The sequence below is a fragment of the Algibacter pacificus genome, assembly GCF_008033385.1.
Classification (GTDB): Bacteria; Bacteroidota; Bacteroidia; order Flavobacteriales; family Flavobacteriaceae; genus Algibacter; species Algibacter pacificus.
Window position 1 is genome coordinate 1 of record NZ_VOGY01000001.1, and the last position, 736,302, is coordinate 736,302.

At 33.7% G+C, this 736,302-nt stretch carries 483 protein-coding genes, 3 tRNA genes, 2 other RNA genes, 5 pseudogenes and 3 riboswitches; of the genes and pseudogenes, 321 read left to right on the forward strand and 172 right to left on the reverse strand.

The window, feature by feature from the left end:
* Positions 1–1,109 precede the first annotated feature (1,109 nt).
* From FQU21_RS00715 to FQU21_RS00745, 7 genes are all read right to left on the reverse strand, one after another.
* Complete coding sequence (locus tag FQU21_RS00715) at positions 1,110–3,284, reverse strand: beta-glucosidase (RefSeq protein ID WP_147676105.1); 2,175 nt, start codon at positions 3,282–3,284, stop codon at positions 1,110–1,112.
* A 128-nt stretch (positions 3,285–3,412) separates the two neighbouring features.
* Positions 3,413–6,043: a glycoside hydrolase family 3 C-terminal domain-containing protein gene (locus tag FQU21_RS00720; protein ID WP_147676106.1), complete on the reverse strand. Its 2,631-nt coding sequence runs from the start codon at positions 6,041–6,043 to the stop codon at positions 3,413–3,415.
* A gap of 28 nt (positions 6,044–6,071) precedes the next feature.
* The gene (locus FQU21_RS00725; RefSeq protein ID WP_147676107.1) at positions 6,072–7,451 is read right to left on the reverse strand and encodes an endo-1,4-beta-xylanase; all 1,380 of its coding nucleotides are present in this window, start codon (positions 7,449–7,451) and stop codon (positions 6,072–6,074) included.
* A gap of 68 nt (positions 7,452–7,519) precedes the next feature.
* Positions 7,520–9,127, reverse strand: a complete 1,608-nt coding sequence (locus tag FQU21_RS00730) for a carbohydrate binding domain-containing protein (RefSeq protein WP_147676108.1) — start codon at positions 9,125–9,127, stop codon at positions 7,520–7,522.
* An 11-nt stretch (positions 9,128–9,138) separates the two neighbouring features.
* Positions 9,139–10,665 carry a RagB/SusD family nutrient uptake outer membrane protein gene (locus FQU21_RS00735; protein ID WP_147676109.1) on the reverse strand — a complete coding sequence of 509 codons (1,527 nt, stop codon included), beginning with the start codon at positions 10,663–10,665 and terminating at the stop codon, positions 9,139–9,141.
* A gap of 18 nt (positions 10,666–10,683) precedes the next feature.
* On the reverse strand, positions 10,684–13,803 hold the full coding sequence (locus FQU21_RS00740) for a SusC/RagA family TonB-linked outer membrane protein (protein ID WP_147676110.1): 3,120 nt from the start codon (positions 13,801–13,803) through the stop codon (positions 10,684–10,686).
* Positions 13,804–14,029: 226 nt separating this feature from the next.
* Positions 14,030–18,145: a hybrid sensor histidine kinase/response regulator transcription factor gene (locus FQU21_RS00745; RefSeq protein WP_147676111.1), complete on the reverse strand. Its 4,116-nt coding sequence runs from the start codon at positions 18,143–18,145 to the stop codon at positions 14,030–14,032.
* 441 nt (positions 18,146–18,586) lie between these two features.
* Here FQU21_RS00745 and FQU21_RS00750 point away from each other — a divergent pair, with 441 nt between their 5' ends.
* From FQU21_RS00750 to FQU21_RS00775, 6 genes are all read left to right on the forward strand, one after another.
* Positions 18,587–19,453: a universal stress protein gene (locus tag FQU21_RS00750; RefSeq protein WP_147676112.1), complete on the forward strand. Its 867-nt coding sequence runs from the start codon at positions 18,587–18,589 to the stop codon at positions 19,451–19,453.
* A 260-nt stretch (positions 19,454–19,713) separates the two neighbouring features.
* Positions 19,714–21,924 (forward strand): NADP-dependent isocitrate dehydrogenase, encoded by a 2,211-nt coding sequence (locus FQU21_RS00755; protein ID WP_147676113.1) that lies wholly within the window; start codon positions 19,714–19,716, stop codon positions 21,922–21,924.
* A gap of 76 nt (positions 21,925–22,000) precedes the next feature.
* A complete protein-coding gene (locus tag FQU21_RS00760) occupies positions 22,001–24,382 on the forward strand; it encodes a TonB-dependent receptor (RefSeq protein WP_147676114.1) in 2,382 nt (793 codons plus the stop codon).
* A gap of 4 nt (positions 24,383–24,386) precedes the next feature.
* A complete protein-coding gene (locus FQU21_RS00765; protein ID WP_147676115.1) occupies positions 24,387–25,202 on the forward strand; it encodes a DUF4249 family protein in 816 nt (271 codons plus the stop codon).
* A 144-nt stretch (positions 25,203–25,346) separates the two neighbouring features.
* Positions 25,347–26,162: an N-acetylmuramic acid 6-phosphate etherase gene (gene murQ, locus FQU21_RS00770; RefSeq protein ID WP_147676116.1), complete on the forward strand. Its 816-nt coding sequence runs from the start codon at positions 25,347–25,349 to the stop codon at positions 26,160–26,162.
* Positions 26,155–26,388 (forward strand): DUF6095 family protein, encoded by a 234-nt coding sequence (locus FQU21_RS00775; protein ID WP_147676117.1) that lies wholly within the window; start codon positions 26,155–26,157, stop codon positions 26,386–26,388. The genes murQ and FQU21_RS00775 overlap by 8 nt, the downstream gene beginning before the upstream one ends.
* Before the next feature lie 11 nt (positions 26,389–26,399).
* On the opposite strand, the gene FQU21_RS00780 is transcribed toward FQU21_RS00775, so the two are convergent.
* The 3 genes from FQU21_RS00780 to FQU21_RS00790 form a co-directional block, all read right to left on the reverse strand.
* Positions 26,400–26,903 carry a hypothetical protein gene (locus tag FQU21_RS00780; protein WP_147676118.1) on the reverse strand — a complete coding sequence of 168 codons (504 nt, stop codon included), beginning with the start codon at positions 26,901–26,903 and terminating at the stop codon, positions 26,400–26,402.
* A gap of 63 nt (positions 26,904–26,966) precedes the next feature.
* Complete coding sequence (locus FQU21_RS00785; protein WP_147676119.1) at positions 26,967–29,417, reverse strand: helix-turn-helix domain-containing protein; 2,451 nt, start codon at positions 29,415–29,417, stop codon at positions 26,967–26,969.
* Positions 29,418–29,685: 268 nt separating this feature from the next.
* Complete coding sequence (locus FQU21_RS00790; RefSeq protein ID WP_147676120.1) at positions 29,686–35,766, reverse strand: alpha-2-macroglobulin family protein; 6,081 nt, start codon at positions 35,764–35,766, stop codon at positions 29,686–29,688.
* 140 nt (positions 35,767–35,906) lie between these two features.
* On the opposite strand from FQU21_RS00790, the gene FQU21_RS00795 reads away from it, so the two are divergent.
* Entirely contained in the window at positions 35,907–36,860 is a 954-nt protein-coding gene (locus tag FQU21_RS00795; protein ID WP_147676121.1) for a tetratricopeptide repeat protein, read from the forward strand.
* A 168-nt stretch (positions 36,861–37,028) separates the two neighbouring features.
* Here the strand turns inward: FQU21_RS00795 and FQU21_RS00800 are convergent, their stop codons facing one another.
* On the reverse strand, positions 37,029–38,024 hold the full coding sequence (locus tag FQU21_RS00800) for a DUF6695 family protein (RefSeq protein WP_147676122.1): 996 nt from the start codon (positions 38,022–38,024) through the stop codon (positions 37,029–37,031).
* On the reverse strand, positions 38,017–38,742 hold the full coding sequence (locus FQU21_RS00805) for an NRDE family protein (protein ID WP_147676123.1): 726 nt from the start codon (positions 38,740–38,742) through the stop codon (positions 38,017–38,019). Before FQU21_RS00805 ends, FQU21_RS00800 begins: the two co-directional genes overlap by 8 nt.
* 195 nt (positions 38,743–38,937) lie before the next feature.
* Here FQU21_RS00805 and FQU21_RS00810 point away from each other — a divergent pair.
* A pseudogene (locus tag FQU21_RS00810) lies at positions 38,938–39,030 on the forward strand (winged helix-turn-helix transcriptional regulator); the annotation flags it as partial.
* A 257-nt stretch (positions 39,031–39,287) separates the two neighbouring features.
* The gene (gene pruA / locus FQU21_RS00815) at positions 39,288–40,916 is read left to right on the forward strand and encodes an L-glutamate gamma-semialdehyde dehydrogenase (RefSeq protein WP_147676124.1); all 1,629 of its coding nucleotides are present in this window, start codon (positions 39,288–39,290) and stop codon (positions 40,914–40,916) included.
* A 170-nt stretch (positions 40,917–41,086) separates the two neighbouring features.
* Here pruA and FQU21_RS00820 read toward each other — a convergent pair whose 3' ends face one another.
* From FQU21_RS00820 to gpmI, 5 genes are all read right to left on the reverse strand, one after another.
* A complete protein-coding gene (locus tag FQU21_RS00820) occupies positions 41,087–41,875 on the reverse strand; it encodes a class I SAM-dependent methyltransferase (protein WP_147676125.1) in 789 nt (262 codons plus the stop codon).
* 6 nt (positions 41,876–41,881) lie between these two features.
* On the reverse strand, positions 41,882–42,667 hold the full coding sequence (locus FQU21_RS00825; RefSeq protein ID WP_147676126.1) for a DUF3050 domain-containing protein: 786 nt from the start codon (positions 42,665–42,667) through the stop codon (positions 41,882–41,884).
* An 8-nt stretch (positions 42,668–42,675) separates the two neighbouring features.
* A complete protein-coding gene (gene map / locus FQU21_RS00830) occupies positions 42,676–43,494 on the reverse strand; it encodes a type I methionyl aminopeptidase (RefSeq protein ID WP_147676127.1) in 819 nt (272 codons plus the stop codon).
* 79 nt (positions 43,495–43,573) lie between these two features.
* Positions 43,574–43,978, reverse strand: a complete 405-nt coding sequence (locus FQU21_RS00835) for a BT0820 family HAD-type phosphatase (RefSeq protein WP_147676128.1) — start codon at positions 43,976–43,978, stop codon at positions 43,574–43,576.
* Positions 43,979–43,981: 3 nt separating this feature from the next.
* Positions 43,982–45,493 (reverse strand): 2,3-bisphosphoglycerate-independent phosphoglycerate mutase, encoded by a 1,512-nt coding sequence (gene gpmI / locus FQU21_RS00840; RefSeq protein ID WP_147676129.1) that lies wholly within the window; start codon positions 45,491–45,493, stop codon positions 43,982–43,984.
* Between the two features lie 255 nt (positions 45,494–45,748).
* Here gpmI and FQU21_RS00845 point away from each other — a divergent pair, with 255 nt between their 5' ends.
* From FQU21_RS00845 to FQU21_RS00870, 6 genes are all read left to right on the forward strand, one after another.
* Entirely contained in the window at positions 45,749–46,150 is a 402-nt protein-coding gene (locus tag FQU21_RS00845; protein ID WP_147676130.1) for an ankyrin repeat domain-containing protein, read from the forward strand.
* 516 nt (positions 46,151–46,666) lie between these two features.
* Positions 46,667–48,526, forward strand: a complete 1,860-nt coding sequence (locus FQU21_RS00850; RefSeq protein WP_147676131.1) for a tetratricopeptide repeat-containing sensor histidine kinase — start codon at positions 46,667–46,669, stop codon at positions 48,524–48,526.
* Between the two features lie 5 nt (positions 48,527–48,531).
* On the forward strand, positions 48,532–49,281 hold the full coding sequence (locus tag FQU21_RS00855; protein WP_147676132.1) for a LytR/AlgR family response regulator transcription factor: 750 nt from the start codon (positions 48,532–48,534) through the stop codon (positions 49,279–49,281).
* Positions 49,282–49,450: 169 nt separating this feature from the next.
* Positions 49,451–51,961, forward strand: coding sequence for a choice-of-anchor Q domain-containing protein (locus FQU21_RS00860; RefSeq protein ID WP_147676133.1), 2,511 nt, complete (start codon positions 49,451–49,453; stop codon positions 51,959–51,961).
* Between the two features lie 222 nt (positions 51,962–52,183).
* Complete coding sequence (locus FQU21_RS00865; RefSeq protein ID WP_147676134.1) at positions 52,184–52,630, forward strand: YHS domain-containing (seleno)protein; 447 nt, start codon at positions 52,184–52,186, stop codon at positions 52,628–52,630.
* Positions 52,631–52,635: 5 nt separating this feature from the next.
* Complete coding sequence (locus FQU21_RS00870; protein WP_147676135.1) at positions 52,636–53,286, forward strand: LysE family transporter; 651 nt, start codon at positions 52,636–52,638, stop codon at positions 53,284–53,286.
* A gap of 151 nt (positions 53,287–53,437) precedes the next feature.
* On the opposite strand, the gene rplT is transcribed toward FQU21_RS00870, so the two are convergent.
* The 4 genes from rplT to thrS form a co-directional block, all read right to left on the reverse strand.
* Complete coding sequence (gene rplT, locus FQU21_RS00875; RefSeq protein ID WP_147676136.1) at positions 53,438–53,782, reverse strand: 50S ribosomal protein L20; 345 nt, start codon at positions 53,780–53,782, stop codon at positions 53,438–53,440.
* Between the two features lie 111 nt (positions 53,783–53,893).
* On the reverse strand, positions 53,894–54,091 hold the full coding sequence (gene rpmI, locus FQU21_RS00880) for a 50S ribosomal protein L35 (protein ID WP_147676137.1): 198 nt from the start codon (positions 54,089–54,091) through the stop codon (positions 53,894–53,896).
* 62 nt (positions 54,092–54,153) lie between these two features.
* Positions 54,154–54,693, reverse strand: coding sequence for a translation initiation factor IF-3 (infC, locus tag FQU21_RS00885; RefSeq protein WP_394348392.1), 540 nt, complete (start codon positions 54,691–54,693; stop codon positions 54,154–54,156).
* Positions 54,694–54,736: 43 nt separating this feature from the next.
* A complete protein-coding gene (gene thrS, locus FQU21_RS00890; protein WP_147676139.1) occupies positions 54,737–56,671 on the reverse strand; it encodes a threonine--tRNA ligase in 1,935 nt (644 codons plus the stop codon).
* Positions 56,672–57,366: 695 nt separating this feature from the next.
* Between thrS and FQU21_RS00895 the strand changes: the two genes are divergently transcribed.
* Positions 57,367–58,674 (forward strand): esterase-like activity of phytase family protein, encoded by a 1,308-nt coding sequence (locus tag FQU21_RS00895; protein ID WP_147676140.1) that lies wholly within the window; start codon positions 57,367–57,369, stop codon positions 58,672–58,674.
* A 97-nt stretch (positions 58,675–58,771) separates the two neighbouring features.
* On the opposite strand, the gene FQU21_RS00900 is transcribed toward FQU21_RS00895, so the two are convergent.
* From FQU21_RS00900 to FQU21_RS00930, 7 genes are all read right to left on the reverse strand, one after another.
* The gene (locus FQU21_RS00900) at positions 58,772–59,803 is read right to left on the reverse strand and encodes a carboxypeptidase-like regulatory domain-containing protein (RefSeq protein ID WP_147676141.1); all 1,032 of its coding nucleotides are present in this window, start codon (positions 59,801–59,803) and stop codon (positions 58,772–58,774) included.
* A 221-nt stretch (positions 59,804–60,024) separates the two neighbouring features.
* Positions 60,025–61,053: a serine hydrolase domain-containing protein gene (locus tag FQU21_RS00905; RefSeq protein WP_147676142.1), complete on the reverse strand. Its 1,029-nt coding sequence runs from the start codon at positions 61,051–61,053 to the stop codon at positions 60,025–60,027.
* A 155-nt stretch (positions 61,054–61,208) separates the two neighbouring features.
* On the reverse strand, positions 61,209–62,435 hold the full coding sequence (locus FQU21_RS00910; RefSeq protein ID WP_147676143.1) for an adenylate/guanylate cyclase domain-containing protein: 1,227 nt from the start codon (positions 62,433–62,435) through the stop codon (positions 61,209–61,211).
* A gap of 486 nt (positions 62,436–62,921) precedes the next feature.
* Positions 62,922–63,233 (reverse strand): type II toxin-antitoxin system RelE/ParE family toxin, encoded by a 312-nt coding sequence (locus FQU21_RS00915; protein WP_147676144.1) that lies wholly within the window; start codon positions 63,231–63,233, stop codon positions 62,922–62,924.
* On the reverse strand, positions 63,215–63,457 hold the full coding sequence (locus FQU21_RS00920) for a hypothetical protein (protein ID WP_147676145.1): 243 nt from the start codon (positions 63,455–63,457) through the stop codon (positions 63,215–63,217). The genes FQU21_RS00915 and FQU21_RS00920 overlap by 19 nt, the downstream gene beginning before the upstream one ends.
* 313 nt (positions 63,458–63,770) lie before the next feature.
* Positions 63,771–64,613: a hypothetical protein gene (locus FQU21_RS00925; RefSeq protein ID WP_147676146.1), complete on the reverse strand. Its 843-nt coding sequence runs from the start codon at positions 64,611–64,613 to the stop codon at positions 63,771–63,773.
* Positions 64,614–64,668: 55 nt separating this feature from the next.
* Entirely contained in the window at positions 64,669–65,289 is a 621-nt protein-coding gene (locus FQU21_RS00930; protein ID WP_147676147.1) for a hypothetical protein, read from the reverse strand.
* Between the two features lie 287 nt (positions 65,290–65,576).
* A riboswitch (SAM riboswitch) is annotated at positions 65,577–65,701 on the forward strand.
* A gap of 128 nt (positions 65,702–65,829) precedes the next feature.
* Between FQU21_RS00930 and FQU21_RS00935 the strand changes: the two genes are divergently transcribed.
* From FQU21_RS00935 to FQU21_RS00945, 3 genes are all read left to right on the forward strand, one after another.
* On the forward strand, positions 65,830–67,104 hold the full coding sequence (locus tag FQU21_RS00935; RefSeq protein WP_147676148.1) for an O-acetylhomoserine aminocarboxypropyltransferase/cysteine synthase family protein: 1,275 nt from the start codon (positions 65,830–65,832) through the stop codon (positions 67,102–67,104).
* Positions 67,105–67,182: 78 nt separating this feature from the next.
* On the forward strand, positions 67,183–70,581 hold the full coding sequence (gene thrA, locus FQU21_RS00940; RefSeq protein ID WP_147676149.1) for a bifunctional aspartate kinase/homoserine dehydrogenase I: 3,399 nt from the start codon (positions 67,183–67,185) through the stop codon (positions 70,579–70,581).
* Positions 70,582–70,843: 262 nt separating this feature from the next.
* The gene (locus FQU21_RS00945) at positions 70,844–72,016 is read left to right on the forward strand and encodes a trans-sulfuration enzyme family protein (RefSeq protein ID WP_147676150.1); all 1,173 of its coding nucleotides are present in this window, start codon (positions 70,844–70,846) and stop codon (positions 72,014–72,016) included.
* Between the two features lie 178 nt (positions 72,017–72,194).
* Here FQU21_RS00945 and FQU21_RS00950 read toward each other — a convergent pair whose 3' ends face one another.
* Both FQU21_RS00950 and FQU21_RS00955 read right to left on the reverse strand, forming a co-directional pair.
* Positions 72,195–73,283, reverse strand: coding sequence for a TFIIB-type zinc ribbon-containing protein (locus FQU21_RS00950; protein WP_147676151.1), 1,089 nt, complete (start codon positions 73,281–73,283; stop codon positions 72,195–72,197).
* A 98-nt stretch (positions 73,284–73,381) separates the two neighbouring features.
* Complete coding sequence (locus FQU21_RS00955; protein ID WP_147676152.1) at positions 73,382–74,512, reverse strand: SPFH domain-containing protein; 1,131 nt, start codon at positions 74,510–74,512, stop codon at positions 73,382–73,384.
* Positions 74,513–74,833: 321 nt separating this feature from the next.
* Between FQU21_RS00955 and FQU21_RS00960 the strand changes: the two genes are divergently transcribed.
* From FQU21_RS00960 to FQU21_RS01050, 19 genes are all read left to right on the forward strand, one after another.
* Positions 74,834–75,253 (forward strand): RrF2 family transcriptional regulator, encoded by a 420-nt coding sequence (locus FQU21_RS00960; protein ID WP_147676153.1) that lies wholly within the window; start codon positions 74,834–74,836, stop codon positions 75,251–75,253.
* Between the two features lie 161 nt (positions 75,254–75,414).
* On the forward strand, positions 75,415–75,672 hold the full coding sequence (locus tag FQU21_RS00965) for a DUF2061 domain-containing protein (protein ID WP_147676154.1): 258 nt from the start codon (positions 75,415–75,417) through the stop codon (positions 75,670–75,672).
* Entirely contained in the window at positions 75,672–76,292 is a 621-nt protein-coding gene (locus FQU21_RS00970) for a phosphoadenosine phosphosulfate reductase domain-containing protein (RefSeq protein ID WP_147676155.1), read from the forward strand. The genes FQU21_RS00965 and FQU21_RS00970 overlap by 1 nt, the downstream gene beginning before the upstream one ends.
* A gap of 73 nt (positions 76,293–76,365) precedes the next feature.
* On the forward strand, positions 76,366–77,271 hold the full coding sequence (cysD, locus tag FQU21_RS00975; protein WP_147676156.1) for a sulfate adenylyltransferase subunit CysD: 906 nt from the start codon (positions 76,366–76,368) through the stop codon (positions 77,269–77,271).
* A 101-nt stretch (positions 77,272–77,372) separates the two neighbouring features.
* Positions 77,373–78,620, forward strand: a complete 1,248-nt coding sequence (locus tag FQU21_RS00980) for a sulfate adenylyltransferase subunit 1 (protein WP_147676157.1) — start codon at positions 77,373–77,375, stop codon at positions 78,618–78,620.
* Positions 78,621–78,667: 47 nt separating this feature from the next.
* Positions 78,668–80,755 carry a HEPN domain-containing protein gene (locus FQU21_RS00985; protein ID WP_147676158.1) on the forward strand — a complete coding sequence of 696 codons (2,088 nt, stop codon included), beginning with the start codon at positions 78,668–78,670 and terminating at the stop codon, positions 80,753–80,755.
* A 12-nt stretch (positions 80,756–80,767) separates the two neighbouring features.
* A complete protein-coding gene (cobA, locus tag FQU21_RS00990) occupies positions 80,768–81,532 on the forward strand; it encodes a uroporphyrinogen-III C-methyltransferase (protein WP_147676159.1) in 765 nt (254 codons plus the stop codon).
* Between the two features lies 1 nt (position 81,533).
* A complete protein-coding gene (locus tag FQU21_RS00995) occupies positions 81,534–82,160 on the forward strand; it encodes a precorrin-2 dehydrogenase/sirohydrochlorin ferrochelatase family protein (RefSeq protein WP_147676160.1) in 627 nt (208 codons plus the stop codon).
* A gap of 22 nt (positions 82,161–82,182) precedes the next feature.
* Positions 82,183–83,238 (forward strand): NAD(P)/FAD-dependent oxidoreductase, encoded by a 1,056-nt coding sequence (locus FQU21_RS01000; protein ID WP_147676161.1) that lies wholly within the window; start codon positions 82,183–82,185, stop codon positions 83,236–83,238.
* A gap of 188 nt (positions 83,239–83,426) precedes the next feature.
* Complete coding sequence (epsC, locus tag FQU21_RS01005) at positions 83,427–84,167, forward strand: serine O-acetyltransferase EpsC (protein WP_147676162.1); 741 nt, start codon at positions 83,427–83,429, stop codon at positions 84,165–84,167.
* Complete coding sequence (gene cysM, locus FQU21_RS01010) at positions 84,154–85,044, forward strand: cysteine synthase CysM (RefSeq protein ID WP_147676163.1); 891 nt, start codon at positions 84,154–84,156, stop codon at positions 85,042–85,044. The genes epsC and cysM overlap by 14 nt, the downstream gene beginning before the upstream one ends.
* A gap of 170 nt (positions 85,045–85,214) precedes the next feature.
* A riboswitch (SAM riboswitch) is annotated at positions 85,215–85,351 on the forward strand.
* Positions 85,352–85,504: 153 nt separating this feature from the next.
* Positions 85,505–86,503, forward strand: coding sequence for a homocysteine S-methyltransferase family protein (locus tag FQU21_RS01015; protein ID WP_147676164.1), 999 nt, complete (start codon positions 85,505–85,507; stop codon positions 86,501–86,503).
* Between the two features lie 34 nt (positions 86,504–86,537).
* Positions 86,538–86,891 carry a four helix bundle protein gene (locus FQU21_RS01020; RefSeq protein ID WP_147676165.1) on the forward strand — a complete coding sequence of 118 codons (354 nt, stop codon included), beginning with the start codon at positions 86,538–86,540 and terminating at the stop codon, positions 86,889–86,891.
* The gene (locus tag FQU21_RS01025) at positions 86,891–87,217 is read left to right on the forward strand and encodes an antibiotic biosynthesis monooxygenase family protein (RefSeq protein WP_246124707.1); all 327 of its coding nucleotides are present in this window, start codon (positions 86,891–86,893) and stop codon (positions 87,215–87,217) included. Before FQU21_RS01020 ends, FQU21_RS01025 begins: the two co-directional genes overlap by 1 nt.
* 58 nt (positions 87,218–87,275) lie before the next feature.
* The gene (gene metH, locus FQU21_RS01030) at positions 87,276–89,948 is read left to right on the forward strand and encodes a methionine synthase (RefSeq protein ID WP_147676166.1); all 2,673 of its coding nucleotides are present in this window, start codon (positions 87,276–87,278) and stop codon (positions 89,946–89,948) included.
* 72 nt (positions 89,949–90,020) lie between these two features.
* On the forward strand, positions 90,021–91,289 hold the full coding sequence (locus FQU21_RS01035) for a chloride channel protein (protein WP_147676167.1): 1,269 nt from the start codon (positions 90,021–90,023) through the stop codon (positions 91,287–91,289).
* Positions 91,290–91,558: 269 nt separating this feature from the next.
* Complete coding sequence (metF, locus tag FQU21_RS01040; RefSeq protein ID WP_147676168.1) at positions 91,559–92,515, forward strand: methylenetetrahydrofolate reductase [NAD(P)H]; 957 nt, start codon at positions 91,559–91,561, stop codon at positions 92,513–92,515.
* Positions 92,516–92,590: 75 nt separating this feature from the next.
* Positions 92,591–93,694, forward strand: a complete 1,104-nt coding sequence (locus FQU21_RS01045) for an acyloxyacyl hydrolase (protein ID WP_147676169.1) — start codon at positions 92,591–92,593, stop codon at positions 93,692–93,694.
* On the forward strand, positions 93,691–94,437 hold the full coding sequence (locus tag FQU21_RS01050; protein ID WP_147676170.1) for a head GIN domain-containing protein: 747 nt from the start codon (positions 93,691–93,693) through the stop codon (positions 94,435–94,437). The genes FQU21_RS01045 and FQU21_RS01050 overlap by 4 nt, the downstream gene beginning before the upstream one ends.
* Here FQU21_RS01050 and FQU21_RS01055 read toward each other — a convergent pair.
* From FQU21_RS01055 to gldA, 3 genes are all read right to left on the reverse strand, one after another.
* Positions 94,423–95,610, reverse strand: a complete 1,188-nt coding sequence (locus FQU21_RS01055; protein WP_147676171.1) for an acetate/propionate family kinase — start codon at positions 95,608–95,610, stop codon at positions 94,423–94,425. The two genes, FQU21_RS01050 and FQU21_RS01055, sit on opposite strands and share 15 nt — an antisense overlap.
* Before the next feature lie 3 nt (positions 95,611–95,613).
* Positions 95,614–97,704 (reverse strand): phosphate acetyltransferase, encoded by a 2,091-nt coding sequence (gene pta / locus FQU21_RS01060; RefSeq protein ID WP_147676172.1) that lies wholly within the window; start codon positions 97,702–97,704, stop codon positions 95,614–95,616.
* A gap of 149 nt (positions 97,705–97,853) precedes the next feature.
* Entirely contained in the window at positions 97,854–98,747 is an 894-nt protein-coding gene (gene gldA / locus FQU21_RS01065; RefSeq protein WP_147676173.1) for a gliding motility-associated ABC transporter ATP-binding subunit GldA, read from the reverse strand.
* Between the two features lie 407 nt (positions 98,748–99,154).
* Here gldA and FQU21_RS01070 point away from each other — a divergent pair, with 407 nt between their 5' ends.
* The 4 genes from FQU21_RS01070 to FQU21_RS01085 all read left to right on the forward strand — a co-directional run bounded on the left by FQU21_RS01070 (position 99,155) and on the right by FQU21_RS01085 (position 103,262).
* Positions 99,155–99,982: a prephenate dehydratase gene (locus tag FQU21_RS01070; RefSeq protein ID WP_147676174.1), complete on the forward strand. Its 828-nt coding sequence runs from the start codon at positions 99,155–99,157 to the stop codon at positions 99,980–99,982.
* Positions 99,979–101,127: a pyridoxal phosphate-dependent aminotransferase gene (locus FQU21_RS01075; RefSeq protein ID WP_147676175.1), complete on the forward strand. Its 1,149-nt coding sequence runs from the start codon at positions 99,979–99,981 to the stop codon at positions 101,125–101,127. Before FQU21_RS01070 ends, FQU21_RS01075 begins: the two co-directional genes overlap by 4 nt.
* A 104-nt stretch (positions 101,128–101,231) precedes the next feature.
* Positions 101,232–102,083 (forward strand): prephenate dehydrogenase, encoded by an 852-nt coding sequence (locus FQU21_RS01080; protein WP_147676176.1) that lies wholly within the window; start codon positions 101,232–101,234, stop codon positions 102,081–102,083.
* Positions 102,084–102,179: 96 nt separating this feature from the next.
* Positions 102,180–103,262 (forward strand): bifunctional 3-deoxy-7-phosphoheptulonate synthase/chorismate mutase type II, encoded by a 1,083-nt coding sequence (locus FQU21_RS01085; RefSeq protein ID WP_147676177.1) that lies wholly within the window; start codon positions 102,180–102,182, stop codon positions 103,260–103,262.
* Between the two features lie 75 nt (positions 103,263–103,337).
* Here the strand turns inward: FQU21_RS01085 and FQU21_RS01090 are convergent, their stop codons facing one another.
* Positions 103,338–104,141 carry a hypothetical protein gene (locus FQU21_RS01090; RefSeq protein ID WP_147676178.1) on the reverse strand — a complete coding sequence of 268 codons (804 nt, stop codon included), beginning with the start codon at positions 104,139–104,141 and terminating at the stop codon, positions 103,338–103,340.
* An 88-nt stretch (positions 104,142–104,229) separates the two neighbouring features.
* On the opposite strand from FQU21_RS01090, the gene rsgA reads away from it, so the two are divergent.
* From rsgA to FQU21_RS01125, 7 genes are all read left to right on the forward strand, one after another.
* Complete coding sequence (gene rsgA / locus FQU21_RS01095) at positions 104,230–105,180, forward strand: ribosome small subunit-dependent GTPase A (protein ID WP_147676179.1); 951 nt, start codon at positions 104,230–104,232, stop codon at positions 105,178–105,180.
* Between the two features lie 65 nt (positions 105,181–105,245).
* The gene (gene dtd / locus FQU21_RS01100) at positions 105,246–105,698 is read left to right on the forward strand and encodes a D-aminoacyl-tRNA deacylase (protein WP_147676180.1); all 453 of its coding nucleotides are present in this window, start codon (positions 105,246–105,248) and stop codon (positions 105,696–105,698) included.
* Positions 105,698–106,024 carry a nucleotide pyrophosphohydrolase gene (locus FQU21_RS01105; RefSeq protein WP_147676181.1) on the forward strand — a complete coding sequence of 109 codons (327 nt, stop codon included), beginning with the start codon at positions 105,698–105,700 and terminating at the stop codon, positions 106,022–106,024. Before dtd ends, FQU21_RS01105 begins: the two co-directional genes overlap by 1 nt.
* Before the next feature lie 34 nt (positions 106,025–106,058).
* Positions 106,059–107,285: a 3-phosphoshikimate 1-carboxyvinyltransferase gene (locus FQU21_RS01110; RefSeq protein WP_147676182.1), complete on the forward strand. Its 1,227-nt coding sequence runs from the start codon at positions 106,059–106,061 to the stop codon at positions 107,283–107,285.
* A gap of 115 nt (positions 107,286–107,400) precedes the next feature.
* Positions 107,401–108,450 carry a tRNA preQ1(34) S-adenosylmethionine ribosyltransferase-isomerase QueA gene (gene queA / locus FQU21_RS01115; RefSeq protein ID WP_147676183.1) on the forward strand — a complete coding sequence of 350 codons (1,050 nt, stop codon included), beginning with the start codon at positions 107,401–107,403 and terminating at the stop codon, positions 108,448–108,450.
* A gap of 315 nt (positions 108,451–108,765) precedes the next feature.
* Positions 108,766–109,806, forward strand: a complete 1,041-nt coding sequence (gene rlmN, locus FQU21_RS01120) for a dual-specificity RNA methyltransferase RlmN (protein WP_147676184.1) — start codon at positions 108,766–108,768, stop codon at positions 109,804–109,806.
* 79 nt (positions 109,807–109,885) lie between these two features.
* Positions 109,886–110,863 (forward strand): polyprenyl synthetase family protein, encoded by a 978-nt coding sequence (locus FQU21_RS01125; RefSeq protein ID WP_147676185.1) that lies wholly within the window; start codon positions 109,886–109,888, stop codon positions 110,861–110,863.
* Between the two features lie 4 nt (positions 110,864–110,867).
* On the opposite strand, the gene FQU21_RS01130 is transcribed toward FQU21_RS01125, so the two are convergent.
* From FQU21_RS01130 to FQU21_RS01140, 3 genes are read right to left on the reverse strand one after another with little or no spacing between them, the layout of a single operon-like run.
* Positions 110,868–111,824 (reverse strand): transglutaminase family protein, encoded by a 957-nt coding sequence (locus FQU21_RS01130; protein ID WP_187269295.1) that lies wholly within the window; start codon positions 111,822–111,824, stop codon positions 110,868–110,870.
* 16 nt (positions 111,825–111,840) lie between these two features.
* Entirely contained in the window at positions 111,841–112,761 is a 921-nt protein-coding gene (locus FQU21_RS01135; protein WP_147676187.1) for an alpha-E domain-containing protein, read from the reverse strand.
* A gap of 22 nt (positions 112,762–112,783) precedes the next feature.
* Positions 112,784–114,226 carry a circularly permuted type 2 ATP-grasp protein gene (locus FQU21_RS01140; RefSeq protein ID WP_147676188.1) on the reverse strand — a complete coding sequence of 481 codons (1,443 nt, stop codon included), beginning with the start codon at positions 114,224–114,226 and terminating at the stop codon, positions 112,784–112,786.
* A gap of 351 nt (positions 114,227–114,577) precedes the next feature.
* On the opposite strand from FQU21_RS01140, the gene FQU21_RS01145 reads away from it, so the two are divergent.
* From FQU21_RS01145 to FQU21_RS01155, 3 genes are all read left to right on the forward strand, one after another.
* Complete coding sequence (locus FQU21_RS01145; protein ID WP_147676189.1) at positions 114,578–115,171, forward strand: SprT-like domain-containing protein; 594 nt, start codon at positions 114,578–114,580, stop codon at positions 115,169–115,171.
* 76 nt (positions 115,172–115,247) lie between these two features.
* The gene (locus FQU21_RS01150; RefSeq protein WP_147676190.1) at positions 115,248–116,318 is read left to right on the forward strand and encodes a mannose-1-phosphate guanylyltransferase; all 1,071 of its coding nucleotides are present in this window, start codon (positions 115,248–115,250) and stop codon (positions 116,316–116,318) included.
* A gap of 29 nt (positions 116,319–116,347) precedes the next feature.
* Entirely contained in the window at positions 116,348–117,805 is a 1,458-nt protein-coding gene (locus FQU21_RS01155; RefSeq protein ID WP_147676191.1) for a DUF389 domain-containing protein, read from the forward strand.
* A gap of 49 nt (positions 117,806–117,854) precedes the next feature.
* Here the strand turns inward: FQU21_RS01155 and FQU21_RS01160 are convergent, their stop codons facing one another.
* Positions 117,855–118,622: an ABC transporter ATP-binding protein gene (locus FQU21_RS01160; protein WP_147676192.1), complete on the reverse strand. Its 768-nt coding sequence runs from the start codon at positions 118,620–118,622 to the stop codon at positions 117,855–117,857.
* Positions 118,622–119,359 (reverse strand): MlaE family ABC transporter permease, encoded by a 738-nt coding sequence (locus FQU21_RS01165; protein WP_147676193.1) that lies wholly within the window; start codon positions 119,357–119,359, stop codon positions 118,622–118,624. The genes FQU21_RS01160 and FQU21_RS01165 overlap by 1 nt, the downstream gene beginning before the upstream one ends.
* A 105-nt stretch (positions 119,360–119,464) precedes the next feature.
* On the opposite strand from FQU21_RS01165, the gene pafA reads away from it, so the two are divergent.
* Both pafA and FQU21_RS01175 read left to right on the forward strand, forming a co-directional pair.
* Positions 119,465–121,102, forward strand: a complete 1,638-nt coding sequence (gene pafA, locus FQU21_RS01170; RefSeq protein WP_147676194.1) for an alkaline phosphatase PafA — start codon at positions 119,465–119,467, stop codon at positions 121,100–121,102.
* Positions 121,103–121,109: 7 nt separating this feature from the next.
* The gene (locus tag FQU21_RS01175) at positions 121,110–121,919 is read left to right on the forward strand and encodes a DNA/RNA non-specific endonuclease (RefSeq protein WP_147676195.1); all 810 of its coding nucleotides are present in this window, start codon (positions 121,110–121,112) and stop codon (positions 121,917–121,919) included.
* Between the two features lie 147 nt (positions 121,920–122,066).
* Here FQU21_RS01175 and moeB read toward each other — a convergent pair whose 3' ends face one another.
* From moeB to FQU21_RS01230, 11 genes are all read right to left on the reverse strand, one after another.
* A complete protein-coding gene (gene moeB / locus FQU21_RS01180; RefSeq protein WP_147676196.1) occupies positions 122,067–123,131 on the reverse strand; it encodes a molybdopterin-synthase adenylyltransferase MoeB in 1,065 nt (354 codons plus the stop codon).
* The gene (gene thiH / locus FQU21_RS01185; protein ID WP_147676197.1) at positions 123,131–124,243 is read right to left on the reverse strand and encodes a 2-iminoacetate synthase ThiH; all 1,113 of its coding nucleotides are present in this window, start codon (positions 124,241–124,243) and stop codon (positions 123,131–123,133) included. Before thiH ends, moeB begins: the two co-directional genes overlap by 1 nt.
* 6 nt (positions 124,244–124,249) lie before the next feature.
* Entirely contained in the window at positions 124,250–125,023 is a 774-nt protein-coding gene (locus FQU21_RS01190) for a thiazole synthase (RefSeq protein WP_147676198.1), read from the reverse strand.
* Positions 125,024–125,058: 35 nt separating this feature from the next.
* Positions 125,059–125,712, reverse strand: a complete 654-nt coding sequence (gene thiE / locus FQU21_RS01195) for a thiamine phosphate synthase (RefSeq protein WP_147676199.1) — start codon at positions 125,710–125,712, stop codon at positions 125,059–125,061.
* A 1-nt stretch (position 125,713) separates the two neighbouring features.
* Complete coding sequence (locus FQU21_RS01200; RefSeq protein ID WP_147676200.1) at positions 125,714–126,466, reverse strand: hydroxymethylpyrimidine/phosphomethylpyrimidine kinase; 753 nt, start codon at positions 126,464–126,466, stop codon at positions 125,714–125,716.
* A complete protein-coding gene (locus FQU21_RS01205) occupies positions 126,463–127,062 on the reverse strand; it encodes a thiamine phosphate synthase (RefSeq protein WP_147676201.1) in 600 nt (199 codons plus the stop codon). The genes FQU21_RS01200 and FQU21_RS01205 overlap by 4 nt, the downstream gene beginning before the upstream one ends.
* Positions 127,063–127,182: 120 nt before the next feature.
* On the reverse strand, positions 127,183–129,042 hold the full coding sequence (gene thiC / locus FQU21_RS01210; protein WP_147676202.1) for a phosphomethylpyrimidine synthase ThiC: 1,860 nt from the start codon (positions 129,040–129,042) through the stop codon (positions 127,183–127,185).
* 76 nt (positions 129,043–129,118) lie between these two features.
* Entirely contained in the window at positions 129,119–129,322 is a 204-nt protein-coding gene (gene thiS / locus FQU21_RS01215; protein WP_147676203.1) for a sulfur carrier protein ThiS, read from the reverse strand.
* Between the two features lie 86 nt (positions 129,323–129,408).
* A riboswitch (TPP riboswitch) is annotated at positions 129,409–129,511 on the reverse strand.
* Positions 129,512–129,680: 169 nt separating this feature from the next.
* Positions 129,681–129,983, reverse strand: a complete 303-nt coding sequence (locus FQU21_RS01220) for a type II toxin-antitoxin system RelE/ParE family toxin (RefSeq protein ID WP_147676204.1) — start codon at positions 129,981–129,983, stop codon at positions 129,681–129,683.
* Positions 129,980–130,222 carry a type II toxin-antitoxin system ParD family antitoxin gene (locus FQU21_RS01225; protein ID WP_147676205.1) on the reverse strand — a complete coding sequence of 81 codons (243 nt, stop codon included), beginning with the start codon at positions 130,220–130,222 and terminating at the stop codon, positions 129,980–129,982. Before FQU21_RS01225 ends, FQU21_RS01220 begins: the two co-directional genes overlap by 4 nt.
* A gap of 85 nt (positions 130,223–130,307) precedes the next feature.
* Entirely contained in the window at positions 130,308–132,476 is a 2,169-nt protein-coding gene (locus tag FQU21_RS01230) for an endonuclease MutS2 (RefSeq protein WP_147676206.1), read from the reverse strand.
* A 252-nt stretch (positions 132,477–132,728) separates the two neighbouring features.
* Between FQU21_RS01230 and FQU21_RS01235 the strand changes: the two genes are divergently transcribed.
* On the forward strand, positions 132,729–133,871 hold the full coding sequence (locus FQU21_RS01235; RefSeq protein ID WP_147676207.1) for an MFS transporter: 1,143 nt from the start codon (positions 132,729–132,731) through the stop codon (positions 133,869–133,871).
* A 169-nt stretch (positions 133,872–134,040) separates the two neighbouring features.
* On the opposite strand, the gene FQU21_RS01240 is transcribed toward FQU21_RS01235, so the two are convergent.
* Positions 134,041–135,075 (reverse strand): glutaminyl-peptide cyclotransferase, encoded by a 1,035-nt coding sequence (locus FQU21_RS01240; RefSeq protein WP_147676208.1) that lies wholly within the window; start codon positions 135,073–135,075, stop codon positions 134,041–134,043.
* Between the two features lie 87 nt (positions 135,076–135,162).
* On the opposite strand from FQU21_RS01240, the gene ffs reads away from it, so the two are divergent.
* Positions 135,163–135,261: signal recognition particle sRNA small type (gene ffs, locus FQU21_RS01245), an RNA gene on the forward strand.
* Positions 135,262–135,411: 150 nt separating this feature from the next.
* The gene (locus tag FQU21_RS01250; RefSeq protein WP_147676209.1) at positions 135,412–136,215 is read left to right on the forward strand and encodes an SDR family oxidoreductase; all 804 of its coding nucleotides are present in this window, start codon (positions 135,412–135,414) and stop codon (positions 136,213–136,215) included.
* 9 nt (positions 136,216–136,224) lie between these two features.
* Here the strand turns inward: FQU21_RS01250 and FQU21_RS01255 are convergent, their stop codons facing one another.
* Positions 136,225–137,649: a TlpA family protein disulfide reductase gene (locus FQU21_RS01255; protein WP_147676210.1), complete on the reverse strand. Its 1,425-nt coding sequence runs from the start codon at positions 137,647–137,649 to the stop codon at positions 136,225–136,227.
* A gap of 186 nt (positions 137,650–137,835) precedes the next feature.
* Here FQU21_RS01255 and FQU21_RS01260 point away from each other — a divergent pair, with 186 nt between their 5' ends.
* Entirely contained in the window at positions 137,836–139,461 is a 1,626-nt protein-coding gene (locus tag FQU21_RS01260; protein WP_147676211.1) for an ABC-F family ATP-binding cassette domain-containing protein, read from the forward strand.
* Positions 139,462–139,690: 229 nt separating this feature from the next.
* On the opposite strand, the gene FQU21_RS01265 is transcribed toward FQU21_RS01260, so the two are convergent.
* From FQU21_RS01265 to FQU21_RS01310, 10 genes are all read right to left on the reverse strand, one after another.
* Positions 139,691–139,972: a DUF2007 domain-containing protein gene (locus FQU21_RS01265; protein ID WP_147676212.1), complete on the reverse strand. Its 282-nt coding sequence runs from the start codon at positions 139,970–139,972 to the stop codon at positions 139,691–139,693.
* A gap of 122 nt (positions 139,973–140,094) precedes the next feature.
* On the reverse strand, positions 140,095–140,331 hold the full coding sequence (locus FQU21_RS01270; RefSeq protein WP_147676213.1) for a putative signal transducing protein: 237 nt from the start codon (positions 140,329–140,331) through the stop codon (positions 140,095–140,097).
* Positions 140,332–140,438: 107 nt separating this feature from the next.
* Positions 140,439–141,302, reverse strand: coding sequence for a phosphatase PAP2 family protein (locus FQU21_RS01275; protein WP_147676214.1), 864 nt, complete (start codon positions 141,300–141,302; stop codon positions 140,439–140,441).
* Between the two features lies 1 nt (position 141,303).
* Complete coding sequence (gene pheT, locus FQU21_RS01280) at positions 141,304–143,730, reverse strand: phenylalanine--tRNA ligase subunit beta (RefSeq protein ID WP_147676215.1); 2,427 nt, start codon at positions 143,728–143,730, stop codon at positions 141,304–141,306.
* A 114-nt stretch (positions 143,731–143,844) separates the two neighbouring features.
* A complete protein-coding gene (locus tag FQU21_RS01285) occupies positions 143,845–144,315 on the reverse strand; it encodes a hypothetical protein (RefSeq protein ID WP_147676216.1) in 471 nt (156 codons plus the stop codon).
* A 182-nt stretch (positions 144,316–144,497) separates the two neighbouring features.
* Positions 144,498–146,909, reverse strand: a complete 2,412-nt coding sequence (locus FQU21_RS01290) for an alpha-ketoacid dehydrogenase subunit alpha/beta (protein WP_147676217.1) — start codon at positions 146,907–146,909, stop codon at positions 144,498–144,500.
* Between the two features lie 163 nt (positions 146,910–147,072).
* Positions 147,073–149,811, reverse strand: a complete 2,739-nt coding sequence (locus FQU21_RS01295) for a gluzincin family metallopeptidase (protein ID WP_246124709.1) — start codon at positions 149,809–149,811, stop codon at positions 147,073–147,075.
* A 263-nt stretch (positions 149,812–150,074) separates the two neighbouring features.
* Positions 150,075–150,761, reverse strand: a complete 687-nt coding sequence (locus FQU21_RS01300; protein ID WP_147676219.1) for an LOG family protein — start codon at positions 150,759–150,761, stop codon at positions 150,075–150,077.
* Between the two features lie 51 nt (positions 150,762–150,812).
* Complete coding sequence (gene uvrA, locus FQU21_RS01305; protein ID WP_147676220.1) at positions 150,813–153,656, reverse strand: excinuclease ABC subunit UvrA; 2,844 nt, start codon at positions 153,654–153,656, stop codon at positions 150,813–150,815.
* 118 nt (positions 153,657–153,774) lie between these two features.
* Positions 153,775–154,122, reverse strand: a complete 348-nt coding sequence (locus FQU21_RS01310) for a hypothetical protein (protein WP_147676221.1) — start codon at positions 154,120–154,122, stop codon at positions 153,775–153,777.
* 384 nt (positions 154,123–154,506) lie between these two features.
* Between FQU21_RS01310 and FQU21_RS01315 the strand changes: the two genes are divergently transcribed.
* Complete coding sequence (locus tag FQU21_RS01315; protein ID WP_147676222.1) at positions 154,507–155,031, forward strand: hypothetical protein; 525 nt, start codon at positions 154,507–154,509, stop codon at positions 155,029–155,031.
* Positions 155,032–155,074: 43 nt separating this feature from the next.
* On the opposite strand, the gene FQU21_RS01320 is transcribed toward FQU21_RS01315, so the two are convergent.
* The 3 genes from FQU21_RS01320 to FQU21_RS01330 are packed head-to-tail and all read right to left on the reverse strand — an operon-like array spanning position 155,075 to position 158,127.
* Positions 155,075–155,794, reverse strand: coding sequence for a hypothetical protein (locus FQU21_RS01320; protein ID WP_147676223.1), 720 nt, complete (start codon positions 155,792–155,794; stop codon positions 155,075–155,077).
* A gap of 36 nt (positions 155,795–155,830) precedes the next feature.
* Positions 155,831–157,531 (reverse strand): gamma-glutamyltransferase, encoded by a 1,701-nt coding sequence (gene ggt, locus FQU21_RS01325; RefSeq protein WP_147676224.1) that lies wholly within the window; start codon positions 157,529–157,531, stop codon positions 155,831–155,833.
* On the reverse strand, positions 157,528–158,127 hold the full coding sequence (locus FQU21_RS01330; protein ID WP_147676225.1) for an acyl carrier protein phosphodiesterase: 600 nt from the start codon (positions 158,125–158,127) through the stop codon (positions 157,528–157,530). Before FQU21_RS01330 ends, ggt begins: the two co-directional genes overlap by 4 nt.
* 63 nt (positions 158,128–158,190) lie before the next feature.
* Between FQU21_RS01330 and glmM the strand changes: the two genes are divergently transcribed.
* Complete coding sequence (gene glmM, locus FQU21_RS01335) at positions 158,191–159,579, forward strand: phosphoglucosamine mutase (RefSeq protein WP_147676226.1); 1,389 nt, start codon at positions 158,191–158,193, stop codon at positions 159,577–159,579.
* Between the two features lie 203 nt (positions 159,580–159,782).
* On the opposite strand, the gene FQU21_RS01340 is transcribed toward glmM, so the two are convergent.
* Positions 159,783–160,673 carry a lysophospholipid acyltransferase family protein gene (locus tag FQU21_RS01340; RefSeq protein ID WP_147676227.1) on the reverse strand — a complete coding sequence of 297 codons (891 nt, stop codon included), beginning with the start codon at positions 160,671–160,673 and terminating at the stop codon, positions 159,783–159,785.
* A 56-nt stretch (positions 160,674–160,729) separates the two neighbouring features.
* Between FQU21_RS01340 and FQU21_RS01345 the strand changes: the two genes are divergently transcribed.
* The 4 genes from FQU21_RS01345 (at position 160,730) to cmk (ending at position 165,948) form a co-directional block, all read left to right on the forward strand.
* On the forward strand, positions 160,730–161,380 hold the full coding sequence (locus tag FQU21_RS01345) for a rhomboid family intramembrane serine protease (RefSeq protein WP_147676228.1): 651 nt from the start codon (positions 160,730–160,732) through the stop codon (positions 161,378–161,380).
* 165 nt (positions 161,381–161,545) lie between these two features.
* A complete protein-coding gene (gene lon, locus FQU21_RS01350) occupies positions 161,546–163,996 on the forward strand; it encodes an endopeptidase La (RefSeq protein ID WP_147676229.1) in 2,451 nt (816 codons plus the stop codon).
* A gap of 117 nt (positions 163,997–164,113) precedes the next feature.
* Positions 164,114–165,133, forward strand: coding sequence for a type IX secretion system protein PorQ (porQ, locus tag FQU21_RS01355; protein WP_147676230.1), 1,020 nt, complete (start codon positions 164,114–164,116; stop codon positions 165,131–165,133).
* Between the two features lie 119 nt (positions 165,134–165,252).
* Positions 165,253–165,948, forward strand: a complete 696-nt coding sequence (cmk, locus tag FQU21_RS01360; RefSeq protein ID WP_147676231.1) for a (d)CMP kinase — start codon at positions 165,253–165,255, stop codon at positions 165,946–165,948.
* Between the two features lie 51 nt (positions 165,949–165,999).
* On the opposite strand, the gene FQU21_RS01365 is transcribed toward cmk, so the two are convergent.
* The 4 genes from FQU21_RS01365 to FQU21_RS01380 all read right to left on the reverse strand — a co-directional run bounded on the left by FQU21_RS01365 (position 166,000) and on the right by FQU21_RS01380 (position 172,462).
* The gene (locus FQU21_RS01365) at positions 166,000–168,060 is read right to left on the reverse strand and encodes a T9SS type A sorting domain-containing protein (RefSeq protein WP_147676232.1); all 2,061 of its coding nucleotides are present in this window, start codon (positions 168,058–168,060) and stop codon (positions 166,000–166,002) included.
* A gap of 185 nt (positions 168,061–168,245) precedes the next feature.
* Positions 168,246–168,998: a LytR/AlgR family response regulator transcription factor gene (locus FQU21_RS01370; RefSeq protein WP_147676233.1), complete on the reverse strand. Its 753-nt coding sequence runs from the start codon at positions 168,996–168,998 to the stop codon at positions 168,246–168,248.
* 7 nt (positions 168,999–169,005) lie between these two features.
* Positions 169,006–171,921, reverse strand: coding sequence for a sensor histidine kinase (locus FQU21_RS01375; RefSeq protein ID WP_246124711.1), 2,916 nt, complete (start codon positions 171,919–171,921; stop codon positions 169,006–169,008).
* Between the two features lie 160 nt (positions 171,922–172,081).
* Positions 172,082–172,462, reverse strand: a complete 381-nt coding sequence (locus FQU21_RS01380) for a LysM peptidoglycan-binding domain-containing protein (RefSeq protein ID WP_147676234.1) — start codon at positions 172,460–172,462, stop codon at positions 172,082–172,084.
* Between the two features lie 322 nt (positions 172,463–172,784).
* On the opposite strand from FQU21_RS01380, the gene rpsA reads away from it, so the two are divergent.
* Complete coding sequence (gene rpsA, locus FQU21_RS01385; protein WP_147676235.1) at positions 172,785–174,617, forward strand: 30S ribosomal protein S1; 1,833 nt, start codon at positions 172,785–172,787, stop codon at positions 174,615–174,617.
* A 286-nt stretch (positions 174,618–174,903) separates the two neighbouring features.
* Here rpsA and fumC read toward each other — a convergent pair whose 3' ends face one another.
* A complete protein-coding gene (gene fumC, locus FQU21_RS01390; protein ID WP_147676236.1) occupies positions 174,904–176,301 on the reverse strand; it encodes a class II fumarate hydratase in 1,398 nt (465 codons plus the stop codon).
* Positions 176,302–176,652: 351 nt separating this feature from the next.
* Here fumC and FQU21_RS17360 point away from each other — a divergent pair, with 351 nt between their 5' ends.
* Positions 176,653–176,829, forward strand: coding sequence for an ATP synthase subunit B family protein (locus FQU21_RS17360; RefSeq protein ID WP_187269296.1), 177 nt, complete (start codon positions 176,653–176,655; stop codon positions 176,827–176,829).
* Positions 176,830–176,946: 117 nt separating this feature from the next.
* Here the strand turns inward: FQU21_RS17360 and FQU21_RS01395 are convergent, their stop codons facing one another.
* From FQU21_RS01395 to prfB, 3 genes are all read right to left on the reverse strand, one after another.
* Positions 176,947–179,364: a TonB-dependent receptor gene (locus FQU21_RS01395; RefSeq protein ID WP_147676237.1), complete on the reverse strand. Its 2,418-nt coding sequence runs from the start codon at positions 179,362–179,364 to the stop codon at positions 176,947–176,949.
* A gap of 252 nt (positions 179,365–179,616) precedes the next feature.
* The gene (gene arsC, locus FQU21_RS01400) at positions 179,617–179,958 is read right to left on the reverse strand and encodes an arsenate reductase (glutaredoxin) (RefSeq protein WP_147676238.1); all 342 of its coding nucleotides are present in this window, start codon (positions 179,956–179,958) and stop codon (positions 179,617–179,619) included.
* A gap of 65 nt (positions 179,959–180,023) precedes the next feature.
* Positions 180,024–181,134, reverse strand: a protein-coding gene (prfB, locus tag FQU21_RS01405) for a peptide chain release factor 2 (protein WP_147676239.1) whose coding sequence is annotated in 2 segments (ribosomal slippage) — positions 180,024–181,070 and positions 181,072–181,134 — 1,110 coding nt in all. Because the reading frame shifts where the segments join, the coding sequence is not laid out codon by codon here.
* A 94-nt stretch (positions 181,135–181,228) separates the two neighbouring features.
* Here prfB and FQU21_RS01410 point away from each other — a divergent pair.
* A complete protein-coding gene (locus tag FQU21_RS01410) occupies positions 181,229–182,245 on the forward strand; it encodes a threonine aldolase family protein (RefSeq protein WP_147676240.1) in 1,017 nt (338 codons plus the stop codon).
* Between the two features lie 13 nt (positions 182,246–182,258).
* On the opposite strand, the gene FQU21_RS01415 is transcribed toward FQU21_RS01410, so the two are convergent.
* Positions 182,259–182,582, reverse strand: a complete 324-nt coding sequence (locus FQU21_RS01415) for a YbaB/EbfC family nucleoid-associated protein (protein WP_147676241.1) — start codon at positions 182,580–182,582, stop codon at positions 182,259–182,261.
* A gap of 142 nt (positions 182,583–182,724) precedes the next feature.
* Here FQU21_RS01415 and FQU21_RS01420 point away from each other — a divergent pair, with 142 nt between their 5' ends.
* From FQU21_RS01420 to FQU21_RS01430, 3 genes are all read left to right on the forward strand, one after another.
* Positions 182,725–184,794, forward strand: coding sequence for a S9 family peptidase (locus tag FQU21_RS01420; RefSeq protein ID WP_246124713.1), 2,070 nt, complete (start codon positions 182,725–182,727; stop codon positions 184,792–184,794).
* Between the two features lie 78 nt (positions 184,795–184,872).
* Positions 184,873–185,913, forward strand: coding sequence for a cysteate synthase (locus FQU21_RS01425; protein WP_147676243.1), 1,041 nt, complete (start codon positions 184,873–184,875; stop codon positions 185,911–185,913).
* 301 nt (positions 185,914–186,214) lie between these two features.
* On the forward strand, positions 186,215–187,474 hold the full coding sequence (locus FQU21_RS01430) for a cysteate-C-fatty acyltransferase (RefSeq protein ID WP_147676244.1): 1,260 nt from the start codon (positions 186,215–186,217) through the stop codon (positions 187,472–187,474).
* 69 nt (positions 187,475–187,543) lie between these two features.
* Here the strand turns inward: FQU21_RS01430 and FQU21_RS01435 are convergent, their stop codons facing one another.
* Entirely contained in the window at positions 187,544–188,662 is a 1,119-nt protein-coding gene (locus FQU21_RS01435; RefSeq protein ID WP_147676245.1) for a GNAT family N-acetyltransferase, read from the reverse strand.
* A 31-nt stretch (positions 188,663–188,693) separates the two neighbouring features.
* Positions 188,694–189,695: a transporter gene (locus FQU21_RS01440; protein WP_147676246.1), complete on the reverse strand. Its 1,002-nt coding sequence runs from the start codon at positions 189,693–189,695 to the stop codon at positions 188,694–188,696.
* Positions 189,696–189,864: 169 nt separating this feature from the next.
* Here FQU21_RS01440 and FQU21_RS01445 point away from each other — a divergent pair, with 169 nt between their 5' ends.
* The 12 genes from FQU21_RS01445 to FQU21_RS01500 all read left to right on the forward strand — a co-directional run bounded on the left by FQU21_RS01445 (position 189,865) and on the right by FQU21_RS01500 (position 205,458).
* Entirely contained in the window at positions 189,865–190,119 is a 255-nt protein-coding gene (locus FQU21_RS01445) for a DUF4834 family protein (RefSeq protein ID WP_147676247.1), read from the forward strand.
* Between the two features lie 111 nt (positions 190,120–190,230).
* Positions 190,231–192,657 carry a YfhO family protein gene (locus tag FQU21_RS01450; protein WP_147676248.1) on the forward strand — a complete coding sequence of 809 codons (2,427 nt, stop codon included), beginning with the start codon at positions 190,231–190,233 and terminating at the stop codon, positions 192,655–192,657.
* A 74-nt stretch (positions 192,658–192,731) separates the two neighbouring features.
* A complete protein-coding gene (locus FQU21_RS01455) occupies positions 192,732–194,021 on the forward strand; it encodes a glycosyltransferase family 4 protein (RefSeq protein WP_147676249.1) in 1,290 nt (429 codons plus the stop codon).
* A gap of 48 nt (positions 194,022–194,069) precedes the next feature.
* Entirely contained in the window at positions 194,070–195,524 is a 1,455-nt protein-coding gene (locus FQU21_RS01460) for a lipopolysaccharide biosynthesis protein (RefSeq protein ID WP_147676250.1), read from the forward strand.
* 104 nt (positions 195,525–195,628) lie between these two features.
* Positions 195,629–196,831 (forward strand): exonuclease SbcCD subunit D C-terminal domain-containing protein, encoded by a 1,203-nt coding sequence (gene sbcD, locus FQU21_RS01465; protein WP_147676251.1) that lies wholly within the window; start codon positions 195,629–195,631, stop codon positions 196,829–196,831.
* A gap of 12 nt (positions 196,832–196,843) precedes the next feature.
* Entirely contained in the window at positions 196,844–200,497 is a 3,654-nt protein-coding gene (locus tag FQU21_RS01470; RefSeq protein ID WP_147676252.1) for an AAA family ATPase, read from the forward strand.
* A gap of 28 nt (positions 200,498–200,525) precedes the next feature.
* Complete coding sequence (locus FQU21_RS01475) at positions 200,526–201,620, forward strand: sensor histidine kinase (protein WP_147676253.1); 1,095 nt, start codon at positions 200,526–200,528, stop codon at positions 201,618–201,620.
* Positions 201,621–201,623: 3 nt separating this feature from the next.
* Entirely contained in the window at positions 201,624–202,952 is a 1,329-nt protein-coding gene (locus tag FQU21_RS01480) for a sigma-54-dependent transcriptional regulator (protein WP_147676254.1), read from the forward strand.
* Positions 202,953–203,391: 439 nt separating this feature from the next.
* Entirely contained in the window at positions 203,392–203,754 is a 363-nt protein-coding gene (locus FQU21_RS01485) for a hypothetical protein (RefSeq protein ID WP_147676255.1), read from the forward strand.
* 1 nt (position 203,755) lies between these two features.
* Complete coding sequence (locus tag FQU21_RS01490; protein ID WP_147676256.1) at positions 203,756–204,175, forward strand: GreA/GreB family elongation factor; 420 nt, start codon at positions 203,756–203,758, stop codon at positions 204,173–204,175.
* Between the two features lie 58 nt (positions 204,176–204,233).
* Positions 204,234–204,623 (forward strand): hypothetical protein, encoded by a 390-nt coding sequence (locus FQU21_RS01495; RefSeq protein ID WP_147676257.1) that lies wholly within the window; start codon positions 204,234–204,236, stop codon positions 204,621–204,623.
* Between the two features lie 10 nt (positions 204,624–204,633).
* Complete coding sequence (locus FQU21_RS01500) at positions 204,634–205,458, forward strand: universal stress protein (RefSeq protein WP_147676258.1); 825 nt, start codon at positions 204,634–204,636, stop codon at positions 205,456–205,458.
* 102 nt (positions 205,459–205,560) lie between these two features.
* Here FQU21_RS01500 and miaE read toward each other — a convergent pair whose 3' ends face one another.
* Positions 205,561–206,142, reverse strand: a complete 582-nt coding sequence (gene miaE, locus FQU21_RS01505; RefSeq protein ID WP_147676259.1) for a MiaE family protein — start codon at positions 206,140–206,142, stop codon at positions 205,561–205,563.
* Between the two features lie 43 nt (positions 206,143–206,185).
* Positions 206,186–208,291 carry an ATP-dependent DNA helicase RecG gene (recG, locus tag FQU21_RS01510; protein WP_147676260.1) on the reverse strand — a complete coding sequence of 702 codons (2,106 nt, stop codon included), beginning with the start codon at positions 208,289–208,291 and terminating at the stop codon, positions 206,186–206,188.
* 108 nt (positions 208,292–208,399) lie between these two features.
* Here recG and FQU21_RS01515 point away from each other — a divergent pair, with 108 nt between their 5' ends.
* Positions 208,400–210,358, forward strand: a complete 1,959-nt coding sequence (locus tag FQU21_RS01515) for a M1 family metallopeptidase (RefSeq protein ID WP_147676261.1) — start codon at positions 208,400–208,402, stop codon at positions 210,356–210,358.
* Here the strand turns inward: FQU21_RS01515 and FQU21_RS01520 are convergent, their stop codons facing one another.
* Positions 210,359–211,354, reverse strand: a complete 996-nt coding sequence (locus FQU21_RS01520) for a PorP/SprF family type IX secretion system membrane protein (RefSeq protein WP_147676262.1) — start codon at positions 211,352–211,354, stop codon at positions 210,359–210,361.
* A 13-nt stretch (positions 211,355–211,367) separates the two neighbouring features.
* The gene (locus FQU21_RS01525) at positions 211,368–217,286 is read right to left on the reverse strand and encodes a PKD domain-containing protein (protein ID WP_147676263.1); all 5,919 of its coding nucleotides are present in this window, start codon (positions 217,284–217,286) and stop codon (positions 211,368–211,370) included.
* A gap of 198 nt (positions 217,287–217,484) precedes the next feature.
* Here FQU21_RS01525 and FQU21_RS01530 point away from each other — a divergent pair, with 198 nt between their 5' ends.
* The gene (locus tag FQU21_RS01530) at positions 217,485–218,405 is read left to right on the forward strand and encodes a patatin-like phospholipase family protein (protein ID WP_147676264.1); all 921 of its coding nucleotides are present in this window, start codon (positions 217,485–217,487) and stop codon (positions 218,403–218,405) included.
* Here FQU21_RS01530 and FQU21_RS01535 read toward each other — a convergent pair.
* Positions 218,397–218,918: a DUF7935 family protein gene (locus FQU21_RS01535; protein ID WP_147676265.1), complete on the reverse strand. Its 522-nt coding sequence runs from the start codon at positions 218,916–218,918 to the stop codon at positions 218,397–218,399. The two genes, FQU21_RS01530 and FQU21_RS01535, sit on opposite strands and share 9 nt — an antisense overlap.
* A gap of 343 nt (positions 218,919–219,261) precedes the next feature.
* The gene (locus tag FQU21_RS01540) at positions 219,262–220,809 is read right to left on the reverse strand and encodes an FMN-binding glutamate synthase family protein (protein WP_147676266.1); all 1,548 of its coding nucleotides are present in this window, start codon (positions 220,807–220,809) and stop codon (positions 219,262–219,264) included.
* Positions 220,810–221,037: 228 nt separating this feature from the next.
* Here FQU21_RS01540 and FQU21_RS01545 point away from each other — a divergent pair, with 228 nt between their 5' ends.
* From FQU21_RS01545 to FQU21_RS01680, 28 genes are all read left to right on the forward strand, one after another.
* Positions 221,038–223,323, forward strand: coding sequence for an ATP-dependent helicase (locus FQU21_RS01545; RefSeq protein ID WP_394348394.1), 2,286 nt, complete (start codon positions 221,038–221,040; stop codon positions 223,321–223,323).
* 111 nt (positions 223,324–223,434) lie between these two features.
* Entirely contained in the window at positions 223,435–224,094 is a 660-nt protein-coding gene (locus FQU21_RS01550) for a hypothetical protein (RefSeq protein WP_147676268.1), read from the forward strand.
* A gap of 272 nt (positions 224,095–224,366) precedes the next feature.
* Positions 224,367–225,554 carry a tRNA 2-thiouridine(34) synthase MnmA gene (gene mnmA, locus FQU21_RS01555; RefSeq protein ID WP_147676269.1) on the forward strand — a complete coding sequence of 396 codons (1,188 nt, stop codon included), beginning with the start codon at positions 224,367–224,369 and terminating at the stop codon, positions 225,552–225,554.
* Between the two features lie 24 nt (positions 225,555–225,578).
* Positions 225,579–227,234 (forward strand): S8 family serine peptidase, encoded by a 1,656-nt coding sequence (locus FQU21_RS01560; protein WP_147676270.1) that lies wholly within the window; start codon positions 225,579–225,581, stop codon positions 227,232–227,234.
* Positions 227,234–228,181, forward strand: a complete 948-nt coding sequence (locus tag FQU21_RS01565; protein WP_147676271.1) for an NAD(P)H-dependent flavin oxidoreductase — start codon at positions 227,234–227,236, stop codon at positions 228,179–228,181. The genes FQU21_RS01560 and FQU21_RS01565 overlap by 1 nt, the downstream gene beginning before the upstream one ends.
* Positions 228,182–228,431: 250 nt before the next feature.
* Positions 228,432–229,883 carry a tagaturonate reductase gene (locus FQU21_RS01570; protein WP_147676272.1) on the forward strand — a complete coding sequence of 484 codons (1,452 nt, stop codon included), beginning with the start codon at positions 228,432–228,434 and terminating at the stop codon, positions 229,881–229,883.
* A 146-nt stretch (positions 229,884–230,029) separates the two neighbouring features.
* Positions 230,030–231,160: an efflux RND transporter periplasmic adaptor subunit gene (locus FQU21_RS01575; RefSeq protein WP_147676273.1), complete on the forward strand. Its 1,131-nt coding sequence runs from the start codon at positions 230,030–230,032 to the stop codon at positions 231,158–231,160.
* The gene (locus FQU21_RS01580) at positions 231,160–234,357 is read left to right on the forward strand and encodes an efflux RND transporter permease subunit (protein WP_147676274.1); all 3,198 of its coding nucleotides are present in this window, start codon (positions 231,160–231,162) and stop codon (positions 234,355–234,357) included. Before FQU21_RS01575 ends, FQU21_RS01580 begins: the two co-directional genes overlap by 1 nt.
* Positions 234,347–235,663 carry a TolC family protein gene (locus FQU21_RS01585; protein WP_246124714.1) on the forward strand — a complete coding sequence of 439 codons (1,317 nt, stop codon included), beginning with the start codon at positions 234,347–234,349 and terminating at the stop codon, positions 235,661–235,663. The genes FQU21_RS01580 and FQU21_RS01585 overlap by 11 nt, the downstream gene beginning before the upstream one ends.
* A gap of 272 nt (positions 235,664–235,935) precedes the next feature.
* Positions 235,936–236,008, forward strand: a tRNA-Met gene (locus FQU21_RS01590).
* Between the two features lie 53 nt (positions 236,009–236,061).
* Positions 236,062–237,426, forward strand: a complete 1,365-nt coding sequence (locus tag FQU21_RS01595; RefSeq protein ID WP_147676276.1) for a tyrosine-type recombinase/integrase — start codon at positions 236,062–236,064, stop codon at positions 237,424–237,426.
* The gene (locus FQU21_RS01600) at positions 237,427–238,401 is read left to right on the forward strand and encodes a hypothetical protein (RefSeq protein WP_147676277.1); all 975 of its coding nucleotides are present in this window, start codon (positions 237,427–237,429) and stop codon (positions 238,399–238,401) included.
* 116 nt (positions 238,402–238,517) lie between these two features.
* Positions 238,518–238,775, forward strand: a complete 258-nt coding sequence (locus tag FQU21_RS01605; protein ID WP_147676278.1) for a hypothetical protein — start codon at positions 238,518–238,520, stop codon at positions 238,773–238,775.
* 5 nt (positions 238,776–238,780) lie between these two features.
* Positions 238,781–239,293, forward strand: coding sequence for a hypothetical protein (locus tag FQU21_RS01610; RefSeq protein WP_147676279.1), 513 nt, complete (start codon positions 238,781–238,783; stop codon positions 239,291–239,293).
* Entirely contained in the window at positions 239,286–240,332 is a 1,047-nt protein-coding gene (locus tag FQU21_RS01615) for an AAA family ATPase (protein ID WP_147676572.1), read from the forward strand. Before FQU21_RS01610 ends, FQU21_RS01615 begins: the two co-directional genes overlap by 8 nt.
* Before the next feature lie 3 nt (positions 240,333–240,335).
* A complete protein-coding gene (locus tag FQU21_RS01620) occupies positions 240,336–240,533 on the forward strand; it encodes a hypothetical protein (RefSeq protein ID WP_147676280.1) in 198 nt (65 codons plus the stop codon).
* A gap of 63 nt (positions 240,534–240,596) precedes the next feature.
* Positions 240,597–241,472: a DUF6371 domain-containing protein gene (locus tag FQU21_RS01625; RefSeq protein ID WP_147676281.1), complete on the forward strand. Its 876-nt coding sequence runs from the start codon at positions 240,597–240,599 to the stop codon at positions 241,470–241,472.
* 88 nt (positions 241,473–241,560) lie between these two features.
* Positions 241,561–244,629, forward strand: a complete 3,069-nt coding sequence (locus FQU21_RS01630; protein ID WP_147676282.1) for a type I restriction endonuclease subunit R — start codon at positions 241,561–241,563, stop codon at positions 244,627–244,629.
* A 54-nt stretch (positions 244,630–244,683) separates the two neighbouring features.
* Positions 244,684–245,673: a virulence RhuM family protein/type II toxin-antitoxin system death-on-curing family toxin gene (rhuM, locus tag FQU21_RS01635; RefSeq protein ID WP_246124715.1), complete on the forward strand. Its 990-nt coding sequence runs from the start codon at positions 244,684–244,686 to the stop codon at positions 245,671–245,673.
* Positions 245,674–245,706: 33 nt separating this feature from the next.
* Entirely contained in the window at positions 245,707–246,060 is a 354-nt protein-coding gene (locus FQU21_RS01640) for a four helix bundle protein (protein ID WP_147676284.1), read from the forward strand.
* A gap of 130 nt (positions 246,061–246,190) precedes the next feature.
* Positions 246,191–247,816: an HsdM family class I SAM-dependent methyltransferase gene (locus tag FQU21_RS01645; RefSeq protein ID WP_147676285.1), complete on the forward strand. Its 1,626-nt coding sequence runs from the start codon at positions 246,191–246,193 to the stop codon at positions 247,814–247,816.
* Positions 247,809–249,161 carry a restriction endonuclease subunit S gene (locus tag FQU21_RS01650; protein WP_147676286.1) on the forward strand — a complete coding sequence of 451 codons (1,353 nt, stop codon included), beginning with the start codon at positions 247,809–247,811 and terminating at the stop codon, positions 249,159–249,161. The genes FQU21_RS01645 and FQU21_RS01650 overlap by 8 nt, the downstream gene beginning before the upstream one ends.
* On the forward strand, positions 249,158–249,871 hold the full coding sequence (locus FQU21_RS01655; protein WP_147676287.1) for a hypothetical protein: 714 nt from the start codon (positions 249,158–249,160) through the stop codon (positions 249,869–249,871). The genes FQU21_RS01650 and FQU21_RS01655 overlap by 4 nt, the downstream gene beginning before the upstream one ends.
* Positions 249,872–249,928: 57 nt before the next feature.
* Complete coding sequence (locus FQU21_RS01660) at positions 249,929–250,210, forward strand: hypothetical protein (protein WP_147676288.1); 282 nt, start codon at positions 249,929–249,931, stop codon at positions 250,208–250,210.
* Positions 250,211–250,336: 126 nt separating this feature from the next.
* Complete coding sequence (locus FQU21_RS01665) at positions 250,337–252,040, forward strand: hypothetical protein (protein WP_147676289.1); 1,704 nt, start codon at positions 250,337–250,339, stop codon at positions 252,038–252,040.
* 3 nt (positions 252,041–252,043) lie between these two features.
* Positions 252,044–252,760, forward strand: a complete 717-nt coding sequence (locus tag FQU21_RS01670) for an AbiV family abortive infection protein (protein WP_147676290.1) — start codon at positions 252,044–252,046, stop codon at positions 252,758–252,760.
* 167 nt (positions 252,761–252,927) lie between these two features.
* Positions 252,928–253,293 (forward strand): DUF6979 family protein, encoded by a 366-nt coding sequence (locus FQU21_RS01675; protein ID WP_147676291.1) that lies wholly within the window; start codon positions 252,928–252,930, stop codon positions 253,291–253,293.
* Between the two features lie 164 nt (positions 253,294–253,457).
* On the forward strand, positions 253,458–255,764 hold the full coding sequence (locus tag FQU21_RS01680; RefSeq protein ID WP_147676292.1) for a hypothetical protein: 2,307 nt from the start codon (positions 253,458–253,460) through the stop codon (positions 255,762–255,764).
* 34 nt (positions 255,765–255,798) lie between these two features.
* Here FQU21_RS01680 and FQU21_RS01685 read toward each other — a convergent pair whose 3' ends face one another.
* Positions 255,799–256,920, reverse strand: coding sequence for a Fic family protein (locus tag FQU21_RS01685; protein ID WP_147676293.1), 1,122 nt, complete (start codon positions 256,918–256,920; stop codon positions 255,799–255,801).
* A gap of 519 nt (positions 256,921–257,439) precedes the next feature.
* Entirely contained in the window at positions 257,440–259,995 is a 2,556-nt protein-coding gene (locus FQU21_RS01690; RefSeq protein ID WP_147676294.1) for an ATP-dependent Clp protease ATP-binding subunit, read from the reverse strand.
* A gap of 260 nt (positions 259,996–260,255) precedes the next feature.
* On the opposite strand from FQU21_RS01690, the gene gyrA reads away from it, so the two are divergent.
* Positions 260,256–262,820 (forward strand): DNA gyrase subunit A, encoded by a 2,565-nt coding sequence (gyrA, locus tag FQU21_RS01695; RefSeq protein ID WP_147676295.1) that lies wholly within the window; start codon positions 260,256–260,258, stop codon positions 262,818–262,820.
* 16 nt (positions 262,821–262,836) lie between these two features.
* Positions 262,837–264,087, forward strand: a complete 1,251-nt coding sequence (locus FQU21_RS01700; protein ID WP_147676296.1) for a tetratricopeptide repeat protein — start codon at positions 262,837–262,839, stop codon at positions 264,085–264,087.
* 71 nt (positions 264,088–264,158) lie between these two features.
* Here FQU21_RS01700 and FQU21_RS01705 read toward each other — a convergent pair whose 3' ends face one another.
* Together FQU21_RS01705 and FQU21_RS01710 are read right to left on the reverse strand one after the other, a co-directional pair.
* Complete coding sequence (locus tag FQU21_RS01705) at positions 264,159–264,908, reverse strand: C40 family peptidase (protein ID WP_147676297.1); 750 nt, start codon at positions 264,906–264,908, stop codon at positions 264,159–264,161.
* A 100-nt stretch (positions 264,909–265,008) separates the two neighbouring features.
* Complete coding sequence (locus FQU21_RS01710; RefSeq protein ID WP_147676298.1) at positions 265,009–266,187, reverse strand: acetyl-CoA C-acyltransferase; 1,179 nt, start codon at positions 266,185–266,187, stop codon at positions 265,009–265,011.
* A gap of 197 nt (positions 266,188–266,384) precedes the next feature.
* On the opposite strand from FQU21_RS01710, the gene FQU21_RS01715 reads away from it, so the two are divergent.
* From FQU21_RS01715 to FQU21_RS01740, 6 genes are all read left to right on the forward strand, one after another.
* Positions 266,385–268,439 carry an HD family phosphohydrolase gene (locus FQU21_RS01715; RefSeq protein ID WP_147676299.1) on the forward strand — a complete coding sequence of 685 codons (2,055 nt, stop codon included), beginning with the start codon at positions 266,385–266,387 and terminating at the stop codon, positions 268,437–268,439.
* Between the two features lie 99 nt (positions 268,440–268,538).
* Positions 268,539–268,627: transfer RNA gene (locus tag FQU21_RS01720), tRNA-Ser, on the forward strand.
* 35 nt (positions 268,628–268,662) lie between these two features.
* Positions 268,663–268,737, forward strand: a tRNA-Pro gene (locus FQU21_RS01725).
* Positions 268,738–268,968: 231 nt separating this feature from the next.
* Positions 268,969–270,222, forward strand: a complete 1,254-nt coding sequence (locus tag FQU21_RS01730; RefSeq protein WP_147676300.1) for a site-specific integrase — start codon at positions 268,969–268,971, stop codon at positions 270,220–270,222.
* Between the two features lie 62 nt (positions 270,223–270,284).
* Positions 270,285–270,977 carry a ferredoxin reductase domain-containing protein gene (locus tag FQU21_RS01735; RefSeq protein WP_147676301.1) on the forward strand — a complete coding sequence of 231 codons (693 nt, stop codon included), beginning with the start codon at positions 270,285–270,287 and terminating at the stop codon, positions 270,975–270,977.
* A gap of 16 nt (positions 270,978–270,993) precedes the next feature.
* Complete coding sequence (locus FQU21_RS01740) at positions 270,994–272,430, forward strand: pyridoxal phosphate-dependent decarboxylase family protein (protein WP_147676302.1); 1,437 nt, start codon at positions 270,994–270,996, stop codon at positions 272,428–272,430.
* A 79-nt stretch (positions 272,431–272,509) separates the two neighbouring features.
* Here FQU21_RS01740 and ccsA read toward each other — a convergent pair whose 3' ends face one another.
* From ccsA to FQU21_RS01770, 6 genes are all read right to left on the reverse strand, one after another.
* The gene (gene ccsA / locus FQU21_RS01745) at positions 272,510–275,701 is read right to left on the reverse strand and encodes a cytochrome c biogenesis protein (protein WP_246124717.1); all 3,192 of its coding nucleotides are present in this window, start codon (positions 275,699–275,701) and stop codon (positions 272,510–272,512) included.
* Positions 275,702–275,943: 242 nt separating this feature from the next.
* A complete protein-coding gene (locus tag FQU21_RS01750) occupies positions 275,944–277,218 on the reverse strand; it encodes a c-type cytochrome (protein WP_147676304.1) in 1,275 nt (424 codons plus the stop codon).
* 19 nt (positions 277,219–277,237) lie between these two features.
* Positions 277,238–277,609 carry a plastocyanin/azurin family copper-binding protein gene (locus FQU21_RS01755; protein WP_147676305.1) on the reverse strand — a complete coding sequence of 124 codons (372 nt, stop codon included), beginning with the start codon at positions 277,607–277,609 and terminating at the stop codon, positions 277,238–277,240.
* A 1-nt stretch (position 277,610) separates the two neighbouring features.
* A complete protein-coding gene (locus tag FQU21_RS01760; RefSeq protein ID WP_246124719.1) occupies positions 277,611–278,150 on the reverse strand; it encodes a DUF4142 domain-containing protein in 540 nt (179 codons plus the stop codon).
* 72 nt (positions 278,151–278,222) lie between these two features.
* The gene (gene folE / locus FQU21_RS01765; RefSeq protein ID WP_147676306.1) at positions 278,223–278,861 is read right to left on the reverse strand and encodes a GTP cyclohydrolase I FolE; all 639 of its coding nucleotides are present in this window, start codon (positions 278,859–278,861) and stop codon (positions 278,223–278,225) included.
* Positions 278,862–278,871: 10 nt separating this feature from the next.
* Complete coding sequence (locus FQU21_RS01770; protein WP_147676307.1) at positions 278,872–279,537, reverse strand: FAD-binding oxidoreductase; 666 nt, start codon at positions 279,535–279,537, stop codon at positions 278,872–278,874.
* Between the two features lie 140 nt (positions 279,538–279,677).
* Here FQU21_RS01770 and FQU21_RS01775 point away from each other — a divergent pair, with 140 nt between their 5' ends.
* The 18 genes from FQU21_RS01775 to FQU21_RS01860 all read left to right on the forward strand — a co-directional run bounded on the left by FQU21_RS01775 (position 279,678) and on the right by FQU21_RS01860 (position 296,175).
* Positions 279,678–280,349: an RNA polymerase sigma factor gene (locus tag FQU21_RS01775; RefSeq protein ID WP_147676308.1), complete on the forward strand. Its 672-nt coding sequence runs from the start codon at positions 279,678–279,680 to the stop codon at positions 280,347–280,349.
* 229 nt (positions 280,350–280,578) lie between these two features.
* Complete coding sequence (locus tag FQU21_RS01780) at positions 280,579–280,962, forward strand: hypothetical protein (RefSeq protein WP_147676309.1); 384 nt, start codon at positions 280,579–280,581, stop codon at positions 280,960–280,962.
* Positions 280,963–281,056: 94 nt separating this feature from the next.
* The gene (locus tag FQU21_RS01785; RefSeq protein ID WP_147676310.1) at positions 281,057–281,452 is read left to right on the forward strand and encodes a hypothetical protein; all 396 of its coding nucleotides are present in this window, start codon (positions 281,057–281,059) and stop codon (positions 281,450–281,452) included.
* The gene (locus tag FQU21_RS01790; RefSeq protein ID WP_147676311.1) at positions 281,431–282,273 is read left to right on the forward strand and encodes a DUF5777 family beta-barrel protein; all 843 of its coding nucleotides are present in this window, start codon (positions 281,431–281,433) and stop codon (positions 282,271–282,273) included. The genes FQU21_RS01785 and FQU21_RS01790 overlap by 22 nt, the downstream gene beginning before the upstream one ends.
* 5 nt (positions 282,274–282,278) lie before the next feature.
* Positions 282,279–282,641, forward strand: coding sequence for a cytochrome c (locus FQU21_RS01795; protein WP_147676312.1), 363 nt, complete (start codon positions 282,279–282,281; stop codon positions 282,639–282,641).
* Positions 282,642–282,644: 3 nt separating this feature from the next.
* Positions 282,645–283,190, forward strand: coding sequence for a YceI family protein (locus FQU21_RS01800; protein ID WP_147676313.1), 546 nt, complete (start codon positions 282,645–282,647; stop codon positions 283,188–283,190).
* Positions 283,187–283,705, forward strand: coding sequence for an ankyrin repeat domain-containing protein (locus tag FQU21_RS01805; protein WP_147676314.1), 519 nt, complete (start codon positions 283,187–283,189; stop codon positions 283,703–283,705). The genes FQU21_RS01800 and FQU21_RS01805 overlap by 4 nt, the downstream gene beginning before the upstream one ends.
* A gap of 4 nt (positions 283,706–283,709) precedes the next feature.
* Entirely contained in the window at positions 283,710–284,495 is a 786-nt protein-coding gene (locus FQU21_RS01810; protein ID WP_147676315.1) for a T9SS type A sorting domain-containing protein, read from the forward strand.
* Between the two features lie 5 nt (positions 284,496–284,500).
* On the forward strand, positions 284,501–285,286 hold the full coding sequence (locus FQU21_RS01815) for a CPBP family intramembrane glutamic endopeptidase (protein WP_147676316.1): 786 nt from the start codon (positions 284,501–284,503) through the stop codon (positions 285,284–285,286).
* Positions 285,287–285,311: 25 nt separating this feature from the next.
* A complete protein-coding gene (locus tag FQU21_RS01820) occupies positions 285,312–285,767 on the forward strand; it encodes a DinB family protein (protein WP_147676317.1) in 456 nt (151 codons plus the stop codon).
* A gap of 32 nt (positions 285,768–285,799) precedes the next feature.
* Positions 285,800–286,123: a cupin domain-containing protein gene (locus FQU21_RS01825; RefSeq protein ID WP_147676318.1), complete on the forward strand. Its 324-nt coding sequence runs from the start codon at positions 285,800–285,802 to the stop codon at positions 286,121–286,123.
* 88 nt (positions 286,124–286,211) lie between these two features.
* Complete coding sequence (locus tag FQU21_RS01830) at positions 286,212–287,015, forward strand: RteC domain-containing protein (protein WP_246124721.1); 804 nt, start codon at positions 286,212–286,214, stop codon at positions 287,013–287,015.
* Between the two features lie 320 nt (positions 287,016–287,335).
* The gene (locus tag FQU21_RS01835; protein ID WP_147676320.1) at positions 287,336–287,614 is read left to right on the forward strand and encodes a helix-turn-helix domain-containing protein; all 279 of its coding nucleotides are present in this window, start codon (positions 287,336–287,338) and stop codon (positions 287,612–287,614) included.
* Positions 287,615–287,742: 128 nt separating this feature from the next.
* Positions 287,743–288,279: a hypothetical protein gene (locus FQU21_RS01840; protein WP_147676574.1), complete on the forward strand. Its 537-nt coding sequence runs from the start codon at positions 287,743–287,745 to the stop codon at positions 288,277–288,279.
* A gap of 48 nt (positions 288,280–288,327) precedes the next feature.
* Positions 288,328–288,990, forward strand: a complete 663-nt coding sequence (locus FQU21_RS01845; RefSeq protein WP_147676321.1) for a P-loop NTPase family protein — start codon at positions 288,328–288,330, stop codon at positions 288,988–288,990.
* 326 nt (positions 288,991–289,316) lie between these two features.
* Positions 289,317–290,312: a type IV toxin-antitoxin system AbiEi family antitoxin gene (locus tag FQU21_RS01850; RefSeq protein ID WP_147676322.1), complete on the forward strand. Its 996-nt coding sequence runs from the start codon at positions 289,317–289,319 to the stop codon at positions 290,310–290,312.
* Positions 290,287–291,132, forward strand: coding sequence for a nucleotidyl transferase AbiEii/AbiGii toxin family protein (locus tag FQU21_RS01855; RefSeq protein ID WP_147676323.1), 846 nt, complete (start codon positions 290,287–290,289; stop codon positions 291,130–291,132). Before FQU21_RS01850 ends, FQU21_RS01855 begins: the two co-directional genes overlap by 26 nt.
* A complete protein-coding gene (locus FQU21_RS01860) occupies positions 291,133–296,175 on the forward strand; it encodes an NACHT domain-containing protein (RefSeq protein WP_147676324.1) in 5,043 nt (1,680 codons plus the stop codon).
* 714 nt (positions 296,176–296,889) lie between these two features.
* Here FQU21_RS01860 and FQU21_RS01870 read toward each other — a convergent pair.
* From FQU21_RS01870 to FQU21_RS01880, 3 genes are read right to left on the reverse strand one after another with little or no spacing between them, the layout of a single operon-like run.
* The gene (locus tag FQU21_RS01870; protein WP_147676326.1) at positions 296,890–297,132 is read right to left on the reverse strand and encodes a hypothetical protein; all 243 of its coding nucleotides are present in this window, start codon (positions 297,130–297,132) and stop codon (positions 296,890–296,892) included.
* Positions 297,110–297,532: a DUF5675 family protein gene (locus FQU21_RS01875; protein WP_147676327.1), complete on the reverse strand. Its 423-nt coding sequence runs from the start codon at positions 297,530–297,532 to the stop codon at positions 297,110–297,112. The genes FQU21_RS01870 and FQU21_RS01875 overlap by 23 nt, the downstream gene beginning before the upstream one ends.
* Before the next feature lie 2 nt (positions 297,533–297,534).
* Entirely contained in the window at positions 297,535–298,290 is a 756-nt protein-coding gene (locus tag FQU21_RS01880; RefSeq protein WP_147676328.1) for a hypothetical protein, read from the reverse strand.
* A gap of 222 nt (positions 298,291–298,512) precedes the next feature.
* On the opposite strand from FQU21_RS01880, the gene FQU21_RS01885 reads away from it, so the two are divergent.
* From FQU21_RS01885 to FQU21_RS17820, 3 genes are all read left to right on the forward strand, one after another.
* A complete protein-coding gene (locus FQU21_RS01885) occupies positions 298,513–298,710 on the forward strand; it encodes a hypothetical protein (RefSeq protein WP_147676329.1) in 198 nt (65 codons plus the stop codon).
* 408 nt (positions 298,711–299,118) lie between these two features.
* Positions 299,119–300,225, forward strand: coding sequence for a phage integrase SAM-like domain-containing protein (locus FQU21_RS01890; RefSeq protein WP_317130627.1), 1,107 nt, complete (start codon positions 299,119–299,121; stop codon positions 300,223–300,225).
* Positions 300,200–300,370, forward strand: coding sequence for a tyrosine-type recombinase/integrase (locus tag FQU21_RS17820; RefSeq protein WP_317130628.1), 171 nt, complete (start codon positions 300,200–300,202; stop codon positions 300,368–300,370). The genes FQU21_RS01890 and FQU21_RS17820 overlap by 26 nt, the downstream gene beginning before the upstream one ends.
* Positions 300,371–300,447: 77 nt before the next feature.
* Here FQU21_RS17820 and FQU21_RS01895 read toward each other — a convergent pair whose 3' ends face one another.
* Positions 300,448–300,663 (reverse strand): helix-turn-helix transcriptional regulator, encoded by a 216-nt coding sequence (locus tag FQU21_RS01895; protein ID WP_147676330.1) that lies wholly within the window; start codon positions 300,661–300,663, stop codon positions 300,448–300,450.
* A 369-nt stretch (positions 300,664–301,032) separates the two neighbouring features.
* Here FQU21_RS01895 and FQU21_RS01900 point away from each other — a divergent pair, with 369 nt between their 5' ends.
* From FQU21_RS01900 to FQU21_RS01980, 17 genes and pseudogenes are all read left to right on the forward strand, one after another.
* Positions 301,033–301,689 (forward strand): hypothetical protein, encoded by a 657-nt coding sequence (locus FQU21_RS01900; protein ID WP_147676331.1) that lies wholly within the window; start codon positions 301,033–301,035, stop codon positions 301,687–301,689.
* A 29-nt stretch (positions 301,690–301,718) separates the two neighbouring features.
* Positions 301,719–302,006 carry a hypothetical protein gene (locus tag FQU21_RS01905; RefSeq protein ID WP_147676332.1) on the forward strand — a complete coding sequence of 96 codons (288 nt, stop codon included), beginning with the start codon at positions 301,719–301,721 and terminating at the stop codon, positions 302,004–302,006.
* A gap of 878 nt (positions 302,007–302,884) precedes the next feature.
* Positions 302,885–304,330 (forward strand): vitamin K epoxide reductase family protein, encoded by a 1,446-nt coding sequence (locus FQU21_RS01910; protein ID WP_187269297.1) that lies wholly within the window; start codon positions 302,885–302,887, stop codon positions 304,328–304,330.
* Positions 304,327–304,479, forward strand: coding sequence for a DsbA family protein (locus FQU21_RS01920; RefSeq protein ID WP_147676335.1), 153 nt, complete (start codon positions 304,327–304,329; stop codon positions 304,477–304,479). The genes FQU21_RS01910 and FQU21_RS01920 overlap by 4 nt, the downstream gene beginning before the upstream one ends.
* Before the next feature lie 536 nt (positions 304,480–305,015).
* Positions 305,016–305,185, forward strand: a pseudogene (locus FQU21_RS17635) (IS1595 family transposase); the annotation flags it as partial.
* A gap of 32 nt (positions 305,186–305,217) precedes the next feature.
* Positions 305,218–306,825, forward strand: a complete 1,608-nt coding sequence (locus FQU21_RS01930; RefSeq protein ID WP_147676337.1) for a TlpA disulfide reductase family protein — start codon at positions 305,218–305,220, stop codon at positions 306,823–306,825.
* 165 nt (positions 306,826–306,990) lie between these two features.
* Positions 306,991–307,230, forward strand: coding sequence for a hypothetical protein (locus tag FQU21_RS01935; RefSeq protein WP_147676338.1), 240 nt, complete (start codon positions 306,991–306,993; stop codon positions 307,228–307,230).
* 59 nt (positions 307,231–307,289) lie between these two features.
* Entirely contained in the window at positions 307,290–308,831 is a 1,542-nt protein-coding gene (locus FQU21_RS01940) for a TlpA family protein disulfide reductase (RefSeq protein ID WP_147676339.1), read from the forward strand.
* A gap of 15 nt (positions 308,832–308,846) precedes the next feature.
* A pseudogene (locus FQU21_RS01945) lies at positions 308,847–311,039 on the forward strand (peptidase domain-containing ABC transporter); the annotation flags it as partial.
* 136 nt (positions 311,040–311,175) lie between these two features.
* Positions 311,176–311,961, forward strand: coding sequence for an efflux RND transporter periplasmic adaptor subunit (locus tag FQU21_RS17530; protein WP_222707978.1), 786 nt, complete (start codon positions 311,176–311,178; stop codon positions 311,959–311,961).
* A gap of 12 nt (positions 311,962–311,973) precedes the next feature.
* Positions 311,974–312,333 (forward strand): annotated as a pseudogene (locus tag FQU21_RS17535) (HlyD family efflux transporter periplasmic adaptor subunit); the annotation flags it as partial.
* A gap of 1 nt (position 312,334) precedes the next feature.
* The gene (locus FQU21_RS01955) at positions 312,335–313,420 is read left to right on the forward strand and encodes a glycosyltransferase family 2 protein (protein ID WP_147676340.1); all 1,086 of its coding nucleotides are present in this window, start codon (positions 312,335–312,337) and stop codon (positions 313,418–313,420) included.
* Positions 313,417–314,289: a hypothetical protein gene (locus FQU21_RS01960; protein WP_147676341.1), complete on the forward strand. Its 873-nt coding sequence runs from the start codon at positions 313,417–313,419 to the stop codon at positions 314,287–314,289. The genes FQU21_RS01955 and FQU21_RS01960 overlap by 4 nt, the downstream gene beginning before the upstream one ends.
* A gap of 312 nt (positions 314,290–314,601) precedes the next feature.
* Positions 314,602–316,650: a DUF5722 domain-containing protein gene (locus FQU21_RS01965; protein ID WP_147676342.1), complete on the forward strand. Its 2,049-nt coding sequence runs from the start codon at positions 314,602–314,604 to the stop codon at positions 316,648–316,650.
* Between the two features lie 5 nt (positions 316,651–316,655).
* On the forward strand, positions 316,656–318,362 hold the full coding sequence (locus FQU21_RS01970) for a sulfatase (RefSeq protein WP_147676343.1): 1,707 nt from the start codon (positions 316,656–316,658) through the stop codon (positions 318,360–318,362).
* Positions 318,363–318,420: 58 nt separating this feature from the next.
* Positions 318,421–320,031: an arylsulfatase gene (locus FQU21_RS01975; protein WP_187269298.1), complete on the forward strand. Its 1,611-nt coding sequence runs from the start codon at positions 318,421–318,423 to the stop codon at positions 320,029–320,031.
* A 473-nt stretch (positions 320,032–320,504) separates the two neighbouring features.
* Entirely contained in the window at positions 320,505–321,251 is a 747-nt protein-coding gene (locus tag FQU21_RS01980) for a hypothetical protein (RefSeq protein ID WP_147676345.1), read from the forward strand.
* A gap of 122 nt (positions 321,252–321,373) precedes the next feature.
* On the opposite strand, the gene FQU21_RS01985 is transcribed toward FQU21_RS01980, so the two are convergent.
* Positions 321,374–324,343 carry a G8 domain-containing protein gene (locus FQU21_RS01985; protein WP_147676346.1) on the reverse strand — a complete coding sequence of 990 codons (2,970 nt, stop codon included), beginning with the start codon at positions 324,341–324,343 and terminating at the stop codon, positions 321,374–321,376.
* Positions 324,344–324,737: 394 nt separating this feature from the next.
* Here FQU21_RS01985 and FQU21_RS01990 point away from each other — a divergent pair, with 394 nt between their 5' ends.
* The 4 genes from FQU21_RS01990 (at position 324,738) to FQU21_RS02005 (ending at position 332,525) form a co-directional block, all read left to right on the forward strand.
* Entirely contained in the window at positions 324,738–327,989 is a 3,252-nt protein-coding gene (locus FQU21_RS01990; protein ID WP_147676347.1) for a glycosyl hydrolase, read from the forward strand.
* Positions 327,990–328,007: 18 nt separating this feature from the next.
* The gene (locus FQU21_RS01995) at positions 328,008–329,756 is read left to right on the forward strand and encodes an alpha-L-rhamnosidase-related protein (protein ID WP_147676348.1); all 1,749 of its coding nucleotides are present in this window, start codon (positions 328,008–328,010) and stop codon (positions 329,754–329,756) included.
* A 205-nt stretch (positions 329,757–329,961) separates the two neighbouring features.
* Positions 329,962–331,434 (forward strand): sulfatase family protein, encoded by a 1,473-nt coding sequence (locus FQU21_RS02000; RefSeq protein ID WP_147676349.1) that lies wholly within the window; start codon positions 329,962–329,964, stop codon positions 331,432–331,434.
* 149 nt (positions 331,435–331,583) lie between these two features.
* The gene (locus FQU21_RS02005) at positions 331,584–332,525 is read left to right on the forward strand and encodes a hypothetical protein (RefSeq protein WP_147676350.1); all 942 of its coding nucleotides are present in this window, start codon (positions 331,584–331,586) and stop codon (positions 332,523–332,525) included.
* Positions 332,526–332,620: 95 nt separating this feature from the next.
* Here the strand turns inward: FQU21_RS02005 and FQU21_RS02010 are convergent, their stop codons facing one another.
* Entirely contained in the window at positions 332,621–334,153 is a 1,533-nt protein-coding gene (locus FQU21_RS02010) for a sulfatase (RefSeq protein ID WP_147676351.1), read from the reverse strand.
* Between the two features lie 331 nt (positions 334,154–334,484).
* Between FQU21_RS02010 and FQU21_RS02015 the strand changes: the two genes are divergently transcribed.
* The 3 genes from FQU21_RS02015 (at position 334,485) to FQU21_RS02025 (ending at position 341,935) form a co-directional block, all read left to right on the forward strand.
* On the forward strand, positions 334,485–336,017 hold the full coding sequence (locus tag FQU21_RS02015) for a sulfatase (protein WP_147676352.1): 1,533 nt from the start codon (positions 334,485–334,487) through the stop codon (positions 336,015–336,017).
* A 491-nt stretch (positions 336,018–336,508) separates the two neighbouring features.
* Positions 336,509–337,555 (forward strand): GntR family transcriptional regulator, encoded by a 1,047-nt coding sequence (locus tag FQU21_RS02020; RefSeq protein WP_187269308.1) that lies wholly within the window; start codon positions 336,509–336,511, stop codon positions 337,553–337,555.
* 126 nt (positions 337,556–337,681) lie between these two features.
* The gene (locus tag FQU21_RS02025) at positions 337,682–341,935 is read left to right on the forward strand and encodes a hybrid sensor histidine kinase/response regulator transcription factor (RefSeq protein WP_147676354.1); all 4,254 of its coding nucleotides are present in this window, start codon (positions 337,682–337,684) and stop codon (positions 341,933–341,935) included.
* Positions 341,936–341,946: 11 nt separating this feature from the next.
* Here the strand turns inward: FQU21_RS02025 and FQU21_RS02030 are convergent, their stop codons facing one another.
* Positions 341,947–343,149, reverse strand: a complete 1,203-nt coding sequence (locus tag FQU21_RS02030; protein ID WP_147676355.1) for a Gfo/Idh/MocA family protein — start codon at positions 343,147–343,149, stop codon at positions 341,947–341,949.
* A 176-nt stretch (positions 343,150–343,325) separates the two neighbouring features.
* Between FQU21_RS02030 and FQU21_RS02035 the strand changes: the two genes are divergently transcribed.
* The gene (locus FQU21_RS02035) at positions 343,326–344,429 is read left to right on the forward strand and encodes a glycoside hydrolase family 88/105 protein (protein WP_147676356.1); all 1,104 of its coding nucleotides are present in this window, start codon (positions 343,326–343,328) and stop codon (positions 344,427–344,429) included.
* A gap of 339 nt (positions 344,430–344,768) precedes the next feature.
* Here FQU21_RS02035 and FQU21_RS02040 read toward each other — a convergent pair whose 3' ends face one another.
* On the reverse strand, positions 344,769–347,549 hold the full coding sequence (locus FQU21_RS02040; RefSeq protein ID WP_147676357.1) for an alpha-L-rhamnosidase: 2,781 nt from the start codon (positions 347,547–347,549) through the stop codon (positions 344,769–344,771).
* A 553-nt stretch (positions 347,550–348,102) separates the two neighbouring features.
* On the opposite strand from FQU21_RS02040, the gene FQU21_RS02045 reads away from it, so the two are divergent.
* From FQU21_RS02045 to FQU21_RS02170, 26 genes are all read left to right on the forward strand, one after another.
* Positions 348,103–351,156: a SusC/RagA family TonB-linked outer membrane protein gene (locus FQU21_RS02045; RefSeq protein WP_147676358.1), complete on the forward strand. Its 3,054-nt coding sequence runs from the start codon at positions 348,103–348,105 to the stop codon at positions 351,154–351,156.
* A 12-nt stretch (positions 351,157–351,168) separates the two neighbouring features.
* The gene (locus FQU21_RS02050; RefSeq protein WP_187269299.1) at positions 351,169–352,911 is read left to right on the forward strand and encodes a RagB/SusD family nutrient uptake outer membrane protein; all 1,743 of its coding nucleotides are present in this window, start codon (positions 351,169–351,171) and stop codon (positions 352,909–352,911) included.
* Between the two features lie 438 nt (positions 352,912–353,349).
* Positions 353,350–354,999 carry a DUF6377 domain-containing protein gene (locus tag FQU21_RS02055; protein WP_147676360.1) on the forward strand — a complete coding sequence of 550 codons (1,650 nt, stop codon included), beginning with the start codon at positions 353,350–353,352 and terminating at the stop codon, positions 354,997–354,999.
* Positions 355,000–355,273: 274 nt separating this feature from the next.
* A complete protein-coding gene (locus FQU21_RS02060; protein ID WP_147676361.1) occupies positions 355,274–358,384 on the forward strand; it encodes a SusC/RagA family TonB-linked outer membrane protein in 3,111 nt (1,036 codons plus the stop codon).
* Between the two features lie 17 nt (positions 358,385–358,401).
* Positions 358,402–359,922 carry a RagB/SusD family nutrient uptake outer membrane protein gene (locus FQU21_RS02065; protein WP_147676362.1) on the forward strand — a complete coding sequence of 507 codons (1,521 nt, stop codon included), beginning with the start codon at positions 358,402–358,404 and terminating at the stop codon, positions 359,920–359,922.
* An 18-nt stretch (positions 359,923–359,940) separates the two neighbouring features.
* Complete coding sequence (locus tag FQU21_RS02070) at positions 359,941–360,813, forward strand: PKD domain-containing protein (protein WP_147676363.1); 873 nt, start codon at positions 359,941–359,943, stop codon at positions 360,811–360,813.
* Positions 360,814–360,842: 29 nt separating this feature from the next.
* Complete coding sequence (locus FQU21_RS02075) at positions 360,843–362,282, forward strand: glycoside hydrolase family 30 protein (RefSeq protein WP_147676364.1); 1,440 nt, start codon at positions 360,843–360,845, stop codon at positions 362,280–362,282.
* A gap of 18 nt (positions 362,283–362,300) precedes the next feature.
* Positions 362,301–363,785 (forward strand): glycoside hydrolase family 30 protein, encoded by a 1,485-nt coding sequence (locus FQU21_RS02080; RefSeq protein WP_147676365.1) that lies wholly within the window; start codon positions 362,301–362,303, stop codon positions 363,783–363,785.
* A gap of 34 nt (positions 363,786–363,819) precedes the next feature.
* Positions 363,820–366,111 carry a beta-glucosidase BglX gene (bglX, locus tag FQU21_RS02085; RefSeq protein ID WP_147676366.1) on the forward strand — a complete coding sequence of 764 codons (2,292 nt, stop codon included), beginning with the start codon at positions 363,820–363,822 and terminating at the stop codon, positions 366,109–366,111.
* Positions 366,112–366,238: 127 nt separating this feature from the next.
* Positions 366,239–367,627, forward strand: coding sequence for a sugar porter family MFS transporter (locus FQU21_RS02090; protein ID WP_262712743.1), 1,389 nt, complete (start codon positions 366,239–366,241; stop codon positions 367,625–367,627).
* Between the two features lie 579 nt (positions 367,628–368,206).
* Complete coding sequence (locus tag FQU21_RS02095) at positions 368,207–369,547, forward strand: UDP-glucose dehydrogenase family protein (protein WP_147676368.1); 1,341 nt, start codon at positions 368,207–368,209, stop codon at positions 369,545–369,547.
* 43 nt (positions 369,548–369,590) lie between these two features.
* Positions 369,591–370,535 (forward strand): UDP-glucuronic acid decarboxylase family protein, encoded by a 945-nt coding sequence (locus FQU21_RS02100; RefSeq protein ID WP_147676369.1) that lies wholly within the window; start codon positions 369,591–369,593, stop codon positions 370,533–370,535.
* 12 nt (positions 370,536–370,547) lie between these two features.
* Entirely contained in the window at positions 370,548–370,934 is a 387-nt protein-coding gene (locus FQU21_RS02105) for a response regulator (RefSeq protein ID WP_147676370.1), read from the forward strand.
* 34 nt (positions 370,935–370,968) lie between these two features.
* Positions 370,969–372,171, forward strand: coding sequence for a sugar transferase (locus tag FQU21_RS17825; protein ID WP_147676371.1), 1,203 nt, complete (start codon positions 370,969–370,971; stop codon positions 372,169–372,171).
* Between the two features lie 5 nt (positions 372,172–372,176).
* Positions 372,177–372,935 carry a TolC family protein gene (locus FQU21_RS02115; RefSeq protein WP_147676372.1) on the forward strand — a complete coding sequence of 253 codons (759 nt, stop codon included), beginning with the start codon at positions 372,177–372,179 and terminating at the stop codon, positions 372,933–372,935.
* A 15-nt stretch (positions 372,936–372,950) separates the two neighbouring features.
* Positions 372,951–375,329: a hypothetical protein gene (locus FQU21_RS02120; RefSeq protein WP_147676373.1), complete on the forward strand. Its 2,379-nt coding sequence runs from the start codon at positions 372,951–372,953 to the stop codon at positions 375,327–375,329.
* A 10-nt stretch (positions 375,330–375,339) separates the two neighbouring features.
* Positions 375,340–376,728, forward strand: coding sequence for an oligosaccharide flippase family protein (locus FQU21_RS02125; RefSeq protein ID WP_147676374.1), 1,389 nt, complete (start codon positions 375,340–375,342; stop codon positions 376,726–376,728).
* Entirely contained in the window at positions 376,728–378,209 is a 1,482-nt protein-coding gene (locus tag FQU21_RS02130) for an O-antigen ligase family protein (RefSeq protein WP_147676375.1), read from the forward strand. The genes FQU21_RS02125 and FQU21_RS02130 overlap by 1 nt, the downstream gene beginning before the upstream one ends.
* Before the next feature lie 47 nt (positions 378,210–378,256).
* Positions 378,257–379,198: a phosphoribosyltransferase gene (locus FQU21_RS02135; protein WP_147676376.1), complete on the forward strand. Its 942-nt coding sequence runs from the start codon at positions 378,257–378,259 to the stop codon at positions 379,196–379,198.
* A gap of 43 nt (positions 379,199–379,241) precedes the next feature.
* A complete protein-coding gene (locus tag FQU21_RS02140; protein ID WP_147676377.1) occupies positions 379,242–380,444 on the forward strand; it encodes a glycosyltransferase family 2 protein in 1,203 nt (400 codons plus the stop codon).
* Positions 380,445–380,461: 17 nt separating this feature from the next.
* Positions 380,462–381,535, forward strand: a complete 1,074-nt coding sequence (locus tag FQU21_RS02145) for an acyltransferase family protein (RefSeq protein WP_147676378.1) — start codon at positions 380,462–380,464, stop codon at positions 381,533–381,535.
* An 11-nt stretch (positions 381,536–381,546) separates the two neighbouring features.
* The gene (locus FQU21_RS02150; protein WP_147676379.1) at positions 381,547–382,707 is read left to right on the forward strand and encodes a glycosyltransferase family 4 protein; all 1,161 of its coding nucleotides are present in this window, start codon (positions 381,547–381,549) and stop codon (positions 382,705–382,707) included.
* Positions 382,708–382,713: 6 nt separating this feature from the next.
* Positions 382,714–383,913 (forward strand): glycosyltransferase, encoded by a 1,200-nt coding sequence (locus tag FQU21_RS02155; RefSeq protein WP_147676380.1) that lies wholly within the window; start codon positions 382,714–382,716, stop codon positions 383,911–383,913.
* Between the two features lie 10 nt (positions 383,914–383,923).
* On the forward strand, positions 383,924–385,114 hold the full coding sequence (locus FQU21_RS02160) for a glycosyltransferase family 2 protein (protein WP_147676381.1): 1,191 nt from the start codon (positions 383,924–383,926) through the stop codon (positions 385,112–385,114).
* Positions 385,115–385,172: 58 nt separating this feature from the next.
* Positions 385,173–386,213 (forward strand): YncE family protein, encoded by a 1,041-nt coding sequence (locus FQU21_RS02165; protein ID WP_246124723.1) that lies wholly within the window; start codon positions 385,173–385,175, stop codon positions 386,211–386,213.
* Between the two features lie 244 nt (positions 386,214–386,457).
* A complete protein-coding gene (locus FQU21_RS02170; RefSeq protein WP_147676383.1) occupies positions 386,458–388,461 on the forward strand; it encodes an LruC domain-containing protein in 2,004 nt (667 codons plus the stop codon).
* Positions 388,462–388,581: 120 nt separating this feature from the next.
* On the opposite strand, the gene FQU21_RS02175 is transcribed toward FQU21_RS02170, so the two are convergent.
* The 21 genes from FQU21_RS02175 to FQU21_RS02270 form a co-directional block, all read right to left on the reverse strand.
* Positions 388,582–389,913, reverse strand: coding sequence for an ATP-binding protein (locus FQU21_RS02175; protein WP_147676384.1), 1,332 nt, complete (start codon positions 389,911–389,913; stop codon positions 388,582–388,584).
* Entirely contained in the window at positions 389,913–390,734 is an 822-nt protein-coding gene (locus FQU21_RS02180; protein ID WP_147676385.1) for an N-acetylmuramidase domain-containing protein, read from the reverse strand. Before FQU21_RS02180 ends, FQU21_RS02175 begins: the two co-directional genes overlap by 1 nt.
* Before the next feature lie 44 nt (positions 390,735–390,778).
* The gene (locus FQU21_RS02185) at positions 390,779–391,297 is read right to left on the reverse strand and encodes a hypothetical protein (protein WP_147676386.1); all 519 of its coding nucleotides are present in this window, start codon (positions 391,295–391,297) and stop codon (positions 390,779–390,781) included.
* Between the two features lie 36 nt (positions 391,298–391,333).
* Positions 391,334–392,302 carry a tetratricopeptide repeat protein gene (locus FQU21_RS02190; protein WP_147676387.1) on the reverse strand — a complete coding sequence of 323 codons (969 nt, stop codon included), beginning with the start codon at positions 392,300–392,302 and terminating at the stop codon, positions 391,334–391,336.
* An 11-nt stretch (positions 392,303–392,313) separates the two neighbouring features.
* Complete coding sequence (locus FQU21_RS02195; RefSeq protein ID WP_147676388.1) at positions 392,314–396,135, reverse strand: eCIS core domain-containing protein; 3,822 nt, start codon at positions 396,133–396,135, stop codon at positions 392,314–392,316.
* A 14-nt stretch (positions 396,136–396,149) separates the two neighbouring features.
* Positions 396,150–396,704, reverse strand: coding sequence for a hypothetical protein (locus FQU21_RS02200; protein WP_147676389.1), 555 nt, complete (start codon positions 396,702–396,704; stop codon positions 396,150–396,152).
* 16 nt (positions 396,705–396,720) lie between these two features.
* The gene (locus FQU21_RS02205; RefSeq protein WP_147676390.1) at positions 396,721–397,056 is read right to left on the reverse strand and encodes a hypothetical protein; all 336 of its coding nucleotides are present in this window, start codon (positions 397,054–397,056) and stop codon (positions 396,721–396,723) included.
* A 62-nt stretch (positions 397,057–397,118) separates the two neighbouring features.
* Positions 397,119–398,744, reverse strand: a complete 1,626-nt coding sequence (locus tag FQU21_RS02210) for a contractile injection system tape measure protein (protein WP_147676391.1) — start codon at positions 398,742–398,744, stop codon at positions 397,119–397,121.
* Between the two features lie 366 nt (positions 398,745–399,110).
* Entirely contained in the window at positions 399,111–401,885 is a 2,775-nt protein-coding gene (locus tag FQU21_RS02215) for a hypothetical protein (protein ID WP_147676392.1), read from the reverse strand.
* A 10-nt stretch (positions 401,886–401,895) separates the two neighbouring features.
* The gene (locus FQU21_RS02220; RefSeq protein WP_147676393.1) at positions 401,896–404,529 is read right to left on the reverse strand and encodes a hypothetical protein; all 2,634 of its coding nucleotides are present in this window, start codon (positions 404,527–404,529) and stop codon (positions 401,896–401,898) included.
* Positions 404,514–407,627 (reverse strand): baseplate J/gp47 family protein, encoded by a 3,114-nt coding sequence (locus tag FQU21_RS02225; protein ID WP_147676394.1) that lies wholly within the window; start codon positions 407,625–407,627, stop codon positions 404,514–404,516. The genes FQU21_RS02220 and FQU21_RS02225 overlap by 16 nt, the downstream gene beginning before the upstream one ends.
* 3 nt (positions 407,628–407,630) lie before the next feature.
* A complete protein-coding gene (locus FQU21_RS02230) occupies positions 407,631–408,041 on the reverse strand; it encodes a GPW/gp25 family protein (protein WP_147676395.1) in 411 nt (136 codons plus the stop codon).
* Between the two features lie 11 nt (positions 408,042–408,052).
* Positions 408,053–408,343 (reverse strand): PAAR domain-containing protein, encoded by a 291-nt coding sequence (locus tag FQU21_RS02235; RefSeq protein ID WP_147676396.1) that lies wholly within the window; start codon positions 408,341–408,343, stop codon positions 408,053–408,055.
* A 4-nt stretch (positions 408,344–408,347) separates the two neighbouring features.
* Positions 408,348–410,084, reverse strand: a complete 1,737-nt coding sequence (gene vgrG / locus FQU21_RS02240) for a type VI secretion system tip protein VgrG (protein WP_147676397.1) — start codon at positions 410,082–410,084, stop codon at positions 408,348–408,350.
* Positions 410,084–410,773, reverse strand: coding sequence for a CIS tube protein (locus FQU21_RS02245; RefSeq protein WP_147676398.1), 690 nt, complete (start codon positions 410,771–410,773; stop codon positions 410,084–410,086). The genes vgrG and FQU21_RS02245 overlap by 1 nt, the downstream gene beginning before the upstream one ends.
* Positions 410,773–410,934 (reverse strand): DUF5908 family protein, encoded by a 162-nt coding sequence (locus FQU21_RS17365; protein ID WP_187269300.1) that lies wholly within the window; start codon positions 410,932–410,934, stop codon positions 410,773–410,775. Before FQU21_RS17365 ends, FQU21_RS02245 begins: the two co-directional genes overlap by 1 nt.
* A gap of 2 nt (positions 410,935–410,936) precedes the next feature.
* Positions 410,937–411,377, reverse strand: a complete 441-nt coding sequence (locus FQU21_RS02250) for a phage tail protein (RefSeq protein ID WP_147676399.1) — start codon at positions 411,375–411,377, stop codon at positions 410,937–410,939.
* Positions 411,377–411,814 (reverse strand): phage tail protein, encoded by a 438-nt coding sequence (locus tag FQU21_RS02255; protein ID WP_147676400.1) that lies wholly within the window; start codon positions 411,812–411,814, stop codon positions 411,377–411,379. Before FQU21_RS02255 ends, FQU21_RS02250 begins: the two co-directional genes overlap by 1 nt.
* 38 nt (positions 411,815–411,852) lie before the next feature.
* Entirely contained in the window at positions 411,853–413,793 is a 1,941-nt protein-coding gene (locus FQU21_RS02260; RefSeq protein ID WP_147676401.1) for a phage tail sheath family protein, read from the reverse strand.
* Positions 413,794–413,811: 18 nt separating this feature from the next.
* Entirely contained in the window at positions 413,812–414,672 is an 861-nt protein-coding gene (locus FQU21_RS02265) for a hypothetical protein (protein ID WP_147676402.1), read from the reverse strand.
* Positions 414,669–415,271, reverse strand: a complete 603-nt coding sequence (locus tag FQU21_RS02270; protein ID WP_147676403.1) for a Pvc16 family protein — start codon at positions 415,269–415,271, stop codon at positions 414,669–414,671. The genes FQU21_RS02265 and FQU21_RS02270 overlap by 4 nt, the downstream gene beginning before the upstream one ends.
* A gap of 317 nt (positions 415,272–415,588) precedes the next feature.
* Between FQU21_RS02270 and FQU21_RS02275 the strand changes: the two genes are divergently transcribed.
* On the forward strand, positions 415,589–416,161 hold the full coding sequence (locus FQU21_RS02275; protein WP_147676404.1) for a Crp/Fnr family transcriptional regulator: 573 nt from the start codon (positions 415,589–415,591) through the stop codon (positions 416,159–416,161).
* A gap of 58 nt (positions 416,162–416,219) precedes the next feature.
* Positions 416,220–416,954, forward strand: a complete 735-nt coding sequence (locus FQU21_RS02280; RefSeq protein ID WP_147676405.1) for an acyl-CoA desaturase — start codon at positions 416,220–416,222, stop codon at positions 416,952–416,954.
* Between the two features lie 79 nt (positions 416,955–417,033).
* Here the strand turns inward: FQU21_RS02280 and FQU21_RS02285 are convergent, their stop codons facing one another.
* The 4 genes from FQU21_RS02285 to FQU21_RS02300 all read right to left on the reverse strand — a co-directional run bounded on the left by FQU21_RS02285 (position 417,034) and on the right by FQU21_RS02300 (position 420,780).
* Positions 417,034–418,401, reverse strand: a complete 1,368-nt coding sequence (locus tag FQU21_RS02285; protein ID WP_147676406.1) for an exonuclease domain-containing protein — start codon at positions 418,399–418,401, stop codon at positions 417,034–417,036.
* Between the two features lie 256 nt (positions 418,402–418,657).
* Positions 418,658–419,899: a peptidase T gene (gene pepT, locus FQU21_RS02290; protein ID WP_147676407.1), complete on the reverse strand. Its 1,242-nt coding sequence runs from the start codon at positions 419,897–419,899 to the stop codon at positions 418,658–418,660.
* Between the two features lie 204 nt (positions 419,900–420,103).
* Positions 420,104–420,472 (reverse strand): helix-turn-helix domain-containing protein, encoded by a 369-nt coding sequence (locus FQU21_RS02295; protein WP_147676408.1) that lies wholly within the window; start codon positions 420,470–420,472, stop codon positions 420,104–420,106.
* Positions 420,473–420,483: 11 nt separating this feature from the next.
* Positions 420,484–420,780, reverse strand: coding sequence for a type II toxin-antitoxin system HigB family toxin (locus FQU21_RS02300; protein ID WP_147676409.1), 297 nt, complete (start codon positions 420,778–420,780; stop codon positions 420,484–420,486).
* Between the two features lie 183 nt (positions 420,781–420,963).
* Between FQU21_RS02300 and FQU21_RS02305 the strand changes: the two genes are divergently transcribed.
* From FQU21_RS02305 to guaB, 8 genes are all read left to right on the forward strand, one after another.
* A complete protein-coding gene (locus FQU21_RS02305) occupies positions 420,964–421,995 on the forward strand; it encodes a quinone-dependent dihydroorotate dehydrogenase (protein WP_147676410.1) in 1,032 nt (343 codons plus the stop codon).
* A gap of 60 nt (positions 421,996–422,055) precedes the next feature.
* Positions 422,056–422,919: a hydroxymethylglutaryl-CoA lyase gene (locus FQU21_RS02310; RefSeq protein WP_147676411.1), complete on the forward strand. Its 864-nt coding sequence runs from the start codon at positions 422,056–422,058 to the stop codon at positions 422,917–422,919.
* Positions 422,920–423,053: 134 nt separating this feature from the next.
* Positions 423,054–424,244 (forward strand): DUF4856 domain-containing protein, encoded by a 1,191-nt coding sequence (locus FQU21_RS02315; RefSeq protein ID WP_147676412.1) that lies wholly within the window; start codon positions 423,054–423,056, stop codon positions 424,242–424,244.
* Between the two features lie 45 nt (positions 424,245–424,289).
* Entirely contained in the window at positions 424,290–425,411 is a 1,122-nt protein-coding gene (locus tag FQU21_RS02320) for an imelysin family protein (RefSeq protein WP_147676413.1), read from the forward strand.
* A gap of 85 nt (positions 425,412–425,496) precedes the next feature.
* Positions 425,497–426,879: an HTTM domain-containing protein gene (locus FQU21_RS02325; protein ID WP_147676414.1), complete on the forward strand. Its 1,383-nt coding sequence runs from the start codon at positions 425,497–425,499 to the stop codon at positions 426,877–426,879.
* The gene (locus FQU21_RS02330; RefSeq protein WP_147676415.1) at positions 426,860–429,283 is read left to right on the forward strand and encodes a TonB-dependent receptor domain-containing protein; all 2,424 of its coding nucleotides are present in this window, start codon (positions 426,860–426,862) and stop codon (positions 429,281–429,283) included. Before FQU21_RS02325 ends, FQU21_RS02330 begins: the two co-directional genes overlap by 20 nt.
* 77 nt (positions 429,284–429,360) lie before the next feature.
* A complete protein-coding gene (locus FQU21_RS02335; RefSeq protein ID WP_147676416.1) occupies positions 429,361–432,141 on the forward strand; it encodes an outer membrane beta-barrel protein in 2,781 nt (926 codons plus the stop codon).
* A 136-nt stretch (positions 432,142–432,277) separates the two neighbouring features.
* The gene (gene guaB, locus FQU21_RS02340; protein ID WP_147676417.1) at positions 432,278–433,750 is read left to right on the forward strand and encodes an IMP dehydrogenase; all 1,473 of its coding nucleotides are present in this window, start codon (positions 432,278–432,280) and stop codon (positions 433,748–433,750) included.
* Positions 433,751–434,012: 262 nt separating this feature from the next.
* Here the strand turns inward: guaB and FQU21_RS02345 are convergent, their stop codons facing one another.
* From FQU21_RS02345 to FQU21_RS02390, 10 genes are all read right to left on the reverse strand, one after another.
* Complete coding sequence (locus FQU21_RS02345) at positions 434,013–434,441, reverse strand: hypothetical protein (RefSeq protein WP_147676418.1); 429 nt, start codon at positions 434,439–434,441, stop codon at positions 434,013–434,015.
* Between the two features lie 317 nt (positions 434,442–434,758).
* The gene (gene cysK, locus FQU21_RS02350; protein ID WP_147676419.1) at positions 434,759–435,673 is read right to left on the reverse strand and encodes a cysteine synthase A; all 915 of its coding nucleotides are present in this window, start codon (positions 435,671–435,673) and stop codon (positions 434,759–434,761) included.
* 325 nt (positions 435,674–435,998) lie between these two features.
* Complete coding sequence (locus FQU21_RS02355; RefSeq protein ID WP_147676420.1) at positions 435,999–437,822, reverse strand: sensor histidine kinase; 1,824 nt, start codon at positions 437,820–437,822, stop codon at positions 435,999–436,001.
* A gap of 417 nt (positions 437,823–438,239) precedes the next feature.
* Positions 438,240–439,709, reverse strand: a complete 1,470-nt coding sequence (locus FQU21_RS02360) for a potassium/proton antiporter (protein WP_147676421.1) — start codon at positions 439,707–439,709, stop codon at positions 438,240–438,242.
* A 356-nt stretch (positions 439,710–440,065) separates the two neighbouring features.
* Positions 440,066–444,892 (reverse strand): T9SS type B sorting domain-containing protein, encoded by a 4,827-nt coding sequence (locus FQU21_RS02365; protein WP_147676422.1) that lies wholly within the window; start codon positions 444,890–444,892, stop codon positions 440,066–440,068.
* 351 nt (positions 444,893–445,243) lie between these two features.
* The gene (locus tag FQU21_RS02370; protein ID WP_187269301.1) at positions 445,244–450,319 is read right to left on the reverse strand and encodes a T9SS type B sorting domain-containing protein; all 5,076 of its coding nucleotides are present in this window, start codon (positions 450,317–450,319) and stop codon (positions 445,244–445,246) included.
* 348 nt (positions 450,320–450,667) lie between these two features.
* The gene (locus tag FQU21_RS02375) at positions 450,668–451,504 is read right to left on the reverse strand and encodes a GIN domain-containing protein (RefSeq protein ID WP_147676424.1); all 837 of its coding nucleotides are present in this window, start codon (positions 451,502–451,504) and stop codon (positions 450,668–450,670) included.
* Between the two features lie 424 nt (positions 451,505–451,928).
* The gene (locus tag FQU21_RS02380) at positions 451,929–454,163 is read right to left on the reverse strand and encodes a PspC domain-containing protein (RefSeq protein ID WP_147676425.1); all 2,235 of its coding nucleotides are present in this window, start codon (positions 454,161–454,163) and stop codon (positions 451,929–451,931) included.
* A complete protein-coding gene (locus FQU21_RS02385) occupies positions 454,156–454,500 on the reverse strand; it encodes a PadR family transcriptional regulator (RefSeq protein WP_147676426.1) in 345 nt (114 codons plus the stop codon). The genes FQU21_RS02380 and FQU21_RS02385 overlap by 8 nt, the downstream gene beginning before the upstream one ends.
* A gap of 230 nt (positions 454,501–454,730) precedes the next feature.
* Positions 454,731–455,177 carry a DUF4870 domain-containing protein gene (locus tag FQU21_RS02390; protein WP_147676427.1) on the reverse strand — a complete coding sequence of 149 codons (447 nt, stop codon included), beginning with the start codon at positions 455,175–455,177 and terminating at the stop codon, positions 454,731–454,733.
* A gap of 146 nt (positions 455,178–455,323) precedes the next feature.
* On the opposite strand from FQU21_RS02390, the gene FQU21_RS02395 reads away from it, so the two are divergent.
* From FQU21_RS02395 to FQU21_RS02415, 5 genes are all read left to right on the forward strand, one after another.
* Positions 455,324–455,782 (forward strand): DUF4442 domain-containing protein, encoded by a 459-nt coding sequence (locus tag FQU21_RS02395; RefSeq protein WP_147676428.1) that lies wholly within the window; start codon positions 455,324–455,326, stop codon positions 455,780–455,782.
* 98 nt (positions 455,783–455,880) lie between these two features.
* A complete protein-coding gene (locus tag FQU21_RS02400) occupies positions 455,881–456,681 on the forward strand; it encodes a TIGR00266 family protein (RefSeq protein ID WP_147676429.1) in 801 nt (266 codons plus the stop codon).
* A 117-nt stretch (positions 456,682–456,798) separates the two neighbouring features.
* Positions 456,799–458,400 carry a helix-turn-helix transcriptional regulator gene (locus tag FQU21_RS02405; RefSeq protein WP_147676430.1) on the forward strand — a complete coding sequence of 534 codons (1,602 nt, stop codon included), beginning with the start codon at positions 456,799–456,801 and terminating at the stop codon, positions 458,398–458,400.
* A 135-nt stretch (positions 458,401–458,535) separates the two neighbouring features.
* Positions 458,536–461,211: a T9SS type A sorting domain-containing protein gene (locus tag FQU21_RS02410; RefSeq protein ID WP_147676431.1), complete on the forward strand. Its 2,676-nt coding sequence runs from the start codon at positions 458,536–458,538 to the stop codon at positions 461,209–461,211.
* A gap of 258 nt (positions 461,212–461,469) precedes the next feature.
* Positions 461,470–461,667 (forward strand): hypothetical protein, encoded by a 198-nt coding sequence (locus FQU21_RS02415; protein WP_147676432.1) that lies wholly within the window; start codon positions 461,470–461,472, stop codon positions 461,665–461,667.
* 95 nt (positions 461,668–461,762) lie between these two features.
* Here FQU21_RS02415 and FQU21_RS02420 read toward each other — a convergent pair whose 3' ends face one another.
* From FQU21_RS02420 to FQU21_RS02445, 6 genes are all read right to left on the reverse strand, one after another.
* Positions 461,763–462,785, reverse strand: a complete 1,023-nt coding sequence (locus tag FQU21_RS02420; protein WP_147676433.1) for a cytochrome-c peroxidase — start codon at positions 462,783–462,785, stop codon at positions 461,763–461,765.
* 67 nt (positions 462,786–462,852) lie between these two features.
* Complete coding sequence (locus FQU21_RS02425) at positions 462,853–463,728, reverse strand: MbnP family protein (RefSeq protein ID WP_147676434.1); 876 nt, start codon at positions 463,726–463,728, stop codon at positions 462,853–462,855.
* Positions 463,729–463,758: 30 nt separating this feature from the next.
* Complete coding sequence (locus tag FQU21_RS02430) at positions 463,759–465,744, reverse strand: TonB-dependent receptor plug domain-containing protein (protein WP_147676435.1); 1,986 nt, start codon at positions 465,742–465,744, stop codon at positions 463,759–463,761.
* Positions 465,745–465,748: 4 nt separating this feature from the next.
* Positions 465,749–466,672 carry a hypothetical protein gene (locus FQU21_RS02435; RefSeq protein ID WP_147676436.1) on the reverse strand — a complete coding sequence of 308 codons (924 nt, stop codon included), beginning with the start codon at positions 466,670–466,672 and terminating at the stop codon, positions 465,749–465,751.
* 326 nt (positions 466,673–466,998) lie between these two features.
* Positions 466,999–467,364, reverse strand: coding sequence for a hypothetical protein (locus FQU21_RS02440; protein WP_147676437.1), 366 nt, complete (start codon positions 467,362–467,364; stop codon positions 466,999–467,001).
* A 191-nt stretch (positions 467,365–467,555) separates the two neighbouring features.
* Positions 467,556–468,494: a hydrogen peroxide-inducible genes activator gene (locus tag FQU21_RS02445; protein ID WP_147676438.1), complete on the reverse strand. Its 939-nt coding sequence runs from the start codon at positions 468,492–468,494 to the stop codon at positions 467,556–467,558.
* A 104-nt stretch (positions 468,495–468,598) separates the two neighbouring features.
* Between FQU21_RS02445 and FQU21_RS02450 the strand changes: the two genes are divergently transcribed.
* Positions 468,599–469,078, forward strand: coding sequence for a Dps family protein (locus tag FQU21_RS02450; RefSeq protein ID WP_147676439.1), 480 nt, complete (start codon positions 468,599–468,601; stop codon positions 469,076–469,078).
* Positions 469,079–469,137: 59 nt separating this feature from the next.
* On the opposite strand, the gene FQU21_RS02455 is transcribed toward FQU21_RS02450, so the two are convergent.
* Complete coding sequence (locus tag FQU21_RS02455) at positions 469,138–469,989, reverse strand: UDP-2,3-diacylglucosamine diphosphatase (protein ID WP_147676440.1); 852 nt, start codon at positions 469,987–469,989, stop codon at positions 469,138–469,140.
* A 327-nt stretch (positions 469,990–470,316) separates the two neighbouring features.
* On the opposite strand from FQU21_RS02455, the gene aroC reads away from it, so the two are divergent.
* The 6 genes from aroC to FQU21_RS02485 all read left to right on the forward strand — a co-directional run bounded on the left by aroC (position 470,317) and on the right by FQU21_RS02485 (position 478,765).
* Positions 470,317–471,378, forward strand: coding sequence for a chorismate synthase (gene aroC, locus FQU21_RS02460; RefSeq protein ID WP_147676441.1), 1,062 nt, complete (start codon positions 470,317–470,319; stop codon positions 471,376–471,378).
* 409 nt (positions 471,379–471,787) lie between these two features.
* Positions 471,788–473,116 (forward strand): dicarboxylate/amino acid:cation symporter, encoded by a 1,329-nt coding sequence (locus FQU21_RS02465; RefSeq protein WP_147676442.1) that lies wholly within the window; start codon positions 471,788–471,790, stop codon positions 473,114–473,116.
* A gap of 11 nt (positions 473,117–473,127) precedes the next feature.
* Complete coding sequence (locus tag FQU21_RS02470) at positions 473,128–473,958, forward strand: sulfurtransferase (protein WP_246124724.1); 831 nt, start codon at positions 473,128–473,130, stop codon at positions 473,956–473,958.
* Positions 473,959–474,170: 212 nt separating this feature from the next.
* A complete protein-coding gene (locus FQU21_RS02475) occupies positions 474,171–475,853 on the forward strand; it encodes a phospholipase D family protein (protein ID WP_147676443.1) in 1,683 nt (560 codons plus the stop codon).
* Positions 475,854–476,010: 157 nt separating this feature from the next.
* The gene (locus FQU21_RS02480; RefSeq protein WP_147676444.1) at positions 476,011–478,215 is read left to right on the forward strand and encodes a S41 family peptidase; all 2,205 of its coding nucleotides are present in this window, start codon (positions 476,011–476,013) and stop codon (positions 478,213–478,215) included.
* A gap of 217 nt (positions 478,216–478,432) precedes the next feature.
* Positions 478,433–478,765 (forward strand): CCC motif membrane protein, encoded by a 333-nt coding sequence (locus tag FQU21_RS02485; protein ID WP_147676445.1) that lies wholly within the window; start codon positions 478,433–478,435, stop codon positions 478,763–478,765.
* Between the two features lie 157 nt (positions 478,766–478,922).
* Here FQU21_RS02485 and FQU21_RS02490 read toward each other — a convergent pair whose 3' ends face one another.
* Both FQU21_RS02490 and FQU21_RS02495 read right to left on the reverse strand, forming a co-directional pair.
* Complete coding sequence (locus tag FQU21_RS02490) at positions 478,923–481,379, reverse strand: TonB-dependent receptor (protein WP_147676446.1); 2,457 nt, start codon at positions 481,377–481,379, stop codon at positions 478,923–478,925.
* 22 nt (positions 481,380–481,401) lie between these two features.
* Complete coding sequence (locus FQU21_RS02495) at positions 481,402–483,087, reverse strand: M23 family metallopeptidase (protein ID WP_147676447.1); 1,686 nt, start codon at positions 483,085–483,087, stop codon at positions 481,402–481,404.
* A 177-nt stretch (positions 483,088–483,264) separates the two neighbouring features.
* Between FQU21_RS02495 and FQU21_RS02500 the strand changes: the two genes are divergently transcribed.
* The 18 genes from FQU21_RS02500 (at position 483,265) to FQU21_RS02585 (ending at position 515,991) form a co-directional block, all read left to right on the forward strand.
* Positions 483,265–483,555, forward strand: coding sequence for a hypothetical protein (locus FQU21_RS02500; protein WP_147676448.1), 291 nt, complete (start codon positions 483,265–483,267; stop codon positions 483,553–483,555).
* 15 nt (positions 483,556–483,570) lie between these two features.
* The gene (locus FQU21_RS02505; protein ID WP_147676449.1) at positions 483,571–483,864 is read left to right on the forward strand and encodes a cell division protein ZapA; all 294 of its coding nucleotides are present in this window, start codon (positions 483,571–483,573) and stop codon (positions 483,862–483,864) included.
* A gap of 57 nt (positions 483,865–483,921) precedes the next feature.
* Positions 483,922–484,047: non-coding RNA, 6S RNA (gene ssrS / locus FQU21_RS02510), on the forward strand.
* Between the two features lie 60 nt (positions 484,048–484,107).
* Positions 484,108–485,679, forward strand: a complete 1,572-nt coding sequence (gene rny / locus FQU21_RS02515; protein WP_147676450.1) for a ribonuclease Y — start codon at positions 484,108–484,110, stop codon at positions 485,677–485,679.
* A 622-nt stretch (positions 485,680–486,301) separates the two neighbouring features.
* A complete protein-coding gene (locus tag FQU21_RS02520; RefSeq protein ID WP_147676451.1) occupies positions 486,302–487,705 on the forward strand; it encodes a 3-keto-disaccharide hydrolase in 1,404 nt (467 codons plus the stop codon).
* Complete coding sequence (locus tag FQU21_RS02525) at positions 487,695–489,038, forward strand: Gfo/Idh/MocA family protein (RefSeq protein ID WP_147676452.1); 1,344 nt, start codon at positions 487,695–487,697, stop codon at positions 489,036–489,038. The genes FQU21_RS02520 and FQU21_RS02525 overlap by 11 nt, the downstream gene beginning before the upstream one ends.
* A gap of 214 nt (positions 489,039–489,252) precedes the next feature.
* On the forward strand, positions 489,253–492,783 hold the full coding sequence (locus FQU21_RS02530; protein ID WP_147676453.1) for a sulfatase-like hydrolase/transferase: 3,531 nt from the start codon (positions 489,253–489,255) through the stop codon (positions 492,781–492,783).
* A 20-nt stretch (positions 492,784–492,803) separates the two neighbouring features.
* Complete coding sequence (locus tag FQU21_RS02535; RefSeq protein WP_147676454.1) at positions 492,804–494,660, forward strand: DUF5060 domain-containing protein; 1,857 nt, start codon at positions 492,804–492,806, stop codon at positions 494,658–494,660.
* A 26-nt stretch (positions 494,661–494,686) separates the two neighbouring features.
* Entirely contained in the window at positions 494,687–495,658 is a 972-nt protein-coding gene (locus tag FQU21_RS02540; RefSeq protein ID WP_147676455.1) for a Gfo/Idh/MocA family protein, read from the forward strand.
* Between the two features lie 14 nt (positions 495,659–495,672).
* Positions 495,673–497,040 (forward strand): family 43 glycosylhydrolase, encoded by a 1,368-nt coding sequence (locus tag FQU21_RS02545; RefSeq protein ID WP_147676456.1) that lies wholly within the window; start codon positions 495,673–495,675, stop codon positions 497,038–497,040.
* A gap of 6 nt (positions 497,041–497,046) precedes the next feature.
* On the forward strand, positions 497,047–499,308 hold the full coding sequence (locus tag FQU21_RS02550) for a glycoside hydrolase family 3 N-terminal domain-containing protein (RefSeq protein WP_147676457.1): 2,262 nt from the start codon (positions 497,047–497,049) through the stop codon (positions 499,306–499,308).
* Positions 499,309–499,312: 4 nt separating this feature from the next.
* The gene (locus FQU21_RS02555) at positions 499,313–500,440 is read left to right on the forward strand and encodes a glycoside hydrolase family 88/105 protein (RefSeq protein ID WP_147676458.1); all 1,128 of its coding nucleotides are present in this window, start codon (positions 499,313–499,315) and stop codon (positions 500,438–500,440) included.
* A gap of 188 nt (positions 500,441–500,628) precedes the next feature.
* On the forward strand, positions 500,629–502,368 hold the full coding sequence (locus tag FQU21_RS02560) for a sulfatase family protein (RefSeq protein WP_147676459.1): 1,740 nt from the start codon (positions 500,629–500,631) through the stop codon (positions 502,366–502,368).
* Between the two features lie 20 nt (positions 502,369–502,388).
* Entirely contained in the window at positions 502,389–504,992 is a 2,604-nt protein-coding gene (locus FQU21_RS02565) for a glycoside hydrolase family 2 TIM barrel-domain containing protein (RefSeq protein WP_147676460.1), read from the forward strand.
* Positions 504,993–505,225: 233 nt separating this feature from the next.
* Positions 505,226–508,696: a glycosyl hydrolase gene (locus tag FQU21_RS02570; RefSeq protein WP_246124726.1), complete on the forward strand. Its 3,471-nt coding sequence runs from the start codon at positions 505,226–505,228 to the stop codon at positions 508,694–508,696.
* A 144-nt stretch (positions 508,697–508,840) separates the two neighbouring features.
* Positions 508,841–512,038, forward strand: a complete 3,198-nt coding sequence (locus tag FQU21_RS02575; protein WP_147676461.1) for a BNR-4 repeat-containing protein — start codon at positions 508,841–508,843, stop codon at positions 512,036–512,038.
* A gap of 334 nt (positions 512,039–512,372) precedes the next feature.
* Complete coding sequence (locus FQU21_RS02580; RefSeq protein WP_147676462.1) at positions 512,373–513,914, forward strand: T9SS type A sorting domain-containing protein; 1,542 nt, start codon at positions 512,373–512,375, stop codon at positions 513,912–513,914.
* A gap of 160 nt (positions 513,915–514,074) precedes the next feature.
* On the forward strand, positions 514,075–515,991 hold the full coding sequence (locus tag FQU21_RS02585) for an ulvan lysase-like protein (protein ID WP_147676463.1): 1,917 nt from the start codon (positions 514,075–514,077) through the stop codon (positions 515,989–515,991).
* Between the two features lie 67 nt (positions 515,992–516,058).
* Here the strand turns inward: FQU21_RS02585 and FQU21_RS02590 are convergent, their stop codons facing one another.
* Positions 516,059–516,943 carry an AraC family transcriptional regulator gene (locus FQU21_RS02590; RefSeq protein WP_147676464.1) on the reverse strand — a complete coding sequence of 295 codons (885 nt, stop codon included), beginning with the start codon at positions 516,941–516,943 and terminating at the stop codon, positions 516,059–516,061.
* Between the two features lie 204 nt (positions 516,944–517,147).
* On the opposite strand from FQU21_RS02590, the gene FQU21_RS02595 reads away from it, so the two are divergent.
* The 32 genes from FQU21_RS02595 (at position 517,148) to rhaT (ending at position 588,298) form a co-directional block, all read left to right on the forward strand.
* Positions 517,148–520,417: a family 78 glycoside hydrolase catalytic domain gene (locus tag FQU21_RS02595; RefSeq protein ID WP_147676465.1), complete on the forward strand. Its 3,270-nt coding sequence runs from the start codon at positions 517,148–517,150 to the stop codon at positions 520,415–520,417.
* Positions 520,418–520,446: 29 nt separating this feature from the next.
* Positions 520,447–522,915, forward strand: a complete 2,469-nt coding sequence (locus tag FQU21_RS02600) for an alpha-L-rhamnosidase (protein WP_147676466.1) — start codon at positions 520,447–520,449, stop codon at positions 522,913–522,915.
* Between the two features lie 8 nt (positions 522,916–522,923).
* Positions 522,924–525,254 (forward strand): glycoside hydrolase family 78 protein, encoded by a 2,331-nt coding sequence (locus FQU21_RS02605; protein WP_147676467.1) that lies wholly within the window; start codon positions 522,924–522,926, stop codon positions 525,252–525,254.
* Between the two features lie 34 nt (positions 525,255–525,288).
* Entirely contained in the window at positions 525,289–528,051 is a 2,763-nt protein-coding gene (locus FQU21_RS02610; protein ID WP_147676468.1) for a family 78 glycoside hydrolase catalytic domain, read from the forward strand.
* A gap of 25 nt (positions 528,052–528,076) precedes the next feature.
* Positions 528,077–531,364, forward strand: a complete 3,288-nt coding sequence (locus tag FQU21_RS02615) for a family 78 glycoside hydrolase catalytic domain (RefSeq protein WP_147676469.1) — start codon at positions 528,077–528,079, stop codon at positions 531,362–531,364.
* 8 nt (positions 531,365–531,372) lie between these two features.
* Positions 531,373–533,748, forward strand: coding sequence for an alpha-L-rhamnosidase-related protein (locus FQU21_RS02620; protein WP_147676470.1), 2,376 nt, complete (start codon positions 531,373–531,375; stop codon positions 533,746–533,748).
* Positions 533,749–533,757: 9 nt separating this feature from the next.
* Positions 533,758–536,118, forward strand: coding sequence for an alpha-L-rhamnosidase-related protein (locus FQU21_RS02625; protein WP_147676471.1), 2,361 nt, complete (start codon positions 533,758–533,760; stop codon positions 536,116–536,118).
* A gap of 17 nt (positions 536,119–536,135) precedes the next feature.
* The gene (locus FQU21_RS02630) at positions 536,136–536,840 is read left to right on the forward strand and encodes a 3-keto-disaccharide hydrolase (protein ID WP_147676472.1); all 705 of its coding nucleotides are present in this window, start codon (positions 536,136–536,138) and stop codon (positions 536,838–536,840) included.
* 1 nt (position 536,841) lies between these two features.
* Positions 536,842–538,836 (forward strand): heparinase II/III domain-containing protein, encoded by a 1,995-nt coding sequence (locus tag FQU21_RS02635; protein ID WP_222707979.1) that lies wholly within the window; start codon positions 536,842–536,844, stop codon positions 538,834–538,836.
* Positions 538,833–540,377 (forward strand): sulfatase, encoded by a 1,545-nt coding sequence (locus FQU21_RS02640; RefSeq protein ID WP_147676473.1) that lies wholly within the window; start codon positions 538,833–538,835, stop codon positions 540,375–540,377. The genes FQU21_RS02635 and FQU21_RS02640 overlap by 4 nt, the downstream gene beginning before the upstream one ends.
* Positions 540,378–540,389: 12 nt before the next feature.
* Complete coding sequence (locus FQU21_RS02645) at positions 540,390–542,156, forward strand: amidohydrolase family protein (RefSeq protein WP_147676474.1); 1,767 nt, start codon at positions 540,390–540,392, stop codon at positions 542,154–542,156.
* A gap of 3 nt (positions 542,157–542,159) precedes the next feature.
* Positions 542,160–544,907 carry an alpha-L-rhamnosidase gene (locus FQU21_RS02650; RefSeq protein ID WP_147676475.1) on the forward strand — a complete coding sequence of 916 codons (2,748 nt, stop codon included), beginning with the start codon at positions 542,160–542,162 and terminating at the stop codon, positions 544,905–544,907.
* Between the two features lie 2 nt (positions 544,908–544,909).
* The gene (locus FQU21_RS02655; protein WP_147676476.1) at positions 544,910–548,197 is read left to right on the forward strand and encodes a glycosyl hydrolase; all 3,288 of its coding nucleotides are present in this window, start codon (positions 544,910–544,912) and stop codon (positions 548,195–548,197) included.
* A 47-nt stretch (positions 548,198–548,244) separates the two neighbouring features.
* The gene (locus FQU21_RS02660; RefSeq protein WP_147676477.1) at positions 548,245–551,520 is read left to right on the forward strand and encodes a glycosyl hydrolase; all 3,276 of its coding nucleotides are present in this window, start codon (positions 548,245–548,247) and stop codon (positions 551,518–551,520) included.
* A 23-nt stretch (positions 551,521–551,543) separates the two neighbouring features.
* A complete protein-coding gene (locus tag FQU21_RS02665) occupies positions 551,544–552,983 on the forward strand; it encodes a sulfatase family protein (RefSeq protein ID WP_147676478.1) in 1,440 nt (479 codons plus the stop codon).
* Positions 552,984–553,037: 54 nt separating this feature from the next.
* The gene (locus FQU21_RS02670; protein ID WP_246124727.1) at positions 553,038–555,782 is read left to right on the forward strand and encodes a family 78 glycoside hydrolase catalytic domain; all 2,745 of its coding nucleotides are present in this window, start codon (positions 553,038–553,040) and stop codon (positions 555,780–555,782) included.
* A gap of 5 nt (positions 555,783–555,787) precedes the next feature.
* Complete coding sequence (locus FQU21_RS02675) at positions 555,788–558,649, forward strand: glycosyl hydrolase (protein WP_147676480.1); 2,862 nt, start codon at positions 555,788–555,790, stop codon at positions 558,647–558,649.
* Between the two features lie 6 nt (positions 558,650–558,655).
* Positions 558,656–560,101: a sulfatase gene (locus FQU21_RS02680; RefSeq protein ID WP_246124729.1), complete on the forward strand. Its 1,446-nt coding sequence runs from the start codon at positions 558,656–558,658 to the stop codon at positions 560,099–560,101.
* A gap of 26 nt (positions 560,102–560,127) precedes the next feature.
* Entirely contained in the window at positions 560,128–562,824 is a 2,697-nt protein-coding gene (locus FQU21_RS02685) for a glycoside hydrolase family 2 protein (protein WP_147676481.1), read from the forward strand.
* Between the two features lie 13 nt (positions 562,825–562,837).
* Positions 562,838–563,305: a glycoside hydrolase family 78 protein gene (locus FQU21_RS02690; RefSeq protein WP_147676482.1), complete on the forward strand. Its 468-nt coding sequence runs from the start codon at positions 562,838–562,840 to the stop codon at positions 563,303–563,305.
* A gap of 202 nt (positions 563,306–563,507) precedes the next feature.
* The gene (locus FQU21_RS02695) at positions 563,508–566,387 is read left to right on the forward strand and encodes a glycosyl hydrolase (protein WP_147676483.1); all 2,880 of its coding nucleotides are present in this window, start codon (positions 563,508–563,510) and stop codon (positions 566,385–566,387) included.
* A gap of 378 nt (positions 566,388–566,765) precedes the next feature.
* On the forward strand, positions 566,766–569,579 hold the full coding sequence (locus tag FQU21_RS02700; RefSeq protein WP_246124730.1) for a family 78 glycoside hydrolase catalytic domain: 2,814 nt from the start codon (positions 566,766–566,768) through the stop codon (positions 569,577–569,579).
* 48 nt (positions 569,580–569,627) lie between these two features.
* Positions 569,628–572,531: a glycoside hydrolase family 2 protein gene (locus tag FQU21_RS02705; protein ID WP_147676485.1), complete on the forward strand. Its 2,904-nt coding sequence runs from the start codon at positions 569,628–569,630 to the stop codon at positions 572,529–572,531.
* The gene (locus FQU21_RS02710; RefSeq protein WP_147676486.1) at positions 572,528–575,629 is read left to right on the forward strand and encodes a glycoside hydrolase family 2 TIM barrel-domain containing protein; all 3,102 of its coding nucleotides are present in this window, start codon (positions 572,528–572,530) and stop codon (positions 575,627–575,629) included. The genes FQU21_RS02705 and FQU21_RS02710 overlap by 4 nt, the downstream gene beginning before the upstream one ends.
* Before the next feature lie 32 nt (positions 575,630–575,661).
* On the forward strand, positions 575,662–577,122 hold the full coding sequence (locus tag FQU21_RS02715) for a sulfatase family protein (protein WP_147676487.1): 1,461 nt from the start codon (positions 575,662–575,664) through the stop codon (positions 577,120–577,122).
* Between the two features lie 10 nt (positions 577,123–577,132).
* Positions 577,133–578,362: a mandelate racemase/muconate lactonizing enzyme family protein gene (locus tag FQU21_RS02720; RefSeq protein WP_147676488.1), complete on the forward strand. Its 1,230-nt coding sequence runs from the start codon at positions 577,133–577,135 to the stop codon at positions 578,360–578,362.
* A 281-nt stretch (positions 578,363–578,643) separates the two neighbouring features.
* Positions 578,644–581,841, forward strand: a complete 3,198-nt coding sequence (locus FQU21_RS02725) for an endo-acting ulvan lysase-like protein (protein WP_147676489.1) — start codon at positions 578,644–578,646, stop codon at positions 581,839–581,841.
* Between the two features lie 2 nt (positions 581,842–581,843).
* The gene (locus tag FQU21_RS02730; RefSeq protein ID WP_147676490.1) at positions 581,844–582,545 is read left to right on the forward strand and encodes a fibronectin type III domain-containing protein; all 702 of its coding nucleotides are present in this window, start codon (positions 581,844–581,846) and stop codon (positions 582,543–582,545) included.
* A gap of 272 nt (positions 582,546–582,817) precedes the next feature.
* A complete protein-coding gene (locus tag FQU21_RS02735) occupies positions 582,818–584,230 on the forward strand; it encodes an L-fucose/L-arabinose isomerase family protein (protein ID WP_147676491.1) in 1,413 nt (470 codons plus the stop codon).
* Between the two features lie 107 nt (positions 584,231–584,337).
* The gene (locus tag FQU21_RS02740; protein ID WP_222707980.1) at positions 584,338–585,780 is read left to right on the forward strand and encodes an arylsulfatase; all 1,443 of its coding nucleotides are present in this window, start codon (positions 584,338–584,340) and stop codon (positions 585,778–585,780) included.
* 34 nt (positions 585,781–585,814) lie between these two features.
* On the forward strand, positions 585,815–587,212 hold the full coding sequence (locus tag FQU21_RS02745) for a sulfatase (protein WP_147676492.1): 1,398 nt from the start codon (positions 585,815–585,817) through the stop codon (positions 587,210–587,212).
* 33 nt (positions 587,213–587,245) lie between these two features.
* On the forward strand, positions 587,246–588,298 hold the full coding sequence (rhaT, locus tag FQU21_RS02750) for an L-rhamnose/proton symporter RhaT (RefSeq protein ID WP_147676493.1): 1,053 nt from the start codon (positions 587,246–587,248) through the stop codon (positions 588,296–588,298).
* A gap of 89 nt (positions 588,299–588,387) precedes the next feature.
* Here the strand turns inward: rhaT and FQU21_RS02755 are convergent, their stop codons facing one another.
* The 3 genes from FQU21_RS02755 to FQU21_RS02765 all read right to left on the reverse strand — a co-directional run bounded on the left by FQU21_RS02755 (position 588,388) and on the right by FQU21_RS02765 (position 591,622).
* Positions 588,388–588,711 (reverse strand): hypothetical protein, encoded by a 324-nt coding sequence (locus tag FQU21_RS02755; protein WP_147676494.1) that lies wholly within the window; start codon positions 588,709–588,711, stop codon positions 588,388–588,390.
* 159 nt (positions 588,712–588,870) lie between these two features.
* Complete coding sequence (locus FQU21_RS02760; RefSeq protein ID WP_147676495.1) at positions 588,871–590,076, reverse strand: M12 family metallopeptidase; 1,206 nt, start codon at positions 590,074–590,076, stop codon at positions 588,871–588,873.
* A gap of 85 nt (positions 590,077–590,161) precedes the next feature.
* Positions 590,162–591,622 (reverse strand): hypothetical protein, encoded by a 1,461-nt coding sequence (locus tag FQU21_RS02765; RefSeq protein WP_147676496.1) that lies wholly within the window; start codon positions 591,620–591,622, stop codon positions 590,162–590,164.
* Positions 591,623–591,931: 309 nt separating this feature from the next.
* On the opposite strand from FQU21_RS02765, the gene FQU21_RS02770 reads away from it, so the two are divergent.
* From FQU21_RS02770 to FQU21_RS02785, 4 genes are all read left to right on the forward strand, one after another.
* Complete coding sequence (locus FQU21_RS02770) at positions 591,932–594,790, forward strand: alpha-L-rhamnosidase (RefSeq protein ID WP_147676497.1); 2,859 nt, start codon at positions 591,932–591,934, stop codon at positions 594,788–594,790.
* Positions 594,791–594,800: 10 nt separating this feature from the next.
* Entirely contained in the window at positions 594,801–596,597 is a 1,797-nt protein-coding gene (locus FQU21_RS02775) for a glycoside hydrolase family 43 protein (protein WP_147676498.1), read from the forward strand.
* 271 nt (positions 596,598–596,868) lie between these two features.
* Positions 596,869–598,359 (forward strand): sulfatase, encoded by a 1,491-nt coding sequence (locus FQU21_RS02780; protein WP_246124732.1) that lies wholly within the window; start codon positions 596,869–596,871, stop codon positions 598,357–598,359.
* A gap of 22 nt (positions 598,360–598,381) precedes the next feature.
* Positions 598,382–599,143 (forward strand): 3-keto-disaccharide hydrolase, encoded by a 762-nt coding sequence (locus tag FQU21_RS02785; protein WP_147676500.1) that lies wholly within the window; start codon positions 598,382–598,384, stop codon positions 599,141–599,143.
* A 144-nt stretch (positions 599,144–599,287) separates the two neighbouring features.
* Here FQU21_RS02785 and FQU21_RS02790 read toward each other — a convergent pair whose 3' ends face one another.
* The 5 genes from FQU21_RS02790 to FQU21_RS02810 form a co-directional block, all read right to left on the reverse strand.
* On the reverse strand, positions 599,288–600,808 hold the full coding sequence (locus tag FQU21_RS02790) for a RagB/SusD family nutrient uptake outer membrane protein (protein WP_147676501.1): 1,521 nt from the start codon (positions 600,806–600,808) through the stop codon (positions 599,288–599,290).
* Between the two features lie 12 nt (positions 600,809–600,820).
* Complete coding sequence (locus FQU21_RS02795) at positions 600,821–604,255, reverse strand: SusC/RagA family TonB-linked outer membrane protein (protein ID WP_147676502.1); 3,435 nt, start codon at positions 604,253–604,255, stop codon at positions 600,821–600,823.
* Positions 604,256–604,352: 97 nt separating this feature from the next.
* A complete protein-coding gene (locus FQU21_RS02800) occupies positions 604,353–605,492 on the reverse strand; it encodes a FecR family protein (RefSeq protein WP_147676503.1) in 1,140 nt (379 codons plus the stop codon).
* Positions 605,493–605,760: 268 nt separating this feature from the next.
* Positions 605,761–606,315, reverse strand: coding sequence for an RNA polymerase sigma factor (locus FQU21_RS02805; protein ID WP_147676504.1), 555 nt, complete (start codon positions 606,313–606,315; stop codon positions 605,761–605,763).
* 131 nt (positions 606,316–606,446) lie between these two features.
* The gene (locus FQU21_RS02810; RefSeq protein WP_147676505.1) at positions 606,447–607,016 is read right to left on the reverse strand and encodes a peroxiredoxin-like family protein; all 570 of its coding nucleotides are present in this window, start codon (positions 607,014–607,016) and stop codon (positions 606,447–606,449) included.
* 229 nt (positions 607,017–607,245) lie between these two features.
* On the opposite strand from FQU21_RS02810, the gene FQU21_RS02815 reads away from it, so the two are divergent.
* Genes FQU21_RS02815 through FQU21_RS02825 form a run of 3 tightly spaced genes read left to right on the forward strand, consistent with a single transcriptional unit; the run spans position 607,246 to position 613,354 of the window.
* Positions 607,246–608,916, forward strand: coding sequence for a GH39 family glycosyl hydrolase (locus FQU21_RS02815; protein WP_147676506.1), 1,671 nt, complete (start codon positions 607,246–607,248; stop codon positions 608,914–608,916).
* A 36-nt stretch (positions 608,917–608,952) separates the two neighbouring features.
* The gene (locus FQU21_RS02820) at positions 608,953–610,344 is read left to right on the forward strand and encodes a cellulase family glycosylhydrolase (RefSeq protein ID WP_147676507.1); all 1,392 of its coding nucleotides are present in this window, start codon (positions 608,953–608,955) and stop codon (positions 610,342–610,344) included.
* 31 nt (positions 610,345–610,375) lie between these two features.
* Positions 610,376–613,354: a glycoside hydrolase family 2 protein gene (locus tag FQU21_RS02825; protein WP_147676508.1), complete on the forward strand. Its 2,979-nt coding sequence runs from the start codon at positions 610,376–610,378 to the stop codon at positions 613,352–613,354.
* Positions 613,355–613,523: 169 nt separating this feature from the next.
* On the opposite strand, the gene FQU21_RS02830 is transcribed toward FQU21_RS02825, so the two are convergent.
* Together FQU21_RS02830 and FQU21_RS17370 are read right to left on the reverse strand one after the other, a co-directional pair.
* Positions 613,524–614,375: a hypothetical protein gene (locus FQU21_RS02830; RefSeq protein WP_147676509.1), complete on the reverse strand. Its 852-nt coding sequence runs from the start codon at positions 614,373–614,375 to the stop codon at positions 613,524–613,526.
* A 36-nt stretch (positions 614,376–614,411) separates the two neighbouring features.
* Positions 614,412–615,644 carry a hypothetical protein gene (locus tag FQU21_RS17370; protein WP_187269302.1) on the reverse strand — a complete coding sequence of 411 codons (1,233 nt, stop codon included), beginning with the start codon at positions 615,642–615,644 and terminating at the stop codon, positions 614,412–614,414.
* 205 nt (positions 615,645–615,849) lie between these two features.
* Here FQU21_RS17370 and FQU21_RS02840 point away from each other — a divergent pair, with 205 nt between their 5' ends.
* The 21 genes from FQU21_RS02840 (at position 615,850) to FQU21_RS02940 (ending at position 657,265) form a co-directional block, all read left to right on the forward strand.
* Complete coding sequence (locus FQU21_RS02840; RefSeq protein WP_246124733.1) at positions 615,850–618,903, forward strand: SusC/RagA family TonB-linked outer membrane protein; 3,054 nt, start codon at positions 615,850–615,852, stop codon at positions 618,901–618,903.
* A gap of 12 nt (positions 618,904–618,915) precedes the next feature.
* Positions 618,916–620,508 carry a RagB/SusD family nutrient uptake outer membrane protein gene (locus tag FQU21_RS02845; RefSeq protein WP_147676510.1) on the forward strand — a complete coding sequence of 531 codons (1,593 nt, stop codon included), beginning with the start codon at positions 618,916–618,918 and terminating at the stop codon, positions 620,506–620,508.
* 192 nt (positions 620,509–620,700) lie between these two features.
* Complete coding sequence (locus tag FQU21_RS02850; protein ID WP_147676511.1) at positions 620,701–622,872, forward strand: beta-xylosidase; 2,172 nt, start codon at positions 620,701–620,703, stop codon at positions 622,870–622,872.
* 176 nt (positions 622,873–623,048) lie between these two features.
* Complete coding sequence (locus FQU21_RS02855; RefSeq protein WP_147676512.1) at positions 623,049–623,906, forward strand: T9SS type A sorting domain-containing protein; 858 nt, start codon at positions 623,049–623,051, stop codon at positions 623,904–623,906.
* Between the two features lie 109 nt (positions 623,907–624,015).
* A complete protein-coding gene (gene rhaM / locus FQU21_RS02860; protein WP_147676513.1) occupies positions 624,016–624,330 on the forward strand; it encodes an L-rhamnose mutarotase in 315 nt (104 codons plus the stop codon).
* A gap of 87 nt (positions 624,331–624,417) precedes the next feature.
* The gene (locus tag FQU21_RS02865; RefSeq protein ID WP_147676514.1) at positions 624,418–626,607 is read left to right on the forward strand and encodes a BNR-4 repeat-containing protein; all 2,190 of its coding nucleotides are present in this window, start codon (positions 624,418–624,420) and stop codon (positions 626,605–626,607) included.
* An 87-nt stretch (positions 626,608–626,694) separates the two neighbouring features.
* The gene (locus FQU21_RS02870) at positions 626,695–627,399 is read left to right on the forward strand and encodes a fibronectin type III domain-containing protein (RefSeq protein ID WP_187269303.1); all 705 of its coding nucleotides are present in this window, start codon (positions 626,695–626,697) and stop codon (positions 627,397–627,399) included.
* Positions 627,400–627,584: 185 nt separating this feature from the next.
* The gene (locus FQU21_RS02875; protein WP_147676516.1) at positions 627,585–630,368 is read left to right on the forward strand and encodes an alpha-L-rhamnosidase; all 2,784 of its coding nucleotides are present in this window, start codon (positions 627,585–627,587) and stop codon (positions 630,366–630,368) included.
* A 4-nt stretch (positions 630,369–630,372) separates the two neighbouring features.
* A complete protein-coding gene (locus FQU21_RS02880; RefSeq protein ID WP_147676517.1) occupies positions 630,373–633,156 on the forward strand; it encodes a family 78 glycoside hydrolase catalytic domain in 2,784 nt (927 codons plus the stop codon).
* 21 nt (positions 633,157–633,177) lie between these two features.
* On the forward strand, positions 633,178–634,680 hold the full coding sequence (locus tag FQU21_RS02885; protein WP_147676518.1) for a sulfatase family protein: 1,503 nt from the start codon (positions 633,178–633,180) through the stop codon (positions 634,678–634,680).
* Between the two features lie 155 nt (positions 634,681–634,835).
* Entirely contained in the window at positions 634,836–636,287 is a 1,452-nt protein-coding gene (locus FQU21_RS02890; RefSeq protein WP_147676519.1) for a sulfatase, read from the forward strand.
* Positions 636,288–636,300: 13 nt separating this feature from the next.
* The gene (locus FQU21_RS02895; protein WP_147676520.1) at positions 636,301–639,354 is read left to right on the forward strand and encodes a glycoside hydrolase family 2 TIM barrel-domain containing protein; all 3,054 of its coding nucleotides are present in this window, start codon (positions 636,301–636,303) and stop codon (positions 639,352–639,354) included.
* 107 nt (positions 639,355–639,461) lie between these two features.
* Entirely contained in the window at positions 639,462–640,655 is a 1,194-nt protein-coding gene (locus tag FQU21_RS02900; protein ID WP_147676521.1) for an alginate lyase family protein, read from the forward strand.
* Complete coding sequence (locus FQU21_RS02905) at positions 640,652–644,026, forward strand: glycosyl hydrolase (protein ID WP_147676522.1); 3,375 nt, start codon at positions 640,652–640,654, stop codon at positions 644,024–644,026. The genes FQU21_RS02900 and FQU21_RS02905 overlap by 4 nt, the downstream gene beginning before the upstream one ends.
* 10 nt (positions 644,027–644,036) lie before the next feature.
* Positions 644,037–647,522, forward strand: coding sequence for a glycosyl hydrolase (locus FQU21_RS02910; RefSeq protein WP_147676523.1), 3,486 nt, complete (start codon positions 644,037–644,039; stop codon positions 647,520–647,522).
* Complete coding sequence (locus tag FQU21_RS02915) at positions 647,519–648,958, forward strand: BNR-4 repeat-containing protein (RefSeq protein ID WP_246124735.1); 1,440 nt, start codon at positions 647,519–647,521, stop codon at positions 648,956–648,958. The genes FQU21_RS02910 and FQU21_RS02915 overlap by 4 nt, the downstream gene beginning before the upstream one ends.
* A gap of 6 nt (positions 648,959–648,964) precedes the next feature.
* On the forward strand, positions 648,965–650,314 hold the full coding sequence (locus tag FQU21_RS02920; protein WP_222707981.1) for a sulfatase family protein: 1,350 nt from the start codon (positions 648,965–648,967) through the stop codon (positions 650,312–650,314).
* Between the two features lie 6 nt (positions 650,315–650,320).
* A complete protein-coding gene (locus tag FQU21_RS02925) occupies positions 650,321–651,820 on the forward strand; it encodes a sulfatase (RefSeq protein ID WP_222707982.1) in 1,500 nt (499 codons plus the stop codon).
* A gap of 12 nt (positions 651,821–651,832) precedes the next feature.
* A complete protein-coding gene (locus FQU21_RS02930) occupies positions 651,833–653,326 on the forward strand; it encodes a sulfatase family protein (RefSeq protein ID WP_147676525.1) in 1,494 nt (497 codons plus the stop codon).
* Positions 653,327–653,339: 13 nt separating this feature from the next.
* Complete coding sequence (locus FQU21_RS02935) at positions 653,340–654,767, forward strand: sulfatase (protein WP_147676526.1); 1,428 nt, start codon at positions 653,340–653,342, stop codon at positions 654,765–654,767.
* Between the two features lie 5 nt (positions 654,768–654,772).
* Positions 654,773–657,265 carry an endo-acting ulvan lysase-like protein gene (locus tag FQU21_RS02940; protein WP_187269304.1) on the forward strand — a complete coding sequence of 831 codons (2,493 nt, stop codon included), beginning with the start codon at positions 654,773–654,775 and terminating at the stop codon, positions 657,263–657,265.
* Positions 657,266–657,361: 96 nt separating this feature from the next.
* On the opposite strand, the gene FQU21_RS02945 is transcribed toward FQU21_RS02940, so the two are convergent.
* The gene (locus tag FQU21_RS02945; protein WP_147676528.1) at positions 657,362–658,408 is read right to left on the reverse strand and encodes a GntR family transcriptional regulator; all 1,047 of its coding nucleotides are present in this window, start codon (positions 658,406–658,408) and stop codon (positions 657,362–657,364) included.
* A gap of 79 nt (positions 658,409–658,487) precedes the next feature.
* On the reverse strand, positions 658,488–659,531 hold the full coding sequence (locus FQU21_RS02950) for a GntR family transcriptional regulator (protein ID WP_147676529.1): 1,044 nt from the start codon (positions 659,529–659,531) through the stop codon (positions 658,488–658,490).
* A gap of 513 nt (positions 659,532–660,044) precedes the next feature.
* Here FQU21_RS02950 and FQU21_RS02955 point away from each other — a divergent pair.
* From FQU21_RS02955 to FQU21_RS02985, 7 genes are all read left to right on the forward strand, one after another.
* Entirely contained in the window at positions 660,045–660,989 is a 945-nt protein-coding gene (locus FQU21_RS02955; protein ID WP_147676530.1) for an AraC family transcriptional regulator, read from the forward strand.
* Between the two features lie 354 nt (positions 660,990–661,343).
* Positions 661,344–663,449, forward strand: a complete 2,106-nt coding sequence (locus tag FQU21_RS02960) for a bifunctional aldolase/short-chain dehydrogenase (protein WP_187269309.1) — start codon at positions 661,344–661,346, stop codon at positions 663,447–663,449.
* Positions 663,450–663,544: 95 nt separating this feature from the next.
* Positions 663,545–664,825 carry a sugar isomerase gene (locus FQU21_RS02965; RefSeq protein WP_147676531.1) on the forward strand — a complete coding sequence of 427 codons (1,281 nt, stop codon included), beginning with the start codon at positions 663,545–663,547 and terminating at the stop codon, positions 664,823–664,825.
* A 10-nt stretch (positions 664,826–664,835) separates the two neighbouring features.
* Positions 664,836–666,212: an FGGY-family carbohydrate kinase gene (locus FQU21_RS02970; RefSeq protein ID WP_147676532.1), complete on the forward strand. Its 1,377-nt coding sequence runs from the start codon at positions 664,836–664,838 to the stop codon at positions 666,210–666,212.
* A 74-nt stretch (positions 666,213–666,286) separates the two neighbouring features.
* Complete coding sequence (locus tag FQU21_RS02975) at positions 666,287–667,576, forward strand: class II aldolase/adducin family protein (RefSeq protein WP_147676533.1); 1,290 nt, start codon at positions 666,287–666,289, stop codon at positions 667,574–667,576.
* A 20-nt stretch (positions 667,577–667,596) separates the two neighbouring features.
* Entirely contained in the window at positions 667,597–669,036 is a 1,440-nt protein-coding gene (gene aldA / locus FQU21_RS02980; RefSeq protein WP_147676534.1) for an aldehyde dehydrogenase, read from the forward strand.
* Between the two features lie 132 nt (positions 669,037–669,168).
* Positions 669,169–670,581: a purine-cytosine permease family protein gene (locus FQU21_RS02985; protein ID WP_147676535.1), complete on the forward strand. Its 1,413-nt coding sequence runs from the start codon at positions 669,169–669,171 to the stop codon at positions 670,579–670,581.
* Positions 670,582–671,092: 511 nt separating this feature from the next.
* Here FQU21_RS02985 and FQU21_RS02990 read toward each other — a convergent pair.
* On the reverse strand, positions 671,093–671,980 hold the full coding sequence (locus FQU21_RS02990) for an AraC family transcriptional regulator (RefSeq protein ID WP_147676536.1): 888 nt from the start codon (positions 671,978–671,980) through the stop codon (positions 671,093–671,095).
* Between the two features lie 974 nt (positions 671,981–672,954).
* Here FQU21_RS02990 and FQU21_RS02995 point away from each other — a divergent pair.
* The 13 genes from FQU21_RS02995 to FQU21_RS03055 all read left to right on the forward strand — a co-directional run bounded on the left by FQU21_RS02995 (position 672,955) and on the right by FQU21_RS03055 (position 699,093).
* Positions 672,955–674,382: a hypothetical protein gene (locus tag FQU21_RS02995; RefSeq protein WP_147676537.1), complete on the forward strand. Its 1,428-nt coding sequence runs from the start codon at positions 672,955–672,957 to the stop codon at positions 674,380–674,382.
* A gap of 113 nt (positions 674,383–674,495) precedes the next feature.
* The gene (locus tag FQU21_RS03000) at positions 674,496–676,070 is read left to right on the forward strand and encodes a glycoside hydrolase (protein WP_147676538.1); all 1,575 of its coding nucleotides are present in this window, start codon (positions 674,496–674,498) and stop codon (positions 676,068–676,070) included.
* A gap of 66 nt (positions 676,071–676,136) precedes the next feature.
* The gene (locus FQU21_RS03005; protein WP_246124743.1) at positions 676,137–677,693 is read left to right on the forward strand and encodes a sulfatase; all 1,557 of its coding nucleotides are present in this window, start codon (positions 676,137–676,139) and stop codon (positions 677,691–677,693) included.
* Between the two features lie 36 nt (positions 677,694–677,729).
* On the forward strand, positions 677,730–679,130 hold the full coding sequence (locus tag FQU21_RS03010) for a sugar porter family MFS transporter (RefSeq protein WP_147676540.1): 1,401 nt from the start codon (positions 677,730–677,732) through the stop codon (positions 679,128–679,130).
* Between the two features lie 16 nt (positions 679,131–679,146).
* Positions 679,147–679,878 (forward strand): SGNH/GDSL hydrolase family protein, encoded by a 732-nt coding sequence (locus FQU21_RS03015; RefSeq protein WP_222707983.1) that lies wholly within the window; start codon positions 679,147–679,149, stop codon positions 679,876–679,878.
* A 22-nt stretch (positions 679,879–679,900) separates the two neighbouring features.
* The gene (locus tag FQU21_RS03020; RefSeq protein WP_147676541.1) at positions 679,901–682,744 is read left to right on the forward strand and encodes a sugar-binding domain-containing protein; all 2,844 of its coding nucleotides are present in this window, start codon (positions 679,901–679,903) and stop codon (positions 682,742–682,744) included.
* Positions 682,745–682,790: 46 nt separating this feature from the next.
* On the forward strand, positions 682,791–686,096 hold the full coding sequence (locus tag FQU21_RS03025; protein WP_147676542.1) for a DUF5107 domain-containing protein: 3,306 nt from the start codon (positions 682,791–682,793) through the stop codon (positions 686,094–686,096).
* 31 nt (positions 686,097–686,127) lie between these two features.
* Positions 686,128–687,636, forward strand: a complete 1,509-nt coding sequence (locus FQU21_RS03030; protein ID WP_187269305.1) for a sulfatase family protein — start codon at positions 686,128–686,130, stop codon at positions 687,634–687,636.
* 12 nt (positions 687,637–687,648) lie between these two features.
* Complete coding sequence (locus FQU21_RS03035) at positions 687,649–689,544, forward strand: sulfatase family protein (protein ID WP_147676543.1); 1,896 nt, start codon at positions 687,649–687,651, stop codon at positions 689,542–689,544.
* A 20-nt stretch (positions 689,545–689,564) separates the two neighbouring features.
* On the forward strand, positions 689,565–692,372 hold the full coding sequence (locus FQU21_RS03040) for a sugar-binding domain-containing protein (protein WP_147676544.1): 2,808 nt from the start codon (positions 689,565–689,567) through the stop codon (positions 692,370–692,372).
* 26 nt (positions 692,373–692,398) lie between these two features.
* A complete protein-coding gene (locus FQU21_RS03045; protein ID WP_187269306.1) occupies positions 692,399–694,162 on the forward strand; it encodes a T9SS type A sorting domain-containing protein in 1,764 nt (587 codons plus the stop codon).
* 242 nt (positions 694,163–694,404) lie between these two features.
* Positions 694,405–697,620 (forward strand): beta-galactosidase, LacZ type, encoded by a 3,216-nt coding sequence (locus FQU21_RS03050; RefSeq protein ID WP_187269307.1) that lies wholly within the window; start codon positions 694,405–694,407, stop codon positions 697,618–697,620.
* A gap of 48 nt (positions 697,621–697,668) precedes the next feature.
* Positions 697,669–699,093 carry a sulfatase-like hydrolase/transferase gene (locus FQU21_RS03055; RefSeq protein WP_147676547.1) on the forward strand — a complete coding sequence of 475 codons (1,425 nt, stop codon included), beginning with the start codon at positions 697,669–697,671 and terminating at the stop codon, positions 699,091–699,093.
* A 598-nt stretch (positions 699,094–699,691) separates the two neighbouring features.
* Here the strand turns inward: FQU21_RS03055 and FQU21_RS03060 are convergent.
* The 10 genes from FQU21_RS03060 to FQU21_RS03105 all read right to left on the reverse strand — a co-directional run bounded on the left by FQU21_RS03060 (position 699,692) and on the right by FQU21_RS03105 (position 716,677).
* Positions 699,692–699,880, reverse strand: coding sequence for a hypothetical protein (locus FQU21_RS03060; protein WP_147676548.1), 189 nt, complete (start codon positions 699,878–699,880; stop codon positions 699,692–699,694).
* A 505-nt stretch (positions 699,881–700,385) separates the two neighbouring features.
* Positions 700,386–701,654, reverse strand: coding sequence for a DUF4998 domain-containing protein (locus FQU21_RS03065; protein ID WP_147676549.1), 1,269 nt, complete (start codon positions 701,652–701,654; stop codon positions 700,386–700,388).
* A 30-nt stretch (positions 701,655–701,684) separates the two neighbouring features.
* Positions 701,685–702,890, reverse strand: a complete 1,206-nt coding sequence (locus FQU21_RS03070) for a DUF5000 domain-containing lipoprotein (RefSeq protein WP_147676550.1) — start codon at positions 702,888–702,890, stop codon at positions 701,685–701,687.
* A gap of 14 nt (positions 702,891–702,904) precedes the next feature.
* The gene (locus tag FQU21_RS03075; RefSeq protein WP_147676551.1) at positions 702,905–704,839 is read right to left on the reverse strand and encodes a RagB/SusD family nutrient uptake outer membrane protein; all 1,935 of its coding nucleotides are present in this window, start codon (positions 704,837–704,839) and stop codon (positions 702,905–702,907) included.
* 31 nt (positions 704,840–704,870) lie between these two features.
* Positions 704,871–708,002 carry a SusC/RagA family TonB-linked outer membrane protein gene (locus tag FQU21_RS03080; RefSeq protein WP_147676552.1) on the reverse strand — a complete coding sequence of 1,044 codons (3,132 nt, stop codon included), beginning with the start codon at positions 708,000–708,002 and terminating at the stop codon, positions 704,871–704,873.
* 353 nt (positions 708,003–708,355) lie between these two features.
* Positions 708,356–708,922: a PepSY domain-containing protein gene (locus tag FQU21_RS03085; protein ID WP_147676553.1), complete on the reverse strand. Its 567-nt coding sequence runs from the start codon at positions 708,920–708,922 to the stop codon at positions 708,356–708,358.
* 33 nt (positions 708,923–708,955) lie between these two features.
* On the reverse strand, positions 708,956–710,803 hold the full coding sequence (locus tag FQU21_RS03090; protein WP_147676554.1) for a Xaa-Pro dipeptidyl-peptidase: 1,848 nt from the start codon (positions 710,801–710,803) through the stop codon (positions 708,956–708,958).
* A gap of 142 nt (positions 710,804–710,945) precedes the next feature.
* A complete protein-coding gene (locus FQU21_RS03095) occupies positions 710,946–711,938 on the reverse strand; it encodes a T9SS type A sorting domain-containing protein (protein ID WP_147676555.1) in 993 nt (330 codons plus the stop codon).
* Positions 711,939–712,056: 118 nt separating this feature from the next.
* Entirely contained in the window at positions 712,057–714,645 is a 2,589-nt protein-coding gene (locus tag FQU21_RS03100; protein WP_147676556.1) for a T9SS type A sorting domain-containing protein, read from the reverse strand.
* A gap of 25 nt (positions 714,646–714,670) precedes the next feature.
* Positions 714,671–716,677, reverse strand: coding sequence for a discoidin domain-containing protein (locus FQU21_RS03105; RefSeq protein WP_147676557.1), 2,007 nt, complete (start codon positions 716,675–716,677; stop codon positions 714,671–714,673).
* Between the two features lie 527 nt (positions 716,678–717,204).
* On the opposite strand from FQU21_RS03105, the gene FQU21_RS03110 reads away from it, so the two are divergent.
* The 9 genes and pseudogenes from FQU21_RS03110 to FQU21_RS03150 form a co-directional block, all read left to right on the forward strand.
* The gene (locus tag FQU21_RS03110) at positions 717,205–718,788 is read left to right on the forward strand and encodes an aldehyde dehydrogenase (NADP(+)) (protein WP_147676558.1); all 1,584 of its coding nucleotides are present in this window, start codon (positions 717,205–717,207) and stop codon (positions 718,786–718,788) included.
* Positions 718,789–719,095: 307 nt separating this feature from the next.
* Positions 719,096–720,388, forward strand: a complete 1,293-nt coding sequence (locus FQU21_RS03115) for an aminopeptidase P family protein (protein ID WP_147676559.1) — start codon at positions 719,096–719,098, stop codon at positions 720,386–720,388.
* Between the two features lie 11 nt (positions 720,389–720,399).
* Positions 720,400–721,623, forward strand: a complete 1,224-nt coding sequence (locus FQU21_RS03120) for a M24 family metallopeptidase (RefSeq protein WP_147676560.1) — start codon at positions 720,400–720,402, stop codon at positions 721,621–721,623.
* Positions 721,624–722,324: 701 nt separating this feature from the next.
* Positions 722,325–724,748: a glycoside hydrolase family 2 protein gene (locus FQU21_RS03125; RefSeq protein ID WP_147676561.1), complete on the forward strand. Its 2,424-nt coding sequence runs from the start codon at positions 722,325–722,327 to the stop codon at positions 724,746–724,748.
* 106 nt (positions 724,749–724,854) lie between these two features.
* The gene (locus FQU21_RS03130) at positions 724,855–728,916 is read left to right on the forward strand and encodes a hybrid sensor histidine kinase/response regulator transcription factor (RefSeq protein WP_246124737.1); all 4,062 of its coding nucleotides are present in this window, start codon (positions 724,855–724,857) and stop codon (positions 728,914–728,916) included.
* Between the two features lie 214 nt (positions 728,917–729,130).
* Positions 729,131–732,136 (forward strand): SusC/RagA family TonB-linked outer membrane protein, encoded by a 3,006-nt coding sequence (locus FQU21_RS03135; RefSeq protein ID WP_147676563.1) that lies wholly within the window; start codon positions 729,131–729,133, stop codon positions 732,134–732,136.
* Between the two features lie 10 nt (positions 732,137–732,146).
* Positions 732,147–733,658, forward strand: a complete 1,512-nt coding sequence (locus tag FQU21_RS03140; RefSeq protein ID WP_147676564.1) for a RagB/SusD family nutrient uptake outer membrane protein — start codon at positions 732,147–732,149, stop codon at positions 733,656–733,658.
* Between the two features lie 10 nt (positions 733,659–733,668).
* The gene (locus FQU21_RS03145; protein WP_147676565.1) at positions 733,669–734,868 is read left to right on the forward strand and encodes a glycoside hydrolase family 88 protein; all 1,200 of its coding nucleotides are present in this window, start codon (positions 733,669–733,671) and stop codon (positions 734,866–734,868) included.
* A gap of 226 nt (positions 734,869–735,094) precedes the next feature.
* Positions 735,095–735,265 (forward strand): annotated as a pseudogene (locus FQU21_RS03150) (IS110 family transposase); the annotation flags it as partial.
* A 51-nt stretch (positions 735,266–735,316) separates the two neighbouring features.
* Here the strand turns inward: FQU21_RS03150 and FQU21_RS03155 are convergent.
* The 3 genes from FQU21_RS03155 to FQU21_RS03165 all read right to left on the reverse strand — a co-directional run bounded on the left by FQU21_RS03155 (position 735,317) and on the right by FQU21_RS03165 (position 736,241).
* Positions 735,317–735,622, reverse strand: coding sequence for a type II toxin-antitoxin system RelE/ParE family toxin (locus tag FQU21_RS03155; protein WP_147676566.1), 306 nt, complete (start codon positions 735,620–735,622; stop codon positions 735,317–735,319).
* Positions 735,622–735,840, reverse strand: coding sequence for a hypothetical protein (locus tag FQU21_RS03160; RefSeq protein WP_147676567.1), 219 nt, complete (start codon positions 735,838–735,840; stop codon positions 735,622–735,624). The genes FQU21_RS03155 and FQU21_RS03160 overlap by 1 nt, the downstream gene beginning before the upstream one ends.
* A gap of 101 nt (positions 735,841–735,941) precedes the next feature.
* Entirely contained in the window at positions 735,942–736,241 is a 300-nt protein-coding gene (locus tag FQU21_RS03165; RefSeq protein WP_317130631.1) for an integrase core domain-containing protein, read from the reverse strand.
* Between the last annotated feature and the right edge of the window lie 61 nt (positions 736,242–736,302).

Consider the following 736,302-nt stretch of genomic DNA (forward strand, 5'->3'; position numbering starts at 1 on the left):
AACTGAAATGGATAACATCTCTTTTTAGCCACGAATTCACGAATTAATGTGTAGTGTTAAGTTTGGTTTTAGGGATGTCACGAATCAAAAAAAGTGAATGACTTGACAGTCTTTTACTTTTTTTGGTTTAATGAAGTTTGGAATGATGTATAAGTCGTTTTTCGTATGGTTTATTTAATTTTTATGGAAAGGGAAAGTGTTGTGTATTATACCATTTTAGGAGGTTGTTTGTTGCCTTTTTAGAATGAAGGTGGTATCTATTGCTACAACAGGACAGAAGTAGGTCTAAGGTTGGTTTATTTCCTTGGCTGGTGGTTGCGGGAGCGATAGTAGTGGCATCCTTTTTACGAATGACTTTATGGTATTAATGGTTTAGAGACTTTGGTTAAGCACGATTATTTATTGGCCAGTTGTAAATACACTCGTAAAAAGATATAACGGATAGCGCGGTTTTTATTTTTCTTAAAAACCCGCCATGATTTTTTCTATTAATTGGTTAAATGATTTTTGGTGTTTTGTGAATTTGGAATCTTTATTTATGGAAACAAAAAAGGGAATACTTTTATATTAGTACTCCCTTTTTATCACATTACTGAGATATAATGTGAACTAACCAACTATAATTTTGCTAAGAAACAAGACGATTAAACCTCTTACTTCTTCATTGAAATGTTTTAATTTATTATTTAGAATCATGAAATACTTCCCCTCTTAAAAGTTATATTAAATAGCTTCAAATAATAAAAATTAAAAACATTCCTTAACAGCGTTAAACGTTATAAAACCTGTTAATTCTTAAAGAACTTTCAATTATGATGTAAAATTACGTTAGATAGGTTTATTAAAATATGATAGATATCAGGTTTTGGAAAAAAAATTAATGTGGGCTGGATTCTCTTTTTCTCTCTATATATGTGCACTAGTTAGGAATGATATTTATTTTGTGATAAAGCCTGGTATAGCGATACAATCTGGCGATATTACTGTTTAGTTTTTAAAAAATGTTAGATTTTTCTAAAAGGTTAAAAATCTCAGATATAAAGTAATCTGAGATTTTAAAGCTTTAATATTTTATAGGGTACGCTTAATTTTATTTGGTATTATAAACATTATAGAATTTTTATTTTTAAGTTAGAAATTATGTTGTTTGAAGCGTTACCCACAAATATTTCATATGATCCATTTTCTAGATTCCAATTGGAAATAGATTCATCATAAAAAGCTAAATCATTTGTGTTAATTGTAATTTCTAGATCTTTAGCCTCGCCTTTATTGATAAACACTTTTTGAAAACCTTTTAATTCTTTTAGTGCTCTTTTAACTTTAGATTTAGGTTTTCCAATATATACTTGAACCACTTCAGAGCCATCGTATGTTCCGGTATTAGTTACTTTGCAGGTAATTTTTATTTCCTCATTTTTAGAAAATATTTTTTTATTTACTTTTATTTCGGAGATGTTAAAAGTAGTATATGATAAGCCTTCGCCAAAGGCAAATAGGGGTTTGATTTTTTTGGTATCGTGCCAACGATAACCTACTAGAATACCTTCTTTATAAATTTGATTTATACTATCTCCAGGGTAAGATATTTTTCCAAAACTGTGTGCGGCATTATCTTGTAATTTTTTTGGAAAAGAAAAAGGTAGTTTTCCTGAAGGGTTTACATCTCCACTAATAATATCTGCAATTGCTAGTCCTGCTTGGCTGCCAAGATACCAAGTTTGGATAATAGCTTTGGTTTTATTGTGCCAAGGCATTTCTACTGCATTACCACTTACTAAAATTACGCTTGTATTCGTATTTACTTTAATAATGTCATTGATTAAATCATCCTGAGCAAAAGGAAGTCCGTATGATTGTCTGTCTCCTCCTTCGCAATCTTGGAGATGACTTTTGTTTAGACCTCCAAAGAAGAGCACGATATCTGCTTTGGAAGCCACTTCTAGGGCTTCATTTTTTAGTTTTTCTGCATCTAATTTAGCAGGTAGAACTTTGGCGTAAACAGAAGGTCCAGACTCGTAGCCCATGGCATGTATTATGGTTGCATTTTTATAACGGGCTTTTAATCCATCTAGTGGCGAAATTTCGTGTTTTGCTTTTAATTCGGAAGATCCGCCACCAATAGTCATAGGTCTGGTGGCATTTTCACCAATTACGGCAATGGTTATATTTTTATTATCCTTAATGGGGAAAAATGAATTTTCATTTTTTAGTAACACAATGCCTTCTGTTGCAATTTCTCTTGCTACGTCTAGATGTTCTTGATTATTTATTTTACCAAATCCACGATTTTTATTCATACTGGTTCGGTGCATTAAGCGTAAAATTCTACGTACTTTATCGTTTAAAAAAGATTCATCTATGTCTCCTTTTTTTAATAATTCTAAAAACGGATTAGCTAAATAATAGTAATCGTATGCATTTTTTGTGCTCATGGTTAATCCATCTGTACCTGTACCCATTTCTATATCTAAGCCGTATAAAGCGGCTTCTTTAGTGTTGTGAGTTGCTCCCCAATCTGTAATTAAAGCGCCGTCGAATTTCCAATCTTCTTTTAATATTTTATTTAGTTTTTCGTTGTGGCTGCAATATTGTCCTTGGTATTGGTTATAAGCGCTCATTAAAGACCAAACCTTGCCTTCTTGTACTGCGGCTTTAAATGCAGGTAAATATATTTCATGAAGCGCACGGTCACTAACTTCTACGTTAATATGATCCCTCCAAAGTTCTTGATTGTTTAATACATAGTGTTTTACGCAAGCGGCAACTCCATTTGTTTGAACCCCCTTTATGTATGGTACCACCATTTTAGAGGCTAAATAAGGATCTTCACCCATATATTCAAAGTTTCTACCGTTAAGTGGCGTTCTGTAAATATTAACACCAGGCCCTAGCAGAACATCTTTTTTTCGATACCGAGCTTCTTCGCCAACGTTAATACCATATTTTTTGGAAAGTTTAGGATTAAAAGTAGCAGCTAAACATGTTAAAGCTGGAAATGCTGTTATAGAATCATTGGTCCAACCTGCATAGCCCCAGTCGTCCCAATTAATTTCACCTCTTACGCCGTGAGGGCCATCAGACATCCAGATTTCAGGTATTCCAAGACGAGGTACACCTGGCGAACTAAATTTTGATTGTGCATGGCACATGGCAACTTTTTCTTCTAATGTTAATTGCTGAATAATTGAATCTATACGCTTTTCAAGGTATTGATTCGAATTATTTTGAACTGTTATTTGTTGTGCATTTACTTTGGCATTTATAAGAAGTAGGCTACTCATTATAAGAAGTAGTACCTGCCTTTTTAAATTATTTTTTTGCATAATCATAGTATTGAAATGATGTATTGGCGTTTATTAAATGAAAAGTTTTTCGGGTTAAAACTTTTTAAGAAGATCAATAATTTTATCTAGGGTTTTATGATATATGTTTTTCCTGTTAAACTAATAGTTTTAGAAATTATATTTTTTTGATCTTTTCTCTTTATGGTGTTTTGAGCTCCTCCAACAGAAAGTTTGATGTTTTCTGATTTTACTTCCATTTTATGATTTGTTAAATTAACTGTAGCGAGTTGTTTTGGTTTAACTTTAAAAGTGATGGTTTTTGTTTGTCCTGCTTTTAAATGAATCCGCTCAAAACCAAGTAATGTATTTATTGGGTTAAAACCATCATCATCTCTTGTTAGATATAGTTGTATTACTTCATCACCATCTAAATTACTTGTGTTTTTTACATCTACGCTTAGGTTAATTTCTTCGGATGTTTTGCTATTGTCGTCTACTTTTAAATTGGCGTATTCAAAAGTAGAATAGCTTAAACCAAAACCAAAATCATACAGCGGATCTCCTTTAAAGTAGCGATATGTTTTTCCGGTCATATTGTAATCATCAAAAGCAGGAATATCGTTGATATTTTTATAAAAGGTTAACGGTAATCTCCCGGCAGGGTTGTAGTCACCAAATAATACATCGGCTATGGCGGTACCACCAGATTGGCCTGGGTACCATGCTTCTACAATTGCAGGAATGTTATCATGCTCCCAATTTATTGCCACTGCACTACCATTTAATAAAACTAATACCATAGGTTTGCCTAGCGTTTTTAGTTTTTTCATTAAATCTGTTTGTGCCTTTGGTAATTTAATGTCTAATCGATCGCCACCTTTAAAACCATCTACTTTTACTTTCATTTCTTCTCCTTCTAATAAAGGGCTTAATCCCATGCATAAGATGATTACATCAGAATTTTTGGCTATTTCAATGGCTTCTTTTTCTAAATTATTGTTAGGAGCTTCCCAAAGTAACTGCATCATGGCATGTTCTGTTTGTATTTGCTTATATTCTAATTTTATTTCATATGGGATACCAGCTTTTAAATTTACATATTCGTATTCTTTCTTTGGGTGATGAACATCTTGTCTAGCAACTAATAGTTTGTTATTGATATATAATTTCATACCAGAAAAAGCTTCGCCCCCAATGGCGTATCTTCCCGTTTTATTTACAGACAAATAACCCGACCAACGTACCGAAAACTCATCTGCATCCATATCTTTAAAAGGAGCCTTGGTACCCCAAACAAAATCGATATTTTTATCGATTACTTTATGGACAGGTTCACCTGAAAAATTATTGTTATTAAAGTATTCTGCATTTAAACCGTTAGAGTTCATTTCTTTTGAAGTAAATAAAACTGATGACGGTACTGTGTTAAAAATAGGTAAACCTTTAGCTAAAGGAGTTCCCACGGCGTATTGTACTTTTGCATTAGGTAATTTTTTTTGAATACCTTTTAATGGTGTAATTGGGTTTGACGGAAACCCATTATAATTACCTAATAATGTTTCTAAATCGTTTGCATTAGGCCCAATAACAGCTATTTTTTTTATGTCTTTACTTAATGGAAGTGTATTTTTTTCATTTTTTAGTAAAACCATTGATTTACGTGCAGTTTGCAGTGCTAGTAATTTATGTTTTTCAGAATCTACAATGTCGAACGGGATTTTTTCATATTTAATAGCGCCTTCAGGAGCAAATAACCCTAATTTCATTCTTGCTTTTATTAGGCGTTCAACCGATACATCTAATTCTTTTTCTGTGATATAGCCATTTTTAACAGCTTCTACTAAAGATGGGTATGAATCGCCACAGTTTAAATCGGTTCCCGCTAAAACAGCCATCGCGGATGCTTCTTGTTTGTTTTTACTTACTTCGTGTGCACCTTCGTTATAAAAATCTTTAATGGCCCAACAATCGGAGACAATATAACCTTTAAAGCCCCAGTCTTTTCGTAATAAATCACTTAATACTAAGTTGCCACAGCAAGGTAACCCGTTGTAACTATTATAGGCACACATTACGGAGTATACGTTTGCTTGTTTAATTACCTTTTCAAATTGTGGGGTATAGGTGTTTAGCATATCAAATACTGTGGGTTCTGCATTAAAACTATGTCGGCTGGCTTCTGGGCCGCTGTGTACGGCAAAGTGCTTTGCCGTAGCAATTAATTTTAGATATTTAGGATCATCGCCTTGTAAACCTTTAATAAATTGTACACCTAATTCACCTGTTAAATAAGGATCTTCACCATAGGTTTCCATACCTCGTCCCCAACGTGGATCTCTAAAAATATTTATATTAGGAGTCCAAAAAGTTAATCCTTGATAAATTCTTCTTTTACCATTATTGGCAAAGGATTGGTGTTTAGCTCTGGCTTCATCAGAAATAGCATCGGCAATGTTAAACATTTGTTTTCTATCCCACATGGATGCCATTCCTATTGCTTGAGGAAATACGGTGCTTACACCGGCTCTGGCCACTCCGTGTAAACACTCATTCCACCAATTATAGGCAGGGATTTTTAAACGATCGATAGCGGGAGATTCGTAACTCATTAGAGATACTTTCTCTTCTAAAGTCATTAATGAAACTAAATGTTTAGCTCTTTCATCAAATGAAGCCGCATCATTTTTATAAAGCGGTATTTTATCTGTACACGAAACTATGAGCGCTATAATTAGTATTTTTAGTATTACCTTCATTTTATTTGAGTATTTTTTATTTTATTTATTAATCTAACCCTTGTAAAAACCCGGTATGAGCTTTTTTTATTTCGAAGTTTGAATCGAATAATAAAGGCCATTCATTGGCGTTATTATGGTGAGATATTAACCAAGAGTCATTATCTTTCATACCCCAAACGGTAATGGCATATTTGTTTTTAGCAGGGATAGCGTTATAAGTAGCTACCACTTCTTTGATTTTGTTTTTTTGGGCAATCGCTCTTTCACTAGTAAAAGTTGTAATATCTTTATCTGGGTTTACTCTTACGTCTAGTTCTGAGAAATGAAGTTTTAGATCTCTTTCGACGGCTTTATCAACGGCGGTTTTTATTTGATCTATAGATGGGCTATTGTATTGAATGTGCATTTGAAAGCCAACCCCATCAATAGGGGTGTTATTGGTTTGTAAATCGTCAATTAAATTAAAAATAGCTGTTTGTTTTGTTGTGTTTGTTGTAACAGAATAATCGTTATAAAACAATAATACATCTGGATCGGCTTCACGAGCAAATTCGAAACATTTTGCAACAAAATCATCCCCCATTTTTTCTCTATACACAGAATTTCTTAAAGAACCATCAGTGTCATTTATGGCTTCATTAACAACATCCCAAGAGGCTACCTTTCCTTTATACCTTGTTAATACAGCTGTTATATAATTTTTTACTTCTTGTTCAAATTCGTCATTTGTTCCAGTATAATTTTTTAGCCAGTCTGGAGCAGATTCGTGCCATACCAATGCATGCCCGTGTACATTAATTCCATTGGCTACTGCATAATCTACAATGGCATCTGCTTTAGACCAATCGTAATTCCCTTTAGTAGGTTCTATAATATTCATTTTCATTTCATATTCTGCAGAAATACTTGAAAACTCTTTTTTTAGAATTTCATCATATTTAGATCCATTAGTAAGTTGTTGTGCTTTTACAGCCATGCCTACCATAAAAGTAGTAGATGCGTCTTTTAAAGCAGTTGTTGGCTCTGGGCCATTACCTTCTAATGTTGTTGTTTGGATGATGGCCGAATTTTTAGAGGTTTCATTACTATTAATGGCTCTTACTCTACAAAAATAGTTGGTAGATTCGTTTAAACCATTGACTTCTTCGTACATATTGGTTACCGATTTACCTTGATAGCCAGTCACATAACTTTCAAAGGTGTTGTTTAGGGCAATATCTAATTCGTAGTTTTCAGCATTATATACCCGAGTCCAGCTTATTTTAAATCCGTTAGAATTTACATCAGTGGCTTGATTAATAATGGGGCTTCCTAGTGCTATTGGTTTAGCAATATTGCTATCATCACCAGGATCTGTACAGTTAGTAAGCGCAAAGAGACTACCTATAATGAGTATACAGATTTTAAATTTAAAGTTAATTTTCATTTTATTATTTTTTTAAGAGTTGCTCTAAAAAGAGCAACTCGAGTTTAATTCAAATAGGGTTTAATGAATTATATTTTTTCTTTCAGTTCAATATCATCTATATAAAAAGTGCCTTGAGATGTGCCCATATCTAACACCAATCTAGTAGCGGTATCATTTGCAACAAAATCCCAAGTTACTTGTTGCCATTCTGTTGTGGTTGTATAATCTATACCATATAAAGCACCAGCGTCTGCATTTGTAGAAAAACGAAGGGTTACCGTTTCTCCTTTAATATACATTGAAGCGGTATATTCTTTACCAACTTCGGTAGTTACGGCATCACTTACTAATTGTGTATCCCAAGAATTTCCTGCAGCAGGATTTACAACTTTTAAAGCTCTTTCTCCAGTATGAATTTCGGTGGTTTCAGCCGTCATTCTATCTGCTCCATTCCACATTCCCCAGTTTTCAAAGTTATCTGCATCGCCTAGTTCTAAATCTCCATTTAGAAGTATGTTTTTGGGGCCTGTAGGAGGTAGGGTAGATGCTTGAACAGTTTCAAAAATTTGCCATTTGATGTTATCAAATTGTACCGTAGACGGGTTTGGAGATCCTGAATTTTGACCAATACCCACCTTGACTTGATTTATGGCAGCAGGATTGGCATCTCCATCACTTTGGTTGCTTGGGTCGTAATTTTTACCAAAATCTGCCACTAGCGCTTCTACTGTTTGCCAACCATCTTCTGTAATGGTATAATTTATGGCCCAGTTTACACCATCGGTATCTACAATAAATATTTCAACAACAGTTCCAATGGCTCCGTTGGCATTTAGTTGCATTAAGAATTTTACTTTTTCTGGATTTGTTTCTTCTAGCATTAATGCACCGGCATCAGACTGTGATCCGTTGTAGCCGTTGGCAGTTGCACCTGCCCAAGTTAGTTCGGCATAATTACCAGAAATGCCTCCGGCGTTTTTATAATCCAATGTGTTATAATCTCCATAAGCAATCCAATTATTATTAGGTCTTAAACCACCACCATCAAAATCTGCAATAATTAGTTCTTCGAAGCCTAAGTATATGTCTAGTTGTTTTATTGCGCTACCTCCTTTGGTTATAATTTCTAATTCGCCCCCTTGTGTTAAGTTTGTAGGTACGGTAAAAGATAATTGGGTAGATGAAATGATTTCAAAATTCATTGATTCCCCTTGATAAATTACGTCTAGTATGTTGTTAAACCATTTACCATTCACGGTAACTGGAGTTCCTACTGTTGGGCGTTCTGGATTAAATTTATTGATTGATGGGGCGGGTTGTAGGATTTCGAATTCGGTTTGAAAAGATGTGCCGTTTTCTTTTGTAAAGGTAATGTTTTGTATTCCTAATCGACTTCCTTTGGCTTCATCATAAGGAACAGAAAATGAAATGGCTAAATTAGAATTTAGCACTGGGTTAAAAATGACATCAATTTTATCATCAAAAGTAATGGTTTTAACGCCTTGCAAGTCTATTCCTTCTGCTACAACTACATCATCAGGAAATCCTTGGTTTGGGGCTAAATCTGTATTAGCAGTGTAAATTGCTTCAATATTGGGTTCTAAAGGTTCATCTTCATCACAGGAAGAGAAAAGCGTTGTACTTGCTACAAAAAGAAACAAATACGCTATATGTTTTAATTTTATTGTATTCATAATATTTTTATTTAATAGTTAAAATCAAAAGCTACGGGATCTTCTAATAAAAGTGGATTTTTAGCTGTTTCAGCACTTGGTATTGGTAATAAAAAACTGCTTTGAGACGGGGTTACTTTTTTAGAAGCTATTGTGTTTATATCACGATCTTGATATACGCCACGTTCTTGATTAGAAAGAATGTTAATAGCTTCAGTTCTGTCTCTTCTTATTAAATCAAACCAATAATCTCCTTCAACAACAAATTCTATTCTTCTTTCGTTAAAAATATCGGAAAGGGTTATTTCTGTTTTTGGGTCTAAGCCAGCTCTTGTTCTAACGGCATTAAAAGCATCTAATGCTCCTTGATCTGTGGTAGAATCACTTGTAGCTAAAATGCTTTCGGCATGTATTAGTAAAATATCGGCGTAGCGTAAAATATTAGTATTAACATCAGTAGACATAAAGCAAACATTTCCTTCATCTGGCGATCCCACTATGTATTTTCTAAAACCAGCAAGTGTACTTGTCATTCCATCATCAGGTACGGTATATCCGCCTTCAGCAGTAACCAATTCTGGATAAAAATTACCAGGTTCCATAATGGTTCTATAGCGTCTTAAATCTCCGTTTTCATAGGCATTGATTAAATCTATACTTGGTTGAAATGTACCCCATCCATCGCCAACTTGGGTTAATTTTGGAGAAGCCGCTAAGTAAGCTTGATTTGCATTTTGGTATCCCCAATCTCCACAGGCTACCCATTGTAATGCAAAAATAGATTCTGCGTTATTGTTATAAATGGGGTTAAATAAGTCTTCATAATTTGGAAGTAAACTATACATGTTGCTCGTTATAACTTTGGTCGTGTAGCTATTGGCATTGGTATAATCTTTTAACGTAATATATACTTTAGCTAGCATACCATCGCATGCAGATTTTGTTACCCGACCTAAATTATTGGTGTCCCAAATTTCAGGTAATAAGCTGTTCGCTTTTTCGTAGTCATTGATTAAAAAGCTATAAATATCTTCAATCTTGTTTTTGTAGATAGGTTCTTTTGAATTAATTTGATCTACAGAATAAATAATAGGAACCGCTCCCCAAATTCTAACTAAATAGAAATATGCTGTAGCTCTCATAAAATAGGCTTCTCCCATTACTTTATCTATAATGTCTTGAGAAACGTTTGTACCTACCTTAGTTTCTAAATTATGTATTAATACATTGGCATTTGCAATAACGTTATATAAAGAGTCCCAACCTTCGTTAGCAAATTGATTTGAACCGTTTACGGTAAAGTTTTCAAATTGTGCTAAATCGGAGTAGCTTCCAATGGCATTTCCGGCGTATAAGTCGCCTATGGTAATTAAAAACTTTTCGTTAAAATAGAACCAGGGATAACCGTATAAAGGACTTCCTGAACTTAAAACTTGTTGGTCGGTATTAAAAAAATTATCTACGGTTATGGCGTCTTCTGGCGATTGTTCTACAAAATTTTCTGAACAAGATATTGCCAACAATAAGATGAATATAAGTATTATTTTATTTAGTTTCATAATATGATGTTTTATTTATTAAAAGTCAACTTTTACTCCAAACATATATGTTCTAGGAACAGGATATCTACCGTTGTCTATTCCCATCATCATAGAGTTTTGGTTGTAAGCTCCAATTTCAGGGTCGTATCCAGAGTAGTTTGTAAACGTGTATAAGTTTTGAACGGTTGTATATAGTCTAACTTTATTTATTAAGTTTTGGTTGGACAGTAAAGTAGATGGTATAGTGTAACCTAAGGTTAAGTTTTGAATTCTTAAATAGGAGCCATCTTCAATAAACCGATCTGAAACTCCTGCATTTCCGTTAGGGTCTCCAAACACAAATCGAGGTATGGATGTATTTGTATTTACATTTTCCATAAATCTATTTTTTATAATTGTAGCTTGATTTCCGTTTAGCTCCAGCATGCCTTCTGTTAATTTACGGGTCCAATTATAAACATCGTTTCCGTAAGAACCATTCATTGAAATACTTAAATCCCAATTTTTATAATTTAAATTATTTGAAATACTAAATGTAAAATCTGGATGAGGGTTACCTATGTATGTTTTATCTGCATCATCAATTTTACCATCGTCATTAATATCTTTCCATTTAATATCTCCTAACCAAATACCGGTATCTTCATTAATATTACCTTGCGAAGGGCTTGTGTTTAGTTCTTCTACTGTTTGAAATAATCCATCAGAAATATAACCGTAATAGAGGCCTACAGGTTGTCCTACAGCTGTTTTGGTTATTGTGTTGTTAAACTCTATAGTTTGAAATATGGCTGAATTATCATTAGATAATGACACTAATTTATTTTTGTATTTGGAGAAGACAAACGAAGAGGTCCAATTAAAGTTTTCTTTAGAAATGTTTCTAGTTGTTAATTTAATATCGATACCTTTATTTTGCATTTCACCTAAATTAACAAAAGGTGGTTGTAAGCCTAAATAGCTAGCCACATTATAGGCTCCTAAATAACTAGGTAATGGCTCTTGAAATAAGAAATCTGCCGATGTTTTTTTGTATAAATCTACATCTAATGAAATTTTATTATCTATAAAGCCTAATTCTATACCAAGGTTTGTAGATTTTGTAGATTCCCATTTTACATCTGGGTTTGCTATGTTTTGTTGGGTAAAACCGGTGCCATATGCCGTGTTTACATTTCTTAATGCCGCGCCATATTTATAACCTCCAATGTTTTGGTTTCCAACTTCACCATAGCCAATTCTAATTTTGGCTAAACTGATGATATCTTTTGTAGTTTCCATAAAACGCTCTTTACTTAACACCCAAGCGGCAGAGAACGAAGGGAAGTATCCCCATTTATTATTACTACCAAAGTTAGAAGAAGCATCGGCACGCATGGTAGCTGTTAGTAAATATTTACCATCAAAAGCGTAGTTTAAACGTCCAAAATAAGACATTAAACTCCAGGTGCCTTTAGAGTTATCATTTCTAGCAGTTTCAGCATCACCTAAATTAACTGTAGTTACGTCGTTTGTTAAAAAGTCTCTTCTGCTTAAGCTAACATTTTCATATTTAGATTCTTGTGCTTCTTGCCCAATCATAGCATTAATAGAATGTAGCCCTAAAGTTTTATTGTAATTTAAGTAGTTTTTAAAAATCCAATAAAAGCTATTTGAATTAGATTTTGCCGAAGTTGCTACCGTATTAATTTCGGTTCCCATTTCGTAAGTAGGGTTAAATATGGCAACCTTACCGGTGTTAAAATCGTACCCCAACTCCGATCTAAAGGTTAAATCTTTTATTAAAGTAAGTTCACCAAATAAATTACCATTAATTTTAAAACGATCTAATTGATTGTTTCTAATTTCAGACCATGCTACAGGGTTTCTACCGTTACCAACACCAGAAACATCTGTAGGACCACCCCAATTGCCATCTGAATATTTAACAGGTATTACAGGCGATTGTCTAACGGCGCTACTAATAACTCCACTTTCATCATCATTAAAAGTAATATGCTCTCTAGATTTACTAAAGGTCAGGTTGTTACCCACTTTAAACCAATCGTTTACTTTATGGTTAACGTTTAAGCGCATAGAAATTCTATTGAAATCGGAATTTATAACGATACCATCTTGTTCAAAATAGTTGACAGATGTATAAAATTTTGTTTTTTCATTTCCACCGTTAACAGATATTTGATGATTCATAATTGGCGCAGATCTAAAAATTTCTTTTTGCCAATTTGTTCCACTACCTAATAAGGCGGGGTTTTGCAATTCTAAAGGAACCGATTGCCCACGAACAACCGCAATTTCTTTATAGAACTCAGCATATTCTTGTAAATTCATTAAATCTAAATACGTAGGCGTATTTTGTATACCAATATAGGACTCATAACTTATGGTTGATTTACCATTTTTACCTTTTTTAGTAGTAATTAAAACAACACCATTAGAAGCTCTAGAACCGTAAATTGCAGTTGCAGAAGCATCTTTTAAAACTTGCATGGATTCTATATCTGAAGGGTTTATGTTTGAAAGGGCACTTACTTTAGTTTGTCCGTTTCCACCCCCTAAAGATGAAAATGAAAAGGAGTCATTATTAGAATCTGCTTCTACTGGCACACCATCTATTACATATAAAGGTTCGTTGTTGCCCGTTAAAGAGGTTATACCTCTTACTCTTACCGAAATACCACCACCTGGTGCACCAGAATTTTGCATTACCGTAACTCCGGCTACTTTACCTTGCAAAGCTTGGTCGGCTCCAGTAAAAGGTTGATCTTCAAAAGCATCGGATTTTACAGTAGAAATGGCTCCTGTTAAATCGCTTTTCTTTACAGCACCGTAGCCAATTATTACGATTTCCTCAAGAGATTCTGTGTCTTCTACTAAATTAACGTTTAGTGTTGTTTTTCCATTAACATTTACCTCTTTAGATTTATACCCTATATAACTAATGATTAATGTTGCTGTAGAAGAAATATCGTTTAAGGTATAATTTCCGTCAAAATCGGTTACAGTTCCATTATTAGTTCCTTTTACTAACACACTGGCACCGGGTAGAGGTTCTCCTTTAGTGCTAACCTTACCTGTTACAGTTTGACCAAAAATTAGGCTTCCAGATAATAATATCATCAGAAAAAATAATTTTTTTACCATTTTTTTGTTCATAATTATATTTTTTTAATTAGTCATTAAATAAACTTGTTTTGAATATAGAAGGATGATTTTACGAAATCGTTTTCTTAAATTCAGTTGTAAGTTATATTTATTAAAAAATATAATTTAATACTAATGATGCATTTAATGGTACTATTGTCTCTATCTGTTTAAAGTGTTGTTTTGTAGTTGTTTAAAAGTATGTGTTGCAACTATGGTATCATTAAAAGCGATAGTTTTAAACTTCGGTTGGTAATTTGCCAAATCGTTTTTTAAAGCATTTGGTAAAATAGGAAGGGGAAGAAAAGCCTACTTTAAAGGTAACCTCACTAATTGAAAATTGTTTAGATTCTAAGAGTTGGTTTGCTTTCTCTAAGCGGACATTTCTAATAAATTCATTTACAGATGTACCTGTAAGGGCTTTTAATTTTCTATAGAGTTGGCTCCTACTTAAAAACATTTGTTTTGCAAGTGTTTCAGCACATAAATTGGTGTCGTCTATATGGTTGTCTATGTATTTTAATAGTTTTTGTATAAACTTATTGTCTAATGAAGTTGTTTTTTCTTTTGTTTTATTTGATACACCTGTGTAAAACTTATTAAATATTATTTGTCTGCTAGATAGTAATTGGCCTAATGTAGCTTGTAAGAACTCCATATTAAATGGTTTACTGATATAGGCGTCTGCACCAGAATCTATGCCTTTTATTTTGTCTTCGATCATAGATTTAGCAGTTAACATTAAAACCGGAATATGGCTTGTTTTTAAATTTGTTTTAATGGCTTTACATAAAGCAATACCATCCATTTCAGGCATAACGAGGTCTGTTAAAATAATATCTGGCAATTTTGAAATGGCTTTGTCTAAACCTATTTTTCCATTTGAAGCTGTTACTATTTTATAATAAGGATTTAAAGATGATTTTAAATAGTTGGATAATTCGATATTATCTTCAACAATTAATAAGGTATAGGGGTTGTCTTTAACTTTTTGGATTGGTGTAATTTTATTCTCTGTGATGTTATTAATGAGATTATCGCTAATGTTTTCTGAGAGTTCTTCGTTAAGTATTTCTTTTGGTTCTTCTGTATGTTCTGAAATTAGTGGCAGGGTAATTTTAAACCTTGTCCCTTCATTAACTATGCTGCTAACGTCTATTTTTCCTTTATGTAATTCTACAAAATCTTTAACAACTTCTAGTCCAATGCCTGTACTGCCGTAGTATCCTTTGTTTACTTTATTTAATTGGTAAAAACGTTCAAATATTTTAGAGAGTTCCTTTTTAGTTAATCCTGAGCCCGTGTCTTGCACTATAATTTGAAAGGCGTCAACTTTTTTAATTTCGTTAAAAAGTTTTAAGTAGACTGGGTTTTTTGTTTTTTGAGCCGAAATTGTAATTTTACCTGCATCGGGGGTTACTTTAAAAGCATTGGATATAATATTAAATAACACTTTCTCTATCATTTCTTTATCGATGTACGATGAAAAATTGTCATTATTAGATTTAAAAACTAAATCTATTTTTCTGTCGGAGGCCTCTTGCTTAAAATGACTGACTAAATCTTTAACAAAGCTTACTATTTCAATATTTTTAGATTGCAAACTAATTTTATTGAATTTTAATTTTCTAAAATCCATAAGTTCATTAATTAATCTATTTAACCGGTCTGCATTTTTTTGAACAATATGAAGTTTTTCATTTGCAGGAGTGGGTAAATTAAGGCTTTTATCTTTTATTAAATCTTGTAAAGGATTTAATATTAGGGTTAGTGGCGTTCTAAACTCATGAGAAATATTTGTAAAAAATTGCAATTTTTTATCATTTAATTTTTCTTCTTGAATTCTTTTATTGCGTTCAAATTCAACAGCTTGCTTTTCTTTAAAGCGCTCTTGTAAAATCCAATTTGTTAAAAGTAATATTGCTAAAAAAACCAAAAAATATAAAAAATAGGCAACGTTACTAGCATACCATGGTGGTAATATTTTTATATAAAGTTTTAAGGGGGTTTTGTTCCATATACCATCATTATTGGCTGCTTTTACGTTAAAAGTATAATTGCCTGGCGATAAATTAGTGTAAGTCGCATTTTTAGAAGGACCAACAAAATTCCATTCAGGATCTACACCTTCCATAAAATAGGCGTATTTGTTTTTTTCTGGGCGGGTGTAATTTAGGCCAATATAATCTATTGTAAATACAGATTGATTACTATTTAAGGTAATGTTTTTTGTGTATGTAATAGATTTTGATAACGGAGAATTTTTATCATTTGGTTTTACCGATTTATTAAATAATTTAAAATCGGTAAAAAATAATTTAGGTTCTGTGGTATTCTTTATTAAATTATCTGGGTTAAAGTAGTTTACACCTAAATAATTGCCAAAGTATAACTTACCTTGCTCGTTTTTAAAAACTGCATTATAGTTAAAATCGTTTGCTAACAAACCGTCATCTTTGGTAATATTAAAGGCGGTATTATTTTTTCTATCCAATTTTGTAATTCCTCCTGTACCAGCAACCCAAATATTTTTATTATTACTTTCTATGATAGAGCTAACGTAGAGTTCATTAAACCCTTCTATTTTATTATACCAATTAAACTCTTGTGTGTTTTTATTGTAACTAAATAGACCACCTCCATCGGTTCCTATCCAAATAAGCTTGTCTTCAGATTGATAAATTGATAGAATTCGGTGTGTACTTGTATGATTTCTAAGCTTAACAGACATTTTATCTCTTAAAGAAATAACTTCAAATTTTTGGTTTTTAAGTTGTTTAACCAAGAATAATCCGTTTTGAGTTCCTAGCCATATATCATCGTCTTTATCTATAAAAACTCTGCGTATATCTTCATTATTTAGGTTCCACTTTATAAAGGGTTGGGTATTACATTGCGTTATAGTATTGGTTTTTGGATCTAGATAATGTAGGCCTTTTAAAAAAGTACCAATCCAAATTTTACCTTTAGAGTCTTCTTGAATACTTAATACTCTGTTCGATTTTAGGTTGCTGTTTTTGGTACAATAATTTATATTTTGTTTGGTTTGTATATTAATTTTGGTTAAGCCACTTGTCCATGCCCCTAACCATACTTGGTTATTTTTATCTATATGAATGGCGGTAACATCATTACTTAAAATTTTACCATACTTAGAGGGTTCTTTGTTGTTTATATGAATAAATTTTCCGTTTTCCTTGTTAAAAACATCAACACCTCCACCATCTGTAGTAATCCAAAGCCTATGTTGTTTATCTTCTTTAATTCCTGTAACAGAGTTAGATTGTAAAGAATTTGTGTTATTATTTAAACATTCTATAGCATTAAATTTATTGTATAATTTGTCGATTATAGAAATACCTTGATTGTAAAAGCCTAGCCAAATTCTATGTTCTTTATCAACCAATAGCGACCAAACCGAGTTTGATTTTAAACTCGTATCATCAAATTTATTATGCAGGTATTGTTTAATAATTTCACCGTTTTTATTAACAACAATTAGGCCTTCATTTTCTGTTCCACAAATAATTGTGTTTTCAAACTCTATGATTGATAAAATACGTTTATCTGTAATTTTAAAGGTAGAAATTGGTTTTTTGGGGTGGTTTAAATCTATTTTTAATAGTCCGTTTTTTTGAGTTCCAACCCATAAGTTGTTGTTACTATCAATAAATTGAGATTCTATAAGTTGGTCTTTAATGAGTTGTTTTTGAGTTGTTTTGTTTTCATCAGGTAAAAACTTAAATCGAAAAAGGCCTTCAGAAGTCCCAATAAAAAAATGGTTTTCTTTAAATTTAATAATAGAGGTTATTAGAAAACCTTTTTGTTGTGATGTAGTAAAAGGAATTTGTTTGGATTTATAGGTAGATTTATTAAAAAGGAATAAACCATATCCATAAGTCCCTAAAATAAGTTCGTTAGCATTTAATTCTGCAATAGTTTTAATTTGAATGGTGTAGTTTTCTGCAGCAGGGAAAGCACTATTTAAATCTATTCTTTTAAAACTATCAAATTCTTTATTATATAAATTAAATCCTTCATCGGTAGTAATCCATAATTTACCCGTACTATCTTCAAAAATAGAGTTTACAAACCCACTATTTATTGAGGTGTAAGTATCCCAATGGTATTCATACAATTTATAAGTAATACCATCGTATCGGTATAAGCCAGCGCCGTTAGTACCAAACCATAAAAAACCTTCGTTATCTTGTTTTATGGTTGTTACTGCTCGTTTTGTTATGCCTGCTTTTATTTCAACAAATTTAAAATTAGAAACTTGTTGGGCAAAACAATAATTAAAAGCGCTAATAATAAAAATTAAAAACGTTGTTAATTTTAAATGTTTTATCATTTCAATTAGTTGGTTTTAGTTTGGTTTAGTTTAAAAAGTAAAAATATTAAAATATTAAAAAAAGGTTAAAACAATTTACCCAAAAAGTATCACTAAAATCTCATTTTAATAATTTAATGGGTTGATTATTAAAGCATTTTAAAAAACCTCGTAGAAAAAGTATACCTAATACATTATTTTATAAGGTAAGTTAAAATAGTTATAGTTTTAAAACATTTTGTTTAATAGTTTTAAATAAATAAGAGTTAACTAAATTGCTTTTGCTGTATGAAATCGTTTTTTTTTAACCTCCTTACTTAATTTGCAATTTATAAAGAAAAAACAATAGGTAATGTTTTTAAAATTAATGTTTTAACCGGTAATTGTTATTTTAGGTTTATGATAAAAATCATTTAATTTTATAAGAAGTATAGTTATTTTTATGAAAATAAAATTTAGGTTATGAAAACTATACTATATGCCACAGACTGTACTAAAAATGATGCTTCTGCGTTAAAATATATTTATCGTTTTAGCTGTATTATGAAAGCCGATTTGCATATTATACATGTTTACGATTTACCTCCTGTAAGTGTTTCTGTTGTTCATCGTTCCGAAATATTAAAACAAAATGTAAATTTAGAATTAAAAAAGGTAGTAATTAATTATTGCAAAGAACACCTTAAACACGAATATACCGATAACGGAATAAACATTCACGCTGTAGAACATGCTTCTGTAGAAAATGGAATTGTTGACCTCTCTAAAAAATTATCACCAGATTTAGTGGTTATTGGAATTAAAGATCAAAATAGCCATAGAGGTATTTTCTCAAGTAATATTGCTAACGCCTTATTGGATAAGATTGAAATTCCAATTATGATGGTGCCAAATGGTCTAATTTATACAAGTATTTCAACCATTATATATGCAACAGATTTTGAAAAGGAAGATATACTTCCTATTAAAAAATTAATAGAAATTGTACGTCCTTTTAAAGCACTTATTGAGATTGTGCATATTTATAGAACAGATACCACTACAGCGAAAGAAAAAATGGAACGGTTTAAAGAAGTATTTTTAGAGCAAATTTCTTATAAAGAAATTACATTTAGAACCGTTGCCTCCACTAAAGTAAAATCTGGACTACTAAGCGTAATTGATAATGAAAATGCAAGTATGTTGGCTATGCTAGAGCGCAAACACCATTTAAACTTCGATAATATATTTCATAAAGATTTAGTTAAAGATCTTGAAGATAGTATAGCCGTCCCTATATTAGCCTTTCATAAAGGTAGTAAAGCAGTAGAAAACATGCTTCCTGTATAATGCTTTATAAAAGAAAACTTTTAAAGTAACTTCTATAAAAATAAGTGTTATCCAACCTTTTAAAAAAAAGGTATTAATATTCAATTAATGAATAATTGTGATTTTTAAAGAAATTATTGATAATATACTATAGAAAAAACAGCTTTCTTGAAGGAAAACGAACGTTTTAAAAGTCAATTTTTGTATATTCGCAACGCAAAAAATGGCTTATTTTATTTTTGGCCATTTTTTAGATTTAATAACCTAAAAAAATCATACGAATGTCTAAAATTATTTACACGAAAACGGATGAAGCTCCGGCTTTAGCAACACGTTCTTTTTTACCTATTGTTCAATCATTTGTAAAATCGGCGGGAATTGAAATTGAAACGAAAGATATTTCGTTAGCTTCAAGGATTTTAGCCGTTTTTCATGATGTTTTAAATGAAGACCAAAAAGTATCAGACGATTTAGCTTTTTTAGGAGATTTGGTAAAACAACCAGGAGCCAATATTATTAAATTACCAAATGTTAGTGCCTCTTTAACACAATTAAAAGCCGCAATTACCGAATTGCAAAGTAAAGGCTTTGCTATTCCTAATTATGTAGATGAGCCTAAAACAGATGCCGAAAAAGAAATAAATTCACGCTACGATAAAATTAAAGGAAGTGCTGTAAACCCAGTATTGCGTGAAGGTAACAGTGATCGTCGTGCTCCAAAAGCAGTTAAAAATTACGCTAAAAATAACCCGCATTCTATGGGCCCATGGACTAGCGACTCTAAAACACATGTAGCAACCATGAGCGCTGGAGATTTTGCTAATAACGAAAAATCAATTACACTTCCAGAAGCTACAACCATAAAAATCGAGCATACCGATACAAACGGAAATGTTACGGTATTAAAAGATAGTTTCAATATTTTAAAAGATGAAATTATAGACGCAGCAGTAATGAGTAAAAAAGCGTTGCTGGCATTTTTTGAAACAGAATTTGCCGATGCAAAAGCCAAAGATGTTTTATTGTCCTTACACATGAAAGCGACTATGATGAAGGTGAGCGATCCTATTATTTTTGGTCATGCCGTACGTGTGTATTTAAAGGATGTTTTCGAAAAATACGGAGAAACTTTTGAAGAAATTGGTGTTGATGTAAATAACGGATACGGTAATTTAGTTGAAAACTTAAAAGAATTACCAGAAGCTAAACAAACCGAAATTAAAGCTGCTATTGAAGCTGCTTTCGCTAATGGTGCCGATGTAGCCATGGTAAATAGTGATAAGGGTATTACTAACTTACACGTGCCAAGTGATGTTATTATCGATGCTTCTATGCCAGCAATGATACGTACTTCGGGACAAATGTACAATGCAGAAGGAAAACTACAAGATACCAAAGCGGTTATTCCAGATAGTAGTTATGCAGGGATTTATAGTGCTACAATCGATTTTTGTAAAAAGAATGGAGCCTTCGATCCAACAACCATGGGAACTGTACCAAACGTAGGTTTAATGGCTCAAAAAGCGGAAGAATACGGATCTCATGATAAAACTTTCGAAATTCCATCAAATGGAGTTGTAAAAGTTGTGGATGCATCAGGTGCTACGTTACTAGAACATACCGTTGAAACTGGGGATATTTGGAGAATGTGCCAAGCTAAAGATGCACCTATCCAAGACTGGGTTAAGTTGGCTGTAACCCGAGCAAGAGCATCGCAAACGCCTGCTGTATTTTGGTTAGACGAAAACAGAGCGCACGATGCTGAATTAATTAAAAAAGTAAATAAATATTTAAAAGATCACGATACAACGGGATTAGATTTAAGAATTTTATCTCCAATAGAAGCAACATATTTTACTTGCGAACGATTAAAAGCTGGTAAAGACACCATTTCGGTATCAGGAAATGTTTTACGTGATTATTTAACCGATTTATTCCCGATTTTAGAAGTGGGAACTAGTGCTAAAATGTTATCTATTGTACCATTAATGAATGGCGGTGGATTATTTGAAACAGGAGCTGGAGGATCTGCTCCTAAACACGTACAACAGGTATTGGAAGAAAACCATTTACGTTGGGATTCTTTAGGTGAATTTTTAGCATTAGCCGTTTCCTTAGAGCATTTTAGCTTAGCTAATAACAATCCAAAAGCCAAAGTTTTAGGTGAAACTCTAGATAACGCGACCGATAAATTATTAGAAAATAGAAAAGGGCCTTCAAGAAAAGTGGGGGAGTTGGATAATAGAGGAAGTCACTTTTATTTAGCCATGTATTGGGCACAAGAGTTAGCAAACCAAACGGTGGATGAAACTTTAAAAGCAGAATTTACACCAATTGCTAAACAATTAACAGATAACGAAAGTGTTATTGTTAAAGAACTTATTGATATACAAGGGGATCCAGTAGATTTAGGAGGTTATTATGAGCCAAATGAAGATTTAATAAATCATGCTATGCGACCAAGCAAAACATTTAATAGTATTTTAAATTAACAATACGTTTAAATAATAATTTTAAAAGCTCCTATTTCAGGAGCTTTTTTTTTATTTTTATAAAAAATCATTTTTAATGAAAAATCTTTTCTTGCAGCTAGTTATAGTTTGTTCTTTTTTTTGCCTTTCCACATCCTTAAATGCTCAAAATAAATTCACAATTAGTGGTACTATTTCAGAAGACAGCAGTAATGAAACTTTAATAGGTGTTAATATTATTTTTCCAGAAATTCAATCGGGAACCACTACTAATGAATACGGTTTTTATTCCATAACACTTCCAGAAGGCAAATATAAAATGGTGATAAGTTATTTAGGCTTTAATACGGTTGTTGAAAATATTACCCTTAACGAAGATCAAGTTAAAAACTTCAGTTTAACGGATACATTAGAAAGTTTAGACGAGGTCGTAATTACCGAGAATGTTGAAAAACTTAATATTAAAGCACCACAAATGAGTGTTAATAAATTAAGTGCTTCAACCATAAAACAAATCCCTGTAGTACTCGGGGAAGCCGATATCATTAAATCTATTACTTTACTACCAGGCGTTACAACCGCAGGTGAAGCAGCTTCGGGGTTTAATGTGCGCGGTGGTGCAGCCGATCAAAACTTAATTCTTTTAGATGAAGCTATTATTTATAATTCTTCACATTTATTTGGTTTTTTCTCTGTGTTTAACCCCGATGCCATAAAAGATTTAAAATTATATAAAGGTGGTATTCCTGCGCGTTATGGTGGACGGGTATCATCTGTTTTAGATATTTATCAAAAAGAAGGAAACAGTAAAGAATTTCATGCCAATGGAGGTATTGGTATTGTATCGAGTAGATTGTTGTTAGAGGGGCCTCTAAAAAAAGACAAAGGTTCATTTTTGTTAGGAGGTCGATCCAGTTATGCACACCTGTTTTTGCCTCTTTTCGATATGGATAATAAAGCTTATTTCTACGATTTAAATACCAAATTGAGTTATAAATTAAACGATAATAATAATGTGTATTTTTCAGGATATTTTGGTCGCGATGTATTTAGTATTGCCGATTCCTTTGAAAACACCTATGGGAATTCAGTGCTAAATCTAAGATGGAATCATTTATTTACCAGTAAAATATTTTCTAACCTATCACTAATTTATTCCGATTATTATTATGGTTTAAAATTGAATTTTGTGGAGTTCGATTGGAATTCAGGGATTAAAAACTTCAACTTAAAATACGATTTCAAACATTATTTAAATAGCAAATTAAAATTGCAATATGGATTAAATAGTATTTATTATGCTTTTAATCCAGGAGATATTAAACCAACCGTTGAAACTTCGGGGATTAACCCTTTTACATTAACGCAAAAATATGCTTTTGAAAATGCCATATATTTTGATGCAGAACATAAGGTTTCAGATAAATTATCCTTGTCTTATGGGTTACGTTTAAGTCTATTTCATCGTTTAGGTCAAGATGAATTAAACATTTATGAAAATGACCAAGCGGTTGTGTTTAATGATGATTTTCAAATTTACGAAAAGGCAAAACCTATTGGTGTAGAAACTTTTGATAGAAGTGATGTAATTGAAAGTTTCATCAACTTAGAACCTCGGGCATCATTGTCTTATCAGCTTAATACAGAGTCTTCCGTAAAAGCGAGTTATAACAGAATGACGCAGTATCTGCATTTATTATCAAATACCAATTCTCCAACACCATTAGATGTATGGACGCCTAGCGGAAAATATATTAAACCACAATTGCTCGACCAGTATGCAGTAGGATACTTCAAAGAATTTAACGAGAATAAATACACATTGGAAGTTGAAAGCTTTTATAAAACTATAAAAAACCGAATAGATTATATTGACGTTGCCGATTTAGTGGCTAATAAAGCCATTGAGCAAGTTATTTTAAATGGCAAAGGAAGAGCTTATGGTTTGGAATTTTTATTCAGAAAAAATGAAGGCCGTTTTAAGGGTTGGTTGGCTTACACGCTGTCTAAATCCGAACAACAGACTAAAGGAAGAACGGCAAACGAAACAGGAATTAATAACGGAGATTGGTATAATACACCTTATGATAAAACACACGATATTTCACTAACGGGAAGTTACGATTTAAATGAAAAATGGAAGTTGAGTGGAAACTTTTTGTTTCAAACAGGTCAGCCAGCTACGTTTCCAAATGGTCAATATCAGTATAATGGTGTTACGGTACCAAGTTATGGTGCTAGAAATGCTGATAGGTTACCTGTATATCATAGGTTAGATATATCGGCAACTTACACGTCTAAACCCGATAAGAAATCTGGGTTACAAAGCTATTGGGTTTTTGGAGTTTACAATATGTATAATAGAAAAAATGCAGCATCTATCTCGTTTAGTCCAAATCAAGATACCGGAATTAATGAAGCGAATAGATTGGCTATTTTCGGAATGATTCCTTCAGTGTCGTATAATTTCAAATTTTAATATTATGAAAAAGTATATATATATCATCGGGCTAATTTTGAGTTTTACAGCTTGTGAAGATGTTATAGATTTAGAATTGAATTCTACTGAACCACGTTTGGTAATCGATGCATCCTTAAAATGGTTAAAGGGTACCGATGGTTCAGACCAGTTTATAAAACTTTCATTAAGTGCACCTTATTATGATACCGAAGTGCCACCGGTAAATAACGCTGTGGTAACGGTGATGGATACAGACGATACAATATTTAATTTTGTTGAGGATGGTGACACCGGAATTTACCGATGTAATACGTTTATTCCGGAACTAAATAAAAATTACACCCTAAATATTAATTATAAAGAAGAAGTGTATACCGCTACGGAGAAATTAATCGCCGTAGCGAAAATAGATAGTGTAAAACAAAAAAATGATGGTGGTATTAGCGGCGATGAAATTGAATTAAAAGCATTTTACACAGATCCTGTAGGGGCAGGGGATTATTATTTGTTCGAAGTCGATCCTCTAGAATCTAATGAATTAAGTATAGATGTTTATGATGATGAATTTACCGATGGAAACGAAATTTTTGGTTTTTATAGCGATGAAGATTTAGAAATAGGGGATGAAGTAAATATTTATAATAGTGGTATTTCTGAACGTTTTTATGAGTTTATGGTCGTTTTATTAAAGCAGACATCCGAAGGTGGTGGTGGCCCATTTGAAACTCAACCGGCTACGGTTCGAGGCAATTGTATAAACATAACCAATCCGGAAAATTATCCGTTTGGCTATTTTAGAGCTTCGGAAGTTTCTGTTTTTAACTATATAGTCAAATAGATAATATTGTTATTCTGTTATAAACACCTAGTAGATTATTCGATATTAGTACCACGTTAGGAAGATGATTTTATAAATGATAAAAAGATAGAAGTTGAAGATATTATTTATGATTAAACTCTTTATAATTCATATTTTTGAAATATGAATTTCACGAAAACTACCGAACAAGATTCTAAATATAATCATCTGGAAAAGATGAGCATTGTCGAGTTATTAACCAATATTAATAATGAAGATAAAACGGTGCCTTTGGCCGTTGAGAAAGCGCTGCCACAAATAGAAAAATTAGTAGAACAAATTGTTGCTAAATTGAAAAATGGTGGGCGCTTGTTTTATATGGGCGCAGGCACTAGTGGACGCTTAGGTATTTTAGATGCTTCGGAATGTCCTCCAACATTTGGGGTATCTCCAAATTTAGTTATTGGTATTATTGCCGGTGGGGATCAAGCTATTAGAAATGCGGTTGAGTTTGCTGAAGATTCACTAAATCAAGGTTGGCAAGATTTACAAAAACATAATATTTCCGATAAAGATGTTGTCGTGGGTATTGCGGCTTCAGGCACAACCCCTTATGTTATTTCTGCTTTAGAAGCATGCAATAAAAACAATATTATTACGGGTTGTATTTCGTGTAATAAAAATAGTCCTTTATCTCTAATGGCTCAGTTTCCTATAGAACCTGTTGTTGGGCCAGAATTTGTTACAGGAAGTTCTAGGATGAAAGCGGGTACGGCTCAAAAATTAGTGCTTAATATGATAACGACTTCTACCATGATCCAGTTGGGGCATATAAAAGGTAACAAAATGGTGGATATGCAATTAAGCAATAATAAGCTTTTTGATCGTGGCACAAAAATGATAATGGCTGAACTTCATATTCCTCGAGAAGAAGCCGAAGATTTACTTACTACATACAAAAACGTACGATTAGCAATAAAAAATTATAACAATGGATAGTAAAAATAGAACCGATAAAATAAAACTATATAAAGGCATTAAAACCATGATTTTTGCGGCGTTAACCTTATTTATGGGACCCATAATATTGAGTATGGCTTTAAGTCAGCCAGAGAATTCACTGTATATTCCGCTTTTAATTGTCGGGATTTTAATCTGTGCTTTTGCCGTGTTTTTAATCTTTAAAGGGCTTAAGCTTATTATGGATAGTATGTTTAAAAAGTAGAGGTTTATTAATTAACCTTTTTTTGAACAAGCTTTTGGAGTGGTCGGGTTGTATCCAAAACTTCCATCTTCAAACTGAATTTTTAATCGGTCTAAGATGTAATTAATTATCGCATAATGATGAATGGTGTGGCTATTGGCTTGCGATAATAAAGCACCAAAAGTATAGCTGATTTCTGTTTTTCCTAGTCCTAAATCATCAATAACGATAATATTCGTCTCGGTATCAAAATCTAAGGATTTTAATTTTTCAATCGTGTTATTTAAGTATTTGATAGCAGCATGGCATTGGGTTTCCACATCGGTATTTCTACAGCGAGCTGTTAAGTCAATCTTATTTTCCTCATTTAGAGTGAACATACAATTGTAAAAGTCTAAAATATGCCGAATATGAGAGCCTATACTTGAATAGTAAGGAGAAACTGAAGCATTACATAAATCGGTATTTGATAATTTATTTAGTAAAAAATCTACTTTTTGTAATGTTTTTAAATTTGATTCCTTAATAATATTCATAGGCATTAAAATAATAAAATTGATGGTTATTGGTCTAATTCTATAGAATTCCTTACAAAATACTTAAGATCGATTTAGAGCTTTTAGCATCAAACGTAATTCTTCATAAGTATATTTGTCATCTACTTGATGTTTTAAATCGGTCAAGCTTTCAAATGTTTTTTTAGGGATTATTTTTTTCAATTCTTGATAATGTTCTATAGGCATTAAATCACTGTACTTTACTTCTCCGCTATCAATAAAACTCGATAAATGCCTAATAATAGTCGTGTGTGTAAGTTCGCGTTCTTCTTCAATTTCGGTAATAGTTTTACCAGATTTAAATAAATTTAACGATACTTTTTTTGTGTCTACTTTTTGCTTTTTAGGTTTTTCTACTATTTTTTCTTCTTCAAAATTGATGTTATCTGTATTCGTGTCAATATCATTTTCATCGCAGTAGCTTTTAATTACTTTTAAAATATCGGCTCCGTATTTATCGACACGAATTTTTCCCATACCGTCTATTTCAAGTAGTTCCTTTTTGGTTAATGGCAAAGTTTCGCACATTTCATACAGTGTTTTTTGAGTAAACACTTGATAATGGATTAAACCATTTTTCTCGGCAATTTCATTTCTTAGTACGCGCAGCATTTCAAATAATTCTACATTTGCTGTACCATCAATAACTGTTTTTCTTACTTTTTTAGGTTTGTCTTTGGCTAGAAATTTAGATTTTGCTCGTAACTCTAAAAGTTTTTTAACCGAAAATCCTTCTGCTAATCCATTAAATAATAAGATCTTGGCTGCTAGTAATTCTTCAAGTAAATCAACTGCTTTGGCTAAATCTTTATCAATAGTTTTATTATCAGTCGTGTAGTTAAACGCATTTAATTGGGTGACAAAATGTGTTTCGGTTTGCACTTTAAAATAAGCAATAGCTTTTTTAAAACGGTCTTGTATTAGAGTACTTGTATCTGGTAAAGGTTCTGTTTTAGAAAGTTCTTTTAACTGAGCATTAAAACCATTGCTCACTTTTAAAAAATTGGTAATGGCAGGTTTTATTGCTAGTAGAGGTGCTTCAATATGACCTTTAATGCTTCCTCGGTTTTTGTAAAAGATATCTAAAATGCGGTTTGCAGGATACAAAAATGGATAAAAATCGAAGACTTCGGCAATTAAATCGAGTTGGAAATTTTTTTGAGATTCCTCTAAAATAGTTCTATCAGGTTCATTAGCTTCCGCATTTTTATTAAACGTAATAACGTTGGCGTCACTAATAATTTGGTTGGAATGTATTTTACTTTTCAACACCAAACCCTCCAAAGATTTACAACGACTTAACGCCACATAAGTTTGTCCATGCGCAAAAGCACCTTGCGCATCAATTATGGCTTTTTCAAAGGTTAAACCCTGACTTTTATGTATCGTGATAGACCATGCCAAGCGGAGTGGCATTTGGGTGTAAGACCCAATTTTATTTTCAGTAATCGCCTTCGTGTCTTTATCTACTGTATAATTTATGTTTTCCCAAACTTCGGGTGTGGTTACAATATTAAATTCATCGTCCGGACAATGCACCACCACTTCATCTTGATCTAAATGGATAACTTTACCAATTTTCCCATTAAAATAGCGTTTTTCTGGGCTGCTGTCATTTTTTACAAACATCACCTGTGCACCAACTTTAAGCTCTAAAGCTTCATTATTGGGGTATGCATATTCTGGAAATTTACCTTCTACCTTGGCTTGGTAAAACCGGTTTTTGCCATCCAATTTATTTAATTCTGTAATATTTGTGGCTTCGGCTTTGTTGTTGTGCGTCGTTAAAGAAATGTAGCCATCGTCGGGTTTTGGAGTGAAATCGGGAATATAACGCTTGTTTAATTCTGCGGCCGAAACTTCCGAAAGTACATTATTTCTAATCTCATTTAAAATATTAATAAACGTTGGGTTATCCTGTCTATAAATATGTTTCAACTCTATAGTTATGGCATCGCAGGCTTGATAGGCTTGGCTGCTAAAAAAGAAACCATTCTTGTAATAGGGTTTCAAAATATGCCATTCGCTCTCTTTAATCACGGGCGAAAGTTGCTGCAAATCTCCAATCATCAGGACTTGCACACCACCAAAAACCTTGTTTCGGTTTTTATAACGGCGCAAAGTTCGGTCTATGCCATCGAGTAAATCGGCCCGAACCATACTAATTTCATCAATAACTAAAAGGTCCATGGACCTAATAATATCAATTTTTGTTTTATTGAATTTCCGATTAAAACCCTTAGAGGCATTCAAATCGGTATCCGGTAAAATAGGCCCAAAAGGCATCTGAAAAAATGAATGTATGGTCACGCCTTTCGCGTTTATTGCCGCCACACCCGTTGGTGCTACAACCACTAAACGCTTTAAGCAATCCATTTTTAGTCGGTGCAAAAAGGTCGTTTTTCCCGTTCCTGCTTTTCCCGTCAAAAAAATCGATCGGTTTGTGTTGTTCACAAACTCCCATGCCAATTCCAATTCTTTATTCTCTGCCATTAAATCCTATTCAAAATCGGAAAGTAAGATACATAATTTCAATAATTTTTTGGGCGGGTTTTTAAGAAAAATAAAAACCGCGCTATCCGCTGTATCTTTTTGCAAAGCAGATTAATACATGTTTAGCGCGGTTTTTTATAATTAAAGGCGTTTTTATCCAAGGTTTTATACCTTAAAACTTTGCAAAAAGGATGCCGCTACTATCGCTCCCGCAACCACTTGCCAAGGGCATGGGCATAACCGAAGTTTCAAACTGGGCTTACAAAATTTAGTTCACCAAAACCCGAACGCCTTCACTGTGGCTGCTAAATTCTGGAGCATACATACTTTGAATCGTGGTAATCCCATTGCTCATATTTCCGGCATTGTTTACACGTAAATCGTATTCAAAAACGTAAACACCTTTCGGTAAATAATCGAAAAAGAAGTTCGTGCTCGCATCTTTCGTGCTTTCATAATAGCCTAAACCATCTTGCCATTTGTAACTCGACATTACATTTATAGGCTCGAAACCAGCAGCGCGCATATCTTTCATGTGGATAAATTCCATGGCCCGATCGCTTCTTAATTCAATACGAACACGAACCAAATCACCAACTTTTAAAGCGGTGTTTTCATTAATTTCCGAAATTTCTTCACCCGTATCTGTATTCGTTTTTAAGAATAGTTTCTTGTTTAATTTAAGTGGCGTTTCAGCTGAGGTAATCTTATCTAAATCCTCAAAATATTGCCAATACAAACTGCCCCAAGCAATGCCTTTTTCTTTTTTAGAGATACTAATTTCTCCCATTTCAGGTTTAATTTCCGATGTGTTCCAACTCGTTTTAAAATAACCTGTTCCTGCTTCAACTTTGACGTCTTCAAGTTTTGATGGTTCAATTTTTTGTCCGCCTAAAACCACATCAACCATATCGGTTACACTCAGCCAATCGCTGCCTTGTAGCAATAAAGCATAAACAGCATCAGTAGTCGATTTTGTGGTTTTCCAACGGTTGGTTTGTTTGTTTTTAAGTAACCAGATTTTTAAATTATCAATAGTTTCGGTATCGTTTTCAATTTCCGAAAAGGCTTCAATTAATAAAGCTTGTGTTTCAATTGGGGCTTGATACCAGAACCAAGAATTGGTGTTAGCTTTCCAATACATACCTAATTCTTCCGAAGTCACACTCGTTTCTTTTAACGATTTTAAAATTTTGGAAGCCATTTTTACATCACCAGTTCTATGAGAAATTAACGCCATTAATCCTTTCGCATAAAGCGAACGACTTAGCCAATATTTGTTAATTTGCGTTTGGTAATATTTGATAATGGTTTCAACTTCTTTAGATTTTTTAATATCTGGGTAAAAGCTTCGCATGTATAAATAATGCAATTGGGTGTAGCTTAAATGGTCCAAATCTAAGTCTCTGTTTTTATCATATTTTGTGATGTCTTTATATTCCTGAACAAATTCAGCATCTAAATAATTGATGGCTTTAGAAATTATTGGAGATATATCATCAGTATTATCGGTTACCGAAAGTTGTTTTAAATGCCCGAATCCCGTAATAATATGTTGCGTGATATATCGGTTTTCGCGACCACCTTTAAACCAAGCCCAAGCGCCAGAATCCATTTGGTTGGCTTTTAATTTGTTTATAGCCGACTGCAATTCGTTATTCATTTTATTCAAATCGAATAATAAAGCGATGCGTTTTTTCTGTTCCGTTTCACTTTGTGCATCGCGCAACCAAGGGGTTTCTTGTATTAAAATAGATTTTAAATCTTCATTTTTTTCTAAGTTAGAAAGTAGAGCGTTGGTATTTTTCCATTGATTGAAAACGGCTTGAATTCTCGGGTTCGAGTTCGCGATATGACTCGCCAAAGCATTGGCATAATAACGGCTAAAGGTTTGCTCGTTACAATCGTAAGGATATTCCATTAAATAGGGCAGGGCCTGCACCGCGTACCAAGCTGGATTCGAGGTGATTTCTAAAGTGAGTTTATGGTTTTTTAAAGATGAAGAGGTGTTGGCTTTCAACTTATCTAAAACAAAAGTTTTTGTTTCATTACTGCGTACCCACATCGGCAAGGTTTCGGTAACCAACATGCGGTTGCTTAATACCGGCAAAGCATTTTGCTCGCCATCGCTAAAATTACCAGATTTTGCTGCAATTTTATATTGCACCGCTTGCACATTTTCCGGAATAGTTAAACTCCAGGTTACTTGTGTGTTTCCTGTAGCATCAACGGTGAAGTTTTTATTAGCATCGGCAATGCCTAAATTGCTAGTAATATCTTGTCCTGTTAGGGCATCGGTTAAAAATAATTTGGCATCACCAGAAAGTGCTTTTTCAGTGAGGTTTGAAATTTTTGTACTGATTGAAATATGATCCCCTTCACGTAGAAAACGTGGGGCATTTGGCGTAATCATCAATTCCTTTTGGGTAACAGTTGTTAAAGTTTTTGTAGCGCTTTCTAAGGTTTTAGTGTGTGCTAATAGTTGTAATTTCCATTGGGTTAAAGCTTCTGGTGTATTAAAGCTAAAACTAACATGGCCGTCTTTGTCTGTTTTTAACTGCGGAAAAAAGAAAGCGGTTTCTTGAAGGTTTGTTCGGACTTGAACCGTGTTGAAATTTTCTTCTTCTTTAATAGTTTCTAGAGCAGCTCCTGTACTATCACTTTTATCTTGAGTACCATAACCAACAACAATAGTTTCTTCTAAACTTGCTGTATCGCTTTCCATGGCCATTACAGGAACAGGCGCACTTTCTTTTCTTAATTGAAGTCCTGCAGTACGACCTTTTAGAGCGTTAGTTTTGTGAGCCATTCCTCGAATCAAGATATTTTGGTTGTGCTTACCAAAATGTAGTCCAAACCAATCCAATGCATCATATTTTTGGGTAAAATATTTTACATTAATATAGTCGATATACACTTTAAAATTACTTGTTCCAAAACTGGTGTTTGCGCGATAGCGGCTTTGCGAATAATAGGTTGGATTTTGAATAGGATTGAAGCGCCAATTATGGGATTTAAATTGGTCCAAAGACGCATCATACATACTGACTAAAAGCTCCGCACTTACTTTTTCGCCTTGCGGTCCTTTAATTTTAAATTGCCAATTTTCATCGGTTCCGGGTTGTAGTTTATTTCTAAAGGTCACCGTTTCAATCTCTAAATTGGAATTCGGATAGGGTACTGAAATTCGCACGGCTCCAGATTGATAACTATTAAAGGCAGCCAAGCTATAGTTTACCGAAAAGCCTCCTAAATCGTTTGTAGTAACTGGAATCGATATGGTTTTTTTATTGTTATTTAATTGAATAATTTCAGTTTTTATAATTTTTTTATCCTTTTCAATAGACACCGTAATATTGATGTTTTCGGCAGCAGAGGCGAAGGTTAATTTAGCTGTATCTCCAATACTATATTGGTCTTTATCAGTTGAAACACTGAATAATTGATGGTCGGCCAAAGTTTTATCAGAAGTACTAAATAAGGTAGTTTTAATTTCATCTTTAACTTGTTGTCCAAATTTGTCTTCACTTTCTAAAGTAATAATATATTGTCCGGACTGCCATTTTTTAATAGAACCTAACGGAAGTGTTTTAGAGGTTTTGGTATTAAAATCTTTTTGAAAAACCAATTCGCCTTTTTTCCAGTTTTTAGGATCGTCTTCATCTTGAAAAGCATCATGTGGGAATAGGCTTTTAAAAGCTTCGGAAGTCATACTTTGATAATCTGGAGCATTCCAAGGTCGAGGTCTTAAAACCAAATTTGGTGAGTTCAACTTATAAATTTTTATAGTCCCTTTAGCGTCAATAAATTCACCATTTAGGTTTTTTGTATCGATTTGAATATGGTGTTCTTTTTCTGATTTATCTAAAACAGCATCAATATTTAAGGTCGCTATTAACGCATGATATCCAACATTAACAACCGTTGTTGCACTTCTTGTTTCTCCATTTAAATCGGTTACATCGGCAGTTATTTCATATCTAAAAACAGGTAAACTAGCTTTATCAATACTTTGGTCGGGTTGGGCTTTAAATTTAATTTCAAACTCGCCTTTAGCGTTGGTTATGGTTTCTCCGTGTGTTATTTCTTGTGCTTCGCTATTAAAAAATGGATTATACCAGTAATACCAACGCGGATATTGAACTTGGCGTTGCACACGGTAAACCACTTTGGCATCGGAAATGGTGCTCCCCGCATAAGCTAAGGCTTTCCCCGTTACGCTTACTAAATCGTTAACTTTATAGCTGTCTGTAACCGGGTTAAATTTGGTTTCAAATTTTGGGCGTTTGTATTCTTCCACTGAAAAACTAGCCGTACTTCTCAGTTGTATAGTGTTTGAGTTGGCTTTCAATTCAATATAATAGTTCCCGTTTAATCCGGAGTTTGGTAACATAAATTCTCCTGAAACAGAACCAAAATCATTTGTTTTTAATTCAAGGGTTTTTACGTTTTCATTATTGGTATTATACAATAGCACCGATACATTTTGGTTTTCTAAAACTTCCGATTTACTGTCTTCTGTTTTTATGGCTATGCCTTTAAAATAAAGGGTTTGTCCTGGTCTGTAAATACTACGATCTGTAAATAAAAAGCCTTTGTAAGTTGTCTTTTCTTCCTTTTCAGCATAGCTTCGGTTAATGTAATAATTGCCAAAATAAGCCAAATCGGTATCGGTTTTAACGGCTATTTTAACACGGCTATACCAGTTATTACTTTTTCTTTCAATTTTAAACTCACCTAAAGCATTTGTTGTAAAATACTCCGTTTTTGTTTCTTTGGTGTAATTTACGTTGTAAGTGAATGTTACGGCTGCATTGGAAATTGGAGCACCGTTGGTTCTGTCAATACATTGAAAAATTTTATATTCAGAGGTTTCGGTTTCAACCAATGCCGTGTTTGTAATTTGTATGTTGGTAAATGCGAAGTTGTTTTCACTATTTTTTGGATTGGAAGCCACAAGAATATATCTGCCATTGTTTAGTTTAGGCATCACGATTTCTGTGCTATGATTTTGATAATCATGTTCGTTTTTTAAAGAACTGTCCCAAGATTTTGTAGGTTTTAATTTTGAAATAAAAGCCCATTTTTCTTCTTTTTGATATATAGTGTTGAATTTTTCAAACTCATTATCACTGACTTTATAGGCGTTAAATTGTAGTTGATCTAAATTCTTGTAACGCACTAAAACCCGAGCATTTTGTTGAATTGGTAAAAAGCTTTCTGCTCTAATTTGAAGTTGCTCACGTTCAATCGTTGTTTTTAAAGCATTACATTTTATAGCAGCTTTACTTTTTGGGAATTTTAAAATGATGGTATTGCAGATGTTTATAGCCTCTTTGGCTTTCCATCGGTTAGTTTCGTTTATTTGGGGCTGATAATTTTGACTTTGTTGATTATAAATCTGTGCCGTTTCAAAAGCATATAAACCCGATGTTTCATGGTTTTTTAAACGTTTATTTTCGATTTCTAAAGTCTGGAGAAATAAGTCTTCCTTATTATCGAAAGTGGCGTGTTCGTTTACAAATTTTAAGCGTTCAATATTTACATCAGCTAAAGCAAAAGGCAATTCATCTTTTAAATGAAATTGAATTAAATCTTTATAAATCTTTAAAGCATTTAATTGTAGCGACGTGGAATCTTTGGAGGTAATTGGTAATTCCGAAAATGTTTTGGCATCACTTAAATAGGTCGTATTATCAATTTCAAATTTGTATGCGGGTTTGGTAATGCTTGTTTCTTCTGTTTTATAAAAGTCTAAAGCACTGTGGTTTAAAAAATCGAAAAGTGTTGGTCTGTAGATTTTAGAATCGATTTGTGTATTTAGTAAAACATCGTAATTTTTTAAATCTTCTTGCTGCAACATTAATCCGTTTTGTAACGAATTTTGGAAATGTAAATGCGTTTCATCAAAAAGAGTTTGTAAATCCCACGTTCTAAAATCGTTAGCATCTATTTTTTCACTGGTTTGCGTGCGGTTATAAAATTTCCATCGGTTTTGTTTAAAATACTGCCAATATAAATTGGCTAAAATATGTTCTAAAATGTTTTTAGCAGGAAATGTGCTTTCGGAGATTTTCGACTTAAAATCGTTTATAATTTCGAGTTGGGCATCTTCTTCCAAAACCATAGCAAACTTACTTTTAAATAGCATAGTTTTTATAGTTTGTGGATGGTTTTTGTCTGTTTCGGCCAGTTTTTCTATACGTTCTACAACTTTTAAAGCCGATTTTGGTAAGCCTTCGGTTTCAAATGTATCCACTTCTTTCCATAACGTTTCGTAATTATGGTTTTGAGCCCAAGTAAAGTTTGAAAATAGTAAAATCATTAAAATAGATATCGAATTTTTCATTGCGTTGATTTTGTCTTTAAAATATATACAAAAGCCGTTCCAAAAGAAGCCAATGTGTGAAATGTGTTTTTGGTTGAGTGAAGTTAGTTATTTTTTGACAAAAGAAGAAAGTTTAACTTTGTGTTTTCGAACTAAATAATATGACTAGATTTTTCATTTTTTTATTATTCCCAATTCTCGCGGTTTGTCAATCGGCTGTTTCCGATTTTGAACTCATGGTTAGAAATAAACAATATGAAAAAGTAGAACCTTTATTGATAGATTATGTAAATAATAATCCTAATAATTTGAAGGCTTTAGAATTATTAGGCGATACGTTTGGTTATCAAAAAAAATGGGATAGTGCCATTGAGAATTATAATAAGTTAGTTGAATTGAAACCCAAAACAGCCAATTATCATTATAAATACGGTGGTGCATTGGGGATGAAAGCGCTTTCGGTAAACAAGTTGACTGCATTAAGATTTATAGGAGATATAAAAAGTGCCTTTTTAAAAGCAGCCGAATTGGACGCGAATCATATAGAAACGCGCTGGGCATTGGTAGAGTTGTACATGCAATTGCCAGGTATTTTAGGCGGCAGTAGAAGTAAATCACTAAAATATGCGGATGAACTTGAGATACTTTCTAAAGTGGATGGTTATTTGGCAAAAGGTTATGTTTATGAGTATGATGATGAACCGGAACTTGCTGAAAAATTCTATAAAATGGCCATTATTGAAGGTGGTTCGTTAACCTGTTTTAATAAACTTACGGCTTTTTATGAAAAAGAAAAGCGGCCCAAAGATGCCATAAAAAACATAGAAACAGCAGCGGGAAAATTAAAGCGAAATGCGCTCCATTATCAAATAGGGAAAGTGGCTGCGGAGTATAATATTGAGCTTGAAAAAGGCTTGGCTTGTTTAAATAGGTATTTGGAAAATTATTCAGCTAAAGATGGCGTGCCAAAAGCTTGGGCCTATTATCGATTATCTCAAATTGAAACGCTTCAAAACAATAAAGAACAGGCTTTAAAATATATTGATTTAGCGATAAGCGAATTACCAAAAATTGAAGTTTTTAAAACGCAAAAGGAGAAGGTTTTAAAAATTTAAAACGCTTTTAAAGGGGGTAACTATACGCTTATATCTAGCTTTAACTTCTGTAAAGGTTTAGCCACGAATTCACGAATTAATTAGTACGGTTTTGTAATGTTTTCCGAATGTCACGAAGCTTACTTTTAGTAAGCAAACCAAATCAAATAATTTTCAGTCTATAGTGGTTTATTCGCTTAATCTATCAAATCTAAATACGGTGTCATTTTGTTTTATATGAAAGAATTTACAGTTTGAATAGGGAACAAATTGAAACGGTTTGTCGTGATTAAAAGTGTCGTTTTCTATTGTAAAAAAATCATCAACATCTATATTTCCATAAGGTGAAATGCGTCGGAATCTGTATTTAAAATTATCATCAGTTTTATGAAGTTCAAACCAGGCACCAGCGGCAATACCAGAGAGCCATTGGGCATTTTCATGTAAATTGTCTACGGGTTTAGGAATTAAAGTGCCAACCAAATTAACGTTATGATCTTTAAGTGGATCTAAAAAGCAGCGTAAATTTTCACTTTTTTGAGAGCCTTTAAATTCTGAAATTTCCCCGGTTTCTGAAACTTCAAAAGGATAAGCCTCGGTATTTGAAAGCAATACATTGCCAACGGTACTTGGTGTAAACCATTTCGAGTTCTCAAGCTTTTTTTTCATATCAGGTTTTGTAATTGAAGCTATTAAAGCATCGGTAACAAAACGGGCACAATTACAAGCATTTTTTATAAAAGCCGCGTAACGAATAAAATGCTGATTTTGCATTTCTGTAATATGCGTTCTCGCTTTTTTATAGTCTATGGCATTACAAACGGAAGCGACTAATTTACCTTCGCCATGGGTTATTTTAGGGTTAGTGGCTAAAAATTTTAAAATCTGGTCTAAATTGATGATTTTATCATTTTTAATTTCAGCTTTTAAAGAGAAATGTAATTCGTTATCGGTATAGCGACCACGAACACGGCCTGTGGGCTCGGGGGTAATATAGCGCCCAAAATCGTGATATTCTAAAATACCAGTTTCTTTATCAATTAAAACTAAAGCGGCATGTCCAGCACGTAAATAGTCTTTTTTTCCAATGCCAACAAATCTTAAAAAAGGAGAAAACCATTCTTCGGAAACCAATACAATGGTGTCAGGGTAGGCGAGTGTTAAAATAATTCCGGTATTATCCATTAACTATTTGTGGCGTTTTTAAGGTTTTGCTTGTTATTTGCTGGTTGTGTAAACTTTCATAGCGCATATTGACGTTGTTATTTACTTTTTCAACTTGTGTAATACTTGTTGTTTTTACAAAGCCTCGGTTCATAATAACACCAAAATCGTCATTATTGGCGCCTGCTGTTTTATGAAAATTCAGTATAGATTCCGAAGTTAATTTATTTTCTTTTTTATAGGTTTCAAACCATTGTAAACGCTCGGTTCTCATGGTTTGGTTATATAAGGTAGATGATGACCAAATTTTAGGCTCTAAGGGTAATTTTGTAAACTGCTTTTGGCTGCCATCCCAAACTAATTCGTAGAATTTTAGTTCGGAATTCCAATCGGAAATCACAATAGTAAAAGGTTCAATATCGTCGAAGTTGTAATGTTCTATACAGGTTTCAATATGGTCTGTAATTAAAAAATCTTTGGCTACCACACCACGACTCAGTCTGTATTTGTTTTTTCTTATATGCTTTTCACGTCCACCATTAAGCACACAAATAATTCTGTTTTTTTCGCTAATTCCAATCCATGTACCACCCCCAACTTTATCTTTTGGAAACAGCAGGTTTGTGTTTTTAATAGTATAAAAATCGGGTTCCATAGAAATCCGATTTGGGGCTTCATCTCTATTAGAGGTTAAAACAAAATCATTATTACTTGTTGGAAAAATAGTTACTGTACACATAAAAAAATAGTCTGAAAACAGATTGGCAACTTACGAAAAAATGTTTCAAATTTTAAAATTTTGAAAACCAAAAAATAATTTATCAGACTATAACAAGTTGTTTACCAGCTTTTATTTTGGTATAATCACTGGAAGAATAAGTTAATTCGTAGCTTAAAGTAGAAATTTTAAATTCAATTCGGAAGGCTTTCTGTAAAAAAGGTATACCCCGTTGTGCCTCCAAAAGTAGAATATATGTTGAGTAAACGCGGAGAATCTCTCGAAAGTATTTTAAGATGTTTAGATTAATTTAGAGCTAGCGATTTAAGTTGTTGATTTTTAGTGATTTCATTGTGGTTTATTGTTGCTTTTCTTTTGTGAATGAAGGTTGAAAGCGATTAAACTGTCATTTCTTATTTTAGAATTAGTAATTCTAGGTCTGTTTTTATACGGATATAATAAAAAATTAACGTCCTTTTAGGGAGGCTTCAATCTTATATATCATTTAAAAATTCTTAAATTTGTAACGCATTTACTGAATATTCAATAACGAAAAATAGAAAATCATGGGAAAAGGCTTTTTTAACGTACCGGTTGCTATAAACGAACCTGTAAAATCTTACGCGCCAGGAAGTCCTGAACGCGAGGGCGTTTTAGAAACTTACAAGGCAATGTTTAATAGTACGGTAGACGTTCCTTTATATATTAATGGTGAAGATGTTGAAACTGGAAATACCAGAACCATGTCTCCTCCTCACGATCACAAACATGTGGTTGGAACCTATCATGTAGCAGAACAAAAACATATTGACTATGCTATTTCTACAGCTTTAGAAGCTAGAAAATCATGGAGTTTAATGCCATGGGAGCAACGTGCGGGAATCTTTTTAAAGGCTGCAGAATTAATTGCAGGTCCGTACCGTGCTAAAATTAATGCGGCAACCATGATTGCGCAATCTAAAAATATATTTCAAGCTGAAATTGATGCGGCTTGCGAGCTTATCGATTTTTTACGTTTTAATGTGCAGTTCATGTCCGATATTTATATGGAACAACCAGAAAGCACAAGTGATGCTTGGAACCGTATAGAATATCGTCCGTTAGAAGGTTTTACTTATGCCGTAACCCCTTTTAACTTTACGGCAATTGCTGGAAATTTACCGGCGTGTATGGCCCTAATGGGAAATGTGGTGGTTTGGAAACCTAGTGATAGCCAAGTATATTCTGCTAAAGTAATTATGGATGTCTTTAAAGAAGCAGGGGTTCCTGCCGGCGTAATTAACGTTGTTTTTGGAGACCCTGTAATGATTACCAATACCGTATTGGCAAGTCCCGATTTTTCAGGATTACACTTTACAGGTTCAACTTTTGTATTTAAAGAACTTTGGAAACAAATAGGAAACAATATTCATAACTATAAAACGTATCCTAAAATTGTTGGAGAAACAGGAGGGAAAGATTTTATTGTAGCTCATAAAACGGCCAATGCTAAACAAGTGGCTACAGCCATTGTTCGTGGTGCTTTCGAATTCCAAGGGCAAAAATGTAGTGCAGCCTCTCGTGCTTATATTCCACAAAGCTTATGGGCCGATGTAAATGCATTTGTTATCGAAGATGTGAATTCCTTTAAAATGGGATCTCCAGAAGATATGAGTAACTTTATTACAGCGGTTATTCACGAAGGTTCTTTTGATAAATTAGCAAAATACATCGACCAAGCAAAAGCAGATGCTGATGCCGAAATTATTGTTGGTGGTGGTTATGATAAAAGTAAAGGATACTTTATAGAACCAACAGTTATCTTAACATCGAACCCAAAATACACCACCATGTCTACAGAGTTATTTGGCCCTGTAATTACTATTTATGTGTATGAAGATGACGCTTACGCGGAAACGTTAAAGTTGGTTGATGAAACTAGTGAATATGCATTAACAGGTGCTATTTTAGCAACCGACAGATATGCTATTGCACAAGCGACTGAAGCTTTACAAAACTGTGCTGGTAATTTCTATATTAATGATAAACCAACCGGAGCTGTTGTTGGGCAACAACCATTTGGTGGCGCAAGAGCTTCTGGAACAAACGATAAAGCGGGTAGTGCGCAAAACTTGTTGCGTTGGGTGTCGCCTAGAATGATAAAAGAAACCTTTGTAACCCCTAGAGATTACCGTTACCCATTTTTAGGAGAATAGAAAGTGATTCTGTTATAATAAGAAGTTGGATTTTAGTATGCAATTTTGAAAATAGAAAATAGAAAATAGAAAATAGAAAATAGAAAATAGAAAATAGAAAATAGAGAAAAGAGAAATCAGTTTTTGATTTCTCTTTTTTTTATATCATTTATTTCAAGTGGTAAATCGTATTATTTATAAACTACAGGAATAAGTTCTCCTTTCGCTAAGCAGTATTTTTCTATCGCTTCCGCGGAAAGGTTAGCGGTATAATCCACTTCATTTACGGTAAAACCAATGTTGCGGAGCTTGTCAAAATAATCTCGGCCGTACACACGCACGTGATCGTATTGTCCGAATATTTTAGCGCGTTCGGCTTTATCAGTAATCGAATCATCTTCAAACGTAGTGGCTCTCGATAAATCTTGAGGAATTTGAAAAATGCCCATACCACCAGGTTTTAAAACGCGATATAATTCTTGCATGGCTTTCGTATCATCAGGAATGTGTTCCAATACGTGATTACAAAAAATAACGTCGTAGCTATTATCTTCAAAAGGTAAATTACAAATATCCGCTTTTACATCCGCAATTGGCGATAGTAAATCGGTGGTGGTATAATCTATGTTTTTAAGATTTCTGAATCGTTTTAAAAAACACTGTTCTGGAGCAAAATGCAGAACACTTTTTCTTTCAGTTGAAGCAATTTCTGTTTCCGAAGAAAAAAAATCGGTTTCATTTTTAAGGTATAACCAAAGCAAGCGATGGCGCTCTAAACTTAATGTTGAAGGCGACAATACATTGTTACGTTGATTGCCATAACCATAAGGCAGAAAGCTTTTAAAACTTTTCCCATCAATAGGATCGGTAAACGTATGGCCTTTTAAAAAAAAAGCTAGAATAGGTCGAATTACATAGCTTAACCTGATTAATAAAGGTCTCGGAATGGTATTCAGTATAAGTTTGAAGAGTTTTTTCAAATTGTATTAAGCTAGTACTTTGTTCGTTGAAATTAAAGATGAAATTCCGTCCCAAAGTGCAATTCGATATTTTAAAGCATCTTGAGCTGTTTCTAAAACTTCATCCCATTTTGTTTGGTCGTTTCCACATAATTCTTCAACCATTTTTAAAGATAAAGGGCCGTGCTCATCGCCATCTAATTCAATATGTCGCTCTAAATAATAAGTTAGCTTACTATAAGACGCTTTGTTGTTTTGTTCCGATTGTTTAATAATTTGAAAAAACATATCAGGAATAACATCTTCTCGACCAAAGGTGAATGCAGATGCTATTTTGTGAGGCGCATTTGTCGCAATGGTTTCAAAAGAAAAATTTACAAATTCTTGAGTTGCTTTTGGTAAGTTTAAAGCTTCCATGGCATTAGAAACTGAAACGCCTTTTGCTATATTTAACATGAATGCTTCTATATCGACTGTACTGGCACCAACTTGTTGCATGGCGTCTAAGTACATTTCAAAATGACTTTTTGGTTCCCCTAATTCATTAATGTCACTTTCTTCACCTAATACAATTTCATTAATAAAACGTGCCGTAGAAGGGTGTTTAACCGGAGTCCATGGCACGGAAGTATTTGTTAAATGATTTTGAAGTGCTTTTAGTAAACTCATAAAATCCCAAACAGCAAATACATGTTGTTCCATAAAGGTTTTTATATCGTCAACAGAAGCTAAATCACTGTATAGTTGGTGAGAATTAAGGGCTTCTCGTAATGGTTTAAGAGCTTGCTCTATAGATTCAATAGATGTTTTCATAAATTGTTTTAGAGTACTAATGCTTTTTGGCGAAACTCATCTTCCTCGTTAGAAACAATGCCTAATGCATCATAGATATATGCAAAAGTTGAAAGTAATTCCGGTTTGCCGTCTACTAGAGCCACATCGTGCTCAAAGTGTGCCGATGGTTTATTATCTAAAGTGGTAATAGTCCAACCGTCTCTATGTTGCTTGATGCGGTGCGTACCTAAATTAATCATAGGCTCGATGGCAACTACCATACCTTCAATAAATTTCTTACCACGACCACGTTTTCCGTAGTTAGGCATTTCTGGATCTTCGTGCATTTTGCTACCTAATCCATGACCAACAAGTTCACGAACTACGCCGTAACCATGATCTTCACAATATTTTTGAATGGCATATCCCACATCACCAACACGGTTATTTGCTTTAAATTCGCGGATACCAACATATAAAGATTCTTTGGTTACTTGAAGTAATTTCTCGGTTTCTGGAGCAATTTCGCCTACCGCAAAAGTATACGCGTGATCGCCGTAAAATCCGTTTTTTAAAGCTCCACAATCTATAGAAATAATATCACCTTCAACTAAAGGAGTATCATTAGGAATACCGTGTACTACTTGAGTATTCGGACTCATACAAAGGGTGTTTGGGAAATCGTAAAGGCCTAAAAAACCAGGGATAGCATCGTGGTCTCTTATATGTTCTTCGGCAATTTTATCTAGTTGAAGTGTGGTTACTCCTGGCTTGATTGCTTTGGCAACTTCACCTAATGTTTTAGATACTATTAATGCACTTTCTCGCATTAATTCTATTTCTTCTTTTGTTTTTATAACTATCATATTATTTTTAATAAAGGCAAAAAAATCTTAAAAGAATTAAGATTTGATTTTGCTTAAAATGAGGAACCCTGTATCCAAACTATTTTAAAAAACTAAAAAGTCCTTTTTTCTGTTTAGGTATTTCCGGAGTTTCATTTGTTAATGTTTGATAAATTTTACCCCAACCTATAAAACCACCAATATTTCTATCATCGATAAATATATCGGCGTTAATTTTGCGACTCGCATCATTATTGAATGCTTCACCTTCAAAACTGCTGTTTATGGCGTAGAATTTAATACCGTTTTTTTCACAAAAGGAAACGGCTTCGTCTAATTTAGAACCATGTCTGTAGGTCCATAAAATTAAACGATGCCCTTCTTCTTGTAGTTTTTTTAGAGTTTCGAAAGCAAATAGCATGGGTTTTCCTATTTTGGGATAGGCGTCTTCTACTATAGTACCATCGAAATCTATGGCAATTATTTTGGTTTTATTAAATTTCATTGTTTATACCAGCGGATGTTGTGTCATCGCTTTAGGTTGTTCTACTCCTAAAAGTTTTAAAACAGTTGGAGCCATATCTCCTAAAACGCCATCTTTAATACTTTTCAGGTCGTTGTCTATTAGGATTACAGGTACAGGGTTTGTAGTGTGTGCTGTGTTTGGAGAACCATCAGGGTTAATCATAGTTTCACAGTTACCGTGATCGGCAATTAATAGGGTAGTGTACCCATTTTCTAAACCAGTTGTTACCACTTCTTTTACACAGGCGTCAACAGCTTCACAAGCTTTTATTGCAGCTTCCATAACACCGGTATGTCCAACCATGTCACCATTTGCAAAGTTTAAGCAAACAAAATCGGCTTCTCCTTTTTTTAGCTCAGGCACCAAAGCATCTTTTAATTCGTAAGCACTCATTTCTGGTTTTAAATCGTAAGTAGCTACTTTAGGCGAATTTTTTAAAATTCTAGATTCCCCTTCAAAAGGTTCTTCACGTCCTCCCGAAAAGAAAAATGTCACGTGTGGATATTTTTCAGTTTCGGCAATTCTAATTTGCTTTTTGCCGTTTTTAGATAATACTTCACCTAAGGTTTCAGTAATATTATCTTTATTAAAAATAACTTTTATACCTTTAAAAGCATCACTATAGTTGGTGATAGTTACATAGTATAAGTCTAATTTTTTAGTATCGTATTCTGGGAAATCTTTTTGATTTAACATTTCGGTTAACTCACGACCTCTATCTGTTCTAAAGTTAAAAAAGATAAGCACATCATCTTTTTCTACTTTAGCAACTGCTTCATTATTTTCAGTAATAATTAAAGGTTTGATGAATTCATCGGTAACGTCATTATCATAATTAGCTTGAATTTCAGCAATTGGATTATCTGTTTTAGTGCCAACATTATTCACAATAGCATCATAAGCCAATTTTACGCGTTCCCAACGTTTATCTCTATCCATGGCGTAATAACGGCCAGTAATAGTTGCTATTTTTGCTTTTGTACCTTCAATATATTTTTGTAAATCTTCAACATAACCTTTACCAGATTTAGGATCAACATCTCTACCATCTGTAAACGCATGTACATAAGAGTTTACTCCTGCTAAGTTTGCAGCATCAATAAAACCACGTAAATGGCTGGTGTGCGCGTGAACGCCACCATCACTCAATAATCCTAAAAAGTGAACATTTTTATTATTATCCGAAGCATATTTTAAAGCATCGATTAATACTTTTTCATCTTTCAATGTATCTTTTTCAATCGCTAGGTTAATTTTAGCTAAATCTTGATACACAATTCTTCCGGCTCCTAAATTCATGTGACCAACTTCACTATTTCCCATTTGGCCTTCTGGTAAACCAACGTTTAAACCATCGGTCCTTAATGTTGCGTATGGATATTTTTTATATAGAGAATCAATAAAAGGGATATTTGCATTATCGATAGCGGAAACTTTAGGGTCTGGAGAGTTTCCCCAACCATCAAGAATCATCAAGATGACTTTTTTATTCATTTTTTTAAGAATTTAAATATACTCATACAAAGATACATAACTTGACTTAAGTGACCACTAAATAAAGCTTGAAAATAGGGGATTTATAGGGCGTTTGATAATCTATTTGAGAATGTGGGGTTTTCTTAATTATTTTAAAACTAAATACTGAAATCTAAAAATTATTTTCTTTTTATGTAACACTTTCAAGAATTGGTCGTCTTTTAAATAAATCAAAAAACATAATCAATTTAATCAAATCAAAAATCTTTCATCATGAAAAAATCAATCATTATTTCCGCAGTTACTTTATGCTTTTCGTTAGGAACAGTGCATGCATTATCATTTGATAGACCCAAACAGCCCACTTCAAAACATGTTAAACAATATAAAGCAAATCCTTTTTGTGTTTCTATTGCTTTAGGTGATTTAGACACTGTAAAAAAACTATTGGCTCTTGGAGAAGATGTAAATCAGTTTTCCAATGGAATGACGCCTGCTATGTATGCTGCGAAATTTAATCGAACAGAAATTTTAGAATTACTCATTGACTATGGAGCAGATTTAAAAGTTAAAAATGCTAAACGGATGACCGCTGTAAAATTTGCTGAAATTCACGGCGCTAAGGATGCTGAAATTATTATCAAAGAAACTATAGCTTCCGAAAAGAAAAAGTAATTATTAATAGATAATTATTTTGAGTTAGTCACTCTGTAAAAAGCTACTGTAAAAGGTAGCTTTTTTTTGTTTTAGAAACAGTTAGGACAATGAAATAAAAAAGAAAAAATTAACTCAAACTATAATACTACTTAACTTCTAACTAACTATGAAAAAGGTTCGCTCTAAATATGAGTTTTAATGATAGAAATAAATGTTTAGAACTTCCTCTTACAATATTATATTATTTTAAAGAAAACGAATATAATTTATCGTTTATTTAGTGTAAATTATAACCGTTTTTTCTGAAAATAAGATATTAAACGATATGGTATACTCATAAAGCTATTTTTTATAAGATATAGTTTTTTAAGCTCTTATGATTAGTTTTAAAAAAAGAAATGAAGTCTTAAATAAAATAGATTTTTTTTTGATGGTATGATTTATCTATCTTAGAAGCTCAAAAGCAATTTTTAGAAGTTGAAGTCTATTTAATAAAATGGATTGGTTCATTTTTGCTTACACCTTTTATTGCTTATGAAATTTAAAATGTTCTCTTTTTTATTATGCTTTGTGTTCTTTTTGGGTTTTTCGCAAGAGCAGGATCTAGATTATATTAAACAACAAGTTGAAGTTTATAAAACACGAGATACTACACGTGTAAATTTGTTAAACCTAGTAACTAAATATTATGTATCACGGGACATTTCTAAAAATGAAGATATATTAAATGAGGCCATAGACATTAGTAAGGCGCTTAAATATAGTCAAGGTTTATCTCGTTCTTATACAAATCTCACATCATTTTATGTTCAAAGGGGCGATTATAGTAAAGCACTAAAATTGGCTTTAAAAACAAAACAACTTCAAGATAGTATAAATGATTTTAGCGGTTTAATTTACACAAATAGTAGTATTGCTCGCATATATAATCATTTAGACAAATCCGATAAAGCAATAGAAATACAGTTGGAGAATTTAGAGTTGTTAAAAGAAAATCCTAATAAAAATATGGAGGCGCAAGTTCATTTTTATTTAGCATCAGCTTATGAGGTTATCGAAAAATATAATGATGCTGAATACCATTATAGGGCTGCCAAAAATATTGCAGAAAAGGTTCATTTTAAAACCGGTATTGCCATAGCAAATTCTTCTTTAGGTATTTTAGAAAACAAACGAAAAAATTATAAAACAGCCATTACTTATTTAAACCAATCTTTAGACTTTTTTAAAAACAATAATCAAAAAGCAAACGTAGCACATTCAAATTTAGAACTTGCGGTTGCTTATGCAAATATTGGGAGAGTAGATGATGCTATTTCTGCAAACAATAATGCTATAGAAATTTATAAAGAACAAAACAATTTTAAAAATTTAAAGCGGGTATATCATGAACAAAGCGATTATTATAAACGAAAAAGAGATTACTTAAATTCTAGTAAATATCTGGAAAAGTATTATAAAATTAAAGACAGTATTTTTTCTAAAGAGCGGGTTTCAGTTATTGAAGAATTACAAACAAAATACGAAACAGAAAAAATTCAAAAAGAAAAAGATAACGCAGAGCAACAAGTGGTGATAAGCCGATTGGAAAGTGCTAAAAATAGAAGCCTGTTTTTGGGCTCGGTAATAATAGCAGGTTTAATTTTGTTAACCTCTATATTTTATTTTAGTCGCTTAAAAACTAAAAAAAAGGCAGAGTTAATTACTGTAGAACTCAAAGAAACTCAAAAACGTTTAGCAATAGAAAAGCAATATAGAGATTCTGAATTAAAAGCATTAAAAGCACAAATGAATCCTCATTTTATATTTAATGCCTTAAATTCTATTCAGGATTATATTGTTTTAAATCAGAAAAATTTAGCTAGTGATTATTTAGGAAAGTTTGCCGATTTAATTCGTAATTATTTGCATTTTAGTGATACAGGATTTATTTCAATACCCGATGAGGTTCATAATTTAAACCTCTATTTAGAATTAGAAAAGTTACGATTTGAAGATAAATTGGAATATACGTTTAGAGTAGATGATGCTGCAAATTCTGATACCATAAAAATACCAACAATGCTAATTCAGCCCTATGTAGAAAATGCTTTAAAACACGGGTTGTTACACAAAAAAGAACATAGAAAACTGGAGGTGTCTTTATCTAAAATTTCAGATCAGATTATAGAATGTATTATAGAAGATAATGGTATTGGTAGAGAAAAATCGAGAGCAATAAAAGCAAGAAAACAAGCGCAGCATAAATCCTTCGCTTTAAAAGCCACTACAGAGCGATTGGATTTATTAAACTATGGCCGCGAAAAGAAAATTGGTGTCGAAATTATTGATTTAAAAGAAAATAATACGGCTAAAGGAACGCGAGTTATTTTAAAAATTCCAATTCTAAAATAGTAAAAATGAAAGCACTTATTATAGACGACGAGAAAAAAGCACGGCAAGTATTACATATTTTAGTAGAAGAAAATTGCCCGAAAATAACTCAAATATTTGAGGCAGAAGATTTGCTCTCGGGTGTAGAACTTATAAAAAAAGAACAGCCAAGTATTGTGTTTTTAGATATTGAAATGCCAGAACATTCAGGATTAGAAATTTTAAACTTTATAGAAAAAGAAGTTCATAATTTCGAAATTATTTTTACTACGGCATACAGCGAATACGCGTTGCAGGCTTTTCAACTCTCGGCAATAGATTATTTATTAAAGCCCGTGAGGCCAAGTCAGGTAAAGGAAGCGGTGGATAAAGCCATTAGTTTTTTAGGGAACTCTCAAATTAACAAGCGTCTTGCAGAACTTAAATTGAGCTTGCAAGAATCTAATTTTAAAAAAATAGGATTGCCAAATGCTAATGGTATTAAGTTTGTAGATTTTAATGATATCATTATGCTGGAAGCCGATGGAATGTACACTAATGTATCTACCACAAAGGAAGAAGCTATTTTGGTGAGTAAGCCTTTAAAGTTCTTTGTAGAAACACTTCAGAAAATAAAGAATTTTTATCGACCGCACCGTTCTCATCTTATTAATTTATCATATATAAAAGAATATATTAAAAAAGATGGCGGGTATATTGTTATGGAAAATGATAAAACAGTGTCTATTTCTAATGATAAAAAAGAAGAGTTTTTAGCCATTGTTCAAAATATTTAAGATTAAAATGTTGAAATACCTTTTTAGGAAATAGCCATTAAAGAATTTAATAAAAAGTACGAATTTGCTTTAAAAGTTGAAAACCGTATTTCAGAAAGTTGCCATAAGATATACCTCTATTTTATGGCAACTTTGTTTTTGCTATTAATCAATTAATCTTTTTATTATTATGAAAACAAGAATACTTTTAGCCATGTTACTTTTAAGTAATATTTTATTGGCGCAACTACCAACTACAAATTTAGCTGGTTATTATGAATTTACTAATGGCGCTATGAGCGACGGGGCTAATGGGAACAATTTTGTGCAAACCGGAACCGCGCTCGCTTTAGAAACCGATAGATTTACTGCGGCCAATAATGCTATTAATTTAAACGGCGATTATTTAACCGCTAACAATTTTAATTTTGGATCGGAGATCGCTTTAAGTTTTTGGGTAAAAACAGCAACTAATGATGTGGATTCTAAAGTTATTTTTGAGCAAAAGGATAACGTTGGTTTTAATATTTACTTGCAGGATGGAAAAATAGGTGTTTCAGGAAGAAATCAGTATTATGATCTAGGGACTTCTTTTCAAGATTGGGATTTTAATAATTTGTTTTCTACGGTTATTTCAGATAATATTTGGCATCACGTTGTTGTAAATATTAAATATGTAAAAACCTCGGGAACAAAGTTCGATTTTTATATAGACGTTTATACTGATACCATAAAAGAATCAGTTGTGGTAGGTCGTGATTATTATAGAATGCAAGATTCTGGTGGTGTTAATAAAAACACACCTTTTAAGGTTGCTAACAATAAAAATAATAGTTTGGCAGCAACTGCAATGTATGGAGATGTTTTAGATGATTTGTTGTTTTATAGTCGAATTTTAACCGATGCTGAGGTGACACAATTAGCAGAATTGAACGGTTACGGATTCTGTTTTGCACCAGATATAGTAAACCTTACGGTAAGCAATATAACTGAAAATTCGGCCGATATTGCTTGGACCGATGCAGGGACTTATGATATTGCTTATGGATTAAAAAATGAGCCTTTTTCAAACTATACTATGGTTACCGATGTTACTACAGGAAATTTAAGTTTAGCTAGTTTAAGTAGCTCTAATTATTATAATGTTTACTACAGAACAAAGTGTACATCTACCTTCGCACCAACATCTAGTTGGTCTTTAGCAAAAGAATTTAGAACAAACGGGCGTTATTATGTTAAAGCCGATGCTACAGGGTTTAATGATGGGTCTTCGTGGGCAAACGCTTATACCAATTTACAAGATGCGCTAACCAATTTAATTGATGATGATACTATTTGGGTAGCCAAAGGCACATATATTCCCGATGCTAGCGATAATAGTATAAATTTTGAAATTAATAAGACTAATATTTCATTATATGGCGGTTTTAGTGGTACAGAAAACGTATTGGAAGATCGGGTTTTAAGTCTCGTGAATACAACAAATGAGACTATACTATCTGGTGATTTATTGAATAATGACGACGCTAATATTACCTTTAGTAATACCACTAGAAGTGATAATTCCTTAACTGTAGTTAGAATAAATGGTTATAATGCTTCTATCGATGGGTTTACAATAACGGGAGGTAATTCCACGACTAAAGGTGCTGGAATATTATATTCAAGAGCTAATATAAATAGAGGATTAAACATTAAACATTCCGTTATAAAAAATAATATATCAGGTGAAGGTGCTGGGTTGTATTATGAAGCTTATTATAATACAGATGCCTTAGTAATTGATAAATGTGTTTTTGAAAATAATTTAGCTAAAGGAGGAGCAGCGCTATCGTATTTAAAAAATGGTAGATATGCTTATTCCGTAACTATTAGTAATTCTCTTTTTAAAGGTAATACTTCAAAAAATCAGGGGACAGGTAATAACGGCTTTGCTGCAAGTGCTGGATGGTTTAGAGGTGTAAAATACGGTAACACGACAACAGCGGTAAAACTTGTAAATAACACCTATGTAAATAATGCTGACCTGGGAACTTCTACCGGCTTAAATAATTTTAACAGGGCAACAATTGGTGTAACAAGAGAAGAAGTTCAGGGGCATATAAATGTAGAAATGTCTAACTGTATTTTTTGGAACAATACTACTGTAAATGGAGTTATATCAAAAGCTGTTTCAGGGTTAAATTCTACTTTGAATTATGTAAATATATTTAACAGTATCGATCAGGATAATTTTTCATTAATATCCTCATCAGATAAAACTAACACAAGTAATTCTGATCCATTATTTACCGACTTAGCCAATGGCGACTTTACTTTAGCGCCAGGTTCTCCTGCCATAGATAGCGGAGATAACTCTAAAATTCCGGCAGGAATAACAACAGATATATTAGGTTTAAATCGTGTGTTTAATGCTACTGTAGATATGGGAGCTTATGAGTTTGGTTCCACATTGAGTACAAATGATTTGGGATTCAGTGAAAACGATATAAAATTATATCCAAATCCAACATCCTCAGTTTTAAATATTAAAATGGCTACCGTTTTTAAACAAGCAAGTATTTATTCAGTTTTAGGAGCTAAAGTCTTAGAAACGTCATTGCCTATAATTAATACAGCACATTTAAAAAGTGGGATGTATTTAATTGAAATCCAAGATGAAAACGGACATGTTTCTACAAAACGATTTATAAAAAATTAAAGACGCTATTAATTCTTTTTTTTAAGAAGGGAAGTCCATTTTTGGCTTCTCTTTTTTTTATACCCATTGGGAAATAATAAACTTAAAAGCAGGAGGGGATCGGTTTATTTGAAAGGTCGCTCTTTTCAAAGCGACTCATTTAAAAATCAAGAAATAAAAATTGAAGCATTTTAAATATTAAGATGCGTATATTCTAAAAACAACTATAAATCCATGCATCAAATGAAAACTCTTTTAACCTTAGCTTTTTTAGTATTTGGATATGGCATATCTGCTCAAAATATAGATTTCAACACAAAAAAAGGGTTTGTCGTGGAAGGATTCGATGTGGTTTCTTATTTTAATAATACCCCCGAAAAAGGCAAGGATAAATTTGTGAGTACTTATAAAGGTGGTACATTTAAATTTGCTTCACAAAGTCATTTAGAAGCTTTTAATAAGAATCCGGAAATGTACATTCCTCAATATGGAGGGTACTGTGCTTATGCCATAGCTGCAAAAGGCGAAAAGGTTTCCATAGATCCTGAAACTTACGAAATACGAGATGGTAAATTATACCTCTTCTATAATTCATGGGGTATTAATACACTCAAATCTTGGTTAGACGAGTCGCCAGAGGCTTTAAAACTTAAAGCCGATAAAAACTGGAAACATATTGATAAGCACTAAGGGAGATGAATTTAGTCATTTATTTTCTTATTGGTTTTACTGCAGCCGTACTTGGTGCGTTGCCTTTGGGAACAACTAATGTTGCTGTAATAAATACAACTATTAAAGAAGATGTGCAGAGTGTGTTAAAAATAATATACACCGCAGCAGGTGCAGAGTTAATTTTAGTGGTTTTTGCTATTCTATTTAATAATGATATAGAAGTTTTTATTAATATGAATCTCTGGCTGCAATACGCGATTGTTGCTGTATTACTCGTGTTGGGCGTAGTGTTGTTATCCGGTAGAACAGATTGTATTAAAGATGAAAATGATGAGTGTATCATTATTAAAAAAAGAAGGAGACCCATATCAAAACAAATGTTAGGTTTCTTTTTAGGCCTCGTTAATCCTACGGTGCTTATTTATTGGATATTTATAATGGCGTATTTAAATAAGAATATTATAGATTTAAATATGGGAGTAGATTATCAATTCATAGCTACTTTTTTAATAGGTGCTTATTTAGGTAAGCTTATGGTATTATATGGCTATGGTAAATTTAGTGATGTTATAAAAGTGAAAATGAAACAACCAACTACGCGCGTAAATAGAGTAATAGGAGTCTTGTTGCTATGTGTGTCAATTTTACAAATGACGAAGTTAATTTATCTGTAATGTTATCGTTGAAGGCATTTGGATAACTAAGAATCCCTAGATAAAAAGATGAGAAGCTATTTAAATTATAAGTATAAAAAAATCCGATTCATTTAAGAATCGGATTTTTTTTGATTAAGCGAATAATATGTTTTACAATAGGCGAATCGCCTTATTTTACTTTCTCTACTATGGCTTTAAAAGCCTCTGGGTTGTTCATTGCTAAATCGGCTAAAACTTTACGGTTTAGTTCGATGTTGTTAGCTTTTACTTTTCCCATAAATTGAGAATAAGATAAACCGTGTAAACGAGCTCCAGCGTTAATACGCGTGATCCATAAGGCACGGAATGTTCTCTTTTTTACTCTACGGTCTCTGTACGAGTATTGCATCGCTTTGTCAACCGCATTTTTTGCTACTGTCCAAACGTTTTTACGACGTCCGAAGTAACCTTTTGCTTGTTTTAGAACCTTTTTTCTACGGGCTCTTTTTGCTACAGAATTTACTGATCTTGGCATAATTTTTAATTGTTTTTTGTAGTAGGCGGCCAAAATACATTGGCACTTTTTAAATTTGAGCCTAACTCCAGGGTTTATAATTTATTTAACCAACGTTAAATCGAGCTGTGTTTATTTTAAACGCAACATCGTTTTAATGTTATCTTCGTCTGCTTTATGTACTAATGTATCATGACGCAGTGCAAGCTTACGCTTTTTAGATTTCTTTGTTAAGATGTGACTCTTAAAAGCGTGCTTTCTTTTTAATTTACCAGTACCAGTAAGCTTGAAACGCTTTTTAGCACTAGATTTTGTTTTCATTTTAGGCATTTTTTCTTCCTAGGTTTTAATTATTTCGCTTAATACTTTTGTGCAGAATTTATTTCGGCATCTTATTTTTTTGGAGCGATAAACATCGTCATACGTTTACCTTCCAATCTAGGCATTTGTTCTACTTTTCCAAGCTCTTCTAAATCTTGAGCTAAGCGCAGTAACAAAATTTGCCCTTGTTCTTTAAATATAATGGAACGTCCTTTAAAAAACACAAAAGCTTTGAGCTTTGCACCTTCTTTTAAGAACTTTTCCGCATGTTTTCTTTTAAACGCGTAATCGTGATCATCGGTTTGAGGTCCGAAACGAATCTCTTTAATTACCACTTTTGTCGCTTTAGATTTTAATGCTTTATCCCGTTTCTTTTGTTCGTAAAGAAACTTTTTATAGTCCATAACCTTACAAACAGGTGGATCAGCATTTGGTGATATTTCAACAAGATCTAATCCTTGTGCGTCGGCAATACGCATGGCATCACCTTTGGTATAAATACCAATGTCTACGTTGTCTCCTACAAGACGCAATTTTTGCGCTGTAATTTTAGAGTTTATCTTGTGTTTATCTTCTTGCGAAACCCTTCTTGGCTGATGTCTTCTTCTAATTGCTATGGCTCTATAATTTTAAATTAAACTTATTTTTTTATTTTTAAAATGACTTTAAGGTCTTTTTAATTTCTTCTTTTATAATCTGCGAGAAGTCTTCAACGGAAATCATTCCTAAATCTTCTCCACCATGTTGGCGTACAGATATTTTGTTTTCTTGTTCTTCTTGCTCCCCTATAATAATCATATACGGGTGTTTTTGCATTTCGGATTCCCGAATTTTTTTCCCAATAGTTTCATTTCTATGGTCTACAAGGGCGCGAATTTCGTGATTTTCTAGCAAATTTAAAACTTTTTCGGAGTATTTTTCATATTTCTCGCTAATAGACAAGATAATAACTTGCACAGGCATAAGCCAAAGCGGGAAGTTTCCTCCAGTATGTTCTAGTAATAAAGCTATAAAACGTTCCATACTGCCAAAAGGTGCACGGTGTATCATAACCGGGCGATGAAGCTCGTTGTCACTGCCTTTATAGGTTAAATTGAAACGTTCTGGTAGATTGTAATCTGCCTGAATAGTTCCTAATTGCCATTTACGTCCTAAGGCATCTTTTACCATAAAATCTAGCTTAGGCCCATAAAAAGCTGCTTCGCCTTCTTCAATAATAAAATCTAAACCTTTGTCGGTAGCCGCATTAATAATCGCTTGCTCGGCTTTTTCCCAATTGGCAACATCACCTATATATTTGTCGGGATTTTCAGGATCTCTTACAGAAACCTGAGCTGTAAAGTTTTCAAAGCCTAAAGATCCAAATACATAAAGCACTAAATCAATAACACTTTTAAATTCTTCATCCAATTGTTCTGGAGTACAAAAAATGTGAGCATCGTCTTGTGTAAAACCTCTAACACGGGTTAGACCATGGAGTTCACCACTTTGTTCGTATCTATAAACGGTGCCAAATTCAGCATACCTTACAGGTAAATCTTTATAACTCCATTGAAAGTTATTGTATATCTCACAATGGTGCGGGCAGTTCATGGGTTTTAACAAAAACTCCTCGTCTTCTTTAGGTGTCGTTATTGGCTGAAAGCTATCTGCGCCATATTTAGCATAATGACCAGAAGTAACATAAAGTTCTTTTTGTCCAATATGAGGGGTTACCACCATTTCGTAGCCAGCTTTCTTTTGAGCTACTTTCAGAAAGTTTTCTAAACGTTCTCGTAAAGCAGCACCTTTTGGTAACCAAAGCGGCAATCCTTGCCCTACTTTTTGAGAAAAGGTAAACAATTCTAGTTCCTTACCTAATTTTCTGTGATCGCGTTTTTTAGCTTCTTCTAATAAGGCTAAATATTCTGTAAGTTCCTTTTGTTTCGGGAACGAAATAGCATAAACACGTGTTAATTGAGGTTTGTTTTCATCACCTCTCCAATACGCACCCGCAACACTTAATATTTTCACAGCTTTTATAATACCTGTGTTTGGTATATGTCCGCCACGGCATAAATCGGTAAACGTAGAATGATCACAAAAAGTAATGGTGCCATCTTCTAGGTTTTCAATCAATTCCGTTTTAAACTCGTTGCCTTTGTATAATTCTAAAGCTTCAGCTTTACTTGCCGAACGCATTTTAAAATCATGCTTTCCGCGGGCAATTTCTAGCATTTTTGTTTCAACGGCTTTAAAATCTTTTTCAGAAACCGTTTCAGCACCAAAATCTACATCATAATAAAATCCATTTTCAATAGCGGGGCCAATAGTTAATTTAGCAGCAGGATAGAGTTCCTCGATAGCTTGCGCTAAAACGTGGGCCGAACTGTGCCAAAAAGCCGTTTTTCCTTCGTCGTCTTTCCAAGTGTATAAAACTAGCGCTCCATCGGTCGTTAGCGGCGTAACAGTTTCAACCGTTGTACCATTGAATTTTGCAGAAATTACGTTTCTTGCAAATCCTTCGCTTATACTTTTCGCAACATCCATAGGTGTTACATGCTCTTCAAACGTTTTCACGCTGCCATCGGGCAAGGTAATGTGTATCATAAAATAAATTAAATTCTGTACGCAAAGATAATGGTATAAACAAACCCACACAATATAATTTTGTGTATTATTTTATAGTTTTTTTTGGCGTTACCTAAAGGTCGGGCTTTACACTATATCTTTTCGCTAAGTTAGGTTTTTTTTTAGGTTATGTTATCTATAAAAGTACTAGGCTTATTCTCAAAAAAGATCTATTTCCAACTCGCAAAAAGGATGCCGTTGCAATCCCTAACGCGGGTGCTCGCTGATTAAATTACACTTGAATTGTACTTGTATTAACAGTTTTGTTATTTCCATCTACGGAAGAAATCACATAAAGAGTTGTCTTTTTGTTGTTCAAAATTATCAAATTTTTTCATGGCGTCGAAATAACATTTAAGCTGTTTTATTGCTAAATATGGATTAAACTATGAAAATAATTATAAGAGTGTTTTTAAAGGGAGATGAAGTGGGGTTTACTTGTTTTTTATAAGCTGTTATTTTTTTTAATTAAACTCATAATTCTATCGGAATTTAATAGAGCTGCTATTCCAATCGGGGCCTAATTTTACCCAGTGAACGCTGTTATGTTGTTAAATAAAAAGAAACATTAAGTTAATGTATATAGCTCTAATTTTAACCATGTATTAATATAAAAAGCACATGCACTTAATGTTGATACTATACATTTGAATTTTTTAAAACTAAAAACAAACATGAAAATTACTACAATTAAAGCCGTATTATTAACTTTAGCTACCGTGTTTGTAGCCTGTGATGATAATGAAAATGACAACGAGCAAGCCTGGCAATTGCCAACAGTTTCTAACCAAGGTGTTAGGTTACCTTATACCGTTTTAAAAACAACTTCGGATAATGTAGAAGTTAGAAATGGTGGGTTTGGTTCCGCTGCTACGGCACACCCAACAAATGCAGGAGAATTTTATGCCTTAACAGATCGTGGTGCAAATATTAAATTTGGGAGTAACAAAATTTTTCCAACGCCCGATTATACCCCTAGAATTGGTCATTTTAAATTATTAGAGAACGGAACGATTGAAATGCTTGATGAGGTTTTATTTAAAAACCCTTCGGGAGTAAATATTAGCGGACGTCCAAATCCTGAGGGTTACGGCGCTACGGGAGAAATTCCTTATAGTGAAGATCAAGTTACGGTTTTAGAGACCGATAAATATGGTTTGGATAGTGAAGGTTTAGTCGCTTTAAAAGATGGTTCCTTTTGGGTTTCTGATGAATATGGGCCACACATGGTTCATTTCGATGCATCGGGTGTGCAACTCGAACGCTTAAGTCCTAAAGGGATTACGGGAGAAACTGGAGACAGAAAATTACCAGCCGTTTTTGCTACAAGATGGGCTAATAGAGGTATGGAAGGTTTAGCCATTACACCAGATGAAACCACTTTGGTTGGTGTTATGCAATCTACATTATACAATCCATCAAAAGCCGATGTAGTCGATTTTACAATAACTAGACTAGTTACTTTTAATATTGAAACTGGAGCAACTAAACAATATTTATACAAACAGGAAAAAGCTAAAAACTCAAATTCCGAACTGGTTGCTTTAAGTAGTACCGAGTTTTTAATTGTTGAAAGAGATGGAGCTTTTACAAAATCTACAGATAAAAGTTTAGTACAAAAGCACATTTATAGAATTGATATTTCTAATGCTACCGATATTTCGGATGCGGCAGATTCTGAAAACGGTAAATTAATTGAAGGAAAAACCATTGAGCAATGTACTTGGGAGGAATTAACTTTAGCAGGTATTGAGCCCGCAACTAAAACTTTAGCTGTTGATTTAATTGCCGATTTAGGCGATTATCCTCATGATAAATTAGAAGGTATTTGGTTAATAGACTCAAATACCATTGGAGTGATTAACGATGATGATTTTGCCGTTTGGACTGGTGATAACAGCGCAACCATTCAAAAATATATTTCTAATACAGAAACTGAAGAAAATATCGATGGTAATACCTTGTATATCGTAAACTTTTAGTGATCGATAAATTATAATAAAAAAGGGTTTGTTTTTATGAAACAAGCCCTTTTTTTTGTTTTTTAAAATATCACAATTAATAAAATAATGGCTGTATTTAAGGTTTGTACCCCAAAGGCAATTGCTCTGAAATACGTTTGGTAGACATTTTTCCTTTTAAATGAATCGCTTCCGGTGGCGAGTGATGTCCCGAATCATCTATTGTAAATATATCGTTTACAAAAAGTTTCGATTGTTCGTAGATTTTATATCGAATCATAACATGATCGACTAGAAGTTTTACCTGTTTTATCTGGTTGATATCCGTAATTTCGAAATAGGTTTCAGGCGGTACTTTAATATAATTATCGAGAATTTCAAAGTCGTTTTTTTCAAGCGTATTAGTATAAAGCGCTCTCATAAAATGAAGTGTCGATCCTAAGTAACTCTGCTTTCTGTTTCTTAAAAATTTTCTTGAAATTTTGTTTTTTATGGGTTGAAAAAAACTAAACCCATGGTAGTGAATAGCCGCTGGTATGGCTAAATCTTGATTGATGGCTTTATAGGTGATTTCAAAATCTCTTAAGTTGTATCGTAATTTGTACCCTAAATAGTGATTTTCAATAATTAACGCCGTATTTGCGCTTGCAATTAGTGTTCTTGTCGATGGAATATATCGCAGCTTAATGGCGTCTTCATTAATAATATCACATAAATCGGCTGCTTTGCTTTTACCTAAAAACTCCTGTTTAAAGAGGTCTAGTTTTCTCGACCGGCTTAACGTGTCGATCTCGATATAAACGGTTTCTAAATCTTCTGTTTTTTCAGTAAGATAAATGGGGGCTAATGTTTTACTAGTTTTAAGCGCTTCGGACCTAATAATAACAGATTCATAACCCATGGAACTGATAATAAGCGGAGAATTGTTTGCCTTAAATTGAATATCAAAGTAACCTTCCTCATTTGTAGAAACCCCTATGCTGGTGCCATCAAAATAAACAGAGCCGCTATAAATGGCTGTGGAATCTTTGGCGCTAAATACATAGCCGGAAATTTCGGTTTGAGAAAAGCAACGATTTATTTGAAAAAGAAAGAGAATCCCAAATAAAAATAGGATTGGTTTTGTGGTGGATTTTTTAGGTGGTTTCATTTGTTTTTTAAGAATGTTTTAGTTCACTTTTATTGAATAATGACCTCTGTCTAGTTGTTGTTTTATTAAGGTGCTGTCTTTTGCTCAATTTTTCTGAAGTAAAATACGTTTTTCTTTCAGCTGTTCTAATTTATTTTGATCCATATTAATTATGATTAAGCGTTTAAAATTATGCAGCCTTTATTTAAGATGGGGCAGTGGTGCCATCCATTCGGTTGTAATTAGTTTTTCTTTTTAATGATTTTTACAATGCGGTTAAATGTAATTTCCGATAAGTTCCATTCATAACCATTAAAATCTGTGGTATTAATAAATTGAACCACTACCGCGTCTATCTCCTTGTGGTATTCTGCAAGACTTTGATAGCCAATAACCAAACCTCCGTGATTATATTCGTAGGCATAGATTTCCTGTTCGCCATCGTCAAAAACAGAACCATCGTTTAAGGCGCGTAGAAACTTGCCCACATCTTCTGCTGTAGCTAGCATTCCATATTCATTGGCTTTAAAATCCTCGTCAAGTCCAACGTAATACCCGCTCATTACATCGTCTAAATTAACTTCAGTAATAGAAAAAAAGGTGTTTTTAAGTTCTAAGGGTTTCAGAATTTTCGCTTTAATATATTTGTGGTGATTATATCCTAAAACACCATCCATTATCCTTCGTAGTAATAAATAATTCGTGTTCGAATATTCGTATCCTTTATTGGGTTTAAAACTGGCGGGTAAATCTATAGCAAAATCAAGGGCGTTTTTGCTACTTTCCTGTTCATTGTTCCAAAAATCAGGGTTATCTGTAAAATTTGGAATACCAGAACGGTGTTGAATCATCATCTTCAAGGTGATTTTTTCTGCATTTTCAATTCTACCTTTTAGTTCTGGAAGATAATCGGCAAGTACTTTATCCAAAGACAAGCGTTTTTCTTTAACTAATTTAGTAACTGCTACAGCCGTATATAACTTGCTAATACTGGCAATTTTGAATAATGATTTAGAATCGGCAGGTATTTTCTTTTGTCTATCTTTCCAACCTCCTGTGTAAAAAGTGGGTGGTTTTCCTGCTTGGTCTACGTAAACAATCATGCCATCAAATCCGTGTCCAATGGCTTCATCTACTTGTTCTTGAACCGTATTAGGAAGTGGTAAAATCCATGCTTTTACCAAAATCCATGGCACAAAAAACATGGAAATAGTTGTTCCAACAAACAATAATAATCTTACAATCCATTTGGCTTTTTTATTTTTTATCATTTTTTATTTTCAGTTATATGCTTGGTTTTAAGAGTTATCAATTTTTGTATATATTTAGAATTATGTGGTGTTTTTTCAAATGAGCTGTAACAGTTTGCGTATTCGCGGTGGCGTTCCGCAGTAAGCTATTGCTTTTAGCTTTTAAGGACTACAGTTTAATTTACAAAATACATTTCCAGCTCTCCTTTTCCCTTCGCAAAAATCTTTCCACGAGAATGACATGAAAAGTCATTCTTAACTAGTTCATAAGTGGAAGAAGAAATATTAATCTTGCCAGCTTCGCCAGCGGATTCAATTCTACTAGCTGTATTTATCGTGTCACCAAAAAGATCGTATGCAAACTTCTTTTTACCTACAACACCAGCGACTATCGGTCCAGAATGTATCCCGACTCTCATCCTCCACAGTATTCCATGACTCTTATTTCTCTCCTCCAGAAAGGCTAACATCTTTTGTGCAGCGGCGATACATTTAACTGCATGGTTAGTACTTTTTTCTTCAAGTCCGCAGGCCGCCATATAGGCATCACCAATGGTTTCAATCTTTTCAACTTCCGTTTCTTCCATAATCTCATCGAATTTACCAAAAATATCGTTGAGCTCATTAACCAAAGTGATTGCCGGTATGGACGCAACTATTTCAGTGAATCCTTTAAAATCAGTAAATAAAATACTAACGTTCTCGTGCTTTTTAGGAATGGTCTTTCCTTTTTCTTTTAAGTCTCTTGCTATGTTTGTAGGGAGGATATTATGCAAAAGGTTATCCGATCTTTTTTGTTCTGCTACTAATGAATCTTCCGACCTATCAATTAGTACGGATAGACTCCATATAAGAGTTAAACAAATTAAACCTGTTATACTGATGTTGACTACTTGAGATAAATACGAATCCAGTCCTTCATAATGCGCATTAATTTTTGATTGTAATAAAACGGATACGATTATAGTAAAGCAAGCCAATAAACTGAAACTGTGTGCAAATACCCTTGCCTTTCGAGGAAAAGTCATGTACGGCAAGATGATTAATAAAAAACAAATGGTGGCAACCCCTGACGAATACCCGAGCAAATAAAGAAATAAGAGCACCGAAATATATGCAGAAATAGCAAGCCACATAGAAGCAGCTACCCGCCAACCTTTCTTGTTAAGAACCAAAACCATAAGAAACATTATACCCATAACTCCATTGCTTCCGTATATTAGTGGGTCTTCAGAAAGATAAATTGTTATTACCAACCATATTGCATTAAACAAAACTCCTAGGATGGAGGCGATATTTGTTACTCGCAAATACCTTTTCTCGGTTACAGAAAACTCCTTTTTGGAGCCAATATCAATTATTTTTTGAAAAATTGAAGTTGTGCTTTTATCAATATTGCGCATTGGGTTGGTTGCATTTTGTGTTTGTGCCCAGCGTGAGCATATTTTACTTACCGAAAGGTAAATAATTAATCTATAGGGTGCAAGTCCCTTATGTGCGGGAGTTTTTGTTCAGACATACTTAAATCGTTCCAAAAGTCTTTTTTCTCTTTTTTTACGAAATCAGATACAACTTGAATTAATTCAGAATTTTCATTTTTTCAAATGATTTTCAAAAATTGAAGTTGTGCTGTTTGAATGTCTATTTTGTAACCTTTAAAGTGAATTTACGGAAGAGAAATTTTCGTTTTTACGTATGTTTTGATTAAGAATAGTGAGGTTTTGTGTGTCAGGGTTTTTCGAAGTAAATCAAATTAATCAAAGATGCAACTATTTTGGTTTAGAGTTAAACCAGAACTAGGTTTATGATGATTTCTACAGAAGTGTTTTAGTGAAAAGTTAATATCTTTTTATTGGTTTTTTATCCCAGTACTTTGTTCGCTAACGTTATCATTTCCCGATTAATGATTTTAGTAAATTTTTCGGATCTTGTCTATTGTCCCAGAAAGCTGTAATGATTATTTCAACTTCGGTTGTTTTGTAATAGATGCTATAATTTCCTAATGAAGCTACTCGGATATTTTTAAAAGTTGTTCTTTTGTATAATTCAGGATTTTTAGCAATTTGAATTGTTCTATCTGTTACTAATTTCAGCAACTTAATTGAATAGCTATTAGACTTATTTTTAGCCACCCAATATTCCAAAATCCCTACTAGTTGAATATCAGCTGTTCGAGTCCAAATTACATCGCGTTTAGCCATTCAAGGTTTCGTTTGTTCATTGCGTCTTGAGAAATTAGTTTGCCATCTTTAATATCCTTTTCGCTCATTTCTAACATTAGTTTTTGCTCATTAGTTAATTCAATAATTTCAGATTCAGATTCGCTTGATGTAATCAATTTATCCAGAGCTTCTAAAAAATCTTTGTTTCTAATCGAGAGGATTTTTTCAATCAATCCATTTCGTATGTTATCTAATGTTGCCATTTGTTGGAATTTGTTTAAAAATCTGAAATTTTATCGAGATTTCCTAATGTCTTGTTCTGAAATCTGACTGTTACCGATTAAAATCGAAATTAAGCCGTTAATTGATATACCATATTAATTGTCTTAAAGACTGAAGATACCTGTCATCTCGTTTTATTAAATACATGCATTGTATTTTTATTTACATCTGAAAAATATGCGATAAGTTTTTTTTAAGCATTAAAACAAAAACCGCCTCTAAAGACGGTTTTTATTTATAGTGATACTATTTATTATGGGGGTGTGTAGTGATTACCAATGTTAGGCACAGGTTTTATATTTCTTTGTCAATCACTATAATCATTAATCCTTCTAAAGTATACCGTCTGTAAAACTTCATAAATGCCATAAACGACAGATATGATATTCCAGTTAATATAAACAGTATTATGCAATTATTTAGATTAAAATCAAGAAAACAAACAACTCTAATAAAAAAATAAGTTGAAAGTAGACTAAAAATAAAGCTTAAAGTTCTTAAAAAACCGTACAACGCAACGTAGTTACTCATTTTAGCTTGATGTTGTTTACTATTTTCATAAGCGTAATGGGTTATAATCCGGTGAAAATCAAAATTATTCCCTTTTCCATCATCATATTTTTCAGGGTTTTCTAGCTTTTCAAGTCCTAATTGATCTATTAGTCGATTTGCTTTTGAAACAACCATATCCTGCAAAAACTCGTCCAAAGATTTTTTGTAAAACCTTTTAAATCCTAATAGTTGACCAAAAATCCAATCAAATAAAACACAAGGAAATAATACAATTATCATAACAATCCTCCATAATACGTCTTTCCAGTTCCTTGAAGATTTCCAATACCCTTTGTGTTCAATGTTAAGTAAATACTTCGATGGATAACTATATCTCCAATTAGCATACTTTTCTATCGTTACAGAAGAAGCATAACTAATTAAGTGCCCAATAGTGTATGAAATAATTACAAAGAAAAACACTCCTTCGAGTTTTACGTTAGAAAAATTTTCTATAAACTCCGAAGAGTTAAATGAATCTGTATTCTTTAGATAATCAATTATAAGGTATGAATAAATGACTAGAGAGCCAGGTATTAAATAGCCTAAAAAATCGTAGACAGAAAAGGGATTTTGTTTAATCATATATTTTGGTCGGTTTAACTTGTGCCTAACGTGTTGTTGGGCATAGTATTTTTATTCAATTTATTCTTGTGTTATTTTTAGTCCAAATCCAACCTTCAATAAAATGACATAATACTTTTGTTATTTCAACCATTCCTAATATAGCTTCAACTCTAGATTCGTCAGTTACATAATTGTCACTTTTACTAATTCTTAATTCAATTGTCCTTTTTTCTAAGTTTTTAACTTTAGATGATGTGAAAATATGTTTTTTGCTCAAATGTATAAAACCAGAAGTTTCCTTGTATACACTCGTAACCCAAGGAAATTCCTCATTCAATTTATTCCTTAAATACCAATCTTTCAAATTTTTTCCATCTCGATCAATAATTTTATCAATTTGAGTTCCATTCATTATATCTGTAGCAAACTTATGAGGCTTTTCAACAAGCCAGGCTCCAGAAAACCTAAGAATATTATCAAGATGGCATCTAACAAGATGACAAGCTCCAATATAATTTTGATTTCTTATTAGACTTGTAAATCCAAAAATCAAATGTAAAGATCTGTCCATAACTGCATTCGCTAAAATATCTAAAGGGAATGTGTTTCCAGGATGCATTTTTTTTCCTAAGTCAATAATTCTTTTTTCAAAACTTTCCAATTCTTTCAATTCTAATTCTACTTTATCTGTCATTTAAAGTGGATATTAATTCATTTTTGTTGCATTAAGTTATTGAGTACGCAGTTTCGCTTCGATATTATGACCAACTCAGGAATAAAAACACTCTTCCCCATAATCAAACAAAAAGCCCTTCCCAAATTCAAAACCAAATTTAGTAAATTTTCACCTACAAAACCGAAGGTCTTATTAACATAAGCTGTTCATAAAGAGAAAACTTTAAAATTTCCTATTAAAAATTTGGATATGTTCAATATTTAATTGAATATTTGCATTCACAAAAGTTCAATAAACGTATTGAAATGTTATCAAGAAAGGTGGAGGGATAGACCCTTTGAAACCTTAGCAACCCTTTACACTTAGTAATGAAGGTGCTAAATTCTACTTAAATTGCCGATTCATTTATCGGTATTTGGATAGATAACTAACAAAATTTGCATTCCGCAACTTTATATTTTCTTGTAACATTTTTCTAATAGGGACACTTTTTAAAAGTGAATTTGAGTTTTTTAATTTATCGCAACAGCGACAACCAATAAACTAAAAATAAGAAAAATGAGCAATCACAATTTAGCAACAAACGCATTACACGCAGGACACGACGTAAAAGCAAACGGAGGTACACAAGCGGTGCCAATTTATCAAACATCCTCTTATGTTTTTAACGATTCGGACCATGCAGCCAACCTATTTTCATTAAAAGAACTTGGCTTTATTTACACCCGTTTAAACAACCCAACCAATCAAATTTTACAAGATCGTTTAGCGGCTGTAGAAGGCGGTATAGGCGCGGTAGTTTTTGCATCGGGAACGGCAGCCATATCTACAGGATTATTAACGCTTTTAAAATCTGGCGATCATATTGTAGCTTCTAGCAGTTTATACGGCGGAACTTATAATTTATTAAACGTGACTTTAAAACGTTTTGGAATTACAACCACGTTTGTAGATGCATCGAACCCAGAGAATTTTGCTACTGCAACTCAAGATAATACACGTGCCTTTTTTGTGGAATCTTTAGGGAATCCAAAATTAGATGTTTTAGATCTTGAAGCTATTGCTGTACATTCCAAAGCAGCAGGAGTGCCTTTTATTGTAGATAATACCGTGGCAACACCAGCATTATTAAATCCGTTAAAACACGGTGCCGATCTTGTAATTCACTCTTTAACAAAATATATTGGCGGACAAGGAACTTCTTTAGGAGGTGCTATTATTGATGGTGGAACTTTTAATTGGGCTAACGGAAAATTCCCAGAATTTACGGAACCTTCTGCAGGTTACCACGGTTTAAAATACTACGAAACTTTAGGAGCAGCCTCTTATGTTTTTAAATTAATATTAGAAGGTTTACGCGATTTCGGTGGTGCTTTAAGTCCGTTTAACGCGTTCCAAATTATTCAAGGTTTAGAGACTTTACCGGTAAGAATAAAACAACACAGTGCGAATGCTTTGGAAATAGCCAAATGGTTAGAAGCACAAGACGAAATTGCTTGGGTAAACTATCCAGGTTTAGAAAGCAGCAAATACAAAACTTTAGCCGATAAATATTTAGCAAAAGGACAAAGTGGGTTGGTAACTTTCGGTCATAAAGGAGGTTTTGAAGCAGCTAAGAAAATTGCCGATAACACCAAATTATTTTCGTTACTCGCCAATATTGGCGATACCAAATCTTTAATTATTCACCCAGCAAGTACCACGCACCAACAATTGGATGAAGCGGCACAAGAAGCTGCTGGAGTGTCTAGCGATTTAATTCGTTTGTCTATTGGTTTGGAGGATATCGACGATTTAAAAGCCGATTTAACAGCTGCTTTTGCAACGATATAAATAAAACAAGTTTAGATCTGTCAGGTTTTTAAAACCTGACAGGTCTAAAAACGTAATCGATTTTAAAAACATAAAGCATTGAAGCACCCACTGCAACATATTATTATTAAAGATTATCGCACCGAAAGTGGTGTCGTTAATGCTGAAATAAACTTAAGCTATCAAGTATTCGGGAAAGCCCTTGGGACGGCGCCTATTATTTTAATAAATCATGCCTTAACCGGAAACAGCGATGTGGCAGGCGAAAATGGTTGGTGGTTAGATTTGGTTGGCGATGAAAAAGTAATCGATACCAAACTATACAGCATTTTAGCCTTTAATATCCCAGGGAATAGTTATGATGGTTTTGTGATTGATAATTACAAAGATTTTATTGCACGCGATGTGGCTAAAATATTCCTACTCGGTTTAAAAGAACTGAATACCGGAAAGCTTTTTGCAACCGTTGGAGGTTCCTTAGGTGGTGGTATTGCTTGGGAAATGGCAGCACTGCAACCCGATTTTACAGAAAACTTAGTGGTAATTGCTACCGATTGGAAAGCTACCGATTGGCTTATTGCCAATTGCCAAATTCAAGAGCAATTTTTAATCAATTCTAAAAATCCGGTGCACGATGCCCGCATGCACGCCATGTTGTGTTACCGCACGCCAGAATCTTTTAAAGAGCGTTTTCACCGTTCTAAAAACGACGATTTAGAGATTTTTAATGTAGAAAGTTGGTTGTTGCATCACGGTAAAAAATTGCAGGAACGTTTTCAATTATCGGCTTATAAACTCATGAATCAGTTGCTTAAAACGATTGATGTGACTAAAAACCGCCCCGAAGATTTTAATGTTTTAGAAAATATTAAAGCCAATATTCATATTGTTGGTGTGGATTCCGATTTGTTTTTCACCGCAGAAGAAAACAGAGAAACCCATAAACAATTGGCTTTAACGCATCCTAATGTGACGTACAACGAAATACATTCGGTACATGGTCACGATGCGTTTTTAATGGAATACGAGCAGTTAGAAAAAATTATAGAAGGCATTTTTGTGCCAGATTCAAAAAAGAAAAGAATGAAAGTATTAAAGTTTGGTGGCAAATCTTTAGGCAATGGCGAAGGATTAAACAATGTGATTTCCATTATTGAAAATAAAATTAATAATGGTGATAAAATTTCGGTGGTTGTGTCGGCTCGTGGTAATGCTACCGACGAGTTGGAAGCTATTTTAAGTCTTGCTGCAAAAGGTATTGATTATAAAGCCCAGTTAGAGGTCTTTAAAAATTATCAAAAAGAACCTTTAAAAACAGTCGATTTTACAGAAGAATTTACACTGCTCGATAAATTATTTGAAGGCGTAAGTTTACTTGGCGATTTTAGCGGTAAAATTAAAGATACCATTTTAGCACAAGGCGAATTATTGGCTATTAAAATGGTTTCGGAACTCCTGAATGAAAAGGGTATAAAATCCAACGCTGTCGATTCTCGAACTTTAATAAAAACCGATGAAAATTTTGGGAATGCTATTCCTATAGCAAAAGTCTCTAAAGATAATGTAACCGCCTTTTTTAAAGCACATAAAGATGCGGTGAATGTGGTCACTGGTTTTATTGCGTCTAATTTAAAAAATGAAACGACGACTTTAGGCAGAAATGGCAGTAATTATACAGCCGCATTAATTGCGAATTATTTAGATGCGGAAGAATTACAAAATTATACACACGTAAACGGGATTTATACAGCAAACCCAGATTTGGTTGCCGATGCTGAAAAAATTAGAGAATTATCGTTTAGTGAAGCGAATGAGTTGGCCAACTTTGGAACCACCATTTTACATGCTAAAACCATTATTCCTTTAGTTGAAAAAAATATCAACTTACGTATTTTAAATACCTTTAATCCTGAGGATGAAGGAACTTTAATTACCGCCAAACCAAGCTCGAAAGAAGTGACGTCGCTGTCTGTTTTAGATAATGTGGCACTTTTAAATCTTGAAGGTCGTGGCTTATTAGGTAAAAGTGGGGTCGATGCTAGAATTTTTAGAGCGTTGAGTATTCATGATATTAGTGTGAGTATTATTTCGCAAGGTTCATCGGAGCGTGGTATTGGGTTAATTATTAACGCCAACCAAGCTACGCAAGCGGTTATTGCTTTAGAACGTGAGTTTGAAAACGATTTCTATTCGCAAGATGTTAATAAAATTGATGTGGTGGACGATGTGTCTGTCATCTCCATTATTGGTATCGAGCTAAGTTCGTTCCACAAACCATTTAACGCGCTTATAAAAAACCAAATTACCCCGTTGTTATTTAACAATACCGTTACCGGAAGAAATATAAGTTTGGTGGTTAAAAAAAGCCAATTACATAAAGCAATGAATGTGATTCATGGTGAGATTTTCGGAATTTCTAAAAAGATAAACATTGCTATTTTCGGACACGGTGGTGTTGGTGGGGCATTGATAAATCAGATTTTAAAATCGAGAAGCGATATTGAAAAACGTAAAGCGATTAACTTAAATGTGTTTGCTATTGCGAATTCTAAAAAACAATTGTTAAGTAAAAACGGTGTGGAAACCAATTGGGAAGACGCCATAAAAACCGTTGAAACGAATAGTTCTATTGAAGATATTATTGCTTTTGCGAAAGAAAATCATTTAGAAAATTTAATAGCGGTGGATAATACGGCGAGTCCGAATTTTTATAAAAACTATGGGCCTTTAATTGAAGCCGGATTCGATTTGGTGAGTTCTAATAAAATAGCGAACACGATCTCGTATGATTTTTATAAAGATTTACGCGTTCAGTTAAAAGAAAATAATAAACAATATTTATACGAAACTACGGTTGGCGCAGGTTTACCGTTAATTGATACCATTAAATTATTACACGAATCGGGTGAGAATATTACAAGAATCCGTGGGGTGTTTTCGGGAACGTTGAGTTATTTGTTCAATAATTTTTCGGTTGAAGATAAACCGTTTAGTGAAATTATTCAGGAAACTATCGACAAAGGATTTACAGAACCCGATCCGAGAGAAGATTTTTCTGGAAATGATGTGGCTCGAAAGCTATTAATTTTAGCGAGAGAGTTAGATTTGCATAATGAGTTTGAAGATGTTTCGGTACTGAATTTAATTCCGGAAGCGTATCAAAATATATCTGTGGAATCATTTTTAGGACAGTTAGATGTTTTAAATGAACAATACCAAACCATAAAAGATAAGCAAGAGCCAGGGCATGTGTTACGCTATATTGGTGATTTATCGGGCGATTTATCGAAAGATAAAGGTGTGTTGGAAGTGAAATTAGTGTCTATTCCAAATGATAGTACGTTGGGCCAAATAAAAGGGTCGGATGCTATTTTTGAAATATTTACCGAAAGTTATGGAGAACAGCCTATTGTAATTCAGGGAGCAGGAGCAGGTGCGGAAGTTACGGCTCGTGGTGTGTTTGGTGATATTTTACGATTGTCTAAGCATATAAACTAATTCTGTTTTTTCATTTCCGCGAAGGCGGAAATCTCAGACCTGTCAGGTTTTTAAAATCTAATAGGTCTTTTCAAGAAAACCAAAACCCAGTTGGTTTAAAACAAACCACAGCAGGTAAGTGCATTAGGGATTGATGCGGCATCCTTTTTTGTTTTTCTCAAAAAAGATATAGCGGAAAGCCCGACCCGATAGGGGAATGCCCAAATAAAAAGAATAATAAATCTTCTAAGGTTTTAAAGCCTTTGTTGAATAGTGAAAAAAAATGAGCGAGCATAAAAAACATTTTGAAACAGAAGCGATACGCACACAGAGTGAAAATACACAATTTTCGGAGCATTCGGTACCTTTGTACTTAACGTCTGGATTTGTGTTTGAAGATTCTGAGGAGATGCGCGCGTCTTTTGCGGAAGAAAAACAACGCGATTTATATAGTAGATACGGCAACCCGAATGTGACTGAATTTGTAGATAAGGTTTGCAAAATGGAAGGGGCAGAGGCCGGTTTTGCGTTTGCAAGTGGTATGGCTGCTGTGTTTTCTACATTTGCAACGTTGTTGGATGCTGGAGACCATGTGGTGTCTTGCAGTTCTGTTTTTGGTGCTACGCATGGTTTATTTACTAAGTATTTTCCGAAGTGGCATATTGAATGTTCGTATTTTAATGTCAATGAAGTTGATGCTGTTGAAAGTTTAATACGGCCAAATACCAAGTTTATTTATGCCGAAACGCCTACAAACCCAGGTGTTGATGTGTTGGATTTAGAGTTTTTAAGTGCTATTTGTAAAAAACATAATTTACTGCTGGTTATTGATAACTGCTTTGCGACACCGTATTTACAGCAACCTATAAAATTTGGTGCCGATTTGGTGATTCATTCGGCAACGAAATTAATGGACGGCCAAGGGCGTGTGTTAGGTGGCGTAACGGTTGGTAATGCAGCATTGATTCGTGAAATTTACTTGTTTTCAAGATTAACCGGGCCGTCTATGAGTCCGTTTAATGCTTGGGTATTGTCTAAATCTTTAGAAACCTTAGCGATTAGAGTGGAAAGACATTGTGAAAATGCTTTAAAATTGGCGACCTTTTTAGAGGCACACCCTAAAGTAAAATGGGTGAAATATCCGTTTTTAAAATCGCACCCTAAATATGATATTGCTAAAAAGCAAATGAAAATGGGAGGAAGCATTGTGGCTTTTGAGGTTGAAGGCGGAATAGAAGGTGGAAAGTCCTTTTTTGATAGTATAAAAATGTGTTCGCTATCTGCAAATTTAGGAGATACCCGAACGATTGTAACACACCCAGCAAGTACAACCCATGCTAAAGTTGAAGCTAGTGTAAAAGCGGCTGCGGGTATTACAGATGGTATGGTACGTTGCTCTTTAGGTTTAGAGCATATTGACGATATTATTGCCGATATAGCGCAGGCTTTGGGTTAGGTAAATAATATTGATTTGCGGTATTAATTTTACTTTTCGTGTTTTGTTATTTATGGATGTAATTTAATTGGCTGAAATGCTATTTGGAACATGAGATTTGGAATAGTTGCTATAATTTAGTGGTATTCTAATTACGAAAATTAGGAAGCAGGTATCTGGTTTTAAGTTTTTACCAAATTTAGCGCGTATACCAATAAATAGTGGTGATTACGCCAATAATAGTAAGTACGGTAAGGCATATTTTCCAGATTGAATATGGACGCTGCCCAGCAATAAAGCCGTTTTCTCCGTTTACAAAAAAGCTGTAACGCTTCCCTTTAAATGAATAGGTGCTAATATAAACCGGTAATAAAATATGCTTGAAAGTTTCGTTTGTAAGGGTTATATCTATTGAAGTTACCTTTTGAGTGTCGCCCCCAATATCTCTACGAGCCCAATTTTTTGCAATGGTTTTTGCTACTTTATTACTTTCAATGTGACCCTTTTGAAGCGGAATGGTGTATTTTTCTGTTACAAAACCTGAAAGGAAGGAATTGTTAAAGGGTTTTAATAATTTTAAATTCCAACGAGAAATCTTTTTAGGAATGACACCTTGTTTTTGACTAGATGCTTTAATTAAAGTATCATCTATAAAGCCAGAAATATTACCAGAAGTCGCATACCAACGTGTTCGGCGTTCTTTCACTGTTTTTCGGTTTTTTCCACTTCCTATAGTTTTAGTAATATAATAGTATTTGCCTCGCTTACCTGTATAATGAGCGTAAAGCTGAGCGTCAAAAGTCCAATATGGTACATATAACCCTCTTGTTTGCTCTGGGTCTATTGCTGCTTTTTTTAAATCGTCTGGTGCAAACCATAAGCTTTCCACCCAAGTTTTAAATATTTGAAAAGCCTTTTTTTGATCAATCTGAAAAGGTAAAACTGCACCAGGTAGTATCCATTCCTCGTGATAAGCATCTTCTATTATCAACGGAGAACCACAATAAATACAAGCAAGCGATTTGTAATTATCTTTAATATGTTGATTGGCTCCGCAGTTTTTGCAGTGAAGTATGGTTATTTCTTCACTATTGCTAAGTGACCCCATTTTCTTTAAGTAGGGTTTTAATTCTAATTCTTCAAAACCATTTTTCGATGTGTCAATTGTTTCTTTGTACCCGCAATAATCACAAGTTAAGGCAGTTGTTCCAGGGGCATAAGTAAGCTCTGCTCCACAATTAATACAGGATTTTTTGAGTTCAGATTTTTTAGTTGAAAAGCCTTCCATTAAGTAAACATGTTAAACCTATAAATTGAATTATAGAAGTGTTTTATAGGTTGGGTTGCAGAGGTTGTTTTTGTTGTAACTCAAGTTAAAAAAACGAACTATTGTGGAGGGAGTGGAGGTGGTGTACTACCTCCTAAGAAGGATTTCAATTCGTCTATTTGTTGCAAAGGTTGCCATGTTGTTAATCCAGATTTCCATATAAGCGTATCTTTGTTTATTGTTCTATTTGCAAATAAACTTTGTAATTTCCCAAAACTAACAGGGCCGGCTTGTAACCCATTTGAAGCATAAAAGTACTGAACTGATATTGGAATAGGGGGAGGTGTTTGTATGTTTTGTTGCTGTCTATGGTGTTCACTCATTTGTGGGGTCATTATACTACCCATTTGTTGAGCAAGAGCAAACCCCATACCCATACCCATGCCCGCACCAGCCGTACCTCCATTGTTTAAAGCAGCGGCTTCAATGGCTTTAGCGGTTTTAAATTTGGTAAGCTTATCCAAGTCTAGTTTGTCTATTCGGCTATATTCAAAGATTTCTTTTTTAAGGTCTTCGGGCATGGAAACATTTTCAATATAGAATTTTTCCAGTGATATCCCCACGCTGTTAAATTCGGGCTGCATGACCTCATTACAGGTTTCGGAAAGTTCTGTGGTGTTTGCGGCATATAATTCTATGGGGAGTTTTGCTTCTCCAACCGTATCTGTAAAACGTGTTGCAATAAGGCTTTTTAAGTGTTCATTAATTTCAAAATTGGTGAAATTACTATCCGTTCCAACAATGTTTATAATAAATTTTCCGGCATCGTTAATGCGATACGCGTAAGTACCAAATGCTCGTATTTCGACTAAGCCAAAACGGTCGTCACTTAAAGTTATAGGGTTTTTTGTTCCCCATTTTTCATCGGTAAAAAGATGGGTGTTTACAAAGTATACTTCGGCCTTAAACGGGCTGTCAAAACCGTATTTCCAGCCTTTTAATGTTGTTAAAATTGGAAGGTTTTTTGTGTTTAAGGTGTATGTGCCTGGTTTAAAAACATCTGCCAATTGACCTTCATTTATAAAAACAGCGGTCTGCCCTTCGCGAACAATAAGTTTAGCGTTATTTTTAATTTCATTTTGATAACGCTCAAAACGATGGCAAATTGTATCATCGGTATAATCTAGCCACTCTATAATGTCTATAAATTCGTGACTTAATTTTTCTTTTATTTTACTAAAAATGTCCATTTTATAAAGATTTATTAAATGTGATTTTTAAGCTTATATCGTGTTAATAATGATAGCTTTACATTAGGTTGTCTCTTCAAATTTACTTTAAATTTTGATAAATACAATTTTTAAATTTAAATATTACTTAACTTTTTAAAAAGAGATATGGCTTTTATTGGGTAGATAATGGTTTACTTTTTGTTAGTTCACTATGGTATTATATTTATTAGAGACTTTTTGCAGTTGTTAGGTTATACATAGAGTACAACCTGTTTTTTTTTATAACCTAATATGAACAAATAATTATTCATTTTTTCTTAATTTAATTATCTTAGCGGTATGTTATCTAAAAAGACTAAATACGGGTTAAAAGCACTCGCTTTTATTGCAAGAAACCAAAGTGATTCACCGGTACCTGTAAATGAAATTGCTAAGCACGAAAAAATTCCACAGAAATTCTTAGAAAGTATTTTATTAACTTTAAGGAAAGCCGGGATTTTAAGTTCTAAAAAAGGAAAGCATGGAGGGTATTATTTAAGACAACCGGCTACAGAAGTTAAAATGACCGATGTAATGCGGGTGCTAGAAGGTCCTATTGCAATGGTGCCCTGTGTAAGTCTTAATTTTTATGAAAAATGTGATGATTGTCCCGATGAAGATCAATGTAGTGTGAATAAACTCATGATTATGATACGGGATAATACGTTAAAAGTACTTCGAGACAATACGTTAGCCGATTTATCTAATATTAAATCTTGATAAAATCATGAAAAATTTTCGCTTTTCTATAGAATTTCTTCAGTTAAAGCCGAAAATATTTCATTATCCTAAAAAATACTTAAAACTTCTTTGTAAAGCACAAAATTGTATTACATTTGTAACTCCTACTAAAACGGTAGGATTAATATAAAATTAAGAAAATGATAGCGCAAATGTTATTAAAAAATAAAGAAAAGTCCACTTACCAAGAAGATGCTGTTGGAGAAAAACCAATTAGAAGTGTTGCAAAAGCTTTAAGCTGGAGACTTATTGGAACTTTAGATACTTTAATAGTTTCTTATTTTTTAACAGGAAAACTATCGGTAGCGGCATCTATTGCTTCTGTCGATTTTATAACAAAAATGGTGTTATACTTTTTTCACGAGCGTATTTGGAATTCAGTTAAATGGGGGAAATAATGATAGAGCAATCAGAATTAAATACATTAAATGAAGCGTTTAAAAATGCTTCACCACAAGAAATAATAGCCAAAGCTTTCGAATTGAGTAGCAAGGCTGTAGTAACAACAAACTTTAGGCCTTATGAAGCCGCTATTTTACATGCTGTAAATACGGTTACACCTAAAACAGCTGTTGTTTGGTGCGATACGGGTTACAATACTCCACAAACTTATAGGCATGCGGAGCAAGTTATAAAAAGTTTAGACTTAAACGTGTTTTTGTATGTACCAAAACAAACATCAGCGCACAGAGACGTGGTTATGGGGATTCCTAGCGTAGACGACCCTAAACATGCTTTATTTACAGAGCAAGTAAAATTGGAGCCTTTTGCAAGAGCGATGGCAGAACACCAACCAGAAGTTTGGTTTACTAACTTACGCCAAGGACAAACCGCATTTAGAGATAGCATTGGCATTTTTAGTGTAAGTAAAACTGGTGTTTTAAAAGTGAGCCCGTTTTATTTTTGGAGTGATGAAAAATTAGATACGTATTTGGAAGAAAACAACTTGCCAAATGAGTTTAAATATTTCGACCCAACAAAAGCATTGTCGAATAGAGAATGTGGTTTACACGGATAGAAAGTTGAAAATTACAGAGCGTAAATAAGAAATAAAGAATATATTCCGCGAAAGCGAAATAACAAATAAGATTATGAATAAAGACACATCAAGTATAAATTCGTTAGAAAACGAGGCTATATACATTATGAGAGAAGTGGCAGCACAATTTGAAAAACCGGTGTTGTTATTTTCTGGAGGAAAGGATTCTATTACTTTGGTTAGATTGGCGGTTAAAGCGTTTTACCCTGCAAAAGTGCCTTTTCCTTTAATGCATATAGATACGGGGCATAACTTCCCTGAAACTATCGAATTTAGAGACCGTTTGGTTAAAGAATTAGGCTTAGAACTTATTGTACGTAACGTGCAAGATTCTATTGATGAAGGTAAAGTAAAAGAAGAATCTGGTCGTTACGCCAGTAGAAATATGTTGCAAACTACCACGCTTCTTGATGCTATTGAAGAATTTAAGTTTGATGCTTGTATTGGTGGTGCGCGTCGTGATGAAGAAAAAGCGAGAGCTAAAGAACGTATTTTTTCTGTTCGTGACGATTTTGGTCAGTGGGATGAGAAAAACCAACGCCCAGAGTTGTTCGATATGTTGAATGGTGATATTGAGCACGGACAAAATGTACGTGTGTTCCCTATTTCTAACTGGACAGAATTGGATGTTTGGTCGTATATCGAGAAAGAAAATATTGAAATTCCTTCTATATATTTTGCTCACAAACGAAAAGTGTTCTTAAGAGATGGTATGATTTGGTCTGCTGAAGATGGTATTGTTTACAGAGATGATAATGAAGAAGTATTAGAGAAAATGGTGCGTTTTAGAACGGTTGGCGATATGAGTTGTACAGCAGCGGTATTGTCCGATGCAGTTTCAATTTCTAAAGTTGTAGAAGAAATTAGAGATTCTACAATTTCAGAACGTGGTGCACGTATTGATGATAAACGCTCGGAAGCCGCCATGGAAAAACGTAAACAACAAGGGTATTTTTAGAATACCAATTTTGTTATTTCCGCGAAGGCGGAAATCTTTTTAAAAACAATAAAGTTCAGATTGCTTAAAGCGAAAAGCTTATAGCATAAAGCAAATAAAAAATGGAAGTATTAAAAATTGCAACAGCAGGAAGTGTAGATGACGGTAAAAGTACCTTAATTGGTCGCATCCTTTACGATACAAAATCATTAACTTCAGATAAGTTAAAAGCGATTGAAGATAAAAGTGAACAATTAGGGTATGATTACCTAGATTTTTCATTAGCAACCGATGGTTTAATGGCCGAAAGAGAACAGGGTATTACTATTGATGTAGCCCATATATATTTTTCAACTAAAAAGAAAAGTTACATTATTGCCGATACTCCGGGCCACGTAGAATATACGCGTAACATGGTTACAGGTGCTTCAACATCTCAAGCTTCTATCGTTTTAATTGATGCTAGAAAAGGAGTTATTGAGCAAACTAATCGTCACTTTTTTATCAATAATTTATTGAGAATTAAAGACGTTGTGGTTGCTATAAATAAAATGGATTTAGTTGATTATTCAGAAGAAACTTATAATAAAATTAAGGCCGATTTTTCTGAATTAATGAGCAAAAGAGATTATCAAGATCAAAAAATAACATTCATTCCTGTAAGTGCATTAAAAGGGGATAATGTTGTAAATAAATCGGATAAAATGCCTTGGTATACTGGTGATGCTTTATTACAGCATTTAGAAGATTTAGATAAAAATGATGTTTTTAATGTGGGGACACCACGTTTTCCGGTGCAGTATGTTATTCGTCCTAAAACTGAAGATTTTCACGATTTTAGAGGGTATGCAGGAAAAGTTTATGGTGGCGAATTAAGTGTTGGTGATGATATTATGGTTTTACCATCTAAAACAAGATCTAAAATTAAAGATATCTATTTCTATGATGAGAAGTATCAAACGGCATCAAGACGTTCTTCGGTAACGATTACTTTAGAAAACGATATTAATGTGTCTCGTGGTGATATGATTGTTAAGGATGGTGATTTACCTACCATTGATAAACAATTTACAGCCAATGTATGCTGGATGGATTCTGAAAACTTAACCGTTGGCGGTAAATACATTGTACAACACGGTGTTAATAAAGTATTAGCTAAGGTGGATAGAATTAATCATAAAATCAATCCAGATTATTCGGGAATTGATAAAGAAGCTACGTCATTAGGTGTTAATGATATTGCCTCGGTTTCTTTTAAATTAAACAAACCCATCTTTTTCGATCAATTCAAAAACCATAGAACAAACGGTTCGTTTATTTTAATAGATCCACAATCTAACAACACAGTTGGGGCTGGTTTTATCCAGTAAAAAATAATAAAAAATATTTTTCTAATAAGAAAAAGGTCAGGTATATCATGCAAAGTTTTGAAACAGAAATAGAAAATCCAATAGTACAAAAGGATATCATTGAATTAGCTAATAAAATTGAGCTATTTAACAATGGTAAAATTGATGAAGAAAAATTTAGAAGTCTTCGTTTGGCGCGTGGCGTTTATGGTCAGCGTCAAGAAGGGGTTCAAATGATTCGTATCAAGATTCCTTACGGAAAAATGAAAAGTAATCAATTGCGTAGAATTGCTGATGTTTCAGATGAATATTCTCGTGGTCGTTTACACATTACAACCCGTCAAGACATCCAAATTCACTATGTAGATTTGCAAAGAACTCCAGAACTTTGGGCAGAACTTGAAAAAGATGAAGTTACAGTTCGTGAAGCTTGTGGAAACGTGGTTAGAAACGTAACGGCTTCGGAAACAGCAGGGATAGATGCTAACGAACTTTTTGATGTATCACCTTATGCGGATGCGATTTTTAAATTCTTTTTACGTAACCCAATTTGTCAAGAAATGGGACGTAAATTTAAAGTGTCTTTTTCGAATACAGATGAAGATACAGGCTTATCATATTTACATGATATTGGGTTTATTGCCAAAATAGAAAACGGTGTTCGTGGTTTTAAAGTGTTGGTTGCAGGTGGATTAGGATCTCAACCGCGTCATGCCGAAGAGCTTTACAGTTTTTTGCCTACGGATAAAATTATTCCAGTAATGGAAGGTGTTTTACGTGTTTTCGATCGTTACGGCGAACGTAAAAGTAGAGCTAAAGCACGTATGAAATTCCTTTTAAAGGATATCGGTTTAGAGGCTTTTAAAGGATTAATTGCTGAAGAACAAAAAGCAATTGAATTTAAATCTGTGGCTATTGATGCGGATGCGTATGTGGCATCAAAACCTGTTTCAGTGGAAGCGCCTCAGGTTGAAATTAAAGATCAAGCCGCTTTCGATTTATGGAAATCGACTAACCTTATTCCTCAAAAACAGGAAGGATATGTTGCCATTGGTGTTAAAGTATTGTTAGGCGATTTTTATACCGATAAAGCCCGTTTATTAGCCGATTTAATTGATAATTATGCAGCTGGTGAAGTCCGTTTAACATTGCGTCAAAATATTGTAATTCCTTTTGTAAAGGAAGATTTAGTACCGTTTTTCTACCAAGAACTTGAAAAATTAGGATTTGTAGAAGCGGGGTATAATAAAGCCGTAGATATTACAGCTTGTCCGGGTACAGATACTTGTAATTTAGGTATCGCTAGTAGTACAGGAATTGCTGAAGAATTGGAACGTGTGATTAAAACAGATTATCCGCAATATTTAAAAAACGATGATTTAGTTATAAAAATTAGTGGTTGTATGAATGCTTGTGGACAACACAATATGGCTAATATTGGTTTCCAAGGCATGACCGTTAGAACGCCAGATAAATTGGTAGCACCAGCGTTACAAGTGTTATTAGGTGGTGGAAATTTAGGAAATGGAAATGCATTATTTGCAGATAAAGTTGTAAAAGTACCAAGTAAAAGAGGACCTGAAGCCTTACGTAGAATTTTAAACGATTTTGAAGCGAATGCCAACGGAAAATCGTTTGTAGATTACTATAAAGTGACCGGAGAACGTTATTTTTACGATTTATTAAACGATTTACAAGACGTTACTAATTTAACTCAAGAAGATTTTATCGATTGGGGAGAAGAAGAAAAATACGTTAAAGAAATTGGTATTGGCGAATGTGCAGGTGTGGTTATCGATTTAATTGCCACGTTGTTTTTCGAAAGTGAAGAGAAAATTGAGAATGCAAAGGAATCTTTCGAAAACGGGGTTTATTCGGGAGCTATTTATTTAGCATACCAATCGTTAGTTAATTCCGCGAAAGCGTTATTATTAGCAGAAAATAAAAAGACTAATACACACGCTGGAATTGTTTCTCAGTTTGATGAAGTTTTTGTTGAAAGTGGAAAAATTAATTTAGGTACATCGTTTTCCGAATTAATTTATCAAATTAATAAAAACGCGCCAACTAAGGATTTTGCTGTAAGTTATATAGACGGTGCCAATAAATTTTTATCGGCCGTAAGAGCTTTTAGGCTTGCAGAGCAAGAAGCATAATTAAAATTATACATGAGTTTAAAAACCCCAAAATTAACCATTGTAGGTGCAGGACCTGGCGATGTAGATTTAATTACGCTTAAAGCAATTAAAGCGATAGAATCGGCAGATGTGGTGCTTTACGATGCGCTAATTAATCCCGAATTACTAAAATATGCTCCTAAATATGCGGAACTTATTTTTGTAGGAAAACGGAAAGGGTGTTATGCTTTTCAGCAAGAGCAAATTAACGAACTTATTGTGTCTAAAGCCAAAGAAAATGGGCATGTGGTACGGTTAAAAGGCGGCGATCCTTTTATTTTTGGTCGTGGTGCTGAAGAGATCGATTTTGTGAGATCATTTGGATTAGAAACCTATGTGGTTCCTGGAATTTCATCGTCTATGGCGGTGCCTGCATATCAAGGGATTCCTGTTACAAAACGTGGCGCAGCCGAAAGTTTTTGGGTGATTACCGGAACTACTAAAAAACATCAGTTATCTGGCGATGTGGCTTTGGCTGCAAAATCTTCGGCAACAGTTGTTATTTTAATGGGCATGGGGAAATTGAGTGAAATTGTTAAGATTTTTTCAGAAGAAAATAAACATAACATGTCGGTCGCTATTATTCAAAATGGCACTAGAGATAATGAAAACGTGGGGATTGGTTCTATAGAAACTATAGAACAAATTGTTGCAGAAAAACAATTGGCAAACCCGGCTATTATTGTTATTGGCGATGTGGTAAAAGAACGCGCTGTACTATCATCTGTTGTTGAAACGGTTAATAAAAAGAAATAAGATGCTAGACGAAGCCGATAAAATAAAAAGCGCAAATTTAGCTGAAAAAGAAAGGAATAATTTATATCCTATTTTTTTAAAAACGAAAAGCTTAAATGTGCTTATTGTTGGAGGTGGTTATGTTGCTGAAGAAAAATTAACATTTTTGTTAAAATCGAGCCCCGATGCACATGTTACCATGGTATCACCAATGTTTCGCGAAGGCACTAGAAAATTAGCAAAAACGGCTTGTGTAACATTGGTTGAAGATGTTTACAAAAAAAAATATATTATTGGCAAGCATATAGTGGTTGCTACGACAGATTTACCGGAAGTTAATGTGGAGGTTTGGAAAGATTGCAGAGCAGAAGCTAAACTTGTTAACGTAGCCGATAACCCGCCATATTGCGATTTTTATATGGGTGGAATTGTAACCAAAGGCAACGTAAAAGTGGCTATTTCTACAAATGGAAAATCGCCCACAACGGCAAAACGTTTGCGTCAATTTTTTGAGGATGTTATTCCTGAAAATATCGACGATTTAGTGAAAAATTTAAACGCGTTTAGAAATACTATTAAAGGTGATTTTGAACAAAAAGTGGAAACGTTAAACGAATTCACAAAAGGATTAATTGAAAAGAAAGAGTAATTACACATAAAGCAAAGTAAAAATGATTAAAACAGATATACTAATAATTGGCGCGGGGCCAACAGGGTTATTTACAGTATTCGAAGCTGGATTATTAAAATTGAAATGTCATTTAATTGACGCATTACCACAACCTGGTGGGCAATGTTCAGAATTGTATCCTAAAAAACCAATTTATGATATTCCTGGATTTCCTGAGATTTTAGCAGGAGATTTAACAAAAAATCTATTAGAACAAGCAAAGCAATTTGAACCTGGATTTACTTTAGGTGAACGTGCTGATACGGTAGAAAAGCAGGAAGATGGTACCTTTATTGTTACCACTAATAAGGGAACACAGCATCAAGCAAAAGTTGTCGCTATTGCTAGTGGTTTAGGGAGTTTCGAGCCTAGAAAACCACAAATAGAAGGACTTTCTGAATACGAAGACAAAGGGGTTGAGTATATGATTAAAGAACCTGAAATGTATCGTGATAAAAAAGTCATTATTGCTGGTGGAGGAGATTCTGCATTAGATTGGTCTATTTTTTTAGCCGACGTTGCAGAGAGTGTTACTCTGATACATAGACGTAATGAATTTAGAGGGCATTTAGATTCAGTTGAAAAAGTTCAAGAGTTGAAAGATGCAGGTAAAATAAATTTAATTACACCGGCAGAAGTCACTAATATTTTAGGAGATGGCAAGGTAGAAGCTATTGAAATAACTAAAAAGGATGAAGCGCCTTTTACTTTAGAAACCGATCATTTTATTCCTTTATTCGGGCTTTCGCCTAAATTAGGACCTATAGCTAATTGGGGCTTAGAGATTGAAAAAAATGCCGTAAAAGTTAATAATGCATTAGATTATCAAACTAATATCCCTGGTATTTTTGCTATTGGTGATGGTAATTATTATCCAGGAAAATTAAAATTAATTCTTTGTGGTTTTCATGAAGCGACTATTATGTGTCAAGCGGCATATCAAATAATAAACCCAGGTAAGAAAAACGTTTTAAAATATACTACAGTTTCTGGCGTAGATGGTTTTGATGGTACTCGTAAAGAAGCACCTAAAGCTGTAGTTCAAGCTATTAACTAGTATATAATTATAATTAAATCTTTCAAGTGTATTTATTTGAAAGGTCTTAAACTAAATATAGACAGAAGTATCCTGCAAGGTTTTTAAAATCTTGCAGGATTTAATGTTTAAAAAAATGAGTTTTTAAATGGATAAGTTATATTTTTAAAAACTCTAATTTAGAATAAATTAATATACAGATATAGCCAATGAAAAGTTATAATGTTTGTTTAAAAGATACCGTTAAAACATTTACAAAAAAACTGTTTTATTCCATATTCGATTGTGAACACGAAACGGAATACGCCACATATTTAGAAAAGACCTTTATAAAAATTCTTGATACTTTAGAAATTAAGAATGGCAAAACATTATGGGAAACCTTTAAAACGGAACTTCCTGAAATTAGAAGACAGCTCGATTTAGATGCGATTGCTTTTGAAAATAATGATCCAGCATCACATTGTTTAGCCGAAATTTACATGGCATATCCTGGGTTTCATGCCATTTCAATTTATAGATTGAGTCATGCGCTTCATAAACTTGGTATTTATATTTTACCGAGAATGATGAGTGAGTATATCCACGGGATCACAGGTATCGATATTCACCCCGGAGCTACAATTGGTGAGTCGTTTTATATCGATCACGGAACAGGTATTGTTATTGGTGAAACGACCATTATTGGGGAGCATGTTAAAATATATCAAGGGGTAACACTTGGTGGAATATCGGTAGAAAAAAGTTTGGCCTCTACAAAAAGACATCCAACAATTCAGGACAATGTTTGTATTTACGCCAATGCGACTATTTTAGGAGGCGATATTGTTATTGGTGCAAATAGCATTATTGGTGCTAATGTTTGGATCACCCAATCGGTTCCAGAAAATTCCTTAGTAACTTATCAAACAGAAATTAAAATTAGACCTAAAAAAAATGGCATACGGTAAAACAATATTAGACCAAATAGGAAACACACCGCTTGTGGAAGCAAGTCATTTAATTTCAAAAAAAGGGGTGCGTTTATTTTTAAAATTAGAAGGCAATAACCCTGGCGGAAGTGTGAAAGATCGTGCCGCTTTTAATATGATTTCCGAAGCTTTAAAACGTGGCGATATAAAAAAAGGAGGCACTTTGGTTGAAGCTACTAGTGGAAATACAGGAATTGCTTTAGCTTTTATAGCGCAACTTTTAGGGTTGAAAATGGTATTAATTATGCCCGAAAATTCTACTGTAGAACGTGTGAAAACCATGCGTGCTTATGGAGCAGAGGTTATTTTAACTTCAGCAGATGTCGGTATTGAAGGTTCTAGAGATTTAGCCTATAAGTTAAGAGACGAAAAAGGGTACACGCTTTTAAATCAGTTCGAAAACTCCGATAATTGGAAAGCTCATTACAAAACGACTGGGCCTGAAATTTGGAGAGATACCGAAGGCGAAGTGACTCATTTTGTATCGGCTATGGGAACCACAGGAACTATTATGGGAACGTCAACTTTTTTAAAAGAACAAAATAAAAATATTACTATCGTAGGGGCGCAACCTGCTGATGGTGCTAGAATTCCTGGAATCCGTAAATGGTCTCCAGACTATGTACCAAAATTCTTCGACCGTTCTAAAGTGGATGTTGTAGTCGATGTTAATGAAAACGATGCGCGTAATACTACCCAACGTTTAGCCAAAGAAGAAGGAGTGTTTGCTGGTATGAGTAGTGGAGGTTCTGTGTTTTGTGCGTTAACAATTGCAGAACAAATAGAGAACGGGGTTATTGTAGCTATTATTTGCGATCGTGGTGACCGTTATTTATCATCAACTCTGTTTGAGTAAATTTAATAAATGCTATAAATTACTGTTTTTCTTTACTTTAATCAGTGTAAGATTTTAAATTGTTTTCATTCAGGATAACGATTTTATCAATATAATAAGGATAACAAAAATATAGTTGTTATTTTTGCAACCCATTTCTGTGTATGCAGAAAATGTTCATAAACGTATTAGTGTTATCAAGAAAGGCAGAGGGAATAGACCCGTTGAAACCTTGGCAACCCTTTGAGATTTCTGATGACTTTTCAGAGTCTTAAAGAAGGTGCTACATTCTACTTAATAGTTTTTGGAACTATTAGAAAGATAACGAAAGGTGTTTCAATTACTTTTCTTGATAAAATAAAAATTAATAAATACAGCAAATAAAACCTGTGTATCTGTTATATCATGCCCAAATTTATGAATATTTTGGGTTTAGTAGTAGCGACGATAGGTTTTAAAAATGTTTAAAAGAAATAAAAAAATGGCGGATATATATAAAGCGTTAAAAGAGCGTATTTTGGTTTTAGATGGTGCCATGGGGACTATGTTACAAGCCTATAAATTTCAAGAAGAAGATTTTAGAGGTGAGCGTTTTAAGGACTATCCAACACCGCTACAAGGCAATAACGATTTATTGTCGTTAACCCAACCGGAGGCTATAAAAACCATCCATGCAAAGTACTTTGAGGTTGGTGCAGATATTGTTGAAACGAATACCTTTTCGGGAACTACTATTGCCATGGCCGATTATCAAATGGAAGATTTAGTTTACGAGCTAAACTACGAATCTGCTAGACTAGCAAAAGAAGTAGCCAATACTTTTACAGCAAAAGAACCAAACAAACCTCGTTTTGTAGCAGGTTCAATAGGGCCAACAAACCGTACCGCAAGTATGTCTCCCGATGTGAATGATCCAGGGTATCGCGCAGTAACTTTCGAAGAGTTGCGCGTAGCCTACAAACAACAAGTAGAGGCTTTAATTGATGGAGGTGTGGATTTATTATTAATTGAAACGGTTTTTGATACCTTAAATGCTAAAGCTGCTTTATTTGCAATAGAAGAAGTGAAAGATGAACGCAGTATAGATATTCCAATTATGTTAAGCGGAACCATTACCGATGCTTCAGGACGAACCTTATCTGGGCAAACAGCCGAAGCTTTTTTAATTTCAGTTTCACATATTCCGTTACTTTCTGTAGGGTTTAATTGTGCTTTGGGAGCTAATTTATTGCAACCACATTTGGAAGCTATTGCCTCTAAAACCGATTTTGCAGTTTCAGCACATCCTAATGCCGGATTACCAAATGCTTTTGGAGAATACGATGAAAGTCCAGAAGAAATGGGCGAGCAAATAGAAGAATATTTAAAGCGTAATTTAATTAATATTATTGGAGGCTGCTGTGGTACAAGTCCGGAGCACATTCGTATTATTGCTAATATTGCAGCTAAGTATAAACCGAGAATAGTTAATAGTTTTTAGTTGGTAGTTATTAGTAGAAATAGATAGTTAGAAAATGAATTATACAGATTTAGATGTTTGGAAAAATTCAAGGGAATTGGTTCAGTTGGTTTATCAATTAACCAAATGTTTTCCAAAAGAAGAATTGTATGGTTTAACAAATCAAATAAGGAGATGTGCTGTTTCTGTTCCTTCAAATATAGCTGAAGGTTGTGGAAGACAATCTAATAAAGAAACAATACATTTTCTGTATATAGCAAAAGGTTCTTTACAAGAAGTAGAAACCCAATTATATTTATCTTTTGATTTAGAATATATTTCGGAAGATGATTTAAAAGATATTTTAGATAAAGTGATTTTAAATAAAAAATTGTTAAACGGTTTTATTAATTATTATAAAAAATTATAATGATGCAAACTAATAACCAAAAACAAGGAACTAAGAACCAAAAAAGAATTCTTGAAGTAGCTATATTGAATATAAAAAACGGACGGTCTAATGATTTTGAAGAGACATTTCAAATTGCTCAGAAAATCATTTCTTCCATGAAAGGCTATATCTCTCACGATTTAAAAAAGTGTGTTGAACAAGATGATAAATATATATTATTAGTGCATTGGAAAACCATTGAAGATCATGAAATTGGTTTTCGACAATCGAGTGAGTATAAAGAATGGAAAGGGTTATTACATCATTTTTATGAGCCATTTCCAGTAGTTGAACATTACATATAATACGTTTTTAGACTTGACAGGTTTTTAAAACCTGTAAGGTCTAACAGATATAAAACAAATGAAAATAAAACAAACTAAATACATGAAATTGTCTGGTTTAGAACCTTTAGTTTTAAACGAAAACAGCAATTTTATAAATGTAGGAGAACGTACAAACGTAGCCGGATCTCGAAAATTTCTTCGATTAATTAAAGAAGAAAAATTTGATGAAGCTCTAGATATTGCGCGGCATCAAGTAGATGGAGGTGCACAAATTATCGATATTAATTTTGATGATGGTTTAATAGATGGCAAAGAAGCTATGATACGCTTTTTAAACCTTATTGCTGCCGAACCAGATATTTGTCGCGTGCCTATTATGATTGATAGTTCCAAGTGGGAAATTATTAATGCTGGTTTGCAAGTGGTGCAAGGTAAATGTGTGGTAAATTCTATTTCTTTAAAGGAAGGTGAAGATAATTTTATTTGGCAAGCCAAGCAAATTAAACGCTATGGAGCTGCGGTTATTGTGATGGCTTTCGACGAAGAAGGTCAAGCAGATACTTACGATCGCCGAATAGAAATCGCAAAGCGATCGTATGATATTTTAGTAAACCAAGTCGGCTTTCCTTCCGAAGATATTATTTTCGATTTAAACATATTTCCGGTAGCAACTGGAATGGATGAGCACAGACGAAATGCCATCGATTTTATTGAAGCTACACGTTGGGTTCGTGAGAACTTAGAAAACGTAAGTGTAAGTGGTGGTGTGAGTAACGTGTCGTTTTCATTCCGTGGAAATAATGGCGTTCGCGAAGCTATGCACTCGGTGTTTTTATATTATGCCATCCAAGCAGGTATGAATATGGGGATTGTAAACCCTTCTCTTTTGGAGGTTTATGATGATATTCCTAAAGATTTATTAGAATATGTTGAAGATGTTATTCTTGATAGAAGAGCGGATGCCACCGAACGCTTATTAGATTTTGCAGAAACCGTAAAAGGTTCTAAAGTTGAAAAAGGTGTCGATTTATCGTGGCGAGAAAATCCCTTACAAGACAGAATTACACATGCCTTAGTAAAAGGTATCGATGCGTTTGTTATTGAAGATGTGGAGCAAGCCAGACAGGAGGCCGATGCACCAATTGAAGTGATAGAGGGGCATTTAATGATTGGTATGAATGTGGTTGGTGATTTGTTTGGAGCCGGAAAAATGTTTTTACCGCAAGTGGTAAAATCGGCTCGTGTCATGAAAAAAGCTGTGGGGTATTTAAATCCCTTTATTGAAGCTGAAAAAGGCGACAAACAAGAGCCTGTAGGTAAAATTTTAATGGCAACCGTTAAAGGTGATGTGCACGATATTGGTAAAAATATTGTAAGCGTTGTTTTAGCTTGTAATAATTACGAAATTGTAGATTTAGGCGTGATGGTACCGCCCGAAAAAATTATAGAAATGGCTATTAGCGAACGTGTGGATGCCATTGGTTTATCGGGGTTAATTACACCATCACTTGATGAAATGGTGTATTTAGCAAAAGAAATGCAGCGTAATAATTTTGAAGTGCCTTTACTTATTGGTGGAGCAACGACTTCTAAAGCGCATACGGCTGTAAAAATAGACACCCAATATACAAATGCAGTGGTGCATGTTAATGATGCCTCTCGTGCTGTAACCGTGGTTGGAGATTTATTAAATAAGAAAACCAGCAATGCGTATGTTGCGGAATTAAAAGCGAATTACGACGATTTTAGAAACAAATTTTTAAAACGAGGTAAAGAGAAATCGTATATTTCTATTGAAGAAGCTCGTAAACGAAAATATAAAATAAATTGGGAAACTTCCGAAATTGTAAAGCCTAAAGAATTAGGTGTTCAAATTTTGAAGATGTTAAGTTTAAAGGAATTGGAGCCATTTATAGATTGGAGTCCGTTTTTTAGAAGTTGGGATTTACATGGTAAATTTCCTGATATTTTAACCGACGACGTTGTTGGAGAGCAAGCCACCATAATGTATGATGAAGCGCAAGCCATGATTAAGGAAATTATTGCGAAACAACTATTAAAACCCAAAGCTGTTTTTGGTTTGTTTGAAGCGAATACCATTAATGATGATGATATTTCTATTCAGAAAAACGGCAAAGAAATCGCAATCTTTAGAACCTTGCGTCAGCAGTTAAAAAAGCGTGAAGGGATTCCAAATCATGCGTTATCCGATTTTATAGCACCAAAAGAATCTGGGAAAACCGATTATATGGGAGCGTTTTGCGTTGGTATTTTTGGGGCACAAGAATTGGCCGATAGTTATCGAGCTAAAGATGACGATTATAATGCTATTATGGCACAAGCTATTGCTGATAGATTTGCAGAGGCTTTCGCCGAATATTTACACAAACAGATTAGAACGAAACATTGGGGCTATGCCGCCGATGAGGATTTAACAAACCAAGATTTAATTAAGGAAACCTATAAAGGTATTCGTCCGGCACCAGGATATCCTGCTTGTCCAGATCATTTAGAAAAGGAAACCATTTGGGATTTATTAGAGGTTGAAAAACTAATTGGTGTAACCTTAACGGAAAGTTTAGCTATGTGGCCTGCAGCAGCAGTTTCGGGGTATTATTTTGCAAATCCGGAAGCAAAATATTTTGGTTTGGGTAAAATTACCGACGACCAAGTAACGGATTATTCTGAACGAAAAGGCATTCCAAAAGATAAAGCAAGAAAATGGTTGCACGCTAACATTGCAGATTAATACTTAGGAGTTAATAGTAGTAAGCTATAAGATATTTCTAAGTTGAAGTAATATATCTAACAGATACAAAAAGTGAAATTAGAACGAAGAAGAAAATTAGTAACGTATTTAAACATTTTAGATAGACCAGTTCGGTTTAATCCTTTTGTTTTTAGTCGAACTTTTTTACTATGGGCAGTTGTTGGATTAATTGGTGGAGTTATAGCCGGTGTTTATTGGATAAGTTTGGAGTTTTTTACGCAACAATTAACCATTTTTGAAGGTTGGCAAGTTATTCCTGTTATGGGGATTTGTGGTCTTTTAGCAGGATTAATTATTCATTTTATTGGAGATCCTGGAGAAATCCATTTAATTGTAAATAATATTCGTTTTAATAAAGGCAAACTAGATCCAAAGAATAATCCTTCAATGATACTATCTTCTTTATTATGTATAGCATCGGGAGGAAGTTTGGGGCCAGAAGCGCCATTGATACAAGTAACAGGATCTACGGGAACTTGGATAGGGAAGTTGTTTCGTTTGAAAGGGGAAGCCTTAAGATCTTTAAGTATTGCCGGGATGGCTTCGGGGTTTACGGCCTTATTTGGCGCTCCGCTGGGTGGTAGCTTATTTGCATTAGAAATACTTCATCATAAACATGCCGTTGAGTATTACCAAGCTATAATTCCTGCACTTGTTGCGAGTTGCTTTAGTTATCTGGTATTTGCGTTAATTATTCATTTGGGATTAGGTCCTGTTTGGGATTTATCGGCGTATGAATATTCAGGAATTTTTGATTTTGCTTATGCTGTATTATTTGCTGTAATTGGTGCTTTTTTGGGATGGGTTTTTATTTTTTGTGCTAAATTTTTTAAATCAGTTTTTGAAAAAGGGCAATGGCCTATTTATATAAAAACGTTAATTGGAGGAGTTTTACTTGGTATTATTGCCTTTTACTTTCCGTTAACGCGATACTTTGGACATCACGAGATTAATGAATTGCTATCGGGTCATTTTTCTTTGACTTTATTATTTGCAATTTTAATTTTTAAAATTATTGCAATTTCAATAACAGTAACTTCTGGGTGGCGTGGTGGATTTATTATTCCTTTGTTTTTTGTTGGTGCAACATTAGGATTAATAATCCATCAATTATTTCCAAGTATAAACTTAACTTTGGCAGTAGTTTGCTGTATGGCTTCTATTAATGCTTGTGTGACAAGAACGCCAATGAGTACAACTATTTTGTTAGGAACTTTAACGGGTTTTGGACATTTAATTCCTATTTTGTTTGCCAGTTTAACAGGGTATTTTTTAGCACCAAAAATACCGTTTATTGGCGCACAAATGGAAAAGGAATAAAAAAGATGGTGAGGCAAATGTTGCGGGTATTTTAAATTTGCTGATTAGGTAAAACCATAGCAAGTACCCCCGCGTTAGCGATTGCAACGGCATCCTTTTTGCGAAAGTTTAGCTGTTATTATTTTAGATAAGCTAATGGTTTAAAATGATATGGACTTTGAAAGAAATTAAGGAGCTTCGCAAAAAGATATAGTGAAAAGCGCGACCCTTGTGGTAACGCCAAAAAAAAATAAATATTAACTAATAAAAGTCCTATTTGGGATTTAGAAATGAAAGTAACAGACCATATAAAAAACGCAAACGGAAAAACATTGTTTTCTTTTGAGGTGATTCCGCCAAAAAAAGGGACAAATATTCAGGATTTATATAATAATATAGACCCTTTAATGGAGTTTAAACCACCATTTATAGATGTAACAACTTCTCGGGAAGAGTATGTGTATATTGATAAAGGGAATGGGTTATTGGATAAACGTATTACGCGTATGCGCCCAGGAACAGTGGGGATTTGTGCGTCTATAATGCATAAATATCAAGTAGATGCTATTCCGCATTTATTATGTGGAGGCTTTACTAGAGAGGAAACGGAGTATGTTTTAGTAGATTGTCATTACTTAGGTTTGGATAATGTGATGGCTTTACGTGGCGACTCGATGAAAGATGAGCCGTATTTTAAGCCTGTAAAAGGCGGGAATGCTTTTGCTTGTGATTTAGTGAACCAGATTGCGAATTTAAATCGTGGACAGTATTTGCATGATGATTTTAAGGTGGAGCATAATTCGGATTTTTGTATTGGTGTGGCTGGATATCCAGAGAAACACATGGAGGCACCGTCTTTAGTTTCAGATTTACGTCGTTTAAAAGAAAAGGTCGATGCTGGTGCCGATTACGTAGTAACGCAAATGTTTTTTGATAATAATAAGTATTTTGAATTTGTTGAAAAAGCACGAGCTGCAGGAATTACCATTCCCATTATTCCAGGAATTAAACCCATTGCTGTAAAACGCCATTTGCAAATTTTACCGCAGGTTTTTAAAATTGATTTGCCTCAAGATTTAATAGATGCTGTGGAAGGCTGTAAAGATAATAAGGCTGTTAGGCAAGTGGGGGTAGAGTTTGCTATTCAACAATCTAAAGAATTAAGAGCTGCAGGAGTACCTGTGTTACATTACTATTCTATGGGGAAAAGTGATAATGTTAAGGCAATTGCTGAGGCGTTGTTTTAATTGAAAAGAGGTATATAATGCCCCTTTAATATTTTAGTTAAAATTTAAGTACATTTGACGCTCAGAAATTTAATAATGAAATTACTTTTTACCTGCTTTTTTTGTATTGTTTTTTTGAGCGGTTTTTCGCAAGATAAAACGTATTCGTCGTACTTCGATTTAAATTATTTTAAGGGGAATATAGCCTTGCATAATAATGATATTCTTCATTTAATTAAAGGGCATCCGGAAGGCTATATTTTAAGTTGGAATAAAAAGACCTATGGTTTTAAAGACTGGGAACAGCGTTTTAATTATCCCGATTTAGGAGTAACTTATGCTTACCAAAACATGAAAAATGATGTTTTGGGTAATATCTCGTCTTTATACGGTCATTTAAATTTTTATTTTTTGAAACGCCACTTGATGTTTCGAATTGGACAGGGTATAGGGTATACTAATAACCCGTATGATAAGGAAAATAATTATCGAAATATTGCATTTGGTACAAAGTTAATGGCGAGTACGTTAATGATGTTAAACTATAAAAAGGAACGTGTTTTTGATTGTTTTGGTGTACAGGCAGGTTTGTCTTTTATTCATTTATCTAATGGTAATTTTAAGGCACCCAATACCAGTACGAATACGGTGGCTTTAAATTTTGGGGTGACTTATAATATTGATGACCATGATACGGCATATCGATATACTTTAGCGATCGATGATAAAAAGTTTACGGAACCTATAAAGTATAATTTAGCCTTTAGATTCGGTATTAATGAGAGTGATATTGTTGATAGTGGTCAGTTTCCATTTTATATTTTTTCGGCTTATGCAGATAAACGTATTAACCGAAAAAGTGCTTTTCAATTAGGAACCGATGTGTTTTTTTCTAAGTTTTTAAAAGAATTAATTTATTACAGAAGCGTTTCTTTTCCTGAAGAAAATGTTTCTGGCGATGAGGATTACAAACGTGTTGGTGTTTTTGTTGGTCACGAGTTGTTTTTAAATAGAACTTCGTTAATTACTCAGCTTGGTTATTATGTGTATTATCCTTACGATTTCGAGGGCCAGATTTATTCTAGAATTGGTTTAAAACGTTATGTTGGACATAGTAGAAAGTGGTTTGGTGTGTTATCTTTAAAAACGCACGGTGCAAAGGCAGAAGCTGTTGAATTTGGAATAGGCGTACGATTATGAGAAAGTTAGTTTACATACTGGTTTTAAGTTTGATTTTTGCTTGCGATAGTGAAAATGCAAATGATTGTGTTCAGAAAACAGGCGCTATAATTCAGCAAGAAATTACGGTTGATGATTTTACTACCATATTGGTAAATAGAGATATTGAACTTATTATTAAAGAAGGTGCTACGCAAAAAATAGTGGTGGAAACGGGAACCAATTTAATGAATGATGTTGAGGTTGTAGTTACCAATGGGGAGTTGATTTTAACCGATAACAATAGTTGTAATTATGTGAGAGATTATGGCGTAACAAAAGTATATGTAACGTCTCCAAATATTACGAAAATACGAAGTTCTACACAATATACTATAAGTTCTGAAGGGGTTTTAACCTATCCGAATTTAACTATTTTAGCCGAAGATTTTAATGCGCCAGGAACATTTACAAATGGTAATTTTAATTTAGAAATAGATAACACATCGTTTAATGTCGTGTTTAATAATCTTTCAAATTGTTTTGTTTCAGGAAAAACAACAACATTGGATATTACTTTTGCTGCAGGAACCTCTCGGTTTGAGGGTGGTAATTTGACTGCTCAAAACGTTGATGTTTGGAATAGAAGTTCCAATGATATGATTGTAAATCCACAGCAATCAATTTCGGGAAAAATTTCAGGTACTGGCGATGTTATTTCTGTTAACACACCGCCAACGATTACTGTAGAAGAAATCTATACGGGCCGATTAATTTTCGAATAGTTCAACAGATTGTTTAGCAATTTCTAATTCTTCGTTAGTTGGAATAATTAATATTTTAACTTTAGAAGTATCGGTGTTAATAGCTCTTATATGTTTCGCTCTTTCTTTATTTTTTTCTTGATCCATTTCTATGCCAAGAAAATCTAAATCTTCGCATACCATTTTTCGCATAAGCTCAGAGTTTTCTCCAATACCAGCAGTAAATACAATAGCGTCTAGTCCGTTTAGAGCCGCAGCATAACTACCAATGTATTTTTTTATGCGGTAGGTGTTCATTTGTAGGGCCAATAAACAATCTTTATTTCCTTTCGCGGCTTCGGCTTCAATTTCTCGTAAATCACTAAAACCGGTAAGGCCAAGCATACCACTTTTCTTTTGTAGAATCGTGTTTATTTCATCTAAAGAATAATTTAGTTTACTTGCCAAGTGAAAAATTACTGAAGGGTCGATATTACCGCTTCGTGTCCCCATAATTAAACCATCTAACGGAGTTAACCCCATGGAGTGATCTATACTTATTCCATTTTTTACAGCAGTAATACTACAACCATTCCCTAAGTGAATAGAAATAATTTTCGATTCTTTTTTGCCTAAATAATGAATAGCTTGTTCTGAAACATATTTATGACTAGTGCCATGAAAACCGTATAGCCTAATTTTATGTTCGGTTAAAAGCTCGTTCGGTATGGCATATCTATAAGCGTGTTCGGGAATAGTTTGGTGGAATGCCGTATCAAAAACAGCCACTTGTTTAGCATCTGGAAAAATAGCTTCGGCAACTTCGATACCTTCAAAATTGGCTGGGTTGTGCAATGGTGCTAGACTAAAAAGATCTTTAATATTTTCTTTTGCGGAAGATGTAATTTCCGAAGTTTTTTTAAATCGTGCACCTCCTTGTACCACACGATGGCCAACAATATTAATGTCTTTTGCCGATTTTATAATACCGGCTTCATTATCTAAAAGTTGATGGGATAGTAATTCTAATCCTTGTTTGTGGTTGTAAATAGCGGTAATGTGTTCTATGGTATCTTTTTCAGTTTTATAAATAAATTTAGCGTCATCTTCACCGATACGTTCAATAAGTCCAGAGCATAGTATAGTTTCTGCTGGCATTGAAAATAATTGAAATTTTATAGACGAACTTCCTGAGTTTAAAACGAGTACTTGCATATATTATAAATCTTGTGCTTGAATGGCTGTAATGATTACTGTGCTGTAAATATCGTCAGCAGTACAGCCACGGCTTAAATCATTTACAGGTTTATTTAGTCCTTGTAGAACAGGGCCAATGGCCAATGCTCCAGTTTCTCTTTGTACGGCTTTATACGTGTTGTTTCCAGTGTTTAAATCTGGGAAAATTAAAACACTAGCACGTCCAGCAACTTCAGAATCGGGTAGTTTACTTTTTCCAATGCGCATATCTACAGCCGCATCGTATTGAATAGGGCCTTCAATTTTAACATTTGGAGCTATTCGTTTTACTATTTCCGTAGCCTCACGTACTTTTTCAACATCGGCACCTTTTCCAGAAGCTCCAGAGGAGTAGGATAGCATAGCGACTTTAGGTTCTATTCCGAAGTTTGTTGCAGTAGCAGCAGAAGAAATAGCTATTTCGGCTAATTGCTCGGCATTTGGGTTTGGGTTAATAGCACAGTCGCCAAAAACTGAAATGCGATCTTCTAAACACATAAAGAATACTGAGGAAACAATATTAACATCTGGTTTTGTTTTTATAAATTGTAATGCAGGTCTTAGGGTGTGTTGCGTGGTATGTACTGCTCCCGAAACCATGCCATCGGCATGCCCTTTGTAAATCATCATGGTTCCAAAATACGATACATCGGCTATCATATCTCTTGCCATTCCTAAATTTACATTTTTGTGTTTTCTTAGTTCGTAAAGCGTGTTCACATAATCATCAAAATAAGGTGATTTTGTTGGCGAAATAATATTTATTTTATTGGTGTCTAAAGTAATATCAAGCGCGATAAGGCGTTCTTTTATTTGGTTTTCATCACCTATTAAAGTTAATTCTACAACTTGGGCATCAATTAATCTTGCTGCAGCTCGTAACACGCGTTCATCTTCACCTTCCGGTAAAACAATGTGTTTTTTATTGCTTAAAGCCCGTTGTAAAAGATTGTATTGAAACATTCTAGGAGTGAATATTTCCGATTTAAAAGTGATTAAATCATTCGATAATTTATCGGTATCCACATATTTTTCGAAAGTGGCAATAGAAGTTTCTATTTTTTCACTATTATCTGGATATATTTTAGATTTTATTTTTCCAACGGTATTTGTAGCAGCAAAGGTACCTGCTTTAACACTTACAATAGGGATTACGCTAGAAAGGCCTTCAATGAGTTTTAAAATAGATTCTTCAGGAATTAAACCACCCGTTAATACAATACCTGAGAGTTTTGGATAGTTTTTGGAAATATGCGCTTGTAGTGCACCAAGAATAATATCAGCACGATCTCCAGGGGTAATAACCAGTGCGTTTTCTTTTAAATGTGTAAGGTAATTTCGCAATTGCATGGACCCTACATTAAAGTTTTCGGCTTGATTATTAATCAGGTCTTTACCAAAAAGAATGGTACCATTTAGGGTTTTTACAATTTCTTTAATGGTAGGGCTTGATAAATTTTTTATTTTCGGGATTACCGTAACATCGGCATTGGTTTTTATGCGTTTTTTTAATTGTTCTTTTAAAACAGAAATTTGATTAATATCGACTTTATTGGTTACAATAGAGATGACATCGACTTCTTCTTTATACGTATCATGAGCCAATTGTACTCCATTAACAATAGACTTAACGTCTTTTTTATCACCTTGAGTAACTATGATAACAGGAATACTTAAGTTTTTAGAAATTAAGATATTAATGTCTAATTCTAGGCTTGAGTTTTCATGAGAAAAATCGGTGCCTTCAACTAAAACAAAATCGAATCGACTTTCTAAATATTTGTATTTTTTAATAATTTCATCGATAACTTGTCCAGATTTACCTTGGTTGTATAAATCGACCACTTCATTCCTAGTAAAAGCGAATGTGTTTTTATAATTAATGTCTATTTCGAAATGAGATATAACGGTACTAATATGGTTATCCATTTCTCCAACTTCAAGATCTTCAATAATGGGTCTAAAATATCCAACCTTTGCTGTTTTGCCTAAAAGCATTCGCATTAACCCTAAAACAATAACAGATTTTCCACTGTTTGGTTCTATGGTTGCGACATAAATTCCTTTACTCATCGTAATGTGTTTGTTTCGTTATAAATATAAAGATAATACCTGTTTTAAATGGTGAAAATCTATTTTTAAGTAGTTAATAATGCAAATTTATTAGGTTATAGGTTGGCTAAAGATGATTTTTATCATGCTTTAATATTTTATAAAAACGCTTAGGTTGTTAAGTCTTTAAAAAGAGATTCTAAACTAGCATTTTTTTGATTAAGTTGAAGAATTTTTAATTCATTATCATGGGCAAAATCAAAAACATGCGATCGCATATCTTCAGAGGTTTTAAAGGTTATTTCGTAAACAAAACCATAGGTGTTTTTTACGCTTTGTACTTTTGGAAGTCTTAGCAAAAAGGCATCTTCAATCCTGAAATCGAATTCTACAATTACAGTTTGTTCTTTTTCGTCTCGTAATTGGTGTAGTTTTTTATCGGCAACAATTTCACCTTTATTTATTATAATAACGCGCTCGCACATGGCTTCAACCTCTTGCATAATATGTGTAGAAAGAAAAACGGTTTTAGTTTTACCAATAGTTTTAATTAAATCTCTAATTTCTATGAGTTGGTTGGGGTCTAACCCGGTGGTAGGTTCGTCTAAAATTAAGACTTCGGGATCGTGAAGTAGGGCGGTAGCTAAACCGACACGTTGACGATACCCTTTAGAAAGTTGACCAATTTTTTTATGCATTTCAGGCGTTAACCCTGTGAGTTCGATAACGTCGTTAATACGAGTTTTATCAATGTTATAAATACTGGCGTTGAAGCTTAAATATTCTTTTACAAATAAATCTAAATACAAAGGGTTGTGCTCGGGTAAGTACCCTACTTTTTGCTGTACTAGCAGTGTTTCTTTAGCTATGTCGTGTCCGTTTACTTTAGCAACGCCTTCCGTAGGTGGAATAAAGGTGGTTAAAATTTTCATCATGGTCGATTTTCCAGCGCCATTGGGACCTAAAAAGCCTACTATTTCTGGTTTATTAACTTTAAATGACACATTGTTTAAAGCTTTTTGTGTTCCGTAAAGTTTTGATATTCCAATGACTTCTATCGACATAACTTAATAATTTTGTCAAAAATAATAATTTAAGATGTAAAATTTAGAGAATAAATGGTTTCCGTTTATTGTTGTGAATTTCTTATATTCTTCGATATAGCGTAATAATATGGATTATTTTCTGTAAAATCTTTAAAATTAGCAATAAAACAGAAAAAAAACTTTTATAGTATTTTGATTTCTTGAAAATTTAATTACTTTAGCCACTCAATTACGAATATGACTGTATATTTTACATATTTTAACAACTGGTTTTATTTCTTTTTTAGCGAGAAGAACGAGATGTTGTATGTATAATTTATAATAATAAATTTAATATGAGTCTCGATGAAAATCGGGACTTTTTTTTGTTAAAGTCTAATTGAAAAGTGTAAATAAAATTTAAAGATTTAATATAAAATCGAAAATTGATAAAAACAGTTGCAATACAAGGGGTAAAAGGATCATTTCATCATATTGTGTCGAAACAATTTTTTGAAACACCTGTAGACACTATCGATTGTTTAACATTTGATCGCGTTGTAGATTCTTTAATTACAGAGGAGAGTGATGCAGGAATTATGGCTTTAGAAAACTCTATTGCCGGCTCTATTATTCCTAATTATGCTTTGATAGATGAGTATAACCTTCATATCATTGGAGAGCATTATTTGGATATTCAGCATAACTTAATGGCGTTGCCAAATCAGCAAATTTCGGATATAAAGGAAGTGTATTCTCATCCAATGGCTTTATTGCAATGTAAAGCGTTTTTTAAGCAATATCCACATATTAAACTGGTAGAAGATAAGGATACTGCAGAGGTTGCCGAGCGTATTCAAAAACAGCAATTAAAAGGGATTGCGGCTATAGCAAGCACATTGGCAGCCGAAATTTTTCAACTAGAAATTTTAGCCGAGGCTATTCAAACGATAAAACATAACGAAACCCGTTTTGTTATTGTAAAATGTCGGGATGTTGATATGCCAAAAACGCAAATTAATAAGGCATCCATTAAATTTGAAGCCAACCATAAGCGAGGAAGTTTAGCGGCTATTTTAAATGCTATGAGCGATTGTAAATTGAATTTAACAAAAATTCAAAGCTTACCAATTGTGGAAACACCTTGGAAATACGCCTTTTTTGTAGATGTAACTTTTGATAATTATTCCGATTTTAATAAAGCAAAATCTCTTATTGAAATTATGGGTGAAGGCTTTAAAGTTTTAGGTGAATATAAAAACGCAAAATTATGATTAATGTAGCCGAGAGATTACATAGCGTGGAAGAGTACTACTTTTCAAGAAAATTGAAAGAAGTAAACCAGCTAATTGCAAATGGAAAACCAATAATAAGTTTAGGTATTGGAAGTCCAGATTTACAACCACCAACGGAAGTTATTGATGCTTTAACAAAAGCATTATTGAGTCCGAATGCACATAAATATCAGAGTTATCAGGGCTTGCCAGAATTGCGAGAAGGGATTGCATCATTTTATAAAAATAATTACCAAGTAGATCTAAATCCAAATTCCGAAGTATTGCCACTTATGGGGAGTAAAGAGGGAATTATGCATATTTCTATGGCGTATTTAAATAAAGGCGATCAGGTTTTAATTCCAAATCCGGGATATCCAACCTATCAGTCTGTTACAAAATTATTAGAAGCGGAACCTGTTTTTTACGAGTTGGATGCTGCCAATAATTGGTTGCCAGATTTAGAAGCCTTAGAACAACAAGATTTAACTAAGGTGAAATTAATGTGGGTAAATTATCCGCACATGCCAACAGGAGCACAACCATCGGAACATTTGTTTAAGGATTTGGTGGCTTTTGCAAAAAGACATCATATTTTAATTATAAACGATAATCCGTATAGTTTCATTTTAAATGAAAATCCAACCAGTCTTTTAAGTGTAGAAGGCGCAAAAGATTGCTGTTTGGAGCTAAATTCACTAAGTAAAACCTTCAATTTGGCCGGATGGCGTGTTGGGATGGTTGTTGGCGATACTAAATATATTACCGATATCTTAAAGGTGAAAAGTAATATGGATTCGGGGATGTTTTATGGCATTCAAAAAGGAGCTATTGAAGCTTTAAAATGTTCGAAAACGTGGTTTGATAGTATAAATAAGGTGTATGCAGAACGCAGAGATTTAGTATGGCAATTGGCTGATGCTTTAAATTGTACGTATGATAAAAATGCTACCGGACTTTTTGTTTGGGCAAAACTGCCAGAAAACATAGAAGCCGAAGCCTTTATAGATAAAATATTATATGAAAAAGATATATTTATAACCCCAGGAACTGTTTTTGGAACCCAAGGAGAAGGCTATATCAGGTTTTCATTATGTGCTCAAATAGACAATTTAAAAGAAACGATAGCTCGAGTGAGTTCATAGTTTTAGCACGAAGAAAAGCATATAATTATAGAGAAAAGTAAACAGTAATTAAGTAACCCCGTATTAGTTCGTTCTTTTAAAAAAAAAGAAGGTTCGGGAAAGAAATGAAAAATATATATTCAATAGGCATAGGGTTAATAGGCGGAAGTTTAGCTAAGGACATTAAAGAGCTTAAACCAGAGGTTATAATTCATGGTATTAGCCGAAAGGAAAGCACTTTGAACGATGCTTTGGCGCTGAATTTAATTGACAAAAAAGCCACGTTAGACGATCTAAAAAATGCCGATTTAGTTATTATTTCTATACCGGTAGATGCTACGGTAAAATTATTACCAACTATTTTGGATTTAATTCCAGAAACCGGTTTGGTTGTAGACGCAGGTTCAACCAAAGTTGATATTTGTAAAGTGGTTGAAAACCATCCGAAGCGTCGGAATTTTTTAGCCATGCATCCTATTGCAGGTACAGAACATTCTGGACCAGCAGCAGCCATTAGTGGCTTATTTCAAGGAAAAACAAATATTGTTTGTGAGGTTGAAAAAACAACGTTTAAGCTACAAGAAAAAGCCTTAAAATTATTTAGTGATATAGGAATGCGTATTCGTTATATGAATCCGGAAGCGCATGATAAGCATATTGCTTATGTATCGCATTTATCGCATATTAGTTCTTTTATGTTGGGAAAAACCGTAATTGATAAAGAACGAAATGAACGCGATATTTTTGATATGGCAGGCAGTGGTTTTGCGTCTACAGTGCGTTTAGCAAAAAGTTCGCCTGCCATGTGGACACCCATTTTCAAACAAAACAAAAGCAATGTTATTGAAACATTAGACGAGTATATTGAGAATTTAACTCATTTTAAAGAGCTTATGGAACAAGACAATTTCGATGCCATTTATAAAGAGATGGAAAGTACCAATTATATAAAAGACATATTAAACGGAATACATTAAAACTAGTAAAAAAAATTGAATCTCCAATTTCAACACAATTCAAACCTAAAATAAAGCTTGGAAATTGGAATTTCATTTTGAAATTTGATTAAGATTATGGAAAACACAAAAGAAATGAGAACCTGGTTAGATGATTTAAACTTAGATCATCCATTAGTAATTGCGGGACCTTGCAGTGCTGAAACAGAAGAACAAGTATTAAAAATAGCTCACGAGCTAAAAGATACCGATGTAAGCTATTTTAGAGCTGGTATTTGGAAACCAAGAACACGCCCAGGAATGTTTGAAGGTGTTGGGGCTTTAGGCTTAAAATGGTTACAAAAAGTTAAGGCTGAAACTGGTATGAAAGTTTGTACCGAAGTCGCTAACGCAGCTCACGTAAAATTAGCTTTAGAGCATGATATTGATATGTTATGGATTGGAGCACGTTCTACAGTATCTCCTTTTATTATGCAGGAAATTGCAGATGCTTTAGAAGGAACAGATAAACCTGTACTGGTTAAAAATCCAGTAAACCCAGATTTAGCTTTATGGTTAGGTGGTATTGAAAGAATATACAGCGCTGGTGTTAAAAATATTGGAGCTATTCATAGAGGATTTTCTACTTACGAAAAAACGAAATATAGAAATACACCAGAATGGCAATTAGCAATCGAATTTCAAAACAAATATCCAGACATTCCTTTAATTAACGACCCGTCGCATATTACAGGAAAAAGAGATATGATTTTTGATGTTTGCCAAACAGCTTTAGATTTAAACTTTGATGGGTTAATGGTTGAAACGCATTACGATCCAGAAAATGCATGGAGTGATGCTGCACAACAAGTTACACCAGATTCGCTAAAGCAAATCATGAGAGACTTAAAAGTTAAAAAAGCTACAGAAACCGCAGTTAGTTATAGAGAGCCATTAGAAAATTTAAGAGCTCAAATTAATGTTGTAGACGATCAGTTAATTGACTTATTAGGTAAAAGAATGCAAGTTGCCGATAAAATAGGAGAATTAAAGAAAGAGCAAAACGTTGCCGTTTTACAATCACGTCGATGGAACGAGATTTTAGGAAACATGGTAATGGAAGGTGAAAGTAGAGGTTTAAGTGAAGAATTTGTTTTAAAAATGTTTAAAGCAATTCATCAAGAATCCATTAACCATCAAGAAAAAATTATTAATAACTAATTAGTAGTTTAAATAAAATAAAAAAGCCTCGTTCTATTAGTTTAGAACGAGGCTTTTTGGTTTATAAATTTGTGATTACTGTATTGAAAAATCGAAAACCGACTGATTCGTTCTTCCTTCAGGAACACGTCCTTGGTAAATAAAACAATATTCCCCTGGTTCTAACGTATCCGGTGTTACTTTAAATTTGTTACTTTCTATTTCTTCTATATTAAAAGGTAAAGCGTATTTAGGGTCAATACCACTAGTGCTTGTAAGAAAGCTACTTTTTCCAGTTATAACTTCTCTTAAATTTTTTCGTTCTTTTACTGTTAATTTTACCAGAACAAATTCATTTGGAGATGTAGCGGTTCTAAACCACCAGTTTAAAAAACCGGCTTGATTACCTTGATTACTTTGCATATTGTCAACATCTGAAGTGTTGAAAATGAATACAAATTCTTGGTTTCCAGAATTTAAAACATTGTTAGATTGTGTTTTGGGTAATTGCGCTTTTTTCTTGGCGTTAATTAGTCCGGAAACTAATTTTTGAGCTGCAGCATTAGTACTTGCACTAGAGAATACAGATGGCTGAATTCTTTTTTGTTCATCATTTGCTGTTAAATAATAAATGCCCGTTTTAGATTTCGTATTATGCTTAGATTTTTGCATCACTAAAGATAAGATGTCGGTTGAAATTCCTGCGTTTTTTAAAGTGGTTAAGCCACTAATAGAAGCATCGAATTTTACATTTGATGAATTAATTTTATCAATAATCATCGAATCTTCAAAACCAAGTTCCTTCATTTGAACAATAGTTTCATTGGTAATTGTTTCCTGCGCAAACGTTTTGCAAAATGAGATTAGGAATAACCCCATAATAAGAATAGTTTTTTTCATTTTTTTCATTTTAATTAATTAATAGCAGTACAAATATATATATTCCCAAATGTTAAAATTAATTATTTTTCAATTACTTTTGAAAATTATGACAGGACGCGTTTATAAATCTACAGGAAGTTGGTACACCGTAAAAACCCTATTGGGTGAAACTTACGAATGCCGTATAAAAGGAAAATTCCGAATTAAAGGTATTAAAAGTACAAACCCAATAGCGGTTGGTGATATTGTAGATTTTGAACTGGAAACCGATAACAATAAGGAATCGGGCGTAATTCATAATATCCATGATAGAACCAATTATATCGTGCGTAAATCGGTTAATTTATCGAAACAAACCCATATTATTTCGGCAAATATAGATCAGGTTTTTTTAATGATTACCATTAATAACCCGCCAACATTAACCAGTTTTATCGATCGATTTTTGGTGACTGCCAATGCGTATTCCATTAAAACCATTTTATTATTTAATAAAATAGATGTTTATGATGAAGAGACGCTAAATGAAGCGAAATATTTAGCACACATTTACAGAAAAATAGGTTACGAATGTATTGGGGTATCTGCCGTTACAGGGAAAAATGTGGATAAAGTAAAGGGTTTAATGGCAGGTAAAGTGAGTTTGTTTTCTGGGCATTCTGGCGTTGGAAAATCCACGTTGGTTAATGCTATTGAACCGTCGTTAAATATAAAAACGAAACAAATTTCTACCCAGCATATGCAAGGGCAACACACCACAACTTTTGCAGAAATGTTCGATTTAAGTTTTGGTGCTCAAATAATAGACACGCCAGGAATTAAAGGTTTTGGAGTGGTTGATATGGATAAAGAAGAAGTAGGCGATTATTTTCCTGAGTTTTTCGCCCTAAAACAACATTGTAAGTTTAATAATTGTTTGCATATTAAAGAACCAAAATGTGCTGTAAAAGAAGCATTGGAAAACGGAGAAATAGAATACTCACGGTACCGAAGCTATATACAAATTATTGAAGGGGAAGATGAACACTACAGAACCGATATTAGGGAGAATTTGTAAAGCATATTTAGTTTTTATTACAAGAAATAAATATAAATTTAAGCCGTAATTTAGGGATAAAAATTATGAAATCAGTGATACAGCGCGTTACCAAAGCAAGCGTAACTATAGAAGGTGAAAAGGTAGCCGATATAAAAAATGGACTCTTAATTCTTTTAGGTATTGTAAGTGAAGATGAACAGGCCGATATTACTTGGTTATCAAATAAGATTACAAATCTTAGAATTTTTTCAGATGAAAATGATGTGATGAATCGATCACTAAAAGACGCCAACGGCGAAGTTATTGTGGTTAGTCAATTTACATTACAAGCATCCACTAAAAAAGGCAATCGCCCAAGTTATATAAAAGCAGCAAAACCCGATATAGCCATTCCTTTATACGAAGCCTTTGTAAAACAAATAGAATTAGATTTAGGTAAACCCGTACAAACAGGTCGGTTTGGAGCCGATATGCAAGTTGAGTTAATAAATGACGGGCCGGTAACTATAATTATTGATACTAAAAGTAAAATATAATGAACATAAAAAACGCACAGCTAGAAGTCGATAATTGGATTAAAGAACACGGCGTTCGCTATTTTAACGAGCTTACCAATATGGCTCAACTTACGGAGGAAGTAGGCGAAGTAGCTCGAATAATAGCCCGTAGATACGGCGAACAAAGCGAAAAAGAAAGCGATAAAAACAAAGATTTAGGGGAGGAATTGGCCGATGTTTTATTCGTAGTCCTTTGTTTATCTAACCAAACAGGAGTGGATTTACAAAAAGCTTTCGATGAAAGAATGTACAAGAAAGGAAAACGAGATCACGATAGACATCATAATAACGAAAAATTAAAGTAAATTTGCAAGCTTTAATACGTATATAATATTACAAATGAATATTACGCTTCATACATCGAAACTCGAAAACATAAAATCGTCAGTAACCATTACAGGTTCAAAAAGTGAATCTAACCGGTTGTTATTGTTACAAGCACTTTATCCAGAATTTGTAGTTGATAATGTTTCAAATTCTGATGATAGTAATTTAATGACTAAAGCATTGCGGTCGGAATCTAAAGTTGTCGATATTCATCACGCCGGAACAGCTATGCGATTTTTAACAGCATACTTTTCAATTCAAGAAGGACGAACCGTTACGCTTACCGGCTCTAAAAGGATGACGGAGCGCCCAATTAAAATTTTAGTTGAAGCCCTTCAAGAGCTTGGAGCCGAAATAAGTTATGTTGATAACGACGGATTTCCGCCAATTAAAATTACAGGAAAAAAGCTTTCAAAGAATAAAGTAACTTTAAAAGCTAACGTAAGTAGCCAGTATATTTCAGCCTTATTGCTAATAGCTTCAAAACTAGAAAATGGGTTAGAATTAACTTTAGAAGGCGATATTACATCGGTTCCATACATAAATATGACCTTGAGTTTATTAAATGAAATAGGGATAGAGACCTCTTTTATTGGTAATGTTATTACCGTAAAACCAAGCACAAAACCACTAACACCAAAAGTTTTGGTCGTAGAGTCCGATTGGTCTTCGGCATCCTATTATTTCAGTATCGCTGCTCTTTCAGAAATTGGAACAGAAATAAAATTATCTTCTTATAAAGAAAACTCTTTGCAAGGCGATTCTGTTTTGGTTGATATTTATAAACACTTTGGCGTTACAACAGAATTTAATGGTAACTCCATTACATTAAAAAAAGTAAACCCAACGGAGTCTACATTAAGTTTAGATTTAAAAAACGCACCAGATATCGCACAAACTATTGCGGTAACTTGCTTCGCTTTAGGAATGCCTTGCGATTTAATTGGTCTACATACATTAAAAATTAAAGAAACCGATAGATTGGTGGCTTTAAAAACCGAAATAGAAAAATTAGGTGGAAAAGTCGAAATTACCGATAAATCTTTACACCTTTCAGCATCTACTCAAATAAAGGAATTTGTGCCCATTGCTACGTATAATGATCACCGTATGGCCATGGCATTCGCCCCTTTAGCCTTAAAAGTGCCAATCATTATAGAGAAAGCAGGAGTTGTATCAAAGTCGTATCCAACTTTTTGGGACGATCTTAAAAACATTGGTTTTAAAATAACCAAATAATAAATACGCATTTACTTGACAACCCCTATGCTGAGATTGTATATTTGCAGCTGCTAGAATTTTAGGGAGTAAGTCTACAAAATTTTAGAATACATTAATTTAAAAATCTTTTTGAATGAAATTATCACAGTTTGGTTTCACTTTACCAGAAGAATTATTAGCCGAATATCCTGCTGAAAACAGAGACGAATCGCGTTTAATGGTACTTAACAGAAAAGAACAAACCATAGAACACAAAATGTTTAAAGATCTTATTGATTATTTTCAAGAAGACGATGTTTTAATTTTAAATGATACTAAAGTTTTTCCAGCCCGTTTATTCGGAAACAAAGAAAAAACAGGCGCTAGAATTGAAGTTTTCTTATTAAGAGAATTAAATGAAGAACAACGCCTTTGGGATGTTTTAGTAGATCCAGCACGTAAAATAAGAATAGGAAATAAATTATATTTTGGTGACGATGAAACCTTAGTAGCCGAAGTTATAGATAACACCACATCGCGCGGACGTACATTACGTTTTTTATACGATGGGTCGTACACAGAATTCCGTAAAAAATTAAACGAACTTGGAGAAACACCACTTCCAAAATACATTAAACGCGATGTAGAACCGGAAGATCAAGACCGTTACCAAACCATTTACGCAAAAACAGAAGGTGCCGTAGCTGCACCAACAGCAGGTCTTCACTTTTCTAGACACCTATTAAAACGTTTAGAAATTAAAGGTGTAAAATTTGCCGAGGTTACGCTTCACGTAGGTTTAGGGACTTTTAATCCAGTAGAGGTAGAAGATTTATCTAAACATAAAATGGATAGCGAAGAGTTAAAAATCGATGCTAAAGCGGTAGAAATTGTAAACAAAGGCCTTGATGAAAAACGCCGAATTTGTGCCGTGGGAACCACCGCTATGCGTGCCATAGAAAGCGCCGTATCGTCAAACGGAAGGCTAAACGAAATCGACGGATGGACAAATAAATTCATTTTCCCTCCTTACGATTTTAGTATAGCAAACTCCATGATTACTAATTTCCATACACCAAAATCAACATTATTAATGATGATTTCGGCATTTGCAGGACACGATTTTGCTAAAAAAGCTTACGAAGAAGCTGTAAAAGAAAAGTACAAATTTTACAGTTATGGAGATGCCATGTTAATCATCTAATCCCTTCAAAATAAAATCAAAGCCTCATCCATTTAAAACCGATGAGGCTTTTTTTATGTTCTAAAAATAACTTGGGCATTCCCTTTCAGGTCGGGCTTTCCGCTATATCTTTTTTGTATAATATTTGTTCTAAACCCCAAGTTTAGTTGTCAATTAAAGGATATGTAAACCTAAAATTATCGGTAAGAACAAAAAAGGATGCCGCATCAATCCCTAATGCAGTACCTGCTAAATTGGCGGCAAATCGTTAAATTAGCCCCACTTTATAAAAACAAGTGCTCTAAAAGAAAAAGCTTTCACTATTTTTGCAACCAAATGAAAGATAATAAAAAAGACATACGCGCCTTAACCAAAGAACAACTTCGTGATTTTTTTGTAAAAAATGGCGATAAAGCCTTTCGAGGCAATCAAGTTTACGAATGGCTTTGGCAAAAATCGGCACACACTTTCGAGGATATGACAAATATATCCAAAGAAACACGCCAAATGCTAGAGGATAACTTTGTAATCAATCATATAAAAGTAGATACCATGCAACGCAGTAACGATGGCACGGTAAAAAATGCCGTACGCTTACACGATGGCTTAATTGTAGAGTCCGTTTTAATACCAACAAAAACAAGAACAACGGCCTGTGTTTCTAGTCAAGTAGGCTGTAGTTTAGATTGTAAGTTTTGTGCCACCGCACGATTAAAACGCATGAGAAATTTAAACCCCGACGAAATTTTCGATCAGGTTGTTGCTATCGATAATGAAAGTAGATTATATCATAATCGTCCCCTGAGTAATATCGTGTTTATGGGGATGGGAGAGCCGTTAATGAATTATAATAACGTTATAAAAGCGATCGATAAAATCACTTCTACCGATGGGTTAGCGATGTCTCCAAAACGAATAACGGTTTCAACTTCAGGTGTGCCAAAAATGATTAGAAAAATGGCCGATGATGACGTTAAATTCAATTTAGCCGTGTCATTACATTCGGCTATAGATGAAGTGCGCACAAAAATAATGCCTTTTAACGAGACCTTTCCTTTAAAAGATTTAAAAGAAGCTTTAGAATATTGGTATTTAAAAACCAGTCGTAAAATAAGCTACGAATACGTGGTTTGGAAAGGAATAAACGATAAGCAAGGCGATATTGATGCCTTTGTTAAATTCTGTAAATACGTGCCCTGTAAAGTTAATATTATAGAATACAACCCTATTGACGATGGTGAGTTTCAACAAGCCTCCAACGACGCTTTAGAAAATTATATCACTGCGCTCGAAAAAAACAGAATTGTTGTAAACGTACGTCGTAGTCGCGGAAAGGATATAGATGCGGCTTGCGGGCAATTGGCTAACAAAAGTTAACCTTTATTATTCATAAAATACAAAATACTTAGTATATAAATTTGTAAATCTTATATTTGATTTTATTTAATATCCAGCCTTGAAAATAGTAGAACAAATAAAGCAGCCCATAGCTTACGAAATGGATCTTTTTGAACAAAAGTTCCTACTGTCTATGTCCAGTAAAGTGGCGTTGCTAAATCGAATCACACATTATATCGTCAATAGAAAAGGAAAACAAATGCGACCTATGTTCGTGTTTTTAGTCTCTAAAATGGTATCCAATGGCGAGGTTAGCGAGCGTACCTACCGTGGCGCATCGGTTATTGAGCTTATTCATACGGCAACTTTAGTGCATGATGATGTGGTAGATGATAGTAATCGAAGGCGTGGTTTTTTTTCGGTAAATGCCTTATGGAAAAATAAGATAGCCGTATTAATTGGCGATTTTCTTCTGTCTAAAGGTTTGTTACTTTCTATTGATAATAATGATTTCGATTTACTTAAAATTATTTCTATTGCCGTTCGCGAAATGAGCGAAGGTGAATTGCTTCAAATAGAAAAAGCTAGAAAATTAGATATTACAGAGGAGGTTTACTATGAAATTATTCGTCAGAAAACAGCAACCTTAATTGCTGCTTGTTGTAGTTTGGGTGCCGCATCCATAAAACCAAAATCCGAGCATGTGGAAATTATGCGCAAATTTGGGGAACTTATAGGGATGGCTTTTCAAATAAAAGATGATTTGTTCGATTATGGTGACGCCAAAATAGGAAAGCCAACAGGTATTGATATTAAAGAACAAAAAATGACGTTGCCTTTAATTTATGTATTAAATGGTGCCTCTAAGAAAGATAAAAAATGGCTTATTAATTCCATTAAAAATCATAATAAAGACACCAAACGGGTTAAAGAGGTTATTGCTTTTGTTAAAAATAATGGTGGTTTGGATTATGCGGTTTCTAAAATGAAACAGTTTCAAACCGAAGCATTAGAGCTTCTTAAAAATTATCCCGAATCGGAATATAAAAAATCATTAAAATTAATGGTTAATTACGTTATCGATAGAAAGAAATAAATAATTATTGCTGCTGTTGCTCTATATTGTGTCCCTTTTTCTCTAAGCTACGTTTATAACTATTGGAAGGGTAAACAGTCGTTATTTCGGGTTCGGTTATAGATTCTAAATCGTTATTATTTGTTTTAACCGATACTTGAACTTGCATTTCGGCTTCAACACTGCCTTTAAACACACCTTTTACAGGAGCACAATCATTATAATCTCGTCCAATAGCAACTCTTACGTGATTTTCGTTAGCAATAGCATGATTTGTTGGATCTAGTCCTATCCAGCCATAAAACGGAATATAAGCCTCTATCCAAGCGTGTGTGGCACCTTCACCTCTAGTTATTTCATCGTTCGGACAAATATACCCACTAACGTAGCGTGCTGGAATACCAAGCATTTTAACCATGCGTAATAATACATTTGTAAAATCTTGGCAAACCCCTGCTTTTAATTCCCAAGCTTCATCTAAAGATGTTTTCACATTGGTAACCCCAGTTTTGTATTCAAAATTAGAGTGCACATATTCGCAGAGTTCTAATACGGCTTGAAAAGGCGATTTTGTTTTAAGCATAAGATCTAAAATAATATCCGAAATTTCGGAGCTTCCTTTAAAAGGTTTGTATGTTGTAAAATCTATAAATTCTATGGTGTTTTTAATGCGTTTCAGTTCGTCCCATTGTAGTTTTTTATCAATGCTATCATCGGGTAATAATTTAGGAGATGTAATAACTTCTATTTCAGAAATAATATTGAGTTCGTCATGCGGTTCTATAACCATAAACGTACCAACTCTATTGTTATAAAAATCGATAAAGGTTTCAATAAAAGGGTTATTTGTTATGGAAATTAAATGAGAAATAACTTTTTGATGATCATCATTAACGGGGTGTAATCTTGTTAATGTAGCGCCATCAATTACCGGGGCATTGTAGTTGTATTTGGTAGTATGTTTTATAAAAAATGTAGCCATGATGGGTGTAATGTTTTTATTTAGAGTTGTATACCGCATTGATGTTAGTAGAAATATTACTAATATCTTCTTTAATATTTTGGATAAAGTTGTTTAATCCTTGATCGTTAATATTTTCAATGGTTGTGTATTTAATAGAGCTTTCTAGTTTGCCAATTAAAAACTCTAAGTTGTTTTTTGCAAGTTCGTTTGTTTCTATTAAACGTGTAATATGCCGGCTTAGTTTGTTAACGCAGTAATAAACCGATCTTGGAAATAACTTATCTTGAAACACCATAGTAATCACGTGGTCTTGATTAAAAGTAGATTTATGGGTTTTTAGATATAATTGGTAGCCCCCAATGGAGAACAGTAAGTTTTTCCAATAGAAACTTTTTTCTAGACTATCGGATGTATTGGCTATTTCGTCTAGTTTAATAGATGTAAAATCGGCAATAATATTAACGCGCTCTAAGAATTTACCAACATTCATAAAATAATAAGATGTACCGCGTTCTTGGGTAACATCGGCGGTGCCGTTATAAATAAGATGGTGTTTTCTTAAATCGTCTAAAAACTGTACGGGATCTTCTTCTCTTAATTTTTGGCGCAACTGCTTATCGGTAAGGTATAAATAGTAATTATTAATGCATAACCAAAGTTCTCTGGATATATGTTCTTGAACACTACGTGCGTTTTCTCTCGCCTTAGTAACAATGTTGAGGATAGAATTATAGTTGTCTGTATTAAACACCATAAAATCGATACATTCCAAAGCATCTTCCGTGTAATATTCGTTGTGGTAATCTGTGAAATTTTTAATTACGGGTGTCCAGGAAAATAGTTCGGGTGAGTCTTGATTGGCATAATAGTTTACTTTTAGTAAACTTAGAATGCCGCTACCGCGTTCCATATATCGATCTAACCAAATAAGATTATTTGCTACTCTACTTAACATACATATTTATTTTTTGTGAAAATTATTCTAAAATCCAAGTGTCTTTACTTCCTCCGCCTTGCGAGCTGTTAACTACTAAGGATCCTTTTTTTAGTGCTACTCGTGTTAATCCGCCAGGACTAATATGTACACCATCGGCACCAGAAAGGGCAAAAGGTCTTAAATCGATACATCTTGGAGATAACTTCCCGTCTATATAACACGGTGCAGTGGATAATCTTAAAATAGGTTGCGCAATAAAATTTTCTGGTTTTTTACTTACATTGTTTAAGTAATCTTCAATGTCTTCTTCAGTGGCTTCATGCCCCATAAGCATACCGTACCCACCGCTACCATCGGTTTTTTTAATAACCATGTCTTTAATGTTTTTAGTAACATATTCAAGTTCGTCTGGTCTTCCTAATTGGTAGGTTTCTATATTTTTTAATATGGGCTCTTCGTCTAGATAGTATTTAATCATGTCTGGAACATAGATGTAAATGGCTTTATCATCGGCAATGCCTGTTCCTGGCGCATTTACAATATTTACGTTGCCTTTTCGGTATGCGGCCATAATTCCAGCAACACCAAGGACACTTTTTTCATTAAATTCAAGCGGGTCTAAAAAGTCATCGTCCACACGTCTATAGATAACATCAACTTGTTTTAATCCGTTGGTAGATTTCATATAAACAAAGTGGTTTTTAACAACCAAATCGCTGCCTTCAACCAATTCAATACCCATTAATCGAGCTAATGTAGTGTGCTCATAGTATGCAGAATTGTAAATGCCAGGCGTTAATAAAACAATATTAGGGTTTAAATTATTTGAAAGGCCTTTAAGTTTTTTATATAATAAATTAGGATAGTCAGATACGGAACGCACATTGTTTTTAGGTAAAATACCAGGAAATAAACGTTTTGATATTTCTCGGTTTTCTAACATGTAACTTACCCCAGAAGGTGTTCTTAAATTATCTTCAAGAACATAAAACTCACCATCATTGTTTCTAATTAAATCTACTCCAGATATTTGAATATAAACATCGTGAGGTACTTTAACACCTTTCATTTCTCTTAAGAAATAAGGGCAAGTGTAAATTAATTCGCCAGGAATAATGCCATCTTTTATAATAAATTGCTCATTATAGATATCTTTAATAAATAAGTTTAAAGCTTTTAGCCGTTGCTTTATTCCGGCTTCTATTTTTTGCCATTCGTTGGCGGTTATTATTCTGGGAACAATATCAAAAGGAAATATTTTTTCAATACCTTCATTATCGCTATAAACTGTAAAAGTAACACCTTGACTCATGAATAACTGTTTGGCTAGATCTTCTTTTTTTGAAAGTTTTTCGGGCGAAGTGTTTTCCAAATATTTAATAAAGCCATTGTATTGCGATCTAAATTCGGCACTATCATTATACATTTCGTCCCAAGTACTAGCCAGTTTTTCGTAATTAGAGAATAGGTTGTTGTCTTTCATATGCTTAGCGTGTTATACTCAAATATAAGTATTTATTGAAAAGTATGTAATGTTTTATTTGTTTAAGTGTTTAAAATTTACTGTTTTTTAAAATTTGTTAAAAAAAAACTATTTTTTTAACTGTTATTATTTTTTTTCATGATTTATTTGCGACTTAAACAATAAAAAAATATAATTTATTTGTTTTATAGAAACTTTAATAGGTTGATCTAGAAATTTAAAGCAGACTTAATATATAGGTAATATTAAAAATACATGTTAACCCAATTTTCTAACTGAACAAGACTTCTTTTAAGTTTTATTTTTATAAAACAGAAGTAAGTTGTTGTTACAATTATTACTTTTGTATAAATGCAAAACCTACTTAAAGACTATATTCCATCTAATGCCTGGGCTCTTATTTCAAAACTATTGGTCTACGATAATTTAGTTATTAAAATTAAAAATGAAAGAAAAACACGGCATGGAGATTATAGACAATTATCAAATGGAAAACATCAAATAACCGTAAATTCTAATTTAAATAGATGTCAGTTTTTAATTACATTAATTCATGAAATAGCGCATTTTGAAGCCTATAAAACATATGGAAAGTTTATAAAGCCTCATGGAAAAGAGTGGAAGTATACCTTCCAGAGACTAATGTTACCGTTTTTAAATCCTAATATTTTTCCAAATCATTTATTACCACTTTTAGCACAACATTTTAAAAATCCTAAAGCGTCTAGCGATACAGATACGGTGTTAGCCTTAGCTTTGAAACAATTTGATCAACCAAATAATAGAACTTATGTTTTTGAAATGCCCTTAGGAGCAACCTTTAAGTTGTATAATGGTCGTGTCTTTAAAATGGGAAAAAAAAGGGTAAAACGATTTGAATGTGTGGAAATTAAAACAGGAAGATTATATTTGTTTAATCCAAATGCAGAGGTCGAACGTATTTGAATGTTTTTTAGAGCAATATCATTAATTATAACCAACTGAAATTTAATATATAAATCTAATTAAAAAAAAAGAAAAAATGAAGAAAAATTATTATGCTATATTAATGGCAGGCGGAGTAGGATCTAGGTTTTGGCCTGTAAGCACAAGCGAGTTTCCAAAACAATTTCATGACATGCTTGGAACAGGTGATACACTTATTCAAAAAACATTTCAGCGTTTATCAAGACTAATCCCGAAGGAAAATATTTATATATTAACTAACGAGCGTTATAACGACTTGGTTTTAGAGCAACTTCCAGAAGTGACTCAAAAGCAAGTGGTTTTAGAACCTGCCATGCGAAATACAGCACCTTGTATTTTATATGCATCTTTAAAAATTCAGAAAGAGAATCCTGATGCTTTAATGATTGTAGCGCCAAGTGATCACTGGATTGAAGATGAACAAACCTTTGCGAAAAATGTAGAAGAAGCATTTAATTATTGTTCAGAAAATGATGCTTTAATGACATTAGGGATTCAACCAACTTTTCCAAATACTGGTTTTGGTTATATTGAATTTGATCAAGAATCTACAGAGGCTATAAAGCCTGTAAATCAGTTTAGAGAAAAACCAGATTACGAAACGGCTAAAGCATTTATTGCTCAAGGTAATTTTTTATGGAATGCAGGGATTTTTATGTGGAGCGTTAAGAGTGTAGTAGCGGCTTTTCAAAATAATCAACCAGAATTATATCAGTTGTTTGAATCTGGAATACCGGTTTATAATACAGAGTTTGAAGATGATTTTATAAAAGATAATTATCCAAATGCAGAGAACATATCTGTAGATTATGCTATTATGGAGAAGTCTACAAATGTTTTTGTGATAGGTGCAGAATTTGATTGGAATGATTTAGGTACTTGGGGTAGTTTATATGATAAGCTCGATAAAAATGCAGATAAAAATGCTGTTTTAAATGCGAAAAGTTTGGTTGAAAATGCCGAAGGTAATATGATACGAACCCAACCGGGGAAAAAAATTATTATCGATGGTTTAAACGACTATATTATTGTAGATAATGATGATGCCTTACTTATTTACCCTAAAAGTAAAGAGCAAGATATTAAGCAAGTTTTAAAAAGACTTAACGATAAGTATGGTAGTTAGTATTTAAGTGTTTTTTATAAATTAATAACATGAATGAACATAAATTTAATTTTTCGGAAGAAGAAACTCAGGCTAAGAAACAGCAAAATGTAGATGAATCTAAACAAGCTGTAAAAAAAGATGCCCAAGGTTTGCTTAAAAGTATAACCGTTTTTCTAAAAGAATTATTAGATTTTCGTGAAGATACCGATAGAGACGCCACCATTGAAGCTATAAAAGCCGATATTTCTTTTAAAGGAGCAACGGCATGGATTTTAATTTGTTCTATTTTTGTAGCTTCCATTGGTTTGAATGCCGATTCTACAGCTGTTGTAATAGGCGCCATGTTAATTTCTCCGCTTATGGGGCCTATTCTTGGAATAGGACTTTCTATTGCGATAAATGATATTGATACCCTTAAAAAGTCGTTAATAAACTTAGCCACCATGATTGTGTTGAGTTTATTAACGGCTTTTTTATTTTTTAAGTTTTTTCCTCTTGGTAATCAAGAAACCTCGGAATTGTTGGGGCGTGTAAAACCAGATATTCGAGATGTGCTTATTGCCTTTTTTGGTGGTTTAGCATTAATTATTGCCCGTACAAAAAGAGGAACTATTGCTTCTGTTATTTTTGGCGTTGCTATTGCTACAGCTTTAATGCCGCCTTTATGTACAGCAGGTTATGGCTTAGCTCATGGCAATTTTACCTACTTTTTAGGCGCCATGAATTTGTTTACCATTAATACTATTTTTATCGCTTTGGCTACTTTTTTAGTACTTAAAGTATTAAGGTTTCCAATGCTTAAATATGCAAATTCTGCAAAAAGAAGACGTACAGCGCGTTTTGCATTGTTGGTTGCTTTAGTTGTTATGATTTATCCAACCATTACGTTTTTAAGAGTATTGCAACGTAGTGGATTAGAAAACGACTACAATAGTTTTATTTCAAATGAAATTAAAATGAATAACGAACTTTGGTTTCAAAATGGAACATTAGATTCCGATAATAAGAAGATTACACTTTATTTTAATGGAGAAATATCCGATGCTACAGAATCGGATTTAAGAAATGAAATTAAAAGTTACTCCAAAATTAGTGGTTTTGAATTGGAGATTTTTGGTAATAAACACCGAAGTTTTGATAAAATATCTGATGCGTATGATAGGGCTATTCGTGATTTGGACGAAAAGGAGCATATAATTACTGGTTTACGAACAGAAATTGAAGAATTACACAAGGAGTTCAAACTTGTAAAAGGTGGAGATAATATTCTATCTTTTACTAATCTTTCTCGCGATGCAAAAGTTAGATTTAGCGATTTACAATACTTTAGTTATGCAAAAACTTTGGAATCCACAGATTTTATAAACGCAGATACCTTAGAAGTGGTTGCTGTAAAGTGGAGTGCTTCTTTAAATGATAGTTTGGTTATTGTTAAAGAAAAACAACTTGAGGACTGGCTTAAAGAAACACTGAAAACTCAAAAGGTTATTATCAAACGTAATTAAAATTTATTAAAAACTCCTTACTAAGGAAATTGTAATGAGAAATACTATTTTAACTATTTTCTTCTAAGTACATTTTGCGTACTTTTTTAAATAAGTTAGATGAATAAACAAAATTGGTAACCACTTTGTTATCGGTTCTAAAAATGGTTTCTTTAGAACCTTCCCATGCTTTTAAACCATCTTTTAAAAACACAATTTTTTCACCAATTTCCATAACCGAATTCATATCGTGAGAATTAATTACGGTTGTAATTTGGTATTCTTCAGTAATTTCTTTTATTAAATTATCAATTACAATAGACGTTTTCGGGTCTAGGCCCGAGTTAGGTTCATCACAAAATAAATACCTCGGTTTATTAACAATAGCACGTGCAATGGCTACACGTTTTTGCATACCACCCGATGCTTGACTTGGCATTTTTTTATGCGCATCGTCTAGATTTACACGTTTTAAAACAAAATCGACACGATCTTCCATTTCGCTTTTACTTTGTTTGGTAAACATTTGCAGTGGGAACATGACGTTTTCGGCAATAGTCATCGAATCGAATAGGGCACTTCCTTGGAAAACCATTCCTATTTTGGCACGCATATTTCGTTTTTCGTCTTCTGTAAGATTAGAAAATATTTGACCATCGTAAGAGATACTGCCATCTTCGTAATTAAATAAACCTAATAAACATTTTAAAAAAACTGTTTTACCAGAACCACTTTGTCCAATAATAAGATTCGTTTTACCTTTGTCAAACGTAGTGGTAATCCCTTTTAAAATATGTGCATCTCCAAACGATTTTTGTAAATCTTTAACTTCAATCATTAGCTCAATAACATTTGGGTTAATAAATAATTTAAAAGAATTATAGCAACGCTAGTCCAAACAAACGATGTGGTACTTGCTTTTCCAACTTCCAAAGCACCACCTTTCATATAATAACCATGAAAAGAGGGAATAGTGGCTAATAAAAAAGCAAATACAAACGTTTTTATAAAAGCATAGGTTATATGAAAAGGTATAAAATCCATTTGGACTCCCGTAATATAATCTTCTAAGGAGCTAAAACCACCAAAAACACAAGCAGCCATACCTCCTAGAATGCCTAAAAACATGGCTATAGAAATTAAAAAAGGATATAGCATTAACGAAATAAATTTTGGAAAAACTAAGTAGTTTAAGGAGTTTATACCCATAACTTCTAAGGCGTCAATTTGTTCGGTAACTCTCATGGTTCCTATACTCGAAGTAATAAAAGAGCCTACTTTTCCTGCCATAATTATTGAAATAAAGGTAGGAGCAAACTCTAATATAATAGACTGTCTAGTTGCAAAACCAACTAATGATTTTGGAATTAGTGGGTTATCAATATTTAAAGCTGTTTGTATGGTAACAACACCACCAACAAAAAAAGCGATAAAAGCAACAATGCCAAGAGAGCCAATAATTAAATCGTCTATATCTTTTAAGATTAATTGTTTCATTACAGCCCATTTTGTAGGCTTGCGAAACATTTCTACAATCATTAAAAAATAAGCTCCTATATTATGCAGGTACGTCATATCTAAATTTGAAGTGCTAAAGTAAAAAAAGTTAAGCATATTTAACCATTATTTTAAATTAACATCTTTTTAAAATATGTACTTTTGAGCTTAAAATAAATGATTATGATTAAAAATATTTTCCTTCTAGCTGCTGTTTTTCTAGTAAGCCTAACAGTAAAAGCACAAAAAGAATTTGATGCTACTAAACCAAAACTTGTTGTCGGTATTGTTGTCGATCAAATGCGATACGATTATTTAACCCGGTTTGCCGATAGGTACGGAGAAGGAGGATTTAAACGAATGATGAATGAAGGCTTTAATTGTAAAAACAATCATTTCAACTATGTGCCTACTTATACAGGGCCTGGTCATGCTTCAATTTATACAGGAACCACACCAAAATATCACGGTATTATAGCAAATAATTGGTTTGATAAGGAATTGAAAACATCTGTATACTGTGCGCAGGATGATTCTGTTAGTTCCATTGGGACTAAAACAGATGCAGGAAAAATGTCTACACAGCGTATGAAAACAACAACATTTGCAGATGAAAATAGATTATTCACACAAATGCGTGGAAAAACCATTGGTGTTTCTGTAAAAGATCGTGGTGCTATTTTACCTGCTGGGCATACAGCTAATGCGGCATATTGGTTTCAAGGAAAGGATGAAGGACACTTTATATCAAGTACTTTTTATATGAATGAGTTACCAAAATGGGTGAAAAAGTTTAATGCATCGGGGACTTCAAAATCGTACCTTAAAACTTGGAATACATTATATGATATTGATACTTATGCCCAAAGTGGAAGTGATTTAAACGATTTTGAAGGTGGATTTAAAGGAAAAGCAACAGCAACGTTTCCTTATGATTTGGCTGAGTTAAAAAATACCAACGGTGGTTTTGATATTTTGAAATCTACACCTTACGGTAATAGTATTGTAGCCGATTTTGCATTGGCGGCATTAAAAGGTGAAGATTTAGGAAAAGATGAATTTACCGATGTATTAACCGTAAGTTTTTCTAGTACGGATTATGTTGGACATAATTTTGGTGTAAATTCTAAAGAAATTGAAGATACTTATATTCGTTTAGATAAAGATTTAGAACGTTTCTTTAATGGTTTAGATACTGAAGTCGGAAAAGGTAATTACACCGTATTTCTAACTGCCGATCATGGAGCCATTAACGTTCCTGCTTATATGAGATCTAAGAAAATTCCAGCGGGGTATTTGAATAATAAAGCCATGAGAACAAAGTTGGAAGCTTTTATGAATACAACGTTTAACGCGGATGATTTAATTGAAAACATAAGTAACAATCAAATATTTTTGAATAGAGAAAAAATTAAAAGTTTAGGCTTAAATTTAGAAGCTGTTCAAGATGCTATAGTTAATGAAATAATTGATTATACCAATGTTTACAAAGCGTATACAGCAACAACTATGGGGAAAGCGTCTTTTACCACAGGTATTGAGAAATTACTTCAAAACGGTTATAACCAAAAACGATCTGGCGATATCTTGGTTATTCAAGATCCGGCCTATATTGCATACGGAAAAACGGGATCTACTCATGGTAGTGGGTTAAATTATGATACGCATGTGCCGCTGTTATTCTTCGGAAAAGGAATTAAACATGGTAAAACATTCAAAAAAACAGAAATTACAGATATTGCTCCAACCATTACAGCGTTGTTAGATATTAGTACACCTAACTTTTCTATTGGACAACCGATAGATTATATTTTAGAATAATTTATAAATGACCAAAAGGAAGTTATTATCTATCATAGCCATCGTTATTCTTGTAATAGTGTATGGTTATGAACAATTTTTAAATGTTGAAGAAAAAAACGAGATTGTTAGTGAAGGAAAACAATCGAAATCTGATACTAACGAATACTTTTTACCAACCAGTACCACAGGGCAAATAGTTCATCATGACGGGTATTCGCTTTCTTATAATGAAACTTTTGAGCAAGCCGAATGGGTGGCTTACGAGTTAAAGGCATCTCATTTAAAAAAAAATGATTTTAAACGGCCGTATTTTGAAATTGATAAAGCCGTAAATACAGGCGCTGCCGATTGGCGTAATTATAAAAAATCGGGTTACGATCGTGGGCATTTGTGTCCTGCGGGAGATAGACGTTATAGTAAAGCGGCTTACGACGAAACTTTTTTAACAAGTAATATTAGTCCGCAGAAACACGATTTTAATGCCGGTATTTGGAATACCTTAGAGCAAAAAGTACGCTATTGGGCGAGTAAGTATAATGGTGTTTTTGTGGTTACGGGAGGTGTTTTAAAAGGAAATATGAAAACGATTGGTGATGAACATGTTGCAGTACCCAATCAGTTTTATAAAATTTTAATCGATACTAATTCTGGTAATACTAAAATGATTGCCTTTTTAATGCCAAGTAAAGAATCTAAGCGACCGTTATATGAATTTGTGGTTTCGGTAGATGAGGTTGAAAGGCTTACAGGAATCGATTTTTTTCCGGAATTGGAAGACAGTTTAGAAAATAAATTAGAAGCTTCAAGCAGTTATAAAAATTGGAGTTTTAATTAAAATACGATTATCTTGTATAAAGTATAAAGTATAAAGTATAAAGTATAAAGTATAAAGTATGAAAAGAAGCCCGTTATAAATTATAGCGGGCTTCTTTTTTTATTTATAACAGTTTTAAAACATTAAATCAGGTATTTGATTTATGGTTTAATCCATTTTAGGTAAGCCTCCTTTTAAATTGAAAAGGCTTTTAGAAAAAGAATGCTTATTCAGAATTTCAATAGCAGCTTGACTTCGGATACCCGATTTGCAATACACCAAAAGGGCTTTGTTTTGTGGGATTTCATCTAACCTTTTATCAAGTTCTTTTAAAGGAATATGAAGACTTTCTATGCTGTAATCATCACGTTCGGCACTTGTTCTCACATCCAGCACATTGTATTTTAATTTGTCTTTGATATAATCTTCAAAAGTAATTTCTGTTATTTTCGATGCTATTCCGCAGAAACTTTCATAATTATCTTGCAACGCTTCAATTTGAATGGTTGTGTTTTTTTCAAAATTAAAAATAAGTTGTTCCGAAGAAAGGGCATTATAAGTTAAGATTTTACCCGAAAGCACGCGCCCTAATTCTAAAATTATTTTTAGCACTTCATTAGCTTGCAAACTGCCTATAATTCCTGGTAATACACCAAGAACGCCAATTTCGGAACAATTAGGAACCTCATTTGGTTTAGGAGGCGTAGGGTATAAGCACCGATAAGTTGGACCATTTTTATAATTAAATACTGAAATTTGACCTTCAAACTTAAAAATAGATCCAAAAACAATGGGTTTATTTGATAGTATCGCGGCATCGTTTATTAAATAACGTGTCGGGAAATTATCGGTTCCATCCACAATAATATCATATTTAGAAAATAACCCAATAGCATTTTCTACAGTTATTTTTTTTATATGAACTTGGAATGTAATGAATGGGTTTAACCGAGTTAATTTTTGGGCAGCAACCTCTGCTTTCAAGTTACCTAAATCATCATGAGAATATAAAACCTGACGCTGTAAATTACTTTGGTCTATGGTGTCGTGATCTGCAATGCCAAGCGTTCCAACTCCTGCTGCGGCTAAATATTGCAAAATAGGACAGCCCAAACCACCAGCTCCAATAACTAAAACTTTGGCTTGTTTTAATTTGAGTTGCCCAGAGTCATTAATTGCATTTAAAATTAAATGGCGGCTGTATTGTTGTTGTTCTTCAGTAGATAAATTCATTATTCCCAATTATTACTCCAATCTTTCCAAACCACTTCCAAACCTTGATCTTTAAGCATTTCAGTGACAGCTTCTGTAGAGCGTTCATCCGAAATTTCAAATTGTTCCAAAGATTCTGGAGCTACGGCATAACCTCCGGGGTTTGTTTTAGATTCCGCGCTTATGGAGGTGACGCCAAGGTTTACAATATTATTCCGAAACACTTCACTTTCACGAGTAGACATCGAGAGTTCCACATCTTCATCAAGTAATCTAAAAGCGCAAATAAGTTGTACTAAATCTGGGTCGGTCATTTCTACCTTAGGATCTAAACCTCCCGAATGTGGTCTAAGCCTTGGAAACGAAATGGAGTACTTTGTTTTCCAATAGGTTTTCTGTAAATATTTTAAATGTAGTGCGGTAAAGAAACTATCGGCTCGCCAATCTTCCAAACCAAATAATGCACCCAACCCAATTTTATGAATACCTGCTTTGCCTAATCGATCTGGTGTGTCTAATCTAAAATCAAAATTCGATTTTTTACCTTTAGGATGGTGTTTTTTATATTCTTCCCGGTGGTAAGTTTCTTGATAAACGAGTACGGCAAAAAGGCCGCTATCAATCAATTTTTCGTATTCATCTTGATGTAGCGGTTGTACCTCAATAGTGATATTCGAAAACTGTGAACGGATTAATTTCAGCGCATTTTCAATATAATCTACACCAACCGTTTTGTTGGCTTCCCCTGTTACCAAAAGGATATGGTCGTAGCCCTTATCTTTTAAATAAGCCACTTCTTTAAGAATTTCTTTATCCGTTAAAGTTCTACGCGGAATTTTATTGGTCATGCTAAAGCCGCAATACGTGCAAATATTTTGGCACTCGTTACTTAAGTACATAGGCGCGTACATTTGCATGGTATTACCAAAGCGTTTTTTAGTTAGCTGTTTGCTTAGTTGCGCCATTTCTTCTAAATAGGGCTTTGCAGCAGGAGAAATCAACGCTTTAAAATCTTCTAAATCTCGTTTAGAATGACCTAAAGCACGCAGCACATCGCTTTCTGTTTTAGAAAATATGCTTTGTAAGGTATCCTCCCAATTGTAAGTATCAAATATGTTTTTGAAACTGCTCATAGATTTTTAGTTTAAAAAACTGGTTAACGGACTACTCGCTTCAGCTTTTTTGTGGACTATAGGCGCTAGTTTGGCATTATAAGCCATGCGTCCGGCTTCAACAGCTAGTTTAAATGCGATAGCCATGGCTGTTGGATTTTGTGAAACAGCAATAGCGGTATTTACCAAAACAGCGTGGGCTCCTAATTCCATAGCATATGCCGCGTGTGATGGCGCGCCAATACCAGCATCGACGATGACAGGCACGTTACTTTGGTCGATTATAATTTCTAGAAAATCTTGTGTTTTTAAACCTTTATTACTACCAATAGGTGCACCTAAAGGCATTACGCATTGCGTGCCTACTTCTTCCAATCGTTTACATAAAACGGGATCGGCATGAATATAAGGCATCACTACAAAACCGAGTTTTACAAGTTCTTCGGCTGCTTTTAAGGTTTCAATAGGGTCGGGTAGTAAATATTTTGGATCCGGATGAATTTCTAATTTAATCCAATTGGTTTCTAATGCTTCCCGTGATAATTGTGCCGCAAAAACCGCTTCTTTTGCATTTCGAACTCCCGATGTATTGGGTAATAAATTAATTCTTGGATGGTCTAAATGTGTTAATAGATCATCTTGCTTATCTTGAACATCAACACGTTTTAGAGCAACGGTTATCAGTTCACTTTCTGAAGCTAATAAGGCGGATTTCATTAATGCTGAGGAACTAAATTTTCCTGTGCCTGTAAACAATCTAGAGCAAAATGTTTTATCTGCTATTTGTAATGTATCATTCATAATAAAGTCACTTTTACAAAAGGTTTTAACGTTTTTTAATTTTTTGGTGTTTCCGGTTCCCAGCGTTGTTCTAAAGGTTTACTACCATTTATAAGTTCTTTAAATTTGCTTATTTTATTAAAATCCTGTGTTATTTCTCCCGAAACAGCTAAACCATAAGCGCCAGTAATCATTATATCTAAAACATCATTTAGGGTGATGCCTCCAATGGCAATAATTGGCGTTTTGCTATTTAAGTTAGTAATAATTTCGGTATAACCTTTTTCACCTAAAACAGGGCTTAAGTTATCTTTTGTTTCTGTAAAACGAAAAGGACCTAAACCTATATAATCTACCTTTTGCTCTATGAGCTTTTGGCAATCGGTTAGCGTGTTAGCGGTTCCACCAATAATTTGCCAAGAGGCTAATCCTTTTCTAGCAATAGTTGGGGAAGTATCCGATTTTCCTAAGTGTACACCATCGGCTTTAACCTCGGCTGCTACTTTATAATAATCGTTTATAATTAACCGTGTTTGAAAATGATTGGTAATTTCTCTCGCTTTTTTTGCTGTTTCTAAAACAGTTTTAAGGTCCATTTTCTTTAAGCGTAATTGCACCAATTCGGCCCCAGCAGCGCATGCACTATGAATATTATTTAAATGGTCTTGTGGCGTAGCGCCTTGCGATATGTAATGTAATTTAGCTATCATATTATTTTTTTGAATGAAATCCTAATAGTGATTTATTAGAACTTAAAAATTTTTCGGTGTATTGTTTACCTTTTTTGCATGCTTTTAATATAGGATATCCTAGCGCTAAATAGCTGGTTATAGCGGAAGATAAAACACAACCACTACCATGTTTTTCGGAGCAGTTGAATGATTTGGGATTTAAAGTAAATTGTTTTTTATTGATAAGAAAAAGCACATCTCTTCCTATGTTATCTGTGCGATGTCCGCCTTTTAAAAGCACATTAGTTTTGGATGCAATATAAGCCAAGGTGTCTTCTCTATTTTTTTCTGAATACAATTGTTCAATTTCATTATAATTAGGAGTTAGAAGATAGATTTTAGATAATATATCATCTAGTTTTTCTGAATTATCGGAATGAAAATGGAAATCTGAACTTGATTTTAAAACCGGATCTAAAATGATTTTAATGTCCGGGCTTAGTACTTGTAATCTATGAATGATAATGGATAGCGTGTCCCAGTTTTCAACAATACCAATTTTAACGAAATGGATTTCAAAACGATGGAATAGTATGTCGATTTGATTTAAAACAACATCTATAGCGGTCCAATGGCAGGCTTTAAATTCAATATCATTCTGAATGGTATTGGCTGTACACACCGATAAACCATAACATTTTAATGTCTCAAATGTTTTGATATCTGCGGTTAGTCCGGCGCCATTAGATGGATCGAAACCTGCAATGGTTAATATGTTTGGACGTTTTTTCAAACGATAGAAGTGTTGTAAACGGTTTGTAATGCTATAAAGTTTTCTACGGGGGTTTTCGAGTTCCAAACACCACCTAAAACACCAATACCTTTAAAGCCAAGTTTAAAAGTTTGAGCTACGGTATCGGCATTAATGCCGCCCATACCAACAATAAATTTATCGATATGATTGACGTCGAAACATTTGCCTTCGTATCCTGCTTTTGATATGGAAGTAAATACCGGACTTAATAAGTGGTAATCGAATTCGAATTCGCAATCTTCCAATGTTTTTGGATCGTGAAAAGACGAGCTAATGGTTTTGCCAAACATGTTGAGATGCTTAAAATATTGCCCGGGATTATCGATATGATCTATTCGTTTTTGTTCTTGAAAATGAATCCCTTTTAAATTGAATTCGTTAATTAACTCATGATGATAATGCACGACAATACGGTTGTGATATTCCTGATCGATTTGGTTTAAATAGGCCACATGGTCGTTGTAGTTTTTATCGGGTTTTCTAAAATGATAATACTCTAAACCATTTTCAAATAATTGGTTTAGGATATTGATTTCGTTTGGAAGGTCTTGTTCTGGTGCTATTAAAACGATCATTTTTTTGAGTTAGGGATTGCAGTGAAAAGCCCACAGCCCGACGTAGGAGGTGCGAGGACTTGCAACGGAAAGCCCGACCGTGTTTTTGCAAAAAAACACGGGAACTTCCTAATTATTTTTCTAAAGATAAACTTCTGAACCTTTTTCTTTAAATTCTTTCGATTTTTCTTCGAATCCTTTTGCTATAACTTCGTTGTCTACAATGTCATTTTCGGCGGCAAAATCACGAACTTCTTGTGAAATTTTCATGGAACAAAATTTTGGACCACACATCGAACAAAAATGCGCAATTTTAGCACCTTCGGCAGGTAAGGTTTCATCGTGATATTCTCGAGCACGCTCTGGATCTAGTCCTAGATTAAATTGATCTTCCCATCTAAACTCGAAACGTGCCATGCTTAATGCGTTATCTCGGTGTTGCGCGCCTGGATGCCCTTTGGCCAAATCGGCAGCATGAGCAGCAAGTTTGTAAGTTACCACACCCACGCGAACATCTTCTTTGTTTGGTAAGCCTAAGTGTTCTTTTGGTGTTACGTAGCACAGCATCGCACAACCGTACCAACCAATCATGGCAGCTCCAATACCCGATGTAATGTGGTCGTAGCCAGGAGCAATATCTGTGGTTAAAGGGCCTAATGTGTAGAAAGGCGCCTCGTCGCAAACATCAATTTGCTTCTCCATGTTTTCTTTAATCATGTGCATAGGTACGTGCCCAGGACCTTCTATAAAACACTGTACTTCGTGTTTCCTAGCAATTTTTGTTAATTCGCCAAGGGTTTCTAATTCTGCAAACTGGGCTTCATCGTTGGCATCGGCAACCGAGCCAGGGCGTAAACCATCTCCAAGCGAAAAGGCCACATCGTATTGTTTTAAAATTTCGCAAATATCTTCGAAATGCGTGTATAAAAAACTTTCTTTATGGTGGGCTAAACACCATTTTGCCATAATGGAACCACCACGAGATACAATACCGGTAACACGTTTTGCCGTCATAGGTACGTAACGCAATAAAACGCCAGCGTGAATGGTGAAATAATCGACCCCTTGTTCGGCTTGTTCTATTAAAGTATCACGGAAAATTTCCCAAGTTAAATCTTCGGCAACGCCATTTACTTTTTCTAAAGCTTGATAAATGGGAACGGTACCAACTGGAACAGGTGAATTACGAACAATCCATTCACGGGTTTCGTGAATGTTTTGGCCAGTAGATAAATCCATGATATTATCGGCACCCCAACGGCATGCCCAAACGGCTTTTTCTACTTCTTCTTCAATAGATGAGGTTGTGGCAGAGTTACCAATATTGGCATTAATTTTTACTAAGAAGTTTCGACCTAAAATCATAGGTTCTGCTTCGGGATGATTAATGTTTGAAGGGATTACGGCACGACCTCTTGCAACTTCTGATCTTACAAATTCTGGAGTGATTTTATCTGGAATTGACGCACCAAAATGCTCGCCTTTATGTTGTTTTCTTATTTCGGTCATTTCATCGATTCGTTGGTTTTCACGAATGGCGATGTATTCCATTTCTGGGGTGATTATGCCTTTTTTAGCATAATGCAGTTGCGTTACGTTTTGTCCGTTTTTGGCACGTAACGGTTTTTTTAGAAGCGAAAATCGCATGTGATCTAAGCTTTTATCGTTTAAACGTTCATTACAATATTTTGAAGAAAAACCATCGAGTTGCTCCACATCACCACGTTCTAGAATCCAATTTTCACGAATGCGTTCTATGCCTTTATGAACATCAATAGTTTTATTTGGATCGGTGTATGGGCCAGAGGTATCGTAAACGGTTACAGGTTCGTTTGGCGTTTTCTTTTTAGTCATCGAATCTGTAGTGTCGCTTAAAGCAATTTCCCGCATGGCCACTTTAATTTGCGGATGAATTTTTCCTTTTACGTAAATTTTCTTTGAATTTGGGAATGGATGCCTTGTAATTCCGTTTTGTTTTGGTGCCGTGTCTTTTTTCTTCATGATTATTTATTTGATAGCTTGCAACTGTTAATAAATGATGTTTTAATTCCGTTTAAATTATGGGTAGATGTTGGTTTTAACCACCTTGAGTGGCTTTTATTATGAGTACTTGGTCGCCATCATTAAGCGTTGTAGTACGCCAGTCGGTTTTAGAAATAATGTTTTGGTTTACGGCAAGCGCAATGCCGTTAGTGGGGATTTCTAACTTCTTTAGAATATGCTCGAGTGCATCCTCTTTATGAAATTGATGTGGTGTGCTGTTTACTTTTATGTTTATCATATAAAAATAGTTTGTGCAGACTAATTAAGTTTAGTCAACCATTTTTGTAAACAATAAAAGTTATTGGAATTTGAAAAAAGGCAGTGCGGACACTGTTAACTTTTCCCTCCGTTGGTATTAGCCAAATCAGGTTCTAAGGATATTTCTCAAACTAATTATTAAAATAATTAATTACTCCTAAAGTTTACTCTACAAATGTATATAAAATAATGACAGATTATACTATAAAGAATGAGATTGTTTTATTTTCGAGGTTATTTGGTTGATTATAAGGTTTTTATTTCGCGGTATTGTTTTTAGGAATCACTTTTTAATTCTAGGAAGAACAATATTGATTAAATATGATAACATATTGTTTTTATTTCAATCGTTTCTTGCTATCCATTTTTTGATGCAAAATTCTAACAATTTCAACAATATTATTTTCCTCTTTTTTATAAAAAATGAGATGAGATTTAACTTTCACAACACGATAGTTTTTTCGAGTTTGTTCTACTGATTTGCCTATTAGATAATTATTTGCAATAAACTCTATTTCTTCTATAATCAAGGCGTAATATCTATCCGCTTGTATTTTCGACCATTTATGAAAAGTATAAATCCAAATATCATTTAAATCAATAATCGCTTGTTCACTTATTCGATATTTGTTTTTACTCATAAGTGTTTGGCATGTAGTTCTAGTAGATTTTGTTTTGGATCAAAATCTTCCACAAAACCACTTTTTTCACCAGTTTCGAGTGCTTTAATTAGTGCGTTTTCTTTCTTTTCTTCACGCTCTAATAATCTAAGTGCTGAGCGAATGACTTCGCTAACGGAACCGTATCTACCAGATTTCACTTCATTTTTTATAAAATCTTCAAAGTGATCCCCAAGTGATATTGATGTGTTTTTTCCCATTTGAATTTTTTTAAAGTCACTCAAAAATACCAAATCTTGGTAACTTATCAAAATTCCTTAAAATAAAACCTAGATTCGTTTTTAATCACTTCTTAACATGCTCCACTAATTCCAACTGGTCGATACTTACATTAGTAGTAAAGATGCCATAATTTACAACGGCTTTATTTTTTTCAATTTTATCTATGGTTCCAACGGCTCGACCATCTTGCATGCGTACCCGATCGCCTAAGCGAATAATGGCTTTGGGTTTTGGGGCTTCAACGGCTTTTTTCTTCGCTTCTTTTTTCTTTTCACGAATGACTTCCACCTTCTTTTCAACTTCTTTTTTAACTTGAATTTCTTTGGCTTTTACTTTCTTTTTTTCTTTAGCGGTCACCCGTTTACGTTTAGAATTTTCTATTTGAACCATTTTAAATAACTCGCCCATCAATTCTTTTTTCTGCTTGTTGTTAAAGAATTTTTCGGCAATATCATTTACTTTTTGTCCTAAGTAAATAAGGCGTTGATTGCTATCGTAAAGTTCTTGATAGCTCTCCAATTTCTTTTGTATTTTATTGTTTATTTCTTCAAGTTTATCGGCTTCTTCTCCTTTTTTTCTTTCGTTTTGTTTTAAGGACTGTCCCGTTTTTTCTAAACGAGAGCGTTCTTTTTGAAGTTTTGCAATAGTCGCATCGAAACGGACTTTACTGCGCTCAATTTTCTTTTTGGCTCGGTTTATTAAACTGTATGGAATACCGTTTTTCTGTGCGACTTCAAAAGTAAAACTACTTCCGGCTTGCCCGATAACGAGTTTAAAAAGCGGTTCTAGTGTACGTTCGTCGAACAACATGTTGGCGTTTAACATGTGCGGCATTTCATTTGCTAAAATTTTCAGGTTAGAATAATGTGTCGTAATTATTCCAAAAGCTTCACGATGGTAAAATTCTTCTAAAAAGGTTTCCGCTAAAGCGCCACCAAGTTCGGGATCACTTCCGGTTCCAAATTCATCTATTAAAAAAAGCGTGTTTTTGTTACACTTCTTCAGGAAATAATTCATTTGTTTTAAGCGGTAGCTGTAGGTGCTTAAATGGTTTTCTATAGATTGATTATCGCCAATATCGCTTAAAATTCTATCGAATAAACAAACGGTACTACGTTCGTGTACTGGAATTAGCATGCCACTTTGCAGCATAACTTGTAGTAAACCAACGGTTTTTAAGGTGATACTTTTTCCACCGGCATTTGGTCCCGAAATAACAATAATGCGGCTATCTTTTTTTAATTTGATACTTTGCGGGAATGTTTTTTCTTTCTTTTCTAAGTTATTTAAATAGAGTAGTGGGTGGTAAGCATCGCGTAAATTCATACTGCGGTCATCGGTAAACTCAGGCAAAATCCCATTCATGGATTTAGCGTATTTCGCTTTCGCGGAAATCACATCGATGTCGATTAAAAAATCTTGATAATTTTCTAAAAGCGGTAAAAACGGACGAATAAAATTGGTGACATCTTTTAAAATGCGGATCACTTCTTCGTGCTCTTCATATTCTAAATTATTAAGCTCACGGGAGTGTTGTAGTGTGGTTTCGGGTTCTATATATACAATACTTCCCGTTTTGCTACCACCCATAATAGCGCCTTTAACTTTACGGCGATACATGGCTTTAACGGCTAAAACACGTTTATTATCTACTACAGATTCACGAATATCATCTAAATATTCTAAGCCGTGATAGGTGTTTAAGGCCGAACTAAAACTAGCATTTATTTTTCCTTTTATTTGATTTATAGATTGGCGTAAATCGAATAAAACATTAGAGGCGTTATCTTTTATATCTCCAAAGCGGTCTACAATAGCGTCAACTTTTTCAATAAGTACTTTAGTAACTTCTATATGCGATGCAAATTGATTCAGTTTTGGATAGTAGGTTTCAAATTTCTTTAAAAACACAACGATTGCATTTACCGAAACTGATATGGCTACAATTTTTTTTAAGCCGTGTACTTCCAAATAAGTATTTTCTATACGTAGTAGTTTTAATTCTTTGGTAATGGCATCAAAACCATGATTTGGAATCCGGTTATCGTTGTAAAAAGACGATAAGTATTCGTTGGTGAGTTGTAAGGCGTATTGAAGTTCTTCTTCGGTTTTAAACGGCGTAATTTCTAAGGCTTTTTGGTTGCCTAACGGCGTAATGCAAAGCTCGCTTACTTGTTGTAAAACGGTTTGAAATTCTAAATCTTGTAATGTTTTTTTGTGAATGTGTATCATTCCAGGTTTAATCGGTGTTTAGGCTAAAAATAAGTGCAAATTTACATATTCTAAATGAGAATGCGGTGTATGAAATGTGTCTCGATGAAATTAATAAGGTTAAGTTAAATTTTTCTGTTTTTTTAAGGAATTATAAATATAATTGGACTTCTGTTTTTTGTGTCATTTTTATGAAGAATCAATATGGAAATTTTTTATTTATGAAAAAAGGTTATACTACTTTTGCACCTTTAAATTGTAATGCTTTTTATAATGGAATTACGAGTAAAACAACGTATTGCGTTAAGTGTCTATTTTTTCTTGTCGGGAATTTGCTTTGCGTCTTGGGCATCGCGAATACCAACAATAAAAACTTTTTTTGATTTAAATGAAGCCGAATTGGGAACTATTCTTATAGCTATGCCTATAAGTTCTTTAATAGGTTTGCCTATTTCTGGCTGGTTGGTGTCTAAATTTGATAGCCGGATTCCCTTAATATTTGCTTTTGTGTTTTTTTCAATATCGTTGGCTATGATTGGTTTTGCAACCACTACACTTGGCCTAGTATTATCTATTTCTAGTTTTGCTTTCTGTTTACGTGTTTTGAATATCTCTATAAACACACAATCTATTTCATTACAGAAAAAGTTTGAAAAGCGGGTAGTAGGCGCTTTTCACGGACTTTGGAGTACTGGCGGTTTGTTTGGTGTTTTAGTGTCTACCTTAATGGTGAAGTTTGGAGTTCCAATCCATGTTCATTTATTTAGCATCGGTATTTTTGCAATAATCGTGGCATTGGCAACTTATAAGTTTACTTTAAAAAATGATAAAGCACCTTCGGGAAATAAGTTGATAATTAGTAAACCAGATCCCTATATTATGTGTTTGGGGCTTTTAGTGTTTTTTGCAGCTATTTGCGAAGGAGGCATGTTCGATTGGAGTGGCGTTTACTTTAAAGAAGTTTTAAAGGAAGATGTTTTTACTTATGGGTATTTAATGTTTATGACCACTATGGCCTTATCGCGTTTCTTTTCCGATAAATTGGTAACACAAATTGGGGTATTAAAAACCTATGTTTTAAGTAGTAGTTTGATTATTGTGGGAATTTCTATGGCTGTATTTTTTCCTATGTTTTGGTCGGCTTTGTTTGGTTTCTTTTTAGTGGGCTTTGGTACGGCAGCATTTTTTCCGCTTACGATGTCTTTGGCAGGGAATTCAACCAAGTATTCGCCAGGAATGGCTATTTCAATCATTACAACCTATGCTATTTTCGGGATGCTTATTGGTCCGCCGCTAATTGGGTATTTGGCGCATGCCTTTGGTTTAAAAAATGCGTTTGGACTTTTTATAGCAATTGGTTTTATGTTTATTCCTGTGGCTTTCGCGCTTTTTAAATTTGAAGAACAAGATTCGTGATATTAATATACAAAACTAAGCGGTCAATATACATTCGTGAATTCGTGGCTAAACATATTTTAGGCTAAAGCATATAGTTTTGACTAAATTTGAACTCATAAAAAAGTCAAAAAGAAGCATGATCCTCTTTTTGACTTTTAAGTATTTTAAATCTTTCGAAATTAGTGTTTTATTTTTCCGATATTTCTACTTCAAATAATTTATCCCAACGCTTCCCTGTAATAAATACGGTTTTGGTTTTCGGGTTGTAAGCGATACCGTTTAAAACATCCAGTCCTTCGTGTTGCGTAACTAATTTTTTAAGCGGGGTAAAATCGATAACCCCAACAACAGCACCATTTTTAGGATTAATGATCGCTACACCATCTTTTTGGTAGCGATTCGCATAAATTTTACCATCGATCCATTCCATTTCGTTGATACCAATTATTTTACCTTTATTGGTGAATACTTGTATATATTCCTCTTCAACTAAAGTTTCAGGATTTAGTAGCCATATTTTTTCGGTACCATCACTTTTATAAATCGATTGGTCGTTGTGGCATAAACCCCAACCTTCTTTACTATTAGAGTATTTAAAACTGCTTAGTTTTTCAAAAGTATGAACATCGTAAACAAAGCCTGTTCCTTTTTGCCATGTTAATTGATAAATTTTATCATTTAAAATGGTTAAACCTTCACCAAAAAACTCATCAGCTAAATTGATATTTTTTAAAACGTCTCCTGTTTTATAATCTACTTTTCTAAGTTTAGATTCTTTATTTTGCCCTGTACTTTCGTATAAAGTATCATTATAAAATTCTAAACCTTGCGTGTAGGATGTTATATCGTGCGGGTATTCATTTATAATTTTATAAGTGTATAATTTTGGCGATTCATTATTTAAAATGGTAATTGAAGTATTTACATTTTGCTTTTCACCATTGAAGAAAATGGTCGCTTCAATATTTTGTTTTCCTAATTTAAAATCATTTAAAGGCTGGTTGTTATTAATTTTTTTCCCTTCCAGCGTATAGGAAATAGAATCTATTTTATGATTTTTTTTGTTTTGTAATGAAAGTTCTAAGGTCTCGTTAATCGAAATATTGCCTTTTTCCGCATTGGTGATAATGTTAAAATCATTTTTTTTCAATCCGTTGTTAGACCCACAAGCAACAAGTAGTGTTGTTAAAAATATGATTGTTAAGTGTTTGAATGTTTTCATTTCGAAATTTAAATTTTAAGCAAGATATTTATTTAAAATCAGTTAAAAAAATATTGCGAGTTTTTTAAAAGATTGTATATTTGCACCCGGCAAGTCCTACACAACCAGCTCCTGTTGAATCCTCCAGGGCGGGAACGCAGCAAAGGTAAATGGTCGTAGCGGTGTGATGTAGGTAGCTTGCCTTTTTTTTTATAATAAACTGAAATCTTGAAAGCTTAGGCTTATCGAGATTTTTTAGTTTTAAATGGTATCTTTCTTTATATAAGTATTGTAGTATTTAGGTGCTATTTTAAAATACATTGTTAATTTTGTGTCATTAATTTCATTCAAAAAATTATGTCTAAAGTTGTATTAATCACAGGGGGATCTTCGGGTATTGGAAAATCTATTGGGGAGTTTTTAAAAGCGAACGGATTCATTGTTTATGGAACCAGTAGAAGTCCAGAGAACTATAAGGATAGTATATTCCCAATTTTAGCTTTAGATGTAAAAGATACGGATACTATAGCAAACACAGTAGCCACTATTATTGAAAAAGAAGGCAAACTAGATGTGGTTGTTAATAATGCCGGCGCTGGAATTACAGGGCCTATTGAAGAAATTCCAAATGCAGAAATTAAGAATAATTTCGATACTAATTTCTTCGGACCTATAAATGTTATTAAAGCTGTTTTGCCACAAATGCGAAAACAAAATTCGGGTTTAATTATTAATGTCACCTCTATTGCTGGCTATATGGGATTACCGTATCGTGGTGTTTATAGTGCGAGCAAAGGTGCTTTAGAATTGATAACAGAGGCGTTTAGAATGGAGTTGAAAGATTTCAATATTAAAATGACCAATGTGGCACCTGGAGATTTTGCAACTAATATTGCAGCCGGGCGTTATCATGCACCATTATTAGACAATTCGCCATACAAAAAACCTTATGGAGAAACTTTAAGTTTAATGAATTCGCATGTGGATGATGGCAGTGACCCAAATGAAATGGCAAAAGCTGTGTTTAGTATTATAAATTCTAAAAACCCAAAAATACATTATAAAGTGGGTGCCTTTATGCAGAAATTTTCAATTGTATTAAAACGAATTCTTCCCGATACGGTTTACGAGAAAATGCTGATGAACCATTATAAACTTTAACGTAACTTATTAGTTTTTTAGTAAACTAACTAGTTGCTCTTCAAATTTACCGTAAAAAATATTGGTATTACTGTTTACAATCTTTTTGTTTTTATTCATAATGAAAGTCTTTGTCATTGGGTGGATGGCTAAAGCTTTCGAAGCTTGTTTTGGCGATTTAAAGAAATATTCGTTACCACTAATAAATCCATTAGATTGTAATAAACGCTGTGCTTTTTTAGCATTGTAACTATCAATATTGATACTTACAAAAGTAACTTCTGGATATTTAGATTTTAAGTCCTTTAATTTAAAATGACTGCTTTTAAAATGATCGTAATACATGTTAGACCAAAAGGTTATTACCGTTGGTCCTTTAACTAGTGCACTAAGAGTTTTAGATTTGTTCTTGTAATCTACAACTTCAAGATGCGGTAAACTATTACCAGAGTCTAATTTACTTACAGCATTGGCATAGTTTACTATCAATTTTTTGCCTTTCTCATTTTCAGACTTGGCTAAATATTTTTGCAAAATGATATTGATTTCTTTTGCATCATCACTTAACGATAAAAATTTCACCGTGTAATGATAAAGTAATTCTTCTTTTAAGTCGTTATTAGCAATTAAACTATCAATTTTGTTCAACCGATCTAAATTAAAGCAAAGCGAGCGCCCGCGTTTAAAGTTAAGATTGTCACAATGGGCTAAATGTTGACTTAGTGCTAAATTGCTAATATTCGATTTTAAGAATGTCTTATAGGTAACAAAGTCTTTTAATTTAGAATTATTATAATCAATTTTTTTTCTATAGGCATAAAAATCGCTTGGAAGCGATTTATAAATGCTTTCAATTTGATTTCTATTAGATCTAAAAGGATAGGCTTCTTTGCTAGCGAAATAGGAATAGTTAATTTGATCTATAATTAAATTTTGAAATGTTTTACTAACTTTATTTTTCTTCTTAAAATGTCTAAATTCTTTAAGTTGTACTTGTTTTATAGAATCTAACTTATAAGTAAACTGTTGCGGGCTTAGAGATTTGTATTTTCTAATGACACGCTCTGTTTTTTCATTGTTTAAAAATGCATTTAATAAAAAGTTGTTTTGTTTTGCACCACGCCCCGTATAGACTAAAGATTCATCAAAGTCGATAGTGTTTAACCTAAAAAGTAAACTGTCATTAGGTTCAAGTATTATAATTTGATATTCGATACCGTGTTTAAAGGTATATAATCCGGGCTTTAGGTTTTCAATTTTAAATTTAAATTGGTTTCTGCCATCTAGCGTAATGGTGTCAATGGTTTTATCGCTACTTTCTAAAATAATACTATTTTCAACTGGGTTTACAATCTCTCCTCCAATATAAGCAAAAGGCTCACCCAATTGGTGATTATCTTTTTTACAGCTTAATGTTAAAAGTGATATAGATAATATTGAAAGTAATAAACGCATATTTGTTCTTCAGTTTAATACAATAGTTTCTATAACAAAAATATACCTTGTTTTTATAATGGGCTGTTAATGGGCTGTTAAAAATTATTAAAGCTAATAAAGGATTGAATACACTTTAAAAATAGGTGTTCTAAGTTTCTTCTTACCAATGAATTTTTCTACTTTTGCAAAAAAATAAACAATTATATGCTATCAGTTTCAAATCTTTCTGTACAATTCGGAAAACGAGTTCTATTTGATGAGGTAAACACGACATTTAATAATGGCAATTGCTACGGTATTATAGGTGCAAACGGATCTGGGAAATCTACGTTTTTGAAGATTATTTCAGGAAAAATAGAGCCCACTTCTGGACATGTTTCCTTAGAGGCTGGTAAACGTATGTCCGTCTTAGAACAAAACCACAACTTGTATGATGAGCATACTGTTTTAGAAACCATTTTAATGGGGAACAAACCCTTATTTGATATTAAGACAGAAATAGATGCGCTTTATGCAGATTATACTGATGAAAATGCAGAGAAAATAGGTGAGCTTCAAGTTGAATTTGAAGAAATGGATGGTTGGAATGCCGATAGTAATGCGGCTTCTATGCTATCGAATTTAGGAATTAAAGAAGATTTGCATTATACATTAATGGGCGATTTGGATGGTAAACAAAAAGTACGTGTATTATTAGCACAAGCGTTATTTGGAAATCCAGATGTGTTAATTATGGATGAGCCTACCAATGATTTGGATTATGAAACCATTTCTTGGTTAGAAAACTTTTTGGCTAATTATGAAAATTGCGTTATCGTAGTTTCTCACGATAGACACTTTTTAGATGCGGTTTGTACACATATTTCAGATATTGATTTTGGAAAAATAAATCATTACTCGGGTAACTATACCTTTTGGTACGAGTCGTCTCAATTAGCAGCACGCCAACATGCACAGCAAAACAAAAAAGCTGAAGAGAAGAAAAAAGAGTTAGAAGAATTTATTCGTCGTTTTTCTGCCAACGTTGCAAAAAGTAAACAAGCAACCAGTAGAAAAAAGATGATTGAAAAGTTAAATATTGGTGATATTAGACGTACCAGTCGTCGTTATCCTGCTATTATTTTTGAGCGTGAGCGTGAGGCTGGCGATCAAATTTTAAATATCGAAGGTTTAGCCGCAAGTATTGACGGTGAATTGCTTTTTAAAGACATCGATTTAAATTTAGCTAAAGGTGATAAAGTTGTCGTGTTTTCTAGAGATTCTAGAGCAACAACAGCGTTTTATGAAATTATAAATAATAATGAAAAAGCAGATGCAGGTGAGTTTGCTTGGGGGGTAACAACCACACAGTCTTACTTACCACTTGATAATAGTGCCTTTTTTGAAAACGATTTATCTTTAGTAGATTGGTTACGCCAATGGGCAACAACCGAAGAAGAACGTGAAGAAGTTCATATTCGTGGTTTCCTTGGGAAAATGATTTTTAGTGGTGAAGAGGCGCTTAAAAAATCGAATGTGCTTTCTGGAGGTGAAAAGGTACGTTGTATGTTAAGTAGAATGATGATGGTGCGTGCTAATGTTTTAATGTTAGACGAACCAACAAACCATTTAGATCTTGAAAGTATTACGGCATTTAATAATTCACTTAAAAACTTTAAGGGGTCTATGTTATTTACAACCCATGATCACGAGTTTGCACAAACTGTAGCCAATAGAGTCGTGGAGTTAACGCCAAATGGTGTTATAGATCGCTACACGACTTTTGATGAATATATGCAAGATAAAAAGATTAAAGAATTGCGTGATAAAATGTATGCCATAAAAGCCTAAAAGTATTTTAATATCAAATAAAAAAGTTTATTGAACCGGGTTCAATAAACTTTTTTTTATAGAAATTTGGGTTGGAAACATTGAAACTTAAAGAAAAATAAAAGGACTTAGAATGAAGTCCTTTTGTAGGGGTAATAATTTTGATTTTTAATACTTTTAAAATCAATAGTGTTTTTTCTTATTTAGTTGTTGGTGAAAACTAATAAAAACAAACAATATCTATATTAATTTATAAATGATGTCTGTGTATTGGTTTACTGTTTGCATATGTTTGAATTAAATTAGAAGTATTTTTACCTGTTAATTGGTCTACAATATTAGAGGTTTTATTTAGGTCGTCTTGGTGGACTAGAATGTCTTGTAAGGTCTCGTTTATATCCCCAGGATAATTAATACGTTCAAATTTAGATTTCATTCTAATGATAGCACAAATATTTCTTGCGGCCAATTCACTAAAAACGCGTTGTACATCGTTGAGGTTTCCTGTAAATACTTTGGTGTAATTTTTCATGGCTTTTTATTTTTAGTAAGTTGAATTTCTACAAGATAAAAAATAAAAATGTGTTATGAAAGATGTAAAGCATTAAAAATCAGTTAATTTAATCGTGTGCGCCAACGTTTTATTCAAAATGTTTATGGCTCTATTTCTAAATTAATATTTTCAATAATCGCTGTTGCTTTTTCTAGTTCGTCTTTATGTACGTACAAATCTTGAAGTCCATAAATTGTTCCTCCAAAGCCAGCGAGTCTTCCCGATTCAGTTTCGTCTTTTATAATAGCTGTAATGCCTTCATTTTCTAAATCTGAAATGATGCGTTTTACAACAATAAAATCTCCTGAAAATACTTTTATATAGTTTGAATTTGTCATGATAAATTTTAGTTTTAGGTTATAACTAAATATACAACATTTTTGAATACAAAAAATAGGAGTATTAAAAGTATTCTATAAATGAGTTTAACTATAAAGGCTATGTTTTAAAATCGGCCTATAAGACCAATTTGATTGCCAGAAAAGGCAATGTTCCAAGCGACGCGTTTTGGTTTGTTAGGATAGCTGTAAGCTTTGGTTTGAAATAAAAAATTATCTACGGAATCTACAACTACAATACTTAAAAAAGTAGCAACACCAATATCGGTTAACCAATGGGCGCCAGCAAACAATCTCGATATTGGAGCAATAGATCCTAAACTGTAAACGGCAATTTTAGACCAGGGATTATCAAATTGTTTTGCAATGGCGTGTGCCATAGTTACAGATAATACCGTATGACCTGAAGGAAAGGAATGATAGGCAGGTTTATCCGACCAAAATTCAAAATCCCTACTATTTACGTTTTCTGTGGTGTTTTTAGGTCTAGCTCTACCAATTACGGTTTTAGAGATGCTTTGTAAAATACCAGTTGTTACAGACGATGAAATTATTAAAACACTCGCTTTTCTCAGTTTCTCATTTTTTGTAAAAAGAGCTGTTCCATAAAGCGCTGCATTGGCAATAAAGTAGAGTTGTGGCTTTCCAAAACGTGTACCAACTTCCATAAAAATATGTGGGACATGGGGTTTGTTTTTTACAAAAAGCGCACTAGTTTCATCGTCTATTGTAGAAAGTGCTAAGGTGCTTACTAAAAAGGTGCCTAAGGTGTTGAAATCTTTCTTTTTCCAATGAAAAGGTCTTGAAAAGGAATGTCCAATACTTTTAACCGTTTCTTTAAAATCGTATACAGCCAATTGGCCTATTGACGAGGTGTCAGTAGGCCTTTCGGTATATAATAAATTTTGTGCATTTAATTTGCAGCTAAAAAGAAGTACAAATAATGATATAGATGCTTGTTTTATAAACATGCTATCTTAATTCTGCTCCTAATTGTTTTTCGAAGTTTTGTTGCAACTTAGACATTATTTTATCGATTTGCTTGTCTGTAAGCGTTTTGTTTTCATCTTGTAGCGTGAAACTTACCGCGTAACTTTTTTTACCGCTTGGAAGGTTTTTACCTTGGTAAACATCAAAAAGATTAACCGATTTTAGTAATTGTCTCTCACTTTGTTTCGCTATTTTGTAAATAGATTCAAAGGTGACGTTATCATCCAGTAATAATGCAAAATCACGTTTTACTTCAGGATATTTAGTAATCGCTTTAAAGGTAATTTTGTTGCGTTTAACTACATCTAAAATAGCATCCCAGTTAAAGTCGGCAAAAATAACATCTTGACTAATGTCGAAATGTTTTAAAACTTGTTTCTTTACTAATCCAAAATCAACTAAAACAGTTTTTCCTAAGCCTAAGCTAATGCCTTCACTTATTAAATCGTTTTTAGTGGGGCTTTCATTAAATCTAGAAATTCCTAAACGTTCTAACACCGCAATAATACTTCCTTTCATAAAAAAGAAGCCGCTTTTTTTATTAGATGAAATCCAATTTTCTTGCGACTGACTACCCGTTGAAAACACCGCTAAATGTTTGTATTCTTCCCGTTTATCTTGGTAACCGTGATAAGTTTTACCAAATTCATATAACTTTAAATCGCCACGTTTTCTGTTGATGTTGAAAGCGAGTGCCTCTAAGCCAGAAAATAATAACGATTGGCGCATAACCGATAAATCGTTACTTAACGGATTTAATATCGTGATGTTATGTTCATCTTTTAATTGTTCACTTAAAGCAGCGTAATTAGGCGTTGTAAGTGAATTTGATAGGATTTCGAAAAAACCTTGAGAAGCTAATTGATTACCTACAATGTTTTGAATTTTATAATCTTCAAAACGAGATGTTGCCGAAATGGAAGCATTTAGTTTTTCGGTTGTTTTTATATTATTGTAACCGTAAACACGTAAAATTTCTTCTATAATATCCGCCTCGCGTTGCACATCATTTCGGTATGCAGGTACGGTTAGGCCTAAACCGGCTTCTGTGAAATTATTCACTTTAATATCTAAAGATGATAAAATACGTTTGATGGTTTCCTTCGGAATTTCTTCACCAATTAATTTTTTAGCATTTTCGAAACTTAATCGAACTTCGAAGTCTTTAATTTTTTTAGGATAAAAATCGACAACATCGCTGGTTATTTCTCCGCCAGCTAATTCTTGAATTAATAATGCTGCACGTTTTAAAGCATATCCTGTAATATTTGGATCAATACCACGTTCAAATCTAAAAGAAGCATCGGTATTTAAGGCATGGCGTTTTGCTGTTTTTCGAATACTCACGGGGTTAAAGTAGGCACTTTCTAAAAATATACTTGTTGTATATTCTGAAACTCCAGAGTTTAAGCCTCCAAAAACCCCCGCAATACACATGGGTTTTTCAGCATCACAAATCATTAAATCATCTTCGTGTAATTCACGTTCTATGCCATCTAAGGTGGTGAATTTTGTTCCAGCTTCTAAAGTTTTTACTTCCACTTTATTACCAGCTATTTTTGCGGCATCAAAAGCGTGAAGTGGTTGTCCTAATTCGTGTAACACATAATTAGTAGCATCTACAATATTATTAATTGGGCTTAAGCCAATAGCTTTTAAGCGGTGTTGTAACCAAGCCGGAGATTCTTGAACTTTTAAACCAGAAATTGTAAGTCCGCAGTAACGCGGTGCTAAGTCGTAATTTTGAACGTCTACATCCATTTTAAGCGTGCGGTTCTCCACATGAAAAGCACTTACCGAAGGCGTAATAAGCTCTAAGTTTATATCTTTTTGAATTAAGCCAGCTTTTAAGTCGCGAGCCGTTCCAAAATGGCTCATAGCATCGGCACGATTGGGTGTTAATCCAATTTCGAAAACTTGATCGTTTTCAATATCAAAAATATCGGCTACAGGTGTACCAGCTTTTAAAGATTCATCTAATACTAAAATGCCGTCGTGTCCTTTTCCTAAGCCAAGTTCGTCTTCGGCACAAATCATCCCGAAACTTTCTTCACCTCTAATTTTTCCTTTTTTAATGGTCCAAGCTTCACCTTCTTCAGAATATAAAGTGGTTCCAATAGTGGCCACAGGAACCTTTTGTCCGGTAGCAACGTTTGGTGCGCCGCAAACAATTTGTACGGGACCATCTAAGCCAATATCGACAGTGGTTATATTTAGTTTATCGGCATTTGGGTGTTTTATGCAAGTTAAAACTTCGCCAACTACAACACCTTCCAATCCGCCTTTTACAGATTGATAGGCTTCTATGCCTTCAACTTCAAGTCCTAAATCTGTAAGTAATTCGCTAGTTTGTTCTGGAGTCCAATCTGTTTTTAAAAATTGTTTCAACCAGTTATATGAAATCTTCATAAAATCATTTTCGTATTAAGCGAGCAAAGATAAAATATTGTGCTAAGCTTTCAAACAAAGGGCTGTGAATTGTTTTAGTAAAATGCGAAATTTTAGGTCTAATTTTATTTGATTTTATAGCGCCTCAATCATTTCATTAAAATCATATTGTAAATCTTCGTGTAAACTGATAATTATTTTTTTTGCCATAAATAATTGGCGGTCGTAAAGATTGACTAATTGGGTGCTACGTTTAATGCTTGGTGAGAAGTTTTTTAAGCTTTTACAGAAATAGATTAGGAGCTCGGCTTCGGTTTCTTTTTTCTGAGAATAGCGGATAAACTTTTTAACGTTTCTAAGAATTTTACGAACCGATTTTCGGATATAAAAAAAACTATCTCTATTTATGGTTTTAAATTCGCTATCGACGTATGTTTTTACCGATTGAATATAGTCGTCTTCATTAGCAGATTCGAAAAGTAAATAGGTAAGGAGTTCTTTGTTTTCTTTTTTAAATCTTGATAAACGAAGGCAAAGGGCTATTAATTCGGCCTGCGATTGGTGTTGTAATTCTTTTTTAATAGCGACTGCCGAAACTGCTTTCATTTATTGATAGATTAGATTTTAAATTTAATAAAATAATGTGGGTTTATAAAAGCTAAGAATGATAAAATGATTTTTTGAATGTCTTTTATAAAATGATATGCTGATGGATATAAAAAGAAAGGTTTTGTCTAGCTATTATAACCAGACAAAACCTTTTGGTTTTTTATTTATAAAAAGCTAACTTATCTTAGTTTTGGAAATTTAGTAGGGTTTGTTTCATGCATGACATCATAAACTGCTTCAAAAATATCTTCAGCAGAAGGTTTTGAAAAATAGTCGCCATCGTTTCCGTAAGCCGGTCTGTGTGCTTTTGCTGTTAATGTTTTTGGAGCACTATCTAAATACTGAAAAGCGCCTTGCTCGTTTAAAATTGCATTTAAAATATAGGCCGATGCACCACCGGGAACATCTTCATCAATAATCATAACCCGATTGGTTTTTTTGATACTTTTTACAATATCATGATTAAGATCGAAAGGAATTAAAGATTGTACATCAATAATTTCAGCATCTATGCCAATTGCTAGTAAATCTTTGGCTATTTGTTCCACAATGCGTAAGGTTGAGCCGTAAGATACTAAGGTAATATCGGCACCTTCTTTTACAGTTTCTACAACGCCAATTGGTGTTTTTATAGAGCTTAAATTGTTTGGCATTTTTTCTTTTAAGCGGTAACCATTTAGACATTCGATTACAATAGCTGGATCATCACCATTTAGCAACGTGTTATAAAAACCAGCAGCTTTAGTCATGTTTCTTGGTACCAATAAATTAACACCTTTAACTAAGTTTAAAATACCACCCATTGGCGATCCCGAATGCCAAATCCCTTCTAATCGGTGTCCGCGCGTTCTTATAATTAATGGCGCTTTTTGTTTGCCTTTAGTGCGGTAGTGCAGTGTGGCTAAATCGTCGCTAATAATTTGAAGCGCATATAAAATATAATCTAAATACTGAATTTCGGCGATAGGCCGTAACCCGCGCAGTGCCATCCCAATACCTTGACCAATAATTGTGGCTTCACGAATACCAGTATCGGCAACGCGTAGTTCACCATATTTATCTTGTAAGCCTTCTAATCCTTGATTTACATCGCCAATATTTCCTGTGTCTTCGCCAAAAACTAGAGTTTCTGGATGGTTGTTAAGAATAGCGTCAAAATTATCACGAATTATAATGCGACCATCTACAAGTTCAGCATCATCATTATAAGAAGGTTTAACTTCTTTAATTCGGGTATTAGCCCCTTGGGTTTCAGAGTATAAATGCGAACTGAAAATGGGTTGTATTTTTTCGAGGAAAGTGTTTGTCCAATTTGTAAGCGTGTGTTTTTCTAAATTATTTTCGCCAATTGTAAAACGTAGCGTTCTTCTAGCATGCGATAAAATATCTTTTCTAGTAGGTTCGTCTATTTTTTCTAAATCGGCAGTAAGTTTCGATATAAAAACGCCGTTATTACTTTTTGCAGCAACTTGTTTTAAAAGAGAAATTAAATCTTGTTGTTCTTTTTTAATGGGTCTTAAAAAGGTATTCCAAGCATTCTTTTTTGCCTCACGAACAGTTCGTTTTGCTGTACGTTCTATTTCTACTAAAATTTCATGGGTGGCAATACCATTTTCTATAATCCATTCGCGTAGTTTAGAGTTACAGTCATGATTGGTTTCCCATTCTAAACGTTCGGCATTTTTATAGCGTTCGTGCGATCCAGAAGTAGAGTGTCCTTGAGGTTGTGTTAATTCTAAAACATGAATTAAAACAGGAACGTGTTCTTCTCTAGCTATTTTTGCAGCCTCTTGGTAGGTTTCCATTAAATTTGGATAATCCCAACCTTTTACTCTAAGGATTTCGAAGCCTTTTTCGTTTTTATTACGTTGAAAGCCTTTTAGAACTTCCGATATATTTTCTTTGGTTGTTTGGTGTTTCGCATGTACCGAAATACCATACTCGTCGTCCCAAACACTTATTACCATAGGAACTTGTAATACTCCTGCTGCATTTATGGTTTCAAAAAATAATCCTTCACTGGTACTGGCGTTTCCTATGGTTCCCCAAGCAACTTCATTTCCTTCAATTGAAAATTTATTGGTATTAATGTCGGTTACATTTCGGAAAATTTTCGAGGCTTGAGCCAAGCCTAATAATCGAGGCATTTGCCCTGCGGTGGGAGAAATATCTGCACTAGAATTATACTGTGCCGTTAGGTTTTTCCAACTGCCATTGTCATTTAAACTATGAGTTACAAAATGTCCACCCATTTGGCGCCCAGCAGACATGGGTTCGAGTTCTAAATTGGTATTGGCGTATAAACCGGCAAAAAATTGCTCTGTGGTTAATTCTCCAATAGCCATCATAAAGGTTTGATCGCGATAATACCCCGATCTCCAATCTCCTTTTAAAAAAGCTTTGGCCATGGCTAATTGAGGTACTTCTTTTCCATCGCCAAAAATTCCGAATTTCGCTTTTCCTGTTAGTACTTCACGTCGACCTAATAAACTGCACTCTCGGCTAACCACTGCAGTTTTATAATCGTTTAAAACTTCGGTTTTAAAATCTTCGAAAGAAAGCTCGCTTGTTACGTCTGGAATTGTTTGCATAATGATAGGTAATCCTTTCTGCAAAAGTAATTAATATTAACGATTTTTACAATGATATTGTGAGTTAAAGTATGACGTTTAATTTGTTTAATTTGTGATTAATATAGATTTTGTTGAATTATATGTATTAATAATTAAATATTATTCATAATTTAATAAAAAATTAAAACCATCGGCGTCTAAATAAACCAAGAAGCGCTTGGGGATCTAAAGTGAATTTAAACCTTATTTTTTGATCGTAATTTGGTTGTCCTACTTCCCAACCTTGGTTAGAGTAAAGGGGGAAATAAATTTCAAAATAATCGGTTACTAAATTAATACGAACACCAGAATCGTAAACAATATGGGCTGCATTATGTTTGTTTTTCACAAGGCCTAAATCGCCATAAAGTAAAATATAATTCCAAAGGGTTGTACTGGTGTTAATGGTAGACATCCATTGGTTAGCAAAAGGCGTGTCTAATTTAGATTTAAAACCACCTTCGGCTTCTATGTATTGTTGGCTAAATATTCCAGAGGCTTCAGATCGGCCTAAGTAAGAATAATCAAATAAATAATCAGATGGACGATCTAGCGCAAAGCTGAAATAATTAGAGTTTCCTTCTGTGTTATTTTTTAGAAAAGCACCGGTATAAAAACGAATATTTAATTGTCTATTACTTTCGAATAAACGTCTGTATTCGTAATTAAAAGCGAGTTTGCTAAAGTTTTTAGCCACCTGAAAATCAGAATACCAACTACTGTATTTTATAAGGTTATTATTCGATTTTGTATAACGCGCATTAAAAACGGCGTAATTGGGTTCGGCATTTGGTAATATATTGTTGAGGTCTGGATCTCTATTAATGTCTAAATATCTAAAGTTTAATATGCCGCGTTTATTTGATCTAAAATCGGAATCTTCTCTAAAATGAAAAGAAACATAAGGTTGAATTTTACTAACAAATAAGTCTTCGGCATAGGATTTATAGCTTGCAGAAAAGCCATAGTTCAAGGCGTATAAATCATTTTTTTCAAAATAATGAATTTTATAAACTGAAGCTCCTCCAGTAAAAGTTTTAGATTTAAATGCGTATTGGGGTTCTATTTTGTAGTTAAATAGTTTTCTTAAAACCGTTTTATTATAGGCTTTTATGCCTAGGGTTACGCCGTCGTATATGTTATTAAATTGGGCAATAGGCATAAAAAATACTTGATTATAATGAGGGTCTTCAATATCTTGAAATAGTCTAAATTGTAAAGGTTTATTGTTGAAAAATAAGCCTTTTAACGATTTCCAGTTGTCTCTTAAGTTGTATTCTGGAATAGAGTTTTCGTAGTTAAGCGCTAGTTTATTAGCGCTATTTCTTGGGATAGTAAAGGTTTTGTTTCCAGAAATGTTTTCTAACCATATTTTAGAAATAATACTATCGTTATTTAATGTATATAACGAGACCGGCATACTGTTTTCTCGTTTATTTTTAACAGTAAGCGTGATAGAATCTTTAGTTTTTGTGACTTTTTTTATTTTAAAATCGATTTTTTTTCGTGTGGAAATGTAGTCGGTAAAAAACCAGTTAATATCTTTATCTGTTCTTTGTTTTAAAAGCCTTTCAAAAGCTTTGGTGTTTGTTTCTTGTAGTTTATTTGTTTTTAAAAAGGTTTCAATACAGGATTCAACGACATCATCATTAACAAACTCATCCAAATATTTTAGACCAATACCGGCTTTATATTTATTGGCAATATTTTTGTTAAATTTCAATAAAGAATCTTTAGCCATAGTTAAAGGTTGGTCTCTATTGGTTCTAGCCATAAGCATATAAGCCATAGCGTATTTGTCGTTAAATTTCATTTCAGCGGCGTGAAAAGGGCGAATGGCCCAAAAATCGCTTATATTACCAAGAAATTTCATATTGGGGTAATACTCGTCAACATAGTTTATGGTATAGAAAATTTGAATACCATCTAGTAACCACTGTTCTTTTCTAGGGTTTAATAGCAGCGTGTTTTCTAAGTAATTATGTAATGCTGTTTTTAATAGTTTTAATTCATATTGAAAATTATCGGGATATACTTTTATAAAATCGGGTAAAAAATTTAGGCCGTAAACAGGGTCTTTTGCCGAGTCTATTTCAGAAAGTAATAGTTTTTTATGTGGGTATTTGTCAAAGGTTTTTATTAAAAAATCAGCAATTTTTTCGTTAATTAAAACCTTATCAATAATCTCTAAGCCACCATCGTCAATATTTGAAACTATGGAAAAGTTGTCGCCTTTTATGGTATTGAATGTCGATTGTTGATTTAAAAATAATTTGGAGTTTACCCTATTTTTACCTTCAAGTTTTATAGTTTGGTTTTGGCCTAAAGTATCCATGGCAACAACATCTAATTCCGATGTAATTGTATAACCTTTAGGGTATTCGATATCTAGATTTATATCTGCTTTTGGAACATATAAATCATCTAAATCTTTATTGCTGTAATATTGCCAGTCTCCATTGTAAATAGCTGGAGTAATGTACCAATATCTTAGATTAAAATCGCCCGAATCTGTTATGCCATAACTAGTAAATTTACTGTTTGGCAGCTGTACAGTGTATTCTAAATGGATAGTGTAACTTGAGTTTGGCAATAAAGCTTGAGCAAGTTCTACTTTAATAATATCCATTTGATTTTTTACACGTGAAAATTTTAGAACGGCCTCTTTTTGCTTAATAGAGGTAACAACAGTAAATCCACGATCTTCATTTTTAGCTAAATGAAAATCATTTTTATACTCGTCGGCAATTCGAGTTGCTAAAGCGGTTTTTTTAGTTGAATAGCTATTAGCCCAATCGTTTAGATATATTGTTTTTAAGGTGTCTTTTGAAGTGTTTTGATAACGAATAGATTGTATGATTTTAATCGATTTGTTTTCCAAATTAAACGTTGCTTTTAAGTCAATTTTATTTTGACTAAAGCTTGAAAAACCTACTAAAAAAAATACATAAAGAAATAGAAATTGTAACTTCAAATTATTTAAACATTAAATAGATTTATGGTGCTTAACGTGTTGCAATATAGTAAAATATGATGGCAAAAAAATATTACTTTTCAGATTAACAAAAATTATTAAATAATAGAGCGTTTATTTATGTTTTACGCCGGAAAACCGGCGTATTTTCTCTAAAAATTACAGGTTTGTTAAAAATTAGGACTTAATCGAGATTCTTCATAAAAGGCATCAAGTATGGCAATAACGTCATCTTCAGTATCTACTAAATGAATTAAATCTAAATCTGGTTCACTAATATTTCCAAACGTTAGTAATGTTGTTTTTATCCATTCAATTAAACCTTCCCAAAAATCCGTACCAACAAGAATTATTGGGAATTTTTCAATTTTATGGGTTTGAATAAGCGTAATAGCTTCAAATAATTCGTCTAAAGTTCCAAAGCCACCAGGCATAACCACAAAACCTTGCGAGTATTTTACAAACATTACTTTTCTAACAAAAAAGTAATCGAAATCTAAACTTTTATCGTTGTCTATATAAGGATTGTCATGTTGCTCAAACGGCAATTCAATATTTAATCCAACCGAAGTTCCTCCTGCTAAATGCGCTCCTTTATTACCGGCTTCCATAATTCCTGGACCACCACCTGTAATAACACCGTAGCCATGATCCACAATTTTACTGGCTACTTTTTCTGCGAGTTTATAATATTTATGTTCAGGTTTGGTTCGTGCCGATCCAAAAATAGAAACGCATGGCCCAATTTTACTCATTTTTTCATAACCACTAACAAACTCGCCCATTATTTTAAAAATGGCCCATGAATCGTTTGTTTTATTATCATTCCAACCTTTTGGGTGTTGTTCTTTTTTCATGTTTTTATTTGTTTTAAGAAATCTCTTTTATTAAAAAGGACTTCTGTAATTTTATTTTTTTAAATGTATAAGTTCTTTTTTCAAAAACCTTGCCGTATGGCTTTTTTTGTGTTTTGCAACTTCTTCGGGCGTACCAACAGCAATCACTTTTCCACCTCCTTTACCACCTTCGTAGCCAATATCTATAACATGGTCAACGGTTTTTATAACGTCTAAATTGTGTTCAATAATTAAAACGGTATTACCTTTGTCGGCTAATTTGTTTAAAACAATCATAAGGATTCTAATATCCTCAAAATGTAAACCAGTGGTGGGTTCGTCCAGAATATAAAAGGTGTTTCCGGTGTCCCGTTTTGATAGTTCGGTGGCTAATTTTATACGTTGCGCTTCACCACCAGAAAGTGTTGTGCTTTGCTGGCCTAAAGTAATATAGCCTAAACCAACATCTTGAATGGTTTTTAATTTTCTATATATTTTCGGGATATGTTCAAAGAAATCAACCGCTTCATTAATCGTCATGTTTAAAACATCGCTAATAGACTTTCCTTTGTACCGAATTTCTAAGGTTTCCCTGTTAAAACGTTTGCCTTGGCAGGTTTCGCATTCCACATAAACATCGGGTAGAAAATTCATTTCAATAACGCGTAAACCACCACCTTGACAAGTTTCGCAACGTCCGCCTTTAACATTAAAACTAAAGCGACCTGCTTTGTAACCTCGAATCATAGCTTCGGGAATTTTAGCAAATAACGCCCTAATTTCACTAAAAGTTCCGGTGTAGGTTACTGGGTTGCTTCGTGGCGTTCTTCCTATTGGAGACTGATTTATATCAATCACTTTATCAATATGCTCTAAGCCTTTAATGCTTTTGTAGGGCATTGGTTTTTTTACACCATTAAAATAATAGGCATTTAAAATAGGGTAGAGGGTTTCGTTGATTAAAGTCGATTTTCCACTTCCAGAAACACCGGTAACCCCAATCATTTTTCCTAAAGGAAATTTAACCGATACGTTTTTTAAGTTATTTCCCGTACAGCCTTTTAATTCTATAAATTTTCCGTTGCCTTCTCGGCGTTTTTTAGGAATTTCAATTTCTTTTTTACCGTTTAAATAATCGGCTGTTAGCGTGTTGTGTGTTTTTAATTCGTCAGGTGTTCCAATGCTGATAATATCGCCACCGTGTTTTCCTGCTTTGGGACCGATATCAATCACGTAATCGGCACGTTCAATCATGTCTTTATCATGCTCAACCACAATAACGGAATTTCCAATATCTCTTAAAGCCTCTAAAGAATTTATTAGTTTTTCGTTGTCGCGTTGGTGCAATCCAATACTCGGTTCGTCTAAAATATAAAGCACACCAACCAGTTGCGAGCCAATTTGAGTGGCTAGCCTAATACGCTGAGCTTCTCCTCCCGAAAGAGATTTAGAACTTCGGTTTAGAGATAAATAATTAAGACCAACATCGAGTAAAAACTGTAATCTGGATTTAATTTCCTTTATGACTTCTTCAGCTATTTTTAATTGTTTTTCAGAAAGATGGTCGTTTAAATTATTAAACCATTCGGCTAATTCTACAATATCACTATTAGCTAATTCTGCAATGTTTTTTTCGTTTATTTTAAAATAAAGCGATTCTTTTTTTAAGCGAGAACCTTTGCAAACCGGACAAGTTACTTTGTCCATATAATCTTTTGCCCAGCGTTTTAAAGAGGTCGATTCAGCTGTTTTATATTGGTTTTCAATAAAATTAGCAATCCCTTCAAAATCTATTTTATAATCGCGGGTAACACCTAAAGTTTTACTTTCTACCGAAAATTTATCGTTGCCGCCATACATAATAATTTGTTTGGCTTCTTTTGGAATATCTTTATAAGCATCGGTTAATTTAAAGTTGAAACGTTGTGCTATAGTTTCTAATTGCTTAAAAATCCACGAATTTTTTTCAGGGCCAAGAGGTGCTAAAGCGCCGTTTTTTATCGAAAGCTTTTCGTCGGGAACAATTTTACTTTCATTCACTTGATAGAGTTCTCCAATACCATTACAATTATCGCAAGCCCCTTTTGGGGAGTTGAAAGAAAAGTTGTTTGGTTCCGGATTAGGGTATGAAATTCCCGAAGTTGGACACATCAAGCTACGGCTAAAATAACGTGTTTCCTGAGTGTCTTGGTCTATTACCAAAAGGACATCTTCACCATGATACATGGCGGTGTTTATGGTTTCGGTTAAGCGTTTGTCGTTATCGGCAGTATCATCAATTTTTAATCGGTCAATAACAATTTCAATATCGTGATTTTTGTAACGGTCGAGTTTCATCCCTTTTACAAGGTCTTTTATTTCGCCGTCCGTGCGTACTTTTACAAAACCTTGTTTGGCGATTTGTTCAAAAAGTTCGCGGTAATGTCCTTTTCTAGAACGTACTACAGGCGCCAAAATATTAATGCGCTTTCCGTTAAAATCTTTTAAAATTAGGGATTTAATTTGCTCGTCGCTATAACTCACCATTTTATCGCCAGTGTTGTAGCTATACGCATCACTAGCTCGCGCAAAAAGTAGGCGCATAAAATCGTAAATCTCGGTAATGGTACCAACGGTAGATCGTGGCGACTTGCTTGTTGTTTTTTGCTCGATAGCAATTACTGGGGAAAGTCCGTCTATTTTATCAACATCAGGACGTTCTAATCCGCCTAAAAATTGTCGGGCATAAGCCGAAAAGGTTTCAATGTATCGGCGTTGTCCTTCGGCATAAATAGTATCAAACGCTAAAGACGATTTTCCACTCCCCGACAAACCTGTAATAACTACTAGTTTTTCTCGGGGAATAGAAACGTCTATGTTTTTTAGGTTGTGAACTCGCGCTCCTTTTACTTCAATAAAATCATCAAATTGGCTCATAAATTGGCAAAAGTGCGAAGTTACGATTTTTGATGTTAAAATCCTGTGAAGATTAATTGTCTATACTGTTAAATAGAATGTATTGAAATAATTAATACCAAGCGTGTTCTAACCAAAGTTAAATGGCTGATAATTCTCCTGATTTAAGAGATTTGGTGTAATTAGCTTTAACCGATTGTAAGTAGCCAAAAAATTTGCTGCCATCTTGTTTTTTTAATGTAACATAAGTATGGCCTTTATCGCAAGTTTCTACATGGCTAACAACTACTTTATTGCCTTTAACATTTTTGTAGTTTGCAAGTTTTCCCTTTTTTACTAAAAAATTTAATTTAGGAAATTTTACATACTTATAAGATTGTCCTGTAGGAGAATTAACGATAAATTGATCTCCTATTTCTGGGTTTTTGTTAGCATGTAAAGCAAAACAAAAAATAGAGAGACAAGCGGTAAGAAATACTTTTTTCATAATTAAAATGTGTGTTTAGTTTTTTTTGATTTTGTTTAAAAATATATTTTAAAACAAATCCGGTCAATAGCTTTAAGATTAATTAACAAATGCTGTTGATTTCAGTTGTTGGGCGTATACCCCATTAAAACAAGGGGAGAGTTAAGTGAGATTATGATTATAGTGAAGGTCGGTATGCTGTTTGCTTTTTTTTAATTAAAATTTATATAGTTTATAGGTTTAAACCTGAATAAAATGGGGGTGTCGGTGTTTATTTTATTTTTATGTTTTTAACATATAATTAAGAGAATTCAAGGCTTTACTATCTTCTGTTTTGTTGAAAAAATATATTTAATTTTACTAATATTGTGAAGGAAATAACTAACAGAATTAAATACATTATATATGAAATTATTAGGAATAGGATCGCGAATTAATCATTCCGAATACGGAAAAGGTGTGGTTACTAATGTAACATCACAGCATTATTGGGTAACCTTTATTGAAAATGGATTAGAAACTATTGATTTAGATAGCGATTTTGAAGTGATTGAAGCTGCTGATGATTTGGTGGACGCGGTAAGCTTTTCTGATGTAGAGAGTAGTTTGGTACACATATTAAAAAAATGGAGTGATACCAGTGAAATAGTGCCTATTGCTGATAAATATAAAGGCGGAAAACTAATTTTAGAGCCAGCGGATACTAATTTGAAACCTTACGAATTACCAATCGATAAGTTTTTTCATAAAATAATTATGGTTCGCGATCGCTTGCGTGTTATGGAACAACGCATTAATGCAAGCGATTTGGATGCGCAGGGAAAAATAGATTTGCAACAATACATCACGAGAATTTACGGGAGTTTAACCAGTTTTAATATTTTGTTTAAATCGAAATCTCATAATTTTGTGGGGCAACGTAGTAAATAGAAATAAAAAAAACCAGCCTTATTTGGTTGGTTTTTTTATGAAATTAATTCGTGGTTTTTATGTCGTCCATTTCCAAACCTAAAACTAGTAGTTTATGAAAGGTAGGAAGCTGTGCACCGGTTTCGGTTGTTGTCCAATCGCTCCATGATGCTTCCAGTCCGTTAATTGGTAAGATAGAAACCCACATTTTAAAAGCTTTTGGTTTATAATTGTCATCTAAAATCCATAAATAAGAATCTCCAGGCGTGCTGCCTCCAGAACTGTAAGTCACTAATAGGCCTTGTTCGTTATTTGGTAAATTAACGAGTTTTCGTGTTGTTCCACTATCGAAAACTTTATAAGGTGCCACCAACCAAAAAGAATCGTTATTAAAATAATTAAATGCTTTTTGTTGGAGCGCTTTAGCTTCGTTCGCATCATTAATTAAGGTGTCGCCATTATAAGATTTACTAAGCTCGAGGTTGTTTAGGTGAAGTTCCACTTTGTAGTTTCTCCAAAATACTTCACAAATATTTTTATTTTTTTGCCACTTATAATGATGTCTTTTTTTAAAGGTCCATTCTAAGTAATTTGTGCTTTTATAAGCTTCATAATTTAAAGATTCTAACATTTTAGAAGCTAATACATCGGCTTGCTCGGGTTGCGTTCCAAAAGGTAAATCTTCATTGTATTTAAAATATAGAAATCCAAAAAATAGGAGGGTTGGTAATGTTAGAAATACCACGATTCCTAAAGTGATTTTTATTATTTTTTTTGTTTTCAAATCAAGTTGTTTTTTAATTGTTGATTTATGAGGTTTTTAGAATCCGACAGCAGTATCATCGCCACGATAATCGGCGCCGCCTTCCAAAGTGTTATCTTCTAAAACAAGGATGCCATCTACTTTTCCAATGATGGGTGAATCTTTTTGATTAATTGAATAACCACGTTTTTTAAGATTTTCAATGATGGTTTTATCAAATGCGTTGGGCTCCATTCTAATCTCGTCAGGCAACCATTGATGGTGGAAACGTGGGGCGTTTACAGCCTCTTGCATAGACATATCAAATTCATGTACATTTAATATGGTTTGTAACACCGATGTAATAATCGTAGAGCCTCCTGGGGTACCGACAGACATAAATAGTTTCCCGTTTTTCTCAACAATAGTTGGAGTCATCGAACTTAGCATGCGTTTTTGTGGCGCGATACTGTTGGCTTCGGCACCAATAAGTCCAAACATATTAGGCTCGCCAGGTTTACTGCTAAAATCGTCCATTTCGTTGTTTAGGAAAAACCCAAGTTCAGCGCAATACAGCTTGGAGCCATAAGCACCGTTTAGGGTTGTGGTGGCAGAAATGGCGTTTCCAAATTGGTCAACAATAGAATAATGTGTGGTTTCATCACTTTCAATAATAGTCATATTTCCGTGTGAAACATCATTTGATAAGGTTGCTTTTTCAAACGAAAAATCATTCATTCTTCCGCCTAAATAATCTTCTTTAATTAATGTTTTTATCGGAATATTAACAAAATCGGGATCGCCTAAATAGAAACTTCTATCGGCATAAGCACGACGTTCCGCTTCGGTAATCACCTGAATAGTTTTTTCAGAATTGTGTCCATAGTCATCAATAGGAAAAGGTTCAATCATTTTCATAATTTGAGCCAAACAAACGCCGCCGCTAGATGGTGGCGACATAGAAATAATTTTTAAATCATCATAATTGAAACTTATAGGATCTCGCCATTTGGCTTCGTAATTTGCTAAATCTTCTTCTGTGATTAATCCGCCATTATCTTGAATAAATTTCGCTAAGGTTTTTGCTGTTTCACCTTTATAAAACCCATCTTTTCCTTCTTTTAAAATACGTTCTAATGTTTCAGCTAAACTATTGTATTTAATGGTGTCGTTGGCTTTCCAATGGGTATTGAAAAGAATAGAATCTTTGTTTACCTTTTTAAATAAAGGCTGATAATGTGCAAGGCTTTTGGCTTGTTTTTCGGTAACTAAAACACCTTTTTTAGCCAAGGCAATTACGGGGTTTAAAATAGTTTCCATAGGTAAGGAACCTAGTTTTTTATGCACTTCAAACACGCCAGCTACGGTGCCAGGAACGCCAATAGCTAGAGCACCAAGGGTACTTTTTTCTGGAATTACATTTCCGTTTTTATCTAAATACATGTTTTTTGTGGCTGCCATGGGGGCTTTTTCTCTGTAATCAATAGCGCCTGTTTCGCCATTGGCTTGCCGGTAAACCATAAAACCACCACCGCCAAGGTTACCAGCAAAAGGAAAAGCAACGGCTAAAGCCAGTTCGGTTGCAACCATAGCGTCGAAGGCATTGCCTCCTTTTTTAAGAATATCATTTCCTATTTTAGACGCTTCAATTCGTGCCGAAACCACCATGGCTTTTTGAGTCATTAACCCGCGGTGTTTTTCTTTTACTGGGGTTTTAACGGTTTGTTTGCATGCAACTAAAAAGGAAAATAAAAGAACAGTATATATTAGATACTTCATAAAATAGTTTGATTGAGTTCTATTAATTTTTCATTTGAAAACGCGATAAGTTCATCGAAAAAAGACGAAAATTCGGTTTCAAATTCGTTGTAAAATAATTCGAGTTCGTTAACGGCTTTATCCATTCCCGATCGGTTTTTTGTTCGACGATTCATACCTTCTAAAACGCGGGAAATACCATCGATAGACGCGTAACTTAATAGCCAATTATCACTCATCATATACGGCATCATTTTTTGTATTCTGGAAGGCAGTATATTATAGTGTTCCTCTAAGGAATCATAAAACGTGTCTACATATTCATTTAAAGGTTTATTGGAATAGGTACTCCAATTTTTAGCTAAAAAATGATCGTAAAGAATATCAACAATAATTCCCGAATAATGCCCGTAATTTTCATGAAGTCTTTTTGTACTTAATCTCACGGTTTTATGCGCATCGGTAAACGTGTCAATATTTCGGTGTAATAAAATACCAATTTGAATGTCTCTCGAGAATTTTGTGTAATCTTTTCCTTTAATACCATCGGCAATAAAATTTCCTATGGTTACTAAATTGTTGTCTCCGGAAAGATAAATATGGGCTAAATAGTTCATGCGGGTAATTTACGAATTACGAATTTGAAATACTATATTTGTTCTTTTAAAATAAACAAACATATGACATTAATAAAATCAATTTCTGGAATTAGAGGAACCATTGGCGGACAAGTAGGTGATAATTTAACACCTATAGATGCTGTGAAATTTGCTTCGGCTTATGGGGTCTGGTTGAAAGAAAATCGGTTTAAAGAAAACTATAAAGTGGTTGTTGGTCGTGATGCCCGTATATCTGGTAAAATGATGCAAAATTTAGTGATGAATACGCTTATTGGTTTAGGTGTTGATGTTGTGGATGTTGGACTTTCTACAACTCCAACTGTAGAAGTTGCAGTAACTTTAGAACATGCCGATGGGGGTATTATTTTAACGGCAAGCCATAACCCAAAACAATGGAATGCGTTAAAACTATTAAATGAAAAAGGTGAGTTTTTAGATGCTGTTGAAGGTGAAAAAATATTGAATATAGCCGAAAGTGATGCCATGAGTTTTGCCGAAGTTGATAACCTTGGAAAAATTACAAAAAATAAAGCTTACATTGATTTACATATTATTGAAGTGTTAGATTTAGATTTAGTAACCGTAGGCGCGATTGAAGAAGAAAAATTTAAAGTGGTTGTTGATGGTGTTAATTCTACGGGAGGTATTGCTATTCCTTTACTTTTGGAACGTTTAGGTGTGGAGGTTGTAAAGTTGTATTGTGAACCAAACGGGGAATTTCCTCATAACCCAGAACCTTTAAAAGAACACTTAACCGATTTATCGGATGCGGTTAAAAAACATCATGCCGATTTTGGAATTGTGGTGGATCCGGATGTAGATCGCTTAGCTTTTATGGACGAAAATGGAGAGATGTTTGGCGAAGAATATACGCTTGTAGCTTGTGCAGATTATGTGTTAAGTAAAACACCAGGAAATACGGTGAGTAATATGAGTTCTACTCGAGCGTTACGTGATATCACATTAAAACATGGTGGAACTTACGAGGCTAGTGCTGTAGGCGAGGTGAATGTTGTTAAATTAATGAAGAAAAATAAAGTGGTTATCGGTGGTGAAGGTAATGGCGGTATTATTTACCCAGATGCGCATTATGGTCGTGATGCCCTTGTTGGTGTGGCTTTGTTTTTAAGTTTATTAGCCGAAAAACGAATTTCGGTAAGCGCACTTAGAGCAACGTATCCAGATTATTTTATGAGTAAAAAGAAAATTCAATTAACGCCAGGTTTAGATGTTGATGGTATTTTAAAGGAAATAGAACAACGTTACCAAAATGAACAATTAACAACCATTGACGGTGTTAAAATTGATTTTGCAGAAAGTTGGGCACACCTTCGTAAAAGTAATACAGAACCTATCATTAGAATTTATACAGAAGCAAAAACACAAACTGAAGCAGATGCTTTAGCCGATAAATTTATTGAGGAAATTGGTGCTATCGCTAAACTGTAGTTTTTTTGTTAAGTTGCTTAAAACTAAAGCTAGTTCTTAGACTATCGATTAGAACAGAGTAATAAAAAAGGAGTTAGGTGTCTTTGACAATTAACTCCTTTTTTATTTGTGATATAGAAATAAAGGAAAACATTTTTTTAAATTCGTGTATTCGTGGCAAAATCCATCGAAAAAAGAATTTTTAGAGCATTAGTTTTACCTCTTTACAAAAATTCCTTTGGCACTTTATCCTTATGCTTCCAACGTTTGTGTGTCCATAAGTAATATTCGGGAGCTTCGTATATTTGTTCTTCAACGCGTTTTAAAGCGGCATCGGTAATGCTGTAATTTTCTAAGGCTTTAGGGTTTTTTACAATATCCATAAACGTGGCTTCATAATAACCGCGTTTTATTTTTTTAACTTTTAGAAACACCGTGGCCATATCTAATCGTTTGGCAAGGACTTCGGCACCAACATGCACAGGTGCTTTTACCCCCATAAAATTTTGCCAATGTAAAGCTTTATCGGCTCTAGGAGATTGGTCGAAAACAAAACCATTAAGGGTTAATTCTTTATTTACTTTGGCGCGTAAAAGCGTTGGAACCGTTTCTTTTGTCGTTATTAAATGACTGTTGTATTTGGCTCGAATACGCTTTACTAAAGCATCAAAATATGTATTGCTTAATTGTTTGTAAACGGCGTAACCTTTATAGTTTACATGGGCTTGTAGTATAAAAACCCATTCCCAACTCGCGTAATGACCCATAAGCAAAATAACACTTTTGTTTTCTTTTTCAAGTTTATGGATTTCCTCTAAATTCGTAAAACGAAAGCGTTTTTTTATTTCCGCTTCCGAAATAGTGATGGATTTTACCGCTTCTAAAATCATATCACATAAATGGTGGTAGAATTTTTTTCGAATTAAAGCGAGTTCTTTATCCGTTTTTTCAGGAAACGCTAAGCGTAAATTACTAGCAACAACTTTTTTTCGGTAGCCAATAATGTAATAGATAAGTACGTAAACCGCATCGGAAACAGCATAAAGCAACCTAAAAGGCAATATAGAAATTAACCATAAAAGTGGATAAAGAATAATATAGGCTAATAATTGCATGAAATAATTTTAGATTTGCAAATATATGTTAATTCAATTTTAAATAATTAAACCAAATGGGAAATTTAGATTTAATAACCATCATTATGATTGCAGCAAACGTTATAATATCTTATAAAGGATTTGGTGATTATGCTTTTTTCGAAAAATACAAATTTAATATTTCAGGCGTGCAACGTGGCGAAAAAATCAGGTTTTTTAGTGCAGGGTTTTTGCATGTAGATACGCAACATTTATTGTTTAATATGTTGTCTTTATATTTTTTTGCGGGCAGTGTTGTAAGTTATTTAGGTGTGGTTGGGTTTTTAGCGGTTTATATTGGTAGTCTCCTGTTTGGGAATTTATTATCCTTTTATTTTCATAAAAATGAATACCAATACAGTGCTGTTGGTGCCAGTGGAGCCGTAAGTGGTATTATATATTCTGCTATCTTGTTTAGACCCGATATGAGTTTGTATTTGTTTATGATTCCCTTTCCCATTCCAGCATATCTTTTTGGTATTGGTTATTTATTATATTCTATTTATGGTATGAAAAATAGAGTAGGAAATATTGGTCACGATGCGCATTTTGGTGGTGCCATTGGTGGTTATGCTATTACTTTATTTTTGGTTCCTACATTGTTTATTACCAATCCGTTAATGATTGGTTTACTTGCTTTACCTATTGTTTTATTGTTTATCATGAAGAAAATGGGCAAGTTGTAATAATAACGTTTAAGATCATTAATGGCATAGCAATTGAAATTATAGAGATGTTATGTGTGAAAATGTTATTTTAATTAATTGATTTTCAGTATCTTAATTTTTTACCTAAATAATAAAACTTAAAGCTCAAGGTGTTTTTAATGACATTTTGACTCAAAAAAATATATGAAAAAATCAAAATTTACAACTCTTGACAGTTTGTCATTGCAGGAGTTTGATGAAAATTCAGAATTAATTCCGTTAATGACATCTGAAGATGAAGAAGCGATAAATAATGAAGAATTGCCAGAAACCCTGCCAATTTTATCATTGAGAAACACGGTGTTGTTTCCTGGCGTAGTGATTCCAATTACCGCAGGCCGCGATAAGTCTATTAAACTAATAAATGATGCCAATAAAGGCGGAAAAGTTATTGGAGTGGTTGCTCAAAAAGATGAAGAGGTCGAGGATCCAACGGCAAGTGAAATTAATGAAACAGGAACCGTAGCCCGTATTTTACGTGTTTTAAAAATGCCCGATGGTAACGTTACCGTAATTATTCAAGGTAAAAAACGCTTTAAAGTAGCCGAAGTTCTTACGGAAGAACCCTACATGACGGCTACTATTCGAGATATTGAAGAAGCTAAACCAGCCGTAAAAAGTAAAGAATTTACCGCCATTATAGAATCTATAAAAGATTTGGCTCTTCAAATTATAAAAGAAAATCCAAATATTCCTAGTGAAGCCGCTTTCGCTATAAAAAATATTGAAAGCAATTCGTTTTTAATAAATTTTGTATCGTCTAATATGAATCTTTCTGTGGCCGAAAAACAGTCGCTTTTAGAAATGGACGATCTTGAATCTCGTGCTTTGGCAACCTTGAAATTCATGAATGTTGAGTTTCAGAAATTAGAACTTAAGAATGATATCCAATCTAAAGTTCAAATGGATATGAGCCAACAGCAACGTGAGTATTTCTTACATCAACAAATGAAAACCATCCAAGAAGAATTGGGAGGCGTAAGTCATGATGAGGAAATAGAAGAAATGAAAGTGAAGGCGAAAACCAAAAAATGGGGTGAAAAAGTAGCTAAGCATTTTGAAAAAGAGATATCAAAAATGCAACGTATGAATCCGCAGGTGGCAGAATATTCTATACAACGCAATTATTTAGAGTTGTTTTTAGATTTGCCATGGAACGAATTTAGTAAAGATAAATTCGATTTAAAACGTGCCATGAAGATTTTGGATCGCGATCATTTTGGTTTAGAAGATGTGAAACGCCGAATAATAGAGTATTTAGCGGTTTTAAAACTTCGTAACGATATGAAATCGCCTATTTTATGTTTGTATGGTCCTCCGGGAGTTGGTAAAACGTCCTTAGGAAAATCTATTGCCGAGGCTTTAGGACGCGAGTATGTGCGTATTTCTTTAGGTGGTTTAAGAGACGAAGCGGAGATACGCGGACATAGAAAAACCTATATTGGTGCTATGCCAGGGCGTATTATTCAAAGTTTGAAAAAAGCTGGAACATCGAACCCTGTTTTTGTTTTAGATGAAATTGATAAGTTATCAAATTCTCACCAAGGCGATCCATCTTCAGCCATGCTTGAAGTTTTAGATCCAGAGCAAAACAGTGAGTTTCATGATAACTTTTTAGAAATGGGTTACGACCTCTCTAAAGTGATGTTTATAGCCACTTCAAATAGTTTAAATACCATACAGCCAGCCTTACGCGACCGTATGGAAATTATAAATGTAACGGGGTATACTATTGAAGAAAAGGTGGAAATTGGTAAACGCCATTTACTTCCAAAACAATTAAAAGAGCACGGATTAACGGCCCAAAATTTAAAAATAGGAAAACCACAATTAGAAAAAATTGTAGAAGGTTATACACGAGAATCTGGTGTACGTGGTTTAGATAAACAAATAGCGAAAATGGTGCGTTATGCAGCCAAAAATATCGCTATGGAAGAAGATTACAATGTAAAAGTGACCAACGACGATATTATTGAAGTTTTAGGTGGTGCTAAATTAGAACGCGATAAATACGAAAATAATAACGTGGCCGGTGTAGTAACTGGTTTAGCTTGGACAAGTGTTGGGGGCGATATTCTATTTATAGAATCTATTATTTCTAAAGGAAAAGGGGTGATGACTATTACCGGTAACCTCGGTAAGGTTATGAAAGAATCCTCTACCATTGCCATGGAATATATAAAATCGTATGCCGATGAATTTGGAATAAATCCAGAAGTTTTCGATAAATACAATGTACATATTCACGTGCCGGAAGGTGCAACACCAAAGGATGGACCAAGTGCAGGGGTAACTATGTTAACTTCTTTAGTCTCTTTATTTACTCAGAAAAAAGTAAAGAAAAGTTTAGCGATGACAGGTGAAATTACGCTACGTGGTAAAGTGTTGCCTGTTGGTGGTATTAAAGAGAAAATTTTAGCAGCAAAACGTGCTAAAATTAAAGAAATTTTGCTGTGTGAAGAAAACCGTTCGGATATTGAAGATATAAAACCAGAATACTTAAAAGGTTTAACTTTTCATTATGTTACAGATATGAGCGATGTTATTAAATACGCCATTACCGATGAAAAAGTTAAAAACGCCAAAGAACTATAACAACTAGGCGTTCTATTGAAATTCATATTAAAATTGTAAAGAAAATAAATTTGTTAAAATAAAAAGGTTAACCCTTCGTTTTTAAGATAGATTTATTTTCTTTACGTTTTAAATTATATGCTGAAAAAAACTTTATCTCTTTTTTGTTTTTCTTTTGGTTTGCTGGCAAGTGGGCAAGTGGGAGGTGAATCTACCTATCAATTTTTAAATCTAGTGTCATCGCCACGCCAAGCCGCTTTAGGAGGTAAAGTATTAACCAATGTGGATTATGATGTGACGCAAGCCTTATATAATCCAGCTACCATAAACATTGAAATGGATAATCAACTCGCATTAAATTATGTGAGTTATTTAGGTGGAATTGGCTATGGAACCGCAGCTTATGCGCATACTATTGACAGACGTACACAAACTATTCATGCAGGAATTACTTATGTGAATTATGGCCAATTTGACGGTTACGATGAAGACGGAAATTCTACAGGAACGTTTAATGGTAGTGAAACGGCTTTATCGGTTGGTTATGCGACACAAATAGGGTTTTCCGATTTTTATTTCGGAGGAAATCTTAAATTAATTACTTCAAAACTAGAACAATACAGTTCCTTTGGTGGCGCCGTAGATTTAGGGTTAATCTATATTAATGAGGATTTAGATTTTAATGCGGCATTAGTAGTCAGGAATTTAGGAACACAGATTACAACTTATGCGGGTTTAAAAGAATCTATTCCTTTCGAGGTGAGTTTGGGCTTGTCTCAAAAGCTTGAGCATGTACCCATTCGTTGGCATCTTACTTTAGAAAATCTTCAAGAATGGCCAATTTCGCGTCCAAATCCTGCACGTGAAACCAGTGATTTAAGTGGAAATACGACTTCTGAAAATATTGGGTTTATCGGTCAAGTTATCAGGCATACTATTGTAGGCGCAGAACTTTTCCCAGAAAGTGGTTTTAATATTCGGTTAGGTTATAATTTTAGAAGAGGTGAGGAATTAAAAATAGTAGATCAGCGCAATTTTTCGGGTATTTCGGCAGGAATTGGTATTAAAATGAATAAAATGCGTTTTAGTTATACCCATGCAAAATATTCGAGCGCAGCCAACGCTAACTTTTTTGGTTTACAAATAGATTTACAATAATAAGATCAGTTTCAAACTTAATTTAAACCGTTTTATTTTATACTTTATATTTCTTTGGGTATTTTTGAAACTTGTAAAACACATACCCATATAATCATTCGTTTCCAATTTAAAATTACATGAGTAAAATTACCATAGCAATCGACGGGTTTTCGTCAACAGGAAAAAGTACCGTTGCCAAACAATTAGCTAAACATCTCGGTTATGTATATGTGGATTCTGGAGCCATGTATCGTGCGGTTACTTATTATGCCATGCAAAATGGATTAATTTCTAAAGACGGCTTTAATGTTGAAGGCTTAATTTCTCAGCTAGACAACATACAGATTAGCTTTAAATTTAATGACAACTTAGGCTTTGCCGAAGTGTATTTAAATGGTGAAAACATTGAAAAAGCCATCAGGACTTTAGAAGTTTCTGGTTTTGTGAGTCAGGTTGCAGCTATTTCTGAAGTGCGAGCAAAATTAGTGGAGCAACAGCAAAAGATGGGAGCAGAGAAAGGTGTGGTAATGGATGGTAGAGATATTGGTACGGTTGTATTCCCAGATGCCGATCTTAAATTGTTTATGACGGCTACCGCTGAAAAAAGAGCCATCCGTCGATATGATGAACTTATAGAACGAGGTGATGAGGTGCTGTATGAGGATGTGTTGAAAAACGTTCAAGAACGCGATCGTATAGATTCTACTCGCGAAGATTCTCCTTTGGTAAAAGCAGAGGATGCCATAGAAATTGATAATTCTAATTTATCACTACAAGAACAATATGATAAGTTGTTGGATATAGTCAAAAAAACTTTAGAAAAAACAAAATAAAAAAAGCATTCAACTAAATTTAGTTGAATGCTTTTTTTTAAGATTACCAAGTTAGTGTTTTAAGAACTTCTTACTCAGGCTAGTTGAATTACTTTTTATGTTTAATAAATAAAGCCCTGATGATAAGTTAGAGACATCAATGCCATTGATTGTTGTATTAGACTGTTTTACTAATTGTCCGTTAATAGTATAAATAGACACGCTTTCAATTAACTCTTCAGATGTAATAAACAATCTGTCACTCACAGGATTTGGATATAGTTTCACTGTGTCTTTATTTAAAACAACATCATTTATTCCTAATGTAGAATCATATTCAAAGGCACCAAGATCTATAGAGCTGTTAAATATTCTATCATTACCTGCTAAATCTAAATCACCAAAAGCACTTGTATCATAAAGCGAATTGTTACCTTGATCTAGTATATAATTTGAAGCTGACATTGGTTTGTATTCTGCATCTAAATGAAGTGATACTGTACTTGGATCTAAATCTTGAACGCTTGTAAATGATGGTGCTGATAATCTACCTGATGCACCTCCGTTATTTGAGGTTTCAACTATTGAATTTTTAATAGTTAGAGCATAGTCATTACCTTGAGTTCCGTAAGAAATGTCTCTGTCTGCAAAGACACCATTTAACGTATTTCCAAAAAAGATAGAGTTGTTTATAAATAACTGCCCCCAAGTATTCTCCGATCCCATAATAACACATTGGCCATAAGATGTGTTATTGGTATTTACTACATTGTTGTTAATAAATGAGTTATTAGTTAAAGTTAAGTGTAATTCTCTAAAGTTTGTAAAAGAGCCATTAGGAATTCTATATGCGTTTATAATAGAGAATTTTGTTTCGTTATTAGCAAACAACACATTTGTAAAGTTTGCATAAATTTCATTAAAACGATCTACATGTAATAAAATAATACTTTGCCCAACACTTACATTATTAGTAAAACTAACGTTATAAAGTTTAAAATTATCTTTTAAACCAAATCCTTTTATTAAAAAGTCGTTACTATAATTATTTTTAAAAGTACAGTTTTTTATACTAAGGTTTTCTATCCAAGTTGCAGCACCGGTGTATTTTGAATAAATAACCCCATTGTCTTGGTTATTTGCATTACTTGTGTTATCGTAAATGTTTTGTAAAACTAAACCATCTAATGTTATACCAACAGCATTTACCAATATTAAACGATCGGCATTATCGCTTTTATTGCTTGTAAAATCACCATCAATATCATCACCATTCATATCTCCAGTAATAATAGTAGCATTGTCTGTGGTGATTTTGGTTACATCTCTGTCCGATAGTTCAGTTTCAGTACCATTAAAACCTCCATAAATAGAAATAGTTGCATTTATTTCTAAAGGAGTGTTTTGTGCAGATGGTTTGTAGGTTCCTTTAGCTACCCATAGTCTAGAATTTGTACTAGCTACAGCCAAAGCATCCTGTATGGTTGTGTAAGCATCAGTCCAAGAACTACCATCATTTGCTCCTGTAGCATTTACATCTACATAAATAGGTTCATAACCACAGTTAGTTGAATAGTTTGAGTTATTATCTCTTGTCCACCCGTTATCATATTGACCTGCATTGGTATAAGGTGGATAAAAACTACCATCATGCTGTATACAAGTTAAGTTGGGATTGCCATAAGATTTCATATACGAAAAATTAGCATTGTTACCATTGGCTAAATTTAACTCTATTAGCTGATTATTTTGACAATGTATTTGGTTTAATGTTGGAATATCGCTAACATCTAATGTAGTAATTTGATTGTTTGCACAATGCAATCTTGTTAAACTAGTGTTATTACTAACATCTAAAGACGTTAAATTATTATCATAAACTTCTAAGGTGGTAATATTTATAAAGGCTTCAATTCCTGCTAAATCAGTAATCCCAAGTCCTGTGGCGGTTATAGTTCCTGTAAAAGCTTGTGCTTCTGCAACAGAAATTTCAGAATCGCTATTGGTGTTAATTGCAGTATCTGCTAACAAATGGTTTCTAAAATTAGCATCTAGAAAGTTAACGTTTTGTGCATGTATGTTATACCATGCCGTCGCTACTAAAAAAGAAAATAAGAGTAAAGTTTTTTTCATTGTAATTGAAATTAAGTTAAAAGAATGAACTATAAATTAACTACAAATTCAATGGGATTTAATTGGTTTTTTTCTGAATAGGTGTAATTTTTTTCTGAGTTATATAAAAGTTTGTTTTTACGCCATTGTTTTTTTGTAATGTAGCGAATATTTGTTGTTGTGAATAAGGGGTAATTATTAGGTGTTTACATAAATGTCTCTTTGATTACTTCTAGAAACTGATCACGTTTAGATTTTGAAATTGGGATACGTTTTTGATTGTTCATTAGTAAATAATCACCATCGTCTTTTACCAATTCGTCTACATATTTTAGGTTGATTAAATACGATCGATGACATTTAAAAAACATGGTATTACGCTCTAATTGCTCTACAAAATGTTTCAAAGGTTTACAAATTGTTTTTTGTTTACCATCTATCAATTGGACGTTGGTGTACATACCATCGGCTTCAAAATAAAGGATATCGCTGTGCGATGCAAACATGATACCTTTAGGAATTTCTAAAGCGATTTTATCCATTGATAGTTGCTTTAACGAATCGCGCAATTTGTTTAGTTGGTCGTTTAAGTTGTTGGCTTTTATAGCTTCTTCGGCTTTAGCAACGGCTTCTTTTAATTCGTTAGTGTCAACCGGTTTTAACAGATAATCTACTGCAGAAAGCTTAAAGGCTTCAATAGCATATTGGTTGTAAGCAGTTACAAAAATGATTTTAAAATCGATTTGGTTTGGGAAGTATTCCAAAATATCTAATCCAGATTGATTTGGCATTTCAATATCTAGAAACACCACGTCTGGTTTTGATGCTTTTATCAAATCTACACCAGATGCTAAATCTTGCGCTTCGGCAATACTAGTAACACTTTTACAGTGTTCGGTTATGAGCTTAGATAGTAAATGTCTGGCGCGCTTTTCGTCGTCTATAATTATGGCTTTCATAGTTGTATTATATAGGCATTGTTATAACCACTTTGGTTCCTGAAGCGGTTAGAGTTTCATTGTATAAATCTTCAATAGCGATGGTTATATCGCGTTTTAATTTGTTTTTATACAGATGCACACGTTCTTCATTGGCTTTGGTAGCAAAGGGGTTGTGTTGTTGGTTTGGTCGTTTTAATTTTTCAGATTGTGCGCGACCAATACCATTATCTTCAACTGTAATTTGTAATTTATGTTGCTGAATTATTTTAGCTTCAACCTTTAATTGTCTATTGGTTAACTTGTGTAATAATCCGTGTTTTAAAGCATTTTCTACATAGGGTTGAATGAATAACGATGGTACTTTTATTTGTTTCGTATTTAACTGTTCATCAATGGTAATATTATATTCTAACTCCTCTTCAAAACGCACTTTTTCTAATTCTAAATACAGTTTTAAAGCCTTTAATTCTTCTTCTAAAGTGATTTCGTTTTGCTGACTATAATCTAAATACATGCGAATTAATCGGCTAAATTTTACTAAATACGAACTTGCCAGTTCTTTTTCATTCGATACAATATAATCTTGAATGGAATTTAAAGCATTAAAAATAAAATGCGGATTCATTTGAGAACGCAGATTTTCTAGCCTTAAATTGGTGATTTTTTTATCGATTAAAATTTTATCGATTTCCGCAATGCGTTGCGCTTCTTTTTGTTGTAATCGCCATTTAAAATACAACCAAATCAACCCGAAAATAGTCAATAAAACCAAACCATAAAACCAATAGGTTTCCCAAAAAGGTTTGGCTATTTCAAAAGTTGTTGGAACAGCAAAAACAGAGTTTTTGGCACTGATGTTTTTTGCTTTAAGCTCAAAAGTATAGGTGCCACTTGCCAAACTATTAAAGTTGACAAAGTGTGTATTTAAAGGAATGTTTTGCCAACTAGTATCAATCTGTTTTACACGATATTGATAGTTGACGTGCCGATTAGATTGAAATCCGTTTGAGTTGAATGTAATGCCAATTTTATTAAAATTGTAAGGTAAGTTATAATAGGGTTGCACCAAGGTGTCGCGGTCGTTAATACGCACTGTTTCTATCTTAACTTTAGCTGTTTTAAAAGCTTTAAACAAACCATCGTGTTTAGGAAGTGTATAAAAGGCTTTAGGTAAAGTAACAATAATTTTATCTTGAAGCACTAAAAAGTCATTTATAGCAGTATTCAAGCCGTCTTGAGTGCTTAACGATTTTATGTTTTTGCTTTTTATTTGATATTGGTATAAACCTGAATCGGTCGAAATCCATAAAAAACCTTCATTAAAATGGATATTATTAATGTGAAGCTGTTTTGGTAATTGAATTTCTGGTTTTGACAAGTTATTATTTTCAAATTTCAATAAGCCGTTATGCTGAGTTGCTAACCAAATAGCACGATCACTTTTTGTAATAGCATTCACTAATAAACTGTTGGATTTGTATAGAATTTCTTCTGAAGAAAAGGAACTGGTATTGTACTTGTAAAATTTGTCGATATAAGATACAAATAATTGATTGTCTAGAACTGCAGATTCCTTTACGCGACTGTCTTTAATAATCTGTTTTTCGGGTTTGTTAAAAGGGTTTTTATAGATGATACTTTGACGATAATTACCGTAGAATAAAGTGCTGTCGTTAATTTTTGAAAATGTTTTTGCTACCGAAAATCTATTTTGTACATCTGTAATTTTATAGGTTTTTAAATCGACCATAAACGATTCTGGCGCATTAATACTAACAATTAATTGCGCGTTAATATCATCATAAAAAAGTTTGCCAATGATCTTTTTTCCGGGTAATTGTAATGTTTTTATAAGTTGATTTTCATTATAAAACAACAGTTTGCCGTTGTTAGTTCCTAAAACAAAATTGTTGTTATTTAAACCAACAGAAGTAGTTATTTTAGCATCTGTAAAGTCTAAATTTGTATGTCTAATATGAAGGTTTGGAGATACAAATACCCCATTGTCTAAGGTGGTGAACCAATAATTATTATTAAAATCTACTTGAATATCAGTAACAGATTCTTTACTAAAAAGTTGTTCTTTAAACGTAAATGTTTCTTGTTCAAACTTATAAATAAATACACCAGAATTGGTTAAAAACCAATACAAATCATTAAGATTTAGAAGTCCATAAATAATTTCATTTTGTAGTTTCGAAGGTGTTTTAAGCTTCGTTATTACATCATTTACTTTGTTTATAGAATAAATAATATTTCCGTTTATACTTTTATGAGTAAAGAATACGGTATCATTAAAAGCGAACAATTTTGGAGAGTCTATAATTTTGGTGTTTGTTATTTCAAATAATTTTGAAGGTTTATTGTTGTCGAATTTATAGATACGATGATGTTTGAGATCTTCTTCCGTGTTAATAACGAAGCTGTAATTAATTTGCTTATTATTGGTATTGCTAATGCATGTTCCTTCAAAAATCTTGGAAACCTTTTTGGTAGTTTTATCAATATCATAAATACCGTTTACAGTAAATAATCTGATATAGTTTTCTGTAATTTCATAAGGCGCTAATTGCCCTTTTACCAATTTACTAGCGTCATAAAAAAGTTTTAGACTATCATTTTCAGCATAAAATAATTGTCCGTAAATGTTGTTACACCATACTCTGTTTTCTTTATCTAAAGTTAACTGGAATAAAGAATTTGATTTTTGTTCAGGATGGCTAAAGCTTTTGTAATCTCTTCCGTTATATCTAAAAAGTCCTTTATCGGCCGCCAGCCAAATGTAGAGTTGTTGGTCTTCTAAAACATCATAAAATTCGATGTCGGGTAATGGGGAAATATGTTGCAGGTAAGTATGTGTTGGGTTTTGCCCCAATAGCATAAAAGTATTAATAGTTAATACTGTTAAAATAATATGTTTTTTAAGGTTATTTAGAGTCACAAAACAAACTTATTACATATTACTTAGTTTTGAAACAAGGATTTTCTGAAAACAGATGTTTTTTTTCTGAAATTCAGGTTAACATTTAAAATATCTTCTAGTAAAGGCATAAAGTAAAAAAGCGGCATAAAGCCGCCTTTTTTACAAATAAGTTTAGTTCCTACAAGTTAGGAATAATTAATTCTTGATCTGGGTGAATCACATCAGGGTTTTTTAAGATATTTGTGTTGGCTTCAAAAATAGCTTGATATTTTGATGCATTACCATAATATTGCTTAGCAATTTTACCTAAAGTTTCACCACTTTTTACAGTGTGTTTGTGAAATATACTGTCGTCGGCAACTTTAATATCTGCCATAATATCCGTTGGATTGTCGCCACCTATTTCTTTTATTTTATCCCAAATCAGGTTTTTCTCATAAGGTGTATTTGCTGTTCCCCAAACTTTTAATTGGCCATCTTCTTCTTTAACATCGCCGTTTTGAATGTTTAAGGCTTCGCCTAAATCTAATACAGGTTGATATTTTGCTTTCATTGTCATAAGTGTAGAATTTTATTTTGTTTAACAAGTTAAATATAACAAAACAGGTGCCAAATTTTAGTAATTATTTCAATTTTATTATTAACCTTATAATCAGTAATCTAAAATTTATTAATCTAATTAGGCTAATTAACTGAAAATATGTATTTTTGCACTCCTTTTAGCGAATTATTGGAACAGATAAAAGGAACAAAAAATTAAAATTATATATAACACTTCTGTGTGTTACTCGCTTAAACTGTCCAAAACATACGGAATACAAAAAAATAATGCTGTTATTCTTCCGCGAAAGCGACATAAACAGTATTATAAATTTAATTAAATGGCGGAAAACGCAAACCCAGCTGAAGTTGAAGCAACTGACGCAAACCCTGTAGAAGCTCCAGTAGTATCTGAAGCACAAGCAAACCCTGAAAAATTCTTAGCAGATTTTAACTGGCACAATTACGAAGAAGGAATTGATGAAGTTGATAGTCAGCAATTAGAAGAATTTGAAAAATTAGTAGCCGAAAATTTCGTAGACACATTAAACGATGAGGTTGTTGAAGGTACAGTAGTACACATTTCTGATAGAGATGCTATTATTGACATTAACGCAAAATCTGAAGGTGTTATTTCTTTAAACGAATTTCGTTACAATCCTAATTTAGCTGTTGGTGATAAGGTAGAAGTTTTAATTGATGTGCGTGAAGATGCAACAGGTCAATTAGTATTATCTCACAGAAAAGCGCGTGTAATTAAAGCATGGGATCGTGTAAATAAAGCACACGAAACAGGAGAAATCGTTAACGGTTTTGTAAAATGCAGAACTAAAGGTGGTATGATTGTAGATGTTTTCGGAATTGAAGCATTCTTACCAGGATCTCAAATTGATGTTAAACCAATTAGAGATTACGATCAATATGTAAACAAAACTATGGAATTCAAAGTTGTGAAAATCAACCACGAGTTTAAAAACGTTGTTGTTTCGCATAAAGCGCTTATTGAAGCGGATATCGAAATCCAGAAAAAAGAAATTATTGGTCAATTAGAAAAAGGTCAAGTATTAGAAGGTATTGTTAAAAACATTACGTCTTATGGTGTATTCATCGATCTTGGTGGTGTTGACGGATTAGTTCACATTACCGATTTATCTTGGTCACGTATCAACCATCCAAATGAGATTGTTGAGTTAGATCAAAAATTAAATGTTGTAATTCTTGACTTTGATGAAAACAAATCTAGAATCCAATTAGGTCTTAAACAATTATCTAAACACCCTTGGGAAGCGCTTGCAGAAGAGGTGAAAGTTGGTGATAAAGTAAAAGGTAAAGTGGTTGTAATTGCAGATTACGGTGCATTTATTGAAGTTGCTGATGGTGTTGAAGGTTTAATTCACGTATCTGAAATGTCTTGGTCTACACATTTACGTTCTGCCCAAGATTTTGTTGCTGTTGGTGATGAGGTTGAAGCAGTAATTTTAACTTTAGATAGAGAAGATCGTAAAATGTCTCTTGGTATCAAACAATTATCTCAAGATCCTTGGACTGATATTACAGCAAAATACCCATTAGGTTCTAAACACACAGGTGTTGTACGTAACTTTACAAATTTTGGTGTTTTTGTTGAATTAGAAGAAGGTATCGACGGATTAATTTATATCTCAGATTTATCTTGGACTAAGAAAATTAAACATCCATCTGAATTCTGCGCTGTAGGCGATAAATTAGATGTTGTAGTATTAGAGTTAGATGTTGAAGGTCGTAAATTATCTTTAGGACACAAACAAACAACGCTTAATCCTTGGGATAAATATGAAACTGAATTTGCTTTAGATACCGTTCATAACGCATCTATTACAGAGATAGTTGATAAAGGAGCTACGGTTGAATTTAACGAAGATATAGTTGCATTTGTACCATCTCGTCACTTAGAGAAAGAAGATGGAACTAAGTTGAAGAAAGGTGAAGAAGCACAATTTAAAATTATTGAATTCAATAAAGAATTCAAAAGAGTTGTAGCATCTCATACTGCTGTATTTAGAGCAGAAGAAGCAAAAATTGTTAAGCAAGCTGTGCGTAAAGCAGAAGCTCAAGCAGCAGAAGCAAAACCAACATTAGGTGATGCTAATGATGCCTTACAAGCGCTTAAAGATAAAATGGATGGAAAAGCATAATTGTTTTCTTTTTTCCGTGTAAACGGAAGTCTATTTATAAAATTAAAGCTCCTCGGAAACGAGGAGCTTTTTTTATCACTTAATGTTTAATATCAAGCTTTTTTAGTATAACAATAAAAGAGAATTTATTTTTTAATTACGTATTATAGTTTTTATTAAAGCAACAGGTTTAATACTTTAATAGGTCTTAAAAAGAGTTTTTAATTTGGCTAAATGTATTCTAAAAAAAAAAGCCGATAACAAGTTTATGTTATCGGCTTTTCTAATATAAATAAAGGAAGGTTTACTATTTTAAAGCACCTACCATATCTTCGGGTTTTACCCAAGCATCGTAATCTTCAGCGGTAACATAACCTAAATTAATGGCTTCTTCTTTTAAAGTGGTTCCGTTTTTATGAGCTGTATTTGCTATTTCAGCAGATTTATAGTACCCAATTTTGGTGTTTAAAGCTGTAACTAGCATGAGTGAATTGTTTACCAATTTAGTAATTACTTCTTGGTTTGGCTCTATACCAACAGCACAATTTTCGTCAAAACTTTTACAAGCATCACCGATTAATTGCGCCGATTGTAAAAAGTTAGCAGCCATTACAGGTTTGAATACGTTTAATTCATAATGACCTTGCATACCGCCAACTGAAATAGCCATATCGTTACCTATAACTTGGGCGCAAACCATAGTTAAAGCTTCGCATTGTGTAGGATTTACTTTTCCAGGCATAATAGAACTTCCAGGTTCATTGGCAGGAATTATAATTTCACCAATTCCAGAACGTGGTCCAGAAGCCATCATTCTAATATCGTTAGCAATTTTGTTTAAAGATACTGCTAGTTGTTTTAAAGCGCTGTGAGTTTCAACCAAGGCGTCGTGTGCAGCTAAAGCTTCAAATTTATTAGGAGCTGTTATAAATGGCAATCCTGTAAACTCGGCAATGTATTCTGCAACACGTTTACTGTAACCTTTTGGGGTGTTTAATCCGGTTCCAACAGCGGTTCCTCCTAAAGCTAACTCGCTAAGGTGAGGTAAGGTGTTTTCTAGAGCTTTTAAGCCATGATCTAATTGAGCTACATAACCAGAAAGCTCTTGTCCTAAAGTTAAAGGTGTAGCATCCATTAAATGCGTACGTCCAATTTTAACAACATTTTTAAAAGCGTCCGATTTTTTCTTTAAGGTTTCACGAAGTTGTTTTACGCCGGGAATGGTCGTTTCAACTATTTTTTTATAAGCTGCAATATGCATGCCTGTAGGGAACGTATCGTTAGACGATTGTGATTTGTTCACATCATCATTAGGTTGAATTGTTTTTTCGCCTTCTCCAATAACTTTTCCTGCTAATTGGTGTGCTCTATTAGCTATCACCTCATTAGCATTCATGTTACTTTGAGTTCCAGACCCGGTTTGCCAAATTACTAATGGGAATTGGTCGTCATGCTCACCAGCTAAAATTTCATCACATACTTTAGCTATTAAATCTCTTTTTTCAAAATCTAAAACACCTAATTCGCAATTGGTGTAGGCAGCAGCTTTTTTTAAGTATGCAAAACCGTATACTATTTCTAACGGCATGGAAGCAGAAGGTCCTATTTTAAAGTTATTTCTTGAGCGTTCTGTTTGAGCGCCCCAAAGTTTATCGGCTGGTACTTTTACCTCGCCCATAGTATCTTTTTCTATTCTGTAACTCATGGTCTATTAATTTAAAATATGAATTACAAAGTTAATTTATTTAGCTGTTTTATCCTTTTAAAAAGAGGAGTTTTATAGTGGTTTTTTGATAAATTCACAACATTTAAAACCATTCTATCTAATAGGAATAAATTATCGTTTTTTATTTTGATTAATTTAAAAAAGTAAATAAGAGTATTTGTTTTAAATAATTTTTATTAAAAGATTTAAGTCTATAAAACACCATTTGAGTCTAGAGTAAAGCGTAATGTATAGTAGTGAATAACCTGTTGATAAATCTTGATATTGGTATTGGAAAACATAATGCTTTATGTTATATTTGTGCCATATTTATAATACACACCAACAATTATGTTTGATTTTGATCAATATTTAGGCTTTTTAGCGTTTTTAGGTATATTAACTTTAGGATTTTGGTTAATGATTTTCCTAATATCATTTGTTATTCCTTATTGGATTGGAGGAGCTATCATTGAAAGATTGCAAGAAATTAGAGAAGAAAAGAAAGCAAAGCGATTAAACTCATAAGGGTTTAATTTAAATATATATTTAAAAAGGAAACTCATAGAGCTTCCTTTTTTTATTGCATTCAATTTATGTAAGTCAAAAAAAACCTCGAAGAAATAGTGCTTCGAGGTTTTTATATTACATTTCCATACCATCCCCACTGCTGTTATAACCCCCACTAGGTCGTTCTTTTTTCTTTGGTTGATTAAATCTGTACGTAAAAGACAGGTTGTACGTTGTGCCACCTCTACGTTGAACTTCTTGATATGATGTAAAGGTTTCGGCTGTAATATCATTTCTATACACGCCAGAATTAAACACATCTCTAATGTTAAAGGCTATAGAAGCTTTTTCTTTTAAAATATCTTTACTTAGTGCAGTATTTACCGTTCCACTGGCCTGTCGGTCGTTTTGCGAATCTACACTTGGCCCGCGATAATTTAAATTTGTTTGCCAATCGATAGTGTAGGGCAATGTTAGTTTGTTGGTTAAGCGCGCATTCCAAGTTAAGTTGTTGGCATCTAAATTAATACCTTCATATTCACCATCACGTTCTAATTTGTAAATATTAAAATCGGAATTTATACGCCATTTTCTAGATGGGCTATAGTTTAAGTTAAACTCAAAACCATAACGATCATCGGTGGCTAAATTAACAGGGCCACGTACTATTACAGGGAATTCTTCTCCATTTATAATAACCGTATCTCCATTATTTCGACTCACAAAAGTCATTACCGCAGTAGAATTTGAATAATAAACAGAAGAGCTTAACGTGAATTTTCCAAATCTATTTAAATATCCAATATCAAAAACACTAGAGTAAGTAGGGTTTAAATCTGGATTTCCTTGGAAAATATTGGTTAAACTAGATCGAGACGGGAAGGGGTTTAGCATAAAACCACGTGGCCGGCGCAATCTTCGGTTATAGCCAATCGTTATGCTTTCATCTTCGCTAAACTTATAACTAACATTAATAGTAGGGAATAGGCCTGTTAAGTTTTTTCTTTTAAAATCTCCCGAAGTTGGTTGATCTAAGGTATTTCTGGTGTTTTCCATTCGCAAACCTAACAGATATGAAAATGCCTCTATTTTACTACCAAACTGAAAATAAGCAGCGTTTATATATTGTTTAAAATTAAAGAGATTCGATAAGTCGGTGTTATATTCAAATAAATTAGTGTCTTCATTAAGTAAAGAGACTTGGTAATCGGTTTCTGTTGTGGTAAAATCACCGCGGTAACCCATTTCAATTTGGCTGTTATCACCTAAGGGTAATACATAATCTGTTTGAAGTAAAATTTGTTGAGAATCTTCCCAGTTATTTAAAATATCTGTATCAGTACCATCGACGTTAATGATAGAAAATTTATCATTATTAGAATTTTCAAATTGAAAATCGAAAGAAAATTTATGTCCGTCTGTTTTAAAATCTTTTATAAAATTTAAGGCATATTGAAAGGTGTTGCTTTCACCATTTTCTGGATCTCGTCGTACACTTTTATTGGTTTCATTGGTTGTTTTGTCTAGCTGAATAAGGTTATTAACCGAATTGTTATTACTACTATTATCGCTGTAAACAATAGAGTTTGTTAGAGATGCCGAATCGGTAATATACCATTCAATTCCAGTGTTTGTTGTAATACCTTTTCTCGTATCGGTCCAGTTTCGTTTTTCATCTAAATCGGGAGTATTATCATCAAAATATTTCACATCACTATACCAGCGGCCAATACGTTCATTATAGCGGTATGATGTGGTATTAAAAATATTTACATTGCCTGTTCTGTAATTTATATTTCCAGAAATTCCAGCAGCATCTGGATGGCCAACATTTGTGGAAATAGAACCATTAAAGCCTAATAATTTACTGCGACGAAGTATAATATTAAGAATGCCCCCCGTGCCTTCTGCTTCATACCTTGCAGAGGGTGAGGTGATTACTTCAACCTTTTCAATGGCATCGGCAGGTAATTGTTGTAACGCTTCCGCTGAATTTAAACCTACTAGTCCCGAAGGTTTTCCGTTTATTAAAATACGGACGTTATCATTTCCGCGTAAAGCGACACTACCTTCTGCATCTACAGAAACCGACGGAACATTATCTAAAACATCACTAACCGAGCCTCCGCTTACGGTTAAATCTTTTCCTACGTTATAGATTTTTTTATCGAGTTTTATTTCAACCGTGGTACGTTCGGCAATAATTTCAACCTCTCCTAAAGATTCGGTGTCAATTTCTAAGGCATAAGTGCCAATATTTTCCGATTTTGTAATTTTTTTATTGGCTATAGTTATGGTTTTAAATGAAATATATTCAACTGTTATATTATATAATCCCACAGGAACAGGGATGGAAAAATGACCTTTTAAATCGGTAATACCACCGGTTTCTATTTTGTTTTTTTCTTTGTTGAAAAAAGCAATAGTAGCATATTCTAAAGGTTGATTGGTTTCTTTATCTATTACTTTTCCACTTATTTTAACTTCTTTTTGTGCTATTGCAAATATGGAAAATGTACTTAATAAAATAAATAAAAATAAAGGCTTTGCCATAATATTTGTTAATTGATTCTTGAAATAAGACCATAAATTTATGTCGAGGTTTAGCCTCCTTTCGTTAAAGGTTTGTTAATTAATAAAGCTAAAATTAGGGGTGCGAGGTGGTGAATTTTGATGAGTTTTTGTAACGTTTTGGTATACTGAATAATAAGGTTCAATTATTGTTATAATTATGTGATTAATTGAACCTTTTGACTTTCTTTTTTGTTAAAAAAAATATTTTATATTAAATTTAAGGGAGTTAATTTAAACAATATCAACAATCAAACTAGGCGGTCTACCAATAACCGCTTTATTTCCATTAACCACAATTGGGCGTTCAATAAGTTTTGGGTTTTGCACCATGGCATCAATAACTTCGGCATCGGTTAAGTCTTTTCCTTTAAAGTCACTTTTCCAAATGGCTTCGTTTTTTCTAACTAATGCTATGGGTTTTATACCTAAAAGCGTTATTATTTCAGTTAACGCTTCCGCGGAAAGGGGCGTGTCTAAATATTTTACAACCTCGAAAGGTTTTCCAGATTGTTCCAGAATTTCTAAGCCTTGTCTCGATTTTGAACAGCGTGGGTTATGATAAATTGTGGTCATTGTAATACTATGTTTTTTATTTAGCCTCACAGGTTTGGAATCTGCAAGGCTTTATTTTTTATAAGTTATAATTGTCCGTCGTCTTCAACTTTTTGCCCCATCATCATTAAATAGGCTTTTAAAAAGCTATCGATATTCCCGTCCATTACGGCATCTACATTCCCTGTTTCGTGGGCTGTACGTACATCTTTTACTAATTTATAAGGATGCATGACGTAATTCCGAATCTGGCTTCCCCATTCAATTTTCATTTTTCCAGCTTCAATATCGTCACGTTGTGCCAATTGTTTTTGCAGTTCAATTTCATACAATTGCGATTTAAGCATTTGCATAGCACGCGCTCTATTATCGTGCTGAGATCGGGTTTCTGAACATTGAATTTGAATCCCTGTAGGTTTGTGCAACAGCTGAACCTTAGTTTCAACTTTGTTTACATTTTGCCCACCAGCCCCACTAGATCTAGCAGTTGTAATTTCAATATCGGCGGGGTTTATTTCTACTTCAATAGTATCATCAACAAGTGGATATACGTAAACCGAAGCAAAACTAGTATGGCGTTTGGCATTACTATCAAACGGTGAAATACGTACCAAACGGTGCACACCATTTTCACCTTTTAACCAACCAAAAGCAAAATCGCCTTCAATTTCTAGCGTTACGGTTTTTATACCCGCAACATCGCCTTCTTGAAAGTTGAGTTCCTTCACTTTAAATCCGCTTTTTTCGGCATACATCAGGTACATACGCATTAGCATGCTCGCCCAATCGCAACTTTCTGTTCCGCCAGCACCAGCAGTAATTTGCAGTACGGCGCTTAGGCTGTCGCCTTCTTCCGAAAGCATATTTTTAAACTCAATATCTTCCAATTGCGTGGCTAATAAGTTGTATTGGGTTTCTACATCTTCGGCAGTTGCTTCGTCTTCCTTGTAAAATTCATAGAGCACTTCAAGGTCTTCGCATCGCGTTTTTGCCGTTTTGTAATCTTCCACCCATTTTTTCTTCACACGTAGTGATTTCATTATAATTTCTGCAGCTTTGGAATCGTTCCAGAAATTGGGGTCGAAAGTTTGTTCTTCTTCGTTTTGTATTTCTATCAGTTTGGCGTCTATGTCAAAGATAGTGCCTAAGTTTATCGAGGCGGGTATTAAGATCTTTTATTTGATCGGAAGTTATCATGTATCAATTTATTTGAAACAAAAATAGGATTTCTTTGTCCCAGCAGAAAACAATTCTGAATATAATTTTATAGCTTTATCGGCAAATTGAAGTTATGATTATTGATTTAAGAAGCGATACCGTTACCAAACCATCTCAACCCATGTTGGAAGCCATGATGCAAGCCGAAGTTGGCGATGATGTGTTTAGAGAAGATCCAACAGTGAATGCTTTGGAAACCAAAATAGCCAAAATGTTTGGTAAAGAAACGGCCATGTTTTTTCCTAGCGGCACTATGGCAAACCAAACCGCAATTAAATTACATACGCAACCTGGCGATCAAGTCATTTGCGATAAATATGCCCATATTTTTAATTACGAATCTGGCGGCGCTTCTTTTAATAGTGGCGTGTCTTGTAATTTATTGGATGTTAATGACGGGATGTTTACGACAAAGGATGTTTTGGAAGCCATAAATCCAGACGCTTATTATTACAGTAAAACCAGTTTGGTTGAAATTGAAAACACGGCAAACAAGCGCGGTGGATCCTGCTGGGATTTTAATGAAATAGAAAAAATTAGAACCGTTTGCACTGAAAATAATCTGGGGTTTCATTTAGATGGTGCCCGTTTATGGCATGCTTTGGTTGCCAAGAATGAAACGACCGAACAATACGGAAACGTGTTTGATACTATTTCGGTGTGTTTAAGTAAAGGGCTAGGTTGCCCGGTGGGTTCTGTTTTGGTTGGTAATAAGGATATCATGCAAAACGCTATTAGAATCCGAAAAATATTTGGTGGCAATATGCGCCAAGTTGGATATTTAGCGGCTGCAGGATTGTACGCTTTAGATAATAATATAGAAAGGCTGGCCGAAGATCACAAAAAAGCAAAAGGTATTGGAGCTGTTTTAAACCAACTTTCTATTGTAAAATCTGTGGAGCCTATAGAAACAAATATTGTAATATTTGAGCTTATGCCTGAAGTTAATGAAAAAGAATTCACTCAAAAATTAGCCGATAAAAACATCCATATTATAAGTATGGGCGGTGGTAAATTGCGTATGGTTACGCATTTGGATTACACCAATGTTATGCACGATAAACTTTTGAGTGAATTAAGAACTTTTTAATTTTAAAACAGATTTACTTAAACATATCCATGCCTGGAATATCAGGCATGCCGTCTTTTGCTGCGGCAGCAAGTTCGGCTTCATTAATTTGAGTGGCTTTTTCAATAGCCTTATTTAATGTTAAAATAAGGTAATCTTCAAGCTGCTCCTTGTCTGTTAATAACGTGTCGTCAATTTCGATAGATTTAATGGTTCTGTTAGCTGTGAGCGTAATTTTAAGTTTTCCGTCAGAACTTGTTTCATCGACTAAAACGGTGTTTAAACGTGTTTTAGTTTCTTCAACTTTTTTCTTGGCTTCTTTGAGTTTACTCATCATGCCCATCATGTCTCCAAACATAATTCTATAAATTTAGGGGGTTGGTAAGCACAAATCTATTAAATACTTGGCTAAATTGTTGTATTTTAAACGAAAAATGAAAATTTCGACTATACTTTTAGGCTTAAGTTTTACTTTTGCCGCTTCGTGTAAAAATATAACTATGAGTAAATCTATAAATGAAGTCGCTATGCCTTCAGCTAAAAAAATATCTAAAACCTTAGAAATACATAACGATATTCGAATTGATAATTATTATTGGCTAAACAATCGTGAAAACCCTGAAGTTATCGATTATCTTAATGCTGAAAATGCTTATACAAAAGCAATGATGAAGCATACCGAAGGATTTCAGAAGGATTTATTTGAAGAAATGAAAGGGCGTATTAAAGAAGATGATTCGTCTTTACCTTATAAATTGAATGGATATTGGTATATCACGCGTTACGAAACCGGAAAAGATTACCCTATTTACTTGCGTAAAAAAGGTAGTTTAGATGCCGAAGAAGAGATTTTATTCGATTGTAACGAGATGGCTAAAGATCAATCCTACTTTAGTTTAGGCGGGATTTCTATTAGCCCAAATAATAAAATGGCCGCTTTTTCTACCGATACTGTGAGTAGAAGGCAATACACGCTTCAAATTAAAAACCTTGAAACGGGTGAAATTTTAAGTGACAAAATAGAGAATACCACTGGAAGTTCTACATGGGCAAACGATAATAAAACCTTGTTTTATACCATGAAAGATGCAGTAACCCTGCGTTCTCATAAAATATTTAAACATAAATTAGGTAGCGATTCTAAAGCCGATGTTGAGGTGTATCATGAAGCAGATGAAACCTTTAACACTTTTGTTTATAAAACGAAATCTAAAAAATATATTGTTATAGGTTCGTCGAGTACGTTATCTTCGGAATATCAAATTTTAAATGCCGATACGCCTGATGGCGATTTTAAAATGTTTCAAGAAAGAACAGACGATATGGAATATAGTATCGCTCATTATGACGATTCATTTTATATGATTTCTAATTGTGATGGTGCTACAAATTTTAAACTATTAAAAACAAGTGAAAACGCTACAGAAAAAGAAAACTGGAAAGATTTACTACCACATAGAACAGATGTTTTATTAGAAGATATCGAGATTTTTAAAGATTATTTAGTGGTTAACGAACGTGAAAATGGGCTAAACAACATTCGTATAATCAGTTGGGATGGGAGTGAAGATTATTACTTACCCTTCAATTCGGAAACCTACACTTCTTATATAGGGAATAACCCCGATTTTGATAGTGATGTGATGCGTTATGGTTTTAATTCTTTAACCACCCCAAGTGCGGTAATGGACTATAATTTTAAAACCAAAACAAGCGAAATTAAAAAAGAGCAGGAGGTTTTAGGCGGTAAATTTAATAAAGAAAACTACGAGTCTAAGCGGGTTTGGGCAACAGCTCGAGATGGGGTAAAAGTGCCAATGTCTTTAGTTTATAAAAAAGGGATAAAATTGGATGGAAGCAATCCGTTATTGCAATACGCTTACGGATCTTATGGCTCTACTATCGATCCTTCATTTTCTACTATTCGTTTAAGTTTGCTCGATCGCGGTTTTATTTATGCCATTGCACATATTCGAGGCGGTGAATATTTAGGTCGCCATTGGTACGAATCTGGAAAATTATTAATGAAGAAAAATACATTTACCGATTTTATAGATTGTTCTAAATTTTTAATCGAAGAACATTATACTTCTAATAAACATTTATATGCTTACGGTGGTTCGGCAGGTGGTTTATTAATGGGAGCGATTATTAATATGAATCCAGAATTGTACAACGGTGTTTTGGCTGCTGTACCTTTTGTAGATGTTGTAACCACTATGTTAGACGATACCATCCCTTTAACCACCGGTGAGTATGATGAGTGGGGAAACCCAAATAATGACACGTTTTATCACTATATGAAATCCTATTCACCCTATGATAATGTAGAAGAAAAGGCGTATCCCAATATGTTAGTAACAACTGGCCTACACGATTCGCAAGTGCAATATTGGGAACCAGCCAAATGGGTGGCTAAGTTAAGAGAATTAAAAACCGATACCAATAAACTTTTGCTGCAAACCGATATGGAATCGGGTCATGGTGGGGCTTCGGGGCGTTTTGAAAGTCTTAAAGAAGTAGCCTTGGAGTACGCCTTTTTGTTAGATTTGGAAGGAATTACCCGTTAATAAAAAAAAAAGTCTTATTTTTGGCAGGTTTTAAGAAACATTTGTCTATAGAATGAATGTAACTTGTAAAATGAATTTATGAAACACAGAAATCAAGTTTTTGATAATGTATTAGATTTAGTTGGCAATACGCCCTTAGTAAAACTAAATAAAATTACTTCTAAGTTCGAAGGCGAATTTTACGCAAAAGTAGAATGTTTTAACCCAGGACAATCATCAAAAGATAGAATAGCACTTTATATCATTGAGCAAGCCGAAAAGAAAGGCATTTTAAAACCAGGAGATACTATTGTAGAAACGACTTCTGGAAACACAGGCTTTAGTATCGCTATGGTAAGTATCATTAAAGGGTATGAATGTGTTTTGGCTGTAAGTTCCAAATCATCTCCCGATAAAATTGATATGTTACGTACCATGGGCGCTAAGGTTTATGTTTGTCCGGCACATGTTAAAGCGGACGATCCAAGATCTTATTACCAAGTAGCTAAGCGTATACACCAAGAATTAAAAGGATCGGTTTATATCAATCAGTATTTTAACCAATTAAATATTGACGCACATTACCATTCTACAGGGCCCGAAATTTGGAAACAAACCGAAGGTGAAATCACGCATTTAGTAGCTTGTAGCGGTACAGGAGGAACTATTTCTGGAACAGCAAAATATTTAAAACAACAAAATCCAAATATAAAAATTATTGGAGTAGATGCCTTTGGATCTGTAATAAAAAAATATCACGAGACTCGAGAGTTCGATCCTAAAGAAATTTATCCATATAGAATAGAAGGTTTAGGGAAAAATTTAATTCCTGGGGCTACAAATTTTGATGTAATAGATCTATTTGTAAAAGTTACCGATGAAGATAGTGCGCACACAGCCAGAGAAATAGCTAAAACCGAAGGCTTATTTGTGGGCTATACTTCTGGAGCTGCAACACAAGCAATTAAACAACTTGGCGAGCAGGGCGAGTTTAAAAAGGGAGATAAAATTGTTGTTATTTATCCCGATCATGGATCGCGATACATGAGCAAAGTATACAGTGATAAATGGATGAAAGATCAAGGTTTTTTTGATACAGAAAATCAAGAAGCCGCAGAAAGCATTCAATACATAAAATAATTAAAAAATTATAACATTACAAAAGTCTATAATTTTACAATTTAGTAAAAATATGGACTTTTTTTGATGCTTAAAAAATACGATATAGGCAATTTTTTTAACTTTATAGTATATATTTCATAAATGCATCCCAAAAAATTATGTTCAAAGCATATAAATATTTAATTTTGCAGGTACCAACTAAAACAAAAACATTCTTTATTCTTTCATAAATGACTTGTATTGTTTGTGTTTTATAAAAAGTTGTTTTAATCTAGTTGCAGTTATATCTAAAGTTTAATAGCAATACCATTTATAGTAGATGAAGGATTTATTTGAAAAGATTTATAAAGATAAGGGGCCACTAGGAAAGTGGGCGTCTCAAGCTGAAGGTTATTTTGTGTTTCCAAAATTGGAAGGTGAAATATCGAATAGGATGAAGTTTCAAGGAAAAGACGTGATTACATGGAGTATTAATGATTACTTAGGTTTAGCAAATCATCCTCAAGTACGTAAAGTAGACGCAGAAGCTGCTGCACAATACGGTTCTGCTTACCCAATGGGAGCAAGAATGATGTCTGGTCATACAGATTTACACGAAAAATTGCAAAATGAACTCGCTTCTTTTGTAAGCAAAGAATCAGCATATTTATTGAATTTTGGATACCAAGGTATGGTATCTACCATTGATGCTTTAGTATCTAAAAACGATGTTATTGTTTATGATGTTGATGCACATGCTTGTATTATTGATGGTGTGCGTTTACACATGGGAAAACGTTTTACTTACAAACATAACGATGTTGAAAGTTTAGAGAAAAACTTAGAGCGTGCTACCAAAATGGCAGAGCAAACTGGAGGAGGGATTTTAGTGATTTCTGAAGGTGTTTTTGGAATGCGCGGAGAGCAAGGGCGTTTAAAAGAAATTGTAGCGCTTAAACAAAAATATAATTTCAGATTGTTTGTTGATGATGCACACGGTTTTGGAACCTTAGGAGCAACAGGCGCAGGAACTGGAGAGGAGCAAGGGGTACAAGATGATATCGATGTGTATTTTGCAACATTTGCTAAATCTTTAGCTAGTACTGGTGCTTTTATTGCTGGTGATAAGGAAATAATCGATTATTTAAAATATAATTTGCGTTCTCAAATGTTTGCAAAATCTTTGCAAATGCAATTAGTAGCTGGGGCTCTTAAGCGTTTAGATATGCTTAAAACCATGCCAGAACTTAAAGCTAAACTTTGGGAAAATGTAAATGCTTTACAATCGGGTTTAAAAGAACGAGGTTTCGATATTGGAACAACACAAAGTTGTGTAACGCCAGTATATTTAAAAGGATCTATTCCAGAAGCAATGGCTTTAGTGAAAGATTTACGTGAAAATTACGGTATTTTCTGTTCTATAGTAGTGTATCCTGTAATTCCAAAAGGATTAATTTTATTAAGATTAATTCCTACAGCAACACATACTTTAGAGGATGTAACCGAAACTTTAAATGCATTTGATGCCATTAGAGAGCGTTTAGAAAACGGAACTTACAAACGTCTATCAGCAGCTGTAATGGCAGCTATGGGTGAGTAGTTATAGAAATATTAAAATAATAAAAAACCGATTCAATTAAAATTGAATCGGTTTTTTTATAAATTAAACTTAAAGCGGTTTTTTATATGTTTTTCGGCGTCGGAACACTTCTGGCGCAAAATGTTTCCATATTTGTTGTATAGCATAATTGTCTTCTAACTCCGGCGTTCTATAACAGGTTTGAATACCTTTTTCTTTAAAAGTTTCGTAATATTCATTAAAAATAACGGCATGTACACCTTTATTTTGGTAATCGGGATGAATACCTATTAAATAGAAACTAACATCTTTACTATTCTTTTTAGCATTTAAAATGTGTCGGAAACCAAAAGGAAAGAGTTTACCGTTCATCTTTTTTAGGGCAGGGGCAAAAACAGGCATTACAATAGCAAAACCTATTAGTTTTTCATCTTTATCGACTACAAATTTAATGTACTCCGGATTTATAAAACTTATAAATTTCTTTTTAAAATAAGCTTTTTGAATATCGTTTATAGCAACAAATGATGATAATGACGCATAACTTTCGTTAAACAAATCGAACATGCTATCCACATAAGGCATCACTTCACTGGTTTTAGTGAATTTTAAAGCTTTGAGTTGATAGCGTTTTTTTATGAGTTCTTGTGCTTTTTTAAAGAATTCGGGTTTTACGTTTGCAAAAGGAAAACGACTTTCGATATAAGATTTTTCTATTTCATATCCTGCAGCTTCATAATGTTTTACATAATAAGGATGGTTATACCAAGTAACCATTGGGGTAACACTATCAAAGCCTTCGGTTACTACACCTACTTTATCTAAATTAGAAAACCCAACAGGGCCTTCTGTGTATTCTAAATTTTTGCTTTTCCCTATTTCTACAACCTTATCTAGTAAGCGTTTAGAAACTTCTAAATCGTCAATAAAATCGAACCAACCAAAGCGCATTTTTTTTATATTCTGCCCTTTAATTTCTAAATTATTTGTAATGGCTGCAATGCGTCCAACAATAGTATTGTTTTTGTAAGCTAGAAATAATTGGGCTTCAGCATCTTGAAAAACAGGGTTTTCATTGGTGTCAAATGTTTTCATCTCCTGACTAATAATAGGAGGGGTCCAATATTTACAATCTTTATATAACGTAAAAGGAAATTTTACGAATGTTTTTAAGTCTTTTTTGTTTTTTACTTCTTTTAGTGTAATCATATATGTTCAGCATAAATTTTTCCGACGAATCTTAAAAATCTATTTCTTTTCGTTGTTGTTTCTTTTGTACTTTTTTTAGGTTGTTTTTACTTTTATTCTTTTTCTTTTTAGATATTCCTGGTAAATCTAAATCGTCAACCGCTGTGCTATTATCTATTTCTTTGTCTTTATGAAAGTCTAATCGGTACGACATTCCAAAATTCACACTAAAAACCGAAGGAGTGTCTTTGGTGTTAAAAGTTAAGGCAGTGTCTAACTGAAAATCTTTACCCCATAAATAAGCGCCTCCAAATCTAAATAAATTATCAGCATAAAAATCGCTTTTAATGCCTTGGGTTTCTCCAAAAACAACCCATTTCGGACTGAAAGAATGGGTTAAAGTTAATATATATTGAAAGTCGGGTTGATCTGTACCGATACGATCTTTTATCAAGTTCATAACAAAAACCCAGCCTCCTGTAAAATTGTTCTGCGTTGCAATCATTACTTTTGGGCTAACGCCTTCAATGCCGTCTGCTGTAAACGGATTATCTTTTGTATCGAAATTGGCACCAGCATAAATTGAAACTGCAGGAATTAAATACTTCCATTTAAAACTATGGTTGGCTTTCCAACTGTGTAAATTGGGTTTGTAATAATCGGGATCTTTATAAGGATCGAATACCAAAAATTTAGCACCAACCGTTAAATATTTAAAGTTAGCACGTTTGTCTTCATTCGATAAATCGGATAAAAAGGATTTAGTATCACGTTGATAATTTCCTTCAACGTTTAATTCTAATTGCTCCCATATTAAACCATAACGAATAGCAAAATCTGCTCCAAATCCATCTATTTCATAAGCTTCTGCAGGTGTGCGTTCTTCTTTTATATAATAAGGACCTACTTCAAATTGTGCCACATTGGTTCCAACGGAAAAAGCGCTTCGGGAAACACCTGGTCTATTAGAATTTATCACATCGGTATATTGACAAAAGGCTTGTGTAGTAAAAAAACTTAGTAAGATAATTAAAATCGATTTTATGGCTTTCATAGTAGAAATTTTTAACGCGTTGTATGCGCGAATAGATTTTATAATTTTACAGACTAATGATTAAGGGTTTTCAAATATAGATATTTTATATATTTTTTATCATTTTTCCGTGTTTTTTAAACGTATAGAATTGTATTTTTGTTGTTAGTTTTAATCAAAAGTTTCACTTATGGGTTTATTAAGAACCATATTTATAATTGTTTTAGTTTATTATTTATTTAAAGTGCTCTCAAGAATTTTTGCGCCTTTTTTAATGAAATTTGCTGCGAAGAAAGCAGAAGAACGTTTTGGTGGTCAGTTTCAAAGACAACAACCGCAAGAACCTATTAAAAAAGAAGGAGAAGTTACTATAGATAAAATCCCAAATACAAAAACATCAAATAAAGATGTTGGCGATTATGTGGATTACGAGGAGGTCGATTAGATTTTTGTCTTTTTTATTCAGCGAAAGCGTAAATCGTTTAAAACAAAATAGAGCCTTCATTTTTACGAAAATAATAACTAATTTTCACATTCACTGTTTTAAAATACTTCCATGCCATTTTCAATTAAACGTATAGTGCCGCACATCCTAATTTTTTTAGGGTTTGTAATCGTATCATTAGCCTATTTTAGCCCGGTTCTTCAAGGGAAAGAAATCTACCAAAGTGATATTGTTCAGTTTATAGGCATGAGCAAGCAACAAAAGGATTTTAAAGCAGAAACAGGGGAAGAAACCTATTGGACAAATGGTGCTTTTGCAGGTATGCCAACCTATCAATTAGGGGCGAAATATCCCCATAATTACATCAAGAAAATAGATTTAGCCCTTCGGTTTTTACCACGTCCTGCCGATTATTTATTTCTATATTTACTAGGGTTTTACGTACTTTTATTGGTGCTTAAAGTCGATTTTAAATTGGCGGCGCTTGGTGCATTAGCTTTTGGATTTTCAACCTATTTAATTATTATCTTGGGGGTTGGGCATAATAGTAAAGCCCATGCCATTGCTTATATGCCGTTGGCTTTAAGTGGCATTATTCTCACTTTTAGGCAAAAATATATTGCAGGTTTTCTGCTCACGGCATTAGCTATGGGCTTAGAAATTGTGTCGAATCACTTTCAAATGACTTACTATTTAATGCTATTGGTGCTTATTTTAGGACTTGCTTTTTTAGTGGATGCTTACAAAAAACAAATGTTACCCCATTTTTTTAAATCGGTGGGTATTTTATTTGCCGCTGTTATTCTTGCTGTTGCTTTAAATGCAACGGGGGTAATGGCTACGCAAGAATATGTTAAGGAAAGTACGCGCGGTAAAACAGAGTTAACCATAAATGCAGATGGATCTCCAAAAGTTGTTTCCAACGGATTAGATAAAGATTATATCACGCAGTTTAGTTATGGTTTTGCTGAAACCTTTAACTTGTTTATCCCGCGTTTTATGGGCGGTGGTAATGGTGAAAATGTAGGGAAAGATTCTGCTACTTATGAGGCTTTTAGAAAGTTAGGAGCAACAACAACTCAGGCCGCAGAAGAAGCTAAACGTGCGCCGTTATATTGGGGAGATCAACCTATTGTGGAGGCACCGGCTTATGTAGGTGCTGTTATTTTATTCCTATTTGTATTCGCTTTATTTTTGGTGAAAGGACGTTTAAAATGGTGGCTTGTTGGCGGAACAGTTTTCTCGTTATTATTATCTTATGGGAAGAATTTAGGGTTTTTAACCAACTTTTTTATCGATTATGTTCCTATGTACAATAAGTTTAGAGCAGTGACTTCCATTCAGGTTTTGCTAGAACTGTGTATTCCTGTACTGGGGATTTTTGGGTTAGTACGCTTGTTTAATACGGTTGAAAAGGAAGATAACAAACAAAATGCTTTAAAGTATGCGACTATAATTACAGGTGGTTTAGCGCTTTTGTTTTTAGTGTTGAAATCGTCTTTATTTGATTTTGTTGGCGTGAATGATGGGTTTTATCGTCAGAATTACGGAGCAGAATTTGTTGATGCTTTAAAAGAAGACAGGAAAAGTGTTTTTACATCCGATACCTTACGTAGTTTAATTTTAGTACTGTTATCCGCTGGTTTAATTTGGGGGTATTTAAAAGGTAAACTAAAAGAAAATGTGTTGATAGTCGCTTTTGCGGTACTTATATTATTCGATTTAGTTGGAGTGGATAAACGCTATGTAAACAGCGAAGATTTTGTGTCGTCCATTAAAATGAATAAACCTTTTGAAGCCGATGCTGCAGATCAAGCTATTTTGCAAGATAAAAGCTATTACCGTGTTTTCGATTTGGTTTCTGGACCATCGAAGGCGTCCTATTTTCATAATTCATTAAATGGTTATAATGCTGCAGAATTAAAGCGCTACCGTGAAGTTTTCGATTTTTATATTTCGAAAAATAACATGAACGTGCTTAATATGTTTAATACCAAATATATTATTGCTCAAGGTGAAAAAGGAGAAACATTTCCATATACCAATAAAGACGCCAATGGTGCGGCTTGGTTTGTGAATACCTTGAAAATGGTAGATTCTGCTAACGATGAAATTTTAGCTTTGGATAGTTTAGAAAATAAACAGGTTGCGGTATTTGCAAAAGGAACGGGAGCATTGATTCCAACGGAAACAAAACAGTTTACTGTAGATTCTTTGGCTAGTATTAAAATTGAAGAACACCAACCAAACGAATTAAAATATAAATCCAACAATGATAATAATGGTTTTGCCGTCTTTTCCGAAGTGTATTATGGAAACGGTTGGAAAACATTTATAGATGGGGAAGAAACACAACATATTCGTGTAAATTACACCTTGCGTGGTTTAGAAATTCCAGCAGGGCAGCACGAGATTGTATTTAAATTTGATCCCGATGTGGTGAAAACAGGAAGCAGCATTGCACTGGCAAGTTCGGTTTTGTTTGGTTTGTTATTGCTTGGCGGACTGTTTTACGGATTAAAAAAGAGTAGTTTTTAGGTCCATTAAAAGAAAGTATGAGGTGTTAATTTAGTTACAATTTTAAAAATTTCCTTCTTTGCAGGAATGGTAAAATGAATAAAAACAAAGTACTCATTATAACTTATTATTGGCCACCAGCAGGTGGGCCAGGCGTACAGCGTTGGTTAAAATTTGTAAAGTACTTGCCCGAGTTTAATATAGAGCCTATTGTTTACATTCCAGAAAATCCTAATTACCCTTTAATTGATCATAGTTTAATTGCAGAAGTTTCAAAAGAGATCACCATTTTAAAACAACCAATTAGTGAGCCTTATAAGTGGGCGGGGTTGTTTTCAAAAAAATCATCGAAAACTATTAGTAAAGGGATTATTTCCGAAGAAAAAAAGCAAAGTATAATTGAAAAAATTATGCTTTATGTTCGTGGTAATTTCTTTATTCCCGATGCGCGTAAAAGTTGGGTGAAACCTTCGGTAAGGTATCTTTTAGATTATATTGAAAAAGAACATATTTCAACCATTATTACTACAGGACCACCACATAGCTTACACCTTATTGGTCTGCAATTAAAAGAAAAACTTGGTATAAAATGGCTTGCCGATTTTAGGGATCCTTGGACAACTATTGGCTACCATAAACAATTAAAATTAACCGAAAGCTCTAAATTAAAACATAAGGCGCTAGAAAATCAGGTTTTAAATTCGGCAGATCAAATTATTGTAACGAGTTCAGTTACCAAAAAGGAATTTCAAAACATTACCAATACACCTATTGAAGTCATCACGAACGGTTACGATTATGAAACCGTAGAAGCAAAACCGTTAGATACTAAATTTACTTTAGCGCATATTGGATCCTTATTATCGAAACGGAATCCGGAGGTTTTGTGGCAAGTTTTGGCAGAACTCATAAAGGAAAATAAAAGCTTTGCTCAAGATTTTCAGTTAAAATTTGTGGGAGCGGTAAGCCAAACGGTTTTAGAGTCTATAGATAAAAATGGGCTAACGCCTTACTTGAATACTATTGGATACGTCTCGCATAAAGCATCAATTGCTTTTCAAAAAAGCTCGCAAGTTTTACTCTTGGTTGAAATAGATTCCGAAGAAACAAAATGCATTATTCCTGGTAAATTATTTGAATATATGGTTTCTAACCGACCCATTTTAGCGTTAGGTCCAAAAGATTCAGATGTGGAACGCATCATAAAAGAAACAAATACTGGAAACTACTTTAGTTATATCGATAATAGGTCAATAAAATCGATTATCTTGTCGCACTATAAGAGCTATCTAGATAAAAGTTTACAAGTGCAGGCTATAGGCTTGCAAAAATATAGTCGAAAAAACTTGACATCCAAGCTAGTCTCTGTTATACCAAAGAATTAGAAACAATTTTGGTATGTCAAACCTTTTAAAATTTAAATTTTATAAATAATGGGTGTTGTTGCTTCGCAATCTTTTAAAAATATAGTATCTACCTATTTAGGGTTTGTAGTTGGGGCAATAAATACTTTATTCCTGTATACTAAATTTTTAAAAGACCAAGACTATGGTATGGTGGGGTATATGCTTTCCTTGGCTTATGTTATTATGCCGTTAATGGCTTTTGGTGCGCACAATGCTTTAGTTAAATTCTATACCACTTTTAAAACTCGAGAGTCGTTAAATAGCTTTTTAACACTCATGTTGTTATTGCCAATAGCCGTAATTATACCTGTTGTTTTTATTACTTATTGTGGTTATGGTTTTATTGCCGATGTTTTGGCAAATAAAAACGCCATAATTAAAAATTATTTGTGGCATACTGTTATTATAGCAATTTCTTTGGCTTATTTTGAACTGTTTTTTTCTTGGGCCAAAGTACAAATGCAAACCGTTGTTGGAAACTTTATGAAAGAAGTGTTTCATAGGGTTGGTACCATGTTATTATTGTTTTTATTTTATTTTAAGTATATAGATTTAGAGCTATTTATGGCAGGATTAGTTGTGGTTTATTTTGTTAGAATGCTAATTATGAAAGTGTATGCCTTTTCTTTAAAATTACCAATACTTACTTTTCAAAAAATTAATGATTTAAGTCGGATTTTAAAATATTCTGGATTAATTATAATCGCGGGAACTATTGCTACATCGCTTTTAGATGTGGATAAAGTGATGCTTGGCTATTATATTCCAATTAAAGAAATTGCTTATTATAACGTCGCTATTTTTATAACAGCTGTTATTGCTGTACCTCAGCGTTCCATGCATCAATTATTAATGCCTATGACGGCTAAATTTTTAAACGAACGAAATTATTTAGCTTTAAAAAAATTGTATAAACGTAGTTCTTTAAACTTATTTATAGTTGCTGGATTTATTTTTTTACTTATAGTTTTAAATATTAATCAATTGTATTTAATAATCCCGCAAGAGTTTAATGTGGGGCTTTATGTAGTTTTTATGATTAGTATTGTAAAACTGTACGATGCGCTTTTAGGAAGCAATAATGCCATACTTTTTAATAGTGATTATTATAGAATAGTACTTGTTTTAGGTGTTGTTTTAGTTGCTGTTATGGTAATTCTAAACATTGTTTTTATTCCGGTTCTCGGGATAAATGGTGCTGGGTTGGCCACCTTTTTAGCTGTGTTTTTATATAATTCGGTGAAGTTATTTTTTGTTTATAAAAAATATAAAATAACACCGTTTTCTGCCAAAACAATACAAATAGGTTTTTTTATAGGGGCTTGTATACTGCTTTTTTATTTTTGGGATTTTTCATTTCATCCCATTTTAAATATAGCTTTAAAATCTTTTTTAATTACTATACTTTATGTTTTTATTGTTTTTAAATTTAGGTTTTCAGAAGATATATCTAAGTTATTGATAAGGTATTTGAAGCTTTAGATTAAGCTTGATTTTCAGGTTTTATTTCTCTAAATTCGTTCAATAAGATGATGTGAAATGATTTTATGTCATCGTATTCTGGATCAGATAAAAACGTAACCCTTTTGAAAATACTTCACACAGCCGATTGGCATTTAGGACATAGATTACACGAACAATCTCAAGTTGCCGAACAAACTTTGTTTTTAAATTGGATTGAAAATTACATTATCGCGGAAAAAATTGATGTTTTATTAATTTCCGGAGATGTGTTTGACACCGGTTCGCCATCCAACCAAAGTTTAGAAATGTACTATAGTTTTTTAGTGAAGTTAAAAGCTACAAGCTGTAAGTCGGTAATAATCACGGGAGGTAATCACGATTCTGCTGGAACATTAAACGCGCCAAAACATATTTTAAATGCCTTATCTATAAAAGTCGTTGGCAAGGCTACCGACCTTATTGAAGATGAAGTTTTTAAAATTGATGTAAATGGTGAAAACGTTATTATTGGAGCTGTGCCTTATTTGCGAGATGGAGATATTAGGCGAGCCGTTGCCGGCGAATCTTTCGATGAATTAACCGATAAATATAAAACCGCGCTAATCAATCATTATCAAATGGTGGCCGAACAATGTAAACTGGTAAATACCACCAATGCACCAGTGATTGCTATGGGGCATTTATTTGCCATGGGAGGCTCTATTTCCGATAGTGAACAAAATATTTACGTGGGCACATTGGGGCATATTGGGGCAGAAGATTTTCCAGAGTATTTCGATTATATTGCTTTAGGCCATTTGCACCGCCCTCAAATTGTTGGTGGAAACGGTAAAGTTCGTTATTCTGGATCTCCAAATGTTTTAAGTTTTAGTGAAATTGGTTACGATAAAAAAGTGATTGTTTTAACGATTGAACATAATAAAATAAGTGAAATTAAGGAGGATACCATCCCGAGTTTTAGAGCTTTTTATAAACTAGAAGGTAGCATGGACGAATGTATGGCTGCTTTTCCAACGATTACATCCAATGCCTACGGGTTAACGCCTTGGGTGGAATTGGTACTAAAAGAACCACATACTATAAACACCGAAAATCTTGTTAAAGCTGCTGAAAATTATGCTTTCGAAATATTAAAAATGGCTTTAAAAAAGCAAAGAAAGGAAAAAGGAATCGAGGAGTTATTAGAAGAAACAAAGTCCATTAAAGAATTATTACCAACCGAAGTTTTTAAGTTGAAATGTAAAGAAATTGGTTTCGATTTGGAACACAGACCCGAAATAGAAGATGCTTTTAATGAAATATTACAAGCCGTTAAAAATCAGTAAAAGCAGCGCGATATGAAGATTTTAAAAATTGAATTACAAAATATAAATTCATTACGATCTGATACTTCTATAGTCATAGATTTTGAAAGTGAACAATTTAAAGATGTTGGTTTATACGCCATTACGGGGTCTACAGGCGCAGGAAAAACCACCATTTTAGATGCCATAACGATTGCTTTGTATCATAATGTGCCACGGTTTAATGGTACAAAAGGAGCGTTGATAGATGTTGTAAGTCACGGTGCTCACGAGGCTTTTAGCCGAATTACTTTTGAAAATGATAAGGTGGTTTACGATGCCTTTTGGGGAATGAAAGTAGCCGATAAATCGGGTAAAAAATATAAAAACCCTAAGGAAGAAGTGCGTCTTAAAAATTTGACAAGCGGTGAAATTTTAGCCAGTCAGAAAAGACTTTTAATTTCCGAAGTGGTTCGGGTAACGCAATTAGATTACAATCAGTTTTTAAGATCGGTTATGCTGGCGCAAGGCGAATTCGCATCGTTTTTAACAGCGAAAGGTCCTGAAAAAGGGAAGTTGTTAGAACAAATTACCGGCGAACAGATTTATAAAAAAATAGGACAAAGTATTCAGGAAAGAAAGGCTAAAGAAGAAAATGCACTAAAAGAAATTCAATCTAAAATTAATTCGGATGATGTATTAACTGAAGAAGCTAAAGCGGAGTTAATTCAAAAAGATACTATTTTAGATACAGAGATTAAAAAGGTTGAAAAGGAGATTAGTGCCACTAAATTAATGGTGGATTGGTATCTTAGTTTTAAGGAATTGAATGATAAATCTAAGCAGCTGGAAGAAGGTTCTAAAGCTATCGATCTTTATATTGAAAAGCATAAGGAGGAATTAACTCTTTTAGATTTAAACGAAAAAGCAGAACCTTTTAAAGAGGATATTCAGAATTTAAAACATATTGAAAAAGAAGTTGAGAATAAAACCAATCAATTAAAAGTTTTAGAAAAGGATTTAGTTCAATTAAAGCCAAAAATTGAGGTTTTAGAGAAACAGACCAAAATAAAAGCAGAAGCGTTCGAGCTTGCCGATATAACGTTTACGGCTTGGTTGCCAAAATTCGATTTAATAACCAAGTTAGATGGTGAATTAAAAAATGAGGCTGAAAGTAAACAGAAAACTAAACAAAAGTTAGATGAATTAATAGGTCAAATTGAAGCGCTAAAAAAAGAAGAGCACAATTTTACTAAGGTTTTAAACGATTCGGAAACTAAAATTAATGCCGATAATTTATTTTTGGAACAAAACACGTTTTTAAAGGAAGTCAGTTTAGAAATATCGAACTGGGCAAGCGAATTAACAACGCTTAAATCTAAAAAGGAAAGTTTAAAATCGGAATTGGATGTTGTGCATCAAAAAAATAAGGAAATTTTAAAAACGTCCGATGATTTAAAAGAAAATCAGGAACTTCTCCATAAAAAATTAGTTGAAGCAGAAAAAAACGATAAGTCTTACGCTGCACTTGTAGAGCAATTATCTAAAAATAATATCAATGATGTATTAGAAAAAAAGCAGCATGTTACTTTGCTTGAAACGCATTGGAAACAGTTTAAAACCCTTGCAGAACAAAATCTAAAAGCAGAAAAAAGAAAAGCAGATTTAGGCGTTCAGCAAAAACTGTTTTTAGAAAAATTAGAGTCGGTTAAAAAACAAATAGGCATATTACAAAAGGAAATTGAAGCTCAAGAAATTGCTGTTTTGGATGCTGGTAAAATTTTAGATTTAGAAAAAAGCATATCAAAATATGAAGCAGATCGGCAGCGTTTAGTAAAAGGCGAACCATGTGGTTTATGCGGCTCTACAGAGCATCCTTTTACCGAAAATTTAAAAACTATCGGGGTTTCAGAATCGCAAATAGAACTCGATAAACGTAAAGAAAAATTAAAAACTCTTAGTGATTCTAAAGCCGTTTTAGATAAATCGGAAGTTGAATTGAATACAAAAATTGAGCATTCTAAAATTCAAATTAATGACATTTCCGAAGAATTAAAAGCCATTATATCTTCAGCGAAAGCGTTAAAAATAGATGGTGAGTTATCAAATGTATCAAAAATTGATACTGAATTAAGTCTGGTTTCCGATACCTTAAAACAGTTGGATGCACGATTAATAATTGGGCAACAATTGCAGAAGGATAAAGATAAATTATCCAAAACTATTGAAGCGCAAAAAGAATCGGTAAATACCTTAAAAACAACGGTTGCTACGCTTCAGGAAAAAAATAAAAATGCCAAAGCAGAACTGGAATCTCGGCAAAAAACGATTAAAGATTTATCCGAAAATTGTTTGACTTTAGAAAATGAACTAAAAGCGAAATTGTCTAAATTTAATTACACTTTGCCGACTGTAGAGGATACAGCAGTATTCATTAAAAAGATAGAAGGTTTTGTGTCCGATTTTAATAAAAAACACAAAGAGTTAGAGGCCTTAAAAGGGCATGTGGTGGTTATAAAAACCAAATTGGAGCACAATAAAAAGCAAATATCAGCCTTAGAAAACACGCAAAAGGATTTTATTAAAACGATAAAAGACTGTGATGTTAAATTAGAGGAAACAAAGGCAAAACGTATAGCGCTTTTACCTATGGATATTACGGTGGAAAGCCAAAGAGCACGGTTGCAACAGGCTAAAAATAAATTAACAAAGGAGCTCGATTTAACTAAAAAGGATCTACAAGTTTTATTAAATTCTAAAACTGAAAATGAAGCTTTAAAAATTAAAAATAATAACGAAATTGTTACGCTTACCGATAAGTTGAACGAGGTGCTGTTAACTTTAAATACTAAAATTAAAGCCTCCGATTTTGATTCTAAAGAAGCTATTGAAAAGGCCTTATTATCAAAAGAAGATAAAGATGTTTTTGCTAAGAATAAAGAGCGCATTAAAGATAATTTACTCAAGTTAAAAACTCTTAAGGAAGCTAACGAAAAAGCAAAAGAAGAGCTTAATAAATCTAAAAATTTCGATGTTTCCGAAGAAGATAGCAAATTAGCTTTAGAGCGTTTAGCGACTAAACATAAGGGTTTTTTATCGGAAAAAGGTGAAATAAAACAAGCCTTTAAAAAGGACAACGAAATTAGAGATCGTAATAAAGCGGTTTATAAAAAAATAGACGCCCAAGAGGCTATTTGTAATGTTTGGAAGGAGCTGTTTAAAATTATAGGGAATTCTAAAGATGCGTTTAACGTCTATGTGCAGCGCTTAACCTTAAAGCATTTACTCGATTTGGCAAACGTGCATTTGTTTAAATTAAATAAGCGTTATTCTTTAAAAATGGAAGATAGCTACAAGCCTAAAGAGGAGCTTAATTTTAATTTAATAGACCATTACCAAACCGACCAAGTCCGATTGGTGGATACATCGAGCGGTGGGGAAAAATTTATAATTAGTTTGGCTTTGGCTTTAGGGCTGTCCGATTTAGCGAGTAAAAATGTAAAAATAGATTCTTTATTTATAGATGAAGGTTTTGGGACTTTAGATAAAAATACATTGGAAACCGTGATTTCTACCTTAGAAACCTTGCAATCTCAAGGTAAAATGATTGGGATTATATCGCATGTTGAAAATTTAAAAGAGCGTATTTCGGCTCAAATACAAATTACTAAAAAGAACAACGGTGTTAGTGTTGTGGATATTTTATAGGAATAAAAGTGTTATACAATTTTAAAACATGGGGAATACAACAGATGTAGCATTAAAGGAACGTATAAAGGAGCTTACTTGCCTTTATGAGGTTTCATCGAGCATTAGTAATGTGGATTTTCAAGATGTTGAAAGCACTTTAAAAGCGATTGCTAAAAGCCTTCAGAAGGCATTTTTATATCCCGATAAAACAGGAATTTGTATTGCTGTAAAATCAATATATGTACAAACGGAACAGTATGTAGAAGGAGGGGTTTCCATTGCATCCGATATTAAGATATTTAATGAAAATAAAGGTCGTATTGTTTGCGCTTTAAACTCAGATCATTTTAAAAAAGAAGATTTCTTAAAAGAAGAGCAATTATTGGTGAATAATGTGGCTTTAAAAATTGGCGATTTATTCGAACGTATTGATATTCAGAATAGTGAGGCAACATTAAAAAAACGCATGGAACACGCCGACCGTTTGGGGATACTTGGTGAAATTACCGCAGGAATTGCTCACGAATTAAATACACCGTTGGCTAATATTTTAGGGTTTGCCGAATTATTAAAAGCCGATTTTGAAAACGATAAAAAGGTTTCGGGAGATTTAAACAAAATTATAGACAATGCTATTTTTTCTAGGGAAGTACTGAAAAAATTAATGTTCTTTGCTTGCGAAATGCCTCAGGAAAAAAAACATGTTAATCTGGTGCCGACAATTAAAAGTGCTATCGATTTATTGGATGCCTCTTTTAGAAAGGAACAAGTTAAATATATTGTAAAAATAGAAGATGACACGTTGTGGCTTAGAGCCGATCCTATTCAGCTCACACAAATTATTTTTAATTTATTAATGAATGCCATTTATTTTTCACCTAAAGATGGTTTGGTAACCATGGAAGCGCTTCAAACTGAAACAGATATTATTTTAAAAATTTCCGATGAAGGTTCTGGTTTTACCCCCGAAGCTTTAGAAAAAGTATTTCAACCTTTTTTTACAACAAAACCTATGGAAGATGGATCAGGACTTGGGTTAAGCGTGGTTCATGGTATTGTGGCGTCTCATAAAGGTAGCATAACAGCAGAAAATAGATTGCCAAAAGGTGCTATATTTACCATCACGCTACCAAAAACTTAAGGCATGCAATTACGTAAAGAAAACATATTAATTGTTGATGATGATATCGATATTTTGGAACTGCTGCAACGGCATTTGCAGTCCTGGAATTATCACACTTATAAAGCGGTTTCTGTAAAAGAAGCCGTTACAATTCTTCGAGATTCAAAGATTGATTTATTAATTACAGATTTAAAAATGCCGGAAATTGATGGGGCAGAGCTTATAAAATTTGTATCCGAACACTACCCTAAATTGCCTAAATTGGTGGTAACGGGGTATCCTTCCGTTCAGGATTCTCTTAGTTTTATAAAATCAGGCGTGGTGGATTATTTAACAAAACCATTCACTAGAGATGAGTTGAAAATGGCTGTAAATAAATCTATGGCTACTGCGGAGGAAAACCACCCAAAGAGAATTAAAGCTTCCGAAGAAAAAAATAAAGCCTATGGTGATATTATTGGTCATTCAGAAAAAATTAATGATGTTATTCAAATTATTGAACGCGTAAAAAATAATAAAGCTACGGTTTTTATAAATGGTGAAAGTGGAACGGGAAAAGAACTCGTAGCACGGGCCATACATTATGAAGGGAAGTTTTCTAGGGCGCCTTTTATTGTTGTAAACTGTGGAGCTATTCCAGAAAATTTGTTGGAAGCCGAGTTGTTTGGTTATGTAAAAGGGGCGTTTACGGGAGCAGACACGAATAGAAACGGTTTTTTTCAAGCCGCTGATGGTGGTACTATTTTTTTAGATGAAATAGGAAATGCTTCAATGGCTGTTCAGCTTCGGTTATTACGTGTTTTACAAGAAAAAGAAGTCGTAAAAGTTGGGGCTCAAAAAGCAGAAAAAATTGATATTAGAATTGTTGCGGCTACCAATGGTGATTTACGTGAAATGATAAAGAAACAAACGTTTCGTGAAGATTTGTTTTACAGATTAAGCGTAGTTGAAATCCCGATGGCGCCATTGCGCGAACGAAAGGACGATATTCCTTTATTGGTGGATAAATTTCTTTTTAAATATGGCGTGGAGTATAAAGATCGCTTTGTGAAAATATCGCCAGAAGCACTGTCTACTTTAAATCGTTACAATTGGCCAGGTAATATTCGAGAGCTTGAAAATGTGATTCAACATGCTGTTATTATGTGCGATAAATTGGTAGATGTGGAACACTTGCCAGGGCATTTAAAATACACTTTAGAGTTTACAGATGATACTTTACAACCGCTTAGAGTTATCGAAAAAAAATATATAGAAAAGGTCTTGCGGGCCACAGGTAATAATAAAACCAAAGCTGCTGAAATTCTTCAAATAGATCGAAAAACGATTCGTCAAAAACTATCAGAATAGTATTTTTTACTGGAACAATTTGTTTCAATTGAGGAATTTTGTACCGATTTTAAATTCTTGTTTATTTTATAAAAATAAAGAAAACCCTTTATCCGTAAAGGGTTTTTGTGTTTTCTGGTTTTGGGTAAATCTAGATGGCATAAACGTTGCCTTTATGAATTAACAATATTTAAAGAGATAGAAATGAGTGCAAAACAATTTAATATATGCCCAAGTTGTGTGCATTTTAAAACCTGTGTGTTAACATCTCAAAAAAATAAAGTTTGGTCTTGTAGTGAGTACGACTCGGGAACATGAGAGCTCCTAGTGTTGCTAAAATCTATAACCTAAAATTAGTGTTAAAGGTTTTAATTGTTAGTAGTTAATAATAAAAAAGAAAAAAGTAAAGTTCATTTTTCAATATAAATTTAAATCACATTTAATATTAAAAACAAAATTTATGAAGACGTATATTATTGCAAGTTTTATGGTTTTAGGGAGTTTAAGCATTAATGCTCAAGATGATGTTAACAAAGGAGCAGCATTAAAAGTAGGAGATGTTATTGAAATAGGGAATCCTTCAACAAGCAAGTATAAACACATTAAGTTTCCTCGCGCAAATTTCATTATTAAACGAAATGGGGTAGCAGATTATAAAAAGGCTTTAGGAAATCAAGTGGTTGTTACCAATGTGGAAACTATTAAAGAAGGTGAAACTAGAATTAGTGTAAAACGTAAAGATGGAAAACGGTTTTTTAACACGGTATCTAATATTTCCATTAGTTTAGAAAAGGCTTTAGCGGCTAACGAAATTAAAATATAATATGAAATACGGGAGCTTAATATTAGAAAAAAAGGAATATGTGTATTTAAAACGCATACTTAATGTGTCGGGTTACGCGGGAGATTTTGAAAATCAGAAATCTTTAAAAAAATTGAGTGAGGAACTTAAGGAAGCGCAAATAGTTGATAATGAAAACATGCCAAGTGATATTATTAGATTTAATAGCAAGGCAACGTTAGTTTTCGAAAATGGCTTAGAGAAAACCTTGCAATTGGTTATTCCAACCGAGCGCGATGTGCAAAAGAATAAAATTTCAATTATGGCGCCTATGGGGGCGGCATTAATTGGTTATGCCGAAGGCGATACCATTATTTGGGATTTTCCAGGGGGGAGACACCATTTAAAAATCGCCATAGTAAATCAAGAAGAAATCACAAAAGGGGTGAATTTAGTGATTTAAAAATGAGTGAAAATGAAAGTAGAACAGGTAACAATTCATATTTAATAGATATAGTTTTTTGAATAACATTTTAACACATAAAATAGACAATCAAAGACGTCTTTGTATTCAGAAAGATTTAAAAGAATTAAATCTTTGGTTGTATACATTGGAGCAATTTAATAATAAATTAGACTGCTTTAGTGTCTTAGAAAAACAACTGATTCAGAGTGCTTCAGTTTCAAATAGCATAAAAGTATTACGACGAAAAAATGTTTTAATTATGGGAACATTTTGTAAATACAGTCAAGATTTGAAAAATGAATTTGAATATGGCCAAACAGAGTATAATGACGTAAGAGCGAAATGGCATGAAAAAAAGCGCGAGGAATACAAGCAGCTTTTACAAGAGTGCACAGCTTTCGAAATGCATATTTATAAAGTGTTAATGCGGTATAAACTTAAATAAATTAGAAAACATGAAAAAGATTTTAATTCCTACAGATTTCTCTGAAAATAGCTATAAAGCTATAGATTACATTTTAGAACTTTTTAAAAATGAAGTCTGTGTGTTTTATTTTCTTAATGTTTATAATTATGGAACACATGGTTTAAGCGCTATTGAGATGCTTCAAGCCGATGATGAATGGTTTGAAAAGCCTAAAGAAAATTCCTTAAAGCAATTAGGGGATTTGTTAGAAGAATATACTGTAAATAGAAACGATGCAAAGCACGAATATCATGTTATTTCCGAAAGTTTAAGCTTGGTTAAGGCGCTTGAAAAACACACCAAAAAACTAAATATAGATTTAATTGTTTTGGAAGGCAATACTAAAGTTAATAAGAATATTGAAACTGTTGTTGGTGAAATGAGAACTTGTCCTGTGTTGATAGTACCTCGAAATGTATTTTTTAATATAGGTATAAACCTAACAATAGCTTCAGATTTTATGGATTCGGTAAGGACTATAGAAATAGATAATTTTCTAAAAACCTTTAAAAACACTTCCTTAAAGGTGAGTATTTTGGTGTTAGGAGATCAAAGTGCTTTTACAGATGAGGTGAATAGAAACATGATGTTGTTGTTTAATCATTTAGAATACGGGTTAGGGGTTTCGGTAAAAGTAGAGTTTGCAGAACAGTCTAGTAATTTAAAAGCTTATGCTGCTTCTCACTTTAATAATATAATGTGCGTTGTTGATAACAAACCCGGGATTTTAAGAAAATTCGGAATTTATAAATCTAAAGTGATATCAACTATAGAAAAATTTCACAATCATCCTGTTTTAACAATTCATCAGTAAGGATGAAAAGGAGCAGCAGTTCTAGTTATTGTGTTCAACAATTGATTTTAGAACTGTTTGAGTAAAAAAAATAGCGCTTTCCTGAAAAAGGGAAGCTGCTATTTACCCATGGATCGTTTCCGATTTTCCATAATTCTGAATCACTTCTGCTTCAAAATCAATAAGTTCTTGCCAGCGTTTATCAACATCAATTGGTTTTCCGTATTTGCGGGCAAAGCCAATAAAAGTGGTGTAATGTCCAGCTTCACTTATCATTAAATCGTGATAAAATTTGGATAATTCGGGATCTTTAATTTTTTTAGAAAGCAGTTTAAAACGTTCACAACTTCGGGCTTCAATCATGGCAGAGAATAAAAGCCGATCTACCATAGATTGCAGCCGATTTCCGCCCTTATTCATAAATTTGTAAAGCTCGTTAACATAACTGTCTTTACGTTCGCGACCGAGCGTAAAACCGCGTGCTTTTATAATGTTGTGTACCATTTGAAAATGCTCAATTTCTTCTTTAGCAAGTTCAAGTAAATCCGTTACTAAATCTTCGTGTTCCGAGTTTAGCGTTACTATAGTTATGGCGTTGGTTGCAGCTTTTTGTTCGCACCAAGCGTGATCGGTTAATATTTCTTCAATATTCGATTCTACAATATTTACCCAGCGCGGGTCGGTAGCTAATTTTAAACCAAGCATGTTATTCTGTTTTTTGTAAAAGTAGTTATTTGAAACTAAAAGTCTAACTAATATAATTCCAAATGTTTTTGTATTTACTCAACGATTTATAAGTATTTAAAATAGGCAGGTTTTCTGGTTTCGATAAGCTTCTATCGTCGTTTAGTATGGCTTTGGCATGGTATCTGGCATGCTGTAAAATAGTGTTATCTTTAATAATATCGGCAATTTTTAGATTTAAAACACCACTTTGCTGCGTACCCATAATATCTCCGGGGCCACGAAGGCGTAAATCCACTTCGGCAATTTCAAAACCATCGTTGGTTTTTACCATGGTTTCAATGCGTGTTTTGCTATTGGCACTTAGTTTGTGTCCCGTCATTAAAATACAATAACTCTGCTCGGCACCACGACCAACACGGCCACGTAATTGGTGTAATTGCGATAAACCAAAACGTTCGGCACTTTCAACAATCATTACAGAAGCGTTGGGTACATTTACCCCAACTTCTATCACGGTGGTGGCCACCATAATTTGAGTTTCGCCTTTTATAAAACGTTGCATTTCGAATTCTTTGTCGGCTGGTTTCATTTTTCCGTGCACAATAGAGATTTGATATTCGGGCATCGGGAAGTCTCTCGAGAGACTGTCGTATCCATCCATCAAATCTTTATAATCCATTTTTTCGTTTTCTTTTATAAGTGGATAAACCACGTAAACTTGGCGCCCTAATTTTATTTCATCACGAATAAATCGGAATACATTAAGACGGTTTTTATCATACCGATGTACAGTTTTTATAGCCTTTCTTCCGGGTGGTAATTCATCAATAACCGAGATGTCTAAATCGCCATAAACCGACATGGCTAAGGTGCGTGGAATTGGTGTTGCCGTCATCACCAAAACGTGTGGAGGCGAGGTGTTTTTATGCCATAATTTACTGCGTTGTGCCACCCCAAAACGGTGCTGTTCATCTATAATAGCGAGGCCTAAATTTTTAAATTTTACTTTGTCTTCAAGTAGGGCGTGGGTGCCAATTAAAAGCTGTAATTCGCCACTTTCTAGTTTTTCATGAATCACTCTTCGTTTTGAAGTTTTAGTTGAGCCTGTTAGTAGTTCTATACTGATTTTTAGTTCTTTAGATAGTTCTAGTAATCCATTATAGTGTTGGACTGACAAAATTTCAGTCGGCGCCATTAAGCAGGCTTGAAAATCGTTGTCAAGTGCCATGAGCATTGACATAAAGGCGACTATGGTCTTTCCGGAGCCTACATCGCCCTGTAAAAGCCGGTTCATTTGTGCATTACTGCCTAAATCCGATCGAATTTCTCGTAAAACTCGTTTTTGTGCACCCGTTAATTCGAAGGGTAAATGGTCTTTATAAAATGTATTAAAATAAGTGCCCACTTTATCAAAAGGAAAGCCTTTTATTTTCAATTTATGAATTAAATTTTTAATGATTAATTGCAGCTGAATATAAAATAATTCTTCAAATTTTAATCGAAATTGCGCCTTAGAAAGTAGCTCTTGGCTCTTCGGAAAATGGATGTTAAAAAGCGCCTCGCTTTTCGAAATTAAATTTAATTCTGAAAGTAAATTATCGGATAAAGTTTCAACAAATTTCCCGTTGGTATCCAGAAAAATTTGCTGCATGGTTTTATTAATCACCCGATTTGTAATGCCTTTATTAGCCAATTTTTCGGTGGAAGGATATACCGGTTGCATGGCCGAACGCATGTTACTTTCATGTTCGGATAACAATTCCATTTCGGGGTGTGGCATGCTAAATTTTCCGCCAAAAGCATTCGCTTTTCCAAAAGCAACATAGTCAACATGCATTTTTAAATTGTCTTTTATCCATTTTTGACCACGAAACCAAACCAATTCCATGCTGCCTGTGTCATCAACAAAATTAGCAACAAGGCGTTTGCCTCGTTTTTGAGCCACTTCTTTAAAACCTGTGATTTTTCCAATAACTTGTATATCGGCATTACTTTGTTGCAGCCTACTTATTTTGTAATACTGCGTACGATCTATATAGCGATTTGGGAATAAATTCAATAAATCTTGAAAGGTGTGAATCCCCAGTTCCTTCCGCAAAGCATCTGCTCGGTTGGGACCAATGCCTTTTAAATAATCTATTGGAGTTTGTAGGTAGTTACTTTTCACAAAACTAAACTAGAAATAATTATCAAATTACAATAATTTTATGACTTGTTTTTAATATTTCAACCGAAAAACTTATATATTGGTTTCGTTTTTGAAAAGGATTTATTTATGAAATTGGTGTTGTTTATAGTCATTTTTGCTTGGAATTTCTCGTTTAGTCAGCAAACAGAATTTGTCGATTTTACTCATGCGAAAGCTCAGATTTCATTTGGAGATTTGTCTAAAAAGGAAGTTGAAGGCCACATAGTTTATCAATTTGAAATATTAAAAAACACCGATTCTATTTTTATAGATGCTAAAAATTTTCAGCATATTTCCTATGTTTTAGATGGACAATTTCAAGATAGTCTGTACAATGGCAATCAGCTTATTGTAAAACATCCGTTTAAAGCAAATACAAATCATTTTATTGAAATATCGTTTAAAACCAGCCCTAAAAAAGCCCTGTATTTTATTGATTGGAATTACCCGGAAGGTAATAAACAAATTTGGACACAAGGGCAGGGGAAGTATACCAGTAATTGGTTGCCCTGTTTTGATGATATGAACGAAAAAGTCGAGTTTGATTTATCAATCACTTTCGATACGCGTTTTGAGGTGATGGCTAATGGAAAGCTTGTTGATAAAACCGTTGAAAACAACCTCGCAACCTGGCAGTATAATATGCAACAGCCCATGTCTAGTTATTTATTGGCTTTAGTCATTGGGAAATATGCTAAACATACTGAGGTTTCAAAAAGCGGGATTCCCTTAGAAATGTATTTTTATCCTGAAGATTCTTTAAAGTTTGAACCCACTTATCGTTATTCTAAGCAAATGTTCAACTTTTTGGAAGATGAAATTGGAGTGCCCTATCCGTGGCAAAATTACAAGCAAATTCCGGTAAAAGATTTTCTGTATGCCGGGATGGAAAACACGAGTGCGACTTTGTTTTCGGATGCTTTTGTGGTAGATTCTATTGGCTTTGTTGATAAGAACTATGTAAATGTGAATGCGCACGAATTGGCGCATCAATGGTTTGGGGATTTGGTTACCGAAACTTCTGGAACGCACCATTGGTTACAGGAAGGTTTTGCAACCTATTACGCGCTTTTAGCAGAACGCGATGTGTTTGGTGACGATTATTACTATTGGAGGCTTTACGAGTACGCGCAGGAGTTATTGACCCAAGATAAAGCAGGAGCAAGTACGTCGCTATTAAACCCGAAATCGAGTAGTACTACGTTTTATAAAAAAGGGGCTTGGGTTTTGCATTTGCTACGCGAGCGTGTTGGGGATGCCGCTTTTAAAAAGGGTGTAAAAAATTATTTAGATAAACATCAATTTAAAAATGTGGAGACGGAAGATTTTATAACTGAAGTTGAAAAAACAAGTGGGCAAAACTTATCTGAATTTGTTGAGGTTTGGTTGAAAAGTGACACTTTACCTTTTGAAAAAATGATGAATAATTTAGTTGAAAATTCAAATGAAATAAAACGTTTTAATACGCTGGATTTTGAGCAACCTATTGATGATTTCGATAAGTTTTTAAGTCCGAAATATAGCAATGCTTTTCAGGAACGAGTAGTAAGAAAATTGGGAGATCGATTAAATAAAACCATATTACCATCAGAAAATATAAAAGTTCGTCAGGCTATGGCTCAATTGATAAACGAAATCCCTTCAGAATTAAAAATCGAATACGAGTCGTTTTTAGACGATGCATCTTATGTTACAAAGGAAACAGCTTTATTTAATTTATGGGTGAATTTTCCGCTGCAGCGTGATGAATATCTTAATAAAACGAAAGGTGTTGAAGGCTTTAACGATAAAAATGTACGGCAACTTTGGCTCACTTTAGCTTTAGTAACGGAAGGTTTTGAACCTGAAAATAAAAAAGGATATTTTGATGAGTTAACTAGTTATACAAGTCCGAAGTACGGTTTTGAAATCCGTCAAAAAGCTTTTCAATATTTAAATGAAATACAGGCTTGTAATTCAACTTGTCAGGAAAATTTAAAAGCAGCCAGGACGCATCATAATTGGCGTTTTTCAAAATTTGCAAAAGATCTATTGAAAGCCGAATAGTTATTTTCTTCGTTCTAAATTCGCTGGATTTCTACACACTAAACAACCGGTTAAGTAAGTTACGGATAGTTCGTAAACACCATCGGTTCGTCCTATGTTTGTTGTGTTAATGTCATAAGAAAAGCCAAATCTTAATTTTTCAATTTCTAAACCAATAAAAGTATTTATGGAGGTTAATAAATGGCTGTTGGCATCGTTTTTAGACGGGTTTGTAACGGCCATAGCGCCAAACATTATTTTACCCATTTGTACTGTTGAACCAATATCTAAACGATTGTAAGGCCCTTGTTGCATGTAATTCATGGAAACCATCATATCGAAATAATCGTAATATGGAAATTTGTAATTGGCATGTATGGAATAAAAAACATCTAAAGGCACAACACCATTTTCTGAAAACGAAATATTTGGGGTGTTCAGGTGTTTAAAAGAAGCGCCTAGCCATAAATCGGTGTTGTTGCGGGTGTTTCTTTTATCGAAAACAAAACTGGCGGCAAAATCCATAAAGGTAATTTTTCGATTACCGTTTTGCCCAAAAGGATCGGAGCTAATAGGGTTGATGGTGCCGTTGCTGATGTTAATCTGGTCGGCTAAAAGTAAGTTTTGAAAATTGAGTGATTTTTGTCCAAAACCAACTTCAATGGCCGGTCTAAAATACCAATCGTTTCTTAAAGGCACATGATAAGCAAAGCTGGCGTTGCCTTGCAAGTGGTTGTAATTGGTGTTGTTTTCATTTTGGTTGATAATACTAAAACCAAAACCACCAACGTCCTGTATCCAAGAATTGTAAAAGGCGTATTCCGTGTTGACTCTTAAATTTAAATTGGGCCATTGGGTTCTGTGAATAATACCGAAATAAGTGGCGTCTTCAAAACCAGCAAATCCTGGGTTTATAGTTTCTGGAACCATAAAGTATTGTGAAAATATGGGGTCTTGAGCACTGGCTTTAAAAATAAAGCAACTTAAGACTAATAGCATATGTAATTTTAATTTCATCTTTTGGTTTGCTTTATTTTATAGATGTGAATTTTCCTTTTCGAGTAATGGTTTCACCATAAAATGTTTTTGCTGTTAATGTAAAATAGTAATTGCCGTTTTCGGCATCGTTATCTTTTATTTCACCATTCCAACCTTGTAATTGATCTCCTTTTTCCGAATAAACCAAACTGCCCCAAGTATCGAAAATATTAAATTCAAAGTCTGAAAGTGCTATGGCTTCGGGAGCAAAATAGGGGTTTAATGCATCACCATTTGGAGTAAAGGCGTTTGGCATAATCAGTTTGTAACCGTTGGTAATTATTAGGTCTGTTGTTTTTGTATAGACACAACCAAATGCAAAGGTTACGGTTTGTGTTACCGTAAAAGTGCCTTCTTTAAAATAGGTGTGTTCAGGATTTTCTTCACCTGAAAAATTACCATCTCCAAAATCCCAAGATACCGATATAAAGCCAGGTGTTGAGGTGTTTGTAAACTGAATAGGATCTTGTATGGAGTAAAATCCAAAAGTAGACAAGGTATTTGATGTAGAATTGAAATCTGGATCGCCTAAAATAGGATTTTCAACATTGTAAGATAAAGTGCTAGTGCAGCCTATATTATCGGTTACTTCAATAATAACAAGACCGTTAAATGTGGTATTCATAATTTCGCCATTGATACCACTAACGGTTCCACTAGACCAAGAATAGGTGTATGGGGGCACGCCTCCAGAAGCTTCGGCAATAAAAGACTGATTGAATGTTTTAGTATCGCAATCGAATTGGGTGTCTGTTGTGATATTAATTTCAAGAGGTTCAAAACGGTTGATGTTCCAACTTCCTGAGATCTCACAGTTATTAGCATCGGTAACCGTAACTGAATAATCTCCAGGAGGAATATTGGATAAATCTTCCGTAGTTTCTCCATTCGCCCATAGGTAGCTTAATGGTAACGTACCACCTGTAACAATTAAATTTATAGCGCCGCTATTGGCATCATCACAATCTAAAGCATCCGTTTTGTTTCCGGAAAGGGTAAGTTCATCAGGTTCTGTAATCACAAATGTTTCTGTAATTACACAAGGTGTGCCATCGGTTATAGTCACGGTGTAAGATCCTGGTCCAATGTTGTTTCGTTCTAAGCCAGCAGTGGGGTCGTCGTTCCAATTTAGGGTAACGGGGTCAATGCCTCCAACCAGGTTGAGTACAATTCGAGCATCATTGGCTCCGTAGCAAGATACGTGGGTAACGTTTGGTGTTATTTCATAAACAGGAACATCGTCAATAATAACTGTTGTTTCTTTTGTGCAATTTTCAGCATCGGTTACAGTAATAATATAGGAGCCAGGCGATAGGTTGGTTTGGGAATATCCCGTGCCTAAATTACTCCAAGCTATGCTGTAAGGCGGAGTTCCTCCAGTGATATTGTTAATAGTGATTGATGCGTCATTGTCGCCATAGCATTTAATTTCTGTAGCATTATAGTTTATCTCAATGTCGTCTTTTTGTGTTATCATTACACTTAATGTCGCAGTACAATTGGATGCATCGGTTATTGATAGTTTATAAACTCCTGCAATTAATCCGGTTAAGTTTGAGTTACTACTTGTAAAACCATTTGGGCCTTGCCATGCATAGGAATACATTGGTCGACCTCCGATAGCATTAATATTAATTTCTCCAGTAGCCGCTCCAAAACAAAGAATATTTACCTGGTTAACAAGTTTAGCTTCGAGTAAAGGAGGTTCAATAATATCGAATGTTTTTGTTATTGCTGTACAGTTATTCGCATCGGTTACAGAGACTTCATAAGTTCCGGGTCCCAGATTGTCTAAATCTTCTGTATTTGAAAAAGGAACACTGTTTTTAGTCCATTTATAGGAGTAAGGGGCGGTACCTCCTGAAATTTCAATGCCAATGCTACCATCATTAGCACCGTTACATGAAATAGTATCAGGATCAAAATCAACACTACTAAAAACCAGTTCTTCCGGTTCTGTAATGGTAACTATTTTTTTGAACGGGCAACCACCTAAATCAAGGATTTCCAGTAAATAATTTCCTGGTTCTAGGTTTGAAATATCTTCTGAATTACTTGAAAATCCATTTGGTCCTGTCCAAGATATTTGATAAGGATCACCTGTTGGAAATGGAATGCCTTTGGTAACTGTAATATCTAAAGCTCCTGAATTAGAAGTGTAGCAGCTACTATTTGTTTGATTAAAAGTAACTATTATTGCTGGGTTTACTGTAAAGGTTATTTTAAAGGGGGTGCCTGTACAGGTACCTGTTGTAGGGGTAACGGTATAGGTTGCAGTCCCTGGGCTGGTAGTTGTGTTTGTTAGTGTCTGACTAATTAAGGATTGTGCAATGTTTTGGCTAGAGCCTCCAGTGACACTTCCCGCAGGGTTAATAACAGGGTTGCTCCAAGTGTAAGTGGTTCCGGTTGGAACAATATCAGTTGAAATTCTTGTGGGATCAATAACGAATGTACTTCCACTACAGATTAAAAGGGTTTTATCATTTATAACCGGAGTGCTATTTATTGTTATTTTGGCGGTGTTGGATGTAATTATAGAACAACCACCAGAACTGAAGGTGATAGTAACATAATAATATGTTGTGCCATGGGTGGTTTCTGGAGGTGTAAATGTTGATGTTGTTTCTAACGGGATAGCCGTACCAGAGGTTGTGTTGTCTACTGTGTTAGCGTACCATTGGAAAGTGGGGGTGCCTACACCTCCTGTATATGTTACGGATAGTGGGCTTAAGGTGTTACCTGAGCAATAGTTGTTAGAAATTGGTTGATTGGAGAATCTTGGAGCTGGATTTACAACAACTTCGGAAGTTGTGCTTGTCACTTCACAACCTAGACCGCTTTGTGATATTTCAACATAATAATATGTGGTTCCAGCCGCTGTTGTTGGTGGAGTATAAACTTTAGAGGTCGCTCCTGAAATTTTAGTTCCTCCAGAATTGTTATTGGTTGTATTTCGAAACCATTGGTAATTGTAAGTTGTTCCAATACCTCCTGTGGCAGTCGCATCTAAGTTTTGAGCAGTTGTACCTTGACAAAGTGTTTGAGTCGTTATAGGTTGAGTAGAAATAGTTGGGTCGTCCACAACTATAACTTCTGCCGCATCACTAGTAATATCGGTACAGCCACTTCCACTTAGTGAAATATGTACATAGTAAAAATAGCTGCCTGTGGTGTTTAAAGCAGGAGGTGTGTAGTTTTTATTTGTAGCACCAGAAATAGCAGAACCACCAGTATTAGAGTTTGTAGTATTACTATACCATTGGTATGAAATGGTACCTGCTCCCCCTGAGTGTATGGCGTTTAATGCTGAAATAATACCACCACTACAAATAATTTGGGTTGCTAGTGGTTGGGTGTCTATTTGAACAGGCTTAACAATTTCAATTTGTGCAGGGTTAGATGTAATTAAATTACAAGCAGAGCCTGATGTATAGGAGACTTCACAATAATAATAAGTATTGCCAATACTAGAATTTGGTGGTGTATATGTTGCACTTGTTTCACCAGTAAGTATAGTACCTGTAGTATTATCATTAGTGGTGTTACTGTACCATTGGTAGGTTGGCGTTCCAGGACCATTTGTGGTTACCGATAAGGTTGCAATAGGGCCATTTACACAAATACCTTCAGAGACGGGATGCGCTGTAAAACGAGGAGTGGTATCTACTGTAATTATTAAATCTACAGGGTCACCTGCACAACCTCCAAAAGTAGGGGTAATTGTGAAAATAACATCTCCAGCGGTTGTATTAGTATTATATAGGGTTTGTTCCGGAATAGTAGCCGAGGTGCCTGAACTTGTAAAACCAGTAATTCCGGATACAGATGTTGCTGTCCATTCAAATGTGGTACCTGGAATATCTGAAGTTAAAACAACTTCAGCGGTATTTGTCCCTGAGCAGATAACTTGACTTAAATTTGTATTGGTTATTGTAGGAACTGGATTTACTATAAAATCTTCAGTATCTACAACCGGTCCGCAACTTGTGGAAAATGTAAAAGTTACTTGATAATTCCCCGGCGTGGCATAAGTAATAGTTCCAGGGTCTAAGGTGTTTGCTGTAGCGGGTGAGCCTCCAGGGAATTCCCACTTGTATGTTAGGGGTTCGCTTGACGGAGCACAGGTCTCTACTGTGGCAGTTGGGTTAATTGAGGCTTGACCACAAAAATCTGCAATAGGGTTGATTTCCGCTTTAGGTGGTTGTTTTACTTCAATAGTTTTTGTAACATCTGCACTTCCACAAGAATTTGTAGCTGTTAATTTTATGGTGTAAGTTCCTGCTGTTTTAAAGTTGAATTCGGGTTGGGAAGATTCTTCATTTGTGCCATTTGTAAAACTCCATTGTTCTGTACCCGTTGCACAAAATCCTGAAGTGTAATTAACTTCCCATAGGTAGATTTCTCCGCCACAACTAGATGCTAAATTTGTTGTTGTTTGTATGTTTAATGGTGCACAACCGTTATTGGTATTTAGAATAAAATCTGCAACAATTGGCGGTTCAATACAAATGGTTTTTGTGGCCGTTGTTGATCTACCACAAAAGTTTTCGGCATATAAACTAACGGTATATGTTCCTGGTGAGGTGTATTCATGGATAGGGTTTTTGTCGTTTGAAGAGTTTCCATCTCCAAAGTCCCAATAGTAGTTTATATCAGGGTTACAGTTAATATTATATCCCGCTGATGTGTTATTAAAGGTTATTCCTGTGTTTACACAACCTATTTCTTGAGTTTCAAAGTCAGCTTTTGGCTTTTCTAGTATACTTACTGGGCCTACCGTAAGAATGGTTTCACTACATGAAGTTGAAATTCTTAAAGAAACACTGTAGCTATCATTAGGGCAATTGGATGCCGTATAAGTATGCGGAATGGGGTAAGGTTTAGAGTTTGCAGGAGTGCTAGAATCATAGTAACTAGAAGCTTCTAGTTGGGATTGCGTGTATGTTTCTGTCGCGCCATCTCCAAAATCGACCTCGTATTTAGTGTCGGGCGAATTTTCGCCCCAAGTACTAATAGAGAAAATTAAAGGCGCTACTGGTGTACATAAATTAACGGTATTCCCGGGAGAAACAATAGCTCCTGTAGGATTAGTAGAGTTTTTTATTAAATAAGTAACCTCGTTATCACAATTTGTTCCATAACCTGTAATTCTCATATTATAAGACCCTAATTGTGTATAAGTATGTGTGGCAGGGAAAGTGGCATTTGTTTCAGGAGTACTGCCATCACCCCAATGAATAGTGTATGAACTTATACAAGCTGAAACATCTGAAATACCAACATTAATAGTGTATAATGCATTTGTTGTGTTATACCCGCAGTTATTAAAAGGGTCGGTAGGGTTGTTAAGGTCTGTAAACTCTAATTTCGGCTTTTCTTTAACCGTAATTTTTTTTGTGATATTGTTGGTTTCACCATTTTTGTCTGTTGCAACTAGGGAGATATTGTAATCTGTGCTTCCGCAACCTAAAGCAGTAAACTTATGGGATGGGTTTGCAAGAGTAGAAGTTGTTCCATCGCCAAAATTCCAAGCATAGTTAAAAGGGCCCTCTCCTGTAACTATAGAAGTGAAGTTGATAGATGTTCCAGAGCAGGTATTGTTATTGTTAAAATTAAAATCTACAGTTGGAGGTGTGACATCGGTTTTAGCGCTTGTGGTATGATTGTTTAATTTTTTTGTGTTTTTAGAACGGTTTGCTACTTGGTTAATTAAGCTATAGGTGTTTGTAATAGGCTGTTGAGTGTTTTTAAAGGTTGGGAATAGCGTTGCGGTTTTAGCATTGGTTTGCGGTATAAAAATGTTTGCTGAAGTTACATTATTAAAAAAACCACGGGTGTTAAGGTTAATGCCAGAGTATAAGCTACATACTATTGTAAGCAATAAAATGGCTTGAAGAAAGTACTTCTTCATAGGGATTGGGGTTGGTTTATGGTTATTTACATGTTTTAAAACGGTAAAATTAAATAAATATTTTTCGTGGCAACATAAAACTAATTGGAATTTGAAATTTTTTTTATTTTGAAAAAATAATAGAAAATGTATTGCTTTTATTAGAAATTAAGTAGAAATGCTATTTCTTGTTTATATTTACCAGAATAAATAATTTAAATGAGAGCATTAGTAATATCGGGAGGCGGAAGTAAAGGAGCATATGCAGGTGGCGTAGCTCAATATTTAATGCAGGAAGAAGGGCATGAATACGATTTGTTTTTAGGAACATCTACCGGAAGTTTATTGGTTCCGCATTTGGCAGCAGGTAAAATTGATAAAATTTATGATGTTTTTACAAACGTTAAACAACGAAATATTTTTAGTATAGATCCTTTCGTAAAACGTAAAAAAGGCGATCGTGAGTATGTTACTATCAATTACTTTAATACGTTAATTCAGTTTATTAAAAGCAAACGCACTTTTGGAGAAAGTAAAGCGCTAAAAAGGTATTTAAAAAAACATTTTACTGAAGAAGAGTTTAATTTAATTCGTAAAACCAAAGAAGATGTGGTTGTTACGGTGTCTAATTTATCAAAAAACAGAGTCGAATATAAGTCGATAAAAGATTTTAATTACGATGAGTTTTGCGATTGGATTTGGATTTCGTGTAATTATATTCCGTTTATGTCTTTAGCAAAAGTAGATGGTTTTGAGTATGCCGATGGTGCTTTTGGTTGTGTTGTACCAATTCGAGAAGCTATTTTACGTGGTGCTACTGAAATTGACGCGGTAATTTTAGAATCGGAAAATATGCAGTATAATAAAGTGCTTGGTAAAAATCCGTTTTCTTTAATGCTAAATTTGTTTGGGCATTTGTTGGATCAAGTCGAGCGTAGCGATATTACTATTGGCAAATTGGCTGCAAAATACAGAAACGTGCAGCTTAATTTATATTATACACCATCGAAACTTACCGAAAATTCATTGATTTTTAATAAAAAACACATGACTACTTGGTGGAAGCAAGGTTTTGAATATGCAAAAGCAAAAAGTCACGAAGCTCGCTCTAATGAGTTACGTCAAGATATTTTACCATAAACTTTTTACTTCTTCTTTTATAAAAGCAAGCGCGGCATCGGTTGGTGCGTGGCGTTCCATCATTTCGGTTAAAACCACCTCGCGAAGTTTGTTTGCGGAATCTGTTTTTTCCAACATACTCGCTTTTCTAATTAATTGAATAGTCGCATTTTTCGATGTAACTAAAATACTCCAACATTTATCGCTTACATAAATCTGTTGCGATAAATTGTGTTCAAATTCTTGTTCTATGGTGCGTATTAGTAGGTCTTCATATAAATCTTTGTCTTCTGAGGTTGGAGTAACTCTAATGAGTAATTTAGAAGGAGTAATACGCTCTAAAAAAAGCACCATGCGCTCGTAGGCCTGTAAACGCAGAGGCATAGCGTGGACTTGTAAGTCTTTTTTTAGTAAAAAACGTCGTCTGCCATCTTCATTTTTAGTGTGTTCTTTAAAAAAGTAATAAGCAATTATCCCGGTTACCAATGTTGGTAAGGTGTACATGCAGAGGTCTATTATTCGACTTATTTCCATAAAATCGCTGATTTTGCAACAAACTTAAGTGGTTTAGGTTAATTCTACAAAATTAGTTTAAACTTTGATCATTGTTTTAAAACCTGTAGCTGATAACTTGAGAGTAAGAGATTGAAACAGCATGCTTTTTGCCAAAGCGGAAAGTTATTGGTTTAATTTTGTGCGTGTTTTTGTATAAATTGTTTAAGCTGTAGAAATAGATGGCTGTGTTTTGTAAAAAGATATAGTGGAAAGCCCGACTTGCTAAGGGTACGCCCTAATATCTCTTTAAAATATGATAATGATTAAAAATAAAACAGCCTAATCAAAGGAGTTAGGCTGTGTAAAAGGTGTATGGTATTGGTTAATTTTTACCTCCCAAATATTCACAATCTTTTAAACTTTGCATGCCATTAAAAGGGACTTTAGTTTTTTCATACATATAGGTTCTGCTTAAGTCTTTTGCTAAATCGTTACCGTCTATATTTATTTCTATATCCGTCATTTTAAATTGGCAAGGATGTTCGTAACCAGCTGCATGTGTAATTTCTACTAATTCTTTTCGGTAGGTTTTAAAATATTGAGCCAAACGTACAGATTTTAATGTCGTATCTATCCCATTTTGTGTCCATTTATTTTGAGTAGCAATTCCTGCAGGGCAGCGGTTGGTATGGCAAACTTGTGCTTGTATGCAGCCAATACTCATCATAGCTTCACGCGCCACGTTTATGCAATCTACACCCATAGCAAAAGCCATAGCGCCTTTGGCTGGGAAGCCTAATTTTCCACTTCCAATAAATACAATACGTTCGCTTAAGCCTTTATCTTTAAACATTTTGTATACATCGCTAAATCCGTAAACCCAAGGTAAAGAGACATGATCGGCAAAACTTGGTGGTGCAGCGCCTGTTCCGCCTTCGCCACCATCAACGGTAATAAAATCTGGGCCTTGTCCTGTTTTTTGCATAATATCGGCAAGCTCTTTCCATTGGTCCAATTTTCCAATAGCAGCTTTTATACCAACAGGTAATCCTGTGGCTTCGGCAATTTTTTCAATAAATGCTACCATTTCTGGTACATTAGAAAATGCTTTGTGATTTGGAGGTGAAAGCACATCTTTTCCCATTTCTACATGGCGAATTTCTGCAATTTCTTTAGTTATTTTAGCAGCTGGTAAAACGCCGCCTTTTCCTGGTTTTGCTCCTTGTGAAAGTTTGATTTCTATGGCACGAATAAACGGATTTTTTTCTACTAGCGCCACCAGTTTTTCCATAGAAAATCCACCGTCGGCCGCACGTACACCAAAATATCCTGTTCCAAAATGAAAAATAACATCGCCACCGTTGCTGTGGTATGGCGATAAACCACCCTCTCCGGTATTGTGATAGGCGCCTGCTATTTTTACACCTTTATTCATAGATTCCACAGCTTTTGCAGATAACGAACCAAAACTCATAGCCGATACATTAATAATAGATCCCGGACGAAATGGTTTTTTACGCTTATTGAATTCCCCCATAACTTTGGCGCAAGGCAAAAATGTTTTGTCTGTTTTATGTGGGTGGTTTTCATCCGTTACTTCAAAAGGCATCATAGCATTATTGATAAAAATGTGTTGATGCTGAAAAATATCCCTGTCCGTTCCAAAACCTTCATAGTTGTTTTCGTTTTTTGCCGAAGCGTAAATCCAACCACGTTCAATTCTGTTAAAAGGTAATTCTTCACGGTTATTGGCTACAAAATATTGACGCATTTCGGGACCAATACTTTCCAACCAATAGCGTAAATGGCCAACAATTGGGAAATTGTGGCTAATTGTGTGTTTGTTTTGGAGTACATCGCGAATGGCTACTATAGCTAAAGCAATTAGCACCCATGCCCACCAAGAGAGGTTTCCAAGAAAATCTAACATATCTTTTTTTATTTGAATAACTTAGACGTAAAGATATTTAAAACTTAAATATTTAGGTTAATTGTTCATAATTTTTAATAATTCAGACTTAAAAAGCTCATAACAATAGTTAATTTTACATCTTAAAAGGAATAGGGTTTGAAAAAGGATTTAGAGAAGGAGTTACAAGAACAGTTAGGAAAGTTAAACGAAGCACAATTAGCACCAACTATACAAAAGGATGGTCCTATGATCGTTATAGCTGGAGCAGGCTCCGGAAAAACACGTGTGCTTACTTTTCGTATTGCTTATTTAATGAGTCAGGGTATCGACCCGTTTAATATTTTGTCGTTAACCTTTACCAACAAGGCGGCACGCGAAATGAAAGAACGTATTGCAACTATAGTTGGAAATAGCGAAGCTAAAAATTTATGGATGGGAACCTTTCACTCGGTATTTGCTAAAATATTACGTGTGGAAGCTGATAAATTAGGCTATCCGTCTAATTTCACTATTTACGATACTCAGGATTCCGATAGGCTTATTTCGTCTATTATTAGAGAAATGGGTCTCGATAAAGATCTTTATAAATACAAACAAGTTCGTTCTAGAATTTCATCTTATAAAAATAGTTTAATTACGGTTCGTGCATATTTTCAAAATCCAGAATTAAAAGAAGCCGATGCTATGGCCCGCCGACCGCGAATGGGGGATATTTACAAGGAATTTGTAGATCGCTGTTTTAAAGCTGGTGCCATGGATTTCGATGATTTACTATTGAAAACCAATGAGCTTTTAACCCGTTTTCCGGAAGTGTTAGCAAAATACCAAAACCGTTTTCGTTATATTTTGGTCGATGAGTATCAGGATACAAACCATTCTCAATATTTAATTGTTCGAGCTTTATCCGATAAATTTCAAAATATTTGTGTGGTTGGTGATGATGCGCAGAGTATTTATGCCTTCCGTGGTGCCAATATTAGTAATATTCTTAATTTCCAAAACGATTATGATAATGTGAAGGAATTTAGACTGGAACAAAATTATAGATCGACCAAAAATATTGTAAACGCAGCAAACTCTATTATAGATAAAAATGAAACCAAACTAGAAAAAGTAGTTTGGACAGCCAATGATGAAGGTCCGAAAATAAAAGTTAACCGATCGTTGACCGATGGAGACGAGGGGCGTTATGTAGCCAGTACCATTTGGGAAACTAAAATGAACGACCAATTACCTAATAGCGATTTTGCTATTCTGTATCGTACCAATGCCCAATCGCGTTCTATTGAGGATGCCTTGCGTAAACGCGATATTCCGTATCGAATTTATGGTGGTTTATCCTTCTACCAAAGGAAAGAAATTAAAGATGTTTTAGCTTATTTAAGGCTTATTATTAATCCTGCCGATGAGGAAGCTTTAAAGCGTATTATAAATTTTCCGGCTCGAGGTATTGGTCAAACTACGGTTGACAAATTAATCGTAGCGGCCAATGGATATAAGCGTTCTATTTTCGAGGTGATGAAAAACATTGATAAAACCGATGTTAAAATCAATGCTGGAACAAAAACAAAGCTTAAAAACTTTGTGACTTTAATTGAAACGTTTCAAGTGCTGAATGAAACAGCCGATGTTTTCGAATTGGCCGAATATGTAACACGAACCGCAGGGATTATTACAGAATATAAAAAAGATAGTACTCCCGAAGGTGTTGTTAAAATTGAAAATATAGAGGAGCTTATCAATGGTATGAAAGATTTTGTGGAAGGCCAAAAGGAAATAGCCGATACCACAGGTAATTTAGCCGAGTTTCTTGAAGATGTTGCCTTATCCACAGACATGGATGCTGATAAGGGCGATGCCGATCACGTCGCTTTAATGACGATTCACTTAGCGAAAGGCTTAGAGTTTCAACATGTTTTTATTGTTGGTTTAGAGGAAGATTTATTTCCAAGTGCTATGAGTATGAATACGCGTAGCGAACTTGAAGAGGAACGCCGTTTGTTTTATGTGGCTTTAACCCGTGCCGAAAAACAGGCGTATTTAACTTATGCCTTGTCGCGTTACCGTTGGGGGAAATTGGTAGATTCCGAGCCGAGTCGATTTATAGAAGAGATAGACGAGCAATATCTTGATATTGTTACGCCAATCGAAGAGCGCCGATTTAACCCTATGCTCGATGCTAATATTTTTGGTGATGTTACAGATAATAAACCGGTTAATCCTAATAAAATTAGATTTAAACCTGCAAAACAGGCGGTACTTAAAAAAGGAGGGCCAACAAAAGCTGCTCCTGAAAAATTTAACGTCACAACACCTAAAAATTTAAAACCTGTTGCTAAAACGGCAAGTGATAAGAATTTGTTTGATAGTAAATTGGCAGTTGGTAATATGGTAAAACATATTCGTTTTGGAACTGGTGAGGTTATGAAAATTGAAGGAGCTGGCGCCGATATGAAAGCGGAAATCAACTTTCAACATGGTGGTTCTAAAAAATTACTATTGCGTTTCGCTAAGTTGGAGGTTATAGGATAAGTTTATTTGTTGCTTGATTTTAATTTATAAAGTTGTTAAAATTTTCTTAATACCAAAAGTTATTTTTCTATTTGGCATCTAAATGATAGAACAACAGAAATATAAAAATTTATGAAAACTCTTTTAGTATTATTTTGTGTATTAAGTTTTAGCGTTTTACAAGCTCAGCCAGGAGGCGGAGGCGGACGACCAGGTGGAGGCCCTCCAGGAAGTAGTGGTATGGGAGATGGTGAACGTCCAGAAATGGTAGAATTTAATGCCGCTAAAGTAGCAGGTATTTTTAATTATGACGATGACGACGCGATTAAAAAACTTAAAATAAAGAAGAACGAAGCTGAGTTAAGACTAACCGTTAGAAAAGCTATTGAAAATTACAATAAAAAAGTTAACGACATTGCGCTTTTAAATAAAGATAATTTTGATACCTTGAATGTGTATGTCAATGCAAAAATGAAAGCGATGCAGGCGAGTAGAAGGGAAAGTGGTTTTAGAATGGAAAGCGGTGAGAGATTTACCGATTCTCAGGACCCGGATCGTGCTTTAATTCAATCTAAAATTGATCCTGCTAAAACCGAAGTAAAAGCGGCTGAAGCAAAATTAAATAAGGATTTAGAAGCTGTTTTAAGTGAAAAACAATACGCTAAATGGATGAAGTACCAAGCTTTTATTAAAGAAGAACAAAATCCACAACCAAAATCAAATCGCAATGGCAACTCAGGTATGTCTCGTGGGGGTAGACAAGGTGGCCCTCCAGGTGGAGGCATGCGCTAGTCAAGTATAAATAAAAACAAAAAAACGCTAAATTTATAAATTAAAGTTTAGCGTTTTTTTTTGTTTTAAATTTTGTCAAATTGGATGGTTTTTTGTTGCTTTTAAGTAAAGTTTATAGCTAGGAGTTTAAAGTTAGATTTCAATTTAAAAACGCATCAAAAACACTTATCTTTGTAAACTAATTTTTTTAATGCGACATAATTTTAAATTGATGTCAAAATACAAGTCATTCTGAAGTTATTTTAGGAATGATTTATCCAAAATAAAAACACATGCAAAGAGTTGTAATAGGGCTTTCAGGTGGTGTAGATTCCAGTGTAGCAGCATATTTATTAAAAGAACAAGGTTACGAGGTGATCGGGCTATTTATGAAAAATTGGCACGATGATACGGTAACCATTTCTAATGAATGCCCGTGGCTAGACGATAGTAACGATGCCATGCTGGTAGCCGAAAAACTAGGGATTCCTTTTCAAACGGTCGATTTAAGTGAGCAATACAAAGAACGTATTGTAGATTATATGTTTAATGAATATGAAAAGGGACGTACGCCAAATCCTGACGTGCTTTGTAACAGAGAAATTAAGTTCGATGTGTTTATGAAAATAGCCTTAGAACTAGGAGCCGATTTTGTTGCAACAGGGCATTATTGCCGAAAAGGAATTCTTGAAAAGGATGGTAAAGAAACCTATCAATTATTAGCTGGTGTAGATGGTAATAAAGATCAATCCTATTTTTTATGTCAATTATCGCAAGAGCAATTGGCAAAATCCTTATTTCCTATTGGAGAATTAACAAAACCCGAAGTTAGAGAAATTGCCACGGAATTAGATTTAGTAACAGCCGATAAAAAAGACTCACAAGGCCTTTGTTTTATAGGGAAAGTGAAGTTGCCCGATTTTCTTCAGCAACAGCTAAAACCAAAAGAAGGTGTTATTGTTGAAATTCCGAAGGAACAAGAAATCTATACCACAATCGATCAAAAATTCAATTCAAAAGAAGAAGAATTGGAATATTTATCACGTAAAATTAATTACAAAGTAGATTTAGGAAAGATAGTGGGCAAACATCAAGGGGCTCATTATTTCACAAAAGGTCAACGTAAAGGTTTAGGCGTTGGTGGTACAATAGAACCGCTATTTGTAATCGATACGGATGTTCATGAAAACGTGATTTATACAGGTCAAGGTAAGGAACATCCGGGCTTATATAAACGAGCACTTTTTGTTTCGAATGAAGAGCTGCATTGGGTTCGCGAAGATTTAGCTTTAAAAGATAATGAAACCATGATGGTTTTAGCACGTATTCGTTACCGTCAAAATCTTGAAAAAGCAACCTTGTATAAAGTGGAATCTGGTTTGTATGTCGAGTTTGAAAACATGCAATCGGCCATTACCGAAGGGCAGTTTGTTGCTTGGTATCATAAAGATGAGTTGTTAGGTTCCGGAGTAATTTCGTAACTTACAGTCTTAAATCTATTTATTATGGCAAAAGGATTACTTATTTTAATTTGTATTGGTTTTTCTTTTTCAATGTTTTCTCAAGAGGAAGATGCTTGGGTTTATTTTGTGGATAAAGAAGATGTAGCAAACAAAATAGCAAACCCGATTTCTATATTAACTCAAGAGGCTATTGATAGAAAAAATGATAAAGGTGTTGCTATAGACGAGCGTGATGTTGAGGTGAATGAAAACTACATTTCAGCGCTTAAGTCAGCTTCAGGGATTACTGTAAAAGCAAAATCGAAATGGTTTAATGCGGCTCATGTTCGTGGTACAGAAGCCGATATTAATAGCCTGTTTACAAATCAAGAAAGTTTAATAAGTCCGTCCAAAACCTTTATAGATCATATTGTTTTTGCCGATAATTCGGTGAGTGCTTTAAGTAAAAGTGCCATAGTAAAACAAAAATCTAAGTTAGAAACTGAGTTAACAGCGTTCACTTATGGTGATGCTCAAAATCAGATAGAAATGTTTAATGGCGATGATTTGCATCTCGATGATAAGACTGGGGGCGATATGGTTATCGCTATTTTAGACGCTGGTTTTCCTAATGTAAAAACCATGAGCGCCTTTCAAAAACTTAGAACCGATGGGCATTTACTTGATGGATATGATTTTGTAAATAGAGACATCGATGTTTATGCAAATGCGGTAAGTAATCACGGGACTTTAGTGTTAAGCACCATGGCGGGCTATGTAAATACGGAAACAGAAAAATTTGTAGGTTCAGCGCCAGATGCATCATATTATTTGTTTATTACTGAAGATGGATTATCGGAAAACCCCGTGGAAGAAAGCTATTGGGTAGAGGCTGCCGAACGTGCCGATAGTTTAGGTGTGGATATTATAAACACTTCCTTAGGATATTTTGATTACGACCCGAATACTAAATTCGATTATACCCAATCGGATATGGATGGCAATACCGCCTATATTACTAAAGGCGCTAATATTGCTTTTGAAAAAGGTATTTTAGTAGTCGCATCGGCAGGTAATTCTGGAAATACCGGAGTTGGCGCACCAGCCGATGCTGAAAACGTCTTATCTATTGGAGCTGTGGATGCTTTAGGGAATTATGCTTCTTTTAGTTCTATTGGCACCGCTTTTCAGCCGTCTCAAAAACCAGATGTTGTTGCACAAGGTAAAGGTAGTGCGGTAATTACGCAGTATAATGTTATTAGTAGTGCAGATGGTACTTCTTTTAGTTCCCCAATATTGGCTGGAGGTATTGCTTGTTTGTGGCAAGCCTTACCCGATTTGACAAATGCTGAAATTATGCAATTGGTACGGGAATCTGCGTCACTTTACAATAATCCGAATTATCAATTAGGGTATGGTATACCCGATTTAGCAAGCGCTTTAACGGCAGGAAAAATTTTAGAACACTCAAAATTAAAGGAGCGCATGAATGTGAGTGTTTTTCCTAATCCTGTAAGCGATAAATTAATTGTTAATTGGAACTCGAAAACTAGTGATGCCATAGGGTATTTATATAATGTTTTAGGTAAAATGATAGGTAGTTTTGTGCTTTCAAAAGGAGATAATGAAATTAATATGTCGGCACTCACTAAAGGTTTTTATGTGTTAAAAGTAGACGGGCAATCAACAAGTAATGCGTTTAAAATAGTTAAAGAATAATGTCAAATAAAATCACTCAACTTTTTAAAATTCAATACCCGATTATTCAAGCTGGTATGGTTTGGAATAGTGGTTGGCGATTAGCTTCTGCAGCAAGTAATGCCGGAATTTTAGGTTTAATAGGAGCTGGATCCATGCATCCTGAAGTATTACGCGAGCATATTCAGAAATGTAAAAAAGCAACAGACAAGCCTTTTGGAGTCAATGTTCCCATGTTGTATCCAAACATTGAAGAGATTATGAATATTTTAGTTGAAGAAGACGTGAAAATCGTGTTTACTTCAGCTGGAAATCCTAAAACTTGGACGAGGTGGTTACAAGAAAAAGGAATGGTTGTTGTCCATGTGGTAAGCTCGGTGAAATTTGCATTAAAAGCTCAGGAAGCAGGCGTCGATGCTATTGTTGCCGAAGGTTTTGAAGCCGGTGGGCATAATGGACGAGATGAAACCACGACCTTAACTTTAATTCCTATGGTTAGGGAACAAATTCATATTCCACTTATTGCAGCTGGAGGGATTGCTACTGGAAAAGCCATGTTGGCGACCATGATTTTAGGAGCAGACGGGGTTCAAATAGGAAGTCGTTTTGTGGCTAGTACAGAGAGTTCGGCACACCAAGCGTTTAAGCAAGTGGTTGTGGATGCTAAAGAAGGGGATACGCAATTAACTTTAAAAGAATTAGCGCCGGTAAGACTGGTAAAAAATTTATTTTATAATGAAGTGGAAGCCTTGTATAAAACAAGTCCAACTGTAGAAGAATTAAAAGCGCTACTAGGAAAAGGACGCGCCAAAAAAGGGATGTTTGAAGGCGACTTGGAAGCCGGGGAACTCGAAATTGGACAAATAGCAGGTTTAATTCACGATATAAAACCTACCGCTCAAATTGTTGACGATATTATCAGAGAATTTGAAGAAACGAAGGCTGGTATGCTTCATTTTTCATTTTAAAATACTTCCACATGTTTTCTTTTAGTAAGATTTCAAAATAACTATTAAGTTAGCCTTATCCGATATAGGATAAATAGGCTGGTTTTTGCAAAGTTCTATTTTTGTTTTATACGATAAATAAATCTAGCTTTGAATTTTAATTTTTCTTGATAGAACCGTTAAAAAAAATAGAGCAAGTAAAGATCATTCATTTAAATGTTTGAAGTAAAATGTTTAATAGACACGAATACGATATAATACTGTGGTAAACATGAAAAAATTAAATAGAATAACAGCAAATAAACCTGTAATGCAACCTGTGCGAGTTATGCAATTTGGTGGTGGTAATTTTCTAAGAGCCTTTTGCGACTGGATGTTTGATGTTTTAAATAAAACAACCGATTTTAATGGTAGTGTGGCAATTATAAAACCAACAGAACGCGGCGATTATACTGCGTTAAAATCTCAAGAAGGGTTGTTTCATGTGGCTTTAGATGGTATACGAGATGGAGCTTTGTTTTCAGAAATTAATTTGGTGGAATCTGTAAGTCAGGTTATTCAACCTTATAAAGAATGGGGAGCATACTTACAACTAGCAGAACAACCAGAAATCCGTTTTATTGTATCAAATACTACAGAATCGGGTATAATATTTTCTGAAATAGACAAACAAACTGATGCTCCTCCTAAAGAGTTTCCTGCAAAATTAACGTTGTGGTTGTTTCATCGATTTAATTATTTCAAAGGAGCTAAAGACAAGGGATGTGTGTTTTTACCTTGCGAATTAATAGAAAACAATGGCGATGTTTTAAAGGATACTATTATAAAATACGCAACATATTGGAAATTAGAACAGGAGTTTATAAACTGGATTGAAAATAGTAATGTGTTCTGCAGTACTTTGGTGGATAGAATAGTTTCTGGTTTTCCAGAAGATAGAAAAAAAACAATTGAAGCCAATACTGGATATAAAGATGAATTATTAGTCGCGGGCGAAGATTATCATAGTTGGGTGATTAAAGCACCAAATAATATTAAAGTAGAATTGCCATTTGAACGAACAAACTTGAATGTTCGGTTTGTGGATAATTTAACCAATTATAGAGAAATGAAAGTCCGTATTTTAAACGGGGCGCATACCGCTTTAGTGCCTGTTGGGTATTTAGCAGGTTTGCGTACGGTGAAGGATAGTATGGATGATGATGAGATTAGAAATCATGTACTTAAAGTGCTTTCTACGGAAGTGAAACCCACTTTGAAAAATTTCTCGAGTCAAGAGATTGATATATTTATTAATGCCGTAATTGATAGGTTTAAAAACCCAACATTAAAGCATTATCTTATAGCTATTTCCTTAAATAGTACGTCAAAATTTCAAGCACGTTTATTACCAGCGTTTAAAGAATATACTCAAAAATATGGTGTTTTTCCAAAGCGTATAGCTTTTTCATTAGCGTGTATGATTCGTTTTTATAAAGGAGAATTTAATGATGAAAACATCCCGTTAAATGATAACGTTCAGATTTTAGAATTTTTTGAGATCGAATGGGAGAAAGTACAAACTAAAAAACAAACTATAGTCGATTTAGTAACTCATGTTTTATCCAATGTTAATATAGTAGGAGAGGATTTAAGGGGGTATGATGGTTTGGTGAAATTTGTATCCGATAGTATTATAAATATTAATAAAATAGGAGTGAAGGGGTGCTTAGCTAAGTTATAAGGTTTTTGTTGTTTTTATTTGAACTCCTATTTATAAATGTTAAAAGTGCTATATATGCAAGTGTAAGCGCTTAATTTTATGTTTTTTTTAACTTTATTAGGAAGTGGTATTAGGTAATTTTGAGACTTATATTCAAAATTATAAACATGCGTAACATTATACTTTCGGGCATTGGGATTTTATTAATAATAGGTTCTGTTTTTTTTGCCAAAACACTTATAGCAAATAAATACAAGCCTAAACCTGTAAAGGCGAAAGTTGTAAAAACGGTGTTAACTGATACCGTAGTTAATAAAACCATCTCGATAGTAATACCTGCTAATGGCAGTTTAGTAGCTAAACGACGTGTGGAACTTTATGCTGAGGTTCAGGGTGTTTTTAAACCATCTAGTAAACTTTTTAAACCAGGGCAAAAATATAGCAAAGGACAAACTTTAATAGGTATAGATGCTGCGGAATATTATGCCAGTGTTCAGTCTGAAAAAAGTAATCTTTACAATGATATTGCGGCCATTATGCCAGATTTACGTTTAGATTTTCCTGATGTATTTCAAAAATGGCAAAATTACCTTAATAGTTTCGACTTAAAAAAAACTACGCCAGAATTACCTAAAATGACTTCCGATAAGGAAAATTATTTTATTACCGGTAGAGGTATCGTTTCTAGATATTATAATGTTAAAAATTTAGAACAGCGATTGTCTAAATATAATATCACGGCTCCCTTTTCTGGTATTTTAACCGAAGCGCTAGTAACCGAAGGAACTTTAATTAGAAGCGGACAAAAACTGGGCGAATTTATAGATCCTTCAATTTACGAAATGGAAGTGGCTTTAAGTAAAAGTTACGCTAGTTTACTAAAAGTTGGCGAGGAGGTAACTCTTAATAATTTGGATAAAACAGAAAGCTATATAGGTCACGTGTCTCGTGTTAATGGTAGTATTGATGCTACCACGCAAACCATAACCGCTTATATTGATGTTAAAAACGATACTTTAAAAGAAGGATTGTATTTAGAAGCGCACTTAAACGCTAAAGAAGAAGAAAATGCTATTGAAATAGATAGAAGTTTACTTTCTGAAAGTCAAGAAATTTTTATTGTTCGCGATAGTTTGTTGGATGTTATTTCGGCTAAACCGGTGTATTTCTCTGAGACCAAAGTGGTTTTAAAAAATGTGCCCGACGGTACGGTTATACTTAAAAAACCAGTGCCTGGTGCTTATGCAGGAATGTTAGTAAAACCTTTGAAAGAATCAGATAAAACCAGAGTTCAATAATGAGAAAATTAATTACTTATTTTATTCGGTATCACGTTGCTGTAAATATTTTTATTATAGCTTTTGTTGTTTTTGGTATTATTGGGATCCTATCGCTAAAATCTTCGTTTTTTCCTTTAACGGAATCTAAAATTATTAATGTTAATGTAACTTATCCAGGAGCATCACCACAGGAAATAGAAGAGGGTGTTGTGCTTAAAATTGAAGATAACCTTAAAGGTTTAAAAGGTATAGATCGCGTAACTTCCGTTTCAAAAGAAAACAGCGGCACTATTACTGTAGAAATTGAAAAAGGCGAAAATATAGATTTTATGCTTTTGGAGGTTAAAAATGCTGTAGATCGCGTGCCGTCTTTCCCAACGGGTATGGAGCCTTTAATTGTTGCAAAGCAAGAAGCAATAAGAGAAACTATTTCTTTCGCTTTAAGCGGAAAAGACATTCCTATGACTACGCTAAAACAGTTAGGGAGGCAGGTTGAAAATGATTTAAGAGCTATTGATGGCATTTCACAAATAACTGTTACAGGTTATCCTGAAGAAGAAATTGAAATAGCGGTTAATGAAACTAGTCTTTTGGCTTATAATATTAGTTTTTCCGATGTATCCAAAGCAGTAAGTGCTTCTAATATTTTGGTAACCGGAGGTAATATTAAAACAGATTCCGAAGAATATTTAATTCGTGCAAATAATAGATCGTATTACGGAAAAGAGCTTTCTAATATTATTGTAAAAGCTTCTGGTGATGGTAAAGTAGTGCGTTTACGGGATGTTGCTGTTATTCGCGATCGATTTTCCGAAACGCCAAACGCCACTTATTTTAATGGGGAGTTAGCAGTAAATATTGCGGTAACAAGTACTAATAATGAAGATTTAATTTCTTCAGCCGATAAGGTTAAAGATTATATAGAAGGGTATAACCAAAGTCATAACAATGTAAAACTTCATGTCGTTAGAGACTTATCGATTACCTTAAATCAGCGTACGCAATTATTAACCGAGAATGCTATTGCTGGGATGATTTTAGTGTTAGTTTTCTTATCCTTATTTTTAAATACACGTTTAGCATTTTGGGTAGCATTTGGTTTACCTATTTCATTTTTAGGAATGTTTGTTTTTGCTGGCCAGTTTGATGTGACTATTAATATTCTATCTCTTTTCGGAATGATTATCGTTATCGGTATTTTGGTAGATGATGGTATTGTAATTGCTGAAAATATTTATCAGCATTACGAAAAAGGAAAAACACCAATACAAGCGGCTATTGATGGGACTATGGAAGTACTACCACCTGTCGTTTCAGCTATTATAACCACCCTTTTAGCGTTTTCATTATTCTTATTTTTAGATAGTAGAATTGGTGAGTTTTTTAGCGAAGTTTCAGTTATCGTAATACTTACCTTAGTGGTTTCTTTAGTTGAAGCATTAATAATTTTACCTGCCCATTTAGCCCATTCCAAAGCATTGCATAAGGAAACACCTGATGAAAATCCTTCGAGGCTAAAACAATTTTTCTCTAAAATGCGAGGCATTAATAGGCTGGGCGATCGGTTTATGGTGTTTTTACGCGATAAGGTTTACAGTCCATCTTTAGATTTTGTTTTAAAATATAAAACGCTATCTATTGGTTTTTTTATAGCGTTATTAATACTCACATTCGGTTCTATTGGAGGAGGAATTATTGGGGTAACTATTTTTCCTTCTGTTGCCAGCGATCGTATTTCTGTAGAATTGGATATGCCAAATGGTACCAACGTAAAAATTACAGATTCTATTATTTCTATGATTCAAGAAAAATCATATATTGTCAATAAAGAACTTACCGAGGAGTATTTAAAAGGTACGGATAAGGAATTGTTTGAGAATACCATTCTGTCAATAACAAGTTCGTCTAGCGCAAGTTTACAAATTAATATGTTGCCTGGAGAAGAACGACCAGATGCTATAAACGCAAGTTTAGTGACCAATAAATTACGTGAAGCCGTTGGGCCTGTTATTGGAACCGAACGCTTAATTTTTGGATCTGGAGGTAATTTTGGTGGGAGCCCTGTTTCGGTATCGCTATTAAGCAATAATATTAACGAATTAAAGGCCGCAAAATTAGAACTAAAAGCCGTTTTAAATACCAATCCTTTACTAAAAGATGTTGAGGATAATGATCCTGCTGGCATTAAAGAAATTCGTTTAGAATTAAAAGAAAGTGCTTATTTATTAGGTTTAGATTTACAAACGGTGATGTCGCAAGTAAGGTCTGGTTTTTTTGGAGCACAAGCGCAACGTTTTCAACGCGGACAAGATGAAATTAAAGTTTGGGTGCGTTATGATTTATCCAATAGGCAATCGATAAACAATCTCGATGATATGCGTATTGTTACACCTACCGGTGAACGCGTAACCTTAAAAGATATAGCAAATTATACTATTGAAAGAGGCGATGTGGCTATAAACCATTTAGAAGGACAACGGGAAATTCAAGTTTCGGCAGATTTAAAAGATCCAAGCTCTAGTGCCACCGATATTATTGATGATATTCGTGCCAATGTTATACCTGGAATTCAATCGAAATATCCTACGATTTCAGCGTCTTTCGAGGGGCAAAATAGAGAAGCTTCCAAGTTGTCAAATTCTTTAAAAAATGCAGGGATTCCTATTTTATGCTTAATATATATCACTATTGCTTTTACGTTTAGAAGTTATAGTCAACCGCTTTTACTTTTAATTTTAGTTCCTTTTAGTTTAACTGCCGTAGCTTGGGGACATTGGATGTTAGGCTTTCCGGTGAACGTATTATCACTTTTAGGAATTATTGCTTTAATTGGGATTATGGTAAACGATGGTTTGGTGTTGATTGGGAAATTTAATTCCAATTTAAAACAAGGTATGCCCTTTGATTTAGCGCTTTCCGATGCCGGTAAATCGAGGTTTAGAGCTATTTTCTTAACCTCTGTGACTACCATTGCAGGTTTGGCGCCATTATTATTAGAAAAGAGTAGGCAAGCCCAATTTTTAAAACCTATGGCCATTTCAATTTCCTTCGGAATAGCTTATGCGACTATTTTAACTCTTTTAGTGTTACCATTATTTTTATCATTTAGTAATAGTATTAAAAAGAACGGAAAGTGGTTATTAACAGGAAATAAAGTAACCAAAGAAGAAGTAGAACGTGCCATTAAGGAACAAAATGAAGCCTATGAAGATTAAATTTGTTTTTTTTAGTATAATAGTAATGTCGCAAACAGTTGGTTTTGCGCAAGACATGATAACTCCAGAAAAGGCTGTTCGTTTGGCTTTAGAGAATAATCATGGTATTAAATTAGCAAATACCGATGTGGATATTGCTGAAAATAATGCCGATATTTTAAATTCAGGATATCTGCCAACGGTATCAGGTAGTGCTGGTGCAAACTATAATTTAGATGATACAGAAGTAGGTTTTTCAGACGGAACCGATAGAATTTTAAATGGCGCAGAGAGTTCTAGTTATAATGCATCGGTGGGTTTAGATTACACGTTGTTTGATGGTTTAGGACGTTCCTATCAATACAAACAAAATAAAGAAGCCAAACAACTTACCGAACTACAAGCTCGAGAAACTATTGAAAACACTATTGTACAGCTGTTTAGTATATATTATAATGTAGCGGAACTTATTGAAAATAAAGAAGCGGTTATGCAAACATTAACTATTTCTAAAGATAGATTAAAACGAGCTGAATATCAATTTGATTACGGGCAAAGCACAAAATTGGCAAGTCTTAATGCCGAAGTTGATATTAATACAGACAGTATTAGTTTAATGAATACCGTTCAACAATTAAACAATGCCAAACGTGATTTAAATTTTGTTTTAGGAAATGCCATACCTCAAAATTTCACCATTGATACCAACGTAGATTTTAATACCCTTTATGATAAAAATGAACTTTTAGAAAAAGCCAAAACTAATAATATTAGTGTTTTACAGGTAAATAAAAATATTGATATTAATACTTTAGGAATAAAAACGGAAACATCGGCTTATTTACCAACCGTTGGATTAACCGGAAGTTATGGCTGGAATAAAAATAATAATAACGGGGCTTCTTTCGCGGCGTATTCTATAAATACAGGAATTTCAGCAGGTTTAAATTTACGATGGAATTTGTTCGATGGCGGAAGTACTATAACAAGAGTTAGAAACGCTAAAATTAATTTAGAAGCGCAAAATATTCTTAAAGAACAACTTTTAGTTTCTGTAGTTCGTGATTTTAATAATGCCTGGGATAATTATGAAAATAAGTTAGGTATTTATAAACTTCAAGAACATAACATTAAAACAGCTCAGAATAATTTTGATAGAACTCAGGAAAAATTCAAACTAGGTCAAGTAAATTCTATTGAGTTTAGACAAGCACAGCTTAATTTATTAAATGCAGAGTTAAGCCGAAATCAGGCAAAATACTTAGCTAAAATAGCCGAAATGGAAATGCTACAAATTTGTGGAGAACTTTTAAATGTTAGTTTTTAGTACTATTTATAGCAATAAGGTTTAATTAGTATTGGGGTTTTCTGTTGAAATTGATGAATTCGGGAATTCAGATTTGTTTTTGTGGACAGGGAACAGTCAGGTTCTAAGAGCATTAGTAATTAGTTTGATTTATTCCTTAAAAAAAAGCTGTAAAATCTATAAAAAGATTGTATATTTGCACTCGAAATAATTGGGTCGGCATTATGAACCGAAAGCCTGTGCTCAACTTGATTGAGCATCACTAAGCTAAGTCCATTATTTCAAGATTACATCGCGGGATAGAGCAGTAGGTAGCTCGTCGGGCTCATAACCCGAAGGTCACTGGTTCGAGTCCAGTTCCCGCTACTAAGCTTAAAGTTAATAAAACTAACGGATTGTGTCTCACAATCCGTTTTTTTATGTCTTCTATTTTCTTACTTTTACAAAAAGTACACGAAAACGTACACGATTTTCCTATGAAGGTAAACTTTTCAGATCCTAAAATTTATACAGGAGGCGTTGACATTAGATCTTGGTCAAAGCTTACTAAAAAAGAGAAAAAATCAGCTCTAGCTAAACCATGGTACGTATACTACTCTTTTCGTAATCCAAAAACAAATAGATTAGAACGCCAAACCAATATTAAGGGAGGTGTAAATAAATATACTGATAAACGATCGCGACATCATATTTTAAAAATGATGGTAAAAAGTTTGTCTATTGTTTTGGAAGAAGGTTTTAATCCTTATCAAGATAATAGCGAGTTAACTGATTATTTAAAGAGAAGATTAGAAGGCAAGCAAGAGTCTACTAATAAAAAGCCTAATGAAGTTCATGCTCCTGTATTAAGTATTGAGCCTACTGTTGTACCAATTCAAGAGTCGTCAATAAGTATTGGTGAAGCTTTTGAGCTTGCTTTAAGTCTCAAAAGTAAAGTTCTGAACCCTAACTCATTTGTTAAGTTTAGAAGTCGTATCACGAGATTTAAAAAATGGTTAGACTTAAACGACATAAAGGGAGGAAAGTCCATGACGTTAATCAATAAAAAAACGGTAATACAATATTTGAATGATGTATTACTAAATTCTAGCCCTAGAAATAGAAATAATACGCGTACAGATTTAGCGTCTTTTTATCAAATTTTGGAAGATAATGAAGTGATACAAGAAAACTTTGTTAAAAAAATTAATGTTTTAAAAGCAAAACCAGAAAGAAATAAGACTTATACTCCTAAACAGCAAGCAGATATTTTTAGGTACATGAAAGAGGAAGATCCTTTGTTGCTTTTGTTTGTTAAATTTGTGTGTTACAATTTTTTGCGCCCAATAGAAGTCTGTAGACTTAAAATTGGTGATATTGATTTAGTTGATAAGAAGCTATACGTGAAAGCTAAAAATCAACCTGTAAAAATTAAAATAATCCCCAATATATTAATTAAAGAAATACCCGACTTGTCCAGTTTTAGTAAAGATGATTTTCTTTTTACAGATACTCAAATAGGTGGAGCTTGGGAGACAACAGAAACCAATAAAAGGGATTTTTATACAAAAAAATATAAAAAGGTTAAAGATCACTTTGGTTTGGGGGTAAATTATGGGTTATATAGCTTTAGACATACTTTTATAACTAAACTATATAGAGAAATGGCTAAGACAGCCTCTCCTTTTGAAGTAAAAAGTAAATTGCAATTAATAACTGGTCACTCTACAATGAAAGCGCTTGAACAATATCTTCGAGATATTGATGCAGCACTTCCTAATGACTATTCAAAACTCTTAAATTAAATGGACTCCAAATATTTTGGGATTATTACGGACGCAGATTTTATTAATAAAGAAGCCATTGATCAAGATAGCTATTTGGTTGAAAAAAATCTTTTTAGAATGAAAAAGGTGTTAAAATTATCAGCAAAACTTGATGGTTTAAACATAGGTCAAATAGCGGCGAGAGGATGTATGCAGAATATGGTTGATGAATGTAAACCTGCTGAAGAATTACTTAAAGATATATACCTCTTTCTTACCGCTGTCTATAAAAGTGTTATTAATGGGGTGTCATACAGTTTTTTTAGTGATTTTGATAAATTGACTTATGGAAGGCAGAAGGAAGATGCTTGCCAATATGCTGCAGATCGGTTTAGAAACATATTTGAATCAATATGTCCTATGCAATATCAAATTTTAAAAAAGGATCTTAATGGGGTAGTTCGACTAGGAAGTGTTTTTAAGTCTTTAAAAAATCGGCAAGATATGGCTGTTTTTGATTTAGAAAAAGAGCGTAATTTAGTTATTCAATTCTTGACGGGTAATAGATCTTATTTCAATCGAGAATTATTTGAAACTAACAACACTGTTGTGGATATTGTTAACTTCGAAGGTCATTTAATTACTTTATTGACTCTAAATAATGAATATAAATTTGAAAAGGAAAACTGTTTTTCTCCTAAATCAGGAGTAGATTTGCTCTATGAAGCATTTGAAGGTAAAATGGAAATAGATGTTCTTCGGTTTATAGATGTTTGTATTAATGAAATTAGAGATAAGCATTATTCTTATTTGGTAGCCTTATTTTTTAGTCTAAAGAATCTTCATAAAATTCATGTTATTGAAAAAGTTTTTCGGGAAGAAATCGTAAAACATTATAAAATCAAAAAATTGGGGGATTTAAAAGTATCTGATTTGAGCAATCAGGAATATAAAAAAAGACTGGATTTTTATACAAAAAAATGGGAGGAATTTTCAAAATCAGAAGGGGTGTAAGTATTATTACCCTAATCTTTAGGTTTTTACCCTGAATTACCCTGAATTACCCTTTTTAATTACTTGATACAGAGTCATAATAGGTTTTAATTGTAAAAAATTAAAAATCTATTATAATGATGTATTTAAATTTAAGTTTTAAAAAATTAAATCGTGTTATCTGTTCATCAGATAACTTAATACGATTATCTACAAAAGAAGAGGCGCTTAAAGCGAATTACAAGAATACCTCTAAGAAAAAATTTCAGAAAGAACTTATCTCTTTACTAGAGTCTTTTGAAATTACCAACATTATAGAGTATCCATTTTCTAAGTTTAGAAACAGCGTTAGGTTTAAAAAATCTGATGATGCTAATTATTCACTTAAAAGCTAAAAATTATGGATGCAAAAATAAATATTAGAATCGATGAAGCTGTAAAACATCAGCTTGAAGAATTAGCTACTCTAAAACACATGAGTTTATCTGTGTATTTAAGACATTTACTTACTAATCATGTTAGTGATGATAGTTTTGAAGTTGACTATCTTAATTTGCCAAAATCGATAGATGTAGGTCCAACTGAAGATACTTTAGAGAAGATATATGAGCAGTCATTTGATTTTACGTATCTACTCACATGGCTTTTTAGCAAGTATATGCAGCCAGTTGAAACTAATAGTAGTCATGTTATTAGGAAATTAAAATATAAAGTCGAACTCGTTATTTCGGAAAGTTCGTTTTCTCAAGAATTAAAGCTTGAGTTCTTAAAAGTCTTAAGTGATATTAATAGATTTCTAGTTGAGCCTAGTTATGAAAACAAACATTTCCTTTTTTCTATTCCTAATAACCATTTGTCATTTGATTACAACAGATTGATGAATGAAATATGGTCTGTTAAATGTTATGGCTAAAAAAAATAAACAGAAGTTCTGTGATGAAATTAAAAAGGAAATCCAGAACCGAGAAGTGATATTGAACAATAAAAAAGCAGAAAGCGGGTGTCTTATTGTTAAAACTGCTAATCAGTGGATTGATGAAGCCAAAAATCGTCCTATTCCAAATATGCTTTTTAGTCAGTTTTGGCATGAAAACGAACTCTGTATTCTATATGCAGATACTAATATCGGTAAGTCTATTTTGGCAGTGCAAATAGCCGATAGCTTAAGTCGAGGGGTGGCAATTCCAGGGTTTATTAATGAATGTCCTCCTAAAATAGTATTGTATTTAGATTTTGAGCTTTCAGATAAACAGTTTGAGAACCGATATTCAGATAACTACCAAAATCATTATTATTTTGAAACTAAGTTTTTAAGGGCAGAGATAAATGCTGAGGCAGATATTCCAAAAGAATACCATGGTATTGAAGATTTTTTGACTAAATCCCTTGAAAGTAAAATTCTTGAAAATAAGGCAGATGTAGTTATCATTGATAATTTAACCTTTTTGAAAAGCGATAACGAGCGAGCAAAAGATGCTTTAGTACTCATGAAGCTTTTAAAACAACTTACTAAGAAGAGTAATGTGTCAATATTAGTATTGGCACATACACCTAAACGTGATGCCTCAAAACCAATAACTAAAAATGATTTAGCAGGGAGTAAAATGTTAATGAATTTTTGTGATAGCTCTTTTGCTATTGGAGGAAGTGCTTTGAGTCCCTCGTTAAGGTACTTATTGCAGGTAAAACAGAGAAATACAGAGCACGTGTTTCACAATGAAAATGTGATTGTTTGTGAGTTAAAAAAGGAGTATAACTTTTTGTCTTTCGGTTTTGTTGAGTATGGATCAGAAAAAGAGCATTTAAAGCAGTCTGTTTATAATGATGTATCAGAACGTGATGAGTTAATGAAAGATTTAATTAGTCAAGGTATGTCCAACGTTAAAATTGGAGAAGAGCTTGGGCTGTCTGAAGGAGCTATTAGAAAACGTAAAAAAGCCTTAGGTCTGTAATCCATGAATGCCAACGATGTATATAATATAGCAAGTGCGCTTCCTAAAGAGGAGTTAGCAAGGCTATGTAATATGCTCGAAATTAAAACACAACCTAAAAAAAGTATAAAAAGAAAAGGAAAGCCATTACCAAATTTTACGGAGGAAGATGGTATTAGATATTTATTAGATCATCATTTTAATAAAATAAAAACTCCTTAAACGTACCTCGTACCATTCGTACTTAATTAGAGGTACGAGTGGTACGAACCATAATTTTTCAAAATGAATTATAAATACACTTTAGATAAAAGCAGTAAAAAACACAAATGTCCATTTTGCGGCAAGAAAACTTTTGTACGGTATATAAATGTGGAAACTAATACTTACCTAAATAAGGATATAAGTAGGTGTGATAGAGAAAGTAAATGTCAATACCATAAGTCACCAAAAGGAAATCAGCCTTTAGTTAATTGTAATACGCATGTTGTACAGCAATTACCATCGTCTCACAACGAATCGGTTTTAGGCGCTTATGGTAGAAACTATACTAATAATAATTTTATAAGTTATTTATTAAAGTATTTTGCACCCGTAGATGTAAAACATGCCATAAAAAAATATTTTATAGGTACGAGTAATCATTGGAGTGGAGCTACAATATTTTGGCAAGTGGATGAACAAATGAATATTTGTGCAGGTAAAGTCATGTTGTATGACAATATTACTGGTAAAAGAGTTAAAAAACCATATCCACACATCAATTGGATGCATAAGGTATTACAAGTAAAAGGCTTTGTATTGCAGCAATGTCTGTTTGGATTACATAATTTATGCGATTACGATAATAGTTATACAATTTGTATTGTAGAGTCCGAGAAAACAGCTATAATTATGAGTGTATTGTTTCCTCATTGTCTATGGCTAGCTACAGGATCTAAAGCTAATCTAAAAGAAAAACTATTAAGACCATTAAAAGAATATAATATTATTGTATTTCCTGATAAAACGGAGTTTGATGATTGGAATAAAAAAGTACAGGTGTTAGAAAAAGATGATTTTATCATAAGTTGTAGTGATTTTCTAGAAGACAAGAATCTTGAAGAAGGTGGTGATTTGGTGGATATGTTTCAGAAAATGGAGTCTGTAAGAAACATTTAAATATAATTACGTAAAACCGTAAGCTTAAATTGAAAAAGATTCATATTTTAGACTTCCCTAAGAATTATATGACATTTTTTTTAAGTAAATGATATTCAACGAAGACTCTAGAGTAAAAATACCTTCTATATTACATTTAATTCAATTGGGGTATAAATACCTTTCTTTGAAGGACATTGAGTGGGATGAAAACACCAATATTTTTACTTCAATTTTTAATAAGCAAATTCAGCTAATAAACCCAGCGATGTCCGATAAGGATATTCAAAAGGCTTATGATGATATTTCAATTTCATTAGAGAATGAAGATCTAGGACGTGCTTTTTTTAATAAATTAATAGATCAATCAGGGATAAAATTAATAGACTTCGAAAACTTTAATAACAACTCATTTCATGTGGTTACAGAATTACCATATAATAAAGATGATGAGAGTTTTAGACCAGATATTATACTCTTAATAAATGGGATGCCTTTAGTTTTTATTGAAGTTAAAAAGCCTAATAACCGAAATGGAGTACGCGACGAGCATCATAGAATGCAAAGGCGTTTTCAGAATAAAAAGTTTCGCAAGTTTATCAACTTAACGCAACTCATGGTGTTTTCAAATAACATGGCTTATAGTGAAGTAGATACGCAAATGCTGGAAGGTGCTTTTTACAGCACCACAAATTATAAAAAACCAATCTTCAATTATTTTAGAGAAGAGGAAACCTTTGATCTATCTCAGCTTTTACAACCGTTGACTGAAGAAGATGAAAACTATGTTTTAAAAGACACTAATCTTTTAAGTATAAAAAGTAATAAAGAGTTTCAGTCAAATAAAAGCCCATATACAGCAACTAATGCTATTTCTACCTCTTTATTTCAACGAGAACGTTTAAAATTCATTCTACGTTATGCTTTTGCTTATGTAGAGGAGGAGCATGGATTAGAAAAACACATTATGCGTTATCCACAACTATTTGCTACCAAAGCGATAGAGAATAAGCTAGAAAACGGTATTAAAAAAGGCATCATTTGGCATACACAAGGTTCAGGTAAAACAGCTTTAGCATATTTTAATGTAAAGCACCTCACACATTATTTCCAGAAGCATAATATCATTCCAAAATTTTACTTTATTGTAGATCGTTTGGATTTATTAGTGCAAGCAGCAAAGGAGTTTACAGCTCGTGGTTTAGTCGTGCATAAAATAGATAGTAGAGACGCTTTTAGTAGAGATATTAAGTCCACGAATGTCATACACAACAGCTCAGGTAAAGCAGAAATTACAGTCGTAAACATTCAGAAGTTTAAGGACGATCCTGATGTTATAAAAAACAACGATTATAATCTAAGTGTACAGCGTGTTTTCTTCTTAGACGAAGTACACCGTAGTTATAATCCTAAAGGTAGCTTTTTAGCTAATTTAGAATTAGCAGATAAACATTCCATTAAAATTGGTTTAACAGGTACACCATTACTAGGTTCAGAATATAATTCTAAAACCTTATTTGGCGATTATATTCACAAATACTATTATAATCTATCTATAAAAGATGGGTATACCTTACGATTAATTCGAGAAGAAATTGAAACGAATTACAAGCTTGTATTACAAGAAGCACTGGAAAACATTAAAGTATTACAAGGTAATATTGATAAAAAGAAACTCTATGCCGATCATCGTTTTGTAGAACCTATGCTCGACTATATTGTTAAAGATATGGAACAAGCTAGAATCTCTATGAACGATTATAGCATTGGCGGTATGGTTGTTTGTGATTCTTCTGATCAGGCTAAAATGATGCAAGAGATTTTTGATGCTAAATATGCTGAAAAAACAACATCATTTTTTAATGAAGCAGCAGAAGAACCTGCTAGTTATGGCAATAAGAAAAAAGAAGAAAGTAAAGTAAATAAAGCACAGGTTATTTTACATGATATTGGCACCAAACAAGATCGAAGAGATTGGGTTTCCGATTTTAAAGTTGGTAAGCTCGATTTACTGTTTGTTTACAATATGTTATTAACTGGTTTTGATGCTAAACGATTAAAGAAATTATATATAGGTCGGAAAATTAAATCACATAATTTACTGCAAACACTGACACGTGTTAACAGAACCTATAAAATACACAAATATGGTTATGTGGTAGATTTTGCAGACATTCAGAAAGAGTTTGATAAAACCAATCAAGATTACTTTAACGAGTTGCAAAGTGAGTTAGGCGATGAGATGCAACATTATTCTAATCTGTTTAAAAAGCCTGAAGAAATAAAAGAAGAGATTGAAGAAATTAAGGATGTGCTTTTTAAATTTGATACAGATAATGCCACTGTCTTTGGTGAACAAATTTCAGAAATCAATGAACGATCAGAAATTCGTCAAATTGCTAAAGTTTTAAACAATTCCAAAGAATTATATAATCTCATTCGTTTATCTGGTAATTTTGAATTACTCGAAAAATTAGACTTTAAAATGCTATCTGTTTTAGCACGATTAACTAACGATCGGTTAGCATTAATAAATACAAGAATTGCCTTAGAAAATAATGTAGATACTGATAATATTTTAAACACCGCTTTAGAAGATGTCATTTTTGCTTTTACCAAAGTGAAAGAAGAGGAAATGGTATTGGCAGACGAACTGAAAAACACCTTAGGTAAAACAAGAGAAATGTTAGCAGGAAACTTCGACCAGAAAGATCCTATCTTTATTTCTTTGCGTGAAGAGCTAGAACGTTTATTTAAAAAGAAGAATTTAAGTGAAGTCACTAAAGAGGAAATGGAAGCGAACATAAAAGCTTTAAACGAAATCTATGACAAAGCTAAAAAACTAGAACGTGAAAACCAATTGCTGAAAGCTAAATACGATTATGATGCTAAATATACACGTATTCATAAGCGCTTAATGGAGAAAGACCCATTGACCGATAGCGAACGCAAATTGTTTGAAGCCTTAAAAGGATTAAAAACAGCAGTAGACAAGGAGATTTTACAAAACTCAAAACTATTAGAAAACGAGAGCTATGTAGAAAAAATGATGATGCGTTTAGTTGTTAGCCAATTTAAAAAAGAACAAAAGATTGATATTAACACTACAGATGTAAGACGGATTAATAGTCTTATTGTAAAAGAATACATGAACGAATACAACGGTTACGTTGCTTAATGAAAATTATAAAGCAACTGTCGCAAAACATGCGATATTTAACAAATGATGTCAATGAATGAAATAATTATATACGAATCTAATGCCAATCAAATAGAAGTCAGTATTCAATTTGAAAAGGAAACAGTTTGGCTTACTCAGGCGCAATTGGCAGTTTTGTTTGAAAGGGACAGAACAGTTGTTGGTAGACATATTCGTAATATATTTAAAGAGCAAGAGCTAGATGAGGATGTGGTATGTGCAAATTTTGCACATACCACTCAACATGGCGCTATAGAAGGAAAGAGTCAGTCAAAAGATGTAAAATATTATAATCTAGATGTGATTATTTCTGTTGGCTACAGAGTGAAATCATTACAGGCTACTAAATTTAGGCAATGGGCTACACAGCGACTTAAAGACTATTTAGTACAAGGCTATGCAATTAACCAAAAACGTTTAGAGCAAAAAGAACAAGAAGTAAAGTTGTTAAAAGACGGGATTCATATTCTAACCAGAACGGTAAGCAAAGCTATTGAAGAAAAGGCTTCAGATAATATAATTTTAGAAACCTTTGCTAAAGGTTTAAGCCTGTTAGATGACTATGATCATGAACAATTAGATGCTAAAGGTTTAACAACAACAGAAGCCAATTACCCAAGTTTAGACGATTATCAGGAGATAATTAACCAAATGCTAACCGAGTTTGATTCTGATGTTTTTGGAAAAGAAAAAGATAAAAGTTTTCAGAGTTCTGTGGCGCAAATAGCAAAAGGATTTGGAGACGACGATTTTTACCCAAGCATAGAAGAAAAGGCAACCATGCTTTTATATTTTATAGTGAAAAACCACTCATTTGTAGATGGTAACAAGCGTATTGCAGCAGCTTGTTTTTTAAAGTTTTTACAACAAAACAACATGCTTTTTAATAACCAAAAACAACCCATTATTAATAACGATACCTTAGCCAGTTTAACACTGTTTATTGCTTCTAGCAAACCAGAAGAAATGCAAACCGTAACACGTTTGGTAATTAGTGTACTAAACAGAAATAAAGATAATTAGGAATTAAGAATTAAGAATTGCGAATTACGAATTATGAAAGAGAATATTGTACAAACCAAATCGTATGCTTTCGCTATTAAAATTGTTAATACTTGTAAGTTTCTTCAAACTGAAAAAAAGGAATTTATTTTAAGTAAACAATTGTTACGTTCAGGAACATCGGTAGGTGCAAATATAGAAGAAGCTATTGGTGGCCAAAGCAGAAAAGATTTTTATGCCAAATTAACCATTTCATACAAAGAAGCTAGAGAAACAAAGTATTGGATTAGACTATTAACCGATACTCACTATTTAACAAAATCTCAAAGTAAACCACTATTAAATGATATAGAAGAAATATTAAGAATTATAGGGAGTATACAGAAAACTATGAGAAATACGAAATAACAATTATGAATTGAGAATTAGGAATTACGAATTAAGAATTACGAATTAGGAATTGAACATTCGTAATTCATAATTGTACATTGTACATTGTACATTGTACATTGATAATTGCTCATTGAAAATTAATTATATGACAAGCACAGCACAATTTGAAACCCAAACCAAAGCACTAATAGACGACCTTAAAAGCGTCTGTGCCAATTATGGTTTAGGAAATGACGGAAACGAATTTAAAATAATTACCCAAGTATTTCTATATAAATTCTTAAACGATAAATACGTTTACGAGTTAAAACAATTAGAACCCGACTTAGCAAAAGCCGAAAACTTTGACGAGGCTTTAAAAACCTATTCTGAAGATGATTTAGAAATGCTAACCATGCAAATAAGCGAAAACACAGCGCGCATTGCACCTAAAAACTTATTGTCGCGTTTATTCGAACAACAAAACAAAGACAATTTTGCCGATATTTTTGATGAAACCTTAGTAAGTGTCGCCAAAGATAATATCGATATTTTCTCGGTACTCACACAAGGCGGAGAAAAAGTGGTGCTGTTTGAAAACCTAAGTAAATATGTTACCGATAAAAAGGATGACTTTTGCAAAGCCTTAGTAAACAAACTCGTTGGTTTTAGTTTCGAGCATATATTCACACAGAAATTTGACTTTTTTGCGACTATTTTCGAGTATTTAATTAAAGATTACAACACCAATTCTGGCGGAAAATACGCCGAGTATTTTACACCACACGCAGTCGCCAAAATCATGGCAGCTTGTTTGGTTACGGGAGACGATGTAAACAACGTGACCTGTTACGATCCAAGTGCGGGATCGGGCACCTTGTTAATGAATATTGCACACGCCATTGGCGAAGACAAGTGTACCATTTACTCGCAAGACATCTCGCAAAAATCGTCTGCCTTATTGCGTTTAAATCTTATTTTAAACAATCTGGTACATTCCATACAAAACATTATACAGGGCAATACTATTTTAAGTCCGTATCACAAACAAGACAACGGGCAATTAGAACAGTTTGATTATATCGTTTCTAATCCACCATTTAAGCTGGATTTTAGCGATTACAGCGCAGATTTAGACAGTAAAGCCAATAAAGAACGCTTTTTTGCAGGTATCCCCAATATTCCTAAAAGCAAGAAAGATTCTATGGCTATTTACTTGCTGTTTATACAGCATATTATGCACAGCTTAACCCCAAAAGGGAAAGCCGCCATTGTGGTGCCTACTGGTTTTATAACCGCACAATCTGGTATTGATAAAAAAATTAGACAAAAACTAGTAGAAAGTAAAATGCTTGCAGGCGTCGTATCTATGCCTTCTAATATTTTTGCCACCACAGGAACCAACGTAAGTATTTTGTTTTTAGATAAAACCAATACCAAAGATGTGGTATTGGTAGATGCTTCTAATTTAGGAACGAAAGTAAAAGAAGGTAAAAACCAAAAAACAGTATTAAGCGAAAACGAAGAACAGCAAATTATTGATGTATTTAACAATAAAGAAGCTATGGACAATTTTTCTGTCGTGGTTAGTTATGAAGCTTTAAAAGCTAAAAATTATAGTTTAAGTGCAGGACAATATTTTGAAGTAAAAATAGAATACACAGATATTTCTTCGGAAGAGTTTGTTTCTAAAATGAACAGTTTTGAAACCAGTTTAAATAGCCTTTTTACTGAGTCTAAAACTTTAGAAAAAGAGATTAATGACAATTTGAAAAATTTAAAGTATGATTAAGTTTGATACAGATAAATTCATTCAAACTACTTTAGGAGAATTAGTTTCAAAAGAAAAGAAATCAATAATTTCTGGACCATTTGGTTCAAATGTTGGGAAAAAATTTTTTAAGGAAGAAGGGATACCTTTAATTAGAGGTAACAATCTAAGTAAAGGAGAAGAAAAATTTAAAGACGATGGATTCGTTTTTTTGACTAGAGAAAAAGCAGATGAATTAAATTGTTATGCTATTAAGAATGATTTAATTTTTACAGCAGTTGGAACGATTGGTCAAGTTGGTATTATAGATGAAAAATTGAAATATGATGAATACGTTATTTCAAATAAACAATTACGAGCAAGATTTGATAATAGTAAAATAACACCACTTTTTGCCTATTATTGGTTTTCATCCTATTGGGTTCAAAAATTAATTCTTCAACGTAACGTTGGAAGTACAGTTCCATTGATAAATTTAAGTGTTCTTAAAGGGCTTCCAATCACATTACCAAAATCAATTGAAACTCAAAAAAGCATAGTTGAAGTACTAGAAAATATTTCTTTAAAAATAGAAGTCAACAACAAAATAAACCAAGAGTTAGAAGCGATGGCAAAAACGCTTTACGATTATTGGTTTGTACAGTTCGATTTTCCCTTCGACTTCGCTCAGGGTAAATTAGATGTTAATGGTAAACCTTATAAATCTTCTGGTGGTAAAATGGTTTTTAATGAAGTGTTGAAACGTGAGATTCCTGAGGGGTGGGCGGTTAAAGAATTAGAATGTTGCGCAGATTTTAAAAATGGAAAAGGAATGAAAAAGGATCTTCTTGACGATAATGGAGAATTTCCAGTTTTTGGTTCAAATGGAATTGTTGGAAAAACAAATAAATTATTATTTGATAGCCCAGTTATAGCAATTGGTAGAGTAGGTGCAAATTATGGAGAAATACATTACTCAATTGATTCTTGTTGGATTACTGATAACGCTGTCACATCCCAACCGATAAAAAACGAATATTTGTGGTGGCTTTTATTAGCGTTGAAAGGGATTAATTATTCAAGCATAGCAGGTGGTTCTGCACAGCCACTTATTACACAAGGAAAATTAAAAGCATTAAACTTTGCAATACCAAGTAATGATTCATTCCAAAATTTTCATCAAATAATTAATCCAATTTATTTAAAAATCAATAATGTTCTTAAACAAAACCAAAAACTCTCAGAGCTTAGAGATTGGTTGTTGCCTATGTTAATGAATGGGCAAGTGAGCGTAGCGCATTCCCATGCAGATGAGAATCTTGGAGAGGTAGAGCAGGAGTTGGGTATGGTTGCGGAGGATGGAGAAATTTATAAAAGTAAGATATGAAAGAAATAGATATTGTAAATATTTGTGAATCGGTTTTATCCAGTTTGGCAACAATGGGGTATGAGAGCAATAAAGTGGAGTCAGTAGGTCAGCTTATTTTTCCTGTAAAAAATGGAGGTCAGGATAGAATTTCAGAACAGGAGCTTCGTCAATTATTTATAGAAGAATTTAAAGATAAACATGAAGATTTATGTTATTCTATAGAAACACCGACTATAGGTAAATTTAAGTTTGGCGAAAAGTTTGAGGACATATCTTCAGGTAAAGGAAGATCAGCATCATTAGATATGTGTATTTATAAAAGGGATAAAAACACCATCATTAGAGACTTGAATATCGAATTTAAATTTAATAATGTTTCGCTCTATAAAATTGGAAAAGATATTTTAAAATTAATGAAAGAAGAACAAAATGGAGTGTTCATACTTTTGCTTAATAATACAGATCGAGGTACACTTTGTAATATTGGCCATACAGGTGTTTTAGATAAGCTTTCTCAATCATTTAATAGATTTAAGGATAACTGGCAAGGGAATAAAAGTATACAGTTAGTCATTATATCTTTACAAGAAAAGGTTTTTATACATCGTACTATTACAGATACCCTTTTTGAAAATGAAAAAACTGTATTCTCTATTTGTGAAAATAGCTATGTTAATATGTCAGAGATTAATGAAGATAGTGGATGGGAAATTGTAAGAGTTAAATAAAGATTAGGACAGGGTTGCGGAGGATGAAGAAACGTATAAAAGATAAAATAAGATAAGATGAAGTATTTAAATTTTAAAAGCCTAATAATCTTTTTGATTGTTGGATTAATTGGAAGCAACATTTTTCTTCAAATGAAAGTGGAAGAAGCAATAAGAGCTGCAAATGATGCAGCATACCAAGCAAGAAAAGCATATCGTGAAGCTGAAACCGCTGCCAGTTATGCCAGGGATGCAGCAGACTATGCTGAAGAAGCGTCTGAAAATGCAGAAAATGCCTATTACTCGGCTCAGGAAGCTGCGAGCAATAGTTTTGGTAATCAATGTTGGTCATGTCCTTAAACTATAATAAATAACGAAAAAATTAAGAGTTAGAGCTCCTGAAACAAGTTCAGGATAACAAATAGAGCAGGGGTTCGGAAGAAGGAGAAATTTATAAAACAAACAATTAAGTCTAAATGTTTATTAATGAATGTTTTAACTCCAAATAATTTTTATAAAAAGCTAAAAGATAATTCCTTTAGTAGAGCAGAAATTGGCGTAAATTTTGACGTTTTAATTGATGCAAGTATTGTTGATTGGGAGTTTCGTATTATTCAAAATGTAACCTTTGAAAAGATAGTTAAAATTAAAGATGTTGAAATAAATTCAGGGTTGGCATTTATTAACTGTAAGTTTAAAGAGGATATTGTTTTTAGTGGCGTTAAATCTTTAAATTTCGACAGCACTATTAATCCTAATAATTATAGTGTGCTTTTTTCTTCATGTATAGCATCCTTAATTCGTTTCGATCAAAAATGTAATCTTGATAGAGGAATTGTTGTAGATAAAGATTCCAATATTGATAATTTTGTATTTCTTCAATCACATATAAAATTTAATGGTTTAAAATTAGTGTCTAGTTCCATAAATAATATTTTAGATATTTCTAATGTAAGATCTGAATTGAATTTGCGTTTTATGAAATTGAACAAAAATTTGAGAATTGATACTTTAATCGGGGATGTTTCATTCATTTCTTCAACTTTTAATGATACAATTAATTTATATAACCTTGAATGTCCAAATAGTTTAACATTCAATGATAATGTATTTGAAGGCCAACTTAAAATTCAATCTTCAAGATTAAAAGGGTTTTATATTCATGGTGATATTTTTAATAAAAAAATAGAATTAGAAAATCGAGACCTTTCAGATAGAGGAATCAAATCTTTTTGTAAAGAAATTTACATTAGTGAAGCTAAGTTTATTGAAGGGGCTGATTTTAATGGTTTGTCCAAAGAAATTGAAAAAATCACATTACAAATTACTCCGAATCTTCAAGGAGTTATCAAGTTTACTGGCTGGAAGGTTGATGATTTATATATTTCGGGAGTTAATCAAAATTTAAAGTTATTGTTTAAAAGAATGATTTTTAGGTTTGCTTTATTGAACGACTTTACGAATTATAATGATTTGAGTTTTGATAAGTGTTCTGCCGAAGGAGATAGCACCTTTAACTTGAGTGATTGTGATTTAGGTGCTGCGAAATTTAACGAATTTGATTTTAATTCTTTCAAAAAAATTAGAACAGATAATGTGACTCTAGATAAAATAAGAGCATCAAATGTTAATTGGTTTAGTAAAGGTAGTTTAGAAATTTCTTCATCAGATGGCACCGATATTGAGAAGTACAGGAGGATACGTGAAGTTTATAGACAAATTAAACATGCCCTGGTAAATTCAGGTAACCAAATAGATAGTTTAATGTTTAAGGCTCGTGAAATGGAGGCGTATCGTAGCGAATTGAAAAGTGGTGAAAATTATAGTATTGAAGATAAATTGATAATGACGGTTAGTCGTACTAATAATTTTGGTTTAAGTTGGGGGAAACCAACATGTGTCATTTTTATTATAACTCTAGGTTTTTATATTTTAATGTTACCTCTTTTTTCAAGTTCAATAAATTATTCGATTGCTTCAAATTTGGAAGAAGTGAAATTAACATTTTCTGAAATTTATAACAATTTTGGAGTGTTTTGGCAATTGTTTAATCCAACCAGAAAATTTAGTTCAACCTTTGGAGAAATTGATAATGGTTTTCTTTATTTTTTAGATTTATTCCAAAGAATAGTTTTAGGAGTATTTATTTTTCAAATAATAAAAGGTTTTAGGAGGCTGACTTCAAAATAGTATATGAAAAAATTTATTAATTTATCCCCAAAAGATTCAAAAGGATTAGATCAACCAATTTATAAAAATGCGAGACATCTAAGAAAAGATGCTTTTGCTTTAGCTGAAACAAATAAATCGTATAGTAGCGCAACATCATTATTAATTCTAAGCTCAGAAGAAGTTATAAAAGCAACGTTAGTCTTTTTACATAGTCAAGAATATAAAGTGTATTTAATTAAAGGTGCTAAAAGGTTTTTTAGTGATCATAATATAAGGCATGAGGTAGCGCAACTCGTAGAAGTTGGTTCTAGTCTAATGGAAACAATCAATATTTGGGAAGAGCAAAGAGAAAAACCATTATTTAAGACTAAAGTAAAATGGCTCGATTGGGGCTTAAATGGCTTGAATGATTTGGTTAAATCTGCTCAGCCTCTTATGAATTCAGGTAAGCGAATAGAAAAGTTGCAAGAATTTAATGATTTGAAAAATCAAGGCCTTTATGTTAACTATGAGGATAGATTATTATCACCTCAATTTCAGATCGTTGCAGATGAGTATACTACGGTTAAAAATATTGTAGAAAGAACCTTTAAATTCTATAAATCATTAAGACTACTATACCATCCAAGTATTGAAAAACACCTATCAAAAAAGAAAATTATGAAAGTTAGGGAGGACTTAGAACTTTTGATTAATGATGCTTTTAAGGATTATGAATTTAATAATAAAAGAAATTAAAGAGCAGTTTTAAATTAATAAAACAAAAGGCCAGCTTCCTAAACAACCTAAGCATAAACAAGGAGGGGGGAATACACAGCAAAATCTGGAAATCAATTGAATCTGATACTTTTGATTTAATGAATAATTTTTATGAATTAAAAAGTGGTTAAATAAAAGAAATAGCTATGAACAAATATGGCACAGCCGCAATAAAAGCAGCTAAAGAAGATAAAAACCCAATTGAATCATGGAAAATTGCTGTTAAAGATTTTGATTCTGAAAGCGCTAAAGTAAAAGGTTGCCCTAAAAATACTTTTTTAGGTTTATGTGAAGATGGTTACATAAAAGGTATTCCTAAAGGGAATTATACAAAGTCTATTAAAAATAAAGAATATGGAATAAATGCAATAAAGATTATAAAAAACAATCCAAACAAATCATTTACACCAAAAGAGTTATGGGGGGAATTAAACCTTGGAGATAAAAAGCACAATTCACAAATGGATGTTGTTTTGGCACTTTGGAATAACGGTTGTATTGCGCGATCATAAAGCTTAAAAGATCAATCGGTTATTTGGAAGACGTAGTAAATCTATACTTTCTAAAAAACTTTTGGTTAAATTGTTATTAGTGAGATAATAATTATTATATTTAACCTCCCTCCAATAGAACATTTAGTAGTAGAACGTTTAACACATGCTAACTACTATTTAATATGTTTAAAAAAACACTACTATTTACCTTTTTTACTTTATTATCTTACTCGCTGTTATTTAGTCAATCTGGAACCGTAAAGTTCGATAATGTAACCAATAAGTATACACTTCAAAAGAATACCGAATCTAACAATACAATTAGTGTATTTATTACAGACAATAAAAACGCTAGCAACCCAAAACAATTTAGCTTTAATAACACAGTTTCCGAATCAACTTTTGTTAATACTGCAATAGCTGAAATGAAAGCGGCTTCGGTAAATTATTTTTTTGTTAATGATAATAATGAAGTTGTTAGCATTGAAAAGGGATATACGGATTATAATTCTATAAAAATTAACAAACCCGAATCTGAAGAGGTATTAAAATCTCTTTTAGAATCATCTTTCAAGTTGGAGAATGAAACGATTATTGAATTTTGGCCGACACTAAATGATGGCAATTCTTTTGATGTTTTTGAGGGATTTGAAGATAATTTCGAGTTAATTAAAGAAGCAGATGTGGTTCATTTTAAGTATAAAATTGAAAAGGACAAAGAAGACGAAGAGAAAAAAATAGAAGTTGATAGTGACAATGTGAGAGTCGAAATTTTTAAAGCTTTATTTAATGATTTTGAAAGTGTAGTTGATGTTTTAAAACCGTTATTAATTTCAGAAAAAAGGTTTAATCAAATTAAAGATCTTAAATTAAATGAAACCAATAGGTTTGTGTTATCAGAGTTGTATAAAGCACTAAAAAATGATTTGGAATATAAATTTATAAATAATATTATATTAAAATCTAATACAAAACCAGAGGAAAGTAAAGTTTATAAAGTCAATGTTAAAAATAATAATAAATCGAATTATTATATTTTAAAATTTTGTGATCAAACTAGAGTCTGCAATGAAACAAATGAAATTTTATATTCAACCAATAAAGAATTATTTAGTCAGATTATTAAAGATTTTATAAAAATCAATTCAGATTTTACATTAGTTGATGATAATGACTTAACTGAATTATTCAATTTAATTGATAAAAATAATGAGGAGAGCAAAATTACAGCTGCTAAAAAACCACTATATGAGACCATAGCTTCTTTAGTTCAAGCCATAGAAAATTTAGAAACGCAGCATTCTGGAAAACTAAAGCTAAATAAAACAGTGAGAGTTTACGAGAATAAACACGTTGTAGAAGGCTCTGAGTTTATAGCAGACTATGCCACGGTAAGGTTCTTTAACAATAAAGCAAAAGATATTGTAGTTGTAGGCACTTTAACAAGTAATAATCGAGAGTTTACGGTTGTTAATGTCCAGTTTAGTGTCGCTCTAAGATCCTTTAGAAATACGTTAAATTATGTTCCTATTTCACCAAATGATGATGATACTAACTTGTCTTTAAATTATAATGATTTATTCGAGTATTACCCAAATGAGGAAAACTCTAATTACTCTGTTCGAAATAAAGCATACAGAATTGCCGCAGATAGTATAGTGCCAATAGAGGAGCGTAAACTCATGGATTATTTTACCGCCGTTATATTTTCAGACTTTTTAGGCTTAAATGATCAAAACTCTAATAGTTTAATGCAAGCGGAAGGTCGAGTTAAAATCCCTATTTGGAATCGTAATTACCGCTGGGTTTCTTGGATACATGCCTTAAATGCTGATATTAACGCCTCCATTTATAACGGGTTTGATGATAATTCTAGATTTATTACGCCTAGTGATTTTACACCTCCTATGGTAGATGATTCTAGTACAGACATGATTGATGAAACAAAAATTAATTCTACAGCCACTATCAATAATTTTGACTACATAAAATATAATAACTTAAACGCTGGAATAAGTTTAGATTTTCTAAATATAGAAATGAAAGCTCTTTCTACGGATTGGAGTTTTGGCTATGGTTTACGGTATTATCGAGCGGGGTTAAAATATACAGAAACAACTGAAGATGTAGATGTTGTAAAAAAATATCAACTTAATGCGCTTACTCATGAATTCAATACAAATTTTGAAATTAGACCACAATTAAATTTTGGAGCAGATTTAAATATCGCTTTAAATTGGTTGCATGATGGGGGTTCAGTTGAAAACCTCGATATTTTGTATAATACGAATGATGGTAATGATGAGAAAAAAATATTGAGACTTCAATTAAATTTATACAGCAAAGTAGATCCAAGCGAATCTAATGGCGGTATTTATGCTAGAATAGGTGGTTTTTATCATTTAGGAGCTAAGGATTTTTATCCTCAGATTCTGGTAGGTTACGCTACAAATTTATCATCTTTTGTAAATAAGTTCTCAAGTAAATAGAGTAATCAAACCTAAAAGAATGTTCTTAGTTTGATTAAAACTTTAAGTTCAACCAATATCTAGTCCCTTTTAATTCCCCCGTTTTAATAAACATCTTTTTGTCAACCATAGCTTTTAAATCACGAGTAGCAGTAGAAGCTGAGGTTTTTGCTATTTTAGCATAATTATTGGCACTTAAACCGCCTTCAAAACCTTGGTGTCCTGCGTTAAAAAGACGGGTAACAACTTTTAATTGCCGTTCATTTAGGAATGTGTGGTAACGATCGACAAATTTTGCTTTTTCAATTAAAAAATCGATAAGTTTTAATGTCTCCTCTTGGGCATCCAGTATGGTTTGACCAAAATAAAGTATCCAATCTGTAATATCAGTATTTTTATTATTGTTTTCTAAAGCATTGTAATACGCTTTTTTATTAGCTTGAATTGTTTTTGATAATGAAATAAGAGCTGGTTGCCCTGAGCTTTGCGCAATAGATTTTTCAGCTAGAGCTCTTGCAATACGCCCGTTTCCATCTTCAAAAGGATGAATGCTAACAAAATATAAGTGTGTAATACTAGCCTTGGCAAGCGGTAATACGGACGTGTTTTGTTCTGTTTTAGGGTGTATTACATTAAACCAAATCATAAAGGCATTCATTTCGTGTATTACGGAATGAGATGGCGGTGCTTCAAAATGAATAGTTGGTTTATCTAATCGTCCAGAAACAACTTGCATAGAATCTTCGTGCGTACGGTAGGTGCCAATGTCGGATAAATCACGTCTACCATTAGTTAACATTTTGTGCCAGTTAAAAAGTTGTTCGTGCGTTAATGGTGTGTGATAATTGCGATATAAATCGACCATCATTTCCGAAATACCATATTCAGCAGGAGCTACTCTTTTATTATTTGTGGTGAGTCCAAGATTCTTTTTAATGGAAGATTGAATGCTAACTCTATCTAGATATTCACCTTCTATTTCAGAAGTATTCAAGGCTTCATTAGATAATATTTCAACAATGAATTGCTCTTTTTCATTATCGTTAACATGTTTAAAAGCCCCTAAAACAGTTCCTGTATTTTGAGAGAACTTTAATTCTAAAGCATTAATAGCTTCTTCATTATAAGAAAAATGAGGCCATTCTTTTTGTTGCCAATTCCAAATGTGATATGCCATGAGCTATAAGTTTTTATTTTATAGCTCAAATATAAGGTTATTTTGAGCTATAAATAATGTTTTTATAGCTAAAATCATTGTTTTTGGGTGTGAGACAAAGGGTTATTTTAGGTTTTTTAAGGTCTTAATTGCTTTATATATGGACTCTTGGTATTTAATTTTTGTATTACAAAAGTAATTATGTGTATATTTGACTAGAAATTAATTATAAATCAGAGTACACACTTTCGTACACGATTTTATTAAAATATTAGCATTTTAGTGTCAAATTCGGGGTTTTTATCAAACTCATAACCCGAAGGTCACTGGTTCGAGTCCAGTTCCCGCTACAAAGATTAGAAGCCTTTCAGAAATGAAAGGCTTTTTTTATAACTTTTATTTTCTTTTTTTTTTACAAAAATCTGAAAACTATTTTAAAATTCGCACACAACTTTTGAGTTTGATCCCTTTTTAACTCAAAAAAAAAGCTGTCGAAAATGTGTTTTTTCAACAGCCTTTTTTAGTTTAAAATATTAAATATTAAGATTCGGCAGATTTCTCGGCCTTTTCAATAGAAATACTTAATTCTTCGGTTTTCGTATCGAAATCGATTTTTATATGATCGCCTTCTTGTAAATGAGATGATACAATTTCTTCTGCCAAAGCATCTTCAACGTATTTTTGAATTGCTCTTTTTAAAGGTCTTGCGCCATATTGTTTATCGAAACCTTTTTCTGCTATATAATCTTTTGCTGTTTCTGTTATTGCTAGATTATAACCTAACAATTTAATTCGAACAAGCAGTTTTTCTAATTCAATATCTATAATTTTATTAATGTCTTGTTTTTCTAATGCATTAAACACGATAACATCATCAATTCTATTTAAAAATTCTGGAGCAAACGATTTTTTTAGGGCGTTTTCAATAATACTTTTAGCATTGGCATCTTCTTGTGCTTTTTGTGAGGCCGTTCCAAAGCCAATTCCTGTTCCAAAATCTTTTAATTTACGAGCCCCAATATTTGAAGTCATAATGATGATGGTGTTTCTAAAATCAATTTTTCGTCCTAAAGAATCTGTTAGATATCCGTCATCTAACACTTGAAGTAGCATGTTGAATACATCGGGATGTGCTTTTTCAATTTCATCTAAAAGAATAACAGCGTAAGGTTTACGACGTACTTTTTCGGTAAGTTGTCCACCTTCTTCATAACCTACATATCCCGGAGGTGCACCCACTAATCTAGAAATAGCGAATTTTTCCATGTATTCACTCATGTCTATTCTAATTAGTGATTCTTCAGAATCGAATAGCTCTCTAGATAACACTTTGGCTAATTGCGTTTTACCAACACCGGTTTGTCCTAAAAAGATAAACGATCCAATCGGTTTGTTTGGGTCTTTAAGTCCCGCACGGTTTCTCTGAATGGCTTTAACAACCTTAGAAACGGCATTATCTTGCCCGATAACTTTACCTTTTATAAGATCTGGTAATACGGCCAATTTATTAATTTCTGTTTGCGCTATACGGTTTACCGGCACACCGGTCATCATAGAAACTACATCGGCAACGTTATCTTCTGTTACAATTTCACGATTTTGCTTAGTGTCTTCTTCCCATTTTTCTTGGGCAATGGCAAGCTCTTTTTCAAGACGTTTTTCATCGTCTCTTAATTTTGCAGCTTCTTCGTATTTCTGTTTTTTAACGACAGAGTTTTTAGTTTCTCTTACTTCTTCAAGCTTTTTTTCTAACTCAATAATTTGTTTTGGAACATCTATATTGGTAATGTGTACACGAGAACCGGCTTCATCTAAAGCATCGATAGCTTTGTCTGGTAAAAAGCGTTCGGTCATGTATCTATTGGTTAATTTTACACAGGCTGCAATGGCTTCTGGGGTATAATCAACATTATGATGTTCTTCGTATTTTCCTTTAATATTATTTAGAATTTCAATAGTTTGTTCTACCGTAGTTGGTTCTACAATTACTTTTTGAAAACGACGTTCTAAGGCGCCATCCTTTTCTATGTATTGTCTGTATTCGTCCAAGGTAGTGGCGCCAATACATTGTATTTCTCCTCTTGCTAAAGCGGGTTTAAACATGTTAGAGGCATCTAAACTTCCTGTAGCTCCACCTGCGCCAACAATGGTGTGTATTTCATCTATAAATAAAATAACATCGTCGTTTTTTTCAAGTTCGTTCATTACGGCTTTCATACGCTCCTCAAACTGTCCACGGTATTTTGTGCCTGCGACTAAACTGGCTAAATCTAAAGTTACTACTCGTTTATTAAATAATATACGAGATACTTTTCGTTTTACAATTCTAAGCGCCAAACCTTCGGCTATAGCCGATTTACCTACTCCAGGTTCACCAATTAAAAGTGGATTGTTTTTCTTTCTTCTACTTAGCACTTGAGAAACACGTTGTATTTCTTCTTCACGGCCCACTACGGGGTCTAATTTCCCTTCCTCGGCCATGGCTGTTAAATCGCGACCAAAGTTATCTAAAACCGGGGTTTTAGATTTTTTATTGGTTTTGGAACTTCCCGTAGGCGCGTTGAAAATATTTTCTTTTGAAGCCGAATCGTCTTCTAGGTTAGAATCGTCATCTGGAAAATCTGCTTTTGGTTCTATATAGTCATCATCGTTTGTAATCATCATCTTGAATTGTTCTTTAACATTGTCATAGTAAACCTTTAATTTATTTAAAAGCTTTGTTGTAGGGTCGTTTTCATTTCTTAAAATACAAAGCAGTAAATGCGCGGTATTTATAGATGTACTTTGAAATAATTTAGCTTCTAAAAAGGTCGTTTTTAGAGCGCGTTCTGCTTGCCGGGTAAGGTGTAGGTTTTTCTTTTGGTTAGAACCTATGGCTATATTAGGGTTTGCAGGGCTTAATATTTCTACTTTACGCCTTAAGTGAGTTAAATCGATTTCTAGCGCGTTTAAAATGGTAATTGCTTTACCATTACCGTCACGTAAAAGTCCAAGCATAAGGTGTTCGGTTCCTATAAAATCATGACCTAAACGTAATGCTTCTTCTTTGCTGTAAGCAATAACATCTTTTACTCTTGGGGAAAAATTATCATCCATATCTTCTGTCCTTTCTGCATTAAAAATACTAAAACATTCTTACCAAAGGCAAAAACTATACCTTTTTTTGTGTGTAAAATGCTAATTGACAAAAAAAAGCATATAAATCCAAAATTTTAGAATATATATTTTTCAAAAATAAATAGATTAAGAATTGTTAATAAATACATGAAAAAATGATTGTAAAAGGCTTATTGTGACTATTGGAATTGTTATATTAGCTTGTTTTTAAAATTACATAAAACTTAATTAAAATATATATGGGAGAAGGAGAAAAACTGATACCAATTAATATTGAAGATGAGATGAAATCGGCTTACATTGATTATTCAATGTCAGTTATTGTTTCACGTGCTTTACCAGATGTAAGAGATGGTTTAAAACCCGTACATAGACGTGTTCTTTATGGGATGCATGAGCTAGGTATTAGATCGAATACCGCACACAAAAAATCGGCAAGAATAGTTGGGGAAGTTTTAGGAAAGTATCACCCACACGGGGATACCTCGGTGTACGATGCAATGGTACGTATGGCTCAAGAATGGAGTTTACGTTATATGCTTGTAGACGGGCAAGGGAATTTTGGTTCTATTGATGGCGACAGTCCGGCAGCTATGCGTTATACGGAAGCACGTATGAAAAAGATATCCGAAGACATGTTGGCAGATATCGACAAGGAAACCGTAGATCATAAATTGAATTTTGATGATACCTTACAAGAACCAACCGTACTACCAACACGTATTCCTGGTCTTTTAGTTAATGGAGCATCTGGTATTGCAGTTGGTATGGCCACTAATATGCCTCCACACAACTTAACCGAAGTGGTTAATGGTACTGTAGCTTATATTGAAAATAATGATATTGAAATTGATGAATTAATTCAGCATATTAAAGCTCCTGATTTTCCAACTGGAGGAACTATTTATGGATATGACGGTGTTAAAGAGGCTTTTCAAACAGGGCGTGGGCGTATAGTAATTCGCGCTAAAACTAGTATCGAAGAGGTTAACGGTCGTGAATGTATTATTGTTGACGAAATTCCTTACCAAGTTAATAAGGCAGACATGATTAAGAAAACTGCCGATTTGGTTAACGATAAAAAACTCGAAGGTATTGCGCTTATTCGTGATGAATCCGATAGAAATGGTATGCGTATCGTTTATGTTTTAAAACGTGATGCTATTCCTAATATTGTTTTAAATAAACTGTTTAAATATACAGCATTACAGTCTTCATTTAGTGTTAATAATATTGCATTAGTTAATGGACGTCCGCAGTTACTAAATCTAAAGGAGTTAATTCATTATTTTGTAGAACATAGACATGATGTTGTTGTTAGACGTACAACTTATGAATTACGAAAAGCCGAAGAACGTGCGCATATATTAGAAGGATTAATAATTGCTTCGGATAATATTGATGAAGTTATAAAAATTATTCGAGCTTCTAACAATGCCGATGAAGCTCGAACAAAATTAATAGAGCGTTTTCAACTATCAGAAATACAGGCCAAAGCTATTGTCGAGATGCGTTTGCGTCAGTTAACAGGTTTAGAGCAAGATAAATTACGTGCCGAGTATGAAGATATCATGAAAACTATTATCGATCTTAAAGATATTCTAGCGCGTAAAGAGCGTAGAATGGATATCATTAAAGAAGAATTAATTGTAGTTCGTGATAAATATGGAGATGAACGTCGTTCAGTAATTGAATATGCAGGAGGCGATTTAAGTATCGAAGATATGATTCCTAATGAGAGTGTGGTTATTACTATTTCTCACGCGGGCTATATTAAACGTACTTCCTTAAACGAATATAAAACACAGCATAGAGGAGGAGTTGGACAAAAAGCATCAACAACCCGTAACGAAGATTTCTTAGAACATTTATTTGTTGGTACCAACCATCAATATATGTTGTTCTTCACTCAAAAAGGAAAATGTTTCTGGATGCGTGTTTACGAAATTCCAGAAGGCAGTAAAACATCCAAAGGACGAGCCATTCAGAATTTAATAAATATTGAGCAAGACGATAAAGTTATGGCTTTTATCTGTACGCAAGATTTAAAAGATGAAGCCTATATAAATAGTCATTACGTTATTATGGCTACCAAAAAAGGTCAGGTTAAAAAGACCTCATTAGAGCAATATTCTCGTCCAAGAACAAACGGAATTAATGCCATTACGATTAAAGAAGACGATGTTTTATTAGAAGCTAAACTTACAACAGGCGAAAGCCAAGTCATGCTAGCATTAAAATCTGGTAAAGCGATCCGTTTTGAAGAAGCTAAAACCCGCCCAATGGGACGTGGCGCATCTGGAGTTCGTGGTATTCGTTTACAAGATGAAGATACCGATGAAGTGATAGGAATGATTGCTGTTGATGATATGGATAGTAATGTACTTGTAGTATCTGAAAATGGTTATGGTAAACGATCGAGCCTTGAAGATTACAGAATTACAAATCGTGGTGGAAAAGGAGTAAAAACCATTTCTATTACAGAAAAAACAGGTAATTTAGTATCCATAAAAAACGTGACAGACGAGGATGATTTAATGATTATTAATAAATCTGGTGTAGCTATTAGATTGGCTGTAGCCGATTTAAGAGTTATGGGTAGAGCCACTCAAGGTGTTAAATTAATTAACCTTAAAGGAAATGATTCTATTGCCGCCGTAGCCAAAGTAATGCGTGAAGAAGAAGACGTTATTGTTGAAGGAGAAGAAAAAACGGATAGTATTGAAGGTCTTGAAAACGCTAAGGGTTTAGAGGGTGGCACAACTCTTGATAATAATTTGGATGATAATAACACTGAAAATTAAACTTAATATTTTTAAAATGAAAAAACAATTAATCATAGCTTTAGCCATTTCAATGGGTGCATTTTCATTTGCACAAAAAAAAGAATTGAGAGCCATAGAAAAAGCTATTAAATCGGAGAAATTTACAGAAGCTAAAGCAGCGGCAACAACTGCTGAAAGTCTTTTAGGGGTAATGGATGATAAATCTAAAGCAAAGTACTACTATTTATTAGGTCAAGCACTTTATGCAAATGGTAAAGGTACAGATACTGAGGTGGCCTCAGCCTTAGAAAATTTTAATAAAGCAGAAGGAGTTTATGCTTCAGAAGTGGCTAATTTAAAGCAAACTATAACTAATAATTTATTAACAAAAGCTAATGCTGCTTACGAAAAACAAGATTTTTCTACCGCTTCTAAATATTTTGAAAACTCTTATAGAGTAAAGGAAAAAGATACACTTTACTTATACTATGCAGCAGCAACAGCTGTAAATGTGCAAGAGTATGATAGGGCGTTAGTTTTATATGATGAATTAAAGAATTTAGGCTACACAGGTATACAAAAGCAATATTTTGCAACTAATGTAGAAACTGGAAAAGAAGAGCTATTAGATAAAAATACGCGCGACCTTTATGTGAAAGCTAAAAGCCATACCAATCCCGGTGAACGTTTAACGGAATCTAAAATGCCAGAAATTGTTAAAAATATGGCACTTATTTATGTGAGCCAAGGAAATGATGAAAAGGCTATTAAAGCCCTTAAGGAAGCAAGAGCTGAAAACCCTACCGACATTAATTTAATTTTATCTGAAGCTAATGCTCACTATAAAATGGGGAATGTTAAGGAATTTGAAGCGTTATTAAGTGAAGCTGTAGAATTAGATCCAGTAAATCCTGAGTTACAATATAATTTAGGGGTTATTGCTGCAGAATCTGGGCAACCAGAAAAAGCAAAAGCTTATTATGAAAAAGCTATAGAGTTAGATCCAGAATATATTAATGCCTATATTAATATTTCTGCACTTGTGCTTGCTAAAGAAGAGCCAATTATTACAGAAATGAATGGTTTAGGAAGTAGCAAAAAAGATGATTTACGTTACGATGAACTAAGAGAAGAGCGTCAAAACCTATATAAGGAGGCTGTTCCTTATTTAGCAAAAGCACTAGAAATTGATGCAGAAAATTTAAGTGCCGCTAAAACCTTAATGAATATTTATAGCATTTTAGGTGATACAGAAAATGCAAAAAGTTTAAAAGCCAAAGTTGAAGCTTTAGAAGCAGCTCAATAAGATTGTATTAAAGCAAAAAAAAAGGTCGCAATTTGCGACCTTTTTTTTGTTCTAAAATCTTATATAAAATATTAAATTATTTTTTTAATTACCCGTAATTTGTGGGTGTGTTTTTTTCGGTCTACATTATATATTCCAGAATGATCTAGACGATCTATTCTAACTTTTCCATGTGCATGAATAATATAATTGTCATCCATAATTAAGCCAACATGTGTGATAAGTCCTTCACTATTATCAAAAAAAGCTAGATCTCCCGGCTCACTTTCTTCTATAAAACTTAGTGCTTCTCCTTGAGTAGCTTGTTGCGATGCATCACGAAGTAATTTGTAGCCATTTAGTTTATATACCATTTGGGTAAATCCAGAGCAATCAATACCAAAAGGCGTTTTTCCTCCCCATAGATAAGGCGTATTTAAATAGGTAAAAGCAGTTTGTATAATTTGAGATTTAGGGCGTTTTCCATAAATTAAGTCGCCGTCATAATGATGGTTTAAAAGTGGTAATCCATTTAAGGTAGAACCAAAAACAACAGGGTAGAGCTGTTCATTTTCATCTTGAATAAACTCAACTAAATCACCAGAAAGTTGAGGCGGTTGTTTGTTTAAAGTACGGTATTGTTCTTCACTAATTTCAATATATTGTTTGTTGTCTATCCAACCCTCATAAGAGTCAAAGGCTATTCTTATTTTACTCCAATTTTTGCGTTGTTCTAAAATTTTAAATAAATCGCCATAGATAACCTGAGAAACTAACTCACTAGCATCTGTAGGTTCAAATCTTAGAGGCACAATGCTTAAATTACAAATTCCGTATTGCATTAATAAATTATCGTTGTTTAATAATTCAAATAAAACGTATTGTATTCAAATTATTAATATGGTTATTTCTAACTTTTTTGTTATAATTAAGTTGTTAATTCTAAGGACGTTCAATAATTACAGCCGATGCGCCACCACCTCCATTACAAATGGCTGCCGCACCAATTTTGGCCTTATTTTGTTCTAATACATTTAATAATGTAATTAAAATTCTAACGCCCGAACACCCTAATGGATGTCCTAGAGAAACCGCTCCACCATTTACATTAACATTCTTATCGGTAAGTCCTAAAATTTTCATATTAGCTAAGCTAACAACCGAAAAAGCTTCGTTAAACTCAAAGAAATCTACATCATCAAGTTCTAAATTGGCCTTTTTTAAAGCTTTAGGTAATGCTTTTGCTGGAGCTGTTGTAAACCAATCTGGCTCGTGGGCTGCATCTGCATAACTTTTTATAGTGGCTATTACGTTTAGTCCAAGTGCTTTTGCTTTATCTTTACTCATTAAAACCATTGCTCCGGCACCATCATTTATGGTTGAAGCATTGGCAGCAGTAACTGTACCATCTTTACTAAACGCTGGACGTAATTTCGGGATTTTATCCATTTTTACGTTGGTAAACTCTTCATCTTTAGAAAAAATAAGAGGTTCGCCACGACGCTGAGGCACGGTAACAGGAACAACTTCATTATCAAACTTTCCAGTTTCCCAAGCCGCTGCAGAACGCTTATAGGATTGTATAGCGTAAGCGTCTTGTTCTTCGCGTGTAAATTCATATTTACTAGCGCAAGCATCGGCACAAATACCCATAGCCTTTTCATTGTAAGCATCTACTAAACCATCTTTTTGTAAACCATCGATTAATGTGGCGGAACCAAATTTAGTTCCTGTTCTAGCATGTAAATAATGAGGAATTAAACTCATATTTTCCATACCACCAGCCACAATAATTTCCGCATCACCAAGCGCTATACTTTGGGCAGCTTGCATAACGGCTTTCATTCCCGAAGCACATACTTTGTTTATCGTGGTGCAGGGTACTGTATTAGGGATACCTGCATATATGGCAGCCTGCCGAGCAGGAGCTTGACCGGTACCTGCTTGTACCACATTACCCATTAAAACTTCATCAACCCATTTAGGATTTAAATCAATTTTATTTAAAGCAGCTCGAATGGCAATAGCTCCTAATTGCGGGGCGGCAATGGTTGACAAGCTTCCTAAAAAACTCCCTATTGGGGTTCTTGCAGCAGAAACTATAACGACTTCTTTGCTCATAATGGTTTTTTATGGTTTAGTTTTGAACACGATTTAGTTTAATCTTTAAAAGATACTCATTGCGAAAATAACGATTTTTTTAATAATATATCTAGATGAGTTCATTATAAAACGTGGTGAAAGGCTAATAATTTATTACATTTGGAAAACAAATTATTAGCTAAATTTTAATTTATATTTAGTTAAAAAAACGGCATGTGAAAGACTTTTTAAATAAAATATACAGAAATAATTCTCTAATATATAAAGCACTATTATATATAAGTACAACAGTTTTGATAGTTTACCTGTTTCCTAAAAGTGGAAAATTTAAATATAATTTTGAAAAAGGTAAGCCTTGGCAATCGGAGAATTTATATGCGCCTTTTGATTTTGCAATTAAAAAATCGGAAAATGAAATTGCGCAGGAAAAAGAAGAACTTATAAATAACGGTATATTATATTTCACGATTGATCGTAGCATTGAAGATAAAGTAAAACAAGCTTTTACTAATGAATTTACCTCGGCGTTTCCCGATTCTATTTCTCTAAAATCTTCTAGTGAACTCTATAAAACAGGTATCGATATTATATCTCAGCTTTATGCCTATGGAGTTTTAAATGAAAGTTATAGTTTTTCTGATGACAAGCGTATCGTAATTCTTGATGAGCGGGTTAAGAAAAAAGAAGGTGTTTATTCCAATTTAGTGAAATTGGATAAAGTCACTGCTGTCATTGAAAGTGTTTTAAAAACACACCATTTATCAGCAAATAAAACAGAATTTATATCGCTATTTTATGATGTAATTGAACCTAACTTAACATTTGATAAATCCTTTACAGATAAAGCCTTGCAAGATGAACTGGATAAAATAATTTATTCTAGAGGAAGCATAGAAAAACAAACTTTAATTGTATCGAAAGGCGAGGTTGTTCAAGGCGACAAATATCAAATATTAAAATCGTTACAATTTGAATACGAATCGCAAGTTTGGAGCAAATCTAATTATTTATGGATACTATTTGCTTATACACTTTTAGTAGCTTTAGCATTGCTTATGCTATTATTGTTTTTACTAAAGTACAGATTGGATGTGTTTGACAATAACACCAAAGTTACATTTATATTTTTTAATATATTTTTGTTAATATTATTAACCACAGTAGTTGTAAACTTTAACTCTAAGTTTATTTATGTGGTTCCTATATGTATTTTACCCTTAGTTTTTAAAGCTTTTTTCGATGCTAGGCTGGGGTTGTTTTCGCATGTAATTACTGTATTGCTGTTAGGTTTTGTTGTACCCAATAGTTACGAGTATATGTTTTTGCAAATTATAGCAGGTATTGTTACTATTTTAACAGTAAAAGAACTGTATAAACGAGCCAATTTATTTATCTCAGTTGGGCAAATTACCTTAATTTATTTTATAGCTTATTTTGCGTTTTTTGTAATACACGAAGGGAGCGTAGAAACCTTAGAATGGCAAACTTTTGGGTATTTTGTGCTTTGTGGGTTAGCCACCCTTTTTGTACAACCTTTAATTTATGTTTATGAAAAAGTGTTCGGATTAGTTTCTGATGTATCATTATTGGAACTTTCGGATACAAATTCTAAGTTATTAAAAGATTTGTCAAATAAGGCACCAGGCACATTTCATCATTCATTAAACGTTGCCAATTTAGCCGAAGCATCAGCTAACGAAATAGGTGCTAATGCTATGCTAGTTAGAGTTGGAGCTTTATATCATGATATTGGTAAAATGAAAAGCCCAACCTATTTTACCGAAAATCAATCTACAGGAATTAATCCGCACGACGAATTATCTTCAAAAGAAAGTGCTAGAATTATTACCGATCACGTAATTGATGGTATAGAAATAGCAAAGAAAAATAATTTACCCGATCGCGTTATTGATTTTATTAGAACACACCATGGCACTAGTGTTGTATATTATTTTTATATGCAAGAAAAAAAGACTTTTCCCGATGGTGAAGTAAATAAACTAGATTTTAGCTATCCAGGACCAAAACCTTTTAGTAAAGAAACGGCAATATTAATGATGTGCGATAGTATTGAAGCGGCCTCTAAAAGTTTAAAGGAACCAACCTCTACAAAAATTGATGCTTTTGTTGAAAATATTATAAATAAACAAATAGACGAGGGGCAGTTTTTAAATGCAAATATTACTTTTAAAGAAATTGAATCTATTAAAAAAGTGCTAAAATACAAGCTAGCAAACATTTACCATTTACGAATTGAATATCCTGAATAATTTTTTAAAAAAAGCACTAAAATGTTTGTTATATATAACATGATATATTAAATTTGCACCCGCATTAAAATATGAATGCAATGTTCTTATAAAAATACTGGAGAGGTGCCTGAGTGGCCGAAAGGAGCGGTTTGCTAAATCGTCGTTGGTGGAAACACTGACCCAGGGTTCGAATCCCTGTCTCTCCGCAAAATATTTCATTTAGAAATATAGATAACCATTTCGGGGTGTAGCGTAGCCCGGTTATCGCGCCGCGTTTGGGACGCGGAGGTCGCAGGTTCGAATCCTGCCACCCCGACTAAAATTAATACCAATAGAAACTAAAACCTTGTAAATCGTATGATTTACAAGGTTTTGTGGTTTTTAGACTATCATAAGAATTGAATTAATATAGTTTAATTCGGTTAACAATTCGGTTAACAGCTAGCAAAGTAAAAAAGTGTTAACCGAATAGGTATTTAAAACACTGTAATTGAAATAGTTGATTTGACTTTCGTCTCGATGAATGTTTAACAAAAAGACGACAACTATGCAATCACAAACTACCTTTAGCTTATCATTTTGGGTAAGTGCTACACGTAAAATTAATAACCAAGTTTCTGTTTATGCTAGAATAACAGTTAATGGTAAACGTGCAAATATCAGTTTGCAACGAAAAGTAATTGTATCTGAATGGGATTCCAACAAAGGAAGAGCAAGAGGGAACAAACAAGAATCAAGACTACTCAACAGGTATTTAGACCAGATCAAAAATAGAATATATGAAGCTCATGACGAACTTGTAAAAGAGAAAGCGTTTATTTGTGCTCAATCCATTAAAGCAAGATTTCTGGGAGAGGACAACGAAGAATATTCTTTACTTACATTGGTAGATTACCACAATACCCAAATGAGCGAATCTTTAAGCTATGGTACTTTAAAGAATTATTTCACTACCCAAAAGTATATCAAACTATTTCTTAACAAAAAGAAAATTCAAGACATCTATTTGTCTCAATTAACGTTTCGGTTTTTGGTTGACTTTGAAAAGTTCTTACGTTCCTATGTTCCGGAGGACCATCAAAAACAAATGGAAAACAACACGGTTATGAAACATATTCAACGACTTCGTAAAATGGTAACATTGGCATATAAAATGGAATGGATAGATAAAGACCCTTTTATAAAATTCAAACCAACGTATATCAAAAATGAACGTGAGTTTTTAAGTGAGGATGAATTGCAATCTATTATCGAAAAAGAATTTGAAATAGAAAGACTGGAGCTCGTTAAGGATTTGTTTGTTTTTAGCTGCTATACTGGTTTATCATACATAGATGTAATGAACCTCAACGAAGATAATATTACGTTTGGTATTGATGGTGGCAAATGGATAATCACCAATAGACAAAAAACACATAACAAAGTAAAAATTCCATTACTTCCAATTGCTGAAGAATTAATTCAGAAATACAAAGGACATATTAAAACCAAGAAAACGAAAACCTTATTCCCTAATATTTCAAATCAAAAGCTCAACTCATATTTAAAAGAGATTGCGGATTTATGCAAAATCAAAAAGAATCTAACTTTTCATATTGCTCGTCACACTTTCGCAACCACAGTTACTTTAAGCAATGGTGTACCTATTGAAACTGTATCAAAACTACTGGGTCACTCTAAAATCGCTACTACTCAAATTTATGCAAAAGTTATTGAAAGAAAAGTAAGTGGAGATATGGCTTTATTAAAGTTGAAACTATCAAAACATGTCCAAAAACGAAAAATTAAATTTAATGGTTAAGAAATCATTTGTAACCAATTGGATAAAAAAGCATCCAAATTATAAGAATATTAAAATAATAAATGATGGGTTTTATATTTCCTTATAAATCAAAAGTTTTAAGTCTTACAGCTATAAACCACGATGTTTTATCTTTAAAAATAACAAAGCCCTGGAAATTTGAATTTAATGTGGGGCAAGCAGTGGATTTAAGTATTGATAAACCAGGTTACGAATTGGCTGTGGCTCCTTTTACAATAGCCAATGTGCCGGCAGATAACTATTTGGAATTTGTTATAAAAATTTATCCAACTGAAAATGGCCTAACAAAAGGGATTTCAGAGTTATTGAAGAATGATACAATTCAACTTTCCAAAGCTTGGGATTCCTATAAGTATGATGGAAGTGGTACTTTTATTGCTGCTGGAACTGGTATAACTCCTTTTTTGCCAATTTTTAAGGATTTACAAGAGAAAGGTATTGATGTCAAACATAATCATAATCTAATTTATGCCAATAAAACTAAAGATGACGTTATATTTTATAAAAAACTGAAACAATTATTCAGTTCTAACTTGTCACTTATTTTAAGTAGGTCTAAATATGGTAGTCATTATTTTGGAAAAATTGATAAGGACTTCTTGTTGAAACTAGTTAAAAGCACTGAACAAAAATTTTATATCTGTGGTCCAAGAAAATTTGAAGAAGATGTAAGAACACATTTAATAACAATTGGTGTCAATCAAGATTACATTCAAACAGGATATAAGTTCTAAATGTTATAAATAACTTATGAAAGAAGATAGATCAAAAATGCCTACTAATATTTTTGAATTGGAAGAATCAGCTATTGAAAGAAAATCATTGTATGAAAAGATAATTAATTTTTCAGAGGAATTTATTCATACTATAGAAGAACAGAAAGCTTACCATTTTGATACAAATGAAATAGCAGAATATGATTCATTTTTTGATATTGATAAAAAGAAAAATTCGATAGAAGATATACTTGTGTTTTTTAAGGAACGAGTGCTAAATACAGGGCTCAATGCGGCTTCTGGTGGTCATTTGGGATATATCCCAGGTGGTGGAATCTATACATCAGCACTGGGTGACTATCTCGCAGCTATTACTAATAGATATGCAGGAGTGTTTTATGCTTCCCCTGGAGCTGTAAGAATGGAAGATGCGCTAATAAACTGGGCAGGAAGATTAATAGGATATGAGAATAATTATGGAGGTAATTTAACATCAGGAGGAAGCATGGCAAATCTTATTGCGCTTCATACAGCTAAACATCATAAAAAAATTACTAACTCTAATGTTACAAAACATGTAATCTATTGCACATCACAGACGCACCATAGTATTTATAAAGCTTTCAAAGTTATTGGACTTGATGCATGTGTAATTAGAAATATTCCTCTTGATTCTAAATTTAGAATTTCAATTCAAGATTTAAAGACTCAAATTAAACACGATAAGCATATTGGTTTAATCCCTTTTTTAATAATTGCAAATGCTGGTTCTACTGATGTAGGTGCTGTTGATCCTTTAATCAAATTAAGTGTTATTGCTAAATCGCATAACCTTTGGTTTCATGTTGATGCAGCTTATGGAGGGTTTTTTATATTAACGGCGTTAGGAAAAGATAAGCTAAAGGGGATTGAGCTAGCGGATTCAGTAATTATGGACCCTCATAAAGGCTTATTTATGCCATATGGTTTGGGGATTGTTTTGGTGAAGAACATAAAATATCTCGCAGAAGCTCATAGTTATGATGCTAATTATATGAGAGATGCAAAAAATGAGAATCAATATTCGCCGGCAGACTTGTCACCCGAGTTAAGTAAACACTTTAGAGGGCTTCGAATGTGGTTACCACTCAAACTTTATGGAGAGACGGTTTTTTCAGACTATCTAAATGAAAAAATACAATTAGCCTATTACTTATTTCAAGAATTATCTTTAATTGGCTATAAAACTTTATGTGAGCCAGATTTAAGTGTCGTGGCATTTAGATTGGAACTAAAGGCGTACGATAGCGATGTTCTTAATAAAATAATATTGGACTATATTCAACAAGATGGTAGAATATTTATTTCATCTACTATCTTAAACAATAAATTAACCTTACGTGCCGCCATTTTATCTTTTAGAACTCATAAAGCGGAAATAGATTTATTACTGCACTTGCTTAAAAAAATAAAGACGCATCTAGATGTTTAGTTGATATTTAGGTATCCTCTTTTTTTAGTTTATTAAAAAATCAATTTAAAAACCAGAATTATAAATACGATTCTATGTTTTATAATCTTATCCCAATCTTCTTACTTCTAAAATAAGCAACTACAGATACTATTAACATCGCTATAACTGTAACATATATCCAAATAGGAATTGGTATAGGTTCGCCTGCAGCATATGAATGAAGCCCTGTGAGGTAATAATTAACCCCAAAATAAGTAAATATAATAGACCATATAGCCCATAAACTAGCGATATTGAATACTAATTTGCTTTTAAGTTTAGGGACTAATCTTAAGTGCAAAACAACGGCATATAATATAACTGATATGAATGCCCAAGTCTCTTTAGGGTCCCAACTCCAATATCGTCCCCAGCTCTCATTTGCCCACATACCACCAAGAAAAGTGCCAATTGTTAATGCAAACACACCTATGGTCAAGGACATTTCATTGACTATGGTCAATTCCTTAATAGAATGTGATGTTTTTTTTGAGGGTTTTATGCTAAATAGGATTAAAGAAATGACACTTAATACAGCCGACAATCCAAAGAACCCATAACTGGAGGTTATGATGCCCACATGCACCATGAGCCAATAGGACTTTAAAACCGGTTCCAAAGGCGTAATTTGAGGATTTAACATGGATCCACCATGAGCAAATCCCATCATTATCATCGCTACCAAAGCTCCAGCGGCAGGTATAAAAGCATTTCGATTTTTGTAAAGAAGTAACCCTGACAATACTCCAATTCCTGAAATAAAGATGATGGCTTCATAACCATTGCTCCAAGGTGCATGACCTGAAAGATACCATCGAATGGCTAATGCTAATGCTTGAATAGTTAATGCTAATACCATTAAACCTAGCAATATTTTAGTAGAGAAATGAATTAAACGATGATATTTTGGACTTGAAGAAAGCACACTTAAAAAACCAACTATAATCAAGGTTGTACCCAAGAAGCTGTAAACTATCATGAGCCAAAAGAAAGCGTTTAGGTGGTTATATAATATTTCCAGTTTGATTTTTAATTCTGATGGTATTATATCTTTACCCCAAGTCTTTTGAAGCTCGCTAATCTCTTTAATACTTTTATCGGCATTAATCCAATTATTAGTTTTCAATCCTTCTTTTACTCCATTAAAATAAGGGGTTAAAAATCTATAAGCTGTTTCATCTATCTCTACAGGACTTTCTTCGGTACTATAAATCCAGCTAACCCATGTTTGTGATGGGTCATTCTTTACAGGTATCATGTTAGTGTAATACCCAAAAGCAATATTGCTAAAAATATTAAACCGTTCAGTTACCTCTATAACAGCCTTGTCATAATTTGATTGTTCCGCTTTTCGTTTACTAAAGGAATTTTTATTCTGAATTTCAAGTTTAAAAATTCCGGTATTCAAGTCTACTAAATTTGTATATGATGTGTAACCATCTGCATTAGCGCCGGTTTCTTTCATAAGTTGGTCGCCTCCCTTTTTACTAACTTTAATTAAAGGTTCGTTAGCCCAATATCCAGGGTCAATTTGCATAGAGATAAACCATTGTATAGGTGTTATATTAATATCTTCTTTTTTATAGACGTCCTTTTTATGAATCTTTCGAAGAAGTTCCAAAGTGTATGTATCCATGGGTTTAACCCGTCCTTGAAAATCCTGAACCAAGAGTTGTCCAAACTTTTTGGCATGATCCAGATTAATGATTCTTTTGGAACCAAGCTCATTTGGTTTTGCAAACTGTGTATTAGGACCAATTTTTTGATGTTGTAATGCCAGCGAGTCTTCAGGTTGAAATATATCGTTTTGAGCATGACCAGTAGCTCCAAGCCCAAAAAACAACATGAACAATAAAATGTAATTTTTGGTGTGCATTTTCTTTAATGAATGATTCAATTTCCAAAAATGTGTTTTCTTCCAAAACAGTGTAAAAAACATTCCTGTAAATAATAGAAAATACCCAAAATATGTCACATTTGTACCCCATCTATCTGCATTTACCGAGAGAATAGTTCCACTTTCATCAGGGAAATAACTCGCCTGAAAAAAACGATACCCTTTATAATCAACTACATTGTTCATATAAATATGGTGTTGGTTTTCTTTATCAGAATCAATAATGGTTATTTTACTTTCATAAGATGATGGATTATTGGATCCTGGATACCTATCAAGTATAAAATCATCACAGTGTATGCTAAAATCCGTGTATAGTATTTTAGATCCAAAACCAATGGAAACATTTAAGCCATTGATTTGTGTAGTTTCACTATAACCTGTTACCCCTTTTCCTCCTTTGATAAATAGTGTGTCTTTTGTATTTCCCGACTCCAGTTCTATCTGGACAACATCTAATAAATTCTTGTCCATAGGTTCAGTTTTGTCACCTTTGTAATACACTCTTTTACCTTTGAAAATACTATTTGGGATGATGAAATTAACACCATTAACGCTATAAAGTGCTCTGTGGTTTAGCATAGTAGATTCGTTGGCTTTTATAGTTCCGGATTGTCTAGCTAATAATAAAGAATCAGTGACAACACCTTTTTGTTGTCCAAGCATCGACATATATTGTCCTTCAACAGGTAAATCAATATAGAGATTATTATTTCTTTCAGTGAGTTGAATCGATCCTTTTATAGGATTGTTAAAACTAAAAATCATCCCATTAATGGATTTAGTGCCACCATCTGAAATATAATTATTTACTCTACCTGTCTGTCCAACAGATACTATGTTGAGCATTTTTTTTCCTAACTCTGTTACTTCAACAGAGTCTTTGGCTAATGGTATATAATCCAAACTTTTTAAAGTAATCACCTTATCCTTAAATAGGAAGTTTTGTTTGTAGGTTCTCTTTAAAGGCCATTTGGTGTCCTTTGAATTAAAGTAAGACATCGTATAAGGGTGCTTGTTATAATTCAAAGTTTTGTCACCATCAGTAACAGATAGGTTAAAATAAGTTAAATCACTTATAATTTCATTAGTGGTTTGACCTTCTTTTATTGGCATTTGCCCTTCAAAGCTGCTATACCTTGTGATGGCACCACCAATAAACATAAAAATGAAAGCAAGATGAAAAATAAGAATGGGCCATTTTTCTCTTCTTGTTAATCGGTAAGTTTTAATATTTGTTGAAAAAATGAATATCAACCAAAGCATCAAGATTTCAAACCAAATGGAGTTGTAAATTAATGCCTTTGCTGTAGAGGTGTCAAAACTACTTTCTACAAAGGTAGCGACCATCATCGAAATACCATAGACAAGTAAAAGAATGGTCATGGTACGAGTTGAGAATAAGATTTTTTTTAAACGCCTCATATTGTTATTAAGCATCACTGATTTTATTGACGCTTTTAATTGTACTTTTATATATTAAACAAAGACATCTCTTTAAGGATTGATTCTATAATGAATTACCTTCCCCAAAGAGATGCCAACAAAACAATAAACCAAATTTGAATACCGCTATTTATTGTTTAAATAATTTGTTAAATAGATTTAAGATATTCCGTAAGGTCAGCCTTTTCAGTATTACTCAAATTAAGACTGTTCTCATCATTATATCTTTCAACCACATCTGCTAATGTTGCGGCAGAACCATCATGGAAATATGGAGCGTGCTGCCATATCCCTTTTAAAGGTGTAACGCGCCATTGTTTGGTTGCCGATCTATTCACATAATCTTTATCCACAGCAACTGATGCGCTTTGAGGATGTAATCTGCCATCAATAGTATTATCACTAAAGAGAGGACCAGAGTGGCAAGTTGCGCATTGCGCTTTTCCAGAGAACAATTCTTTACCTCTTGCAGCAGCTGCAACATCAAATGTACCAGATGGTGAAGCAGGTGGGTTTAGTGAAAACTGATATTCTTGCAAAGCTGGAAGTTTATCTGTGACTAAATCGTCACCTTCTCTATAGTCTCTTATTAAATTTAGACGCGTATCTTCAAAATACCCATGTCCACGCATTTGAGTTACAGCTACATATCTGTTCCAATATGCAACTGGTCCAGCAGGTTCGTGCTCAACATCACCATCTCCAGTGAAAATTGCTTTTGGTAACCCATATAACCCATAAGCAGGAGGGATAACTACAGGATTGTCTATACCGTCAATGTTAAATCTTGGATCATAAAGCCCAGGTCCCCACGAGGCATAAATATCTTTTGTGGCTTGGTCTAAAGCTGGAGATAATGAGATTATTAAACCTGGATTTAAATCCCTATTTGCCCAACCGTCCAAACGATTTCCAATACCTGGTGCAAAAGAATCATCAACTGTAGAATGACATAGAGCACAAGTAATACCCATTCTGTCCAAACTTAAACTACCATCTTGATTTTGGCTAACTTCTCCTTTTACACCTAAAACAGCATCTAATTGTAATAAAACTAAAGTAGTTTGTGGGTCATTTAAATCTACATCGCCATTTTGAATAGCAGTAACAACTTCTTGCGGTAGCGCTGCTGCATCAACCTTTAAACCGACACTTAAAGCTGTAGCTGGACTAACAGCTGTCTCTATTACTTCATTCATTTGCAATACATCAGTCCAAAAGGTTTCATTTCCAAATGTGTCATATCTAAAAATGTCTTGTCCTTCTGCAACTAATTGAGGATTTAAAGGCGGTAGATTTAGAGAACCTTCACCTGGAGCTGGTTGTGGATTTGGACTAAAACCAGAATCATCGTTATCGCAACTCACGATTGAAATCATAAAAATGAAAATTCCAAGGAGTTTAATTATTTTTTTTGTTTTCATATGTCGTTTAATTTTAAGTTTATTTAATTATTGTGATTGTTCCTTTCATTACTTTATGCAGATTGCAGAAATACTTAACGTCCTCATTTACTACTTTGGACCATTGCTCTCCTTGATTAAAAGGTTTTGAAGTCCATTTTTGAGTTGTCTCTTCAGTGACATCATGAGGTACAAAGTCCTTATTTATCCAAATTACAGTATCACCTTTTTTGACATTAAGCTGTGCTGGATGATATTTCATTCTAAATATGGTTACCGTATGTGTTGTAGGGCTGGAGTCCTTATGAACTATTTTTTGTGAACTTTTAAAGCCTGATATGAGCAAAAAAACACAAACTAGCACTGCCAATATTATTAAGAATTTTGAAGCTGAAGATTTATGAGGTTGCATTTCAGTTTTGAATTTTAGCTTGAGTCATTTTAGCATGTTCCAAATGAGCCTCTAGTGCAGGCACTACAGCTTCTAATAAACCTTTCAACTCTGAATTATTGGCTTCAGGGATTAATAAGCCGTTTACAGCATCAATTACAGCTTTGTGATAAGCTACTTCATTGTCAATATAAGCTTTGTCAAAATCTTTTCGGCCTACCTTTTTTAAAGTCTTAAGTGTTTCTTTAGATTGTTTCAATAAAGATTGACTTACGGCATTATCTTTAGGATTCACACCTAATTTTTCAACCAAGGCAACGGCCTGTTGAATAACCGCATTATGATCTTCTATCATCCTGTTGGCAAAGTCGATAATGTCCTTGTTTTTCGAGCGTTTAAGGGCAATTTTGGCATAATCTATATCAATTTGGTTGGCAACCACAGCTACTGAAGCTATTTCAGTATCGATTAATTTTGGAGACTCTTGGCCAAAAGTGAGTTTAGATGTGCATAAAAGCATTAAACAAACGAGTATTAAAGCATTCTTTCTTTTTGTTTTCATGAGTTCTAAATTTTAGTATTAGTTAGCCTTTTGATGCAAAAAGAGGGGTAGGGTTACAATTTTTTTAAAAAATTAATTGCTTATTGAATTTAGAAATCTGGATTTTTCTTTTTCTTTTAAAAATTTCCCACTAAAAAAATTTGTTTTGGTATAACTTTTTTCGTCTTCTACGCCACGAGAGGCTACACAGAGATGATTAGCTTCAATGTGGATAGCTATATCGTCTGTTTTTAATAAATTCTTCAGCTTTTCACCAATTTCAACAGTAAGTTTTTCTTGTATTTGAGGTTTACTAGCATAAAATTGAACAATGCGATTTATTTTTGACAAACCAATAACGCGGTCTTTTGGTATATAGGCTACTGCAGCTTTTCCAAAGAAAGGCACAAAGTGATGTTCGCAATATGAATAAACCTTTATGTTATCTACTAAAACCATTTCACGATAACCACTGACGTTCTCAAAAAAGGAAATACTTGGAAAATTCTCCTCATTCAACCCTTTAAAAACTTCATTGATATACATTTTTGCAACACGTTTAGGGGTCTCTTTTAGGCTCGGGTCATCAAGTTTTAAACCTAAAGCTTCCATAATCTTTGCAAAATGATGCTCAATAGTTTTTAATTTTTCTTGATGCTTTGATATGGTTTCCAAATTCTTGATTTCATTGTTAGAAAAAATATTGATTTTATGCTGTTCTTTTCCGTTCATTTTTTAGGGTTTAATATATTAATTGAATTAAGTTTTTGTTTACCCCGAGTTTTAATAAGACCTTGTTAACACTATCAAGAAAAGGTTTTGGGCCACATAAATAAAAATATTGGTGAGTAGAGTCAATGGTGTCAGAAAGAAAATCGTAATCTACCCGTCCAAAACCATATTTGCTTAAATGATCTCTACTTAATAGATTATAGAAACTATTCCCTAAAATGGTTTCGAGTTCATATTTCAAGATAATATCGCGCTCCGTTCTATTGGCATAGATTAATTTATGACCTTCTATTTTATTTTTTTCTTTTAAGAGTCGAAGTAATGGTATAAATGGAGTAATACCAGATCCTGCAGCTATAAAAACGCCTTTGCCTTTATAAGCAAAGGAATCCCAAGCATCTGTAATTAATATGGTGTCGTTTACTTTTAATTTAGATAGCGCAACAGTAATTCCATTGTGTTCTGGGTAAACTTTAATGATAAATTGTAAGTCTTTATCGTTCTCATAAATACTCGTTATGGTAAAAGGAGCTTTTAAAAATTCCGTATCTTTATGTAATGATATTTCTAATGCTTGCCCAATTTGATAAGTAAAAGACTCTGGTCTTTCAATAGATAACTGAAAAACATTTGGGGTTAAACATGTTTTATTCAGTACAGTAGCTAAATAATTCAAAACTATAGATTATTAATTAAATATTTAATACGTTATCGACCTTTCATGGTCTTGTTCACTTTAGATGAAAACATTAAAAAAAGGTTACAAAATTTGTAACCAAAAAATTGATTTTGCATCTAATTAGAAATAATACCGTTATGAATACCAGCACTACAACCAAAAAAGAACTTGAAGAAGCATTAATAATTGAAAAAGTACTCAATGGTGAAACAGAATTATTCGAAATTCTTATGCGCCGAAATAATGAACTATTGTTTAGAACAATCAGAAGCTATATAGATTTAGAGTCTGACGTTGAGGATGTTATGCAAGACACTTATATTAAGGCTTTTGAAAAATTATACCAATTTAAAAACGATGCTATGTTTTCTACTTGGTTAATTCGAATTGGAATAAACGAAGCTTTGCAAAGGAAAAGAAGGGCTTCTAAAATAAAAACCATTGCCTTACAACAAGATGAAAATATATTACAAATTGAAGACAAAAACATTATGACCCCTGAACACAAAACTATGTACAAAGAATCTTCTTGTTTTATGGAAAAGGCAATAGACACACTTCCTGAAAAGTATAAAATAGTTTATATGCTCAAAGAGGTTGAAGGGTTAGCAATAACTGAAATATCGAAATGTTTAGATTTAAGCAATAGCAACGTAAAAGTACGTTTGCATAGAGCTAGAACAATGCTTAAAGATTCAATCTTAAATTTAACCGATTATACAAATATTTTTGAATTTGGAAATTCTAAATGCGATAGAATTGTTGCAAACGTAATGGAGTATATATATAAATCGCAGCCAAAATTTTAATTCTTTTATTTCTATTTAATTTAGGTGTTTATGTAATAGATATCAAAACATATAGGTCTATTATATAATACATTTAAATATTCATAATAATCCGATCCTTTTTGTAATATACATCTAGGACTTTGGTTTATACCACTTTTCAATAACCTATTTTTTAAACCTTCTGTTTTTTTGTAACCTAACATTAATTTTTGCATCAAAAGGGTGTAACAAATTAAAATAGATTAAGATGAAATCGAACAATTTAATGGTTGAGAAATTATTGTACTACACATTTGGTATTGTACCTATTGTTGCTGGTCTGGATAAGTTTACAAATATTCTAACAGATTGGACACAATACCTGTCTTCAGGTATGGTTGATATGCTTCCTTTTGAAGCATCAACCTTTATGATTGTTGTAGGGATTATAGAAATAATTGCAGGGGTATTAGTACTTATGCGCCCAATTATTGGTTCTTATGTGGTCATGGCGTGGTTAATATTAATTGCTTTAACATTAATTTTTAGTGGTTCATTTTTAGACGTGGCAGTAAGAGACCTAGTTATGGCAATTGCGGCTTTTAGTTTAGCACAATTGTCTAGTTCCAATCTAATAAAAGCAAAGAATTAAGCTTTTATTATTTCTTCACTTAATGATTAGTAGCTTTAAAAGGCGCCTAAACGGCGCCTTTTAATAAAAAAAATCGAGATAAATTTTATTCTATATGAAGGTGACTAGACTCAAAATAATAGCCATCATTTTAGTGATACAAATTAGTGGCTTCTATTTGATTTATAAAAATGCTGTTCAACCTCCAGTTCCTATTGAAGATGTAAAAAGTGATTACAATCATAGTGTGAAGCAATTTTACTTGGAATTTGTGGAAAGCAATGTTGCTTTCAATAGAAAATATTTAAACAAAGTTATTAGCCTAACAGGAAATGTAACAGTTGTTCAAGATTCAGTAATAGTGTTGAATAATAAAATTTTATGTATCACAAATGAAAAATTTAATGATACGATTAAAGATAAAACCATAAAGGTGAAGGGTAAATATGTGGGTTATGACGAATTGTTTGATAATTTAAAAATGGATGAATGTGTAATAGAATTATTGTAATACTATTAATACTTGGAATTAGCGGCCAAAGCTCTGCTCAAGACAATCTTCTTGATAGCCTAGATACAGATACTAATGCCATTACAGTATGGACTTCTTTTAAAGGACTTCAGATAGTAAATCTACAATCAACAAAAATGGTTGGACAAGGAGATTTGTATTTTGTGGTGTCCCACAGATTTGGATCGTTAAAAGATGGAATAAACACGTTTTTCGGATTAGACAATGCAACCACTAAACTTGGTTTTATTTATGGTGTTAAAAATTGGATGTCTATTGGAATATCAAGACATACGTTAAATAAAGCTTACGAACTTGCTTTTAAATATAGGCTAATAAATCAAGATGAAAACAGTCTAATTTCTTTAGTTGGTTATAACACGATTCAGATTAATAGCCAGTTAGATAAAGATGTTTACCCGCAATTATCTTTTCAAAACCGATTAAGTTATACTTCACAAGTTTTAATATCACGTTCCTTATCTAAAGCACTAACAATAGAAGTTGTTGTGTCTTACATACATAAAAATGTATACGATCCAATTATTGAAAATCAAAAACAATTTTCCATCGGTGGTGGTGGTCGGTTTAAGTTAAGTAAGCGTTTATCACTAAATGCCGAATATATGTATAGCAACATGCTTTCCTTTTATAGAAATCCATTGTCTTTAGGGTTAGATATTGAAACAGGAGGGCATGTTTTTCAATTGTTATTTACTAATTCACAAGGTATGACAGAAAGCTCATACTTGACAAACGCAGCTGGAGATTGGGGTAATAGAGACGTATATTTCGGGTTTAATTTATATAGAGTGTTTTAAATACAATGAAAAAGAAAATTCATGTTTTGGTTTTTATAGGTAGCCTACTCTTTAGTTGTAGTTCCAATACTTATGTAGAATTGGAAGAGCATGAAGAAATACTGAATGAGTTGGTTACCTATAATTCTCATGTTCAAAGCATAATCCAAGATAATTGTGTTAGTTGTCATTCAGCGGGAAATACAGCAGGTTTTAGACCATTAACTAATTATACTCTAGTGAAAGATGCCGTTATAAATACAGACTTGTTAGATCGTATTCAAAAACAAAATGGAGAACCATGTTTAATGCCCCAAACAGGAAGAATGAGTCAAAATCAAATTAATATAATTCTTCAATGGTTGGAGGATGGATTATTAGAACTATAACTTATGAAAAAATTAATGCTTTCAATACTTACAATAAACCTTATGATAACTTGGGCAAATGCCCAACATTACAAAACGCGTAATGGAAACGTTCAATTTGAGGCTTCAGTATCAGGATTTGAAGAAGTAAAAGCTAAAACCAGTTCCGCATCTGCAATTATAGATGTAAAAACGGGTTCAGTCGCATCTATCGTTTTTATTAATGCATTTCAATTTAAAATAGCATTAATGCAAGAACATTTTAATGAAAATTATATGGAAAGCACAACTTATCCAAAAGCGACATTTAATGGAAAACTGGAAGATTTTAGCATCAGTCAATTAAAGAATAACAATCAATTGTTTGTGTTAATCGGTGATTTGACAATCCATGGTGTAACACAAAAAATAGAAATAAACTGTAGGATAAACAAAGTTGATGAAGAAATAATCATGAAGGGAAGTTTTTTAATCGCACCAGAAGATTTTAAAATAGACATTCCAAAATTGGTAATGAGCAAAATTGCTAAAGAAATTCAAATATCATTTAATTATACATTAAAACCATGAAACTAATTGTGCTCTTATTGCTTCCCTTACTTGCATTAAGCCAAAGTAAAAATAACACAGATATTTTTGATGCGGTTAGACAAGGTAATTTAAATCAAGTAAAACAGTATATCGAAGTAGATAGAAAAGTAGTAGATACGTTAAATAGTCATAATCACTCATTATTAATTATAGCAGCGTATTACAATCAACAATCTATTGTAGAGCATATTTTGCCATATGTTACTAATTTAAATCATAATAGTGATAATGGCACGGCATTGGCAGCTGCTGTGGTTAAAAATAATGTGGAAATTATTAAGGTTTTATTAAATCATAAGGCAGATGTTAACCTAACAGATGCTAATGGTGTTAGCCCCCTTATGTATGCAATAATGTTTAAGAATATTCAGGTTATTAAACTGCTTATTGAGCATGGTGCAGATCTAAAATTAACAGATAAAACTGGCAAATCTACATTTGAGTATGCTATATCATCGGATAATCAAGAAATTATTAATCTTTTAAAAAACTAAAATTATGAAACGACAATTACTTTTAATGCTTTTACTGGCCATAATTCAATATGAAACGAATGCGCAAGTAAAATCTACAAACGTTGTTAATCTATTGTCTGGTATGACAGCCAAAATAGATTTAGATAATAGTAATAATACTGCTACATTAACCTTTGTAGGACCTTCAGATAGGTGGTTTGCGTTACAATTTGGAGATTTCAGCGCAGGAGGAGGTATGGGCAATGGAGAAGATGTTGTCTATTATAATGGTTCTACTTTAGTTGATGCAGTTCACAATGGCATCGGTATAGCGCCTTCTAATGATGCTAACCATTGGAGCCTAATTTCTAACACAACTTCATCCGGAACACGTACCATAATTGCGACTCGCCCATTTAATACAAGTGACAATAATGACTATGTTTTTAATTTTAATGATAACACAATAGATTTCGCATTTTCAAGAAGTAGCTCTGCTAGTTTCTTATTAGCATACCATGGGTTTTCAAATAGAGGCTATGCACTTAACAATGCATTTACAACATTGGGCATTGATGATTTTGAAGCTGAAAAGAATACAATAAAACTAGTGCCAAATCCAGCAGTAACAGCCTTTTATATAGATACCAATTCTAAACAGGATATTACCAAAGTCACAATATTCAATGCTTTGGGACAAGAAGTAATGTCCGTTAAAAATGGGTTCTACGAAAATATAGACATTTCCGGTTTATCAGTAGGAAACTATTATGTTGAGGTCAAGAATAATATAAATGAGGTTACAATAAAAAAGCTGCTAAAACAGTAATTTAAATGAAGGATAAAGTCCTTTTAGTTGTCTTTTTAAGCTTTAGTATATATTTTTTTTTAGATGATTTGTATTTCAAATCTGTAAGAGGTTATATTAATGAGACACTACTCAATATGGGAATTAGCCATAATATCTCATATTTAATATTTGGAATACCATTATTCCTAGGAGTACTGTTATTAAACGAACCCAAAGATTTTTTTAAGAGTTTAGGGTTGAATGCACCTTTTCTAAAAGGAATTGGGTTTTCCATGTTTTGCACGGTTCCAATGTTTGTAGGTTTTTCCTTCTTATTTACTTTAAATAAGGAGCTATCACTTAACGAATTTTTAATATCAGGAATTGCAGCAGCTTTTTTTGAAGAACTTTACTTTAGAGGATTTTTATTTGGCTTTGTATTTAGGTTTACGCGCCTAGGTTTTTTCCTCTCAATAATTTTAGGAGCGATATTATTTGCAATAATTCATTTATACCAAAGCCAAGAACTAATAACACTCGTAGGTATTTTCTTGACCACCTTTATAGCTGCCATAATTTTTGCATGGGTCTATGTAGAGTGGGAGTTTAATATATGGGTGCCTATTGGCTTACATTTTTTCATGAATCTTTCTTGGATGCTTTTTTCTGTTAGCGATAATGCACTCGGAGATATTTATGCCAACAGTTTTAGAATTATAAGTATCGTACTCATTTTTGTGTTTACCATTATTTATAAAAAAAGAAACAAACAGCCATTTTATATTACAAAAAAGAATATGTGGTTCAAAAAACCTATTCAAATCAAGTAACAATTAATAAAACAAAAAAGAAGTAATGGATTCAGTGTTTAATATTTGGAAAACTAATAGAAGACTTCACCTAAAATATTTAAAAAATTACAATGTAAAACAATTAAATACAATCCCATTAGGGTTCAATAATAACCTTATTTGGAATATTGGTCACATTATAGTGGCGCAACAGGCTCTATTATACAAAACAGCAGGACTTGAAGGCTACATTTCAGACACAATGTTTAACACCTATAAACCCGGAACAAAACCAAATAGAGAAATTCAACAGGAAGAAATAGACGAGTTGAAAATACTTTTATTGGCATTAGTCGAATTAACAAAAGTTGACTACCAAAACAATCTGTTTTCAAATTTTAAACCATTCAAAATAGAAACAGGATTTAAACTTAACACTATTGAAGATGCCATATTGTTTAATAATTATCATGAGGCAATGCATTATGGCATAATAAAAAGCATCACAAATCTTATTTAACTATTCATTAAAAAACACCTATTCTAACTAAAATGGATTATTACAAAAATGTAGATGAGCTCGACTGGCAAGTCGGAAATATTGTTGGCTTTTCGAGTAAAAAATTATTATCGTTAACAGGAAGTAACTTTAAATTAGTGAAAGTGGCACCTTTTGCCACCTACCCTGTTCATGTTCATCCTAATAAAAATGAAGTACTCTTAATATTAGAAGGCACAATATCTGCTACCATAGACGATAAAATATATAAAGGGAAGCCATCAGATATTTTTATGTTTCCAGTAGGAATACAGCACAGCATAATAAATACGTCAAATAAAGAATGTGTAGTTTTTATTGCTTCTATGGATAACTAATAGCTCTAATAATTTCAAATGAATTCATAATCAATACAAATTAACAGTGAATGTATTTAATCGAATAGTAACAAATTTTGAAGCTTCATTGAATACTATTGAAACAGATAATGGTGATGTCTTAATTATTGCAGAAAAGAATATAAAAGAAGCTAAAGAAGTACTAAATAAAGTCAGATTACTTATAGGTAAAAGAGGATTTAAATCATTTGAAGAAGAAATATACTTTTTTAAACAAATTAAACCAAAAATATATAGTAAGCTAATTTATTATCTAAAATTATTTACTATAGAAAGTAAAAGACCCAGAAGCAGTAAGAAAACGCAAATAAAGTATTTTAATAGTCACATAGATAAATTACAAACGTATTTTAATGATAATTTAGAATTCTATCATTATTACAGGAGAGGTTCAACAATTTTCGATAGGCAATATTTTACTAGAAAAAATTCAGATTTAAGATTGCACCCAGATACATTCCATTTTTTATCTGATGAACAATTCTCAACGAGCCATGATAGTACGGTTGCAATGATACTAGCTTATGATATGTTAATTGTATACTTAAAAAAAGAAATTGATAAACTAGAAAACAAGAATAATATGGAAGCGACAATAAATCCTTTTCAAAAGCAATCTCGCTTATTCTGGACTGCTAATAAAACTGATTTGATCGAACTCATTTATGCATTACAAAGTTCAGGTGCAATTAATAGTGGAACTGCTGATATAAAAGAAATGGCAACGGCCTGTGAGCTGCTGTTCAATATCGATTTGGGCGATTACTATAGAACTTATTTGGAAATTCGTTCACGTAAAACAAATCAAACAAAATTTCTAGATAAAATGAAAGATTCATTGGTTACAAGAATGGAAAGTGCCGATGAATAAAATACCCAAGTTGGGTGTTGTAAAAAGTATCTTTTAGTCATAAAATTTATAGTATTTTAATTATTGTTCTATTAGAAATTATTATCAAATGATATTAATGTAAGTCATTAAAAATGAGTAAATAAAATCACCCAACTTGGGTGCTTCTTGTGAATAAACCTCACTATTTCACTTCATATTTGCCAAACGAAAGTCAAATCGACAGATTCACGAACACATGTTTATTAAAATATAAAAGTTCGTGAGCTAAATCACATTAATAGCTACTGCTACGAATGTTATATTCAAAGCGGTAGCTATTTTAAGCTAAAAACTTTATTATGGCAGCAACAATTATCACTACCGAAGATCTTCGTGAATTTAAAGAAGAATTACTAGAAGACATTAAAACAATCATTAACCACCAGTCAGGTTTCTCGCCTAAAAAATGGCTCAAATCACCAGAGGTTCGCGACCTATTAAGCATCTCACCTGGAACATTACAAAATTTGCGTATCAATGGTACATTACCATATACCAAAGTCGGAGGAGTTATTTATTACGACTACGAAGAAATTCTAAAAGTAATGGAAGAAAACCGCATTCATAACAAATTTTAAAACCAAAAGTACGCTGTCATTTCGAGCATTACTGAAATGAAAATATATTTTCATTGAAAGTATGTAACGCAGTTATCGAGAAATCTCATGCTGATTTGTCATTCCTGCGTAGGCAGGAATCCATTTCTATGAATGAAGTTAATTATATCAAACATCTAAACGCAGTTTTCAACCAATTCTCAAAAGACAGTCGTTTAAACCCAACCCACATAAGCTTGTACATAGCCTTATTTCAGTTGTGGAATTTAAACCGATTTTTAGAAGAGTTTTATATAAACCGTGATGAGGTTATGCAGTTATCTAAAATAGGCTCTAAATCTACCTATCACAGATGCATCAAGGAATTAAATCATTGGAAATATATCGTGTATTTCCCATCCCACAATCCGTATAGAGGGAGTAAAATTAAGATGCTCAAATTTGGGACAAGTTCTGGACAAGTAGTAGGACACAACAATACTCAAATCGAGACAAGTACTGGACAAGCACTGGTACCTATATATAAACATATACAAACTATAAAAAACAAAAACAGTAATAAACAGGAAAATTTTAAAAATTCAGATTTTAATGATTCTGAAAATAATGGCAAACACAAAAGCAGTATCCCAAATTCGGACAACCTAAAGACTACTAAAAATAAAAACTATAACGAGCCTCTCTAATTGTCATTGCGAGGAACGTAGTGACGTGGCAATCTCATAAATACAAGTATGAACACAAATCAACCCCACATAATCATCGAAAAAGGAGTGCAATACAAACTTGGTGAGCTTAAAAACAATTGTATTCAATATGATTTCAAAAGCATACTCATTTACCTCGATGCAAAAGGAAAAATGATGTTTGGTAAAAACTTCAAGATTTATGAAGAAGATGAGGTGGTGCTTTACAAGCTGTGCATCTATTTTATTCGCGATTTTGAAGCCTGTGCAAAATTGAAAATAGACCCAAACAAAGGTATTCTGTTATCTGGTCCTGTAGGATGTGGTAAAACCAGTTTAATGAAACTGTTAAGGCATATCGTACCGCATCATAAACCGTATGAAGTTATTCCTGCAAGAAACATCACGTTTGCATTCAACAATATTGGGTATAAGACGATTCAAGAATATGGCAACAGTAGTTTTTACTGTTTTGATGATTTAGGCGTAGAAACAACCGGAAGACATTTTGGAAAAGATTGCAATGTTATGGGCGAAATCCTCTTATCCCGATATGATTTATTTCTTCAGCGAAAAATTAGAACTCATGCAACTACAAACTTAAACGCCCAGGAATTGGAAGAACGATATGGAAACAGAGTTCGTTCCAGAATGCGCCAACTATTCAATTTAATAGCATTTGATAAGGAAAGTGTTGATAAGAGAAAATAACGCACAACACCGACACAACACCGATAATTTCCCATTAATACACCAAGGCAAATATTACCTTCGTTTTCAAAATAAGGGCAAAAAATCTTAAAAATTACCCTCGTTAATAATATTTTATTTGCAATCAACAACACAATTTGTAGTAAATCGCAAATTAAACTTTGGCAAAAAACTCAAAATTTGCCAAAACTTAATTACCAAAAGCAAACTATTATTTTCTTACTACCCTACTTATTCTCAAATACTTTTTATATATTTGTTCACGTTTTACATTTGTTCACGAATAATGAACGTTTAAAATTAATGAACAGAAAAGGTTGGCAATAATGAATGAAATAGATATTTTAAATAAAGCAATTCATAATTTAGAAAAGGACATTCCAATAATTTGGAACTGGAAAAATAAGGATTACAATAATGATATAGGTATCGATGGGGAGTTAGACTTAATAATAAACAATCAAAATATTTTAATGGTTGTTGAAGTTAAGAAAGACGTTAAAAACCACCAGTTATTTAACATAATTGAATACAATAACAGGTTTGAAAACTTTTTGTTGGTAGCGGAAAAATTATATCCAAAGGTAAAGAAAGAACTGCGAGAAAATCAAGTAAATTATCTTGAGGGTAATGGTAATGTGTACATTAATAAAGCGGATATTTTTCTTTATATCGATACTAATAAAACCACCAGAAATCAAAAAGAAAAAGGAAACCGAGCTTTTACAAAAACAGGATTAAAAGTAGTATTTCACTTTTTATTGAATCCTCTACTTATAAACCAAACGCAACGAGAAATTGCTCATATTACCAATGTTGCGTTAGGTAATATTCCGTTGATTATAAATGGATTGTTGGAAAACAACTTCATCTTAAAACTAAATAAAAATGAATATGTAATTAACAATTATCAAGAATTGTTAAACAAATGGATAACAGAATTTGAGCAAACATTAAAACCTACTATATTCAAGCAACGTTTCAGATTTCAAAATGAAAATCAAAACTGGAGAGCATTACAATTAAACACTGAAAAAACGGTTTGGGGAGGTGAACCAGCAGGAGATATTATGACTAACCATCTACGTCCGGAAAATTTCACTTTGTACACCAATGAAACAACAAGAGATTTAATGATAAATTATAGATTATTACCAGATGATGAGGGTAATATTTGGGTATATGATAAGTTTTGGACAATGGACTTTAATAATATAGCACCAGCAGAATTAGTCTATACCGATTTAATGATTAATGATGATAAAAGAAGCAAAGAAACAGCAAAATTAATTTTTGATGAGTACATCCAACCAAACATATAAACAGCTTTCAATACCATATTTTAAAGAAGTTTTTGACTGTATTGATAAAGTGATGATAAAACTAAATGTACCTTATTATTTAATAGGTGCAAGTGCAATAGCTTTAGAACTGTTAAAGGAAGGGATAAAACCAAGTAGAGGTACAAAAGATATAGATTTTGCAATAATGATAGCTTCCCTACAAGAGTTTGAAACAATTGTAGAAGAATTGAGCAACTACGGCTTTAATAAAGTAGAAGCACCCTGGACACTCTACAACGATAAATTTAATATAGTCATAGATTTATTGCCTTTTGGAGAAATTGAAGAAAATTTCACAATCAATTTCAATGAACGTTATACCGATTTACATGTTTTAGGTTTCAGTGAGGTATTGCAAAATCCAGAAACTGTACAGATAGAAGAAAAGTCCGTAAAAATTCCATCCTTATCAGGAATGGTTATTTTAAAACTAATTGCTTGGAGCGACAGACCAGAAGAACGTGACAGTGATTTATACGATATTTTAAGAATCATCGAATATTATTTTGACTTGAATTTTGATGAAATAGTAGAACATCACAACGACACCTTTCCTGAAGAGGAAGATTTAGATCAACTTAAAATAGCCGCAAGAGTTTTGGGCAGAAAAGCAAGTCAATATTTAAATGTATCTGAAGCAATTAAAAGCAGAATTTTAAACACATTAAACGATAATGTTTCGGATGCCAAAAATTCAGCAATTGCAAAACAATGGGTAAGTAAAAAAGAATGGGATTTAGAATATGCTGTTCAAATTTTGGAAGAGTTTAAACTTGGAATAATAGAAAAAGTAAATTAAATGGCTGGAGAAGCAAGTGTATTTCAAACAGGTGGAGGCGGTTTTGACTATGAAAACTATGTGCAATCATCATTTTTATTACAAATGATGATTAATGGTGTTATTCCTTCATTTCCTAATGGTAAAATTATTGAAATTGGATTTCAGAATAAAAATAAAGGATATCAAACAGATGATTTGTTCTTTAAGATTGAAGAAAATAACATTTCCAAAAGAGTAATTTCTCAAATAAAGTATAATATTCCTATTTCGTCAAAGAATGAAGTTTTTTTAGAAGTAATAAAAGCTTTTTGGGATGATTTTAATAATACCAGTCATTTTGATAAACAAAATGATAAAATGTTCCTTATAAAATCCAGCCTAACTAATAATGATAAAAATCATATAGCTTATTTATGCCAAATAGCTTATAAACAGAGTAATTCAGCAGATTTCTTCTCTGAAGTTAATAGAGTGAAAATAAAGAAAGCTGCTCTTGATATCTTTGAAGAAAGTCTAACACTAGCTAAAGGAGAAACTATTACTGAAGAAGAGTTATTCCAGTTTTTAAAATGCTTTCATTTATTGGCTTATGATTTTACTGCTGAAGCCAGTACAGATGAAACCTATACGCTTAATCTTATTCAATTATCAAAGTCTAAAGATGTAGTAACTACCCCTAAAGAAATTTGGAGTGTGATTCTTAATGAAGTTGCTACATATAATCGAAATGGAGGTAGTATTTCAAATGATGATTTAAAGAATTTTGAACCATATAAGTATTTTGATTTATCTATATCTTATGACGCCTATTCTTCATTTAAAAAAATACACCAAGATGGAGAACTACTTTTAAAGCCATTCAAAAACACCATAAAAGACTTTCATATAGATAGGGCAACCATTAAAAAGTCAATAATACAATCTTTAAATCAATCAGATATTTCAATTATTACAGGTTATCCTGGTGTAGGCAAATCTTCGATTGTAAAAGACATTTTAAGAGGAGAGTTATCTGATACAGTCCCTATAATTTTTAAGGCAGACCAACTTAATAAGACTTCTTTAGCTCAAGTATTCAGTGAAGTTGGAATAAACCATAGTTTAATCGATTTATTTAGTTTAATATCAACACTTCCAAATAAAATTATTGTAATTGATAGTGCAGAAAAATTATTGGAAGCACAACCCGATTCTGCTTTTAAACAATTATTATCAATTATTTCTGAAAATAAGGGTATAAAACTTTTAATGACCTGTAGGTCTTATGCGGTTAATGTGATTAAGCAAAAGTTCGGTATTGACTCTGAAAAGATAAATGTTGTTGATATACCTCTTTTAAATGATGATGAAATAGAGCTAATAAGAAATGAATTTCCTCAACTAAACCATTTACTTTCGAACAGCAAAATAAATGAAGTCTTAAGAAGTCCTAAATATCTTGATTTTACAGTATCTGCAATAAAAGAAAGCGAAAACATATCGAGTGATATTAGTTATTCAGAGTTTAAAGAGATATTGTGGAATGAAGTAATAGAAAATTCAACTGTATCAAAAAACGGTCTTCCAAGAAAAAGAGGAATCACTTTTATGCACATAGCTGTAGGAAGAGCAATTAATATGAGATTGTTTTTTGAACCGGAAGATGACAAAATAGATTATGAAGCGGTAGAGCTTTTGGAAAGTGATAATATAATAGTTAGAAATAGTAATAAATTTCAGTTTTCACCTTCTCACGATATTTTAGAAGATTGGGCATTAATAAGGTATATAACCTCAACTGAAAATAAACTTTCTAATAAAGCGGAATTATTTAATCAACTTGGTAACCAACCAGCTTTACGAAGAGCTTTTAGATTATGGATTGAAGAATTACTTACAAATGATATTGATACAGTAGCAAACTTAATTTCTTTGACATTAAAAGACGACTCAATTCATACATATTGGACAGATGAAATACTTACAGCTGTTTTTAGGTCGGATGATTGTAGCTCTTTTTTCAAACATTTCTCTTCTAAATTATTGGAAAACAATTGTATGTTTCTTAATAGGTGCATTCTGCTTATAAGAACTACTTGTAGGGAGTATAGTTTTAACAAAGAAAACTCTAAAGATATTTTATTTCCTGTAGGTTCTTGTTGGGAAGAAATGTTATGCTTTTTATCTTCAAATATTTCAGAAATAGAAAGTATAAGGAAGTCTATTTCAAATTTTTTACTGGACTGGGAATATAAATTTCTTTTCCAATTTAAGCTTTGTTCTATTAAAGAGATAGAAGCAGCAAATATATTGGTTTTTCATTATGTAAAAGAAATGTACTATGGAAGTGACCATTGGGGCTATTCATCAAAAAATGACTATCAAAAGACAAGCTTTGTATATATGCTTTTTGGTTTTGCACCTTATTGTAAAGATGAATTAAAGAAATTCATTGAAGAATGTAGTTCCAATACAGATGAGTATGGCAGATTAAATGGATTCAGTGAATTAGTCATTAAAAAAGCTTTTGGAGGTGTTAGGAATGGTTCATTAATTAAAGAGCTGCCTGATACATTAATCCAAATAGCAAATAAGCATTGGAAACGTATACCACCTGAAAGTCTACCTAAAAGAGAAGGACCTTTTGGATTTTCTTTTCCCGAACGTAAAGAAAGAGAAGATGCCTGGGGTATAACAAAGACTAGATTCGATTTTTTTCCGTCTGGGATTTATAAAACTTTTGTTTATAATTTACTGCAATATCATCCCATTAAGGCAATAGTTTTTATATGTGATTTTACTAATTATATAACATCTTCATACAAAGACTCTGAATTTAGTATTAAGGATGAGTTAAAGGAAATTAAAATCATATTGAATGATGGCAATGAAAATACGATTTATGGGAATGAATATCTATGGAACGCGTACAGGGGTACAACAGTAACCCATTATTTACTTGAATCCATTTTAATTAGCCTTGAAAAATATTTATTAGAAATTGCTCGATTTGAAGTTCCTGACAACAAATTATTAAAAACAATAACCAATTATTTATTAGAAAATTCAAATTCGGCTACAATAATTAGTGTTTTAACCAGTGTATTTATAGCTTATTCAAAAGCATTAGGTGATACCATTTTACCAATTTTAAGAGTTAGAGAGTTTTATGAGTGGGATACACATAGAGCAACAAGAGAACATTCCGCTACAGCAATATATGATCAAAGAATTTCTTATGCCCAAAAAGAAAAAGGTGAATTTAATAGACTTCCACACAGAACAAGGTATCAACGTGGTCTTCGAGAATTTTTACTTCATTATCAAATAAACAACGGTTTACTTAACAAAGAATTGCAAACAATATTTGATGGGTTTTATGAAAATTGTGGGAATGATATTTTTTGGGAAAAGGCCATTACTGAAATGGATGTGAGAAAATACAAGGCATCTATTGTTGATAAAGAAAAAAGGGTTTTTCAGTTAGAGGTTAATTATCCACAACCAATTTACAATGCAGTTGAAGCTTTTACAAAAGAAAATGAGAATGATAATCTTTCTTTACACTATTCTCATTCATTAAGACAGGTAAAAGAAAAAAAATCTGAAATGTCATTTGATGAATGGGAGACTATTTTCAAACACTTTTCTTCAGATGAAATTGAGAATACAATGTGGGATTCACCTGTAACATTATCTGTTTTGGGCTTAAATTTATTTTATGAAAAATTAAGTAAAGTTCAAAAAAAGTATTGTATTGAAACTATTATTGATGCACTGGAACAAATAATAAAAGAAACGAACGATAGAGGTAGTTTTAGTAGCTTGTATGGGTATAATATATTGGAAAAACAATTAACAATTGAATCTATTCATTTATTATATAAATTTAGTGAAGGTGTTGTTGATGAGAAAGACCTTGATGTACTTGTTACATACTTACTCATTAGTCATTTGGCAGACCACGAAATAAGAGATTTTCAAAAATATTTCAGAAATACTTTTAGCAAGGAGTTACCAGAAAAAGCCCAAAAACTAGTTGTTGTACTAATAAGATATGCGAAATTCTATAGTGAAAATAGGGTAAATCATTATCGTAGCCAGCAAGAAACAAAAGAATACAGAGAAAAGGAATTTGAATTTATTAAAAGCATATTAATAGAAAGTGATTTACCTGAAACTTCTTCTTTGTCTTTCGAATCATATGAGCCACATTTTTTAAACAATTCTTTACTTCTTATAACTTCAAATGTGAATATTGAATTCTTTCAAAATTATATTCTGAAAATATGTGAATTAATTTTAGAAGACTTAAAGTTAGAAGATGATTTGTCATATTCTCGTTCAAAAAAATCAAGAAAAACAAATCATACAATTCTTGTTGACTTACGTTTTTATTTTAATGAAGTACTTCTACTTAATGATATAAATTTTAGCAAATTATTAATAGATAAATTATGCTATCCTGTTCTAAATAATGAATTTAAGAATTCGTATAGTATTAAAGATTTGTATGAGCTTATAACAGGTGTTTTTAATACAGCTGTTACAAGGTTTGATGATTTAATTAATGAAGATAATGATGTAGAAAGGTACAGAAATCATTTTTGGGAATTATGGAAATATCTTTTCAATAAAGTTAAAGAATCAAGTAAGTCTTATTTTGTGAAAGAACTTTTGTTAGATGTTAATGAAAGATTTTGGTCAATAAAATCAAATAATTGGAAAGGGTTTGTCAATTATAAAACCCAGTATAAAGAGTTTGTAGATTACTTTAAAACCCAATCTTTGCCACATATAATTTCAGTTTTTTCCACTTTTGGAGAAAAAAAATTTCTTCCATCAGGAATTAATTTAATAGTGGAAAATTTAAAAGAGGATGATAGCACTTACAAGAGTTTAGACTCGTCAAATGCAGTTAAATTGATTCAAGTACTTTTTAATAACCATATACAAGAAATTAAAGAAAGTCAAAGTTTGATAGAAGACTTTGTTTACATTTTAAATAAGATGATTGATTTAGGATATTGCGAAGCTTATTTAATAAGAGAGTGTGTAATTACTTATAAAAAAACAGCTTAATTCCCCACAAACCAAAACCCAGTTTGTTGCAAAAAGCAAAAATTCTCTGTCTTTTGGTTTGTTCCGCTTCCCCTGCTCATGTAGTGTTTAAATTGCCAACGCTTATGCAGCACATTACAGCTTGCTTACTCGTACCTCGTTCACAACTGTAAAGAGCTACACTTTGCCAAAAGCTATTAATTTAAACACTACCCAAAGCTATGTTTACATAACGGGTAGTTATAGTAGCATTCATTTAGTTTCTGTACTATAACGCCATTATGTAAAATATCCGCTCACCAGTCGCCAATTCGGAACTGGCATTGAAATTTAGAACACACAATTTTTCCATCTTTTCCCCACCACCCATTTCAAAGGTGTAGGTTACAGCAATTATTAATGTTTGCCAAGTGTCTGCGGTAGGATGCATTACATTCGCTCAATCCCTGTTCAGGGTATCGCTCTTTCCATTTACCCACCTCAACACCGCGCATAAAAAAAGAGCATTTTTTAGAAAATGCCCTTTATTTATCTTTCCAACCGCCTAACATCAATAATTACTTCCACCTACGACACTTTGCCCCGAGAAAAGTGATCAATTTTTTAAGCAATAGAGAAACAAAGAAACTTACGATTGCACCAACAACAGCCAAAACAATGGTAGTAATCAAATCCTCAACACCAATATTCACAATTGAAGAAAAGAAAGTACCACCAATAATGGCAGATTTGGTATTATAATCCATCGTCAACCTCATCAGTTTCATTGTTATCATTATCAGTAACAACAGCTTGACTTACTGCAGTGGCCACGGTCCCGGCAACGGTCATATAAGTAGCAATAGTTACCACAATGGCGGGCATCGAAATTGGTGCAGCTATGATAGCACCACCTGCAGTTGCCAAAGCAATACCGATATTTCTTAAAGTCTTGAAAAATTTGGGAGTTGGTTTTTTATAGCGTTCTACAATGTTCATAATTCTGTGATTTAATAGTTAATAAAATGTGTTCTTTTCGGTCTTTAGCCTGATATACCAAAGACAATAGTTTTTGCATAGCATCCTTTGAATAAACACCTCTACCAATACCACTCAAATAAGTTACAGGAGCTATACAACCTTGAAGCTCTTTTAAGGCATCATTTGCAGGATGAAAGAGTATAAAACTTCTACCTTTTACATCCTTCAAAATCAGATGATGCTTAAACCGTTTGGAAAAACGAGGCTCTATTTTATAATGTCCTTCAGTAATACAAGAAATGTTTTGCTTATTATTATTCCAGGGTAATTCAATGGTATGACAAAGGAACTTACCAGAATTAAAGAGAGCACCATTGGTGCCCTCTTCAAAATAGGCTCTATGCAGCACTAATTCCATCCTTACGGAGTATCTACAATAACAACTGCCAAAGCGTTGTAAGCACCGTTCTTAAGTTCGTACATCTGTCCGTTTACCTCTTGGTAAAACTCAACACCAAGCACCTGAACAACAGGAAGCGTAGAGTTAGCAGTCAAAGAAGCAGTTAAGGCAATGGCAGCAGTATCAGCAGCGGTGTAAGGAAGAATGGCAGTCTCATCATTTTCAAATGTTGAGGTTTCATTCTCAAAATCCAATTCAGAAGCACCCATGACCACCTTAAAATGAGTTGTTCCTGTTGGAGCTGCAATTCTTACCGTTGGAGAAAACGCATCAAGGTTAACCGTTGCATCACCAGAAACACGGTCAAAAGCGTTCGTAAACGGAGCAAAAAGCGTTGTGCCTAACTTTCCATTCAAGTTGAATTCAAAGCTATTTAATAAGCTTAAATCACCATCCTGTAAGGTTCTTAAACCTCTTTCATTGGTCGTATCAGTTTTTGTAATAGCAACCAAAGTTTTGGTTAATCGAGACACTACACGTTTATCCTTTGCATTTTGCAAAAGAATACGAATAGCATTTCTTAACAGTTTACCACCTTTACCAGCTCTACCAAATTCAGAACCGTTTTCACGTGTTCTCTGAAACGCAGGATCATTCGCAATACGATTACCATCAACACCGCCTTTTTCACGTGCAAGATGTCCGTCAGTCGTTTTGTAAAAGGAAATACCACCAATTGTTCCTTTCAGTTTAATAATACCAGTTTGTCTAGCCATAATAATTCGTTTTTTGATTAATGAAACCAAATCACGTAATTTTATAGCACGTTGTTAAAAAAGCAATACCGTTTTCGGTCATCTATTCCGATACAACCAAAAACGTCATTAAAATATTGAAAACCCTATCGGGTTTCCAACATTTTAACAACGCATCACCATCACCATCATCATAAATAATGAAGTATGGATGATGTACGGATAAAGCATAGATAAAGTATTATGACCCCAAAAAGAGCTTGCATATACCCAAAAGATATTCAGCGTATCACTGGACGCAGTGAACGCTATGGGCGTAAGCTTTTAAACGATATTAGAAACTACTTTGGAAAGGAGTCTTACCAATTCGTCACAATAAAAGAATTCGTTGAATACAGCGGAATAGAAGAGGGAATTGTCAACAAATATTTAATAGATTAACCATATTATTTGATACAAATTGATTGGTTTTAATGGAGTTAAAATTGTAAATTTGTAGTAAGACGTTCAGATAAATAATACTATTTCAAACTAACAGATAGGTCTACAATTCGGTTAACACTGTTTTAGTCTATTTCTGAAAGTATTGATTTTACTGCATAGAGGTGGTTTGGGTATCATCCTGCCACCCCGACGAACTGCCTTAAGGTAATATCAAAACACTGTTAATCGTATGGTTTTCAGTGTTTTTCATTTTATTTGATATCAAACGATATCAAATAAAACCAAATAAAAGGTGTGCAATTCGGTGAACAGTAGTTCTAAAGAAATGTCGTAATTTTAAAGAGCTTTTAAGAACAATTTGACTTTTGTCTTTGCAAAACATTTGTTTAACTAAAGTCAATAAAAATGCAGACAAACAGCACATTTTCCATTATTTTCTTCACTAGAAAATCTCGCACTAACCCCAGTAAATTATTAATTTACGCACGTATCACAGTTAATGGCAATCGCACAGAAATCAGCCTAAAAAGGTGTGTAAATGTTCAGGAATGGAATTCTTTCAAGAATAGGGGAAGAGGAAGCTCTTCAAAAATTCAAATTTTAAACAGATATTTGGACTATGTATATGGTAAACTGCTAGATTGTCATAAACAATTGTTAGAAGAGTTTAAAATAGTATCAAGCCACTCCATTAAAGCGCGCTACTTAGGTGAAGATGACCATCAGAAAACATTAAAAGAACTTATCGCCTATCATAATACCAATATGGATTCTGTATTGAAACCAGGTACGATGAAGAATTATTATACTACGGAAAGGTACCTGAAAAAATTCTTAAAAGATAAAATAAAGGCAGACGACATTTACCTTAAGCAATTGAACTATCGTTTCATTACAGATTTTGAATACTATTTAAGAAATTATAAAAACTCAAACAAACAACTAATGCTAACTAATAATGGCGTGATGAAGCATCTAGAACGTTTGAAAAAGATGGTAAATCTATCTATTAAATTGGAGTGGATTATCAAAAATCCATTTCAAAAGTTTCAATTAAAATTTGAAAAATATGACAGACAATATCTAACAGAACGAGAATTGCGCCTTATTGAGAATACTTGCTTTAAGCAAGAAAGATTAGAGCGAGTCAAAGACATTTTTATCTTCTCCTGTTACACAGGATTGTCCTATATCGATGTCAAGGAACTTACAAACAATCAAATAGCCAAGGGGATAGATAATAATTATTGGATATTCACCAAACGGGAGAAAACAAATGAAAAGGTCAAAGTTCCCATCTTGCCACAAGCTATGGATATCATTAACAAGTATAAAGGCATTTCAGAAAACAGTAAAGCAAAACCACTATTGCCATTAAGCTCAAACCAGAAAACAAATAGTTACCTCAAGGAAATAGCAACCGCAACTGGTATTCATACAGAATATTACCTTTCACGTTGCAAGGCATACGTTCGCTACAACCGTTATGCTATCCAATGGCGTACCTATTGAAACAGTATCAAAATTATTAGGACATACCAAACTTTCAACCACACAGATTTATGCCAGAGTCGTGGAAACGAAGATAAGCGAGGATATACAAAATCTAATGGTTAGGTTTAAAAAGAAGAAGCAACAATTACAAGCCATTAACTAAATCAAGCTTTAAAAAAGAATTTCCCTTCAAGACACTCTCATTTATTTGTGCAGCGTGTAATGAAGGGAAATTTTATATTAGAACTTAAAAAGTTCATAAATATCAACTTCTAAAGCCTTAGATATTATATATAAAGAATAAGTAGTTGAATTAACCTTACCATTCTCAATCTTTTCAATCGCTTGGCGGTCTTTACCACAAGCACGAGCCAAATCAGATTGACTTAAACCTTTTTTAGATCTAATTTCAATGATTCTTTTTCCAACTCTTTTGCTCAATTGGTCTTTTGTCATACAACAAATGTCATATTATTACACGACATAATTGTCATATAAAAATATGACATATTGAATTTTTTGTTATATTTGTCATATAGTAATACGACAATATTATCACTGACTTAAGTATATGCTATGAGACATAATACTAAATACTCAACAGATAGTACCTTACAAAGTGAATTACTAACCCTTCTAAAAAAAGAGCTATCACTGCATTCAGTATATGCGATTAGCAGAAGTAAGGAAAAGAAGATTCAGGGTATAAACTTATCGCCATCCCATAGAGCCACACAAAAATTCGTGACCTATACGTTACTTGTCATAGCACATAAAACCCATTCCCAAGGGCTGGGAGACTTCATGGATGTATTGAATGGCAAAATGAAACAGCATTGCAGAGTCTATGTGATTTTCTACACGCTTTCAAATGTGAAAAAGCGATTGGATTATGGCGACAATTTTTTGTTCAGAGTTATTTTTCAAACACCATATCTCTACAAAGAAGATGACACCCTATCAAAATTCAACAACTATGGTTTGCTTTTGCACCAAAATGTTTACGACCGCATCCAAGACATTTGGAAAAGTAGAATGGATAGGGCAGAGTACCTACTTTCCATTATAGGGAACATTGAACCCAAAGAAGATTCCTTGGTAATGCTGTCCACCATGCATTATGCCTTGGAGCAAATATGTTTAGGGCTTTTGTATTTGTTTTGGGAATTTGGGCCACAACATTATTCACTGTCCTACATGTTGCATTTATGCAGTCACTTTAGCCAATTGCCACAGACCATATTCCCAAAGGAAACCTATGGCTTGCACCGTACGTATTATATTTTGTGTAATGCCCATCACGTGATGCGCTTCAAAGCAAAAAATGAATTTACATATAAAGATACGGATAAAGCCTATAACCGATGCATTCACTTTTATGAGGAAGCTATGACCCTTGGAGAGAAACAACTGGAACACCTTAGAGAACTCCATTGCAGACCATTAATAAAAACAAAACCCTTAAGCCATGAAAAGAAATAAAAAAAAATATAGAAGAAATCAAGAAGCTCATGGATAACTTCTCAGGAATAAAAACTATACCCTATGGTAAGAATAAAGTCAAGAAAACCATCGAAATCGAGGTGTCCAGTAACGAGGATATCATAAGCTATATTCTAGCCCTTTTGGAGGTGTGCTATTATAGCTTGGATGGTAATGGTATATTCATATCACCATCAAATAAAAACTGTTCACCAGAGGCAAGTGTAACTAATGTCATTGAACTTATAATGGATTTGTTACCAGACCAGCAGATGCACTGCATGGATAGAATCACCGAGATACTTTCTAAAGCATAGAGTGATAATCAAGAAAAAGCTATTTAGGCGCACAGGAAAAACGTTTTTCAAGGGATGGATTTAGAGGCTGGTGTTCAAAAACTATTTTCTGTTTGATTTCAATTTTGAGCTGAGGAGAATCCATCACTTTAAAAATGCAGCAAACTCGCCATAAGCGAGTGCGGTAGTTTTGTCATTTTTAGGATACTAGTTTTTGAATTATTTAATAGCTTACAGCCTACCATAAAAGATATCTTTTAGTGTAAATGTTTTGCTCTTCAAAGCGAAGTGAAACACCTCAAAATTTAAGAACTTAGAAGTTTTTGCGACAAAAAATCATTGGTTTTACTGGAGTTGACAGAGTTTTTGTTGCAAAAATTATAAAAAAGTAAAATATAGATATTTTTAATATATTGATATTCAATTAATTAAGTATAGTAACATCGCTTTAGCGTGTTACCCTCTTGCTATAGACCCCTTAGTTTTACAAACACACTTTATTTAGGGATTATTTATATGTTAGTGAGTTTCTTTAATTGTTAACTTTCTATCGGGGAATACTCCACATATATTTATATATATAAATAACAATATGTCAGTAAATGAAAATTATAATAATCTGAAAGTTTAATTTTCCACCTATCAAATTAAAATAGATCTCATATTAGTATTAAAAGGCTAAAATGCGTATTATATATTATAAAAATGTACTTAATTATTAGAAAAAAAATAATTAATACTAGCCTTAGATCAATATAAGTTTAACACTAATAATCAATAATATTTCTTTTTTTATAAGAAATAGGTGTTTTTTAAATTTATTTTTCTTACATTTAATGTTCTCTCCCACTAACTATTAATGGTTAGTGTATTTTGAAAGATTTATTAAAACTATATATGTGGAGACGAATAACACTATTCATGTTACTAAAAAGCTTTTATTTTTAATAGGTCTAAAGTTTACTACGAAATATATAAAGGATAATATTTTATCTCATCCTGAGCATAATAGCTTATTATCAATTACTGATACTTTAGATAAGTACAAAATAGAAAACTTGGCAGTAAATATTAATATTGACAAGTTAATCGAAATGCCGTTGCCATGTATAATTCAGGTTAAAAACAATAAAGCACCTCTGTTTTTTGTTCTTAACAATATAACTGAGGATACAGTTTCCTTCTATAATGATAAAAATGAATCCATTACCATTTCAAAAAATGAATTTGTTAAAATATGGACGGGTGTTTGTTTACTTGTTGAAACTACTACAGACTCCATAGAACCTGATATAGAAAAAAAGCTTTCGGACAAAAGGTTTATTAACTTAATAACCATTAGTGTTTGTTTTTTACTCGTTCTCTGGGTTATTTATAATTTTACTAACTCAGAATCTGTTTTATCTGTTCCATCTATAATAACTACAACAATATATGCAGTCTTAAAAACCTTGGGGTTAATTGTAGGTCTATTCCTTTTATGGTTTGAAATAGACCAATACAATCCTACATTACAAAGTTTCTGTTCGGGAGGAAGTGCAGGCAGTAAAGTTAATTGTAACGCTGTACTCGGTTCTAAATATGCAAAACTATTTAATGGAAGCCTAAGTTTAAGTCTTTTGGTTTTCTCATATTTTTTTAGCACGCTTATATATTTGCTAATCAATAAATTTTCAGCTAATTCAATATCAATTTTAAGTTTATTTAGTTTTGCTTCTCTTCCGCTTATAATAGTATCAATTTACTACCAAGCATTTGTAATTAAACAATGGTGTAAGTTTTGTATAATAATACAGGTTGTAATGATTACAGAAATAGCTTTAGTTTTTTATACTGAGTTATATAAGACATTTAATGTATTTGAAACTTTTTTATTAGGTTTTTTGTTCTTAATTCCAATACTAGGATGGAAGCTATTAAGACCATTATTAGAAAACCAAAAAGAGACAAATCTCCATAAAAGAGGGCTAAAAAAAATAAAAAATAATCCAGATGTTTTAGAAGGGCTATTAGTTAAGTCCAGAAAAATAGAAACCAATACGGAAGGTTTAGGTATTACCTTGAATAATGAAACAGCTAAATATAATGTTATAAAGGTATGCAACCCGTATTGTGGTCCTTGTGCTAAAGCTCATCCAGTGTTGGAGGATTTGGTTAAAAATGGTAAAATAAACTTGCAGATATTATTTACCGCAAAATCTAGTGATGACCATACAGGAAAATCAGTAAGTCATTTATTGGCAATAGATTCTAAAGGTGATAAAAATACAACCCAAAAAGCTTTGGATGATTGGTATCATGCTGAAAAAAGAATTATGGAGTATTTGCCAATAAATACCCCATGAATGGCGAGCTGGAAAAACAAAACCATAAAATTGAAGCCATGCGAAATTGGTGCGATGCAGAAAACATCACCCATACGCCAACCATTTTTATTAATGGCTTTGAACTCCCTAAAGAATATAGTATAGAAGATTTGAGAGAGGTCTTATAATCAATGATGATAAGAAACGAATATATATGTCAGATTCCGTTTTTCAACGGAATTAGTTCAACTAACCATTTTAAGCGTGCCTACTTTAGGCTTCTTAAAATTGAGTTTCACTAAAAAGCCCAAAGCAAAAATTTTGGGACTGAACAATACCCTTTACGCGAAAGGCAGATCAAAACCTTGATGGTCTTAAACGTTCAAGGCAAATATAATTTTTTAAAAATGAAAAAATTAAATTTAAAAAATCTAAAGCTAAACAGTAATGATCTGTTACAACGAGAACAATTAAAAACCGTTTTTGGCGGGTATGGTTTTTGTGGCCAGTTTTGTAGTTATGACTCTGAATGCCCAAGTGAATGTTCAAAATGTACAAATGGTAGATGTAATTACAATGGTGACCCTGGAGATTGCCTAACTCCTACGAATTGTTTTTCAAGTGCAGATTGTGCTAATATTTGGTGTAATACTTGTCTACCTCCAGAGGAATCTGGTGGACCTAGATTCTGTGCAACTTAATAAAATGGGTTAGTTAAATAATTTGGATAAGGACGACATATTCATGGGTGAGAGAGTTTAACCTTGACGGAAACTTCAATGAATTCTGCTATCGTATCAACTGGTCGTAGAGCAAGGTTACGGAGTTCAATAATTTAATGTTGACAATGGTCAACAACAAAAGGTTTATCAGTCCAAACTAATATGTAGTTAACTTTCAATCTCTATAACTTAATTTATAACGTAATGACTATCTACCCAAAAGTGAAGAAAATAAGTTTCCTTTATTCTCTATTGGTTCCTATCTTTTTTAGTGTTTCACTTATAGGGTGCTTTAAAAAAGACAGTAAAGATATGTTTGTCTTAAAAGGAGAACATTTGGGTAGTGAAACGGAGTATTTAATATTATCTTATAAAGATAAACACAACATAGGAGTTAGTGATACATTACATTTCGTTAACGGTAGATTCAAAGCAAAAGGCTATATTAATGGTGCGACCATGATGTCGTTGAGTGGATTTAAAAAATCGAAAAGTTGGACGGAAGAAAATTATGTGAATTTTTTTGTAGATCCTGGTTCTAATCAAATTTCTTTAAAAGAAAATGAATTTAAAAGTGCTATCATCACAGGTTCTGATTCACAAAAGCAGTTTAGCGACTTACAACAAAAGACCAAGTCTTTGAATGCAAAGATGGTGGAATTCATGGTAAAAAGGAACAGCTTTGTTAAACGGTTAGAAAAAAATGGTGAAGACCAAAACAAACACATTGGGCAGATTGAAGCCATATCGGTCGAATGGGAAAAAACATTTAAAAACATCGAACAAAAGCGATTGTCCTGGGCATGGGCCAATCCGGATTCTTATCTCAGTGCTTATTGGCTCGATCAGTGGTATTTTGATTCGTATCCGTTAGATTCAGTTAAACTATTTTATGACAATCTTTCCAATAGAGTGAAAAGTGGGTTGTATGGGAAAAACTTAAAGATGAAAATAGAAAATATCCATGCTCCAGTAAAAATTGGTGATTTGGCACCCAATTTTAATTTAGAGGGTCTCAAAGGTGAAGCGATTACTTTAGAAGCATTTAAGGGAAAATATGTCTTATTGGATTTTTGGGCCAGTTGGTGTGGACCATGTCGGATAGCTAATCCTTATTTGAAGACCTTATATTCAAATAATATGGTAAATGACCTACAAATCATTGGAATATCAAGTGATTTTGATAAGAATAAATGGCGTAATGCCATAGAAGAAGATGCTATTGATCAATGGCTTCATGGTGTCCTTAGAGAAAATATGACATCCGTTTTGGCAAATTATAACGTTAAATCCATTCCGACCTATATATTAATCAATAAGGAAGGCAAAGTAATTCATAGATATGCAACTACAAACGAACTTAAATTAGGAATGAAAGATTTGGAAACGAAGCTAATCTTAGCCCAAATTCATAGCTTACGAAATGGTAAATTAACAAATAATAAACAGAGTGGAATAGCCTCTAGTTCAGTAATCGTTTTAAATGAGGATTTCAATGGTTTATGGCTAAACACCAATAGCAATACTAAAGGTATTACTAAGTGTGAAATTTTGTTTAACAAAAATCGTTTCAAGATCCATATGTGGGGTTCTTGTTCACCAAAAGATTGCGATTGGGGTGAGCAAGTTTCTGGTGTTTTCGATCAAGAGGTGAATAAATTTCAAATGCATTGGGATCAAGTATACGCTGAAAGTTTAATGGAATACGAAATAATTGGGGATACCCTTAAAGTTACCAATGTAAGGAGTTATAAAGATAACTCTAATCGACCAAGCAGTACTTTGGTAGAATATTTTCGGAATGAACCATAACCTTTTAATAGAAGTTTTAAATTAAAAAAGCCCAAAGTAGAACTTTGGGCAATGAACAATATCCTTTTCGCGAAGGGCAGACCAAAACCTTGATGGTCTTTAAATGTTCGGGGCAAATATAATTATTAAAACTTTTTTATTATGAAAAATTTAAGTTTAAAAAATTTGAAGTTGGAAGCTAATGATATGCTTCAACGTAACCAGCTCAAATCTGTTTTTGGTGGAGATGGTGGTACTGTCGAATGCCGCTGTAAAAATAAGCATACTGGAGCTGCATGGTTTGATAGCGTCAGTAGCTGTAATGTCTGTACAAGTAGTTGGTGTGATAATCATGTTCCTCCAGGTTCAACTTGGACCAGTTTGATATGTACAGGGCCTTTAGGAGGTGGTGGTTACGGTTATTAACAAAAACACAGGTTAAAGGTAATTACCTTTAACCTGTGTTAACTAAATTTAACTCTTCAATGAGAAAGAAAATATTTATTATCGTAATAGTGATTGCAGTCCTTAGCTGTAATAGTAAAAGCAATAACAATCATCAAAAGATTAAAGACACAAATATTGTAAAAAAAGGAAAGGTCTTAATTATTGGTAAAACAGATGATTTAAGACCTTTTAACCATTTTAGTGTATTCAACACGTCTTCGGCTTCACTTAATCATGGAAATTGCATTACTGACCGAAAAGTGATTGGTGACTCTATAGTCATGGAGATCGATTCTATTTTAGAACCGCAACTCTTACACTTGACTTCATGGTCCAATGATTTCCAGTATCGTGCTACATTTATGGCGAAACCAAATGATACGATAATTTTTGAAATTAAAAATAAGCGATTTAGCATTAAGGGAGAAAAAGCAGATGAACATAACTTTTATTCAAGTTTACGAGATTCTACTCCAAGATATATACACAATCCTTATAAAGGCAGTATCATAGAATATAAATCCAGGGTAGACTCTATTTACAGAAAAAAAGTAGACTTTTTTAATAAATACGTAAGGAGGCATAATATCACATCAAAGTCATTTATTGATTTTGTAGAGTCTGGTTTGAAATATTCTCACCTATATGAATTAATAAGCCCCAGAACACAAAAAAATGGAGACTCTTTTTACTTGGCTGGCCCAGAGGAATTATTTACAATTATTCAAAAAGAGTATAGTGGTAAAGAGCAGTTGTTTAATTTTAAAGACTATTTAGGAGACATTACAATAGATGATTTTAAGGATGAGAGCCATTTAAGTATAGGTTCTTTCAAACCTGCTTTATCAGTACTTATAAGAAATTACTTTGCGACTTCAGATCATCCAAGTTATTCCAAAGAAAAATTTTTGGCAGAAAAAGCTGTTATAGAACATAATTTTGATGAAAAAATCAAGGAGTACGCAATCGCTTCTCTCATAACTGTTTATCATTGGAGAGGCTTTGGGCACAGTAAAAAAAGTGTTTCTTTTTTAAAAAATGTAATTCGCGAATATGGTAAACAATATCCAGATTCCGAGTATACAAAGGAAATGGAAGATATTATGGAAGATCTAAATTCTTTCGAATTGCAGCTTTCTGAATCAGCATTAAACACCAAATTACTCAGTAAATATGGTGATACTTTAACATTAGGCGAAATTTTTAACCGTTCCAATAAAAGGATAAGAGTTATAAATTTTTGGACCACTTGGTGCCCTCCTTGTATTAGTGAAATACAAAAGGCACAAAACTTTAGAGATAAACTATCAGTTGAAAATAATGTAGAATGGATTTACCTATCAATAGATGAAGACAAAAAGAAATGGTTAGAAAAATCAAGAGAACTTCAAAGCTATCTTAATGTTCATAATCAATATCTAGTTATTAATGGTAAAAATTCACCACTAGGAAGATATCTAAAAGTCCATTCGATTCCAAGGTATATAATTCTAAATAAACAAAATCAGATTGTTTTGAATTATGCACCTCATCCTTCGGATAGTATTGTTTTTAAAAGAGTTATTAATAGTATTGAATAAAGAAAAACTCTTGAAAAAACCTTCCCCTTTTACAAACAACCAGATAGTAAAGACTGTGGTCCAACCTGCTTACGTATCATTGCTAAAAACTATGGTAAGTTAGTTTCTTTACAAAATATCAGAGATTTATCGGAAACGACAAGAGCAGGTAGTAATTTAATGAAATTAAGTGATGCTGCTGAAGCTATAGGTTTTAAGTCATTAGGCGTAAAACTTGATTTTAATAAGCTTAAAGACGCTCCGCTCCCATTAATAGCGCATTGGAACAAAAACCACTTTGTAGTGGTCTATAAAATTAAGAAAGATGTGGTGTATATATCAGATCCTTCGTATGGTTTAATTACCTATACCAAAGAGGAGTTTATTCCGAGATGGATGGGTAATAATGCCACTGAAGATACTAAAGAAGGTATTGCCCTATTACTGGAAGTCACCCCCAAATTCAATCAACTCAATTGGGAAGAAACTGATAAAAAATCGTTTAAATTTCTATTTCAATATTTATTTAAATATAAAAATTTACTTCTACAACTTATTATAGGGTTAGTAGTTGGGAGTATGTTGCAACTCATCTTTCCATTTTTAACACAAAGTATCGTCGATGTTGGGATACAAAATCAAGATATAGACTTTATCTATATGGTTTTAATTGCACAAACCATGCTGTTTTTAGGAACGGCAAGTGTGGGGATTTTTAGAAGCTGGATTTTATTGCATTTAAGCACCCGCATTAATATTTCATTGGTTTCCGACTTTTTTATTAAACTCATGAACCTTCCTATAGCCTATTTTGATACGCGTATGACGGGGGATATTATGCAACGTATTGGTGATCACAAGCGTATAGAGAGTTTACTTACAGGTTCTCTTTAAGTACATTATTCTCAATGGTTAACCTATTCATTTTTGGTGCAGTACTTATTTACTATAGTCCCTCTATTTTCTTCATTTTCGCTATTGGTAGTATAATATATGTAGTTTGGATTTTATTTTTCTTAAAAAGACGTAAAGAACTAGATTACAAGCGCTTCTCTCAATCAAGTCAAGAAAAAAGTGTTGTTATAGAGCTTATTAACGGCATGCAAGAGATAAAGATGAACAATGCCGAAAAACAAAAACGTTGGAAATGGGAATTTGTACAAGCACGCTTGTTTAAAGTAAATATGCAAAGTCTAGCATTAGGGCAAACACAAGGCGTAGGATCGTCCTTTATTAATGAAGCTAAAAATATCCTCATCACATTTACTTCTGCTTTATTGGTTATTGAAGGTTCTATTACCTTAGGGATGATGTTATCAATACAATATATTATTGGTCAGTTAAATGGTCCTATAGGGCAACTGGTAGGATTTATTCAAGCCACTCAAGATGCTAAAATTAGTTTAGAGCGTTTGGGAGAAATACATGATAAAGAAGATGAAGAAAGTAAGGAAAAGCACTTGATTTCAAATATTAAACACAATCAAAGTTTAGAACTAACAAATATAACTTTTAGATATATCGGCAGTGACGAAAATGTGATAAAAGGGTTGAGCATGAATATCCCAGCTAATAAGATAACTACCATTGTTGGTTCCAGCGGAAGTGGCAAAACCACTTTAATGAAACTTTTATGAGCCAGAGAAAGGTAATATCATGTATGGAGAGCATTATTTAAACGCTATTTCCCATAAATCTTGGAGGGCTAATTGCGGCGTGGTCATGCAAGAAGGTTATGTGTTTAATGACACCATTGCTTACAACATTGCTATTGGAGAAGATACCGTAGATGAAGAACGACTAATTAAAGCTACTAAAGTTGCTAATATTTATGATTTTATACAATCATTACCATTAGGATTTAATACAAAAATTGGTAATGAAGGTGTTGGGGTTAGCACGGGACAAAAGCAAAGATTATTTATTGCCAGAGCCGTTTATAAGAATCCAGATATTTTATTTTTTGATGAAGCTACCTCTGCATTAGACGCAAAGAATGAACGTATCATTATGGGAAATTTAAACAACTTTTTTCAAGATAAAACAGTCATCATTATTGCACACCGCCTAAGCAAGGTTAAAAATGCAGACCAGATAGTAGTAGTTGATGATGGTATTATTAAAGAAACAGGTAATCATAACGAATTGCTTAAACAAAAGGGTGCTTATTATAATTTAGTAAAAAATCAATTAGAGTTAGAAAAATTAACTATTAAGAAAAATGCCTAAAAAAGCGAAGCAAGATAACTTAGAGTTAAGATCGGAAGAGGTACAATAAATCTTGTCAAATCCACCTGTATGGATTGTACGTTGGGGCATCACACTTATTTTCATGTTTGTTTGTATTATACTTTCTCTTTCTTTTATGATCAAATACCCTGATTTTGTTTCCGCTAAAGTATTGGTGACAACCAAACAACCTACAGAACAAGTAGTTTCAAGATATTCGGGGCAACTGGAAAGAATATTTATTAAAAATAGGGATACGGTTACTATTAATCAAAAATTAGCCATTATAAAAAACACAGCAAATTTTAATGATGTTTATAAATTGAAAAGTATCATAGACACCTTGTCTTTCAATTTTAAAAATTTCAGGTTTCCATTTGATAAAACATCTTATTTGGTGCTGGGCGACATTAGTGTTACATATCTTGGTTTTGAAAAAAGCTATACTGATTATTTCTTATTAAAAGATTTAGACCCTTACAACAATCAATTAGGAGGCAATACAGTGTCTTTACAGGAATTAAAAAACCGACTAAGGAACCAAATTACTCAAAAAGGACTGCTTGAGCAGGAGTTTAAATTAAAACAAAAAGATTTGGAGAGGGATAAAACCTTATTTGATAAAGGGATTATCGCACAACGGGACTATGAGTTAAAACAATTGGATTTTTTGCAAATGCAAAAAAGCATTAGTGCCATGGCTATTTCTATTTCTCAAATGACCGAAGCCATCTCATCTGCTAACCAAACTTTAAAAAGTACTCGTATTAATGAAAAAGAAGACAATACAAGGTTTTTGAGGAATTTAATTCAATCATACGATCTACTTAAAGAAGCCATTAGAAACTGGGAATACAATTATGTATTGTCTTCATCAATCAATGGTGTTATTAGCTTCCAAGATTATTGGGGAGAAAACTAATTTGTAAGTTCTGGAAGTATTGTTTTCTCCATTTTACCAACAGATACGTCTTCATTAGTTGGTAAGCTTCTTATACCTGCACAAAATGCAGGTAAGGTGATTGTAGGTCAAAAAGTGTTTATAAAATTAGATAATTTTCCATATCAACAATATGGGATGTTGATTGGTAAGGTTGTTAATTTTTCTATTTCTCCAAACTCTGAGGGTAATTATACAGTATATGTTTCTCTGCCTAATGGCACCAAGACATCTTACAATAAAATCTTTCCCTTTACTCAGGAGTTATTAGGTAATGCAGAGATCATTACAGAAGATTTAAGCGTAGCGGAAAGATTGTTCTATAAATTTAAAGATATATTTAAATATCAATAGCATGAAAAATAAAAATTTAAAAATCTCTTTTTGTACCGTATGCATGAACCGTCTTCATCATTTAAAAGAAACACTTCCAAAGAACATTAAAGACAATTTAGATTATGAAAATATTGAATTTGTTGTTCTTAACTATAATTCTACTGATGGGATGGATGCATGGATAAAAACCGAAATGAAAGAGTTTTTGGATATAGGTGTTTTAAAATACTATCATACCGAAGAACCAAAAAATTTTCACATGACCCATTCAAAAAATGTTGCTGCTAAATTGGGTACTGGAGATATTTTATGCAATGTAGATGCCGATAATTTTACTGGCAGTGGTTTTGCTGATTACATAAATACAGTATTTAAGAATGATCAGGATATTTTTTTAGCCGTAAATAAAAATATGACTCAAAAAGATTGTTTTGGCAGAATCTGTATCATTAAGGAAGATTTTTTGATATTGAGAGGCTATGATGAACAAATGAATGGATACGGTTTTGACGATTATGATTTATGGAATCGTCTAGAGTTACTAGGTAGAAAATTCAAGTATATAGAAGACAATAGCTATCTAAAGGCTTTAACTCATACGGATAGTGAGAGAATAGAGAATGAGTATAATCCCAAAGGGATTAAACGTATTTATGTCCGATTTATAAATCATGCCATTTCTGAGTTATTATATTTATTTGAAAAGAGGAATTTTTTTATTGGAAAAATTGTGATTAATAGATTAATAAACTCTGAATCAACTGATAATATATTTGTTGAAAATAGAGTTTTTGAATATTCTAACAGTCTCTTTAATGATACTTGGGAAATAGGAAAATGGGATAATACGAAAAACGGTATTGAACTTTTTATAAATGACAATTCGAAAGTAGAACTTATAAACAAAGAGCATGGTAAATTAGGAGCATTAAATACTTCCGAGTTAAAAGAGTTTTATCCAATATTTGAAAAAACAATATTCAATGATATGGTAATGTTTTTTTCTCAAATTAGTAATAGAATTATTATGAAACGAAATTTAAAAGCAAAAAAAGTGTCGGTTAATAAAAACTCATTTGGAAAAGTAAATCTATTGGCGTTATGAATTTAGAGGGAAATCAACCTTATTATGTTTCTTTACACTATGATGAAACCATGTGGCATAAAGCTATAATTCAAGGAATAAAGCCTTTTATTGAAAATGAGAAAGACATTAATACCTTTCTTTTTAAATTAAATAGAGAGAGAGGAGATAGTATAAGAATGGCTGTTTTGTTAAATAAAAATACTAACGCCAAAGTATTTGCTGAATATATAGATGATTGGTTTAAAAATTTTCTTTTGAAATATCCTTCAACTTTATCTAAAAGCTTAATAATAGAAAAAGCACTGTTTTTAAATTTTAAAAATAATAAAACCATATACAGTGGTTGGTGGGTACAAAAGGACCCGAAAAAATCAAGAAAATTGCTTAGTAACTTTATTAAAGTGGTTGAGAGATTTCATCTAGAAAACAGCAATACTTTTATTATCAATTATGAAGACATAATTATAAAAAACTCTAATTTAAAAAAACTATTTTCATTTTTAGAAATTCCATATAACCCAAAAAAGATTGATGAAACTCTTCAAACTAACCATAGTTTTAGCCCCAGAAGTAAATTACAAAAAGACAAGAGAATAACATATACTCATCCATTTTTTTTTAAAAAATCAATCAAATATTTTACCATTGACTTTTTTGAGTTAGATAATGATATATTGAATATTGGAGGAATATTGATTCTTGAAAATGATGAACTTACAGATAAACATGAATTATATTTTGAAAAAAAGTCAAATGATCAACAAAAAATTCCACCTAAATATAGTAAGGTATTGAATAAAGAAGAAACTAGATTTGAATTAAAAAATATAAGTATAGGTGAAAACACCCCGACAAACTGCCTTAAGGTAATATCAAAACACTGTTAATCTTATGATTTTCAGTGTTTTTTGTTTTAAACAATTTTCTTTTGTAAAAAATCTTACATCATTAATAATAAGAAGAATCCATTGTAATTCTTTCCTTTTTAAATTGGCCAAACTTTCTAGCAATTGAATATATAAACATTCTATTTTAACAGTAAAGTTGCTACCCTGTTCGGCAGGATAGTTTTTTGCAGAGAACTGCTTAGTTTTACAGGCATATGGCAACCTTAATAATATACAATGCTAAAATATTTTATTTTATTTTTCTTTATTTATACAATAGTTTCGGCTCAAACTAATACTTCTTTACTGAGGTTGGATACAGAAAAAAGTAACGACACAGATATTCAAGTTTTAGAAAACGGGGGATGGGATATTAAAACCTTAGGAAAGGATCCCTATGTGTTTGTTAAACCCTTGAATAAAGCGTTAGACCTTAAACACAATCAGTTGTCATTTAGCTATTTCTGTCCCACAGGTTTAGATCATATACAGGTGTATTTTTATCCTTTAGGAAAACAAATTAGAAGTGTTATGTCGCCCGAGGTTGGCAGCACCGAGGGCTGGGTAGATTTCAGGATAGATTTAAGTGACTATGTAGGAGCGTGGGGAAGAACTGGGGATTTTTTACGAATGGATTTTGGAACCTCGGCAGGTATAAATATTCAAGTTAAGAATATTAAACTAAGAGAGATGACTGCTAGGGAGTTGGAAATTCAAGCAAGCAAAGAATTTAAAAAGCAGCAAGAATTAATGCTTGAAAGTAATTTACAAACTTACTTAGATCAAGATTTTTCAAATCAAGTTTCTAACGTTTTAATAACCGATAATAAAGTCACCTTAACAGGAAAGGTTGTAGATAACACCAATTTATATATAGCTGAAATTCCTGTTTATGAAAATAGCACAGCACTTAAAATATTTACATGTTTAGAGCCTATAAAAAATAATAATTTTGAAATCGATTTAAATCGATTTGTAGAACGGGATGGGTTTAAACAAGACCGATTATTATCAAAATGGATGATAGTAGAAAAAATAAACGAACAATATTTAGGTGTTTCTCACGCGAGATATACCGATTCGGTAGTGCCAAAATATAATGATACGTTTACAAAGTTAACTTCAAAAAAAGGACTTGGAGGGTATAGTGCACATAGAGAAGCACCAGTTTCAGATTTAGATAGCTTAGGGATTACCAGTGCAACGGTTAATATCTGGATTAATGGATTGTTAAGGTCTAAGCCTTCAAAAGATAATATGGCTTTTGAGTATTTGGGAAAAACGTTTTACATCAATAAAAAGAAAATAGAGAAATATGATGAAACTATGCGTTCAACTTCTGCTAGAAATATAGAAGTTTCAGCCATTTTATTAGTTGCAAAAGCTTCACAATCTACAGACAAAGTTATTGGAGACATTCTTCAGCATCCCGATACAGATCCCGCTGGTATTTATGCTATGCCAAATGTAACTTCTCCAAAAGGCGTTCAGTACTATTCGGCTATACTCGATTTTTTAGCAAAGCGTTATAGTAGACCTGATAAAAAATATGGACGCATACACCATTACATTATTCATAACGAGGTTGATGCCGGTTGGGTTTGGACCAATGCCGGTGAAAAATCGGCTTTAGTTTTTATGGATTTGTACCATAAATCTATGCGTATGTCTCATAACATTGCTCGAAAATATAACCCAAACTCAAAAGTTTTTATATCCTTGACGCATTACTGGAATTGGACTTCCAATCCGCGATTTTATCATTCCAAAGCACTACTGGAACTGCTTCTAAAATACTCCAAAACCGAAGGCGATTTTGAGTGGGCCATTGCTCAGCATCCGTATCCAGAGTCTTTACGAGAACCTAAAACATGGCTGGATAAAAAAGTGAATTTCGATTTTGATACGCAACTTATTACTTTTAAAAATATAGAAGTATTAGATGCATGGGTAAAACAGCCCGAAGTATTGTTTAAAGGAAAAACAAAGCGGCTTGTTTACCTATCGGAAAACGGAACAAACTCGCCTACATACAGTGAAAAAGACTTAAAAGAACAAGCTGCTGGTATGGCCTATGCCATGAAAAAAATAAAATATTTAGATGGTATAGATGCGTTTCAGTATCATAATTGGCAGGATAATAGAAAAGAAGGTGGCCTGCGCATTGGATTAAGGCGTTTTCCTGATGACAAAGAAAATCCAGGTGGTATAAAACCTGTATGGAAAGTATATCAAGCTTTTGGAACAGAAAAAGAGGATGATGTTTATGATCAATACAAAGCGATGATTGGTGTTAAAAATTGGAATGAAATCAGGTATGAGGTAAATATAGACAAAAATAGTGGTGCAAAATCAAAATAAAACACATGAAGAACATAAAGTATATCGTATCCGGCATTATTGGATTAATTGTATTAGGCTGCCAATTTAGAGTAAATGAAAAAAGTGACGGTCAGGGTAAAAAATCATCACGGCCAAATATTATTTTTATACTAGCAGACGATTATGGCATTATGGATAGTCAAGCTTATGCGGCCAAATTTACCAAAACGGATACTTCAAGGATGTATTATGAAACTCCGAATATAGATAAATTGGTAAGCCAAGGAACAGCATTTTCACAGGCCTATGCCAATCAACTATGTTCCCCCACAAGAGCAAGTCTTTTAACCGGAAAATATGCCGGAAGACTAGGTTTTACTACGGCACTTCCGATAAGAAAAACATATTACAATCAAAAATTAAACGTTCCAAAGGGGTTTTATGTACACGATGTGCTAGAGCATAAGGATCCAATAAAAATAGAACAAGCATTAAATAATGGTATTTCTAATTCTGCTATACCTACAGGAAGTACCATTGATGGCGATCGAGATGAGCTTTCTATTGCAGAAGCTTTAAAAGATTACCATTCTGGTTTTATTGGTAAATGGCATGTTGGAGGATTTGGAGCTAAAGGCTATCAACCAAAAGACCAAGGTTTCGAGCCTATTGCTTGGTTTGATGCGGGAGGTTCTCCATATTTTAACTGGAAAGGCGCATGGAATAATAAGACCAATAAGAGATATCCGTTAATGACTGCTGAAGACTTAGAAATTGGTAATGCAGGAAAAAACACAGGAGAAAATTATTTAACAGACGATTTAACTCAACAAGCGCTTCAATTTATAGAAGACAAATCAAAAATAAAAGACAAACCATTTTTCTTATATTTTTCACACTTTGCAATTCATACACCTTATCAAGGAAAAAAAGATGATATCGCATATTTTGATGCTAAAAAAAGCAAAGGTTGGAATGGGCAAGAAAGTCCTATTTATGCCTCTATGATTAAAAGTTTAGACCAGTCGGTAGGGGCTATTTTAAACAAGCTAGAAGCCTTGGGATTAGAAGAGAACACGCTTGTTGTTTTTATGTCGGATAATGGTGGTATAGATGCTGAAATTACACCAAATAATAAAGGCACAAATAATGATCCTTTTTTAGGCGGGAAGGCTTGTTTAACCGAAGGCGGTATTCGGGTGCCATTAATTTTTAAATGGAAAGGAAAGGTTCAAGAAGGTCAGTGGGTAGATATTCCTGTAGATTGTACAGATATTTTTCCATCACTTTTAGATGCCGCAGGTTATAACTCAAAAGATATTGTAACTAAACATGATCTGGATGGCGAAAGTTTAATTCCTGTACTTTCAGACCTTAAAAATGAGAAAGCAAGTTACACTAAAACCACACATTATTGGCATTATCCTTTTAACGTGATTTACAATTCTCCTTACGAACCTTATGCGCTTACACCGCATTCAGCCATTCGTGAGGGAGATTATAAGCTTATATATGATTGGTATGGCCGTTTACATTTGTATAATATAGAACAGGACCCTTTTGAGAAAAACAATCTTGCTGGTAAGCAACCAAAACTTAAAAAAGCTTTGTTTTTAAAGTTAATGAATTGGTTAAAAGTAAATGTAGATAAGCGGTATTGGCCAAGTATAAATCGAGACTACAATCCTGAAAATGAAGTGAGGCCTGTTCCGTTTACCGATTTGTTTTCATCTTATAAAGCACAATTGTAAAGCATTAAAAATTAATCTAATGAAAAAATATTATTACCATAATTGTTCCCAAATAAAAATGATTTATAAAAATATAGCGCAAATATTTATCTGCCTAACCTTTATATTTTGTCTAAGCCAAGGAAATGCACAGGGCAAACCAGAAAATAAGCAACCCAATATTATATTTATAATGGCGGACGATTTGGGCTATAGCGATATAGGTTGCTATGGTGGGGAAATTAGTACGCCTTCACTAGATAAAATGGCTGAAGAGGGCGTTCGCTTTCCTAACACTTTCAACGCAGGTATGTGTGTTATTTCTCGTAGTGCCTTACTTACGGGTACGTGGTGGCCTAGGGCGGGTTACGGTGCTCAAAATGGAGAAAATATAGCTCAAAAATTAAAAAAAGAAGGCTATAGAACAGGCCTAATTGGTAAGTGGCATTTAGATGGTAAACCAAACGATAAAGGTTTCGATTATTTCTTTGGGTTTTTAGGCGGTTTTTCTAGTTATACCAGAGGTGGAAAAGATTATAGAGTGAATAATACTAAATTTAATGATTTTGGTGATGATTTTTATTCAACCGATGCATTTTCAGAACAAGCGATTCAATTTGTAAAATCAAGCTCTCAAACCAATAAACACCCCTTTTTTCTTTATTTAAGTTATCAGTCTCCTCATAACCCGTTGCAAGCTTCCAAAGAAGACATTATGAAATATAGAGGTTCCTATTTAAAAGGGTGGCAATCCATTCGAGAGCGTAGAATAAAAAAACAAAAACAAATAGGAATTATTAATGACGATGTGTTATTACCAGATTACCCCATGAATTTACCAGAGTGGGACAGTTTAACAGAAGCTCAAAAGGATTTAGAAGACTTGCGAATGTCGGTTTATGCGGCTATGGTAGAGCGTATGGATACAGGTATTGGTAAGTTACTAAAAACATTAAAAACAACCGGTCAAGATCAAAACACCTTAATCGTGTTTTTAAGTGATAATGGCACCGATTCCTTTTCAGTAATGGATTCGGTATTGCTAAAAAGAGGATTGTTACCTGGAGACGAAGGTTCAAACTACCAGTTGGGTACGGGTTGGGCCTATGCAAGTGTGAGTCCACTAAGGCTTTACAAAATTAGTCAGCATTCCGGAGGTGTTAGAACCGGCGCTATTGTTAGGTGGCCGGCAGGTGTAGCAAATTCTAACTCTATTAGAAAAGAAAATTTAAATTTAGTAGATTTTATGCCTACTTTTTTGGAGTTAGCTCAAAGTAGTAAACATGTGGTAACCAATCAAAATTTAGCGGGACAATCTTTAGTTCCTCTTTTAAAAGGAGAAACATGGCAACGACAATCGCCCATGTATTTTCAATTTATGGATAATAGAGCCATTCGAACAAATAAGTGGAGTTTGATTGAGGTAGATGGAAATGGCTGGGAGTTATATAATGTTGAAAAAGACCCTCTGGAAACTCAAGATTTATCTGACAAGTATAAAAGTAGGCTTGCTCACTTAGAAGCAAAATGGCTTGATTGGTGGAAAACCGAAAGTGGTAATGAAAGCTACCAAGCAGAAAGTACCAGTACAAGTCCGCATTATAAAGCGCAAGGCGACCGAGGATCGGGCGAGCCATATATACCTTCAGCAATGCCAGATCGGCTTAAAGGTAAATATGCAATTAATTGATTTTAAGCGGCTTGTTTTAGGTTGTGTTTGTGGAAATATACGTTATTTACAGACAGAGCAGGACAGACTACTTAAGTGGTTTGTTTTAATTTGTAGGCAAACACAACTTGTTATTTGAGTTTTATCTGTATTTATACGCATGTATACCTATTTGAAGGTTGACATGAGTTGCTTAGGTGAAGTAATTAATTACTATATTTAATTATGAAAATTAATATTAGATATCTTTGTTTTTGGTAAACAGGCCAAAGAAAAAACAATGCAGATTCTTATTCGGTTTCAAATTTACCCGATGCTCATAATACTTATTTTGTTGATGAATCTCTGGAAAAGCTTCGCAAAGAAAAATATCCACATTGTACAAGTTTGTTTATACAGAGAGGTGAAAGAGTGTTAGAGGTCAAATTTTTCTTCACAGAAAAAGGCTTCAAGAAAAAAGAAAATTATATTAAAATGTGTTTCATCTAAAATTTATGAAATCTTTCGTTTTTATAGTAACAATTTTGTTGGCTATAAATTTGTATGCTCAAAAGAATTGGCCTTATAAAAACAATCTTTATTCTTATAAAACCTATTTTAAAGATTCACTTGGAATAAATATTATTATTCCAAAAAAAATTAAAAGTTTAGATGTTTATAAAGTAGGATTTAAAGTAAGCAAAGACTCAAAGAAACCTACAGGCAGTGCTTTTGGTACAATTTTTTTATCAAAAGATAAAAACTGTATGATAGCGTTTCCTCTGCTTTTGTTTGGCTTTACATCGAAAATACCAAAAGAAAATAAAACAACAGCTATTAACACCTTTTCTTTTAGACCTAAAAACCAAGTGATTAATGAGATTAAAACAGTACTTGATATATATTATCATCCATTTTGGTCAAAAAATGATAATAATAAAAATGTGAGTTTTGATTTATATAAATATGCAGACTTTATTTTTGGAAGACAGGCTAGGGAAAAGTATAATGCAGATGCTTATTCAATTTCCGATATCCCAAATATTGATAAGTCTGAATTCTTCGGTTTGCAAGGTCAATCACTTCAAAAACTCCCCCAAATAGACAAGTATCCACATTGTACAAGTTTGTTTATACAGAGAGATGAAAGAGTGTTAGAGGTCAAATTTTTCTTCACAGAAAAAGGCTTCAAGAAAAAAGAAAAGTATATTAAAATGTTAGATAAACAGATTTGGTTTGATGAGAATTTTAAGCCAGATTAAAAGTTGGGTAAAGAAGTAAGTGTCTTTTGTACTCAAAAATTATAACCCTTAAACTAGAAAAAAGAAAAGGTAGTGCTTTAAAGCCTACCTTTTCTTTTAAAAAATGAAAACTATTGAAATGATTATTTAATAGCAATTTTTTTCACTTTACTGCCGTTATCATTGGTCATTATAACCATGTATAATCCAGTTGGTAATGTCGAAACATTCAGTGATTTGTTGTTTTGGGATCCGCTTGCTTTTAATTGGTTTTCTAACACCATTTTACCCACTAAATCATAAATTTTAATTTGTGTTTCTGTGTTAAAGTAGTTGCCTGAAAAATGTAAAACATCGTTAGCGGGATTGGGGTAAAGTTTGAGGTTGGTACTGGCAATAAAGTCTTGACTTCCTAGAACTGTACCATCATCATCAAAGGGATTGGTGCCATTTTCTATTTCTTGTCTGTCGCTCACTAGGTCGTTGTCGGTGTCTAACATGGGGACTGCAAAATTAGTGTTCCATTGCATATTCATGGTTTGATTAAATTGTGTTGCCACATATTTAATGTATAAATCGCCGTTAGGTTCCATATAGAAATTGGAGGTATTACTGGCTTTTAAATCGGATAAAGAGTTACTTTCCGTAACCGTGTTTCCTGCCAGTTTTAATAATAATCCTCCTAAATTACCAAAATCGGTAAATTTTATGATGTACGAATCGCCCGCTGTGGCATTTTCCATGGCAATATTTATTTTTTTGTTGTTGGGTAACGATTCAAACGTATAGGTGTATTGGAAATCTTCATTGACAATAAATGGAAATTGAATAAACGTTTTAAACCCATAAATATGGTATGAAGATGCTATTGGAGTCCCTGTTTTAGTCCTCCTGCACGTCACATTTGGTATGCTGCTTGTAGGTAAGCCAGGAAATCGAAGCGCTGATAGAACAAAGTTGTGCGGACTTCGGTAAGCTCTTGTCCAGTTTGAAGGTTGAAATTCATCGCCCACCAACATAAAGGGATGATTACTAACAATAGAAGAGTTTGGTTTGCCTGTTAAAGAACCGTCTTCATCTAAAACCACCGTATTCCAGTTTCGTGGGTGCGAAGGGTTTTGTGGTCGGGTATCATTGTTTTTAATGCGAATATCGTAATTTGGTAATTTAACATGAGGTATATTATTATTGTCTGTAGTAATACCAGAGAAACGGTGATTGGTGTTTTTGGTCGCTGCTCCACCGCTGCTAAGTAGGGTAGCGCTGTTGTTGTTCCAACCAACAAAATGTGAGTCTCTTATTTGGCCAGCTCCATCGTACATGCGGTATAGACGTGTGTTACCTTCCAATATGCCTGTTCCGGAATTGGCAACCACAGCAGATTCTATTACTTGAGAATAACTTGCAAATTGAATGGCTGTAAGATTATCAATAATAATATTATTTTTAAATTTCAGGTTAGAAGTGAAAGCTATTCTTTGCCCAACACTATTACCTAGTCCAGTATAAACGCCTAATTTATTTGAATACCAAGTACAATCTTCAAATATATGTTCTTCAGCATTTTTCCAACCCCTATTGCTTAATATAGCGTGGCTGGGGGTGAGTTGATCAAAAACGTCAACACCACTTACACTGCTGTGTGCTTTATTATTTTTAAAAAGCCCAAGCGGTTCTTTGTAGGGTTCTATACCATTGTAACGCGCGTCGTTTGCGGAAGCTCCCATGGGTTTTTGTGGAAAGGCAAACCAAAAACCGGTGCCTTCAGTTCCTGCCGCTACATTGTTTTTAAATGTATTGTTGGGGTTGGTAATCCAGTATGTTGCGGGAGTTCGATCTTGAACTTGATTGAATTGATTGTCCGATGGGGTGAGTTCTTCTCCTTTTTTAGGTTTACGCGTAAGTAAAGCGACGTTGTTTTTTATGGTGTTGTAGCGTTCGCTGCCGTCCTCTAGAAACACGCCATGCCCAATGTGGTCGTATATAAAATTATTGTCTACTGTAGTGTAACTGGTACCATGGATGGTAACGGCTCGGTTATAGGATTTATGTATACTTGAGTTTTTTAAGTATTGCCCAGTCCCAAAGGTGTGCAGTAAATGCCAGTGCCATGGATACCGGCCTAACTTAGATTTTTGCCCCATTCTATATAACTCGATACTACTGGCATTGAGTGTGCTGTTCATCATAGCCATCATGTGGCCACCAAAGCCAGAGGTTTCGCTATTGGCATCCCCTTGAATTTTAATGTTGTGCGATAAAAGCCCCACTTCGGCTCTTAAATCGGCTGTCCAAGTTTTATTGTCTGTGGTTCTTGTATAGGTTTTTATGGCGCTAAAATGTGGATGGTTTAAAGGTTCTGTAAAAGAAATTTTTAATTTATCAGTACTAATGGCGGTAATAGTTCTTTTTTCAGCTTCATTCCAATTGGTTCTGCTGGACACAATAAGTATTTCATTACCTACCTCCCAGTCTACAGGCTCAGACATGGTTATTTCGCTGGCTCCTACGAGAGCGTTTGCACCAAGATGAGTCCAGCTTATCTTTTCTTTTCCATGTAATTCAATAGTAGCTCCGTTCATTGCAGCTATAAATTTATCACCCATAGATCCAATATTATCGCCATCGTCGGTCCCAATAAGAGTAATGTTACAATTTCCATTAGCAATATAAGGCTGTGATGCCTTACCTATTTCTAATTTGGCGTTAGTGCCGCTTACCAAAAGCCATTCGGTTTCTAAATTTATTTCCGCATTGCTTTCTTGGCCACTTATTCCTTTTAAAACACCATTAACAGTAATGGTTTTAGCTCTAGCAGTGCCAATTAACTCTACTGTTATGCCTTCAGGAATTAAAACATCGTCGTTAGCTGTTGGGACGGTACCCGATGACCAAGTTGTGGCGTTTTGCCAACTGCCATTACTTATGGCTTGGATGGAAGCTAATGTTGTTCTAGTTGATATGTTGCAATTATATTTGCTAGAAATTAATGAAGTTGTTTTTGGTTTTGAAAATAAATTAAACAACTCACGAAATGGATTGGGTGTGCTACTTGCTGGTAAATTTCCAAAGCTAAGTATTGTCATTAATAAAAAGAGTATTTGTTTTTTCATGTTATTATATGTTATTATATGTTAGTTAGTTAGTTAGTTAGTTAGTTAGTTAGTTAGTTAGTTAGTTAGTTAGTTAGTTAGTTAGTTAGTTAGTTAGTTAGTTAGTTAGTTAGTTAGTTAGTTAGTTAGTTAGTTAGTTTTGTAGTGCAGATAAAAATAGCCTATGTTATTAAAAAAATTATCCTGTCCTTTCTGTATTTATAAGTTTTATAATTTCATTTTTTTCTAATAGAAATGCTTTAAGCCCTAAAGGACAGGATGGGAAAAACTATCAAATTGCCTTTTTTTGCTAATCTAAAGCAGTAATTTAATTTTAACTGTTAAGATAAAAGCGAGATGGTAAAGTTTTAGGTGTATAAACTGAAGCGAACAATTAATTAGAAGTATTATTAAAATGAATTTAACACATACAAAATTTAAAGTCCTTATAATTTTATGGACACTTATATGTACTAATTGTAAAGAGTCTAATGATTTTGATACTAGTAATTTAGACCTATTAAAATCTGGATTTTTAACACCTGCAGAAGATAATAATCTTTGGTGTTATTGGTATTGGATAGGAGATGATATTTCTAAAGAGGGTATAACCAAAGATTTAGAAGCTATGAAAGCCGCAGGAATAGGCGGTGCTTTAATAGGAAATATAAATCCAGAAGAAACAGATGGTAAAGTACCTATGTTAAGTGAAGCTTGGTGGGAGCATATGGTACACGCGGTTACTGAAGGTAAACGTATTGGTGTAGATATTGGGGTGTTTAATTGTCCTGGTTGGAGTCAATCTGGGGGACCTTGGATTAAGTCGGATATGGCTATGCGTTATATCACCTATTCAGAAGCCAAAGTTGAAGGGGGTAAAAAAATAGCTGTTAAACTTGAGCAACCAGAAGCAGAATTTCAAGACACTTATGTTTTGGCTTTTCCTTCGATAAAATCTGAGGCTAAAACAAGTTCAATGAAAGGAACTCAAATTAAGGTAAGTCCTAGTGTTAATCAGGCAAAAAGTTTAGTTGATGGAAAGGCTTCAACTGTAACTAGTTTTTCTTTTAGTAACAGAGAATACGAGGTGGAAATAGTATTAAAAAATGAATTAACCGCAAGAAGTATTAAAATCCTTCCAGGCACAAAACAGATGCTCTTAAGCTGTGAGGTGTATGCCGAAATTGATGGCGATTACAAAAAAATTAAAACATTTACTATTGATAGAAGAAAACTAACACCTAATGTGGGCGCCGATAAATATGCACCTATTTTAAAAAGTCTTCCTAACACAAAAACATCAAAATTTAAATTAATATTTAAATCAATAAACCCAAGCGCAAAAGGCGGGTGGGATTTTCGAGAAATTATTATTTCAGAAACCTCTGGAGTAGAAGATTACGCTAGAAAAACTTTGGCTAGAATGCACACAACGCCAATGCCTAAATGGGATAGTTATAGATGGAAACAGCAAGAAGATATAGCAGATTCTGCGTTAAAAATTAACACTAATGATGTACATGATATAAGTGATAAAATGGATACCAATGGTAACCTTAGTTGGGATGCTCCTGCTGGAGATTGGACTATTCAACGCTATGGGATGACACCAACGGGTACAACAAATGCACCATCAGCTCCTCAAGGAAAAGGCTACGAAGTAGATAAAGCGAATAAAGAGTTGGTTCAATTTCATTATCAGCAATTTATTGGCGAATTATTAAAACGTATTCCGGAAGACAGTAAAAGTGCTTTTAAATATGTAATTGCTGATAGTTATGAAATGGGATCTCAAAACTGGACAGATGGTTATGCCGAGAAATTTGAAGAAGAGTTTGGATATAATCCTAAAAAATACTTGCCTGTTTTTACAGGTAGAATAGTGGGTAGCATAGAAGAAACCGAACGGTTTTTATGGGATTTACGTCGCTCTATTGCAAATGCAGTGGCTTACGAATATACAGGTGGATTAAGAGAAGCTAGTAATGAAGATAATTTACAGTTGTGGTTAGAAAATTATGGACACTGGGGGTTTCCTTCAGAGTTTTTAATGTATGGCGGACAGTCAGACTTGGTAAGTGGAGAGTTTTGGAATGAAGGGACACTAGGTGATATTGAATGTAAATCCGCATCATCCGCAGCACATATTTATGGAAAAAAAAGAGTGTCTGCCGAGGCTTTTACAGCTTCAGGAAGAACCTTTGTTAGGCACCCTGCTATGCTTAAAAAAAGGGGAGACTGGTCGTTTACAGAAGGTATTAATCATTTTGTATTGCATTTATATATTCACCAACCCGATGATAACAGGGTGCCAGGAGTAAATGCTTGGTTTAGTACAGAGTTTAATCGTCATAATACTTGGTTTAAAAAATCTAAAGCGTATTTTGATTATTTAAGACGTTCGCAACACATGTTACAACAGGGGCAATATGCAGCCGATGTGTGTTATTTTATAGGAGAAGATACGCCGATAATGACAGGAGCCAGAAATCCTGAATTACCAAAAGGCTATTCTTACGATTATATTAACGCCGAAGTCATAATGAATAGAATGACGGTTAAGGATGGAAAATTTGTTTTGCCTGATGGCATGAGCTATAGTTTGATGGTTCTGCCGCCTTTCGATACCATGCGACCAGAACTTTTGGCTAAAATAGAAAACCTTGTAAGCCAAGGCGGAAAGATATACGGGCAAGCACCGGTAAAGTCACCAAGTCTAGAAAATTATCCAGAAAGTGATCAAAAAGTTAAAACCATTGCCAATAAAATGTGGGGCAGTAGCCAGAACGAAATTAAAACCTATGGTTCGGGTTCCATTGTAGATGGTTTAGGTTTACAGGATGCTTTAACTCAGTTAAATATTAATAAAGATGTGGATTTAAACGGGCAGGAATCGGTGTTGTGGACACACCGTACCATGCCAGGAATAGAGATATATTTTTTAACCAACCAGAGTAATAAGCAAGTAGAATTTAGTCCTTCGTTTCGAGTAAATGGAATGCAACCTCAATTATGGGATGCCGTAACAGGAAACACCAGAACCTTGCATGATTTTAAGGAAAAACAAGGACGCACAACGGTACCTCTAAAAATGGAACCGCTACAGAGTTGGTTTGTTGTTTTTTCTAATTCAGAAGGTAAAAAGGAAACGAAATCAAAAGCTTCTAATTTTCCAGAAACTAAAACGGTTAAAACGCTTAGTAACCCTTGGAAGGTCGATTTTAAAAATAAAAATATAGGACCAAAAGACTCTATAGTGTTTGAGTCGCTAACAGATTGGATTGAAAGTGAAAACGACAAGATTAAATATTATTCAGGAACAGCGACTTATTCTTCAACTTTTAATTTTACTAAAACTGAAGAAAACCAAGATGTTTTTATAGACTTGGGCGATGTAGGGGTTATGGCTACAGTTAAAATAAATGGAAAAAACGTTGGAACAACCTGGATAGCGCCGTTTAAAGTAAAAATAAATCAGGCGTTAAAAGAAGGCGAAAACACAATAGAAGTTGAGGTGGTGAATGTTTGGAGAAATCGATTGACAGGAGATCAATATTTGCCCGAAACAGAAAGATTTACTTGGGTAAATGTAGATAGAGCAACACCTAAAGAGGAGTTGATTTCTTCTGGTTTATTAGGTCCTGTAACTATCCAAGTCATTAAATAAATTGATATAGTTAAAAGCATGATCAAAATATATAACATCTATCTTTTTGTTTTAATTAGTCAATTTTCATTTGCCCAATTACCTCCAGTTTTTGGAGAAAAATATAATGATAAAACTGTTACATCTGATATGGTTAAGACTTATATCAGTCCGCAAAAAATCATTTGGAAATCTGATGAAAGTGGCGAGTTCATCCAAAATGAAAACTCAATTTTAAATAAAGGAAATGGACAAGTTTCGGTAAACGATAAAGATTTATTAAAATTAATAAGCACGGAGACTCATAAACCTGCTATACTTTTAGATTATGGCAAAGAAATTCACGGAGGTGTAAAAATATCAATGGGAATACGCCACAATAAAGCTCCTTTAAAATTAAGGTTACGGTTTGGAGAATCGGTTGGGGAAGCAATGTCTGATATTGGTGACGATAAAAATGCTACAAACGATCACTCCTTACGTGATTTTATTATTGAGGTCCCATGGCTAGGAAGTATTGAAGTTGGAGAAACTGGGTTTCGTTTTCTAAGAATTGATGTTGTTGAAACTGGAGAAAATGTCCCAATAAAATCTATTGATGCAGCCTTTGTTTATAGAGATATACCATATTTAGGCTCATTTGAAAGTAGCGATAAAAGACTTAATGATATCTGGTTAACAGGGGCTTATACTGTACATTTAAATATGCAAAACTTCCTTTGGGATGGTATTAAAAGAGACCGATTGGTTTGGGTTGGAGATATGCACCCCGAAGTGATGACGATAAATACCGTTTTTGGAAAACATGATATTGTAACCAAAAGTTTAGATCTAGCCAGAAATCAACATCCGCTGCCACAGTGGATGAACGGTATCAGTTCTTATTCTATGTGGTGGATTTTAATTCATAAAAATTGGTATAATTATCACGGTGATTTGGCCTATTTAAAGGAGCAAGAAGTATACATGGTTGATCTTTTAGACTTGTTAAGCACCTATATTGATGAAAATAATACTGAAATTTTAAATGGTGTCCGGTTTTTAGACTGGCCAACAAGTGAAGACCCAAAGGCCGTTCATGCTGGTTTACAAGCAATGATGGTTATGACTTTTGAAGCAGGAAGTGAAATGATGCAAGCCTTAGGTAAAAAACTATTAGAAAAAAAATACAAAAAAATAGCTAAAAATTTAAGCAAGCACACTCCTAAAGATAACACTACAAAACAAGCAGCGGCTTTACTTTCACTAGCCAATTTAGCCAACCCTAAAAAGGTAAACGCCCAAATTTTAACTAAAGATGGTGTACAACGTATGTCTACCTTTTATGGTTATTATATTTTGGAAGCCATGGCAAAAGCCAATGATTACAATGGAGCTTTGAATGTTATTAGAGATTATTGGGGTGGAATGCTTGATTTGGGAGCTACTACCTTTTGGGAAGACTTTGATGTTTTGGATACCAAAAACAGTGGAAGGATTGATACATTACCACAAGAAAACATATTCGATATACATGGAGATTTTGGAGCATATTGTTATGTTGGCTATAGGCACAGTTTGTGTCATGGTTGGGCTAGCGGTCCTACTTCATGGCTTTCACAGTATGTGTTAGGTATTAATGTTTTAGATGGAGGAAACACTGTAAAACTAGAGCCTCATCTTGGAGATTTAGAATTTGCAAAAGGAAGTTTTCCAACCAAATTTGGTGTTTTAAAAGTTAGCCATACAATGGTTGATGGCGCTATAAAAACTGAAATCGAAATACCAAAAGGGTTAAAAGTTATCTAGGTTATTAAATTTACAGTGTCTTTTTATGAGGGTATCCAAATTTATTTGGATATAAAGAAATAAGATTAAAGGAAAAATAGCTTAGTTTCTCTAGGACTAATATGGGCAAAAAGCAGTAAAATATATAAGTGATTTCATGAAAACCAATTCTGAATACAGTTTTTTTATCAACAGAATTAATAGATGTTTTTATTTAAAATAATATATGAAAACAGCACAAAAAAATCTCTACTTGTTAGTAATAGCAGCAATATGTTTTAGTTGTAAAAATTTTAAAAAATATTTTGTAAAAGAAAAACCTTTAAACATTGTTTTTATATTAACAGACGACCAAGGGGCTCATTTATCTGCTTTAGGAACAAAAGGGATTTTAACGCCTAATGTGGATGGCTTAGTAAAAAAAGGTATGCTGTTTACTAATTCATTTGCGGTAGTTTCATCTTGTTCACCAAGCAGGAGTTCTATTATGACTGGTATGTATCCTCATGCCAATGGGCATTGGAGAAATACCATTACACCGCATTTAAACGAACAGGATAGTGCGTTTGGAAGGCAATCAAAAACAGTTGATAAAGTAGGCATTCATGAATATATAAAAACACTTCCAGAGCTTTTGCAAAAGCATGGCTATTTTACAGGAATTACACAAAAATTCCACATGAGCCCGCCTTGGAAATTTCCTTATTCAGAAAGAAATCCTGTTAGTAATAATCCTGATGAATTTAAAAAAGTAATTTCCCAATACATTACCAATGCTGGAAATAAACCTTTTTTTATTCAAGCTAATATAGCGCCTCCTCATAGAAACTTTAACCACCATATGGATGAGTTTTCAGAGTTTCTTCCTAACCCAAAAACTATTGAAGTGCCTAAATATTTAGCAGACACGCCATTAATGCGAGAAGATTTAGCTAAATATTATGGTTCCGTACAACTTGCAGATGCTTGTGTTGGCAGTATTATATCGGTCTTAAAAGAAAGAAACCTTTTAGAGCATACTATAATCATTTTTACAGCCGATCAAGGCGAGCCCTACCACAGAGCTAAAGCCTCTCCTTACTATGCTGGTTTACATGTGCCTTTTGTTGCAAGTGGCCCTGGTATTGTAAAAAATAAAATATCTAATGCCCTAATTTCTCATATAGATATTATGCCAACATTATTAGATTACGCCAAAATATCCATTCCTGAATCGGTTCAAGGGTATTCTTTAAAACCTATATTTACTGGTAAACAGAAAAAAATAGCTATTCGAAAATATATTTTTGGAGAGCATAATTCCCATGGCCCTATAAGAGCAGAACATTATCCAAGTAGAGTGGTTTTTGATGGAAGGTTCTACTATATAAAAAATCTAATCCACGAAAAAAGCTATAAATTACCAGCAGATTTAATGGTTAAAAAAGGCTGGGGTAACCAGAGTTATCAGGCCACCTTAGATGCTAAAAAATCACACCCTGTTCAATACCATTTATTAAAGCAATTAGAGTCTGGACGGCCTAAAGAAGAATTGTATGATGTGAATACGGATTCTGGTCAAATACATAACCTTATGGACAATCCTAAATTTAAAGGAAAACTTCAAGAATTAAGAACAGCTCTTAACAACTGGAGAATTGAAACGGATGATTTAGTAGATGACCCTTTAAGTATTAAATCAAGACAACTGAATAAGTAATCGAGATAACAGTTAAAAATTAATAGGAATAAAATAAAAAAGCCAATTTGAATCAATTTAGATAGAGTACCGCCAAAAGAGAAAATGATTTACTTTGGAGTAGTAAGGCTCATAAATATTCAATTATTAGATTAATTATAAAAAAAATCATGAAGAAATTAAGTGTTTTAATCATATTAACCTTATGTCTGGTTGGCTGTAAGGTTAATAAAGGTATAAATAACCCAAAACCAGACTCGACACAAATAAGTTTAGATAACAATGTATTAAACTTAAAACTAGATTTAACACGAGGAGGAGCCATTTGTTATATTTCAGAATCTGGTAAAGACAGAAACATTGTAAACATTCATGATGAAGGGCGTTATATACAACAATCATACTATGCAGGCAAGATGCTGAATCGGGTAAGTGATGGCCAAAACCCCAATTGGTCACCTTGGGCATGGAACCCAGTTCAAGTAGGAGATTCTTTTAAAAACCGAGCAAAAATACTTGATTACAAAAAAAGTAAGAATACACTATATGTAAAGTGTATTCCCATGTTGTGGGATATGAATAATGAACCAGCACAGGCAACTATGGAGCAATGGAGCACTTTAGAAGGAAATGTTATAAAAGTGCACAATAAACTAACCTGCCAGCGTAGTGGAGAGGTTTATGGAGAAGCTGGTCCAAGAAACCAGGAACTTCCTGCTGTTTACCCTATATCATATCTTAATAATTTATACAGTTATTTTGGGAAAGCACCTTTTACTGGAGATCAATTAGATAAACCTAAAGTGAAGAATTTGGCTAATGGATTTTGGGGGAAATATAAAGAAGACCAAGTAACAGAACACTGGATGGCTTTTGTTGATGATAATAACTGGGGAATAGGGGTTTATACACCTATTTCTTCAAACTTTTTAGCCGGTATGGCTGGCAAACCGGGTTATGAAAGTACCGATAGAGAAACGTCGTATATAGCGCCTTTAAAATCTGTCCAATTAAATAAAAATGATGTTTTTGAATACGATTATTGGTTAATTGTAGGCACGCTTGATGAGATTCGAACAGCGGTTTACAAATTAAATAAATCACTTAAATAAAGGTAATATTTTCATAAAAAGAAAAGTGTATAGGGTTATTAATATAATCCTATACACTTTTTTATATTCAGTCTTTAATCTATGTTTTCAAGCTATTAATAGCTAGGGTATCTTTCAATAGGAAATCTGGGTGCGATACCAAACCTAGATGTGCTGTTGGGTTTATAATTCGGGTTTTTAATAGGCACCAAAGCATCGATATTTTCTAAATAATCGTTTAGCATAGGCTTTAATTTATTAACCAATTTGGGGTGGCTATTAGCGATGTTATTTGTTTCAGAAATATCTTCCTTTAGGTTGTAAAGTTTAAACTCCGGAGTTCTATTAACACCTTCTCCATAAACTTTTAAAAGTTTATAATTTTTATACCAAACAGCTGTTGTAGGATAGTTGCTTGTTGCGGCTACATAATGCGGGAAATGCGAAAATATAGCCTTTCTTTTTAGTGGTTTTTGTTTTGTTAAAAGTTTTACCAAAGAGACCCCATCTAATTTTTGTTTTGGATTTTTAGATGTATTGGTCATGTCTAATATAGTAGGATAAAAATCGGTGCTTTGTATCATGTCATTTGAAGAAGAGTTTGGTTCTACTTTATCTTTCCAATACACAATACAAGGGACTCTAATGCCGCCTTCATGAATATTGCCTTTACCATAACTTAAAGGGTAGTTGTTGGTTGGAAAAGAACCATTAACTACATCATACATATTACCTCCGTTATCTGAGAAGAAAATAATGATAGTATTATCCATCATGTTTTGAGCAATTAATTCGTCCATAATAATGCCTAAACTTTCATCTACTTTTTCCATCATGGCCCCCATAATAGGATTGCTTTGTTTTCCTCTAGAGTCTTTTTTTGAGGCATACTTTTCAATTAACGCTTTTGGAGCTTGGTATGGGGCGTGTACACCATATTGCCAAACATTTAATAAAAAAGGCTTGTTTTTTGGTTGGTTTTTTAAAAACTTAACGGTTTCTTTTGTTACCCTGTCTGTAATGTACTCATTTTTTTCACCGTTTGGGAGGTTGGCAATTTTATAAGGCGAGAAATAGCTTGGGGGACCAGGATGTTGTTGTCCGCCAATATTAATATCAAAACCATGATTTTCTGGCCAGTAGCCTTTTTGTCCTAAATGCCATTTTCCAATATGGGCAGTGGTATAACTGTTTTCCTTTAAAGCTTCTGCAATAGTAAACTGCGCTGTAGGTAAATAGGTTTTAGAGGCAGGCGTAGCCACTTTTTGCCATGCAGAACCCTTGCTTGCCTCTAGCAATTTATTAGGGTTTGGTGCTAAATGACCACTAGGCGTTGTTAACCGAATTCGTGCAGGATCCTGTCCTGTTAAAATACTAGCGCGTGTAGGCGAGCACAATGGATTGGCGGCGTAAGCATGAGTAAATGTCATGCCCATTTTTGCTAAGCGCTCCATATTAGGGGTTTCGTAGTAGGTGCTTCCATTTATACTGGTATCCATCCAGCCCATATCATCAACTAAAAAAAAGAGGATATTGGGAGGTTGTACGTTTTTTTTATTTTTTAAGGGGAGTTTTTCTGTAAAGGAAGTACACACAAAATAAGATAACGAAAAGGTTATAAACAAAAGGCTTTTTAATAGGTTTTTCATGTAATATTTTTATCAATTAGTTATTATCATTTCTAGTAAAAACTAGTGAAAAGATTCTTAATTATATGAGATAATTAGTTTTAGAAATTTTACATATAATTAATGCCGATTCGCTTTGGTAAAAATAACTTAGAATATATCAATTTCTATCCTGTTTAAACCTGTGAGCTGTTGTGTTGTTTCTTATTGTATTATAGAAATTAAGCCCCTTATGTTAGGTGTTTATTCAGATTCTACAGGATGCTAATTTAAAAAATATATAGTAACATTGTTGTAAGTTATATTAGTGTTTAGGCTATAATAATTAGAATTAATTCTTAAAAAGTTAATGATGAAAAGAGTGCTTATATTATTTTTTATTTTGATAGGTTTATTAAATGGATATGCACAAACCCAGCCCAATGTAGTGTTTATATTGGCAGACGATTTAGGTTGGAGTGATGTTACCCTTTACGGAAAAACCCAACTTTACGAAACACCCAATTTAGAACGATTAGCGGCAAGAGGCGTTACTTATACAAATGCTTATGCATCGAGCCCATTGTGTTCGCCTACACGGGCGAGTATATTAACCGGGCAAACCCCTATGCGAACAGGTATAACTGTGCCTAATGCTCATTTGGGTAAAGTACTACTAAAACCATCGTTGCCAGAAAAGGCCAAAGCGAGCGATAAAGCTTTATCCATAATTTCGGCAAGTCGTTTAGATACCCAAATACCAACCTTAGGAAAACAATTTAAAAAGGCGGGGTATCAAACCGCACATTTTGGTAAATGGCACTTGGGGTCTGAACCTTATTCACCTTTAGAGCATGGATTTGATGTAGACATACCACATACTAATGGTCCGGGACCTGCAGGAGGATTTGTTGCACCATGGCGGTATAAAAACTTTAAGGAAAATTACGAAAAAGAGCATATTGAAGATAGAATGACAGACGAAGCTGTTTCTTGGTTAAGAACACGAGATACCACTAAACCGTTTTTTATGAACTATTGGCAATTTTCTGTTCACGCTCCTTTTGATGCCAAGGAAAGTTTAAAAAAATACTACAGAACTAAGGTCGATTTGACAGATGAACAGCACTCGGCAACATACGCAGCCATGGTGCATTCTATGGATCAGGCCGTAGGTAGACTGCTAGATGAAATTGATAGATTGGGGATTGCAGATAACACAATAATTGTTTTTACAAGTGATAATGGAGGCAATATGTACAATGGTATTGTAGATAAGTTGCCAAATGGAGAAGCTTATTTGGCTCCTCCAACAAGTAATAGACCTTTACGCGGCGGAAAAGGTACTTTGTTTGAAGGCGGTATAAGGGTGCCAACTATTATTGCTTATTCTGGTATAACTAAAGCTGGAACAACCTCAGATGTACTTATACAATCTACCGATTTTTACCCAACACTTTTAAGCTTGGCTGGTATTTCCCTGCCTAAAAGCCATGTTATTGATGGCATTGATATTTCTCCAACTTTTAAAGGAGACGATATTCAACGTGAGGGTATAATAACTTATTTTCCAAATCAAACCAAAGTTCCAGATTGGTTACCACCTTGTATGGCTATTCGTGTGGGGGATTGGAAGTTGATTAGGTTATTCCATCAAGGAGAAAATTTTAAGCATGACTATAGGCTTTATAACTTAAAATGGGATATTGGAGAACGTAATAATCTTGCCAATCTGTATCCTAAAAAGGTAGTTGAATTGGATGAAATAATGGAGATGAAAATAAAAAAAAGTAAAACATTAGTGCCTATTCCAAATCCTAACTTTTTGTTTAGTGAATATGCTCCAGAAAACATTGGGGTTCAAAAAAGCGGTTACAAAAATCGAAATAAAATAGAGGTTAATTAGATGAAATAAAATAAGAACGGTATAAAAAATAACTTTATTTTAATATAGGATTTGTTTAAAAACGTTCTAAGTTTACCTAATTAAGGCGCAATTTTCTTTTAAAAAAGGAAGTTGCGCTTTTTTTAGTTGTTTAATGTTTTAATGTATTGATTTTAAAGTGTTTAGTTATTTGTTTTTTTGTTTTAGTAATCTTATTATCAACATATCTCCCTAAACCATACACATTATTCCCTCAAAAAAACTTTTAAAAAAAATAATTTTGGTAGCATACCATTTATTACTAAACTACCAAACGAAAACTCGTTCTTATTCTTTATTTGAAAATATGATTACTTAATTATAAAACGACTTTGTTGTTTTTATTTATAACATAAAAATAGAAGGTTTTTTAAAGGTAATTTTATTATTAACTGGTATAACATAATTTTTTAAAAAGCCGTGATAACAATGGCTGTTAAGTATTACTAAAAGATTTTAAAATTAAAGTTATGATGGAAATATCAGAGTATGTAAAAATTGATGAAGGTTCTAGAGAAGCTAAATACCAACAGATTGTAAAATCTATTATTCATAATGTTGTAATAGGGAATTTGGTAATTGATCAAAAAATACCTTCTATAAATAATTTTAGTGAGGAGTTGTATGTTTCTCGAGATACTGTTGAGAAAGCGTATAACATTTTAAAAAAGCGTCAAGTTATTGCATCTATTAGAGGAAAAGGTTTTTATATTGCGAAAACGAAACTACTTTCTAAAGTGAAAATATTATTTTTAGTTAATAAATTAAGCTCTTATAAAATGAGGGTTTACAATTCTTTTGTAGATGCTATTGGAACAAATTCTATAGTAGATCTCCATATATACCATTGCGATGAATCGTTGTTTTTAAATTTGTTAGACAAGCATAAATCGGCGTACGATTATTATGTTGTTATGCCGCATTTTAAAACCGAAAAACAAGAGCATACCAGTATGCCTCAGAGGGTGTATGAAGCTCTTAACAAAATTTCAAAAAACAGATTAATTTTATTAGATAATGCCACAGGTTATAATAATAACCAATCTATTACCGTATACCAGGATTTTGAAAAAGACGTTTATAACGCATTAAAAAGTGGTGTGAATAAAATATGTAAGTACAACAAAATTATATTGGTATATCCTAAAAAAGCGGCTTATCCATATCCTAAAAAAATTCCGTCAGGGGTTAGAAAATTTTGTCTTGAGCATTATTTAGACTTTGAAATTAAGGATACGGTGCACGATGATATCGCATTGAAAAAGGGAGAATTATATATTATTATAGAAGAAACAGATTTGGTTAATTTTATTAGACAAATACGAGAGCGTGATTATACCTTAGGTGAGGATATTGGAGTGATATCATACAATGATACGCCTTTAAAGAATGTTTTTGGTATTTCTGTAGTTTCTACAGATTTTAAAATGATGGGAGAAAAAGGTGCAAAAATGATTTTAAATAAAGAAAAAGGCGATTTTAAAGTGCCCTTTAATTTTATTGATAGAGCTTCTGTTTAGCAGTATTATAGTTTTCAGTAATTATAAAACCACGTTGTTTTAAATGTAGTTTATTCCCTGATAAAATTATAAAGATTAAAAAAAGTTTATATTTATCCAAGTCAGAAAAAAATCTACGTTGTAGTAATGATAAAAAACCTAAATAATTATTGTTTAATAAGTGTTATTTTTTTGTTGAGTTCTTCAAATTTATTTTCCCAATGGCGATTAAATCATATAGGAGGCGAACAGGGCTTATCACACAATAGAGTTACAAGTATTGTGCAAGATAAATTGGGGTATTTATGGTTTGGAACTTTTAATGGGGTAAACCAGTACGATGGTTATACCATGAAACAATATAATTATGGACTACACTCAAAGGGATTAAGTAGTAATATAGTGTTTGATTTGTTTGAAGATAAACAAGGATTTATATGGGTACCAACCCCGTCTGGACTCAATAGAATAAACACAAGCTCGGGGTCGGTGGCTACTTATTTTAAAGGCGATAATAGAGAAAAATCTTCTGGATTAAATAATATTCAACAATTTCAATCTGGTGTTTTTTTTATTAATACCTCCAAAGGAATAAAACTTTTTGAAATCAATGAGAAGGGTGAATTAAAATATGATGTTTTTATTAAAAAAGATAAAAACTTAAATATAAAAAAACTAAGTCCCTCTCTTAATGGAAAATTTTGGTTTACTTCTTCTTCAGGAAAAGCTAGGCTATATCAATTAGGGGTTGTTAGTAAAGAAGGACAAATTCCAAAATTAAAAATTGAAGCTACAAATTACAATGGAAGAGTATTTGGTCCAGGGATAAAAGTACTGGATATTATAGAATACCCTAAAAATACCGTATGGGTAATAAATAGTCGTTTGCAATTATTTAAAATAAAACTGGATGATAATTTAAAAGTACTCAAGTCCGAAAAAATAACATTGAGTTCAAATATAAGCCCAGAGGTGTTAAATATACAACGCCGAATAGATATGGTTGTCGATGACAAAAACAGGTTATGGATAGGAGGGAACAGGTTGTTGTTGAGTTATAATATAGAATCAGGCCAAGTTGTAAATCTATCAAGAGATACCCAACTAAAAACATCTATAGGCGATAAGGATATACAAAGTATGTTTATAGATCGATCTAATGTATTTTGGATATGTACATCAAACCATGGTTTGTATAAAATGGATTTAGACAACCATACCTTTTACAATTCGAACGAGTATTTACCTTATGAAGACTCCTCCAACCTGTTCAAATCTCCTATAATGTCTATATGTGAAGTAAGCCAAGGCGAATTTTGGTTTGGAACGCAGTCTGGAGATATTGTGTCTTTAAAAAGTGAGGTGCTTAATAATAATTCTAATACAGCCCTAACCAAAGGAGAGTTGCAAATTATAAATAACGGACATAGACCCACAAATACAGCAGAAATTACCCGCTTAATGAAAGGAGAAGACGGAACCGTTTGGGTAGGTACCACAAATGGTTTAAGTAGTATTGTATATAATGACGAAACTTTATCTCATAACATTAAAATGTTTTCTGGTATTAGAGATAACTCGGGAAGCGTCATTAATAGTCGTGTATTTGCAATAGAAGAAGACCGGCATGGTCATATTTGGTTTGCTCCCTGGGGCGATGGTTTAATAAAAATGAGCTTTGATAGTAAAAAAGAAGCCTACCACACTGTTAATTACAATACTTTTAACGTTGCTCCTTCAAATATATCAAACAATAATATTCGCGATATTTTAGAAGATAATCAAGGCAATATTTGGATAGGTACTAATAATGGATTAAATAGGTTAAAGTATTCTGAAATTGAAAAAGAAAATTTTGAGAAATTTTTTAGCAGTGCAACAGATTCTAATACTTTAAGCAATGATCATATATTAGATTTATACCAGGCCAAAAACGGAGTTTTGTATATAGGAACATCTGGAGGAGGATTAAATTTGCTAAGTAATGTTAATTCCGATACTGTAGTGTTTAAACATTATACCGTTAAAAATGGATTGCCGAGTAATGTAATTTACCAAGTTAGAGAAGATACAGAAGGTAATATTTGGCTCATGCATGCACGTAAAATTTCAAAATTAAATCCTAGAACAGGAGATATTATTTACTTTGAAAAAAGAGACGGGTTTAATGTGGATGAATTTAGAGATAGCGCTATGGCCTTTACCTCATCGGGAATGATGTTTTGTGGAGGTGTTAACGGGTTTACTTTTTTTTACCCAAACAATGTAAGGGTAAATACCCGAGAACCCCAAGTAACAATAACTAATTTTAAATTGTTTAATGAATTGGTTGGCGTAGGACAAGAAATTAAAGGAAAGGTCATCCTAGAAAAAGATATCAATAAAGTTCAGGAAATCAAGTTGCCTTACCATTTAAACTCTTTTGAATTTGTGTTTTCTAGTATGCATTTTTCAAATCCAGAAAAGAATAAGTATAAATTTATTTTAGAAGGTTTTGATGATAAGCCACAAACCGTAAACGGAAAGGAGCGTAGGTTTGCTTCGTACACCAATATTCCTCCAGGAGATTATGTTTTTAAAGTTTCTGGCTCAAATAGTGCTGGAATATGGAATAAAACGCCTAAAAAAATTAAAATTATTATTACACCACCTTGGTACTTAACTCCCTTTGCTATTTTAGTTTTTATCATCACCATAGCGGCGGTGGTTTATTTGGTGTTTAGAGTAAGATGGAATCAAATTAAGTTAAAAAATGAATTGAAGCTAGAAAGCGCACTTCACGAAAAATCTGCTGAAATTAACCAAATGAAACTACGGTTTTTTACAAATATCTCTCATGAATTAAGAACACCATTAACCTTAATTATAGGGCCGCTTCAACAAATTATGGAAGGCGGAAATGATGATGAATATCTAAAACGTTTAAACAGTATCATGTATAAAAACTCAACACGACTACTGCGTTTAATTAATCAGTTACTCGATTTTAGAAAGGTAGAATCAGGGGTGGTAAATTTAATAGTTGAAGAAGGTGACTTGGTGGAGTTTGTTAAAGAAATTTACGACGCTTTTCAAGATATAGCAGATGAGAGGCATATTGATTTTGTATTTCGAGCCGAGCATAATTCTATTCCAGCTTGGTTCGATAATGATAAACTAGAAAAAATTCTATATAACCTACTCTCAAATGCATTTAAGTTTACACCACCAAACCGAAAAATTGAGATTTCAATTAATAAAACCCAGATCGATAATAAGGGGTTTGCGGTAGTAAAAGTTTTAGATCAAGGCGTTGGAATAGCGCAAGAGGAGCTACCAAGTTTGTTTGAACGGTTTTACCAAACAAAAAAAGAAAATAACACCATACAAACCGGGTCTGGATTAGGACTAGCCTATACAAAACGTTTAGTAGAGATTCATAAAGGACGTATTAAAATAACTAGCGAAGTTAACCAAGGAACAAATTGTACCGTTTTAATACCAATTTCTAAAGCTGAATATGAAGATACAGCCATATTAGAAACGCAACCAAAACAGTATCATTTCGATTTTGTGAAAAATGAAATAAAAGACCTAAAGGAAACCTCTTTGGTCGAAGTAGAAACCAGTAAGCCAGTAATTCACAATAAAGAAACTCCCACCATATTAATAGTAGAAGATAATCTAGATTTGCAAGAATATTTAACCAATTATTTTAAGAATTACTACCACGTACTTAGTGCAAAAAATGGGAAAGAAGGCTTAGATATAGCTCTAGATGAGAATCCAGATCTTATTGTTACCGATTTAATGATGAGTAAAATGGGGGGTATAGAAATGTGTAAAATTATTAAACACGATATAAAAACAAGTCATATACCTGTAATTATACTTACAGCAAAATCGGGCTTAGAAAATGAAAAAGAAGGTCTAGAAACGGGCGCCGATGAGTTTGTTTTAAAACCTTTTAATATTGAGGTTTTAAGACTTAGAGTGGCTAATATTTTAAAAACTAAAAGGCAATGGACAGAAAAGTTTAAAACCACGCCTACATCCTCCACCTGGAAGGAATTATCAAATAAACTTGATAAGGAGTTTTTAAAAAAATCTTTGAAGATAGTTAAGAAAAATATTGATAATACCGAGTATTCTGTAGGGCAATTTGCATTAGATATCGGTATGAGTCGATCGGCGTTACATAAAAAAATAAAGTCTATTACAGGTCAATCTACCACAGAGTTTATTAGAACAATTAGGATTAAACGAGCTGCAAACCTTATAAAATCCGGGAAATATTCGGTTACCGAAGTCGTTTTTATGGTAGGTTTTTCTGATCCTAAATATTTTAGAACTTGTTTTAAGAAGCAATTTGAACAAACTCCCACCGAATATATTAAAAGCTATAAGCGGCAAGAGTGCTAATTGTTTTCTAATTAAACCCCTAAATCAGGATTCCAAGGTACAATTTTATTATTGTGCATAGCGTCAAGCCCCATTTGTACGCAGATAGCTGCTCTAGCTCCCGTGATAATGTTTGAAACAGGAGGCGTGTTATCTAAAATACTGTTTCTAAAATCGATTAGAGCTTGTTTGCTAGGGTCTTCGTGCACTATGTTTATAGGCTCATAATAAGCCACCTCGTCTTTTTGCATAGTTGCTCCCGATACACCGTCTACATTTTGGGAGATTACAGGCGCTTTTTTAGATTTTTCGTTTTCTGGGTAAAACCGTGCCGAGGTAGTGGTTAGAATTAAAGTGCCTTTGTGGCCTATTACTTTTATTTGATATCGATCTTTAGCATTACTTAAATTACAAGAAAATTTGGCTTCAATCCCATCTGGGTAGCTATAAATTAAATGAATATTATCGTAAGTTTCTCGTCCATCTTTCCAAAAATCGATACCACCAGTGCCCATAACTTGAATAGGGGGTGTATTTAGAACCGTGTTAACAAAATCTATCTGGTGCGAGCACAGTTCTGCAACAAGACCTCCAGAGTACTCTCTGTACATACGCCAGTTAATAGCACGCTCAAGATTTGGGCTAGGAACAGGTTTTCTCCATGAATGATTACGGTTCCACTGACACTCGAAAGCCGATATTTTACCTACCTTGCCCGCTTTTAATAACTTAATTACATGCGTATATAACCTGGAACTATGGTATTGATGTCCAGCTTGAAATACAACACTAGAACTATTTACTTTGTTTATCAGTTTTTTGAGACCTAAGTAACCTTTAGCCATAGTTTTTTCGCAGTATACATGTTTTTCTGCCGAAACGGCATCAATAGCGATCTCTGAATGGGTACTGAATGGTGTTGCTACAATAACAGCATCAATAGCTTTGTCTCCCAGGAGATCTTTATAATTTGTATAACTTTTAGTGTTTTTGCCAGCTCTTTTTAATCCTTCCTCTAACCGAAAAGGAAGAATGTCACAGCAAGCGTATACATTTAAATGCTCAATTTCATTTATATATGGTATCAAACCAGACCCTCTTGCGCCTGTGCCAATTATTCCTATATTAATTTTATTTTTTGAGCCTAAACCTGCTGCCTGCCCTAAAATGTTCGCACTTGTAGCCAATGCAATTGATGCTGCTGTTCCATTAATTAAAAACTTTCTTCTATCCATAATTATAATTATATTTTCCAGTTAGCATTATATACGCACTATGCGAAACTAACGCAAGTTAAAATGTTTTTTTTAAAGAACTATCCTGCGTTATAGGGCTGCAGTACACCTGTAAGGAGCAGGATGCAAAACGTATTTTTATTTTGTTTTTTTGAAGTTAAATTAAAATAATAACAATGAAAAGAACCTATTTAAAAACATTAGTAAGTTTTGGAATATTAGCCATGACATCCTGCAATTTAATTTCGCAAAGTTCAAATATAGAAGATAAAATGGTTAAGGCTTTAGAATGGCAAGAGCAACATCCTATTTTTGCTATTTCTCCAACAGATTGGACTAACGGTGCTTATTACACCGGTGTAGTTCGAGCTCATCAATCCACTAAAAATCAAGTATTTCTCGCGGCATTAAAAACTATGGGATACAATAACCAGTGGGGCACCCTTAAACGCTATCACCATGCCGATGATATTGCCATTGTATATCCATACCTTTACATTAATAGTACTAGAAAAAACTTAGTAGATATGGAGCCGTCCTCTACTTTTATAAATAAACATTTATTTGATGCTAGTCCATGGAAACAAGGCCCTAAGGATAGTTTAACACATATCTTGTGGTGGTGGTGTGATGCTTTGTTTATGGCGCCACCTGTTTTAGCTAGTTATTCTAAATATAAAAAGGACTTGACTTTCTTAGATGAAATGCATAAATACTATATGGAAACCTATAATTTGCTTTACGATAAAGAAGCGCACCTTTTTGCAAGGGACTTACGTTATGTTTGGAAAGGCACCAAAAAGGATATGAAAGCCGATAATGGTGAAAAAATATTTTGGTCTCGCGGAAATGGTTGGGTTTTAGGTGGTTTATCCTTGGTTTTAGAAGATATGCCAAAAGATTATAAACATAGAGCGTTTTACGAAAATTTATTTAAAGAAATGGCTTATAAATTAAAATCAATTCAATCTGAAGATGGCTTATGGCGAACAAGTCTTCTAGATCCAGATGCTTACAATCATGGTGAAACTAGTGGGAGTGGGTTTTTTACATTTGCTTTAGCTTGGGGGATTAACAATAATTTGCTTCCTAAACAAGAGTTTAAGTCTGTAGTGGAAAAAGCATGGAAAGCACTAGAAAATAGTCAGCAAGAAAACGGTATGGTTGGCTGGGTGCAAAACATAGGAGATGCACCAACCGGAGCAGGAGCAAAAAGTTGGCAAAATTATGGAACAGGTGCTTTTTTAATGGCAGGTAGTGAAGTGCTTAAATTAAAATAAAAATACAGAGCGCTGTTGTATCGTATTTCAAACCGTACTAAAGTTTAATGCTAAAACGTTGTACTTCTATAACTAAGTAAAATAAAAGTCCCTAGATTAATTTTTTAATCTAGGGACTTTGTAATAGGTAGAGGATTTTTTTAGTGTAAAGTACTATTTAGAATATATATACAAGTTTATTAAGTGATAGGAGCAAGCATTTACCTAATTATTCTACTGTTACTTTATTTTTATTTTAGTATGCTCCATTTGGTAATTATCACTAAAGTATAAAGCAAAAAAATATCAGGTTAAGTTTAACCTGATATTTTTTTAATAATTAAAACGGTGAACTAAGTTTTAAATGGGGGTTATTTCAATTGTATATTGACCTTCTTTTAAAGTGCCAAGAGAAGAGAAAGAGGTGTTTGATGAGGGTAAACTTACGCTATTTCCATTAACCCGTACAGATACGTTTTGGCTATAAGTGGGAAGATAAGTTTCGGCAACGCTATTTTTAGGAATGGTTATTTTCCATATAAACGTGTTGTTTTCATGCTTCCATTTACTTTCTATTGTACCATTTTTTGTGTTGTATGAAGCTTCAGCATGCTGTAATTGTTGTGTTAAATATGGTTTAAGTATAATGTTCTTAAATCCGGGCTGTTCTTCTGATGGATTAATACCAGCAATACCAGAGTAGAACCAAGCATCAAAACCGCCTTGCATAGGGTGGTTGTGCGAACGAAGCATTAAAGTATCATAAAGCTCTTTATTTGTACTTGTAGGAAGTATTTCCCAAAGTGTAGTGGCGTCGTAGTGTTGCCACATGGTTTCAAAACTGTGGTTTCCTTTTTTTGTAAGCAGTCTATAAGCTTCGTTTTCAAAACCATTTTCGCATAATATTTTAAACACTCTAGAAATACCAAAAATACCTGTATTTAAAAACCCGTTGAATTTATTATAACTTTCATCTACAATGGCTTGCGCTACACCTCTTCGGTATTGTACAGGTACAATACCTATATCCAAGGCTAGACTATTAGCCGTTTGACTGCCATAGGTTACCAGCTCTTTATCTAAAAACGATTGATTAAAACTAGCAATAAGATAGTTTTTCATTTCCGCATAATGCGCTTCATCTTCCTTGAAACCTAAAGCGGCCGCAGCTTTTTTCATGATAGTTACATCTAGAATATGAAAGGCCGACGAGCTAATGGCAACGGGACAATCTATATTTACATTACCTCCAGGAGGACACCAATCTCCTAAACCGTGCGTTATTATACCGTTTTCATTTTTTGCATGTACATAATTAACCCAGGTTTTCATATCTGGATAGAATTCTTTTAATGCATCTTTATCTGCATAGTGTAAGTATAAATACCATGGTAATTGTACTATGGCAGTTCCCCAATCGGGCGATGCTACACCACTGGTTCTTCTACCTGGTGCAATCATGGTTGTAATGCCTATTGGTTTTTTTATAACACTGCGATCGTGAAAGTTACGTCCAAAATAAAGTTCTGGCTGAGACTTTCGACCAGAAGATCGCATGTCGAATATATATTTTGTTAGAAATTTTTGCGCATCAAAATTATAGATTAGGGTTTTAGCTAGGGCATGAGCATCACCTGTCCATCCACATTTTTCTCGGTGAGGACAATCTGTAGGTATGCCTTGTAAGTTACTTTTTAACGTCCAATTTGTTAGTTCGTGAAGTTTGTTAATGTTTGGCTCTGAGGTATGAAAATTTCCAGTTTTTTTCATGGAAGAATAAACTACCTTACCTGTTAAAAGCGCTTTGGTGGGCTGTTTTTTAAGTCCAGAGACTTCTACATATCTAAAGCCGTGATAGGTAAATTTAGGTTCCCAAGTTTCTATACCTGTGCCTTTTGCTATATATTTTTCAGTCTGTATGTTTTTGGTAGCTTTTATACCTGTAGACCGAAAGTCCATTTCCCCTTCTTTATTTAATTCTTCAGAAAAACGTAGGGTGATTTCTTGATTTTTATTAGCTTTTATTTTTAGCTTAACCCATCCTGCAAAGTTTTGACCAAAATCAAAAATGTATGAGCCATTTTCTCCATGCTTAATAGTTTTTGGTTGCAAGCTGTCCATAACTTTAATGGGGTCTGCAAATTGTTTTACAATTTTTGAGGGGTGCTTTTTTGAGTGTTCAGCATTTGGCCATGCTGTTGTGTTTTTATTGTAACTAAGCCAGTTAGGGATTTCTTTTCTGGCATCGTAATGTTCGCCAGTATAAATGTTTGTGTAGGTAATAGGGCCTTTATGCCATTTCCAAGTGTTATCGGTTTCAATAATTTGTGTTTGGCCGTTGGTATAGTGTATTTCTAATTGAGCAATAAAAACAGGTTGACCGTAAATCATGGCCTTAGTCCAAACTTTGTTTTGATTGTACCATCCGTTCCCAAGCATAACTCCAATTACGTTTGAGGTGCTTAATTGCTTAGCAGGAATATCATAAGTTGAATAAAAAACATAATCATCATAATTTGTTTGTGCTGGATCTAAAACATTATCCCCTATTTTATTACCATTGATGTAAGCTTCATAGAACCCAGGTGCTGAAATATATAGTCTTGCAAACGCAACTTGGTTGCTAGGGTCTGTTTTAAACGTTTTTCTAAATATAGGTAGCGGGTCTTCTGGTGTATAATTATAAGTAACCCAGTTGCCTTTCCAGTCTTCAGGGTAACTTAAAGGTGCTACAAATGATTGAGGTTCACTATTGTAGGATGTATTGTTTTTACGCCATATTTTTACTTTAGAAAAATAGGTTGCTCCACCTACTAAATTAGGACCTGAGTATGGAGTGCTTGTTTTTTGGTTGTCTTCTATTTTTCCAGAATCCCATACAATACCATTAGCTTTTTTGGTAACAGGGTTCTGTTTACTTACAATAATTTGATAGGCAAATTGTTCGTTTTTTGGTATATCAACAGCTTGCCATTTAAAATTTAAATGCGATATATAGAGTTGATTTATTTCTACCGAATGCTGTATTCTGTAAGTTTCGTTTTTATGGCAGTTATTAAGGAAAAGTACCATTAGGATAAGGGAGGCTATTTTTTTAGCAGGTATTTTAAATTTTAATCTGGAATTATTTTTTTTTAGCATAGTATGCAATTGTTAAGTTAGTTTTAATGATTTAGTTGTTTTACTGTTAATAAAAAGATTAAAAAAATAGGTGATAATTACCATTTTTAAGTGGTTTAGCAAAGGATAAAACTAGATGATTTAAAGCTGTTTTCTATCCTGTTTAATCCTGCGGATTAGTAACATCTATTTAATTAAATACACTATTTTTCTATTTAAATATCTATTTAGAGTTATTTGTAAAGTGTTTTAATTCTCCAAAGATTAATAGCATATCCCCTCTTAAACTAAAGCGGAGTGAAATTATTTTAAAAAAAAACAATATACGTCATATTTTTCTCTCTAAAATACGTAAGTTATTGTTTATTAGGTGTTTGTGTTGCTGTTTTGATTGAAGATTACCCCATTTTTTAGGAGATAGACCCAAAACGGCAGGATGGCTAAAGTTTTTAAAACATATAATTTAACCAAAAATTAACAAAAAAATCTTGAAAATGTAAAGATGTTACTATAGTAGCAATGTCTTTTAGGCTTAAGGTTTTATTAAACTATTTTAAAACTTAAAACTTAACTAATGAGAAAAAAACTAACAAAATTTTATTTAATGTTTCTCTTGGGCCTTGTTTGGGCCAATTCAACTTATGGGCAGGAGATGATAGAAATTAAAGGTGTTGTTCTTGAAGCAAAGAGTAGCTTGCCATTACCGGGGGCAACCGTTATGGTAAAGGGAACGTCTAGAGGTGCTGTTACCGATTTTGATGGTAACTACAGTATTAAAGCTACTGGAGATGCCGTTTTACAGATTTCTTTTATTGGATACCAATCTATGGAAGAACCTGTGAAGGGAAGGGTTAAAATTGATTTTAAATTAGAAGAAGATAGTGAGCAATTATCTGAAGTGGTTGTTGTAGGTTTTGGTGAGCAAAAAAAAGCAACTGTTACCGGATCCATATCTTCAATTAGTACTCAGGAACTTAAACAGAGTCCAGCCTCCAACTTAGCCGTTACTTTAGCAGGTAGGTTACCTGGGTTAACCTCAATTCAAACCTCTGGAGAGCCAGGTAGAGACCTCACTCAACTTTTTATTAGGGGGCAAGGCACCATCAATGCGCGGTCGCCAATTATTTTAGTAGATGGTGTGGAGCGCGATTTAACCTATATGGATCCAAATGAAGTAGAATCGGTTACTATCTTAAAAGATGCCTCATCGACGGCTATTTTTGGGGTAAGAGGAGCTAACGGTGTCATATTGGTTACTACTAAACGTGGTACTTCAGAAATTCCAGAAGTAAACCTTTCTGCAGAGTCAGGGGTTCAAAGCTTTACTAGAGTAGCACAGCCAGTAAATGCTTTTGAATTTGCTACATTACGAAATTTGGCGCAAAATAATGATGGATTTGGCGATGCTTATTCCGCAGAAGCTTTAGAAGCATACCGAACACATTCGGACCCAGAAAGATATCCAGATACCGATTGGGCTGGTTTGCTAATGGAAGATTTTGCTCAACAACAAAGAGTTAATCTAAATATTTCTGGAGCAGGTAAGGCTGTTAAATACTACGTTAACGCAGGGTATCTTAATCAAGGTGGATTGTTTAAAACGGAAAAAAATCTAGATTACGACCCAAGTTTTAAATTAGATCGTTACAATTTTAGATCCAATATAGATATGGAGATAAACCCTAATTTAAAGGCGTTTCTTAACTTAGCTGGTTATGTTGAAAAACAAAACTCTCCATTTTCGGTAAGTACAGCATCTACAGGGCAAGGAGGGCTGTCTCCATCTGTAAATATATTAGCAGGAATTTTGGATATGCCATCAAATGTGCCCGGACCTACATCGCCTAATGGAGCTGTGGTAACCACATCCGAACTTCCTAACCCTGCATACGGTTTGTTGAACCGAACAGGATATAGACAGCAAACACGTAACAACGTAACTTCTACCTTTGGTATGGAGCAAAAACTAAACTTTATTACTAAAGGTTTGTCGGCAAAAGCTGTTATGTCTTTTGATACTAAAGCTACTAATAATTTAAATGCTAGTAAGAGTTATGTTCGTGAAATACAGGTTATAGAGCAAACAGAAACAGGAAAGGATTCGATTTATTACCGAAATTTTTCGGACGATGTAGAAACTCCTCTAAATATTTCAGGAAGCAGGTCTTTTCAAAGCTTTTCAAACTTGCAAGCTTATTTAAATTACAAGAGAACGTTTAAAAAACATGACGTTAGTGCCCTCGTGTTGTATCAGCACCAAAAAAGGATAATTAATGATCAGTTACCTTATAACCTAATTGGAGTATCATCAAGATTTACTTATGGTTACGATGATAAATATTTCTTCGAATTTAATGCAGGTTATAATGGATCGGAACAGTTTGCTCCAGGAAGACGGTTTGGTTTTTTTCCAGCAGTTTCTGCCGGTTGGTTGGTTTCCAAAGAAAAGTTTTGGAATATAAATGGTATAGATAAATTTAAAATTAGGGGATCTTATGGTGAAGTAGGGAATGACCGTATTGGGAATGATAGGTTTCTTTATTTAGATGATATCTCAATCAACGGAGGGGGATATTCTTCCAGTCTAAACGAAGGAAGAAGAATTGCTATAAACCAATTAAAAAATGGTGAGTTGCAATGGGAAGTAGCAAGAAAGGCAAATATTGGTTTTGAATTAAGTTTTTTAAAATCGTTTGATTTAATAATAGATGTATTTACTGAAAAAAGAGATAATATTTTAAGAAATAGAGGAACCATTCCTGTATTAAATGGATTACCTATTGGAGCTTTACCACCTGTTAATATTGGTGTTGTAGAAAACAAAGGGTTTGAAGTAGAGTTAAATTACAAAAAAGCAATTTCACCAGATTTTTTTGTTAGAGGAAGGGCTTTTGTTGGTTATGCTACCAATAGACAGAAATTTGCAGACGAACCATTATTACCAGAAGATTATGCTTATAGATATAGACAAACAGGTTATAGAATAGGGCAAAATTTTGGGTATGTGGTTGAAAAGTATTTTGAAACACAAGAAGAAATAGATAATGCGCCAGAACAAATTGTTGGCGGGCATGAATCTAAACCAGGAGACTTTAAATATAAAGACCTTAATGGCGATGGTGTTGTAGATCAAAGGGATATTGCTCCCATAGGAGCGTCTACCGTGCCTGAAACATCATTTGGCTTAAGCTTAAGTACAACCTACAAAAATTTTGATTTAAGCGTGCTTTTTCAAGGTGTGGCAAATGTGGATAAGTTTTATTATAGTAGAGGAACTTTTGCTAGTGGTCAAAACAACTTTTTTAGCCAACACCTGTCTAGTTGGACACCTGAGCGTGCTGCAAACGGAGAGCATATTGGTTTCCCTAGGTTAAGTACGGAACCTTCGCCAAGTGAAAAAGAAAATTCCTTTTTTATAAGAGACGCTAGCTATGTTAGATTAAAAAACTTAGAAATAGGATATCGCTTAAATTTAAAAGGAATAGCTAATATGCGGTTGTATGTAAATGGTTTAAATTTAATTACTTGGGATAAATTGCCAAACAAAAATTATGACCCAGAAGCTGCTAATGGACTTACTTACCCATTAATTAAGGTTTACAGTTTAGGGGTTGATCTAAAATTTTAAAAAATGAGAATAATGAAAAATAAATTTTTATACCTATTAATTTGTACAGTATTTGTACTTAGTTGTGATGAAGCATTGGATATTACACCTGATGGAAGATTGACTTTAGAAGATGTGTTTCAAGACGAAAACCATACCGAAGCCTATTTAAATACGGTATACTCTAGTATACCATCATACTCTTATTACTATCACTTTTTTACGTTTTTGGCGGGTGTTACCGATGAATGTCAAGATGCCGATGTAGGTAATAATCCAGGAAATATAGCAAATATATGGATAACAGGTTCCATGACACCAAGTTTTAACCCTCTAGAAAATGGCCCGGGTGGACATGGAAAAAATCATTATAATACCTTTTGGACGGGTATAAGAAACGCCAATGTGTTTTTAGCAAATGTTGAAACCGCAACTATTACCAACGAAAAAGACAGGGAACGATATATAGCAGAAACTAAATTGCTTCGAGCGTTTTATTATTTGGAATTGATAAAACAATATGGACCAATGCCTATAGTCGATGAGCCGTTTTCCCCGGCATTTGATTATACATCCCTTATTAGACCGACCTTTCAAGAGTGTATAGATTTTATAGTAAAAGATTGTGATGATGCCATAGCTAGTCCTAACTTACCAATACGTATAACCCTAGAACCGGAAAGAGGACGTTTTAGTAAAGCCGTAGCCCATGCTGTAAAATCTCAAGCCTTACTTTATAATGCAAGCCCATTATGGAATCCAGAAAATAATATTGCTAAATGGCAAGAAGCAGCTACAGGTTCTAAAGCGGCTTTAGATGCGTTAACTAAAAATGGCGAATACCAGCTTTTTTCAAACTATGAAGAATATTTTTTCTCTAGATCAGATGTTAACCCATCGCCACGAGATAGAGAAACTATTTTTGAAAGAAAAACCAATGGACACCCTAGTTTTAGAAACACCAATGCATTGCCAAGCATGCCAGGGCAAAATAAAGTAGGAATTACTCCCACTCAAGAACTTGTTGATAGTTACGATATGTTAGCTACTGGAGAACCAGCCATTTTAGGATATAATGATGAGGATCATTTAGAGCCTATCATAAATACCGAGTCAGGTTACGATCCAGCCAACCCTTATGAAGGTAGAGATCCTAGGTTTTACGCAACAGTGTGGTATAACGGAGCGCTTTACGATAACATAGCAGGAAGGATACACACGGTAGAAACCTTTGTAGGAGGGGCTGATGCTCTTAAAAAAACACCGCCAAACAAAAAAAACACCCATACAGGTTACTATTTAAGAAAATTTCATGATCCTAAGTTACAGAATAGGCAAAATGCCCAATCTAGGTGGAAAAAATACCGCTTAGCAGAAATTTACCTTAATTACGCAGAAGCGGAAAACGAAGCCAATGGACCAACTGTAGAAGCCTACAACGCAATAAATAAAGTTAGGGAAAGAGCAGGTATGCCTAATTTAAAAGCAGGGCTATCTCAAGATGAATTTAGAAAAAGAATTAGAAATGAAAGACGAGTAGAACTGGTTATTGAAGAGCACCGTTTTTGGGATGTAAGACGATGGAAAATATTAGACCAAACAGATAAGTTGGTTACAGGTATGGAAGTGATTAAAAATGGTACTGATTTTAAATATGAACGATTTGTAACAGAAAGAAGGAATGCATGGCAGGAAAAATTTCTTATATTTCCTATTCCTATTAAAGATACTTCTATTATTCCAGATTTTAATTCAAATCAAAACCCGGGATGGTAATTTAATATTAATAAATAGGATCTCTATATAATTTACTTTACCAAACGGTAATTTATATTAATAATAGCTGTAGCTAATTTAATTAGCCTACAGCTATTTTTTTTAGAAAACACCAATAATCTAACGTTGTTGAAAATTATAAAAATGAAACCCATTAATTATTATTAATTAATAGTAATTGTTTGCTTTTTAAAGGAATTTTGATAAATATATCGCTAGAGGCTAAATTTGTTATAGCTTTTATTTTATAAATAAATTACTTTAAATAATTAATAACAAGTGTTTTAAAAATAATGTTAAATATCAATACTTAGGGGGACAGTAGTAAAAAACTCTTAAAGTCATTAAGATTACCATATATCCCATTAAATTATAGTTAAAAATTATTATATTACTTTTAAACATTGTTAAACTAAACAAGAATCAAAATAAAATTTAATGTATAAAGCATTTTTCGGTTTAATATTTATCCTGGCAACACCTGCAGCTCATGCCATAAATGAACTCGATTCTTTAATTGTAAAATTAGAGAAAGAAATGGCGAATAGACAAGTTTACGATCAAGCTAAAGAATCTCGAATAGCTAATTTAAAAATGCTATTATCAGAAAAAAATATCACCCCCGAAAACCAATACTTTATTACAAATAAGTTAATTGCAGAATATGAATATTACAGTTTCGATAAGACGTTAAATTACATTGAAGAGAATTTATCCTTTGCAAAAAAAATAGGAAACGAGCATTTTGTTAAAGAATCAACCTTAAGGCTAGCTAAGCTTTTAGCAACATCTGGAAGGTATGATGAATCGATAAACTTATTAGAAGAGATTAAGGCGCCTTCTTTACCGCCAGACTTAATTAGGGATTATTACAGTATTTATAAAAGATGTTATTCCGAACTTAGAACAATTTCCAGAATAAAAAGCATATCGGCAAAGTATCAAAAAAAGTATATAGCCTATAAAGATTCTTTAAATAGAGAAATAGCAGTGCTCGACAAAAACTCTAAAATATATTTGGAAATTAAAGAGGATAATTACAGGGATGTTAGCAATTTTAGAAAAGCTATAGAAGTTAATGCAAAAAGATTATCCATTGCTAAAATGGGAACTCGAGAGTATGCCACAATAGCTTTTTATAGATCTTTTATGGTGTCTCAAATGGATGGTAATATATCAAATCAAAAAAAATATCTTATTTTATCTGCTATTTCTGATATTCAAGCCTCTATAAAAGACAACGCTTCTATGGCGAATCTAGCGGTTATTTTGTTTGAAGAAGGAGATGTCGATCGCGCACACAAATACATTAGTTTTTCCTTTGACGATGCCAAATTTTATAATTCAAAATTACGTTTTTTAGATATATCGAATGTGTTACCGGTAATATCAAAATCGTATGAAACCATGCACTTAAAGCAAAGTAACACATTAAAAAAACAGTTAATATTTATAAGTAGTTTATCTTTAATTTTAATTGTAGCCCTATTTTTCATCTTCAAACAGTATAAGAAAATAAAGTTAGGACAAGAACATTTAAAAGCAGCCAACTTAAAGTTAAAGGATTTAAATGATAAATTAAGCTATACCAATGCAGATCTTAAAAGGTTATATGAAGAACTTTCGGCAGTCGATCTTATAAAAGAACAATATATAGGTACATTTTTAAACCTATACTCGGAATATATTGATAAGCTCGATGTTTACCGAAAAACCGTTCGAAAATATATAGTAACTAATAAAACGAATGATTTACTCAGTCTTATAAAAACTAAAAATATTGTAAATGATGAGTTGAAAATTTTCTATACTAATTTTGATAAATCTTTTTTACATATCTATCCTAATTTTATTGAAAACTTAAATACTTTATTGAAAGAAAATGAAAAAATAGAGGTAAAAAAAGGAGAACTATTAAATACAGAATTAAGAATTTTTGCATTAATTCGATTAGGAATAACTAATAGTTCTAAAATTTCTAAAATACTTAGGTACTCTGTAAATACCATTTATAACTATAGGGTAAAGGTTAAAAATGGTGCTATTAATAGAGATTCGTTTGAGGATATGGTAAAAAAAATAGTATAGAACTTGTTTTTTTTAAATTTTTTTAGAAAAAAACTATCAAATTCTCTTTTTAAAAATAGATATACTCATTTTATTCTGTATTATTATTGTATTGTAGCTACTTTATTTTTTGTAATTTATTTTCATAATTATCTGTAAAAAAGGGTTTTGTGTGTTTTTTTGCTTGTGCATAATCTACTTTTTTTATACTTCGCATTGTACTTACTCTTCTTCTTGGTTTATTTTGTATTCCGCTCTTTAAATTTTTAGAGCTTAAAACCAAATTAAACTAAATATGAAAAAAAGCAATTTGAACTTAAAGCCGTTCGCGTTTCTCTTTATTATTTCAACATGGTTTTCTTTTGCACAAGAAATTTCTATTACTGGAGTAGTAAATGATGGTACAGGATTACCAATTCCTGGTGTTAACGTTATTAAAAAAGGTACCAATGTAGGTACAGTTACAGATTTTGATGGTGTGTTTGCTGTTAAAGCAGAGGTTGGAGCCACCCTAACTTTTAGTTTTATAGGTTACGCTACGCAGGATATCATGATAGCTAACAATGACAAGTTAACTATTACTTTGGTAGAAGATTTAGCGCAATTAGACGAAGTTGTTGTTGTAGGCTATGGTACGCAGAAAAAAAGTGTAGTAACAGGTGCAATTTCTGGGGTTAAACAAAGTGAGCTAGACGATTTACCAATTACCAGAGTTGAGCAAACTTTACAAGGAAGAGTGTCTGGTATAACTATAGCAGCCAATTCTGGGCAGCCGGGATCGGCTTCTACAGTAAGGGTTAGAGGGATTACTACTTTGGGTAATAATGAACCTTTATGGGTAGTAGATGGCGTGGTTATCGATTCTGGAGGGATTGGTTTTTTAAACCAATCAGATATTGAATCTGTCGAGGTATTAAAGGATGCTGCTTCCCAAGCTATTTATGGGGCTCGAGCAGCTACAGGGGTCATTATTATAACAACAAAAAAAGGGAAATCGGGCAAATTAAGTGTTAATTATAATGGTTATGTAGGGGTGTCCTCTCCTGCAAGAAAGTTAGACTTGTTAAATGCTACCGAGTACACTACCCTTTTAAATGAAAAATCGGTTAATGCAGGTGGAAGCATTTTATTTGCAGACCCTTCTATTTATGGAGAAGGAACTAATTGGCAATCGGAAATTTTTAACAATAACGCTAAAAGAACTAGCCATGAGTTAAGTTTAAGTGGTGGTAACGATATTTCTAAATATTATGTGTCTTTTGGTTACAATGATCAAGAAGGGATAGTAATGAGTGATATTTCTAAATACACTAGAAAAAATATTCGTTTAAACTCAACTCATAAAATATCCAACAAACTTACCTTTGGGCAAACCGTTGGATATTCTAATGAAAAAAATATAGGAATTGATAGTAATACAGAGTTTGGAGGGCCATTATCTTCGGCCATAAATTTAGATCCTTTAACTCCTGTTGTTGAAACGGATGCCTCTATAGCAGGAAAAGCACCATATACCAATGAGGGGATTTGGAGAGATTCTAACGGAAACCCCTTTGGTATATCGGCACTAGTGGCTCAAGAAATGTCTAACCCTTTAGCTTTTAAACAAACACAATTAGGAAATTACAGTTGGGCTGATAACTTTGTAGGAAATGCCTATTTGGAGTTTCAACCCATTGAAGGCTTAAAGATTAGAAGTACTTTAGGTGGTAAATTAGCCTATTGGGGGAATGAGAGTTATACCCCAGTTTCGTATTTAAATGCTTCTTCAATTACTACTCAAAATAATATCTCTAGAGGAAGTAACAAAGGTTTTGGTTGGAATTTAGAGAATGTAGTGTCGTATACAAAGGCATTAAAAAACCATAATTTTAGTGTGCTTTTAGGGCAAGGTGTGTATGTAGATAATATATCAACGGGAGAATCTGTTACATATTATGATATTCCAGTAAATAGTTATAAAGATGCCTCATTTAATTTTGAGACGGCTAACGATCAAATTAACGCTACAGCTTCAACAGGAACAGAGCATATTGTAACCTCTTTATTCTCTAGGTTGAATTATGATTATAAGGAACGTTATTTATTAACAGCTATTATAAGACGCGATGGGTCTTCTAGATTTGGAGCTAATAATAAATATGGTTTTTTTCCATCATTCTCAACAGGTTGGGTACCTTCAAAAGAAGCATTTTGGAAACAAAATAATATTGTAAAACAATTAAAAATTAGAGGAGGATATGGTATAACAGGTAATGATAATATTGGAGATTTTAAATACTTATCTACTGTTAGCGGTGGAAGAAATTATACTATTGGCACTTCTGGTGCTGTAACCATTGGTAGTAGCCCAGACGCACCTTCGAACCCTGATTTAAAATGGGAAGAAACCAGTCAATTAAACATTGGTTTCGATGCAAGATTATTTAATAATATTTCTGTAGCATTCGATTGGTACAAAAAAGAAACTTCTGGAATTCTTCAAGACGTAACAATACCTGGTTATGTTGGTGCTGTGGGAAGTCCTACAGGAAATGTAGCCGATATGGAAAATACTGGTTTTGATTTAGAATTAGGATATAACAAACAAATTAATGAGGTTAATTTATCGTTAAACGGAAATGTGTCTTTTTTAGATAATACCGTAACCTTTTTAGGTAACGATGTTGCTTTTTTATCGGGAGGAGAAACCATACAGTCTAGTACATATCCTATAACAAGAACGCAGGTAGGAGAGGCTGTAAATTCCTTTTATGGGTTTAAAACAAATGGTATTTTTCAAAATCAAGCAGAAATAGATAGTTATGTAAATTCTTCAGGAATTGTTATTCAGCCAAACGCACAACCTGGAGATTTTAAATGGAAAGATTTAAATGATGATGGTAATATTGATTCTGAAGATAGAGATTTTTTAGGAAGCTCAATTCCAAAAATTACTTTTGGCTTTACCTTAAATTTAGATTACAAAAATTTCGATTTCTTAGTGTTCTGTCAAGGTGCTAGTGGAAATAAAATATTTCAAGGCTTAAGACGATTAGATGTAGAAAATGCTAATTATCAAACCGCAGCTTTAGGTAGATGGGTAGGCGAAGGTACATCAAACCATTATCCAAGATTAACAGTAAACGATACCAATAATAATTTTTCAAACCCATCAGATTTTTATTTAGAAAATGGCGATTATTTAAGGTTTAAAACCATTCAAATTGGTTATTCGATTCCAACCAATATGTTAAGTAAATATGGAATTAATAAATTAAGAGTTTATGTTACTTCCGAGAATTTATTAACATTTACTAAATACAGTGGTTTCGATCCAGAAATTGGAGGTGGTGTTTTTGGAATTGATCGTGGGTATTATCCACAGGCCATTACAAATCAAATAGGAGTTAATTTACAGTTTTAATAAAATATACTAAACATATGAAACTTAAACAATTAAAAATAAAAAAGAGTTTATACATGCAATTGTTGGTGGTTTTTCTTGCAACCTCATGTAGTGAAACATTTTTAGAAGTAGATCCTAAAGGAACCACTTTAGAAGAAAATTATTATACAAATGAAGCAGAAGCATACGCTGGTTTAGTAGCCGTTTATGATGCTATAGGAAAGCAATCTAGAGGTTTTGAAAATATGATTGTTTTATTAAACTCGGGTTCAGATGACCATTATGCAGGTGGAGGTAGTTCATCCGATGGGTCACAGTTACAAGTGTTTTCTAATTACACAATAAGCGAATCAAATGTAGCAACGAGCTACTGGAGCGATTTTTATCAAGGCATTTTTAGAGCCAATACACTTTTGGAAAAATTACCCAATGTAGATATGGATGATGTTAAAAAAGCAAGGTTTACGGCAGAGACAAAAGCGTTAAGAGCTATTTATTACTTTGAGCTGGTTAGATTATTTGGGAATATTCCACTTATTACCGCACCACTATCTACAGACGAGTTTTATGCTGTACAACAAGCAAACCCGAGTGATGTGTATACACAAATAGAAACCGATTTAATTGATGCTCTTGCTAATTTACCAATAACACTAGATTTAGCAACCGAGGCAGGACGCTTAACCAAAGGAGCCGCAAAAGCATTACTAGGAAAAGTGTATCTATATCAAGGAAAAAACGCCGAAGCTGTTGCTCAATTTCAAGAAGTAAATGGCACCCCTGGAACTAAAAGTATCTATGGATATAAGTTATTAGATAATTTTTCAGACTTATGGCTTGTAGGTAATAATTACAATACCGAGTCTATATTAGAAATTGCTCATACTAGTGAGAGTAATGCAGATTGGGGCAACTGGGGCTGGGGAAACGATGAGGGTAATACCCTAAATGTTATGGTAGGTCCAAGAGGTTATGTGCGTAGTGCCGGATCAACCGCTCCAGATTATGCCGCGGGTTGGGGGTATAGCATTATTACGCAAAGCTTAGTTGATGCTATGGAAGGAGATCCAAGGTTTAATGCAACCATTGAAAATATACAAGCTTATGTTGAAACGGGAGAAGTTGAACTAGAGGAAGGATATCAATACACAGGATATTATCTTAAAAAGTTTATGCCATTAAATTCAAATGTTTCAACAGGAGGAGGAGCAAGTGCGCTTAATTATGAACAGCACACTTATATGATACGCTTGGCCGATACTTACTTAATGGAAGCTGAGGCATTAGGCGCTACAGGGGCACGTGCACAGGCTTTACTCGATGCCGTGAGAGCAAGAGTAGGCTTGCCTTCTATTCCTGTGTCTATTGATAATGTGTTAAAAGAACGCCGTTTAGAATTAGCAGGAGAAGGCCATAGATGGTACGATTTAGTTAGAACTGGTAAAGCCGCAACCGTTTTGGCTAGTAGAGGGTTTATAGCAGGGAAAAATGAAATTCTACCCATTCCTTTAACAGAATTAGAAAACACCTTGCTAATACAAAATCCAAAGTATTAATTCTTAAAAAAAATGAAAATGAACTTAAAAATAAAATTTGAAAAAGGTCTTGGATTTTTAGCATTAGTTTTAACTATAATAAATTTTTCTTGTCAGCCCGATGACTTAGGAAAAGGAAATGGACTAGAAGCAACAAATTTAGACGCCGGATTTACAATAACAAATGTGGCAGAAGCAAATAACACCTATTTATTAGAAGCAAACCAAAGTTATATTACTTCAAGTTGGGATTTTGGTAATGGAGCAGGATTTACAGCCGCAGGAACAGAAGAAGAAGTCTTTTTTCCAGATGCTGGAACTTATACAGTTCAGCATAAAATAACCGGTATAGGGGGGATTTCGGCAATAGCCACTCAAAATATAAATGTATTAACATCCGATCCTGTAGCAGGAAATCTAGTTAAAGGTGGAAAATTTGCCGACGCCAATGATTTTGCAGAATGGACTGTGCTAAACATTAGTGCCACCGGTGCATCGTGGGTTTTTTCAGAAGGCCATGCTACCATTGTGGCTAGTGGCTGGAATCAACAAGGCATTTATCAAGCTATAGATGTGGTGGCAGGTAAAGCGTATGAAATAGATATGTTGGTATCCGGCAATGGCAATGAAGATACATGGTTTGAAGTTTTTGCAAGTGCGGAAGAACCTATTCAATGGAGCGATTATGGAAGTAATAAAGTAATGGGCTTAAATACTTGGGATGGGTGCGGTACTGGAGCTTTTAGTGGTTTGCTTTCTTCCGTAGGTTGTGTTAAAAATGCGAGTACGGATGCTATTAGTAATACGGTAACTTTCAGTACTTCTGGAACCATTTATTTAGTAATTAAATGCGGGGGTAGTAAAACTCCTGGAATTACAATTACTAATGTTGAAATGAGAGGTACTAATTAAAACTAATCAGAATAAAAATATTAAATAACATGTCAGCGAATAATCCTCTTATAATTTTTGTATTAAGTTTTTTACTAATAAAATGTTCGTCTTCAGATCCAGATACAAACGATTCTAGTACTACTATACCTATTGAGAATGTAGAATATAGTCAGGTGGATTTATATGTAACAAAAGCAGATCAATCAGAATTGTTTCAAAAACAATCTACAAAAGTTCCCTTATATACGGAAAACGTAAATGTAAACATTACCGTAAATCCAGAAACAACTTATCAGGAAATGGATGGCTTTGGTTTTTCTTTAACAGGTGGTAGTGCTTGGCTTTTAAATAATATGTCGACTACAGAAAGGTCTAAAATTTTACAAAATATTTTTAGTAAAAACAATATTGGAGTGAGCTATTTACGAGTTAGTATTGGTGCATCTGATTTAGATGCTGAGGTGTTTTCGTATAGCGATTTGCCAGACGGCGAAACCGATGAAAAACTGGAACTTTTCTCAATTGAAAAAGATAAAGTACACCTTATTCCAATTTTGAAAGAAATTTTAGCTATAAACCCAGATATTAAAATAATGGGCTCGCCATGGTCTGCTCCCATCTGGATGAAAACCAATAATACCAGTATTGGAGGAAGCCTTAAACCAGAATATTATGCAATTTATGCTAATTATTTCATAAAATATATTGAGGCATATAGAGCCGAAGGCATTGCTATTGATGCTATTACGGTACAAAATGAACCTTTACACGACGGAAATAACCCAAGTATGTACATGGAAGCTATTGACCAAGCTGAATTTGTGAAAAATTTTTTAGGACCAGCATTTAAAACTGCAAATATTCAAACAAAAATTATAGTTTGGGATCATAATGCAGATAATACGAGTTACCCAATAACTATTTTTAATGACCCTGATGCCAATCAATATATCGATGGCTCTGCTTTTCATTTATATAGTGGCTCTATAAATAACCTTAGTACTGTTCATAATGCTTTTCCTAATAAAAACTTGTATTTTACAGAACAATGGGTAGGTGCTAATAGTGCGTTTAATGATAACTTGCTTTGGCATGCACGAGAGGTTATAATTGGAGCAACAAGAAATTGGTGTAAAACGGTTTTAGAATGGAATTTGGCTTCAAATTCAGCACTAGAACCACATACAAATGGCGGATGTACAGAATGTTTGGGTGCGTTAACTATAGACGGCAATACGGTACAGAAAAATGTAGCCTACTATATTATAGCTCATGCTTCAAAATTTGTACAACCGGGTTCTGTAAGAATTCAATCCAATTACCATGTCGATTTACCTAATGTAGCGTTTAAAACTCCAACAGGTAAAATAGTGGTTATCGTTGTAAATAATACATCAATTGATAAAGCTTTTAATATAAAAACACCAAGTGAATCTATAGCAACATCTTTAGATGCTGGTGCCGTTGGAACTTATGTTTGGCAATAACTTAAACTTAAACTACTAATGAAAAATAAATATCTCAGGTTAGTTGTATTACTAACGTTAATAGTGTCCTGTAATAATACTAAAACAGAAATAGAGTCTGTAAGCACATTAAATAAAGAAGAAAAACCAATAACTTCTTTTAAAAATAAAAAAATTCAAGTGTTTACAACAGCTGAAAACACAGATTTAAGATTACAAAAAACAAACGAACTTACATTTTGTAAAGCTAATCAACCAACAGAAGACCAAGTGTCGGTGTTTGTAAACGAAAATAAAACTTTTCAAAAATATATGGGAATTGGTGGCGCAATAACCGATGCATCGGCAGAGGTGTTTGCAAAGTTAGAACCAGAAAAACAAGAGGAGTTATTGCAAGCGTATTTCTCAAAAGATGGTATTGGGTATAACGTAATTAGAACAAGTATTCATAGTTGCGATTTTAGTTCAGCAAGTTATACTTATATTGAAGAAGGTGATGCCGAACTAAAAACATTCTCTATATCTCAGGATAAAAAATTTAGAATACCCATGATAAAAAGGGCAGCTAATATGATAAAAGATCATATGGTTTTTTACGCTAGCCCATGGAGTCCACCAGCCTTTATGAAAACAAATAAAAACATGCTACTTGGTGGTAAACTTCTACCAGAATTTAACCAAGCTTGGGCTAATTATTATGTTAAATTTATTGAAGCTTATGAAGCCGAAGGTTTACCTGTTTGGGGCGTAACGATACAAAACGAGCCAATGGCTGTTCAAATATGGGAGTCTTGTATTTATACAGCCGAGGAGGAGCGTGATTTCTTAAAAAACTACCTAGGGCCAACTTTTGAAAAAGCGGGTATGGGAGATAAAAATATTGTGGTTTGGGATCATAATCGCGATTTAATGTCGCATAGAGCAAATACTATTTTTGAAGATCCTGAGGCAGCAAAATACGCTTGGGGAACTGGTTTTCACTGGTACGAAACTTGGGCAGGTGGCGAGCCAATGTTCGATAATATTAAAAGCATTCAAGAATCCTTTCCCGATAAAAATTTATTATTTACCGAGGGGTGTCAGGAAAAATTCGATCCTACCCAATATCAAAGGTGGTCTAATGCCGAACGTTATGGAAATTCTATGATAAACGATTTTAATAGCGGTGTAGTAGGCTGGACAGATTGGAATATTTTATTAGATGAAACCGGTGGGCCAAACCATGTTGGAAACTTATGTTTTGCACCAATCCATGCCGATACCAGAACAAATCAATTAATTTATACACCATCATATTATTATATCGGTCATTTTTCAAAATTTATAAACCCAGAAGCCGTTAGAGTAAGTACAACTACCAGTAGAAGTACCCTAGAAAGTACTACATTTAAAAACATTGATGGTTCTATGATTACTGTGGTTATGAATAAAACCGACGATAAAATTACTTATAACCTAATAGTTAATGATAATAAAGTGTCTATAGAAATTTTGCCTCATGCTATGCAAACGCTAGTGTATTAAATTTAATATTAGGTTTTAAAACAATAAAAAGTATATGAAAAAAATATTTTTGATTGGTTTATTTTTTATAGGCCTATCATGTAAAAAGTCTATAAACACAGCAAAACAAACTAGCGGTAGTTCTTTTCAATTGCGCATTGAAAATAAGATTGATAGTCTTATAGATATTATGACTTTAGAGGAAAAAATAGGGCAAATGAATCAGTACACCGGGTTTTGGGATGCTACAGGACCAATACCAATAAAAGGCGATCAAAGCGCTACTAAATATAAGGACTTAAAGAAAGGCTTAGTAGGTTCTATGCTTAATGTACAAGGAGCAAAACAAGTTAGGGCTCTTCAAAAAATAGCTGTAGAAGAAACTCGATTAGGAATACCTTTAATTTTTGGATTCGATGTTATTCATGGTTATAAAACTATAGGCCCTATACCATTGGCAGAATCGGCTAGTTGGGATATGGAAGTTATTAAAAAAGCAGCGCAAAATGCAGCCGAAGAAACAGCCGCAGCGGGTATAAACTGGACTTTTGCTCCTATGGTTGATATATCTAGAGACCCAAGGTGGGGACGCGTAATGGAAGGTGCGGGAGAAGATCCATATTTGGGGGCAAAAATAGGGGTTGCTCGGGTTGAAGGTTTTCAAGGTGAAGATTTAGCTTCACCAAAAACCATTGCTGCTTGTGCCAAACACTTTGCAGGTTATGGCTTTGCAGAGTCGGGGCGAGATTATAATACTGTAGACCTCGGGACATCCACTTTATATAATATAATTTTACCTCCTTTTAAAGCGGTAAGCCAAGCGGGGGTGCGTACGTTTATGAATGCTTTTAATGTGTTAAATAATATTCCAGCTACTGGAAATACATTTTTACAGCGCGAAGTGTTAAAAAAAGAATGGCGTTTTAATGGTTTTGTGGTTTCAGATTGGGGATCCATTGCAGAAATGGAAAATCATGGCTATGCCCAAAACATAAAGCATGCCGCTGAATTAGCCGTTAAAGCAGGATCTGATATGGATATGGAATCTAGTGCTTATGTTACAGAATTGGTTAATTTAGTGAATAACGGGACTGTTGATGAAAAACTAATTGATGATGCGGCAAGACGTATTTTGAGAGTGAAATTTGAATTAGGGCTTTTTGATGACCCTTATAGATATTGTAATGAAGAAAATGAAAGAAATATTATAGGAAAAAAAGAATTTTATGATGATGCTTTAGATATAGCTAAAAAATCTATCGTACTACTTAAAAATGAAAACAATCTATTGCCCTTAAAAAAAGAAAATCAAAAAATAGCAGTTATAGGTGCATTAGCTCAAGATAAAACCAGTCCGCTTGGCAACTGGAGAATAGCAGCTGATAATGGTACGGCAATTTCCGTTTTAGAAGGTCTAAAACAATATAAAGGAAATACTTTAAAATACGCTAAGGGTGCCGATGTTTTGGCTCCAGATTCTAAAGTTGCTTTTGTTTCTGAACTTAAAATAAACGAAACCGACACCTCTGGTTTTGCAGAAGCTATAGCTTTAGCTAAAACATCAGATGTTGTGATTATGGTTTTAGGGGAACATGGTTTACAAACTGGTGAAGCAAGAAGCCGAACTCATATAGATTTACCAGGAGTACAACAGGAACTTTTAGAAATGGTATATAAAGTAAATAAAAATATTGTTCTGGTATTAAATAACGGTAGACCTTTAGCCATAACCTGGGCAAGCGAAAACATTCCTGCCATTGTAGAAGCTTGGCAATTGGGGGTACAAAGCGGAAATGCTATTGCTCAAGTGTTATATGGTGATTATAATCCAAGCGGTAAACTTCCCATGACATTCCCTAAAAGCGTAGGTCAAATTCCAATTTATTATAATCATAATAGTACTGGTAGACCTTATGGAGAAGGTAATGATGTTGTGTTTTGGTCGCATTATATGGACGAAAGCAATAAACCTTTATACCCTTTTGGTTATGGATTAAGTTATACATCATTTTCTTATAAAAACTTAAAAATTAAAGTCGTAGAGGGAAGAGAAATTCAAGTTATGGTAGATGTCACCAACACTGGTAAGTTAAAAGGAAAAGAAGTTGCTCAGTTATATATACAAGATAAATATGCTTCGGTAGTTAGGCCTGTTCGAGAATTAAAAGGGTTTAAAATGGTTGAGTTAGAACCTAAAGAAACTAAAACAATTATGTTTATGTTAACAGAAAAAGAACTAGGGTTTTATAGTAATACCGGAAAGTATATTGTAGAACCAGGCACATTTAATGTGTTTGTTGGCGGAAACTCATGGGCTAGTTTAACTCATGCGTTTAATTTAAAATAACGAGGTAAACACAGAGGGAGGTGTGTTTCTTAAATCGCTAAATTTTTATGTTTTAATACATTATAATTAGTATACCATGTAACCAAAACAATAGGGTTTAAAGCGAATAATTCATTATATTAATTTAATTTTAAACAAAATGAAAAATAGTTTTTTTTTACCATTAATAGCCGCGGTATCAGCTTTAGGAGGTCTGCTTTTTGGTTATGATACGGGGGTAATAAATGGTGCCCAATTTTATCTTACAGAATACTTTAACTTAAGTAATGCTTTAAAGGGATGGGTTGTTGGAAGCGCGCTGCTAGGTTGTTTTATTGGCGCCATTGCAGCTGGACCTTTAAGCATCAAAATAGGAAGAAAATGGTCTTTAATAATTTCGGCTATGTTTTTTACGCTATCTGCCTATGGATCGGGGTTGCCAGATATTTTTCCACAATCGGTAAGTGCACTTGTGTTTTTTAGAATTTTAGGAGGTCTAGGTATTGGTGTAGCTTCAATGAACGCCCCTATGTATATTGCAGAAATAGCGCCTTCAAACATTCGAGGCCGTATGGTTACTTATTATCAACTTGCTATTGTTATTGGCTTTTTTGTTGTGTTTTTAGTTACATATTTTATTGGAAATAATTTAACTGATGCAGAAAATATAGCTTTTGGATGGCGCCGAATGTTTTGGTCAGAATTAATACCGAGTCTTTTCTTCTTAGTATTACTTTTTTTTGTTCCCAAAAGCCCAAGATGGTTAGCCCTTAAAGGTAAAGACGACGAAGCTTTATTGGTTTTACAAAAAATTAATGGAAATAAAAAGGCTTCTATGGAGATTATTCTTATTAAAAATTCTTTACATAAAATTAATGAAGGGGCTAAGGTTAACTACTTTTCTAAAGCTATATTTTTTATAATAGCAGTGGGGACCTTACTTTCTATGCTGCAACAATTTACGGGTATTAATGCGGTCTTATATTATGGTGCCGACATTTTTGAAAAATCACTTGGTTTTGGAAAAGAAGATGTACTTGCGCAACAAATACTGCTGGCCTTAGTTAATTTGGTGTTTACATTTGTAGCCATGTTTACAGTAGATAAATTTGGTAGAAAACCATTACTCTATATTGGGTCTATAGGAATGATTGTTGGCTTCTTACTTCTAGGTATTACCTTGCAACAACAGTATGTTGGTGTGCTGTCTTTAATAGGTGTTTTAATATTTATAGCTTCGTTTGCATTGTCTATGGGGCCGGTAGTATGGGTATTACTTTCAGAAATGTTTCCAAATAAAATTAGAAGTGTAGCAATGTCTGTGGCTGTAGCAGGGCAATGGGCCGCAAATTATATAGTGTCTCAATCTTTTCCTGTTGTTATGGGAAGTGAAATTAATAATGGGACCCATTGGAATGGGGCGTTACCATATTTTATATTTATCGCATTTATTTTAATTATTGTATTTATTACGTATAAATTTATTCCCGAAACAAAAGGTAAATCTCTAGAAGAGATTGAAGGGTTTTGGAAATAAGCTTTCTAATAGTAATTTGTTTATCTCTAAAACGATATTAATTACGGGTATAAACGCTCTTAAATATTGTTTAATTGGGTAAAAACTAAACTAGGTGTTGCTCATTTTAACTATTAATAATAAGAACCTTTAAAACTCTTAAAATAAGTGTTTTAAAGGTTCTTATTATTTAATTATAAATCATTAATTATCAATTATTAATGTTGGTTGGAGGGTTTTTCTTGCTTTTTAGAAGCAGCTCATACTGGTACAAATGCTAGTTGAAAAAAAAACTTATAAAATTACCAAAAAGTATAAACATCTATTTTTTTTAAAGCTTAAAAGTTAATTCTCTTATAATTAAGGGTTTATATGGTGTTCTTCGTTTTGTTAAAAACATAATAATACATATAATCGGTTTTTTTGTGCTTTATATCGGTTTTTTGTGTTTATTTTTTCTTAGATTTGAACTTGATGGTTATGTTTCATTTTTCATAATTAATTTAATTATGAAATATATCTATTGAAATTTAGAAATTATTGTCTTAAATTAACATTTTTTTAATACAAACAAGGGGAAACCTTAATAAATATAAAATCATGAAAATTACTATTGTAGGAAGTGGATATGTAGGTCTAGTTACTGGAGCATGTTTTTCAGAAGTTGGTATAGATGTTATTTGTGTTGATATCGACCAAGATAAAATAGATAATCTTAATAAGGGTATTATTCCAATTTACGAACCAGGGTTAGAGGAAATGATTGTTCGAAACATGAAAAAAGGACGATTAAAATTTACAACCAATATTTCTCAATCAGTAAAAGAATCTGAAATTGTTTTTATTTCTGTTGGTACACCGCCAGATGAAGATGGTAGTGCAGATTTAAAGTATGTTGTTGCTGTGGCTCGAGATTGTGGTAAATATATGAAGGATTACACGCTTGTAATTACTAAAAGTACAGTGCCAGTTGGGACTTCTATTAAAGTAAAAAATGCCATTCAAGAAGAGTTGGATAAAAGAAAAGAAACCATAGATTTTGATGTAGCATCAAACCCCGAATTTCTAAAAGAAGGCGCTGCAATCGACGACTTTTTAAAACCAGATAGGATTGTAGTCGGTATAGAAAGCGAAAAAGCAGAAGAGTTGTTAAAACAATTATATAAACCTTTTGTGCTTAATGGACATCCAATAATTTTTATGGACATCGTTTCTGCTGAAATGACAAAATACGCCGCCAATTCTATGTTGGCTACAAAAATTAGTTTTATTAATGATATCGCTAACCTTTGTGAATTAGTAGGAGCCGATATTAATAAAGTTAGAAAAGGAATCGGATCGGATGCCCGAATTGGAAATAAATTTATATACCCAGGCATTGGTTACGGAGGGTCTTGTTTTCCAAAAGATGTTCAAGCATTAATAAGAACAGCTGGAGAATATAATTATGATTTACAAGTTTTAAAAGCCGTTGAGGCCGTAAATAAAGCTCAAAAATCAGTGTTATTCAATAAAATCATGAGTTTTTATGGAGGTGATGTGAAGGGGAAAACCGTGACTTTATGGGGGCTTTCATTTAAACCGCATACCGATGATATGCGTGAAGCACCTTCGTTGGAAATAGTTAGCAAACTTTTAAAAGAAGGCGCTAATATAAAAGCCTACGATCCTGTGGCTATGGAAGAAGCAAAACATCATTTTGGTGATACAATTTCATATTTTAATGACCCTTACGAAGCCTTAATAGACTCCAATTGTTTAGCCATACTTACCGAGTGGCCAGAGTTTAGAATACCTAATTTTAATGTGATAAAGAAATTATTAAAAACACCTGCCATTTTTGACGGAAGGAATATTTACGATAAAGAAGAGTTGAAAGAAAAAGGTTTTAATTATTTCTGTATAGGAGTTGATACCTCTAATAATGTTGTAAAACATTAAACAAGTATTGTTAGCAAATTTTTAACCCCATATTATAATTTATATGAAAATAATACGAAAAAAAGTGCTTGTTACCGGTGGTGCAGGATTTGTAGGATCGCATTTATGCGAACGCCTATTAAATGACGGGCACGAAGTATTTTGTCTCGATAATTTTTTTACAGGACAAAAGCAGAATGTAATACATCTGTTGAGTAATCCCTTTTTTGAATTAATTCGGCATGATGTTACCATGCCGTTTTTTATTGAAGCCGATGAAATTTATAATCTAGCCTGTCCAGCCTCCCCAATTCATTACCAGTATAACCCTATTAAAACGATGAAAACTTCGGTTATGGGAGCTGTTAATATGTTAGGTTTGGCCAAACGAATAAATGCTAAAATTTTACAAGCCTCAACCAGTGAGGTTTACGGTAATCCATTAGTACATCCACAACCAGAATCGTATTGGGGTAATGTTAACCCAATAGGCGAGCGTTCTTGTTATGATGAGGGTAAGCGTGCAGCAGAAACCTTGTTTATGGATTATAACAAACAAAATAATGTAAGTATAAAAATTATAAGAATATTTAATACTTACGGGCCACGCATGCACCCAGATGATGGTAGAGTGGTATCAAATTTTATTGTACAAGCCCTAAAAAATCAGGATATTACCGTGTATGGTAAAGGCGAACAAACACGAAGTTTTCAATATGTTGACGATTTAGTTGAAGGGATGATTAAAATGATGGATGCTCCAACAAGCTTTACAGGCCCTGTAAATATTGGAAATCCACATGAGTTTACAATTATGGAATTGGCTAAAAAAGTTATTGAGCTTACAGGATCTAATTCTAAAATTATTTATGAGCCGTTACCTTCAGATGATCCTATGATGAGAAAACCCGACATTGAATTATCAAAAAAAGAACTCGATTGGGAACCAAAGATAAATTTAGATGAAGGTTTGGCTAAAACCATTGCTTATTTTAAATCGATAATTTAAAAAATAAAAATTATGAAGAAAAAAATACTAGTTGTAGATGATGAGGTTAGTATATGTCTCATTTTAGAAAATTTTCTTTCTAAAAATCACGATGTTATTTCTTTTAATGATGCAAATGAAGCACTTTCATGGTTAGAAGGTACTATTCCCGATTTGATTATTAGTGATATTCGAATGCCTAAAATGGATGGGTTTGAGTTTTTAACAACTGTGCGTCAACGCGGATTTACAAAGCATACCCCGTTTATTATACTTTCAGGAAGAGACGAAAGCAAAGAGCGCATAAAATGTTATAAACTTGGAGCACAGGATTATCTAACTAAACCTTTTAATCCAGAGGAATTAGATGAATTAGTTAAAAAAAATCTATTTCCAATTCACTACGCCGTAGAGTGGTAGTTTTTTAGTGTTTAAATATTGACCTATACAAAATATGAAACCAAATCTAAACCTATTATATATTGGTAATACTCTAGAGTACTTTAACGCAATACATGAGAAAGAAGAGCTGTCTTTAATTGCTTTAAAAAATAGTTTAGAAGCCATACATCATTTAAAATCGAAAGCACCTATAGATGCTATAATCTGTAATTTTAATTTGCCGGGAAATAATGGGTTGTATTTGTTTGATTGGATAAGAGAAAGACAGGAATTTGATAAAATTCCTTTTATCTTATTATCAAAGGAATTTAGTGTTCAGGTCTATAAGGATTCTTTTTTAAAAGGCGTGAATGATTATTATGTTTATCCCATTACACCACTTCAAAATATTTTAAACAGAATAGAGTTTCTTTGTAAGCATAGAGATTTGGTGAAATCTAGGGAAAAACCAAAATCAACCGAAGAGGTTTATAAAATGCCGCTTTCAAAACGAATTTTCGATGTTATTGTGGCATCATCTGTATTATTATTAGCATCACCATTTTTGCTAATAATTATAGCAGCAATACGATTAGAATCAAAAGGAAAAGTGTATTATATTTCCAAAAGAGTAGGTAGAAAAACATTCGATTTTTACAAATTAAGATCCATGCGTACAGGATCGGATGCCCTTTTAAAGAAATTAGCAAAAGAAAAAAATCAGTACAAAAAAGAAGACGCAGCAGCAACAAAAGGTCCTTTTGATACGCCTTGCCCAAGATGTAGCAAATTGCCTGAAGGGCAAACCTGTTCCCCAACCATGTATATAGATACTCATGAAATTTGTGATTATTGGTTCAATATACAAAAGAAAGAAGCGGCTAAAAATAATTCCACTTTTGTAAAAATAGTAAACGATCCAAGAGTAACAAAAGTTGGTAAATTTATTAGAAATACAAGTATCGATGAGCTGCCTCAACTTATAAACGTATTAAAAGGCGATATGTCTATTGTGGGGAATAGACCACTACCTGTTTATGAAGCAGAAACACTAACAGCAGATGCATTGTCTAAACGATTTTTAGCACCTCCAGGAATCACAGGTCTGTGGCAGGTAGAATTAAGAGGAAAAGGAGGGGATATGTCGGAAGAAGAAAGAATGCGACTTGATAATGAATATGCAGACCATTTTAAAGGTGATAATTATTCTTTTTGGTACGATTTTAAACTCATTTTAAGAACAATTCCTGCGCTACTTCAAAAAGATTCAGTTTAAAATTTATGATTTACTTTAGAAATATTAATAAAAAGCGATATAACCTAATATTAATAATTAGTGTAACTTTTTGTTTAAGTTACACTGGGCATGGGCAAACCTTAGAATCTATTGATAGTGGTGTAAATGCTACTGAAATGAGTTTACCTCCTCTTCAAGTTATTTTAGATTCTGTATTACTGCGTAGTGCGAAGTTAAAATTCAGAAAGGATCATATCGGTGTTAAGGAAACGACCCTTAAATCGGAAAAAGCATATTGGACAAGAAATTTTGGCCTTCAAGCAGAAACAAAATATGGAAATCTTAACAGTTTTTCTACAGATAGTGATGGGGCAATTAGTTCTACGTCTTTAGTAACAACGCAGCAAGCGACTTACTTTGTAGGTGCTTATATTAAATTTCCTTTGTTTGATTTATTAAATAGAAAAAACCAAATTAAACTAGCAAAATTCGAGATTGATGAAGCCGAAAGCATGGCCAAGTCTATAGAGGAAGAAATTCGTCAAGAGGTTATTAAAATGTACCAAGATTTAGTTTTAAAACAAAAAATACTTAAAATTAGAGCTAAAGCTTTTGGAGATGGAAAAGTGAATATGCAAATGGTTGAAAAGGAGTTTCGTAATGGAGTAGTGCCTGTTTCAGAATATGTAAGAATTACAAGTATTACCTCTAATGTTGAAGTAGATTATGAGTTGGCGAAATCTGAATTCATTACGGCAAAGAAACTTTTAGAAGATATGGCTGGGTTTACATTCTTCCAATAAACTCAAAATAAAAATATGAAAATAATTGATTTTATACGATTGATATTAAGGCATTTAGTGATTTTAATTCTTGTACCTTTTCTATTAGCATTATTGGTGTTACTTCTTACCCTTAAACCAAATTTTGAATATACATCTCAAACCGTTTTATATACAGGGCTTGCCACAGGTTCTTCTATTGAAATGGATAAAACATTCAATTATTTTGCGACTAATATTGCTTTCGATAATTTAATAAATATTATCAATTCCAGAGACACTCAAGAAGAAGTAGCCGTTAGGTTGTTAGCGATTCACTTGATGCTTCCTGAAGCCAATCCAAAATATATTTCAAAAAAAATATTTGATGAACTAAGTGTAAAAGTTCCAAGAGATATTTACAATTGCATTGAAAAAGGTAATAATAATGCAGATTCACAAATAGATACACTGGCTGTATATAATCCGCTTCCTCCTGAAATAAATAGATATAACTATGAAAAAACGGTTCAAAGGTTATTAACTTTAATGAGAAGTAGTAGTGATAATTATATTTATGAATTACTAAATTATGAAGACGATCTGCATTATTCTCTTAAAGCATTATCAAATATAAAAGCGGTTAGAATTAATAGTAGTGATTTAGTTAAAATAACTTATACCGTTGATGATCCGGGTATTTGTCAACAAACACTTGAAATTTACAATGCCGTTTGTATAAAAAATTTTAAAAATATAAAAGAAAACAGATCCGATGCGGTAGTTAAATATTTTGAAGAGCAATTGGCTCAAGCTAAGGAAGTTTTAAAAACGGCAGAAGAGAAACTTTTGGAATTCAATAAATCTCATAATATCATTAACTATTACGAGCAAAGTAAGGCGGTTGCGGTAGTTAAGGAGGATATGGAAGTGGATTATAATAACAAAAAAGCGCAATTAGCAGGAACAAGGGCATCAACTAAAAGACTAGAAGAAAAGTTAAACATTCAAGAAAATGTTCAAAAAGAAACATCTAAAATTCTTGAAAAAAAGAAATTATTAGGTGAAGTTAATTATCAAATAGCATTTTATGAAGCTAATTTGGCATCTGAACCAGATGAAGCACTAACATCTAAAATTAATGCTTTAAAAAAGCAAAGAGATGCTATCAACAACGAGCTTAAACAAGGTGTAGATGATATTTATAGTTATCAAAATTCTATAGATGGGGTGCCGTTGTCTAAATTACTTCCCGATTGGATGAATAGTGTTGTTGAGGCCGATGATCTTAAGGCTAAGATAAGTGTTATGGATCAGCAAAATAAAAAATTTCTTGAACAATACGCTACCTACGCTCCAGCCGGTGCTACTATTAAACGACTGGAACGCGAAATTTCAGTTTCAGAACAAGGCTATTTAGAATTACTTCATGGTTTAAACTTAGCCAAGTTAAAATTGCAAGACAATGAGATGTCTTCTAACATAAAATCTATTGATCCACCATATTATCCATTATCTGCAAATCCAACTAAAAGAGGGCTATTAATTATTGCGGCAGCTTTTTTAGGAGGTATTTTAACTTTAGGAATTATTTTGTTGATGGAGTATTTTGATAATACAATAAAAAATACAATTAGAGGAAGTAAGCAATTGGGATTAAAACCATTAGGAATGTTACCTAAAATAGTACAAGATCCTGGGAATATTGATTTAGCCTTTATACAAAAAAGACTAGTTGAGGTTATTACTCAAAATATATTACAATATTTAGGTACACACGCCCCAGAAAAAGAACCAAAAACCATTGTCGTTTTTAGTACTCGTGAAAAGGAAGGTAAAACAGTTGTAGCAGGTAATATTGCAAAAAGATTAAAAGCCGAAGGTAAAAAAGTAGTATTATTAAATTATGATATTGAAAAAGAGCCTATTATCCAAGAAAGGAAATATTCATTTATTAATAAAATTTTGGGTTACCCAGATACACGAATAGACTATAATAATCCTTTTTTGTCTGAAGTTTCTAGCTACCTTGATACCTCCGAATACTTTTCTTATAAAATAAATAATCAATTTACTCATGTAAAAAGTTATGAGGAGATACTAAGTCAAAATAATATTTCTCTTAATAATAGTCCCGATTTTGTTATTATTGAGTTACCTGCTTTAATTTATAATAATTACCCGTCAGCTATAATAAATCAAGCAGATTTGGGGATTTTAGTTTGTCGTTCTAATCGCGTGTGGTCAGATGCAGATCAGTTGGCAATAGACAGCTTATTAAATACATCTGCTTCAAAAATCAATTTTATTGTGAATGGTGTCCATATAAATGAAATTGAATCGGTTTTAGGAGATTTGCCTAAGAAACGAGGTAAGGTTAGAAAAAAATTAAAATCGTTGTTTAAATTTCAATTTTTTTCTAATAATCAAATTTAAATTAGCATTAATGGAAACTCTAAAAAAAATAGTAAGAGAAGACAATTTCCTGTCCTTATTAGGAAATGTTGTGATTGCTATTTTGGGTATTTGTGGTTTTGCTTTGTTGGCTAGAAGCTTATCATTAGAAGTATTTGGGGAATGGGTTTTATTTATGGCTGCCGGATCTTTAGTAGAAATGTTTCGATTTGGAATTACAAATACGGGTTTAATACGATATCTATCTGGTGCTGATGATGTTTCTAGAGTTAAACTTATTGGTTCTAACGCTTTAATTAGCTTATGCGCTACCATTTTAGTAGCCTTGGTATTGATTGTTTGTAAATTGTTTTTTCCTGAAGCTATTCAAAATTCAGGATATAATATGTTTTTCACTTGGTATCCGTTACTAGCCTTTTTAAACCTTCCGTGGAATATTGCATTGGTTGTATTACAAGCAGATAGAAAGTATATGCAAATTTTAGCACTTAAAGCGATTAATAGCGGAGGTTTTTTCGTAATAATATTACTGCATTTTTTGATTTTAAATTTAAGCCTGAATCAATTAGTTATAGGGCTAATTATTGTAAATGCAGGGACATCTATATTAAGTTTTATTCTAGGTTGGGATGGCATATTACTAATAAAAAAAGCTAGTGTAGAAACTAATAAAGTGTTATTGCATTTTGGTAAATACACAACATTTACACTAATTGGTACTAATTTGTTACGGAGTGTAGATACACTAATTATAAGTTTAAGTCCTTTGGGTAGTGCGGCTGTGGCGCTTTACAGTATTCCTTTAAAGCTTACCGAATTGCAACAAATACCTTTGCGTAGTTTTGTAGCAACCGCTTTTCCTAAGATGTCTAAGGCTAGTTTGCATCATAAAATGGATGAAGTGAAAAGTTTGTTTTACACTTATTCTGGAGCTTTAACATATCTTTTTGTGGGAATTAGTTTAGTAACGTTTGTATTTGCTGAATTCTTTGTTATTATAATTAGTGGACATCAATATTTAACAACAGATCCTATAACAGGATTTAATGTTGTAGATATTGTTAGAGTCTTTTCTATTTATGGATTATTACTACCTATTGATAGAATGACAGGCGTTGGGCTTGATAGTGTTAATAAACCTAAAATTAATGCGATTAAGGTTTTTGTTATGCTAATAGCCAATATAATAGGTGATTTAATCGCCATTTTTATATTTAAATCCTTAATTGTAGTTGCTATTGCTTCTATCTTTTTTACTGTACTTGGTATATGGATGGGGATGTACTTTTTAGATAAGGAGTTGTCTTTAGCGTTTAAAGAAATTTTTAGAAAAGGCTTACTATTTTATCTCTCGCTTTTTAATAAAGCGACACATAATCGCTATGAAAGCTTTGTTAAAATTGAAAATAAAATTAATTAATGAGCAGGTACAATAACATAAATCCCTTTGAAAACTATTCAGGCTCTATGCAGCTCTCTAAACCAATATATTTAGTATTGCTTTTTGTACTACTTTCCATTGTAGGGATTGTTGTAGTGAAATTGGGGGTAATAGGTATTGGGTTAATACTAGCTCTCATATTTGGGTCTATATTTGTATATTATTTATTCTGCTATCCCATTTTAGGTTATTATACGGCTATTGCATTAAACTTTATATTAATTGGTTTAGGTCGCTATATTAAAGGTTTGCCTTTAGGCTTTGGAATAGATGGAATACTTCTTTTAACTTATCTAGCTTTATTTATGAATAAGTTTAAAGAAAAAATAGATTGGTCTCCAGCAAATAAAACAATTACATTTTTATGCATCTTATGGTTTGGATATTCGCTTTTTGAAATTATTAACCCAGAAGCTCGCAGTATACAAGCATGGATTTCTGGACGTGGTATCGCGTTTTACCCTTTACTTTTTGTTCCTTTAACGTTGTTGTTTATTAATACAAACAAAAAATTAGAGTGGGTTTTATATGTTTGGGGTGTTTTTTCTATACTGGCCACATTAAAGGGGATAATACAAATGCTTTTCGGGGTCGACTTTGCTGAACAAGCTTGGTTAAACGAGGGAAGTTATAAAACACATATTCTCTTTGGAAAATTAAGAGTCTTTTCTTTTTATAGTGATGCGGGACAATTTGGAGCTAATCAAGGCTATACAGGGGTTGTATTTTTAATTTATTCTTTGTCTCAAAAAAAAATACGATCTAAGTTGTTTTTCATTTTTGTGGGTATTTTAGGAATTTATGGTTTAATTATTTCTGGTACCCGAGGTGCTTTAAGTGTGCCTATAGTGGGATTTATGACTTATTTTGTTCTGAGTAAGAATATAAAAGTGATTGTTACAGGAATCGCTTTTTTAGCTATGGTTTTTGTGTTTTTTAAATACACAACTATTGCTCAAGGAAATGCTCAAATACGAAGAATGCGAACGGCATTCGACCCTAATAATGCTTCTTTGCAAGTAAGATTGGATAATCAAAAAATACTTAAAAACTATTTGGCATCAAGACCTTTTGGAGGTGGTATAGGACATGGCGGTACAAAAGCTCAAAGATATTTGCCAAATGCTTTTCTATCTAACGTGGCTACCGATAGTTGGTATGTTTTAATTTGGGTTGAACAAGGCATTGTTGGTTTATTGCTCCATTTGGGGATTTTGTTTTATGTAATGATAAAAGCAAGCCTGATAGTAATGTTCAAAATAAAAGATCCTATTTTAAAATATAAAATATCGGCATTAATAGCAGGGATGGCGGGTATTATGGTAGCATCTTATGGAAATGCTGTTTTAGGACAAATGCCAACGGCTCTATTAATTTATGCAACAATGGCTTTAGTTTTAAATACAGAAGTTTTTGAAAAAGATAATGAAATAAATAAAAAGGTATTAACCCCATTATAGTATAAAATAACGATCAAAATAAACGCTCAACTCTTAAACCTAATAATATGAATTACAGAAATATAAAAGATTTAAACAATATTATACTTCAAAGATTAAGTATTATTCCACGTGATTTTGATTTAATCGTTGGGGTTCCAAGAAGTGGAATGTTACCAGCCAATTTATTGTCGTTGTATTTAAATCGACCTTATACCGATATCGATTCGTTTTTAAATGGGCATATTTATAAAGCAGGAGCTAGAAGTCAGTTTTTTGAATCGGATGGAAGTCATAAAAAAGTTTTAGTAGTAGAAGATAGCGTTGCTTCTGGTTCAGCAATGAAAGAGGTTAAAGAAAATTTAAAACACCTCGAAGATAAATTCGATATTAAATATTGTGCTATTTATATGGTTCCCGGTAAAGAAAAAATGGTAGATTATTTTTTTGAATTGGTGCCTTTACCAAGATATTTTCAGTGGAATATACTAAACCACACAACCTTAGAAAAAGCTTGTTTTGATATTGATGGCGTGCTATGTGCAGATCCATTACCCGAACAAAACGACGATGGCGAAAAGTATATAGATTTTCTCTTAAACGCACCGCCATTATTTATTCCAGGAAGTAAAATAGGGACTATTGTAACCTCCCGATTAGAAAAATACAGAAAGGAAACAGAAACATGGTTAGCTGCCAATCATATTAAATACAATGATTTGGTTATGCTAGATTTACCCAATATGGAGGCCAGACAAAAAGCAAATAATCATGGCGATCATAAGGCAAAAGCGTACATGGCAAAACCGTATGTTTTATTTATTGAAAGCGAATTAAATCAAGCCATTGAAATTAATAGAATATCAAAAAAACCTGTTTTATGTACGGCTAATTTTGAAATGATATTCGAATCAGAATCATTTATGTACAATCTTAAAAGTGGAAAACACCTTCCTTTTTTAAGAGAATTTGCTTTAAAAGTGAGAAATAAATTAAGGAGTTTTAAATAATGTATTTATAAGCTTAAATCACATTAATTTCAAAATATTTATTATGCTAGTATTTCATATTATTCAAATAATTTTGCTCATTCTTTTAGGTTTGGCAACACTTTATATTTTTATGTTTTCAATAGCAAGTCTTTTCTATAAACAGAAAATATACTCCGATAATGGTAATATGAAAACCATAGCGGTACTCGTGCCAGGTTATAAAGAAGATCAGGTCATTCTTGAAGTTGCAAAATTAGCCTTAAAACAAGATTATCCTTCAAACCTTTTTGATGTGGTTATCATTGCCGATTCTTTTAAAGAAGAAACTTTAGCGGCTTTAAAATTGTTACCCATAAAATTAATTGAAGTTAGTTTTGATAAGAGCACAAAATCGAAAGCATTAAATAAAGCCATGGCCACCTTAGATCGTGCTTATGATATTGCAGTGGTTTTAGATGCTGATAATGTGATGGCTCCAGATTTTTTGAAAAAAATAAATGCAGTTTTCGAACATGATTTTATTGCTGTTCAAGGCCATCGTACTGCAAAAAACACAAATAATTCTTGGGCCATTTTAGATGCCATAAGTGAAGAAATAAATAATAATATTTTTAGAAAAGGACATAGAGTGTTAGGGCTTTCATCAGCAATTATTGGTTCTGGTATGGCGTTTAGATACAACTATTTTAAAACCTTGATGGCTACCGTTACGGCTATTGGAGGCTTCGATAAAGAGATTGAATTAAAAATGCTTAAAGAAGGACGTAAAATTGTTTATCTGGATGATGCCTTAGTTTTTGATGAAAAGATTCAGAAATCTGAAGTTTTTGGTAACCAGCGTCGTCGTTGGCTCTCGGCGCAATTTCATTATTTCAGAAAAGATTTTTTAAGTGCATTAAAGGATTTAATGTTAAAAGGAAATGTCGATTATTTTGATAAAGCCATTCAGTTTATACAGCCTCCCAGAATATTATTATTAGGAGCTGTAATAGGGGGTAGCGTTGGTTTTGTTTTATTAAATTACTTTTTAACTAATCAAAATACTTACTCTACTTATTGGGTTATTTTAACTGTTATTTGTGTGTTATCTTTTGTTTTTTCTGTACCCAAATCATTTTACAATTTAAAAACATTAGAGGCTTTGGCTAGTTTACCAAAAGGCATGTTTATGATGCTACTGTCTTTACTTAAAATAAAAGGCGCAAATAAAACATTTATTCATACACAACACACTTCGAATTCAGAGGATACAAGTTCTAAATAACCCCAAACAACGAGCCAATGATGAACAAAAAACTACAAAAATTAGAAGCCATTCGTGGATTTTCTGCATTATATGTAGTGCTTTTTCATACGTTGCCTCAAAAAATAGATGTGTTAGGAATTAACATTGGTATTCTATTTCGATTTGGCTCCGAGGCTGTTATGTTGTTTTTTATATTGAGTGGGTTTGTTATAAAATATACTTGGGAAAAATCGAAAGATAAATCGTTTAAAACCTATTTTTTAAAACGGTTTGTACGGATTTACATGCCGCTCTTTTTTATATTTCTATTAGCTTATTTTATAAAAAGTTATAACGAAGGCCATTTAGCAAACCCTAATTGGAAAACACTTTTAGGAAATATATTTATGCTTCAAGATGTTATTTCACTAAAACCAAATGTTATTTCTGGGGTTTATATGGGAAATGGTGTGCTTTGGTCGTTATCTTATGAGTGGTGGTTTTACATGTTGTTTTTTGTATTGTCTAAAAAAAATAAGCCTTCTAAAATAAATGCTTGGGTTAATGGCTTAACTATTATAGCAACAGTATCTTATCTTATTTATCCATTTTTTATAAATAGAATTGTGATGTATTTTGCCATTTGGTGGATTGGTGTAAGGTTTGCCGATATTTATATGAAAGGTGTGCACTTTACGTTTAAATCGATTAAAAACTATGCCTATATTTTAATAACGATAATTACGCTATTAGCTCTAAATTTATATATAAATTTTAATTATACTAAAGTGTATAACTATCCTTTGGTAGCGTATCCATTTATAGAATTAAGGCATTTTGTTTTTGCTTTTTTAGCCATGTTTGCTAGTATTATTTGGAATGGATGGAACTGGTTTGGCTTTAATGAAATATTTGGTGTATTTAAGTATTTGGCGCCTTTTTCGTATGGAATTTATATATCACACCATTATTTAGTGGTAGAAGCAGACTACTTAAAATATATTGATAATAAGATTATTGAATACACAGGATATATCCTTTTTATGTTCCTTTTTTCTTATCTTTTAGAGGTCGTTATATATGGTAAAATGAAAAAATGGGTAATCAGTTTTTACGCAATTAAACTTTAAAATAGTACATTATGAAAATAGGTATTGAAGGACAACGGCTTTTTAGAAAAAAGAAACACGGTATGGATATGGTGGCTTTGGAGCTTATAAAAAACCTTCAAATTATCGACCATAAAAACGAATATATCATCTTTGTAAAACCCGATGAAGATCGTGCTGCTTTGCAAGAAACATCGAATTTTAAAATTGTAGAATTAAAAGGTGGACCTTATCCAACCTGGGAACAAATAGCATTGCCAAAGGCGGCAAAAGCATACGGTTGCGATATTTTGCATTGTACAAGTAATACGGCTCCATTTTTTTTAGATATTCCTTTAATTACTATTTTACACGACATTATTTACATGGAAAGTAGCTATTTCCAAATTCTAAAAAGTAGAGCAAGTACCTATCAGAAATTTGGAAATATTTATCGAAAAATGGTAGTGCCTCGGGTTGTTAAAAACAGTAAAAAGGTAATTACAGTATCTCATTTTGAGAAAAATAGAATTGGTGAATTCTTTGGGATTAAAGGCGATAGTAAATTAGATGCCATTTATAATGGTGTTAGCGAACATTTTAAACCTGTTACAAGTAAAGCGGAACTTAAGCGCGTAAAAGAAAAGTATCATTTACCCGATAATTTTTTCTTTTTCTTAGGAAATACAGACCCTAAAAAAAATACAAAAGGAACTTTAAAAGCCTTTTCAGATTTTTTGAAACAAACAGGTTCAAATCACAAATTGGTAATGTTAGATTATGATAAAATTGAGCTTAATAAGTTATTAGTTGAAATTAACGACACAAATCTTATAAACAATATCGTTTTAACCGGCTATGTTGTTAATACCGATTTACCCGCTATTTATTCACAATGTGACGTGTTTTTATATCCATCACTTAGAGAAAGCTTTGGTATTCCAATGTTGGAAGCCATGTCTTGTAATGCGCCTGTAATTACCTCAAACACCTCATCAATGCCCGAAGTTTCTGGAGATGCAGCCCATATTGTCGATCCGTTTAAACCTGAAGAAATAACCGAAGGCATCATTAAAATTTTAAATAATGAGGATTATAGAAAATCGCTTTGCGAAAAAGGTTTAGAACGCAGTAAACAGTTTTCTTGGAAAAATATGGCAAAGGAGTATTTAAAACAATATGAGTTAATGTATTTAGAAAATTCAAAAAAATAACAGATCATGATAGAAGGCAAAGATATTATTTGTATTTCTCAAACCACATGGCATGGTGAATATACAAAATCTACAGTGCAATTGTTATCGCTTTTAGCAGAAAAAAACGCTGTTGTTTTTATTGAATATCCTTTTACAATTAAAGATGTTATCATGTCTTTATTAGGAAAACAAAGGGCTCAAGTTTCTAGAATGCTAGGTTTAAAAAAAAGAATGATAGATGAGAAAACGGATACTGGTGCTATTGTAAAACATTTAGTGATGCCTCCTGTTTTACCAGTAGATTTTATTAATAATGAATCTGTTTTTAAATTTTTATTCAAGATTAATGTATTAATTTATAAATATCAACTTCGAAATACGATTAAAAAATTGAATTTAAATAATCCAATAATTATTACGGCATACAACCCCATGTATGGTTTACAAATGATTGGACAATTGAAAGAATTTTTGAATGTTTATTACTGTTATGACGGTATGGATACACAAAGACATAAATCGAGAATCTATAATATTGAACAGCAATTTTGTAAGGAAGTGGATGGTATAATAACTACTTCCGATTATTTAAATGCCGAAAAAAAGAAATTAAATCCACAATGTCATGTAGTTAAAAACGGGGTAGATTTTAAATTATTTGTACCTCACGCTAAAACAACCGTTTCAAGTGTTTCCAGTGTGAAAAAAGTAGGCTATATAGGATCCTTAGATTTTAGGTTCGATATAGATACTATGGAATATGCTATTAAAGAATTGCCTCAGGTACTTTTTGAATTTACAGGTTATTTGTTAAACCATGACATAAAAGAGCGCTTATCAAAATACGATAATGTTGCCTTTTTTACTTCGGTAAAAGCTCATGAAGTTCCGGAGTTATTATCAAAATACGATTTAGGCATCATTCCTTATAAAATGAATGAAGTCAATAAAAACATATATCCTTTAAAAATTAATGAATATTTAGCGGTTGGAGTTCCTGTGGTTATGACGGCCTTTGCCAACTTATCCGATTTTAAATCCATGGTGAAATCAGCAGAGAATAAAACACTGTTTAAATCGCATATTGAAAATGAATTAAAAAATGATAACGATGCATTAATAAAAGAAAGAATTGCCTTTGCTAAGTTAAACTCATGGGAGAGTAGAGCTTTAGAGTTTCAAAATGTCCTAGGGAAATTTATTAACGATAAATACTCATCTTAAAATAAAATTTATGATTGCATTAAAAATTATATTCTGGTTGCTATTATTTATCATTGTATATACATACGTTGGTTACGGTATTTTATTATATATCATTATTAAAATTAGACGCGCTTTTAATATTGGTAATAAAGTGAAAATCGATTCAACTTACGAGCCAGAAGTCACACTATTTATAGCCGCTTATAATGAAAAAGATTATGTAGCAGCAAAAATGAAAAATACATTAGCGCTCGAATATCCGAAGGAGAAATTAAATATTATTTGGGTTACTGATGGTTCGGATGATGGTACGCCAGATTTATTACAAGGCTACCCCAATACAACCGTACATCATTTAGAAGCCAGAAATGGTAAAATTGGTGCGATGAATAGAGGTATGGATTTTGTAAAAACGCCAATTGTTATTTTTAGTGATGCCAATACAAATCTCGGTAAAGAATCGATAAGACGAATTGTTAATTTATTTGGGAATCCAAAAGTAGGTTGTGTTTCAGGAGAAAAACGCATTATAGATAAAGAAAGCGATGTGGCGTCTGGAGCAGGAGAGGGGATATATTGGAAATATGAGTCGGCATTAAAAAAATGGGATGCCGAGTTGTATTCTGTTGTTGGTGCAGCTGGCGAATTATTTGCTATTAGAACCGCATTATATCGCCATGTTGAAAAAGACACTATATTAGATGATTTTATGATTTCATTACGAGTGGCTCAAGATGGCTATACCATTCAATACGACCCCGAAGCATACGCCATAGAATCGGCTTCGGCCAATGTTAAAGAAGAATTAAAACGGAAAATAAGAATTTCTGCTGGGGGTATTCAATCTGTAATACGCTTACGTTCATTATTAAATATATTTAAATACGGAACACTTTCTTTTCAATATATATCTCATCGTGTATTGCGTTGGACATTAACGCCGCTTAGCTTATTACTCTTAATTCCTGTTTCGTTTGTATTGGCTTATAATGAAGGCCTTTTAAATTTCGGGGTTTATTCCATATTGTTTTGGCTCCAAATGCTTTTTTATATTGCCGCTCTAACTGGTTGGTTTTTAGAAAATAAATCGATAAAAATAAAATTATTATTTGTTCCCTATTATTTTTTCATTATGAATTTATCTGTAGTGTTAGGCTTTTTTAGGTATATGAAAAAGTCGCAATCGGTAAATTGGGAACGATCTAAACGCGCTAGTTAATCCTAATAAGATAGCGGCATCATGTTTAAGAATTACGTCATTTATTTTCACGATTTTTATGAAGCGTTTAAAATATAGTTTAATAGCTTTTATAGTACTAGGTTTAGTAGTACAACTTTTTATTTTTAAGGTTAGATTACCATCTTACTCCATACAAACTAGTGGTAAACTATATATTGTAAACAAAGTTAGTGAAGATGTACAGGTTTTTGATTTGTTTTCAGGCAAAGAAATAGCCAAAATTCCCATTGATATGCTTTCGCATGAAGCGGTAATTACTAAAAATCAAAATAGCATGGTACTTACTAATTATGAGCTTAATGAAGGTAACATTGTTAAAGTTATAAATACAAAAACTAATAAACTTCAAAAAACAATAGCTTTAAAAGAAAATATAAAAGCAAATGGCATTACAGCTTATCCAGAACCCAATAAAGTGGCTGTTATAGATTATGTTCGTGACACTTTTTTTGTGCTTAACATCCAAACCGATAGTATTGAAAAACAAATTGAAACCAAACAAAAAAAGAGTCATCTTGTCGTTATGCATCCCACGATACCAATGGCTTATGTTACCAATGTAAATTCGAGTTCGGTGAGTGTTATTGATTTAAAAATGAATAAGGTCGTTAAAATTATTCCTTGCGGGTTGGGAAGAAAAGGAATTGATATCACCCCTGATGGATCGGAACTATGGGTTTCTAATGTTAAAGAGCGTTCCATTACTATAATAAATACTTCAACTTATGATGTTGTAGATACTTTAACAACCGGCCATGAGCCTTTAAAACTTAAATTCTCAATCGATGGTAAGTATTGTTTACTGGCTAATGCGCATGATGGTACCATTTATGTCTATAATCAGCAATCTAAACAGAAATTAAAATCAATAATGCTTCATGGTAAAAACACATTATTAGAACGGATATTGTATCATACACCTAGACCCGTTAATATTTTAATGCATCCCAACGGATTGTATGCCTTTGTGTCTAATTCTAATGCAAATAAAATAGAAGTTATTGATATGAAAACCTTTAAAGTTGTTAGTACCATTGGTACAGGAAAGGTGCCAGATGCCATGGCATTTGTAGAATAATCATTTTTGTTAATCTTTAGATATATTCCATTCATCTATAGTTAAATTGAAATCAACTAAAACCAAAGGATTAACAAGAAATGTAAGATTACCTTTATCAAATAAAAAGTTTAAATACTTTTAAATTAATAAATAATTAGAACATATTTAAATTAGACTATTAATTCTTTTAAAACAAATAATTGCGTAAATTAAAAGCTCATATTTAAGCCTTTAGAAACAAAAACCAAAACCCCTAAATACTATGAATCACCAAATAAATAAGTTTTTAACCCTTAGTTTAGCTCTCATGATGTTAACAAGCTGTAGTTTTTCAGAACCAGATGCAGATGAGAATATTATTATTGAAGAAGAAACAGGACCTATATTAGTTATACCCGATGGGTTCGATTTTAGCACATCGCACGATGTAACAATTAATATTGTAGATAATTCAAGTTATGCTAAATATGATGTCTATGCCTATACAGATGAATTATACGATGCGGGAACAGAAACTTATGAAAATGAAGAAGGAGAAACGGTAACAGAAACGGTTTACAAATCCGAGGTTTTAGATCAATTAATTTTTAGTGGTGTTGTAAATAATGGAACAATAACACAAACTGTTAATTTACCTAAATTTTATAATAAGGTTTACATTCGTAGAAATGAAAATCTTAACTTTTCTTCATCTATTGAAGATATTGTAAATCAAGAAGTGACTTTCAATGTTTCGCAAGCTAAAACCTCAGCAAAATCTAATGCTACTGCAAGTGTAACCGATTATTTATACTGTGTAAATGGTTCTGGTCAATTATTTCAAGTAGATCCCTTAACCGGGGAGCTTACAGATTTATCTACTATGCCAATGGGAAGTTGGACCTGTGCCATTGATCAAGAAAATAAAGTGTTATATTCTATAGGTAGAAGTAGTCCATTTCCTTTAATGAAATACTCTATTGTTAATGATGAGTGGTCTACAATTGCAAACTTAGGCATAGGAGGTCCAAGATTGGATTTTAATACCGCCGATGGTTTATTGTATTTTTCTAATCTAGATAAGCTTTACACGTTTAATCCTTCTACAGGTGCTAAATTAAACACCTGGAAAATTATTGGGCTTCATAACACAGGAGGTGGTGATTTGGCTTTTGCCGATGATGGTACGCTATATTTATGTTCTTTTTCTGGTTTGTATAAATTAGATTTAGATTCTAATAACGATTACCAAAGTACTAGAATAAGTGCCGATAACTTACCGTTTAAACCAACATCTATGACTTTTGATTCTAAAGAAGAATTGTGGTTAGCAGATAATTCAAGTAGTTCAGATTTAATTATCATGGATACGCAAACTGGAGGTTGGAAATATAATTATGGAGCAAGTGCTAAAAATGGTACAAGTTTTAGAAGAACAATAAACGATTTAACCACATTTAGAGTCTATTCCGATGTAATCGATGAAACTGATACCGATGGCGATGGTATTTTAGATCAAGATGATGCGTTTCCAGATGATGCCGAGGCTGCTTTCGAGTCCTTTACGCCAAGTAAATATGGAAAAGGAACCATTGCTTTTGAAGATTTATGGCCTTCAACTGGCGATTATGATTTTAATGATGCTGCCTTAAGTTACCAAGCTATTGCTATATTAAATGCCGATAACTTAGCGGTAAGATTAGATTTTATATGTAATATTAAAGCCAATGGTGCAGGGAATACTAACGGTATTGGATTTGAAATTGAAGGTTTAAAACCTTCGCTAATTGAAAGTGTCTCTGGTGCGGTTTATACACATAACTATATCGAATTAAATGCAAATGGCACCGAAGCAAATCAGGATAATGCCGTGATTATTTTAGCAGATGATGTTGACAATATATTAAATGAAACAACTATTTCGGTTACATTTGTAGAACCTATAAGCACTGCAGATTTAGGGGTTGCACCATTTAATCCGTTTATTATTGTTAATAAAGATAGAGAAAAAGAAATTCATTTGCCATATAGAAACCTTACTAGTTTAGGAAAGCAAAGTGACGATTTTGAGGGAGTTAATAAAGATGGCGATGGTAACTTTATTTCAGAGAATGGATTTCCTTGGGCAATAAGTATTATTCATGATTTTAAAGTTCCAAAAGAAAAAATAGATGTTACCGATGCTTATAATTTCTTTATAAACTGGGCTGAATCTGGTGGTGTAGATTATCAAGATTGGTATAAAGATAATACAGGATATAGAAACGAAAACTTAATTGATAACTAAGTTAATAGTTTTAAATAGTGACACGGTAAAAGTTCCTAAAGTAATGTAACTTTCTAGTGTTAAAGCATAAAAAAACCTTACAAATTAATATTTGCAAGGTTTTTTTATGCTTTATTCTAATTAAAATAATTTATTTTCTTTAAGATATTCCTTTTTTATTCCTTCAATAAGTAAATCATAATGAAGAGTATTTGTATTTAAACTAAGCACTTTTATACTACAATATTGTATAATGTTAATAATGTTAGACCCAGTAACTTCATACTTTTCGGCAATATCAGCAAGGTCTATTTTGGGGTCCAAATAAAGTTGTTCGGGTAAATTTGTTTTCCACATTAAATAACGTTCTTTTCCAGTAGGCAATTGAAATTCGCAAATAGATTGAAACCGTCTCATAAAAGCTTCATCTATATTGTCTTTAAAATTGGTTGCGAGTATAACCAATCCGGGGTGCGATTCTACACGTTGAAGTAAATATGAAACTTCTTGATTGGCGAATTTATCGTTAGAACTTTGAACATTAGTGCGTTTTCCGAAAATAGCATCAGCTTCATCAAAAAACAGAATCCAATTTTTATGAGCCGCTTTGTCAAATAAATTGGACAAATTTTTCTCGGTTTCACCTATGTATTTTGAAACAACGGTGCTCAAGTCTATTCTATAAACATCTTTACCCGTGTATTTTCCGAGTAAAGCGGCTGTTAAAGTTTTTCCTGTACCGGGTGGACCATGAAAAATAGTACGATAACCAGCTTTTACCCGATTTTTCATGCCCCATGCTTCTAAGAAAATATTATTGTATTTAAGCCATATTTCTAACTCTTTTATTTCGCTAATCGTTTTGGTGTTCAAAATTAAATCGTCCCAAGATAATTCGGTATCGAGTTTTTCGGCTGGAAATTGAGCACTCATTTTTGGTGGAGGAATGCTGCCTATCGTTACTAAATATAAAGTTTCAGGATACAATAAAATTTTGCCACTTAGCAGTGGTTCTCCCGAAGGCATAGTTTCTAAATAAAGGATTCTATGGGTTTCAAACCTAGAGGCCTTGGTAAAAAAGCGCATACAATCTATTCGGTTTTCAATATGGTTTCCGGCAATAATAAATTGAACGGTTTCTCCCGTTGGAAGAATGCCACGGTGCTGTTTTCCTTTTACGCCTCCAAATTGCGGTAAGTCGGTTCCAGAGGGATAACTTTCAGCAATACAATTTAGAAAGAAATCGGGTAAAATATGAGGCGTTAAGGCCAATAAAAAGATAATAGTTTCTATTGTAGATAACTCCATATTAGTAATAAATTGGGCGGTTACCGATTTATCTAAATCCTTTAAAGAAAGTTTTGGTGCGTAGGTTATTATATCACCATCAGGGTTTTTAATGCGCCAAGAAATGACTTCTTTTAGAAAAGAAAAAAGTATATTAAGCTCTGTGTTTACCGTTGTTTTGTCCATTATTTATATTTGTTGTACGCACTTAATAGTTTGGTATCATATTTATTCTGTTTATATCCCGAACCGTTATATCCTCTTGCAAAAGAAGCCCAGTCTTTGGCTCGTAAATGTCTGGTTAAATTATTGGCTTCACAAAATTTCCCAAAGACTTCCAAATGCGCTTTTTCGTGTGTATAAAAATAAGCCACAAAACTATCTACACTTGGAAATCCTAAACTTTCAAAATGGAAGCCCATAATTTGAAAAGCACCATAAGAAGCAGATGCATAAGCGGCATCGTGAACTTCGTCTAAATCGCTCATTCCTGCTGCTTTTTCTAGACGATCATATTCTTGTTTTCCACCATCGTAATACTTCTTAGACCAAGATGGATAGAGTACGTTTTTGGTTCTGTCGTTTACAAAATCGTTTGGGTTAAGCCCTCTTTTTACAAGTTCTTTCCAGAAAATATGTCCTTCGAATAAAATTCTAGGACGACCGTCGAGCAAGAATCCTTTTCCGTTACTTTCAATTTCGTTTACGGCTTTTACCGCAGCGAGTTCTAAATGGTATTTAGTTGAAAAATCAATAAGATCTTGCTCCGACATAAATTTATCATTAAAACTAGTGATTTGGTTTTGAGCTTCTATAAGTTTCGACCAGGTTTTCGGGCCAACTACACCATCAATAACCAAATTGTTTATCTTCTGAAAGTCCTTGACAGCCTCATCTATGTCTTTTCCAAAGTATGTAGAAACGTAAACCTCGTATCCAAGACTTACCAATATTTCGGCAAGAAGATGTACTTCTTCACCTGTTGAGCGGTATTTAAGTGTTTTCATGATTTTTGATTTTTATTAATTAAGCAATATTATGTGCTTCAAGTTTATCTAACTTTGGAGCTCTTTTTTTTGATTTGTATCCGTAGGCCATCAGAACTCTGCCATAGATGAAGTTCACTATATCCTATTTGATATAGCAGTCTTTCCTTTCCATTTCGTAAACTTTTCTTTATTGGTTTTCCAAATTTCATAATAAGCCCTTTTATCAAATCGTGAACAAACACTTTATGAGCTTCGGCATCTTCACCAGTATCAAAATAGACTATATGTAATTTTAATATCGATACCGGTTTATTGTTAAAAGCCCAAATTAAAAATGAAAGCTTATTGAAGTCTACTGTGCCCTTAGTAGGGTGATTAATGGAGGCATAATAGTATAAGGTTTGCTGTTGTTCTTTTTCTAGGTTTTTAGAATTCGGGATTCCTAAAATTATAGGGACATCTGATATCATTATTCCGGGGTATACTCCCAAAAAGTTATATCCGGTATCTTCCTGATAGGTTAGGTTTTCAATTATAAAATTCTTGAGATGATCCAGATGCTGTATGTCTTTAATCCACATATTATAAAATTTTAATATTTATCTGTTTATTTTAGATTAAGATATTTTTGTTAAAAGTATCTCAGCTTTTGAAGCATAAGGATGATTTTCTAATTTTAATTTATTAAGTATTTTAATTACTGTCGATTTGCTTTTATTCATTTCTAGAAGTACAATAGCTTTGTAAAATTGGGCTTTGTAATTTGTTTCATCATACTGAAGAACTTTTTCAAATTCTGAAAGCGCTTCATCATTATAATGTTTTGACATTAAAGTGATAGCCTTGTCTATTCTAACCTTATGGTTATACTCATTTAATTTAAGAATAGCATCCCATTGAAAAATGGCTTCATTAAATTCAGATAATGCTAAATGAATTGTAGCTAGTAAAGCTCGAAAATCTTCTTGGTTTGGTTGTATTGCTAAACTTTTCATTATGGATGATTTTGCCCATCCAAAATTTTTGGTGTTGAGGTGAATTAAGGCAGAATAATACCAAATTAATTCTTGATGTTTTTCATAATGGGAAGCCTCATCGAGCACAGCAAGTGCATTTTTATATTCACCTAATTTTATATAAGCTTTTGCTAATTGAATTCTGAAATAGTTATCATTATCCAATTGTTGAATGATATATTTCCAGGTTTTAACAGACTTACGAAACTCTTTTTTGTATTGATATAGCGTTGCTAAGCTTTTCCATGCCATTATGGAGTTAGGGTTTAATTCTATACTTTTTTGGTAGCTGGTTTCCGCTTCATTTTGTTTGTTTTGGTTGGCATAAGCATGTCCTAAATTTAGCATATAAGTGGCTTTTTCTTTCTTTGAAAAGGCTGCCTTAAAATTTTTTTCAGCTTGTTTAAATTTTTTTTCTTGAAGGTAAATCATGCCCAAATTATTTAATGTGGTGGGATAGTTTGGGGAGATATTTAGAGCTTGTTTATACTTTAATTTTGCCTCTTTAAATTTTCCAATTAAAAAGAGCTCCGCTCCTTCATTATTTAATTGTTCCACTTGTTTTTTCATAGATACTGTTTTTAAAAAATATCATCTTTAACATCTCTGGCTAGTCCTGTGGCCATGTTGCCAATGTCTAATTCAGGATAAATAACATCAATATCGTCAAAGGACATATCAAATGGTTCTCCTTCACGATAATGAACAGGGAATATAATTCCGAATTGAATATCTGGACCCCAAGAGAAGGAGGCTAAGTTATATCGCCAGGTTTCGGAAATTGAAACTAACCATAAGTCTAAACTAGCTCTAGCAAAGGCATTGATATCGAAAGTGAATTTAGGATTAACTGTAATTCGTCCGGTGGCATCAATTGCTAATCCTGTTTGTGGACTCCAATTTACATCAACTTCAGCTGCTGCTTCCCCTTCTAAACCTAAAGCTCCAGCTATTTCTATTCCACCTGTTAAACTAGCTACACCAACACTTAGACCTAAACCGAGATCACCTCTTAACGTTAGTCCGGCATCGGCTGGAATTGCAAATTCGCCATGTCCAGTAATTGTTGTTTCATCTTCTCGGTCTGGGTTGTAAGTAACATCGGCATATAAATCGCGTAATTGCCCTGGGCCAAACCCGGCAGAGAAGTCTAGACCGCCTGTAATTCTAGCAACGAGACCTAAACTTCGTGGGCCGAGTGGAATGGCAAAAATTGGGATTTCAATGGCTGGCATGTTAAACAAATTGCGTTCTATTGATTTTCTGTCAAAAACATCAACGCTATCTGGTAGACCTATTCTACCTGTTACTTCAATTTCTCCGTTAGGCAAGAAATTGATACCCGCGGTTGCTTCTAACCATGGCGTAAGGGTTAATGTAAGGCTACCACCACCATAAACACGCATGGTATCGTCGGGATCTCCAGATGGTTGTCCATCTTCTCCAATTGCACGATTTGTAGTTCCTACGTTTACTGTACCGCTAAGCATTCCACGAGCATAAGCAGCAGAGCCTTCAATGGTTAGTGCTCCATTGTCGTAGGTTATCGTAAGTGCAGTATTAACTCCAGGAATAGCTGGTTGAGCCGTACCAGACACCATAATATTATAGCCTTCTTCTCCATTTTCTTTCGAGATTGTTGCAGAAACACTTCCTCCACTTATACCAGGAATATCATTTTTTAATTGGAATTCTCCACCAATAGAAAAACCTTCTTCGCCGTAAACGACATTCATTGTTCCGCTTTCAATACCCGGAATGTCTAATTCAGCTTCTCCACTTGCAGTAAATGTATTTTCAGAATAGGACGCGGTAATCGTGGCGTTTTTTACACCTTGAATTTTTCCTTGAGGAATTCCAATGGTACCACCTATAGTCCAGATATTATTGCTGTAATCCATGTTAATTTCAGCGGGGTCAAATAATTCAGAATCAAAATTGAAAGCACCTTCTAGAGCGAATCCATTTTCTGTAGATGCGGCGGCTTCTATGTGTCCTTCTCCTACGTTATTTATTCCAAAATCAACTCGTCCAGTAAGCGCTAATCCATCGGTTCCAAATGAAACTTCTAGTGTAGCCTGATTAATTGCAAATGGAGAGGGGAAATTAAATTCTTGGGCCGTAAATAGTTTTCGCATACGAATTCCATCACCATCTATTACAATGTCAATATCTGCATCGGCTATGAGTGGTACGGTTGGAAGTACTTTCCCTATACCGATAAACCCATTTTCAGTAAGTTCTAATTGGTCTATTCGAATAGGGCTCATACCTGGTAGTCGTAAACTTTGAAATGCCCCACGTAGCATTCTTTGTTTTGTCGCTTCTCCATCCAAGTGGAAAATGTAAGTACCATCAACTTTGCGCAACGGCCATGTCATATCAGGATATGCCGCAGTAACTTCTGAATTTTGTCTTTGTCCAGATTTGTAGGCTTCAACTCGCATTTCACCACCTTGTTCATTAAAAGTAGGACGACTCAATAATTTGGCTCTAGGAAAAATATTAACAGGGTATTCACTGTCGTTTTCTGAAATATTAATTCTTTTACCACCCGATGGGGATATAAATAAAGCTGGATCGTCTTCGGTACCCATAGCTCTCATTTCATCTCCCGTAAGGGCTTCCAATTTATTCAAATGAGCTCCTTGAGATATGTCTTGATGAGACCAAAACCTATCGGGCATTCCAGACTGAGTTAGTAGATCAAAATCGAAATCCATAAAAGAAATGGCATGTTGTCGAAATGCGCCTGCATATTGATTTGCTCTACCAGGTCTACTTGGTAATTGAGGGCGTTCTGTTCTACCAGTATGCTGGTAGTATGGAGAGGCAAATACATCATAAGCCTCTTTAATTTTTCGATTTATTTCCCAAGCGATAGAAGACCCAGAACTCCCATTGGCTGAGGCTTCTAATAGCTCAAAATTACTTATTTCATCTTCGCCTCCTAATTGATGTTCTACAATATGATCAATTTGAAAAGTGGTAGGGTTATTATTTTCGTCCCAAGTAGGTATTTTAGCAATTTCCAATAGTTGCGTCCTAGTGCCAAAAATAATTAGTTCTGGATCTCGGGTACCTTTGTAAAAATAAATTTTGTTTTCTTCGTTTTGCGCTCTACTATAACCTCCAGTTCTGTTAGCTTCGGATATTTTTAGGTTTAATTTTTGTTCAGCACTAGGCCCTATAACGTCGTTCCATTTTTCAGCTTGGTTGGTGTTTCGAGCGGTTGTTGGCATTATTATTGGCCTAGTGAATTGGTTTTCATGGCGAGCTTTAAAGTCAGAAATGCTTATAGTAGGCAACATTAATTCATTGTTGGTATCATTATAAATATAAACCAAACTATTTTTCGTAAAGCTGTATTCTCCTTGGCTTTCTTCTATAGGTGTTACCCCTGTTGGTGGTGCTACTTCTGGAGTTAAAGGATCATCAGAATTGTTTTCTTCATCTTTTTGAACCAACTTCCGTTGAATCGACGCCCCTTGTTGCACCGTATGCGTTAGCTCGTGGGCTAATAAATGTTTTCCCGAGTTACTGGTTGGGTTGTATTTACCTTCATTAAAATAGATGTCGTTACCGTTTGTAAATGCTTGTGCACCTAATTGCTTATTCATTTGCACCGCATTACTATCATTATGTACGCGAACACCGCTAAAATCGGTTCCAAAACCCGATTCCATTTCGTTCTTAGTATTTTGAGGTAGTGGGCTTCCGCCTCCTTTAGAATTCGATAGATTGCTTTCTAATGTAGAGCTGTCATCGCCGCCGGACATTTGCACTTTTTGTACCTCTGTATCTTCTTCCGATTGTTCCTGAATGTCTTCGTCTTCTTTTTTCTGAATGTCTTCGGGAAATTGCTGGATATTTGAGTTTAATGCTGGAAAAGCGTTTGTGTTATCTGTTGATGAAATACTTTCTTTTTGCTGAACCGATTCGTCTTTTTCGCAAGTATCACAGGCGGTTTGAATTTGTTCTTCTTCTGAAACTTCTTGTACATCTTCAAAAGGTAATTTTTGAATTTGTTTTTCTTCCGCTTCGCAATCCTCGCATTTTTCTTGAAGCTCTTCGCTTTCTTGAAGTTGTACCACAGGCGTAAGGGTTTCTGCTAGTGGTTTTTCTTGAATTTGTTCTGGCGCTTCCTTAATCTGCTCCTCATTTTCTGATACTTTTTGCACTGAAGGTTTTGGAGTCGGAGGGAAGAAGCTGTTATTTCCAAAATAGTTCCCAGCTTCATTCGATTTAGACACTATTTTGTCTGCAGTAGCATCGGCTTCTTTTTCATATTTATCATTAGGTTTTCCTACCGAAAGTTTTGCTTGAACACCAAAATAATGATCGCCATGACTTTGAGAAGTATGGGAATTTGTACTTGGGTTATGTTTTGCAAAAGCTCTCATGATGATATTTTGGTTTAACAATTAGGAGGGGTTACAGCATAAGTTTTCCAGATTTTAATATTCTTTGCTAAATTGTCTTTTTCTGAAGCACATTTTGACTCTTTTAATAGTTTTTCGGCTATTTCAACCGTTTTTTTGTAAGCCTCTTGTTCATCTTTTTTACAATCTGAAGCTAAGCCACCGCTATGTTTTTGTTTACAATGATTATATTCTTCTGTACTGTTGGAGTTGGAGAATATATTGTTTGCGACTTCATCATCTAAACATTTTTTAAAAGCTTTACAATTGGTTTTTGCATTTTTAACATGTACTTGTTCGTGAGCCATTGTTGCTTCATAAAGACAAGGGTTCGATTTTTTTAAACCTTTAGCCAACGCTAGCGTTTTTACTTTTGGAATTCCTGTTCCCACGTGGCGTACATCCTTTTGCATAAGATAATTCATCCTATCATCTGGATGAATATCGACATCGCAAACTGTTTGAAACCCATTACCCAAGCGCGGCGGGAAAAAGGTGCCTGTATCACTTTTTTCTACGTTATGATTTTTCTTTTTTTTATGTCGTTTCATTATTTACAGTTTTAAACTATTCCCGATCTTCTTCCTTAGCTTGTATGGAGTCTTCTTCTTGTGGCATCCCTTGTTTTTGAACCGCTTCTTCTTCCGCAGCCAATGTTTGTTTTTGAATTGGGGTTATGGCATCTATTAACGGTTTTTGTTGCATCTCTTCTTCTGTAGCATCCTTTTTTTGGACGTTGGCATTCTCTGCAGAATTCACTACCGTATCGGCCATTTTATCTGCTTCTATTTCATAAGCATCACCGGGTTTACCAACTGCTAATTTGTTTTGCACACCAGGAAAAAAGGTTCCCGACTCTACTTTGTTCGTGTTTGTATCTGGTCTTTTTTTTCTTCGTTTCATAATTAAAATTATTTTATGCGACTTGGTTTAACCAACGGGTTTTATTTTTTTATTCTATAATTTTACCATTCTATAAATGTTATATTGGTAATCCATGGTAAATTAATGACGCTTAATCCCCATGGTAAGCGTTCTAGTAAAATATCATGCGCTTGGCGTTGTACATATATTTTATTACTGTCTTTTTCTTTTGTCAGCTTGCCTTCACGCATTAGAAATCCACTTCGCAAGGTATCTGTATTGCTTGTTTTTAATGCGCTCCAATGGTTTATTACGGATTCTAGCAAACTGTTACATTCTTCTTTTTGTTTTAAAGACAGTTTTTGTAATCTGTTTATGGGCCTATTTAAAGGGATTCCGCATAGAAATTTTTCGAATGTAAGTTCGTATTCATAAGGCGATTCATTCTTTGTAGCTAAAAAATGAAGGACCTGTGTGGCTTCGTGAATTTTATCTGTGCGTATGTGTTTTTCTCCTTTGATATAGAAACCGAGTGTTTTAAATAGTTGAGGTAAAAACGGGTGAAGGATAACCAGTCCTGCTTTTTGAATGAGTAGTTCTGTAGTTTTGTTTTTTTGATTTAAACGGTCTTTTTCTACTTGGTGCTCTTCGTTAAAAGACGATGTATTAACGTTATAATCTTCTTTTATAATGTTTGATTTTGATATAGTATCGTTGGGTAGATTAATATCTCTTTTAATAGCTAAGTTTTCTTGATTAGTGCTTAGTGTATTTTCTTTATGATAATAACAGGAGATAAAAGGGGAGCTCAAATTGTTTTTTCCGAAGCTTAAGTTTTGCTTTAAAACCTCTTTAATATTAGTGTTTTTATTGATGGTAAAAATTATTTTTTCGGAACCATTTTCAGAAATAGAAATAGGGGTTTTAGTTAGAATAACTATATAATTAACTAAGTTTATTAGGCTGTTAATTTGCCTTTTTTCAATAATAAAATAATTTGCTTTTTTATTGCTTTCTAACTTTAAAATGTTGGCAATGACCCCATGAATATTAGCTAAGAGGTTTGGGTTGGATTTATTAAATACAATGGTAAATAACAGCGACCAAAAGGTGTAATTTTGTTGGTTTAAAATTTTATTTTTAACCGTTTCATTCAAAGTATAATCTGGATTGATATTTATACTAAAAGCGACTAAAAAAAGCGCTTCAATTTCAGTGAAACTAAATTGATAAATCACTCGTTTTTGCACTCGTGGTTTACTTAATAAATGCACTAATTTTTGATGGTACTGTTTTTTGTTTTTGAAGCTGTTTATGACTTCAATATCAAAAAAATCTACTGAATGATACCACCAAGGAAGTTGTCCGTTTTCAATAAAAAATAAAAGCGCGTTTATGGTTTTTTCTTCTTTAGAAAAACTAAGGTCTACTGTTTGTTTTTTATCGGATATTTTAGACCTTAAACTGCTATCTAACTTGCTTTTAATTATAGATTTAAAGTCGTTGTAATTATTGCTGTTTACATCAATTTCTATAGTGTCTATTTCAATAAAATGATGGTCTATTTCCTGAGCATATTTTTTTAAAAGCGCTTCAATTTCTGGGTATATTTCTTCTTTTATAAACAGGTCAATAGTATCTTTTATTTGCATAGCTTTAGTCACCGAGTTCGTGTTGACCTCAACTTGCAATTTTTTTATGATATTTTTTGACTGAATATTTTTCATTTTCGTTTTTATGTTGTATTTTTATCAAACAAATTCAGAGATGAATTACTGGGTTTAAGTTCAAGTAGATTGACGTGTAAAAGTAAAACTAAGCGATTGTATAAAAGCAAATGTAAAGTAATACAAAGACAAAGAAGTTTCAGTAATAGGACCCATTGGATATCATTCGTTATGTACAGATTATGCGACTGATATCCTTTTTTTATGGCCAATTTTGACGGTTTTATTTTTTCTTCGTATAATATGTCTTTAAAATTTTTAAGCACACGATATTCACCCTTTAAAAAAACAAAGGTTAGAGGTGTTGGAAAAGATGTGCTATGGTTAGCTTTCATTATTTTAAATTTTCACTATTATATTTCACTATTAACGGAGTCTAAATGCATTAATACCTGTTGGTTTTGCAGCAAAATAGATATCTGCAATTTTTTTGTATCGTTCTAAAAACTCATCGAAAGCAGGAATGTATTCTTGATTTTCTATATAAATGGACATTTTTGTAACTCCTGTTTCGTTGTGTAAAAATTTGCGGAGGTTGATAAATAGTACAATATCGTCGTGGGTGTTTTTAATATTTCGTTTTCTATGGTTAAGCATAAAATCGTTAACCCATGTGCCATTTACCCAATCGCCGTCAATATGGAATATTAAGTCTTTATCTTCCACAACACTTTGGAAATGTCCCATCATATCCGGAAGGATGCTGTGTTCTAAAGCTGTAGATAGTGCTTCTCTGTCTTTTATCATTCTTGTAAAACCAGCTTCTTTTAATACACTATTATTAATGAGACTGTCGGTTAATTGCGACCATCTTTCCCATTTTTTATCATAAGTTCCATAGTCATCATCTTTATTTACCGGCGCGATGTCTTTGTGTAATTGTTCGTAAAAATCAGGCTTATAGGCTTTAAGATTGCGGCAACGCATGGCATCTGCTCTAAATACTTTGTTATTTCTAAACATTCCGGTATTACTATAAGTATAGGTGGCATTATTTACACCCATAGTGTTTTCGCGAAGTCTAATAGTAAAGGTGTCTTCCTTAGCTCGTGTAATTACAAATCGTTTTTGGCTTTCATTAAAATCGAATACGACGCCTTTGTCAAATAATTTATTTAAGGCATCTGTTATAGCATGCATACGTCTTACAAAGATGTTTTGCAGCGGAATTCTAAGTGTTGTGGTTCCGTTTAGAATTCGTGTGCCATTTATTTTGTATTCAATAATTTGTAAAATATATTCTTTCGGCATTGCTTTATGAGAACTTTGTGTGCCTAATAAGCTTCGCGATAGGTTGTTTATATATTTTAAAGAACTAATCCACGGGAAGGTACATTCTACCAAGGAACAACAGGAATCTCTGTTAGTTGCTGCTTGAATTTTGTATGAAAGACTAAAGTCTGCCACAATAATATCCGAAAAATTTTGCCGTGTATCGGTATCTAATTCAGGGTCACCATCAACGGGAACAGTGTCTAAAATGATTTCTCGAGAAGTTGATAATAGAACTAAAGTTCCGCCTTTTTCTACGCCACCTTTATGTGTTAAAGATGGATGTTCTCTAACAAAAGCGGCAAACTCTTTTTGGTTTTCTATAATATCGAATATCACATAATCGAAATCGAGCCCTTTGTCTTTTTTTAGACCGTCAATCGTACTTTTTGTTGAAAGTAAATCGCTTCCCTGATGGCCTTCAATTCTATAAAAATCGGTGCCATTGATTTCAAAATCTAATGGTGTTTTTGCCCAACCTAATAAAAGCCCTGTATGGTAGCTTAGGTTGTAATTCTGTTTATAGTTTTTAGTTTTATCGAAATCCCAACTTTTTAAAAGGTTTTCAGTAAGATTAAAATAGGCGGGAATGGCTTTTTTACCTAAACTTCCACAAAGTGAAGACGGTGTAATTACAGTGTTTTGGGTATTATTTAAGTTAAAGTTAGCGAGCATAAGTTGTACTCTTTTAACCAAAGTTTGAACTTTTATTATCAAGTTTTCGTTTTCTGAATTTGCTGGAGCAGGATAGAACTCATGACGCAATTCCGGATAAGCAGCGTGGGAGGTTAAAGCACCTAAAAGTAAATGTTTTGGAAATGCATGAATATCTGGGCAGCAATCGGATTTTAGTTGCAATAGCAAATCGGCTATTTCATTAAAATTATCACTTATGTTTTTTGTAAGCGCATAGCGGTATTGAATGCGGTTGTTGTTTGAAAAATTATCGAGATTATTAATCCCATTTATAATTGAATTTTGAACGGTATTGCTAATATTTAATAGGTCTGAAAACCCTTCAAATAAGCTAGAATATGCGCTATCTAAGTTAACTTTGGCATTGGTGATTTTTGTTTTGTATGCCGTTGCTAGTTTTGAATATGTCGATATATTATTGCTAGCTCCGGCATCTGGATTTAGTATAACTCGTTGAACAGCCGTTCTTGGAAGAGCAATAATAGCTTCATAAATATTATGTTTGTTATAGATGCTATCATCTGTATTTACTGCGTTTTCAACATCATCTTTATCTATTAACAGCGCTTTTATGTTTTGGATGTTGGGTTGCCCTTGGTTGTCGCAATTTGAGGATGAACATATAGATTCATCTTCTAAATAACTTTCTATATAAAGTACAACCACTTTGTTTTGAAGTTGTTCTTCTGTAAGTTGTAGTGCATCGTCATTATTAACGACATCGAAATCTGGTATTAATTCAATTAAATTAATAACCGTATTATCTGTTCTAAAACGATCGTATTTTGCGTTTTCGTCTAAAAACTCTTTGTAATGGGTGTATGTTATTTGGGATAATAATGTGCTTATATCTTTAAAAGTACCGGTGGTGTTCGATATAAAAAATGCGTTGGTTTCTTCATCGGTTTCTTCCGCTACGGGTATTAGTTTTTGAAGTTTTATTAGGTCGCCATCGGTAGTAATTCCGCAACCTTGATCTATGGTAATCGCAGGTTCTTCGACGTTAAAATCTACTTTAAACCCACAGGTAAGTCCAACACCTGTTATGCAAATTCTGGATAATCGATCTTGTTCATCGAAGTATTCTATAAACTCGTTTAGTTTTCCCGAAGTAAGCACTTGGTCGTCTACAAACGAGCTATATTGTGGTGTTATTTGTGATAGTTTTTTCATAACGTATGCATTAAAGTTTACCCAAATTTGTTCTACCTAGAATAATATCTTGTTGTTCTTCATCACTTTCGCAGTTATGAAGTCTTCCCTGTGAATATATAGTATGTAAGGTGTTTACTATGGTGTTAAGACGTTTCATTTCGTTAATGGGTTGATCTTGTTCCATGTTTGTTTTGTTTAATAGCCAATCTTTATAGGCTTCTTCTAGTTCTACCATTTCATTTTGTTCGCCTTTAGTATCATAACTTTTAGGGTAGCCAATCCAGCAAATTTTTGCAAGTATATGAGCGGGCAGTTCGTTTTGAATGAGGTTTTCTAAATAGCGTCTAAAATCGACGTTAGAGTAGCGCTCGGTCCATCCGGGAAGGACTATAGACACCCGAAAAGAGTAGGGGTCTATACTTTCGCAACTATCACAGTTATTGGTACAAATTGGAAAAAAATGATTGGTTTCCGACGGTTCTAACACGTTAGGGCGAAGTAAAATATGTTCTATCACGTACATGCCCTCGTTTGGTATCAAGGTGTTTATAAAACTTGCTGCAGCAGCAATGGCTTTTTCAGCAGCAGCTTTGGTTTTAAAACTTGGAATACGTCTGGCAATAACATGGCGTTCATCTTCAACATCTGGATAGTTCGGATTTGTTAAATTGAAATAGAAACGCCCAGATTTATTTGTTTTTATCTCATAGTGTTCTTCAAATCTTCCAAAGTTTTTTACGTTTAGAATTTCAGCATACAAGGTTGTTAATGTGTGATAATGCTTGCTTGAAGAAGTGAGTATAATTTTTGAATTTGATTTTATACGAAAACGGTATTCAATTCTATCATCGGTATCAATTTCTTCGTATAATTCAAGAGGATCATCCGAGAAATTTCTTCTTGAAAAATCGGGATTACCTGTTAATAATGCAATTCGTTTTTGAAATGCCGATACGTTGTTTGTATCCCATAAATTTTCGGGAAGTTGATTGTAATAATTAAAGCTTAACGGGCGTTCGCAGCCTATAGTTTCATAAGATTGAAGAAAGCGTTCTTTAGTTTTTATAACTTCTTCATCTTTATTATTGCTGTAAAGTTGTTTCATTAAAAACGCGTATTCACTGAAGTTTTCAGCAAACCTTGCTAATAGGTGATTCAAGATATCGTTTCTTCTTTTGATACGATTATCAAGTTTTGTATTGGTGGTGAATAGCAATGCAGAGAGCGCTTCATCGGTGTTATAATTATTTGAAACGAGTTCATCTCGGTTCTTAATATCATCAACTAATTGTGTGAAATATGTCGTCTTTAATTGGCCTTGAATTGAAAATAAATCTTTTACTTTTTCTATATGAGCCATATACGTTGCCAAAATTTGATCGAAAAACAGTAAGTAGGCTTTTAGTTGTTTGGCTTTTGCTTTTTCAGCAGTGGTAGCGTTGGCTTTACTACCGGTTTCTCCAATAGCGTAAACATCAGGAAAATCGTTCTGAATGGTGGTATAGGCACCAGTATCTAAATAATCACCTTTTGGTAAGTCTAATTTTTTACTTTGAGAGGCAATAAAATTGGTGTCGCTTTTTATGGCATCGGCTAGTTCTTCACTATAAATAGCGACTTGTTCTTTATCAATATTAAGCGGTAAAAAACCTTTAAAATAGCTGAATGCACTTTTAGAGCATAACACCGGTTTTTTGTTTTCAGTAATACAAATATTCCAGCCTGCATTTTCTAGTTTTTTACCTGTACAGTGGTTAATTGAGATATCGCGAATAACATCGACACCTTCTATTTTTTGAATAATATTAATGATATCACTTAAACGCACTTCTTTTGTTAGGGTTGTGGCTTGTAGTTCTGCAGTATCAATAAAACCGTTTTTTAATAACGGACCGTTAAAAATAGTATCGCTGCTATAGCCTTTATCTAGCATTTCTTTTAGAGAATAAAAGCGTATTTCTGGCGATAAATAGTGTTCTATAGCCTGTAAAACTAGGGCGTGAACTTTTTCTTCATCGGCATCTGGAAGGACTTCTATTTGTGCACAAACCGCTATGGGAAATGGTTTTACTTCTTCTATTTCAATAAGGTCTTCGCAAAGGTTTCTATGCGTGTGGTATGTTTTTCTAACCTCAAGAATAGCGGTGTCTAAATCCATTTCAGCCTGCGGGTCTAGTTCAATTAAAACATCATAAAGGCCATTGAGTTTAAATGCTTTTTGTTTGTTGGGTTCAATTTCAAAAGGTTGGTAGGCTAGTGCGTCTGTTTTGCAATTCACATAAACCGTTTTGCAATGTTTTTTTAACCAAGCGTTTTTAATACCCGGAAGGTCTATAAATAATTTTCTATAATCGTTTTCTGTTACCGGTTTTGTGGGCAGTGCTTTATCGGCGGTTAAAAATTGCTCACTTAAAAAAGAAGGATTGTCCTGTTCTGCAAGTAATTTTTCTAGAGGTAAATTAATACGTGCACCAAGATCCGTAATGGCATAACATAAAGCTTCCAGAATAGTGATTCCAGGATCGTGTGCGTTGTAGTCCGTCCATAATCCACCACCCAGAGCTTCGATGTATGAGATGCCTTGTTTTTTTAAAAACTCGAAATCTAAATCATCTAAGCTAGCAGTGCTCTTAACTATAGTATCTGTTATGTTGGAAGACATGCGTTTTTAGTTAGGGGGTTATTGGTTTCACAATTAGATTTTATAGCCGTAACGCTGTGTTTTTTAGCCGATACTAAAATGGCTTTTGCGCTAGAGGGTTTAATATTGGTTTTTTCTATACCAGAACTTTCAGGTTTTTTTAGATGAAGCAATACCACGCTATCTAAATAATCGACATAGTCTAAATGTTCTAAATAGGCTATTAGTTTACTGCGATGAAAGGTCACTCCAAATCTTAATTTTGAAGTTTCCTTATAAGCCCAAGGCGATAGGTATTTCTTGATATCTTCTTCTAATTGGTTGATGTAAAAGAATTCGTCGTAACCCGTATTAAACTTAACGTTTAAAGTGACTTTTATCTCTTCGTAATCTGGGTTTATTACCTGTGCTTCAACAAATAGTGTGTTTAAAGCATTAATATAGTTCTGTATCTCGTTTCGTTTTGCGGTGCTTAATCTAGGTTGAAAAATATCATAAGCATTTTGGTTTACTGTATCTGGCACTACTACAATGGCCACGTGGCCAGCAGCATTAAAATTATTATTTAAGGTATGTGGTAAGCATTTAACTTTATAAACCTCTTTAAATTCTTCTAAAATAAGGTGCTCATAATCCCATAAATTGATGGCTCGATCTTTATGACGAAGACGTTCACTTACTCTTTGGTAATAAGCTGGACTAGTTTCTTCGGGCGTGCCACCAAAACTTCCAAAGGGTTGGTTTATATTTTTTATGTGTGCATTGCGCTCTGTGAGTTTACTAATGGTTCCGGCGGGAATACCATTTTCTAAGTGCGATAAATCGTTACCATTGTCTTTAAATGTGGCCGTTATGACTTGCGCTTTTATGTCTATAAATTTGCAAACGGCATCGAAACTCTTATCACTTTTAGCTCGTAGCCATACTTTTCCGGGAGGCAAAAGTGTGTGTGTTTTAGTGGCTTCATTAGGAATAATAACACTAACAATTCCTGTTTTTAGAAAATTATCTGTGGTATTCCCCAATAAATAATTACTACCTAAATCCATCCAAAGATCGCCACTAAGCACCGACCATTTTATTTTTTCATTTCCAACAAAAGATTCTGCTAAAGGATTTTCTGTGCCTTCTAGGAGTTGAAATAATATTTGCACTTGTTGAAGTGGTTGTGTGTTTTCTAAGCCAATATAAAGCTCCCCGCCTTTGGTGTAGTTAGGTACAAGCGTGTTGTTATTTTTGGTTTGGCCAAAAGGATGCTCCTGAAAGAGTTGTATGGGCGCTAATTCCGATTGATTAGTTGAATTTTTTAAATCTAATACTTGATTGGCCATATAAGAAAAATATAGTTTTTCCAAAAGCGGTGTATATGGCTCATTGGGTAAAAGCGTATCCTCTTGGTTTGTTAAGGCTAAAGCATAAACTTGCGGGAAAATTTTATGTAAAAAGGATTGATTTAACGCGATTTTTAAAGGACCTTTTTTCGAAGTTTCGAAAGGGCTTTTATAATCTATTTTAAGTCCAAACTTAAATTGATCTCCATTTTTGGTAAAAAGTATTTTACTAGCATCTACAATAGTATCCGTTTTTAAGGTGACTTTACTGTTGAAATAATTGTTTCCATCAACATAGATATTGTTTGGTGTGTCGCTGGACGGTGTTTTTATCCCCAATGTATTTGGGGTAGCCGATTTATACAATAAATTATGATATAATAAGGGCGTTAAATTTCTATTGGTATCGTTTTTACGATAGGCTAAATAATGATTTTTGAAATCTAAAGGCGTATTTAACCAGAGTCCTTTTAGTTCAATTGACGACCATTGTTTGGAAAAAGCTTCGGGATAATCAATAGTAAAGCTAGAGTTTTTTATAGGTTGTGTTCCAAAAGGATAAAAAGGCTTATCTGCTTTTATGTCTCCTAAATCATTACTTAATTGAAGTAATTCTGCTTCGGCAACTGATACCTCTATGTCTATTTTAATTAAATTTTTATTTCTTAATTGCGTGTATAAGTTATAACCATCACTATAAGTTGGTGTTTGGGTTTGAATTAAAAAGCGGAATACAGGTTGGTTGGTGTTAAAGTTTTCGCCGTGAATGGATTTTGAGTAATTGGTAATGGCACCTTCATTTTTATCAATAGAAATATATACTTGAAAAGTGTTGTTTTCTATAGCTGTAATAAAGGCGTCTTTCTTTATTGTTGAAAGTTTAAAAGGACCCAACCAGCCTTTTTCTCCAGTTGCGTAAACCTCAATAACGCTGGATAATTGTTGGGCAGTAAATTTTTCGAACGGCTGTTTTCCTGTAAATTTAATTAAAACATCGCGCTTGCCTTCTTGTAAATTAAGCGTAGGTGATGCTACAGCAAATCCAAGTTTTGGCGTGTTTAAAATAGCAGCCGGATTGTAATGCTTTGGGTAACCAAAAGGTAGCCATTGTGGGGTTTCTTTAAACGGTTCACCATTTCCATCAAGAGAATTTACAGCGGGTGCTGCGTATATACCATTTACTTCAGATGGTTTTTGTTTTAGGTGGTGATAAACACTTTTTAAATCGGAAATCTGTGCTTTATTAATAACCACTTCTTTATCTGTGGCATATTGTAATCGTTTACCATTGTTGTCTTTACCAGCTTCTAATAATTTATTTTTATCAATTTTTGTTTCTGAAATGTTTTTGGCTATTTCAAATATTAAATGAACATGATCGGCTACGGGTGCTTTTTTATCAATTTGTAAAATTTCACTATAATAAAAATCCAGATGTCTTTTAGTGATACCGTTAAATCTACTTTTTGTAGTTTCTAATAGTTTTAAAAAACAGATGAAAAGGGTAAGGTGAGGAGTTAAATTATTAGTCGATTCAATATCAGAAAGAAATTTTTTGATAGCATTTTTTTCTACAAAGAACTGTTGCCAATTATTTACAGCATGCGTATCATTTTCTACCCCGAAATAGCGGACTTCTTTGGCAAAAGCATGAGCAAACTCCATCCATTCAGCAATTGAAAAATCATTTAATTTGAAATTTTCTGGTGCTAATGCTGCTAAGTCACGCTCTACTTGTCCCGTGCCCCCGTGATTTAAAAGAAAGGTATGTTCGTTTTTTTTAGCCATAATTTAAACTTCAGATCCTTCTACTTTATAGAAAGGAAAAACCATATTTGCTCTCGAGTTTGTTGTTCTAACTATATAATCGATTTGTATTAAAATTTTACCTTCTAACTCATTCGTCGTGTCCAGTTCAATATTAGATACATCAATTCTAGGTTCGTGGTATAATATAGCCGTGCTAATTAAATCTTTGATATAAGTTTTTAAGGTGATATCTAAGGACTGAAATATTAACTCTTCTAAATTGCAACCATATTCGGGCAGCATCACGCGTTCGCCAAGTCGAGTAGATAGTAATATTTGTAAACTTTTATTAATATCCTCGGTACCTGTTGTTAGCTTAACGGCTTTGGTATTATGATCGAAATGCGGAGGGAATCCCCAACCTTTTCCTAAAAAGTTATTAGCATCATTCATTTTAAATATTTTTAACCAATTAATACGGTGGGTTCTCCCAATACAATGGTGCCACCGTGTGCTGTACTATCGCCCATTCGTGCTGCGGGCATTCCACCAATAAATACGGTAGAAGAGCCCATTATTATAGAATCAGGAGGGCCTGTGCATACGGCCATATCTCCAACTTTTGCTGCGGGCATCCCGCCAATTAATACTGTTGGTTCTCCCGGCGGCAGTATGGGACCGCCAACATGTGGCCCTGCAGGTGTTACTATTGGACATACATGCATATCTGTTATTCTTGCTGCTGGTGCTCCCATAATTTTAATTTATTTGTACTAATGATCCTTTTAAAACGGCAATGGCACTGGTGGATACTTCTGCGCCAGCACTACCTTCTGCTTTAAAATTTGCATTAGCTTTTAATTCTATATTGGTGCCTTCAATGGTAACGTCGCCGCTTGCTTTTATCACGAAATCTTTACCACTTTCGGCGAGAATACCATCGGAGTCTAAGGTAATGCTATTGCTGTTTTCATCTTCAATAATAATAGAACCCGCATCCTCATCGATGGTTATTTTTTTTCCGGCAGGGGTTTCAATGGTAATCGATTTTTTATCGTCGTTAAAAAGGAGTTTCATTTCGCTACGCGTAAAAAAGCCTTTTTCGTGATTATCATCTGTCGCTGGAATGGGCGCTGGGTTTGCACTGCTGTTTAGCATGCCCAAAACTACAGCGTGATTGGGGTCGTCATTTAAAAAACCAACCACCACTTCATCGCCTATTTCAGGTCTAAAAAAAGCGCCTCTATTTTCTCCGGCATCCAGAGCGGCCACTCGTGCCCAAATACCTTGTTCTTCGTTATTGATAATAGGAATCTTAATTAAAATACGATCTTCTCCATCTGGATCCTCTTCTAATTGAGAAACAATACCCACTTGTAATCCATTTATAGCGGGTAATAACCCTGCTGCTGGACTAGCGTTTATATCATAAGTTTCGCTAAACCAAGTTGGATTCATCCCGAATTCAGCATCAATAGTCCAATTGCCTTCGGCAAGTTCATGCCGTACCGCACTAATAAAAACGTTTCCATTAAAACGATCTCCGACGCCTTCTAAAGTTATTATACTACCAGGTTTTACTTCTGGAGTTCCTTGAAATTTTATGCGTCCGCGTGTTTTTGATAGTTGCTGAAAAAAGGCTTTAGAGTCACTCCAATCCTGTAATACTTTCGAGTTGTAGTTTCCGCCATGTTTTAGTTCTAGGTTTTCAATACCAAAGATATCGGCCAATTCAGAAGATGATATATTCCCGTTTAAATTTAATTTAGGATCTTTAGCTTCGGCTTCTTCAATATCTTGGTCGGAAGCGTTCCATCCATAAGATGTAATTTTATTAAATTGATTTCTAGCGTCCATTTCGGCATCAAAAGCCAATAAATTATTTCCGAACGCTACGGTTAGAACAGATGCTTTTGATACCTCTGGTTTTTCAATAATTAATTTACCATTTTCTACATAACACACCTTGCCGTTGGCTTGTGCACGGGTCATTATAAAATCCCAGTCCGATGCTTGATATTGCACGAGCTCTTTATGTTCATAGTCGGTCGTTTCAATTTCAGTATCTAAATTATTTTTTCCGGCTATTTCTTCAATAATGGCACTATCAGTACTTTCATAATAGTAACTGCTTTTTCTTCCTATAGTAGTTTTTACAGCTTTATCTCTACATTCTATAACCAGAACAGAAGCTGTTTCTCTAATTTTAATACTATGTTTAATGATAAGGCCTTTAAACACGGTTTCGACATCGTTATGATAGCCTGCCTTTATTTCAATCTCATTTCCAGGAATTAAAATAGTTTCATTACTTAATTCAAAATCTTGAGTAGCCGCTTCACCATCAAAAAGTACGATTTGAGCAAAAGGAATCCTGTTCACTTCTTTTTCAATAGCGATGTTTTTAACTTGAAAAACTTCTGATAAAGCTTCCCCGTTTACAATAATTGAAAAGGAGATTAAGTCCGCACTTTGTATGTTTGTGTTATTTGGCATTAAGATACTTTTTCAATAGGTGGAAATTTTATGTCTTGACCAACTTTTAGCTTTCTAAAATTGCTAAGGTTGTTTACGGCTGCAACTTGTAAATAGTATTTGCTGTCACCATAGATGTTAAAAGTCATTAGTGGCAAGGTATCGCCTTCTTTTACGGTTCTAATATGTGTTAAATCGGGCGAGTTATTATTTTCTTTAGCGACACGTAAATCATCTTCAATAGAGCCTTTAAACTTGGTTTTTACTACGGCTCTAAGTGGGGTGCCATCGGGGGAAAACAATTTAAACTCGATAGACATCTCTAATAAGGTACCTTTAAAAAGGAGTGTGCCCCAACCAATCATGATATAATTAGGTTTGTGCTCGTCTCCGCTATAATCAAAAACTATTTTTTTAAAGTTTTGAATATCATCTATAATACCATCACCAGAGGAATTATCTTGACCTTGAATAACGCCAGTACGATCGAATAAAAAGTCGGTTTCAAAATCTTCGGGTAAGGACCTCACAAATTTTGGCTGCGTGGCACTGGTGCCTTGGCCTTGGGCTTCGGTATATTCAACTTTATACTTTAGGGTGTATTTTTCAGGATTTAAGAGCGTATTAAATTCACCATCGCCTACTTTTTTAGTGAATTTATCGTCCTTATAGCCTGTAACCTTTAGTTTTTTGAGTTCTCCCGTGTTCATTACCGTTCGTTTTTACGATTTTGAATTTCTGTTACTTGTTCCAAACATTGGGCAATTAAATCGTTCGATTTACCACCCGAATTTTTATTGGGTGATGCGTTGGTTTGGCTGTCATCGTTTACATTGATCTTTATAAGTAATTCTTTGATTTCTATGGGCATAATTATACAAGTGTAAAATAGTTATAAGCTAATTCTATGGTTTCTATCGAGATTTTGTTTTCCTCAGCGTTAAAGTCGTCCACAGCCCATTTTACAGGGTAGGCGTGAACTACATTCCATGTTACTAAAGGTTCATGTTCTTCATTTAGCAATTTCACCGTAAGGTTTACGGGTTTAAATTGAAAACTTTCAATGGCATCTCTGCACCAATCAATAAGTTTAGAATTTGTAACCATGCCCCGTTTTAAAACCAGATTTGGAAACTTGGTTCTTACGGGAAATTTATGCTTAAATCTATTTTCACCACCTTCAGCAAACTCTTCGGTTTCAATATCAACGGAAAGTCCGGAGACCGATTGAAATTGAATATCGGTCTCTTGAGAGGCTATCCCATCGAATTCGACTTTAAAATGAAAGCTAACTGGAGGATAGTATGTGCTCATTAATCGCCGTTTTGGATGGTTAAGCCTTCGTGTGCCACTTCCATAGATTCTATAGCGACTTCGTTACCGTCGCCTTTTAAATCTGTAGATTGTACTTTAACAGGAAAAGCATTTTTTACTTTCCAAACGACTACGGGTTCGTGATCTTCATTTAGAAGCTTAATAGTAATATCGCGACGTTCTATTTTGTTAAGTTTTACTGTATTCCACCATTGATAGAATTCATTATCATTCGCGAAAGTGCCACGTTTTAATGTAATGTTGCTAAATTTCTGCATGCCCGGCATTTTAATTTTACTATAATCCGGACTTGCACCATGTCGGTATTCAATTAATTCGGTTTCAACATCAAGTCCTGAGACTTCTGTAAACCCTATGTTTGTTCCTGCCCAATCTACTGAAAAATGGAACTTTACTAATGGATATGTTTCGGCCATTTTATTTATATTTAAAGGTTAGTGATAGTTAATTTGATTTATGCTTCTTGCATTTTATGAGAAAATTTCAATACAATAAATTCTGCTGGGCGTACAACTGCCATGCCTATTTCAACATTCATTATTCCATTTAATACATCGTCTGCCGTCATGGTTTCACCTAAACCAACACGCACGTAAAAAGCATCATCTGCTTTTGCTCCAGCTAGTGCACCGGCTCGCCATTGTAGGGTTAAAAAGTTTTCTATCATGGCGCGTAATTTCACCCAAGTATTGGCATCATTAGGCTCAAAAACAAATTGTTCGGTTGCTTTTTTGATAGATTCTTCGGCCATAATATAAAAACGTCTTACCGATACGTAGCGCCATTCGTTATCATTTCCAGCAAGCGTGCGTGCGCCCCAAACCAAAATACCTTTGCCTTTAAATGGTCTGATGGCGTTTACAGATTTTCCAGCATTAACATCTACATTTAGATTTTTTTGTTCGTCGTGCGAAATATTCACTGTTGGGGCACTTACTCCGGTGATACTAACATTAGCAGGAGCTTTCCATACGCCTCTGTTATTGTCTACATTAGCATAAATACCAACCATAGCGCCACTTGGAGGAAGAATAATGCTTTGTGCGCTTATGGCATTGATGATACCTTTGTATACGGGATCGATTTCTGATAAGGTATCCGTATCCATTGCTCTAGCTGCGGCTAAATCATTTTTAAAGATGGTTAGTATAGCATCCAATTTGTCTTGTAATACTTGAAAAAGAGGTTTAACGGCAACGGCGGTTCCTGTTGCAGGGAAAACGTTGTTTCCGGTATTGGTTCCAATAGAAAAAGTTAAACTAGGAAAGGCTATAGCTGGATCTAATGGTGCCGCAGAAAGGTCGCCTAAAGCCGGACTAGCCCATGGCGATGGTCCTCCATTTGTAGAGTCGCTAAAGTGAATATAATCGTAAAATGTTTTTAATAAATTATGAAAATCTGAGTTTTCACTAATGTAGCGCGCGTGTATTGACGCCGTGCTCGATGCTATGGAAGTATTGCTATCTGCAAAAGATAATTCAAAGAACTCTTTAAAATAGTCGAATATATCTTCAGCGTAAGCGGGTAAATTGGCTAATGAAGGCGTTGCAGGTGCTACAGGGGGTGTAGTTGGTAATAAAGCAATATTCGTTAAATCGGTGTCTTTATTATTTATAGTAGACACAATAGTTGAATTGAAGAACGATTTTATAGATACTACCGGTGCTCCCTCTTTTGTAAAGGTTCCGGTAACAATAGCGTCATAATCAATTTTAAAAGGCAATGTTGTTTTAATCCAAGGATAATATGCAGCTCCGTATTTAAGATTATTCATTCCAACATTATTTCTAAAGATATCTACGGGGTCTGAAGACGGGGTGGCTTCTTGGTCTCCATTAACAATATCCAATACCGCAAATCGATCTTGTAGTTTGTTACATTGTGCCAACATTAAAGCGTGTACTTCTCCCGAATTTGCAGCGGTTAAATGCACGGTTTCAGGAATAACTAAGAGGGTAGGCGGATCTACTTTTTCTAAAGCATGTAAACCTTCAACTAATTTAGATTTATCAACTTCAGAAACATCAGTATTATAACTACCCACAGAAACGATATAACAATCGCCACCACCATTTATATAAAACATCCGTATGGCATCATACAACAGGTTTATACTATTTATGTTGGCTGTTTTAACCGAATTATCGCTTTTTAAATCGATAGCTATAGTAGTTGGGTTTGGTGCACCTCCGAATAGAAATTCATAATCGGGTAAGGAACTAATTTTAATAGGTTTTATAATTCCAGACCCAGCATGATAATCTTGCCCATCAATAAAAGCTTTTTGGGTATACCCTATAAAGGCGGGTATAGCGGTTTCTACTTGTGCTACCGAAGGCGGAAATGTCGATATTTCTTCAACGTAGACTCCAGGTGTTTTGAACGATGTTGCCATAATTTTAAAGTTTTATGTTTAAATGAATATTTCAGAAATGGTTTTTATAATTGTACCACTACCATCTTTTTCAAAAACCAATGAATTTGGGGTCGCTACGGGTCTTCGTGCGGTAGTATTAAATGTGTAAGCTATAATGCCGTTCTTAACTAGGGGGAGAGTTGTTGGAGATTTATGGATCACGCTTCCGTCTTTGGCATTTAGATAGTGCCAAAATGTTTTTCGGTTTGCTAATTGGATCTTAAAATCGGGAGGGGAGAGAGGGAGATTACCAGAGGGTTCTAGTAAACTTTTTGTGCTATTATCGGCAGCAACAGATAAGGATATGATACCAAAAAGTTGCTGTCTTTCTTTAGAATGTATGCTATTAGAAAGTAAGGTGTTTGTAGCTGTTGAAATGCTATAATTTTCAATGGCTGTGTGTGGTATATCAGATTCTGTGTTTATTCCGTTCCAATTTGCAATTTCGGTACTGGGTTGTTTATTCGAAAAATAATATGGTGTCAAGGGGACAGCCGGTACTGTTGAGTAATTTTCGAATATAGAATCTGTAATATATATTAAAAACTGTAAATTTTCATTTTGTGTTAAAGCAATAAAAGGTTTATAGGTGTCTGCTATATTGGTTTCTTCAGCTTGAATTAATAATGAAAATCCGGTGTTGTTTTGTTTAAAAATAATTTTCTGGTTTGCAAGAATTTTTTTTGTTTGTTCCGTAGGTTGAATTCTTGCAAAGTCCTGGATATTATATTTTTCTAATTGTTCTTGTTTTAAATTAGGAGCATTCGCATCATCAAAAGGAGTTACCCCATCATCTAAAAAGTAATGATGATAGAAATTCAAAGTACATAAAGGTTTATATGTAATATTGAAACTCATTTTACAAAATCTTTTGTTTTTGCTGATACGTTTGTGATAGCAGGTCTTATTTCGGAAATAGCTTCGCTATCGATTTCAATAAGACTTACTTTATATAACAAACTAGGAACAGATTTTCCACCTAGTGTACCCCATATATAATTTAATTGTTCAAAAGTTGGGGTATATAGTTCTACAGTAAATTTAAATTCTTTTAAATCATCAAAAAGACTATTGCTAGATGTAAAAGGGGTGTTTTTTTGAGTAAACACCTTTTTAGAATGAAAAAACTCAACAATACTATTAATGCTAATTAATGCTTTATCATAAGATGTTCTATTCGCTGCGAATAGAACATATAAATTTAAATATATTTTATTGTTTTTATAAATGGTTTTACCATTTTTAAAACGACTGTTTGGTCTGTTTTTTAAAGTGGTTTCCTCTTCCATATTTAGTAATGAAACCACCACACGATCTTTTATCTTGGTTACCGTAGCATCATCTTGTTTGGCGATATTCTCTAAAATGAGCTCACTATCGTCGTTTGGCTTGGTGCCTAAATGCGTATTAATTTGATTTACTAGTATTTCAAGAGTCTCATAGATCATACTTGTCATTTAGATTCAATAAAAATAGTAAATTATTTTTGTTTTATGTTATGTTTTTTTCTTTTTGTTGAAGTTTTTTGTTTGATTTTCAGTTATTTATATTTGTTTTGGATGAATGGGTAAATTTATATTTATTTAGTATTTTGTGTAAGAAAAAACGCTTTTAAAGTGTTTTTGTTAGTTGGTTTTATATATCTGGGGTTTATTTAGAAGGAATAATGAGGTTTATCTATCATAAAAATTTCCTTAGAATTTGAGTAAAAAGAGGTGAAATTTTTATCATCCAAAAAAATGGTGTTTTATTAAAAATAACGTTATTTGTAAAGATGAAAAATATTAGAGCCTATATCGAAGAAACCATAACTGTAAACGATACAGATTGGAAGCTGTTTTCGTCTAAATTAATTAAGCGAGAGTTTCATAAAAAGGAACATTTGATAGAAGTGGGGCAGGTAGAAAATTATATCTCTTTTATAGAATCTGGCATTGCGCGTTTTTTAATTCCGAAGGAAGACAAAGACAAAGAGATCACTTTCGGTTTTTGTTTCGAAAACGAATTTATTAGTGCTTACGATTCTTTTTTAACTCATAAACCTTCTTTATATGAAATAGAAGCATTGACCGATATGGTTATTTGGAGTATTTCTTATAAAGATTTGCAAGAAGTTTATCAAAAAAGTTTTGTTGGAAATGTTATTGGTCGTATGTCTTCCGAGCGCTTATTTCTTATAAAATCTAAACGAGAACAATCGCTTTTAAACGAAACTGCTGAAGAACGTTATTTAAAATTATTCACAGAGCGTCCTAATTTAATAAAGGAAGTTCCTTTAAAATATATTGCCTCTTATATAGGTGTTACGGCTCAGGCTTTAAGCCGAATTAGAAAACGAATTTCTTAACCTGGGTTCATTGTAATAACCATAAAGTATACAGACCTTTGTTTATTAAACAGAGTTTATGAGTATTTTTATTTTTATTATTATTTTGTGGTATACGGGATTGTTTTTTCAAACCTTCTTTTTACACCGCTACGCCGCGCATCAAACCTTTACTATGTCTAAATTAGGCGAGCGCGTTTGTTTTTTTTTAACATGGTTATTTCAAGGGTCTAATTATTTAAGCGCTTATGGTTATGGTGTTATGCACCGTATGCATCATGCTTATGCCGATACAGAAAAAGATCCGCATTCCCCTAAATATGATGCTAATCTATTTGCTATGATGTGGCGTACAAAAAATATTTATCAAGATATTAACCAGAAACGCATTGCTGTTGCCGATAAATTTACTAAGAATGTTCCGCAATGGGAGGCTTTCGATAAATTTGCCAGCTCAAGAGGTTCACGATTAGCTTGGGTAGTATTATATACCTTGTTTTTTGTGTTTTTTGCAACGGCTTGGTGGCAATGGTTGTTGTTGCCAGTAGCCTATTTAATGGCACCAATACACGGGGTCATCATCAACTGGTTTGCTCATATTTATGGGTATCGTAATTTTGAGGTTTCCGATACTTCTAAAAACTTATTGCCTTTTGATTTTTTAATGATGGGCGAAGGATATCATAATAATCATCATTCTCACGGTGGACGTGCGAACTTTGGTGTGCGTTGGTTTGAGGTTGATATTACTTATTGTATTATGGTGGTTTTGGACAAATTGCACCTCATTAAATTAAAAAAGGTGGGAAGCTAATATCGCTTATTCTATTTATCATATAAAAAAAAGCAACCGGTTGAGGTTGCTTTTTTGTTTTACAGTTTCAATATAAATATTATATTGTGTTTACTTCCATTCTAGTTTGATCGGGATGAATTAATATTTTTTTCAAAACACGTTGAATATCAATGTTGTCTTTTTGAGGAATTAAAAAGGGTTCTAAATCTTCGGAAGTATTAATTTGTTCATATTTTTCGATAAAACCGTAACCTTTATAGTTATTGTTTTCAATAAGAATAAAAGCGTCTTCATTTTCATGTCGGCCAGGTTGTTTCAGAATCACGTTTTTAGATCTGTTTTTAAGATGTTCTATAGATTGTTTTACACGAAGATTATATAGCGCAACCGATTCTTTTTTATCGCAAATGCCTTTACAGGTTTTAATTGAATAATGAGAGCATTGTGCGACACCTTCCTGTAAATGACAATATTTAGGACATAAATTAAATTGTTTACAAAGCATTTCTAAATATTGACGACATTCCTGAATGCTGTATAATATTTGTATGGGATTTGGTGTTGCTTTTAATACATTATATGCCAAATGTAAAATACCATTCCGATCTTGGTAACTAAATATAGCATAGGTTTTTGGTGCGCGCTTAGCGGCTTGATTATATTTTGGAAAATGCTGTTTTATAGCCGCATCTTCCATGAGTAATGCTAAAGTTTCACTACCCGAAAGTTCAAAATTTACATCGGCTACTTCTCGCGATAAATTAAGCTCTTTTTCCGTTTTACTGTAAAAATGACTTAATACACGTTTTTTGATATCTTTCGCTTTTCCAACATAAATAATATTATCTTTTTTGTCTTTAAAATAATAGATACCGGTGGCGTTTGGAAGCTGTTCGAAGGTTTCTTGTTTTAGATGTTTTGGAAGTGTCGCTTCTTTAGAGCTTTTTCTAAAAAAAGATTTAATAACCGTGTCCGCTTCTGGTTGCTTTTGTAATAGTTTAAAAAGTGTCACCGTGGCTTCGGCATCTCCTCGGGCGCGGTGTCTTCCTATTATTGGAATATCCAATGTATCGCATAATTTACCTAAACTATAAGATTTATGTCCGGGTAATAACTTTCGAGATAGTCTAACGGTACAAAGTTTTTTTCTATTGAATTTAATACCAATAGCGGTAAATTCATTCCGAATGGCATTGTAATCAAAATTAACATTATGGGCAATAAATACGGCGTTTTGTGTAATGGCCAATACTTTGTCTGCAATTTCAGCAAAGGTTGGTGCTTTAGCAACCATAAAATCATCGATACCAGTTAATGCTGTAATATAGTCTGGTATTAATTGTTCGGGATTAACAAGCGAGGTATATTCATCTATTAATACATCGTCATCATATCTAAAAATTGAGATCTCAGTAATTTTATTACCTGGTCCTGCGGTTTCAACGTCAATTACTGTATAAATCATTTCGCTGTATTCTTATATAATTTAAATGCTTGCTACAAATATAAGTAATATATGCTTGAATATGTAGTTGTTTTTTCTGTGGATTATAAATATTTATTAATCTTGGTTTTTATATGAGTTTGATGTTATAAAAAGATTCGTTTTATATGAAAAAAAGAGCAGGATTATGTTAAAAAAATAAAACCCTTGCAACAATGAATTACGAGGGTTTTTATAAATGATTTGAGCCGAAAACAGCGTTGTTACAGCTTATGTTTTATTTGTCTTCTATAGCGGTTAATTCGGCAATTTTACAAATGACTTCAGTGGCTTTTATAATACTTTCAACAGGGACATACTCGTAGCGACCGTGAAAGTTATGTCCACCAGCAAAAATATTAGGACAGGGTAACCCCATGTAACTTAGTTGCGAACCATCTGTACCACCACGAATGGCCTTTATTAATGGTGTTATATTTAAAGCTTTCATAGCATTTTCGGCAATATCAACAATATGCATTACGGGTTCAATTTTTTCGCGCATATTAAAATATTGATCTTTGATTTCGATAGTAATAACTTCCGATCCATATTGGGAATTAAGCTCGCTTGTTAGCTTTTCCATCACTTCTTTGCGCGCTTCAAAATGGCCATGATCGTGATCGCGAATAATATATTGGAGTGTGGTTTCTTCAACATCGCCTTCCATATTATGTAAATGGAAAAAACCTTGATATCCTGCGGTATGTTCTGGTGTTTCTAGGCGCGGTAAGGAGTTTATAAACTCGGTAGCAATGTACATGGAATTTATCATTTTTCCTTTGGCATAACCGGGATGTACAATTTTTCCTTTTATTTTTACAACGGCTCCGGCAGCGTTAAAATTCTCGTATTCAAGTTCTCCAATTTGGCTGCCGTCCATGGTATATGCCCAATCGGCTCCAAATTTTTCAACATCAAATTTATGAGCACCACGGCCAATTTCTTCATCGGGCGTAAAACCAACACGAATTTTTCCATGCTTAATTTCTGGGTGATTTACTAAATACTCCATGGCCGAAACAATTTCGCAAATACCCGCTTTATCATCGGCGCCTAAAAGCGTGGTGCCGTCTGTTGTAATTAAAGTTTGTCCTTTGTATTGCAGTAAATCTTCAAAATAATCGGGAGAAAGAATGATGTTTTGTTCTTCATTTAAAACAATATCTTTTCCGTTGTATTTTTCAATAATTTGAGGTTTTATATCCTTGCCGGTAAAATCGGGAGAGGTATCAAAATGCGAAATAAATCCAATCGTTGGTACATCGTGATCTACATTACTTGGTAAAGTGGCCATAATATAGGCGTTATCGTCGATTGTGACATCTTCCAAGCCAATTTGCTTAAGCTCTTCGGTAAGTTTATTAGCTAAATCCCATTGTTTTTCGGTGCTTGGTGTAGTTTCTGAAGTGGGATCGGATTCTGTATCTACGGTTACGTAGCTAACAAAACGTTTTATGATATGTTCTTTTGAAATCATAGTTAGAATTTTTTTTAGTATTTTTAGAAAAAAAGGGTCTTCTTTTTTAGTTCAAAAATACGAATTGAGCTATGAACTTAGGCATATTTTGGTACAAAAAAAGTGGTTGTGTAATAAGATAACGTGTTGGAATTTCTAATTTGGATTTTATTAGACAGGATTATTTTTATCGTTTAACTATATGGCTGGTTATCTTTTGTTATTTTATTTTGTAAGTTGATAATTGTTCACAAGAACAGAAGCTGAAATATGTAAAACGCGTTCTAATTCTCGTATCATTTCAACAGTCAATCTCTTCTTTTTGTTCAAGATTTCAGAAACTCTACTTTTTCCACCAATTACTCCAACCAAATCTTTTTGTTTAAGATTCATTTCTTCCATTCGGATTTTAATAGCCTCAATGGGGTCAGGTGTTTCAATAGGATAATGTTTGTTTTCAAAATTCTCAATTAATAATGATAAAATTTCGGCTTCATCACCTTCTTTTGAATTTGGAGAAGCGTCAAAAATTAATTCAAGTCTTTCGAGAGCTTTGTTATAATCTTTTTCTGTTTTTATAGGTTTAATTTCCATAATTCAATGTTTTATATGGTGTCGGCATTAATTTTATCGTATTCAGCGTGAGTTCCAATAAATCGGATAAATGCCCATTGTCTGACATAGTTAAATTTTACAATTAGTCTATATGAATTCCCTTTAATATTAAAAACGACTCTACTATCTTTTAAAATACTAGCATTGATGTAAGTTTCTTTCACTTCATTTGGAGAATTCCAATTAGAGTTTTTTGCAGTTTCATACCAAGTTTTTAAATATTGTTCTGAATCTGAATGCTTTTCCCAAAATTCCCGTAAAGTTCTTTTCGCAATTATTCGGCTCATATTTCAATATCTAAAACAAATATATGTAAAATGTTCTCATAACACGAACTTTTGTTGTTTTTTATAAAGGGCAACATGGATATCAACTTAAGGCAGAGAATTCTTAATAATTTTATTTAAATTTTCAGACCATAAGAATTGTTCAATTTTTTAATTAAACTTATTTTTGCACAAATAATCCTGATGTATAAACAATTACTACGCCCGATATTTTTTTCTTTCGATCCCGAAAAAATTCATCATTTTACATTTTCTTTAGTAAAAATCACTTCTAAAATTCCTGGTTTTAAATCTATTTATAGAAGTTTATATGTTGTTGAAGATCCAAAATTAGAGCGAAAACTATTCGGTTTAACCTTTAAAAATCCTGTGGGTTTAGCGGCTGGTTTCGATAAAAATGCCGTGTTGTATAATGAGTTGGCAAACTTTGGATTTGGTTTTATAGAAATAGGAACGGTAACACCAAAGGCGCAGGCTGGAAACCCGAAGAAACGTTTGTTTAGATTAAAAGATGATCAAGGGATTATTAACCGAATGGGGTTTAATAATGAAGGATTAGAGCGTGCCATTGAACAGCTTAAAAAGAATAAAGGCCAACTTATTATTGGTGGAAATATTGGGAAAAACACCGATACAAAACCCGAAGATTATACCAAAGATTACTTGGCGTGTTTTAACGCATTACACCCGTATGTAGATTATTTTGTGTTGAATGTAAGTTGCCCGAATGTAGGATCGCACGCGAAATTAAACGATAAAGATTATTTAGAAGAATTAATTGGAGCTGTACAAAACGCGAATAAAACATTTGAAAAGCAAAAACCAATTGTTTTAAAAATAGCACCAGATTTAAATAACGTTCAATTGGATGAAATTATCCAATTGGTAAAAGATACTAATTTAGATGGCGTTATTGCAAGCAATACTTCTACGGATAGAAGTGGGTTAAAAGCATCACCAGAATTACTTGAAAGTATAGGTAATGGCGGTTTAAGCGGACAACCAGTAAAGGAAAAAAGCACGGCGGTTATTAAATATTTATCTGAAAAAAGTAATAAAGCTTTTCCTATTATTGGAGTTGGTGGAATACATTCGGCTAAAGATGCCTTAGAAAAAATTGATGCCGGAGCTACTTTGGTACAAGTTTACACGGGCTTTATTTACGAAGGACCGAGTTTAATAAAACGCATAAATAAGGCCTTGCTTAAAAGATAGTTTTACGTTTTTCTTTCAGAAAAATAATAGTATTTTTAACAACTATACTTTTAATTGTTTATGCAAAAGCCTGTAAAAATTATTGAATGTCCTCGCGATGCTATGCAAGGGATTAAAGCTTTTATTCCAACGGAAAAAAAGGTGCAATACATTCAGTCGTTGTTACGTGTTGGGTTTGATACAATTGATGTGGGTAGTTTTGTATCTCCAAAAGCCATTCCGCAAATGGTAGATACTTCAGAGGTTTTAGCACAATTAGATTTAAGTAAAACTACCAGTAAATTGTTGACTATTATTGCTAATACAAGAGGCGCTATTGAGGCTTGTAAGCATGATGTGATTGATTATTTAGGGTATCCATTTTCTATATCTGAGAATTTTCAAATGCGGAATACGCATAAAACCATTGCCGAATCTGTGGTGACACTTTCTGAAATTTTAGAACATTCCGATAAGGTAAATAAAGAGGTCGTTGTTTATATTTCTATGGGATTTGGAAATCCGTATGGTGATCCTTGGAATGTGGATATCGTAGGCGAGTGGACCGAAAAATTGGCCAATATGGGCGTTAAAATATTATCGCTTAGTGATACTGTTGGCACATCTCAGCCTGAAAGTATCGATTATTTATTTTCAAATTTAATACCTAAATATCCCAATATTGAGTTCGGAGCCCATTTGCATACCACAGCAAATTCTTGGTTTGAAAAAGTAGATGCAGCTTATAAAGCTGGTTGTAATCGTTTTGATGGTGCTATCCAGGGTTTTGGTGGTTGCCCTATGGCCAAAGACGAACTAACTGGAAACATGCCCACCGAAAAATTACTTTCTTATTTTACTACTCAAAAAAATAATTCATTAAATGCGTTAAGTTTTGAAAGCGCGTTTAATGAAGCTTCTAAAATTTTTAAAGTTTATCATTAAATAAATCTAAAGATATTTTATTTTAATTTATTCTAAATAAGCTTTGTTGTTTTTAATAGGTGTTTTATATTTGCATCTTCAAATTAGTATTTATCTATAATAAGTCTAAATAAAAACAAATTAATTAGCTAAAAATGAAAAAATTAACTTTAAGCCTTTTGGTAGTATCAGCATTATTTCAATCATGCTCTAGTGATGATGATGGGGGAAACCAAGTTGTAGCACCTGCAACATATAGTTTTGAAAGAGGCGGAGCGTCTTCTGTTAGTTTTAGTGGTCAAACTACACGAATTTTAATGGCGGAAGAAGTCGTTGCTGCATTAAAAGATAATACTAAAACAGAAGCGCAAATAGATGCAATGTTTGCTCACACTGCCGATGCAAATGATTTTAGTGATGCAGATTTAAATGCCTCAGGTAAAAATGTTCGTGGTAAAGTTGCGGCTTCAACAGATTTTTATTCTGCTAATACAACAGGATCTAATGAAATTAAAGCAGATTTTGATGAGTGGATTGCCTCTCAAGTTTCAGATGTCTTTCCAAAATGGTCCTATGTAGCAGTTGCAGGACAAGCTGGTAACTTACAACAAGCAGGTGGAGGGACTGTTCGTTATGTTAACGGAAAAGGTTTAGAATATAATCAAGCATTTGCAAAAGGTTTGATAGGTGGTTTAATGATGGATCAAATTTTAAATAATTATTTAAGCCCAGCCGTTCTAGATGCCGGAAATAATATTGAAAATAATGATAATGGTGTTTTAGAAGAAGGAAAAACATATACTACCATGGAGCATAAATGGGATGAAGCTTTTGGTTATTTGTATGGTAACGAAGCAGATATAACCAATCCTGTTTTGGAAGCAGATCAATTTTTAAGCGAATATATAGATCGCGTAGAGAAAGACAGTGATTTTGCAGGTATAGCAACAAATGTTTACAATGCTTTTAAATTAGGTAGAGCAGCTATTGTTGCTGGCGATTATGGCGTTCGTGATGCACAAGCAGAAATTATAAAAGAAAACCTATCTATAATACCAGCTGTTAGAGCTGTATTTTATTTGCAAGCAGGAAAAACTAGTTTAGAGGTAGATAAAGCTAAAGCTTTTCACGCGTTATCTGAAGCTTATGGATTTATTTACAGTTTACAATTTACACGAAAGCCTAATGCTACAACACCATATTTATCAAAAACAGAAGTAGATGCTTATTTGGCAGAACTTATGGAAGGTAATGGTTTTTGGGATGTTACGGAAGAAACATTAGATACCATCTCTGCTGAGATTTCTGCCGAATTTGGTTTTACAACAGAAGAAGCAGCAAACTAAAAATGTATAAGAAAACAGCTTTTTTAATTAAATAAAAAAACTCTCATGATTAAAAAGATTTTTATAGCAATACTAGCGGTTTCATTTATTGTAGCTTGTAGTTCTTCGTCATCTTCTGGAGATGATAGTCCAGTCGCTACAGACGATTTTGATAGAGGTGCTTTATTAACAAACTTGGCCGATAATATTATTATTCCTGCTTTTCAAGATTTATCTGCTAAACTAGTAACGTTAACGGCAGATAAAGATGCTTTCGTAGCTGATGCAAATCAAACTAATTTAGATAACTTAAGAGCATCTTGGTTAGAAGCTTATAAAGTTTGGCAACATGTTGAAATGTTCAATATTGGTAAAGCTGAAGAGTTAACCTATAGTTTTCAAATGAATATCTATCCGGTTTCTACAACAGATGTTGAAGCTAATATTTCTGCTGGAAATGCCGATTTAACCCACGTTAATAATAACGATGCCGTTGGTTTTCCAGCTGTAGATTATATGCTTTACGGTGTTGCAGATAGTGATGCTGAAATTTTAACTAAGTATGAAGATGATAAGTATAAAGCTTATTTATCAGACTTAGTAAACCAAATGGAAAGCTTAACCGAAACAGTTTTAACAGATTGGACTTCTAGCTACCGTGCAACTTTTGTGAGTTCGACATCGAATACAGTAACGAGTTCTTTAAATAAGTTTGTAAACGATTATGTAAATTATTATGAAAGTGGTTTACGCTCAAGAAAAATTGGTATTCCTGCCGGAATATTTTCAGGAGGTAATTTGTTCCCAGATAAAGTAGAAGGATATTACAGTCAAGAATTTTCTATGGTTTTGGCTTTAGAAGCTCTTAAAGCAGTTCAAGATACTTTCAACGGAACAGGTTATAATAACTCAACTTCCGATAATAGTTTAAAATCTTATTTAGATTATCTAAATGTAGATGAGGATGGAGATGATCTGGCTTTTTTAATAAATAGTCAATTAGATTTATCTCGTAGTAAAATTAAAGTTTTAGACGATAGTTTTTCTGATCAAATTGAAACTGATAATACAAAAATGACTTTAGCTTACGATGATTTACAAAGAGCGGTTGTTCTATTTAAAGTTGATATGATGGGAGCTTTACAAATAGGTCTCGATGCTGGTTATATAGATAACGATGGCGATTAAAAACATATAAACATTACTAAAAAGGTTGTCTAATAAAAAGGCAACCTTTTTTGCGTATCACTAAATTGAATAGAAAAACTTTTTAATGAAACTGAGTATAAGTACATATTTAAATAAAACTACAAGCGCAGCCCCATTGGCTGTGTTTCGTGTTTTCTTTGGTATCATGATGGGTTTAAGTATTGTGCGATTTTGGTATAACGACTGGATTGATTTACTGTATATACAACCTAAGTTTCACTTTACGTATTTCGGATTTGAATTTATAAAACCACTAGGCGTTTATACCTATGTATTGTTTGCTATTTGTGGCATTGCAGCCATTTTTGTGGCTTTGGGTTTTAAATATAGGATAGCCATTATTACATTCTTTTTAAGTTTTACTTACATTGAATTAATGGATAAAACCACTTATTTAAATCATTACTACTTTATTACTTTATTGAGTTTTATAATGATTTTTATTCCTGCCAATGCGCATTTTTCTGTAGATAATATATTCCGAAGAAAAACATATCAAAACATCCCTAAGTGGACTATTGATAGTATAAAACTTCTATTAGGTATTGTTTATTTTTATGCAGGTTTGGCGAAGCTTAATAGCGATTGGTTATTTAAAGCCATGCCTTTAAAAATTTGGTTGCCTTCAAAATACGATTTACCGTTTATTGGAGAAAACCTTATGCAACAAAATTGGTTTCATTTCGCGATGAGTTGGAGTGGCATGCTTTACGATTTATGCATCCCTTTTTTATTATTGTACAAAAAAACACGTTGGTTTGCCTTTGGTCTTGTTGTTATATTCCACGTGTTTACAAGGGTTTTATTTCCAATCGGGATGTTTCCGTTTATCATGATTGTTTCTACTTTAATATTTTTTGAAGCTAATTTTCATCTAAAAATAATCACTTTTTTTAAAAGAATTTTAAGTTTTTTATCACTTCAATCAAAACCAGAAAACCTTCGTAAAATAGAAGCTGTTTCTCAATTTCATATTAAAAAGAAAGCAATTGTTATTCCTCTTTTTGCTGCATTTTTCGCTATCCAAATGCTGTTCCCTTTCCGCTATTTACTATATCCAAACGAGTTGTTCTGGACAGAAGAGGGCTATCGTTTATCCTGGCGTGTTATGCTTATGGAAAAAATGGGAATCGCAACTTTTAAAATTGTAGATAGCGAAACAGGAAGCTTTTTCTATGTGGATAATAAAGATTTTTTAACACCATTTCAGGAAAAACAAATGAGTTTTCAACCAGATTTTATTTTAGAGTACGCTCATTATTTAGGCGATCATTTTACATCCCAAGGCCATAAAAACGTTCAAGTTTTTGTAGAAAGTTATGTGGCATTAAATGGCCGATTAAGCCAACCATATATAGATAAAACCGTAGATTTGTACGCGGAAAAAGAATCATTTAAACCAAAACATTGGATTTTACCATTTAACGATGACATTAAAGGACTTTAAAATTATACTTGCACTCTTATTTAGTGTGTCAGTTTTTGCTCAAAATCATATTTCAGGAACCGTTACTTTTTCTAAAACAAGTGCTCCTGTAGCCAATGTAAAGGTTTACGATAAAACCACAGGTGTTATTGCTACAACTGATAACACTGGGTTTTTCGAGTTTGATACTTCTAAAAAAACAATCACTTTGGTTTTTTTTTCTTTTGAATATGAAGTCGAAGAGCTTACGATTGAAACAGAGAACACTTCAAAATTAAATATTACTTTAAAAGATTTGACACAGAATTTATCTGAAGTAGAAATTACAGCAAGAAAGCAACGTGTTTTTGAATTAAAGCGTTTAAATGATGTTGAAGAAACCGCCATTTATGCCGGTAAAAAAACCGAAGTTGTACTTGTAGAACAATCTATGGCGAACTTAGCTTCTAATAACGCTAGGCAAATTTATAGCCAAGTTGCAGGTTTAAATATTTATCAAAATGATGATGCTGGGCTTCAACTTAATATTGGTGGTCGTGGTTTAGACCCGAACAGAACAGCAAATTTTAATACGCGCCAAAATGGTTACGATATTAGCGCCGATGTTTTGGGGTATCCAGAAAGTTATTACACGCCCGCATCTGAAGGTTTATCGGAAATACAAGTGATTCGTGGTGCGGCTTCATTACAATACGGAACGCAATTTGGAGGTTTAATTAATTTTAAAATGAAAGAACCTAATCCAAATAAACCATTAGAGGTAATTACTAGAAACACTTTGGGTAGTTATGGTTTGTACACCAATTTTACCAGTGTTAGTGGTACCAAAAACAAGTGGAGTTATTACAGTTATTTTAATTATAAAAAAGGCGATGGTTTTCGGCCAAATTCTGAGTTTGAATCTAAAAACGTATTCGCACATTTAGGATATCAATTTAACGAAAAAACGAAGTTAACTGGAGAGGTAACTTACATGCGGTATTTAGCACAACAAGCTGGTGGATTAACCGATACTATGTTTGAAGAAGATCCTTATCAAAGTAATCGTGAACGCAATTGGTTTCAGGTAGATTGGTTGCTTTACAACCTAAAATTAGCTCATAAATTTTCAGATAAAACGAACTTCACATTTAATTTCTTCGGGTTACAAGCTTCGCGAGATGCACTAGGTTTTAGAACAAATCGAGTAAGTCAAGTAGATTCTAATGAAGAGCGCGATTTAATTAAAGGCGATTTTAAAAATTTTGGTTTCGAGTCCCGTTTATTAACCAAATACAAAGCTTTTAATAAAGAGGCTACTTTTTTAATTGGCGCTAAGTTTTACAAAGCCGATAATTTCCAACAGCAGGGACCTGGAAGTGATGGTATAGGCCCAGATTTCGATTTTGCAACTGAAGATGATCCTAATTACGGAAGTCAATCACAATTCGATTTACCTAATTTAAATGGTTCTGTTTTTGGCGAAAATATTTTCTATGTTTCAGATGAGTTTTCAGTAACGCCAGGTTTTAGGTTCGAATATATTAAAACACAAAGTGAAGGTTTTTATCAAAACATAAATACCGATGCAGCAGGAAATGTTATTCTAAATGAAACGGTAGAAGATAATCAAAATTTTGAACGTGCTTTTGTATTACTTGGTTTGGGGGTAAGCTATAAGCCAAGCACTAATTTAGAAGCCTATGGAAATATATCTCAAAATTATCGTTCGGTTACATTTTCTGATATAAATATTGATAATCCTGCATTTTTAATAGATCCAAATATTACAGATGAAAAAGGGTTTACCGCCGATTTAGGAATTCGCGGAAACTATAAAAACTTCATGTCTTACGATTTAGGTGTTTTCGGACTGTTCTATAAAGATAGAATTGGTTTTGAAACCGCAGCTCAAAGTGATGGAAGTATAAAAAACGTACGTGCTAATATTGGTGATGCTGTAATGTATGGTGTAGAGTCATTATTCGATTTTAACTTGAAGAAAATTTTCAATTTAAATAATAATGTAAAACTTAATTATTTTGTAAATACATCTATAATCAATTCTGAATATACAGCCTCAGATAAGGCCGGAATAAAAGGGAATAAAGTAGAATTTGTTCCAGATTTAAATTTAAAAATGGGACTTAATGGTGGTTATAAAAATTTGTTAGCCAATATTCAATACAGTTATTTAGGTAGTCAGTTTACCGATGCTACAAACTCTACAACAGCAAGTTTAAGTGGCGTAGTTGGCGAAATTCCAGAATATGATATTTTGGATGTTTCATTATCTTATAGTTATAAAAATTTTAAATTAGAAACTGGAATAAATAATGTTTTAGACAATAGCTATTTTACTAGAAGAGCTACAGGGTATCCTGGGCCTGGTATTATTCCATCGGCACCACGAAATTGGTACACTACACTTCAAATTAAATTTTAACATTATTTTATAATTTAGGTACTAAACTTTCGAATAGCGAGGAAGTCTAAGTTGCAAACTTATAAAATACAAGCAGTTTGAAACATTCAATATTATTACTTTTATTAGTATGTAGTAGTACCATATTTGCACAACGTTTTACTTTAGATGGGCAAGTAAAAGATCCAAATAATTTAGCGTTAGAGGGCGCAACCGTTTATGTACAAAGTTTAAAAGACAGTATTACCATGGCTTATGGTATTACCAATAAAACGGGGCAATTTTCAATAAATATAAATGCTGAGGATGCTAAGCAACTATTGTTTAATGTGGCTTATTTAGGGTATAATCCTTATGCTAAAAATATTGATGTTCCTACCGGAAATAAACTTGATATCGGAGCTGTTACTCTATCGGATGCTGTTGAAGAACTAGATGTAGTTTCTATTGTGGCTAAGGCACCACCAATAGTAATTAAAAAAGATACCATAGAATATAATGCCGATAGTTTTAAAACGCTTCCTAATGATAGAGCCGAAGATTTACTTAAAAAATTACCAGGTGTTGAGTTTGATATCGATGGAAATATTACGGTAAATGGCGTAGAGGTAGAGGCGATTAACGTAGATGGAATGTCTTTCTTTGGTGAAAAAATGGGAGATATTGCTCTTAAAAACCTACCAAGTAACGTAATAAGTAAAGTGCAGGTTACCGATTATAAATCGAATTTACAAAAATTTACAGGTGAAGAGTCTGATTCGGGAACCAAAGAAATTAACCTAAAAATTAAGAAAGGTAAAAATAGAGCCTTTTTTGGCGATTTAAATGGTGGGGTAGGTACAGATGATAAGTATCAGGCTAATGCTAATTTATTTCAAATGGTAGATGGTAAACAAATCGGGTTTATTTCCGGGACCAATAATATTAATATGCGCCGGGGGTTTACGGCATTACCAGACGCCCAATCTAGTAATGGTTATGTGGAATCGGATTTTATAGGAACCAATTATTCTAAAGGCCGATGGGATGAAACCCGCGTAAACGCCAATTATAAATATAGCGCTAGTAATGTAGACAACAGTAGTACGCGTTTTCGTGATAACTTTTTACCTAATTTAAATTATACTACAGATACAGAAAGTCATAGTAGTACAGATAGCGATAACCATAGTGCCGATTTGGATTTAAAATTCTTAATTCCATCAAAGAATAAATCAAAAAATGGTAATAGTAATAAAATACAACTTTCAAACGATTTTAAATTTAATAGAGATACTAGCGATTCGTTCTCAAGTTCTAATACAGAATCAAATTCTAAAGACGGTAGTGCTATAAGTGAGTATGAATCGAAAAGTGAATCGGAATCCAACAGTACCAGTTTTGATAATGAATTAAGCGCTATTGTGAAAACGGGTAAAGGAAAAGATTTTTTTAACCTAAGATTAAGTACCGATTTTGATAATTCGGAGTCGGATTCAAAAAATTATTCCGAAAATAATCTGATTCAAAAGGGAACCATAGAAAAACAAGATCAAATAAGAACTACAAATAATTCAACTTCAAATATTAATTTTAATGGGTATTGGTTTAAAGAGTTGTTTACCGATTTTAGAATTATTCCAAAGTTTAACGCTACAGTTAATACTAACAAAAACGAAAAATATGTATATGATTTTAATGAAACAGACAGTGATTATACAGATTTTAATAACCTTCAAAGTTTTGACAGTAAATATATAGCGACTACCCTTAGGCCTGCATTACGTTTTAGATATGAACTTAATACCATTCGTTTTGAAGTAGAAGGCGCTTATACAAACACCCTTAGAGAATATACCGATCAGTTGGATGCTAATCGTAATTTTGATGCCGATTTTAAATATCTTACCTATTCAGGTAGAATTCGTTACCGTGATGAAAAAGGCTATAAAAATATATCTTTAGATTATAATCAAAATGTCGATTTACCATCATCTTCAGAATTACAACCGGTTGCAAACGTAAGTAATATAACGCATATTGTAACGGGTAATCCAGATTTAGATCCAGCGTTAAGTCATAACCTAAGATTTAGATATCAAAACAATTTAGCTTTTAACAATATTACCATTAGCGGAAATGCTAGTGCAAAGTTTGTAGAAGATAAAATTATTAACTCTACAGTAACAGATCCTGATAATTTAAATAAAGAAACCACATACGATAATATTAATGGCGATTATTCGCTTAGCGGAAATGCTTCAATTTCAAAATCATATTATAGCCAAAATACAAGCATCAATCTTAATGCGAGATTTAATGCGTCTTTTGATAATAATATTTCTTTACAAAATGCTGTTAAATTTACAGGAAAAAGTACCGTTTATAAACCATCAATAGGTTTTAGATATTCATATAATAAAAAGTTCGATTTTGCAGCCAATTATAGTTATTCATTAAATGAAACAGAGTATGATACCGATGCTTTTAATGATAATGAATATTTTGTGCAAAATTTAAAATTCGATTCTTCTATATTCTTTTTAAAGAATGCTTTTTTCTCCAATAAAATCGCTTACAGATATAACAGTCGAGTGGGAGATGATTTTGATGGCGATGCTGTATTTTGGAACGCAGGTTTAGGCGTACAGCTTTGGAATGATAAAGCTACAATAACCCTGGTAGGATACGATATTTTAGGCAACAATAATGGTTACCGCCGCTCGGTAACAGAAACTTATATTCAAGATATTGAAAACAAAATTTTAGAACAGTATTTTATGCTAACTTTTTCTTTTAAATTTGGAACTGTTGCAGGACAAAAAATGAATGTTAGACCCAGTCGAGTTGGTAGCCCAGCTAGGTATAGCGGCGGAGGCGGAAGCAGAGGCGGACGCTAATCGTGTTCCTTTAAACTACAACCTAAAGTATATTAAATGTTAAGAATAGGGTTTGTTAAAAATTTCATTTTAATAAACCCTATTTAAATGAAAAAATATGCTTAAATTTGCACGCAATTATAATCATAATTGCAACATGACTGCACACGAAAATAAAATTGTAGGAGAAGGCTTAACTTACGACGACGTTCTTTTAGTCCCAGCTTTTTCCGAAGTACTTCCAAGAGAGGTTAGTATTCAAACAAAATTTACACGAAACATTACCATTAATGTCCCGATTATTTCGGCAGCAATGGATACGGTTACCGAAAGTAAAATGGCTATTGCCATGGCACAAGAAGGCGGTATTGGCGTGTTGCATAAAAACATGACTATAGAGGCACAAGCCTTAAAAGTTCGTCGTGTAAAACGTGCAGAAAGCGGTATGATTATCGATCCTGTAACCCTACCATTAACAGCAACTGTTAAAGATGCTAAAAACTATATGGCAGAATATAGCATTGGTGGTATTCCTATTGTTGCAGAAGATGGTACTTTAAAAGGCATTGTAACCAACAGAGATTTACGTTTCGAGCACGATAATACACGTGCTATAGATCAAGTAATGACTAAAGAAAACTTGGTAACCGCAGCCGTTGGTACTTCTTTAAAAGATGCCGAAGCTATTCTTCAAGAACATAAAATTGAAAAATTATTAATTGTAGACGATAGTTTTAAATTATCAGGTTTAATTACGTTTAGAGATATTACTAAACTTAGCCAAAAACCAAATGCAAATAAAGATCAATACGGGCGTTTACGTGTAGCAGCGGCCTTAGGCGTTACTGCAGACGCTGTAGAAAGAGCCGAAGCATTAGTTAACGCAGGTGTAGATGCTGTCGTTATCGATACCGCTCACGGACATACATTAGGTGTTGTAGCCGTATTAAAAGAAATTAAAGCCAAGTTTCCAAAGCTCGATGTTATTGTTGGAAATATAGCAACCGGAGCAGCCGCTAAATATTTAGTAGAAGCTGGAGCCGATGCTGTAAAAGTGGGGATTGGCCCAGGGTCCATTTGTACCACTCGTGTGGTTGCAGGTGTTGGATTTCCTCAGTTTTCTGCAGTTCTAGAAGTTTCAGCAGCTATAAAAGGTACAGGAGTTCCCGTGATTGCCGATGGTGGTATACGTTACACGGGTGATATTCCTAAAGCCATAGCCGCAGGAGCCGATACGGTAATGTTAGGCTCACTTTTAGCAGGAACCAAAGAATCTCCAGGAGAAACCATTATTTACGAAGGACGAAAATTTAAGTCTTACCGTGGAATGGGTTCTGTAGAAGCCATGAAACAAGGTAGTAAAGATCGATATTTCCAAGATGTGGAAGACGATATTAAAAAATTAGTTCCAGAAGGTATCGTTGGTCGTGTACCTTACAAAGGCGAGTTAAACGAAAGTATTCATCAATTTGTAGGCGGTTTACGCGCCGGAATGGGGTACTGTGGAGCCAAAGACATCGAAACCTTAAAAGAAACGGGGCAGTTTGTTAAAATTACATCTAGCGGTATAAACGAAAGTCATCCGCACGATGTAACTATCACTAACGAATCTCCAAATTATTCAAGATAGATTCTAATATATATAATTAAAAAGTCCAACCGGAAAGGTTGGACTTTTTTTGTGCTTTGTTTTAAAGTTTTTTTGGCGTTACCCGAAAAAGGGTCGGGCTATACGCTAAAGTTTTGGCTCGATGCGCGCCTCGCCAAAAGCTACCGCTGCTATCCCTAACGCCTCTACTTGCTAAGTTTTGTACTAATCGAAAGTTATGTTTTATCAACTTCTATTTCAACTAATAAAAAAAGGCTCTTTTAAACCTTAAATCGTCGGTAAGCTATTCGTTTTTCGTCATATACGACCAAGAAAAACCACCGCAGCCACTCTCTAAGTTACTTGAATCCGAAGGCTCTTCGGCATTTTCAATCTCCTCTTGAGATTCAGCACTAAAAAAAGATTGGCAGTAATTAAAGTTTCCATCTGTTATATTTGTAAACACAAATTTGCTATATAAACTCGGGTTATAAGCATCATCCACATCGTTTTGGCAAATAATATAATCATCACCAATAGCTACAACGGTATAAGTACTATATGGCGACTCTATAGTGGCTTCAGAAAAGGTATAAACTTCGTCAAAGTTAGAAGTCCAAGTTCCAGATATTAGACTAATTAAATCATTTCCGTTATCGTCATCCGAGTCGCAAGAAATTACTAAAGATACCGTAAGAAGCAATGCTAAATAAATTAATTTTTTTAGTTTCATTTTTTTGTAATTGTTAATTGAATTTTAGTTGTTTGTTTTTAAGAAAACGCCAAGTTATTATTTTTATACAACATAGCCATAATGGTTTTAGTTTCATTTGTTGTAATTATTTTTCTTAAAGTCATTTGCTTTTTTAGCGGGATCAATTTTAGTTTGTGGGGCTTCTTTTAATAAAATCGCAATAATTTAAAGGTGAATAAAAATTATAAAGAAAAGCAGTAACAAAAAAAGTCCTATAAAATACATTTATAGAACTTCTTTATAATTTTAAGGCTAACTATAGCCCTCAAAATATACTTAATATGTGTCGTAATGGATTAGTCTTTAAAAAGTCCATCCATAGAAAGATAGCGTTCGCCAGTATCATAATTCATGGTTAGTACTGTTTTTTGGCTATCAATGGTTTCTAATTGTTTTCTAACCGCCGCTAAAGATGCTCCAGTAGAAATACCAACCAAAATACCTTCTGTTTTTGCTATATTTTGTACTTCAGAAAAAGCTTCTTCTTTGGTAATTTTAATAGCCCCATCAATTGATTTAATGTCAAATGTTTCAGGAATAAATCCTGGTCCAATACCTTGTAAAGCATGTGGTCCTGGTTCTCCTCCAGAAATTACAGGAGAATCGTTTGGCTCTACGGCAAATACTTTTAAACCGGAAAACTTTGCCTTTAAAACTTTAGACATACCCGAGATATGTCCACCAGTCCCAACTCCGGTAATTAAATAATCGATGCCTTCAGGGAAATCGTTAGCAATTTCTAAAGCTGTTGTTTTTGCGTGTATTTCGGGGTTGGCTGGATTTGTAAATTGAGAAGGCATCCAAGCATTTTTGTTGTTTTTAACCATCTCATTTGCTTTTGCAATGGTACCTCCTAAACCTTGCTCTTTAGGTGTTAAAACTAAATTTGCGCCATAAGCCGCCATTAATGCTCTGCGCTCAACCGACATAGATTCTGGCATAACCAATGTAAGTTTGTAGTTTTTTACAGCAGCAACCATAGCTAAACCAATACCCGTGTTTCCAGAGGTAGGCTCAATAATGTCGGTGTCTTTGGTTAAAAGACCTTTTTTCTCTGCATCCTCAATCATGGCCAATGCAATTCTATCTTTTAAACTGCCTCCTGGATTGTATTTTTCTAGTTTCATCCATACGCTTGCATTAGGAAATAATTTACTCAATTTTACAACTGGAGTATTGCCAATACCTTCTAAAATGTTATTAATTTTCATATGTGTGATTGTTTTTTTATTCTTTGTCGTTTTTTTATTTAAAACAGCAAAGAGAATAGGTTTTTATTAGAAATTTAAAGTTAATGATTTTTAGAGTTGTTTTTCTTATATAAATGTTAAAGCTAGATGAGGTGGTGTTTTATGGCTTTTATATTATTTATTGTCTTTTTTTAATAGTTTGATCAAGTTGTAAAAATTGTACGTCCTAAGGTGTTTAAATTAGGGGGTGAAAAAAGCAACGCTTAAAAGACAAACTAAAACTAATTTTATTGTTTATAACCATTAGATTTAATAGTAGCGTATTTTAAACGAAGTTTAAAATAGTTTAGTTGCTTGGTTTTATTTTAGATAATTTAGGGAGTTCAACAATAAAACTTGCTCCTATTGCGCAATTCTTTTTTAACGAAATGTTCCCGCCATTTAATTCTACAAATTCTTTGCAAAGCACTAAACCTAAACCGGTACCTTTTTCATTATTGGTTCCGGTGGTCATCAACTTTTCTTCAATTTTAAAAAGTTTTTCTATATTTTTTTTAGGGATTCCAATTCCGTTATCTTCCACAATAATTTCTATTCGTTTATTTTTAATAGATTGTTTTATTTTTACTGTACCTCCTTTGTTGGTAAATTTAATGGCATTAGAAATTAAGTTTCTAAAAACGGTGTCTATAGTGTTTCTGTCTGCTTTTACAACGATATCTTTACTTATGTTGTTTACCAATTCAATTTCTTTTCTATTAGCATTTTGTTGTTGTAGATTTATGTTTTCATTTATTAATTCCCAAATCGATATAGGTTGTGGGTTTAATTTAATACTATTGGTTTGCGATCTAGACCAGCTAAGTAGATTTTCTAATAATTTATAAAGCTGCGAACTTGAATTGTAAATTTCTTGTAACATGGCCGCCTTTTTTTCTTCAGAAAAAGCCTTGGAATCTTGAAGTAGTATATTAAGTAATCCTAATAATCCAGAAAAAGGACTTTTTAAATCGTGAGCGAGAATGGAAAAAAACTTATCTTTTGTATCTACAGAGTGTTTTAATTCTTTAGTTCGTTCTATTACAGTTAGTTCGAGTTCGCGTTTAGATTCTATTAAAATATTTTCTGTTTTCTGTCGTAAATTTATAATGATGTTTATTAAAATAAAGCCCATCCCAAATAAGAATAGCATGATAGTTATTAATGTTTTCTGTATAAAATAGTAGCCTTTTAAGGCTTCATCTTTATCAATTTGTGTGGTAACTTGAATGTTTAGTTCTTTATCCCAAATGCATATTTTAAAAATATCTTGACCACTAATGTCTATAGTTTTATTTAGAGTATGTCCATTACAGATTATAGAGTTATCGGTGTCATTGGACGTATTTAAAATTTTTAGAGACTTATTTAAGTTTTTAGCGTTTAAATTTTCGCTTTCTTTTAAAAGCGCATTGAAGTGGCTGGAGGTTACTATGCGTCCTATACTATTAACGCCATAAGTTTCTCCCGTTTCACCAATTTTACCGAGTTCTAATATCCTAGAAAAATCTTTTTTTGTATCTAAGCGTAAAGAAAAAGCTGCAATAATAGTTCCTTCATGTATTATTGGGGTTACTAAAAACATAGTGTGCCATGCCCCATTGCTGTATTTACTGTTTAGAGCTACGTCAGATTTTATGGGAGGAATTAGTACTGTTTCTCCTTTAAGCAATACCTTATCTAGTAATAGTTTGCTTTCTTTTGCCATTAAATTTACGGTGCCTGTATTGGCATTTCGCATAGAAAATATACTGATATAGTTAGGGTCTATTAGAAAGACGCCTAAATCCTCTTTGGCACTTAAAATGGGTTGAAAAAAGGCTCTTAATTGCGGGGTAATACTGGAGGATGTTAAGGAGGTGGAGTCTTTTTTTAGTTTTAAAAGCTCTATCGTTTTATCTACTAAAAACTTGTTTTTTGATAACTCTTTAATGTTGTTTTTTCGTGAATATAGCCACTGTTTAAGGGCTTCGTGGCAAGATTTATTAGCGGTAACTAATGATGTTTCAATGGTTTTTGTGCTAAAACTTTTTAGTTGGTTTAAACTGAAAGAAATAAAAATGATAGTAATTATAAAGGATAGAATAAATAATATATATTCATGCTTTTTTAGGGATAATAACTTTTTCATTGCGGGCAAGAATGTATGGTCAAATTTTGTTGTAAGTTACAATAATGGACAATAGTTTACGGCTGGTGTTTTTATTTTTATTGTATTATTAATTTGTTGTTAATATAATTGAGTATTTTGTTAATAATGAGTGTTTTAAATCTTAAAAACATGTTTATTTAAGTTATAGTTTATCAATTAGTTTTTTTACCTATTATAATTTTATGATCCGCTATAGTTTAGAGTTTTTTGTTTTTATTTAAAGTTACTATGTTACTTATAGCCTATTTGAATATTTTTGGGTAAAAGCCTGATAATAATATTTTGCTTGGATAATTGGTCTATAATATGGTAATCACTTTGTGAAAGTATTTCTTCATATGGTAATGTTGAATGGTTTTTAATTTCAGGCTATTAGATTAAAAAAAATGCAAAGCACTAATTACTATTAGATTTAAGTTTTTTGTAAACTTCCTCGAAAATAGAAAGCCGGTCGGCAAGAACAATTAAGGTATCTTGATCTTCAATTTGTGTTAAACCATTTGGGATAATATAGCTGTTTTCTCTTTTTATCATGGCTATTATAGCGTTTTTAGGAAATCCTAATTCTACAATTTTTTTGTTTACAGCCATGCAGTCTGGAGTTATTAAGATTTCTTTCATTTCGGCTTTTGGATTTTCAGCCAATAGTAAATCGGTTGGACTAAGCTTTTTTTGTGTTTCAGGAACTCCTACTTTTAACCATTTTGCAACAATAGAAAGTGTGGTCCCTTGAATTAAAATTGACGTTACAGAAATAAAAAATACAATGTTAAAAATCATATGGGCTTTATCTATTCCTGCTAAAAGCGGATACGTAGCAAATACAATAGGGACGGCGCCACGCAAGCCAACCCAAGAAATGTAAAACCTTCTTTTTAACCTCATTTTAAAGAACATAAGGCTAATAAATACACCTACAGGTCTGGCAACAAGAATTAGGAATACCGAAATAAGTAACCCAATACCCATATATGGAATAATTTGAGAAGGAAAAACAAGTAAACCTAAAGTTAGGAATAGTACAATTTGCATAAGCCAAGCCAAACCATCGAACATTTTTAAAATGGTTTTTTTATGGATTAGGTCTTGATTACCTAAATAAACGGCACAAATATAAATGGAAAGAAACCCGTTACCTCCTATAAAGTCTGTGGCCGAAAATGTAATAAACATCAGGGTAATAACTAAAACAGGGTAGAGCCCTTCAAAGTCTAGTTTTATTTTATTGATGATGTATTTACTGGATATGCCAAAGGAAATTCCGGCGATACCCCCTAAGAGCATTTGTTGTAAAAATATAGGAATTATGGATATAAAACTTTGGTCTTGATTGATTACTAAAGTTAAAAAAGCAATGGTGAGAACATAGGCCATAGGGTCGTTACTTCCGCTTTCTAACTCTAATGTGGGGCGTAGATTGGTTTTTAAAGCTAGATTTTTAGAACGCAAAATAGAAAATACAGCCGCGGCATCTGTAGAGGATACAATAGAGCCTAATAATAAACTCTCATAAATAGTAAAATCTGTTACAAACCATACAAACGTACCAAGGGAAACCGCTGTTAATAAAACACCTAAAGTAGATAGCATAATACCTTCTCGAAGAATGGGTTTAACCGCTGTCCAGTTGGTATCTAGTCCACCAGAAAACAAAATGAAATTTAATGAAACTATACCTATAAATTGCGCAAGTTTGGGATCGTCAAAAAGGATACCTCCAATACCATCGGAACCTGCAAGCATACCGATTCCTAAAAAGAGGAGTAAAGTGGGGACTCCAAATTTATAAGATGTTTTTCCGGCAAGAATACTTACCAAAAGTAATAAAGAGCCTACTAAGAGTATATTTTCAATAGTTAAGTTCATTTTTTATTATTTGAGACTTCACTTACAAATATACAGACATGCAGGTTAAATAGATATATAAATATGACCTTATTTCTTTTTTTAATATTTAAAATTTTAATATTTAAAATAGTTTTCAGTTAAATAAAAATAGGAGGTGTAACTGCTTTTATGTGAAGTTAATAAAATTTATGTTTTTTAGATTTGAATGTTGTTTAATTGATAAAAATAACAACTAAAAAATTTAGGATAAGGAAAAAATAAAAAACTCAGGATAGTATATCATCCCGAGTTTAAAAAAAAACTAAACTTGCTATTAACTATGTGTTTTTTTGAGTTTTATTTTAAGAACATGTTAATTACTTCAGAAAAACAATTTATCTTTTTAAAGCAAAGTGTCCTTTTAGTTGAAGCTGTTCACCTTTATAATTTACATTTGCTAAATACCAATAATCTGCTGCGGGCATTAAAGTCCCGTGGTATGTGCCATTCCATCCAGGTGATGTGTTGGAAAGTGTTTTTAGTAACTTGCCGTACCTATCGTAAATGTAGATGCTTGTACCAGGAAAATCTTTTACACCTGTAATATGCCAAGTATCAAAAAATCCATCGTTATTTGGTGTCATAAATTTAGGTGTATCCACAACAACTACTTCTTTCTCAACTTTGGCACAACCATTAAGATCTAAAATAGTTAAGGTGTGATAGCCAATACCAACGTTTCTAAAAATATTATCGGTTTGTGGATCATTATGGTCTAGAGCATATGCGTAATTACCAATTCCACTAACGGTAACTGTAATATTGTTTGGGTCTGTAAAATCGATAGTTTCTGTTGTTTCTATGGTGGCCTGTTCTGAAATGATAGCGTTAAATGCTTCAAAGGTTTCGCAGCCATTTATGGAGGTTACGGTTACCGAATATTCACCTGCTTCGCTTATCTCTATTTCGGGGGTTGTTTCTCCTGTAGACCATAAATAGCTATCGGTAGCAATATTTGTATTTGCAGAAACTAATAATGGTGAACTTTCTATACAAATAAGTTGATCTCCAATATCTAGTATTGGTTTTGGATGAATTATAATATTAAAATGGGTTGTGCTAAAGCAGCCTGTTTGATTATTTTCTAACCTTACAAATATGGTTTCATTATTTATTGCAAAATAGTTAGTTGGAATAGGTTTGATTATATTTTGGGCATTATCTAATGATCTGTAATAAGAAATATTATAATCATTAGGATTTTGAGATCCTAATATGGTTGTGTTTTGTTGGCTTAAATCGAAATCTAAAATACCATCAAAATCATCATCACAATGTTCTAAATTACCCGGTTTATTTGCAACAGGGAGGCTGTTTACCTTTATTTTAAAAGGGTGAATTGTGCTACATCCAGATGTAGTATTTGTAAGTTTGGCATAAACGATATCTAAATTACTTTTGTAGCTATAGATATGGTTTAGTGCGTTTTGGTTATTTAAAGCATCGGTTTCATTGGTGAAATAATTAATTTTAGTTTCTGGATTAGCGTCTATTATTAAATTATCAATGTCATTTAGGTTTACCGTACCTAGATCACAGGTTTCATAAATAGAAAGGCTTTTTGCTTTTGGAGGAATATTAACTGTAAGTTTTAATGGGACCTGTACATAACAATCGGAAATAGTATTGCTTATTTTTACAAATACTGTTTGTGGATTGCTTTTATTTATATAGTTATCGGCATGGGTAATCGGGTTTGTGTTTTGATCTAAATCTGCTATGGTTTCAAAATATTCTACCTTAATGTAGTCTTGGCGTACATCTAAAATTTCAACAGAAGATTCGGTTAAATCGAATACTACTCGACCGTCATAGTTACTGTCACAATGCGTTATTGTTGGGTTTTGCTCTCGAATTTCAGGAACTTGTATAACGTTAATAGTGAAAGAGGTAATAGAGTTACAAATGGCACCATTATCAATAACCGCGTATATGGTTTGTGGGTTTACGGTGTTTGTAAATGTATTCGATACTTTATTAGTTTGGTTTTCGGCATCGGCTATTGAAGTGTAAAATGAAATATCTAAAATACCTTCTATACCAGCCGATATTTCGTTAATTTTTGTAGTAAGATCGAAGGATGATTTTCCATCATTACTAATGTCATCACATGTAAACCAGTCGGTAGGTTTGTTAAATGGTGGGTTGGTACCAACTTCAATAATAAAAGAACTCGTAGCGAAACAGTTTGTATTGGTAATGTTTTCAATACGTGTAAATACTGTTTGTGGGTTGCTCAGGTTTTGGAAATTTGTGTTTTTGTTTATTGGATTAACCCTGGCTATGGCATCGGCTTCATTTAAATAGTATAACACTGTTTTGTTGTATTGTCCATTTAAAATTTCGCTATCTTTTGTTTTTAGTATAAAATTGGCAAAACCATCGCTGTTCATTTCACAAATTTTATAATTACTGATCTCTGTAAATATTGGCGTAGAATTAACAATAACCGGGAGTGGTAGGGTAGTAAAACATCCAGTGATAGTATTGTCTATTCTAGTATAGAATGTTTTGGATACGGTTTTTACTTGGGTTGGAGTGGTAATAGGGTTTGTGTTATTTCTAGCATCATTTAAATTATTATAATACGAAATCACTCTGTTAGTTGTATCGGTAATAATTTCGGAAGCTTTACTAGTTAAATCTATGGTTGCCGAAAGGGTTTGAGTATCGTTGCACACAGTAATTGGAGTTGGTTGGGTAACTTCTGGAGCAGGTATAACGTTAATGGTAAACGAATTGGTATCAAAACAGCCCGTAGCATTGTTTGTAATTCTTGTGTAAATTACTTGCGGGTTTTGTTTGTTTATATAACTGTTTCCTAGATTACCCGTATTACTAATCGCATCATGTTCTGTTAGAAAATATCTAACGGAATATTCGGGGTTGTTGTGGTTAACATCGGCATCAAAAGCTCGTAAATTAATGTTAATAAAACCATCTTGGTTGGTGTCGCAGTATTCAATTGTTCCAATGGAGTCGAACTCTTTTACAGGAACAAGTTCTAATTGTACAAACTCGGGTTGCGAGCATGAAGGACTAGTAATATTTATAAATAATGTTGTTTTTAGGCTGGTTGTGGTATACGGAATGCTCGAGTCTAGCGGATTAATATTTCGGTCTCTATCGCTTTGAGTTTCATAAAATACTATTGAAAGATCTCGTAATTCTCCGGATATTGTTTTGGCTATATTTTCTAAATTAAAATCTTCTTTTCCATCGTTAGCAATATCACAAAGTCTAATAATATCATGATTTGTTCCTGATGATAATAAATTAGAATGCACCTCTATTGGTACAAACGAAGCGCAGCCGGTTAGTGCGTTTTCTGCTCGAACATAAAGAATTTGTTTTTGGAATGTGGTATTCGTAAAACTGCTTGGGTTTTCAATGGCATTTTCGCCACGTTTGGCTTCTTCTAATGCATAGTGAAATGTTATGTTAACATTTGTAGAGTTTTGTATAACATCGGGAATTATACTGGTTAAATCGAAAGTAGCATAACCAGAATTGCTTTTTTCGCAAGCATCCATATAGTGTAAAATTGCAGTGTTTAGTTTTGGGTTTTCATGAACGGTAAGGTTGAAATTAGTGGTGCTAAAACAGGCCGCATTTTTTTTCTTAACCCGTACGTAAAGGGTTTCTGTAGCATTTTTATTGGTATAGGGAAGTTCTAAGGCGTGTAACCCTGTTTCTGCATCTTGTTGCGATACATGAAAGGTGACTGCTACATCGGTTTGTGTTCCTATAATTTCATCTATTAAAATAGATAAATCAATCTCGGTTATTCCATCAGATAAAGCATCGTCACAAACTTCCAAATCGGTTGGTTGGTTTGCAGTAGGAAGTGTGTTTACAACTAAATTGAATTGAGTGTACCCTAAGCAACCCGTGTCTTTATTTTGTGTTCTTACATAAATGGTTTGAGGGGTGGTTGTGTTTTGGATGGTTGTGGTTATTTTGTTGCTGTTGTTTTCAGAATCTTCTAAGCTGTAATGGTAGCTTATATCGTAATTTCCTTTTGGAACAGCACTTAGTATTTCGTTGTTTTTAGATGATAGGGTGAAGCTTTCTATGCCGTCTTCTTTAGAGTCATCACAAAGAATATAATCTCTAATATTATCAACTTTTTGAGTACTACTTAATGCTACATTAATGGTATCTTTAATAGTACAGGTGTAGGTGGAAAAAGGGATTTCAATAACCACCTCATAATTTCCAGATTCGTTTACATTTAAATTAGATTGAGTAGCATCTGTTATTTTAGTATTGTTTAAGAACCATGAATAAGTTGCTTCAGGATTTCCAATATCTGCATTTAAAACTTCAGAGCTTGCGCAGGTTTGAATATCTTCACCAAGATTTACAGATGAAGTAAAACTATGTCCTTCTATAAAAACGGCCGAATCGTAGTTTTTATCTTTATAATCGGCTATCACTAATTTTATTTCATATAATACATTAGGTTCTATGTTTGCAGAAGCCGACAGGACATTTGTTCTTCCATTAAAGTTGGTGTCTCCAAGGTTATACCCATTAAAATATTCTTCGTTTTCTGCATTACAAAAACCAACAATATCGGGGTGAACTGTGTTAGTGTTTACTGGAGTAGAAGTACCTGGAAGTACAGCAATATTGATGTAAGCATCGGTAGAATTCGCTTTTCGAATAAGAAATGCAAACCCGTCGGAATAGTCACAAGGGAAATTAGCATAGTATTCTTCGGAAGCTAAAATATAATTAAACTGAATATGATTGGATGCCGATATAAAGTTGAAAGCTACAGATGTTGCGTTTAAGGTTCCGGTTACACCTAATGCTGTTTCAAGGTCTATATCGGTACCCCATTCTGTTGTGCCATCGTTAAGTGTTGCTGTGTTTTTAGAGTTTCCAGCAGCATTGGCGTCGCCAGTAGATAATACAATACCATGGTTAAATGGAAAATTCGATTGTCCTTTTTCAAAATAACCAAAGCTACCAATATGGTTTACCGCACCGTTAACTTCAGATTTTATATCAGATAGTTCTACACAGCCTTCAACTAAATTGTTTTTAATTAACGAGGTAACAGGGAGGCTATTATCAATGGTAATTTGCTGAGAGAATAGAAGGCTGCAAATAAAAAAGGCAACAAAACACGAAAAAATAGTAGTTTTATCCATATCAAAATGTTATTTGAATTATAAACAAACGGTAGAGTTGGGGCTCTTTTTGTCGTTGTATTTGTTAAATGTAACCTTAAATAAGATTAAGTGCAATAAAATACGATGAAATGCGTTAAATTTTAACATTTAAAGACGTTGTTTAGTCTTTTTGCTTAAAATCACAGTTAAATATGTAGATTAAGTGTTTAAAAAAATCGTTAAAATGCAGGCGTCGTGTTTTTTTTGAAAGTAAATATGTGTTTTATCGATATAAAATGTTTTTTATCGATATTTTGTTGTGGGTGATTTGAATTGTTTTTTACTAAAAACAGGTTAGACAATGTGTGCCATAAAAAGTGTATAGCGGTTTTATCGTTTTAATGAAAAGTGTCCGCTAAACGTTCTACCATCTTCAAGTTGTACTCTAAACCAATAATCGTCCGATGGTAAATGTGCACCATGAAAAGTACCGTCCCAACCTTGAGATTGTGCAAAGAATTGTTTTAATAATTTTCCATATCGATTAAATATGAATATGGTAGAGTGTGGCTGTATTAAATAATTTATACCTTTTATTTTCCAATAATCATTATAACCATCGCCATTTGGAGTGAAGAATTTGGGATAGCCAATAACAGAAATATCTAATTCGGTAATACCACAAATATCATCTTTAATATATATAGTATAAAAACCAGCTGGTACATTCTCGAATTTAGGTTCGGTTTGGTAATTATTAATAACGTTTAACCCAGTTTCACTTAATGCAAATTTATAATCGCCCAAACCTAGGTTGGTAGTATCTATTGTTACCGAGTTATTATTAGAAATATCAACAATGGTAACATCATCTAAAGTTATTTTGGCAATATCGGAGGCACTTACAGTAATGTCTCGAGTTCTAGAGCATCCTGTGCCATCAGTTTTAGTAAGGGTTACAGCGTAATTTCCTGCGACAGAAACATTTTCTAAAATAGCTGTGTTTATTGAAAGCGGCGTACCTTCAAAAAACCATTCGTATGTAAAAGTTTCTGTGGCATCTGCTTCAATAGGGTCTAAAGTAATTTTAAATTCCGGATTGGACGAACAAATAATTAGCGGAGACTCTACAGTGAAATCTGGAAGCGGATTTACAACAAGTTGAATAGTAGTAGAAGCACGGCAGCTATTGTTTGCAGGATTTGTAACTTCAACTAAAATGGTTTGAGATTCTGTATTTAAGGGGTTTGGTAATGTGGAATTGGTAGTTAAATTTCCAGATTCGTCTATATAGGTGAAATTGATATCCATTCCCGTTTGTGAATCTAAAATAGTATCAGCAAACTTAGAGGTGTCGAAAGGGTATAAACCATCATCATCCACATCGCCAGCACTACCATCGCATACCATAATAGGTGGGATAGGTTTAGCAATAGGGCTTTTATCGACTATAAAATCTATGGTAGTTTCATCGAAACAAGGACCGTCTGGAGCCGCTGTATTGTTATTTGTAACGCGTAGCGTAATGGTTTGTGTCGTTGTTAAAAATGTAGGTGAAATAGGGCTTACTACGGCGGTTCCATCAGCATATAACAAAGGATCGCCTAAAGCGTTAAAATATGAAATATTAACATCTGCTGGATTCTGACTGCCTAAAATGTCTTGTTCTAATTGCGAAGTGTCAAAAGGATAAGCGCCGTCAAAATCATCGTCACATTGCCGTGCTATGGTTACAGGATTTGCAGTAGGTAAAGGTTCAACCGTTAATAAAATATGGCCACCTAAAGCTAAACAATCGTTTAAAATATTACTATCAATACGCACAAAAATGGTTTGCGAATTTGGATAGCCAATGTTTCTATAATTTGAAATATCTGTAATTTCGTTTATTTCGGCTAGGGCATCGGCTTCATTTCTATAATATCTTGGTGGTAACGAGTTTGATCCGGCAGGAATTAAGCTCTGTAATGTTGTACTTGTACTACTAAAGTCGAAGGTAGCAATACCGTCTCGATCGTTATTATTTATGGTGTTATTTCCGTCACTATCTAGAAAATCATCACATTGAGAAAATGGAATTAATAAGTCTGATGGAATAACCGTAGTTGAAACTGTGAGTTCAATTTTCGAAACACTAGCACAACCAAAATTGTTTTCTATTCGGGCCCAAACATTATCATTACTAATGGTATTATTTGTATAGGCCATTGGATTTGAAATAAAATCTGAGCTCGTTTCATCTCCAAGTTCCGCGGCGGCTTGTGTTAAATAGTAGCTAAATGTTTCATTTACGGCATTTGATGATATTTTATCATTAGCTTCCGTTAAATTAAAATCACTTTTACCAAGCGTGGTTAAATCTTCATCATCGCATTGCACTAATTCTACCAATGAATTAACCATAGGAAGTCCGTTTACCGTTAAAGTCATGCTTTCGGAATATAAACCACAACTGTTACCAGCGCGATCTAGTTTTACGCGATATTGGTAGCCGTTGAAACTAATAGGAACGTTAGTAATATTTAGATTTGCTGTTTGCGAATTACTGTAATTCGTATCATCAATAATCGTATTCCAATTAATGCCGTCTGTACTCATTTCCCATTGAAAGCTGTCTGCATCACTAGAATCCACTGAAATATAGGTATTGGTATTTTCACAAATACTTGTGTCAATAGGTTGCGTGTTAATTGAAATTGGTGCACTATTTAAAAAATCGAAATTGGGTAGGGTGTAACCATCAGTTGTATTAGTAACTAATCCATTAGCATCTACAATGGTTGCAGTGTCTCCAAGGAATCCATCGGTATTATCATCGGAAAAACCAGCTTCAATAACATCAGAGCAGGAGTCATTATCGGAGTCTACATCTATATAACTAAAAAAGGAATCTCCATCTAAATTATTTATGGTATATGCTATAACGCCACTATCTGGGTTTGTTTCAGCAGAATCTACCAGTCCGTTAGTATCACTTGGTTCCATAAAATCTATGATACCATTAAGATCGGTATCGGATAAATACGGGCCTAAAGCACCGGTTTCTATTAAATCGAAAATGCCGTCATTATCACTATCTAAATCATAATAATCTGGAACGCCGTCATTGTCGGTATCAATGGGCAATGCGGTAACATCATAAATATCGTCTAACCCATTAGTATCAGTATCTTTATTGGTTAGCGGTGTAAACAGGCCTTGGTTTTCTATAAAATCGGGAATGCCATCGTTATCGCTATCTAAATCTAAACTATCTTCAATGCCATCTAAATCGGTGTCTTTTGCAACACAAGTTGCTGTAATTTGAAAAGTAGCCTGATTACTTGTTGTATCCGATAGATTTTTATGAATATAAGTGAAACTATCGACGTTATTAGCCGAAAAACTAAAGGTTCCCGCTCCAAATGCTAAAGTTGATTTTGGTTTAAAACGAATTTCGAATGCTGAAATTTGAGTGATTCCGGTTTCATAAACTCCATCAAAATTAGTATCGATTAAAAGCTGGTCGTCCGGATCTAAAAGCGTAATGGTTCTTGTGTTTGGCACACGAATGATGAATTCTTGATTGGTATTAATAGTGCCGTTTCCTAAAATTGAACTAATAGGATAATCTAATAGTAAATTTAGAGGTTTGTTAAAGTTTAGTTCATAGGTTAAGCTACTTTCTGCCAGACCATTTTTAGATGACGTTTCACTCATAAAAACGCCTTCATTCGTTCCAGAAATAGGGGTTGCCGTTGTATTGCCAATGGTACTCGTTATGCCATTAAAAGTATAAGCGCCAACAAGGATATCTCCTTTATTTAAATTAGATAAATCGATGCTTTGATTACCATAAGATTCTGTACAATTTAATATGCCATCGTTGTCATTATCAATATCAATATTGTCTGGAATACCATCGTTGTCCACATCGTCTGGGCAAATACTTACAGGGACTTCTAGCGATTCTATAGCTAATCCAGAGCAGTCGAGTTTACCAACAAGTTTGTATGTTCCGGAAAACTCTGGTGTGTATAAGTTAGTTGTTGCACCGGTTGATTTAAACCCATCACCTGAGCCATCATCAAAAAACCATTCAATACTGTCAAAATTATTCATATTGGCCACTTCTAACGTAATGTTTGGAATGCAATTACCAAGGGTTTCAAAAACAGCATTAAAGTTAATTTCTGGTGGTGTTGGAAAACCAGAATAAAAACTCCCCGATGTTGCGGCACCATTGTAATTAAAATAAGCACAGTATAATTCGTCTGTACTTTGAACAGAAACATTTCCCGATAGCCCTAGAACTTTATAAGTTACATAATCTGAGTTTCCAGTAACGGCAGTCGGGCCTGTTGTAGAAAAATTACTCAAAGGCGTGTTGTTTATGGTAACGATTGCTCCTGTTTTTGTAACAATAGAAATTCCACCTGTGTAGGAGGTAGACCCTATGCTTTGTATAGCTGCAATATTGTCTAAATTACCTCTTGTTTCACAACTTAGCGGCGGTACAAAATACATACCTTGGTTAGCTTCGCTTGTGGTAGCACCAATGCCTTGATACGCAAAAACAGGTTCGGATGTTTCTACATACATATTACCATTACGGTACTGGTTGCCTTCAATTAAATAATACTCGCCAGCATTTATTGTAGTTATGGTAGAGTTTCCATTAATACTTATAGCGGTGTTATTGCTGTGTGCTACAATAAGTACGTTTTCCCAATCATTATTGCCGTCTCCTTTAACAAAAATATACTCCTTGCCAATTTTTTCTAAACCTACAATTTGGTCAATGCCGTAATCTCGACCATTTCCATTATCGAAACTCCCATTTGCAGAACCGCAGTTTACAACAATAGGCTTATCTGAATTTACTAAAGTACCGATTAAACCATCTCTATTGGTAGTTGCGTCGATACTGTTTGTAGCCACAGTGTAACTTTCGCCTTTGTTTAATGTAGTGGTAATAGGAAATGGACCAACATAGCTTTTTATAATTAACCCTGAAGGTAAATCGCTAAAAGTGACTACCGTATTATCTTCCGTAGCCATTACCGAAACAAAGTTGAGGTAATTATCTTGAGGATTCTCGTTAGTGTAACTACCAACTCTAAAGGTTTTACCAAGTGCAGCAAGACCTTTACTTACTAAAGCTCCTGCTTGTGAACCCGCATTCATTCTAACCGAGACATAGATACTACCTTCAGCTTCTATAATGTAACCTCGGTTATTTACGACGATACTGGTTTGTGATGATGGAATAAATAAATTTTCATTTCCTGAGCCTATAGAAACAACTCTCGGCGATGTATTGGAAACTACTCCAGTAATATAGGCCGTTGTTGGTTGTCCAACCGGCATAATGGTATAAGCCACATTGGTAACCGATGGTGTAGAGATATAAATATATTGGTCTTCTGGATTTGCACTATTACTATCGGCACTTGTTAATGGTGGAATATAGTGTGTTTTACTCAATTGAGAAAAACCAGGTATGGTAAAAAACAATAGAAATAAAAAAAATATTTTTTTTAAAAATGCCAATTTGCTCATTTACTAGAAAAAATTAATCCGAATCGTTTAGTGCTAATTCTGTTTAAGAATTTTAAAAATAGTGTATTAAATAATATTAGACTCAAAAAAAGTAGCTTGGTTTAAAATTTTAGATAAAAAATATAATATTTTAACAGTTTGAGCGTAATATTGATTGGAAGTTTTTGATAAATTGTATTTATATCATTTATAATTTGAACTTTTTATAAAAACAAAAAAGGTAGAATTTTTTAAAAACTACCTTTTTTACAAATGATTATTTAATCATTAAAATTATTTTTCTTTTTTCTGAATTTTAGAGGTGTTCGCAAAGTTCTCAACAATAATTTTAGGATTGCTATATATATAAACACTACTAGATCCCGAGGCATCTATAGAAAGGGTATCCGTAACTTCTATAGTAGCTTCACTAGCAATTTCAGCAATAAGGGTGCAATGTTTTGCTGTTAAATTTTTACCGGTAAATTCCGAGTTATTATCTGTTCTAAGCGTTAAATCATCGGTAGATCCTTCAATTTCGGCATGTGCTTTTTGGTATAAATCGGTTTTTAAAACAGGTGAATTAATTAGAGCTTCTAGTTTACTATTTCCGTTTAAAACTAAGTTTGAAGTATTTGCAGTTAAATTTAATTCTGTTTTAGATTTATCCAATCCTTCAAAATTAAAATGATCAGTTTTAATAGTTAATCCAACTTTAGAATCTCCAGATGTAACTAGTGTTGTGTTATCGGCGTTTATGGTAGATAAGCCATGTAGTTCGGCATCATCGCGGGCATCAATAGTATTTAAAAAACGATCGTATGTTACTTTAATATTTAAACGTTTTTTTGATGTAATACGCTTTGTAAAATCAAAACTAAGTACACTATCACGAACATCGAAATTAATAAATTCGTGAAGGTTTTCGTCGGTCTCTATTTCAACCGTTGGTTCTTGCCCTTGCACTAAATCTATTTCAAAAGTTTCATCAACTATAATTGTATGAAACGGGTTTATAAGTGCTTGTTCTATAGTAACATTTCTATTACCTTTTACTTTTTCGGAACTTTGACTGTGTCCAAAAAAAACAAAACTTATTGCTAGTATTAGGAGTGAGAGCTGTTTTTTCATTTTGTATATTTCAATTAATAATTATAACAAATATAAAACAAAAACCAGCCCAAAGTGTATGTTTTAGTGAGGAAAGGCAGTAATTAATATAGAAAAAGTGAATCCAATTAACCTTTACTTACATTTCCTTTCAAATCATCCGATTTATTAACCTTTTCTGGGTTTTTAAAATGTTTTAAAGTGTTCTGTTATTAGGTGTTGTATTGCTTTATTTAAAGTTAGCACTTGTTTTTTTACTGAAATTATAAGAGGATAAGCACAAGCTTAAAAAGTGCCGTGATAATAATTTTAATTAGTGTTGCCATGATGGTTCGTTTTTTGATTGATGATTTTTTTTATAATTACAGTTCAAATATCTTTTAAAAAGTGTGTGATTAATAACTTAAATATCTGATCTGTTGTTTTTAGTAGATGAATTGTGTTTTCAGTCTAATTTTTCAGCGGCCAATTGTCTAACTTCTGGGTCGCTATCTTTTTTTGCTACTTCAGCTAAATCCGGTTGAAACGTCATTTTTTTAACGGCTGTTTTTCTAACTTCAGGATTTTTATCATGTTTAGCAATTTCAGCAATAGCGGGTTGAAAGGTCATTTTGTTCAAGGCTAATATTCTAACTTCAGGATCGTTATCTTTTTCTGCTATATCCGCTAAGGCCGGTTGAAAGGTCATTTTTTTTACCGCAAGTTTTCTTATTTCTGGATCTTTATCATGTTCGGCAATTTCTGCTATAGCAGGCTGAAAGGTCATTTTACTTAAAGCAAGTTTTCTAATCTCTGGGTTTTTATCCGTTTTAGCTATTTTCGCTAAATCGGGTTGAAAGGTTGTTTTGTTAACCTCTCGTTTTCTTTCCTCTATGTTGGCATCACGTTTTACAGAAACTTCAGTTTGTTGCTCTTTTTTGGTTTTACCATCTGTACTTTCCTCTATGCTAATACCTATATTATTGATTTTTAAGGATACCTTCTTGTGTGTTTCAGATTTAGTATTTTTTTTGTTTTCCGAATCATCGTCGGCTTCCTTTTTATCAACAGGGCAGTTTAAACATTCTACGTCGTTTTCAATAATTTTTAGATCATAATTCACCTCACCTTTTTTTACAATATTTCCATCATAATTTCTGTAATAGATATAAGACGCCGTGTTTTTCTTAAAATTAACAATTGTGTTTTCTGGAATATATAAAACCACATCTAACTTTTGATCGTTGAATTTATTTTTAGGATCCGTAGTAAAATAGGAGTCTAATAGCAGCACATTATTTTGAAGTTCAAAATGATAATCAATATTTTTAGCACGAGCTCTTGCTTTTTGATAATCGCGACCAGCGGCACTTTTTTCTAAAACGACCGTAATGACAGAATCGGTAGTCGATTTTACTCTAAGATCAATATCCGATGAGTAGATCATTTTATGCCCCTCATCATCGTGTGCCAATTTAAAATTGCTGTGGCGGTAAATGCTTGAGCCAAAATTATCATGACCAACCATTTTAATACTAAGGGTTTCTTTTTTGGGAGCGGACAGCTGGGTTTTTTCAATATAAGTTTCATCAAAAGCATGTTCACTAGCTTGACGAATGCCAATAATAACCAAGCCAATTACGGCAATAAACCATAAGCCTAATAAGGTGAATTTAGCAAAATTACCAATAGACTTTAAGTTAGTAATTAGAATTTTTAGCCCTAAATAAAATAAGAAAAATAAAGGAATTCCTAATGCAAATAAGGCGAGTAGCGATACAAACCAAATAGGCGTTTCGCCTGCATTTACAATATCTACCAAGTCTAATCCCGGAATATGTATAAAGTTGGCAACGCCCACAGAGAACAGACCAATAATTAAAGCAATTAAAGCGGCAGACGAAATTACAATTAATAGAATACCAACAAACTTCGCAATTACTTTAAAGAAAAACATGATGATATCGCCAATGGCATCAAAAAAAGTTTGCGACGACGATTTAATCCGTTGCCCTTGTTTCTGGAAATCGGCTTTTTTTGTTGCTTCCTGTACATTTTTGGCGGCGCCAGAAACCGAATCGCTCACATTTTTTGCAACATCCGAAACCGTTTCGGTTACCGTATCAAAGCCGTCTTTTATTTTTTTTTCAATGTTACTAATGTTAACCGGTTCGCCAGTCATCATTATTTTTTCGGCCGTTGTTTTTGCTTCGGGAACTAAAATCCAAAGTAAAATATAAAGTAGCACCCCTGTTCCCAAACCAAAAATTAATAAAATCCATGCCAAGCGAATCCAAATCGTGTCGATCCCCAAATAATGCGATAATCCAGCAGATACCCCACCAATATACGAGTGGTCTGTATCTCGAAATAATTTCTTAGAAGTCGTTGTTTTTTTTGTGTTTTTGGATTGCGGTTCATCTTCAAAAATCTCATCATCCACTAAATAATCTTCCGGTTGCCCCATGATGGAAATCACTTCATCTACCTCTTTTATGCCAATTACTTGACGTTCAAGAAGAACACGTTCGTTAAAAAGTTCGGCAATTCTTGCTTCAATATCGGCTATAATTTCAGCACGCCCTTGCGTATCTGTAAACGATCGTTTTATAGCCTCCAAATAACGTTGCAGTTTTATGTAAGCATCTTCATCGATATGAAAAAATATACCTGCTAAATTTATATTGACTGTTTTATTCATTTTTGGTTGATTTTTGGCTAGTTACTAAAGTTACCGCATGGTGTAGTTCGCTCCATGTGTTGTTTAATTCTTTTAAAAATAGCTTTCCGGTGTCCGTTAAGCCGTAGTATTTTCGTGGTGGTCCCGAGGTCGATTCTTCCCACCGGTAATTTAAAAGCCCCGCATTTTTTAAACGGGTCAGTAGTGGGTAAATCGTTCCCTCTACCACAAGCAACTTCGCGTCTTTCAACGTACTTAAAATTTCTGCAACATAAGCGTCCTCGTCCTTTAAAACCGAGAGTATGCAGAATTCTAAAACGCCTTTACGCATCTGTGCTTTTGTGTTTTCTATCTTCATATTCTAAAGCATTTTAATATTTTGAAACTGTTCATTTTTTGATTGATTTTTTGATTGATTTTGATGATTGATTATTGATGAAATGTATTTTTATTTTTTATTTGTTGGGCGTTACCCAAGGGTCGGGCTTTCCGCTATATCTTTTTTGCTTTTAATGGCAAAAAAGGATGCCGCATCAATCCCTAACGCGGGTCTATTTGCTAGGTTTAGTGTCTATGCCATATTCCTGGTTATTTTAAAAACTGAATAGTAAATGGGTAATTGTAAATTTCACCATCTCGAGCCCTTAAACTTGCAATAACAATAAAAACCAGTTCTATTATAAAAGCAACAATGGCAAAGGCACCCAATATACCGCCGATATAAAGTAAAGCCGATGGTTTGCCTATGCTAAAGTTAAAATCATTGAAACCATTGAAACTGATAAAATCGAAACCATTAAAAATTTTGAAAACAAAAAACGGAACCGATAGCGTACCTAAAATAATAGCGTATAATAAAATGCTAATCTGAAAATTGATAGCCTGCTTTCCGTGGTGATCTATAAACGCCGATTTATCTTTATTTGCTGCCCATAAAATAATTGGCCCAATAAAATTTCCGAAAGGAATAAAAAACCGACTAAAAGTGGATAAATGAATAAAAGTTGCGATGTTTTTTTGATGATTATCTACCATGATTTTAAAACATATAATAGTTTCTTATGCAAATATATGTCTAAAAGAAGGTACTTTGTTACGCATAGTACCGTAAATTAACATAATATTAACATTTATATTCGCCGATTTTTTTCATAACTTAGTCAAAAATAAATGGTTCTAAAATGACATTAACACCTAGAAAACTAAATGCTTACACCATGTTTAAGTTGCCGTCAGCTTATTTGTGCGGTGTAAGAACAAAACATATCGATAATGAAAAATGTTTAGTAACAGTGAAATATAAATGGATAAACCAAAATCCATTTAAGTCTATGTTTTGGGCAGTGCAAGGAATGGCAGCCGAGTTTTCAACGGGAGCTTTAATGATTGGTAAAATTCAAGATTCGGGCAAACGCATTTCTATGTTAGTTACATCGCAAACCGCAACCTTTACAAAAAAAGCCACAGGACGTATTCTATTTTCTTGCAACGACGGACATTTAATAGATCAAGCCATAAAAAAAGCCATTGAAACAGGCGAGGGGCAAACCCTGTGGATGGAATCTGTGGGTAAAAATGAAGATGATATCGTCGTTTCTTCCTTTAAATTTCAATGGAGTATTAAGCTGAAATCGAAATAGTTTACACTCTTAGTTACGGTGTTTTTTAATAAAATTTTGTAACAAAACATTAAAAAATTCAACATATATATTGTTAATCTTAAACTTATTTTAAAAAAATGACAGCACACGAAATTGATTATAGAATTTACGGCGAAGAAATGCAATACGTAGAAATAGAACTTGATCCACAGGAAGGCGTAGTCGCCGAGGCAGGCAGTTTTATGATGATGGACGATGGCATAAAAATGGAAACTATTTTTGGTGATGGATCTCAAAAAGATTCCGGATTTCTGGGTAAAATATTAGGCGCTGGAAAACGGATATTAACAGGCGAAAGTTTGTTTATGACGGCCTTTTACAATAATCTCACCGGCAAACGAAACGTTTCATTTGCCTCGCCATATCCTGGAAAAATTATCCCTATAGATTTAACGCAGTTTGGAGGAAAATTCATTTGCCAAAAAGATGCTTTTTTATGCGCTGCAAAAGGGGTGAGTGTGGGTATTGAGTTTTCTAAAAAACTAGGACGCGGACTTTTTGGTGGCGAAGGTTTTATTATGCAAAAACTAGAAGGCGATGGTATGGCCTTTGTACACGCTGGTGGTACCATGGCTAAAAAAGAATTGCGAGCAGGCGAAACTTTACGTGTAGATACAGGATGTATTGTTGGTTTCGACCAAACTGTAAATTATGATATTGAATTTATTGGTGGTATAAAAAATACGGTTTTTGGAGGCGAAGGTTTATTTTTTGCCAAGTTGGAAGGCCCTGGAACCGTTTACATACAATCCTTACCGTTTAGTCGTTTGGCAGGACGTGTTTTAGCCATGGCGCCACGATCTGGAGGGAACTCTAGAGGAGAAGGTAGTGTTTTAGGTGGTTTAGGCGATTTATTAGATGGTGATAATAGATTTTAAGGTTTAGTGGTTTTACAACGATTAAAAAAAGCTGTGTTTTTAACATGGCTTTTTTTTTATTGCTATTTTTGTTGGCATCAACTAATAAACTAACTAAAAAAACGTCCTTTAAAAATTTTGTGTTTTCAACTCTTAAATAGGTTTCTAGTAGTATTGCTTTATGTTTTTACTAATATTGCGTTTACGCAAAATAATCATAAAAATGAGTATTTAAAATTTATAGATTTAGCAATCCAAACGAGCTCTAATAATCCTAAAAAAGCGGAACTGTATTTAGATTCAATCCCCGGACCTTTAAATCAAAGTATTAAAGGATATCTTGCTCATTATTATGAGGCAAAAGTGTTTATTAATGATAAAAACAATGAGCTTGCCAAGCAGTTTAAAAACACAGTATTAGCTTTAAAATATGCCGAGTTAGAAAATAATTATGATATTGCTGGCTGGGCATCTTTAGAAATTTTTTACAGTAGCTATATTAAAGAAAAAGATAGCACCGCATATAAATATATAGCTAGTGCCAAAAGGTATTATACGCTTTGCAATAATAAAAAAGGATTAGCTGAGGTTACCCAGATGTATGCTTTAGCTGCCATAAGAAATAAGGCCTTGGCTAAGGGGAATACTATTATTTTAGAACATCTAGATAGCTATAAACTTATTAAGGATGATACGTATTATTATATGTATGCCTTATTTTTATTAACCACCAATTACATTGATTTAAATAATTTAAACAAGGCACATAAGTACTTTAACACATTTAAAACACTAAAAGATAATTCATTTTTAGAGTCCCAATTGTATGAGGTACATTTGTCTACGATTTATGGTAGTTTAGGACGTTTTCATTTCCATAATAAAGCTATAGATTCTACGTCTTATTATTTATCGAAATCTGAAACAGTTAAAACAGAAATGAATGATAGTGATAAGAGAAATTTTTATAATCTCTATATTGATTACTACGATTATATTAAAGATTTTGAACGTAAAAACAATTACATAGATTCTTTAAAAGTTTTCGAAAACCATGTGCTGAAAAAAACTATGGAGGCCAGTTTTTATATTGGTGATACAGTATTAGAGTCGGAGGGAGACCTTAGAAAGGAGCAACAGCATAAAGGTTACCTTATAAAATGGCTGATAATTTTAGTGTTGCTTTTTAATTTACTATTTATTTGGTACACTGTTAAACATAAAAAAATTAAAAAAGTAATAAACAATTTTGAAAAAAATAACGATGAATTTACTTACTTAAAAGCAACACATGAAAAGTTAAAAGTTAAGGTGCATGGTTTAGAAGATTTTATACTTGAGGTTAAAAAAGAAATTAAGGCCATTTCTACTTTGGGTAATGCCGATGAACAACGAAAAAAAATAAAGGAATTGTTAAAAACACTTCATTTAGATTCGTCAACGCTCTTGGATAAAACTAAAAACCATTTAGAAATAGTAAATGAGTTTAATGTCGATTTCTTCACTAAAATAAAAAAGGAATATCCGCAATTAAGTGATTCCGAAAATATAATATGCTATTATTTATTTGTCGGTTTTAAGAGTAAAGAAATAGCGGCTTTTTTAAATGTTTCAATACGGGCAGTAGAAGGCAAGCGTTATCGGATTTCAAAAAAAATGAATCTTCAAGAAAGCGGGCTTAGTTTACTTGATTTCATTCAAAATAATTTTAAAGATTGTAAAGAAAATTCTAATCTTTAAAAAGTGAATTAGCCCTTGATTTTCTTTAGTTTTTTAGCTATGAGTAGTTTTTGAGTAGTTAAATTTAGATAGTGCATATCTATTGTTATTTATATTTGTTTATTCAATTTTGGATAAACAAACTTTAATAAACAAATGAAAAAAACTATTACTTTTTTAATGTTAATCTTTTCTCTTTTTGGGTTTTCCCAATCGGTAGATTATAGAAGTGCTTCAACAACATCTGGTAGTAATTATTATGATATTGTCAATAGTACAAGACAAAAAACGACGGCCAAAAAAGGTGTGTCAAGTAAATTGTCTAGAGCAGATATCAAGGCTGAAAAACAGTTTGAGCGTTGGGCTTATTTTTGGAAAGACCGAGTAAATGCAGATGGTTCTTTTCCAGATGCCTTACAAGGTTGGGAAAATGTTGGTTTACTAGATGCTAAAAGCCTAGCAAAAAGTAAAAAAGAAAGTGTTCAAAGTAAAACAAATGCATTAAGCTGGAGCAATATTGGTCCACAATCTAATCCAGATCCAAATGGCTATGCGGCACCACCACAATTAGGACGTGTAAATACCTTTTGGAGGTTTGCGGCTAACCCAGGTTCAAGTTCTGCTAGCGATATTCTTATTGTTGGTACACCAACTGGAGGTATTTGGAAATCTAATGACAATGGCGCTACATGGTCTCCAAAATTTGATGATTTTGCAGGTATTGGTATTACCAATATTAAAGGGTCTTCCGATGTTATTGGAACACCAGGAGCTCTGTATGCTACTACAGGAGATTATGATAGCGCAGGGACTTTAAACGGTATTGGCGTTTATAAATCTACAGATTATGGTGATACTTGGGTGGCTACAGGGCTTAATGGTAGTTTAGCAGATGGTTCTACAGATAATAATGCCGGTTTGTTAGGTCACTTGGTTGTCATTGATGCCAACACCGCTGTTGTTGCCGCTAGAAATGATATCCTTAAAACGACGGATGGTGGCGCTACTTGGGTATCAAAATTAAATGAATATGATGGTCGATATGGGCGTATGGCTAGTTTTGGAAATGCTATGGTATGTACAAATTATTGGGGAGGTATATTTTATTCTACAGATAAAGGTGATACTTGGCAAACTCTTTTAGCGTCTGGAAGTTCTAAAAATCTAAAAGTAGTTGCTGTAGATAAAGAAGGAGCAAAGGCAGGAACATTTTATGTTCAAGGTAGTGATGGTCGATTAAATGAATTAGATTTAGTCAATGGAACTATAACTGCTATTGGTACAGTTAGGCCCACTACCGCTTCTGAAACGGATCCTGCAGGAACTTATGATTCTCAAGATGGTTATAACCAAGCTTTAACCGTTCGTGATGGGTTTATTATGGAAGGTGCTGTTGCAGGACAAACATCTATAGATAATGGAAATACGTGGTATATGTCATTAAATGGATATTGGAGTAATAACACAAATCCAGGAGTTTATGTTCATAGCGATCATCACCAAATGGGGTATTTAAATAATGGAAACTCGTTTTGGGATGCACATGATGGCGGACTTGATTTTGTAGAATTTGATAATACTCCCGATTTAACCAGTCCAACGACAACTTACAAAACAAATGGCGTTGTTGCTACACAAATTTATACCATTTCTATTAACCCAACCGTTGCAAATAGTGACGATTTTTTAATGGCAAACCAAGATAACGATGGTTTTACTAAAGAAGATGGTGTTTGGTATGGCGTAGGTGCAGGAGATGGTGTATGTTCTGCTATAGATTATTCAAATCCAACAATTCGTTATATGGGCGGTACCAATGGTTCTTTGTACAGATCTTATGGAGCAACAGGTTTTAAAGGGGAGTTTAATGGGGATGAAGTTCCTAAACCAGCAAACGGACAATTTGTTTGGCCTTTTAGTTTAGATACTAATGTTTCAACCATAGCTTATGGCGGTTTTGATGATATGTATAAATCAACAAATATTTCTACTATAAGTTTGTATCCTACAGCACCTGCTGCAAGTGCGGTTTGGACCGATTTAAATGCAGGAGTGGGCTCCCCTACACAGTTTGATAATCAAGGAAATTATATAGCTGTAGTTGGAGAAACGGGTTTAAGTAGAAGTGCAGATGGTGGTTCAAGTTGGAGTACAATAACCCAAGTTTCAGGTGCAGAAATAAATTCTTTTTCTATAGATGGAGCAAGTACTAATGGAGAAACCTTATATGCAACAGCAAAATCTTATGTGGATGGCAAAAAAGTTTTCAAATCTACAGATGGAGGAGCTACTTGGGTAAATATATCAGGGAACTTACCAAATGTAATCATGAAGAAAATTTTATTCAGACAAGGTTATACATCAGAACAATTATTTGTTGGTACAGAACTCGGCGTTTATTATACATCTTATGTAAACGGAGCATCAACAGTTTGGGAAAAATTAGGTGATAATTTACCAAATGTTATTGTTAACGATTTAAAAATAAGTTATGTAGATAATAAATTATTTATTGGAACTTATGGTAGAGGGATGTGGTCTATTGATATTTCAAATGTAACATTAGGTATAGAAAATATTAAGGCTAATGATGTTCTTGCTCCAAAATTATATCCTAACCCGGTTTCTAATGGAACTTTACATATAAAATTACCTAATGATAGCGATTTATCAGACTACGTAATTTATAATGTTGTTGGTGGTTTCATTCAAAAAGGGAATTTAAATTTAGGTGAAAATGCGATTAATGTAAATCATGTTTCTCCTGGAATTTATATTGTAAGAATGTCAAGTCAAGATAAGACTTATACTCAAAAAATTATTCTAAAATAATTATTATAAAGAATTCCAATTAAAAAACGAGCCTCTTTTTGGGGCTCTTTTTTTATGTCTATCAAGCGGTGTTAATTTATAATTATGTTATTGAAAAATTATTTGTGGTAAAATAAAAGGACAATTTACATTAATGTTAATTTTATGTCAAATAGTTAAAAAAGAGCTTTATTTTTATTAGATTTATCATCTCAATCACATGAAAGCCTATGCTATATTTTTACGCTTATTTTAACCAAACTAAAACTTAATAATATTATGGCAAGAGCAATGCTTGATTACACAAAGACTGTGCTTAACAAAGTGAGTTTCGATACATCGTTGTTTTGCAAAGAAGTTGAAAAGGCTTTAAGCCGATTATTACCTTATGAGATTGAAGAATTAAAAATATTTATTCAATCTCTTATTCAGCAAAACCCAGAATTAAATCAATGTATGGTGTATTTAGATCATTAGAATATAAGCGACCTTTTATCGGGTCGCTTTTTTTATATCTTTAAAATCTAATATTTGTTGTTCGTTTAATAAAGGAAATACAAGTAGTGTGTTTGTTATTGCAGTCCTATAAATTCGGTATCACTTAATGTTTTCATAAATGCTATGAGGTTACTTTTTTCTTCTTCACTAAGTGGAATTCTGTTGTTATTATCTTTTAAAATAGGGTCTAAGTTATCGGCTTCAAGAACACCATTATCTAAATAATCTAAAACTTCTTCTAAGGTTGCAAATTGTCCAAAACTGCCGTAAGGCGCTGTGTATTCAATATTTCTTAAAGAAGGAACTCTAAAACGCATTAAATCATCTGAATTTAGAGAGACTCGAGTGCGTCCTGTTTCTTCGTTATCAGGGTTTATTGGAAAGCCTATATTTCTATAACTTTGGTCGGTAAACAATGCTGTACTGTGGCAGCTTATACATTTTTCTTGAAAGGTTTGATAGCCTTGTGCTTCACTTTCAGTGAAGGTATCATTTTCATTTTGTACGCGATCGTATTTGCTATTTGCAGAAATTAAAGTGTATTCATATTGGGCAATGCTTTTATAAATTCGATCTCCAGTGATATCATCATCTCCAAATGTTTTTTTAAACAACTCAATATAATCATCATCTTGTTCAATTTTTTCAATAATATCTAAAATAGAAGCATCCATTTCTTCTGGTGTAATTATTGGAACTAGTGGTTGGTTTTCTAACTTAGATTTGCTTCCTTCCCAATTATATACTTGCATAAAGGCCATGTTTTGTATTGGAGGAGGGTTTCTTAAACCAACTCTGCCATCAATACCTATACCTTTTGAATTATGATCTGCAAATGCATTTTCGGGTATATGACAAGAGGCACATGAAATGCTGTTATCTCGACTTAGTTTTTTGTCAAAAAATAATTTTTCACCCAATTCAATACCATATTTTGTAGGTTTATTGGTGTAAAATGAATTGTTTAATACTGGGAAATCTATAGGGATACTTAATTCTATTTCTGGGTTATCAAAAATAAAAGACTCATAAATAGCTTCGTTGCTACAAGAAGAAACTAGCAGTACGATAAAAATATTCGGTATTAATTTTTTCATTTTAAGAGTTTTTGTAAAAAAGAGTCAGCTTTCAATATGAAATTGAAGCCGACTCTAATTTTTAAATTTAGTTTTCTACATTTTCAATAGAGAACATTCCTGTAATATCAGTATCGCCATTACCAGCCATATTATCAACAAATTCAACCATTGTGCTTGGACTTGAGTGTTTGCTAGGAAGAGTTCCCGCTGTATAACCTTCCGAAGGTGTTTCTAAAGTTATTTTATTGGTTCCACTTAATAAGTAATCAAAATCTGCTTTAATTTTAATAGTGGGAGCATTTTCACCAACCATAGCACTAGTCGTTAGGTTTAATGTAATATCTCTGTAAGCATTACGCGCGTGGATATCTTCGGTATTCCAAGTGCTTTCATCGTCTGCATCACCTCCTAGAACACTACCCGTGTGGATAGATAAAGGGGCATTATCATCACCGTAATAACCTTCAACTTGAGTAAAACGGTATCCGGTTGCCCAGTACCAGTGTATTTCTAGGTCTGCATTATAAAACACAGGAAATAGTTCTTCATCTAAAGTATTTAAGTCTTCTTTTACTCCTAAACCAAATTTTATTTGTGTGTAATCGGCTGTTGGAATATCACTTAAAACATATTGTAAAGTTTCTGGTTTAGATTGGTCGATAATAGTAGCTCCAGTATCTAAATTTTGAGTGTTATAAGGAAACTCTACGCCTTCATCGTTTACAAGACGAATATTTGTTATTATGTATTTTAATTCAGAAAAATGATGTTTTTGGCCTTCACTAGAAATATTTACAGTGGCATCGGCTGAATTGGCATCTCCTAAAACTATAGTTTCATCTCCAAAGGTGTTGTTAAACTCTAATGTTACATTGTTTGCAACAGGAACATCATCATCGTTACATGATACTAATGCTAATACACTAAGTGATAATAAAAGGTACTTTTTTAAATTTTTCATTGTTTTTATTTAATTATTAATAGTTGTTTTTTATAAGTTTATTTTTAAGGACGTAAAAATATTACGTCCCATTCTAGGGATATTTCCCCAGTCTGCGTAGGTGCTATAATATTCATTAAATAGGTTTTCGGCACCAATTTGAAAAACTGTTTTATAATTTTTAATATGAAAACTGTAATCTATGGAAAGGTTCCAGTTTGTGTAAGATGGTGTTTCATCTTCTCCATAAAACGGACTGTAATTATGTTGTTTTAAATCGCCATTTAACGCCGTGAGAACTCCTAATTTTTTATATGAATAGTGCAAGGACGTTTGATAACTTAGTGGACGAATAAATGGTAAGTTATTTTTATTTTCATCTAAACCTCTAGCGTAAGTTAAGGTGCCTTTCCAATGTAAATTATCCATAACGGCGTAATGCGCATCCATGGAAAAATTGAAAAGAGTCGCATAATCTAAAGCGGTGTAGCCTTTAACACCAACAGATTGATAATTCATAGGGCTACCCTGACTTAAAATTCTTCCGATGATGTAATTCTGAATATAGAAATAATTCACTTTTGCTTGTAGGCCTCCCTTTTTGTTTTTAAAGCCGGCACTGGCATTGGCTTCATACGAAATTTCATTTTTTAAATCGGGATTTCCTATGTAATCGTAACGGTCAAAACTGTTATAAATATAATAGCCATAACCTTCGGAAACAGAAGGTGCGCGGTGACCATAACCACCACCAACAGAAAAATTAAAACCGTCTACATTTACCAAATAACTGGTATATAGGTTTGGTAAAAATCTTGTTTTTTCTTGCGGTGCTCCGGGATGGAAAATCCAGTTAAATTCGGCGTACTTCGAATAATTGTAATTGATACCCAAAGAACCTCCAAAATTTAGTTGACTTCTTTTAGATATATCCCAAGAATTACTTAATGAAAGTCCAGCATAACGTGTGGTAACCCATGGCCAGCTATACGCAAACATCGTTCGTTCGCTTCGGTCTTGAGGATACATTCTCATTTCGGCAATAGATAAATTATGATAAGCGTTTAACTGTATTTCAGAAGAAAATTGTTCTTTTTTTACATTCACTTTAGAAACCAAGCCATACGTGGTGCTCCAACCAGGCATATCCATGTGTACCAAATTTTCTGGTCGGGTGGTATCATCCATATAATGCTCAACGGCGTTAAAATAGACTTTAGTATCCCAAACTTTTACGAAGCTGTTTTCAAAAAACTGCTTGTAAGATACCGATGTAATGAGTGCTCTGGAAAGCGATAAATCCATAGGAAGTGCAGGATACCCTACATCTTTAGCTTTATCGAAAATAGCATCTACACGCAAGGACGATAACTCACTTGTTTTATACGCAAAACCCAACGACGTGTTGAATTTTTCGAATTGCGAGTGGTTAACGTCGTCGTTGTTTCCATCGCTATAATTTTCCGCTTTTCTGTAAGACACACTACCTTCGGCCACAAGCTTGTCGCAAGAATAGGCCACATTACCAAGATTGAAAAGTTGATTGTTGTTAAATTCAATCCCCGATTGGTAAGCGCCACTCCATGTTTTACTAAGTCCAAATGCCGTACTTTTCCGTTTTAAGTCAATGCTGCCTGCAACGGTAGCGCCATGCAAACTGCCTTCTTGACCCGATTTTATATCAATATCAGACAAATTATTACTTTCCACATAAGCGGTTACCGGATCCATTTTATCGGTACAAGCTCCAAAAATATGCATTCCATCAATAGTAACGGTAGAGCGCTCCGTACTCATATTGTTAAGTAAGGGCTCCCAAGCATAAGCACCACGTTTAATAAAGCTAATATTAGCGTTAGATGCTAAAAATTCATCAACGGAAACCGCCATTTTCATGTCTGTTTCTATTTTTGCTTTTTTAGCTGCAATAATTAAAACTTCATCTAAAACGGTGTCTAAACTATCCGGTTTTATCTCTTTATTTTGGGCCTTCACAATAGATACCAATAAAAGTAAGGCAAGTGTTATACGTTTCATTACTTTAAAATAAGATGTCTATATGAAGTTCGCCTTTTTCGCCGTCAATGCCAGGTGTAAATTCTGTGGAAACTTCAGTACCTTTTATGATGTCTCCGCTTTCATTTTTTAGAATGAAATTCAATGTCCAATTTCCTGTCATGGTGTAATTAACAACGCCATGGTATAAGCCATCGGTTTCTTGTGTTAAATCTTCATTATTAGGCGAGGAATGATTTCCCATGGAAGGTTCTGGCATTCTCGGATCGATTAATAAGGTGTGCCCTTCAACTATGGAATAGGAATATTGCGATAGATCTGGAAAAGTTCCTGCCGGATTCGCTGGTTTATTGTATTTGTAAATACCAGCCACCAAATCGTTTTGAGCCACACTTGGACTTTGCGGTGCTACGAGAGCAATAAAATACTGTTCGTCGTCATGTCCCGTAAAGGCTGTCATGTTTAGGTTTAAATTGGTTTGCTCTTTCACCGTAATGGGGTGATTAACGGCATACAATTCACTGTTATCTTCAAAATCAACATATAATGTCCAATTTACAGTAGAATCGCTTTCGCTAGTAAATACAGAATATCCTAAGTAATAACCTTCTGTTTCATCATAATCTAAATGATAATCATGCGGACAAGAGGCTTTATTGCCATTGGCATCTGTAAATATGGGTAAAAAAGTAACATGAGCATCCTCCAAATTTTCATTGGTTGCCGTATTGGTTATTTTCAGATGAATTTCATTATAACCTTTATATAACGTTCCGTTAAGTGCTTCTATACTAATAGTATAATTATCAGTTGTTATAGAAGTGACTTCTTCAAACGTAATAAATTCGGTGGTTTCAACGTTTAATTCAGCTTCATAATCCGTTTTTTCTATGGTACAAGATGTTATTGCAACAAAAATTGCTATTACAATACAATGTAAAAGTTTCATTATTTATGGACTGTTTAATTAAAAAACATGGTAGTCCTAAGTGATTACTAAATAGTCTTTTTTATTTGAAAATAAGGTATATCAAGCGGGGCAAACAATTTTAAAAATTGCAAGCCAAACTACCACAGCGATGTATTAAGGAAACTGATAACCAAACGCGTTTTTAATGCTTTTAAATCATGCTAGAAAGCGTTATGCATGTAGACCTTATTGTGCGCTATTCAATTAATTTTAGTTAAAAAACATGCACAGCAAGAACGAGCTAAATATAATGATTTAGCCTAACACAGATTATGGATTACAGCGTTCCTTGTTTTATGAAGATATTAAACAAGCGGTGGGTGAAAAACGGAATTTGTATAATGATAGTTATAAATATGATTATACAACGAATTTATTTTTAACTGTTGTTCTTTAGGAAAAAACAACATATAGTCAATTTGAGTATTTTGAAAATAAACAATAGAATGTTCTATGGAAAATGATTGGTTTTTTTCATGGCCATTTTCAGAATTAGAAGCTTTGGTTAATTCTTTTTTTAAATGGCATTTTCCGTTACATTGTAGTTCGGGTTTATCTTTATTGACACAAAGTTCATTTTTGATATAATCGTAAAAAGCAGCATATTCCAAAAACGGAATGACAGGTTTTAAAAATAAGAATAAAGATAATATGAGTGCTGCTATTTTCACGGCGCAAATATCTTGATTTTTTTTTAATCTACCTAATATAAATTTTTGATAAAAACAATGACATTTGTTATCTCTTTATTCAAATATTAATCTTTAAAATAGTGAGTAGAAGTTTGACTAAAAGAAAAAGATTCGCAGTTGTTTAATAAACATCCACGAATCTTTTTTTTGTTTTAATTGAAGTTGACATGTTATTTAGGCAACGGACTAATAATTTTTACATTCTGGAATGCAATGGCTCCACGAACCACTCCAGAAATAACATCCTGTAAAGCTTCAATAATTTGCATTTTTAATTCACTTTTATGGTAAATTAAACTCACTTCACGAGCTGGTATTGGTTCGTTAAAATAATGTAAGTTTTCTTTTTCTTTATCGTTAATTTCCAAGGTGTGTAAATAGGGGAGTAGCGTCATGCCTAAACCTTCATTAGATAATCGAATTAAGGTTTCAATACTACCACTTTCTAATTGAAAGGTTTCTTCTGTTTGGTTCTTAAATGTTTTACATAAGTTAATAACGCCTTCTCTAAAACAGTGGCCATCTTCTAACAAGAGCATATCGTCAACTTCTAAATCGGCTACATCAATTTTTTTAGCACCATGTAATCTGTGGTTTTTAGGAATATAATTAACAAAAGGTTCAAAATAGAGTACGCGTTCCTTAATATTTTCATCCTCTAAAGGGGTAGCAGCAATCGCAGCATCTAAATGGCCATCCTTTATGCGTAGCATAATTTCTTCTGTAGTAAGCTCTTCTATTTTAAGTTTTACTTTGGGGTGTTTTTTTATAAAGTTTCTCAAAAACATAGGCAATAAAGTTGGCATCACTGTTGGAATAATACCTAGTTTAAATTCACCTCCAATAAACCCTTTTTGTTGATCTACAATATCTTGAATTCTGTACGATTCATTTACAATATTTCTCGCTTGCGTAACAATTTTTCGTCCAACATCGGTAAGTTCGATAGGCTTTTTGGTTCTATCGAAAATTAAAATATCGAGTTGGTCTTCTAATTTCTGAATTTGCATACTTAAAGTAGGCTGTGTAACAAAACATTTTTGAGCTGCTTTTGTAAAGTTTTGGTTTTCCGCAACAGCTAAAACATAAGATAATTGGGTGATCGTCATAGATATCAATTTTGACTATAAAAATATAACATCTATCAATAAAAATTATGAAAAAAAAGCTTTTTTATAGCTTAAATTTGTAGAGAACAAAAAAACACATTAAAATGGCTTTAAACGCAATAGGATTAGACACAGTAAAAACGCTAGATATAGCAAATGATTTAAACCATCTTTTAGCTAATTTTCAAATTTATTACCAAAATTTAAGAGGTATTCACTGGAATATTAAAGGAAAACGCTTTTTTGGTTTACACGAAAAATTTGAAGAATTATACACAGGAGCTAATGAGTCTGTAGACGAAATAGCAGAGCGTATTTTAACCTTAGGAGTAACGCCTTTACATACATTCGAGGATTATGCCGCTAAAGCTGAAGTGCCAGTAGGTAAAAACATTTCTCAAGATGATTTAGCCGTAAGATTGATAGTAGATTCTTTAGGACAACTATTAAAAATTGAACGTGGTATTCTTGATAAAGCTGGCGATGCTAGCGATGAAGGTACCGGTTCTATGATGAGCGATTTTATTACCGAACAAGAAAAAACAGTTTGGATGATGAAAGCTTGGTTGAATGAAACGGTGTAAAGTGTTATACAATATAATAGAAAATGGCCTGGTAGGTAATATAACTTATCAGGCTTTTTTTATTTTCTTTTTTTCTTATCCTCTCGATCTACAATAGTAATAGCCGCAATTAAATCGGTAACCTTTAGGTCTTCAAATTCCTCATCAACAATAAAAGGTGCCAATTTATCTTTGTTAAAGTTGTAAATTTTCCAACGTTTAAACTGGTATTCTAAAGCGGTAAAGTTTTCTACCCAATCCCCAGAATTTAAGTACATGGTTTGGCCATGTTTATTTTCAATATACTCCATTTTGGGTTGGTGTATATGCCCACAAACCACATAGTCGTAACCTTTTTCTATGGCCAGTTCCGAGATTACTTTTTCATAATCATTAATATATTTTACGGCGCCTTTAACACCATTTTTTACTTTTTTAGATAGCGAATAGCGCTCTTTACCACGCTTGTCTAAATACCAATTTACACCTCTATTTATTAGAGTTAATAAATCGTAACCATAACCGCCTAATTTAGCTAGCCATTTTGCGTTTTGGATAGAAACATCGAGTACATCGCCATGAAAAAACCAAGCTTTTTTGCCATCTAATTCTAAAACAGTCTTATTTACTATAGAAATATTTCCGATACTAGTATCACTAAATTTTCGAAGCATTTCATCGTGGTTTCCGGTAATGTAAATAACTTCCACGCCATTAGAGGCCATGGTCATTATTTTCTTAATCACTTTTAAATGCGATTTTGGGAAGTACCGTTTACTAAATTGCCAGATATCAATAATATCCCCATTTAGAATTAATTTTTTAGGTTCAATACTATTTAAATACGTCAGCAAATGTTTGGCATGACATCCATAAGTGCCTAAATGCACATCCGAAATTACGGCAATTTCTATTTTTCGTTTTATTTTCAATGGTAGAAGTGTTGGTCATGGTAAATTTGCGTTATTTAGCTCAAATTGGTATTACTTAAAGTTTACTATATAATTAACTAATTATAAGGGCATTGTTAATTTAGTGTTACATCATTTGGTCTTTGTTTAAAAAAGAGAAATAAAAATAAAATGGCATGACAACTAAGTCTTGCTAAATTATTCGGATATCTTTTAAAACAAAAAACAGGCTACCTGGTATCTTAAATGCTGCTATTTCCTGTTAAACTGTCTGTTTCAAAGACAATTTTATGCAACTAAATTCGTCAAATTCACAGCTAAAGTTTATTTTAGCAAAAAAATAAAATCATGGCAGGTAATACCTTTGGAAAACTATTTACTTTAGCAACTTATGGCGAATCGCATGGCCCCGCATTGGGTGGTGTTATAGATGGCTGTCCATCAGGGATTAAGTTAGATTTAGACGAAATTCAAAACGAATTAAACCGAAGAAAACCAGGGCAATCGGCTATCGTTACCCAACGTAAAGAACCCGATACGGTAAAATTTCATTCTGGAATTTTCGAAGGCGTAACCACCGGAACTTCCATTGGTTTTGTTATAGAAAATACCAATCAAAAATCGCACGATTACAGTCATATTAAAGACAGTTACCGTCCAAGTCATGCCGATTATACATACGATAAAAAATATGGCGTTCGCGATTATCGTGGTGGTGGGCGTAGCTCGGCACGCGAAACCGCATGTCGTGTGGTTGCTGGTGCCATAGCCAAGCAAATGCTAAAAGGTATCGAAATTACTGCCTATGTTTCTGGCGTTGGTACCATTAAATTAGATAAACCCTATAACGAGTTAGACCTTAATTTAGTAGAATCTAACATCGTGCGTTGTCCAGACCAAGACATGGCAGCCAAAATGGAAACTTACATTAAAGAAGTGCGCGGAAAAGGCGATACCGTTGGTGGTATTGTAAGCTGTGTAATTAAAAATGTACCCGTTGGTTTAGGCGAGCCGGTGTTCGATAAATTACACGCCGAACTCGGTAAAGCCATGCTATCCATTAATGCCGTAAAAGGTTTCGAGTATGGTAGCGGATTCCACGGCAGCACCATGTACGGCAGCGATCATAACGATGCTTTTAATAGCGATGGTACCACAAAAACAAACTATTCCGGGGGTATTCAAGGCGGTATAAGTAACGGTATGGATATCTATTTCAGCGTGGCATTTAAACCCGTAGCCACGCTTATTCAAAAATACCAAACCATCGATAAAGATGGTAATTTTGTAGAAATGCAAGGTAAAGGCCGTCACGATCCCTGTGTTGTGCCACGTGCCGTACCCATTGTAGAAGCCATGGCAGCACTTGTTATCGCAGATTTTCAACTTATAAATAAGCTTTACAACTAAAATCTTTTTTAGGAGCTATTTCCCGCTTTCAGCTATATCTTTTTATATGCAGCATGGCGGCTGTATGTCAAAAAAGATATAGCCTCATCAGCGTACATTTAGTATTTACCCCCTTTAAGTTAAGCACATAAAAAGGATGCCGCTTCAATCGGGGCTAAGCTATCAGCCAAATTATCGATGTTCATTAGGCGGTTTTCATCTCTAGCATCAGGCCGTTATCTTTATAGAAAAATACGTATAATCCATTTTTCATTCCTTTATTATTTAAAAATATTGCAATTTGTAATTAAAAATTCAATAAAACTTCATTTTTTTACAGTAAACTCATAGCAAATCTGCTTTTTTTCATACCAAAAATACTTATATTGTGTCAAATTTTTAAACACCTAAAAAGTAGCCCTTAAAGTCTATGAAGAAATTAGCAATGCATTGGAAGATTATTATAGGAATGATTCTAGGAATCATTTTTGGTTTTATTATGAATAGCATCGATGGCGGACGTGAATTTGTTGGCGATTGGGTTGCGCCTTTCGGAAAAATATTCATTAATCTTCTAAAATTAATTGCTGTTCCTTTAATACTCGCTTCCTTAATAAAAGGCGTTACCGATTTAAAAGATATCTCCAAAATAAAAAACATGGGCTTGCGTACCATAGGTATTTATGTGGCAACTACACTTGTTGCCATTGTTATTGGTTTAAGCATTGTTAATATTGTAAAGCCTGGCGTTGGGATGCCCGAGGAAACTATAGAAAAAATTAAATTGCGCTATGCCAACGATGCTGGTGTTGCCGACAAATTAATGAAAGCTTCCGCCCAAAAAGATGCTGGACCACTGCAATCTTTAGTCGATATTTTTCCAAGTAATATATTCCAATCCTTTGTTGAAGCCTCCATGTTACAGGTTATCTTTTTCGCTCTTTTTGTGGGAATCTGTTTGCTGTTAATTGGTGAAAAAAAAGCAAAACCGTTAGTAGATTTTTTCGATTCTTTAAACGAAGTTGTTATGAAAATGGTCGATTTAATCATGCTTTTTGCTCCCTATGCCGTGTTTGCTTTATTAGCCAATGTTATTATAGCTTTCGATGATACCGAAATTTTAATAAAGTTATTATACTACGCTTTTTGTGTGGTTGGCGGATTAATTTTAATGATTGGGTTCTACCTACTTTTAGTAAGTGTGTACACCAAAAAATCGCCATTATGGTTTTTAAAACAAATTAGCCCGGCACAATTATTAGCCTTTTCTACCAGTAGTTCTGCTGCAACTTTACCCGTAACTATGGAACGTGTGGAGGAGCATTTGGGGGTAGATGGCGAGGTAGCAGGCTTTGTATTACCCGTTGGAGCAACCGTAAATATGGATGGTACTAGTTTGTATCAAGGTATTGCGGCGGTGTTTATTATGCAGGTTATTTGGCCAGAAGGTTTAACTTTTACTAACCAGTTGGTTATTGTGGCCACAGCTTTATTAGCCTCTATTGGGAGTGCTGCTGTGCCTAGTGCGGGTATGGTTATGCTTGTTATTGTATTGGAATCTATTGGGTTTCCTGCCGAATTATTACCGATTGGTTTAGCCTTAATTTTTGCGGTAGATAGACCCTTGGATATGTGCAGAACCGTTGTAAACGTTACAGGAGATGCTACCGTGTCTATGATGGTTGCAAAATCTTTAGGCAAATTACACGATAATCCACAAGCTAAAGAATGGGATGATAATTACGAGGACGTGAAATAAACCCTAGAATTATGACTACTATGAAAGCGAACCTATCCATTAACGAACCCATAGTTTCTGTGGACTGGCTTAACACAAACAAAAATGCCGAAAACCTTATCATTTTAGACGGGACTATAAACAAGGTGTTTGATGCCAGTTTAAAACAAATCCCTAACACTAGACTTTTTGATATTAAAAAGAAGTTTAGTGATGTGTCCAATCCGTTTCCAAGTGCATTTCCATCGGAAGCACAATTTCAAAAAGAAGCTCAAAATTTAGGCATTAATAAAGATAGCGCTATTGTGGTTTACGATGATAAAGGAATTTATTCCAGTGCCCGCGTGTGGTGGTTATTTAAAGCCTTTGGGTATACCAACGTCGCGGTTTTAAACGGCGGATTTCCAGCTTGGCTAAAAGCCGAATTGCCAACCGAAACCATGACGAACTACAACGGCGAAAAAGGTGATTTTACAGCTCAATTGAAGCCGGAATTTATGCAGTTTTTTGAGGATGTAAAACAAGCGTCCAAAAACAAAACCCATACCATTATAGATGCACGCTCGGCAGGTCGTTTTAATTGTACGGTGCCAGAACCACGCGAAGGTTTGCGTATGGGCACTATTCCAAACTCGGTAAATTTACCGTTTACAGATTTATTAGTCGATGGGGTTTTAAAACCAAAAGCCACTTTAGAAACTGCATTTTCAACCTTAGCCCAAAAAGAAGATCCTATTATTTTTTCTTGCGGCTCCGGTTTAACCGCCTGCGTTTTAGCTTTAGCTGCCCATATTGCCGGATACAAAAAGCTCTCGGTTTATGATGGCTCTTGGACCGAGTGGGGGAGTTTAGTGGAGGCTTAAAATAATAAAAACTCCTATATTTTATTTGTATTTTTATATCTTTTTGTAAGAAAGTGATTATATTCGTTGGGTAGATTAAAATTTCTATTCCCTTGGGAGGGTAGTATACTAAAAAACACTGTTATCTCCGCCTTTTGGTAGTGGTATAGGCTTTTAATCATTTATATTAATAAGTTAGGGGCAAGCTGACCAACGCATACAAAACACCGTAAATGAAAGCAACTTTTTTAGGACACGGACTTGATTCGGGAGACAAAAATAATGTCGGAAAGCAAATCGTGGCATCTTTAGAAAGTAAAGACTATAAAACTTTCAATGGTTTTGTTGCTTTTGCTTCTATTTCAGGTGTTAAAATGCTTCAACCTTTTCTTAAAAAAGCTAAATCTAAATATGACCATATCCGATTTTACATTGGAGTTGATAACAGAGGTACATCAAAAGAAGCATTAGAATCTTTACTCAATCAAAATATCGATACTTACATATATTACGACAAAAGGAACTACGTAACTTATCATCCAAAATTATTCATATTTGAAGGAACAACATTTACAAGAGTAATAATTGGTTCATCAAACTTAACCAGTTCTGGATTAAAATCGAATTTGGAAGCTTCTATTCAACTTGACTTCCGAACTAAAACCGACAAACAAGGAATAAATTTAATCAATGAAATTAAAGATTACTATTCCGATTTGCTGGACTTATCTTCATCAAAACTTGAACTACTTACGCAAGAATTGTTGCAAAAATTAATAAAGAACAATTTACTTTTTAACCAATTTGGGGAAAAAGGAAAAATTAAAGAACCAAAGAATAACGATGGCGAAAATCCAAACGAAAAACAAACAGATATAGAAATTACTGATTTTGATATTGAAGATGGATTTGAACAGAAACATACAACAACAACCAATAGAGATAATTGGAAAAGTTTCGGGAAAAACGACTATGAAAAATTCGATACGCTAATTGAAAGATATATCGTTTATAAGCGAACCGAAAGACCATCTGGAATGGTAAGTAAACATACTGATGATAGAGAATTATTTTATTGGTATCAAAAAATGCACGCTTTATATAATCAAGGAGCAAAATCGTTACCTTTTGAAATATTCGAAAGATTATTGGAAGCTGACTTCCCATTTGACGGAATTGGAAGGGAACGCAAACGTTTAAATAAATGGAATCAGGATTTTAAGAAGATAGTAGATTATAAAAATAAAGTTGACCCAAAAAGTGAATACACTTACGTTCCTCAATTTAAAGATAAAACCAATAAATACTATAAAATAGGCAGATGGTGTGCTGACCAAAAACAACGAAGAAAAGGCAATAGAAATTATGGTGCTGTTTGGACAGAATTTGAGGAAGAAAAAATGGAATCAATTAATTTTCTTTGGGATACTTCAAGTGTTGGTAGTAGACCAAAAGATGATATTTGGTCAGATAGTTTGGTTGAATTAGAAAATTATTATAATAAGAAAAAGAATTATAAAAGTGTTCCTTCCCAAACCACTTATATTGGTCATTGGTTAAGTGACCAAATGTCAATGAAAACCAAACAAGATAGAGAAGGAATGACTGATTTAATTAGTCCAATTAGAATTGAATTACTTGGAGACTTACTTGCAAAAAACGGTGTTGAATGGGAATGGAGAAAACAAAAAGAACGTGAGGGAATTGAAAGTAAATTAGAAAGTTGGAGGATAGTGGAAACGCTAAAAAAAGAAGGAAAAACTAAAGAGTTTAGAGAAAAGAATCCTAAACTATTAAAAAAATATCGTGACGATGTTGCACAATTAAAAAGTCATATTAAACGATGGAATAACGAACGAAATGAATGGAAATATGAATTACTTGATATAGCGGAATTTCCTTATGAAAAACAATAAAAGCCAGCCCCTAACACCGTATATAATTTATTGCTTGGTTCTCGCCTACTTACGAAAATCCTCGCGGATTTTCTATTCGGTTTTTATTTGCTAAATTAGGTGCTGAAACACGCAACAAAATCATACACATCAACGTTCTCTACAAGTTAAAACAATAATGAAACAAACGATTTTAATTATACTATCACTTCTTTGGATAAGCTGTTATTCTCAAACAAAAAAGAAATTCAATTTAGATTTTGAAGAATACAATGAGAACAATGAACTTCCCAAAGGTTGGTTTAAGTGGGGGGATTACGAAGTAGAAGTCGATACAGTTCATGCGAAACTAGGAAAGGCCTCAGGGAAAATTATTTCTAAAAAAACGCATAACTCCTTTGGAGGTATAGCATATTCAATTCCCGCTAATTATGAAGGAAAGTCTATTCGTTTAGAGGGTTTTATGAAAATTGAAAATATCCAAAATGGTTTTAGTGGATTATTGCTTAGAATAGATGATAAAAATAATCAAGTATTGGCATTTGAAAATATGCAAAGCCAAAAAATTCATGGTACTAAAGACTGGCAGAAATACTCCATTTCATTACCATACCCTAAGAGTGCTGAAACAATTTTTGTTGCAGGACTAATTACAGGTTCTGGAGAAGCATGGTTTGATAACTTTGTTTTAACAATAGATGGAAAGGATATTCAAACACTTAAAGAAAAAGAGAAACCCATTTTTAATGCAAACTTAGATAAAGAATTTGATTTGGGGTCTAAGATTGAATTTCCAGAACTTAACAACAACATAATTGTAAACTTAGATTTATTGGGGAAAGTATGGGGTTTTTTAAAATATCACCATCCAGAAATTGCAAAGGGAAATTATAATTGGGATTACGAATTGTTTCGTTTTCTTCCGATATATTTAGAGGGTAAAACTACCCTAGAGAGGGATAATTTACTTTTAGAATGGATAAAAAAAATAGGAGTTATTGAGAAATGTTTACAATGCGAAAGTACAGATGAAGAAGCTTTCATAAAACCTGATATGTCTTGGTTTGATAGTTTCAACATAAGTTTGAAATTAAAAAATGAGTTAAAAAATATTTATCAAAATAGAAGACAAGGTGAATCCTTCTATATTGGCTATAATAATTCCAATCGTTTAGCTTTTTTAAATGAAAACAGGTACATAATGATGTCTTATCCAGATAAAGGCTTTAGGTTGTTAGGTCTTTACAGGTATTGGAATATGATTCATTATTTTTTCCCATATAAATATTTAATAGACAAAAACTGGAATGATATTTTAAGAGAGTATATACCCAAGATTATAAATGCTAAAAATGAATTAGAGTATGAATTAACTTTTATTCGATTAATGGGAGATATAAACGACACCCATGTGTCTTATTCAATCGGCTTTAATAAAGTTAATGATAAAAGAGGAGTTTTTTTTCCATCTTTTCGAGTTAAGTTTATTGAGGATAAATTAGTAGTTACAGACCATTACAACCCTGAATTAAAGAATGCATCTAAAGTTGAATCTGGAGATATAATCACATCTATTAATAAAAAATCTGTCGAATCAATATTAGATAGCATAAAACCATATTACCCAGCTTCTAACGAAACAACGAGATTAAGGGATATTTCTCGAGATATTTTGCGCTCACCAAAAAAAGAAATTACGATAGAATTTATTTCAGCAGGTAAAAAAGAAGAACATTCAATACCTCTATATAAAAAAGATAGTTTAAATATGTATTGGCATAATTGGGAGGGAAAATCTTATAAATTTTTAAAAAATGATGTTGGGTATGTAACTTTAAAGTTTATTAAAAAAGAAGATATTCCGATTATTAAAGAAACTTTCAAAAACACAAAAGGAATTATTATTGACATAAGAAACTATCCTTCAACATTTGTTCCATTTTTGTTAGGCTCTTATTTTGTGTCAGATAACACGCCTTTTGTCAAATTCTCAACTGGAAATATTAATAACCCTGGCGAATTCATTTTTAAAAATGGCGATGAGATTCCTAAACCAACAAAAACATATAAAGGGAAATTAGTTGTTTTAGTTAATGAATTTTCGCAAAGTCAATCTGAATTTACCGCCATGGCATTTAGAGCAGGAAACAATACAACTATCATTGGTAGCACCACAGCTGGAGCAGATGGTAATGTTATGACAATATTATTACCAGGGGGATTAAGAACTCGTTTCTCTGGAATGGGAGTTTATTACCCTGATGGAACTGAAACTCAAAGAGTAGGTATAGTTCCAGATATTGAAATTAAACCTACTGTTAAAGGGGTAAAAGAAGGTAAAGATGAATTATTAGAAAAAGCGATTGAAATAATAAATGAATAAAAACCTGTAGAGAACAACGTCTAAAATTAATTGCTAGTTCAAGCCTACTTACGAAAATCCTCTTGGATTTTCTGTTCGGTTTTTATTTGCTAACTTTAGTGCTTAATCACGCAAGGAAATCCTAGAAAACCGTTGTGGAGCATAAAACAAAATATAAAAAATATTTGGAGTTTAATATTATAAATTAATTTTAAAAACTAAAACTATAAATTAGAATATGGAGAAAACAGAATTACCAAATGGAAAATTAATATATGTATTGGCAATATTGAGTTGCACATTATTTTGCTTTGGAGGAATTACTATTTTATTTGCACTTAGTTCATATTTACTCGCCAGAAAATCTGAAAAAATATATGAACAAAACCCAAGTGCATATTCTAATATTAAGAAAATAAAAAAGAGTAAGATTATTGCTGTTATCGGCTTAATACTAAATTTAATAATAGTTGGAATTACCATCTGGACATTGGCAACAATAGGGTGGGATGCTTGGTCTGATGAGTTCATTAGAAGATGGAACGAAGGATTACAAAACAATAGCCGATAAAAAAAACGTTGCACAATACAGTATAAAAATAATCGCTATTTTATGCTTAAGCAAAGCTAATTGCAAGTTTGCTTGCGTTTGATTTTTCTGAGGAAAATTCTCGCTCACAAACACGCAACTTTATATTATTGCCGTATTGAAAGACTTTACTTTGTAGTTAAAATTTCATAGTTGTTTTTATATTAAAAACACGCGGTGTTAAATAATTTGGAATGGCGTATTGACGTTTACTATACGCATCGCGCACCCAAGTGTTGGTTATCGAGTTTTGTGCATCGAATATGTTATATATTTCAAAACCAAAAGAAAGTGCTTTAAATGGTTTTTTCCAACCGGAATCAAATTGTTTTTTATCGTCTACAATTACAAATTGTAGTCCTAAATCGGCACGTTTATAATCTGGTAATCTGTTTTGGTAGTCATAAGCATCGGCATAACTAGGCGATCCCCCTGGTAAACCGGTGTTGTAAACCAAGTTTAAATACATTTTTAGGTTTGGTACATTGGGCACGTAATCTTGAAACAATGCCGCAAATTTTAAACGCTGATCTGTTGGGCGCGCAATATAGCCACGATTATCAATGTTTTCTTCATTTTTTAAATACCCAAAACTAAACCAAGATTCTGTTCCCGGCACAAATTCGCCATTAAGGCGCATATCTAAACCGTAAGCGTAAGCTTTTGCATTATTATTAGCAGCGTAGCGAATACGTACATTTTCTAGGGTATACGGATTAACATCGGTAATACCTTTATAATAAAGTTCGGTAGTTAGTTTAAATGGACGCTCCCACATTTTAAAACTATAATCGTTTCCTAAAACTAAATGAAGTGATTTTTGCGCTTTAACATCAGGTTGAATGGTTCCAGAAGCATCACGTAATTCACGATAAAAAGGCGGCTGGTAATATAAACCTGTTGCGACTCTAAACAGCATATCTTTTTCCCAATTTGGTTTTATGGTGAATTGTGCACGCGGACTAAACACCACTTGATTTGTGTTTGAAACGCCATCGCCTGAAACAGACCAACTATGCATTCTAGCACCAGCATTATACCAAACATCACTAGTACCAATCATAGAACGTTTGCTCCATTGAGCATAAGCTTGGAAACGGTTAATTTGAGTATTATTAGTAGATCGAACGTTTTGATACGGGGTTAATGGTCCAGTAAAAGGTTCATAAGGCTGATCGTTGATTATAGATTTTTCTGGTCTTATTGAAAATCTTGCCGAATCGATAACTTCCCATTCCACCAAGCGGTCTCTAATATCTTCATGGGTATATTTAACCGACCATTCGATGCGGTTGTCATCAATTTTTAAATCGCCTTTATGTTCAATATTAGTTATCATGGCGTCTAAATCATTTCTACCATGATTTAATTGACTTCCAACGCCTTCGCTAAATTCTACTTCACCTAAATTTTCGTCTCCAATATTACTATTAACTTCACCTAAACGGTATTGGGCTAAAATATCGAAATATTCTTCTTCTGTAGTGTGGTAAGTAGATGCAATGAGCTTTAAAGTTAAATCGTTGTTTACAAAGTACGTACCTTTAAAGGCACCAAAATAAGTTTGGTACTCGTCTTTTTCTTGACCTTCATAAAATATTAAAAGCGCCATAGGGTCGGTGAGTGTGCCAAAATTGGTTTGCCTTGTTTGGGGCTCAAAGTTGTATTTGTTAATGGAAGCATTTCCTAAAAAGCTCAACTGAAATTTATCGGTAAACTTATAAGTGAAAAAGGCTTGGGCATCGGCAAATGTAGGTTTTACGTTGGTTTCGGTTTCTTTGGCATCTACCAACAAGCTATTATCGCGATAGCGCAAACCAACAATACTAGTAAATTTAGAATCTTTACTGATATTTTCTACGGAAAGACTCCCGCCAAGTAAACTTACATCGGCGTTAATTTCAAATTGATATGGTGTTTTGTAAGTGATATCTAAAACAGACGATAATTTATCGCCATATTTAGCTTGAAATCCACCTGCGGAAAAATCGACGTTTTGAACCAAATTAGAGTTTACAAAACTTAAACCTTCCTGCTGTCCGGAACGAATTAAAAACGGACGATAGACTTCAATATCATTTACATAGACTAAGTTTTCATCGTAATTTCCACCACGAACCGAGTATTGTGTGCTTAGTTCGTTATTATTACTAACGCCAGGTAAAGTCATTAATAAATTTTCTACCCCAGCATTGGCACCGGGGATTTTTCGGATAGTTTCGGGGGTTAAAGTGATAATACCTTCAACTTCTTTTCTTCGGTTATTGGTCACTATAACGGCTGCTATTTGTTCAATAGAAGTGCTCATTACAGGGTTGAATTCATAAATCTCTCCATTTTTTAAGTTGAAAGCACTCTCGATTTTTTTAAATGAAAGGTGTGTAAATTCAACTAAAACATCTTTATTCGCGTTTATGGTTAAACTAAAAAAACCATTGGCATTACTAACGGTTCCCTGTGTATCAGATTTAATGTTAACTTGTTCTATGGGTAAATTATTTTCATCTAAAATAACACCTTTTATGGTTGCTGTTTGAGCAAAACCAAAATAGAGACTGAATAAAAATAAATTGAAAAGTATAAATTTTGTTTTCAAACGGTTGAAGGATTAGTTAGCATTACTTTCTGTAAAATAACGCTTCAAAAGTAGAATTATTTCCAACATTATCGGTAACAATGACTTTTAAATTGTTGTTTATATCTGTAAAATCGCCATCATTAAAATCGTAAGTTAAAGTATTTGTTTTGTATTCGTACTCCATTAAAATAAATTTCCCATTTATAGTGGCTCGATAATTAGAAATTCCCGAAAGATTGTCGCTTATTTTAATTTTTAAATACCTAAAATTACTTAACCATTGTTTGTTTTTAAAATTTGCCGCTTTAATAGTTGGCGGCGTATTATCTGTGGCTAGAGCGTATTTGCCTAAATATTTGGTACTGGTTATTAAGGTGTCGCCTTTTCTTTCAGTGGTTGAATACACGGGATAGTTTTTACGTCCAACTAAGCGTGCAATAAATAATTTGGATTTATCAGTTTCATTATAGTTGCTAATATCAAAAGAAATATTGAAGTTTTTTTGAGTGGGAATTGTATTATCATGAAGAAATAAAGTGTCGTTTTCTACTTCAAAATTCATGTAAAAATCTTTATAGAAGGTGTCTTTATAAAAATTCACTCTAATTTTTCCTTCTTTTAAATTAGTAACTTGCTTGTTATTTATAAAATAGGGTGTTATTTTTTCTTCTTTAATTTTCGCATCGGTATTTTTAGAACCTCTTATGTTAAGGGTAATCCAGGTGTCGTTATTTTTAAAATCGGAAACACGAATTTTATAAACGGAATTGGTACTATCTTTTATATTTAAAACACCATTGTTGATTATAGGTTTAAGTAAACTTAAAGGATTGTTTTGTTTAAATAAAAGCTGGATACGTTCTTTTTTAGTTATATAATGTTCGTAATCTATTAAAGCATTGATGTGTTTTGTTTCATCGAAAGAAAATTCTTTAAAATCGATTTCAAAATTTGGCGCTCCATTAATTAGGGTTTCAATATGGTAAACGCCGTTAGAATTTCCGGCCAAATCTTGTCGGTCAATGGTTTTAACTCCAAAGCCAATATTACCAACGGCATCAATTGTTTTGGTTACAAAATTGCCGTTCTTTAAGGGAATAAGATTTATTTTTTGTTTGGTATTTTTCTTATTAATAAAAGAATTTTTATCTAAAGGATAAGCGTAAAGCCCTTGTATTATAGGTGCTTTGGTGTCTAAAATATCAATACCAAAAAGCATGGGATTTAAAGGATGCTCTTCTTTATTTCTAATTTCAAAATGAAGATGGGGGCCGCCAGAACTGCCTGTGTTTCCGCTATAAGCTACGGTGTTTCCTTGGATTACCGGTAGTTCTTCTGGGGTGGGGAATAGTTCAATTTCATAGCTTTCAGCTTCGTATTGTTTCTTTTTTACATAAGCTTCAATCTCGGGTGCAAATTTTTGTAAATGCGCATAAACTGTGGTGTAACCATTTGGATGTGTAATGTAAAGCGCTTTTCCGTAACCGTAATGTGCAATTTTAATACGACTTACAAATCCGCTTGCCGAAGCTTTTACTTTTAAGCCTGTTCGTTGCTTTGTTTTAAGGTCCATTCCGGAGTGAAAATGGTTAGAGCGTAATTCGGCAAAAGTACCAGCCAAAACTAAAGTAACGTCTAAAGGGCTTTTAAAATAATCTTGCGGATAGTTGTTTTGAGCCTTTAAAAAAAAAGAACAAAACAAAAGTAGGTAAAGTGTAAATTTCATAAAATAATTATAACTGCTAAAATATTAATTTGAACCGAAAACTCAAAAGAATAAAACATAAACAAAGCCGTAGTATTTAAAAGAAGGCATAAATAACTAGTTGAAAATTTATTGAAAAACAATTGTAAAATAAGGTAAGGAATGTTAACTTTGTAATATAAGTATTGAAATTTGTAAATGAGTAATATTGAAGATATTGTAGATTCGTTAGAAAACAAAATTAGCAAGGTATTACACAAAATAGAGCTTTTAAAGCAAACTAATTTGAAATTACGTGAAGAATTAGAAGTTTCAAAGCAGGAAGTTTTACACCAAAAAAAGCTAAATGCCGATTGGAAAGAAAATTATGAAGCTCTAAAAATTGCGAACTCAATGCTTGGTGGTGACGATAATAAAAGAGAAACTAAGCTTAAAATAAATGCTTTAATTAGAGAAATTGACCATTGTATTGGGCAACTATCTAAATAAAGCTAACTAAATTCAATGTCGGAAAAGCTTAAAATAAAGCTATCTATTGGTAATAGGGTCTATCCTTTAACTATTGACCCAAGTCAAGAAGAAGGTTTACGTAAAGCTGCAAAAAACATTGAGGTTATGATAAAACAATTTGAGCAAAGTTATTCTGTTCGAGATAAACAAGATGTTTTGGCTATGTGTGCCTTGCAATTTGCATCTCAAGTAGAGCAGAAATCTATAGATAAAACAAATGTAAATGAGCATGTTGAGGATAAACTTAATGCGCTTAACAATTTGCTAAATTCATATATAGTATCTTAATTCGTTCTTTAAAAAAAACTAAAAGTTACTGCCTACATTGGTTATTTTTTTTGATAAACTCAACGTTAATTCTTTAAAAAGGGTGAGTTTAAGTTGTAAAAGCAGGCTGCAATATTAAATTTATTTAATATTTAGCAGATCCTTGATCAGCTTGTTAGCCCTAAACTTGTATTTAAGGAGTTTATACAAAATTTTATGCTGGTGTAGGCTTTTTTTATATATTATAATCAACTAATTTAAAAGATGAATCCAATTATATTTGTAGTAGGTGGTGTTGTTTTAGGGCTTGCAATAGGCTTTGTTATAGCAAAAACGATAGAGAAAAACAATGCGTCTAAACTTATAAAAAACGCTAAAAAGAATGCGGCTTCAATACTCAAACAAGCTAATTTAGAAGGCGAGAGCATTAAAAAAGATAAAATGCTTCAGGCTAAAGAGAAATTTTTAGAACTTAAAGCAGAGCACGAAAAGGTTATTTTAAGTCGTGACAAAAAAATTGGTGAAGCTGAAAAACGTACACGAGATAAAGAATCTCAAGTGTCAAGTGAATTGGCTAAAAATAAAAAATCTAATGATAGTTTAGAGCGTAAAATAAAGGATTACAACCATAAACTTGATGTGCTAGAAACTAAACAAGCAGAGGTGGATAGGTTGCATAGAAGTCAGGTACAACAACTAGAGGTAATTTCAAGCCTTTCGGCAGAAGAAGCTAAGCAGCAATTAGTAGAATCTTTAAAAGGAGAAGCTAAAAACGAAGCTATGGCATTTATTCAAAACGCTTTAGAAGAGGCAAAATTAACAGCCGAACAAGATGCAAAGAAAATTATAATAAACACCATACAACGTATTGGAACAGAGGAAGCCGTTGATAACTGTGTATCTGTATTTAATATAGAATCTGATGATGTTAAAGGACGTATTATTGGTCGTGAAGGTCGAAATATACGCGCTATTGAGGCTGCTACAGGGGTTGAAATAATAGTTGATGATACGCCAGAAGCCATTATTTTATCATGTTTCGATTCTGTTCGTCGGGAAATTGCTCGTTTATCACTTCATAAATTAGTAACAGACGGTAGAATACATCCTGCACGAATTGAAGAGATTGTTAGGAAAACACAAAAACAAATTGAACAGGAAATTATTGAAGTTGGTAAGCGTACAGTTATCGATTTGGGTATACATAATCTACATCCAGAATTAATAAAAATGGTAGGTAGAATGAAGTATCGTTCATCTTATGGACAAAACTTATTGCAACACTCGCGTGAAGTTGCTAAGCTTTGTGGTGTAATGGCTGCAGAATTAGGCTTAAATCCAAAATTAGCAAAACGTGCAGGGTTACTGCATGATATAGGTAAAGTGCCAGATGCCGAAACAGATATGGAAACACCACACGCTATATTAGGTATGCAATGGGCAGAGAAATTTGGTGAAAAAGACGATGTAATAAATGCTATTGGAGCGCACCACGATGAAATAGAAATGAAATCTTTATTAGCACCAATTATTCAGGTTTGTGATGCCATTTCTGGCGCTAGACCAGGTGCGCGTCGTCAAGTTTTAGATAGTTATATTCAACGTTTAAAAGATTTAGAAGAAATTGCTTTTGGTTTTAATGGGGTTAAAAAGGCCTATGCCATTCAGGCAGGTAGAGAATTGCGTGTTATTGTTGAAAGCGAAAAGGTAAGCGATCAAAATGCAGCCGATTTATCGTTTAATATTTCTCAAAAAATTCAAACGGATATGACGTATCCTGGGCAGGTAAAAGTAACTGTAATAAGAGAAACGCGTGCCGTTAATATAGCAAAGTAAATATAAATTTGCAGTAGATATAGAATGCGTAAAAAATTATATTTAATATGCTTTAAAGACTCAAACCTCAATATGGTTTGAGTTTTTTTTTTTAGCTGTTTTTAGTTTTGATCTTTTTGTAGTTTTAAGTTAAGAATGATCCTGATTGATGACATTATAACATTAAAGCCCTAAAGGAGGTTCGGGTATAGGAATAATTATTTAAACCTAAAGCAAAATAGAGCGATTTAAAACAAGTAAATTCAAGAGTATCTGTGTTTTAAAAGTATAAAGTATTAAATTTGTAAATAAACGATTGTAATTTTTACAAGGTTATGTAGTATGTGAATTATTAAGTGTTGATAAATTTGTTACGCAAACACTGCACCATAATTATAATGTGCTTATTTGTAAAAACATAGGAAAACGGGGTTGTATAAAAAATGTAAAATATACAATTATTTCAGGATAGAACAGGATGCGTTTTAGTTTAGAATCTAATAGATTTGGTTGTCTAATTAAGCTAGACTTTAATTTCAATTATTAATTATTTAAATTAGTTTGTCATTTTCATCATAGAGTAATAGTAATATGATGGAAACTTTTTTTTTATAATGTATCTTTAAATCATTTAACAAATAGTATGAAAATCTTTCAATCAAATTTATTATTTTTTGTTGCCTTTCTATGTTTAGGTAATATTTATTCTTGTAAAGAGGAAAAACAAGACGTTCCTTGGATTAACTTAATTCAAAAAAACACTTTAGATGGCTGGACCATTTTAGGTGGAAATGCAACCTATAAAGTAGATAATGGGGTAATCACAGGAACCACAGTTTCTGATACACCAAATACATTTTTAACAACAAACGAAATGTATGATGATTTTATATTTGAAATTGAATATAAAGTTGATTCAACTATGAATTCTGGTATTCAAATAAGAAGTAATAGTTTACCTTATTATAGAGATGGCATGGTGCATGGGTACCAAATAGAAATAGACCCTTCTAAAAGAGCTTGGAGTGGCGGTATTTATGATGAAAAAAGACGTAGATGGCTAAATCCATTAGTAAATAACCCTGAGGCACAAGCGGCTTTTAAGCAAAATGAATGGAATCATTACCGTGTGGAAGCTATTGGAGACACGCTAAAAACATGGATTAATGGAGTTCCTGCTTCTTATTTAATAGATGATAAAACAGCTTCTGGATTTATCGGTTTACAAGTACACTCTATAGGAAATAAAATAGAAAAACTTGGCAAACACGTGATGTGGAAAAACGCTAAGATTTTAACAGAAAACTTATCCAAATACTCAACCAAAACACCACTGAAACCTATTGTAACAAAAAATAATCTAACCTATGATGAAAAAAGATCGGGATGGAAAATGCTTTGGGACGGAAAAACGACCAAAGGTTGGAGAGGCGCTAAATTGGATAAATTTCCTGAGTCTGGTTGGGTTATAGAAAACGGAGAGCTTATTGTTTTGGATACCGGAGGAGAAGAGTCTACGGCAGGAGGAGACATCGTCACGACTCAAGATTATAGTAATTTTGAGTTGCAAGTGGATTTTAAATTAACTCCAGGTGCCAATAGTGGTATTAAATATTATGTAGATACCGAAATTAATAAAGGCCCTGGATCTTCTATAGGCTTAGAGTATCAAATTTTAGACGATGCGCTTCATCCCGATGCTAAAAAGGGGTCGCATGAAGGTAGTAGAACCGTTTGTTCGCTTTACGATTTAATTCAGGCAGACACCAAAAAACCTTTAAAACCTATTGGAGAATGGAATACTGCATATATTAAATCTATTAATAATCATGTTGAGCACTGGATTAACGATGTGAAAGTTTTAGAATATGAGCGCGGAAGTGATGAGTTTTTAAAATTAGTTTCAGAAAGCAAATATGAAAAATGGCCAAATTTTGGATTGCTAAGTAAAGGGCAGATTTTATTGCAAGATCATGGCGATCGAGTAGCGTTTAGAAATATAAAAATTAAAGTTCCAAAAGCAAAATCAAGTAAAAATGGAAAATAATCGTAGAGATTTTATAAAAAAAACGGCCGTAGCTGCTTTAGGTGTTAGTTTAACAGGTAAGGTTAATGCCATGTCTGCAAGTAGTTATAATAATATAATTGGAGCTAACGATCGTATCAATGTTGCTATTGCAGGATTAGGACGTAGGCTACAAGCTTTTAAGCAACCTATAGGTTTAAAAGAAAGTAATGTGAAATTACTCTACCTGTGTGATGTTATGGAAAGCCAACGCCTAAAAGCATTAGATGGTTTTGGTAAGTATATAGATTATAAGCCTACTTTAGAAAATGACATAAGAAACGTATTGGACGATAAAAATGTCGATGTTCTTATAAATGCCACGCCAGACCATTGGCATACACCTGGTTCTATAATGGCAATGAAGGCAGGAAAGCATGTATATGTTGAGAAACCATGTAGCCATAATATGTATGAAAATGAACAATTGGTTAAAGCTGCTAAACATTATAATAAAGTGGTTCAAATGGGTAACCAACAACGTTCCTCGGGGCATACCATTGAAATTATTAAAGAAATTCACAATGGTATTATAGGTAAGCCATATAAAGCCGTTGCTTTTTATAATAATGCGCGTGGACAGGTGCCTTTGCAAAAAAGTGCTCCTGTTCCTGATGGATTAGACTGGGATTTATGGCAAGGCCCAGCGCCAAGACGAGATTATACTTCAGAAACATGGAATTACAATTGGCATTGGTATGGCTGGAACTATGGAACAGCAGAAGCAGGAAATAATGCTACACACGAGTTAGATGTTGCACGCTGGGCGCTGCAAGTCGATTTTCCGCAGCACGTATATGTCGAGGCCGAAAAACGACAGTTTTTAGATGACGGTTGGGAGATGTATGATGATATGGAGGCAACATTTAAATTTTCAGAAAATAAAACCATTAAGTGGGATGGTAAATCTAGAAACAGTTATAGTACCTATGGCGGTGGTCGCGGAACTATTATTTATGGTACCGAAGGCTCTGTTTTTGTAGATAGAGGTAAATACATGCTTTATGATCGAAGAGGTAAGTTAATTAAAGAATATAATTCAGCATCAAAAGAAGCAGGAACTGCGCTTGGCGGTGGAGGAGATACCTCTACAAAACATGTTCAAAACCTTTTTGATACCATTAGAGGGAAGTCAAAATTAACAGCACCTATTGATGATGCAAGTAAAAGTATGGCTATGGTGCATTATGCAAACATTGCTTATAGAATTAATGCGGGTTATGATATTGATGATAAAACCGGTATGATGTTTAATAGGGAGGCCATGAAGCTGTGGTCTAGAACTTATGAACCAGGTTGGGAACCAACTATTTAATAGATAAGTAAAATGTTAAAAATCTCAAATACCAATTGGTGTTTGAGATTTTTTTTGAATATTGATGAAATTTTTCTAAAAAAATTAACTAAATTTTACACTTTATCTCAGGACACTGCAGGATAGCTTCCTACAAGGAAAACTTTAATTTTAATGATTATAAATTTAGCATAAAAAACAACTCAACTAAGACAAATAATTAAGTAATCCATATATGTTTAAAAATAGTATTTTATTAGTTTTATTAAGTGTAGTTGGTAATTTAAATATAAGCCATGCACAACAACAGCAAAGCGATAACGAAAAACCGAATATCATCTTCATTTTAACAGATGATCAACGTTTTGACGCTATTGGTTATGCTGGAAATAAATTTGTTGAAACTCCTCAAATGGATGATTTAGCAAAATCGGGAACTTACTTTAACAAAGCTATAGTTACAACACCCATTTGCGCGGCAAGTAGGGCTAGTCTTTGGACAGGATTGCATGAACGTGCTCACAATTATAACTTTCAAACAGGAAATATCCGTGAAGATTATATGGCAGATTCGTACCCTGTTGTATTAAAAAAGAATGGTTATCATACCGGATTTTATGGGAAATTTGGAGTTAGGTATAATAACTTAGAAGAACAATTCGACGAGTTTGAATCATACGACAGAAATAATAGGTATAAAGACCGAAGAGGGTATTACTATAAAACCATAGATAATGATACGGTACATTTAACGCGGTATACTGGGCAACAAGCCATTGATTTTATAGATAAAAACGCTACAAAAAAAGAACCTTTTTGTTTATCTTTAAGTTTCAGTGCACCACATGCACACGATGGTGCGCCTGATCAGTATTTTTGGCAAGAAGAAACCGATAAATTATTGGAAAACACAACCATTCCGGGACCAGATTTAGCAGACGATAAATACTTTGATGCGCTACCAAAAATGGTTAGAGAAGGGTTTAACTGGTTACGATGGACTTGGCGTTACGATACACCCGAAAAGTACCAACATAGCTTAAAAGGCTACTACCGTATGATTGCGGGAGTCGATTTAGAAATAGCAAAAATTCGTAAAAAATTACAAGAAAAGGGAATCGATAAGAATACGGTAATTATAGTTATGGGAGATAATGGGTACTTCTTGGGCGAACGTAAATTAGCTGGAAAATGGCTCATGTATGATAACTCTGTTCGTGTACCATTAATTGTTTTCGATCCTAGAATTAACAAGCATCAAGATGTTGATGATATGGTGCTTAATATTGATGTACCACAAACCATTGCTGATTTGGCTGGCGTAAAAGCGCCCAATACATGGCAAGGAAAAAGTTTATTACCTCTTGTAAAACAAGAAACTAATACTATTAATAGAGACACTGTTTTAATAGAACATATTTGGAATTTTAGTGAAATTCCACCAAGTGAAGGCGTAAGAACAGAAGAATGGAAATACTTTAGATATGTCAATGATAAATCTGTTGAAGAACTTTATAACTTAAAGAAAGACCCTAAAGAAACTAAAAATCTAATAGGAAAGAAAAAATATAAAGCTGTAGCTGATAAACTAAGAAATAAGCTTGACCAACTTATTAAAAAAAATAGTAACGCTTTTAGAGCAGCACCAACAGATTTAACGGTTGAATTAATTAGACAGCCAGATAGTAATGTTGAAATTTATGATTTAAAACCAGAATTTGGTTGGACTGTTCCTTTGGGATCTAAATTTCAAGGAGCCTATCAAATTTTAGTCGCTGCAAATGAAAAGGATATTAATAACAACAACGGCACAATTTGGGATAGTGGAGAAGTACGTTCGTTAAAATCTACAAATGTTGAATATAAAGGAACCCCGCTTCAGGTTGGAAAAACGTACTATTGGAAAGTAAGAATTTGGGATGAAGAAAATAGACTAGTCGATTATTCTGAGGCGCAAAAGTTTACAACAGGAAAAAGTGATAGCTATATCATTTCAACCGAAAACAAGTTTCAAACCGATGCCATAAAACCTGTAAAGTTTGAAAAACGCGGTAATTTCTATTTTATGGATTTTGGTAAAGCAGCGTTTGCTACCATGAATTTTACCTATAAAGCCAAAACACCGCATACCCTTACCGTTAGGGTGGGAGAAATGGTAAACAACGAAGGTAATGTGAATAGAACACCTCCTGCTAAGAGTAATATTAGATATCAAGAGATAAAAGTAGATGTTAAGCCAGGACAAACAGAATATCAAATTCAAGTTCAAACAGACGAAAGAAATACAAGACCAAATAAGGCCATTCCATTACCTGATGGTTTTCCACCACTTGTGCCATTTAGATATGCAGAAATTGAAGGTGCCCAAGAAGCTATTTCGGCTAGTAATGTAGAACAATTAGCCTATCATACGTTTTGGGATGAGCAATCTAGTAGTTTTAAAAGTAACGATAATATCTTAAATCAAGTTTGGGATTTATGTAAATACTCCATAAAAGCAACCACATTTAACGGACTATATGTGGATGGAGATAGAGAGCGTATACCTTATGAAGCAGATGCTTATTTAAATCAATTAAGCCATTATACCACAGATCGAGAATATGCTATGGCTAGACGTACCATTGAGTATTTTATGAAAAATCCAACATGGCCTACCGAATGGCAGCAACATGTTCCATTATTGATTTATGCCGATTATATGTACACTGGTAATACCGAATTAATAGAGAGATACTATGAAGAATTAAAACATAAATCTTTATATGAATTATCTAATGAAGATGGTTTAATTACATCTACCAAAGTAGACGCTGCTTTTATGAAAAAACTAGGTTTTCCTGACGGCTACAAAAAACCATTAACAGACATTGTTGATTGGCCTGGCGCTAATTTTAATAGAAGTAAAACCAAAGGAGAACGCGACGGCTTCGTCTTTAAACCATATAGTACCGTTATCAACTCATTCTTCTATGAGAACATGAAGATTATGGCGAAATTTGCTAAACTTCTTGGAAAAACTCAAGAAGAACTAGATTTCGAATATAGAGCAGCAAAAGCAAAAAAAGCGGTAAACGAACAAATGTTTGATGCCGAACGCGGTATATATGTAGATGGTATTGGTACAGATCACGCTTCTTTGCACGCTAATATGATGCCTTTGGCCTTTGGTATAGTACCAGAAGAACATTTTGAATCTGTTGTAAATTACGTGAAATCTCGTGGAATGGCATGTAGTGTATATGGTGCACAGTTTTTAATGGATGGGTTATATAATGCCGGCGAGGCAGATTATGCCTTAGATTTACTAACTGATACCTCGGATAGAAGTTGGTATAACATGATAAAAATAGGGTCTACCATTACTTTAGAAGCTTGGGATAACAAGTATAAAAATAATTTAGATTGGAATCACGCTTGGGGCGCAGTACCTGCAAATGTTATTCCACGTGGATTATGGGGTATAAAACCAAAAACAGCGGGGTTTGCAGTGGCTACTATAAAACCGCAAATGAGTAAATTAAAATCCAGTGCCATAGAAGTTCCAACTGTAAGAGGAACCATTAAAGGAAATTATAAATATAATGGCACAAGGTTACAAACTTATGAAATTGAAATTCCAGGAAACATGGTTGCCGAATTTTCTTTAAATGATTTAGATGGAAAGGATTTAATTCATAACGGCAAAAAAGTACCGGCTGCTTTCGATAGTATTCGTTTAGACCCAGGGAAGCATACTATTCAACTTAAGATTAATTCATTTTAATATATAAACCTTAACTTATAATGAAATCATATTTTTTACTTCTTGTTATAGTAACAGCATCTTTATTTTCGTGCAAAAAATATAAAGAAGTAAAAATTGATGGTGAATTAAAAAAATGGCATAGAACAACTTTAAGTTTTGAAGGTCCTCAAACAAGCGAGTTGGCGGAAGAAAACCCTTTTTTAAACTACCGTTTAGATGTGACCTTTAAAAATGGTAAAAACACATACATTATTCCTGGTTTTTTTGCAGCCGATGGCAATACAGCAGAAACTAGCAGTAGTACAGGTAATATATGGCAAGTGCGATTTACACCTGATAACATAGGGAATTGGAGCTATTCGGTTTCCTTTAAAAAAGGTGATAATATCGCTGTAGCGGAAGATATATCTCTAGCGTCAAGTGCAGGGTTTATGGATGGGCAATCTGGAACTTTTACCATTTTAGAATCAGATAAAACAGGAAAAGATAACCGGGCAAAAGGACGATTACAGTATGTTGGCGAATCCTACTTAAAATTTGCCGAAACAGGTAAATATTTTATAAAATTAGGGGTCGATGCACCAGAAAATTTATTAGCATATTCAGATATAGATGAATCAACCAACGCACTCGGTTTTCAAAAAAAATGGGAGCCTCATGCTAAGGATTTTGATGAAAGTGCAGCACCATTTACATGGAAAAATTCCAAGGGTAAAAATCTTTTAGGAGCTATTAATTACTTGGCTTCAGAAGAATTAAACGTTTTTTCATTTTTAACTTTTAATGTTGATGGAGACGATAGAAATGTGTTTCCGTATGTATTAAAAGTACCAATTAAAGATTATGAAGCGTATGCTAGTGTTAAGAAAAATAAGGAAGCTTGGGAAACCATGTTTCATAAAACCAGGTTTGATGTTTCAAAACTAGACCAATGGGAACGAATTTTCGAATATGCTGAAACAAAAGGTATGTTTCTTCATTTTAAAACGCATGAAACAGAAACTGACCATTTAATGGATCAAGGTGTTTTTGGTATAGAAGGTAAATTGTATTATCGTGAGTTAATAGCGCGTTTTGGACATCATCTTTCCATGAATTGGAATTTAGGCGAGGAAAATAATCAGCCTATAGTAGAAGTTAAAAAAGTAGCAAAATATGTACATAATTTAGATCCTTATAAAAATCATTTAGTTATTCATACATTTCCAGATAAAGATGAGAGATATCAGGATTTTATAGGAGATCAAACTCCGCTAACTGGAGCTTCTTTACAATTAAGCCATCCAGAATTTAACGATGTACACCCTAGAGTTTTAAAATGGCGAAAAAAATCTAATGATACTGGTAAAAAATGGGCTTTAGCGGTCGATGAACCGGGAAAAGCCAACATTGCATTGTTACCCGATAATGAAGATCCCGAACATACGTATGCAAGAGGAAGAGCCATGTGGGGAACCCTTTTGGCTGGAGGATATGGCGTAGAATGGTATTTTGGCTATGCTAGCCCTAACTCCGATTTAACTTGTCAAGATTTTAGGAGTCGTGATCTGTTTTGGGATCAAAACAAACATGCTTTACACTTCTTTAACAAGTATATTGCATTTTGGGATATGGAACCTCGAGACGATTTAATAACTTCTAATCAGGTGGCGTATTGTTTCGCTAAAGAAAATGAAACATATGTTGTTTATAGTGAGATAAACAACGATATGGTAAAACTGAATTTAGGTAAGTCTGAAAGTATATTTGAAATAAAATGGTTCGATCCTAGAAATGGAGGCAATTTACAAGACGGTTCTGTTAAAACCATAAAAGCTAATGGGGTTGTAACTTTAGGTACTCCACCTTCTAATTTAGATAAAGATTGGGTGGTCCTTTTAAAGTTAATAAAATAAATAAAAATCTATTAAGCTTTTATATAATGATAAATAATAGCGTTAGTTGGGGTATTTTAGGCTGTGGCGATGTTGCAGAAGTAAAAAGTGGCCCTGCATTTTATAAAGTTGATAACTCTAATTTAGTTGGAGTTATGCGCAGAAATAAAGATAAGGTTGTAGATTTTGCTAAAAGACATCATGTTAGTAATTGGACTACCAATGCTACCGACTTAATCGAAAACCCAGCTATAGATGCCTTATATATAGCAACGCCTCCTTCATCTCATTTAGAATATGCCCTTCAAAGCATAAAAGCAGGTAAAAATGTATATCTTGAAAAGCCTATGGTGCTTAATAGTCGCGAAGCAGATATCCTTGTAAATGCACTTGAAAACAGCAAAGTTAAAGTAACGGTTGCCCATTATCGACGTGAATTGCCTGTGTTTTTAAAAGTGAAGAATTTATTAGATTCTAATATAATTGGTAAGGTAACTTCAGCTAAAATTGTTATAAAACAAACAGATAAAGCCAGTTTAATTGCTAAGTCTGATGAAAATTGGAGAACGAACCCTGAAATTTCGGGAGGGGGATATTTTCATGATATCGCACCACATCAAATCGATTTAATGTGTTATTATTTTGGCGAAGTGATCGAGATAACTAAAGATGACCTTAAAGAAAATTTAGATTCTAATCAAGAAGTAAATGGCAGTCTACTTTTTAAAAATGGTGTAAAATTTTCTGGTTCATGGAACTTTAATGCTTCTGAAGAAATAGATAATTGCACCATTCATGGTGAAAAAGGAACAATCTCTTTTTCTTTTTATGGAGATGAAATTGTTTTAAATAGTAATGGCGAAGAAAAGCGATTTCTCTTTACAAACCCAAAACATGTTCAGCAACCCATGATAGAGAAAACAGTCAATTATTTTTTGGGAAAGAGCCAAAATCCTTGTACAGTTAATGAAGCTGCTATTGTAACTCGAATTATGGATTTGTTTTGTGGACTAGATTAACTAAAATGAAAATAATGTTTAGTAAAAATATACAAATTGGGGTATGGTTAACGTATGCGATACTATCTGGATTGCATGCCCAAAACCCTATTGTACCAAACCAAGGGCTAAACGATCCCCATATTCATATTTTTAATGATACGGCTTATGTTTATGCTTCTCATGATAAATCTATATCAAATGATAAATTTATTATGGAAGATTGGTGGATTTGGTCTTCACCAGATTTAGTAAATTGGACTAAACGAAGCGTACTTAAACCAAAAGACACTTATATTAATAAAGTTTTTTCTCAATGTTGGGCAACCGATGCAGCTTATAAAAACGGTAAATATTACTTTTATTTTTCCGAAGGTAACGAACAAACCGGTGTAGTAGTAGCAGACACCCCAGTTGGACCATGGAAAGACGTATTGAAAAAACCGTTGTTAACATCTGGATTAACGCCAACTCACGAATACGATATGGCTGTTTTTCAAGATAACGGAGCCCATTATATTATTTTTGGAGTTTGGAATTATTATATAGCTAAACTCAATGAGGATATGATAAGTTTGGCAGAGGAGCCACGAAAAATAGAGATTAATAATCCTAGAGGTCCTTATAATCCCGATGGTAAAAATAAAAACATGCCTACCGACGATAAACCCTTTATGCATAAATACAACGGTAAATATTATTTGTCTTGGGGTAGTTTTTACGCTATGTCTGATAATATATACGGGCCTTATAATTATAAAGATACAGTAATAAAAGAGCATAGTTTTGCCAAAGGTTATCAATCACCAACATGGCCTAACGGCTTTTTACAAGGGAGGCATGGGTCTTTTTTTGAGTGGCATAATCAATGGTATTATATTTACTGTGATATTAGCCAAACAGGAAATCGTTATTTTAGGGATAGCTTTATAAGTTATGTACATTATAAAGAGAATGGTGAAATGGCCACCGTTAGGGTAGATGGTGTTGGCGTCGGAAATTATAATGCTGATGCAAGTATAGAAGCCGAAGATTATTTTAAAGCAGATGGATTAAATAAAATAGAGCTTAGTAGAGGTGGCTTTGGAATTCAACCATTAGAGGAGTCTAGTTATGTTATTTTTCCTAACGTTAAAAACTTAAAAGATAAACCTATTTTAGAATTAGAGGTACTTGCCAAGGCATCAACAACTATAGAAATAAGGGAGGAAAATCCTACGGGAAATATATTGTTTATATGCGAAATTCCTAAAAACACTATTCACAGTTTTCAAAAAAGGGTTTTCAGTACTAAAAATTTAAAAGATAATCAATCTATTTGCTTTGTCTTTAAAGGTATTAAAAACAATTCTTTTATCTTAAATAGATTTACATTCAAAAACCAAATTCATACAAATATTTAAAAAGTAATGCACAAAATCATTTTTTTATCGGTATTCTTAATTTTTACATTTTGCAATGCTCAGGAGTCGAACTCGAAAGATTATAAGGACGCCTCGTTATCTATAGACGAACGAGTTGAAGCCTTATTACCAAAATTATCACTAGAAGAAAAGGTAGCGCAAATGCGTATCTTTCATGCTAATATAGGAGTGAAACATGATGAAAAAGGAAGGTTAAAACTTTCCGAAAAGGTTATTAAAAAATTAAAACTTGGTATCGCTGGAATTAAAAACCCTGCCGAACATGTGGATGCAGTAACCGCTGCTAAATTAAATAACGAACTTCAAAAATACATTATAGAGCACAACCGTTGGGGAATTCCAGCGCTTTTTGTAACAGAGTCTTATAACGGTGTCGATGCAGAAGGGTGTACCAAATTTGGGAGACCTATAGCATCAGCAGCTTCATTTAACCCAGAATTGGTTCAAAAACAATGGGATATTGTAGGTAGAGAAGCTCGATTAAGAGGGATGCATATGTGCCATTCGCCAGAGGCCGATTTGGTTCGCGATCCACGTTTCGGACGTATGTCTGAGGCTTTCGGTGAAGATACTTACCTTACCACTCAAATGGTAACCAGTGCTGTAAAAGGTGTTCAAGGTAATTACGAAGGTTTAGGAAACGGTACACATATTGGAGCCGTTGCCAAACACTTTGCAGGTTATGGTCAAGTACTAGGTGGTTCAAATTTTGCAGCTATCGAAATTTCTCCTAGAACACTTATAGACGAGGTTTATCCTCCGTTTGAAGCCGCCGTAAAAGATGCTAAAACTTTAGGTATTATGGCTTCTCATGGCGATTTAAATGGTATTGCTAGTCATGGTAATCCAGAATTATTAACTGGTGTATTAAGAGACCAATGGGGCTTTAATGGCTATGTTGTTTCAGATTCTAATGATATTGCACGTTTATTTTATTTTATGAATGTTGCCGAATCTCCCGAAGCAGCAGCTCAAATGGGGTTAGAGGCTGGAATAGATATCGATTTATATGCCGAAGATTCTTATGCTTATCTTCCTGAAATGGTGAAGAAAAATCCTGAACTTGAAAAATTAATAGACCGTTCTGTAAGACGTGTATTAAGAACCAAATTCATTTTAGGTTTATTTGATAATCCTTATATAGATATTAAAGAAACTAAAAAAGGTGTGCGTTCTAAATCGTCTTTAGAATTAGCTAAAACATCGGATTTAGAATCTATAATTCTTCTTAAAAACGAAAAGAACACTTTGCCGTTAAATAAAAATAAAGGCCTAAAAATTGCGCTGTTAGGGCCTTTAGTGAAAGATAATACAAAAGCATTGTTCGAGTCCGTTACAGGAAATGCTATAACGTATGTAGCAGAAAAAGGTTTTCATTTAACAGATGAAAAAGGTGGAGCTCCGAAATTATTAGAAAGAGACGAAAACGCAATTGATAAATTGGTAAATACCGCCAAAAGTGCCGATATAAACATATTATTTTTAGGCGGTGATGAATTTACTTCTAAGGAAGCCTTTTTTACCCATGCTTTGGGAGATAGAGCAACAATTGATCCGGTAGGCCCACAAGACGAACTAATTGAAAAAATTAAAGCTCTTGGTAAACCTGTAATAGTGGTTTTAAAACACCGTAGAACCTTATCTATAAATACAATAGCAGAACAAGCCGATGCTATTTTGGATACTTGGGATTTAAGTGAATTTGGCGACCAATCTACCGCTAAAATTATTTTTGGAGAAGTATCTCCTTCAGGAAAATTACCAGTTACCGTGCCAAGATCTATTGGGCAAATACCGTTTCATTACAGTATGAAAGAGATTAATTATAAAAAAGGATACTTGTTCTTGGAAGATGGTCCAATTTATCCTTTTGGATATGGTTTAAGTTATGCTAATTTTGAGTACTCAGATATTAAAATATCCAATTCAGAAATTACACCAAATTCGGAAATTGAAGTTAGTGTAAAAGTTACTAATACTGGTTCTGTAAAAGCTAAAGAAGTCGTTCAAATGTATATTAAGGATGAAATAGGTTCGGTAACCAGACCAGATAAAGAACTTAAAGGTTTTGAAAAGATAGAATTAAATCCAGGCGAAAGCAAAACAGTTACTTTTAAAATCACTCCAAAAATGCTTGAATTTACAGGTCTTAAAATGAAAAAAGTATTAGAGCCAGGAGATTATACCGTGAAAGTAGGAACCTCTTCTCAAGAGTATTTAGAAACAACATTCAAACTAAAAAAATAGACAAATGAACAAATCCGTATTACACCTTTTAGTGCTTTTAACACTTTTTAGCTGTTCTGTTTCACAAAAAACAGTAGCTCAACAAGCTTTAGATAATTCTAAAATTAAAGCTTCTATGATTAAAGCATTAGAATGGCAAGAAGCACACCCAATTTTTGCAATTGCCCCAACCGATTGGACTGAAGGTGCCTATTATACAGGTGTCGCAAGAGCTCATAAGGCAACAAAAGATATGATGTATATGGCGGCCTTAAAAAATCAAGGATACTGGAATAATTGGCAAACTTTCGACCGTTTGCATCATGCCGATGACGTGGCTATTTCATACAGTTATTTGTATATTGATATGGTTGGAGGACGAAAGAATTTTGTAGATCTAGAACCAACAAAAAAATTCTTAGATGCGCATTTGTATGAAGATGATAACTGGAAAGCAGGAACAGATAAAAGTAAATACGGTCGTACAATTTTATGGTGGTGGTGCGATGCCCTGTTTATGGCACCGCCTGTCCTTAATTTATATGCAAAACACACCAACCAACCAAAGTATTTAGATGAGATGCATAAATTTTATATGCAAACTTATAATCAATTATACGATAAAGAAGAACGATTGTTTGCAAGAGATATGCGTTTTGTTTGGACCGGTTCCGATAAAGACGAAAAAGAACCAAATGGTAAAAAAATATTTTGGTCTCGTGGAAATGGTTGGGTCATTTCTGGTTTAGCATTAATTTTAGACGATATGCCACAAGACTATAAACACCGCCCATTTTATGAAAAGCTATTTAAAGATATGGCCGATAGAATTTTAGAACTTCAACCAGAAGACGGGCTATGGAGAACAAGTTTATTATGTCCAGAAACCTACAACTACGGAGAGGTTAGTGGCAGCGGGTTTTACACCTTTGCACTTGCTTGGGGAATTAATAATGGCTTAATCGACAAGAAACATACTCCAGCTGTAAAAAAAGCTTGGCATGCATTAGCTAAATGCCAGCATGATGATGGTCGCGTAGGTTGGGTGCAAAATATAGGAGCATTTCCAGAACCAGCTACAGCAGATAGTTGGCAAAATTTTGGTACCGGAGCCTTTTTAATGGCCGGTAGTGAGGTTTTAAAATTAAAATAAAAATATTATGGGCGTTACCCCGCTTTAGGGCGGGGTCGGGCTTTACGTTTCAAGTCCTCGCACTTCCTTCGTCAGGCTGTGGGCTTTCCTCTGCAATCCCTAACGCAGGCTAGTTTGCAACCTACTTTTACTATATAAACATATAGGTATATTTCAATTAAACTCGCAAACAAGTTAAAACCACAAAAATGAAATTTTTTAAATTAATAGTACTACTTTGTTTAAGTATTACAAGTTGCCAAACAAAAAACAAGGAAACAAAAAAAAACGTAGCAATTAATTCTGAACTTCCCGAACGACCAAATATACTTTGGTTAGTAACCGAAGATATGGGAGCATACATCCCGCCATTTGGAGATTCTACCGTAGTAACTCCAAATTTAAGTAAATTAGCTAACGAAGGCGTAATCTATCCAAATTTATATTCCACATCTGGTGTTTGTTCACCAAGTCGAGCAGCTATTGCTACTGGTATGTACCCTTCGGGTATTGGTGCCAATCATATGCGTACCAATTCTTATAATGACGAAATAGGTGTGCCAAAATATGAAGCTGTACCACCTACAGATGTTAAAATGATTAGTGAGTTGCTACGTAAGCAAGGTTACTATTGCTCTAATAATTATAAAGAAGATTATCAATTTAAAGCACCAAAAACAGCGTGGGATGAAAGTAGTCCTTACGCACATTGGAGAAATAGAGCGGCAAATCAGCCATTTTTTTCAGTATTTAATTTTACAGAAACCCATGAGTCGGGATTGTTTGAGCCTTACGGATTTAGAGAAATAGAAACAAGACATTACCACTCGGGAGACCGAAACTATAAATGGAAAAATTTTGGAGCTTCGCATGCCAAAAATAGGATGGCAGAAGAAGATACGCCTGTGCACCTTTCAAAAGATACAGACTTTAATATTCCACCATATTTAGCAGATACTAAAGTAACACGTCGAGACATGTGGAAGGCTTATAACAATATAGCTGAAATGGATCACCAAATTGGAGCTGTTTTAAAACAATTGGAGGCAGACGGATTGCTTGAAAATACCATTATTTTCTTTTATGGCGACCATGGCGGACCACTACCAAGAGAAAAACGATTAATTTACGATTCTGGATTAAACACACCAATGATTATACGTTTTCCAAAAAAAATGCACGCAGGAACAAAAGACAATCAACTCATAAGTTTTGTTGATTTTGCACCTACATTATTATCTTTAATAGATGAGGAGCCAAAACCCTATATGCAGGGGCAAGCATTTTTAGGAAAATATAAAGCTAAAGCACGACAATACATTCATGCGGCAGCAGATAGATTTGATGGATTTACCGATGCTATTCGTGCCGTAAGAGATAGTCAGTATAAGTACATTAGGAATTATAGACCTGAGCAGGGATATTATTTGCCAGTAGCATACCGAGAAAAAATTCCAGCTATGCAGGAGTTGTTAAGGCTTAAAGAAGAAGGGAAATTAAATGATATTCAAATGCAATGGTTTAGAGAGAAAAAACCAGTTGAAGAGTTATTTGATTGTAAGGCAGATCCTTTTGAATTAAACAATTTAGCTAATAACCCTGAATATAAAACAAAACTTAATGAATTAAGTTCAGAAATGGATAGATGGTTGGCAGAGATTAAAGATACACCAAATCTTGACGAAAGAAAACTAGTAGAACGTTTATGGAAAGGAAATGATAGTCAGCCTAAAACATCCGAACCTACGATCGCTGTAAACAATGGAAAGCTAAAAATAAGTTGTGAAACTACCGGAGCTTCAATTGGATATAAAGTAATTAAGGACGGTAAAACACCTCAATCATGGGCAATTTATCAAAACCCTATTGACTTACCTAAAGGTGCAAAACTAATGGTTCAAGCACATCGTATAGGGTTTAAGCCAAGTAAAACAGTAGAATTTAATTAATTTAAATCGCAAAAAATAAAATGAAGAAATTATTTTCATTTTTAATCACAGCTTTTACTTTTATAAGTGTTGTGTATGCACAACAGGTAAGACACATTGAAACTTATAATGATGCTTGGAGTTTCTATAAAGGAAGTTTAGACAATCCCTTTAATGAAGCGCTTGATATTAATTGGGAAAAAGTAACCCTCCCTCATTCTTGGAATACTAAAGATATTTTAGATGATGAAGACGGTTATTATCGTGGAGATGGTTGGTATAAAAAAACGGCTATAATTCCTAAGATTTACCACAATCAGCAAGTGTTTTTGTTATTTGAGGCGGCCAATCAAGTAACGTCGTTATATGTAAATGGTAAGGCAGTAGGTGAAGATCATATTGGAGGCTATACTACATTTGCCAGAGATATTACCTCAGCATTAAAAGAAGGAACTAATGAAATAGCGATTAAAGTAAACAATGCACATAATGACGAAATTATACCGCAAGCAGCCGATTTTTCATTTTATGGTGGTATTTACAGAGATGTACATTTAATCATTACCAAACCTGTTCATTTTGAAGTGGCTAATTTAGGAGCAAATGCTATTTTTATTAGAACTCCAGAAGTTTCAGAATCTTCGGCTAAAATTTCAGTACAATCTAAAGTTGTAAGGCCTAAAAAAGGCACGTACTATGTAAAACAAACTTTATATGACGCCCAAAACAACTTAGTAAAAATAATGAAGTCGAAAGCGTCTTATGGAAACGAGGTGTTTAGTGATTTTTCTATCTCTAATCCAAATTTATGGTCTCCAGAAAGTCCATATTTATATAAATTGGTTTCAGAAATAATAGATAAAAAAGGTAATGTATACGATAGAATTGAAAATCCTGTAGGATTTAGATGGTTTCGTTTCGATGCAAAAAAAGGCTTCTTTATCAATGGAAAACAAACCAAACTTATTGGAACGTGCAGACATCAAGATTTTCTAGGAAAAGCCAATGCAGTTAGTGATGAAATTCATAGAAATGATATGAGGTTACTTAAAGAAATGGGGTCTAATTTTTTACGAATTGCCCATTATCCGCAAGACCCAGCTATTTTAGAAATGTGCAATAAATTAGGGCTAGTTGCTACTCTCGAAATTCCTTTTGTAGATAAAGCTGCAGCCAACGAAACCGGAAAGCAAAATAGCATAAAAATGCTCAAGGAAGCCATTCGTTTTAATTACAACAACCCTGCTATTGTGGCTTGGAATTTAGGGAACGAAACTACAATGAAAGCTCCTGATAAACTAGGCGAAGCGTACACCAAACACTTTGTAGAAACGCACAAAGTTTTAGGAAAAACCATAAAAGATGAAGATGACACCCGGTACTCTTACTGTGTGTTTTTTAGAGAACCAGCATACCAAGATAAACTAGGAATAAGATTAACCGATTTGGTAGGATACAATAAGTATTACGGTTGGTATGTTGAAGAACTAGAAGATATTGATAAAAACCTAAGAAGTTTAGTAGAACGTTCTTTGGCATTAAATCCCGATAAACCTTTTATTTTAAGTGAGTATGGCGGTGGAGCAGACCCTAGAATACGTTCTTACAATCCCACTCGATTCGACTTTAGTGTAGAATATCAATTTGAACTTCATAAGGCTTATATGAAAACCATTTTAGATATGCCAGAAATTGTGGGAGCAAATGTTTGGAACTATGCCGATTTTCAGGTAGAACACCGAAAAGATGCCGTACCGCATATTAATAGTAAAGGTTTAGTTTCTGCCGATAGAAAGAAAAAAGACGCGTATTACTTATATCAAGCATTATTAAAGAAAACGCCATTTTTGGCAATAGCTTCTAAGTCTTGGAAAAAAAGAGCTGGAATAGCAGATGCCGTAGGAGGCGACGTTGCTACACAACCAATAACAGTGGTTGGCAATGGAAAAGATGTGGAATTGTTTGTAAACGGAACTTCGCTAGGTAAAAAAGTATTTGATTTTTCTACAGCCACTTTCAATGTACCTTTAAAGCATGGAAATAACTTAATTGAAGTTGTTTCAGAAAAAGACGGAGAACTATTAAAAGATTTTGCAATTATAGAGTTTACACTTCAGCCTAAAAACTTAAAAAGTGAAACCAATCCGTTTAAGGAAATAGCCATAAATGTTGGTTCATACTGTTATTTTATTGAAACCGATAATATAGATTATTTATGGATGCCCGATAAAGCTTATGAAAAAGGCGGTTATGGTTATGTAGGCGGTGATTTTTTAAGATTTAAAAGTAAACGAAGAAATAATATTGGAACTAACGTAAGTGTTAAAGGAACAGAGAACGACCCTATTTACCAAACGCAGCGTATTGGTATTGAGGCCTATAAATTTGATGTTCCTAAAGGAACCTATGAATTGTCTTTACTTTTAGCAGAATTAAAAACCAAGGAAGATAATATCATGGATATTGTGGTAAATGGAAAGCCTGTTTGGAGCGATATAAACCTTAAAAAACAATATGGAAACGACCGTAGTGTAATGAAACGTTTTTTAATTACGATTGAAAATGATAACGGAATAACCGTTGGGTTTAAATCGAAAAAAGGGCAAACAAGACTGAGCGGTATTAAGCTTAGAAGCGTCAATTAATTTTTTTATTAAGTCTAGAATGTCTTATTAAACAAGTTTTAAAAGCTTATATCTAAAATTTAATTCTAGACTATAAGAATGTATAAGTTTAATATTTATTCAACTTTGGTTTTTTTAAATTACAATTTGAATTCAGAAATTATTTATATTTTATGAAAATAAGGACTATAACTCTTCTCGTAAATAAACACGGGAGCAACTAAAGCTATAATTAATAAAAAAGTAAAATTACAATGAAATATTTAGCATCGTGTTTGTTTGTTTTAATAATGCAATTAACAATTGTTAGTTGTAATTTTTCTAAAACTCTAACCGCTCAAGAAGCAAAAAATGCTCCTGTTATAGGTGAATTACGAAATGGTTTTAAAACTTCAAAAAAGCAATATCGCCCTGAAACTTGGTTTCATCTAAATGGAAACAACATTAGTAAAGAAGGTTTAACATTAGATTTAGAAGCTATAAAAGAAGCAGGGTTACAAGGCGTACACCTATTTAATAAAGCAGGAAGGCCTTATCCAAACGTAAAACCTATAGAGATTTTATCTCCAGAATGGGAAGATATGATTCGGCATGCAGCCAATGAATGTAAACGATTGGGTTTAAAATTTACCATGCAAAATTGTCCAGGCTGGTCTATGACAGGTGGTCCTTGGGTTCCCGAGGAAGAAGCTCAACGCGAAGTGGTTGAAACGGTTTATTACGTTTCTGGTAAACAAATTTTTAATGATATACTTGAGATAGATTCATTGTATCATACACCAGATTACAATTATCAAGACATTCAAGTATTAGCTTTTCCAACTCCAGAAGGGGATGATACGCCTCCTTTCAAACCTACGTTAATAGAAACTAATAACACAGCTGTACCATGGAAGGACATTTTTAATCCAGATGCTAAAATAATTGTAACTCGAAAAACTACGCGTTTAGATCAACCCTTAAATACATACAGAAAACAAGGTATTTCAAAAGTAAATAATCAAGATTCTTGGGTTAGGACAACATTTGATAGTCCTATTACATTACGTACTATACAGCTTCCGCAATTAAGACATATTATTATGGGTACCCAATATCCGCAAGTAGATGTCGCTATTAAAGTTGAAGCCCTTATCGATAATAAACTAAAAGAAATAACAACAGTAAATATCCCCGATGCTAACTGGAACGACAGGCGAAAACATTTAACTTTAGCTATTCCAGAAACCACTTCAAACAAATTTGTGTTTACTTTTAAAGGCACACATACTATAGCACCAGAAGTTATCCGGCTAAGTGCAAAACCCAAACTTCATAACCATGAAGCTAAGGCCGCAAAAGTACTGCGCCGTCTTGAAAAGGATGTGCAGTATGCGTACAATGAAAAAACCTTTATAAATCCCAATAATATAGTGAATCTAACGGATAAAATGAATTCGGAAGGTAAACTAAATTGGGAAGTTCCCGAAGGTCGTTGGACGGTGGTTCGGTTCGGGCATATCAATATGCGATTAACCAATAAACCTGCCGTTCCTGAAGCCACAGGTTGGGAATCAAGTAAACTTGATAAAGTTGCTATAGAAAACCATTTACGAAAAGGGATGATTGGTAATTTAATCAAAGATGGTGGCCCTATTGGAGATGGTAAATTGCAAGGGCTATTAATTGATAGTTGGGAAAGTCACGTGCCTACATGGACCATGCATTCTGAAGATATGTTCAAAGAATTTGAAAACCGTAGAGGCTATAGTATGAAAAAATACTTGCCAGCCACTATGGGCTATATTATTGAAAGCCCAAAAGTAACCGCTAAATTTTTAAGAGATTTACGACACACCATGGATGACCTATTTATAGATAATTTCTTTAAACATTTTGCAACCGTAGCTCACGATATGGGGGCTGAAGTTTATACCGAAGGCGCAGGAGGCGAAGTGTTGCCAATAGATCCTATGCGGTATTATGGCGTTAGCGACAACCCAATGACCGAGTTTTGGTACCCAAGTGCACCATCAGCACAAAATGAATATGCTAAACCTATTTACAATGCAGCATCAGCAACACATTTATATAATAAACCAATACTTGCTGCAGAGGCTTGTACCCAAGTAGGAGTAAAATGGAACGAACATCCATTTTCTGTAAAATATTTAATAGACTATAATTTTGCAAAAGGAGTAAACCATTTGGTGTTTCACACGTTTTCGCATACACCACAAACCAATGTGCAACCAGGGTCTAGTTTTGGTGGGAATATAGGGTTTCCGTTAGTACGCGAGCAAACTTGGTGGAAATACATGTCTAACTGGACCGATTATTTAACCAGAAATCAATATGTATTGCAACAAGGTGAGTATGTGGCCGATGTGCTTAGGTATTATGGCGATCATTATGAGCGTCCACCATTCGATTTAGATTACTTTCCTAAAGGTTACAGGTTTGATTATTTAAACGCAGAAATTTTAAATGATAAAGTAAGTGTGAAAAGGGGAAAAATTCATGTGGAAAATGGCGGCGATTATAGAGTTATTAGTCTAAGAGATTCAGAAAGCATGTTGTTATCTACAGCTAAAAAACTAAAAGAATTGGTGATAAACGGTGCCATTGTTTTAGGTAACAAACCTAAAGATTCTCCTAGTTTAATGGATGATGAGAACGATTTAAAAGAATTGCAATCTATTGCTGATGATTTGTGGGATACTACCAAAAGCGGAGTAAAACTAGTAGGTAAAGGAAAAGTATATTGGGGGAAAACACTGGAAGAAGTTTTAGCAGCAGAAGAAATTTCTAAAGATGTTATCTTGCCTGAGGATGTAAACATTAATTGGATTCATAGAGAAACGGAAGCTGCGCATATCTATTTTGTAGCTTCAAAAGAAGATAGCCCGATTGATATTTCCTTGAGTTTTAGAATTGATGGTTTATCTCCTCAGATTTGGGATGCCTTTACAGGGAATCAGCAAGATGCTAAAATTTGGAAAAACGAAAATGATAGAACAAATGTTGCAGTTTCTTTAGCTGAAAATGGAAGCGTAATTATTGTGTTTTCAAAAAGCGATATTAAACCAATAGCATCAAAAATTACGCGCAACGGAGAAACTATTTTAGAAACAAAAACAGGATGGTATCAAATTCATAAAACAAATGATTACCCCGTATTAACTTGGATTGGAAATGAGTTTCAGGCTTCAATGTCTGGGGATTATATTTTTCATCAAAACGGAAAAGAGGAAATTAAGTCTATTAATGTTATAAAAAAATCACTTCAAAATAACTGGAAACTAACTTTTGATAAAGGTTGGGATACCCCAGAACACATTCAAATTGATGTGTTAAAATCGCTCACAACATTAGAAAATGATGCTATAAAACATTATTCAGGAACTACAAGATACGATAAAACCATTAAGTTAAAAGAAACAGGTAAAACCACTGTTTTAGATTTGGGTGAAGTTGCAAATATTGCAGAAGTTTGGTGTAATGGCAAAAAAGTAGGCGTAAAATGGGCGCCACCTTTTGTGTTTGATATTACAAAAGCAATTCAGAAGGGCGAAAATAAGTTAGAAATAAAGATTACTAATACATGGAGAAATCAACTAATTTTTGATAATAAAAGATCAAAAAATGCTAAGAAAACTTGGACAACAGCTCGCCCAAAAAATACTGAAACGGAGTTGGAAAAATCTGGTTTAATTGGGCCTGTGGTTTTAAAAATCATGAATTGAAAACATTTCCTAAAAACAAGTTAAGAGTTGTAGGTTAAGCATATTAAATTGTAATTTAGGTGTAAAACAAGATACAGCAGGATGTAAAAGTTTAGTAATAATTAGATATTTAGATTCAAAAAACTAACTAAATATTTTGATATTATGCGAACCGTTACACTTAAGCATTTACTTTTTTTAGCCATTACCTTGTTTTCAGGTTTAGCTAAAGCTCAAGTCACTTTTTTAGAAAACACAAAGATTACCGATCAGGCCTTTTATTTTTGGAAACCAGATGATGCAACACCATATCATTATGGTGCCAGTATAAACCCACACGGTAATTGTATGAAAGTATCCAATGGTTATGTTTTTTATACTTGGTACCGCGGTGGTTGGAGCGATCGTACCTTAATGGTCTCACGAAAGAAAATTGGAGAAGGGGCTTGGGTACACGTTGAACTGCCGGCTAAACTAAGTTTGGTTGGTGGTAAAGGCGATACCCATTTAACCACCAATATTGGCATTTGTCCTATAGATGGAACCGTACATTTGATGTTTGATCATCATAATGAAGATTTAAATTATATCAGGTCAAATAAAAATATAGCTTTTGGTCCAGATGAAGATTTTACTGCCGAGAATTTTTTACCTCAACAAAACTATTTAATTCCAGGAAAGAAAGTAACTGGAGTTACGTACCCAGATTTATTCAATAACGACCTCGGCGAAATGTATTTTGAACGTCGATTAGGTGCTGCAGTTGGAGGCGATATAGTGATGACTTACTATAACGGAAATACTTGGTCTAGCGAAGTAACTATTATAAAAGGTAGGGGGCAAGAAGTAACACAAGGAGAGCGACACTTTGCTTATGGAAGCGCATATTTTATTAATGGGAAATTTTATTATGCCTATTCGCCTAGGTGGGCAGAGTCTCCTACAAGGTTAAATGAAGGTGTTTATGTGATGGAGTTGGGGGCTAGGATGGATAATAAAGCAACCACCTTAGATGGTAAAAGTTATGATTTGCCAATTATAGATCACGCACCTTTTTTTATAGCCGATCCGCGAAGTATTCCAGATAATGAAGGCTGGGCAGGAGGACCACAATTAGCAATTTCTCCAAAAAACGATATCTACACCTATATTAAACCTAAAGGTACCGAGCCTTATAACTATTTACAAAAATCTGGAGATGTTCAATTTGAGGAAGATAGAAATAAAGGAGCGCTAGGTATATTCTATGGAAACCGTATGTATAAGTTTAATGTATCTAGTGGTAATTTTGTTGTAACAAGTGCTTTGGCAGGCACCTATACTTGGCGAGAGGATTTTAGAAAACCTATAGGGCTTAACGTTAAAAAAAGCATAACAGTTATGAATGATGGTATTATTGCCATTGTATTTAGTGAGGTGAAAAACAGCGCTACGGTACCAGTGCATTGTTTTGTTTTTAAGTTAGATAAGGAAGAGTATACCGCACAAACTATCAGTTTTGATGCCCTAACAGAAAAAACGGAAGGCGATTCTAATTTTGAATTAAATGCAACGGCAAGTTCAGGACTACCCGTTTCTTATTCATCATCGGATACTCATATTGCTCGTATCATTGATGGTAATAAAGTACAAATTATGGGAGTAGGTGCTTGCGAAATTATTGCTAGCCAAATAGGAGATAGTAATTATGAAAAGGCTCCAGATGTATCACAAACCTTGGTGATTAAGGCGAACACCTCTAAATTAAATCAAACCATCGATTTTACCTTAGCAGCAACCAATCATGTTTGGGGTAGCCCAGATCAAACCTTGAGTGGCATAGCAAGTTCTGGGTTACCCGTACAGTTTGAAAGTTCCAACACCGATGTAGCCGTAATTTTTGATGGAAACAAATTACAAGTAAAGCAAGCTGGTGAGACTACCATAAATGCTTTGCAATATGGAGATGATACCTATAATGCTGCACCTATTCTGGGTTATAAACTTACGGTTCCTCTTCGTCAACAAGACATTGTGTTTGAAGATATTCCAGACGTAACTTCGGGAGATCCAGCGTTTAATCTAGTGGCAACTAGTAATAATTCAGAAGCTAATTTTAGATTCCTTTGTCCTAATAACCAAGTAGCAATAGTGTGGAGTAATCAAGTAAGGCATGTTTTAGGTGCAGGCAGCGCTACTATAACTGTTTCAGATAGTGGGAACAATTATTATTCATCGGCACAAGTTTCAAAAACAATTACGGTTAAACCTAAAACACATAAGCTTCCAACAGAAATAGAAGCAGAGCATTATACAACTAAAAATGGGGTAAATGTAACACGTTGGAGTAATTCAATATTTTATTTAAATGCATGGAACGTCAATGATTTTGCAGAATATACTATTGATGTGCCTGAAGATGGATTATATGATGTAGAAATTATTGCGGCTTCTCCTGGAGCAACAAAAAAGCTTAAAATTATTAAAGGAGACACAAAACTTAAATCTGTAGATTTAAAAACAACACCAAGTTTAACCAGATTTTTAGGAACAAAAACCACTATTTCACTTCAAAAAGGAGTGCAAAAAATTAAAATTGTAGCAGAAGTGGGGGGATTTAATTTTGACCGTATGAAAATTACTAAAGGACAGGATAATGATGATGTAGGGGGGGATGCAGATGGCGTTTATCAAATTGTTAATGTTTCAACAGGAAAGTATCTTGGTACTAATTCAAGAGGTGGTCAGCCTGTAATAATGCGTGATACCGGAGATGGATCGGATAGAAAATGGGAATTTGTTAAAACCAATGTAGGTGGTATAGATTACTATAACATAGATAGTAAAGATAATGGTATATTACGGGCTACAGGTAGCGGGTTTGCCCAAGGAGCCTTTCTAGTAGTAAGCACAGGAAAAGAATCTCCAGCTGGCGATACCGATAAAATATGGACCGTACATTACAATAGAGAAGATGATACTTTTAGGTTTGAAGCTAAAAATAATGGTACATTTTTGTATCATGACGAGGATGGTAAATGCTATAATAGAAATGTCAATGAAACTGATACCAGAAGTAAATGGCGAATAGTAGGAACAGGAGGACCGTTATTAAGTAATAAAAAACAAAACTTTAATAAGCCTTTTTTAAGCATTCATCCTAATCCTACTGTAGATAAATTTACTATACATTTTAATAATATAATAGGTAAAAAGAATATAGAAATTTATAATCTTTTAGGTAAACAGGTGTATAAAAAAATGTCATTTAAAAATGTTTTAGAAATACAAAACCAGTATAGTTTTAAGGCGGGTATGTATCTTATTAAAGTGAGTTCTTATAATAGTACAACAACTTTCTATGCTAAGTTAATGGTAAAATAAGTAATAATAAACTAAGTTTAAAAACACTTTAAAGTATTATATTTGCTTTTTAAGAGCTATGTAGAAGTATTTTTTGTCAACTAAGAAGAGAATAGAGAATACTTGTTAAATAGGTGAGACTTATTCAACTTGTGGATGTAATTTTAGTTTTAGGACCAATTTTAAAAATTGAAACCTTTATTTCTGACGGAGGTTTTTTACAATTATATATTTTAACGAATAATAAGATTGTTTGTCCTAAAATCAGGATATAGCAGGACAGGTAAAGAGAGGTTTTTTTTTTAGATTTATAAAATTGATTTATGTCAACTAAACAATAATAAAGAAGACAACTATGAAAAAAATTACCTCAAAATCCTTAATCTTATTTGCTTTTACACTCTTTTCTTTTGTATTATCGGGGCAAACAGTAGCGCCCGATGAGGATACTGGTACTTATACCACTTGTAATGATGATGGTGCAAATGCAACTAGAACATCAAATGATTTACCATCCGCTGCTAATGTAGGAACTATTGATGACCGAAGTTGCTATGCAAATTACAAAGAAAGTAATGTTTATGGAAAAACTTGGGGGATTTATAATATTACTCATAATTCTAATAATCAAGATGCGGCAAACACTTTGCAGCCAAGGATAGAGCGTTCTTTATCTAGATCTCAAGCTACAGGAGTGGGGAGTTACGCTAGGTTTACAGGAACGGTTAGAATACTAGAGGTTGGTGTAACTAGTAGTGATGGTAGCGATGGAACCTATATCATGCAGGCAAAAGGAAAACACACCGGTGAAGGTGGTTCTAACGACCCCGCTATTTGTTTGTTTCTAGCAAAAGCTGTATATGGCCAGGATACTAATGGTAACCCTGTACAAGTATCTTTTAATATTTTTAGAGAACAAATTAACTATAGAGGTGGATCTGGAGCGGCAGGAAGAGATATTGTTTTCTTAACTAATATTGGAAAAAATGTTGAAACCGATATTGAGCTCGAGGTAGGTTTTAGGGAAGACCCTAGCGATGCAACAAAAAAAATACATTATGCTGATGCCGTTATTGGTAGTGAAACTTTTAATTTTACCATTCCAGAGCCCGAAAGAGGGGTTGAGTCTGGTATTAGATATGGTGCATACCGTGTTAAAGGTGGTAGAGCTCAAATAAGATGGGCTAATACAACATACACCAAGGAAGAAGTAGAGAATTCTGGAGATTTACCAGTAGGCATTTGTAGATTAAAAAATGTAGCAACTGGAAAATATTTAAGGTCTTCAGGGTCTAGTATTGTAGCTAGTGATTCAGGAGAAGGTTCAGATAAAGAGTGGCAATTTGTAAAAGCCGAAGTATCTGGTTTTAATTATTATAATATTGATAGTGAAGTAAAAGGAATCATACGATTTAAAGGGGGGAGCTCTGCTCCCGAGTTAGTTAGTACATCTTTTGGTGCACCTAATCAGGCAGTAGATAAAATATGGACTATTATTGATAATGGAGACGGAACTTATAGTTTTGAAACTAAAAACAATAAAAGATATTTATATCATGCCGAAGATAATACTATGATACACTCCTCTAATACTGATGATAGAAGTAAGTGGATTTTAGAATCTACAACATTAAGTATTAACGATAAAGATTTGGAAACTCCTACAGTAAAAATATATCCAAATCCAGCAAAAGATAGTTTTACTTTGGCATTTGAAAATCAAAATACGGTTAAGGTTGAAATTTATGATATTACAGGGAAAATAGTTTATCAAAATTCAACCAATAAAGGTGTTTTAGAAGTTGAAGTAAGTCATAAATTTACTTCTGGTTTATATTTGGTTAAAACTTTGGCAGAGAATAATAAAGTATATCACACTAAATTGGTTATAAAATAAAGGTAAAAAGGTAGTACATAGTTAACAAAAGCCAGGAAGATTTATTTCTTTTTGGCTTTTTTATTTTATAATATTTAAGAAACGGGTTTCGTGCAGGATAAAACAGGATAGTTTTTAAAAATGATGTCCATAAATTTATTTTTTCTAATAAAATTATTAAATGAAAAGACGCAACTTTATTCAAATTTCAGCTTTAGCGGGTGTTGGTTTATCATTACCCATGTCAGGAATATTAAATGCATGTACTAGTCATCCAGAACATTCTTTAGAATTTAAAAACCTTATAACAGGGTTGTTAAAAGACTGGAGCGATGGTATGTTAAAAGTGCAAATTAATAATCCTTCAAACCTAGAAGAACATGGTGCTTTAGGCTGTCCGTCTTGCTCACATATTCACGGACGCTGTATGGATGCGGTATATCCGTTTTTATATATGGCAGACAAAACAGGAGATGATAAATACGTAGAAGGTGCTAAATTAGTCATGACTTGGGCAGAAAATAACGTCTCTCAAGAAAATGGCGCTTGGACGGTAATTAAAAACCCAAAATCTTGGAAAGGAATAACGATTTTTGGAGCTATTGCATTGGCGGAAGCCCTGCATTACCATGGTCATGTTTTAGACGAAATAACTCGCAAAGCTTGGACAAATCGTTTAGAGAAAGCGGGGCAATACATTTACGATACATTCACAATAGATTTTACCAATATCAATTATCCAGGAACAGCAGTCTATGGATTGAATTTGATAGGAAATGTGTTAGGAAGAGAAGATTTTAAAGCCAAGAGTAAAAAATTAGCTTCAGAAGTGAAAGTATATTTTACAGAAAATGAAGGTTTGCTTTTTGGCGAATGTAAAAAGAGTTCAAGTAAGTTAAGTGAAAAAGGTTTGCATGGTGTAGATTTAGGGTATAATGTAGAAGAAACTCTGAATAGTTTGGTAATGTATTCCATTAAAGAAAAAGATGAAGAATTATTACAAATCTTAACCAAATCTTTAAATAGTCATTTAGAATTTATGCTACCAGACGGTGCTTGGGATAACAGTTGGGGAAACCGCATGTACAAATGGAGCTACTGGGGAAGTAGAACCTGCGATGGTAGTCAACCAGCATTTGGAATGATGGCGAATATCAATCCTGCTTTTGGAACAGCAGCAGTAAAAAACACAGAATTATTGCAAAGATGTACAGCAGATGGCTTAATTCATGGAGGTCCTGGTTTTATAGAAGCAGGCATTCCGCCTTGTGTACATCATACCTTTACACATGCCAAACCACTAGCTGCATTGTTAGATCATTGGGAGCATTTACCAGAAATAAATGCCAATACCAGTTTACCAAGAACCACAGCAGATGGTGTAAAGCACTTTAAAGATTTAGATGTGTATCTTTTTGCACGAGGCGATTGGAGAGGCACAGTAAGTGCTTACGATGCAGAATATCATTATAAATACGATTTTCGTCAAGCTTCAGGAGGCGCTTTAGGCGTTTTATTTCACAATAAAGTAGGTTTATTGTGTGCTGCAAGTATGGCAGAATATCATTTAGTTGAAAAGAATAATCAACAGCCTCAACCAGGTAAAGATATTTGTTTAACGCCACGTATTGAAACTTTTAAAGACGATGTTTGGTATACAAATTTATACGATTTACCAGCTACAGTAAAAAGCAAAGATGAAAATGAAACTATAGAGTTGTTGGCCGACGTAAAACTTAAAAATGTAGATAGAGAGGACGTTACAGAAACTGCGTCTGTATTTAATATAGCTTACATCTGTTCTACCAATAAAACTGAAATTAAAGTAGCCACAAAACAAGATGTTAAAGCTCAAACAGCTTTTGTATTACCCATTATTTCGCCTTCCAGTGAAGTGGTTGCAAATCTTAGTGAAAACGAAATTACCATCCAAAAACCTGAAGGGTTAGTTACTATAAAAGCTAGTGGGCCTATAAAGATTAAGGAGATTGAAGGAAAACGTACTTTTAATATGGTGCCAGGGGTTGAAGCCTTGCCTTTAGAAGTGTTTTTTGAAGAAGAGAGTAAAACGATAGAGTTATCTATAACAGTAAGTTAACAGCTTATCAAGGTAGGGGATTATTTTAAATGATTCCCTACTTTTTTTTAATTAGAATATCAATAAATTACAAGAGGTCCTTACTTAAGTTCCTAAATTTACCGGGAGCCCATCCTGTTTTTATTTTAAACAATCTATTGAAATACACTTCAGACTCAAAACCCAATTCGAAGGCTATTTCTTTTTGAGATTTATTAGAGTTTAATAGTAACTCTTTAGATTTTTCAATTTTTAATAGTAAATGATATTGTAGAGGAGAAACTCCGGTTTGTTTCTTAAAATCTATTCGGAATTTAGAATAACTTACGCCCAAATCCGAAGCTATTTCAATAAGGTTAATAGAACTGTTTATGTTTTTATACATGATGCTTTTTGCACGAGATATCATGGAATTTAAATCGTCCAAGTTACTACCACCGCTTTTAATATTATGCAATTCTGCCATGAGCTGAATACAAACTCCAGAAGCCACATGTTGATAGCCATAAGCAGCTTCATCAAATAATTTGAATAGTGTGTTAAAATGATGTAATACTGCAGGTGTATTGCATTTAGAAACAATAGGTTCATCAGCATTAAAAAAACCATTGGATAAAAATTGTTTGGCAATGGCACCAGAAAACCCAACCCAACGTTCTGTCCAACCTGTACTTTTTTGGGGTTTGTAGCGATGCCAAACACCTGGAAATAATAAAAAGATATCACCATCAGATACTTTTATTTTTCCAGTAGCGTGGCTTTCAAAAACCCCCGTTCCCTTAGTTATAAAAACAATATGGAATTCATTTAAAATACGTCCTTTTTCCCAAGTAAAAATATACTGGTCAGGATGATCCATGGATGGGTATTTGGTATGTTTTTTAATAACATTTCGTCCTAAGTTATTTATGTAAAACCCCCATAGTTTATCTTTTTTAGAGGTAATTAGGTGTTTACGGTATTTGTTTTTCATATCATTTTGTGCTACTAATATATCAAAATGTCAATAGATAAAAGCATTATTAATCACGAAATTTACCAAACTAAATTTTATACTAAAAATCTCACTTTACCCAATACATGATATTACAGGATAATAAATTTAGATCTTAGGAATATCTTTAAAACAAAAAACATGTGTTTTTTTGTTAGAATAAAAACAAATTTTTTATAAAAAATGAAAACTCAACTAAACTACACCACATTACCAAAATGTCTTTTTGCTTTTTTTACAGTGGCACTATGCACTAGTTTTTTAGCCTGTAAATCAGTGACCACACTGGAATTGGCAGATTTAAAATTAGAGTACCGAACAAACCCGTTAGGAATAGATAACACTGCCCCAAGGTTTAGTTGGAATCTTGTTGATAAAAACCAAACCAGAAGCCAAAAACAAACGGCATATCAAATTTTAGTAGCCAGTACCTTAAAGCATTTAGATAATAATATTGGAGATGTCTGGGATTCTGGAAAAATAAGCTCTAATCAATCTGTTAATGTGAAATTTAATGGTAATCCTTTGGAGTCTGCAAAACAATATTTCTGGAAAGTAAAAGTATGGGATGTTTCAAATTATGTTTCTACTTGGAGCAAAGTGGCTCACTTTTCAATGGGTTTATTACATCAAGATGATTGGAAAGCCGAGTGGATTTACAAAAAAGATCAAAATAAAAAAGATCATAATTGGTATAGAAAAAACTTTAAGCTAGAAGAAAATCCGCAATCAGCATTTATTTATGTCGTATCTTTTGGGTATCACGAAGTATACGTCAATGGACAAAAAGTAAGTAACGCGGTTATGAATCCTGTGTATTCATTCGTAAAAAAGCGGTTGCCTTATTTAACCTATGATATTAAAAAACATCTTAAAAAAGGCGATAACGTTATTGGTATTTGGCATGCGGCTGGATGGTCGCGTTGGGGAAGAATTAAAGCCTATTACGATGCGCCCTTTGTGTTTAAAGCCCAAGCCGATATTAAACTTGGGAATAAAAATGTAGTATTTAATACAGATGCCTCTTGGAAATGTAAAAAGAGTTACAGTGCTTATGTTGGACGCTGGGATATTAAAGATTTTGGAGGCGAAATTATAGATGAACGTTTACGTGAAGACGATTGGAATACGGTTAGCTATAACGATTCTAATTGGCAAAACGCAGTAGTTTTTGATAATAATAAAGCTAAAGAAGTTGGTATTGCCAATATTAATTTAGGTCCTAAAGGAGCCATTGTGGTACCCAGTACAGATGAAAACCCACCAACAAGTAAAATTACGGCAACTTTAAGTGCTCAAATGGTTGAACCACAAGTAAAGTATAAAGAAGTAAAACCCATTGGTGTTCAAAAAGATGAGGCAGGAAACTATGTGATTGATATGGGAGAAAACTACACGGGTTTTTTTGAAATGAATCTTTTTAATGGTAAAGCAGGCGATACCGTGACGTTTAAAATAGCAGATAGAAAAGTTGTAAAATCGTCTTGGGATCAACGGAGTAAATATGTTTTTGATAAAACAGGAACAGGACATTTTACCAATCGTTTTAACTTGGCAGGAGGACGTTGGGTAACTATTGAAGGGATTAATTACAAACCAGATTTAAAAGATATTAAAGGTTATGTGATTACTAATAACCGAAAGCAAATTAGTAAATTCAAAAGTTCAAGCGAACTACTAAATCAAATCTACCAAGTTAATTTAAATACGTACATCGCTAATACTATTGATGGTATTTTGGTAGATTGTCCGCACCGTGAACGCCGTGGTTGGGGAGAAGTTACTGTAGCTGCCATGTATGGCGATGCTTTACCAAATTTTGAAAGTGGCGCTTATATGGCGCAATACGCCCAATTTATGCAAGACGCCCAAGCAGATGATGGTAAAATGCGAGCGGTGATTAACGGCGACGATTTTGAGTTTTTAATGTGGATGGCAAACAGCCCAATTACCATTTGGGAAACTTACCGAATGCTAGGTGATAAAAAACTGCTAGAAAACCATTATCCAACCCTACAAAAATGGATGCAATGGCTCTATGAACACTCTGATTACGATACAGGAGGAGGACTTAAAATTGGCACACGAGGTTCCTTAGAATTTCCAGGTTTAGGCGATTGGTGTACGCCAAGAGGAAATTTTTGGACCTCAAGTAATTCGCCAGAATCGGCACACTTTAACAATTGTGTGTATGCCTTTATGCTTGAAAATGCATTACACATAGCAGAAGCTTTAAATAAACAAGAAGATGCAGAAATTTATAAAAAACGATTAGAGGTGCAACGTAAAGCAACCCATACAAATATCTATAATTCAGAAACCGGTAAGTATGGTCTCGGGCATCAGGTAAATCAAGCGTTTGCTTTACTTTCTGGCGTTACTCCAAATTCTGAAAAAGAAAAAGTGTATGATAATTTGATAGACCAAGTGCTGTATAAGTTTCCGTATTACGATACAGGGAGTTCTGGACAAGCATTATACACGCGCTATTTTACAGAATACGGCGAACGTATGGATTTGATTTATGAATTGTTGAAAGACAAACGCCACCCAAGTTATGGATATTTTATAGAGCAAGGTAAAACGGTGTGGCCAGAGCGGTGGTCTGCCATTGGAAATAGCCAAATACATACTTGCTATACAGGTATTGGTGGCTATTTTATAAAAGGATTTGCAGGTATTCGTCCAGATGATGATAAACAAGGCATGCAACACTTTATAGTTAAACCAGCACCGGTTGGCGATTTAACTTTTGCAAATACAGAGTATAAATCTATGTATGGCAAAATTATTTCTAATTGGAAAAAAGCATCAGAAAGTGCTACATTTCATATAGAAGTTCCAGTGAACACATCAGCAAAAGTATATATTCCGGCAACTAAAAAAGAAGTCGTTTTTGAAGGTGAAAGTGCAGCAGAATCCTCTGAAGGCATTGCATATATTGGAACTGAAAAAAGTGATGCTGTGGGTAATTATATAATCTATAAAGTGGGCTCTGGGGTTTATGATTTTAAAGTGTCAGCATTACCTAAAGTAAATTATCCAGAGCCAATAGTGGAATCCGATAATTTAGCAACTATAGGAAGAATGAATGCGTCTTCCATGACTATTCAATCTGAAAAATTACCAGTTTTTGAAGCTTTTCGTGCTAACGATGAAAATCAAGAAACACATTGGAAAGCAAGTTCTGCATCAAATGAATGGATAGAAATAGAGTGGTTTAAACCGCAAACCTTTAACAAAGTGATTGTTGATGAGGTTGGAAATCATATTACTAATTATACCATTCAATATTTAGAAAATGGTAACTGGAAAACTATTGCAACTGGCTCCGCTTGTGGAGCTAATAAGAGTCATGATTTTACAGCCATTACGACATCAAAATGTAGGGTATTGATATCAGAAGCAAAGAAAAAACCAATGATTTCTGAGTTTCAGATTTATAATAAATAAATTATTCATATTTAAAACAAAGCCATATAATGAAACTTAAAATTCTTTTAATTCAAACATTTTTTTTAATTCAGATTTTAAGCGTTAAGGGGCAAACCCAAAATAACACTGTTAATTGGGACGACGCTAAGTGGATTGGCTATACCAAAGACAATCGTCCAGAAAAATGGGCGGCAAGAGATTTTGTTAGAAATCAACCTCCAATGGATATTAATACTTGGCAGCCAACGGAAGACGAACTAAAAGCGGTTCGACGTATAGCACATCCATCAGTTTTACTAAGAAAATCTTTTTCAGTAACAAAAGAAATAGAATCTGCAGAAATTGCTATTTGTGGTTTAGGGCTTTATGAATTATATCTTAATGAGAATAAAGTGGGAGACCGAGTGCTTGATCCAGCTCAAACCTCTTATAATAAACATGCTTTTTTTGTACGTCATAATGTGACTAAGCTTCTTAAAGAAAATAATGGATTGGGAATTATGTTGGGTAACGGATTTTATGGTCAAAATATAGCCTTTTGGCCAGGGCTTGCTTACGGAAAGCCACGCGCAATTATGGTACTAGATATTAGGTATAAAGACGGCACATCAAAACAAATTACAACAGATGAAAGCTGGAAAGCTGAAAACAGTCCTATCCTTTTTGATAACCTATATCATGGAGAAACTTATGATGCTAGAAAAGAAGAAGAAGGTTGGTCTCGTTTTGCTTTTAATGATAATTCTTGGGGTGCAGTAGAATTGATGAAAGCGCCAACAACCAACTTAATAGAGCAAGAATTAGAGCCTATGAAAAAGGTTAGAGAAATTACACCAGTGGCAATTCTTCCTGCTGAAAAAGGGTGGATCATTGATATGGGACAAAACATAACAGGTTGGTTGCAAATACAGGTTGAAGAAAAAGAAGGGACAGAAGTGAAAATGCGTTTTTCAGAGCATTTAATGCCAGATAAACAAAACATTGACCCAGCATCAACAGGTATTCATGTTACAGGAAACACCCAAACAGATATCTATATTGCTAAAGGTGATGGCGTTGAAACTTGGGAGCCGCGTTTTACGTATCATGGTTTTCAATATGTGCAAATAGAAGGATTGAAAAATAAACCAACAATAGATCAATTTAAAGGTTGGTTAGTAAGAACTGATGTTGAACGCATAGGAACGTTTGAATGTTCAGATGAACAAATAAATAAATTTTACGAGGTGTCTATGTTGACCATAGAAGATAATATTCAAGGCTTGTTAAGTGATTGTCCACACAGAGAACGTTGTGCATGGATGGGCGATGCTTATGTTGTTGCCGAAGCGGCAAGTTATAATTTTGATTTACAGCGTTTATGGCAAAAAACAACGAGAGACATGCAAACCGTTCTTGGAGTTTCTAAAGCACATTTTAAAGATCCGTTTCCTTATGATAAAAGAGCACCAGCCAATGTTTCTGTTGGAAAGCGTTTAAACCTTCAGGCAAGACCAGATTGGGGTGCTGCTACAGTAATGATTCCCTACTTTTCTTATGTGTATTATGGAGATACAAGCATAGTAAAAAAATCTTGGGATATGATGCAAGGTTGGATGGCTTATTTAGATGAAAAAGTACAAGAAAAAGGTATTATAAATGGCGGCTATGGCGACTGGTGTCCTCCAGGAGGAAATCCAAATATGGATACACCACCAGCATTAACCTCTACAGCACTGTACTATCAATCTTTGGTTGCCATGCAAAAAATGGCTGTTTTATTACATAAAGACAAAGCTGCTGTTAAATATGGAGAAAAAGCAACAGTTGTTAAAAAGGCATTTAACGAAAGGTTTTTTAGTGAGGAATCAAATTCTTATGGTTCTCAAACCGGAAATGCTTTTGCTTTACATCTTGATTTAGTTGATGAAAATAAAAAACAATTGGTTGCAGATAATTTGTCAAATCTAATAATGAAAGACAATCAAGGTCATTTTACCACCGGTATTTTTGGTCATCGTCCTTTGTATACCATACTTAATGATTTTGGACATCATAAAGTAACCAAACATTTATGGGACATTACAGATTACCCTAGTTTAGGGTTTGTTACCGAAGAGCACAATTTATCAACTTGGCCAGAGCTAATTGCTAATTGGGATAAAAGTAAAAGGTATTACAGAAACTCCTTCAATCACCCAATGAATAGCGGGTTTGCTGCTAGTTTTCACGAAAGTTTAGGAGGGATAAGACCCGATGAAAATAACCCAGGATTTCAAAAATTTTACTTAAAGCCAACTTTTTTAGAAGGTTTAGAATGGTGCGAGGTGTCTTATAAATCGCCACAAGGAAAAATAGAAAGCAATTGGAAAAAGAACGAAGGTAAAATAACGTGGTCTGTTACAATTCCAGAAAATTCTTCTGCTTTTGTTGAATTGCCAATGTATGCATCAAAACAAATCAAAGTAAATAACAAAAGCGTTAAACATAATATGTTTGATTTGACCTCAGGTAAATATATAATAACTATTAAATAATTGAAAATATGACAAAGCCAACAAATTATTACCAGAATTCGATTTTATTTTGCCTTTTGTTTTTTTGTTCTCTAACATATGGTATTGATGTTAAGGATTTAAAATGTAATGGCCAAGTAAATCCATCTGGTATAGTAGATACAAATCCCACTTTTAGTTGGGCATATATTGGAAATGAAAAGAGCCCTATACAAGGAGGGTATCGTATTATGATGGCTACATCAATTGAAAAACTTAAATACCCAGATATTTGGGATACAGGACCAACCAGTACTTCAGAAACTGGTCCATTTAAATATTGTGGAGCACCTCTCAAATCTGGTCAGAGAATTTACTGGAAGGTAATGGTTTGGGGTAATAATCGTGGAGTAGCTCATAGCGAACCTTCTTGGTTCGAGATGGGTGAAATTCAAAATCCAGAAAAACCATTCCAACCACATGTATTCACAAAGCTCAATGGGGTTGTACAAATCATCTTAGATAAAAATGACTCAGGTCGGGTTTTCGAAGGTATTGGAGGGGTAAGTGCAGGTGCTTCTTCTGATTTATTGTATGATTATGAAGATCCAGTTCGAGGTCAAATACTCGACCTTTTGTTCAAACCTAAATTTGGTGCTGGTTTTCAGCATCTAAAAGTTGAAATGGGAGGAGGCGAAAACTCTACTTGCGGATCAGAACCTTCTCATGCGATTACACGAGAGGAGTTAAAAAAACCAGTATCTCGCGGTTATGAATTTTGGTTGATGAAAGAGGCTAAAAATAGAAATTCGGAAGTAATTCTTGAATATTTACCTTGGAGTTTTCCGGCATATTTAAAACCTAACATTTTTACTCAGGAATCAGCAGCATATTTTGTTAGCTTTCTAGATGTAGCTAAAAAACAATGGGGTTTAGATATTGACTGGGTAGCTGCTGCAGAGAATGAGAATTATACAAATCGTGATTGGTTAGTGAATCAAGTGCGTCCATTATTGAACAGTAGGGGTTATCAGAATGTGAAAATTCAAGGACCTGATGACAATAGTGGCGACTGGAAAATATTCGACGAATTTGAAAATGATAAAGCTTTTGATACTATTGTTGAGGCTGTAGGCTACCACTATGTAACAGGAAGGGAGTTCACCGAAAATATGGTAGATGGTCGTGGTAGACCAACAACTGAAAAAGCAAAAAACACAGGTAAACCATTATGGGCTAGTGAAGATTGGAGCTGGACAGGAAAAGACTGGGGAGGCGCTGGAGCGTTAAATTTAGCACGTGTTTATAATAAGTTTTACATCCGTGACCGAATTACTAAAACATTAATTTGGGCACCAATAGGCTCAATATACAAATCTGTAACTTGGGATAAAGCAGGTGCCATGAAAGCCAATAGTCCGTGGAGTGGTTATTATGAAGTTTGGCCAACTATTTGGGCAACAGCGCATACAACGCAGTTTGCCGAACCTCTAAATTGGCAGTATCTAAATAGTGCATGTGGTCTTTTTAAAAGCAGTACTTACAAAGGAAGTTGTGTTACATTGAAGGAAAAGAATAGTACTAATTGGAGTATGATTATTTGTACTGAAAAGCAAGAAGACATTGAGGTTAAAATAGGAGAAGGATTCTCTTTAGATACGATTAGTGTTTGGAAGTCTAACGAAAATGAACAATTTGTAAAGCAAGAAAATATTGTTCCGAAAGATGGAATGATAAAAGTTTCATTAGATGCGCAAAGTATTTACTCTTTAACCACGACTTCTGGTCAGCAAAAAGGGACTTATGAAATTCCTAAAGAAGAACCATTTCCTTTTCCATATTATGAAGACTACGAAGATCGAAAATTAGGAGATTTACCTAAATACCATTCAGATCAAACAGGGAGTTTTGAAATTGCATTAAAAGAAGATGGTTCTCAATGTTTAAAGCAAATTGTACCTGAACAAGGTTACGATTGGATGCGAGTATATCGACGTTCTAATATAAAACCAAATACCTTAGTAGGTGATGTTAATTGGAAAAATTATACATGTAGCGTAGATGTGTTTATTGAAGGTGGTAATGTAGAATTAGGAGGTCGTGTACAGGGGAGTTATTTAAAAGGCTATCGTTTTCAGGTAGCAAAGAATGGACATTGGAAACTGATTTTTGATAAGACTTTAATTAAGGAAGGTAGTATTGCCAGTTTTGATGGTAATCAATGGCATAATCTTAAACTTAAATTTCAAAATGAAAATATAGAAGCCTTTGTTGATGGAGATTTGTTATTGACAGTATCACATAAGCAGGCTTCAGGTTATACGATGTTATCAAGTTCGTACGATGAAAACCTTTTTGATAATTTGAAGATTACGGACTAGTTTTTATAGAAATACATTAAGAATAGTAAATTAAATGAAAAAGCATATCAAAATTGTAGTTCTTACAATATTATTGAATATTAGTGTGCAAAACATATCTGCACAAATACAACCTTACGATTTAAAATTAGAATATCGCGAAAACCCAGAAGGTGTAGATATGACAAAACCACGTTTTTTCTGGAAATTAAAATCAGAAGAGATGGGGCAATTTCAAAAAGCCTATCAAATTATTGTCGCTTCATCTCAAGAAAACATAAAAAATAATATTGGCAACGTTTTTAATTCTAAAAAAGTAAGAAGTTCAGATAATATTCAAATAATTTACAAAGGACAATCTTTAAAATCAGCATCAGAATATTATTGGAAAGTCAGAGTTTGGGACAAGAACAACAAGGTGTCTAATTGGAGTGAAATAGCTACTTTTTCAACAGGCTTGTTTGAAGAAAAAGATTGGAAAGGTGCACAGTGGATTGCTTGGCGGAATCAAGACGAATGGGCAAATGAGTGGTGGCGAAAAAAGGAAGTTGAATCTAAAGCCATCGAATTTCAATTACCAAGTTATTTTGGAGCCCATTTAAATATGTTTGAACGATATCATTTCTTTGATGATAAAAAACATGATGCAGCACCACTTTTACGTAAAGGATTTGACCTACAAAAGAAGGTTAAAAGTGCCAAAGCATATATTAGTGGAATTGGGTATTATGAGTTATATATCAATGGTAAAAAAATTGGAAATTCTGTTTTAGATCCAGGTTGGACAGATTATCGAAAAACAATTTTATATGCTACACACGATATTACTAACGAAGTAAAAGACGGTGCAAACATGGCAGGTGTCATGCTAGGTCGTGGTTTTTATGGAATGATGGCTTACGATCATTGGGGATTTCATAACAAAAATGGTTGGATTGGTCAGCCAAAATTAATATGTCGTATTAAAGTAACCTATGAAGACGGAACCACAAAAGATATTGTTAGCGATTTAAGCTGGAAAGTTAAAGGCGGCCCTGTAGTGTATGATGGACCACATATGGGCGAAATTTATGACGCTACAAAAGAAATTAATGGTTGGAGTGAAGTAGGCTTAGATGATTCAAGTTGGAATACAGTAAACTCAGCACCACATCCAGGAGGAGAACTCGTTTCTCAAATGAACGAACCTATTCGTGTTACCAAAACATTTCATCCCATAGCTACAAAAAATTCTAGTAGAGGCCAATGGTTTGATGTAGGTACCAATATGTCTGGTTGGGTACGTTTACGTATCAAAAATGCTAAAAAGGGGCAGCGTATTACTATTTATTTTGGAGAAAATGAAGATCCAATTACGGTAAGTCAACCAGGAGGACTTCAGCAAATGGCCTACGTTTGTAAAGGTGGTGGTGTAGAATATGCAGAGTGTCGCTTTTCATATAAAGCTTTTCGCTATATCAAAGTAAAAAGTTTTAGAAAACTAAAGTTTAACTTAGAGGATGTTGAGGTAAAATATGTGCATTCTGATGTACCAAGAGTGGGGTATTTTGAATCCTCTGACAAAACCGTAAACGCGGTACACGACATCTGTAGAAAATCCTTGATTTTTAATCTGCACAGTATCCCTACAGATTGTCCGCATCGTGAAAAAAATGGATGGTTAGGAGATGCAGTTACAGGAATGGAATTTGGTATGGCGAATTACGATCTAGCTGCATTAATGACAAAGTTTACGAGAGATATTTTTGATGGTCAAGATAAATTTGGTGGAATTCCTGCCATAGTTCCTGCTAATAATTATGGTTCCGGAAAATCTAGTTTATGGTCATCTGCAGGAGTTCATATTCCTTGGTATATGTACCAATATTATAACGATACACGTTTGTTTGATTTGTATTGGGATAAAATGATGCTTTTTATAAAACGCTCTTGGGAGTTCAATAATATTCCCGAAAAAGACGGTATGTTTAAAGAACGCTTTAATGATTGGGTTACGCCTTATGATGCCACATATAAAGGAGGTGGTAAGCCAGGAGGGAATGAAGTGATTGCGTCAATGAATTTTTATCTAGTATTAAAACGTATGGCTTACATGGCTGATAAATTAGGAAAAAAGAAAGATAAAAAGCGCTTAGAACAACAGGTAGAACGTATTCACAAAGGAATTCAAAAATGGGCTTTTAATGAAGAAAAAGTAGAGTATGAAGGGCTAAAATCGTTTAATGAGTTTTTGCCAGTGGTAAATATTTTGGCATTAAATTACGGCATTGTTCCAGAAAAATATAGAGAACAGTTAGAAAAAAAGGTAGTAAATAATATTGTAAAAGATAAAGACTATCATTTATGGGGAGGCATCTTTACTGTACATTCCGCATACGAATACTTACCCAAAAATGGACATGCAGATATAATGCATAAAGTAGTTGTTAACGAAGAATGGCCATCTTTTGGGTGGATGATAAAAAATGGTGCAACAACGTTACCAGAAGGCTATAAATTCACGTCTTCTAATATGCATCATTTTATGGGTGCTGTAGATAATTTCTTTTACAGACACATGGTGGGGATTAATGTAGATGAATCCAATCCTGGATTTCAAAACATCATTTTAAAGCCAAACTTTATTAAAGCAATGAATTTTGCTAAAGCAAGCTATAATTCTATTCACGGAGAAATAAAAGCGGAATGGAAAAAAGTTTCAAATAATGTTTACGAATATAAAATTGAAGTCCCTGTAAATTGTAGCGCACAAGTTATTTTACCCAACGCAAAGTATTATGTTAAATCAGGAAAACACAGTTATCGCGTTGCGTTATAAGAGTCATTAAAGTCTATTTTTAAAAATGAATAATATAATAATGGAAAAAAGTTTAAATTTTAAAATGTTTTGGTTTTATACTAAATTAAGTTTTTTAGTAGCCTTATTTATTTTACTAATGAATTGCCAAACAAAAAGTCCCCATATTACTATTAAGGATTTACGGTGTGAATACCGTACTAATCCTCTTGGAATAGATAATACAAGTCCGCGATTAAGTTGGAAAATTATAGAAGAAAATCAAACAAGAGGACAGAAACAAACTGCGTATCAGGTGCTTGTAGCAAGTAGTATAGAAAATCTTAAAAACAACAATGGCGATGTTTGGGATTCAGGAAAAGTAGATTCAAATCAATCTGTAAATAACACTTATAAAGGTAAAACTTTAGAATCGTCAAAACAGTATTTCTGGAAAGTAAAAGTTTGGGATAAAGATGGAAACGCTTCTAATTGGAGTGATTCTGGCAAATTCTCCATGGGATTACTAAAACAATCCGATTGGAAAGGGGATTGGATTTTAAAATCCGATCAAAAAAAGACAGATCATAACTGGTATAGAAAAAATTTCGAATTAAAAGAAAATCCAGAATCAGCATTTGTATTTGTGGGGTCTTTTGGGTATCATGAATTATACGTAAACGGAGAAAAAGTGACGGAAAATGTTATGAATCCAGTGTCTTCTTATATGAAAAAACGGATTCCGTATTTAACCTATGATATTGCCAATAAATTAAAAAAAGGTGATAATGTTATCGCCATTTGGCATGCTGCAGGTTGGGCAAGATGGAAACGAATCAGAGAATATAGAATGGTGCCTTTTGTGTTTAAAGCACAAGCCGAAATTATATCAGGAGGAGAAAAAGTCACCCTAAAAACAGATACTAGTTGGAAAACCAAAAAAAGCTATACCGAATATTATGGCGATTGGGATATTTTGCGTTTTGGTGGCGAAACCATTGACGATAGAAAACGTGAAAATGATTGGAATACGGCAGAATACGATGATAGTAATTGGGCTAATGCTACAGTTTATAACCATGAGGTATTAAATGCTAAAATCCCCGAAGGGAACAACATCAGTTTTGCGTTAAACAGTAATAAAGATAGAGAATTGAGAGCTTTATATGGCCCTATTACGGCGGAGTTAAGTGCTCAAATGGTAGAGCCTCAAGTAAAGTTTAAAGAAATAAATGCCATTGCAATTGATAAATTGGATAATGGAACCTACCGAGTTGATATGGGAGAAAACTACACCGGATTTTTCGAAATGGAATTATTTAAGGGTAAAGCAGGCGATTCTATTTTATTTGAAATTAGCGATCAAAAAGGAGTCGTGATGAACTGGAAACAGAAAAGCAAATACATTTTTGGTAAATCAGGAAAAGGAAAATTTCAAAACAGGTTTAATGTAGCAGGAGGTAGATGGATTACCGTTTATGGCTTGAATTACGAACCTAAAATTGAAGATGCAAAAGGATATGTAGTAACGAATAATCGTAAACAAATTAGCAAATTTGAATCTTCGAGTGCGCAACTTAATCAAATTTATCAAATTAATTTAAATACCTATTTAGCTAATACGATGGATGGTATTTTGGTAGATTGTCCACATCGTGAACGCCGTGGTTGGGGAGAAGTAACTGTAGCTGCTATGTATGGAGATGCATTACCAAATTTTGAGAGTGGAGCGTATATGGATCAATATCTTCAATATACAAGAGATGCACAACTCCAAGATGGTCAAACTAGAGCTGTATTAAACGAAGAAGATCGTCCGTTTTTAATGTGGAAAGCCAATAATCCTTTAACCGTTTGGGAAACGTACAGAATGTTAGGCGATAAAAAAGTATTGGAAGACAATTATAAATCGATGCAAAAATGGATGACTTGGTTGTATGAACATTCGAATGCTGATACTAGTGGTGCTTTAAAAATAGGAGAACAAGGCAAAAGAGAAATGCCAGGTTTAGGGGATTGGTGTACACCACGTGGTAATTTTTGGACAAGTAGTAATTCGCCAGACGCGGCTCATTTTAATAATTGTTTGTATGCTTTTATGTTAAATAATGCTATGCATATTGCTGAGGAATTGGACAAAACTGAAGATGCTAAAAGATATAAGGAAAGACTTAAAGTTCAGCAGGAAGCAACTCATAAGTTGTCTTACAATTCAGAAACCGGTAAATATTTAAAAGGGTACCAAGTCGATCAAGCTTTTGCTTTACTATCGGGTGTAACACCAGCAACCGAAAAAGAAAAAGTAGAAGCACAACTAGAAAATAACATATTATATGACTTTCCGTATTATGATACAGGAAGTTCAGGGCAAGCTTTATATACGCGATATTTTATAGAGTCAGGAGAACGCATGGATTTAATTTATGAATTGTTGCAAGACAAGCATCATCCTAGTTATGGTTACTTCTTAGAACAAGGACACACGACATGGCCAGAACGTTGGTCTGCTATTGGAAACAGCCAGATACATACTTGTTATACAGGAATTGGAGGCTATTTTATCAAAGGATTTGGTGGTATTCGCCCAAATCCAGAGCAATTGGGTATGCAAAATATAATGATTAAACCAGCTCCTGTTGGTGATTTAATGTTTGCAAATACGCAGTACGAATCTATGTATGGAAATGTGGTTGTCAATTGGAAAAGAGAAGGGAAAGAAGCAACATTTCATATGGAAGTACCTATAAATACGACTGCAAAAGTATATGTGCCATCAACAAGTAAAGACGGTATTACTGAAAGTGGTATTGTAGCTGAAAATGCCAAAGGAATCACTTTTGTAGGATCAGAAAAAAGTAAGGCAGTAGGTAATTATATCATCTATAACGTAACATCTGGAGTTTACGATTTCAAAGTTGATGAATTGCCAAAAGCACAATTTCCAGAACCGTTAAATAACATACAGAACCTTGTAAAATTAGGAAGAATGAATGCGAGTTCGATGTTTATAAAAACAGAAAAGTTACCCGTTTTTGAAGCTTTTAGAGTCAATGATGAAGATACTGAAACACGTTGGTTAGCTACCGAAACTAAAAATCAATATTTAGAGGTTGAATGGGTAAAATCACAAACATTCAATCAAATTGTAGTAGATGAATACGAGAATAACATCACATCTTACAAATTACAATATTGGGAAAATGGTACCTGGAAAGATATTATAAACGGAACAACTTGTGGATCAAATAAAACTCATCAATTTAAATCAATTCAAACTAGAAAATTTAGGTTGTTTATTGAAGATTCAAAAGAAACTCCATCAATCAAAGAAATTAAAATTTTTAATAATAATTAGTCAAAAAAATGCGCATAAAAAACAGTGATAGAGGCACCTTATTCTTATTTGTAATTCTTTTTACAACTTCAATATCTTTTGCAACGACTCCACCAAATTGGGAAGGTGCACAATGGATTTGGCAACAAGAAGATGGACCATCGAACACATGGATGAGTTTTAGAAAAACAGTAACCTTAGAAGAAGTTCCCGAAGTGGTAGAAGCTTTTTTATCTGTAGATAGTAAATTTTGGTTATGGATTAATGGAGACATGGTATTGTTTGAAGGTGGATTGTCAAGAGGACCAAGTCAAGCTGGAGATTGGAATCGAAAAGAAAAGATTACACCTACCAATTCATGGTACGAAACGGTTAATATTCAACCCTATTTAAAAAAGGGAAATAATACCATTGCTATATTGGTTTGGTATTGGGGACGTGAAACGCATAAAGGGACCCATATTGATAGTGGAAAAGGTGGGTTGCTATTCTCTGCTCAAATTGGAAACCAAAAGCTTGTTTCTGATGGATCTTGGAAAGCCATTCAGCATCCAGGATACGACAATACCATACCGCCAGCAAGTAAAGCCTTAGTGCAGTATCCCGTTCAATTTGATGCGCAAAAAGCCATGAAAGATTGGTCTGATAATGCTTGGTATACGTCTAGTTTTGATGATAGTTCTTGGCCGGTAGCAACAGAAAAAGGAAAATTAGGAGTTAAACCTTGGTATAATGTAGAAAAAAATATAGTTCCACATTTGGTTAATCACGGTTTACAAAATTATGAGAACCATAATGAATTGAAATTTCCATTTATAAGTCAAGGAAAAACCATAAAAGCGAAACTGCCTTTTAACAAACAAATTACACCTTATTTGGAGATTGAAGCCAAAGCAGGAGATACCATTTTTGTAACCACAGATAATAGACTCAATAAAATTACAGCCACCTACATTACCAAAGCAGGAACTCAAAAATTTGAGAGTTTCTCTTGGATGAACGGTAATGAAATACATTATACTATTCCAGAAGGTGTTAAAGTAAAAGCACTAAAATACAGATGGATGAGCGTAGGTGAAATGGTGGGTACATTTGAAATTGACGATCCGTTTTATAACCGCTTATGGCAGATGGGTAACAACACGCTGTTTGTTTGTGCTCGTGATAATTTTATGGATTGCCCAGATAGAGAACGTGCTTTATGGATTGGAGATGTAGCAGACCAAGTTGGATATTTATTTTATTCTATGGATGATGCTGGACGTCAGTTACTAAAGAAGGCGATTTTACAAACGACGGCATTCAGTGAAAATGGTGTGATTGGAGCCTTAGGACCGCTAAGAGTTCGCGAATTGGTGGCACAAAGTTTACAATTTATTGCACAGGGTATTTGGCCTTATTATTTAAATACAGGCGATAAAAAAACTTTAGAAAAAGCCTATCCTTTTGTTTATGATTATTTAGCGTTATTTCCAATGCAAGAATCTGGATTGCCAGAATATAGAAAAGGAAAAAGTCCAGACTCTTGGGATTGGGTAGATTGGGGTGTTAAAAACACGACCGATAGTAAGCCTATCCAAGCGGCTTTTTACTACCTAGCATTAAAAGAGGCTAAAAAAATGGCAGAAGTTTTAGGAGAAGATACTCATGTAAAATGGTATGAAAAACGAATGCAAACCATGAAGCCAGCATTTGAAAAAGCGTATTGGAAAGATGGTTTTTATAGTAGTAATGCAGATAAATTAAAAGACGATAGAGCGAATGCGATTGCTATAGTGTCAGGAATTGCAAATCCTAAATTTTACAATGAAGTGGTAGATAATGTATTAATACCTAATCGTTATTCTAGTCCGCACTTCGAGTGGTTGGTAGAAGAAGCGATGTGTATTGCAGGACGATATAAAGCATCATTACATAGAATGAAGGAGCAATATCAAAGTCAAGTAGACAATAAAGCTAACACTACACTATACGAAATGTTTCCAAGAGGAGGAAGTTATAATCATGCCTGGAATGGATCTAATAAAATTTTATCTAAATATATCGCCGGAGTTGAACCGACTAAAGTGGGGTGGAGTGAGTACCAAATTATGCCAACAATGATGCATTTTAAGCATATAAAGAAAACGATTCCTACAGTAGTGGGAGAAATAAATATGGATATGAAAAAGACTGATAGTACCTATACATTAAAGTTGGACTCTCCAGATGTTTGGAATACTACAGTAGTTGTAGGAATACCAAAAGCAGGAAAAGAAATTAGTAAAGTGGAAATTAATGGTTTTGTATTTTGGGAAAATGGGAAAGAAACTAAAGGATTAGATACGACAATTTCTGAAGATGATAACTTTTTAAAGTTTAGACTAACATCGCAAAATTGGGTTATAAAAGCAACATATAAATAGTCTGTTACAATGAGATTAAAAATAAAAACTCTAATTTTTCTATTTTGTATAACAGCTTTTACCAATACAATATGGGGGACTACAACCCCAGATTGGGAAAATGCAAAATGGATTTGGCAACAAGAAGATGGGCCAGAAAACACCTGGGTTGCCTTTCGAAAATCATTCGACCTGAATGAAGCACCAAAAGAAGCACTAGCAAAAATTGCGGTTGACACGAAGTATTGGCTTTGGCTAAACGGAAACATGGTATTATTTGAAGGTGGATTGGCCAGAGGTGCAGCACCCAATACTAATTATTACGATGAAGTTGATTTAAAACCTTATTTAAAAGAAGGGAAAAACACCATTGCCATTTTGGTTTGGTACTGGGGAAGAACCCGAAAAGTACACGATGATAGTGGGAAAGGTGGACTTTTATTTCACGCCGATTTAGGAGAAGAAGTTTTAGTTTCTAATGCAGATTGGAAATTAAAACTACACCCTGCCTACGACCCTAAAAGTGGTGGTGGCGGTAAAAGTGCAAACAGAGTGAATGCTTATAATGTAAAGTTCGATGCTCGAAAGGCTATGGGCGATTGGTCTAATACTGCTTGGTATTCTAATTCATTTGATGATAGCAACTGGGATAAACCTACAGAAAAAGGAATGGCAAATAGCAAACCTTGGGGCAATTTAGTTAAAAGAGCCATTCCGCAATGGAATGATAGAGGTTTAGCTAATTATGAATCGTTAACATTAGCATCTAACACCATTGAACTGCCTTATAAAAATACAACAGTTTCTTCAGTTGTTATTCGAGCTAAACTTCCTTTTAATCAACAGATAACACCATATTTAAAGGTGAATAGCGATGCAGGGAAAACCATTATAGCCGATATGGATAATCCGTTTAATATGCTAAAAGGGACATACATTACTAAAGATGGTGTTCAGGCATTTGAAAGTTATTCGTGGATAAATGGTCATTTTGTAGAATACACCATACCTGCAGGAGTAGAAGTATTAGAACTAAAATATCGTTGGACAGGTGTAGGAGAAATGACAGGAACTTTTGAAACTAGTGACCCTTATTTTACTCGCTTATGGTGGATGGCTCGAAACACTCTATACGTTTGTGCTAGAGATGGGTATATGGATTGTCCGGATCGAGAACGTGGGTTGTGGGTAGGCGATGTAGCAGATCAAACAGGAGCGGTTTTTTACACTTTAGATGAACCTGGACGTTTGCTGTTGAAAAAAGGAATTGATAATACTATTGCGTATAGAAGTGGAGATACTATCCAAGGTTTGGCACCTGGATTTGGAGCGTATCGTGGAAAAAGTAGTGAATTGACTGGACAAAGTTTGCAATATATAGATCAAGGAATTTGGCAATACTACTACAATACAGGAGACAAAGCTACACTTGAAAATGCATATCCTGCTGTTTTAAATTATTTAAAGCTATGGTCTATGCAACCTAATGGATTGCCAAAACATAGAAAAGGTTATGCCAATTGGGTAGATTGGGGTATAGATACAGACCCTACAGCCACAAATGTGGTGTTATATTATATGGCGCTTAACTCAGCGAAAAAAATGGCTATTGTTCTAGACGAAAAAAAAGATATTGCTTGGTATGATAAACGAATCAACAGTATTAAAAATAATTTTGAAAAAGAATATTGGCAAGGAAATCGTTATGGTTCTAAAAATAAATTAATTGAAGAGCGTGTAAGTGCATTGGCTATTCTTAGTGGTTTAGCTAAAGAAGAACATCATACTATTTTAGTTGATAGCGTTCTAGTTCCTGTAAAAAAATCTAGTCCGCATATGGAGTGGTTGGCTGAAGAAGCGATTATGATTACTGGACAATATGATAAAGGACTGCAACGTATGAAAGACCGTTATCAAGAACAAGTGGATCGTAAATGGTTGACTACACTTTATGAAAAATACCAACCCAAATTACGAGGTACTTATAACCACGCTTGGAATGCACCAAATTATGTGCTTTCAAAATACATAGCAGGTGTAAAGGCAACCGATATTGCTTGGTCAACTTATGAAGTAAAGCCGAATTTAGCACACATGACCTCAGTGAAACAAGTTGTACCTTCGATTAAAGGTGATATTACTGTTGAAGTCAATAAAACAGCAAATAACTATCAACTAAATTTAAGTTCTCCAAACAAAACCACAGCTACAGTTTACATTCCTAAAGAAGGGAAAGAAATTTTAAAAATTTTGGTAAATGCTAAAGAAGTTTTGAAAAAAGGAAAATTTAGAAAGAAATTAAAAGGTGTTAAATTTGTAAGTGAAGATGACAATTTTATTTGTTTTAAAGTTGAAGCAGGAAGCTGGAATTTTATAACTACATATAAATAATTGATAAAAATTTTTTAATGAGAACAAAACAACAATTTTTCATTCTATGTAGTGCCATTTTAATTGGATTGAGCACTTTAGCACAAAACAATCAAAAAAATAAAAAACAGCTCCTAAATACAGATAAAGAACCAAAACTAAAAAGTAAAAAATTCAAATCGTTGTTTGATGGTATAACCTTAAACGGTTGGTCAACCAAACAAGGTACTATGAATTTTGAGGTCATTAAAGGAGAAATTGTAGGTACTTGTAGTGCTGGACCAAGTACTTTTTTATGCACCGATAAAGAATACACGGATTTTATTTTTACTTGTGAAATGAAATGGGAAGTTGATGGAAATACAGGAGTTCAAATTCGTTCAAGAATAAGAAAAGACCCCAATAGAAATACTGTAATTGGTCCACAAGCCGAAATGGAAGATTTGGCTAAAAAAGGTCGTGGTTGGTCTGGAGGTGTTTATGGTCAAAATTGTGGTGGCTGGTTCTATCCTTTAAAAGCACCTGAGCATAAACCGTTAAAAGATGCTATTGATAGAAGTGGTTGGAATAGGCTTACCATTAAAGTGGAAGGGAATGTATTTAAAACATGGGTAAACGGAATTCCTGCTGCTCATTGGATTGATGAAGAAAACAAATTCCCAACAGGTTTTATCGGTCTACAAGTTCATGGAGGAAAACAAGGCATTATCCATTGGAGAAATTTAAAAATTAGAGAACTTTAAGATGAATTTAAGTTGTTTTACAAGAAATAAACAAATGTTTTTAGGTGAAAACACTAAGGATAAATCGATGAATACATCATTGATTTTGTTGTTTTTAATTTTTTTTTCGATTCATTACTCTATATCTGCACAACGTAATTTCTTAACAACGTCTTATGCTCTTGAAGAGCTTAAAGAAATGCTTGTTATGAATCAAAAATGGGTCAATTATCCAGATTATAGCAATCGAAAAGCTTGGGATTCACTGTTTGGAAATCAAAAGCAAATCTTAATTGAAAACGGAGAAGCATATTTAGATTATAAATGGCAAGTGGTTAAAGCAACAGATTATCTCGATTATACAAGAACAGGTAATCGTGAAACCATGCAAGTCCCTTATTTTGAGAATCAAGATGCGATAGGCGCTTTAATTTTAGCCGAATTGGCAGAAGGTAAAGGACGGTTTTTAGACAAGATTATCGATGGTGTTTTCATGAATTGTGAAATGACCTCTTGGGTATTGTCCGCACATTTTAGACTCTCACCAAAAGAAGTTAAAAATCATTTTCCCGATCGAAATGAAAATCTGATTGGCTTGTATTCTTCGCAAACCGGAGCTATGTTATCATGGGCATATTATTTCCTGAATAAGGAGTTTGATAAAGTCAACCCACTTATATCAGAACGTATTCAATATGAAGTGAAAAAGCGTATTCTAGAACCTTATATGAATATGAATTATTGGTGGACAGCACTTCCGCCTTATGCCAAAAACAAACCAAAAGTAAACAACTGGAATCCTTGGTGTAATGCCAATGTGCTACAATGTTTTATGTTGATGGAAAATGATAAAGATAAATTAGCTCAAGCTGTGTATCGTTCCATGCAATCTATAGATATGTTTATAAATGAAGATAAAGACGGTGCTTGTGATGAAGGCCCTGGGTACTGGGGAGTTGCTGCAGGGAAAATGTTTGATTATTTGGACTTGTTGGAAAAATTGACCTCAGTAAAGGTTTCCATTTTTGACAAGCCCGAAATAAAAGCCATGGCAGAATACGTTTATCGTGCTAATGTTGGCAAAGGTTGGGTCGTTAATTTTTCGGATGCATCAGCAAAAGCAAAAGGAAATCCTTATTTTATTTATGCTTTTGGAAAAGCGGTTGCAAGTCAAGATATGATGAATTTTGCTGCCTATTTGAAAAACGAAAATCCTGAATCAATGATTGCTTATAAACGAGATATTAATCGAACATTAAAAAATGCAACAATATCTAAAGCACTAGAAAATACAACACCTGTTTTTAAAACTCCTGAATATTCTTGGTATCCTAAGACAGAATATTGTTTTATGACGAATAAAGAAGGGCTTTTTTTAGCAGCTAAAGGTGGGTACAACCAAGAAAACCACAACCATAATGATGTTGGGGCGTTTATGTTTTATGCAAATGCAACCCCTATATTTATTGATACAGGAGTTGGTTCTTATACTGCCAAAACGTTTGGGCCAGAGCGTTATACCATTTGGACAATGCAAAGTAATTATCATAATGTGCCATTAATTAATGGAGTTGCACAACGTCCAGGAGCAAAATTCAAAGCAACGAATACTAGTTTCAATAAAAATAAAAAAACATTTACTGCTGATATTTCTAAAGCATATCCAGAAAATGCTGAGGTTACGTCATGGATACGTACCTATCAGTTACAAAAAAATGGATTAAGCATAAAAGACCAATTTTCGCTATCAGAAACAAAAGCGCCTAATCAACTCAATTTTATGACTTGGGGCGATGTTGATATCAATACTCCAGGGAAGGTTATGATTCAAGTTGATAAAGAAAAAGTAGAGCTATTTTACAATAAACAAGAATTCTCGGTCGCTTTAAAACCTATTGAACTGAACGAAAAAAAGTTAAGTAACGTTTGGGGCAAAACTATTTACAGGCTTTCGTTTACAGCAAAATCATTACAAAAAGAAGGCGAATATACATTTCAAATTAAAAAGAAAAAATGAAAAAAATAATAAGCGTTTTAGTATTAAGTTTAATGTTTGTTGTTGCAAAAGCTCAAAATACAGACAACAAAAAAATGAATGTAGTGTTTATTTTGGCTGATGATTTGGGGTGGGCAGATGTAACACTCTATGGGAAAACAAGGTTATATGAAACACCAAATTTAGAACGATTGGCTGCTCGTGGAGTAACTTTTACTCGTGCTTACGCAGCAAGTCCATTATGTACACCAACAAGAGCTAGTATTTTAACAGGACAAACACCCGCAAGAACAGGAATTACTTCGCCTGCTGCACATCAACCTAAAGTGCAATTAAAAGCATCCGTCCCTCCAAAAGCGGCTCCAGGTTTTAAATCTGTTGCCTGCAAACCAGTAACAAGATTAGATACTATATTACCAACACTGGGAAAGTTATTAAAAGCAGATGGTTACAATACGGCGCATTTTGGGAAGTGGCATTTGGGAAGAGAGCCTTACACACCCATTCAACATGGATTCGATGTTGACATTCCACATTGGCCAGGACCAGGACCAGCAGGTAGTTTTGTGGCTCCTTGGAAATATCCAAAGTTTAAGGCGAATTACGAAAATGAACACATTGAAGATCGAATGGCAGATGAAGCCATAAATTGGTTACGCTCGCAAGACTTGAATAAACCGTTTTTTATGAATTACTGGCAATTTTCTGTTCATGCACCTTTTGACGCTAAAGAAAGTTTGATAAAATATTACCAGTCCAAAATCGATTTTACAGATTTGCAACATTCTCCAACCTATGCAGCTATGGTTCATTCTTTAGACCAAGCCGTTGGTCGATTATTAGATGAGATAGATAGATTAGGAATTAGCGATCGAACGGCAATAGTGTTTTTTAGTGACAATGGAGGCAACATGTATAATGGTATTCGTGAAACAACGCAATCAGGAGAAGAATTCATTACAGAACCGACAAGTAATCACCCTTTACGAGGAGGTAAGGCAACCATTTATGAAGGTGGTGTTAGAGTGCCATGTGTAATTGCATGGCCAAAATTAACAAAGCCTGGTTCTAGATCAGATGTTATGATACAATCAACTGACTTTTATCCAACAATATTAAATCAGTTAGGAATTAAAATCCCTAAAAAACATAAGATTGATGGAGTAGATATTTCTGTTGCCTTGAAAGGCGAAGCACAAAATAGAGGGCCAATCGTTACCTATTTTCCTCATAATCCAAAAATACCAAATTGGCTGCCACCATCGGTTTCTGTTCATGAGGGATATTGGAAACTAATACGCATATTTAATTACGGAAAAGATTTTACTCATCAATATTTGCTATACAATTTAAAACAAGATATAGGAGAAGTGCACAATCTTGCTGCAAAGTATCCAAAAAAAGTAAAAGAATTGGATGCTATTATTGAGGAACATTTAAAGGATACGAAAGCAGTTATTCCAATTGCAAACCCTGCATTTGATCCTCAAAAATATCACCCTGAAGAAATAGGCATTCAAAAAGGAGGATTGCGTGTGGCAAAAAGAATTAATCATAAATAAAAAATAAAAAAAATGCGTTTATTATTTTGTATTGTTTGGGTTTTATTATCTTTTGTTCCTTCTTTTGGGCAAAATAAAACAGCTCGAATTGATGCTCATATTCATCTTTATGATACAAATCGTAAAGACAGTTATACGTTTCTTAATGAACATATACAAAACAACAATTCAGACTTATTAAACTCACATTTAGAAAAAGATTTTTTAAATGTTGCGAGTTCATCAGGTTTTAATTACGCTTATTTAGTTGAAGCGAGTACAAGAAGAGAAGATAATTTTTGGTTATCTAAAATGGCTAACGAATCTAAGCATATACTAGGTTTTACAGCTAATCTTAACCCTTTGGATGTGAATTTTAAAAAGGATTTAGATTCTTTAAAAAAGAACTTAAAATTTAGAGGAGTTCGCCCAAGATTTAAGGGCTTGAATTTTTCTAATCCTGAAGTTCTAAGCCATCTAAAAGAGTTAGATAAACGAAATTTAGTACTTGAACTAAATGATTTAAAAGATGTAGCTACCATAGCAAATATATATCCCAATATGAATATTGTAGTGAATCATTTTGGGAATACTAGATTAAAAGATGGAGTTATACAAGATAAAGATAATTACAAACTATTACTTAAAGAAATAGCAGCTTATAAAAATGTATATGTAAAGATTTCTGCATTACATACAATTTCAGGCAAGAACACTGCACCCAAAAGATTAAAGTATTACAAAAAGTTGTTAGATATTACGCTTGAAATATTTGGTTCAGACCGTGTGCTATTTGGTAGTAATTGGCCTTTGTCAAGTTTACGAGGAGAATATAATAACGCCGTTCAAATTCTTGAGGCTTACTGTAAAACTCGTGAAAACTTAAGCGAAGAAAAACTCTTTTTTACAAATGTTAGGAAGGCTTATGGATTGATGAATCCTACAGTTCCAAATTTTATTGAATTGAATAATGGTGAACTGCGTTTAAAATTAGACTTAAAAAGAGGAGGTGCTATTGCTTATATATCTAAATCAGATGTTGATAGGAATATTGTAAATGTTCATGATGAAGGACGGTATATTCAACAATCTTATTATGGAGGAGCAATAGTCAATAGACAAAAAGAAGGACAAAAAAAAGCTTGGTCTCCTTGGTCTTGGAATCCAATCCAGGTTGGCGATTGCTACAATAACCGAGCAGAGATTTTAGAATATAAAAAAGAAGGAAATACATTATATGTAAAATGTATTCCTATGCTTTGGGATATGAAAAACAAGTATGCAGAAGCAATCATGGAGCAATGGACAACATTAGAAGGAAGTGTAATTAAAGTTCAAAATAAATTAACCTGCCAAAGAACGGATACTATTTATGGAGAAGGAAAAGCTCATAATCAAGAACTACCTGCTGTTTACCCAATATCAGCTTTAAACAACTTATACTCTTATTTTGGTGATAAACCTTTTACAGGAGAACCGTTAAATAAACCAAAAGTAGTAAATCTTACAAGTGGTTTTTGGGGGAAATATAAAAATAATATGGTAACCGAAAGCTGGATGGCATTTGTAAATGATGACAATTGGGGTATGGGGGTATATTCGCCAATAAGTACTAATTTTTTAGCTGGAATGTCAAGAGATCCTGGATATGAAGCTCACGACAGAGCAACATCATACATGGCTCCATTACACAAAGCAACCTTTAATAAAAACACAGTTTACGAATATGATTATTATTTAATAATTGGTGATTTGAAAAACATAAGAGCGCGTGTTTATAATTTAAATAAATCAGAATAAAAATTGAAAAAGAAGAGCTTATTATATTTGATTATTTTTGAATACCTACTTATTAGTTGTGGTGTGGAAATGAATAAGGAACAAAAGGTTCCTAATACACTATCTGTTTCAGAAGGTTTTGTAAATCCAATAGGTTTTTATGATAGCATTCCAACTTTTTCGTGGCAACTAGATACAATTATAAAAAACCAAACGGCTTACGAAATTTCGATAGCTTCAAAACTTGAATTGCTAGAAAATCCAGATGTATGGAATTCAGGAAAAGTACTATCAGACCAATCAATTTTTGTAAAATATAAAGGTGCTCCTTTAAAATCAAGACAAAAAGTGTATTGGAAAGTACGCTATTGGGATGAAAACGACCTAGTTTCTCAATGGAGTGAAGTATCAACTATAGAAATGGGTTTACTCTCTAATAATGATTGGAAAGCCAAATGGATAAAAATTCTAGACCCAAAACAATGGGATACTACACAGTATGGTACACGATTATTTAGACCTCAATATTTAAGAAATGATTTCAAATTAGATGAAACCGTAAAAAAAGCACGATTATATATCACCTCAAAAGGAATATTCCAAGCACATATAAATGGAAAAAAGATTGGGGGTGATGTGCTAACACCAGGTTGGACACCTTATCATAAACGGATTGAAACTCTAACCTATGATGTTACTGAAAATTTGCAAAAGGATGAAAATACCATAGGTATTATTCTGGCAGAAGGCTGGCACTCAGGTCGATTTGGTCCAAAAAGAAGATGGGATACTGTAATTGCACCACCACAAGTTATCTGTCAGTTAGAAATTGAAGATATAAAAGGAAATGTAAAGACCATTATTTCTGATGATAATTGGAAAGCCACAAGAAAAGGGCCTATACGAACTGCAGGATTGTATGATGGTGAAGTGTATGATGCGAATTTTGCAATACCAAATTGGAGTCAACCTCATTTTGATGACAGCACATGGAAAACTGTTGAAACGGAAGCCATAAATCCCAAAACTCAATTATTTCCAAAAAAACACGCTACCCTAAAAAATAAAATGACATTACAACCTGTTGAAATTATGCAACAAGAGGATGATAAAGTTTTATTTGATTTTGGTCAGAATATGGTAGGAGTAGTGAAGTTGAATATGCGAGTAAAAAAAGGAGATACCATTAAGCTAAGGCATGGCGAAATGTTGGATGCTAATGGTGAATTGTTCACTAAAAATTTAGGCTCTGCAAAATCTATAGATTATTATATAGCGAAAGAGGATACCACCATTTCTTGGCAGCCTTCATTTACATTTCACGGATTTCGTTATGTGGAGCTAAGTGGATTCAATTCAACTTTCAAACCAGAAAAATCTTGGGTAACGGGAGTAGTACAATACTCTGATTTTGAAATGGAAGGTAAATTCAAATCCTCTCATCCTAAACTCAACCAATTGCATAGTAATATTCAATGGGGGTTACGTGGCAATTTTTTTGATGTGCCTTTGGATTGCCCGCAAAGAAGCGAACGTTTAGGATGGACAGGTGATGCACAAGTGTTTATACCAACGTCATTGTATTTGTCAGATACACATGCCTTTTGGTCGGCTTGGTTAACTAGTATGCGCGAAGAGCAATTTGGTAATGGTGGTATTCCTGTAGTGGTTCCAAATTTTACTGGAAATTTTGCGCAAGCAGGTTGGTCCGATGCCTGTACCATTGTACCTTGGGAATTGTATTTTAGAACCGGCGATGTAACTGTCTTAGAAGATAATTATGAAATGATGAAACGCTGGTGCGATTATCATACTTCTGAATCTACAAATTACATCAGCCACATGTCTACAGTAGGCGACTGGTTACAACCCTATTCTCAACAAAAAGACGATAGAAGAGGAGATACACCCAATACATTAATTTCTACAGCATTTTACGCACAGTCCGTTAAATTAACGATGAAAGCCGCTGAGCGTCTTGATTTAAATAAAGATAAAAAGTACTATGGCCAACTTTTGGATTCAATTTCAAAGGCTTTTGAAAAGGAGTTTTTCGATAACGAAGGACAAATTAAAGCCCCTTACACACCAACACAAACAGGGTATTTACTGGCTTTAGGGTTTGATATGCTACCAGAAGAAACTGCAGATAAGGCTGTTCATCATTTGTTAAAGGAAATAGAGGTTACCAATAATCATTTAAGAACAGGATTTTTAGGCACACCTTTATTAGCACCCGTTTTAGATAAAACAGGTCATACCGATAAATTATTTGAAATTTTATTCAAAGAAACCTATCCCTCATGGTTTTATAGCATCAATCAAGGGGCTACTACTATGTGGGAACGTTGGGATGGTTATACTCACGATAAAGGTTTTGCAGATAGAGCCTTATCGTTTAATCATTACGCTTATGGAGCTATTGGTCAATGGATGTATGAGCGCATTGCTGGAATTGCACCCCTAGAAGTAGGTTATAAAAAAATACGATTTGCGCCTATGCCCCACATAAATTTAAATGAGGCTTCAGGTAGTTATGAATCGCAATATGGAACGATTGAGTCGTCATGGACATTTGTAGGTAGTGATTTTATTTACACTATTAGTTTTCCGCCCAATACGTCAGCAAAAGTTGTACTTCCATTTTTTAGCGATACAGCAAATTTGACTGTAAATGGTCAAACTCCTGTATTTACTAAAGAAAAAAATACTGTAGTTATAGATGATATCATTAGTGGAGATTATAAAATTATATATAAAAATGCGAGATAGATATGAAATATAAACTGAATTTAGTTTTAATAATATATTGGTTTGTTTTTGGGATAGTAACATCCCATGCGCAAGAAAATGAGAATGCTTCTCTTGAACAAAACTTCAAAAACCCACCAGCTTCAGCCAAACCTCGAACTTGGATGCATGCCATAGATGGTAATATGAGTAAGGAGGGTATGACCAAAGATTTAGAAGCTATGCAACGCGTAGGTATTGGTGGTATTTTATTGTTCAATATCGACCAAAAAATTCCAGACGGAAAAATAAAATACGGCTCACCTGAGCACCACGAGATGTTAACATATGCAGCAGCAGAATGTGAGCGTTTGGACTTAAGTTTTGGTGTGCACAATTGCGATGGTTGGTCCTCTAGTGGAGGCCCATGGATTACACCAGAGCAAAGTATGAAAATGCTGGTTTGGAGTGAACTTCAAGTAAAAGGAGGTTCGTTAAATGTAAAATTACCACAAACCACAAAAAGGGAAGACTACTATAAGGATGTTGCTGTTTTAGCGTATCCGTCTTTATCTTCAGAATTGAATGATGCTAGCAACAAACCCATCATTACTTCCTCCGTCTTAAATTTACAAACAGATGGTTTAGTTGATAATTTACTCGATGGTAGGTTAGTTCTTCCTAAAAAGAAGGATGTACTTCCTTGGTTACAGTATGATTACCCTGAAGAGAAGACGATACGGTCTATCTTGATTGTTTGTAACCAACGTGACCCAATTGCTACCTTACAAGTTTCTAATGATGGTATTAATTTTACAACGGTTAGAGAACTTTATACAGTACGTACAGGAAAAAGGGAGTGGACTATTAATGATAGCTTTGAGGCTATAACTTCAAAGTATTTTAGGATAACGTTTAACCAAACAATGTCTTTACAAGAAGCCCGTTTATCCAATACGCAAAGCATTCATAATGTTATGGGGCGCATAAGTATGGGGCGTACAGAAGACTCAAATTTGACACCCATTGGACAACCTGAAAAGTCTATGATTATTGATAAAAGCAGTATCGTAAAATTAACTTCTTATCTTAAACCTGATGGTACATTACAAGCAAAATTACCAAAAGGTGACTGGACGATATTGCGTTTTGGATATACTTCAACAGGAGCGTTTAACAATCCTGCATCAGATGCGGGTAGAGGCTTAGAGTGCGATAAATTTAGTAAAGAAGCCTTTAAAACACATTACGATGCTTTTGTTAAAAAAGTGATTGAGAATACCAAAAAAATAGCACCAAATGCGATGCAATATGCAGAAATTGATAGTTATGAAATGGGGGGACAAAATTGGACTGAGAACTATGAGCATTTGTTTAAAGAAAAATATGGATATAATCTGATAGATGTTTTACCACTTTATGCGGGGCGTTTTGTTGAAAATGAAGAGGTTTCTGATGCTGTGCTTTGGGATGTACGTCAGTTCAATTCTCATTTAATGGCAGAGAATTACTTTGGTTATTTTGCAGAATTGTGTAAGCAAGATGGTATCAAAAGTTATATAGAGCCTTATGGTTTTGGACCATTGAATGATTTAGATGTTGGTGCTAAAGCAGACATTAACATGGGCGAATTTTGGATGGGTCGTGAAATGACCATGGTGCAATCTGCTGTATCTGCATCGCATATTTATGGTAAAAATGTGACTTCGGCAGAATCCTTTACATCCAATCCACAGATTAATTGGAAGGGGCATCCTGCACTAGCAAAAATCTCTGGAGACTTAGCCTGGGTTCATGGTATTAATGAGTTCATGTTTCATCGTTTTACACATCAAGCCAACCCAAATGTTGCTCCTGGAATGACTATGGGTAGATGGGGGTTTCATTTTGATAGAGTTCAACCTTGGTGGGATAATGCAGGAAAAGCTTGGTTTACCTACATGATGCGTGGCCAGTACTTGTTACGTCAAGGGGTTCCTGTATCCGACTTTTTAGTTTTTATTGGCGATGGTTCACCCAACTCGGTATATTTGCGTAAAGATTTTGAACCAGCAATTCCTGCAGGAACAAACTTTGATTGCACCAATGCCGATGTGCTTCTTAATCGTATAAAGATTAAAAACAAAACCTTAATGCTTCCCGAAGGCACAACTTATAAGACTTTAGTGCTTAAAAATTCTAAAAAACTAAGCCTATCAAGCTTAAAACGCATCTACCAAATTGCTAAATCAGGTGTTCCTGTAATTGGCGAATTACCTGAGCAATCCGCAGGTTATTTCAATACTACTGAAGAAAAAGCAGCGTTTTCAAAAATAGTAGAAGCAATAAAAGCATTGCCTAATGTATATGCTGGTTTTGAATGGGAAACAATAATGAATAAAGAAGATATTGTTAGTGATTTTACTATTGAAGGTCGAGATGATATACCATTTATTCACCGAAAAGATGAGAAGATGGATATGTATTTTTTCTTCAACCCAGATAAATCAAAGCAACTTTTTGAATGTAATTTTAATGTTGATGGAAAAATTCCAGAACTATGGAACCCCATGAATGGTAAAATAATAAAGACAGCTCAGTTCAAGCATCTAGATGGCAAAACAAAAGTTTGGATTCCTTTAGAGGCTGAAGAATCTGTTTTTGTGGTTTTTAAAGAAGCGTCAGAAAACTTACCTACTGTTACAGATGTTAAAAAAATGTCAAACGTATCTTACACGTTAACTTCCAAGAATAAACTTCAGGAAGAGAAGTTGTTACAAACTTTCCCTATAGCCTTAGAGAACGATTGGAATGTGACATTTCCAAACTTAAATTCCGAAGAAAATAGTTTTAAATTTCCAGAATTGATAGATTTATCGAAACATGATGCTGAAGACATAAAATATTATTCAGGAACGGCTATTTATGAGAATGAATTCAGAATAAGTAGAAAACAACTAGCTAAAAACACCATGTATAGCTTAGATTTAGGTGAAGTAGGCATAGCAGCAAAAGTTACTGTAAATGGTACTGACCTTGGCGTAGTTTGGAAAGCCCCTTTTAAAATAGACATCACTTCAGTATTAAAAAAAGGTATTAATACCATAAAAGTAGAAGTGAGCAACCAATGGACAAATCGTCTTATTGGTGACGAACAATACCCGAATGAAACTGGATTTGACCGAAAAGCTGAAGTGATGCCAGATTGGTTTTTAAACAACGAGCCAGCGCCTTTAGAAAAGCGTTCTACCTTTACAATCACTAATTTTTACGGAAGAGATAAAACTTTGCTACCAGCAGGTTTAATCGGGCCAATTACGATAAAAACAACTAAGAAAACGACCATAAAATAATTACAATCAAACCTGCTCAAACAGTCAATATAAAATTAGCGTTACTCATGAAAAAAACGTCATATTATCAACCAAAATTTTTGTTGCTTCTAGTATTGGTTCTATTATACTCATGCAATGAATCAAAGAGTCAACACATTACTGAACAGAATTACGAAGTCATTAAATCTGGCTTTGTAAAACCAACCGATGATAACACCATTTGGTGTTATTGGTATTGGATTAATGATGATATATCTAAAGATGGTATTACCAAAGATTTAGAAGCTATGAAAAAAGCAGGTATTGGTGGTGCTTTAATAGGTAATATCAATCCAGCACATAAAGATGGAAAAGTACCCATGCTAAGCGAAGATTGGTGGTCGCACATGGTACACGCTGTGGAAGAAGGAAAGCGTATTGGTGTAAATATTGGTGTGTTTAACTGTCCAGGGTGGAGCCAAAGTGGAGGCCCTTGGGTAGATTATACAAAAGCCATGCGTTATCTAACCTATAGTGAAACGAATGTTATTGGAGGAAAACCACTTAGTGTAGCGTTGCCACAACCCAAAAAAGAATTTCAAGACACGCATACTTTTGCTTTTAAATCATCAGCGGAAGAAATAAAAAGTACACAATATATTCCTACTAAGGTTACTGCCAATTGGAGTGATGTAGATGTTAGCATTTTAAACGATGGAAACAAAGAAGACGATACGAGCTTTGAACCCAAAAAAGGCGAAGCTTTAGAAATTAGTTTTCAACTTTCCGAACCCATAACAGCTCGTTCTATTACTATAATTCCTAGTAAAGCGTTTAAATGTAATATGACTTTGGTCGCTGTGGTAGATGGTAAAGAGAAAATCGTAAAAGAATTTGGTTTCGACCGTTTTCGCATAACCCCTAATGTGGCATCCATTGAAACAGGAGATTTTGCAACTATTTTGCCAAGTGTAAAAGCCGATAAGTTTATATTAAAATGTACCAATTTTAGAGAAAAGAGAGGTGGATATGGCTTTGCTGAAATTAACATTTCGCAAGCCCCAGTATTGGATAAATACATTGAAAAACAATTAGGTAAGATGAATTCTACTCCTGGTATTAAATGGGATTCTTACATTTTTGGTCAGCAAGAAAAGCTTAAGGACAAGAGTTTAAGTATAAGCCCAGACCAAGTGATTGATTTAAGTAGTAAACTTGATGAAAACGGCATACTAAATTGGGATGCCCCAGCAGGAAATTGGACTATTATGCGTATGGGCATGACGCCTACAGGTACTAAAAATGCTCCTGCTGCCCCACAAGGTGTGGGTTACGAAATCGATAAAATGAATAGTGATTTGGCACAATATCACTTCGATAATTTTGTTGGAGAACTCTTAAAACGCATTCCAGAAGAAAGTAAATCGGCATTTAAATATGTTGTAGCGGATAGTTATGAACAAGGGGCTCAAAATTGGACGGATGGGTATGAAGAAAAATTCAAAGAAAAATACGGCTATGATCCTGTACCATTTTTACCAGTACTATCAGGAAGAATAGTGGGAAGTGTTGAATTATCCGAACGTTTCCTTTGGGATCTTCGTCGTTCCATTGCAGATGATGTCGCTTACGAATACGTTGGAGGATTACGAAAAGCCAGTAATGAGCACAACCTTAAGACTTGGCTTGAAAATTATGGACACTGGGGCTTCCCGGGCGAGTTTATGATGTATGGAGGGCAGTCAGATTTAATTTCTGGAGAATTTTGGAACGAAGGCACATTAGGAAATATTGAGTGTAAAGCGTCCTCTTCAACAGCACATACTTATGGGAAATCAGTAACTTCGGCAGAAGCATTTACATCTTCTAGAAGGGCGTATTTAAGACATCCTGCTATGCTGAAAAAGAGAGGCGATTGGGCATTAACAGAGGGTATCAATCACTTTGTATTGCATTTGTACATTCAGCAACCAGATGATAATCGAAAACCAGGAATGAATGCTTGGTTTGGTACAGAATTTAATCGTCATAATACCTGGTTTAGTCAGGCTGATACCTATTTCGACTACCTACGTCGTTGTCAACATCTTTTACAACAAGGTAAATATGTAGCCGATGTGTGTTATTATATAGGAGAGGATGCGCCAGTAATGACAGGTGTTCGTAACCCAGAAATTCCAAAAGGCTATTCTTATGATTATATCAATGCAGAAGTTATTTTAGATAGGTTGTCTGTAAAAGACGGACGATTCGTGTTACCAGATGGCATGTCGTATAAAGTCATGGTATTGCCACCTTTTAAAACCATGCGCCCAGAATTATTAGCCAAAATTGAACAGTTGGTGCAAGAAGGTGGAACTATTTTAGGGCCAAAACCAGAACAATCACCAAGTTTAGAAAATTATCCAATGGCTGATAATCAAGTAAAGGAGTTAGTCGGTAAAATGTGGCATGGAGATTACGCTAATGGTAAAATGAATGTTGAATACGGTAAAGGTAAAATTTGGGATGGTTACGAACTCTCAGAAGTATTTGCAGATTTAAATTTAGACAAAGATGTTGCTGTTCCAGAAGATGCTCCGGTATTATGGATACACCGAAAAACTGAAGACATGGATATTTATTTCATCTCTAACCAAAGTGATGAAACACTAAAAATTTCACCCGTATTTAGAACAAACAAAAGTTTAAAACCACAATTGTGGAATGCCATTACAGGAGAAATAAGGGTTTTGCCAGAGCACAAGGTTACAGAAACGGGGATAGAGGTACCATTAAAAATGCAGGCTGCACAAAGTTGGTTTGTTGTATTTACAAACGATGATAATAATGCCCCACAAAAGCCATTGTATTCAGAAAATTTCCCAGCATATAAAAAGGTTCAAGCTGTTAAAGGGCCTTTTATGGTCGATTTTATCAATAAAGATATTGCCCCACAAAACCCAGTTGAATTTAAAGAATTAATAGATTGGAAAAATTCAACAGATGAGCAAATTAAGTTTTATTCCGGGAAGGCTGTTTACACAACAACATTTAAAATTGAACAAGTATCGGAACAACAGGAATTATTCCTTAACCTTGGTAAGGTCTCGGTAATGGCTAAAGTAAAATTAAATGGAAAAGATGTTGGCGGTGTTTGGATGGAGCCTTATCGATTAAATATTTCAGAAGCCATTATAAAAGGTGAAAACACTTTAGAAATAGAAGTGGTAAACCTCTGGCGAAATCAATTAATTAGAGATAAATCACGTGAAAAAGACGAAAAATATACATGGATAGTTATCGATAAAATCACGCCTGAATCTCCATTACAAAAGTCTGGTTTATTAGGACCTGTTGTAATCGAAACTACTGAATATTAATAAATTAAAAGTTAAAAAATAAAATGAAACATCTCATCATACTAATGTGTGTACTACAAGTAATATCTTGTAAATCCAAGAAAGACATTAAAACACAAGAAAAGAAACAGCCCAATGTTGTTTTTATTTTAACCGATCAATGGAGAGCGCAGGACCTTGGTTTTGCCGGAAACGACCAAGTAATCACGTCTGCCATTGATAACTTGGCTAAAGAAGCAGTGGTATTTCCCAATGCCATTTCTAATATTCCTGTTTGTACACCAGCTCGTGCTTCGTTAATGACAGGAAAATACCCACTTAGCCACGGACTTTTTTACAACGATAAGCCGCTTCCAACGGAAGAATATTGCATAGCCGAAGTGTATAAAGAGAATGGTTACCAAACGGGTTATATTGGTAAATGGCATATCAATGGTCATCCTCAAGGAATGAAAAACCATAAAGGGAGACAACTGCCTATTACTGCCGATCGTCGTCAAGGATTCGATTATTGGAAAGTACACGAGTGCACACACAATTATAATAACTCTATATATTATGATGAAAATGATGTAAAACATACGTGGGAAGGTTATGACGCTATAGCCCAAACCAAAGATGCCATAAAATACATGCAGGACAATAAGGATAATCCTTTTATGTTGTTTGTCTCTTATGGTCCTCCGCATGCGCCTTATAAAACGGCACCTGAAAAATACAGGGACATGTATAAAGATATGGATATTAAATTACGTCCAAACGTGCCAAAAGAAAAAACGGGTGTTGCGAAAGACCAAATCAGAGGTTATTACTCGCATATAACAGCACTTGATGATTGTATAGCAGAGTTACAAAAGGAAATTAAAAATTTGGGTATCGAAGAAAATACCATTTTTGTGTTAACATCAGACCATGGAGATATGTTATATTCTCATTCGCAAGTAAAGAAGCAAAAACCTTGGGAAGAGTCAATAAATGTACCTTTTGTTATAAAATATCCAGCCAAATTAAAAGGGGGTACAAAAATGACTAAAATGTTTTCTTTTCCTGATATTATGCCCACACTGTTGGGAATGTCTGATTTACCTATTCCTGAAACAGTACAGGGTGTTGATTATACCGGCCAGCTTTTGGGTACCGAAGAATTGAATATCGAAGCTGCTTTAATTACGTGCCCAGTTCCTTTTCATCAATGGAAATATAAACTTGGCGGGCGTGAATACAGGGGCGTACGAACTGAAAAGTACACGTATGTGAAAGACCTTAATGGCCCATGGTTATTGTACGATAATATGAAAGATCCATATCAATTGAATAATGTTGCAGGGAAAGATGCATACAAAAAAGTACAAGCCACTCTAGAAACGCAATTACAAGCAATACTAGATAAAAATGGCGACGAATTTTTACCAGCAGAAGCATATATGAAGGCTTGGGGGTATCAATGGGATGGAAATGATAAAGAGAAGATTGACATACATTAAATGTATAAGATAAGTATGAAACTATATAAAAGAAATTATACAACAAAGTTCTCATTGATAGCATTATTTTTAGTGTTTTTGTTAAATTCATGCGCTGATGAACAAAATAACTTCAGTCCAAAAGCATTAACTGTAAGTGAACAGTTTAAAAATCCAATAGGCTTTTACGATGCTACGCCTTCTTTTTCGTGGAAATTACCAAAAGGCACTCAACTACAAACGGCGTATAAAATTGTGGCTGCAAGTAGCCCAGATTTACTCCCAAATAAAGCGGATATTTGGAATTCTGGCAAGGTAGAATCCAATCAATCTTTATATGTGAAGTATGATGGAGTAGCACTAACATCAAGACAAAAAATCTATTGGCAAGTGCAGTTCTGGGATGAGAATGGAAAGAAATCAAGTTGGAGTGACGTTGCTCATTTTGAGCTCGGACTTTTAAACAATGATGATTGGTCTGGAAAATGGATCAGTATTCCTCACGATCAGCTTACGGAGAAGGATTATAGAGGGTCACTACTATTCCCTGCACAATACATGCGTAAGGAAATTGATATTGACAAAAGCATAAAAAATGCACGATTGTATATTACTGCCAAAGGAGTCTATGAAGCCTATATTAATGGTAAAAAAGTAGGGGACGACATCATGCCTCCAGGTTGGGTACCTTATCGTAAATATATACCAACCCTTACTTATGACGTTACAGATATGCTAAAGGAAGGCAAAAACACCATTGCTTTTGCAGTTGCTGAAGGCTGGTATGCAGGTAAAGTTTATTTGAGAGGTAGAAAAAAGAAACATAACCTTACACCATCTTTATTGTGTCAACTTGAAATAGAACATAAAGAAGGGAAAACGGAGGTTGTATCAGATGAAAGTTGGAAGGTAACAAAAGATGGCCCTATTCGCATTGCCAAAATATATGATGGTGAAACCTACGATGCTAATTATGAATTAGGCAATTGGCATACCAATGGCTTTGATGATAAGAAGTGGCACAAAGCACAAACACACAACATCGAAAAATCAGTTTTGTTATTACCTAAACGTTTCGAAACTGTTGTAAATAGGGAAGCCCTAGAAGTTAAAAGCATGCATCAGCCCAATGAAAACGTAACAATTTTTAATATGGGACAAAATAATGTTGGCGTTCCTATTGTAAAAGTACCCATGCTAAAAGGCGATACCTTAAAAATACGTTTTGCTGAAATGCTAGACCGTGATAGCACGATGTATACAAAAAACTACCGATCTGCAAAATCTACAGATTATTATGTTGCAGCAGACGATGGTATGATAACATATAAACCAACATTTACATTTCATGGTTACCAATATGTAGAGTTAAGTGGCTATAAAAAAGGTGCAATACCACAAAAAAACTGGGTGAAATCTCTGGTGCAGTATTCAAATTTTGAGGAGAACGGAACTTTCACTTCATCGCACCCAAAACTAAACCAATTACAAAGTAACATTAGTTGGGGAATGAAAGGGAATTTTTTTGATATCCCAACGGATTGCCCACAGCGCGATGAACGTTTGGGCTGGACAGGTGATGCACAAATCATTTCGCCAACATCTATGTTTCATAACGATATGTATGCCTTTTGGGCAGGTTGGTTGCAAAGCGTGCGTTACGAGCAATTTGAAGATGGAGGTATCCCTTGGGTGGTACCAAATAATTTGGGTAAAAGACACTCGTCAGGATGGGCAGATGCTATTGTAATCATTCCTTGGGAGTTATATTTTAGAACTGGAGATGTTGAGGTGTTAGAAGAAAATTATGCGGCCATGGTCAAATGGGTTAACTATTGCACTTCACAGGCCATTGATCATATTCCAGATATTAAATCCTTTGGTGATTGGCTACAACCATTAACAGAAAGTGGACGTGGTGCAGGCGATGTGTCAAAGGAACTCATTAAAATGGCCTATTATGCACACAGTGTTGATTTAGTAGCGAACAGTGCCCGTGTATTGGGGAAAACTCAAGAGGCTGAACACTTCTCTACACTTCACGATTCCATAAAAACCGCTTTTGAACAACGTTGGTTTCATGTCGATGGACGTGCCAAGCATAAAGTTGAAACACAAACCCATTATTTAGTGGCCTTAGAGTTTGAACTTCTGTCAGATGAAATGGAAGTTAAGGCTATAAAGCACCTAAAACGTCTGATAGCTGAGTACGACAATCATTTGCGTACCGGTTTTTTAGGCACGCCTATTCTACCTTTGGTACTAGACAAAGCAGGCGAATACGATTTGATGTACGATATTCTCTTTAAGGAAACCTATCCTTCATGGTTCTATTCCATCAACCAAGGGGCAACCACCATGTGGGAACGCTGGGACAGTTATACCAAAAAAGATGGATTCCATAAAGATGGCATGAACTCTTTTAATCATTATGCCTACGGTGCTATCGGTCGTTGGATGTATGAGCGTATTGCAGGTATTAAACCCACAAAGGTGGCCTATAAAGAAATTGAAATAGCGCCCGTTCCGGGTGGATCATTAACATCGGCTTCGGCTTCTTACAATAGTCCCTATGGTTTGATTAGCTCAAACTGGAAGCTGGATAATGATCAATTTTTACTGGAAGTCACTATTCCATCGAATACTATGGCTACAGTCATCGTGCCTGGCGATACACAAAAAAACTTAACCGTAAACGGACAGAATATAAATGAAAGTGAAGCTATAAAGGTGATAGAAAAAACAGAGCAGTCATTTATCTTAAGTGTAGCTCCAGGTACCTATTCCTTCGTCTCTCATTTTTCTAGTGATAACAAATAAATAATATGAAACAGCTTAATATGCAACGATTTACTAACATATCATTCTTTATAGGCATCATAACTTTACTTTGTATAAGTTGCACACCAAACCAAAAGACGACCAGAACTCAGGAGCTATATCTCGGGTTTCAAAATCCACCTGCAGAGGCACGTCCTTTTGTGCGTTGGTGGTGGAACGGTAATAAGGTTAATGCCGATGAGTTGGACCGTGAGTTAGAGTTGCTGAAAGACGTTGGTTTTGGTGGTGTGGAAATAAATCCGATTGCGATGCCAAAGCATGCACCTGATAATGGCGACAAAGCATTGGTGTGGATGAGTGATGAATGGATTGAGATGCTGGTACACGCCTGTAAGAAAACCAAAGACTTGAATATGATTGCGGATTTGATTGTAGGAACGGGTTGGCCATTTGGAGGTGAGTTTCTGGACAAGGACGAAACCTGTCAGCGTATGCTCAATCATAGCCTCTTTTATACAGAGGGAGCCACGATCAATGTCGATGAACAAATGCTTATTTCAAGGCTCTATGAAGAGCAAAATATGCGTAATCCCAAAAGCACACATCACACACTGTCTTATCTCCAACTGGTACCGGAACAATGCAGTGGCGTTAATGAGAACATTGATTTACTCGACCAGCTCAAGCAAAAGGGTAAGCTCAGTTACAAGATTGATAACCCGGGGAGTTACCGTCTGTGCTATGGTGTGTTGGAGCAAAATTTTAAAAAGGTGTACCTGGGTGCTCCCGGTGGTGCTGGCCCGGTAATGGACCATTACAAAAAAGACGTAACCATTGCCTACTTGTCGCGATTGAAGAAAATAGCAGAGAAAACAGGCATTCCTTTAAGTGAGCTATTGCGGGCTTTGTTTTGTGATAGTATCGAAATTTCGGGGGCTAACTGGACCGATGATATGTCACAGTTGTTTTTCGACACCTATGGCTATTCTATAGATCAGTGGCTTCCTTTTATCTTTTATGGCCATAGAAAAGGCTATCTTGAGGAGCAACACGAGGAGCATTTTAAATCCGAATTTAAAGACCAATTAAAGCGTGTACGCTACGATTATAACAATTTATTGGTGAAAACCTTCTTGCAAAATTTCACACAAACCTTTCAAGATTTTTGTACAGAAGAAAACTTGCTGTGTAGGTATCAGGCTTACGGTACGCCGTTTTTAATGGGGATGTTGGATGGCTATATGATTCCCGATATTCCTGAAAGCAACAACTGGATTTATTCGGCTGAAATGAAGGACGATGAATGGCAGTGGAAACAAGGCCACGGTTATATGACTTGGAACATGTATGCAGCTGCCGGTGGTCATTTAGCAGGCAGAAAGATCATCTCCTGCGAATCCATGACCAATACGAAGGGTGTTTTCAGGACTACCTTGGAAGAAATAAAGCAGCACGATGATATGAACTTTATCACGGGTATTAACCATACCATATTGCACGGCTTCAATTATTCGCCTCTGAATGTAGAATTTCCCGGATGGATAAGGTATGGTGCTTTTTTTAGTGAACGAAATACGTGGTGGCAGCACCTTCATCATTGGGTGGACTATAACGCTCGTTTGTCTTATGTGTTTCAAAATTCAAAACCGCAGAAAAGCATTGCCGTTATTGGGCCAACCGCTGATATTTGGGGAGATGAAGGTCTAATACGCAGTAGTTTTCATAATAAACCGGAATACCTTTATAAGTTATGGGAGCCGATAAGCCAATTGGGTTATTCTTGCGAATATATTAATCAGGGCATTCTAGAAAAGGCCAAGCTTGAAAATGGCACCATAGCCTATGGCGAAATGCAATACAAATTACTGGTGTTAGCCAGCATGACATCCATAAGTCCTGAAGCGGCCAAGGCGGTTAAAAAGTATGTTGAAAATGGAGGAAAAGTGATTGTCATTGACCAATTACCTTCAAAATCATTGGGCTACAGTAACTATAAAGAGAATGATCAGCTTGTTAACGCTACGCTGAACGAAGCGGTTTCAAAATACCCGAAATCATTTATTCAAACTGCTGCGCCAAAATCTATTCAACAATTAAGAGAATGGACTAATGCTTTTCTTAAAAAGTCAGGACTTGACCCCGATGTTCACATCAGTGAACCAAGCAGTAAAGTCTATCAAATACACCAAACAACGAAGGACAAAGACATTTATTTCTTTACCAATATTCACCGTTTTGAAAGTACCAGTTTTGACGCTGAGTTTTCTGTAAAAGGAAAATACCCCTATGTATGGAATCCTGAAACGGGCGAAAGAGAACCATTTTATTATGCTTCAAAAACAAATGAGTTAACGATCAACTTAGCACCGCTTCAGTCTTTGCTTCTTGTTTTCGAAGATGAGAAACCAGATGACCTGCATAAGCCCATAGTCACAACGATAGCCTACGCCGACACTTTAAATGGCGTATGGAAAATGGAGGGCAAACATATCAACGGTAAAACACTTAACTGGGAAATGGAAAAGCTAATTGACTTTAGTCAGTCAACAGATCAATCGCAAAAATCATTTGCCGGCGTCATTACGTATACAACAACAATGACCAATGCTGACAACTTCACGCATATCGATTTGGGTGATGTTAACGAGGGAATTACAGAATTGTACATTAATGGAAATAAAATAGGGAAAAGATGGTATGGAAAAGCGATTTACCCCATTGCCGATTTTCTCAAAAATGGAGAAAACGAAATAGAGGTGCGCTATACTACAGTATTGGCTAACTATTGTAAATCCCTCAATATTCCGCAAACAAATGTGTGGACCAAACATTACAAAGACTATGCGCCAACTGGTTTGCAAGGTCCGGTGCAATTATTAAGGTATGCCAACTCAAATGGGGAATAAACTAATATGAAAATCATAGAAATGAGAATTAAAAAAACAATACTTTTTTTAGGTGTAGTATTGTCTTTTTTCATGTTGACTAATTGTCAAGAAGCACAAGTTGCTCAAAAACCGAATGTGCTACTGATCTGTGTAGATGATCTTCGCCCAGAACTGAAAAGTTTTGGAGCAGAATATATTAGCTCGCCAAACATCGATGCATTCGCCGCAAAGGGAGTAGCTTTTCATAATCATTTTGTAAATGCCCCAAGCTGTGGACCATCTCGCTATACTTTGCTCACGGGACAGTATGGCCCAGTAGGAAATAATGCTCTTTTTCTGCGGTCAGAAAAGATTGTAAAAGGTACAGAAGATATTGATAAAAGCATGCCGGAGTGGTTTAGAGCTAATGGCTATACCACCGTTTCGGTAGGCAAGGTATCGCACCATCCAGGTGGACGAGGTGGCAAAGTTTGGGCGGATAGCTCAAAAATTGAAATGCCTAATGCGTGGGATAAACACCTTATGCCAGTAGCAGAATGGGAACATCCCAAAGGAGCCATGCACGGACTCGCCAATGGAGAGATTCGTGAATCAAGAGCTACAATGGATATTTTTCAGACGGTAGAAGGTGATGATCACCTTTATCCGGATGGCGCCATTGCTGATGAAGCTTTAAAGCAATTGCGCGAACTGGCTAGTAATGAAGATAAACCATTCTTTCTTGCCGTGGGTATCATTAAGCCTCACTTGCCTTTTGGGGCTCCAAAATCATACTATGACAGGTATGAGGGCGTTGACTTGCCTGCCATACAGCACCCAGAAAAGCCGAAAGGAAAAACCACATGGCACGGCTCTGGTGAGTTTATGGGATACAACCGCTGGGGTAAAAACCCCAATAAGGATGCAGACTTTGCTGATGATGTGCGTCGTCATTATGCGGCTTGTGTGAGTTATGCTGATGCTCAAGTAGGAAAAGTGTTAGCTGAATTGAAAAGAACAGGAGCGGATAAGAACACGATTGTGGTGCTATGGGGCGACCACGGTTGGCACTTGGGAGAACATGCCATTTGGGGAAAACATAGTTTATTCGAAGAATCTTTGCATTCTCCTCTAATCATTCACTACCCTGGTATGAAAAAAACTGGTGCTAAGGCGGATGCGGTAGTAGAGACAGTGGATATTTTTCCAACCTTATGTGATTTAGCAGGAATTGAAATTCCGGTATATGCCTATGGTGAATCTATGAAAAAAATATTAGTAGACCCGAATACTGAAGGTCATACGGCCATAGCATATACAAGAAAAGCTTCCACAATCAGAACATCAACGCATAGGATGACACTTCATAAGGACGGATTTGTGGAATTATATGATCATACTTCTGCAGAAAAGGAAACTAAGAATATAGCTAAAGAATATCCGGAATTAGTAGAGGAGTTGAAGCAAATACTAAATACCAAATTGAATTAATTTAGGAATTGAAATATAAGCATAATATGAAGACTAAAGTTTTAAGCATCGCACTATTATTAATGTGCGTAATACAATTACAAGCAGCCAAACCACTCCGTTACACCATTAACGAGTCGTGGCAATTTATTAAAGACAATGATATTGCTAACGTCGATGATTTCTTATCGCAACTAGAGCGTGCCGAACGGGTGGATATTCCCCACACCTGGAACGACAAAGATGTGATTGACGAAGGCAAAGGTTTTTACCGCGGGGCTGGATGGTACACTAAAGAGGTGCGTATTCCTACAAGTTATCAAAACAAACAAGTGTTTTTGTTTTTCGAGGGAGTATCTACTGCTGCCGAAGTTTACATTAATAAAAAATTGGTGCGTACCCACGTTGGTGGTTTCACCCGTTTTGTGGTGCCAGTGACTCCGCATATTACGTTTGATGCAAACGCCGAATTTACCACTTTTAATGTGGTGGTAAAGGGTGACAACTCCTATCACGACGATTGGCCATCGCTACATGCCGACTTTACCTTCTTTGGGGGTATGTACCGCGATGTTAATTTGGTGGTAACCGAAAAAGTACACTTTAATGTGGAAGATTATGCCGCTAATGGTGTGTTTGTTACTACGCCAAATGTTTCTGCCGAAAGTGGCGAAGTAAACCTAAAGCTGCGCATCAAAAATGACGAGGCGGACACTAAAAAAGTAAAAGTGTTGGCCAAGGTTTATGGTCCCAACCAAGAATTAGTGACTGAAAAAAGCAAGACACTTAAGCTGACTGCAGGAATATCTAATGAATATGATTTGGAGCTTGACGCCGTAGAAAATCCACAACTGTGGAGTCCCGATTCACCGAATCTTTACCGTGTGGTGTGCGAAATAGTTGATGCTAAAACGGGTGACAAATTGGATGAATCGGTTAATTCTCTAGGCTTTCGTTGGTTTCGTTTCGATGTAGAGGAAGGCTTTTTCTTAAACGGCAAACCCCTAAAATTGATTGGGACGAACCGTCATCAAGATTTTGATAAAATAGGTAATGCCTTGCCCGATCATATACACGTGGAAGATGTGATACGTATGAAAGCGATGGGAAGTAATTTCTTACGCATAGCGCATTACCCTCAAGATCCTGCTATTCTAGAAATGTGCGATCGTTTGGGTATTATAACATCTGTAGAAACTCCCATTGTTGATACGGTAACAGAATCTGAGGCTTTCGCCAAAAACTGTATGAGTGCACAGAAGGAAATGATTCGCCAAAATTATAACCACCCTAGTCTTATTATCTGGGCTTATATGAATGAGGTGCTTCTACGTCCTTATTATAAGAAGAATAAAGAAAAGTACGAGAAATACACTAAATACATCGCTGAGTTAGCACAGGATTTGGAAGACCTCACCCGTGCCGAAGACCCTTACCGCTATACCATGATACCTAATCATGCAGGTTTGGAGCGTTATGTGGAGGCTGGACTGTGCGACATCCCTATGATTATTGGGTGGAATATCTACGATGGATGGTACGGCGGTGGATACGAAAACCTTCAGCCTAAGTTGGAAAAGTACCATCGCGAGGTGCACAAGCCAATGATCATAACAGAATATGGTGCTGGTGCTGATCCGCGTTTGCACACGCTTAGACCTACTCGTTTTGATTTTTCGCAGGAATATGCGGTGGAGTATCACAACCATTACCTGAATTTCTTCAAAAAAACGCCTTGGATAGCTGGCGCTAATGTGTGGAACTATGCCGACTTCAGTTCGGAGGGACGTTCGGATGCCGTGCAGAGTATTAATAACAAAGGACTGATTGGTATCGACCGCACACCTAAAAATGTATTTTATTACTATCAGGCGGCTTTGCTTGATGAGCCTTTTGTGGCTATTGCGGCCAAAACCTGGAAGCAACGTTCAAATTTGGAAGACCCTACTGCTAAAGGTATTTCTACGATGACAGTGGATGTGTTCTCTAATCAGAAGGAGATTGAGTTGTTCTTAAACGGAAAAAGCTTGGGAACAAAAAAGATGGATAAGATCTGGATGCAGTGGGAGGTACCTTTTATGGACGGTATCAACAGGCTAAGAGCAGTCAATAAAGCAACAGACTATTGTGAAGATTTCACGGCAGTGCGTGTGAATGTATTGCCTTTAGACTTAAAAGACAATTTCCCAGCAGCAGGTATATCTATCAACGTGGGCGATCAGCGCTTTTTCTACGACGATCAGTTTGATCACGCTTGGATGTTTAACAAGGAATACGCCGAAGGTTCTTGGGGTAGTATTGGGGGCAAGCCTTATGTGCGTCCTGCTAGACGAATGCAACAGCCTTATGGGGCTAAAAATCCGATCAACGGTACGTTTAAAGATCCTATTTATCAAACACAATTAGTAGGTATTGAGCAGTTTAAGTTAGAAGTACCAGCTGGCGTTTATGAAGTGAAGTTGCATTTTGCTGAACTAGAAGGCTCTAAAGCAACACATCTCCCTTATGACTTAGCCGATGAAGATGAAACCATAAAAGGGGTAACTAACCGTACGTTCTCAGTATTAATTAACGAACAAACTGTTATTGACAAACTTGATTTGATAGGGCAATACGGCGAGTACCAGGCCGTGAAGGTTAAATCGGAAGTAACCGTTGGTAAAGATGGGCTTATTACCGTTGATTTCAAAAAAATGGTAGGCGAACCTGTTTTAAATGCGATTGAAATATATAAGAAATTATAAATTGAAACAACAGATGAAACAAATTGTAACAGCTTTGTTACTCCTGTTTTGTGCCAACACCCTATTGGCCAAAGTAGAACTATTCGATTTAAAATGCAAATACCTTAGCAACCCTGAAAGGATAGATATGCAACATTCTCACTTTTTTTGGAAGATGAAAAGTGATGAAAAGGGACAAGGTCAAACGGCCTATCAGCTTTTGGTGGCTACTTCACAAGAGAATTTGGATAAAAACATTGGAGATGTCTTTGATTCTAAGAAGGTGAAGAGAGCAAGCAGCATACAGATCATGTATCAAGGACAAGCGCTAGAACCTGCTTCCTCTTATTTCTGGAAAGTAAGGGGCTGGGATGTACGTAAAGCAATCTCAGAATGGAGGAAGCCTGTCTATTTCTCTACAGACTTATTCTCAAAAGAAGATTGGAAAAGCGCACAGTGGATCGCTTGGTGCAACCAGGAGGAATGGGCAACAGAGTGGTAGCGTAAAAAAGACATTGAAGCGGAATGTATAGAGTTTCATTTGGCCAGCTACTTCGGGGCACGCATGAATATGTGGGAGCGCATGAACTTTCATTATGAGAAACTCACTGACGCTGGCAGGCTTGCTTGACCCATTTAAAATTGTATTGGCTAAGTAAATTTAGATTTAATAATATTTAAAACAAATTTTAACATTACATAATATGAAGAAGATTAATTTGGTTTTTATGCTCATTGTATCCATGCATTTTTTAACGGGAGCACAAAATATTGAACAAGACTTCAAAAATCCCCCAGATTCTGCAAAACCTTGGGTTTACTGGTTCTGGATGAGTGGACATGTTACCAAGGAGGGGATTAAACAGGATCTTGAAATGATGTCGAAGGTAGGAATAGGCGGGGTACTTATTATGGAAGTGAGGCACCACATTCTACCCGATGGTCCGGTAAAATTTAGTTCTGACGAGTGGTTTGCTTTAAAAAAGTATGTAGCAGAAGAAGCAGGAAGGCTTGGTATCGAAGTAACTTCACACGTTTGCGAGGGATGGTCAGCTACTGGTGGCCCCTGGGTTACCCCGGAAAAAGCAATAAAAATTCTAACTTTTACCGAAAAGTTGGTTGAATCGTCCGGAACATCAATGAATATAATGCTGGAACGTCCTTACAAGAAACATGAATATTACAAGGATCTTCAGATATTGGCATTTCCGGCTACAAAAGGAGCTTTCAAAATAAAGGATTGGCACGTCAAAGGCCTGCATTACAAATCTGAGCATCTGAGGCTTTACCGACTCCCAACAGATACGCGTACGGTTGCAGCGGATGACATTGTTCAACCTGAACAAGTCATCGACTTGACTGGCCAAATGAAGGAGGACGGAACTTTAAATGTCCGCTTGCCAAAAGGCGAATGGATGGTACTTCGAATGGGGTATACCAACAGTCCGGAAACTAACAAACCTGCTACCGCTGCAGGACGCGGACTGGAAATTGATAAATTTGACCGTAGCGCAGTAGACCTGCATTGGAATGCTTTAATTGAACCGCTTATCAAAGCGTCAAACGAAGGACAAGACAACGTACTGCGCGCATTAGAAATAGATAGTTACGAAGTGGCTTATCAGAATTGGACCAAAGGTTTTGAGAAAGAGTTTAAAGCCCGCTGTGGTTATGATCTTGAGCCTTGGACACCCTGTTTGGCGGGCTATGTGGTGAAGTCGCTGGAGTTGTCTGAGCGATTTTTATGGGACTTCCGTAAAGTTTGTGCTGACCTTATGGCCGAAAATTATATTCTCTACTTTCGGGAAAAAGCCAATGCAAACAATCTTCAACTAATGTTTGAACCCTATGGGACATCTGTTTTTGATGGATTTGAAATGGCTAAAATCCCGGATATACCCATGGGTGAATTTTGGTATAGACGACCAGAAGCGTGGCACGAGTGGTCAACCAAATTGGCATCATCGGCTGCACATATTACAGGGAAAAAAGTGGTTGCAGCCGAGAGCTTTACAAGTACCCGAGAAGATGCAGCATTTCATGCCACCCCATATTCTATAAAACCTACTGGAGATCACTACTTTACAGAGGGGCTGAATCGTATGATATTCCATGCTTGGGCACACCAACCCTGGAACGAAAATGTTAAACCAGGCATGACTATGGCCCCACACGGGATCCAGTTACACCGAAACAACACGTGGGTTCCTAAAAGCAAGGAATACTTCGAATACCTTTCGCGTTGCCAGTTTATGCTGAGGCAGGGAGAATTTTGCGCCGATTTTCTTTATATATTCCCCGAGGACTATCCAAATACGACTGCTCGCCGGAAAGATATTTACCCAGTGATTCCTCCTGGATACGACTATGACGTGACCAACAGCAAAACCCTGGCGGACTTATCTGTCAAAAATGGGCGTATTTATACATCCTCAGGCATGATCTACAAGCATCTGATTGTTCCTTACAACCGGCCACACTCATCCACTGACGATAAGAAACGCTCTGCTGGGAGCGATATTCCATATCCACGAAATTCAATGCGCTTTACACCTGAAACACTGCATGAAATCAACCGTCTTGTTAAAAGTGGTGCCAGTGTACTTTCTCCACCTCCGGTTTCATCTCCCAGCCTGGTCGATTACCCGAATTGTGATGAAGTCGTAGAGAAAATGACAAAAGAACTTTGGGAATCAGGTTTAATTACTGCACCAGAAGCAATTGCAGATGTCTGTAAAAACTTATCACCCGATTTTGAATCTTCAGAAACGAATGGCATCAAATACATTCACCGTAAAACCGAAAATGCCGATATCTATTTCGTGGCCAATCGACAATTAGCGGAACGAAAAATTACCGCAACTTTCCGAGTTTCAGGTAAAATACCGGAATTATGGGATGCATCAACCGGAGAAATCACTTCGGCAACAAACTGGAAAATCACTGAGGACGGGCGCACCAAAATCGTTCTGAACATGGCGCCGGCCGGTTCTGTTTTTGTTGTATTCCAAAAACTTACTGATAAAAAGAAATACAACAATCCAAAACCTGAACTTAGGGAGTTCGCAACTCTTGAAGGTCCCTGGGAAATAACTTTCGATCCAGCATACGGTCCTAAAAAACCTGTAACTTTTAGATATTTGGACGAGTGGAATAATAATGACAATTCCTTGATCAAATATTTTTCAGGTAGTGCCACCTATAAAAAGAAGTTTGTGGTGAATGAAATGAATAAACCTGTTTACCTTGATCTTGGAGATGTCCATTTTATGGCTCGGGTTAAACTAAATGGCAGTGATTTAGGACTGCTCTGGAAACCACCCTATCGGATTGAAATAACTAAAGCCCTAAAAATGGGTGAAAATGAAGTTGAGATAGAAGTCACCAATTCGTGGATTAACCGTCTGATTGGTGATGAAAAGCTTGAACGACTGGATTTAAAGAAAGTTCCAACATGGTTGAATGAAGGAAAACCGATTCCGAATACATCAAAGCGGAAAACATTTATTACCCATAGACATTACACGGCCAAGGATCCGCTTGTTCCATCAGGATTAATGGGGCCGGTACAATTGAAGCATTAAATGAATTTGGACTGAAAAAGCAAAAAAGTATTAAAGAGAAGTTTTCTATATTTTTAATACTGAAAACATCAATTCGCGCAATAGCGCAGGAAAATATCAAGTATACCAACAACATGGTAGAGAAGTAGATCACTACACCATTTATGACGAAATAAAAGCGGAAAGGAAGAGGCTAAATTCCAATACGTATGAGTAAAAATAGGAGTTCTGCACAACTGTGAGGCGCAGGTTATACTGCTCAACGAAAACAGGTTGTAAAATCTGGTGAATACGTCTTTAATGTGAGTGTGAAATAAATAAAAATATAATTAATAACTATAGCGTCCTAGACGTTTAAAAAAAGATAACATGTTAAAAAAACAATTTTTCATAACTATTTTGTCGTTTATAATATCGCATCAACTAGTTGCTCAAAAGCTTTCGTTCGAATCCCTTACTTGTGATTCGCAAACCAATCCTACTGCTATTGAAAGCAAACAACCCTCTTTTTCTTGGGTAGTGAAAGCTGGTGGTTTGAATAAATCGCAGTCTGCCTATCAGCTTTTAGTGGCTTCATCTATGGATAAACTAAATGAAAAAGATGCTGATTTATGGAATTCAAATAAAGTTTCCAGTAGCAAATCAGTATATGTGAAATATTCAGGCAAAGATTTGAAACCTACACAAAAGTATTATTGGAAAGTGAAAATTTGGGACGAAAAAGGTCAGGTTTCAGATTGGTCTTCGCTTGCAAGTTTCCAGATGGGTCTGATGGATACTTCTAATTGGGGAGATTCAAAATGGATTGGTCTTAATAAAGATACCAGAACTTCACCACACCGATTAAGAAAATATCGAGTAGGTAGAATGAAAGAGCCAGAAATGGTAGCAGGACATGCGGCCGCTTATTTTAGAAATACATTTACGCCCAAAAGAAAAATTACAAATGCCCAGGCTTACATCTGTGGTTTAGGATATTATGAATGGTATATCAATGGGGAAAAAATAGGTGATCATGTACTAGATCCTGCACCTTCGAATTACGATAAGCAGGCCTATTATGTTAATTATGATGTAACAAAGGAGTTAAAGTCAGGGGAAAATGCTATTGGTATTGTTGTCGGGAATGGTTTTTACGGTCAGGATATTAGTTGGAGATGGAGAGGAGCTAAAAAAAACCATTCTTATGGTCAGCCATTGGTTCGCTTGTTAATCAAAGTGACTTATGATGATGGTAGTCAGGCAAATTTCTATACAGATGAGAAATGGAAAGAATCTACTGGCCCAATAGTGTTTAATAATGTTTACGGAGGAGATACCTATGATGCCCGTTATGAAATACCCAATTGGAATAAAATAAATTTTAATGATGTCCAATGGGGGAAGGTCAAAGTGGTTTCGCCTGAAGTAAATAAAATTAGTGCACAACAATTTCCTCCTATTCGAAAATTAGAAGAACTAGAGCCTCAAAACGTTTTTAAAGGTACAGATGGTCATTGGGTTGTAGATTTTGGTCAAAATATAGCTGGTTGGGTCAAAATAAATGTAGAAGGTGAAAAAGGACAATTGATTGAAATTATCACCACCGAAGCCGTGACTCCAAATGGCAAAGATATTTTTCGGGGTACTACGGCCGGAAGCGCTAATGGAATGCCACAAGTCTTCAAATATATATGTAAAGGAGAAGGCGTGGAAACTTGGGAACCACAATTCAGTTACCACGGTTTTAGGTATGCACAATTAAAAGGCATATCAACCAAGCCTGATGCGGCTATGATTAAAGCGATCTTGGTGGCTACTGATTTGCAAGAAAATGGAAGTTTTACTTGTTCTGAGCCTTTGTATAATCAAATGCACAGCGTTAGTAAATGGACCATTGTAGATAATATTCATGGGATTCCTGAGGATTGCCCGCACCGTGAAAAAAATGGTTGGCTAGGAGATGCACATGCTTATTGTGAGTATGCTCTATATAACTATGATATGCTGAACTTCTATAAAAAATATATGGAAGATATTCGAACTCAAATGATTCCTGTCCAAGCACACAATAATAAACAAGTTGTGCATAATGTTCCTACTATGATAGCACCTGGTAAAAGGACATCAGGTATTGCCAAATTAGATTGGGGCGTAGCAACGATGTATTTGCCTTGGTATAATTATTTGTATTATGGTGACGATTTAATCGTGAAAGCGTATTATGAAGAGATGAAAGATTTGACCAAATATTATTTATCTTTTAAAGATGAAAAAGGAATTATACAAAACGGAATGGGGGATTGGTGTCCTCCTGCTTGGAACCGAAAAAAGAATCCAGGCGCTATGGAATGTGATCCTATTATCTCTGCAAATGCCTATTTTTATGATGTTTTGGGTATTATGGAGAAATTTGCTAAAATGAATAATGACCCAACTTTTGAGCAAAAAGTTAAACATGAAAAAGAAGAATTGTTTACCGCTTTTAATACTGAATTTTTACAAACGATTCCATCAACCCAGTTTAAATGGTACGGTAGTCAAACAGCAACGGTAATGGCTTTGCAATTTGGGATGGTTCCTGAGTCTGAAATTACTACTGTGGTAAATGGTTTAGAATATAACGTTAGTGTCATAAAAGGTGGGCATCATGCTACAGGAATTCACGGTAATCGCTATATCTATTCTGTATTAGCAAAATATGGAAAAGCCAATTTGGCACATGAAATTTTAACGACTCCTATCTTTCCAAGTCAAACTTTTATAATGAATTTCGGTTTTACCACTTGGCCAGAACGTCAAATTGATTGGAATATAAAGCTTGAAGACAATGGTGGCTCTCAAAACCACCCTATGCATAGTGGTTTTTCAGCTTATTTTTATGAGTCTTTAGGCGGAATAAAACCAATGTATACAGCTCCAGGTTTTAAAGAGTTTACGGTAGATCCAAAGTTTTCAAATGACATAACTTCTTCTAGTGTTACAGTACCAACACCTTATGGCAATATTCTTAATAGTTGGCATATAAATAATTCTAATTTTTCAATGAATTTGCAGGTGCCTTTTAATACAAAAGCAAAACTCGTACTATCCACAGAGGAACTCAAATCACTAAAAATAAACGGAGAAAAATGGAATAAATTCCAGAAAAAGAATCAAACGAAGTTCGTTGATAAGTTTTTGGTGCTCGGGTCTGGAAACTATTCGGTTGAATACCAGAAAACTAAAAGCTAAAAAAAACGGAAACCCGGTGTGGATTTAAAAAATAGAATTTTGAGCTTGATGAAAAAAACAATATTTTATATACTATTGCTTGCGCAGTGTTACTTTGCTTTTGGGCAAGACAAATTAAATCTTGTAGGAGAATGGCAAATAAAATTAGACCCAAACAATATAGGTATTCAACAGCAGTGGTTCAACGAAAAGTCATTTCCAAATACCTTAACCCTTCCCGGATGTATTCAAGAGCAGGGTTATGGTGAAATCCCGAGTCCCAAAACCATTTGGTGGGATGGGAAAACATTAGGAGGGTGGTTCAAATCACGCCCTTGGGTAAAAGAATACAATAAAGCCGGCAACTTTAAAACCCAAGCTTTTTTGGTGCCCGACCGTTATTATATTGGTGCAACCTGGTTTATTAAAGAAATCGAAATTCCTCAGGATTGGGATAATGAAGCTGTAAACCTATTTTTAGAACGTTGCCATTGGGAAACTAAACTTTGGGTAGATGGTAACTATTTTGGCTCAAATAGAAGTTTAGGAACACCGCATACGTATAATTTACAACAGCTTAATGCAGGTAAACACACTTTAGTGTTACGAGTTGATAATTCTAGTAAAGTTAATTTAGGTTCAAGAGCGCATGCAACTTCCGACCAAACTGCGGGTACATGGAATGGAGTTGTTGGTAAATTAGAACTGAGAAAGCAAAATAAAGTCTACATAAAACAAGTACTTACGTTTCCTAATGTTGAAGCCAAAGAAGTTAATGTTGAAATAGAGATAACAGGTTTACAAGAAAACAAAAAAGCGCTTTGGACTATTGAGATTGACGCTAAGGGATATAATGGCAATAACCATCAACCTAAGGCGCAAGTTTTTTCAGGAAAAGAAACCGTAAAAGATAAAGTGTTGCTTAATCTAACCTACTCCTTAGGTAAAAACATGCAGGTTTGGGATGAGTTTAATCCAAATTTATACAAATTAACTTTTGAAGTAAATATTAAACAAAAGCAAAATAACTTTAAGATTTTACATTCCATTAATTTAGGGATGAAAGAATTCAAGGTAAATGGTTCACAATTTACCATGAATGGCATAAAAACTTTTCTAAGAGGAAATGCAGACTGTGCTGTAATGCCTAAAACAGGTTATGCCCCAATGGATGTGGCTTCTTGGAAGAAAGTATGGCAAACTTATAAAGATTTTGGTCTCAATATGGCACGTTTCCATTCTTGGTGCCCTCCTCGCGCAGCATTTATTGCAGCCGACGAGATGGGCATTTATCTGGCACCCGAGGTGATGGAGTGGACAACTGTAAATAAACAATCGCAACTTGACTTTTTTCTTGAAGAATCGAAAAAAATATTAGATACATATGGCAATCATGCCTCCTTTATTCAAATGGGATTAGGCAATGAAAGAGGCGGAGATGCTGCGATGTTCAAACAGTTATTGGACAACTGGAGAGCTTGGGACAGCCGGCATTTATACACTATTAAAGCCAATGCTAACTATGAAGCCAAAGGCTTTGCCAATGTAGGTGCAGATTTTGAAGTCTTGCGAAAATCAAGAAAAGAACCCTCTGTGCCTGCTCGTTACCAAGCAGGCTGGCCACCAAAACCTGAAAACTCAGCATTCATCAACAGGGCACCCCAAACCACCATCAATTGGTGTGAGGCTGTGGAACGAGAAAGAATACCAATTATTCAGCATGAAACAGCACAAATATGTGCTTTTCCTAATATTGATGTAGAATTACCAAAATATACAGGGTATTTAAAACCTGCATATTTAGAGATTGCTAAAGCACAAATGAAAGAAAGAGGCTTGTATTTCCAACTTCAAGAATTTGTTGAAGCTTCAGGTAAATGGCAAGTAGCGTTGACAAGAGAAGAAATGGAGGCCGCATATAGAACACCTGGTTTAGCTGGATTTCATTGGCTAGGTTTAGCTGATTTTACAGGGCAACATACAGCACCAGTGGGTTTTACAGATGCTTTTTATGACGCTAAAACCTATGTAAACTCAGAAGAAGTAAGGCAATGGAATGCACCCACTGTACTTTTAGCGGCAATGCCCCAACGAATTTTAACAAACATAAACACCTTCGAGGCAGATATATTAGTGAGTCACTTTGGTAAAGAAGACTTAAATCTAGAAGTAGTAGCACATCTGAAAAGTGAAAACGGGGATGTTTTAAAAAGTTGGAATTTACAACCTAAAAAAATTACCCAAGGTAGTGGACAAAAATTAGGCGATATTAAAGTGTCTGACCTTAAAATAAATAATGTATGTCATTTGATTTTAGAGTTACAATCTCTAGATAAACAGTTAATAAATAGTTATGACTTATGGGTTTTTCCTGAGATTGAAACTAAAGACGTTCCTAATGATATTATAGTTTCAGAAATTTGGAATGCAAATATTCAAAAACAATTAGAACAAGGAAAAACAGTTTTGTTATTACCCAAACAAAAGCATTTAAAAGATAACTTACCAATGTGTTTTACAAACCATTATTGGACTAGCTTTGGTAAAAATGATGGTCAATCTTCAGCTACAGGCGTTTTATTTGATACAATACATCCTATTTTTAAAGATTTTCCAACCGAAACACATGTCAATTGGCAATGGTGGGATGTTTTAACCCATGCGCATCCAATGGTTTTAGATGCCTACGATTCAAAATCTCCTTGGCCAAAAGAATATAAATCACCCTTACAGCCTATTGATTCATGGAAGATTAACCGAAAACTTGCTTTATTTGTAGAAGCTAAAATTGGAAAGGGCAAACTAGTAATTTGTTCTATAGATATTGAAACAGACTTAGATAATAGACCTGTAACTAAATTACTGAGAAATAATTTGCTAGATTACATGTCGTCTAAAGTATTTAATCCCCAGAAAGAAATAGATATAGCATCCATTAAAGAAATTTTTAATTTTCAAAACCAGAATAAATGAAAAATATAAAGTGTATAATAAGCACATTATTAATAGTCTTATTTTTAACGACAAGTGTGAAAGCCCAATCCAACGATTGGGAAAATCAACACGTTACCCAAATTAACAAAGAGCAGCCAACAGCAACTTTGTATTATGACGATAGCTCAAAAGCGGTTACATCGCTAAATGGTACATGGGATTTTGCTTACTACAAAGATGTAAGTGAAGTACCTAAAGATGCAAAACCAAAAGCGTGGAACAAGATTAACGTACCAGGCACTTGGGAAATGCAAGGTTTTGGAACACCCATTTATACGAATCAAATCTATCCTTTTGATAAAAACCCACCATTTATTTCAGGTATTAATGGCAACCCAGTAGGAATTTACCAAACTGAATTTGATATTTCAGAAATTAAAGAAAAGCAAGTTTATATTCATTTTGGTAGCGTAGCCTCTGCATTTTATTTATGGATAAACGACCAAAAAGTAGGCTACAGTCAGGATTCGTGGTCACCAGCAACCTTCAATATTTCATCTTACTTAAAAAAAGGAAAAAACACCTTACGCATGCAGGTTTTTCGTTGGAGTGATGGGAGTTATCTAGAAGACCAAGATGGTTGGCGTATGAGTGGTATTTTCAGGGATGTATTCCTTGTAGAAAAAGAAGCGGTGCATATTCGAGATTATTTTGTAAAAACAAATTTAGTAGGCGATGGCGCTAAACTAGATTTACAAATTGATTTAAGTAATACACTAAAAAAGAAACTTAAAAAGTATAATCTCTATATTTCAGTAAAAGACGATAGTGGGAAAGCGCTTTTTAATTCTGAGTTAAGTGCAAGCAGTGTGGTTAATGTCTCAGGAGAATTTGCTAGTATTAAACCTTGGTCTAACGAAGAGCCTAATCTTTACACTTTAGAAATACAATTGAAAAAAGGAAAAAAATTGATTGATGAATTGCAATCAAAGATTGGCTTTAGAGAAGTAGCAATTTCAGATAAGCACGAACTATTAATTAATGGAAAACCTTTTATTATTAAAGGTGTAAACATTGTAGAACACGATCCTATTCATGGTAAATACATTACCAAAGAACGAATGGAAAAGCAGATAAAACTACTTAAACAATACAATATTAACACTGTTAGAACCGCACATTATCCTGCAGACCCATATTTGTATAAATTATGCGATGAATACGGCATGTTAGTGATTGATGAGGCCAATGTAGAATCTCAAGGGATGAAATACGAGGAAGCTTCACTCGCAAAAGATGCTAGTTGGGAAAAAGCACATGTAGAACGTTTAGAGGCAATGATGCAACGTGACAAAAATCATCCCTCAATTATTCTTTGGTCTTTTGGAAACGAAGCTGGTAATGGTGTAAATATGGAAGCTATGCAACACAGAGCAAAAGAGATTGATAAAAGTCGCCCAACACATTATCACATTATTGATGGAGGAGCTTCTTATGATACTTATGGAGGTGGTATTATAAAATTTGGAAAGCCAAATACGTTTGGGCGCTATCAATCTGTAGACGATATGGAATATTTAGGCAAAAAAGGTACAGATCGCCCTTATTTATTAAATGAGTTTGCACACTCCATGGGTAATAGTACTGGTAACTTACAAGAATATGTGGACGTTTTTGAAAAATACCCAAACCTTATAGGAGGTTGTATTTGGGATTGGGTAGACCAAGGATTAACAAAAAGTAAAGAAGGGCTTTATGGCTCTAAAATTAAAGATGTTGAGATGGCACATCAACAAGCCAAAAAACCAGGTGCAGATTTTTATTGGGCTTATGGTGGTAGTTTTGGCGACACCCCAAATTCTGGTAGTTTTTGTATTAATGGTTTAGTATTTCCAGATTTAGCCACAAGTAGTAAAACTGAAGAAGTTAAAAAAGCCTATCAAGAACTAGCTTTTACATTACTAGATTTTAAAACAGGAACCGTTACAATTAAAAATAAATACCATGTTACAAATACCAATCAATTTAATTTCGAATGGATATTGCTTGAAAATGGAGCAGAGATAAAACGTATTCCTTTTGATATTGATTTGAAAGGACGTTCAGAAAAAAACATAAAATTACCGAATTGGCCTGTTCTTCATGAATCAGATAATGAGTATGTACTTCAACTTGTTGCCAAACTTAAGTCAAAAACAAAGTGGGCAAAAGCAGGTCACGAAATTGCGTTTGAAGAATGGGTTATCAGTCCCGAAAATAAGCCAAATTTAGCTCAAATAAGCAAAGGTAAAGTAACCATAAATAGTACTGAAGAAGAGATAAATGTTTCCGGAGATAAACACCAATTTACATTTAATAAAACCACAGGAAATCTAATTAAGGTAGCTACCCAAGGTAGTGTAATAGTTGAAGGAGGTATGGCCTTGTCATTTTACAGAGCACCTATAGATAACGATAGATCCTTTAGAAACCATTGGAAATTATTTAAACCTAATGCTTTAAAAAGTGACGTAAATAGTTTTAAGGTAGATAGTATAAATGGTAATGCAGTAATTATAATAAATAAAACATATAGAGCACCAAATACAGAGAGCGGTATCAAAACAGAAGAAGAATTTTTAATAACAGCTACTGGCGAAATTTCAGTAAAAGTTTCTCTAGATTATTTTGGAGAAGATTTGCCTCCAAGCTTACCGCGGATCGGTTATACTGCAAGATTACCAAAAGTTTATAATGATATAACTTGGTATGGTAAAGGTCCTGGAAGTTCGTATAGCGATAGAAAAACAGGAATGCGAATGGGCGTTTTTAAAGCTACAGTAGACGATTTATTTACCAATTATATTAAACCACAAGCTAATGGAAATCGTTCAGAAGTAAGATGGTTTCAGGTAGGAAAACAAAACCCAATTAATATAAGTTCTGAAAATCCAATTAATTTTTCATTTCAAAAATTTGATGCGAATCAATTAGCAAAAGCACGCTTTAGCTACCAACTACAAGAAAATAAATATAATATTTTAAATATTGATTTTGAACACGGTCCTGTAGGAAATGGGAGTTGTGGTCCACGACCTTTAACTCAATTTTTGGTAAATCCAAAATCTAATCAATATCAATTTAAAATGAAATTTTAATCACATTAAATTTAAAATCAGAAATTAAGCCAATGTTAAGTCAAATTTCAAAATATTATTTAATATTAATTACTGTTTTTGCCATCTTCTCTTGTAAAGAAAAACCTGAAGAACAAAATATAGAAAAAACCAAACCGAACTTACTGTTCATTTTTGCAGACCAATACCGTCAAGCCTCATTAGGGTTTTTAAAAGAAGATCCTGTGTATACACCTAATTTAGATCAATTAGCAAAAGAAGGTGTGTTTTTTTCTGAGGCTGTGGCAAATAATCCATTGTGTAGTCCGTATCGAGCCATGCTAATGACGGGGCGATATTCTTTATCAACAGGAGTTGTAGAGAATTGTAATTCTCAAAGAACGGCTTTGGGGAATTATTTAAAGAAAGATGAAATTTGTTTTTCTGATGTTTTAGTGGAAAATGGTTACAGTGCAGGTTATGTGGGTAAATGGCATTTAGATGGCCCAGAATCCACGCCACCCGATGTAAAACGGGTTTGGGATACCTGGTGCCCTCCAGATCGCAGACACGGATTTTCATTCTGGTATGCTTATGGAACGCATAACAGACATAATAATCCGTATTACTGGACCACCGATGGCGGAGAAAATGATAAGGTATACACCAAACAATGGTCGGCTGAACATGAGGCAGATGTTATTATCGATTATCTTAAAAATAATGAAAAGCAAAGAAAAGCAGACGAACCTTTTGCATTGTTTTGGTCTATAAATCCGCCACATACACCATTTAAGCAAGTGCCCGAACGCTACAGAAAACGTTATGAAGGCATGACGCACAAAGAAGTACTAAATAGACCCAATGTGCAGTTTAATGACAACTACGATTTAAAACGAGGCGATCATGGTGTAGCGAAACGATTAGACCAAGCTACAGATTATTTTGCTTCTGTAAACGGAGTTGATGATCAAATAGGACGTGTGATTACAAAACTAAAAGAAGCCGGATTATATGAAAATACTATCATTGTGTTTTCTGCAGATCATGGTGAAATGTTAGGAAGTCAAGGATTGATGCATAAAAACGTTTGGTTTAAAGAAGCTTATAAAATTCCTTTGATTGTGCATTATCCTAAAAAAGTAAAACCAAAAAAGGATGATATTCTTTTAAGTGTGCCAGATTATATGCCTACAATTTTAGGTTTGATGGGACTTGAAGACAAAATACCAGATGTGGTTGAAGGTGAAAATTATGCCGATTTATTTTTTGATAAACCCGTAAACCGCCCAGAAAAACAGTTGTATTTTGGTGGGAAAAGTTTTGCTTCAAAAGGCGATGCACGAGGTTTTAGAACTAAGGAGTACACGTATGCCGTGGTAAAACACGAGAGTGGAGAAAAATTCCACTACCTCTATAACGATGCTGAAGATCCATATCAAATGAAAAATATTTGGGGAGAAGACCCTGCTTTAGATAAAAAAATGAAAAAGGAGTTAGCTAAATTGTTAACCTCTATGAACGATTCTTGGTAAAAAAAATATTATGAAAACAAATAGACGCGATTTTATAAAAAGTATGTCAGCATTGGGTATTGTAGGTGCAGCATATCCTCTTTTATCTGCTTGTGCAAGTAAAAAAGGAAATGAATATTTAAACGAAAAGATTACAAAAATCGAAATATTTCGATACGATATTAATATACCTCGTTATTTTTCTTGGGGAACTTGGCATAATCGTCAACATTTATTTATCAAAATATCATCGGGAGATTTTTATGGTTGGACAGAAACACCAGCTTCAAAAAATAATCCAGATTATAAACCTACAGATTGGGTAGAATATTTAAAGCAGTTTAAAGGGTTAACTTTAGGTGAAGCTCAAAAATTATTAGCATCAGAACAAGTATTAGGTTCAAAACGCTCTCTAAAAATGCTAGAGTCTTTAGATATGGCGCTTTTGGATGTATCAGGCCGATTGCAAAACAAATCTGCTGTTGAATTACTAGGTTTAACAGGAACAAATCCAGTTCCGGGTTTGTATTGCATACTAGATAAAGACGAGAAAAAAGTTAGAGAAGAAGCTGAAAAAAGCATCGGACAGAATTTGGCGCATCATATGAAGTTTAAGATGTATGGAGATGAAGCCGTCGATATGAAACTTCTCAAAACAATTCGAGATGTTTTGGGTGATAAAGCTGTAGTAATTTCAGATGTAAATAAAGGCTATAAAAAATGGAAATCTTTAGACGAATTGAAAGGGATTTTAGATCGTTTTAGTGCTAATGGTTTAAATGCGATAGAAGATCCTGCACATTTAAAAACAAAGGAATGGATACAATTGCAAGACATGGTGGGTGATTTAACCTTGATTCCAGATGCGCCCATGCGTCCTGCTTGGAAAGGCATCAACACCATGCAAAAAGGTATGGGACACATTTACAATTTGCATCCTTCTACCATGGGAAGTTTAACCCATACAGCAAAATTAGCACATAAAGTAAAGGAAATAGGTGCAAAAGTAATGATAGGTGATGATAGTTTGGTTGGTCCAGCTTGTTCTGCGTGGCAACAAATAGCGATTGGCGTTGATGCCACTTGGGTAGAGGCGATTGAGAAAAAAGAAGATTCTAAATTGTATTTAGAGTGTTTGCAAAGTACAGCAACCAAAAAAGAAGCCAATGGTTATTATTCATTTGAACCAGAGCCTGGTTTTGGTGTAGAATTGGATGCCGATCGTTTAAAAAAAGTATGTGAATTATATATTGATATTTAGATAATACAAAATAGACAAAACATAAGAGTTTTGGCTTTAATTATTCTTGATTTGTTAACTAAAGAGTTATTAGAAAAAAATAAGAATTCAAAGTCAAATTTTAATTTGAAATCAATATTAAATTATTAATAGTTTATTAAAAGTGGGGATTTGCAAGTTTGTCAATGCATGATAGTACAGGATAACATTCTTTTTTTAATACACTTATTTTACATTAAAACCACTTAAAATCAGAGGGTATAGGTATTGAGAGTCTGGTTAAAATTTTAAAAAATAGAAAGATGAAAAACTATAAAGCTATTATAAAAATAAAAAAAAATATGCTTCTAGTGCTACTTTTGTCATTAGTAGCAATTAAAGGATTTTCGCAATCACTAGAACATCCAATAATATGTGTAACAGAAGCCGAAAGAACAGAATTATTAACGAAAATTAATAATAATGCTTGGGCGCAAAGTATAGTAAATCAATTAAAAAATGAAGTCGATTCTAGAGTAAATACACATCAAACCAATCCTAATGCTATTTTTTCGGGGTTGTCAGATTTAGCAGCGAATGATGCACTCTCTGAATCTGCTGCCTCAGCAAAAAATGCTGAACATGGTGCGTTGTTAAGAATTGCTCAATATTCCGGGATGCTTTATTTTATTACTAAGGAAGAGAAATATGCACAGTTTACTTCAGATATTCTGGAGCACTATTTTGATAAAATATCCATAAGGACTCCAGAAACCACTGCTATATCAGGAAATTATTTTTACGACCCTCGTTCTACTTATCCATATTTAGCAATAGCCTACGATTTTGTTTACGATTTTTTAAAAAAGTCAGGAACCAAGGTTTATGATAGATCATCAGCTACTTATGTGGATTACAATCATGCAAAGGCGCAGAAAGCAATAAAAAATATTGCAGGTAATGCGCTAGGAGAGTATAAAGGCAGTGACAATAGAATTGGTAAAACCGTAAGTAATCATCCTGTATTAACCGCTACGGGTTCTCTATTTTCAATTCTTATGATTGAAGACGATACGGAACGTGAACGTATGTTTAATGTGTTCTGGAATACAGGAACAAGGCGTCAAAACTCATTTACAAAAACCATATTACCAATGTTTGGGGAACAAGGCATTTGGCCAGAATCGACAAGTTATAGCTTTATGCCAAATATTTCTCTAATATTAAATATAGTAGATCGTATTAAACCAGAGTTGAATATTACAACAACCAATATAGATATATTTAACGGAAACTTTATATTCTCTAATTTAAGACACCCAAACAGACGTTTTGTACGTTTTGGAGATTCTAAGAGAGATAATGACGCTACAGCTGAAAATTACAGGTATGCTTTGGATATTGCTACACGAAGAAATCTTTCAGAATTAAAACAGCGTTCTGAAGTAGCATTAAATCAAAATTACAAGGCCAATGGAGGTTATAATCCAACGTTGTCTAATAGTAGTTTTGAAAATTATTCTGGACTTGAACTATTCTGGGGGCACCAATTACCAACGGATATTACTGACGGTATCGATTTTAAACCCACAGTGGTTGTGAAACATGCAGGCGTTGCTTTACAGCGTAATTACGTAGAAGCTAATAATAGTGAGTATGGTTTATGTGGTATTATAGGTGGTGCACACTATGTACATTCTCATGCTACAGGTATTAGCATGGAGTTATATGGTGCTGGATACATCATGGCGGCAAATGGCGGTATGCCAAAAACAGTACCCGAAAGAAAAATCCCTTTGCATACAGATTATTTTAGGTTATATGCAGGTAATAATACGGTAATAGTGAATGGTACTTCACATGGAAGACAATCAGGCTCTTGGGCTAGGGATGCTTACCTTTGGCAGAATACTACAGTAAATATTGCTGCTGAACCCAAACATCTTGAAGACCCAATAACTGATAATATTAGTTTCGCGACACAGCTTTTAGAAGATAGGATTAATAATTGTGATCAGCAACGTACGTTAAGTACCATTAGAACGAGCCCAACAACGGCCTATTACTTAGATGTTTTTCGTTCTAAATCTTTATCCGAAAATAACTTCCATGACTATGTTTATCATAATCTAGGTGATGAAACACAAATCAGTCATTCAGATAACGAGACATTTACTTTCACTGCAACCAATCGTTATAATACTAATATTGGTGACCCTGTAAACTCTCCAGGTTGGGAGTTTTTTGAAAACACTCAAGTGACTCCATCAACAAAAGCTAATGTTAATGTGCGTTTTGATTTAAAGCAAAACAATAGATATATGCACATGATTATGCCTGGTGGTGTGGAGCGTGAGTACACCAAGGCACTTGCACCTCCAACACGTGAGGCAAGTAATGGATATATTAATAAGAAAACCCAAGTTATAGCAGTACGCCAGCAAGGAGAAGCTTGGGATAAACCTTTTATTAACATATTTGAACCTTCAAAAAACACAACGGCTTCGGTGAAAGATGTTATTAATATTTTTGATGGTGATAAAATTGTTGGTGTTCAGGTGATTTCAGAAGTAGGAAGTGCCAAAATTATTGATTTTATAATTTCTCAAGACCATGCATTGGCTGTATATGACAATCCGCTTTCAAAAATAAAATTTGAAGGTCGTTTTGCTATGATTCGAAAAAAAGAGATTGCGGGGAAAACAGAACTTAGTTTATATATAGGTGAAGGGAAAAGCTTAAGTTTTGAAGGTGAGGAACTTATTGCGGATAGTTCTGATAAAGGATATAAAACAGTGAATTTTGACGGAATTTATCCTGAGTATGTACCAATAGGGTCAAGTCCTGTTACTGTACAAACATTAGGTGAAACCTGCGTAGATAAAGGTAATGGGAAAATTGTTATAGAGGTTTTAGGAAATGAAGGTCATAAAGCGACATTAAATGGAGTTGATTATGATTTTACCAGTAATTTAACCATTGAAAACTTAGTACCAGGGGTATATAATTTATGCGTAACAAAAAATGGTGGTAGTTTTGAGCAATGTTATGAATTAACTATTGAAGAGGCAGAATCACTTTTAGGAAAAATGGCTATTGTAAAAAATAAAGTAAATGTTGATATTGAGCAAGGTAGTGCTCCATATTCGCTTATTATAAATGACGAACTAATGCTAACTACAAATGAAACTCATTTTGAAGCTAATGTAGTTCATGGTGATAGGGTTGAGGTTAAGAGTGCGGCAGAATGTCAAGGTTTATTATCTAAAAAAATTAACATGTTGGAAGCTGTTAAAGCATATCCAAATCCAACAAAAGGAAGGTTCGATGTTTACCTTGCTACAAATAAAACACACGTTAATATAGAAGTTTATAATATTTATTCACAGCTGGTATCAACTAAAACATATGAAGTCATTGGCGGCAAAGTACATATAGATATTACAAACAAAGCACAAGGTGTTTATTTTGTTAAGGTTAAAGAGATGGAAGGCGTAATAATAAAAGTAATAAAACAATAAAGATGAGAAATATATATTTAGTATTAATTTTAGGTTTAGTAATGTCTTGCGGAGGCGGTTCAGATGATAGTATTGAGCCAGAACCAGAAAAAGAAAATGAAGCGCCTTCTATGCCAGTAGGAGTGTACCCATTAAATAATACACTTTGTATTGATAATAATGTGGTTTTTGAATGGGAGGCCGCTACCGATCCAGAAAATAATTCTTTGAGATATAAAATAGAGGTAGCAGAAAATAATTCTTTTTCGCCTTTAACGTTTAGTGAGACCTTGAATTCAACAACAAAAACAATAGTGCTTGAAAAAGGTAAAACCTTATATTGGCGTGTAAAAGCGATAGATAACAAAGCTGCTGAAAGCGCTTATTCAAGTGCGGCTCAATTCGTAGTTGAGGGGGAAGCTGTTTCAAATCATGCCCCTTTTGCTCCAGCTTTGGTGGCGCCAGAAATGAATTCAGAAATTGATGGTTTAACGTGTACTTTAAGTTGGACGTCTTCAGACCCTGACGAGGGTGATTCCTTGAATTATGATGTTTATTTTGATACAGTAAATCCACCTGTATCAAAAGTATCAGAAAATCAATCTTCTACAACTTTTGATATAGGTAGTTTATTAGCTGCAACAACATATTATTTTCGAGTAAATGTGAAAGATGATAATGGCGGTACAACGATAGGGCAGGTTTGGAGTTTTAATACTAAATAATCGCCTAGCTTTAAAAAAAATAAATAGAAATAGGCTGTACTTTTTTTTATAGTATCATTTTGTGTAATAAATATATCAAAATGTCAATTGCTGTTTAGGTAGTTATATACGTAATTTACATTGCAATTGTAGAGGGTAGGAGTTTTAAGCTTGTCTTTTTCGATTTGTTTAATGAATCATCATTCGATAAATGGTGTAAAAAAAATAAATCAAAAAATGCTATTTTCGATAAAAGAACACCTTTGTACAAATAGTTGAAAATAAATACAATAATGATAAAAGTAGGATTATTTGGTATTGGTTTAGATACCTATTGGCCGCAGTTTGAAGGCTTATTAGAACGTTTAGAAGGCTATCAACAACAGATAGCAGATAAAATGGAAGAGTTTGGAGCAGAGGTTGTCAATGTGGGGTTGGTAGATTCACCAGTTGTAGCAAGAAAAAAAGCAGAAGTTTTAAAAGAGGAAGATGTAGATATTTTGTTTTTATACATCTCAACCTATGCTTTGTCTTCAACAGTATTACCTGTAGTACAAAAAGTAAAATGTCCAGTAGTCATTTTAAATATTCAGCCAGTCGCTGCTATCGATTACGAAAGTTTTAATGCTTTAGGCGATCGAGGTAAAATGACAGGAGAATGGTTGGCTCACTGTCAAGCTTGTTCTGTTCCAGAATTTGCGAATGTATTTAATCGTGCAGGAATAGACTATGAATTTGTAACAGGTTATTTAGGAGAGCAACGCGTTTGGGATGACATTCAAGATTGGATAGATGCAACAAAAGTAGCATCCATAATGCAGAATAATAGATTAGGCGTTTTGGGGCATTATTATGCAGGTATGTTAGATGTATATTCAGATTTAACCAAACAATCTTCAGCTTTTGGCACACACATAGAAATTGTAGAAATGTGTGAAGTAAAAAAGTACAGAGATGCTGTAACACAAGTTGAGGTTGATAAAAAGTTAACCGAATTTGAAACGACTTTTGAAGTTATTGATGCCTGTGAAGAATCCGAATTAATTCGCGCAGCAAAAACATCAATAGCTTTAGATAAATTGGTAGAAAACCACGATTTGGGTTCTTTAGCCTATTATTATGAAGGCGAAAATGCCAATGAATACGAAAACATAGTCACTTCTGTAATTGCTGGAAATACGTTGCTAACAGGTAAAAACGTACCTGTAGCAGGAGAATATGAAGTTAAGAATGCACAAGCTATGAAAATTATGGATGCTTTTGGTGTTGGTGGTTCTTTTTCAGAATTTTATGCAATGGATTTTAACGATGATATTGTGATGTTAGGTCATGATGGACCTGCACATTTTGCTATTGCAGAAGGTAATGTACAATTGGTGCCATTACCAGTATATCATGGAAAACCGGGAAAAGGTTTGTCTATTCAAATGACTGTAAAACACGGTCCAGTTACCTTGTTGTCAGTAGTTGAAGGCAAAGACGATGTTTTCTTACTAGTTGCAGAAGGCGAATCTGTAGAAGGACCAGTTTTACAAATAGGAAACACCAATAGTCGTTATCGATTTTCAATAGGGGCACGTGCTTTTATGAACGAATGGTCTAAACAAGGACCATCTCATCATTGTGCTATAGGGGTTGGTCATATTGCCAATAAAATTGAGAAATTAGGGAATATTTTGAATTTAAGAGTGGTTCGTATTTGTTAATTAATTTAGAAGAGGGTTTTACAGGATAATATAAAGTCAAAAAAAGTATTAATATGGAATTCTAAAACAAAAAGCTATAATCAATTAAAAAACAATAAAAATTTAGAATGAAAATAATCAAAATATTTTATTTAATTCCTTTGATGTTATTAGTTTCTAGCTGTAAAAGCAAAAAACCAAATGTTAGTAAAAAAGCGTCAAAAAGTAACCAGCTAGCAGCAAAACCTAATATCATTTTTATCCTAGCAGATGATTTAGGCTATGGCGATGTGGGCTTTAATGGACAGGACAAAATAAAAACCCCAAACATTGATAAACTCGCTGCAAACGGAATGATTTTTACCAATCATTACTCGGGGTCTTCGGTTTGTGGGCCTTCAAGAGCAGTATTAATGACGGGTAAACATACAGGACACAGCACAGTTAGAGGCAATCCAAGATGGACAGCAAGTGGTACTCCTGTAGATATTAATGCAGAAGATGTTACTGTAGCAGAAGAATTGAAACGAGCAGGTTATACCACTGGAATCGTTGGTAAATGGGGCTTAGCAGAAAATCTTGAAGAAGGTGTGCCAAACAAACAAGGGTTTGATTATTTCTACGGATTCAATCAACACTCGACAGCACATCACTATTACCCGAAAAGTATTTTTGAAAATGAGAAGAGAGTGACCTTAAAAGGGAATGATCCAAAAACCAAAAAAGGACAACACATTCATTATTTAATGACTGAAAAAGCAACTGAATTTATCGATAAAAATCATAAAAAGCCTTTTTTTTTGTATTTGTCCTATACCATTCCGCATTTTGAATTAACAATTCTTGAAAAAGAAAAAGAACAATACAAGAATTTAGGTTGGCCAAAACGAAAAATGAAGCTAGGACATTATCGCCATGATGAAGATGGACATATTACTTATGCTGCTATGGTGTCTACAATGGATAGAGATATTGGAAATCTTATAAAACAGCTAGAAAATCTAGGTGTAGCCGATAACACTTTAATTGTTTTTACGAGTGATAATGGGCACGAATATGACGATTTAAAAAATGAGTTTTTCAACAGTAATGGAGATTTTCAAGGGCATAAACGCGATTTGTATGAAGGTGGAATTCACACCCCCTTTGTAGCCTACTGGCCTAATAAAATTAAAGCTGGGTCAAAAACCAATCATATTTCTGCTTTTTGGGATTTTTTACCAACAGCTTGTGATTTGGCAGGTATACAACCTTCTGATACAATTGATGGTATTTCTTATGCACCAACACTTTTAGGAAATGAGATTCAGCAACAAAAACACGAATATTTGTATTGGGAATTTAACGAGAGAAGAGGTCCGATTCAAGCCGTTAGACAGAACAATTGGAAAGCTGTGAAGTTCGATAATGAAGCTATTGAACTTTACGATTTAAATAAAGATATTAGTGAGCAAAATAATATAGCAGACAAACATCCAGAAAAAATCAAGGAGCTACTGTATCTCATTAACAATTCTCGTACCGAACATCCTGAGTTTCCATTGGTAAAGAAAACACTCAAGAAAAAATAAATTTGTCTTTAATTTATAAACATAAAAATCAAGTATGAAATTACGATTATTAATTGCAGCTGTTACGCTTTTATCAATCAGTTCTTGTAAGAATCAATCTAATGAAAAGGAACATGCTAAGCCCAACATTATTATCATAAATGTTGATGATATGGGCTGGAGAGATGTTGGTTTTATGGGAAGCGAATATTATGAAACACCAAACATAGATTATTTATCAAGCTTAGGTATGGTGTTCACCAATGGCTATGCAGCTTCCTCAAACTGTGCACCTAGTAGAGCGTGTTTAATGACAGGACAGTGGACGCCGAGACATGGAATTTACACGGTTAGTCCTTCAACACGAGGGAAATCTGAAGACAGAAAATTAATTCCAACAAAAAACACACATACACTTTCAAAAGACCATATTATTTTACCAGAGGTACTTCATGATAATGGATATGTTAATTGCCATGCAGGGAAGTGGCATTTAAGTGATAATCCATTAAAATATGGGTTTGATGTAAACATTGGAGGCGGACACAATGGTTTGCCCAAAAGTTATTTACCACCATATAAAAATGTTAAGATTGAAAAAGGAGATAGTAAGTATTTAACCGATTTGATTATGGAAAAAACATTACAATTTGTTGATTCTGTGCAAAATCCGTTTTTCTTATATTATTCGCCTTATGCAGTACATGTGCCGATTATGCCAGTAGATAGTATTGTCCCGAAATACAAAAAGAAAACACCATGGAATGGTCAGGGGAACCCAGAATACGCCTCTATGGTTGATAATTTAGATAGAAACATAGGTTTACTTATTGACAAATTAAAAGAAAAACATTTGTTTGATAATACATTACTTGTTTTTACGTCAGATAATGGAGGATTATATGGAATAACCAAACAAAAACCATTACGTGCTGGTAAAGGAAGCTATTATGAAGGTGGTATCAGAGAACCATTTTTCTTTGTCTTAAATAATAAAATTAAACCAAGTACCAAGAGCGATGTGCCTATAACAAACCTTGATATCTTTCCAACAATTTTAAATTATGCAGGAGTAAAAAACGCAAGTCTAGCTCTAGATGGAAATAATATATCTTCTATTTTAGAAGGAAAAGAGGAAAAACTAGAACGTTCTTTGTTTTGGCATTTTCCCATTTATTTACAAGCCTATAATGTAAATGATAATGAAAACAGGGATCCTTTGTTTAGAACGCGCCCTGGTTCTGTCATACGAAAAGGAGATTGGAAACTTCATTATTATTTTGAGGATGATGGTGTTGAATTGTATAATTTATCTGAAGATATTGGAGAAAAAAATAATCTTGTAGATACGCATTCCGAAAAGAAAGAGGAGTTGTTAAAAATATTGAAAGCATGGTGGGAAGAAACGGGGGCTCCTTTGCCTAAAACTAAAAACCCTGAATTTGTAAACTAGATTAAACCTTAATAAATTTATTTTTAAAATATTATGCAAGCAATTTTAGGAGTTTTATTTCATTCATTAGGAGGCGTAGCAGCAGGTAGTTTTTACATGCCATATAATAAAGTAAAAGGTTGGGCTTGGGAAACCTATTGGATGGTTGGTGGAGTTATGTCTTGGCTAATCGTGCCGCCGATAGCTGCTTATTTAACTGTTCCTGGTTTTGTAGACATTATTGCATCGAGTTCAAGTTCTATTTTATCTTTTACTTTTTTAATGGGGTTGCTTTGGGGAGTTGGCGGTTTATCTTATGGCTTAGGTGTTCGTTATTTAGGGATGTCTTTAGGGAATTCTGTAGTCTTAGGGTTTTGTGCCGCTTTTGGTGCCGTTGTTCCATCAATTTATTATAATTTTAATCCCGAAGATGGTAAAACGTCATTTACAGATATGATATCTACCACAGGAGGACAGGTTGTTTTACTTGGTGTTTTAGTTTGTTTGGTGGGTATTGCGCTTTCTGGTAAAGCAGGCATGATGAAAGAAAATGAGCTGTCTGATGAACAAAAAAAAGAAAGTGTAAGTGAGTTTAATTTAATAAAAGGATTGGCTGTTGCTATTTTATCTGGAATTTTAAGTTCCTTTTTCAGCTTTGGCATAGAGGCCGGGAAACCATTGGCAGATGCTGCTGTAGAAGCTGGGTATGACCATTTGTTTGCTAACAATGTCACTTTTATTGTTATTCTTTGGGGCGGTTTAGCAACTAATTTAGTTTGGACAACTATTTTAAGTATTAAAAATAAGTCGTATGTAGATTTTACTAATAAAAGTACGCCAATTCGTAAAAATGTATTGTTTTCCGCTTTAGCTGGGACCATTTGGTTTTTACAGTTCTTTTTCTACGGTATGGGCGAAAGTAAGTTAGGGAATGGAGCTAGTTCGTGGATTTTGCATATGTCTACTATTATTTTAACAGCCAATCTTTGGGGTATTTATCGTAAAGAATGGAAAGGTGTTGCCGCTAAAACTAAATGGACCATAACTTCAGGTATTGTGGTTATTGTATTATCTGTTGTTTTGGTAGGGATTGGTAATTCTTTATAAAACATTTTGTTAAACAATAAAAAGAGGCTGTCTGGAAAAGACAGCCTCTTTTTATGTGAGCTATTTTAATCGTTATTATACCAAGGATTTTAATTATCTCTAAAATCGTGTTGAATGTCAGACCACCAAATATCAGCTTCACCTGCATGGCATCTATATGCTCCAAATCGTATCTTTGCATTTTGTCCTGTTTGATACTTATCTATTCCATTAATTGTTACTTTAGTATTTGGAACATTCCAAGAAAAAGTAGAGCCACTAATGGTAACTTCAACATATTGTCTAGTAGAAGTATTCCAACCATTAACCATTTTTATTTGAACTCTTTGATCTCCAGGGACATTTTTTAGAAACACTAAGTTTCTACCGTCAGTACCCGATCCGCACGTTTTATAATTTGTTCTCTGTAACATCTAATTACTTTGTCTTTTTTGTACATAATGTTTAAAATTATGTAGCCTTATTTTAAACAGGCATTTTCAAAATTACCAAACAAAATCAAATGTATTCAAAAAAAGAAAATCGTCTAAAAATTACTTTTTAGACGACCTCTTAGCTATGATGTTATTAATTTAGTTACAAGAACCTAGGTTGTTCCAACCCGTACTTGTTCGTTGATATAATGTTCCTTGGTAAGTCACTTTGTCACCTACATAGTAATAACGATAACTGTTAAATGCAGGTATTCCTGCACAAATATCAACAGTCGTTACAGCTCCACAAACCCCTATATAATTCCAGTAACCAGGATCTGCTATTCGATATAGTTTTCCTTGGTAAGTCACTAATTCCCCTTTACTAAAGGTCCTAGAACCCCACGCAGGAACACCATTACAATCATAAGTTGTTCCAGTTGAGGTATCAGGGTACATTTCATTAATTCCAGTAATATCTCCAGAAGATAATCCAGATCTATTCGCAGTATACGTTGTACCATTTTTTCTTAAAATAGTTGGCTGGCCATTACGAGAAAAAGCGTATGAAGAGTACAGCATAATTGAATTAAAATCAAGAGAGGAAGTGTATTCTCTACCATCTTGCCCTTGTTGCCCATAGGTATAGAAATTAAATTCTCTACCTGGTTCAATGTTCCCAAAATTAACAGTAATAAAATTGTCTCTATCTGCTCTACTCTGTTCATGCCATAATCCAACGGCATGGCCAATTTCATGAATTACACTTCCTGTAGTACATCCAGAAGCAAGCGTAATATTTTGTTGGCCACCTATTCTTCCAACGTTGGAAGAACAACCCTCACCAGGTGTGAAAAACACAAAATCTGATTGGTTTGTGCGTTGTACAAATTTTAATGCCGTTTTGGATTGCCAATGATTAATGGCATCGAATACACGCTGCTGATTTGGGAGGCTGGAACTTATTACATAATAAACAGTGTTGTTAGGCCATCTTCCACCAGTACGCCCTACACTTTTTCCTTTACTAGCCAGATTTGAAGTTGGAGCAGGAAATAAGGTTGGCTCGGTTGTTAATTGATCTAGCTCAAATATCATATCACCACCAAGAACATAAGTGTTGTTTATTTTTTCTACGGTCAGTTTGGTAGAGCCATAATATAGTTCGTGTATAGTTCCATTATCTTTTGAAAACGCTAATTCTGGGTCGGTCGGATCAATCGTTTCATCTGTAATTAACTGTTCTTCTTCTGTTAAATTTTCATTGTGTTCACATGAAGTAAATAAAAGCAACATGATAGTGAAAAATGCTAATATATTTTTAAATTTCATATTAATAATAGGTTTTATATTTGTTGAAATCATTTTTATTTTTTTTAATAAAAAAAATATTATATAAGTAATTACTCTATGTAATTCTTAATTTATTTAAAATATTAAGCGCTGGTAGCTAGTAATCATAAAGTTCTAATTCTTTTACTTCTACATATCCTTCTGCTCCTCTTATTGATTGAATTCCAAAGGCATGCCCATAGGCGTTTATACCTTCTATCATTACCGTATTGCTATAGTTACCTCTTACTGATTTGGCAACTTTCCATCCATTGTTATAATATAAGATATCAAAATCTCTCATAACTCTCGCATTAAATACTACTTTAGCTCTTTTTAATGTGTAAAATCTATTATGATCTGCAATCATCCAATGTTGTGTAGTTGTATTAAAGTTGGCAGATGCCCAGTATGAATTATAGTTTCCGTCCATTACACTTGCTGCTGGGTAAGCTGCTTCATACCAGTATGAGCTAGATCTTCTGTTAAAGCTTGTTGGTGCAAAGTTTCTAGAAGGATCCCAGTTACTACCTCCGTTATTGGAAGAATTATTAGAACAGCTAGAACCTCCAACTACAGAATTCATGCTTACGCCACTAGCCCATCTAATATCTGCTTCACCACCCCAACATCTGTAAGCTCCAAATCGTATTTTTGCTTGCGTACCACGAGTAGGTTCTGGTATATTATAAGTTCTAGTTAAATTTCTTGGATTACCATTTACGTCTTTACCTCTTAAAGTAATTATTACACGGTGCACTAAATTATTACATGAACCGGCAAATTCGTTAACCATAGTAACTTGAATAGGTTCACCTCTATTGAAATCAAAATTAAGGTTATCTATATATCTCGCAGTAGAATTTCTTAGAGCTCCAGCACCGTTTTGCATATGTTCTACGTAAAATCTAAACCGTGTTTGGTTACTGCCAGTTCCAGAAACTGGTTTTACTAATAATAGAGCAAGGGCTGGGTCGCTGTTATTACTTTGACCACTAGTTCTTGTATCTTTCCCTTTAGCTTGGCAAATATAAGTTCCTGAGTTGTTTTGTGCAAGTGAGCCACCATTAGTAGCATCACCAACTCTCCAAACTCTTACAGTACCATTAAAAGTAACTTTAGTACCAGGTGCATTAGAATTAGCAGCTACACTGGCTCGTTCTATTCTTGGTTGCTTATTGTCAAATGCATTTGTTCCAGCTCTTAATCTGTATCTTCCATATGTAACATTTGCTACATTTGTTTGCGAATAGTTATAAGCACAAGTTCTGTCATCCAAAATAGGTCTCACACCATTAACATCTGTTACACCAGCGCCTAGAACTTCATCAGCAGTGTACTCTTTATAACCTTCAGGATTGTCACAAGGTTGTGTTGTTTGTTTTCCTTGAACCCTAGCTTGTAAGTCATTGTCTTTTTCGGGGATTTCCTCAGGACTAGGTAATTCTGATAAGTCAAAAGTGTTTTGTTCTTTTGAATTTTCAATACCGTCAACATCTTCGGAACATGAGAAGGTAAAGCTTAGTGTAAGCAATAAAATTAATCTGGTTAAATTAATTGTAGTTAATTTTTTCTTCATTTTTTAATAAATTTTAAGTTAATTTTTGTTAAAACTATATCGTTTTTTCCTACAAGGTGTCCTGCCGTATCCTGCACTTTAAGTTAATATAGAATTTATTTAGGTTAATATAGTATATATTGTGTTTAGGATATGTAATACTGAAACAAGAAATAGAAATATTATAGGTGTTCTTGGTCTTTATAAAAGTAAACCTAAAATCATATAATTTTATTATTACATGATAGTACAGGATAATGCTTTTAAGAGGTTCTAATATCTTTCATATTTAAAAGAGAAATAAAATTAATATTAATTAATCGTATGGTAATGATAAAAAGACAGGTATTGTTTTCACTAGTAGTTTTGGCCATTTTTTGTGTGTCATGTAAGGAGGTTTCCATCTCGAAAATATCTATGGATTTTGAGAAATTAACAGTTAACTCCAAAGAAAATCCGTTAACCATAGAAAACGAACAACCGCTTTTTTCGTGGATTTTGAATGTTGAAGGATTAAACAAATCGCAATCTGCGTATCAGGTTTTGGTAGCGTCTTCCGAAGATAGGTTAAATGAAGAAAATGCCGATTTATGGAGTTCTAGCAAGGTTAATAGCAATGCATCTACATTTGTAAAATACCAAGGCGAAGCACTAGAAGCTATGCAAACCTATTTTTGGAAAGTTAAAATTTGGGACGAAAATGGAAACCCTACAAATTGGTCTAAAGTCCAAAAGTTTCAAATGGGCTTGATGAGCAATAAAAACTGGGGAGATTCAAAATGGATTACCCTAAATAAAGATACTAGAACTTCGCCTCACCAATTTAGAGATTATAAAACCGGTAAGATGGAGAGCCCGCAAAAAGTTAATGGCTTTGCTGCTAGTTATTTTAGAAACGAACTAGAAATTGATAAAAAAATAAAAAAGGCCCAAGTTTATATTTGTGGTTTAGGGTATTATGAGTTGTATTTAAATGGAGATAAAGTAGGCGATCATGTTTTAGATCCTGCACCATCCAATTATAATAAGCAAGCCTATTATGTAAATTACGACGTTACGCAAGCATTGCAATCTGGTAAAAATGCAATGGGGATTATTTTAGGGAATGGTTTTTACGGCCAAAATATCTCTTGGAAACGCGATCCAGAATCTGAAAAAGATTTAGCTTATGGGCCACCAACAGTAAAGCTTTTATTAAAGTTAACCTTTGCCGATGGATCTAAAAAAGACTTTTATACCGATGAAAATTGGAAAGAATCTACGGGGCCAATAGTATTCAATAATATCTATGGAGGTGATACGTATGATGCACGTTATGATATTGGAAAATGGAATACAGTTGGATATAATGATGAATCTTGGGGGAATGCTAAAGTAACTTTACCAGAAGTTAAAAAGATTAGCGCACAACAAATTCCGCCAATTAAGAAATTAAAGGAATTTGAACCACAAAACGTATTTAAAGGAGTAGATGGAGAATGGATTGTAGATTTTGGACAAAATATAGCGGGCTGGGTAAAACTTAACGTTAAGGAAAAAGAAGGGCAGTTAATTGAGATTATAACTACCGAAGCCTTATTAACTAATGGCAAAGATATTTTTCAAGGCTCCACAGGAGGAGGTGCAAACGGGATGGCTCAAATTTATAAATACATTTGTAAAGGAAGTAATCAAGAATCTTGGGAACCAAAATTTAGTTACCATGGATTTCGCTACGCCAAAATAAAAGGGGTTTCTACGAAGCCAGATGCAGATATGATTAAAGCAGTTTTGGTAGCTACCGATATTCAAGAAACAGGAAGTTTTAAATCTTCTGATGAGTTGCTAAACAAAATGCACAGTATTAGTAAATGGACGATTGTTGATAATGTACACGGCATTCCAGAAGATTGTCCGCATCGTGAAAAATGTGGTTGGTTAGGAGATGCTCATGCCTTTTGCGAATATGCACTTTATAATTATGATATGTATGATTTTTATAAAAAATACATGGAAGATATTGTAACACAAATGCGCCCAACAAAAGGACATAACAATCCGGAGTTGAAATATCAAGTGCCAACCATGATTGCTCCAGGAAAACGAACATCTACCTATGCCAAAATAGATTGGGGGGTGGCAACAATGTATTTGCCATGGTATAATTATTTATACTATGGCGATGACGCTATAGTTAAAGAATATTATCAACCCATGAAGGGCTTAACTAATTTTTACTTGAACTTTAAAGGCGATAACGGAATCATGCAAGATGGTATGGGCGATTGGTGCCCACCACGTTGGGATAGAAAGAAAAACCCAAGCGCCATGGAATGTGATCCAATAATTTCTGCAAACGCCTACTTTTATGATGTTTTAGGAGTTATGAAGCGCTTTGCAAAAATGAATGATGATATATCTTTTGAGACGAAAATGAAAAAGGAGCAAGACGAATTAAAAACAGCCTTCAATAAAGAATATTTAATTGAAATTCCAGATACTAAATATAAATGGTATGGCAGTCAAACAGCAACAGTACAAGCGCTGCAGTTTGGTATGGTTCCAGAGACTGAAATAGAAGCAGTTGTTAATGGTTTAGCTCATGATATTGTTGCCGTAAAAGGTGGTCACCATTCCACAGGGATTCATGGCAACCGCTATATCTATACAGTATTAGCCAAGTATGGTAAAGCAGATTTAGCTCATCAAATATTAACAACACCAGACTTTCCAAGTCAGGCTTATGTAATGAGTAAAGGGTTTACCACATGGCCAGAACGCCAGTTCGAATGGGAGAAAATGGAAGGGCCTACAAATTCATTAAACCATCCAATGCATAGCGGTTTTGCAGCCTATTTTTATGAATCTTTAGGAGGTGTAAAATCGTCCGAATCAGATCCTGGGTACAAAATGTTTACCGTTAATCCAGAATTTTCAAGTAAAATAACCAGTACTTCGGTATCAGTGCCTACCCCATATGGTGATATAAAAAATGATTGGACCATAAATAAAGGTGTATTATCCATGTCGTTAAAAGTGCCGTTTAATACTAAAGCCAAACTTATGTTAACGTCTTCAGAACTAGAATCTTTAAAAGTTAATGGAAAACCTTTTGAGGTGTTTCAAAAGGAAAATAAATTAGAAAAAATAGATGGAACTCACGTTATGTTAGGTTCTGGAGCTTATAAAGTAGAATATATTAAATCTTAATAAAATCAACATGAAAGTATTTTATATTAATCTTGTTAAGCTACTTTTTTTACTTGGAGCTATAATCACATCAAGTTGCAATTCAAAAGTAAAACAAAAGGAAACTAATACATTAGAGCCTAAAAACTTAACTCAAGCCCAAACAGGAAGTTTTGGAGATCAAGGCGATGGTACATATGTTAATCCTATATTAAACGCCGATTATCCAGATTCTGATATCGAGCAAGTAGGCGATACCTATTACATGATAACCTCAAAACAACACATGTCTCCAGGCATGCCCATTTTAGAATCTAAAGATATGGTAAACTGGACTAACGTAGGACACGTTTTCGATAGCTTATCATGGGCACCAGAGTACAATTGGGATCGAATGAATGGCTATTCTTTTGGAACTTGGGCAGGAGATTTAGCCTACCATGATGGCACATGGTATTGCTATCAAATAGATTATCAACATGGTTTAATGGTAACTACAGCCAAAGATATAAAAGGCCCGTGGAGCAAACCTATAATGATGTTGCCTAAAGCAAAAGTACTAGACGACCCAGCGGTTTTTTGGGATGAAGAAGCGCACAAAGCTTACGTTATTATTAACACGGCAGGAAAACAAAAAAGTCCAGATAATAAAATAGAAGGCAACGAAAACAGAATTTACGAAATGAGTTGGGATGGTACAAAAATCCTAGACGAAGGTAAATTAGTCTATACAGGGATGGGAGCCGAAGCCGCAAAAATATATAAAATAGAAGGGACTTGGTATATCTTTTTAGCACAATGGACTATGGGAGATAAGTCTACCAAACCTGGTGTTAAAAACCCGAAGAACGATAGAAAACAAATCGTTCTACGTTCAAAAGAAAGTATCTACGGACCATATGAAGTTAAAACCGTTTTAGAAAAAGGGACGGCGTTTAACAATAGAAGTGCTAGTCAAGGCGCATTAATGCAAGCCCCCGATAAATCGTGGTGGTATATGCACCAACTTATTCAAAACGATGATATTCCTTTTCAGGGCAGACCACAATGTTTAGAACCCGTAAACTGGGTGGATGGTTGGCCAATTATCGGAATAGATGAAGATAATGATGGTATAGGAGAGCCTGTAAAGCAATATAAAAAACCAATAAACGGTTACCCAATTTCAGCACCAAGTTCAGATGATGATTTTTCTTCACCTAAATTAGGATTTCAATGGGAATGGAATCACAACCCAAGAAACACCCATTGGTCACTTACCGAGAGACCAGGCTGGTTACGCCTAAAAGCAAGTAAGGTATTACCAAATGGAAAAGGCTATGGTCCAAATATTAACGAATGGACCAACAACGATGGCTCAGACTCCGATTTCTGGAGAGCCAGCAACACCTTAAGTCAACGTATTATGGGCATTACCACAGGAACTGCAGTCGCTAAATTCGATATATCCGGAATGAAACCAAATCAATTAGCAGGTTTTGTTCGCTATGGCGGTGTCTTTAATTTATTAGGCGTAGAGGTAGATGAAACAGGTAAAAAACATCTGTTTTACATGAATCCAATGGCAAAAAAAACTATGGGGCCAGAACTTACAGGCAAGGATTTATATGTGCGAACATCAAACAAAATTAACCAAGCCACTTACGAGTACAGTTTAGATGGCGAAAATTTTAAACGTTTTGGGCCTACATTTACCATTGCTTTTGGAAAATGGACAGGAGATCGCCTAGGTTTCTTTTCATGGAACGAAAAAGAAGATGCAGGCTATATAGATATCGATTGGTTTACCTATAATTACGATGGGCCAAAAGCAGCCAAGCCATTATAGGTTTTTTGTGTTATATATTTGGGCGTTACCCACAAGGGGTCGGGCTTTCACTAGTCGCTCCTCCTAAGGTCGGGAGCTCCAACAGGCCGTTCAATCCCTAACGCGGGACTACCAACAGGCTAATGTACTAAACTTATTAAGAGTAATTTTATCAACTAAAAACATATCAATGCATACTTTAAAATTAATACTTTATTGTTTCATTATGCTATCAGTTTTAGCATGTCAAAACAAAGACAAAAAACAGAGAGCAAAAGCTAAACCTAATATCTTGTTCATTTTAGTAGACGATTTAGGTTACCACGATTTAGGCGTTACAGGAAGTACATTTTACCAAACCCCAAACGTCGATAAATTAGCAAACCAAGCCATGATGTTTACCCAAGGCTATGCAGCAAGTCGTGTTTGTAGTCCGTCACGCGCTAGTATCATGACGGGGAAATTCACTGCACGCCACGGTATTACAGATTGGATAGGTGCAAAAACAGGAATTGCGTGGCGCGCCAGAAACCGATACGATAAATTATTGCCAGCCAATTATATACATGCCTTACCAAATGAAGAAGTCACTATAGCCGAAGCGTTTAAAACTAATGGTTACAAAACTTTTTTTGCGGGAAAATGGCATTTAGGAGGCAAAGGGTCGTACCCCGAAGATCATGGTTTCGATATTAATATCGCAGGTATAGATGCGGGGTCACCTAGAGGTGGGTTCTTTTCGCCATGGAATAATCCTAAACTAGAAAATAAACAAAAAGGCGAAAACCTTACCATACGTTTAGCTCAAGAAACAGCAGATTTTATTAAACAGAATAAAGATTCCACATTCTTTGCCTTCTTATCATTTTACGCTGTGCATGCGCCTATTCAAACTACAGAAGCCAAGTGGGCAAAATACCGAAATAAAGCAGACCGTATGGGAATTGCAGAATCTGGTTATAAAATGGAACGTGTGCTGCCCATTCGTCAAGTGCAAGATAATCCCATTTATGGTGGTTTGGTTGAAACTATGGATAATGCCGTTGGTGTGGTTCTAAAAGCACTAAAAGACAATGGGGTCGATGAAAATACAATTGTAGTATTTACTTCTGATAATGGAGGCGTAGCCTCGGGAGATCATTATGCTACCAGTAATTTGCCGTTAAGAGGCGGTAAAGGCTACCAATGGGAAGGTGGTATTCGCGAGCCTTATTTTATAAAAGTACCATGGTTAAAACATGTGGGAGTAAAAACCGAATTTCCGGTAATTAATACCGATTTTTACCCCACATTATTAGATTTAGCCAATGTGCCGTTAAACCCAGAACAACATAAAGATGGTATAAGTTTAAAGCCGCTTTTAGAAGGAGAACATCTAAAAATAAACAGACCACTTTTTTGGCATTATCCGCATTATGGAAACCAAGGCGGTGAACCCGCTTCAATTATTCAAAAAGAGGGATGGAAACTCATCCATTATTGGGAAGATGGTCGCGAGGAATTGTTTAAGTTACCTTCAACTGAAGCAGATGATTTAAACGTAATTTCTAAACATACCAAACTCGCAAAAAATCTTTCAAATCAACTTCGGTCTTGGCTTAAAGAGGTAGGAGCAAAGTATCCCATAAAAGACCCTCAGTTTAATTCAGAAAAAGCCAATGAAAGATATTTAAATACGGTAAATAAAAAATGGCCAGCACTAGAAAAACAACGTTTAGAAGTGTTGTCTAAAGATTTTCAACCCAATGAAAATTGGTGGAAAAGTAAAGTTACCAAGGATTAATAAAGTGTAAAACAATATAGTTATGAAGAGGCAGGCTTTAATCGTATTATTACTTATTTTTTGTGTTTCGTGTAGGAATAGTAAAAGTCAAATAGCCGTTCAGAAAGATCTAGGCTTTCGGTCTATATTTAACGGTAAAAATTTAGAAGGATGGCGCGGAGATCCCAAGTATTGGCGTGTTGAAAATGGCATCTTAATTGGTGAGATAACACCAAAAAATATTTTAAAGCAAAACTCTTTTATTATTTATGAAAAAGAACAGCCTGAGAATTTTGAATTAAAATTAGAATATAAAGTTTCGGAATCTGGGAATAGTGGTATAAACTATAGAAGTGAAATTATTAAAAATAGACCGTTTGCATTAAAAGGATATCAATGCGATATAGATGGTAAAAATAAGTACACAGGGCAGAATTACGAAGAAAAAAAGCGAACTACTTTGGCATATATGGGGGAAACTGTAACTATTCCGGAGATGCCAATTGGAATGCTTAGCGATAATTTACGAAAAAATGTAAAGCAAAATTGCTGGCAAACTCGAACAATTAAGGATGCTAAAATGAAACAGGAATTAAGACAACTGGTAAAACCAGAAGCGTGGAACCAAGTACATCTTATAGTAAAAGATAATACCATGGAACATTATATAAACGGGGTGTTATTTAGTAAAGTGATAGATTTGGATAAGATTAATAGTTCCAATAAAGGGTTTATTGGCGTTCAGGTTCATGTTGGTCCTCCTATGAAGGTAGAATATAAAAATGTAAGGTTGAAACGCTTGTAAATAGAGAATAACTCTATGGTGTATTTATGGGATAAAGCCAAGTAAAAATATATGAATAATAAAAAGGGTGAATGTTTTATTTCACCCTTTTTTCAATTAAAACTATAAAAAAAGCTAAATAAATTCTTAATATTTAATTTAACACTAGTACCCCGTATTTTGAGGTTGTAAATTAGTACTAACCTCTAATTCACGAATTGGAATTGGGTAAAGTAATTCTTCGGCTGTAATTATATAAGATTCAGGTTCTAGGCTTACAATTTCAGATGAAGGCATGGTTGGGTTAGCAAGCTCTTCTTTTCCATGGGCAGTCATAACTTCTACAGCCTTACCAGTACGTACCAAGTCAAACCATCGGTGGTTTTCAAATGCAAGCTCAACTCTACGTTCTTTGGCTATAGCTTTTCTAAAGGCTTCTTGGTTGGGTAAATCAGTAGGGGTTAGCGCAGGTAAACCAGCACGTGTTCTAACCTTATTTAGTAATTTAAAAGGGATGTCGGTTTGGTAAGCTTGTTCGTTTATTGTTTCCGCTTGCATAAGTAAAACATCTGCATACCTGTAAATTGGCCAGTTATCTGGTGTTCTTGCAAATTCTGGATCAGAGTCGTTATCATATTTTTTTATATACCAAACAGGACTAGGGGTTCTATCAAAAAAAGCAATGGATATATTTTTTCTTAAATCATTGGCTTCATAAGCGTTTACTATACTGTTTGTTGGGATATTTCTTCCACCGCCACCATCTGGACCTACAACAATAACACCTCGGGAGTTTAGTGGAGCAAATGAGTAAATAAATCTGCTTGACTCACCTTCAGGGCCTTCCTTAAATTGTGCTTCGAAAATGGATTCAGCATGGTTTTTATTAGAGGGATCAAAAACCGCAGCGTAATCATTAAGTAAACGATATTGTTTAGACTCTATAATATGATTTAATTGAGATTGGGCATTGGGATAATCATGTTTAGTTAAATAGACCTTGGCAAGTAACATTCTAGCTGCCCACTGGTTAACTTTTCCTATATTCGTTCCGGAGTAGGATGTAGGTAAGTTGGATATCGCGAAGTTAGTATCGGAAATAATTGCTTCGTAAACGGTATCAACAGAAGTTCTACTTATGGCAAATGCTTGTTCAGGTGACGTTATCGGTTTTAAAACTAAAGGTGTATCTCCCCAATAACGTACGGCAATAAAATGAAAATAGGCTCTAAAGAATTTAAGTTCTCCTTCTGTACGGTTTATGAAATCTTCATTAAGATCCGCATCCTTTAAAAATGATAACGTAAAATTTATGTCCTTAATGGCATCGTATATCGTGCTCCACGCTGCATTTACTGGGCTTGCCCCGGAATCCATTGTAAATCGATCTATAAAGTTTAGTTGGGGACCACCGCCTAGTTGACCTCCATCAAGAAGTTGATCTGGCATCGTGTTGTCTGACCGTGTTTCCTCTAAGATATAGGCGCTTCCTACATATTTTTGAAGGGCAGAATATACTGCTGTAATAGCTTGTTCAAAATCATCTTCGGTTTGATAAAAATTACCGTCTGTTTGGAAGTGTTTAGGAGGAATATTTAAAAATTCTTCATCACAACTAATAATTATAAGTGCTATAAAAAGAAATAGTATATGTTTTAATTTTGATATTAAATTAGAGTTTATCATTGTGTTTTTTTTTTAGAAATTAATGTTTGCTCCTAGGGTAAAAGATCTGTTTGTTGGATAGCCAAATTCATCAACACCTAAATTTTGAGGGGTGTTCCCATAGCGGCTTGTTTGAGGATTCCAGCCTCTATAATTAGTGAATTTTGCAGCGTTTTGGATGCTTACAAATAAACGCATTTTAGAAAGGAACCCAATTTTATTTAATAAATTTTCAGGTAACTGGTAACCTAGTGTTATGTTTTTTATCCAAAGGTGGTCACCTTTTTCAAGCCAATAATTTGAAGCGGCATGGTGATTGCGAAAATGGATTCCAGGAATCAACCCGTCTCCAGTATTTTCAGGCGAGCGATATCTGTTTAAAAATTCTGAACCAACATTCCAACGGCCTTTTTCATTGTATAGTACTTCGTTCATTTGTGGCATAATATCATAACCAAACATTCCGGTAGCTAGAATAGATAAAGAAAAATTCTTATAGTTTAATGAGTTGTTGAAGCCTAAAATGACTTTGGGGTGTGGGTTACCAATATCTGTTCTATCGTTACCATTAATTTCACCATCGTTGTTAGTGTCTTTAAATATGTATGCCCCAAAGTCTCTTGATCCGGGCCAATTCATTAAATTGGGGTCGTCTAGCTGTTCTTGGGTAGTAAATATACCTTCATATACATACCCTCTTAATGTACCAACAGGTAAACCTATACGAGTAACGTTAAAGCTAGAGTTTATTTCCGAGATTTCATCAGGTAAAGAAGTGACTTCATTTTTTAAGAAAGATAAATTAAGATTACCTCTCCAAGAGAATTTATGATTAGTACTAGAGAGGTTTGCTCCTAATTCTATATCTACACCTGTATTTTCCATTTCTCCAACGTTTGTTCTTGTAGAACCAAAACCAGATACGGTTGGGATAGTTAAATTAAAAAGCATATCTTTTGTGGTTTTTTTGAAATAACTCACATTTAACCTAACGGCATTGTTAAATAGTGCCATATCCATTCCTAGGTCGAGTTGTGAACTGGTTTCCCATTGCAATGTGCTAGAGGGTAAAGAGGTAATAGATTTACCAATAACGACATTATTGTTTAAAACATAATTAAAATTATTATTCAAATTGCTAAGGTTAGGGATGGAGATAATTCTACCAAAACGGTCAAAATCGCCAATTGCAGAGTTGCCTGTAATACCGTAACTTCCTCTAAATTTTAGTTCATTGATAAGTATGTGGTCTGGAAAGAAATTTTCTTCCGATACACGCCAACCAATAGAGGCTGAAGGGAAGTTTCCATATTTATTGTTTGCACCAAATTTAGAAGAGCCTTCTCTTCTAAAATTAAGCTCTAGGAGGTACTTAGTTTTATAGTCATACCCAATGCGTGCAAAAAATGCAGCTAGCGCCCAATTACTGGCATCTGTTACGGCAGAATTAACCTCTGATGCTTCAAGAAAATTTAAAACATCATTACTAGGGAAATTTTTACCTGTTACAACTGTGCTTTCACCTGATTGTTTTTGGGCGGTATAGCCAAACAAACTGCTTACAGAATGATCTCCAAGTGTTTTGTTAAAACTTAATAAATTATCAATACCCCAGTTAGTAATATCTCTTTTGGAGTTTGTTCCACTATTTACAAATGGAGGAGCACCAGGGGATAGGTTAGAGGCGCTTCCAATTCTAAATTGTCCAAGTGTGGTAGGGGTAAAAGTGTTTTGTTCAATAGTTAAAACACGTCCATATATTTGTGGTTTATAATGTAGCCCTGGTAATATGGTTATGTCTAAATTAATGCTAGCATTGACATCTCTTTGAATAGTATTATTTTTACGTTCTAGAGCTTCAAAAACAGGGTTGGTTCTAGCAAAGTATCCAGGAGAATCTGCGGCTATAAAAGGGATGATATCTCCATTTTCATCATAGGGAGTTTTTAAGGGACTAGCTGTTATGGCTTTCATTATGATACCTCTAGCCCCATCCTCAGGAAGCCTGTTATTTTCAGAGAAAGCTACAGCAACGTTAGACCCCATTTTTAACCAATCCTTTGCTTTAGCTTCTAAATTTGTTCTAAGGGAATATCTTTTAAAGTCACTATTTATAAGTACACCTTCTTGTTCCATGTAGCCACCAGAAACGGCGCCTCTAAACTTTTTATTTCCACCTCGAACAGATATATTATGATCTTGGAAAAGAGCATTTCTAAAAATATAATCTTGCCAATCTGTAGATTTTAGATTAGGATTGTTTATTGCGTCTAAATATATTTGAGGGACAGGATTGTTATTTCCAGTTCTTAAGTTTATTTCATCAACTCGATCTATATTATATTGTGCATATTGGCGAGCATTTAATACTTTTGGTCTCCATCCATTTGGAACATTTTGAATACCTGTAGATCCCGAATACGTAATTTCTGTTTCTGCTTCTTTTGCTTTGATAGTTTGAATTAAAATAACGCCATTAGAGCCTCTTGCTCCATATATTGATGTTGAAGCGGCGTCTTTTAAAACGGTAATTTTTTCGATGTCTTTTGGATTTAGACTTTGAGGAATACCATTTCCTATAGGGTAACCATCAATAACGACTAGTGGTTCTGTTCCTGCGTTTATAGAACTTATACCTCTTACACGTATGGAAGGTGCTTCACCTGGTGTACCTGAATTTTCGTTTATTATAACTCCAGAAACACGTCCTTGCATAGCTTGACCAGCTGAAGCGTTTGGCATATCCTGCGTACCTTTTAAATCGACCTCGGAAATGGCCGACGTTATTTTTTTTCGACTTTGTGTTCCATAACCAACAACAATTACTTCGTCTAGTCCTGCTGCATTTTCTTTTAAGATTATATTTATATTTTTTTGTCCATTAACAGGGATTTCTTGCGTAGTATATCCAATAAATGAAACTACTAATACGACATTATCATTAGAAGTTTTTAAAGTAAAGTTACCGTCAAAATCTGTAGTAATCCCGTTTTTTGTGCCTTTTTCAACAATATTAGCTCCGGGTAGCGGCATGTTATTACTATCTTTTACTGTTCCAGAGATGCTTTGTTGGATAACTTCTTGCTTTATAGAAGGACTAATAACTTTATTTAGAAGGATTGCTCCATTTTCTCCTAGTTTAAAATCATAATTGACTGAAGTTGTTACTTTTTTTAATAAATCTGTTATTCTTATCTTCCCTTTATTAATTTTTATAAGAGGGCTACTAGTAAAAGTATCAGATTTATAAATAAAGTTGTAATGAGTTTGTTTTTTTACAATGTCAAGAACTTCTTCAATAGAAATTTTTGCATTTTTTGTAAAAGTTATTTCTTCATTTTGTGAAAAAATATTTTCAGGATTTAGCCCGAAGGAAATAATGGAAAAGAAAAAGATAAGTATTTTCATGGTAATTAGTAGTGCTGTCTTTAGAGGATAAAGATGCCTTAAGTTTAATTTAGTTTTCATAAATTTGATATTAGTTAAAATTAGGTTAATTCTTAATTGATGTACTAGGGGACAGCTGTTTAAATTTTCCAGGTCTAGACGCTGTTCCTCTTTTTTTTTAATTCATAGTTATGGTTTTATGGGTTATTGAATAATTTACTTGGTTTGTATTTTGAATGATATCGAGTATTTCCTTGATACTGAGATTTTTCCTGAAAACACCGTTGAACTCTATGTTTTCCTTTTTCTTATCCTTAAAAATTATCTTAACATCGTACCATCTGGATAGTACTTTAGCAATCTCTTTTAACGAGGTGTTTTTAAAACTAAATAAACCATCTTTCCAGGATATTTGGTTGTACACGTTTACTTCTTTTACTTCGAAATTGTTAGAGTTAATACTTACTGTTGATTGCTGACCGGGCGATAGTTGTTTTTGTTTATTGTTATGGTTATTAACTAATACTTTGCCTTCTACGAGAGTTGTTAAGATTAAACTTTCGTCTTTATATGCTCTTATATTAAATTCTGTACCTAAGACTTTTATTTTTTGGCCGGCGGAATGTACAATAAAATTACTGCCATTATGTTTTGTACTTGGTGATACTTCAAAGTAAGCTTCTCCATATATTAATTCCACTTCTCTACTTTTGTTTGAAGCAAAAGTTACTGGGTATTTAAGTTGTGTTTCAGAATTTACCCATACCTTGGTGCCATCGGCAAGAATTAAATTGAATTGACCACCTCGAGGTATGGTTAGAGTATTTTGGACTATTTTATTATTGCTAGGTTTTGTTTTGTTCGATTCGTAGATAAGCGCTTCTCCATTACTGGAAGCTTCCTTATTATTATAAATTTCTCCTTTTTTCAAAGCTATTTCTTCGCCGTCTGCAAGTGTTAATATGGCTTTGTTTGTACCAATATTTATTGTGTTTTCCTTAGCTATAATATGTTCTTTAGGAAATGAAGGATTTTTTTTAAGGGGGGATAAAAACAAATAGCTTCCTAACAAAATGAAAATTACGGCTGCGGCTGCATATTTATAATACAATATGCTTTTTTGAGGATTAATTTTTTTAGAAATTTTATACCAGGCTCTTTCTAAATTGATGCCAGAGATTTTTTTATTATAATTGGTTTTTACTTTTTCAAAATAGTCGCGATGGTTTTGCGATTCATTGTACCAAGTATTAAAAATTTGCTCTTCTTTTTCGGTAAGCGTTCTTTTTAATTTTTTTAAGATTATTTTAAAATCCATATGTCGTAATTAGGTTTACTATAGTTATGACAATAGAATTCTTAAAATGGGTGACAAATAATTGATAAAATTTTATGTTATGGGTAAAAAAGCAGAATTAGTCTTAGTAAAATAGTAAATATGTTGGGTATTTAGTAATATGGTTTGTGGTGGATTGTGTTTTTGGAACTTAATTTTTTTTATGTTTAAAAAAGTGTCTTAACCATATAAATAGGGCTAAATAAAAAAATATGTTAATTTTTAAAATATAGATAATTGAAGAAAATAATTACGAAAAACAAAGTAGTATAAAAAGAATAAACAGCATTAGCCTAGATTTGGCTCTTTTTAATTGGGTTTTAACCGTGTTTATGGATACGTTTAATTCCATCGCTATATCTTTATACGCGTAATTGTTTATGAAACGAAGTTTAACTATGTGTTTCATTTTATCTGGAAGGCTTTCTATTAAATCTATTGTTTTGTCGTGCAAAATTTGCTTGTGGTCATCTTCTAGCGCAAAGGGAGTATGTATTTCTTTTGTAAGGTTATCAAAAATAAAATTTTCATCTGTGTATGTAATCTTAACCATTTTTAATTCATTTAAACACTTATTTCTTACCATGGCATAGAGGTATGCCTTTATGCTGGTTTTAATTTTTATAAGGTGCGATTTTTCCCAAAGACATAAAAAAACTTCTTGAACGATATCTTCGCTCAACCCATAATCAAATAAGTATTTGTTTGCATAAACTACCAGGTTAATATAGTGTTCATCAAAAACCTGCTTGAAAGCATAATGATTCTTATTGCGTATTTTAAATAAAATGTCTTTAGAATCCATGTTTTTGTTGTTTAAATATAAACTGAAAATCTCTAATTGTTTTTCAGGTTGTATTTAAAATTTTTAAGTTTACGGTTAATTTCTAAATATTAGTTTTAGTTAGTTTAGTTGCTATTAAAATAATGATAATATTACTTATATGTTTTTTTTAAAATTTCAATAATATCTTTAGAGGGCATTCTTTGGGTATAATTGGCTTCAACGTGCGAAGCAATTATTTTAAAATTTGTGTCTATTACAAAAGTGGCAGGAACAGGAAGTGTTACTGATCCATCACCATTTAATACAGAAAGATCTCTTCTTTGATGATAATTATCGCCAGGATCAAATTGAAGATTATAAGCCTTAATTACTCCTTGATCGATATCACTTAATACTTCGAAACCCAGTTCGTTTTTTTGTAAAATATTTAGGGCATCATCTGGTTTTTGTGGGCTTATAGCTAGGATTTTTGCGTTAAATTTATTGAACTCACTTAAGTGTTTTTGGATTTCTCTTAAATCAAAGTTACAGATTGGGCACCATTCTCCTCGATAAAACTTTAAAACAATAGGGCCTAATTTTAAACAATCAGATAGAGAAATGGGATCACCAAACGCATTTGGTAAGCAAAAATTTGGAGCTTTTTCTCCAGGCTTTATACCTGTTACATCTGAAGCATTAGCAATAACTAATTTTTGAAAACCTTCTAGTTTATCCATGAAAAACGATATTGATTGGTGTTTTTTTATAAATTAAATTATATACATGTTTACAGCAACTTTTCTTGTGCTATGTATCTATAGTGTTTTGTTGTTATTTATTGAAGTTTTAAAAGTAAATATATTTAAGTAATATTTAATATCCATCCTGCTGTATCATGACACTACAGGTCACATTTTTTAGTTTAACCATTTACTTTTGTTAGAACTAAAACTAAATGAGAAAATAATGAAATCTATAAAAATATTAAGGCTGTTTTTAGTTGTGTTTACTTTAATGTCGTCTACCGTTTTTTTTACATGTTCAAAATCTGAAGATGTAGAAGAAGAGGTTATTGAAAATCCTGAACCAGAAGAACCACAAGAGCCAGATTTACCTATAGTTGTTGATCCAGATAAAGTAGTTGCTATTAATACAGGCGCAGTAGTAGGAGAAATGTATAACTTTTGGTCAACAAGACCTATGATAAACCAAACTCGGTTTAGCAGTTCTGGTTTTACATCGGAACTAAATACTATAAAGCCTTACGTTAAAAGCTACAATTTGGTACGTGTTCTTGGAGGTAGAACAGATAACAAAAATAATTTTTATAAAGGTGTAGATGGCTCAGGAAACATCATAACAGATTTTAGTGGTTTGTTAAACGATATGCGCAGTTTTATGCAAACCGGTTTTAAACCACGTATTGTATTGGATAATGTGCCTTGGGAAATGAATGACGTAAAAGAAGAGAATACCTATGGTAATACCAATCCACCAGATGACTATGATGTTTGGAGGCAATACATAAATGCTTTTTTACAAACATTGGTTGATGAGTTTGGTATGAACGAAGTAAAAACTTGGCGATTTAGAGTGGCTACAGAACCTAATTATACACCTCAACACTGGAATGGGACTAAGGAAGAGTTTTTTAAACATTACGACATAACTGTAAACGAAGTTCTAAAAGTTATTCCAGATGCTATTATTGGGCCTGGAAATAATTTAACAGAAGGTGTAGCAACCTTTACTACCGAAATTATAGACCATTGTGCTACAGGTACAAACTACGCTACAGGAGAAACAGGTACAAAAATGGATTTTTTCTGTATTTCTTATTATGAAAAAATAGATCAAAATACTATAAAATTACCCAATACAGTTCAAGAATACAGAACTAAATTAGATAGTTATCCACAGTTTAGAGATATTCCTTTTGATATTCAAGAATTTGGAATATTAAGAGATGAAAATGCTAATAGAGGGCTAAGTTTATCAGATGCAACCGAATTTGGAGCAAGTTGGTATGCTAGAATTGCCGATTTAGCTTATGATTATAGAATAACCGAAATATACGATTGGGGACAAGAAATAGAGGTTGGTAACTTGCCACAAGGTAGACGCAATGTAACCCAAATGTTCTTAAAAATGGAAGGTGGTAATAGAGTAGAAACTATTGATAATATTAGTGGTCATGCAGGCATTATACCTGTAGTAAAAGGCGATGTTATTTACCTGTTGGTTTATAACCATAATACAACGCGCGATAGTTCGGCTTCAAGAACATTATTTCCTGTTCTAGAAGGAGGGCAAATAGCAGGTGGTAATAATTGGAAAATGACCGAGTGGACTGTAGATAAAAACCATGGCATCATGATGCATGAACTTTATAAAGATGTAAGGGCGGCAGGAGTAGGAGAAAAAAACAACGGACGAATTTATGGAAATAGACCTTCAGATCGTTTTGAAGATGGATGGAAAGATGTATTTAATACCAACTTAACCAAGTACACACAACTGGCCGAACTTCCAAAAACTATTACAGATTCCATAGTTAAAAAAATTGATGGAAAATTAACTTTAAAGGTGGGATTAGAACCTCATAGTGTAAAATTAATTGAACTTACACCACAATAGTAAAAGAATATTATAAGAATTTTGAAATAAAATTAAATGAAAAAAGTTGGTACCACTTTGTTTTTTAGTATCCTTTCTCTAATAGCGTTTTCTCAAATTAAACACGGCCTTCGAGATGAATTGGGTAAACATGTTATTCCAAGAGGTTTTGTTGTAAATACAAACGACCACATAGGTGACGTTTACTTTAATAACGATGATTATGTTCGTATGGTTAGAATGGGAGCAAATTATCAGGTTATACGTTTAGAATTAGGAAAATTAAGTGAATTTTCTGGAAGTAAATTACAATCCAATTACTTAAAAAAGCTTGATACATTAGTTAATCTAGGAAAAAATCACGATATCAAAACTGTTTTTAAAATGACAGTTTATGGCGTTAAAAAATTTGAGTGGGAACAATTTTGGCTTAATACTAATAATGAACACGAAAAGTATATTAATGCTTGGAAAATTATTTGGAATCGTTATGCCAATAATCAAGCGGTTGCAGGGTATGATGTGGTTAATGAACCAAGAAAACTCTCAATGGATATTTCTTATAAAAAATTAACTAAAAAGTATCTTATTCCGCTATATCAGAAAATCATAGATGAGAGCCAAAAAATAAATGCTGATAAAAAAATACTAATTCAGTCTGTATTTATGAATAAAGGCGAAGCTATTGATAATAATCAGTATGCAGAAATTAGCACACCAATACATCGTGAAAATGTTGTTTTTGCACCACATATCTATCAAGATAATATGGATTTGGTAAAACCTGTTATGGATCGTTTTGATAGCGAGTCTAGTTTGTTAAATGCACCAATATTAATAGGCGAATGGGGTTTTCCAACCTTTGCAAAAACAGATACTGTAATTAGTGGTAGGTTAGGACAATTAAAATATAGAGAGCTTTACATTAAAACAGCCGAAGTGTTTGACCGCATGGGAGTGGGGTCTATAAAAGCTTGGTTTTTGGGTAACAGGAGTATGCAGCACTTTCTTCCAGGAGGTCCCTCAACATGGGCTATTTTTAGCGATAGTACAGATGCAGGTACTGTAGAGCGAAAATATATTACCGATGTTATTTCCAGACCGTTTCCTCAAACTATTGCTGGCGATATACAAGCTTTCTTTTTCAACCACGCTACCAGAACTTTAGATGTTAATTTTAAACCCAATAATGAACTAGGAGTTTCAAAAATTTTCATTGGAGCCAATAGGCATTATCCAGATGGGTTTTCGGTAATTATTAATGATGATATTGTGTTGTATCACAACCCCATAAAAAACATTGGTTTAGAAGTGTTTAAAGCTCCAAATAATGTTGATGTTTCTAATTTTATTTGGGATGAACAAACACAGAAACTCATTGTTTTAAAATGGCCAAAACTTAGTGGGAATATAACTTTACAGGTGGTTCCAGGAATTCGAAATTTTTAAACAGTATTAATAAAAAAATAATATTTTAAAAATGAATAAGTTTTTAATAAGTAGCTACTGCGCTTTTTTTCTTTTATTTATATCAAGTTGTATATCGTGTGAAAGTAATGCGCAAAGCACCCCCAATACCTTTGAAAAAACAAGGGGTAAGTACAACTTTAATCCAGATTGGAAGTTTATAAAAGATAACCCAAAGAATGCACAAAATATTAAATTTGATGATTCAGATTGGAACACAGTAAGTTGTCCGCATACATTTAATGATATTGACACCTTTGATGATTATAGTCTTGGGCATCACAATGGCGAAGAAAATCAATGGCGTGGAACAGTTTGGTACCGTAAGCATTTTAAACTGCCAAAATTAGATTCAAGCAAAAAAGTATTTATTGAGTTTGAATCTGTACGTCAAATAGCCGATGTATATATTAATGGTGTACATCTAGGACAAAACCAAACTGGGTTTATTCCTTTTGGGTACGATTTAACACCTTATATTAAAGTTAATGAAGACAATGTTATTGCGGTAAGAGTTAATAATGATAGGGGAGATCATTTTAGAGATAATTTTCCTTTAGTATGGAATCATGAGCATTGGCACCCAACTCATGGAGGTATTTACCGTAATGTATTTCTACATGTTATGGATGCGCTTCACATTACCTTACCATTGTATGATAATTTAGAAACTGTGGGAACTTATGTCTATGCTGAAAACATCTCAAAAACTAGTGCTGATATTCATGTAAATGCCGAAGTTCAAAACGAATACCAAAGCGCTAAAAATGTAACATTTAAAGCAAAGATATTTAATAACGAAGGTGAGCTTGTTGGTGTCTCTGAAACAGAAAAAGAATTAAAAGCAGGCGAAAAGTTTACATTTTCAACACAAATACAGTTAAAAAACCCTCAGCTTTGGTATACACGTCATCCGTATATGTACACTGTTGAAAGTGTTTTAAATGTAGACGGAAGCGCTGTAGATTCTTACAATACACCTTTAGGAATAAGATCCTTTAATTTTGATAAAGATAAAGGATTCTTTAACAATGGGGAGTATGCAAAACTTCACGGTTGGGGGCAAAAACCAACAAACTCTTGGGCAGGTTTAGGGGCTGCCTTACCAGATTGGTTACGGGATTACACCTTTCAATTAATGGATGAGGCTGGTGGAAATTTTATTCGTTGGGGACACTGTGCGGGTTCACCAGCTGAAATTGATATGGGAGATAAATACGGTTTTGTTACACTAATGCCAGGTGTAAGTGGTGAATCTCAAGATGAAGGTGAAACTTGGGATATCCGTATTAAAGCATTTAGAGATATGGTTGTTTATTATCGAAATCATCCAACCATATTTATTTGGGAAGGCGGTAATTGGGCTGAAACCCAAGCACATTATCAAGAAATATTGGATGTCATAAATACATTTGATCCTAATGGAAAACGTTTGATGGGTAACCGTAGAGCAGATGTTAAAAATGATTCTGAAGGCTATGTTTCTATAGAAATAGGAACCGAAGGTTGGGAACGTGAATATCCAGATTTACCCATTGTTGAAAGCGAATACATGCGTGAAGAAGCTCCAAGACGTGTGTGGGATAAACAGTCGCCTGATGATAATTTTTTTACTCATCCTAACATTAGTAAAAATACTTATAAAATAACTTCAGAGCAATTTGCGGTAAGACAAGTAGAGCATTGGTGGCAAAAAATGGGTAAAAAAGCGTATCATGCTGGTGGAGCAAACTGGATTTTTTCTGATGGACCCCATGGTGGTAGAGGACAAACAGAAGTAACTAGAGCCAGTGGAGAGGTAGATGCTGTACGCTTACCTAAAGAAGCGTTTTACACCACAAAAGCTATGTGGAGACCAGAACCTCAAATACATATTGTAGGACATTGGAATTATAAGGAAGGCACCACAAAAGATATCTTTGTTGTTTCAAACACAGCTGCTGTAAAACTATATGTTAACGGAAACATGATAGGAGAAAATAACACACCAAAAGATGGTTATGTGTATCAATTTAAAAATGTGTCGTGGGAAGCAGGAGAAATTAAAGCCGAAGGTATTATTGATGGTGAAGTAAAAGTAACACAAATAAAAGAAACCGCGGGAGTTCCTGCTGCTTTAAAATTAACACCAATTACAGGGCCTAAAGGATGGCGAGCCGATGGTTCTGATATTGCATTAATAGATGTAGAAGTAGTTGATGCCAAAGGAAGAAGATGTCCGTTAGAAAAAGGTCGTGTAGATTTTACTGTTTCAGGACCAACGATTTGGAGAGGGGGGTACAATAGTGGTAAAGAAAATTCTACTAACAACCTATATTTAGATGTTGAAGCAGGAATTAACCGCGTAGCGTTACGTTCTACTTTAGAGGCCGGGGAGGTTGTTGTTTCTGCTACAAAAAGAGGGTTGCCCGTGGCAAGCATAACCTTAACAACTAAGCCAGTAGATATTAAAAACGGATTAACCTTAGAGTTACCACAGGTTTTTGATAATGTTTTAACTAAAGAACCTTTACCTATACACACACCCGAAATCCCAGAATACATACCAGGGAAAACAAATAAAAGTAAGTTGTTTACTAAATTTAGTTATACCGGAGATGGTAAAGCTATGTTGCGGACTAATATGCATTGGGGCAAAAAGGCGTATACAGATATGGAAGAAAATTATACTGTAATCCCAAAATATCTTAGAGGCTCCGAATATATAAGAACCCCAAATAGCGATAGTAAATATTGGGCAAGAGACCAATTACAATTTATTGCCGGTCAAAAAATGCACATTTATGTATTACATGACGATAGCGTAAAACGTCCTGAATTTTTAGTAGAAGATTACAAAGACACTGGAGATAATATTAAAGTTGGTGAAGTTGTCATGTCTATTTATCACCGTATAGCGCAAGCTGGAGAAAGTATTATTATGGCGGGTAATAGTGATGGCGATGCACCAAGCACGTGTAGAATGTATACCGTGGTTGGTAAAAAGTATTAAATAAAATACGAGCAATAATTATTTGGACACACTAATTTTTGAGCTGTGTTTTATGCTTTGTTTTTGTTTAAAAGAAGTAAATTTTGAAGAAAAAAAAGGATGGTGAAATAGCTTCACCATCCTTTTTTATATGTTTATATTGTTGGTTTTTGAATAACTTAGGCTTTATTTAGGGGTGTTTTTTTACAAAATCTTCTAGGAGTGTTTTTACTACGTTTATTCCACCAGCTTCTAAACCACCATTTACATTTGCACCAGTAATCCAATATAGTACCATACCAGCATCAGAGCAATCCCATTTTTCTTTTTGAAATTTAACAACATTGTCTAATTCGGCAATATTTCCCAAAGTCCATAGCAATCGTATTCTTGGGTCGGTATGATCTCTAGCCCAATCCCATTGTTCATGCTTAAGCTTTAAATTAATATTTTGGTCGGGAATTCGGACCTCTTCTATGCCAAAATCTAGAATTTGCTGCCATGTATAAAAATCTCCCGCATTATCATTAGCAGGGTGATGTGTTATTACTTTAACAAATTTATGTTTTGCTTTAGGTGTTTTTTGTAAGGCCATACCTATAATATCTGGTTCGCCCGCTTCAATAATCCACAAAGGATCATTGGCTGTAGAGGCATTTATAGCCCAACATAAATCGTTTATGGTTGCTTCTTTTTGCCACATAGCGTCGTAAAAGGTTAAGTTTTCAAATCCACCCCAGCGTCTAGCCGTCATATCGCAAGTTACTTGCATTAAATGGTGGCGCTCTTTTTCTGCCTTTTTAGAAATTCGGTCATCTCTAACCAAATCACAACTATGTGAATAATGTACAAGTCTGTCTTCTAAACCAGCCGCTCTAAGTAGCGCTATGGAAATAGCAGAACCTCCAAGGTCATCAGGGTCTGGGGAGTTTCCGTCTGCCACAACAGCTATTCTGCCGTTTGGGGCGTTAATTTTTTGAGCTTTTACAGATATTGAAATACTAATAAAAAGTAATAATAAAGGTAGGGTTTTATTCTGCATTTTAAATTATGGGTATTATTAAGTGAATATTATATGTTAGTTTTTGTAGTAGGTTGAAGGTGAGTTTTGAATAGATTTTCCCATGCCAACGGGGGTGAAAATTATACCAGCCCAACGGCCTCGAGTCCATTCTTCACCATCAGTACCTATTTGTGATATTACTTTAATTTTGTCTCCTTTTTGTATAGGTATGTTTTCCCAAAGGGCATTATATTTTTTTCCTTCTTCAAACATTCTGTGGGTTAATTCTGGCGAATAACTTCCAATTTTGGTTTCATTTACTGTAACAGTAAATTTGGATTTACCATCATTTTCTGCAACACCTACAAAAACAATATCATAATGACCAGATTTAAAATTAAAAGTAGTTGTCGTTGTAGCTTGGTTATGATTTTTGGGGTTTATGGCGAGCCAATTTTTTCCGTTTTTATAAAAATTTGTACCTTCTGTAGGAAATTCTTGAGCGGCTATTGATTTAATTTGTTCCGATGCTTCAGTTATAGTTGAGAAGTAAGAAGGCACCTTGACTTCTGGAAAACTTTCAAGTATTTCACCTTGTGCTAAAGTAACTTCTGGCCCTTTGTTAATAGGTATATAGTTCATGTCTTTGGTTAAAATAAATTTATCAAACTCAAAACCGTCTTCCCGCATACTAAATTGAATGGTATGATTACCCGCTTTATCAATGTCTAAATATATGTTATGCGGCACGCCGCAGTGAATATCTTTTGTTCGTTGCTTACTTTCCCAAGTCCATTGGTTTTTGCCTGTACACCATTGCATACGTTTTCCGTGTTTAGGCCAAACATTATTTAAGCCAACATGTAAGCCGTTATCTTCTCCACCTGTACTAAAGGCCCGTACCCATACATAGTAACGTCCTGGTGTGTTAAACTTTACTTTGTAGCTTAAAACTGCTATTTTTCCAGGTTCGTTGGAAAAGTTTTCTCCATGTATTAATTTATCTGAGTGTGTAACACGTTCATCGGGTAATATTTCAAGATATGCATTATTACTAGCATCATAAACGTGGTGTTTGTCTTCGTCTCTTCCTGCTTTTGGTAGTTCGTTTTTTGAGGTTCTAAACCATTTTCTTTTTTTTGTTAAAGTTTGTTCGTGAAAATACTCAGCCTCAATGGCAACCTTACCATTTTGTTCTTCAAATGTTACTAAATTATTTATTATGGGAAGGCTTAAAGTATCATTTTGAGCATTGAGAGATATAAATATCATTAAAATAAATACAGTAAATATATTCTTTTTTTTCATTGTTCTTAGCTTATATATGTGTTCTTTTTATTTAAAAATAAGCACTAACTTTTATTAAAGTAACCTGTTCTGTCCTGTATCTTGTTTTTGTAGAATTATAAATAAATAAGTGTAGTTTTTTTTAAAATAAAACCGATACTACAGGATAGTTATCAGTAAAAGGGTAGGTAAATTTGGAATAAGACAAACAATTAACTAAATATCTATGAATTTAAAAATCAAATTAAAATGTCATTCCTATTTTAGAAAAAAATGGATGTGCGCTGCGTTCCTATTATTAGGTATAGCAGTATCTAATGCGCAAACCGTTTCAGGAATCGTAACTGCAGATGGACAACCTTTACCAGGAGCTGCTGTTATTGTAAAAGGAACAAGTCAAGGTACTACCACAGATTTTGATGGAGAGTTTTCTATTAAGGCTAGTGCGCAAAACACTCTTTCTATCTCGTATGTAGGGTACTCCACAAAAGAAATTTTAGTAGGTAATCAAACTCAAATTAACGTTGTTTTAGAAGAAGACAACAAACTAGATGAAGTGGTTATTATTGGGTATGGAACCCAGCGTAAGTCCGATTTAACAGGGTCAGTATCCTCAGTAAGTTCAGAAGATTTAACCGCTACCCCGGTTTCAAGGGTAGATCAAGCCTTACAAGGGCGAGCTTCTGGAGTTCAAGTTACTCAAACCAGTGGTGCTCCCGGTGCGGGAACCGTAATTAGAGTAAGGGGAGGAAATTCCATAACAGGAAGCAACGAACCACTTTGGGTTATTGATGGCATAGTAGTAGGAACCAATTTTAACCTAAATAATATTAATAGTAGTGATATTAAATCTATCGAGATTTTAAAGGATGCCTCATCTATTGCTATTTACGGTTCTAGAGGGGCCAATGGTGTTGTTCTTGTAACCACTAAAAATGGTTCTGGAGCTGGTGGAGGAAAACCAGAGGTTAGTGTAAACCTTTATTCAAGTATGCAGTTAGTGCCAGAATTACCAAATATGTTGTCTCAGGAGGAGCAAATTGCATTTACCAATGAAAGCGCAAGGTTTAGATCTGCGGCAGAGCCTTTTTTAGATGATCCGTCTACTTATCCAGATAACGATTGGTTCGATTTACTATTAGGTACAGCGCCCATTTTTAATACCGATGTATCCATATCTGGTGCAACAGATAATGTTAATTATTATACCTCGTTAAATTACTTTAATCAAGAAGGTATTGTAGAAAGCACAGGTATTGAAAAATATATTTTTAGAAGTAATTTAGACATTAAACTTAGCGATAAGCTAAAAGCGGGTTTCAGAATTAATTATTCTAGAATCGAGCAAGATAACGGAAACGCAAGTTTTGGTAATGCTTTTGCTACTTTGCGTACGCAACCTATTTATAATGACGATGGTACTTTTAATGGATACGATGATGTGGTGAGTGCGCCCTGGTCTAACCCAATAGCAAATATAGCATTAAATACAAATGAAACATTTTCTAATAACCTCTTAGGGTCAATTTACCTAGAGTTTAAACCTTCTGAAAAATGGATGGTTCGCTCAACGTTTAGTCCAGAATTTAACAATACTAAACAAAATAAATTTACTTCTAGCCAAAGTCCAAATTTATTATATTTAGGAGAAGGCGGTAATGCAAGTGTAAGAACGGTAGCTAGTAATGGTTGGAATAATGAAAACACAGTGCAGTACCAGTCCGATTTAGGAGAAAACCACTCTATAACAGCTTTAGCTGGAGCGTCTTTTCAAAAGGTATATACCGAAACTGTACAAGCTGAAGCTTTCGGTATTACTAGTGATGCAGCAGGATTTAATAACTTAGCTTTTTCAGACCCCATAAGATCAAAAGTTAGTAGTGATTATAATAGCTTTCAAATTGCTTCATTTTTTGGAAGACTTAATTACTCCTATAAAGATAAGTACTTATTGACTTTAGTAGGTCGAACAGATGGAAGTTCGGTTTTTGCTCCAGGAAACCAATATGAATTTTATCCATCTATAGCAGGTGCTTGGAAAGTAACTGAAGAACCTTTTATGCAAAACCAAACAGTGTTTCAAGATTTAAAATTAAGAGCCAGTTACGGTAAATCAGGTAACCAAGCTATAGAGCCTTACAGAACAAAAGGAATTTTGGTAGAAGCTAATACCACTCTTAATGGGGTAGAACAACCAGGTTTAACGTTAGGAAGACCTTCAAACCCTAACCTGCAATGGGAAACAACTAATTCTTTAGATATTGCTTTAGAAGCTTCTCTTTTTGGAGGTAAAGTGTTTACTGAGTTAAATTACTACTATAAAAAAACTAACGATTTACTTTTGGATGTTACCATCCCAAGACAAACAGGTTTTGATACGCAATTACAAAATGTAGGTTCTTTAGAAAACAAAGGTTGGGAGTTTATGTTAAATACAACTAATGTAAGTAATGCAAACTTTAACTGGAATTCAACATTAACCTTGTCTTCTAATCAAAATAAAATTTTAGAACTTGGAGACGTAGATTTTATTGATGTTACCGTAGATGCTATTTTAGGCTCAGGTAACACCCGTTTAATCGCGGGCGAGTCTGTTCCTGTGTTTACCGGAGTACCTTTTTTAGGGACTTGGAAAAGTCAAGCAGAAATAGCAGCATCAAGTTTAACTCCAGAGGAACAAAATAAACAAGTTGTGGGTGGTTCTAGATTTGATGATGTAAATGGAGATGGTATTATTTCTGTTGAAGATGCTGTAGTACTAGGAAGTCCTTTGCCAGATTTAATCTTCGGATTTGAAAATTCTTTTTCATACAAAAATTGGGATTTCTCATTTTATTTCCAAGGAACACTAGGGAACGAAGTGTATAATTTAAGAACTCGAAATCATTATTTCAATAGAGGAGAAACCACTAAGTTTGCAGATATTGCAAACCGATGGACTCCAGATAACCCAGACTCTAATATTCCTAGAGCTGGTGCCGATTCTGTAACTGGAACCCCTCCAAATTCGGAATATGTTGAAGATGGTTCTCATTTAAGATTAAAAACAGCAAGAATTGCCTATAACCTACCAGTTAAAGAAATGGGATTAAATAGCTTTAAAAAAGCTACTATATATTTCTCAGGAAGTAATTTATTGTTAATTTCTAATTTTAGATTAATAGATCCAGAATCAAGTAGATTTGGGCGTAGTGGCCTAGGTAATATAGCTCAAGGTTATAATGATGGATCGTACCCTAATCCAAGAGTTTTAACCCTTGGTCTAAACGTAACATTTTAAAAATATACACAGATGAAAACAAAATATATATACATATATCTCTTTATAATTTTTACAACGTTTAGTTGTGAAAGTTTTCTTGAAGAAGAACCACGTTCGCTAATTGCCCCAGAAACCTTTTTTGCATCTGAAAATGATGCTCGTCAAGCTATTAATGGTGTTTATGCTATTTTAAAAAACAATTCCATTTATGGGCAAGTTGGTCTAGATGTTTTTTATGATAATGGAGCAGATATTATAGAACCTAACCGTTCTGCTAATATTTATGAACCCATAGGTAATTATTCCGTAAATGAAGCTATAGCTGATGTTTCTATTCAAAAAATGAGTGTTTCAGATACGTGGAAGGATTTATATCGCGTTATAAACAACACAAATATTATAATTTCTAGAGTAACAGATAATGATGCTCTAACTGCTGATGCGCAAACAGAAATTATTGCAGAAAGTCGCTTTTTAAGAGCGCTAAGCTATTGGCATATTACCAACCTTTGGGGCGATGCGCCATACTATACAGAAGCTCTAGGAATAGATGAGGTTAAAGTATTGGGTAGAACAGATGAGGCTACAATTATAAGCGGTATTTTGGAGGATTTACAATTTGCCCAAGCCAATTTAGACGATGCTTATATTGGCGATGATAGCGGTAGAGCCTCAAAATGGGCTGCAGCCATTATTGAAGCCAAAATATATATGCAACAAAAACAATGGCAACAAGGACTTGATAAGTGTTTAGAAATTATAAACCAATCACCACATAGTCTTTTGTCTAATTATGCAGATGTTTTTGATCCAGATAATGAGTATAACTCCGAAATTATATGGTCTTTAGATTTTGCAAAAGACATTAGAGGGCAGTTTGAAGAAGGTACGGTAAGGCCGGATGGTAGTTTTCCAAGTGTTTTTGGAAATGGTAACTGGAGACCAAGTATGTTTGCCCCACGTTTAAGAGATGAACCCAAAAACTCAGTAGAACGAAGTGCTTTAGCTAATGCGCTTGAGGCTCGTGGTGAAGCCTTCAACGGTACGGGGTTACAGGTTGCTTCTAAAGACTTTGCTGAAAAATTTCCAGCTAACGACTTAAGACGAGGCATGAATATTGTAGACAACTATTTAGGCTTTGAATTGAACTATCCTTACATGGCAAAATTTTGGAATTTAAGTACAACCGATTCTCCTCGTTTTAATCATAAGGACAACAGGTTGGTGTTTCGTTTAGCAGATGTGCATCTTATGGCAGCAGAATGTGAAAACGAACGTCCTGGAGGTGATCCAACGGTAGCTTATGGCTATATAAAAGAAATTAGAGAGCGTGCATATGAAACAGTAGCCGAAGCCGAAGCAATAAAAGGCTTAAGTCAACAAGAATTTAGAGAAGCAATCTATGACGAGCGTAAATGGGAATTGGCTGGAGAGTGTATGAGACGTTATGATTTAATCCGTTGGGGTATATTATTAGATGTGGTTAAAGATGTGGAGTATAGATTCTGGAATCCTGCTAGTAATATTAGATCTTGGCACGTTAAACTACCTATACCACTACAGGAATTACAAACTAATCCTAGTTTATTGGAGTCAGATCCTACAAATAATGGATATAGATAATACTTTTTTAAAGTTAGTTTAGTTTTATTTATAAAGGCTGGGATTTAATTTTTCCCAGCCTTTTTTTATGGTTAATTTAAGTAAATGGATTAAATAATTTGATATGCAGTATAGTACAGGATACAAAACATAGTTCTTGAAATTAACTTTGAAATAATAAAAGAAATATTTAATTAAATTAAAAAATAGTCAATGAGAAATCTATTATTTGTCACTTATATTATATTTACTTGTTTTTCTTGTAAATCTAAAGCAGAACATATAACAGAAAATCAAGATGATATAGAAATTGCTAAAAACGTAGAACAGCTAATTAGTAAAATGACTCTTGATGAAAAGATAGCAGAAATGACTCAAGATGCCCCTGCCAATGAAAGGTTAGGTATTCCTGTTATGAAATACGGAGAAGCCTTGCATGGATTGTGGCTTGTTCTCGATTATTATGGCAGTACAACGGTTTATCCGCAAGCGGTAGCTTGTGCCTCAACTTGGGAGCCTGAACTTATAAAAAAAATGGCCTCTCAAACAGCAAGAGAGGCACGTGCGTTAGGGGTTACACACTGTTATTCTCCAAATTTAGATGTTTACGCTGGAGATGCACGTTATGGTCGTGTTGAAGAATCGTATGGCGAAGATCCTTATTTGGTTTCAAAAATGGGAGTTGCTTTTATTCAAGGCTTACAAGGCATGGGGGATGAGCAATTCGATGAAAATCATGTTATAGCAACCGCTAAGCATTTTGTTGGATATCCTGAAAATCGTCGTGGTATCAATGGTGGATTTAGCGACATGTCCGAACGTCGTTTGCGAGAGGTTTACCTGCCATCGTTTGAGGCGGCAGTAAAAGAAGGTCAGGTAGGCTCTGTTATGCCAGGACACCAAGATTTTAACGGAGTACCTTGTCATATGAATACGTGGTTGTTGCAAGATATCTTGCGAGATGAACTAGGTTTTGATGGTTTTATTGTTTCTGATAATAACGATGTAGGACGATTAGAGACCATGCATTATATTGCAGAGAATCGCACAGAATCTGCTATTTTGGGGTTAAAAGCCGGTGTTGATATGGACTTGGTAATTGGTAAAAATGTGGATTTGGCAACATATCATACAAATATTTTGAAAGATACGGTAACGAAGAATCCTGCATTGATGAAGTATATAGACAAAGCAACATCACGTATTTTAACCGCAAAATATAAATTAGGTCTATTTGATAAAGAACCAAAAGAAATAGATACAGAAACTGTAGAAGCTGGTACAGATGAACATCGTGAGTTTGCATTGGAAATGGCGGAAAAATCTATTATCATGCTTAAAAATGATAATAACCTCTTACCTCTAGATTTATCAAAAATTAAATCCTTAGCTGTTATTGGTCCTAACGCCCACGAAGAACGGCCTAAAAAGAAAACCTATAAGCTATTGGGTGGATATTCAGGATTGCCCCCATACTATGTTTCAGTTTTAGATGGTTTAAAGAAAAAAGTGGGTGAAAACGTAAAAATAAACTATGCTAAAGGTTGTGATATTGATAGTTTTTCAAAAGAAGGATTTCCAGAAGCTATCTCTGCTGCTAAAAATTCAGATGCCGTTGTATTAGTTGTGGGGAGTTCTCATAAAACATGTGGTGAAGGTGGCGATCGTGCAGATCTAGATTTATATGGCGTTCAAAATGAATTGGTAGAAGCGATACATAAAACAGGCAAACCTGTTATTGTAGTTTTAATTAATGGGCGTCCATTATCTATAAATTACATTGCCGAAAACATCCCTTCCGTTCTTGAAACTTGGTATGGAGGAATGCGAGCTGGTGATGCGGTTGCCAATGTTGTTTTTGGCGATGTAAATCCAGGAGGAAAATTAACCATGTCTTTTCCGCGATCTGTGGGGCAGGTTCCGGTAACATACTTGGAACGTCCCGATTTTATTGGGTCTGGAAAAGGACAGTATCGATTTAGTGATAAGTCACCATTGTTTCCGTTTGGTTATGGTTTAAGCTATACCACTTTTAGTTATAGTGAACCTAAATTAGAACAAGCCACTATAAATACAGATGGTACAACAACAGTTACTGTAGAAGTTACAAACACCGGAAATCGCGCAGGAGATGAAGTTGTGCAAATGTACGTGCGAGATGATTATGCTTCGGTAGGGCGATATCTTAAAATGTTAAAAGGTTTTGAACGGATTTCATTAAAACCAGGTGAAACCAAAAAAGTAACATTTAATTTAGGTTTTGAAGAATTGAAAGTATTGAATAAAGACATGAAAAAAGTTGTAGAACCAGGTACATTTACCATATCGGTTGGAGCTTCTTCTTTAGAAAAAGATTTACATAAAGTAAAGCTTAAGGTTAAGTAGAGTTTTTTATTAAAAATAATAGTTAAAAAGAGGGTGATGTAAATTTTATCCTCTTTTTTTTATGCATTAATTAATTACAGGATAGTACAGGATACAATATCGCGTTATTCTCCCTTATTTTAAGTATTGTTATTATTCTAATAACATGTAACTATTAATTAAACTATATAAGGCTTATGAAAAAAATTACTTTAAAAATTAGCGCATTTTTAGTGCTAACTATGTTTGCAATGCAAATGAAAGCACAGGCAAATTTTACAGGGGATGGTGTTTATAAAATTTCAACATCAGGTTTAACTCCAAATCTTTACGTTACAGTTAACACTTCTTCAAGTACTATTGAATGGGCCGAAGAATTACCAGGTGATGATGAAAAACAACTATGGACTATAGTACCCCATAGAACCCCAGCTTCTCCGGGATTGATGGAAATTACGGGAAACATTACTGGTTTAGGAGCTGTTACCTTGTGTACACTTGATGACTCAGCTCATCCTAGTATTACGCTTGGTTTTAAACTTGGTAATCCGAAAACTGTAGTAGAAAATTCAGAAGATTATTCGGGTCTAGATCAGTTTCAAAGAAGAAAAACCAAAGTTGATGAAAATGGACTTTATGATAAGAATGGTGCTGTCCCAGCAAATGGAAACAATGCATTGTTTTTAAGAAATACACAAGGTACTGATTCAAGATATGGGGTGATTCCAGCTGCAGCAGGTGATTTTGTCAAGTTTGATAAAGGAGGAATTGATGTGATTCAATTCCATTTAGTAGCTCCATTAAGTACTGCAGACTTTGACACAAGTTCAATATTTGTTTCAAACCCAGTTAATGACCAATTAACAATTAAAGGTTTAGCTAATAATGTTAATCAAGTGAGTGTATACAGCTTACTTGGAAAACAAGTATTAGAAACTAAAGTTAAAGGTAAATCAGAACTTACATTAGATACTCGCGCACTTTCTAGCGGTATGTATATCGTAAAGATGTCAAGTGCTAAAGGTAGCTTCAGTAAAAAAATAGTAAAGCAATAAGCTTACTGTTTTACTAAAATTTTGAAAAAATCATCCTGTCTTTTTTTTAGATGGGATGATTTTTTTAAATCAACAATAGAATTTTAACCTAGAAATAAAAAAGTTAATTATGCAAAGACTAGCATTTAAAATGAAACTAAATAGAGGTCAAAAAGAAGCTTATAAAAAACGGCATGACCAAATATGGCCAGAGTTAAAGCAATTATTAAAAGATAATGGGGTAAGCGAATACTCTATTTTTTTAGATGAAGAAACAAATACATTATTCGCATTTCAAAAAGTATCAGGAAACGGTGGTTCACAAGATTTAGCGAATAATCAAATTGTAAAAAAATGGTGGGACTTTATGGCAGATATTATGGAAGTTAACCCCGATAATTCTCCAGTTTCTATTCCCTTGGAAGAATTATTTTATATGGAGTAATTCGTGCCATTTGGTATTTAGTTAGAAGGCATATTTCTTTTTGTTAGGTTTAAAGAATTATTGGTTTTAAGATTGAAATAAAAAATTATGAAAAAAAAATACGTTCAAAGAAAAGTATGGAAATCAACCATGTTAACCTTATTATTTCTCATATTTACAAGTGTTGTAAATGCTCAAGTGGTTCTAGAAGACGAAATAAAAATAACCGATATCGGTTTACATTTTGATGGTAGTAAGGTAGGAAGCACAGCTACTAATACCGGTGATACGGCGCCATATGACTATTTTTTTGGGAAAAATATATCTGCACATGGCGATTGTATAAAAACCTATGGAGATTATGTTTTTATGACATGGTACCAAGGAGGAAAAGAAAAAAGACATGTTATGTTAACCCGTTATAACACAGTAACTGGTTCAATGGCTACCATTGAGTTTCCACATAGGCACACAGGGTATCAAAACATGTATTGGATTGGAGAGTCGCACAACACAAATGCTATAGCTGTAAGCCCAATAGACGGTACTATACACATGTTGTACGATATGCACGCTTATAGTAAGGATAGACCTTCAAATGGTAGTTTAAGCAATGATTATTTTAGGTACTCTTACTCCGTTAAAAATGCGGCTTCGTTACCTGATGCCGATTTTACATTGGATAAATTTGTAAAAAATAACACAGGAGGTTATAAGCATCTAAGTTTAAACGGAGGGGAAGATTATTCAAACTTTGCCGCATTAACCTATCCGCAGTTTTTTCTTAACGATGCAGGCGACATTTTTATGTACATGAGAGAAGGAGGAAATAATAATGGTGCTTACAAGTTTTCAAAGTATGATGCGAATACCTCAACATGGTCTAGTTTTACTCATTTTAACGTTTTAAATGCAAAAAACCAACCAGGAATAAGTTATAATTGGGGTTTGTATGGCAACATGAAATATGTAAACGGGAAAATTAGAATAGGTTTTCAACGTAGATTATCAAATAATACCGATAAATTTCAGTACCAAAATGGAGTATATTATGCCTATTCAGATAGTCAAGATGGATCCAATAGTTGGAAAAATTATTCCGGTGCATCGTTTTCTTTACCGCTTTATGATGCCGATTTTATAAAAGTAATGGAGCCGGGAGACTATGTGGAAACCACACAAGAAGATCAAGTTTATATCGTTAGCGATTTCGATTGGACCGTTACAAACCATGGTGATGTACACATTATAAGTAAAGTAAGAGATCTTGAAAATAATGTTACTAAATATTTACATACTTATAAACCAGCAGGAGAAACAGATTTTATAACTTCGGAAGATTTTGCTGGTGGTACATCTATTTATACAGCAGGTAATAGTGTTTATATTATTGGTCTTAAAAATGATAGGGTTTTTATTCAAAAAGCAGAAGGCGGTACAAATAATTTTGAAACAATTTATCAAGCTAACTCAGGAAGAGTTTTTGATCACGGTAGAGTCCACATTGCCAATGGTAAACTCTACTATTATTTAATGGAGAAAAAATCTGGTAACGCACAGCCTTTGTACTTGCAAATTATAGATTTAGATATTGTGCCTAAAGATCCAACAGCTCCAAATAATTTTGTTATAGAATCTATTGGTGAAACTTGTGCGGAAATGAACAATGGTAAGCTTATTATAAAGGGGATTGCTACCCATGATTATAAAGTATCCATTGATGGTAAAGACTATGAGTTTGAAAATGATGTAACTATCGAAGGGTTAAGTCCCAGAGTCTATGATTTGTGTATTGATGTTGTTGGTGAGGATTATAAGCATTGTTATGAAATTAATATAGCAGAAGCAGAGACTTTATCTGGTAAAATTAATGTAAGTAAAAAATCGGCTATGGTTTCTTTAGCCTCTGGAAAAGCACCTTATACCATAATAAAAAACGATAAAAAACTATTTGAAACTTATCAATCTGACTTTTTAATAGATGTGAATCATGGAGACAAAATTCTAATTAAAAGTAAGGAAGCTTGTCAAGGAAAGTTACTAAAAACCATCAATTTATTCGAAAATATAAAGGCATATCCTAACCCTTCAAATGGCCGTTTTGAACTGTATATCCCAAATGATATAAAAACTATAAATTTAGAAGTGTATAGCATACAATCTCAATTAATTATTTCTAAAAATATTGCGGTAAACGCTGGAAAAATACAATTAAATTTAGCAGACAAACCAAACGGAATTTATGTTGTTAAAATCAATGTAAATAAGCCCGTTTTTGTAAAACTTGTTAAGAAATAATATGTTAAAGTAAATCGATGATAATAGCTGTTCAAATGTTTAAAGGTGAATAAAAAATTATCTGAGAAAATGATAAATTTAAAACAAATGAAAAAATCATATATATATTTAGTACTAGTTTTTGGAATTGTTATGTCTTGTAGTAGTGGAGGTGGTCCAGATGAAGAAGTAGTGAAACCAGTTGAAAATACCGCACCTACCGTGCCTACCCAATTGTATCCAACCAATAATACGCTTTGTATTGATAATAATGTAGTTTTTAAATGGGAGGCTTCAACAGACGCAGAAGGTAATAATATAAACTATACCATTGAAGTGGCCGAGAACAATTCCTTTTCCCCAATATTATATTCGGAAAGTAGTTTTTCAGAGTCTAAGCTAATAGTATTAACTAAAGGGAATTCTTATTATTGGCGAATAAAATCAGTTGATAATAAAAATGCTGAAAGCGCCTACTCTTCAATAAATCAGTTTATAACCGAAGGTGATGGTGTTTCTAATCACGCGCCATTTGCACCAAGTTTATTAACTCCTACATTAGATACTGAAATAAATAGTACCAGTGCAGTTTTAAGCTGGTCGGCATCCGATGTCGATGGCGATGCCTTAAAATATGATGTTTATTTGGATACGACTCCAGAGCCAACAACTAAGGTTGCCGAAAACCAATTGGAAACAGTTTTTAATGTTACCGATTTGGCAGTTGCAACAACATATTACTTTAAAATTGTTGTTAAAGATGATCAAGGAGCAGCTAGTATTGGACAAGTTTGGAGTTTTACTACAAAGTAACTTTTTTAACGAGGTACAGAGTATAGAGAATATACTTTTACTGTTAAAGTTTTCTAAAAATATAAGTGTATATGGTTGTTTTTTAGCAGATTATTAAAAGAATCTTTAAAATCAAGATACATCAGGATAGTTTTATATTCAAAAATATAGAAATTGCTTATCTGGAAAATTTAATAAGAACTTCAATGATTTGCAAGTCAATTTTTTATAGTATATCTACTTTGTTTATTTTTTTAGGGGCGCTATCTTGTAGCCCAAATAAGCTTTTAAAACCTATAGAATTAAGACTTTCTGAAGGTTTTGAAAATCCAATGGGATTTTATAATAGCAAGCCAACATTTTCATGGAAATTACCAGTGTCAGAAACTGTAAAATCACAGTCTGCCTATCAAATAGTGGTAGCCTCTTCAGAAGAATTGTTGCCAAACCAACCCGATATTTGGGATTCTAAAAAGCAAGAAAGTTCACAATCTACTTTTGTAAATTATCAGGGGCCTGAGTTACAGTCGCGTCAAAAAGTGTATTGGCAAGTTAAATATTGGAATCAAGATAATGAGCCTTCCGAATGGAGTGAAATCAATCACTTTGAATTGGGTTTATTAAAAAATTCAGACTGGAAAGCGCATTGGGTAGGGTTAGATACAGCAAAGGATAGCATTAAAGGCGTACGTAACTTTTTAATGCACAAACCTCAATATTTAAGAAAAGAGTTTGAATTAAATAATCAAGTTGAATCTGCAAGACTTTATATTACTGCCAAGGGTGTTTTCGATGTACATTTAAACGGACAGGATGTAAGCGACGATGTGTTATCTCCAGGTTGGACGCCATATAGTCATCGTATAGAAACCTTAACATATAATGTTACTGATTTAATAGAATCTGAACAAAATGCCATAGCCATAGAATTGGCATCTGGTTGGCATTCCGGTAGAATTAGTAGAGGCAAAGCCTTATATGAAAATTTTGCATCGCCAAAAATTCTTTGTCAGTTAGAAGTTACCTTTAAAGATGGTACAAAAAGTGTTATAGTTTCTGATGCATCTTGGAAAGGCACAACCAATGGCCCCATAAGATTGGCAGGACTATATGATGGCGAAGTGTATGATGCCAATCTAGAAATGCCAAAATGGAAAACAAACGCTTTTGATGATTCAAGTTGGAAATCTGTTGAAACCGAAAACATTGTTGATTCGGTAAAACTAGAACCCAAACGTCATGAAACGGTAAAAACAACCGCTGTTTTAGAAGATGCAGAAATTGTTTCGGCTACAGAATCTTCAGTAGTTTTCGATATGAAACAAAATATGGTTGGAGTACCAAAAGTACAGGTGCCCATGAAAAAAGGTGATACACTTAGCATTCGTTTTTCAGAAATGTTGTTGTCTGATGGTACGTTTTATACTAAAAACTACCGTTCAGCAAAATCAACCGATTATTATATCGCAGCTCAAGATGGCATTATCGAATACATGCCAAAATTTACCTTCCATGGCTTTCAGTTTGTAGAAATATCAGGGTTTGATGCTTCGGCAAGTCCCAATTCAAATTGGATAAAAGGATTGGTGCAGCATTCCGATTTTGAAAAAAATGGAACATTTACCTCTTCCCACGATAAATTAAACCAACTGCAAAGTAACATTACCTGGGGTTTACGTGATAACCTTTTGGATGTGCCTACCGATTGCCCGCAGCGAGATGAACGCTTAGGATGGACGGGAGATGCTCAAGTGATTTCGCCAACCGCCATGTTTAATTATGAAACCCATGCCTTTTGGACCGCTTGGTTGCAAAGTATGCGCGAAACACAAACGGAGCATAATAATGGTTTAGTGCCTTTTATTATTCCAGATGTGCTGCAAAATAAAAGCGCCAGTTCTGGTTGGGGTGATGCTTGTGTTATTATTCCATGGGATATATATAATATCACGGGAGACAAAACCGTACTGGAAGCGAATTTTGAAATGGCTAAAAAATGGGTGGGTTATTACCAATCTAAAGCCAAAGATTATATTCCAAATATTCATTCTTTTGGAGATTGGTTACAGCCTTACCCCGATAAAAACGGAAAAAGGGGGAATAGAGGCGATACGCCAAGACTGTTTGTAAACACAGCGTATTTTGCCCATTCAGCTCATTTAGTGTCTAAAATAGCTGCTGTGCTTGGTAAGACTGAAGATGAAAAAAAATACAAAGATTTATATAAAAACATTGCATCTGCTTTTGAAAACAAGTTTTTTGATGAAAACGGAAAGTTTAAAAATAAAAAGCAAACCCAAACCAGTTATTTGCTGGCTATATATTTTGATTTGTTAAAACCTGAAACCAAAGAAAAAGCACAAAAACATTTGCTTGAAGAAATAAAAAAAGCCGATAACCACTTAGGTACCGGTTTTTTAGGCACCCCTATATTACCAAAAGTTTTAGATGACATGGGAGAAATAGATTTGATGTATAAAATTCTTTTCAAAGAAACCTATCCGTCGTGGTTCTATTCAATAAACCAAGGCGCAACAACCATGTGGGAACGTTGGAACAGCTATAGTAGGGCAAAAGGGTACAACCCACAAAGTATGAACAGCCTAAACCACTATGCTTACGGAGCGGTTGGCCAGTGGATGTATGAGCGCATTGCTGGTTTAGCAGCATTAGAACCAGGGTATAAAAAATTAAGAATAGCTCCAAAACCAAATACCAATTTTTTAACTGAAGCATCGGCAAGTGTTCATACACCTTACGGAGAAGCATCATCCTCATGGAAAATTGAAAATGGCATATTTTATTTAGAAACAATTATTCCTCCAAACACCACAGCCGAAGTTATTATTCCTTATGGTAAAATCGATAATTTATCGGTTAATGGCAGTCCGTTTGAGGAAAGTGCAAACTTAAAAATAGAAAATTCAGATACTGAATTAGTTAAAATAAAGGCTAATTCGGGTACTTATAAATTTCAACTAAACTTTTAATTAAATGTTTTACAAATTCAATTTTAAACAGGTTTTTCAAATCTTTATTTGCGTTGTGTTTTTCAGTTTAGCATCATCATCATGTACTGAAAAAGAAAATATACAACCAGCAGAAAGTTTAACTGTTTCCGAAGGTTTTAAAAACCCTATAGGCTTTTATAATGCTAACCCAACGTTTTCATGGAACCTACCAGTTTCAGAAAGTACTAGAAGTCAGTCTGCTTATCATATTGTAGTAGCTAGTAGCCCAGATTTATTGCCTAATAATGCCGATTTATGGGATTCTAAAAAACAAGAAACAGATCAATCAAATTGGGTTAAATACGATGGTAAAACCCTAAAATCCCGTCAAAAAGTATATTGGCAGGTTAAATATTGGAATCAAGATAACTATGCGTCCCAATGGAGTGAAATTAATCGTTTTGAGTTGGGGCTATTAAATAATTCCGATTGGAAAGCAAAATGGATAGGATTGCCAACTAAATTACAAGGGGTTTTAGGAAGCCAAAACACTATTATTCATAGACCACAATATTTAAGAAAAGGTTTTGAATTATCAAGCGATGTCGTTTCAGCACGATTATATATAACAGCAAAAGGTGTTTTCGATGTTGCCATAAATGGCGAAAATGTAAGTGAAGATGTTATGCCTCCAGGTTGGACACCATACCAAAAACGAATAGAAACGATTACTTATAATGTTACCAACTTAATAGAATCTGGGCAAAACACCATTGGTGTTGAAATTGCATCTGGATGGCACTCTAGTCGCTTGGGGTGGAGAAAAGATTTATGGAAGGATACTGATTCTCCTAAAATACTTTGTCAGCTAGAATTAACTATGCAAGATGGTAGCAAAGAAGTTATTCTTTCAGACCAAACATGGAAAGGAACAACCAATGGACCTATTCGTGTTTCCGAAATTTACGATGGCGAAATTTACGATGCCAATTTAGAAATGTCAAACTGGACTACTAATAATTTTGATGATAAACATTGGGGTTTTGTGGAAGTAGAAGACATAGATACAAAGGTGAAGTTAGAACCAAAAAAACATGCTAATGTAAGATCTAAAATAAAAATAGCATCAAAAGAAATCATAGAACAAAACGGAAATTTAATTTTCGATTTACAGCAAAATATGGTAGGGGTTCCATTTGTAAAAGTACCTATGAAAAAAGGGGATACCCTAAAAATTAGATTTGCAGAAATGTTATCGCCCGATGGCTCATTTTATACCAAAAACTATCGTTCGGCACAATCAACTGATTACTACATAGCAGCAAAAGATGGAGAAATTAGTTGGCAACCTAAATTTACATTTCATGGATTTAGGTACGTAGAGTTAAGTGGATTTGATATTTCAAAAGAACCATCAAAAAATTGGGTAACAGGTTTAGTACAATATTCAGATTTTGATGAAAATGGAACATTTACATCCTCGCATCAAAAATTAAATCAGCTTCAAAGTAATATTGTTTGGGGTTTAAGGGGCAATTTTTTTGATATTCCAACGGATTGTCCACAGCGTGATGAACGTATGGGATGGACAGGAGACGCACAAGTATTTGGACCAACCTCTATGTTTAATGCCGATGTTTATAAATTTTGGGTTAGTTGGTTGCAAAGTGTTAGAGAGTCTCAATATGATAATGGAGGAATTCCTTGGGTGGTTCCTGATGTTATATATAACAACAAAGTAAGTGCTGGTTGGGGTGATGTGTGTACCATTATTCCTTGGAAAATTTACTTAAGGACTGGCGACAAAAAAGTGCTAGAAGAAAATTTTGAAATGATGAAGGCTTGGGTAGCTTATCATGAAAAAAATGCTAAAAATGGTATTTCTAAGATGGGCTTTTTTGCAGATTGGTTACAGCCTTATCCAGAAAATGGAGATAACAAAGGTGATACGTCTCACAGTTTAATAGGTACAGCTTTTTTTGCCCATTCAGCTAAATTAACAGCTCAAACCGCAGCGGTTTTAGGGCAAACAGAAGCGCAAAATACATATGAAGCGCTATATAAAAAGGTGGCAAAAGCTTTTGAAAATGAATTTTTTGATGATAACGCAAAAGTAAAAGATATTACCGAAACACAAACCTCTTATTTATTAGCCTTGGCTTTTAATTTGTTGTCAGAAAAAAAACAAGAAAATGCAAAAAATAATTTGTTGCAAAAAATTAATGAAGCCGATAATCATTTAAGAACAGGCTTTTTAGGTACGCCATTACTATCACAGGTTTTAGACGAAACAGGAGAAATAAATTTAATGTATAAACTTTTATTTAATGAAACCTATCCATCTTGGTTTTATTCCATAAATCAAGGTGCAACCACCATTTGGGAGCGCTGGAATAGTTATAGTAAAATAGAGGGATTCAACCCTCAAAACATGAATAGTTTAAACCATTATGCGTATGGTGCTATTGGCGAGTGGATGTATGAGCGTATTGCTGGTATTGCTCCATTAGAACCCGGTTATAAAACGATTAGAATAGCACCAGTTCCAGGCGGACCATTAACTTCGGCTTCCGCATCGTTAAATACACCTTACGGTAAAGTAGCATCGTCATGGGACATAGAAAATAACGACTTTAAATTAGAAGTCGTTATTCCGCCAAATACCACAGCTAAAATTGTAATTCCTGCAAATACGCAAAAGGAATTATTAGTAAATGGATTGGCTTTTAAGGAGAATTCAAATCTAAAATTAATAGATACAAGTACCAATACTTTTCAAGTTATGGCGCAACCAGGGACGTATCAATTTAGTTCAAAAATAAAATAACTCATCAATCATAAAAAAGAAATGAAAATTAAACTATTATCAAGATTATTACTTTTAACTTCACTAGCATTATGCAGTTGTAAAAAGCAAGTAAAATCAAATAATGAAACAGCTTCAGCAAAAAGCAAAACAAAGCAACCAAACATTGTTTATATTTTAACCGATCAATGGCGAGGTTCTGCACTGGGTTATGCCGGAAATCCAGATGTAAAAACACCCAATTTAGATGCCTTTGCCAAGGAGTCTGTAAACTTTACCAATGCCGTTTCGGTAACACCAGTTTGCACACCACATAGAGCCGCATTGTTTACAGGTAGGTTTCCTACAACAACGGGCATGTTTTTAAACGATTTGTATTTCCCTGCCGAAGAACTTACCATGGCAGAAATTTTTAAAGAAGCAGGTTATAACACCGCCTATTGGGGGAAATGGCATTTAGATGGACACGGCAGAAGCACATATATTCCAAAAGAAAGACGCCAGGGATTCGATTTTTGGAAGGCCTTAGAGTGTTCGCATAATTACACCAAAATGCCGTATTACGATAACGATAACCAAGACATGAAAATTTGGGGTGAGTATTCCCCTTTTGCCATTTCAAAAGATGCTAATAATTATTTAACAAAACATGCTAACGACCAAAAGCCATTTTTAGCAGTAATATCTATAGCAACACCGCATTACCCACATCATTCTGCTCCCAAAAAGTTCAAGGATATGTATCCACCAGAAACCTTAACATTAAATCCAAATGTAACTAAAGCCCAGGAAGCAAGAAGCCGTAAAGAATTACAAGGATATTACGCACATGCTACGGCCACAGACCAAGCTATTGGTTTGGTTTTTAATAAAATTAAAGAACTGGGCTTAGATAAAAATACCATAATTGTTTTTTCTGCAGATCATGGAGAAATGATGGGCGCACATGGTGTTAAAGCGTTCACTAAGCAATTAGCTTGGGACGAGTCTATTAGAGTTCCCTTTTTAATTAGCTACCCTTCCATAGGAAATCACAAAGGAAGCACAGTAAACGCTCCAATTACAACTCCCGATATTTTGCCATCCTTGTTAAGTTTGTCTCAAATAAATATTCCAAAAACTATCGAAGGCGAAGATTTGTCCCATTTAATTAAAAACCCAGATCCAAACGTAGATCGAGCAGCCTTGGTAATGAATGTTGCACCTTTTGGCGCTAATTATAACGATGCACCCTATCGTGCTATTAGAACCAAGCAATACACCTATGCCATTACACCAGATGGTCCAAGCATGTTCTACGATAATATTAAAGATCCTTTTCAGCAAGACAATTTATTAGGTAAGCAAGAGCTAGCAAGCATTCAACAAGATTTAGATACTAAGCTACATACCGAACTTAAAAAAATAAACGACCAAATAAGACCAAGAGATTACTATTTAAAAAAATGGAATTATAAATTAAGCATGGATAGAAAAGCCATAGATTGGTGGAGTTTCGATAAAGGCGAAGGCCAAGTACAATCGCCCAAGCCAGTTATCAATTAGCCATAATTGGGGCGTTACCACAAGGGTCGGGCTTTCACTAGTCGCTCCTCCTAGGGTCGGGAGCTCCAACAGGCCGTTCAATCCCTAACGCAAGGATAGTCCGCCAAATCATTTTTTAACCCTAAAATAAAGTTGGTCAACAAACTAAAACCAAAATGAAAAAAATAATCTTATTAATTTGTATTATTGGCTGTATATTAAAAGGTGCCGCACAAAACAAAACACCAAATGTACTTATCTTTTATGTCGACGATTTAAGAGCAGAATTAGGCTGCTATGGCAGCCCCACGGCAATAACCCCAAACATAGATAAATTAGCAACCCAAGGTGTTAAGTTTAATAAGGCTTATGTACAACAAGCTATATGTGCACCATCAAGAATGAGTACCTTAACAGGTTTACGTCCGCAAACCTTAGGTATTTATAGTATTTTTACACCACTTCGTAAAGTGCATAAAGAGCTAGTAACCATGCCACAACTTTTCAAAGAAAATGGTTATAAAACAGTAAGTATTGGTAAAGTATACCACCATAGTGTAGACGATAAAAGTAGTTGGACAACTCATTTTCCTAAAGAAAAAAACAGTTATGTAAAGCCAGAAAACATAGCACTTATGGAACGCTTAAAAGCAGAAGGAGTAAAACCCTTAAAAGGCCCAGCTTTTGAAGATGCCAACGTAGAAGATGAAGCCTATAAAGACGGGCGAGCTGCTAAATATGCGATAGAAACACTTCATAAACTTAAAGAGGATAAGTTTTTAATGTTTGTAGGATTAAGTAAACCACACTTACCGTTTAACGCACCCAAAAAATATTGGGATTTATATAATAAAGATAACTTTAAAATACCGTCTCGAGAAAAACCAGAAGGCATGTATAGGTTAGCACTAAGTAAGTGGGGCGAATTAAAAGGCTATCATGGTATTCCCAAAAGCGGCGATTTAAACGACGATTTAACACGTACCTTAATACATGGTTACCATGCATCTGTAAGTTATATTGATGCTCAAGTAGGGAAAGTGATGCAAACGCTAGAGGAATTGGATTTACGCAAAAACACTATGGTTATTTTTATGAGCGACCATGGCTATAAAATTGGCGAATATGGCGCTTGGTGTAAACACTCCAATGTAGAAATTGATGTAAGAGTCCCATTAATTGTTAGTAGAGAAACCAATTATAAGAAAAGAAAAGTTGGTAAAACATCAAATGCCTTAGTAGAAAACGTGGATATATTTCCAACGTTAGTTGATTTATGCGGATTAGAAGGACCAGAATCCGACGGTAAAAGTATCCTTCCTATTATTAATAAACCAAATACTAAAGGAGATAAAGTGGCCACAAGTGTTTATGCTAGAGGCGATAAAATAATGGGAGTAACTGCAACGGACGGTGTTTGGAGGTATACCGAATGGAGAGATTCTAAAACACAAGAAGTTTTAAGTGCAGAACTTTACGAGCATAAAAACAGTTTATTGTCTTTTGTTAATTTATCAGGGCAGGCTAAATACAGAAAAGTAGAAGATAAAATGAGACGCCTTTTAGAATCTGAAATCCCAAAAGATCAAGGTCCTTTTTTACAAAATGATCGTCCAACAAAAAAATAAATATTAGAATAAAATGGAGCAACAATTTTATTATATTAAGAATAAGCATGTCCTTGTTGGCATTTTAATGCTAATTACACTACAGCTTTTTTCACAACGCATAGAAACCAATTTCAATAATAATTGGAATTTTATTTTAGAAGATAATGCTACTTTTTCTCAAGAAAATTTAGATACAGCTTCTTGGCAAAACTTAAACGTACCTCACGATTGGTCTTTTGAAAAAGGCGTTCGTAAAGGTGGCGATCAAGGTCAAGGTGGTGGGTATCACGATGGTGGTATTGGTTGGTATCGTAAGGAATTTAATATAAAAAAAGAAAGTCTTTCAAATATAACATACATCAATTTTGATGGTGTGTATATGAATAGTGAAGTTTGGATAAATGGCAATCATTTAGGCAAAAGACCTTATGGATACATCAGTTTTCGATACGATATTTCAAAGTATTTAAAAGAAGGAAAAAACACCATTGCAGTTAGAGTTGATAATAGTTTAGAACCATCTGCACGTTGGTATCATCCATGTGGCATTTATGCGCAAGTAAAATTGATTGAAGTAAATCCAACGCATTTTAAACCCAATTCTATTTTTATAAAAACACCTTCAATTTCAGAAGAAAACGCAACAGTAACTATTGATGCTCAAGTTAATAATTTTAAAAAAGGATTGGAATACGAAATAAAAATAGTTTCACCTTTAGGTAAACAGCTAAGTAAAACCAGCGAAAAACTTAAAAACAATTCTCCAGTTGTTCAATTAGAAGTTGAAAATCCAAAATTATGGAGTCCAGAAACACCAAATGTCTACAAAGTAGTTACTCAAATTTTGGATGGTAAAAAGGTTATTGACGAAATTGAAACGACTTTCGGATTTAAAACGGTAAAGTGGGAGACTAAAACTGGTTTTTGGTTAAATGGCAAAAACGTAAAATTAAAAGGTGTTTGTGAGCATTGGGAAGGTGGTCCTGTGGGAGGCGCATGGACAAAGCCCATGTTACGTTGGAAATTACAGAGTTTAAAAGATATGGGCATCAATGCCATCCGTCCGTCACACAACCCAACACCGCCTATGTTTTATGATATCTGTGATGAAATCGGGTTATTGGTTATGGATGAAATTTTTGATGGTTGGCACAAAAAAGCACCTCAAGATTACGGAAAACAAGCCTTTGATGCATGGTGGCAACGCGATGTAAAAGAATGGATTACAAGAGATAGAAACCACCCAAGTATTTTTGTGTGGAGTTTGGGGAATGAAACCCATAGTGATGTTGCCCCAGAATTGGTAAAATTCGGAAAAAGTTTAGACCCAACGCGCTTGTTTACTTCGGGTGCCGGTAATCCAGAAGACATGGATATTTTGGGTGTTAATGGAGGTTCAGAAACAAAGTCATTTATTGAAGGTAATTCGTTTGATAAACCTTTTATTTCTACCGAAGCACCGCATACATGGCAAACTCGTGGTTATTACAGAACCCAAACTTGGTGGCGAGATAATGAATTACCTGGTACTTATGAATTACCAAATTTAACCGAAAAAGAGATTTTCTTTTACGAAGGCATCAATCCTAAAAACTGGAGAAACAGAAAACAAAGTTTCAATTCTTCCTATGATAATGCTACCGTAAGGGTTTCGGCAAGAAAATATTGGGAAGTCATGCGAGACAATCCATGGCATAGTGGACATTTTCGTTGGACAGGTTTCGATTATTATGGAGAAGCAGGTTTAGTACACGGCGGTCTACCTTTCAATTTATTTATGGGTGGCGCTTTAGATGTTGCTGGATTTAAAAAAGATTTATTTTATTTCTACCAAAGCCAATGGACCAAAGAACCAATGATTCATATGTTACCACATTGGACGCATCCAAGAATGAAAAAAGGTACTGTAATTCCGGTTTGGGTATATTCAAATGCAGATGAAGTGGAGTTATTTTTAAACGGAAAATCTTTAGGAAAAGACAAACCAGGAACCGTTTGGAACGAAATGCAATGCGAATGGATGGTGCCTTATGAAGAAGGAACTATTGAAGCCGTTGCTTATAAAGAGGGAAAGGAAGTAAAACGCACCTCTTTTTCAACCAGCAAGCAACCTTCAAAATTAAAAACAAGTATTCAAAAGTTAGATGCTGAAGATAGTTTTACCACAAGTTATATTATTACTTCAGAAGGATTAGATGAAGAAAACAACCTATATCCTTATGCAGAAAATAAAGTCTATTATAATATTCTAGGGGATGTTAAAAAGATTTCTATGGAAAACGGAAACCCAATTGATCCAACAAGTAGAACAAAATCGAACTTTAGAGCCTTGTTTTTTGGGAAAACAAGATTGTTTTTACGGGAACTACCCAAAGCTAAAAAAGCATCTATTATTACTGGTGCTATTTTAGGAGATAAAGCCCTATATACATCAAATAAAATTACTATTGATGTGCAACAAATTGAAGTTTTAGGGAAATCTAATGTTGAGAATTTTGATATATTTTACACCACAAATGGCGATAACCCTGCAACAAACGGCATAGTTTATAAAGGAGCTTTCGAAATTTCAGATAATACAACCGTAAAAGCCTTTGTAAAACAAAATGGTAAAGTCGTTTTAAAAATGGAGGAAAAATTTGGTAAAAACGAAGGATTGTTTTGGGGTGATGAGCACTCTAAAGATATGTGGATTGGAAGAGGTGTTAATATTTCTGCTGAAGAAGGTATTTTAGAAGGAGAAGCAAAAGTAAGTAAAGATGCACATCGTTTTAAAGGAAGTGGGTTTGTTCGATTTGATGGTAAAGAAGGTGCAATTACATTTTACCAAGAAAACGATGGGGAAGAGGGCGATTATAGTATGCGTTTTCGATATATGCACAATAATGAGGGCGAATTACATCCAATGAAATTATATTTAAATGATGAGTTTATTAGAACTTTAGAATTCAAATCAACTGGAGGTTGGGAAAAAGAATGGAAGTTTGTTCCGGCTATTTTAAGACTGAAAGCAGGAGCAAATAATATAAGAATAGAAACCTCAGGGCAAAGTGGACCTTATATTGATGAGTTGTTTATTGATTAAACAATGCCAAGGATGAAGATAATTTTATATGTGCCAGCCGTATTATTAGGGATAACGATTTTGATATTTAAGTTTAGCCGAAACACAAACAATAAATAATACCAGGTATGAGAAGCAAATTAGAGTTTTATAAAAAAATAGTTGTTGTGTTTTTTGTAGGTATATTTGGTTGTACAGAAGCTCAAAAGCATCAAGAAAAAGTTCATATTATAGAATATGAGGCATTAGAAGTACAACAAAATCAAATCAAAAAAGGAGATGCAAAAGCAGTTGAAAACTATAAAGCATTATTAAAACAAGCCGATAAATTATTAACTATTGAAGGATTTTCTGTAGTAAATAAAGAAGGAGTTCCGCCTAGTGGAAACAAACATGATTATATGAGTATTGGTCCGTATTGGTGGCCAAATCCAGAAACCCAAATTGGTTTACCTTATATTAGAAAAGATGGTGAAATAAATCCCGAAACTCGAAATAATTTTACAGATTTTACGGCAACTGCAAATTTTCTTTCAGCTGTAAATACCTTAACGAAGGCTTATTTTTATTCCAATGAAAAGGTATATGCCAATAAAAATTTAGAGTTGATACAAACATGGTTCTTAGATGAGGATACCAAAATGAACCCTAATGTTAATTATGGGCAGTACGTTCCTGGGAAATCAGACGGGAGGTGTTTTGGTATTATAGAATTTGAAAGTATTACCAATGTGATAAAATTTTTAGAGCTAGCAAAAGATAGAAATATACTAGACAAAAAGACAGAAGAAGGCATGTTTAACTGGTTTACCGATTATAGTAATTGGTTAAAAAACAGTAAACTAGGTAAGGAAGAAGCCACCCGAAAGAACAACCATGGTACCAATTATGATGTGCAACTATTAAGCATTTTATTGTATTTAAATAAGGTTGAAGAGGTCAAAACATATTTGTCAACGATAACTAAATCTAGAATTTTTAGTCAGATTGAACCCGATGGAAGTCAACCCTTAGAATTAGCAAGAACCAAGTCATTTTCGTACTCAGTAATGAATTTACATGCCTTTTTAGAATTAGCACGTTTGGGGCAAAAAGTGGGGGTTAATCTTTGGAATGCAACTTCAGAAGACGGTAGAAGTATAAAAAAAGGGTGTCAATATATGTTGCCTTATGTAACCAACGAAAAAAAATGGGAATACAAACAGATAAAAGATATAAAGCATTCTAGAGAAAAATTTATAGCCGATTTAAATAAAGCACGTAAACTATTTAAAGAAGATGCCTTTAACGAAGTATTAGAACAATTGAATCAAAATAAATGAAAAATATAACATTACTCTTTTTATTAGCATTTTGTTTTTGTTTCAGTAATTGCACTGAAAAGAAAAAGCAGCGTCAACTTTTAACTTTAGAAGAAGGTTTTAAAAATCCACCACAAGCATCAAAACCCAGAACGTGGTATCACATCAATAGCGGTAATGCTTCTAAAGAAGGCTTTACCAAAGATTTAAAAGCCATAAAAGAAGCTGGTATTGGTGGTGTTTTGGTGTTTAATGTATCTATGGGCTTACCAGAAGGCGATGTAAAATACAACTCACAAGAACATCGTGATATTTTAACCCACGCAGCCAAAGAATGTGAGAAATTAGGATTGAGTTTTGGAGTACATAACTGTGATGGCTGGACCTCTAGTGGTGGGCCTTGGGTAACACCAGAAAACGCCATGAAAGTGGTAGTAAATAGTCAAGTGATTGCAGAAGGAGGTAAAGCAATTAACATAAAATTGCCACAACCACCAGCAAGACATAACTATTACAAAGATATTGCTGTTTTGGCATATCCATCGTTAGAAACCGAATTGATTGACGACAGTGTAAACCCTGTAATAACATCTTCAGATAAAGGATTTAAAGTAGGGTTAGCAACTGACAAACAAACCAATACACATGCCAATTTAAAAGCAAAAGGTTGGGTGCAATACGATTACGGAAAAGCACACACCATCCAATCAATGAATATATTTATCAATAAACGTAAAGGACGATTAACTTTATTAAAATCAGACGATGGTGTTCATTTTACAGTAGCTCATAAGCCAAGAGAAGAACGTATTGGTAAAGATGAATGTTATTTTTATGAAAGTTTTAAACCTGTTACAGCCCGTTATTTTAGAATAGAAACCGAAATGGATGCGGGTATTTATGAGATGCAACTTTCTGCAAGTCCTGTTTTAGGAAATATAATGGAGTACACGTCTTATAGAAAAAATAGACGCCCAATTGGAAATACCGATGCAAAAGCATTCATTAAAAAAGAAGACATCATTGTTTTAACGGATAAAATGGATGCCAATGGTGTTTTAGAAACAACATTACCAAAAGGAAATTGGACTATTATGCGTTTTGGTTTTACGGCTTCTGGCGCAACAAACGAACCGTCTTCAGATGAAGGGAAAGGATTGGAAGTCGATAAATTCAGTAAAAAAGCGTTGAAAGTACATTACGATGCCTTTGTAGGGAAATTGGTTGAACAAGCAAAAGTTGATGCATCAAATGCCTTGCAATATGTAGAAATAGATAGTTATGAAGTTGGACCACAAAACTGGACTGACGATATGGAAAAGCTATTTGAAAAAAGGTTTGGTTATGATTTTACTCCTTTTTTATTAATGTATGCAGGTAAAAGTATTGAAAATAAAGAAACTGTTGAAGCTGTTTTTTGGGATATGAAACAATTGGTAAGCGATTTAATGGTAACCAATTATTTCGATTATTTTACAGAATTATGTCATCAAGACGGATTAATATCTTACATAGAGCCTTATGGATTTGTGGGGCCTTTTAATAGTTTAGATGCTGGGCGACATGCCGATATTCCTATGGGTGAGTTTTGGTTAGGGAAACCTAACAATCATAAACGAGCAGCTGTGTCCGCTGGTCATATTTACGGAAAAAACGTAATTTCTGCAGAAGCCTTTACAAGTACCAAATTAAACTGGGGTTTTCATCCGGCTTTAGCCAAACAAAAAGGCGATTACGAATGGACAAACGGTATTAACGAATATATGTTTCATCGTTTTGCGCATCAATCCAATACGCATGTAAAACCAGGAATGAGCATGAGTTTCGTGGGGTCTCATATTGATAGAACACAAACTTGGTGGGATAACGCAGGCCCAGAATGGTTTAATTATTTAGCAAGAGGTTCATACATGTTACGCCAAGGAAATCCGGTGTTAGATGTGTTGGTTTTTGTGGGTGATAGAGCACCAAGTCACGTTATTCACGCCAACCAAATGCGGCCTAAACTTCCAGCGGCTTATAAATACGATTGTGTAAATTCTGATGTCATTATTAATCGTTTAAAAGTAGAAGATGGCAAATTAAAATTGCCTAATGGTATTATTTATAACGCTTTGTCTTTACAGCGACATGATATCATCAACCTAGAAACTTTAAGAGGTATTCATAAATTATCGCAACAAGGCGCATTAATTGTGGGTAAGAAACCCAAAAAACTAGGTGGGTATAACATTTCAAAAGAAATGGAAGCCGAATTTGATGTTTTAGTAAAAGATATTTGGTCTAGTAAAAAAACATACAGCACTGGCGAATGGGAAGAGATTTTTGAAGAAAATAAAGTTCAAAAAGATTTAATTGTAGAAGGGCAACCCGATTTTAATTTTTACCACAGACGCACAGAAAACGAAGATATTTACTTTGTGTACAATCATAATTTAACAGAAGCTGATACACTAAATTGTAGTTTTTTGGTTGAAGGAAAAATACTAGAATTATGGAATGCAGAAACTGGAGAGATTACCAAATTAGTGGAGTATACCACCAAAAATGGACGAACCGATATTTCTATTCCAATGTATCCTCAAGAATCGGTTTTTGTTGTTTTTAAACCAGCAAAAGCAAATCAACCTAAAGTTACGTTTACGTCAGTTAATAAAGAATCAAAACCTACGTTCAGTTTAGACAGTGACAATAACTTACAGGCCGAAGTCTATGCAAATGGAAAATATACTGCAAAAGTAAATGATTTAGAAAATTGGACTATAGAGGTAAACGATATTCCAAATCCTATCGAAATAAAAGGCAATTGGGAAATTTATTTTAGAGCAGAAGATTTTTACAAAGCGACCCTGAAAACAGACGAATTATTCGATTGGACCACCCACGCTAAAGAGGAAATAAAACACTATTCAGGAACAGCTATTTACAAAACAACCTTCAACATAGAAAAAGGGATATTGCAATCCGATAGACAATTTCAACTCAATTTAGGGAAAGTAAATGTTATTGCAAAAGTTATTTTAAATGGAAAAGAAGTTGGTGTAAGTTGGATATCACCACATTCTTTAAATATTACGACAGCTCTAAAAGAGGGTAAAAATGCTTTAGAAATTCAAGTCACCAATCAATGGACGAATCGTTTAATTGGTGATGAAAAGTTACCAAATCAAACAGAATATGATGTAAGAAGAAGTAAACAAGGTTTTGGATCTGAAGATTACAGAGGTAAATACAAAAAAATGCCAGATTGGTATAGGAATAATCAACCGCTTCCAGAAGGGCCAAGAAAAACTTTTAGTGCTTATTCGTTTCAAAAAGCAACGGATGAACTGTTACCCTCTGGATTACTAGGTCCTGTAACGATTTCTACATCAAAAATTATAAAAAAGTAATTACAGTCTCATGAAAAATATAACATGCCTCTTTTTAATAGCATTTTGTTTTTGTTTTACTAATTGCACTGAAAGCAAAGATGAAGGTGTAACATTAGAATCCGGATTTCAAAATCCACCAAACCAAGCTAAAGCAAGAACCTGGTGGCATTGGATAAGCGGAAATGTATCTAAATCAGGCATAACCAAAGATTTGGAAGCCATGAAACAAGTAGGCATTCAAGAAGCACAATTGTTTAATGTGCATTTAGGATTCCCAAAAGGACCCGTAAAATATTTAAGTGAGGATTGGCTAGACTTATTCAAGTTTTCAGCAGAAGAAGCAAAACGTTTGGGCTTAGAATTGTCATTTCATAACAGCGCAGGTTGGTCTTCTAGCGGTGGACCTTGGGTAACCGAGGAAAATGCGATGCAAACGGTTGTTTTTAGTGAAGTTGAAGTAAATGGAAATCAAAATTACAAAGCTAAGCTACCACAGCCCAAAACTAAATTCAATTTTTACAAAGACATTGCTGTTTTGGCGTTTCCAAAACCAAAAGCAATTCAAAAGATTGATGGTTTAGATTATAAAATATTATCTGAACGTATTCGTAATCATTTATTACCAGACACAAAAAACATTTCAAAAAATTCATTGGTTTCAAAAGAAACTATTATCGATTTAACTTCTAAAGTTTCTAAAGATGGTTTTTTAAATTGGGATGTACCAAAAGGAGATTGGATTGTTTTACGATTTGGACACACACCAATTGGAACAACAAACCGGCCTGCACCTGCGGAAGCCAAAGGATTGGAAGTTGATAAAATGAGTAAAACCGCAGTTGATGCCTATTGGAACGGTGGAGTACAGCCTATTATTAATAAGTTAGGCGATTTAGTTGGAACCACTGTCAATAACTGCTTAATTGATAGTTACGAAGTAGAAACCACCAACTGGACAGCTGGTTTTGAAAAGCAATTCGAGAATTTAAGAGGCTACAATTTAACGTCATACTTACCAACCTTAGCGGGGTATTATGTAGAAAGTGGCGAAATATCAGAGCGTTTTTTGTGGGATTTTAGAAGAACTATTGGCGATTTAATTGCAGAGAATTATTACGCACATTTCGCAGAGTTATGCCATAAAAACAACTTAAAATTTTCTGTAGAACCGTATTGGGGCCCTTTTGATAATATGCAAGTCGGCGCCACTGGTGATATTGTGATGTGTGAATTCTGGAGTGGTGGTTATCCGTTTTTTGATTCCTCTAAATTCGTATCTTCTATTGCGCATTTAAATGGTAGTGCCATTGTTGGTGCAGAGTCTTTTACAGGAATTGGTGGTTGGGACGAGCATCCTGCACAACTAAAATCGATAGGCGATAGAGCTTGGGCAGAAGGCATTACACGATTTATATTTCATACCTATGTGCATCAACCTTGGGATGTGGCTCCCGGTTTAGAATTGAGTTATCACGGTACAGATTTTAACCGATTAAATACTTGGTGGTCGCAGGGAAAAGCCTATATGGATTATATAGCGCGTTCGCAATATGTATTGCAACAGGGCAAAAATGTAGCTGATGTTTTAGTATTTACCGGAGAATCATCACCAAATACCGCATTTTTAAAGCCAGAGATTAAACAAATGGGTTTTGATTATGATTTGATTGGCGCCAATAAATTAAAAGATCTAACTGTTAAAGATGGAATAATTTACTCTTCAGTTGGTAATGTTTATAACGTTTTGGTATTGCCAGAATCTGATTTTATAAAACCTGAAACCTTAAAAAAAGTAAAAGAATTGGTTGACGGTGGTGCAAAAGTAATTGGAAGAAAACCATCACAATCGCCAAGTTTAACGAATTACCCCAATGCTGATGAAGTTGTTAAAACTTATGTTGATAAATTGTGGGAAACAGGATTGGTAAAAGACATTTCTATTGAAGCTGTTTTAAGTGAGCAAACACCAGATTTTAAAATAGAAAGTAGCGATAAAACAGATTTGAGTTTCATCCATAGAAAAACAAATGATGCCGATATATATTTTATCGCCAATGCTAGAAAAGAAGCCAGAGAAATTACAGCACGTTTTCGAGTTTCAGGAAAACAACCAGAACTCTGGAACGCAGAAAAAGGAACCATAAAGGATTTGGTGGTCTTTAATGAAAATTTAGATGGAACAACAACAGTTCCTTTGCAATTAGGCATGGAAGAATCGGTTTTCATTGTCTTTCAGAAGGATTCAAATTCTAATCATATCGTTTCGGCTTCAGCAGAATTAGAACCTTTAGAACCAGAACCACTTTCGAATTTAGAAATTGTAAAAGCCGAATACGGAACGTTTCTGCAAGAAGGTTTAATCGATCTTACAGACCAAGTAAATAATGCCATAAAAGATGGAAAACTAGACTTTAAAATGTCTCGTGCGTTTTGCGATTGCGATCCTGCCATGGGCTACAAAAAAGAGTTTAGAATGGAATATCAAATTGGTGAGACCAAACATCAAATTTATGCAGAAGAAAGAGAGCATATAGAAATTGATGCAGAAGGTAAAACTTTTAAAGTTTTAAAAGCTGTCTTCGGAAAATTTAAAGCAGAAACCAAAGGCATTCCTCAAAATTATAAAACCTTTGAGGTTACTGATAAAATTAAAGATTTAGTTTCAAACAATACGTTTGAGATTTTAGTTTCTAATGAATTGATAGATAATAAAATTCCAGAAGGTGATAAAACAGCCTTAAAAATTACATACAAAACTGATGGAGAAGAACGCACGATGTTCATTCCTCAAGGTCAAATTTTAAAACTATCAAAAGACACACCAAAATCTAAGTTCGTTTATAAAGGGAATGATATCAATTGGGTAACTCCATATCCAGGTAAAATAACTTTTGAAGATGCTTCTGGAGAAACAAAAACAGCTAAAGTAACTTCAATACCAACTCCTATTGATTTATCAAATTTATGGGAAGTTGAATTTCCCGTAGCTTCAGAAAAAAATATAAATGAAACGTTTAATGCGTTAATATCTTGGTCAAATCATAAAGACGAACGTATTCAACACTTTTCAGGAACAGCAACTTATACAAAAGCATTTGAATTGTCTGATGATTTTCTTCAAAATGATAAAGGTTTAGAACTCGATTTAGGAAGTGTTGCCGTAATTGCAGAAGTAATCATCAATGGAAAAAAAGTAAGTACTTTATGGAAACCACCTTTTAGAACTAATATTGATGATTTTGTAAAAAAAGGTACAAATATTCTAGAAGTAAAAGTGACCAATTTATGGCCAAACAAATTAATTGGCGATGAAAATTTGCCTTTAGATTATGAACGTAAAGGAGATAAAATAAAAAAATTACCAAACTGGTTATTAAATGATACCAAACGACCCAGTAAACGAACCACGTTTCCGTCTTGGAAACATTGGAGTAAAGATGATGAGTTATTAACTTCTGGATTATTGGGGCCAGTTAAAATAAGAATTTTTAAAGAATTAAACCTTGAATTATGATGAGTAAAAAATTGATATTTAGTTTGGTATGCTTGTGTGTTTTAATATGCAGTTGTAATTCTAAAAAGAAAGCAGCGTTAACAGAAGTTAACAAAGGTACACAGGTAGACTATTTTGCAGATAATGGTTATGGAAATGCTGTTGCTATTGTACAACATCCTTCTGGAGTCTATCACAAAGGAATCACATATGTGGCTTACCAAGGCCCTTTAGAAGATCCTTACGTAGTGTCTTATAATCATAATACCAAAGAATGGAAAGGACCATTTAAAGCAGGCGTGAGTGAGTTGGGAAAAGACCCGAATCGTAAAAAGAAAATAGATAATCACGGTAAGCCAGCAATTCTTATTGATGAAGAGGATTATATTCATATTGCATTTGGAGGGCATGGAGGTATGCCTAAGCATGGAAAAAACAGGTTAGGAAATTATCATGGTGGAAAAAATCAACATGCTATTTCTAAAAAACCTTTAGATATTTCAAGCTGGGAAACACTTGATAATATTCCGCCTTTTGGCACTTACAATCAGTTTATAAAAATGGATAATGGAGATCTCTATTTATTTTATCGCCATGGTGCGCATAGAAGCGACTGGGTGTATCAAAAATCAACCGACAATGGTGTTACTTTTGCCGAACCTGTTTCATTTTTAAAGCATAAACGGCTACAACATATTGAAGCGGAAGATTCTTGGTATCCTTGGGTTAGTCGCGGGAATGGAGATGATATCATTGTAGCATTCGATTACCATATTTGCAGAGATAATAAAAACGCTCAAGATAAAAGAGGGCATATTCCTGAAAGACATCATTTGTATTATATGGTTTTTAATACCAAGACAGGACAATGGAAAAATGTTAAAAACGAACTTTTAGACATGCCTTTAACTAAAGAAATGGCAGATGAAAAAACCTTGGTAAAAGAAATACCTCATGATTGGACTTTTCAAGGAATTGCCGATGTTGATCCTGATGGAAAACCACAAGTTTGTGTGTTGGTTGGTCCAGATATAGGAGCCAAAAGAAGTGGACCTAAGCGTTTACAACATTTTAGATGGAATGGACAAGCGTGGTTACAAAGCAAGAATGCTAATCTTCCTAGAGGAAATGGAGATTTAGAAGTAAAATCTGCAACAGAAGTGAGTATTTATTTAGAGAGTGAAACTAATAATGAAGTTGGAGAAATTGCTAAATGGGATAGTTTTGATGGTGGTGATACTTTTAAAAAGAATAAGATTTTTTTACAAAGAAAAAATGCTGGTTTTGTGATATCAGCTCTTATTGATAATCCACACCCAGATGCTAGAATAATCGTAGGAGAAAAAGAAGATGGAACAGATTTTAGGAAAATGTATTTGTTAGGTGATAATGGCCCCATTAAAAGAGATGGTAAAGAAGCATCAGTTTTAAATGATAAGAATAATAAACTAAATTAACTAAAAATGAAAGTAATAAGAAAAGCTAGTTTTGTTTTTTTAGCACTTTGTATGTTGTTTTCCTGTGGAAATAAATCGAAGAGTGAAGCAACTAAAAACGACGAAAAGGAACAAAAAGAAAATACCCAAGCACCAAACATTGTATTCATATTGTCAGACGACCAATCATGGACCGATTATGGTTTTATGGGCGATGAGAACATAGAAACACCGCGTTTGGATAAGTTTGCTTCAGAGAGTTTAACCTTTACCCGTGGGTATGTGCCAACACCTTTATGTTCACCATCACTTGCCTCAATCATTACAGGACGTTATCCAAAAAATCACGGTGTTTTAGGAAATGACAAAGTTTATGAGCGTGTAAAGGGAGATCGTAAAGCAAGCCAAAAAAATAGAGCAGAGGCTTATAAACCCATCATTTCTGCTTTTGAAAAACAAACCACACTGCCAGATTTATTAAAAGAAAAGGGCTATTTATCCTTTCAAACCGGAAAATGGTGGCACGGAAATCATAAAGTAGGCGGTTTTGATTATGGTATGACACATGGAGATCCTAAACGTGGTGGTCGTCATGGCGATTACGGATTAGAAATTGGTAGAAAAGGCTTAGATACTCTAAATAGTTATGTGGATTTAGCTCTTAAAGAAAAGAAGCCTTTCTTTTTATGGTATGCACCATTTTTACCTCATAGACCGCATAATCCTCCAGCTAGATTATATGAAAAATATAAAAAGAAAACAGACTCAGAACACTTAGCAAAATATTGGGCCATGTGCGAGTGGTTTGATGAAACTTGTGGTGAATTGTTCGATTTGTTTGAAGATAAAGGATTAACAGAAAACACGTTGTTTGTTTATGTTTGCGATAATGGTTGGGCTCAAGACCCAGAAAAAAGCGGTTACCTTAAGCACTCAAAACGAGCACCTTTTGATATGGGAATCCGAACACCAATAATGTATAAATGGAAAGATAAAATTACGCCTAAAATGGATACCAAAACAATTACAAGTAGTATTGATATGGTACCTACAGTACTGGATGTTTTAGGGATTGAAAAACCTCAAAACTTACCAGGACTTAGCGTTTTAGATACAAAAGCATTAAATGAACGAAAAGGTATTTTCGGAGAAGTATATGCACATGATTTTGATACCATTGAAAATAGTATGTATTACAATATGGCCATTTTTCCTCCATATAAAATTATTGTTCCAGATCCCGTAAGAAAGAAAGATGAAGTGGTGCAATTATTTAATATAGATGAAGACCCTTTTGAGGAGCATAATTTGGCGACTTCACATCCTGAAATAGTAAAGGAATTAAAACAAAAAATTAATACTTTTAGAGCTAAATAGAAAATTATGAAATATAGAAAGTTGTTATTTTTAGTTTCATTGGCTTTTTTTTCATGTAAAAATGAAAAAACTGAAGTGGTAAATGAAGAAGCTGCTAAACCCAATGTATTATTTATTGCTGTTGATGATTTAAATAATATGATTGGACCTATCGATAATTTTACAAATGTAAAAACTCCAAATTTTGATAGACTTGCAGATATGGGAGTTACTTTTACAAATGCTCATGTACAAGCGCCTTTATGTGGACCATCAAGAGCTTCAATAATGACAGGTTTACGACCATCAACTACAGGTATTTATGGCATGACACCCGATAATGAAGTGAGAAGGGCGGGGAATCCTAGTACAAAAGATATTACCTTTTTGCCAGAGTATTTTGAGCAAAATGGCTACCATACCATGGGTATTGGGAAATTATTCCATATCCACGCACCAGATAGCGTGTTTAATGAGTCTGGAGGTCGCGTAAAAGGTTTTGGTCCCTATCCAAAAGAACGAATTGTTTGGGATGGTTTTGGAACTTCAAAATCTAAAAAAGGCAAATACGGACGTACAAGTACCGACTGGGGAGCTTTTCCAGAAAATGATACCTTAATGCCAGATCATCATTCTGTAGATTGGACGATTGAGCGTTTAAATAGAAAATACGACAAACCTTTCTTTTTAGGCTTAGGTTTTTTACGTGTTCATGTACCGTTATATGTGCCACAAAAATGGTTTGACATGCATCCTTTGGATAGTATAAAAACACCTCCTTATTTAGCCGATGATTTAAAAGATATTCCAAATGTAGGTTTACAAATAAATGATTTACCAATGATGCCATCTACAGAATGGGCTATTGAAAGTGGCGAATGGAAAAAAATTGTCCAAGCCTATTTAGCTTGTATGAGTTATGTAGATTATGAATTGGGTCGCGTTCTTGACGCTCTAGGAAATAGTGAATATGCCGATAATACAATTGTTGTTTTATGGTCCGATCATGGTTACCGATTAGGAGAAAAAGGCACTTTTGCAAAACATGCACTTTGGGAAACCGCTACAAAAGCACCACTAATGTTTGCAGGACCTCAATTACCAAAAGGCAAGAAGATTGACGCGCCTGTTGAAATGTTATCAATGTACCCAACTTTATTAGAACTGGCTAATCTTCCTGCTTATGATAGGAATGAAGGGAAAAGTTTGGTGTCTATGATGACAGAAGAGCATGGAATGAAAGAGGCCTATGCACTTACTACCTATGGTATGAACAACCATGCTGTTAGAACAAATCAATACAGATACATTCAGTATGAAGATGGAACAGAAGAGTTCTATGACCATTCTATAGACCCTAATGAATGGCATAACGAAGCGGCTAACCCAAAGTACAAAGCGCAGATAGAAAACATGAAAAAGCTTTTACCGAAAGTAAATTCTAAATGGGATGAGAGTTCTAACTATACATTTCAACCTTATTTTGTAGAGCAAAAAGCAAGGGTAAACGGAGAAGAAAATAAGTAAAAGTTATTGGTTATGATAGGTGAGGATTTTAATATTACGAAAAGTAGAATATATTTAAAAATAGCAATAGGCTTAACTCTTATTGGGTTAACAAATTGTGGGAACAGTAATAAGACTTTAAATAAAGTACAAAAGGCTATTGATAAACCAAACATCATTTTCTATCTAGCCGACGATCAAGATGTTTATGACTACGGTTGTTACGGCAATGAAAAAGTAAACACTTCGGCGGTAGATAGGTTGGCCAAAGAAGGTATGCTATTTACTAATGCCTTTACTGCTCAAGCCATTTGTGCCCCAAGTAGGTCGCAGTTATTTACGGGTAAATATCCACTTAAAAATGGATGTTTTGCTAACCATACAGCTACAAAACCCAATATTAAAAGCGTTACTGCTAGAATGAAGCAATTAGGGTATGAGGTGGTTTTAGCAGGAAAAAGTCACGTAAAACCATCAAGTGTTTACGAGTGGGATAGAGAATGGCAACCCGTTCCTAAAAAGGGTGTGCCTAGAGACTATATTCCGTTAGATAGTATTGAAGCTTATTTTAAAACTTCAAATAAACCATTTTGTATGTTTATTACATCAAAATACCCACACGCTAAATATTTTGAAGTAGAACATGCCAGTAAAGAGGATATTAAGTGGTATCCTTTTAACGCCGATAAAAAGGACAATAAAGATTTTGTAAATAAAAAAGCAGGTTATTATAAAAGTATAGAGGAAGATAACAACCAAATAGAGCATGTTTTGAAATATGTTGATGATTATTTAGGCGACAATACACTATTTATTTACAGTGCAGACCATGGAGTTTCAGGCAAATTTACAGTTAAAGATATTGGTTTAAAAGTACCCTTCGTAGCTCGTTGGCCAAAAGTAATTAAACCGGGGACAACCTCTAGCCAGCTCATACATTATACCGATGTGCTACCCACATTTATGGACATAGCAGGAGGAAAGGCTACGGATGATATGGATGGTAAAAGCTTTCTACCGCTTTTAAAAGGTGAAGATATACAAATTAATAAGTATGTCTATGGAGTAAGAACCAACCAGAATATTTTAAATTCCGAAGTATTTCCATCAAGAATGATTCGCAACAAACGTTACAAATACATCAGGAATTTTAATGCTTTAGAAGTTGTAAAACAAAACTTAACAGGAAAACCACAAGTCGATTATTTTATAAAAAGAGGTGCCACAGCATTTAAAAAAGAACCTTTTGAAGCATTATACGATTTACAAAACGACCCGTTTGAGCAACATAATTTAGCTAAAAACCCGGAGCTTAATTCTATGAAGGAAAACTTAAAAAAAGCCATGTTTAGCTGGATGAAATCTCAAGGCGATATTTTAAATAAAACTATAGGAAATATGCCTATCATAACACCTAAAGGCAATAAAGGATTTAAATTAGACCAAGATACACCAACCCGAACCATTCCAGATGCTGTTAAAAATACCTTGAAAAAAGGTGATTATATAGTTATTGAGCATTGGTAAAAATCATTTCAAAATGAATAAAATATTTTTATATCTGTTAAGTTTGGTACTGGTTTTTACGTCCTGTAAAGACAAGGATGAAACCTCTGAAAACAGCCCGTTTAAAACACCAAAAAACATTTTGTTTATAGCGGTTGACGATTTAAGACCCGAACTAAACTTTTACGGTGCAAACCATATTAAATCGCCAAATCTAGATCAATTATCTCAAGAGAGTTTAGTATTCAATAGAGCTTATTGCAATATACCTGTTTGCGGAGCTTCTAGGGCAAGTTTGCTTACAGGAACAAGACCCACAAGGCATCGGTTTATAGATTATAATACACGAGCAGATACCGATGTGCCTCATGCCATATCTTTACCAAAATTATTAAAGCAAAACGGTTATACAACTATTTCTAACGGAAAGATTTTTCATCATAATGACGACGATAGTTTAGCTTGGGATAAAAGGTGGTTTCCAAAGGGAAATATTCGAAACTATCAGTTGGAAAAAAACATTATAGAAAATGGTAATGCAAATTTGGCTATGGGAGGTGCTAGCGCTTTTGAAAAAGCCGATGTTGATGATACAGCATATTTTGATGGACAAATAGCCCAAAAAGGAATAGCCGATTTGCGTAAATTAAAGAACAAAAACAAACCTTTTTTTCTAGCTATGGGGTTTATGAAACCGCATTTGCCTTTTAACGCGCCCAAAAGGTATTGGGATTTATATAATAGAAATGAAATAGAACTTCCTGAATCTTATATGCAACCAGAATCCACACCAGCAGAGGCGTTTAATAATTTTGGCGAATTGCGTAATTATGGAAACATTCCTAGAAAAGGAAAAATTCCTGATAGTTTAGCCAAAGAACTTATTCATGGGTATTATGCTTGTGTAAGTTATGTGGATGCTCAAATTGGATTGGTGTTAGATGAATTAAAACGGTTAGAATTAGATGATGATACCATTGTAATTTTATGGGGAGACCACGGGTGGAATTTAGGCGACCATAAATTATGGTGTAAACACGTAACCTTTGAAACCGCATTAAGAGCGCCTTTAATCATTAAGGTTCCCGGAAAAACAAGGGGAGAATCTACAAATGCCATTATAGAGTTTATAGATATTTACCCAACTTTAACAGAGTTAGTTGGTTTGGAAACGCCTGCTACGGTTGAAGGCACTAGTTTTGTGCCAATCATTAATGGAAAGGCTTTTCAAAAAGACTGGGCTGTGAGTAAATTTAAAGACGCCGTAGCCTTAATAAAAGGCGATTTGTTTTACACAGAATGGACAGATGACCAAGGAGTTGCTTATGCTCGTATGTTATTCGACCATAAAATCGATCCTTTAGAACTAGATAATTTGGCTGAAAAACCAGAATATAAAGAATTAGTTAAATCGCTTGCTGTAGAATTAAGAGAAAAATGGGGGAAAGATTTCTTAAATTAATAAATGTGATATTTTTATTTAGAAAATTACAAATAGTACTATGGTTTTTAATAGCATTTCAGACAAGTGTGGTTGGTCAAGAATTAAAAAGACCTTTTATTTTGGTAAAAGAAAGCGAAAAAAAAGCTGTTCTTGAGAAAATAAAAACACAGGGTTGGGCAAAAGATATTTACGATAAATTAGTGTTTAAAGTGGATAAAGAAGTGAATACTTTTATTAAAAACCCCGATAAGTATATCAAACAATTACCATTCAATTGGTCTGGCATAGAGAAGAACAGTTTTCCTCCATTTTATAAAACTGATCATGTTGAAAACGGTATTCATAAAAATTTAGATAATGCTACAGAAGAAGAATGGAAACCTGCGGCAATACTTATAGAATACTTGCAATTAGCTTTAGATTGTAGCATGATATATTATGTAACAGAAGATGAAAAGTATGCTTACCTGGCAAGTAGTATTTTGTATTCTTTTATAAATTCTGTACAAAAATCTCAATTATCCGAGTGGCATGGAAGAGGCGGTTGGTTATTTCCATATGATGGTTTTAGAGAAGTACGTGTAATTGGATATAAACTACCTTTAGTTTACGATTTTTTGTCACCATACCTTAAAAATGGGGGTAAATCCTTTGATATTATAAAAAATAAAAATGTAGATTTCCCTTTTAACAAAGCACAAGAGGTGTTTAGAACATATGCTAATATTTCAGTGAACTACGGGCATACAGGTTCTAACCATCCCGTCCTAGAATCACCAAGTCTAGTATATAATGCCTTAGCCATAGACGATGAGCAAGAACGTGAAAAATGGTTGTCGTATTTTTTAACTGAAAATACAAAAAACCAAGATGCGCTTAATACCATGGCTAAAAATTATAAAGAAAAAGGCGATATTTGGCCAGAAACATCTCAGTATTTAAATCATTCTACCGCTATAATAGCAAAACTTATGCTAGTGATAAATCGGTATAGACCAGAATTAAAATTAGCCAAACAATATCCCAATGTGCTATATGCGTTACCAAGGTTGGATTATTTTGTGTATCCAAATAATGAACTCATAAGATGGGGCGATGGTCATCGTAGTGGAACTGCGATATATAGTGCTTATGAAAATGCTTATATTTTAGCAAAAATGGATGGTTTAATCGATCTAAAAGAAAAGTTTGGTCCGCTTATTAATAGAGCCATGCGTGATGGTAAATATAAACGAGAAGGTATGGAGTCTATTTTTTGGTATAATAATATTGAAGGGGATCCTGAAGGGGTTAAATTGAGTCGAACCGATAGAGTATATCATGCAGGTATCGTTATGCAAAGAAATTTGAGTAGCACTAACCGTCCTAAAGATGGTTTAATGTGTTTTGTAGGTGGTGCGCACATGGTTCATGGACATGCAGAAGGTATGAATATAGAATTGTATGGTGAAGGACAGGTTCTAGGTGTTGACAATGGCAGAGGTAAATATGCTAAAGATATCCATGAAAATTATTCTAGAATTTTTGCAGCGCACAACACCGTAATTGTAAATGGTAGTTCTCAAGGCGAAGGTGGTTGGAGTAATTTAGGGATTAATACTGTTCAACTGGTTTCAATGGAACCCAAGGTTGGGGCAGAGGGGGTTTCACCTTATCATTCCTTTAGTCAAACCAGTTTTGAAGATGATCGCGGTGATAAAGCAGAAGCAACACAACAACGTACTCTAGCGCTAATTAGAACCTCCCCAACAACCGGGTATTATGTAGACGTATTTCGTTCTAAGTCAAGGTTATCAAATGAATATCATGATTATTTGTATCATAATATTGGTGATACACTTAGCATAGAAAATACTGATATGAGTTTTATAAATACCCCCAATAGATATATGCAAAATGCTAATTTAGAATGGAATAAGAATAGGTATAGAAATCCTGGCTGGCATTTTTTTAAGGATGTTAAAACCTCAAAATCTTACGCAGGTGATGTAAAAGTCACGTTTAAAACCGAAAAATTAAAAGCTGGAGCATTATTTATGCAACTATATATTCCTGGTTTTGCAAACCGCAGTTACAGCCAAGTAAAAGCCCCTCAAACATATGAAGCGCCAGAACCTTATGATGATTTGACGACACCAACTTTGGTAATTAGAAATGAAGGCGAAGCTTGGAAAAACCCATTTGTAGTGGTTTATGAGCCCTACAATGCCATGGAGAATTCCTCTATTGTATCGGTTAACAAAATGGAACAAAATGGTATTTACAAAGGGCTAAAAATAGAAAGTAAAACGCCTACAAGAAGTTTAATTCAGTATATAATAACACAATCTAAAGAGGAGGTTTATAAAAACGAAACTTTAGGTATTTATTTTAAAGGTACTTTTGCTGTAATTACTTTAGATAAAAAGGGTGTTTTGCAAAGTCTTTATATTGGAGAAGGCGAAAAATTAGTTTTTAAAGCGCATGAGGTAATTGGTAATAAGGATAAGGCCTTTTATAAAGTATTTGAAAAGTAAAAAGATTTCTAAAAAAGTGCTTCTATTTCGAGATTATATTAAAAATATATTTACCTCAAATTTTACACTGTCACACTTTTTAGGATTTTGTGTCTTTTACAAAGATTCTCTCTCAATAAGGTGAAAAGGTACTTTTAGTTTTTCTTTCCTTTTATTTAATATAATATGTGCTGCAGTTTCTCCCATTACTTTAAAATCTGTCGATACTACGGTAATACCTAAAAGTTCTTTTAAAGCTGTATCATTGTAAGAAATAATTCCAATATCTGAACCTAATTTATATTCATCTTCTCTAACTTGTTTTACTAGATTTACTAAATCGGCTTCTTCAATGGTAATAAATAGATCTCCTTTTTTTAGTATTATGTCATCGTAGACTTCATTTAATATTTCAAAATCTAGTTTATGTTCTACGCAAAATTTTCTAAAACCATGTAGAATTCTTCTAGGATAAGGATAAACAGATTTATCTGGGTACACCAAAATAATTTTTTGGTATTTTTTTATTTTATTGAGACCTTCGGTTAAAGCATTGTAAATATCATTTTCAAAATCTTGATAAATTTCTCCTAAAACGTCATCTAAAATTGGTTTCACATTGTCTAGGATAATTAATTTTTCTTGCTGAATTTTTTTAATGGCATTAATCACGTTATTAGTGAAACTTACGTGTTTTAAATCTTCAGTTTTAAAGTGAGGCATGATAACATAGTAGTCATAGGCCGATTTGTTTTTGTCGAGTAAATTTAAAAATAGAGTTTCATCACAATGATAAATTTGTAAATCTACTAGAGAATTTCCTCCAATACTATTTAAAAAGTGATTATAAGTTTTTAGTTTATAAGAACTTAATTTATTTACAAGAAATAGAATATTAACTTTAGAGATTAGTTTTGTACGAGAAATGTAATACCCTTTGCCTCTAATAGGGGTAATTATATTGCGTTCTTTTAAGATACTGTACGCCTTTTCAATGGTATCTCTAGAAAGGTAAAACTCTTCACTAAACATATTAATTGAAGGAATTTTTTGGTCCATCGTAAAATTTCCTATAGAGATATTATGGATAATAGAATCTATAATTTGTTGGTATTTAGGTACTCTGGAATTTTCGTCAATATTTATGTATTTAATGAGATCCATTTATATAAAGTAGGGTATTAATTTAGAGGATTATTTTTTTTTAAAATTACATTAAATTACGAAATATAAAAAATGTTAGCTAAATAGAATTTCTATCAATAAAATTAAAAGGGACCTTAAATTTTCCTTTTTCGTTATTAAGAATCATTTGAGATGTTTTTTCTCCCATAATTTTAAAATCTGCAGAGAATACGGTTATTCCCAAAAGTGCCTTTAAAGGTGTGTCATTGTAGGATATAATACCTACATCGGTGCCTATAGCAAATTTTTTATCTCTAATTTTTTCTATCAAATGAACTAAATCAGCCTCTTCAATGGTTATAAATAACTCTCCTTTATTAATAGTGAGATCGGGATTAATTTTATCTAAAATTTCAAAATCTAGTTTATACGCTACACAAAATTTTCTAAACCCGTGTAAAATTTTTTTCGGATACGGGTAGTTGCTGTTTTTTGGATAGATTAAAAAAATCTTTTTGTACTTATTTATTTTATTCAATCCACTTTTTAAGGCATTATAAATATCATTTTCAAAATCTTGATAGACTTCGGATACCTCTTCGAGTTGTTTTATTTTGTTATCAATTAAAATTGTTTTATGAGGAGGAAGTTTTTTTATAGCTTCTAAAACGGCTTGAGTACAACTTATATAATTGTTGTTTTCTGTTTTAAAATGTGGCATGATAATGTAGTAATCATAAGTTTTTATATTTTGTTCAAGAATGTTTAAAAACAAACTTTCTTCACAATGGTATACCTTTAAATCTACATTGCACGATTGTCCTAAGGATTTTATAAAATAATTGTAAACTGGTAGTTTATAGTGGTTTAACTTATTTATAAGAAATAAAACATTTGCACCACTATCAAATTTTGTTCTATTTATATAATACCCCTTTCCTCTAATAGAAGTAATTATTTGTTTTTCTTTTAAAATTTTATAAGCTTTTTCTACAGTATCCCTAGATAAATAGTACTCTTCACTTAGAAGGTTTATCGATGGAATTTTTTGGTCTACTCGAAGGTTTCCAACTATAATATTCTGAATAATAGAATTTACAATTTGCTTGTATTTAGGTGTACTAGAGTTCGACTTTATCGTTATATCTTGTAATATTTCCATTTTATTTTTTAATTGTTACATTAAAAGACGTTACAAATTTTTTGCTTACAAATCTTTTTTTGTTTTAAACACCCCATTAAGGTTTATTACCAATTTATTAATGGTTTAAACTTAATTAAGTTAAACTATTAATTAAAAAATAGGGCTAATATGTAAGTGTTTGAATTATTTTTAGAGGTTGATCGCTCTAGTATTAATTCAGAAAAAATTTAACAGCGTCTTTTTAAAACTTATTAATTAAGCTGATATTTTCTAGTTAAAAAAAAAGCTGTGTTATAATAAAATGAATACTAGTGGTGGGGCATGTTTCATAGTAGTTTAATTTAGTTAATATTGAAATAGTGGTGTTCTATATTATTTTTTAGTTAAGTTTTAGCACATTAATTACTTTATTTTAATAGCGTAATATATATAAATGCTAGACCTTATAAGGCTTGTCTCAAATGAAAAAAGTGTTTTGTACTTTTTGATAATAAATGTTACATTTACAATTGCAATAAACAAGATGTTTTGATGATAAAAAATACAGATATTGATAAAAAAATTGCACAAATTGATAATGTCTTAAAGTCGGAATTTAAGAAGTACTTTGTTCATTCAGATTTGGATTTTAAATGGGGGATGGTGATTAGCGACATAGGCCATGCTAGCGTGCCGCCAAACTCGCAATACCCACCTAAAGGACATCCAACCTCTCATATGTTTTCTTGGGATAGAGGTAGGGTTTTAAATGAGTACCAAATAGTGCTTATAACGCATGGAAAGGGGGTGCTCGAAAACGCACACACCGGTATTATAAACATAAATAGAGGCGACGTTTTTGTGCTTTTTCCTGGTGAGTGGCACAGGTATAAGCCAGTTTTAAATACTGGGTGGACTGAGGTTTGGGTTGGATTTCACGGTAGTATTCCTGATATTATTATGAAAGATTGTTTTTTAAAAAAGAGTTATCCTGTAATACCTAATAGTGCAAGTATGCTCGTCATGAATTTGTTTACATCCATTTTTCAATTAGCTATTGATGAGCCTTTCGGGTACCAAAAAACAATTTCCAGTATTTGCATGCAATTAATTGCAGAAATTCAAAATAACCAAAATAGAAAAAGTGTTACAGAAGTTGATAACTCTATTATTTCAAAGGCGAAATATGTGATGCAAAAAAAAATTGATAAAACCTTCGACTTAGAATTGTTTTGTCAATCTAATCGCATAAGTTATTCTAAATTCCGATCAGATTTTAAATACCAAACGGGGTTAGCGCCCATGCAATATTTTATTCTTTTAAAAATTGAAAAGGCTAAATTTCTAATAAGAAATACAGATTTAAAGGCAAAAGAAATAGCGTTTCAGCTAGGATTTAATTCAGAACACTATTTTTGTAGGTTATTTAAGAAAAAAACGGGGTTTTCTACAAAAGAATATAAGTTAAATACCGGAGGTTTTAACGCCTTCAATTAATGTATCCATAAAAATTGCAAAAATAGTAATCCATAAAGCAGGTTAATCATACTTGGTTAGTATAAATGCTTAATATGCTCTCATTAAAACAAGTAGTTTTTTTAATATAGCTATATTTCTGGTTTATTTTTTACTCTTTGCTTATTTCTACAAAACAAATTGGGGGTAAAAAAACATAGTAAAACCATAAAAATGTTACGATTTTTTTTTGTTTTCGTTAGTACATAATTAGTAACTTTTTAACATTGAAAACAAGCAAATTTAAAAACAAAATAACTCTTTACGGTACAGTACAGGATACAATAGTTGGTTATGAAATATATTTTTGGAATATTATTTATTTTAACATCTATTATGAAGGAAATTACAAAAAGTTTTAAGTACGTTGATTATTTATGGGATGACGAAAAGGCATTGTCACTTGGAGATAATCAAGTTGAATTATTTTTATACCGCTCAAATATTTTGGGTGCAGACTTGAGAATTACCAATTACGGTGGTGGAAATACAAGTTGTAAAACCATAGAAAAAGACCCTTTAACAAATGAAGAAGTTGAAGTAATGTGGGTAAAAGGTTCCGGTGGAGATATTGGTACTTTAACAAGATCTGGAATTGCAGGTTTGTATACAGGAAGACTACGTGATTTAAAAAACGTGTATCAAGGTTTACATGATGAAGATAGAATGGTTGGTTTGTTTAATCATTGTATTTATGATTTAGACAGCAAAGCTCCTTCAATAGATACACCTTTACACGGTTTATTACCTTTTGCTCATATAGATCATTTGCATCCAGATGCTTTAATAGCCGTTGCTGCTGCAAAAGATAGTGAAAAAGTAACCAAAGAAATTTGGGGAGACACCATGGGGTGGGTGCCTTGGCAAAAACCAGGTTTCGATTTAGGTTTGCAATTAGAAAAATGCTTAGCAGATAACCCCGGAATTAGAGGTATTGTTTTAGGTAGCCATGGCTTATTTACATGGGGAGACACTTCTTACGAGTGTTATATGAATAGTTTAGAAGTAATTGAAATGGCTTCTGAATTCATAGAAAAGAAATTAAAAGAACAAGGTGAAGTTTTCGGCGGTCAAAAAGTAGAGAGTTTACCAAGAGAAGAGCGCTTAGAAAAAGCCGCTCAACTGATGCCTTTATTGAGAGGGTTATGCTCTTCTGAAAATAGAATGATTGGACATTTTTCCGATACAGATGTTGTAATGGAATATATAAATAGTAACGATTTGGAAAGATTAGCGCCTATGGGAACTTCTTGCCCAGATCATTTCTTAAGAACTAAGATTCAACCCTTAGTTTTAAGTTTAGATAAAAATGAAGATTTATCTGATTCTGAAGCTATTTTGGCAAAATTAGAACCTGCATTTGAAGCATACCGTCAAGAATATGTAGATTACTATAATACCTGTAAAAAAGATAATAGCCCCGCAATACGCGATGCAAACCCGGTAATAATTATTTACCCTGGCGTTGGTATGTTTAGTTTTGCAAAAAACAAACAAACAACACGTGTTGCTAGTGAGTTTTATATCAATGCAATTAACGTAATGCGTGGTGCAGAAGCTATTACAGAATATACTTCTTTACCAAGACAAGAAGCTTTTGATATTGAATATTGGTTGCTAGAAGAGGCAAAGTTACAACGTATGCCAAAAGAAAAGCCATTATCTAGAAAAGTAGCTTTAGTAACTGGAGCTGGTGGTGGAATTGGTAAAGCAATTGCAGATAAGTTAGCTGCAGAAGGTGCAAATGTTGTACTTACAGATATTAATGAAGAAGCTTTAATTGAGGCGAATGGAACTTTTGCAAGAGATGTTTCTTCATACGCTGTTTGTGATGTAACTAATACAGATTCTATTGCAAGTGCTTATAAAAAAGCAATTATAGAGTTTGGTGGTGTAGATATGATTGTACACAGCGCTGGTTTGGCGATTTCTAAACCATTAACAGAAACAACAGATAAAGACTGGAATATTTTACAAAATATTTTAGTAAAAGGTCAATTTGATTTAGCTAAGCAATTTGCTCTTATTGTTCGTAAGCAAGGTTTAGGAGGAGATTATATAGCAATTGCTAGTAAAAATGGATTGGTTGCTGGACCAAATAATGTAGCTTATGGAACTGCTAAAGCAGCACAACAGCATATGGTACGTTTATTGGCAGCAGAATTAGCTAAAGATAAAGTAAGAGTGAATACAGTAAATCCAGATGGCGTTATTGTAGGAAGCAAAATTTGGGAAGGTGCTTGGGCAGAAGGTAGAGCAAAAGCTAATGGAATTACTGTAGAAGAATTGCCTGCATTTTACGCAAAAAGAAACTTATTAAACGAAATCATTACACCAGATGATATAGCAAATGGTGTATTCTCTTTAGTGGGGATATTAGATAAATCAACAGGAAATATTATTAATGTTGATGGAGGTATGGCAAATGCCTTTGTGAGATAAAAATTATTAACAAGTTAGTTTAGTTTAGTATAAGATATCTTCCATAAATATTTTGATTTATGGAAGTTTCTTTACTTTTTTTAGAAATATGAATCATGAAAATACAAGAAGAACAATTATTAAATTTTAATAAATCGTCATTAGATAATCATAATGATAGTTTCGATTTTTTATCCAATAAACTAAGTAAACAAGGCCATAATGTTCAAGATATAGTGACAAGATTGGCAGATTTTCAAGTTGCTATTCCTAGTTGGGCATTAGGAGCTGGTGGTACGCGCTTTGGGCGCTTTTCTTTTTTTGGAGAACCAACGAGTCTTGAGCAAAAAATAGAAGATATAGGGGTTTTGCATAGCCTAACACAAACGGCTGGAGCAGTATCTTTACACATTCCATGGGATATCCCTTCAGATTATAATGCAATAAAAGAAAAAGCAGATGCTTTAAACATAAAATTCGATGCTGTAAACTCTAATACGTTTCAAGATCAAAAAGATGCCGCAGAGTCTTATAAATACGGTTCTTTAAGTAATATTAGTAAAGCCGTTAGAGAACAAGCTATACAGCACAACTTAGATGTTATTAAAATTGGAGATAAATTAGGCTCTAAAGCATTAACAGTTTGGTTAGCCGATGGATCTTGTTTTCCTGGTCAAAATAATTTTCAAACTGCTTTTCAAAACACTCAAGATAGTTTAATAGATATTTATAAAGGCCTACCAGAAGACTGGAAATTGTTAGTAGAATATAAACCTTATGAGCCTAACTTCTATAGCACGGTTATTCAAGATTGGGGAGCGTCTTTAATGTTAGCTAATGGTTGTGGAGACAAAGCTTATACTTTAGTAGATTTAGGACACCACTTACCTAATTCTAATATAGAACAAATTGTTTCTATTTTACAATTAAAAGGAAAATTAGGTGGTTTTCACTTTAATGATAGTAAATATGGTGACGATGATTTAACAGTAGGTAGTATTAAACCTTACGCCTTATTCTTAATTTTTAATGAATTAGTTTATGGTATGGCTAATAATCCACAAAACCCAGATTTAGCTTGGATGATTGATGCTAGTCATAATGTAAAAGATCCATTAGAAGATTTAATTCAATCGCTTGAAGCAATACAAGAAGCCTACGCCAAAGCGTTATTAATAGATCAAGTTGCTTTAAAAGCAGCACAATTAGATAACGATGTGGTTAAATGTCAAGAGATTTTACAAGGCGCTTACAGAACCGATGTTAGACCGCTTTTAGAAAAAGCACGATTAAGCAGAGGTGGTGTTATTAGCCCAATAGATGCTTATAGAGCATTAGATGTTAGAGGGCAACTAATAAAAGAAAGAGGTAAACATACTGTAGCTACAGGACTTTAATCTTTGTGGTATGAAACAAAAAGTAACCGCAGTTTTTGATATCGGGAAAACAAATAAAAAATTCTTCCTTTTTGACAAAGACTTTAAAGAAGTACATAAAGAGTATATTTCTTTTGAAGAAATAGAGGATGAAGATGGACACCCAACAGAAAACCTTCCTGCACTAAAAAAATGGTTAAAAGATGTTTTTAACCGTATTTTAGAAAAGAAGGAATTTAATGTTAAGGCTATTAACTTTTCTACATATGGAGCAAGTTTTGTGCATATTGATCAAAACGGAAAACCTTTAACGCCTTTATATAACTATACAAAACCTTTACCTGAGGAAATTGTATCTTCTTTTTTTGAAAAATATGGACCAAAAGAAGAGTTCCTAAAAACTACCGGCTGTTCAGATCTAAGTATGTTAAATTCTGGGTTGCAATTATATTGGTTAAAAGAAACTAAGCCAGAAATATTTAATAAAATTAAGTATTCGCTGCATTTACCACAATACTTGAGTCATGTGTTCACAGGAATTCCTTTAAGCGAATATACCAGCATAGGCTGCCATACAGCGCTTTGGGATTATAGTAAAAAAGATTATCATAACTGGGTATACCAAGAAGGTATCGATAAGATATTGCCTCCTATAGTTTCAACTGAAACTAGTATTAATATGAATTATAACGGACATCGTATTAAAATAGGTGTTGGTATTCACGACAGTTCTGCAGCTTTATTACCATATGTTCGGAGTATAAAGAAAAAGTTTGTTTTAATTTCTACAGGAACCTGGAGTATAACATTTAACCCTTTTACAGAAAATCCTATTTCAACCGAAATAAATGATAGCGATGTTATTAATTACATGCGTATTAATGGCAAACCCGTAAAGGCCTCACGTTTATTTTTAGGAAACGAATATAAGCTTCAAGTTGAAAAGCTTAATGAAAAATTTGGTGTAGATGATGATTATCATCGCAATGTAAAGTTCGATTATGATATTTACCTGGATATCATGAAAGATTTTAAATATTGCTTTAAATGGGAAGGTATTTCTGATGATAAAATGCCATCTACAACCTATTATAATTATGATAAATATGAATGTGCGTATCATCAATTAATGACCGAATTAGTTTTACTTCAAATAAAATGTATTAATAAAGCTATTGGAGATGACGTTATTTCAGGCTTGTATGTAGATGGTGGTTTTAGCGATAATGATTTGTTTATTAAGCTACTATCTCACAATTTTAGAGATAAAAAATTACGAACAACAAATGCATCTTTAGGATCTGCTTTGGGAGCAGCTATTTCAATTTCAGACACGAAATTAAACTCTAAGTTTTTGAAAAAAAATTATGCACTTAAAAAGCATGTTCCATTTATAATAAGTGGTTAAACCCTTGTAAAAAGTAAATGAATATTAACAGAAAAAGTATTTTATTTTAAGCTATTTCATGAAAATGTAATCCAATGTCAAAAAACACAAAATTAGTTCACCCTAGAGATCAAATCACAGAAATAATAAGCAGAATTTATAAAAGAGGTATGACCACTACATCTGGTGGAAACATTTCTATAATAGATGATGATGGTAATATATGGGTAACGCCATCGGCAATAGATAAAGGGTCGTTGCGAGCATCTGATATAATATGCGTTAAAAAAGATGGAACTATTGTAGGTAAACACAAACCATCCTCGGAGTTTCCTTTTCATAAAGCCATTTACGATGCCAGGCCAGATATTAAATCTGTAATACACGCGCATCCTCCAGCCTTAGTATCCTTTAGTATTGTGCGCCAAATACCTGATACAAATATTATATCACAAGCAAAACATATTTGTGGTCCAATTGGATATGCAGATTATAGATTGCCTGGTAGTGATGATTTAGGAGATGTAATTGCTGCAGAATTTAAAAAAGGATTTAAAGCTATTATCATGGAAAACCATGGTACTGTATTAGGTGGTAGTGATTTAACAGATGCTTATGAAAGATTCGAAGCATTAGAGTTTTGCGCTAGCACCATACTTTACGGTTCGCAAATAGGAACTCCAAAGTATCTTTCAGATGATCAAATTAATGAATTTGAAACACAAGCTACAGGAGTTTTACCAGAAATGGAAACTACAAAATACCCGTCTGATGAGGTTGAAAAACGTTTAGAAATTTGTAAAATTGTACAACGTTCTTGTCAGCAAGGTTTAATGATTAGTTCTTATGGTACAGTCTCTATGCGTTGGAAAGATAACGACTTTTTAATTACACCTACAGGAGCAAACCGTTGGGATTTGGAAATGGAAGATATTGTTCAAATAAAAGACGGAAAACGAGAAGCAGGTAAAAAACCAAGTAGAGCAACTTGGATTCATCAAGAAATTTATAATAGAAACCCAAATGTAAACTCTATTATAATGACGCAATCTCCATATTTAATGGCCTTTGGTGTAACAGGAGAATATCTTAATGTAAGAACTATACCAGAGAGTTGGATATTTTTACAAGATATTAACTTCGTAGAATACGGAAGTCATTTTAGAAAAAATAATCATTCTGAAATTGTTGATAATTGTCCAACAGCATTAATTATAGAAAACGATTCAGTTATCATTACAGGAGATAAACTATTACAAACTTTTGATTATTTGGAAGTTGCAGAATTTAGTGCCAAATCAATAGTACTTGGAAATTCACTTGGTGAAATGGTTCCTATTAATGATGAACAAGTAGAAGATTTAAGAAAGAAATTTTTGTCATAAAATAAAGTAACCAAAATATTATGAAACATTATAAACAATATATTAATGGGCAATTTATAGACTCAAAAGCAACTTCGGTTATTGAGATTTTGAACCCATGTACAGAACAAGTTATAAGTACCATATCTACAGGTACAGTAGAAGATGCAAATAATGCTTTAGAGGCTGCACAAGCAGCACAACCAGCTTGGGAAGCTTTACCAGCTATACAGAGAGCTGCATTTTTGCATAAAATGGCCGATGTTATTAGAGCAAACCGAGTGTTTTTGGCAGAAACATTGTCTAAAGAACAAGCTAAAGTTATTGGTTTAGCTCAGGTGGAAATTGATGTAACAGCCGATTATTTTGATTATAATGCAGGTTGGGCTCGTAGAATAGAAGGAGAAATTATTCAGAGTGATCGCGAAAAAGAACATATATATTTGCACAAAGTGCCAATTGGGGTGGCTGTAGGTATATGTCCTTGGAATTTCCCATTTTTTGTAATGGCACGTAAAGTGGCAGCATCTTTAATTACAGGAAATACTTGTGTTATTAAACCAAGTTCTGAAGCACCAAATACCATTATGGAATTTGCAGATTTTATTCAAACAATAGGTTTACCTAATGGTGTTTTAAACTTTGTTTGTGGAGCCGGTAGAACAGTTGGGAATGCACTATCTAAAAGCCCAATTACCGGAATTATTAGTTTAACCGGTAGTGTTGGTGCAGGACAAAAAGTAATTACTGCGGCTGCCGAAAATATTACAAAAGTATCATTAGAGTTAGGTGGAAAAGCCCCTGCTATTGTCTGTGCTGATGCTAATATGGAATTAGCCGTTAACTCTGTAGTATCATCTAAAGTTATTTTTAGTGGTCAAGTTTGTAACTGTGCCGAACGTGTCTATGTTGAGGATAGTATTTATGATGAATTCGTAGATAAACTTACAAAAAAAATGAGTCAAGTTACTATTGAAGACGCATTAACAGGTGTAAATGCAGATATGAGTAGTTTGGTTTCAAAAGATCAATTAGATAAAATATCTGAAATGGTTGAATTTGCTAAGAAAGAAGGAGCCGAAGTTTTAGTTGGTGGTAAGCGTCCTGAAAAATTTGATAGAGGTTACTTTTATGAGCCAACTATTTTAACAAACTGTAGTCAGGATAGCCGAATTATTCAAGAAGAAGTTTTTGGACCTGTATTACCGGTAATGAAATTTAATACATTAGATGAAGCTATTGCCATGTCTAATGATACAGAATTTGGATTAACATCTTCTATTTTTTCAGAAAATTTTAACAACATAATGAAAGCTACTAACGGTTTGCATTTTGGAGAAACTTACGTAAACAGGGAGCATTTTGAAGCAATTCAAGGCTTCCATGCAGGTTGGAAAAAATCTGGTGTTGGTGGTGCAGATGGTAAGCATGGTATGGAAGAATATTTACATACACGTGTGGTGTATGCTAAATACTATTAAATAAAAGCAGGACAGATAGCACAGCATAAAAATGTGGCTATCTGTCTTTTTTTTATATAAATTTTAAAATTTATTGCTATTCTATTTTATATGGAATACGTTTTTTATTAACAAATATAACAGAACTACTAAATGAGCCAAATAAGTATTGAAGAAGATATTATTGAAGAAAATGGAGGAGGAGAGTTTGAAAGAACTCCGGTGCCAAACTCTAAATTAAAAGATTGGAAAAATTTCATAGGGATGTATGCCGGCGAACATGCTGCGGGTACCGAATTTATGATTGGACCTCTGTTTTTAACCGCTGGTGTTAGTGCTTTTGACTTGATAGTTGGTTTATTAATAGGGAATTTGTTAGCCGTTTTAAGTTGGCGATTTTTAACTGCAGAAATAGCGGTTAAAAATAGGTTGACTCTGTATTATCAATTAGAAAAAATTTGTGGAAAAAAATTGGTCACGGGGTATAATTTAGCCAATGGAATTCTTTTTTGTTTTCTCGCTGGCTCTATGATTACGGTCTCGGCTACAGCAGTTGGTATTCCTTTTAATATGCCAATGCCTAAGTTAGATGATACGCTTCCAAATGGAATGACCTGGGTAATTATTGTTATTGTCATTGGAGCAGTAATCTCTATAATTGCAGCACGTGGTTATGATACTGTTACGAAAGCAGCAAATTGGATGTCTCCGGTTATTGTACTTGCTTTTGTTGCTGCTGGAATTGTTGCTTTAGGCCAATTAGGAGTTGATAGCTTTCAAAAATTTTGGGATATTTGGGGTGAAGGAGGTGACCCTTTTCCTGGGCAAACAAAATTTACTTTTTGGCATGTTGTTATATGGTCTTGGTTTGCTAATGGTGCCATGCATATTGGTATGTCCGATTTATCAGTATTTCGATTTGCTAAACAAGCCAAAGCAGGATGGGCTACCGCTGCCGGAATGTATGTTGGTCATTACATGGCCTGGATAGCAGCAGCTTTACTTTATGCTGTATATTTAAAATCACCAGAGGCACAAGCGTTTTTAAGTGTTGGAGATGCGCCGCCTGTAGCTCCTGGTCCTATGGCTTATAATGCTATTGGTGTTTTTGGTATTATTGCTGTGGTACTAGCAGGTTGGACAACAGCCAATCCTACTATTTACAGAGCTGGTTTAGCCTTTCAAGCTATTTTGCCAAAATTATCTACTGCCAAGGTTACTATTATAGCTGGTACTGTGGCTACAATAGCAGGGTTGTTTCCCGCTTTCGCAATGAAACTTTTAGGTTTTGTAGCGTTGTACGGATTCATTTTAGCCCCGTTTGGAGCGGTAATTGTATTTGAGCATTTCTTTCATAAAAAAGTGGGCATTATAAAAAATTACGCTGAATTGGCTAATTTGTCTTTTAACAAATCGGTGTTTTGGGCATGGGCTATTAGCTTTGGATTATTTTATTTCATTTCTGTTAAGTTTGATGTGTTTTTATCTTTTGTAACTTTACCTTCTTGGTTGTTATGCGGTATTTTATTTTTAGTATTTAGTAAATATTTTCAGAAGAAGGTATAAACATTTTAATACAGGCTTAAAAATTATGAGTAAAGTTGTTTGTTTTTCAGTTTTTAATTGAAAAATGAACTTGTTAACAAGCTGAATTTATTGAAAATAATTTTCCCTTAATTTCTAATGGATAGTAATTTGATTGAGGTTACTAAACAAATAGAAGTTAGGGGATTTTATATTTAAAACCTTTTTAATATCTCCTATTTTAAGATGTAAAACAGAGAAAATTATAGTATAAGTAGTTTATAATATCTACTAGAGATAGTTTAAACCACATGAAAATACATATAATTTGCCACTTATTTGTAGCAACTTTGCCGCGCACAGGTTAAAACAGCATTACATCTTCCATTAATACTTTTAGTTGCGCGATCTTGGCTATTATGTGTAATCGAGTTAGTTAAAATCCCTTTGGTCGTATAATAGGCTCTAAATAAATGTATATAGTGGATTAAATGGTTAATTAGAAAACAAAAAAAGAAATAATATAAAAAGTTATTATAATTTTTATCTAGATTTATTTATCTAAATTTTGTTTGTAATTTCTAGGCGATTTTCCCATAAAATTTTTAAATATTCTAGAAAAATATAAAGGGTCGTCAAAACCTATTTTAAAACTAATTTCTTTTACACTTAAATCGGTGTAATTTAAATATTCACAGGCTTTTTGTATTTTTTTTAAATTAAAAAAAACGAGTATGGGGTATCCTGTTTTTGCTTTAAATTTAGTATGCAAATAGGATTTAGAGTAATTAAATTTTGTGGCTATTTCGTCTAATGTAAAATTTTTATTTAAGTTGTTTAGCAGAAATTCTTTTACTAAATCAACCGAAGTGTCCTTTTTATTAATTTCTACAGTAGATTCAAAATCATGATAAATAAAAGAGCTAATAAAGTTTAAGCTTAACAGATTGGCATATTCTAAGTGGTTTTCTAAATAATTACTATTGAATAGGTTAAATATTTTTTCAAAACTTTCTATTTTTTCTAAAGAGAACGGCACGTTTTTATAATTTTTAGAGTGCGTTGAAGCGTACCTACCATACAGTTGCTGTGCTAATGCCCCTTTAAAATGAAACCAATAAATACTCCAAGGGCTTTTATCATCAGCTTTGTATTCATGTTTAACTTTTTTAGGAATTATAAAAAATTGATTAGGGTATATTAAATGTTTTATATTGTTTATTATTATTTCACCTTTTCCTTTTGTACAATAGATAAAAATATATTGGTTCGCACCGTTATTTCTAATTCGGTGGTGATTGTTAGCCATAGGATAGTAGCCTAAATCGCTTACATAAAAGCTTTGTGTTATTTTATTTTGTTTAATATCACTAATTATGGTTTTTGGTAAGGCAACCATTTTTTGACCAAGAAACCCTTCCTTAAGAGTAGTATTATCCATTTTTCATTATGTTTAAATTTGACACTATTTAGTTGTTTTAGTTTGTGTTGTTTTTTTTAATATAAATAAAATCTTCTAGTAGATTTTAGCTTGTTTTCTTATTTATTGAACCTATAAAATTTTTTATTTAGGCTCTAAATATAAAAATAAACATCCATGTATTTATACCGTTGGCTTAATACTTTTAATCTATTTATGATGTGTTTATGTTTTTAGTGCAATATAATAGTGATTTTTAGTTCATTTTAAATTATTAATATAAATATAGTCTTTTATAGTAATATTATCCATAGATAAGATTTTTATATCTATGTTTCTTTTTTTGTTTGATTATATATTTGAAAATAGAGGATTGTATTTGTTTTTAATTGGCTATCAATAGCAGTATTTGAGTTATAAATAAAGCTATTTCTTGGTTTTGAAAAACATGTTCTGTGTTTTGTTTCCTTACAATAAATAATAATCTATGTTTACTTGTGTACAATAGATCTTTCAGTAGGGAATATTTCTAATAGTAATATTAGGTTATAACTGAGGTGTTGTTATTAAAACATCAAAAATTAATTGATTTGATGGAGTTTATAATGATGGTTTTAGGAACAAGAGTTTCATTTCACAAATTAATTTATATATAAGTTATTTCGACGCTTCTGGTAAATATTGATTAGTGAAATAGTTTTAGAATCTTGAAGACGATGCGCTAAATGAAGATTTTGATGTTGATAGAAACATTGTATGCTTAAAGTAAAAGGTTGTGTGTTATAATTCTAGTTTTTATTAGAATATATAGATAGCGTAGGTAACTTTCTATGCAACTTACATTGATATTTTAATACGAGTGTTATTTAATATTTTGGCTTTATTAAAAAGGGTATTAGGACACAAAACATTGAATGTATAATATCTTAGATTTTACCAAAAAACTTAAGGCATTAAAAACTGCTAACTAATAATTATTAAAAATAAAATTAAACATGAAAGCACCGTTTGTAAAAATTGTTAACACGCTAGTATTTATATGCATTTTAGCATCTTGTTCTACTAATGAAACAGAGGAAAGTATCGACCCTATAATCAATGATGAAACTGATGAAACAGATGAAATTATTGTAGAGGTCGTTCCTGATGTTATTTTAACTGTAAATGCCGCAGAAAAAACGGCGATTCACCCTGAGATTTTTGGAGTTAATAACGATTGGAAACAGGTTTCAAACACCTCTTTTCCTTCCTTTGCTAATACTTTAAATACTATAGATTATAGCATTATGAGATATCCTGGAGGTTGGGAATCTGAATTTTATGAATGGGATTCTAATACAACACCAAGTTGGAACTCAGCACCAGAAAATCCAGGAGCATCAGTGAGTTCACTTAAGGCAAATGTTAGTAATTACAGTATTGTTATCCCTACGGCTGCCGCAATGGACAAAGTATTAGGTTCTGAGCAGTTTAATACCGCTTTACAGGAGTTAAAACTTACGGCAGAGAAAGCTATTAATTATGCCGGTGATCAGTTTGGTATTGTGGAAATAGGTAATGAATGGTGGTTGCAATGGGGCGGCGGCGTTGATAGAGCTGCAAAATTATCTAAATATACGCAAATAGCAATGAATTTAGCTTCGCATTTAGATGAAAAATTCCCTAATCGAAAGTTTAAATTATTGGTTAATGGCGATTATACCAAACCAGAGGAATTTTTAACCATGAAAGAACAATTCACAAAAGCCTATCAAGTTATAGATGGTGTTGCTTTACATACCTATACAGGCTACCAAACAGACACCCACAATATAAGCGATTTAGAATCTAGAATAAATGCTTGTGCTAATAATTTCAATGCAGAGAAACATTATGTTTATTTGTCCGAATGGATGCCTTCTAGAGATTACAATAATCGTGCGTTATACATGGAAGCAGCTAATATAATCCCAGATATAATTCAGATTTATGCAAGAGCAAATGCCGATGCAGCTGCATTTTGGCCACCTATAAATTCATCTATACCTGGCTTAGGACTTACTAATTGGAATTACTCAACCGTTTTTCCCGTTGGACAAATTTTTGGAGAACTTTCGCGATCGTTTAAAGGGCATGTACTAAAAACTACAGCTAACAAATTTCATGTGGCGGCGGCTTTAAACGATTCGGAGACCATAGTGGTTTTTGTTACTGGTGGTAATCAAGAAGCTGCATTGGCTGCTATTAAAATTGAAAATTTCACAATTACTTCCATAGAAAATGTAGAACGGTTTGTGCCTGATGATTACCTTGATACGAGTAAAGCGGCTAGCTACAAAACGGAAGAAGCTACAGCAGAAATAAATAAAAATAATGAAGTTGTTTTCGATATTAATAAAGAAGGAAAATATCAAATTTACAAAATAATATTAAAAGGATATTAGTAAGTAAAAGTAATATTGTCCATATTTATGCTTTTACTGTCTATTTTTATTGACGCATTTCGCCGTAAATTTGTAGACCTTAGTACTGTTATTTTTTTTAACTCAAATTTAAAATGAATCAATTTAAAATTAGAATTATACATGTTTTATTAGCATTATGCTTTATTTCTCTAATGAGTGATATGTTAAATGCTCAATCCCAGTCTTTAAATGTGGATATTAAAAATAATAATGTATTTCAATCCATAGAAGGTTTTGGGGCGTCAGATGCTTGGAGATGTCAATTTGTTGGAAAAAACTGGCCAGAAAGAAAGAAAGAAAAAATAGCAGAACTGTTATTTAGTAAAGCGTTAGATGATACTGGAAACCCAAAAGGAATAGGGCTTTCTATATGGCGTTTTTATATTGGAGCTGGTACGGCAGAACAGGGTGAAGCATCGGGCATTAAAAATGAGTGGAGACGAGCAGAATCTTTTATAGATGCTAAGGGAGAGTATAATTGGACTAAGCAAGAAGGACAGCAGTGGTTTTTAAATAAAGCAAAATTTTATGGTGTTGATAAGTTTTTAGCGTTTTCGATATCGGCTCCAGTGCAATGGACCAAAAATGGAAAAGGATATAACGGAAATAATAAGGATGGAGAAATAAACTTAAAACCAGAGCATTTTGGAGACTATTCAAGTTTTATGATTCAATTCTTAAAGCATTTTGATAATAAAGGAATAACCTTTAATTATTTAAGCCCTATAAATGAACCTCAATGGGATTGGGAAAAAAAATCGCAAGAAGGTACGCCAGCAACCAATAGCAATATTTTAGAACTTACAAAACGATTAAACCAAGGAATTGAAGCCAATAAATTATCCACAAAAATAGTATTGGGAGAAGCTGCAGATTTACGTTGGTTGTATTCTAATTATAGAAAACCAGAACGAGGAAATCAAATTGATTATTTTTTTAATAAAAAAATAGATTTAAAGCATCTTGATCATAAAATTACAGGACACAGTTACTTTACAACTTGGCCAGTAGATAGTTTAATTGATATTAGAAAAAAGTTGAATCATAAATTAAGTGAATATCCTAACCTTAATTACTGGCAAAGTGAGTTTTGTGTTCTTGAAAAAAATGATGATATAGGTGGGGGTGGTAAAAGAGATTTAGGTATGGATACAGCTTTGTATGTTGCCCGCGTTATTCATGCAGATCTAACTTTAGCCAATGCTAGTTCATGGCAATGGTGGACAGCCTTAACCATAGCGAATTTTAAGGATGGACTCATTTATCTCGATACGGGTATTGAAGGCGATATGTACAATCAAAAATCTCTACAAACCAATGGTGAATTTCACGCATCAAAACTATTGTGGGCTTTAGGTAATTATTCTCGATTTGTTAAACCTAATATGGTTCGGATAGAGGTGGCATTAAAGGATAATAAAACACTAAATGAGCAATATAAAGACTTAATGATTTCGGGTTATTTGAATAAAGAAACTTCAGAAATTACACTTGTAGTCATTAATTATAGCAATGAAAATAAAAATATAAATATTTCTGATTTTCAACTTGATAAGATGTACGTCACTTCAAAAGATAAAAATTTAGAGGCTATTTTAGTAAAATCAAAAAATATTAGTATTGAAGCAAGGTCTGTAAACACCTTGATTGGTAGTTTAAATAAGTAAAAAAAATAAAAAATGAGAATGATTAAAAAATTGTCTAGTTTAGTTTGTTGTCTTTGTTTTACAACGATGTTTTTGAATAGTTGTAAAAACAAAGATGTAGTTGTTAAAAATGAATCGGCCAAAAAGCCAAATATTGTTTTCATTTTAGCAGACGATTTAGGTGCACATGATTTAAGTTATGCAGGCAGTAAATATTACGAAACACCAAATATTGATGGTTTAGCAAACGACGGTGTGCAATTTACACAAGGTTATGCGGCATGCCAAGTATGTAGTCCTTCTAGAGCAAGTCTTATGTCTGGACAATACACAGCGCGACACGGAGTCACAGACTGGATTGGAGCGGCAACCGGAGAAAAATGGGGAGATTATTATAACACAAAAGTGATGCCTCCTGAATACAATCACGCCATTCCTGAGGATAATATTACAATAGCAGAAGCTTTAAAAACTAACGGATATAAAACCTTTTTTGCTGGTAAATGGCATTTAGGTGATGAGCCACATACACCAGAAAATAATGGATTCGAAATTAACATAGGTGGCTGGGAAGTTGGTAGCCCAAAGGGTGGATATTATGCTCCATGGTCTAACCCAAAATTAGAAGCCAAACATGATGGAGAAAACCTAACCATGCGATTAGCCAATGAAACAGCTAGTTTTATAACAGAGCATAAAGATGAACCATTTTTTGCGTTTTTATCTTTTTATGCTGTGCACGGCCCAATAGAAACAACGCAGGCTAAATGGAGTAAATATAGAAATAAAGCAGAAGCACAGGGAATTCCAGAATCTGGGTACAAAATGGAGCGTAATTTACCTATACGTACCGTTCAAGATAATCCTATTTATGCAGGCTTAATAGAATCTATGGACGACGCTGTGGGTGTGGTTTTAAAACGCTTAAAGGAACTTGGATTAGATAAAAATACCATTGTTGTTTTTACTTCAGATAATGGAGGTGTAGCTAGTGGTGATGCCTTTTCTACAACAAACTTTCCTTTACGAGGAGGTAAAGGCTACCAATGGGAAGGTGGTATTAGAGAACCATATTTAATTAAAGCGCCAATGTTAAAAAACACTCCAAAAACTATTGATTACCCGGTGTCTGGAATAGATTTTTATCCAACATTATTAGATTTGGTTGGTGCAGAAAAAGATCCAAAACAAGTAATTGATGGGGTTAGTTTAGTTCCACTTTTAGAAGGAAAAGGATTGAATACAAGACCATTATTTTGGCACTATCCGCACTACGGAAACCAAGGTGGGGAACCTGTAAGTATAATAAGAAAAGAAGCTTACAAATTAATTCACTACTGGGAAGATGGCCATGATGAGCTATATAACTTATCTCTAGATCCAGGAGAAAATCAAGACATTTCAAAAGACAATCTAGAAGTTGTAGAAAATTTAAGAACTCAGTTAGATGCATATTTAAAAAGTGTAAACGCTCGTATACCGCAACCTTATGAAAAATATGATGATGCAAAGGCAAAGCAGCGTTATAAAAGTAGAAAAAACAAAATGTTACCTAATTTAGAGAAACAGCGTAAAGATTTTTTAAAGGAAGATTTTAAACCAAACGAGGATTGGTATAACAGTAGTTTATTAACAAAAGACTAACCATCTTTAAAAAAAAATATATATCAACTAGACAATATGGAAAAAACAAAATTTAATTTCAGTTACTTGCTCTTTTTAGCTTTAGTATCTGCCATGGGAGGCTTTTTATTTGGCTACGATTGGGTGGTTATAGGCGGGGCAAAACCATTTTACGAATTATATTTTAATATAAGTGAATTACCAACGCTCCAAGGGTGGGCTATGAGTAGCGCATTAATTGGTTGTATTTTTGGTGCGGTTATTTCCGGTTTTGTAGCCGATAAATTTGGTCGTAAGTTACCTTTAATACTCTCGGCAGCATTATTTGCTCTATCCGCTTTTGGAACAGGATATGTAGATCATTTTACCCCATTTATTGTATATAGACTAATAGGAGGATTAGGAATTGGATTAGCATCAACATTGTCTCCAATGTACATTGCTGAAATTGCACCGGCAAAATACAGGGGACAGTTTGTAGCAATTAATCAGCTCACACTTGTTATTGGTATTTTGGTTGCGCAAGTAGCTAATTTTTTTATTGCAGATGCTGTGTTAGACTCTAGCACGCCAAGTATGATTCTAAACTCTTGGAATGGTCAAATGGGTTGGCGTTGGATGTTTTGGGCAGAACTTATTCCTGCAATTCTATTTTTTGCTTTAATGTTTTTAGTTCCTAAAAGCCCAAGATTTTTAATGAAAATTGAAAATAAAACTGCCGCAGAAACAGTATTAAGTAAGATAGGAGGCAAAGCTTATGCTTTAAACGAATTGGATAATATTAAAAAAACACTTCAAGAAAAGGGAAGTGCAAAAATTGCATTTGCTGATTTTAAAAATCCTAAAGTAAAGCCCATTTTAATTATAGGTATTGTTTTAGCAATATTTCAACAGTGGTGTGGTATTAATATCATTTTTAATTATGCCGATGAAATATTTACCGCAGCAGGGTATAGCGTAGGCGATATGCTTTTCAATATCGTAATAACTGGTAGTGTAAATTTAATATTCACTTTAGTCGCTATGAGAACTGTGGATAGTTGGGGACGTAGAAAATTAATGCTTTTTGGTTCGGTTGGTTTGGCTGTGGTATATGCACTTCTAGGAGGAGCTTATTATATGCAGTTTACCGGATGGCCCGTATTACTTTTGGTAATTATAGCTATTGCTATTTATTCTATGTCGTTAGCACCAATTACTTGGGTGGTATTGTCCGAAATTTTTCCAAATAAAATTCGAGGCATAGCCATGTCTATAGCAACATTTTCTTTATGGATAGCATCGTTTATTTTAACATTTACATTCCCTATTTTAAATGATGCTTTAGGAGCCTTCGGAACTTTTTGGGTTTATAGTTTTATTTGTGTCTTAGGGTTTGTGTTTATTAAAAATAAATTACCAGAAACTAAGGGTAAAAGTTTGGAAGATATAGAATTAGAACTTACTAAAGATAAATAAAAAGAAGATAAAGGTGATGTTAAAAAAGAAAATCATTTTAGGAGTGCTTTTTATGTTGTGTTTAAATTTAACACATGCACAAAAAAATAAAACACTCATAGAGGAAGAAATAGTAACCCATTATTTAGATTCTCTTAAAAAAGAATTAAAAGTAAAATGGCCCAAAAACCGTACTATTAATTTGGTGTTCCATGGGCATTCGGTACCTACGGGGTACACAACTAGAGGCGTGTTAGATAGATTACAGGCTTACCCATTTCGCACCTTAAAAAAAGTAAATGATTTTTATCCGTATGCTGTAGTCAATATTATAACAACCTCTATAGGAGGGGAGCAGGCAGCGCAAGGAGCAAAACGATTTAAGAACGATGTGTTGGTTTATAAACCCGATGTGCTTTTTATAGATTATGCTTTGAACGACAGAGGTATTGGTCTAGAAAAGGCAAAAATAGCCTGGGAGCAAATGATACAAGAAGCTCTAGCTTATGGAACAAAAGTTATTTTGTTAACACCAACCCCAGATTTAAATGAAGATATTTTTTCTTCAGATGCCAAACTGGCTATGCACAGCGAACAAATTAGGGCACTAGCTAAAAAGTATAAAGTAGGTTTAGTAGATAGCTATGCATTATTTAAAAAATTAGCAGAAACACAACCATTAATTGGCTACATGGCACAAAATAATCACATTAATCAAAAAGGGCATCAGTTTGTTGCTGATGCTATTTTCAAATATTTTAAGCTTTAACATCCAAATAAAAACAAAACAAATGATAATAAAACAAACTTTAAAAATTATTTTTTTTAGCTATTTACTTGTGATGTTCTACGCTTGTGAACATAAACAAGAGTTAAGCATAAATCTTTCTGGAGAATGGAGTTTTAAAATAGATTCTTTAGATCAAGGTGTTAAAGAACAATGGTTTCAAAAGACATGGTCAGAACATATTAATTTACCAGGTTCTATGACTGAGAATGGTTTAGGTAACGATATTACCGTAGAAACTAACTGGACAGGTAATATGTGGAATGATAGCTTATGGTATAAGGATCCTAAAATGAAAAAATACAGACAAAAAGGTAATGTAAAAGTACCTTTTTGGTTAACACCTGTAAAAGAATATAAAGGAGCAGCATGGTATCAAAAAACGGTTGATATTCCAAATTCTTGGGAAAATAAATATATCAATTTAGGGTTAGAACGTGTGCATTGGGAGTCAACAGTTTGGGTAGATGGTGAAAAAATAGATATGCAAAATAGCTTGGCAACCGCGCATAACTTTAATTTAAGTAAAATTTTAACCCCAGGCTCACATACTATATCAATTAGAATAGACAATAGAGTTAAAGATATTGATGTGGGCGTAGATGCACATAGTATTTCCGATAACACACAAAGTAACTGGAACGGTATTATTGGTAATATTGAATTAACAGCAACGTCAAACAGCCACATAGGAAATGTAAAACTATATCCAGATGTAAAAGGGAAAAAAGTAGCGGTAGTTACCCAAATTAAAAATTTTGTAGCTACTGATAATAACTACGAACTACAATTGGAGGTAAAAAGTAAAACCAATACCGATCAGGTTCTAGAAAAAACAATAAAAAAATTAACTCCAAATTCAAAAGGAGAAATTAATATAGATTTTCCTATGGGGGAAAACCCATTACTTTGGGACGAGTTTAGCCCTAATCTATATGAAATGATTTTAACCTTAAAATCATCTTCAGGAACCAATGTAAAAAGTATAGATTTTGGAATGCGAGATTTTAAAACTAAAGGTACAATTTTTACTATAAATGATAGGCCGGTGTTTTTAAGAGGTACACTAGAATGTGCTATTTTCCCATTAACAGGTTACCCACCAACCGATGTTGATTCTTGGAAAAGAATATTTAAAATTATCCAAAGCCATGGTTTAAATCATGTACGTTTTCACTCTTGGTGTCCACCAGAAGCAGCCTTTCAAGCAGCTGATGAACTAGGAGTTTATTTACAGGTAGAAGCCTCTGCTTGGACTACAATTGGAGATGGTGCTCCTGTTGATGAGTGGCTGTATAAAGAAGGTGAAGCTATTATAAATGCTTATGGTAATCATCCATCATTTGTAATGATGACCTATGGAAATGAGCCTAGTGGTAAACATCATAAAGAATATTTAAAAAATTATGTAGATCATTTTAAAACGCTAGATAATAGAAGACTTTATACAAGTGCTGCGGGATGGCCACTTATAGACAATTTAGACTATTATAACCATAAAGGTCCTAGAATTCAAGGTTGGAATCAGAATTTAGAAAGTATAATAAATAAATATCCACCACAAACAGCGTATGATTATAAAGGTTTAGTAGAAAAAACGCCAATGCCTTATGTTACTCATGAAATGGGACAGTGGTGTGTGTATCCTAATTTCAAAGAAATGTCGAAATACACAGGTGTTTTAAAACCAAAAAACTTTGAGATTTTTAAAGAAACTTTAGAAGAAAATGACATGTTAAAATTAGCCGATAGTTTTCTTTTAGCATCAGGTAAATTACAAACCTTATGCTATAAAGCAGATATTGAAGCCGATTTAAGAACCAAAAATTTAGCAGGTTTTCAATTGCTAGATTTGCATGATTTTCCTGGTCAGGGAACAGCTTTAGTTGGTGTTTTAGATCCTTTTTGGGATGAAAAAGGATATGTAACTCCTGAGGAATACAGTAAATTTTGTAATGAAACCGTTCCATTAGCGCGTTTGGAAAAGCGTATTTTTAAAAATTCCGATTCCTTAAAAGCATCTATTGAAGTAGCTCATTTTGGAGCAAAACCATTAAACAACGTGACTCCATCTTGGACCTTAACAAAAGTAGATGGTAGTGTTTTTGCTAAAGGAAATTTTAATGAAACGAACATTCAATTAGGAAATGGTATAGCATTAGGGCAATTAAATGTACCTCTAAATAAGGTTAATAAAGCCTTAAAACTAACATTGGCAGTTCAAGTAGAACGCTTTGAAAATACTTGGGACGTTTGGGTATATCCTTCTAAGGAAACTAAAATTGAAAATGAAAGTAATATTAAAGTGGTTAACACTTTGGATAATAATACTATCGATTATCTTGAACAAGGAGGTAAAGTACTTTTAAACATTACTAAAGGAGACATTGCAGCAGACAAAGGCGGGGACATTGGAATTGGTTTTTCTAGTATTTTTTGGAATACATCTTGGACTAATGGACAAAAACCACACACCTTAGGTATTTTGTGCAATCCGCAGCATCCTGCTTTAGCTCATTTCCCTACAGAATATCATTCTAACTGGCAGTGGTGGGATGCTATGAGCAATTCAAACGCGATTATTTTAAACGATTTTCCAAAAGAAATAACACCTGTTGTTAGAGTTATTGATGATTGGTTTCAAAATAGAAAAACGGCTTTAATTTTCGAAGTTAAAGTAGGGAAAGGAAGTTTATTGATTTCAGGAATAGATTTACATACTAATATTGAAAATAGACTGGAAGCTAAACAATTACTTTTTAGTTTAAAATCCTATATGGCGAGTGATAAATTTGAGCCTAAAATTGACGTGAATTTAAAGACAATAAAAGCACTATTTAAAAAATAAAACATATTTAAAAATCTGCAATTTTTAGCAGACAAAAACATAGACTATGAAGACTGTAAAAGCTTGGAAAGAAAAAGTAGTGATACCTACTTACGAAGTTGGAAAACCAGAAAAATATCCTGTTTTTTTAGATAAACGGGTGTATCAAGCAAGTTGTGGTGCCGTATATCCGCACCCAGTAATAGAAACCATGAGTGATACCAAAGTAGATAAAGAATGGGAAGCTATTTTTATCGAAAATAAGTATATTAAAATTATGGTTTTACCTGCTTTAGGAGGTAGAATTCAAAGGGCCTACGATAAAATTAGAAAACGTGATTTTGTTTATTATAACCACGTTATAAAACCTGCGTTAGTAGGCTTAACTGGTCCATGGATTTCTGGAGGTATTGAGTTTAATTGGCCTCAACACCATAGACCAAGCACCTATGATCCAACCGATTTTTATATAGAAGAGAATGCAGATGGTAGTAAAACCATTTGGGTTAGCGAGTTAGAGCGTATGTTCCGTACAAAAGGAATGGCTGGCTTTACTTTACATCCTGATAAAGCTTATATAGAAATTAAAGCACAACTTTATAACAGGACACCACACCCCCAAACTTTTCTTTGGTGGGCTAATCCTGCAGTAGCGGTTAACGACCATTATCAGTCCGTATTTCCACCAGATGTAAATGCCGTTTTCGATCACGGTAAGCGCGATGTATCCGAATTTCCAATTGCAAAAGGTGAATATTATAAAATTGATTATTCGCCAGGTACCGATATTTCAAACTATAAAAATATTCCGGTACCAACAAGTTATATGGCAATAAATTCTGAATATGATTTTGTTGGAGGTTACGAAAATGATTCTAAAGGAGGTTTGCTTCATATTGCAGACCACAATGTATCTCCAGGAAAAAAACAATGGACTTGGGGTAACGGCGATTTTGGTAGAGCATGGGACCGAAATTTAACAGACGAGGATGGACCATATATCGAGTTAATGTGTGGGGTTTACACCGATAATCAACCAGATTTTGCTTGGATGCACCCTTATGAAGAGAAAAGTTTTAAACAATATTTTATGCCCTACTACAATGTGGGAGTGGTAAAAAATGCTACTAAAGAGGCGCTTGTAAACCTTGAAATTGTAGATGGTAAGGCGTTAGTAAAAGTCTATGTAACTTCAGATTATAATAACGCTATAATTGCGTTAAAAGGAAAACATGGTGAGCTATTTGAAGCGAAGGCTAATTTGTCTCCAGAAAATGGTTTTGAAGAATTAGTAGAACTTAATGGTTCTAATTATGCAGATTTAAAAATATCTGTTTCAGATCAATCTGGGAATACCTTAGTCGCGTGGGAAACCGATAAAAAAGTATCATCCGAAATACCAGAACCGGCAAAAGCAGCCAAAGAACCAAAAGATATTGAAACCGTAGAAGGACTATATTTACAAGGATTGCATTTAGAACAATACCGACATGCTACCTTTAGCCCAATAGATTATTATGAGGAAGGTTTAAAAAGAGCTCCTGGCGATGTGCGATGCAATAACGCTATGGGATTATTAAATTTAAGAAAAGGACAGTTAGAAAAAGCTGTTGTTTATTTTGATAAAGCTATTGATACACTCCTTAGCCATAACCCAAACCCTTATGATGGTGAACCTTTATTTAATAAAGGTATGGCACTCCGGTTTTTAGGTGAAACGGATAAGGCTTATGCTAGTTTCTTTAAAGCATGTTGGAATGCACAATGGCAAGATGCAGGCTACTTTAATTTAGCTCAAATAGATTGTTTACGTGGCGATCTAGTAAAAGCATTAGATTTGATTGATCGAGCTCTAATTAAAAATTGGCATAACCACAAGGCGAGACATTTAAAAATTGTTATTCTAAGAAAATCTGGGCAACTAGATGCAGCAAAAAAACTAGTTGAAGAATCCTTAGCTATCGATAAATTTAATTTTGGTGTATTATACGAGCGTTATTTGTTATCAGAAAAACAAGAAGACTTAGATACGTTTAAAGCATTAATTAGAGATTATGCTCATAATTATATCGAGTTTTCTTTAGATTATGCAGCAGCTGGAGAATTTAACGAAGCTATTTCAATATTAAAAGCGCATACAGAGGATAAAACCGAGGTGTACCCAATGATACACTATTTTATGGGATGGTATTTTGATCAAAATGGAGATGCAGAACAAGCTTTGGCTTGCTACAAAAAAGCATCAACAATGCCAGATACCTATTGCTTTCCAAATAAGATAGAAGAAGTATTAGCGCTACAAGCAGCTTGTAAAGCAAACCCAACCGATGCGAAAGCATACTATTATCTTGGCAATTTTTGGTATGCATCTAAGCAATATTTCGAAGCTCAAGAATGTATAGAAATGTCTGTGAAATTAGATGATACTTTTGCTATAGCGCATCGTAATTTAGCTTTACTTTATTACAATAAAACAAACCAAAAAGATAAAGCGAAAGAGCATTTAGAAATCGCATTTAAGTTAGATTCTACAGATGCGAGATTATTAATGGAGCTAGATCAATTATATAAAAAAATAAATGTACCTGTAGACGTTCGATTAGAGCTTTTAGAAAAGTATGAACATTTAACAAATTCAAGAGACGATTTATACCTTGAACGCATTGCCTTATATAATATGAAAGGTAATTTTGAACGAGCTGAAACCTTATTAAATAACCGCCAATTTCACCCTTGGGAAGGTGGCGAAGGTAAAGTGCCATTTCAATATTTAACCGTTCAAGTAGAATTGGCTAAACAATATATAGGTAATGGGGATTTTCAAAAAGCAATTCAATATTTAGAACAAGCACAAATATACCCTCATAATTTAGGTGAAGGTAAATTACATGGAACACAAGAAAATGATATCCATTATTGGTTAGGTTGTGCTTATGAAGGTTTGGGAGAGCAAGAATTGGCTAAGCAGTTTTTTGAGAAAGCCTCAGAAGGTTTAAGTGATCCAAGTCCAGCTATTTTTTATAATGACCAGCAACCCGATAAAATCTTTTATCAAGGATTGGCATTACAAAAATTAAATAGATGTAGTGAAGCTAAAACCCGTTTCGAAAATTTATTAAATTACGGTATAGCCCACATGAATGATGATGTAAAACTCGATTATTTTGCTATTTCATTACCCGATTTATTAATTTGGGAAGAAGATTTAAATATAATTAATCAAATTCATTGTAACTATTTAATTGGATTAGGGCAGCTCGGGTTAGGGCAACAACAAGAAGCCATTAAAACTTTTGGTAAAGTAACCGAAAGGGCTTTTCATTTACCAGCCCATATTCATGCCAATTTAGAAGTGAGTTTTGTTAATAGCTAAAACTTACTGTCCATAATAAAACATAATAAAGATGAGATTAATAGCAAAAAGATTACTATTTGTAATTATGTTGATGATATTTAATATTGGGATGGCTCAAAATAGCGATCCCAATATAGTCATCATTTATGTAGATGATTTAGGTTATGGAGATATTGGGGTTAATGGTGCCATTGGGGTTAAAACACCACATGTAGATGCTTTAGCTAAAAATGGTTTAAACTTTACAGATGCTCATAGTTCTTCTGCTACATGTACACCATCACGCTATTCATTGCTTACTGGCAGTTATGCGTTTAGAAATAATGCCGCTATATTAGAAGGTGATGCTCCTTTAATTATAGATCCAAAACAGGAAACTTTACCAAGCATGCTGCAGAAAGCTGGTTATAAAACAGGGGTTGTTGGTAAATGGCACTTAGGACTCGGGAATGGTAAAATAAATTGGAATACGCGAGTTTCGCCAGGACCCAAAGAAGTTGGGTTTGACTATAGTTTTTTAATACCGGCAACGGGCGATAGAACACCTTGTGTATATTTAGAAAATCAAGAAGTGGTTGGCTTAGATTTAGCAGATCCTATTACGGTAAGTTATGGAACAAAAATAGATAGTTACCCTTTAGGTCGTGAACATCCAGAAATGTTAAAAATGCATACAGATCCCTATCATCAAGGAGCTATTATAAATGGTATTAGCCGTATTGGTTACATGAATGGTGGAAAGGATGCTTTATGGATCGATGAAGATATTCCTTTTGTTCTTACAGATAAAGCCAATGCCTTTATTGAGGAAAATAAATCTGATAAATTCTTTTTATATTTTTCATTACACGATATTCATCAACCCAGAGTAGCGAATATTAAATTTGTTGAAAGTAGTACCATGGGACCGCGAGGAGATGTTATTGCACAAATGGATTGGTGTGTAGGGCAAATTACCGAGCAATTAAAAAAAGCCAATCTTTTAGAAAATACCTTAATTATATTTACTAGCGATAATGGGCCTATTTTAGATGATGGTTATTTAGATTACGCTATAGAATTATTAGGTAAACATAAACCTGCCGGTCCATTCAAAGGTGCAAAATACTCTATTTATGAAGCAGGTACACGTATGCCAACTATAGTGCATTGGCCTAAAGAAGTTAAAGCAGGAACTACCAGTTCTGCTTTATTATCACAAGTAGATTTGTTTGCGTCACTAGCAAGTTTAGTGGGCGAAAAAACAAAAAAAGGTACAGCTCCAGATAGTAAAAACTTAATAAACACTTGGTTAGGAAAAACGCAACAAGGGCGTGAATTTTTACTTGAAGAAGCTTATACTTTTGGCTTAAGAAAAGGGAAATGGAAGTACATTAAACCTAAAAATAAAGCCATCCCAAAATGGATAGAGGATAAATTTGTAGATCCAGGATTTAGAAAAGAAGTTCAGTTGTTTAATTTAGAAGTAGATCCTTCTGAAAATAATAATGTTTATAAAGAACATCCAGAAATAGTTGAAATAATGGAAAAAGAAATGGCTAAAATTTTCAAAAAATAATATAAACCATTTATGAAACCTTTGTCCCTTGCTGTTGCGTTTTTGTTTTGTATAAATAGTATTTATGCCCAAGTAAAACCAAATATTTTGTGGATTACTATTGAAGATACTTCGCCACAGTTTATTGGTTGTTATGGTAATAAGGATGCTAGTACACCAGTTATTGATAAATTGGCTAAGGAAGGCATCCGTTTTACAAATGCATTTTCAACAGGTACCGTTTGCTCTTCCAGCAGATCTACAATTATTACAGGGGTTCCAACATATAAAATGGGTACCGGAAATCATAGAAGCAATTTCCCAATTCCTAAATTTATTAAAGGTTTTCCGCATTATTTAAAAGCACAAGGCTACTACACATCTAATAATGTTAAAACCGATTATAATATTGCTAAAGAAAAAGATTTTATAAGAGAAACTTGGAACCAAAGTTCAAACACGGCCAGTTGGAAAAATAGAAATAAAGAACAACCTTTTTTCTCCGTATTTAATTTTGCAGAATCTCATCAATCCAGAACCATGAGTATGCCTTTTGAATGGTATGAGAAAAACGTTTGGAACCAGCTTAGTGAATATGATAAAATAGCAGACCATGCATTTAAAATGCCTCCGTTTTATAAGGATACACCACAAATGCGTAAGCAATTTGCACGAGTGTATAACGCTATTAAACTTACAGATAATAAAATAGGCCAACTTTTAAAAAAGCTAGAAGATGAAAATTTAAAAGAAAATACCATTATTTTCTTTTTTGCCGATCATGGCGAGGGCATACCAAGAGCTAAAACTAACGGCATTAACTTAGGATATCGTGTACCTTTAGTAATTTGGTTTCCAGAAAAATTTAAGCATTTGTCTCCATGGGGTAAAGCAGGAACAGTAAGTGAAGAACTTATTACTTTTGAAGATTTAGCACCAACCATTATAAGCATGACTGGTGGGCATATTCCAGAATACCTTAAAGGGCGAATTTTAATTGGAGACAATCGATCAAAAGAAAAAAAATATGTATTGCTGTCTTCAGATCGTGCAGATAATGGTATAGATTTAACTAGAACCATTACAGACGGCCGTTTTGTGTATTCTCGAAATTTTATGCCTTTTATGCCAGAAATGCGGTATATCCGATATATAGAAATGGCAGATATAACTAAGCACATGCGATCCGATTTTAAAAATAATAAATTAAATACATTACAAAAAAGTATTTTTAAGCCACGTCCAGCAGAAGTGCTTTATGATATTAAAAATGATATTTGGGAAACTAAAAACTTGGTAGGTAATCCGGAATATAAAGATGTGTTAATTACCATGAGAAATCAATTAAACAAGGAGATCCATAAAATTCGAGATGCTCACTTTATGCCAGAATACCAAATAGAATTAGTTTCTAAAACCCAAACGGTTTATGAGTATCGATTAGATAAGGATAAGTATCCTTTTAAAAACATTTATGAAGCCGCCAATTTATCAGGAAAACAAGGTGAAAATGTAGCAAAAGCACAACTAAAACTCTTAAAAAAAACCAATAATATTGAAAGATATTGGGGCGCAGTTGGTTTGTTGAGTCAAAATAAATCCTCAATAGTCAGTTTTAAGAGTGAACTGATAAAAGGTTTAGATGATGAATATCCGCCAGTAGCAATAACTGTAGCGGCTATTTTATATAAACATTTTAAAAACCACAAAGCAATGCAGGTCCTTAGTCAGTTTTGCCAGAATGATAATATGGATTTGGCGTTAATGGCAATTAACTACCTGCTATATGAAGATAATAAAGCACCATTTATAGACATTATTAAGGCGGTCCATAAAGCTCCTAAAAGCAATTACAATGTAAAGGCAGCAAGTATGGATTTTTTAGAAATAATGAAAATAGAAGAATATCGTAGTGCTACCAAACATTAATAAATTTAAACAATATAAATATGAAGCTTTTTCGTTTTTTTTGGATTACAGTAATATCCCTTTCTTTATTTAGTAGTTGTAACTCTTCAAAAATAGAAAGCCTTTCCGTGGCAGGTCTATGGGAGGTGAAATTAGATTCTACTAATATAGGAATTACTAATAAATGGGCTAGTAGCAAATTTACGGGTACACCAATTAATTTGCCAGGAACTTTAGATGATGCGGGTTTAGGAAAACCAAACACGTTAAAGCCTGAAATTAATAATTATGTGATGTCTAATTTAACCAGAAAACATCAATATATTGGTAAAGCATGGTATCAAAAGGAAATTGAAATTCCCCAAAATTGGAATAACAAATCCATTACGTTAAGTTTAGAACGTGTAATATGGGAATCTTCTGTGTTTGTTGATGGCCAGCACGTTAATACAGCCAATAGCCTTGTTGGAAGCCATGATTACGATTTAACAAAATATTTAACTCCAGGTAAACACCTATTAACGATATGCATTGATAACTCTAATAAATATCCATTAATTAATGTAGCAGGAACAAAATACCCAGATGTTGTTAATCAAGATATGGCACATGCTTACACCAACCATACGCAAATAAAATGGAATGGTATTTTAGGCAATATATTATTAAAAGCTTCAAGTAATAAGGAGCCTGAAAACCTTCAGGTATATCCAAATATAGAAAATAGTACTTTAAAAATAGCTTTTAATCAAGCGGTACCATTAGATGAAAATATGCAATGTGTTATTACATCAGCTAAAGGAGAGGTCGTGTTCGATGAAATAATAACTAATTCCAAAAATGAAAATATCAGCATTAGTTTTCAAATAGATACTCCAGAGTCATTAGAGTTTTGGGATGAGTTTAATCCAGCACTATACACTCTAAAAATTACAACCAACACAGGAACTATAAAAACACGTTTTGGATATAAAGGACTATCAAATAATAATGGAAATTTAACTCTAAATGGTAAGCGTATTTTTCTTCGTGGTAATTTAGAGTGTGTTATTTTTCCTTTAACAGGTTATCCTCCAATGGAAAAATCAGACTGGGCAACCTTAATAAAACAAGCAAAGGCTTACGGATTAAATCATTTACGCTTTCACTCTTGGTGTCCTCCTAAAGCCGCTTTTGATGCTGCAGACGAAGCCGGATTTTACTGCCAAGTGGAGTTACCACATTGGAGCTTAAAAGTAGGGAAAGATGAAAACACCACAGCGTTTTTAAAGGCGGAAGCCGATAAAATAATTAAAGACTATGGAAATCATCCTTCATTTCTTTTTATGGCTATGGGTAATGAATTACAAGGTAATGCAGAGGTGCTTAATCAAATGGTATCAGATTTAAAAGGAAAAGATAACCGCCACTTGTACGCTACTACCGCATTTTCATTTCAAAGACCTATGGGTACAAGACCAGAACCAGAAGATGAATTTTTTATTACGCAATGGACAAACAAAGGTTGGGTGCGCGGACAAGGTATTTTTAATGATAAACCACCACATTTTGATGCTGACTATACATCTGCTAGCGGCCATATTGAAATTCCTTTAATTTCGCATGAAATTGGGCAATACTCGGTATATCCAGATATGGCTGAAATTGAAAAATATACAGGTGTGCTGGATCCACTTAACTTTAAAGCGGTTAAGTTAGAATTGGAAAAGAAAGGTTTAATTGATTTAGCCCCAGACTTTACTTATAATTCAGGTAAATTAGCCGCGTTATTATACAAAGAAGAAATTGAACGCGCATTAAAAACACCAAGTTTTGATGGTTTTCAATTATTACAACTTCAAGATTTTCCAGGGCAAGGAACAGCTTTAGTGGGATTACTTAATGCCTTTTGGCAATCTAAAGGGGTTATTTCCGCAGAAGAATTTAGTCAATTTAATAGTGAATTGGTCCCGTTACTAAGGTTTAAAAAAGCAGTTTATCAGTCTGGTGAAGCCTTTCAAGCTTCGGTAGAAATAGCTAATTTTTTTAAAGATATAGAGAACCAAACTATCGATTGGAGTATTACTGATGATGCTGGTGCGGTTGTAAAAAAAGGTGTTTTAGATCATATAGATTTAACTATAGGTAACAATGTAGACTTAGGTGTTATTCATTGTCCTTTAGATACCGAAATAGCTAAAAGGCTAACAGTAACTGTGAGTTTGCCAGGCACAAAATATAAAAATAGCTGGCATATTTGGGTGTATCCAAAAACCGTTTCTACAGCATCAACCGATGTTCTCGTTACATCTTCTTTTCAAGAAGCATCAAACGCATTAGATAACGGAAAAACCGTGTTGCTAAATCCCGATTATAAAGCGCTACAAGGTACAACAGGACGTTTTGTACCTGTTTTTTGGAGCCCTGTACATTTTCCCGATCAGCCTGCAACAATGGGAATTATGGTAAATGAAGCGCATGCTGCTTTTAATCATTTTCCAACAAGTTCGCATACCGACTGGCAATGGTGGGACTTATGTATAAAATCAAAATCTGTAGTTATAGACTCCTTGGCCGTAACACCAATAGTTCGAGTGATAGATAATTTTGTAACCAACCACCATCTGTCTAATGTGTTTGAAGCTAATGTAGGGCAAGGTAAGCTAGTGTTTTCGGCTATAGATTTAACTACAGATTTAAGCAATAGGCCAGTAGCGAGACAATTGAGATATAGCCTACTGGAGTACATGAAAAGCGATAACTTTAATCCATCTAAAACCATAATAATGAAGGATCTAGAACAAATAAAGATTAAAGGTAAAAGTAGCACGTTTTCTGCAGAAGACGTTTATAGCAGCGGATACAATTAATAATAAACACCATGAAGATGTACGCTATGAAAAATATTTTTTTATCACCCTTGTTTTGTTTTATGGTTTTTGTGTGTAATTCACAAACACAAGTACTTGTTAATCCTCAGGTAGAGCATCAAACTATAGAAGGTTGGGGGGTTTCATTGGCGTGGTGGGCAAATTTAGTAGGCGGTATGGAGCAAGCTACAATTGATGAAGTTGCTGCATACGCTGTGAACGATTTAAACTTAAACGTATTTAGGTTTAATATTGGTGGGGGAGAAAATCCTAATTGTACAGAAGGAGACCATATAAGAACAGATGGAGGTAAAATGCCTGGCTACAGAAATCCTCAAGCCGATGGTGAAGGCTGGGGGACTTATAATTTAGCAAACGATGCTAGGCAAATTGCGGTTATGGACAAGATAGCGGCTTTAAGAGCAGATAAAGGCGATATTATTACCGAAATGATATCCTATTCGCCACCTTGGTGGATGACACATAGTGAGTGCGTTGCAGGGCATGTTAATGCAACCTCAGAAAACTTAAAACCCGAATTTTATGATGATTTTGCCGACTATTTAGCATCGGTAACAGGAGCTTTGAATTCTAATTATCCATCTTGGAATATTAGTTACATTGAGCCTTTCAATGAGCCTATTTCTGGGTATTGGAAAAAAGGAGGGAATCAAGAGGGATCTGCATTTTACGCCGCTACTCAAGCGCAAGTTTTATGGCGACTATGGCAAAGAAAAAAGGCCTTAAATATTCCATTTATTAAACTTGCAGCGGCCGATAATTCTAAAGTAACTTCAGCTTTAACAAATTTAACAAACCTAAAAAATAATAACCCAAATGAGTATAATGGCATTGCTAAAATAAATACACATAGTTATGCTGGTACATGGCTAGACAAAGCTAATTTAGCAACCTTTGCTGAAACAAATGGAAATAAACCTGTTTGGCAAACCGAAACCGGACCTTTAAGTTGGAAACCTCCTGTTGCTAATGCTTGGTGGATTAGGCATTATGATATGGCTTATCGGTTGGTGGAAGATTTACGCAATCTAAAATCGACAGTGTGGTGCGATTGGCAGCTTATGTCTAGAGATGACGGTTGGGGGCTATTACATCAAACAAATTGGAATGAAAATACACCGTTTCAAACCCCAGTTTTAAATAAAACAAGAGGATTTTATTGTCGAAAAAATGTGACCAATTTTATAAAAGTAGGTTATAAAATAATTAACACAAACCATGGTAATACCATAGCCGCTTTAAGTCCAGATAATAAAGAAGTGGTGGTTGTAATAGTGAATAGCACAAATAATATAAAATCTTATAATTTAAATTTAAGTAACTTTTCTCATATTTCAAGCTTTAAAACCTATCGAACTTCTGGAGAAAGCTCGGGGCTAGGAGAAGATACTACCGAAAAAACACGATCATCTATTTCGGAAAAGGGAATTTTAGCTGAAAATACATTGTCTTACAATTCACCAGCATATTCCATTACCACATTTGTTATGGATTTAACAGACACGCTTTCCGCTAATGCGTTTACTAAGAATAACGTGAGTATAATACCTATGCCGTTTTCTTCGCAAAGTACTTTTAGTTTTTCACGAAAGTTGAGTAAAGGAACATTAATGATTTATACTTTGTTAGGGCAGGAAGTTAAAAAAATTGAAGGCATACATGGTAAAGAATTAATTATAAATCGTGAAGGTTTAATAAACGGAAATTATGTTTATAAATTAACAGAGGGAAATACGGTGCTAAAAACGGGAACATTGATTGTAAAGTAATAATGTATATTAAAAATGCAAAATGTTACTTTATGCCAATAACACTTTTATAGTTTAGTAGAAAGTGCTATTAATGATCAATTTTTATTGACTTTAAAATTATTAATAATAAATTTAAAAGGTTGTTTTTTATTAAAAACAGCTTTCTTTTATGAGTTTAACAACAAAATATTTGGTATTTGATTACCATAGTTTAAAAAGAAACTACAGATCGTATGGGATTAACACAAAAATGCATAACAATGAAAACAAGTAAATTATTGGTGTTTATAGGTATAACAGTACTTTTATTGAGTTGTAATGAACTAAAAACCGCAGAACGACCAATTTATGTAGCTTCGGTTTGGGAAAACCCAGAATGGGAAAACCCAGAAATATTTCAAATTAATAGAGAGGATCCAAGAGCTACATTTTATAATTATTCTAGTGTTGATGAGGCGCTTAATAATAAAGATTGGAAAACTTCTTCTTTTTACAAAACATTAAATGGTACTTGGAATTTTTATTACGCCGATAGTGTACAAGCAAGACCCAAAGATTTTTATAAAGAAGACTTTAGTTTAAAAGGTTGGGATACTATTTCGGTGCCTTCAAACTGGGAGTTAAAAGGTTTTGGACTCCCTATTTATGTTAATGCAGGGTATGTTTTTCCTAAAAACCCACCTTATATCGCTCATAATTTTAACAATGTAGGTAGCTATAAACGAACTTTTGAAATACCATTAGAATGGAAAAACAAAGAGGTGTTTTTACATTTTGCAGGTGTAAGTGGAGCTATGTATGTGTATATAAATGGGCAAATGGTTGGCTATAACGAAGGGAGTAAAACTCCAGCTGAATTTAATGTAACCAAACACCTTAAACCTGGTGAAAATCAAATAGCCGTGCAAGTGTTACGCTGGTCTGACGGTAGCTATATGGAAGATCAAGATTTTTGGAGATTAAGTGGTATTGAGCGCGATGTCTATTTAAGGGCCGAGAATCCTGTTTATATTAGCGATATTGAAATTAAAGGCGATTTATCGGCAGATTACAGCCAGGGGATGTTTGACATACGAATAGAGTTGGGGACTTATTCGAAGCAAAACGAAAAGGTAAATTATGAAATTAAACTTTTAGATGGGGAAAGAGAACTTAAAAGAATTTCAAAAGAATTTGAAATAGCTGCAGGCGGTTCTGCATTTAGAGGGCATGGGGAAAGTATTCCAAATATCATTCCTTGGACCGCAGAAACACCAAAACTCTACACCGTATTAATAACTCTTAAAGATGCTGATGGCAACGTGATGCAAGCCACTTCCTTAAAAACAGGTTTTAGAAATATAAAAATAGAGAACAATCAATTTTTAGTAAATGGGAAACCGATTTTATTAAAAGGAGTAAACCTTCATGATCACGATGAAAAAACGGGACATGTTGTTAGTGAAGAATTAACCCTTAAAGATTTAAGACTAATGAAGGAAAACAACGTAAATGCTATACGTTGTAGTCATTATCCTAAAAATCCATTTTTTTACGAATTATGCGATCAATATGGTTTTTATGTAATAGATGAAGCTAATATTGAAAGCCATGGTATGGGAACCACAAACCAAGGCTTAGATAACAATAAAGAAGCTCAAAAAGTACATCCCGCCTATACACCACAATGGAAAGCTGTACACCTAGATAGAACGATTAGAATGTACGAACGCGATAAAAACCACCCTTCCATTGTAACTTGGTCACTAGGCAATGAAGCAGGAAATGGAGATAATTTTGTGGCCACTTATAATTGGTTAAAACAACACGATACTACACGTCCAACGCAATATGAAGGTGCTACAGGTTATGAAAACACAGATATTCAAGCCCCTATGTATTGGAGAATTCCACGAATGATAAATTATGCCGAAAACAACCCTAAACGTCCATTAATACAATGTGAGTACGCCCATGCCATGGGAAATAGTCTTGGAAATTTTAAAGATTATTGGGATGTTATTAGAAAATACGATATCATGCAAGGAGGCTTTATTTGGGATTGGGTAGACCAAGGGCTTTTAACTGCAACTGAAGATGGCAAACCATATTGGGCCTATGGAGGCGATTTAGGAGCTGGACACTTACATCATGATGATAATTTCTGTATAAATGGTATTGTTAATCCAGATCGAACAGCACATCCAGGGTTGGAAGAACTTAAAAAAGTATATCAGGATATTCATTTTAAAGATGTTAATTTTAAAACCGGACAAATAACGGTTTATAATGAGTACTTTTTTACTAATTTAAACAAATTCAATTTTTCATGGTCGCTTTTTAAAGATGGAAATAAAATTGAAGATGGCCAAATCCAATCATTCGATCTAGAACCCGGAGCAACCAAAGTATTAACGCTTAATTTACCTAAAATAGATTTACACTCTGGTGAATATGCTCTTCAATTATTAGCTACAACAAAAAACGAAAGAGCATTATTACCTAAAGGCTATCCCGTAGCTAAAGAAGAATTTATTACTGGGGCATACACACCTATTTTTAAAACGAATTCAAATGATGGTATTATCGTTTTATCTCAACATGATACCCTTATCTTTAAATCAAGTCATTTTAAAGCTAGTTTTAATGTGAAAAGTGGTAAAATAGAGGCTTTAGATTATGGTAGTGGCAATGTACTTATGCAAGGTATTCAGCCTAATTTCTGGAGAGCTACTACCGATAATGATTTTGGATTTGATATGCCAAAACATTTTTCAGTTTGGAAAGAGGCCACCGAAAATCAAACTTTAATTTCTGTAGAATTAAAAGATGGAAACCGAGTTGTTGATATTGCATCGGCATTGAAGAATAAAAACTTAAATAGCAACTGGGTAAATTTAAAAGTAGTTTATCAATTGCCAGATAATATGGCAAAAATACAAATAGATTATAAAATTGATGCGTCTGGTCAAATAACGGTTACCAATGCACTTAAAGATGTAAATAAAGATTTGCCTAATATCCCTCGCTTTGGAAATAATTTCATTTTAAACACAGATTACGATCAGGTGAACTGGTACGGTAGAGGGCCGCAAGAAAATTATCAAGATAGAAATACTGCAGCATTTGTTGGTCAATATAACTCTAGTGTAGCCCATTTATATTTTCCTTACATACGCCCTCAAGAAAATGGATATAGAACAGATGTACGTTGGCTAACTCTTACAAATAACAAAGGTAAGGGCATTAAAATAATGGGGCCAAAGTTATTAAGTTTTAGTGCACACCACCAGTATAATTCAGATTTTGATGCAGGGCTAACCAAACAGCAACGTCATACTACCGATATAATAACAAGAGATTTGGTAAATGTTAATATAGACCATGTGCAAATGGGCGTTGGAGGCGATACTAGTTGGTGGGCAAGACCATTAGAAAAATACCAAATTAAGGCTGAAAATATGAGTTATGCATATGCTATTATTCCTATTAAGTAAAATTAGAAAGTATTAAAAGCTAAGTTTTAGAATTGAAAACAGTAAATAATGAAATACTATAAATTAATATATTTTGGTTTTGTCTTTTTAATTCTATGTGTTAGCGGATGTAAAACTAAAATAGATAAAGTTAAGCCTAGTACAAATAAACCAGAATCTCCTAATATTATTGTTATACTTGTAGATGATGCAGGCTATGTAGATTTTGGTTTTATGGGCAGTGAAGATTTGCAAACACCTAATATTGATAGATTAGCAAACAGCGGTGTTAAATTTACAGATGCCCACGTAAGTGCTACGGTTTGTGCGCCTTCTAGAGCTGGACTAATTACTGGAAAATACCAGCAACGATTTGGTTTTGAAGCCAATGGAACAGGAGGAATTGGTTTAAGTGATGATGTGATGAGCATTGCAGATGTTTTTAAGCATAATGGATATAACACCTACGCTTTAGGAAAATGGCATTTGGGAGAAGATGTGTCAGACCACCCAAATCAACGAGGTTTTGATGAGTTTTATGGTTTTATCACAGGAAGTCGATCTTATTTTCCAATTAAAAACCCTTCAAAAGAAAAAATGCTTCAACATAACGGAGAACGCGTTGTTTTTGATGGTTACATGACCGACGTGCTAGGAAATCAATCTGTTAAATTTATTGAAAACTCTGGTGATACACCTTTCTTTATGTATTTGGCATATAATGCTGTACATACCCCTATGCATGCTAAAAAAGAAGATTTAGAAAAATTTAAAGGCCATCCACGCAAAACATTAGCAGCCATGACCTGGTCGTTAGATGAAAATGTAGGTAAGTTGTTAAATAAACTAGAAGCACTTGGCATACGCGAGAACACATTAATTTATTTTTTAAGTGATAATGGAGGTGCGCACAACAACCAATCAAAAGAAGGGCCTTTAAAAGGTTGGAAAGGGAATAAGTTTGAAGGTGGACATCGGGTGCCTTTTGTGGTAAGTTGGCCAGCATGTTTTAATGGAGGTAAAACTTTTGACGGGCTGTCATCATCATTAGATATTTTTAAAACCTCATTGGCCGCTGCTGGTATAGAGCAGCCCGAAAACCTTAAATTAGACGGGGTTAATTTGTTACCCTACTTAAAAGGTGATAAACAAGGTAATCCACATGAACAGCTTTATTGGAAAAAATTAGATAAATCGGCCGCACGTATTGGCAACTATAAAATAATTAATTTAGAGGGATATGGATCTGTTATGTATGATTTAAGTTCCGATTTGGGAGAGACAACTAACCTAGCTGAAAAAAGCCCAGAAACATTCATTAAAATAACCTCTGCATATAATGAATGGCAAAACCAAATGATAAAACCTTTATGGGGAGAAGGAGCTGCTTGGGAAGGTGTTACTTATTATATCCATAAACAACTTATGGAAAACAAGGACGTCAAGTACAAAGATATTTGGGATCCTGCTTATAAGAAAACTTTACAGAAATAGGTTTTGGTAAACGTAGGGTTCAATTTAAATTCTTTGGAGAACATAATTGTTTTTTTGTGTATACTATGTAATCTGTTGTGCCATTTTTACGACTTTATATAATTACAGCTGCAAGTTTGTAATCCAACCATAATAATACATCCCAGCTGGTGTAAAATTAATAATTTTAGCTTTGGAGCCCCCAGAGTATCCAGGTTAGTAATTACCATCAGACTCTGTACTTTTGCTTTGAATATATTTAGTACAATCTGGTGCCCATTGTTCGCCGGAAACTGTTATGTGGGCATATGCATAAGGAACCATTCCCATAGAGTCCTTTTCGAGTTAACATAATTGCGTTATAAAAAATATATTAAACGTTGTTGAACAGTCTTCTGTAACATTTTTAATTATTGAGTTCGTCCAAACTACTTTTTCGTGTATAATTTATTTTGCTAAGATTCGATAAAATCTCATCATAAATTAATTCTTTACCACAAAAAACGGCATTGGTAAAAAACGATTTACCTTGATAATCCCAATTTAATTGCAGCAATTGATATTGTGAATCAGGTATTTGTGCAAGACGAAATTTGATGATGTCTTTTTGCCCTTTTATTTAATCTACCAGTTCTGGTTTTTTCATGTTGTTGATAGTAAAAGGTTGCTTTATTACAAATTCATTTAGGGTGTTTTTATCTTTTCCAACGTAAATGGGTAAATATGTCTTTTCCGTAATAGGTGTATTTAAAATATTGTCAATTGTAGATTCATCACTACTTATTATTTCATAACCCGTCAAAAACAAACCATAGGGGGTTTATCTTTACCAGGCTTTTATCTTCCATTTTCATGTGTGAAAAATCTTTTTGGGTTTAAATAACCGAATCTATTTTTTTTTGATACCGTATGGTTACAATAATCTTTATAAGAAATAAGTGTTGAAAGGTCAGGGAGACTAGACTTAGAGAGCTCTTTATTAGTGCCAACCTTGTCCATAGTCTCATTCGAGCAACTCGAAAATAACATTAAGCTTAAAATGAATGTGGAATAAAGGCAGAAAGTTTTCATAGTCGCAAAGTTTTTATAACCTATATTAAATTAAAAAAAAACAGAAAATAAAATCCTACAAAATCCTATAAAATTTAAATTAAAAATGAGTTTATTGAAATTTATATTAGCTCAGTGGTGGCAGTAAGAGTTATTTTATTTGGCATTTCGATGATCTTAAATCAGAAAAAATATTGAATAAAAAAAATCTCGAGAAATAGCTCTCGAGATTTTTTTTAATATAGTAAGTTTAACCAATAAGCTTACTGCATACTTAATGCAAAAGAAGCAAATGTCATATATCGATTAATGTTTACAGGTTCGGCATCTGGATTATTAGGATCAATACCATTAGTTGCCGCTAAACCTATAGCGATATCTGTTAAATCTTCCGTTAGGGTAAATTCCATAGTATAAGTGTTTGCTGGACCAGATACTCGAGCAAATACTAAAGTTTCTGTTGCTGTTTCAACATCTTTAACATCTGGTAAAGTACTTCCTAAAGCAGCTGTTAAATATACTTGATCGTTAATACCATTGTAATTATTACCTTGAGTAACTACTTTATAGGTATAAGTACCAGCAGGTAGACGCATTTTTTGATATACTTTAGCGTTTACTAATTTTGGTTCGCCATAACCACTAACTAAATTGAAAATACCACCACCTGAATTATTATCATAAACACCATAACCATTATGGTTTAATGCGCCTTCATTATGTATCCATTCAGTTGGAGTACCATAACGTACACCACTAAATTCTAGTAGTGCAAATGGATAAGTTGCATTTTTAAAGTAAGGTGGTTTAGATATTGGCACAGCAGGAGTTATAACTTGATATTCTGTGTAAAAGGTGTCGATAGCAGTTTCTTCAGGTATGAAAGCAGTACGATATTTAAAAGTATTACCAGCATTAAAATTTTCTAGAATTAAAGTTTCACTATCTAGAGGAATGGTAAATGTTTTTAACTCATTATTACTATCGGTATATTCTAACTCTGAAAATAAAATACCCGAGGTAAGGTCTACAGGGGCAAATTCTATTAATGCAGAATTGTCGCTTTCTTGTAAATCTTGTTTTAATAAGGGTCTGTTTATTAGCGAGTTTTTATACCGGTCTCCATACACTTTTCCTGTAATAAATACAGGAATAGAACTGTTTTCTTCATTATCAAAAGTACGTATTTCAAAATTATAGATATTTTCTTCTAAATTATCAATAACGTAACTGAAGGGTTTTGCAATATCCTCTGGTTCTACCGGAACAGTAATACTGCCCTCTCCATTAGCCCAAGAAACTTTAAACGATGTTACTTTGGGATCTGGGTTTAGCATACCTTCAAGTAGCATACGGTTTTTTCCTGAATAGACTTCAAGAGAATCTATTTTACCGGTGTATAATATTTCTCCTCCTTCTAAAAACTTTTTGAAATCATCTTCTTCTTGGTCCGAGCAAGAATTTAAGGTGATAAAACAGAAAAGTATTAAAGTTATAGGGGATAAAACTAGTTTTTTTATAATATTAATCATCTTAATTATTTTTATTTAAATTATATTTAATCAACGCGTGTCTCCATAAACTCTCATTTCTGCTATTGCTAAACGTCCTGTGCCTGCCCAGTTTTCTAGGTTGTTAATTCTTAAATAGCGGTATTTTGGAGCTGTAATTGGAATAGGCCAGTTAAAGCCATCTTGGGCATATTCTAAGTCTTCATTGTTTTGCTGTGTAAGTGGAAGACCAGAAGGTTTTATCACCTCGTATGTGTCTAATAATTCCCAACTATCCCAGCTACCATCGGTACTAGGGTTATTGGAGCCCCAAATTTCGAATTTACGCATGTTAAATTGCCAGTAGTAGAAAAATCCGCTAGAGGTTTGTTGAGGGTAATCCCATATTTTTACACGACTAATTTTTACTTCTTGGCCTAAGTCTATAGTAAATGCGTGTGGAGCAGGGGCTGAAGCATCTGTAATGTAAATTCTAGGCCAGCTTCTAAAGTTATTATCAAAAAGTCGATCTAATCCAAAACCAAAGTCTTCCGTTGGTGCATCTCCTGGTAAAGGGTACCCCGTGTATTGTGTACGAGATATTTCTGTTTCATAAATTGGTTTAATAGTTTGGAATAAGGTGTCTGTTGTATTTAAAAACCTATCTCGAATGGTAAAGGCCAAATCGTATTCTAAGGTATCTAATCCTCTTACAGTTCTAAAAATTTCATTTGTAGAGGTGTAAATACTGTTACCATTTGTTACCCAGTCGCCATTATCATCTTTTTCCATAACAAGTATGGCAACATCTGTACGTTCTGGGTTTTCTGCTTCTATAAAGATACCTCCAAAATCTGGACCCACCTTTAGGTTTCTAAAAATTTCGAATAGCGGAGATTCGCTTGGTGTTACTGTTACCGTAATTGGTTCTGATTCTATTTCATTTCGGCTAACAGAGTATAGCTTAACCTCACGTGGTCCTGCTGTGGCAAAACCTTCTATGAGCAACGATTTTTTGTAATAGGAAGATTTTACTTCCATTTCGGTTCCATTATCAAGAACATAATTAGCTTTTACATAAAGTAGATTTTTGTCGTTTGGTAGATTATAGGTAATTTCAGATTTACCAGATAAGTCTGTAACGACTATGTTGCTTATTTGTCCTGGAATAGCATTATTTTCTATTAAAGGGCTATGTTCATTTTGGTCATCACTACACGATATAGCGAATGCTGTGCATAAAGCAATAGCAGAGTATTTTAAAATTAATTTTCTCATAAATATTTGTTTTTTTACCAACCAGGGTTTTGAACTAAATTAGGATTTTGTAAAAGTGTATTTTCTGATAGTGGCCATAAATAATCTCTTGGGGCTACAAATCTTTGTAATTCTAAGGTTCTAATTTGATAATATTCTTCTTGTGTTACGCCTAGATAATTCCAACCGGTAATATCTTTATTGAGTTCTTCGGCCGCTTTTTTCCAGCGTCTCAAATCCCAAAAGCGTTTACCTTCAAAAGCAAGTTCTATTAGTCGTTCTTGGTGCAAGATGTCTCTCATACCTTCTTTTGTAGAGGGTTTAGAAGGGTTAACAGAATAATTAGACCAAGATTCGGCAATACCTTCTAGACCAGCTCTTTTTCTAACTAAGTCTGCATATTTAAATACGTCGGCAGTTGGGCCTTCAGCTTCATTTAAAGCTTCGGCATAAAGCAGGTATAAATCTGAAAGTCTAATTTCTGGCCATGCATAAGCTCTATAAGGTTCTCCTGTAGAGTTTGTCATTCTCCAATCTACTAGTTTTTTAATGTAGTAACCAGACACGTTGTAAAGAACACCCGCATTACTACCACCGTAATCATTATATTTTGCACGGATAACCCATGTGCTTTCATCTGATTTTGATGGACTGTCTCTTTTGTAAAATGTACTACCATCAAAACCTAAATCGGCGTAGAATCTTGGTTCTCTGTCAAAATTTATACGTGCAGTTTGAAAACCTTCTTCTATATTATAACTTTCTTCTGCAGTAGCTAATCGAAGTTCTGTTTCATTAGTGAAGTTTAAAGTTTTATCTTCATTAATAGGAACTCCATTCTTAGTATAGAACATTCTAGCTATTTTAAGTGGAGGTGAGAGAATTTTTTGAGCTAGTGTATGGTTGTATTCAGCGCTTACAGGTACCATACAGTAGTATTGTAAATTTGTAGTTCTACTGTTTGGGTTTGCCCAAACAATTTCAGGATTCCAACGTTCGGTAACGGCTTGGCGAACGCTTAATTTGGTTAATGTTGTTTCAGATAAATCAAACTGGTTTTGTTCAAAGTAAAATAAACTGTTACCATTTTCTTCGGCCGATTGTATGGCTGCTAATGCGGCATCGGCTGCTTTACGCCATTTTTCAGGATCTTCGGTGGTATTCATTAAAGGAGTACCGTCATGGTTAACAAAACCAGTATAATCTGGGTTACCATTAAAAAGCGGGCTAGCTGCCATAGTTAACAATTCGGCTTTTATACTAAGCGCAATAGGTTGTGTTATACGTCCTAATTCGTTAGTTATATCTTGTATAGATTCTGGTAATTTTTCAACTGAATCATCTAGTAAATTAGATATGTATGTTACGCAATCGTCAAAAGGAGCTCTAGTTACGTTTATTTCTTCAGTAGAGGCTTCAATTGGTATGTTTTTATCAATAATAGGAATTGGACCATACATTCTTAACAAGTAATAGTGGTAGTAAGCTTTTAGAAACTCAGCTTCGCCTATCCATCTTGTTCTTTCACTGTCATCCAAATCTCTAGCGTTGTTTGGATCGCTCATTTTTTCAATAAAAATGTTACAGTGTCTTATTCCATCAAAAATGTCATAATTGTTACTTGATCCTGCTCCATAAGAGTTACCATCCCAAACATTCATTAAAGGGTTTCCAGCGCGTTGGTTTCCTTTTGCTATTTCAAAGTTAGGAATATCCGGCAATGTTACTTCGTTTTTCCACATTTCATCTCCGGAGAGCATGCCAATGTTAAATTGAACATTACCGTTTTTTGGTAAATAAGAATAGCATGTGAATAAATATTTTTCAGCTTCGTTTCTTAGTGTAAAAGCATTATCTATGGTAGGTGCACTATCTGGCACCACATCTAAATGTTTGTCACAAGATTGGATGTTCATAGCTAAAGCTAGAAGAACGGCCAATATTTGGGTTTTATTAAAATACATTTTCATGAATATTTTTTTAGTTTTTATAAATTCTATCTTAAAGTCTAGCGGTTAATCCAACGTTGTAAACAGATTGGATTGGGTAGCCAAGCCCATTAGCTCCTTGTTCTGGATCCCATAAATCAAACGAACTCCATACAGCAACATTAATAGCACTACCGTAAATTCTTAAATTTTTAAGACCTATTTTTTTCACAAAAGATTCTGGTGCATTAAACCCAAATTCTATATTTTTTAATCTTAAAAAAGAACCATCACGCATCCACCAAGTTGAAGTTTGGTTGTTGTTTGTTTCTTGCTGTGTGCTAAGTCTAGGCCATAGGGCGTATACGTCGCGATTATCTTCAGACCAGTGACTGTCTGCGATAGCTTTAAGAAGTCCGCTTTCAGAGCTGCCGTTAATGTAAAAAGGTTGAATTAAATTTGGTTGAATAAAAAAGCTAGAACGACCAGAACCTTGAAAAAATATGCTAAAGTCGAAATTCTTATATCCTATAGTACCTCCAAAACCATAAATAAGTTCAGGGGTTTGAGGTAATCCAATTGGTACTATATCTGAGTTGCTTATCACGCCATCGCCATTAATATCTCTATATTTAATATCGCCACCTCTTACATCTCCAAATTGAGTTGGTGAATTGGCAACTTCATTGTCGTCTATAAATAAACGTTCAGCTATAAAGCCATAGCGTTGTGCCACAGAGTTTCCTTTTCTTTTTAAGTATGATAACTCGTCTGGATAGTCAATTTCTGCATATTCTAAAATTTCACTAGTAGAATAGGTCATATTTGCACGAAGACTTGTCCACCAGTTTGTTGAAATTTGTTCATTGTAATCCATTGCAACTTCAAACCCTTTACTTTCTACTTCTCCAAAGTTTGTTGATGGCGTTACTTGTAAACCAAGGGTTGATCCGACATCACTTCTTTCTTGAAGAATGTTAAATCTATGTTGTTTAAAATAATCGGCTGAAATGGTTAGTGAATTAAATAATCCAATGTCTAAACCAAGATTGGTTTGTCTAGATTTTTCCCAAGTAATGTTGGAGTTAGAATATCTACTTGTTGATACTCCGGGTCTATAAAACCCAAACTCTTCACCAAAGGAAGCGCCATAGGTGCCGTCGTTTAAATTAACATTAGAGAGGTAGAAAAATCGATCTTGTTGAAGCCCTATTTCGTCGTTTCCAATAAGCCCGTAGGTAAATCGTAATTTTAAATCGTTAACCACATCTTTGTAAGGTTCGAAAAATGCTTCATTTGAAATTCTATAAGCTAGACCAAAGGAAGGGAAAAATCCGTATCTTTTTCCTTCAGCAAAACGCTCAGAACCGTTATATCCAAAATTGAATTCGAATAAATATCTGCTATCATAGCCATAAGTAAATCTACCTGATATACCGTGGTTTCTACTAGGTAAAGAAGCTTGTAATGTACCGGCGTTGCCTGTTTGGTAGCTGGAAAGTAAATTGATTAACATACCAGATACTTCATGAACATCGTTAAAAGTGTGGTTATAATTTACTGCTGTTTCTAAGTAAATTCTAGAGTCTAAACTTTTTGAACCAGGGTTGTAGTCAAGAAATTCTGTTCCTGTTGTACCAATAGAACCTTCACTTCCATCATTTAATACATTAAGAATAATTTCTCCAGTTTCTGGATTTCTTCGGGATTCGTAATAAAAAGGGTTGTAACTTCTGTTTACATTAAAAAATGAAAAACGTCTAATGTATCCCATAGCTCTGGCGCTTAAACCTTCTGTCCATGAATCTAAATTTTGTTTTAACTCTACCTGTACTTGTACAGTAGAATTTTTATAAACTTGGTAACCGTTTACCATTTCGGCATATGGGTTTTGCGCTAAAACACCGCTACCAGGGCGTGTTTCTGCACCACCAAATAATGGGTGTGTAGTAAAAGGGGAAAGGCTTTGTGGGTATATATCTGGAAATAATACAGGGTTTGAGTATAGTGCAGAATTAAATATACGTTGTCCTCCTCCTATAGGACCAGTGTAATCATCAAATTGACCATATAATCTAATAATACCTTCGGTTGTAGGGGTTAATTGTAAGTTAACATTACTTCTTAAAGAATAATTGTAAAGCTTAATGTTATTATTAAAATCATTTAGGCCGTTTACATTAAGCAAACCATTATCAATGTTAAAGGTTCCTGCAACATAATACTGGGCTTTTTCAGCTCCACCGCTGGCACTAATATTAAAAGCTTGGTTCCAAGTATAATCTTTTATTAATTGATCTATCCAGTTATTATTTGGGTATAATAAAGGATTATCTCCTGCTGCTGTTCTATCTATTTTGTTTTGAGAATAGGGTAGTGGCGCTAGAGGGTCTCTTGTTAATGTAGCTTCGTTTGCTAGCTTCATATAAGTAATGTTATCGGCTAGTTTAAAATTGTCTGTGTTGGACGAAAACCTGTTTTCAACTCTAAAATCAAATTTTACTTTACCTACTTTACCACTTTTGGTAGCAATAAGAACAACACCGTTAGCTCCACGTGCTCCGTAAATAGAAGCTGCGGCTGCATCTTTTAGAACGGAAAATGATTCAATATCATCGGGTTGCAATCTAGCCATGTCGGTTTGCGATGATTCAATACCATCAATTAAGATTAAAGGGTTACGTTTACCAGAACCAAAAGAACCTAAACCACGTATAAAGAAATCTGAATTATTGGACCCAGGTTCACCACTTCGCTGGAAAGCAATCATACCTGCAACACGACCAGCCATCATACTGGTTAAGTTACTAGTAGGTGCTTTTAAATCTTCAGGTGAAATTGTTGAAATAGAACTCACTAAGCTAGCTTTTTTTTGTTTCCCAAAACCAACTAATACTATTTCACCTAATTCATCAAGATTTTCATCCAGTTGAACGTCGATTACCGTTTTGTTTTCCACGGCAATTTCTTTGGTTTTGTATCCTACATATGAAAATATCAAAACCGCTTTGTTGTTTGCAACTTTTATTTCATAATTCCCATCAAAATCGGCTGCAATACCATTTGAGGTTCCTTTTTCTAGAACGTTAACACCTAAAAGCGGGGTGCCGTTCGCATCTTTAATTGATCCTGTCACTACTATTTGAGCGAATAACGAATGGCAGGACAAAATGAGCAAGAATAATAAATGTTTTTTAATTTTCATGTTTTTATAATTACGATTGTTTTTAGTTGGTTCTAGCTTTGATTTTTCTTAATTAAAAAGGGGATAATTATGTGTTAATTAAGTGTTATTTTAAACTAGACTAAAAGTTAATATTTTAGTTGATACGAATATAGATTTAACAAAACATTAATACAATGGATAAAATAAGGTAATATATGGATGATATTGTTGTATTTTTAAAATGTTCGATAAATGAAGCAAAAAAAGAAGATATGGACTACAAATTATAGAGGTAAAGCTGTTGTTTTGTTAATTGGAATAGTATTTAAGCGAAGAATTTTTTAGGATTAAAAGATGGATTTGTAAAAAAATAAGCAATAAACTACATGTATTTATTGTCTTTGGTTTTTTTTCATTTTTTTAGGACCATACCATAGCCAAAAACCCGTTATAGTAAATATTAATAAAGCCCCCCCTGTAGTTGTGCTGTATATTAGTTTGATGATTTCTCCTTCTGTTTGGAAAAAATTATCCAAAATGGAGCCATCATGTATATCTTCTAATAAATCGGACCGCCTTATACCTGTTGATAATATTTTACCCGTGCTGGCGTCTAGTTGAATTTCCATGTAGTCATTATCAAAAATAAATTTAACAACTCCTTTTTCGGGTCTGGCATCAATTCTTTTAAGGTATATTTCAGAATCGTTATTAAGAGTGTTTTTTAGAGTAATAAAAGCTATGTTTTCTAATGTGCTAAGCGGAAGCCAATCTTTTAAGTTTGTAGAAACTCCAGTTTTTGTTTTAGGAAGTATAACACTGTAACTGTTTTTTTTCCATCCCAAAAGCAATCCAGAAATAGAAATAATGAAGAATAAAATAAATAAGTAGGCACCTGCAGTTTTATGAATTTTTCTAAAAACACGTATTAATTTAGCTTGTTTTTTTCTTTTGTTCATTTTAGGTGTCTACTTATTTCTTTTTAAACTATTTTACTTTAAAGCATTCTTAAATGCTTCGGTGCCTCCTACAATGGGTAAATTTAAATGGGTTAAGTCTAAATTAACAGTAAGTGCGGTTCCTGGTTTTGGGTGTAATGTAAATGCTTTGTCGCTCGAAAAAATCATTAAGCCAATTTGCTGTCCTTTTTTTATAATTTGGTCATCTGGCATTAAATTAAAGGTTACTTGATAAAATGTTCCTTTTTCTAAAGGTGTACTTTTTCTAATAGACATGTGGTTTTGTGGATCGGCCCATCCACGAGTTATTATGTTATCTGTAATTTTAGCATCTTTATTAGTGTTCCAAGGTAAAGATACGAGCCATACCGAAAGGTTTGCTGCGGGTTTACTGCTGGCAAGATTAATGCTAACGTTAGCTGTTCCCGAAATATGTATATCATTTTTTAACGTAGGAGTAACATATAATAAGCGATGTTTGGTTTGTTCGGTTTGTGCTAACGTTTCGCCAGAAAAGTTGTAGTTGTCAATTAATGTTTCAATACCTTGTATTGTTGGTTTTGTTATAGATAATTCACCTTTTTCTGGGGCGCCATAATTTAAATGCAAAGTTACATTAGAGGCTTTTGGGTTTGGAAAATCGGCGTATGGTGTAGGGTGGTTTTGTGTATCGTTTTCGCGTACTATCCAAGCCTTGGCATCTTGTTTTACGCCGTTTTCAATGCCGTGTAAATAGTGGGTAAACCATCTGTTCATCATTTTTATAGGTGGTGGTCCTCCGTGGCCATTTTGGTGATAGTATATTTGGGTATCCAGCCCCATTTCTTTAGCTTTTTTGTATATTCTATAACTATGCTCTGGCATAACATTCCAGTCGTTAAAACCGTGAGACATTAATAGTGCCGCTTGCATTGGAGCCATATCGTTTAGGTAGTCACGACCTGCCCAAAAATCATTGTAATCTCCATTAATTCTGTCCATGCCATTTTTCATTTCAGTATCACGAATTTTGGCATTATTATGCGCGCGTTTTGATTTGTCGCCACTATGAATGTAATCGTACAAAACATCAATATCTTCTCCTAAGTACCCTCCTGGAGATCTAATTAAGCCATTAGATCTGTAATAGTGATAATATGATGTGTTTGGGGCAACAGGAATAATGGCTTCTAGTCCTTTTACACCTGTAGTTGCTGCTGCTAATGGGATTGTACCGTTATATGAGGTTCCGGTCATGCCTACCTTACCAGTAGACCAATATGCTTCTATCTTTTCATTACTATCAGGGGATTTGTATCCTGGCCTACGACCGCATAGCCAATCAATAACCGCTTTAGGCGCTAAAGATTCATTATCCCCTCCAACCGTTGGCGTACCTTCAGAAAGCCCTGTTCCTGGAGATGATGAGTGCACTACTATATATCCTCTTGGGACCCAGGTTTTTATTTGAGAGTTAGAAAGCTTTGGTCTGTTTATTGTGCCGTCTAAAACAGGGTGTACCCTTGGTTTCCCTGGTTGTCCTAGTTCGTGATTGACATCCCAAAAGGCATTGCTTGGAAATGGTGTGCTGCTTTTGGCATAATATGGGCTGGACTCATAAATAATAGGTAGTTTTAATTTTTCTGTTTCGGTTTGAAAGGGACGGGTTACGGCTACATGCATTCGGTCTAATTTTCCGTCTTCATCCGAATCAAAATCTGTTTCAACCCAAAGATCTTCTCTTATCCACTTTGTTTCATCAGAAAACGCAGGAACTATTTGAGCTTGTCCATCTTTAAAAATAGGTGTCGCTTTTTGTGAAGTTTGAGCATTTGATTTTACAATGTTTGCAAAACTAAGGGAAACAAAAAATAAAAGAGTTATTAAATGTTTTGATTTCATAAGTGTAAATTTTTATAAATGTAGCTTGAAAGGTATTAATTTTAGCAATTACTTTTCGGTATAAAAAAAGACATATAATGTTTTTATCATTATACGCCCTTTTTAGAACTATAGGTTTAAACACGTTAGTTGTTAAAAATTATTATTTTTTTACTAAACGTTTGGTAATTGTATTACCTAGTTGGTTACTAATTTTAACTATGTATAAGCCGTTAGATAGATTATCTATATTGTATTCATTTTTATTTTTTGTAGGTATTAATGTTGCGGCTTTCTTTCCTAATAAATCAAATATGGCAATATTAGAAATTGTTGCATCGTTGGTTGTTTCAATTTTAAAAGTAGATTTTGCTGGATTGGGATATAATTTAATATTACTAGCAAAAGCTACATTGTTATTAGTGCTTAAAGTTTGACTGTTGTAAAGAGCTGTTACGGCTGCTTGATCTAGAACAGAATTATGTATCATAAAATCGTCGTATTTTGATATGGCACTACCACCCCAATCGGCTCCAATAACCCATTTGTTGTAATTTTGAAAGGCGAAAGGGTACGTGTTTCCAAAGCTTTGAGTTTCTAAGAAAACACCGTTTCTATAGGTTGTAATTTCATTTTCAGATTCATCAAATGCGGTTACAAAATGATTCCAAACTCCATCTGCCAAAGCTGGTCCTTGATCGGCTGTTATTCCGCTAATCTTATTCATATATATGGTACTTGCACCAGCATTCCATGTTGCATTTATAATGCTAACCATGGCGTTTGTGCTTTCGGCATAAAAAACTAAATTGTATGCTGTATAGCCACCCGCACTAGAATCGAGTTTAAACCAATAGCTCATGCTCCAATCGCCTGTTGTTGGTAACGTTGAAGCTTCTGCAAATTCGTATCGGTTAGCTATTTGTAACACTTGACCTCGCACCGGGTCTGTAACAATACCTGAAGACATATTTCCAGTTTCAGTATTGTTTTCACCTTGGTTTTCCATTAGACTAATGGTTTGATTATTTGGCGATTCGGCATCAAAAACTGTTACTCCCATGTCGTCTCTAGACGAATTAAATGTAAAATGTACTTGGGCGTTAATAGATGAGATAGCGGTAATGGCTATCATAAATAAAGTAATTTTTTTCATAATTTATGTTATTTAGTATGAAATAAAACTATGCCATTTATCTGATAAAAAAATGGATAAAATTTGGTTAAATATGGATATATATGCCTTTTGTTAAATAAAACAAAAGGCATTGTTGTTATTTCTTTAAAATTTTAACAGTAATAGGGTGATCTAGATAAATTTTAGCTAAGTATATACCTGAAGCTGCATTAGCCAAATCGAGTACTACTTTTCCATGTTGTTGTTTATAGGTCTTATTAGATATTAATGTTCCCGATTCTGTATATATATTTATTTTGATTTCTGATTTCGATTGAGGAACCGTGATTTCAAAAGCACCAGATGTGGGGTTTGGGATGGCTTTTATGTTACCTATTTTAATTTCTGATTTTTTTTTTGTTGATAGCAGGCTTTCATTAATGTTAAAATCTAGTACTCCGCTTCCATAGGTAGCAAATCGCACTAAGTTTTTAGATTTAATAAATTGTACGTCAGTAAATTGAACGTTAGGAACATGTTCGCCAGTCATTGCAAACCATTGGTCTTGATCTACAGAGTATACCCAAGCGCCATCGGTTTCACAAGAAGCAAATACATATTTTCCGTTTGGCGATACGGTTAAATCTGTAATTCGGGTTACGGCTAAGCCAGAATTGTGATTAGAAAATGTCGCTCCACCGTCATTCGATATTAAAAACATATTGCCTTTTCCTGCAAAATATACAGTCGCTTCATCTGTTGTACTTGTGGCAATTACAGTTCTTCTTTTTCTGTGAGAATCATCTTGTTTGGGCCAGGTTCCAGTATAGCTAGATTGTGTAAAGGTTACCCCGCCATCGCTTGAGTACATTAATGGTCCGTTTTTTAAACCAACATACCATCTATTAGTATTTAAATCTGAATAACCAAAACTAATAGGAGCTCCAGAAAAAACAAAAGGATGTAATGTTTTTAATATGGTGGTACCATTAAATGTAAATTTATTTAATTGGGTACCTCCTGCAGGGATATAAATAGCATCTTCATTCGGATTTGGAGAAGGGGTCATGCTAGTGGCCCACCAGCTTGTATAATAATCTTTTTTAACAACGGTGCTGTAATTTCCGCCATTAAGTACCGATGCGTGCCCAATGGTACCATAATAATACCAAAACCATGCAGAGGATTCATCTTTAGATAAAGCAACTCGTAAAACATCGGTGTTAGCTTCGCGGTCTGCTTCATATATATTGTTGCTGTTAGGAGTATCAATAAAACCTTGAGATCCACGATCTTGATTAGCGGTATAAGCTCTATTGTTTATATCACTTGTAGCGGCATCATATGCCATTATAATAGGAGATCCAGTATTTATGGAAACCCAAGAGTTTGATAATCTAGGATTATTGGAGTAATAGCTTCCAAAATCTAAGCCAACAAAAGTGATGGTGCCACCGCTTTCTTTGTTGTATGTTTTCATGTGCTGTAAATCCCAGGCGTAATATGTGTTAAAATAGTGGTTGTTGCTAGACCATGTAGCGCCATAATCGGTAGACATATACAAATCTACAAAACCTTTAAAACAAACGTTAGGAGATGTAGGGTGAATTTCCATTAATGGACTGTTGTTATTATTAGAGGTTTGTGTCCATGTTTTGGCTTCATCATCGGAATAAAATATATTTGTATTACCCGCACTGATATAAAAATAGTATTTGCCTCCAACTAAGGTGCCAAAAACTTTTAGTGCGCCAGAAAAAGTTTGAGCGGGGGATGCGTATGGCGAAAAGTCGCTATCACCTTCTTCCATTTTATAAATTAATAATCTTGAGTCGCTTTTTCTTTTAGCAAAGCAGTAAACACTATTACTGTTATGCGGTTTATTAATTACAACTTCAAAATCTGATTTTTTAAATTTTACACTAGATTCGGTATAATTTAGTCCATAATCGGTTGATATAAAAAGGCGGTCGTAGGCATCACCTGAAATATAACTTCCGCCATGAGCAACTATACGTCTACCTGTTGGAGTTTTGGTAACTACGGTTTTATAGTTCCAAGAGCTTTGGAACAGCGCACCATTGGCATCAATCCAATTACGGCCTTCGTCATCTGAAAATTCCATACCGCCGTTGGATTTTTGGTGAAGTAAACGAAAACTATTGTCTGGTAGGTTTATTCCGTTTAAATCGTCGCCTAATACGTTTTTTTTATGATTTCTAAGCGACCATTTAATAGGGGCACTTTCATCAATTTTATAAAGATGGCCAGCGAATGAAACAGCATAAAGCTCTTCGTTTACAGGGTCGTAAACCGAGCCATCAGCTCTAAATCCACTATCGTCAAATAGTTCTAGGTTTTTTTGATTCCAACTCCCCGTTATATTATTGTTGGCGTATGCGTAGCTGTTTGGAGCCAAAGGCATATTATCAAATTTTAAGAATTTTTTTTCAGAAGATACTAAGGTGTCATAATTGGTGAATTTATAACCAGATTTATCTAAATTTTGTTTCCATTGGTTATATTTTTCAAGCGCTTCTCCTTTTAGGGTATTAGGGTCAAAGGGTGCTTCTGTTTGTAAATTTTCTTCTGGTTCTTCCTCGAACTCTTCCTCTTGGTACTCATCATTTAGTGGTTGTGTTGTGGTTTCTTTTTTAGGTGTTTCTAAAAGAAAAAACAAGGATATTGATATCAATACAGATACAAAAACAGAAAATTTAAATATGTTCTTTTTTACAGTTGTCATTTTTATAGTGGTATATTTTAAGTTGTTAATTTTTTATCAATAGCTTAGTTGTGGTTTTTGTTGTTCCATTTAGTTTTAGTAAATAGCTACCAGCACTCATGTGGCTAGTGTTTATTTCTAAATAAGTACTATGCAAAGGAATGATATCTTTTTTTAAGAGTAGCCCATTTATAGAATATATGGTCCAATTATAATAGGAGTTAGGTTTATTTAATTTAATATATAATTTGTTTTTAAAAGGGTTTGGATAGATTATAATATTGGTTTCTATTGGAGTATTAAGGCTTAGTTGATGGTTATACGAGCCATTAATAAAAAGTTCTGCAATATTGGTAAACGGTGAGTTATTAACATCGGCCAATGCCACTAGTTTAATGTATTGGCATTCGGTAACATGGTCAAGATATATGGTTTTTAAAGAGGAATCTCCATTCAGGGTGCCACTAACAATTGGAGCTCCCCAATTTACGCCATCCATTGATGTGTAAAATTGGTATTGTGTTATATTGCCATTTGTTTTGCCATCTTGTCTAGGTAAGTATTTCAATGCTTCAATTTGTGCAATATCTCCTAAGTTAATTTGGATTTCGTGGGGATGCGAAGGTTTATCGTTAGCCCAATCTGTAAACCAAAAAGAATTAGAATTATTGTCAAACGCATTTGTAGCAGGATTTCCTGTACCTTGATTATCTTCACTATCAACCATAAGTAATTGCCAGTTGTCTTTACTTAGTTGAGGTGGATATGAACCTTTTAGATATAACTCTGCTATATTGGTAAAAGGTTTATTGTCTTTGGACGCTAAAGCAACTAGTTTGATGTATTTACACTCAATGGTTTTGTTAAAATTTACTGTTTTAAGGGTGTAATCTCCAGTAAAACTCCCACTAGCAATTGGAGTTCCCCAGTTAGACGTGGTGTTTGATGCGTAGAATTCGTACTGAGTAATGTTTCCGTTTGTATTGTTATCTTGTCTAGGTAAATATTTAAAGGCACTAATTTTAGCTCGTTCCCCTAAATCAATTTGTATTTCATGCGGTGGTGTTGGTTGGTTGGTTTTCCATTCTGTGTGCCAAAAGGTGTTTGGGTTATCATCAAAAGCATTAATAGCGGGGTTTCCTTGGCCTTCAGTATCTTCGCTATCTACCATAACCAACTTCCAATGGTCTTGTTTTAATAGCGTTTCATCTATATCGGTTGCGGTTTGTTCTTTCCAAACTCTAATGTAATCTACTTGAGTTTCTGTAAGGTATCCAACAGGGTAGTCTTTAAAATACTGATCGCCAGTTAGCCCAAAGCTAGCTCCATTAGATAACCATAAATATTCTAAGGTTTTTACAACCCATTTGGTATCTGAATAACGTACCTTAAAAACACCATCATAATAAATATCCATAAAACTTTCTGTCCAGTGAAACCCCCAAGTATGAAACCCAGAATGGATGCCAGGAGTATTATATTGTTTCGTGTTTGCTTGGTGGTTAGTGCCATAACCATCTATATGTATTACAGATTTGGTATAATCTCCGGTCCATGCAGTTTCAAAAACATCTATTTCGGCGCCATCATTAGCAGTACCATCAACGTTACTCATATTAGGTCCTTGTAGCCAAAAAGCGGTATGGGTGCCTTTACTAGCATCTCCAACTTTAATTCGGGTTTCAAAATAACCATATTGAGTTAAATATTTTGAAGCACTATTTATAGAGCCATTGGTCATTGAGCTACTGTTGGTTTTAAAAACTTTTAGAATTAAATTTCCATTTTCTACCGATACATTTTCTGGTTTCCATTTCCAATCATAAATTCCAATATTAGGTCTAGCAGCTCTAGAATTTGTACTGTTATCAATTTGCCATTTTTTGTCATCGACACTTGTTCCATTAAATTCATCACTAAAATCAAGCGTCCAGCTACCTTCTATATTGGTATTGTTAGGTTTAGCGTTTTTTGGCGTTTCTTCATCGACGTTTTGCGAAAAAATGACGTTTGGCATTATAGTTAAAAAACATATTAGTAATATTATTCTCATAGTTGAATTCTTATTTGTAGTATTATTCTTTCTTTTTTATTAAGTTTTGAACGATAATGCGATATGGGTTTTATTTTAATGATAATATCAAATGTGTAAAATTTATATTTTTATTTTTAAAGTTAATTTTAGATAATTATCTAAAAGACAGGTTGTTATAGTGGTTTTTTTTTGTAAGTTATATTGTTGGGGGAATGGAGAATTCAAACTTAAAAATTTTGTTTAAAAAAAATATAGACATAAATACTTAAAAAATAGACATTTCTGTTTTTATGTTAGTTTACTAAAAAGGAGATGGATTAAAGAATAAACTCAAGCGCTTAATTTTTTTTGTAAAAACAACAAGGGTACAAAAATATTCAAATGAGGTATTGGTGTTTTAAAAATAGATAATATAGTATTACATATGAATAATAAATCATCATTATTATTTATAGTTTTAAGTTAATTTCACAAGATAAAAATACTTCGTATGGTAAGTATGACTTTTACTTTATAAAGCGTTTAAAACTAGTAAAATATATAAAATGATAACAGGAAAAAATTATATAGGTAATCAATTATCTGCAACGGGAAGTACAACATTTAAAACATTTAATCCGTTATTAAATTTAGAAAATCAATGGGAAATAACCGAAGCATCGGCAGAAGAGGTAAATGAAGCTGTAGCCTTAGCAAGGCAAGCTTTTCATGTTTATTCTAAAATATCGGGAGCTAAAAAAGGAGCTTTTCTTAGAAGTATTGCAAAAGAAATTGAAGCTTTAGGAGATGAACTTTTAGAAGTTTATTCGGCAGAGAGCGGTTTACCAAAAGGAAGAGCGATGGGAGAACGCGGGAGAACCATAGGGCAATTACTAGCCTTTGCAACGCATGTTGAAGAAGGAAGTTGGGTAGAGGCCTCTATTGATACGGCACAACCAAACCGAGAGCCTATTCCCAAAGTAGATTTAAGAAAAATGTATGTTGCTCTAGGGCCTGTAGCTGTTTTTGGAGCATCAAATTTTCCTTTAGCTTTTTCAACAGCTGGGGGAGATACTGCATCGGCATTAGCAGCAGGTTGTCCGGTGATTGTGAAATCGCATCCTATGCATGCAGGTACGGGGGAGTTAGTGGCATCTGCAATTCTTAAAGCAGCTAAAAATACAGGAATGCCAAATGGAGTTTTTTCAAATTTAAATAGTAGTGGCATTAAAGTTGGAGAAATGCTAGTACAACATCCAGGAGTTAAAGCTGTAGGTTTTACAGGAAGTATTAAAGGAGGAAGAGCTTTATTCGATTTAGGAGCTAAACGTGAAGAGCCTATTCCTGTATTTGCAGAAATGGGAAGTATTAATCCTGTCGTTTTATTACCTAAATCTTTAAAGAATAGAGCCCAAAATATAGCGAAAACCTATGCTGGATCGATAACCTTAGGTGCAGGGCAGTTTTGTACAAATCCAGGATTAATTCTAGGTATTAAGTCAGAAGAGTTAACCCAATTTATTAATGATTTAGCAGAAGAAATTGTAAAAATAGAACCATCATGTATGTTGCATCCCAACATTATTGGCGCCTATGAGACTAATAAAGCAAAAGCATTATCGCAAAGCGAATTAACAGTATTGTTCGATTATAAAAATGAGGTCAATGCAAATTATGGAAAACAAGCAGTAACCACTGTTGAAGGGGATACCTTTTTAAAAAATACAACCTTACACCAGGAAGTTTTTGGTCCTTACTCTTTAGTTGTACAATGTGAAAATAAAGCGCAACTGGAAACAGTAATATCTAAATTAGAAGGCCAGTTAACAGGAACATTAATTTCTGATGATGATGAAATAACAGCATATGCAGAGGTTGTAGCTGCTTTGCAAAGTAGAGTTGGCCGTGTTATTTTTAATGGCGTACCAACAGGGGTTGAAGTATGCGCTTCCATGCAACATGGTGGACCTTATCCTGCATCTACAGATTCTCGGTTTACAGCTGTAGGTGTCGATTCAATTAAGCGATGGGTACGTCCATTTAGTTACCAAGATTGGCCAAACCATTTGTTGCCTGATGAACTTAAAAATGAAAATCCTTTAGCTATTTTAAGAACAATTAATAATTTAAAAACTACCGATAAAATATAAGTTGAAGTTTTAAAAGAATTTTAAATTTAATCAAGGATATATAATCTGGATTAGTAGTAACCGGCTAATAACTATTATTTGCTTATGGCCACAACGGCTATTTAGTGTACGATTAATTAATATATAATAGGCGAAGTGTAGCGTTACAGAACAGAATTCTACATAAAATTTAGTTTCAATTTGTTTTGTAAAAAAGAAAATCTAAAGGATATTAAAATAATAAATAGTAAAATAATTCCAAGTAAAATATTATTAAATAATAATATCCTTTAGTTAGTAATATTTTACCTGGTAGCATTTTTAATATATGAGATATACCTCAATACCGAATACACTGTTTATAAAAAACAGAAGTAATTATAAAAAGAAGTTAACCCCCAATACAATAACTGTTTTAGTATCCAATGATGTAAAGCATACCAATGCAGACGGAACGATGGGGTTTGCCCAAAACAGCGATTTGCTATATCTATCTGGAATAGACCAAGAAGAAACTATTTTGGTTTTATACCCAGATGCTTATAAAGAAGAAAACAAAGAAATACTTTTTATAAAGGAGACCAGCGAACATATAAAAATATGGGATGGTGAGAAGTTAACCAAACAAGAAGCTTCGCAAATTTCAGGTATTGCTAGGGTTGAGTGGATTCAGGATTTTGAAAAAATATTGCAATATATGGCTTTTGAAGCCGATGGTTTTTATTTGGGGCATAACGAGCATTTAAAACGTAGCACATGGAACCAAGAAACGCAACAAGACCGGATGATTGCATGGTGCAAAAAAAAATATCCACTGCATCAATATTTCAGAGTGGCACAGCTAACCAGAGATTTAAGACCCGTTAAATCTATAGAAGAAATTAATTTAATAAAAAAAGCAGCAACCATTAGTATAGAAGGGTTTAAGCGTGTTTTAAAAGCAGCTAAACCCAATATGCACGAGTATGAGTTAGAAGCCGAATTATCATACTGTTTTACAAAAGCAGGAGCCAATGGACATGCTTTTAGCCCTATTGTGGCATCGGGTAAAAATGCTTGTTCTTTGCATTACAACACGAATCATAATCTTTGCCAGAATGGCGCTATGGTATTGTTAGATTTTGGTGTATGTTACGGAAACTACAATAGCGATACCACACGTTGTTTTCCCGTTAACGGAAAGTTTTCTAAAAGACAAAAAGACGTATATTCATCGGTGCTTTATTGTTTAAAAAAAGGAAGCGAATTATTAAAACCAGGAATTTCTCATACGACTTATGAAAAAAATATGGCAAGCCTTATAGAAATAGAATTAATTAAATTAGGCTTGCTTAATGCTGAAGATGTAGAAAATCAGGATCCAAATAAGCCATTGTATAAAAAATATTTTATGCACGGTACTGCGCACTATATAGGTTTAGATGTTCATGATGTAGGCTTATATTCTAGAGTTTTTAAACCCGGCATGGTGCTTACTTGCGAACCTGGAATATATATTGAAGAAGAAGGCATAGGGTGTCGTTTAGAAAACGATTATTTAATCACCGAAAATGGGCATGAAAATCTTACCCAGGATATGCCTATAGAAATAGAGGATATTGAACGATTAATGAACCATTAAGACAATTATTTATGAAAATATTAGGAATTGGCGGATCGGATATAGATAAAGAGCTAGCCGCAATAAAACCCAAAGCACATTTAGTTAAACCTATTGAAAAGGAAGAGTTTCAATTACGGATAAAAAAAGCCTGTCATTTAATGCAGGCAAAAAATATAAGCGTCATGTATTTGCATGCAGGAACCAACCTATTTTATTTCACCGGAACTCAATGGAGTTCAAGTGAACGTATGGTTGGAGCCTTATTGTTTCAAGATGGGACTTTAGAATATATTGCCCCAGAATTTGAAATAGGTACCGTTTTAGACTTTATGTTGGTAGAAGGTAAAGTTAATGGCTGGAAAGAACATGAGAGTCCGTATGTTTTATTTTCTAATATCCTTTTAAATTATGGTTTTACCCATGGAGATGTTTTTATGGACGAGGTAACACCATTTTTTGTAACAAATGGTATTTTAAAAGCAAACCCTAAGCTTAATTTAATAAATGCAAAACCTATAACAGCAGGCTGCAGAATGATAAAATCTGAAGCAGAAATAGCCATTATGCAATTGGCTATGGATATAACTTTAGAAGTTCAAAAGGCAACCGCTAGAATTTTAAGAACAGGTATTAGCACAAAAGAAGTTACTCATTTTATTAACGAAGCTCATAAACGTTATGGAGTGCCATCGGGATCTTATTTTTGCATTGTTTTATTTGGTGTAGATTCCTCTTTTCCTCACGGTGTAAAAACACCAAAGGATTTAGAAGAAAATGAGGTTGTTTTAATAGATACAGGCTGTAAATTACATAATTATATTTCTGATATAACACGAACCTATGTTTTTGGACAGGCTACAGAATTACAGAAAAACATTTGGAATATAGAAAAAGAAACTCAACAAGCTGCTTTTAATGCTGCACAATTGGGTAACACCTGTGCTTCTATAGATCACGCTTCCCGAGTAGTTCTTGAATCTCATGGTTTAGGCCCAGAATATAAACTTCCCGGATTACCACATAGAACTGGGCATGGCATTGGATTAGATATTCATGAATGGCCTTATATTGTAAAAAACGATAATACTATTTTAGAACCTGGCATGTGCTTTAGTAATGAGCCAATGATTTGCGTTCCAAACAAGTTTGGAATACGTCACGAAGATCATATCTATCTAACAGAAACAGGACCTAAGTGGTTTACGCAACCAATGCATTCTATTGAAAACCCGTTTGGAATAAATATAAAGTAGCATAGGAGCTATAGTTATTTGCAAAACTTAAAAAAACTTTGCATGTTAAATTGCAAAATTCATTATTTGGGAAATTAAAACTAGAAAAGCAATGTTATACGGTTATAAGTAACATTAAAACGGTTAAAACAGCACGATAATTTTATTGTTTATGTTATTTTAAAATAAAATGAATTTTTATGCTCCAAGTTTTAATACTAGTTTAAATTTAGGTTAAACTGTATTTAGTTGGATTGAATACTTATTTTTGGTGATAACCATAATAAAGTATTCAATCCAACTTTTTTTTATATAAAATACTTGACCAATACAGTTACTCTTGGTGAATTTTTTTAAACTAGATTTATAAATATACGGGCTTAAAGAAAATTATTAAAGAAGATAAAAACAACGCGACTAAAACGGTTTTTTGTTAAGTTACTGTTTAATAGTTTGTTATGTTTTGTATTGATGCACTTTGTACTATTGCAGTACCATTTTCGAACCCACAATCAACCTCCTATACTTATCTTTACATATATTGTTTTTTGTTAACGCATAGTGTTGGCAAGGTTTTTAGTTTAATTAACATTAAAAATGTAGAGAGTTTACAAAACTATATTTTAAGTTATTAATACTTTAGTCATGCTGGCCTTTAATATATGTATTACATTAAACCATACTTTAAAACTAAAATAAGTTTACCACTAAGCATTCATCTTATGAAAATTAAAACTCACATTTTAAAATGTACCACTCTCTTTTTTATCTGCCTAACATTGGGGGCATGGAATTCACCAAAAAAAACAAAAGAGCCGGTAAGAACAAAAGTTAACATTAATAACCATTGGTCCTATTTAGAACAGAATTTTAAATCTAAAGAAGAAGCTTTAACACATCAAGGCTGGAAGACTATAAATTTACCGCATACATGGAATGCCTTAGATGCTACCGATTTAAACCCAGGCTATAGACGTACAGCAAGTTGGTATAAAAAGAACCTAGATATTAAGCATGTAAATTCAGAATTGATATATCAATTGTATTTTGAAGGTGTAAACATTACTAGTGAAGTTTATGTTAACGGTATTAAATGTGGCGGTCATATTGGTGGTTATATTGGATTTGGAATAGATATAACCAAGCAAATTAAGCCAGGTATTAATGAAATTTTAGTGCGTGTGGATAATGGTTATAATCCAGAAGTGATACCGTCTCAAAAGAGTGATTTTTTTATATTTGGAGGTATTACCAGAGATGTTTGGTTAGAAACTATGCCTAAAAATCATATTTCAAATTTAAAAATAACAACACCTAAAGTTTCCCAAACTCAGGCTACTGTATTGGCTATGGTTTCTGTTAATGGTAACCAAAAAAATAACACCAACATTAAAGCAGATATTCTGGATGAAAGAGGTAATGTTATAAAGTCCTCTATGTTTAAAGTAAAAAACAATAGTGCTGAAATTCAATTTAAAGATTTAAGAAATATTAAACTATGGGATACCAATACCCCTAATTTATATACACTACAGGTCGCTTTGATAGAAAATGGACAGGTTGTCGATAAAATATCAAATCGTTTTGGGTTTCGGTGGTTTGAATTTAAAGATCATGGAGCATTTTTTCTTAACGGAAAACGCTTGTTGTTACGTGGCACTCACCGTCATGAAGAGCATGCAGGCGTAGGTGCAGCCATGAGCAATGCCCAACATAGAAAAGATATGGAACTTATAAAGGATATGGGAGCCAACTTTGTGCGTTTGGCACATTACCCACAAGACCCCGAAATATATAAAGCTTGTGATGAACTTGGTTTATTGGTTTGGGACGAATTGCCTTGGTGTCGTGGCGGTGTTGGAAATGAGACTTGGCAAAGTAATACCAAAACTATGCTGAAGGAAATTATCAATCAAAATTATAACCATCCTAGTGTTATTATTTGGTCTTTAGGAAATGAAATGTATTGGTTACCAGATTTTGAAGGAGGGGATGATGTGATCAAAATGAATGCTTTTTTATCAGAATTAAACACAACGGCACATACTTTAGATCCTTCACGAAAAACAGCGATTAGAAAGTATTATGAAGGCTCTAATATTGTCGACGTATTTTCTCCCTCTATTTGGTCTGGATGGTATTCAGGAAGTTACAAGAGCTATCAAAAAGCCATAGATAAATATAAAAAAGAATATAAATCTTTTTTGCATGCGGAATATGGAGGTTCTAGCCATGTAGGCCGCCATACAGAAAACCCAATTACGGGAGAAGGTAAAATTCAATCAGATGGTTGGGAAGAAGAAATAGTTCAAACCGGCGTTGCTAATATTGCACAAATAGGGGATTGGAGTGAAAATTATATCGTCGATTTATTCGACTGGCATTTACGTATAAGTGAAAACGCCCCCAATTTTGTAGGTAATGTGCAGTGGGCATTTAAAGATTTTGGTACACCTTTACGTCCAGAAAATGATATTCCTTATATGAACCAAAAAGGTTTAGTTGATCGCGCAGGAAAACCAAAAGACGCCTTTTATGTGTTTAAAAGTTATTGGGCAAAAAAGCCTTTTGCTTATATAGAATCGCACACTTGGACCAAGCGTCAAGGACCAGAAGGTTTAAAGCGTAATATATGTGTTTATAGTAATTGTAACACGGTAGAGCTGTTTTTAAACGGAAAGAGTTTAGGGACTAAAAAACGCGACAGAACAGCTTTTCCAGCAGCTGGTTTAAATTGGGATTTAGAATTTACCTCTGGAGAAAATAAACTAATTGCAGTAGGAAAAACAAAGAACAATATAGAAGTGAAAGACGAGTTAATAGTAAACTATAGATTTATCAAAAACACTAAAGCTATAGGCTTGAAATTGGAAGAAAAGATTTTAGAAAACGGTAATTATTTAGTAACAGCTATAGCCTACGACAATCAGGGTTTACAATGTTTAGATTATGAGAACAAAGTGTATTTTCAATGCCTTTCTGGAGGCGAAACTTTAAAAAGTTTAGGTACACCCACAGGAAGCGAATCAATAGCTATGGCTAACGGAAAAGCCTCTATAGAAGTTATGAGATATTCTAAAAATAAACCTTTAGAAATTATGGTAATCAATCAAAATTTTAAAGGAACTTACTTGACTATTGATTAGATTGGTTGTAGTTTAGTAAGTCCATATTATAGTAACAAGAAGTTTTATATAAATGATTAAAAATTATTTCGCTAACATATTATTTCTTTGTTTATGCTTATATACTATGGCACAAAACCATCAATATAAGTTTAAATCCTTTACGCCTAAAGATGGACTCTCTCAAACCTCGGTAATCGATATAGCACAAGATACCTTAGGGCAGATTTGGGTCGCTACTCGAGATGGCCTGAACAAGTATGACGGAAATTCTTTTAAAATTTATAGACATGATGAAGCCGATTCTACATCAATTTCAAATAGTGATATTTTAGCTTTAGAAGAAGATTCTTCAGGAATGCTTTGGGTTGGCACCTATAACGGTTTAAACCGCTATAATCCGGTAACCGATAATTTTGATCATTTTTTACATTCAAACGAAAAATCTTCTATTCCATCTAACACGGTTTGGAAAATAAAGGAAATAAAAGATGAAATTTGGATTGGAACCTTAGATGGATTAGCGATATATAATAAAAAAACGGGAGCCTTTTTAACTGTGCATTCAGAACCCGAGAACCCTAATAGTTTACCTGGTAAATTTATATTTAGTATTTATGAAACTCAAAACGGAACTATTTGGCTCGGTACCGAAAACGGCTTATGCAAGTTGATATCTAGAAACCAAAATCAGTTTACATTTCAACGTTTCGATTATAGATCACCTCATAATTCAAAAGCATATCGGTTGTATGTTAAAGAAATCATAGAAGACAAATCGCATAACTTGTGGGTAGCCACAAAACATACTGGTTTGTATAAAATTAAGGCTAATTCTACAGAGCTCGTTTCTATAAATAACATACAAAAATATCAAAGTTTAGATAAAGATATTAGAGCTTTAAGTATAGATCGTAATAATAATTTATGGATTGGTTCTTATATTGGCATTTCCTTGTTAAACAACAAAGGCGAATTAAAAAAAATAGGAAACAAAACCAATCAGGATAGTGGTTTAAGTAAAATAAAAACTATTTATACAGATAAAAATGGTTCGGTTTGGTTAGGGAGTTATTATGGAGGCTTACATCTATGGGATAAAGCCAATACCAATTTTATAAACTATAACCAGTTTACAAAACCACACAGTTTAAATTATAATGTGGTAGGTGCTATTGCGGCTAACGATAATCAGGTGCTTTTTTTAGGAACCGAGGGGGGAGGTATCACAAAAATTGATTTAAAAACCAATAAGTCAACAAATATAAATGTAAATAATACTAAAGGCTTTTTAAGTGACAATATTAAATCTTTAATTATAATAGGCGATGTACTCTGGGTTGGAAGTTTTAACTCGCCTCCTTTTTTATACAATTACAAACAAGAAAAGGTAATTCCTAATAACTTTCCAAAATTCTTAATTAATGAATTTCAAGACTCTAGTGTGTATGTTTTCGAAAAGGAATCCGATAGCATAATTTGGCTTGGAACCTTTGGAGAAGGTGTATTACGCTACAATACCAATACAAATACCTATACCAAAATTACTATGGGTGAAAACAAACGTTTTTCTTTAACAAATAGAAGAACACGTGCCATACATATTGATTCTAAAAGACGAGTTTGGATAGGAACACAAAGCGGGTTAAATTTAATTGCACTAGCAGATATAGATCATGAACAAGTTCCTGTAGAACACTTTTTCTTCGATTCTGGAACCCTTTCTGGCGTTGATATTTTAACCATTTTTGAAGATAGCAAACAGCAAATTTGGGTAGGAACTAAATCAAACGGATTTTTTAAATTTAATGGAGTTTCTTTTGAAAAAGTAAAATTAAACAAAAATCAAGTGGTTATAAACTCTGTACATGCCATTTTAGAAGATGCACAACAGAATTTATGGCTAAGCTCTAATCACGGCATTATTAAATATAATAGCGACACCGGAGAGATTATTAATTATGATCAAACCGATGGATTAATAAGTAATGAGTATAACGATAATTCGGCTTTAAATTTCAATAATGAGCGTTTGTATTTTGGTGGGCCAGCTGGCGTAACTTCATTTAATCCCGAAGCTATTAATGTTAATAATTATAACCCTCAAGTTGTTTTAACCGATCTTAAAATTAAAAATGAATCGGTAAAAATTGGAGGTCCAAAAAGCATATTAGATAAAAATATCGCCTATACCAAGACCATAGAACTACCATATAATAAAGCGAATTTTTCTATAAATTTTGCGATCCCAAATTTTATAAATGCTACAAACAATAGTTATATGTACCGTCTTACAGGATTGGAAGACACCTGGAATTTAACCACCAACAACCAAGTTAATTATATTATCCAAAATCCAGGAACTTACATTTTTGAAGTAAAAGGCGCCAATAACGACGGAATTTGGAATAAAGTCCCAACGACTTTAACTATAAAAGTGCAACCAGCACCTTGGCGTAGTTGGTGGGCTTTTTTAATTTATGGTGCTTTAATTGGGCTTACCTTAATAACTTTACTATGGTTTTTAAAATCCAAGGAAAAGCTAAAACATGAATTAGAACTAGAATTTATTGAAAAAAAACGTAATGAAGAGATTAACCACGCTAAACTTCAGTTTTTTACTAACATATCTCATGAGTTTAGAACACCTTTAACTTTAATTTTAGGGCCTTTACAGCAAATTATTCAAGATTATAAGGGCAGTAATAAAATGTATAAAAAATTATTAGTGATTGAAAATAATGCTAACCACTTACTTCATTTAATTAATCGCTTGATGGATTTTAGAAAATTGGAAAACAACCAATTTAACTTACAGGCAGCAGAAGGGAATATTGTTAAATTTATGCGAGAAATTTACTTGTCTTTCACAGAGTATGCTAAAAATGGTAATTATAATTACACCTTTGAAACATCCAACGAACACATTAATGTTTATTATGATAGAAACAAATTAGAACGGGTTTTTTATAACTTAATTTCTAATGCTTTTCGCTATACACCAAAGGGAGGTGTTATAAAAATTAAAATATTTAAAGAACCAAACCATATTTTTATAGATGTTAACGATTCGGGCGTAGGTATAGCCCCAGAATACAAAGATAAAATTTTTGATCGCTTTTTTGATGTCCCCATTCACAATCAACCACAAAAAAATTATAATCAAGGTAGCGGTATTGGCCTCTCTATAGCTAAAAATATAGCTTTACTGCATAAGGGAAATATTATATTAAAAGATAAAGAGTCCTCAGGAAGTGTTTTTAGGGTGGTTTTGCCTCTAGGACGAACACATTTAAAAGACTCCGAAATTTTAAACAATTTTAAACGTAGTGATGATATTAGCCAATATGAAATTCAACTAAAAGATACTGATGTTACAAAAGACAGCTTATTAGAAGATCTAGCTTTAAATAAGCATGAACAAACTATTTTAGTTGTTGAAGATAGCAAACCATTACGCGTATTTATTAAAAATTTATTACAACATCAATATAACATTCTTGAAGCTGAAAATGGTAAAATCGCTTTAAAACTAGCCTACCAAAACCTGCCAGATTTAATTATTAGTGATGTGATTATGCCAGAGATGGTTGGTACAGAACTGTGCGCAAAAGTAAAGGAAGATATTAAAACCAGCCATATACCAGTAGTGTTATTAACCTCGAGAAGTGCTTTAATTTATAAATTTGAAGGTTTAGAAAGTGGTGCCGACGAATATATCAGTAAACCTTTTAATGTTAAAGAATTTCAACTTAGGATTAAAAACCTGTTAGATAATAGTTTACGTCTTAAAAACAAGTTTTCTAATGTCGCCCAATTAGCACCTAGTGAAATTACTATAACATCTTTGGATGAAAAATTACTAAAAAAGGCTTTTAAAATTGTGGAAACTAACTTGGGTAACGATCAGTTCGATGTCATTACTTTCAGTGAAGAATTAGGCGTAAGCCGAACCACACTTTTTAGTAAAATTAAAGCATGGACCAATTTTACTCCAAATGAGTTTATCCAAGAAATTAGATTAAAACATGCCGCACAACTTATTGAAAGTAATAAATTGAATATTTCTCAAATAAGTTATAAAGTTGGCTTTAAAAATCCTAAATACTTCAGTAAATGTTTTCGAAAAAAATTCAAAGAGACTCCTACTCAATATCAAAATAGGTTTTCGGAAAAATTTAATAACTAAATTTTGTATTCTGCATAAATAAAGGGGGTTTAATGGTAAATATGAACTATTGGATACCCTTTTTTGAATTTAGCGAAATATCTTTTCGGCTATATTTGGAATATGAAATTCAAACATTCTAAACTAGAGGTAATCGAAATAGTTCTAATAATTGTAATTATAGTTATTAGTTTATTGGCAATCTATTTTAGTTAACTAAACAAAACCAAATTTTATGACAACAAACAAACACAAAAAAACACAGTGGCTGTTACTGATGTTCATCATGTTAATGGGAACATATGTACAAGCACAAGAAAGAAACCTTAGCGGGACAGTAACATCTAGGGAAGACGGTATGGCTTTACCTGGAGTAAATGTATTATTAAAAGGCGCTTCAGTCGGGGCAATATCAGATTTTGATGGAAATTTCACCATTCGTATTCCTAACAATAATGCCGTATTAGTAGTAAGTTATTTAGGTTATGAAACTCAAGAAGTTACCGTTGGAGATAAGACGAGCTTAAAGATAGCTTTAAAGGTAGACCAAAACGAACTAGAGGAAGTTGTAGTAATAGGCTATGGTACTGTAAAAAAGAGTGATGTTTCAGGAGCAGTATCTTCAGTTAAATCGGCCGAACTTACAGCTTACCCTACATTAAATGCCGAACAAGCTTTACAAGGTAGAGCCGCTGGTGTAGCCGTACAATCAAATAATGGAGGGGAGCCAGGAGCACCAATGAAAGTGCGTATTCGTGGCGGTACTTCTATTAATGCAAGTAGTGATGCTTTGATAGTTGTTGATGGATTTGTGGGTGCTTCTATGCCTGCACCAGAGGATATTGCATCTATGGAAGTGTTAAAAGATGCATCTGCCACAGCTATATACGGCTCAAGAGGATCCAACGGGGTTATTATGGTTACTACTAAAAAAGGGGTTTCGGGGAAACCTACTTTAGAATTAAACACTTCATATTCTGTTCAAAACGTTAACCATACCATTAATTTATTAGATGCAAATGAATTTGCGACTTATAGAAATGCTTATTCCAGTAATTATACTCAAGGTTCTGCAAATACAGATTGGCAAGACGAAATTTATAGAACGGGTAGTATTTCAAATACACAACTAGCGTTTTCAGGAGGTTCAGATACTTCAAAGTATTATATTTCAGGTAATTATTACACCCAAGATGGAGTTGTTATAAACTCTAATTTAGAGCGATTTACTGTATTGAGTAACGTAGATTTGGATGTGTCAGATCGTTTTAGGGTAGGTTTAAATGTTTTTGGTGCACGTTCTAATAAAGATGGTGTTAGTACACAAGCTCAAACGGGTGGTACCGGCGGTGGCGATGTTATTTCTTCAGCCTATCGTTTTGCTCCAGATTTAGGGATATATAATGCCGATGGAACTTATACTATTAACTCTTTAGGGGATGATATTGATAACCCATATGCTTTAGCTACGGAATTAATAGATGAACGATCTGTAGATACTTATAGAACAAATTTTTATGCGGCTTATGATATAATTGAAGGTTTGGAGTTTAAAACAACTCTTGGTTTTAGTTCAATAAATACTCAAATTGGAACCTTCAAACCTACAACCATTTTGGCAGGTTCTGGAGTAGGAGGCGAGGCATCTATTGAAAATAGAAGATCGACTAACGTACTTTCGGAAAACTATTTAACTTACAAAAAAGCTTTAGGCAATCATAATTTTACTTTTTTGGCTGGATATTCATACCAAAAAAATACCAACGAAGGATCTGTGGCCAGTGCTAGAGGTTTTGTAACCAACGAAGTATTTTATAGAAACTTAGAAGGCGGAGCGGTAACTATGCAACCCAGTTCGTTTTTTAATGAATCTGAGTTAGTATCACTTTTCGGTCGTGTTAATTATGAATACAACAGTAAATATATTTTAACATTTACAGCAAGACGCGATGGCTCTTCAAATTTTAGTAAAAATAATAAATATGCCTTTTTCCCTTCAGGTGCCATTGCCTGGAATATGGGGAAAGAAAATTTTTTAAAAGATAGTAACGTAATTAATAGTTGGAAATGGCGTGCTAGTTATGGAGCTACAGGGAATCCATCTATTTCACCTTATGAAACCCTTGCTAAATTTTCATCGGTATATGCGGTAATAGGAGATCAGCAAGTTAACGGTGTCGTGCTAACCGATTTTGCAAACGATAATTTAAAATGGGAAACTTCTAAACAATTAGACTTAGGAGTCGATGTTGCTTTTTTTAATAATAGATTGGACGTTGCTTTTGATTATTATAATATTAAAACGGAAGATTTATTATTTCCACGACCTTTGCCAGAGTATTCAGGAGTTTCCTCTCAAATTCAGAACATTGGAGCGTTAGAAAATAAAGGCTTCGAGTTTTCAATAAATTCAAGAAACATAGCTTCAGAATATTTTACATGGGCTACTGCTTTTAATTTCTCAACAAATAAAAATAGCATGGTTAAACTACCAGACGGTAATGATATTTTTATCGATTCAGCACCTGGCCACTTCTTACAAAAGCAAACTCAAATTTTACGCGAAGGCGAACCTGTTGGATCCTTTTATGGTTACCAATACAAAGGTGTATATCAAGGCGGAACTCTTCCAGATGGCACAGCTACATTTTCAGGAGATTCCGACCCAGGTGGCGAGTTGTTTGCCGATTTAAACAATGATGGTGAAATATCTACCGAAGATAGACAGATTATTGGAGATCCAACACCCGATTTTATTCTCGGTTTTAATAACGACTTTAAGTATAAAAATTTTGATATGAATTTGTTTTTTCAAGCTTCTGTTGGTGGTGAAATTCTTAACTACACTTTATTAGAATTAGGATCCGGAGCAGCTAATGCAACAACAGCTATGAATGATGCTTGGTCTGCTACCAATACAGATACCAATGTGCCAAGACCTGCAGTTCGCGAAAAAAGAATTACTTCTCGATATGTGTATGATGCAAGCTATTTGAGATTGAAAAATTTATCCTTTGGGTATAACTTGCCAACTCCTTTTTTAGATAAAACTGGTATTAAAAATGCACGAGTTTATGTTAGTGGGCAAAATTTATTAACGTTTACAGATTATCCAGGAGCCGATCCAGAGGCAAATTATAGAAACGATAATAATGAGAGAAGTAATACAAATGTAGGTTTAGATTACGGTAGTTACCCTAACGTGAAAACTTTTACTTTAGGATTAAATTTAAAATTTTAACATGAAAATTATGAAAAAATATAAAATAACACTGCTATTATTAACACTAACCTTTTTAGGGTGCTCCGATTTAGAAGAGCAGCCAGTGGGCGTATTAGCTCCAGAGTCATTCTTTAAAACAACAGCAGATTTACAAGCCGTAATTAATGGGAGTTTTGCTGGCTTATCAACAGAATCTTTTTGGGGGCGAAAACTTAGCTTAACTCTATTATTAAGAGGCGATATGGCCGATATAGGTGATCAAGGTACTTCAGGAAGGCGTCGAGAAGTTAATAATTTTACAATGGCTGATGATAATGGTATGGTAAGTGCCTTTTGGCCGCAAGCCTATTCTATTATTGGAACCGCTAACCAAGCTATTTCAAATGCTAATCTTATTGATGAAGAGGAATCTAAGGTTAATGAAGTTGTAGCTCAAGCTTATTTTGTTAGAGCTTTTACCTATTACCACTTAGTGCGTTTATTTGGAGATATACCATATATAGATTTTGCCGTTGCTGATGCTGCTGATATTGCTACCATTTCTAAAACCCCAGAAGATGAGGTTTATGCCAATATTATTTCTGATTTAATGTTTGCAAAACAATGGTTGCCTAATATACAGCCTTCAAGCGCTTTACCTTCAAAAGCAACAGCTGCAGCTTATTTAGCATCTGTTTATTTAACCACTAAAGAGTATCAAAATGCAGCTACAGAAGCTCAATTTGTTATTAATAAAGAAGATGATTTTGATTTGGCATTAGAAAGCGATTTTCAAGATTTATTTAATTCAGATAAAACAGCAGGCTTGCATGAACCTTTATTCAGTATAGATTATGTTGGGCAAACTCGTGTAGGTAATTATGGTCAAGATTATATAGCTCCTGTAACGGGGATAAGAGGAGATGCCTCTTATGATTATGGTGAAGGATGGAGTGTTGCTGTGCCTAGTTTAAAAGTTTATAATACTTGGGATGGGAGAGATTATCGTCGTGCGGTTAGTTTAGATACTACAGCTACTTCTAAAGAAGGCTTGGTTTATCCTTACACCGAGTTTGAAGATTATTCAGATTTAGCGGTTAATCGTCCACATATAGCAAAGTATTATCGAAATGCGGGACTTGCCGGAAATAATGGTAGAGAATCTAGTAATAATTATATCCCGATGCGATATGCTGAAGTATTATTAATTGCTGCAGAAGCTTTAAATGAAATAAATGGTGGAGCACCTGAGGCCGTTTCTTATATTAATAGATTAAGAGATAGAGCTAGAATGGAGACTATGTACCCAATGGATGTTCCGGTAGGTTTATCTCAAGAAGAGTTAAGGAAGGTCATTATAGAAGAACGAAGGCTAGAATTAGCTTTTGAATTTAAAAGATGGTATGATATTAAAAGACTAAATATTGGTGTGGAAGCTTTTGGTATTAACGGCTTAGAACCACAACCAAATTTTGATGAGAGCAGAGATTATTTATTACCATTACCAGGACCAGAATTGGCAAGAAACCCTAATTTATTACCTAATAATACAGGTTATTAAAGTATAACATATGTTTAAAATTAATTTAATTGTATTAGTAATCGGACTTACCTGCCTTACAAGTTGTAAGTCTGATTCTAATAATAAAATAGAAAAAGAAAATATTAGCAAAATTACTTCTCCAACAGTTTTAGAAAAAAGATTTCAAAAACTTCTAGACTATCCTGTAGGGGCAACTAATTTTCCAAGAAGTATGTCTCTTAATCCAGAAGTTATTCATAAAGTGAATTCTAACGACTGGACAAGTGGATTTTTTCCTGGAAACTTATGGTTAATTTTTAAGTTAACAGGTAACAATAAATATGCAAATAGAGCGAAGTTATGGACCGCCTTAATGGAAAACCAAAAGACCAACAATAGAACACATGATATGGGCTTTAAAGTATATTGTAGTTTTGGAGAAGGGTTAAAAATAGACCCAGATAACGCTTACTATAAATCGGTTATCCTAGAAAGTGCTAAAACTTTAAGTACACGCTATGATAGAAAAGTAGGGTTAATTCGATCTTGGGATTTTAATAAAGATGTTTGGGACTTTCCGGTGATTATTGATAACATGATGAATTTGGAGTTGTTGTTTGAAGCTACAAAAATATCTGGAGATAGTACGTTTTATAACATTGCTGTAAAGCATGCCAATAATACTTTAAAAAATCAATTTAGACCAGATGGAAGTGTATTTCACGTTGTTAATTATGACACTATTACAGGACAAGTTAAAACTAAGGATACGCATCAAGGTTTTAATGTGAAATCTAGTTGGGCACGTGGGCAAGCTTGGGCAATTTATGGCTATACAATGGCTTACCGTTACACCAAGGATTCTAAGTATTTATCTCAAGCAGAACAAACGCTTAAATTCTATATGGAACATAAAAACTTACCTCGGGATGGTGTGCCTTATTGGGATTTTAATGATCCAGGTATTCCAAACGCTCCAAGAGATGTTTCTGCGGCAGCACTAGTAAGTTCAGCTGCATTTGAGCTCTATAAATTTACAAAAAACAAGCACTTCCTTAACTTTGGAATAAAGCTTATAAATGTATTAAATTCGGAATCTTACCTTTTAAGCGAAACGGTAAATGGCCCTTTTGTTTTAGATCATAGCACAGGAAACTGGCCTAAAAAGGATGAAATAGATCAGCCTATTGTTTATGCAGATTATTATTTTTTAGAAGCCTTGTTAAGACAAGAAAATTTGAAAAGTTAGGCTATAACTATTATAGATGTTTTTTATTATAACCACTTCATGTCTTAAACATTGAAGTGGTTTAATTTTATATAATAAGGTTTTTAGGGAAAGGTATTGTAGGCAAGAAGCAAGCAATAAATTTTACACGCCTTAAGTTAGCATTTTAATAAAAACACTAAATTTAAAACATATAATAATAAATGTAATTTTGGAAATCTAGACAGTTCTATTTAAGGGAAGTCTAAAATATAACCATGCTTGCAAAGCAATTTACGATCGATTAGTAGCCAAAGGAAAGCGCAAAAAACTAGCCTTAATAGCGGTTTGTAATAAGCTTTTAAAACAGGCTTTTGCTATCGCAAAATCTGGTCTAACCTATGATAATAATTATAGAAGTGTTTTAGTGAAAAGTTAATGAGGTTTTACTTGTTTTTTACCACAGTACTTTGTTGGGCTTTCGTATTTTTTAATCGACGTCTTTTTTTAACTTATCAGGATTTTGTCGTGTGTCAAAAATTGTAATGATTTCTATTTCTTTTCGTTCAGCTATTATTCTGTAGAAAAATGTCGTTTGCTTTGTAACAACACATTTATAAAGATTTTTAAATTCCGATGATTTTGGACAACTATCAGGTTGATTTGATATTTGTTTGATTTTATCGCTTAGTTTTGAGATAAACTTGTCACGAGTTTTTACGTTCCACTCTTCCAGTAAATATTGAGATAGCTTGAGAAGTTTTGATTCGGCAAGTTCGGATAAGAATACTTTCATTAAGAAATTTTCTTTAGGAATGACTCGAAGGAAACTCTTTTTCCTTTATCCAATTCCTCAACACCTTGTTTTATTTCAGATTGTTCAGATAAAGATAATTCGTCCCAAAAATCTACTTTTTCTTTTTTTACAAAATCAGCTACCCTTTGGATGAAATCAGTGTTTTCAGTCTCCAAAATCGTTTTGAGTAGTTCAAGTTTTGTTGTTCGAATATCCATTTTAAAATTTCTTTTAATCAAATGTACAAAAAAATATGATTTAGTTCGTTTTTTTGTCAGTATGTCTCGTCCTGAAATATGGCTACAGGTTAAAATTGAATTTACGCTGTTAATTTGTATACCATATTTGGTGTTTTGAAATCTAAAGATAAGTGTAATCTTATTTCGTTGTATAAATTAATTGCATTTTTTGTAGCTCTTTTAGCGTGTGCCATGTTATCAAAGGTTTGATCGAGATAAAACTCATCTTTTAATATGCCATTTACACGTTCAGCCATTGCGTTTTCGTAACAATGATTTTCTTCAGTCATACTAATATCTATCTTTTTTTCTCTTAAGTATTTGCGTGTAAACATTGCTACAATACTGTATTCCTCTATCGGAGTGATGAATAAGCCCATTGATATTTTTGGCTTGATAAATAGCCTTATTAAGAGCTCTTACACATCCCTTTAATTCTAA

Excerpts from the sequence above, each read along its gene's own strand:
- FQU21_RS00715 (WP_147676105.1), bottom strand. The coding sequence starts at position 3,284 with ATGAGTAGCCTACTTCTTATAAATGCCAAAGTAAATGCACAACAAATA.
- FQU21_RS00720 (WP_147676106.1), bottom strand. The coding sequence starts at position 6,043 with ATGAAGGTAATACTAAAAATACTAATTATAGCGCTCATAGTTTCGTGT.
- FQU21_RS00725 (WP_147676107.1), bottom strand. The coding sequence starts at position 7,451 with ATGAAAATTAACTTTAAATTTAAAATCTGTATACTCATTATAGGTAGT.
- FQU21_RS00730 (WP_147676108.1), bottom strand. The coding sequence starts at position 9,127 with ATGAATACAATAAAATTAAAACATATAGCGTATTTGTTTCTTTTTGTA.
- FQU21_RS00735 (WP_147676109.1), bottom strand. The coding sequence starts at position 10,665 with ATGAAACTAAATAAAATAATACTTATATTCATCTTATTGTTGGCAATA.
- FQU21_RS00740 (WP_147676110.1), bottom strand. The coding sequence starts at position 13,803 with ATGAACAAAAAAATGGTAAAAAAATTATTTTTTCTGATGATATTATTA.
- FQU21_RS00745 (WP_147676111.1), bottom strand. The coding sequence starts at position 18,145 with ATGATAAAACATTTAAAATTAACAACGTTTTTAATTTTTATTATTAGC.
- FQU21_RS00750 (WP_147676112.1), top strand. The coding sequence starts at position 18,587 with ATGAAAACTATACTATATGCCACAGACTGTACTAAAAATGATGCTTCT.
- FQU21_RS00755 (WP_147676113.1), top strand. The coding sequence starts at position 19,714 with ATGTCTAAAATTATTTACACGAAAACGGATGAAGCTCCGGCTTTAGCA.
- FQU21_RS00760 (WP_147676114.1), top strand. The coding sequence starts at position 22,001 with ATGAAAAATCTTTTCTTGCAGCTAGTTATAGTTTGTTCTTTTTTTTGC.
- FQU21_RS00765 (WP_147676115.1), top strand. The coding sequence starts at position 24,387 with ATGAAAAAGTATATATATATCATCGGGCTAATTTTGAGTTTTACAGCT.
- murQ (WP_147676116.1), top strand. The coding sequence starts at position 25,347 with ATGAATTTCACGAAAACTACCGAACAAGATTCTAAATATAATCATCTG.
- FQU21_RS00775 (WP_147676117.1), top strand. The coding sequence starts at position 26,155 with ATGGATAGTAAAAATAGAACCGATAAAATAAAACTATATAAAGGCATT.
- FQU21_RS00780 (WP_147676118.1), bottom strand. The coding sequence starts at position 26,903 with ATGAATATTATTAAGGAATCAAATTTAAAAACATTACAAAAAGTAGAT.
- FQU21_RS00785 (WP_147676119.1), bottom strand. The coding sequence starts at position 29,417 with ATGGCAGAGAATAAAGAATTGGAATTGGCATGGGAGTTTGTGAACAAC.
- FQU21_RS00790 (WP_147676120.1), bottom strand. The coding sequence starts at position 35,766 with ATGAAAAATTCGATATCTATTTTAATGATTTTACTATTTTCAAACTTT.
- FQU21_RS00795 (WP_147676121.1), top strand. The coding sequence starts at position 35,907 with ATGACTAGATTTTTCATTTTTTTATTATTCCCAATTCTCGCGGTTTGT.
- FQU21_RS00800 (WP_147676122.1), bottom strand. The coding sequence starts at position 38,024 with ATGGATAATACCGGAATTATTTTAACACTCGCCTACCCTGACACCATT.
- FQU21_RS00805 (WP_147676123.1), bottom strand. The coding sequence starts at position 38,742 with ATGTGTACAGTAACTATTTTTCCAACAAGTAATAATGATTTTGTTTTA.
- pruA (WP_147676124.1), top strand. The coding sequence starts at position 39,288 with ATGGGAAAAGGCTTTTTTAACGTACCGGTTGCTATAAACGAACCTGTA.
- FQU21_RS00825 (WP_147676126.1), bottom strand. The coding sequence starts at position 42,667 with ATGAAAACATCTATTGAATCTATAGAGCAAGCTCTTAAACCATTACGA.
- map (WP_147676127.1), bottom strand. The coding sequence starts at position 43,494 with ATGATAGTTATAAAAACAAAAGAAGAAATAGAATTAATGCGAGAAAGT.
- FQU21_RS00835 (WP_147676128.1), bottom strand. The coding sequence starts at position 43,978 with ATGAAATTTAATAAAACCAAAATAATTGCCATAGATTTCGATGGTACT.
- gpmI (WP_147676129.1), bottom strand. The coding sequence starts at position 45,493 with ATGAATAAAAAAGTCATCTTGATGATTCTTGATGGTTGGGGAAACTCT.
- FQU21_RS00845 (WP_147676130.1), top strand. The coding sequence starts at position 45,749 with ATGAAAAAATCAATCATTATTTCCGCAGTTACTTTATGCTTTTCGTTA.
- FQU21_RS00850 (WP_147676131.1), top strand. The coding sequence starts at position 46,667 with ATGAAATTTAAAATGTTCTCTTTTTTATTATGCTTTGTGTTCTTTTTG.
- FQU21_RS00855 (WP_147676132.1), top strand. The coding sequence starts at position 48,532 with ATGAAAGCACTTATTATAGACGACGAGAAAAAAGCACGGCAAGTATTA.
- FQU21_RS00860 (WP_147676133.1), top strand. The coding sequence starts at position 49,451 with ATGAAAACAAGAATACTTTTAGCCATGTTACTTTTAAGTAATATTTTA.
- FQU21_RS00865 (WP_147676134.1), top strand. The coding sequence starts at position 52,184 with ATGAAAACTCTTTTAACCTTAGCTTTTTTAGTATTTGGATATGGCATA.
- FQU21_RS00870 (WP_147676135.1), top strand. The coding sequence starts at position 52,636 with ATGAATTTAGTCATTTATTTTCTTATTGGTTTTACTGCAGCCGTACTT.
- rplT (WP_147676136.1), bottom strand. The coding sequence starts at position 53,782 with ATGCCAAGATCAGTAAATTCTGTAGCAAAAAGAGCCCGTAGAAAAAAG.
- rpmI (WP_147676137.1), bottom strand. The coding sequence starts at position 54,091 with ATGCCTAAAATGAAAACAAAATCTAGTGCTAAAAAGCGTTTCAAGCTT.
- thrS (WP_147676139.1), bottom strand. The coding sequence starts at position 56,671 with ATGATACACATTACCTTGCCCGATGGCAGCGTGAAAACGTTTGAAGAG.
- FQU21_RS00895 (WP_147676140.1), top strand. The coding sequence starts at position 57,367 with ATGAAAATTACTACAATTAAAGCCGTATTATTAACTTTAGCTACCGTG.
- FQU21_RS00900 (WP_147676141.1), bottom strand. The coding sequence starts at position 59,803 with ATGAAACCACCTAAAAAATCCACCACAAAACCAATCCTATTTTTATTT.
- FQU21_RS00905 (WP_147676142.1), bottom strand. The coding sequence starts at position 61,053 with ATGATAAAAAATAAAAAAGCCAAATGGATTGTAAGATTATTATTGTTT.
- FQU21_RS00910 (WP_147676143.1), bottom strand. The coding sequence starts at position 62,435 with ATGCGCAATATTGATAAAAGCACAACTTCAATTTTTCAAAAAATAATT.
- FQU21_RS00915 (WP_147676144.1), bottom strand. The coding sequence starts at position 63,233 with ATGGCTAAACGCGATGTAATTTGGACTCGAACAGCTGATATTCAACTA.
- FQU21_RS00920 (WP_147676145.1), bottom strand. The coding sequence starts at position 63,457 with ATGGCAACATTAGATAACATACGAAATGGATTGATTGAAAAAATCCTC.
- FQU21_RS00925 (WP_147676146.1), bottom strand. The coding sequence starts at position 64,613 with ATGATTAAACAAAATCCCTTTTCTGTCTACGATTTTTTAGGCTATTTA.
- FQU21_RS00930 (WP_147676147.1), bottom strand. The coding sequence starts at position 65,289 with ATGACAGATAAAGTAGAATTAGAATTGAAAGAATTGGAAAGTTTTGAA.
- FQU21_RS00935 (WP_147676148.1), top strand. The coding sequence starts at position 65,830 with ATGAGCAATCACAATTTAGCAACAAACGCATTACACGCAGGACACGAC.
- FQU21_RS00945 (WP_147676150.1), top strand. The coding sequence starts at position 70,844 with ATGAGCGAGCATAAAAAACATTTTGAAACAGAAGCGATACGCACACAG.
- FQU21_RS00950 (WP_147676151.1), bottom strand. The coding sequence starts at position 73,283 with ATGGAAGGCTTTTCAACTAAAAAATCTGAACTCAAAAAATCCTGTATT.
- FQU21_RS00955 (WP_147676152.1), bottom strand. The coding sequence starts at position 74,512 with ATGGACATTTTTAGTAAAATAAAAGAAAAATTAAGTCACGAATTTATA.
- FQU21_RS00960 (WP_147676153.1), top strand. The coding sequence starts at position 74,834 with ATGTTATCTAAAAAGACTAAATACGGGTTAAAAGCACTCGCTTTTATT.
- FQU21_RS00965 (WP_147676154.1), top strand. The coding sequence starts at position 75,415 with ATGATAGCGCAAATGTTATTAAAAAATAAAGAAAAGTCCACTTACCAA.
- FQU21_RS00970 (WP_147676155.1), top strand. The coding sequence starts at position 75,672 with ATGATAGAGCAATCAGAATTAAATACATTAAATGAAGCGTTTAAAAAT.
- cysD (WP_147676156.1), top strand. The coding sequence starts at position 76,366 with ATGAATAAAGACACATCAAGTATAAATTCGTTAGAAAACGAGGCTATA.
- FQU21_RS00980 (WP_147676157.1), top strand. The coding sequence starts at position 77,373 with ATGGAAGTATTAAAAATTGCAACAGCAGGAAGTGTAGATGACGGTAAA.
- FQU21_RS00985 (WP_147676158.1), top strand. The coding sequence starts at position 78,668 with ATGCAAAGTTTTGAAACAGAAATAGAAAATCCAATAGTACAAAAGGAT.
- cobA (WP_147676159.1), top strand. The coding sequence starts at position 80,768 with ATGAGTTTAAAAACCCCAAAATTAACCATTGTAGGTGCAGGACCTGGC.
- FQU21_RS00995 (WP_147676160.1), top strand. The coding sequence starts at position 81,534 with ATGCTAGACGAAGCCGATAAAATAAAAAGCGCAAATTTAGCTGAAAAA.
- FQU21_RS01000 (WP_147676161.1), top strand. The coding sequence starts at position 82,183 with ATGATTAAAACAGATATACTAATAATTGGCGCGGGGCCAACAGGGTTA.
- epsC (WP_147676162.1), top strand. The coding sequence starts at position 83,427 with ATGAAAAGTTATAATGTTTGTTTAAAAGATACCGTTAAAACATTTACA.
- cysM (WP_147676163.1), top strand. The coding sequence starts at position 84,154 with ATGGCATACGGTAAAACAATATTAGACCAAATAGGAAACACACCGCTT.
- FQU21_RS01015 (WP_147676164.1), top strand. The coding sequence starts at position 85,505 with ATGGCGGATATATATAAAGCGTTAAAAGAGCGTATTTTGGTTTTAGAT.
- FQU21_RS01020 (WP_147676165.1), top strand. The coding sequence starts at position 86,538 with ATGAATTATACAGATTTAGATGTTTGGAAAAATTCAAGGGAATTGGTT.
- FQU21_RS01025 (WP_246124707.1), top strand. The coding sequence starts at position 86,891 with ATGATGCAAACTAATAACCAAAAACAAGGAACTAAGAACCAAAAAAGA.
- metH (WP_147676166.1), top strand. The coding sequence starts at position 87,276 with ATGAAAATAAAACAAACTAAATACATGAAATTGTCTGGTTTAGAACCT.
- metF (WP_147676168.1), top strand. The coding sequence starts at position 91,559 with ATGAAAGTAACAGACCATATAAAAAACGCAAACGGAAAAACATTGTTT.
- FQU21_RS01045 (WP_147676169.1), top strand. The coding sequence starts at position 92,591 with ATGAAATTACTTTTTACCTGCTTTTTTTGTATTGTTTTTTTGAGCGGT.
- FQU21_RS01050 (WP_147676170.1), top strand. The coding sequence starts at position 93,691 with ATGAGAAAGTTAGTTTACATACTGGTTTTAAGTTTGATTTTTGCTTGC.
- FQU21_RS01055 (WP_147676171.1), bottom strand. The coding sequence starts at position 95,610 with ATGCAAGTACTCGTTTTAAACTCAGGAAGTTCGTCTATAAAATTTCAA.
- pta (WP_147676172.1), bottom strand. The coding sequence starts at position 97,704 with ATGAGTAAAGGAATTTATGTCGCAACCATAGAACCAAACAGTGGAAAA.
- gldA (WP_147676173.1), bottom strand. The coding sequence starts at position 98,747 with ATGTCGATAGAAGTCATTGGAATATCAAAACTTTACGGAACACAAAAA.
- FQU21_RS01075 (WP_147676175.1), top strand. The coding sequence starts at position 99,979 with ATGATTAATGTAGCCGAGAGATTACATAGCGTGGAAGAGTACTACTTT.
- FQU21_RS01080 (WP_147676176.1), top strand. The coding sequence starts at position 101,232 with ATGAAAAATATATATTCAATAGGCATAGGGTTAATAGGCGGAAGTTTA.
- FQU21_RS01085 (WP_147676177.1), top strand. The coding sequence starts at position 102,180 with ATGGAAAACACAAAAGAAATGAGAACCTGGTTAGATGATTTAAACTTA.
- FQU21_RS01090 (WP_147676178.1), bottom strand. The coding sequence starts at position 104,141 with ATGAAAAAAACTATTCTTATTATGGGGTTATTCCTAATCTCATTTTGC.
- rsgA (WP_147676179.1), top strand. The coding sequence starts at position 104,230 with ATGACAGGACGCGTTTATAAATCTACAGGAAGTTGGTACACCGTAAAA.
- dtd (WP_147676180.1), top strand. The coding sequence starts at position 105,246 with ATGAAATCAGTGATACAGCGCGTTACCAAAGCAAGCGTAACTATAGAA.
- FQU21_RS01105 (WP_147676181.1), top strand. The coding sequence starts at position 105,698 with ATGAACATAAAAAACGCACAGCTAGAAGTCGATAATTGGATTAAAGAA.
- FQU21_RS01110 (WP_147676182.1), top strand. The coding sequence starts at position 106,059 with ATGAATATTACGCTTCATACATCGAAACTCGAAAACATAAAATCGTCA.
- queA (WP_147676183.1), top strand. The coding sequence starts at position 107,401 with ATGAAATTATCACAGTTTGGTTTCACTTTACCAGAAGAATTATTAGCC.
- rlmN (WP_147676184.1), top strand. The coding sequence starts at position 108,766 with ATGAAAGATAATAAAAAAGACATACGCGCCTTAACCAAAGAACAACTT.
- FQU21_RS01130 (WP_187269295.1), bottom strand. The coding sequence starts at position 111,824 with ATGGCTACATTTTTTATAAAACATACTACCAAATACAACTACAATGCC.
- FQU21_RS01135 (WP_147676187.1), bottom strand. The coding sequence starts at position 112,761 with ATGTTAAGTAGAGTAGCAAATAATCTTATTTGGTTAGATCGATATATG.
- FQU21_RS01140 (WP_147676188.1), bottom strand. The coding sequence starts at position 114,226 with ATGAAAGACAACAACCTATTCTCTAATTACGAAAAACTGGCTAGTACT.
- FQU21_RS01145 (WP_147676189.1), top strand. The coding sequence starts at position 114,578 with ATGCAAAACCTACTTAAAGACTATATTCCATCTAATGCCTGGGCTCTT.
- FQU21_RS01150 (WP_147676190.1), top strand. The coding sequence starts at position 115,248 with ATGAAGAAAAATTATTATGCTATATTAATGGCAGGCGGAGTAGGATCT.
- FQU21_RS01155 (WP_147676191.1), top strand. The coding sequence starts at position 116,348 with ATGAATGAACATAAATTTAATTTTTCGGAAGAAGAAACTCAGGCTAAG.
- FQU21_RS01160 (WP_147676192.1), bottom strand. The coding sequence starts at position 118,622 with ATGATTGAAGTTAAAGATTTACAAAAATCGTTTGGAGATGCACATATT.
- FQU21_RS01165 (WP_147676193.1), bottom strand. The coding sequence starts at position 119,359 with ATGACGTACCTGCATAATATAGGAGCTTATTTTTTAATGATTGTAGAA.
- pafA (WP_147676194.1), top strand. The coding sequence starts at position 119,465 with ATGATTAAAAATATTTTCCTTCTAGCTGCTGTTTTTCTAGTAAGCCTA.
- FQU21_RS01175 (WP_147676195.1), top strand. The coding sequence starts at position 121,110 with ATGACCAAAAGGAAGTTATTATCTATCATAGCCATCGTTATTCTTGTA.
- moeB (WP_147676196.1), bottom strand. The coding sequence starts at position 123,131 with ATGAATTTATCTACTGAAGAACAACAACAATACAGCCGCCATTTAATT.
- thiH (WP_147676197.1), bottom strand. The coding sequence starts at position 124,243 with ATGAGCAGTTTCAAAAACATATTTGATACTTACAATTGGGAGGATACC.
- FQU21_RS01190 (WP_147676198.1), bottom strand. The coding sequence starts at position 125,023 with ATGAATGATACATTACAAATAGCAGATAAAACATTTTGCTCTAGATTG.
- thiE (WP_147676199.1), bottom strand. The coding sequence starts at position 125,712 with ATGATAGCTAAATTACATTACATATCGCAAGGCGCTACGCCACAAGAC.
- FQU21_RS01205 (WP_147676201.1), bottom strand. The coding sequence starts at position 127,062 with ATGATCGTTTTAATAGCACCAGAACAAGACCTTCCAAACGAAATCAAT.
- thiC (WP_147676202.1), bottom strand. The coding sequence starts at position 129,042 with ATGAAGAAAAAAGACACGGCACCAAAACAAAACGGAATTACAAGGCAT.
- thiS (WP_147676203.1), bottom strand. The coding sequence starts at position 129,322 with ATGATAAACATAAAAGTAAACAGCACACCACATCAATTTCATAAAGAG.
- FQU21_RS01220 (WP_147676204.1), bottom strand. The coding sequence starts at position 129,983 with ATGAGTAAAAACAAATATCGAATAAGTGAACAAGCGATTATTGATTTA.
- FQU21_RS01225 (WP_147676205.1), bottom strand. The coding sequence starts at position 130,222 with ATGGGAAAAAACACATCAATATCACTTGGGGATCACTTTGAAGATTTT.
- FQU21_RS01230 (WP_147676206.1), bottom strand. The coding sequence starts at position 132,476 with ATGATACACATTCACAAAAAAACATTACAAGATTTAGAATTTCAAACC.
- FQU21_RS01235 (WP_147676207.1), top strand. The coding sequence starts at position 132,729 with ATGGAATTACGAGTAAAACAACGTATTGCGTTAAGTGTCTATTTTTTC.
- FQU21_RS01240 (WP_147676208.1), bottom strand. The coding sequence starts at position 135,075 with ATGAAAACATTCAAACACTTAACAATCATATTTTTAACAACACTACTT.
- FQU21_RS01250 (WP_147676209.1), top strand. The coding sequence starts at position 135,412 with ATGTCTAAAGTTGTATTAATCACAGGGGGATCTTCGGGTATTGGAAAA.
- FQU21_RS01255 (WP_147676210.1), bottom strand. The coding sequence starts at position 137,649 with ATGCGTTTATTACTTTCAATATTATCTATATCACTTTTAACATTAAGC.
- FQU21_RS01260 (WP_147676211.1), top strand. The coding sequence starts at position 137,836 with ATGCTATCAGTTTCAAATCTTTCTGTACAATTCGGAAAACGAGTTCTA.
- FQU21_RS01265 (WP_147676212.1), bottom strand. The coding sequence starts at position 139,972 with ATGAAAAATTACACCAAAGTATTTACAGGAAACCTCAACGATGTACAA.
- FQU21_RS01270 (WP_147676213.1), bottom strand. The coding sequence starts at position 140,331 with ATGACAAATTCAAACTATATAAAAGTATTTTCAGGAGATTTTATTGTT.
- FQU21_RS01275 (WP_147676214.1), bottom strand. The coding sequence starts at position 141,302 with ATGTTTATAAAACAAGCATCTATATCATTATTTGTACTTCTTTTTAGC.
- pheT (WP_147676215.1), bottom strand. The coding sequence starts at position 143,730 with ATGAAGATTTCATATAACTGGTTGAAACAATTTTTAAAAACAGATTGG.
- FQU21_RS01285 (WP_147676216.1), bottom strand. The coding sequence starts at position 144,315 with ATGAAAGCAGTTTCGGCAGTCGCTATTAAAAAAGAATTACAACACCAA.
- FQU21_RS01290 (WP_147676217.1), bottom strand. The coding sequence starts at position 146,909 with ATGCAAACAATTCCAGACGTAACAAGCGAGCTTTCTTTCGAAGATTTT.
- FQU21_RS01300 (WP_147676219.1), bottom strand. The coding sequence starts at position 150,761 with ATGAAAAAAGAACAACACCCAAAAGGTTGGAATGATAATAAAACAAAC.
- uvrA (WP_147676220.1), bottom strand. The coding sequence starts at position 153,656 with ATGAGCCAATTTGATGATTTTATTGAAGTAAAAGGAGCGCGAGTTCAC.
- FQU21_RS01310 (WP_147676221.1), bottom strand. The coding sequence starts at position 154,122 with ATGAAAAAAGTATTTCTTACCGCTTGTCTCTCTATTTTTTGTTTTGCT.
- FQU21_RS01315 (WP_147676222.1), top strand. The coding sequence starts at position 154,507 with ATGAAATTATTAGGAATAGGATCGCGAATTAATCATTCCGAATACGGA.
- ggt (WP_147676224.1), bottom strand. The coding sequence starts at position 157,531 with ATGAAGTATCTAATATATACTGTTCTTTTATTTTCCTTTTTAGTTGCA.
- FQU21_RS01330 (WP_147676225.1), bottom strand. The coding sequence starts at position 158,127 with ATGAACTATTTAGCCCATATTTATCTTTCCGGAGACAACAATTTAGTA.
- glmM (WP_147676226.1), top strand. The coding sequence starts at position 158,191 with ATGACATTAATAAAATCAATTTCTGGAATTAGAGGAACCATTGGCGGA.
- FQU21_RS01340 (WP_147676227.1), bottom strand. The coding sequence starts at position 160,673 with ATGCAATTATTAGCCTATATTATTCTTTATCCACTTTTATGGTTAATT.
- FQU21_RS01345 (WP_147676228.1), top strand. The coding sequence starts at position 160,730 with ATGGGAAATTTAGATTTAATAACCATCATTATGATTGCAGCAAACGTT.
- lon (WP_147676229.1), top strand. The coding sequence starts at position 161,546 with ATGAAAAAATCAAAATTTACAACTCTTGACAGTTTGTCATTGCAGGAG.
- porQ (WP_147676230.1), top strand. The coding sequence starts at position 164,114 with ATGCTGAAAAAAACTTTATCTCTTTTTTGTTTTTCTTTTGGTTTGCTG.
- cmk (WP_147676231.1), top strand. The coding sequence starts at position 165,253 with ATGAGTAAAATTACCATAGCAATCGACGGGTTTTCGTCAACAGGAAAA.
- FQU21_RS01365 (WP_147676232.1), bottom strand. The coding sequence starts at position 168,060 with ATGAAAAAAACTTTACTCTTATTTTCTTTTTTAGTAGCGACGGCATGG.
- FQU21_RS01370 (WP_147676233.1), bottom strand. The coding sequence starts at position 168,998 with ATGAAAGCCATAATTATAGACGACGAAAAGCGCGCCAGACATTTACTA.
- FQU21_RS01380 (WP_147676234.1), bottom strand. The coding sequence starts at position 172,462 with ATGACAATGAAAGCAAAATATCAACCTGTATTAGATTTAGGCGAAGCC.
- rpsA (WP_147676235.1), top strand. The coding sequence starts at position 172,785 with ATGGCGGAAAACGCAAACCCAGCTGAAGTTGAAGCAACTGACGCAAAC.
- fumC (WP_147676236.1), bottom strand. The coding sequence starts at position 176,301 with ATGAGTTACAGAATAGAAAAAGATACTATGGGCGAGGTAAAAGTACCA.
- FQU21_RS17360 (WP_187269296.1), top strand. The coding sequence starts at position 176,653 with ATGTTTGATTTTGATCAATATTTAGGCTTTTTAGCGTTTTTAGGTATA.
- FQU21_RS01395 (WP_147676237.1), bottom strand. The coding sequence starts at position 179,364 with ATGGCAAAGCCTTTATTTTTATTTATTTTATTAAGTACATTTTCCATA.
- arsC (WP_147676238.1), bottom strand. The coding sequence starts at position 179,958 with ATGACCACAATTTATCATAACCCACGCTGTTCAAAATCGAGACAAGGC.
- FQU21_RS01410 (WP_147676240.1), top strand. The coding sequence starts at position 181,229 with ATGATTATTGATTTAAGAAGCGATACCGTTACCAAACCATCTCAACCC.
- FQU21_RS01415 (WP_147676241.1), bottom strand. The coding sequence starts at position 182,582 with ATGTTTGGAGACATGATGGGCATGATGAGTAAACTCAAAGAAGCCAAG.
- FQU21_RS01420 (WP_246124713.1), top strand. The coding sequence starts at position 182,725 with ATGAGTAAATCTATAAATGAAGTCGCTATGCCTTCAGCTAAAAAAATA.
- FQU21_RS01425 (WP_147676243.1), top strand. The coding sequence starts at position 184,873 with ATGAAACACAGAAATCAAGTTTTTGATAATGTATTAGATTTAGTTGGC.
- FQU21_RS01430 (WP_147676244.1), top strand. The coding sequence starts at position 186,215 with ATGAAGGATTTATTTGAAAAGATTTATAAAGATAAGGGGCCACTAGGA.
- FQU21_RS01435 (WP_147676245.1), bottom strand. The coding sequence starts at position 188,662 with ATGATTACACTAAAAGAAGTAAAAAACAAAAAAGACTTAAAAACATTC.
- FQU21_RS01440 (WP_147676246.1), bottom strand. The coding sequence starts at position 189,695 with ATGAAAGCCATAAAATCGATTTTAATTATCTTACTAAGTTTTTTTACT.
- FQU21_RS01445 (WP_147676247.1), top strand. The coding sequence starts at position 189,865 with ATGGGTTTATTAAGAACCATATTTATAATTGTTTTAGTTTATTATTTA.
- FQU21_RS01450 (WP_147676248.1), top strand. The coding sequence starts at position 190,231 with ATGCCATTTTCAATTAAACGTATAGTGCCGCACATCCTAATTTTTTTA.
- FQU21_RS01455 (WP_147676249.1), top strand. The coding sequence starts at position 192,732 with ATGAATAAAAACAAAGTACTCATTATAACTTATTATTGGCCACCAGCA.
- FQU21_RS01460 (WP_147676250.1), top strand. The coding sequence starts at position 194,070 with ATGGGTGTTGTTGCTTCGCAATCTTTTAAAAATATAGTATCTACCTAT.
- FQU21_RS01470 (WP_147676252.1), top strand. The coding sequence starts at position 196,844 with ATGAAGATTTTAAAAATTGAATTACAAAATATAAATTCATTACGATCT.
- FQU21_RS01475 (WP_147676253.1), top strand. The coding sequence starts at position 200,526 with ATGGGGAATACAACAGATGTAGCATTAAAGGAACGTATAAAGGAGCTT.
- FQU21_RS01480 (WP_147676254.1), top strand. The coding sequence starts at position 201,624 with ATGCAATTACGTAAAGAAAACATATTAATTGTTGATGATGATATCGAT.
- FQU21_RS01485 (WP_147676255.1), top strand. The coding sequence starts at position 203,392 with ATGAAGACGTATATTATTGCAAGTTTTATGGTTTTAGGGAGTTTAAGC.
- FQU21_RS01490 (WP_147676256.1), top strand. The coding sequence starts at position 203,756 with ATGAAATACGGGAGCTTAATATTAGAAAAAAAGGAATATGTGTATTTA.
- FQU21_RS01500 (WP_147676258.1), top strand. The coding sequence starts at position 204,634 with ATGAAAAAGATTTTAATTCCTACAGATTTCTCTGAAAATAGCTATAAA.
- miaE (WP_147676259.1), bottom strand. The coding sequence starts at position 206,142 with ATGCTTGGTTTAAAATTAGCTACCGACCCGCGCTGGGTAAATATTGTA.
- FQU21_RS01515 (WP_147676261.1), top strand. The coding sequence starts at position 208,400 with ATGAAATTGGTGTTGTTTATAGTCATTTTTGCTTGGAATTTCTCGTTT.
- FQU21_RS01520 (WP_147676262.1), bottom strand. The coding sequence starts at position 211,354 with ATGAAATTAAAATTACATATGCTATTAGTCTTAAGTTGCTTTATTTTT.
- FQU21_RS01525 (WP_147676263.1), bottom strand. The coding sequence starts at position 217,286 with ATGAAGAAGTACTTTCTTCAAGCCATTTTATTGCTTACAATAGTATGT.
- FQU21_RS01530 (WP_147676264.1), top strand. The coding sequence starts at position 217,485 with ATGAGAGCATTAGTAATATCGGGAGGCGGAAGTAAAGGAGCATATGCA.
- FQU21_RS01535 (WP_147676265.1), bottom strand. The coding sequence starts at position 218,918 with ATGGAAATAAGTCGAATAATAGACCTCTGCATGTACACCTTACCAACA.
- FQU21_RS01540 (WP_147676266.1), bottom strand. The coding sequence starts at position 220,809 with ATGTTAGATTTTCTTGGAAACCTCTCTTGGTGGGCATGGGTGCTAATT.
- FQU21_RS01545 (WP_394348394.1), top strand. The coding sequence starts at position 221,038 with ATGATCGTTATAGCTGGAGCAGGCTCCGGAAAAACACGTGTGCTTACT.
- FQU21_RS01550 (WP_147676268.1), top strand. The coding sequence starts at position 223,435 with ATGAAAACTCTTTTAGTATTATTTTGTGTATTAAGTTTTAGCGTTTTA.
- mnmA (WP_147676269.1), top strand. The coding sequence starts at position 224,367 with ATGCAAAGAGTTGTAATAGGGCTTTCAGGTGGTGTAGATTCCAGTGTA.
- FQU21_RS01560 (WP_147676270.1), top strand. The coding sequence starts at position 225,579 with ATGGCAAAAGGATTACTTATTTTAATTTGTATTGGTTTTTCTTTTTCA.
- FQU21_RS01565 (WP_147676271.1), top strand. The coding sequence starts at position 227,234 with ATGTCAAATAAAATCACTCAACTTTTTAAAATTCAATACCCGATTATT.
- FQU21_RS01570 (WP_147676272.1), top strand. The coding sequence starts at position 228,432 with ATGAAAAAATTAAATAGAATAACAGCAAATAAACCTGTAATGCAACCT.
- FQU21_RS01575 (WP_147676273.1), top strand. The coding sequence starts at position 230,030 with ATGCGTAACATTATACTTTCGGGCATTGGGATTTTATTAATAATAGGT.
- FQU21_RS01580 (WP_147676274.1), top strand. The coding sequence starts at position 231,160 with ATGAGAAAATTAATTACTTATTTTATTCGGTATCACGTTGCTGTAAAT.
- FQU21_RS01585 (WP_246124714.1), top strand. The coding sequence starts at position 234,347 with ATGAAGATTAAATTTGTTTTTTTTAGTATAATAGTAATGTCGCAAACA.
- FQU21_RS01595 (WP_147676276.1), top strand. The coding sequence starts at position 236,062 with ATGTCTTCTATTTTCTTACTTTTACAAAAAGTACACGAAAACGTACAC.
- FQU21_RS01600 (WP_147676277.1), top strand. The coding sequence starts at position 237,427 with ATGGACTCCAAATATTTTGGGATTATTACGGACGCAGATTTTATTAAT.
- FQU21_RS01605 (WP_147676278.1), top strand. The coding sequence starts at position 238,518 with ATGATGTATTTAAATTTAAGTTTTAAAAAATTAAATCGTGTTATCTGT.
- FQU21_RS01610 (WP_147676279.1), top strand. The coding sequence starts at position 238,781 with ATGGATGCAAAAATAAATATTAGAATCGATGAAGCTGTAAAACATCAG.
- FQU21_RS01615 (WP_147676572.1), top strand. The coding sequence starts at position 239,286 with ATGGCTAAAAAAAATAAACAGAAGTTCTGTGATGAAATTAAAAAGGAA.
- FQU21_RS01620 (WP_147676280.1), top strand. The coding sequence starts at position 240,336 with ATGAATGCCAACGATGTATATAATATAGCAAGTGCGCTTCCTAAAGAG.
- FQU21_RS01625 (WP_147676281.1), top strand. The coding sequence starts at position 240,597 with ATGAATTATAAATACACTTTAGATAAAAGCAGTAAAAAACACAAATGT.
- FQU21_RS01630 (WP_147676282.1), top strand. The coding sequence starts at position 241,561 with ATGATATTCAACGAAGACTCTAGAGTAAAAATACCTTCTATATTACAT.
- rhuM (WP_246124715.1), top strand. The coding sequence starts at position 244,684 with ATGAATGAAATAATTATATACGAATCTAATGCCAATCAAATAGAAGTC.
- FQU21_RS01640 (WP_147676284.1), top strand. The coding sequence starts at position 245,707 with ATGAAAGAGAATATTGTACAAACCAAATCGTATGCTTTCGCTATTAAA.
- FQU21_RS01645 (WP_147676285.1), top strand. The coding sequence starts at position 246,191 with ATGACAAGCACAGCACAATTTGAAACCCAAACCAAAGCACTAATAGAC.
- FQU21_RS01650 (WP_147676286.1), top strand. The coding sequence starts at position 247,809 with ATGATTAAGTTTGATACAGATAAATTCATTCAAACTACTTTAGGAGAA.
- FQU21_RS01655 (WP_147676287.1), top strand. The coding sequence starts at position 249,158 with ATGAAAGAAATAGATATTGTAAATATTTGTGAATCGGTTTTATCCAGT.
- FQU21_RS01660 (WP_147676288.1), top strand. The coding sequence starts at position 249,929 with ATGAAGTATTTAAATTTTAAAAGCCTAATAATCTTTTTGATTGTTGGA.
- FQU21_RS01665 (WP_147676289.1), top strand. The coding sequence starts at position 250,337 with ATGAATGTTTTAACTCCAAATAATTTTTATAAAAAGCTAAAAGATAAT.
- FQU21_RS01670 (WP_147676290.1), top strand. The coding sequence starts at position 252,044 with ATGAAAAAATTTATTAATTTATCCCCAAAAGATTCAAAAGGATTAGAT.
- FQU21_RS01675 (WP_147676291.1), top strand. The coding sequence starts at position 252,928 with ATGAACAAATATGGCACAGCCGCAATAAAAGCAGCTAAAGAAGATAAA.
- FQU21_RS01680 (WP_147676292.1), top strand. The coding sequence starts at position 253,458 with ATGTTTAAAAAAACACTACTATTTACCTTTTTTACTTTATTATCTTAC.
- FQU21_RS01685 (WP_147676293.1), bottom strand. The coding sequence starts at position 256,920 with ATGGCATATCACATTTGGAATTGGCAACAAAAAGAATGGCCTCATTTT.
- FQU21_RS01690 (WP_147676294.1), bottom strand. The coding sequence starts at position 259,995 with ATGGATGATAATTTTTCCCCAAGAGTAAAAGATGTTATTGCTTACAGC.
- gyrA (WP_147676295.1), top strand. The coding sequence starts at position 260,256 with ATGGGAGAAGGAGAAAAACTGATACCAATTAATATTGAAGATGAGATG.
- FQU21_RS01700 (WP_147676296.1), top strand. The coding sequence starts at position 262,837 with ATGAAAAAACAATTAATCATAGCTTTAGCCATTTCAATGGGTGCATTT.
- FQU21_RS01705 (WP_147676297.1), bottom strand. The coding sequence starts at position 264,908 with ATGCAATACGGAATTTGTAATTTAAGCATTGTGCCTCTAAGATTTGAA.
- FQU21_RS01710 (WP_147676298.1), bottom strand. The coding sequence starts at position 266,187 with ATGAGCAAAGAAGTCGTTATAGTTTCTGCTGCAAGAACCCCAATAGGG.
- FQU21_RS01730 (WP_147676300.1), top strand. The coding sequence starts at position 268,969 with ATGCAATCACAAACTACCTTTAGCTTATCATTTTGGGTAAGTGCTACA.
- FQU21_RS01735 (WP_147676301.1), top strand. The coding sequence starts at position 270,285 with ATGATGGGTTTTATATTTCCTTATAAATCAAAAGTTTTAAGTCTTACA.
- FQU21_RS01740 (WP_147676302.1), top strand. The coding sequence starts at position 270,994 with ATGAAAGAAGATAGATCAAAAATGCCTACTAATATTTTTGAATTGGAA.
- ccsA (WP_246124717.1), bottom strand. The coding sequence starts at position 275,701 with ATGATGGTCGCTACCTTTGTAGAAAGTAGTTTTGACACCTCTACAGCA.
- FQU21_RS01750 (WP_147676304.1), bottom strand. The coding sequence starts at position 277,218 with ATGAAAACAAAAAAAATAATTAAACTCCTTGGAATTTTCATTTTTATG.
- FQU21_RS01755 (WP_147676305.1), bottom strand. The coding sequence starts at position 277,609 with ATGCAACCTCATAAATCTTCAGCTTCAAAATTCTTAATAATATTGGCA.
- FQU21_RS01760 (WP_246124719.1), bottom strand. The coding sequence starts at position 278,150 with ATGAAAACAAAAAGAAAGAATGCTTTAATACTCGTTTGTTTAATGCTT.
- folE (WP_147676306.1), bottom strand. The coding sequence starts at position 278,861 with ATGAACGGAAAAGAACAGCATAAAATCAATATTTTTTCTAACAATGAA.
- FQU21_RS01775 (WP_147676308.1), top strand. The coding sequence starts at position 279,678 with ATGAATACCAGCACTACAACCAAAAAAGAACTTGAAGAAGCATTAATA.
- FQU21_RS01780 (WP_147676309.1), top strand. The coding sequence starts at position 280,579 with ATGAAATCGAACAATTTAATGGTTGAGAAATTATTGTACTACACATTT.
- FQU21_RS01785 (WP_147676310.1), top strand. The coding sequence starts at position 281,057 with ATGAAGGTGACTAGACTCAAAATAATAGCCATCATTTTAGTGATACAA.
- FQU21_RS01790 (WP_147676311.1), top strand. The coding sequence starts at position 281,431 with ATGTGTAATAGAATTATTGTAATACTATTAATACTTGGAATTAGCGGC.
- FQU21_RS01795 (WP_147676312.1), top strand. The coding sequence starts at position 282,279 with ATGAAAAAGAAAATTCATGTTTTGGTTTTTATAGGTAGCCTACTCTTT.
- FQU21_RS01800 (WP_147676313.1), top strand. The coding sequence starts at position 282,645 with ATGAAAAAATTAATGCTTTCAATACTTACAATAAACCTTATGATAACT.
- FQU21_RS01805 (WP_147676314.1), top strand. The coding sequence starts at position 283,187 with ATGAAACTAATTGTGCTCTTATTGCTTCCCTTACTTGCATTAAGCCAA.
- FQU21_RS01810 (WP_147676315.1), top strand. The coding sequence starts at position 283,710 with ATGAAACGACAATTACTTTTAATGCTTTTACTGGCCATAATTCAATAT.
- FQU21_RS01815 (WP_147676316.1), top strand. The coding sequence starts at position 284,501 with ATGAAGGATAAAGTCCTTTTAGTTGTCTTTTTAAGCTTTAGTATATAT.
- FQU21_RS01820 (WP_147676317.1), top strand. The coding sequence starts at position 285,312 with ATGGATTCAGTGTTTAATATTTGGAAAACTAATAGAAGACTTCACCTA.
- FQU21_RS01825 (WP_147676318.1), top strand. The coding sequence starts at position 285,800 with ATGGATTATTACAAAAATGTAGATGAGCTCGACTGGCAAGTCGGAAAT.
- FQU21_RS01835 (WP_147676320.1), top strand. The coding sequence starts at position 287,336 with ATGGCAGCAACAATTATCACTACCGAAGATCTTCGTGAATTTAAAGAA.
- FQU21_RS01840 (WP_147676574.1), top strand. The coding sequence starts at position 287,743 with ATGAATGAAGTTAATTATATCAAACATCTAAACGCAGTTTTCAACCAA.
- FQU21_RS01845 (WP_147676321.1), top strand. The coding sequence starts at position 288,328 with ATGAACACAAATCAACCCCACATAATCATCGAAAAAGGAGTGCAATAC.
- FQU21_RS01850 (WP_147676322.1), top strand. The coding sequence starts at position 289,317 with ATGAATGAAATAGATATTTTAAATAAAGCAATTCATAATTTAGAAAAG.
- FQU21_RS01855 (WP_147676323.1), top strand. The coding sequence starts at position 290,287 with ATGAGTACATCCAACCAAACATATAAACAGCTTTCAATACCATATTTT.
- FQU21_RS01860 (WP_147676324.1), top strand. The coding sequence starts at position 291,133 with ATGGCTGGAGAAGCAAGTGTATTTCAAACAGGTGGAGGCGGTTTTGAC.
- FQU21_RS01870 (WP_147676326.1), bottom strand. The coding sequence starts at position 297,132 with ATGAACATTGTAGAACGCTATAAAAAACCAACTCCCAAATTTTTCAAG.
- FQU21_RS01875 (WP_147676327.1), bottom strand. The coding sequence starts at position 297,532 with ATGGAATTAGTGCTGCATAGAGCCTATTTTGAAGAGGGCACCAATGGT.
- FQU21_RS01880 (WP_147676328.1), bottom strand. The coding sequence starts at position 298,290 with ATGGCTAGACAAACTGGTATTATTAAACTGAAAGGAACAATTGGTGGT.
- FQU21_RS01885 (WP_147676329.1), top strand. The coding sequence starts at position 298,513 with ATGACCCCAAAAAGAGCTTGCATATACCCAAAAGATATTCAGCGTATC.
- FQU21_RS01890 (WP_317130627.1), top strand. The coding sequence starts at position 299,119 with ATGCAGACAAACAGCACATTTTCCATTATTTTCTTCACTAGAAAATCT.
- FQU21_RS17820 (WP_317130628.1), top strand. The coding sequence starts at position 300,200 with ATGCTATCCAATGGCGTACCTATTGAAACAGTATCAAAATTATTAGGA.
- FQU21_RS01895 (WP_147676330.1), bottom strand. The coding sequence starts at position 300,663 with ATGACAAAAGACCAATTGAGCAAAAGAGTTGGAAAAAGAATCATTGAA.
- FQU21_RS01900 (WP_147676331.1), top strand. The coding sequence starts at position 301,033 with ATGAAACAGCATTGCAGAGTCTATGTGATTTTCTACACGCTTTCAAAT.
- FQU21_RS01905 (WP_147676332.1), top strand. The coding sequence starts at position 301,719 with ATGGATAACTTCTCAGGAATAAAAACTATACCCTATGGTAAGAATAAA.
- FQU21_RS01920 (WP_147676335.1), top strand. The coding sequence starts at position 304,327 with ATGAATGGCGAGCTGGAAAAACAAAACCATAAAATTGAAGCCATGCGA.
- FQU21_RS01930 (WP_147676337.1), top strand. The coding sequence starts at position 305,218 with ATGACTATCTACCCAAAAGTGAAGAAAATAAGTTTCCTTTATTCTCTA.
- FQU21_RS01940 (WP_147676339.1), top strand. The coding sequence starts at position 307,290 with ATGAGAAAGAAAATATTTATTATCGTAATAGTGATTGCAGTCCTTAGC.
- FQU21_RS17530 (WP_222707978.1), top strand. The coding sequence starts at position 311,176 with ATGATCAAATACCCTGATTTTGTTTCCGCTAAAGTATTGGTGACAACC.
- FQU21_RS01955 (WP_147676340.1), top strand. The coding sequence starts at position 312,335 with ATGAAAAATAAAAATTTAAAAATCTCTTTTTGTACCGTATGCATGAAC.
- FQU21_RS01960 (WP_147676341.1), top strand. The coding sequence starts at position 313,417 with ATGAATTTAGAGGGAAATCAACCTTATTATGTTTCTTTACACTATGAT.
- FQU21_RS01970 (WP_147676343.1), top strand. The coding sequence starts at position 316,656 with ATGAAGAACATAAAGTATATCGTATCCGGCATTATTGGATTAATTGTA.
- FQU21_RS01975 (WP_187269298.1), top strand. The coding sequence starts at position 318,421 with ATGATTTATAAAAATATAGCGCAAATATTTATCTGCCTAACCTTTATA.
- FQU21_RS01980 (WP_147676345.1), top strand. The coding sequence starts at position 320,505 with ATGAAATCTTTCGTTTTTATAGTAACAATTTTGTTGGCTATAAATTTG.
- FQU21_RS01985 (WP_147676346.1), bottom strand. The coding sequence starts at position 324,343 with ATGAAAAAACAAATACTCTTTTTATTAATGACAATACTTAGCTTTGGA.
- FQU21_RS01990 (WP_147676347.1), top strand. The coding sequence starts at position 324,738 with ATGAATTTAACACATACAAAATTTAAAGTCCTTATAATTTTATGGACA.
- FQU21_RS01995 (WP_147676348.1), top strand. The coding sequence starts at position 328,008 with ATGATCAAAATATATAACATCTATCTTTTTGTTTTAATTAGTCAATTT.
- FQU21_RS02000 (WP_147676349.1), top strand. The coding sequence starts at position 329,962 with ATGAAAACAGCACAAAAAAATCTCTACTTGTTAGTAATAGCAGCAATA.
- FQU21_RS02005 (WP_147676350.1), top strand. The coding sequence starts at position 331,584 with ATGAAGAAATTAAGTGTTTTAATCATATTAACCTTATGTCTGGTTGGC.
- FQU21_RS02010 (WP_147676351.1), bottom strand. The coding sequence starts at position 334,153 with ATGAAAAACCTATTAAAAAGCCTTTTGTTTATAACCTTTTCGTTATCT.
- FQU21_RS02015 (WP_147676352.1), top strand. The coding sequence starts at position 334,485 with ATGAAAAGAGTGCTTATATTATTTTTTATTTTGATAGGTTTATTAAAT.
- FQU21_RS02020 (WP_187269308.1), top strand. The coding sequence starts at position 336,509 with ATGGAAATATCAGAGTATGTAAAAATTGATGAAGGTTCTAGAGAAGCT.
- FQU21_RS02025 (WP_147676354.1), top strand. The coding sequence starts at position 337,682 with ATGATAAAAAACCTAAATAATTATTGTTTAATAAGTGTTATTTTTTTG.
- FQU21_RS02030 (WP_147676355.1), bottom strand. The coding sequence starts at position 343,149 with ATGGATAGAAGAAAGTTTTTAATTAATGGAACAGCAGCATCAATTGCA.
- FQU21_RS02035 (WP_147676356.1), top strand. The coding sequence starts at position 343,326 with ATGAAAAGAACCTATTTAAAAACATTAGTAAGTTTTGGAATATTAGCC.
- FQU21_RS02040 (WP_147676357.1), bottom strand. The coding sequence starts at position 347,549 with ATGCTAAAAAAAAATAATTCCAGATTAAAATTTAAAATACCTGCTAAA.
- FQU21_RS02045 (WP_147676358.1), top strand. The coding sequence starts at position 348,103 with ATGAGAAAAAAACTAACAAAATTTTATTTAATGTTTCTCTTGGGCCTT.
- FQU21_RS02050 (WP_187269299.1), top strand. The coding sequence starts at position 351,169 with ATGAAAAATAAATTTTTATACCTATTAATTTGTACAGTATTTGTACTT.
- FQU21_RS02055 (WP_147676360.1), top strand. The coding sequence starts at position 353,350 with ATGTATAAAGCATTTTTCGGTTTAATATTTATCCTGGCAACACCTGCA.
- FQU21_RS02060 (WP_147676361.1), top strand. The coding sequence starts at position 355,274 with ATGAAAAAAAGCAATTTGAACTTAAAGCCGTTCGCGTTTCTCTTTATT.
- FQU21_RS02065 (WP_147676362.1), top strand. The coding sequence starts at position 358,402 with ATGAAACTTAAACAATTAAAAATAAAAAAGAGTTTATACATGCAATTG.
- FQU21_RS02070 (WP_147676363.1), top strand. The coding sequence starts at position 359,941 with ATGAACTTAAAAATAAAATTTGAAAAAGGTCTTGGATTTTTAGCATTA.
- FQU21_RS02075 (WP_147676364.1), top strand. The coding sequence starts at position 360,843 with ATGTCAGCGAATAATCCTCTTATAATTTTTGTATTAAGTTTTTTACTA.
- FQU21_RS02080 (WP_147676365.1), top strand. The coding sequence starts at position 362,301 with ATGAAAAATAAATATCTCAGGTTAGTTGTATTACTAACGTTAATAGTG.
- bglX (WP_147676366.1), top strand. The coding sequence starts at position 363,820 with ATGAAAAAAATATTTTTGATTGGTTTATTTTTTATAGGCCTATCATGT.
- FQU21_RS02095 (WP_147676368.1), top strand. The coding sequence starts at position 368,207 with ATGAAAATTACTATTGTAGGAAGTGGATATGTAGGTCTAGTTACTGGA.
- FQU21_RS02100 (WP_147676369.1), top strand. The coding sequence starts at position 369,591 with ATGAAAATAATACGAAAAAAAGTGCTTGTTACCGGTGGTGCAGGATTT.
- FQU21_RS02105 (WP_147676370.1), top strand. The coding sequence starts at position 370,548 with ATGAAGAAAAAAATACTAGTTGTAGATGATGAGGTTAGTATATGTCTC.
- FQU21_RS17825 (WP_147676371.1), top strand. The coding sequence starts at position 370,969 with ATGAAACCAAATCTAAACCTATTATATATTGGTAATACTCTAGAGTAC.
- FQU21_RS02115 (WP_147676372.1), top strand. The coding sequence starts at position 372,177 with ATGATTTACTTTAGAAATATTAATAAAAAGCGATATAACCTAATATTA.
- FQU21_RS02120 (WP_147676373.1), top strand. The coding sequence starts at position 372,951 with ATGAAAATAATTGATTTTATACGATTGATATTAAGGCATTTAGTGATT.
- FQU21_RS02125 (WP_147676374.1), top strand. The coding sequence starts at position 375,340 with ATGGAAACTCTAAAAAAAATAGTAAGAGAAGACAATTTCCTGTCCTTA.
- FQU21_RS02130 (WP_147676375.1), top strand. The coding sequence starts at position 376,728 with ATGAGCAGGTACAATAACATAAATCCCTTTGAAAACTATTCAGGCTCT.
- FQU21_RS02135 (WP_147676376.1), top strand. The coding sequence starts at position 378,257 with ATGAATTACAGAAATATAAAAGATTTAAACAATATTATACTTCAAAGA.
- FQU21_RS02140 (WP_147676377.1), top strand. The coding sequence starts at position 379,242 with ATGCTAGTATTTCATATTATTCAAATAATTTTGCTCATTCTTTTAGGT.
- FQU21_RS02145 (WP_147676378.1), top strand. The coding sequence starts at position 380,462 with ATGATGAACAAAAAACTACAAAAATTAGAAGCCATTCGTGGATTTTCT.
- FQU21_RS02150 (WP_147676379.1), top strand. The coding sequence starts at position 381,547 with ATGAAAATAGGTATTGAAGGACAACGGCTTTTTAGAAAAAAGAAACAC.
- FQU21_RS02155 (WP_147676380.1), top strand. The coding sequence starts at position 382,714 with ATGATAGAAGGCAAAGATATTATTTGTATTTCTCAAACCACATGGCAT.
- FQU21_RS02160 (WP_147676381.1), top strand. The coding sequence starts at position 383,924 with ATGATTGCATTAAAAATTATATTCTGGTTGCTATTATTTATCATTGTA.
- FQU21_RS02165 (WP_246124723.1), top strand. The coding sequence starts at position 385,173 with ATGAAGCGTTTAAAATATAGTTTAATAGCTTTTATAGTACTAGGTTTA.
- FQU21_RS02170 (WP_147676383.1), top strand. The coding sequence starts at position 386,458 with ATGAATCACCAAATAAATAAGTTTTTAACCCTTAGTTTAGCTCTCATG.
- FQU21_RS02175 (WP_147676384.1), bottom strand. The coding sequence starts at position 389,913 with ATGGACAAAACAACGGTAAACACAGAGCTTAATATACTTTTTTCTTTT.
- FQU21_RS02180 (WP_147676385.1), bottom strand. The coding sequence starts at position 390,734 with ATGAAAACACTTAAATACCGCTCAACAGGTGAAGAAGTACATCTTCTT.
- FQU21_RS02185 (WP_147676386.1), bottom strand. The coding sequence starts at position 391,297 with ATGTGGATTAAAGACATACAGCATCTGGATCATCTCAAGAATTTTATA.
- FQU21_RS02190 (WP_147676387.1), bottom strand. The coding sequence starts at position 392,302 with ATGAAAAAACAAGTGGAACAATTAAATAATGAAGGAGCGGAGCTCTTT.
- FQU21_RS02195 (WP_147676388.1), bottom strand. The coding sequence starts at position 396,135 with ATGAGAGCTTTTGCAAAACATAACCCAAGTACAAATTCCCATACTTCT.
- FQU21_RS02200 (WP_147676389.1), bottom strand. The coding sequence starts at position 396,704 with ATGAAACGACATAAAAAAAAGAAAAATCATAACGTAGAAAAAAGTGAT.
- FQU21_RS02205 (WP_147676390.1), bottom strand. The coding sequence starts at position 397,056 with ATGAAACGAAGAAAAAAAAGACCAGATACAAACACGAACAAAGTAGAG.
- FQU21_RS02210 (WP_147676391.1), bottom strand. The coding sequence starts at position 398,744 with ATGAAAAATATTCAGTCAAAAAATATCATAAAAAAATTGCAAGTTGAG.
- FQU21_RS02215 (WP_147676392.1), bottom strand. The coding sequence starts at position 401,885 with ATGAAAAAACTATCACAAATAACACCACAATATAGCTCGTTTGTAGAC.
- FQU21_RS02220 (WP_147676393.1), bottom strand. The coding sequence starts at position 404,529 with ATGTCTTCCAACATAACAGATACTATAGTTAAGAGCACTGCTAGCTTA.
- FQU21_RS02225 (WP_147676394.1), bottom strand. The coding sequence starts at position 407,627 with ATGGCTAAAAAAAACGAACATACCTTTCTTTTAAATCACGGGGGCACG.
- FQU21_RS02230 (WP_147676395.1), bottom strand. The coding sequence starts at position 408,041 with ATGAATGATGCTAATAACTTTTTAGGAAAAGGTTGGGGATTCCCTCCG.
- FQU21_RS02235 (WP_147676396.1), bottom strand. The coding sequence starts at position 408,343 with ATGGGAGCACCAGCAGCAAGAATAACAGATATGCATGTATGTCCAATA.
- vgrG (WP_147676397.1), bottom strand. The coding sequence starts at position 410,084 with ATGCCAAATAACACAAACATACAAAGTGCGGACTTAATCTCCTTTTCA.
- FQU21_RS02245 (WP_147676398.1), bottom strand. The coding sequence starts at position 410,773 with ATGAACACGGGAGAACTCAAAAAACTAAAGGTTACAGGCTATAAGGAC.
- FQU21_RS17365 (WP_187269300.1), bottom strand. The coding sequence starts at position 410,934 with ATGCCCATAGAAATCAAAGAATTACTTATAAAGATCAATGTAAACGAT.
- FQU21_RS02250 (WP_147676399.1), bottom strand. The coding sequence starts at position 411,377 with ATGAGCACATACTATCCTCCAGTTAGCTTTCATTTTAAAGTCGAATTC.
- FQU21_RS02255 (WP_147676400.1), bottom strand. The coding sequence starts at position 411,814 with ATGGCCGAAACATATCCATTAGTAAAGTTCCATTTTTCAGTAGATTGG.
- FQU21_RS02260 (WP_147676401.1), bottom strand. The coding sequence starts at position 413,793 with ATGGCAACATCGTTCAAAACACCTGGAGTCTACGTTGAAGAAATATCG.
- FQU21_RS02265 (WP_147676402.1), bottom strand. The coding sequence starts at position 414,672 with ATGAGTTTCAATATTACATATAAACCTTTATGTACTTTGAATTTCTAT.
- FQU21_RS02270 (WP_147676403.1), bottom strand. The coding sequence starts at position 415,271 with ATGACAAGTATGATCTATGAGACTCTTGAAATACTAGTAAATCAAATT.
- FQU21_RS02275 (WP_147676404.1), top strand. The coding sequence starts at position 415,589 with ATGAAAAATATTAGAGCCTATATCGAAGAAACCATAACTGTAAACGAT.
- FQU21_RS02280 (WP_147676405.1), top strand. The coding sequence starts at position 416,220 with ATGAGTATTTTTATTTTTATTATTATTTTGTGGTATACGGGATTGTTT.
- FQU21_RS02285 (WP_147676406.1), bottom strand. The coding sequence starts at position 418,401 with ATGATTTATACAGTAATTGACGTTGAAACCGCAGGACCAGGTAATAAA.
- pepT (WP_147676407.1), bottom strand. The coding sequence starts at position 419,899 with ATGATTTCAAAAGAACATATCATAAAACGTTTTGTTAGCTACGTAACC.
- FQU21_RS02295 (WP_147676408.1), bottom strand. The coding sequence starts at position 420,472 with ATGGAAATTAAACCTATAAAAACAGAAAAAGATTATAACAAAGCTCTC.
- FQU21_RS02300 (WP_147676409.1), bottom strand. The coding sequence starts at position 420,780 with ATGAGCCGAATAATTGCGAAAAGAACTTTACGGGAATTTTGGGAAAAG.
- FQU21_RS02305 (WP_147676410.1), top strand. The coding sequence starts at position 420,964 with ATGTATAAACAATTACTACGCCCGATATTTTTTTCTTTCGATCCCGAA.
- FQU21_RS02310 (WP_147676411.1), top strand. The coding sequence starts at position 422,056 with ATGCAAAAGCCTGTAAAAATTATTGAATGTCCTCGCGATGCTATGCAA.
- FQU21_RS02315 (WP_147676412.1), top strand. The coding sequence starts at position 423,054 with ATGAAAAAATTAACTTTAAGCCTTTTGGTAGTATCAGCATTATTTCAA.
- FQU21_RS02320 (WP_147676413.1), top strand. The coding sequence starts at position 424,290 with ATGATTAAAAAGATTTTTATAGCAATACTAGCGGTTTCATTTATTGTA.
- FQU21_RS02325 (WP_147676414.1), top strand. The coding sequence starts at position 425,497 with ATGAAACTGAGTATAAGTACATATTTAAATAAAACTACAAGCGCAGCC.
- FQU21_RS02330 (WP_147676415.1), top strand. The coding sequence starts at position 426,860 with ATGACATTAAAGGACTTTAAAATTATACTTGCACTCTTATTTAGTGTG.
- guaB (WP_147676417.1), top strand. The coding sequence starts at position 432,278 with ATGACTGCACACGAAAATAAAATTGTAGGAGAAGGCTTAACTTACGAC.
- FQU21_RS02345 (WP_147676418.1), bottom strand. The coding sequence starts at position 434,441 with ATGAAACTAAAAAAATTAATTTATTTAGCATTGCTTCTTACGGTATCT.
- cysK (WP_147676419.1), bottom strand. The coding sequence starts at position 435,673 with ATGAAAATTAATAACATTTTAGAAGGTATTGGCAATACTCCAGTTGTA.
- FQU21_RS02355 (WP_147676420.1), bottom strand. The coding sequence starts at position 437,822 with ATGAAAAAGTTATTATCCCTAAAAAAGCATGAATATATATTATTTATT.
- FQU21_RS02360 (WP_147676421.1), bottom strand. The coding sequence starts at position 439,709 with ATGAACTTAACTATTGAAAATATACTCTTAGTAGGCTCTTTATTACTT.
- FQU21_RS02365 (WP_147676422.1), bottom strand. The coding sequence starts at position 444,892 with ATGGATAAAACTACTATTTTTTCGTGTTTTGTTGCCTTTTTTATTTGC.
- FQU21_RS02375 (WP_147676424.1), bottom strand. The coding sequence starts at position 451,504 with ATGAAAAAACAGCTCTCACTCCTAATACTAGCAATAAGTTTTGTTTTT.
- FQU21_RS02380 (WP_147676425.1), bottom strand. The coding sequence starts at position 454,163 with ATGAATAAAACAGTCAATATAAATTTAGCAGGTATATTTTTTCATATC.
- FQU21_RS02385 (WP_147676426.1), bottom strand. The coding sequence starts at position 454,500 with ATGAAGATAGAAAACACAAAAGCACAGATGCGTAAAGGCGTTTTAGAA.
- FQU21_RS02390 (WP_147676427.1), bottom strand. The coding sequence starts at position 455,177 with ATGGTAGATAATCATCAAAAAAACATCGCAACTTTTATTCATTTATCC.
- FQU21_RS02395 (WP_147676428.1), top strand. The coding sequence starts at position 455,324 with ATGACATTAACACCTAGAAAACTAAATGCTTACACCATGTTTAAGTTG.
- FQU21_RS02400 (WP_147676429.1), top strand. The coding sequence starts at position 455,881 with ATGACAGCACACGAAATTGATTATAGAATTTACGGCGAAGAAATGCAA.
- FQU21_RS02410 (WP_147676431.1), top strand. The coding sequence starts at position 458,536 with ATGAAAAAAACTATTACTTTTTTAATGTTAATCTTTTCTCTTTTTGGG.
- FQU21_RS02415 (WP_147676432.1), top strand. The coding sequence starts at position 461,470 with ATGGCAAGAGCAATGCTTGATTACACAAAGACTGTGCTTAACAAAGTG.
- FQU21_RS02420 (WP_147676433.1), bottom strand. The coding sequence starts at position 462,785 with ATGAAAAAATTAATACCGAATATTTTTATCGTACTGCTAGTTTCTTCT.
- FQU21_RS02425 (WP_147676434.1), bottom strand. The coding sequence starts at position 463,728 with ATGAAAAATTTAAAAAAGTACCTTTTATTATCACTTAGTGTATTAGCA.
- FQU21_RS02430 (WP_147676435.1), bottom strand. The coding sequence starts at position 465,744 with ATGAAACGTATAACACTTGCCTTACTTTTATTGGTATCTATTGTGAAG.
- FQU21_RS02435 (WP_147676436.1), bottom strand. The coding sequence starts at position 466,672 with ATGAAACTTTTACATTGTATTGTAATAGCAATTTTTGTTGCAATAACA.
- FQU21_RS02445 (WP_147676438.1), bottom strand. The coding sequence starts at position 468,494 with ATGACGATCACCCAATTATCTTATGTTTTAGCTGTTGCGGAAAACCAA.
- FQU21_RS02450 (WP_147676439.1), top strand. The coding sequence starts at position 468,599 with ATGGCTTTAAACGCAATAGGATTAGACACAGTAAAAACGCTAGATATA.
- aroC (WP_147676441.1), top strand. The coding sequence starts at position 470,317 with ATGGCAGGTAATACCTTTGGAAAACTATTTACTTTAGCAACTTATGGC.
- FQU21_RS02465 (WP_147676442.1), top strand. The coding sequence starts at position 471,788 with ATGAAGAAATTAGCAATGCATTGGAAGATTATTATAGGAATGATTCTA.
- FQU21_RS02470 (WP_246124724.1), top strand. The coding sequence starts at position 473,128 with ATGACTACTATGAAAGCGAACCTATCCATTAACGAACCCATAGTTTCT.
- FQU21_RS02475 (WP_147676443.1), top strand. The coding sequence starts at position 474,171 with ATGAAAGCAACTTTTTTAGGACACGGACTTGATTCGGGAGACAAAAAT.
- FQU21_RS02480 (WP_147676444.1), top strand. The coding sequence starts at position 476,011 with ATGAAACAAACGATTTTAATTATACTATCACTTCTTTGGATAAGCTGT.
- FQU21_RS02485 (WP_147676445.1), top strand. The coding sequence starts at position 478,433 with ATGGAGAAAACAGAATTACCAAATGGAAAATTAATATATGTATTGGCA.
- FQU21_RS02495 (WP_147676447.1), bottom strand. The coding sequence starts at position 483,087 with ATGAAATTTACACTTTACCTACTTTTGTTTTGTTCTTTTTTTTTAAAG.
- FQU21_RS02500 (WP_147676448.1), top strand. The coding sequence starts at position 483,265 with ATGAGTAATATTGAAGATATTGTAGATTCGTTAGAAAACAAAATTAGC.
- FQU21_RS02505 (WP_147676449.1), top strand. The coding sequence starts at position 483,571 with ATGTCGGAAAAGCTTAAAATAAAGCTATCTATTGGTAATAGGGTCTAT.
- rny (WP_147676450.1), top strand. The coding sequence starts at position 484,108 with ATGAATCCAATTATATTTGTAGTAGGTGGTGTTGTTTTAGGGCTTGCA.
- FQU21_RS02520 (WP_147676451.1), top strand. The coding sequence starts at position 486,302 with ATGAAAATCTTTCAATCAAATTTATTATTTTTTGTTGCCTTTCTATGT.
- FQU21_RS02525 (WP_147676452.1), top strand. The coding sequence starts at position 487,695 with ATGGAAAATAATCGTAGAGATTTTATAAAAAAAACGGCCGTAGCTGCT.
- FQU21_RS02530 (WP_147676453.1), top strand. The coding sequence starts at position 489,253 with ATGTTTAAAAATAGTATTTTATTAGTTTTATTAAGTGTAGTTGGTAAT.
- FQU21_RS02535 (WP_147676454.1), top strand. The coding sequence starts at position 492,804 with ATGAAATCATATTTTTTACTTCTTGTTATAGTAACAGCATCTTTATTT.
- FQU21_RS02540 (WP_147676455.1), top strand. The coding sequence starts at position 494,687 with ATGATAAATAATAGCGTTAGTTGGGGTATTTTAGGCTGTGGCGATGTT.
- FQU21_RS02545 (WP_147676456.1), top strand. The coding sequence starts at position 495,673 with ATGTTTAGTAAAAATATACAAATTGGGGTATGGTTAACGTATGCGATA.
- FQU21_RS02550 (WP_147676457.1), top strand. The coding sequence starts at position 497,047 with ATGCACAAAATCATTTTTTTATCGGTATTCTTAATTTTTACATTTTGC.
- FQU21_RS02555 (WP_147676458.1), top strand. The coding sequence starts at position 499,313 with ATGAACAAATCCGTATTACACCTTTTAGTGCTTTTAACACTTTTTAGC.
- FQU21_RS02560 (WP_147676459.1), top strand. The coding sequence starts at position 500,629 with ATGAAATTTTTTAAATTAATAGTACTACTTTGTTTAAGTATTACAAGT.
- FQU21_RS02565 (WP_147676460.1), top strand. The coding sequence starts at position 502,389 with ATGAAGAAATTATTTTCATTTTTAATCACAGCTTTTACTTTTATAAGT.
- FQU21_RS02570 (WP_246124726.1), top strand. The coding sequence starts at position 505,226 with ATGAAATATTTAGCATCGTGTTTGTTTGTTTTAATAATGCAATTAACA.
- FQU21_RS02575 (WP_147676461.1), top strand. The coding sequence starts at position 508,841 with ATGCGAACCGTTACACTTAAGCATTTACTTTTTTTAGCCATTACCTTG.
- FQU21_RS02580 (WP_147676462.1), top strand. The coding sequence starts at position 512,373 with ATGAAAAAAATTACCTCAAAATCCTTAATCTTATTTGCTTTTACACTC.
- FQU21_RS02585 (WP_147676463.1), top strand. The coding sequence starts at position 514,075 with ATGAAAAGACGCAACTTTATTCAAATTTCAGCTTTAGCGGGTGTTGGT.
- FQU21_RS02590 (WP_147676464.1), bottom strand. The coding sequence starts at position 516,943 with ATGAAAAACAAATACCGTAAACACCTAATTACCTCTAAAAAAGATAAA.
- FQU21_RS02595 (WP_147676465.1), top strand. The coding sequence starts at position 517,148 with ATGAAAACTCAACTAAACTACACCACATTACCAAAATGTCTTTTTGCT.
- FQU21_RS02600 (WP_147676466.1), top strand. The coding sequence starts at position 520,447 with ATGAAACTTAAAATTCTTTTAATTCAAACATTTTTTTTAATTCAGATT.
- FQU21_RS02605 (WP_147676467.1), top strand. The coding sequence starts at position 522,924 with ATGACAAAGCCAACAAATTATTACCAGAATTCGATTTTATTTTGCCTT.
- FQU21_RS02610 (WP_147676468.1), top strand. The coding sequence starts at position 525,289 with ATGAAAAAGCATATCAAAATTGTAGTTCTTACAATATTATTGAATATT.
- FQU21_RS02615 (WP_147676469.1), top strand. The coding sequence starts at position 528,077 with ATGAATAATATAATAATGGAAAAAAGTTTAAATTTTAAAATGTTTTGG.
- FQU21_RS02620 (WP_147676470.1), top strand. The coding sequence starts at position 531,373 with ATGCGCATAAAAAACAGTGATAGAGGCACCTTATTCTTATTTGTAATT.
- FQU21_RS02625 (WP_147676471.1), top strand. The coding sequence starts at position 533,758 with ATGAGATTAAAAATAAAAACTCTAATTTTTCTATTTTGTATAACAGCT.
- FQU21_RS02630 (WP_147676472.1), top strand. The coding sequence starts at position 536,136 with ATGAGAACAAAACAACAATTTTTCATTCTATGTAGTGCCATTTTAATT.
- FQU21_RS02635 (WP_222707979.1), top strand. The coding sequence starts at position 536,842 with ATGAATTTAAGTTGTTTTACAAGAAATAAACAAATGTTTTTAGGTGAA.
- FQU21_RS02640 (WP_147676473.1), top strand. The coding sequence starts at position 538,833 with ATGAAAAAAATAATAAGCGTTTTAGTATTAAGTTTAATGTTTGTTGTT.
- FQU21_RS02645 (WP_147676474.1), top strand. The coding sequence starts at position 540,390 with ATGCGTTTATTATTTTGTATTGTTTGGGTTTTATTATCTTTTGTTCCT.
- FQU21_RS02655 (WP_147676476.1), top strand. The coding sequence starts at position 544,910 with ATGAAATATAAACTGAATTTAGTTTTAATAATATATTGGTTTGTTTTT.
- FQU21_RS02660 (WP_147676477.1), top strand. The coding sequence starts at position 548,245 with ATGAAAAAAACGTCATATTATCAACCAAAATTTTTGTTGCTTCTAGTA.
- FQU21_RS02665 (WP_147676478.1), top strand. The coding sequence starts at position 551,544 with ATGAAACATCTCATCATACTAATGTGTGTACTACAAGTAATATCTTGT.
- FQU21_RS02675 (WP_147676480.1), top strand. The coding sequence starts at position 555,788 with ATGAAACAGCTTAATATGCAACGATTTACTAACATATCATTCTTTATA.
- FQU21_RS02680 (WP_246124729.1), top strand. The coding sequence starts at position 558,656 with ATGAAAATCATAGAAATGAGAATTAAAAAAACAATACTTTTTTTAGGT.
- FQU21_RS02685 (WP_147676481.1), top strand. The coding sequence starts at position 560,128 with ATGAAGACTAAAGTTTTAAGCATCGCACTATTATTAATGTGCGTAATA.
- FQU21_RS02690 (WP_147676482.1), top strand. The coding sequence starts at position 562,838 with ATGAAACAAATTGTAACAGCTTTGTTACTCCTGTTTTGTGCCAACACC.
- FQU21_RS02695 (WP_147676483.1), top strand. The coding sequence starts at position 563,508 with ATGAAGAAGATTAATTTGGTTTTTATGCTCATTGTATCCATGCATTTT.
- FQU21_RS02705 (WP_147676485.1), top strand. The coding sequence starts at position 569,628 with ATGAAAAAAACAATATTTTATATACTATTGCTTGCGCAGTGTTACTTT.
- FQU21_RS02710 (WP_147676486.1), top strand. The coding sequence starts at position 572,528 with ATGAAAAATATAAAGTGTATAATAAGCACATTATTAATAGTCTTATTT.
- FQU21_RS02715 (WP_147676487.1), top strand. The coding sequence starts at position 575,662 with ATGTTAAGTCAAATTTCAAAATATTATTTAATATTAATTACTGTTTTT.
- FQU21_RS02720 (WP_147676488.1), top strand. The coding sequence starts at position 577,133 with ATGAAAACAAATAGACGCGATTTTATAAAAAGTATGTCAGCATTGGGT.
- FQU21_RS02725 (WP_147676489.1), top strand. The coding sequence starts at position 578,644 with ATGAAAAACTATAAAGCTATTATAAAAATAAAAAAAAATATGCTTCTA.
- FQU21_RS02730 (WP_147676490.1), top strand. The coding sequence starts at position 581,844 with ATGAGAAATATATATTTAGTATTAATTTTAGGTTTAGTAATGTCTTGC.
- FQU21_RS02735 (WP_147676491.1), top strand. The coding sequence starts at position 582,818 with ATGATAAAAGTAGGATTATTTGGTATTGGTTTAGATACCTATTGGCCG.
- FQU21_RS02740 (WP_222707980.1), top strand. The coding sequence starts at position 584,338 with ATGAAAATAATCAAAATATTTTATTTAATTCCTTTGATGTTATTAGTT.
- FQU21_RS02745 (WP_147676492.1), top strand. The coding sequence starts at position 585,815 with ATGAAATTACGATTATTAATTGCAGCTGTTACGCTTTTATCAATCAGT.
- rhaT (WP_147676493.1), top strand. The coding sequence starts at position 587,246 with ATGCAAGCAATTTTAGGAGTTTTATTTCATTCATTAGGAGGCGTAGCA.
- FQU21_RS02755 (WP_147676494.1), bottom strand. The coding sequence starts at position 588,711 with ATGTTACAGAGAACAAATTATAAAACGTGCGGATCGGGTACTGACGGT.
- FQU21_RS02760 (WP_147676495.1), bottom strand. The coding sequence starts at position 590,076 with ATGATTTCAACAAATATAAAACCTATTATTAATATGAAATTTAAAAAT.
- FQU21_RS02765 (WP_147676496.1), bottom strand. The coding sequence starts at position 591,622 with ATGAAGAAAAAATTAACTACAATTAATTTAACCAGATTAATTTTATTG.
- FQU21_RS02770 (WP_147676497.1), top strand. The coding sequence starts at position 591,932 with ATGATAAAAAGACAGGTATTGTTTTCACTAGTAGTTTTGGCCATTTTT.
- FQU21_RS02775 (WP_147676498.1), top strand. The coding sequence starts at position 594,801 with ATGAAAGTATTTTATATTAATCTTGTTAAGCTACTTTTTTTACTTGGA.
- FQU21_RS02785 (WP_147676500.1), top strand. The coding sequence starts at position 598,382 with ATGAAGAGGCAGGCTTTAATCGTATTATTACTTATTTTTTGTGTTTCG.
- FQU21_RS02790 (WP_147676501.1), bottom strand. The coding sequence starts at position 600,808 with ATGATAAACTCTAATTTAATATCAAAATTAAAACATATACTATTTCTT.
- FQU21_RS02795 (WP_147676502.1), bottom strand. The coding sequence starts at position 604,255 with ATGAAAACTAAATTAAACTTAAGGCATCTTTATCCTCTAAAGACAGCA.
- FQU21_RS02800 (WP_147676503.1), bottom strand. The coding sequence starts at position 605,492 with ATGGATTTTAAAATAATCTTAAAAAAATTAAAAAGAACGCTTACCGAA.
- FQU21_RS02805 (WP_147676504.1), bottom strand. The coding sequence starts at position 606,315 with ATGGATTCTAAAGACATTTTATTTAAAATACGCAATAAGAATCATTAT.
- FQU21_RS02810 (WP_147676505.1), bottom strand. The coding sequence starts at position 607,016 with ATGGATAAACTAGAAGGTTTTCAAAAATTAGTTATTGCTAATGCTTCA.
- FQU21_RS02815 (WP_147676506.1), top strand. The coding sequence starts at position 607,246 with ATGAAATCTATAAAAATATTAAGGCTGTTTTTAGTTGTGTTTACTTTA.
- FQU21_RS02820 (WP_147676507.1), top strand. The coding sequence starts at position 608,953 with ATGAAAAAAGTTGGTACCACTTTGTTTTTTAGTATCCTTTCTCTAATA.
- FQU21_RS02825 (WP_147676508.1), top strand. The coding sequence starts at position 610,376 with ATGAATAAGTTTTTAATAAGTAGCTACTGCGCTTTTTTTCTTTTATTT.
- FQU21_RS02830 (WP_147676509.1), bottom strand. The coding sequence starts at position 614,375 with ATGCAGAATAAAACCCTACCTTTATTATTACTTTTTATTAGTATTTCA.
- FQU21_RS17370 (WP_187269302.1), bottom strand. The coding sequence starts at position 615,644 with ATGAAAAAAAAGAATATATTTACTGTATTTATTTTAATGATATTTATA.
- FQU21_RS02840 (WP_246124733.1), top strand. The coding sequence starts at position 615,850 with ATGAATTTAAAAATCAAATTAAAATGTCATTCCTATTTTAGAAAAAAA.
- FQU21_RS02845 (WP_147676510.1), top strand. The coding sequence starts at position 618,916 with ATGAAAACAAAATATATATACATATATCTCTTTATAATTTTTACAACG.
- FQU21_RS02850 (WP_147676511.1), top strand. The coding sequence starts at position 620,701 with ATGAGAAATCTATTATTTGTCACTTATATTATATTTACTTGTTTTTCT.
- FQU21_RS02855 (WP_147676512.1), top strand. The coding sequence starts at position 623,049 with ATGAAAAAAATTACTTTAAAAATTAGCGCATTTTTAGTGCTAACTATG.
- rhaM (WP_147676513.1), top strand. The coding sequence starts at position 624,016 with ATGCAAAGACTAGCATTTAAAATGAAACTAAATAGAGGTCAAAAAGAA.
- FQU21_RS02865 (WP_147676514.1), top strand. The coding sequence starts at position 624,418 with ATGAAAAAAAAATACGTTCAAAGAAAAGTATGGAAATCAACCATGTTA.
- FQU21_RS02870 (WP_187269303.1), top strand. The coding sequence starts at position 626,695 with ATGAAAAAATCATATATATATTTAGTACTAGTTTTTGGAATTGTTATG.
- FQU21_RS02875 (WP_147676516.1), top strand. The coding sequence starts at position 627,585 with ATGATTTGCAAGTCAATTTTTTATAGTATATCTACTTTGTTTATTTTT.
- FQU21_RS02880 (WP_147676517.1), top strand. The coding sequence starts at position 630,373 with ATGTTTTACAAATTCAATTTTAAACAGGTTTTTCAAATCTTTATTTGC.
- FQU21_RS02885 (WP_147676518.1), top strand. The coding sequence starts at position 633,178 with ATGAAAATTAAACTATTATCAAGATTATTACTTTTAACTTCACTAGCA.
- FQU21_RS02890 (WP_147676519.1), top strand. The coding sequence starts at position 634,836 with ATGAAAAAAATAATCTTATTAATTTGTATTATTGGCTGTATATTAAAA.
- FQU21_RS02895 (WP_147676520.1), top strand. The coding sequence starts at position 636,301 with ATGGAGCAACAATTTTATTATATTAAGAATAAGCATGTCCTTGTTGGC.
- FQU21_RS02900 (WP_147676521.1), top strand. The coding sequence starts at position 639,462 with ATGAGAAGCAAATTAGAGTTTTATAAAAAAATAGTTGTTGTGTTTTTT.
- FQU21_RS02905 (WP_147676522.1), top strand. The coding sequence starts at position 640,652 with ATGAAAAATATAACATTACTCTTTTTATTAGCATTTTGTTTTTGTTTC.
- FQU21_RS02910 (WP_147676523.1), top strand. The coding sequence starts at position 644,037 with ATGAAAAATATAACATGCCTCTTTTTAATAGCATTTTGTTTTTGTTTT.
- FQU21_RS02915 (WP_246124735.1), top strand. The coding sequence starts at position 647,519 with ATGATGAGTAAAAAATTGATATTTAGTTTGGTATGCTTGTGTGTTTTA.
- FQU21_RS02920 (WP_222707981.1), top strand. The coding sequence starts at position 648,965 with ATGAAAGTAATAAGAAAAGCTAGTTTTGTTTTTTTAGCACTTTGTATG.
- FQU21_RS02925 (WP_222707982.1), top strand. The coding sequence starts at position 650,321 with ATGAAATATAGAAAGTTGTTATTTTTAGTTTCATTGGCTTTTTTTTCA.
- FQU21_RS02930 (WP_147676525.1), top strand. The coding sequence starts at position 651,833 with ATGATAGGTGAGGATTTTAATATTACGAAAAGTAGAATATATTTAAAA.
- FQU21_RS02935 (WP_147676526.1), top strand. The coding sequence starts at position 653,340 with ATGAATAAAATATTTTTATATCTGTTAAGTTTGGTACTGGTTTTTACG.
- FQU21_RS02945 (WP_147676528.1), bottom strand. The coding sequence starts at position 658,408 with ATGGATCTCATTAAATACATAAATATTGACGAAAATTCCAGAGTACCT.
- FQU21_RS02950 (WP_147676529.1), bottom strand. The coding sequence starts at position 659,531 with ATGGAAATATTACAAGATATAACGATAAAGTCGAACTCTAGTACACCT.
- FQU21_RS02955 (WP_147676530.1), top strand. The coding sequence starts at position 660,045 with ATGATAAAAAATACAGATATTGATAAAAAAATTGCACAAATTGATAAT.
- FQU21_RS02960 (WP_187269309.1), top strand. The coding sequence starts at position 661,344 with ATGAAGGAAATTACAAAAAGTTTTAAGTACGTTGATTATTTATGGGAT.
- FQU21_RS02965 (WP_147676531.1), top strand. The coding sequence starts at position 663,545 with ATGAAAATACAAGAAGAACAATTATTAAATTTTAATAAATCGTCATTA.
- FQU21_RS02970 (WP_147676532.1), top strand. The coding sequence starts at position 664,836 with ATGAAACAAAAAGTAACCGCAGTTTTTGATATCGGGAAAACAAATAAA.
- FQU21_RS02975 (WP_147676533.1), top strand. The coding sequence starts at position 666,287 with ATGTCAAAAAACACAAAATTAGTTCACCCTAGAGATCAAATCACAGAA.
- aldA (WP_147676534.1), top strand. The coding sequence starts at position 667,597 with ATGAAACATTATAAACAATATATTAATGGGCAATTTATAGACTCAAAA.
- FQU21_RS02985 (WP_147676535.1), top strand. The coding sequence starts at position 669,169 with ATGAGCCAAATAAGTATTGAAGAAGATATTATTGAAGAAAATGGAGGA.
- FQU21_RS02990 (WP_147676536.1), bottom strand. The coding sequence starts at position 671,980 with ATGGATAATACTACTCTTAAGGAAGGGTTTCTTGGTCAAAAAATGGTT.
- FQU21_RS02995 (WP_147676537.1), top strand. The coding sequence starts at position 672,955 with ATGAAAGCACCGTTTGTAAAAATTGTTAACACGCTAGTATTTATATGC.
- FQU21_RS03000 (WP_147676538.1), top strand. The coding sequence starts at position 674,496 with ATGAATCAATTTAAAATTAGAATTATACATGTTTTATTAGCATTATGC.
- FQU21_RS03005 (WP_246124743.1), top strand. The coding sequence starts at position 676,137 with ATGTTTTTGAATAGTTGTAAAAACAAAGATGTAGTTGTTAAAAATGAA.
- FQU21_RS03010 (WP_147676540.1), top strand. The coding sequence starts at position 677,730 with ATGGAAAAAACAAAATTTAATTTCAGTTACTTGCTCTTTTTAGCTTTA.
- FQU21_RS03015 (WP_222707983.1), top strand. The coding sequence starts at position 679,147 with ATGTTAAAAAAGAAAATCATTTTAGGAGTGCTTTTTATGTTGTGTTTA.
- FQU21_RS03020 (WP_147676541.1), top strand. The coding sequence starts at position 679,901 with ATGATAATAAAACAAACTTTAAAAATTATTTTTTTTAGCTATTTACTT.
- FQU21_RS03025 (WP_147676542.1), top strand. The coding sequence starts at position 682,791 with ATGAAGACTGTAAAAGCTTGGAAAGAAAAAGTAGTGATACCTACTTAC.
- FQU21_RS03030 (WP_187269305.1), top strand. The coding sequence starts at position 686,128 with ATGAGATTAATAGCAAAAAGATTACTATTTGTAATTATGTTGATGATA.
- FQU21_RS03035 (WP_147676543.1), top strand. The coding sequence starts at position 687,649 with ATGAAACCTTTGTCCCTTGCTGTTGCGTTTTTGTTTTGTATAAATAGT.
- FQU21_RS03040 (WP_147676544.1), top strand. The coding sequence starts at position 689,565 with ATGAAGCTTTTTCGTTTTTTTTGGATTACAGTAATATCCCTTTCTTTA.
- FQU21_RS03045 (WP_187269306.1), top strand. The coding sequence starts at position 692,399 with ATGAAAAATATTTTTTTATCACCCTTGTTTTGTTTTATGGTTTTTGTG.
- FQU21_RS03050 (WP_187269307.1), top strand. The coding sequence starts at position 694,405 with ATGAAAACAAGTAAATTATTGGTGTTTATAGGTATAACAGTACTTTTA.
- FQU21_RS03055 (WP_147676547.1), top strand. The coding sequence starts at position 697,669 with ATGAAATACTATAAATTAATATATTTTGGTTTTGTCTTTTTAATTCTA.
- FQU21_RS03065 (WP_147676549.1), bottom strand. The coding sequence starts at position 701,654 with ATGATTAATATTATAAAAAAACTAGTTTTATCCCCTATAACTTTAATA.
- FQU21_RS03070 (WP_147676550.1), bottom strand. The coding sequence starts at position 702,890 with ATGAGAAAATTAATTTTAAAATACTCTGCTATTGCTTTATGCACAGCA.
- FQU21_RS03075 (WP_147676551.1), bottom strand. The coding sequence starts at position 704,839 with ATGAAAATGTATTTTAATAAAACCCAAATATTGGCCGTTCTTCTAGCT.
- FQU21_RS03080 (WP_147676552.1), bottom strand. The coding sequence starts at position 708,002 with ATGAAAATTAAAAAACATTTATTATTCTTGCTCATTTTGTCCTGCCAT.
- FQU21_RS03085 (WP_147676553.1), bottom strand. The coding sequence starts at position 708,922 with ATGAACAAAAGAAAAAAACAAGCTAAATTAATACGTGTTTTTAGAAAA.
- FQU21_RS03090 (WP_147676554.1), bottom strand. The coding sequence starts at position 710,803 with ATGAAATCAAAACATTTAATAACTCTTTTATTTTTTGTTTCCCTTAGT.
- FQU21_RS03095 (WP_147676555.1), bottom strand. The coding sequence starts at position 711,938 with ATGAAAAAAATTACTTTATTTATGATAGCCATTACCGCTATCTCATCT.
- FQU21_RS03100 (WP_147676556.1), bottom strand. The coding sequence starts at position 714,645 with ATGACAACTGTAAAAAAGAACATATTTAAATTTTCTGTTTTTGTATCT.
- FQU21_RS03105 (WP_147676557.1), bottom strand. The coding sequence starts at position 716,677 with ATGAGAATAATATTACTAATATGTTTTTTAACTATAATGCCAAACGTC.
- FQU21_RS03110 (WP_147676558.1), top strand. The coding sequence starts at position 717,205 with ATGATAACAGGAAAAAATTATATAGGTAATCAATTATCTGCAACGGGA.
- FQU21_RS03115 (WP_147676559.1), top strand. The coding sequence starts at position 719,096 with ATGAGATATACCTCAATACCGAATACACTGTTTATAAAAAACAGAAGT.
- FQU21_RS03120 (WP_147676560.1), top strand. The coding sequence starts at position 720,400 with ATGAAAATATTAGGAATTGGCGGATCGGATATAGATAAAGAGCTAGCC.
- FQU21_RS03125 (WP_147676561.1), top strand. The coding sequence starts at position 722,325 with ATGAAAATTAAAACTCACATTTTAAAATGTACCACTCTCTTTTTTATC.
- FQU21_RS03130 (WP_246124737.1), top strand. The coding sequence starts at position 724,855 with ATGGCACAAAACCATCAATATAAGTTTAAATCCTTTACGCCTAAAGAT.
- FQU21_RS03135 (WP_147676563.1), top strand. The coding sequence starts at position 729,131 with ATGACAACAAACAAACACAAAAAAACACAGTGGCTGTTACTGATGTTC.
- FQU21_RS03140 (WP_147676564.1), top strand. The coding sequence starts at position 732,147 with ATGAAAAAATATAAAATAACACTGCTATTATTAACACTAACCTTTTTA.
- FQU21_RS03145 (WP_147676565.1), top strand. The coding sequence starts at position 733,669 with ATGTTTAAAATTAATTTAATTGTATTAGTAATCGGACTTACCTGCCTT.
- FQU21_RS03155 (WP_147676566.1), bottom strand. The coding sequence starts at position 735,622 with ATGAAAGTATTCTTATCCGAACTTGCCGAATCAAAACTTCTCAAGCTA.
- FQU21_RS03160 (WP_147676567.1), bottom strand. The coding sequence starts at position 735,840 with ATGGATATTCGAACAACAAAACTTGAACTACTCAAAACGATTTTGGAG.
- FQU21_RS03165 (WP_317130631.1), bottom strand. The coding sequence starts at position 736,241 with ATGGGCTTATTCATCACTCCGATAGAGGAATACAGTATTGTAGCAATG.